Source organism: Rhodococcus sp. Z13, assembly GCF_025837095.1.
GTDB lineage: Bacteria > Actinomycetota > Actinomycetes > Mycobacteriales > Mycobacteriaceae > Rhodococcus > Rhodococcus sacchari.
On record NZ_CP107551.1, the window covers coordinates 2,813,841 to 3,736,586 of the forward strand.

Annotated in this window: 845 protein-coding genes, 10 tRNA genes, 1 other RNA gene, 8 pseudogenes and 4 riboswitches (2 of these 868 running past the window's edge); of the genes and pseudogenes, 276 read left to right on the forward strand and 588 right to left on the reverse strand. The window is 69.7% G+C overall.

The genetic code is table 11. From position 1 onward, the window contains the following. The 4 genes from OED52_RS12830 to hrcA all read right to left on the reverse strand — a co-directional run. Positions 1-121: the 5' portion of an alpha/beta hydrolase family protein gene (locus tag OED52_RS12830; RefSeq protein ID WP_264151262.1), read on the reverse strand. 692 nt of this gene lie to the left of the window's left edge; only the first 121 of its 813 coding nucleotides appear in the window; its start codon is at positions 119-121; the stop codon falls past the left edge of the window. Between the two features lie 50 nt (positions 122-171). After that, complete coding sequence (locus tag OED52_RS12835; protein ID WP_264151263.1) at positions 172-930, reverse strand: 16S rRNA (uracil(1498)-N(3))-methyltransferase; 759 nt, start codon at positions 928-930, stop codon at positions 172-174. A gap of 8 nt (positions 931-938) precedes the next feature. Further along, on the reverse strand, positions 939-2,087 hold the full coding sequence (gene dnaJ / locus OED52_RS12840; protein ID WP_264151264.1) for a molecular chaperone DnaJ: 1,149 nt from the start codon (positions 2,085-2,087) through the stop codon (positions 939-941). A gap of 100 nt (positions 2,088-2,187) precedes the next feature. Next, entirely contained in the window at positions 2,188-3,231 is a 1,044-nt protein-coding gene (gene hrcA / locus OED52_RS12845) for a heat-inducible transcriptional repressor HrcA (protein WP_264151265.1), read from the reverse strand. A gap of 145 nt (positions 3,232-3,376) precedes the next feature. Between hrcA and OED52_RS12850 the strand changes: the two genes are divergently transcribed. Continuing rightward, positions 3,377-3,715: a type II toxin-antitoxin system VapB family antitoxin gene (locus OED52_RS12850; RefSeq protein ID WP_264151266.1), complete on the forward strand. Its 339-nt coding sequence runs from the start codon at positions 3,377-3,379 to the stop codon at positions 3,713-3,715. 13 nt (positions 3,716-3,728) lie between these two features. Here the strand turns inward: OED52_RS12850 and hemW are convergent, their stop codons facing one another. Then, entirely contained in the window at positions 3,729-4,979 is a 1,251-nt protein-coding gene (gene hemW, locus OED52_RS12855; protein ID WP_413247658.1) for a radical SAM family heme chaperone HemW, read from the reverse strand. Between the two features lie 359 nt (positions 4,980-5,338). Here hemW and OED52_RS12860 point away from each other — a divergent pair, with 359 nt between their 5' ends. The 7 genes from OED52_RS12860 (at position 5,339) to OED52_RS12890 (ending at position 12,793) form a co-directional block, all read left to right on the forward strand. Then, complete coding sequence (locus OED52_RS12860; protein WP_264151267.1) at positions 5,339-7,057, forward strand: nitrite/sulfite reductase; 1,719 nt, start codon at positions 5,339-5,341, stop codon at positions 7,055-7,057. A gap of 46 nt (positions 7,058-7,103) precedes the next feature. Next, positions 7,104-7,829: a phosphoadenylyl-sulfate reductase gene (locus OED52_RS12865; protein WP_264151268.1), complete on the forward strand. Its 726-nt coding sequence runs from the start codon at positions 7,104-7,106 to the stop codon at positions 7,827-7,829. Further along, the gene (cysD, locus tag OED52_RS12870) at positions 7,826-8,770 is read left to right on the forward strand and encodes a sulfate adenylyltransferase subunit CysD (RefSeq protein ID WP_264151269.1); all 945 of its coding nucleotides are present in this window, start codon (positions 7,826-7,828) and stop codon (positions 8,768-8,770) included. Before OED52_RS12865 ends, cysD begins: the two co-directional genes overlap by 4 nt. Before the next feature lie 2 nt (positions 8,771-8,772). After that, positions 8,773-10,098 (forward strand): sulfate adenylyltransferase subunit 1, encoded by a 1,326-nt coding sequence (locus OED52_RS12875; RefSeq protein WP_264151270.1) that lies wholly within the window; start codon positions 8,773-8,775, stop codon positions 10,096-10,098. Next, positions 10,095-10,838 (forward strand): sirohydrochlorin chelatase, encoded by a 744-nt coding sequence (locus OED52_RS12880; protein ID WP_264151271.1) that lies wholly within the window; start codon positions 10,095-10,097, stop codon positions 10,836-10,838. The genes OED52_RS12875 and OED52_RS12880 overlap by 4 nt, the downstream gene beginning before the upstream one ends. Positions 10,839-10,926: 88 nt before the next feature. Further along, positions 10,927-11,817: a polyphosphate kinase 2 gene (gene ppk2 / locus OED52_RS12885; RefSeq protein WP_264151272.1), complete on the forward strand. Its 891-nt coding sequence runs from the start codon at positions 10,927-10,929 to the stop codon at positions 11,815-11,817. Positions 11,818-11,902: 85 nt separating this feature from the next. Continuing rightward, a complete protein-coding gene (locus tag OED52_RS12890) occupies positions 11,903-12,793 on the forward strand; it encodes a universal stress protein (protein ID WP_264151273.1) in 891 nt (296 codons plus the stop codon). Between the two features lie 28 nt (positions 12,794-12,821). Here OED52_RS12890 and OED52_RS12895 read toward each other — a convergent pair whose 3' ends face one another. From OED52_RS12895 to OED52_RS12915, 6 genes are all read right to left on the reverse strand, one after another. Further along, positions 12,822-13,820: a sulfate/molybdate ABC transporter ATP-binding protein gene (locus tag OED52_RS12895; RefSeq protein ID WP_264151274.1), complete on the reverse strand. Its 999-nt coding sequence runs from the start codon at positions 13,818-13,820 to the stop codon at positions 12,822-12,824. After that, positions 13,817-14,623, reverse strand: coding sequence for a sulfate ABC transporter permease subunit CysW (gene cysW / locus OED52_RS12900; RefSeq protein ID WP_264151275.1), 807 nt, complete (start codon positions 14,621-14,623; stop codon positions 13,817-13,819). The genes OED52_RS12895 and cysW overlap by 4 nt, the downstream gene beginning before the upstream one ends. Further along, positions 14,620-15,519 (reverse strand): sulfate ABC transporter permease subunit CysT, encoded by a 900-nt coding sequence (gene cysT / locus OED52_RS12905; RefSeq protein WP_413247659.1) that lies wholly within the window; start codon positions 15,517-15,519, stop codon positions 14,620-14,622. The genes cysW and cysT overlap by 4 nt, the downstream gene beginning before the upstream one ends. A gap of 4 nt (positions 15,520-15,523) precedes the next feature. Continuing rightward, on the reverse strand, positions 15,524-16,552 hold the full coding sequence (locus OED52_RS12910) for a sulfate ABC transporter substrate-binding protein (protein WP_264151276.1): 1,029 nt from the start codon (positions 16,550-16,552) through the stop codon (positions 15,524-15,526). 145 nt (positions 16,553-16,697) lie between these two features. Continuing rightward, the gene (locus OED52_RS20775; RefSeq protein ID WP_318841880.1) at positions 16,698-16,790 is read right to left on the reverse strand and encodes an Ms4533A family Cys-rich leader peptide; all 93 of its coding nucleotides are present in this window, start codon (positions 16,788-16,790) and stop codon (positions 16,698-16,700) included. 177 nt (positions 16,791-16,967) lie between these two features. Beyond that, on the reverse strand, positions 16,968-17,174 hold the full coding sequence (locus OED52_RS12915; RefSeq protein WP_264151277.1) for a hypothetical protein: 207 nt from the start codon (positions 17,172-17,174) through the stop codon (positions 16,968-16,970). 66 nt (positions 17,175-17,240) lie between these two features. On the opposite strand from OED52_RS12915, the gene OED52_RS12920 reads away from it, so the two are divergent. Beyond that, positions 17,241-19,181: a glycoside hydrolase family 15 protein gene (locus OED52_RS12920; protein ID WP_264151278.1), complete on the forward strand. Its 1,941-nt coding sequence runs from the start codon at positions 17,241-17,243 to the stop codon at positions 19,179-19,181. A gap of 6 nt (positions 19,182-19,187) precedes the next feature. Here OED52_RS12920 and OED52_RS12925 read toward each other — a convergent pair whose 3' ends face one another. The 3 genes from OED52_RS12925 to lepA form a co-directional block, all read right to left on the reverse strand. Continuing rightward, entirely contained in the window at positions 19,188-20,171 is a 984-nt protein-coding gene (locus tag OED52_RS12925; protein ID WP_264151279.1) for an ABC transporter substrate-binding protein, read from the reverse strand. A 97-nt stretch (positions 20,172-20,268) separates the two neighbouring features. Continuing rightward, positions 20,269-21,201: an NAD(P)H-dependent flavin oxidoreductase gene (locus OED52_RS12930; protein WP_264151280.1), complete on the reverse strand. Its 933-nt coding sequence runs from the start codon at positions 21,199-21,201 to the stop codon at positions 20,269-20,271. 48 nt (positions 21,202-21,249) lie between these two features. Continuing rightward, a complete protein-coding gene (lepA, locus tag OED52_RS12935) occupies positions 21,250-23,118 on the reverse strand; it encodes a translation elongation factor 4 (protein WP_318841927.1) in 1,869 nt (622 codons plus the stop codon). 92 nt (positions 23,119-23,210) lie between these two features. On the opposite strand from lepA, the gene OED52_RS12940 reads away from it, so the two are divergent. After that, positions 23,211-23,882 (forward strand): type II toxin-antitoxin system PemK/MazF family toxin, encoded by a 672-nt coding sequence (locus OED52_RS12940; protein WP_264151281.1) that lies wholly within the window; start codon positions 23,211-23,213, stop codon positions 23,880-23,882. A 41-nt stretch (positions 23,883-23,923) separates the two neighbouring features. Here the strand turns inward: OED52_RS12940 and OED52_RS12945 are convergent, their stop codons facing one another. The 4 genes from OED52_RS12945 to OED52_RS12960 all read right to left on the reverse strand — a co-directional run bounded on the left by OED52_RS12945 (position 23,924) and on the right by OED52_RS12960 (position 28,323). Next, positions 23,924-24,745, reverse strand: a complete 822-nt coding sequence (locus tag OED52_RS12945; RefSeq protein ID WP_264151282.1) for an aquaporin — start codon at positions 24,743-24,745, stop codon at positions 23,924-23,926. Positions 24,746-24,863: 118 nt separating this feature from the next. Further along, positions 24,864-25,694 carry a transglutaminase family protein gene (locus tag OED52_RS12950; RefSeq protein WP_264154694.1) on the reverse strand — a complete coding sequence of 277 codons (831 nt, stop codon included), beginning with the start codon at positions 25,692-25,694 and terminating at the stop codon, positions 24,864-24,866. Between the two features lie 8 nt (positions 25,695-25,702). Beyond that, positions 25,703-26,677 (reverse strand): alpha-E domain-containing protein, encoded by a 975-nt coding sequence (locus tag OED52_RS12955; RefSeq protein WP_264151283.1) that lies wholly within the window; start codon positions 26,675-26,677, stop codon positions 25,703-25,705. Beyond that, the gene (locus OED52_RS12960) at positions 26,677-28,323 is read right to left on the reverse strand and encodes a circularly permuted type 2 ATP-grasp protein (protein WP_413247660.1); all 1,647 of its coding nucleotides are present in this window, start codon (positions 28,321-28,323) and stop codon (positions 26,677-26,679) included. The genes OED52_RS12955 and OED52_RS12960 overlap by 1 nt, the downstream gene beginning before the upstream one ends. 201 nt (positions 28,324-28,524) lie before the next feature. On the opposite strand from OED52_RS12960, the gene rpsT reads away from it, so the two are divergent. Beyond that, positions 28,525-28,785, forward strand: a complete 261-nt coding sequence (rpsT, locus tag OED52_RS12965) for a 30S ribosomal protein S20 (RefSeq protein WP_264151284.1) — start codon at positions 28,525-28,527, stop codon at positions 28,783-28,785. 146 nt (positions 28,786-28,931) lie between these two features. Here the strand turns inward: rpsT and holA are convergent, their stop codons facing one another. The 14 genes from holA to OED52_RS13035 form a co-directional block, all read right to left on the reverse strand. Further along, complete coding sequence (gene holA, locus OED52_RS12970) at positions 28,932-29,903, reverse strand: DNA polymerase III subunit delta (protein ID WP_264151285.1); 972 nt, start codon at positions 29,901-29,903, stop codon at positions 28,932-28,934. Beyond that, complete coding sequence (locus OED52_RS12975) at positions 29,900-32,296, reverse strand: ComEC/Rec2 family competence protein (protein WP_264151286.1); 2,397 nt, start codon at positions 32,294-32,296, stop codon at positions 29,900-29,902. The genes holA and OED52_RS12975 overlap by 4 nt, the downstream gene beginning before the upstream one ends. Further along, the gene (locus tag OED52_RS12980) at positions 32,293-33,096 is read right to left on the reverse strand and encodes a ComEA family DNA-binding protein (protein WP_264151287.1); all 804 of its coding nucleotides are present in this window, start codon (positions 33,094-33,096) and stop codon (positions 32,293-32,295) included. The genes OED52_RS12975 and OED52_RS12980 overlap by 4 nt, the downstream gene beginning before the upstream one ends. 147 nt (positions 33,097-33,243) lie before the next feature. After that, positions 33,244-34,074, reverse strand: coding sequence for a DegV family protein (locus tag OED52_RS12985; protein ID WP_264151288.1), 831 nt, complete (start codon positions 34,072-34,074; stop codon positions 33,244-33,246). A gap of 5 nt (positions 34,075-34,079) precedes the next feature. Then, complete coding sequence (octT, locus tag OED52_RS12990) at positions 34,080-34,868, reverse strand: diglucosylglycerate octanoyltransferase (RefSeq protein ID WP_264151289.1); 789 nt, start codon at positions 34,866-34,868, stop codon at positions 34,080-34,082. Then, complete coding sequence (locus OED52_RS12995; RefSeq protein ID WP_413247762.1) at positions 34,855-35,433, reverse strand: histidine phosphatase family protein; 579 nt, start codon at positions 35,431-35,433, stop codon at positions 34,855-34,857. Before OED52_RS12995 ends, octT begins: the two co-directional genes overlap by 14 nt. A gap of 71 nt (positions 35,434-35,504) precedes the next feature. Continuing rightward, positions 35,505-35,963 (reverse strand): ribosome silencing factor, encoded by a 459-nt coding sequence (rsfS, locus tag OED52_RS13000; protein WP_264151291.1) that lies wholly within the window; start codon positions 35,961-35,963, stop codon positions 35,505-35,507. Continuing rightward, positions 35,960-36,622 (reverse strand): nicotinate-nucleotide adenylyltransferase, encoded by a 663-nt coding sequence (gene nadD / locus OED52_RS13005; protein ID WP_413247661.1) that lies wholly within the window; start codon positions 36,620-36,622, stop codon positions 35,960-35,962. Before nadD ends, rsfS begins: the two co-directional genes overlap by 4 nt. 70 nt (positions 36,623-36,692) lie before the next feature. Beyond that, positions 36,693-38,138, reverse strand: coding sequence for a vWA domain-containing protein (locus OED52_RS13010; protein ID WP_264151293.1), 1,446 nt, complete (start codon positions 38,136-38,138; stop codon positions 36,693-36,695). A 1-nt stretch (position 38,139) separates the two neighbouring features. Further along, on the reverse strand, positions 38,140-39,036 hold the full coding sequence (locus tag OED52_RS13015; RefSeq protein ID WP_264151294.1) for an AAA family ATPase: 897 nt from the start codon (positions 39,034-39,036) through the stop codon (positions 38,140-38,142). Positions 39,037-39,056: 20 nt separating this feature from the next. After that, positions 39,057-40,340: a glutamate-5-semialdehyde dehydrogenase gene (locus OED52_RS13020; protein WP_264151295.1), complete on the reverse strand. Its 1,284-nt coding sequence runs from the start codon at positions 40,338-40,340 to the stop codon at positions 39,057-39,059. Positions 40,341-40,415: 75 nt separating this feature from the next. Continuing rightward, entirely contained in the window at positions 40,416-41,522 is a 1,107-nt protein-coding gene (locus OED52_RS13025; protein WP_264151296.1) for a D-alanine--D-alanine ligase family protein, read from the reverse strand. Positions 41,523-41,620: 98 nt separating this feature from the next. Next, positions 41,621-42,745 (reverse strand): cystathionine gamma-lyase, encoded by a 1,125-nt coding sequence (locus OED52_RS13030; RefSeq protein ID WP_264151297.1) that lies wholly within the window; start codon positions 42,743-42,745, stop codon positions 41,621-41,623. Between the two features lie 5 nt (positions 42,746-42,750). Beyond that, positions 42,751-43,749, reverse strand: a complete 999-nt coding sequence (locus tag OED52_RS13035; RefSeq protein WP_264151298.1) for an NAD(P)H-dependent glycerol-3-phosphate dehydrogenase — start codon at positions 43,747-43,749, stop codon at positions 42,751-42,753. 143 nt (positions 43,750-43,892) lie between these two features. Between OED52_RS13035 and cofC the strand changes: the two genes are divergently transcribed. Genes cofC through OED52_RS13050 form a run of 3 tightly spaced genes read left to right on the forward strand, consistent with a single transcriptional unit; the run spans position 43,893 to position 47,763 of the window. After that, the gene (cofC, locus tag OED52_RS13040) at positions 43,893-44,570 is read left to right on the forward strand and encodes a 2-phospho-L-lactate guanylyltransferase (protein ID WP_264151299.1); all 678 of its coding nucleotides are present in this window, start codon (positions 43,893-43,895) and stop codon (positions 44,568-44,570) included. A 21-nt stretch (positions 44,571-44,591) separates the two neighbouring features. Beyond that, positions 44,592-46,784 carry an RNA degradosome polyphosphate kinase gene (locus tag OED52_RS13045; RefSeq protein WP_264151300.1) on the forward strand — a complete coding sequence of 731 codons (2,193 nt, stop codon included), beginning with the start codon at positions 44,592-44,594 and terminating at the stop codon, positions 46,782-46,784. Positions 46,785-46,797: 13 nt separating this feature from the next. Continuing rightward, the gene (locus tag OED52_RS13050; RefSeq protein WP_318841881.1) at positions 46,798-47,763 is read left to right on the forward strand and encodes an NUDIX hydrolase; all 966 of its coding nucleotides are present in this window, start codon (positions 46,798-46,800) and stop codon (positions 47,761-47,763) included. 145 nt (positions 47,764-47,908) lie between these two features. On the opposite strand, the gene OED52_RS13055 is transcribed toward OED52_RS13050, so the two are convergent. From OED52_RS13055 to leuC, 3 genes are all read right to left on the reverse strand, one after another. Further along, positions 47,909-48,616, reverse strand: coding sequence for an HU family DNA-binding protein (locus OED52_RS13055; RefSeq protein WP_264151302.1), 708 nt, complete (start codon positions 48,614-48,616; stop codon positions 47,909-47,911). Positions 48,617-48,787: 171 nt separating this feature from the next. After that, positions 48,788-49,384: a 3-isopropylmalate dehydratase small subunit gene (gene leuD / locus OED52_RS13060; RefSeq protein WP_264151303.1), complete on the reverse strand. Its 597-nt coding sequence runs from the start codon at positions 49,382-49,384 to the stop codon at positions 48,788-48,790. Positions 49,385-49,412: 28 nt separating this feature from the next. Beyond that, positions 49,413-50,831, reverse strand: coding sequence for a 3-isopropylmalate dehydratase large subunit (gene leuC / locus OED52_RS13065; protein WP_264151304.1), 1,419 nt, complete (start codon positions 50,829-50,831; stop codon positions 49,413-49,415). Between the two features lie 124 nt (positions 50,832-50,955). On the opposite strand from leuC, the gene OED52_RS13070 reads away from it, so the two are divergent. Beyond that, positions 50,956-51,657: an IclR family transcriptional regulator gene (locus OED52_RS13070; protein ID WP_264151305.1), complete on the forward strand. Its 702-nt coding sequence runs from the start codon at positions 50,956-50,958 to the stop codon at positions 51,655-51,657. Positions 51,658-51,743: 86 nt separating this feature from the next. Next, positions 51,744-52,256, forward strand: coding sequence for a pyridoxamine 5'-phosphate oxidase family protein (locus OED52_RS13075; protein WP_264151306.1), 513 nt, complete (start codon positions 51,744-51,746; stop codon positions 52,254-52,256). A 46-nt stretch (positions 52,257-52,302) separates the two neighbouring features. On the opposite strand, the gene OED52_RS13080 is transcribed toward OED52_RS13075, so the two are convergent. The 5 genes from OED52_RS13080 to OED52_RS13100 form a co-directional block, all read right to left on the reverse strand. Further along, positions 52,303-52,375, reverse strand: a tRNA-Glu gene (locus tag OED52_RS13080). A gap of 80 nt (positions 52,376-52,455) precedes the next feature. Next, positions 52,456-52,528: transfer RNA gene (locus OED52_RS13085), tRNA-Glu, on the reverse strand. Positions 52,529-52,616: 88 nt separating this feature from the next. After that, positions 52,617-52,688: transfer RNA gene (locus OED52_RS13090), tRNA-Gln, on the reverse strand. A gap of 203 nt (positions 52,689-52,891) precedes the next feature. After that, positions 52,892-54,367: a glutamate--tRNA ligase gene (gene gltX, locus OED52_RS13095; protein WP_264151307.1), complete on the reverse strand. Its 1,476-nt coding sequence runs from the start codon at positions 54,365-54,367 to the stop codon at positions 52,892-52,894. A 65-nt stretch (positions 54,368-54,432) separates the two neighbouring features. After that, on the reverse strand, positions 54,433-55,209 hold the full coding sequence (locus OED52_RS13100) for a fumarylacetoacetate hydrolase family protein (protein ID WP_264151308.1): 777 nt from the start codon (positions 55,207-55,209) through the stop codon (positions 54,433-54,435). A gap of 110 nt (positions 55,210-55,319) precedes the next feature. Here OED52_RS13100 and OED52_RS13105 point away from each other — a divergent pair, with 110 nt between their 5' ends. Further along, positions 55,320-56,516, forward strand: coding sequence for an MFS transporter (locus OED52_RS13105; protein ID WP_264151309.1), 1,197 nt, complete (start codon positions 55,320-55,322; stop codon positions 56,514-56,516). A 104-nt stretch (positions 56,517-56,620) separates the two neighbouring features. Here the strand turns inward: OED52_RS13105 and OED52_RS13110 are convergent, their stop codons facing one another. The 6 genes from OED52_RS13110 to OED52_RS13135 form a co-directional block, all read right to left on the reverse strand. Continuing rightward, positions 56,621-57,631, reverse strand: coding sequence for a 3-isopropylmalate dehydrogenase (locus tag OED52_RS13110; protein ID WP_264151310.1), 1,011 nt, complete (start codon positions 57,629-57,631; stop codon positions 56,621-56,623). An 80-nt stretch (positions 57,632-57,711) separates the two neighbouring features. After that, positions 57,712-59,304: a phosphoglycerate dehydrogenase gene (gene serA, locus OED52_RS13115; RefSeq protein ID WP_264151311.1), complete on the reverse strand. Its 1,593-nt coding sequence runs from the start codon at positions 59,302-59,304 to the stop codon at positions 57,712-57,714. 302 nt (positions 59,305-59,606) lie between these two features. Continuing rightward, positions 59,607-61,448 carry a SulP family inorganic anion transporter gene (locus OED52_RS13120; protein WP_264151312.1) on the reverse strand — a complete coding sequence of 614 codons (1,842 nt, stop codon included), beginning with the start codon at positions 61,446-61,448 and terminating at the stop codon, positions 59,607-59,609. A 112-nt stretch (positions 61,449-61,560) separates the two neighbouring features. After that, on the reverse strand, positions 61,561-62,562 hold the full coding sequence (gene ilvC / locus OED52_RS13125; RefSeq protein WP_264154696.1) for a ketol-acid reductoisomerase: 1,002 nt from the start codon (positions 62,560-62,562) through the stop codon (positions 61,561-61,563). Between the two features lie 50 nt (positions 62,563-62,612). Then, positions 62,613-63,116: an acetolactate synthase small subunit gene (ilvN, locus tag OED52_RS13130; RefSeq protein ID WP_264151313.1), complete on the reverse strand. Its 504-nt coding sequence runs from the start codon at positions 63,114-63,116 to the stop codon at positions 62,613-62,615. Further along, positions 63,113-65,050 carry an acetolactate synthase large subunit gene (locus OED52_RS13135; RefSeq protein WP_264151314.1) on the reverse strand — a complete coding sequence of 646 codons (1,938 nt, stop codon included), beginning with the start codon at positions 65,048-65,050 and terminating at the stop codon, positions 63,113-63,115. The genes ilvN and OED52_RS13135 overlap by 4 nt, the downstream gene beginning before the upstream one ends. 267 nt (positions 65,051-65,317) lie before the next feature. On the opposite strand from OED52_RS13135, the gene OED52_RS13140 reads away from it, so the two are divergent. Both OED52_RS13140 and ilvD read left to right on the forward strand, forming a co-directional pair. Beyond that, positions 65,318-65,824 carry a PH domain-containing protein gene (locus tag OED52_RS13140; protein ID WP_264154697.1) on the forward strand — a complete coding sequence of 169 codons (507 nt, stop codon included), beginning with the start codon at positions 65,318-65,320 and terminating at the stop codon, positions 65,822-65,824. Positions 65,825-65,995: 171 nt separating this feature from the next. Continuing rightward, entirely contained in the window at positions 65,996-67,837 is a 1,842-nt protein-coding gene (gene ilvD / locus OED52_RS13145) for a dihydroxy-acid dehydratase (protein WP_264151315.1), read from the forward strand. A gap of 66 nt (positions 67,838-67,903) precedes the next feature. Here the strand turns inward: ilvD and OED52_RS13150 are convergent, their stop codons facing one another. Next, complete coding sequence (locus tag OED52_RS13150; RefSeq protein ID WP_413247662.1) at positions 67,904-68,668, reverse strand: DoxX family protein; 765 nt, start codon at positions 68,666-68,668, stop codon at positions 67,904-67,906. 77 nt (positions 68,669-68,745) lie between these two features. Here OED52_RS13150 and OED52_RS13155 point away from each other — a divergent pair, with 77 nt between their 5' ends. Beyond that, complete coding sequence (locus tag OED52_RS13155; protein WP_264151316.1) at positions 68,746-69,894, forward strand: PQQ-dependent sugar dehydrogenase; 1,149 nt, start codon at positions 68,746-68,748, stop codon at positions 69,892-69,894. Here OED52_RS13155 and OED52_RS13160 read toward each other — a convergent pair whose 3' ends face one another. The 5 genes from OED52_RS13160 to OED52_RS13180 all read right to left on the reverse strand — a co-directional run bounded on the left by OED52_RS13160 (position 69,895) and on the right by OED52_RS13180 (position 75,691). Next, positions 69,895-71,103 (reverse strand): cation:proton antiporter, encoded by a 1,209-nt coding sequence (locus OED52_RS13160; protein WP_264151317.1) that lies wholly within the window; start codon positions 71,101-71,103, stop codon positions 69,895-69,897. Between the two features lie 47 nt (positions 71,104-71,150). Then, entirely contained in the window at positions 71,151-72,659 is a 1,509-nt protein-coding gene (gene gatB, locus OED52_RS13165; protein ID WP_264151318.1) for an Asp-tRNA(Asn)/Glu-tRNA(Gln) amidotransferase subunit GatB, read from the reverse strand. Positions 72,660-72,701: 42 nt separating this feature from the next. Then, on the reverse strand, positions 72,702-73,733 hold the full coding sequence (locus tag OED52_RS13170) for a 6-phosphofructokinase (RefSeq protein ID WP_264151319.1): 1,032 nt from the start codon (positions 73,731-73,733) through the stop codon (positions 72,702-72,704). Positions 73,734-73,804: 71 nt separating this feature from the next. Further along, on the reverse strand, positions 73,805-74,485 hold the full coding sequence (locus OED52_RS13175; RefSeq protein WP_264151320.1) for a response regulator: 681 nt from the start codon (positions 74,483-74,485) through the stop codon (positions 73,805-73,807). 9 nt (positions 74,486-74,494) lie between these two features. Continuing rightward, positions 74,495-75,691 carry a sensor histidine kinase gene (locus OED52_RS13180; protein WP_264151321.1) on the reverse strand — a complete coding sequence of 399 codons (1,197 nt, stop codon included), beginning with the start codon at positions 75,689-75,691 and terminating at the stop codon, positions 74,495-74,497. A gap of 134 nt (positions 75,692-75,825) precedes the next feature. On the opposite strand from OED52_RS13180, the gene OED52_RS13185 reads away from it, so the two are divergent. Both OED52_RS13185 and OED52_RS13190 read left to right on the forward strand, forming a co-directional pair. Next, a complete protein-coding gene (locus tag OED52_RS13185) occupies positions 75,826-76,461 on the forward strand; it encodes a hypothetical protein (RefSeq protein WP_264151322.1) in 636 nt (211 codons plus the stop codon). Further along, positions 76,458-77,702, forward strand: a complete 1,245-nt coding sequence (locus OED52_RS13190) for an alpha/beta hydrolase (protein ID WP_264151323.1) — start codon at positions 76,458-76,460, stop codon at positions 77,700-77,702. Before OED52_RS13185 ends, OED52_RS13190 begins: the two co-directional genes overlap by 4 nt. Positions 77,703-77,770: 68 nt before the next feature. Here the strand turns inward: OED52_RS13190 and gatA are convergent, their stop codons facing one another. Continuing rightward, positions 77,771-79,246, reverse strand: coding sequence for an Asp-tRNA(Asn)/Glu-tRNA(Gln) amidotransferase subunit GatA (gene gatA / locus OED52_RS13195; protein ID WP_264151324.1), 1,476 nt, complete (start codon positions 79,244-79,246; stop codon positions 77,771-77,773). Further along, positions 79,243-79,542: an Asp-tRNA(Asn)/Glu-tRNA(Gln) amidotransferase subunit GatC gene (gene gatC / locus OED52_RS13200; RefSeq protein WP_264151325.1), complete on the reverse strand. Its 300-nt coding sequence runs from the start codon at positions 79,540-79,542 to the stop codon at positions 79,243-79,245. Before gatC ends, gatA begins: the two co-directional genes overlap by 4 nt. Before the next feature lie 368 nt (positions 79,543-79,910). On the opposite strand from gatC, the gene OED52_RS13205 reads away from it, so the two are divergent. Further along, entirely contained in the window at positions 79,911-80,561 is a 651-nt protein-coding gene (locus OED52_RS13205; protein WP_264151326.1) for an ACT domain-containing protein, read from the forward strand. Positions 80,562-80,636: 75 nt separating this feature from the next. On the opposite strand, the gene OED52_RS13210 is transcribed toward OED52_RS13205, so the two are convergent. The 5 genes from OED52_RS13210 to OED52_RS13230 all read right to left on the reverse strand — a co-directional run bounded on the left by OED52_RS13210 (position 80,637) and on the right by OED52_RS13230 (position 88,660). Beyond that, positions 80,637-83,132 carry a helix-turn-helix transcriptional regulator gene (locus tag OED52_RS13210; protein WP_264151327.1) on the reverse strand — a complete coding sequence of 832 codons (2,496 nt, stop codon included), beginning with the start codon at positions 83,130-83,132 and terminating at the stop codon, positions 80,637-80,639. Positions 83,133-83,382: 250 nt separating this feature from the next. Then, positions 83,383-84,213, reverse strand: coding sequence for a transposase family protein (locus OED52_RS13215; protein WP_264150889.1), 831 nt, complete (start codon positions 84,211-84,213; stop codon positions 83,383-83,385). A 245-nt stretch (positions 84,214-84,458) separates the two neighbouring features. Beyond that, positions 84,459-85,850 carry a glutamate decarboxylase gene (locus tag OED52_RS13220; RefSeq protein ID WP_413247663.1) on the reverse strand — a complete coding sequence of 464 codons (1,392 nt, stop codon included), beginning with the start codon at positions 85,848-85,850 and terminating at the stop codon, positions 84,459-84,461. A 59-nt stretch (positions 85,851-85,909) separates the two neighbouring features. Continuing rightward, the gene (locus tag OED52_RS13225; protein WP_264151329.1) at positions 85,910-87,811 is read right to left on the reverse strand and encodes a YhgE/Pip domain-containing protein; all 1,902 of its coding nucleotides are present in this window, start codon (positions 87,809-87,811) and stop codon (positions 85,910-85,912) included. A 3-nt stretch (positions 87,812-87,814) separates the two neighbouring features. Then, positions 87,815-88,660, reverse strand: a complete 846-nt coding sequence (locus tag OED52_RS13230) for a hypothetical protein (protein ID WP_264151330.1) — start codon at positions 88,658-88,660, stop codon at positions 87,815-87,817. A gap of 355 nt (positions 88,661-89,015) precedes the next feature. On the opposite strand from OED52_RS13230, the gene OED52_RS13235 reads away from it, so the two are divergent. After that, positions 89,016-89,660, forward strand: a complete 645-nt coding sequence (locus OED52_RS13235; RefSeq protein WP_264151331.1) for a hypothetical protein — start codon at positions 89,016-89,018, stop codon at positions 89,658-89,660. Between the two features lie 4 nt (positions 89,661-89,664). Here OED52_RS13235 and ligA read toward each other — a convergent pair whose 3' ends face one another. The 6 genes from ligA to OED52_RS13265 form a co-directional block, all read right to left on the reverse strand. After that, positions 89,665-91,770, reverse strand: coding sequence for an NAD-dependent DNA ligase LigA (gene ligA, locus OED52_RS13240; RefSeq protein ID WP_264151332.1), 2,106 nt, complete (start codon positions 91,768-91,770; stop codon positions 89,665-89,667). Positions 91,771-91,870: 100 nt separating this feature from the next. Then, on the reverse strand, positions 91,871-92,890 hold the full coding sequence (locus tag OED52_RS13245) for a uroporphyrinogen decarboxylase/cobalamine-independent methonine synthase family protein (RefSeq protein ID WP_264151333.1): 1,020 nt from the start codon (positions 92,888-92,890) through the stop codon (positions 91,871-91,873). Beyond that, positions 92,887-93,981, reverse strand: a complete 1,095-nt coding sequence (mnmA, locus tag OED52_RS13250) for a tRNA 2-thiouridine(34) synthase MnmA (RefSeq protein WP_264151334.1) — start codon at positions 93,979-93,981, stop codon at positions 92,887-92,889. Before mnmA ends, OED52_RS13245 begins: the two co-directional genes overlap by 4 nt. Continuing rightward, a complete protein-coding gene (locus OED52_RS13255; protein ID WP_264151335.1) occupies positions 93,978-95,213 on the reverse strand; it encodes a cysteine desulfurase family protein in 1,236 nt (411 codons plus the stop codon). Before OED52_RS13255 ends, mnmA begins: the two co-directional genes overlap by 4 nt. A gap of 187 nt (positions 95,214-95,400) precedes the next feature. Further along, positions 95,401-96,357: an electron transfer flavoprotein subunit alpha/FixB family protein gene (locus OED52_RS13260; protein WP_264151336.1), complete on the reverse strand. Its 957-nt coding sequence runs from the start codon at positions 96,355-96,357 to the stop codon at positions 95,401-95,403. 48 nt (positions 96,358-96,405) lie between these two features. After that, on the reverse strand, positions 96,406-97,191 hold the full coding sequence (locus OED52_RS13265) for an electron transfer flavoprotein subunit beta/FixA family protein (protein WP_264151337.1): 786 nt from the start codon (positions 97,189-97,191) through the stop codon (positions 96,406-96,408). Between the two features lie 222 nt (positions 97,192-97,413). On the opposite strand from OED52_RS13265, the gene OED52_RS13270 reads away from it, so the two are divergent. Genes OED52_RS13270 through OED52_RS13285 form a run of 4 tightly spaced genes read left to right on the forward strand, consistent with a single transcriptional unit; the run spans position 97,414 to position 101,577 of the window. After that, complete coding sequence (locus tag OED52_RS13270; protein ID WP_264151338.1) at positions 97,414-98,214, forward strand: class I SAM-dependent methyltransferase; 801 nt, start codon at positions 97,414-97,416, stop codon at positions 98,212-98,214. Positions 98,215-98,240: 26 nt separating this feature from the next. Beyond that, the gene (locus tag OED52_RS13275; protein WP_264154699.1) at positions 98,241-99,761 is read left to right on the forward strand and encodes a glycoside hydrolase family 57 protein; all 1,521 of its coding nucleotides are present in this window, start codon (positions 98,241-98,243) and stop codon (positions 99,759-99,761) included. After that, positions 99,761-101,008 carry a glycosyltransferase family 4 protein gene (locus OED52_RS13280; protein WP_264151340.1) on the forward strand — a complete coding sequence of 416 codons (1,248 nt, stop codon included), beginning with the start codon at positions 99,761-99,763 and terminating at the stop codon, positions 101,006-101,008. The genes OED52_RS13275 and OED52_RS13280 overlap by 1 nt, the downstream gene beginning before the upstream one ends. 14 nt (positions 101,009-101,022) lie before the next feature. Beyond that, on the forward strand, positions 101,023-101,577 hold the full coding sequence (locus tag OED52_RS13285) for a GNAT family N-acetyltransferase (RefSeq protein ID WP_264151341.1): 555 nt from the start codon (positions 101,023-101,025) through the stop codon (positions 101,575-101,577). Here the strand turns inward: OED52_RS13285 and OED52_RS13290 are convergent. Together OED52_RS13290 and OED52_RS13295 are read right to left on the reverse strand one after the other, a co-directional pair. Continuing rightward, a complete protein-coding gene (locus OED52_RS13290) occupies positions 101,556-103,085 on the reverse strand; it encodes an amidase (protein WP_264154700.1) in 1,530 nt (509 codons plus the stop codon). The genes OED52_RS13285 and OED52_RS13290 overlap by 22 nt on opposite strands. Before the next feature lie 53 nt (positions 103,086-103,138). After that, positions 103,139-103,897 (reverse strand): acyltransferase, encoded by a 759-nt coding sequence (locus OED52_RS13295; RefSeq protein WP_264151342.1) that lies wholly within the window; start codon positions 103,895-103,897, stop codon positions 103,139-103,141. A 227-nt stretch (positions 103,898-104,124) separates the two neighbouring features. Here OED52_RS13295 and OED52_RS13300 point away from each other — a divergent pair, with 227 nt between their 5' ends. Further along, the gene (locus OED52_RS13300) at positions 104,125-105,432 is read left to right on the forward strand and encodes a PQQ-binding-like beta-propeller repeat protein (RefSeq protein ID WP_264151343.1); all 1,308 of its coding nucleotides are present in this window, start codon (positions 104,125-104,127) and stop codon (positions 105,430-105,432) included. Positions 105,433-105,442: 10 nt separating this feature from the next. On the opposite strand, the gene OED52_RS13305 is transcribed toward OED52_RS13300, so the two are convergent. The 5 genes from OED52_RS13305 to OED52_RS13325 are packed head-to-tail and all read right to left on the reverse strand — an operon-like array spanning position 105,443 to position 110,113. Beyond that, positions 105,443-106,600, reverse strand: a complete 1,158-nt coding sequence (locus OED52_RS13305) for a THUMP-like domain-containing protein (RefSeq protein ID WP_264151344.1) — start codon at positions 106,598-106,600, stop codon at positions 105,443-105,445. After that, positions 106,601-107,578, reverse strand: coding sequence for a class I SAM-dependent methyltransferase (locus tag OED52_RS13310; RefSeq protein ID WP_264151345.1), 978 nt, complete (start codon positions 107,576-107,578; stop codon positions 106,601-106,603). It abuts the gene before it with no gap. A 53-nt stretch (positions 107,579-107,631) separates the two neighbouring features. Next, entirely contained in the window at positions 107,632-108,411 is a 780-nt protein-coding gene (locus OED52_RS13315; protein WP_264151346.1) for an enoyl-CoA hydratase-related protein, read from the reverse strand. A gap of 10 nt (positions 108,412-108,421) precedes the next feature. Continuing rightward, positions 108,422-109,255, reverse strand: coding sequence for an NUDIX hydrolase (locus OED52_RS13320; protein ID WP_264151347.1), 834 nt, complete (start codon positions 109,253-109,255; stop codon positions 108,422-108,424). 21 nt (positions 109,256-109,276) lie between these two features. Beyond that, positions 109,277-110,113 carry an ABC transporter ATP-binding protein gene (locus tag OED52_RS13325; protein WP_264151348.1) on the reverse strand — a complete coding sequence of 279 codons (837 nt, stop codon included), beginning with the start codon at positions 110,111-110,113 and terminating at the stop codon, positions 109,277-109,279. Between the two features lie 43 nt (positions 110,114-110,156). On the opposite strand from OED52_RS13325, the gene glgX reads away from it, so the two are divergent. Further along, positions 110,157-112,307 (forward strand): glycogen debranching protein GlgX, encoded by a 2,151-nt coding sequence (gene glgX, locus OED52_RS13330; protein WP_264151349.1) that lies wholly within the window; start codon positions 110,157-110,159, stop codon positions 112,305-112,307. 3 nt (positions 112,308-112,310) lie between these two features. Here the strand turns inward: glgX and OED52_RS13335 are convergent, their stop codons facing one another. The 3 genes from OED52_RS13335 to ctaD form a co-directional block, all read right to left on the reverse strand. Then, on the reverse strand, positions 112,311-113,105 hold the full coding sequence (locus OED52_RS13335) for an aminoacyl-tRNA hydrolase (protein ID WP_413247664.1): 795 nt from the start codon (positions 113,103-113,105) through the stop codon (positions 112,311-112,313). Beyond that, the gene (gene serB / locus OED52_RS13340; RefSeq protein ID WP_264151350.1) at positions 113,098-114,327 is read right to left on the reverse strand and encodes a phosphoserine phosphatase SerB; all 1,230 of its coding nucleotides are present in this window, start codon (positions 114,325-114,327) and stop codon (positions 113,098-113,100) included. Before serB ends, OED52_RS13335 begins: the two co-directional genes overlap by 8 nt. Positions 114,328-114,535: 208 nt before the next feature. Next, positions 114,536-116,296, reverse strand: coding sequence for an aa3-type cytochrome oxidase subunit I (ctaD, locus tag OED52_RS13345; RefSeq protein ID WP_264151351.1), 1,761 nt, complete (start codon positions 116,294-116,296; stop codon positions 114,536-114,538). A 270-nt stretch (positions 116,297-116,566) separates the two neighbouring features. Here ctaD and OED52_RS13350 point away from each other — a divergent pair, with 270 nt between their 5' ends. The 3 genes from OED52_RS13350 (at position 116,567) to OED52_RS13360 (ending at position 119,249) form a co-directional block, all read left to right on the forward strand. Further along, the gene (locus OED52_RS13350; RefSeq protein ID WP_264151352.1) at positions 116,567-117,568 is read left to right on the forward strand and encodes an ABC transporter substrate-binding protein; all 1,002 of its coding nucleotides are present in this window, start codon (positions 116,567-116,569) and stop codon (positions 117,566-117,568) included. 71 nt (positions 117,569-117,639) lie between these two features. Continuing rightward, positions 117,640-118,692 (forward strand): ABC transporter substrate-binding protein, encoded by a 1,053-nt coding sequence (locus OED52_RS13355; RefSeq protein WP_264151353.1) that lies wholly within the window; start codon positions 117,640-117,642, stop codon positions 118,690-118,692. Positions 118,693-118,772: 80 nt separating this feature from the next. Continuing rightward, positions 118,773-119,249, forward strand: coding sequence for an NUDIX hydrolase (locus tag OED52_RS13360; protein ID WP_264151354.1), 477 nt, complete (start codon positions 118,773-118,775; stop codon positions 119,247-119,249). Between the two features lie 79 nt (positions 119,250-119,328). Here OED52_RS13360 and nrdF read toward each other — a convergent pair whose 3' ends face one another. The 8 genes from nrdF to OED52_RS13400 form a co-directional block, all read right to left on the reverse strand. Next, positions 119,329-120,330: a class 1b ribonucleoside-diphosphate reductase subunit beta gene (gene nrdF / locus OED52_RS13365; protein ID WP_264151355.1), complete on the reverse strand. Its 1,002-nt coding sequence runs from the start codon at positions 120,328-120,330 to the stop codon at positions 119,329-119,331. 51 nt (positions 120,331-120,381) lie between these two features. Further along, complete coding sequence (gene nrdE / locus OED52_RS13370) at positions 120,382-122,463, reverse strand: class 1b ribonucleoside-diphosphate reductase subunit alpha (protein WP_264154702.1); 2,082 nt, start codon at positions 122,461-122,463, stop codon at positions 120,382-120,384. A 168-nt stretch (positions 122,464-122,631) separates the two neighbouring features. Beyond that, positions 122,632-123,084, reverse strand: coding sequence for a class Ib ribonucleoside-diphosphate reductase assembly flavoprotein NrdI (gene nrdI, locus OED52_RS13375; protein WP_264151356.1), 453 nt, complete (start codon positions 123,082-123,084; stop codon positions 122,632-122,634). A gap of 105 nt (positions 123,085-123,189) precedes the next feature. Then, positions 123,190-123,420, reverse strand: coding sequence for a glutaredoxin-like protein NrdH (gene nrdH, locus OED52_RS13380; RefSeq protein WP_264151357.1), 231 nt, complete (start codon positions 123,418-123,420; stop codon positions 123,190-123,192). 389 nt (positions 123,421-123,809) lie between these two features. Continuing rightward, positions 123,810-125,924, reverse strand: coding sequence for a xanthine dehydrogenase family protein molybdopterin-binding subunit (locus tag OED52_RS13385; RefSeq protein ID WP_264151358.1), 2,115 nt, complete (start codon positions 125,922-125,924; stop codon positions 123,810-123,812). Beyond that, positions 125,921-126,922 carry an FAD binding domain-containing protein gene (locus OED52_RS13390; RefSeq protein WP_264151359.1) on the reverse strand — a complete coding sequence of 334 codons (1,002 nt, stop codon included), beginning with the start codon at positions 126,920-126,922 and terminating at the stop codon, positions 125,921-125,923. The genes OED52_RS13385 and OED52_RS13390 overlap by 4 nt, the downstream gene beginning before the upstream one ends. Further along, a complete protein-coding gene (locus OED52_RS13395) occupies positions 126,919-127,461 on the reverse strand; it encodes a 2Fe-2S iron-sulfur cluster-binding protein (RefSeq protein ID WP_264151360.1) in 543 nt (180 codons plus the stop codon). The genes OED52_RS13390 and OED52_RS13395 overlap by 4 nt, the downstream gene beginning before the upstream one ends. A gap of 142 nt (positions 127,462-127,603) precedes the next feature. After that, the gene (locus OED52_RS13400) at positions 127,604-128,161 is read right to left on the reverse strand and encodes an NAD(P)H-dependent oxidoreductase (protein WP_264151361.1); all 558 of its coding nucleotides are present in this window, start codon (positions 128,159-128,161) and stop codon (positions 127,604-127,606) included. Between the two features lie 164 nt (positions 128,162-128,325). Between OED52_RS13400 and OED52_RS13405 the strand changes: the two genes are divergently transcribed. Genes OED52_RS13405 through OED52_RS13415 form a run of 3 tightly spaced genes read left to right on the forward strand, consistent with a single transcriptional unit; the run spans position 128,326 to position 130,209 of the window. Next, positions 128,326-128,937: a TetR/AcrR family transcriptional regulator gene (locus OED52_RS13405; protein ID WP_264154703.1), complete on the forward strand. Its 612-nt coding sequence runs from the start codon at positions 128,326-128,328 to the stop codon at positions 128,935-128,937. Between the two features lie 4 nt (positions 128,938-128,941). Next, positions 128,942-129,733, forward strand: a complete 792-nt coding sequence (locus OED52_RS13410; RefSeq protein WP_264151362.1) for an META domain-containing protein — start codon at positions 128,942-128,944, stop codon at positions 129,731-129,733. 50 nt (positions 129,734-129,783) lie between these two features. Further along, entirely contained in the window at positions 129,784-130,209 is a 426-nt protein-coding gene (locus tag OED52_RS13415) for an META domain-containing protein (RefSeq protein WP_264151363.1), read from the forward strand. Between the two features lie 15 nt (positions 130,210-130,224). Here the strand turns inward: OED52_RS13415 and OED52_RS13420 are convergent, their stop codons facing one another. Beyond that, positions 130,225-130,773 carry a nucleosidase gene (locus OED52_RS13420; protein ID WP_264151364.1) on the reverse strand — a complete coding sequence of 183 codons (549 nt, stop codon included), beginning with the start codon at positions 130,771-130,773 and terminating at the stop codon, positions 130,225-130,227. Beyond that, positions 130,770-131,546 carry a fructosamine kinase family protein gene (locus OED52_RS13425; protein WP_264151365.1) on the reverse strand — a complete coding sequence of 259 codons (777 nt, stop codon included), beginning with the start codon at positions 131,544-131,546 and terminating at the stop codon, positions 130,770-130,772. The genes OED52_RS13420 and OED52_RS13425 overlap by 4 nt, the downstream gene beginning before the upstream one ends. A gap of 88 nt (positions 131,547-131,634) precedes the next feature. Here OED52_RS13425 and nadE point away from each other — a divergent pair, with 88 nt between their 5' ends. Next, positions 131,635-132,465, forward strand: coding sequence for an ammonia-dependent NAD(+) synthetase (nadE, locus tag OED52_RS13430; RefSeq protein ID WP_264151366.1), 831 nt, complete (start codon positions 131,635-131,637; stop codon positions 132,463-132,465). A gap of 4 nt (positions 132,466-132,469) precedes the next feature. Here nadE and OED52_RS13435 read toward each other — a convergent pair whose 3' ends face one another. Next, entirely contained in the window at positions 132,470-132,751 is a 282-nt protein-coding gene (locus OED52_RS13435) for a MoaD/ThiS family protein (protein WP_264151367.1), read from the reverse strand. Then, positions 132,744-133,802, reverse strand: a complete 1,059-nt coding sequence (gene moaA / locus OED52_RS13440) for a GTP 3',8-cyclase MoaA (protein ID WP_264151368.1) — start codon at positions 133,800-133,802, stop codon at positions 132,744-132,746. The genes OED52_RS13435 and moaA overlap by 8 nt, the downstream gene beginning before the upstream one ends. 179 nt (positions 133,803-133,981) lie before the next feature. On the opposite strand from moaA, the gene OED52_RS13445 reads away from it, so the two are divergent. The 4 genes from OED52_RS13445 (at position 133,982) to OED52_RS13460 (ending at position 138,238) form a co-directional block, all read left to right on the forward strand. Then, positions 133,982-135,172, forward strand: coding sequence for a molybdopterin molybdotransferase MoeA (locus OED52_RS13445; RefSeq protein WP_264151369.1), 1,191 nt, complete (start codon positions 133,982-133,984; stop codon positions 135,170-135,172). Next, complete coding sequence (moaCB, locus tag OED52_RS13450; RefSeq protein ID WP_264151370.1) at positions 135,169-136,152, forward strand: bifunctional molybdenum cofactor biosynthesis protein MoaC/MoaB; 984 nt, start codon at positions 135,169-135,171, stop codon at positions 136,150-136,152. The genes OED52_RS13445 and moaCB overlap by 4 nt, the downstream gene beginning before the upstream one ends. Then, the gene (locus OED52_RS13455; protein ID WP_264151371.1) at positions 136,145-136,558 is read left to right on the forward strand and encodes a molybdenum cofactor biosynthesis protein MoaE; all 414 of its coding nucleotides are present in this window, start codon (positions 136,145-136,147) and stop codon (positions 136,556-136,558) included. Before moaCB ends, OED52_RS13455 begins: the two co-directional genes overlap by 8 nt. 210 nt (positions 136,559-136,768) lie before the next feature. Further along, positions 136,769-138,238, forward strand: a complete 1,470-nt coding sequence (locus OED52_RS13460) for a DEAD/DEAH box helicase (protein ID WP_264151372.1) — start codon at positions 136,769-136,771, stop codon at positions 138,236-138,238. 7 nt (positions 138,239-138,245) lie between these two features. Here the strand turns inward: OED52_RS13460 and OED52_RS13465 are convergent, their stop codons facing one another. Genes OED52_RS13465 through OED52_RS13480 form a run of 4 tightly spaced genes read right to left on the reverse strand, consistent with a single transcriptional unit; the run spans position 138,246 to position 141,419 of the window. Further along, the gene (locus OED52_RS13465) at positions 138,246-139,268 is read right to left on the reverse strand and encodes a CobW family GTP-binding protein (protein ID WP_264151373.1); all 1,023 of its coding nucleotides are present in this window, start codon (positions 139,266-139,268) and stop codon (positions 138,246-138,248) included. A gap of 17 nt (positions 139,269-139,285) precedes the next feature. After that, positions 139,286-139,642, reverse strand: coding sequence for a zinc ribbon domain-containing protein YjdM (locus OED52_RS13470; protein WP_264151374.1), 357 nt, complete (start codon positions 139,640-139,642; stop codon positions 139,286-139,288). Between the two features lie 59 nt (positions 139,643-139,701). Next, positions 139,702-140,337: an MBL fold metallo-hydrolase gene (locus OED52_RS13475; protein WP_264151375.1), complete on the reverse strand. Its 636-nt coding sequence runs from the start codon at positions 140,335-140,337 to the stop codon at positions 139,702-139,704. Continuing rightward, the gene (locus OED52_RS13480; RefSeq protein ID WP_264151376.1) at positions 140,334-141,419 is read right to left on the reverse strand and encodes an S-(hydroxymethyl)mycothiol dehydrogenase; all 1,086 of its coding nucleotides are present in this window, start codon (positions 141,417-141,419) and stop codon (positions 140,334-140,336) included. Before OED52_RS13480 ends, OED52_RS13475 begins: the two co-directional genes overlap by 4 nt. Before the next feature lie 264 nt (positions 141,420-141,683). On the opposite strand from OED52_RS13480, the gene OED52_RS13485 reads away from it, so the two are divergent. Further along, positions 141,684-143,447: a cutinase family protein gene (locus OED52_RS13485; RefSeq protein WP_264151377.1), complete on the forward strand. Its 1,764-nt coding sequence runs from the start codon at positions 141,684-141,686 to the stop codon at positions 143,445-143,447. A 33-nt stretch (positions 143,448-143,480) separates the two neighbouring features. On the opposite strand, the gene OED52_RS13490 is transcribed toward OED52_RS13485, so the two are convergent. The 32 genes from OED52_RS13490 to OED52_RS13645 form a co-directional block, all read right to left on the reverse strand. Continuing rightward, positions 143,481-144,755, reverse strand: a complete 1,275-nt coding sequence (locus tag OED52_RS13490; RefSeq protein ID WP_264151378.1) for a LuxR C-terminal-related transcriptional regulator — start codon at positions 144,753-144,755, stop codon at positions 143,481-143,483. Between the two features lie 106 nt (positions 144,756-144,861). After that, a tRNA-Ala gene (locus OED52_RS13495) sits at positions 144,862-144,934 on the reverse strand. A gap of 75 nt (positions 144,935-145,009) precedes the next feature. Continuing rightward, positions 145,010-145,082, reverse strand: a tRNA-Ala gene (locus OED52_RS13500). Positions 145,083-145,214: 132 nt separating this feature from the next. Further along, positions 145,215-145,964, reverse strand: a complete 750-nt coding sequence (locus OED52_RS13505; RefSeq protein ID WP_264151379.1) for a DsbA family protein — start codon at positions 145,962-145,964, stop codon at positions 145,215-145,217. Between the two features lie 37 nt (positions 145,965-146,001). Continuing rightward, positions 146,002-146,493 carry a MauE/DoxX family redox-associated membrane protein gene (locus OED52_RS13510; RefSeq protein WP_264154704.1) on the reverse strand — a complete coding sequence of 164 codons (492 nt, stop codon included), beginning with the start codon at positions 146,491-146,493 and terminating at the stop codon, positions 146,002-146,004. Positions 146,494-146,507: 14 nt separating this feature from the next. After that, positions 146,508-147,737: an MFS transporter gene (locus OED52_RS13515; RefSeq protein ID WP_264154705.1), complete on the reverse strand. Its 1,230-nt coding sequence runs from the start codon at positions 147,735-147,737 to the stop codon at positions 146,508-146,510. A gap of 73 nt (positions 147,738-147,810) precedes the next feature. Further along, positions 147,811-149,439, reverse strand: coding sequence for a phosphoglucomutase (alpha-D-glucose-1,6-bisphosphate-dependent) (pgm, locus tag OED52_RS13520; RefSeq protein ID WP_264151380.1), 1,629 nt, complete (start codon positions 149,437-149,439; stop codon positions 147,811-147,813). 407 nt (positions 149,440-149,846) lie between these two features. Further along, positions 149,847-150,218: a transfer-messenger RNA gene (ssrA, locus tag OED52_RS13525) on the reverse strand. 139 nt (positions 150,219-150,357) lie between these two features. Continuing rightward, positions 150,358-150,780: a TIGR03667 family PPOX class F420-dependent oxidoreductase gene (locus tag OED52_RS13530; protein WP_264151381.1), complete on the reverse strand. Its 423-nt coding sequence runs from the start codon at positions 150,778-150,780 to the stop codon at positions 150,358-150,360. A gap of 146 nt (positions 150,781-150,926) precedes the next feature. Then, complete coding sequence (locus tag OED52_RS13535) at positions 150,927-151,784, reverse strand: DMT family transporter (RefSeq protein ID WP_264154706.1); 858 nt, start codon at positions 151,782-151,784, stop codon at positions 150,927-150,929. After that, a complete protein-coding gene (gene smpB / locus OED52_RS13540; protein WP_264151382.1) occupies positions 151,781-152,257 on the reverse strand; it encodes an SsrA-binding protein SmpB in 477 nt (158 codons plus the stop codon). Before smpB ends, OED52_RS13535 begins: the two co-directional genes overlap by 4 nt. A gap of 69 nt (positions 152,258-152,326) precedes the next feature. Then, complete coding sequence (gene ftsX, locus OED52_RS13545) at positions 152,327-153,232, reverse strand: permease-like cell division protein FtsX (protein ID WP_264151383.1); 906 nt, start codon at positions 153,230-153,232, stop codon at positions 152,327-152,329. Between the two features lie 53 nt (positions 153,233-153,285). Then, positions 153,286-153,975: a cell division ATP-binding protein FtsE gene (ftsE, locus tag OED52_RS13550; RefSeq protein WP_264151384.1), complete on the reverse strand. Its 690-nt coding sequence runs from the start codon at positions 153,973-153,975 to the stop codon at positions 153,286-153,288. A 509-nt stretch (positions 153,976-154,484) separates the two neighbouring features. Beyond that, positions 154,485-154,814, reverse strand: coding sequence for a hypothetical protein (locus tag OED52_RS13555; protein ID WP_264151385.1), 330 nt, complete (start codon positions 154,812-154,814; stop codon positions 154,485-154,487). Continuing rightward, a complete protein-coding gene (locus OED52_RS13560) occupies positions 154,811-155,770 on the reverse strand; it encodes a glycoside hydrolase family 25 protein (RefSeq protein WP_264151386.1) in 960 nt (319 codons plus the stop codon). The genes OED52_RS13555 and OED52_RS13560 overlap by 4 nt, the downstream gene beginning before the upstream one ends. Then, positions 155,767-156,300: a murein hydrolase activator EnvC family protein gene (locus OED52_RS13565; protein ID WP_264151387.1), complete on the reverse strand. Its 534-nt coding sequence runs from the start codon at positions 156,298-156,300 to the stop codon at positions 155,767-155,769. The genes OED52_RS13560 and OED52_RS13565 overlap by 4 nt, the downstream gene beginning before the upstream one ends. A gap of 36 nt (positions 156,301-156,336) precedes the next feature. Further along, on the reverse strand, positions 156,337-156,594 hold the full coding sequence (locus tag OED52_RS13570) for a DUF7240 domain-containing protein (RefSeq protein WP_264151388.1): 258 nt from the start codon (positions 156,592-156,594) through the stop codon (positions 156,337-156,339). Beyond that, the gene (locus OED52_RS13575) at positions 156,591-157,016 is read right to left on the reverse strand and encodes a hypothetical protein (RefSeq protein ID WP_264151389.1); all 426 of its coding nucleotides are present in this window, start codon (positions 157,014-157,016) and stop codon (positions 156,591-156,593) included. The genes OED52_RS13570 and OED52_RS13575 overlap by 4 nt, the downstream gene beginning before the upstream one ends. Positions 157,017-157,046: 30 nt before the next feature. Further along, positions 157,047-157,655 (reverse strand): DUF7172 family protein, encoded by a 609-nt coding sequence (locus OED52_RS13580; RefSeq protein ID WP_264151390.1) that lies wholly within the window; start codon positions 157,653-157,655, stop codon positions 157,047-157,049. After that, a complete protein-coding gene (locus OED52_RS13585; RefSeq protein ID WP_264151391.1) occupies positions 157,655-158,248 on the reverse strand; it encodes a DUF7172 family protein in 594 nt (197 codons plus the stop codon). Before OED52_RS13585 ends, OED52_RS13580 begins: the two co-directional genes overlap by 1 nt. 28 nt (positions 158,249-158,276) lie before the next feature. Further along, positions 158,277-158,894 (reverse strand): DUF7172 family protein, encoded by a 618-nt coding sequence (locus tag OED52_RS13590; RefSeq protein ID WP_264151392.1) that lies wholly within the window; start codon positions 158,892-158,894, stop codon positions 158,277-158,279. Positions 158,895-158,898: 4 nt separating this feature from the next. Further along, entirely contained in the window at positions 158,899-159,564 is a 666-nt protein-coding gene (locus OED52_RS13595) for a hypothetical protein (protein WP_264151393.1), read from the reverse strand. Then, a complete protein-coding gene (locus OED52_RS13600; RefSeq protein ID WP_264151394.1) occupies positions 159,561-161,216 on the reverse strand; it encodes a hypothetical protein in 1,656 nt (551 codons plus the stop codon). The genes OED52_RS13595 and OED52_RS13600 overlap by 4 nt, the downstream gene beginning before the upstream one ends. Next, complete coding sequence (locus OED52_RS13605; RefSeq protein ID WP_264151395.1) at positions 161,213-161,659, reverse strand: phage tail fiber protein; 447 nt, start codon at positions 161,657-161,659, stop codon at positions 161,213-161,215. Before OED52_RS13605 ends, OED52_RS13600 begins: the two co-directional genes overlap by 4 nt. A gap of 110 nt (positions 161,660-161,769) precedes the next feature. Beyond that, on the reverse strand, positions 161,770-163,032 hold the full coding sequence (locus tag OED52_RS13610; RefSeq protein WP_264151396.1) for a sugar transferase: 1,263 nt from the start codon (positions 163,030-163,032) through the stop codon (positions 161,770-161,772). A gap of 10 nt (positions 163,033-163,042) precedes the next feature. After that, positions 163,043-168,976, reverse strand: coding sequence for a phage tail tape measure protein (locus tag OED52_RS13615; protein WP_264151397.1), 5,934 nt, complete (start codon positions 168,974-168,976; stop codon positions 163,043-163,045). Between the two features lie 37 nt (positions 168,977-169,013). After that, complete coding sequence (locus OED52_RS13620) at positions 169,014-169,223, reverse strand: hypothetical protein (RefSeq protein ID WP_264151398.1); 210 nt, start codon at positions 169,221-169,223, stop codon at positions 169,014-169,016. Beyond that, positions 169,216-169,686, reverse strand: a complete 471-nt coding sequence (locus tag OED52_RS13625) for a hypothetical protein (protein WP_264151399.1) — start codon at positions 169,684-169,686, stop codon at positions 169,216-169,218. The genes OED52_RS13620 and OED52_RS13625 overlap by 8 nt, the downstream gene beginning before the upstream one ends. A gap of 72 nt (positions 169,687-169,758) precedes the next feature. Continuing rightward, complete coding sequence (locus tag OED52_RS13630) at positions 169,759-170,175, reverse strand: HK97 gp10 family phage protein (protein ID WP_264151400.1); 417 nt, start codon at positions 170,173-170,175, stop codon at positions 169,759-169,761. 3 nt (positions 170,176-170,178) lie between these two features. Next, a complete protein-coding gene (locus OED52_RS13635) occupies positions 170,179-170,556 on the reverse strand; it encodes a hypothetical protein (protein ID WP_264151401.1) in 378 nt (125 codons plus the stop codon). Between the two features lie 16 nt (positions 170,557-170,572). Continuing rightward, the gene (locus OED52_RS13640; protein ID WP_264151402.1) at positions 170,573-171,118 is read right to left on the reverse strand and encodes a hypothetical protein; all 546 of its coding nucleotides are present in this window, start codon (positions 171,116-171,118) and stop codon (positions 170,573-170,575) included. Then, entirely contained in the window at positions 171,115-171,834 is a 720-nt protein-coding gene (locus OED52_RS13645; protein ID WP_264151403.1) for a hypothetical protein, read from the reverse strand. The genes OED52_RS13640 and OED52_RS13645 overlap by 4 nt, the downstream gene beginning before the upstream one ends. A 93-nt stretch (positions 171,835-171,927) precedes the next feature. Between OED52_RS13645 and OED52_RS13650 the strand changes: the two genes are divergently transcribed. Then, positions 171,928-172,413: a hypothetical protein gene (locus OED52_RS13650; protein WP_264151404.1), complete on the forward strand. Its 486-nt coding sequence runs from the start codon at positions 171,928-171,930 to the stop codon at positions 172,411-172,413. A gap of 359 nt (positions 172,414-172,772) precedes the next feature. Here OED52_RS13650 and OED52_RS13655 read toward each other — a convergent pair whose 3' ends face one another. The 49 genes and pseudogenes from OED52_RS13655 to OED52_RS13895 all read right to left on the reverse strand — a co-directional run bounded on the left by OED52_RS13655 (position 172,773) and on the right by OED52_RS13895 (position 203,357). Beyond that, entirely contained in the window at positions 172,773-173,975 is a 1,203-nt protein-coding gene (locus tag OED52_RS13655) for a DUF6575 domain-containing protein (protein WP_264151405.1), read from the reverse strand. A gap of 626 nt (positions 173,976-174,601) precedes the next feature. Next, positions 174,602-174,826, reverse strand: a complete 225-nt coding sequence (locus tag OED52_RS13660) for a hypothetical protein (RefSeq protein ID WP_264151406.1) — start codon at positions 174,824-174,826, stop codon at positions 174,602-174,604. A gap of 65 nt (positions 174,827-174,891) precedes the next feature. Continuing rightward, positions 174,892-175,230, reverse strand: coding sequence for a hypothetical protein (locus tag OED52_RS13665; protein ID WP_264151407.1), 339 nt, complete (start codon positions 175,228-175,230; stop codon positions 174,892-174,894). Continuing rightward, on the reverse strand, positions 175,227-175,397 hold the full coding sequence (locus OED52_RS13670) for a hypothetical protein (protein ID WP_264151408.1): 171 nt from the start codon (positions 175,395-175,397) through the stop codon (positions 175,227-175,229). Before OED52_RS13670 ends, OED52_RS13665 begins: the two co-directional genes overlap by 4 nt. A 68-nt stretch (positions 175,398-175,465) precedes the next feature. Next, on the reverse strand, positions 175,466-175,711 hold the full coding sequence (locus tag OED52_RS13675; RefSeq protein WP_264151409.1) for a hypothetical protein: 246 nt from the start codon (positions 175,709-175,711) through the stop codon (positions 175,466-175,468). Positions 175,712-176,046: 335 nt separating this feature from the next. Further along, positions 176,047-176,862 (reverse strand): hypothetical protein, encoded by an 816-nt coding sequence (locus tag OED52_RS13680; protein ID WP_264151410.1) that lies wholly within the window; start codon positions 176,860-176,862, stop codon positions 176,047-176,049. A gap of 75 nt (positions 176,863-176,937) precedes the next feature. Next, complete coding sequence (locus tag OED52_RS13685; RefSeq protein WP_264151411.1) at positions 176,938-177,417, reverse strand: hypothetical protein; 480 nt, start codon at positions 177,415-177,417, stop codon at positions 176,938-176,940. Further along, positions 177,407-177,859, reverse strand: a complete 453-nt coding sequence (locus OED52_RS13690; RefSeq protein ID WP_264151412.1) for a hypothetical protein — start codon at positions 177,857-177,859, stop codon at positions 177,407-177,409. Before OED52_RS13690 ends, OED52_RS13685 begins: the two co-directional genes overlap by 11 nt. 39 nt (positions 177,860-177,898) lie before the next feature. Next, entirely contained in the window at positions 177,899-178,156 is a 258-nt protein-coding gene (locus OED52_RS13695; protein ID WP_264151413.1) for a hypothetical protein, read from the reverse strand. Beyond that, positions 178,156-178,947, reverse strand: a complete 792-nt coding sequence (locus OED52_RS13700; RefSeq protein WP_264151414.1) for a hypothetical protein — start codon at positions 178,945-178,947, stop codon at positions 178,156-178,158. The genes OED52_RS13695 and OED52_RS13700 overlap by 1 nt, the downstream gene beginning before the upstream one ends. 137 nt (positions 178,948-179,084) lie before the next feature. Then, a complete protein-coding gene (locus tag OED52_RS13705; RefSeq protein WP_264151415.1) occupies positions 179,085-180,878 on the reverse strand; it encodes a major capsid protein in 1,794 nt (597 codons plus the stop codon). A gap of 168 nt (positions 180,879-181,046) precedes the next feature. Further along, positions 181,047-181,247, reverse strand: a complete 201-nt coding sequence (locus OED52_RS13710) for a DUF7196 family protein (protein WP_459565457.1) — start codon at positions 181,245-181,247, stop codon at positions 181,047-181,049. 2 nt (positions 181,248-181,249) lie between these two features. Continuing rightward, entirely contained in the window at positions 181,250-183,718 is a 2,469-nt protein-coding gene (locus tag OED52_RS13715) for a phage head morphogenesis protein (protein ID WP_264151417.1), read from the reverse strand. 1 nt (position 183,719) lies between these two features. Further along, positions 183,720-185,489 carry a hypothetical protein gene (locus OED52_RS13720; protein ID WP_264151418.1) on the reverse strand — a complete coding sequence of 590 codons (1,770 nt, stop codon included), beginning with the start codon at positions 185,487-185,489 and terminating at the stop codon, positions 183,720-183,722. Positions 185,490-185,669: 180 nt separating this feature from the next. Then, the gene (locus OED52_RS13725; RefSeq protein WP_264151419.1) at positions 185,670-186,164 is read right to left on the reverse strand and encodes a 3'-5' exoribonuclease domain-containing protein; all 495 of its coding nucleotides are present in this window, start codon (positions 186,162-186,164) and stop codon (positions 185,670-185,672) included. A 1-nt stretch (position 186,165) separates the two neighbouring features. After that, positions 186,166-186,492 carry a DUF1360 domain-containing protein gene (locus OED52_RS13730; RefSeq protein WP_264151420.1) on the reverse strand — a complete coding sequence of 109 codons (327 nt, stop codon included), beginning with the start codon at positions 186,490-186,492 and terminating at the stop codon, positions 186,166-186,168. A 33-nt stretch (positions 186,493-186,525) separates the two neighbouring features. Further along, a complete protein-coding gene (locus OED52_RS13735) occupies positions 186,526-189,150 on the reverse strand; it encodes a terminase large subunit domain-containing protein (RefSeq protein WP_264151421.1) in 2,625 nt (874 codons plus the stop codon). A 176-nt stretch (positions 189,151-189,326) separates the two neighbouring features. Next, positions 189,327-189,755 (reverse strand): cell division protein ZapB, encoded by a 429-nt coding sequence (locus OED52_RS13740; protein WP_264151422.1) that lies wholly within the window; start codon positions 189,753-189,755, stop codon positions 189,327-189,329. A 2-nt stretch (positions 189,756-189,757) separates the two neighbouring features. Beyond that, the gene (locus OED52_RS13745) at positions 189,758-190,129 is read right to left on the reverse strand and encodes a hypothetical protein (RefSeq protein WP_264151423.1); all 372 of its coding nucleotides are present in this window, start codon (positions 190,127-190,129) and stop codon (positions 189,758-189,760) included. A 176-nt stretch (positions 190,130-190,305) separates the two neighbouring features. Beyond that, positions 190,306-190,683 (reverse strand): hypothetical protein, encoded by a 378-nt coding sequence (locus tag OED52_RS13750; protein ID WP_264151424.1) that lies wholly within the window; start codon positions 190,681-190,683, stop codon positions 190,306-190,308. Continuing rightward, positions 190,680-190,865, reverse strand: coding sequence for a hypothetical protein (locus OED52_RS13755; RefSeq protein ID WP_264151425.1), 186 nt, complete (start codon positions 190,863-190,865; stop codon positions 190,680-190,682). The genes OED52_RS13750 and OED52_RS13755 overlap by 4 nt, the downstream gene beginning before the upstream one ends. Then, positions 190,858-191,082 carry a hypothetical protein gene (locus OED52_RS13760; protein ID WP_264151426.1) on the reverse strand — a complete coding sequence of 75 codons (225 nt, stop codon included), beginning with the start codon at positions 191,080-191,082 and terminating at the stop codon, positions 190,858-190,860. The genes OED52_RS13755 and OED52_RS13760 overlap by 8 nt, the downstream gene beginning before the upstream one ends. Next, the gene (locus OED52_RS13765) at positions 191,075-191,578 is read right to left on the reverse strand and encodes a hypothetical protein (RefSeq protein WP_264151427.1); all 504 of its coding nucleotides are present in this window, start codon (positions 191,576-191,578) and stop codon (positions 191,075-191,077) included. The genes OED52_RS13760 and OED52_RS13765 overlap by 8 nt, the downstream gene beginning before the upstream one ends. Positions 191,579-191,815: 237 nt before the next feature. Continuing rightward, positions 191,816-191,956: a hypothetical protein gene (locus OED52_RS13770; protein WP_264151428.1), complete on the reverse strand. Its 141-nt coding sequence runs from the start codon at positions 191,954-191,956 to the stop codon at positions 191,816-191,818. 290 nt (positions 191,957-192,246) lie between these two features. Further along, positions 192,247-192,546, reverse strand: a complete 300-nt coding sequence (locus OED52_RS13775; protein ID WP_264151429.1) for a hypothetical protein — start codon at positions 192,544-192,546, stop codon at positions 192,247-192,249. 109 nt (positions 192,547-192,655) lie between these two features. After that, a complete protein-coding gene (locus OED52_RS13780; RefSeq protein WP_264151430.1) occupies positions 192,656-193,177 on the reverse strand; it encodes a hypothetical protein in 522 nt (173 codons plus the stop codon). After that, the gene (locus tag OED52_RS13785) at positions 193,170-193,550 is read right to left on the reverse strand and encodes a hypothetical protein (protein ID WP_264151431.1); all 381 of its coding nucleotides are present in this window, start codon (positions 193,548-193,550) and stop codon (positions 193,170-193,172) included. Before OED52_RS13785 ends, OED52_RS13780 begins: the two co-directional genes overlap by 8 nt. Positions 193,551-193,898: 348 nt before the next feature. Next, on the reverse strand, positions 193,899-194,303 hold the full coding sequence (locus OED52_RS13790; RefSeq protein WP_264151432.1) for a hypothetical protein: 405 nt from the start codon (positions 194,301-194,303) through the stop codon (positions 193,899-193,901). Continuing rightward, the gene (locus OED52_RS13795; protein ID WP_264151433.1) at positions 194,300-195,079 is read right to left on the reverse strand and encodes a GIY-YIG nuclease family protein; all 780 of its coding nucleotides are present in this window, start codon (positions 195,077-195,079) and stop codon (positions 194,300-194,302) included. Before OED52_RS13795 ends, OED52_RS13790 begins: the two co-directional genes overlap by 4 nt. Beyond that, positions 195,076-195,849 (reverse strand): phage antirepressor N-terminal domain-containing protein, encoded by a 774-nt coding sequence (locus OED52_RS13800; RefSeq protein WP_264151434.1) that lies wholly within the window; start codon positions 195,847-195,849, stop codon positions 195,076-195,078. Before OED52_RS13800 ends, OED52_RS13795 begins: the two co-directional genes overlap by 4 nt. Before the next feature lie 154 nt (positions 195,850-196,003). Next, positions 196,004-196,996 carry a hypothetical protein gene (locus OED52_RS13805; protein ID WP_264151435.1) on the reverse strand — a complete coding sequence of 331 codons (993 nt, stop codon included), beginning with the start codon at positions 196,994-196,996 and terminating at the stop codon, positions 196,004-196,006. Between the two features lie 333 nt (positions 196,997-197,329). Continuing rightward, positions 197,330-197,452 (reverse strand): hypothetical protein, encoded by a 123-nt coding sequence (locus OED52_RS13810; protein ID WP_264151436.1) that lies wholly within the window; start codon positions 197,450-197,452, stop codon positions 197,330-197,332. Continuing rightward, a complete protein-coding gene (locus OED52_RS13815) occupies positions 197,446-197,871 on the reverse strand; it encodes a hypothetical protein (protein ID WP_264151437.1) in 426 nt (141 codons plus the stop codon). Before OED52_RS13815 ends, OED52_RS13810 begins: the two co-directional genes overlap by 7 nt. Continuing rightward, positions 197,868-198,197 (reverse strand): hypothetical protein, encoded by a 330-nt coding sequence (locus tag OED52_RS13820; RefSeq protein WP_264151438.1) that lies wholly within the window; start codon positions 198,195-198,197, stop codon positions 197,868-197,870. Before OED52_RS13820 ends, OED52_RS13815 begins: the two co-directional genes overlap by 4 nt. Next, positions 198,194-198,463, reverse strand: coding sequence for a hypothetical protein (locus tag OED52_RS13825; protein ID WP_264151439.1), 270 nt, complete (start codon positions 198,461-198,463; stop codon positions 198,194-198,196). The genes OED52_RS13820 and OED52_RS13825 overlap by 4 nt, the downstream gene beginning before the upstream one ends. Further along, positions 198,460-198,666 carry a hypothetical protein gene (locus tag OED52_RS13830; protein WP_264151440.1) on the reverse strand — a complete coding sequence of 69 codons (207 nt, stop codon included), beginning with the start codon at positions 198,664-198,666 and terminating at the stop codon, positions 198,460-198,462. Before OED52_RS13830 ends, OED52_RS13825 begins: the two co-directional genes overlap by 4 nt. Continuing rightward, a complete protein-coding gene (locus OED52_RS13835; protein ID WP_264151441.1) occupies positions 198,663-198,785 on the reverse strand; it encodes a hypothetical protein in 123 nt (40 codons plus the stop codon). The genes OED52_RS13830 and OED52_RS13835 overlap by 4 nt, the downstream gene beginning before the upstream one ends. Next, positions 198,782-199,162 carry a hypothetical protein gene (locus tag OED52_RS13840; protein ID WP_264151442.1) on the reverse strand — a complete coding sequence of 127 codons (381 nt, stop codon included), beginning with the start codon at positions 199,160-199,162 and terminating at the stop codon, positions 198,782-198,784. The genes OED52_RS13835 and OED52_RS13840 overlap by 4 nt, the downstream gene beginning before the upstream one ends. Before the next feature lie 92 nt (positions 199,163-199,254). Then, positions 199,255-199,494 (reverse strand): annotated as a pseudogene (locus OED52_RS13845) (glutaredoxin family protein); the annotation flags it as partial. After that, a complete protein-coding gene (locus OED52_RS13850; RefSeq protein ID WP_264151443.1) occupies positions 199,491-199,892 on the reverse strand; it encodes a RusA family crossover junction endodeoxyribonuclease in 402 nt (133 codons plus the stop codon). The pseudogene OED52_RS13845 and the gene OED52_RS13850, both read right to left, overlap by 4 nt. Next, positions 199,889-200,212: a hypothetical protein gene (locus OED52_RS13855; protein WP_264151444.1), complete on the reverse strand. Its 324-nt coding sequence runs from the start codon at positions 200,210-200,212 to the stop codon at positions 199,889-199,891. Before OED52_RS13855 ends, OED52_RS13850 begins: the two co-directional genes overlap by 4 nt. Then, a complete protein-coding gene (locus tag OED52_RS13860; RefSeq protein WP_264151445.1) occupies positions 200,209-200,412 on the reverse strand; it encodes a hypothetical protein in 204 nt (67 codons plus the stop codon). The genes OED52_RS13855 and OED52_RS13860 overlap by 4 nt, the downstream gene beginning before the upstream one ends. Then, a complete protein-coding gene (locus OED52_RS13865; RefSeq protein WP_264151446.1) occupies positions 200,409-200,783 on the reverse strand; it encodes a hypothetical protein in 375 nt (124 codons plus the stop codon). Before OED52_RS13865 ends, OED52_RS13860 begins: the two co-directional genes overlap by 4 nt. 116 nt (positions 200,784-200,899) lie before the next feature. After that, complete coding sequence (locus OED52_RS13870) at positions 200,900-201,553, reverse strand: hypothetical protein (RefSeq protein ID WP_264151447.1); 654 nt, start codon at positions 201,551-201,553, stop codon at positions 200,900-200,902. After that, positions 201,546-202,085: a hypothetical protein gene (locus tag OED52_RS13875; protein ID WP_264151448.1), complete on the reverse strand. Its 540-nt coding sequence runs from the start codon at positions 202,083-202,085 to the stop codon at positions 201,546-201,548. The genes OED52_RS13870 and OED52_RS13875 overlap by 8 nt, the downstream gene beginning before the upstream one ends. Then, positions 202,082-202,219, reverse strand: a complete 138-nt coding sequence (locus OED52_RS13880; RefSeq protein WP_264151449.1) for a hypothetical protein — start codon at positions 202,217-202,219, stop codon at positions 202,082-202,084. Before OED52_RS13880 ends, OED52_RS13875 begins: the two co-directional genes overlap by 4 nt. A 198-nt stretch (positions 202,220-202,417) precedes the next feature. Then, positions 202,418-202,660, reverse strand: a complete 243-nt coding sequence (locus OED52_RS13885) for a hypothetical protein (RefSeq protein WP_264151450.1) — start codon at positions 202,658-202,660, stop codon at positions 202,418-202,420. A 2-nt stretch (positions 202,661-202,662) separates the two neighbouring features. Next, a complete protein-coding gene (locus OED52_RS13890) occupies positions 202,663-203,034 on the reverse strand; it encodes a hypothetical protein (RefSeq protein WP_264151451.1) in 372 nt (123 codons plus the stop codon). Further along, positions 203,031-203,357, reverse strand: a complete 327-nt coding sequence (locus OED52_RS13895) for a helix-turn-helix transcriptional regulator (protein WP_264151452.1) — start codon at positions 203,355-203,357, stop codon at positions 203,031-203,033. The genes OED52_RS13890 and OED52_RS13895 overlap by 4 nt, the downstream gene beginning before the upstream one ends. Before the next feature lie 168 nt (positions 203,358-203,525). Between OED52_RS13895 and OED52_RS13900 the strand changes: the two genes are divergently transcribed. From OED52_RS13900 to OED52_RS13910, 3 genes are all read left to right on the forward strand, one after another. Continuing rightward, positions 203,526-204,092 (forward strand): hypothetical protein, encoded by a 567-nt coding sequence (locus OED52_RS13900; RefSeq protein WP_264151453.1) that lies wholly within the window; start codon positions 203,526-203,528, stop codon positions 204,090-204,092. Positions 204,093-204,176: 84 nt separating this feature from the next. Next, positions 204,177-204,620, forward strand: a complete 444-nt coding sequence (locus OED52_RS13905) for an ImmA/IrrE family metallo-endopeptidase (protein WP_264151454.1) — start codon at positions 204,177-204,179, stop codon at positions 204,618-204,620. A gap of 22 nt (positions 204,621-204,642) precedes the next feature. Further along, positions 204,643-205,935 (forward strand): site-specific integrase, encoded by a 1,293-nt coding sequence (locus OED52_RS13910; RefSeq protein WP_264151455.1) that lies wholly within the window; start codon positions 204,643-204,645, stop codon positions 205,933-205,935. A gap of 92 nt (positions 205,936-206,027) precedes the next feature. Here OED52_RS13910 and OED52_RS13915 read toward each other — a convergent pair whose 3' ends face one another. The 3 genes from OED52_RS13915 to prfB are packed head-to-tail and all read right to left on the reverse strand — an operon-like array spanning position 206,028 to position 208,584. Further along, entirely contained in the window at positions 206,028-206,546 is a 519-nt protein-coding gene (locus tag OED52_RS13915) for a hypothetical protein (RefSeq protein ID WP_264151456.1), read from the reverse strand. A gap of 16 nt (positions 206,547-206,562) precedes the next feature. Then, positions 206,563-207,444 (reverse strand): mechanosensitive ion channel family protein, encoded by an 882-nt coding sequence (locus OED52_RS13920; RefSeq protein WP_264151457.1) that lies wholly within the window; start codon positions 207,442-207,444, stop codon positions 206,563-206,565. A 21-nt stretch (positions 207,445-207,465) separates the two neighbouring features. Continuing rightward, the gene (gene prfB, locus OED52_RS13925) at positions 207,466-208,584 is read right to left on the reverse strand and encodes a peptide chain release factor 2 (RefSeq protein ID WP_264151458.1); all 1,119 of its coding nucleotides are present in this window, start codon (positions 208,582-208,584) and stop codon (positions 207,466-207,468) included. A 32-nt stretch (positions 208,585-208,616) separates the two neighbouring features. Between prfB and hisN the strand changes: the two genes are divergently transcribed. The 4 genes from hisN (at position 208,617) to OED52_RS13945 (ending at position 214,164) form a co-directional block, all read left to right on the forward strand. Next, entirely contained in the window at positions 208,617-209,402 is a 786-nt protein-coding gene (gene hisN, locus OED52_RS13930; RefSeq protein WP_264151459.1) for a histidinol-phosphatase, read from the forward strand. Positions 209,403-209,598: 196 nt separating this feature from the next. Then, positions 209,599-210,993, forward strand: a complete 1,395-nt coding sequence (locus OED52_RS13935) for an acyl-CoA dehydrogenase family protein (RefSeq protein ID WP_264151460.1) — start codon at positions 209,599-209,601, stop codon at positions 210,991-210,993. A gap of 29 nt (positions 210,994-211,022) precedes the next feature. Next, positions 211,023-212,240 carry an acyl-CoA dehydrogenase family protein gene (locus OED52_RS13940; protein ID WP_264151461.1) on the forward strand — a complete coding sequence of 406 codons (1,218 nt, stop codon included), beginning with the start codon at positions 211,023-211,025 and terminating at the stop codon, positions 212,238-212,240. Positions 212,241-212,457: 217 nt separating this feature from the next. After that, on the forward strand, positions 212,458-214,164 hold the full coding sequence (locus tag OED52_RS13945) for an acyl-CoA synthetase (RefSeq protein WP_264151462.1): 1,707 nt from the start codon (positions 212,458-212,460) through the stop codon (positions 214,162-214,164). A 92-nt stretch (positions 214,165-214,256) separates the two neighbouring features. Here the strand turns inward: OED52_RS13945 and OED52_RS13950 are convergent. Next, positions 214,257-214,333, reverse strand: a tRNA-Met gene (locus OED52_RS13950). A gap of 479 nt (positions 214,334-214,812) precedes the next feature. On the opposite strand from OED52_RS13950, the gene OED52_RS13955 reads away from it, so the two are divergent. Further along, entirely contained in the window at positions 214,813-215,331 is a 519-nt protein-coding gene (locus OED52_RS13955) for a transglycosylase family protein (RefSeq protein WP_264151463.1), read from the forward strand. Between the two features lie 79 nt (positions 215,332-215,410). Here the strand turns inward: OED52_RS13955 and OED52_RS13960 are convergent, their stop codons facing one another. Next, positions 215,411-218,419, reverse strand: coding sequence for a UPF0182 family protein (locus tag OED52_RS13960; protein ID WP_264151464.1), 3,009 nt, complete (start codon positions 218,417-218,419; stop codon positions 215,411-215,413). 182 nt (positions 218,420-218,601) lie between these two features. Between OED52_RS13960 and OED52_RS13965 the strand changes: the two genes are divergently transcribed. Then, positions 218,602-219,210 (forward strand): PPA1309 family protein, encoded by a 609-nt coding sequence (locus OED52_RS13965; protein ID WP_264151465.1) that lies wholly within the window; start codon positions 218,602-218,604, stop codon positions 219,208-219,210. Between the two features lie 22 nt (positions 219,211-219,232). On the opposite strand, the gene OED52_RS13970 is transcribed toward OED52_RS13965, so the two are convergent. Next, positions 219,233-220,258 carry a YlbL family protein gene (locus tag OED52_RS13970; protein WP_264151466.1) on the reverse strand — a complete coding sequence of 342 codons (1,026 nt, stop codon included), beginning with the start codon at positions 220,256-220,258 and terminating at the stop codon, positions 219,233-219,235. A 175-nt stretch (positions 220,259-220,433) separates the two neighbouring features. On the opposite strand from OED52_RS13970, the gene OED52_RS13975 reads away from it, so the two are divergent. The 3 genes from OED52_RS13975 to OED52_RS13985 all read left to right on the forward strand — a co-directional run bounded on the left by OED52_RS13975 (position 220,434) and on the right by OED52_RS13985 (position 224,203). Beyond that, positions 220,434-221,879: a zinc-dependent metalloprotease gene (locus tag OED52_RS13975; RefSeq protein WP_264151467.1), complete on the forward strand. Its 1,446-nt coding sequence runs from the start codon at positions 220,434-220,436 to the stop codon at positions 221,877-221,879. 102 nt (positions 221,880-221,981) lie between these two features. After that, positions 221,982-222,881 (forward strand): hypothetical protein, encoded by a 900-nt coding sequence (locus OED52_RS13980; protein ID WP_264151468.1) that lies wholly within the window; start codon positions 221,982-221,984, stop codon positions 222,879-222,881. Continuing rightward, positions 222,878-224,203, forward strand: a complete 1,326-nt coding sequence (locus OED52_RS13985) for an ABC1 kinase family protein (protein WP_264151469.1) — start codon at positions 222,878-222,880, stop codon at positions 224,201-224,203. The genes OED52_RS13980 and OED52_RS13985 overlap by 4 nt, the downstream gene beginning before the upstream one ends. Positions 224,204-224,284: 81 nt before the next feature. Here the strand turns inward: OED52_RS13985 and OED52_RS13990 are convergent, their stop codons facing one another. Beyond that, positions 224,285-224,572, reverse strand: a complete 288-nt coding sequence (locus OED52_RS13990) for a WhiB family transcriptional regulator (RefSeq protein ID WP_264154707.1) — start codon at positions 224,570-224,572, stop codon at positions 224,285-224,287. Between the two features lie 471 nt (positions 224,573-225,043). Between OED52_RS13990 and OED52_RS13995 the strand changes: the two genes are divergently transcribed. After that, complete coding sequence (locus tag OED52_RS13995) at positions 225,044-225,403, forward strand: VOC family protein (RefSeq protein WP_264151470.1); 360 nt, start codon at positions 225,044-225,046, stop codon at positions 225,401-225,403. Positions 225,404-225,423: 20 nt separating this feature from the next. Here the strand turns inward: OED52_RS13995 and OED52_RS14000 are convergent, their stop codons facing one another. Continuing rightward, the gene (locus tag OED52_RS14000) at positions 225,424-227,571 is read right to left on the reverse strand and encodes an ATP-dependent DNA helicase UvrD2 (RefSeq protein WP_264154708.1); all 2,148 of its coding nucleotides are present in this window, start codon (positions 227,569-227,571) and stop codon (positions 225,424-225,426) included. Positions 227,572-227,681: 110 nt separating this feature from the next. Between OED52_RS14000 and OED52_RS14005 the strand changes: the two genes are divergently transcribed. Beyond that, complete coding sequence (locus OED52_RS14005; protein WP_264151471.1) at positions 227,682-227,936, forward strand: mycoredoxin; 255 nt, start codon at positions 227,682-227,684, stop codon at positions 227,934-227,936. A 90-nt stretch (positions 227,937-228,026) separates the two neighbouring features. On the opposite strand, the gene nudC is transcribed toward OED52_RS14005, so the two are convergent. Both nudC and OED52_RS14015 read right to left on the reverse strand, forming a co-directional pair. Further along, on the reverse strand, positions 228,027-228,926 hold the full coding sequence (gene nudC, locus OED52_RS14010) for an NAD(+) diphosphatase (RefSeq protein ID WP_264151472.1): 900 nt from the start codon (positions 228,924-228,926) through the stop codon (positions 228,027-228,029). Positions 228,927-228,935: 9 nt separating this feature from the next. Beyond that, complete coding sequence (locus OED52_RS14015; protein ID WP_264151473.1) at positions 228,936-230,024, reverse strand: potassium channel family protein; 1,089 nt, start codon at positions 230,022-230,024, stop codon at positions 228,936-228,938. Positions 230,025-230,151: 127 nt separating this feature from the next. Between OED52_RS14015 and OED52_RS14020 the strand changes: the two genes are divergently transcribed. After that, entirely contained in the window at positions 230,152-230,538 is a 387-nt protein-coding gene (locus tag OED52_RS14020; RefSeq protein ID WP_264151474.1) for a DoxX family protein, read from the forward strand. 55 nt (positions 230,539-230,593) lie between these two features. Then, positions 230,594-231,676 carry an NAD-dependent epimerase/dehydratase family protein gene (locus tag OED52_RS14025; protein WP_264151475.1) on the forward strand — a complete coding sequence of 361 codons (1,083 nt, stop codon included), beginning with the start codon at positions 230,594-230,596 and terminating at the stop codon, positions 231,674-231,676. A gap of 7 nt (positions 231,677-231,683) precedes the next feature. Here the strand turns inward: OED52_RS14025 and OED52_RS14030 are convergent, their stop codons facing one another. Then, on the reverse strand, positions 231,684-235,142 hold the full coding sequence (locus tag OED52_RS14030) for an ATP-dependent helicase (RefSeq protein WP_413247665.1): 3,459 nt from the start codon (positions 235,140-235,142) through the stop codon (positions 231,684-231,686). After that, positions 235,073-238,465, reverse strand: a complete 3,393-nt coding sequence (locus tag OED52_RS14035; RefSeq protein ID WP_264151476.1) for an ATP-dependent helicase — start codon at positions 238,463-238,465, stop codon at positions 235,073-235,075. Before OED52_RS14035 ends, OED52_RS14030 begins: the two co-directional genes overlap by 70 nt. A gap of 69 nt (positions 238,466-238,534) precedes the next feature. Between OED52_RS14035 and OED52_RS14040 the strand changes: the two genes are divergently transcribed. The 3 genes from OED52_RS14040 to OED52_RS14050 are packed head-to-tail and all read left to right on the forward strand — an operon-like array spanning position 238,535 to position 241,398. After that, positions 238,535-239,341 (forward strand): alpha/beta fold hydrolase, encoded by an 807-nt coding sequence (locus tag OED52_RS14040; RefSeq protein WP_264151477.1) that lies wholly within the window; start codon positions 238,535-238,537, stop codon positions 239,339-239,341. After that, the gene (locus tag OED52_RS14045; protein WP_264151478.1) at positions 239,342-239,644 is read left to right on the forward strand and encodes an MGMT family protein; all 303 of its coding nucleotides are present in this window, start codon (positions 239,342-239,344) and stop codon (positions 239,642-239,644) included. It begins immediately after the preceding gene. A 17-nt stretch (positions 239,645-239,661) separates the two neighbouring features. Further along, entirely contained in the window at positions 239,662-241,398 is a 1,737-nt protein-coding gene (locus OED52_RS14050; protein WP_264151479.1) for an NTP transferase domain-containing protein, read from the forward strand. Positions 241,399-241,421: 23 nt separating this feature from the next. Here the strand turns inward: OED52_RS14050 and OED52_RS14055 are convergent, their stop codons facing one another. From OED52_RS14055 to OED52_RS14090, 8 genes are all read right to left on the reverse strand, one after another. After that, positions 241,422-242,138, reverse strand: coding sequence for a sirohydrochlorin chelatase (locus OED52_RS14055; protein ID WP_264151480.1), 717 nt, complete (start codon positions 242,136-242,138; stop codon positions 241,422-241,424). Continuing rightward, entirely contained in the window at positions 242,135-243,274 is a 1,140-nt protein-coding gene (locus OED52_RS14060) for a uroporphyrinogen-III synthase (protein ID WP_264151481.1), read from the reverse strand. The genes OED52_RS14055 and OED52_RS14060 overlap by 4 nt, the downstream gene beginning before the upstream one ends. Next, a complete protein-coding gene (gene nirD / locus OED52_RS14065) occupies positions 243,271-243,705 on the reverse strand; it encodes a nitrite reductase small subunit NirD (RefSeq protein WP_264151482.1) in 435 nt (144 codons plus the stop codon). The genes OED52_RS14060 and nirD overlap by 4 nt, the downstream gene beginning before the upstream one ends. A gap of 124 nt (positions 243,706-243,829) precedes the next feature. Then, a complete protein-coding gene (nirB, locus tag OED52_RS14070) occupies positions 243,830-246,346 on the reverse strand; it encodes a nitrite reductase large subunit NirB (RefSeq protein WP_264151483.1) in 2,517 nt (838 codons plus the stop codon). 49 nt (positions 246,347-246,395) lie between these two features. Further along, positions 246,396-247,859, reverse strand: a complete 1,464-nt coding sequence (locus OED52_RS14075) for a nitrate/nitrite transporter (protein ID WP_264151484.1) — start codon at positions 247,857-247,859, stop codon at positions 246,396-246,398. A gap of 148 nt (positions 247,860-248,007) precedes the next feature. Continuing rightward, positions 248,008-248,862: a TIGR02569 family protein gene (locus tag OED52_RS14080; protein ID WP_264151485.1), complete on the reverse strand. Its 855-nt coding sequence runs from the start codon at positions 248,860-248,862 to the stop codon at positions 248,008-248,010. 129 nt (positions 248,863-248,991) lie between these two features. Continuing rightward, entirely contained in the window at positions 248,992-250,188 is a 1,197-nt protein-coding gene (gene moeZ, locus OED52_RS14085) for an adenylyltransferase/sulfurtransferase MoeZ (protein WP_264151486.1), read from the reverse strand. 87 nt (positions 250,189-250,275) lie between these two features. Further along, positions 250,276-251,259, reverse strand: coding sequence for a DUF3152 domain-containing protein (locus tag OED52_RS14090; RefSeq protein WP_264151487.1), 984 nt, complete (start codon positions 251,257-251,259; stop codon positions 250,276-250,278). A gap of 215 nt (positions 251,260-251,474) precedes the next feature. Here OED52_RS14090 and OED52_RS14095 point away from each other — a divergent pair, with 215 nt between their 5' ends. Then, complete coding sequence (locus tag OED52_RS14095; RefSeq protein ID WP_264151488.1) at positions 251,475-252,134, forward strand: TetR/AcrR family transcriptional regulator; 660 nt, start codon at positions 251,475-251,477, stop codon at positions 252,132-252,134. A 105-nt stretch (positions 252,135-252,239) separates the two neighbouring features. Here the strand turns inward: OED52_RS14095 and OED52_RS14100 are convergent, their stop codons facing one another. Continuing rightward, a complete protein-coding gene (locus OED52_RS14100) occupies positions 252,240-252,470 on the reverse strand; it encodes a DUF3107 domain-containing protein (RefSeq protein ID WP_264151489.1) in 231 nt (76 codons plus the stop codon). A gap of 55 nt (positions 252,471-252,525) precedes the next feature. Beyond that, complete coding sequence (locus OED52_RS14105; protein WP_264151490.1) at positions 252,526-253,239, reverse strand: ferritin-like domain-containing protein; 714 nt, start codon at positions 253,237-253,239, stop codon at positions 252,526-252,528. Between the two features lie 206 nt (positions 253,240-253,445). On the opposite strand from OED52_RS14105, the gene OED52_RS14110 reads away from it, so the two are divergent. Together OED52_RS14110 and OED52_RS14115 are read left to right on the forward strand one after the other, a co-directional pair. Next, complete coding sequence (locus tag OED52_RS14110) at positions 253,446-255,119, forward strand: DEAD/DEAH box helicase (protein WP_264151491.1); 1,674 nt, start codon at positions 253,446-253,448, stop codon at positions 255,117-255,119. Between the two features lie 4 nt (positions 255,120-255,123). Continuing rightward, positions 255,124-256,347 carry an Rv3212 family protein gene (locus OED52_RS14115; RefSeq protein WP_264151492.1) on the forward strand — a complete coding sequence of 408 codons (1,224 nt, stop codon included), beginning with the start codon at positions 255,124-255,126 and terminating at the stop codon, positions 256,345-256,347. 23 nt (positions 256,348-256,370) lie between these two features. Here OED52_RS14115 and OED52_RS14120 read toward each other — a convergent pair whose 3' ends face one another. Next, entirely contained in the window at positions 256,371-257,171 is an 801-nt protein-coding gene (locus tag OED52_RS14120; RefSeq protein WP_264151493.1) for a ParA family protein, read from the reverse strand. Positions 257,172-257,281: 110 nt separating this feature from the next. Between OED52_RS14120 and OED52_RS14125 the strand changes: the two genes are divergently transcribed. Then, on the forward strand, positions 257,282-257,782 hold the full coding sequence (locus OED52_RS14125) for a GNAT family N-acetyltransferase (RefSeq protein ID WP_264151494.1): 501 nt from the start codon (positions 257,282-257,284) through the stop codon (positions 257,780-257,782). Positions 257,783-257,811: 29 nt separating this feature from the next. On the opposite strand, the gene OED52_RS14130 is transcribed toward OED52_RS14125, so the two are convergent. Beyond that, a complete protein-coding gene (locus OED52_RS14130; RefSeq protein ID WP_264151495.1) occupies positions 257,812-258,237 on the reverse strand; it encodes a hypothetical protein in 426 nt (141 codons plus the stop codon). 47 nt (positions 258,238-258,284) lie between these two features. On the opposite strand from OED52_RS14130, the gene OED52_RS14135 reads away from it, so the two are divergent. Next, positions 258,285-259,235: a diacylglycerol/lipid kinase family protein gene (locus tag OED52_RS14135; RefSeq protein WP_264151496.1), complete on the forward strand. Its 951-nt coding sequence runs from the start codon at positions 258,285-258,287 to the stop codon at positions 259,233-259,235. A 275-nt stretch (positions 259,236-259,510) separates the two neighbouring features. Then, positions 259,511-259,765: a WhiB family transcriptional regulator gene (locus tag OED52_RS14140; protein WP_132470936.1), complete on the forward strand. Its 255-nt coding sequence runs from the start codon at positions 259,511-259,513 to the stop codon at positions 259,763-259,765. A 144-nt stretch (positions 259,766-259,909) separates the two neighbouring features. Here the strand turns inward: OED52_RS14140 and OED52_RS14145 are convergent, their stop codons facing one another. After that, positions 259,910-261,382: a sensor histidine kinase gene (locus OED52_RS14145; RefSeq protein ID WP_264151497.1), complete on the reverse strand. Its 1,473-nt coding sequence runs from the start codon at positions 261,380-261,382 to the stop codon at positions 259,910-259,912. Between the two features lie 32 nt (positions 261,383-261,414). After that, the gene (locus tag OED52_RS14150; RefSeq protein ID WP_264151498.1) at positions 261,415-261,630 is read right to left on the reverse strand and encodes a biotin/lipoyl-binding carrier protein; all 216 of its coding nucleotides are present in this window, start codon (positions 261,628-261,630) and stop codon (positions 261,415-261,417) included. A gap of 94 nt (positions 261,631-261,724) precedes the next feature. Here OED52_RS14150 and OED52_RS20810 point away from each other — a divergent pair, with 94 nt between their 5' ends. Next, entirely contained in the window at positions 261,725-261,799 is a 75-nt protein-coding gene (locus OED52_RS20810; protein WP_022597109.1) for a 50S ribosomal protein bL37, read from the forward strand. A 110-nt stretch (positions 261,800-261,909) separates the two neighbouring features. Here OED52_RS20810 and rsrA read toward each other — a convergent pair whose 3' ends face one another. Next, a complete protein-coding gene (gene rsrA, locus OED52_RS14155; protein ID WP_264151499.1) occupies positions 261,910-262,188 on the reverse strand; it encodes a mycothiol system anti-sigma-R factor in 279 nt (92 codons plus the stop codon). Further along, positions 262,185-262,829 carry a sigma-70 family RNA polymerase sigma factor gene (locus OED52_RS14160; protein WP_413247763.1) on the reverse strand — a complete coding sequence of 215 codons (645 nt, stop codon included), beginning with the start codon at positions 262,827-262,829 and terminating at the stop codon, positions 262,185-262,187. Before OED52_RS14160 ends, rsrA begins: the two co-directional genes overlap by 4 nt. 330 nt (positions 262,830-263,159) lie before the next feature. Between OED52_RS14160 and ybaK the strand changes: the two genes are divergently transcribed. After that, positions 263,160-263,657, forward strand: a complete 498-nt coding sequence (gene ybaK / locus OED52_RS14165; RefSeq protein WP_264151502.1) for a Cys-tRNA(Pro) deacylase — start codon at positions 263,160-263,162, stop codon at positions 263,655-263,657. Positions 263,658-263,681: 24 nt separating this feature from the next. Here ybaK and OED52_RS14170 read toward each other — a convergent pair whose 3' ends face one another. Then, the gene (locus OED52_RS14170) at positions 263,682-264,428 is read right to left on the reverse strand and encodes an SOS response-associated peptidase (RefSeq protein ID WP_264151503.1); all 747 of its coding nucleotides are present in this window, start codon (positions 264,426-264,428) and stop codon (positions 263,682-263,684) included. A gap of 67 nt (positions 264,429-264,495) precedes the next feature. Between OED52_RS14170 and aroA the strand changes: the two genes are divergently transcribed. Then, positions 264,496-265,782, forward strand: a complete 1,287-nt coding sequence (gene aroA / locus OED52_RS14175) for a 3-phosphoshikimate 1-carboxyvinyltransferase (protein ID WP_264154710.1) — start codon at positions 264,496-264,498, stop codon at positions 265,780-265,782. Beyond that, the gene (rsgA, locus tag OED52_RS14180; RefSeq protein ID WP_264151504.1) at positions 265,749-266,768 is read left to right on the forward strand and encodes a ribosome small subunit-dependent GTPase A; all 1,020 of its coding nucleotides are present in this window, start codon (positions 265,749-265,751) and stop codon (positions 266,766-266,768) included. The genes aroA and rsgA overlap by 34 nt, the downstream gene beginning before the upstream one ends. A gap of 54 nt (positions 266,769-266,822) precedes the next feature. Here the strand turns inward: rsgA and OED52_RS14185 are convergent, their stop codons facing one another. From OED52_RS14185 to OED52_RS14210, 6 genes are all read right to left on the reverse strand, one after another. Beyond that, positions 266,823-268,058 carry a fatty acid desaturase family protein gene (locus OED52_RS14185; protein WP_264151505.1) on the reverse strand — a complete coding sequence of 412 codons (1,236 nt, stop codon included), beginning with the start codon at positions 268,056-268,058 and terminating at the stop codon, positions 266,823-266,825. Positions 268,059-268,121: 63 nt separating this feature from the next. Beyond that, entirely contained in the window at positions 268,122-269,408 is a 1,287-nt protein-coding gene (locus OED52_RS14190) for a fatty acid desaturase family protein (RefSeq protein ID WP_264151506.1), read from the reverse strand. A 31-nt stretch (positions 269,409-269,439) separates the two neighbouring features. Beyond that, positions 269,440-270,570 carry a ferredoxin reductase gene (locus OED52_RS14195; RefSeq protein ID WP_264151507.1) on the reverse strand — a complete coding sequence of 377 codons (1,131 nt, stop codon included), beginning with the start codon at positions 270,568-270,570 and terminating at the stop codon, positions 269,440-269,442. 101 nt (positions 270,571-270,671) lie between these two features. Then, complete coding sequence (locus OED52_RS14200; RefSeq protein WP_264151508.1) at positions 270,672-271,181, reverse strand: DUF6912 family protein; 510 nt, start codon at positions 271,179-271,181, stop codon at positions 270,672-270,674. A 3-nt stretch (positions 271,182-271,184) separates the two neighbouring features. Further along, complete coding sequence (locus tag OED52_RS14205) at positions 271,185-272,594, reverse strand: WS/DGAT/MGAT family O-acyltransferase (protein WP_264151509.1); 1,410 nt, start codon at positions 272,592-272,594, stop codon at positions 271,185-271,187. Next, positions 272,588-273,079: an HAD-IA family hydrolase gene (locus tag OED52_RS14210; RefSeq protein ID WP_264154711.1), complete on the reverse strand. Its 492-nt coding sequence runs from the start codon at positions 273,077-273,079 to the stop codon at positions 272,588-272,590. The genes OED52_RS14205 and OED52_RS14210 overlap by 7 nt, the downstream gene beginning before the upstream one ends. Positions 273,080-273,229: 150 nt before the next feature. On the opposite strand from OED52_RS14210, the gene OED52_RS14215 reads away from it, so the two are divergent. Continuing rightward, positions 273,230-273,775, forward strand: coding sequence for an Rv3235 family protein (locus OED52_RS14215; protein ID WP_264151510.1), 546 nt, complete (start codon positions 273,230-273,232; stop codon positions 273,773-273,775). A 33-nt stretch (positions 273,776-273,808) separates the two neighbouring features. Here OED52_RS14215 and secA read toward each other — a convergent pair whose 3' ends face one another. The 16 genes from secA to OED52_RS14295 form a co-directional block, all read right to left on the reverse strand. Beyond that, a complete protein-coding gene (gene secA / locus OED52_RS14220; RefSeq protein ID WP_413247764.1) occupies positions 273,809-276,586 on the reverse strand; it encodes a preprotein translocase subunit SecA in 2,778 nt (925 codons plus the stop codon). A gap of 183 nt (positions 276,587-276,769) precedes the next feature. After that, positions 276,770-277,438 carry a ribosome hibernation-promoting factor, HPF/YfiA family gene (gene hpf / locus OED52_RS14225; protein ID WP_264154712.1) on the reverse strand — a complete coding sequence of 223 codons (669 nt, stop codon included), beginning with the start codon at positions 277,436-277,438 and terminating at the stop codon, positions 276,770-276,772. 260 nt (positions 277,439-277,698) lie between these two features. Next, positions 277,699-278,343: a ComF family protein gene (locus OED52_RS14230; protein WP_264151512.1), complete on the reverse strand. Its 645-nt coding sequence runs from the start codon at positions 278,341-278,343 to the stop codon at positions 277,699-277,701. Between the two features lie 38 nt (positions 278,344-278,381). Continuing rightward, a complete protein-coding gene (lpqB, locus tag OED52_RS14235) occupies positions 278,382-280,166 on the reverse strand; it encodes an MtrAB system accessory lipoprotein LpqB (RefSeq protein ID WP_264151513.1) in 1,785 nt (594 codons plus the stop codon). Further along, positions 280,163-282,007, reverse strand: coding sequence for an MtrAB system histidine kinase MtrB (gene mtrB, locus OED52_RS14240; RefSeq protein ID WP_264151514.1), 1,845 nt, complete (start codon positions 282,005-282,007; stop codon positions 280,163-280,165). The genes lpqB and mtrB overlap by 4 nt, the downstream gene beginning before the upstream one ends. Then, positions 282,004-282,681, reverse strand: a complete 678-nt coding sequence (gene mtrA / locus OED52_RS14245) for an MtrAB system response regulator MtrA (RefSeq protein WP_264151515.1) — start codon at positions 282,679-282,681, stop codon at positions 282,004-282,006. Before mtrA ends, mtrB begins: the two co-directional genes overlap by 4 nt. 4 nt (positions 282,682-282,685) lie before the next feature. After that, positions 282,686-283,351, reverse strand: a complete 666-nt coding sequence (locus OED52_RS14250) for a dTMP kinase (RefSeq protein ID WP_264151516.1) — start codon at positions 283,349-283,351, stop codon at positions 282,686-282,688. Positions 283,352-283,387: 36 nt separating this feature from the next. Continuing rightward, complete coding sequence (gene ahcY, locus OED52_RS14255; RefSeq protein ID WP_264151517.1) at positions 283,388-284,857, reverse strand: adenosylhomocysteinase; 1,470 nt, start codon at positions 284,855-284,857, stop codon at positions 283,388-283,390. A gap of 107 nt (positions 284,858-284,964) precedes the next feature. Continuing rightward, positions 284,965-285,603, reverse strand: a complete 639-nt coding sequence (locus OED52_RS14260) for a TetR/AcrR family transcriptional regulator (protein WP_264151518.1) — start codon at positions 285,601-285,603, stop codon at positions 284,965-284,967. 57 nt (positions 285,604-285,660) lie between these two features. Continuing rightward, entirely contained in the window at positions 285,661-285,846 is a 186-nt protein-coding gene (locus OED52_RS14265) for a rubredoxin (RefSeq protein ID WP_264151519.1), read from the reverse strand. Positions 285,847-285,871: 25 nt separating this feature from the next. Beyond that, positions 285,872-286,039 (reverse strand): rubredoxin, encoded by a 168-nt coding sequence (locus OED52_RS14270; RefSeq protein ID WP_264151520.1) that lies wholly within the window; start codon positions 286,037-286,039, stop codon positions 285,872-285,874. Between the two features lie 38 nt (positions 286,040-286,077). Continuing rightward, the gene (locus OED52_RS14275) at positions 286,078-287,313 is read right to left on the reverse strand and encodes an alkane 1-monooxygenase (RefSeq protein WP_264151521.1); all 1,236 of its coding nucleotides are present in this window, start codon (positions 287,311-287,313) and stop codon (positions 286,078-286,080) included. Positions 287,314-287,508: 195 nt separating this feature from the next. Further along, positions 287,509-288,738, reverse strand: a complete 1,230-nt coding sequence (gene manA / locus OED52_RS14280; RefSeq protein ID WP_264151522.1) for a mannose-6-phosphate isomerase, class I — start codon at positions 288,736-288,738, stop codon at positions 287,509-287,511. Further along, positions 288,738-289,823 (reverse strand): SIS domain-containing protein, encoded by a 1,086-nt coding sequence (locus tag OED52_RS14285; protein WP_264151523.1) that lies wholly within the window; start codon positions 289,821-289,823, stop codon positions 288,738-288,740. Before OED52_RS14285 ends, manA begins: the two co-directional genes overlap by 1 nt. Before the next feature lie 146 nt (positions 289,824-289,969). Continuing rightward, a complete protein-coding gene (locus OED52_RS14290) occupies positions 289,970-291,340 on the reverse strand; it encodes a phosphomannomutase/phosphoglucomutase (protein WP_264151524.1) in 1,371 nt (456 codons plus the stop codon). Between the two features lie 79 nt (positions 291,341-291,419). Beyond that, positions 291,420-291,815 carry a DUF3499 domain-containing protein gene (locus OED52_RS14295; RefSeq protein WP_264151525.1) on the reverse strand — a complete coding sequence of 132 codons (396 nt, stop codon included), beginning with the start codon at positions 291,813-291,815 and terminating at the stop codon, positions 291,420-291,422. An 88-nt stretch (positions 291,816-291,903) separates the two neighbouring features. Here OED52_RS14295 and OED52_RS14300 point away from each other — a divergent pair, with 88 nt between their 5' ends. Beyond that, on the forward strand, positions 291,904-292,395 hold the full coding sequence (locus tag OED52_RS14300) for a metallopeptidase family protein (protein WP_264151526.1): 492 nt from the start codon (positions 291,904-291,906) through the stop codon (positions 292,393-292,395). Between the two features lie 165 nt (positions 292,396-292,560). Here OED52_RS14300 and OED52_RS14305 read toward each other — a convergent pair whose 3' ends face one another. Next, positions 292,561-292,821, reverse strand: coding sequence for a WhiB family transcriptional regulator (locus OED52_RS14305; RefSeq protein WP_264154713.1), 261 nt, complete (start codon positions 292,819-292,821; stop codon positions 292,561-292,563). A 340-nt stretch (positions 292,822-293,161) separates the two neighbouring features. Between OED52_RS14305 and cofD the strand changes: the two genes are divergently transcribed. The 3 genes from cofD to OED52_RS14320 are packed head-to-tail and all read left to right on the forward strand — an operon-like array spanning position 293,162 to position 296,075. Then, positions 293,162-294,151, forward strand: a complete 990-nt coding sequence (cofD, locus tag OED52_RS14310; protein WP_264151527.1) for a 2-phospho-L-lactate transferase — start codon at positions 293,162-293,164, stop codon at positions 294,149-294,151. Continuing rightward, positions 294,151-295,521 carry a coenzyme F420-0:L-glutamate ligase gene (locus OED52_RS14315; RefSeq protein ID WP_264151528.1) on the forward strand — a complete coding sequence of 457 codons (1,371 nt, stop codon included), beginning with the start codon at positions 294,151-294,153 and terminating at the stop codon, positions 295,519-295,521. The genes cofD and OED52_RS14315 overlap by 1 nt, the downstream gene beginning before the upstream one ends. Before the next feature lie 2 nt (positions 295,522-295,523). Further along, the gene (locus OED52_RS14320; protein WP_264151529.1) at positions 295,524-296,075 is read left to right on the forward strand and encodes an NUDIX hydrolase; all 552 of its coding nucleotides are present in this window, start codon (positions 295,524-295,526) and stop codon (positions 296,073-296,075) included. Positions 296,076-296,122: 47 nt separating this feature from the next. Here the strand turns inward: OED52_RS14320 and OED52_RS14325 are convergent, their stop codons facing one another. Genes OED52_RS14325 through rfbD form a run of 4 tightly spaced genes read right to left on the reverse strand, consistent with a single transcriptional unit; the run spans position 296,123 to position 299,853 of the window. Then, positions 296,123-296,887, reverse strand: a complete 765-nt coding sequence (locus tag OED52_RS14325) for an SGNH/GDSL hydrolase family protein (RefSeq protein WP_264151530.1) — start codon at positions 296,885-296,887, stop codon at positions 296,123-296,125. Between the two features lie 11 nt (positions 296,888-296,898). Continuing rightward, positions 296,899-297,984, reverse strand: a complete 1,086-nt coding sequence (gene manB, locus OED52_RS14330) for a mannose-1-phosphate guanylyltransferase (RefSeq protein WP_264151531.1) — start codon at positions 297,982-297,984, stop codon at positions 296,899-296,901. Then, entirely contained in the window at positions 297,981-298,901 is a 921-nt protein-coding gene (locus OED52_RS14335) for a glycosyltransferase family 2 protein (protein WP_264151532.1), read from the reverse strand. Before OED52_RS14335 ends, manB begins: the two co-directional genes overlap by 4 nt. Before the next feature lie 37 nt (positions 298,902-298,938). Beyond that, positions 298,939-299,853 carry a dTDP-4-dehydrorhamnose reductase gene (gene rfbD / locus OED52_RS14340; RefSeq protein WP_264151533.1) on the reverse strand — a complete coding sequence of 305 codons (915 nt, stop codon included), beginning with the start codon at positions 299,851-299,853 and terminating at the stop codon, positions 298,939-298,941. A gap of 298 nt (positions 299,854-300,151) precedes the next feature. On the opposite strand from rfbD, the gene OED52_RS14345 reads away from it, so the two are divergent. Then, positions 300,152-301,639, forward strand: coding sequence for an LCP family protein (locus tag OED52_RS14345; protein WP_264154714.1), 1,488 nt, complete (start codon positions 300,152-300,154; stop codon positions 301,637-301,639). 31 nt (positions 301,640-301,670) lie between these two features. Continuing rightward, positions 301,671-302,381, forward strand: coding sequence for a TIGR03089 family protein (locus OED52_RS14350; RefSeq protein ID WP_264151534.1), 711 nt, complete (start codon positions 301,671-301,673; stop codon positions 302,379-302,381). Positions 302,382-302,387: 6 nt separating this feature from the next. Here the strand turns inward: OED52_RS14350 and OED52_RS14355 are convergent, their stop codons facing one another. Next, a complete protein-coding gene (locus tag OED52_RS14355) occupies positions 302,388-302,771 on the reverse strand; it encodes a hypothetical protein (protein ID WP_264151535.1) in 384 nt (127 codons plus the stop codon). Between the two features lie 180 nt (positions 302,772-302,951). On the opposite strand from OED52_RS14355, the gene OED52_RS14360 reads away from it, so the two are divergent. Then, on the forward strand, positions 302,952-303,935 hold the full coding sequence (locus tag OED52_RS14360; RefSeq protein WP_413247666.1) for an alpha/beta hydrolase: 984 nt from the start codon (positions 302,952-302,954) through the stop codon (positions 303,933-303,935). 65 nt (positions 303,936-304,000) lie between these two features. Here OED52_RS14360 and OED52_RS14365 read toward each other — a convergent pair whose 3' ends face one another. The 6 genes and pseudogenes from OED52_RS14365 to OED52_RS14390 all read right to left on the reverse strand — a co-directional run bounded on the left by OED52_RS14365 (position 304,001) and on the right by OED52_RS14390 (position 311,061). Beyond that, positions 304,001-306,445 (reverse strand): FtsX-like permease family protein, encoded by a 2,445-nt coding sequence (locus OED52_RS14365; RefSeq protein ID WP_264151536.1) that lies wholly within the window; start codon positions 306,443-306,445, stop codon positions 304,001-304,003. After that, positions 306,442-307,239, reverse strand: a pseudogene (locus OED52_RS14370) (ABC transporter ATP-binding protein). The gene OED52_RS14365 and the pseudogene OED52_RS14370 overlap by 4 nt, the downstream one beginning before the upstream one ends. A gap of 113 nt (positions 307,240-307,352) precedes the next feature. Beyond that, positions 307,353-308,075: a response regulator transcription factor gene (locus OED52_RS14375; protein ID WP_264151537.1), complete on the reverse strand. Its 723-nt coding sequence runs from the start codon at positions 308,073-308,075 to the stop codon at positions 307,353-307,355. Between the two features lies 1 nt (position 308,076). Continuing rightward, on the reverse strand, positions 308,077-309,267 hold the full coding sequence (locus OED52_RS14380; RefSeq protein WP_264151538.1) for a sensor histidine kinase: 1,191 nt from the start codon (positions 309,265-309,267) through the stop codon (positions 308,077-308,079). 14 nt (positions 309,268-309,281) lie between these two features. After that, positions 309,282-309,785 carry a 5-(carboxyamino)imidazole ribonucleotide mutase gene (purE, locus tag OED52_RS14385; protein ID WP_264151539.1) on the reverse strand — a complete coding sequence of 168 codons (504 nt, stop codon included), beginning with the start codon at positions 309,783-309,785 and terminating at the stop codon, positions 309,282-309,284. A gap of 1 nt (position 309,786) precedes the next feature. Then, on the reverse strand, positions 309,787-311,061 hold the full coding sequence (locus tag OED52_RS14390) for a 5-(carboxyamino)imidazole ribonucleotide synthase (RefSeq protein ID WP_264151540.1): 1,275 nt from the start codon (positions 311,059-311,061) through the stop codon (positions 309,787-309,789). Positions 311,062-311,229: 168 nt separating this feature from the next. Here OED52_RS14390 and OED52_RS14395 point away from each other — a divergent pair, with 168 nt between their 5' ends. Then, a complete protein-coding gene (locus OED52_RS14395) occupies positions 311,230-311,763 on the forward strand; it encodes a GtrA family protein (protein WP_264151541.1) in 534 nt (177 codons plus the stop codon). A gap of 35 nt (positions 311,764-311,798) precedes the next feature. Here OED52_RS14395 and OED52_RS14400 read toward each other — a convergent pair whose 3' ends face one another. The 4 genes from OED52_RS14400 to OED52_RS14415 all read right to left on the reverse strand — a co-directional run bounded on the left by OED52_RS14400 (position 311,799) and on the right by OED52_RS14415 (position 315,340). Further along, complete coding sequence (locus OED52_RS14400) at positions 311,799-313,103, reverse strand: sensor histidine kinase (protein WP_264151542.1); 1,305 nt, start codon at positions 313,101-313,103, stop codon at positions 311,799-311,801. A 7-nt stretch (positions 313,104-313,110) separates the two neighbouring features. Beyond that, on the reverse strand, positions 313,111-313,794 hold the full coding sequence (locus OED52_RS14405) for a response regulator transcription factor (RefSeq protein ID WP_264151543.1): 684 nt from the start codon (positions 313,792-313,794) through the stop codon (positions 313,111-313,113). 67 nt (positions 313,795-313,861) lie between these two features. Beyond that, on the reverse strand, positions 313,862-314,437 hold the full coding sequence (locus OED52_RS14410) for a PH domain-containing protein (protein ID WP_264151544.1): 576 nt from the start codon (positions 314,435-314,437) through the stop codon (positions 313,862-313,864). A 57-nt stretch (positions 314,438-314,494) separates the two neighbouring features. Continuing rightward, positions 314,495-315,340 carry a biotin--[acetyl-CoA-carboxylase] ligase gene (locus OED52_RS14415; RefSeq protein ID WP_264151545.1) on the reverse strand — a complete coding sequence of 282 codons (846 nt, stop codon included), beginning with the start codon at positions 315,338-315,340 and terminating at the stop codon, positions 314,495-314,497. A gap of 118 nt (positions 315,341-315,458) precedes the next feature. Between OED52_RS14415 and OED52_RS14420 the strand changes: the two genes are divergently transcribed. The 3 genes from OED52_RS14420 (at position 315,459) to OED52_RS14430 (ending at position 318,271) form a co-directional block, all read left to right on the forward strand. Continuing rightward, positions 315,459-317,099 (forward strand): acyl-CoA carboxylase subunit beta, encoded by a 1,641-nt coding sequence (locus tag OED52_RS14420; RefSeq protein WP_264151546.1) that lies wholly within the window; start codon positions 315,459-315,461, stop codon positions 317,097-317,099. A 157-nt stretch (positions 317,100-317,256) separates the two neighbouring features. After that, a complete protein-coding gene (locus tag OED52_RS14425; RefSeq protein WP_264151547.1) occupies positions 317,257-317,583 on the forward strand; it encodes an acyl-CoA carboxylase subunit epsilon in 327 nt (108 codons plus the stop codon). 1 nt (position 317,584) lies between these two features. Then, positions 317,585-318,271, forward strand: a complete 687-nt coding sequence (locus tag OED52_RS14430; protein WP_264151548.1) for a Maf family protein — start codon at positions 317,585-317,587, stop codon at positions 318,269-318,271. 25 nt (positions 318,272-318,296) lie between these two features. Here OED52_RS14430 and OED52_RS14435 read toward each other — a convergent pair whose 3' ends face one another. Beyond that, positions 318,297-318,701, reverse strand: coding sequence for a group III truncated hemoglobin (locus OED52_RS14435; RefSeq protein WP_264151549.1), 405 nt, complete (start codon positions 318,699-318,701; stop codon positions 318,297-318,299). Positions 318,702-318,763: 62 nt separating this feature from the next. Here OED52_RS14435 and OED52_RS14440 point away from each other — a divergent pair, with 62 nt between their 5' ends. The 8 genes from OED52_RS14440 (at position 318,764) to OED52_RS14475 (ending at position 325,215) form a co-directional block, all read left to right on the forward strand. Next, the gene (locus OED52_RS14440; RefSeq protein ID WP_264151550.1) at positions 318,764-319,657 is read left to right on the forward strand and encodes a sulfurtransferase; all 894 of its coding nucleotides are present in this window, start codon (positions 318,764-318,766) and stop codon (positions 319,655-319,657) included. After that, positions 319,654-320,067 (forward strand): SufE family protein, encoded by a 414-nt coding sequence (locus OED52_RS14445; RefSeq protein ID WP_264151551.1) that lies wholly within the window; start codon positions 319,654-319,656, stop codon positions 320,065-320,067. Before OED52_RS14440 ends, OED52_RS14445 begins: the two co-directional genes overlap by 4 nt. Before the next feature lie 7 nt (positions 320,068-320,074). After that, on the forward strand, positions 320,075-321,514 hold the full coding sequence (locus tag OED52_RS14450; RefSeq protein WP_264151552.1) for a condensation domain-containing protein: 1,440 nt from the start codon (positions 320,075-320,077) through the stop codon (positions 321,512-321,514). A 121-nt stretch (positions 321,515-321,635) separates the two neighbouring features. Beyond that, positions 321,636-323,426 (forward strand): acetyl/propionyl/methylcrotonyl-CoA carboxylase subunit alpha, encoded by a 1,791-nt coding sequence (locus tag OED52_RS14455; RefSeq protein ID WP_264151553.1) that lies wholly within the window; start codon positions 321,636-321,638, stop codon positions 323,424-323,426. Positions 323,427-323,501: 75 nt separating this feature from the next. Then, positions 323,502-323,876 (forward strand): DUF1707 SHOCT-like domain-containing protein, encoded by a 375-nt coding sequence (locus tag OED52_RS14460; protein ID WP_264151554.1) that lies wholly within the window; start codon positions 323,502-323,504, stop codon positions 323,874-323,876. Between the two features lie 26 nt (positions 323,877-323,902). Beyond that, a complete protein-coding gene (locus tag OED52_RS14465; protein ID WP_264151555.1) occupies positions 323,903-324,295 on the forward strand; it encodes a DUF1707 SHOCT-like domain-containing protein in 393 nt (130 codons plus the stop codon). A 2-nt stretch (positions 324,296-324,297) separates the two neighbouring features. Beyond that, positions 324,298-324,690 (forward strand): VanZ family protein, encoded by a 393-nt coding sequence (locus OED52_RS14470; RefSeq protein ID WP_413247667.1) that lies wholly within the window; start codon positions 324,298-324,300, stop codon positions 324,688-324,690. A gap of 234 nt (positions 324,691-324,924) precedes the next feature. After that, complete coding sequence (locus OED52_RS14475) at positions 324,925-325,215, forward strand: hypothetical protein (protein ID WP_264151556.1); 291 nt, start codon at positions 324,925-324,927, stop codon at positions 325,213-325,215. Between the two features lie 3 nt (positions 325,216-325,218). On the opposite strand, the gene OED52_RS14480 is transcribed toward OED52_RS14475, so the two are convergent. The 3 genes from OED52_RS14480 to OED52_RS14490 all read right to left on the reverse strand — a co-directional run bounded on the left by OED52_RS14480 (position 325,219) and on the right by OED52_RS14490 (position 328,020). Continuing rightward, positions 325,219-326,139, reverse strand: coding sequence for a tyrosine-protein phosphatase (locus OED52_RS14480; protein ID WP_264151557.1), 921 nt, complete (start codon positions 326,137-326,139; stop codon positions 325,219-325,221). Between the two features lie 4 nt (positions 326,140-326,143). After that, the gene (lat, locus tag OED52_RS14485) at positions 326,144-327,487 is read right to left on the reverse strand and encodes an L-lysine 6-transaminase (protein ID WP_264151558.1); all 1,344 of its coding nucleotides are present in this window, start codon (positions 327,485-327,487) and stop codon (positions 326,144-326,146) included. A gap of 68 nt (positions 327,488-327,555) precedes the next feature. Then, entirely contained in the window at positions 327,556-328,020 is a 465-nt protein-coding gene (locus OED52_RS14490) for an Lrp/AsnC family transcriptional regulator (protein WP_264151559.1), read from the reverse strand. Between the two features lie 36 nt (positions 328,021-328,056). On the opposite strand from OED52_RS14490, the gene amaB reads away from it, so the two are divergent. Beyond that, a complete protein-coding gene (gene amaB, locus OED52_RS14495; protein WP_264151560.1) occupies positions 328,057-329,574 on the forward strand; it encodes an L-piperidine-6-carboxylate dehydrogenase in 1,518 nt (505 codons plus the stop codon). 100 nt (positions 329,575-329,674) lie between these two features. Here the strand turns inward: amaB and OED52_RS14500 are convergent, their stop codons facing one another. Next, a complete protein-coding gene (locus OED52_RS14500) occupies positions 329,675-329,932 on the reverse strand; it encodes a DUF7218 family protein (protein ID WP_264151561.1) in 258 nt (85 codons plus the stop codon). 102 nt (positions 329,933-330,034) lie between these two features. Between OED52_RS14500 and OED52_RS14505 the strand changes: the two genes are divergently transcribed. From OED52_RS14505 to OED52_RS14520, 4 genes are read left to right on the forward strand one after another with little or no spacing between them, the layout of a single operon-like run. Beyond that, complete coding sequence (locus OED52_RS14505; RefSeq protein WP_264151562.1) at positions 330,035-331,582, forward strand: AMP-binding protein; 1,548 nt, start codon at positions 330,035-330,037, stop codon at positions 331,580-331,582. A gap of 14 nt (positions 331,583-331,596) precedes the next feature. Further along, entirely contained in the window at positions 331,597-332,955 is a 1,359-nt protein-coding gene (locus OED52_RS14510) for an FAD-binding oxidoreductase (RefSeq protein ID WP_264154717.1), read from the forward strand. A 43-nt stretch (positions 332,956-332,998) separates the two neighbouring features. After that, positions 332,999-337,558: an ATP-dependent helicase gene (locus OED52_RS14515; protein WP_264151563.1), complete on the forward strand. Its 4,560-nt coding sequence runs from the start codon at positions 332,999-333,001 to the stop codon at positions 337,556-337,558. 1 nt (position 337,559) lies between these two features. Then, complete coding sequence (locus OED52_RS14520) at positions 337,560-338,360, forward strand: DNA-formamidopyrimidine glycosylase family protein (RefSeq protein ID WP_264151564.1); 801 nt, start codon at positions 337,560-337,562, stop codon at positions 338,358-338,360. On the opposite strand, the gene OED52_RS14525 is transcribed toward OED52_RS14520, so the two are convergent. Next, a complete protein-coding gene (locus OED52_RS14525; protein ID WP_264151565.1) occupies positions 338,330-338,968 on the reverse strand; it encodes a TetR/AcrR family transcriptional regulator in 639 nt (212 codons plus the stop codon). The genes OED52_RS14520 and OED52_RS14525 overlap by 31 nt on opposite strands. A gap of 53 nt (positions 338,969-339,021) precedes the next feature. Between OED52_RS14525 and OED52_RS14530 the strand changes: the two genes are divergently transcribed. Continuing rightward, complete coding sequence (locus tag OED52_RS14530; protein ID WP_264151566.1) at positions 339,022-340,095, forward strand: oxygenase MpaB family protein; 1,074 nt, start codon at positions 339,022-339,024, stop codon at positions 340,093-340,095. Positions 340,096-340,128: 33 nt separating this feature from the next. Further along, positions 340,129-340,647 (forward strand): hypothetical protein, encoded by a 519-nt coding sequence (locus tag OED52_RS14535; protein WP_264151567.1) that lies wholly within the window; start codon positions 340,129-340,131, stop codon positions 340,645-340,647. Positions 340,648-340,701: 54 nt separating this feature from the next. Here OED52_RS14535 and glpD read toward each other — a convergent pair whose 3' ends face one another. After that, entirely contained in the window at positions 340,702-342,432 is a 1,731-nt protein-coding gene (gene glpD / locus OED52_RS14540; RefSeq protein WP_264151568.1) for a glycerol-3-phosphate dehydrogenase, read from the reverse strand. Positions 342,433-342,693: 261 nt separating this feature from the next. Between glpD and glpK the strand changes: the two genes are divergently transcribed. Continuing rightward, entirely contained in the window at positions 342,694-344,208 is a 1,515-nt protein-coding gene (gene glpK, locus OED52_RS14545) for a glycerol kinase GlpK (RefSeq protein WP_264151569.1), read from the forward strand. Between the two features lie 36 nt (positions 344,209-344,244). Here glpK and OED52_RS14550 read toward each other — a convergent pair whose 3' ends face one another. Continuing rightward, on the reverse strand, positions 344,245-345,642 hold the full coding sequence (locus tag OED52_RS14550) for an NAD(P)H-quinone dehydrogenase (protein WP_264151570.1): 1,398 nt from the start codon (positions 345,640-345,642) through the stop codon (positions 344,245-344,247). Between the two features lie 179 nt (positions 345,643-345,821). Between OED52_RS14550 and OED52_RS14555 the strand changes: the two genes are divergently transcribed. Beyond that, entirely contained in the window at positions 345,822-346,298 is a 477-nt protein-coding gene (locus OED52_RS14555; protein ID WP_264151571.1) for a gamma-glutamylcyclotransferase, read from the forward strand. Between the two features lie 31 nt (positions 346,299-346,329). Here the strand turns inward: OED52_RS14555 and OED52_RS14560 are convergent, their stop codons facing one another. Together OED52_RS14560 and OED52_RS14565 are read right to left on the reverse strand one after the other, a co-directional pair. Continuing rightward, entirely contained in the window at positions 346,330-347,487 is a 1,158-nt protein-coding gene (locus OED52_RS14560; protein ID WP_264151572.1) for a M20 family metallopeptidase, read from the reverse strand. Next, positions 347,484-348,644, reverse strand: a complete 1,161-nt coding sequence (locus OED52_RS14565) for a M20 family metallopeptidase (protein ID WP_264151573.1) — start codon at positions 348,642-348,644, stop codon at positions 347,484-347,486. Before OED52_RS14565 ends, OED52_RS14560 begins: the two co-directional genes overlap by 4 nt. Before the next feature lie 98 nt (positions 348,645-348,742). Here OED52_RS14565 and OED52_RS14570 point away from each other — a divergent pair, with 98 nt between their 5' ends. Together OED52_RS14570 and OED52_RS14575 are read left to right on the forward strand one after the other, a co-directional pair. Continuing rightward, on the forward strand, positions 348,743-349,555 hold the full coding sequence (locus OED52_RS14570) for a purine-nucleoside phosphorylase (RefSeq protein WP_264151574.1): 813 nt from the start codon (positions 348,743-348,745) through the stop codon (positions 349,553-349,555). Further along, positions 349,552-351,018, forward strand: coding sequence for a phospho-sugar mutase (locus tag OED52_RS14575; RefSeq protein WP_264151575.1), 1,467 nt, complete (start codon positions 349,552-349,554; stop codon positions 351,016-351,018). Before OED52_RS14570 ends, OED52_RS14575 begins: the two co-directional genes overlap by 4 nt. Before the next feature lie 31 nt (positions 351,019-351,049). On the opposite strand, the gene OED52_RS14580 is transcribed toward OED52_RS14575, so the two are convergent. Beyond that, positions 351,050-351,790 (reverse strand): MspA family porin, encoded by a 741-nt coding sequence (locus OED52_RS14580; RefSeq protein WP_264151576.1) that lies wholly within the window; start codon positions 351,788-351,790, stop codon positions 351,050-351,052. 217 nt (positions 351,791-352,007) lie between these two features. Continuing rightward, entirely contained in the window at positions 352,008-352,631 is a 624-nt protein-coding gene (gene upp / locus OED52_RS14585; RefSeq protein ID WP_264151577.1) for a uracil phosphoribosyltransferase, read from the reverse strand. A 126-nt stretch (positions 352,632-352,757) separates the two neighbouring features. Here upp and OED52_RS14590 point away from each other — a divergent pair, with 126 nt between their 5' ends. The 5 genes from OED52_RS14590 (at position 352,758) to OED52_RS14610 (ending at position 356,038) form a co-directional block, all read left to right on the forward strand. Next, positions 352,758-353,093: a type VII secretion target gene (locus OED52_RS14590; RefSeq protein WP_264151578.1), complete on the forward strand. Its 336-nt coding sequence runs from the start codon at positions 352,758-352,760 to the stop codon at positions 353,091-353,093. Further along, entirely contained in the window at positions 353,090-354,061 is a 972-nt protein-coding gene (locus OED52_RS14595) for a C40 family peptidase (protein ID WP_318841882.1), read from the forward strand. Before OED52_RS14590 ends, OED52_RS14595 begins: the two co-directional genes overlap by 4 nt. 107 nt (positions 354,062-354,168) lie before the next feature. Then, a complete protein-coding gene (locus OED52_RS14600; RefSeq protein ID WP_413247668.1) occupies positions 354,169-354,420 on the forward strand; it encodes a hypothetical protein in 252 nt (83 codons plus the stop codon). Beyond that, positions 354,417-354,716: a YbaB/EbfC family nucleoid-associated protein gene (locus tag OED52_RS14605; protein ID WP_264151580.1), complete on the forward strand. Its 300-nt coding sequence runs from the start codon at positions 354,417-354,419 to the stop codon at positions 354,714-354,716. The genes OED52_RS14600 and OED52_RS14605 overlap by 4 nt, the downstream gene beginning before the upstream one ends. Positions 354,717-354,799: 83 nt before the next feature. Next, positions 354,800-356,038 (forward strand): primosomal protein, encoded by a 1,239-nt coding sequence (locus OED52_RS14610; RefSeq protein ID WP_264151581.1) that lies wholly within the window; start codon positions 354,800-354,802, stop codon positions 356,036-356,038. A gap of 55 nt (positions 356,039-356,093) precedes the next feature. On the opposite strand, the gene OED52_RS14615 is transcribed toward OED52_RS14610, so the two are convergent. From OED52_RS14615 to OED52_RS14625, 3 genes and pseudogenes are all read right to left on the reverse strand, one after another. After that, on the reverse strand, positions 356,094-357,179 hold the full coding sequence (locus tag OED52_RS14615; RefSeq protein ID WP_264151582.1) for an adenosine deaminase: 1,086 nt from the start codon (positions 357,177-357,179) through the stop codon (positions 356,094-356,096). Positions 357,180-357,198: 19 nt separating this feature from the next. Next, positions 357,199-358,479 (reverse strand): thymidine phosphorylase, encoded by a 1,281-nt coding sequence (locus tag OED52_RS14620; RefSeq protein ID WP_264151583.1) that lies wholly within the window; start codon positions 358,477-358,479, stop codon positions 357,199-357,201. 97 nt (positions 358,480-358,576) lie between these two features. Continuing rightward, positions 358,577-358,957, reverse strand: a pseudogene (locus OED52_RS14625) (cytidine deaminase); the annotation flags it as partial. Between the two features lie 252 nt (positions 358,958-359,209). Between OED52_RS14625 and sdhC the strand changes: the two are divergent. The 4 genes from sdhC to OED52_RS14645 are packed head-to-tail and all read left to right on the forward strand — an operon-like array spanning position 359,210 to position 362,602. Beyond that, positions 359,210-359,617, forward strand: a complete 408-nt coding sequence (gene sdhC / locus OED52_RS14630; protein ID WP_264151584.1) for a succinate dehydrogenase, cytochrome b556 subunit — start codon at positions 359,210-359,212, stop codon at positions 359,615-359,617. A gap of 1 nt (position 359,618) precedes the next feature. Further along, entirely contained in the window at positions 359,619-360,059 is a 441-nt protein-coding gene (locus OED52_RS14635; RefSeq protein WP_264151585.1) for a succinate dehydrogenase hydrophobic membrane anchor subunit, read from the forward strand. 15 nt (positions 360,060-360,074) lie between these two features. Then, complete coding sequence (gene sdhA / locus OED52_RS14640; protein WP_264151586.1) at positions 360,075-361,826, forward strand: succinate dehydrogenase flavoprotein subunit; 1,752 nt, start codon at positions 360,075-360,077, stop codon at positions 361,824-361,826. Then, positions 361,826-362,602, forward strand: coding sequence for a succinate dehydrogenase iron-sulfur subunit (locus tag OED52_RS14645; protein WP_264151587.1), 777 nt, complete (start codon positions 361,826-361,828; stop codon positions 362,600-362,602). The genes sdhA and OED52_RS14645 overlap by 1 nt, the downstream gene beginning before the upstream one ends. Before the next feature lie 91 nt (positions 362,603-362,693). Here the strand turns inward: OED52_RS14645 and OED52_RS14650 are convergent, their stop codons facing one another. Then, entirely contained in the window at positions 362,694-363,431 is a 738-nt protein-coding gene (locus tag OED52_RS14650; RefSeq protein ID WP_264151588.1) for an acyl-CoA thioesterase, read from the reverse strand. A gap of 125 nt (positions 363,432-363,556) precedes the next feature. Between OED52_RS14650 and OED52_RS14655 the strand changes: the two genes are divergently transcribed. After that, positions 363,557-364,069 (forward strand): winged helix-turn-helix transcriptional regulator, encoded by a 513-nt coding sequence (locus tag OED52_RS14655; RefSeq protein ID WP_264151589.1) that lies wholly within the window; start codon positions 363,557-363,559, stop codon positions 364,067-364,069. 46 nt (positions 364,070-364,115) lie between these two features. Here OED52_RS14655 and OED52_RS14660 read toward each other — a convergent pair whose 3' ends face one another. From OED52_RS14660 to OED52_RS14675, 4 genes are all read right to left on the reverse strand, one after another. Beyond that, complete coding sequence (locus OED52_RS14660; protein WP_264151590.1) at positions 364,116-364,355, reverse strand: LapA family protein; 240 nt, start codon at positions 364,353-364,355, stop codon at positions 364,116-364,118. A gap of 83 nt (positions 364,356-364,438) precedes the next feature. Next, positions 364,439-365,470: an inner membrane protein YhjD gene (gene yhjD / locus OED52_RS14665; protein WP_264151591.1), complete on the reverse strand. Its 1,032-nt coding sequence runs from the start codon at positions 365,468-365,470 to the stop codon at positions 364,439-364,441. 18 nt (positions 365,471-365,488) lie between these two features. Further along, entirely contained in the window at positions 365,489-366,529 is a 1,041-nt protein-coding gene (trpS, locus tag OED52_RS14670) for a tryptophan--tRNA ligase (RefSeq protein WP_264151592.1), read from the reverse strand. Positions 366,530-366,588: 59 nt separating this feature from the next. Then, positions 366,589-367,392, reverse strand: coding sequence for an exodeoxyribonuclease III (locus OED52_RS14675; protein ID WP_264151593.1), 804 nt, complete (start codon positions 367,390-367,392; stop codon positions 366,589-366,591). A gap of 184 nt (positions 367,393-367,576) precedes the next feature. Between OED52_RS14675 and OED52_RS14680 the strand changes: the two genes are divergently transcribed. Both OED52_RS14680 and OED52_RS14685 read left to right on the forward strand, forming a co-directional pair. Further along, positions 367,577-368,080, forward strand: a complete 504-nt coding sequence (locus OED52_RS14680) for a MarR family winged helix-turn-helix transcriptional regulator (RefSeq protein WP_264151594.1) — start codon at positions 367,577-367,579, stop codon at positions 368,078-368,080. 183 nt (positions 368,081-368,263) lie between these two features. Then, positions 368,264-369,658 (forward strand): IS1380 family transposase, encoded by a 1,395-nt coding sequence (locus OED52_RS14685; protein WP_039583925.1) that lies wholly within the window; start codon positions 368,264-368,266, stop codon positions 369,656-369,658. Between the two features lie 181 nt (positions 369,659-369,839). Here OED52_RS14685 and OED52_RS14690 read toward each other — a convergent pair whose 3' ends face one another. The 5 genes from OED52_RS14690 to OED52_RS14710 all read right to left on the reverse strand — a co-directional run bounded on the left by OED52_RS14690 (position 369,840) and on the right by OED52_RS14710 (position 376,353). After that, a complete protein-coding gene (locus OED52_RS14690; protein ID WP_264151595.1) occupies positions 369,840-371,120 on the reverse strand; it encodes an acyl-CoA dehydrogenase family protein in 1,281 nt (426 codons plus the stop codon). Between the two features lie 64 nt (positions 371,121-371,184). Continuing rightward, positions 371,185-372,795: a class I adenylate-forming enzyme family protein gene (locus tag OED52_RS14695; protein ID WP_264151596.1), complete on the reverse strand. Its 1,611-nt coding sequence runs from the start codon at positions 372,793-372,795 to the stop codon at positions 371,185-371,187. Further along, complete coding sequence (locus OED52_RS14700; RefSeq protein WP_264151597.1) at positions 372,792-373,565, reverse strand: citryl-CoA lyase; 774 nt, start codon at positions 373,563-373,565, stop codon at positions 372,792-372,794. Before OED52_RS14700 ends, OED52_RS14695 begins: the two co-directional genes overlap by 4 nt. After that, on the reverse strand, positions 373,562-374,764 hold the full coding sequence (locus OED52_RS14705; protein WP_264151598.1) for a CaiB/BaiF CoA transferase family protein: 1,203 nt from the start codon (positions 374,762-374,764) through the stop codon (positions 373,562-373,564). Before OED52_RS14705 ends, OED52_RS14700 begins: the two co-directional genes overlap by 4 nt. A gap of 245 nt (positions 374,765-375,009) precedes the next feature. Continuing rightward, positions 375,010-376,353 (reverse strand): MFS transporter, encoded by a 1,344-nt coding sequence (locus OED52_RS14710; protein ID WP_264151599.1) that lies wholly within the window; start codon positions 376,351-376,353, stop codon positions 375,010-375,012. Positions 376,354-376,716: 363 nt separating this feature from the next. Between OED52_RS14710 and OED52_RS14715 the strand changes: the two genes are divergently transcribed. The 8 genes from OED52_RS14715 to OED52_RS14750 are packed head-to-tail and all read left to right on the forward strand — an operon-like array spanning position 376,717 to position 382,576. Next, positions 376,717-377,955, forward strand: a complete 1,239-nt coding sequence (locus OED52_RS14715) for a cytochrome P450 (RefSeq protein ID WP_264151600.1) — start codon at positions 376,717-376,719, stop codon at positions 377,953-377,955. Then, positions 377,948-378,256 carry a 2Fe-2S iron-sulfur cluster-binding protein gene (locus OED52_RS14720; RefSeq protein ID WP_264151602.1) on the forward strand — a complete coding sequence of 103 codons (309 nt, stop codon included), beginning with the start codon at positions 377,948-377,950 and terminating at the stop codon, positions 378,254-378,256. The genes OED52_RS14715 and OED52_RS14720 overlap by 8 nt, the downstream gene beginning before the upstream one ends. An 11-nt stretch (positions 378,257-378,267) precedes the next feature. Further along, a complete protein-coding gene (locus OED52_RS14725) occupies positions 378,268-379,494 on the forward strand; it encodes an NAD(P)/FAD-dependent oxidoreductase (RefSeq protein ID WP_264151603.1) in 1,227 nt (408 codons plus the stop codon). Further along, the gene (locus OED52_RS14730) at positions 379,491-380,276 is read left to right on the forward strand and encodes a dioxygenase family protein (protein ID WP_264151604.1); all 786 of its coding nucleotides are present in this window, start codon (positions 379,491-379,493) and stop codon (positions 380,274-380,276) included. The genes OED52_RS14725 and OED52_RS14730 overlap by 4 nt, the downstream gene beginning before the upstream one ends. A gap of 11 nt (positions 380,277-380,287) precedes the next feature. Continuing rightward, positions 380,288-380,788 (forward strand): peptidase associated/transthyretin-like domain-containing protein, encoded by a 501-nt coding sequence (locus OED52_RS14735; protein ID WP_264151605.1) that lies wholly within the window; start codon positions 380,288-380,290, stop codon positions 380,786-380,788. Between the two features lie 44 nt (positions 380,789-380,832). Next, the gene (locus OED52_RS14740) at positions 380,833-381,606 is read left to right on the forward strand and encodes an enoyl-CoA hydratase/isomerase family protein (RefSeq protein WP_264151606.1); all 774 of its coding nucleotides are present in this window, start codon (positions 380,833-380,835) and stop codon (positions 381,604-381,606) included. An 8-nt stretch (positions 381,607-381,614) separates the two neighbouring features. Next, positions 381,615-382,064, forward strand: a complete 450-nt coding sequence (locus tag OED52_RS14745; RefSeq protein ID WP_264151607.1) for an acyl-CoA thioesterase — start codon at positions 381,615-381,617, stop codon at positions 382,062-382,064. Then, positions 382,061-382,576: a flavin reductase family protein gene (locus tag OED52_RS14750; RefSeq protein WP_264151608.1), complete on the forward strand. Its 516-nt coding sequence runs from the start codon at positions 382,061-382,063 to the stop codon at positions 382,574-382,576. Before OED52_RS14745 ends, OED52_RS14750 begins: the two co-directional genes overlap by 4 nt. Positions 382,577-382,780: 204 nt before the next feature. Here OED52_RS14750 and OED52_RS14755 read toward each other — a convergent pair whose 3' ends face one another. Then, positions 382,781-384,202 (reverse strand): MmgE/PrpD family protein, encoded by a 1,422-nt coding sequence (locus OED52_RS14755; RefSeq protein ID WP_264151609.1) that lies wholly within the window; start codon positions 384,200-384,202, stop codon positions 382,781-382,783. Between the two features lie 8 nt (positions 384,203-384,210). Beyond that, the gene (locus OED52_RS14760; RefSeq protein WP_264151610.1) at positions 384,211-385,542 is read right to left on the reverse strand and encodes an MFS transporter; all 1,332 of its coding nucleotides are present in this window, start codon (positions 385,540-385,542) and stop codon (positions 384,211-384,213) included. A gap of 161 nt (positions 385,543-385,703) precedes the next feature. On the opposite strand from OED52_RS14760, the gene OED52_RS14765 reads away from it, so the two are divergent. Genes OED52_RS14765 through acnA form a run of 4 tightly spaced genes read left to right on the forward strand, consistent with a single transcriptional unit; the run spans position 385,704 to position 391,244 of the window. Then, on the forward strand, positions 385,704-386,465 hold the full coding sequence (locus OED52_RS14765; protein ID WP_264151611.1) for an IclR family transcriptional regulator: 762 nt from the start codon (positions 385,704-385,706) through the stop codon (positions 386,463-386,465). After that, complete coding sequence (locus OED52_RS14770; RefSeq protein ID WP_264151612.1) at positions 386,462-387,667, forward strand: CaiB/BaiF CoA transferase family protein; 1,206 nt, start codon at positions 386,462-386,464, stop codon at positions 387,665-387,667. The genes OED52_RS14765 and OED52_RS14770 overlap by 4 nt, the downstream gene beginning before the upstream one ends. Before the next feature lie 14 nt (positions 387,668-387,681). Continuing rightward, positions 387,682-388,590 (forward strand): citryl-CoA lyase, encoded by a 909-nt coding sequence (locus OED52_RS14775; RefSeq protein ID WP_264151613.1) that lies wholly within the window; start codon positions 387,682-387,684, stop codon positions 388,588-388,590. Beyond that, positions 388,587-391,244, forward strand: a complete 2,658-nt coding sequence (acnA, locus tag OED52_RS14780; RefSeq protein ID WP_264151614.1) for an aconitate hydratase — start codon at positions 388,587-388,589, stop codon at positions 391,242-391,244. Before OED52_RS14775 ends, acnA begins: the two co-directional genes overlap by 4 nt. A 72-nt stretch (positions 391,245-391,316) precedes the next feature. Here the strand turns inward: acnA and OED52_RS14785 are convergent, their stop codons facing one another. Then, positions 391,317-392,495: a hypothetical protein gene (locus OED52_RS14785; RefSeq protein WP_264151615.1), complete on the reverse strand. Its 1,179-nt coding sequence runs from the start codon at positions 392,493-392,495 to the stop codon at positions 391,317-391,319. Between the two features lie 138 nt (positions 392,496-392,633). Further along, positions 392,634-393,851 (reverse strand): NADP-dependent isocitrate dehydrogenase, encoded by a 1,218-nt coding sequence (locus OED52_RS14790; RefSeq protein WP_264151616.1) that lies wholly within the window; start codon positions 393,849-393,851, stop codon positions 392,634-392,636. Positions 393,852-394,120: 269 nt separating this feature from the next. Continuing rightward, positions 394,121-394,233: riboswitch (SAM riboswitch) on the forward strand. Positions 394,234-394,395: 162 nt separating this feature from the next. Here OED52_RS14790 and metX point away from each other — a divergent pair. Further along, the gene (metX, locus tag OED52_RS14795) at positions 394,396-395,535 is read left to right on the forward strand and encodes a homoserine O-acetyltransferase MetX (RefSeq protein WP_264151617.1); all 1,140 of its coding nucleotides are present in this window, start codon (positions 394,396-394,398) and stop codon (positions 395,533-395,535) included. A 13-nt stretch (positions 395,536-395,548) separates the two neighbouring features. On the opposite strand, the gene OED52_RS14800 is transcribed toward metX, so the two are convergent. Beyond that, the gene (locus OED52_RS14800) at positions 395,549-395,833 is read right to left on the reverse strand and encodes a DUF3017 domain-containing protein (protein WP_264151618.1); all 285 of its coding nucleotides are present in this window, start codon (positions 395,831-395,833) and stop codon (positions 395,549-395,551) included. Positions 395,834-395,860: 27 nt separating this feature from the next. Next, on the reverse strand, positions 395,861-396,718 hold the full coding sequence (locus OED52_RS14805) for a bifunctional methylenetetrahydrofolate dehydrogenase/methenyltetrahydrofolate cyclohydrolase (RefSeq protein ID WP_264151619.1): 858 nt from the start codon (positions 396,716-396,718) through the stop codon (positions 395,861-395,863). Positions 396,719-396,785: 67 nt separating this feature from the next. Between OED52_RS14805 and OED52_RS14810 the strand changes: the two genes are divergently transcribed. After that, positions 396,786-397,340 (forward strand): DUF488 domain-containing protein, encoded by a 555-nt coding sequence (locus OED52_RS14810; protein ID WP_264151620.1) that lies wholly within the window; start codon positions 396,786-396,788, stop codon positions 397,338-397,340. On the opposite strand, the pseudogene OED52_RS14815 reads toward OED52_RS14810, so the two are convergent. Further along, positions 397,322-398,112 (reverse strand): annotated as a pseudogene (locus OED52_RS14815) (GNAT family N-acetyltransferase). The gene OED52_RS14810 and the pseudogene OED52_RS14815 sit on opposite strands and share 19 nt — an antisense overlap. A gap of 187 nt (positions 398,113-398,299) precedes the next feature. Between OED52_RS14815 and OED52_RS14820 the strand changes: the two are divergent. After that, positions 398,300-398,764 (forward strand): tRNA (cytidine(34)-2'-O)-methyltransferase, encoded by a 465-nt coding sequence (locus OED52_RS14820; RefSeq protein WP_264151621.1) that lies wholly within the window; start codon positions 398,300-398,302, stop codon positions 398,762-398,764. On the opposite strand, the gene OED52_RS14825 is transcribed toward OED52_RS14820, so the two are convergent. The 4 genes from OED52_RS14825 to OED52_RS14840 all read right to left on the reverse strand — a co-directional run bounded on the left by OED52_RS14825 (position 398,761) and on the right by OED52_RS14840 (position 404,216). Next, a complete protein-coding gene (locus OED52_RS14825; protein ID WP_264151622.1) occupies positions 398,761-399,069 on the reverse strand; it encodes a rhodanese-like domain-containing protein in 309 nt (102 codons plus the stop codon). The genes OED52_RS14820 and OED52_RS14825 overlap by 4 nt on opposite strands. After that, a complete protein-coding gene (locus OED52_RS14830) occupies positions 399,062-399,925 on the reverse strand; it encodes a DUF4349 domain-containing protein (protein WP_264151623.1) in 864 nt (287 codons plus the stop codon). Before OED52_RS14830 ends, OED52_RS14825 begins: the two co-directional genes overlap by 8 nt. A gap of 9 nt (positions 399,926-399,934) precedes the next feature. Then, complete coding sequence (locus tag OED52_RS14835) at positions 399,935-403,183, reverse strand: error-prone DNA polymerase (RefSeq protein WP_264151624.1); 3,249 nt, start codon at positions 403,181-403,183, stop codon at positions 399,935-399,937. A gap of 127 nt (positions 403,184-403,310) precedes the next feature. Beyond that, positions 403,311-404,216, reverse strand: a complete 906-nt coding sequence (locus OED52_RS14840; RefSeq protein WP_264151625.1) for a D-isomer specific 2-hydroxyacid dehydrogenase family protein — start codon at positions 404,214-404,216, stop codon at positions 403,311-403,313. A 112-nt stretch (positions 404,217-404,328) separates the two neighbouring features. Between OED52_RS14840 and OED52_RS14845 the strand changes: the two genes are divergently transcribed. The 4 genes from OED52_RS14845 to OED52_RS14860 all read left to right on the forward strand — a co-directional run bounded on the left by OED52_RS14845 (position 404,329) and on the right by OED52_RS14860 (position 409,954). Then, the gene (locus tag OED52_RS14845; RefSeq protein ID WP_264151626.1) at positions 404,329-404,736 is read left to right on the forward strand and encodes a YciI family protein; all 408 of its coding nucleotides are present in this window, start codon (positions 404,329-404,331) and stop codon (positions 404,734-404,736) included. A gap of 28 nt (positions 404,737-404,764) precedes the next feature. Continuing rightward, positions 404,765-405,904, forward strand: a complete 1,140-nt coding sequence (locus OED52_RS14850; protein ID WP_264151627.1) for an RNA polymerase sigma factor — start codon at positions 404,765-404,767, stop codon at positions 405,902-405,904. 48 nt (positions 405,905-405,952) lie between these two features. Next, the gene (locus OED52_RS14855; protein ID WP_264151628.1) at positions 405,953-407,509 is read left to right on the forward strand and encodes a multicopper oxidase family protein; all 1,557 of its coding nucleotides are present in this window, start codon (positions 405,953-405,955) and stop codon (positions 407,507-407,509) included. Between the two features lie 321 nt (positions 407,510-407,830). Further along, positions 407,831-409,954, forward strand: coding sequence for an MMPL family transporter (locus tag OED52_RS14860; RefSeq protein ID WP_264151629.1), 2,124 nt, complete (start codon positions 407,831-407,833; stop codon positions 409,952-409,954). Positions 409,955-409,982: 28 nt separating this feature from the next. On the opposite strand, the gene OED52_RS14865 is transcribed toward OED52_RS14860, so the two are convergent. Then, positions 409,983-410,846 (reverse strand): sucrase ferredoxin, encoded by an 864-nt coding sequence (locus OED52_RS14865; RefSeq protein ID WP_264151630.1) that lies wholly within the window; start codon positions 410,844-410,846, stop codon positions 409,983-409,985. A gap of 22 nt (positions 410,847-410,868) precedes the next feature. Further along, entirely contained in the window at positions 410,869-411,405 is a 537-nt protein-coding gene (locus OED52_RS14870; RefSeq protein WP_264151631.1) for a hypothetical protein, read from the reverse strand. A gap of 151 nt (positions 411,406-411,556) precedes the next feature. Here OED52_RS14870 and OED52_RS14875 point away from each other — a divergent pair, with 151 nt between their 5' ends. Next, positions 411,557-412,663, forward strand: coding sequence for an alcohol dehydrogenase catalytic domain-containing protein (locus OED52_RS14875; protein ID WP_264151632.1), 1,107 nt, complete (start codon positions 411,557-411,559; stop codon positions 412,661-412,663). A 7-nt stretch (positions 412,664-412,670) separates the two neighbouring features. Here OED52_RS14875 and OED52_RS14880 read toward each other — a convergent pair whose 3' ends face one another. Genes OED52_RS14880 through OED52_RS14895 form a run of 4 tightly spaced genes read right to left on the reverse strand, consistent with a single transcriptional unit; the run spans position 412,671 to position 416,776 of the window. Then, positions 412,671-413,585, reverse strand: a complete 915-nt coding sequence (locus OED52_RS14880; protein WP_264151633.1) for an exodeoxyribonuclease III — start codon at positions 413,583-413,585, stop codon at positions 412,671-412,673. 11 nt (positions 413,586-413,596) lie between these two features. Further along, positions 413,597-414,370 (reverse strand): alpha/beta fold hydrolase, encoded by a 774-nt coding sequence (locus OED52_RS14885; RefSeq protein ID WP_264151634.1) that lies wholly within the window; start codon positions 414,368-414,370, stop codon positions 413,597-413,599. Between the two features lie 49 nt (positions 414,371-414,419). Further along, a complete protein-coding gene (locus tag OED52_RS14890) occupies positions 414,420-415,988 on the reverse strand; it encodes a DNA polymerase Y family protein (RefSeq protein ID WP_264151635.1) in 1,569 nt (522 codons plus the stop codon). Beyond that, on the reverse strand, positions 415,985-416,776 hold the full coding sequence (locus OED52_RS14895) for a hypothetical protein (RefSeq protein WP_264154719.1): 792 nt from the start codon (positions 416,774-416,776) through the stop codon (positions 415,985-415,987). Before OED52_RS14895 ends, OED52_RS14890 begins: the two co-directional genes overlap by 4 nt. Before the next feature lie 202 nt (positions 416,777-416,978). Here OED52_RS14895 and OED52_RS14900 point away from each other — a divergent pair, with 202 nt between their 5' ends. Beyond that, entirely contained in the window at positions 416,979-418,163 is a 1,185-nt protein-coding gene (locus OED52_RS14900; RefSeq protein WP_413247669.1) for a serine/threonine-protein kinase, read from the forward strand. A gap of 40 nt (positions 418,164-418,203) precedes the next feature. Here the strand turns inward: OED52_RS14900 and OED52_RS14905 are convergent, their stop codons facing one another. Together OED52_RS14905 and OED52_RS14910 are read right to left on the reverse strand one after the other, a co-directional pair. Further along, on the reverse strand, positions 418,204-418,890 hold the full coding sequence (locus tag OED52_RS14905; protein ID WP_264151637.1) for a response regulator: 687 nt from the start codon (positions 418,888-418,890) through the stop codon (positions 418,204-418,206). After that, positions 418,887-420,272 (reverse strand): ATP-binding protein, encoded by a 1,386-nt coding sequence (locus OED52_RS14910; protein WP_413247670.1) that lies wholly within the window; start codon positions 420,270-420,272, stop codon positions 418,887-418,889. Before OED52_RS14910 ends, OED52_RS14905 begins: the two co-directional genes overlap by 4 nt. Before the next feature lie 96 nt (positions 420,273-420,368). Here OED52_RS14910 and OED52_RS14915 point away from each other — a divergent pair, with 96 nt between their 5' ends. After that, a complete protein-coding gene (locus OED52_RS14915) occupies positions 420,369-421,817 on the forward strand; it encodes a PspC domain-containing protein (RefSeq protein WP_264151639.1) in 1,449 nt (482 codons plus the stop codon). Further along, complete coding sequence (locus tag OED52_RS14920; RefSeq protein ID WP_264151640.1) at positions 421,810-422,043, forward strand: hypothetical protein; 234 nt, start codon at positions 421,810-421,812, stop codon at positions 422,041-422,043. The genes OED52_RS14915 and OED52_RS14920 overlap by 8 nt, the downstream gene beginning before the upstream one ends. An 81-nt stretch (positions 422,044-422,124) precedes the next feature. On the opposite strand, the gene guaA is transcribed toward OED52_RS14920, so the two are convergent. The 4 genes from guaA to guaB all read right to left on the reverse strand — a co-directional run bounded on the left by guaA (position 422,125) and on the right by guaB (position 428,399). Next, on the reverse strand, positions 422,125-423,699 hold the full coding sequence (guaA, locus tag OED52_RS14925; protein ID WP_264151641.1) for a glutamine-hydrolyzing GMP synthase: 1,575 nt from the start codon (positions 423,697-423,699) through the stop codon (positions 422,125-422,127). 56 nt (positions 423,700-423,755) lie between these two features. Next, entirely contained in the window at positions 423,756-425,483 is a 1,728-nt protein-coding gene (locus OED52_RS14930) for a GMC family oxidoreductase N-terminal domain-containing protein (protein WP_264151642.1), read from the reverse strand. Between the two features lie 189 nt (positions 425,484-425,672). Next, positions 425,673-426,806, reverse strand: a complete 1,134-nt coding sequence (locus OED52_RS14935) for a GuaB3 family IMP dehydrogenase-related protein (protein ID WP_264151643.1) — start codon at positions 426,804-426,806, stop codon at positions 425,673-425,675. 69 nt (positions 426,807-426,875) lie between these two features. After that, positions 426,876-428,399, reverse strand: coding sequence for an IMP dehydrogenase (gene guaB / locus OED52_RS14940; protein WP_264151644.1), 1,524 nt, complete (start codon positions 428,397-428,399; stop codon positions 426,876-426,878). Positions 428,400-428,674: 275 nt separating this feature from the next. On the opposite strand from guaB, the gene OED52_RS14945 reads away from it, so the two are divergent. Beyond that, positions 428,675-429,085: a DUF5319 domain-containing protein gene (locus OED52_RS14945; RefSeq protein ID WP_264151645.1), complete on the forward strand. Its 411-nt coding sequence runs from the start codon at positions 428,675-428,677 to the stop codon at positions 429,083-429,085. Positions 429,086-429,194: 109 nt separating this feature from the next. On the opposite strand, the gene OED52_RS14950 is transcribed toward OED52_RS14945, so the two are convergent. From OED52_RS14950 to OED52_RS14960, 3 genes are all read right to left on the reverse strand, one after another. Further along, positions 429,195-430,250, reverse strand: coding sequence for an anti-sigma-D factor RsdA (locus OED52_RS14950; protein WP_264151646.1), 1,056 nt, complete (start codon positions 430,248-430,250; stop codon positions 429,195-429,197). Beyond that, positions 430,243-430,821 (reverse strand): sigma-70 family RNA polymerase sigma factor, encoded by a 579-nt coding sequence (locus tag OED52_RS14955; protein WP_264151647.1) that lies wholly within the window; start codon positions 430,819-430,821, stop codon positions 430,243-430,245. Before OED52_RS14955 ends, OED52_RS14950 begins: the two co-directional genes overlap by 8 nt. A gap of 135 nt (positions 430,822-430,956) precedes the next feature. After that, complete coding sequence (locus OED52_RS14960; protein ID WP_264151648.1) at positions 430,957-431,853, reverse strand: hypothetical protein; 897 nt, start codon at positions 431,851-431,853, stop codon at positions 430,957-430,959. Between the two features lie 528 nt (positions 431,854-432,381). Here OED52_RS14960 and OED52_RS14965 point away from each other — a divergent pair. After that, positions 432,382-432,675, forward strand: coding sequence for a WhiB family transcriptional regulator (locus tag OED52_RS14965; protein WP_264151649.1), 294 nt, complete (start codon positions 432,382-432,384; stop codon positions 432,673-432,675). A gap of 171 nt (positions 432,676-432,846) precedes the next feature. Here OED52_RS14965 and groL (OED52_RS14970) read toward each other — a convergent pair whose 3' ends face one another. After that, complete coding sequence (gene groL / locus OED52_RS14970) at positions 432,847-434,463, reverse strand: chaperonin GroEL (protein WP_264151650.1); 1,617 nt, start codon at positions 434,461-434,463, stop codon at positions 432,847-432,849. Between the two features lie 89 nt (positions 434,464-434,552). Further along, complete coding sequence (gene groES, locus OED52_RS14975) at positions 434,553-434,855, reverse strand: co-chaperone GroES (RefSeq protein WP_264151651.1); 303 nt, start codon at positions 434,853-434,855, stop codon at positions 434,553-434,555. 311 nt (positions 434,856-435,166) lie between these two features. On the opposite strand from groES, the gene OED52_RS14980 reads away from it, so the two are divergent. After that, the gene (locus tag OED52_RS14980; protein ID WP_264151652.1) at positions 435,167-436,876 is read left to right on the forward strand and encodes an Hsp70 family protein; all 1,710 of its coding nucleotides are present in this window, start codon (positions 435,167-435,169) and stop codon (positions 436,874-436,876) included. A gap of 3 nt (positions 436,877-436,879) precedes the next feature. Here the strand turns inward: OED52_RS14980 and tsaD are convergent, their stop codons facing one another. Genes tsaD through glmS form a run of 8 tightly spaced genes read right to left on the reverse strand, consistent with a single transcriptional unit; the run spans position 436,880 to position 445,315 of the window. After that, a complete protein-coding gene (gene tsaD / locus OED52_RS14985) occupies positions 436,880-437,908 on the reverse strand; it encodes a tRNA (adenosine(37)-N6)-threonylcarbamoyltransferase complex transferase subunit TsaD (protein ID WP_264154720.1) in 1,029 nt (342 codons plus the stop codon). A gap of 44 nt (positions 437,909-437,952) precedes the next feature. Then, positions 437,953-438,471 (reverse strand): ribosomal protein S18-alanine N-acetyltransferase, encoded by a 519-nt coding sequence (rimI, locus tag OED52_RS14990; RefSeq protein ID WP_264151653.1) that lies wholly within the window; start codon positions 438,469-438,471, stop codon positions 437,953-437,955. Further along, positions 438,468-439,136, reverse strand: coding sequence for a tRNA (adenosine(37)-N6)-threonylcarbamoyltransferase complex dimerization subunit type 1 TsaB (gene tsaB, locus OED52_RS14995; protein WP_264151654.1), 669 nt, complete (start codon positions 439,134-439,136; stop codon positions 438,468-438,470). Before tsaB ends, rimI begins: the two co-directional genes overlap by 4 nt. 48 nt (positions 439,137-439,184) lie before the next feature. Beyond that, positions 439,185-439,667: a tRNA (adenosine(37)-N6)-threonylcarbamoyltransferase complex ATPase subunit type 1 TsaE gene (tsaE, locus tag OED52_RS15000; protein ID WP_264151655.1), complete on the reverse strand. Its 483-nt coding sequence runs from the start codon at positions 439,665-439,667 to the stop codon at positions 439,185-439,187. Beyond that, positions 439,660-440,718 carry an alpha/beta fold hydrolase gene (locus tag OED52_RS15005; RefSeq protein ID WP_264151656.1) on the reverse strand — a complete coding sequence of 353 codons (1,059 nt, stop codon included), beginning with the start codon at positions 440,716-440,718 and terminating at the stop codon, positions 439,660-439,662. The genes tsaE and OED52_RS15005 overlap by 8 nt, the downstream gene beginning before the upstream one ends. A gap of 4 nt (positions 440,719-440,722) precedes the next feature. Further along, a complete protein-coding gene (alr, locus tag OED52_RS15010) occupies positions 440,723-441,895 on the reverse strand; it encodes an alanine racemase (RefSeq protein ID WP_264151657.1) in 1,173 nt (390 codons plus the stop codon). Between the two features lie 58 nt (positions 441,896-441,953). Further along, positions 441,954-443,405 carry an NAD(P)H-hydrate epimerase gene (locus tag OED52_RS15015; RefSeq protein WP_264151658.1) on the reverse strand — a complete coding sequence of 484 codons (1,452 nt, stop codon included), beginning with the start codon at positions 443,403-443,405 and terminating at the stop codon, positions 441,954-441,956. A gap of 44 nt (positions 443,406-443,449) precedes the next feature. Continuing rightward, entirely contained in the window at positions 443,450-445,315 is a 1,866-nt protein-coding gene (glmS, locus tag OED52_RS15020; protein WP_264151659.1) for a glutamine--fructose-6-phosphate transaminase (isomerizing), read from the reverse strand. Between the two features lie 138 nt (positions 445,316-445,453). On the opposite strand from glmS, the gene OED52_RS15025 reads away from it, so the two are divergent. After that, complete coding sequence (locus OED52_RS15025; RefSeq protein WP_264151660.1) at positions 445,454-446,302, forward strand: alpha/beta hydrolase family protein; 849 nt, start codon at positions 445,454-445,456, stop codon at positions 446,300-446,302. Positions 446,303-446,315: 13 nt separating this feature from the next. Here the strand turns inward: OED52_RS15025 and OED52_RS15030 are convergent, their stop codons facing one another. The 9 genes from OED52_RS15030 to eccCa form a co-directional block, all read right to left on the reverse strand. Continuing rightward, entirely contained in the window at positions 446,316-447,155 is an 840-nt protein-coding gene (locus OED52_RS15030; RefSeq protein ID WP_264151661.1) for a hypothetical protein, read from the reverse strand. Next, positions 447,152-447,490 (reverse strand): type VII secretion target, encoded by a 339-nt coding sequence (locus OED52_RS15035; protein WP_264151662.1) that lies wholly within the window; start codon positions 447,488-447,490, stop codon positions 447,152-447,154. Before OED52_RS15035 ends, OED52_RS15030 begins: the two co-directional genes overlap by 4 nt. A gap of 83 nt (positions 447,491-447,573) precedes the next feature. Further along, positions 447,574-448,917 carry a phosphoglucosamine mutase gene (glmM, locus tag OED52_RS15040; protein ID WP_264151663.1) on the reverse strand — a complete coding sequence of 448 codons (1,344 nt, stop codon included), beginning with the start codon at positions 448,915-448,917 and terminating at the stop codon, positions 447,574-447,576. Positions 448,918-449,066: 149 nt separating this feature from the next. Beyond that, positions 449,067-449,573 (reverse strand): 30S ribosomal protein S9, encoded by a 507-nt coding sequence (gene rpsI / locus OED52_RS15045; protein ID WP_264151664.1) that lies wholly within the window; start codon positions 449,571-449,573, stop codon positions 449,067-449,069. Beyond that, complete coding sequence (gene rplM, locus OED52_RS15050; RefSeq protein WP_264151665.1) at positions 449,570-450,013, reverse strand: 50S ribosomal protein L13; 444 nt, start codon at positions 450,011-450,013, stop codon at positions 449,570-449,572. Before rplM ends, rpsI begins: the two co-directional genes overlap by 4 nt. Positions 450,014-450,369: 356 nt before the next feature. Continuing rightward, on the reverse strand, positions 450,370-450,660 hold the full coding sequence (locus OED52_RS15055; protein ID WP_264151666.1) for a WXG100 family type VII secretion target: 291 nt from the start codon (positions 450,658-450,660) through the stop codon (positions 450,370-450,372). A 51-nt stretch (positions 450,661-450,711) separates the two neighbouring features. Continuing rightward, positions 450,712-451,071: a WXG100 family type VII secretion target gene (locus tag OED52_RS15060; RefSeq protein WP_264151667.1), complete on the reverse strand. Its 360-nt coding sequence runs from the start codon at positions 451,069-451,071 to the stop codon at positions 450,712-450,714. A gap of 139 nt (positions 451,072-451,210) precedes the next feature. Then, complete coding sequence (locus OED52_RS15065; protein ID WP_264151668.1) at positions 451,211-452,707, reverse strand: type VII secretion-associated protein; 1,497 nt, start codon at positions 452,705-452,707, stop codon at positions 451,211-451,213. Beyond that, positions 452,704-456,693, reverse strand: coding sequence for a type VII secretion protein EccCa (eccCa, locus tag OED52_RS15070; RefSeq protein ID WP_264151669.1), 3,990 nt, complete (start codon positions 456,691-456,693; stop codon positions 452,704-452,706). The genes OED52_RS15065 and eccCa overlap by 4 nt, the downstream gene beginning before the upstream one ends. A gap of 173 nt (positions 456,694-456,866) precedes the next feature. Here eccCa and eccD point away from each other — a divergent pair, with 173 nt between their 5' ends. Then, a complete protein-coding gene (gene eccD / locus OED52_RS15075; RefSeq protein WP_264151670.1) occupies positions 456,867-458,345 on the forward strand; it encodes a type VII secretion integral membrane protein EccD in 1,479 nt (492 codons plus the stop codon). Further along, positions 458,342-459,700, forward strand: coding sequence for a type VII secretion-associated serine protease mycosin (gene mycP, locus OED52_RS15080; RefSeq protein WP_413247671.1), 1,359 nt, complete (start codon positions 458,342-458,344; stop codon positions 459,698-459,700). The genes eccD and mycP overlap by 4 nt, the downstream gene beginning before the upstream one ends. A 4-nt stretch (positions 459,701-459,704) precedes the next feature. Here the strand turns inward: mycP and eccB are convergent, their stop codons facing one another. Then, positions 459,705-461,159, reverse strand: coding sequence for a type VII secretion protein EccB (eccB, locus tag OED52_RS15085; protein WP_264151672.1), 1,455 nt, complete (start codon positions 461,157-461,159; stop codon positions 459,705-459,707). A 107-nt stretch (positions 461,160-461,266) separates the two neighbouring features. On the opposite strand from eccB, the gene eccE reads away from it, so the two are divergent. After that, positions 461,267-462,898 carry a type VII secretion protein EccE gene (eccE, locus tag OED52_RS15090; protein WP_264151673.1) on the forward strand — a complete coding sequence of 544 codons (1,632 nt, stop codon included), beginning with the start codon at positions 461,267-461,269 and terminating at the stop codon, positions 462,896-462,898. Here eccE and OED52_RS15095 read toward each other — a convergent pair. From OED52_RS15095 to infA, 10 genes are all read right to left on the reverse strand, one after another. Then, on the reverse strand, positions 462,886-463,458 hold the full coding sequence (locus tag OED52_RS15095) for an NADPH-dependent FMN reductase (protein ID WP_264151674.1): 573 nt from the start codon (positions 463,456-463,458) through the stop codon (positions 462,886-462,888). The two genes, eccE and OED52_RS15095, sit on opposite strands and share 13 nt — an antisense overlap. A gap of 351 nt (positions 463,459-463,809) precedes the next feature. Further along, complete coding sequence (locus tag OED52_RS15100; protein WP_264151675.1) at positions 463,810-464,808, reverse strand: alpha/beta hydrolase; 999 nt, start codon at positions 464,806-464,808, stop codon at positions 463,810-463,812. Positions 464,809-464,846: 38 nt separating this feature from the next. Beyond that, on the reverse strand, positions 464,847-465,683 hold the full coding sequence (gene truA, locus OED52_RS15105) for a tRNA pseudouridine(38-40) synthase TruA (RefSeq protein WP_264151676.1): 837 nt from the start codon (positions 465,681-465,683) through the stop codon (positions 464,847-464,849). A 65-nt stretch (positions 465,684-465,748) separates the two neighbouring features. After that, positions 465,749-466,303: a 50S ribosomal protein L17 gene (rplQ, locus tag OED52_RS15110; RefSeq protein ID WP_264151677.1), complete on the reverse strand. Its 555-nt coding sequence runs from the start codon at positions 466,301-466,303 to the stop codon at positions 465,749-465,751. 30 nt (positions 466,304-466,333) lie between these two features. After that, positions 466,334-467,395 (reverse strand): DNA-directed RNA polymerase subunit alpha, encoded by a 1,062-nt coding sequence (locus OED52_RS15115; RefSeq protein ID WP_241386079.1) that lies wholly within the window; start codon positions 467,393-467,395, stop codon positions 466,334-466,336. Between the two features lie 135 nt (positions 467,396-467,530). Then, positions 467,531-468,136 (reverse strand): 30S ribosomal protein S4, encoded by a 606-nt coding sequence (gene rpsD / locus OED52_RS15120; protein ID WP_264151678.1) that lies wholly within the window; start codon positions 468,134-468,136, stop codon positions 467,531-467,533. Positions 468,137-468,160: 24 nt separating this feature from the next. Then, a complete protein-coding gene (gene rpsK, locus OED52_RS15125) occupies positions 468,161-468,574 on the reverse strand; it encodes a 30S ribosomal protein S11 (protein WP_006554585.1) in 414 nt (137 codons plus the stop codon). Beyond that, on the reverse strand, positions 468,574-468,942 hold the full coding sequence (gene rpsM / locus OED52_RS15130; RefSeq protein WP_016932426.1) for a 30S ribosomal protein S13: 369 nt from the start codon (positions 468,940-468,942) through the stop codon (positions 468,574-468,576). The genes rpsK and rpsM overlap by 1 nt, the downstream gene beginning before the upstream one ends. Before the next feature lie 208 nt (positions 468,943-469,150). Next, complete coding sequence (gene rpmJ / locus OED52_RS15135; RefSeq protein ID WP_003938068.1) at positions 469,151-469,264, reverse strand: 50S ribosomal protein L36; 114 nt, start codon at positions 469,262-469,264, stop codon at positions 469,151-469,153. A 92-nt stretch (positions 469,265-469,356) separates the two neighbouring features. After that, positions 469,357-469,578, reverse strand: coding sequence for a translation initiation factor IF-1 (gene infA / locus OED52_RS15140; protein ID WP_006554587.1), 222 nt, complete (start codon positions 469,576-469,578; stop codon positions 469,357-469,359). A 219-nt stretch (positions 469,579-469,797) separates the two neighbouring features. On the opposite strand from infA, the gene dtd reads away from it, so the two are divergent. Then, on the forward strand, positions 469,798-470,235 hold the full coding sequence (gene dtd, locus OED52_RS15145; protein ID WP_264151679.1) for a D-aminoacyl-tRNA deacylase: 438 nt from the start codon (positions 469,798-469,800) through the stop codon (positions 470,233-470,235). Positions 470,236-470,262: 27 nt separating this feature from the next. Here dtd and map read toward each other — a convergent pair whose 3' ends face one another. The 25 genes from map to OED52_RS15270 all read right to left on the reverse strand — a co-directional run bounded on the left by map (position 470,263) and on the right by OED52_RS15270 (position 485,116). Then, the gene (gene map / locus OED52_RS15150; RefSeq protein WP_264151680.1) at positions 470,263-471,060 is read right to left on the reverse strand and encodes a type I methionyl aminopeptidase; all 798 of its coding nucleotides are present in this window, start codon (positions 471,058-471,060) and stop codon (positions 470,263-470,265) included. A 14-nt stretch (positions 471,061-471,074) separates the two neighbouring features. Further along, entirely contained in the window at positions 471,075-471,620 is a 546-nt protein-coding gene (locus tag OED52_RS15155; protein ID WP_264151681.1) for an adenylate kinase, read from the reverse strand. Continuing rightward, positions 471,617-472,930, reverse strand: a complete 1,314-nt coding sequence (secY, locus tag OED52_RS15160; RefSeq protein ID WP_264151682.1) for a preprotein translocase subunit SecY — start codon at positions 472,928-472,930, stop codon at positions 471,617-471,619. Before secY ends, OED52_RS15155 begins: the two co-directional genes overlap by 4 nt. 203 nt (positions 472,931-473,133) lie before the next feature. Further along, complete coding sequence (gene rplO, locus OED52_RS15165) at positions 473,134-473,577, reverse strand: 50S ribosomal protein L15 (RefSeq protein ID WP_264151683.1); 444 nt, start codon at positions 473,575-473,577, stop codon at positions 473,134-473,136. 2 nt (positions 473,578-473,579) lie between these two features. Then, positions 473,580-473,759 (reverse strand): 50S ribosomal protein L30, encoded by a 180-nt coding sequence (gene rpmD, locus OED52_RS15170; RefSeq protein WP_006554593.1) that lies wholly within the window; start codon positions 473,757-473,759, stop codon positions 473,580-473,582. After that, on the reverse strand, positions 473,759-474,406 hold the full coding sequence (gene rpsE / locus OED52_RS15175) for a 30S ribosomal protein S5 (RefSeq protein WP_264151684.1): 648 nt from the start codon (positions 474,404-474,406) through the stop codon (positions 473,759-473,761). The genes rpmD and rpsE overlap by 1 nt, the downstream gene beginning before the upstream one ends. Positions 474,407-474,437: 31 nt before the next feature. After that, positions 474,438-474,845 carry a 50S ribosomal protein L18 gene (gene rplR, locus OED52_RS15180; protein ID WP_264151685.1) on the reverse strand — a complete coding sequence of 136 codons (408 nt, stop codon included), beginning with the start codon at positions 474,843-474,845 and terminating at the stop codon, positions 474,438-474,440. A gap of 2 nt (positions 474,846-474,847) precedes the next feature. Beyond that, positions 474,848-475,387 carry a 50S ribosomal protein L6 gene (gene rplF / locus OED52_RS15185; protein WP_264151686.1) on the reverse strand — a complete coding sequence of 180 codons (540 nt, stop codon included), beginning with the start codon at positions 475,385-475,387 and terminating at the stop codon, positions 474,848-474,850. Positions 475,388-475,403: 16 nt separating this feature from the next. Next, complete coding sequence (rpsH, locus tag OED52_RS15190; protein WP_264151687.1) at positions 475,404-475,802, reverse strand: 30S ribosomal protein S8; 399 nt, start codon at positions 475,800-475,802, stop codon at positions 475,404-475,406. Between the two features lie 174 nt (positions 475,803-475,976). After that, positions 475,977-476,162, reverse strand: coding sequence for a type Z 30S ribosomal protein S14 (locus OED52_RS15195; protein WP_006554598.1), 186 nt, complete (start codon positions 476,160-476,162; stop codon positions 475,977-475,979). A gap of 4 nt (positions 476,163-476,166) precedes the next feature. Continuing rightward, positions 476,167-476,733 (reverse strand): 50S ribosomal protein L5, encoded by a 567-nt coding sequence (gene rplE / locus OED52_RS15200; RefSeq protein ID WP_264151688.1) that lies wholly within the window; start codon positions 476,731-476,733, stop codon positions 476,167-476,169. Between the two features lies 1 nt (position 476,734). After that, positions 476,735-477,052 (reverse strand): 50S ribosomal protein L24, encoded by a 318-nt coding sequence (gene rplX / locus OED52_RS15205; RefSeq protein WP_264151689.1) that lies wholly within the window; start codon positions 477,050-477,052, stop codon positions 476,735-476,737. Next, the gene (gene rplN / locus OED52_RS15210; RefSeq protein ID WP_264151690.1) at positions 477,052-477,420 is read right to left on the reverse strand and encodes a 50S ribosomal protein L14; all 369 of its coding nucleotides are present in this window, start codon (positions 477,418-477,420) and stop codon (positions 477,052-477,054) included. Before rplN ends, rplX begins: the two co-directional genes overlap by 1 nt. Before the next feature lie 305 nt (positions 477,421-477,725). Then, the gene (rpsQ, locus tag OED52_RS15215; RefSeq protein ID WP_264151691.1) at positions 477,726-478,010 is read right to left on the reverse strand and encodes a 30S ribosomal protein S17; all 285 of its coding nucleotides are present in this window, start codon (positions 478,008-478,010) and stop codon (positions 477,726-477,728) included. Next, the gene (gene rpmC, locus OED52_RS15220) at positions 478,007-478,243 is read right to left on the reverse strand and encodes a 50S ribosomal protein L29 (RefSeq protein WP_264151692.1); all 237 of its coding nucleotides are present in this window, start codon (positions 478,241-478,243) and stop codon (positions 478,007-478,009) included. Before rpmC ends, rpsQ begins: the two co-directional genes overlap by 4 nt. Further along, positions 478,243-478,659: a 50S ribosomal protein L16 gene (gene rplP / locus OED52_RS15225; protein ID WP_006554604.1), complete on the reverse strand. Its 417-nt coding sequence runs from the start codon at positions 478,657-478,659 to the stop codon at positions 478,243-478,245. The genes rpmC and rplP overlap by 1 nt, the downstream gene beginning before the upstream one ends. Positions 478,660-478,663: 4 nt before the next feature. Then, on the reverse strand, positions 478,664-479,461 hold the full coding sequence (rpsC, locus tag OED52_RS15230) for a 30S ribosomal protein S3 (RefSeq protein WP_264151694.1): 798 nt from the start codon (positions 479,459-479,461) through the stop codon (positions 478,664-478,666). Further along, positions 479,461-479,853 carry a 50S ribosomal protein L22 gene (gene rplV / locus OED52_RS15235; protein ID WP_264151695.1) on the reverse strand — a complete coding sequence of 131 codons (393 nt, stop codon included), beginning with the start codon at positions 479,851-479,853 and terminating at the stop codon, positions 479,461-479,463. Before rplV ends, rpsC begins: the two co-directional genes overlap by 1 nt. Further along, entirely contained in the window at positions 479,850-480,131 is a 282-nt protein-coding gene (gene rpsS, locus OED52_RS15240; protein ID WP_264151696.1) for a 30S ribosomal protein S19, read from the reverse strand. Before rpsS ends, rplV begins: the two co-directional genes overlap by 4 nt. A 19-nt stretch (positions 480,132-480,150) precedes the next feature. Then, the gene (rplB, locus tag OED52_RS15245) at positions 480,151-480,984 is read right to left on the reverse strand and encodes a 50S ribosomal protein L2 (protein WP_264151697.1); all 834 of its coding nucleotides are present in this window, start codon (positions 480,982-480,984) and stop codon (positions 480,151-480,153) included. A 38-nt stretch (positions 480,985-481,022) separates the two neighbouring features. After that, positions 481,023-481,328, reverse strand: a complete 306-nt coding sequence (gene rplW, locus OED52_RS15250; RefSeq protein WP_006554608.1) for a 50S ribosomal protein L23 — start codon at positions 481,326-481,328, stop codon at positions 481,023-481,025. Further along, positions 481,325-482,005 carry a 50S ribosomal protein L4 gene (gene rplD / locus OED52_RS15255; RefSeq protein WP_264151698.1) on the reverse strand — a complete coding sequence of 227 codons (681 nt, stop codon included), beginning with the start codon at positions 482,003-482,005 and terminating at the stop codon, positions 481,325-481,327. Before rplD ends, rplW begins: the two co-directional genes overlap by 4 nt. Further along, positions 482,002-482,655: a 50S ribosomal protein L3 gene (gene rplC / locus OED52_RS15260; RefSeq protein ID WP_264151699.1), complete on the reverse strand. Its 654-nt coding sequence runs from the start codon at positions 482,653-482,655 to the stop codon at positions 482,002-482,004. The genes rplD and rplC overlap by 4 nt, the downstream gene beginning before the upstream one ends. Positions 482,656-482,700: 45 nt before the next feature. Next, positions 482,701-483,006: a 30S ribosomal protein S10 gene (rpsJ, locus tag OED52_RS15265; RefSeq protein WP_003938093.1), complete on the reverse strand. Its 306-nt coding sequence runs from the start codon at positions 483,004-483,006 to the stop codon at positions 482,701-482,703. 451 nt (positions 483,007-483,457) lie between these two features. After that, entirely contained in the window at positions 483,458-485,116 is a 1,659-nt protein-coding gene (locus OED52_RS15270; protein WP_264154721.1) for an amidase, read from the reverse strand. Between the two features lie 260 nt (positions 485,117-485,376). On the opposite strand from OED52_RS15270, the gene OED52_RS15275 reads away from it, so the two are divergent. From OED52_RS15275 to OED52_RS15290, 4 genes are all read left to right on the forward strand, one after another. Continuing rightward, complete coding sequence (locus OED52_RS15275; protein WP_264151700.1) at positions 485,377-486,405, forward strand: ATP-binding cassette domain-containing protein; 1,029 nt, start codon at positions 485,377-485,379, stop codon at positions 486,403-486,405. A gap of 1 nt (position 486,406) precedes the next feature. Then, positions 486,407-487,246: an ABC transporter permease gene (locus OED52_RS15280; RefSeq protein ID WP_264151701.1), complete on the forward strand. Its 840-nt coding sequence runs from the start codon at positions 486,407-486,409 to the stop codon at positions 487,244-487,246. Positions 487,247-487,259: 13 nt separating this feature from the next. Beyond that, entirely contained in the window at positions 487,260-488,105 is an 846-nt protein-coding gene (locus OED52_RS15285) for an ABC transporter permease (RefSeq protein ID WP_264151702.1), read from the forward strand. 149 nt (positions 488,106-488,254) lie between these two features. Next, the gene (locus tag OED52_RS15290; RefSeq protein ID WP_264151703.1) at positions 488,255-489,298 is read left to right on the forward strand and encodes an alpha/beta hydrolase; all 1,044 of its coding nucleotides are present in this window, start codon (positions 488,255-488,257) and stop codon (positions 489,296-489,298) included. 96 nt (positions 489,299-489,394) lie between these two features. Here OED52_RS15290 and OED52_RS15295 read toward each other — a convergent pair whose 3' ends face one another. From OED52_RS15295 to mftE, 19 genes and pseudogenes are all read right to left on the reverse strand, one after another. Beyond that, the gene (locus tag OED52_RS15295) at positions 489,395-492,046 is read right to left on the reverse strand and encodes an amino acid adenylation domain-containing protein (protein WP_264151704.1); all 2,652 of its coding nucleotides are present in this window, start codon (positions 492,044-492,046) and stop codon (positions 489,395-489,397) included. A gap of 160 nt (positions 492,047-492,206) precedes the next feature. Further along, the gene (locus OED52_RS20835; protein WP_459565460.1) at positions 492,207-493,013 is read right to left on the reverse strand and encodes an alpha/beta fold hydrolase; all 807 of its coding nucleotides are present in this window, start codon (positions 493,011-493,013) and stop codon (positions 492,207-492,209) included. Between the two features lie 81 nt (positions 493,014-493,094). Beyond that, positions 493,095-505,852 (reverse strand): annotated as a pseudogene (locus tag OED52_RS15305) (non-ribosomal peptide synthetase); the annotation flags it as partial. A gap of 54 nt (positions 505,853-505,906) precedes the next feature. Beyond that, positions 505,907-507,724, reverse strand: a pseudogene (locus OED52_RS20840) (non-ribosomal peptide synthetase); the annotation flags it as partial. 200 nt (positions 507,725-507,924) lie between these two features. Next, entirely contained in the window at positions 507,925-510,741 is a 2,817-nt protein-coding gene (locus OED52_RS15310) for a condensation domain-containing protein (protein ID WP_264151707.1), read from the reverse strand. A 77-nt stretch (positions 510,742-510,818) separates the two neighbouring features. Continuing rightward, a pseudogene (locus tag OED52_RS20845) lies at positions 510,819-540,422 on the reverse strand (non-ribosomal peptide synthase/polyketide synthase); the annotation flags it as partial. 126 nt (positions 540,423-540,548) lie between these two features. Further along, positions 540,549-561,329, reverse strand: a complete 20,781-nt coding sequence (locus OED52_RS15320) for a non-ribosomal peptide synthase/polyketide synthase (protein ID WP_413247765.1) — start codon at positions 561,327-561,329, stop codon at positions 540,549-540,551. A 301-nt stretch (positions 561,330-561,630) separates the two neighbouring features. After that, the gene (locus OED52_RS15325) at positions 561,631-561,981 is read right to left on the reverse strand and encodes a hypothetical protein (protein ID WP_264151709.1); all 351 of its coding nucleotides are present in this window, start codon (positions 561,979-561,981) and stop codon (positions 561,631-561,633) included. Positions 561,982-562,046: 65 nt separating this feature from the next. Further along, positions 562,047-564,005, reverse strand: coding sequence for an acetoacetate--CoA ligase (locus OED52_RS15330; protein WP_264151710.1), 1,959 nt, complete (start codon positions 564,003-564,005; stop codon positions 562,047-562,049). Positions 564,006-564,101: 96 nt separating this feature from the next. After that, entirely contained in the window at positions 564,102-564,371 is a 270-nt protein-coding gene (locus tag OED52_RS15335; protein ID WP_264151711.1) for a GlsB/YeaQ/YmgE family stress response membrane protein, read from the reverse strand. Between the two features lie 152 nt (positions 564,372-564,523). Beyond that, positions 564,524-566,188, reverse strand: coding sequence for an AMP-binding protein (locus OED52_RS15340; RefSeq protein ID WP_264151712.1), 1,665 nt, complete (start codon positions 566,186-566,188; stop codon positions 564,524-564,526). Between the two features lie 91 nt (positions 566,189-566,279). Beyond that, positions 566,280-567,677: an MFS transporter gene (locus tag OED52_RS15345; RefSeq protein WP_413247672.1), complete on the reverse strand. Its 1,398-nt coding sequence runs from the start codon at positions 567,675-567,677 to the stop codon at positions 566,280-566,282. A 146-nt stretch (positions 567,678-567,823) separates the two neighbouring features. Further along, positions 567,824-568,372: a hypothetical protein gene (locus OED52_RS15350; protein ID WP_264151713.1), complete on the reverse strand. Its 549-nt coding sequence runs from the start codon at positions 568,370-568,372 to the stop codon at positions 567,824-567,826. 100 nt (positions 568,373-568,472) lie between these two features. Further along, positions 568,473-569,009 (reverse strand): DUF779 domain-containing protein, encoded by a 537-nt coding sequence (locus tag OED52_RS15355; RefSeq protein WP_264151714.1) that lies wholly within the window; start codon positions 569,007-569,009, stop codon positions 568,473-568,475. 92 nt (positions 569,010-569,101) lie between these two features. Beyond that, on the reverse strand, positions 569,102-570,625 hold the full coding sequence (gene adh / locus OED52_RS15360; RefSeq protein WP_264154723.1) for an aldehyde dehydrogenase: 1,524 nt from the start codon (positions 570,623-570,625) through the stop codon (positions 569,102-569,104). Positions 570,626-570,722: 97 nt separating this feature from the next. Beyond that, positions 570,723-572,021, reverse strand: a complete 1,299-nt coding sequence (locus tag OED52_RS15365) for a sigma-54-dependent transcriptional regulator family protein (RefSeq protein ID WP_264151715.1) — start codon at positions 572,019-572,021, stop codon at positions 570,723-570,725. 56 nt (positions 572,022-572,077) lie between these two features. Then, on the reverse strand, positions 572,078-573,538 hold the full coding sequence (mftG, locus tag OED52_RS15370; RefSeq protein WP_264151716.1) for a mycofactocin dehydrogenase MftG: 1,461 nt from the start codon (positions 573,536-573,538) through the stop codon (positions 572,078-572,080). Between the two features lies 1 nt (position 573,539). Continuing rightward, on the reverse strand, positions 573,540-574,988 hold the full coding sequence (mftF, locus tag OED52_RS15375) for a mycofactocin biosynthesis glycosyltransferase MftF (protein WP_413247673.1): 1,449 nt from the start codon (positions 574,986-574,988) through the stop codon (positions 573,540-573,542). Continuing rightward, positions 574,955-575,653 (reverse strand): mycofactocin biosynthesis peptidyl-dipeptidase MftE, encoded by a 699-nt coding sequence (gene mftE, locus OED52_RS15380; RefSeq protein ID WP_264151718.1) that lies wholly within the window; start codon positions 575,651-575,653, stop codon positions 574,955-574,957. Before mftE ends, mftF begins: the two co-directional genes overlap by 34 nt. Positions 575,654-575,747: 94 nt before the next feature. Between mftE and OED52_RS15385 the strand changes: the two genes are divergently transcribed. After that, the gene (locus tag OED52_RS15385) at positions 575,748-576,797 is read left to right on the forward strand and encodes a GNAT family N-acetyltransferase (protein WP_264151719.1); all 1,050 of its coding nucleotides are present in this window, start codon (positions 575,748-575,750) and stop codon (positions 576,795-576,797) included. A 262-nt stretch (positions 576,798-577,059) separates the two neighbouring features. On the opposite strand, the gene OED52_RS15390 is transcribed toward OED52_RS15385, so the two are convergent. The 7 genes from OED52_RS15390 to mftA form a co-directional block, all read right to left on the reverse strand. After that, on the reverse strand, positions 577,060-579,027 hold the full coding sequence (locus tag OED52_RS15390) for a mycofactocin system FadH/OYE family oxidoreductase 2 (protein ID WP_264151720.1): 1,968 nt from the start codon (positions 579,025-579,027) through the stop codon (positions 577,060-577,062). Between the two features lie 4 nt (positions 579,028-579,031). Beyond that, the gene (locus OED52_RS15395) at positions 579,032-579,844 is read right to left on the reverse strand and encodes a mycofactocin-coupled SDR family oxidoreductase (protein WP_264151721.1); all 813 of its coding nucleotides are present in this window, start codon (positions 579,842-579,844) and stop codon (positions 579,032-579,034) included. A gap of 65 nt (positions 579,845-579,909) precedes the next feature. Beyond that, positions 579,910-581,814 carry a mycofactocin system FadH/OYE family oxidoreductase 1 gene (locus OED52_RS15400; RefSeq protein ID WP_264151722.1) on the reverse strand — a complete coding sequence of 635 codons (1,905 nt, stop codon included), beginning with the start codon at positions 581,812-581,814 and terminating at the stop codon, positions 579,910-579,912. A 13-nt stretch (positions 581,815-581,827) separates the two neighbouring features. Continuing rightward, positions 581,828-583,033 (reverse strand): pre-mycofactocin synthase MftD, encoded by a 1,206-nt coding sequence (mftD, locus tag OED52_RS15405; RefSeq protein ID WP_264151723.1) that lies wholly within the window; start codon positions 583,031-583,033, stop codon positions 581,828-581,830. A gap of 19 nt (positions 583,034-583,052) precedes the next feature. Further along, on the reverse strand, positions 583,053-584,297 hold the full coding sequence (mftC, locus tag OED52_RS15410) for a mycofactocin radical SAM maturase (RefSeq protein WP_264151724.1): 1,245 nt from the start codon (positions 584,295-584,297) through the stop codon (positions 583,053-583,055). 24 nt (positions 584,298-584,321) lie between these two features. Continuing rightward, entirely contained in the window at positions 584,322-584,636 is a 315-nt protein-coding gene (mftB, locus tag OED52_RS15415) for a mycofactocin biosynthesis chaperone MftB (protein ID WP_264151725.1), read from the reverse strand. Position 584,637: 1 nt separating this feature from the next. After that, on the reverse strand, positions 584,638-584,733 hold the full coding sequence (gene mftA, locus OED52_RS15420; RefSeq protein ID WP_264151727.1) for a mycofactocin precursor MftA: 96 nt from the start codon (positions 584,731-584,733) through the stop codon (positions 584,638-584,640). A gap of 119 nt (positions 584,734-584,852) precedes the next feature. Here mftA and mftR point away from each other — a divergent pair, with 119 nt between their 5' ends. Both mftR and mftM read left to right on the forward strand, forming a co-directional pair. Then, complete coding sequence (mftR, locus tag OED52_RS15425; RefSeq protein WP_264151728.1) at positions 584,853-585,503, forward strand: mycofactocin system transcriptional regulator; 651 nt, start codon at positions 584,853-584,855, stop codon at positions 585,501-585,503. Beyond that, on the forward strand, positions 585,500-586,303 hold the full coding sequence (gene mftM / locus OED52_RS15430) for a mycofactocin oligosaccharide methyltransferase MftM (RefSeq protein ID WP_264151729.1): 804 nt from the start codon (positions 585,500-585,502) through the stop codon (positions 586,301-586,303). Before mftR ends, mftM begins: the two co-directional genes overlap by 4 nt. Positions 586,304-586,398: 95 nt before the next feature. On the opposite strand, the gene OED52_RS15435 is transcribed toward mftM, so the two are convergent. The 4 genes from OED52_RS15435 to ggt form a co-directional block, all read right to left on the reverse strand. Further along, positions 586,399-587,073, reverse strand: coding sequence for a MadR family response regulator transcription factor (locus OED52_RS15435; RefSeq protein WP_264151730.1), 675 nt, complete (start codon positions 587,071-587,073; stop codon positions 586,399-586,401). Further along, positions 587,070-588,446 (reverse strand): MadS family sensor histidine kinase, encoded by a 1,377-nt coding sequence (locus OED52_RS15440; protein WP_264151731.1) that lies wholly within the window; start codon positions 588,444-588,446, stop codon positions 587,070-587,072. Before OED52_RS15440 ends, OED52_RS15435 begins: the two co-directional genes overlap by 4 nt. Next, entirely contained in the window at positions 588,443-589,663 is a 1,221-nt protein-coding gene (locus OED52_RS15445) for an iron-containing alcohol dehydrogenase (RefSeq protein ID WP_413247766.1), read from the reverse strand. Before OED52_RS15445 ends, OED52_RS15440 begins: the two co-directional genes overlap by 4 nt. A 140-nt stretch (positions 589,664-589,803) precedes the next feature. After that, positions 589,804-591,777, reverse strand: coding sequence for a gamma-glutamyltransferase (gene ggt, locus OED52_RS15450; RefSeq protein WP_264151733.1), 1,974 nt, complete (start codon positions 591,775-591,777; stop codon positions 589,804-589,806). A gap of 146 nt (positions 591,778-591,923) precedes the next feature. Here ggt and OED52_RS15455 point away from each other — a divergent pair, with 146 nt between their 5' ends. Next, a complete protein-coding gene (locus OED52_RS15455; RefSeq protein ID WP_264151734.1) occupies positions 591,924-592,319 on the forward strand; it encodes an ArsR/SmtB family transcription factor in 396 nt (131 codons plus the stop codon). Beyond that, complete coding sequence (locus tag OED52_RS15460; protein ID WP_264151735.1) at positions 592,316-592,804, forward strand: SRPBCC family protein; 489 nt, start codon at positions 592,316-592,318, stop codon at positions 592,802-592,804. The genes OED52_RS15455 and OED52_RS15460 overlap by 4 nt, the downstream gene beginning before the upstream one ends. A 7-nt stretch (positions 592,805-592,811) precedes the next feature. On the opposite strand, the gene madC is transcribed toward OED52_RS15460, so the two are convergent. The 3 genes from madC to mdo all read right to left on the reverse strand — a co-directional run bounded on the left by madC (position 592,812) and on the right by mdo (position 596,764). After that, complete coding sequence (gene madC, locus OED52_RS15465; RefSeq protein WP_264151736.1) at positions 592,812-594,335, reverse strand: MadC family VWA domain-containing protein; 1,524 nt, start codon at positions 594,333-594,335, stop codon at positions 592,812-592,814. Positions 594,336-594,343: 8 nt separating this feature from the next. Continuing rightward, complete coding sequence (locus OED52_RS15470) at positions 594,344-595,405, reverse strand: MadB family AAA-type ATPase (protein ID WP_264151737.1); 1,062 nt, start codon at positions 595,403-595,405, stop codon at positions 594,344-594,346. Positions 595,406-595,492: 87 nt separating this feature from the next. Next, positions 595,493-596,764, reverse strand: coding sequence for an NDMA-dependent methanol dehydrogenase (gene mdo / locus OED52_RS15475; RefSeq protein WP_264151738.1), 1,272 nt, complete (start codon positions 596,762-596,764; stop codon positions 595,493-595,495). Between the two features lie 307 nt (positions 596,765-597,071). Between mdo and OED52_RS15480 the strand changes: the two genes are divergently transcribed. Further along, entirely contained in the window at positions 597,072-598,127 is a 1,056-nt protein-coding gene (locus tag OED52_RS15480; RefSeq protein ID WP_264151739.1) for a ferredoxin--NADP reductase, read from the forward strand. 19 nt (positions 598,128-598,146) lie between these two features. Here the strand turns inward: OED52_RS15480 and OED52_RS15485 are convergent, their stop codons facing one another. The 3 genes from OED52_RS15485 to OED52_RS15495 all read right to left on the reverse strand — a co-directional run bounded on the left by OED52_RS15485 (position 598,147) and on the right by OED52_RS15495 (position 601,705). Then, positions 598,147-599,406, reverse strand: a complete 1,260-nt coding sequence (locus OED52_RS15485; protein ID WP_264151740.1) for an MFS transporter — start codon at positions 599,404-599,406, stop codon at positions 598,147-598,149. A 90-nt stretch (positions 599,407-599,496) separates the two neighbouring features. After that, complete coding sequence (locus OED52_RS15490; RefSeq protein ID WP_264151741.1) at positions 599,497-600,282, reverse strand: glutamate racemase; 786 nt, start codon at positions 600,280-600,282, stop codon at positions 599,497-599,499. 58 nt (positions 600,283-600,340) lie between these two features. Beyond that, entirely contained in the window at positions 600,341-601,705 is a 1,365-nt protein-coding gene (locus OED52_RS15495) for an NAD(P)/FAD-dependent oxidoreductase (protein WP_264151742.1), read from the reverse strand. 212 nt (positions 601,706-601,917) lie between these two features. Here OED52_RS15495 and OED52_RS15500 point away from each other — a divergent pair, with 212 nt between their 5' ends. From OED52_RS15500 to OED52_RS15520, 5 genes are read left to right on the forward strand one after another with little or no spacing between them, the layout of a single operon-like run. Further along, complete coding sequence (locus OED52_RS15500; RefSeq protein ID WP_264151743.1) at positions 601,918-602,379, forward strand: Asp23/Gls24 family envelope stress response protein; 462 nt, start codon at positions 601,918-601,920, stop codon at positions 602,377-602,379. Next, positions 602,376-602,687, forward strand: coding sequence for an Asp23/Gls24 family envelope stress response protein (locus OED52_RS15505; RefSeq protein ID WP_264151744.1), 312 nt, complete (start codon positions 602,376-602,378; stop codon positions 602,685-602,687). The genes OED52_RS15500 and OED52_RS15505 overlap by 4 nt, the downstream gene beginning before the upstream one ends. Then, the gene (locus OED52_RS15510) at positions 602,684-602,878 is read left to right on the forward strand and encodes a DUF2273 domain-containing protein (RefSeq protein ID WP_413247674.1); all 195 of its coding nucleotides are present in this window, start codon (positions 602,684-602,686) and stop codon (positions 602,876-602,878) included. Before OED52_RS15505 ends, OED52_RS15510 begins: the two co-directional genes overlap by 4 nt. Continuing rightward, complete coding sequence (locus OED52_RS15515) at positions 602,871-603,866, forward strand: Asp23/Gls24 family envelope stress response protein (protein ID WP_264151745.1); 996 nt, start codon at positions 602,871-602,873, stop codon at positions 603,864-603,866. Before OED52_RS15510 ends, OED52_RS15515 begins: the two co-directional genes overlap by 8 nt. Then, entirely contained in the window at positions 603,863-604,435 is a 573-nt protein-coding gene (locus OED52_RS15520) for a hypothetical protein (protein WP_264151746.1), read from the forward strand. The genes OED52_RS15515 and OED52_RS15520 overlap by 4 nt, the downstream gene beginning before the upstream one ends. Positions 604,436-604,502: 67 nt before the next feature. Here OED52_RS15520 and OED52_RS15525 read toward each other — a convergent pair whose 3' ends face one another. Continuing rightward, entirely contained in the window at positions 604,503-605,687 is a 1,185-nt protein-coding gene (locus OED52_RS15525; protein WP_264151747.1) for an oxygenase MpaB family protein, read from the reverse strand. A gap of 99 nt (positions 605,688-605,786) precedes the next feature. Here OED52_RS15525 and OED52_RS15530 point away from each other — a divergent pair, with 99 nt between their 5' ends. Together OED52_RS15530 and OED52_RS15535 are read left to right on the forward strand one after the other, a co-directional pair. Continuing rightward, entirely contained in the window at positions 605,787-606,365 is a 579-nt protein-coding gene (locus tag OED52_RS15530) for a TetR/AcrR family transcriptional regulator (protein ID WP_264154725.1), read from the forward strand. A gap of 110 nt (positions 606,366-606,475) precedes the next feature. Further along, positions 606,476-607,615, forward strand: a complete 1,140-nt coding sequence (locus OED52_RS15535) for a serine hydrolase domain-containing protein (protein ID WP_264151748.1) — start codon at positions 606,476-606,478, stop codon at positions 607,613-607,615. Between the two features lie 60 nt (positions 607,616-607,675). Here the strand turns inward: OED52_RS15535 and tuf are convergent, their stop codons facing one another. The 7 genes from tuf to OED52_RS15570 all read right to left on the reverse strand — a co-directional run bounded on the left by tuf (position 607,676) and on the right by OED52_RS15570 (position 614,115). Beyond that, complete coding sequence (gene tuf / locus OED52_RS15540) at positions 607,676-608,866, reverse strand: elongation factor Tu (protein WP_264151749.1); 1,191 nt, start codon at positions 608,864-608,866, stop codon at positions 607,676-607,678. A gap of 92 nt (positions 608,867-608,958) precedes the next feature. Next, complete coding sequence (fusA, locus tag OED52_RS15545) at positions 608,959-611,061, reverse strand: elongation factor G (RefSeq protein ID WP_264151750.1); 2,103 nt, start codon at positions 611,059-611,061, stop codon at positions 608,959-608,961. Positions 611,062-611,208: 147 nt separating this feature from the next. Then, the gene (gene rpsG / locus OED52_RS15550) at positions 611,209-611,679 is read right to left on the reverse strand and encodes a 30S ribosomal protein S7 (RefSeq protein ID WP_264151751.1); all 471 of its coding nucleotides are present in this window, start codon (positions 611,677-611,679) and stop codon (positions 611,209-611,211) included. Next, positions 611,679-612,053, reverse strand: coding sequence for a 30S ribosomal protein S12 (gene rpsL, locus OED52_RS15555; RefSeq protein ID WP_264151752.1), 375 nt, complete (start codon positions 612,051-612,053; stop codon positions 611,679-611,681). The genes rpsG and rpsL overlap by 1 nt, the downstream gene beginning before the upstream one ends. Positions 612,054-612,375: 322 nt before the next feature. Next, positions 612,376-612,918 (reverse strand): DUF3558 domain-containing protein, encoded by a 543-nt coding sequence (locus tag OED52_RS15560; protein WP_264151753.1) that lies wholly within the window; start codon positions 612,916-612,918, stop codon positions 612,376-612,378. Continuing rightward, positions 612,915-613,430 carry a DUF3558 domain-containing protein gene (locus OED52_RS15565; RefSeq protein WP_264154726.1) on the reverse strand — a complete coding sequence of 172 codons (516 nt, stop codon included), beginning with the start codon at positions 613,428-613,430 and terminating at the stop codon, positions 612,915-612,917. The genes OED52_RS15560 and OED52_RS15565 overlap by 4 nt, the downstream gene beginning before the upstream one ends. A gap of 55 nt (positions 613,431-613,485) precedes the next feature. Further along, entirely contained in the window at positions 613,486-614,115 is a 630-nt protein-coding gene (locus OED52_RS15570) for a TetR/AcrR family transcriptional regulator (protein WP_264151754.1), read from the reverse strand. 139 nt (positions 614,116-614,254) lie between these two features. Between OED52_RS15570 and OED52_RS15575 the strand changes: the two genes are divergently transcribed. Beyond that, on the forward strand, positions 614,255-614,845 hold the full coding sequence (locus OED52_RS15575; protein WP_264151755.1) for a TetR/AcrR family transcriptional regulator: 591 nt from the start codon (positions 614,255-614,257) through the stop codon (positions 614,843-614,845). A 7-nt stretch (positions 614,846-614,852) separates the two neighbouring features. On the opposite strand, the gene OED52_RS15580 is transcribed toward OED52_RS15575, so the two are convergent. From OED52_RS15580 to OED52_RS15595, 4 genes are all read right to left on the reverse strand, one after another. Then, positions 614,853-616,013, reverse strand: coding sequence for an acyl-CoA dehydrogenase family protein (locus OED52_RS15580; protein WP_264151756.1), 1,161 nt, complete (start codon positions 616,011-616,013; stop codon positions 614,853-614,855). A gap of 76 nt (positions 616,014-616,089) precedes the next feature. Further along, positions 616,090-617,238, reverse strand: a complete 1,149-nt coding sequence (locus tag OED52_RS15585) for an acyl-CoA dehydrogenase family protein (RefSeq protein ID WP_264151757.1) — start codon at positions 617,236-617,238, stop codon at positions 616,090-616,092. Next, complete coding sequence (locus tag OED52_RS15590) at positions 617,235-618,038, reverse strand: TIGR03084 family metal-binding protein (RefSeq protein ID WP_264151758.1); 804 nt, start codon at positions 618,036-618,038, stop codon at positions 617,235-617,237. The genes OED52_RS15585 and OED52_RS15590 overlap by 4 nt, the downstream gene beginning before the upstream one ends. A gap of 64 nt (positions 618,039-618,102) precedes the next feature. After that, on the reverse strand, positions 618,103-618,996 hold the full coding sequence (locus OED52_RS15595; protein ID WP_264151759.1) for a LysR family transcriptional regulator: 894 nt from the start codon (positions 618,994-618,996) through the stop codon (positions 618,103-618,105). Positions 618,997-619,097: 101 nt separating this feature from the next. Between OED52_RS15595 and OED52_RS15600 the strand changes: the two genes are divergently transcribed. Next, complete coding sequence (locus OED52_RS15600; protein ID WP_264151760.1) at positions 619,098-620,159, forward strand: YeiH family protein; 1,062 nt, start codon at positions 619,098-619,100, stop codon at positions 620,157-620,159. A 94-nt stretch (positions 620,160-620,253) separates the two neighbouring features. Here OED52_RS15600 and OED52_RS15605 read toward each other — a convergent pair whose 3' ends face one another. The 4 genes from OED52_RS15605 to OED52_RS15620 form a co-directional block, all read right to left on the reverse strand. Continuing rightward, entirely contained in the window at positions 620,254-620,586 is a 333-nt protein-coding gene (locus tag OED52_RS15605; RefSeq protein ID WP_264154727.1) for a DUF202 domain-containing protein, read from the reverse strand. A gap of 10 nt (positions 620,587-620,596) precedes the next feature. After that, the gene (locus tag OED52_RS15610) at positions 620,597-620,962 is read right to left on the reverse strand and encodes a YidH family protein (RefSeq protein ID WP_264151761.1); all 366 of its coding nucleotides are present in this window, start codon (positions 620,960-620,962) and stop codon (positions 620,597-620,599) included. 51 nt (positions 620,963-621,013) lie between these two features. Beyond that, entirely contained in the window at positions 621,014-621,472 is a 459-nt protein-coding gene (locus tag OED52_RS15615; RefSeq protein WP_264151762.1) for a Rieske (2Fe-2S) protein, read from the reverse strand. A 129-nt stretch (positions 621,473-621,601) separates the two neighbouring features. Further along, positions 621,602-623,278, reverse strand: coding sequence for an FAD-dependent oxidoreductase (locus tag OED52_RS15620; RefSeq protein ID WP_264151763.1), 1,677 nt, complete (start codon positions 623,276-623,278; stop codon positions 621,602-621,604). A 161-nt stretch (positions 623,279-623,439) separates the two neighbouring features. Here OED52_RS15620 and OED52_RS15625 point away from each other — a divergent pair, with 161 nt between their 5' ends. Then, positions 623,440-624,228, forward strand: coding sequence for an acyl-[acyl-carrier-protein] thioesterase (locus OED52_RS15625; RefSeq protein ID WP_264151764.1), 789 nt, complete (start codon positions 623,440-623,442; stop codon positions 624,226-624,228). 19 nt (positions 624,229-624,247) lie between these two features. Next, positions 624,248-624,742, forward strand: coding sequence for a SixA phosphatase family protein (locus OED52_RS15630; protein ID WP_264151765.1), 495 nt, complete (start codon positions 624,248-624,250; stop codon positions 624,740-624,742). Between the two features lie 108 nt (positions 624,743-624,850). Here the strand turns inward: OED52_RS15630 and OED52_RS15635 are convergent, their stop codons facing one another. From OED52_RS15635 to OED52_RS15760, 26 genes are all read right to left on the reverse strand, one after another. Then, complete coding sequence (locus tag OED52_RS15635; protein ID WP_264151766.1) at positions 624,851-628,822, reverse strand: DNA-directed RNA polymerase subunit beta'; 3,972 nt, start codon at positions 628,820-628,822, stop codon at positions 624,851-624,853. Between the two features lie 112 nt (positions 628,823-628,934). Then, positions 628,935-632,441 carry a DNA-directed RNA polymerase subunit beta gene (rpoB, locus tag OED52_RS15640; protein WP_264151767.1) on the reverse strand — a complete coding sequence of 1,169 codons (3,507 nt, stop codon included), beginning with the start codon at positions 632,439-632,441 and terminating at the stop codon, positions 628,935-628,937. Positions 632,442-632,789: 348 nt separating this feature from the next. Further along, positions 632,790-633,620 carry a Tim44 domain-containing protein gene (locus OED52_RS15645; protein WP_264151768.1) on the reverse strand — a complete coding sequence of 277 codons (831 nt, stop codon included), beginning with the start codon at positions 633,618-633,620 and terminating at the stop codon, positions 632,790-632,792. A 46-nt stretch (positions 633,621-633,666) separates the two neighbouring features. After that, on the reverse strand, positions 633,667-634,254 hold the full coding sequence (locus tag OED52_RS15650; RefSeq protein ID WP_264154728.1) for a hypothetical protein: 588 nt from the start codon (positions 634,252-634,254) through the stop codon (positions 633,667-633,669). Between the two features lie 134 nt (positions 634,255-634,388). Then, on the reverse strand, positions 634,389-635,636 hold the full coding sequence (locus tag OED52_RS15655; RefSeq protein WP_264151769.1) for an MCE family protein: 1,248 nt from the start codon (positions 635,634-635,636) through the stop codon (positions 634,389-634,391). Next, on the reverse strand, positions 635,633-636,949 hold the full coding sequence (locus OED52_RS15660; RefSeq protein WP_264151770.1) for an MCE family protein: 1,317 nt from the start codon (positions 636,947-636,949) through the stop codon (positions 635,633-635,635). Before OED52_RS15660 ends, OED52_RS15655 begins: the two co-directional genes overlap by 4 nt. Further along, a complete protein-coding gene (locus OED52_RS15665; RefSeq protein WP_264151771.1) occupies positions 636,946-638,199 on the reverse strand; it encodes an MCE family protein in 1,254 nt (417 codons plus the stop codon). Before OED52_RS15665 ends, OED52_RS15660 begins: the two co-directional genes overlap by 4 nt. Beyond that, positions 638,199-639,197: an MCE family protein gene (locus OED52_RS15670; RefSeq protein WP_264151772.1), complete on the reverse strand. Its 999-nt coding sequence runs from the start codon at positions 639,195-639,197 to the stop codon at positions 638,199-638,201. The genes OED52_RS15665 and OED52_RS15670 overlap by 1 nt, the downstream gene beginning before the upstream one ends. Continuing rightward, on the reverse strand, positions 639,194-640,273 hold the full coding sequence (locus OED52_RS15675; protein WP_264151773.1) for an MCE family protein: 1,080 nt from the start codon (positions 640,271-640,273) through the stop codon (positions 639,194-639,196). The genes OED52_RS15670 and OED52_RS15675 overlap by 4 nt, the downstream gene beginning before the upstream one ends. Further along, positions 640,270-641,646, reverse strand: a complete 1,377-nt coding sequence (locus tag OED52_RS15680) for an MCE family protein (RefSeq protein WP_264151774.1) — start codon at positions 641,644-641,646, stop codon at positions 640,270-640,272. Before OED52_RS15680 ends, OED52_RS15675 begins: the two co-directional genes overlap by 4 nt. Continuing rightward, the gene (locus OED52_RS15685) at positions 641,643-642,503 is read right to left on the reverse strand and encodes an MlaE family ABC transporter permease (protein WP_264151775.1); all 861 of its coding nucleotides are present in this window, start codon (positions 642,501-642,503) and stop codon (positions 641,643-641,645) included. The genes OED52_RS15680 and OED52_RS15685 overlap by 4 nt, the downstream gene beginning before the upstream one ends. Before the next feature lie 4 nt (positions 642,504-642,507). After that, complete coding sequence (locus OED52_RS15690) at positions 642,508-643,299, reverse strand: MlaE family ABC transporter permease (RefSeq protein WP_264151776.1); 792 nt, start codon at positions 643,297-643,299, stop codon at positions 642,508-642,510. A gap of 33 nt (positions 643,300-643,332) precedes the next feature. After that, entirely contained in the window at positions 643,333-644,430 is a 1,098-nt protein-coding gene (locus OED52_RS15695; protein ID WP_318841885.1) for an ABC transporter ATP-binding protein, read from the reverse strand. A gap of 315 nt (positions 644,431-644,745) precedes the next feature. Next, positions 644,746-645,135, reverse strand: coding sequence for a 50S ribosomal protein L7/L12 (rplL, locus tag OED52_RS15700; RefSeq protein ID WP_264151777.1), 390 nt, complete (start codon positions 645,133-645,135; stop codon positions 644,746-644,748). Positions 645,136-645,258: 123 nt separating this feature from the next. Beyond that, positions 645,259-645,786, reverse strand: a complete 528-nt coding sequence (rplJ, locus tag OED52_RS15705; protein WP_264151778.1) for a 50S ribosomal protein L10 — start codon at positions 645,784-645,786, stop codon at positions 645,259-645,261. Positions 645,787-646,195: 409 nt separating this feature from the next. Beyond that, positions 646,196-646,909 carry a 50S ribosomal protein L1 gene (gene rplA, locus OED52_RS15710; RefSeq protein ID WP_264151779.1) on the reverse strand — a complete coding sequence of 238 codons (714 nt, stop codon included), beginning with the start codon at positions 646,907-646,909 and terminating at the stop codon, positions 646,196-646,198. 84 nt (positions 646,910-646,993) lie between these two features. Beyond that, positions 646,994-647,428, reverse strand: a complete 435-nt coding sequence (gene rplK, locus OED52_RS15715; RefSeq protein WP_264151780.1) for a 50S ribosomal protein L11 — start codon at positions 647,426-647,428, stop codon at positions 646,994-646,996. A 95-nt stretch (positions 647,429-647,523) separates the two neighbouring features. Further along, positions 647,524-648,333: a transcription termination/antitermination protein NusG gene (nusG, locus tag OED52_RS15720; protein WP_264151781.1), complete on the reverse strand. Its 810-nt coding sequence runs from the start codon at positions 648,331-648,333 to the stop codon at positions 647,524-647,526. A 58-nt stretch (positions 648,334-648,391) separates the two neighbouring features. After that, on the reverse strand, positions 648,392-648,817 hold the full coding sequence (gene secE / locus OED52_RS15725) for a preprotein translocase subunit SecE (RefSeq protein WP_264151782.1): 426 nt from the start codon (positions 648,815-648,817) through the stop codon (positions 648,392-648,394). 32 nt (positions 648,818-648,849) lie between these two features. Then, positions 648,850-648,922: transfer RNA gene (locus OED52_RS15730), tRNA-Trp, on the reverse strand. Positions 648,923-649,102: 180 nt separating this feature from the next. Continuing rightward, positions 649,103-649,528 carry a (3R)-hydroxyacyl-ACP dehydratase subunit HadB gene (hadB, locus tag OED52_RS15735; protein ID WP_264151783.1) on the reverse strand — a complete coding sequence of 142 codons (426 nt, stop codon included), beginning with the start codon at positions 649,526-649,528 and terminating at the stop codon, positions 649,103-649,105. Continuing rightward, entirely contained in the window at positions 649,515-650,087 is a 573-nt protein-coding gene (gene hadA / locus OED52_RS15740) for a (3R)-hydroxyacyl-ACP dehydratase subunit HadA (RefSeq protein WP_264151784.1), read from the reverse strand. The genes hadB and hadA overlap by 14 nt, the downstream gene beginning before the upstream one ends. Before the next feature lie 84 nt (positions 650,088-650,171). After that, positions 650,172-650,339, reverse strand: coding sequence for a 50S ribosomal protein L33 (gene rpmG, locus OED52_RS15745; protein WP_264151785.1), 168 nt, complete (start codon positions 650,337-650,339; stop codon positions 650,172-650,174). A gap of 59 nt (positions 650,340-650,398) precedes the next feature. Continuing rightward, positions 650,399-650,474, reverse strand: a tRNA-Met gene (locus tag OED52_RS15750). Between the two features lie 43 nt (positions 650,475-650,517). Next, a tRNA-Thr gene (locus tag OED52_RS15755) sits at positions 650,518-650,590 on the reverse strand. 287 nt (positions 650,591-650,877) lie between these two features. Continuing rightward, positions 650,878-650,960, reverse strand: a tRNA-Tyr gene (locus OED52_RS15760). Between the two features lie 150 nt (positions 650,961-651,110). Here OED52_RS15760 and OED52_RS15765 point away from each other — a divergent pair. Next, positions 651,111-651,602 carry a YajQ family cyclic di-GMP-binding protein gene (locus OED52_RS15765; protein WP_264151786.1) on the forward strand — a complete coding sequence of 164 codons (492 nt, stop codon included), beginning with the start codon at positions 651,111-651,113 and terminating at the stop codon, positions 651,600-651,602. Between the two features lie 84 nt (positions 651,603-651,686). On the opposite strand, the gene htpX is transcribed toward OED52_RS15765, so the two are convergent. Both htpX and OED52_RS15775 read right to left on the reverse strand, forming a co-directional pair. After that, positions 651,687-652,550, reverse strand: a complete 864-nt coding sequence (gene htpX / locus OED52_RS15770) for a zinc metalloprotease HtpX (RefSeq protein ID WP_264151787.1) — start codon at positions 652,548-652,550, stop codon at positions 651,687-651,689. A gap of 74 nt (positions 652,551-652,624) precedes the next feature. Further along, on the reverse strand, positions 652,625-653,671 hold the full coding sequence (locus tag OED52_RS15775; RefSeq protein WP_264151788.1) for a polyprenyl synthetase family protein: 1,047 nt from the start codon (positions 653,669-653,671) through the stop codon (positions 652,625-652,627). A gap of 112 nt (positions 653,672-653,783) precedes the next feature. On the opposite strand from OED52_RS15775, the gene OED52_RS15780 reads away from it, so the two are divergent. Next, positions 653,784-655,055, forward strand: a complete 1,272-nt coding sequence (locus OED52_RS15780; protein WP_264151789.1) for a geranylgeranyl reductase family protein — start codon at positions 653,784-653,786, stop codon at positions 655,053-655,055. A gap of 16 nt (positions 655,056-655,071) precedes the next feature. Here the strand turns inward: OED52_RS15780 and OED52_RS15785 are convergent, their stop codons facing one another. Genes OED52_RS15785 through menD form a run of 3 tightly spaced genes read right to left on the reverse strand, consistent with a single transcriptional unit; the run spans position 655,072 to position 657,840 of the window. Next, positions 655,072-655,773 (reverse strand): demethylmenaquinone methyltransferase, encoded by a 702-nt coding sequence (locus tag OED52_RS15785; RefSeq protein ID WP_264151790.1) that lies wholly within the window; start codon positions 655,771-655,773, stop codon positions 655,072-655,074. A 40-nt stretch (positions 655,774-655,813) separates the two neighbouring features. Next, positions 655,814-656,224, reverse strand: a complete 411-nt coding sequence (locus OED52_RS15790) for a DUF3592 domain-containing protein (RefSeq protein ID WP_264151791.1) — start codon at positions 656,222-656,224, stop codon at positions 655,814-655,816. Then, positions 656,221-657,840, reverse strand: coding sequence for a 2-succinyl-5-enolpyruvyl-6-hydroxy-3-cyclohexene-1-carboxylic-acid synthase (gene menD / locus OED52_RS15795; protein ID WP_264151792.1), 1,620 nt, complete (start codon positions 657,838-657,840; stop codon positions 656,221-656,223). Before menD ends, OED52_RS15790 begins: the two co-directional genes overlap by 4 nt. A gap of 45 nt (positions 657,841-657,885) precedes the next feature. Here menD and OED52_RS15800 point away from each other — a divergent pair, with 45 nt between their 5' ends. Together OED52_RS15800 and OED52_RS15805 are read left to right on the forward strand one after the other, a co-directional pair. Next, positions 657,886-658,476, forward strand: coding sequence for a flavin reductase family protein (locus OED52_RS15800; protein WP_264151793.1), 591 nt, complete (start codon positions 657,886-657,888; stop codon positions 658,474-658,476). Further along, positions 658,473-659,315, forward strand: coding sequence for a siderophore-interacting protein (locus tag OED52_RS15805; RefSeq protein ID WP_264151794.1), 843 nt, complete (start codon positions 658,473-658,475; stop codon positions 659,313-659,315). The genes OED52_RS15800 and OED52_RS15805 overlap by 4 nt, the downstream gene beginning before the upstream one ends. Positions 659,316-659,409: 94 nt before the next feature. Here OED52_RS15805 and OED52_RS15810 read toward each other — a convergent pair whose 3' ends face one another. From OED52_RS15810 to OED52_RS15820, 3 genes are all read right to left on the reverse strand, one after another. After that, on the reverse strand, positions 659,410-659,850 hold the full coding sequence (locus tag OED52_RS15810; protein WP_264151795.1) for a DUF6918 family protein: 441 nt from the start codon (positions 659,848-659,850) through the stop codon (positions 659,410-659,412). 74 nt (positions 659,851-659,924) lie between these two features. Next, positions 659,925-660,917 carry an o-succinylbenzoate synthase gene (locus OED52_RS15815; protein ID WP_264151796.1) on the reverse strand — a complete coding sequence of 331 codons (993 nt, stop codon included), beginning with the start codon at positions 660,915-660,917 and terminating at the stop codon, positions 659,925-659,927. Then, a complete protein-coding gene (locus OED52_RS15820; protein WP_264151797.1) occupies positions 660,914-661,546 on the reverse strand; it encodes a PaaI family thioesterase in 633 nt (210 codons plus the stop codon). Before OED52_RS15820 ends, OED52_RS15815 begins: the two co-directional genes overlap by 4 nt. A 64-nt stretch (positions 661,547-661,610) precedes the next feature. Here OED52_RS15820 and OED52_RS15825 point away from each other — a divergent pair, with 64 nt between their 5' ends. Further along, entirely contained in the window at positions 661,611-662,504 is an 894-nt protein-coding gene (locus tag OED52_RS15825) for a 1,4-dihydroxy-2-naphthoyl-CoA synthase (protein WP_264151798.1), read from the forward strand. A gap of 168 nt (positions 662,505-662,672) precedes the next feature. Here OED52_RS15825 and OED52_RS15830 read toward each other — a convergent pair whose 3' ends face one another. After that, a complete protein-coding gene (locus OED52_RS15830) occupies positions 662,673-662,969 on the reverse strand; it encodes a DUF4193 domain-containing protein (protein WP_264151799.1) in 297 nt (98 codons plus the stop codon). 201 nt (positions 662,970-663,170) lie between these two features. Here OED52_RS15830 and OED52_RS15835 point away from each other — a divergent pair, with 201 nt between their 5' ends. From OED52_RS15835 to OED52_RS15865, 7 genes are all read left to right on the forward strand, one after another. Then, positions 663,171-663,617 (forward strand): hypothetical protein, encoded by a 447-nt coding sequence (locus tag OED52_RS15835; protein ID WP_264151800.1) that lies wholly within the window; start codon positions 663,171-663,173, stop codon positions 663,615-663,617. A gap of 1 nt (position 663,618) precedes the next feature. Then, on the forward strand, positions 663,619-664,005 hold the full coding sequence (locus OED52_RS15840; protein ID WP_264151801.1) for a VOC family protein: 387 nt from the start codon (positions 663,619-663,621) through the stop codon (positions 664,003-664,005). A 195-nt stretch (positions 664,006-664,200) separates the two neighbouring features. Beyond that, positions 664,201-665,385, forward strand: a complete 1,185-nt coding sequence (locus tag OED52_RS15845; RefSeq protein ID WP_264151802.1) for an inorganic phosphate transporter — start codon at positions 664,201-664,203, stop codon at positions 665,383-665,385. Beyond that, positions 665,382-665,642 (forward strand): hypothetical protein, encoded by a 261-nt coding sequence (locus tag OED52_RS15850; protein ID WP_264151803.1) that lies wholly within the window; start codon positions 665,382-665,384, stop codon positions 665,640-665,642. The genes OED52_RS15845 and OED52_RS15850 overlap by 4 nt, the downstream gene beginning before the upstream one ends. Before the next feature lie 12 nt (positions 665,643-665,654). Then, a complete protein-coding gene (locus OED52_RS15855; RefSeq protein ID WP_264151804.1) occupies positions 665,655-665,954 on the forward strand; it encodes a DUF3349 domain-containing protein in 300 nt (99 codons plus the stop codon). Further along, positions 665,951-667,099, forward strand: coding sequence for an o-succinylbenzoate--CoA ligase (menE, locus tag OED52_RS15860; protein ID WP_264151805.1), 1,149 nt, complete (start codon positions 665,951-665,953; stop codon positions 667,097-667,099). The genes OED52_RS15855 and menE overlap by 4 nt, the downstream gene beginning before the upstream one ends. 46 nt (positions 667,100-667,145) lie before the next feature. Continuing rightward, positions 667,146-668,015: a 1,4-dihydroxy-2-naphthoate polyprenyltransferase gene (locus OED52_RS15865; protein WP_264151806.1), complete on the forward strand. Its 870-nt coding sequence runs from the start codon at positions 667,146-667,148 to the stop codon at positions 668,013-668,015. A gap of 25 nt (positions 668,016-668,040) precedes the next feature. On the opposite strand, the gene OED52_RS15870 is transcribed toward OED52_RS15865, so the two are convergent. After that, the gene (locus OED52_RS15870; protein WP_264151807.1) at positions 668,041-668,430 is read right to left on the reverse strand and encodes a phage holin family protein; all 390 of its coding nucleotides are present in this window, start codon (positions 668,428-668,430) and stop codon (positions 668,041-668,043) included. A gap of 111 nt (positions 668,431-668,541) precedes the next feature. Between OED52_RS15870 and OED52_RS15875 the strand changes: the two genes are divergently transcribed. Beyond that, a complete protein-coding gene (locus OED52_RS15875) occupies positions 668,542-669,543 on the forward strand; it encodes a methyl-accepting chemotaxis protein (RefSeq protein WP_264151808.1) in 1,002 nt (333 codons plus the stop codon). A 1-nt stretch (position 669,544) separates the two neighbouring features. On the opposite strand, the gene cds1 is transcribed toward OED52_RS15875, so the two are convergent. Continuing rightward, entirely contained in the window at positions 669,545-670,660 is a 1,116-nt protein-coding gene (cds1, locus tag OED52_RS15880; RefSeq protein WP_264151809.1) for an L-cysteine desulfhydrase Cds1, read from the reverse strand. Continuing rightward, entirely contained in the window at positions 670,657-671,037 is a 381-nt protein-coding gene (locus OED52_RS15885) for a DUF4229 domain-containing protein (protein WP_413247767.1), read from the reverse strand. Before OED52_RS15885 ends, cds1 begins: the two co-directional genes overlap by 4 nt. A 191-nt stretch (positions 671,038-671,228) precedes the next feature. Here OED52_RS15885 and OED52_RS15890 point away from each other — a divergent pair, with 191 nt between their 5' ends. Continuing rightward, positions 671,229-671,438, forward strand: a complete 210-nt coding sequence (locus OED52_RS15890; protein WP_006552323.1) for a BldC family transcriptional regulator — start codon at positions 671,229-671,231, stop codon at positions 671,436-671,438. Between the two features lie 335 nt (positions 671,439-671,773). Next, a complete protein-coding gene (locus OED52_RS15895) occupies positions 671,774-671,971 on the forward strand; it encodes a hypothetical protein (protein ID WP_264151810.1) in 198 nt (65 codons plus the stop codon). Between the two features lie 51 nt (positions 671,972-672,022). On the opposite strand, the gene ccsB is transcribed toward OED52_RS15895, so the two are convergent. The 6 genes from ccsB to hemL are packed head-to-tail and all read right to left on the reverse strand — an operon-like array spanning position 672,023 to position 678,164. Further along, positions 672,023-672,991 (reverse strand): c-type cytochrome biogenesis protein CcsB, encoded by a 969-nt coding sequence (gene ccsB / locus OED52_RS15900; protein ID WP_264151811.1) that lies wholly within the window; start codon positions 672,989-672,991, stop codon positions 672,023-672,025. Further along, positions 672,988-674,685 (reverse strand): cytochrome c biogenesis protein ResB, encoded by a 1,698-nt coding sequence (gene resB / locus OED52_RS15905; RefSeq protein WP_264151812.1) that lies wholly within the window; start codon positions 674,683-674,685, stop codon positions 672,988-672,990. Before resB ends, ccsB begins: the two co-directional genes overlap by 4 nt. Continuing rightward, on the reverse strand, positions 674,682-675,500 hold the full coding sequence (locus tag OED52_RS15910; RefSeq protein WP_264151813.1) for a cytochrome c biogenesis CcdA family protein: 819 nt from the start codon (positions 675,498-675,500) through the stop codon (positions 674,682-674,684). Before OED52_RS15910 ends, resB begins: the two co-directional genes overlap by 4 nt. A 2-nt stretch (positions 675,501-675,502) precedes the next feature. Further along, positions 675,503-676,132 (reverse strand): TlpA family protein disulfide reductase, encoded by a 630-nt coding sequence (locus OED52_RS15915; RefSeq protein ID WP_264151814.1) that lies wholly within the window; start codon positions 676,130-676,132, stop codon positions 675,503-675,505. Continuing rightward, positions 676,129-676,779, reverse strand: coding sequence for a histidine phosphatase family protein (locus OED52_RS15920; protein WP_264151815.1), 651 nt, complete (start codon positions 676,777-676,779; stop codon positions 676,129-676,131). The genes OED52_RS15915 and OED52_RS15920 overlap by 4 nt, the downstream gene beginning before the upstream one ends. A 59-nt stretch (positions 676,780-676,838) precedes the next feature. Beyond that, a complete protein-coding gene (hemL, locus tag OED52_RS15925; protein ID WP_264151816.1) occupies positions 676,839-678,164 on the reverse strand; it encodes a glutamate-1-semialdehyde 2,1-aminomutase in 1,326 nt (441 codons plus the stop codon). A 125-nt stretch (positions 678,165-678,289) separates the two neighbouring features. Here hemL and OED52_RS15930 point away from each other — a divergent pair, with 125 nt between their 5' ends. Continuing rightward, complete coding sequence (locus OED52_RS15930) at positions 678,290-680,236, forward strand: acyl-CoA dehydrogenase family protein (RefSeq protein ID WP_264151817.1); 1,947 nt, start codon at positions 678,290-678,292, stop codon at positions 680,234-680,236. On the opposite strand, the gene OED52_RS15935 is transcribed toward OED52_RS15930, so the two are convergent. The 9 genes from OED52_RS15935 to OED52_RS15975 all read right to left on the reverse strand — a co-directional run bounded on the left by OED52_RS15935 (position 680,218) and on the right by OED52_RS15975 (position 688,211). Continuing rightward, positions 680,218-680,421, reverse strand: a complete 204-nt coding sequence (locus OED52_RS15935; protein WP_264151818.1) for a heavy-metal-associated domain-containing protein — start codon at positions 680,419-680,421, stop codon at positions 680,218-680,220. The two genes, OED52_RS15930 and OED52_RS15935, sit on opposite strands and share 19 nt — an antisense overlap. Positions 680,422-680,491: 70 nt before the next feature. Further along, positions 680,492-680,968 carry a hypothetical protein gene (locus OED52_RS15940; RefSeq protein ID WP_264151819.1) on the reverse strand — a complete coding sequence of 159 codons (477 nt, stop codon included), beginning with the start codon at positions 680,966-680,968 and terminating at the stop codon, positions 680,492-680,494. 226 nt (positions 680,969-681,194) lie between these two features. Then, on the reverse strand, positions 681,195-681,740 hold the full coding sequence (locus OED52_RS15945) for a hypothetical protein (protein ID WP_264151820.1): 546 nt from the start codon (positions 681,738-681,740) through the stop codon (positions 681,195-681,197). Beyond that, on the reverse strand, positions 681,737-682,714 hold the full coding sequence (gene hemB / locus OED52_RS15950; RefSeq protein ID WP_264154731.1) for a porphobilinogen synthase: 978 nt from the start codon (positions 682,712-682,714) through the stop codon (positions 681,737-681,739). Before hemB ends, OED52_RS15945 begins: the two co-directional genes overlap by 4 nt. A gap of 105 nt (positions 682,715-682,819) precedes the next feature. Beyond that, complete coding sequence (locus tag OED52_RS15955; RefSeq protein WP_264151821.1) at positions 682,820-684,385, reverse strand: bifunctional uroporphyrinogen-III C-methyltransferase/uroporphyrinogen-III synthase; 1,566 nt, start codon at positions 684,383-684,385, stop codon at positions 682,820-682,822. Between the two features lie 75 nt (positions 684,386-684,460). After that, positions 684,461-685,471 carry a hydroxymethylbilane synthase gene (hemC, locus tag OED52_RS15960; protein ID WP_264151822.1) on the reverse strand — a complete coding sequence of 337 codons (1,011 nt, stop codon included), beginning with the start codon at positions 685,469-685,471 and terminating at the stop codon, positions 684,461-684,463. Next, positions 685,468-686,892 carry a glutamyl-tRNA reductase gene (locus tag OED52_RS15965; RefSeq protein ID WP_264151823.1) on the reverse strand — a complete coding sequence of 475 codons (1,425 nt, stop codon included), beginning with the start codon at positions 686,890-686,892 and terminating at the stop codon, positions 685,468-685,470. The genes hemC and OED52_RS15965 overlap by 4 nt, the downstream gene beginning before the upstream one ends. Further along, a complete protein-coding gene (locus OED52_RS15970) occupies positions 686,889-687,761 on the reverse strand; it encodes a redox-sensing transcriptional repressor Rex (RefSeq protein ID WP_264151824.1) in 873 nt (290 codons plus the stop codon). Before OED52_RS15970 ends, OED52_RS15965 begins: the two co-directional genes overlap by 4 nt. A 159-nt stretch (positions 687,762-687,920) precedes the next feature. Then, a complete protein-coding gene (locus tag OED52_RS15975; protein ID WP_264151825.1) occupies positions 687,921-688,211 on the reverse strand; it encodes a glutaredoxin family protein in 291 nt (96 codons plus the stop codon). 236 nt (positions 688,212-688,447) lie between these two features. Between OED52_RS15975 and OED52_RS15980 the strand changes: the two genes are divergently transcribed. After that, positions 688,448-689,419 (forward strand): HAD family hydrolase, encoded by a 972-nt coding sequence (locus tag OED52_RS15980; RefSeq protein WP_264151826.1) that lies wholly within the window; start codon positions 688,448-688,450, stop codon positions 689,417-689,419. 22 nt (positions 689,420-689,441) lie between these two features. On the opposite strand, the gene OED52_RS15985 is transcribed toward OED52_RS15980, so the two are convergent. From OED52_RS15985 to OED52_RS16030, 10 genes are all read right to left on the reverse strand, one after another. Continuing rightward, positions 689,442-690,428: a lysophospholipid acyltransferase family protein gene (locus OED52_RS15985; protein WP_264151827.1), complete on the reverse strand. Its 987-nt coding sequence runs from the start codon at positions 690,426-690,428 to the stop codon at positions 689,442-689,444. Then, complete coding sequence (locus OED52_RS15990; RefSeq protein WP_413247675.1) at positions 690,425-691,501, reverse strand: NAD-dependent epimerase/dehydratase family protein; 1,077 nt, start codon at positions 691,499-691,501, stop codon at positions 690,425-690,427. The genes OED52_RS15985 and OED52_RS15990 overlap by 4 nt, the downstream gene beginning before the upstream one ends. Before the next feature lie 172 nt (positions 691,502-691,673). Next, entirely contained in the window at positions 691,674-691,775 is a 102-nt protein-coding gene (locus tag OED52_RS15995; protein ID WP_003402602.1) for a 30S ribosomal protein bS22, read from the reverse strand. A 251-nt stretch (positions 691,776-692,026) separates the two neighbouring features. Beyond that, entirely contained in the window at positions 692,027-692,263 is a 237-nt protein-coding gene (locus OED52_RS16000) for a helix-turn-helix domain-containing protein (RefSeq protein WP_264151829.1), read from the reverse strand. A gap of 167 nt (positions 692,264-692,430) precedes the next feature. Continuing rightward, a complete protein-coding gene (gene proC, locus OED52_RS16005; protein ID WP_264151830.1) occupies positions 692,431-693,267 on the reverse strand; it encodes a pyrroline-5-carboxylate reductase in 837 nt (278 codons plus the stop codon). Between the two features lie 138 nt (positions 693,268-693,405). Then, the gene (locus OED52_RS16010) at positions 693,406-694,263 is read right to left on the reverse strand and encodes a thioesterase family protein (RefSeq protein ID WP_264151831.1); all 858 of its coding nucleotides are present in this window, start codon (positions 694,261-694,263) and stop codon (positions 693,406-693,408) included. Continuing rightward, entirely contained in the window at positions 694,260-694,922 is a 663-nt protein-coding gene (locus tag OED52_RS16015) for a MerR family transcriptional regulator (protein ID WP_264151832.1), read from the reverse strand. The genes OED52_RS16010 and OED52_RS16015 overlap by 4 nt, the downstream gene beginning before the upstream one ends. A gap of 61 nt (positions 694,923-694,983) precedes the next feature. Next, positions 694,984-695,937: a sugar phosphate isomerase/epimerase family protein gene (locus OED52_RS16020; RefSeq protein WP_264151833.1), complete on the reverse strand. Its 954-nt coding sequence runs from the start codon at positions 695,935-695,937 to the stop codon at positions 694,984-694,986. A gap of 4 nt (positions 695,938-695,941) precedes the next feature. Further along, positions 695,942-697,006, reverse strand: a complete 1,065-nt coding sequence (locus tag OED52_RS16025) for a DUF2157 domain-containing protein (RefSeq protein ID WP_264151834.1) — start codon at positions 697,004-697,006, stop codon at positions 695,942-695,944. After that, positions 697,003-697,956 (reverse strand): Ppx/GppA family phosphatase, encoded by a 954-nt coding sequence (locus OED52_RS16030; protein ID WP_264151835.1) that lies wholly within the window; start codon positions 697,954-697,956, stop codon positions 697,003-697,005. The genes OED52_RS16025 and OED52_RS16030 overlap by 4 nt, the downstream gene beginning before the upstream one ends. A gap of 33 nt (positions 697,957-697,989) precedes the next feature. Here OED52_RS16030 and OED52_RS16035 point away from each other — a divergent pair, with 33 nt between their 5' ends. After that, positions 697,990-698,802, forward strand: a complete 813-nt coding sequence (locus tag OED52_RS16035) for a hypothetical protein (protein WP_264151836.1) — start codon at positions 697,990-697,992, stop codon at positions 698,800-698,802. 55 nt (positions 698,803-698,857) lie between these two features. Here the strand turns inward: OED52_RS16035 and OED52_RS16040 are convergent, their stop codons facing one another. The 3 genes from OED52_RS16040 to OED52_RS16050 form a co-directional block, all read right to left on the reverse strand. Further along, positions 698,858-699,544, reverse strand: a complete 687-nt coding sequence (locus OED52_RS16040) for a response regulator transcription factor (protein ID WP_264151837.1) — start codon at positions 699,542-699,544, stop codon at positions 698,858-698,860. A 61-nt stretch (positions 699,545-699,605) separates the two neighbouring features. After that, the gene (locus OED52_RS16045) at positions 699,606-700,688 is read right to left on the reverse strand and encodes a sensor histidine kinase (protein ID WP_413247768.1); all 1,083 of its coding nucleotides are present in this window, start codon (positions 700,686-700,688) and stop codon (positions 699,606-699,608) included. Positions 700,689-701,056: 368 nt separating this feature from the next. Further along, a complete protein-coding gene (locus OED52_RS16050) occupies positions 701,057-701,803 on the reverse strand; it encodes a phosphoglyceromutase (RefSeq protein WP_264151839.1) in 747 nt (248 codons plus the stop codon). Positions 701,804-701,964: 161 nt separating this feature from the next. Here OED52_RS16050 and OED52_RS16055 point away from each other — a divergent pair, with 161 nt between their 5' ends. Next, positions 701,965-703,734: a hydroxysqualene dehydroxylase gene (locus OED52_RS16055; protein WP_264151840.1), complete on the forward strand. Its 1,770-nt coding sequence runs from the start codon at positions 701,965-701,967 to the stop codon at positions 703,732-703,734. Between the two features lie 48 nt (positions 703,735-703,782). Here the strand turns inward: OED52_RS16055 and OED52_RS16060 are convergent, their stop codons facing one another. From OED52_RS16060 to OED52_RS16085, 6 genes are all read right to left on the reverse strand, one after another. Further along, a complete protein-coding gene (locus OED52_RS16060) occupies positions 703,783-705,369 on the reverse strand; it encodes a 4-coumarate--CoA ligase family protein (RefSeq protein WP_264151841.1) in 1,587 nt (528 codons plus the stop codon). Between the two features lie 173 nt (positions 705,370-705,542). Then, positions 705,543-705,872 carry a transglycosylase family protein gene (locus OED52_RS16065; RefSeq protein ID WP_318841887.1) on the reverse strand — a complete coding sequence of 110 codons (330 nt, stop codon included), beginning with the start codon at positions 705,870-705,872 and terminating at the stop codon, positions 705,543-705,545. 472 nt (positions 705,873-706,344) lie between these two features. After that, positions 706,345-706,899, reverse strand: a complete 555-nt coding sequence (locus tag OED52_RS16070; protein ID WP_264151842.1) for a type III secretion system chaperone family protein — start codon at positions 706,897-706,899, stop codon at positions 706,345-706,347. Continuing rightward, entirely contained in the window at positions 706,896-708,230 is a 1,335-nt protein-coding gene (gene mshA, locus OED52_RS16075; protein WP_264151843.1) for a D-inositol-3-phosphate glycosyltransferase, read from the reverse strand. Before mshA ends, OED52_RS16070 begins: the two co-directional genes overlap by 4 nt. Then, entirely contained in the window at positions 708,227-709,108 is an 882-nt protein-coding gene (locus OED52_RS16080; RefSeq protein WP_264151844.1) for an alpha/beta fold hydrolase, read from the reverse strand. The genes mshA and OED52_RS16080 overlap by 4 nt, the downstream gene beginning before the upstream one ends. 5 nt (positions 709,109-709,113) lie before the next feature. Next, positions 709,114-710,295, reverse strand: a complete 1,182-nt coding sequence (locus OED52_RS16085; protein WP_264151845.1) for an MFS transporter — start codon at positions 710,293-710,295, stop codon at positions 709,114-709,116. 112 nt (positions 710,296-710,407) lie between these two features. Here OED52_RS16085 and OED52_RS16090 point away from each other — a divergent pair, with 112 nt between their 5' ends. Continuing rightward, a complete protein-coding gene (locus OED52_RS16090; RefSeq protein ID WP_264151846.1) occupies positions 710,408-711,463 on the forward strand; it encodes a tocopherol cyclase family protein in 1,056 nt (351 codons plus the stop codon). 39 nt (positions 711,464-711,502) lie between these two features. Here OED52_RS16090 and OED52_RS16095 read toward each other — a convergent pair whose 3' ends face one another. After that, positions 711,503-712,837: an ROK family transcriptional regulator gene (locus tag OED52_RS16095; RefSeq protein WP_264151847.1), complete on the reverse strand. Its 1,335-nt coding sequence runs from the start codon at positions 712,835-712,837 to the stop codon at positions 711,503-711,505. A gap of 407 nt (positions 712,838-713,244) precedes the next feature. Between OED52_RS16095 and OED52_RS16100 the strand changes: the two genes are divergently transcribed. Next, on the forward strand, positions 713,245-713,994 hold the full coding sequence (locus OED52_RS16100; protein ID WP_264151848.1) for an SDR family NAD(P)-dependent oxidoreductase: 750 nt from the start codon (positions 713,245-713,247) through the stop codon (positions 713,992-713,994). Between the two features lie 65 nt (positions 713,995-714,059). Beyond that, a pseudogene (locus OED52_RS16105) lies at positions 714,060-715,094 on the forward strand (DUF2804 domain-containing protein). Positions 715,095-715,097: 3 nt separating this feature from the next. Here OED52_RS16105 and OED52_RS16110 read toward each other — a convergent pair. Then, positions 715,098-716,192 (reverse strand): UDP-N-acetylmuramate dehydrogenase, encoded by a 1,095-nt coding sequence (locus tag OED52_RS16110; protein ID WP_264151849.1) that lies wholly within the window; start codon positions 716,190-716,192, stop codon positions 715,098-715,100. A gap of 23 nt (positions 716,193-716,215) precedes the next feature. Between OED52_RS16110 and OED52_RS16115 the strand changes: the two genes are divergently transcribed. The 3 genes from OED52_RS16115 to OED52_RS16125 all read left to right on the forward strand — a co-directional run bounded on the left by OED52_RS16115 (position 716,216) and on the right by OED52_RS16125 (position 718,169). Beyond that, on the forward strand, positions 716,216-716,725 hold the full coding sequence (locus OED52_RS16115; RefSeq protein ID WP_264151850.1) for a DUF2505 domain-containing protein: 510 nt from the start codon (positions 716,216-716,218) through the stop codon (positions 716,723-716,725). A gap of 64 nt (positions 716,726-716,789) precedes the next feature. Next, complete coding sequence (locus OED52_RS16120) at positions 716,790-717,302, forward strand: DUF2505 domain-containing protein (protein ID WP_264151851.1); 513 nt, start codon at positions 716,790-716,792, stop codon at positions 717,300-717,302. Between the two features lie 3 nt (positions 717,303-717,305). Continuing rightward, entirely contained in the window at positions 717,306-718,169 is an 864-nt protein-coding gene (locus tag OED52_RS16125) for a class I SAM-dependent methyltransferase (protein ID WP_264151852.1), read from the forward strand. Here the strand turns inward: OED52_RS16125 and OED52_RS16130 are convergent. Further along, positions 718,115-718,732 carry a type IV toxin-antitoxin system AbiEi family antitoxin domain-containing protein gene (locus OED52_RS16130; protein ID WP_264151853.1) on the reverse strand — a complete coding sequence of 206 codons (618 nt, stop codon included), beginning with the start codon at positions 718,730-718,732 and terminating at the stop codon, positions 718,115-718,117. The genes OED52_RS16125 and OED52_RS16130 overlap by 55 nt on opposite strands. A 104-nt stretch (positions 718,733-718,836) precedes the next feature. Here OED52_RS16130 and OED52_RS16135 point away from each other — a divergent pair, with 104 nt between their 5' ends. Next, a complete protein-coding gene (locus OED52_RS16135; RefSeq protein WP_264151854.1) occupies positions 718,837-719,583 on the forward strand; it encodes an LmeA family phospholipid-binding protein in 747 nt (248 codons plus the stop codon). Here the strand turns inward: OED52_RS16135 and deoC are convergent. Then, positions 719,572-720,255 carry a deoxyribose-phosphate aldolase gene (gene deoC / locus OED52_RS16140; protein ID WP_264151855.1) on the reverse strand — a complete coding sequence of 228 codons (684 nt, stop codon included), beginning with the start codon at positions 720,253-720,255 and terminating at the stop codon, positions 719,572-719,574. The genes OED52_RS16135 and deoC overlap by 12 nt on opposite strands. Positions 720,256-720,324: 69 nt before the next feature. Here deoC and OED52_RS16145 point away from each other — a divergent pair, with 69 nt between their 5' ends. The 3 genes from OED52_RS16145 to purU all read left to right on the forward strand — a co-directional run bounded on the left by OED52_RS16145 (position 720,325) and on the right by purU (position 722,704). Continuing rightward, on the forward strand, positions 720,325-720,858 hold the full coding sequence (locus OED52_RS16145; protein ID WP_264151856.1) for a GNAT family N-acetyltransferase: 534 nt from the start codon (positions 720,325-720,327) through the stop codon (positions 720,856-720,858). Beyond that, positions 720,855-721,745 (forward strand): class I SAM-dependent methyltransferase, encoded by an 891-nt coding sequence (locus tag OED52_RS16150; protein ID WP_264151857.1) that lies wholly within the window; start codon positions 720,855-720,857, stop codon positions 721,743-721,745. The genes OED52_RS16145 and OED52_RS16150 overlap by 4 nt, the downstream gene beginning before the upstream one ends. Positions 721,746-721,816: 71 nt before the next feature. Further along, positions 721,817-722,704 (forward strand): formyltetrahydrofolate deformylase, encoded by an 888-nt coding sequence (purU, locus tag OED52_RS16155; protein ID WP_264151858.1) that lies wholly within the window; start codon positions 721,817-721,819, stop codon positions 722,702-722,704. 82 nt (positions 722,705-722,786) lie between these two features. Here the strand turns inward: purU and OED52_RS16160 are convergent, their stop codons facing one another. The 6 genes from OED52_RS16160 to OED52_RS16185 form a co-directional block, all read right to left on the reverse strand. After that, on the reverse strand, positions 722,787-723,824 hold the full coding sequence (locus tag OED52_RS16160; protein ID WP_264151859.1) for an alpha/beta fold hydrolase: 1,038 nt from the start codon (positions 723,822-723,824) through the stop codon (positions 722,787-722,789). 59 nt (positions 723,825-723,883) lie between these two features. Further along, positions 723,884-724,837 carry an AurF N-oxygenase family protein gene (locus tag OED52_RS16165; protein WP_264151860.1) on the reverse strand — a complete coding sequence of 318 codons (954 nt, stop codon included), beginning with the start codon at positions 724,835-724,837 and terminating at the stop codon, positions 723,884-723,886. Between the two features lie 102 nt (positions 724,838-724,939). Further along, positions 724,940-725,230 carry a DUF2516 family protein gene (locus tag OED52_RS16170; protein ID WP_264151861.1) on the reverse strand — a complete coding sequence of 97 codons (291 nt, stop codon included), beginning with the start codon at positions 725,228-725,230 and terminating at the stop codon, positions 724,940-724,942. A gap of 123 nt (positions 725,231-725,353) precedes the next feature. Then, positions 725,354-726,301, reverse strand: coding sequence for a heparin-binding hemagglutinin (locus OED52_RS16175; protein ID WP_264151862.1), 948 nt, complete (start codon positions 726,299-726,301; stop codon positions 725,354-725,356). Continuing rightward, complete coding sequence (locus OED52_RS16180; RefSeq protein WP_264154732.1) at positions 726,298-726,720, reverse strand: helix-turn-helix domain-containing protein; 423 nt, start codon at positions 726,718-726,720, stop codon at positions 726,298-726,300. Before OED52_RS16180 ends, OED52_RS16175 begins: the two co-directional genes overlap by 4 nt. Before the next feature lie 82 nt (positions 726,721-726,802). Beyond that, on the reverse strand, positions 726,803-728,014 hold the full coding sequence (locus OED52_RS16185; protein WP_413247769.1) for a DUF445 domain-containing protein: 1,212 nt from the start codon (positions 728,012-728,014) through the stop codon (positions 726,803-726,805). A 152-nt stretch (positions 728,015-728,166) separates the two neighbouring features. Here OED52_RS16185 and OED52_RS16190 point away from each other — a divergent pair, with 152 nt between their 5' ends. Genes OED52_RS16190 through OED52_RS16200 form a run of 3 tightly spaced genes read left to right on the forward strand, consistent with a single transcriptional unit; the run spans position 728,167 to position 730,198 of the window. Then, a complete protein-coding gene (locus OED52_RS16190) occupies positions 728,167-728,913 on the forward strand; it encodes a TetR/AcrR family transcriptional regulator (protein ID WP_264151863.1) in 747 nt (248 codons plus the stop codon). A 48-nt stretch (positions 728,914-728,961) separates the two neighbouring features. After that, positions 728,962-729,312, forward strand: a complete 351-nt coding sequence (locus OED52_RS16195) for a DUF4873 domain-containing protein (protein ID WP_264151864.1) — start codon at positions 728,962-728,964, stop codon at positions 729,310-729,312. A gap of 28 nt (positions 729,313-729,340) precedes the next feature. Continuing rightward, complete coding sequence (locus OED52_RS16200; RefSeq protein WP_264151865.1) at positions 729,341-730,198, forward strand: PPK2 family polyphosphate kinase; 858 nt, start codon at positions 729,341-729,343, stop codon at positions 730,196-730,198. A 15-nt stretch (positions 730,199-730,213) separates the two neighbouring features. Here OED52_RS16200 and OED52_RS16205 read toward each other — a convergent pair whose 3' ends face one another. The 4 genes from OED52_RS16205 to OED52_RS16220 form a co-directional block, all read right to left on the reverse strand. Then, the gene (locus OED52_RS16205) at positions 730,214-730,435 is read right to left on the reverse strand and encodes a hypothetical protein (RefSeq protein ID WP_264151866.1); all 222 of its coding nucleotides are present in this window, start codon (positions 730,433-730,435) and stop codon (positions 730,214-730,216) included. Between the two features lie 65 nt (positions 730,436-730,500). Continuing rightward, a complete protein-coding gene (locus OED52_RS16210) occupies positions 730,501-731,067 on the reverse strand; it encodes a dihydrofolate reductase family protein (protein WP_264151867.1) in 567 nt (188 codons plus the stop codon). Beyond that, positions 731,064-731,999 (reverse strand): helix-turn-helix transcriptional regulator, encoded by a 936-nt coding sequence (locus OED52_RS16215; RefSeq protein ID WP_264151868.1) that lies wholly within the window; start codon positions 731,997-731,999, stop codon positions 731,064-731,066. Before OED52_RS16215 ends, OED52_RS16210 begins: the two co-directional genes overlap by 4 nt. Before the next feature lie 71 nt (positions 732,000-732,070). After that, positions 732,071-732,928: an SDR family oxidoreductase gene (locus OED52_RS16220; protein WP_264151869.1), complete on the reverse strand. Its 858-nt coding sequence runs from the start codon at positions 732,926-732,928 to the stop codon at positions 732,071-732,073. 133 nt (positions 732,929-733,061) lie between these two features. On the opposite strand from OED52_RS16220, the gene OED52_RS16225 reads away from it, so the two are divergent. Further along, positions 733,062-734,081 carry an iron-containing redox enzyme family protein gene (locus OED52_RS16225; protein ID WP_264151870.1) on the forward strand — a complete coding sequence of 340 codons (1,020 nt, stop codon included), beginning with the start codon at positions 733,062-733,064 and terminating at the stop codon, positions 734,079-734,081. A gap of 21 nt (positions 734,082-734,102) precedes the next feature. Here the strand turns inward: OED52_RS16225 and OED52_RS16230 are convergent, their stop codons facing one another. From OED52_RS16230 to OED52_RS16240, 3 genes are all read right to left on the reverse strand, one after another. Beyond that, complete coding sequence (locus tag OED52_RS16230; protein ID WP_264151871.1) at positions 734,103-734,375, reverse strand: hypothetical protein; 273 nt, start codon at positions 734,373-734,375, stop codon at positions 734,103-734,105. A gap of 78 nt (positions 734,376-734,453) precedes the next feature. Further along, positions 734,454-735,554 (reverse strand): NAD-dependent epimerase/dehydratase family protein, encoded by a 1,101-nt coding sequence (locus tag OED52_RS16235; protein ID WP_264151872.1) that lies wholly within the window; start codon positions 735,552-735,554, stop codon positions 734,454-734,456. A 40-nt stretch (positions 735,555-735,594) separates the two neighbouring features. Next, a complete protein-coding gene (locus tag OED52_RS16240; RefSeq protein WP_264151873.1) occupies positions 735,595-736,140 on the reverse strand; it encodes a Dps family protein in 546 nt (181 codons plus the stop codon). Positions 736,141-736,359: 219 nt separating this feature from the next. Between OED52_RS16240 and OED52_RS16245 the strand changes: the two genes are divergently transcribed. Beyond that, positions 736,360-736,515, forward strand: coding sequence for a DUF6131 family protein (locus tag OED52_RS16245; RefSeq protein WP_006552398.1), 156 nt, complete (start codon positions 736,360-736,362; stop codon positions 736,513-736,515). Between the two features lie 114 nt (positions 736,516-736,629). Here the strand turns inward: OED52_RS16245 and OED52_RS16250 are convergent, their stop codons facing one another. The 4 genes from OED52_RS16250 to OED52_RS16265 all read right to left on the reverse strand — a co-directional run bounded on the left by OED52_RS16250 (position 736,630) and on the right by OED52_RS16265 (position 739,732). Next, entirely contained in the window at positions 736,630-736,854 is a 225-nt protein-coding gene (locus tag OED52_RS16250) for a CDGSH iron-sulfur domain-containing protein (RefSeq protein ID WP_264151874.1), read from the reverse strand. A gap of 7 nt (positions 736,855-736,861) precedes the next feature. Beyond that, complete coding sequence (locus tag OED52_RS16255) at positions 736,862-737,548, reverse strand: HemK2/MTQ2 family protein methyltransferase (protein WP_413247676.1); 687 nt, start codon at positions 737,546-737,548, stop codon at positions 736,862-736,864. A gap of 151 nt (positions 737,549-737,699) precedes the next feature. Then, positions 737,700-739,292, reverse strand: a complete 1,593-nt coding sequence (locus tag OED52_RS16260) for a phytoene desaturase family protein (RefSeq protein WP_264151875.1) — start codon at positions 739,290-739,292, stop codon at positions 737,700-737,702. Next, a complete protein-coding gene (locus OED52_RS16265) occupies positions 739,289-739,732 on the reverse strand; it encodes an SRPBCC family protein (protein WP_264151876.1) in 444 nt (147 codons plus the stop codon). Before OED52_RS16265 ends, OED52_RS16260 begins: the two co-directional genes overlap by 4 nt. Positions 739,733-739,850: 118 nt before the next feature. Between OED52_RS16265 and OED52_RS16270 the strand changes: the two genes are divergently transcribed. Together OED52_RS16270 and surE are read left to right on the forward strand one after the other, a co-directional pair. Continuing rightward, positions 739,851-740,792 (forward strand): PfkB family carbohydrate kinase, encoded by a 942-nt coding sequence (locus OED52_RS16270; protein WP_264151877.1) that lies wholly within the window; start codon positions 739,851-739,853, stop codon positions 740,790-740,792. Beyond that, positions 740,789-741,583, forward strand: a complete 795-nt coding sequence (surE, locus tag OED52_RS16275) for a 5'/3'-nucleotidase SurE (protein ID WP_264151878.1) — start codon at positions 740,789-740,791, stop codon at positions 741,581-741,583. The genes OED52_RS16270 and surE overlap by 4 nt, the downstream gene beginning before the upstream one ends. Before the next feature lie 6 nt (positions 741,584-741,589). Here surE and OED52_RS16280 read toward each other — a convergent pair whose 3' ends face one another. Then, positions 741,590-742,615 (reverse strand): alpha/beta hydrolase, encoded by a 1,026-nt coding sequence (locus tag OED52_RS16280; protein ID WP_264151879.1) that lies wholly within the window; start codon positions 742,613-742,615, stop codon positions 741,590-741,592. Positions 742,616-742,768: 153 nt separating this feature from the next. Here OED52_RS16280 and OED52_RS16285 point away from each other — a divergent pair, with 153 nt between their 5' ends. From OED52_RS16285 to OED52_RS16300, 4 genes are all read left to right on the forward strand, one after another. After that, entirely contained in the window at positions 742,769-744,292 is a 1,524-nt protein-coding gene (locus OED52_RS16285; RefSeq protein ID WP_264151880.1) for an FAD-dependent oxidoreductase, read from the forward strand. Between the two features lie 76 nt (positions 744,293-744,368). After that, positions 744,369-744,959, forward strand: coding sequence for a type 1 glutamine amidotransferase domain-containing protein (locus OED52_RS16290; RefSeq protein WP_264151881.1), 591 nt, complete (start codon positions 744,369-744,371; stop codon positions 744,957-744,959). A gap of 68 nt (positions 744,960-745,027) precedes the next feature. Further along, the gene (locus OED52_RS16295) at positions 745,028-745,177 is read left to right on the forward strand and encodes a hypothetical protein (RefSeq protein ID WP_264151882.1); all 150 of its coding nucleotides are present in this window, start codon (positions 745,028-745,030) and stop codon (positions 745,175-745,177) included. 138 nt (positions 745,178-745,315) lie between these two features. Continuing rightward, the gene (locus tag OED52_RS16300) at positions 745,316-746,818 is read left to right on the forward strand and encodes an alpha,alpha-trehalose-phosphate synthase (UDP-forming) (protein WP_264154735.1); all 1,503 of its coding nucleotides are present in this window, start codon (positions 745,316-745,318) and stop codon (positions 746,816-746,818) included. On the opposite strand, the gene OED52_RS16305 is transcribed toward OED52_RS16300, so the two are convergent. After that, on the reverse strand, positions 746,775-746,972 hold the full coding sequence (locus OED52_RS16305) for a hypothetical protein (RefSeq protein WP_264151883.1): 198 nt from the start codon (positions 746,970-746,972) through the stop codon (positions 746,775-746,777). The two genes, OED52_RS16300 and OED52_RS16305, sit on opposite strands and share 44 nt — an antisense overlap. 173 nt (positions 746,973-747,145) lie before the next feature. Here OED52_RS16305 and OED52_RS16310 point away from each other — a divergent pair, with 173 nt between their 5' ends. The 3 genes from OED52_RS16310 to OED52_RS16320 all read left to right on the forward strand — a co-directional run bounded on the left by OED52_RS16310 (position 747,146) and on the right by OED52_RS16320 (position 749,515). Continuing rightward, a complete protein-coding gene (locus tag OED52_RS16310) occupies positions 747,146-747,817 on the forward strand; it encodes a PAS and ANTAR domain-containing protein (protein WP_264151884.1) in 672 nt (223 codons plus the stop codon). Between the two features lie 32 nt (positions 747,818-747,849). Further along, on the forward strand, positions 747,850-748,206 hold the full coding sequence (locus OED52_RS16315; protein WP_264151885.1) for a hypothetical protein: 357 nt from the start codon (positions 747,850-747,852) through the stop codon (positions 748,204-748,206). 61 nt (positions 748,207-748,267) lie between these two features. Then, positions 748,268-749,515: a glycosyltransferase gene (locus OED52_RS16320; protein ID WP_413247677.1), complete on the forward strand. Its 1,248-nt coding sequence runs from the start codon at positions 748,268-748,270 to the stop codon at positions 749,513-749,515. A 73-nt stretch (positions 749,516-749,588) separates the two neighbouring features. Here the strand turns inward: OED52_RS16320 and OED52_RS16325 are convergent, their stop codons facing one another. After that, complete coding sequence (locus OED52_RS16325; protein WP_264151886.1) at positions 749,589-750,011, reverse strand: hypothetical protein; 423 nt, start codon at positions 750,009-750,011, stop codon at positions 749,589-749,591. A 180-nt stretch (positions 750,012-750,191) separates the two neighbouring features. Further along, entirely contained in the window at positions 750,192-750,635 is a 444-nt protein-coding gene (locus OED52_RS16330; protein WP_264151887.1) for an STAS domain-containing protein, read from the reverse strand. A 373-nt stretch (positions 750,636-751,008) separates the two neighbouring features. On the opposite strand from OED52_RS16330, the gene OED52_RS16335 reads away from it, so the two are divergent. Continuing rightward, on the forward strand, positions 751,009-751,428 hold the full coding sequence (locus OED52_RS16335; RefSeq protein ID WP_264151888.1) for an ATP-binding protein: 420 nt from the start codon (positions 751,009-751,011) through the stop codon (positions 751,426-751,428). Further along, positions 751,425-752,207 carry a SigB/SigF/SigG family RNA polymerase sigma factor gene (locus tag OED52_RS16340; RefSeq protein WP_264151889.1) on the forward strand — a complete coding sequence of 261 codons (783 nt, stop codon included), beginning with the start codon at positions 751,425-751,427 and terminating at the stop codon, positions 752,205-752,207. Before OED52_RS16335 ends, OED52_RS16340 begins: the two co-directional genes overlap by 4 nt. Before the next feature lie 76 nt (positions 752,208-752,283). Here OED52_RS16340 and OED52_RS16345 read toward each other — a convergent pair whose 3' ends face one another. The 4 genes from OED52_RS16345 to aceA all read right to left on the reverse strand — a co-directional run bounded on the left by OED52_RS16345 (position 752,284) and on the right by aceA (position 758,195). Continuing rightward, on the reverse strand, positions 752,284-753,342 hold the full coding sequence (locus OED52_RS16345; RefSeq protein ID WP_264151890.1) for an NAD(P)-dependent alcohol dehydrogenase: 1,059 nt from the start codon (positions 753,340-753,342) through the stop codon (positions 752,284-752,286). Positions 753,343-753,415: 73 nt separating this feature from the next. Then, positions 753,416-755,734, reverse strand: a complete 2,319-nt coding sequence (gene metE, locus OED52_RS16350; RefSeq protein ID WP_264151891.1) for a 5-methyltetrahydropteroyltriglutamate--homocysteine S-methyltransferase — start codon at positions 755,732-755,734, stop codon at positions 753,416-753,418. 109 nt (positions 755,735-755,843) lie between these two features. Further along, positions 755,844-756,740, reverse strand: a complete 897-nt coding sequence (locus tag OED52_RS16355) for a 3-hydroxybutyryl-CoA dehydrogenase (protein ID WP_264151892.1) — start codon at positions 756,738-756,740, stop codon at positions 755,844-755,846. Between the two features lie 165 nt (positions 756,741-756,905). Beyond that, positions 756,906-758,195 (reverse strand): isocitrate lyase, encoded by a 1,290-nt coding sequence (gene aceA, locus OED52_RS16360; protein ID WP_264151893.1) that lies wholly within the window; start codon positions 758,193-758,195, stop codon positions 756,906-756,908. Between the two features lie 534 nt (positions 758,196-758,729). Between aceA and OED52_RS16365 the strand changes: the two genes are divergently transcribed. The 12 genes from OED52_RS16365 (at position 758,730) to atzF (ending at position 770,582) form a co-directional block, all read left to right on the forward strand. Continuing rightward, the gene (locus OED52_RS16365) at positions 758,730-759,875 is read left to right on the forward strand and encodes a globin domain-containing protein (RefSeq protein ID WP_318841928.1); all 1,146 of its coding nucleotides are present in this window, start codon (positions 758,730-758,732) and stop codon (positions 759,873-759,875) included. 53 nt (positions 759,876-759,928) lie between these two features. Further along, the gene (gene ramB / locus OED52_RS16370) at positions 759,929-761,341 is read left to right on the forward strand and encodes an acetate metabolism transcriptional regulator RamB (RefSeq protein WP_264151895.1); all 1,413 of its coding nucleotides are present in this window, start codon (positions 759,929-759,931) and stop codon (positions 761,339-761,341) included. Between the two features lie 22 nt (positions 761,342-761,363). Further along, the gene (locus OED52_RS16375; RefSeq protein ID WP_264151896.1) at positions 761,364-761,765 is read left to right on the forward strand and encodes a PPOX class F420-dependent oxidoreductase; all 402 of its coding nucleotides are present in this window, start codon (positions 761,364-761,366) and stop codon (positions 761,763-761,765) included. A gap of 427 nt (positions 761,766-762,192) precedes the next feature. Continuing rightward, entirely contained in the window at positions 762,193-762,552 is a 360-nt protein-coding gene (locus OED52_RS16380) for a hypothetical protein (RefSeq protein ID WP_264151897.1), read from the forward strand. Positions 762,553-762,701: 149 nt separating this feature from the next. After that, entirely contained in the window at positions 762,702-763,976 is a 1,275-nt protein-coding gene (gene urtA / locus OED52_RS16385) for an urea ABC transporter substrate-binding protein (protein WP_264151898.1), read from the forward strand. A gap of 26 nt (positions 763,977-764,002) precedes the next feature. Further along, on the forward strand, positions 764,003-764,887 hold the full coding sequence (gene urtB, locus OED52_RS16390; RefSeq protein WP_264151899.1) for an urea ABC transporter permease subunit UrtB: 885 nt from the start codon (positions 764,003-764,005) through the stop codon (positions 764,885-764,887). Next, positions 764,887-766,023 (forward strand): urea ABC transporter permease subunit UrtC, encoded by a 1,137-nt coding sequence (gene urtC / locus OED52_RS16395; protein ID WP_264151900.1) that lies wholly within the window; start codon positions 764,887-764,889, stop codon positions 766,021-766,023. Before urtB ends, urtC begins: the two co-directional genes overlap by 1 nt. After that, positions 766,020-766,802, forward strand: a complete 783-nt coding sequence (gene urtD, locus OED52_RS16400; protein WP_264151901.1) for an urea ABC transporter ATP-binding protein UrtD — start codon at positions 766,020-766,022, stop codon at positions 766,800-766,802. The genes urtC and urtD overlap by 4 nt, the downstream gene beginning before the upstream one ends. Then, positions 766,802-767,494: an urea ABC transporter ATP-binding subunit UrtE gene (gene urtE, locus OED52_RS16405; protein WP_264154737.1), complete on the forward strand. Its 693-nt coding sequence runs from the start codon at positions 766,802-766,804 to the stop codon at positions 767,492-767,494. Before urtD ends, urtE begins: the two co-directional genes overlap by 1 nt. Then, positions 767,494-768,183 (forward strand): GntR family transcriptional regulator, encoded by a 690-nt coding sequence (locus OED52_RS16410; protein ID WP_264151902.1) that lies wholly within the window; start codon positions 767,494-767,496, stop codon positions 768,181-768,183. The genes urtE and OED52_RS16410 overlap by 1 nt, the downstream gene beginning before the upstream one ends. Before the next feature lie 53 nt (positions 768,184-768,236). Then, positions 768,237-768,770, forward strand: a complete 534-nt coding sequence (locus tag OED52_RS16415) for a carboxymuconolactone decarboxylase family protein (protein ID WP_264151903.1) — start codon at positions 768,237-768,239, stop codon at positions 768,768-768,770. Positions 768,771-768,845: 75 nt separating this feature from the next. Beyond that, the gene (gene atzF, locus OED52_RS16420) at positions 768,846-770,582 is read left to right on the forward strand and encodes an allophanate hydrolase (RefSeq protein WP_413247678.1); all 1,737 of its coding nucleotides are present in this window, start codon (positions 768,846-768,848) and stop codon (positions 770,580-770,582) included. 69 nt (positions 770,583-770,651) lie between these two features. Here the strand turns inward: atzF and OED52_RS16425 are convergent, their stop codons facing one another. The 5 genes from OED52_RS16425 to lpdA all read right to left on the reverse strand — a co-directional run bounded on the left by OED52_RS16425 (position 770,652) and on the right by lpdA (position 776,133). Further along, positions 770,652-772,073, reverse strand: a complete 1,422-nt coding sequence (locus OED52_RS16425; RefSeq protein ID WP_264151905.1) for a fatty acid desaturase family protein — start codon at positions 772,071-772,073, stop codon at positions 770,652-770,654. Between the two features lie 46 nt (positions 772,074-772,119). Beyond that, positions 772,120-773,217 (reverse strand): ferredoxin reductase, encoded by a 1,098-nt coding sequence (locus tag OED52_RS16430; protein WP_264151906.1) that lies wholly within the window; start codon positions 773,215-773,217, stop codon positions 772,120-772,122. 40 nt (positions 773,218-773,257) lie between these two features. Further along, positions 773,258-773,587 carry a cupin domain-containing protein gene (locus tag OED52_RS16435; protein WP_264151907.1) on the reverse strand — a complete coding sequence of 110 codons (330 nt, stop codon included), beginning with the start codon at positions 773,585-773,587 and terminating at the stop codon, positions 773,258-773,260. Beyond that, a complete protein-coding gene (locus tag OED52_RS16440; RefSeq protein WP_264151908.1) occupies positions 773,584-774,399 on the reverse strand; it encodes a class I SAM-dependent methyltransferase in 816 nt (271 codons plus the stop codon). The genes OED52_RS16435 and OED52_RS16440 overlap by 4 nt, the downstream gene beginning before the upstream one ends. A gap of 330 nt (positions 774,400-774,729) precedes the next feature. After that, on the reverse strand, positions 774,730-776,133 hold the full coding sequence (gene lpdA, locus OED52_RS16445) for a dihydrolipoyl dehydrogenase (RefSeq protein WP_264151909.1): 1,404 nt from the start codon (positions 776,131-776,133) through the stop codon (positions 774,730-774,732). Positions 776,134-776,342: 209 nt separating this feature from the next. Here lpdA and OED52_RS16450 point away from each other — a divergent pair, with 209 nt between their 5' ends. After that, a complete protein-coding gene (locus tag OED52_RS16450) occupies positions 776,343-777,011 on the forward strand; it encodes a hemerythrin domain-containing protein (RefSeq protein ID WP_264151910.1) in 669 nt (222 codons plus the stop codon). Positions 777,012-777,109: 98 nt separating this feature from the next. Next, on the forward strand, positions 777,110-777,400 hold the full coding sequence (locus tag OED52_RS16455; RefSeq protein WP_264151911.1) for a hypothetical protein: 291 nt from the start codon (positions 777,110-777,112) through the stop codon (positions 777,398-777,400). 37 nt (positions 777,401-777,437) lie between these two features. On the opposite strand, the gene OED52_RS16460 is transcribed toward OED52_RS16455, so the two are convergent. Both OED52_RS16460 and OED52_RS16465 read right to left on the reverse strand, forming a co-directional pair. Next, the gene (locus OED52_RS16460; RefSeq protein ID WP_264151912.1) at positions 777,438-778,283 is read right to left on the reverse strand and encodes an SDR family oxidoreductase; all 846 of its coding nucleotides are present in this window, start codon (positions 778,281-778,283) and stop codon (positions 777,438-777,440) included. A 30-nt stretch (positions 778,284-778,313) separates the two neighbouring features. Continuing rightward, positions 778,314-779,648 carry a wax ester/triacylglycerol synthase domain-containing protein gene (locus OED52_RS16465; RefSeq protein ID WP_264151913.1) on the reverse strand — a complete coding sequence of 445 codons (1,335 nt, stop codon included), beginning with the start codon at positions 779,646-779,648 and terminating at the stop codon, positions 778,314-778,316. Between OED52_RS16465 and OED52_RS16470 the strand changes: the two genes are divergently transcribed. After that, the gene (locus tag OED52_RS16470) at positions 779,647-781,668 is read left to right on the forward strand and encodes a prolyl oligopeptidase family serine peptidase (RefSeq protein WP_264151914.1); all 2,022 of its coding nucleotides are present in this window, start codon (positions 779,647-779,649) and stop codon (positions 781,666-781,668) included. The genes OED52_RS16465 and OED52_RS16470 overlap by 2 nt on opposite strands. 61 nt (positions 781,669-781,729) lie before the next feature. Here OED52_RS16470 and OED52_RS16475 read toward each other — a convergent pair whose 3' ends face one another. Further along, a complete protein-coding gene (locus OED52_RS16475; protein ID WP_264151915.1) occupies positions 781,730-782,734 on the reverse strand; it encodes a LacI family DNA-binding transcriptional regulator in 1,005 nt (334 codons plus the stop codon). A gap of 99 nt (positions 782,735-782,833) precedes the next feature. Here OED52_RS16475 and OED52_RS16480 point away from each other — a divergent pair, with 99 nt between their 5' ends. Genes OED52_RS16480 through OED52_RS16495 form a run of 4 tightly spaced genes read left to right on the forward strand, consistent with a single transcriptional unit; the run spans position 782,834 to position 787,336 of the window. After that, positions 782,834-784,192, forward strand: a complete 1,359-nt coding sequence (locus OED52_RS16480) for an MFS transporter (protein WP_264151916.1) — start codon at positions 782,834-782,836, stop codon at positions 784,190-784,192. Further along, on the forward strand, positions 784,189-784,659 hold the full coding sequence (gene aroQ, locus OED52_RS16485; RefSeq protein ID WP_264151917.1) for a type II 3-dehydroquinate dehydratase: 471 nt from the start codon (positions 784,189-784,191) through the stop codon (positions 784,657-784,659). Before OED52_RS16480 ends, aroQ begins: the two co-directional genes overlap by 4 nt. Continuing rightward, positions 784,656-785,522 carry a shikimate dehydrogenase gene (locus OED52_RS16490; RefSeq protein WP_264151918.1) on the forward strand — a complete coding sequence of 289 codons (867 nt, stop codon included), beginning with the start codon at positions 784,656-784,658 and terminating at the stop codon, positions 785,520-785,522. Before aroQ ends, OED52_RS16490 begins: the two co-directional genes overlap by 4 nt. Further along, positions 785,522-787,336: a sugar phosphate isomerase/epimerase and 4-hydroxyphenylpyruvate domain-containing protein gene (locus tag OED52_RS16495; RefSeq protein WP_264151919.1), complete on the forward strand. Its 1,815-nt coding sequence runs from the start codon at positions 785,522-785,524 to the stop codon at positions 787,334-787,336. The genes OED52_RS16490 and OED52_RS16495 overlap by 1 nt, the downstream gene beginning before the upstream one ends. On the opposite strand, the gene OED52_RS16500 is transcribed toward OED52_RS16495, so the two are convergent. Both OED52_RS16500 and OED52_RS16505 read right to left on the reverse strand, forming a co-directional pair. After that, on the reverse strand, positions 787,322-788,179 hold the full coding sequence (locus OED52_RS16500; protein ID WP_264151920.1) for an alpha/beta hydrolase family protein: 858 nt from the start codon (positions 788,177-788,179) through the stop codon (positions 787,322-787,324). The two genes, OED52_RS16495 and OED52_RS16500, sit on opposite strands and share 15 nt — an antisense overlap. A gap of 46 nt (positions 788,180-788,225) precedes the next feature. Then, the gene (locus OED52_RS16505; RefSeq protein WP_264151921.1) at positions 788,226-789,074 is read right to left on the reverse strand and encodes a nitroreductase family protein; all 849 of its coding nucleotides are present in this window, start codon (positions 789,072-789,074) and stop codon (positions 788,226-788,228) included. A gap of 171 nt (positions 789,075-789,245) precedes the next feature. Between OED52_RS16505 and OED52_RS16510 the strand changes: the two genes are divergently transcribed. Then, a complete protein-coding gene (locus OED52_RS16510) occupies positions 789,246-789,449 on the forward strand; it encodes a PspC domain-containing protein (RefSeq protein ID WP_264151922.1) in 204 nt (67 codons plus the stop codon). Between the two features lie 587 nt (positions 789,450-790,036). Here OED52_RS16510 and OED52_RS16515 read toward each other — a convergent pair. Continuing rightward, on the reverse strand, positions 790,037-791,011 hold the full coding sequence (locus tag OED52_RS16515) for an alpha/beta hydrolase (RefSeq protein ID WP_413247770.1): 975 nt from the start codon (positions 791,009-791,011) through the stop codon (positions 790,037-790,039). Between the two features lie 271 nt (positions 791,012-791,282). Between OED52_RS16515 and OED52_RS16520 the strand changes: the two genes are divergently transcribed. Further along, complete coding sequence (locus OED52_RS16520; protein ID WP_264151924.1) at positions 791,283-791,486, forward strand: PspC domain-containing protein; 204 nt, start codon at positions 791,283-791,285, stop codon at positions 791,484-791,486. Between the two features lie 73 nt (positions 791,487-791,559). Then, a complete protein-coding gene (locus OED52_RS16525) occupies positions 791,560-791,751 on the forward strand; it encodes a hypothetical protein (protein ID WP_264151925.1) in 192 nt (63 codons plus the stop codon). Positions 791,752-792,396: 645 nt separating this feature from the next. On the opposite strand, the gene OED52_RS16530 is transcribed toward OED52_RS16525, so the two are convergent. Then, on the reverse strand, positions 792,397-792,519 hold the full coding sequence (locus OED52_RS16530) for a hypothetical protein (RefSeq protein WP_264151926.1): 123 nt from the start codon (positions 792,517-792,519) through the stop codon (positions 792,397-792,399). Positions 792,520-792,849: 330 nt separating this feature from the next. Between OED52_RS16530 and OED52_RS16535 the strand changes: the two genes are divergently transcribed. Continuing rightward, entirely contained in the window at positions 792,850-794,052 is a 1,203-nt protein-coding gene (locus tag OED52_RS16535; RefSeq protein WP_264151927.1) for an MFS transporter, read from the forward strand. A gap of 71 nt (positions 794,053-794,123) precedes the next feature. On the opposite strand, the gene OED52_RS16540 is transcribed toward OED52_RS16535, so the two are convergent. Beyond that, positions 794,124-796,076: a primary-amine oxidase gene (locus OED52_RS16540; protein ID WP_264151928.1), complete on the reverse strand. Its 1,953-nt coding sequence runs from the start codon at positions 796,074-796,076 to the stop codon at positions 794,124-794,126. A gap of 248 nt (positions 796,077-796,324) precedes the next feature. On the opposite strand from OED52_RS16540, the gene OED52_RS16545 reads away from it, so the two are divergent. Continuing rightward, complete coding sequence (locus OED52_RS16545) at positions 796,325-797,020, forward strand: GntR family transcriptional regulator (protein WP_264151929.1); 696 nt, start codon at positions 796,325-796,327, stop codon at positions 797,018-797,020. A gap of 126 nt (positions 797,021-797,146) precedes the next feature. Here the strand turns inward: OED52_RS16545 and OED52_RS16550 are convergent, their stop codons facing one another. From OED52_RS16550 to OED52_RS16565, 4 genes are all read right to left on the reverse strand, one after another. Beyond that, on the reverse strand, positions 797,147-799,504 hold the full coding sequence (locus OED52_RS16550; protein ID WP_264151930.1) for an aminotransferase class V-fold PLP-dependent enzyme: 2,358 nt from the start codon (positions 799,502-799,504) through the stop codon (positions 797,147-797,149). 160 nt (positions 799,505-799,664) lie between these two features. After that, on the reverse strand, positions 799,665-801,116 hold the full coding sequence (locus OED52_RS16555; RefSeq protein WP_264151931.1) for an aldehyde dehydrogenase family protein: 1,452 nt from the start codon (positions 801,114-801,116) through the stop codon (positions 799,665-799,667). A 25-nt stretch (positions 801,117-801,141) separates the two neighbouring features. Beyond that, positions 801,142-801,954: a creatininase family protein gene (locus OED52_RS16560; protein ID WP_264151932.1), complete on the reverse strand. Its 813-nt coding sequence runs from the start codon at positions 801,952-801,954 to the stop codon at positions 801,142-801,144. After that, on the reverse strand, positions 801,951-802,721 hold the full coding sequence (locus tag OED52_RS16565) for an amidohydrolase family protein (RefSeq protein WP_264151933.1): 771 nt from the start codon (positions 802,719-802,721) through the stop codon (positions 801,951-801,953). Before OED52_RS16565 ends, OED52_RS16560 begins: the two co-directional genes overlap by 4 nt. 153 nt (positions 802,722-802,874) lie before the next feature. Here OED52_RS16565 and OED52_RS16570 point away from each other — a divergent pair, with 153 nt between their 5' ends. Then, on the forward strand, positions 802,875-803,429 hold the full coding sequence (locus OED52_RS16570; RefSeq protein ID WP_264151934.1) for a cytidine/deoxycytidylate deaminase family protein: 555 nt from the start codon (positions 802,875-802,877) through the stop codon (positions 803,427-803,429). Positions 803,430-803,433: 4 nt separating this feature from the next. On the opposite strand, the gene OED52_RS16575 is transcribed toward OED52_RS16570, so the two are convergent. From OED52_RS16575 to OED52_RS16595, 5 genes are all read right to left on the reverse strand, one after another. Then, positions 803,434-804,792, reverse strand: coding sequence for a GMC oxidoreductase (locus tag OED52_RS16575; RefSeq protein ID WP_264151935.1), 1,359 nt, complete (start codon positions 804,790-804,792; stop codon positions 803,434-803,436). Continuing rightward, positions 804,789-806,321 carry a gamma-glutamyltransferase gene (locus tag OED52_RS16580; protein WP_264151936.1) on the reverse strand — a complete coding sequence of 511 codons (1,533 nt, stop codon included), beginning with the start codon at positions 806,319-806,321 and terminating at the stop codon, positions 804,789-804,791. Before OED52_RS16580 ends, OED52_RS16575 begins: the two co-directional genes overlap by 4 nt. Then, positions 806,318-806,953 (reverse strand): cyclase family protein, encoded by a 636-nt coding sequence (locus OED52_RS16585; protein WP_264151937.1) that lies wholly within the window; start codon positions 806,951-806,953, stop codon positions 806,318-806,320. Before OED52_RS16585 ends, OED52_RS16580 begins: the two co-directional genes overlap by 4 nt. A gap of 83 nt (positions 806,954-807,036) precedes the next feature. Then, entirely contained in the window at positions 807,037-808,557 is a 1,521-nt protein-coding gene (locus tag OED52_RS16590) for a glutamine synthetase family protein (protein ID WP_264151938.1), read from the reverse strand. Then, a complete protein-coding gene (locus OED52_RS16595; protein WP_264151939.1) occupies positions 808,550-809,896 on the reverse strand; it encodes an aromatic ring-hydroxylating dioxygenase subunit alpha in 1,347 nt (448 codons plus the stop codon). The genes OED52_RS16590 and OED52_RS16595 overlap by 8 nt, the downstream gene beginning before the upstream one ends. Before the next feature lie 87 nt (positions 809,897-809,983). Between OED52_RS16595 and OED52_RS16600 the strand changes: the two genes are divergently transcribed. After that, positions 809,984-810,430 carry a hypothetical protein gene (locus OED52_RS16600; RefSeq protein WP_264151940.1) on the forward strand — a complete coding sequence of 149 codons (447 nt, stop codon included), beginning with the start codon at positions 809,984-809,986 and terminating at the stop codon, positions 810,428-810,430. Between the two features lie 30 nt (positions 810,431-810,460). On the opposite strand, the gene OED52_RS16605 is transcribed toward OED52_RS16600, so the two are convergent. From OED52_RS16605 to htpG, 11 genes are all read right to left on the reverse strand, one after another. Then, the gene (locus tag OED52_RS16605) at positions 810,461-811,417 is read right to left on the reverse strand and encodes a PDR/VanB family oxidoreductase (protein ID WP_264151941.1); all 957 of its coding nucleotides are present in this window, start codon (positions 811,415-811,417) and stop codon (positions 810,461-810,463) included. 56 nt (positions 811,418-811,473) lie between these two features. Next, entirely contained in the window at positions 811,474-813,018 is a 1,545-nt protein-coding gene (locus OED52_RS16610) for an amidohydrolase (protein WP_264151942.1), read from the reverse strand. A gap of 52 nt (positions 813,019-813,070) precedes the next feature. After that, the gene (locus OED52_RS16615; protein WP_264151943.1) at positions 813,071-814,066 is read right to left on the reverse strand and encodes an ABC transporter ATP-binding protein; all 996 of its coding nucleotides are present in this window, start codon (positions 814,064-814,066) and stop codon (positions 813,071-813,073) included. Then, on the reverse strand, positions 814,059-815,063 hold the full coding sequence (locus OED52_RS16620; protein ID WP_264151944.1) for an ABC transporter ATP-binding protein: 1,005 nt from the start codon (positions 815,061-815,063) through the stop codon (positions 814,059-814,061). The genes OED52_RS16615 and OED52_RS16620 overlap by 8 nt, the downstream gene beginning before the upstream one ends. Continuing rightward, entirely contained in the window at positions 815,060-816,187 is a 1,128-nt protein-coding gene (locus OED52_RS16625) for an ABC transporter permease (RefSeq protein WP_264151945.1), read from the reverse strand. The genes OED52_RS16620 and OED52_RS16625 overlap by 4 nt, the downstream gene beginning before the upstream one ends. Then, positions 816,184-817,050, reverse strand: coding sequence for an ABC transporter permease (locus OED52_RS16630; protein WP_264151946.1), 867 nt, complete (start codon positions 817,048-817,050; stop codon positions 816,184-816,186). Before OED52_RS16630 ends, OED52_RS16625 begins: the two co-directional genes overlap by 4 nt. After that, positions 817,043-818,704 carry an ABC transporter substrate-binding protein gene (locus OED52_RS16635; protein ID WP_264151947.1) on the reverse strand — a complete coding sequence of 554 codons (1,662 nt, stop codon included), beginning with the start codon at positions 818,702-818,704 and terminating at the stop codon, positions 817,043-817,045. The genes OED52_RS16630 and OED52_RS16635 overlap by 8 nt, the downstream gene beginning before the upstream one ends. 198 nt (positions 818,705-818,902) lie before the next feature. Next, positions 818,903-820,525 carry a chaperonin GroEL gene (gene groL, locus OED52_RS16640; protein WP_264151948.1) on the reverse strand — a complete coding sequence of 541 codons (1,623 nt, stop codon included), beginning with the start codon at positions 820,523-820,525 and terminating at the stop codon, positions 818,903-818,905. 247 nt (positions 820,526-820,772) lie between these two features. After that, the gene (locus tag OED52_RS16645) at positions 820,773-821,297 is read right to left on the reverse strand and encodes a DUF6764 family protein (RefSeq protein WP_264151949.1); all 525 of its coding nucleotides are present in this window, start codon (positions 821,295-821,297) and stop codon (positions 820,773-820,775) included. A gap of 109 nt (positions 821,298-821,406) precedes the next feature. After that, complete coding sequence (locus tag OED52_RS16650) at positions 821,407-822,183, reverse strand: HAD-IIA family hydrolase (protein ID WP_264151950.1); 777 nt, start codon at positions 822,181-822,183, stop codon at positions 821,407-821,409. Positions 822,184-822,214: 31 nt separating this feature from the next. Then, complete coding sequence (gene htpG / locus OED52_RS16655; RefSeq protein ID WP_264151951.1) at positions 822,215-824,140, reverse strand: molecular chaperone HtpG; 1,926 nt, start codon at positions 824,138-824,140, stop codon at positions 822,215-822,217. A gap of 121 nt (positions 824,141-824,261) precedes the next feature. Here htpG and OED52_RS16660 point away from each other — a divergent pair, with 121 nt between their 5' ends. Further along, complete coding sequence (locus OED52_RS16660) at positions 824,262-825,509, forward strand: NAD(P)/FAD-dependent oxidoreductase (RefSeq protein WP_264151952.1); 1,248 nt, start codon at positions 824,262-824,264, stop codon at positions 825,507-825,509. Here the strand turns inward: OED52_RS16660 and OED52_RS16665 are convergent. Further along, positions 825,433-826,062, reverse strand: a complete 630-nt coding sequence (locus tag OED52_RS16665) for a PadR family transcriptional regulator (RefSeq protein WP_264151953.1) — start codon at positions 826,060-826,062, stop codon at positions 825,433-825,435. The genes OED52_RS16660 and OED52_RS16665 overlap by 77 nt on opposite strands. Positions 826,063-826,167: 105 nt before the next feature. Here OED52_RS16665 and OED52_RS16670 point away from each other — a divergent pair, with 105 nt between their 5' ends. The 12 genes from OED52_RS16670 (at position 826,168) to mnhG (ending at position 838,830) form a co-directional block, all read left to right on the forward strand. Next, positions 826,168-826,692: a DUF1707 SHOCT-like domain-containing protein gene (locus OED52_RS16670; protein WP_264151954.1), complete on the forward strand. Its 525-nt coding sequence runs from the start codon at positions 826,168-826,170 to the stop codon at positions 826,690-826,692. A gap of 94 nt (positions 826,693-826,786) precedes the next feature. After that, positions 826,787-827,251, forward strand: a complete 465-nt coding sequence (locus OED52_RS16675; protein WP_264151955.1) for an SRPBCC family protein — start codon at positions 826,787-826,789, stop codon at positions 827,249-827,251. Positions 827,252-827,335: 84 nt separating this feature from the next. Then, positions 827,336-828,058 (forward strand): phosphatidylserine decarboxylase, encoded by a 723-nt coding sequence (locus OED52_RS16680; protein WP_264151956.1) that lies wholly within the window; start codon positions 827,336-827,338, stop codon positions 828,056-828,058. After that, the gene (locus OED52_RS16685; protein WP_264151957.1) at positions 828,055-828,975 is read left to right on the forward strand and encodes a CDP-alcohol phosphatidyltransferase family protein; all 921 of its coding nucleotides are present in this window, start codon (positions 828,055-828,057) and stop codon (positions 828,973-828,975) included. The genes OED52_RS16680 and OED52_RS16685 overlap by 4 nt, the downstream gene beginning before the upstream one ends. A gap of 21 nt (positions 828,976-828,996) precedes the next feature. Next, the gene (locus tag OED52_RS16690; RefSeq protein ID WP_264151958.1) at positions 828,997-831,180 is read left to right on the forward strand and encodes an AAA family ATPase; all 2,184 of its coding nucleotides are present in this window, start codon (positions 828,997-828,999) and stop codon (positions 831,178-831,180) included. 1 nt (position 831,181) lies between these two features. After that, positions 831,182-832,375: a hypothetical protein gene (locus OED52_RS16695; protein ID WP_264151959.1), complete on the forward strand. Its 1,194-nt coding sequence runs from the start codon at positions 831,182-831,184 to the stop codon at positions 832,373-832,375. Between the two features lie 199 nt (positions 832,376-832,574). Beyond that, a complete protein-coding gene (locus OED52_RS16700; protein WP_264151960.1) occupies positions 832,575-835,412 on the forward strand; it encodes a Na+/H+ antiporter subunit A in 2,838 nt (945 codons plus the stop codon). Continuing rightward, positions 835,409-836,125 (forward strand): Na(+)/H(+) antiporter subunit C, encoded by a 717-nt coding sequence (locus OED52_RS16705; RefSeq protein WP_264151961.1) that lies wholly within the window; start codon positions 835,409-835,411, stop codon positions 836,123-836,125. The genes OED52_RS16700 and OED52_RS16705 overlap by 4 nt, the downstream gene beginning before the upstream one ends. Beyond that, entirely contained in the window at positions 836,122-837,711 is a 1,590-nt protein-coding gene (locus OED52_RS16710) for a Na+/H+ antiporter subunit D (RefSeq protein WP_264151962.1), read from the forward strand. Before OED52_RS16705 ends, OED52_RS16710 begins: the two co-directional genes overlap by 4 nt. Then, positions 837,711-838,259, forward strand: a complete 549-nt coding sequence (locus OED52_RS16715; protein ID WP_264154738.1) for a Na+/H+ antiporter subunit E — start codon at positions 837,711-837,713, stop codon at positions 838,257-838,259. The genes OED52_RS16710 and OED52_RS16715 overlap by 1 nt, the downstream gene beginning before the upstream one ends. After that, positions 838,256-838,516 carry a monovalent cation/H+ antiporter complex subunit F gene (locus OED52_RS16720; protein ID WP_264151963.1) on the forward strand — a complete coding sequence of 87 codons (261 nt, stop codon included), beginning with the start codon at positions 838,256-838,258 and terminating at the stop codon, positions 838,514-838,516. The genes OED52_RS16715 and OED52_RS16720 overlap by 4 nt, the downstream gene beginning before the upstream one ends. Further along, positions 838,513-838,830 carry a monovalent cation/H(+) antiporter subunit G gene (mnhG, locus tag OED52_RS16725; RefSeq protein WP_264151964.1) on the forward strand — a complete coding sequence of 106 codons (318 nt, stop codon included), beginning with the start codon at positions 838,513-838,515 and terminating at the stop codon, positions 838,828-838,830. The genes OED52_RS16720 and mnhG overlap by 4 nt, the downstream gene beginning before the upstream one ends. A gap of 23 nt (positions 838,831-838,853) precedes the next feature. Here mnhG and OED52_RS16730 read toward each other — a convergent pair whose 3' ends face one another. From OED52_RS16730 to OED52_RS16745, 4 genes are all read right to left on the reverse strand, one after another. Then, positions 838,854-839,975: a glutamate--cysteine ligase gene (locus OED52_RS16730; protein ID WP_264151965.1), complete on the reverse strand. Its 1,122-nt coding sequence runs from the start codon at positions 839,973-839,975 to the stop codon at positions 838,854-838,856. Positions 839,976-840,065: 90 nt separating this feature from the next. After that, the gene (locus OED52_RS16735) at positions 840,066-840,695 is read right to left on the reverse strand and encodes a superoxide dismutase family protein (protein ID WP_264151966.1); all 630 of its coding nucleotides are present in this window, start codon (positions 840,693-840,695) and stop codon (positions 840,066-840,068) included. 91 nt (positions 840,696-840,786) lie between these two features. Further along, positions 840,787-841,434 carry a LytR C-terminal domain-containing protein gene (locus OED52_RS16740; protein ID WP_264151967.1) on the reverse strand — a complete coding sequence of 216 codons (648 nt, stop codon included), beginning with the start codon at positions 841,432-841,434 and terminating at the stop codon, positions 840,787-840,789. A 72-nt stretch (positions 841,435-841,506) separates the two neighbouring features. Then, positions 841,507-841,866 carry a DUF3263 domain-containing protein gene (locus OED52_RS16745; RefSeq protein WP_264151968.1) on the reverse strand — a complete coding sequence of 120 codons (360 nt, stop codon included), beginning with the start codon at positions 841,864-841,866 and terminating at the stop codon, positions 841,507-841,509. 154 nt (positions 841,867-842,020) lie between these two features. Between OED52_RS16745 and OED52_RS16750 the strand changes: the two genes are divergently transcribed. The 3 genes from OED52_RS16750 to OED52_RS16760 are packed head-to-tail and all read left to right on the forward strand — an operon-like array spanning position 842,021 to position 844,424. Beyond that, the gene (locus OED52_RS16750) at positions 842,021-842,617 is read left to right on the forward strand and encodes a peptide deformylase (protein WP_264151969.1); all 597 of its coding nucleotides are present in this window, start codon (positions 842,021-842,023) and stop codon (positions 842,615-842,617) included. 28 nt (positions 842,618-842,645) lie between these two features. Next, positions 842,646-843,602, forward strand: a complete 957-nt coding sequence (locus OED52_RS16755) for an N-acetylglutamate synthase, CG3035 family (protein WP_264151970.1) — start codon at positions 842,646-842,648, stop codon at positions 843,600-843,602. A gap of 18 nt (positions 843,603-843,620) precedes the next feature. After that, positions 843,621-844,424 (forward strand): exodeoxyribonuclease III, encoded by an 804-nt coding sequence (locus OED52_RS16760; protein ID WP_264151971.1) that lies wholly within the window; start codon positions 843,621-843,623, stop codon positions 844,422-844,424. 7 nt (positions 844,425-844,431) lie between these two features. On the opposite strand, the gene OED52_RS16765 is transcribed toward OED52_RS16760, so the two are convergent. After that, on the reverse strand, positions 844,432-844,770 hold the full coding sequence (locus OED52_RS16765; RefSeq protein ID WP_264151972.1) for a GNAT family N-acetyltransferase: 339 nt from the start codon (positions 844,768-844,770) through the stop codon (positions 844,432-844,434). A 157-nt stretch (positions 844,771-844,927) separates the two neighbouring features. Between OED52_RS16765 and thiD the strand changes: the two genes are divergently transcribed. Continuing rightward, positions 844,928-845,785, forward strand: coding sequence for a bifunctional hydroxymethylpyrimidine kinase/phosphomethylpyrimidine kinase (gene thiD / locus OED52_RS16770; protein ID WP_264151973.1), 858 nt, complete (start codon positions 844,928-844,930; stop codon positions 845,783-845,785). A gap of 27 nt (positions 845,786-845,812) precedes the next feature. Here thiD and OED52_RS16775 read toward each other — a convergent pair whose 3' ends face one another. From OED52_RS16775 to thiO, 6 genes are all read right to left on the reverse strand, one after another. Then, a complete protein-coding gene (locus OED52_RS16775) occupies positions 845,813-847,300 on the reverse strand; it encodes a M20/M25/M40 family metallo-hydrolase (RefSeq protein ID WP_264151974.1) in 1,488 nt (495 codons plus the stop codon). A gap of 98 nt (positions 847,301-847,398) precedes the next feature. After that, a complete protein-coding gene (locus OED52_RS16780) occupies positions 847,399-848,178 on the reverse strand; it encodes an ABC transporter permease (RefSeq protein ID WP_264151975.1) in 780 nt (259 codons plus the stop codon). Continuing rightward, entirely contained in the window at positions 848,178-849,107 is a 930-nt protein-coding gene (locus OED52_RS16785; protein WP_264151976.1) for an ABC transporter ATP-binding protein, read from the reverse strand. Before OED52_RS16785 ends, OED52_RS16780 begins: the two co-directional genes overlap by 1 nt. Positions 849,108-849,148: 41 nt before the next feature. Next, positions 849,149-849,904, reverse strand: a complete 756-nt coding sequence (gene thiG / locus OED52_RS16790; protein WP_264154739.1) for a thiazole synthase — start codon at positions 849,902-849,904, stop codon at positions 849,149-849,151. Positions 849,905-849,956: 52 nt separating this feature from the next. Continuing rightward, entirely contained in the window at positions 849,957-850,172 is a 216-nt protein-coding gene (gene thiS / locus OED52_RS16795; protein ID WP_264151977.1) for a sulfur carrier protein ThiS, read from the reverse strand. Beyond that, positions 850,169-851,233: a glycine oxidase ThiO gene (thiO, locus tag OED52_RS16800; protein ID WP_264151978.1), complete on the reverse strand. Its 1,065-nt coding sequence runs from the start codon at positions 851,231-851,233 to the stop codon at positions 850,169-850,171. The genes thiS and thiO overlap by 4 nt, the downstream gene beginning before the upstream one ends. After that, a riboswitch (TPP riboswitch) is annotated at positions 851,230-851,342 on the reverse strand. It overlaps the preceding gene by 4 nt. Before the next feature lie 26 nt (positions 851,343-851,368). On the opposite strand from thiO, the gene thiE reads away from it, so the two are divergent. Beyond that, positions 851,369-852,058 (forward strand): thiamine phosphate synthase, encoded by a 690-nt coding sequence (thiE, locus tag OED52_RS16805; protein ID WP_264151979.1) that lies wholly within the window; start codon positions 851,369-851,371, stop codon positions 852,056-852,058. A 21-nt stretch (positions 852,059-852,079) separates the two neighbouring features. Here the strand turns inward: thiE and OED52_RS16810 are convergent, their stop codons facing one another. Further along, positions 852,080-852,934: an NUDIX hydrolase gene (locus OED52_RS16810; RefSeq protein WP_264151980.1), complete on the reverse strand. Its 855-nt coding sequence runs from the start codon at positions 852,932-852,934 to the stop codon at positions 852,080-852,082. 137 nt (positions 852,935-853,071) lie between these two features. Between OED52_RS16810 and OED52_RS16815 the strand changes: the two genes are divergently transcribed. Genes OED52_RS16815 through OED52_RS16825 form a run of 3 tightly spaced genes read left to right on the forward strand, consistent with a single transcriptional unit; the run spans position 853,072 to position 857,765 of the window. Further along, on the forward strand, positions 853,072-854,424 hold the full coding sequence (locus tag OED52_RS16815; protein ID WP_264151981.1) for a hypothetical protein: 1,353 nt from the start codon (positions 853,072-853,074) through the stop codon (positions 854,422-854,424). Continuing rightward, positions 854,421-855,383 carry a glutamate ABC transporter substrate-binding protein gene (locus OED52_RS16820; protein WP_264151982.1) on the forward strand — a complete coding sequence of 321 codons (963 nt, stop codon included), beginning with the start codon at positions 854,421-854,423 and terminating at the stop codon, positions 855,381-855,383. The genes OED52_RS16815 and OED52_RS16820 overlap by 4 nt, the downstream gene beginning before the upstream one ends. A gap of 3 nt (positions 855,384-855,386) precedes the next feature. Beyond that, positions 855,387-857,765, forward strand: coding sequence for a serine/threonine-protein kinase (locus OED52_RS16825; protein WP_264151983.1), 2,379 nt, complete (start codon positions 855,387-855,389; stop codon positions 857,763-857,765). Positions 857,766-857,784: 19 nt separating this feature from the next. Here the strand turns inward: OED52_RS16825 and OED52_RS16830 are convergent, their stop codons facing one another. From OED52_RS16830 to OED52_RS16915, 18 genes are all read right to left on the reverse strand, one after another. Further along, a complete protein-coding gene (locus tag OED52_RS16830) occupies positions 857,785-859,005 on the reverse strand; it encodes an acetate kinase (protein ID WP_264151984.1) in 1,221 nt (406 codons plus the stop codon). Further along, positions 859,002-861,086 (reverse strand): phosphate acetyltransferase, encoded by a 2,085-nt coding sequence (gene pta / locus OED52_RS16835; protein WP_264151985.1) that lies wholly within the window; start codon positions 861,084-861,086, stop codon positions 859,002-859,004. Before pta ends, OED52_RS16830 begins: the two co-directional genes overlap by 4 nt. 65 nt (positions 861,087-861,151) lie before the next feature. Then, positions 861,152-862,165, reverse strand: a complete 1,014-nt coding sequence (gene fgd / locus OED52_RS16840) for a glucose-6-phosphate dehydrogenase (coenzyme-F420) (RefSeq protein ID WP_264151986.1) — start codon at positions 862,163-862,165, stop codon at positions 861,152-861,154. A 115-nt stretch (positions 862,166-862,280) separates the two neighbouring features. After that, positions 862,281-863,423, reverse strand: a complete 1,143-nt coding sequence (locus OED52_RS16845; protein WP_264151987.1) for an LLM class flavin-dependent oxidoreductase — start codon at positions 863,421-863,423, stop codon at positions 862,281-862,283. After that, positions 863,420-864,190: a DUF1684 domain-containing protein gene (locus OED52_RS16850; protein ID WP_264151988.1), complete on the reverse strand. Its 771-nt coding sequence runs from the start codon at positions 864,188-864,190 to the stop codon at positions 863,420-863,422. Before OED52_RS16850 ends, OED52_RS16845 begins: the two co-directional genes overlap by 4 nt. After that, positions 864,187-865,557, reverse strand: coding sequence for an NtaA/DmoA family FMN-dependent monooxygenase (locus OED52_RS16855; protein ID WP_264151989.1), 1,371 nt, complete (start codon positions 865,555-865,557; stop codon positions 864,187-864,189). Before OED52_RS16855 ends, OED52_RS16850 begins: the two co-directional genes overlap by 4 nt. Positions 865,558-865,570: 13 nt before the next feature. Further along, positions 865,571-866,662: an LLM class flavin-dependent oxidoreductase gene (locus OED52_RS16860; protein WP_264151990.1), complete on the reverse strand. Its 1,092-nt coding sequence runs from the start codon at positions 866,660-866,662 to the stop codon at positions 865,571-865,573. Beyond that, entirely contained in the window at positions 866,652-868,247 is a 1,596-nt protein-coding gene (locus OED52_RS16865) for a dipeptide ABC transporter ATP-binding protein (RefSeq protein WP_264151991.1), read from the reverse strand. The genes OED52_RS16860 and OED52_RS16865 overlap by 11 nt, the downstream gene beginning before the upstream one ends. Further along, entirely contained in the window at positions 868,244-869,137 is an 894-nt protein-coding gene (locus OED52_RS16870) for an ABC transporter permease (RefSeq protein ID WP_413247679.1), read from the reverse strand. The genes OED52_RS16865 and OED52_RS16870 overlap by 4 nt, the downstream gene beginning before the upstream one ends. Continuing rightward, positions 869,130-870,173, reverse strand: coding sequence for an ABC transporter permease (locus OED52_RS16875; protein ID WP_264151992.1), 1,044 nt, complete (start codon positions 870,171-870,173; stop codon positions 869,130-869,132). Before OED52_RS16875 ends, OED52_RS16870 begins: the two co-directional genes overlap by 8 nt. Before the next feature lie 3 nt (positions 870,174-870,176). After that, entirely contained in the window at positions 870,177-871,826 is a 1,650-nt protein-coding gene (locus OED52_RS16880; protein WP_264151993.1) for an ABC transporter substrate-binding protein, read from the reverse strand. Between the two features lie 138 nt (positions 871,827-871,964). Continuing rightward, complete coding sequence (locus OED52_RS16885; protein ID WP_264151994.1) at positions 871,965-873,011, reverse strand: LLM class flavin-dependent oxidoreductase; 1,047 nt, start codon at positions 873,009-873,011, stop codon at positions 871,965-871,967. Then, on the reverse strand, positions 873,008-873,514 hold the full coding sequence (locus tag OED52_RS16890) for a GNAT family N-acetyltransferase (RefSeq protein WP_264151995.1): 507 nt from the start codon (positions 873,512-873,514) through the stop codon (positions 873,008-873,010). Before OED52_RS16890 ends, OED52_RS16885 begins: the two co-directional genes overlap by 4 nt. After that, positions 873,511-874,644, reverse strand: a complete 1,134-nt coding sequence (locus OED52_RS16895) for an FAD-dependent oxidoreductase (protein ID WP_264151996.1) — start codon at positions 874,642-874,644, stop codon at positions 873,511-873,513. The genes OED52_RS16890 and OED52_RS16895 overlap by 4 nt, the downstream gene beginning before the upstream one ends. A 23-nt stretch (positions 874,645-874,667) precedes the next feature. Next, complete coding sequence (locus tag OED52_RS16900; RefSeq protein WP_264151997.1) at positions 874,668-875,636, reverse strand: ABC transporter substrate-binding protein; 969 nt, start codon at positions 875,634-875,636, stop codon at positions 874,668-874,670. Positions 875,637-875,671: 35 nt separating this feature from the next. Continuing rightward, positions 875,672-876,454, reverse strand: coding sequence for an amino acid ABC transporter ATP-binding protein (locus OED52_RS16905; protein WP_264151998.1), 783 nt, complete (start codon positions 876,452-876,454; stop codon positions 875,672-875,674). Beyond that, complete coding sequence (locus tag OED52_RS16910; RefSeq protein ID WP_264151999.1) at positions 876,451-877,422, reverse strand: amino acid ABC transporter permease; 972 nt, start codon at positions 877,420-877,422, stop codon at positions 876,451-876,453. Before OED52_RS16910 ends, OED52_RS16905 begins: the two co-directional genes overlap by 4 nt. 216 nt (positions 877,423-877,638) lie before the next feature. Next, positions 877,639-877,731, reverse strand: a riboswitch (SAM riboswitch). Positions 877,732-877,869: 138 nt separating this feature from the next. Next, positions 877,870-878,727, reverse strand: coding sequence for a hypothetical protein (locus tag OED52_RS16915; protein WP_264152000.1), 858 nt, complete (start codon positions 878,725-878,727; stop codon positions 877,870-877,872). A 169-nt stretch (positions 878,728-878,896) separates the two neighbouring features. On the opposite strand from OED52_RS16915, the gene OED52_RS16920 reads away from it, so the two are divergent. Further along, complete coding sequence (locus OED52_RS16920) at positions 878,897-879,673, forward strand: sulfite exporter TauE/SafE family protein (protein ID WP_264152001.1); 777 nt, start codon at positions 878,897-878,899, stop codon at positions 879,671-879,673. Position 879,674: 1 nt separating this feature from the next. On the opposite strand, the gene OED52_RS16925 is transcribed toward OED52_RS16920, so the two are convergent. From OED52_RS16925 to OED52_RS16975, 11 genes are all read right to left on the reverse strand, one after another. Next, the gene (locus OED52_RS16925; protein WP_264152002.1) at positions 879,675-880,361 is read right to left on the reverse strand and encodes a hypothetical protein; all 687 of its coding nucleotides are present in this window, start codon (positions 880,359-880,361) and stop codon (positions 879,675-879,677) included. Positions 880,362-880,415: 54 nt separating this feature from the next. Further along, positions 880,416-882,383 (reverse strand): hypothetical protein, encoded by a 1,968-nt coding sequence (locus OED52_RS16930; protein ID WP_264152003.1) that lies wholly within the window; start codon positions 882,381-882,383, stop codon positions 880,416-880,418. Further along, positions 882,380-882,937, reverse strand: a complete 558-nt coding sequence (locus OED52_RS16935; RefSeq protein WP_264152004.1) for a signal peptidase I — start codon at positions 882,935-882,937, stop codon at positions 882,380-882,382. Before OED52_RS16935 ends, OED52_RS16930 begins: the two co-directional genes overlap by 4 nt. An 89-nt stretch (positions 882,938-883,026) precedes the next feature. Further along, positions 883,027-883,656 (reverse strand): SipW-dependent-type signal peptide-containing protein, encoded by a 630-nt coding sequence (locus tag OED52_RS16940; RefSeq protein WP_264152005.1) that lies wholly within the window; start codon positions 883,654-883,656, stop codon positions 883,027-883,029. A 375-nt stretch (positions 883,657-884,031) separates the two neighbouring features. Then, complete coding sequence (gene cobU / locus OED52_RS16945) at positions 884,032-885,375, reverse strand: bifunctional adenosylcobinamide kinase/adenosylcobinamide-phosphate guanylyltransferase (RefSeq protein WP_264152006.1); 1,344 nt, start codon at positions 885,373-885,375, stop codon at positions 884,032-884,034. Continuing rightward, a complete protein-coding gene (locus tag OED52_RS16950; RefSeq protein ID WP_413247680.1) occupies positions 885,375-886,184 on the reverse strand; it encodes an ABC transporter ATP-binding protein in 810 nt (269 codons plus the stop codon). Before OED52_RS16950 ends, cobU begins: the two co-directional genes overlap by 1 nt. Next, a complete protein-coding gene (locus tag OED52_RS16955; RefSeq protein WP_264152008.1) occupies positions 886,181-887,209 on the reverse strand; it encodes a FecCD family ABC transporter permease in 1,029 nt (342 codons plus the stop codon). The genes OED52_RS16950 and OED52_RS16955 overlap by 4 nt, the downstream gene beginning before the upstream one ends. Further along, positions 887,206-888,111: an ABC transporter substrate-binding protein gene (locus OED52_RS16960; RefSeq protein WP_264152009.1), complete on the reverse strand. Its 906-nt coding sequence runs from the start codon at positions 888,109-888,111 to the stop codon at positions 887,206-887,208. The genes OED52_RS16955 and OED52_RS16960 overlap by 4 nt, the downstream gene beginning before the upstream one ends. A 78-nt stretch (positions 888,112-888,189) precedes the next feature. After that, positions 888,190-888,339, reverse strand: a riboswitch (cobalamin riboswitch). 8 nt (positions 888,340-888,347) lie between these two features. Further along, positions 888,348-889,571, reverse strand: a complete 1,224-nt coding sequence (locus OED52_RS16965; RefSeq protein ID WP_264152010.1) for an O-succinylhomoserine sulfhydrylase — start codon at positions 889,569-889,571, stop codon at positions 888,348-888,350. After that, positions 889,568-889,978 carry a rhodanese-like domain-containing protein gene (locus tag OED52_RS16970; protein WP_264152011.1) on the reverse strand — a complete coding sequence of 137 codons (411 nt, stop codon included), beginning with the start codon at positions 889,976-889,978 and terminating at the stop codon, positions 889,568-889,570. The genes OED52_RS16965 and OED52_RS16970 overlap by 4 nt, the downstream gene beginning before the upstream one ends. 47 nt (positions 889,979-890,025) lie before the next feature. Next, entirely contained in the window at positions 890,026-890,466 is a 441-nt protein-coding gene (locus tag OED52_RS16975; protein ID WP_264152012.1) for an Rv0361 family membrane protein, read from the reverse strand. A gap of 294 nt (positions 890,467-890,760) precedes the next feature. Between OED52_RS16975 and OED52_RS16980 the strand changes: the two genes are divergently transcribed. After that, the gene (locus OED52_RS16980) at positions 890,761-892,158 is read left to right on the forward strand and encodes an FAD-dependent oxidoreductase (RefSeq protein ID WP_264152013.1); all 1,398 of its coding nucleotides are present in this window, start codon (positions 890,761-890,763) and stop codon (positions 892,156-892,158) included. Positions 892,159-892,230: 72 nt separating this feature from the next. On the opposite strand, the gene OED52_RS16985 is transcribed toward OED52_RS16980, so the two are convergent. Together OED52_RS16985 and purT are read right to left on the reverse strand one after the other, a co-directional pair. Then, entirely contained in the window at positions 892,231-892,713 is a 483-nt protein-coding gene (locus OED52_RS16985; RefSeq protein WP_264152014.1) for a DUF456 domain-containing protein, read from the reverse strand. Continuing rightward, positions 892,710-893,915 (reverse strand): formate-dependent phosphoribosylglycinamide formyltransferase, encoded by a 1,206-nt coding sequence (gene purT, locus OED52_RS16990; RefSeq protein ID WP_264152015.1) that lies wholly within the window; start codon positions 893,913-893,915, stop codon positions 892,710-892,712. The genes OED52_RS16985 and purT overlap by 4 nt, the downstream gene beginning before the upstream one ends. Positions 893,916-893,997: 82 nt before the next feature. Here purT and OED52_RS16995 point away from each other — a divergent pair, with 82 nt between their 5' ends. After that, complete coding sequence (locus tag OED52_RS16995) at positions 893,998-896,709, forward strand: vitamin B12-dependent ribonucleotide reductase (RefSeq protein ID WP_264152016.1); 2,712 nt, start codon at positions 893,998-894,000, stop codon at positions 896,707-896,709. A 6-nt stretch (positions 896,710-896,715) separates the two neighbouring features. On the opposite strand, the gene OED52_RS17000 is transcribed toward OED52_RS16995, so the two are convergent. Next, positions 896,716-897,096, reverse strand: coding sequence for a VOC family protein (locus OED52_RS17000; RefSeq protein WP_264152017.1), 381 nt, complete (start codon positions 897,094-897,096; stop codon positions 896,716-896,718). A gap of 92 nt (positions 897,097-897,188) precedes the next feature. On the opposite strand from OED52_RS17000, the gene OED52_RS17005 reads away from it, so the two are divergent. From OED52_RS17005 to OED52_RS17015, 3 genes are all read left to right on the forward strand, one after another. Continuing rightward, positions 897,189-897,566, forward strand: a complete 378-nt coding sequence (locus OED52_RS17005) for a nuclear transport factor 2 family protein (RefSeq protein ID WP_264152018.1) — start codon at positions 897,189-897,191, stop codon at positions 897,564-897,566. Between the two features lie 92 nt (positions 897,567-897,658). After that, positions 897,659-898,756 (forward strand): CaiB/BaiF CoA transferase family protein, encoded by a 1,098-nt coding sequence (locus OED52_RS17010; protein WP_264152019.1) that lies wholly within the window; start codon positions 897,659-897,661, stop codon positions 898,754-898,756. A gap of 132 nt (positions 898,757-898,888) precedes the next feature. Beyond that, positions 898,889-899,866: an alpha/beta fold hydrolase gene (locus OED52_RS17015; RefSeq protein ID WP_264152020.1), complete on the forward strand. Its 978-nt coding sequence runs from the start codon at positions 898,889-898,891 to the stop codon at positions 899,864-899,866. Between the two features lie 4 nt (positions 899,867-899,870). On the opposite strand, the gene yczR is transcribed toward OED52_RS17015, so the two are convergent. After that, positions 899,871-901,322, reverse strand: a complete 1,452-nt coding sequence (yczR, locus tag OED52_RS17020; protein ID WP_264152021.1) for a MocR-like transcription factor YczR — start codon at positions 901,320-901,322, stop codon at positions 899,871-899,873. 48 nt (positions 901,323-901,370) lie between these two features. Next, the gene (locus OED52_RS17025) at positions 901,371-902,660 is read right to left on the reverse strand and encodes an adenylosuccinate synthase (RefSeq protein ID WP_264152022.1); all 1,290 of its coding nucleotides are present in this window, start codon (positions 902,658-902,660) and stop codon (positions 901,371-901,373) included. A 254-nt stretch (positions 902,661-902,914) separates the two neighbouring features. On the opposite strand from OED52_RS17025, the gene OED52_RS17030 reads away from it, so the two are divergent. After that, positions 902,915-903,571, forward strand: coding sequence for a hypothetical protein (locus OED52_RS17030; protein ID WP_264154741.1), 657 nt, complete (start codon positions 902,915-902,917; stop codon positions 903,569-903,571). An 82-nt stretch (positions 903,572-903,653) separates the two neighbouring features. Here the strand turns inward: OED52_RS17030 and OED52_RS17035 are convergent, their stop codons facing one another. Beyond that, entirely contained in the window at positions 903,654-904,232 is a 579-nt protein-coding gene (locus tag OED52_RS17035) for a TerD family protein (RefSeq protein WP_264152023.1), read from the reverse strand. 140 nt (positions 904,233-904,372) lie between these two features. On the opposite strand from OED52_RS17035, the gene OED52_RS17040 reads away from it, so the two are divergent. From OED52_RS17040 to OED52_RS17075, 8 genes are all read left to right on the forward strand, one after another. Beyond that, complete coding sequence (locus OED52_RS17040; protein WP_264154742.1) at positions 904,373-905,443, forward strand: glycosyltransferase family protein; 1,071 nt, start codon at positions 904,373-904,375, stop codon at positions 905,441-905,443. Further along, the gene (locus OED52_RS17045) at positions 905,440-906,516 is read left to right on the forward strand and encodes a glycosyltransferase (protein WP_264152024.1); all 1,077 of its coding nucleotides are present in this window, start codon (positions 905,440-905,442) and stop codon (positions 906,514-906,516) included. The genes OED52_RS17040 and OED52_RS17045 overlap by 4 nt, the downstream gene beginning before the upstream one ends. Continuing rightward, positions 906,513-907,511 carry a glycosyltransferase gene (locus OED52_RS17050; RefSeq protein WP_264152025.1) on the forward strand — a complete coding sequence of 333 codons (999 nt, stop codon included), beginning with the start codon at positions 906,513-906,515 and terminating at the stop codon, positions 907,509-907,511. The genes OED52_RS17045 and OED52_RS17050 overlap by 4 nt, the downstream gene beginning before the upstream one ends. Further along, the gene (locus OED52_RS17055; RefSeq protein WP_264152026.1) at positions 907,508-908,335 is read left to right on the forward strand and encodes a glycosyltransferase family 2 protein; all 828 of its coding nucleotides are present in this window, start codon (positions 907,508-907,510) and stop codon (positions 908,333-908,335) included. The genes OED52_RS17050 and OED52_RS17055 overlap by 4 nt, the downstream gene beginning before the upstream one ends. Before the next feature lie 9 nt (positions 908,336-908,344). Then, a complete protein-coding gene (locus OED52_RS17060; protein WP_264152027.1) occupies positions 908,345-908,989 on the forward strand; it encodes a (2Fe-2S)-binding protein in 645 nt (214 codons plus the stop codon). Positions 908,990-909,057: 68 nt separating this feature from the next. After that, positions 909,058-909,588: a hypothetical protein gene (locus tag OED52_RS17065; RefSeq protein WP_264152028.1), complete on the forward strand. Its 531-nt coding sequence runs from the start codon at positions 909,058-909,060 to the stop codon at positions 909,586-909,588. A gap of 261 nt (positions 909,589-909,849) precedes the next feature. Next, positions 909,850-911,298, forward strand: coding sequence for a PepSY-associated TM helix domain-containing protein (locus OED52_RS17070; RefSeq protein ID WP_264152029.1), 1,449 nt, complete (start codon positions 909,850-909,852; stop codon positions 911,296-911,298). A gap of 33 nt (positions 911,299-911,331) precedes the next feature. Next, a complete protein-coding gene (locus OED52_RS17075; protein ID WP_264152030.1) occupies positions 911,332-912,051 on the forward strand; it encodes a polysaccharide deacetylase family protein in 720 nt (239 codons plus the stop codon). 6 nt (positions 912,052-912,057) lie between these two features. Here the strand turns inward: OED52_RS17075 and OED52_RS17080 are convergent, their stop codons facing one another. The 8 genes from OED52_RS17080 to OED52_RS17115 form a co-directional block, all read right to left on the reverse strand. Further along, positions 912,058-912,936: an SDR family oxidoreductase gene (locus OED52_RS17080; protein WP_264154743.1), complete on the reverse strand. Its 879-nt coding sequence runs from the start codon at positions 912,934-912,936 to the stop codon at positions 912,058-912,060. Between the two features lie 90 nt (positions 912,937-913,026). Continuing rightward, positions 913,027-913,890, reverse strand: coding sequence for a transporter substrate-binding domain-containing protein (locus OED52_RS17085; RefSeq protein WP_264152031.1), 864 nt, complete (start codon positions 913,888-913,890; stop codon positions 913,027-913,029). Positions 913,891-913,916: 26 nt separating this feature from the next. Continuing rightward, positions 913,917-914,726: an amino acid ABC transporter ATP-binding protein gene (locus tag OED52_RS17090; protein ID WP_264152032.1), complete on the reverse strand. Its 810-nt coding sequence runs from the start codon at positions 914,724-914,726 to the stop codon at positions 913,917-913,919. After that, the gene (locus tag OED52_RS17095; protein ID WP_264152033.1) at positions 914,726-915,643 is read right to left on the reverse strand and encodes an amino acid ABC transporter permease; all 918 of its coding nucleotides are present in this window, start codon (positions 915,641-915,643) and stop codon (positions 914,726-914,728) included. The genes OED52_RS17090 and OED52_RS17095 overlap by 1 nt, the downstream gene beginning before the upstream one ends. A gap of 1 nt (position 915,644) precedes the next feature. Then, entirely contained in the window at positions 915,645-916,529 is an 885-nt protein-coding gene (locus OED52_RS17100) for a transporter substrate-binding domain-containing protein (protein WP_264152034.1), read from the reverse strand. A 38-nt stretch (positions 916,530-916,567) separates the two neighbouring features. Continuing rightward, the gene (locus OED52_RS17105) at positions 916,568-917,752 is read right to left on the reverse strand and encodes an FAD-dependent oxidoreductase (RefSeq protein ID WP_264152035.1); all 1,185 of its coding nucleotides are present in this window, start codon (positions 917,750-917,752) and stop codon (positions 916,568-916,570) included. Next, entirely contained in the window at positions 917,749-919,239 is a 1,491-nt protein-coding gene (locus OED52_RS17110; RefSeq protein WP_264152036.1) for an NAD(P)-binding domain-containing protein, read from the reverse strand. Before OED52_RS17110 ends, OED52_RS17105 begins: the two co-directional genes overlap by 4 nt. A gap of 7 nt (positions 919,240-919,246) precedes the next feature. Then, entirely contained in the window at positions 919,247-919,996 is a 750-nt protein-coding gene (locus OED52_RS17115) for an SDR family NAD(P)-dependent oxidoreductase (protein WP_264152037.1), read from the reverse strand. Between the two features lie 192 nt (positions 919,997-920,188). Here OED52_RS17115 and OED52_RS17120 point away from each other — a divergent pair, with 192 nt between their 5' ends. Together OED52_RS17120 and OED52_RS17125 are read left to right on the forward strand one after the other, a co-directional pair. Next, complete coding sequence (locus OED52_RS17120) at positions 920,189-922,078, forward strand: FAD/NAD(P)-binding protein (protein WP_264152038.1); 1,890 nt, start codon at positions 920,189-920,191, stop codon at positions 922,076-922,078. 98 nt (positions 922,079-922,176) lie between these two features. Beyond that, on the forward strand, positions 922,177-922,692 hold the full coding sequence (locus tag OED52_RS17125; protein ID WP_264152039.1) for an Rv2732c family membrane protein: 516 nt from the start codon (positions 922,177-922,179) through the stop codon (positions 922,690-922,692). A gap of 24 nt (positions 922,693-922,716) precedes the next feature. Here the strand turns inward: OED52_RS17125 and OED52_RS17130 are convergent, their stop codons facing one another. Further along, positions 922,717-922,746, reverse strand: partial view of an SDR family NAD(P)-dependent oxidoreductase gene (locus OED52_RS17130; RefSeq protein ID WP_264152040.1) — the 3' portion only. The gene runs 771 nt beyond the window's last position; the window shows 30 of its 801 coding nt (coding positions 772-801); the start codon falls outside the window, past its right edge; its stop codon occupies positions 922,717-922,719.

Sequence of the window (922,746 nt, forward strand, 5' to 3'; positions counted from 1 at the left end):
ACGATCCGCCGTGGACGACCATCACGACCGGGACGGGTCCGGTGACCGCCGCGGTGTCGGGGAGGAAGACGTGCCCGAACTGCTGCGAGTGCGGGCCGTAGGCGATCTTCGTGCGAGCCAAGAGGAATCCTTCGGTACGGGGATCGGGGCCCGTGAGGGTCCCTCGCTCCCTCAGTGCGGGGGCCGGGTCCGCCAGCGGTCGGTCAGCACCCCGATGGCGCCGAGGGCGACCGCGGCGGCGGTGGAGGTGCGCAGCACCGTCGGACCGAGGGAGACCGCGACGGCCCCGGCCTCGGTCAGCGCCTGCACCTCGCTGTCGTCGAGCCCACCCTCCGGGCCGACCACCAGGGTGAGCGCCTCGACGTCCCGCAGCGGCAGGTCGGCGAAGGGCACGGTGGCGGACTCGTGGAGCACGAGCACCGACTCGCCGCGGTCGGCGGCCTGCCGGACGCGGGCGACGACGTCGGCGGTGCGGTGCAGCGGCGACACGCTCGGCACGTACGGCCGGCGCGACTGCTTCGCCGCGGCGGTCGCGACCGCCTGCCAGCGGGCAACACCCTTGTCCGCCTTGGCGTCCCACCGGGCCACGCAGCGCGCCGACTGCCACGGCACGAACTCGTCGGCGCCCGCCTCGGTGGCGAGTTCGACGGCGAGCTCGGACCGGTCGGACTTCGGCAGCGCCTGCACGACCGTCACCTTCGGGTGCGGCGGGTCCACGACGCGGCGGGCGAGCACGAGGGCCTCGAGCCGGTCCTTGGCCACCGCGGTGACCTCGACGTCGGCGACGGCGCCGGCACCGTCGGCGAGTACGAGACGCTCACCGACAGCGATGCGGCGCACCGTCGCGGCGTGCCGCCCCTCCTTGCCGTCGAGTACGGCGGTGCCACCCTCCTCGGGCAGCGGATCGAGGTAGAACAGCGTCGCGGCCACCGGGCGGCCTAGCGGGCGCTGAACGCGTCGCGCAGACGCGAGAACAGACCACCGGAGTTCTGCGAGCCGGTGGTGACGACCTCGGCGCGCTCACGGTCGCTGTGCCGGCGCAGATCCTCGAGCAGCTTGGTCTGCTTGTGGTCCAGGCGCGTCGGGACGACGACCTCGAGGTGGGCGTGCAGGTCGCCGCGGTTGCCCGAGCGCAGCTTGGGCATGCCGTGGCCGCGCAGCACCGTCACCGAACCGGGCTGGGTGCCGGGGTCGACGGTGATGTCCATGGGGCCGTCGAGGATCGTCTCGACCGTCACCTTGGTGCCGAGCGCAGCGTCGAACATGGGCACACGGATGGTGCAGTGCAGGTCGTCGCCGTCGCGGACGAAGACGTCGTGCTGCTGCTCGATGACCTCGACGTACAGGTCGCCGGCCGGACCGCCGCCGGGCCCGACCTCGCCCTGCGCGGCGAGCCGGATACGCATGCCGTTGCCGACACCCGCGGGCACCTTGACGGTGATGTCGCGGCGGGCGCGGACACGGCCGTCGCCACCGCACTTGCGGCAGGGATCCGGGATGGTCTCGCCGACACCGCGGCAGGTGGGGCACGGCCGCGAGGTCATGACCTGGCCGAGGAACGACCGCTGGATGGACTGCACCTCGCCGGCACCGCCACAGGTCTCGCACCGCACCGGCTTCGAATCACCGTGCGTGCCCGAACCGGTGCACGCGTCACACAGGATCGCGGTGTCGACGGTGACCGTCTTGGTGACGCCGCGCGCGCACTCCTCGAGGGTGAGCTTGGTGCGCAACAGTGAGTCGGCGCCCGGCTGGACGCGGCCGCGCGGGCCACGGCTGCCGCCGGCGCCGCCACCGAAGAACGCCTCGAAGACGTCCCCGAGGCCGCCGCCGAACCCGCCGAAGCCACCGGCTCCGGCGCCACCGCCCGACTCGAGCGGGTCGCCGCCCATGTCGACGATGCGGCGCTTCTCCGGATCGGACAGCACCTCGTAGGCGGCCGAGATCTCCTGGAAGCGCTTCTGCGCGTCCTCGCTCGGGTTCACATCGGGGTGGTGCTCGCGCGCCAGCCTGCGGTACGCCCGTTTGATCTCCTGGTCGGTCGCGTTCTTGGACACGCCGAGCGTCCCGTAGTAGTCCCGTGCCACGTCAGGTTTCGTCCTTACTTGGTTTTCTACTCAGTCGATGGACAACGGCACCCGGCGTTCACCGAGCGCCCCACGCTCGGTGTTCACCGAGCGCCCCCGCTCAGCGCTCACCGAGCACCTCGCCGATATATCTCGCAACGGTCGCGACCGATGCGATGGTTCCCGGATAGTCCATCCGGGTGGGGCCGAGCACACCCAGCCCACCGAAGACCGCACCCGCGGCACCGTAGCCGGTGGACACGACGGAGGTGGTCCGCATCTCCTCGAACTGGGTCTCCTCGCCGATCCGGACGGTCACCCGGCCGGGGTCGGTGCTGCTGGCGAGCAGCTTGAGCACGACCACCTGTTCCTCGAGCGCCTCGAGCACCGTGCGCAGCGAGCCCGGCACGTCCCCGTGCCCGTCGAAATCCGCCGCGTTGCGGGTGAGGTTGGCGGTGCCGCCGAGCACGAGGCGTTCCTCCGGGTGCTCCACGAGCGTCTCCACCAGCACCGTGGTGCAGCGGATGACCGCGTCGCGGACCTCCTCGGGGGCGTTGTCGGCGAGTTCCGTCACCGCGATGGACGCGGCCGCCAGGCGCTTGCCGGTGAGGGCGGCGCCGAGCAGTTCGCGCAGGCGGGACAGGTTCTCGTCGGTGATCACGTCGCCGAGTTCGACGATGCGCTGGTCGACGCGACCGGAATCGGTGATGAGCACGAGCAGCAGCCGTGCCGGTGTCAGGGCGACGACCTCGAGGTGGCGCACCGACGACGCCGACAGCGTCGGGTACTGCACGATCGCGACCTGCCGGGTGAGCTGCGCGAGCAGGCGCACCGCGCGCCGCAGCACGTCGTCGAGGTCGACGCCGGATTCGAGGAACTTCAGGATCGCGCGGCGTTCGGCCGCCGACAGCGGCTTGACCTCCGCGATCCGGTCCACGAACTGCCGGTAGCCCTTGTCGGTGGGCACGCGCCCGGAGCTCGTGTGCGTCTGCGTGATGTATCCCTCGGCCTCGAGCACGGCCATGTCGTTGCGGACGGTGGCGCTGGAGACGCCGAGGTTGTGCCGGTCGACGAGAGTCTTGGATCCGATGGGCTCCTTGGTGGATACGTAATCCGCCACGATGGCGCGCAAGACCTTGAATCTCCGCTCCTCGGTACTCGACAACCCGCCACCTCCGTTTCCACCGACTGCAGGGCCTACCGATCGGGGCCGTACCCTGCCAGTCTAGTCGTGTGACGACGGTGCAGCCGCCGGGCACAGGTCCGACACGGCTCGTCGGGCCCGGCCACCGTCGCCGTAGGGTGTTCGCATGATCTTCAAGGGCGTCCGGGACGGCAAGCCGTATCCCGATCACGGACTGTCTCTGCGTGACTGGTCGCGGATCCCACCGCGTCAGGTGCGCCTCGACGAGATCGTCACCACGACCAAGGTCCTCGAACTGGACCGGCTGCTGTCCGAGGACTCCACCTTCTACGGCGATCTGTTCCCGCACGCCGTGCAGTGGCAGGGCGTGCTCTATCTCGAGGACGGGCTGCACCGGGCGGTGCAGTCGGCGCTGCGCAACCGGCCGGTCATGCACGTGCGGGTGTTCGAGTACGACGCGCTGACCCCCACGCCCGGCCGGGCCGAGGCCGACCACCACGACTGAGACCGGCCGAGGTTCAGTCCTCGCCGCCGAGCAGGATCGTGCGGACCACGGCGTCGGCGAGCAGGCGGCCCCGGTCGGTCAGCACGAGATGCTCGTCACGTTCCACCGCCAGACCGTCGGCGACGACGGTGCGGGCCGCCGCGCGCTCCCCCTCGTCGAGGGCGGACAGCGGCAGGCCGGTGCGCAGCCGCACGGTGAGCATCACCAGTTCGGTGTGCCGGTCCTCGGCAGTGAGCTGTTCGCTGCCGGCCACCGGCAGCTTCCCGTCGGCGAGGGTGGCGCTGTAGCGGGCGGGATGCTTGACGTTCCACCAGCGCACCCCGCCGACGTGGCTGTGCGCGCCGGGGCCGGCACCCCACCAGTCGCCGCCGTCCCAGTAGCCGAGGTTGTGGGTGCAGCGCGCCGACGGGTCGTCGGCCTTCGCCCAGTTGGACACCTCGTACCAGGTCATCCCGGCCTCGGCCAGGCGCGCGTCGATCCGTTCGTAGCGGGCGGCGAGGACATCGTCGTCCGGGGCGGGCAGTTCGCCGCGGCGGACGCGGCGGGCGAGGGCGGTGCCGTCTTCGACGATGAGCGCGTAGGCGGAGACGTGGTCGACGCCCGCGGCGAGCACGGCGTCGAGGGAGGCGTCGAGATCGGCGTCGCGTTCGCCGGGGGTGCCGTAGATGAGGTCGAGGTTGACGTGTTCGAAACCGGCGGCGCGGGCCTCCTCCGCCGCCGCGACGGGTCGGCCCGGGGTGTGGGTACGGTCGAGCACCGCGAGCACGTGCGGGGCGGCGGACTGCATGCCCAGCGACACCCGGGTGTAGCCGGCCTCGCGGATGCCGGCGAAGAACTGCGGAGACGTCGATTCGGGGTTCGACTCGGTGGTGACCTCGGCGCCCGCGGCGAGACCGAAGGAGTCGCGGACCGCGTCGAGCACCCGCGCGAGTCCGTCGGCGCCGAGCAGCGAGGGCGTGCCGCCGCCGACGAAGACGGTCTCCGCGGCGGGCACGGTGCGGCCGTCGCGGGCCAGCAGCCGGGCCCCGGCGTCGAGTTCGCGGCGCAACCCGTCGAGCCAGGACTGCGCGGACGCGGCGCTGCCGAGTTCCCCGGCGGTGTAGGTGTTGAAGTCGCAGTAGCCGCAGCGGGTCGCGCAGAACGGGACGTGCACGTACACCCCGAACGGACGGGTCCCCACGCCTGCGAGGGCCGAGTCGGGCAGGTCGAGGCCGGCCGGGCAGGTCTCCTGTGCGGTCCGAGGACCGATCCGGGTGTCGTTCACGCCCTCCAGTGTTCCAGAGACGCAGGGGGACGAATCCCCCACGAGGCGCCTACCTCGACATTTCCCGCGATTTCGGTGGAAATGCCGCCCACGATTCGGAATCGTCCGTGTGACGTGGCACAATGGGCCGCATGACAGGATCCGGAGTGCGACTGGTGGCGCGACGCCACGTCGACTTCAAGCGCGTCTGCGCGTCCTGTTGTCTGCCGTGCGCCGCATGTCTGTGCGCCGACTGTTCGTAGTCGGCACTCTCCCGGCATAGTCCAGATCCCTGCCGGGTCGAACCATGCGTGCACGAGGATCAGCCCCCTCCTGCGCCCGTCGACCCGGTTCTCCCCGCGAACATCAGGAGCACCTGCATGTCGTCGACCACCGACGCCACTCCCGCCGCCGAGCCGGCCCAGCCCGCACGGCGTGCTGCGCGCCCCGCCAAGCGGCGCGCCGAAGGACAGTGGGCCCTCGGCTACCGCGAACCGCTCAACGCCAACGAGCAGACGAAGAAGGACGACAACCCCCTCAACGTCCGCAAGCGTATCGAGAACATCTACGCCCACACCGGTTTCGACGGCATCGACAAGGCAGACCTCCGCGGCCGGTTCCGCTGGTGGGGCCTGTACACCCAGCGTGAGCAGGGCTACGACGGCACATACACCGGCGACGAGAACATCGACCTGCTCGAGGCCAAGTACTTCATGATGCGGGTGCGCTGCGACGCCGGCGCCCTGAACCTGGCCCAGCTGCGCACCATCGCCGGGATCTCCACCGAGTTCGCCCGCGACACCGCGGATCTGTCCGACCGCGAGAACGTCCAGTACCACTGGATCGAGGTCGAGAACGTCCCGGAGATCTGGCGCCGGCTCGAGTCCGTCGGTCTGAAGACCACCGAGGCGTGCGGCGACTGCCCGCGTGTCGTGCTCGGTTCGCCGCTCGCCGGCGAGTCGCTCGACGAGGTCATCGACGGCACCCCGGCGATCGACGAGATCGTGCGCCGCTACATCGGCGACCCTCAGTACTCGAACCTGCCGCGCAAGTTCAAGACCGCCATCTCCGGTCAGCAGGACGTCGTGCACGAGATCAACGACGTCGCCTTCATCGGTGTCGAGCATCCCGAGCACGGCCCCGGTTTCGACCTGTGGGTCGGCGGCGGCCTGTCCACCAACCCGATGCTCGCCCAGCGCGTCGGCGCATGGGTGCCGCTCGACGAGGTGCCCGACGTGTGGGAGGCGGTCGTCGCGATCTTCCGCGACTACGGCTACCGCCGCCTGCGTTCGAAGGCGCGCCTGAAGTTCCTCGTCAAGGACTGGGGCATCGAGAAGTTCCGCGAGGTCCTCGAGACCGAGTACCTGAAGCGCCCGCTGATCGACGGCCCCGCGCCGGAGGCCCCGGTGCGGCCCATCGACCACGTCGGGGTGCAGAAGCTGCGCAACGGCCTCAACGCCGTGGGTGTCGCACCGATCGCCGGCCGTGTGTCGGGCACGATCCTGTCGAAGGTCGCCGACGCCGCCGAGCGGGCCGGTTCGGACCGCATCCGGTTCACGCCGTACCAGAAGCTGATCGTCCTCGACGTGGCCGACGACAAGGTCGAGCATCTCGTCGCGGAACTCGAGGAGCTGGGACTGCCGGCCTCGCCGTCGCCGTGGCGCAAGAACCTGATGGCCTGCACGGGCATCGAGTTCTGCAAGCTGTCGTTCGTCGAGACGCGCAAGCGGTCGCAGTCGCTCGTGCCGGAGCTCGAGGAACGCCTCGCCGACATCAACGCGCAGCTCGACGTGCCGATCACGGTGAACATCAACGGCTGCCCGAACTCGTGCGCGCGGTCGCAGATCGCCGACATCGGCTTCAAGGGCCAGCTCGTCGACGACGGTGAGGGCAACCAGGTCGAGGGCTTCCAGGTACACCTCGGCGGCGCGCTCGGTTTCGATGCGAGGTTCGGCCGCAAGCTGCGTCAGCACAAGGTCTCCAGCGCCGAGCTGGGCGACTATATCGAGCGGGTGGTGCGCAACTTCGTCAAGCAGCGCACCGAGGGCGAGCGGTTCGGCGAGTGGGTCCTGCGGGCCGAGGAGGCGGACCTGCGATGAGCGATTCGGGCAACAGCGACACGATCAGGGAGCAGGAACCGATTCGATGACGATCGACACGAACACCGACGAACTTCGACGCATTGCCGCGCAGGGGGCAGCAGAGCTCGAAGGCGCGTCGGCACAGGAGCTCCTGCGGTGGACCGACGAGACGTTCGGTACCGCCACGGAGCACGGACGCAGCGGGTACGTGGTCGCGTCCAACATGCAGGACGGGGTTCTCGTCCACCTGGCGGCGCAGCAGCGCCCGGGTGTGGACGTGCTGTTCCTCGACACCGGTTACCACTTCGCCGAGACCCTCGGCACGCGGGACGCGGTGGCGCAGGTGTACGGCGTGAACATCGTCACCGCCGAGGCGGAACAGTCCGTTGCCGAGCAGGACGCCCTGCTCGGCAAGGATCTGTTCGCCCGCGACCCGAACGAGTGCTGTCGTCTGCGGAAGGTGGTGCCCCTGAAGAACATGCTGAAGGGGTACCGCGCCTGGGTGACGGGCATTCGCCGCGTGGAGGCACCCACGCGTGCGAATGCCCCGCTCATCTCCTTCGACGAGGCGTTCGGACTCGTGAAGATCAATCCGATCGCGGCATGGACCGACGAGGACATGCAGAACTACATCGACGAGCACGGGATCCTCGTCAATCCCCTCGTCGACGAGGGCTATCCGTCCATCGGATGTGCCCCGTGCACCACCAAACCACTTCCAGGGGCCGATCCGCGCAGTGGACGCTGGGCCGGCCGCGCCAAGACCGAATGCGGGTTGCACGCCTCATGACACTCATCGATTCGAATCCCACCGGAACCCGGACCACCTTGGACGGCAGCAAGTTCGACACGCTCGATGCCCTCGAGTCGGAGGCGATCCACGTCTTCCGCGAGGTCGCGGGCGAGTTCGAGCGTCCCGTCATCCTCTTCTCGGGTGGCAAGGACTCGACGGTCCTGCTGCACCTGGCGATCAAGGCGTTCTGGCCGGCGCCGCTGCCGTTCGCGCTGCTGCACGTCGACACCGGGCACAACCTGCCCGAGGTGCTCGAGTTCCGCGACCACGTGGTCGAGAAGTACAACCTGCGCCTGCACGTCGCGAGCGTCGAGGAGTACCTCGCCGACGGTCGCCTCACCGAGCGTCCCGACGGGATCCGCAATCCGCTGCAGACCGTTCCGCTGCTCGACGCCATCTCGGAGAACCGCTTCGACGCGGTCTTCGGCGGCGGCCGCCGCGACGAGGAACGCTCCCGCGCGAAGGAGCGGATCTTCTCGCTGCGCAATGCCTTCGGCCAGTGGGACCCGAAGCGTCAGCGACCCGAGCTGTGGAATCTCTACAACGGCCGGCACGCACCGGGTGAGCACGTGCGCGTGTTCCCGCTGAGCAACTTCACCGAGCTCGACATCTGGCGCTACATCGCCCGCGAGAACGTCGAACTGGCGAGCATCTACTACGCCCACGAGCGTCCCGTCTACCGCCGCGACGGCATGTGGATGACGCCGGGCGTGTGGGGCGGACCGGCCGACGGCGAGGAACTCGAGGTCCGCTCGGTGCGCTACCGCACCGTCGGCGACGGGTCCACCACCGGCGCGATCCTGTCCGAGGCCGCCACCAACGAGGAGATCCTCGCCGAGGTCGCCGCGTCGCGGCTGACCGAGCGCGGCGCCACCCGCGGCGACGACCGTGTTTCCGAAGCGGCCATGGAAGACCGCAAGCGAGAGGGCTATTTCTGATCATGAGCGACTTCCACGAGCGCACCGACACGCAGCTGCTGCGTCTGGCCACCGCGGGGTCGGTCGACGACGGCAAGTCCACCCTGGTGGGCCGGCTGCTGTACGACACCAAGTCGGTGCTCGCCGATCAGATCGACGCCGTCACGCGCGCCTCGGTCGACCGCGGTCTCGACACCCCCGACCTGTCGCTGCTCGTCGACGGCCTGCGCGCCGAGCGGGAGCAGGGCATCACCATCGACGTGGCCTACCGCTACTTCGCGACGCCGAAGCGCAGCTTCGTGCTGGCCGACACCCCCGGTCACGTCCAGTACACCCGCAACACCGTCTCCGGTGCGTCCACCGCGCAGCTCGTCGTGCTGCTCGTCGACGCCCGCAAGGGTGTGGTCGCGCAGACCCGCAAGCACGCGGCCGTGCTCGCCCTGCTGGGTGTGCCGAAGCTGGTCCTCGCCGTCAACAAGATCGACCTCGTCGAGGACCCGGCGACCGTGTTCGCCCAGATCTCCGCGGAGTTCGGGGAGCTGACCTCCTCGCTCGGCTGGGCGCCCGAGGACGTCCAGGAGATCCCGGTGTCCGCGCTGCACGGCGACAACGTCGCCGTCCGCAGCGAGAACACCCCCTACTACGACGGCCCCACCCTCATCGAGTACCTCGAGTCGGTGCCGGTGGACGCCGACGTGCACGGCCGTCACGAGACGGGCCTGCGGTTCCCGGTGCAGTACGTCATCCGTCCCCGCACCGCCGAGTACCCCGACTACCGGGGTTACGCCGGTCAGATCGCGGCCGGCTCGGTGCGGCCCGGCGACGAGGTCGTCGTGCTGCCCTCGGGTGTCCGCACCACCGTCGAGCGCATCGACTCCCCGGACGGCGAGTTCGACGTCGCCCACGCCGGCCGCTCGGTGACCCTGATCCTCGCCGACGACGTCGACGTCTCGCGCGGCGACATCATCGCGTCGCCGCAGGACGCCCCGGAGTCGTTGTCGGAGTTCGAGGCCACCGTGTGCTGGCTGGCGGAGAAGCCGCTGCGCCCCGGCGCCCGGCTGCTGCTCAAGCACGGCACCCGCGTCACCCAGGCGATCGTGGGCACCATCGAGGAGCGGTTCGACGAGCAGAACCTCACCTCCGTGCCCACCCCGGACAGCATCGAGCTGAACGAGATCGCGCGGATCACCGTGCGGGTCGCCGAGCCGATCGCCGCAGACGACTACCGCGTCAACCGCCGCTCCGGCAGCTTCCTGCTCATAGATCCGGCCGGGGGCAACACCCTCGCCGCGGGTCTGATCGGCAACGGTCTGGCCGCCATCGATCTCGGGGACAGCGTCCCGGCATGACGCCGCTCGTCGCCGTCGCGCACGGCAGCCGCGACCCGCGGTCCGCGCGGGCCGTGGCCGCCGTGCTCGCGGCGCTGCGGGCCGAACACCCGGGCCGCGACGTGCGATTGGCGTTCCTGGACCTGAACACCCCGTCGGTCCCCCAGGTGCTCGGCGCGCTCGCCGCCGAGGGGCACCGGCGGGTGGTGGTCGTGCCGCTGCTGCTCGGCAGCGCCTTCCACGCCCGCGTCGATCTGCCGGCCCTGCTGCGGGAGGCGCAGCAGCGTCACCCGCTCCTCGAGATCCTGTGCTCGGACATCCTCGGCGACGACGACCTGCTCGTCGCCGCGGCCCGCGACCGCATCACGGCCACGGGCGTGTCGGTGGACGATCCCTCGGTCGGGGTCGCGCTGTGCGCCGTGGGATCGCGGCGCCCCGAGGCCAACCGCGCCACCGAGTCGATCGCGCCGCGGATCCTCGCCGGCACGGCGTGGACACGGGAGGCCACCTGCTTCGCCACCACCGACCTGTCCGTCGAGGCGGCGATCGCCGATCTCACCACCCGCGGTGCCCGCACCGTGGTGCTCACCCCGTGGATCCTCGCGCCCGGGCTGTTGTGGGACCGGGCCTGTGCCGCAGCGGAATCGATGCCGCAGGTGCGGACCGCGGCGACTCTCGCCGGTCACGGCGCCCTCGCCCGGGTGATCGACGCACGCTACACCGAGGCCCTCTCGCGGGCCCGCGCGCTGCGGGCGGCCTGAACCGGTCTTCTTCCCGGTCGGGTTCGCCCGATCGGTCCTCCTCGGCTACAACGGAATGCACAACCGTCGCTTCCGGGGAGGGCCTGGCGTGCAGAACGAACTTCGCCGTTACATCGATCGGCTCCGCACCGAGGGATACTCGGTCCGCGACGATCACGGCGAGGACCCGGATCTGATCGACATCGAGGGCCGGGCCGTCGACACCTGGCGGGAGAACTACCCCTACGACACCCGCATGGACCGCGCCACCTACGAGGTGGAGAAGTACCTGCTGCAGATCGAACTGTTGAAGTTCCAGTCGTGGGCGAAGGACAACGGCACCAAGCACATCATCGTGTTCGAGGGCCGCGACGCCGCGGGCAAGGGCGGCACGATCAAACGGTTCCAGGAGTACATCAACGTCCGGCACGCCCGCACCGTCGCGCTGAACAAGCCGTCCGACCGTGAACACGGCCAGTGGTACATGCAGCGCTACGTCCAGCACTTCCCCACCGCCGGTGAGCTCGTCATGTTCGACCGCTCCTGGTACAACCGTGCCGGTGTGGAACGGGTCATGGGCTTCTGCACCGACGAGGAATACGAACTGTTCATGCAGCACGTGCCGCTGTTCGAACAGCTCGTCGTCGAATCCGGGATCTCGCTGACAAAGTTCTGGTTCTCGGTCACCCGCAACGAGCAGCGCACCCGCTTCGCGATCCGCCAGCTCGATCCGGTGCGCCGCTGGAAGCTGTCGGAGATGGACCTCGAGTCGCTCGACAAGTGGGACAAGTACACCGAGGCCAAGGAGGAGATGTTCCGGCGCACCGACACCGACTGGGCGCCGTGGACGACCATCAAGTCCAACGACAAGAAGCGGGCGCGGATCAACGCGATGCGGTTCTTCCTCAACCAGTTCGACTACGACGACAAGGACCCGCAGATCGTCTTCCCCGCCGACCCGAAGATCGTGCAGCGCGGCAAGGACGCCGTCGGGGACTGACGGCACCGCCGTCGCAACGAATCGACGGAAACTGGCCAAATCTCCGTGATCCGTACCACACTGGACGGTGGAGCGAGGAGGTCACATGGACACATCGCAACCCCGTCGCGGCATCGTGGTCGGCGTCGACGGCTCGGACAGCGCCGTCGATGCGGCCCGATGGGCGGCGTGCATCGCCCGGCGTCTCGGTGAACCGGTCGAACTGGTCCACGCGCATCCTCATTCGTCCGACTCGACCACCGAGCCCGCCGAGGCGGTGCTCTCCGCCGCGGAGAACGCCGCGCGGGCGGTCGTCGACGGTGTCGAGATCACCCGGTCCACGCCCTCCGGCAGGCCCGACCGGGTGCTCACGGAGATGTCGCACACGGCCCGGATGGTGGTGCTCGGTCACACCACCACCACCGAGTGGGAGTCGATGATCAAGCGTTCCGACGTCGTCTCGATCGCCAACCACGCCGAGTGCCCGGTGGTGACCTGGCGCAGCGTCGACGGGTTCCGGGTGCCCGACAGCCGGCCCGTGGTCGTCGGGGTCGACGGCACCGAGCTCAGCGCGGCGGCGGTGGAGCACTCCTATGCGCTGGCAGCGGCGCTCGAGGCCCCGCTGATCGCCGTCCACACCTGGACCGAGCAGTCCACCCTCACCTACGGCGAGGGCTCCCGGTTCCGGGATTGGACCGACTATGTGGAGTTCCGCCGGAACGAGATGACCGAGCACATGGCCGGGCACGCCGAGAAGCACCCGGACGTGGAGGTCACCTATCGCGTCGAACGCGGCAAGCCGGACATCGTGCTGCAGGAGGAGTCGAAAACCGCGCAGCTGGTGGTGGTGGGCAGCCATGGCCGCAGTCCGCTGGCCGCGGCGGTGGTCGGGTCGAGCAGCCAGGGGCTGATCCACCACAGCCGCTGCCCGGTCATGGTGTGCCGGACCCCCGCGCACGACCGCACCGCCGAACGCGAACGCTCCGACGAGCAGTAGCGGCCGGTGGTGGTGGGGCCGGTGATGGTCAGGCCGGCGTGTCGGCCCCGTCGCGCACTCCGATCGGGGCGTGCGCGTAGACGGTGTCGCCGGCGACGAGACCGAGATCCTGCGCCTCCCCCCGCGTGATCTGGGTGGTGAACAGCTCCCCCGTCGCGTCGTTGCGCAGTTCCACGCGCACCTCGAAGCCGAGCCTCACCACCCGCTCGACGGTCGACCGGATCACGCCGGTCCCGGCCTCGCCCTGCTCCGCGGCCGGCAGCTCGGGCTGCCGCGCCAGCCGGATGTCGTGCGGACGCACCAGCACACCGTTGAGCTTCGACACCGTGCCGAGGAAGGACATCACGAAGGTGTTCGCGGGCCGGTCGTAGAGCTCGTCGGGCGCGCCGATCTGCTCGATGCGACCGGCGTTCATCACCGCGATGCGGTCGGCGACGTCGAGCGCCTCCTCCTGGTCGTGGGTGACGAGCACGGTGGTCACGTGCACCTCGTCGTGGAGGCGGCGCAGCCAGGTGCGCAGGTCGGCGCGGACCTTGGCGTCGAGGGCACCGAACGGTTCGTCGAGCAGCAGCACCTGCGGGTCGACGGCGAGGGCGCGCGCCAGGGCCATGCGCTGGCGCTGACCGCCGGACAGCTGGGCCGGATAGCGGTTCTGGAAACCACCGAGTCCGACGATCTCGAGCAGGTCGTCGACGCGCTTGGTGATCTCCGCCTTGGGCCGCTTGCGGATCTTCAGGCCGAACGCGACGTTCTCGCGGACGGTCATGTGCTTGAAGGCCGCGTAGTGCTGGAACACGAAGCCGATGTCGCGTTTCTGCGGGGTCACGTCGGTGACGTCCTTGCCGGCGATGCGGACCGTGCCGTGGTCGAGGGTCTCGAGACCGGCGATGGACCGCAGCAGGGTGGACTTCCCCGAGCCCGAGGGGCCGAGCAGAGCGGTGAGCGACCCCGAGGGGATCTCGATGTCGACGTCGTCGAGTGCGGCGAAGTCGCCGTAGTTCTTCCGCGCCCCGGTGACGGTGATCATTCGGTGCTCCTCTTGCGGTCGAGCAGGGTCATCAGCAACAGCACGATCACTGCGATGGCCATGAGCAGGGTGGCGGCGCTGTAGGCGCCGAAGGTGTTGTGGTCGTCGATGTACCGGGCGTGCACGAGCAGGGTCAGGGTCTGCGAGACGCCGGGGAATCCGGACGAGACCATGATGACGGCGCCGAACTCGCCGAGCGCGCGGGCCACGGTGAGGACGATGCCGTAGGTCAGGCCCCAGCGGATCGCGGGTAGGGTTATGCGCCAGAAGGTCTGCCAGGCGTCGGCGCCGAGGGTCGCGGCGGCCTGTTCCTGTTCCTCCCCGATCTCGCGCAGCACCGGTTCGACCTCACGGACGACGAACGGCAGGGTCACGAAGATGGTGGCGAGGACCATGCCGGGCAGTCCGAAGATCACCTTGAAGCCGAGATTCTCGATCGCACCGAACCAGCCGTTGGCGCCCCACAGCATGATCAGGGCGACACCCACGACGATCGGGGACACGGCGAAGGGCAGGTCCACGACGGCCTGCAGGAGACCGCGTCCCGGGAAGCGGCCGCGCACGAGGGCGAGCGCGACGACGATGCCGAAGATCACGTTCACCGGCACGACGATCGCGACGATCAGCAGCGACAGGTTCAGCGCCGAGATCGCCGCGGGGGTGCTGATCGACTCGACGAACGCCATGACGCCGTTCTCGAAGGTGCGGTAGAGGATCACGCCGATGGGCACGATCAGCAGCACGAGCAGGTAGGCCAGGGCGACGAAGCGCAGCGACAGGCGCGAAGCGAGGGACGGTTTCACCGGTCGTCCTCCTCCCGGCGCTGACCGCGGTGCGCGACCACGCGCAGCACGAACAGCACGGCGAACGCGATGAGCAGCAGCACCACCGACACGGCGGCGGCGTTGACGGACCGGTCGATCTCGATCTGCTGCTGGATGTACTGCGAGGCGACCTGCGTCCGGTAGGGGATGTTGCCGCCGATGAGCACGATCGATCCGTACTCGCCGATGGCGCGGGCGAACGCCAGGCCGGTTCCGGACAGGATCGCCGGGGCCAGTACCGGCAGCACGACGCGGCGGAAGATCGTGACGTTGCCGGCGCCGAGGGAGGCGGCGGCCTCCTCGACCTCGTGGTCGGTCTCGATCAGCACGGGCTGCACCGACCGCACCACGAACGGCAGGGTCACGAACGCGAGGGCGATCCCGAGGCCGAAGGTGGTGGCGTTGAGCTGCACCCCGATCGGGCTCTGCGGTCCGTAGAGCGAGAGCAGCACGATGCTCGCGACGATGGTGGGCAGCGCGAACGGCAGGTCGATCAGGGCGTTGACGACCTTCTTGCCGGGGAACTCGTCGCGCACGAGCACCCACGCGATGAGGGTGCCCATGACGGCGTTGATCGCCGCGACGACGAGCGAGACCAGGACGGTGATCCGCAGGGTCGCCAGGGCGGCGGGGGCGGTGACCGCGTTCCAGAAGCCGGCGGGGCCGTCGGACACCGAGTGCACGGCCAGCGCCGCCAACGGCAGCAGCACGATCACGCTCAGCCACAGGGTGGCGATGCCGATGCCCAGCGGCCCCACGGCGCCGGAGAAGATCCGGCGGCGTGGGCGGCGACGGTCGGGGATGCGACGCGGGACCGCGGACCCGGGAGCGGTGGCTCCCCGGTCCGCGGTGTCCTCGGAGACGGTCACGCTCATGGTCCTACTTCGTGGCGTTGTCGTAGATCACCGCGATGGTGCCGGTGCCGTCCGCGAACAGTTCCTCGTTCACGGTGTCCCAGCCGCCGAGATCGGCGACGGTCCACAGCTTCTCCGGCTGCGGGAACTCGGCGGCGAACTCCTCGGCAACGGCCGGGTCGACGGGCCGGAAACCGGCCTCGGCCCACAGGCGCTGCGCCTCGGGGGTGTACAGGAAGTCGTTGAACGCCTGCGCGACCTCGGCGTCCTGCGCGTTCTTCAGCACCGCCGCCGGATTCTCGATCTTGAAGGTGGCGGGCGGGGTGACGTGCTCGACGGGATCGCCGTTGCGTTCGATGAACAGCGCCTCGTTCTCGTAGCTCAGCAGCACGTCGCCGGTGCCCTGCAGGAAGGTCTCGGTGGCCTCGCGGCCCGACTTCGGCTGCACCTTCACGTGCTCGGTGACCAGCTCGGTGACGTAGTCGATGCCGGCCTGCGGGTCGGCGCCGCCGTTGCTCTTCGCCGCGTACGGTGCGAGCAGGTTCCACTTCGCCGAGCCGGAGCTGAACGGATTGGGGGTGACGACCTCGACGCCGGGCTGCAGCAGGTCGTCCCAGTCCCGGATGTTCTTCGGGTTGCCCTCGCGGACGACGATGGTCACGACGGACCCGAAGGGGATCCCGTTGTAGGCGTTGGCGTTCCAGTCCTCGTCGACGAGTCCGGCGTCGACGAGACGGGTGATGTCGGGTTCGACGGAGAAGTTGACGAAGTTGGCCTCGGCACCGTCGCGGACCTTGCGGGACTGGTCGCCGGAGGCGCCGTAGGACTGCTGGAAGGCGACGTCCTCCCCGGCCTCGGTCTCCTGGAAGGCGGGGATGACGAGGTCGAAACCGACCTTCGGCACGGCGTAGGCGTAGAGGTTGACCGTCCCGCCGGAGCCGTCGGCACCGGCCTCGGAGCCGACGGTGTCGCTGGAACCACCCGAGCACGCGGTCAGTGCGGTGACGGCTACGGCGGCGACCGCGGCGGCGAGGAATCTGGAACGTGTGAACATGGCGCGAGCCTTCCTGAGGGGCTGATTCAGGGATGGAATGCGAACCGGCCCACGGCTGTGTCCGGAGGACTGTCCCGGGGAGGGGCCCGAATTCGCGAAGGCGGCACCGGCGGAGGGCCGGACGACACCGCGGAGAAAGAAGGATTCAGCGACAACAGTCGATGTCGGCGACCGACGGCATGCCGACAGCGATCAACGCCAGCTCGTGGCGGATTCGAGGCATCGCGGTCGCGGACACGCGCCGAGATTAGCAGAGGTTCCGGTTCGCCCGAAATCGGCGGGAGCGGCAGGGCGGGCCCGTCGCGGGCAGTTTTCACCGGGCGACGAGCGGGGTGATCACCGGGTGACGAGCCAGGCGACGACGACGATGAGCAGCAGCGCGACGAGCGCCAGGGTCACGCGCGAACGCGGCATGTCAGCAGTCCTCCGTCCTGTCGGCAGGTGAGTCGTCCTCGCCCCGCCCGACCAATGCGAAGGCGACGGCCATCGCTCTGTCGAGCAACCAGGCGATTCCCGCGCAGGCCGGCACCAGTACCACCATCACCAGCGCGACCTGGGGAACGAAGGACAGGCCGGCGAGCCACAGCTCGAATCCGTCCCACCACGATGCCACCCGATCCATCTCCCTTACCCTATCGGCTTCGCGATCCCGGCTGCGAACCGCCCGGTACGAAGCGATCATGGACGGATGGACCCCGTCGCATCGCACCTGTCGAGAACTCCGTTCCGCCGTAGCCCGTTCCCACCCATCGACGACTACGCGTTCCTGTCGGACTGCGAGACGACCTGCCTGATCGCCCGCGACGGCACCGTGGAGTGGATGTGCGTGCCCCGGCCCGACTCCCCGAGCGTGTTCGGGGCGCTGCTGGACCGCAGCGCCGGGCACTTCCGTCTGTCCCCGCACGACCGCACCGTCCCCGCGGCACGCCGCTACCTTCCCGGCGGGGTCGTGCTCGAGACGACCTGGCAGACGGACACCGGCTGGATGATCGTGCGCGACGCCCTGGTCATGGCGCCCTGGTACGACGTCGACGAGCGGTCCACGAACCATCGGCGCACGCCCTCGGACTGGGAGGCCGAGCACATGCTGTTGCGCACGGTGCGGTGCGTGAACGGCACGGTGGACCTGTACGTGACGTGCGAGCCGGCCTTCGACTACCACCGCGGCCGCACCGAGTGGCGCTACACCGGCAAGGTCTACGAAGAGGCCACCGCCTACTGCCGCAACGCCCCCGACCAGCACCCGGCGCTGCGGATCACCACGGACCTGCGGCTGGGGATCGAGGACCGCGAGGTGCGCGCCCGCCGCCGGTTGCACAAGGGCGACGTAGCGTTCGTCGCCTTGTCCTGGGGGGATCGGCCGATGCCGCGCACCTTCGAGGAGGCCGCCGCCAAGATGACCTCCACGCAGGACTTCTGGCGCGAGTGGATCACCACGGGGCACTTCCCCGACCATCCCTGGCGCACCTACCTGCAACGCAGCGCCCTGACCCTCAAGGGCCTGACCTACAGCCCGACCGGGGCGCTGCTCGCCGCGTCGACGACCTCGCTGCCCGAGACCCCGGGTGGGGAACGGAACTGGGACTACCGCTACGCCTGGGTGCGCGACTCGACGTTCGCCCTGTGGGGTCTGTACACGCTGGGCTTCGATCGTGAGGCCGACGACTTCTTCTCGTTCATCCTCGACGTCTCCCGCAGTGAGGACGGGGTCAAGCGGCCGCTGCAGGTGATGTACGGGGTGGGCGGCGAACGTGAACTGCCCGAGGCGACCCTCGACCATCTCAGCGGCTACGACGGCGCCACCCCCGTGCGCATCGGCAACGACGCCTTCCACCAGCGGCAGCACGACATCTGGGGCACGCTCCTCGACTCGGTGTACCTGCACGTGAAGTCGCGCGGGCACATCCCGCAGACCCTGTTGTCGACGCTGCGGCGGCAGGTGGAGGAGGCCGCCACGCACTGGAAGGAACCGGACCGGGGCATCTGGGAGGTGCGCGGCGAGCCGCAGCACTTCGTGTCGTCGAAGGTCATGTGCTGGGTGGCGCTCGACCGCGGCGCGAAACTCGCCGAACTGCAGGGCCGCCCCGACTACGCCCGCCGGTGGTCCGCGATCGCCGACGAGATCAAGGCCGACATCCTCGAACACGGGGTCGACGAGCGCGGGGTGTTCACCCAGCGCTACGGGCATCCCTCCCTCGACGCCTCCGCCCTGCTGATCCCGCTGCTGCGCTTCCTGCCGGCGGACGATCCGCGGGTGCGGGCCACGGTCCTGGCGATCGCCGACGAGCTCACCGAGGACGGCCTGGTGCTGCGTTACCGCGTGGAGACCACCGACGACGGCCTGTCCGGCAAGGAGGGCGCGTTCACCATCTGCTCGTTCTGGCTGGTGTCGGCGCTCGTCGAGATCGGGGAGGTCGACCGCGCGGCGGCGCTGTGCCAGCACCTGCTGGACTACGCGAGCCCGCTGAAGCTGTACGCCGAGGAGATCGACCCGGAGACGGGCCGGCATCTCGGCAACTTCCCGCAGGCGTTCACCCATCTGGCGCTGATCAACGCCGTGGTGCACGTCATCCGGGCCGAACGCGACATCACCGCGGGCGACTTCCGGCCCGCGCACCACGGGCCGTGATCGGCGTCAGGCGCCGCCGACCGTCTCGAGCTGCGGCCGGATCGCGTCGAGGGCGTAGCCGATCGACAGCGACGACGGGGTGTTGAACGCGACCACGGTGGGATAATCGACGACGGCGAGGCCCCCGCCGGTCACGGCGGGCAGCAGGTCGAAGCCGGGCAGGGCCATCAGGTCCTGCTCGGTACCGCCGTTGGGAAGGATCACCAACAGGTCGGCGGCCAGCGCGTCGACGCGTTCGGGGGCGAGCATCACGCGGCCGAAGGGCTTGCCCTCCCCCTCCGCGACGAGTTCCGGCGGCATGACCATGCCGAGCTGCGAGAACAGCAGCGCGGCACCGTCGTCCGGGTTCGCGACGACGACGAACTGCTGGTCGCTCATGAGGTACTGGGCGAGCACAGCGGTGCGGCCCTCGAGACCGGGCAGCGCGGCCTCCTCGATGTCGGCGTTGCGATCGGCGATGATCCCCTCGGCCTCGTCGGTGCGGCCGAAGATCTCGCCGAGCACCCGCACCTGCTCGTCCCAGCGGTCGACGCCGGTCTCGCCGAGCGGACCGACGGTCGGGGCGACCTGCGAGATCCGGTCGTAGACGCCCTGCGAGGTGATCTGCCACGCGCCGAGCACGAGGTCCGGTTCGAGCGCGGCGATCTCCTCGACGGGCATCTGTCCCGCCTCGATGGCCGGGCCGAGCGCCACGGCGTCGGGGTCGACGTCGGTCTGCCACGGATAGAGACCGCGGTCGTCGCCGTAGGAGCCGGCGCTGTAGTAGCCCACGGGCTGGATTCCGAGTTCGAGCAGCGCGTCGAGCCACTGGCTGGACGTCGCGACGATCCGTTCGGGAGTGCCCTCGATCGTCGTCGTGCCGTAGGAGTGCTCCACGGTGACGGCCTCACCGCTGGTGGCGGACGCCTCCTCGGTGTCGCCGGAGCAGGCGGTGAGGGCGGGAACCGCGAGCAGGACGAGTGCGCACGCGGACAGCAGGGCTCGACGCATGGGCGACCTCCGTGTCAGGTGAGGCTCACCTTAACGCCCGGGCGCAGTTCGTGGGGCCCGCTCGGGATCGATCACAATCGGCGGAAGCGGACGTCACTCAACGAAAGCGCGACAGCAGGCTCTCGGCCTGCTCGGCGATGTCCCGGATCACCTCACCGGCGGGCCGTTCGGACCGCACCAGCCCCGCGGCCTCCCCGGCGTAGACGACGCCGATCTCGGGGTCATCGCCCGTGTACGCCGCGGCAAGGGTGTCCTCGTCGGCGCCGCGACCGTGCCATTCCTCGGTGAACGCGTTGCGCAGGGCCCGGCCACCCCAGCGAGCGGGCCAGGGCTGGTGCCGGGCCTTGTCGAAGACGTCGGTGTAGACGGTGTCGGCGCTGCCCGCGGCGACGAGCCGGCCGCGCGCATAGTCGGGGCCGACGGTCTCCGGGCTGGCCAGCAGCGCGGTGCCGACGAAGGCGCCCGCGCCACCGGCGGCGAGCACCGCGGCCAGGCCGCGGCCGGAGGCGATGCCCCCGGCGGCGAGCACCGGCAGGGAGGTCGACTCGAGGACCTCCTGCAGCAGCGGCAGGGTCCCGATCCGGCCGGTGTGGCCACCGGCCTCGTGGCCCTGGGCGACGACGGCGTCGACCCCCGCGGCCTCGGCGATCCGCAGGTCCTCGATGGTGTTGATCTGCGAGATCGCCAGCGACCCGGCGTCGTGCACGCGCGGCACGTAGGGCGCCGGATCGCCGAAGGACAGCGACACCACGCGGGGCCGGTGCGCGAGCACCGCGGTGAGCAGGCTGTCGTCGGTGTCCAGCGACCAGGTCATGAGCCCGAAGCCGAGCAGCCCCCCGCCGATCTCCCGGGCGGTGCGGACCTCCCCCTCGATCCACTCGGGGGTGTTGTAACGTGCCGCGCCGATCAGGCCGAGGCCACCGGCGCGGGTGACCTCCCCGGCGAGGCGTCCACCGGCGCGGCCACCCATGGGCGCACCCAGGAGGGGAACGGAGATTCCGAGTTCACGGGTGAGCCAGGTGTCGAGCACACGCATCCTTCCGGTGGGCGCCACGACCGGGGATCGGTCGGTGGGCGGCTACTTCTTGGGCTTGTCCGCGGACGCCTCGGACGACAGCGCGGCGACGAAGGCCTCCTGCGGCACATCGACGCGACCGATCGTCTTCATCCGCTTCTTGCCTTCCTTCTGCTTCTCGAGCAGCTTGCGCTTACGGCTGATGTCGCCGCCGTAGCACTTGGCCAGCACGTCCTTGCGGATCGCGCGGATGTTCTCGCGGGCGATGATCTTCGAGCCGATCGCCGCCTGCACGGGCACCTCGAACTGCTGCCGCGGGATGAGTTCCTTGAGCTTGGTCGTCATCTTGTTGCCGTAGGCGGCGGCCGCGTCCTTGTGCACGATGGCACTGAACGCGTCGACGGCCTCGCCCTGCAGCAGGATGTCGACCTTGACCAGGGCGGCCTCTTGCTCGCCGGCCTCCTCGTAGTCCATCGACGCGTAGCCGCGGGTACGCGACTTCAGCGAGTCGAAGAAGTCGAAGATGATCTCCGCCATCGGCATGACGTAGCGCAGTTCGACGCGGGTCTCGGACAGATAGTCCATGCCCTTGAGCTCGCCGCGCCGCGACTGGCACAGCTCCATGATGGAGCCGACGAACTCGCTCGGCGCGATGATGGTGCACTTGACGACCGGCTCGTAGATCTCGCGGGCCTTGCCCTCGGGCCAGTCGGAGGGGTTGGTGACGACGTGCTCGTGGCCGCCCTCGAGCACGACGCGGTAGACGACGTTGGGGGCGGTGGAGATCAGGTCGAGGCCGAACTCGCGCTCGAGCCGCTCGCGGGTGATCTCCATGTGCAGCAGGCCGAGGAAGCCGCAGCGGAAACCGAAGCCGAGCGCCACCGACGTCTCGGGCTCGTAGGTGAGCGCGGCGTCGTTGAGCTGGAGCTTGTCGAGGGCGTCGCGCAGCACCGGGTAGTCGGAGCCGTCGACCGGGTAGAGACCCGAGTAGACCATCGGGCGCGGTTCGCGGTAGCCGGTGAGCGGTTCCTCGGCGCCGTTGCGGGCGCTGGTGACGGTGTCGCCGACCTTCGACTGGCGCACGTCCTTCACACCGGTGATGAGGTAGCCCACCTCACCGACGCCGAGTCCGGCGGTCGGCTTCGGTTCGGGCGAGACGATGCCGACCTCGAGCAGTTCGTGGGTGGCGCCCGTCGACATCATCTTGATCTTCTCGCGGGGCACGATCTTGCCGTCCACCACACGCACGTAGGTGACGACACCGCGGTAGGTGTCGTAGACGGAGTCGAAGATCATGGCGCGGGCCGGGGCGTCGGGATCGCCGACCGGCGGCGGCACCTGCCGGATGACCTCGTCGAGGAGTTCGGGCACGCCCACACCGGTCTTGCCGGAGACGCGGAGCACGTCGGTGGGTTCACAGCCGATGATGTTGGCGATCTCCCCGGCGTACCGGTCGGGATCGGCGGCGGGCAGGTCGATCTTGTTGAGGACCGGGATGATCGTCAGGTCCTTGTCGAGCGCGAGGTAGAGGTTGGCGAGGGTCTGCGCCTCGATGCCCTGCGCGGCGTCGACGAGCAGGATCGCGCCCTCGCACGCCTCGAGGGCGCGGGAGACCTCGTACGTGAAGTCGACGTGACCGGGGGTGTCGATCAGGTGCATCACGTAGTCCTCGCCGTCGAGCTTCCACGGCAGGCGGACGTTCTGCGCCTTGATGGTGATGCCGCGTTCGCGCTCGATGTCCATGCGGTCGAGATACTGCGCGCGCATCTGACGCTCTTCGACGACCCCGGTGAGCTGCAGCATCCGGTCCGCCAGCGTCGACTTGCCATGGTCGATGTGCGCGATGATGCAGAAGTTCCGGATCTTCTCGGGGTCCGTGAACGTGGTGTCGGCGAAGGTGCTGATGTCGTGCTCCTGACTCGGACTCGGCAGCGGTCTCGAAGACCACGGTCACCTCGAAGGATATCCAAGTCGCACGGCGCCCGGCATTCCGGCCGGGGCCGTCCCCGTTAAGCTCGTTTCCCGTGGCTGGCACATGGAAGAAGTTGGGCAGGCAGCTGGGGCGCTTCGCGGTCGAACAGGGCCCGAAGATCTATCAGCAGTTGCAGCAGTCGGGGGCCCTGGACAAGGCACGCGCCGCACTGAACGGCGCCGCGCCCGGCCCCGCCCCGAGCCCGGCCTCCGAGAAGCCGCGCTCGTCCGATGAACCGCGCTCGTCCCAGAAGCCGCGCTCGTCGAAGCCGTCCGACGCCGCTCCGCGTCCCGGTGGCACCAAGCGGCCGACACCGGGGCGCCCGGTGGCCTCGCGCACGACTCCCACCGGGGACCGCGCCCGCCGCCTCGAGTACTCCCCCGATCTGGACGGCCGCGCCGATCCCGGCGAGATCGTGTGGACCTGGGTCGCCTACGAGGAGGACCCCTCCCAGGGCAAGGACCGCCCGGTGATCGTGGTGGGCCGCGACGATTCGACCCTGCTCGGGCTGATGCTGTCGTCGAACAGCGAGCGCGAGGGCCAGCGCGGCTGGCTCGGGATCGGCTCCGGGCCGTGGGACTCGGCGAACCGGCCGAGCTGGGTGCGGCTCGACCGCGTCCTCGACGTTCCCGAGGACGGGATCCGCCGGGAGGGCGCGATCGTTCCGCGGGACCGTTTCGATCGGATCGCCGCGCGCCTGCGCGACGACTACGGCTGGAGCTGAGACACCTCCCCGATCGGAACGACCCGTGCGGGACGCCCCGATCAGGACGGCCGCAGGCCCTCGCGGCGGCCGAACAGGAAGGTGTAGACGAGCGCGCCGAGGGCGCCGCCGATGAGCGGGAACACGATGAACGCCCACACCTGCCCGAGTGCACCGTCCTGATAGAAGGCGACGGCGAGGCTGCGGGCCGGGTTGACCGAGGTGTTGTCGATCGGGATCGAGATCAGGTGGATCACCGCCAGGGTGAAGCCGATCGCGATGCCGGCGATGGGTGCATCGGCGATCTGGTCGGTCGCGCCGAGCACCACGAACACCAGCACCGCGGTGAGCAGGACCTCGACGACGATCATGGCACCGATGCCGTAGCCGTTCTGGAGCACCCCGCCGAGCGGGCCGTGCACGGCCGAGGGGCTGTGGGCGCCCCAGCCGTTGGCGCCGAGCCCGTCGGCGGCGCGGTCGTAACTCGGCAGCGACGACGCCACCGCGTAGAGCGTCAGACCGGCGAGCAGGCCGCCGACTACCTGCGCGATCCAGTAGCCCACGGCCCGCACCGGGGTGACGTGGCCGACGACGAGCTGCCCGAGCGTCACCGCCGGATTCACGTGGCAGCCGGAGATCGGGCCGATGGTGTAGACGAGGAACAGCAGGGTCAGGCCGAACGCCAGCGCGACACCGAGCTGGCCGACGTAGGTGCCGGCGAACACCGCGGTACCCACCGCGGAGAACACCAGCAGGAACGTCCCGATGGCTTCCGCCACGTACTTGCGGAGGTCGGAGAACTCACCCGGGTCACGGATTTCCAGGGACGTCTCGCGCGCGAGATCTTCGTCGAGTCGGGATTCGGGATCGCGCTGGGGTTCCATGGGTCACCTCGATCATCGCGGCCCCGTCGGAGGCCGGGACCTGGTGGACGAACACTGCGAATCGATGTACCGCTACGGCGGATTCCGGATCGGCACCCGGAATTCGCTGTGACGGAGATTACGCAAGCCTGGTGACCTCGACAACGACATCGTGCGCCGTGGCGTGTCCACCCATGTAGATGCCCTTGAGCGGCGGCACGTCGGCGTAGTCCCGCCCGATGGCGACGGAGGTGTGCTGTTCGCTCACGAATTTCGCGTTCGTCGGGTCGTAGCCCCACCACGATCCCGTCCACGCCTGGATCCACGCGTGGGACTGGCCCGCGACGGTCTCCCCGATCGCCGCATCCGGCACGGGGTGCAGGTAGCCGGAGACGTAGCGTGCGGGGATGCCCATGCGCCGCAACAGCAGCAGCGTCAGGTGGGCGTAGTCCTGGCACACGCCCTGCCGTTCCTGGAAGGCCTGCAGGGCGGAGGTGTGCACGCCGGTGGTGCCGGGGACGTAGTCCATCTTGTCGTAGACCCACTGCGCGGCCGCGACGACCGCGTCGACCGGTTCGAGTCCGGCGGCGAGATCCCGCGCGGTCGCCTCGAGTTCGGGGTCGACCGGCACGTACGCGCTGGGTGCGAGCACCTCGTCGTAGCGGTCCCGGGTGTCCTCGGCGGTGATCACGTCCCAGCCCGCCGGTTCGTCGGGCGGGCGCACGGGGTCGGTCTCCACCACCGACAGGCCGACCACCTCGAGGGAGGTGTGCGGGGCGTGCAGGTCGAAGGCCGTCACGGCGCTGCCCCAGTAGTCGGTGTACCGGTAGCCACGCGTGGCCGGGGTGGTCTCCACCCGGTTGAGGACCACGGTCTGCCGGGCATCCGAGCGCGGGGTGAGTCGGGCTTCGTTGTACGACGCGGTGACCGGACCGGCGTACTCGTATCCGGTCTTGTGCACCACGCGCATCCGCCAGCTCACAGTTCTCCCTCCAGGATCGACACGTCCGCGCCGGATTCCCGTGCGGAGACCCACGCAACCCACGGGGCGGCGTGGAAGTACTGCATCGCGATCGCCTCGCCGGCCTTGCGGCACAGCTCCTGCAACGACGCCAGGCGAGTGGCGAGTTCGTCGAGCAGCACACCGGGGCCGATGAACTCGAGTTCGCTGCGGGCGCGGCCGAGGAGCCGCTGCGCCTCGTCCCGCGCGCCGAACCGGTAGTCGGTGTGGTCGTCGAGTTCGGCGAGGCACTCCTCGGCCTGCCGGATCGCGAAGAAGACGGACCGCGGGAACAGCCGGTCGAGCATCATGAACTCGACGATGCGGCCCGCGTCGAGCGCACCGCGGTAGGTGCGCAGATAGGTGTCGTAGCCGCCGGCGGAACGCAACACGGTGGCCCAGGTGGGCGAGGTCGGCAGGTCCCCCGCGCGCGAGAGCAGCAGCCGCACGGTCATGTCGACACGTTCGATCGACCGGCCCAGTAGCAGGAAGCGGTAGCCGTCGTCGCGGCACATGGTGCTGTCGGCCAGGCCCGCGAACATCGCGGCGCGGTGCTCGACGTATCGGAAGAACTCGTGCGGGCCCAGGCGTTTGGCGGCGCGTTCTCGTTCGGCGAGCCCGTTGTAGGTGGTGTTGAGGCACTCCCACATCTCGGTGGAGGTGACCTCCCGTGCGCCGCGCGCGTTCTCCCGCGCATAGGCGATGGTGTCGAGGATCGAGCCGGCGCCGTCCCGGCCGAAGGCCACGATGTCGGTGACGCCGCGCACGTCGAGCCGGCCCTCGGGTTCGGCGAAGCCGAGCACGCGCAGCAGCCGGCGGCAGGTGCGGTCGGGATCGACGGTGGAGTCCTCGAGCAGCTGGTGCACCGCCACGTCCATGATCCGGGCGGTGTCGTCGGCGCGCTCGACGTATCTGCCGATCCAGAACAAGGACTCCGCGTTCCGTGCGAGCATCACAGATCCCTCCCGCTCTGTTGCTGCTGTTGCTGCTGTTGTTGTGAGGTGGTCAGTTCCGGACCGTGCTCGGAGTGGTTCACGTCGTCCCGCTCCTCGACGATCCCCTCCCCGCCGAGCTCGCGGTCGGTGTCCGACGTCTCGGTGGCGAGCACCCAGGTGTCCTTGCTGCCGCCACCCTGGCTGGAGTTGACGACGAGCGATCCCTCGGGCAGCGCCACGCGGGTGAGCCCGCCGGGCAGCACCCACACGTCGTCGCCGTCGTTGACGGCGAACGGACGCAGGTCGACGTGGCGGGGTGCGAGCGCGTTGCCCGCCCGGGTGGGGACGGTGGACAGCTGTACGACCGGTTGCGCGATCCAGCTGCGCGGATCCTCGCGGATCTTGCGGGCCATCTCGTCCAGTTCGACGGTGGAGGCGTCGGGGCCGAAGACGATGCCGTAGCCGCCGGAGCCCTCGACGGGTTTGAGGACGAGTTCGTCGATGCGGTCGAGGACCTCCTCGCGTTCGTCGTCCAGCCAGCAGCGCAGGGTGTCGACGTTGGGTAGCAGCGGTTCCTCGCCGAGGTAGTAGTCGATGATCTCGGGCACGTAGGTGTAGACGAGCTTGTCGTCGCCGACCCCGTTGCCCACGGCGCTCGAGATGACCACGTTGCCCGCGCGGGCGGCGTTGACCAGGCCGGCGACGCCGAGCACCGAGTCGGGCCGGAAGTGCAGCGGGTCGAGATAGTCGTCGTCGATGCGCCGGTAGATGACGTCGACCTGACGTTCGCCTTCGGTGGTGCGCATGTAGACGACGTTGTCGCGGCAGAACAGGTCGCGGCCCTCGACGAGTTCGACGCCCATCTGGCGGGCCAGCAGCGAGTGCTCGAAGTAGGCGGAGTTGGCGATGCCCGGGGTGAGCACGACCACGGTGGGGTCGGCGGCGTTCGGTGCTGCGGAGGCGCGCAGCGCGCGCAGCAGGTGCAGGGCGTAGTCCCCGACGGGCCGCACCTTGTGCTGGGCGAACAGATCGGGGGCGACGCGGGCCATGGCGCGGCGGTTCTCCATGACGTAGGAGACCCCGGACGGCGAGCGCAGGTTGTCCTCGAGGACGCGGAAGGTGCCCTTCTCGTCGCGGATCAGGTCGATGCCCGCGACGTGGATGCGCACGCCGTTGGGCGGGACGATGCCCGAGGCCTGCCGGTGGAAGTGCGGGCACGAGGTGACCAGGCGACGCGGCAGTACGCGGTCGCGGAGGATGTGCTGCTCGCCGTAGACGTCGGCGAGGAACAGCTCCAGGGCGCGCACCCGCTGCCGGATGCCGCGTTCGAGTTCGGACCATTCCGCGGCGGCGATGACGCGCGGGACCATGTCCAGCGGGAAAGGACGCTCCTGACCGGACAGCGAGAAGGTCACGCCCTGGTCGGTGAACGCACGACCCAGGGCCTCGGTGCGCGCGGCGAGATCGTCGGCACCCTTCGCGGTGAGGGTGTCGAACAGCCGGCGGTAGGGCTCGCGCACGGCACCGTCGGCATCGAACATCTCGTCGTAGGCGACGGGCACGTCGGGCCGGCCCGAGCCGGTGCCCGGGTAGCCTGCGAAGACGTCCGAGACGGCGCGGCCGGGCGCGGGTCCGGCCTGTTCGGGAGAGATCGTGCGGCTCATGCCCAGCATCGTTCTACACGCGTGAGCAGGTGACCTCAGATGAAACAGAGTCGTTTCATGCACGAAACATCAGGGTCGGTGACGAGGGTGATCCACACCGGTTTGGGCTTTGCGAACCGTTCTTGGTAGTCTTGTCCATCGGTGCCCGTGCGCACCCAGAGCTTTCCTACCAGCTACCAGCAAGACGACAGGATTTTACGCGTGGCCAACATCAAGTCCCAGGTGAAGCGGATTCGCACCAACGAGCGCAACCGGCTCCGGAACCAGTCGGTGAAGTCGTCGCTGCGTACGGCGATCCGTTCGTTCCGCGAGGCTGCGGCCGCGGGCGACAAGGACAAGGTCAACGAGCTCCTCGTCGCCACGAGCCGCCAGCTCGACAAGGCTGCCAGCAAGGGCATCATCCACAAGAACCAGGCCGCCAACAAGAAGTCTGCTCTCGCGAAGCTTGCCAACAAGCTCTGAGTTCATCGCTCCGAGCTAGTAGACACAGGCTCTGCTTCACGACGGCCGTCCCTCTTCGTGAGGGGAGGCCGTCGTGGCTTCGCATGCACCCGAAAGGGGGCGTACCGGACATCCGGTACGCCCCCTTTCCGCATGTGGGCGGTTGATCAGGACACGAGCTGGGCGATCTGCCGCACGGCGTGTTCGAGGGCGTAGTCCGCGTCGGCGGCCGCGCCCTTGACGTCGGCGTTGAGGGCCGCGACCACCCCGAGCGCGGTGCCGATCGAGGCCGGCGCCCACGTGCGGGCCTGTCCTTGGGCCTTCTTGACCTTCCACGGCGGCATCCCCAGCGACGACGCGAGCGCGAACGGGTCGCCACGACCGGCCGAACCGACCCGGGCGATGGTGTGCACCGCGTCGGCGAGCGCATCGGCGAGCAGCACGTGGGGCACGCCGCGCAGCATGGCCCACCGCAGTGCTTCGAGAGCACCCGCGGTATCTCCGGTGACGGCCTTCTCCGCCACGTCGAAGCCGGAGATCTCGGCCTTGCCGGAGTAGTAGCGCCGCACCGCGGCGGCGTCGATCTTACCGCCGGTGTCGGCGACGAGCTGGCTGCACGCCGCGGCGAGCTCGCGCAGATCGGAGCCGACGGCCTCGATGACGAGCTGCTCGACCTCCCCCGACACCCGCACCCCGGCCGCCTGGAACTCCTTGTGGACGAAGCCGCGGACCCAGCTCGCCCGTTCCCCCGCCTTGGCCGGCACCATGCAGTCGTGCTCCTCGGCGCCGCACTTGCGCAGCGCCGGCACCATCGCCTTGGCGCGGCCCGCGCCGTTGTGGACGACGACGAGGGTCACACCGGGCGGCAGGTCCCCGGCCACCTCGAGGATCAGGGCCGAGGCGTCCTTGCCGGCCTCGGCGGCCGCTTCGAGGATCACCACCCGTTCCTCGGCGAACAGCGACGGGCTCAGCAGCTCGGCGAGTTCGGACACCCCGGCATCACCGGCACGCAGGCGCGAGACGGGCAGGTCCGTCGGGTCGCCGCTGCGGGCGCGGACGTCGGCGACGATCCTCGCGACGGCCCGCTCGACGAGCAACTCTTCTTCACCGAGAACCAGATGCAGGGACGTGTCGCTCACGGCTCGATCGTCCCACGCGCAGCCGACACCACCGCCAGTGCCCCGGATCCCGCGCGGATCACCGCGACGTCGCCGTGCAGGTCGGTGCGCCACACCCGTGCGCCCGACTCGCGCAGGGCGGTGACGATCTCGGGATGCGGATGCCCGAACAGGTTGTCGGCACCGGCGCTGACCACCGCGACCCGCGGCCGCACCGCGGTGAGGAATCCTGCGGGGGTGGTGCGCGACCCGTGGTGCGGCAGCTTCAGCACGTCGGCGCGCACGTCGGCACCGGAACGCACGAGGGCGTCGAGGGCCGCGGCCTCGGCGTCGCCGGGCAGCAGGATCCGTCCCACGACGGTGTCCACGGCCAGGATCAGCGACGCGTCGTTCTCCGGGCTGCCGGACACCGGCCGGGCCGCGGGATCCGCGGCGGGCGCCAGCACCCGGATCGCCGTGTCCCCGGCCCGCAGCCCGGCACCGGCGGCGATCTCCCGCACCGGGATCCCCGCGTCCGCGGCGAGGCGCAGCACGTCCACGCCGCCCTCCCGCGCTGCGGCGCCCGGGCCGAGCACCAGTGTTTCGACGGTCCGCCCGGCCAGCACCCCGGTGGCGCCGCCGGTGTGATCGGCGTGCAGATGGGTCAGCACGAGCGCGGTGACGGTGCGGATCCGCAGGCGGCGCAGGCACCGATCGACGGGTGCGGGTTCCGGTCCGGTGTCGACGACGACGGCGCGGCCCTCCCCCGCCGCGAGCACCAGGGCGTCGCCCTGCCCGACATCGCAGGCGACGAAGAGCCATTCGGCCGCGGGCCAGCCGGGGCGTACCAGCCGCACCGGCAGCCACACGGCCGCCGCGGCGATCGCGGCCACGAGTGCCGCCACCCGTATCCGCCGATGCCGCACGATCGTCCATCCGACGGCGACGAACACGAGGACGGTGGCGGCACCCGCGGGACCTCCGGGTACCGACACCTGCGCCGACGGCAACGCGGCGGCGCGGTCGGCGACCGTGACCAGCCACCACACCATCGGATCCGTGCCGCGCGCGAGCAGTCCCCCCACACCGGGGGCGAGCGGGGCCACCACCGCGAGCGCCGATCCGAGCACGGTCAGCGGCGCGAGCACGGGGGCGACGAGGACGTTGGCGCCGATCGACACGAGGCTGACGGTGCCGCTGATCGCCGCGACGATCGGTGCCGTCACCACGGACGCGACCGCCGCCATCGCGGTCGTCTCCGCGACCGGCCGGGGCCAGCCGCGGCGTTCGAGCCCCGCCACCACCGGTGGGGCGGCGACGATCAGCGCGGCCGTCGCCGAGACCGACAGGGCGAAACCGACGTCGACGGCGAGGTCCGGCATCGCGATCAGCAGCGCCCCCACCGCCGCGCACAACGCCGGCAGGGCCTGCCGTTCCCGTCCGGTGACGAAGGCGAGCAGCCCGATCGAACCCATCGCGGCGGCGCGCACCACGCTCGCCGAGGGCCGCACCAGTACGACGAAGAACGCCAGAGCCGTTGCCGCGAGCAGTGTTCCGATGCGAGGCCCGAGGCCGACCGCGCGGACCACGAGCAGTACCGCGCCGAGCACGATGCTCACGTTGGCACCCGACACGGCGGTGAGATGGGTCAGACCGGCCACACGGAAGTCCTCACGCACCTCGTCGGTCAGTGCCGAGGTGTCCCCCACGATCAGGCCCGGCAGCAGGCCCGCACGGTCGGCGGGGAGCACCGCCGCGGCCGCGTCCGCGAGCCGGTGGCGCATCGCACCGGCCCAGCGCTGCCAAGCCGGCGGCGGGTCGATCCGCCGGGGAGGGTCGTCGGCGCGAAGGACCGCGACGACGGTGCCGGACCCCTCGTACACGGCGACCTTCACCCGCGCGGTGATCCGTTGCCCCGGAAGTACATCCGTCCACGATGCAGCCGGGGCGAAGACGACCACCGCGCCACCCGCCTCGACGGATCGTCCGGCCACGGTGAGGTGTTCGAGCCGCGCGGGGATCCGCACCCGCGGGCTGCCGTCGAACGCCGCGGCCCGGATGTGGCGCGGGTCGTCGGTGGGGACGAGCACGACCGTTGCCCGCGAACCCTTCTCGGCCGCGTCGGCGAGGGGATGGTGGTCGGCCGCCCACATCCGGACACCGGCCGCCGTCCCGAAACCGGCGACCACGACCAGCACCGCGAGGATCGTCCGCGCGCCCGTCCGGCGCCGGAACCGGCGGACACACACCAGGGTTGCCGCGGCGACCCCGGCCACGAGCACGAGTCCGGCGGCGACCCGCCAGCCGGCGGCCAGCCCGAGCAGGGTCGCCGCCCAGGCCGCGGCCGCGCACGGCACCAGTCGCGCGTCGGGGCGGAGCGATTCCGGCGCATCGGCGCGGACGTCGCATACCGTGCCGGTGCCGTCGCCGCTCACACCGTCACCAACGGTCGTAGCCGCGCGAGCCGGGCCGGGCCGATCCCGTCGACCTCACCGAGTTGTTCGATGTCGGTGAACGGTCCGTGTGTGGTGCGCCACGCCACGATCGCGGCGGCGGTGACGGGCCCGACGCCGGGCAGCGCGTCGAGTGCCGCTTCGTCGGCGGTGTTGAGATCGAGCAGGCCGCCGCCGGTGTCGGCGCCTGACGCCTCGCCGCCTCCGTCGAGGATTCCACTGGAGGGTGGAACCGGTTGGAGTGGAACGACTCCCACGACGATCTGGTCGCCGTCCGCGACCCGCCGGGCGAGGTTGAGGCCGATCAGGTCGGCACCGTCGAGGGCGCCCCCGGCGGCGTCGAGGGCGTCGGCGACGCGCGCTCCGGGGGCGAGACGGACGAGTCCGGGTCGCGCCACGGCACCGACGACACTGACCACCTGTTCGCCGGACTCCTCCGGTTCACCCGTCTCGGATGTCGCGGTGGGCGCGGCGATCTCGACGGACGGCAGCGGCGGCACCGGTTCGGCGACGGGCCGGTCGCGCCACAGCACGACGAGGGTCACCACAGCGGCGAGCACCCCGACGGCGGCGAGCGCCGCGGTGCCCCGCCGTCCGGTGTCCCACCGTGCGGCGGCGAGACGGTCGAGGATGCCGACGCGGGAAGGGGATTCGTCCGGATCGTCCTCGGCGTCCGGCCACCTGTCGTCATCGGTCCAAGGCGGGATGTCCGGCATCTCCGCGGAGCGCGCGATCGCCCCGAGCCGGGTGCGCACCAGGTCGCGAGGGTCACTGCTGGCCATGCCGCGACGCTAACGGCCGCGTCGACCGGGACCGGGCCGGAAAACGGCGGATCGGGTGGATCTGTGGATGGATCGTCAGCCTGTGGACGAACCGGCGGATTCCGGCGCCGGAGCGCGTCTCCGGTGCGGCGGATGGTGTAGGAGGATTCAGTCGCCGGTCGCGGCGGAGGCCACCACGACCCCGACCGCGCCCGGGCCCACATGCGCGCCGAGCACGGCGTCGAGCTCGGAGACACCGACCTCCGTGCCGTCGGGAAGCCGCTCGGACAGCTGCTCGGCGAGGGTGCGTGCCCGGTCCGGTGCCTGCCGGTGGTGCACTGCGACGAGCGGGTCCTCCCCCGCCTCCGCGACCACTCCGTCGACGAGCTTGGCCATCGCCTTGGTCATGGTGCGGGTCTTCTCGCGGAGCACGAGTTTGCCGTCGACGATGTGCAGGACCGGTTTCATCGCGAGCGCGGTGCCGAGCAGTGCGGTGGCCGTGCCGATCCGGCCGCCCCGCCGCAGGTGGTCGAGGCGGTCGACGACGAGCAACGTCTTCGCGGTCGCCGCGACCCGCACCGCCCGCTCGTAGACCTGCGCCGGGGAGGCGCCGGCGCGGGCGGCCCGCGCCGCTTCGACGACCGCGAATCCCAATCCCATCGCGGTGCTCTGCGAGTCGACGAGACGGATGCGGTCACCGAACGCCTCGGCGGCGTGGCGGGCGGCGTCCCAAGTGCCCGACAGAAGCCGCGACAGGTGCACGGCGACGACACCGTCGCCGTCGCTGGCGTCGAGCGCCTCCGCGTAGACGTCGGTGAGTTCGGCCGGGGACGGACCGGAGGTGGTCACCCCCGACAGGTCGTCGGGCAACTCGTCGACTCCCTCACGCAGGTCGCGTCCGTCCGCGACGACGTGCAGAGGCACGACCCGGATGTCGAACCGGTCGATCACCTCCGGGTCGATGCAACACGACGAATCGGTAACCACGACGACGGACACGAGGCCTACCGTATGCCCTCCACCGGGGACTGCGCATCCCGGTGCACCATGCGGACGGCTTCGCCGACGGCCTCGGCGACCCGCCGATGGCCTTCCCAGCCCCAGTGGATACCGTCGGGGTTCGCGTCGTCGGAGAAGACGTTCTCGCGCACCGCCTCACCGAGATCGACCAGGGGAACGGACTTCTCGCGGGCCCACGCGACGATCGCGCGGACGGCGGGGAGCCGGCCGCGGTGCACGCTGCGGTACTGCTCGCTGCGGTGCACGGACGGCAGGGTCGCGATCACCGGCAGATCCGGTCGCATGTACGCCAGTGAGTCCCTGATCGTTTCGAGGTACTCGACGCTCACCCGCGGCGGCAGCGCGACGGGCCGGCCGAGCGGCGACAGGCGCGGCTGCAGCCAGCCGTAGGCGGTGCGGGCGACGCGGCGCAGCGCCGGCGGCCGGATGTACCGCAGGCCCTCGCGCAGCGCGGTGGGCAGCGGCGACGGCAGGGTGTCCATGCCGCCGACGGCGAGGACCACGGCGCCGGCGCGGGGGATCGCCGCCCACACCCGGGGGTCCTGGGTCATGGCCCACCAGGCGTCGCGGGTGGTCCAGCCGATGCGGGCCACGAGTTCGACGTCCCAGCCGAGTTCGGCCGCCACGAGATTCGGCCAGATCCGCGGATGGTCGGCGGGCAGGCCGCCCTTCGGGCCGTAGTAGCTGAGGGAGTCGCCGATGACGAGCAGGGTCGGGCGCTGCGGCGCCGCGTCCGGTTCTCCGTTCGCGGCGACCGGATCAGAGGACGTCATCGGGCGCCACCGTAGCCGTCGCGTTCCACACGTCGAGGCGCCAGTTCGGCACCTCGCCGTATCCGCTGAGCTGAACCCAGCCGGTGTTGCCGAGCCCTCCGAGCACGGGCCACCGGTCGACCGGGAGGTCGAGCAGCGCCGCGGTGAGCGCGGCGATCAGGCCGCCGTGCGCGACCAGCACGATGGGCCGATCCGACCACGACTCGTACTTGTCGAGCAGTTCCCCGACGACGGCGATGCTCCGGCGTGCGACATCGACGCGGTTCTCCCCACCGGGCGGCGCCCAGGTGGCGTCGGCCCGCCACGCGCTGCGCGCACCGGGGGCAACGGCGTCGACCTCGGTGTGGGTGAGCCCCTGCCATTCGCCGAGGTGCGTCTCCCGCAGCCGGGTGTCGATCGCGACGGGCAGGCCGACGCGGTCGCCGACGGCCGTGGCCGTGTCGTAGGCACGCCGCAGATCGGACGAGACGATGGCGAGCGGATCGAACCGCGCGATCGCCTCGGCGACGGCCTGTGCCTGCCGCCGGCCGAGTTCGGACAGGTCGGTGTCGAGCTGGCCCTGCATGCGCTGGGTCGCGTTGTACTCGGTCTGTCCGTGGCGCAGCAGGATCAGGTGCCGCACGCGTACCGGATTGCTCACACATCCTCCGGATTGTCGGTCGGCACAGCCTCCGGATTGTCGGTCGGCACAGCCTCCGGATTGTCGGTGTCCTCGTCGAGGGCCGAGCGGGGGCCGCCGATGCCGTCGACCTCGATGACGGGGCAGTCCTTCCACAGCCGGTCGAGGGCGTAGAAGTTGCGCTCGTCCTCGTGCTGGATGTGCACGACGACGTCGATGTAGTCGAGCAGCGTCCAGCGGCCCTCACGGGTGCCCTCGCGGCGCACCGGCTTGTGCCCGGCCAGGCGCAGCTTCTCCTCCACATTGTCGACGATCGCGTTGACCTGCCGTTCGTTGGGTGCGGACGCGATGACGAAGCAGTCGGTGATGACCAGCTGTTCGGACACGTCGAGCACCACGACGTCGGTGGCGAGCTTCTCGTCGGCGGCCAGGGCCGCGATGCGGGCCATTTCCGTCGCTTCTGCCGTTGCACTCACTGCGTGCTCTCTTTCTCGATGGGGCCGGGGGTGTCGGCGTCGGGCACCGGGGCGGACTCCCCACCCGGGTGCGGGTCGGGGAGGTAGAGCCGGTGCTTGTTGATGTACTGCACGACGCCGTCCGGTACCAGGTACCAGACCGGTCGGTGCTCACGGACCCGCGTGCGGCAGTCCGTCGACGAGATCGCCAGGGCGGGGATCTCGACGAGGGTCACGGCCTCGGCGGGCAGGTCGTCCAGATGGGGTGCCAGGTGTTCGGCATGGAGGTCGTAGCCGGGGCGGGAGACCCCGACGAAGCGGGCCAGTTCGAACAGGCTCTGCCAGTCCTGCCAGGACAGGATCGACCCCAGGGCGTCGGCGCCGGTGATGAAGTACAGCTCGTCGTCCGGATACTGCGCCTTGAGGTCCCGGAGGGTGTCGACGGTGTAGGTCGTCTTGTGGCGGTCGATGTCCACACGGCTGACGGTGAAGCGCGGGTTCGACGCGGTCGCGATCACCGTCATCAGGTAGCGGTGTTCGGCGGGACTGACGTCCCGGCCGGACTTCTGCCACGGCTGCCCGGTGGGCACGAAGATCACTTCGTCCAGGTCGAAGCTCGCAGCGACCTCGCTCGCTGCGACGAGGTGTCCGTGATGGATCGGGTCGAACGTTCCACCCATCACACCCAGGCGGCGCTGCGGGCGCGGGTGCCGATCCGTTGGCTGATGCACGGTTGTCCAGCTTACGGGTTCACACGGGGAGCAGACTCGCCACCACCGTCGCCAGCTGCTGCGCCGACCGGCACTCGTGCATCGTGATGATCTCGCCGTAGACGCGGGCCGCCGAATCTCCCGATCCCCATTGCCCCTTCGGTTCGGGATTGAGCCAGTGCGCGTGTCGCGCCACCTCGACGAGATGCTCGAGGGCCTCGCGGTTGGGGTTGCGGTAGTTGTTGCGGGCGTCCCCGAGGATCAGCAGCGAACTGCGGCTGGTGAGGGCGTGGGCGTGGTTGTCGATGAAGCTCCCGAGGGCGTGCCCGTAGTCGGAGTGGCCGTCGTAGGTGACGAGCGTCGCCTCCTGCAGCATCCGCGACATGGCCTCCCCGAGGTCGGCGCCGGCCGAGAAGTAGTGGGTCACCTCGTCGGCGGTGTCGACGAAGGCGAACACTCGAACGCGGGAGAACTGCTCGCGCAGCGCGTGCACCAGCAGCAACGTGAAGTGGGAGAAACCGGCGACCGAACCGGACACGTCGCACAGGATCACCAGTTCCGGGCGGGCCGGTCGCGGTCTGCGGTTGACGAGATCGATGGGCACCCCGCCGGTGGACATGGACCTGCGCAGGGTGCGGCGCAGGTCGATCTCCCCGGCGCGGGCACGTCGCCGGCGGGCGGCGAGCCGGCTGGCGAGCAGCCGGGCGAGCGGCACGACACTGCGGCGCAGCGCCACGAGTTCGGAGTCGGAGGCGCGCAGGAAGTCGACCTCCTCGGCGAGCTTCGGTACCCCGTACTTCTCGACGCGTTCGCGGCCGAGCTGTTCGGCGGTGCGGCGGCGCGTCTCGCGTTCGACCATCGCGCGGAAGTCCGCGACCTGCCGGGCGGCGGTGCGGCGCGCGATCTCGGTCTCGTAGGGGATGTCCTCGCGTTCCTCCCGGTCGGCGTTGCCGAGCAGACCCTCGAGGATCTTCGTCACCAGCGTCTCCGGGGACACGTCGCGCAGCGCCTGGTAGGCGGAGAAGGACGGGCCGTTCGACGAGGCGTACTGCCCGAGTTCCTCGACGATGCGGGCGACGAGCCGCTCGGTGGTCTCGAGGGCTTCCGGGGACTCGTCGGTGAGCAGTTCCGCGATGAGCTCGCGCAGCGCGTCGAGGTCGACCTCCCCGTCCGGGGTGCGCGGGATCTCCACGTCCGGGCCGTCACTGCTGCGGCTGCCGATGGCGGGCGGGAACCACAGGTCGAACAGCGTGTCGAAGACCGGCCGGTGCGTGGGCCGGCGCAGCAGGGTGCAGGCGAGCCCCTCACGCAGCGCCTCCCGGTCGAGCAGGTCGAGGACGGTCAGCACACGACCGGCGTCGACGGTCTCCGACGGCCCGACCGCGATGCCGCGGCGGCGCAGGGCCTCGACGAACCCGACGAGGTGCCCGGGCAGCCCGTTCGGTGCCGCCGGTGCTCCCGTTCCGGACAGGTGCGGCCCCGTCATGTCAGTTCAGCCGCAGCTCGGCCGCGGCCCGCAGCTGATCGGAACGGTGTTTGAGCACCACCCCGAGGGTGCTGGTCAGCGCTGCGTCGTCGAGGGTCTCGAGGCCGAGGGCGAGCAGGGTGCGGCCCCAGTCGATGGTCTCGGCGACCGAGGGGACCTTCTTGAGCTGCATGTCGCGCAGCACCCCGACGGTGCGCACGAGCTGCTCGGCGAGGGCGTCGGGCAGCTCCGGCACACGGCTGGCCAGGATCCGGCGTTCGAGATCGGCGTCCGGGAAGTCCAGGTGCAGGAACAGGCACCGGCGTTTGAGCGCCTCCGACAACTCGCGGGTGGCGTTCGAGGTGAGCACCGTGAACGGCCGGCGGGTCGCGCGGATGGTCCCGAGCTCCGGGACGGTCACCGCGAAGTCGCTGAGGACCTCGAGCAGCAGGCCCTCGATCTCGACGTCGGCCTTGTCGACCTCGTCGACGAGCAGCACCGTGGGGTCCTCGCGGCGGATCGCGGTGAGCAGCGGACGCGAGAGCAGGAACTCCTCGGAGAACACGTCCTCCTTGGTGCTGTCCCAGCTCTCCCCCGCCGCGGCGCCCGCACCCGCCGACTGGATGCGCAGGATCTGCTTGGCGTGGTTCCACTCGTACAGCGCGCGGGACTCGTCGACCCCCTCGTAGCACTGCAGACGCACCAGTTCGGCACCGGCGGTCTCGGCCACGGCCCGGGCGAGTTCGGTCTTGCCGACACCCGCCGGGCCCTCGATGAGCAGCGGCTTGCCGAGACGGTCGGCCAGGAACACGGCGGTCGCCGTGCCCTTGTCGGCCAGATAGCCCGTCGCGGCCAGCCGCTCGATCACGTCCTGGACATCCGCGAAGGTCGGCGGGGTGGTCGGCAGCGCACGATCCACGCTGGATCCTTTCGTCGAGATCAGGCGGGGCGGGTGTGGCCGTCGCCCCACACCACCCACTTCGTCGACGTCAGTTCGGGCAGACCCATCGGGCCCCGCGCGTGCAGCTTCTGGGTGGAGATACCGATCTCCGCGCCGAAGCCGAACTGCTCGCCGTCCGTGAACGCCGTCGAAGCGTTGACCATAACGGCTGCGGCGTCCACACGCGTGGTGAACTCCCGCGCAGCGGCCAGGTCGGAGGTGACGATGGCCTCGGTATGGCCGGTGCCCCAGCGGTCGATGTGGTCGACGGCGGCGTCGAGATCGTCGACGACCGCGAGCGCCACGTCGAGCGAGAGGTATTCCTCCGCCCAGTCCTTCTCGGTGGCGGGCACGAGACCCGGCAGGTCGCCGTGGACGGTGACGCTGTGCGACTGGAACACCTGCAGCAGGCGCGGCACCGCGGTGTCGGCGATCGCCTTGTCGACGAGGATCGTCTCGGCGGTGTTGCACACGCTCGGGCGGCGTGTCTTCGCGTTGACCACGATCTTCTCGGCCATGTCGAGGTCGGCCGCGGAGTGGATGTAGACGTGGCAGTTGCCCACACCGGTCTCGATGGTGGGCACCGTGGCGTCGCGGACGACCGCGGCGATCAGGCCGGCGCCACCACGCGGGATCACCACGTCGACGAGGCCGCGGGCCTGAATGAGGTGGGTGACCGAGGAGCGGTCGGCGCTGGGCAGGAGCTGCACGGCGTCGGCCGGGATCCCCTGGCCCTCGAGCGAGGCGCGCAGGATCTCGACGAGCGCGGCGTTGGAGTGGGCTGCCGAGGAGGAGCCGCGCAGCAGGGCGGCGTTGCCGGACTTCAGGGCCAGGCCGAAGGCGTCGACGGTGACGTTGGGGCGGGCCTCGTAGACCATGCCGACCACGCCGAGCGGGACGCGGACCTGCCGCAGCTCGAGACCATTGGGCAGGGTGGAGCCCCGCACCACGCCACCGATCGGATCGGGCAGGCCCGCCACCTGGCGCAGGCCCGCCGCGATGCCCTCGACGCGGGCCGGGGTCAGGCGCAGCCGGTCGAGGATGGCCTCCTCGGTGCCCGCGGCGCGGGCGGTCTCGATGTCCTCGGCGTTGGCGGCGAGAACGGTCTCCGAGGCGGCGAGGAGGGCGTCGGCGGCGGCGTTCAGGGCCGCGTCCTTCTCGGTGGTGGTGAGCAGCGCGAGACGGCGCGAGGCCACGCGCGCGCGACGCGCGGCGGCGTGAACGGCCTCGCGGGTGTCCGTGCCGGCGTGGGTCGCAGCAGAGTCGGGAGTCACGGCAGTCATGGGTCCAGCCTAGTCGGGCCGGTGGGAGGCCCGACAGGCCGTGCCCCCGAGGAACCCCGAGGGCACCGAGCGCCGTCAGCGCAGGCCGGTACCCCGCGCGAGCGCCGTCTCGACGAGGATCGACAGCAGCTCGGAGTACTCGATGCCGGCCGCCTGCCACATCCGCGGATACATCGAGATCGAGGTGAAGCCGGGCATCGTGTTGATCTCGTTGATCACCGGGCCGTCCTCGGTGACGAAGAAGTCCACCCGCGACAGGCCGTGGCAGTCGAGTGCCCGGAAGGCCCGCACCGCGAGTTCGCGGATGCGGTCGGAGATGTCCTCGTCCAGCTTCGCGGGGACGTCGAACTCGCACACGTCGTCGATGTACTTGGTGTCGAAGTCGTAGAAGGCCTCGTGGTCGCCCGAGGTGTCGGGCATGCGGATCTCCGCGACGACGCTGGCACGCACGTCGCCGTCCGGGAACTCGAGGACGCCGCACTCGACCTCGCGGCCGATGATCGCGGACTCGACGATGACCTTGGGGTCGTGTTCGCGGGCCTTGGCGACTGCGCCGTCGAAGGCTGCCCAGTCCGCCACGCGGCTGATGCCGATCGACGAGCCGCCGCGAGCCGGCTTGACGAAGACGGGCAGGCCCAGCCGTTCCTTCTGCTCCTCGGTGAGGGTCTCGACGCCCGGGCGCATGACGATCTGGAAGCCGACGGGCAGACCCTCGGCCGCGAGGAGCTTCTTGGTGAACTCCTTGTCCATGCCGGCGGCGCTGGCGAGCACACCGGGACCCACGTAGGGGATGTCGGCGAGTTCGAGCAGGCCCTGGATGGTGCCGTCCTCGCCGTAGGCGCCGTGCAGGACCGGGAAGACCACGTCGACCGAGGCGAGCACGGAGCCGTAGGCGCCTTCGTCGAGGGCGACGATGTCGCCGCGGCGGGTGGGATCCGCGGTCAGGACCAGATCGGCGCCGGTGCCGTCGACGACGGGCAGTTCGCGGCCGGCGGCGGTCAGGTTCGCCGGATCCGTGTTGCCGAGGACCCATGCGCCCTCGGGGGTGATACCGATGGGCACGACCTCGTACTTCTCCGGGTCCAGATTGCGCAGGATGCTGCCTGCGGAGATGCAGGACACGGAATGCTCGTTGCTGCGGCCACCGAAGACGACGGCCACCCTGGTGCGGGGCGTACTCACGCGTCAAACCGTACCGGTAGCGCGCCGGTGCGGCTCAGCCGAGTCCTGCGCACGCCGGATCTGCCGGACTCGCGAGGAAGTGAAGCGCTTCCCCTCCGTCAGCGGGTGGTCAGTGCCGCGTCGAGATCGGCGAGCAGATCGTCGGTGTCCTCGATGCCGCAGGACAGGCGGACGAATCCCTCCGGCACCGCGTCGCCCCAGCGTGCCCGCCGGTCGGCGGTGGTGTGGATGCCGCCGAAGCTGGTCGCCGGGGCCACGAGTTCGGCGTTGCGGACGAACCGGTGCACGTCCTCCCGGCCCGGGAGGACGAAGGTGACCAGCGGGCCGAAGCGGCGCATCTGCGCGGCGGCGACCGCATGGGCGGGATCGGTGGGCAGACCGGGATAGCGCACCCCCGTCACCGCCGGGTGCTCGCACAGCATCTCGGCGACGGCGAGGGCGTTGGTGCACTGGCGCTCGAAGCGCAGCCCCGCGGTGCCGAGGCTGCGGTGCGCGAGCCACGTCTCGAACGGCCCGAGCACCGTGCCCGACAGCAGCCGTTCGCGGTCGACCGCGGCGAGCAGGCCCGGGTCCGTGACGGCGATGTAGCCGAAGAGCAGATCGCCGTGGCCGCTGAGGGATTTCGTGCCGCTGGCCACCACGACGTCGGCACCGAGCCCGAGAGGCAGCTGGCCGAGGGGTGTGGCGGTGGTGTTGTCGACGAGCAGCAGCGCGTCGGCGACGTGGCACGCGGTCGCGATCGCGCGCAGGTCGACGGTGTCGAGGCCGGGATTCGAGGGGGTCTCGACCAGGACGACGGCATTGTCGGGAGCGGTCGCCAGAACGTCGGTCAGGGTGCCGTCACCGAACTCCGCGACCGACATCTCGACGACCTTCACGCCGTGCGGCGCCAGGAACTCCTGGGCGTACGCGCGCACCTGGTAGTAGCCGTCGGACGGGACGACGACCGTGCCGCCGGGTGTCGCCAGGGCCCGCAGGGCGACGGTGATCGCGGACATGCCCGAGCCGACGACGCGCGCGGCGGCGGCGTGTTCGAGTGCGGCGAGCGCCGATTCGAGTGCACGCCAGCCCGGATTCGACGCCCGCGCATAGGTGTCGACGTCGTCGCGTTCGTCCTCTCCGAGCAGATAGGGCGCGGCGAAGACCGGGCCCGCCTGCAGCGGGGAACCCGGAACACCTTCGTGGGCAACGGCTTTCACACAGCGTGTGGAATCCCCGGTCACGGCACTCACTCCGGCTTGATCCGGCGGCCGAGCAGCAGCCCGATCGCGTCCTGCACCGACATGCCCTCGTGGCACACGCGGTGCACGGCGTCGGTGAGCGGCATCTCGACGTCGTAGCTCGCGGCGAGCGCCCGGACCGAGGTGCACGACTTGACTCCCTCGGCGACCTGCCCCTGCGTCGCCTGCTGCGCGCTCTCGAGCGACCCGCCGCGACCGAGTCGTTCCCCGAACGAGCGGTTGCGCGACAGCGGAGAGGTGCACGTGGCGACGAGATCACCGACGCCGGCGAGGCCGGCGAGCGTCGTGGGCTTGGCGCCCAGGGCGGTTCCGAGCCGGATGATCTCGGCGAGACCGCGGGTGATGATGCTCGCGACCGTGTTCTCGCCGAGACCGACACCCGCGGCCATCCCACACGCGAGGGCGATGACGTTCTTGCACGCGCCGCCGATCTCGCAGCCGATCACGTCCGAATTCGTGTAGGGGCGGAAGTACTTGGTGGCGCAGGACTTCTGGATCTCCATCGCGCGGGTGGAGTCGGTGCACGCGATCACGGTGGCGGCCGGCTGCCCCTCGGCGATCTCCCGCGCGAGATTCGGGCCGGACAGCACGGCGATGCGGCTCGCTTCGGTGCCGGTGACCTGACGCACCACCTGACTCATCCGCATCAGGGTGCCGCTCTCGATGCCCTTCGCCAGGCTCAGCAGGGTGGCGTTCGGAGGGATGTCCGGATTCCACGTCTCGAGGTTGTGGCGCAGTGTCTGGCTGGGCACGGCCAGCACGACGAAATCGGCGCCCTCCAGGGCGACCCGGTGATCGGCGGTGGCCTTCAGGGAGGGCGGCAACGCGATTCCGGAGAGATAGTCGGAGTTCTCGTGTCGTTCGGCGATGGATCGAGCCACATCCTCGCGCCGCGCCCAGATCGTCACGTCCGTCCCGGCCTCCGCCAGAACCTTCGCGAACGCCGTCCCCCACGAGCCCGCGCCCAGGACTGCTGCTCTGGTCACTCCATCCCCTCACTCTCGGTGCGCCCCTCCGGGCACGGTCACCACACCACGATCGCACCCAGTATCGCGCAGCCGCCTCGGGGTGCGTGCCCGTCACGGACCGCGAATCGCCGGGCGTCGCGCCGGCTGGCACAATCGCGCCCATGACCGCGACGCAGGTGCTCGTCCCCGTCAAGGCCCTCGGCCTGGCGAAGTCGCGGCTGTCCGATGTCCTCACCGCCCGCGAGCGCGCCGAACTCGTGCTGGCGATGATGCGCGACACGGTCTCGGCGGCGATGGCCGCGGGCGACGTGGCGGTCACGGTGATCACCGGCGACGAGCGGGTCGCCGGTGCCGCGCGAGCGTGCGGTGCCGAGGTGTTCCCCGATCCGGTCGCGCCCGGCAGTCCCGATCCTCTCAATTCGGCCCTGCGGGCGGCGGCACGTCGCGTGCGCGAATCCGTGCCCGACGCCGAACTGGTGGCGTTGCAGGCCGACCTGCCGGCGTTGCGGCCGGAGGAATTCGCCCGCGCCCGCGAGGTCGCCCGCGGGTCGGGTTCGGCGGTGGTGACCGACCACACCGCGGGAGGGACGACGGCTCTGTTCCACTGCGTCCCCGGCAGCATGCCGCCCTTGCACTTCGGTCCGGATTCGGCGCGTCTCCACGTCGCCGCCGGTGCCGTCGCGGTCCCGGATGCGGTCCCGGGTCTGCGGCTCGACGTGGACACGATCGCCGACCTCGTCGCCGCCGCGCGTCTCGGGGTCGGCGAGGCGACCGCGGCCGTGTCGGACGAACTCGGATTCACCGTTTCCCGGCCCGCGCGACAGAACGTCGTTTCGTGACGGCTCTGCCACAATGAACTGGTGACCAACGGCGATACTCCCGACGCGACGACGAGTTCCGACCAGACCAACCGGACGAGGTCGACCCGGCCGCCGAGTCGCGTGGCCACCGCCGCACCCCCGGCGGCGATCGAACCGCAACTGACCACGAACCACGACAGTTCGCTGCCGGTGGACCGGTATCTCAACCGCGAGCAGAGCTGGCTCGACTTCAACGCCCGGGTGCTCGCGCTCGCGGAGGACACCTCCCAGCCGCTGCTCGAACGCGCGAAGTTCCTCGCGATCTTCGCGTCGAATCTCGACGAGTTCTACATGGTGCGGGTCGCCGGCCTGAAGCGCCGCGCCGAGACCGGGTTGTCGGTGCGGTCGGCGGACGGTCTGTCGCCGCGCGCACAGCTCGCTCTCATCGCCTCGAGCACGCGCGAACTCGCCGTCCGTCACGCCCAGGTGTTCCTCGACTCGGTGATGCCCGCGCTCGCCGAGGAGGGCATCTCGATCATCCGCTGGGCGGACCTGACGGCGGACGAACGCGAGCGGCTGACACGGTATTTCGCCGAGCAGGTCTTCCCGGTGCTCACCCCGCTGGCGGTCGATCCCGCGCATCCCTTCCCCTACATCAGCGGGTTGTCGTTGAACCTCGCTGTCACCGTCAAGGACTCACAGTCGTCCGGTGAGCACTTCGCGCGCGTGAAGGTCCCCGACAACGTCGACCGTTTCGTCCGGGTCGACCGCGCCGGGTCCTCGCACGGTCTGCCGGCCTTCCTGCCCCTCGAGGAACTGATCGCCGCGCACCTGCACGTGTTGTTCCCGGGGATGGAGATCGTCGAGCACCACGCCTTCCGGGTGACCCGCAACGCCGACTTCGAGGTCGAGGAGGACCGCGACGAGGATCTGCTGCAGGCCCTCGAACGCGAACTCGCCCGCCGCCGCTTCGGTTCCCCGGTGCGGCTCGAGGTGTCGGACGACATGACCGAGCACATGCTCGATCTGCTGCTGCGCGAACTCGACGTCGACCGTTCGGACGTCGTGCAGCTGCCGGGTCTGCTCGACCTGTCGTCGCTGTGGCAGGTGCACGCCGTGGACCGGCCGGATCTCAAGGACGCTCCGTTCGTTCCGGCGACGCATCCGGCCTTCGGCGAACGCGAGACACCCAAGAGCGTGTTCTCGACGCTGCGCGAAGGGGACATCCTCGTCCACCACCCCTACGACTCGTTCTCCACGAGTGTCCAGCGCTTCATCGAGCAGGCCGCCGCCGACAGCCAGGTGCTCGCGATCAAGCAGACGCTCTACCGCACCTCGGGCGACTCCCCGATCGTCAACGCGCTCATCGCGGCGGCCGAGGCGGGCAAGCAGGTGGTCGCGCTCGTGGAGATCAAGGCCCGCTTCGACGAACAGGCCAACATCAAGTGGGCCCGCAAACTCGAACAGGCCGGGGTGCACGTCGTGTACGGACTCGTCGGTCTCAAGACCCATTGCAAGACCTGTCTCGTGGTGCGCCGGGAGGGTTCGACGATCCGGCGGTACTGCCACATCGGCACGGGCAACTACAACCCGAAGACCGCGCGGCTCTACGAGGACGTGGGTCTGCTCACCTCCTCCCCCGAGGTCGGCGCCGACCTGACCGATCTGTTCAACACGCTCACCGGTTACTCCCGCAAGGGCCAGTACCGGAATCTGCTCGTCGCGCCGCACGGGGTGCGCAAGGGCATCATCGAGCGGGTCGAGCGTGAGATCGAACACCACGAGGCGGGCCGTCCCAGCGGAATCCGGCTCAAGGCCAACGCTCTCGTGGACGAGCAGGTCATCGATTCGCTCTACCGCGCGTCGCGGGCCGGGGTGCGCGTCGAGGTGGTCGTGCGCGGCATCTGCGCCCTCAGGCCGGGGGTGCCGGGGCTGAGCGAGAACATCACGGTGCGATCGATCCTCGGCCGGTTCCTCGAGCACTCGCGGCTGTTCCAGTTCCGGGGCAGCAACGAGTTCTGGATCGGCAGCGCGGACATGATGCACCGCAATCTCGATCGGCGCGTCGAGGTGATGGTGCAGGTCAAGGACGAGCGCCTGACCCGTCAGCTCGAAGGGATCTTCGATTCGGCGCTCGATCCGGCGACGCGGTGCTGGACCCTCGAGGGCGACGGCACCTGGACGGCCTCCCCCGCGCCGGGCACCGCCGCCCGCGACCACCAAGTCGAACTCATGCGCAGCCGCGCATCCTGACGTGGAGGACACCTTGCGCGAGTCACGCGACAAGCCGGTGAAGGCCAACATCTTCGCAGCGGGCGCCGTCCTCTGGCGTCCCGCGGGCGAGAACACGTCGGACGACGCGGAGATCGCCGTCGTGCACCGGCCCCGGTACGACGACTGGTCCTTCCCCAAGGGCAAACTCGACCCCGGGGAGACCGCGGTGGTCGCCGCGGTGCGGGAGATCGAGGAGGAGACCGGTTTCCGCGCGGCGCTGGGCACCGGGCTCGGGAAGGTCACCTATCCCGTGCCGGGGCACCGCAAACTCAAGCGCGTGGACTACTGGGTCGCACGGGTCCTCGACGGGGAGTTCACCCCCAACGACGAGGTCGACGAACTGCGCTGGGTGAGTCCCGACGAAGCGTTCGATCTGCTGTCCTATCCGATGGATCGCAGTGTGCTCCGCCGGTTCCGGCGGGTGCCGGTCGACACCACCACCGCGCTGATCGTGCGTCACGCCAAGGCGGGCAGCCGGAAGAAGTACAAGGGGGACGACCGCTTTCGTCCGCTCGACGCGGCCGGCCGGGCGCAGGCCGAGGCGCTGGTACCGCAACTGGCGGCCTTCGGGGGGGACCGGGTGTTCTCCGCCGACCGGACCCGTTGCGTCCAGACGGTCGAGCCGTTCGCGCAGCGTTTCGGGTTCGACATCGCGATCGAGCCGTCGCTGTCGGAGGAGGAGTACCGGGCCGATCCGGATCGGGGGCGCAAGCGGGCCCTGGAGATCGCGGCGGGGCCGGGCACTCCCGTGGTCTGCAGTCAGGGGAAGGTGATTCCGTTCCTGCTCGAGTGGTGGGCGGAGCGCGACGGGGTCGCCCTGCCCGCGGCCCGAAACCGCAAGGCGAGCATGTGGGTGCTGTCGCTGCGCGGTGATCGCCTGGTGGCGGCCGATCATCTCGACAGTCCCCTGCCGGCCGACGGTCTGCCGCCGCGGGCGAGCGGCGATTCCGACTACTGACGCGGCCGATCACCGGCGCGGGCGGCGAACCTCCGCACACACGAGACGGCGGCCACCGGAGCAGATCCGGTGGCCGCCGTCGTCGTTGCGTCCCGCCTGGATGTTGCGGCCCGCGGGTGAGCGGGCCGCAACGGCAGAGGCGTTACTACTTCTTGGTGGACTTGCGGGCCGTGGTCTTCTTGGCCGCAGTCTTCTTGGCCGCGGTGGTCTTCTTGGCCGCAGTCGCCTTGGTGGCGGTGGTCTTCTTGGCCGGAGCCGACTTCGCCGCGGTGGTCTTCTTGGCCGCCGTGGTCTTCTTGGCCGCGGTCGCCTTGGTGGCGGTGGTCTTCTTGGCCGGAGCCGACTTCGCCGCGGTGGTCTTCTTGGCCGCCGTGGTCTTCTTGGCCGCGGTCGCCTTGGTGGCGGTGGTCTTCTTGGCCGCAGTCGACTTCGCCGCCGTCTTCTTGGCCGCGGTGGCCTTGGTGGCGGTGGTCTTCTTGGCCGCGGTCTTCTTGGCGGCCTTCTTCGCCGCAGCGGTCTTCTTGGCAGCCGCTGCCGCACCGCGCTTCACGGCCGGGCCGGTCGCGGGGAGCTTCTGGGAGCCCGCGATGACGGCCTTGAACTGCGCGCCGGGGCGGAAGGCCGGGACCGAGGTCGGCTTGACCTTGACGGTCTCACCGGTACGCGGGTTCCGGGCCACACGTGCGGCACGACGCCGCTGCTCGAAGACACCGAAGCCGGTGATGGTCACGCTCTCTCCGGCGTGCACCGCACGGACGATGGTGTCCACAATGTGTTCGACTGCCGCCGTAGCGGTGCGCCTGTCCGAGCCGAGCTTCTCGGTCAGAACGTCGACGAGTTCTGCCTTGTTCATTGCTGTCCTCCGCACATACACGGTCCACCGTCGGACCTACTCCAGTCCACGGTAGACCCGCAAACGGGCAAGAGTCTATGTGCCACGCGGATTCTCATGCAAATAAGTCGGCGGGCCCGGGTCGACGGGAGTGTCGGCCGGGCCCGCCGGGGACCTGTCAGGCAGGTGTGATCAGGACGCCGGGAGGGTACGTGGTTTCCATGACGGCCTTGACTTTTCGTACTCGGAAATCGCGTCTACCTGGCGCAATGTCAATCCGATGTCGTCCAGGCCCTCGAGCAGACGCCACCGCGTGTAGTCGTCAATGGTGAACGGCACCACGGTGGTTCCGGCGGTCACGGTCCGGTTCACGAGATCCACTTCGAGTTCGAGCCCGGGCTGCTGCTCGATGAGCTTCCAGAGCAACTCGACGTCGTTCTGCTCGACCTGAGCGGCGAGCAGACCGGCCTTCCCGGCGTTGCCGCGGAAGATGTCCGCGAAGCGCGACGAGATGACGACCCGAAAACCGTAATCGGACAGTGCCCACACGGCGTGCTCGCGGGACGAGCCGGTGCCGAAATCCGGTCCGGCGACGAGCACGGTGCCGCGGTCGAAGGGCGGGGTGTTGAGCACGAACGACGGATCGGTGCGCCAGGCCGCGAACAGACCGTCCTCGAATCCCGTACGGGTGACCCGCTTCAGGTACACCGCCGGGATGATCTGGTCGGTGTCGACGTTGGACCGGCGCAGCGGAACGCCGATGCCCTTGTGAGTGGTGAAGGCTTCCATCGAAAAATCTCCTCGTCGGTCCTGTGCTCTAGTCCAGATCCGCCGGTGCGGACAGCGTGCCGCGCACGGCGGTGGCGGCGGCGACGGCCGGCGAGACCAGGTGCGTGCGGCCGCCCTTGCCCTGCCGTCCCTCGAAGTTGCGGTTGGACGTCGACGCGCAACGTTCGCCCGGTGACAGCTGATCGGGGTTCATCCCCAGGCACATCGAGCATCCCGCCTGCCGCCATTCCGCGCCGGCTGCAGTGAAGATCGCACCCAGGCCCTCCTCCTCGGCCTGGGCCCGCACCCGCATCGAGCCGGGGACGATGAGCATCCGGACGCCGTCGGCGACCTTGCGGCCCTTCAGCACGTCCGCCACGGCACGCAGGTCCTCGATCCGGCCGTTGGTGCACGAGCCCACGAAGACCGTGTCGACCTTCACGTCGCGCAGCGGGGTGCCCGGCCGGAGATCCATGTAGCGCAGGGCCTTCTCCGCGGCCAGGCGAGCGGTCTCGTCGGCGAAGTCCTCGGGGTCCGGGACGGCGGAGCCGAGCGGCGCGCCCTGTCCGGGGTTGGTGCCCCAGGTGACGAACGGCGTCAGCGCGCTGCCGTCGATGTCGACCTCGGCGTCGAAAACCGCGTCGTCGTCGGTCTTCAACTGCTCCCAGGCCGCGACGGCGGCGTCCCAGTCGGCGCCCTGCGGGGCGTGCGGACGGCCCTTGATGAACTCGTAGGTGGTCTCGTCCGGCGCGATCATGCCGGCGCGGGCACCCGCCTCGATGGACATGTTGCAGATCGTCATCCGCGCTTCCATGGACAGCGCGCGGATGGCCTCGCCCCGGTACTCGAGGACGTATCCCTGTCCGCCGCCGGTGCCGATCTTCGCGATGATCGCGAGGATGAGGTCCTTGGCGGTGACGCCGGGCTGCAACCGGCCGGAGACGTTGATCGCCATGGTCTTGAACGGGCGCAGCGACAGGGTCTGCGTGGCCATGACGTGTTCGACCTCGCTGGTGCCGATGCCCATGGCGAGGGCGCCGAACGCGCCGTGGGTGGAGGTGTGGCTGTCGCCGCACACCACCGTCATGCCGGGCTGGGTGAGCCCGAGCTGAGGTCCGACCACGTGGACGATGCCCTGCTCCCGATCACCCATGGGGTGCAGGCGGACACCGAATTCCTCGCAGTTGCGCCGCAGCGTCTCGACCTGCGTGCGCGAGATCGGGTCCGCGATGGGCTTGTCGATGTCGACCGTGGGGACGTTGTGGTCCTCGGTCGCGATCGTGAGGTCGGGGCGACGCAGCTTGCGCCCGGCCAGCCGCAGACCGTCGAAGGCCTGCGGGCTGGTGACCTCGTGCACGAGATGCAGGTCGATGTAGATGAGGTCGGGCTGCCGGGCCGTTCCCTCCCCTTCACCGCGCACGACCACGTGCTGGTCCCACACCTTTTCCGCCAGAGTCTTTCCAGCCATCTTCTCCACCTGTCGTACGTGACGAACGCGAGATCCGGAGGGCTGCCGGGTCGCGTATGGCGTCGTCTCCACCGCGCTCGATATGCGATATGCTTCTCATTATGCGAGACGGAGGTATCGACCTATGAGACAGCATAGCGGGATCGGAGTGCTGGACAAAGCCATGTCCGTCCTCCATGCGGTCGCCGAGCAGCCCTGCAACCTCAACGAGTTGTGCGCCCGCACCGGACTTCCGCGCGCCACGGCGCACCGTCTCGCCGTCGGCCTCGAGGTCCACCGCCTGCTCATGCGTGACAGCGACGGTCAGTGGCGGCCCGGTCCCGGTCTCGCCGAACTGTCCGCCGGCGCCGGCGACACCCTCGTCGAGGCAGCCTCGCTCGTCCTGCCGCGCCTGCGCGAAATCACCGGCGAGAGCGTGCAGTTGTACCGCCGGGAGGGCACCCAGCGCGTCTGCGTCGCCGCCCTCGAACCCCCGACCGGCCTGCGCGACACCGTCCTCGTCGGCGCCCGGCTGCCGATGACGGCCGGCTCCGGCGCGAAAGTTCTCCTCGCGTGGGCCGATTCCGCCACCCAGCGCGCCATCCTCCCCGACGCCGCCTTCGGCGAACGCGTGCTCGTCGAGGTCCGCCGCCGCGGCTGGGCGCAGAGCGCCGCCGAACGCGAACCCGGCGTGGCGTCGGTCGCGGCGCCGGTGCGCGACGCCACGGGTGCGGTCATCGCCGCGATCTCGGTCTCGGGCCCCATCGACCGCATGGGCCGCCGACCGGGGGCCCGCTGGGCCGCCGACCTCCTCGCGGCCGCGGAGGCACTGCAGAAGCGCCTCTGACACACCACGAACTTCCCGGGTCCCTCGTGCCCGCCCGCCGGTACCGTTGCGGGCGGGCACGAGTCGTGTGTGTCACAGTGCTCGGCATGGGAATCAACCGCCGTGCAGAGATCGCCATGACGGACTCCGAGATCGAGGAGTTCCTCCACCGCAGCCGGGTCGCGAATCTGGCCACCCTCGGGCCGACGGGCACCCCGCATCTGGTCGCCATGTGGTACGCGGTGCTCGACGGGGAGATCTGGTTCGAGACCAAGGCGAAGTCGCAGAAGGTGGTCAACCTCCGCCGCGACGACCGCGTCACCGTACTCGTCGAGGCCGGCGACACCTACGACCAGTTGCGCGGTGTGTCCATCGAGGGGCGCGCCGAGATCGTCGACGACCACGACCGCCTGTTCGAGGTCTGCCGCCACGTCTGGGAGCGCTACACGGCCCCCTACACCGACGACGCACGCCCGGCCGTCGAGATGATGATGAACAAGCGGGTGGCGGTGCGTGTGGTGCCGTCCCGGATCCGTTCCTGGGACCACCGCAAGCTCGGGATGCCGCCGATGGAGGTCGGGGGCACCACTGCAGCCTATCTGCCGTCCGCGGCCCGCTGACGAGCGAAAGGCCCTCCGATCGGATGATCGGAGGGCCTTCGTGTTGTACCCCCGATGGGATTCGAACCCACGCTACCGCCGTGAGAGGGCGGCGTCCTAGGCCGCTAGACGACGGGGGCAAGGACTGCCGTCACCGACGAATCGGTGACTCTACAGAGAAGGATACCCACCGATCCGAGGATCGGTGAGCAGTTCGTTGTACCCCCGATGGGATTCGAACCCACGCTACCGCCGTGAGAGGGCGGCGTCCTAGGCCGCTAGACGACGGGGGCCTGAGAACTTTCTTCTCCGGTTGCTTCCCGGAGGAAGCTCAGCCAGCTTAGCTGGCCGGAACTCGGCGGGCAAACCGCCTCGTTCTCGCTGGGGTACCAGGACTCGAACCTAGAATGGCTGAACCAGAATCAGCTGTGTTGCCAATTACACCATACCCCATTGGTATGTCCCTTCGGCCGCCTCGCTCTCGCGCTGTGGCCTCCGTTCCGAACCGAGAGAAAGATTAGCACCACCCCGGGGTCGAATTACAAATCGCCTGTTCAGAGGCCCAAAAAAGCCCACTCCCCGATACGACGACGCCCGCGCCGGGGTGCGGCGCGGGCGTCGGGGTTTCCCGGAGGGCGGATCGGGCGGCAGACGGGTCAGGCGGCGATGGTCGCGCGGGCGGCACGCAGGCGCGCCAGGGTGCGGTCGCGGCCGAGCAGTTCCATCGACTCGTAGAGCGGCGGGCTGATGTGCGAACCGGTCACGGCGACCCGCACCGGAGCGAAGGCCTTCCGCGGCTTGAGCTCGAGACCGTCGACGAGCGCGGTCTTGAGGGCCTCCTCGATGGCCGGCGTGCTCCACTCGGCCAGACCCTCGAGCGCGGCGACGGACGCGTCCAGCACGGGCGCGGCGTCCATCTTGAGGTTCTTCGCGGCCGACGCCTCGTCCAGCCGGAAGTCGGCGTCGTCGACGAACAGGAACTTCAGCAGATCCCAGGCGTCGGCGAGGACGACGATGCGGGTCTGCACGAGATCCGCCGCCGTGCGGAAGAGCGTGTCGTCGACGGCGGCGGAGATGTGGCCGTGGTCGACCAGGTAGGCCTTCAGCCGGGCCGCGAAGTCGGCCGGGTCGAGCAGGCGGATGTGCTCGGCGTTGATCGCGTCGGCCTTCTTCTGGTCGAAGCGGGCCGGGTTGGAGTTGACCTTGGAGATGTCGAAGGCGGCGATCATCTCGTCGAGGGTGAACACGTCGCGGTCGTCGGCCAGACCCCAGCCGAGCAGCGCCAGGTAGTTCAGCAATCCCTCGGGGATGAAGCCGCGGTCGCGGTGCAGGAAGAGGTTCGATTCCGGGTCGCGCTTGGACAGTTTCTTGTTGCCCTGACCCATCACGAACGGCAGGTGACCGAACTCGGGGGTGAAGTCGGCCACGCCGATGCGCTGCAGCGCCGCGTAGAGCGCGAGCTGGCGGGGCGTCGAGGAGAGCAGGTCCTCGCCGCGCAGCACGTGTGTGATCTTCATCAACGCGTCGTCGACCGGGTTGACGAGGGTGTACAACGGGATGCCGTTGGCGCGGGTGAGCGCGAAGTCGGGCACCGTGCCGGCTTTGAAGGTGGTCTCACCGCGCACGAGGTCGTTCCAGGTGAGGTCCTCGTCGGGCATCCGCAGGCGCACGACGGGCTTGCGGCCCTCGTCGAGGAAGGCCTGCTTCTGCTCCGGCTTCAGATCGCGGTCGAAGTTGTCGTAGCCGAGCTTCGGGTCACGGCCGGCGGCCAGGTGCCGGGCCTCGACCTCCTCCGGCGTGGAGAACGACTCGTAGGCCTCGCCGGCCTCGACGAGCTTGCGGACGATCTCGAGATGAAGATCACGTCGCTGCGACTGCCGGTACGGCTCGTAGGGACCTCCCACCTCGGGGCCCTCGTCCCATTCCAGCCCCAGCCAGCGCAGCGCGTCGAGAATCGCCTGGTACGACTCCTCGGAATCGCGCGCGGCATCGGTGTCTTCGATGCGGAACACGAACGTGCCGCCGTGGTGACGCGCGAAGGCCCAGTTGAACAGGGCGGTGCGCACCAGACCCACGTGCGGGGTTCCGGTCGGGGACGGGCAGAAACGAACACGTACTTCGCTGGTGGTCATGACTCGCTCAGGGTTGAGGATCGATGGGAGACCCTCCCAGGCTATCCGCCCGCCCCGAGTCGCGGTCAGGATCCCTTCGCGACGACGGGATTGGTGAGGGTGCCGATCTTCTCGATCGTGACGGAGACGGTGTTGCCCGGCTGGATCGGTCCCACACCCTCCGGGGTGCCGGTGAGGATCACGTCACCCGGCAGCAGCGTCATGACGCCGGAGATCCACTCGATGAGCTTCGGCACGTCGTGCACCATCTTCGAGGTCCGGCTGCGCTGGCGCAGTTCGCCGTCGACCTCAGCGGAGATCTCGAGATCCGAGGCGTCCAGGGCGGTCTCGATCCACGGCCCGAGCGGGCAGAAGGTGTCGAAGCCCTTGGCGCGGCCCCACTGGCCGTCCTTGCGCTGGTGGTCGCGCGCCGAGACGTCGTTGGCGACGGTGTAGCCGAGGACCATGTCGAGAGCCTTCGACGCGGGGACGTCCTTGCAGGGACGGCCGATGACGACGGCGAGTTCGGCCTCGTGGTGCACGAGCGAGGTGGACGGGGGGATGACGATCGGCGCACCCGGACCCACGATCGAGGTGTTGGGCTTGAGGAAGATCATCGGTTCCTCGGGGACCTCGTTGCCGGATTCGGCGGCGTGGGCGGCGTAGTTGCGGCCCACCGCGATCACCTTCGTGGCGAGGATCGGGGCCAGGAGCCGCACGTCGGCGAGGGGCCAGCTCCGCCCCGTGAAGGTGGGGTTCCCGAAGGGGTGATCGGCGATCTCCTTCGCCGTCGCGGAGTCCCCCTCCCCTTCGATGCTCACGAACGCGACACCATCCGGGCTGGCAATTCGACCAAGGCGCATGCCCGGAGTCTATCGGTGCCCCTCCGCTCGGATCGACGCACGGGTGCCGCGGTTGTAGAGTCCGAAGCAGATTTCACATAACGAAACGATCATCTCGAATAGTGGGAAGAATGGAGACACCGGACATCAGCGGTCGGCGGTGGTTCGTGCTGGCCCTGGGTGTACTGGCGCAAGCCGCCCAGGCCACCGTGATCAACGGCATCGCCTTCCTCATCCCGACGCTGCACGAGGACGCCGGCTACACGCTCGCCCAGGCCGGGACCCTCGCGGGCGCACCGCTCCTCGGCGGCGTGTTCACGCTCGTCGTGTGGGGTGCGATCGCGGACCGCTACGGCGAACGTCTCGCCCTGGCCGGCGGACTCGGGATCGCGGCCGCGGCGATGGGCCTGGCGAGCGCGACCACGGCGATGGAGTTCTCCGGCACGCTCGCCGTGGCCCTGCTGGGCCTGCTGCTGATGTGCGCGGGAGCCGGGGCCGTGAGCGCCAACTCCGCGAGCGGGCGCGTCGTCGTCGGCTGGTTCCCTCCGCACCAGCGGGGACTGGCGATGGGGATCCGGCAGATGTCGGTGCCGCTCGGCGTCGCGGCCGGGGCGCTCACCATCCCCGGGCTCGCGAGCGACCACGGGATCGCCTGGGCGCTGGCGTTTCCCACCCTCACGTGCGGGATCGCGGCGATCGCCTGTGCCGTGGGCGTGGTGGACCCGCCGCGCCCCTCACGCGAGGAAGCCGAACAGGCCGGTGTCCTCGGCAATCCCTACCGGTCGTCGATGTCGCTGACGCGGATCCATCTGGCGTCGATCCTGCTCGTGATCCCGCAGTACGTGGTGTGGACCTACGCGCTGGTCTGGCTGATCGCCGATCGCGGATGGGACGAGGTGGGCGCGGGTCTGGTCGTCACGGCCGCCCAGATCCTCGGCGCGATCGGACGTGTCGTCACCGGAGCCTGGTCCGACCGCGTGGGCAGCAGACTCGGGCCGATGCGCCTCGTCGCGGCGTCGGTCGTCGTGTCGATGATCGCGCTGTCCGTGAGCTCGTGGACGGACTCGGCGATCGCGGTGGGCGTGCTGCTCGTCGCATCGATCCTCACCTCGGCGCCGAACGGACTGGCGTTCACCGCCGTCGCGGAGATCGCCGGGCCCTTCTGGGGCGGACGCGCGCTCGGGATCCAGAACACCGGCCAGTTCGTGTTCGCCGCGGCCGTCGGCCCGGTCTTCGGCGGGCTCATCGCGGCGTTCGGATTCCCCGTCGCGTTCGCCCTGGCCGCGATCGCTCCCGCCGCGGCGGTCCCGGTGGTGCCGAAGGACTGACGCGGAAACGCGCGTGGCGCCGGACGGGAGGTTCCCGCCGGCGCCACGCGCGTCGTCGTCTTCCGAACGGCGCGGTCTCAGAGAGCCGCGGCGATCCGGTCGCCTCAGAGAGCCGCGGCGATCCGGTCGCCCACCTCGGTGGTGACGATCGGGCCGGTGCCGCGCGCGGCGAGGTCCGCCTCGACGGCCCGCTCGACCCGCTCGGCCTCCTCGGCGCGACCGAGGTGACGCAGCAGCAGGGCGGTGGACAGGATCGCCGCGGTGGGATCGGCGATGCCCTTGCCGGCGATGTCCGGCGCCGAACCGTGGACCGGCTCGAACATCGACGGGTTGGTGCCCGAGGCGTCGATGTTGCCGCTCGCCGCCAGGCCGATGCCGCCGGTGACCGCGCCCGCGAGGTCGGTGATGATGTCGCCGAACAGGTTGTCGGTGACGATCACGTCGAAGCGCGACGGGTCGTCGACCATGTAGATGGTCGCGGCGTCGATGTGGCAGTAGGCCGTGGTGACCTCCGGGAACTCCTTGCCGACGGTCTCGACGGCACGGGTCCAGATGGCACCGGCGTTCGACAGCACGTTCGTCTTGTGGATGAGCGTGACGTGCTTGCGGCGGGTCTGCGCGAGCTCGAAGGCGTAGCGCACCACACGCTCGGCGCCGAACCAGGTGTTCACCGAGACCTCGGTGGCGATCTCGTGCGGGGTACCGACGCGGATCGCGCCGCCGTTGCCCGTGTACGGGCCCTCGGTGCCCTCGCGGACGACGACGAAGTCGATCTCGTGCTCGGCGGCCAGCGGCGACTTCGCGCCCGGGTACAGGCGCGACGGGCGCAGGTTGACGTGGTGGTCGAGCGCGAACCGCATGTTCAGCAGCAGGCCGCGTTCGAGAACACCCGGCGTGACCGACGGGTCGCCGATGGCACCGAGGAGGATCGCGTCGTGCTCGCGGATCTCGGCGAGGTCGGACTCGGGCAGGAGTTCACCGGTCGCGTTGTACCGGCGGGCACCGAGGTCGTATTCCGTCGTCTCGAGGTCGGGGACGAGCACGCGGAGCACCTTGAGGGCCTCTGCCGTGACCTCGACGCCGATGCCGTCACCTGGGATGACCGCAAGTTTCATGAGGACTGCTCACTTCCTGTGCGACGGTGGCCGCGACCGTGCAGACGGTCGCGGCCACCGGATGATGGAGAACGGGACGATCAGGACAGGTCGACCTGGGCGACCCGTGCGTCGAGCGCCTCGGTGATCTGTGCGACCTCGGCGTCGCCGACGATGCGGTCGACGCGCAGGATCACGGTCGCGCCGGGGCCCTCGGCGTCCTGGCTCAGGGCCGCGGCCTGGATGTCGATGCTCGCGTTGCCGAGCACGGTGCCGAGCGTGCCGAGCACACCCGGACGGTCCTGGTAGTGGACGATCAGGTTGTGGCCCTCGGCACGGAGGTCGAAGCTGCGGCCGTTGATGTTGACGATCTTCTCGACCTGCTGCAGGCCGGTGAGAGCGCCGGCGACGGAGGTGACGTGTCCGTCCGGAGCCACGGCGCGGACCTCGACGGAGCTGCGGTGCGTGGTGGCCTCGCTGACCTTCTCGACCTCGACGGTCACGCCGCGCTGCTCGGCGAGCTTCGGGGCGTTGACGAAGGTGACGGGCTCGTCACTGCTCGCGGAGAACAGGCCGCGGAGGGCGGCCAGGCCGAGGATCTCGACGTTCTCGGCGGAGAGCTCACCGCTGACGACGACCTGCACGTTCTGCACGGCCTCGGGCGAGAGGGTGCCGGCGAGCAGACCGAGCTTGCGGACGAGCTCGAGCCACGGGGCGACCTCTTCGCCGACCGGGCCACCGGAGACGTTGACGGCGTCGGGCACGAACTCGCCGGCGAGGGCCAGCAGCACGCTCTTGGCGACGTCGGTGCCGGCGCGGTCCTGCGCCTCGGCGGTGGACGCACCGAGGTGCGGGGTGACGACGACGTTGTCGAGGTCGAACAGCTTCGAGTCGGTGCAGGGCTCGGTCTCGAAGACGTCGAGGCCGGCGGCACGGACCTTGCCGGAGACGAGGGCGTCGTAGAGGGCGTCCTCGTCGATCAGGCCACCGCGGGCGGCGTTGACGATGATGACGCCGTCCTTGGCCTTGGCGAGACGCTCGGCGTTGATGAGGCCGGCGGTCTCCTTGGTCTTGGGCAGGTGCACCGAGATGAAGTCGGCGCGGGAGACCAGCTCGTCGATGTCGACGAGCTCGACACCGAGCTGCGCGGCGCGGGCGGCCGGCAGGTAGGGGTCGTACGCGATGACGTTGGTCTCGAAGGCGGCGAGACGCTGCGCGAACAGCTGGCCGATGCGGCCGAGGCCGACGACGCCGACGGTCTTGCCGAGGATCTCGGTGCCGTTGAAGCTCGAGCGCTTCCAGGTGCGCTCGCGCAGGGTGCGGTCGGCGGCCGGGACCTGACGCGCGGCCGACATGAGCAGCGCGACCGCGTGCTCGGCGGCGGAGTGGATGTTGGAGGTCGGGGCGTTGACGACCATCACGCCGCGCTCGGTGGCGGCGGCGATGTCGACGTTGTCCAGACCGACACCGGCGCGGCCGACGATCTTCAGGTTCGGCGCCGCGGCGAGCACCTCGGCGTCGACGGTGGTGGCCGAACGGACCAGGAGGGCGTGGGCCTCCGGCACGGCAGCGAGCAGCGCCGGGCGGTCGGGGCCGTCGACCCAGCGAACCTCGACACCGTCGCCGAGCGCATCGACGGTCGACTGCGCTAGCTTGTCGGCGATCAGGACTACTGGACGGCCGTTCTGGCTCACGTGCTGACTCCCTGTGTCGTGAATGTGTGGGCGGTCGGCGGCTCAGGCGCCCGACGAAGGCGTGTTCACGCGCGACCGACCACAGTTTAGTGCCCCGGCCCCGTTCTCGGGCCCACCGGGATGGGATCGGCGGCCGGTCGGCACCCGCGCGACCGGGACGAACGTGCCGGTCACCGGCGCCGCGGACGGCTGCCGCGAGCCGGTCGACACGGACCTGCGCCGGGAGCCGCGGACCGCCCACACCCCGGGCGGTCACCTTGTTCTCGCCGAATCCGTTACACGAGAAGGGTTTTCGGAGTTCGTCACGACTCGGGTACCCCACCGTCCTCGCTGCGGTGGCGCCGGCGCAGTCGATCAGGCGTGCGGTGGCGCGGATCACGTCGCCGCCGGATCCCGCCGGGAGGCGGGAGCAGATCCTTCGGCGGCGCATCGAGCACACGCCGGGTGATGCCGGTGTCGTTGCGGTGCCGGAAGGCGAGCACGGCGGCGCGCACGGTGGGATGGAAATGTTCGTCGTCGAAACGGTTCTCGGACTGCATGCGGCGCAGCTTGTCCTTCACCGGCCCCTTCAGGGCGGCGAAGCCGAGCCGGATCCCCCTGCGCTCGAGGTGGATGTCGAGACGTTCGATCTCCTCGAGCGCGGTGATGTCGAGATCGGTGATCGGTTCGGCCGCGAGAATCACCCATTCCACGGCGTCCTTCCGCCGATCGACCAGATCGAGGACGTACTTCGTGAGGATCGCGCCGTTCGCGAAGAACAACGGCGCGTCGAAGCGCACCAGCACCAGCCCCTCGATCCGGTGCCCCTCGGGATGCCGCTCCCGGTCGTGATATCCGGCGACCTCGGGCAGTTCGACCAGTTCGGTGCGATGCGGCTGCCAGGCCCGCACCACCACGACGATCAGCGACAGCGCGATCGCGACGAGGACACCACGCAGCACCCCGGCGAGCCCGACGGCGACGAACGCGGCCACGGCGAGGCCGAATTCGAGGCGGCTCACCCGCCACAACCGCCGCAGCGCACCCGGGTCGACGAGCGAGCTCGCCGCCACGATCACCACCGCCCCGAGCGCCGCCTGCGGCAGATAGGCGATGGCGCCGGGCGCAACGAGGACGAACACCGCCACCGTCACGGCCCCGACGGCACCCGCGAGTTGCGTTCGTCCTCCGGCCTGTTCGACGACCGGTGTGCGACTGCCGCTGCCGCAGACGGGAAAACCACCGGTGAGACCCGCGGCGAGGTTGGCGGCGCCGAGCGCCCGCATCTCGGCACTGCCGTCCACCTCCTCACCGCGGCGCAGCGCGAAGGACCGGGACAGCACGGCGGTGTCGGCGAACGCGATCACCGCGATCGCGACGGCCGGACCGAGCAGCGCGGTCACATCGCCCCGGCCGAGACCGTCGAGAGCCGGTGCCGGGAGACCCGAGGGCAGAGCGCCGACCGTCTCGGTGCGCTCGGCGAGATCGAACAGGGCGGTCGCGCCGGCCGCGGCGACCACGGCGATCAGCACCCCGGGCACCGGCACGTCGAGCCTCTTCAGCAGGAGCATCGTGGCGATGGTGGCGAGCCCGACCGCGAGGGTGACGGGTTCGACCCCGTCCTCGGCGACGTCCTCGACGAGTTCGGCCAGTTCGTGGAGCAGGCCGGATTCGTCGGCGTCCGTGCCGAGCAGCAGCGGGAGCTGCCCGACGACGACGATGAGCGCGATGGCGTTGAGGAAACCGATCCGGATGGGAGTGGACAGCAGGTCGGTGAGGAAGCCCAGACGCAGTACTCCCCCGGCCAGCAGCAGGATGCCGACGAGGACGGCGAGCAGTCCCGCGAGAGCGACCGCGCGAGCGGGATCCCGGCCCGCGGCGAGCGGCAGCACCGCCGCGGCGACGAGCGGCGCCAGCGCGGAATCCGGGCCGATCACCAGGATCCGGGACGGCCCGAACAGGGCGTAGACCAGCATCGGCACGATCGTCGCGTACAGGCCGGTGTAGGCGGGCAGACCCGCCGCCTGGGCGTATCCCATGCCGGTGGGCACCAGCAACGCACTGAGCGCGAGCCCGGCGCCGACGTCGCTGCGCAGCCCACCCCGCCACCGGGTGCGCGCGGCGGCGACACCCGGCAGTCGTCCGAGCGCAGCCGTGGGCCACATCGGCCCAGTATCCTCCGTCGCCGCCCTTCACGCCCGGCGGACGAGACCCACGGACGACGGCGGCCCGGCACACCGGAGAGGTGTGCCGGGCCGCCGTGCGGGTTCGGGACGCTTACGCGGTCTCGGTGATCGGGCGATCGACCCAGCTCATCAGATCGCGCAGCTGCTTGCCGACGACCTCGATGCCGTGCTCGGCGTTCTCCTTGCGCAGACCCTCGAGCTCCTTGTTGCCGTTCTCGACGTTGGCGACGAGACGCTTGACGAAGGTGCCGTCCTGGATGTCCTTGAGGATGTCCTTCATGCGCTCCTTGGTGCCGGCGTCGATGACGCGCGGGCCGGAGAGGTAGCCACCGAACTCGGCGGTGTCGGACACCGAGTAGTTCATGCGGGCGATGCCACCCTCGTACATGAGGTCGACGATGAGCTTGAGCTCGTGCAGGCACTCGAAGTACGCCATCTCCGGGGCGTAGCCCGCCTCGACGAGGACGTCGAAACCGGTCTTGACGAGTTCCTCGGTGCCACCGCAGAGCACGGCCTGCTCACCGAAGAGGTCGGTCTCGGTCTCTTCCTTGAAGGTGGTCTTGATGACGCCGGCGCGGGTGCCGCCGATGCCCTTGGCGTAGGACAGGGCCAGGGCCTCGCCGTCGCCCTTCGGGTCCTGGTGGATGGCGATGAGCGCGGGCACACCCTTGCCGTCGACGAACTGGCGGCGCACGAGGTGGCCGGGGCCCTTGGGGGCGACCATGCCGACGGTGACGAACTCCGGAGCCTTGATGAGGCCGAAGTGGATGTTCAGGCCGTGGCCGAAGAACAGGGCGTCGCCGTCCTTCAGGTTGGGCTCGATGTCGTTCTTGAAGATCGACGCCTGGGCGGTGTCGGGGGCGAGCAGCATGATGACGTCGGCCCACTCCGAGACCTCGGCGGGCGTACCGACGGTGAGGCCGGCCTCCTCGGCCTTGGCCCGCGACTTCGAGCCCTCCTTCAGGCCGATGCGGACCTCGACGCCCGAGTCACGCAGGCTCAGGGAGTGTGCGTGACCCTGGCTGCCGTAGCCGATGACGGCGACCTTGCGGCCCTGGATGATCGACAGGTCCGCATCGTCGTCGTAGAACATCTCGACTGCCACTGTGAATACCTCTTTCAGCAAGTATGGGTGTGTTCAGGCTAACGGGTCGCCGTGATGGACTTCGGACCGCGTCCGACGGCGACCACGCCGGACTGCACGATCTCCCGGATTCCGTACGGCTCGAGCATGCGCAGGAGCGCGTCAAGCTTGGAGCGGGTACCGGTGGCCTCGATCGTCAGCGACTCGGGCGAGACGTCGATGACCTTGGCACGGAACAGATTCACCGTCTCGATGACCTGGGTGCGCACGCTGGCGTCGGCACGCACCTTGATGAGCACGAGTTCGCGGGCGACGGACGCCTCCTCCTCCTGCTCGACGATCTTGATGACGTTGACGAGCTTGTTGAGTTGCTTGGTGACCTGCTCGAGGGGGAACTCGTCGACCGTCACGACGATCGTCATGCGGGAGATGTCGGGCACCTCGGTGCCACCGACGGCGAGGGACTCGATGTTGAATCCGCGCCGCGAGAACAGCGACGCGACACGGGCGAGCACGCCCGGCTTGTCCTCGACGAGAACACTGAGAGTGTGGCTCGTGCTCACTTGGTCTCCTCCTGGGCCGCGGCGTCTCCGCGGGTCTCGAGCGCGTCGATGGTCTCGTGGATGACGGACGGATCGTCGGCGGCGGCATCGTCGTCGAACAGCGGCCGGATGTTGCGCGCCGCCATGATCTCGTCGTTGCTCGTGCCGGCGGCGACCATCGGCCACACCTGCGCGTCCTTGCCGACGATGAAGTCGATCACGACCGGGCGATCGTTGATCTCCTGGGCCCGGCGGATCGCGGGCTCGACGTCCTCCTCGCGCTCGACACGGATGCCGACGCAGCCGAGGGCCTCGGCGAGCTTGACGAAGTCCGGGATGCGCAGCGAGTGCGTCGCCAGGTCGGTGTTCGAGTAGCGCTCCTCGTAGAACAGGGTCTGCCACTGGCGGACCATGCCGAGGTTGCCGTTGTTGATCAGGGCGACCTTGATCGGCACACCCTCGACCGCGCAGGTCGCGAGTTCCTGGTTGGTCATCTGGAAGCAACCGTCGCCGTCGATGGCCCACACCTCGGCCTCCGGCTTTCCCATCTTGGCGCCCATCGCCGCGGGAACGGCGTAGCCCATCGTGCCGAGGCCACCGGAGTTGAGCCAGGTGCGCGGCTTCTCGTAGTTCACGAACTGCGCGGCCCACATCTGGTGCTGACCCACGCCGGCGCAGTAGATCGCGTCCGGGCCGGCGAGCTTGCCGAGGGCCTGGATCACGTACTGCGGCGACAGGGTGTCGTCGGCGGGACGGTCGTAGCTGAGCGGGTAGGTACGACGGATGTCGTCGAGGTAGACCCACCAGTCCGAGTAGTCCAGCTTCGTGCCGGTCGCCAGGTCGGCGCGGATGGCCTCGATCAGCTCGACGAGGACCTCCTTGCAGTCGCCCACGATCGGGACGTCGGCGTGCCGGTTCTTGCCGATCTCGGCCGGGTCGATGTCGGCGTGGATGACCTTCGCGTCGGGGGCGAACGACTCGAGCTTGCCGGTCACGCGGTCGTCGAAGCGTGCGCCGAGGGTGATGAGCAGATCGCTCTTCTGCAGCGCGGCCACGGCCGCGACGTTGCCGTGCATGCCGGGCATGCCGCAATGCAGCGGGTGGCTGTCCGGGAACGCGCCGCGGGCCATCAGCGTGGTGACGACCGGGATGTTCGTCAGCTCGGCGAGCTCGAGCAGCTCGGCGGCGGCCTCGGCCTTGATGACGCCGCCACCGACGTACAGAACCGGGTTCTTCGCGTCGGCGATCAGGCGCGCGGCCTCACGGACCTGCTTGCCGTGCGGCTTGGTGACGGGCCGGTAGCCGGGCAGGTGCATCTCCGGCGGCCAGCTGAAGGTGGTCTGCGCCTGGAGGATGTCCTTGGGGATGTCGACGAGGACCGCGCCCGGGCGGCCGGAGGAGGCCAGATAGAAGGCCTCGGCGAGGATGCGCGGGATGTCGGCGCCGTCGGTCACCAGGAAGTTGTGCTTGGTGATCGGCATGGTGATGCCGGAGATGTCGGCTTCCTGGAAGGCATCGGTGCCGATGAGCGGGCGACCGACCTGGCCGGTGATCGCGACGACCGGGACGGAGTCCATCTGGGCGTCGGCGAGCGGGGTCACGAGGTTGGTCGCGCCCGGGCCGGAGGTGGCCATGCACACACCGACCTTGCCGGTGGCCTGCGCGTAGCCGGTGGCGGCGTGGCCGGCACCCTGCTCGTGCCGGACGAGGACGTGCCGCACGCGCCGCGAGTCGAACAGCGGGTCGTAGACCGGCAGGATGGCACCGCCGGGAATGCCGAACACCGTGTCGACTTCGAGTTCCTCGAGTGCGCGGACGACCGACTGGGCGCCGGTGACCCGCTCGGGGGCGACCTGGCGTCGGGCGGTGGGCTGCGCTGCAGCAGCTGCGGGAGTCGGGGTGGCGGACCCCGGCTTTCGCGGCGAGGGTTGAGGCCGTGCGGTTGGTGCGCTCACTGCGAATTCCTCTGATTCTGGCTCCGGGCAACAAAAAACCCTCGTCAGCAATTCTGCTGTACGAGGGTGGCGCGTCGTGGGCGAGTTGCGGAAATGCGGCTCAGGCGACGACGCGCCGGCCGATTACGAGCAACCCATTCTGATTCACGCGCTAGACGGTAGGCGCATGGTGCGTAGCCAGTCAACTTGGTGCGGTCGACTGTCCCAGAATGTGAGATGCCTCGGCTGCAATGCGAAGATGTAGAGGTGTCATCTTCCCAGCAGCCCGTGCCACCGTCTCCATCATCCCACACCCCCGATCGGCCGACGACGGTCATCCAGATCTCCCGGCTGTCCTTCCTCGGATGCGGACTCCTGCTCCTGGCGCTGGCCTCGCCCGCGCTCGCGTGGCCGGCCGCCTTCACCTGGACGCTGATCATCCCCTTCCTCGTCGCCGCCTGGGTGGTCCGCGTCCGGACCGTCGTCGGTCCCGAGGGCATCGTGGCGCGCTCGACGTTCCGCACCACCTCCATCGACTGGGAGTCGCTCAAGGGGATCCGCTTCCCCAAGCGGGGCTGGGCCCGCGCCGACCTCGTCGACGGCACCGAGGTACCACTGCCGGTCGTCACCTTCGGCCGTCTCCCCGAGATCGCCGAGGCCAGCGGCGGCCGTATCACCGATCCGTACGCCGCCGCCCGACAGGCCGAGATCGAGCGGTACGAGGCCGAGCGGGCCGCGAAGGCGGAAGCCGAGGCCGCCGAGCACGACCCGGCCCGGGACGACCGGTCCTCCTGAGTCCTCCCGGGACGTTCCTCCCGGAACCGACCCGAGCCCACCCGAAACCGACGCGGATACGCCTGCCGGATAGCACACGAGTAAATTCGTCGGTACCGCTCCCCACGCCCGGCCCGGCGACCGGACGCGGTCGGCGATTGCGCACCCAGCCCCAGTCAAGGAAGTCAGCCCATGCCCCCGTTGAGGTCACGCACCACCACCGTCGGACGAAATGCAGCAGGGGCGCGTTCCCTGTGGCGCGCCACCGGCCTGACCGATTCCGACTTCGGCAAGCCGATCGTCGCGATCGCGAACTCCTACACCCAGTTCGTCCCCGGCCACGTCCACCTCAAGGACGTCGGCGAGATCGTCGCCAAGGCGGTCCGTGAGGCCGGCGGTGTCCCCCGCGAGTTCCACACCATCGCCGTCGACGACGGCATCGCGATGGGTCACGGCGGCATGCTCTACTCGCTGCCGAGCCGCGAGATCATCGCCGACTCCGTCGAATACATGGTCAACGCGCACACCGCCGACGCGCTGGTGTGCATCTCCAACTGCGACAAGATCACCCCGGGCATGCTCAACGCCGCGATGCGGCTGAACATCCCGACGATCTTCGTCTCCGGCGGCCCGATGGAGGCCGGCAAGGCCGTGGTCGTCGACGGTGTGGCCCACGCCCCCACCGACCTCATCACCGCGATCTCCGCCTCCGCCAGCGAGTCCGTCGACGACGCGGGGCTCGAGGAGGTCGAGCGCAGCGCCTGCCCGACCTGCGGTTCGTGCTCGGGCATGTTCACCGCCAACTCGATGAACTGCCTCACCGAGGCTCTCGGTCTCGCGCTGCCCGGCAACGGTTCGACCCTCGCCACCCACGAGGCGCGCCGCGCGCTCTTCGAGACCGCCGGCACCACCATCGTCGAGGCCGCCCTGCGCTACTACCGCGACGACGACGAGTCCGTCCTGCCCCGCAACATCGCGACCCCGGCGGCGTTCCGCAACGCCATGGCCCTCGACGTCGCGATGGGGGGTTCGACCAACACGGTGCTGCACACCCTCGCCGCCGCGCAGGAGGGCGAGGTCGACTTCGATCTCGGCACCATCGACGAGATCAGCCGCCGGGTGCCCTGCCTGGCGAAGGTCTCCCCGAACTCCGACTACCACATGGAGGACGTGCACCGCGCCGGTGGCATCCCCGCCATCCTCGGTGAGCTGCGCCGCGGCGGGCTGCTCGAGACCGACGTGACCACCGTCCACACCAAGAGCTTCGACGAGTGGCTCGACAACTGGGACATCCGCTCCGGCAAGGCGTCGGAGAAGGCGCTCGAGCTGTTCCACGCCGCTCCGGGCGGGGTGCGCACCACCGAGCCGTTCTCGACGAACAACCGCTGGTCGTCGCTGGACACCGACGCAGCGAACGGCTGCATCCGCGACATCGAGCACGCCTACACCGTCGAGGGTGGCCTGTGCGTGCTGCGCGGCAACCTCGCTCCGGACGGCGCGATCCTCAAGACCGCCGGTATCGACGAGGAGCTGTTCCACTTCGAGGGCCCGGCCTTCGTGGTCGAGTCCCAGGAGGAGGCCGTCTCGGTCATCCTCGGCAAGAAGATCAAGCCGGGAGACGTGGTGGTCGTGCGCTACGAGGGCCCGGCCGGCGGTCCGGGCATGCAGGAGATGCTGCATCCCACCTCGTTCCTCAAGGGTATCGGCCTGGGCAAGGTGTGCGCGCTGATCACCGACGGCCGCTTCTCGGGTGGCACCTCCGGTCTGTCCATCGGCCACATCTCCCCCGAGGCCGCCTCCGGTGGCACGATCGGCCTGGTCGAGAACGGTGACCGGATCCTCATCGACGTGAAGACCCGCACCCTCGAGGTGCTCGTCGACGACGAGGTCCTCGCCGAGCGCCGCGCGAAGATGGAGGCCTCGGAGCGTCCGTGGCAGCCCGTCGACCGTCAGCGCGAGGTCTCGAAGGCGCTGCGTGCCTACGCGGCGCTGGCGACCTCCGCCGACAAGGGCGCGGTGCGGCGCCTGCCGTAACCGGTGACTCCACGGGAGAAGGGCCACGCGTGATCGCGTGGCCCTTCTCCCGTGCACAGGGTCGGGTCAGCGCCCGAAGATCCACAGGCAGACGCCGGCGGCGGCGCCGAGCAGCAGTGCGACGAACGATCCGACGAACGGGCGTGTGGCCCAGCCGCGGCGGCCGTCGATCGCGATACGGCCGGGGCCGGTGAGGGTGAGCGCCACCGCGCACGCGACCAGCAGGATCTCGTACTCGACCCCCGAGGGTTCGGACGCGAAGTACTGGAAGCCGGGTTCGAGTTCGTGCTTGAACAGCACGGCGTCGACCATGATCGCGACGATCGCCGCGGCGGCGATCGGGGTGAGGAGCCCGAGCACGAGCAGGCCACCGGCGGCGACCTCACCGACGGCACCGGCGATCGCCAGGAGCGCGGGCTGCTGGTAGCCGGCGTCCGCGAGCAGCGCCTCGAAGCCGTCGAGGCCGGGGCCGTTCCACAGTCCGGTCAGTTTCTGCAGGCCGTGCACCAGGAGGGTCGCGCCGACCACGGCGCGCAGCACGAACAGGCCGAGGTCGAGGGTGCCGCGGCGGACCTTCGGCGGGACGGTCTCCCCCGCGGCCACCGCCCCGGCCGGGGCCGGGTCGGTGCCGTAACTCTCGGCGCCGTAGACCGGTTCCGGGCGGTAGAGCTGCTCGGTGGGGGCGAGATACCCCTCGTTGCCCAGCGGGGTGCCGTGGAAGTCGAGGTCGTCGTCCGATTCGAGATACGACGCCCGCTGACGAGGCATCGCGAGCGTCTGCTCGTCGGGCATGTCGTCGGGCCTCGGACCAGGGGTCTGTTTGTCGCTCACTCCCACAGCGTAGGACCGGCTCGGACTCCGCACCCGGCTTCGGCACGTGTGCGCGTCGTGCCGGTAACGTTTGCGCCATGACGTGGGGCGCGCATCGGACGGGTTCGTGGGGAGCACGCGCGGCGGTGGCGGCGCTGGCGGTCGGGATCCTCGCGGTGCCCTCGTGCGCCCGGTTCGACGACTCGGCGTCCACCCCCTTCTCACCGGAACCCACCTTCGACGCCGGACCGGGTTTCGGACCGCAGGATCCGACGACCACCACGACCCCACCGAGTTCCTCGCAGGCGCCGGCGGGGCCGTGCGTCGATCCGGATCCGGCGGTGATCGTGACCTGCCTGGAGTCGACCGGTGGGTTGGTGACGATGCCCGACGGCAACTCGGCTCTGGTCACCGAGCGGCAGACGGGACGCATCCTGCAGGTCGCGCCCGAGACCGATCCGGTGGAGTTCGCCCGGATCCCGGTGGAGGGTTCCGGTGACGGCGGTCTGCTCGACATCGCGTTGTCGCCCACCTTCGCCGAGGACCGGCTGGTCTACGCCTACATCACCACCGCCTCGGACAACCGGGTCGTGCGGATCGCCGCGGGCGACGCCCCGAAGGACGTGCTGACAGGGATCCCGCGAGGCGCGACCGGCAACAACGGCGCCATCGAGTTCGTCTCCCCCACCGAGCTCGCCGTCCTCACCGGTGACGCCGGAAACCCCACGGCGGCAACCGATCCCGCGTCTCGAGCCGGCAAGCTGCTGAAGATGGAGCTGCCCGCCCCGGGCACCGCCCCCACCCCGAGCGTCGTACTGTCGGGCATCGGTACCGCGGGCGACGTGTGCCGCGATCCGAACGGCAACCTGTGGGTCACCGACCGCACCCCGCTCGAGGACCGGCTGCAGCGCGTCGGCGCCGACGGCTCCACGGGCGCCGGCCCGGCGTGGACGTGGCCCGACAGGCCCGGCGTGGCCGGATGCGCGGCCGCCCCCGACGGTATCGCGGTCGCGCTCACCGACGCGAAGGCGGTCGCCGTGATCGGCACCGATCCCGGCACGGGCGCGGTGACGGCGGCACCGGTGGTCACCCTCGAGGACCGCTACGGCCGGCTCCGGGGCGCGTCCGCCTCCGCCGACGGCCTGCTGTGGGTGTCGACGGTGAACAAGTCCGGCGGCGAGCCGGGACCCACCGACGACCGCGTCGTCCGGATCCAGTTCCCCGCGGGCGGCGGCGGATTCGACTGATCAGGCGCGCTCGCGCGACTCCACCGGTTCCGGACGGCGCAACAGCCCGGCAATCATCGGCAGCAGCAGCACGGTGACTGCCCCGGCCGCGACGAGAATCGAGGCGCTGGCGTTCGACATCTGGTCGGCCGCGACGGCGACACCGGTGACGGCGACGATCAGCGGCAGGCCGGTCGCGGAGTACAACGCGATCTGCAGTTGCTCGCGGGTGTCGAAGACCCGCGCGCCGTCCGGCGTGCGTTCCAGGCGGGACGCGACGAACACCGGCAGGCCGCGGACCAGGATCAGCAGCACGAAGAAGGCACCGAGGAGGAAGGGTGCCTGCGCCACGGCCTCGACGTCGATCGCCATGCCGGAGGTGACGAAGAAGATCGGGATGAGGAAACCGTAACCCAGACCTTCGAGCTTCTTCTCGAGCCGTTCGTCACCGGCCGGGACGGCCCGCCGGAGGATGAATCCGGCGGCGAACGCGCCGAGGATGATGTCGAGGTCGAACACCACTGCGACGGTAATGAGACCGACGAGCAGCAGCATCGTCAGGCGCACCGAGGTCTGGGCGGTGGTGTCGGCGGTGCGCCGGACGAACCGCGCCATGTCCGAACCCTCCCGCAGGATGCGCTGCGGCAGAACGGCGACGAGCAGGGCGACCACCGCGAAGGCGGCCAGCACGATCAGCGAGCCCACGGCGCCGCGGGTGCCGAGCAGGATCGCCATCGCGATCACCGGGAGCAGCTCGCCCATCGCCCCGTGGTTGAGCACGGTCCGGCCGAGCGGGGTGGTGACGAGACCGCGATCGGCGAGGATCGGCAGCAGGGTGCCGAGCGCGGTGGAGGTCATCGCGATGGCGACGGCGATCTCGGCGTGCACGGGATGACCCAGAACGCCGAGCAGGGCGACGGTAGCGAGCGCCGCCACCATGCACACACACCAGGTGATCAGTGCCCGCCGGCCACCCCGGCCGCGCAGCTCCGCCGGGTCGATGTCGTAACCGGCGAGGAGGAACAGCATGCCCAGGCCGAGTTCGCGGAGGATGCCGATCTCGCTGCCGGTCTCGGCGAGGTCGAGCACGTACGGGCCGATGATCACACCGGCGACGAGCAGCAGCACCACCTCGGGGACCAGACGCCGCGGTACCGCCCCGGCGATCACCGGGGCGAGTGCCGCCGCGACGGCGATCCAGAACAGGGAGGTGGCTACAGCAGCGTCCATGTGCCGCTACGTTAGCGGCGCACGGACGGACGGGGCCAGGGCCCCGGTCAGCTGCATGCGGCGAGCACGAGCTCCTTGACGCGAGCCGGATCCGCCTGGCCGCGAGTGGCCTTCATGACGTCGCCGACGATCTTGCCGGCCGCCTGCACCTTGCCGGCGCGGATCTTGTCGGCGATGTCGGGGTTCGCGGCGAGGGCGGCGTCGACCGCGGCCTGCAGCGCCGAATCGTCACGCACGACCTCGAGTCCGCGGGCGGCGACGACCTCGCTCGGCTCACCCTCACCGGCGAGCACGCCGTCGACGACCTGGCGGGCGAGCTTGTTGGTGAGCTTGCCGTCGGCGACGAGCGCGATCACCTCGGCGACCTGCGCCGGGGTGATGGGCAGCTCGGACAGTTCGACGCCGCGGGTGTTGGCCTGCTGCGCGAGGTAGGACACCCACCACGAGCGGGCCTCGGGGGCCGGGGCGCCGGCCTCGGTGGTGGCGACGATCAGGTCGAGCGCACCGGCGTTGACGAGGTCGCGCATCTCCTCGTCGGAGACACCCCAGTCGGCCTGGATGCGGGCGCGGCGGACCCAGGGGAGCTCGGGCAGCGTCGCGCGCAGTTCCTCGACCCAGGCGGCGTCGGGCGCGATGGGCTCGAGATCGGGCTCCGGGAAGTAGCGGTAGTCCTCGGCGGTCTCCTTGCGGCGACCGGGCGAGGTGGTGCCGTCGGCCTCCTGGAAGTGCCGGGTCTCCTGGATCACCTCGCCGCCGGAGACGAGCACGGCGGCCTGGCGGCGCATCTCGTAGCGGACGGCCACCTCGACGGACTTGAGGGAGTTGACGTTCTTGGTCTCGGTGCGGGTACCGAACTCCTCGGAGCCGATGGGCATCAGCGAGACGTTCGAGTCGCAGCGCATCGAACCCTGGTCCATGCGGACGTCGGAGACGTTCAAGGCCTTGAGCAGGTCGCGCAGGGCGGTGACGTAGGCGCGGGCGACCTCCGGGGCGCGCTCACCGGCGCCGACGATCGGCTTGGTGACGATCTCGATCAGCGGCACACCGGCGCGGTTGTAGTCGAGCAGCGAGTGGCTCGCACCGTGGATGCGGCCGGTCGCGCCACCGACGTGCAGCGACTTGCCGGTGTCCTCCTCCATGTGGGCGCGCTCGATCTCGACCCGCCAGGTGGTGCCGTCGTCGAGCGGCACGTCGAGGTAACCGTCGGTGGCGATCGGCTCGTCGTACTGCGAGATCTGGTAGTTCTTCGGCTGGTCCGGGTAGAAGTAGTTCTTCCGCGCGAACCGGCCCCACGGGGTGATCGAGCAGTTCAGCGCGAGGCCGATGCGGATGGCCGATTCGACGGCCGCCTGGTTGACGACCGGGAGGGCGCCGGGCAGGCCGAGGCAGACCGGGCACACCTGGGTGTTCGGCTCGGCGCCGAAGGTGGTCGGGCAGCCGCAGAACATCTTGGTGGCGGTGTGCAGCTCGACGTGCACCTCCATGCCCATCACTGGCTCGAACTTCGCGAGCACGTCGTCGTAGGCGAGCAGGTCGGGTGACACGGAGGCAGTCATGCAGCTGATTTTAGACGCCCGCTCGCGTGCCCCGGCGCGGCCTCACCCGAACAGGATCCGCATCTCCTGGTAACGCTCCTCGGGCACGAACTTCGGGTCGGCGAGCGCCTCCTCGAACCCCACACGGGCGATCTCCGTGCCGTGCAGGGCCACCATGTGTCCCCACTCCTCGTCGGCGACGAGATCGGTGACGGCCATGCCCAGCCGGGTCGCCAGCACCCGGTCGAAGGCGGTGGGGACGCCCCCGCGCTGGATGTGCCCGAGGACCGTGGCGCGAGTCTCGATGCCGGTGCGTTCCTCGATGAGCGGGGCGAGCATCTCGGCGATGCCGCCGAGACGCGGACGGTCGAAACCGTCGAGGCCCTTCGTGGAGTAGGCCTCGTCCATGTCGGGGAGCTTGAATCCCTCCGCGACGACCACCATCGGGGCGCGGCCGCGGTCGCGGACACTGGTGACCCACTCGCAGATCTGCTCGAGGCTCTCCGGGTGTTCCGGGATGAGGATGGCGTGCGCACCACCGGCGGTGCCGGAGTGCAGGGCGATCCACCCGGCGTGGCGGCCCATCACCTCGAGCACCATGCACCGCTTGTGCGAATTGCCCGTGGTGCGCAACCGGTCGATGGCGACCGTGGCGATCTCCACGGCGGTGTCGAAACCGAAGGTGTAGTCGGTGCGGCTGAGGTCGTTGTCGATCGTCTTGGGCACCCCGACGATCCGGATGCCCTCCTCGAACAGTCGTTTCGACGCCGCGGCGGTGCCCTCGCCACCGATCGCGACGACGGCGTCGACCCCGAGCCGGTCGAGGGTCCTCTGGATGTTCGCCGCTCCCCCCTCGGGGGTCTGGTAGGGGCCGAAGCGGCTGGTCCCGAGGATGGTGCCGCCCTGCTGGGCGAGACCGCGAACGCGGCTGCGGTCCAAGGGGATCACGTCACCCTCGACGAGCCCGCGCCAGCCGTCGAGGAAGCCGACGAACTCCTGCCCGTGCACCTCGGTGCCCTTGAGCACCGCACCGCGGATGACCGCGTTGAGGCCGGGACAGTCGCCGCCGCTGGTGAGGATGCCGATTCTCGTCACTCGCTACCTCCCGCAGGGACAGTTGCTGCTCCCGTCATCCTGCCCGTTCCCGGGCGTGACGGCAGCGCGATTCAGCCCGGTGTGACGAGACCGGATTCGTAGGCGAGCACCACCGCCTGCGCCCGGTCGCGCAGGTGCAGCTTGGCGAGCACCTTTCCGACGTGGGTCTTGACGGTCTGCTCGGCGACGAACAGACGCTCGGCGATCTCGGTGTTCGACAGGCCGTGCGCGATGAGTTCGAGCACCTCGAGTTCGCGCGGGGTCAGGGGGTCGAGGACACGGTCGCGGCCGCGTCGGGGCCGGCGGCGGGCGGTGACCTCGGCGATGAGCCGGCGGGTCACGGTGGGGGCGAGCAGTGCCTGCCCGTCGGCGACGACCCGCACGGCCCGGACGAGTTCGTCGGCAGGGGCGTCCTTGAGGAGGAATCCGCTCGCTCCCATCCCGAGCGCCTCGTAGACGTAGTCGTCGAGATCGAAGGTGGTGAGCATGAGCACCTTCGAGCGGGGTTCGCGGGTGTCGGCGAGGATGTGCCGGGCCGCGTCGAGGCCGTTCATCTCGGGCATGCGCACGTCCATGAGGACGACGTCCGGGCGCAGCCGTGCCACCTCGGCGACGGCGACCCTCCCGTCGGGGGCGTCGCCGACGACGCTGATGTCGGCTTGCGCGCCGAGCAGGGCGCCGAAACCCTGCCGCACCATGGCCTGGTCGTCGGCGATGAACACGGTGATGGGAGGTCGCGGGTCGGTCGTCACTCCCCAACCCTAGGCGGTGGGCAGCAGCGGGAGCACCGCGCGGACCTCGAAACCGCCGTCGCCGCGGGGATGGGCGACGAGCTGCCCGCCCATCGCGGTGGCGCGCTCGGCCATCCCGCGGATGCCGTTGCCGCCGCTGCGGTCCGCCGCGCCACCGGGATCGCGTCTCGCCGCGGTGGCGGGGCCGTTGACCACCTCGACCGTCACGGTCGCCGGTTCCCAGATCAGCCGCGCGCACACGGCGGCCCCGGAAGCGTGCCGGGCGGCGTTGGCGAGCGACTCCTGCAGGATCCGGTAGACGGTCAGGCCCACCCCGTCGGACACCCGCCCGGGGCTCCCCTCGACGAGGGTCTCGAGCAGCACCCCGGCGCGGCGGGACGACTCGAACAGGTCGTCGAGCCGGTCCAGGCCCGGCTGCGGTTCGTGTTCGGGCAGCTGCCCGTCGCTGCGCAGCACCCCGAGCAGGGTGCGGATCTCGTTCAGCGCCTCCCGGGCGGTCGCGCCGATCACGTCGAACTCGGCGCGCACCTCATCGTTCACGTCCGGGAGCCGGTAGGGCGCGCTCTGGGCCTGCACCACGATCATCGACATGTGGTGGGCGACGATGTCGTGCAGGTCGCGGGCGATGTGCGCCTTCTCCTCGAGGATGGCGCGGCGGGCCCGTTCGAGCTCGTTGGCCTCCTCCTCACGGGCGAGCTGCCGACGGGACACGACCAGCCAGCGCACCAGCAACCCGAACACCACCAGGGCACTGATCCCGATCCCCCAGCCCCATCCGTCGCTGCCGGGGACGAACGCCGCGAACAGCAGAACCGTTGCGACCCAGACGACGAGGACGATCCGGATCTCCTCGCGGACCGCGACGGCGAACACCAGCGCCAGCATCACGAGGATGTGCACGACCTGCCACGGATAGTCGTATCCGGGCAGCCGCTCGAACACGACCGGGACGATCAGCGCGGCGGACGCGCACACCGCCCAGCCCAGCGCCGGGCGGACCAGCACGAGCAGGAAGGGGAAGACCGCCATCCCCGAGATCAGCGGCAGCAGCGGCGGCGAGATGTCGTGGGTCAGGGGCAGGGTCGGCCACGCGATCGCGTAGAGGATCAGGGTCACGGCGACGACGGTGATCGTGCCCCAACGCCCCCGGCCGAGGCGACCGGCGGCTCTCGCGCCGGAGACTGCGAGTTCGTTCACGTCCCCCACGCTAGGGGCTGCCGCCTCGACCGTCCTCATACCCGAGGGTGAGATCGGGGTAGCTCCCGGGGACGAGACCGGCACCGGAGAATCCCTCCGCGGCGGGCTTCGGCGGAGTACCGAGCGTTCCTAGTTTTCGGGGCATGCCATCCCGATCCGTCCTCGTTCGTCTCGCCTCGACCCTGTTGCTCGCCGCCGCCGCGCATTCGGCGATCTCCGCTCCGGCCGCCCCGGCGGCGACCGGGAACACGGGGTCCGGGAACACGGCCGCCGCGGCGGCGATCACGGCGCTCGTCGCCGACGACACCGAGGCCGCGCAGGCCGCCTTCCCCACCGATTTCGCCGCGGTGATGGGCTATTCGCCGATCGTGGAGCGGGGACTCGATTCGGTGGCACGGCTGGTGGATCCTGAGGGTGACTGCTCGGCGCCGATCCCGCTACCGGAGGTGTTCGAATCGGCGTGCCGAGTCCACGATCTCGGATACGACCTGCTCCGGTACGCGCGGGCCACGGAGGGAGAGCTCGGACCGGACGCCCGGCGCAGGCTGGATTCCCTCTTCGCGCGGCATCTCGACCTCGCGTGCCGGTCCGACCCGCAGATCGCCCTGTGTCATCCGATCTCGAAAATTGCTTCTGCCGCAGTGGAATTCAACTCGTGGCGGCAGGGCCGTCACAGTCCCGTCCCGGAATCTCCTCTGCCCCTCGTACTCGGCGCGGGCTCCGCACTGCTGGGGCTCGCATCGCGGCGGGCACTCGACCCGAAAGCAGCGCTCTCATGAGGATGTTCGTGATCGTTCTCGCCGCGGTGGTCTCGCTCTTCCCGTCGCTCCTGCCCCGCGATCCGGTGGTGCAGGGCGTGGTCACGGGGGTGCTGATCGTGTTCGCACTCGCGAGCCGCCGGATCGTCGTGTCCGTCTTCCACCGGCGCACCGGACGATTCCCCTCACCCACACCGGACGAGCTCCGGTGGCCGATCGTGACGGTCGGCGCCTCGGCAATGCTGGTCGCCGTGGCCGGTGCACACCGGTGGCAGAACCGGTTGCGGCAGGCCATGGACGTGCCGGGGGTGGACCTGCGCTACTGGACCGAGGTCGTTCTCGTCGCGGCCGTCGTCGTGACCGTGCTCGTGGGCGGTACGCGGGCCGTCGTGGCGGCGCTGCGCACGGGGACCTCACCCGGCAGGGCCGGACGGCTTCCGGTGGTGGCGGTGGTGACGGTGCTCGCGTGCCTGGGGGCGGGCACGGTGTCCGCCTCGCCCACCGATCCGGCCCCCTCGAGCGGTGTCGACCTCGGGCGGGAAGGCCGGCGGTTCGTGTCCCTGCCCTCCGACGGGTCCGCCCTGCGGGTGTACATCCCGCTGGCGGCGGCCGCGGATCCGGAGGGGCGGGCCGAGCGGGCCGTGGCCGAACTCGACCGGGTCGGCGGATGGGACCGCGAACACCTGGTGGTGGCGGTGCCGACCGGCTCCGGCTGGGTGGACGCCGCAGCCGTGCGCGGATTCGAGAGCCGGTGGGGGGACGATCTGGTGATCGTCGCCCAGCAGTACTCCGATCGTCCGAGCTGGGCGACTTTCGTGCTCGACCGCGATGCCGCGGTCGAGGAGACGCGGGCGCTCGTGGCGGCCGTGCGGACCCGGCTGGCCGCCCTGCCCACGGAGCGGCGGCCCGTCCTGCATCTCTACGGCCAGTCGCTGGGCGCGACCGGGGCGAGCGCGGTGTTCGCGAACGTCGACCCGGAGCCGTGTGCGCTCTTCCTCGCGGGTCCGCCGGCGGGGGTGCGTACCGACGGGGCGACCGTGCGGGCGAACAGTTCGGATCCCGTGGTGTGGTGGCAGCCCGCCCTGCTGTGGTCGCCGCCGGATCTGTCGCGGGCCCGCATCGACGCGCCTGTACCGCCGTGGCTGCCCGTCCTGACGTTCGTGCAGACGAGTGTGGATCTGCTCGTCTCGCTGGACGCCCCGATCGGGCACGGTCACCGCTACGGCGAGGACCAGGCCCGGTGCGCGGCCGAGGACCGTTGAACGGACCCGGATGCACCGCGACCCGTCGGCCGGAACGGCACGACGGGTCGCGGAGAGGCGGGATGGGGTCAGACCAGGACCGGGCCCCGGGCGGCCTCGAAGGCCGCACCCACGCGGTAGAGGCGCTCGTCGGCCAGCGCCGGCGCCATGATCTGCAGGCCGACGGGCAGGCCGTCGTCCTCGGACAGACCCGACGGCACCGACATCGCGCAGTGCCCGGCGAGGTTGGTGGGCAGGGTGCACAGGTCGGACAGGTACATCGCCAGCGGATCGTCGACCTTCTCGCCGAGCTTCCACGGCGTGAACGGGCTCGTCGGCGAGACCAGCACGTCGACCTGCTCGTAGGCCTTGTCGAAGTCCTGCGCGATGAGCGTGCGCACCTTCAGCGCCTGGCCGTAGTAGGCGTCGTAGTAGCCCGCCGACAGCGCGTAGGTGCCGATCATGATGCGGCGCTTGACCTCCTTGCCGAAGCCGGCGGCGCGGGTGGCGGCCATGACCTGTTCGGCGCTCATCGTGCCGTCGTCGACGCGCATGCCGTAGCGCATGGCGTCGAAGCGCGCGAGGTTCGACGAGACCTCCGAGGGAAGGATCAGGTAGTAGGAGGCGAGGGCGTACTCGAAGTGCGGGCACGACACCTCGACGACCTCGGCACCGAGCTCCGTCAGGGTCTTCACCGCGGCGTCGAACGAGGCGATGACGCCGGGCTGGTAGCTGTCGGAGTGCAGTTCCTTGACCACACCGACCTTCACGCCCTTCAGGTCGCCGGCGGCACCCTGGCGGGCGGCCTCCACCACGGGCCGGACGGGGGCCTTCACCGACGTCGAGTCGCGCGGGTCGTGCCCGGCGATGACCTCGTGCAGCAGCGCGGTGTCGAGGACGGTACGACCGCACGGGCCGCCCTGGTCGAGCGAGGACGCGCAGGCGACCAGGCCGTAACGGGAGACGGTGCCGTAGGTGGGCTTGGTGCCGACGGTCGCGGTGACCGCGGCGGGCTGACGGATCGAGCCGCCCGTGTCGGTGCCGATGGCCAGCGGCGCCTGGTAGGAGGCGAGGGCCGCGGCGGAGCCGCCACCGGAACCACCGGGAATTCGGCTGGTGTCCCACGGATTGCGGGTGGGGCCGTAGGCCGAGTTCTCGGTGGACGAGCCCATCGCGAACTCGTCCATGTTGGTCTTGCCGAGGATCGGGATGCCGGCCTCGCGGAGCTTGGTGGTCAGCGTCGCGTCGTAGGGCGACACCCAGCCCTCGAGGATCTTCGACGCACACGTGGTGGGCATGTCCGTGGTGGTGAACACGTCCTTGAGTGCGAGCGGCACACCGGCCAGCGCCGAGGCGGGCTTCTCCCCCGCACCGAGGGCACGGTCGACCTCCGCGGCGGCGGCGAGGGCCTGCTCGGAGGCGACGTGCAGGAAGGCGTTGTACTCCCCGTCGACCTCGGCGATGCGGTCGAGGTGGGCCCGGGTGACCTCCACCGACGACAGCTCGCCGCCGTGGATCCTCGACGCGAGGGTGGCGGCGTCGAGACGTGTGATGTCGGCGCTCATTCGCCCTCTCCCAGGATCTGCGGGACCGCGAAGCGGTCTTCCTCCACGGCAGGTGCGCCGGACAGCGCCTGCTCCGGCGTGAGGCCGGGCACGACGACGTCCGGACGCGTCACGTTGGTGACCGCGTTCGGGTTCGCCATGGGCGCGACATCGTCCGCGGCCACCTCGGACACCGCCTTGACGTGGTTGAGGATCGAATCCAACTGACCGGCGAACTCGTCGAGTTCGGCATCGGTCAGCGCAAGCCGGGACAACCGGGCGAGATGCGCGACCTCGTCTCGGGAGATGGCAGGCACCGTGAATGGCCCCTTTCCGATGGAGAGTGAACGTCCTGTCCAGGGTAATGCGTCGAGGAAGCGACGGCGCAGGCGGTGCGGCCTGTTCCCCTCCCCGGGTGACCTCTCTCCCACCGCGTGATGTTGCGAGTTCCGCAACGCTGTGTTGCGTTCGTGTGACACGCCGCGGCGCGACCGGGGTTTTTCGGGGGGCTCGTCGTATTTTCGACATCGCACCGTCCCTGGGGTGACCGGTGGGATGCGAGGATATGGTCTGCCAGAGGTCGACACGGGCCCTGGGGCCGGCATGCCGATGCCGGCGGATCACGTGCCGTCGATCCGGTTCCGGGCGGCATCGATGGCACGAAACCGACTCGGAAAGGACTCACGTGTCGTATCTCTTGCGTGTCAGGCTCCCCGATCGTCCCGGTAGCCTCGGCTCGCTGGCCGTCGCGCTCGGCTCGGTGGGCGCCGACATCCTGTCGCTCGACGTCGTCGAGCGCGGCCAGGACTTCGCGATCGACGACCTCGTCGTCGACGTGGAGCCCGGGAAGCTGCCCGACACGCTCCTCACCGCCGCCGAGGCCCTGCCCGGTGTCACGGTCGACTCCATCCGCCCGTACGCCGGGATCCTCGACACCCACCGCGAACTCGAACTGATCGACCAGATCGCCGCGGCCCGCGACGAGCGCCTCCAGATCCTCGTCGACGGGGCCCCGCGCGTGCTGCGGGTCGGCTGGGCGACGGTGCTCGGCGTCGGCCCGAACGGCATCTTCCGCATCGTGGGCAGCCCGGGTTCGCCGGAGACCCATCTGGCGGGTGTGCCGTGGATGCCGCTCGACAAGCCCACCCTCCTCGACCACGAGGCCGACTGGGTGCCGCAGCTGTGGCGCGACATGGACACGATGCTCGCCGCCGCTCCCCTCGGCTCCCCGGAGCGGGTGCTCGTCCTCGGGCGCCCGGGCGGCCCGGAGTTCCGGCCGTCCGAGATCGCCCGCGTCGGTTACTTCGCCGGCATCGTCGGCTCCGTTCTGAGCTGAGCACGCACCCCGAGCCGGGCACTCGGCTCCGGCAGGGCCCTTTCTCCGGGAAGGGCCCTCACTGCACGCGACGCCTCATTCCACGACGAGGCGGCCCGCCATGGCGATGGCCTCCTCGCGGGAGTGCACGCCGAGTTTCCGGTACAGCGACCGCAACTGGGTCTTGACCGTGTTGAGGCTGACGTACTGCTGCTTCGCGATGCTCGCCGGGCTCCCGCCCTCGAGCAGCGCGTCGAGAACGGCACGTTCCCTCCGGGTGAGGCGCACGGCGGGCCGGATCTCCCGGAAGGAGCCGTACTCGGCGACGGCCTCCTCGAGGTCCAGCGGAAGGTCCACCCCCAGCGACAGGACGTCGCGCACCGCGGAGGGTGGCAGCGTGACGAACGGCCGGGTGACGCCGCTGTGCCGCGACAGCACGACCGCGCGCTGGAGGTGCCGCCGGGCCTCGGTGCGACGGCCGAGCCGCAGCGCCGCGACCGAGCCGATGAGCGCGAGTTCCGCGCACACGGCCGGGCAGCGTTCCAGATCGATGTCGTCGCGGTGCACGATCGCCTCCGCACCACCCGGATCCCCGACGAGCAGGAGCAGCCTGGCCCGGGTCGGGGCGGTGAGCGGATGCGTCGAGTTCTTCAGGATCTCGCGGGCCGGGGCGGCCTGGCCGAGCGCGAGGTACAGATCGGCGCGGACGGCGTCGATCAGCACCGACGCGATCCCGGTACGGCGGTGCTCGAACCGCGGCAGCTCCGAGTCGATGTACAGCAGGCCGTCCGCGGGGACCCCGGCCAGCAGTGCCTGCCGCCCCCGCGCGTAGAGGACCGCCGCCCACAGTTCCTCCTTGTCGGAGGGAGCACCGAGTTCGGCGAGGGCGTCGAAGGCGGTGTCGGCGTCGAGCCGGTCGACGGCCACGAGCGCGGTGGCGACCAGCGCTGCCGTACGCACGGCAGCCTCGGCCTCGCCCAGGATCGGCGGGTACCGTCGCTCCTCCTCCACCCAGCGGACGGCCTCGTGGGCCTGCCCCCGGACGGCGTCGAGGAGGGCGAGTTTGCCGGCGGCCTCCCGGCGGACGTAGATGCCCGCCCCGGCGGAGTGGGCGAACCGCAGCATCCGCAGGGCGTCCCCGGCGCGGCCGCCGAGCATGTAGACGGTGCCGAAGTTGAGGAACTTCAGGGCGTGGGCGTGCCGGATCGTCTCGTCGACCCCGTCGAGATCCGGCAGTGATTCGTCGATCATGGTGTCGCACAGGTCCATCGCCCGGTCGTACTCGCCCCGCATCCGCAGCGCGCCGAGCCGCAGGACCGTCTCGAACGGCTGGGGGAACTCGAAGGAGGCGGGAAGCGGGATCGCCGCGGCGGCGTCCTCGTCGAGCCCGGGGAGGTGCGTCCCGGATCCGTCCCGCACGCCCGTTGCCGGGACGAGCGTGCGCAGCGACGCCGTGGTCGGGTCGCCCGCCGCGATCTCCTTCGGGATCAGGTCGAGCAGCACCGGGCCGAGGGAGCGGAGCGAACCGTCGGCGTACAGCGTGGTCCAGTGCTGCGCGACGATCCCGAGGGCGCGCTGCCAGTCGCCGTGCTCTACGACGTGCCGCAGGGCGATGTCCGGTCGGGAGCGCTGCAGCCAGTACTCGACGAGCGCGGCGCGCGCCTGCTGCAGGTCCTCCGGATGATCGGCGGCCGCGACCCTCAGCAGGGAGGCGCGCACGACCTCCGGGTAGCGCCAGGCGTGTTCCTCGTCCGCGGTGCCGGCCGAACCCCCCGGGGCCGTGTCGAGCGGGCCATCCGGGGCCGTGTCGAGCAGGCCCTCCGCGACCAGGGTGTCGACGAATCGGTCGGCGTCGGGGACCTGGGGCAGAGCGGCGAGCGAACCGGTCGTCAGACGCTCCGGTGTCGCGGAGACGAGAACCGCGCGGCACGACCGTGCCAGCGCGGGCTCGGCGGCGACCAGGCGCGTGACGAGCAGGTCGATCGCCTTGTCGACGAGTTCGTCGAGGGCCTCGGTGTCGTAGGCGCGTTGGGGTTCCTCGGCGCGCAGGGCCGCGCACACCGCGGCGACCAGGGCGGGCAGGCCGTCGGTCCGGCGGGTGATCCACTCGGCGGTGCGTTCGTCGCGAGGGACCCCGAACACCCGGCACAGCGCCGCGGTCTCGTCCACCGTGAAGGCCAGGGAGTCGGTGCCGATCTCCGTCCATCCGGGGCCGCAGTCCGGCCGGGCGCCCCGGACGTCGCGGTTCCGGCTCGTCACCACGAGCCGCATCCCGGTCCCGAGCTGCAGCAGACGCTGGGCCCGCTCCTCGATCCCGTCGACCGACTGCACTCCGTCGAGGGCGAGGAGCACGGGGCGGGGGTTCCGGCGCAGCAGTGCGCACAATGTCTCGAACGGGTCGTCCCCCGCCACGGGCTCGGCGATTCCCAGAGAGGTGCACGCCGCCGACAGCACCCCGGCCCAGTAGGCCCCGGTCGCGGTGTCGGATGCGGGTTCGGGGACGAAGACCGGCACCAGGTCGGGGCACGGATCGGTGGCCAGCCACGTCCGGACGAGGGTCGTCTTGCCCGAGAACCGACCGCCGTGGATCATCACAGATTCGGTTCGTTGTGAAAGAAGTGAGAACAAACGGCGACGAAACAGGGGCAGTGTTCCCGGCACGTTCGATTCCCTCTCGACCTAGGGACGGAACCGCCCCCGACACGGAATCCGTTGATCTTGGACAGACTTTACCAGCGCTTCGGAGAAATTGTGGTTCTCACACGCAATTCCCGAACTTCACGCATCGGACGAAAAGAATTTCTCCGGCGTGATTCGTCGTGCCTCTCGTACTGAGGTTTTCTCAGTAGCGTCCTGCATGCTCGAATTGGGTGAGAACGAGCGCCGCTTTGACGATGGAACCGATTCTTTTGGGGCACAGGGTGATCCTGGCGAGTGCCTTCCATCGGGTGGTGAGCAATGCGGCGGCACGTTCGCCGAGGCACCGCAGACTGGTCAGCAGCGTGTTGCGGCAGGCGGTGTCGGCGTCGAGAGTGTTGCCGTCGGCAGGAGCCTTCGTGGGCGTGTGGATACCGATGCCCACCCCCTGATAACCCTGGTCCGCGAGGGTGAGCAGACCCTGAGCTGCGGCGGCGTACAACGCGCCCGTAATTCCGTGTGCGCGGGCCGCGGTCAGATCGTGGGTGCTGCCCGGCAGCGATTCCGACACCCACAACGGGAATCCGTCCGCGGTCGCGATGAACTGGACGTTCGCACCGAATCGGCGGTGTTTACCGGAGTACCACCGGTGGACCGGGGTGCCCTTCGTTCCGATCGTGGTCTCACGGACCCGGTCGGTGGGGATCAGCGTGCCGTCGAGGATCACGTGCGTCCGTCCCGCGGCGAGTCGGTCGCTGAGCACGTCGGCCAGGTCCGGAGCTTGCGCGGCGAGAACGTCGATGCCTTCGTGCAGGTACCGGTAGCCGGTGGCGATGGAGATGCCGGCGTCGTGGGCCAGTGCGGTCAGTGGGGTGTCCTGTCGGAACCAGCGCAGTACGAGGACCGCGTGGCGGAAGGGAGTCAGGGCGCGGCGTCCGCGGCGGCTGCCGCGTTCACGACGGTTGACCTGCAGCAATGCGGCGAGGTGCTGGGCGAGAGGGCGTGGGACGTCGAGCGTGGCAGAATAGGTGATCACGTGGAGCCTCTGGTTCTTGGACTTGGTCTTCGCAAATCCAGTCCTACCAGGGGCTCTGCGTCTCTTCGTGATTCGGGTATCGCACCGCTCGGCCAAGATCAACTTACTGAGAAGACCTCACTGTCGGCACAACAGAATGGGGAGAAAAGCTCGCAGAGCTTCTCTCCCCGCTTCCGTTCACGACATCGGCGTGAATTCCGGCGCGGTACCGCCCCCAGGGGAGCGGTACCGCCGGCCGGTGCGTTCTAGTGCGCGAACGCCGTGTCGGAGTGACCCCGACCGACACCCTTGCGGAGGTAACCGACCACGTCGGCGATGGCCTCACCGAGCTTGTAGGCGAGATCGCGGCTGAAGCCCTCGCGGAGCACGATGCGCAGCACCGCGACGTCCTCCGCGTCGGCCGGCATCGTGTAGGCCGGCACCTGGAAACCGCGGGCCCGCAGTTCGTGGGAGATGTCGAACACCGTGAAGCCGGGATCTCCCGACACCTGGAAGGAGATGACCGGAATGGCGGAACCGTCGGTGATGATCTCCATGTTCTCGATCGCGGCGATCTGCTTCGACAGCATGAGGGCCGTGTCGCGCAGTGTCTCCATGATCTGGGTGTAGCCGGCGACGCCGAGCCGGATGAAGTTGTAGTACTGGCCGATGACCTGGTTACCCGGTCGCGAGAAGTTCAGGGTGAACGTCGGCATGTCGCCACCGAGATAGTTGACCCGGAAGACCAGATCCTCGGGCAGGTGCTCCTTCGACCGCCAGACGACGAAACCGATACCCGGATAGGTCATGCCGTACTTGTGACCGCTGACGTTGATCGACACGACCCGCGGTACCCGGAAGTCCCACTCGAGGTCCGGATGGAGGAAGGGCACCACGAAGCCCCCGGAGGCGGCGTCGACGTGCAGCGGGACGTCGGGACCACCGGAGGCGGCGAGCTCGTCGAGCGCCGCGGCGATCTCCGCGACCGGCTCGAGCTCACCGGTGAAGGTGGTGCCGAGGATCGCGACGACACCGATGGTGTTCTCGTCGACCGCTTCCCGGACCTGCTCGGGGGTGATCACATAGCGGCCGGGCTCCATCGGCAGGTACTTCGGCTCGACGTCGAAGTAGCGGCAGAACTTCTCCCACACGACCTGTACGTTGCTGCCCAGCACCAGGTTCGGCTTCGACGCGTCCTTGCCGGCGGCCCTGCGAGCCTCACGCCAGCGCCACTTGAGCGCGAGACCGCCCAGCATGACGGCTTCGGACGAACCGATCGTCGAGACGCCGGTGGCCGAGGACGGATCGGCCGGGTCGAGGTCCTCGGCGTTGAACAGGGCCGCGACCATGTTGACGCAGCGGGTCTCGATCTCCGCCGTCGCCGGGTACTCGTCCTTGTCGATCATGTTCTTGTCGAACGTCTCGGCCATGAGACGGCCCGCCTGCGGATCCATCCACGTGGTGACGAAGGTCGCCAGGTTCAGGCGCGAGCTGCCGTCGAGCATCAGCTCGTCGTGGATGAACTGGTAGGTCGCCTCCGGGTCGGTCTCCGATTTGGGAAGCCGCAGAGCAGGAATCGGTTCGGTACCGAGCCTGCCGGTGAAGGCGGGTGCGAGTGTCTCGGCTGGAGCATTGGACTCTGACATGGTTTCCTCCATTTCCCGCATCGAACACTCGTCGATCCGGTGGACATCGGGGACATACGGGCGGGCGGCTCTCACACCTCGATCGGCGGGTACAGCCTCTCCATCGTGTAGCGGCGATTGCGGCGGACCGACATGGCACTCAGCGACAACGATACGAGCAGGACGCCGCCGAGAACGGCGATTGCGATCCACAACCGGGAGTCGATGTGCTCGGCCACCGTGAGCTGCCGCAGACCGTTGACCGTGTAGGTCATCGGGTCGAACGGATGGATGTACTGGAACGGCTTGGCCGTGGTCGGGACCGGGTAGATGCCGCCGGCGGAGACGAGCTGCAGCATCAGGAACGCCAGGGTGACCACACGGCCCACCGCGACGCCGAAGACCGCGTTGAAGGCCTGGATCATGGCGAGATAGGTCGCCGAGATCAGCATCAGGAACAGGATCGTGCCCAGCACGTGCTTGACGTCGAGGCCGACACCGAAGTGCACGACGGTGTACATCACGACCACCTGCAGGATGCCCACGAGCAGGGCCGGCCAGTACGAGGCGAGGACCGTGCGGAAGGCACCGAGGTTGGCGACCGTGGGCCGCGACTGCAGCGGGGTGAGCAGCATCCAGGTGATGATGCCGCCGACGAACAGGGCGAGCGACAGGAAGAACGGCGCGAAACCGGTACCGAAGGTCGGTGCCTCGTTCGTGTAGTCCTGCTGCAGCGCAACGGGAGTCGAGAGGGTCTCGGCCGTCGCGGTGCGCTGCGCGTCGGTCCAGCTGGGCACCTGGCCGGCGCCCTCGCTCAGGGCCTGGGCGAGTTCCTGCGCGCCGTCCACGAGCTGGAAGCTGCCGTCGGTGAGCTGGACTAGACCCGAACTCAGCTGGCTCGCCCCCGAGTTCAGTTCGTCGACGCCGCTGCGGAGCTGGTTCACCTCACCGGCGAGGCCCCCGCTCGTCAGCATCGCCAGCGCCCTCTGCACCGGGCTGTTCGGGTCGACGAGCTGGTATTCGAGCTGCTGGGCATCGGAGCGCAGGCTGACGATCTCCGCGCGCAGCGCCTCGGCGTCCGCTTCCACCTGCTGGGTGGTCAGCGGGGTCAGTGCGGCGATCGCCTGCTGGACCACCGGGTCCGAGCTACGGCCGAGGATGTCGACGACCTGCTGGACGGCATCGTTCACCCGGGACTGAGTGGATGCGGGCACACGGGACTCGAGGGCCTCGAGCGAGGACCGCAGTTCCGTCGCCTGCGCCGCGACGCCGGAGAGGGTGCCACTGTCGAGGGCCTGCAGCAGCGGGCCGGTCACGCCGTCGATCGCGGTGGCGAGCTCGTTCGCGCCGGCGGCGAGCTGGGCCGAGCCGTCACGCGCCGTGACCATGTTGGTCGCCAGCTCCTCGGCACCCGAGGCGAGCTGCTCGGCTCCGTCGGCGGCCTGCTTCAGACCCGATCCGGCGGACTCGAGGCCGGTGAGCACCGTGCCGACGCCCTGAGCGCCGATCGTGGAGTTCACCTGGTTGATGACCTGCTCGGACGCGTCCTGCCCGATGATCGTGGCGAGGTAGTTGTTCGCGTCGTTGAAGGTGAACACCAGGTTCGCCTTCTCGGGGTTGTCACCGTTGGGTGATTCCACCGCCGCGGTGAAGTTCTCCGGGATGGTGATCGTGTAGTAGTACTTCCCGTCGGCCAGACCCGCGACGGCGTCGTCCTCGGAGACCTCCTCGAGATCGAGCTGGCCGGAGGCGATGAGCGACTTGACGACCTGGTCGCCGGCGTCGACCCGCTCCCCCGTCGCCGAGACACCGATGTCGTTGTTGACGATCGCAGCGGGGATCTTGTTCACCGCACCGAAGGGATTCCAGAACGCCCACAGGTACATGGCGCCGTACAGCAACGGCATGAGAACGATCGTCACGATCGCGATGCGCGGCATGGTGCCGCGGAAGTAGCGCTTCGAATCGCTACCGAGCGAGATGCCTGCGAGCACCTGTCACTTCCTCTTCGTCAGGACGCCGATGTCACCGGGTCCGAGCAGATCCTGCATGTCCACCACGGCGCGCACCCCGAGCGCGGGATCGACGGGATTGACGTCGCCGATGAGCACCGACTGGTTGCGGCCGAGATCGACGAGGCGCCGGAGCAGGGTCTCGCGCTCGACGTCGTCGGCGATCTTGTCGATGCGGCCCACCACCAGCAGCGGGGGACGCCGGGTGTTCGCCACGGAGATCCGCAGCAGCAACTGCTGGATCTCGGGCAGGTCGTCGACGAAGGCCTCGAGCGGCGGCAGCGGCACCTCGCCGAAGATCTCCTCGCACATCTCCGCGACGCCGTCCTCCCGAACCCGCGGAACCAACTTGTACCAGGGGGAATCCCACCGTTTCTGCTCGGTGACGAGATCCCGGACGGTGACCGACGGGCGCACCTCGTCGAGTTCGTTCATGCACGCGATCGCCGAGTTGGCGATGATCTTCTGCGGCCGGCTCTCGCCGAGGACGGTCAGCGTCCCCTTGTTCAGGCGCATGCGGCCGCACAGGGCCATGAGCAGTGCGGTCCGCGCGGCGCCGGCCGGCGCGGCCACCACCGTCACACCACCCGCATCGATGTCGAGATCGAGGGGCCCGAACACGGGCCCCCACGGGCCGTGTACTTCGATACCCCGGGCGGAGACCAGCGTTCCCGGCACCCGGTGCGCGGAGGCGGGCTCCACGACGGGCGCTTCGAAGCGCTGGGTGCCGACGTCCTGGACGTCGACCGGAGTGTGTTCTCCGTCGGCGGCGAGGGAGTCCTCGAGTTCGTCCCACGCCTCCGCGTCACTGTGTTGTCCGTATCTGTTCACCGACCGTCCTTGCGGTTCCTCGTGGCCGGAACGACTCCGTCGGAGTGCGCGGGGGCGCGCATTCCGGTCACCCACGGATTCTCGGCGGAAACGACGACAGCGTTACTGCCGCCGCCGCGGAACGGAAGGTGATGAATGCACTCCGGAGTCTCCGTCATGAAATGGGACGTTATCGGTCCGGACGGAATGCATCCGACTCCCACCGGAGGAAGCACTCGAATTCACCCCCCGGTTTCACCCGAGGTGACGACAATTCGAGATCGTTTGCGTCAGCGACGGTTCGGAACAACTACCCGGATGGAGAGTTTTTCCGTCATATCCGGTATTTTCCGGGATCGTGTTTTACACTCCGCGCATGCTCATCCACCCGACACTGCGAATGCAGTCCTGGGGATTCGTCATCGGGGCCGCACTTTTCGCACTCGGGTCGGCCCCCGTGATCGCGACGTTTCTCGGAACCGCCGGCGCCAACACGTCCTTCTTCGTCGGCTCCTGGTTCTTCACCGGGGCCGCGTTCGTCCAGCTGATGCTGAGTGGGCCGGCCACCGTCTCCGATCAGGGCAACCCCGCGATCCGTGCGGACTGGCTCGCCTCGCTCATCCAGTTCATCGGCACCCTGCTGTTCAACGTGAGCACCGGGGCGGCACTGCACGCGCACACCGTCAAGGGCGAGATGCACCTGGTGTGGAATCCCAACGTCGAGGGGTCCCTGTGCTTCCTCGTGTCGAGCGCGATCGCCTGCATGGTGCTCTGGCGTTCCGGTTCGCACTGGGAACCCCGCTCGAAGGACTGGATCAGCGGCTGGCTGAACATGCTCGGGTCGATCGCCTTCGGTGTGTCCGCCGTCGGCGCGTTCGTCCTCGACGACGGCAACACCCTCGACCCGAGCCTCGCCAACTACGGCACCTTCGTCGGCGCGATCTGCTTCCTCGTCGCGGCCGCGGTGTTCCTGGGTCGGAGCGACGCCCAGGAGGAGGAGAAGACCGCGAAGGCGTCCTGACCGGTCACTCCGCGGGATCGAGTCCCAGATGGGCGCGCGCGGCGTCCGGTCCCTCGTCCAGCAGGATGCGGAAACCGTCCTCGTCCAGGACGGGCACCCCGAGATCGGCGGCCTTGTCGGCCTTGGAACCCGGATTGTCGCCGACCACGACGAAGGCCGTCTTCTTCGACACCGACCCCGCCGCCTTGCCGCCCCGCGCGAGGACGGCCTCCTTCGCCTGGTCGCGGGAGAAACCGGCGAGGGTGCCGGTGACCACGATCGACAGGCCCTCGAGGGTGCGCGGGATCGACTCGTCGCGCTCGTCCTGCATCCGCACACCCGCCGCGGCCCACTTGTCGACGATCGCGACGTGCCAGTCGACGGTGAACCAGTCGACGACCGCCGCGGCGATGGTGGGTCCCACGCCCTCGACGGCGGCGAGTTCCTCGACGGACGCCGAGCGGATCCGGTCGAGGCTGCCGAACTCGACGGCCAGGGCCCGCGCGGCGGTGGGGCCGACGTGCCGGATCGACAGCGCCACGAGCACCCGCCACAGCGGCTGCTCCTTGGCCTTGTCGAGGTTCTGCAGCAACCGCTCGCCGTTCTTCGACAGCACCCCCTTGGTTGTGCGGAAGAAGGCGAGACGCTCGAGGTCCTCCTTCGTCAGGGAGAACAGGTCGCCCTCGTCGGCGATGGCCTTCCCCTCGAGCAGCGCCGTGGCGGCCTCGTAACCGAGCGCCTCGATGTCGAACGCCCCGCGGCCGGCGACGTGGAAGACCCGCTCACGCAGCTGGCCGGGGCACGACCGCGAGTTGGGGCAGCGCAGATCGACGTCGCCCTCCTTGGCCGGTGCGAGCGGCGTTCCGCACTCGGGGCACTCGGCGGGCATGACGAACTCGCGCTCGGAGCCGTCGCGGAGGTCGACGACCGGCCCGAGCACCTCGGGGATGACGTCGCCCGCCTTGCGGATGACGACGGTGTCACCGATCAGCACGCCCTTGCGCGCCACCTCGGACGCGTTGTGCAGTGTCGCGAGCGAGACCGTCGAGCCGGCGACGGTGACCGGTTCCATGTAGGCGAAGGGGGTGACGCGGCCGGTACGCCCGACACTGACCCGGATGTCGAGGAGCTTGGTGGTGACCTCCTCGGGTGGGTACTTGTAGGCGATGGCCCAGCGCGGTGCCCGCGAGGTGGCGCCGAGGCGGCGGTGCAGGCCCATGTCGTCGATCTTGACGACGAGCCCGTCGATCTCGTGCTCGATGTCGTGCCGATGCTCGCCCCAGTAACGCATCCGCTCGATGACGGCGTCGGCGCCGCGCACCACGGTGGTGTGCGGGGAGACGGGCAGGCCCCAGACGGCGAAGGCCGCGTAGGCCTCGGACTGCGACCGGGCCTCGAAACCCTCCATCCGGCCGTAGCCGTGGCAGTACATCCGCAGGCGCCGGCGGGCGGTGACGGCGGGGTTCTTCTGACGCAGCGATCCCGCCGCGGAGTTGCGGGGGTTGGCGAAGGGCGGCTTGCCCTCCGCGACGAGGCCGGCGTTGAGGGCCTGGAAGTCCTCGAGCCGGAAGAAGACCTCGCCGCGGACCTCGAGCAGGTCGGGTACGGGGAACTCGTCGCTGCCGGTGAGTCGTTCGGGGACGTCGTCGATGGTGCGGGCGTTGAGGGTGACGTCCTCGCCGGTGCGACCGTCGCCGCGGGTCGCGGCGCGCACGAGCCGGCCGTTCTCGTAGACGAGGCTCAGGGCGACCCCGTCGATCTTGACCTCGCACAGATAGTCGGGGTGGGTGCCCGTCTCGGTCTCGGCGCGGGCGAGCCAGGCGCGCAGTTCGTCCTCGTCGAAGACGTTGTCGAGGCTGAGCATGCGTTCGAGGTGTTCGACCGCGGCGAACTCGGTGGAGAAGCCGCCACCGACGAGCTGGGTGGGTGAGTCCGGCGTGCGCAGTTCCGTGTACTGCTCCTCGAGCGCCTGCAGTTCGTTGAAAAGGGCGTCGAACTCGCCGTCCGAGATGATCGGCGCGTCCCGCACGTAATAGCGGAACTGGTGCTCTCGCACCTGTTCGGCCAGTTCCTGCCAGCGCTCGCGCGCCTCCGGAGGAGCTGTGATGGGTGCGTCCGTCGGTTCACTCACAGGCCGAAAGCCTAGTCGAGAGCACCGACCGGGTTTCCGGACTCGCCCGGAGGCGGTGCCGGGGACGTCGCGACCCGGAGACCCCGCCGTGGGGCTCGGGTCAGAGATGTTCGGGTTCGTCCGCGAACACCGCGGCGATCTCGCGGGTCAGTCGCAGCGCGGTGCGCGCCGCCTCGTCGGAGACCGACGCCAGACCGCACGCCGGGGCGACCCCCACCGAGCGCAGCAGACCGCGCGGGAAACCGAGCCGGTCGATCAGGTCGACGGCGGGAGCGGCCTGCTCGCGCCAGCCGGCCGACGCCGAGGCCCGGACGAGCCCGAGGATCGGGACGGTGCCGGAGTCGATCAGTTCGCCGAGCCCGTCGAGGTCGGCGCGGCGGATCCGGGAGACGTCGAAGGCCACCGCGTCGGCGGCGCTGCGGCGCAGCAGGTCGGTGGGCAGGTCGTCGGCGCAGCAGTGGACGGCGACCGACGCCCCGGTGCCGCGGATGGTGGTGTCGAGGATGTCGAGGGCCTCCGGTCCCGGCAGGGCGGGCACCGTCTCGAGGGCGGTGCGCCCGGTCAGTCGTCCGGCGAGCACGTCGGGCAGGGCGGGCTCGTCGAGCTGGACGACGACCCGCACCCCCAGCCGCCGGGTGATCTCAGCGGCGTGCCGGGCGATACCCTCGGCCAGCGACTCGGACACGTCCCGCACGGCGCCGCGGTCGGTGAGGACCCGGCGGCCGGTGGCGAGTTCGAGATGCGCGGCGAGGGTGAGCGGCCCTGCCGCCTGCACTTTCACCGGACGGTCGGATTCCGGACCGGCCCGCTCCCAGGCCTCCTCGAGGGCGTCGAGGTCGCGGGCGAGCAGGTCCTCGGCGCGCGCCGCGACGGTCCCGCGGTGCGAGACGAGGCGGTAGCCGGTGGTGGAGGCGTCGAGGTGCAGGTCCACGAGCAGCGCGCTGACGCGGCCGAGCATGTCGGCGCCGAGTCCGCGCGCGGGCAGTTCCACGAGATGGGGCAGCGCGGGCAGTTCCCCGACCACGATCGAGGCGGCCTCGCGCGGGTCCGTCCCCGGCCACGAACCGATCCCGGTCGCGACAGCGGTCCACACGTCGCGGCCGGTCGCCTGTGCCGTCACCGCTCCCCTGCCGCCGAGCGGGTGCCGGCGATGGTGCCGCTGCCGAGGACGATGTCGCCGGCCGGGTCGGGACGGTAGAGCACGGCGGCCTGCCCCGCCGCGACGCCGGTGAGCGGTTCGCGCAGGTTGATGTCGATGCCCGAGCCGACGGCCTCGGCCACGGCGGGCGCGGTGCCGCCGTGTGCCCGGACCTGGACGACGCATTCGACGGGGCCCTCGGGCGCCTCCCCCGAGGTCCACACCGCGCGCTCGGCCCGGATGAAGTCGACCTTCAGTTTCTCGGCGCTGCCGACCCGGACGGTGCCGGTCTCGGGTTCGATGGCGGTGACGTAGCGGGGCCGGCCGTCCGGTCCGGGGCCGGCGATCCCGAGTCCCTTGCGCTGGCCGATGGTGAAACCGTGCACGCCGTCGTGCCGGGCGAGCACCTCGCCGGAGGTGTCGTCGACGACGGCGCCGGGACGCACCCCGATGCGGGCGCCGAGGAAGGCCCGGGTGTCGCCGGAGGGAATGAAGCAGATGTCGTGACTGTCGGGCTTGTTCGCGACGGCCAGTCCGCGCTCGGCGGCCTCCTCGCGGATGCGGCTCTTCGGGGTGTCGCCGACGGGGAACATGGCCCGCGACAGCTGCTCGGCGGTGAGCACGGCCAGCACGTACGACTGGTCCTTGTCGGCGTCGACGGCGCGGCGCAGCACTCCGTCGTTCAGCTGGGCGTAGTGGCCGGTGGCAACGGCGTCGAAACCGAGGGCGACGGCGCGGTCGGCCAGCGCGGAGAACTTGATCTTCTCGTTGCAGCGCAGGCACGGATTGGGGGTTTCACCGGCCGCATAGGACGCGACGAAGTCGTCGATCACGTCCTCCTTGAAACGGTCTGCGAAATCCCAGACGTAGAACGGGATTCCGAGCACGTCGGCGGCGCGGCGGGCGTCGCCGGCGTCCTCCTTCGAGCAGCATCCCCGCGAACCGGTGCGAAGCGTGCCCGGGGCGGTGGACAGCGCCAGGTGCACGCCGACCACCTCGTGTCCGGCGTCGACGGCGCGGGCGGCGGCGACCGCCGAGTCCACTCCGCCGCTCATTGCCGCAAGAATCCTCATCTCCGGTCACCTCCTCGTCCGCCGGCGCTCGCCAGGCCGGCGGCGCGAGCCCTTTCCACCACGGAGGGCAGAGCTTCGATCACTGTCTCGATGTCGCGTTGTGTCGTGGTGTGTCCCAACGAGAAACGCAGAGATCCCCGCGCGGTCGCGGGATCGCAGCCCATCGCCACGAGCACATGGCTCGCCCGGGCGACACCCGCGGTGCAGGCGGATCCGGTGGAGCACTCGATGCCGGCCGCGTCGAGCAGCATCAGCAGCGAATCCCCTTCGCAGCCCGGGAAAGTGAAGTGTGCGTTGTTGGGCAGGCGTCCGTCGCCGCGGGGGCCGTTGAGGATCGCGTCCGGCAGAACGGTCTCGATCCCGTCGACGAGAAGGTCGCGCAGGCGCGCGAGTTCGGCGGTGCGCGCGGGCAGATCCGCGGTGACCGCCCTGACCGCCGCGGCCGTCGCCACGATCGACGCGGTGTCCTGTGTGCCCGACCGGACATCGCGTTCGTGTCCGCCGCCATGCAGCAGGGGGACGCACGGCACCTGACGCCCGAGCAGCAGTGCCCCGACCCCCTGGGGGCCACCGAACTTGTGGGCGGCGAGGGTCATCGCCGCCAGGCCGCTCGCACCGAAGTCGACCGGCAGATGCCCGACGGCCTGCACGGCGTCGCTGTGCACGGGGACGTCGAACTCGGCGGCGACGGCGGTGAGTTCGGTAACGGGCATGACGGTGCCCACCTCGTTGTTGGCCCACATGACCGTCACGAGAGCGATCTCGTCGGCGTGCTGCGACAGTTCCTCGCGCAGTGCCTCGGGGGCGACGCGCCCGAACCGGTCGACGGGCAGCCACGTCACGAGGGCGTCCTCGTGTTCGACGAGCCATTCGACCGCGTCGAGCACCGCGTGGTGCTCGGTCGCGCCGGCGACGATCCGGCGGCGGCGGGGGTCCTGGGCGCGACGGCCCCAGAAGATGCCCTTGACCGCGAGGTTGTCGCCCTCGGTTCCGCCGGACACGAAGATCACTTCGGAGGGGCGGGCACCGAGTGCGGCCGCGATCGACTCCCGCGACTCCTCGATACGGCGACGGGCCGCGCGTCCCGATCCGTGCAGGGACGACGCGTTGCCGACGGTGGTGAGCACCTCGGTCATCGCCTCGACGGCCACCGGAAGCATCGGCGTGGTCGCGGCGTGATCGAGGTAGACGGTCGTGGAGGTACCGGAAGATCCGGTGGCGGGCGAGGTCATGACCGATCCAGGATAGCGGGTCGGCGAAGAGGCCCGCCGCGCTCCGGGCCCGCAGGGCCCCGTCACCGTCCCTGTCCCCGTCCCCCCGGCACGCACACAGCACGCACACGGCCCCGCTCCCGGAAGGGAACGGGGCCGTGCAGGAGAAACCGGGACCGGTTGTCCGCACCCCGGGCGCGGGACGGACTCAGCCCTTGTGCTTCTTGATCTCCTCGGTCAGCTGCGGAGCGACGTTGAACAGGTCACCGACGACGCCGTAGTCCGCGATCTCGAAGATCGGGGCCTCTTCGTCCTTGTTGACGGCGACGATGGTCTTCGACGTCTGCATGCCGGCGCGGTGCTGGATGGCCCCGGAGATGCCGAGCGCGATGTACAGCTGCGGGGAGACCGTCTTACCGGTCTGGCCGACCTGGAACTGGCCCGGGTAGTAACCCGAGTCGACGGCGGCACGCGAGGCGCCGACGGCGGCACCGAGCGAGTCGGCGAGTTCCTCGACGACGGAGAACTTCTCGGCCGAGCCGACACCGCGGCCACCGGAGACGACGATCGACGCCTCGGTGAGCTCGGGACGGTCGCCGCCGACGATCGGATCGCGCGAGACGATCTTCACGGCGTTCTCCTCGGGGGCCGGGACCTCGACGGCCACACGCTCGGCGGCGGCAGCCTCGGGCTTGGCCTCGATGGCGCCCGGGCGGACCGAGATGACCGGGACCTCACCGTTGGCCTTGGCGTCGACGGTGAAGGCGCCACCGAAGATGGAGTGGACGGCCGAGCCGTCGGCCTTGACGTCGACGACGTCGACGAGCAGACCGGAGCCGATGCGGGCGGCGAGACGGCCCGACACCTCCTTGCCCTCGACGGACGCAGCGGTGATGACGGCGGCGGGGCTGGCCGACTCGACGAGCTGCGCGAGCACGTCGACCTTCGGGGTCACCAGGTAGTTGTCGATGATGTCCGACTCGGCGGCGTAGACCTTGACGGCGCCGGCCGCGGCGAGCGCGTCCTGCAGGGCGTCGGCGGTGCCGGGGGTGCCGGTGACGACGGCGGCGGGCTCACCGAGCGCGCGCGCGGCGGTGATGAGTTCGGTGCTGACCTTCTTGAGCGCGCCCTCGGCATGCTCGACGAGCACGAGTACTTCTGCCATTGCTGCTTCTTCTCCCTAGATGTGTCCGGTGTTGTCGCGGGGGCGCGATCAGATGATCTTCTGGCCGACCAGGTACTGAGCGATCTTGCTGCCGCCGTCGCCCTCGTCGGTGACGCGCTCGCCCGCGGTGCGCGGGGGCTTCGGGGTGACACCGGTGACGGTGGTGGCCGCGTTGGCGACGCCGAAGATCTCGGGATCGAGGCCGATCTCGGCGAGGGTCAGGGTCTGAACTTCCTTCTTCTTGGCGGCCATGATGCCCTTGAAGGAGGGGAAGCGCGGCTCGTTGATCTTCTCGGTGACCGAGACGATGGCGGGCAGCGGAGCCTCGATGCCGAAGATGCCCTCGTCGGTCTCGCGCTCGCCGGCGGCCTTGCCGTCGGCGACGGTGAGCTTGCGCAGGTGGGTCAGGTGCGGAAGGCCCAGGTACTCGGCGATGATCGCGGGCACGGCGCCCACGCGGCCGTCGGTGGCCTCGTTACCGGCGATGACCAGCTCGACGCCCTCGATCTGGCCGAGCGCGGCGGCGAGAGCGTAGGCGGTCTGGATGGCGTCGGAGCCGTGGAGGGCCGGGTCGTTGAGGTGGATGGCCTTGTCGGCACCCATGGACAGCGCCTTGCGGATGGCATCGGTGGCACGGTCGGGGCCGGCGGTCAGCACGGTGACCTCGCCGCCGTCGCGCTCCTTGATGAGCAGAGCCTCCTCGACGGCGCGCTCGTTGATCTCGTCGAGCACGGCGTCGGCGGCCTCACGGTCGAGGGTGTAGTCGCCGTCGCTGAGCTTGCGCTCGGACCACGTGTCGGGGACCTGCTTGATCAAAACGACGATGTTCGTCATGGGTCTGCGTCGACCTCCTGTGTGTAGCTGCCTTTGTTCGGTAAGGCGCTGCCTGAACCGAGCACTCGTGTCTTCGCACGGCGTGTGCGATAGATTATCAGCCGCTAAGTTACCAGTCAGTAACTTGACGGGATACCCGTGTCACCATAACCGCAAGGAAGGGCGACCAAACCTGTGATCTGGAACACCGGAGACCGCGCGAGCGAGCGGGGGTCTAATGTCTTGGCGGTGAGCGATACCCCCGCCCGCGCCGACGATGCGCACACCCTTCCCCTCACCGGCGAACGGACGGTCCCCGGCATCGCCGAGGAGAACTACTGGTTCCGTCGGCACGAGGTCGTCTACCGGCACTTCATCTCCCGCTGCGCAGGCCGGACCGTGCTCGAGGCCGGCGCCGGCGAAGGCTACGGCGCCGACATGATCGCCGACGTCGCGACCCGCGTGATCGGCCTCGACTACGACGAGAGCGCCGTCGCGCACATCCGCGCGCGCTATCCCCGCGTGGACATGCGGCACGGCAACCTCGCCGAACTCCCCCTCGAAGACGAATCCGTCGACACCGTCGTGAACTTCCAGGTGATCGAACATCTGTGGGACCAGTCACAGTTCCTCCGGGAGTGTCGCCGCGTTCTCACCCCCGGCGGCGAACTGCTCATCAGCACCCCCAACCGGATCACCTTCTCCCCCGGCCGCGACACCCCCCTCAACCCCTTCCACACCCGCGAACTGAACGCGGCGGAACTGACCGAACTGCTCGAAGATGCCGGATTCCGTGTCGAACTCATGACCGGCGTGCACCACGGCCCCACCCTCCGCGCGCTCGACGCCAAGCACGGCGGCTCCTTCATCGACGCCCAGATCGAACGCGCCCTCGCCGGGCAGCCGTGGCCCGAGGACCTCACCGCGGACGTCGCCGGGGTGACCGTCGACGACTTCACGATCGTCCCCGAGAACATCGACGCGAGCCTCGATCTCGTCGCCATCGCGGTGAAGGATCCGGCACCGGAGGACGGCGCACCGTGAGCACCGAGACCTCGCGCGTCCCTGGCATGTTCGCGCTCGTCCTGCACTCGCACCTGCCGTGGCTCGCCAACCACGGACGCTGGCCCGTCGGCGAGGAGTGGCTCTACCAGTCCTGGGCCGCAACCTATCTGCCCGTCACCGACGTGCTCCGCCGCCTGGCCGCCGAGGGCCGCGGCCGGATGCTCACACTCGGGATCACCCCGGTCCTCGCGGCACAGCTCGACGACCCGCACTGCCTCGCCGGGATGCACCACTGGCTCGGCAACTGGCAGTTGCGCGCACACGAGGCCGCGGCCATGTCCGAGCCGTCCTACCGGGCGCTCGGGGCCCGCGAGCACCGCGCCGCCTCCGAGGCGCTCGAGACCTTCGAAACACGATGGCGCCACGGCGGTTCCCCGGTCCTGCGCGAACTGATCGACGCCGACGCCATCGAACTGCTCGGCGGCCCGCTCGCCCATCCCTTCCAGCCGTTGCTCGACCCGCGGCTGCGCGCCTTCTCCCTCTCCGAGGGTCTCGCCGACGCCCACGCCCGCTGGGGCCACCGGCCGCGCGGCATCTGGGCGCCCGAGTGCGGTTACACCCCCGGGCTCGAGATCGGTTACGCCGCAGCGGGAGTCGAGCACTTCATGGTGGACGGCCCCGCCCTGCACGGCGACACCGCACTGGGCCGCACGGTCCGCGACTCCGACGTCGTGTGCTTCGGCCGCGACCTTCAGGTGTCCTACCGGGTGTGGTCGCCGAAGTCCGGCTATCCCGGGCACTCCGCCTACCGCGACTTCCACACCTACTGTCACGACACCGGGCTCAAGCCGGCACGGGTCACGGGCCGGACGGTGCCCTCCCACGAGAAGGCACCCTACGACCCCGAACTCGCCTCGCAGGCCGTCGACCGGCACGTCGCCGACTTCGTCGAGACCGTCCGCAAGCGGTTGTCGAGCGAGTCCGAACGCATCGGCCGGGACGCGCTCGTCGTGGCCGCCTTCGACACCGAACTGTTCGGGCACTGGTGGTACGAGGGGCCGCTCTTCCTCGAGCGAGTGCTGCGCGCGTTGCCCGAGGCGGGCATCGAGGTCGGCACCCTCGCCGACGCCCGCGCACGCGGATACGTCGGTGGTGACCCCGTCGATCTCGAGGACTCGTCCTGGGGATCGGGCAAGGACTGGCGGGTGTGGGCCGGCGACCAGGTCGCCGATCTGGTGTGCCTGAACGAGGAGGTCGTCCGCACCACCCTCGACGTGCTCGACAAGGCGGTCGCGCGGGACGGCGGCGCGGTACGGCTGCGCAACCGCGTGTACGACCAGATGCTGCGCGAGGCGCTGCTCACCGTCTCGAGCGACTGGGCGTTCATGGTCAGCAAGGACACCGCGGCCGCCTACGCGCGCGACCGCGCCCACAAGCACGCGCACGCCCTGCGCGAGATCGCCGACGCCGTCGCCTCCGGCCGCGACGCCACGGCGATCCGGTTGGCGGACGCCTGGAACCGCGCCGACAACCTCTTCCCCGGACTCGACGCACGACGCCTGCCCCGACCCGACGGAGGCCTGTGATGAAAGTTCTTCTCGTCTCGTGGGAGTACCCACCCGTCGTGGTCGGCGGGCTGGGCAGGCACGTCCACCACCTGGCCACCGAACTCGCCGCGGCCGGTCACGAGGTGGTGGTGCTCTCGCGGCGCCCCACCGGCACCGACCCGACCACCCATCCCACCGTCAGCCACGTCTCGGAGGGCGTGCTGGTCGTGGCGGTCGCGGAGGACCCGCCCCACTTCGAGTTCGGCGAGGACATGATCCCGTGGACCCTGGCCATGGGCCACGCGATGGTCCGGGCCGGGGTCGGCCTGAGCCGCGGCGGGATCGGTGAGGGCTGGACCCCCGACGTGGTCCACGCGCACGACTGGCTCGTCGCGCACCCCGCCATCGCGCTCGCCGAGTTCTACGACGTGCCGCTCGTGTCGACCCTGCACGCGACCGAGGCCGGCCGGCACAGCGGCTGGCTCTCCGGCCGCATCAACCGGCAGGTGCACTCCGTCGAGTGGTGGCTCGCCAACGAGTCGGACCGGCTCATCACCTGCTCGGCGTCGATGCACGACGAGGTCACCGAGTTGTACGGCCCGGACCTGCCGGAGATCTCGGTCATCCGCAACGGCATCGACATCACCACCTGGTCGTACCGCGAGCGGGAACCGCGGCTCGGGCCCGCCCGGCTGCTGTACGTCGGCCGCCTCGAATACGAGAAGGGCGTGCAGGACGCGATCGCCGCGCTGCCGCGCATCCGCCGCTCGCATCCGGGCACGACGCTCGCCGTCGCCGGGGAGGGCACCCAGTTCGAGTGGCTGCGGGAGCAGGCCCGGATCCACCGCGTCGCCCGCTCGGTGACCTTCCTCGGCAATCTCGACCACACCGAACTGCTCGGCTGGCTGCACGGCGCCGACGCGATCGTGCTGCCCAGCCGCTACGAGCCCTTCGGCATCATCGCGCTCGAGGCCGCCGCCGCAGGTACGCCGCTGATCGCTTCCACCGCCGGTGGCCTGGGCGAGGCCGTGGTCGACGGCGTGACCGGACTGTCCTTCCACCCCGGCGACGTGGCCGGTCTCGTCTCGGCGGTACGGGAGACCCTCGACGATCCCGAGGCCGCACAGGAACGTGCACGGGCAGCCCGGGCACGTCTGACCGACGACTTCGACTGGCGGCGCGTCGCGGAGGAGACCGCCCAGGTCTACTCGTCGGCCAAGCGCCGGGTACGACATCCCCTGGGGCGGCCGAACATCCCACAGCGTCCGCTCCCGGATCGGGGCTGAGCGAAGGAGATCCCGTGACATCGGATACCGCACGTCGCGTCGTCGTCGAGCGACTGGACGCCCCCGCGGGTGAGCCGAGCGCCGACGTCCTCGCGGTCACCGATCTGGTCAACGCCGTCTACGCGGTCGCCGAGAACGGCATGTGGCGCCCCGGCGCCACCCGCACCGACGCCGACGAGATCACCCGGTCCGCCCACGAGGGCAGCATCCGCATCGCGCGCCTGCGCGGACGGATCGTCGGATGCATCCGGGTCAGAGGGATCGACGAGTCGGTCGCCGAGTTCGGGATGCTCGCCACCGATCCGGACGTGCGCGGCACCGGGATCGGTGTGCGTCTGGTGTCCGCGGTCGAAGAGGAGTGTGCTGCGCGGGGATTCACCACGATGCAGCTCGAGGTGATCCGGCCGGCCGGATGGGTCCACGAGTCGAAGGCGTTTCTCGATTCGTGGTACACCCGCCTCGGCTACACCGCCGCGGGAATCTCGTCGATCGACGAGGCGCACCCGGAACTCGAAGCGGCCCTCACGGTTCCGTGCGAGGTGGCCACCTACCGCAAGCCGCTCGGCTGATCCGCCTGCGCCGGAAGACCGTTCGCCGGAGCGAGGGGAGGCTGCCGGTCGAACCACGGCCGGGCCTGTTCGAGTTCGGCCGCGAGCGCGAGCAGCGTCGGCTCGCCACCGAGCGGCGCGACGAACTGCACCCCGAGCGGCAGTCCCGCACCCGTCCAGTACAGGGGCACCGAAATCGCCGGTCGCCCCGTGATGTTCGCCAGCTGCGTGTACGGGGTACGGCCGAGATTCTCGTCCACCAACCGGTCGATGAAGCCGGCGCGACCGGCGATCCACGCCGTCCGTGTGGCGAGGAGGACCTTGCCGACGGCGCGCATCCAGCGCGGCGTCGCCAGTTCGCCGATGCGCACGGGCGGGCCGGCGATCGTCGGGGTCAGCAGCAGGTCGTAGCGCTCGTGGAACTCGGTGAGCTGCCGCGAGTAGTCGGCCCAGCGCGCATGGGCCTCGATGTAGTCGGGGGCCGACAGCGACCGGCCGAGTTCGGCGATGATGCGCGTGTCGAATTCGAATGCGTCCGGCCCGGCCCCGGTGAGTCGGCGTGTCTCGTCGATCTCCGCGGCGGCGGTGGCGAACCACATGGCGAGGAAATCCTCCGCGAGCCGTCGTTCGTCGACACCCGTGGACGCGGGTTCGACGTGGTGCCCCAGTTCCTCGAGGAGCGCCGCGGCGTCCTCGACGGCGGCGATCGCCTCGGGATCCACGGGCGTGCCGATCGGTGAGGCCGCGGCGAAACCGATCCGCAGCCGAGCGGGGGCGGTGCGGGCGCTGTCGGTGTAGGACCGTTCCGGTCGCGCGACCGGATAGGGACCGGCGGCGTGCGGGCCGGCCATGACGTCGAGGAGGGCCGCGGCGTCGCGCACGGTACGGGTGATCACCCCGTTGGTGGCGGCGCCGTGCAGCGGTTCGCCGCCGCGAGGCCCGGTCGGGACGAGACCGCGGCCCGGTTTGAGACCGAGGAGACCGCAGCAGGCGGCGGGGATGCGGATGGAGCCACCGCCGTCGCTCGCACCCGCGGCCGGGACCACACCCGCGGCGACGGCCGCGGCGGAACCACCGGAGGAGCCGCCGGGAGTGCGGGTGGGATCCCAGGGATTGCGGGTGGGCCCGAACGCCTCCGGTTCGGTGATGCCCTTCGCACCGAACTCCGGGGTGTTGGTCTTGCCGAACACGACCAGCCCGGCGTCGAGCCACCGGTCGACGATCACCGAGTTCTCCTCGGCGGGCCACTGTGCGAGGGCGCGGGAGCCGCTCGAGGTGGGGATCCCGGCGATGTCCTGCCCGAGATCCTTGATCAGGAACGGCACGCCCGCGAACGGACCGTCCACCCCCTCCCGGACCCGGGCGCGGGCCCGGTCGTCGAGGCGGCGGACGACGGAGTTCAGCGTCGGCTCGACCTGCTCGAGCCGGGCGATCGCGGTGTCGAGCAGGTCGTCCGCGGACACCTGGCCGGTCACCACCAGCTCGGCCAGGCCCACCGCGTCGTGACGTCGGTACTCCGAGTAGTCCATCCCTGCGTTGCCCATCATTGCCCCCACGGTGTCGGTTCGGTCCGTGCGGTCCGTTACCGGTTCGCGTCGGCCGGCATCTCCCCCGCCTTCTTGCGTTCGATGTCGGCGAGGGCCGCCTCGCGGGCCGCACGCTCGGCCGCCGCGCTCTCCCATGCCACCTTACGGTTCTTCACGACCTTCGCGGGCGAACCCACGGCGATGCTGTACTCGGGGATGTCGCCCTTGACCACTGCGTGCGCGCCGAGCACCGAGCCGCGGCCGACCCGGGTACCGCGCAGGACGGTGACCTTGGCGGCGATCCAGGTGTCGGGACCGATGCGCACCGGGCTCTTGACGATGCCCTGGTCCTTGATCGGATAGGTGATGTCCTCGGTGCGGTGGTCGAAGTCGCAGATGTAGCACCAGTCGGCGACGAGGGTCGACGCACCGATCTCGATGTCGAGATAGGTGTTGACGACGTTGTCCTTGCCGAAGACCACCTTGTCGCCGATCCGGAGCGAACCCTCGTGGCAGCGGATCGCGTTGCCGTCGCCGATGTGCACCCACCTGCCGATCTCCAGCCGTCCCAGGCCGGGGGTCGCGTGGATCTCGACGTTCTTCCCGAGGAAGACCATGCCGCGCAGCACGACGTGCGGATTGGCCAGTTTGAACTTGGCGAGCCGGTAGTACCGAACCAGATACCACGGTGTGTACGCCTTGTTGTCCAGCACCCAGCGCAGGGAGGACAGGGTCAGGAAGCGTGCCTGATCCGGATCCCGCCGACGGGACCCGCGCCACCTCGCCTTCAGGGGTGCACCCCACATGCTCGTCATAGGGGCAGCCTACGGTCCGCCGCCCGGCTGCCGTACGGCCCCCGTGTCTCAGCGGTACCGGACCGTCCGGCCTCCCCGCCTCCGTGCCCTTCGGTCGGCCCCGCCTCCGCGTCACTCGGTCGGCCCCGCCTCCGCGTCACTCGGTCGGCCCCGCCTCCGTGCCGGTGCGCACTCCTCCGACCGATACGCTGACGAGTCGAATCGTTCGCCTGTGGAGGAGTTGAGTGATGCGGGGTGTCCTGCGGACCGCGGTGCCGGCGCTCGCGGCGGTGTTCGCACTGAGCGCGTGCGGGGGCGGGTCGGGTACCGAGGACGTGCTCTCCGCCGGGGGATGGCCGGGACGCCATTCCGACGCCCGCAACAGCAACACGGCGACGGCAGCGGGCCTCGAGGACCTCGCGGCGGCCTGGACGCGCCCGCTCGGCGGCACGGCCGGTTCCCCCGCCGGGATCGCGGCCAACGGCCAGGTCTCGGTGAGCGCGGCCACCGAGATCGGTTGCAATCTGTTCTCCTTCCAGATGGACACAGGCCGCAAGCGCTGGTGCACGCGCCTGGCCCCGGCGGTCGCCACCGTCACCCCGGTCTCCGATGCGATGGCCAACATCTACGTCGGCGAGGACGGGGGTCTGCTGTCGTTCAACGAGCACGGGCAGCGACGCTGGCGGATCCCGGTGAGCGGCACCCCGCGCAGCGCCCAGTTCACCTCCGACGGCCATCTCCTGGTGGTCACCCACTTCGGTCAGGTCAACGTCGTCGACCCGCAGACCGGGCAGCTCGGGGCACCACTGTTCGACCTCGTACCGATCCCCGGTGTCGACGCGGGCCAGAACGTGCCGCGGCTGCCCAGCGATCACGGCGTGCCGGCCTGCTTCGGCGGATCCGAGGACTGCCCCGTCGCCACGACCCCGGCGGTCGACACGGCCACCGACCGCATCCTCGTCACGGTGTGGCGTCCCGGCGCCGACCGGTCCGCACTGGTGGCGTTGCGGTACACCGGTGGCGACGACGCGGTCGTGCGCGAGGAGTGGGCGGTGGACGATCTGCCCGGCGGTGCGGTGACGAGCCCGGTGCTGTCCGCGGACGGATCCACCGTGTACGTCTTCGACGGCGAAGGCACGCTGTGGGCGCTCGACACCACGACCGGCGAGGCCCGGTGGAGCCGGGGCTTCGGCACGGCCTCCGTCGCCCCGCCTGCGGTCACCGCCGACGGGCTGCTCCTCGTCGCCGCCGGTGACGGCAGCAAACCCCTGGTGGCTCTGCGCGATTCCGGTGACGAGACCGAATCGGTGTGGGAACGAACCGATCTGGCCCCGTTCGGCACCCCGGCCGTGAGCGCGGACGGTCTCGCCTACGTGATCGCCGACGGCGGAAGCGACCTCGTGGCGACGGTGGTCGACGTCGCGGACGGAGAAAGCGTCGACGAGGAACCCCTCGACGCGGCGGGACTGCCGGTGGGCACCGGGATCGGGCCGGACGGGGAGTTCGTGATCACCACCGTCGACGGCGACGTGATCGTACTGCGCGACCCGCGCTGAGCGCGGGCGGTCAGCGGGAGGGGACGCAGACGAAGGCCTCTGGCGTGCGGCCGATCCGGGTGAGCACCACGCTCAGGGACACCGACCCCTTCAGCTTGAGCCGGGGGCGCAGGACCGCCGGGTCGACGTCGAGTCCGCGCACGAGGATCTCGACGGCCCCGCAGTCGAGCCGCGAAAGTACTTGGCGCAGCGCCTTCTCGGTGTACTTGAAGCGTTCGACGATCCGGAATCCCCGTACTCCCTCGGGAAGACCGTCGCCGGTGAGATAGGCGATGCGCGGGTCGAGTTGCCACAGTCCGTGGGCGGCCGCGTAGTGGCGGACGAGCCCGGCGCGGACGATCGCACCGTCGGGATCGACGATCCACTCCCCCGGTTCCCGTTCTGGGATGTCGTCGTCCATCGCGTCGGTGATGTCGAAATGCGTTCCGTCCGAACGCAGGACGGTCGCACGACGGTGAACTCCGGGTTCGCTCAGGCCGGGCGAGTACAGGCACGCCTCGCGGACGCCGCCGTCGAGGGAGACGACCTCGACCTCACCCTGCCAGTCGAGCGAGTCGAAATCGAGTCCGGGAGCGCACTTCACGGCGAGGTCGCGCCCGGCGTAGACCTCCAGCAGGTCCGGTAGCGGCGGCTGCAGGGCGGCCGGATCGTGGGTGCGGCGGCCACCGGTCCGGCGCGCCGGATCGGCGATCACGGTGCTCCCCCGCGTCACCGGGCGCAGCGCGTCGGCGCGCAGCAGGTGCGCGCCGGGGACGTTGTGGGCGGCCATCCCCAGGCGTACCTCGTCCAGATCGCTGCCCACCACGGTCTCGGCAACACCGACGAGCTGCGCGAGTTCCGCTCCGATCGAACAGGTCACGTCGTGCACGACCCGGCCGGTGAGCCGGCGTGCACGGTGCGCGGCGACGGGGGTGGGCGTCGACTGCTGCACCGCATCGTCGGTGAGGATCCACGCGGCGACACCGTCGATCTTCGCCTCGGCCTTGCGCCGCAGCATGACCGTCTCGACGAGGGACGCAGCGTGATCGCCGAAATGCGTACGCGCCCAGCCGATGTCGGCAAGGCGCGTACGCGTGCTCAGCTCCCGGCCGGCGACGCTCGCGAGCGCCTGCCGGCCGTCCTCCGACGTCAGGTACGCGACGTCGGCGAGGGTGAACTCGTAGCCCAACTACTTGCCGGGCTTCACACCGGTGATCATGACGTTGTAGAAGAAGCTGCGCGGGACGACGTGCTTGAGCACGTTCTCGTCCACCCAGCTGAGCGCCTTCCAGCTGCCGAAGGCGAACTTCGCCCAGTTCCAGCCCAGCTTCTCCTGCGGCACGGCCGCTTCGAAGGTGCGCACCGGCCAGCCGAGCAGCGCCGCGGCGAACTCCTCGGAACTCGCCTTGACCTCGACGGCACCGGCCGAGGTGGCCAGCTTCTCGAGATCGGAGGGGTCGAAGGTGTGCAGGTCGACGACGGCCTCGAGGGCGGCGGCCCGCGACGACTCGTCGAGCTCGGTCTGCGGCCGGCGCCAGTCGTTCAGGAACGGAAGGCGCGTGATGTTGGTGGTGGCCTCCCACGTGATCCGGCCGAGCAGGCGGGCGTAGAAGTTGCCGATCGTGCTGGGCTCGCCGGCGAAGACGAACCGGCCGCCCGGCTTGAGGACGCGCAGCACCTCGCGGAGGGACTGCTCGACGTCGGGGATGTGGTGCAGCACCGCGTGGCCGACGACGAGATCGAAGGTGTCGTCCTCGTAGGGGATGGTCTCCGCGTCGGCGACGCGCCCGTCGACGTCGAGGCCGAGATTCTCGGCGTTGCGGAGGGCGACCTTGACCATGCCCGGGGACAGGTCGGTCACCGAACCCTTCTTCGCCACCCCGCCCTGCATGAGGTTGAGCAGGAAGAAGCCCGTTCCGCAGCCGAGTTCGAGGGCACGTTCGTAGGGCAGCGGCTGCTCGCCGGCGGCGGCGACGAACCGGCCCTTGGCGTAGTCGATGCAGCGCTCGTCGTACGAGATCGACCACTTCTCGTCGTAGGTCTCCGCTTCCCAGTCGTGGTAGAGCACCTGGGCGAGCTTGGTGTCCTTCAGTGCTGCCTCGACCTCTTCGGCAGTGGCGTGCGGATTCGGCGCGGGGTCGACCCCGTCGGTCCTGCTTGCAGTCATGCGGTGATCCTACTCATCGGTAAGCTTTGGACAAGTACAGGTGCCGACGGTCGCTACTCGCCGACGAACTTCGCTTTGCCCGGCCCGTTCGCGAGGAACGACTCCAGACCGATGGTGCGGTCCTTCGTCGCGAACAGGCCCGCGAAGAGATGCTGCTCGATCTTCAGCCCGGTGTCGAGATCGGTGTCCAGACCCTCGTCGATGGCGGCCTTCGCCGCGGCCAGCGCGCGGGTCGCGGCGCCGGTGAACTGCGCGGCCCACCGGCGCGCCGCCTCGTACACGTCGTCAGGGGCGACGACCTCGTCGACGAGCCCGATCGCCAGCGCCTCCTCGGCGTCGACGAACCGGCCGGTGAACACGATGTCCTTCGCCTTCGACGGACCCACCAGGCGCGCGAGACGCTGGGTCCCGCCGCCGCCGGGGATCAGGCCGAGCAGCACCTCGGGAGTGCCGAGCTTGACGTTGTCGCCGACGATCCTCCGGTCGGCGCCGAGTGCCAGTTCCAGGCCGCCGCCGAGGGCGTAGCCGGTGATCGCGGCGACGGTCGGCTTCGGGATGTCGGCGATGGATCCGAGCGCCGACTGCAGGTCGCCGACGATCTCGCTCATCCGCACGAAGCTCAGCTCGGCGAGTTCCTTGATGTCGGCGCCGGCGGCGAAGACCTTCTCGCCGCCGTAGACGATCACGGACTTCACGTCGGCCCGCACCGTCGCCTGCCGCGCGGCCTCCCGGATCTCCTCCTGGACCTGACGATTCAGCGCGTTCATCGGCGGGCGGTCGAGACGGATGGTGCCGATGCCGTCGGAGACCTCGAGGGTCACGAATTCAGCCATGCCGCACAGCCTAGATGTCGGCACGCTTCGCCCAGGGATGCATCCCGGGCTCGTAGTAGGCCTCGCACCCGTCGAACTCGACGTGGATGACGCCGTCCCGGCGGGTCAGCACGGGTTCGATCGGGTCGATGACCGCCTCGGACGCCATGAGCTCGGCGACCGTGCCGAACCGGGTCAGGGTGGTCAGCTGGCTCCAGGTGGGGGGCAGCAGCATGCTCCGGCCGGCCCGCCAGTCGTCGAGGGCGTCCTGCGCGGTCCGCCACTGCACGAGGTCGGTCTCGCTGGTGTTGCCGTCGGCTCGCTGCCCCTCGGGGGTGACGGCGGTGAAGAACCGCGTGTCGTAGCGGCGCCGCTCACCGAGCGGGGTGATCCAGTTCGCCTGCGGGCGCAGCAGATCCGCGCGCAACACGAGCCCTTCACGTTCGAGGAAGTCGCCGAACGACAGTTCGCGGGCCTCGAGGGCCCGGCGGGCGTCGGCGTACTCGGCGGTGTCGGCGACAACGGTGTCCGGGGTGGGGCCGGCGAGCAGCACCCCGCACTCCTCGAAGGTCTCCCGGACGGCGGCGAGCACGAGGGCCCGGGCGCGGGCCTCGTCGACACCGAACCGCACCGCCCACCAGGCGACGTCGGGTCCGGTCCACCGCACCTGGGCGTCGGTGTCGGAGGGGTCGACACCGCCACCCGGGAAGACGGTCATGCCGCCTGCGAAGTCCATGCCGACGACCCGTCGCTGCAGGAACACCTCGATGCCGCGCGCGGAGTCCCGCACCAGCAGAACGGTGGACGCGTCGCGGATCGGGACCGCGGTGGGATCGAAGGCCTTCACCGAAGAATCGTCGGACATGGACTCAACCTAGCAGCGGGTCTACGCGCGGCGCCGGTGCCGCCCCGGCTGCCGCGTGCGGCGGGCGAAGAAGCGGTCGTCGATCCGCTCGAGGCTGATCGACTGGCTGAACGCCTCGCTCAGGTTCGGTGCGGTGATGACGTCCTCGAGCAGGCCTTGTGCGACGACACCGCCCTCCTTGAGGAGCAGCGCGTGGGTGAAGCCCGGCGGGATCTCCTCGACGTGGTGGGTGACCAGCACGATGGCGGGGGCGTCCGGGTCGGCGGCGAGAGTGGCCAGCCGGGCCACGAGTTCCTCGCGTCCACCGAGATCGAGACCGGCGGCGGGCTCGTCGAGCAGCAACAGTTCGGGATCGGTCATCAGGGCACGGGCGATGAGCACGCGCTTGCGTTCACCCTCCGAGAGGGTGCCGTACATGCGGTCGGCGAGGTGCTCGGCGCCGAGGCTCTCGAGCATCTCGACGGCGCGGTCGGTGTCGACGTTCTCGTACTGTTCCCGCCAGCGGCCGAGCACCCCGTAGCCCGCGGACAGGACGAGGTCGGTGACCTTCTCGTCGTTCGGCACGCGGTTGGCGAGCGCCGCCGAGGACAGGCCGATCCGGGGCCGCAGCTCCGACAGGTCGGTCTTGCCGAAGGTCTCGGCGAGTACGTGGGCGGTGCCGGAGGTGGGGAACGTCTCGGCGGCGGCGACGCGCAGAAGGGTCGTCTTCCCTGCGCCGTTCGGGCCGAGCACCACCCAACGTTCGTCGAGCTCCACCTTCCAGGTCACGGGTCCCACGAGGGTGTTGCCCCCGCGCCGGACCACCACGTCTTCGAATTCGATGAGCAAATCGGGATCAGGTTGTGCCACGACGTCCATCTTGTCCTACGCCTGTAACCGAAACGCGGGAGGATCGGTTGCTGTGTCGTCCTCCACATCGGAATCCGCAGCATCGTTGCCGTCGGTCGCGTTGCCCGACCGCGCGGCCTTCCCGCTCGGGGCCACCGTCGTCGACCGGGGCACCCGTTTCGCCGTGCACGCCCCGCACAGCGACCGGGTGCAGGTGTGCCTGATCGACGACGACGGGCACGAGCACCGGGTGGACCTGCCCGACCGCACCTACGGGGTCTGGCACGGGGTGGTGCCCGGGATCGGCGCGGGGCAGCGGTACGGCTTCCGTGCCTACGGTCCGTGGCAGCCCGAGCACGGTCTGCGCACCAATCCACACAAGCTCCTGCTCGACCCGTGGGGCCGGCAGCTCACCGGGGAGGTCGGGGACGCGCAGCGGCTGCTCCCCTACGACGGTGATCCGTTCGGTGCGATGTCCACGGCCGACTCCCTCGGCCACACCCCACTGTCGGTGGTCACCGCCGTCGCGCCGCTCCCCCACGCCAGGCCGCGGGTGCCGTGGGAGAACACCGTCGTCTACGAGCTGCACGTCGGGTCGTTCACGGCCCGGCACCCCCTGGTGCCGCCCGAGCTGCGCGGCACCTATCTGGGACTCGCCCACCCCGCGGTCGTCGACTATCTGGTGGGGCTGGGTGTGACCACCGTGGAGCTGCTGCCGGTGCACGCGTTCGTGACCGAACCGTCGGTGCGGGCGCGGGGCATGCGCAACCACTGGGGGTACTCGACGGCCTCCTACTTCGCGCCGCATCCCGCCTACGCCGTCACCCCGGGCAACGAGATCGCCGAGTTCCGCGCGATGGTGCACGCCCTGCACCGTGCGGGACTGGAGGTGGTGCTCGACGTGGTCTACAACCACACCTGTGAGTCGGGGGTGGACGGTCCGAGCCTGTCCTGGCGGGGGCTGGACGCGACCGGTTACTACGTGCTCGACGGGCACGGCCGCGACATCGACGTGACGGGATGCGGCAACACCCTCGACGCGTCCTCGCCGATCGTCGTGCGGATGGTGTGCGACAGCCTCCGCTACTGGACGGAGGTGATGGGGGTCGACGGCTTCCGTTTCGATCTGGCCAGTGTCCTGGGCCGGCCGCGGGCGGGGGCGTTCGACCAGCGGGCGTCGCTGCTCACCGCGATCGTCACCGATCCGGTGCTGTGCGACGTCAAGCTGATCGCCGAACCGTGGGACGCCACCGGAGACGGCTATCAGCTCGGCAACTTCGGTGCCCAGTGGGCGGAGTGGAACGACCGCTACCGTGACGCGGTCCGGCGGTTCTGGGCGGGGCGGTCCGGTATCCGCGAGATCGCCTCCCGGCTCACCGGATCGGAGGACCTCTACGACCGGCACATCCGGCAGCCGTGGATGTCGGTCAACTTCGTCACCGCCCACGACGGGTTCACCCTCGCCGACGCGGTGTCGTACCAGCACAAGCACAACGAGGCGAACGGTGAGGAGGGCCGGGACGGCACCGACAACAACGAGTCGGTGAACCACGGGATCGAGGGGCCGACGAACGATCCCGACGTGCTCGCGGCGCGGGAGCGGCATATCCGGGCGATGCTCGCGACGCTGCTGCTGTCCACCGGCACCCCGATGCTGCTGGCCGGCGACGAGTTCGGGCACACGCAGCTCGGCAACAACAACGCCTACTGCGTTCCGCAGGACACCCCGGCCACCGACGCGTGGCCGCTGGACTGGGAGTGCGCCGACCGCGGCCGCATCGACTTCGTGCGCGACCTGCTGCGGATGCGCACCCGGGTGCCGGTGCTGCGGCAGCGCCGCTTCTTCGACGGGCGGGCCCGCGCCGTCGGCTATCCCGACCTGGTGTGGTTCGGCGCCGACGGCGTGGAACTCGACGAGGCGGCCTGGCACGACGAGAGCCGCCGCACCCTGCAGGCCTGGCTCGACGGGTCCGAGCTCGGCACGGTGACCCGGGCCGGGATCACGCTCCACGACAGCAGCGGGTTGTTCGTCCTGCACGCCGGGGGTCCGGCGACCGTCACCCTGGCCGGGCCCGAGTGGTACCGCGGCGACGTGGTGTGCGAGTTCGACTCGAGCCGTCCCGACGGGCATCCGGTCGACCCGGTGCCGATGCGGGTCGGCAGCGACCACGTGGTGGACGGACCGACCGTACTGGTCTTCCGGATCGCGCCCGAGGGCCGGTAGGGGCTACGCGGCGGGGCCGACCGCGACGACGGTGACCGAACCGGGCGCCACCTCGGTGAAGCCCGCGTCGCGGACGGCGACGGCCTTGCCGGCGTCGACGAGGGCGAGCAGCTCGCGCCAGGTCTCGGCGTCGGCGTCGCGGACGGCGCAGGGGAATCCTGCGGCCGCCCAGTCGCGGGCGGCCTCGGCGGTCAGAGCCCCGGCGTACAGCATCGAGGCGTGCCCCACCTGCGCGGCCGCCTTGCCGAGGGTCATCTCGAGGTCCCGCTGGATCCACAGGACGGGGAGGCCGGGCGGCGGTGGGGGCGGGTCGTCGTGCGGCAGGTCGGTCCCGCCGATCTGCAGCCGGGAGATACGCGGGTCGAGTTCGCCCACCGGTCCGGGCACGAACGCGCGGGCCTGTGCTCCGGCACGGTCGACGGTCACACCGTCGACCTCCTGGGCGGCACGCCAGTGAGCACCGCGGGCGCGGCGCGCGACCTTCCTGATGCGAGCGTCGTTCCAGGCGAGGAACCGCTGCTGCCACGGCCCCGGTTCCCCGTCGGGACCCGGGCCGACGCGGGGGTCGAAGCACAGTTCGACGGTGGCGATCGCCGCTACCTCGAGCAGTGCGCTGCGGGCGGGCGGATCGACCTTGGGGATGTGCAGCACGATCGGCATGGCCTGCACCAGCGCCGGATCCTCGGGGTCCGGGCGGTGGCCGTAGCCGCGGGCGAGCACGGCGTGGCGTTGCTCGAACGCCGGGTCGTCCCAGCTGCGCTCCCCCGGTTCCTCCTCGGTGTGCGGCAGGTCAGGCACCACGATCGATCGGCACCCGTCGCAGCGTTCCGTCGACGCGGTCGGCGGCCTCGATCTCCTCGCGGGTGACACCGAGGACGAAGAGCACGGCATCGAGATAGGGGTAGGACAGCGCGGTGTCGGCGACCTCCCGCAGGGCGGGCTTGGCGTTGAAGGCGATGCCCAGGCCGGCGGCACCGATCATGTCGATGTCGTTCGCACCGTCGCCGACCGCGACGGTCTGCTCGACCGGCACGCCCGCCTCGTCGGCGAACTCGCGCAGCGCGCGGGCCTTCGCGGCGCGGTCGACGATGTCGCCGACCACCCGGCCGGTGAGCGTGCCGTCGACGATCTCGAGGGTGTTGGCGCGGACGAAGTCGAGTTCGAGTTCGTGCGCGAGCGGCTCGATCACCTGGCGGAAACCGCCGGAGACCACACCGCAGCGGTAACCGAGGCGGCGCAACGTGCGGATCGTGGTGCGGGCGCCCGGGGTGAGCTCGAGCCGCTCGGCGACCTCGTCGATGACGGTCGCGGGGAGACCGGCGAGGGTCGCGACACGCTGTTCGAGGGACTGGGCGAAGTCGATCTCGCCGCGCATCGCGGCCTCGGTGACCTCGCGGACCTTGTCCTCGACACCGGCGTGGGCGGCGAGCATCTCGATGACCTCGCCCTGGATGAGCGTGGAGTCGACGTCGAAGACGATCAGCCGCTTGGAGCGGCGGGCGAGCCCACCGCGTTCGACGGCGATGTCGATGTCGAGGCCGGAGGCGAGCTCGGCGAGGGCGTGCCGCAGCGCGGAGTCGGCCTCGGGGCTGGTGTCGGAGGCGGTGACCATCAGCTCGAGACCCGTGAGCGGGTAGTCGGCGATGCCGCGGATCGAGTCGATGTTCGCGCCCTGGGCGGCGAGGGTGCGGCCCACCGAGCGCAGGGCCTTGGCGCTGACGGGGCTGCCGAGCACGACCACCGCGTGGGTGGAGACGGCGCGGGTGCCGCGTTCGGCGCCGATCTGGACGTCGGCGTTCATCCCGATGGTGGCCATCGCGGATTCGATCTCGTCCTGGAGCGCCTCGACGTCGTTCGAGCATTCGACGAGGACCCCGAGGGTGAGGCGGCCGCGGATCACGACCTGCTCCACGTCGAGGAGGTCGACGTCGTGACGGGTCAGTGCCGCGAACAGCACCGAGGTCACGCCGGGATGGTCAGGTCCGGTCACGGTCACCAGCACCGTGGTCTCAGACGCCACTACGACTCCGATCGCTTGTCTGTCGAGGCACGTGCGGACACAGCACGTACCTGCCCATTGTTGCAGCTCCGGACCTCGCTGTTACTGCCGGGTCCGACCCCGGTGAGGCCGTGTGATCCGGGCCGGGAACGGCCGAGGCCCCACCCGCGGGATGCGGGTGGGGCCTCGGTGGATCAGCGGGTCCGCGCCGTGGGGCGCAGGGGCCGGCTCAGGATCGCGGGTGGTCGCCCGGGGTGCGATCGGCACCCTCGAGGACGTTCACCTCGTGCTTGTCGCTGCCCCAGCCGACGTGCGCCTCGGCACGGATGGTCTCGACCATGTGCGGGTAGTGCAGCTCGAAGGCGGGACGCTCCGACCGGATGCGCGGCAGCTCGTAGAAGTTGTGCCGCGGCGGCGGGCAGGTCGTCGCCCATTCCAGCGAGTTGCCGTAGCCCCACGGGTCGTCGACCGTGACGACCTGGCCGTAGCGGTAGCTCTTGAAGACGTTCCACAGGAACGGCAGCGTCGAGGCACCGAGGATGAACGCACCGACCGTGGAGATGGTGTTCAGCGTGGTGAACCCGTCGGACGGCAGGTAGTCGGCGTAGCGACGCGGCATGCCCTCGTTACCGAGCCAGTGCTGGACCAGGAAGGTGGTGTGGAAGCCGATGAAGGTCAGCCAGAAGTGCCAGCGGGCCAGGCGCTCGTCCATCATGCGGCCGGTCATCTTCGGGAACCAGAAGTAGATACCGGCGTAGGTCGCGAACACGATGGTGCCGAAGAGCACGTAGTGGAAGTGGGCGACCACGAAGTACGAGTCGTGCAGGTGGAAGTCCAGCGGCGGGCTCGCCAGGATGACACCGGTCAGACCACCGAAGAGGAAGGTGATGATGAAGCCGACCGAGAAGAGCATCGGCGACTCGAAGGTGATCTGCCCCTTCCACATGGTGCCGATCCAGTTGAAGAACTTCACGCCGGTCGGCACCGCGATGAGGAAGGTCATGAACGAGAAGTAGGGCAGCAGCACCGCGCCGGTGGCGTACATGTGATGCGCCCACACCGCGATCGACAGGGCCGCGATGGCCAGGGTCGCGTAGACCAGGCCGGTGTACCCGAAGATCGGCTTGCGGCTGAAGACCGGGAAGATCTCCGAGACGATGCCGAAGAACGGCAGCGCGATGACGTACACCTCGGGGTGACCGAAGAACCAGAACAGGTGCTGCCACAGGAGCACGCCGCCGGTTGCCGGGTCGTAGATGTGACCGCCCAGGTGGCGATCGACGAACAGGCCCATGAAGGCAGCGGTCAGCAGCGGGAACACCAGGATGATCAGCAGGCTGGTGATGAAGATGTTCCAGGTGAAGATCGGCATCCGGAACATGGTCATGCCGGGGGCACGCATGCACACCACGGTGGTGATGAAGTTGACGGCACCGAGGATGGTGCCCAGACCCATCACGCCGAGGCCGAGGACCCAGAAGTCCGCGCCGACACCCGGGGAGTGGATCTCACTGGTGAGCGGCGTGTAGGCCGTCCAGCCGAAGTCGGCGGCACCGCCCGGGGTGATGAAGCCCGCGAGGACGATCGTGGCGCCGAAGAGGTACAGCCAGTAGCTGAAGGCGTTCAGACGCGGGAAGGCGACGTCGGGGGCACCGATCTGCAGCGGCAGGATGTAGTTCGCGAAGGCGAACACGACCGGGGTCGCGTACATCAGCAGCATGATCGTGCCGTGCATCGTGAACAGCTGGTTGAACTGCTCGTTCGACAGGAACTGCAGCCCCGGCACGGCGAGCTCGGCGCGCATCAGCAGCGCCATCAGGCCGCCGATGAGGAAGAACGCGAACGAGGTGACCATGTACATGATCCCCAACATCTTGGGATCCGTGGTCGTGATCATCTTGTAGATGAACGAACCCTTGGGTCCCTGCCGCGGCGGGTACGGCCTTGCTGCAGCTATCTCTGGGACTGGCTGGGGCGCTACGGCAGTCACTAATCCTCCTGAATGCGCGCTCGACCTCGGGCTGGAGGCGAACGGTCTCTGGCTTGCGCTCATCGCATCGTAGCCCCTCCCCGAAACGGCCACCCCCCGGGTCCTACTCCCTGTCGTACTCGGCTCCCGAAGCGACCTGCGGACACCGAGAAGAGCGCCCTACCAGGTGTGTTACACATCACAACCAAGGTCGGGTGAGGCGAAGGCGTTCCGCATCACGACGAGCTGGGTTAGGGTTCCCTCACCTCTCCGCCGACCCCGAAGGACACCATGCCTCTGCTCGCCCCTCGCCCTCGCCGCGTCGCGGCCGGCCTCCTCGCCGCGGGGCTCCTCGTCGCGGGTTGCTCGTCCACCGACGCAGACCCCTCCACCACCACCTCCGCCGACGCGGCGGCGGCGGGCTTCCCGCGCACCGTCGAGCACTTCCGCGGCACCACCACGATCGAGACCGAGCCGACGCGCATCGTCGCGCTGGACACGAGCTACGCCGACGCCGTCCTCCTCCTCGAGGCACCGCTCGTCGGTCACGTCGACTACCGCACCGAGGGATTCCCCGACTATCTGGGCGACTCCCGCGAGTACGCGGCCGACGCCGTGTCGGTCGGGAAGACCGCGAACATCAGCCTCGAGCAGGTCGCCGCGCTCGAACCGGACCTCATCCTCTCCGCGGAGGTGCGGGACGGGGAGAACTACGAGGAACTGTCCGCCATCGCCCCCACCGTCTTCTCCCAATCGACCGGGCCGACCTGGAAGGACAACATCCGGCTCGCTGCGCGGGCGATCGGCAAGGAGGACCTCGCCGAGCAGAGGATCACCGAGTACGAGGAGCGCGCCGCGGCCATCGGCGCCGACATCAATGCCGAGGCCGGCAATCCCACCGTCTCGATCGTGCGGTTCGCCGGTGAACCCACGGCCCGGCTGTACCGCACCACCTCGTTCAGCGGCATCGTCCTCGAGGACGCCGGTCTCGCCCGGCCGGCGAGCCAGGGGCCGGATCCGGAGGATCCGTCGAGCATCATGAACTCGATCAGCCCCGAGCTGATCGCGCAGGCCGAGGCCGATGTCATCTTCGTCACCACCTACGACACCGGCGACGGCACGGCGCAGGAGGCGGCACAGCCGTTCGTGACCAATCCGCTGTGGCAGAACCTGCAGGGACGGAAGGTCGAAGTGGACGACAGCGTGTGGATGACGCCGGTAAGCATCCAGGGAGCCCATCGCATCCTCGACGATCTGGCCGACACCTTCGGTGTGGACCGGCACGCTGTGTGAAAGGCGTGGCGGGATAGCCTGAGCCGTCGGTTCGAGCAGCGTTCCTCAGGAGTGGTCTGAAAGTGTTCCCGGTGCATCGGTCCCGCGCAGTGGTCGTCTCCACCCTCGCTGCCGTGACCGCGGCAGCGCTCGCCGCCTGCTCGACCCCGCCCGACGACGACGCCTCCACGATCGTGCGCACCACGACGCGGATCGCCGGCGCCTCGGTGGTCGGCATCGACCGGGACACCTCCACCGCGTGCGCACTCCCCTCCCCTCTCGATCCTGGCCTGCCGGCGGAGGGCACCCGCGCGGTGCTGCACACCGCCGGTCTGTCGGAGGTCCCCGCCGACCCGCAGCGCATCGTCGTCCTCGACCCGGCGGCGCTCGATGCGGTGTGCGCCCTCGGATTGTGGGAGCGCGTGGTGGGGGCGAGCGCGGAGGTGACCGGGCGCCCCGACTATCTGGGGACGGGCATCGCCGAACTGCCGTCGATCGGCGCCGCCGGTGCGCCGGATCTCGCGGCGGTCGGGAACGCGCAGCCCGATCTGATCCTCGGCTCCGCGGTGGACCCCGAGACCTATGCGTCGCTCGGTGGGATCGCCCCCACCGTGCTGGTCGGCGCCGATCCCGTCTTCTGGCGGGACCAGTTCCTGCGGGTGGGCGACGCCCTGGGACGCACAGAGGCGGCACGGCGGGTGCTCGCGGAGTACTCCGACGCCGCGCGCAGCCTGGGCCGCGATCTCGTGTCCTGGCAGACGCAAGCGTCACTGGTGCGGTTCACCGCCGACGGGCCGACCGTGGAGGGGACGGCGTCGTTCGCCGGTCAGGTGCTCGGGGAGGTCGGTGCGGCCCGCCCGCCGGCCCAGCGGTTCGCGGTCGTGGACGGCCGCACCTGGCAGGCCGTGGACACCGACGACCCGGCCGCGGCCGACGGGGACGTGATCCTCGTCCGGTTCGCCGGGGAGGACGGTCTCGAGCGGGGCACCGAGTTCATGGACACCGATCAGTGGCTCGACCTCGGTGCGGTCTCCGACAACCGGTTGTTCTCGGTGAGCGACGAGATCTGGTCGACCCCGGGCCCGGTGGCGGCGCGCGCGATCCTCACGGACCTGTCCGTGACCCTCAACGGCTACTCCAACTGACCTCTTCCCTCGGGGAGCGGAGCGGGGTCCGGGCGGGACCGTACGACACGGCCGTACAGAAGGCCATATAGAAACAGGGCATGCCGATACCCGAGTTCGTCGCCCAGCTCCGCTCCCATGTCGGAACAGCTCCCCTGTGGCTGCCGGGGGTCAGCGCGGTCGTCGTCGACGACGACGGGCGGGTACTGCTGACCCGCCGCGCCGACAACGGCATGTGGGCGGTGGTGTCGGGGATCCTCGAACCCGGTGAGGAGCCGGCCGTCGCGGCGGTGCGCGAGGTCGGTGAGGAGACCGGCATCGACGCCGAGGTGGTGCGGCTGACGAGCGTCGACGTCACGGCGCCGATCACCTATCCCAACGGGGACGTCGCACGGTATCTCGACGTGTGTTTCCTGCTGCGCGCCGTCGGTGGCCGGGCGCGGGTGGCCGACGACGAGAACCTCGAGGTCGCCTGGTTCGCCCCCGGCGCACTGCCCGAGCCGCTCACCGACACCTCGCGGCTGCGGCTGGAGAAGGCGCTCGAGGGCCGCGCCGAGGCGTGGTTCCGGCGCGACTGACCCCACGACGGGTCCGGCCGGACGGCGCCGTCGAGAACGGTCGCCGCCCGGCCGGACGGTACGTGCGGGTGGACCCGGATCAGAAGTCCCAGTCCTCGTCTTCCGTGATGACGGCCTTGCCGATCACGTAGGAGCTGCCCGACCCCGAGAAGAAGTCGTGGTTCTCGTCGGCGTTCGGCGACAGCGCCGACAGGATCGCCGGGTTGACGTCGGTCTCGTCCTTCGGGAACAGCGCCTCGTAGCCGAGGTTCATCAGCGCCTTGTTGGCGTTGTACCGGAGGAACTTCTTGACGTCCTCGGTGAGACCGGCCTGGTCGTAGAGATCGGCCGTGTAGTGGGTCTCGTTGTCGTACAGCTCGTACAGCAGCTCGAAGACCCAGTCCTTGAGCTCGTCGCGCTCGGTCTGCGTGATCTGCTCGAGGCCGCGCTGGAACTTGTAGCCGATGTAGTAGCCGTGCACGGCCTCGTCACGGATGATGAGGCGGATGACGTCGGCGGTGTTGGTGAGCTTCGCACGCGACGACCAGTACATCGGCAGGTAGAAGCCCGAGTAGAAGAGGAACGACTCGAGCAGCGTCGAGGCGGCCTTGCGCTTGAGCGGGTCGTCGCCCTTGTAGTAGTCGAGGACGATCTGCGCCTTGCGCTGCAGGTGCTCGTTCTCCTCCGACCAGCGGAAGGCGTCGTCGATCTGCCGGCTCGAGCACAGCGTCGAGAAGATCTGCGAGTAGCTCTTCGCGTGCACGGACTCCATGAACGCGATGTTGGTCAGCACGGCTTCCTCATGCGGGGTGACCGCATCGGGGATGAGCGAGACCGCACCGACGGTGCCCTGGATGGTGTCGAGGAGCGTCAGGCCGGTGAAGACCCGCATCGTGAGCTCCTGCTCGTACTCGGTGAGGGTGCCCCACGACTGGATGTCGTTGGACACCGGAACCTTCTCCGGGAGCCAGAAGTTGCCGGTGAGGCGATCCCACACCTCGGCGTCCTTCTCGTCCGGAACGCGGTTCCAGTTGATCGCGGACACGCGATCGATGAGTTTGACGCGTACGCCGTCCGCGGGTGAATGGGCTGCTGCGGTCATCGGTTACCTACCTGAATCGTGTACTGGTGCAAGGACTGTCGTGGAGCGAGGTCACAGCATGCAGGAGACGCAGTTCTCCACCTCGGTGCCCTCGAGCGCCATCTGACGCAGGCGGATGTAGTACAGCGTCTTGATTCCCTTGCGCCACGCGTAGATCTGCGCCTTGTTCACGTCGCGGGTGGTCGCCGTGTCCTTGAAGAACAGGGTGAGCGACAGTCCCTGGTCGACGTGCTGGGTGGCCGCCGCGTAGGTGTCGATGATCTTCTCGTAACCGATCTCGTACGCGTCCTGGAAGTACTCCAGGTTGTCGTTCGTCATGTAGGGCGCCGGGTAGTAGACCCGGCCGATCTTGCCCTCCTTGCGGATCTCGATCTTCGAGGCGACCGGGTGGATCGAGCTCGTGGAGTGGTTGATGTACGAGATCGAGCCGGTGGGCGGAACGGCCTGCAGGTTCTGGTTGTAGATGCCGTGCTTCTGCACGGATGCCTTCAGCTCCCGCCAGTCGTCCTGGGTCGGGATGTGGACGTTCGACTTCGCGAACAGTTCACGGACCCGCTCGGTGGCCGGCTCCCACACCTGATCGGTGTACTTGTCGAAGAATTCGCCCGAGGCGTACTTCGACTCCGGGAAGCCCTTGAAGTACGTGCCGCGCTCGATGGCGATCTTGTTCGACGCCTTCAGCGCATGGAACAGCACCGTGTAGAAGTAGATGTTCGTGAAGTCGATGCCTTCCTCGGACCCGTAGAAGATGCGCTCACGGGCGAGGAAACCGTGCAGGTTCATCTGGCCGAGGCCGATGGCGTGGGACTCGTTGTTGCCCCGCTCGATCGACGGCACGGACGTGATGCTCGTCTGGTCGGACACCGCCGTCAGACCGCGGATGGCGGTCTCGATGGTCTGCGCGAAGTCCGGCGAGTCCATCGTCTTCGCGATGTTCAGCGAGCCGAGATTGCACGAGATGTCCTTGCCGATGTGCTTGTAGGACAGGTCGTCGTTGAACTCCGAGGCCGTCGAGACCTGCAGGATCTCCGAGCACAGGTTCGAGTGCGTGATCTTGCCGGCGATCGGGTTGGACCGGTTCACCGTGTCCTCGAACATGATGTACGGGTAGCCCGACTCGAACTGCAGCTCGGCGACGGTCTGGAAGAACTCGCGGGCCTTGATCTTCGACTTGCGGATGCGCTTGTCGTCGACCATCTCGTAGTACTTCTCGGTCACGTCGATATCGGCGAACGGCTTGCCGTAGACGCGTTCGACGTCGTACGGCGAGAACAGGTACATGTCCTCGTTCTTCTTCGCCAGCTCGAAGGTGATGTCGGGGATGACGATGCCCAGCGAGAGGGTCTTGATGCGGATCTTCTCGTCGGCGTTCTCGCGCTTGGTGTCGAGGAAGCGGTAGATGTCGGGGTGGTGGGCGTGCAGGTACACGGCACCGGCACCCTGACGTGCGCCGAGCTGGTTGGCGTAGGAGAAGGAGTCCTCGAGCAGCTTCATGATCGGGATGACGCCGGAGGACTGGTTCTCGATCTTCTTGATCGGGGCGCCGTGCTCACGAATGTTGCTGAGCAGCAAGGCGACACCGCCGCCGCGCTTGGACAGCTGCAGCGCGGAGTTGATGGCGCGGCCGATCGACTCCATGTTGTCCTCGATGCGCAGCAGGAAGCAGGAGACGGGTTCGCCGCGCTGCTTCTTGCCGGAGTTGAGGAAGGTGGGGGTGGCCGGCTGGAAGCGGCCGGAGATGATCTCGTCGACGAGCTGACGCGCGAGGGTCTCGTCGCCGTCGGCGAGGGTCAGCGCGACCATGCACACGCGGTCCTCGAAACGTTCGAGATAGCGCTTCCCGTCGAAGGTCTTGAGCGTGTAGGAGGTGTAGTACTTGAACGCGCCGAGGAAGGTCGGGAACCGGAACTTCTTCGCGTACGCCTGCTGGAACAGCGACTTGACGAACGCGCGCGAGTACTTGTCGAGAACCTCGGGCTCGTAGTAGTTCTCCTCGACGAGGTAGTCGAGCTTCTCGTCGAGGTCGTGGAAGAACACCGTGTTCTGGTTGACGTGCTGCAGGAAGTACTGGCGGGCGGCGGCCACGTCCTTGTCGAACTGGATCTCGCCGTTGGGGCCGTACAGGTTCAGCATCGCGTTGAGCGCGTGGTAGTCGAGGCCTTCGAGCTTCTCGTCGAGTTTGGTGCTCGTGGCAGGAGCGGGATCGGTGATGGTCACAGTGCTGTCCCCACTTGTCGGAGTTCGGAAACGGCCGCGCGGTCACGGTCGGCGACTCGCGTCGGATACGGATACGGATGTGTCTCAGGCGTTTTGGAGGGCCGATTCCCAGAACCGGGCGAGACCCTCGCGGACCCGCTCGACGTCGTCGGCGGTCCCCATCAACTCGAACCGGTAGAGATACGGCACCTTGCACTTCCGCGAGACGATGTCGCCGGCGAAACAGTACGACTCGCCGAAGTTCGTGTTGCCCGCCGCGATGACGCCGCGGATCAGGCTCCGGTTGTGCTCGTTGTTGAGGAACCGGATGACCTGCTTGGGCACGTAACGGGTGTCGCGGCCGGTGACGGTGGTCCCGCCGCCGTAGGTCGGCACGATGAGCACGTACGGTGCGTGCACCTCGAAGCTGCCCTCACGGTCGTGCAGCGGGATCCGGACGGCCGGGATCCCCAGCTTCTGCACGAACCGATGGGTGTTCTCCGAGGTGCTCGAGAAGTACACCAGCGACGGCGCCGGAGTGAGCCCCTGCGAGGTCATCGGTAGTCACCAACTCTTCGTTCGATTCGGGAGACCGGACCGGCGGGCAGGATCCGCCCACACCGGAGACGACGACGAACGGGCCACCGGCCGGTGGCCCGGGGGTCAGGCGGCGACGGTGAGTGCCTTGATGCGGTCGGGGCGGAAGCCCGACCAGTGGTCCTCACCGGCGACGACGACGGGGGCCTGGAGGTAGCCCAGGGCCATCACGTAGTCGCGGGCCTCCGGGTTCTCGCTGATGTCGACGACGTCGTATTCGAGGCCGGCCTTGTCGAGGGCGCGGTAGGTGGCGGTGCACTGGACGCAGGCAGGCTTGGTGTAGACGGTGATGTTCATGAATGCCCCTTTTTCCGACGGCCGTGGGCGGCCTGAAGACTGACTGCTGCGCGTTCGCCGAAAGCCCACTCCCGTCCGATCCCGCTTCCCCGAGAGACCGGCGGCTCTTGTGCCCTTTCGGCGGTCTAGACACTACACCTTGTGGCCGACGGATACATAGAACCCAGGATGTTGTGAGTTACAGACGTGATATTCCCAGGTCGCGACCTTCCCTTCCCGGCGTTTCCGACGGTTCTCGGCGTGTCGCGCGGGCACCCGCGCACCGAGACCTCGAGCACAGTGTCGGACGGCACTCGAGCGCAGTGCCGGACGGCACCTCGAACAGAGTGTGACGCGACCCACCGACCGCTTCCGGGAACGCTCTCGGTGAGCGCACCGAGGACCGTCCGTCACCGCTCCGGGAGCGCATCCAGAAGGTCGTCGAGGCGCACCGGCAGGTCCCGCACCCGCACCCCGGTCGCGTGCCACACGGCGTTCACGACGGCGGCGGCACTGCCGACGATGCCGATCTCGCCGATGCCCCGCGACCCCATCGGGGTGGCGTGGAGGTCCTCGTCGTCGAGCCAGTCGGCCTCCACCTCGCGGATGTCGGCGTGGGTGGGCACGTGGTACTCGGCGAGGTCGTGGTTGATCACGTGCCCGAACCGCGGGTCGCGGATGCTCTCCTCGAACAGGGCCATCGAGATGCCGAACGACATGCCTCCGATGAACTGCGACCGCGCGGTCCGCGGGTTGATGACCCGCCCGACGGAGAACAGCCCGAACATGCGGGGCACGGTGATCTCCCCGGTGTCGGCGTCGACTTGTACCTCGGCGAAGTGCGCACCGAAGGACTGCGCGGTGCAGTGTTCGAGTTCGCGGTTCTCCGCCGCGGTCGCGGACAGTTCGGCGCCGGGGGGTGGAGTGTCGCCGAAGCGTTTGCCGAACTGTTCGGCGGCGGTGACGATCGCGGTGCCCCAGGACGAGGTGCCCGACGATCCGCCCGCGACGGTGCCGTGGGGCAGGGCACTGTCGCCGATCTCGAGGTGGACGTCCTCGGGGCGGCAGTGCAGGGCGTCGGCGGCGATGAGGGTCAGGGCCGTCCAGGCACCGGTTCCCAGGTCGGTGGCGCCGATGCGGACGGAGAACCGGCCCTCGCCCAGGTGCCGGATGTGGGCCTCCGAGCCGGGGCTGACCATGTGAGGGTAGGTGGCCACGGCGACCCCGGTCCCGACGAGGGTGCGGCCCCGCAGCCGGGTGCCGGGGGCACGGTCGGCGGGGTCCCAGCCGAACCGTTCGGCGCCCTGCCGCAGGCATTCGACGAGGCGCCGAGAGGACCAGGGCAGCCCGGTCTCCGGGTCCGTCTCGGGTTCGTTGCGGATCCGCAGGTCGATCGGGTCGATGCCGAGTTCGGCGGCGAGTTCGTCCAGGGCGACCTCCCCGGCGAACATGCCGGGGGCCTCCCCGGGTGCCCGCATCCAGAAGGGTGCGGGGACGTCGAGGGTGATCGCGCGGTGGGAGGTGCGCACGTTCGGCACGTCGTAGAGATTGCGCAGCGGCACCGCGGCCTGCTCGACGAACTCGGTGACCCGCGACGACTGGGTGAACGCCTCGTGGACGAGACCGGTGAGCCGGCCCTCGTGGTCGGCGGCGAGCCGGATGTGGGAGGCCGTGGGGGCGCGGTAGCCGACGTAGCCGAACATGTCGTGGCGCGGGACGGCGAATTTCACGGCGCGGCCCGGCAAGGCGCGGGCGGCGAGGGCGCCGAGCACGTCGTGGGCGTGCGGGCCGCCCTTCGACCCGAATCCACCCCCGATGTAGGGGCAGATCACCCGCATGGCGGCGGCGTCGAGACCCAGTACGGGTGCCAGTGCCTCGACCACCCCGTGCGGGTGCTGGGTCGAGGTGTACAGGGTCAGGGTCGGTTCCCCGTCGGGTGCGGACTCCCGCCACAGCGCGACGACGGTGTGCGGTTCGAGGGGATTGTTGTGTTCCTCGGGGGTCGAGTACCACCGGTCGATCACCGTCTCCGCGTGGGCGAAGGCGGCATCGACGTCGCCGCGCTGTGTGTCGGGGTCGAAGCCGCCGTTGACGGTCTCCGGTGTGTAGGCGCCGGGGTGGTCGGCGTGGAAGACGACGTCGTGGTCGGCCGGGGTGTACTCGAGGTCGAGGAGATCGCATGCCTCCCGGGCGATCTCGGAGGTCTCGGCGACGACGGCCGCGACGATCTGGCCGCGATAGCGCACCTCGGGGTTCTGCAGGACGACGTACTCCCCCTCGGCCTCGCCGGTCAGTCGCGGGGCGTTCCACGGGGTGAGCACCGCCAGCACGCCGGGCATGTCCTCGGCGGCGGTGGTGTCGATCCGGTCGATGCTCCCGCGCGCGATCGTGGAGGTCAGCGGCACGAGATGCACGGGATCGGGAACGGGGTGCTCGTACGCGTAGGGGGCGGTACCGGCGACCTTGCGCGGGCCGTCGATGCGTGCCGTGGATCGTCCGCCCGCCCTGATCTGCTCGGGGCTCATGCCGTCCCTCCTCGTTCGGCTCGCTCGTGGAGTTCCCGCAGCACCGCGACGACGGTACGGCGCAGCAGCGGGATCTTGTAGGCGTTGCCGTCCAGCGGTCGGGCCTCGGCGAGTTCCGCGTCGGCCGCCTCGGCGAAGACGTCGTCGCCGGGTGGGCGGCCGAGCAGCACGGCCTCCGCGCGGTGGGCGCGCCAGGGCCGGTGGGCCACTCCCCCGAACGCGAGCCGGCAGTCCGTGACGGTGCCGTCGGCGATCGTCGTCTCGGCGGCCACCGAGACGAGCGCGAAGGCGTAGGAAGCGCGGTCGCGCACCTTGCGGTAGGTCGACAGTGCGGTGCGCGGCGGGGGGATACGGACCCCGATCACCAGGTCGTCCCGGGCGAGCACGGTGTCGCGGTCGGGTTCGTCTCCGGGCAGCCGGTGGAAGTCCTCGACGGCGATCGCCCGCTCACCGTCGGGGCCGAGCACGAGGACCTCGGCGTCGAGGGCGAGCATCGCCACGGCCATGTCGGAGGGGTGCGTGGCCACGCAGTGGTCGGAGGCTCCGAGGATCGCGTGATAGCGGGTGTAACCGCCGAGAGCCGAACAACCGCTGCCGGGTTCGCGTTTGTTGCAGGGGGTGCTCGTGTCGCGGAAGTACGGGCAGCGGGTCCGTTGGAGGAGGTTGCCGCCGGTGGTGGCGGCGTTGCGCAGTTGCGGTGAGGCGCCGGACAGCAGGGCGCGGGCGAGCATGGGATAGCGGCGGCGCACGAGCGGGTGGGCGGCGAGGTCGCTGTTGCGGACGTTGGCGCCGACGACGAGTCCGCCCTCGGTGGTCTCCTCGACCGTGTCGAGCGGGAGGTGGGAGATGTCGACGAGGACATCCGGATCCGCCACCCCGATCTTCAGGTGGTCGACGAGATTGGTGCCGCCGGCGAGGAAGACGGCTCCCGCGGTGTCGTGGACGAGAGCGACGGCCGCCTGCGGGTCGGCGGGTCGTTCGTAGCGCAGGGCCCTCATCGCTCGTCCTCCGCGGCGACCGCGCGGATGGCGGTGACGATGTTGGGATAGGCGACGCAGCGGCACAGGTTGCCGCTCATGCGTTCCCGGATCTCGACGTCGTCGAGGTCGCCCGGCTCGTCGAGATCGGCGGTGACGTAACTGGGGTCGCCGCGAGCGAACTCGTCGAGCATGCCGACGGCGGAACAGATCTGGCCGGGTGTGCAGTAGCCGCACTGGAAGGCGTCGTCCTCGACGAACCGTGTCTGCAGCGGGTGCGGTCCCGACTCGGCGAGCCCCCGGGCGGTGACGATCTCGGCGCCGTCGTGCGCGACGGCCAGCGCCAGGCAGGACAGGCTGCGGCGGCCGTCCAGCAGGACGGTGCAGGCACCGCACTGGCCGAGATCGCAGCCCTTCTTCGGGGAGGTCACCCCCAGCCGATCGCGCAGGGCGTCGAGCAGGGTGGTGCGGACGTCGACGGTCACGCGGTGATCGGTGCCGTCGACGCGCAGGCCGACGGCGCGTTCGTGCTCCCGGGGTGAGGCGTTCTCGGCTGGCATGGGTGGACCTCCGAACGGCTGGGCTGTGCTCGGGGCATTCCCGCCGCGGCGGCGATCCAATCGCGGGGTGGTCACCTTCCGCAGAACGGACGGAGCCGGAGACCCGTCGGGTCCCCGGCTCCGTGAAAGGCGGTCACACGACTCAGGCGTCGGCCAGCACCTTGGTGGCGGCGGCGAGGGCTTCGACGACACCCGCGATCTGCTGAGCGGTCTCGGCGTGCTCCTTGGCGTGCGCACCGGCGAACTTGCCGAAGGTCTCGCCGACGGACAGCGTGCCGCCCTCGACGACCTCGGCGCCCGCGATGCCCGCGACCTTGACGACGTCCTCGAGGGCCCACTTGGCGGCGTTCCGGCTCGGCGACTGGCTGACGACGGCGACGGCCTTGCCCTTCAGCGCGCCGGAGCCGTAGGGACGGGACAGCCAGTCGAGGGCGTTCTTGAGCACCGCGGAGACGGTGCCGTTGTACTCGGGGGTGACCAGCAGCACCGCGTCGGCGGTGGTGGCGGCCTCACGAAGCGCGGCGGCGGTGGCCGGGGTGCCCTCGCCGTCGATGTCCTCGTTGTAGAAGGGAACCTCGGCGAGTCCCTCGAAGAGGGTCACCTCGACGCCCTCCGCAGCGACGGCTGCGGCGGTCTCGGCGAGCTGACGGGAGACGGAACCATCGCGCAGGCTTCCGACAAGGGCGAGAACTCGGGTCATGGGAACATCCTCGGTTCGAAGTGATTGACGACGCAATGATAAACGGACCGCGGTCCACTTTCATTCCCGAGCGGCTACAGTGTGACCTTGTGAACACCCGCCCTCCGACCTCGACGGCCGGCCGGCCGTCCCGGCCGTCGGCGGACGAGCGCGCACTCCCCCTCGTGGACGAGCACACCGTCGAGCGCGGTGACGCCGCCCGCAACCGCACCCGGCTCCTCCGCGCCGCCGCGCTCCTCGTGGCCGAACGCGGGGTGGACGCGGTGACGATGGACGAGGTCGCCGCCCGCGCCGGGGTCGGCAAGGGCACCGTCTTCCGCCGGTTCGGCTCCCGGGCCGGCCTGATCCGCGCCCTGCTCGACCACAGCGAACGCGAACTCCAGGAGGGATTCCTCTTCGGGCCGCCGCCGCTCGGCCCGGGCGGTGAACCGCTCGAGCGACTCGTGGCGTTCGGCCGCGCCCGCATCGGACTCGTCGAGGTGCAGGGCGAACTGCTCCGCGCCGCCGAGTCGGCCTCCGACTCCCGCTATGCCGCGCCCGCCTATCTGGTGTCCCTCGCCCACGTCGACACCCTGCTGCGCGCCGCCGGGGTCACCGGCGACACCCGCCTGCTCGCGGCGTCGCTCATGGCCTCCCTCGACGCGACGCTCGTGCTGTACCAGTGGCATGAACTCGGCCATCCGCTGCACCGACTCGCCGACAACTGGGCGGAGCTGGCACATCGGGTCGTGACCGGCCGAGGTACCGCGGAATCCGCGGGCGGCGTCGTACCGTAACCACATGATTCGTACATTCCGGGTTCTCGCACTGGCGTCGCTGGCGGTCGTGGCCTCCGCGTGCAGCAGCGATTCGGGCACCGCCGACAGCGGTTCGGCCGACGACCTCACCGGGCGCACCTTCGTATCGACGAGCGTGACCGGCACGCAGATCCCCGGCGACGGTCCCCTGGTGGTCGAGTTCCCGGAGAGCGGACGGATCTCCGCGACCGCCGGATGCAACCGCTTCGTCGGCGGCGTCGAACTCACCGACGGGAAGCTGAAGGCCCCCGAGCTGGCGAGCACCCTCATGGCCTGCGAACCGGCACGCGAAGGCGCCGACGCCTGGCTGACCGGTCTGTTCGACGCCGAACCCCGGTGGTCGCTCGACGGGAACACCTTCACCCTCACCCACGACGACGTGACGGTCGCGCTCGAGGACGAGAAGGTCCTCGACCCGGACCGCCCGATCACCGGCACCGACTGGGTGGTGACCTCCCTGCGCACCACCGACGCCGTCGTGCGGTCGGTGTCGCTCGAGAACGCCGCGCCCACTCTGCGCCTGGCCGAGGACGGCACCGTCAGCGGCACCACCGGGTGCACCGACTTCACCGGGTCCGCGGAGGTCGGCGACGACGTCGTGATGTTCGAGCCGCTCACCCTCGACGGCGGCCCCTGCACCGATCCCGACCGGCTCGAGATCGAAGCGCACGTCCTGAGCGTGCTCACCGGCGAGACCACCTACACGATCGACGGATCGTCGATGACGCTCACCGGACCGAACGGCACCGAGGGCCTGGAGTTCACCGCCCGCTGAGAACCTGCGCCCGCCGAGAGCCGGCACCGCCCGGTCGGTACGGTGGGCGCATGGCCGGAGCAGTCCGCATGGCGATCGCCGTCGCCGTCGGTTCGTCGATGTGCGCGTGCAGCCTCTCGGGCCCCGGGAACTCGCCGTCCGATCTGGTGGGCCGGCGCTACGTGTCCACCTCGGTCGAGGGCCGGGCGATCCCCGGCGGCGGGCCGCTGGAACTCTCCTTCCCGGCCCGCGAGCGACTGGCCGCGTCGGCCGGCTGCAACCGCTTCACCGGCACGGCGGAGCTGTCCGGTGGGGTCGTGCGCACCGGGGTGCTCGCGTCCACGCGGATGGCCTGCCCACCGCCCCGGGAGGGCGCCGACGCGTGGTTGCGCGAACTGTTCTCCGCCTCGCCCCGGTGGTCGTCGGACGGAGACGTCCTGACGCTGACCACGAGCTTCGTGACGGTCACCCTCACCGACCGCGCCGCCGGCCGCTGAACCGGATCCTCGACGTCAGTACCGTTCGACGAGCCAGGCCGCGAGTTCCCGCGCACTGTGGTCGACCAGGGCGGGCCAGTCCAGCGCCGACTCGTCGGCGTGGTCGCTGACGTGCTTGACCAGCCGGCACCGGGCACCCATCCGGCGCGCGGCGTAGGCCACCGCGAAGCCCTCCATGTCGACCAGGTCGGCGCGGGCAGCGAGGGCGTCGCGCACCTCGGCGTCGGAGACGAACGCGTCGCCGGTCGCGAGGACGCTGCCGTCGCCGTCCTCGATGTCGAGGACGTCCTCGACGGGATGGCCGAGGCTCTTCAGCACGTCGCTGCTGATGTCGTGGTTGAGGGCGGTCGACGGCAGATAGAGGCCGGCGTGGTGGTCGTGCAGCGCACCTGCGGTGCCGATGTTGACGACGAGCGGCCGCGCGCCGGCCGGATACGCCGCCAGAGCGGCGGTGACGGCGACCGCCGCGTCGACCTTCCCGATCCCGGTGATCACCGTCTCGTAGCGGTCCGGCACATGGGCCGCTTCGGCGCGGGTGGCCGATACGACGAGGATCCCGTTCACGTGTTGCCTCCGAGTTCGAGTGTCACGAGTGCTGCCCGGTGCAGCTCCCGTCCGTATCCGGCACCGTATCCCGCGGCGTGCACCGCGAGCGGATGCAGCTGGTGCAGCGGCACCCGGTCCTGCCATCCGGTACGCAGCGGATGCACCGATTCGTAGCCCGCGACGATCTCGGCGAGGTGCGGGCACCCGAAGAGGGCGAGCATCGCGAGGTCGGTCTCCCGGTGCCCGCCGTGCGCGGCGGGGTCGATGAGCACGACACCGCCGGGTGACCACAGCACGTTCCCGTTCCACAGGTCGCCGTGCAGCCGCGCCGGGGGTTCGTCGTCGTCGAAGGCTCCCCCGGTGACGAGTTCGCAGGCCCGCTCGATGTCGGCCCGCTGACCGGCGGTGACGCTCCCGGCGTCGACCGCAATGCGCAGGAAGGGCAGGACCCGTTCGGCGATGTAGAACGCTCCCCAGCTCTCGTGCACGGTGCGGCTCATCGGGCGGCGGCCGATGAACAACTGCCCGTCGTAACCGTCGGGAGCAGCGCCGAATCCGGCGGCGCCCGCGTCGTGCATCCGGGCCAGGGCGGCACCGAAGGCACGGGCCGCCGGGGCGGTCGCCCGGGTGTCGGGGACGCGGTCGAGTTCGATGTGGTGCTCGCCCACCGATCGCACCCGGGCCACCGGCATCCCGGCCTCCGCGAGCCACGCCAGACCGGCGGCCTCGGCGCGGAAGAAGTCCGGGTGGGCGTGCGGATCGTGTTTGCGGAAGACGTCTGCGTTGCTCACGTCCCGAGTGTTGCTCACCTCGCGAGTGTGCCCGTCCGGCACTCCCCGATGTAGCGCGGCAGTAACACGCTCACGCTAGGGTCGACGAATGAGCAACCTTCGCGATCGGATCATCGAAGAACTCGGAGTCAAGCCCTCCATCGACCCCCGCGCCGAGATCGACTCGCGGGTGCAGTTTCTCGCCGACTATCTGCGCAGCACTCCCGCGAAGGGATTCGTGCTCGGCATCAGCGGCGGTCAGGACAGTACCCTCGCCGGCAGGCTCACCCAGCTGGCCGCGGAGAAACTACGGGCCGAGGGACACACCGCGGAGTTCGTCGCCGTTCGGCTGCCCTACGGCACGCAGGCCGACGAGCACGACGCGAAGATCGCGCTCGACTTCATCCGGGCCGACCGCACCCTGCGCATGGACGTCAAGCCCGGCGCCGACGCCACCGGCACCGAGGCGGCCGTCGCGCTGTACGGGCACGAGACGAAACTGCGCGACTTCGTGCGCGGCAACATCAAGGCGCGCGAGCGCATGATGCTCCAGTACGCGGTGGCCGGTGAGCTCGGCTATCTCGTGGTGGGCACCGACCACGCCGCCGAGGCCGTCACCGGCTTCTACACCAAGTACGGCGACGGCGGTGTCGACATCACCCCGCTGGCGGGTCTGACCAAGCGCCAGGGCGCGGCGCTGCTGCGCGAGCTCGGTGCCCCGGAGAGCACGTGGATCAAGGTGCCCACGGCCGATCTCGAGGACGACCGGCCCGCGCTTCCCGACGAGGAGGCGCTGGGCATGACCTACAGCGAGATCGACGATTATCTCGAGGGCAAGGACGTCTCCGACGATCTCGCCGCGCGGCTCGAGCAGAAATTCCTCGACACCCGGCACAAGCGGGCCATGCCCGTTGCCCCGTTCGACACCTGGTGGCGCTGACCGCCTAACCTCCGGCGAACGGCGGGAGCACGTCCACCCGGGATCCGGCCGGCCGGCCGAGATCCCGGGTGAGCTCCCCAGTTCCGCCCTCGCCCGGGTCGAGCAGGAACGCCGCGACCGTCAGCACCCGGTCCATGTCCGGCCCGTAGCGGTCGACCAGCGCCGCGCGCAGTGCCCCCAGGTCCGCACCCGCCGGAAGCTCGACGGTGTCCTTCTCCCGGCCCCCGGCCGCGTCGACCGCCGCCGCGAAGAACCGCACCTCGACCCCGGTCGTCACATCAGCCACCGATCGCTCCCATACTGCGTTGCGGCGGCGCGAAATCCGCCGCGTCCATGCCGTGTCCGGCCCACTTGTTCCACATCGCGCCGCGCCACAGCGCGGCGATCTCCTCGTCGCTCGCCCCACCGCGCAGCGCCGCGCGCAGGTCGGTCTCCCGATCGCTGAACAGGCAGGACCGGACCGTGCCCTCCGCCGTCAGGCGAGTGCGGTCGCAGTCGCCGCAGAACGAGCGGGTCACCGACGCGATGATCCCGACGGTCGCTGGCCCGCCGTCGACGAGCCAGCGTTCGGCCGGCGCGGACGGATCCTCGCGGGCGGTCTCCGTGAGGGTGAACCGCTGCCCGAGCACGTCGAGCAGCTGCTCGGCGGGCACCATCTGCGCGCGCGCCCAGTTGTGGTCCGCGTCGAGGGGCATCTGCTCGATGAACCGCAGTTCGACGCCCTCGTCCAGGCACCAGGCGAGCAGATCCGCGGCCCCGGCGAGGGTCTCGGGCATGAGCACCGCGTTGATCTTCACCCGAGCGAACCCGGCGGCCCTGGCGGCGCGGATGCCCTCGAGCACGGAGTCGAGGCGGTCCCGGCGGGTCAGCCGCGCGAAGTGCTCGCGGTCGATGGTGTCGAGGGAAACGTTCACCCGGGTGAGCCCGGCGTCGGCCAGCGCCCGCGCGCGGTGGCGCAGGCCGATCGCGTTCGTCGTCAGTGCCAGCGGAACCCCGGGCGCCTGCCGGGCGCATCCGGCGACGATCCGTTCGAGATCGCGGCGCATGAGCGGCTCGCCGCCGGTGAAGCGCACCTCGTGCACCCCCAGCAGGCCCGTCGCGATCCGCACGAGCCGCACCACCTCCTCGGCGGTGAGCAGCCGGTCGCGCGGGATCTCAGGCAGGCCCTCGGCCGGCATGCAGTACGTGCAGCGCAGCGAACACTTCTCCGTGAGCGAGACCCGCAGGTCGCGGGCGATGCGACCGAAGCGGTCGAGCAGGTCGGGCACGTCGGGCCGATCGGACACGTCGTCGCCGTGATCGCGCACGATCGGCATGCCCATGTGTACCGCCGTCATCCGACCTCCGCTCCCATGGACCCAGTATGCCCATTTCCCGGTACATGCGACACCACATCCGCACACCTGTTCGTCTCGCGGGGTCGCGGCGCGATGAAGTGTCGGGGTCGCGGCGCGACGAAGTGTCGGGGTCGCGGCGCGACGAAGTGTCGGGCGTCACGACACCCTAGGATGACGGCATGACGAGCGCCAGGCGGTCCGTTGAGGAGCACGAACGGCACGTGGCGTCGCTGCTGCACACGCTGCGTGCGGGGTCGACGGCACAGGTGTCGTTGTCACATGCCCTGCACCGCACCCTCGCGGAGACCGTCGTCTCCCCCCTCGACCTGCCGTCCTTCCGGAACTCCCAGATGGACGGCTACGCCGTGCGCGCCACCGAGATCGCCGACGCGCCGGTGACGCTCCCCGTCCAGGGGGTGGTGGCCGCCGGGGACGGGGAGACGCGCCTCGAACCCGGCCACGTCCTGAAGATCATGACGGGCGCGCCGATCCCGGAGGGAGCCGACGCGGTGGTGCCCGTCGAGCACACCCGCGAGGCCGGGCCGGGCCGGGTGACCGTCGAGCAGGGGGTCTTCGCCGGGACGTACGTGCGCGAGGCCGGCAGCGATGTGCGCGCCGGGGACATGCTGGTGCCGGCGGGCACCGTGCTCGGGGCCCGGCACATCGCCGCGCTCGCTGCGGTGGGGGCGATCTCCGTGCCGGTACGGGCGCGGCCGCGGGTGGCGGTCATCTCCACCGGCAGCGAGCTCGTCCCGGCCGGCGACGCACTGGCGCCGGGCAAGATCTTCAACTCGAACGGTCCCGCCCTGGCGGCGAGCGCCCAGGCGAACGGCGCCGACATCGTCGTCATCGACCACTGCCACGACGATCCCGACGAGTTCGTCACGATGCTCGGGCACGCGGTGGAGGTCGCCGACGTCGTGTTCACCTCCGGTGGGGTGTCCCAGGGCGACTTCGAGGTCGTCAAGGACACCCTGCAGCCGCTCGGGGGCGAGTTCGTGTCGGTGGCGATGCAGCCGGGCGGCCCGCAGGGCACCGCCGTGTACGGCGGCGTGCCGATCCTGACCTTCCCCGGCAATCCCGTCAGCGCCCTGGTGTCGTTCGAGGTCTTCGCACGTCCGTCGCTGCGGGAGGCGGCGGGTCTGCCGCCCGTGACCCGGAAGACCGTGCCGCTCACCACCGGCGTGACCTCCGTGGCCGGCAAACGCCAGTTCCTGCGGGGGCGCCTCGACGAGAACGGGGTCACCCCCTTCCACGGGCACGGCTCGCATCTCGTGGCCGGGCTCGCCGCCGCCGACGTCCTTCTCGACATCCCCGCCGACACCACCTCCCTCGAAGCCGGAGAACTCGTGAAAGTTGTGACCCTGTGAGCGATCTCAGCCATCTCGACGACCAGGGCCGGGCCCGGATGGTCGACGTCTCCGCCAAGGCGGACACCACCCGGATCGCCGTCGCGGCAGGCGAACTCGTCACCACCCCCGAGGTGGTGGCGCTGGTCCGGGCGGACGACATGCCCAAGGCCGACGTGCTCGCCACCGCCCGGATCGCGGGGATCGCCGCGGCCAAGCGCACCTGGGAACTGATCCCGCTGTGTCATCAGCTGGCGCTGTCGTCGGTGAAGGTGAACTTCGGCTTCACCGACACCTCGATCACCATCGAGGCCAGCGCGAAGACCAAGGGGCCCACCGGCGTCGAGATGGAGGCCCTCACCGCGGTCGCGGTGGCGGGGCTGACCCTGCACGACATGGTCAAGGCGGTCGATCCCGCGGCCGTGCTGAACGGGGTGCGGCTGGTGTCGAAGGAGGGCGGCAAGCGGGGCCGCTGGTCGCGCGAGGACGCCGCACCGGAGACCGCCACCGGATCCGACGACGCCGCAGGCCGTTCCGCGACGGTGCTGGTCGCGTCCACCGGGGTCGCGGCCGGGACCCGCGAGGATCGCACCGGCCCGCTCATCCGGAGCTGGCTCGAGGAGCGGGGATTCACCGTGCGCGGTCCGCTGGTGTACGCCGACGCCGACATCGCCGCCGGGCTCTCCGAGGCGGTGCGCCCGAAGCCGGCGCTCGTGGTCACCACCGGCGGCACCGGCGCCTCCCCCACCGACGCCACCCCCGAGGCCACCCTCGCGCTGCTCGACCGTGAACTGCCGGGGGTCGCCGACTCGATCCGGCGGCGGGGTCTCGACGTCACCCCGCACGCGGTGCTCTCGCGGGGCGTCGCCGGGCTGGTGGGGCGTACCGTCGTCGTGAACCTGCCGGGTTCGCCCGGCGGCGTGAAGGACGGTCTGGCGGCGCTGGACCCGATCCTCGACCATCTGCTGGCCCAAGTCGCGGGAGGCGGCGCACATGAGTGAAATCCTGGCCCGGATCTCGTCGGAGCCGCTCGATCCCGCAGTGGTCGATGCGGCGGTGGCCGGTGACGAGCACGGCGCGGTGGTGGTCTTCACCGGCGTGGTGCGCAACCACGACGGCGGGCAGTCGGTGACAGCGCTGCAGTACCAGGCGCATCCCGATGCCGAGGCGTTCCTGCGCCGCTGCTGCGAGGAGGTGGCCCGGAAATCGGGGCTGCCGGTCGCGGCAGTGCATCGAGTGGGCGATCTCACCATCGGTGATCTCGCGCTCGTCGCCGCGGTCGCCGCGCCGCACCGCGCGGAGGCCTTCGCGACCTGCGCCGAACTGGTGGAACGCATCAAGGCCGAGGTCCCGATCTGGAAGCGTCAGCACTTCACCACGGGCACCTCCGAATGGGTGGGTCTGTAGCGCTCACCACGGGCCGCACCTGCACTGTGGGGTAGGGTGACATGGTTCGGGTGTCACGACGACACCCACCGTCGTGGGATACCGGCGGCCCGGGATCGTGCCCGGCCCGCACGCATTCGTGCACCGGCCTTCCTTGCGGCGATCGCACAGCACCATCGGGACCCTTCCCGTCGAGTGCACACACGCCGCATCGAAAGGCAGCGCTGTTCCATGACCACATCCTTCTCCGACCTCGGGGTACCCCGCCCGCTCGTCGCCGCACTGGGCGACGCAGGCATCACCAGCCCCTTCCCCATCCAGGTCGACACCCTCCCCGACACCCTCGCAGGCCGCGACGTGCTCGGCCGGGGGCGGACCGGCAGCGGTAAGACGCTGGCGTTCTCGATCCCGCTGACCGCGCGGCTCCGCGGTGCCGCCACCCGGGCCGCGGGCCGTCCGCGCGGACTCGTCCTGGCCCCCACCCGTGAACTCGCGACCCAGATCGCCGCGACCGTCGAGCCGTTGGCGCACGCCTCCGGCCTGCGGGTGACGACGATCTTCGGTGGTGTCTCGCAGAACCGTCAGGTCGAGGCGCTGCGTCGCGGTGTCGACATCGTCATCGCCTGCCCCGGCCGGCTCGAGGACCTCATGCGGCAGAAGTTCGTGAGCCTCGACGACATCGAGATCACCGTGCTCGACGAGGCCGACCACATGGCCGATCTCGGCTTCCTGCCCGGCGTCACCCGAATCCTCGCCGCCACCCCGAAAGACGGTCAGCGCCTTCTGTTCTCGGCCACACTCGATCGCGGTGTGGACAAGCTCGTCACGCGCTTCCTGAACGACCCGGTGCTGCACTCGGTGGACGAGGCGCACTCGCCGGTGGCCGCGATGACCCACCACGTCTTCGACGTGCCCGGTGTGGAGGCCAAGAAGGAACTGGTGCGCACGCTCGCCTCGGGTACCGGCCGCCGGATCCTGTTCATGCGCACCAAGCATCAGGCCCGCAAGCTCGCCAAGCAGCTCACCGAGTCCGGGATCCCCGCGGTGGATCTGCACGGCAACCTGTCGCAGAACGCCCGCGACCGGAACCTCGCGGCCTTCTCCTCCGGTGAGGCGCGGGTGCTCGTCGCGACCGACGTCGCGGCCCGCGGTGTGCACGTCGACGACGTCGAACTCGTCGTGCACGTCGATCCGCCCGCGGAACACAAGGCGTACCTGCACCGTTCGGGTCGTACGGCCCGCGCCGGCAGCGCCGGTGACGTCGTCACCATCGTTCTCCCGGACCAGCGCAAGGATCTCGCGACGATCATGCGCAAGGCCGCCATCGACGTCACCCCGATGAAGGTGACGGCCGACTCGGAGCACGTGCTGAATCTCGTCGGCGAGATCGCGCCGCTCGTGACGCCGACCCCGAAGCAGACCACCTCGAACGCGTCCTCCCGCCCGCAGCGCGACGGCGGACGCCGCCGCTCCGGTGGCGCACCGCGCCAGGGTACGAGTGGCGCACCGCGCCAGGGTAGTGGTGAACGTCGCGGCAACGGATCCGGTCGCCGGGGCGGTTCGGGTCAGCGTTCGGCAGCAGCAGGTGGACGCAGTGGTGCAACCACGGGTGGACGCAGCGGTGCAGCCGCAGGTGGACGCAGTGGTGCAGCCGCAGGAGGGCACCGCCGGTCGCAGGGCCGGACGTCCGCCGCGCGCTGACGGCCCGTCAGCGCGGCGTGAACCGGTGGATGGCGTACATCGCGTCGCCGGACACCGGTTCGGTCGCCACACACCGGCCCAGCCGGTCGCGCACGTCGTCGGTGTCGAGATCGGCGCCGATCACCACGAGCCGGGTGCCGTCGGACGCCGCGTCGGCCCGGCCCGCCGGGTCGAACCGGATGTGATCGCCGACGGTGTGTACCAGATAGGTGCTCGTCCGTAGGCCCGCCGCGACCCGCACGTATCCCTTGATGCGGAACACCCCCGGAGGCTGGTTCTCGAGGAAGTCGACCAGCGCCCGGGGGTGCAGTGCGTCGGTCGTCTCGAAGGTGATCGCGTCGTATCCGTCGTGCAGATGGGTGTGGTCGTCCTCGTCGTGCTCGTAGAGCAACTGGTCGAGGGTGAGCTGTTCACCGGGTTGCGGTCCCGGCCGCTCCGGGATGTCGAACAGCAACGCCGGGTCGATGCGGGCGTGTTCGGTCGAAACCACCGCGGCGCGGGAGTTGAGCCGGCACAGCCGGCTCAGCAGCTCGTCGTGGGTATCACTGTCGATCCGGTCGACCTTGTTGAGCAGCACCAGATCCGCGAGCGCGACGTGTTGTTCGAGTTCGGGATGCCGCTCGCAGGTCGCGTCGAACTCGACCGCGTCGACGACGAGCACGAGGCCGCCGTAGGTGACGAACTCGTTCTCCGATCCGACGACGAGCCGGATCATGTTGCGGGGTTCGGCCAGTCCGCTGGCCTCGACGACGATCACGTCGAGATCCGAGGAGCGGTGGGCGAGTTTGTCGAGCATCGCGTCCATGTCGCTGACGTCGACGGCGCAGCACAGGCAGCCGTTGCTCAGCGACATCATCGAGTCGACCTGCCCGGCGACCATCATCGCGTCGATGTTCACCGACCCGAAGTCGTTGACGATCACGCCGATCCGGGCGCCGCGGGTGTTGCGCAGGAGATGGTTGAGCAGGGTCGTCTTCCCCGAGCCGAGGAATCCGGCGACCACGATGACGGGGATCCTCGTCTTCGCCATGACCGCTGCAGCCCTCCTCAGGCCTTCCGGACGACGCTCGACTTGAGTTGCATGGGCCCGAACCCGTCGATCTTGCAGTCGATGTCGTGTCCGTCGACGCCGTCGACGAGCCGGATGTTGCGGACCTTGGTACCCGCCTTGATGCCGGTGGCGCTGCCCTTGACCTTGAGTGTCTTGACGACGGTGACAGTGTCGCCGTCGGACAGGACGTTGCCGACCGCATCGCGGATCACGCCGTCGGTCTCGTCGGCAGCCGCTGCCGCCGGCTCCCATTCGTAGGCACACTCGGGGCACACGAGCAGCGAGCCCAGCTCGTAGGTGTACGTGCTGGAACACTCGGGGCAGGGAGGCAGCTTCTCTTCCACGACGGGCATCATACGGGGATGCGTCTCCCGGGCCGCCGGAGCAGCCCGGGAGACGCATCGGTGCGGCGTCAGCTGCCGCGCTTGATCCACTCCTCGAGGTGCGGTGACTCGGTGCCGATGGTGGTGCCGTCACCGTGCCCGGTGTGCACGAGGGTCTCGGCCGGGAGAGCGAACAGCTTGTCGCGGATCGACCCGATGATGGTCGGGAAGTCCGAGAACGAGCGGCCCGTGGCGCCCGGTCCACCGGAGAACAGGGTGTCGCCGGTGAACAGCTCCCCCGCCTCCGGCAGGTACAGGCAGGTCGAGCCGGGCGAGTGTCCCGGCGTGGCGATCGCCTGGATGTCGGTGCCGGCGACACGGATCCGCTGGCCGTCCTCGAGCGAGCCGTGCGCGACACCCGGATGGGTCATCTCCCACAGCACGTCGTCGGCGGGGTTGAGCAGGATCGGCGCGTCGAGCTTCTCGGCGAGCTCGGGGGCGACGGTGATGTGGTCGTTGTGCGCGTGGGTGCACACGATCGCCACGACCTTGCGTCCACCGACCGCGTCGATGATCGGCTGCGCGGTGTGCGCGGCGTCGATCATGACCACCTCGGAGTCGTCGCCGACGAGCCAGATGTTGTTGTCGACCTCCCATTCGCCGCCGTCGAGCGCGAAGGTGCCCGAGGTGACGACCCGGTCGACGCGGATCGGCGAGGTGCTCACAGGACCACCACCGAACGCAGCACCTCACCGCGGTGCATGGTCTCGAAGGCCTTCTCGACGTCCTCGATGCCGATGCGCTCGGTGACGAACTTCTCGAGCGGCAACCGGCCCTGCTGGTACAGGTCGACGTAGGTCGGGAAGTCGCGCTCGGGCAGGCAGTCGCCGTACCAGGAGGACTTGAGCGAGCCGCCGTGCGAGAAGAAGTCGATCAGCGGCATCTCGAGGGTCATGTCCGGGGTGGGCACACCCACGAGCACGACGGTGCCGGCCAGGTCGCGGGCGTAGAAGGCCTGCTTCCAGGTCTCCGGGCGGCCCACGGCGTCGATGACGACGTCGGCTCCGAAGCCGTTCGTCAGTTCCTTGATGGCCTCGACGGCGTCGACCGAGGTGGAGTTGATGGTGTGGGTGGCGCCGAGATCGGTGGCCCATTCGAGCTTCTTGTCGTCGCGGTCGACGGCGATGATCGTGCCGGCACCGGCCAGGCGGGCGCCCATGATGGCGGCGTCGCCGACACCGCCGCAGCCGATCACGGCGACGGACTGGCCGCGGGTGACCCCGCCGGTGTTGACGGCGGCACCGAGGCCGGCCATGACACCGCAGCCGAGCAGGCCGACGACGGCCGGGTCGGCGCTCGGGTCGACCTTGGTGCACTGTCCGGCGTGCACGAGGGTCTTGTCGGCGAACGCGCCGATGCCCAGGGCCGGGGTGAGCTCGGTGCCGTCCTCTAGGGTCATCTTCTGGGTGGCGTTGAAGGTCGAGAAGCAGTACTGCGGCTGACCGCGCTTGCAGGCGCGGCACTGGCCGCACACCGCGCGCCAGTTCAGCACGACGAAGTCACCGACGGCGACGGAATCGACACCCTCGCCGACGGATTCGACGACACCGGCGGCCTCGTGGCCGAGCAGGAAGGGGAACTCGTCGTTGATGCCGCCCTCGCGGTAGTGCAGGTCGGTGTGGCACACACCGCACGCGGCGATCGCGACGACGACCTCGCCCGGACCGGGATCGGGGATCACGATCGGAACGACCTCGACGGGCGCTCCCTTCGACCGAGCGACGACTCCGCGGACGGTTTGCGACATGGTGTCTCCATTCGTGATCCGACCGGCCGCAACGGGCCGGTTCCTGACGGTGACTCCGACCCTATCCACCTTCGGGCCCGTGCGCGCCTGATCGAACGACGGGGTCGGCCCGCCCGAACGGACAGGCCGGACAGGTCCGGGAACGAAGGCTGCGAAACGGTGACGGTGTAACGCCGTCACCCGCCCGGACGACACTCGTGGTGACCCGCCGGCACGCCTGCAGCACACGGCTCGCACGCCGAGAAACGGATTGGTATCACTTTCATGGCACTTCGAATGTCGACGTCGCGACGTATCCTCGCCGGAGTTCTCGCTCCGACCGCGCTGGGAGTGGCGGCCGCCGCCGCAATCCTCCTGCCACAGCAGAAATCTCCCACCGTCGCCGATCCCGCGCTGGCCGGCATGGCGTCGACCGCCGAGTGCCACGATCTCGTCAGTCTCGGGATCGGCGGCCGCAACGACATCCCCCGCGACCAGTCGAAGATGCTCGTCGACGAGAAGGGCAACGTGCTGCCCGCCGCGCAGCAGGGCGCCTATTCGAGCCACTGGGTCGACCCGGTGATCAATGCACCGCTGGAGGGCTACGGCGACCGGTACGCCGCGATCTACATCGAGTACCCCGCGGACCTGGCCAGCTACGAGGCCGCGGTGAACACCGGTGCCGCGAACACCATCGCAGTGATGCAGGCCATCAAGAAGTCCTGCCCCGACACGCAGTTCGCCATCGTCGGCTACAGCCAGGGCGCCGACGTCGCCCGCCGCGCGGCCATGCAGATCGGCGCCCAGGAGGCCGGTGACGACGAGACCTGGCCCCTGGTCGATCCCGAGTCCGTCCGCGGTGTCGTGATCCTCTCCGACGCCGGCCGCCGCGAAGGCGAAGGCTTCTTCCCGGGCGCCCAGAACCCGAACAACCCCGACGGTTTCGACCGTCCGTACGAGCCCGGCAACGGTGTCTCCCCCGGCCGCGGTGTACTCCCGAACACCAGCGGGGACTTCGGCAAGCTCGCGGGTCGGGTCGCGTCGTTCTGCTCCGAGGGCGACTTCACCTGCTCGGCACCCGAGAACATCGCGCTCATCGAGCTTCTCGCGAACGTGGGCCGCCAGATCAACGCCGACGCCCTCGAGCGGGAGGGCCTGACGCCGGCGACCGGCGCCGACCTCGCCCAGGTCGTCGGGCGCGTCGCCCTGCTGGCCCTCGACCACATCTCGGCAGATCCCGACTGGATGCGCTCCGACGAGACCTTCCTCGAGGTGCTCATCAAGGTCTCCGACCCGAACTACGACCCCGCCACGGCGCGTCCCGCCACGCCCGTCGCCGACGAGATCGAGGTCGACGTCGAGGACGGCACCGCGACGCCGATCCCGTCGGATCGCCTCGCCAACCTCGCGTACCTGCCGGACAAGATCGTCAAGGAGATCGTCGGCTTCATCCGCAGCAATCAGAACACCCTCGCGGTGGTCCTGAGCGATCCCTACGACCAGACCTTCGGCTACAACGCCGAACTCGACGACCACTACGGTCACCACTTCGACTACTGGGACCGCCCCGAGGGCGGCACCTCGACCGTCGACTACGCCGCGGCGTGGCTCGTGCACCTCGCGCAGCAGGCCAAGGAGGGCAAGCAGGTCACGCCCAAGGACGCCGACAAGGCCGCGGTACTCGCGATCCTCGCGCATCCCGAACTGCTCGAGCCCGACACCGACGAGGACGCTCCGGCGGCAGCGGTCGGCACCACGACCGATGAGGGCACGCCGCAGGCCCCCGTCGTCGATCCGGCCGTCCCGGCCGGGGGCGAGCAGGCCGCGGCGCCGGAGGTCACCGGCACCGCCCCCGAGGTGACCCCGACGACCCCGGTCGACGCCGAGACGAGCGCCGAACCGCCGCAGACGGAGTCCACCACCCCGACCACCGGGGACGGCACCACCGACACAGCCGGCACGGAAGGGGCGACCACCACCGGTTCGACCCCGACCGGCACCCCGGTCACTTCGACGACCCCGGTCCCCACGTCGACCCCGGCGGCCTGACCTCCGCCGGTTCGAGCACCCGAGAACTCGGCGTCAGCTCGCGGCTCTGATCCCGGCCTCCGCACCGAGCGCCGCGGCCTCGCCGCGAGTACTGACGCCGAGTTTTCTCAATACGCTCGCGACGTGGAACTTCACGGTCGATTCGCTCACGCCGAGGCGCTCGGCGATCGCCCGGTTGCGGCGACCCGCCACGAGATGTTCGAGCACCTCGATCTCGCGCGGCCCGAGGGCGGCGAGGGCATCGAGGGCCGGGCCGTCCGCCGACACCGGCAGCAGGTCCAGCGGAAAGGTCACCGACACGCGGGTGCCCCAGCCCGGGGTGGCCTCCGATTCGATTCCGCCTCCGAGGGTCTCGACGCGATCGCGTAGCTGGCGTTCCAGGGCGGCGACGTCGATGTCCCCGCCCCCGTCGTCGCGCACGTCGGCGAGCAGCGTGGAGTCGTCGCAGTTCCAGGCGACGCGGATGCGCGTCACGTCCGGCTGGCCCGACATCGCCAGCACCGCCCCGCGCACCACCGCGCGTGCCGCGTGCGCGACCTCGCCGGGCAGCCCGCGGCCCCCGACAGGCGGGGCGACCATCTGCAGTTCCACGGAACGGTGCCGCAGCAGATCGCGCAGTTCCCCGTGCAGCCGCGCGAAGGCGGTGGTCAGGGCCTCCTCGGCGAGCTCGCGGTGCAGATCCACGGCCGAGCGCAGCCCGATGAGGGCCTCGGTGGCCGTCTCGCGGGCCGTGATGCGGGCCCGCCGGTCGTCGAGGTCCTTCGACCGCAGGGTGGCGAGGATCGTCTCGAGCGTCACCGCGTGCGCCTCGGTGAGTTCGGCGACCGTGCGGGCCCGCTCCGCCGAGGCGGCACGGGACTCCGCGAGGTAAGCGGGGCTGGCGCTGTGCACCTGCAGCTGGATGCCGGTGGCGACGACGGCGAACGCGGCCCGCACCAGATCGAGTGCGGCGGAGGGCGGTCGGGTGCCGCGCGGAATCATCAGCAGGAGCGTGTCGGTGCGGTCGAGCATCACGCACACCTCGCGGTCGCGGCCGGCGATGCGGAAGGTCTCGCGGCGGATCTCCCCGGCGGTGAGCTCGGTCCGCACCCGGTCGAGTTCGGCGATGGTCACGCGGTCGACGACGGCGGGATCACCCGCCACCTTGCGGGGCCGGCCGGTGCACTCACGCGTGAAGATCACCAGGGCGCTGTGCGGGGCGAGGTCGGCGATGTAGGCCGAGAACCTTCGGGCGATCTCCGCGAGCGGTCCGGTCAGCACGTCGCGCAGGTCGGTGATCAGGGCGTCGGCTCGGACTGCGGTACTCACGGACCCACGATATCGGTGTGGGAACGATCCACCCCATCGGGTGGAGGAGGGGCACCGTGATCGGTGCGGGAGATGGAACCGCAAGTGTGGAAACGAATTCCGTGGGTGGAGCTAAGGGGACTCGAACCCCTGACCCCCACACTGCCAGTGTGGTGCGCTACCAGCTGCGCCATAGCCCCTCGGACGGATCCTTCGCGAGGACCGCCACCGAAGACTACAGGCGAGAGCGGAAACTCTCGCCTGTAGCGATCTTGTGGAGCTAAGGGGACTCGAACCCCTGACCCCCACACTGCCAGTGTGGTGCGCTACCAGCTGCGCCATAGCCCCGTATGCGGTTGTCACCGTCGCGCTCCGGTTGTCCCCTTCGCGCTGAAAGAAAACTACACCATGGCGCTCGGCGCCAACAAATCGGCTGGTCAGAGCGGTGAGAGCGGGCGGTCCGCCCCCACCGCGGGCCGTCTAGCCGACGAGTTCGACCAGCCAGTCGCCGTTGCCGAGCGCGTCTACGACGACACCCTCGTGGACGACGGCGGGGGTGCCGGCGGCACCGGTGGTGGCGAGCAGCTGCCGTCCGGCCTCGGCGTCGGCCGCGGCCTGCTCGACGCGGGCACCGTCGGCGATGCACTGCGCGACCTCGTCGGAGGCCCCGGCGTCACGGGCCATCTGCGCGAGACCGGCGTTGTCGATGTCGCTCTTGCCGCCCTCGGCCGGCTGGTTGTCCGGCGACATCATGGCGCCGTGGAAGGCGGAGAACACCACGGCGTCGCCGCTCTCGGCGACGCACTGCGAGGCCGCCACCGCACGGGTCGAGTAGGTGCCGCTGCTCGACATGCGGTCGAGGAAGGCCAGCATCCGGTACCGCACGGCCAGCTTGCCGTCGTCGACGGCCTGGGCGATCTCCTGACCGTGCTTGTGCTCGAGTTCGGCGCAGTACGGGCACATGGGATCCTCGAACAGGTCGACGGTGGTGGCCGCGTCCGGCAGACCGACGAGGATCGCGCCGTCGTCCTCCAGGGTGACCTGCACCGCGGCGTTCTGCACGGATCCGTATCCGTCGTTGCGGGCGTCGCTGCTCCGCGACGACCACATCACACCCCCGACGACGAGTACCGCGATCACCACGATCGCGATGCCGCCGAGGATGTAGGTGAACTTGTTCGACGTCGGTTCCGGCGAGTACCTGACCGGTCTGACCTTCTTCGCGCTCACGAATACTGCCCTTTTCTCGTGGAGAGATATCCGGTGGTCACTCTGCCACCGACGGCTGAGCAGTAGCTGAGAGAGGCGCCCGGGAGCCGGGTCCCAGGGCGAAGGGGGACCGCGGGAACACCGCGAGCCACACGCCCAGCGCCAGGAACCCGAGATCGCGGGCGATCTCGAGGGCGTAGTCCCATCCGTCCACGCCCTCGGCGACCCCACCTCCCCCGAAGCAGCCGCAGTCGATCGACAGACCCCGCGCCCACGCCGAGGCGATCGCGGCGATGAGCCCGACCAGCACGAGCGCCCCGGCGATCGCCGCGGGCCGGACCGCCAGTCCGACGAGCAGCAGCAGACCGAGGACCAGTTCGGCGACGGGGAACACCGCCGCGAACGGCCGCACCAGGTCGACGGGAAGGAGCTGGTAGGCCCGGACCGCCACGACGGTCTGCGAGGGGTCGGAGAACTTGCTCCATCCCGAGATCAGCCAGACCGCGGCGAGACCGAATCGGGCGAGCAAGGAGACGAGGCGGACCCACATGCCGCCGAGACTACTCACCCACCGGTTCCCCGGGATGCGTCGTCCGTCACCGCCGTCGCGGACTGCGGGGCTCGGACCCGGCCGGCGAGGAACCACGGCAGGGTGGCGGCGAGCATGATCGCGCCCGTCACCGCGAAGGCCACCGAGTACGACGTCCGGTCGGCGAGGAAACCGGCGACGATCGGGCCGATCACCGCCCCGATGTCGGAGGTCATCTGGAAGGCGGCGAGGACCGGTCCGCCGCGGGCCTTGCTGCCGACGACGTCGGCGACCGCGGCCTGCTGCGACGGGTTCGCCAGACCCGAGCCCATCCCCGCGACGACGGAGACGGCGAGGAACCACGGGATGCTCTCGGTGAAACCGAGCAGGATGGTGCTCACCCCGCACACCGTCAGCCCGGCGAGCACGAACGGGCGGCGCCCGAAGCGGTCCGACCACTTGCCGGACTTGATCAGCACCAGCGCGTTGCCGACCGCGAACGCGGTGAGCGCGACACCGGCGAAGGCCTCCCCCTCCTGCAGGGCCTCGGCGACGAACAGCGGCACCATCGCGACCCGCACCCCGAACACCACCCAGCCGTTGGCGAAGTTGGAGCCGAGCGCCGCCCGGTAGACCGGGAAACGCAGGGCGTCACGCAGCCGCATGACGGGCACACCGTCGCCGCTGTCGGGCTGCGCGAGGTGCGAGGACCGCAGGCTGAATCCCACCACCGAGGCGGCGACGAGCAACGCCACCGCGTAGATGAGGAAGGGAGCGCGCAGCCCCAGGCCGATGAGGGCGCCACCGACGAGCGGCCCGAGGATGTTGCCCATGAGGAAGCTCGTGGCGTACAGGCCCGAGACGCGGCCGCGGGCGTTCGGCGGGGCGATGCGCACGAGCAGACCGAGCGCGGAGACGGTGAACATCGTCGAGCCGATGCCGCCGAGCGCACGGAAGACGAGCAGCTGCCAGTAGGTCGCGGCGAAGGCGCACGCCCCGGTCGACATCGCGACGATGAGCAGGCCCGTGATGTAGACGGGCCGCTCCCCCAGTCGCTGGACGAGGCTGCCGCTCGCCGGGGCGAACAGCAGGCGCATCGCCGCGAAGGACGACACGACGACGGTCGCGGCGGTGACCCCGACGTCGAAGCTGCGCGCGAACTGCGGCAGGGCGGGGGCGACGAGCCCGAAGCCGAGTGCGATGACGAAACTCGCGACGACCAGAACCCAGATCTCCCGCGGCAGGGCCGCCTCACGTGTGCGCATGATGCCCACGATGTTAGCCATGCGCACGACTTTTCCCGGTCCCGCCGGGAGGTGCGGACCTCAGGACAGGACCTCAGGACAGGACCGAGGACACCAGTTCCCGCGCGGCGTCCTGCACCTCGGCGAGGTGCTCGGGACCGCGGAACGACTCGGCGTAGATCTTGTAGACGTCCTCGGTGCCCGACGGGCGGGCCGCGAACCACGCGTTCTCGGTGGTGACCTTGAGCCCGCCGACGGCCGCGCCGTTGCCCGGCGCGGAGGTGAGGGCCGCGGTGATCGGCTCGCCCGCGAGTTCGGTGGCCGTCACCTGCTCCGGCGACAGTTTCGCCAGGACGGCCTTCTGCTCGCGGGTGGCGGGGGCGTCGACGCGGGCGTAGGCCGGGTCGCCGTAGCGATCGACGAGTTCGGCGTAGTAGCGGGACGGGCTCTTCTGCGTCACCGCCGTGATCTCCGCGGCGAGCAGCGCGAGGACGATGCCGTCCTTGTCGGTGGTCCACACCGAGCCGTCGCGGCGGAGGAAGGAGGCACCGGCGCTCTCCTCACCCCCGAAGCCCAGCGAGCCGTCGCTCAGGCCCGGCACGAACCACTTGAAGCCGACGGGCACCTCGAGCAGGTCGCGGCCGAGACCGGCGGCGACCCGGTCGATCATCGACGAACTCACCAGGGTCTTGCCGACCTTGCTCGACGCCGCCCAGCCGGGCCGGTTACGGAACAGGTAGTCGATGGCGACGGCGAGATAGTGGTTGGGGTTGAGCAGACCGGCGTCGGGGGTGACGATGCCGTGCCGGTCGGCGTCGGCGTCGTTGCCGGTCGCAAGGTCGTAGGCCTCCCGGTTGCGGATCAGCGAGGCCATGGCATTGGGCGACGAGCAGTCCATGCGGATCTTCCCGTCGGTGTCGAGGGTCATGAACCGCCAGGTCGCGTCGACCAGCGGGTTGACCACCGTCAGGTCCAGGTCGTGCCGGTCGGCGATCTCACCCCAGTAGTCGACGCTCGCCCCGCCCATCGGGTCGGCGCCGATCCGCACCCCCGCGGCGCGGACGACGTCGAGGTCGACGATGTTCGGCAGGTCGTCGATGTAGGCGCCGAGGAAGTCGTGCCGGCCCGCGGCGGCCAGGGCCGTGGACAGGGGCACCCGCTTCACCCCGGTGAGGCCGGCGGCGAGCAGTTCGTTGGCGCGGGCGGCGATGACGGAGGTCGCGTCGGTGTCGGCCGGACCGCCCGAGGGCGGGTTGTACTTGAAACCACCGTCGCGCGGCGGGTTGTGCGAGGGCGTCACGACGATGCCGTCGGCCCGGGCGCCCCGCCCGGCGTTGTGCCGCAGGATGGCGTGGCTGACGGCGGGGGTCGGGGTGTAGCGGTCGCGGGAGTCGACGACGACCTCGACGTCGTTCGCCACGAGCACCTCGAGGGCGCTCACCCAGGCCGGCTCGGACAGGGCGTGCGTGTCGCGGCCGAGGAACAGCGGGCCCGTGGTGCCCTGCGCGGCGCGGTACTCGACGATGGCCTGGGCGGTGGCGAGAATGTGGGCCTCGTTGAAGGCGCCGTCGAGACTCGAGCCGCGGTGCCCGGAGGTCCCGAAGACCACCTGCTGGAGCGGGTTCCCGGGGTCGGGCTGCACGGTGTAGTAGGCGGTGACCAGATGGGCGAGGTCCTCCAGGTCCGCGGCCTCGGCCGGCTGCCCCGCTCGTTCGTGCGCCATGTGCCCTCCTCGTCGACGGTGTGTGTCCCATCTTGCCCGGCGCGGTGCCTGGGCGCGCGGTGGACGCGGGAGGCGGCGGTCTCCTCCGAAGGATGCCGTCGGCTAGGGCACAAGGACTCTGACCTGCGAGTATTGTTTTCCGCCGCCCGGTCGGTCCGCTATATTCGACGACCGGAACGACGCATGTCCGGGGAGGAGGATGCGTCCGTTTCGTTCCGCGGTGCCCACCACGCACACCCGGTGGACGGGTGGGTGCCGCGGACGCGCCCGTCGCGCCGAGACGCTCACACCCCTTCAGCTCGGTCGGCGGGCTTTCCTGTCGGCGGATCCCGTACCGTCACGCCGACGTGTCCCGGAATGAGAAGACCCCGGGGGCCTGGACCTCTCGGTCCGGGCCTCCGGGGTCTCGGTGGAGCTGCCGGGAATCGAACCCGGGTCCTCCGCCGCCTCGCGAGGGCTTCTCCGTGTGCAGTTCGCTACGCCTCTACTCGGATCTCCCGTTCACGCGAACAAGACGGGATGACGATCCCAGTCGCTGTTTGTTGTCCCGTACGACTCCGCGACCGAGCCGGACGGTAGAGCTCTCTAGTCGATGCCAGACACCGGGCCGAGAGCGAACCCGGGCTGACAGAGACGCGCTCGCTGATCAGGCAGCGAGGGCGTACTCGCGCTGAGTAGACTCGGCGCTTAATTGGTTGCAGCGACGCTTACGGTGGTCTCTTGCCTGCACCGACACGCTTCCCCTTGCTCAACGTACGCAGTCGAAACCGTTCAGCCCCGTACGTACCTGCGACCTTCGCAGGACTACCTACTTTAACGACACGACGCCCCGATGTCATTCCCATTTGCGGGCGTCGGTCCGTCCCGGATCCGTGAACCTGGTCACCCGGCTGCTCACCAGCCCAGAAGCACGGCTGCTCACCAGCCCCGGAAGCGCTGCGGGGTCACGCGGACGGGCACCGAGTAGTCGGCGCGGAAGCTGTCCGGACCGTATTCGAGCGTCCGCATCCCCTCCTCGTACTTGCGCACATAGCGCTCCCATTCGTCGTCGGTGACCGGCGTGCCGGCCACGGCCGTCCCGGTGAACACCGCGATGTTGCCGCCGAAGCCGTCGCCGTCGAAGTTGAGCGCGACCCGGGGCCGCACGGCGATGTTGGCGAGTTTCGCGGTGCCCGGCCGGGAGAAGATCAGGAACGTGCCGTCGGACCACAGGAACCAGACGGGGGTGGGGACGGGACCGCCCTTGCCGTCGACGGTGGTCAACCAGATGGTCGACTCGTCCTCGAGCCGCTTCCGGACGGGCTCGGGCAGAGTGAGGGTGGGTGCGGAGATCTCGGACATGGCGTCGGTTTCCTCTCGGAGATTTCCTCTTGGAGATGCTGGTACCGCAGGTGGTCCAACGTCCCGGCCCCGGCGGTTCATCCCCCCCCCCGCAGGCCCGTCCCCCGCGGACTCGATCCTCGCAGTCCGGCGCCTCCGCCCGAGGATCAGCCGGCGATGCTGATGAGCGCGACCGCGGCGAGGGCGGCGAGCATGCCGAGCACCCGGGTGCGGCTCGCCCGCTCCCCCAGCACGACCATCGCGAGCAGCACGGTCACGGCCGGGTACAGCGCCGCGACCACACTCACCAGCGACAGCATCCCGTGCTGGTAGGCCATGAGCAACGCGCCGTTGGCGACCACGTCGACGACCCCGATCACGAGCAGCATCGGTGCCAGGGAACGGGTCGGCCACACCACGTGGCGCCAGGAGGCGGCGGCGACCGCCCACACCACGAGGGTTGCCGTGACCCGCGACGCGACGAGAGGCCACAGGCCGGTGCCGGACTCGACCTGGCCGAGCGCGATGAACGACAGGGCGAAGGCGACGCCCGAGCCTGCGGTCAGCCAGGCGACCCGTGACGTGAACCGTGGATGGTCCGCACCGGTGACCGTCTCGTCGGACTCGCGGCTGACCAGCCCCACCGCCAGCACCGCGATGAGGATCCCGACGTAGGCGAGCGGGCCGGGTCGTTCCCCGAGTGCGAACCCGACGCCCACCGGGATGCCGGCGACGAGCACGGCGGTGATCGGGGAGACCACCGACATCGGTCCCTGCGCGAGCGCGAGGTAGAACCACCAGATGGCCACTCCCCCGGCCACCCCGGCGGCAGCGCCCCAGGCCAGTGATCCGCCGGTGAGCTCCCCGCCGAAGAGCGGTGCGGCGGCCAGCGCCACGACGAGCGAGATCGGGTAGGTCACCACGACCACACCGAGCGCACTCGTCCGGCGTGAGGTGGCGCCGCCGGCGAAGTCACTGAGCCCGTAGGCGACGGCGGCGAGCAGTGCGAGGGCGAAGGCGATCAGCGGCGCATGCCCTTGACTCGACGGCCGAGCTCGCGGGTCACCTCGCGCTCGGCGGTGCGGCGGGCGATGTCCTGACGCTTGTCGTAGTCCTGCTTGCCCTTGGCGAGCGCGAGCTCGACCTTGACCTTGCCGTCGGAGAAGTACATCGACAGCGGCACGAGGGTCTGGTTGCCCTCGCGGGTCTTGCCGACGAGCGCGTCGATCTCCCGCCGGTGCAGCAGCAGCTTGCGGGTGCGGCGCGGCGCGTGGTTGGTCCACGTGCCGTGCCCGTATTCGGGGATGTGCAGACCGCGCAGCCACACCTCGCCGTCGTCGACGGTCGCGAACGCGTCGACCAGCGAGGCCTTGCCTTCACGCAGGCTCTTGACCTCGGTGCCGACGAGGGCGATACCGGCCTCGTAGGTGTCGAGGATGGTGTAGTTGTGGCGCGCCTTCCGGTTGGTGGCGATGACCTTCCGGCCCTTTTCCTTCACGTGCAGGCCTTTCCGGTCCACGATCGATCGAACAGAACATCGTCCAGCATAGGAACCTCGCACAACTCCTTATTCGCGCACGTACAGGCGCAGGGTCGCATACGAGGTGAGCGCGGCCATGCCGACACCGACGAGCACGAGGAACGGCGCGACCAGCAGGATGTCGCTGTCGGTGATGCGGGCGACGATGTTCGCGTCGTAGACCTCGGTGAGCATGTCGTCGACGAACATGCTCTTGGCGACGAACAGGCCCGCGATGGCCAGGGCGGCACCGACGATCGCGGCGACGACCGCCTCGAGGAGGAAGGGCAGCTGGGTGTACCAGCGGCTCGCGCCGACGAGCCGCATGATGCCGACCTCGGTGCGGCGGGTGAACGCCGCGATCTGCACCATGTTGGCGATGAGCAGCACCGCCGCGATCGCCTGGATCGTGGCGATGGCGAAGGCCCCGTTGCGGATGCCGCCGAGCACCCCGAACAGGCGCTCGACGAGGTCCTGCTGGTTGAGGACGCTGTCGACGCCGGGGCGGGTACCGAAGTCGTCCTGGATCAGCGCGAAGCGGTCCGGATCCGACATCTTGACCTTGAACGACGCCGGGAAGCTGTCGGGGCTGACGAGTTCGGCGAGTTCCGGCTGGTCGGCGAAGACCCGGTCGGTGGCGTCGGCGACCGCGTCGTCGCGGCTGAGGTACTGCACCGACACCACGTCGTCGGTGTTCTCCAGGTCCGAGCGCAGGGACGCGCAGATGTCCTGCTCGCACTCGGGGTCGGAGGAGGAGATGTCCTCGGTGAGGAAGACCTGGACCTCGACGCGGTCGAGGAAGATCCGTTCCGTCTTGCCCGCCATCTGCACCACGAGCAGGCCCGCCCCGAACAGGCCGAGGGAGATCGCCGTGGTGAGGATCATCGCGACGGTCATGGTGAGATTGCGGCGCAGGCCGGTGGTGACCTCGCTGAACAGGAAACTGGCACGCATCGGGTGGGGGATCCTTCGGTTTCCGGGTGGATGCTCGGGACTTCGGGGGCCGGCTAGCGGCCTACGCCGTAGACCCCGCGCGACTCGTCGCGCACGACGCGGCCGAGGTCGAGTTCGACGACCCGTCGCCGCATGGAGTCGACGATGTGGTGGTCGTGGGTGGCCATGATCACCGTCGTGCCCGTGCGGTTGATGCGTTCGAGCAGCAGCATGATGTCGCCGCTGGTCTCCGGGTCGAGGTTGCCGGTCGGCTCGTCGGCCATGAGCACCAGCGGACGGTTGACGAACGCGCGGGCGATCGCGACGCGCTGCTGCTCGCCACCGGACAGTTCGGCGGGCAGGCGGTCGGCCTTGCCGGACAGGCCCACCAGGTCGAGGACCTCCGGGACGGTGCGGTCGATCACCGAACGCGGCTTGCCGATCACCTCGAGGGCGAACGAGACGTTCTCGGCAACGGTCTTGCGCTGCAGCAACCGGAAGTCCTGGAAGACGCAACCGAGGTTCTGCCGCAGTTTCGGGACGCGGCGGGCCGGCAGCTTGTTGACGTGGAAGTCGGCCACGTGGATGTCGCCGCTGGTGGGGCGCTCCTCGCGCAGCAGCAGGCGCAGGAAGGTGGACTTGCCGGATCCGGACGGCCCGATGAGGAAGACGAACTCCCCCTTCTCGACGTTGACGGACACCCCGTCGAGCGCGGGTCGCGTGGACGTCTTGTAGGACTTGGACACATTCTCCAGCCGGATCACGTGGCCATGCTAGCCGTTTCATCGCCCGGAAAGGCAGGCTGGTGACAAGTGCCCTACTTGCCATTTGCCGGAGTTTACCTCGGAGAATGTCGGTGGGGCAATGTGCGAAACCTTAGGGAGTGAGAGTGTCGCGCATTTGCGGTACGTATCCGGTACATCCGAAGCTCTCCCTGAAACGACGAATGCGCCCCACCCTCACGGATGAGGATGGGGCGCATTCATGTCAGGGGTTGGTGACGCGGAGGTAGGTCGTCGCACCAGCAGAGATCGTTCCCTTGAAGATGGCGTTCGTGTCCTGCGCTTCCACGGTGAACTCGTCACCATCGGAGACCGACACGCCTGTCGCCGTGCAGGTCGCCGTCCCCGATGATCCACTCACAGCAGTTCCGGTTCCGATGATCGCGCCGTTCACAACACCGAAAATGACGATTCACGGAATGTGGTGCATGCCACCTTCCGACTCGGAGCTGCGGAAAAACCTGTGGTGACGAGTGGGGAATCCCGGGTCACTACCTGATGAACGGATCCACGTACCCCGCCGTCTCCTCCACAGCCGCCGGCGCCGGTGCCACTTCTCCCGCCTGGGGCTGCGCCGCCTTCTCGATGCCGATCTGCACTGCCTGCTCGATCCGCTGCTCCTGCACCGGCGACGTCCTGCCGACATAGAAACTCGCAAGAACGTTACCGATGGCGGACAGGATCATGGCGGCGTAGCTGAGGTACTGCGCCGCTTCGGATTCGGTGAACAGCTTGGCGCCGACCGCGACCGCGCAGGCGAGCGCGAACAGACTGTAGAGGGCCTGCCGGATGGCGTCCCAGTACGTCACGATGTGCTTCACTTGCCCCCCTCGAGGAGTCGATCGAGTTTCGCTTCGATGCGCCGCTGCCGGGCCGCGATGGTCTGCACCAGCCCCACCAGGGACCGGCCGACCTCGTCCGGGACGTCTGCGTATTCGTCGCGGATGTCGTAGCCGTCCCACACCGTCTCGTTCCATACGTCTGCCCACATGTCGTAGGGCCACGGCTCGTCCGGGGTGCGGGTGGACGGGTTCACGTTCTGCGGCCGGTTGATCCGCCGCAGCCGCTCCACGTGCGGATGCAGCTGGCCGGCGCCCTCCTCGACGATGTCTCCCACGATTCCCTCCTCGGGTTCGGTTGCGCTACCGGAGAACAGCGCGCGGAGTTGCTGCTCGGTACCGCGGTAGGCGTTGACGTCGACCTTCTGCCCGGCCACCTGGCCCTGCTCGGAGAACTGCAGGATCTCCACCGGTGGGGCCCCGGTGTGGAACTCGGCCCACCCCGCGAAACCATCCCCCGGATACAGCACGGAGGCGTATCCGGTGCCGGTGACGTAGTGGCTGTTCCAGATCGGTGGCGTCCCATCCAAGCGGGGGGCGCCCATGTGGCCGGTCCAGTACCAGCGCGGCAGGTAGTTGGCGAACACCCGCATGCCGCGTTCTTCGATCGCCCGGATCAACGCCTTCATGTTGTCGATCGAGCCACGGGTGCCGGTGTCCTCATAGTCCAGCTGGATCGGGATCGACGTGTCCCCGAGGTGGGCGAGCAACGCGTCGGCCTGCCGGTTCACGTCGATGTTGTTGCGAGCGAAGTGGTAGCCGCCGAACAATCCCGGGAAGTGCTCACGCATGAGGTCCCGGGCCCGAGGCCAGTAGGGGTCGCGGTAGTAGTCGCCCTCGGTGACCTTGTGGGTGGCGAACACGAACCCCTCACGCCGGGCCTGCGCGAAGTCGAACGCACCCTGGTGGTTGCTGATGTCGATTCCGTAGAGGGTCATCGGGTTCCCTTCGGTGGGACGAGCTGCGCGAACCCGACCCGCACGTAGTCGGAATACTCACCCCGCCCCGGATCGGCCGGTACCGGGCTGGGAGCTTCGCCGGGGTAGAGGGCACCGTCGAGCAGCGGCAACGGATCCAAGCGATGCGGGCCGGGCGGCGACCACACGTAGCGATGCCACTCGAGGTGCAGATGCGGAGCGACCCCACCGTTGGTGGCTGAACTCGGGTCGATGTGGGCGATCCGCTGCCCCGCCTCGACCCGCTGCCCCACCTGCACCTCCGGCACGACATGCCCGTACACGGTGGTGCCCCCACCATCGGCGGCCGGATGATCGACCACCACCCAGCGACCGAACCCCGACGCCGGGCCTGCCGCGGTGACGGTGCCGCCCTGCACCGCGTACACAGCCATGCCGGCGGAGCCACCTTCACGTCCGAAGTCGACACCCCAGTGCACGCCACCCCACCGGTCCCCGAACCGGGAGGTGACGATGTGGCCCCGTTCGAGAGGCCAGTACTTCGGTGCCATGCCCGTCACGGTAGGGGTCTGGCGTGCACCGACCTGCTATTTGAGGTTCCCGGCGACCGCCTCGAACGCCGCGAACGCCGCCAGCTGATCGTCCTCGTCGAACCCCTTCGGCTTCTCCGACGGGTCCGGCCGATACAGCTGGAACCGGAACTTCCCGGCCTCCGCCCGATCCATCGGCTCGAGGATCGCCGCCTCCACCACATCGAGCACGGCGTGCATATCCGGCAGCTGCCGCAGCGGATCCGGTATGCCGGTGAGGATCAGCTTCGCCCGCACCGTCCGCCAGTGAGTCACCGCCGCCAGCGCGAGACTGACGACGGCCCGGTAGGGCGGGCGGTGCCGAGGGTCGCGATCCTCCTCATCACCTCCCCCAGCGACCGCACATCGAACGAGGACGCAGGATCGAGCATCACCACAAGCACACGTTCCCAGTCCTCCGGATGGAGATGATCCTGCACGAACACGGTGGTCATGTCGTTGCGGAACTGGGCGGTGGCCTTCGAGTTCGTCGCCGCCGTCAACGCCTTCAGCGCGGCCGGCCCCGGTTTGCGGGCCCGCACCGTCACCCCCTGCACCGTGATCTCGTGCCACCGATCGACCCCGGCCTCGAGATCGTCGATCTGCGAGTACAGGTCATCGTCCCCCGGTGGCGGGTCGTAGTCGATGCTCGGCGGTGGTGGCGCAGCAGGGGGTGGAGGTACGGGTCGTGAGGCCATACCCCGCAAGGTAGCCAGAGACGGTGAACGCTACAGCGCGGGATACGCGAACACGTCGAGCTGACTGGCACCGGTGTCGAGGTTCGACTCGGTCTCGGACAGCCCGCCCTGCGGGGTCCGATAGTCCCAGTAGTGCGACATGAACCGCAGCTCCGCCTTGAACTTCACCGTCTCCCCCGGCGTCAGCAGCACCCGATCCCCGAACAGCATCGTCCGCTCCGCCATCCGGGACTCGGCGATGACGTAGTAGGCGGTATCCAGCGCGGTCATGCCACGCTCGAACCCGATCCCGAACCGGGAGATCGCCGTCAGCGACGACGGATCCGCCGGCGACACCCCCGACGTCTGCCCGGCCTTCGTCTGAATGTAGCCGGAGCAGTTGCCTTGCAGGATGACCTTGCTGCCGGCGCGGGTCAGCAGCGCATACGCGTATTGGTTGATCGGGGTGGTGTTGGTCCACTGCACCTGGACCGAGTGCAAGAGCTCGTCTTTCGCGATCCCGTCGTTGATGTCGAATGTCAGCACGGTCGCGGGGGTGTAGTTGGTGGCGACGTGCCGCCACTGCATGTGGTCCTTCGGCCGCAGGTGCGTGCCGTCCACCAGCTCGAAGCTGCCCGAATCGATGCACGGGTCGGTCATCAGATACTCCCGCTCACCCAGGGGGACGCCCACAACCGCAGCCGCGCCCACCGTGCGTACATTTCATGCCGCGCCGAGTTCCCGGTGCGCCACTCCCCCGGTGTCGAATACAACGCTCGATACCGGAAGTGCACCGACTCGTCCGGCCCGATATAGCCGATGTCCACATTCGACACCCAGTCCGGGATGTCCCGGAACAGACGGCAGAACGACACCGTGGTCTCGGTGGACCGGTTGCGTTTGATCCGCGCCCCGAACCCCTTGTCGTTGGCCGCCGGGATCGGTGCCGCCGGAGAATCCCCGACATCGAACGACCATGCATCATCGAGGGTCACGGTGTTCGGGGTCGAGGTCACCAGCGACCGGGACGCCCGATGCACACTCATGTACAGATGCTGCGGGTCCCCCGTCGTGTTGGTCCACAGCAGGTCGGTGTCGATGAACGCCACCTGGTCCGGGGCCCGCTCCGTGGCCCCGTCCCGCCCGGAGGTGACCATCCGCTCGGCCACCATCCGCGGCAGCCACGACTCCGCCATCCCGGTGCCCCGGTTCGTCGACACCATGAACTCCGCGGTGCAGATCCTCAGCGACACGGTCGCCTCCCTCGTGTGTAGTCGTCCATCAGCGCATCACGTCGGTGTCTTGGGTGGGGAAGGCGATCAGCTGGATCCGGGTCGGATCGATGGTGCACGAGTGCACCGGGGTGTTGGCGTTGGCGTTGTTCGACCACGGCGGCGGCGTCCACAGGTTCGCCCGATAGTGGAACCGGAACGTGCTGCCCGGCGGCACCGGCCCGTACCAGTCCTCGGAGATCATCGCGTCCTCGAACAACCGCAGTAGCCCAGCCGGTGGCTGGGTGGTCACACCCGTCGACAGGTCCCCGCCACCACCCCCGGCGCCGAGATACTGGTTCGAGGTGTCCGGCACGATCGGGGTCTTGTCGATCGCGGTGGTGACACGGTCCCGCAACTGAGCCATGTTCGGCGCCGACACGAAGAACGTGCGGGCACCACGGTTGAGGCGCAGCAGGATCTGCGCCGGCAACGGGCTGGTGTTGGTCCACGATTGCACCCCGGAGTCGATCATCAATTTTCCCGGCAGTGAGGTCAGGGCCGAGAAGTTGCCGTTCCCGACCGAGGAGAACGACTGGTCGTAGACGTGCCGCGGTACCGACCACGGCTGCAACGCCAGCTCGCCATCGGTGATGTCGAGGTTGCGGGACACACAGACTTGCGCCATCAGTTCATCCGATCGGGAAGCGGGTCAGGGTCAGATAGGAGGCAACGGTGTTGTTGAGCACGGACGGGCCGAAGTTGCTCGTGCGGGATGTCCACACCCGGCAGGTGATCTCGGCCCCTGCCGGGAGCATCAGCACATCGGAGACCAGCAGAGTCGGCTCCATTTCCTCCTCCTCCGGCATCATCGGGGAGCGAGCCACCATCTGCGTCACCCCGTTCACGTCGAGCACGGCAGCGAAGCGGCCCTGGTACTCGTCGGCCTTCGACGCGGAGTAGTGCACCAGCCACATCCCGTCTTGCGGGATAGCGACCGACGACACCCCTGCCTCCGCCGCGAAGTCGGTGGTCTTGTGCACGAGGGTGTCCCAGGTGAACGCCGTGTAGGTGTTCGCGGGCATCGATTGGTTGGCGCGGCGCTCGAGCTTCAGATACGAGCCGGTGTCCGCGGTCACCACATCCGCGTCCCCCTCCCCGGCCGGGGGCACAGCGATGACGACACCACCACCGTTGACGTGGGAGGCGATCAGGTTGCCGGTTTCCGGGTCGGTGGCGAGCACCCACTCCCCGACCCGGGTGGACGACGGGTGCTCGACCTGCTCCAGCCGCCGCTGCGTGTTGCGCGCCCATTCGGCGTCGTCCTTGGGGGTTTTGACCTTCGCGGTACCGGTCATCCGACTCGACCCTCCTGCACAAGCTCGGACACGTCTTCGGTGTTCTGGACAGCGACGAGAGTCAGCTGCGTGTCGTAGCTCGACGACGACGCAACCACCTGCACCTGGTCGATCATCATCAGCTCGACCACCCCACTCGCCGTGACCCGCACACACTTGCCGGGCACGAGATCATCCACCGAGATCGGGGCCTGCGGATGCAGGGACGCACCGGACGGCACGACCAGCGAGTCCCGGATGGCGGAGACCTCGTTGGCATACAGGCGGGTCGCCTTCTGAATGTTCGACACCCCGAACAAATCGTCCATCGACACCAGGGTCTGCAGCCGCAACCCGGCCAATGGAGCCACCGCGGTCTGCGCCCAGTTCTGCCCCTGCACCCGCACGTCGTTGAAGGTGGAGGTGCCATCCCGCAGCCGCTCGATCTCCACCAGGAAATCGCACTCGTCCAGCTGCGCCACCGGGTCGGTGCCGAACTCGCCGAGGATGAACCGGCCGGACACCACCGTCCACGCCAACCCCAGCTTTGCGAGGTCGTCCATCATCTGGTGCAGCATCCGCGAATCCGAGGTGGCGGTGTAGGTGAACGCCTCGGTGACCCGCGGCAGCACGATCGGCTCCCCCGGGATCCGGTGCAGCTCGTTCATCGCCTGGATCAATCCCGCCGCGATCGACGTCGGGTCGGTCATCGACCACGTCTTCGAAATCGGCGAGCGGGTCCGCCACATGAACGTCGAAGGATCCTTCGCGGTGATCGTCGCTGTCTGCCGGCCGATCCGGATCTGCTGAATCGGGCCCTGCCACACACAGTGCAGCCCGTCCCATGCGGACACCCAGTGCACCCACGGCCGCAGATCCTCGAGCAGCTCCGGGTCAGCTTGCGGGGACACCGTCGCCGTCAGCCCGGACACCTCGTTGCGCTCCCGCGCCCACCGCACCTCGGACAACTGCTGACACACCAACTGCCCGAGATTACGTCCGTCCACGGTGTGGAAGGTCAAGGCGATGTCCTCCCAGAGTTGGGAGGGCGCTTCGACCTTGCGAATGACATCGAGGTCCGCGGAGATCGGGATCTCCCAGTCGACCTCGGCACCGATGTCGTATTTTTGGCCGACGTACATGTCCGCCGACGTCGACCACACCACCGGCCTGGACGCCTCGATCGGAGCCTGTTTCCCGACCAGCGCCTCGACGTCGAACCCGATGTCGACCGCATCCGCATCGATCCCGCGGCCCAGGCCGGCGGAGGCGCCGGTGTACCAGCCGATCTCCGGGTCCGACGACGCCGGATGGTTCTGCGTCGTCTGCACGTATTCCAGCCACCCGGACGCGTACAGGCCGAGGTAGCCGGTGTTGGAGATCTGGAGTTCGAGGGTGTCACCGGCCAGCACCGGCACGTTGAACACCTCACCGGTGGCGGTGCTCGTGGTCGGGGAGCCGATGACCTCGGTACCGTTCTTGACGACCCGGGCCTTCAGATCAGAGCTGGCGAGGAAGCTCTGCTGCCACCGGACAGTGCCAGCCCCAGCCTCGTTCATGACCAGCGCGTCGTTGACGATCACCGTGTCCGGGAACCCCGCCCGCACCGTCATCCCGGTGACCTTCGTCCACGTCCCACCACTGCTGATCAGTATGGTGCCGGATCTGGTCATGCCCATCGACGACACAGCAGGTCACCTCCTCCCAGACGGATCGAACGCAAAACGGCGGTCAGACAGCGATCGGACTGTTGCCCACAACGAGAGTGGTCATGGTCAGGGTGTCGCCGTTGACCACCGACCTCGGAGTGTTCAAACACCGCCGAGAACTGAAACGCCCCACCCGATGCGGCATCCCACACCGAGATGTGGGTGATCGTCTCGGTAGCAGTCATCGCCCACGACCCCGACATCGACGACAACGTCATCGACCCACCGGACGCGGCGTTCATCGTCGCCTCACGACGCGTGGTCACCACCGACGCATTCGCCGTCCCCGCCGCACCCGGATCCCCGGTGTGCAGCTTCACGAACAACCCCGCCGGCGGAGTCGGCGTCACACCACGCAGAAAGTTGAGGACGGTGTTCGCCAACGCCACACTGATTCCGGTCGCCATCTACTCGTCTCCCTCGTCCTCGACCTGATCCGCCATAGCTGCCGCCCAGGCGTCCGGATCCCGGATCACCTCGACCTCGGCCACCGCCTGCACCTGAACCGGCACCTGCGTCATGCGTCCCTCTCCCTCACATCGATCACCACGGAGTAATCCGCGCCAGGCGCGGCCTCGGCGACCAACTCCCAGCACATCATCGTGTCCAGCAGTGTGGGCCTCCACGGTGCACCGTCCGGAGTCCCGACGATCCCGACCTGCCGCTGCCGGGTCCCCTGCTGGTCGATATACGGGCGTCCGGTGATCGAGTCGGCGACCACCGTCATCCCGCCCGGCAGCCCCGACACCGACATCGGATACACCCTCGAGCACTGGTCCTCGTCCCCACACGGACGCCAGTAGAAGTTCACCGTCAGCGGGTCCTCCCCGTTGTTGGTGACCCGAATGTTGACCACCGCTTCCTCGCAGGCGGACACTGTCGCTGCCTGCAGCGTCCAGACCCGCCGCTCGATCGAGCACAGCGGAAGGCAGCCACCACACACCGGAATATCGGCGGCGCGGAGTTCCACCGTCGGCGGCACACACTCGGCGTTGTAGACGGTGGGCAGGTCACAGCTGCCGGTGTCGGTGCAGTCCGGGGCGTGCGCCCAGGTGATCGACTCCTCGCTGATCTCGTCCCACACCACCGTCTGCATGTTCTGCTGCCCGTACAGATACGGGTTGGTGCACACCATCTCCCACTCGACCCGGAACATCGACGCCTGCCGATGCCGGGCCCCACCCCCTTTGCCGGCCAGCTCCACGATCTTCGGGGACGAGGTGAGCACCACCCCCGTCGCGGTCCGCAGCAGCGACGCCGGATCCGCCGCTGACCCCGACGGATGCGCCTTGAAGAACTGCAGATCAGCGCCGCCACCGCGGGTGGCGTTACGGAGCAGACACGCCAGCCAGGTCAGCCCGTAGCGGGCACCGGCGTTCGAGCAGGCCACCAGCAGCGCCGAGAAGGTCACCGTGCGGCTGGCGTCCCGGGACGGCCCCGCGACCCCACCGAAACACACTGCTTCGGAGATCTGCCGTTCGATCGGGACGGTGTCGAGGCCGTCCACCTCCATCACCCACACCCCCGCGAACTCCGCGGACTCCGGCACCGCGGCGTTGTACCAGGGCGCCTCGTCCAGCCGGTAGGGCAGCTCGTGGTTGAGTTCGGCCGGCAGGTCCGGCCAGGTGTCGTCGTACGGGATCCGGATGTCGCACGCGCAGTCCATGACCGGCGCGATGTCCGTGTCGTTCGTCGGCACCACAGGGGCCAGGTGTGCGAGCAGCCGGGAGGAGTTGGCGAACTCCTGCCCGTCGATCGTGAACCACCCACGGAACGTCATCGAGTCCTCCTCAGCTGTTCAGCAGCGACAGCAGCCGGTCGTTGGTCTTCGCTGCAGGGTCGCTGCCGTGAACGTTGATCGACCCGACCTGCACCGTCTTCGACCCGGCGCCCGCACCACCGGTGCCGGAGATGGCATCGACCAGACGCTCGAACGCCGCGGTCTGCCGCGGCGACAGCACCCGCTCCGGCTGCACCGTGTTCTTCGGCAGCACACCGATGCCGTTGGCGATACCGCCCTGGTCGAAGCTGTCGATGGCCGCGCCGGCCGCGACCCCGATACCGGCGATGGCTGCCGCCGCCAACCCGGACAGCGCCATACCCACCAGGCCGCCGACAGCGACACCGATGGCGGCACCGATCGGACCGGCGATGGCCCCACCGATGGCTGCACCGATCAGCCCCGTGAGGATGCTGATCATGCCGGTCATGATCGCGGTGATCGCCGGCAGCACGACGTTCACGAGCAGATACCGCAGCACGCTCTTGATGAGCTCCCGGTTGATGCGGTTCTGCTCGGCGATCACCAGGTCCGTCGACGACGCAGACCGTTCGATCAGCGACGCGGTATCGGAGATCAGCTCGCCGGTGTCGGTGATGGTCTGGAACTCGTCACCACGGTAGGCGCGGATTTCCTCGGCCAGCCCGTAGATGGTGTCGCGAACCTCGATCTCCACCCCCGTAAGCCGGACGATCGTGTCGATGAGGGTGCCGCCGGAATTGTTCTCGTCCCCGAGCACACCCCGCGGGTTGTCGACCGACGACTTCTGCTGCTGCAGCGCCGCCTTGGCGATGTCGTTGCCGACCTGGATCAGCGACTGCGACACAGAATCCGTCACCGACTGGACCAGATTCCCCAGCTCGGTGACCAGGTCGAACGACGAGCCGGGCATCCCCACCGGGGCCGACGACTGGGTGGCGTCAGCAGTGGCGAGGTCCTTGACCGCCTCGGTGGTGGCATCCTGGCTTTCGATGACGTCGTCGGCGGATGCGGCCAGCGCGTCCTCGACGATGCCGAGAGCTCCGCGCATGGCGGTCTGCACCATCGGCCCGAGCACGCCACCGGAGAGTCGGTTGGCGAGGTCCACCAGCTGCGCCTCCAGCGCCCGGTACTGCTCGGCCTGCACGAGCTCCTGGCTGGAGGCGGTCCGCTGGAGTTCGCTCACCGTGTCGGACAGTAGCTCTCCCTGCTCGTCGAACCCGGCGCGGATCTCCTCCATGACCCGGATCTCGTCCGGGTCGATCGGGTCGGCCAGATCGATCGGCTTCGGGGCCAGCGCCCCGATGATGTCCCCCGCCACCTGAGCAGCCCCATCCCCGAGAGCGGTGACCACGGCGTCGCGCAGGTCGAGGACGGCGGCGATGAACGGGTGGTCCTCCTGCATCCCGTAGGACGACAAGGTGCCGTCGTAGTCGCCGTCCCGGACCAGGGTCTCCACCGACCCTGCCACATCCTGCACCGCCAGCGCGGTGTCCCGCATCGACAGCGCAGCGTCGATCAGCGGGTTGTCTTCCTGGATTCCGTAGCGGGACAGGACCCCGTCGTAGTCGCCCCGGCCGACCAGGCTGTCGATCGACTGGGCGACTTCACGGACGGACAGGACCGCATCCACCAGCGGGTGGTCCTCCTGGATTCCGTAGGCCGACAACACCCCGTCGTAGTCACCGCGGTGCACCAGATTGCCCACGGAGTCGGCGACGTCCCGCACCTCCACCACGGCCTCCCGCATCGACAGCACCGCGTCGATGAGCGGATGGTCTTCCTGGATCCCGAAGCGGGACAGGGTGCCGTCGTAATCACCCCGGTTGATCAGATTGTCGATCGACACCGCAACCTCACGCATGGTCAGCGCCGCATCGACCAGCGGGTGGTCCTCCTGGATACCGACCCGCGTCAGGCCACCGTCGTAGTCACCGCGGGCAAGCGCCTCAAGGGACCGCACGAGAATCTCGAACAGCTCGGTCTGCTGCGGGGACAAAACCCGTTCGGGGGCGATGATATTCTTCGGCAGGAACCCCTTTCCTCGGGCCAGACCGCCGGAGTCGAACGGGTTGAGCGCATCGAGCACCGACGACCCGAACCTCTTGGCTGAGGTCCACGCCGACGACAGCGCATCGCCGAGCCCGTCGATGACCTTTCCAGCGCCGTCGGTGACCGCGTCGACACCGGCGTCGAGGTACCGCGGGGGGATCTCCCTCCAGTGCGGAGGCGGGGATCCGACCGCCCCGACGATCAGACCCTTGATCGGGTCCGTGATCGCGGTCAGAACGTCGTGGACCTTCTGCACGAGGAACGAGCGCTGTTCCTCCGGGGACGGACCGATCGACATGCCCTCGCCCGGCTGGAAGAACCCGTTCGCGCCGATCGGCAGCGTGTACGTCGCCGCGAACGAACGGACGTCCGGCCCGGCACCGTAGTGCACGCCGCCGATGGATCCGCCGGACTCGACCCTGGCCGCGGCATACATGCCCGGCACCTCGCCGAGGACACCGGCGGTGTGTCCGCCACCGGGGCCACCGGGATCGTCGGTGACACCGATGGTGAACCCTGCACCGAGCCCCTTCGTGAACCCCTGCGGGCCGACCTGCGGATAGCCCGCGAAGTTCCCGGTGTACCAATATCGGCGCCACGGGTCGCCGCCGAGGATGACCGCGGCGATCGACGCCATGAAACCGGAGCAGTCGAACGAGGAGCCGGGGCCGGTGGGACCGGCCCACTGGTACGGCTTGCCGTGTTGCGACCGGGCGAACTCGTGGCCGCGGGCGAGCTGCAACATCCACGGCTCGACCTTGATCTCGCCGCCGTTCGCATACGCCGGGGCGTAGATCTTGTCGAACAACCCTTGTGGGTCGACGTTGCCGAAACCCTTGCGCTGGACCGCGGCCCCGTAGCTGGCGAGATTGTCGGCGCCGAGCTCGGATATGATCCGGCCGTTGTCCCATGTGAACGGGATGCCGCGCAGGATCATGTCGCGGATGGCGTAGAGGATGCCGTGGCCGCCGGCGGCGATGACTTCGGCGGCGGTGACCATGTGCTCGCCGTTCGAGCCCCACATCAGGACGTCGTCGCTGGTACCGGTGCCGGGGCCGACGATCCGGCCGCCCTTCCGGTACTCGGGAATCAGCGGCAACTCGGGTGCTTCCACGAGATTGGGGATGAACTCGCGGATCTTGTTCCAGGCGTTGCGGATGCCGTTGTTGTAGACGGTGCCGATCATGAAGTTGATGGGCTTGGCGAGGATGTTCCGCAACCCGTCCCACACGTTCTTGATGCCGTCGACGACGGTGCCGAAGAAGTCGCCGACGGACTGCAGCGCCGACTTCATCCCATCCCATGCGGGTTTGATGACGTTGTCGATGACCCACCGGATCGCGTCACCGATGCCGTTCCACACCGGGGTGATGACGTTGTTCCACAGCCACTCCGCCGCTGCACCGACCGCGTCCATCCCCGCCTTGAAGAAATCGAAGACCGGCATGATGACCGAGTTCCACACGAAGTTGATCGCGGCGCCGATGCCGTCCCAGGCGGGTTGGATGGCATTGGTCCACAGCCAGTTCGCTGCAGCGGCGAGGGCGTCGATCGCGGCCTTGAACGCGGTGAACACCACCGAGATGATGGTGTTCCAGACGGTGGAGATGATGTTGGCGATCCCCTGGAACACCGGGGAGACAACGTTGTTCCACAGGAACATCAGCACCGGCACGATGATCCCCATGACGACGGTCTGCCAGGCGTTGAAGATCGGCGAGATGACGTTGTTCCAGACTGCGGAGATCGCCGCAGAGATGGCGTTCCATACCGTCTGTACGACGCTGACGAGCCCGTTCCAGGCGCCGACGAGGACGTTCGAGATGAAGTCCCACATCGTCTGGAAGATCGGCTGGATGAACTCCCACGCTGCCGCGAACGCGGCCTTGATGGCTTCCCATGCGGTGCCGAGGAAGTCGACGAACTTCTGCCAGATTTCCCGACCCAGTTCGGTCTTGGTGAAGAACGCCACCAACGCCGCCACCAGCGCGCCGATGGCAACGATCACAATGCCGATCGGGTTCGCCGACATCGCGGCGTTCCACGCCCACTGGGCAGCGGTGGCGATGCCGGTCGCCGCGGCACCGGCGACCTGGGCGGCACGCATCGCGCCGGACGCAATCGCCGCCGCACCCATCGCGATCCGGTTGGCGGCCAGGGCTGCAGTGTTCCCGCCGGTGGCTGCGGTGGAGATTCCGAGGGCTACCGACGACAAGGCTGCCGCTGTCCGCATCGCCGCGTACGCACCGACCAGGGTTCCGAGGACCCCGGCGAGGATCTTCGCTGTGTCCTGGTTCTCCATGAAGTACTGGGCCACCCGGCCGAGTACGTCGATCAGTTCTGACTGGATCGTGTTCTTCAGCTTCTGGATCGCGACACTCGGACCGGAGTTCATGGTGTCGGCGGCCTGCTGCATCGCCCCTTCGAACCCAGCCATCGAACCGCTGGCCCCGGAGATAGCCTGCAGGAATCCGGGGATCTGGTCGACCGCCAGATCCTCCAGGGGAGTACCGAACAATGCGATCGCTGTGTTCGCCCGGTCTGCCGGGTCCTCGATCTCGAGCAGTCCCTGCACGGTCTTCTGCAGAGCCTCCTGTGCCCTCTCACCACCGGAGGCGATCATGTTCGACATCTCTTCCGCGTCGAGCCCGATCGCCTCGTAGGCCTCCGACGACGCCTTCGACATGTCAGAGCCGCGGATCGTGAATTCCTTCAGGGCGTCGCCCGTCTTGTCGAGCGCCCACTTGCCCTTGTCTGCGGCGTCGACCAGCAGTGAGAATGCCTCGTCCCCTTGGAATCCGAGGAGACGGAAGAACTCGCCATATTCGTTGATGATCTCCGGCAGTTCTTCGCGCATCGCCATCGGCACCCGAGCCCACGCCGTGGTCATCAGGTCGAACGCCTGAGTGCTGTCGTTCGCAAGCCCGTTGACGACAAGCTGGGAGGCGGTCTGCACTGCCTGCGTGACGTCGACGTCCCACGCGTTCGCGAAGGTTTGTGCCGCCGCTGCGATCTCATCGATCGCTTTCTCCCCCTCGAACCCTGCGGTGGAGAAGCTCGAAGCGACCGCGTCGATCGCAATCGTGGCCTCCTCCATCGAGGAGACAATGCCGGTCTTGAACAGGTTCCCGGCCATGTCGCCGTAGAACTCGGCCAGCTCGCCGGTGGCTTCGAGTCGGGCAGCGAGCTTCCGTTCCAGAGCGTCCTGCTCGATCGCCGCCCCCACGGTGTCCATCGCCGCCGAGATCCCGACGATTCCGGCTGCGACACCACCGAGCTTGCCGACCAACCCGTCCGCCGACGAGCCCAGCCCCTCGAACCGGCCACGAAGCTCGTCGGTGTCCCCCTCGGTCTGGTTCATCTCCCGCTGCACGTCGGAGATGGAGCGGAGCAGACCGTCCAGCTGGGTGGCATCGAGGCGCCGCAGAGTGCGTTCAGCGTGCGAGGCACCAGCTTCGATCTCGTTGCCGATCAACTCGCCAGCACGGTTTACCTCCCGCGCCAACGCCTGGAGCTGCCAGCGGTCCAGCTGCCGCAGGTGGTCCATTGCGTCGTCCGCGCCAGAAGCGATACGTGAGAGAGACGAGGCGTCGATGCGTTGCAGCGCTGTGGTCACCGACCGTGACGCCTGCTGCGCATCCTCGCTCATCTGGCGACTGCTGCGACGCGAGGACTCCGAGGTGCGTTGCGCCGCCTGCTCTGCCTGCTCAGCGGCCTCACGAGCAGCACGGGCGATGTCGGCGAAACCGGAGGTGTCGATGTTCCCGAAGGCGCCCTCGACCTGCCCCATCCCGGATCGGACGTTGCGGAGCACGTCACCCATCGCCGACTGCACGGCCCGTGTGATCTCGGTGGGCAGGTCGTTAGCGTCGACGGAGACACCGATGCTGATCGAGCCGCTGGGAGAAGTCACGCGGTCAGGCTAGAGACCGGCGGTGCAACCCCCAGGGCTACCTTTGAAAGCCCGCCACCGCCATGGTTTTCACGATCTCGATGGCATCTTTGGAGGGAACTCCACCTTGCATCAGGCCGTTGTAGACCCCGGCCAGCAGAACCCCGAGCCGTGCACCGTTCTGCAGTTGCACGGCCAGGTCCGTAGAGGCGCCGGAGGCGATGTCGGCCATCACCCCGGCGATCAGATCCTCGGGGTTGTCAGCCACGATCCGCCCCCGCTTCGATTTGGTCGCGGCCGAGGGTGGCGATCTCGCGCATCATCTCACCGAGTGTAGCCGGGGTGAAGTCCGGATCGTCCGGATCCATGAGCCGCTCGTACATGCGCTCGAACGACGTCTCGGACATGTGGTTGCGGATGAACAGGCCGACGAGGTCGTTCTGCAGCTTCTGCGGGACGTACTTGCCGGAGGCGAGCGTGAACCCGGCGAGGGCCTGCTCGGTGGGTTTCCGCACCTCCCAGTCCTCGCCGTAGAAATCCGCGAGGATCTCGTGGGGCCACGGTTCCTTCTCGGCGACCGCGACGGTGGTGGGGGTGGCGACCTGCCCGTCCTCGGTCACCTCGATCACCTCGGGGGTGTCGGCGCCGTCGAGTCCGAGGCGCTTCTTACGCTCGGCGAGCTCGGCTTCGTCGCGGGCGATCTTGGCGGGGTCGTCCTGGAATGCAGACATGAGGCCGTCCTTCGATGGTGGTCTGTGTGGAACGCGCCCAGGCTAGAGACCTGCGGTGCACTCCACCGGTGGTCACTGGCGGAGGTTCTCGCTTCGCATGACCTGCTCGGCAGCGTTCCGCAGGAACGGCCGCGGCCGGGTACCGGGGTGGTTCACCGAACGCCGGAATACGGGACTGCCGTCGGAGCCGGGGAACCGCAGAAACCCGCCGTTGCGGGCCCGGATCACATGGGGGCGGGTGCCGTCGTGCACGGCCGCCGCGTAGTTCGCTGTCGCTGTCACACCGGAGGTGACCCGGAACGGACCCTGGAACACGATCGGGCCCTCTTGAATCGACCGGGCGAGGTTGCCGGTTCGGACCGGGGCGTTCAGCTTCGCCTGGGCCGCGATCCTTCGAGTGACCGACGCGACCTTGCGGGCGATGATCGGCTGGGCCGTCGCGGCGACCCGCCCGGTGTCGAGAGTGAACCGGTAGCCGGCGTCCGCCATCGGTCACTCCCCCGAGCTGCTGGTGTGGGTGGTGTAGATGTCGACGAGCTCGTCGCGGGTCGCCTCGGCCGGGTAGTCGAGACCGATGGTGTCGAAGAATTTCGCCCACGTGTTGCGGCGAGCATTCGGAGACGGAGGGACCGGGATGTCCCCACTCTGCACTACGGCGGGACCCTCACCGGTGGCAGATTCGGCCGTGGCCTCTTCCACCGGTGCCTTCTCTGCCACCGTGGGGGCCGGGGCAGGCTGGTCGACGACCCGCACGAACCCCTTCGCGATCAGCTTCTCCACGAACCCCGTCCGGGACACACTCCTGCGTTCCCCCGTCGCCAGGAACGTCGACGGGGTCACGGTGCCCTCGATCACAACCTGCTCAGCCATCCCAATTTTCCTTCGCTCACAGTTGCACGTAGGCGGTGCCGATCTGCGCGATCACACCACCCTCAGGCCCGTACGGAACCACCGCGTCGATCGCTGTCGCCGTCCCGCACTCCTTCCGCTCGATCCGGCCCATCGCCCGACACAACGCCAGGTCGATGCGCCACGAGTCGTCGATGCTGATCTCCGCTTCGTTCGCGTAGTCCTCCCACGCCGGCTCCGTATCCACCACAGCGCAGCGGCCGACGCCGATCTCGATCGCCACCGCCTTCGGCAGCCCACACGGGGCGGGGCCGACGAACGGAGCAGGGAACTGCTGGGTGCGGTAACGCCGTACGAGCCGCACCCACACGAACGGCTGATCGCAGCCCTCCCCATCACGGTGGGCGTCCCACGCCGACAGGGGAATCGCGTCCCCGGCGAACACCCTCACATGCTTGGTGCCACCACCGAGGGGCGGGCAGGCGGAGTTCGGGTCGAAGGCTTCTCGCAGGGCGGTGATGAGCTCGTTGATGACGCAGTCGACGTCATTGGCGCAATCCACCACAGGGGCCGGGTCTGTCATCGGACCACCGGCCTCTGCTGCAGGGCGATCGGGTTCACCGACGATAGCCACAGGTCGATCTCGGGGATGCCGGTCTTGCCGGATGCGTAGATGTCGGTGGGGTCGACCATCTGATAGGTGACCCCCTGCCGGGACACGGACTGCACCCGTCGTGGCAGCCGGCACTTGCCACCCGAGCAGGCGGCAAGGAACTCTTTGGTCAGCAGTCCGACCAACGTGCCGACTCCGGCGGGGACGGGGTGGCCTCGAGTGTAGGTGACCGACCAGGTGCCGTCGGAGTCGAGCGGGGCGAGCAGGTTCTGGTGCGGCCACGGCTTGCCGTCGGTGCGGTAGAGCCGGTCACCTTCGAGCCGGTACGCGGCCTCGTCCAGGACGATGCCCTCGATCTTCACCTCGGCGATTTCCCCGACCGGGCCTGGCAGGTGGATCACGGTCGGGCCGGAAGCCTCGCACGCGCCGTAGCACCCGCAGTTGACCTCCAGCCAGCGCCCGTCGTCGAACAGCGGGTACCGGCCAGGTCCGAGCGAGTAGCCGGACAGCGACGGGCACGGGGTCGGGCACGGCCGGGCTATCACCGGGCACTGCCCGAACTGTCGACCCGACAAGGCCCACAGCACTGACACGGCGAGGTCCTCGGCGTGCCGTTGCTTCAGCCACTCCTCCGGGGTCTCTGCCTCGGGAAGGCAGGACCGGTCTACGGGCCAGTTGCAGGACATGCCCGTCACGGTAGAAACCCAGCGTGCAACCAGGGGCGATGCACCCCTGGGGGCCTGCCCGACCTTAATCCCGACATGGGGGATGATTTGGGCATGAGACTCCGTACCGCACTCATCGCCGTGCCTGCTGTCCTCGCGCTCGCCGCATGTGGATCGAACGACTCGGATACCGACGTGGCGGCCGACGACCTCACCTGCCCCGCCGCTCGAACCATCGACGACCCCGCCGTCGCCGACGCAATCAACAGCGTCCAGATCGACGGGCAGGTCACCGCAGTCCGGGTCACCACCGACAGTGACCATCCGGGTGAGCAGGGCATCGCAATCGACCTGTGCATCATCCCCACTCTCAGTGCGGACGAGTTGCGCCCGATCGCCACCGAGTACGCGAAGGCCATCAAGGCCTCGCCGCTGGCGGACACTACCTTCGCGGTGTGGGTGGAGAACTACGCCTACAACGCCGATCAGGAGATCGTCGGGGACGTGAAGCTGAAGGACCCGCACTTCCAGTCGAATCTGTGGAACGGCAAGCCGTCCGCGGACGCGGAGAACGCCCGCTGGGAAGTCTTGACCGGATAACCCCTTTGATAGCTCTGAGGCCCCCACCAGATGGTGGGGGCCTCAGGCGGACAACGAACCGGTAACCGGCGCGTCGACGACTTGGGAAGTCGACCGTCAGCCTACAACCGGTCGACGACAGTCCCGGCTACGCGGCCCCACCGAGATACGCCGCCAGGACGTAGTTTCCGTGCCGGTCCAGGTTGTGCCGGGCCCGGTCGTAGCGTGACGTCATCCGCGGATCCGAATGGCGCGCCATGATCTGCACATCCCGCAACGGCACCCCAGCATCAATCTCCGACGCACGACGTCACATAGCCGTGACGCAACAGGTGGCGGTGCACGTTCCGGGTGCTATGGCACACCTCGCCGTCGTAACATCAAACCGGAATAATCTTCATCAACCTATATGTGTGTTGTGTTTCATTTGTAAGCTCATCCGTCACGCTAGTTGCGGAGATTGCCACCAAATAGTTGGTATTAAGACGAGCACGCCCGAACGCTTCCATCGCATCTTCGTCAACATACCCAGTGTACCTAATTTCACTTTTCAGATCCGAGAGACCGAAAGTCTGATTTGAAACATCACCCATAAATAGGCGCATCGTTCCTGTAATGACAGTTTCCTCTTCGTCAGGAGCAAGATAGTTCAAGACGGCAAGAAGTTTATTGATTTCCTCAACTTCAAGATTGGCTTCGACATACCTTAAGTCTTGCGATGCCGCCACAACCGTGGCCGGTCCATTGAAATTCGCCAGATCGCGCACGAACTTCCTAAAACTCTTCGCCGCCCTGGGGTGCAAGCCGCTGATTTGATTCTTGAATGCACGGGAATTGCCCTGAGTCGCGAGTGCGCGCGCAATCAACCCCGCACTCTCCTCGAAAACGGATCCGAACAAACTGTTGAATCTGGTGGAAGCTATGTCGACGACGAAACTTGCGGCAGATAAACCGATTACTTCACTCGAGGTCTCATAGAGAGAATCGGACCGTATGCGACCCTTGCTGCTAATTTCTCGACCACCGGATAAGAGCGAGTTTCCGACATTATCCAAGAGATTCTGGGCCGAAACAAGCAAGGCCCCCACCGCTCGTGTTGGTGCAGCGGTTCGCTTACTCATCGCCGGCTCCACCTCCAGCCTAAGTATGGGGCGAAGCTCTCGATGGGCCTTTATAGCAAGTTCTTCAGGCGTTGACGCGACCGGAGCCGTGTGCGTCGGCAATTCGATCATATAGTCACTATCAGGAAGCCATTCATCTGGCAGATCGGAGCCCGCCAGTATAGAATCCAAAGTTATCTCTTCTGTCTCAGCAAATGGCATTTTGACAACGAAGACGCGATCCTCGGCATTCACTAGGGCATCACGCACTGAAACCCCTCCCGAGCGAATCACCGCGAATCTCTCACGGGAGACCGGCAAATACAACCAGAGGTCGTGATCTTCGCCCTCGTCGGCCCACGTCACTAAGTAAAGTTGACCCGTCTTGGACTCACAGGTGAATAGCCTGGGCCCGTCGTACTGCTCGAAAACTTCCCCGAGGCGCAACTGCCCGAGAATTGTTCCTTCAGGAAGCCAGTTCATGCGACTATCTCGCAGTTCACCCAACTGTCATCACCGACGGGCCTCCACCAAGTGTGATGCCCTTCGCGGCGCCCAGTTCTCTTGATTACACCGGGCCCGGTGACGTCTATGCTTGCCGCCAGTTTCCTTCGGAGTGGAGCCATAGCCTTTTGCGCCTTCTTAGCGGACTGAATATCCTCGAAGACGCTATATCCCGAAGCCTCGCACTCCATGTCGCCGAAGGAGTCGGACTTAAACGTCCGCCTTCCCGAGATGCGAAGTTCTACGTGGCTCATGGTGTCTTCGCCCTCGGGAGGCAAAGCGTCAACAAACCGAATGAAGATCCCTCGTGCAGGTCGCGCATCAGCAGGCGGACACATCGGGGGGTAGTGGTCAGGCCACTCTGTCATCCATGCTCCTCGGTTCGCAATTTCGACGGATTGTGCCACACGGTACGAGGACCGAGGAAAGGGGTGCGTAAGGATGCGTTACGGGCGGGACGGCTCGTGAGCCATTGAAGTTGGCTTGAATTCCGGACGGCCAAATTCAAGCTTCGAGCCGTTCGCTTTAAAAGCCCAGTTGAGGGCCAACTTTTGCAAGATGTGCAACAGTTGGCGCCCGCCCCGTAACTGCCATCGCGGGATGCGCTACGAGGCGGATTCCAGACCGTCCGTCTCCCATTGATCCGGGGTGATCTGCTCGGGCATCGATCCGACCACTGCCATCCACCACTCAACGGTCTTCCCGCGGATCGCGATCTGTTCCTCGGGCGGGAGGTTGTGGATGCAGTCGCGGTGGTGGAGATGCTTCCCGCCCTGCGCGGACCGCTTGCGCAATGCCGACATCATCAACTGCTGAACATCTACGGACATGAGCATGCTCGCTTTCGGTCATGTAACTGTCCTCGCGGGATGCGTTACGCGGCTCGTCTATCGACCTACCGTGGGTCGAACTCGTCGAGCAGCAGACTCGCGGCACGCCGCCGCAGTTCGTCCGTGTCGGTGTAGTACTCGCCGTGTGTGTAGTCGCTTCCGCCGACCGTGGACCGGTACACGAGCAGTCGAGAGCCGGGCAGCTTGACGGCCCAGCACCTACGGGCAGCGAATACGCAGGAGGCATGACGAGCCCGGCTCCCCCAGTCATTCGATGAGAACTCCGTGGGCGACAGCCACCAGCGCTTGATCGCCCACACCAGCGCTCTGCCCCAGAAGTAGGCGGCAACGATCACGCCGGCCGCGATCGGGAGGGTAGCGAGACCGAGGATGTATTGACTCACTCTGATTCCTCCTCAGGGCACTGGGGAACGGGCCCGAACTCCTGGTGCTTGGACACCAGGCCGCAGGAGCACCGATACGAGACCTCGTTGGGTCGCTCCTGCCAGACCTCGACGAGCCGGTGCGCGGCGATGCTCTGGGGCATGCTCATACCTCCCAGTGCGGTCATGTAACTGTCCTCGCGGTCGGTGTTGGGGGCGGGGCATAGGCGCCCGCGTCCGGACACGACGAGCAGTGCTACTTCGGGCCGCCGAGGATCGGCGCCACGTAGTCAGGTGTCAGGTACTCATCCCTGCCGGCCTGGGTCAGCCTGGCGCGGAAGGTCCGTTCCGTGATGCCGTGCATCATCGTGATGAGCCCGCGCCGTTCCAGCGAACGAGCAGCGGCCGTCGCAGTGCGATTGGCAGCGAACGTCCACAAGATGTGCCCCAGGCGAGTGCGTGCAGCGAGAACCTCCATGATCAAGTCCTCAGTCGGCGTCACAGGCGCCTCCTTCTGGTCATGTAACTGTCCTCGCGGTGGCGTCCAGTGCCGCCTCCGACAGCCGGCCGTCGAGTTCGTCGTGGGCATCCTTGACGCCCTTCTCCCACCGCTTGATATCCGCCGCATAAACAGGCGTCCACCCCGGCAGCGGCGGAGACGACGGAGTATCCACCCAATCCTGACGTTCAGGTGTACGGCATGACAGACCTCTCCTCACACGGCCCTACTCGATTCCCCAGCCCCCTGGGTCTCCCCTAAAAAGCCATCTCTCGGAGGACTACGTCAGGGGATGGCCCCGCTGCCGGGCAGGAACCCCCCACCCGGCAGCAAGGGACCTAAGGGGAAACCGAGCAGGCCGCCTGCGCGGGAGCGACATCCGCGGCCGGCTCACCATCCGGGCCACCGAAGTAGAAGTTCGGATCAGTGAACTTCCCAGCGATGTCGAGCGGGCAGCACTCCTCACCCGGAGTCGGATCCGGCGGAGCGATCGGGGTCCGCTGGAGCAGGAAGTGCTGATCGTCCGTCACCGGGGTCAGCAGACGGCCGGGCGTGTTGCTCGCGTTGGTAGCGACGACGTTCCACGGGCCGCGGCCCCACTGCGGGCCAGCGAACGTGATGCCGGTGAGGGTGAGGTTGGCGACCGACGCGGCGATTTCGATGTCGCCGAGGGTGAACTCGGTGCCGAACGTGAGGAAGTAGCCGTAGCTCTTTCCGCTCGTCGGCGATGCGAAGATCGAGTCGTCCTCCGGGGTCGGGCAGTCGTCGTCGGCCTTGCCGCCGGCCCAGACCTCGAGGGCGACACCGTAGTCGGATTCGACCTTGCGCTGGTCACGCAGACCGACAGCGTTGCCGTCCCAGTCGAGTTCCTGCTCCCAGCCGTTGAACAGGGAGATGAGGCAGGTGTTCACCTGGCACAGCGTCAGCGTCAGGTTGTAGTACTTGCGCTCGGGCGGGGTACGTTCGGCGACACACACACGCCCTTCGGCGTTGCGCTGCTCGAGTTCCTCGGCCTCCTGCATGACGGGGGAAAGCGTGAGGGACACCCAGCCGTTCGTCACCGCGTAGTTCGCGTTGCCGGACACTGGGAGGCCACAGCTGTTGACCTTTGTGGCCCGCAGGCGTGTGCCCTTGACCACGGGGAAAACTGCCACGACGGGCTCCTTCGGGTATGCGGATGTGACACGGTGAGGCCGTCGAGTCGACACAGTAAACGCGGGGGGTGCACGTCACTGTTCGCTGGCTTCGGCCTCGCTGCTGGGGGTGGGCGTGGTGTTTCGGCGGGCGAGCACGAACTCGCGGAACGTCATGTGCGGTGGTGGAGTGAATCCTCCCCCGGCGGCGCTGCGGTCGAGCTCGGCGTGCCACTCGGCGTCATACGCCAGATAGTCGTCGCGGAGGTCCGCGTCGGTCTGCAGCCGGTTGAGTCGCTTGTCCATTGTCTCGACGCGGCCGACGAAGTGATCGACCTGGCTTCGCAGATCCTCGATCACAGCGTTCTTCGCGGCGCGTTCCTCCCGGGCCTCCTCCTCGGCGCGGCGGCGCTGCGCCTGCCAGCGGCGGCCGAGCCCGCCGAGCATCTTCGCGAACGTCTCGGAGGCCTGGGCGGCGATCTTCAATCCGTAGTAGATGAGGATCAGGAACCCGAACAGGGAGATGATCCGCGGGTCACCGGAGCTGGACAGGAACGAGATTTCGTCACTGGACACGCGCCACCCTCCACGCTGCGAGGGATTGGCGGGCGAGCACGGCGTGGGCGACAGCTCCCACCAGCCAGGCGGTGGCGGTACGCCAGCCTTCGATCGGGTCGCGTTGCAGCACTTCGATGATGGCTCCGGTGGCGAACATGGCGTAGAAGGTGGCGATGACGACGTGGGCGTAGGCGGTGAGGGGGAACTGGCGGACGAGGAGGCCGGCGAGTCCTGTGATGGCGGCGATGGTGAACACCCAGCCGGAGAACTCGAGGGGGAGGGCTCGTTCGATGACGGAGAGGATCGCGGTGGAGCCTTGTTCGAGGGAGATGTAGTCGAGACCCCTCGAGAGGGCTTGCAGGAGGAGTGTGACTTGGAGGATGGCTGCGGCTACGACGGTGACGTGCAGGGCGAGCCAGTGGTCGTAGAGCCAGCGGAAGGCGGCGGTGCGGGGCGACATGGGGTCACTCCTCACCGCCGCGGTTCACCGGCCGGGGGGTCATGAACCGTCCCCCGTGGTGGTGCGGCGCCGGCGTCCGCCTCGCCTGGTGGGTTTGGGGGTGTCGATCAGCCCGGCCTTCCGGGCGTCCTCCTCGAGCACCACGTAGGCGCGGCGGGGGCCGGAGGTGTCGGTGCGGATCAGCGACGGGTGATCCACCGCGGCCAGCAGAGAGGACAGGACTTCTCCGCGCAGCCCGGGCGTGGGGATGACGGTGGCGAAGCCGTCTTCGAGGATGACGTCGACTCCTGCAGGCATCAGGGGGTTCCTTCCGGATCCTCGGTGGCGGGGGTGATGGTGACCGCTCCGATGAGGCATTCGTATCCGATGACGATGGCGCGTTCCGCGATCGCGGCCTTGCGGTTGTGGCGTTCGTCCAGCGTGGATCGGGTGGAGTAGGCGTCTCGCCACACCGTCACCGGGCCGGTCGCGACGAGGGTGTTGTCGAGGGTGTCGTCGTAGCCGGCGCCGAACGCCCACGTGTGTCCGAGCGGGGTGCGCAGTACCGGGGAGCCGGAGGTGGTGACGATCAGGTTCGCTTGCGCGGCGTAGGCGGCGAAGCGAGTGGAGGCGTGGATGACGCCGTAGAACCCGGCGGCTCCGAGTTCGGTTTCCAAGGTTGCGACCGCGGCGACGAGGTCCTGCACGGTGGTGGGGGTGGCGTCGTCGGCGAGGCGGGTGCCGAAGTGGGATTCGGCGAGCTGCTGCTCGTGCAGACGAGCGTTCTGCAGTGCGCGGGCTTCGTATTCGGTGAAGTCCTCGAGGGGGCCGCATTCGTCGTAGCCCCACACCACCAGCGGGGTGAACGCGTCGGGGGCTTCGGGGCGGTCCCCTGTCTTGAGGGTGTTCGGTGCGGGGTCGGCGCAGATGTCGGTGTCCCAGGTGCCCCAGCCGGTGCCGCAGTTGCGGGGCCGGATCTGGACGCCGGCGAGGATGCGGGCGGGTCCGGGTTCGTCGATGAGGGTGGCCGCCGAGTACAGGCCGACACCGATCGGGTTGACCGGCGGCGCGTCGTAGTCGACGGGCAGCAGGGTTTCGGGGGTGGTCACGTCGGTGCTCCTGAGTGTTCGGCGGTGAAGAGGGGTCTGGTGGCGGGGCGGGACGGCCTCACGTGCCGCCCCGCCACCAGGTTGTTACCTGGCTGGGTGAGGAGTGGAACTCACCCAGCCAGGAGCTTCACGGCGGGTCAGCTCTGGCCTTCGGTGCCGCCGCCCTCGGTGCCACCACTACCGGTGCCTCCGGTCTCACCGTCGTCGACGATCGGGGTGTTGCAGGAGATCGTCTGGCGTGCACCGATCGCACCCGACGGGCAGATCGGGACAGTGACCTTCAGCGACTTGTTGCACCGCTTGCCGACGGCGATGGCGTCCTCGGTGAAGAACCGCGTGTAGCGGTTGATCTGGAGCTGTTCCTTCGGGTACATCGCGCCGAGCTCGATCACGTTCGACAGGGACCGGAACCAGGTGCCGGCCGGGTACAGCAGGATGTCGACGGTGGCCGGGTAGGCGACCGTGGCGATGTTGCCCGGCTGGCCGGTGCCGCGGGTCTGCCAGTCACCGACGAACTGCAGCGCGATGTTGCGGGTCGTCAGCCACGAGGTGACCTGCGTGTCCGTGACGGCCTTGGCGTCGAGTCCGGCCTGGTTGGCGAGGTCGGCGCGGATGACCTCGAACAGCCAGGACGGGGCGACACCCTCGATGGTGGCGGTCCGGCCGAGGCCACGATCCAAGCGGAGGTTCGTCGCCATCAGCGCGAGGCTGTTGAGCACCGAGGATCCGGCGGCGATCTGCGAGTCGGCGGGGATCGTGACCGCTGTGGATCCGGCGACCATGTCGAGGACGGTGCGGCGGGAGATGGCCCGGAAGTGCTCCTGGGTGAGGGAGCGCAGGAACCACTCGATCAGCTCCGGCCAGCCCTGGTTCTGCAGGATGCCGGCCTCGACGCAGTAGCCGACGGCCTTGAGGCGGAGCTCCTCGAATTCGTCGGGGCAGGGGACCTCGACGCATTCCTTGATGGCGGTCGGGTTGCCCTGCTGGTCGGTGGCCTCGAGCTGCGGCTCGGTGAAGAAGAACTGGAAGCTCTCGAAGATCTCCGACAGGTCGGGTTCGATGGGCCAGCGGATGCCGCCGCGCTTGATGGCGATCTCCGGGAGGCTGATCAGGTCGGTGGCCTGGGGGACCTCGCAGAAGTCGTAGAGCTGCTCGCTGGGGGCGCACCAGCCACCCGCGGCGGTCAGGCTGCCGCCGGGGAGGTTCTTCTCGTTGGTGGCCTGCTCGATGGCGGCGACGAGGGCGTGGCTGTCCTCGACGAGCGGCATGTTGCGGTCGAGGCGGCCGAGGGTGACGCCGGAGTAGCCGCCACGCACCGGGCGGCTGGAGCGGACTCGGCTGCCGGGGCGGACGGAGTCGACGGCCTCGGCGAGGGTGGAGAATCCGACGTAGCCGGGCTTGTAGCCGAAGACGTTGGTGTCCATGCGCCAGCCGATCTTCGGCTTGTCGACGTCGACGTTGGGGTTGGTGCGCTGCAGGCCGGAGAACCGGGTGGAGCGCTTGGCGCCGGATGCCGCGACTGCGGTGGCTGCCTCGGACGCTGCTGCCTCGGCTTCGGCGACGACCGCGGCGGCTTCCTCGTCGGACACCTCGACCTCCTGATCGGTGTTGTCGATGGTGTCCTCGGCGGTAGTAGCCTCGCCGCCCTCACCGTCACCGTCGGTGGCGGTGGCGGTGTTGACCTGGGAGATCAGGCTCTCGATCTCGGCGCGGCGAGCGTCCTCCGCCTCACGAGCAGCGCCGATCGCGTTGTCGATCGTCGTGATGTCACCGGCGAGCTGGCGCAGCTGCTGGAACTGCTCCTCGGTCAGGTCGCCGCCGTCCTCGACGATGGCGCTCAGCTCGTTGAAAGCGTTGGTGGCTGCGGTGCGGAGTTCGTCGAGTTCCGCGATACCGGCCGGCAGCTCTTCGGGGAGAGTGAACGGATCCACGTTGGGCTCCTCGTCTCGTTCATGTGTCATGTCGGTTGACGTCTGGAGTCCCCGGCCCACAGCCAGAACAGGCCCTCCGATGTCTGGTGCGACACGGTAGAGAGCGGGGGTGCACACCCCAGCGGCCCCGAACCGTCGGGGGTCGGGGCCGCTGGGGTTGGTGTGGGGTCAGGTGGTGGCCGGGGCCTGTTCGGCGATCCGCTTGATGGTTCCGCCACCGGCTTTGCGGACTTCCCGCTTCGCCTCGAGTGGGGTCAGGAACACGTCGGTGTCACCGTTCGGGTAGGTCACTTCGTACTTGTAGGACTTCACTCCCCCACCCGATGCGGTGAGGGTGGAGCCTGCGCGGCGTCCGCATCCACATGCCATGTCTACTTCGCTCCGATCGTGTCGATGATCGCCAGTGCCTCGCGACGGCGCTGCTCGGTGATGATCTGGCGGGCCTGGGCGTTTCGGCGCTCCTGCGCACGCAGCTCCTGGACGACGGCCCGGGCGATCGCGGTCGGGTCCGCGGGGGTGGCCTTGCGGCGTTCAAGGTCGCGGGGGCCGAGGGACGCGACGAGGGTGCGGGGCCGGTCGTCTTCGTCGGAGGCGCCGGCGACGAGGACTGGGAATCCGGGGGTGTTCACCGACAGGGCGGCGACGAGCTCGAGGTTGCCGCCGATGGTGCGCCAGTCCCCCGAGAGGGGTGCGGAGATGCCGGCGCGGATCTGGTCTTCGGTGGCGTTGGGGTGGGGGACGCCGGAGAACCAGATGCCGTGCTCGTCCTCGCCGACCCGGACGAGGGCGAAGCAGGTGCCGGTGTTGTCGTAGTGCTCGGCGGCGGCGCGGGCTCCCATGCGGGCCCCAGCATGGCCGGTGCCGACGGTGAGTCGTCCGACGGGGAGTCGGCCCTCGGTGGTCTTGACAGGTGGGGAGGTGTGGAAGTGGGCGTAGTTCGTCTTGGAGTGAGGGGCGACGACGCACTGGTCCTGGATGCCGACGTGGCACTGGCCGAAGCACGCGAGGTGCCCGTAGATCCGGCCGGTGGTTTCGTCGTAGGTGACCGGGGTGGGGCCGTCGAGCTGCGGGTTCGAGAACAGTTCGATGTCGTAGACAATCTCCGCCGGCGCCGCGGCCGTCAGGGAAGCGACCAGGTCGATGCTCTTCGCGGCGCGTTCGGGGTCGAGCTTGATGAACGTCTCCCCGAACGCTGGGGTGGAGACGAGGGTGAAGCCCATCAGCTTCGCGGAGGTGACCGTCTCGAAGATCTTCATGGGGGTGCCGGATTCGATGGACTCCTCCCACATGTCGTCGGTGACCTCCTCCCCGGCCTCGTTGGTGTAGATCCATTCGGCGTCGCCGAGGTCGACGGAGGGGCCGGTGACGCCGTGGGCGATCTGCTCGGCGGCCTCGTCGGCCTCCGGGGTGTTCAGCAGGTAGCCGGTGGCGTAGACCTTGTCGTCTTCGACTCGGGCGGTCTCGAGGACGCCGACGGTGTAGGCGGCGAGGTGCCCCTCGGAGGACTGCTTGGTCCACATGACCGGGAGGGGGAACTCGCGGAAGCGGAGGTCGATGTCGGCGGCGAGGATGCGGCGGTCGTCGGTGGGGGTGCCGAGCACGGCGATGACCGAGTCGGTGAAAGTGCGGAACAACTCCCCCGACTCGACAGTCTCGTCGGTGGTTTCGTCGGTTTGGTCCTCGACCGTGTCGTCGGCCTCGGTGGCGTCGTCGATGATCTCGTCTGCCATTGTCACGTCTCCTGTCTCGATGGATGCGACCCGTCCGAGGCCGTCGGGGTCTTCACGGGCCCGGATGTTCCCTTCCGCTGCCCGGCGGTCGATCTCGTCTTTCTGGCTGCCTGTGCGGTTGACGCCGGTGGAGTCTCCGGGGCCGCGTTCGGTGTGCCGGTCGTGTTCGGTGGGGAGGGGTTCGTCGGCGGCGAGCACGGCGACTCGGCAGCGGCAGTTGGCGACCTCTTCGACGGGGCCGCGGGGGTCGCCGGGGAATCGGAGTTCTGCGTGGCCGACCCGGAACTTCCCGCCCAACGGGACGCGTTGCCCGTCGGCTGCCCAGTGGGATCGGCGGGTCTTGGAGTCGAGGGTGCATATCCAGGTCTGCTCGAGTTGTTCGTCGAGCAGTTCGTTGCGGAGCCGGGCCGCTTCGATGGTGGCGTGGCTCATCGCTCCCGCCGATTCGGTGCGGGCGACGGTTTGGGCGCGGCCGGCCCAGTCCCCGGTGGCTGGGGACAGGAACTTCTGCACCCGGGCCCTCTGCTCGGGGATGCCTTCCCCTGCGGCGAGGCCTTTGTCGAGATCCTTTGCGATGTCCCGGAACACGGTTTCTGGGGTGTTCACCATGCGGTTGCGGACCTGGCCGAGGTAGTCGGATTGCAGGTCCCGCACGGTGGGGAGGGAGGCGAGGAGCCGGTCGAGTCGGGTGATGTCGTCGGTGGGTTTCCCGAGTGCGGCGGCGACGATCTTGCGGGCCTTCCGCGCCAACGGTGAATTGTTGACCGGTTCGGTGGGGGTTTCGCGGGGGAGGTCGGTGATCTCCTCTACGACGTCGACCGCGGCGGCGGCTCCGGCGCCGGCGGCGAGCACCTCGAGCATCTCGTTCGTGTAGAGCAGAGCGAGGCCGTAGAGGATGGCTTCGTCGAGGGCGATCTCCCACCAGCCCACGGTGTGCGGGATCCCGTTCGGGTCCGGAGGCAGCGGGTTCGCGTCCGCCGTCAATGTGGGGAGGACGGCGGTCTGGACGTGCGGTAGCCAGTATTCGAACCCGGCGAGGGTGAGGGCTTTGATGGCTTTCTCGGTGGCGAGTTGGGTGGAGAGGGCTCGGGCGAGGTTGTCCGGGTACACGTCAGGCTCCGGTGAGGATGTCGGTGGCGTCTGCCTCCACCCAGGCGGTGATGGTGTCGCGGGTGAGGCCGAGTCGTTCGACGGTGGGCCAAGGGATAGAGGTGTCCCAGCCTTCGATCAGTTTCGGCACCTCGGCCTTGGGGAGGCGTGGGAGGTTGCGGTGGGCGAGGTGGATGGGGGTGTCGCGGAACAGGTGTGCGTTCGCGCGGTTCCGTCTGCGCTTGTTGGCGAGTTCGACGGCGCGGGCGACGAACGTCTCCACGAGGGCGATGGTGGCGGATGCGTTGACCTGGTCGGGTTCGTCGGTGGCGGTGGGCTGGGTGGCCGGTTCGGTGTGCGGCAACTCGTCTCCCTCCCCCGCATCGGTCGTGGTGGTGGTGTTGCCGGCGGGAAGTTGCTGCTGGGTGGCCTGGATTTCCGACACCCCGGCCCCCAACAGGGGGGCGAGCATGGGGATGAGGGAGACGTCCTTGGCGGCGCGGTCGCGGGCGAGCTCCTGCCAACCTTCAGCGGTGGTGAGGTCGTAGCCGTCCTCGTCCACGAACCCCGAATACTCCCGCAGTGCCTTGGAGGTGATGGCGCCGCGGTCGTGGGCGTCCTTCGCTTCGGCCTTCTTGTCGGGGTCCTGGGTGAGTGGGGTGGTGTCGTACCAGATGACGTGCTTGTCCGGGTCGATGCCGGCGCGTTCCAGGGCGGGCCGCAGCACGAATCGGGTGAGGGCGTCGACGATCGTCTCCAGTACGGGGACGACGTGGACCTTGACGTCGTCTTCGGCGATGGCCCACGCACTCCAGTGGTTGCTGTTGGAGCCGAGACCGAGGAGCCGCTCGGGGGCGACGTCGAGGCTCATGGCGAGGCGGCGGATGGCGGACTCGCGTGTCTTCAGCGAGGACTCGGCGACCGGGGAGTCGAATTTGAGGTGCTTGACCTTGTCGGTCCACTCCCCGGGCACCGCGGCGATGATCGGCATGTGCGCGGCCATCGAGTCCTGGTCACTGTAGGCGGTGGTGCCCACTTGGTAGAGCAGGTCCTGGAGTTGCTGTGCGGCCGGAGGGGCGACGATGTCCGGGTCGTAGCCGGCGGGGGTTTCGGACGGTAGGGGTGTGGCGGTGGGGGCGTTCTGTTCGGGCAGGCTCATTTCCTGCGGGATGAACACGATGCCGTTACCGACGAGCCTGGACTTGGAGGCGTTGTCGATGGAGACGGTGGCCCGCACGATCTCCACCAGCGGGTCCTCCGCGGCCCGCACCGGGGAGTCCGCTTCCGACGCCTTCTGCGGGTGAGGATTCCACACCCGGAACAGCAGGTCGGTGGTCTCGTCGTAGGTGTGGGTGGAGCCGTCCTGCAGGGTGAATTCGATGCCGTCGCTGCCGGAGGCTTTGACTTCGTCGCGGGAGAGCGCGATCCACTCCTCGATACCCCCGGCGGCCTTGTCGGTGTCGGAGATGGGTGAGCCGTCGGAGTAGGTGTCGATGTCCCCGGAGCGGACGATCATGGCGACGAAGCCTTCGCCGGGGACGGTGAGCATGTAGGTGAGTCGTTTGAGGAGTTGGGATTGTCCGGGGGCGCCGCCGGCGATGTCGCGGACGATCTGTTGGACTCGGGGGTCTTGGGTGGTGCCGGTGGGGCGGCCGGTGGCGGGGTCGATGTCGCTGCCGACGAGCTGGCAGCGGGAGACGGAGGCGGCGCGCCATCCGACGTAGTAGCGGAGTTCGCCGACCTTGTTGTAGAAGGTCCAGGCCTTTGTCTGCCAGTCGTCGCCGGAGCCCATCGAGGATTTGAAGGTTTTCGATGGGTCGTTGATTTTCTGTCCGGCTGCGGTGAGTGCCCCGGGGTGGTGGGTTGGGGTTTTCTGACCGGCAGCGGTCAGTGCCCCGAGGCGGTGTCGGGGGCGGCGTCGGATATTGACTCTGCGGGCCACGCCCAGAAAGTAGAGGCCCGGGGTGCAGGCTCAGATGGACGCAGGCGGGCCACCCAGATGCTCGAAGCACGCCTTCAAGTGGCGGGCGTCGGCGAGTGCGTAATGCAGCCCATCGGTCTGTTCCGGCAGTGCCGGCCGTCCCATCGCGTTCCAGGCCTGCTGGAACTCGTGGGTGAACATCGGTATCTGGGGCGGCAGGTTGATCATCCGCCCGAACAGTTGGGCGAGGGCGACATGGTCGTATGCGGCGTAGTCGGCCCACAGTTCGATGCCGTCCTCGTCGGGCATCAGGAACGAGCTGACGTCGTTTGCGATCTCGACGTGGGTCTTCCAATCCGGGTCGGTGCGCGGTGGTAGGTGCGGGACCACGTTGTCCATGAGCCACGGGTCCTGGGCGATCCGGTCCCAGAGTGCGGTCTTGTTGACGGCGTAGTACTCGCTTCCGTCCTCGGCGACGATGCCGATGGAGATCAGGTCGATGGTGTGGCCGTTCTCCAGGAACTCGGTGTCGTAGAAGTAGCGCACGTCAGGCGTCCTCGATTTCGATCTCGAGGTCATCGGCGTCGAGCTGCGCGGCCAACCCGGTCAGGTGGGAGGCGGCCAGACCGAGGATCGGCCAGATCCACAAGGCAAGACCGAGCTGGTGCAACACGAACGGGGCCGTGGCGCCGGCAACCCAGATCGACACGCACCACGGGCACGACATGAAGTACGCGAGTGTCGACTCGGGACCGAACTTGCGGAGCAGCCAGATTCGGGGGGTGTCGAGGATCGTGTCCGCGTTGATCAGGCGGGTGACGCGCATGACGGCGAGGACGTAGAGGGTGAGGACGAGGAGTGTGAGGCCATCCATATCGCGTCACGGTAGGTGCGGTGGGTGCAGCCGCTATCCGAGTTTCCTCGTCATCCAAGCCGGGGCCTGCCGGGTCACAGTGGGGCGGACGGGGTTACCGAAGGACGCGGTCTTGGAGGAGCGGAGCTGGAGGCGGTCGTGGGCGATGATCGCCGCCGCAACCCGGTCCGGCTGGTGCTGGCCCTGCTGCCACGACACGGCCTGGTCGACGAACTCGACGAGCTCGGGCCACACGACGCGGCAGGTGCCGGTTTCGATGGCTTGGCGGAGGAGAGCGGAGCGGGCGATGGCGTCGCCCTTGCCTCGCCACGGGTGGACTTTGAGGTCGTGGGTGCGGCGGATCGCGGCGGCGGTGTCGCGGTCGCGGCCGTCGAAGGTCTCCTCGAGTTTGCGGCGGTAGGCGGTGATGGCGCGTCGGATGACGTTCACGTACGTGGTGCCGGCCGTGTAGGTTTCGACGGCGATCTCGGTGGCGTGGGTTTCCATTGCGAGGGCGACGGCGGCGTGGCCCCATTGGTCGGAGGTCATGTGCCCGGATCGGTCGTGGGTGAGGGCGATCGAACCGTCGGGCTGCAACGCGGCTGCGATGACTCCGGCTTCGTCGCCTTCTCCGGTTTCGGCGGGGTCGACGGCGACGACCCGCATGGTGGACCGGTCGGGCTGGTGTTCGAGGCGGTGGTCATCGAACCACGACCTCGAGAAGAGTCCGCCTTCGTTGGGGGTGGGGACGCCTTGGTAGAGGGCGTACCAGACGCGTTCGCCGACTTGGCGGCGGCGGGCTTCGAACTGGTCCTGTGTGCGTCCGCGGGCGGAGATCATCGCGACGCCTGGGGGTCGGCCGAGTTCGTCGGGGATCCCCGCTTCGCTGATGGCGGGGATGTTGATGTGCCGCCAGGTGCGTTCCTCGGGTGGGAGTTCCGCTTCGGTGGCGATGATTTCCCCTGCCAGGTCGTTTTCGTGCCAGCGGGTTTGGATGACGATCACCGACGCATCGGGTGAGAGACGTGTGAGGGCGACGGCTTTGAACCACTCGGAGACTTTCCGGCGGTGCGCTGCCGAGTCGGCTTCCTGCATGTTCTTGTAGGGGTCGTCGACGATCAGCAGGTCGGCGGCGCGGCCGGTGATGGAGGAGCCGAGACCGACGGCTTTGTAGCCGCCCTTGCCGGAGGTGATTTTCCAGTTGGAGACGGCGGTGCTGGTGCGGTCGAGTTGCAACCCGATTTTGTCTTCGACGGGTTGGCCCGTGATGGCGTCTACTGCTCCGGTGCCGGCGGTTTCGATCCAGCCTCGGGCGGTGCGGGAGTGGTCTTCGGCGAGGGCGTCGCCGTAGGCGGTGACGATGATGCGGGTGTCGGGGTTGATCTGGAGTGCGCGGAGCGGGGCCCACACGGCGCAGAGGGAGGAATTGTGCGTCGGAGTCATGTGGTCGCCCACGAGGTAGAGGCCGTCCTCTGAGTCGACGGTGATGCAGTGGCCGGGGGTCGGGTCGATCGCCTCGATCTTGGTGATGGCGATACGGCGGCGAATGGCAGGGCGGAATGCGGCTGCCTTGCGAGGGAGTCGCGCTGGTGCAACGTCGTGTGGGGAGAAGGTGAGCCGCCACATGCGCTTCTTACCTTGGATCCCCGATGTGGACAGCTTGGGTTCGGTCGGCTTGTGAACGTGGGCTCGGTATCCGAGGGACCTGGCGAGTTCGGCTGCGCCGCGGACCAATGTCTCGTTGCTGTTGTCGAATGAGACCTGCCCGTTCTTGCTGACGTGTCCGTCGGTGTCGATGAGGCCGGCGAGGAGAGCTCGACGCTGCTCGATGGATCCGCGCAAGTACTTCTGGGGGATGTGCTTGTTCTTGAACACCCCAGCGGCGATCAGGTCGCGGCGTAGCTCTTCTCCGTAGTAGTCGGTAACGATCCCGGTGGTGGCGTGAATGAAGCTCTTGGTGACCGCATACGGGAGTTCGTAGTGGTCGTCGGGGTGGTGGGTGATGGCGGGCTTCGTGGTGGTGCCGTCGCCGAGCCACACTCCGAGTGTGTACGGGTCGAGTGGGAGGTCGGCTGGTTCGCACCTGAGTGGTTCCTGCCAGGGGAGTTGGAATCGGTAGCGGTGGCCGCGGGTTCCAGGGGGGCCGCTGCTCAGTTTGACGGATTCGAGCCGTGCGGTTTCGACAATTCGGTAGCCCCCGCAGGCTCGATCCCAGACGGTCCATTCGTGGCGATGGTGGACATCGATGTAGCTGTGGTCGGAGAAGTGTACGCGGCGATCAGCTGCTGCCGGCTGGTGTACTTCGAGGACTTTGATGGGGACGCCTGAGGGGTGGAAGACGGTATCGCCGGGGCGGATTTCGCCGTGAGTCGTCCAGCCGTCCGGGGTAGGGACCGGTGTGTCGTGCGATACCAGCTTGCCTTCTTGAGGAGGCATCGTGACGAGGAGGTTTTGGCGGGGTTCGCGGATGGCGTGTTCGACCGCTTTCGAGATGGTTTCGGTGGCGGGGGTGATGACGTAGTTGGGGTCGCAGGCGGCGGCGAGTTGGGCGGGGTGGGTGTAGTGGGTTTGGATGACGCGGCGGGCGTGTTGGGCTTGGAGCCAGGCGAGCATGGCGGCTTTGCGTTCGGGGGTCCAGGTGCGGGTGTGTTCGCGGAGTGCCTCGGCCGTGTAGTCCATTGGTGGTGCCTGTCAGATGGTGGTGTCGTCGGGGTCGCGGAGGAGGTGGGGGTCTTGCTGGTAGCTGGGGCATTCGCACGGCTGGCCGTAGCTGTCCGGTCTTGTGCAGTGGGGCTGGTGGTTGCGGTGGTGGTGGTTGCAGGTGCAGTAGGCGAGGTCGGGGTCGATCGCGGTCACTACGGTGTCCCCTCCACGCCAGCGCCTCCGAGGTCGTAACGCAACAGCCCGGCGAACTCGAGTGCTTCCAGTGCTTCCGATGCCGGCAGCCACGGTTCTGCGAGGTGCAGATTCAGGATGGTGTGGATCGTCTTGTCGTCGAGTCCGCCCGCACTAGCGGTCGCCAATCCAATGGTGATGTACTTCCGGATCACGGCTTCAATCCGTTCGTGCGCGGCTTCGCGGGCGGTCTTTGGGAGGCCGTCGGAGTTGAGGCCCCATGGAGCTTTGCTCATTCGCTCTTCCTGAGTTCGAAGTGGCGCCGGGGGTTGGCCGGCTTCGTAGCTGGCGAGCAGGGCACGCAGACGCTGGTTTTCGGCGCGGAGCTCGTCGATCTGCCGGACAGCCGCGGCGATCCCGACCTCGAGGTGCTCGACGTGTCCGCTCACAGCTACCCCCTCTCGGTCTGACGCTGTGCGGCGAGCTGGTCGATCAGGTCATCCCGCTGCTTCTTGTAGCGGGCCGCCTCCCGCCGGGCCTGCTCCAGTTCGAAGTCCCGGGCCTTCTCCCCTGCCTTCGCCCGCGACTCGATCGTCTCCACTTCCACGGCGATGTTCTGGGCGTACCGCATCACCGCGGTCATCGGATGGGCGCGGATCTGTTTCACCAGGCGGATCGAGCAGCGGAGCATTCGGGCGATGTCGTCGGCGGTGGTTCCGCGGGCGGTGAGACCAGCGACGACCCAGCAGCGGTCTTCGGTGGTGAGGTTGCGGATGTGGAGTTGGCCGGCTTGGGCGGCGGTGATGAGGTGATCGTCCGGCACCCAGGGGTGGGTGGTGGACGGGGCCGGTGCTGGGGTGTCGGTGTGGGGGTGGGGGCGGCCGGGGGCGCGGCGGGGGCGGCTGGTGCAGGGTCGACGTGACACCGGCTCTGGGGCTGGTGTGGGGGTGTCGAATGTGAGGATGTCGAAGAGGGTGGGCTGGTGGTACGTCATCAGGGTCACTTCGCCTTGTCCTCGCCGTTGTGGGTGGGGTGGCGGTGGAATCCGTCGTCGAGGATCGCTTCGACGATGTCGGGGATGGATGCGCCCGACAGGTAGCCGTGGGTGATCAGGGAGTGGAGCTGCTGCCGGTCCGCCTCTTGCTGCTCGTGGTATTCGCGGAGTGCCATCAGTGATTCGATGACCTGCGGGGTGCGGAGGAGTTCGGCGCGGAGCTCGGGGTCGGGGGTTTCCCAGCCGTGGTGCTTGCTCCAGATGATGAGGTCGGAGCAGGTGAGGCACACGGCGACGTCCCCGTCGTCGGGTGGGTCGGTGACGTCGTCGGGGCCGAGGAAGTCGCTTCCGCAGGTGGGGCAGCGGGTGGAGACGGGGGTCATGTGAAGTAGGTCCTCTCCGGGGTGAAGTGGACTCGCATGTGTTCCCCGGCGATGCGTTGCTGCTCGATCATCGGGACGGTGGTGGTGTTGTCGGGGCTGCCGTCGAACCATTCGGTGATGAGTCGCCAGTCGCATCCGTCGACGGGGCAGGACTTGTAGGCCTTCGGCCGGCGCTCAGGCACAGCACTCACTCCTCAGTGTTTCCTCGAGCTGTTCGACGAGTTCGGGCTGGGTTGTGGAGTCCCAGTCCTCGGGGAGGACGACGACAGCTCTGAGATCGTTTCCGCAGTCGCACGCGTACTGGACGGTGAGTCGGTGGCCGCCGGATTCGTAGGCCTGCCCGGTTTCGGGGTCGACGACCGGGGAGAGGAATTCGAGGGTGCTGGTGGTGTCAGCCACGGTGGTCCTCCTCGTCCTCGTCGCTGCTGGCGTCCTCCTCGCCGTCGGCAGGGGCTGCCTCCAGGGCGCCGGCGGCAGCGAGGTCCCGCATCAAACGTGAGGCCTCGGCCGCGAAGTCCACATCGCTCGCACCCACCGACACCCGCACCGGCGCATCCAAGCCGAGGAGCTTCGAACGACGATCCGAGATCCGCACCAGCGACGACACCGCCGACGACGCAGCCGACACCACCGACGGATCCCCCGTCTTCGGCAGCGACAGCAGGTGCCCGAGCTGCACCCGATGCAACTGATCCAGCCGATCCGCCTCCAACGCCCGGTACTCCTCCACCGCCTCGAACTCCGTCCGATCCAACAACCGGCGGGCAGCGTTGTACGCCGAGGCCCGATCCGCATACCCAACCTCCTCGGCGATCTCCTGCCACTGATACCCCTGCCGGCGCAGCTCGAGTGCCTTCCAAGCCCGCATCGTGGCGTCGATGTTGTCGGGGGCCATTGGTGATCTACTGCCCATTGGTGTGCCTCCTGGGGTTGTGGGGTGGTGGGTTGTCTGTGGTTTGTGGTGGATCCGATGGCATGGGTTCTAGCTGGAGGCCACGCAGTACTACGGCTGCGGCTTCGTGCAGCAACTCAGCAATGTCAGGTGTGTCGTCGCGGCCCCACCGCTTGACTGAGACTTTCTCGACGGTGAGTTCGCCGGAGTCGCTCACGACGCGGATTTCGACTCGTGCCATCAGTCCGCCTCCGGATCTTGTGGCTGCTGCGTCGAGTGGGTGTTGATGAACTCGCACCAGTTGGTGTCGGCCAGCCAGGTTTTTCCCATGAGGTGCGCGGTCCAGTTCAGGAGTTGAGCGTGGGTATGGAGTTTGCTCACGGGGATGCGGTAAGGGTTGTTGTCGGTCTCTGGATCACAGTCCGCATGGTGGGTGCGCCATCGAATGGGGCCGCCTATCGCATCTAGTGCAGATGCCTTTAGCACTACAGCTCTTTCGTTTACGGTGTCTTGTGGGACCCCCCGTTCTGCAGCTATCCGAGATACGGCTCGGTTCATGACCACTCGAGTTCGTTCTCTGCGTTGAAACACTGCGGACTTATCGATGTGCACGTAGCCGGTCTGGCCTTGGACCGGCTTTCGGCAGGCTTCGCAGATGTGAGTCAGGTTGGTCATCGTTCCACTGCCTTCGCGTTGCTGACTGCGGCGAGGTATCCGGCTAGGTAGTCCAGATCTGCCGGGCTGTGTTCGCTGATGTTTCCGTGGACCGTGGGTTGTGCATCGATCGCGCCGGGTTCGGGGAGTTCGACGATGCCGAAGCGGGCGAGGATCTGGTCGAGCTGGTGGCCGAGGATGTCTTCACCGATCCATCCGCACCAGCATTCGACCTGCTCGCCCTTCGGACGTGTGGAAGACCAGGAGCGCATCGAGTGGCCGACGAGGACATTCCGGAGTTCGTCGCGGATGCTCATGCGATCACCACCAGTGCGAGTGCTGCCGCGGCGATGAGGACAGCCCAGACGAGCAGGGCGGCGGGCACGGGTGGCATGTTCTCGCGGACGGGGCCGCTGTTCAGGCTAGTCATCGACACCCTCGGGGACCTCGGGGGACTCGATGTAGTAGCGGTGAGAGGTCAGTCCGGACAAGGTGACTACCGATCCGTAGGACCATCGCCAGCCGTGAGGGGCACTTCCGCTCCGGTGGGCTTTCCCGTGGGGGGGTGAAGACGGCGAGGACGTCGTCGGGGACGTCGCGGAGGCGGGACCACTGACGCAGGGTCTTGGTGTCGTTGCCGTCGCCGTCGAGTTCGTCGAGTCTGTCGAGGACGGCTCGGATGCCGGCGCGGATTGCCTCGCGGTTGATCTCGCTGAGTTCTTCCCATCCGAGCCAGTCGTCCTCGATGGCAAAGTACTGCATGCCATCGGCGTAGACCTTGGCGAGTTCGTCGATGAATGCGGCGCGCTCGGTGTGCTCGCGTTCGATCAGGTCGGCTTCGTCACGCAGGACTTTGGCGGCGTGGTGAAGGTGCATGGTTTCGAGGAAGTCGGCGTTTGCGCGCATGGCGGCGATGCGGACTTCGACCGGGATGTCAGGGTCAGGCATATCGGGATCCCTTCTGACCGGGAGCGTTCGATCCGGTGCACGTGTGATCGTGGTGGGTGGCTTTCGGGCAGCGTTTGTTTCCGCAGTCGGGACAGACGATGAAGTCCCACGTGGGCATGATCCGCGGGTCGTATTGCTCCATTGCGTCGATGTATTCGTCCTCGCAGGTGGAGCACCAGCAGGAGCAGATCGGTTTGACGATGACGTCCTGGTGGCGGACTTTCACGCGGGTGCTGCGGTTGTCGGATGATGCTTCGAGCCATCCGTTTTTGAAGACGCGGTCGACGGTCAGTTCCATGATTGGGCCGAACGAGACTCCGGGCTTCAATTTGACGCGGGCGCCCACTCTCAGGGGTGCAATCTCGGTGGTCATCGGGTCTCCCAGGTGGTGATGGGTGGCTGGTAGGGCTGCGGTGTGTGGCAGCCGGTGAGGAGGGCCGCCACGAGGTAGCCGATCGTGAGGGCCGCGGTGGCGTGGAAACGAGTCATGCCTCACCGCCCAGGGTGCATACAGCCGTCGTGGTTCGTGCGAGTACTTCGGCGGTCTCCCACATGCGGAGTGGGTGGGAGGCGGTCCAGCCGGTGAGGGCCTTCCAGCAGAACTCTTCGTCGCCGGCCGCGATGATTTCCATGCGGGGTGCGTGTCCGTGGAGGTCGGGGTCCGGGTGTTCGCCTGCCGGGTCTCCACTGAAGTAGATGACGGCGAAGTGCATGGTGGGGTCTACGGCCACAGTTCACCTCCAATGGCCTTGTGAATGGCCCGCCCCCACGCCTTGTCGCCGGGGTCGTCGAGACTGAGGGCGTAGTCGGCGACCTCCCGCACCCGCTTCAACGCTTCGAACGCCTGCTGTTCACGCGTGAGGGTGTCGTGGAGGGCCTGCTCGCAGTAGTCGAGCTTGGTGCGAGGTGCCGGGGCCTGGGTGGGCTCGGGTGTCTCGGTGAGGATTTCGACGGGGAGTTCGACGGCGGAGGCTTTGCAGGATGTGTTGCCGAGCCAGAGTCGTCCGGGGGTGTTGTCGGTGGTGAAGGTGCGTCCGAGGGCGCCGAGTTCGCGGATGTGGGTGCCGGCGGGGAGGTTGTAGAGGTCGGCGGTGGTGTAGACGACACCCGGTTCGGTGGCGGTCACGAGTCCGCCCCCGCGATCACGCCTCGATAGAACCCTGGCTTCACCAGGTCATCGCGGCCACTCTCGTAGGCGAGGACTGTCAGGTTCGCGACTCCGATGCGGAGCTGCTGCTGTCCCATGAACTCGATGACGTCCATGAACGACCATTCGGCAAGCTCCGCTATGTCGAGTCCTGTCGCAGTGGACAGCGCCTCCAACACCTCGCCGGACTCGAACAGGTCACGGTCCGGGGCGAACTCGGGAAGCTTCCGATATCGGCCGAACACCATGTTCGCGACCCATTCGTTGATGTCCGGGTCGAGGACGATTCGCACTGCGTCGTCCGGTATTCCACCCCATCGGCGGAGCGCTTCGATCCTTGCTTCGCCCCGACGCTTGCTCTCCTCCTCGAGTTCCTGTCGTTCCTTCTCAGTGAGGACGTGGAAGTGCAGCGAGGATTCAGCGAGGGCGACTACGTCGTCGAAGTTCTTCGAGGTGAAGTACTCTGTGCCGGCGCTGGGGGTTCCCAGTTCTCGAAGCAGGGAGGTCTCGTTGTCCCGGTAGCCGGTGTGTGGCACGGAGAGCCACAGGCGGGTGATGTCGGCGCCGAACTTTCTGGCGTGTTCCCAGTGCGTCCGTATACGTCCGCGGGGGTTGTTGGTCCGGCCGACCTTCATGGTGCCTGTCGAAAACTCGATGATGTACAGGTAGCCGTCGAATCCGCTCCCGTTTGCTCGCCGCACTTCTGGGAGTTCCCAGAGTTTCACGCCGTTCGAGGTGTAATGCGTGGTGGTCATCGGCGGACCGCCTTCACGACGCCCTCGTAGTGTCGGTTCCACACCTGGTCGAACAGGTGCCGGTCAGCCTGGGTGTATGCGTAGACCTCGCGCACGGTGCCGTTCGGCAGCTCCTGGTATGCCTTGCCGGGGGCTTCGCCGTGCTCGGCCACGTACAGGCCCTTGAGTCGCTTGCCGAAGCCGGGGGCTTTCGCAGTGACCAGGTCGGCGTCGAGTCCCTTGGACGACAGGTAGTCGGAGACGTACAGGGGGATGCTGGTGGGGTCGAGTTCAGGCTTCTCTCCGAGTGCCCGGGCGAGAACGACCCGGCCCTTCGCTTCGAGGTGCTTCGGATCGACGATGCCCTTCAACGCCTGGAGGACGTTGGCCTGCGCCTGTGCCTGGCGGGCGAGTCGTTCGAGCTGGTCCTCGGTGGCGGAGGGGTTGATGGCTCCACCATCGTGGAAGTACGAGTCGAGGGCGTCTGCGGCTTCGTTCTGGAAGGCGATGACCGTGGGGCGGACGTCTTCGTTGACTCGGCTCTCGTCGATGGTGGCGAGCCACATGGTCATGGTCCGACGGTCGATCATGTACATGTCGCGGGACTTCCCGTCCTCCGCAACCGAGGTCATGATGACCCCGGTTGCCCACGCCTTGGCCTGGAGTTTGCGCCGCTGACTGCGGTCATCGATGCCGATCGCTTCGCACATCGGCTTGAGTGCGACCATCGGTCGGCCGTTGATCTCGGCGGCGGTGATGGTGGCGTTCGTGCCGGGGACTGCGATCTGCACTACCTGTCCGGTAGTGTTCGTGAGTGACATTCGAGGCTCCTCCTCGGGTGTCCACGCCCCGCGGAGTTGCTGCTCCGGCGGGGCCTTTTTCGTTGTTGTCCTGGTCAGACTAGCCGAATGACACGCGGGTTGCACACCGCTTGTCGGCGTGTCTCTATGCGCCCTTCTCGGTCCTCGCCTGCTGGTACAGCGATCGCAGACTCGGCCGCGACTCCGGCGGCCTGACGTGCCCGCAGACGTTCTTTCCGACGTAGCCGTCCTCATCGCACAGGTCGCATTCGTCGATGGCTCTGCGGCGCTCCTGGGCGGCGATACGGCGTGCCTCTTTGCGGGCCTCGATCGCCAACCGTTCCTGTTCGGCGTCCCAGGCTTTCCGGCGCCGGCGTGCGTCCCCGCAGGGGCCGCACGGGGCCTCGCTGCCGTCGGGGTGTTGGGGGCAGTGGGAGGGGGGTGGGGTGGGGTCGTCGTTCGCGCGCGCGACGTTCCCTTCCGTACTTACGTAACCCCCTTGGAGAAATGGAGCAGGAGAAGGAGCAGGAGTAGGGCCGGGGTTGGCGGTGGGGTTGACCCCTACCCTTGGGTTTTCGTTAACCGGGGGGTTCGGCGAGGGGTTAACCGAAGGGTTGGGCCAACCCTTAGCCCAAGGGTTAGCCGAAGGGTTGGCGGAGGGGTTGGATCGGGGGTTGAACGGCTCCAACGTCGCCGGATCAACCGGCTTCTGAGACAGCATCGACACCACCGCCTCCCGCTGCCACGACGACAGTCCCGGGTTCGCGGCGCGGATCTTGAGCACCTCGTGCACCACCACCCCCCGCAGCGTCCGGGACGCCAGCTCGGCGCGTGCGTTCGCCATCGACACGGCCATGTTCGGGATCTTCCACAGCCCGTCGTGCTTGACCCACGACCGGATCAGGAACTCCCCCGTCACCTCGTCGATGATCAGAAACAGATCCCGGGACAGTTCGACGGCCGCGGCCTCCACCGCCTCGGGTGTCCAGTCCTTCGCTTTCGTCGAGATCTTCCCCGGATGCCACTCCCCCGCACCGCAGTACGACAGCCCCGGCGAGTGCCACAGGGTGTGGTAGAGGTGCTGGGCGGGTGGGGTGCAGTCGAGCCAGTCGTCGTCACCCCAGATCGCGAGGTTCATGCGTGAGTGATCCTTGCCAGTGGCGGCCATCAGACGGCCCTCCCCGAAGCAAAGGTGTGGGTGATCTTGGATAGCATTCGGCTATCCCCCTCTCTGGTGAGTTCAGTGAGTGGGGTGAGTGGGCCTGTGGCGTGTGACCAGCACTCCACAGGCCCCGCCCATCCTAGTGACAAGTGGCAGGGATTCCACATGTCGATCCGGTCAGGTCATCTGTGAGGGGCACCGGCTTCCCCGACATCGGGCACGCATGGTGCGCCGTGTCCTCGTGGGGCCGAACCCGCCCGGTGTGCTCGGAGGCGAACACCTCACGCCGGCACACCGGGCAGCACACGGTCACGACTCCGACTCCGGGACGTAGGCGGTGCACTGGCATTCCGTGCACCACGGCGGCTCACCATCGGTGACGATCAGCCAGTGCGCGGCCTTCTCGTGACCGCAGGCGCAGACGTTCACCACAGCGTCAACTCCTCCACCTCGACGACCACAGGCCGATCAACCGTCGTGCGGCCGAGGAACCGGTCCACGATCGCCTTCTGCGCTTCCCGGCCGCCCTCGAAACGCTCGCGCCGGGCCTGGGCCCGAAGCTCCCCGGGGATCGACTCGCCCCACCGGGTGATCTGCTGCCAGGTCAGCGTCACCGCGTGGGCCGGGTCCGACGCCTTCCGGGAACCGAAGTAGTCCCCCGCACCGGTCATCGCGATGCCCCACGGGTACGTCCGCAGGCCCAGGCCGGCGGCACGCCACTCCGGATCCTTCGCGGTCGCACCACCTCTCCGTTCCCGGAGGTGGCTGATCCAGTGCTCCGGGACGTCGATGAGGCCGAAGACCATCCAGTCCTCGAGCTCGCCGAGGAGCCGCAGCTGATCCGGGGTCATGACGCACGCTCCCACGATCCGTCCGGCCCGTAATCGCCCTCGTCGAGGTCCCATTCCTGCCCTGTCTGCGGATTCCACACGTGGTCATGCCCGCAGCGGGTGCAGCGTCGCAGGACCAGCCGGTAGGGCCAGTGCGGGATGTCGACTCTCCCCTCGGCGGTGACGCGATCGGCACGGACACCGCAGTGCCAGCACATGGCCGGGGGAAGCGGCTCCGAGGTGCCATCCGCTTCGGTCCGGCACATGAACGGGTCCGGCGTGAACTCGCCCCACGTGACCGGGTGTCCATCCCAGGCGACGGGGAGGCGCCGCTGCTCGGCCGTCATGACCGGTCTCCGATCGTGCGCTCGAGGCCCACCGCCGCGGACCGGTACGCCACCGACGCCCGAGAGTCCCCGCCCTCCACATCAGCCAGGAGGTGCAGGTGCTGCGCGTACTCCCGGACCCGGCGCAGGACGCGGCGCAGCTCGTCGACCTCGGCCACCATCCCCGACAGGGCAGTCTCGGCGTCCTCGAGACGCTCGCGGGTGCGCTGCCACTCCTCTGGCGGATCAGCACCCGGGTCGCCCCACCCGACGGCCGCGGCGGTCATTCCGCACCTCCGAGGTACTCAACTTCCCAGGTCGGATGCAGCGTCATGATCTGGCCAAAGCAGTTGTCGAGGCGCACTCTCAGGTAATGACCGCGCGCGGCGACGATGGTCCCAATCCACCGACGCCCCTCGCCGCGGTAGGCGATCCGGGTGCCGCGCTTCGCAGGTACGCCGTAGTACCGGCGGATTGATTCCATGCTCACTTGGTGTCTCCGATGTGGATGAGTGCTTGTCCGGCGTGGTCGCAGGCCCAGGCGGTGATGGTGAGCCATCCGGCGAGGCACATGGTGGAGACCCCGGCCAGATACACCGCGGTCCTCACGACGCACCACCGTCGACACCGACATAGCGGATGAACAGGCGCCCGCCTCGGCTCACAGCCTCGAACGATCCTTTCGGCGCGAACCCGATCCGCCCCTGCCTCACCCCGCCCGCGAACTGGGTGGCGGACTTGAACGGGTCCTCCTCCGTGGATCGGTACTCCACCCACTGTCCGCGGTTCGCCTTCGCGAACGCGATGAGTTGCTCACGCTGCTCCGGGATACGGCGGCCGACCAACTGCCCACTGCCGGGTATATCGCTCTCGTCGACGATCTGGAACGCCGGCGGGGTGTTGCGGGCACGCCGGGCCTCTTCGCGCTGCATACGCCGGAACTCCCGGTCGTCCTGGTCGCGCAAGGTGATGGGGGTGACGGTCATCGCAGAATCCCCTCGGGGAGGCCGTTCTCGGCGAGGAACTCCTCAGCTGCACCGTCGAGCTCGGCGACGTCCGCGGCGACCGTGTGCAGGTGCTTCAGTGCGTTGAGCTTGTCCGGCCGGTAGCCGCTCCAGTGCATGTCGCCTGCCACCACGACCGGCGCCTGGGTGTAACCCAGCACCGCCACCTCGTCTCGAGCAGCCGGGTCCTGATCGACGTAACGCAGCGCGTACGGGGTGCCCTGACGGTCGAGGTGCCGCTTGGTAGCGATGCACTGCTGGCAGTTCTCGGTCTTCGCGAAGAGCGTGACAGGGACGGGATTGGACTGAGTCACTGAGTGTCTCCGATCGTGATGGTGAGCCAGAGGGAGCCGGGCAGGCCCTTCTCTGCGGGGTGAATCAACGGCATGAGCTTCGTCATGAACCGTGGGGTGTCATCCGGGACCAGGCCGTGATCGACGAGACCGTCGAAACACGCCTTCCCGGTGGCGATGAGGTTGTCTTCGTCCCGGCGTCGGTTGTCGCGCGGCCGATAGTGCAGACACACCGTGGCCCGCTCGCAACCGGTCGGGACCTTCGCCTCCTTGGCGAGCCATGCAGTGGTCGAGCGGACCTCGCGCGTGACCCGAGCCCGGACGCGGTAGTGCATCCGGTCGTTCAAATTCAAGGGCGGCTTCGAGTACGGGAGTTGGATCGTCCACACGTCGACACCGCACACCTTCTCGACGCTCACAGGACTACCCCACTCGGGGTGGACTGCATCCGGGCCGCCGCCAGCAGCGCCGCCGCGGTCTCGGCGAGCTCGTCGTCGGACAGCACCTCACCCGCCACCCACACGTCCCCATCGGCAACGGTGGCGAGCTGCAGGTCCCCACACTCGGCCTTCCAGGTGGTGCCATGCTCGTTCGTGAACGACGGCGCCGGCAACTCCACCACCTCGTGGCGTTCGAGGATCGCCGCCGCAACCTCGTTCGCCGGGGTCAACACGAACTCGGGCGAGGACGGCATCAGGGTCTCGGCGATCAGCTTCGCCAGCGCGGAATGAGTCATCATGCCTGCAGCTCCTTTTCGATTGTCTCGGCGATGGAGAATGCGCCCGCATCCGCAGTGCGCTCGAACTCCGCGCGCATCACCAGTGCGATGTATTCGGCACCCTCGCGCGAGACACGGATAGCCGTGACCGGCTCAATAATCGGGTGGTCGACGCAGATGTTGAGGTCGCCTTCATGCGCCCAGGCGTCACATGCACTCATGCCGCACCGCCGATCCCGCGGCCGGCCAGCTCGCGCAGGTACTCGTCGACATCCGCGGTCCACCAGAACAGCGGAGAGTTCCGGGCCCGGCCGGACTTGAACGCCTTCCGGTAGAACGGGTGCGAGGAGGAATCCTCGCGGCGCTTCTTGATGGTCCGCGTACTCACTCCGATGGCGACGGAGACCTCCGACAGGGTCATCTTGTCCTTGTGCGGGCTACGCCGGAACGGTGCGCGCTCGCGCAGCTCCTCCTCGAGCTCTGCGCACTTGGCGCGCAGCTCGTCCCGCTCGGCGGCAAGGTCGGCGAGCAACTCCTCGATGAGGTTGTTCACCCGGGATTTCGCTGCATCCACGAAGTCGGGATTCGTCACGGATCAGGTGTCCTTTCAGAAAAGAGTCGGTGGGTTGGATTGCCGGGGTGGCGTGGTGCGCACATCTGGTGCGCCGGATCAGGACTCCGTTCGGCACGCCACCCCGGCAGGTCTTCTCAGCCGGATTGGGCCAGGTCGGCGAGGCGGACGCGTATCGCGTTCGAGACCTCGCCGTAGCGGTAGCCGAGCTTCTCGGCGTTCTGCGTCCACAGCGCCCGCAGCTCGTCCTCCGACTGCGCGGAGTTGACCTGTTTGAGCAGCTCCTCGACGTCCACCGTCGGCGGCTCCGGCTCCGGCTCGGGCTCGGGAGCACGACCGCGCTCCTCCTCGGCGTCGTGCAGGTCGCCCTTGTGCCACAGATCCAGGGCAGCACCGAACCGCATCCCCGCGTTCCGCAGGGCGTCGCCGATGGCCTCCTTGATGGCGTTGCCGCCGCGCTTGCCCTCGGCGTCGCCGTAGCCGATGCGGGTCACTCCGCAGATCGTGAGGCGGATCCACAGGCCGCCGTTCGCATCGAACTGCGGCAGGCCCTTCTCGTCGAGTGCGAGGGGTTCCCAGGTCCACTCGGGGTCGACCTCGAGGAACCGGTCGGTGAGGGCGGCGTGCCCGACGTAGTCGAGGTGCACCGCGGGCATCCCGTGGTAGCTGGCGCATTCTTCGCACCAGGCCTTCTTGGCGTCCTTGGAACGCGGCTTCGGGAGTTTCCCGATCTGGTGGTCCGGGAACGGCTCCCGCAACCGAACGAGAGCCTTCAACCGATCGTCAGTCATCACCCTCACCACCTTCGAGGGCGAGCACCTCGGTCCAGGACAACTCGCCCGAGGCGGTCATCTCCTGCACCAGGTCGACAATGTTGCGCGACGGCGTGAACCGCGGCGCCGGATCCCGCACCGGAGGAGTGCTCACCGCCACCCCCGGAAGATCGAAGTAGTCCGGGCAGCCCTCCGCCTCATACCGCTCGAGCACGTACGCCTCGAAGCTCTTGCGGCCCTGCTCGGTCAGCTGCACCACTGTCTCGACCATGCCGTCGCCGAACAACTCGGTCAGCCACGCGAACGCCTGCGCCTCGTCGGTGATGACGATGTGAGGCTTCGGCTTCGACGCCTTCGGAACCGTCGCATAGCCGAGCTCAACGCCGGCAGCGTTGTGGGCGTATACGGTGCCTCGCCGCAACTGCGCGGCCAGAGTCGACTTCGCCCGGGCCTCCACCTCGGCGAGTTGCTTCTTGGCGGCGGCCACCAGGGCCAGGGTTCGTACAGCGGTGTTGATATCGGTCCCGCTCGTGGTGTTCTCGATGCTCACAGCGGGGCCTCCTCTCGGTCTGCGTCGAGCAGCAGCTCGGCGTGGTAGTCGTCGTCGATGTCGCGGTAGATCGCGCAGTCGGGTTCGTGCCCGAATCGGGTGCGGGCGCAGGTGCAGTCGTCACGCCACCGCATAGCCGTCCCTCTCCGCCTTCCCCGGGCAGCCCTCACAGGTGCCGCCGATCCAGCCGCAGCACCGACCCGGTCCCTGAGCCTCCGGCTCGACCCAACCGCAGTCCGCCTCGTGCTGAGGGAACCCAGGCGCCGCACCGGCACAGGTGCACTCGCCGTGGCGGCCACGGCCCTTCAGATGCGGGGTGACGTAGATCGTGCTCACAGCCCACCCCCAGCGAAGTAGAAGACCGATCCGACCGTGGCGCCCAGGGTGACCACCCACAGCACCGCCGCGGGCCACACCCGCTTCGGCACCGGCGGTTCGGTGTCATCGGGGTCGACGATCAGGTCGCCGCGGTCCACCGCGAACACCTGGGTGAACGTCTCGTCCGCAACAGGGGTCGGCTCGTTCGCGACCGCAGCCTTCTCTTCGGCGGTCAGCTTCCGGTTCAGGATCGACATGATCAGGCCCCCTTCACCAGCTCGAAGCACGGCGCAGCGGCAACGAACGTGTCATGCAGCGCCAGGATGGACTCCTGCAACGTCTCGCCACGGGCGAACATCACCGCACGCTCCGGGCCGGGGTAGACGTTCGCCCCGTGGAAGTCGAGCGTCACGACCATGTGGGCCAGCCAGCCACCCTCCAGGGAGGGGGTGAGCACCGGGGCCCTGTCGGGGGTGCCGTAGAACTCGGCGAGTTCTTCGATTACGACGAGCAGTTCATCGCTGGTAAGCTGCTGTTGCATCTTTGATTCCTTCCAGGTGATCGATGCTCGGCCGTCCCGCGCCATCGGGGCGGCCGTTTTCTTTGCGTCCTCCATGTCCGAGCGGGTCACGCGGACACCTTCTGATTTGTCTTGTAGGCACCACTTTCCACAACCGGCATGGCGATGGATTCATGGAGGGTGAAGAGGCTCTCCCAGGGGGTGCCGAGCTTCTTGGCCAGCGCCCCGGCGAGCGCGGCCGACAGGGTGGTCATCTTGCCGGTCTCGAGAAGACTGATCGTCTGTTGCGTGCAGCGCACCATAAGGGCCAGATCACCCTGGGTAAGCCCCTTCATCACACGCAGGGTCTTGAGCGTCTCAGGATTCTTCACCCGCATCCATATCCCCTTCCCGTAAAGCCGCCGGGCCTGTGCCCTCTTCGCCGTGGTTCCCATCTTGCCCCCTTACTTGTATCACTGACAAGCCGAGTAGACACCACACTTCACCACTTGTCAATGCGACAAGTGGAATCTGTGTCGTACGCTGCGGATATGGTTCGACTACTTGTAATCGCCTAGGTGGATTACTGGAACAAGTAGACCCAGTGGAAGGACAGTCGAGACATGCCAGAGCCACACGAGACCACCGCACTCTTCCCGCCCGGCCGTGTCACCCTGCAGGCCCTCCTCGACTACGCCGCATCCAAACGCAAGATGTCCGGCCGCAAACTCGCCGAACTTGCCCAGTCCAAGGGCTTCGAGATCACCCACACCACCATCAACGGCATCCGCAACGGCTCCTATCGCTTCCAACCCTCCGACGACTCCATCCGCGCTATCGCCTGGCTGGCCGGCGTCCGCGACGAGACCGCCTTCGAGGCAGCCGGCCGCAAACCACCAGGCAAGCCCTTCGCCGAAGAGCTGCCGCCCGGGGTGGATCGCCTCGGACCGAAGGAGCGCAAGGCGGTAGTCGAGGTCCTACGGGTCCTCGTCGCCCAATCCACACGGATCGACGAACTCGAACGTGAACGTGACAGCGTCCTCGGAAACTGGAGCGACGCCGAGATCGTCCCCTTCGGACACGACCCCAAGACCCTCGCCGCCCGGGAAGGACAAACCCAGGACGCTCGCGAATCCGAGCAGGGCACCCTCGACCTCCCCGACCCCGACGGCCCGGAGTTCGGCGCCTGACAATCACCGGGAGGTGTGACATTCCGGGGTGAAGCGGCGCGTCGATACGGACAAACTGATCGAACAGGTGTTCTAATTTCCGCCATGCCGAAGACCCGGAAATGGCATCCCTGGAGACACCTACGCGACACCTACCCGCACATCTCCGTCAGCTTCGTCGACCTCCGCCCCCTCGGGCTCCTCGGCCGCATCACCCACCACGGCATCGAAATCGACCGGTCCAGCCGTCAACGAGAGCGCCGCACCACACTCACCCACGAGCTATGCCACCTCGAACGCGGACCGGTCCCCCGCCACCCCCACTTCGCCCGCCGCGAAGAACGCACCGTCGAAAGTCTCACCGCACGGCGTCTGATCCCACTCGACGCCCTGATCGACGCCCTCGCCTGGTGCGGCGGCCGAGTCACCGACGAAACCGCCGACGAACTCTGGGTCGACCTCGACACCCTGCGTACACGCATCGACACCCTCACCCCGAGAGAACGACGCTACGTGCAATCCGAACTCGACCGCCGACTCCGCTCCTAACCACACACCTGGAGGCCACACGATGGGACGGCCACCCCTGCCGATCGGCGCGCACGGCAAGATCGCGCGCACCCAACTCCCCGACGGCCGGTGGCGTGCGAGCTGCCGCGTCCGGGACTTCGACGGCGTCACCCGCAAGGTTTACCGGGAGACGCCCTTCGGGCAGCGCGACCGCACCGGTGCCGTCGCCGAACGCTATCTGCTCGAGGCGCTCGCCGAGCGGTCCACCCCGCAGGACGGGGACATCACCGCCGACACGAAGGTGCGCGTGTTGTGGCCGGAGTACCGGAAAAAACTCGTCACCGCCGGCCGGGCCGCGTCCACCCTAGTGAACTATGACCGGATTGCCGCCCGCATCGTCGATGGCCTGGGCGAGCTGAAGATCCGCGAGGCCACCACCCCGCGCCTCGAGAAGTTCGTGCACGAGATGGCCGACCGCCACGGTGTGCCGACCGCGAAGAACGCCCGGACGATCCTGCTCGGGATGTTCAAGCTCGCAGTGCGGTACGGGGCGTTGACCGTGAACCCGGTCCGGGAGGTCACCACCCCGCCGCGCAAGGGGCCGCGCCGGACCGCGCGGGCGATGGACGCCGCCACACTCGCCAAGCTCTTGCGGGACGTGCACGAGTCCACGGTGCCGTGCCCGCCGTGCCCGACGCCCGCGGAGCGCCGCAAGATCAAAGGCGTCCTGCACCGGCGGGTGCCGACGGTGGCCGAGTTCTGCGCCGCCACCGACACCGCGGACGTCGTCGTCCTGTTCGCCGCCACCGGATGCCGCATCGGCGAGCTGCTCGGCATCCGATGGAAGGACGTCGACCTCGACGAGAAGGTCGTGCACATCACCGGCAAAATCGTCCGCATCACCGGCAAGGGCTTGATCCGGGAGGACATGACGAAGACGCCGGCGGGTATGCGAACGTTGCCGCTGCCGGACTTCGCGGTCGCCATGCTGCAGCGGCGGGCGCAGATCGGGCCGCTGGTGTTCGAGTCGCTCAATGGTGGCGGGCCGCGGCATCCGACGACGGTGTCGCGGCAGTGGCTGCAGATCCGATCGGCGCTCGGACTCGACTGGGTCACCACCCACACCTTCCGGAAGACGGTGGCGACGCTGATCGACGAGGAGGGGCTGTCGGCGCGTGTGGCAGCTGACCAACTCGGCCATGCCCAGGTGTCGATGACAACTGACACGTACTTCGGCCGGGGCCGGACCCACGCGGCGGTGGCCGAAGTGCTCGAGGGGGTACTTGGTGGTGATATCCGGTACGTTTCCGGTACATCTGGGCCGTCCAACGACGATGGCGAACCCGCGGCGTGAGCGGCCGCAAGCCGCCTACCTCGGCAGATGTCGGACTTCCGGTCGTTCGGGGGTGCTCACTGTGGCATTACTAGCCGTTACCTGCCGGTGATCTACGGCGCCCGCTCCCCGGTTCCGTCCGGGGTGTCGGAATTCCTGTTGTCCGTCAGCCCCGGGATATGCGGCAGCTCGAACGGGAACGGCCGGTCCGTGGTGGTCGTGGACGTGCCGGTCGTCGACTCGGACGATCCCGGGCCGGTGGTGTCCTGCGGCGACCCCGGCGTCGGCGACCCGGTCGGGGCCACGGTCGTCGTCGGCACCGGCGTGTCGGTCGTGGTGTACGGGGTCTCGGTGGGGGTCGCGGTCTCCGGCACGAGCGGCACGTACGGCGTCGAGGAGATGACCACGGCGTCGGCCGGGGGCGGGGTGGAGTCCTCGGGCTGGTTGAGGAACAGGTAGAGGAACCACAGACCCAGCCACAGCAGGCACAGCGCCAGGGTGGTGGTGCGGACACGGCCGCCGAGGATGTGGGCGGGGATGTGCCGGCGGGGCTTCTCGCCCTTCTCGTCGGCCTTCTTCCCCGTGTCCTTCGGGGGCTCCTTCTTCGGGTCCCTCTTCGCGGTCTCGCCCACTACGCCTCCGCCTTCACTACGCCTCCGCCTTGTCGACGACGCTGACCGTGTCGAGCTGCGGCGATACCGTGATGCCCTGTTCACGCAGCTTGGCGGCGATCCGCGCCCGCAGCAACCGCCCGACCTGGAACTGTTTGCCGGGCAGGGTGCGCGCGACCATGCGGACGCTGAGCTGGTCGACCTCGAGGCTCTCGACGCCCATCACGCTCGGCTCGTCGAGCAGCAGCTCCCGCACTCGCGGCTCCTTGTACGCGGCCTCCCCCAGCTTGCGCAGCATCTCGGTCACGTCGGCGATGTCGGCGGTGACCGGGATCGGCACGTCGACGACGGCCCGCGCCCAGTCCTTCGACAGATTGACCGCCTTGTTGATCTGGCCGTTGGGGACGATGATGACCTCGCCGGCGGTGCTGCGCACCCGGGTGATGCGCAGCGTGACGTCCTCGACGGTGCCGACCGCGTCCTCGGACGCGCCGGTCACGGAGATCTGCACGGTGTCACCGAAGCCGTACTGCCGCTCGGTGATGATGAAGAAGCCGGCGAGGATGTCCTGCACGACGCGCTGCGCGCCGAAGCCCAGTGCGGCACCGAGCACCGTGGCGGGCGCGACGAGGCTGCCGATCGGCAGTTCCAGGAAGTCGAAGACCTTCAGCGTCGCAACGATGTAGACGAAGGAGATCGTCATCCAGGTGACGACCTGCGCCACCGAGTGCCGGTGCTTCGTCGCCTCGGAGCGCACCAGATCGTCGGACTGCATGTAGCGCTCGTCGATCCGGCGGGTGACGCGTTCACCCAGCCACGAGATGAAACGGGAGATGATCACCGCACCGAGGACGGTCAGTGCGATGAGCAGCCCGCTGTGGGAGAGCCAGTCGAGGATCCTGCTACCGGGAAAGGCCATCGAGACATCCTCTTCTGCGGTCTAGGACTTCTGTTCCTCACGCATACGCCACCGGATGCCTGCCTCGAGGAAGCCGTCGATGTCGCCGTCGAGCACCGCCGAGGGGTTGTTGACCTCGTACTCGGTGCGCAGGTCCTTGACCATCTGGTAGGGGTGCAGCACGTACGAGCGCATCTGGTTGCCCCACGAGCTGCCGCCGTCGCCCTTGAGGGCGTCCATCTCGGCGCGCTCCTCCTGGCGCTTGCGCTCGAGGAGCTTGGCCTGCAGCACGCGCATCGCGGCGACCTTGTTCTGCAGCTGCGACTTCTCGTTCTGGCAGGTGACCACGATGCCGGTGGGGATGTGGGTCAGGCGCACCGCGGAGTCGGTGGTGTTGACCGACTGGCCGCCCGGACCGGACGAGCGGTAGACGTCGACGCGGACGTCGTTCTCGTCGATGTCGATGTGGTCGGTGGTCTCGACGACGGGCAGCACCTCGACCTCGGCGAAGGAGGTCTGGCGGCGGCCCTGGTTGTCGAAGGGGCTGATGCGGACGAGGCGGTGCGTGCCCATCTCGACCGAGAGGGTGCCGTAGGTGTACGGCGCCTTGATCGCGAAGGTGGCCGACTTGATGCCCGCCTCCTCGGCGTAGGAGGTGTCGTAGACCTCGACGCCGTAGCCGTGCTTGTCGGCCCAGCGGATGTACATGCGCATGAGCATCTCGGCCCAGTCCGCGGCGTCGACGCCACCGGCGCCGGCGCGGATGTTGACGAGCGCGTCGCGGTGGTCGTACTCACCCGACAGCAGGGTGCGCACCTCCATCGCCTCGATGTCGGCGCGCAGGCTCTCGCGTTCGGCGTCGGCGTCGGCCAGCGCAGCGGCGCGGGCGTCGCCCTCCTCGCCCTCGGCGAGCTCGTAGAGCACCGGCAGGTCTTCGAGCCGCTGGCGCAGGCCCTCGACCCGGCGCAGTTCGCCCTGGGCGTGGGACAGTTCGGAGGTCACCTTCTGGGCGTGCTCCTGGTCGTTCCACAGTTCGGGGTCCGCCGCCTGGTGCTCGAGTTCGTCGATGCGCCGGCGCAACTCCTCGACGTCGAGGACCGTCTCCACGGTGCGGAGGGTGGTGTCGAGTTCGGCCAGGTCTGCGGAAACATCGGGATGCACGGTGTACAAGCCTACCGACTACCGTGCTGGGCATGGCCACCGACTACACCGCCGATCTGGACCTCGCCCTCCGTCTCGCCGACGAAGCCGACATCATCACCCGCGACCGCTTCGGTGCGCTGGATCTGAAGGTGGACGACAAGCCGGACCTCACCCCGGTCTCCGACGCCGATCTGGCCGTCGAGCGCGCGGTGCGGGAGATCCTCGCCGAGCAGCGGCCCGACGACGCGGTGCTCGGTGAGGAGTTCGGTGGCGACGCGGTCTTCCGCGGCCGGCAGTGGGTCGTCGATCCGATCGACGGCACGAAGAACTTCGTGCGCGGTGTGCCGGTGTGGGCAAGCCTGATCTCGCTGCTCGAGGACGGCGTGCCCGTCGTGGGCGTGGTGAGCGCTCCGGCGCTGAACCGCCGCTGGTGGGCGGCGGCGGGTGGCGGGGCGTGGACCTCGCACGACGGCGGGCAGCCGCGGCGGATCTCGGTGTCGCAGGTGACCGATCTCGCATCGGCATCGCTGAGCTTCTCGAGCCTGAGCGGCTGGCACGACCGCGGTATCCGCGACCGGTTCGTCGCGCTGACCGACGAGGTGTGGCGGGTGCGCGCCTACGGCGACTTCTTCTCCTACTGCCTGCTCGCCGAGGGCACCCTCGAGATCGCGCTCGAGCCCGAGGTGTCGCTGTGGGATCTGGCCGCGCTCGACGTGCTGGTACGCGAGGCAGGTGGACGGTTCACGAACCTCGAGGGCGCGGACGGTCCGCACGGCGGCAGTGCGGTCGCGACCAACGGTGTGCTGCACGACGAGGTGCTCACCCGGCTGAAGTGACCGGCGAGCCGAGATGACCGACCGGCCCCACGCGCGGCGTTCCGCGCGTGGGGCCGGTGCTCGTCAGTGGACCGGAAGGTGGACAGCGCGCGCGAGAGTCGGCAGTTCGGGATCAGCGGAACTTACCGCGCAGTAGACACCGACCTTACTCAGAAGTAAGATCGGAACCATCCGCTGCCGCATCGAGAGACTTCTGGTGATCATGAGCAAGCAAGACAGCGTGGCCCGCCACACGCCTCGCGACACGTCCGCCGTCGGCCTGAACCCGATCAAACGCGACGCCATCGGCACCGCCATGCGCGTGCTCACCCGGATCACGGGTTCCGAACTCGCGGACCGCTATCGGATCCGCGAGACGATCGACCGGATCACGTACCAGTCCACGAAGACGGGCTTCAAGACCCTCGGCGCCGCGACCCGCACCTTCAAGAAGATGTCGGGCGGCGCGACCGGCCCGCAGCGCCTCGACGCCGCGAAGAAGTCGGATCTGTTCGACCTCACGCCCACCGAGGATCAGCAGATGATCACGGAGACGGTGCGCGAGTTCGCCGCCGAGATCCTCCGTCCCGCCGCACACGACGCCGACGCTGCCGCCGCAGCCCCGGCCGACCTGCTCGCCCGCGCCGCCGAGCTCGGGATCACCCTGGTCAACGTCCCCGAGGCGTTCGACGGTGCCGCCGACGAGCGCGGCGTGGTGACCAACGTGCTCGTGGCCGAGGCCCTCGCCCATGGCGACATGGGACTCGCACTGCCGATCCTCGCGCCGAGCGGTGTGGCCGTCGCCCTGACCCAGTGGGGCACCGAGGACCAGCAGAAGACCTACCTGCCCGCCTTCGCCTCCGACGACGTCCCGCAGGCCTCCGTCGTGATCGCCGAGCCGCGGCCGCTGTTCGATCCGTTCGCGCTGCAGACCAAGGCGGTGCGCTCCCCCAGCGGCTACCGCCTCAACGGCGTCAAGTCGTTCGTGCCGGCCGCCGGCAGCGCCGAGCTGTTCGTCGTCGCCGCCGAGCTCGACGGCAAGCCGTCGCTGTTCCTCGTCGAGGCGAAGAGCAAGGGCGTCGTCATCGAGGCCGATCCCGGCATGGGCCTGCGCGCCGCGAGCCTCGGCCGCCTGCACCTCGAGAACGTCGCCGTGCCCGAGGCCGCCCGCCTGGGCGACGACGATCCGGACGTGCGGGCCGAGCAGTACGCCGACGCCGTGCGCCTGTCGCGTCTCGGCTGGGCCTCCCTGGCCATGGGCACCGGCCAGGCCGTGCTCGACTACGTGATCCCCTACGTCAACGAGCGTCACGCGTTCGGTGAGCCCATCAGCCACCGGCAGGCGGTGGCTTTCATGGTGGCCAACATCAAGATCGAGCTCGACGGTCTGCGGCTCGTCACCCTGCGCGGTGCGTCGCGGGCCGAGCAGGGCTTGTCGTTCGCCCGCGAGGCGGCACTCGCCAAGAAGCTCGCCACCGACAAGGGCATGCAGTTCGGCCTCGACGGCGTGCAGCTGCTCGGCGGCCACGGCTACACCAAGGAACACCCCGTCGAGCGCTGGTACCGCGACCTGCGGGCCGTCGGCGTCGCCGAGGGCATCGTCCTCGTCTGAGCGGACCGACCCGAACCAAGGAACCTGTGATGATCAATCTCGAACTCCCCAGGAAGCTGCGGGCTTCCGCGAACCAGGCCCACCAGGTCGCCGCGCAGATCTTCCGGCCGATCTCCCGCAAGTACGACCTCGCCGAGCACGAGTACCCCGTCGAACTCGACACCATGGCCGCCATGGTCGAGGGACTCAACGACTCCGGCCAGGGTGCGGCGGGAGCGACGCTCGGCCGCGACGCCAAGGCCAAGCAGGATGCCGCCGCGGCCGGGAACGTCAACGGCGGCAACATGGCCGGCCTGCTCAACGTCATCGAGACCTGCTGGGGCGACGTCGGACTGACCCTGTCGATCCCGTACCAGGGCCTCGGCAACTCCGCGATCGCCGCGGTCGCCACCGACGAACAGCTCACGCGGTTCGGCAAGGTGTGGGCTTCCATGGCGATCACCGAGCCGGGCTTCGGTTCCGACTCCGCCGCCGTGACCACCACCGCCGTCCTCGACGGCGACGAGTGGGTCCTCAACGGCGAGAAGATCTTCGTCACCGCCGGTGAGCGCTCCACGCACATCGTGGTGTGGGCGACCGTCGACAAGTCGAAAGGCCGCGCCGCGATCAAGTCGTTCGTCGTGCCGCGCGACGCTCCCGGACTGTCGGTGGCGCGCCTCGAGAAGAAACTCGGCATCAAGGCGTCCGACACGGCGGTGCTGGTGCTCGACAACTGCCGCATCCCGAAGGACAACATCCTCGGCTCCCCGGAGGTGAACACCGAGAAGGGGTTCGCCGGGGTCATGCAGACCTTCGACAACACGCGCCCGATCGTGGCCGGTATGGCCGTCGGTCTCGGCCGTGCCGTGCTCGAGGAGCTGCGCGGGATCCTGAAGGAGGCGGGCATCGAGGTGTCCTACGACGTGCCGCCGAACAACCAGCACGCCGCCGCGGCCGAGTTCCTCGCCCTCGAGGCCGACTGGGAGGCCGCCTACCTGCTCGCCCTGCGCGCGACCTGGATGGCCGACAACAAGCAGCCGAACTCGCTCGAGGCGTCGGTGTCCAAGGCCAAGGCCGGTCGCACCGGCACGGCGGCGTCGCTGAAGGCCGTGGAGCTGGCCGGTACCTACGGCTACTCCGAGCGCCCGCTGCTCGAGAAGTGGGCGCGGGACTCGAAGATCCTCGACATCTTCGAGGGAACCCAGCAGATCCAGCAGCTCATCGTGGCTCGCCGGGTGCTCGGAAAGACGTCCTCCGAACTGAAGTGAGCCGCGAGGACCGGCTCGCGCCACGGCGCGGCCCCCGGGTGGATGGGACCGGGGTCCGGTAGCCGGTCCGCTCGGGGTTCGGAGGACCCATCGGGGATGAACCCTCGTCGCGACGGGGTGCGCGACGAGGGTTCCGCCGTTTTCCACGAGTGCGCGAAATGTGACTTACATCACGACTAGTCTGTGTGCTGATGCCGACACACAGCTAGGGGGACGCATGCTCGGTCCGGACATCCTCGGCAAACTCACCGGCGGGCGGATCCCGCTCGACCACGCCCTCGTCCAGATCAAGGACACCGCCGCATCGCTGGCCGTGCTGCACCGGGCGGGCCTTCTGCACTTCCCCCGGCTCGACCGGAGCCTCCGCACGATCGCGGCCGCGAACAAGTACGGCCCCTTCGCGGGCTCGGTGCACACCCACGCCGGCGAGGGACTCGGGACCGTCGCCCTGATCGACGAGCGGGGCGCACTGACCTACCAGGAGCTCGAGGCCCGCTCGAACGCCCTGGTCCGCGCGTGGCAGCGCGACGGGGTCGCTGCCGGATCGGTCATGGGGATCATGGCCCGCAACCACCGCGGTCTCGTGCTCACGATGCTCGCCTCCGCCAAGCTCGGCGCGCGGCTCGTGCTCATGAACACCGGTTTCGCGCCGCGCCAGCTGGTCGACGTCGCCGCCCGCGAGGAGGTCTCGACCTTCGTCTTCGACAGCGAGTTCGCCCGGGTCGCCGCGGCGTTGCCCGAGACCGTCCGCCGCTACGTCTCGTGGTCCGACGAGGAGGTTACGGGGGTACCGAGCCTGGACGAGGTGATCACCGGGGTCGACGACTCGACGCTGCCGGCACCCGAGGTGTTCGGCGGTTTTGTGCTGCTCACCAGCGGCACGACCGGCACCCCGAAGGGAGCACCGCGCGGCCGCACCTCACCGTTCGCGTCCGCCCAGTTCCTCGACCGGGTTCCCCTGCGGCCCGGGCAGACGATGCTCATGGCGGCGCCGGCCTTCCACGGCACGGGTGTCTCGCAGTTCGCCCTCGCGCTGGCCCTCGGCCAGACCGTGGTGATGCCGCGACGCTTCGACGCGGAGAAGACGCTGTCCCTCATCGAGCGGCACGGCGCGAACGTGCTCGTGGTGGTCCCGACCATGCTGCAGCGCATCCTCGATCTCGGACCGGAGAGGATCGCCGGGTACGACACCTCGACCCTGCGGATCATCTTCGCGGCCGGCTCGTCCCTCTCCCCCGACGTGTGCCGCCGGACCACCGAGGCGTTCGGCCACGTGCTGCACAACCTCTACGGATCCACCGAGTGCGCCGTCGCGACGGTCGCCACGCCCGAGGACATCGCCCTGGCCCCGGGCACCGCCGGTCGGCCCCCGGTGACCTGCCACGTGGCTCTGTACGACGACGCGGGCCGGCGCATCACCGAACCGAACGTCACCGGTCGGATCTTCGTGGCGAGCGCGCTGTCGTTCTCGGGTTACACCGACGGCCGCGACAAGGAGCGGATCGACGGCATGCTCTCGATCGGTGACATCGGGCACTGGGACGAGCACGGCCTGCTGTTCGTGGACGGCCGCGACGACGACATGATCGTCTCCGGCGGCGAGAACGTGTACCCGCTCGAGGTGGAGAACCTCCTCGCCGAGCGGCCGGACGTGCTCGACGCCGCCGTGGTGGGGGTTCCCGACCCGGAGTTCGGTCAACGCCTGCGCGCCTTCGTGGTGCCCTCCCCCGACTCGACGCGCGATCCCGACGAGATCAAGGCGTTCGTGAAGTCGAACCTCGCGCGCTACAAGGTGCCGCGCGACGTGGTGTTCCTCGACGAGCTTCCCCGCAATGCGACGGGCAAGCTGCTGCGCCGGGTACTGATGGAGATGAACGTGCCGGCCACGGGCGGCTCTCGGAAGAGAGCCGCGACGGAAGCCTGAAGAGGACTCCGCAGACAGCAACCCTGCACACAAGCGACTCTGCAGACGACAGAGAGGCCGGCCGTCCGTTTCGGACGACCGGCCTCCCGCGGTGGTAGCGGGGACAGGATTTGAACCTGCGACCTCTGGGTTATGAGCCCAGCGAGCTACCGAGCTGCTCCACCCCGCGTTGCAGAAACGAAACTACACGAGCAGGGAAACGGAACGCAAATCGCCTGGACGCACGCCGGTGACCCGCAGCCTTCCGCCGAATCCCGGCCCAGGAAGGCGCGGAATCGAGTGGCGTGGTTCACATTTCCGCCATGAGCCTCGACACATAACGGAGCGGTAACGATCTTGCATCGGGACCCGTTATTCAGTGCCTCACCAGCGGAAACTTCGACAACCCGTCCCACGGGTCGGGAATCGGGGTGACGAAGCGAGGGGATGACGCGCCCCCGAACGGCTTTGTACTGTCGGTGCCGGTTCGAAACAGCCGAGCCACCACCGGCCCGTCGCCGCCAGTTCTGCCCCGCGGGTTCCGGTGCCTACGAAGACCCGAGGGGCAGGGACGCGACCCGAGTGGTCCCCGATCCGAACGGACACATCCTCCGTCGCCCGATCGATGCGGACCGTCGCGACCCGCGAGCGCGGGAAGGACTCCACAGCATGACTCTCTTCAGCACGCGCGTTTTCCGTACCGCCGTCGTCACCGGCGCCCTCGCCGCGGTTCCGTTCGCGGTCGCCACGGGCACCGCGAACGCCGCGCCCCACAACTGGGACGGTGTCGCCCAGTGCGAGAGCGGCGGCAACTGGGCCATCAACACCGGCAACGGTTACTACGGCGGCCTGCAGTTCTCGCAGAGCACCTGGGAGGCCAACGGCGGCAGCAGCCGCGCCGACCAGGCGTCGAAGGCCGAGCAGATCCGCGTCGCCGAGAACGTCCTGCAGACCCAGGGCCCGGGTGCGTGGCCGGTGTGCGGTCAGTACCTGACCCTCGAGACCACCCCGGCTCCGGCTCCGGTCCCCGAGCAGGCTCCGGCTCCGGTCCAGGTCGCCCCCGAGCTGCCTGCGGCCCCGGCCCTGCCCGCCGAGATCACCCAGGCCGTCGACGCCGCGTCGGTGCTCGCCGACCAGTACGGCCTCGGCGCCCAGTTCTCGGAGCTCGTCTCGGTCGCCGGTCTCTGAGACCCCGGTACGACGGAACCCCCGCGGTGGACCCACCGCGGGGGTTCCGTCGTCCTGTCGGATCGGTCCTCGGACCGGCTCAGCGGCCGCTCGACTGGTAGGAGTCGACCGCCTGCTGCACCCGTCGCAACGCCCGGCCGTAGGCCTCGAAGTCGCCGCTGCTCTGGGCGTTGGCGAGCTCCTCGAGCGCCGAGTCGAGTTCGGCGATCGCCGCCTCCCGGCCCGCCGGCGCCGGAGCCGGGGTCGGGGTCGTCGGCTGCTGCTCGCCGTCGCGGTTCTGCTCGGTGCCGCCCTCGACCGTCTCGCCGCGGGTCTCGTCCTCGACCTCGGCGGTCGGCAGCGCCTCACCGCCGGGGGCGGTGGCCGCGTCGCCGACACCGGACCCGAAGACCTGGTCGAGAGCACCGGCCAGGGTCGGGGCGTACCCGATCCGCACACCGCCGCTCGCGCCCGGCTCGCGGTAGCTGACCAGCACGCGCGACAGCTGCGGGAAGGTCGACGTGCTACCCGCCGTCGCGTTGCGCTCGGTGTACATCGGCTGGACGTAGAGGATGCCGCCGTCCGCGATGGGCAAGGTCAGCAGGTTGCCGTACTGGATCCGGTTGGACCGTTCGAGCAGTGTGCGTTCCGAGGCCACGCGGGTGTCGGAGATCATCGCGTTCTGCGTCTGCTCCGGACCGAAGGTCTGCGTGTCCGTCGGCAGCTGCAGGATCGTGAACTTGCCGTAGTTCTCCGGATCGGATTCGACGGAGATGTAGGCCGACAGGAACTGCCGGTTGTAGCCCACCATCGCGGAGGTCAGGCGGAACCGGGGTTCGGCCGTCTCCTTGTCGCCCGTCAGCAGGTAGTAGGGCGGCTGGTTCGCGCTGGTGTCCACCGTCGGATCGGCCGGCACCGACCAGAAGGCGTTGTTCGTGAAGAACTCGCGCGGGTCGTCGACGTGGTACTTGGCGAGCATCTCGCGCTGCACCTTGAACAGATCCTCGGGGTACCGGAAGTGCGCACGCAGCTCGTCCGGGACCTGGTCCTGCGGGGTCACCGCATCGGGGAAGACACCCATCCACGCCTTCAGGACCGGGTCCTGGTCGTCGACCTGGTAGAGCGTGACGGTGCCGTCGTAGGCGTCGACCGTGGCCTTGACAGAGTTGCGGATGTACGAGACCTCCTTGCGCGGCAGCAGGCGACCGGTGTTCTGGTCGATGCTGTCCTCGACGAGGCCCTCGAGCGACGCGCGCTGCGCGTACGGGTAGTAGTCGAGCGTGGTGTACGCGTCGACGATCCACACGATGCGGCCGTCGATCGCGGCCGGGTAGGCGTCGCCGTCGGCGGTGAGCCACGGCGCGACCTTGGTGACACGCTCACGCGGGTCGCGGTTGAAGATGATCTTCGAGTCGCTGCCGATGGCGCTGGAGAACAGGATGTTGCGTTCGCCGTACTTCGCGGCGAAGGCCAGCCGGTTGAACCAGTTGCCGATGTCCACGCCACCGGAACCGGTGTAGGTGTACTTCTCGGTGTCGGTGTCGTACTCGCGCGGGCCGGAACCCTCGTCGCCGTTGCCGACGATGGCGTAGTCCGGATCGGCCTCGGCGATGACCTCGCCGAAGTAGATGCGCGGCTGCTCGACCGGGATAACCTGGTTCTCCGCGGCCAGCGACGCCAGGTCGCTGACGAGGTAGACGGGATAGCCGCTGTTGCTGTTCGCGGCCTCCTCCGCCGAGGCACTCGCGGCGGCGTTGACCCGGTTGGCCGGAGCCGCGACGAGCCCGTTGCCGTGCGTGTACACGGTGTGGCGGTTGATCCAGTCGGTCTGGTTGCCGGTCAGGCTCGTGGGCGAGAGCTCACGGGCGGCGACGATGTAGTCCTCGAGGCGACCGTCGAGCTCGTACCGGTCGATGTCGAGCGACTCGGGGTAGCCGTAGAAGTTCTTCAGCTGCGTCTGCTGCGTGAAAGTGCGCGGCAGCACGTTCGGGTCGAGCAGACGCGCGTTGGCGATGGTCGTGATGTCGGCCGGGATGTTCTCGGGCGAGGTGGTGCCCACGCCCGGGTAGTCCTGGTACTCGACCTTGTCGTCGGTGATCCCGTAGGCCTCGCGGGTCGCGGCGATGTTGCGCTGGATGTACTCGCTCTCCTTGTCCGCGGCGTTCGGGCGCACCGAGAACTGCTCGACCATGAGTGGGTAGACCGCGCCGACGAGGATCGACGACAGCACGAGCAGTGCCGTGGCCAGCGCCGGGATGCGCAGGTCGTGCAGGAAGATCGCGGTGAAGAAGGCGATCGCACAGATGACCGCGATGGCCAGCAGGATGAGCTTGGCGGGCAGCACGGCGTTGATGTCGGTGAAGCCACCACCGGTGAAGGTGGGTTCCTTGCGGCTGCTCCAGAGCAGTTCGTACCGGTCGAACCAGTAGGCGACCGCCTTGAGCGCGACGAAGATGCCCGCCAGCACGGCGAGCTGCACGCGGGCGGCGGTGGACATGCTGCCGCCGCGGCCGGCCAGGCGGATGCCGCCGAAGATGTAGTGCGTGACGAGGTTGGCGATGAACGCCAGCACGACCGCGACGAAGAACCAGTTGAGCAGGAACCGGTAGAACGGCAGGTCGAAGGCGTAGAAGCCGACGTCGAGACCGAACTGCGGATCGGTGGTGCCGAAGTCGCCGCCGTTGAAGAACATCTGCACCGGCACCCACGCAGACTGCGCGACCAGACCGGACAGCAGACCCAGGACGACGGGGATGCCGATCCCGAACGAGCGCATCCGGGTCAGCACCGTGGTGCGGTACCGCGCAACCGGATCGTTGGGGCCGGAGGTCGGTACGAAGACCGGCCGCGATCGATAGGCCAGCAGCATCGCCAGCCACACGACGCCACCGACGAACAACCCGACCACGAGGAACAACACGATCCGGGTCAGGAGAACCTTGACGTATACACCCCGGTAGTCGACCTCGCCGAACCAGAGCCAGTTGGTGTAGGTGTCCACCAGCCGCGGCCCGAGCAGCAGCAGCACGGCGGCCACGACTGCCAGGGACAACAGCACCCTGCTGCGTCTCGAAAAGGTAGGTACTCCGGTCGGGGGCCTCATGCCCACGTGCCACGCTCCCAACTCGTCCGGCGGCGCGGTTGCGCCGCATCTGTCCAGCTCGTGCACGAGGCGCACGCCTCGCCGTCACCGAGTGACCGTTTCGCCCCACTCTACGGAATCCGTGTGCGGCGGGTCGCCCGGCGCGAGCTCTGCAGCGGACACCGCCGTACGGGTGTCAGGATAGGCGGGTGAGCCAACCTCTTCCCGTACCTTCCGAACGAGCACTCGCACGCGCCGTCCACGAGATCATCGATTTCGCCGACGCGGAAGGGTGGGACCGGCCACCCGTCATGTTCGCGCTGGTCCCCACCGTGCTGCTCGCGGCTGCCGAACCGACCCTCAGCGACCAGCTCGACGACGGGCACGAGTACACCCCGATCGCGCAGGAACCCTTCCCCGACGACGTCGAGGGTGGCAGTCCCGCCCTCGAGGAGTTCCTGGCCACCACGGCGTGGCCGGCCTCGGTCGCCGGGTGCGCGCTGGTGCAGGAGGTCGTGGTGCTGCCGCCGAGCGCCGAGAACGATCTCGACGACGCCTTCGCGCCGCTGCTCGCCGACGCGCACGCGGCCGACGAGGCCGCCCGCCGCGCCGCGCACAGCCATCCGGAGCGCCGCGCCGCGCGGCTGATCTCCGCCGTGCTGCGCGACGGCCCGTCGATGTCGCTGCTGCAGCTGCGTCCGCTCGACGACGACGATCCGTTCGCCGGTGCCGAGCTGCGGACCTACGACAACCTCGCTCCGCACGTCACCGCTGCGCTGTACGCGACCCTCGAGGCGAGCGAGGACGACTGGTCCTGAGCCGAGGGGTCCGGCCGCGGGGTCAGCTGCAGCTCGGCGCCTCGCGGCCGGCAGCGACCGCCTCGAGCGACTCGACCGCACCCTCGAGGGTCTCGACCCGTACCAGCTGCACGTCGTCGGGGGCCGCGGACACCGCCTCGGCACAGTTGTCGGTGGGCACGAGGAAGACGGTGGCGCCGTCCTCCGCCGCGGCGGTGATCTTGTGCCGGATGCCGCCGATGGGACCGACGATCCCGTCGGAGTCGATGGTGCCGGTGCCGGCGACGGACAGGCCCCCGTTGATCGCGCCGGGGCTGAGCTTGTCCACCACGGCGAGGCTGAACATCAGGCCGGCGGAGGGGCCGCCGATGTCGGCGAGGTTGAAGGTGACGGTGAACGGCACGTCGGGCCGTTCCTCGGTCGCGATGCCGAGGAAGCCCCTGCCCGGATCGCCGGGACGCTCCCCGACGGGGACGTCGAAGGTCTCCTCGCGGTCGCCCCGCAGGACGGTGACCCGCACCGACTCACCGGGGGCCACCGCCCCCACCGCGCGCTGCACCTGGCCGGCGGTCTCGACGGGGTCCCCGCCCACCGCGACGATGAGATCGTCCGTCTCGAGGATGCCGGAGGCCGGGGCGTCCTCCCCCACCTCCGCGATCCGCAGCGAGACGGGCAGGTCGAGGTAGTGCAGGGCCGCGAGTTCGGCGGAACGCTCGGACTGGGCGAACTGCGCCTGGTCGACGGCGCGCACCTCCTCCTTGCTGCGGTCCGGCGGGTACACCTGCTCGCGGGGGGCGACGCCGTAGCGGCCGCTGACCCAGGCGGTGACGGCCTGCGCGAGGGTGAGGTTGTCGGTGACGCCCACCGTGGTCATGTAGAGGCTGCCCTCGGTCTCGTCGGCCTCGATCCCTTCGACGTCCACGACCGGGGTGCCGTCGATCTCCCCGAGGGTGTCGAAGACGGGGCCGGGGCCGAGGGCGACGTAGGGCGCCTGCACGTTGAACGCCACCACCACGAGGACCAGGACCGGGAGGACGAGCGCGAGGGGCATGACGAGGCGACGATTCACCCGGCCAGGTTATCGGGCGTGTCGATGCCGCCGTCCGCACCACCGGGCGTGGTGCCCGGGTTCGCCGTCGTCCGGGTTCGCCGTCGGTGTCCGGGTTCGCCGTCAGCGTCCGTGTTCGCCGTCAGCGTGACCACGAGGGAGGTCACCCACCTGTGGGCCTTGTACCGTTGGTGGCATGAGCGACACCCCCTTCGGATTCTCGAATCCCGACGACGACCCCGACCGCAGGAAGGACGAGGGTTCCGGCGGCGGTACCGGTGGCGGTATCCCCTTCGGGTTCGGGTTCGGCCTGCCCGGCGGTGCCGGTGGTGGGGGCAACGCCGGCGATCCGTTCGGTGGGCAGGGCTTCGACCCCGCCCAGTTCGGCCAGATGCTCAGCCAGTTCGGCCAGATGCTCGCCGGTATGGGGAGCGCCATGGGGTCGGGCAGCGCGTCCGGCCCGGTCAACTACGACATCGCCGCGAAGCTCGCGCGGCAGCAGATCGGGTCGGTGAACCCGGTCTCGCCGCGCACCTCGGACGCGGTCGCCGACGCGGCCCGCCTCGCGGAGCTGTGGCTCGACGCCGTCACCACACTCCCGGCGGGAGCGACGAAGGCGGTGGCGTGGACCCCCGTCGACTGGCTCGACAACACCCTCGAGACGTGGAAGCGGCTGTGCGACCCGATCGCGGAGCAGGTCAACGGCATGATGCTCAACGGCCTGCCCGAGGAGGCCCGCGCGATGGCCGGACCGATGCTGGGCATGTTCTCCCAGATGGGTGGGGTGGCGTTCGGTTCCCAGCTCGGTCAGGCCCTGGGCCAGTTGTCGAAGGAGGTCCTCACCTCCACCGACATCGGCCTGCCCCTGGGGCCGGAGGGCACGGCGGCGCTGTTGCCCGCGGCGATCGAGTCGTTCGGTGAGGGACTCGAGCAGCCTGCGCAGGAGGTGCTGGTCTTCCTCGCCGCCCGCGAGGCCGCCCATCAGCGTCTCTACAGCCACGTGCCGTGGCTGCGGCAGCGGGTGCTCGCCACGGTCGAGGAGTACGCCCGCGGTATCCGCATGGACCTGTCGTCGATCGAGGACCTCGCGCAGGGGATCGATCCGTCGACCCTCACCGATCCGTCCAAGCTCGAGGAGATCCTCAAGCAGGGTGCCTTCGAACCGCAGACCACTCCCGAGCAGAAGGCCGCACTCGAGCGGCTCGAGACCCTGCTCGCGCTCGTCGAGGGCTGGGTCGAGACGGTCGTCTTCGATGCGCTGTCCGACCGGTTGCCCGGCGTGTCGGCGCTCACCGAGACGCTGCGGCGCCGCCGCGCCACCGGCGGCCCGGCGGAGCAGACCTTCGCCACGCTCGTCGGTCTCGAGCTCCGTCCCCGCAAGCTCCGTGAGGCCGCGGGTCTGTGGCGGCGACTGACGACCGACGCCGGTACCGAGACCCGCGACGGCGTGTGGGCGCATCCCGACCTGCTGCCGGACTCGTCGGATCTCGACGCCCCGGCAGCCTTCGTCGACCGGATCATCGGTGGCGGCACCGACGCCTTCGACGATCCGATCGCCCAGTTGCACGCAACCATGGAACGCGAGCAGGCCGAGCGGGAACGCGCCGAGAAGGACGCTCCCGACGAGGGCGACGACAAGTAATCTCCTCCCGGCCCCGAAACCCCAGGTCATCGGGGTTACGGGGTTGTGGACAACTCCGTTTCCGCGCGCCCCGGCGAGGGTGACGGCTGCCAGGCTGGCGGCATGACCATCTCCCCGGCCGCATCCACGCGCACCGCCCTCGCCGGCGAGCCCCGGCTCCTGCTGAACCCGGAACTGGCGGTTCTCCACCGGCCCGACGGCACCGTCCAGCTGGGCTGGGGACCGCAGACCGCGACCGTCGTCCACCCGCCCGAGGGCACGGACGCGTTCGACGTGGGGGTGCTGCTGCGGCTGCTCGACGGCGGTCGCACCCGCGACGAGGTGCTCACCGCCGCCGTCGAACGCGGTGTGGGGCCCGGCCCCGCTTCGGTACTGCTCGACGAACTCACCGCTTCCGGCACGGTCCGCCCGGCCCCCTCCCCCGGCTCCGGGCCGGTGCGTCCGCACCGCGTCCGGGTGTACGGATCTGGTCCGCTCGCCACCGCGATCGTCGAGCACGTGTCGCTGTGGGACGTGCGCTGGGTGCGGTCCCCCGCCGGTGACGAGGAGTGCCGGGCCACCGTCGCCGCCGACTGCGTGGTGCTGGCGGACATGCCGATCCCCGATCCGCGGCTCGTGCGGTCGCTGATGCGGGCGGGGACACCCCATCTCGCGGTGCGGATCCGGGACGGGCACGGGGTGGTGGGGCCGTTCGTGTTCCCCGGCCGCAGCAGTTGTCTGCGCTGCGCCGATCTCGTGCGGACCGACCTCGATCCGTCCTGGCCGCGGTTGGCGGCCCAGCTGTACGGGCGGCCGGGTCGGGCCGGGCGGGCGGTCGCCGCAGCGACCGCGGCGGTCGCCGTCGGGCAGCTCGACGCCTACTTCTCCACCGACCCGGCGGTGCGTCCGATGGTGGACCGCACCGTCGAGATCGACCTGCATGCACACCGGATCACCACGCGTCGCTGGTTCCGCCATCCCGAATGCGACTGTTCCCCGATTTCACCGGACCGTCAGGCATGATGGTGGGCGTGCCAGACATCCCTCGCAGAAGCGCGTCCCGCACCGCCAAGCTCGCGAGTATTCCGCTCGGGATCGCCGGGCGTGCCGCGGTCGGGTTCGGCAGGCGGCTCGCGGGCGGAGATCGTCAGGAGATCGACGCCGAGATGACCGCGAAGGCCGCGGAGCAGCTGTTCAGCGTGCTCGGTGAGCTCAAGGGCGGGGCCATGAAGTTCGGTCAGGCGCTCAGCGTCATGGAAGCCGCCGTGCCCGAGGAGTTCGCCGAGCCCTACCGCGAAGCCCTGACCAAGCTGCAGGCGGAAGCGCCTCCCCTACCGGCCCGGGCCGTCCACAAGGTGCTCGACCAGCAGCTCGGCACCACGTGGCGGGAACGGTTCAGCTCGTTCGACGATGCGCCCGTCGCCTCGGCCAGCATCGGCCAGGTGCACCGCGCCGTGTGGTCGGACGGCCGCGACGTGGCGGTGAAGGTCCAGTATCCGGGAGCCGACGAAGCGCTGCGCGCCGATCTACGCACTCTCTCCCGTTTCGCGGGGTTGTTCGCGACGGTGATGCCCGGTGCCGATGTGCGGGCGCTGCTCGACGAGCTGACCGAGCGCACCGAGGAGGAACTCGACTACCGGATCGAAGCCGACAATCAGCGGGCGTTCGCGAAGGCCTTCGACGGCGACGACAAGTTCGCCATTCCGAAGGTGGTCGCCAGCGCCCCGAAAGTGGTTGTGACGGAATGGCTCACGGCCACCCCGCTCTCGGCGATCATCACGGGCGGCACGCGGGAACAGCGCAACCGGGCCGGGGAACTGCTCGCCGAGTTCCATTTCTGTTCGCCGGCGCGCGCCGGTCTGCTGCACTCCGACCCGCACCCGGGCAATTTCATGCTGCTCGACGACGGCCGGCTCGGCGTCATCGACTTCGGTGCGACGGCGTCGATGCCCGAAGGTTTCCCGCCTGTGCTCGGGCGCATGGTGCGGCTCGCCCTCGACGAACGGTTCGACGAGCTGACCCAGCTGCTCTACGACAACAAGTTCGTGCTGCCGGGCCGGACGGTCACCGACAAGGAGATCGCCGACTACCTGCGGCCGTTCACCGATCCGATCCACACCGAGTCGTTCCACTTCACCCGGTCGTGGCTGCAGGGGGTCGCGGGGGTGGCAACGGATTTCTCCAGCCCGACCTTCCGCACCGCCCGCACGCTGAACCTCCCCCCGGAGTACGTGAGCGTGTTCCGGGTGCTGCTCGGTTCGGTGGGCATCTGCGCACAGCTCGACGCCGAGGCGCCGTACATGCGCATCCTGAGCGAGTGGTTGCCCGGCTTCACCGACGAGTGAGGGCGGAGCCGGGCAACCGGCGCAGTGAGGGTAGGGAGCCGGGCAACCGGCTCGGTGAGGGTAGGGAGCCGGGCAACCGGCTCACACGCAGACGAGTTCTCTGCGCGGTTCGGGTACGGGATTCTTGCGTGGGCGTCCCCGCGGGCGTTTGCGGGCGACGACCACACCGCGGTCGATGATCTCGCCACCCCAGACACCCCAGGGTTCCTCCCGTTCGAGTGCGGCGGCAAGACAGCGGGCGCGGATCGGGCATCCCGCGCAGAGCGCTTTGGCGTGTTCCAGGTCGGCCGGGGCCTCGGCGAACCACAGGTCGGGATCGTTCTCGTGGCACGGCAGGGCCGCAGTGCGGAACGGGGTGTCCGTCTCGATCCGGTCCGACGGTCTCGACAGGGTTTGGGTCGGCACGTGAGTTCCTTTGCTGGTTCGGTCGAATGCGAGTGCGAACCGGAGGCCGAAACGACGAAGGCCACGGTCCGCTGGGCGGAGTCCGTGGCCTGAGTGGAAGACGATGTCCTACCGGGAGACACTCCCGGCTCGGGCCACGGACGAAACGGCGGCGGCGTCCACGCGTCGTGTACGCGCGGCGGCGGGCACAGAGGCCACCCCTGCTGCTGCGGTGGCGGCTGCCACCGTTGCGGGGGCGACGACGGCGCGAGGGGCCGCTGCCGTTACGAAGGCGTTGAAGCCGAGCATCGGGGCCACCTCACTTCCTCGTCGCGCACGGGCCGTCTCCCGTGACATCGTCATCCAGCCTAGATTCGCCGGCACGATCGGCACAAGTTATTTTCTACCTGCGGTTTTCCCGATATCCCGGAGCGTCGGGACCTACAGTCGGAAGGCATGGCACTTCCGACCACGCGATTCCTGCCCGTGCTCGACTGCCCCGACCCGCGGGCACTCGCCCACTTCTACCGCGACCTGCTCGGCTGGACGATCACCGACGATCAGGACGACTGGGTCGAACTCGCCCGCGACGACTCCACGGCACTCGCCTTCCAACGCGATCCGGACTTCCGGGGCCGGGCCTGGCCCGCCGAAGGCGTCCACGCCCACCTGGACATCCATGTGCCCGACCTCGACGCGGCCGAACGGATCGCCCTGGACCTCGGGGCACTGCGCGAGGGAGGCCGGGGCGGCAGCACCGGCTTCCGAGTGTTCCGCGACCCGGCCGGGCACTACTTCTGCCTCTGCAAGGAGTAGCGAGCCGGAGTCCTCGGGTGTCAGATGTCGAGGGTGTCGACGGTACGCTCCCCCCGCACCAGAGCCAGCACGTCGGCGCCGTACTGCTCGAGCTTCTTCGCCCCGATACCCGGGATCTTCACCAGCGCCCGATCGTCGCGCGGCTGCTGCTCGGCGATCGCGACGAGCGTGTTGTCGCTGAACACCACGTAGGCCGGGACCTTCATCTCCTTGGACCGCTCCCGGCGCCACTCCTTCAGCGCGACGAGCAGGTTCTCGTCCAGATTCGACGGGCAGCCCTCGCAGCGGCCGAGCATCGTCGCCGTGGTGCCGAGCAGCGGCTTGCCGCAGATCCGGCACTGCGGCCGCTTCTTCTTCGACGAGGCCGGCTCGGCGATCTTCGACGCCGGTGAACTGTCGGGAACGAGGCCGTGCAGGAACCGGGAGCGGCGCCGCGACCGGCGACCGCCCTGGGTGCGCGACAGCGCCCACGACAACTGCAGGTGCACCCGCGCGCGGGTGACCCCGACGTACAGCAACCGCCGCTCCTCCTCGACGCCCGCCTGGTCGGGCGGGGTCTCCTTGTCGCCGAGGACGTGGCTGATCGGCAGGGTGCCGTCGGTGAGCCCGACGAGGAACACCGCGTCCCATTCGAGGCCCTTCGCGGCGTGCAGCGACGCGAGGGTCACGCCCTGCACGGTCGGTGGCTGCCGGGCCTCGGCGCGGGCCGCTAGTTCGCGCAGCAGCATCTCGAGAGTGAGCTCGGGTTCGTGCTCGAGAAGTTCTTCGGTGAGCTGCACGAGCGCGACGAGCGACGCCCAGCGTTCCCGCGCCTGCGCACCGTCGGGTTCGGTGTCGCTCAGGCCGAGCGGCACGAGGGAGGCACGCACGAGCGAGAGCAGGTTGCTGCCGCGGTCGGCGTCCTCGGGCAGGTCGTCGCGGGCGGCGACCTGACGCAGCGCATTGACCGCCTGCCGCACCTCCGCACGCTGGAAGAAACCCTCGCCGCCGCGCACCTGATAGGGGATGCCGGCCTCGGTGAACGCCTGCTCGTAGACCTCCGACTGGGCGTTGATCCGGTACAGCACCGCGATCTCCGAGGCGGGCACGCCCTTGCCCATCAGCTTCGCGACCGCCTTCGCCACGGCCTGCGCCTCGGCCGGTTCGTCGTCGAACTCCGCGAAGGTCGGCTCCGGGCCGGGCGGGCGCTGACCGACGAGCTCGAGCCGGGTGCCGGCGATACGGCCGCGGGCGGCGCCGATGACCCGGTTGGCGAGGTCGACCACCTGCGGGGTGGACCGGTAGTCGCGTTCGAGGCGCACCACCGTCGCGTCGGGGAACCGGCGGGAGAAGTCGAGCAGATACTTCGGGGAGGCTCCGGTGAACGAGTAGATGGTCTGGTTGGCGTCGCCGACCACCGTCAGGTCGTCGCGGTCGCCGAGCCAGGCGTCGAGCACCCGCTGCTGCAACGGCGTGACGTCCTGGTACTCGTCGACGACGAAGCAGCGGTAGCGGTCGCGGAACTCCTCCGCCACGGCCGCGTTGTCCTCGAGTGCGGCGGCGGTGTGCAGGAGCAGGTCGTCGAAGTCGAGGTACATGCCCTCGCCCGACCGGACCTTGAGCGTCTCGTAGGTCGAGTACACACGGGCGACCCGTTCGGGATCGGCCGGGGGTGTGCGACGGGCGCGGGCCGCCGCGGCCGGATAGTCCTCGGGGGCGATGAGAGTGCCCTTCGCCCACTCGATCTCCGAGAGCAGGTCGCGCACGGTGTCGGTGTCGGTGGCGAACCCGCAACGGTGGGCGGCCTGGGAGACCGCGGCGAACTTGCGGTCGAGGAGCTGCCAAGGGGTGTCGCCGACGACCTGCGGCCAGAAGTAGCGCAGCTGCCGCAGCGCCGCGGCGTGGAAGGTGCGGGCCTGCACCTGCGTGCCGTCGCCACCGATGCCGAGCTCACGGAGCCGGGACCGCATCTCCCCCGCCGCGCGGGCTGTGAAGGTGACGGCGAGGACCTGGCTCGCTTTGACGTGGCCGGTGGAGACGAGGTGGGCGATGCGGCGGGTGATGGTGCGGGTCTTGCCGGTGCCGGCTCCGGCGAGCACGCAGACCGGTCCGCGGGGGGCGAGTACCGCTGCCGCCTGTTCCGGATCCAGACCGTCCACCACCGACTCCGCACACATGGCCTCCATCATGACAGCGCCCACCGACAGCGCACCCCGCCCCCGCTCAGGGGGCGTGTGGCACCGGACACAACCCGACCCGCGTACGGAACATCCGGAGGACATGTGATGTTCTCGGATGCATGACGACCACCGATGCGCCCGCTCTGACCATGTACTCGACCGTCTGGTGCGGTTACTGCCGGCGACTGAAGAAGCAGCTCGACGAGAACGGCATCGCCTACACCGAGATCGACATCGAGGCCGATCCTGCGGCCGCGGAGTTCGTCGGCAGCGTCAACGGCGGCAACCACGTCGTACCCACGGTGAAGTACGCCGACGGCAGCACCGCCACCAACCCGTCGCTGGTCGAGGTCAAGCAGGCCCTCGGCCTGTAACCCACGGAATCGTTCGTCCCGGGCCGGTCGCGCATCGCGCGGCCGGCCCTGTCTCGTTCAGGCCCGGCACCGGGCGGGCCTGCCTGTCGTTCAGCCCTTGGCCCAGCCCTCGAGCATGCCGCGGGCGATCGAGATGGAGCCGGGCAACAGCAGCGGGGCGTCCTCGGAGGACGCCCAGTCCCCCGTCGCCAGGGCCGCGCGCACCTCGTCGCGGGTGAACCAGCGTGCCTCGGTGATCTCGCCGTCGCGGAACTCGAGGGGCTGCTCGGGGTCGGCGATCGCGGCGAAGCCGAGCATCAGCGAGCGGGGGAAGGGCCACGGCTGGCTGCCGAGATAACGCACCTCGCGCACGTCCACGCCGACCTCCTCCCGGATCTCCCGCACCACACAGGATTCGAGCGACTCCCCGGCCTCGACGAAACCTGCGAGCACCGAGAACCGGCGTTCGGGCCACACCGGCTGGCGGGCGAGCAGCACCCGGTCGTGCCCGTCGTGCACGAGGCAGATGATCGCGGGATCGGTGCGGGGGAACTCCTCGTGGCCGGTGACGGTGCTGATCCGCGACCAGCCGGCCGTCGTGGGACGGGTAGGTGAGCCGTCGACCGCGCTGAACCCGGCGTTGTCGTGCCAGTTCAGCAGGGCGACGGCACTGACCATGAGATCGGCGTCGGCATCGTCGAGCCGGGGACCGACCTTCCGCAGGTCGGCGACCTTCCCGGTCTGCGCGAGCACCCGCACCGCCCAGACGTGCCGACCGTCGCGGATACCGAGGAAGACCGCGCCGGGCACCGGTTCCGGACCGAGTTCGGAGGTGTCGCCGAAGACCAGGGCACCGTCGTCCACGCGGACCTGGTTGCGCCGGTCCACGCGCAGCAGCAGGGCGTCGGCCCAGCCGGCGCGCAAAGCCTCCTCGTCGGAGCGCAGATCCTCCGCCCGATCGACCACGGTGCGTGAGAGCAGCGGCGTACCCGCCAGTGAAAAACCGGTCACACCGGAACCCTATCCACGCATGGCCCCCGGCGGCGAACCCACCAGGCGGATGTAGAGCAGTTTGTCGTCGGCCTCGAGCGCGTCGACCTCCGGGGAGCCGATGCGCCACATGCGCCCGTCCCGGACCACGGCCAGGACGATGTCCTTGAGGTGGCGCGGCGAGCCGCCCACCTCGTGGGGTTCGACGTCTCGTTCGGCGATGGCGAAACCGGCCTCGGGGGTGAGCAGGTCCTCGATCATCTCGACGACGTTGGGGGTGGTGGTGGCGATGCCCAGCAGGCGGCCGGCGGTCTCCGAGGAGATCACCACGGAGTCGGCGCCCGACTGCCGCAGCAGGTGGGTGTTCTCCGACTCCCGGATCGCGGCGACGATCTTGGCCTTGGGGGCGATCTCACGGGCACTGAGGGTCACGAGCACGGCGGTGTCGTCGCGGTTCGCGGCGACGATCACCGCGGCGGCGTGCTGGACGCCCGCGAGGCGCAGCACGTCGGATTTCGTCGCCGATCCCTGGACCGTCACCAGTCCCTGGCTCGCGGCCGACTCGAGGACGACCGGATCGGTATCGACCACGACGATGTCGGACGGGGCCACGCCGTCGCCGAGCATCGCGTCGACCGCGGTGCGGCCCTTGGTTCCGTAGCCGATGACGACGGTGTGATTACGCACGCGGCGCCTCCAACGCTGAATCTTGAATGCTTGCCGGGAGCTCTCGGTGAGAGCGGACAGGGTGGTACCGACCAGGACGATGAGGAAGAACAGCCGCAGCGGGGTGATCAGCAGGACGTTGACCAGCCGGGCCTGCGGTGTGATCGGGGTGATGTCGCCGTAGCCGGTGGTCGAGAGCGAGACGCTCGCGTAGTAGATGCAGTCCAGCAGCGACAGCGGGTTGTCCTGGGCGTCGCGGTAGCCGTCGCGGTCGAGGTAGACCACCAGCACCGCGGCCGCCAGCGCGACGAGTGCGTAGCCGATCCGGCGCGCGATCGCGATTCCCGGGCTCGTCAGCTCCTGCGGGACACGGAGCACACCGACCAGCGCGTAGTCCGGTCGCTCGGTGAGCTGATCGGAGCGGCTGAACCGCGCACGCAACCTCCCGGGCATCGCGGGTGTCCCACCTTCCTCGTGTCGGCCCGCGGCTGTGCGCCCGGCCCCCTTCGTCGTTGCGGTACCGCGTCTCTGTGCTCGATACCGGATCGCAGCCTACGCGCCGCGCGCTACTGTGGCGCGCATGTCCACGCAACCGGCTCGGCGGTCCGCGATCAGGCTCGCCGGTCTCCTGTTCGGGGTGGGGGTACTGCATTTCGTGCGGCCGGAGCCGTTCGACGGCATCGTCCCCCGCGCTCTGCCGGGCCGCGCCCGCACCTACACCTACGTCTCGGGCGTGGCGGAGATCGCAGTGGCCGGGGCGCTCGTGGCGCCCCGGACGCGGCGGTGGGGCGGCACGCTGGCCGCCGCGCTGTTCGTCGCGGTGTTCCCGGCGAACGTGCAGATGGCGGTGACCTGGCTGCGTAGCCCGAAGACCTCGCCCGCCGCGAAGGCGCTCGCCGTCGCGCGGTTGCCGCTGCAGATCCCCATGATCACGGAGGCCTGGAAGGTCCGCCGCCTCTCGCGGTGATTCCCGGCTGTGTTCCCCGGCGGGTTTCGTCCCGCCCGACGGGGTATGCACTCGTATGGACAACGAGCCCGAACCGAGGACCGAGCCCGGACTGAAGGTCGTGGTGATCGGCGCGACCGGCAACGTCGGCACGGGTGTGGTCGGGGCACTGAGCCGTGAACCGGCCGTCGACGAGATCGTGGGTGTCGCGCGGCGGCCGACGAACTGGTCGTGTCCGAAGACATCGTTCACCACCGCCGACATCAGGAGCGACGACCTGCGCCCGATCGTCCGGGGTGCCGACGCGGTGATCCATCTGGCGTGGCTGTTCCAGCCCACCCACCGACCCGAGGTGACCTGGTCGAACAACGTTCTAGGCGCGATCTCGGTGTTCGAGGCGGTGGCCGCCGAGGGCGTCCCGGCGCTGCTCTACTCCTCGTCGGTGGCTGCGTACTCGCCGGGCTCGTCGACGGAGCGGGTGACCGAGGAGTGGCCCACCCACGGCCGGCCCGGCGCGGCCTATCCGCGGGAGAAGTCCTATCTGGAGCGATATCTCGACGCCTTCGAACTGCGGAACCCCGAGACCCGGCTGGTGCGGATTCGGCCGTACTTCATCTTCAAGCGCGAGTCGGCGACCTCGCAGCGACGGTTGTTCCTCGGCCCGTTCCTCCCCGGAAACCTGGTGCGCGGCGGGCTGCTCCCAGTGGTCCCACTGGTGAAGGATCTGCGCTTCCAGGTCCTGCACACCAGCGACGTCGCCGACGCCTTCGCCCGCGCCGTGGTCCGGCCGGTGCGGGGTGCGTTCAATCTCGCCACCGAACCGGCGGTGGACGGCGCGTATCTCGCCGACCTGTTCTCCGCCCGCGGGATCCCGATGCCGCGCACGGTACTGAGGGAGGCGGTGCGCGCGGCGTGGCGCACACACCTCGCTCCGGCCTCCCCCGGCCTGCTCGACACGGTGCTGTCACTGCCGTTGCTGGACTGCACCCGGGCGCGCACGGAACTCGGCTGGACCCCGCGGTATTCCCCGCAGGAAGCCCTCGGAGAGCTCCTGACCGGCCTGCAGGAGGGGGCCGGGATGCCCACCGCGCCCCTCGCCCCGGACTCCCTGCGACGCCGGATGCACGAGGTGGCCACCAGGGTGGGCCGCCGACCCTGAGCGGGGATCAGTCCGGCACGGGCGGGGGATGCGGCCCGGGCAGTGGGTCGGTGCCCGCCTGGGCCACGAGCCGCTCCAGCGCGGCCGCGCCCGGCAGGTCCTCGGGCGAAACGGTGCGGCCGGTGCGTACGTAGTGGAACGCCGCCCGCACCTTGTCCAGAGGAAGCTCGGCACGCCGCCCGGTGCGGCGTTCCTCCCGGGCGGCCATCAGCTGGGCCCACGCCAGCCGGTACGCCGCGAGCTGGATGCCCACGGCCGCGAGTTTCTCCCCCTCCGGTTCGGCGCCGGTCTTCCAGTCGATCACCGTCCATCCACCGTCCGGGTCCTCGAAGACCGCGTCGATGCGACCGCGGATCACGGTGCCGCCCAGGGCCGTTTCGAACGGGACCTCCACCTCGACGGGATTGCGCGCCGCCCACGGCGACCGTAGGAAGGCCTCCTGCAGCCGGTCGAAGTGCGAGTCGTCGCCGTCCTCGTCGTCGGCGCCGGGCAGCTCGTCGAGGTCGAGCAACCGGGTCGCGCCGAAGCGTCGTTCGAGCCAGGCGTGGAAGGCGGTGCCGCGGCGGGCGAGCGGGTTGGGCCGGAACGGCAGCGGCCGACGCAGGCGCGCGGCGAGACCGTCCGGATCGGTGGCGAGGTCGACGAGCTGGCTCACCGACATCTGCGCCGGGAGCACCACCTCGGCGCTGCGTTCGGCGCGCTGCTCACGTTCGGCGAGCAACGCGTCGACGTCGGCGGCCCACTGGTCGGGGTCGTCCTCGTCGGATTCGGGTGGCGCCGGTTCGGGTTCGGCGAGCGCGGCGAGCACGAGCTCGGCGCCCCGCTCGACGTCGGCGCGGCGCGCACCGAGCGGGTCCCGCGGCCACAGCGCTTCGCGCGGCTCGGCGGCGAGGGGGTTCTCCTCTCCCTTCTCGGGCTCGGGTGCCCAGTGCTCGACAACCCCGAGTTCCGGCCGGGCCGTGACGAGTTCGTGCAGTTCCTCGAGGAAGAGTGAGGGTCCCTTCGGCTCGGAGCCGGTCTCGGCCCAGTGGTGCGCGGAGACGAACAGGGCGCGTTCGGTGCGGGTGAGGGCGACGTAGAACAAGCGGCGGTCCTCGTCGCGCCGACGCCGCTTGAGGGCGTCCTTGTGGGCGTCGATGGTCTTCTCGAGCATCTTGCGGTCGAAGACGTCGGCGAGGTCGGGCACCGGCACCCCGTCGGTGGCGTCGGCGTCGTCGTCGGGCAGCACCCGGTCGCCGCGCAGGTGGGGCGGCAGTTCGCTCGCCGAACCGAGCCAGGTGGATCCGGCGGTGTTCGACGGGAACACGCCGGTCGCGACGTGCGGGACGGCGACGACCTCCCATTCGAGGCCCTTGGCGGAGTGCACGGTGAGTACCTGGACGCGTTCGGGGTCGACCTCCACCTCGCCGGGGGCCAGACCCTGCTCGATCTCCTCGGCGGCGGACAGATAGGCCAGCAGACCCGGCAGCGTCGCGTTGGTGCGTCCCGCGTAGTCGGCGACGACGTCGGCGAAGGCGTCGAGGTGTTCCCGGCCGGCGACACCGCGGCGGCTCCCCACCCGCGCCTCGGTCTCGATGCCGATGCCGAGCACCCGTTCGACCTCGGCGACGAGTTCGGTGAGGGGCTGGCCGAGCCTCTCGCGCAGGGACGACAGTTCCCGGGCCAGCGCGACGATCCGCGCGTAGCCGAACTTCGAGTACCGGCCGGGATCACCGGGATCGGAGATCGCGTCGGCCAGGCCGGCCTGGTCGGCGTACTCGCCCGGCATCACCGAATCCAGCGCCTCCTCGAGCGCGTCGGGGTCGGTGACCGTCCCGGCGACGCCGTAGCGTCCGGCGATGGCCAGTTCCTGGGCGCGTTCCCACAGCGCCTTCAGGTCGGCGGCGCCGAGCTGCCAGCGGGCTCCGGTGAGCACCCGCACCGCTGCGCTTCCGGCCAGCGGGTCCGCTGCGAGCCTCAGCATCGCGACGACGTCGGCGACCTCGGGGGTGTGCAGCAGACCGCCGATGCCCACGACCTCGACGGGCAGGCCCCGGCCCCGCAGTTCCTCGGCGATGGGGGCGGCGTCGGCGTTGCGGCGCACGAGCACCGCCGCGGTGGGTGGCTTCCGGCCCTCGGCGCGGGCCGCGTCGTATTCGGCGGCGATGCGGTCGGCGACCCACCGACGTTCGGCCGCGACGTCGGTGTGCAGGGCCAGGCGGATGTCGCCGCCGGTCGCATCGGGGCGCGGGCGCAGCCGGCTGACCGGGACACCCCGATCGCGCAGCGGCTCCGACGACAGGTTGGCCAGTTCCAGGGCCTCCGGCGGGTTCCGCCAGCTGGTGAGCAGTTCGCGGCGTGGGGCGGGGCTGCCGTCGGGCAATGCGAAGTCGGTCGCGAAGCGGGGCAGGTTCGCAGCGGAGGCGCCGCGCCAGCCGTAGATGGACTGCATCGGGTCGCCCACCGCGGTGACCGCCAGCCCGGGATCCTTACCGCCCCCGAACAGGGCGGCGAGCAGGATGCGCTGGGAGTGGCCGGTGTCCTGGTATTCGTCGAGCAGCACCGCCCGGAATCGGGTGCGTTCGCCGGCCCCCACCTCGGGGTGGTCGCGGGCGACCCGCGCCGCGAACGACATCTGGCTGCCGAAGTCGAGGGCACCCTCGCGGCGCAGGGTCTCGGCGAGCCGTTCCACGAGGGGCAGCAACTGCAGGCGTTCGTACTGCGTCTCCAGGTAGCCGAGCAGGGTTTTCGACGGTCCGCCGCGCTGCCCCGGCCCGGCCGGCAGGGTGTGCACGAGCTTCTCGAGTTCGAGATGGGCGGTGCGCAGCAGGTCGGGTTCGACAAGATGTTCGGCGAGCTGACCGGACAGCGCGAGCACGGCCTCGGTGATCGAGGCGGGACTGCGGTCGGTGTCGAGGTCGTCGTCCCACGACGAGACGACGCGGTGCGCGACCTGCCACAGCTGCGTCTCGGACAGCAGGGTGGCCGAGGGTTCGATGGGCAGCAGCAGGCCGTGTTCGGCGAGCAGCCGACCGGCGTAGGCGTGGTAGGTGCTCACCTCGGGTTCGCTGCCGAGGATGCGGGCGCGCAGTTCGCCGGACGGGTCGAGGTCGCGGATCAGCGACGATCCGGCAAGCTTGGCGAGGCGGGCGCGGATGCGGGCTGTGAGCTGCTGCGCGGCCTTGCGGGTGAAGGTCAGGCCGAGGACCTCCTCGGGTTCGACGAGGCCGTTGGCGACGAGCCACACCACGCGGGAGGCCATGGTCTCGGTCTTGCCGGCCCCGGCGCCGGCGACGACGAGCATCGGTCCGAGGGGTGCCTCGATGACGGCCGCCTGCTCGTCGGTGGGCGGGAACTGGCCGAGTGCCTCGGCCAGACGGGCCGCGCTCACCCGTGGCGCGGTCGCACGTGGTGCGCTCACTCCCCTGTCACCTGCCTGCCTTCGTCGTGGGCGGGGCAGCTCGACAGCACCGGGCAGTGCCGGCATCCGTCGTTGACCCGCGCGAGGAACTGCGGACCGCGGGTCGCCGCGGCCGCTTCGTGGATGACCGAGCGCCAGTGCGCGAGAGCCTCGTCGTCCAGGGGTGGCTGCACCCGCTGGGTGGCGCCTTCCTTGTTGTGCGGTTTGGCCACGAACACCAGTCGCGCGCCGCCGGGTTCGGAGGCCGGGACACCGTCGATCGCTCCCGCCGCGGCGGCCACCTGGTAGGCGGCGAGCTGGGCGTGTTCGCGTGCGGCGTCCTTCGAGACCGGGTTCTTCGCGGTCTTGACGTCGATGATCACGGGACGGCCGTCGGGGTCGCGTTCGAGCCGGTCGATGCGGCCGCGCAGGCGGACCCGCGGCTCGTCGCCGGAGTCGGGTTCGAGGATGCCGTCGACCTTGACCTCCACCCCAATCTCGGTGAGCTCGTCGCGGGTGCCGCGCAACCAGGTCGAGAAGGTGTCGAGCATCCGGCGGGTGCGTTCGAGTTCGCGGCGTGCGTACCATTCGGCACCCAGATCGACCGAATCCCATGCCTTTTCGAGCGCCTGGTCGATCCGGTCCGGGGGGATCCGCCCGGCGAGCGCCTGGACCAGGGTGTGCACGAGGGTACCGGTGACGGCGAAACTGTTCTCGCCGTCGGAGCCGCCGTGACGTTCGAACATCCAGCGCAGCGGGCAGGTGACGAGCTGTTCGACGGTGGACGGGGACAGCCGTACGGCGTCGTCGTCGGGATCCCACAGCGGGTCGGAGGTGCTCGGATCGGACGTGCCGTACCAGTCGTCGGGATGGGCGCCGCGCACTCCCGCCCGCGCCAGCCGCGCGAGTTGCTGCGCGGCCCGGCGCTGTCGTTCGGGTTCGTGTTCGGCGATCTCGGGATCGCAGACCACGCTGCGCAGTTCGGCGACGAGCGCCGACAGGGCGAGCACCCGGGTACGCACCTCCTCGGGTACCGGCTCGGCGAGTTCGTCGCCGGTGTGCTCGGCGTCCTCGGAGAGGCGGAGTTCGTCGACGAACCGGGAGGGGACGAGTTCGGCGTCGCTCGTCACCGAGTCGACGGCGGTGACGAGCACCTGCGTGCGGGCGCGGCTGCAGGCGACGAGGAACAGGCGGCGTTCGTCGGCGAGAAGCGGTGCGGTGCGGGACAACCGGGCGGTGCTCTCCTCGCCGCCGTCGGCGCCGGAGACCGCGTCGATGAGCGCTTCGATCCCGAGCAGGGTGCCGCGGGGCCGCAGGCTCGGCCACAGGCCCTCCTGCACCCCGGCGACCACCACGACGTCCCACTCGCGGCCGGCGGCGGAGTGTGCGCTGACGACGGTGACGGCCTCGGACTCGGCCGCCATCCGGGCGCGGACGGTGCCGGGGATCTCCTGTTCGGTGAGGTAGTCGACGAATCCGGCGATGTGGGCGCGCGGCAGGCGGTCGACGTAGTCGGCGGCGGCGTCGAACAGGGCCACCACCCCGTCGAGGTCGCGGTCGGCCTGCGCCCCGATCGGCCCGCCACGGGCGGACGCGGCGGCCCAGCGTCGCTCGAGACCGGTGGCCTGCCAGGCCTCCCACAGCACGTCCTCGAGGCCACCGCCGCGCAGCGCGGCCGCCCGGGCCTTACGGAGCACGCCGAGCGCCTTCTTCAGCGGGGCCGCCTCGACGTCGGTGAGGCCCTGGATCAGGTGCGCGTTCTCGGGTTTCTCCCCCTCCTCGCTGAGCAGGAGGCGCAGCAGTTCCGCAGAATCGCGGTCGTTGCCGGAGGCCAGCTCGACGCGGCGCAGACCGCGCCGCAGCCGGCGCAGCGCGACCGGCTCGGCGCCGCCGATCGGCCCGGACAGCAGCGCCAGCGCCTCCTCGGCCCCGAAACCGTTGCCGGCCACGGCGCGCAGCACGAGCAGCAGCCCGGCGACGCTGTGCTGCCGGGCGAGCGGCAGCTCGGAGGCTGCGGTGGTCATCGGCACGCCCGCGGCGAGCAGCGCCCGGCGCAGCGGCGCGAGCACGCGGGGCACGGACCGGACCACGATCGCCATGCGTGACCACGGCACCCCGTCGACGAGATGGGCGCGGCGCAGGGTGTCGGCGACGAGCGCTGCCTCCTTGGCCTGCGACGAGCACACCGCGACCCGGACCCGGCCGGGATCCTCCGAGCCGCGGTGTGCGGCGACCCCACGGTGCGGCGGCAGGCCGGGCAGGCGGCGGGCGACGCGGTCGGTGAGGGTGGCGACCTCCGGTGCGGCGCGGTGGTTGACCTTCAGCACGATCCGGCGGGAGCCGTCGTCGCCGCCGAGCCCTTCGAGGAAGGACGGGTCGGCGCCGCGGAACCCGAAGACGTGCTGGTCGGGGTCGCCGGCGACGGTGCAGGTGCGGGTGCCCGTCCCGAGGACCCGTACCAGATCGGCGGCCTGGGGGTCCAGATGCTGGGCGTCGTCGACGAGCAGGTGCCGGATGCGGCTGCGTTCGGCGGCGAGCAGATCCGGGTCGGTGGCGAAGGCCGCCAGGGCCGCGCCGACGAGCTCGGCGGCGTCGAGGGCAGGGGCCGTGGCCTCGGGGGCCTCGAGACCGACCGCGCCGCGCAGCAGCATCACCTGCTCGTAGCGCTGCGCGAACCGGCCCGCGGCCACCCATTCGGGCCGGCCGCGGCGTTCGCCGAGTTCGATGAGGTCCTCCGGGCCGAGGCCGCGCTCGTTGGCGCGGAGCATCAGGTCGCGCAGTTCGACGGCGAACCCGGTCATGCCCAGGGCGGGGCGCAGCCGCTCGGGCCACATCTCGGCGCCGTCGTCGATGTCGCCGCGCAGCAGCTCGCGCATCACGGCGTCCTGTTCGGCGCCGGTGAGCAGCCGGGGCGGCGGGTTGCCGTGCGCGGAGGCCTGCAGCCGCAGGACGGCGAAGGCGTAGGAGTGCACGGTGCGCACGAGCGGCTCGCGGGTGGCGCGGGGCACCGCACCGCCGCCGTGGGCGAGCAGGCCCGCGGTGATCGCCTCGCGCACGGCGGTCGCCGCGCGCCGCGAGTGGGTGAGGACAAGCACCGACTCGGGTTCGGCGCCACCGGCGATGCGGTGGACCGCGAGGTCGACGAGCAGCGACGTCTTGCCCGTGCCGGGGCCGCCGAGCACCTGCCAGGGCCGCCAGCGCGGCGCGGGCGGGGCGTCCTCGAAGAGCACCCGCACCTCGTCGGGCCACTCCCGGCGGGCGGGTGCCTCGTTCACCCGGCGCACCAGCTTCGCCGCCGGGCGGCGCACACGGTCGCCGGTCTCGACCGGATGCGCGGCGGCTGCGGGCACGACGGGATCCTGCGCCGGTCCGGGGCGCAGGTCGACGGTGCCGGTCTCGACGTCGGACATGGGCACCATCTCATCAGACCGGTCCGACATCCCCGGTCCGGCCGGCACCGGCCCGCCGGGACTGCGATAGTGGTCGGCGTGAGCGACACGACCGTGAGCGGCACGCCCCTGAACACCCACCTCTTCGGCCCCACCGACGCTCCCGAGGTGCTGGCCCTGCACGGGCTGACCGGGCACGGCCGGCGCTGGCGGAACCTCGCCGAGCAGCATCTGCCCGACGTCCGCGTGATCGCACCGGACCTGCGCGGGCACGGACGCTCCCCCTGGGCGCCGCCGTGGACGCTCGAGACGCACGTCGCCGACCTGCTCGCCGTGCTCGACGCGCACGCACGCGGTCCCGTGACGGTCGTCGGGCACTCCTTCGGTGGTGCGCTCGCCCTGCACCTGGCAGCGACGGCCCCGGAACGGGTGCGTGCGCTCGTGCTGCTCGATCCGGCCATCGGGCTCCCGCCCGACCGGATGCTCGAGGTCGCCGACCTGACGGTGCGCTTCCCCGACTACACGGACGCCGCGGAGGCCCGCGCCGAGAAGGTCCACGGCGATTGGGGCGAGGTGGCCGTCGAGCTGCTGGAGGAGGAGATCGTCGAGCATCTCGTCGAGCTGGAGTCGGGCCGGGTGAACTGGCGGATCTGCGTGCCGGCGCTGGTTGCGTCGTGGGGTGAGCTGGCCCGCGAGCCCGTGCTGCCCGCGGCGGGGATCCCGACGATCCTGGCGCAGGCGGGCAAGGTCGACCCGCCGTACACCACCGCCGGGTTCCGGGCGGCGCTCGCCGAGCGGCTCGGCGACGACCTGACGGTGCTGCGGATCGACTGCGACCACATGATCGACCAGGCGCGGCCCGCCGAGACCGCCGAGCTCGTCCGCCGGGTGCTGTAGATGGCGGTCACGACCGACGAGCAGATCGAGCGGGTGCGCGAACTCGTCGCGGCGGTGCCCGCCGGGAAGGTCGTCACCTACGGGGACATCGCGGCCGCGGCGGGCCTGTCCAGCGCCCGCACGGTCGGGTGGATCATGCGCACCGACTCCGCCGACCTGCCCTGGCACCGGGTGGTGCCCGCCTCCGGCCGCCCGGCCGCGCATCTCGCCCGGAAACAGCTGGCGCGTCTCGAACTCGAGGGTGTGCCGATCACCGGCGACCGGATCGATCTGGCCCGGGCGCGGCATCGCTTCCCGGACTGATACGGCAGCATGAGGACATGAGCACGCTCACCGAGGTCGAGGCCGTGATCGTCGCGGGTGGCCGCGCGAGCCGCATGGGCGGCGTGGACAAGCCCGCCCTCGAGGTCGGGGACCGCACGATGCTCGGGACCGCGCTCGCCGCCGTGGAGGGGTGCGCGCGTGTCACCGTCGTCGGCCCGCACCGCGACGATCTCGACCCGCACATCCACCAGGTGCAGGAGAGTCCCGCCGGGACCGGGCCGGTCGCCGCGCTCGCCGCCGCCGACCCCACCGCCGATCTGGTGGTCACGCTCGCCGCCGACCTGCCGTTCATCACCCCGGGCACGGTCGTCGCGCTGCTGGAGGCGTTGAACTCGGATGCCCACGCGGAGGCCGCCTTCGCCGTCGACACCGACGGGCGCCTGCAGTTCCTGCTGGCGGCGTGGCGCACGCCCGCGCTGGCGGCGCGTCTCGCGGCGCTCGGGGGCGACGTGGCGAACCGGCCGATGAAGGTGCTGCTGCCCGAACGCCACGTCACCGTCCCCGTGCCGGAGACCACCGACTGCGACACCCCCGCCGACCTGCACGCCGCCCGCCGTGCGCATCCGGGCCGGATCGCCGCCGATCCCGCCGAGGCGCGCCGGTTGCTCCGCGACGCGCTGCTGCCCGTGCCGTCCCGGGTGGTCCCCGTGGCCGAGGCGCGCGGTGCCACCCTCGCCGCCGCGCTGGTGGCGGCCGAGGCGTTGCCGCCGGTGCCGACCTCGGCGATGGACGGGTTCGCGGTGGCCGGTGACGGCCCGTGGGTGCTGCGGACCGAGATCCGCTACGCCGGTGACGGTTCCGCCCTTACCCTGCGCGACGGGGAGGCAGCCCGGATCGCCACGGGCGCACATCTTCCCGAGGGGGCGACCGCTGTCGTCCGCGACGAGTTCGTGCACGTGGACGGCGACCGGGTCACCCGCCTGCCCGACGCTCCGGTCCGGGACGACGCGCGGCGCCGCGGCGAGGACTGGGAACCCGGAAAGGTCCTGGCGCAGGCCGGAACTCCGGTGGCCCCGGCGGTGGCGTCCGCAGCCGCGAGCGGGGAGGTCACCCGGCTGGAGGTCCGCGGTCCGCTGCGGGTGCACATCGTGGTGACCGGCGACGAGATCCGGCGCAGCGGGCCGCTGCGGCCGGGACAGACCCGCGATTCGCTCGGTCCCGTCCTGCCCGATCTCGTCCGCTGGTGCGGCGCCGAGGTCTCCGGCGAGGGCCACCTGCGCGACACGGCGGACGGTTTCGACGCGCTCCTGTCGGGCACCCGCGACGCCGACGCGGTCGTGATCGTCGGCGCGACCGGCGGCGGGGCCGCCGACCAGTTGCGCGGCGCCCTGGCACGGGCCGGGGCGCACACGGTGGTGGAACGGGTCCGGTGCAAGCCGGGCGGATCGCAGGTCGCCGCCGTCCTGCCCGACGGCCGTGCGGTTCTCGGGTTGCCGGGCAATCCGGTGGCGGCGGTGGCCACGCTGCTGGTGATGCTGCCGGCGATCGTCGACGGCCGCACCGGCCGCATCCCGCCCGCTCCCCTGCTCGGCCCGCTCGCGAACGCCGAGGAGGTCGCCGGGGACATCACCCGCCTGTTGCCGGCCCGTCAGGGGACGGACGGAAGGTGGTTGTGCGACAACGCCGTCCGCACCTCCCACCTCGCGGGCCTGATCGGGCGCACCGCCGTCGCGGTGGTGCCGCCGCGGGCCGTGGACGGGGACCTCGTGGAGCTGATCCCCCTGCCCCGCTGAGATCCCGGCCCCGTCCGGTCCTGTCAGGCGCCCCGGTGCACCACGGCGGGCGTCGAGAGCCCCGCGGCCGCGGCACGGTACCGCCGCACAACGAGATCGACGACGGGCGCGGCCACACCGATCGGTGCGGCGACGCCGTCCGCGCCGATGTCGAGGAGCCGGCGGTGGAACAGTCCGTCCGCCAGCAGGTACGACGCGACGAACACGCGGTGGGCGCCCTCGGCGCGCACCTCGTCCACCACCTGCGCGATACGGGGTTCCCCGGTCGCGATCCAGCCGACCCGCACGGGAGTGCGCACGATCGCCGAGAGCATCCGTGCGGCGACGTACACGTCCCGCCGCGCGCGGGGATCGGAGGAGCCGGCCGCGGCGAGCACCACCGCGTCGCCGCGGGTCCAGCCCGCCTGCCGCAAGCGGTAGACCAGCATCCGGGCCAGCGCCGGATCGGGTCCGAGCGCCGGGGTGACGGTCACCGCGTCGTTGCCGCCGGCGGCCACCTCACGCGGCACATCGGTGTGCACGTGGTAGCCGGAGGCGAGGAAGGCGGGCACCAGCACGGTCGGGCCGGTGGTGTCGCGCAGGACCTCCGAGGGCGACGGTCCGAGCACGTCGACGAAGGCGACGCGGGTGGGTCCGACCCGGCTCGCGACGGCGTCGGCGAGCGCGGCGATCATGTCCACCCCGCGCGGGTTCCGGGTTCCGTGCGCCACCAGCAGCAGCGACGGATCCACCCGGCTCACGGGAACACCTCGTCCGGGTCCACGGCGAGACGGTAGCCGCGCTTGACGACGGTCTGCACGATCGCGGGGGCACCGAGCGCCGAACGAACCCGTGCCACAGCGGTTTCCACGGCGTGGGTGTCGTCGCCACCGCCGGGCAGGGCGGCGAGGAGTTCCTCGCGGGAGACGACCCGGCCCGAGCGCGCGACGAGCGTGCGCATGAGCGCCATGCCGGCGGGCGGCAGGCACTTCACGGAACCGTCGACGATCACGCACCGGCCGCGGGGGCTGAGCACATGCCCGCCCGCCTCGATGCGCAGGGCGTGCTTGGGCAGTTCCTCGGCGATGTGCCGCGCCAGCGAACCGAGACGGGCCCGGCCGGGCATGGTGACGGGCACGTCGAGGGCGACGAGCGGCGCCGCGGTGACGGGACCGACGCAGACCGCGGTGACGCCGGAGCGCATGGCCCGCAGCATCGGTTCGAGGACGCCGGTCTCCTTGGCGCGCATGAGCATCGACGCGACCGCGGGGGCGCTGGTGAAGCTCACGGCGTCGAGTCCGCGCTCGGTGATCTGCTCGATCATCCGGTCGAGCGCGGTGAGGTCGTCGGGTGGGGTCCACCGGTAGACGGGCACGGGCACGACGTCGGCGCCGGCCACGCGCAGGGCCTCGCACAGGTCGGTGCCGGGCTCCCATTCGGTGCGTTCGCCGTGCAGCTGCACCGCGATGCGCAGGCCTTCGACGCCCTCCTCGAGCAGCCGGTCGAGGAGTTCGGCGGAGGACTCGGACGACGGCGACCAGTCCTCGCGCAGTTCGGCGGCGCGGATGGCGCCGGTGACCTTCGGTCCGCGCGCGACGATACGGCCCGAGTTCAGGGCCCCGATCAGGTCGTCGACCAGACCCCAGCCCTCGGCCGCGCCCATCCAGCCGCGGAAACCGATGCCGGTGGTGGCGACGGTGACGTCCGGGGGCCGAGCGACGATCTCACGGGTGACGCGTTCGAGTTCGGTGTCGTCGGAGAGCGGGATGATCCGGATCGCGGGGGCGTGCACCACCTCGGCGCCGCGCCGGGTGAGCAGGGTCGCGAATTCGTCGGCGCGGCGCGAGGCCGTCACCCCGACGGTGAACCCCCGCAGCGGCGCGCTGTCCTCGGTCACGAATCCTCTCCGGTCGCACTGCCGTACCGGCCCTCGGCGAGGGCGACGTTGTGGATCTGGACGACGCCGGCCCACACGCGCACCTCGTAGACGGGCAGCCGCACCGACGGGTCGTCGAGACAGCGGCCGTCCTCGAGCGAGAAGACCTGCTTGAGCAGCGGGGAGGCAACGGTGGGCTCACCGCCGCGGTCCCCCACGATGCCGCGCGACATCACGGCGGCGCGGCCGTACGGGTCGATGTTGCCGACGGCGCGCAGGGTGCCGTCGTCGAGCAGGAACAGGGCCGCCTGCTGTCCGCCGCGCAGCAGCACGGCCACGCCGCGGCCCGGAATGAGGTGGCTGAGCGGACACGCGGAGGTCCAATCCAGCCGTCCGTCGAACACGCTCTCGCGCGTCGTCCCCCCTACGGTGTACGTCTCGATGACCGTCATCGGTGTCCTCCTTGAAACTGCCGTGCTCGAAGTCTGTGGGCGTGGTGTTTCGGATGCGTTACCCGCTCGTTCCCGCCGGGTAAGGACGGCCGACGGCGCCCCGGACCGTCGGCCGCCGGGCCGTTCAGCTCCGCGGGGCCGGTCCGATACCGGGCATACCGACCAGGACCGGGACCCTGCGCGGGCCGCTGTCGTCGAACCGGATGGTGGGATCGGGCTGCGCGGGGGCGTTGACGAAGGACACGAAGCGGGCGAGCTTCTCGGGGTCCTCGAGGACACCGGCCCACTCGTCCTTGTATCCGGCGACGTGCTTGGCCATCGCCGCCTCGAGTTCGTCGGCGATGCCGAGTGCGTCGTCGCACACGACCGCCTTGAGGTGCTCGAGGCCGCCCTCGAGTTCGTCGAGCCACGGCGCGGTGCGCTGCAGCCGGTCGGCGGTGCGGATGTAGAACATGAGGAACCGGTCGATGTAGCGCACGAGGGTCTCGTCGTCGAGACCGCCGGCCAGCAGCTGGGCATGCTTGGGCGACTGGCCGCCGTTGCCGCAGACGTACAGGTTCCAGCCGTTCTCGGTGGCGATCACACCGACGTCCTTGCCGCGGGCCTCGGCGCATTCGCGGGCGCAGCCGGACACGCCCATCTTGAGCTTGTGCGGCGAGCGCAGGCCGCGGTAGCGCAGCTCGAGGTCGACGGCCATGCCGACCGAGTCCTGCACGCCGTAGCGGCACCAGGTGGAGCCGACGCAGCTCTTGACGGTACGCAGCGACTTGCCGTACGCCTGACCCGATTCCATGCCGGCGTCGACGAGGCGCTTCCAGATCTGCGGGAGCTGCTCGACGCGGGCCCCGAACAGGTCGATGCGCTGCCCGCCGGTGACCTTCACGTACAGGCCGAAGTCGCGGGCGACCTCCCCGATGACGATGAGCTGTTCGGGGGAGCACTCGCCGCCTGGCATGCGCGGCACCACCGAGTAGGTGCCGTTTTTCTGGATGTTGGCGAGGAAGTGGTCGTTCGTGTCCTGCAGACCGGCCTGCTTCGGGTGCAGGATGTGGTCCGAGTCGGTGGAGGCGAGGATCGACGCGACGACCGGCTTGCAGATGTCGCAGCCGTAACCGGTGCCGTACTTCTCGATGAGCGCGGAGAAGGTGCGGATGCCGGTGGCCTGGACGATCTGGAACAGCTCGGCGCGCGACTGCTGGAAGTGCTCGCACAGCGCCTTGGACATCTGCACACCCGACTGCGTGAGCAGCTGCTTGATGCTCGGGAGGCATCCACCGCAGGTGGTGCCGGCGCTGGTGCACGACTTGATCTGGGCGATGTCACAGGCGCCCTCGGCGATGGCCCCGCAGATCGTGCCCTTGGTCACGCCGTTGCAGGAGCAGATCTCGGCGTCGTCGGGCAGCGATCCGGCGCCGGGCTTCTCCCCCGCCGGGGAGATGAGGGCGGCCGGGTCGCCGGGCAGTTCGCGGCCGACGAGCGGTCGCAGGTTGCCGTAGGCGGAGGCGTCGCCGACGAGGATGCCGCCGAGCAGGGTCTTCGCGTCGTCGGAGACGACGAGCTTGGCGTAGGTGCCCTTGGCGGCGTCGGACAGCACCACCTCGAGGGCGCCCGGGGTGGTGGCGTGGGCGTCGCCGAAGCTGGCGACGTCGACGCCGAGCAGCTTGAGCTTGGTGGACATGTCGGCGCCGGGGAACTCGGCGGTGCCGCCGACGAGCCGGTCGGCCACGACCTCGGCGGTGCTGTAACCGGGGGCGACGAGGCCGTAGCAGACACCCTCGACCGCGGCGCATTCGCCGACGGCGTAGATCGCCTCGTCGCTGGTGCTGCGGCAGGCACGGTCGGTGAGCACACCGCCGCGGGCGCCGAGCTCGAGACCGGCCTCACGGGCGAGTTCGTCGCGGGGCCGCACGCCGGCGGAGAAGACCACGAGCCCGGCGTCGAGAACGGTGCCGTCGGACAGGGTGACCTGCAGGCCGTCGGGTCCGTTCTCGATCTTCTCGGTGCCCACGCCGGTGTGGGTCACGAGGCCGAGGTCGGTGACGAGACGGTCGAGGACGCGGCCGCCGGCCTCGTCGATCTGGGCGGGCATGAGCCGGTTGTTGAACTCGATCACGTGCGGGGTGACGCCGAGCAGCCGCAGGGCGTTGGCCGCTTCGAGCCCGAGCAGGCCGCCGCCGATGACGATGCCGATCCCCCCGACCGCCGCCGTCCTCTCGGCGGCGACGCGGATGCCGTCGAGGTCGTCGAGGGTGCGGTAGACGAAGCAGCCGGGCAGGTCGTGTCCGGGCACCGGCGGGACGAAGGCGTAGGAGCCGGTGGCGAACACGAGCGCGTCGTAGGGCACCACGTCGCCGCCGGTGGTGGTGACGGTGCGGGTGGACCGGTCGAGGGCCGTCGCCCGGGTCCCGAGCCGCAGGTCGACGAGATCGTCTGCGGCGTAATCGTTTCCGGCGAGAGCGAGTTCCTTGCGGTCCCAGGATCCGACGTAGGAGGACAGTCCCACCCGGTCGTAGGCGGCGTCGGCCTCCTCACCGAGGACGGTGACCGACCACTGGTCCTGTTCGTCGCGGACGCGCAGGGCCTCCACGAAGCGGTGTCCGACCATTCCGTGTCCGACGACGACGACGTTCTTGCGGCTCATGGGTTTTCTCTTTCCTGATACGTGCGGATCGATCGGGCCGTGCGGCCGATCAGACCGTGAGGTCGACGCGGGTCCGGGCGGGAGCGTCCGCGGCGGGGGTGGTGTCCGGGGCGGGAGCGGCGGGGCGGCGGAGGAAGATCGCCCAGGTCACCGCGATGCACACGACGTAGAAGATCGCGAACACCCAGAAGGCTGCGGTGGCGGACTGGGCGGCTCCGCCGTAGGAGGCGCGGAAGACGAGGTTGATGCCCACGCCGCCGAGGCCGCCGATGGCGCCGGCGAAGCCGATGAGGGCGCCGGACATGCTGCGCGACCAGGCCGCCTTGGCGTCGCGGTCGAGTCCCTCGAGGTCCTGGGCCTTGGCCTCGAAGATGGACGGGATCATCTTGTAGACCGAGCCGTTGCCGATGCCGGACAGCAGGAACAGGGCGATGAAGCCGAGCACCATGGCGACGAGGATGCCGCCGCTCGCAGCACCGGCCGCGGCGTCGTCGAGGGTGCCGGCGACGATGAGCACACCGGCGGCGAGGGTCATGGCGACGAAGGTGTACAGGGTGATGCGGCCACCGCCGATGCGGTCGGCGAGCTTGCCGCCGAGCGGGCGGGCGATCGATCCGAGCAGCGGGCCGATGAATGCGATCTGCGCGGCGTGCAGGGCGGCCTGGGCGGGGGTGTCACCGCCGGCGAGGAAGTTGATCTGCAGGACCTGACCGAAGGCGAAGCTGAAGCCGATGAACGACCCGAAGGTGCCGATGTAGAGGAAGGAGATGATCCACGAGTCGCGGAACCTCAGGGCTCGTCCCATGACGCGCAGGTCGGCCTTCTGGTCGCCGAGGTTGTCCATGAACAGGGCCGCACCGAGGGCGGCGACGCCGCAGAGCACCAGGTAGACCGAGCACACGATCCACGGTTCGGTGTTGCCGACGGTGGCGATGACGAGCAGGCCGATCAGCTGGATGGCCGGCACACCGATGTTGCCGCCACCGGCGTTGAGGCCGAGTGCCCAGCCCTTCAGCCGCTGCGGATAGAAGGCGTTGATGTTGGTCATCGACGACGCAAAGTTGCCGCCGCCCACACCGGCGAGCGCCGCGACCAGCATGAAGGTCGTGTAGGAGTGGCCCGGGTTCAGCATCAGGTACAGCGCCCCGAGGGTCGGCACCAGCAGCACGAGGGCGCTGAAGACCGTCCAGTTGCGGCCGCCGAAGCGGGCGGTGGCGACGGTGTAGGGGATGCGCAGGAGCGATCCGACGAGCGTGGGGACCGCGACGAGGAAGAACTTGCCCGCGGCGTCGATGCCGTAGACGTCGGTGGGCATGAACAGCACCATGACCGACCAGATCGACCACACCGAGAAACCGACGTGCTCGGCGATCACCGACCAGATCAGGTTGCGCCGGGCGACCTGCTTGCCTCCGGCCTCCCACGCCTCGACGTCCTCGGCGTCCCAGCGTTCGATATAGTGCTTGCGCACGAATTTGGCTCGGAGACTTTCCTTTTCGACGATAGTCGCCATCGGATACTTCCTCCTCGGGTCTGTGTTGAACCCAAGGTAGGAAAAGGGTGTTGCTACGGTGCTGCCCGCGGTGACCTCCGCGTCAAGACTTGCTCACCCTGCCTCCGCGTCCCCTGTGAGGAAGAACCGGACCGGCCCCCGCGGGGCGTCAGAGCAGGAAACGCACCAGGTCGGCGGTGTGCGCGAGTCCCGGGAACGCCTCCTCGGTGGACCGCGGGTGCAGGGCGTGCACCGCGAGCCGGAAGATGACCGCGCGCAGCAGCATCTGCGGCCACTCCGGCAGGTCCTCCCAGCGTGCGATCAGCCCCTCGTCGGCACCACCCCAGGACAGTGCGTCGACGACGGCGACGGCCGCGGCCCACTCGGCGGGCCGCCAGTAGGGAGTGATGTCGGTCAGCCCCGGGGCGGCACGGCCGGCGAACAGCACCGTGCCGAACAGGTCGCCGTGCACCAGCTGGTCGGGCAGGTGCACGGGCTTGCGGAAGGTCGCGAGCTGGTTGATCAGGTCGAGGCTCTTGCGGCCGTCGGGGGTCGTCGTCTCGGGCGCACCGGCAGCGCGGGCGCTGCGCAGCGGCACGGTCTCCCAGGCGGCGCGGTCGGCGGCGACGAAGACATCGACGTCCTCCCACGGCGCGACCGGCGGCTGCATGAGGAAACGGGGCCGTTCGAGCTGCGCGGTGGCGGCATGCAGCCGCAGCGACAGCGACACGACCTCGTCGTGCCGGGGCTCGGAGGTGCCGACGATGTAGGTGTCCGCACGCCAGCCGGACACGACGTAACGGCCGTCCGTGGATCTCACCGGCCGCGCGAGTCGCACCCCGTCGACGGTGAGGGTCTCCCGCACCTTGGCGGACCAGGCCGCGCGGGCGTGATCGGCGACGCGGGACAGGACGACGTCCCCACATCGGAACCCTCCGTCCCAGTCGGGTCCGAGCGGGACCGGTTCGACGTCGCGGAGACCGAATGTGGAGCACACGTGCTGCGGGGGTTCGAGTGAGCTCACGCGCCTCACGGTACCGCCGGACACCGCGCGAACCGGGAAGGCACTCCGCTGTTTCAGGTCACAACGAGGTCTCCGTCGGGCATCGGCCCCACGGTTCGCACTCACATCCCGGCGTCGGTGCCGGGAAGCTCAGTAGACGGGCAGCGAGGGATCCACCTGCTGCGCCCAGGCGATCACACCACCGTGCAGGTGCGTCGCGTCGGCGAAACCGGCCCGGGTGAGCACCTCGAGGGCCTCGGCGGAGCGGATGCCGGTCTTGCAGTACAGCACGATGGGGGTGTTCTGCGGCAGCTCGGCGAGCGCCTCACCGGACAGGATGCGGCCCTTCGGCACAAGGCGGGCGCCGTCGATGCGGACGATGTCCCACTCCACCGGTTCGCGGACGTCGATCAACGCGAGGTCGCGGCCCTCGTCGAGCATGCGCCGCAGCTCGGTGGGGGTGATCGCCTTCTGCGCCGCCGCGGTGTCGTCGGCGGGAGCGATGCCGCAGAACGCCTCGTAGTCGACGAGTTCGGTGACGGGCACCCGCCCGGGATCGCGTCGCAGGGTCACGGTGCGGAAGTTCATCGCCAGCGCGTCGTAGATCATCAGCCGCCCCAGCAGCGGCTCACCGATGCCGGTGACGAGCTTGACGGCCTCGGTGGCCATGAGGGTGCCGATGGTGCCCGGCAGCACGCCGAGGACCCCGCCCTCGGCGCAGGACGGGACCATGCCCGGCGGCGGCGCCTCGGGGTACAGGTCGCGGTAGTTCAGGCCGCGGCCGTCGGGGGCGTCCTCCCAGAAGACCGACAGCTGCCCCTCGAAGCGGAAGATCGAGCCCCACACGTAGGGCTTGCCGGCGAGGACCGCGGCGTCGTTGACGAGATAGCGGGTCGCGAAGTTGTCGGTGCCGTCGAGGATCAGGTCGTACTGCTCGAACAGCTGCACCGCGTTGCCCGAGTCGAGCCGGGTCTCGTGCAGCCGCACGGTGACACGGTCGTTGATCGCCAGGATGCTGTCGCGGGCGCTCTCCCCCTTGGACCGGCCGACGTCGTCGCGGCCGTGGATGATCTGGCGCTGCAGGTTGGAGGTCTCCACCTCGTCGAACTCGACGATCCCGATGGTGCCCACCCCGGCGGCGGCGAGATAGAGCAGCGCCGGGGATCCCAGGCCGCCCGCACCGATGCACAGCACCCTCGCGTTCTTCAGCCGCCGCTGCCCGGTGACCCCGACGTTCGGGATGATCAGGTGCCGGCTGTACCGGGCGACCTCGTCGTGACCGAGTTCCGCTGCGGGCTCCACCAGCGGCGGAAGCGAACGTCGGTCCAACGGTGTCGGTGCGGTCACGGGGTCTCCTGTCGCGGTCCGGCTACGGCACCGCCCATTCTCCCATCCGGTGACCCACGTCTCCCAGCCGGTGACCCTCGCCGGAGGTCAGGCCCGGGGATACGGCCAGGGGTTGAAGCGGCACCGCAGACCGTCCGCCGGGACGGCACCGTCCGGGTCGAGCCGGTGGATGTCGTCGTTGGCGGTGCCGAAGGTCTGCTGCATCATGATCGGCGCCAGGCCGTCGCCGGTGGTGCACGCCTCGTGCTGCGCCAGGCCGATCGCGTGACCGACCTCGTGGTTGATCAGGTACTGGCGGTAGGAGCCGATGTCGCCCTGGAACGCGACCGCCCCGCGGACCCAGCGGGCCTCGTTGAGCAGCACCCGGTCCATCGACGGGTTGAAGCACGACCCCTCGAGCGGGATGTCGTAGCCGCAGCCCTCGCGGATGGTCATCTGGGAGGTCAGGGAGATCCGGAAGTCGGGGTCGCCGCCGTCGACGCGGCGGAAGGCCAGCCCGCGGTCGCCGATCCAGCTGCGCGGATCCGCCAGGGTGCTGTCGACCATCGACGCGAACGCCGCGTCGCCACCGTAGGGGGTGGTGTCGATGCCGTTCTCCACCTCGACGGTGTAGGTGAACACGCGGTTCTCCCCCGTCCCGACCTGTTCGGTGGTGCCGGGCAGCACGCGCCACTCGCGGGCGCCGGTCTCGGTGAACGGGCCGCCGTCCGGCAGTGCGCCCGATTCGAGGGACTCGGGGAAGGTGCCGTCGGCGCGGGGTGCCTCGGCGACGATCTCGGTGACCTCGACGGGGACCTGGGCCGTCGGCTCGACGTCGTCGGGTGTGCCGGAGCTGCGCACCGCGTCCCACAGGACCACGAGGGTGACGACGGTGAGGATCGGCACCGCGTAGGCCCGCCATCCGTAGGTGGCGACGAACCGTCCCAGGCGCGTCGGGCGGCGGACGTCCCGCTCGGGCCGCGGGCGCCGGGGCGGGCGGTCCTCGCCGCCGACGGGATCCCACAGGGCTCGCAGCGGCTGGTACGACCGGCGTCCCGGGGAAGATCCTCGCGGGCCCCTGCTCTCGCGCACTCCTCCTCGGTCGATCACGGAAGCCAGAATGTCACATCGAGACCGTTTCGATATCCGGCTCGCCCGTTCGTGTGCCCCGTCACCCGCCGGTGAAGAACGGATACCGGTCGGTAGCCCGATCCGCTCGACAGGCCGGTTCACCTGTAATCTGCAGGGACGACGACCACCGAGGTGGCACGGGCCACTGGCGGGGACAGTGCAGATTGGGAGCAGGAATGACCGACGTCACCGAACGAGCATCCGGCCGCGGAGCCGCCAACGGTAGGCGGGGTGCCCGGATGCCACGTGACGAGCGTCGCGCCCAGTTGCTCGAGGCCGCCAGCGAGGTGTTCGTCACCCGCGGCTACCACGCGGCAGGCATGGACGAGATCGCCGAGTGCGCGGGTGTGAGCAAGCCGGTGCTGTACCAGCACTTCCCCGGCAAGCTCGAGCTGTACTGCGCGGTGCTGCAGAACTACGTGGACACGCTCATCAACGGCGTGCGTCAGGCCCTGCGCTCGACCACCGACAACCGTCAGCGCGTGCGTGCCGCCGTGCAGGCCTTCTTCGACTTCGTCGACAACGACAGCCAGGGCTTCCGGCTGGTGTTCGAATCCGATCTGATGGGCGAGCCGCAGGTCTCCCGCCGCGTCGAACAGGCCACCGAGGCGTGCGTCGACGCCGTCTTCGACCTGGTCAGCCACGACTCGGGCCTGGATCCCTATCGTGCTCGCATCCTCGCGGTGGGTCTGGTGGGCACCAGCCAGTTCACCGCCCGCTACTGGCTCGACGCCGCCCGGCCGATCCCGAAGGAGGACGCCGTCGACACGACGGTGGCGCTCGCGTGGGGCGGACTCAAGCACGTGCCGCTGCAGCCGGAGCTGCAACGCCGCTGAGCGTCGCCTCCGTACGCGAGCAGTACCGCTGCACGAACGACTGCTGCACGAACGACGAGGGGCCGGGGCTGCGGAAGCCCCGGCCCGTCGCCTTCTTCGTCGATGTCAGATCGCGGCGAATCCGACGCGGCCGGCGGTGGCCGGTCCGATGTCGACGTAGCTGATCTTCGAGGCCTGCACGATGACCTTGCGGCCCTTCTCGTCGACGAGGGAGAGGATGCCGTCGTTGGCGCCGTTGAGCGCGTCCCGCACGAGCTTCTCCACCTCGTCGGGCGTCTGGTCGCTGACGACGAGGACTTCGCGCGGGCTGTCCGCGACGCCGATCTTGACCTCCACGATGGACCTCCGAATCTCCTGCTGCAGGAATACGTGTACTGCTGTCCGCCTCAGGCTAGTGCAGTCCGAGCACCGACATCCGCTTGGCGTGCTCGACCTGCATGCGATCGAACAGCGCCGCGATGTTGCTCAGGTCACCGGAGGCGAGAATCACCAGTTCGGCGAGTTCCTCGTTCTGCGCGAGGACGTACTGCGCCTGGGTGATGGCCTCACCGAGGAGACGCCGGCCCCACAGCATGAGGCGGTCCTTCTGCAGCGGGCTGCGTTCGACGACCTCCCGCACCTCGTGCACCACGAACTCGGAGTGGCCGGTCTCCGCGAGCACCTCCCGCACCACCGAGGCGACCTCGGGGGCGAGCATGTCGGCGATCTCGCAGTAGAAGTCGGCGGCGATACCGTCGCCGACGAAGGCCTTGACCAGCACCTCCATCCAGGTGGAGGGCGTGGTGGAGGCGTGATAGGCGTCGAGGGCCTTGCGGTAGGGCTCCATCGCCGCGTAGATCTCCACGCCGCGCGCCTCGAGGGCGGTGTGCAGCGTCTCGAAGTGGCTCATCTCGGCGGCGGCCATGCTCGCGAGCGCGACCCGGCCCCGCAGCGACGGGGAGAAGCGGGCGTCCTCGGCGAGCCGGTAGAAGGCCGAGATCTCGCCGTAGGCGAGGACGGCGAACAGTTCGGAGACACCGGGATGGTCGGCGGGGACGGCCGGGGCCGGGGCCCCCTCCTGCGCCCGGCCGGGTTCTGCTGTGGACGGCGACGTTTCGGCTCCCATGACGACGAAGCGTAGTACCACCTCGTGGAATGCGCTGGAACCGGTACAATGGTCAGAGGAGCCCGCGCTTCGAGCCGCCGACAGTGGCCCGCGAGCTTCCCAGATGATGTGCGCGCACCCGAACTGCGTATCGCTGCCGCGCTTCGCCGAGCCTGGTCGATACCGCTCGCGCTGAGGTGCAGGCCGGTCGCCTTTCCCCCTCGTGCGTGCGTGCCGAGACCAGGAAGGCCAGACCCCTGAGCAAGATCACCGTCGACCACGAAGACGACGCGACCGAGACGACCGTCTCCGCGCAACTCGACTCCACCCACATCGCTCCCACCTTCGGCGAACTCGGCGTCCGCGACGAGATCGTCCGCGCCCTCGCCGAGGTCGGGATCGAACGCACCTTCGCGATCCAGGAACTCACCCTGCCCCTCGCCCTCGCCGGCGACGACCTCATCGGTCAGGCCCGCACGGGCATGGGCAAGACCTTCGGCTTCGGTGTGCCGCTGCTGCACCGCATCGCCACCGAGGGTTCCGGCACGACCACCCTCGACGGCACCCCGCGTGCCCTCGTGATCGTCCCCACCCGCGAGCTGTGCATCCAGGTCGCAGGCGATCTGGTGAACGCCTCGAAGTACCTGCCCGGCAGCCGCAAGTCCGGCCTCGAGGTGCTGTCGATCTACGGTGGCCGCCCCTACGAGCAGCAGATCGACGAGCTGAAGAAGGGCGTCGACGTCGTCGTCGGCACCCCCGGCCGCCTGCTCGACCTCGCCAACCAGGGCCACCTGATCCTGGGCAAGATCGGCGTGCTCGTCATGGACGAGGCCGACGAGATGCTCGATCTCGGCTTCCTGCCGGACATCGAGCGCATCCTCACGATGGTGCCCGAGCGGCGTCAGACGATGCTGTTCTCGGCGACCATGCCCGGCCCGATCATCACGCTCGCCCGGACGTTCCTGAACCGCCCGACGCACATCCGCGCCGAGGAGCCGGAGTCGTCCGCGGTGCACGAGCGCACCAACCAGCTCGTCTACCGGGCGCACGCCCTCGACAAGGCCGAGCTCGTCGCCCGCGTGCTGCAGGCCGAGGGCCGCGGCGCCACGATGATCTTCACCCGCACCAAGCGCACCGCGCAGAAGGTCGCCGACGATCTCGTCGAGCGCGGCTTCGCGTGCGGCGCCGTGCACGGCGACCTCGGTCAGATCGCCCGTGAGAAGGCACTCGACCGGTTCCGCGCCGGCAAGATCGACGTGCTCGTCGCCACCGACGTCGCCGCGCGCGGCATCGACATCGACGACGTCACCCACGTCATCAACTACCAGTGCCCGGAGGACGAGAAGACCTACGTGCACCGCATCGGCCGCACCGGCCGCGCGGGACGCACCGGCACCGCGATCACCCTCGTCGACTGGGACGACGTGCCGCGTTGGCAGCTCATCGACAAGGCCCTGGATCTGGGCTTCCCGGAGCCGGTGGAGACCTATTCGAGCTCGCCGCACCTGTACGAGGACCTGAACATCCCCGAGGGCGCGACCGGTCGTGTCCGCAAGGCGGCCCCGGCCGCCGCCGAGGGCGAGTCCCGCGAGCGACCCAAGCGTGAGGACGGCTCGAAGCCGCGCCGCAACCGGACCCGCCGCCGCACCGTGCGCGGCAAGGAAGTCGCCGGCACCGAGAACGCCGCCGGGACCACCGAGGCCGGGTCCTCCGAGACCGAGGCATCCGAAGCCAAGGCGTCCGAGGCTTCTGCCGAGAAGCCGGCCGCCGCGGGTGGGGACGCCGCCGCGGCTCCGGCACGTCGCCGCCGTCGCCGCCGTCGCACCCGTTCGGGTGGGGACGCCGCCGGCCAGAAGGACACGTCGAGCACGGAGACGGTCTCGACCTCCGCCGCTCAGTAGCCGCGTGCTCGCACCCGAGCGCCGTACACGCACCGACCTGCTGGTCGCACTCGCACTCGTCGCCACCGTCCTGGTGGCGGCGAGTGTCGTCTGGTTCCGGTCGGACGCGCGGGGCACCACCTCCATCACCTGGGACGAACCCGTCCCGGGCCTGACCGCGGCGGGATCGCCGCCTTCGGCCCTCGAGGAGGCGTGGCGGGCACCCAGTGCGGCGTCGACCCGCCCGATCCTCGCGGGCGCGACCGTCGCGACCGCCGACGGCGGTACGGTGATCGGCCGCGATCCCGCCTCCGGGAAGGAACGCTGGCGCTACGAACGCGACCGGCCGTTGTGCGGGGCCGTCGAGTCGTGGGGCGACGTGGTGTCCGTCTACCACGACCCGCGCGGGTGCGGGCAGGTCACCTCCCTCGAGGCGGGGAGCGGGGCACGCGGGGCGCAACGCTCCAGCGATGCCGACGATCCGATCCGGCTCGTCGACGCCGGCTCCCACCTGATCGCCTTCGGCGACACCCGGCTCGAGATGTGGCGTTCCGATCTGGTGCGCACCGTGGAGTACGGGCGGGTGGACGCCCCGGTGAATCCGAACGCCCAGCCGCGCGCCGACTGCGAACTGCTGTCGGCGGCGGCGAGCGGCACCGTACTGGCGGTGCTCGAGCAGTGCGAGGGCGAGGCGGCGAACCGTCTCACCCTGCTCGATCCGGTCCCCGACGACAGTCAGAAGCCCCAGGAGTTCGCGTCCTCGGTGCTGCCCGAGGCTCCCCGGGGCAGCGGCGCCCGCATCGTCTCCGTGAGCGGCGACCTCACAGTGGTCTATCTGCCCCCGGTCGGGGCCTCCGGGCCGCGTATCGGCACCTACGACGAGGACGGTGCGCTCGTCGACGTCCACGACCTGCGGTCCCCCGCGAGCGACGCCGACACGGTCGCGCGCGAACTCGCCGGGGTGCTGGTGTGGTGGACCGGCACGGACACCGTCGGCCTGTCCCCCACCGACACCCGGCCGCTGTGGACCGTGCCCGGCACGCTGGGCGAGGGCGACGTCGTGGCGGGGTCGCTGCTGCTGCCTGTCGAGGGGGCGCTGCTGGCGGTCGACCCGGCCACCGGTGCCGTCGACCGGCGCGTCGAGGTCGCTCGCGACGCAGCCGGCGAGGATCCGGTGTCCGTGACGGTTGCCGGGGAGCTGGTGCTCGAGCAGCGCGGCGACGAGGTCGTGGCCCTGCGCCGTCCCTGACGGATCAGGGCCGACACCTCATCTCACTCCGTGATCAGCTGATCCAGCACCTCGAGCTCCGACTCCCCCGACCAGTAGCCGACGAGGTTCCGGGCCAGTTCCCGGTACGCCTCGGCCCCCTTGTTCCTACGGCCCGCCAGCACCGTCGCGCCCGAGGCCGACGCCTCGGCGAAGCGGACCGTGCGCGGGATCGGCGGGGACAGCACCGGCAGGTCGTAGCGGTCGGAGACGTCGGCGAGCACGTCCCGGCTGTGGGTGGTCCGCGAGTCGTAGAGCGTGGGCAGCGCGCCCAGCAGGTCCAGATCGGGGTTGGTGATCTGCTTGACCTCCCTCACGGTGCGGAGCAACTGCCCCACCCCGCGGTGCGCGAGGGTCTCGCACTGCAGCGGCACGAGCACCGAATGCGCGGCTGTGAGCCCGTTGAGCGTGAGAACACCCAGTGAGGGCGGGCAGTCCACCACGATGACGTCGAAGGCGCCCTCGAGCGTCGCCAGGGCCCGTTTCAGGGCGTATTCGCGGCCCGGCTTCATGAGCAGCATCGCCTCGGCCCCGGCGAGGTCGATGGTCGCCGGCAGCAGCGACATCCCCTCCTCGGTGTCGAGCAGCACGTCCTTGGCCTCGGCCTCGCCGAGGAGCACCTCGTGCACGGATCGTTCGAGTCTGTCGGGGTTGTGGCCGAGGGAGAAGGTCAGACATCCCTGGGGGTCGAGGTCGACGACGAGCACCCGACGGCCGAGGGCCGACAATGCGGCGCCCAACGACGCGACGGTGGTCGTCTTGGCGACGCCACCCTTCTGATTTGCCACCGCAAGTACCGTTGTCACGGGTTCGATCCTCGCGTACTCGACGGCTCGGTGCGAGAGGAACGTCCCAGGGTGGGGAGCATCACCCCGCCCTTCCAGATCGACATCCCGTCCAGCAGGAGGAACACGTCGTGATCCGCAGGGCCACCCCCGAGGACGTCGAGGCCATCACCGGGTTGGTCTACGACCTGGCCGAGTACGAGAAGGCCCGGCACGAGTGCACGGTGGTCCCGCAGCAGATCCACGACGCCTTGTTCGGTCCCGAACCGTCGGTGTTCGCGCACGTCGCCGAGGAACCCGCCACGGGCGGCGCCCCGGCGCGGGTGGTCGGGGTGGCGCTGTGGTTCCGGAACTTCTCGACCTGGGACGGGGTGCACGGGATCTACCTCGAGGACCTCTACGTCCGTCCCGAGCACCGCGGCAAGGGGCACGGCCGGGCCCTGCTGGCGGCGCTGGCGCAGGAGTGCGTGGAGCGCGGTTACACCCGCCTGAGCTGGTCCGTGCTGGACTGGAACACTCCGTCCATAGGTTTCTACCGGTCGCTCGGTGCCGTGCCGCAGGACGAGTGGACGACCTTCCGCCTGTCGGGCGACGCGCTGCAGGCACTCGGCGGCGCCGGCGTCACCGCCTGAACGTCCCTCACCCCCGCACGCCGCCGGGATCACTCCTCATCGGCGTCGGGGGCGTACTCGCGTGCCAGCCAGCGCGTCGTGGGCGGGCTGAACAGCAGCACGAGGGTCGGCACCACCACGAGCGCGAGCAGCACACCGAGGACGGGCTGGTGCGAGTCGGTCAGCAGCGCCCACACCACCGGCAGCAGGAGCAGCTGCGCCAGTACGGCCACGGAGCGGCCCCAGCGCACCCCGCGCACGAGGGCGATGCCGGCGGCCAGCACGCCGCCGAACAGGATCGTCAGCCACAACGCGAGCCCGTAGCCGTTCGTCACGGACTGGTCGTAGTGACCCGACGCGGCGCGGATCACCGAGTAGATCGCGAAGCCGATCGCGACCACACCTTCGAAGACGACGAGCCAGCCCGCGGCGCGGACGGTCGACGGAACACTGCTGCGAGGTGTTTCGAGAGGCACCAGTCCAGCGTAGTGGACCGATCGGCCAGCACTTAGGCTGATGTTCCGTGCGCGCCCTGCTGATCGTGAACCCGAATGCGACGACGACCACCCCGGCCGGTCGCGACCGGCTCGTTCACGCGTTGAAGGGCAGTCTGGCGCTGACGGTGGCCCACACCACCCACCGCGGTCACGCCGCGGAGCTGGCCCGCTCCGCGCACGCCGACGGGATGGACGTGATCGTCGCACACGGCGGCGACGGCACCGTGAACGAGATCGTCAACGGCCTGCTCGGCCCCTCCCCCGAGCGGGTCGCCGATCCCACCCTGCCGCGGCTGGCGGTGGTGCCGGGTGGTTCGGCGAACGTCTTCGCCCGCTCGCTGGGCATCTCCGCCGACCCGCTCGAGGCGACCGCCCAGGTGCTCGAGTTGCTGCAGGACGGCACCTCGGTGCGCATCGGTCTCGGACACTGCGACGGCCGCTGGTTCACCTTCAACGCCGGCCTGGGCCTCGACGCGCAGGTGTGCGAGGCCATCGACCGGAGCCGCGCGCTGGGCCGGAAGGTCACCACGGCCCGGTACGTGCGTCACGCCGTCGCCCGGTTCTTCGCCGCGAAGCGCGCCGAACCCACCCTGACGCTCGAGATGCCCGGCCGTGAGCCGGTCACCGGGGTGCATTACGCCTTCGTGTCGAACTCGAGTCCGTGGACCTATCTCGAGTCGCGCCCCGTCCACACCAATCCCGGCACCTCCTTCGACACCGGGCTGGGCGTGTTCGCCATGACGACCATGCGGGTGGTTCCGAGCCTGCGGGTGGTCCGGCAGCTCCTGGCCACCCACGGCGAACCGGCATCGCCACATCTGGTGCGTGCGGACGACATCGCGCGTGTGCACGCGCGGGCATCGCACCCCATCGGCCTCCAGGTCGACGGTGACTATCTCGGACTCCGTTCCGAAGTGGAGTTTCTCGCCGTACCCTCGATACTGGATGTCGTCGCGTCCGGGATCCGACCGGAGTGATCCCGCGGCGCCGGAACTCCACTGCCCGAATTCCGTGACCGCGGATTCTGCGACTGCGGTTACCTTCTCGTCGCAGAATCCGCACGACCCGAGGACCGGCGAACAGGGACACACCCGAGCGTGAGCTTCCCCACGATCATGGTCGATTCTATTGACTACTCGCTCGTTCGTGAAAGCATTCACAAGTAACCGCGCGGAAATACTCCGCGCCGCAGGCGTGAACACGCAATGACCATTCAGCCGGTGCACACGCACCATCGAAGGAGAGTAGAAGCATGGACTGGCGCCACAAGGCCATCTGCCGCGACGAGGATCCGGAACTGTTCTTCCCCGTGGGGAACAGCGGCCCGGCCCTCGCGCAGATCGCCGATGCCAAGCTCGTGTGCAACCGCTGCCCTGTCACCACCGAATGCCTGTCCTGGGCTCTCGAGTCCGGCCAGGACGCCGGCGTCTGGGGTGGTATGAGCGAGGACGAGCGTCGCGCCCTCAAGCGCCGCAACGCCCGCACCCGGGCCCGCACCGCGGTCTAGGAAACACGCTTCACGCAACACCGAAGGCCCGGCTCCCCCTCGGAGCCGGGCCTTCGTGCATGTCCGGTGGCAGTGTCTGCCGGTAGGACCCGGCCGGAAAGGCCATGCCAGGAGGGCCCTACCGGCAGAGCCCGCGCCGAGCGCTCAATTCGCGACCTTGCCCAGCGGCAGCCGCAGCCGCGCGTCGGTGCCGCCCTTCTCGTTGGAGGTCAGCTCCAGCGACCCACCGAGTTCGGCGGCGACGAGCGTGCGCACGATCTGCAGACCGAGCCGGTTCGACGACTCGAGACTGAACCCCTCCGGCAGCCCCTTGCCCTCGTCGCGGACCACGACGTCGAGCATGCGGGCCGAGCGCTGCGCGTTGACGGTGACCGTCCCGTCGGTGCCCGGCTCGAAGGCGTGCTCGACGGCGTTCTGGACGAGCTCGGTCAGCACCATCACCAGCGGGGTGGCGCGGTCGGCGGGGAACACCCCGAGCTTGCCGACGCGCTCGACACGGATCTGGCTGCCCACCGTCGAGACGTCCACGACGATCGGGATCAGCTGATCGAAGACCCCGTCGAGGTCGACCTCCTCGTCCACCGACATCGACAACGCTTCGTGCACGAGCGCGATGGACGTCACCCGCCGCACCGCCTCACCGAGCGCCTGCCGCGCCTCCTCGTTGCCGGTGCGGCGCGCCTGCAGCCGCAGCAGCGCCGCGACGGTCTGGAGGTTGTTCTTGACCCGGTGGTGGATCTCGCGGATCGTCGCGTCCTTGCTCAGCAGGGCGCGGTCGCGGCGCTTGACCTCGGTGACGTCGCGGACGATCACCGCGGCTCCCTCGATCCGGCCGCGCGGCACCAGGACCAGGGCGCGGATCAGCACGGTCGCGCCGCGCGCCTCGACCTCCATGCGCTGTCCCAGCCGGCCCTCCACGGCGCCGCGGAGGTACTCGATGACGTCGCGGCTCTCGAACGGGTCGGTGACCAGCGCACCGGTGGTCTCCACGAGGTCCTGGCCGATGAGATCGGAGTTCAGGCCCATCCGGTGGTAGGCGGACAGTGCGTTGGGGCTGGCGTAGACGACGCGGCCCTGCCGGTCCAGGCGGATGAAACCGTCGCCGGCACGGGGGCTGGACTTGGTGTCCGAGCGGGCCTCCGGCGTCGGGAAGGTGCCCTCGCTGATCATCTGGTACAGATCGTCGGCGCATTCGAGGTAGGCGGTCTCGAGGGCACTGGCGGAGCGGCGCGAGACCCGGGCGGCGTCGCGGCTGAGCACGGCCACCACCCGTCCGTCCCAGCGCACCGGCACACCCTGCCGGGTGTTGATGCCGTCGCCGGAGGCCGGGCTCGCGGTGACGATCTCGCCTGTCTCGAAAGCCTTTCGCACGTAAGGATGTTCGTCGTCGGACACGAGGGTGCCGACGGCGTCCTCGGGGATGACCGTGGAGGCCGTGGTGGGGCGGCACTGCGCGACACACACGATCCCGTTGGGTGCCGCGTCGACCCACAGGAGGACGTCGGCGAACGACAGGTCGGCGAGCAGCTGCCACTCGCCCACCACCCTCTGCAGATGATCGACAGCGGCTCCCGGCAGATCCGTGTACTTCGCGAGCAGCGAGCTGAGTGTGGACACCGTCAACGCCTTCGTGATCAGGAGCGGGCCGCTCAGGAGATGACCGCGATCAGGTCACCCTGCTGGATGACGTCGCCGACCGTGACCGCCACCGAGGTCACCGTTCCGGCGGATTCCGCGAGCACGGGGATCTCCATCTTCATGGATTCGAGGACGACGAGCGTGTCGCCCTCGGCCACCACGTCGCCCTCGCGCACCACGACCTCGAACACGGTCGATACCATCTCCGCGCGCACATCCTCTGCCATCGAACACCTCGTTTCGCCCTCGGCGGTGGACCTGCCGACAGGACCCCTCGACCGCACGTGAAACACTGTAATGAAACAGAAAGGAGAACCCACCATGGGCAAGCGAGGCCGCAAGAAGCGCAGCCGCAAGGGCAACGCCGCGAACCACGGCAAGCGTCCCAACGCCTGAGACGCACGTCAGGGGCCGGAGAGCAGCAGCTCTCCGGCCCCTGATGCATGTACGGGGTCGGCGCACCGGCCGGCCGGTCCGAGCGACGAGGACTCCGGTGGGTGGGAGCCTCAGGCGGTGGGATCGGTGTCGGTGATCACGACCGTGCGGCGGATCTCGAGCATCAGCCGCTCGCGCAGCCCCTCCGGGGCGTGTTCCCCGCGGCACTTGCGGCCGATCAGCGCCTTGATCTTCTCCTCGATCCCGTAGGCCTCGAGGCACGACCCGCAGTCGTCGAGATGTCGCTGCAGGCGCTCGCGGGAGGTCTCGTCGCACTCGGAGTCGAGAAGCAGGTACACGTCCGCGATGACCGCCGAGCAGTCGAGTCGATCGAAGTCCGGTTCGCTCACTGCGGTGCTCCCTTTCCGCTGTCGGTGGAGTCCGATGGCCCGGCCGCCGCGTCGACCGCTCCGTTCCGGTTGAATCCCCGCTCGCGCGCCACGTCGGCGAGCAGGCCACGCAGTTGCTTCCGCCCCCGGTGCAACCTCGACATCACGGTGCCGATCGGCGTCCCCATGATCTCGGCGATCTCCTTGTAGGGGAAGCCCTCGACGTCGGCGTAGTACACCGCCATGCGGAACTCCTCGGGGAGTTCCTGCAGGGCGGCCTTGATGTCGTCGTCGGGCAGGGCGTCGAGCGCCTCGACCTCGGCCGACCGCAGACCGGTCGACGTGTGCTCGGCGGTGGCCGCGAGCTGCCAGTCGGTGATCTCGTCGGTCGGGTACTGCGCGGGCTGACGCTGCTTCTTCCGGTACGAGTTGATGTAGGTGTTGGTGAGGATCCGGTACAGCCAGGCCTTGAGGTTGGTGCCCTCCCGGAACGAGCGGAAGGCGGAGAACGCCTTGATGTACGTCTCCTGCACGAGATCCTCGGCGTCGGAGGGATTGCGTGTCATCCGCAGCGCCGCGCCGTAGAGCTGGTCGAGCAGGGGCAGCGCATCCCGCTCGAACCGCTCCGTCAGTTCTTCCACAGACTCCTCGACCACACCGATCCCTTCATCGACGTCTGCCGAGAAGGCTACCGGTAGCTCCGGGCCGGAAGCCGGGAGACGGCGGTCCCCGTCGGGACCGGTGGGGCGGCGGTCCCCGTCGGGACCGGTGGGGCGGCGGTCCCCGTCGGGACCGGTGGGGCGGCGGTCCCCGTCGGGACCGGTGGGACGCCGGACGGGGTCCGGGGCGAGACACGTCACTGCCACGAATTCTCCGATCGTCGGTCCTCGGGTGGCCGGTGCGCACCCGGAAGGCACAACAACCGGTCGGCGCGGGTTGTTCCCCTTCACCTGCCCGTGTGTCGCAGGTCGCGGGTTTCCTACAGTGGGGCAATGGCTTCGACGTCGACTCCCGCGACCGTTCTGCTGAGACGCGAGAAGATCGCCCACCGCGTACACGAGTACGAGCACGATCCCCGCGCCGCGTCGTTCGGCGCGGAGGCCGTGGAGGAGCTCGGCAACCGTCTCGGGGTCTCCCCCGCGCAGATCTTCAAGACGCTGGTGGTGTCGCTGTCCGACGGCAAGCTCGCCGTCGCGGTGATCCCGGTGCCCGACACCCTCTCGCTCAAGGCCGTGGCCGGGGCGCTCGGAGGCGGCAAGGCCGTGATGGCCGACCACACCGCCGCCGAACGCTCGACCGGCTACGTGGTCGGCGGGATCTCCCCGCTGGGGCAGCGCAGGAAGCTGCGCACCGTCGTCGACGCCTCCGCCGAGCAGTGGGACCGGGTGCTGTGCAGCGCGGGCCGGCGGGGCCTCGAGATCGAGCTGGATCCGCGGGAGCTGATCCGACTGACCGGCGCGGTCGTCGCGCCGATCACCGCCGGCCCCTGAGCCGCCGCGCCCCGCGGGAGGCGGTCAGAGCAGGGCCAGCTGGTCGCCGGCGCCGTCGTCGGGGGCGAGCAGTTCCGGGCCGTTGTTGCGCACGCTGTTGACCTTCTCGGACACGCGCCGGATCTCGATGGCCGACACCGCCTCGAGGCTCGGCACGATGAGGTCGGGGTGGCCGAGACTGTCGGGATCGAGCCAGGCGTCCCAGCGGTCCGGCGGCAGGATCAGCGGCATCCGTTCGTGGACGTTGCACAACCGGTCCACCGACTGCGCGGTGAGGATCGTGGTGCTCAGCAGCGGCGGTGCCTGCGGCTCGCGCGGGTCGCGCCAGACCGACCACAGTCCCGCCATGTGGATGCGGGCCCCGTCGCCGCGGGACATGAAGTAGGGCACCCGGCGGGTCTTCCCACCCGGCGCGGGTTCGACCTGCCATTCGTACCAGCCGTCCATCGGCACCAGGCAGCGTCTGTAGCGCAGCGAGTGCGCGAAGCTCGGTTTGGTGGCCACCGACTCCGAGCGGGCGTTGAACAGCGGCGCGCTCGTCCCGATCCGCTCGGCGAACGACGGGACGAGACCCCAGCGCATGCGGCGGATGCGGCGGCGGGCCGGGCCGTCGGGATCGTCGCGGTCGTGGCGAGCAACGACGGTGAGCACCCCGGTGGTGGGGGCGACGTTGTAGTTCGGCCGGGGTTCGGTCTCGCCGGTCTCGTCCAGCGCATCGAGTTCGACGGCGAGCGTGGCCGGGTCGGCCGTGGACGCATACCTTCCGCACATGGGCACGAGTGTCGCACCGACCCGCCCGGGGCGGCCCGGGCGGGCGAGGATGTCCTCCCGGACCGCGATGGGCGAAGATGGTCGGGTGAGTTTGTGGAGAGCACCCCGTGCCGTGTCCCCGATCGAGGCGTCGGTGACGCTGCCCGGATCGAAGTCGATCACCAACCGAGCGCTGATCCTGGCGGCGCTGGCGGATGGGCCCTCGACGGTGCGCGGCGCGCTGCGCAGCCGCGACACCGACCTCATGATCGGTGCGCTGCGCACCCTCGGCGCCACGATCACCGAACGCGACGGCGGCACCACCCTCGACGTGACCCCCGGGCCGCTACGCGGCGGCGAGGTCCACTGCGGGCTCGCCGGCACCGTGATGCGCTTCGTCCCGCCGGTCGCGGCGCTCGCCGACGGCACCGTGCGGTTCGACGGCGACGAGCAGGCCCGGGTCCGCCCGATGAGCACCGTCCTCGACGCCCTGCGCGCCCTCGGCGCCGAGATCGACGGCGACCGCCTCCCGTGCACCGTGCACGGCCGCGGCGCGGTGCGCGGCGGCTCGGTGACCATCGACGCCTCCGCGTCCTCCCAGTTCGTCTCGGGCCTGCTGCTGTCCGGCGCGGCCTTCGACGAGGGGGTGACGGTCCGTCACTCCGGTGAGCCGGTGCCGTCGATGCCGCACATCGAGATGACGGTCGAGATGCTGCGGGCCGCCGGGGTCGTCGTCGACACCTCCGAGCCCGACACCTGGCGGGTGCCGCCGTCGACGATCCGCGCCGTGGACGTCACGGTCGAACCCGACCTGTCGAACGCCACCCCCTTCCTCGCCGCCGCGGCCGTCACGGGCGGGACCGTGTCGGTGCCGCTGTGGCCGGAGTCGACCACCCAGGCCGGCGACGCGATCCGCGGCATCCTCGAGCGGATGGGCGCCGAGGTGTCGTGGGCGGACGGGGTCCTCACCGTCCGCGGCCCGCAGAAGCTGACCGGCATCGACGTGGACCTGCACGACGTCGGTGAGCTGACGCCCACCGTCGCGGCCCTCGCGGCGCTCGCCGATTCGCCGTCGTCGCTGCGCGGGATCGCGCACCTGCGCGGCCACGAGACCGACCGGCTCGCGGCCCTCGCCACCGAGATCGTGCGTCTCGGCGGCGCCGTCACCGAGACCGCGGACGGCCTGGAAATCGAGCCGGCGCCGCTGCACGGCGGCATCTGGCACTCCTACGCCGACCACCGGATGGCCACTGCGGGAGCGATCGTCGGCCTGGTCGTCGACGGGATCGAGGTCGAGGACATCGGCACCACCGCCAAGACCCTCCCCGGCTTCGAGGAGCTGTGGCTGTCGTTCCTGTCGGGGAGGTCCTCCTGAGACGGCGCGAATACGACGAGTCCGACGTCCGGGTACGGCCCGGGCGCGGCTCCCGGCCCCGGACGAAGGACCGTCCCGCCCACCGCGACGCGGTGGAGGGCATGGTCGTCTCCGTCGACCGCGGCCGCTGGGGCGTGGTGCTCGAGGGTGATCCCGACCGGCGGATGACGGCGATGCGGGCCCGCGAGCTCGGCCGGACACCCATCGTGGTCGGCGACCGGGTGGGGGTCGTCGGCGACCTGTCGGGCCGACCCGACACGCTCGCGCGCATCGTCCGCGTGGAGGACCGCAGCACCGTGCTGCGCCGCACCGCCGACGACACCGATCCGTTCGAACGCGTGGTCGTCGCGAACGCCGAACAGCTGCTCATCGTGGTCGCGCTCGCCGACCCCCCGCCCCGCACCGGTCTCGTCGAGCGGGCCCTGGTGGCGGCCTACGCCGGTGGTCTCGAGCCGATGCTCGGGCTGACCAAGAGCGACCTCGCCGATCCCGAGGAGTTCGCCGCGCACTTCGCCGATCTCGACGTCCCCGTGCTGCTGGTGGGCCAGGGCGACGACCTCACCGCCCTGCACGAGCGGATCGACGGTCGCCTGACCGCGCTGATCGGGCATTCCGGGGTCGGCAAGTCGACGCTGGTGAACCGGCTCGTGCCCGACGCCGACCGCGCCACCGGCGAGGTCTCCGGGGTCGGCAAGGGACGGCACACCTCCACCCAGTCGGTGGCACTGCCCCTCCCCGAGGGCGGGTGGGTGGTCGACACCCCCGGCATCCGGTCGTTCGGGCTGGCCCACATCGAACCCGACGACGTCGTCGCAGCGTTCGCGGATCTGGCCGAGGCGGTCGAGGACTGCCCGCGCGGGTGCACGCATCTCGGCCCGCCGGCCGACCCGGAGTGCGCCTTCGACGCCCTCGAGGGCAAGTCGCACCGCCGTGCGATGGCCGTGCGCGACCTGCTCGCGGCGCTGGCGTCCAACGACCCCTGGTGAACGAGCGAACCCCCGGCACCGTCGGTGCCGGGGGTTCGTCTCTCGTGCTTCGGATCAGCGCATGCCGAGCGCGCGACGGATGAATCCGCGCTTGCGGGTCTTCTCGATGGTGGTCGCCAGACCCACACGCCGGCCGGTGACCGGGTCGATCTCGGGCGCCCCGCCGAATCCCTTCTCGGAGGCGGTCTCCGGGGCGGCGTCGCGATCGTCCTTGAGGTACTTGTCGGGCAGCGACAGCTTGGCGATGGTGCGCCAGGACTTCCAGTACTGCACCGCGAGCGGACCCGTGGTGTAGGGCAGGTCGTACTTCTCGCACAGCTGCCGCACGCGCACGGCGATCTCCGCGTACCGGTTGGACGGCAGGTCGGGGTAGATGTGGTGCTCGATCTGGTAGCTCAGGTTGCCGGTCATGAAGTCCATGACGCGGCCGCCGGAGATGTTGGCGGAGCCGAGCATCTGACGCAGGTACCACTCGGCGCGCGTCTCGTTCTCGACGTCCTTTTTCGTGAACTTCTCCGCACCGTCCGGGAAGTGACCGCAGAAGATCACCGCGTTGGTCCAGATGTTGCGGACGAAGTTGGCCGTCGCGTTGGCCTTCATCGTGGACTTCCACGACCTGCCGCTGAGCGCCGGGTAGACGACGTAGTCCTTGAGGTGCTGCTTGCCGAGCTTGGCGAGCACCTCCTTGCCGCGCGCCTTGGTCAGCTCGCGGTCGTCGCGCCCCTGGATGACCTTGCCGAGCTCGAGCAGCTGGATGGCGATGCCGTACTGGAACAGTGCCGCGAGGATCGCGTTGTAGGCGAGGTTGCCGAGGTAGAACGGCTTCCACCGCTGGTCGCGGGTCACGCGCAGCAGGCCGTATCCCACATCGTCGTCCATGCCGAGGATGTTGGTGTACTTGTGGTGCAGGTAGTTGTGGGTGATCTTCCAGTGCGCCGACGGGTCGACGTTGTCCCATTCCCAGTTGGCGGAGTGCACTTCCGGGTCGTTCATCCAGTCCCACTGCCCGTGCATCACGTTGTGCCCGAGCTCCATGTTCTCGATGATCTTCGAGAGGGACAGCGCGGCCGTGCCGAGCCACCACAGGGGCCGCTTGTTCGATCCGAGCAACGCGAGACGCCCACCGATCTCGAGGCCTCGCTGCAACCGGATCGTGTTGCGGATGTATCGGGCGTCGCGCTCACCGCGCGACTCCTCGATATCGCGCCGGATGGCATCGAGCTCGCGGCCGATGGCCTCGACGTCCGCCTCCGTCAGGTGCGCGTACTCCTTGACATCCGATATCGCCATGCGGGCTACCCTACCGTAGGTTACGGCTCCGTAGGTTGATCGATTTCCCGGCTGTGGCGCGAATCACACGGCGGCGGGCAGCCTACCACTCCGCGTCCGTCCACGCCGTGCCCGCCGGTCCGCGACCGCCTGCGCGGCATGGGTCCGCAGCGCGGTGAGCAGGCCGCGGCGACGTCCCGTCAACGAATCGGTGAGCGCCTCGGCGGCCCCGGCACGCAGCCGCTCGAACTTGCGCTCCGAGGAGGTCTCCGGCGCATCGTCGGAGGTCGCCTTGAGGAACCGGTCGGGCAGGGCGAGCTTGTGGATGGTGCGCAGTGCCAGCAGGTACTGCCGGCTCAGCGGACCCGTCGTGTACGGCAGGTCGTACCTGGCACACAGCGCCCGCACCCGCGCGGCGATCTCCGGATAGCGATTGCTCGGCAGGTCCGGGAACAGGTGGTGCTCGATCTGGTAGCTGAGATTGCCGGTCAGGAAGTCCATCGCCTTCCCGCCGGAGATGTTCGCACTGCCGAGCAGCTGACGCAGGTACCACTCCCCGTGCGTCTCGTTCTCGTAGTGCTCGACGGTGAACTTCTCCGCGCCGTCCGGGAAGTGACCGCAGAAGATCACCAGATACGCCCAGATGTTGCGGACCACGTTCGCGGTGAGGTTCGCATACAGCGTGCTGCGCCAGTTGCGTCCCGTCAGGGCCGGGAAGAACACCAGATCCTTGACGATCTGACGCAGCGCCTTGACCGCGAAGTCCTTGTTGGGCTGCGAGTTCCACTGCGCGGGGGGCACTCCCCGCATCTGCTTCTCGGCCGCGAGATCGTGCAGCGCGATGCCCCACTCGAAGGTCAGGGCGAGCACGACGTTGGCGAGCGGCTGCGCGAGATTGCGTGGGCGCCACTTCTCGTCGCGGGTCATCCGCAGGATGCCGAATCCCACGTCCTCGTCCATGCCGACGATGTTGGTGTAGGTGTGGTGCGCGTAGTTGTGGGCGCGCTTCCAGTGCTCGGACGGCCCGGTCTGATCCCACTCCCACGAGGTGGAGTGGATCTCCGGGTCGTTCATCCAGTCCCACTGCCCGTGCATCACGTTGTGCCCGAGCTCCATGTTCTCGATGATCTTCGCGAGCGACAGCGCGGTCGTCCCGGCGACCCAGCGCGACCGGTGACGCGAACCGAACAGCAGGCACCGGCCCACCACCTCGAGTCCGCGCTGCAGGCGGATGACGGAATGGACGTAGCGGGCGTCCCGCGGGCCGCGCGAATTCTCCACATCCCGCCGAATGGCATCGAATTCGTTTGCCAGAGAAACGATATCGGTTTCTGTCAGATGTGCGAATGCACGGATGTCGGTGATGGCCAAGCAGGATTCCTAAGCAGGTTGCGGTCGGTGTCTACACATCCAACGTGCAGTCACCGGCCGCAGCGGAGATACAGGTCTGGACGCGTTCGCCCTCTGCGCGTTCCTTGCCGGATCGCAGATCGACGACGTGCCCCTTCTCGAGCGGCACCACACAAGTCTGACAGATTCCCATGCGGCAGCCGAACGGCATCAGCGCGCCGACCTTCTCACCGGCCTCCAGAATCGTGGTCGCACCGTCCACGGTAACCGTCTTTCCGGACTTCGCGAAGGTGATCGTCCCACCCGAGCCGGAGGTGTCGGCGCGGCTGACGGCGAACCGTTCGAGGTGCACGCGGTCCTCGATCCCGGCCGCGGACCAGTGCGCGGTGATGTCGTCGAGCATCTGCTGCGGGCCACACGCCCAGGTTTGCCGCTCGCGCCAGTCGGGGCACACCTCGTCGAGCTCGGACAGCGCGAACTTGCCCTGATCACGCGTGTGCCGGATGTACACGCGGAACTTGTCGTGCGTGGCGTCGAGGCGCTCGAGCTCGGAACGGAACATCACCCGGTCGGCGGTGGGCGCCGAGTGGACGTGCACGACGTCGGGCAGGTCGAGCTCGCGCTCGCCCGCACGGCGGTCGAGGGTGCGCAGCATCGACATGATCGGGGTGACGCCACTGCCGGCGGTGAGGAACAGGATCTTCTCCGGCGGCGGGTCGGGCAGCACGAAGTCGCCCTTCGGGGCCGCGAGGCGCACGACCGTGCCCTCCGGCACACCGCCCACGAGGTGGGTCGACAGGAAACCCTCGGGCATCGCCTTGACCGCGATGGAGATGAGCTTCTCGTCACGGGTCGGCGCCGAGGTCAGCGAGTAGGACCGCCAGTGCCAGCGGCCGTCGATGTGCAGGCCGATGCCGATGTACTGACCCGGGGCGTAGTCGAAGTCGAAACCCCAGCCCGGGCGGATGACGATCGTCGCGGAGTCCGGCGTCTCCCGGGACACCGACACGATGCGGCCACGCAGCTCACGTGCCGACCACAGCGGGTTGACCAGGTGCAGGTAGTCGTCGGGCAGCAGAGGCGTCGTCAGCCGGGCCGCGGCGCCGCGCAGGATGTTGGAGATCGATCGATCCCTCGTCGCGACGTGCGCCGCAGGCTTCTCGATCCATTCCTTGAGACCCATCCGACCGCTTCTCCTCACTCCGGTTACGCCTCCGTAGGTTATCAGAGGTTACGGTAGCGTAGGTTTTCCGTGAGCGCGATACCCGCCACCGGCACCCGGGATCAGAGCAGTTCGAGCAGGAACGGCAGCTCCTGTGCCGCGTACCAGGCGAGCTCGTGGTCCTCGGCGTCACCGAGCACGAACTCGGCTTCCTCGTCCCCCAGATCCGCCTGGTCGATCACCTCGCGGGCGCGGGCGATGTCGGTCTCCGCCTCCTGCAGATCGATGTGCACGGACGCCACCGCCGACATCGGGATCGCCCCGGGGAGCTTGACCACCGCGTCGTCGAGATCCGGGCGCGGCTTCACGTCGCCGACGTCCGCGGCGATGACCACGCGGCGGGAGGTGAAGGCAGGATGCTCTCCCGGCTTCTCGTCGGCGAGCAACCGCAGCGACGCACGCGCCGCCTCCGCCATCGCGACCTCGGCGAGTTCCTCGTCGTCACCGGCCGTGTAGGCCTCCCGCAGGGCGGGGGTCACCGCGAAGGCCGTGCGGCCCACCGCGTCCACCTCGTCGTCGGCCACGAGCCGCTGCACCATCGCGAGCGTTGCCGGTACATAGACACGCGTCACTTCTCACCTACCGGCATCCAACAACTCCTCGAGTGATTCCTGTAGCAACGTCGATGCCACCTCGACGTCCGGCATCGCGTCGCGATCCGCATTCAAACCGTAGTAGATGCTGCCGTCGTAGGACGTCAGCGCGATGCTCAACGCCTGATTCCGCAGCAGCGGCGCCACCGGGTACATCTCCAGCAGCCGCGCACCCGCCAGGTAGAGGGGGTGCTGCGGCCCCGGCGCGTTGGTGATCATGAGATTGAACATGCGCTGGGAGAAGCCCATCGCGACACGGGCACCCACCGCGTGCATCGTCGCCGGCGCGAAACCGGACAGCCGGATCATCGACTGCGCGGAGATCCGCCGCCGCTGCCGCTCGTAGGCCTCCCCGGCATGCGCGATGTGCGACAGCCGCACCACCGCGTTCGGCTCCCCCACCGGCAGGTCGAGCAGGAAGGACGAGATCTCGCCCCGGGGATGGACCTGGATGGTGTCGTCGGTGGTGTCGGCGTCGGGTTCCTGCGCGTACACCGACATCGGCACCATCACCCGCACCACGGTCGATTCGGTGACCGCCTCCCCGCGCGAGAGCAGCCAGTACCGCAGCGCCCCCGCGATGACCGCGAGGACGACGTCGTTGATGGTGCAGCCGTAGCGCGCGTGGATCTTGCGGTACGGCGCGAGGTCGGAACGCACCACCGCGAACCGGCGGCTCCGCGAGATCGAGGTGTTCAGCGGCGTCTCGGGCGCCGACTGCGTGGCCGTGCGGGCCAGGCGACCGACGGCCTCGACGGTGTCGGTGAGGGTCGATGCGAGATCCCCCACCGCGTTGCGGACGGCGGCCACCCCCTCCCCCGGCCGGGCCACCAGATCGGCGAGGGCACCCACCAGCAACTCGGTGTCCGAGGGTTCCCGCTCGGGCATCCACAGTTCTTCCGGCGTCTTCCGGGGCACCGGGTCCTTGTCGAAGAGAACCTGCCCGATCTCGAGCGACTCCTCCCCGTCGACGAGCGCCGAGTGCGATTTGATGAACAGCGCGACGCGCCCGCCGGCCAGACCCTCGACGAGATACATCTCCCACAGCGGCCGGGTGCGATCGAGCGGCCGGGAGACCAGGCGCGCGACGAGGTCGTGCAGCTGCTCGTCGGAACCGGGCTTCGGGAGGGCCGAGCGCCGCACGTGATAGGTGATGTCGAAGTCGCGGTCGTCGACCCAGACCGGGCGCGACAACCCGAATGCGACCTCCCGCACCTTCTTCCGGTACCGCGGCACCTCGGGCAGCCGCTGCTCGACCAGCTTCAGGACATCCTCGTGGTCGAATCCGCTCTCGGGAGGTTCGAGGATGGCCAGCGAGCCGATGTGCATCGGCGTGTCGCTCGTCTCCAGGTAGTAGTACGACGCGTCCTGCGCCGTCATCCGAGTCACCATCGTCGCGTGTCCCCCTCCAGCGCAGAACCTCCTGTCCGGCGCCGGTCCGCCGCCGCACCGTCGGGGGGTGCGTCGTCGAGCCCGGCGAGGTCGATATCGAAGAGTACGGCCAATTCCGTCAGTACTTCGCGTGAACCATCATGGTGGACACCGACCATCCCCGCAGCGGCGGCGCCGCGCACATTGCCGACGAAGTCGTCGACGAAGACGCAGTCGCCGGGTTCGAGGTCGAGCAGACGGGCCACCAGCCGGTAGCTCTCCGGGTCCGGTTTGGCGATCCCGACGTCTCCGGAGAGCACCACCCGGTCGACGAACGGGCCCTCGAGGTCGCGCAGCCACTGCGCGCCGGGGCCGCCGGGGTCGTTGCTGAGCAGGGCGGTGTGCACCCCGCGCCCGCGCAGGTGCCGCACCACGGCACCGATGGTCTCCGGGTCGGTTCCCGGACCGACGAGCACACCACCGACATCGAGCACCAGTCCTCGCAGCACCAGACCACCGTATGCCGCCGCGGCCGGTTCCTCGTGCTGCGAACCGGCACCCGGTCGTGGCATCATCGTCGCGGTTCGTCCTCTCCCGAGCCACACCGCACCGGTCTCCGACCGGTGGTCCGTCGTTTCTTCTCTCGGGAGGGATCCGTGTCCGATCGTCACACCGGCCGCTACGTCCGCCGCCTCGTCCGTGTGGAACCCCCGGCCGTGGAACTACCGGCCCTCGAGCCCACAGCCATCGCACCCACAGCCGCCACCGCGAGTCTCCCTCGCCGCCGCGCCGTCCGCGGGCACGCCGTGCCGCGGCAGACCCCGCACGACGGCCGCTCCGGGCGGCCGGCACGACCCGCACCCGGGATCGTCCTCGAACCGGGGGCGGCCCGGTTCGCCGAATCCGCGCTGCGCCTGGTCCTCGAAGCGATCGACGGGCGTCGGCCGGTCGCGCAGCTGAAGACGGTGCTCGACCCGCGGATCGTCACCACCGTCGCCGGATCCCGGTCGGCGCGCGCCGGCCGCGGAGCCGCGGTGCTGCTGCGGACGCGGGTGCGGGCCGTCGACGCGGAGACCGCCGAGATCTTCGGCAGCTACAGCCGGGGGCCGCGGGTGTTCGCCTTCGCCGGGCGGATGGTGCTCGCTGCGCCCCGCGCCCGCGCACCGAGACGCTGGACGATCACGACCCTGTGGCTCGGCTGAGCCACAGGGTCGTGTGTCGGAGTCCCTCGGGAGCTAGCGGCGCTTGTCGGCCTTGGCGTCGCGCCGAGCGGCGGCGCGGCGCTCCTTGCGCGAACCGGCCGGGCGGGCACCGGCGGTGGTCTCGCCCCCGCTGGTGCCGGTCACCTGGGCGCGGCCGTCCTCACCGGGGCCGACGTAGGTCAGGCGCCGCTCGGTCTCGTCGAGACCCTTCGCGGTGAGCGCCGCCGGGGCGGGCGCTGCCTGCTCCCCGGCGGGGGTGGCCCCGGCGGGTGCGGCCTTGGACAGGCTCGGGGCGGTCCTCGCGGTCGCGGCGGCGGAGGCGGCGTCGAGCCGGACACCCGCGGACGGCTGCGGCTTCGCCGCCTCGACCTGCAGGTTGAACAGGAATCCGACGGACTCCTCCTTCAGGCCGTCGAGCATGGCCGTGAACATGTCGTAACCCTCGCGCTGGTACTCCACGAGCGGGTCGCGCTGCGCCATCGCACGCAGGCCGATGCCCTCCTTGAGGTAGTCCATCTCGTAGAGGTGCTCGCGCCACTTGCGGTCGAGGACCGACAGCAGCACGCGGCGCTCGAGTTCGCGCATCGCGCCCTCACCGGCGATGCCCTCGATCTCGGCCTCGCGACGCTCGTAGGCGGCGCGGGCGTCGGCGAGCAGCACCTCGAGCAGGCCGTTGCGGTCGAGGTCCTCGTTCTCGGCGACGAGCTTCTTGTGGTCGACACCCACGGGGTAGAGGGTCTTGAGTGCCGTCCACAGCTGCTCGAGATCCCAGTCCTCGACGTACCCCTCGGCGGTCGCGCCGTCGACGTAGGCGGTGACGACGTCGGTGAGCATGTGCTGCACCTGGCCCTCGAGGTCCTCGCCGCGCAGGATCCGGCGGCGTTCCTCGTAGATGACGGTGCGCTGCTGGTTCATCACCTCGTCGTACTTGAGGACGTTCTTGCGGATCTCGAAGTTCTGCTGCTCGACCTGCGTCTGCGCGCTCTTGATGGCCTTGGAGACCATCTTCGCCTCGATCGGCACGTCGTCGGGCAGGTTCAGCCGCGTCATGATCGACTCGAGAGCCGCGCCGTTGAAGCGCCGCATCAACTCGTCGCCGAGCGACAGGTAGAACCGCGACTCGCCGGGATCGCCCTGACGGCCGGAGCGGCCGCGCAGCTGGTTGTCGATACGACGGGACTCGTGCCGCTCGGTGCCGAGCACGTACAGGCCGCCGGCGGCGCGCACCTTCTCGGCGTCGGCCTTCGACTCTGCCTTGAGCCGCTCGAGGGTCTCGTCCCAGGCCGCCTCGTACTCCTCCGGCGTGTTGACCGGATCGAGGCCGCGCTTGCGCAGCGCGATGTCGGCGAGGATGTCGGGGTTGCCGCCGAGCACGACGTCGGTACCGCGACCGGCCATGTTCGTCGCGACCGTCACCGCGCCGGACCGGCCGGCCTGGGCGATGATCTGCGCTTCCTGCTCGTGGAACTTCGCATTGAGGACGCTGTGCGGCACGCCGCGCTTGGTGAGCTGCCGCGACAGGTACTCCGACCGCTCGACGCTGGTCGTGCCGATGAGGACGGGCTGGCCCTTCTCGTGACGCTCGACGACGTCGTCGACGACGGCGGCGAACTTCGCCTCCTCCGTCTTGTAGATCAGGTCGCCCTGGTCGACGCGGACCATCGGCTTGTTCGTCGGGATCGGGATGACACCGAGGTTGTAGATCTGGTGCAGCTCGGCGGCCTCGGTCTCGGCCGTACCGGTCATGCCGGACAGCTTGTCGTAGAGACGGAAGTAGTTCTGCAGGGTGATCGTGGCGAGCGTCTGGTTCTCGGCCTTGATCTCGACGCCTTCCTTGGCCTCGATCGCCTGGTGCATGCCCTCGTTGTAGCGGCGACCGGACAGGATGCGGCCGGTGAACTCGTCGACGATGACGACCTCGCCGTTGCGGACGATGTAGTCCTTGTCCTTGGTGTAGAGCTCCTTGGCCTTGATGGCGTTGTTGAGGTAGCTCACCAGCGGCGAGTTCGCGGCCTCGTAGAGGTTGTCGATGCCGAGCTGGTCCTCGACGAATTCGACGCCCGCCTCGTGCACACCGATGGTGCGCTTGCGGATGTCGACCTCGTAGTGCACGTCGCGCTTGAGCAGCGTCGCGATGCGGGCGAACTCGGAGTACCACTTGCTCGACGAGTCGGCCGGGCCCGAGATGATGAGCGGGGTGCGGGCCTCGTCGATGAGGATCGAGTCGACCTCGTCGACGATCGCGTAGTTGTGGCCGCGCTGGACGAGGTCGTCCAGCGAGTGCGTCATGTTGTCGCGCAGGTAGTCGAAGCCGAACTCGTTGTTCGTGCCGTAGGTGATGTCGGCGGCGTAGGCCGCGCGGCGCTGGGCCGGGCTCATGCCGGACAGGATCACGGCGGTGTCGAGGCCGAGGAAGCGGTGGACGCGGCCCATCCACTCGGAGTCGCGCTTGGCGAGGTAGTCGTTGACGGTGACGACGTGGACGCCGTCGCCGGAGATGGCGTTGAGGTAGGCCGGCAGCACACAGGTGAGGGTCTTGCCCTCACCGGTCTTCATCTCGGCGATGTTGCCGAAGTGCAGCGCCGCGCCGCCCATGATCTGCACGAGATAGTGCTTCTGGCCGAGCACCCGGAAGGACGCCTCCCGGGCGGTCGCGAAGGCCTCCGGCAGCAGATCGTCGAGCGTCTCGCCGTCCTGGTAGCGGGCGCGGAACTCGTCCGTCTTGGCGCGGAGCTCGGCGTCGGTCAGGGCCTCGAAGTCCGGAGAGAGGGAATCGACGTGTTCGGCGATGTGCTTGAGCCGCTTGACCATGCGACCTTCACCGATCCGGAGCAGCTTCGTCAGCGACAGCACTGGTGTGTTCGTCCTCAATCTCGGGTACCTGCACGGACAAGAAATCCGGCCGAGGCCTTGTCGGACCCCGGCCGGATTCCATGGTAGGCGCTGCAGCGAAGCGACCGCGATGGCGAGGTGCCTTCGGTCACTCCGCGTGGCTCACACGAGCCTGATCAGACCGTAGTCGAAGGCGTGCCTCCGGTACACGACGGACGGCCTGTCCGTCTCCTTGTCGTGGAACAGGTAGAAGTCGTGACCGACGAGTTCCATCTCGTAGAGGGCGTCGTCGACGGTCATCGGCTGGGCGTTGTGCTCCTTCACGCGCACGATACGACCGGGACCGTCCTGCGGTTCCTTGTCGTAGTCGGAGAGCGACAGGTCCTGGGAGATTCCCAACGAGTCGTCCTGCGCGAGGGCTGCCGTCGCTTCCGCGACCGACACCGGCGTCTTCTCGCCGTAGGACACCTTCCGGCGTTCCTTGGTGCGACGCAGTCGTGCCTCCAGCTTGCCGATCACCGACTCGAAGGCCGCGTAGAAGCTGTCGGCGCTGGCCTCGGCCCGCACGATGGGGCCCTTCCCTCGGGCTGTGATCTCGACTCGCTGACAACTCTTCCTCTGACGGCGGTTGCGTTCGTGCTGCAACTCGACGTCGAAGATGAAGATCGTCGGATCGAAACGCTCGAGCCGAGCGAGTTTCTCGGAGACGTAGATCCGGAAGTGATCGGGGACCTCGACGTTGCGTCCTTTCACGACAACGTCGGCACGGGGGCCTTCCGTAGCGGCATCTGCCTCTGCAACGGAAACTCTGGACTTCGAAGGGGTCGTCACGCGTACCTCCCGAGTTTCGGCCGGCGCAGCCCGCGCGCCGGCATTGTCGATGAGCGCCACGAGGGCACTCGCCCGGAATCGGAAGAACAGGCGTTTCCACCCGTCTACCTTGTTGTTTCCGGGTCTGATTGCGACGGTAGTACGTAACCGACCCGTGTGCCACCGTTCCCGCGCTATTTCACCGCGCGTCACCTGTTCGCCCGTGTGGAAGGGGTCCGCCGGCCCTCGGCGAGGGGGTCCGGCGACCCTCGGAGACGGGATCAGGCGTGGGCGGAAGTGAGCACTCCGACCGGTCGGAAACCCGCCTTCCGGAGGGCGCGTACGGCCTCGCGGGCGGTGGCGCCGGTGGTGACCACGTCGTCGACGACGAGCACCGGCAGCGTCCGCGGCACCGCTCCTGCGCGCACCACGATCCGGCCCGCGAGATTGCGTTGCCGGGCCGCGGCGTCGAGTCCCACGGAGTCGCGCACCCCGGCGGTGGTGCGCAGGACGGGGTGCACGTGCAGGCGCCGGTCGTGGTCCGCGGCTCCGCGGGCCGCGCGGGTGACGGGATCGCCGCCCCGCGCCCGCGCGGCCCGGACCCGGGTGGGGGCGGGCACGACGAGCAGCGGACCGGCCGGCAGTTCGCCCCAGCGCCGCAGCCGCGACACCGCGACCGCCCACGCGAACCCGAGCGGGGCGGCGAGGTCGCGGCGACCGCGTTCCTTCGCGACGATCACGGCGCGGCGTCGGGCGCCCGTGTACGGGCCGAGACTCCACACCGGCACCCCGGGGTCGACGCGGGGTGTCACGCGGGCCGGATGGTCGGCGAGTTCGGCGGCGCAGCGGCGGCACCAGGACGTGCCTGCGGCGCCGCACCCTCCGCACGCGAGGGGCAGCACGAGGTCGAGGAGGGCGGCGAGCACAACGGCAGTGTGCAGGCCGTCACCGACAGCTGCCCGGGTCAGCCCGGCAGGACGGGGATCGCGGCGAGGCCGGCCAGGCCGGGTACCTCCCGCCAGTAGCGGTCGCCCGCCGGGTCGCGGTTGTTGAGCTGGAAGACGGTGCGCGAGTCGGCGACGAACTCGCTCGCCGTCGACGCCTCCACCGCCACGACCGGCGGGGTGAGGTTGCGGCTCGGCAGCGCGTCGATCCGGGAGCCGTCCACCGCGATCTGCACGACCGGCACGTCGGAGGCCGCGCGGGAGACGACGATCGTGTCGGCCGTGCTCCAGTCCAGCGCCAGCGCGGGGCCGCCGAGGCCGAAGCCGATCTCGCGGGGGTTGGTGAGGGCGTACTCGCCGCTGGTCGTGGGCACCACGGTCGCGACGAACACCCGGCCGTCGACGATCAGTGCGGCGCGCACCCCGTCGCGGGACAGGCGCAGTTCGCTGATCCGGCCGCCGAGGCCGCGGACGGCTCCGGCCTCCACGCCGACCACGGTGACGCGGCCGGTGCCGGGTTCGCGGACCGCGCGCACCACCGCGGTGCCGTTGACGACCGCCCACACGGAGTTGTTGTTCGGCGCCCAGGACGGGCGGGTGATGAACTCGCCGTCGACGGCGGGTTCGGCGACCCCGTCGGTGTAGGTACCGATCATGAGCTGGGCGGCGGGTTCGGGAGCGGGTTTGCCGGTGGACTGGACGGCGGCGACGAGTTCCCCGTCGAGCGACAGGGCGACGGACTGCAGGTCGGTGGCGTTGCCGAAGAAGCCGCGCACCGGGGTGACCCCGTTCTCGGCGACGCTGACCAGGCCTCCGTCGAGCAGGGCGTGCAGGCCGACCGTGACGCTGGAGGCGGCGAGGGGGTTCATCGACGCCACGTCGGCGGTGGTCCACCCGTTGGGGAACCGTTCGTCGAGGGGCTGCCCGTCGGCGAGCAGCTGATAGGGGCCACTGATGTCGGCATTGGCGAGCGTCCAGATCACCTGGGCGGCGAGCAGTTCCCGGTCCTGCCGGCTCATCGTGCCGATGCCCTGGAAGTCGATGCGGATGCCGCCGAGCCCGACGCCCACGTCCGTGGTGCGGCCGTCGGCCTTGGTCACTGCGCCGACGACGGTGAGGCCCTCGAGCAGGTTCTGCACGGCCGGTGCGAGCACGGTCTTGGGGCCCTCGACGAGCAGGCCGATCAGCTGCGCCGCCGTCTGCTCGGGGGTGCCGGTGATCCAGCGCGGGTCGGGGACGATCGCGGTGCCGGACGGGTCGACGAAGTACAGCGACCGGCTGCGGTAGCTGTTGAGGAAGCGCGGGCGGTCCATGATCACGCCCGGCGGCATCTCGTCGATGCGCCACTCCCCGTCGGTACGCACGAGCGAGAAGCGGGCCTCGAAGGGACCGTCGGCGGCCCGGTAGACGCCGCCCTCCTCGAGATGGCCGACCGTGTTGGCCCGCACCACGTAGGTGGCGGAGTCGCCGTCGCGTTGCTCGACGAGGACGTCGACCTTGTCGACGATGGTCGTGCTCGCGGCGTCGTCCCACCGCTGCGACATGCTGCCGGTGAGGAACTGCCGGGCGGCGCGGTGCCGGTTGGTGGGGTCGGTGCTGGCCTGCAGGAAGTCGCGCAGCAGCAGGTCCGGTTCGCGGCCGGGGACTGGTGCGGCGACCTCCGTGGTCGACGGTCCCCGCTCGAGGGTGCCGATGGCCTGCGGGGACGACGAGTCGGGCAGGGTCGCGCAGCCGGACACCACGAGGCCGAGCACCGTCAGCAGCACGACGAGCACGCCCGCCCGGCGCGGGATCGAGCGGGTCATGGGGCGGCTCCTTCGGACGGCGAGTCGGTCGGCCGGTTCGCCGGGGGTGCTGCTTCGTGCGGGGCTGCGTCGTGGGGCGGGACCGCGCCGTCGGGTGGGACCGCGCCGTCGGGTGGGACCGGGCCGTCGGAAGGTGCGGGAGTGCTCGACGTGTCCTCCACACGCCACCCGCCCACGGCAGGGCCCTCGGGATCGGACGCGGACTCCGGCGGCTTGCCCTGCACCGCCTTCACCGCGCTGGGCACCAGCGGAAGCGGGCTGCGGCCCACCTTGCGGCCCCGTTCGCGGGGCAGGGTGAGGCGGAAGCTGGCGCCACGGCCTGGTTCGCCCCACGCCTCGAGCTTGCCGTTGTGCAGGTTCGCGTCCTCGACGCTGATGGCCAGGCCGAGGCCGGTGCCGCCGGAGCGGCGGACCCGGGACGGGTCGGAACGCCAGAACCGGTTGAAGACGAGCTTCTCCTCGCCGGGGCGCAGGCCGATGCCCTGGTCGCGCACGACGAAGGCCGCGGCGGTGTCGTCGGCACGCAGCCGCAGCAGGATGGGCTTGCCCTCGCCGTGGTCGATGGCGTTCGCCAGTAGGTTCCGCAGGATGCGTTCGACGCGGCGCGGATCGACCTCGGCCTCGACGGGTTCGTCGGGCAGGTCGACGATGAGTTCGGTGGCGGTCTCGCGGGCGAGATGCCGCACGGTCGAGACGGCGGCGCGGGCACACATGCGCAGGTCGAGGCGTTCGGCGGCGAGTTCGGCGACGCCCGCGTCGTGGCGGGAGATCTCGAGCAGGTCGTTGAGCAGGCTCTCGAACCGGTCGAGTTCGGTGACGAGCAGTTCGGAGGACCGCTTGAGCATCGGGTCGAGGTCGTCGCTGGCGTCGTGGATGAGGTCGGCGGCCATGCGGACGGTGGTGAGCGGGGTGCGCAGTTCGTGGCTCACATCGGAGGTGAACCGTTTCTGCAGGTTGCCGTACTCCTCGAGCTGGGTGATCTGCCGGGACAGGCTCTCGGCCATCTCGTTGAACGACATCGCCAGCCGCGCCATGTCGTCCTCACCGCGGACCGGCATGCGTTCCTTGAGCCGGCCGTCGGCGAACCGCACGGCGATGCGGGAGGCCGACCGGATCGGCAGCACGACCTGCCGCGCGACGATCATCGAGATCGCGGCGAGCAGCACGAGCAGCACCACGGCGCCGACGAGGAGGGTGCCGCGGACCAGCGCGAGGGTGCGTTCCTCACCACCGAGCGGGAAGATCAGGTACAACTCGAGGGTGGAGATGTCGGAGTCGGTGGGGCTGCCGACGATGAGCGCCGGGCCGGTGTAACCCTCCGGATCCGCCACCGTCGCGAACTGGTAGGCGATCTGACCGTTCTGGACGAAGGCGCGCAGGTTCTGCGGGATCTGGTCGGCGGGACCACTCGCGGTGGGGGCCCGCGGCCCCTCACCGGGCACGATGAGCACGGGATCGAAGGTGCCGGCGACGCCGGTGTCCTGTCCCCCGTCGCTGCCGCGGTTGGTCAGCGTCGCCGCGGCCCCGTCGAGACGCACCGCGAGCGAGCCGGAATCGTCGGCACCCGCGAGTTGCGCCTCGACCAGGGCGCGGGAGCGTTCCATCTCCTCGGTCGCGGCGTCGATCTTCACTTCGAGCAGGCGGTCGGTGATCTGACTCGTGAGCACCACACCGAGGACGAACATGACGATCACCGACAGCGTGAGGGTCGAGGTCACGACCCTCAGCTGCAACGAGCGTCGCCAGGTGTGCGCGATGCGGCTGCTCACCGATCGCGACCACCTCACCAGCGGCAGCGTTCTGCGTGTGATACGCCGCCGTAGCCGGTAGGTACGGATCACGGCGGTCCGGCCTTGTAGCCGACCCCCCGCACCGTGAGAACCGCCTGGGGATTCTCGGGATCCTTCTCGACCTTGGCACGCAGCCGCTGGACGTGGACGTTCACGAGACGGGTGTCGGCGGCGTGCCGGTAGCCCCAGACCTGCTCGAGCAGGACCTCACGGGTGAACACCTGCCGCGGCTTGCGGGCGAGGGCGACCAGCAGGTCGAACTCCAGCGGGGTGAGCGAGATGGTCTCGTCGCCGCGGGTCACCTTGTGGGCCGGGACGTCGATCGTCAGGTCGCCGATGGTGAGGACCTCCGCCGGCTCCTGCTCGGTGCGGCGCAGGCGGGCCCGCACCCGGGCGACGAGTTCCTTCGGCTTGAACGGCTTGACGATGTAGTCGTCGGCGCCGGATTCGAGGCCGAGGACGACGTCGACGGTGTCGGACTTGGCGGTGAGCATCACGATGGGCACACCGGAATCGGCGCGGAGCACCCGGCAGACGTCGATCCCGTTCATGCCCGGAAGCATGAGATCGAGCAGTACCAGATCCGGGCGGATCTCACGGACGGCCCCGAGCGCCTGGGTGCCGTCTCCCACCACGAACGGTTCGAATCCCTCGCCGCGCAGCACGATGGTGAGCATCTCCGCCAACGCGGTGTCGTCGTCGACTACCAGAATCCTCGGCTTCATGTCCCTATCGTGTCACCCCTTCACCGTCGTGAAGCAGATTTGAGATGCGAACGGCGAGTTGCTGCGGGTCCGTATCGGGGCCCGCCACCTCCCAGGTCGACATCCAGTGCCGTTGCGCGAGTCCGTCGTACACCTCGCCCGTCCGGCACTGCAGATCGCCGTCGCGCTCGTAGGCGTCGCGTTCGCGGTCCGCCTCGGTGGCGGCGCGGTGGCGTGCCCGCTCGGCGGCCAGGGCGACGGGAACCCGCAGCAGCAGCTGCAGATCCGGCACCGGCAGGCCGAACCGATCGAATTCGAGCTGCCGGATCCACTCGACGGCCGGGCCCGCCGCGTCCTGGTGGCGACGGGCCGCGGTGTACGCGGCGTTGGACGCCACATAGCGGTCGAGCAACACGATGTCGTTGGTGGAGAGCATCTCCCGCAGCTCGTCGGCGGCCTCGCGCCGGTCGAGCGCCCACAGCAGGGCCATCGCCTCCACACTCGACGCGGTGTCGCCGTGCTGTCCGCGCAGCGCCTCCGCGCCCAGGTCGGCGTGGATGGAACGGCCGTAGCGGGGGAAGGCCAGCGTCGCGACCTTCCTCCCCTCGGCCCGCCAGGTGCCGACGAGGCCGGCGGACAGCGTCCGTTTGCCGGCCCCGTCGAGACCCTCGACGACGATCAGATCACCCATGCGGTCTGTTCTGCGATTCTCGCCGAGCGCCGGGGATCAGTAGCGGTAGTGCTCGGGCTTGTACGGGCCCTCGACATCGACACCGATGTACTCGGCCTGCTCCTTGGTGAGCTTGGTGAGCTCGCCACCGAGCGCCTCGACGTGGATCTTCGCGACCTTCTCGTCGAGATGCTTGGGCAGGCGGTAGACCTCGTTGTCGTACTCGTCGTTCTTGGTCCACAGCTCGATCTGCGCGATGACCTGGTTCGCGAACGAGTTGCTCATCACGAACGAGGGGTGGCCGGTGGCGTTGCCCAGGTTCAGCAGGCGACCCTCCGACAGCACGATGATCGAGTGGCCGTCGGCGAAACGGAACTCGTCGACCTGCGGCTTGATGTTGATGCGGGTGACGTCGGCGGCACGCTCGAGACCGGCCATGTCGATCTCGTTGTCGAAGTGGCCGATGTTGCCCAGGATCGCCTGGTGCTTCATCCGCTTCATGTGCTCGAAGGTGATGATGTCCTTGTTGCCGGTCGCGGTGATGACGATGTCGGCCTGCTCGATGAAACCGTCGACCGTGACGACGTCGAAGCCGTCCATGAGCGCCTGCAGCGCGTTGATCGGGTCGATCTCGGTGACGGACACGCGCGCACCCTGGCCGCGCAGCGCCTCGGCGCAGCCCTTGCCGACGTCGCCGTAGCCGCACACGAGGGCGGTCTTGCCGCCGATGAGCACGTCGGTGCCGCGGTTGATGCCGTCGAGCAGCGAGTGGCGGGTGCCGTACTTGTTGTCGAACTTGCTCTTGGTGACCGAGTCGTTGACGTTGATGGCCGGGAACACCAGCTCACCGGCGGCCGACAGCTGGTACAGCCGCAGCACACCCGTGGTGGTCTCCTCGGTGACACCCTTGACGGACTCGGCGATGGTGGTCCACTTCTTCGAGTCGGCGGCCAGCGATCGGCGCAGCAGCTCGAGGAAGACCTTGTACTCGGTGGAGTCGTGCTCCTCGTCGACCGGCGGGACGACCCCGGCCTTCTCGAACTGGGCACCCTTGAGGACGAGCATGGTGGCGTCGCCGCCGTCGTCGAGGATCATGTTGGCGGGCTCACCCGGCCAGGTGAGCATCTGCTCGGCGGCCCACCAGTACTCCTCCAGGGTCTCGCCCTTCCAGGCGAAGACCGGGACGCCCTTGGGCTCCTCGGGGGTGCCGTGCGGGCCGACGACCACGGCGGCGGCCGCGTGGTCCTGGGTCGAGAAGATGTTGCAGGAGGCCCAGCGGACCTGCGCACCGAGCGAGACGAGGGTCTCGATGAGGACCGCGGTCTGCACCGTCATGTGCAGCGATCCGGAGATCCGGGCGCCCTTCAGCGGCTGCACCTCGGCGTACTCGCGACGCAGCGCCATCAGGCCCGGCATCTCGTGTTCCGCGAGCCGGATCTCCTTGCGCCCGAATTCGGCGAGGGACAGATCGGCGACCTTGAAATCGAGACCGTTGACCCGGTCGGCGACGAGCGTGGTGTCAGACACGTGCAGATGCCTCTTCCTGTCGGCAGACTGATGATTGATCCCAGGCTATACAACCCGGGCGCCGAACAGTGAGGTCGCATCCCTCCGGTCAGGCCCCCTCGAGGGGTTCAGCTGCGGACGGCGGCGCGTTCCACGAACGGCACGAGCAGGTCGGCGAGATCGGCGGCGACGTCGCGGCCCGAACTGGGCGGCATCGACACGAAGCTCAGCGCGACCCGCACCACCGCGCGGGCGAGGACACCGCCGTCGTGCTCCGAGGCGCCGATCCAGCTGTGGCAGAAGGTGTCCGTCAGACGGCCCGCGCCGCGTTCGAGGATGGGCGCGGCGTCCGTGGTGATCAGCCGCAGCAGATCCGGTTTCGCCTCGCCGTCGAGCAGCGACCGGATCAGCGGGTCGGCGGCGGAGGCCTCGAAGAAGAACGCGAACCCGTCGACGAGAGCGGCACGGGCATCGCCGGCGTGGGCGTAGACCGAGTCGGCGACGGCGTCGACGAACTCGTCGACCAGGCGCAGCGCGTAGCCCTGGGCGAGGCCCTGCCGCGAGGAGAACTCCTTGTAGAGGGTCTGGCGGCTGATCCCCGCAGCCCGCGCGACATCGCTCATCGTGATCGCCGACCAGTCGCGTTCGAGGAGCAGCTCGCGCATCGCGTCGAGGATCGTCGAGCGCAGCAGCACCCGGCTGGCCTCCTGGAAGGGGACGCGGGTGGGCGCCGGGGTGGCTCCGGTCCGTGCGCGTGCTCTCGCCATGGTCGGAACGTTCTCACGCCGTGCGGACGCCGTCAAAGCGGGCACGCTGCGGTGATCTCATCGCCGCGCGATCTCGACCATCTCGAAATCGGCCTTGGCGGCACCGCAGTCCGGGCACGTCCAGTCGTCGGGGATGTCCTCCCAGCGGGTGCCGGGCTCGATGCCCTCGTCGGGCCAGCCCTGCGCCTCGTCGTACTCGAAGCCGCACACCAGACACCGGAACAGGCGGTACTCGGTATTCATCGCTCGCACTCCTCGTGCTCGGTATTCATCGCTCGCGCTCCTCGAAGTCGATCTTCTCCCGGACCCCGCAGTCGGGGCACGGCCAGTCGTCGGGGACGGCACTCCAGGACGTGCCCGGAGGGAAGCCCTCGCGGGGAGCGCCGGTGGTCTCGTCGTACACGAAGTCGCAGACCGGGCAGCGGTAGGCGGCCACGACGATGTCGTCCTTCCTGTTTCGTACCGGGATGCCGGTTACCGGGCGGAGTCTCCCCCGGCGCCGTAGCGGGCGAGGATCGCCTCGCGCTTGCTCGGTTCGATGTTCACGCGGGTGATGTCGCCGTCGTAGTGCTCGAGCACGCGGTGGTCCATCACCTTCCGCCACAGCGGCGGGAAGTAGGCGAGGGTGATCATCGTGGCGTAGCCGGCGGGCAGCTGCGGCGAGATCTCCATGCTGCGCAGGGTCTGGTAGCGCCGCGTGGGGTTGGCGTGGTGGTCGCTGTGGCGCTGCAGGTGGTAGAGGAAGATGTTCGTCACCAGGTGGTCGCTGTTCCAGCTGTGCGCGGGACTGCAGCGCTCGTACCGGCCCCGGTCCGTCCTCTGCCGGAGCAGACCGTAGTGCTCGAGATAGTTCACGACCTCGAGCAGCGAGAACCCGAAGACCGCCTGGATCAACAGATAGGGCACGATCCCCACACCGAACACCGCGACGAGCACCGCGAAGAGCACGACGGAGATCGCCCACGCGTTGAGCACGTCGTTCTGTGGGCTCCACACCGGCTTGCCGAGCCGCTCGAGACGGGCGCGTTCGAGCCGCCAGGCCGAACGGAGGCTACCGACGACGCTGCGGGGCAGGAACCGCCAGAAGCTCTCCCCGAAGCGTGCGGAGGCCGGGTCCTCGGGGGTGGCGACCCGCACGTGGTGGCCGCGGTTGTGCTCGATGTAGAAGTGGCCGTAGAAGGACGGGGCGAGCGCCCACTTCGACAGGCGGCGTTCGAGTTCGACCTTCTTGTGGCCGAGTTCGTGGGCGGTGTTGATGCCGATGCCGGCCACCACACCCATCGAGATCGCGAGGCCGATCTTCGACACGAGGCCGAGGCCGCCGTCGATGCCGAGCCAGGACAGATCACCGGCCGACCACAGATAGCAGGCGAAGACCAGCGAGGCGTACTGGAACGGCAGGTACAGGTAGGTGCACCAGCGGTAGAACATGTCGTTCTCGAGCTGTTCGAACAGTTCCTCCGGCGGGTTCTCGCCGTCGGGACCGATGAACAGGTCGAGGGTCGGCACGAGTACGTAGACGAGCAGGGGGCCGATCCACCACATCACGGGGGTGACGGCCTGCAGGCCGAGCTGGTTCCCACCCCACACGAGTGCGGTGGCGAGGAACAGGGCGGTCGGCGGAACCAGCCCGAGCAGCCAGAGGTGACGCTTGCGGTCGTGCCATTGCACAGCGGGTTCGGTGGGCGAACCCGGGGAGGCGGTGGTCATGTCGACTCCTCGTCGCGGTCGTCGGTGCCGGTATGTCCACATGGACGTGATGCGCACCACTCTGTGGTTGACTCTAGACCGCATTTCGTTCGAGGTCTAGACATTTGAAGTGATTTGTAAATCTCCCGGGGTGCAGAAACGCCGGAGGGCGAGCTCGTCGAGCTCGCCCTCCGGTCGTGAACGGGGTCTACGTGATCAGGACACCTCACCGAGCTGCGCCCGGAAGACCTGAGTGTCGGCAGCACAGCCGTGTACCGTCGGTTCGCGGTCGCAGGCCGACAGCCAGGCCGAGTCCCCCGGCCGCAGGGTCACACTCTCACCCGCGCACTCCACGCGGGCGATACCGGCGGTGCACAGCAGGATCTGCGGGCTGCCACCGGCGACCGGTGCGACGTCGCCGGGCCCGAGCTCGAACCGCGACAGGGCGAACTCCGGTGCGGGGGTCCGGTACCGCCACTCGAACGCGGCGACCTCCTCCGCCTTCAGGATCGGTACGGAGGCCGCGCCGAAGTCGAGCACCTTGAGCAGTTCGGGGACGTCGACGTGCTTGGGAGTCAGGCCCCCGCGCAGGACGTTGTCGGAGTTCGCCATGATCTCCACGCCCATGCCGTGCAGATAGGCGTGCAGGTTCCCGGCGTCGAGGTAGAGCCCCTCGCCCGGCTGCAGTGTGACCCGGTTGAGCAGCAGGGACGCGAGCACGCCCGCGTCGCCCGGATAGAAGTCGGCGAGCTGCAGGGCGGTGCGGATCTCCGGTACGAAGTCGCGGTCGCCGTTCCCACCGGCGGCCAGATAGCTCACGCAACCGTCGAGCACGCGCGGCAGCAGCGCCGACAGCGCCGGCGGCGGCAGGGTGATCCACGTCGTGAACAGCGCCCGCAGACCGTTCGAATCCGGTTGCCCGGCGAGCAGACCCACGTACGGATCGAGCTCCGGCACCGCGAGGGCCTCGAGCAGTTCGACGGTGCGTTTCGGGTCGCGGAAACCGGCGAGGGCCTCGAAGCGGGTCAGCGCCACCACGAGTTCCGGCTTGTGGCTCGCGTCCTTGTAGTTGCGGACGGGCGAGTCGATGGGGATGTTCTGCGCCTCCTCCCGCGCGAAACCCTCCGCCGCCTGGCGCGCACTCGGATGCGCCTGCAGCGACAGCGGCTCCTCGGCCGCGAGCAGCTTCAGCAGGAACGGCAATCGTGGCCCGAAGGCCTCGACCACACGCTTCCCGAGGGTCGTCTCGGGATCGGCCGTCAGCACCTCGAGCAGCGACACCGCGTCGCCGTCCTCGCCGACGAGCCGCGCCGGGTCCGCGGGATGCGCCCCGAGCCACAGTTCCGCCTCGGGATGATCGGACGGCACCGTCCGGCCGCACAGGGATGCGATCGCGGTGCGCGACCCCCAGGCGTACGAGCGCACCGCGCCTTCGAGTCGATGCACTATCGACCTCCGGCCAGGGCGAGATAAGCGGCGGCCATCTCGGTGCGGACGGTCAACACGGCCACCTGTTCCAGCACGGGGGGTACCGTGCTCGACTCGAATTCCCCCACTACAGACACCAATTCCATATCCGGTAATGCTGCCGCCCTCCGTTGGGCGGCCGATCGATCCGCATCCGTGCTCAGCACGAACACCCGTGCCGGCGCCACCGGCGCCGGGCCGTCCAGTTCCTCGTCGTGGAAGAACGGGTCGTACGGTTCCCCGCTCGCGGTGGTCCCGGCGACCAGCCGGTCGCGCGCCACCAGCACGTCGCTCAGCGCGGCAGCGGCGGCGACGATCCCGGCGGCCTGCAGCAGCGACTCGGCGGCGTGCCGCGCCAGCACCGCGGTGACGGCCGAATCACCGGCCAGGATCACCCTGCGCGACTGCATCCGCACGGCGAGCGCCTTGGCGGGATTGTGGAAGACCTCATTGGACGGGTGGTTCCGCGCCGCCTCGGCGTCGACGGCGTCCGCCACGTCGGCGAGCGCCGGTAGCCCGGGGATCCGCGTGGCGCTCTGCAGCACCCCGATCACGGCGCACAGCACCGCTACGTGCCGCGCGAGCACGTAACGCGTCTGCACGTGCACGCGCGGGGGCAGCATCACGGCGCGACCGGCGGCGACGGCCCGCACGGGACCCTCGTCCGGGGCATCGACGACGACCTCGGCGCTGCGGCGCAGACCGGCGTCGACGGCGCGAGCCAGTTGCGGATCGCCGGCGTCGTTCCCGGCGACGACCACCACGTCGAGGGCACCCACCCAGGGCGGGGTCGCGGGGGCGGAGACCAGCGGCACCGCGGACTGTTCGGAGAACAGCGCGACGACGAGCTGGGCCGCCAGACGCGACCGGGCGTCGGTGCCCACGAACACGACGCTGCGCGGGTGCATCCCCTCGATGCGGTCCAGCTGTCGTTCCTCGACCGCCGCGGCGACCGCCCGGATCTGGGCGCCACCGAGGGCCGCGCTCCGCAGGATGCCGTCGACGTCGGCGGCGAGCACGCTGCCCGCATCGTCGAAATCGAACAGCGGTGACGGTGCCGTCACGACCACATCACCTTCCTTCCGCCGCCGCGACATCGGCGTCGCGCCGATCTCGTTCCGACCCTCCGCCGACACGACATCGGCACGTCATCGAACGGACACCGGCACGACATGTGCCGACTTCTCGATTATTCCCGTTGTCCGACCGCTTACGCACGAACGACGGAAAGGATCTCCCTCACGAGAGCGTCCACCTCGTCGGCGGTCCGCGCCTCGACGTTCAGCCGCAGCAGCGGCTCGGTGTTCGACGCACGCAGGTTGAACCAGGCGTGGTCGGGCAGATCCACGGTCACCCCGTCGAGCCGGTCCACCGACACGGCGCGATCGGCGAAGGCCGCGACGACGGCCTCGGTGCGCTCGTCGGCGTCGGCGACGGTGGAGTTGATCTCCCCCGAGGCGGCGTAACGGTTGTACGAGCTCATCAGCTCCGAGAGCGTGCCGTCGGCGCCGGCGAGCGCGGCGAGCACGTGCAACGCGGCGAGCATGCCGGAATCGGCACCCCAGAAGTCGCGGAAGTAGTAGTGCGCCGAGTGCTCGCCACCGAAGACCGCACCGGTCTCGGCCATCTGCTGCTTGATGAACGAGTGCCCGACGCGGGTGCGCACCGGCTTGCCGCCCTGCTCGGTGACCAGCTCGGGAACCACCCGGGAGGTGATGAGGTTGTGGATGATCGTCGCGCCCGGCTCCTTGGCGAGCTCGCGGGAGGCGACGAGCGCCGTCACCGCGGACGGGGTGACCGGCTCGCCGCGCTCGTCGACGACGAAGCAGCGGTCGGCGTCACCGTCGAAGGCCAGGCCGACGTCGGCGCCGGACTCGACGACCAGCCGCTGCAGGTCGACGAGATTCTTCGGATCGAGCGGGTTGGCCTCGTGGTTGGGGAAGGTGCCGTCGAGCTCGAAGTACAGCGGGACCAGTTCGACGGGCAGCGCCCCGAGGACTGCGGGGACGGTGTGCCCACCCATGCCGTTGCCGGCGTCCACGGCGACCTTGAGCGGGCGCATCTCCGACAGGTCCACCAGGCCGCGGACGAACGAGGCGTACTCGTCGAGCACGTCGCGTTCGGTGATGCTGCCACGGGGACCGTCGTAGGACGGCACACCGTCGATCAGGTCCCGGGTGATGGTGCCCAGGCCGGTGTCCTGGCCGACCGGCTTCGCCCCGGCCCGGCACAGCTTGATGCCGTTGTACTTGGCGGGGTTGTGGCTGGCGGTGAACATCGCTCCGGGCGCGTCGAGGATGCCCGAGGCGAAGTAGAGCTGGTCGGTGGAGGCCAGGCCGATGGTGACGACGTCGAGGCCCTGCTCGGTCACGCCCTCGGCGAAGGCCCGGGACAGGGACGGCGAGGAGGCACGCATGTCGTGACCCACCACGACCCGGCTCGCCCCGCCCTCGTTGCGCAGCAGACGCGCGAAGGAAGCACCCACCTCGCGGACGAACTCGTCGTCGATCTGTTCACCGACCACTCCGCGGACGTCGTACGCCTTGATGACCGCTGACACCGACTCGGCAGCTCTCGCCACTGTTTTCGCTCCTGAGACTCGACTGGTGCGATGCCGTCCTCCGCGGCCTCGCACTCCGATCAGCCTAGTGGGACCGGACTCAGGAGGTGGGATCGGGAAGAACCCGCAGATGTCCGCGCCGTCCGGTGCGGGCGGTGGGGGGCACGACCGCGCGCTGCGCGTCGTCGGAGCTCTCATCGGTCGAATCGGGTTTGGCCCGCTCCCCCAGGCCGGCCTCGCGCACTGCCTCTGCCAGCGCCGTCAGGTCGTCCTCGTCCGGGGTGGTCGACGAGAAGGCCCCCTCGTACCGGACCAGTTCCCAGCCCTTGGGGGCGGTGATGCGCGAGCCGTGCATCTCGCAGAGATCCCACGAGTGCGGCTCCGCGACGGTCGCCAGCGGCCCGACAACGGCGGTGGAGTCCGAGTACACGTAGGTCAACGTCGCGACAGCAGGGTTCTTGCACCCAGGCCGGCAGCATCGACGCAGTGTTCTCACGACTGGGAGCGTAGCGCGCCGAGCGCCGAAGGACTATTCGGACACACCGTGACCGGGATCCGGATTTTCGTGTCGTAGTGTCCATGGCATGGTCCGCGCACGTCGTTCCCGCCCTGTCTCGTCCCGTTCCGTGACGCGTCGCGGCCGGGGAATCCGGGGCCCGCTGCTCCCCCAGAGCCTGCCCGCCTGGAAGACACGCGCCGAGAAGTTCGACCTGCTCGTGCTCGAGGCGTTCGCGCCGATCGACGGTCTGTGGCACGACCGACTCACCAAGCTCGACATCGCCGTGGACGAGGTGCCGAAGATCCGCGCCCGCGACCCCGACACGGTCACCTGGCCCGACGAGGTGGTCGCGGACGGTCCGGTGCCTCTGTCGCGGCTCGTGCCCGCCGGCATCGACCGGCGCGGCGCCGCGACCCGCGCACGGATCGTGCTGTTCCGCCGACCGCTCGAACTGCGGGCGAAGGATCCCGAGGATCTGCGGGATCTGGTGCACGACGTGCTCGTGCAGCAGGTCGCGACCTATCTCGGGGTCGAACCCGAGGTCGTCGACCCGGATCTCGACGAGGACGAGGACTGATCGCACCGCGATCGTGAGGACTGATCGCACCGCGATCGTGAGGACCTCTCACGGATACGACACAGGCCGGGCACCCGTCCCCCAACGGATGCCCGGCCTGTGTCGACCTGGCGTCGGATGTCTCGGCTCAGGCCCGTACTCCCCGTACCGGGCCGGAAACCGTTCTCAGACTATTCCGCGCTTGAGGCGGCGACGTTCCCGTTCGGAAAGTCCGCCCCAGATACCGAACCGCTCGTCGTGAGCGAGGGCGTATTCGAGACATTCGTCCCGAACCTCACAGCCCATGCAGATGCGCTTGGCCTCCCGCGTGGAGCCACCCTTCTCGGGGAAGAATGCCTCCGGGTCGGTCTGTGCACAGAGCGCACGCTCCTGCCACTGTTCCCCACCGTCGTCCGGGTCTCCGAACCCCGAGATCAAACTCAGGATGGGCGCCCCGTAATCCGGATCGTCACAGACGCTCTCGCCTGCAGTGTCCGTCCGAGTGAGCTCGAAGATGTCGCGCTCGCCGGCCATTGTCCCTCCTCACCTGCAGCGCCGAATCATGACCGGGGGTCAACCCGCTGCCATTCGTCGAACAGTCGTTCGAATGCGGGATCACCGCAAGGAAACTCGGATTCGATTACCGAATGACACGTATGTGATTACACACTTCGGGTGTGTCGCGGTCAAGCGGAGCGGCGCTGTTCACATATCATCGGCCGGTTTGCCTCGAGCCGCTTCGGATGGCGCGCGACCGGGTGCGGGGTGCACCGCTTAGGCTTGGCCCGTGAATGTGACTGTATTGGTCGGAGGTGTCGGTGGGGCGCGTTTTCTCAAAGGTTTGCGCCGACTTCTCGATATTTCCCCCGGCGTCGACCCGGATCCGGACGCGCCGCACCGCATCACGGCGATCGTCAACGTCGGCGACGACGTCTGGATGCACGGCCTGAGGATCTGTCCCGACCTCGACACCTGCATGTACACCCTGGGTGGCGGGATCGACGAGGAACGCGGCTGGGGCCGCGCCGGTGAGACCTGGAGCGCCAAGGAGGAACTCGCCGCCTACGGCGCCATCCCCGATTGGTTCGGTCTCGGCGACCGCGACATCGCCACGCATCTCATCCGCACGCAGATGCTGCGCACCGGCTACCCCCTGTCCGCGATCACCGAAGCGCTGTGCACACGCTGGAAGCCGGGCGTGACCCTGCTGCCCGCCTCCGACGACCGCAGCGAGACCCACGTCGTCATCACCGATCCCGAGGACGGCGAACAGCGCGCCGTGCACTTCGAGGAGTGGTGGGTGCGGCACCGCGCCCAGGTGACCACCCACAGCTTCGCGCACATCGGCGCGGAGGAGGCCAAGCCCGCCCCCGGTGTCCTCGAGGCGATCGAGAACGCCGACGCGGTGCTGCTGGCCCCGTCGAACCCGGTGGTGAGCGTCGGTGCGATCCTCGCGATCCCCGGCATCCGCGGTGCCCTGCGCACCACCTCCGCCAAAGTCGTGGGCCTGTCCCCGGTCATCGACGGAAAGCCCCTGCGCGGTATGGCCGACGCCTGCCTGGACGTCATCGGCGTCGAGACCAGCGCGGAGGCCGTGGGCCGCTGGTACGGCGCCCGCTCGGGCACCGGCATCCTCGACGGCTGGCTCGTGCACTCCACCGACACCGCCGAGGTGCCGGGTGTGGAGGTCCGCTCCGTGCCGCTGCTCATGACCGACACCGACGCGACCGCCGAGATGGCCCGCGCCGCCCTCGAACTGGCCGGAGCGAACCTGTGATGTCCCCCGACACCGTCACCGACCCCGCCGTGCGCGACCACGCTCCCGGCGGCCCGATCGAGATCCGGCCCGTCGCCGGGCTGCCGGAGTTCCGGCCCGGCGACGATCTCGCCGCGGCCATCGTGCAGGCGGCGCCCTGGCTGGCCGACGGCGACGTCCTCGTCGTCACCTCCAAGGTGGTCTCGAAGGTCGAGGGACGGATCGTGCCCTCCCCCACCGAGCCCGACGCCCGCGACGCGCTGCGCCGACGCCTGGTGAACCAGGAGGCCGTGCGGGTGCTCGCCCGCAAGGGCCGCACCCTCATCACCGAGAACAAGCTGGGCATCGTGCAGGCGGCGTCCGGCATCGACGGCTCGAACGTCGACGGCGCCGAACTCGCGCTGCTTCCCGAAGATCCCGACGCGAGTGCCGCGGCGCTGCGCGAGCGGATCGCGGCGCTGCTCGGGGTGCGGGTCGCGGTGGTCGTCACCGACACGATGGGCCGCGCCTGGCGCAACGGCCAGACCGACGCCGCGATCGGCTCGGCCGGGCTGCCCGTCCTGTACGGCTACGCGGGGTCGCACGACTCGCAGGGCAACGAACTGATGGTGACCTCGGTGGCGGTGGCCGACGAGATCGCCGCCGCCGGGGATCTGGTCAAGGGCAAGCTCGGCGGCGTGCCCGTCGCCGTGGTGCGCGGCCTCGACCTGCCCGACGACGGCTCCACCGCCCGGTCGCTGATCCGCAGCGGCGAGGAGGACCTGTTCTGGCTCGGCACCGCCGAGGCCCTCGAACAGGGCCGCCGCGAGGCACTGCTGCTGCGCCGCTCGGTGCGGCAGTTCGCCGCCGAACCGGTCGACCCGGAGGATCTGCGGGAGGCCGTCGCCGACGCGCTCACCGCCCCGGCCCCCCACCACACCCGCCCGGTGCGATTCGTGTGGGTGCGCACCGAGCAGGTGCGACGCCGGTTGCTGGACCGGATGCGCGAGAAGTGGGCCGAGGACCTGAGCGGCGACGGCCTGTCCCCGGACGCGATCGAACGCCGGCTGGCCCGCGGCGCGATCCTCTACGACGCCCCCGAGGTGATCGTGCCGTTCTGGGTGCCCGACGGCGCCCACCGCTATCCCGACGCGCAGCGCACCGCCGCGGAGGCCACGATGTTCACCGTCGCCGCCGGTGCCGCGGTGCAGGGTCTGCTCGTGTCCCTGGCCACCCGCGGGCTGGGCAGCTGCTGGGTGGGGTCGACGATCTTCGCGCCCGAGGTGGTCCGGGAGGAACTCGGGCTGCCCGCCGACTGGTCGCCGCTCGGCGCGGTCGCCGTCGGCTATCCGCTCACCGAACCGGAACCACGCGACCCCGCGGACCCGGGCGACGCCCTCGTGGAGCTGTAGCCGTGTCGGCGCGTTCCCTGCACGCCTCGGCGATCGACCGGCTCACCGCCTGGCGCACCGATTCCGAGGACGCCGAGTCGCTGCGGCACACGATGCTCGCGTTCCTCGACTCGGCGCCCGACGGGTGCCTGCGCGAGCACGTGCCCGGGCACATCACGGCGTCGTCGATCGTCCTCGACGCCGACCACCGCCACGTACTGCTCACCCTGCATCCGCGGGTGGGCCGGTGGATCCAGCTCGGCGGGCACTGCGAGCCGGGCGACGAGACGGTCGTCGACGCGGCGCTGCGCGAGGCCCGCGAGGAGTCGGGCATCGACGATCTCGTCATCGACCCGGAACTGCTGTCGGCGCACACGCATCCGATCACGTGTTCGCTGGGGGTGCCCACCCGGCATCTCGACCTGCGGTTCCTGGTCACGGCCCCGGTGGGGGCACAGCCGGTGCGCAGCGAGGAATCCACCGACCTGCAGTGGTGGCCCGTCGACGCGCTGCCGCCGGAGGCCGAGCACGACACGATCGCGCATCTGGTGCGGCTCGCCGGTCTGCGCCGCTGAGCGGCGCAGACCGGGGGCACACCGGAAACAGCGGCGTCGGAAAGGTTTCAGAAGCGGACGGGCGCGAGCTCGGGATACTTCGGGGTGACACCGTCGCCGGAGGAGACCCCGCGCAGCCGGCGCCCGACCCACGGGATCAGGAATGCGCGGGCCCACTCGAGGTTCTCGGCGCGTTCCTCGGCGCGGGTCTTCGCCGGCAGTTCACCGAGCTGCACCGGTTCGAGGGTGTGCTCGACGCCGAGCAGGTCGAGCACCCGGATCGCCATGTTCCGGTGTCCCGCGGCGGACATGTGCAGCCGGTCGAAGTCCCACATGCGCAGGTCCCGGTACTCGTCGAAGCGCCAGAAGTCGACGATGGTCGCGCCGTGCCGGTCGGCGATCTCCCGGACCAGCTCGTTGTACACCGCCCAGCGGCCCCGCAGCGCCCGGAAGACCGGCGCCCAGCTGCCGTCGTAGGCGGTCCACATGAGGATGCGCGCGCCGGTCGCGGCGAGCTTGCCGATCGCCTCGTCGTACTCGGCGGCGAGCGCGTCCAGGTCGAGCTTGGGCCGCATGAGGTTGTTGCCGCCCGCGTAGATCGTCACCAGATCGGGCCGCATCGCGACGGCCGCGTCGAGCTGCTCGTCGATGATCGGCCGCAGCAGCCGACCCCGGATGGCGAGGTTCGCGTACGCGAAGTCCTCCGAGTGCCGGGCCAGCTCACCGGCGACGAGGTCGGCCCAGCCGCGCAGCCCGTTCGGACGCGACGGATCCGGGTCGCCGACCCCCTCGGTGAACGAGTCCCCGAGCGCCACATACCGTTCGAAAGCCATCTCGCTCCTTCTCACACGTCGGTGCTGAAGCGGATGCCGCCGTCGGGGATCTTCACCCCAGGCCACACCCGGGCACCACGCAGCAACTCGCATCGGGCACCGATGTCGGCGCCGTCGCCGATCACGCCGTCGCGGATCAGCGCGCGCGGACCGACCCGCACCCCGAAGCCGACGATGGTCCGCTCGATCACCGCACCGGCCTCGACCCGCGCACCGTCGAAGATCACCGCGCCGTCGAGCCGGGCCCCGGCACCGATCTCGGCGCCACGACCGACGACGGTGCCGCCGATCAGCAGGGCACCCGGCGCCACCGAGGCACCGGGATGCACGAGCGCCTCACCGCGCTGCCCCTCGAGGGCGGGCGACGGGGCGATGCCGCGGACCAGGTCGGCGGAGCCGCGCACGAAGTCCTCGGGAGTGCCCATGTCGCGCCAGTAGGCGGCGTCGACGTGGCCGAACACCCGCTTGCCCTCGGTCAGCAGCGCCGGGAACACCTCGCGCTCCACCGAGACCGGGCGGCCCTCGGGGATCGCCTCGATGATCTCGCGGCGGAAGACGTAGCAGCCGGCGTTGATCTGGTCGGTCGGCGGGTCCTGGGTCTTCTCCAGGAAGGCGGTGACGCGGCCGTCCGCGTCGGTGGGCACGCAACCGAACGCGCGGGGGTCGCCGACCCGCACGAGGTGCAGCGTCACGTCCGCCTCGGTACGCAGGTGCGTGTCGAGCACCGCGCCGAGATCGGTGCCGCCGAGTACGTCGCCGTTGAAGACCATGACGTTGTCGGCCCGCAGCCGCGGCAGCACGTTGCGGATACCGCCGCCGGTGCCCAGCGGTTCGGTCTCGGTGACGTACTCGATCTCGAGTCCGAAGTCGGAGCCGTCGGCGAAGTGCTCCTCGAAGACCTCGGCCTTGTACGAGGTGCCGAGGACGACGTGCTTGATGCCGGCCTCACGGATCCGGGCGAGCAGGTGCGTCAGGAAGGGCACCCCCGCGGTGGGCAGCATCGGCTTCGGCGCCGACAACGTCAGCGGACGCAACCGCGTGCCCTGACCGCCGACCAGGATCACCGCATCGGTATGCGGTGCTGCAGCACTCGTCATCGTCTCCCCTGTTCACTGTCGTTGCCGATCGGCACCTGCCGATCGGTGTCCGCCTTACGGCGTTCCCGGACCGCGGCGGCGACCGCGATCTTCGATCGCACCTGCAGTCCCGCGCGCAGGGCCCACCGCAAGGGTGCCTGCCAGGGATGCGGATGGCGATCCGCCTGGAAACGGTAGGCACTCTCGTGGTGTGCCGGAAGCATGAGCTCGGGATGCCGGCCTGCGGCGTGCCCCTTCGCGTGGGTGACCACCGCGGACGGGACGTAGACGTTGAGCCAGCCGGCCCGGCCGAGCCGGTCGCCGAGGTCCACGTCCTCCATGTACATGAAGTACCGCGAGTCGAAACCGTCGACGGAGTCGAAGGCGGCGCGGCGCAGCAGCAGGCACGAGCCGGACAGCCAGCCCACCGGGCGTTCGCTGATCTCCTCGTTCTCCTGGCGGTACCGCCGGGTCCACGGGTTCGACGGCCAGACGCTGCCGAGCAGCGCGTGACCGGCCCCGGACACCAGGGTGGGCACCGCCCGCGCCGACGGGTAGACGCTGCCGTCGGGTTCGTGGATCAGCGGCCCGAGCGAGCCGGCGCGCGGCCAGCGGCGGGCCGCCTCGAGCAGTTCGTCGAGCGAACCGGGTCCCCAGCGCACGTCGGGGTTCGCGACCACGACGAATTCGGCCGACGGGTCGATCTCGGCGACGGCCCGGTTGACCGCGGCGCCGTAGCCGATGTTCCCGCCGGTGCGCAGCAACCGCACGTTCTCGTGCGCGGCTTCGGCGGCCTCGGGGGCTCCGTCGGTCGAGCCGTTGTCGGCCATGACCACCTGCGTCGGGAGTGCGGTCGCGGAGGCGAGCGAGGTGAGAAAGTTCTCGAGGTGCTCGCCGGGCGAGTAGGTCACCGTCACCACGGCCAGCGTCGATTCCACGCGGGCCACCTTAGCGACCTCATCGGTGTGCGACACCTCACGGCCCGCGTTTCCCGCACGTGGTGCGTCGTGTTCCCAGGTCAGGCCCGGCATCGGTCGCGGCACCGTCGGCGGCGAGCGCCGCGTGCAGCGCCTCGCGCCACGGCCGCAGCGGCGTCAGCCCGGCCTGCGCCCAGGCACCGCCGTCGAGCACCGAGTAGGCCGGGCGCGGGGCCGGGCGCACGAACTCGTCGCTGCTGCACGGGTGCACACGCTCCGGATCGGCGCCGATCTCGGCGAACACCGCCCGCGCGAGGTCGAACCAGGTGGCCTCCCCCGTGTTCGTCGCGTGGAGGATGCCGCCGGGCACACCGGCGGCGCGACCTGCCAGCTCGAGCAGGGCGTCGGCGAGGTCGCGGGCGTAGGTGGGGCAGCCGCGCTGGTCGTCGACGACGCGCAGGGTGTCGCGTTCGCGTTCGAGCCGCCGCATGGTGGCGACGAAGTCGTTGCCGTCGCCCGTGTAGACCCAGGCGGTCCGCACGACGTGCGCCGACGGCAGCGCGGCGAGCACCGCCTGCTCACCGGCGAGCTTGGTGCGGCCGTAGGCGGTGCGCGGGCCGGTGGGGGCGTCCACCCGGTAGGGCTCGGTGGCGTCCCCGGCGAAGACGTAATCGGTGGACACGTGAACCAGATGTGCGCCCTTGTCGGCGCACACGGCGGCCAGCACTCCGGGGCCGGTGCCGTTGACGGCCGCGGCTCGTTCCTCGTCGGTCTCCGCAGCGTCCACGGCGGTGTAGGCGGCGGCGTTGATCACGACGGATCCCGGTTCGACGGCCGCGGCGACGGCGGCGGGATCGGTGATGTCCACCTCGGCCGAGCCGACCCCGCGGACGGGGAGCCCAGCGGCAGTGGCGCGGGTCACGAGATGACGGCCGAGCTGGCCGTGGGCACCGGTGACGAGGAGATTTCGCACCGGGAAAGTCTGGCACGCCGGAGTGGTGCACGCCGACCGGGTACACCCACCAGTAGCCTTCGAACCGACACCCGAACCACGACAGGAGGAGTACCCGGTGCCGTCCGACCCCCCTCGCCGCAGCGGCGACCGTCCCGGCTCGCCGGGGCGCCGCACCCGCGCGGACGGCTCGGCACACGGCGAGCCCGGTGCCGCCCGACCCAGGCGCAGCCGGACCACGGATCGTCCCGGTGTCTCCCCCGACCGTGCCTCCCGCGAACCGCAGCGGGTGGCCCCCGACGCCGCGAGCGCGGCCCGGATCTACCACGGCCGGCCCTGGCAGGTCGCCGTGGCGATCGCCGCCTGCCTCGTGCTCGTCGTCACCGGTGTGGCCTGGCGCAGCGTCGACTCGCTGCAGTCCTCGCTCGCGTCCGTGCGGGGGCTGGGCCTCGGCGACGGTGAGGACGGTGCCGTCGACATCCTGCTGGTGGGAACGGACAGCCGCACCGACGCCCACGGCAACCCGCTGTCGCAGCGCGAACTCGACGCGCTGCGGGCCGGCGAGGAGATCGCCAACAACACCGACACCATCATCCTGATCCGGGTGCCCAACGACGGCCGGTCCGCGACCGCCCTGTCGATCCCGCGCGACACCTACGTCGAGGTGCCCGGGATCGGCATGTCGAAGATCAACGCGGCCTACGGCGCGACCAAGGCGCTGCGCGCCGAGGAACTCGTCCAGACGGACACCGACCCCGACGAGGTCGAGGCCGAGTCCACCCAGGCGGGCCGCGAGGCGCTCATCGAGTCGGTCGCCGACCTCACCGGGGTGACCGTCGACCACTACGCGGAGGTCGGGTTGCTCGGCTTCGTGCTGCTGACCGACGCGGTCGGCGGTGTCGAGGTGTGCCTGAACGCCCCGGTCGACGAGCCGCTGTCGGGGGCGCGGTTCCCCGCGGGCCGGCAGACCCTGCAGGGTTCGGACGCGCTGAGCTTCGTGCGGCAGCGACACGACCTGCCGCGCGGTGACCTCGACCGGATCGTGCGGCAGCAGGTGTTCATGGCCTCGCTCGCGCAGAAGGTGCTCAGCGCGAAGACGCTGTCCAATCCGTCGAAGGTGAGCCAGCTGACCGCGGCGGTGCAGCGGTCGGTGGTGCTGGACTCCGACTGGGACATCATGGCGCTGGCCACCCAGCTGCAGGGCCTGGCCGGCGGTGCCGTGACGTTCTCGACGATCCCGGTCCAGGACATCAACGCGATGACCGACTACGGCGAGTCGGTCGTGCAGGTCGATCCCGACGAGGTCCGCGACTTCGTGGCCGAGCTGATCGGCCGCGAACCCGACGGCCGCGAGACCACCTCCACTCCGGTTCCCGCCCCGGACATCGATCCGTCCACGGTCACGGTCGACGTGGCCAACGCCGGATCCGTCGCCGGTCTGGCCTCCGAGGTCTCGTACTTCCTGTCCGCCGAGGGCTACGGCGAGGGCGAGGTGGGCAACTACACCGGCTCCGGCGTCGGGACCTCGACGGTCTTCGGTGCGGACGAGGATGCCGACGAGACCCGCGCGGTCGCCGCGGCGCTCGGCGGGCTGAAGACGGCGTCGGATCCGTCGCTGCCCTCGGGCACCGTGCGGGTGGTGCTCGCCGGCGACTACACCGGGCCGGGTTCGTCGTCGTACACGGGCTCGTCCACCTCGGCCTCCGCGGCCGGCGCGGACCTGATCCCGGCCGGTGGCACGCCCACACCCGCTCCCGCCGCCCCACCGATCGACGCGGGTTCCGACGGACCCCGCTGCGTCAATTGACGCGAACCCCGCTATGTGAACCGAGGTAGATGTGACGACTCTGACCGACCGGTTGCTCGATCCGATCCTCGCCGCCGATCCGGCAGGCCCCCGGATCACCTGGTACGACGACGCCACCGGCGCCCGGATCGAACTGTCCGCGCTGACCCTGGCGAACTGGGCGGCGAAGACCGCCAACATGATCCGCGACCAGTTCGGGGTCCTGCCCGGCGGCCGCGTCGCGGTGCTGCTGCCCGCGCACTGGCAGAGCGCCGCGGTGCTGCTCGGGGTGTGGTGGGCCGGCGCCGAGGTGGTGCTCGACGCCGATCCCGACGTCGATCTCGCACTCGTCACCCCCGACCGCCTCGACGAGGTCGCCGACGTCGCCGAGGTCGCGGCGCTCTCGCTCGACGCCTTCGGCGCACCCGTCCGCGACCTTCCGCCCGGCATCACGGACTACGCCACCGATGTGCGTATGCACGGGGATCGGTTCCGTTCGTCCGGTGCCGGCGACGTCGTCCTCGACGGCCGCTCGCTCACGGACGTCCTCGACGCGGCGCGGGCCGCGGCGGAGAACGCCGGGATCGATGGCGGCGACCGCGTGTTGTCGAGCCGCGACTGGTCCGATGCGGACGCCGTCGTCGAGGGTCTGCTCGCCGTGTTCGCGGCCGGTGCGTCGCTGGTGCAGGTGAGCAATCCGGATCCGGCGGCGACCGAGCGTCGCGTCACCAGTGAGAAGGTCACCGTCCGTCTCGACGGCTGAGTCCACCTACCTGCGGTAGCCGCCGTCGGCGAGACCCGCTTCGATCTCGAAGCTGTTGCGGGCACCGGGATTGCGCAGCTCCTCCCGCAAGTAGCGGACCGCGAATCCGAGGCCGTACCGGGCCCATTGGTCGGCGTGCACCGCCTCGTGCCGCAACAACCGGCGCGACGGCAGCGCCGAGGTGAGGAAGACTCCACCGAGAGTCGTTCCGCCGCGGGCGAATCCACCGCGCATGCCCGAGCAGACGAACAGGCCGGTTTCGTCGTCGAAGGACACCGAGCCACCCCAGGCGCGTCCCCAGCACAGGGCCAGCGCCGTGACGGCACGCACCGACGGCACACCCCGCGCGGCGCGTACCCACCTGTCCCGGAACCGGATCCGTCTCGTCATCCCGTCAGCCTACGGCCGGACGCGCAGACGTGGGAATCGTCACGAAAGTTGCTCCGCGAGCTGGGAGTTCACGTGCGCGCCACGATCGCGGCGTAATACCGGCCGACGGTGATCCGATGAATCGTCACGGAAGGTTCGACCGATCGTGGGTGCACCCACGGAAAGGCGAAGGTACTCCTCGTGACTCGATTCGACAGCCCGTCGCTCAGCAGGCGGACCGTGCTCAAGGCGGCGCTCGCGGGCGCCGCCGGACTGACCGGGGCCGCCGCACTGACCACCTCCCGTCCTGCGGTCGCCCGTGCCGTCCCCGCGGGCGGCTACGAGGAACTGTGGGTCGGTTCGGACATGGGCCCGATCAAGGTCCAGGTCCAGTGGGCCCGCCGCGGTGGCAGCGCCGCGTTGTACATGCTCGACGGGATGCGTGCCCGCACCGACGCGAACGCGTGGTCGTTCGAGACCAACGCGTTCGAACAGTTCGCACTCGACGACGTCACCCTCGTGATGCCCGTCGGCGGCGAATCGAGCTGGTACAGCGACTGGTACAATGCGAGCAACTTCAACCAGCAGAGCGTCACCTACAAGTGGGAGACCTTCCTGACCCGGCAGCTGCCGGACGCGCTTGCCGCGCGGGGCGTCGACCGCACCCGCACCGGCATCGTGGGTCTGTCGATGGGCGGTACCGCGGCCCTGAACCTCGCCGCGCACCACCGCGACCAGTTCAGGTTCGCTGCGTCGTTCTCCGGTTATCCCTGGCTCACCGCACCGGGCATGCGCACCGCCGTGCGGATCGCGATGCTCGACGCCGGGCTCTACAACGTCGACGCCATGTACGGCCCGCCCTGGGACGGGACGTGGGTGCGCAACGACCCCTTCAGCCAGGCCGAGAGCCTGCGCGGGCTGCCGATGTACATCTCGGCCGGCAGCGGCATCCCGGGTTACGCCGACGGCATCGAGAACATGGTCGATCTGGTGAACACCGTCAACGGCATGGCACTCGAGGCACTGTCGCTGGCGACCACCCGGGCGTTCCAGGTCCGCCTCGCCACCCTCGGGATCGGCGCGATCTACAGCTTCCCGAACGTCGGCACCCACAGCTGGCCCTACTGGTCCGGTGAACTGTGGCAGGCCCGCCCGCACATCCTCACCGCGCTCGGCGCCTGGTGACCCCACGGCCCGTGGGGTGATCCGCCGTCGGCGGACCACCCCACGGTGTCCGTGCGGTGTCGGCGTCAGCCGGCCATCGCGGCGACCGGGGAGACCCGGCTCGCCCGGCGCGCCGGCACCAGCGAGGCCACCACCCCGGCGAGCCCGCCCACCAGCACGATCGCCGCGAGCTGCCACCACGGCACCGCGCCCACCGCGAGATGGCTCGCGCCGATCACCGAGGCGGTGCCCGCCGCGCCGAGGAGCAGACCCAGAGCGACCCCGAGGAAGGAGGCGACCCCGGCGATGATCGACGCCTCCCGCACGAGCAGGCTCCGCACCCCGGCCCGCGACAGGCCGACCGAGCGCAGCATCGCCGTCTCGCGGCGCCGCTCGAGCACCGACAGTGCCATCGTGTTGCCCACGCCGATCAGGGCGATCACCGTGGCCACCGACAGCAGACCACCCACGATGAGCAGCATCGTGTCGAGGATCTTCTCCAGCATCTGACGCACCTGGACCGCGCCGACCACCTCGCTGCCGGGCAGAGCCGTCGCGGTGATCTTCGCCAGGTCGTCGGTGACCGCGACGAGGTCCTCGTCGGACAGCCCGTCGTCGAGCTTGAGCCACAGCGTGTCCGGGGCGACGGCACCGGCGACGGCGGTCAGGTCGCTCCACGCGATCATGTCCGGCATCCCCGCCTCGGTCGTGGCGACGGTCAGGTCCCGGCTGCCGGCCGGACCGCCGACGGTGACGGTCGCGCCGTCCTCCACACCCAGTGAACCCGCCAGCGACTGCTCGAGCACGATCGTGCCCGCCTCGGGCAGCCGCACCTCCCGGCGGAGGGCCGAGGCCATCGCCTCGGGGTCGACGCCGAGCACCGAGGTCTCCGTCCCGTCGAGCGTGAGCTCCACGGTCGCGATCTCGGCACCGGCACGCACCCGGTCGACGGAGGTCAGCCGCGCGGACAGGTCCGCGGGGATCCCGTCCCCCGGCGCGGACACGGCCATGTCGACGGGGAACTGCTCGTCGATCACCTCGGGCGCACCGACCTTGAGGGTGCCGACACCCACCACGATCGTCGCCGTGAGGGTCACGCCGATGAACAGCGCGGTGGCCGTCGCCGCGGTGCGGCGGGGATTGCGGCGGGCGTTGCCCGCGGCGAGCGTCGCGAGCGGCCCGCCGATGCGGGCCAGGACGTCGCCGACGGCCGCGACCGCGGCCGGCACGAGCCGGCGGGACGCGAGCACGACGCCGACGAACAACAGCAGCCCACCCGGGCACGCGAGCATCACGTTCGCGACGGCCACCCCGGCGGCGAGCAGCAGTGTGCCGCCGACGATCACCAGCGCCGCGCAGATGCGGCGCAGCCACGAGTCGCGGACCGGTTCCGGCTGCGTCTCGAGCGGTTGCAGGGCGGCCAGCGCGGGGACACGGGTCGCGGCGCGGGCGGCGCCGTTGGCCGCGACGACCGTCATCCCGGTGCCGACGATGAGACCGACGAGCACCGTCGTGACGGTCACGGACACGGAGGACAGCGGGATCGGGGCGTCGACCGCCCGGGCGGCAGCCACCACCGCGGCCGCGAGCCCGCATCCGGTGAGCACGCCGAGCGCCGCGGAGACCAGCCCGACGACGAGCGCCTCACCACGGACACTGCGGCGCACCTGGGCGGCCGTGACGCCGACGCACCGCATGAGGGCGAGCTCGCGGGTGCGGGCGGCGAGCAGCACCGAGAAGGTGTTGGCGATGACCAGCCCGGCGACGACCACCGAGATCGCCGCGAAGCACAGCAGGACGTTGCGCAGCAGGGAGATGTCCCCGACGTAGGCGCCGGCGACCTCGGTGGCACGATCCGCGCCCGAGACCACCTCGGCGCCCGGCGCCACTGCCTCGACCGCGGTCCGCACGGCGTCGAGGTCACCCATGACACGCACCTCCCAGTCGGTCGTGTCACCGGTCCACGCGCGCACCTGCGCGACGTCGCCGAAGACCGACCCGGCGTTCAGGGCGAGCGCCGACCCCTCGAGGTCGACGATGCCGACGACCTCCACCGTCGACGGGGGCACGGACCCGGCCACGTCGAGGATCGTGACGGTGTCGCCGATCGCGCGGCCCGCCGTCGAGCCGACGGCGACCTCACCGGGAGCGGACGGCCAGTGCCCGTCGCCGAGCCGCTGCCAGCGCAGGGTTCCCTCGGGGGCCACCGCCGTCGCGGTGCCGTGGGAGGACGCGCCGTCCGCGTCGACGAGACGCACCGGTCCGGTCACGTCCAGCGCGGCCTCCTGCACTCCCGGTGCGGTGGCGACGGCGGCGAGCAGGTCGTCGGCCGCGACGTCGCTGTCGCCGGGAAGGACCGCGGCGGAGACGTTCTCGTACTGCTCGGCGGTGGACTTCGTGACGGACGCGCTCACCGTGTCGCCGAGCACGAGGGTGGTGACGACGAACGCGACCGCGACGAGCACGGCCAGCGCCGACGCGACGTAGCGGCCGCGGTGGGCGCGGGCCTGCGCCAGGACCAGATGCCTCATCGGACCGTCGCCGCCGTCGCCGAGCGCAGCTCGCGCATCGTGTCGATCACGGAATCGACCGTGGGATTCTCGATGCCGCCGGCGAGCCGGCCGTCGGCGAGCCGGCCGTCGGCGAGCAGCACCACCCGGTCGGAATAGGACGCGGCGACCGGATCGTGCGTGACCATCACGACGGTCTGCCCGGTCTCCCGCACGCTCGACCGCAGCATCGAGAGCACCTCCGCACCGGCGTGGGAGTCGAGATTGCCGGTGGGTTCGTCGGCGAAGATGACGTCGGGCTGCGGCAGCAGCGCCCGCGCGACGGCGACGCGCTGCTGCTGCCCGCCGGACATCTCGTGCGGGCGGTGATCGAGCCGGTCGCGCAGCCCGAGGCGGCCGGTCACCTCGTCGAACCATTCCGGCGACGGGCGGGTCCCCGCCAGACGCATCGGCAGCAGGATGTTGTCGCGGGCCGTGAGCACGGGCAGCAGGTTGAAGGCCTAGAACACGAATCCGATCCGGTCGCGGCGCAGTTCGGTGAGCACCGTGTCCGACGCGGAGCTGATCTCGACGTCGACGCGGTGGCGGTCTCCGTGGAGGATCACCCGGCCGGAGTCGATGCCGTCGAGCCCGGCGAGGGCGTGCATGAGCGTCGACTTCCCGGAGCCGGAGGGACCCATGATGGCGGTGAACCGGCCTCGTTCGAAGGCGACGGTCACGCCGTCGAGGGCACGGACTTCGGCGTCGCCGCGCCCGTACACGCGGACGACCCGCTCGGCGGTGCACGCCGGGACGAAAGAACTGATCGAGGTCATGTCTCGACCGTAGAAATCCTGCGGCGCAGGCACATCGGCCCGGAAACCGATCTTCGTCCCGGCGGTGTCCTACCCCGGGAGGACCGCTCCTCCCCGGGGATGACACCGGAGTCCTATTCCCCCGAGCCGAGCAGTTCGTCGGGGCGTACCAGGCCGGCGCGGAAGGCGAACAGCACCGCCTGCACCCGGTCGCGGGAGCCGGTCTTGGCGAGGACCCGGCCCACGTGGGTCTTCACGGTGGTCTCGGAGAGCACCAGCCGCTCGGCGATCTCGCCGTTGGTCAGGCCGTGCGCCATCGCGACGAGCACCTCGAGTTCGCGTGGGGTGAGGTCCTCGGGGATCTCGACGGGCGTCGACCTCCGTTCGGCGGTGTCGAGAAGCGGTGAGACGTGTTGCAGCAGCGACCGGGTCGCGCGCGGGGCCATCACGGCGTCGCCGCGGTACACCGTGCGCACCGCCGCGAGCAGGTCCTCGGGCGGGGCGTCCTTGAGCAGGAACCCGCTCGCCCCGGCGGCGATGGCCTGCACGACGTAGTCGTCGTTGTCGAAGGTGGTGAGCACCACGACCTTCGGGGCGCCGGGGGTGCTCAGCAGCGACCGGGTCGCGGAGATCCCGTCGACGCGGGGCATCTGGACGTCCATGAGCACCACGTCGGCGCGCACCCGCGCGAGCTCGGCGAGGGCGGCCGCACCGTCGGACGCCTCGGCGACGACCTCGATGTCCGGCTGCGATTCGAGCACCATGCGGAAGCCGGCGCGGACGAGCTGCTGGTCGTCGACGAGTCCGACACGGATGATCGTGTCGTCTCCGGTCACGGGTTCGGTCACGGCCTCCACCCTAGGCACCGGCCGGCAGGGGCAGTTCGGCGCGGACCCGGTAGCCCCCGCCGTCCCGGGGTCCGGCGATCGCGCGGCCACCGTGCAGGCGGGCGCGTTCCTCGATGCCGGTCAGGCCCTGCCCACCCGGCCGGGCCTCGACGAGCGCGGCCGCGCCCCGGCCGTCGTCGACGATTTCCACGACCAGCGTGTCGGCACACCAGTCGAGGTGCACCTGCGCGAGCGCGCGGGGACCGGCGTGTTTGAGGACGTTGGTGAGCGACTCCTGGACGATCCGGTAGACCGACAGGCCGAAGCCCTCCGGCACCGCGCGGGACCGCCCGTCGACGGTGAACTCCACCTCGATCCCGCTGGTGCGCATCTGCTCGACGAGCGCCGGCAGGTCGTCGACACCGGGAGTGGTGGTGAACTCGCGCGGGGTGTCCTCCCGCAGCACCGACAACAGCGACCGCATGTCGGTGAGGGCGCGACGGCCCGTGTCCGCGATGGTGATCAGCGCGTCGGCGGCCGCCTGCGGATTCGCCGCGGCGGCGTAGCGGCCCCCATCGGCCTGCGCGATGATCGCCGTGAGCGAGTGCGCGACGATGTCGTGCATCTCCCGGGCGATGCGGGTGCGTTCCTGCGTCGCGGCGAGTTCGGCCTCCTTGAGCCGCTCGAGTTCGAGCAGCCGATTGCGTTCGGTGAGCGAGTCCATCTCCCGCAACCGCAACCCGCGCACCCGCCCGAAGGCCCACACCCCGGCCAGGAAGACCGCCACGAACGTCGCGGCGGCGACGGCCTCGAGCACCGTGCGACCCTCGTACTGCCCGAGATACCGCAGCCCGGCGAGGGCGCCACCGAGCAGCGCGGCCCCGAGCGCGGTGTTCGCCGCCCAGCGCGGGGCGTAGGCGGCGAGGGCGTACACGGCGACGGGCACGGCGATCGTCGCGAGCGGCAGCAGGTGCGGCAGGAACGCCAGATGCACGTAGGCGGCGAGCGCGACGATCGCGCCCGCCACCACGGGCCGGCTCCGACGCCACGCGAGCGGCACCGTGAGCGCGAGCGAGACCAGCAGTTCCGGAACCGACCGGCCGTCCGCGAGGTACAGGACGAATCCCGTCAGCGCGAGCAACCCGGCGAAGGTCCCGTCGATCACGCCGGGGTGGGTGCGGGCCCACCGGTTCCACCGTTCGAGCAGCGGTGTCCTCTGCACGGCGCGGGGCTCCGTCAGCCGAGCAGCTTCTTGCGCAGCGCCTCGTCCTTCTCGAGCACCATCTGCTCGAGGCCCGCCTGGAAGTTCTCCATCCGCTCGCGCAGCGCGGCGTCGGAGGCACCGAGGATGCGGGCGGCGAGCAGGCCGGCGTTGCGGGCGCCGCCGATGGAGACGGTCGCGACCGGCACACCGCCGGGCATCTGCACGATCGACAGCAGCGAATCCATGCCGTCGAGGTACTTCAGCGGCACCGGGACGCCGATCACCGGCAGCGGCGTGGCCGAGGCGACCATGCCGGGCAGGTGGGCGGCGCCACCCGCACCCGCGATGATGACCTTGATGCCGCGACCCGCGGCGGACCTGGCGTAGTCGAGCATGCGCTGCGGGGTGCGGTGCGCCGAGACGACACCCACCTCGAAGCGGATGCCGAACTCGGCCAGCGCCTCGGCGGCGGCCTGCATCGTCGGCCAGTCGGAGTCGCTGCCCATGATCAGGCCGACCTGTGCACCCTGTGCCATGTCACTCACCGTTCTCTCCCGTGTGCTCGTTCCAACCGTCGGTCCACTCCGCGTGCGAGAGCCAGTGCGCGGCCCGCTCCGCCCGTTCACGGACGGCGGCGACGTACTCGGGGTCGTCGATCGAGCCGGACGGATCGCCGAGCACGTTGACGTGACCGATCTTGCGGTCCTTGCGCTCGCCCTTGCCGTACAGGTGGACGTGCACGTCCGGCATCCGCGCGAACAGGTGGTGCAGGCGCTCGTCCATGCTCATCTCCGGCGCCTCCGGGGCACCGAGCACGTTCGCCATCACCGTCACCGGCGCGATGGGGCTGGTGTCGCCGAGCGGGTAGTCCAGGACCGCACGCAGGTGCTGCTCGAACTGGCCGGTGCGGGCACCGTCCATGCCCCAGTGACCCGAGTTGTGCGGGCGCATCGCCAGTTCGTTGACGACGAGCTCACCGGATTCGGTCTCGAACAGCTCGACGGCCATGACACCGACGACGCCCAGTTCCCCGGCGATCCGCAGGGCGAGCTGCTCGGCGGCCGCGGCGACCTCCTCGGGCAGGTCCGGGGCGGGCGCGATGACGACGGCGCACTGCCCGTCGCGCTGGACGGTCTCGACGACCGGCCACGACGCGCCCTGGCCGAACGGGGAGCGCGCGACCATCGCCGACAGCTCGCGCCGCCACGCGATCTTCTCCTCGGCGAGCAGCGGCACACCGGCGGCGAGCTGCTCTGTGACGACCCGCTCGAGTTCGGCGTGGTCCTCGAGGATCCACACGCCGCGGCCGTCGTAGCCGCCGCGCGCCGCCTTGAGCACGTAGGGGTCGCCGAGAGTGCCGAGGGCGGCGCGGGCGTCCTCGACGGAGGTGATCTCCGCGAACTTCGGCATCGGGGCGCCGAGCTCACCGAGCCGCTTGCGCATCGCCGTCTTGTCCTGGGCGTAGATCAGGGCCTGCGGGGGCGGCAGCACCGCGACACCCTCGCGCTGCAGCACCTCGAGGTGTTCGGTGGGCACACCCTCGTGGTCGAAGGTCAGGGCGTGGGCACCGGTGGCGGCCTCGCGTAGGGCGTCGAGGTCGTTGTGGCTGCCGAACACCACGTTGGGGCTGACCTGGGCTGCGGGCTCGTCGGGGCTGCCGGCGAGGACTCGCAGCGTCTGGCCGAGCGCGATCGCCGCCTGGTGCGTCATACGCGCGAGCTGACCGCCGCCGATCATGGTGACGACCGGCATACCCGTCGTCAGGGTGCGGGGAGTATCGGATCTGGGGGACGAATCAGGTCTGCCTGTCACGGGTAACCATGGTGTCACAGCACGTCGTGCCGCTTTCGTGGCGCTCCCTCGGGGCGCGCGGGGAGCGCGGCCCCCGCCGTGGGCGTGCGCGAGCGGAGATGTGTGGGTATGCCGACAAATGAACCGATGTTTCGGAAATTCACAGGTGTGTTTCGTACACTTCTCCGAGTGTCATTCGTCGATGAAGCCCTGAGCCGAGTTCCACAGCCTCTCCGAGGGCTGTTGTTCCGGCACCGCGAATTGATCAAATTCGCCATCGTCGGCGGGACGACCTTCGTGATCGACTCGGTGATCTTCTACACCCTCAAGCTCACCGTGCTCGAGGAGAAGCCCGTGACCGCCAAGATCATCGCCGGTGTCGTGGCGGTGATCTGCTCGTACGTCCTCAACCGGGAGTGGTCCTTCCGGAACCGCGGCGGACGCGAGCGTGCCCACGAAGCGTTCCTGTTCTTCTTCATCAGCGGTATCGGCGTGGTGCTGTCGTTCATTCCGCTGTGGATCTCCAGTTACGTTTTCAACCTGCGTGTTCCCGAGGTCAGTCTCACCACCGAGAACATCGCGGACTTCGTCAGCGCGTACATCATCGGAAATCTCCTGCAGATGATCTTCCGGTTCTACTGCTTCCGGAAGTTCGTCTTCCCGGAGGAGATGACCCCCGAGATCCACGAGGCCGAACCCGCCGGCCGGCTCGAGCGTCCCTGAATCCTCCCGGACCCGGCCCCCGGCCGGCGTCCCGGTCAGCGCGGTTCGCGTAGATCGCTCACCGGTATCGTCCGGCCGCGCGGCGCCCCGAGGAACAACGCGAACAGCGCGGGCCGGCGCCGCTGCAGTTCGAGACGCCCCCCGTCCGCCTCGGCCAGCGCCCGTGCCAGTGCCAACCCCACCCCGGTCGAACCGCCGCCCGAGAAACCGCGGTCGAAGACGTAGGGGGCGAGTTCGTCGCTGACCCCTTCCCCCTCGTCGGCGACCTCGACGCACACCGTCGCGTCGCCTCGGGTCTCCACCTGCCGCACCGACACCGTGCAGGTGCCACCGCCGTGGACGAGGGCGTTGTCGACCAGCACCGCGACGGCCTCGCGCAGCCGCGAGCCGGTCACCGCGGCCCGCAACGACGGGTCGCCGCGCAACACCAGTTCGCGGCCCGCGTCCTGGTAGGGACCGCGCCAGTCGGCGATCACCCCGGTGAGCTCCCCCACCACCGACACCTCGGTGCGCTGGTCGGCGGAGCTGTCGCGGGACTGCCGCACCAGCTCGTCGATGGCGGTGGTGAGACGGTCGACCTGCGCCATCGCCGCCTCGGCCTCCTCCACGACCGCCGGGTCGTCGTGGGTGGACAGCTCGTCCAGGCGCAACCGGATCGCCGTCATCCGCGACCGCAGCTGATGGGAGACGTCGCCGACCAGCGAGTGCTCGCGCTGCAGACGGTGCGAGATCTCGACAGCAGCGGCGTCGAGCACGTCCGACACCCGGTCGAGCTCGGGGACCCCGTGGCGGCGGGGAACCGCCCGGAAGTCCCCTTCCGCGAGGCGTGCGGCGCGGTTCGCCACGTCCCGCAGCGGATCGGCGAGACGCCGCGCGGTCGCCACCGCCACCACCGCACCGGCCGCGACGGACAGCAGCACCAGCAGGCTCACCGCGGCGAGGACCTGCTGCTGCAGGGTGCGCATGCTCTCCGAGGGCACCTCGATGAGCAGCGACCCGGAGGTCCCCATCGACAGCGATTCGACGATCGGCGAGTCCACCACCGGGGTGCCGATGTCCAGGCGCGCTGCGACGTTCTCGGGGGTCGGGTAGACCACCACGACCCGCCCGTCGTCCGGTACGAGCAGCCGCAGCGAACTCGTGTCGAGCCCACCGACGACGAACCCGTCGGTGCCCTCCTGGGAGATGATCTCGTCGGCCATGCGTTCGAGCCGGTTCTGCAGGTCGCGGCGCGCAGTGTCCTCGACGAACAGGAACGCCGTGTAGGCGAGGGGGACGCCGAGCAGCAGGGCGACGAGCAGCACCGTCGCGAGGACGGCGTTGAGGATGCGGCTGCGCACCGGACCGTCAGTCGGTGTTCAGGCGGAAGCCGACACCGCGCACGGTGGCGATACGCCGCTCCCCGGCCGGTCCCTCGTCGCCGATCTTCCGGCGCAGCCACGACATGTGCATGTCGAGGGTCTTCGAGCCGCGCAGGTCGGCATCGCCCCACACCTCCTCGAGGATGGCGTCGCGGGAGACCACCTGCCCGGCGTGTTCGAGGAGCACCCGCAGCAGCTCGTATTCCTTGTTCGCGAGGGTCACCTCGTGACCGTCCACGAGCACCCGGCGAGCCGCGCGTTCGAGACGGATCCCGGCGACGTCCACCACGTCGTCCTGGTCGGGGCCGCCGCGGCGCCGCAGCAGCGCCCGGACGCGGGCCATGAGTTCGGCGAGGCGGAAGGGTTTGCCGACGTAGTCGTCGGCGCCCGCATCGAGACCGACGACGAAGTCGACCTCGTCCGTGCGGGCGGTGAGCATGAGCACGGCGAGGTCGGAGCGACCGGCACGGATCTGCCGGCACACCTCGAGGCCGTCCATCCCGGGCAGCCCCAGGTCCAGGATGAGCAGTTCGAATCTGCCGGACAGCGCTTGTTCGAGTGCCGCGGGACCGTTGTCCTCGACGGTCACCTCGTAGCCTTCACGTCCCAGCGCGCGGGACAGCGGTGCGGCGATGGCCTCGTCGTCTTCGGCGAGCAGAACGGCAGTCACGAACTCAGACTACGGATCGCGGTGCGCTTTGTCGGGGTTACCGCACCGCCGTACCCGAGCGTGACGGTCACCACGCCTTGCGTCGCTCGTGATCCTCCCGGCCGTACGTCGTGGTGCGGTCGTCGGCGTCCTCGTGCTCGTCCCTGCGGTCGTCCGTGTCGAACGCCTCCCGGTACAGCAGTGCGTGCACCTGCTGCACGTCGGGGATGTCGTCGAACTCGATCGGATCCTCCGCCGCGGAGACCACGACGAGGGTGCCGGTGCGGAGCATCCGGTCGACGAGCCCGTGCCGGAACTGCACGTTGCTGATCCGGCCCATCGGGATGTCGATACCGCTGTGGGTGATCACGCCGGTCCGGACCAGCACCCGCCGGTCGGTGACGATGAAGTGCGTGGTGAGCCAGCGGACGAAGGCGGGCACGCACCGCCAGGCCACGAGCGCGATCCACAGCACCGCCACGACGATGCCGCACCAGGTGGAGACCGCGCCGTCGAGACGGGCCTGGATCAGGCCGAGGAGGAAACCCGCGACCGCGGTGCCGAAGAGGAAGGTCAGGGCGGGCAGCACGAGTGCCTTCCAGTGCGGATGCCGATGCAGCAGCAGCTCTTCCTCGGGTGCGAGGGCGTCCTCCGGATATCCCATACGGGACACGATGGCACACGCCGGGGTCGTGCCGACACGACCGGTGCGCCCGGATTCTCAGGCGGGTCGCAGGTGCGTGATGTCGCCCGCCGCGACCGCCACCGGTGCTCCCCCGGTGTCGGGCCGGATCACGATCCGGCCCTGGTCGTCGACGTCCACGGCCACCCCGCGCAGCTCGGTGTCCCCGGGCAGGATCGCGCGCACCGCCAGCCCGATGGTGCTGCAGTGTTCCCGGTAGGCCGCGGCGAGCTCGGCGGTGTCCCAGCCGGCCCGCGCCCACGCCCGGATCCGGTCGCCGAAACCGGCCAGCAGCGCCTCGGCCAGGCGGGTGCGGTCGAGGTCCGCGGCGTTCTCGAGCAGCAGGGAGGTCGCCGTCGGGACGGGCAGATCGTCGCGTTCGAGTGTGACGTTGATCCCGATCCCCGCGACGACCACCGGCTCCGGGCTGGTGGAGGCGACCTCCACGAGGATCCCGGCGAGCTTGCGGCCCTCGACGAGGACGTCGTTGGGCCATTTCAGCTGCGCCGGCACACCGGTGACCTCGCGTACGGCGTCCACCGTCGCGATGCCGCACAGCAACGGGAGCCAGCCGAGGTTCTGCAGGGGGCAGTCGGACAGCCGCAGCAGCACCGAGACGATCACCTGGGCCCCCGGCACCCCGTTCCAACTGCGCGAATGCCGCCCGCGGCCGCCGTTCTGGTATTCGGCGAGCAGCACCTGCCGGTCGCCGCCGTCGGCAGCCGCGGCGAGCAGATCGGCGTTGGTGGAGGTGGTCTCGTCGACCACGTCGACGCGGGTGTAGAAGCCCTCACCATCGGCACCCACGAGGGTGGCGCGGAGCCGCTCCGGATCGAGCGGTGTGCGCAGGGAGACGAGGTCGGTCGGGTGCTGGTCGGAGGCCATGGACACCAGCCTAAGGTGGGCGGATGTTCCCTACCCGCCGGTAGGTCGAGTTCAATGAACTACCTGTTCGGGACCTCGGTGAAGCGCCTTTGTATGACGCTCGCTAAGCTGACTGGCCATGACCACTGTCCAGGAGCCGTCCGCGCCCGAGGCGGCGAGTACGCCCGATATCCACACCACCGCCGGCAAGCTGGCCGACCTGCGCAACCGTCAGGCCAAGGCGCAGACTCCTGTCGGTGAGGCCGCAGTCGAGAAGGTCCACGCCAAGGGCAAGATGACCGCTCGCGAGCGCATCCACGCGCTGCTCGACGAGGGTTCCTTCGTCGAACTCGACGCCCTCGCCCGTCACCGCAGCACCAACTTCGGCCTCGCCGACAACCGTCCGGTCGGCGACGGCGTCGTCACCGGCTACGGCACCATCGACGGCCGCGACGTGTGCGTGTTCTCCCAGGACGCCACGGTCTTCGGTGGCAGCCTCGGTGAGGTCTACGGCGAGAAGATCGTCAAGGTCATGGACCTGGCCCTCAAGACCGGCCGTCCGCTGATCGGCATCAACGAGGGTGCGGGCGCCCGCATCCAGGAGGGCGTCGTCTCCCTCGGCCTCTACGGTGAGATCTTCCACCGCAACGTGCAGGCCTCCGGCGTCATCCCGCAGATCTCGCTCATCATGGGCCCCGCCGCCGGTGGCCACGTCTACTCCCCGGCCCTGACCGACTTCGTCGTCATGGTCGACCAGAGCAGCCAGATGTTCGTCACCGGCCCGGACGTCATCAAGACGGTCACCGGTGAGGACGTCACCATGGAGGATCTGGGCGGCGCCCACACCCACATGGTCAAGTCCGGTGTCGCGCACTACGTCGGCGCCGACGAGCAGGACGCCCTCGACTACGTCAAGGACCTGCTTTCCTATCTGCCGAGCAACAACCAGGCCGCCGCGCCGCGCCTGGCGCCGAGCGACCCGATCGTCGGCGCGATCGAGGACTCCCTCACCCCGGAGGATCTCGAGCTCGACACGATCATCCCGGACTCGCCGAACCAGCCGTACGACATGCACGAGGTCATCCGTCGCCTGCTCGACGACGACGAGTTCCTCGAGGTCCAGGCCGGTCGCGCGGCGAACATCATCGTCGGCTTCGGTCGCATCGACGGCCGCAGCGTCGGCATCGTCGCCAACCAGCCCACCCAGTTCGCCGGCTGCCTCGACATCGACGCCTCCGAGAAGGCCGCGCGTTTCGTGCGCACCTGCGACGCGTTCAACGTGCCGATCATCACCCTCGTCGACGTGCCCGGCTTCCTGCCCGGCACCGAGCAGGAGTACAACGGCATCATCCGCCGCGGCGCGAAGCTGCTCTACGCCTACGGTGAGGCGACGGTCGGCAAGATCACCGTCATCACCCGCAAGGCCTACGGCGGCGCGTACGACGTGATGGGCTCGAAGCACATGGGCGCCGACGTCAACCTCGCGTGGCCGACCGCCCAGATCGCCGTCATGGGTGCCTCCGGCGCCGTCGGCTTCGTCTACCGCAAGCAGCTCAAGGAAGCCGCTGCGAACGGTCAGGACGTCGACGCGCTGCGCCTCGAGCTGCAGAACGAGTACGAGGACACCCTCGTCAACCCGTACGTCGCCGCCGAGCGCGGATACGTCGACGCGGTCATCCCGCCGTCGCACACCCGCGGCCAGATCGTCTCGGCCCTGCGGCTGCTCGAGCGGAAGATGGTTTCGCTCCCGCCGAAGAAGCATGGAAACATTCCGCTGTGACGCTCCACGGCAGGACCGGGCGTGCCCGGTCCTGTCGTGACCAGCACGGCGTAGCACGCCGGCGACGGCGTGCGATGAACCCGACGAGAGGGATCGACATGACAGCGACCCAGCGGGCCTTCGGGGTCCGGGCGGACGCGCATCCGGGGGGTGCCCGGTGACAGCAACGGCAGAGGACAAGATCATCACCGAGTTCGAGGCGGACCAGGAGTCTCCCGTCGTCGGCGTCACGGCGTCCGACGAGACGGCCCCGGTCGTCGAGGAGACCCCGGCCGAACCCGCGACCGCGCCCGCGCTGCGCATCGTCAAGGGCAACCCCACCGACGAGGACGTCGCAGTGCTCGTCGCCGTGCTGAGCGCCGCCGCGGCGTCGGCCGGTGGTGAGGACGGCGACGGCAAGCCGGCGGAGACCTGGGGCGATCCCACTCGGATGCACCGGCAGTGGGCTCCGTTCTCGCCGTACTCGTACCCCAACCGCGGCTGACATGCCCCGTCTGGTGCTGGCATCGGCTTCACCCGCCCGCCTGGCCGTTCTCCACGCGGCGGGCGTGAAGCCCCTGGTGCAGGTGTCGGGCGTCGACGAGGACGCCGTCACGGCGTCCCTTGCGCCCGGCACCCCACCGGGAACGGTCGTCACCGAACTCGCCCGCGCCAAGGCGTCGCACGTCCTGCCCGCCCTCCGCGAACAGGGCCTGCACGACGCGGTGGTGATCGGCTGCGACTCCATGCTGCTGATCGACGGCGTGCTGCAGGGCAAGCCCGGCACCGTCGACGCCGCGCGCGAGCGCTGGAAGACGATGGCGGGCCGCAGCGGCGAACTGCTCACCGGTCACGCCGTGCTCCGGGTCCGCGGCGACGAGCTCGTCGCGCAGGCGGCCGCGCACAGCGGCACGGTGGTGCACTTCGGCACCCCCACCGACGAGGAACTCGAGTCGTATCTCGACAGCGGTGAACCCCTGCAGGTGGCCGGGGCGTTCACCCTCGACGGTCTCGGCGGCTGGTTCATCGAGGGAATCGAGGGCGATCCCTCCTCGGTGATCGGCATCGGCCTGCCCCTGGTACGCCGTCTCCTCGCCGAGGTGGGCATCTCCGTGGCCCGCCTGTGGGCGGAGAACGCCGCGATCCCCCTCGACGCGCTCGAGGACCGCTCGGATCGTTCGCCCGCCGACTGAGTCCGGGCGTCTCCGTTCCCGCCGGCTACTTCTCCAACGACCGGGCCAGCGACCGCGCCATGGCCGCGGCCTTGCTCTTGGCGCGCTCGGCGTCCGGCCCGGTGAACAGTTCGTCGACGGTGCCGCACCACAGCTCGAGCCACCGCTCGAAACGCTCCGCGGTGAGTCCGTGCTGCCCGTGCAGGGCCCGGTGCACCGGCAGGAAGGCCCCTTCGTAGCGGGTCGTGCGGAACAGGATCTGCTCCCAGAAGTCACCGACCACCACGAGGTGGTCGTCGAGCCCGATCACGGCCAGGACGTCGAAGACCGGTGCGAGGACCGGGTCGGCGACCGCACGCTCGTAGAACCGCCGCACCAGCACGTCGATGTCGGTGCGCGACGCGAGTTCCGCCCGGCCCACCTCGCGGTGGCCGCTCCCACTCGTGATCACGTCCCAGCACGCTACCGCCTAGAATCGACGGCGCACCTGCCACCACAGCCTCAGGAGCCCACGTGCCCGTCGCGCCCGACAAGAACCCTTCGTTCGCCGCCTACGCGGATCCCACCCGTCTCGTCTCGACGGAGTGGCTGTCCGCCCATCTCGGTCATCCCGAGGTGAAGGTCGTCGAATCCGACGAGGACGTCCTGCTGTACGACGTGGGGCACATCCCCGGCGCGGTGAAGATCGACTGGCATCTCGACCTCAACGATCCGGTCACCCGCGACTACATCGACGGTGAGCGGTTCGCGGCGCTCATGGACCGCAAGGGCATCCGCCGCACCGACACCGTGGTGATCTACGGCGACAAGTCCAACTGGTGGGCTGCCTATGCGATGTGGGTCTTCAAGCTGTTCGGCCACGACGACGTGCGTCTGCTCGACGGCGGCCGCGACGCGTGGATCTCCGAGAACCGTGACACCACCCTCGACATCCCCTCCACGGTCACGAGCGGCTACCCCGTCGTCGAGCGCAACGACGCCCTGATCCGCGCCTACAAGGACGACGTCCTCGCGCACCTGGGCAGGGGCCCGCTGATCGACGTGCGGTCGCCGCAGGAGTACACCGGTGAGCGCACCCACATGCCCGACTACCCCGAGGAGGGTGCGCTGCGCGGCGGCCACATCCCCACCGCGGTGTCGATCCCGTGGGCGAAGGCCGCAGCATCGGACGGACGGTTCCGCTCCCGCGCCGAACTCGACGAGATCTACGGCGGCATCAGCAAGGACGACGACGTCATCGCCTACTGCCGCATCGGTGAGCGGTCGAGCCACACCTGGTTCGTGCTGACCTACCTGCTCGGTTACACCAAGGTGCGCAACTACGACGGCTCGTGGACCGAGTGGGGCAACGCCGTCCGGGTGCCGATCGTCAAGGGCGAGGAGCCCGGGGACGCGCCGGTCGCATGAGCATTCCCGCGCCCCTGGCCGAGATCGTCGACGACTTCGCGTCCGTCGAGGGTCAGGACAAGCTGCAGCTGCTGCTCGAGTTCAGCCGCGAGCTCCCGCCGCTTCCCCCCGAGCTGGAGGAGGCGGCCATGGAGCCGGTACCCGAGTGCCAGTCTCCGCTGTTCCTCGCGGTCGACGCCTCCGACCGCGGCCGGGTGAAGCTGCACTTCAGCGCTCCGCCGGAGGCACCGACGACGCGTGGTTTCGCGTCGATCCTGCATCAGGGTCTCGACGGGCTCAGCGCCCAGGAGATCCTCGACGTCCCCGACGACTTCTATTCGGCACTCGGCCTGGCCGACGCGGTGAGCCCGCTGCGTCTGCGGGGCATGAGCGCGATGCTGACGCGGATCAAACGTCACCTGCGCTCCTGACGCGGTCATGGAGTTCACCGAACTCGACGACTACCGGATCGCCGCCGGCATCCTGACGGAATGGTTGCCGTGTGCGGCGGAGGACGACTGGCGGGCGGATCCCCGCCCGGCCTCCTACATCCACGAGGCGCACCTGCGCCGCACGTCGGGAGCCCGGTACGGCGGGGGCCGCGACTCGTGGCTCGGGACCGCTTTCGAGGTCCCCGGTCCGCTCGACGGAGAGGCGTTCCGGCGGGCGCTCCAGCGGTGGATCGACCGGCACGAACCGTTGCGCAGCCATGCCGCTCTCGGCGACGAGGAGAGCGGCATGGTCGTGCGGCGCACCACTCCGCCGGGCCGGGTGTCGGTGCGGCCCATCCGGCACGACGCAGCCGAACCGGACACCATCCGCGACCGTCTGCTCGGTCTGCTCGACGACTACACGGCACCCCATCTGTGGCCGTCCTACGTGTTCGCCACCCTCGAGCGGTCCGGAGACGAATCTCACAGCGGGGATTTTGCCCCTTTCACGGTGTTCTTCGGGGCCGATCACTCCATCATCGACGGCTATTCCGTGGTGTTGGTCGCACACGAGATCTCCGCACTCTACGACGAGGAGCGCACCGGCCGGGCCGCCGATCTGTTCCCGGTGGGCAGTTACATCGACTTCGGCGCCGCCGAGCGCGACGAGTCGGCACGGGTGGACGACGACCACGAGGCGGTCCGGATCTGGCGCCGGACCCTCACCGAGGGCGGCGGACAGGCACCGGCCTTCCCCCTGCCGATCGGGCAGCGTCCCGCCCGCGCGGTCCCGCAGCGGCGGCTGTCCGAGCGGTGGTTCGACGACGAGCAGGCATCGCAGTTCTCGGCCCGCTGCCGGCGCTCGGAGGCCGGCTTCTTCGCCGGTGCCCTGGCGTGCCTGGGACAGGCCGCCACCGAGCTCGCCGGCACCGACCGCTTCCGCACGGTCGCCCCCGCCCACACCCGCGCCGGGCCGATCTGGGCGGGCTCACTCGGCTGGTTCGTCGGCCTGCGGCCGATCGACCTGGACCTCACGGGCACAACGGGTTTCGACGAACTGGCGGCGCGCGGCGCGGCCGAGTTGCGGCGCACGCGCGCGGCGGCGCGGGTGCCCTTCGTCCGGGTCGGCGAGCTTCTCGGGACGCCGATCCTCCCCCGCTTCGTCGTGTCGTACATGGACGTGCGGTTCGTGCCGATGGCGGCGCAGTGGCCGGAGCTGAACGCCCGCGCGCTGCGCAGCCGCAGCTACACCCACGACGTCTACGTGTGGATCAACCGCACCCCCGAGGGCGTGAACGTCTCCGCCCGCTTCCCGGACAATCCCGTCGCCGGCGAGAACGTCCTGTCGTTCCTGTCCCGCACCCGCGAACTGATGCACCTCGCGGTGCCCGCCGGGCCCTGGGCCACACCGCCGGAAACCGGGGCAGTCCCACCTACTGGCAGGTAACATTGCGGGGTTTCGGACCCGCCGTAGTGTGTAGTGGCCATCCGGTTACATCGTCTATCGGATTGGCGCTTAGACTGCCCGTTGACGGAAATAACCTAACGATCGATCAACAGGAGGCTCCGTGCCCAGTCATGCCAGCGCGCAGATCACGAAGGTGCTCGTCGCGAACCGCGGCGAGATCGCTGTGCGGGTCATCCGAGCCGCCAAGGATGCGGGCTACGGCAGTGTCGCCGTCTACGCCGAACCCGACGCCGACGCGCAGTTCGTGAAGCTCGCCGACGAGGCGTTCGCTCTGGGCGGCACGACTTCCGCCGAGTCCTACCTGGTGTTCGACAAGATCCTCGACGCCGCCAAGAAGTCCGGCGCCGACGCCATCCACCCCGGCTACGGCTTCCTCTCCGAGAACGCCGACTTCGCCCAGGCCGTGATCGACGCCGGCCTGATCTGGATCGGCCCCTCGCCGCAGGCCATCCGCGATCTCGGCGACAAGGTCACCGCCCGCCACATCGCCGAGCGCGCCAACGCTCCGATGGCCGCCGGCACCAAGGACCCGGTCAAGAACGCCGACGAGGTCGTCGAGTTCGCGAAGAAGTACGGCGTTCCGGTCGCCATCAAGGCCGCCTTCGGTGGTGGCGGACGCGGCATGAAGGTCGCGCAGACCATCGAGGAGATCCCCGAGCTGTTCGAGTCGGCCACCCGTGAGGCCGTCGCCGCCTTCGGCCGCGGTGAGTGCTTCGTCGAGCAGTACCTCGACAAGGCCCGCCACGTCGAGGCCCAGGTCCTCGCCGACCAGCACGGCAACGTCATCGTCGCCGGCACCCGCGACTGCTCGCTGCAGCGCCGCTTCCAGAAGCTCGTCGAGGAGGCCCCCGCGCCGTTCCTGACCGACGAGCAGCGCAAGCGCATCCACGAGTCCGCCAAGGCCATCTGCCGCGAGGCCGGTTACTACGGCGCCGGCACGGTCGAGTACCTCGTCCAGGGCGACACCGTCTCCTTCCTCGAGGTCAACACCCGCCTGCAGGTCGAGCACCCGGTCACCGAGGAGACCGCCGGCATCGACCTCGTGCGCCAGCAGTTCCGCATCGCCAACGGCGAGAAGCTCGAGATCACCGAGGATCCGACCCCGCGCGGCCACGCCTTCGAGTTCCGCATCAACGGTGAGGACGCCGGTCGCGGCTTCCTCCCGGCTCCCGGCCCGATCACCGTCTACAAGGAGCCCACGGGCCCCGGCGTGCGCGTCGACTCGGGTGTCGTCCAGGGCGACGTCATCGGCGGCCAGTTCGACTCGATGCTCGCCAAGCTGATCGTCACCGGTGAGACCCGCGAGCAGGCCCTGCAGCGCGCCCGCCGCGCCCTGGCCGAGTTCCAGGTCGAGGGCCTCGCCACGGTCATCCCGTTCCACCGCCACATCGTCGAGCATCCCGCCTTCGTCGGCGACGGCGAGAAGTTCGACGTCTACACCAAGTGGATCGAGACCGAGTGGGAGAACACCATCGAGCCGTACACCGGTGGTGCCTCGCTGGAGGACGAGGACGAGGCGCTGCCGCGTCAGAACGTCGTCGTCGAGGTCGGCGGCCGTCGCGTCGAGGTGTCGCTGCCCGGCCAGTTCTCGCTGGGCGGTAACGGCGGCGGCGCCGGTGTCATCCGCAAGAAGCCGAAGGCCCGCAAGCGCGGTGGCGCCGGTGCCGGCAAGGCTTCGGGCGACGCCGTGACCGCGCCGATGCAGGGCACCGTCGTCAAGGTCGCCGTGAGCGAGGGCCAGGAGGTCGCCGAGGGCGATCTGATCGCCGTGCTCGAGGCCATGAAGATGGAGAACCCGGTCACCGCCCACAAGTCCGGTGTCGTCACCGGCCTGTCGGTCGAGCCGGGTGCGGCCGTCACCCAGGGCACCGTTCTCACCGAGATCAAGTAACACGCATCTCGAGTCAGGGCCCCGCACCGTTTCCGGTGCGGGGCCCTCGCCGTTCTCGGCTACTAGGCTGGTGTCATGGCCGAACGCCCCGAGGTCCGCATCGGAACCGCCGAACGCGAGGAGGCGGTGGAGCTGCTCGGCGAGCACTTCGCGGCGGGTCGCCTCAGCCTGAGTGAGTTCGACGAGCGGGTCGCGCTGGCCATGCAGGCGACCATCCGCGCCGACCTCGTCCCCCTGTTCGCCGATCTGCCCACCGCTCCGGCCGTGGTGTCGTCCGAGCCTCGGAACGTCGCCGAGGAACTGCTGACACTGGTGCCTTTCGTGATCGTCGCGTTGCTCGCGATCGCGGTGGTGCGGCATCCGGTCGTGATCCTGGTCGCGCTCGGCGCCCTCTACTTCGTGGGCCGGCGCGCCTACCGGCTGATCACCGAGGAGCGCGGGTCGCGCTGATCCGGCGGGCCGCTACGCTCTCTCCCATGGCCGATTCCCCCGACATCCGCATCGGCAACGCCGAACGCACCCGCGCCCTCGATCTGCTCGGCGAGCACTTCGCCGCCGGCCGGCTCACCCTCACCGAGTTCGACGAACGCAGCGCGAAGGCATCGGCGGCCACCACCCGCGCGGATCTCGACGTGCTGTTCGCCGATCTGCCGGAGGTCACGGCCGCGACGCCGGCGACGACCCGGGATCTGCCCGTCGTCTCCGTGGACAAGGATCCCGAGCGGTGGCGGAAGGTGGTGGTGGCCCTGACGCCCCTCGTCGCGCTGCTCCTGTTCTTCGTGTTCGACTCGTGGTTGTTCTTCCTGCTGATCCCGGCCGTGAGCATCGTGCTCTACGGCGGTTCGCGGCGGCGCGGGGAGAGCTGCTGATCGTGCTGTCCCTCCTCCGGCACCGCGCCGTTCCCCTGGTGGTCGCGGTGGTCGTGATCACGGCCATGCTGATGACCCCGGGTGGCACCGTGCCGAGCGGGCCGCCCCACACCGACAAGGTCACGCACGCGCTGATGTTCGTAGTGCTTGCGGTGTGCTCGCGGTACGCACGGATCTCCCCCGTCGTCACCCTGCTCTGGCTCGCCGTCTACGGGGTGCTCACGGAGTTCCTGCAGGCCACGGTCGCCGTGCGCCGCTCGGGTTCGTTCTGGGACTGGTGCGCGGATCTCGCCGGAGTGATGATCGGACTCGCGATCACCGCGACCGTCCGTTCCCGCGCTCGCGTGGGCGCGAGACCGCAAGGCAACCCCCGTGATTCGTCACAATCGTCCTGACCGTACTCGCCTGCTCGTGGCAGGTCGGCTACGTCTTCTTCATCACCCGGCGCAGGCTACGCCCCGGCCACATCGCGCTCTCCTCCGACGGGATCCACTTCAGCGATCACGCCACGACACCTGGATCCCCTGGGAGGCCACGGCGTCCGGTGTTCGGCCCGACCCCCTGTACGTCGTGTTGGTCGCTCTGCCTCAACGGGGTGCCGTGACGAGTTCACGAGTTCACGAGTTCCGTTGCCGTGGCGGATCATCGACGACCGGAAGCACGACGATCTGCGTGTCTCGTCCCGGTGTTCCCCCGGCTACACCGCCCGCCTCGACCGCCGCCGGTTCGAGATCGCACCCGAACTCCTCGACGCCGTGCTCGACCACTACCTCCGCGATCCCGACGCCCGCGCCGAACTCACCGATCCCGACGCGATCACCCGCCGGGTCGACGAACTGCGTTCGTACGCACCCGGTCCGCGGTGGCGGCGCTACGGGTTCGTGCCCGTGCCGCGGCTGAGTGCCTCCACCCCACAGTGAGCCTCAGGCGGTGATCCGAGAGCCGGTGCTCGCCGCGTCGGTGCGCTCCGAGTCGACGAGCCGGGTACGCAGGGCCTGCAGGGTGTCGTCGTCGAGACCGAGTCCGGCGGCGAAGTATTCGTCGATGGTGCCGTACCGCGACAGCGCCTCGTCGACGGCGACCTCGAGATACTCACGCTGCACGCCGAGCATCGGCTTCAGGATCTCCGGGTCGCCACCGAGATCCCGGAACCGTGCGAACAGCGGCTCGAGCTGCGGCAGCAGCATGTCGTTGGTGCGCAGATAGTCGGCGAAGACCGCGTCCTCGCCGGCGCCGGCGAACAGCAGCAACGACGCGGCGGCCCAGCCGGTGCGGTCCTTGCCCGCACTGCAGTGGACGAGTGCGGGCACCCCGCCGTGCGCGACGCCCTCGGCGAAAGTCCGGTAGGAAGCGACGGCGCTCGGCAGGCGCACGAAATCGCGGTAGCTCTCCCGGAGGTACTGCGCCGCACGACCGTCACCGAAGGCCTCCGCGGCCGCCGCCGGATCGGCGACGATCTCCGGCAGCGCGGCTGCGATCGATCCGTTCTCCCGATCTGCCAGGACGTCGAGACCGACGTGCCGCGCTCCCGCCGGGAGCCGGTCGGGGCGCCGCTCCTGCTCGGCGAGGGTGCGCAGGTCGAAGACCGTCGTGACGCCCAGGGCGTCGAGGGTCTCGAGGTCGGTGTCGGTCACCCGGCTGAGGTCGGTGGAGCGGAAGACCACCCCGGTGCGGACCACGCCGCCGTGCGCACTCGGGCATCCGCCGATGTCGCGCAGGTTCACGAGCGACGGGATCGCGAAGGTATCCGCATCCGTACCCGACAGGATGTCGGTGGCATCGGTGTCCGACAGGATGCCGGTGGCATCGGTGTCCGGCTGGGTGTCGTCGAGCGATTCGGTCATACCGTCACGGTACGTGCATCCCTGCGAGCACCCGGTCGAGGGCGGCGAGTGCCTCGTCGAGTTCGTGCGTCGTCACCGTCAGCGGGGGCCGGAACCGCAGGCCGCGGCTGCCGGTGCCGATGACGAGCACGTGTTCGTCGTCGTACAGGCGCCGCAGGACCTCGTCGCGGATCTCCGGTGAGGGCAGGGTGGCCGCGCACATCAGGCCGCGGCCGCGCGGTTCGGTGAGCATCTCGTGCTTCGCCCCGAGCTGCTGCAGGCCCGACAGCAGGTGCGCTCCGCTCAGGCGGGCGCGGTCGACGAGCCGGTCGCGGTCGATCACCTCGAGGATGCGGCGGGCGCGCACCATGTCGGTGAGGTTGCCGCCCCAGGTCGAGTTGATCCGCGAGCTGACCCGGAAGACGTTGTCGGGCACCTCGTCGATCCGGCGGCCGGCCATGATGCCGCACACCTGGACCTTCTTGCCGAAGGCGACGATATCGGGCGTCACCCCCATCTGCTGGTACGCCCACACCGTGCCGGTCGCACCACCGCCGGTCTGGACCTCGTCGAACACGACCAGCGCGTCGTGTTCGCGGCACAGGTCCGCGATCGCGCGGAAGAACTCGGGCCGGAAGTGGTGGTCGCCACCCTCGCCCTGAATGGGTTCGGCGATGAAGCAGGCGATGTCGTGGGGGCGTTCGGCGAAGGCCCGGCGTGCCTGTTCGAGGGCGTGTTCCTCGGCGGCGGCCACGTCGCGGCCGTCGCACAGATAGGGCGCGTCGATCCGCGGCCAGTCGAACTTCGGGAAACGCTCGGTCTTGACCGGATCGGTGTTGGTCAGCGACAGCGTGTACCCAGTGCGGCCGTGGAAGGCCTCCGTCAGGTGCAGTACCGATCCCCCGAGCGCCGGGTCGAGGCCACGCGACTCGTTGAGCCGGCTCTTCCAGTCGAAGGCGACCTTCAGCGCGTTCTCGACGGCGAGACCACCGCCGTCGACGAGGAACAGGTGCGGCAGGTCGGGATCGCCGAACACCCGCACGAAGGTCTCGACGAACCGCGCCATCGGGACCGTGTAGATGTCGGAGTTGCTCGGCTTGTTCGCCGCGACCGTCGCGAGTTCGCGGGCGAACTGCGGGTCGTCGGCGAGGTCGGGGTGGTTCATGCCCAGCGCGGACGACGCGAAGAACCCGAACATGTCGAGATAGGTCGTCCCGTCCCGGGCGTCGACAAGGCGCACACCGCGCGAACGCTCGAGGTCGAGGACGAACCCGAACCCGTCGGCCAGCATGTGCTGGGCCAGGACATCGTGTACCCGGGTCGGCGGCAGGTTCTCGGCACCGCCCCGGTCCAGGAATGCAGTGCTCATGACCCCACGGTACGCGAGGAATCCTGCGCGACGAGGGGAACGGAAAAGAATATTTCCTGCGGGAATCGTTATCTCTCGTAAAATGTTTGCAGCACGACGGTGGTGCGGGTGGCGACGTCGGCGGTCGCCCGGATCTCCTGGAGCAGTTGTTCGAGGGCCCGCGGCGATTCCACGCGGACCATGAGGATGTAGCTTTCGTCGCCCGCCACCGAGTGACACGATTCGATTGCCTCGATGTGCCGCAGGCGGGCAGGGGCGTCGTCGGGTTGCGACGGGTCGAGAGGGGTGATCGCCACGAACGCCGACAGCATCTTGCCCAGCGCCTCGGGATCCACCCGCGCACTGTATCCGCGAATGATGTTCCGCGCTTCGAGCCGGCGCACACGCGACTGCACGGCCGAGACCGACAGCCCCGCCTTCTCGGCGAGGGCCGCCAGCGTGGCACGGCCGTCGGCGATCAGTTCGCGCAGCAGCATCCGGTCGATCTCGTCCAGCGAGTCCTTCGACGGGTCGAACTTAGGCGATTCCGGCACGAGCGCAGGGTATCCGAGCACGAAAGGACCTCACCGATGAATGCGACGACCGATTTCCGTGAACGGGCCACCGCCGCCCTGCGTCGCTGCGGCGCCGACCCCGCCGGCCCGGCCGGTCCCGCCGACGGCGACCTCGTCGTCACCACCCCGATCGACGGCAGCGAGATCGGCCGGATCCGCTCCCACTCCCCCGCCGGGAGCGACGCGGCGATCACCACGGCCGCCCGCACCTTCGAGACCTGGCGGGACGTCCCCGCGCCGGTGCGCGGCCGGACGGTCCGGCGCCTCGGGGAACTGCTCGTCGAACACAAGGCGGATCTGGCCGAACTCGTCACCCTGGAGGCCGGGAAGATCCCGTCGGAGGCGACCGGCGAGGTGCAAGAGATGATCGACATCTGCGAGTTCGCCGTCGGGCTGTCGCGCAGCATCTCCGGGCGGACCATGCCCTCGGAGCGGCCCGGGCACCGGCTCATGGAGACCTGGCATCCGCTCGGGGTGGTGGGCGTGATCTCCGCGTTCAACTTCCCCGTCGCGGTGTGGTCCTGGAACACGGCCGTCGCGCTGGTCTGCGGCGACCCGGTGGTGTGGAAACCGTCGGAGACGACCCCGCTGACGGCGCTGGCCTGCGACGCCCTGCTGCGGCGCGCGGCACGGGAATCGGGGGCACCGGACGGGCTGCACCACCTGCTGCTCGGCGACCACACCGTGGGCGAGGCCCTCGTCGACGACCCGCGGGTCGCGCTGGTGAGCGCCACCGGGTCGGTGCGGATGGGCCGTGTCGTCGCGCCGCGGGTCGCGGCCCGGTTCGGCCGCTGCCTGCTCGAACTCGGCGGAAACAACGGCGCGATCGTGACTCCCTCGGCCGATCTCGATCTCACCGTCCGCGCGGTCGTGTTCGCCGCGGCCGGGACGGCCGGGCAGCGGTGCACGACGCTGCGGCGGCTCATCGTGCACCGGTCGATCGCCGACGACCTCGTCGACCGTCTCGCGAAGGTCTACGCCGGTCTGAGGGTGGGCGATCCGTTCGAGGAGGGGGTTCTCGTCGGGCCGTTGATCTCCTCGCGGGCGCACGAGGCGATGCGCACCGCCCTCGACCGGGCCCAGCACGACGGGGGTGTGCTCGTCACCGGCGGCGATCGTGTGGACGGGCCGGGCGACGGTGTCTACGTATCCCCCGCGCTGGTGCGGATGCCGACACAGACGGACGTCGTGCGCGAGGAGACCTTCGCGCCGATCCTGTACGTGCTGACCTACGACGACCTCGACGAGGCGATCGCGCTGCACAACGCGGTGCCGCAGGGCCTGTCGTCGTCGATCTTCACCCTGGACCAGCGTGAGGCGGAACTGTTCCTGGCGCGGTCGGACTGCGGGATCGCCAACGTCAACATCGGTACCTCGGGCGCCGAGATCGGGGGCGCGTTCGGCGGGGAGAAGGAGACGGGAGGCGGCCGCGAGTCGGGTTCGGACTCGTGGAAGGCGTACATGCGCCGGGCGACGAACACCGTGAACTACTCGACGGAGCTCCCGCTGGCGCAGGGCGTCGAATTCGGCTGATCCCCAATGGTGTTCGCGCGTCGTGGTGTTCGCGCGCGGAAACGAGGCTCGCCGCCCCTGCAGTAGGGGTAAAACCCGTTTCGGCGCGCGAACTCGCGGGTCAGTGATTGCGCAGCGCGTCGATCAGTTCGTCCTTCTTCATGTCGGAGTAGCCGCTCAGACCGAGTTCCTTCGCTCGGTCCTTCAACTCGTCGACGGTCCAGTCCTCGTAGGAGCCGGCCTTGCCGCCCTTCTTCCCGACGTTCGACTTGCCCTCGGCGGCCGCCGCGTTGGAGATCCGCGCCGCCTTCTCCTTGGAGGCGCCGTCCTCACGGAGTTCCTCGTACATCTTCTCGTTCTTGATCGACGGGTTCGGCATCGTCTCTCCTCTCCTCGTTCCGCTGCAGGCCGGGTACCCGACGACGCCGCGCCCAATCACGAGCTGTGTGGCGTGCGCCACATCCTGTGGTAGACCAGGGGCATGTATCCAGGGAACTTCGTCGCCACGACCCCCGACAAGGCCGCCATCATCAGACCCGCCACCGGCGAATCGCTCACCTATCGTGAGCTCGACGAACGGTCGATCCGGTTCGCGAAGTACCTGCGTTCCCTCGGTCTGGAACGCGGCGACCACATGGCCCTGATCTCGAACAACGATCTGCGGGTCATGGAGGTGTACTGGGCGGCGCTGCGTTCGGGTCTCTACATCACCGTCGTCAACCGCCACCTGACCCCCGCCGAGGCGGCGTACATCGTCGACGACTGCGGCGCGAAGGCGCTCGTCGTGTCCACGCAAGCCGCCGAGGCGGTGGACCTGGCACCCGAGGCCTACCCGAAGGTCGAGCACCGGGTGGCGTTCGGCGGGACGCTGCCGGGCTTCGAGGACTACGAGGAGGCGATGGCGCGGTTCGACGCCTCGCCCCTCGACGATCAGCCTCGCGGGCAGGACATGCTGTATTCGTCGGGCACGACGGGCCGGCCCAAGGGCATCAAGCCGAAGCTCCCGGACGGGCGGGTGCAGGACATCCCCGACCCGTACACCGCGGTGTTCGCCCCCATGTACGGCTTCGACGACAGCACCGTCTACCTGTGCCCCGCGCCGCTCTACCACGCTGCGCCGCTGCGGTTCTGCGGGACGATCCAGTCGGTCGGTGGCACCGTGATCCTCATGGACCGCTTCGACGCCGAGGAAGCGCTGGCGCTCATCGAGCGGTACTCGGTGACCGCGAGCCAGTGGGTGCCGACGATGTTCGTGCGGATGCTCAAGTTGCCCGAGGAGACCCGCGCGAAGTACGACGTGTCGAGCATGAAGGTCGCGATCCACGCCGCGGCGCCCTGCCCGCCCGAGGTCAAGCGCGCCATGATCGAGTGGTGGGGGCCGGTGATCAACGAGTACTACGCCTCCACCGAGGGCGCCGGCGCGACCTTCATCGACTCCGAGCAGGCCCTCGCCCGGCCCGGGTCCGTCGGCCACGACGGGGTGCTGGGCATCGTGCACATCTGCGACGAGCAGGGTCGTGAACTGCCGACCGGGGGGATCGGCACGGTGTGGTGGGAGCGCGACGAGCGTCCGTTCGAGTACCACAACGACCCGGTCAAGACCGAGCAGGCGACGCACCCCGAGCACCCGACCTGGACGACCAGCGGCGACATCGGCTATCTCGACGAGGACCGCTATCTCTATCTCACCGACCGGGCCGCGTTCACGATCATCTCCGGGGGCGTGAACATATACCCGCAGGAGTCGGAGAACGTGCTCACCCTGCACCCGAAGGTGTTCGACGTCGCGGTGATCGGTGTGCCGAACGAGGAGATGGGTGAGGAGGTCAAGGCCCTCGTCCAGCTGGTCGACGGGGTGGAGCCGAGCCCCGAGCTCGAACAGGAGCTGCTCGACTACGTGCGGGCCCGGGTGTCGCACTTCAAGGCGCCGCGCAGCATCGATTTCTCCGACGACCTGCCGCGCACCCCCACCGGCAAGCTCGTCAAGCACAAGCTGCGTGCGCGCTACACCGCCGCGGTGCCCTCGTGACGGCCGGAACCGTGCTGCCCCTCGACGAACTCGCCGCTCAGCTGCCCGCCGGGGCGCTGGTCACCGATCCGGACATCCTTGCCGGATACCGGCACGACCGGGCGCAGGATCCGGACGCCGCGGTGCCGGCCGCCCTGGTCCGCGCGACCTGCACCGCCGACGTGCAGGCCACCCTGCGGTGGGCGAACACCCACCGGGTGCCGGTGGTGCCGCGCGGGGCGGGCACGAGCCTGTCCGGCGGCTCGGGTGGGCTCGCGCACGGGATCGTGCTGAGCACCGAGAAGATGCGGGCGATCACCGTCGACACCGCGACCCGCACCGCCGTCGCCCAGCCCGGCCTGCTCAACATCGAGGTCAAGCAGGCCGCCGCGGAGCACGGGCTGTGGTATCCGCCGGATCCGTCGTCGTTCGAGATCTGCACGATCGGCGGGAACGCAGCCACCAACGCGGGTGGATTGTGCTGCGTGAAGTACGGGGTGACCACCGATTACGTGCTCGGTCTCGAGGTGGTGCTCGCCGACGGCACGGCGGTGCGGCTCGGCGGCCCGCGGGTCAAGGACGTGGCCGGGCTGTCGCTGACCAAGCTGTTCGTCGGCAGCGAGGGCACCCTCGGGGTCATCACCGAGGTGACGCTGCGGCTCGTCCCACCACCCCCTCCGGCGTCGACGATGGTCGCGACCTTCGCCACGGTCCAGGCCGCCGCCGACGCGGTCGTCGCGATCACCGGTGTGCTGCGCCCGGCGATGCTCGAGTTCATGGACCGGGCGTCGATCGGGGCGGTGGAGGACATGCTGCGCATGGGCCTGGACCGCTCCACCGAGGCGATGCTCATCGCCCGCTCCGACGCACCGGGATCCGCGGCGGCCGAGGAGATCGACATCATGGTGCGGGCCTGCCGCGAGGCCGGCGCCGACGACGTCTTCGCCACGGACGACGCGGAGGAGGGCGAGGCGTTCACCGCCGCCCGGCGCATGGCGATCCCAGCGGTGGAACGCACCGGCAACCTGCTCCTCGAGGATGTCGGGGTGCCGATCCCGGCGCTGCCCGCGCTGGTGGGTGGCATCGCGGAGCTGGCGACGGAGCACGACGTCACGGTCGCCGTGATCGCCCACGCGGGGGACGGCAACACGCACCCGCTGATCGTCTTCGACCCCGCCGACGAGGACATGACCGCCCGCGCCCACCTGGTGTTCGGGAAGATCATGGATCTGGCCATCGAGCTCGGTGGCACCATCACCGGTGAGCACGGCGTCGGCCGGCTCAAGAAGCCCTGGCTGCCCGCGCAGGTCGGGCCGGACGTGATGGCGCTGACGCAGCGGATCAAGGACGCGCTGGACCCGAACGCGATCCTCAATCCGGGCGTGGTCGTCTGAGGATGTCGGCCCAGTTGTCGGTGCCGGGGTGGACGATGGTGGGGTGACCGACATCCTGGAGCGTTTCTCCGCGCCGACCCGCGAGTGGTTCGCCGGTGCCTTCGACGCTCCCACCGCGGCGCAGCTCGGGGCATGGGAGGCGATCTCGTCGGGGGCGCACACCCTGGTGGTGGCCCCCACCGGCTCGGGCAAGACGCTGTCGGCGTTCCTGTGGTCGCTCGACCGGCTCTCGTCCACCCCCGCCGACGAGCACGCCGCGCGCGAGCACCGCACCCGCGTGTTGTACGTGTCGCCGCTCAAGGCGCTCGCGGTGGACGTCGAACGGAACCTGCGTTCGCCGCTGGTGGGGATCACCCAGACGGCGAAGCGGCTCGGGCTCACTCCCCCGGAGATCACCGTCGGGGTGCGGTCCGGCGACACCTCGCAGGCCGACCGGCGGGCCCTCGCCCGCACCCCACCGGACATCCTCATCACCACACCCGAGTCGCTGTTCCTCATGCTCACCTCGGCGGCGCGGGAGAACCTCGCCGGGGTCGAGACCCTGATCGTCGACGAGGTGCACGCGGTGGCCGGGACGAAGCGCGGCGCGCACCTCGCGTTGTCGCTCGAACGTCTCGATCTGCTGCTGAAGCAGCCGGCGCAGCGCATCGGCCTGTCCGCGACGGTGCGTCCGCACGAGGAGGTGGGCCGGTTCCTCGTCGGTTCGGCACCCATCCGGATCGTGGCGCCGCCGTCGGCGAAGACCTGGGACCTGACGGTCCGGGTGCCGGTGGAGGACATGACCGAACTCGGGGTCTCCGACCCCGACGAGGAGTCGCTGTCCCCCACACCGCAGGCCGGGTCGATCTGGCCGCACGTGGAGGAGCAGATCGTCGACCTCATCACCGAGCACCGCTCGACGATCGTGTTCGCCAACTCGCGACGGCTCTCCGAGCGGCTGACGGCCCGGCTCAACGAGATCCACGCCGAACGTCTCGGCGAGGAAGTCGATCGCGAGCACGCGCCGCCGGCGCAACTCGGGTCCCCCACCGAGACCGTCGCGGGTGCCCCGCCGGTGCTGGCGCGCGCCCATCACGGGTCGGTGAGCAAGGACCAGCGGGCGCTGATCGAGGACGACCTCAAGTCGGGCCGGTTGCGCTGCGTGGTGGCCACCTCCAGCCTCGAACTCGGCATCGACATGGGCGCAGTCGATCTCGTGATCCAGGTCGAGACCCCACCCTCGGTGGCGAGCGGTCTGCAGCGCGTCGGGCGGGCCGGGCACCAGGTGGGCGAGACCTCGCGCGGCGTGCTGTTCCCCAAGCACCGCACCGATCTCGTGCACTGCGCGGTGACCGTCGAGCGGATGGTCGAAGGGCACATCGAGGCGCTGCAGGTGCCCGCCAACCCACTGGACGTGCTCGCGCAGCAGACGGTCGCGGCGACCGCACTCGATCCGCTCGACGTCGACGACTGGTTCGACACCGTCCGCCGCAGCGGGTCGTTCGCGACCCTGTCCCGGGCGGTCTACGAGTCCGTCCTCGATCTGCTCGCCGGCCGGTATCCCTCCGACGAGTTCGCCGAACTGCGTCCGCGGGTGGTGTGGGACCGCGAGGCCGGCACCCTCACCGGGCGGCCCGGGGCGCAGCGGCTCGCCGTCACCTCCGGTGGCACGATCCCCGACCGCGGTCTGTTCACCGTCTACATGGTGGGCGAGAAGAACACGCGCGTCGGGGAACTCGACGAGGAGATGGTCTACGAGTCGCGCGTCGGCGACGTGTTCGCGCTCGGCGCGACGAGCTGGCGGATCGAGGAGATCACCTTCGACCGGGTGCTGGTCTCCCCCGCCTACGGCCGCCCCGGCCGGTTGCCGTTCTGGCACGGCGACTCCCAGGGCCGCCCTGCCGAACTCGGCGCCGCCCTCGGCGAGTTCCTCCGCGAGATGGGTCACGCTTCCCCTGAGGACGCCGAGACCCGTTGCCGCAAGAGCGGTCTCGACGAGTACGCGACCGGCAACCTGATCCGGTTGCTCGACGAGCAGCGCACCGCCACCGGGCACCTGCCCACCGACCGCACGCTCGTCGTCGAGCGGTTCCGCGACGAGCTCGGCGACTGGCGCATCGTGCTGCACTCCCCCTTCGGGTTGCGCGTGCACGCCCCGTGGGCGCTGGCGGTGGGCGCGCGGCTGCTCGACCGCTACGGCGTCGAGTCGCATCCCACCCCGTCCGACGACGGCATCATCGTCCGTCTGCCCGACACCGACGACGAACCCCCGGGTTCGGAGATCTTCGTCTTCGACACCGACGAGATCGACGACATCGTCACCGAACAGGTCGGCGGGTCTGCGCTGTTCGCCTCCCGCTTCCGCGAGTGCGCGGCCCGTGCGCTGCTGTTGCCGCGCCGCAATCCGGGCAAGCGGGCCCCGTTGTGGCAGCAACGCCAGCGGTCGGCGCAACTGCTCGACGTGGCGCGGCGGTTCCCCGACTTCCCGATCCTGCTCGAGACGGTCCGCGAGTGCCTGCAGGACGTCTACGACCTGCCCGCCCTGCGCGGCCTGCTCGGCCGCATCGCCCAGCGGAAGATCCGGCTGGTGGAGGTCGAGACACCCACGGCCTCCCCGTTCGCGACGTCGCTGCTGTTCTCCTACGTGGGCGAGTTCCTCTACGAGGGCGACAGCCCGCTCGCCGAACGCCGGGCGGCGGCGCTGTCGCTGGATTCGTCGCTGCTCGCCGAGCTGCTCGGCCGGGTCGAGCTGCGCGAACTGCTCGACGCCGATGTCATCGAGGAGGCCGAACGCGAACTGCAGCGACTGACCCCGGAGCGCCGCGCCCGCGACGCGGAGGGGGTCGCCGACCTGCTGCGGCTGCTCGGCCCGCTCACCGACGCCGAGCTGCGCGAGCGCACCACCGACGACCCGGCGGAGTGGATCGCCGACCTCGAGACGCAGCGTCGCGCGCTGCGGGTCTCGTACGCCGGTGAGCACCGGTGGGCGGCGATCGAGGACGCCTCCCGACTGCGCGACGCGCTCGGGGTGCCGCTGCCGATCGGGGTACCGACGGTGTTCGTCGAGCCCGTGTCGGATCCGCTCGGCGACCTGATCGCCCGGCACGCCCGCACGCACGGGCCGTTCACCACCGCGGAGGCCGCGGCCCGGTTCGGTCTCGGGCCCGCGGTCGTCGAATCGGTCCTCACCCGTCTGGCCGACGAGAAGCGCGTCACCGCAGGGGAATTCCGCCCCGGTGCGACGGGATCGGAGTGGTGCGACAGCGAGGTGCTGCGCCGGTTGCGGCGCCGGTCCCTCGCGGCGGCGCGGCAGGACGTCGAGCCGGTCAGCACCGCGACGCTGGGCCGGTTCCTGCCCGACTGGCACCATCTCGGCACCGGCCCCGGGGCGAGCGCACTGTACGGGATCGACGGGGTGCTCACGGTCGTCGAACAGCTCGCCGGGGTGCCGGTCCCGGCGAGCGCTCTCGAGCCGCTGATCCTGGCGCCCCGGGTACGCGACTACAACCCGACGATGCTCGACGAGCTCACCACGACCGGTGAGGTGCTGTGGTCGGGTGCCGGGGCGATCTCCGGCAAGGACGGCTGGGTGGCGCTGCATCCGGCCGATCTGGCGCCGGTGAGCCTCCCACCCGCCGAGGACATCGAACTCGGTCCGGTGCACCGGGCGATCCTCGACTCGCTGGCCGGGGGTGGGGCGTTCTTCTTCCGGCAGCTGGTCGACGCGGTCACCGCACTGCACACCACCGCGAGCGACTCGCAGGTGGCCGACGCGCTGTGGGAGCTGGTGTGGGCGGGGCACGTCGCGGGCGACACCCTCGCCCCGCTGCGTGCGCTGATCGGCGACACCTCCCGCGCCAAGCCCGCGCACCGCACCCCGCGGCGGGCACCGCGGGCGCGGATGTACCGGGCCCGGCCGGTGGTGCCGAGCCGCACCGGGCCACCGACGGTGAGCGGCCGCTGGTCGCTGCTGCCCGAACGCGAGACCGACGCGACGGTGCGGGCCCACACCACCGCGGAGTTGCTGCTCGAACGCTACGGGGTGGTCACGCGCGGGGTGGTCGCCGGCGAGGGTGTGCCGGGCGGTTTCGCGACGATGTACAAGGTGCTGGCCCGGTTCGAGGAGATGGGCCGGTGCCGCCGCGGCTATTTCGTCGATTCGCTCGGCGGCGCGCAGTTCTCCACCCCGGCGGTGGTGGACCGGCTGCGGTCGTTCTCCGATTCGATCGAGGGCCGGCACTCGGAGACCGCGGCCGTCACCCTGGCGGCGTGCGATCCGGCGAATCCGTACGGCGCGGCGTTGCCGTGGCCGAGGAGCGCCGCCGACGACGACGCACCGCGGCACCGGCCGGGCCGCAAGGCCGGGGGTCTCGTGGTGCTGGTCGACGGGCTGCTCGTGCTGTTCGTCGAACGCGGGGGCCGCACGCTGCTGACCTTCGACGACGATCCGGGCCGGTTGCGCAGTGCGTGCACATCGCTGGCCGCGACCGTCAAACGCGGCGGGGTCGACAAGATCGTGGTCGAGAAGGTCGACGGTGCGTCCATCCACGGGAACGAGTTCGCGGTGTACCTCGCCGAGGCGGGGTTCGCGGCGACGCCCCGCGGCTACCGGCTGAGGTTCTGACTTGCCGGAGGGAGATACCGTCTTCCGCGCCGCGCGGCGGCTGCGCGCGGCCCTGGAGGGGAAGGTGCTGACAGAGACCGATTTCCGCGTTCCCCGTTTCGCGACGGCCGATTTCACCGGCCGCACCGTCGACGAAGTGGTCTCGCGCGGCAAGCACCTGCTGATCCGGGTCGCGGACGTCTCCGTGCACACGCACCTGAAGATGGAGGGTGAGTGGCACGTCTACGAACGCGGAACCCGTTGGCGCAAGCCCGGGTACAAGGCCCGGATCGTGCTCGGCACCGAGGAGGTGCAGGCGGTGGGCTTCGAACTCGGCATCGTCGAGGTGCTGGCCCGCGACCGGGAGAACGAGGCCGTCGGGCATCTCGGCCCGGATCTCCTCGGCCCGGACTGGGATCCGGAGCGGGCCGCGGCGAATCTGGCGCGCGATCCCGGCCGGCCGATCGGGGTGGCGCTGCTCGATCAGCGCATCATGGCCGGGGTCGGCAACGTCTACCGGTCCGAACTGTGTTTCCTGCGCGGTGTCGATCCGTGGACGCCGGTCGGTGAGGCGGGTGCTCCGGCGGCCTGGGTCGATCTCGCGCACCGATTGCTGACCGCGAATCGCGATCGGACGACGCGGATCACCACCGGCGACCGACGGCCGGGCCGCAATCTGTGGGTGTACGGGCGGCGCGGGAAGCCGTGCCGGCGCTGCCACACCCCGATCCGGTCCGGGGAGATCGGGACCGCGACCGATCCGGAACGCGTGGTGTACCGGTGCCCGCGCTGTCAGCCGTCCCGCGAGAGGGTTTCCGGCTGAGTCGCCGGCCACCGCGTGTGGCCGGCCTGTTCGACCAGCCCGACGCAGTGCCGGATCAGCGTCTCCCGCGACACCGCGAGGTCGCCTTCGAGATAACCCATGAAGAGACTGGTGAGCGCCCCGACGACGCCGAGCGCGACCATGCTGCGGTGCCCCTCGTCGCCGCCCGGGGGCAGCTGGTCGCGGACGAGCGCGACGAAGCTGGGGGCGAGTTCGACGCCGCGTCGGCTGATCGCCGGTTCGCGCAGCGGCGCCAGGAGCAGGACCCGTCCCTTGGCGGGGTCGTCGACCATGAGCTCGACGAAGGCCCGCACCGCCGCCTCGGCGCGTCCGGCGGGCGGGGCGGAGATCACCGCCCGGGCGAGAGCGTCGCGGGCCTGGTTCGCGACGTGGGCGTAGACCTCGCGGACGAAGGTGTCGCGGTCGGCGAAGCTCTCGTAGAAGTACCGTTCGGTGAGTTCGGCGGCGCGGCACACCGCCCGGACGTTGGCGGCGGCACCATCGGTCGAGCCGAGCAGGTCGACGCCCACGGCCAGCAGCCGTTCCCGCCGCAGTCGACGCCGTTCCCTGAGGTCGACGCCTGCCCAGCTGCGTCGCGTGGTGTCCACTGGAGTCGCTTCCCGTCGTTGACTGCGTGCCCGCCGAATCCTACTCTGACAACATGCGTAGTCAGAGCTCCGCCGAGCCGGGCACCGCCCCTTCCTCCGACGAGCGGCGGGCCGCTGCCGGGTCTCACGAGCGGGTCGCTCCGAAGCCCCACGAGCGGGTCGCTCCGAAGCCCCACGAGCGGGTCGCTCCGAAGCCTCTGGGCCCCGACTCGCTGACCTGGAGGTACTTCGGCGGCTGGCGGGGCATGATCTTCGGACCGTGGGCGGGGTCGATGCAGAACATGCACCCCGGTCTCGGCGCGGGCGTCGAGGAGCACTCGGATTTCTTCGACGAGCGCTGGGAACGCCTCTACCGCTCGCTGTACCCGATCTACGGCGTCGTCTTCGACGGTCCCCGCGCGGCGGAGACGGCAGCGAAGGTGCGCGGCTACCACAACACCATCAAGGGCGTGGACAAGAAGGGCCGTAGATACCACGCCCTCGACCCGGAGACCTTCTACTGGGCGCACGCGACCTTCTTCTACAGCCTGGTCGTGTCCATCGAGTGGTTCGACGGTCCGCTCACCCTCGAGGACAAGCACCGGCTCTTCGACGAGCACGTGCAGTGGTACCGCCTGTACGGCATGCCGATGCACCCGGTCCCCGAGTCCTGGGAGGCCTTCCTCGAGTACTGGGACCACATGTGCCGCAACGTCCTGGAGGACAACAAGGCCGCCCGGGACGTGCTGGACATGTGGCGGATCGGCCGCCCGCCCTATCTGTGGTGGTTCCCCGAACCCCTCTGGAGGATCATCCGCCCGCCGGTGATCGCCGGGTTCCTGTGGCTGACGATCGGCCTGTACGACCCGCCGGTGCGCGACCTGCTCGGCTACCGCTGGAGCCGGCCCGAGGCCACCCTCCACGCCCTGATCGGCCGCGCGATCGGTCTCGGCGGCCGGCTCGTGCCGTGGCGCTACCGCTACCACCCGCGGGCCCGCGCGGGGTGGGACCGCGCCTTCGGCCGCATTCCCGCCGCCGGGCTGCTCGAGACCCCGGCCCGCAACCTGCCGCCGGTGGACCGCCGCGACTCGCCGATGCACTACAGCCCGAGGGTGACACGCCGGAATCGCCCGTCCGTTTCACCCTGACGCATTCCCGCCGACCTGTGCGAATCTGAGTGGGTGTCCACGCCCTCGTACCTGTCGTCCGGACGCCGACCGCTCTCCCGCGAGGCGGCGGCCTCCCGCATCAGCGCCTACGTCTACGGCAACATCCTGGTCCTGGCGGCCCTGGTCCCGATCACGACGTCCCCCCAGTACGTGGGGATCGCGATCGTGCTCGGCACCGCGCTGTCGACCTTCATCGCGCACGTCTTCGCCGAGTCCGTCTCGCAGTCCGTGCGGTCCGGGGAGCAGCTGACACGCGCCGAGCGGATCGAGGAACTCCGCGATTCGGTGCCCATCCTCTCGTCGGCGGTGATGCCCTGCCTGATCCTGCTCACGGCCTGGTTCGGCTGGCTCGAGCCACGGACCGCGCATCTCCTCGCGGAGGTCGCGGTGCTGGTTCGTATCGGGTCGACGATCTTCGTCGTGCGGCGGCTGCAGGGACACAAACCGAACACCCGCACGGCGGTCGCCGCAGTGGGGCTCGTGCTGGTCGCGACGATCGTGGTGATCGTGAAGGTCGTGCTCACCCACTGAGTCGACCGAGTTCACCGAGCTCCCAGGGCGCGCCGCGCCCGGCCCGCCCACGGTTCAGGTGATCGGTACCGGTTCGAGGATTTCCGGGCGGGCCTCGGGGGCCGCGGCACGCAAGGCGTCGGCCGACTCGTCGTCCGGTTGCGACTGCGACCGGATCTCGGCCTCGACGCGCGCCCGGTAGGTCTCGATCTCCCGGTCGATCGTCTCGTCGTCCCAGCCCAGGATCGGTGCGACGAGCCGGGCCACCTGCTCCGCGCAGTGCGCCCCGCGGTGCGGGTACTCGATGGCGATTCGGGTGCGGCGCGCCAGCAGGTCCTCGAGGTGCAGCGCGCCCTCCGCAGCGGCGCCGTAGACGATCTCGACCTGCAGGTACTGCGGGGCGTCGGTGAGGGGTTCGAGGAGTTCGGGCCGGCCCTTCGCGAGCGCCAGCACGTCCTCGACGAGCGAGCCGTAGCGGTCGAGCAGGTGCTTGACCCGGTAGGGGTGCAGACCGAACTCCTCGGCAAGGTGCATGGTCTGGTTGACCAGCGCGAAGTAGCCGTCGGCCCCCACGAGGGGCACCTTCTCGGTGATCGACGACGCGATGCGGGCCGGGATGTCCTCGGCCGCGAGATCGACGGCGTCCTCGGCCATCACCCGGTAGGTCGTGTACTTGCCGCCGGCGATCGCGACGAGGCCCGGCGCCACCCGCGCGACGGCGTGCTCGCGCGACAGCTTCGACGTCTCGTCGCTCTCCCCCGCCAGCAGCGGACGCAGCCCGGCGTACACCCCGTCGATGTCGTCGTGGGTGAGCGGCACGACCAGCACCCGGTTGACGTGGTCGAGGATGTAGTCGATGTCGGCCTTCGTCGCCGCCGGGTGCGCGAGGTCGAGATTCCAGTCGGTGTCGGTGGTGCCGATGATCCAGTGGTTGCCCCACGGGATGACGAACAGCACCGACTTCTCGGTGCGCAGGATGATCGCCGAGTCGCTGACGATGCGGTCGCGGGGCACGACGATGTGCACGCCCTTCGACGCCCGCACCCGGAACCGTCCGCGCTGGCGCGACAGCGCCTGGATCTCGTCGGTCCACACGCCGGTCGCGTTGATCACCGCGTGGGCCCGCACCTCGGTGACGGTGCCGTCCTCGCTGTCGCGCACCCGCACTCCCGACACCCGGTCGGCCTCGCGCAGGAATCCCACGACCTGCGTGGACGTCCGCACCACCGCCCCGTAGTGGGCGGCCGTCCGCGCGACGGTCATGGTGTGGCGGGCGTCGTCGACGACGGTGTCGTAGTAGCGGATCCCGCCGACGAGCGAGTTCCGTTTGAGCCCCGGCGCCATGCGCAGTGCGCCGGAGCGGGTGAGGTGTTTCTGCGCGGGAACCGATTTCGCGCCGCCGAGCCGGTCGTAGAGGAAGATGCCCGCCCCGATGTAGGGGCGCTCCCACACCCGGTGGGTGAGCGGGAACAGGAATTTCAGCGGCTTGACCAGGTGCGGGGCCAGCGTCGTCAGGGCGAGTTCGCGTTCGCGCAGGGCCTCGCGCACCAACCCGAACTCGAGCTGTTCGAGATAGCGCAGGCCCCCGTGGAACATCTTCGACGACCGGCTCGACGTGCCGGACGCGAAGTCCCGGGCCTCGACGAGCGCGACCCGCAGGCCCCGGGTGGCGGCGTCCAGGGCGGCACCGGCGCCGACGACGCCTCCGCCGATCACGACGACGTCGAACTGTTCGGTGGCGAGCCGACGCCAGGCCTCGGCGCGCTGCTGCGGACCGAGGAGTTGCACACTCGAATGGTTGGTCACCGCACCCGCTCCCGTGAGTCGCCGACGTGTCGCGATCAAGGCTAGTGGCTCGAGCGGCCCGGCGTGCGGTGGAAACGTGGCAGTCGGGCCCACAACCCTGATGTACGTTCGCACCCCGAATCGACGACCTCAGCGGTTGTGGACCTCGTTTCCCGGTTGTGGGCTTCCGTGCGCACGCGGGCGTGGACGCTAGTAGGTTCATGCGCGCAGCGTGCGGTGAGCACGTTGCGCACGACCGTTCCCGTCACCCGAGGACCACCAGTGAAACAGTTCATCGCGGCGATCGACCAGGGCACCACGTCGAGCCGGTGCATCATCTTCGACCACGACGGGCGCATCGTGTCGGTCGCCCAGAAGGAGCACCGGCAGTACTTCCCGCGGGCGGGCTGGGTCGAGCACGACCCGGAGGAGTTGTGGCTCAACACCCGTGAGGTCGGGGCGGCGGCGCTGGCGAAGGCGGATCTGCGCCGCGACGACATCGCCGCGATCGGCATCACGAACCAGCGCGAGACCACCGTGGTGTGGGATCGCACCACCGGAAAGCCGGTGTACAACGCGATCGTCTGGCAGGACACCCGCACCGACCGCATCGTCGAGGAACTCGGCGGGGAGGCCGGGCCGGACCGGTTCCGGCACGTCACCGGCCTGCCGCTGTCGACCTACTTCGCGGGCCCGAAGGTGCGGTGGATCCTCGACAACGTCGACGGGGCCCGCGCCCGCGCCGAAGCCGGCGACCTCGCGTTCGGCACCGTCGACAGCTGGATCCTGTGGAATCTCACCGGCGGGCTCGGCGAGGAGGGACAGCCGCCGGGCCTGCACGTCACGGACGTCACCAACGCCTCGCGCACCCTGCTCATGGATCTCGGGACCCAGCAATGGGATCCGGAGATCTGCGCGGAACTCGGGATCCCGATGTCGATGCTGCCGGAGATCCGCAGTTCGTCGGAGGTCTACGGGCACGCCCGCGAACGCGGTCCCCTCGCGGGGGTGCCGATCGCCGGGATCCTCGGCGACCAGCAGGCCGCAACCTTCGGGCAGGGCTGCCTGTCCCCCGGCGAAGCGAAGAACACCTACGGCACCGGCAACTTCCTGCTGCTCAACACCGGCACCACCCCGGTGCGCAGCAACCACGGTCTCCTCACCACCGTCTGCTACCGGATCGGCGACGCCCCGGCCGTCTACGCGCTCGAGGGGTCGGTCGCGGTGACGGGTTCGCTCGTGCAGTGGCTACGCGACAATCTCGGGATCATCCGGTCCGCCGACGAGGTCGAGGCGCTCGCGGCGAGCGTCCCCGACAACGGCGGCGCCTACTTCGTGCCGGCCTTCTCGGGACTTTTCGCGCCGCGCTGGCGGCCCGACGCCCGCGGGGTGATCGCGGGCCTGACCCGGTTCGTGGAGAAGGGACATCTGGCGCGGGCGGCGCTCGAGGCGACCGCCTACCAGACCCGGGAGGTCATCGAGGCGATGAACGCCGACTCCGGGGTCGAACTGAGCACGCTCAAGGCGGACGGCGGCATGGTCGCCAACGAACTGCTCATGCAGTTCCAGTCCGACATCCTCGGGGTGCCGGTGGTGCGTCCCGTCGTCTCGGAGACCACCGCGCTCGGTGCGGCCTACGCGGCGGGCCTGGCCGTGGGGTTCTGGAAGGACGAGGACGAGATCCGCCGCAACTGGACCGCCGGCCGCACCTGGGAGCCGCAGATGGACGTCCGGGAGCGGGAGCGACTGTTCGCCGAGTGGAACAAGGCCGTCGAACGCACCTACGACTGGGCCTGAGCGGGGCGGGCTCCGGACGGTCCCACCCCGTCGGGGTCAGTCCAGGTCGTCGTGGCGCATCAGCTGCCGGGCGGCCTCGGTCACCGAACCGCTCAGCGACGGGTACACCGAGAAGGTCGCCGCGAGGTCGCTGACGGTCAGATTGTTCTGCACCGCAAGGGCGATCGGCAGGATCAGCTCGGAGGCGGTCGGCGCCACCACGACACCGCCGATGACCACGCCGGTCGCGGGGCGGCAGAAGATCTTCACGAAACCGCGGCGCAGGCCCGACATCTTCGCCCGCGGGTTGGTGTTGAGCGGCAGCATGACCGTGCGGGCGGGGATCTCGCCCTTGTCGATGGAGGCCTGGCTGACACCGACCGCCGCGATCTCCGGGCGCGTGAACACCGCGGCCGCAACGGTCTTCAGCTTGATGGGGCTGACGCCCTCACCGAGCGCGTGGTACATCGCGATGCGGCCCTGCATGGCCGCGACCGAGGCGAGCGGCAGCAGGCCGGTGCAGTCGCCGGCGGCGTAGATACCGGCGACGGCGGTGCGGGAGACCCGGTCGACGGGCAGATAGCCGCCGCGGTCGACCTCGAGGCCGACCTTCTCGAGGCCGAGGTTCTGCGTGTTGGGCACCGAACCGACGGTCATCAGCACGTGGCTGCCCTCGACGATCCGGCCGTCGGCGAGGAGCACGCGGACGCCGTCCTCGGTGCGTTCGACCCGGTCGGCGCGGGCGTGCTTGACGAGGGTGACACCGCGCTCGGTGAGGACGTCCTCGAGCACGAGCGCCGCGTCCTCGTCCTCGTGCGGCAGGATTCGGTCGCGGCTGGAGACGACGGTGACCTGCACGCCGACCTCGGTGTAGGCGGAGACGAACTCGGCGCCGGTGACACCCGAACCGACGACGACGAGGTGTTCGGGCAGCTTCTCGAGGTCGTAGAGCTGACGCCAGGTGAGGATCCTCTCACCGTCCGGTTCCGCGCCCGGCAGGATGCGCGGGCTCGCGCCGGTGGCGATGAGCACGACGTCGGCCTCGAGGACCCTCTCGTCACCGGTGAACAACTTGGCGCGGACCTGGTGGGCGGCCATGCCGGGCTGCGGGTCGACGAGTTCGCCGTGACCGGAGAACAGCTGCACCCCGGCTGCCTCGAGCTTGGTGCGGATGTCGGCGGACTGCGCGCGGGCGAGGCTCTTCACGCGGGAGTGCACCTGCGGCAACGACACCGCGGCCCGCTCGAGTTCGATGCCCAGATCGGCGGCGCGACGCATGTCGGTGCGCACACCGGTCGAAGCGATGAAGGTCTTGGAGGGCACGCAGTCGAAGAGCACGCATGCGCCGCCGATCCCGTCCGAATCGATCAGAGAGACCGTCGCGCCGTACTGGGAGGCCACCAGCGCAGCCTCGTATCCTGCGGGGCCGCCGCCGATGATGACGATCCGGGTCATTGTTCTCCTCTGTATCGATTCCGAATGGTGTCGGGACGTACCGCTCGTGCGCGCGGGGTGAGCGCACACGCCGCGTTCTACGCTATGCCACGTCCCGTCACCCGCGCACACGGACCGGCAGACCCGGCGCGGAACGCCCCTCCGCCGACCGTGCGGGAGGACGGGTTAACCTTATGACCGTGCCGATCTACGCCGCCTACGGGTCCAACATGCATCCGGAGCAGATGCTGACGCGCTGCCCGCACTCGCCGATGGCAGGAACCGGCTGGTTGCACGGATGGCGGCTGACCTTCGCCGGTGCCGACATCGGCTGGGAGGGCGCACTGGCGACCGTCGTCGAGGACCCCGATTCCAAGGTGTTCGTCGTGCTCTACGACGTGCCCGAGGAGGACGAGCGCAGCCTCGACCGCTGGGAGGGCGCCGAACTCGGCTTCCACCGCAAGATCCGGCTCCGCGTCGACACCGACGAGGGCCCCGTTCTGGCCTGGCTGTACGTCGTCGACGGTTACGAGGGCGGACTGCCGTCCGCGCGGTATCTCGGGGTCATGGCGGACGCCGCCGAGATCGCGGGGGCTCCCGCCGACTACGTCCGCGACCTGCGGACCCGCAACAGCCGCAACGTCGGGCCGGGTCGGCCCGACGCCGACGTCTACTGAGTTCCCCGGCTCGTCCTGCCGGCCGGGCCGCTCAGCCGGCCTGCAGGACGAGATTGGTCATCACCCGCACACCCACCGCGAGCGCCCGCTCGTCGAGATCGAAGGTGGGCTGGTGGATGTCGAGTTCCGGCCCGCTGCCCGACCACACACCGAGACGCCCCATCGCGCCCGGCACGTGTTCGAGATACCACGAGAAGTCCTCGCCCCCACCGGATTGCGGGGTGTCGGACAGGGCGTTGGGGCCGAGGGCGCGGATGGCGTCCTCGAACATGCGCGCCGAGACCTCGTCGTTGACCACCGGCGGCACCCCGCGCCGGTAGTTCAGTTCGTAGCTGACCCCCGTCGGGGCGAGCAGACCGTGGACGATCTCCCGGACCATCGGCTCGAGCAGCTGCCAGGTGTCGTGGTCGCCGGTGCGGACGGTGCCGGCCAGCATGCCGGTGCGCGGGATCGCATTCGGGGCCTTGCCCGCGCTCACCGCGCCCCACACCATCACGGTGCCGGTGCGCGGATCGATACGCCGGCTCAGCATGCCCGGCAGGCCGGTGATGACCGCGCCGAGGCCGTAGACCAGATCGCCGGTCAGGTGCGGGCGCGAGGTGTGCCCACCGGGCGAGTCGAGCACGAGCTCGACGGTGTCCGCCGCCGAGGTGATCGGTCCGACCCGCATGCCGATCTTGCCGGCCTCGAGGCGCGGATCGCAGTGCAGCGCGAAGATGCGCGAGACCCCTTCGAGGCCACCGGCCGCGACGACGTCGAGCGCCCCACCCGGCATGACCTCCTCGGCGGGCTGGAAGACCAGCCGGACCCCCACCGGCAGTTCCGGGACGCTCGCCAGCGCCAGGCCCGCACCGAGCAGCACCGTCGTGTGGGCGTCGTGACCGCAGGCGTGCGACACACCCGGCACCGTCGACTCGAAGGGCAGGCCCGTCATCTCCTGCAGGGGCAGCGCGTCCATGTCAGCGCGCAGCGCGATCCGCGGGCCCTCGGACGGCCCGAGATCGCAGATCAGGCCGGTGCCGCGGGGCAGCACCTTCGGGTCGAGCCCGGCGGCCCGCAGATGGTTGGCGACGAACTCGGTGGTGGCGTACTCCTGCCGTGCGAGTTCCGGATTGGCATGGATGTGGCGGCGCCAGGCCGACAGGTCGTCGAGGTGCCGGTCGAGCCACTTCTCCACGTACGGATTCATCGGCGATCGACCCCCTCGAGGAACACCGCACGACGGTCCGGGTCGGCGGCGGCACGGGCGGCGGTGCGCGCCAGCGCGCGGGCCCCGTCGAGCACCGCGCGGTCGGCGGACCACGTGACGCACGCGGCGGCGAACGCTTCCTGATGTGTGACCGCGCCACCGGAGTCGAGTCCGATGACGGGATGGATACCCGGAACCACGTTCGTCACGTTTCCCATGTCGGTGCTGCCCAGGGGGCGCGCTCCTTCCTCCTCCACGGGCAGCGGACGGCGCCCGAGATCGATGATCTCCTCACGATATGCCTGCACCAGCCAGGGGTCGGGAGTGAGTTCGGTGTAGGTCGGCGACACGGTCCGGATCCGGTGGGTGCAGCCGGTGGCGAGAGCCCCTGCGGCGAAACAGTTGCGGGCCCGTTCGACCAGGTCGTCGAGGAGTTCGCTGGTGCCCGCGCGCAGGTAGTAGAGCAGCTCGGTGTGGCTCGGCACGATGTTCGGCGCGATCCCGCCCTGCGCGACGATCCCGTGGATCTGCTGTCCGGGATGCAGGTGCTGGCGCAGCAATCCGACCGCGACCTGCGCGACGGTCGCCGCGTCGGCCGCGTTGAGGCCGTACTCGGGGGCGGCGGACGCGTGGGCCTCGCGGCCCTCGTACTCGACCGCGATGTCGGCGAGGGCGAGCGAGGTCGCGCCGGTGATGTCCTGGGGGCCCGGGTGCACCATCATCGCGGCGCCGACGTCGTCGAACACGCCGCGCTCGAGCATGAGCACCTTGCCGCCACCGGTCTCCTCCGCCGGGGTGCCGATCACCCGCACGGTGACGCCGAGTTCGTCGGCGAGCGCGGCCAGTCCGATCCCGGCGCCGGCGGCCGCGGCAGCGATGATGTTGTGCCCGCAGGCGTGGCCGATGCCGGGCAGTGCGTCGTACTCGGCGAGGAACGCCAGGACGAGCTCGCCGCTGCCGTAGCGGGCGTCGAAGGCGGTGGGCAGATCGGCGATCCCCGTCCGCACCTCGAAACCGTGCTCGCGCAGGACCTCGACGACCTTGGCCGCGCTGCGGTGCTCCTCGAAGGCGAGTTCCGGTTCGGCGTGGATCGAATGCGACAACGCGATGAGGTCCCCGGAAGCAGCCTCGATCGCCCTGTCGGATTCGGTCGTCACGTGGTCCAGTCTGTCATGCCCGCCCGGGCCGATCGATCCATCCGCGCACCCTGTTCCGGCGGGGCACGAACACCCGGTTGCGGTTAGGGTCCGATGCCATGGGTGTACCGGACCAGACCTTCGATCCCGCCGCCGCAGCCGAGGCGGCCGCCGCGGCCCTCGCCGAACGCACCGGGGTGCCCGAGCACTCCGTCGCCGTCGTCCTCGGTTCCGGATGGCGCGCGGCCGTCGACAGCTTCGGGGCGCCGGTGGCCACCGTGCCGATGAGCGAGCTGCCCGGTTTCCTGCCGCCGACCGCCGCCGGGCATCCGGGCGAGGTGCACTCGGTGCGGGTCGGCGACAAGTCGGTCCTCGTCCTGGCGGGCCGCATCCACGCCTACGAGGGGCACGACCTCTCCCGCGTCGTGCATCCGGTGCGCACGGCCGTCGCGGCCGGGGCCCGCACGGTGATCCTCACCAACGCCGCGGGCGGCATCGATCCCGAGTTCGCGGTGGGTGAGCCGGTGCTCATCTCCGACCATCTCAACCTCACCGGCCGGTCGCCGCTGGTGGGCGCCCAGTTCGTCGACCTCGTCGACGCCTACTCCGCGGATCTGCGGGCACTGGCCCGCGAGTTCGACCCGAGCCTGCGCGAGGGCGTCTACGCGGGGCTGCCCGGTCCGCACTACGAGACGCCGGCGGAGATCCGCATGCTGCGCACCCTCGGCGCCGATCTGGTGGGCATGTCCACCGTGCACGAGACCATCGCCGCGCGCGCCGCCGGTGCCCGGGTGCTGGCGGTCTCGCTGGTCACCAACGCCGCGGCGGGCATCACCGGGGAACACCTCGATCACGCCGAGGTCCTCGCGGCGGGTCGTGCCGCCGCGACCCGCATGGGTGATCTGCTGCGTGAACTGGCGGCCCGGCTGTGACGCTGCGGTTCGGGACGGCGGGACTGCGCGGCCCGGTCGGTGAGGGCCCGGACTGCATGAACGTGCCGGTGGTCGTGCGCACCACGGCGGGCCTCGCGTCGTGGCTGATCATGCAGGGCCATGCCGGGGGCACCGTCGTCGTGGGCCGGGACGCACGCACGGGCTCGGCCGAGTTCCACACCGCCGCCGCGGAGGTCCTCGCCGCCGCGGGATTCGACGTCGTCGCGCTCGGGCGCCCGCTGCCGACGCCGGTGACCGCCTTCGCCGTCCGCGCGCTCGGGGCGGTGGCCGGGGTGCAGATCACGGCCTCGCACAATCCCGCCGCCGACAACGGTTACAAGGTGTACCTCTCGGACGGTGCGCAGCTGCTCTCCCCCGCCGACCGCGAGATCGAGGCGGCGATCGATGCGGCACCCGCCGCGGAGGACGTCCCGCGCACGCCGGTCGCGTCGCGGGGCGACGAGCTGGTGGAGCGCTATCTCGCGCGGGTGGCCGGGCTCCCCCGGTCCCCGCACCGGACGCTGCGCATCGCGCTGACGGCGCTGCACGGGGTGGGCGGTGAGACGGCCGTCGCGGCGCTGCGGGCGGCGGGCTTCGGCGACGTGCACGTCGTGGAGTCGCAGTTCCACCCGGATCCGGCCTTCCCGACGGTCGCCTTCCCGAATCCCGAGGAGCCCGGTGCCACCGACGCGGTGCTGGCCCTCGCGGCCGAGGTGGAGGCGGATCTCGCGCTCGCGCTGGATCCCGACGCCGATCGCTGCGCGGTGGGCGTGCCCACCGCGCAGGGATGGCGGATGCTGCGCGGCGACGACACCGGGGTGCTGCTCGGCGACCGGATCCTCGCCGCGTCACCGCCGGGCTCGCTGGTCGCCACGACGATCGTGTCGTCGACATTGCTGAGCCGGCTGGCCGCCGCGCGCGGGGCACGGTTCGCGCAGACCCTGACGGGTTTCAAATGGCTCGCCCGCGCCGGTGAGGGCCTGGTCTACGCGTACGAGGAGGCGATCGGGCACTGTGTCGATCCCGATGCGGTCCGTGACAAGGACGGCATCGCGACGGCCGTGGTGGCGGCCGACTACGCCGCCGAGCTGAAGGCGGCGGGACGCACTCTCACCGATGCCCTCGTCGACCTGCACCGCGAGTTCGGGGTGCACGTCGGCGGGCAGGTCTCGCTGCGGGTGGACGACCCGGCGCGGATCGACGCCGTCATGGATCGGTTGCGGACCGCGCCGCCCGACCGGCTGGCGGATGAAGCGGTGACGTTCACCGACCTGGCGGCGACGGACGGCCCTCTGCGCACCGACGCCCTGGTGTTCGAAGGGGCGACGCTGCGGGTGGTGGTCCGCCCGTCGGGGACGGAGCCGAAGCTCAAGTTCTATCTGGAGGTCGTGGACGAGCGGGACCGCCCGGCCGCGGAAGCAACCCTGGAGGTGCTGCGCGGCTGGGCGGCCTCGCTCGGCTGATCCGTCCTGTGCGGATCCCGCCCTGTGGGGGTCACATGGTGTGCGGCGGACCGTAGGTCACGACGGTGTCGCCGTTCGAGGTGATCGCCTTCAGGTACGGGCGCACGTTCACGGGGCCGACGACACCGGAGATCGAGGCGTGCACGCCCGCGATGTGGATCGTCGTCTCGGGACCGTCGAAGGCGACGCCCTCGAGGATGGGGACGTCGGTGATCCCGCCGGGTTCGAGCAGGATCTCGGCCTCCTGCGAGGGGATGATGTCGCCGCCGAGGATGCCGAGTGACTCCGCACCCACGTTGAGGGACACTTCGGGAGCGATCCCGACGTCGCCTCCGACCGCGACCTCGGTGTCCTCGGGTTCTCCGCCGATCGGCCCGATCGCCTCTGCGTTCAGCCCGAGCGAGAACCCCTCGGCGAGCCCCAGATCGACCCCGCCACCGCTCTCGACGCCCCATTCGAGGCCGGGGGTGTAGAGGGTGATGCCGCCACCGGGCAGGGCCACCGGATAACCGACCTGGAAGCCGGCGACCACCGAGGTGCCGGTGAAGGCCGCAGCCTCCGGTCCGGTGATCCGGATGGTGTAGACCGCGTCGTAGAAGAACTCCGCGCTGACGGGTGAACTGTCGAGCGGCGGGACGAACTGCGTGGAGATGTCGGACTGGATGACCTCGATGGCGTGTCCACCCTCCAGCGGCAGGATCCGCGAGCTCTCGACTTCCGCCGCGGCCGACCCGGGACCGGTCACGGCGGCCACGACGGCGACCACCCCCACCGACAGTCCTCGGGCCCACCCACGAATATTTCTGCGGGATAAAGTTTCTGCCATTCCGTCGCCCCCATCTCTGGTGTCTTCACGTGGCGCACTTCACAGAGCACACCGAAGCGTACGGAAGGATCGAGATCTGTAGGTTCCCTTTGTGTAACGAGATGACTGCGGTTCAGGTGTCACTCCAGCACCACGAGTCACACGAACAACAGAAGTCTCGCGCTCAGCGGGGTCCGAACTGCCGATCCCCGGCATCACCGAGTCCCGGCACGATGTACTTGTCCTCGTTGAGACCTTCGTCGATCGACGCCGTTACCAAACGGACGGGGTGGCCCGACCGCTCGAGCGCCTCGACGCCCTGCGGCGCGGCGACGACGCAGATGGCGGTGATGTCGGTGGCGCCGCGCTGCACGAGCAGGTCGAGGGTGTGGACCATCGAGCCGCCCGTCGCGAGCATCGGGTCGAGGACGAAGACCGGCAGCCCCGACAGGTCCTCGGGCAGCGATTCCAGATAGGGAACCGGCTCGAAGGTCTTCTCGTCGCGCGCCAGACCGACGAACCCCACCCGGGCCTCGGGGATCAGCGCGTGCGCCTGCTCGACCATCCCGAGTCCCGCCCGCAGCACCGGGACCAGGAGCGGAGGTTGCGCCAGGCGCACACCGGCGGTCACCGCGACCGGCGTGCGGACGTCGAACGTCTCCACCGGAGCGTCGCGCACGGCTTCGTAGACGAGCATCTGGGTGAGGCGGCGCAACGCGTGCCGGAAGGCGGCGTTGTCGCTCCGTTCGTCCCGGAGATTGGTGAGCAGGGAAGCCGCGAGTGGGTGGTCGACGACGAGCGAGTCCATGTCCGAAGGATAGAACGCGGGAACCGCGGCGGAACGCGCTGCGTCGAACCCTTCGGGGGCCACGGAACGCCGGCGGGGACCGGCGTCCACCGACGGCGACGGCCCCGGGAGACGAAAGGTGGCGTGGTGAACGAACTTCCCGTTGAGAACGTCCTGCGGACCGACACGACGGCGATGAGAACCTTCGGGGTGCGGGCCGACGCCCTGGCCGCACGGCTGCTCGAGGCCGCCGCGCGGACCCGGCAGGGCGACCCCGGTCCGGCGGTCACCGCCCTGGGTCCCGTCGCGGCGGGCTTCCTGGCCGCGGTCACCGCGACGCACGCCGCGCACGTGCGGGAACTGGGCCGCCTCGGTGAGCTCGTCGCCGGGATCGGGACGAATGCCGTCGCGTCGGCCGACGCCTACGACCGCACCGTCGCCGACACCGAGGCACGGCTGCAGGCCGGGACGGAGAACCTGTGATCGTCGCCGGGAACGACCCGCTCGTCGCGCCGCTCACCGACCTGCTGAACGCCTTCGGTCCCGCTCCTGCACCCGGGACGGAGACCGCCGACCTCGTCCGTCTCGGCGCACAGTGGGCCGAGGAGGTGTACGCGGAGGGCAGCACGGCCGTCGCCGAACTGGCCTGGGCGTGGACCGGCACCGCGGCCACCGAGGCGATCGGAAGCGTCGAGCGGGTGCTCGGCGACGTGCTCACCGCCGCGGACCGGGGCCTCGCCCTGGCCGAACTCGTCCTCGAGGGAACCGTCACCGTGGCGACGGGCGCGGCCGAACTGATGCGCATCGTCGACTCCTTCGTCGCCTTCGCGCGGCAGGCCGCGCCGGTGGCAGCCCTGCCGCAGGGACAGCTGATGCTGCTCACCGTGGCGGTCGAGCACCTCGTCGCCGGCCTGGACGTACTGACCCGGACCACCGCGACCCTCGCCGACCTCACCGAACGGGCCACGGCGCTCACGCCGGAGATCCCCGCCGATCCACAAGCGGACCACCCCGGCCCCGTCCTGAACGCCTTCGACGGCGATCCGGCACGAAACGGGGTGGAAGTGGTGCTTCCGGACGGCAGTGTCAGCCGCGCACCCAACGAGACCGCGGCGGCCGCCGTGCGGCACGCCCTCTCCCAGCAGGGCACCCCCTACGTGTGGGGCGGCACCTCCCCCGGCGCGGGGCTCGACTGCAGCGGCCTGACGCAGTACGCCTACGGGCAGGCCGGGGTCGAGTTGCCGCGCCTGGCCCAGGAGCAGGACGTCGGTGCCCGGGTCGATCCCGCGGCCGTCCTGCCCGGCGACCTCGCCGTCTGGGACGGCCACGTCGCAATGGTCGTCGGCAACGGGATGATGATCGAGGCCGGGGATCCGGTGTCGGTCACCCCGATCCGCACCACGAACGGGTCCATGGCGTTCCACGGCTTCTTCCGGCCCACCGGGAACTGAACCCGGCGGAGCGGAACCGTTCGGCGCCGCGGTGCGTCCAACCCGATATGGACAGCACCACGGAACCGATCACAGCGACCGCTCACAACCGGGCGGGAACCGTCTCGGTGCGCACGACCGACGGTGGCCTGCCGGTCGACCTGCGCATCGACCCCTCCGAGTTGCGGTACGGCGCGGCGCAGCTCGCCGAACAGATCGTGGCCCTGAACCGGCGGGCCGCCCGCGAGGCCGCGGTGATCCGCGGCGAGCAGCTCACCGCCGCCGGGGTGCCCCGGCACATCCTCACCCGGATGGGGCTGCCCACCCGCGCGGACCTCGCCGACACAGAGCAGGAACGGATATGGCAGGAACGGATATGAGCGAACAACTGGTCGAGGAGATCGTCGAACGGGCCCGGGCACGCCTCGACGCCCTCGAACACACGGTGGAATCCCTGCAGGCGCTCGAGGTGTCGGCGCAGAGCCCCGACGGCCGGGTCGTGGCCCGGGTGGACGGCTCCGGGGCGCTCGTGGGCCTGCACCTGGCCGAGCCGATCCGCGGCGCCGACGTGCGGGAACTGGCCGCGACGATCCTTGCGACGGTGCACGAGGCGGCGCGGGCGGCGGCCGCGGACCGGGTCGCACGGATGGACCGGCTGCGCGATGCACTGCACTGACAACTGCGCACCGCGCGGCACCGCCCCGATCTTCTGCCGCCCCCGGCTATATTCTGCGGCCCGAGATGGCTAGGCTTCCCGCCATGGCTGGAGACATCGTCCCGATCGAGCTCTGTCTCACCGACGGCAACGTCGTGACGCTGTGGGTGCCACGCTGGCGCGACGGGGACGACGAGTGGCAGGCGTTCCTCGGCCACGGCGACGACCTGTACGTCTTCCCCGGTGTCGCCGAGCTGGTGGCCTTCGTCCGGTCCGGCGCCGACAACGACCTCGCCGACCACGAGACGTGGCCGGTCGTGTCGAAACTCGCCGCGTCGGAGTTCGAACCCGACGAGCTGCACCGGTTCGACGTGGTGGGCGTCCCCGAACTCGTCGCCGAGCGTCCCGAACCCCTCGTCGTGTCGAAGCTGCAGGACGTCTTCGACGTCGTGGCCGGTCTTGGCGACGCCTGCGAACTCGACGCCGTCACGTCCTTCTTCGAGCGGCCCGAGATCGCCGCGGTCGTGGACCACGGGCCGTCGGCGTTCCAGGACCGGGCCGGCCGCGACCTGTGGAACGAGGTGGGCCGCGCGGTCGTCGACGACTGGGACGCGGTGATCGACGCCCTCGACGGCGCGGTGAGCACCCCCGACGTCGCCGCGGCAGCGGTGTCGGAGGCCGAATCGGAGCTGGTCGCGGCCGACGAGAACGAGGTCGAGATCGACGACACCGTGGAGGACGTCGACTCCGACGACGAATACGAGTTCGTCGACACCGACGAGGACGAGGACGAAGACGACTTCTGGGTAGGGGTGGGCATCGATCCCGTCCGGATCATCACCACCGAGGGCAGCCTGTACACCCTGCGCTGCTACCTCGACGACGACGCCCTGTTCCTCGGCAGCGAGGGCACGATCTACGTCTTCCCGTCCGAACGCGCACTCGCCCGCTACCTGGCCGACAACCACGACCACGACCTCGCGGGCCTGGAGACCTACGACGAACTGCGGGTCGCGGCGATCGACGGTTCACTCGAGGTGACGGTCTCCGACGACAACGTGTACGTGCTCACCGGCATCGCCGACGACATCACCGAGGGTGTCGACGCCGTCGATCCCGAACAGCTCGAGCTGGCGGTCGAGCTGTTCACCGACGCCGCCGACTACGCGGACGACGACTCGACCGATGCCGCGCTGGCCGCGTCGACGGAGCTGGGCTGGTTCGTCGCCTACGTGCTCGAACCCGACTCGGGTCGTCGGCCGCCGTCGCCGCCGTTCGACGCCGAGGCGCTCGCCTGGCGCGAACTCGAGCGCGAGTTCGAGGCCCGGCTGCGCAGGTTCTGACCGCACCGCGGTCGCGCAGGTTCCGACCGCACCGCGGTCACGCAGATTCCGACCGTCAACCCACGAGCACGGCGTAGCCGGGCTTGATCACGTCGTCGATCAGGGCGAGGCGCTGGTCGAACGGGATGAAGGCCGACTTCATGGCGTTGATGGTGAACCGCTCGAGGTCGGTCCAGCCGTAACCGAACGTCTCGGCGAGCCGCACCATCTCCTTCGTCATCGTCGTGTCGCTCATCAACCGGTTGTCGGTGTTGACGGTGACGCGGAACCGCAGCCGCGCGAGCAGGTCGAAGGGATGCTCGGCGAGGGTGCGCACCGCACCGGTCTGCACGTTGGAGGACGGGCACAGCTCGAGCGGGATGCGCTTGTCGCGAACGTAGTTCGCCAGCAGCCCGAGCGTCGCGGTGCCGTCGTCGTGGACGTCGATGTCGTCGACGATGCGCACGCCGTGCCCGAGCCGGTCGGTGCCGCAGAACGCGACGGCCTCGTGGATGGACGGCAGACCGAAGGCCTCCCCGGCGTGAACGGTGAAGTGGGCGTTGGCCGCGCGGGTGTACTCGAAGGCGTCGAGGTGCCGGCTGGGTGGGTTCCCGGCCTCGGCACCGGCGATGTCGAAGCCCACCACACCGCGGTCCCGGAAACGCACCGCGAGTTCCGCGATCTCACGGGAGCGCGCGGCGTGACGCATCGCGGTGAGCAGGCAGCCCACCCGGATGGTGCGCCCGCTCGCCTCCACCTCCGACTCGCCGGCGCGGAAACCTTCGAGGACGTGCTCGACGACCTCGTCGAGGGTCAGGCCGCGCTCGAGATGCTGCTCCGGCGCGAACCGCACCTCCGCGTACACGACTCCGTCGTCGGCGAGGTCGACGACGCACTCCCGCGCCACCCGTTCGAGACCCTCGGCGGTCTGCATGACCGCGACGGTGTGCGCGAAGGTCTCGAGATACCGCTCGAGCGACCCGCTGTCGGCGGACTCGCGGAACCAGCGGGCGATGTCGGCCTCGTCGTCGGCGGGCAACGACCAGCCGCACGCGTCGGCGAGTTCGAGCACCGTGGCGGGCCGCAACCCGCCGTCGAGGTGATCGTGCAGGAGCACCTTGGGAGCGGTGCGGACGAGTTCCGGAGTGGGCCGACCGTTCATGCCCCCGGACGGTAGTCGTCTACGGGGCGATCCGCTCGACGACGAGCGGACGGGGTTCCGGTGCGGTGTCGGAGATCCGGATCCCGGCCCGGAGGCCGGCAAGCGCGTCGGGGATGCGGCCCGGCGTGTCGGTGTGCACGGTGAGCAGCGGCTGCCCGGCACGTACCCGCTCGCCCCGCACCGCATGCAGTTCGACACCGGCGCCGGCCTGCACCGGCTGCCCCTGGCGTTCGCGGCCCGCCCCGAGACGCCAGGCCGCCTTCCCTACGGCGAGCGCGTCGAGCTCGGCGACCACACCGTCCTCCTCGGCGTACAGGGTCTCGGTGTGCGTGGCGACCGGCAACGGTGCGTCCGGGTCGCCGCCCTGCGCGGCGATCATCGCGCGCCAGCGGTCCATCGCGGAGCCGTCCCGGAGCCGGTCGGCGGGGTCGTCGTCGATACCGACGGCGGCGAGCATCTCCCGGGCGAGGGCGAGGGTCAGTTCGACGACGTCGTCCGGACCGCCACCGGCGAGCACCTCGATCGACTCCCTCACCTCCAGCGCGTTGCCCGCGGTGCGCCCGAGCGGGGTGTCCATGCGGGTGATCAGGGCCGTGGTGGGCAGCCCCTCGTCGGTGCCGAGCTCGACCATGGTGCGGGCCAGCTCGCGTGCCTCACCGAGCTCGGTGACGAAGGCCCCGCTGCCGACCTTGACGTCGAGGACCAGGGCACCGGTACCCTCGGCGATCTTCTTGCTCATGATCGAACTCGCGATGAGCGGGATCGACTCGACGGAGCCGGTGACGTCGCGCAGGGCGTAGAGCTTGCGGTCGGCCGGGGCGAGGTCGGCGCTCGCCGCGCACACCACAGCGCCGACGGCGGGATCGGACAGGATCCGCGCGACCTCGGCGGTGTCGAGGTCGGCCCGCCAGCCGGGGATCGCCTCGAGCTTGTCGAGGGTGCCGCCGGTGTAGCCGAGACCCCGGCCGGACAGCTGCGGGACCGCGGCGCCGCAGGCCGCGACGAGCGGGGCCAGCGGCAGCGTGATCTTGTCGCCCACGCCACCGGTGGAGTGCTTGTCGACGGTGCGCAGCCCGATGCCGGAGAAGTCGAGGCGCCGGCCGGAGTCGATCATGGCGGCGGTCCACCGGGCCGTCTCGGCCCGGCTCATCCCGCGGAACCACACCGCCATCGCGAGGGCCGCCATCTGGGCGTCGGAGATCACGTCGTGGGTGAACGCCCGGATCACCCAGTCGATCTCGGCGCCGCTGAGTTCCTCACCGTCCCTCTTGCGGCGGATGAGGGTGACGATGTCAGGCATCCGCTCCCCCTTCCTCGCGCACAGCAGTGTCACGGGCTGCGGCGCTCGCGCGCACAGCGGTGTCACGGGCTGCGGCGCTCGCGCGCACAGCGGCCAGATCGTCGGGGCCGAACGCGTCGGGAAGAAGGTCGGACAGGGGGCGCGGGCCGCTGTGGGTGTCGACCCAGAGGGCCGGTCCACCGTGTTCGAGGAGCAGCTGGCGGCACCGGCCGCAGGGGGTGATGACGTGCCCCCGGGCGTCGCACACGGCCACTGCGAGAAGGTGTCCCCCACCACCGCAGATCAAGTTACCGACGAGTACACATTCGGCACAAAGACCTATGCCGTGTGAGACATTTTCCACATTGCACCCGAGGACGATCCGACCGTCGTCCACCAGCCCGGCCGCCCCCACCGGGAACTCCGAATACGGAGCATAGGCACGCTCCATAGCCTCATGTGCTTTGGCGCGCAACAATTTCCAGTCCACATCCGGCATGGTTCCCCATCCTGTCACGGTGGTGCGGGTGACGGTAGACGAGCCCCACCGCACCAGATCACAATTGGAAAGGCAAACCTAACTTCGGTTTTGGGGGCCCGTACGAATCAGGCGGGGAATTAGTTCCCGACTTTGGGATGGGTCTAGAGTCGAGCCAAGTCGGTTCAGGTTCACGTCGGGCCCGTACTGCGGAATCCCCCCGGTAGGAGCGGCTCGGCGCGTCCACCATTGACGTTGGAGGCACAGCACTCGATGAGCAGCACGACTGAAGCCGCCCCCGCATCGCCGGGGCGCACACGGTCGCTTTACCGGGGAGATCCCGGCATGTGGTCCTGGGTTTTGCACCGGATCACCGGCGTGGCGACGTTCTTCTTCCTTTTCGTCCACGTCCTCGACACCGCCCTCGTCCGGGTCAACCCCGAGACGTACGACTCGGTGATCGAAACCTACAAGAATCCCGTCGTCGGCCTGATGGAGCTGGCGCTGGTAGCGATGGTTCTCTACCACGCTCTCAACGGTCTGCGGGTCATGCTCGTCGACTTCTGGTCGAAGGGCCCGAAGTACCAGCGGGTGATGCTCTGGACGATCCTTGCGATCTGGTTCGTGGTGATGATCCCCGGCGCCATTCGCATCTTCTACAACATGTTTGCGGAGCACTGACATGACCGAAGCGAAGACCCTCGGCACGGCCTACGACCGGCCCGCCGGCCTGGACAACCCGCGCGCGCCGCGCCGCGCCGCGAAGAACAACTTCGAGCTCTACGCCTGGTTGTTCATGCGCCTGTCCGGCCTGGCTCTGATCATCCTGGTGCTCGGTCACCTGTTCATCATGCTGATGCTCGACGACGGCGTGCACCGGATCAACTTCGCCTTCGTCGCGGGGCGCTGGTCCAGCCCGTTCTGGCAGGTCTGGGACCTGTCGATGCTGTGGCTCGCCCAGCTTCACGGCGGTAACGGTCTGCGCACGGTCATCGCGGACTACGCACGTAAGGACTCCACCCGGTTCTGGCTCAACACGATCCTCGTCGTGTCGATGATCCTGATCATGGGTCTGGGCACCTACGTGATCTTCACCTTCGACCCCAACATCCCGGCGAGCTAGGGGAGCCGAACCTTCATGCAGGAACATCGTTACGACGTAGTCATCGTCGGCGCCGGCGGCGCCGGCATGCGTGCGGCCATCGAAGCGGGCCCGCGTGCTCGCACGGCGGTGCTCACCAAGCTCTACCCGACGCGCAGCCACACCGGCGCGGCCCAGGGCGGCATGTGCGCCGCGCTGGCGAACGTCGAGGAAGACAACTGGGAGTGGCACACCTTCGACACCGTCAAGGGTGGTGACTACCTGGTCGACCAGGACGCCGCGGAGATCATGGCCAAGGAGGCCATCGACGCCGTCCTCGACCTCGAGAAGATGGGCCTTCCGTTCAACCGGACGCCCGAGGGCAAGATCGACCAGCGTCGCTTCGGTGGCCACACCCGCGACCACGGCAAGGCCCCGGTCCGTCGCGCGTGCTACGCCGCCGACCGCACGGGTCACATGATTCTGCAGACCCTCTACCAGAACTGCGTCAAGCACGACGTCGAGTTCTTCAACGAGTTCTACGCGCTCGACATCGCGCTCACCGAGACCGACGAGGGCCCGGTCGCGACCGGCGTCATCGCCTACGAACTCGCCACCGGTGAGATCCACGTCTTCCACGCGAAGTCCATCGTCTTCGCGACGGGCGGCTCGGGCCGCATGTACAAGACGACGTCGAACGCCCACACCCTCACCGGTGACGGCCTCGGCATCATCTTCCGCAAGGGTCTGCCGCTGGAGGACATGGAGTTCCACCAGTTCCATCCGACGGGCCTGGCCGGTCTCGGCATCCTCATCTCGGAGGCCGTGCGCGGTGAGGGCGGCATCCTCCGCAACGCCGACGGCGAGCGGTTCATGGAGCGCTACGCCCCCACCATCAAGGACCTCGCGCCGCGCGACATCGTCGCCCGCTCGATGGTGCTCGAGGTGCTCGAGGGCCGCGGTGCCGGACCGAACAAGGACTACGTCTACATCGACGTGACCCACCTCGGCGAGGACGTCCTCGAGGAGAAGCTCCCGGACATCACCGAGTTCTCCCGCACCTACCTGGGTGTCGACCCGGTCACCGAGCTCGTGCCGGTCTACCCGACCTGCCACTACGTCATGGGCGGTATCCCCACCACCGTCAACGGCGAGGTGCTCCGCAACAACACCGAGATCGTCAAGGGCCTGTACGCCGCCGGTGAGTGCGCGTGCGTGTCCGTCCACGGCGCGAACCGCCTGGGCACCAACTCGTTGCTCGACATCAACGTGTTCGGCCGCCGCGCCGGCATCGCTGCCGCCGAGTACGCGAACGGCACCAAGCACGTGCCGCTGCCGGAGACGCCGACGAAGTACGTCGACGAGTGGCTCGATCTCATCCTGCACCAGGGCGGCAAGGAGCGGGTGGCCGACATCCGCGCCGAGCTGCAGCAGTCGATGGACAACAACGCCTCGGTGTTCCGCACCGAGGAGACGCTGACCCAGGCGCTCAACGACATCCACGCGCTGAAGAAGCGCTACAAGGAGATCACGGTCCACGACAAGGGCAAGCGCTACAACAGCGACCTGCTCGAGGCCCTGGAGCTCGGCTTCCTCCTGGAGATGGCCGAGGTCACGGTCGTCGGTGCGCTCAACCGCAAGGAGTCGCGTGGCGGTCACGCCCGCGAGGACTACCCGAAGCGCGACGACGAGAACTTCCTCAAGCACACCATGGCGTACAAGGTGGGCGAGGACCTCATCTCCGACATTCGCCTGGACTACAAGCCGGTGGTCCAGACCCGGTACGAGCCCATGGAGCGTAAGTACTGATGACTACGATCGAGAAGACCGACTCGGGCGCCACGTCGCTGCCACCCGTGCCCGAGGGCGCGGTGATGGTCACGCTCAAGATCGCTCGGTTCAACCCGGAGGACGGCAAGGGTCAGCACTGGGACACCTTCCAGGTCCCGGCTCTGCCCTCCGACCGCATGCTCAACCTGCTGCTGTACGTGAAGGGCTACCTGGACGGCACCCTGACGTTCCGCCGCAGCTGCGCCCACGGTGTGTGCGGCTCGGACGCCATGCGCATCAACGGCGTGAACCGTCTCGCCTGCAAGATCCTCATGAAGGACATGCTACCCAAGGACGGCAAGCCGGTGACCATCACCGTCGAGCCGATCCGCGGCCTGCCCGTCGAGAAGGATCTCGTGGTGGACATGGAGCCCTTCTTCGACGCCTACCGCGCCGTGAAGCCGTTCCTCATCACCTCGGGTAACGAGCCGACGCGTGAGCGGATCCAGTCGCAGGCCGACCGGCACCGCTTCGACGACACCACCAAGTGCATCCTGTGCGCCTGCTGCACCACCTCGTGCCCGGTGTACTGGAGCGACGGCAGCTACTTCGGCCCCGCGGCGATCGTCAACGCGCACCGGTTCATCTTCGATTCGCGTGACGAGGGTGCCGCCGAGCGTCTGGACATCCTCAACGACAAGGAAGGCGTGTGGCGCTGCCGCACCACCTTCAACTGCACCGACGCGTGCCCTCGCGGCATCCAGGTGACGAAGGCGATCCAGGAGGTCAAGCGCGCGCTGATGTTCGCTCGCTGATCACTCTTCGCAGGAAGGCGGGTCCGTCCCTCTCGGGACGGACCCGCCTTTCTTCGTGCCGGGGCCCGTTCTCCTTCTCCCCTGTCGGCCCCTACCGACCCAGGATGCGGCGCAGTTGCCGGGCCTGTGCGGCGAGATCCCCCTCGGCGGTGAACAGCTCGGTCTCGTCGACGCACAGGTCGTCGGTCCACCACACCGTCCGGTGCCGCAACCGGTACCAGGGTCCGCGCGAGGTGTGGGCCGCGGGCGCGAAGTGCACCGTCAGTTCCATCGTGGGGATCGGCACGGGTGTCGTGCGGACGGCGAACAGTCCCGGCGGCAGCGCGTCGAGCAGGATCGCGGCGCGTTCGGCGCCGGTGAGTTCCGGCTCGGGCAGCAGGCGGATCCAGACGTCGAATCCGGGTTCCGCTCCCCCGGCGAAGGGGCGGGCCGCGTCGACGGGCCGGATCTCGAGGTGTTGGGAGAACGGGACGAAGTCGACGGGGATGTCGAGCACCGCGAAGTCCTCCGGGTCGGCCCCGACGTCGAGCCGCGGTCCGTGCTCGGGGCCCGTCCGGGTGCGCGACAGGCGTACCAGTGCGACGGCCGAATCGTCCAGCAGGACGGTCGTTCCGGGGGATCGGCCGTCGCGGTCGACCCGGACGGTGGGTGCCACCGGCCCCGGCCGGACGGGGTGGTGGAAGTGCGCGGTGGCCGATTGGGGGACGGCTCCGGTGCCGACGCTCGCGGCCCGAAGCATCGCGGCGAGCACCAGGCCGCCGTGGATGCCGTCGAAGGCGCGCCAGGTCTCGTCGAACCGGACGGGGAACGGGGTGAGGGTGGTGGTCATGGGCTCTGCTCCCGGGACGGAGCGGGCACCGCGGCGAACACGGCGCACCGCTGACTTCGGATTCGTATAGTCAGAGTGTGGACCCTGACTATGGATTGCACAAGTCAGCGGGTAGTCTGGAGTACATGGAGACGGCACGACTGGACGGTTTCCTGGCCGATCGGGACGCATGGCGGCCCACGGAGTGCTCCATCGCCAAGGCCATGGACGTGATCGGCACCAGGTCCGCGATCCTCATCCTCCGCGAGGCCTACTACGGCACGACCCGCTTCGACCACTTCGTCCGACGCGTGGGGATCACAGAGGCGGTCGCCGCCGCACGGCTCCGCGAGCTCACCGCCGAGGGACTGCTCGAGCGACGGCCCTACAAGGAGCCGGGACAACGCACCCGACACGAGTACGTGCTGACGGAGAAGGGACGCGATCTGCTGCCGGCGGTGCTCGCTCTGATGCAGTGGGGCGACAAGTACCTGCAGGGCGTCCACGGCGCCCCACTGACCCTCACGGACGACACGACGGGCGAAGCCGTGCGGATCGAGATCCGCAGCGAGTCGGGCCGCCCCGTACCCCTGGGAGAACTGCGCGTCGTCCCCAATTTCACCGAGCAGCAGGCCCGGGAGACGCGAGACGTCCGGTGAGTGAGATGCGAACCGAGTGAGATGTGGACGAGGCCGGTGCAGCCGTCTACCGCTTGCGGCGGAAGAGGGTACCCGCCAGCCATCCGGCCGCGAAGACGACGACGAGCACGAGCCACAGCGGCGCCTGCACGGAGATCCACAGCAGGTCGATGCTGGTGCTGTTGCGGTTCTGCAGGATGAACACCGCGGCGGCCACCACGAGCAGGGCCGCGACAATCGTGCGGGGCGTGATCTGCAGCGGGCCGATCGATCGGCCGGACTCGAGGGTCGTCGTCTTCTTGCTCACCAGCCCATCCTGGTTCACCGACCCTCGATCCGCCAGGGTGAGACGGTTTTTCACCCCACGGCTTTTCACCCCACGGCGACGCGTCAGCGACGCCGGAACCGGGCCCCGGCGAGGAGACCGCTGACGAGGCCCGCGCCCAGTAGGGCCAGGCCGCGGCGCGCGTCGATGCCCTCCTTGACGACGAGCCGGGGCGTGATGACCGCGGCCTGGGGCGCGGGGCGGTGCGCCAGCGCCAGGGTCTCGTGGGAGGACGCCGCGAAGGCGGTGCAGAACAGCACCAGGCGGGCGGTGAGATTCCCGAAGACGAGGATGCCCAGGATCGGGCCGAAGGCGACACCGGCGGGACCGTCGAGGACCCGTTCGAGATAGTACGAACCCACCTGCTTGAGCAGTTCGAAGCCGATCGCGGCGATCGCGCCGGAGACGAGGGCGCTCCGGAAGGTCACGGGCTCGCGGGGCAGCCGCGCGATCACCCAGGTGAAGACGATCGTCGTGGCGAGTACCGCAACGACGAGCGCGAGCACCCGCAGCCCGACACCGACCCCGACGAGGTTCTCCATGCCGAGCAGGCGCACGATGCGCGGTGCGACCGAGCCGCTGCTGAGCGCGGACAGGCCGAGCGAGACGGCCATCGCCAGCCCCAGGCTGAGCAGCGCGCCGGCGTCGCGGAGTTTGACGACGGCGAAGTTGCCCTTGGGCCGGGGGTGGTCCCACATCGCGGTGAGGGCGTCGCGCAGGTTCGAGATCCATCCGAGACCCGCGTAGGCAGCGGTGAGCAGGCCGATGACACCGACGGCGCCACGGGACTGGATCGCGGAGTCGATCAGGTCCTCCACGGTGCCGCCGAGTTCACCGGGAATGTTCTCCTCGATGATCGAGCGGATGTCGTCGAGCAGTTCCGGCCGTCCGGCCAGGACGAAACCGGCGATCGAGAACACGACCATGATGATCGGCACGATCGACAGCACCGTGAAGTAGGTGAGGCCGGCGGCGTAGTAGTCGCCCTTGCGTTCCTGGTAGCGGTTCGCGGCCCGGAGCACACGACCGAGTAGCGGATGGGCGGCCCGCTGACGGTCGAGAAAACTCCGCTTGTCGTCGTCGGGCTCGCCCGCCATCCGGTCTCTCCTCAGGTCTTAGGTGCGCGGCAGGAAACCCACCTTGTCATAGACCTGCGCCAATGTGCGGGAGGCGACCTCGCGGGCCCGTTCGGCACCGTGGGCGAGGATGCGGTTGAGCTCCGCCGGGTCGGTCAGATACTCGTCGACCTTCGCGCGGATGGGGGTGACGAATTCGGTGAGCACCTCGGCGGTGTCGGCCTTCAGGTCGCCGTAGCCCTTGCCCTCGTAGCCCGCGACGAGTTCGTCGATGCTGCGTCCGGACAGTGCCGACTGGATGGTGAGCAGGTTCGACACGCCGGGCTTGTTCTCGCGGTCGAAGCGGATCTCGCGCTCGTTGTCGGTGACCGCGGAGCGGATCTTCTTGGCGGAGACCTTCGGATCGTCGAGCAGGTTGATCAGGCCCGCGTCGGTGGCCGCGGACTTGCTCATCTTCGAGGTCGGATCCTGCAGGTCGTAGATCTTCGCGGTCTCCTTCACGATCATCGGTTCGGGCACGACGAAGGTCTTGCCGAAGCGGGAGTTGAAGCGCTGCGCGAGATCTCGCGTGAGTTCGAGGTGCTGACGCTGGTCCTCCCCCACCGGCACGTGGCTGGCGCGGTAGAGCAGGATGTCGGCGGCCATGAGGATCGGGTAGGTGAACAAGCCGACACCGGCGTGCTCGGTGCCCTGCTTGGCGGCCTTGTCCTTGAACTGCGTCATGCGGCTGGCCTCACCGAAACCGGTGATGCAGCTCAGGACCCAGGCGAGTTCGGCGTGCTCGGGCACCTGGCTCTGCACGAACAGAACGGACTTCTCGGGATCGATGCCGATGGCGAGCAGCTGCGCAACGGACACGAGGGTGCGCTTGCGCAGCAGCTTGGGCTCGTGCGGAACGGTGATCGCGTGCAGGTCGGGAATGAAGTAGAAGGCGTCGTTCTCGTCCTGCGCGGGAACCCACTGTGCCAGCGCCCCGAGGAAGTTCCCGAGATGGAACGAGTCCGAGGTGGGCTGGATGCCGGACAGCACACGGGGGCGGGCCTTCGGCTTCGTGGTGTTCTGTTCTGCAGTGCTCGACATGCAGTCGATGATTCCACGCAGCCTCGGCCGCGCTGCCACCGAGGTAGGGCGGTGTGTCGCTACCGGTCGAAGGTGACCGTGACGGGTGAGTGATCGGACCACCGCCGGTCGTAGCTCGCCGCGCGCTCGACGCGGGCCTCGACGGCCCGGTCGGCGAGCTTCGGGGTCACGAGGTGGTAGTCGATGCGCCAGCCGGCGTCGGTGTCGAAGGCCTTGCCGCGGTAGGACCACCAGGAGTAGGGGCCGGGCACGTCCCCGTGCAGGTCGCGGACCACGTCGCGCCAGCCCGCGTCGAGGAGTTCACCCACCCAGGCGCGCTCGTTCGGCAGGAAGCCGGACTTCTTGACGTTGCCCTTCCAGTTCTTGATGTCCCGTTCGGTGTGGGCGATGTTCCAGTCGCCGCACACCACCATGTCGCGGCCCGCGGCGGTCGCCTCGGCGTACCGCTCGGCGAGATAGGCCGCGAAGCTCTTCATGAAGTGTTCCTTCTCGTCCTGCTTCGGGGTCTGCGCCTCCCCGGTGGGCAGGTAGAGGCTGCCGACGGTGACGTCCCCGAAGTCGGCCTCGATGTAGCGTCCGGACGAGGCGAACTCGTCGACGTCGAAGCCGACGCGCACGGCGTCGGGTGCCACGCGGGAGAGGATCGCGACACCGGCGCGGCCCTTGGTCGCCGCCTCGGCGCCCGCACAGTGCCAGCCGGCCTCGAGCACGGGGGCGATCGCGGCGTGGAACTGCTTCTCGGTCGCACGCACCTCCTGCAGGCACACGATGTCGGCGGTCGTGGAGGCGAACCAGTCGACGAGGCCCTTGGTGGCGGCGGCGCGCACGCCGTTGACGTTCACGGTGGTGATGACGAGAGGCACCGGGTCACGTTAACCGATGCGGTCGGGCCGTTCGTCGCGCGCACCGGTCCACCCGGCGGAGCGACAGTGGTACGGGGGCTTCGAATCCCGGCTTTTCGCCCTAGACTGTTGTTGACGATGCAAGATGCATTACCTTGTCCGGCTGGACGTGACACCGTTCACGCCGAAACCGAAAGGGCACCGTATGACGGACGCACTCGACAGGTTCTTCGTCGAGGAGGTCACAAGCGGCGACGGTACGAGTTCCGCATCCCTCAACCTGAACGACAATCCCACCGTCCTTCTCGTGTGGGCCGCCAACAGCTTCAACCGGATCGCCTCCAGGCACTACCAGAACACCTACGGCATCAGCGCCATGGACTGGCGCATGCTCGTGATGCTGTGCAAGGAACCCGACGTCCCGGTCACCGCCGCCAGCCCCGCCGTGGGCTACGACAAGGGCGCGGTGAGCCGTGCGCTGAGCAAACTGGAGAAGCTCGGTCTCGCCGAGGCCAAGGCCAACGGGACGAATCCGCGCAGCCGCCTGTGGCACCTGACGCCGGCCGGATACGAACTGCACGACAGGATCCTCCGGGACGCGATCGAGCGGCACAAACGGACCCTGGACGGGTTCACCCCGGAGGAAGTGAACACGTTCAACGACCTGCTGCGACGTTTCCGCGAGAACGTCGACAACTTCCTCGAATGACGAATCGGGTCGGGCACCGTGACGGTGCCCGACCCGATTATTCCGGAATATGTTGCCCGCTAACCTCGGGCATTCATGCCGATTGAGCGGAAACCCGTGTCAATCACGAAGAATGATGCTCTGAGCTGGGATAATTCGACTTGCGAAGGTTGAATCAGTCCCAGTTCGAGGAGCACCATTCCGGTGAGCAAGTCTACGTCCCCCTATCCCCACCTGTCCGCATCAGCCACCGGAACCGGCCTCGTGTCGCATGCCGGAGCCGTCCTGCTGCTGCGCACCGCGGAGAAAACCGGACTTGCCACGGCATTGACGACCGAACTCGCACCGTATCGAAAGCCGTTGACCCGACACGATCCCGGCAAGATCGTCCTCGACCTCGCGGTATCCCTCGCACTCGGTGGGGACTGCCTCGCCGACATCGCACAACTGCGCGCTCACCCCGAACTGTTCGGTGCGGTGGCCTCCGACCCGACCGTCTCCCGCCTGATCAGCAGGTTGGCCGCCGACACCGACACCGCACTGGCCGCGATCGACCGGGCCCGCGCCACCGCCCGCTCCCACGCCTGGGCCGCTGCCGGCACATCGGCTCCCGACCATGCCATCGACGAAGCGCATCCGCTGGTCCTCGACATCGATGCCACCCTGGTCACCGCGCATTCCGAGAAGGAACAGGCCGCCCCGACGTTCAAGCGAGGGTTCGGTTTCCATCCGTTGTGCGCGTTCGTCGACCACGGCACCGGCGGTACCGGTGAACCCGTCGCGATGCTGCTGCGGCCGGGTAACTCGGGATCGAACACCGCCTCCGATCACATCACCGTGGTGCAGGACGCACTCGCACAGTTGCCGCTCGACCCGGCATACCGGGTCGGGAAGAAGGTACTGGTCCGTATCGACGGCGCCGGCGGTACCCACCACCTGATCGAGTACCTCACCAAGCGTCGCCTATCGTACTCGATCGGATTCGGGTTGACCGACGCCCACGCCGACGCGATCGATCTGGTTCCGGAACAGGCATGGACCCCGGCCTACGACGCCGACGGGCAGGTCCGCGACGGTGCCTGGATCACCGAGATCACCGACCTACTCGACCTGTCCACCTGGCCGAAAGGCATGCGGGTGATCGTCCGGAAGGAGCGCCCACACCCCGGTGCGCAGTTGCGGTTCACCGACCGCGACGGCCTACGCCTGACCGCGTTCGTGACGAACACCCGCCGCGGTCAGCTGCCAGATCTGGAGTTGCGGCATCGGCGACGGGCTCGGTGCGAGGACCGGATCCGGGCAGCGAAAGCCACCGGCTTGCAGAATCTTCCGTTGCACGGTTTCGACCAGAACCGCATCTGGTTGGCGCTCGTGCAACTGGCATGCGAGCTGCTCGCGTGGATGCAGATGCTCGCCTTGACCGAGGTTCCAGCGCGGCGGTGGGAACCGAAACGGCTGCGGCTGCGGTTGCTGTCGATCGCCGGGAAGATCGCCCGGCATGCCCGCCGTGTTCGTCTGCGACTGGCTGCGACAGCTCCGGATGTCGATCTTCTCGTGGCCAGCCTGAACCGGCTCGCAGCGCTACCTGCGCCTGCGTGACCTGCATGTACCAGTTTCATCGAGACGAAAGGACACGATTTCCGGGGCCGTGGACCCCGACGCCACCCGACCGTGTCGGGCAGTCGACCGTGGATGCACGCCGGATCCACGGTTTCCACACCCAATCCGAGACCGCTCAGGCCGGCACGCGGTCCGCGCGAAAGATTGAGGCTAACTGTTCTCAGTTACCGTTCGCCGTGCGCACGACACCGGGCGGGTTCGTGCCGAAGATTCCCGAACCGTCGAGCATCGGGCCGATCCAGTCCACCGACCGTCCCTGAAAGTCGTTGATGGCGTGGGTCTGCGTGGCCATCAGGTCGGTGAGGTACCGGCCGAAGGGGTGCTTGTTGTAGATACCGGTACCACCGGCGACGCGGTAGAGCTCGGTGCCGTAGCGGGCCGCCCGCGCCGGGATGTACGCCGACTGGAAACGGAACTCCTCCAAGCGTTCCGGGCTCACCTTGTTGCCACCGGCCGCCTCGGCGATCACCGCGCCGTAGTTCGCGTACAACCGGCCCTTGGCCTCGCTGACGAACGAGTACGCCTCGGCCAGGGCCAACGAGACCGCCGGGTTCACGCCCTTGCGGCCCTTGGCGCGGATGAAGTCGACCAGTGCGTCGGCCATGCCCTTGAGCGCACCGAGCGCGGTGGGGGCCTGGGTGGCACGCGAGAACACCTGGAAGAAGGGCAGTTCGAACAGCAGGCCGGTGTTCAGCGCCAGGCCCGGAGCGGTCCGGTCGTGCACCTCGTTCCAGGTCAGGCTGCGGTGGTCCGGGACGAAGGCGTCCTCGACGATGATGTCGTTGCTGCCGGTCGCGCGCAGACCCGACACGTCCCAGTTGTGGACGATCTCGTAGTCCTCGCGCGGCAGCAGCAGCACGTGGCTGCCGACGGGGCCGGGCCCGGGGGTGGGTTCGCCCTCGATGTTGGCGCCGAGCAGGGCCCAGTCGCAGTAGTCGCTGCCCGAGGAGAACGACCAGCGGCCCGACAGTCGGAAGCCGCCCTCGACGCGCTTGGCGATCTGCGGCGCGTACGGCGAGCTCACCAGGGTCTTCGGGTTCGACGACCACACCTCGGCCTGGGCGCGCTCGTCGAAGAAGCCGAGGTGGAAGTGGTGGATGCCCACCACGCCGAGCACCCAGCCGACGGAGGGATCACCCTCGGCGAGGATCGAGGTCACCTCGAACGACTCGATCGGCGAGAGCTCGTGGCCGCCGAAGGCCCGCGGCTGCAGCATCTGGAAGAAGCCGGCCCGCTGCAGATCGTCGATCGTCTCGGGGAGAATCCGGTCGTGCTGTGCCTGTCGTGCTGCACGCTCCTTGAGCGTCGGGACGAGGTCCCGGGCGCGCTGAACCATCAGCGAGGAGCTGAAGTCCCCCACCAGAAACGGGGTGATCTGGGAGATCATGGCGTCGTCCTGGTCCTGTCCGCCGCGGAGGGGGGCGAGAACGGTCTCGGTCATGGCTCGTTCCTTTCTTTCATCGGCCGGCGGCCGGGCGGTGCTGCCGCCGGGCACGATGGCGTGGTCAGCCCGCGACGGGACGGGGCTGTTCTGAGGAGGAGGTGTCGACCTCGCAGGCACGCTCGCGCAAGGTGGCGTCGGCCTTGAGGCGGTGCTTGGCGACCTTCCCGGTCGGGGTGAGGGGCATGTCCCGGGTGAACAGGACGTAGCGGGGCCGCTTGATGTGGGCCAGGCGGGTGCTGCAGAAGTCGGCGATCTCCTGCTCGGTCACCTCGGCGTCGTCCCGGGGTGTGACGACCACGAGGATGTCCTCGTCGCCCATCTCCGAGGGGACCCCGATCGCGGCCGCGAGCACCACCTGCGGATGCTCGGCGACGATCCGGTCGAGTTCGGCGCCGGAGATGTTCTCGCCGCGCCGCCGGATGATGTCCTTCTTGCGGGCGACGAAGTAGAACCAGCCGTCCTCGTCCTTGCGGACCAGGTCGCCGGTCTTGAACCAGTCGCCTTCGAAGGCGTCGGCGGTCTGCTCGGGTTCGCGGAAGTAGCCGAGCATCACCAGCGGGGTACGCACCCACAGCTCACCGACCGTGCCCTCGGGGACGTCGGCGCCGTTGTCGTCGACGATGCGGCACTCCGCCCAGGGACGCGACGGGTCGGGATGCCGGCACAACCGGCCCATACTGCCCGGCGAGGTCTCGCCGTCGTAGGGGGTGGCGAGGATGCCGGGGATCTCCGTCATGCCGTAACCGCCCACGAGGTGCGGCACGCCGAAACGGTCGCGGAACGCCTTCATGCTGGCGTGCCGGATGCCGTAGACCTTGCGCAGCCCGTGCTCGGGGACGTACTCGCTCTCGGGCCGGTTGAGCAGGATCGCGCTGATGGCCTCGATCATGTTGGTCTGCGTGGCACGCAGCCGCATGACCGTCGACCAGAAGCCCGAGGCGGAGAACTTCGGTTCCACCAGCAGCGCCGAACCGGCGGCGAGCGCACCGGCCACCGAGTAGAGCAGGCCGTTGACGTGGAACAGCGGGAGGATGGCCAGGACCCGGTCGTGGGGCTGCAACCGCACCCGCTCCACGAAGCCCTCCCCCGCGGCGATGACGCTCTTCTGCGAGTGCAGCACGCCCTTCGGGAAACCGGTGGTGCCGGAGGTGTAGATCATGACGCACGGGGCATCGGGATCACCGCCGAGCGGAATCGGATCGGAGGCGAGGAGGTGGTCGCCGAGCCGGGCGATCCACACCTCGTGGTCGACCTCGGCGCGGGCGGCCTCCGCGGTCGCCGCGGCGTGGTCGTCGCACAGCACGGCACCGGCGCCGGACTGGCGCAGGACGTAGGTGGCCTCCTCGACCTTGAAGTCGGGGTTGACCGGCACGAAGATCGCGCCGAGGCCGGCGGCGGCGATCAGCGCGAGCACGTGCCAGTCGCTGTTGCGGCCCATGACGAGCACCCGGTCGCCCTCCCCGACCCCGCGACCGCGCAGGTAGGCGGCCAGGCGACCGGCCGCGTCGAGGACCTGCGCCCCGGTCCGGAAGCGCTCGCCGCACACGAGCAGTTCGCGTTCGGGATCGACCTGCACGCGGCTGCGAACGAGACCGGGCAGGGTGCCGTCGTGCTCGGGGTAGAGCGCCAGCACTTCGGCCGGGGTGTAGGCGTCGGCCTCGAGGGTGGTCACTGCTGGGTCTCCTCCGGAGCCGAGTAGGGGATGCCCTCACGGGTGAGCTGCCAGATCTTCCGCGCCGAGGGCTCGTTGAACTCCTCGACCACGTGACCGAGCAGGCCGCCGGCGCGAGAGACCACGGCCATGCCGCGGGCCGCCTTCAGCGGGATGCCGATCTCGAGGAACAGGGCGGCGATCATGCCGGTGGCGTTGATGGTCAGGTGCCGGCCGCCGCGGGCGTCGTCGACCGCACGGCCGAGTGTCAGGAGCAGGTCGACGTACTGTCCCCGCAGGCCGTTGTCCTCGGCGATCTGCAGCAGCCGCAGCGCCCGCGGATCGTCCGGCTTGTGCAGGCGGTGCCCGAAGCCCGGGATCGCCTTCTTGGCGCCGACGAACTCCTCGGCGACCCGCTTGCAGTAGACCTGGGTGTCCTCGCCGCTGCGGATGCCCTCGACGAGGATCTCGGCGCAGCCCTCCATGGTGCCGGCGAAGACCGGGCCGACGGACAGCAGACCGGCGGCGATGGCGACCTGCACGTCGTCGGGCACGCTGTCGGCGACGAGGCGGGTGATGATCGAGGTCGGTACCCAGCCGTGCTCCATCAGCGTCACGAGGCAGGCGTCGAGCACGCGGGCCTCCTCGGCGGAGGGCATGCGGCCGACGGAGAGGAAGTAGATCATCTCCGTGAAGGAGCGGTGCCCCATCAGCTCGTCGCAGAGGTCCTTGCCGCGGACGGTGATCGACGACTCGTCGGAGGTCGCGATGTGCGTGACCGGCTGGCTCACTTGTCTTCTCCCGTATCGGTAGCGGTCGTGTCACCGACCAGTTCGTCGTGGTGGGCGTCGAGGGACGGCGCCTCGGTGCCGAAGCCCGCGCGGGTGCCGTTGATGCTCAGCGGCAGACCGGTGAGCTTGAGCCGCTCGTCGTCGGCCTCGAGGATCATCTGCATCGCGGCGGTCTGCGGGTGCTCGAGCACCTGCGGGATGGAGTTGATCGGGGCACAGGGCACGCCCGCCTTCTCGAGCTGCTCGATCCACTCGTCGACCGTGGCGCCCGCAACGATCTCGGAGATCATCGGCAGCAGCACCGGGCGGTTCTCGGTGCGGGCGGCGTTGGTGGTGAACCGCGGGTCGCTCGGCCATTCCGGGTGGCCCAGGGCACCGGCCAGCTTGACGAACAGGCGGTCGTTTCCGGCGGCGATGATGAACGGGCCGTCCGACGCCTCGAACGCGCCGTAGGGCGTGAGCGAGTTGTGGCCGGTGCCCACGCGCGGCGGGATCTTGCCGGTGGCGCCGTAGTCGGCGATGTGGCGGCCGGCCCAGTTGACGGCGGTCTCGAGCAGGGAGGTCCTGACCTCGCTGCCGAGGCCCGTCTCCTGGCGCTGCAGCAGGGCCGAGAGGATGCCGATCACCGACCACATGCCGGTGCCGAGGTCGACGACCGACGGCCCGACGCGCGAGGGCGGGCCGCTCGGGTCGCCGTTGATGGCGACCATGCCCGAGAAGGCCTGCAGGAGCGGCTCGTAGCCGGGTCGGTCCGCCATCGGGCCGGTGTGGCCGAAGGCCGACATCGAGCAGTAGATGAGGCGGGGGTTGACGGCCATGAGGGTCTCGGCGTCGGCCTTGAGCTTGTTCTCGACACCGGGGCGCAGGTTGTGGATGAAGACGTCGGCCTCGCGGATGAGATCGAGGAACGCCTTGTAGTCGTTCTCGTCGTCGAGGGAGAGAACCACGGACTTCTTGTTGCGGTTCATCATGTGGAAGCTCACCGAGCTGTCGCCGACGAAGGGCGGACCCCAGCCACGCGCGTCGTCGCCGCCGGGCTTCTCGACCTTGACGACGTCGGCGCCCAGATCGCCGAGGATCAACGAGGCGTACGGAGCGGCCAGGTTCTGGCCCATCTCCACGACCTTCAGTCCCGGGAGCATCCCGAGCGGAGTGTTCGCTCCGGCTTCCCGGTTGCTGCCGTCCTGCTGATTCTCCACAGCTTCCTCCTACGACTCGCGGCTCGGTCGCCCACGTCTTGCGCGACCTCCGTGTCGAGTTGTTGTTCTGTCAACAGCATCTTGACGAGATAGTTGTTGAGTTGTCAACACCACAGTCCGGTCCGATACGGATTCGTGTCTCACGACCGGAATCTGCTGGGGATCAACAAAAGAGCACGCCGACGCCGGCGATGGGGCCCGAAGACCACACCGCCGACGCCGGCGTTGTTACGAGGTACCCGTGCTCAGTGGGAGGACAGGGATTCCTTCGACCTGTCGGGGATGAGGAACGCGACGCCCAGGCTCACCAGAGCCATGACCATCAGGTACGGCGCGACCGCCATGACCGAGTCGAAGTTCTTGGTCAGCGCCTCGGCGATCGTCGGCGCGAAGGCGCCGCCGAAGACGGCACCGACCGCGTAGGCGAGCGACACACCGGACAGGCGGATCTTCGCCGGGAACATCTCGGCGAACAGCGCCGACTGCGGACCGTAGGTCAGGCCCAGCGGGATCGCCAGGGTCACCACCGCCAGGCCGGTGCCCAGCAGGGTGCCCGAGCTGAGCAGCCAGAACTGCGGCAGGAGCATCACGAACAGCATCGTGTAACCCACCCGGTAGACGATCGGGCGGCCCGCCCGGTCGCTCCACCACGCACCGATGTAGGTGCACGCGATCCACACCGCGGTGGCCGCGACGAGCCAGACGAGCACGTCGTTGCGCTCGAGCCCGTGCGTCTTGGTCGAGTACGCGAGGGCGAAACCACCGACGATCATGTACCCGGCGGCCATGTTGCCCACGACCGTGCCGGCCGCAGTGAGCACCGTGCCGAAGTTGTGGCGCACGAGCTCGCGCAGCGGGGTCTTGGCCGTCGCGTGCGCCTCCTCGAGCTGGGCGAAGACCGGCGACTCGGCGACCCGGGACCGCACGAAGTGACCCACGAGGACGAGCACGACCGAGAGCAGGAACGGGATACGCCAGCCCCAGTCGTCGAACGCCTCCTTGCCCACCACGGCGTTGACCACGGCCATCACGATGATGGCGAGCATCATGCCGAGCGGCATGCCCATCTGCGGGAACGCACCCATGCGCCCACGACGTCCGGGTCCGGCGTGCTCGACGGCGAGCATGGCCGCGCCGCCCCACTCGCCACCGGCCGACAGGCCCTGCAGGCATCGCAGCGCGATGAGCAGGATCGGGGCCGCGATGCCGATCGACGCGGCCGTCGGCAGCAGGCCGACCAGCGTCGTCGCCAGACCCATCAGGCCGAGGGTGAGCACGAGGACGATCCGCCGGCCGAAGCGGTCACCGAGGTAACCGCTGAGGATGGCGCCGAGCGGACGGAAGATGAAGCTCACGCCCGTCGTCGCGAGCGCGGTGAGCTGGCTCCACTGCCCCAGGCCACTGAAGAACAGCTCGCCGAAGACCAGGGCGGCGATCTGCGCGTAGACGAGGAAGTCGTACCACTCGACGGTGGTACCGACGAGCGTTGCGAACGCGACCCGGCGACGTTCCGCGTTCATACCCGACGTCGCACCGGTACCCGCCGGGACCGCGGTCTCGGCGAGTTCGGGTGTCCGGTTTGCTCCCATAGGAGTCCTCTCGAATGAGTGGGATTACGAAAGTCACCCCCGGCGAACGGACTTCGACGTGCGCGTACCCACCGGGAACGCCCACGGAATCGGTTCGACGCGATCCGGTGACCTGGACCACAACGGTGACGTACGACCCATTGACTTGTCAACACGGGTGCCCGATTTTCCCGCTTTCCTGGGCTTTCACGAGAGGTTGTTGACAAATCATCAAACCCCCGACACACTTCCGATCACCTGTTGACGACACAACAAACACGGTCGGATGTGGTCCCGAGCACGGAACGCGTCCGGCCGTCGGGGAGAGAGTGCAGACCGATGACTGTCACCGACGAACAAGGCACAACCGCCGCACGGTGCCCCGTGACCAGCGGCTTCAAGCCGTTCGATCACGACGGGACCTACGAGTTCCTCGCCGGTGCCCGCCGTGAAGCACCGGTCTTCTACAACCCGGAGACCGACTACTGGGTCGTGACCCGGCGCGAGGACGTCCTCGCGGTCTTCAAGGACACCGAGCGGTTCTCCGCCGCGAACGTGCTGACCTCGCTCAAGCCCTACCCCGAGGAACTCACCCGTTTCCTCGCGGAGAACGACTTCACCGTCGAACCGGTGCAGTCCAACACCGACCGGCCCCGGCACACCCGGATCCGGCAGAGCGCCGGCCAGTTCCTCAACCCCCGCCGCTACCGCGAGATCGAACCGCGCGTCCGTGCCCTGGTCCAGGACTACATCGCGGACCTGCGCGAGCGGGCCGCCCGCGGTGAGGACGAGGTCGACATCGTCGCCGCGCTCACCCACGAGATGCCCGCCCGCGTGGTGTTCATGCTGCTCGGCGTCGACGATGTGGACCCGCTGCAGATCAAGCGCTGGGCACTCAACCGCGCCACCATGATCTGGGGCAAGCTCACCGAGCAGGAGATGATCGACGCCGGTCACGAGCTCAACGACTTCTTCCAGTTCTGCCGGCGGATCGTCGAGGACCGCAAGGTCTCCCCGCGCGACGACTACCCCAGCAAACTGCTGGAACTGCGTGACGGCGACGACGAGATCCTGACCGAGAACGAGATCGTCTGCCTGGTCTTCGCCCTGCTGCTCGCCGGTCACGAGGCCGTCACCAACGGCCTGACCATCAGCATCCTCACCCTCCTCGAACACCGCGAGGCCTGGGAGGAGCTGGTCGCCGATCCGACCCTGATCCCCAAGGCGATCGAAGAGGTCCTGCGGCACAGCACGCCCGTCATGACCTGGCGGCGGCTCGCCCTCGAAGACGTCGAACTGAGCGGCGTCACCATCCCGGCCGGCGCCAAGGTGCTGCTCAGCCTGGCGTCCGCCAACCACGACGAGGACCGGTTCGACAACCCCGAGGTCTTCGACATCCACCGTCCCAACTCCCGGGAACATCTGTCCTTCGGCTACGGCATCCACGTGTGCATGGGCGCTCCCCTGGCACGTGCCGAACTGAAGATCGTTCTCGAAGAACTCGTCAGCGCCTTCCCCGGCATGAGCCTGGTCGAAGGTCAACAACTCGATTGGACCCCGACGATGGCCCACCGCGGCCCGCTGAGTCTGAAGGTCCGGCTTGGAGGTTCCGAAAATGGCTGAGGTCACCTGGATCGCCGACGGCGAGCGCATCACCGCGGACGTCGCCGACGGCATCAACCTGATGGAGGCCGCCGTCGCCAACGGCGTGCCCGGCATCGTCGGCGAGTGCGGCGGCGGCATGATGTGCGCGACCTGCCACGTCTACGTCGAGTCCGAGCACGCCACCGGCGAGCCCGGTCCGGTCGAAGAGGACCTGCTCGAGTTCGCCGAGGTCCCGCGCCGGGCCACCAGCCGGCTGAGCTGCCAGATCGTCGCCCGCCCCGAGATCGACGGCATCGTCGTCGAAGTGCCCTCGGCCTGAGAGGCACCGTCATGAACCACGGAACCGTCATCGTCGGTGGCGGACAGGCGGGTCACACCACCGCCACGGCGCTGCGTGCCGCCGGATACGACGCCCCGATCACCGTGATCGGCGACGAACCGGCCGTCCCCTACCAGCGCCCGCCCCTGTCCAAGCGCTACCTGCTGCGCGAGATCGGGCCGGAGCACCTGGCTCTCGGCGGCCGCGCACCGGAGGTCGAGCTGCGCACCGGCGAGCGGGTCACGGCCATCGACGTCGACGCCCGGGTGGTCGTGTGCGAGGGGGGCACGAAGGTGCCCTACGACAATCTCGTGATCGCCACCGGCACGCGTGCCCGCCGGCTGCCGGAACCGCTGGCCGGCGGACTCACCGGAGTACACGTGCTGCGCACCCTCGCCGACGCCGACGCCCTGGCGGCCTCGCTCGCCGATGCGAAGTCGGTGCTCGTCCTCGGCGGAGGCTTCATCGGGCTCGAATTCGCCGCCGTGGCAGCGCGTCTCGGACGCAAGGTCACGGTCGTCGAGCGGGGCCGGATACTCCAGCGCGCCGTCAGCGAGCAGGTCTCCGAGCACCTTCGGTCCGTGCACCTCGGCAACGGGGTCGAGTTCCTCGAAGGCCACGAACTCGAACGGTTCGACGACGTGGACGGCCGCGTGGTGGCGGGCGTGACGACGGACGGCACCCGCGTCGACGCCGACCTGGTACTGGTCGGGATCGGCGCCGAACCGGTCGCCGAGCTCGCCGCCGAGGCCGGCGTCCGGGTCGACAACGGCATCACCGTCGACGAACTCGGCCGCACCAGCGCACCGGACGTCTACGCCGTCGGCGACTGCGCGAACTTCGCGTGGCGCGGTGGACGGCTGCGGCTCGAATCGGTGCAGAACGCCGAGTACATGGCCAAGGCCGCCGCGGCCCACATCGCCGGCCGCGACGTCCCGCCGCGCCCCGCTCCGTGGTTCTGGTCCGACCAGTACGACGTGAAACTGCAGATCGCCGGCCTGCTCGACGGCGGCGGCGACAGCGTCGTGACCCGGCGGACCGAGGACGGCAGCGGATTCTCCCTGTGGCACTACCGCGGTGACGAGCTGCTCGCCGTGGAGGCCCTCAACGACCCGGGCTCGTTCCTGACGGCCCGACGGCTGATGGATCGCGGCATCAGTCCCGCACGACACATCGTGGCGAACGAAAGCCTCGGGATCCGAGACATCGCCGCACAAGCAATGGAGGCAGCATCATGATCGAGACCTTCGATCCTCCCTTGGCGGATTCCAATTCCGCCATCAGCCGGCTTCGTGTCCCCCTCGAGAAGTCGATCCATCTGGACAAGGACTTCTTCCACAACCGGCCCGGTCCGGCCTTCGGCCAGCTGAAGCTCGGCCCCTTCGACAACGACCTCACGGTGCAGGCTGCCGCGGAACCGATCGGCACCCGGGTCATCGTGCACGGCAACATCACCGACAGCGCCGGCGTGCCCGTCAAGCACGCTCTCGTGGAGATCTGGCAGGCGAACTCCGCCGGTGGCTACCGCGACTCCCTGGACGTGTCCGGCTTCCCGCTCGACCCCAACTTCTACGGTGCGGGCCGCTGCCTGACCGACGCCCGCGGCTACTACCGGTTCACGACGATCCGTCCGGGGCCGTACCCGGCGATGTTCAAGGACGGTGCACGCGTCTGGCGGGCCTCGCACATCCACTTCTCGGTACTCGGCGCCGGCTGCTCGAGCCGCCTGATCACCCAGATGTACTTCGAGGGCGATCCGCTGATCCGCATGGACCGCATGATCAACGCCATCCCCGACCGGCGCGGCCAGGAACGCCTGATCGCCAAACTCGAACCCGAGAACTCCATCTCGGAGTCCTTCGGTCCCTCCCGCACCCTGCCCACCGTCGACGGCAGCGGCGCCGTCATCTACCCGCCCAAGCGCACCGATCCGGGTGCACAGCTCACCAAGAACCCCTCCGCGTTGTGCTACCGCTTCGATGTCGTGCTGCGCGGTTCCGCCCAGACACCGTTCGAGTGAGGGATGCTCCGATGATCATCACACCTGCCCAGACCTGCGGTCCCCTCTTCGGATTCGCACTGACACCCCGCGGGATCACCGAGACCGTCCCGGAGGACCACCCCGAGGCGATCGTCATCGAGGGCACGGTCTACGACGGTGCGGGTGAGCACGTCGACTACGGCGCGTTCCTCGAGTTCTGGAGCGACGAGCAGGCCTGCCGCGTGCGCACTCTCGAAGGCCGCTTCCGCACCGTCGTCCGCAAGCCCGCCCCCGTCACGCTCGCCGACGGTCATACGCTCGCACCGCAGTTGGGAATCTTCATCTTCACCCGCGGCCTGTCCGGCCCGCTGGTGACCAAGATGTACTTCCCCGACGAGACCGAGGCCAACGCCGCCGACGCGATCCTGCAGCAGGTGCCCGAGCACCGTCGGCCGGTGCTCGTCGCCGAGACCACCGACACGGAACGCCATCTGCGGTACGACATCCGGCTGCAGGGCGAGCGCGAATCGGTGTTCTTCTCCCTCGACTGAACGGGTTCGCACCCTCCTCCCCCGAACAGAAAGTGTTCTCCCCCATGGAAGACAATCTCCTCGTCGAGCGTCAGGGTCACGTCCTGGTGCTCACCCTCAACCGCCCGAAGAAGCTCAACGCGATGGACAGCGCGCTGTACATCCGCCTGACCGACGAGCTGCGCGGGGCCGACAAGGACGACGACATCCGGGCCGTGGTCATCCGCGGCGCGGGCGGCTCCTTCTGCTCCGGCGCCGACACCGGTGAGTTCGCCGAGCTCACCCCGGACAACACCGAACGCGTCGAGGCGCGTGCCGGGCTGACCTACGAGCTGCACAAGACCATCCCCGAGATCTCCAAGCCCGTCATCGCCGCGATCCACGGCTACGCCGTCGGCGGCGGTTGCGGTCTGGCGCTGGCCTGCGACATCACCATCGCCTCGGCCAACGTGAAGATGGGCTACCCCGAGATCAAGCACGGCCTCGTCGCCGCCGTGGTGATGGCCAACCTCACCAAGCAGCTCGGCCGCAAGGCCGGCTTCGAACTGGTCGCCACCGGTCGCCTCGTCGGCGCCGAGGAGGCCGCGAAGCTGGGCATGGTCACCCGCGTCGTGCCCGAGGGCGAGGAGTACGCCGAGGCCCTGAAGGTCGCGCAGGCACTGTCCGAGCAGATCCCCACCTCCCTGCAGGCCACCAAGCGCCTCTACCAGCAGGTCGCCGACCTCCCGCTGTCGGAGGGCCTCGTCCGCGGTCGCCAGGCCAACGAGGAGATGCGCGAGTACCGTGCCGAGGCGCTCAAGGACTTCGGCGCCTCGGTCAAGGCAGCGAAGGCAGGCTGAGTCACACCATGACGGATCCGACCACCGCGGGGCAGCCCGTCCCGTTCACGCACGTCGTCGAGGACACGCTGCGCGTCAGCGATCTCGACTTCCAGCGGCACATGGGGAACACCGCCTTCACCCAGGTGTTCGCGAACGCCCGCTTCGCCTTCCTGTCCGACGAGGTCCGGCCGATCGTCGGATTCGACGTCATCCTCGCGCTGGTCAAGCTGGACGTGGAGTTCAAGGGGCAGGTCCACTACCCCGCCGTGCTCCGCACCGGCACCCGCCTCGAGAAGGTGGGCCGTACCTCGATGACCCTGCTGCAGGAGATGTCGGTGGACGGCCGTGTGGTCGCGACCTCCCGGTCGGTGTTCGTGCACACCGACCGGGCCAGCGGGAAGTCGATCCCGTGGCCGGACGCCGTCCACGAGCTCGCCTCCCCCGTCCTCGCAGAAACCGCGGCGGTCCCGTCATGAGCGTCACCACGCTCGACCCGGCGACCTTCCGCCACGTACTGGGGCACCACCCCACCGGCGTCGCAGTCGTCGCCGGTCTCGATCCCGACGGCCAACCCGTCGGGCTCACCGTGGGAACCTTCACCTCGGTCTCCCTCGATCCGCCGCTGGTCGGTTTCCTCCCCACCCGGGAGTCGGCCAGCTTCGCGGAGATCCGCAAGGCAGGACGTTTCACCGTGAACGTCCTCGCGCACGACCAGGAGCACATCTGCCGGGCACTGGCGCGCCCTGCCGGTACCAAGTTCGACGGACTCGACTGGACGCCTTCCGGCAACGGCTGCCCTCTGCTGCCCGACGTCGTGTGCAGCATCGACTGCGAACTGGAGTCCTGCACCCCCGCCGGTGACCACTACTTCGTCACCGGCGCGGTGCAGGACCTGCGGATCCACCGGTCCGCCGCACCGCTGCTCTTCTTCCGCGGTGGATTCGGCAGCTTCACGGGAATCGATCGGGAGGCCACCGCGACCCGGTAGACCGTCCCGAACGGAAGTGAAGTACGGAAGACCCCCCGATGCGCCCTCGGCGCCCGGGGGGTCTTCCGCATGCCCGGGATCCACGGAATCCGTTGCTGCAGAACGGGGCAGGAGTTCCCGTTCCGGTCGCCGGCGCGCACCGCCCCACACCCCGAAGGCCCGTGCCGGACGGTTCCGGCACGGGCCTTCGGGGGTGGATTCGGATCAGGCCGAAGCGGTCGCCTCGGGGCTGATCAGCGCCGCGACGACGCTGCGGGCGTCCTCCACGGACGCCAGATCGGCGGTCATGTGCTCGAGCGCACGAACCTGCTCGTCGGACAGGCTCCAGGGGGCGTATCCGACGCAGTCGCCGAAGGCCTGGGCCTGCTCCTCGAGCGTGAGGGGGTTGCCGGGATAACCCGGGCCGATCTCCAGCTCGCGCACCCACGTCCCACCGGACTTCGTCCGCATCTCGACGCGCGACGACGAGTGCCCGGTCAGTTCCGGATCGAAGTGCACGGCGATCCGCGACATCATCTCGGAACCGTCGAGTTCCGCGACCCGCTCGGGCTCGAAGTGCTCGAGCAGGGACGCCCCGCGCACGAGGGCGTTCGCGCACGTGTACTGGGCGCTGAACTGCGCGTTGACCCGGGGCTTGGTGCCCGGCTCGAACGGCTTGCCGATCAGGTTGTAGGCGAACGACGGCAGGAAGATGTCGACGTGCTCGATGTCGTCCTTCGAGAAGGACTCCAGCGCGAGCAGAGCCGACTCCGTGACGCCCTGCGTGAGACCGCAGCTCGGATACTTCTTGAAGAAGATCCCGTCGAGGTGGTACTCCTGCCCGAGCCCCACGACGAAGGACTCCGGGGTCCGCTCGCCGTGGGCGTAGAGCTCGGCGTAGCCGAACGGGCCGGAGATGTAGTGGTCGGGGCCGGTGAGTCCCGCCAGTGCGAACTGGACGCTCTGGACGGCGGTTTCAGCGGTCCAACCCTGGATCAGCCGCACTGCCAGGGAGGCGTCGACGTTGCTCTGGAAGCTCGCCGCACACCGGTTGAACGACAGCGCCAGCGCGTGGAGGGTCTGCCCGGTGTCGAGGCCCGCGGCGCGCGCCGCGGCAGCGGTGGCGGCCATGAGACCGGCGACGCCGGTGGGGTCGAGACCGGCGTACTGCTCCTCGGTGAGGTTGAACCGGACCCCGGCCTCGAGACCGACGGCCAGCGCGGTGAGCAGTTCCGCGCCGCTGCATCCGCCGCGCAGTTCCGCGGCGGCCAGGGCCGCGGGCACGACGGACGAGCCCATGTGCAGACCCGGGACCATCGTGTCGCAGTAGTCCAGGGCACGCGCCATGGTGCCGTTGAGCAGCGCGGCACTGCGGGCGGGCAGCGGATCGCCGTGGACGAACGAACGCGCCTCGGCACGCCCGCCCTGGGCGACGACCAGCTGCCGCAGTTCGGCGATTCCGTCCTGCGCGGCACCGGCGATCGCGGTGCCGCACACCGTGCGCAGCACCTGGTGGGTGACCGCCCGCACGTCCTCGGGAACGGCGGTGAGCGGCGTCTCGGCGACGAACCGTGCCATCCGCTGTTCCGGGGACTCCGGGATCTCGTGTGCGTCCGGAGCGGGACGCGTTGCGGTGTCGATACTCATGGAATTCCTCAGGACTGGGGCAGGGCCTTGGACGCGGTCCGTCCCACCGTGGCGACGCTGACCAGGCCGACGACGGCGACCAGGATCACCCATCCTGCCGGACTGGTGTCCGAGCCGGTGCGCTGGACCAGCATCTCGGCGATGAGGGGTGCGGTGCCACCGGCGATGATGGTGCCCAGGTTGTAGCCGAGCGCGATGCCGGTGTAGCGCACGTTCGTCGGGAACAGCTCGGCCGCGAGGGCGTAGGTGGGCACCTGGACGAAGCCGTTGAAGAACATGTAGACGACGTAGACCCCGATGGCCAGGGCGATGCTGCTCGTCGTGGACAGGATCGAGAAGGCCGGCCAGGCGACGAGCGCCAGCGCGACGTAGCCGATCATCAGCACCGGCTTGCGGTCGAACCGGTCGGAGAGCAGACCGGGCAGCGGGAAGGTCACGACCGCGATGGCGATACCGGCGGCCGCGATCCACGCGATCGCGGTGGGCGAGATGTTCCCCTTGCGCTGCAGGAAGATTCCGAAGTAGGTCAGGCCGATGTAGACCGTGCCGTTGAGGGCGACCGACATGCCGAGCACGCGGAGCACGGACAGCGGGTGGCTGCGGATGACGGCGGCGAGCGGCCGCTTCTCCACGGTCTTGCCCTCGAGGCTCTCCTCCAACGCCCGGAACTGTGGGCTGTCCTCGAGCCGCAGACGTCCCCACAGGGCGAGCGCCGCGAAGACGACGGAGATCAGGAACGGGATGCGCCATCCCCAGGACTGCATCTGCTCGGGCGTCAGGCCCAGGCGGACCACACCGACGACTGCCGCGGCCACGGCGAAGCCGAAGGTGGCGCCCATGGCCGTCGAGCTGCCGTAGACGCCGCGACGGCCCGCGGGTGCGAGCTCGGCGACGTAGGTGGCGGCACCGCCGACCTCACCGCCGGCGGCGAAGCCCTGGACGAGGCGCACGATGACGATCGCGACCGTCGCGGAGATGCCGATGTCGAGATAGGTGGGCAGCAGGCCCATCGCGATGCAGGCGACCGACATCAGCAGCACGGTCGCGACGAGGGCGAAGCGGCGACCGCGCCGGTCGCCGAGTATCCCGAAGAACCAGCCGCCGAGGGGGCGGACCAGGTACGAGGATGCGAAGACCGCCAGCGCCGACAGTGTCGCGGTGGCGGGGTCCTGTTCGGGGAAGAACAGCGGTGCGAGCGTCAGGGCGAGGAAGCCGTAGACGCTGAAGTCGTAGTACTCGATGACCGTGCCGACGCCGCCGGCGAAGGCGGCCCGACGTGCCATGGCCGGGTTTCCACCCGTCCCGGCCTCCTTTTCGGTGAGTTCACCGCTGGTGGTCATATTCCTCCTAGCCCTAGGACCACTGAGTGGTCGCCAAGAACCACAGAACGGTCTGTGTCATGCGTCACGCATCGAATCACGTTGGTCTTGACAAGTCAATACGGCTCCAGAATCCATCAGACGGATTGAACAAACCGTATAGTGGATCTAGAGTGGCAGGCATGACACAGGCATCGACGGGCACGGACGGCGGCGTCCGGAGCGTGGCCCGCGCGTTCGATCTGCTCAACGGATTCGACGCCGAGCATCCGGTCCGGACGCTGCGCGAACTCGTCGAGCTCAGCGGCCTGCCCAAGTCGACGGTGGTGCGCCTGCTGGGCACGCTCACCTCGCAGGGCCTCGTCGCGAACCGGGGCGACTCGACCACCTACAGCGTCGGCCCCGCCTTCCTGCGCTGGGTCGCGCTGGCCGATGCGATGTGGGAGGTCGGCGCCGAGGCGCGGCAGCTGATGACGGACCTGCGCGACCGTTGCGGCGAGACCGTGAACATCTACATCCGCCAGGACCTGCACCGTGTGTCGATCGCCCAGGTCGAGGGCACCACGACGGTCCGCAGCGTGGTGCAGGTCGGCGAGCGGTACCCGCTCGTCGCCGGCGCCGCCGGCCGCATCCTGCTCGGCGGGTGCCCGGACGAGGTCCTCGACACGCTGGCCGAGCAGGAGGGCGCGACGGACCTGCGCAACGGCGCCGCCGGCGCCCGGGAGGTGGGATACGCGATCACCCACGGCGACCGGGAACTCGGCGCCTCCGCCGTCGCCGCGCCGATCGTGTCCGCCGACGGGCGCGTCCTCGCCGCCCTGTCCATCAGCGGACCCACGTCGCGGTTCACCGCCGACCGGGTCGCGCGCTACGTCGACGCCGTAACAGACACCGCCCGCCAGATCAGTGCTGTCGGGCTCGGAACCGTGGAGGCATTCCTGTGACCACCGACCTGCTCGAGGGCGTGCGCGTCCTCGACATGACCAATGTCCTGGCCGGGCCGTTCGCCGGCTACCAGCTGGCACTCCTCGGCGCCGACGTCGTGAAGGTGGAGACCACCGGCAGCGGCGATCTCGCACGCCAGCTGGGCGCCGATCCCGACCTGAGCGCCGAGTACATGGGCGTGTCCTTCCTCGCCCAGAACTCCGGCAAGCGCTCCGTCACGGTGAACCTCAAGACCGCCGGCGGCAAGGAGGTCTTCGAGCGGTTGCTCGCCGAGGCCGACGTGCTGCTGGAGAACTTCCGGCCCGGCGTTCTCGAGCGGCTCGGCTTCGGCTGGGAGCGCCTGCAGGAGATCAACCCCCGCCTGATCTACTGCGCGGTCTCCGGTTTCGGTGCCACCGGTCCGCTGAGCGGCCGCCCCGCCTACGACCAGGTGATCCAGGGCATGTCGGGCATCATGAGCGTCACCGGCGACGCCGAGTCCGCTCCCCTGCGCGTCGGCTACCCCGTCTGCGACAGCTTCGGCGGGCTCGCCGCCGCCATGGCCGTGTGCGCCGCCATCGTCCGGCAGCGCCGCACCGGCCGCGGCGCCTATCTGGACACGTCCATGCTGGACGCCGCACTGACCTCCATGGGCTGGGTGGTCTCCAACCACCTCGTGACCGGTAAGGAACCGGTACCCATGGGCAACGAGAACATGACCTCCGCCCCCTCGGGCGCCTTCCGGACCGCCGACGGTGTCCTCAACATCGCCGCGAACAAGCAGGAGCAGTTCGAGATCCTGTGCAAGGTGCTCGGGCGGGAGGAGCTGATCTCCGACCCCCGTTTCGTCACCCGCGAGGACCGCAAGCGCAACCGCTACATTCTGCGCGACGAACTCGAGATCTCGCTCGAGCAGAAGAGCGCGGCCGAGTGGGACGAACTCCTCCTCGACACCGGTGTTCCGGCCGCCCCGGTCGTGCCGGTGTCGGAATCCCTCCGCTCCGAACAGATCCGGCACCGGAAGCTGGTCACCGAGGTGGAGATGCCGGTCGGAGACGCCGACACCGTCCAGGTGCTCGGCCTTCCCACCCACGTCGACGGCCGGGCCGTCGGCCCCGCCACCCGCCCGCCGACCCTGGGCGAGCACACCGACGAGATCCTGTCCGAGATCGGTTTCAGCGCAGACCAGATCGCAGACTTCCACCGGGAGGGCGCAGTATGAGCACCACATCCACAGTGACCGAACAGAATTCGCAGCAGTCGGCGATCTCGCCGGCCCGCGCCGCCGCCCTGGCCGCGGTCGACTCGCAGAAGTCGGCCGACTGGTGGAGCACCGCGGTCTCCGACATCGAACCCGACGTGATCCGGTTCCGCGGCTACCCCATCCAGGACCTCATCCGGCATGCCACCTTCGTCGAGACCATCTGGACGATGGTGCGCGGCACGGCCCCCACCCGCGCCGAGGCCGCCCTGCTCGAGAAGGCCCTCGTCGCCGCGGTCGACCACGGCCCCCAGGCCCCCTCGATCGCCGCGGCCCGCATGGCCGCGACCTGCGGTGTCGGACTCCACGGCGCGATGTCGACCGGTGTCGGCCTGCTCGGTGACGTCCACGGCGGCGCCGGCCAGCAGTGCGTCGAGTTCCTGCAGCGGCTCGTGGCCCGGGCCGAGGGCGGTGACCTCGCCGAGGCCGTCGCGGCCGAGATCGCCGCGTACCGCGAACGCCGGGCCTACGTCCCCGGTTTCGGGCACCGCTTCCACACCCGCGACCCCCGGCGCGATCCGCTGCTCGAGGCGGTGCAGGACGCCGTCGACGCCGGTGTCGTGTCCGGCCGCTACCTGGCCGCGGCGCTCGAGCTCGAGGCCCAGCTCTCCGCGGGCCGTACCCGCCCGGTCCCGATGAACATCGACGGCGCGACCGCCGTCATCTACGCCGAACTCGGGTTCAGCGCCGAGCTCGCGCGCGGCCTGTTCATCCTGTCCCGGTCGGTGGGCGTGCTCGCCCACAGCTGGGAGGAATCGCAGAGCGGCCGCCGCATCAAGGGCCCGATGCCGCCCCCGCTGCTCCCCACCTACACCGGATATCCCGAACGCGCCTGGGGTGCAGACGATTCCGGGACGGCACCGTCGGAGGTCCCCGCCGAGTGAGCACCGACAGGACCGACCCGTTCGGGTCGCTGCGGACACTGCCGGTCGAGGACGCGACCGGCGCCCCGCTGTACTACCACAGCCTGGCCGAGGCCGAGGCGGGCGGCGCGGGACCGATCGCCGACCTGCCCTGGTCGCTGCGGACGCTCGCCGAAGGGGTCCTGCGTCACCAGGGACACCCGCAGGCGACGCCCGAGCACGTCCGGGCCATCACCCGGCGCGACACGTCCGCCGCGATCCCGTTCTTCCCCGGCCGGGTGCTGTTCCAGGACGCCTCCGGCATCCCCGTGCTGGCCGACATGATCACCCTCCTCGAGCGGGCCCGGGCCGAAGGCCTGGACACCGCCGCGCTCGAGCCGGCGCTGCCCCTCGACCTCGTCGTGGACCACGCCCTCGAGGTCGACGAGTACGGCAGTTCCGTTGCGGCCGAGAAGAACATCGATCTGGAGTACGCGCGGCACCGGGATCGCTACCGGTTCCTGCGCTGGGCCCAGGACCGCCTGCCCGGCCTACGGGTGGTGCCGCCCGGCACCGGCATCTGCCACCAGCTCAACCTCGAGGTGCTCGCCCCCGTGGTGACCACCGTCGAATCCGGTGACCGTCACGTCGCCGCCCTCGACATGCTGGTCGGCACCGACTCGCACACCACCATGATCAACGCCCTGGGCGTGACCGGCTGGGGTGTCGGCGGCATCGAGGCCACCGCGGCCGCGCTGGGCCAGGCCGTCATGATCCGCGTCCCCCGCGTCGTCGGCGTCGAGCTCACCGGACGGCTCGCACCGGGGGTGTTCGCCTCCGATCTGGCACTGACCCTCGCCGAGAAGCTGCGCGCCCTGAACGTCGTCGGCGCCGTCGTCGAGTTCTACGGCCCCGGCCTGTCGGCGCTGTCGGTGCCCGACCGCGCGACCGTCGCCAACATGGCCCCCGAGTACGGGGCGACCATGGCCTGGTTCCCCGCCGACCGCCGGACCATCGCCTACCTGGCCGCCACGGGCCGCTCCCCCGAGCGCGTCCACCTGGCCGAGCAGTACCTGAAGGCGCAGGGCCTGTTCCACACCGAGGACAGCCCCGCCCCCCGGTTCGAGACCACGCTGTCGCTCGATCTGGGCAGAATCGCGACCACCCTCGCGGGCCCGTCCCGGCCGCACGACGCGCTGACGTTGTCCGAGGTGCCCACCTCCGCGGGCGAGAACGCCTCCGGCACCGGTGATTCCGCGTCGCCGAAGGACGGTGACATCGCGATCGCCGCCATCACCAGCTGCACCAACACCTCGAATCCGCGTTCCCTCGTGGCGGCGGGTCTGCTGGCACGCAACGCGGTCGCGGCCGGACTGCGGCCCCCGGCGTGGACGAAGACCTCGTTCACCCCCGGTTCGCGGGCCGCGGCGGACCTGCTGGCCTCCGCGGGACTGCAGGAACACCTGGACCGGCTCGGTTTCCAGGTCGCGGGTTTCGGATGCGGAACGTGCATGGGCAATTCCGGGCCGCTCGGCCCGGTGCCGGCCGCCTCCGACCGGACCGAGGGCACGGCCCTGGCGGCGGTGCTGTCCGGCAACCGCAACTTCACCGGCCGCATCCACCCGGCGGTGGCGCACGCCTACCTCGCCTCACCCGCGATGGTCGTGGCGTACGCGCTGGCCGGGAACGTCCGTGTGGACCTGACGAACGACCCCGTCGGGCACCGTGAGGACGGCACGGCCGTCACCCTTGCCGATCTGTGGCCGTCCGACGAGGAGATCGACGCGCTGCTCGCCGAGCACGAGTCCGCCGCCCTCGGCCGCGGTGCGCAACGGGAGCTGACCACCGCCCGCTGGCAGGAACTCGAGTACCCGCGCGGGGAGCACTACCAGTGGGACGGGGAGTCCGGCAGCATCCGGCGTCCCCCGTTCACCGATCCCGAGCTGACCTCGCCCACCCTCACCGGCGACCTGACCGCCCGACCCCTGCTGGTCCTCGGGGACGCGGTGACCACCGACCACATCTCGCCGGTGGCGCGGGTGCTCCCCGACTCCGCCGCGGGCCGGTGGCTGCGCGAGCGCGGTGTCGACGAGCGGTCGCTGGGCACCTTCAGCTCCCGTCGTCTCAACCACGACGTGATGATCCGGGGCGGCTTCGCCAACACCCGGCTCGTCAACCTGCTGGTGCCCGAGAAGCAGGGCGGCTGGACCCGCACCGCCCCCGGCACGGAACCGGTGCCCGTGCACGAGGCCGCCGAATACCACCGCAGCCAGGGCACCCCGGTCGTGGTGGTCGCCGGCGAACTCTACGGCGCCGGATCGGCACGCGACTGGGCCGCGAAGGTGACCCGCCTGCTCGGCATCCGTGCGGTCCTCGCCCGGAGCTTCGAACGCATCCACCGCACCAATCTGGTTGCAATGGGCGTACTTCCGATCCAGTGGGAGGGTCCCGCTCCCGAAAGCTTCGACGGCAGCGAGGAGATCGATCTGCTCGGCCTGTCGGAGCTCGGCTCCACCACCGAGATCACCGTCCGTGTCCGCCGCAACGGCGAGATCCTGTGGAAGGACACGGCGACCTGCCGCATCGACACTCCCCTGGAATGGGAGTGGCTGCGCGCGGGGGGACTGTTCGGCCACCTGCTCACCCAGCAGGCGAACCGGCAACGTGCGACGACGGAGCGGAACCCGCTCGGCTAGCACCGTCTCACCGGAAGGATCGAGGGGCGTTCTCCACCGGGAACGCCCCTCGGTGCGTCTCGGCGTCCGGTCTCAGGAACGCCCGGCGTAGGAGGCGACGCGGCGCGCCCGGGCGAGCAGGGGACGCAACTCGGGTGCGCCGCGGCCGTCACCGGTGTCCGCCCACCGCAACGTGAAACGTTCCCGCAGCAGCGCGGACCGCAGCGCCGCGGTGACGCCGGGGAGCCGCCCCCGGCCCCGGATCCCGAGGGTACCGACGGCCAGCACCACGACCGGCAGGAAGACCCAGACGAGCAGCGGCACCACGCTCACGAGCGCGTCGACCGAACTCTCCCCGTCGAGGACGGCCCAGACGATCCCACCCGCGACCACGAGGTAGAGGGTGCCTCCCACCGCGACGGCCAGCACCGCGCCGACGTACCGGTGGAGCAACCAGCACCGCACCGTCCAGGGCACGAGCACGACGGCCATGAGCACCACGATCGCCGACACGATCGCGGCACCGACGATGTCGTCGAGGGTGAGGACCGGTTCGCCACCCGTGCCGTCGCCGAGCGCCACGGCGGGCAACAGTGCGACAGCGGTGGTGACGGCGGTCAGGAGCACCAGTTCCAGGGTGCACATCAGGAAGGGGCGCGTGGCCGCCCGCGGGTCGCGGGGCCGCAACCGCGCCGCCGTCACGAGCAGTTCGCGCCGGCGCAACAGGGAATTCTCGCGGAGCAGCATGCGACGGACCCCGCCGCCGCGCCGGGTGGCGAGGAAAAGGTCCTGGCTGAGGACCACGATGACGAACACCGCAGGGAACAGCAGCAGCGCGGCCAGATCCACCGAGTGCGGCATCCCGTCGAGCAGGGCGGCGACGAAGGTCATCGTCGCGCCCACCCCGAAGACGGGCCCGCACAGTTCGAGATGTTCGGTGCGCAACGCCTCGGTGATGCGCGGTGAGCCGTCCTCGGCGACGACCGGGCCGATGGACCAGGCGATGATGTTGAGTGCGATCACCAGGGCCGCGAGCACACCGAGCACGGAGGCGGCCTCCCCCATCGACAGCGTCGTGAGCACGCCGCTGCGCTCGGGTGTGGTGTGGTCGCCGACGAGTTCGTCGGTGCGGTGGACGACGGCGTGGAGCAGCTGGGGTGCGAGCGCCACCGGCACGTAGGCGAGTGCCGATCCGAACACGAGCGTCCAGACGCGGCGCCAGAACCGCCGGCGGGCGTGCGCCACGCTGCGACCGGAAGCTGTGGTGGTCACGACCGGCCCTCCTCCTCGACACCGACTGCTGCTACGAACTGTGACACGAACGGTAGCGTGGCACGTCGCGGATCCGGTACAGACACGACACGGGACGTCCGATGCGGACGTCCCGTGTCGTGTGGGAGAAGCCGAAGGTCAGGCGCGAGCCTTCTGCAGGTTCTCGTCGAGTGCTGCGAGGAACTCCTCGGTGGTCAGCCAGCCCTGCTCCGGGCCGACGAGCAGTGCGAGGTCCTTGGTCATCTGGCCGCTCTCGACGGTCTTGATGACGACGTCCTCGAGCTGCTGCGCGAACTCGATCACCTCGGGGGTGTTGTCGAGCTTGCCGCGGTGCTCGAGGCCGCGGGTCCAGGCGAAGATCGACGCGATCGGGTTGGTCGACGTCGGCTTGCCCTGCTGGTGCTGACGGTAGTGCCGGGTCACGGTGCCGTGAGCGGCCTCGGCCTCGACGGTCCGGCCGTCCGGGGTCATCAGCACGGAGGTCATCAGGCCCAGCGAGCCGTAGCCCTGCGCGACGGTGTCGGACTGGACGTCGCCGTCGTAGTTCTTGCAGGCCCAGACGTAGCCACCCTCCCACTTGAGGGACGAGGCGACCATGTCGTCGATGAGGCGGTGCTCGTAGGTCAGGCCGGCGGCCTCGAACTCGGCCTTGAACTCTTCCTCGTAGATCCGCTGGAACTCGTCCTTGAACATGCCGTCGTAGGCCTTGAGGATCGTGTTCTTGGTGGAGAGGTAGACCGGGTAGTTGCGCTGCAGACCGTAGGAGAAGGAGGCACGCGCGAAGTCCTGGATGGACTTCTTGTAGTTGTACATGCCCATCACGACGCCGCCGTCCTCGGGGATCTGGCAGACCTCGTGCTGAATCGGCTCGCTGCCGTCCTCCGGCGTGAAGGTGATGGTGACGGTGCCGGGCCGGTCGACCTTGAAGTCGGTGGCGCGGTACTGGTCGCCGAAGGCGTGACGGCCGACGACGACGGGCTTGGTCCAGCCGGGGACCAGGCGCGGAACGTTCGAGATAATGATGGGCGCGCGGAAGATGGTGCCGCCGAGGATGTTTCGGATGGTGCCGTTGGGCGACCGCCACATCTTCTTCAGGCCGAACTCCTCGACACGTGCCTCGTCGGGAGTGATGGTGGCGCACTTGACGCCGACGCCGTGCTTCTTGATGGCGTTCGCAGCGTCGATGGTGACCTGGTCGTCGGTCGCATCGCGATGCTCGATGCCGAGGTCGTAGTACTCGAGATCCACATCCAGGTACGGGTGGATCAGCTTGTCTTTGATGAACTGCCAGATGATGCGGGTCATCTCGTCGCCGTCGAGTTCGACGACCTTACCCTCAACCTTGATCTTGGACATATGCGCTTCGTGTCCTCCTAGGACGTTTCTGTGGTCCCCAATCGACCGCACTTTGTGGGTGCGATCGCCGTCGGCTCGGTACGAGCGAGCATGGCCGTCTCCACGTCCTGGACGGCGGCCAAACATGACAAGCGTACTGCTATTCGCGGCAGGCGCAAAGCGCGCCGTCCCGTCGCATCTCCTTACCGACCAGTAACTTTCTTGCTGGTCACACAGCCTTTCGAGGGCGCCCGAGACCTCTTGCTGCACGATCGCTAAACTGCCGGGATAGTCATGAGTGCCAGCGCCAAGCCCCGGCTCGCTGGCCGGCAACCCTCCGAACAGGGTGGGGTGCTCCGGGTGAGGACACGGCCGACGGAAACATCGTCGGCAAGCCTGTAGTTGGGAGGAACGATGACGACGAGCTGTCGCGCAGGGTCCTGTCGCGCAGGGTTCTGTCACCCCGCGTACCACCGCCCCAGCCCTCCCAACCCCGCCGGAAGGATCCGATGAACGCCCCTCACCACCGAGCCGGCATCACGTCGAACACCGAGGCGGTGACGTCTTGACGGCGCGCACCGAACGGCGACGCGTGGAGCTGCCCCCGGCGGACGGACGCCTCGAACGGATCGACATCGGGGATCTCCCCCTCGAGAACGGCGGCACCCTCCCGAACGTCACCATCGCGGTCCAGCGATGGGGTGAGCTCTCCCCCGCCCGTGACAACGTCGTGCTCGTCGAGCACGCCCTCACCGGCGACTCCCATGTCACCGGTCCCGCCGGACCGGACCATCCGTCACCGGGCTGGTGGTCGGGCATGGTCGGCCCCGGCGCGCCCCTCGACACCGACCGCTGGTGCGTCGTCTCCACCAACGTCCTCGGCGGCTGCCGCGGCACCACCGGCCCGGGCAGCATCGCACCCGACGGCCGCGCCTGGGGCTCACGCTTCCCGCTCATCACCGTGCGCGACCAGGTGCAGGCCGAGGTCGCCCTGCTCGACGCCCTGGGCATCGAAATCCTCGCCGCCGTGACCGGTGGCTCGATGGGCGGCATGCGCACCCTCGAGTGGATCGTCGGGCAGCCCGAACGCGTCCGGGCCTCGCTGGTCCTCGCGACCGGCGCCCGCGCGACGGCCGACCAGATCGGCACGCAGACCACACAGATGATGGCGATCAAGGCCGACCCCGACTGGCAGGGTGGCGACTACTACGGCACCGGCCGGATCCCCGAGGCGGGACTGGCCATCGCCCGCCGCATCGCGCACCTCACCTACCGCACCGAGTTCGAACTCGACGCCCGCTTCGGGAACCAGGCCCAGGACGGGGAGGACCCGTGGGCCGGCGGCCGCTACGCGGTGCAGAGCTATCTCGAGCACCAGGCCCGCAAGCTCGTCGCACGGTTCGATCCCGGCACCTATGTGGTGCTCTCGGACGTGATGAACCGGCACGACATCGGGCGCGGACGCGGCGGTGTCGAAGCGGCCCTGAAGGCCACCCCGGTGCCGACGATCGTCGCCGGTGTGGATTCCGACCGGCTCTACCCGCTGCGGCTGCAGCAGGAGATCGCCGACCTGCTCCCGAACTCCGGGGATCTGCGGGTGCTCGTCTCCCGCGACGGGCACGACGGCTTCCTCACCGAGGCCGACGAGGTCGCCAAGCTCCTCGGCGAACTGACACAGCTCGCCGAGGACTCGCCGAACCGGTGACCCGCCCCGGCGGCTAGCCGGTTCCGAGCGGATCGATCGAGGCGGCGAGCGCCACCACCATCCCGCCGACGACGAGCAGTGCCGCGACGTCGAAGGTCTTGCTGCGTACCGCCAGGAGCCCGACGCTGTCCTCGTCGAGCACCCAGCGCAGCACGCCCGCCAGGATGGTGGCGCCGCCGAAGACGAAGGCGCCGCGTCGCCAGCGGTCCACGATCACCAGGAGCACCGCTGCCGCGATCACCACGGTGACCACGAGCAGCGGCAGGTTCAGCCGCGTGAATCGCAGGCTCCGAGCCATCCTGTCCCCCGGTTGCGTGTCGGTGGCCTAGCGTCCGGCGGCGAGCTGCTCGGCCCGCTCCACGACGTTGGCCAGCAGGAAGGCACGGGTCAGCGGGCCGACACCACCCGGATTCGGGGAGATGAAACCGGCGACCTCGCGCACGTCGTCGGCGACGTCGCCGCGCAGGCCCTCCTCGGTGCGCGAAACACCCACGTCCAGCACCGCCGCACCCGGCTTGACCATGTCGGCGGTGACGAGGCCGGGCACACCGGCGGCCGCCACGACGATGTCCGCCCGGCGCACCTCGGCGGCGAGGTCGCGGGTGCCGGTGTGACAGAGGGTGACGGTGGCGTTCTCGGTGCGGCGCGTGAGCAGCAGGCCGATCGGGCGGCCCACGGTGACACCGCGGCCGATCACCACGACGTGCGCACCGGCGATCTCCACGTCGTAACGACGCAGCAGGTGGATGATGCCGCGCGGGGTGCACGGCAGCGGCGCCTCCTTGCCGAGGACGAGGCGGCCCAGGTTGACCGGGTGCAGACCGTCGGCGTCCTTGCCCGGATCCATGCGCTCGAGGGCGGCGTTCTCGTCGAGATGCTTCGGCAGCGGGAGCTGGACGATGTAGCCGGTGCAGGCGGGATCGGCGTTGAGTTCGTCGATGGCCTCGAAGAGCTGTTCCTGCGTGATGTCGGCCGGCAGGTCCTTGCGGATCGAGGTGATGCCGACCTTCGCGCAGTCGTTGTGCTTCCCGCGCACGTAGGCCGCGGATCCCGGGTCGTCACCCACGAGAATCGTGCCGAGGCCGGGCGTGACGCCCTTCTCCTTCAGCGCTGCCACTCGGACCTTCAGGTCCTCGAAGAGTTCGTCGCGGGTTGCTTTGCCGTCCAGGATCGTCGCAGTCACGACCCTCATTCTTTCAGGTACCGCGCGGTCCGCGACGCGCGGTATCCGAATCCGGAACGATGGGGTCATGGCTGCGGCTCCCCGCGAACTGTGGACGATCGGTCACTGGACGTGCCCGGAGGGCCTGGTCCTCGACACCCTCTCGTCCGCGGACATCGGACTGGTCGTCGACGTGCGCAAGCTGCCCGGCTCGCGCCGCAGCCCGCAGTTCGACGCCGACGAGATGCCCGCCTGGCTCGACCGGGCCGGTATCGGCTACCTGCACGCGCCCGGGCTCGGGGGCCGGCGGCCGAAGCAGAAGGATGTCGCCCCCGCCCTCAACGCGGGCTGGCGGAACGCGAGTTTCAGGAACTACGCCGACTACACCCTCACCCCGGAGTTCGAGGAGGCCCTGGCACGGCTCACCGACCTGGCCACGGAGCAGCACGTGGCGATCCTGTGCGGGGAGCCGATGCCGTGGCGCTGCCACCGTCTCCTGATCGCGAACACCCTGACGGCGCGGGGCTGGCGGGTCGTGCACCTGATGAACGGCGCCGCGCCGCGCGAACACCGGCTGGGGCAGTGGGGCGCCGCCCCGCACGTGGACGAGGACGGGGTGGTGACCTATCCCGCCGCGCCGTGACCTGTGGTTCCTGAGCTCCGGCGGGTGTCGGGAGTGCGTACCCGGGTCAGCACCGATCGTGTGCGCAGGGTGAACCCGAGACTCTCGTAGAGACGGATCGCCGTCGTGTTCGTCGCGGCGGCGTGCAGGAAGGGGACCTCGCCGCGGTCGCGGATCACCGCGCCGACGGCCTTCACGAGCCGCGTACCGTAGCCGCGCCCGCGGAACGCGGGGTCGGTGCACACGGCGCTGATCTCCGTCCAGCCCGGCGGGTGCAGCCGCTCCCCCGCCATCGCGACGAGACGCCCGCCGACGCGGATGCCGAGATGGGTGCCCATCTCGATCGTCCGCGGCAGGTACGGGCCGGGCCGGGTGCGGGCGACGAGGTCGAGGATCTCCGGGACGTCGCCGGCACCGAGGACCTCGAGGTCCGGGTCGGATTCGACGGCCAGCCCGGTGCCGTCCAGCTGGACGAGACCGATCGAGCCGAGCACCTCCCAGCCCGCGGGCGGGACGAGACCCGGTCCGCGCACCACCGTCTCGGTGCCCGGGCCGACGAGCGCAGCGAGGGCGGCCCAGTCCGCGTCGTCCATCTCGGGTCGTCCATCTCGGCCGGATGCCCGATGTGCCCCGCCACCTGCGGGTGGTATCCGCCGATCCGGCCGCACCACCGCGCGAAGGGCACGGGGGCACCGAGCAGCGACAGGCGGATCGGATCGTCGAGGGGATGGACGTCCGCGTCGATCCGGACGTCGATCGTCGGTGAGGGATCCGTGGCGGTGCCGTAGGGCATCGTCTGGGAGATACCTTTCGCTGCTGTCGGAATGCTCCTGTTCCGCCGGCTCGGTGATCGAGACCGGCGAAGATTGCGGCAACCGGAGTGTTCTTCGAGAACAACGTCGGTTTCGACGAGCGCTGTTCAGGCCCCGAACGAGGTGTGCGACGCCGGACACGTGCACGGCTCTGGCAAGCTGGAGCGAGTGTTCAGAGTGATGTTCCACGAGCCCTGCATTCCGCCCAATACCGGCAACGCCATACGGATGGTCGCCGCGACGGGAGCGGAACTGCACCTGGTGGAACCGCTCGGATTCGACCTGTCCGAACCGAAGCTGCGCCGCGCGGGCCTGGACTACCACGATCTCGCGTCGGTGACCGTGCACCGTGATCTCGAGGCCGCGTGGGCGGCGCTGCAGCCGGAGCGGGTATTCGCGTTCACCGCCCACGGCACCACGAGCTACGCCACCGTCGAGTACCAGCCCGGAGACGTGCTGTTGTTCGGTCCGGAACCGACCGGGTTGTCGCCCGAGGTGCTCGCCGACCCTCACGTCACCATGCAGGTCCGTATCCCGATGCTGCCCGGCCGGCGGTCGCTGAACCTGTCCAATGCCGCCGCCGTCGCCTGCTACGAGGCGTGGCGGCAGCACGGATTCCCCGGCGCGATCTAGGCGCCGCTCTCCACCGGCCGGCCGGTGCGGGCCCAGAGGTCGGTGCCACCGGCGACCGACACGGCGTCGACGCCACGCGCGGCGAGGTACTGCGCGGCCTGCAGGCTGCGGCCACCCACCGCGCAGATCACGTAGACGGTTCCCTCGGTCGGGATCTCCTCGACCCGCGCGACGAACTCGCTGAGCGGGATGTTCGTGACGCCGGGCACCCGCGCCTGGACGTATTCGTCGCGTTCGCGGACGTCGATGACGGTCGCGCCCTCGGCGAGTCCGGTCTCGAGTGCGGCCAGGTCGACCTCACGCATCGTTGTCGGTCCTCTCGGTCTCTGATGTGCCGGCGCTGCCGGACGGACGTGTCCCGGCGGTGCCGGACGAGCGTCCCCGCCGTGTGATCAGCCGGACGATCAGGTAGACGACGCCCGCACACACGATCAGGAACGCCACCCACGGTATCGCGGCACCGATCCCTACGATCGCCGCCCCCAGAGCCGCCACCAGGCTGTTCCAGCCCGAGACCATCCCGTCCCAGAAGCTGTCCTCGTCGGAGCGCATCCGGTCGGTGGTGATGTCCACGGTGAGGGTGGACAGATCGATCCGGTCCGCCAGCTGGCGTCTCCGCGCTTCGAGGCTGTCGAGTTCGGCCTGGCGTTCGGCGAGCGCGGTCTCCGCGGCGATCAGGGCCTGGACGTCGGTGGAGGATTCGAGCAGTGCCCGCAGCCTGTCGACCGAGGCGCGCAACGCCCCGACCCGTGCCTCGATGTCGGTGTACTCCATGGTCACGTCGTCGCGGCTGGTGCTCAGGCTCGTGACGCGGCCGAGGGCGCCGATCCGGGCGACGACGTCGTCCAGCCGATCGGCGGGCACCCGCACGACGAGCACGCTGCTCACCTCGGGTCGTTCGGTGAGGGAGTCGACGCGGCCGTCCGCCTCCCGGACGATGTCCACGACCTCCCGGCCCGCGGCCACCGGATCGGAGGCGGTGAGCGCGAGGATGCCGGTGACGATCTCCTTGCGGTCGGTGTCCTCGGTGGGCGCGGATTCCCGCAGGGCCCCGTCGGAGACGCCGGGAGAGGAAGCGGACGAGCCGTCCCCGCCGTTGTCGTCACATCCCGCGGCGACGAGCGCGATCAGGGCGAGCAGTACGACGAGCAGGCGTCTCATGCGGTGATGCTAGCGAAAGTCGCGGGATCTACTCGGCATTCGCAGATCCAGATGCTCGAGATGGTCGGCGAGGAGGGTGACGACACCTTCTGCGTTCTGCAACCGGCCCCGCACGAGCAGCGCCGAGGCGGTGTGCGCGACGGCGCGGTAGCGCGCCCACAGCCCCACCGAGCACACCACGTTCACCATGCCGGTCTCGTCCTCGAGGTTGAGGAAAGTGACCCCGCCCGCGGTGGCGGGTCGCTGCCGGTGGGTCACCGCGCCGCCGACGAGGATCCGGGTCCCGTCCGGGACGCGGAGCAGTTCCGCCGCGGGGATCACGCCGAGTTCGTCGAGCCGGCGGCGCAGGAACTGCGTCGGGTAGCTGTCCGGGGAGATGCCGGTGGCCCAGACGTCGGCCGCGGCCAGTTCGAGCGCGCTCATCCCGGGCAGCGGCGGGGCCGGGACGGCCGTGCCGACGCCCGGCAACCGTCCGGGGCGTTGCGCGGCGGCGGGGCCGGCGGCCCACAGCGCTTCACGGCGGCCGGCGCCGAGACCGGAGAACGCACCCGCCGTCGCCAGCGCCTCGACCTGGGCGGTGGTGAGTTCGACGCGGGCGGTCAGATCGGTCATGGAGGTGTAGGGGCCGTGGGCGCGGCGTTCGGCGACGATCCGTTCGGCGAGGTCGGCGCCGATGTGCCGCACCGTTCCCAGGCCGAGCCGCACCTCCCGGCCGCCGTTCTCCAGGTCGGCGTGGGCACGGCTCGCGTTCACGTCGGGACCGTGGACGACGACCCCGTGGCGGCGGGCGTCGGCGACGAGCGATTGCGGCGAGTAGAAACCCATCGGCTGGGCGCGCAGCAGGCCGGCGCAGAAGGCGGCGGGGTGGTGCAGTTTGAACCAGGCCGAGTAGAACACCAGGGACGCGAAGCTCTGCGAATGACTTTCGGGGAAGCCGAAGTTCGCGAAGGCACGGAGTTTCTCGTAGATGCGGTCGGCGACCTCGCCGGTGATGTCGTGCAGATCCCGCATGCCCTGATAGAGGCGGCCGCGCAGTCGTCCCATCTTTTCCGGCGACCGTTTCGAGCCCATCGCGCGCCGCAACTGGTCGGCCTCCGCCGCGGTGAAACCGGCGGCGTCGACGGCCATCTGCATGAGCTGCTCCTGGAACAGCGGCACCCCGAGGGTGCGTTCGAGGGCCTTCTCCAAGCAGGGATGGTCGTAGACGACGGGTTCGAGACCATTGCGCCGCCGGATGTAGGGATGCACCGAACCGCCCTGGATGGGGCCGGGGCGGATGAGCGCCACCTCGATGACCAGATCGTAGAAGCAGCGGGGTTTCAGGCGGGGCAGGGTGGTCATCTGCGCTCGCGACTCCACCTGGAAGACCCCGACCGAATCGGCGCGGCACAGCATCTCGTAGACCGCTTCCTCGGTGAGGTCGAGTCGCGCGAGATCGACTCGGACGCCTTCGTGTTCGGCGACGAGGTCGATCATGTAGTGCAGCGCGGAGAGCATGCCGAGGCCGAGCAGGTCGAACTTCACCAGTCCCGCGGCGGCGCAGTCGTCCTTGTCCCACTGCAGGACGGTGCGGCCCTCCATGCGGGCCCATTCGACCGGGCACACGTCCGCGACCGGACGGTCGCAGATCACCATTCCGCCCGAATGGATTCCGAGATGCCGCGGCAGGCCCTCGATCTGCGCGGCGAGATCGAGGACGGCCTCGGGGATCCCGGTGTCGTCCTCGCCGCGGATCCCGCTCCACCGTCCGATCCGTTTGCTCCAGGCGTCCTGCTGACCCTGGGAATGACCGAGGGCTCGGGCCATGTCGCGGACAGCGGACCGCGCCCGGTAGGTGATCACGTTGGCGACCTGGGCGGCGTTGGTGCGACCGTATCTGCGGTAGACGTACTGGATCGCCTCCTCGCGTCGGTCGGATTCGATGTCGAGGTCGATGTCGGGCGGGCCGTCGCGTTCGGGTGAGAGGAACCGCTCGAACAACAGCTCGTTGCGGACGGGGTCGACGTTCGTGATGCCGATGGCATGACAGACCGCGGAGTTGGCGGCGGATCCCCTTCCCTGGCAGAGGATGTCGTTGCGTCTGCAGAACTCGACGATATCGTGGACGACGAGGAAGTAGCCCGGGAACCCGAGTTCGCCGATGACCGCGAGTTCGTGCTCGATCTGCCGGTAGGCCGCCGGATCGGCCTCGGGTGGCCCGTAGCGGCGACGCGCGCCCTCGTAGGTGAGTTCGCGCAGCCAGGTGAGTTCGGTGTGCCCGTCGGGCACGTCGAAGGGCGGCAGCTTCGGTGCGACGAGCCGCAGGTCGAAGGCGCACTCCCGGCCGAGTTCTACTGCTGCGGTGACGACTCCGGGGAAGTCGGCGAACAGCCGCGTCATCTCCTCACCCGACCTCAGGTGCCCTCCCCCGGTCGGTGGGAGACGCCCGGCGGCGGCGTCGAGGCTCTGCCGGTCGGAGATCGCCGCCATCGCCATCGCGAGTCGGCGTCGTCCCGGATGCGCGAAATGCGCGGCGGTGGTGGCGATACACGGAAGCCCGTGCCGCTCGGCGATTCCGAACAGGGCGGTGTTGCGTTCGTGATCGTCGGGGTGGCCGTGCCGGGTGAGTTCGACGGTCACCCGGCCGGCGCCGAAGCGGTCGACGAGATCGCGCAGGGCCGCTTCGGCGGCGGTGATCCCGCCGCGGTCGAGCGCCTGTCGTAGGTGTCCGCGGCGGCAGCCGGTGAGGATCTGCCAGTGTCCACCGGCCGCGTCGGTGAGCGCGTCGTAGTCGTAGCGGGGTCTGCCCTTCTCACCGCCGGCGAGGTGGGCGTCGGCGATCTGCCGCGACAACCGGCGGTAGCCCTCCTGCCCGCGGGCGAGGACCAGCAGATGGGCCTCGTCGAGGGACAGTTCCGCTCCGAAGACGGTGCCGAGACCGAGTTCCCGTGCGGCCTCGGCGAATCGCACCGCGCCGTAGAGGCCGTCGTGGTCGGTGATCGCCACCGCCTCGAGTCCGAGACGCACCGCTTCCTCGACGAGTTCCTCGGGGGTGGAGGCGCCGTCGAGGAAGCTGAACGCCGAGTGGGTGTGCAGGTCGGCGTAGGGCACGACGGGTCCGTCGGGCCGGGAGACGCGGGGTTCGTAGGCGGCGCGGGTGCGCGTCCAGGCGGGGCTGTCGCCACCGTCGCCGGGATGGTCGGCGTCGCGGCGGGCGGGACGGCCCGAGAGCACGCGTTCCATCTCCGACCAGGTCGGCGGACCGTTTCCCCATCCCATGCGACACCTCCGGCAGCCCGACCAGTATCGCACACATGTTCGAATCCGGTGGTCGCTCGTTCCGCGGACACAAGCACGGTGTCAACCGGTTGTACGTGTCCGGGGCCGCGCGAGGACGCGGGTTCGGTCAGTAACCGACGCTCGGATCGACCCGCGCGAGCAGTTCCTCCCCCTTCAGGAAGCGGCGCACGTTCTCCTCGAGGGTGGGCGCGAAGTTCGCCGTCAGGTGGGTGCGGGTGTTGGCGATGTGCGGGGTGATCACCGCGTTCTCGAGCTCCCACAACGGATGCCCGGCGGGCAGGGGCTCGGGATCGGTGACGTCGAGCACCGCACCGGCGATCGCACCCGTCTTCAGGGCGTCGACCAAGGCGTCGGTGTCGACGAGGTTGCCGCGCGCGACGTTCACCAGCCACGCCGTCTCCGGCATCTCCGTCAGCACCGCGGCGTCGACGAGCCGGTCGGTCGCGGCGGTCGCGGGAGCGGCGATCACGAAGTGGTCGGCAGTCGACCACACCTCGGCGGCCCGTTCGGCCGGCAGGGTCACCTTCGCGCCGTCGACGGGCCGCCCCGACCGGTTGACCGCGACGACCTCGGCGCCGAGCGCGTGCAGACGCGGGATCATGGCGCGGCCGATGCCGCCGCAGCCGACGATCGCCACAGTGGAGCCGTGCAGGGTCCGGACACGGGGGTCCAGGCGGTCCTTGGTCCACTCCCGGGCGGTCACCGAGGCGTGGAACTGGCGTAGCCCCACGAGCAGCGCGCCGACGGCGTACTCGGCGACGTTGTCGGCATACACCCCGGACGCGTTCGCCCACATCCGGCGGTCGTCGATCAGACCCGCACGGAAGAACGGTTCGATACCGGCGAAGGTGAGCTGCACCCATCGCACCCGGTCGGGCAGTTCGGGGAAGTCCTCGGCCCCACCCGTCCAGACGAGGGCGTCGGCGTCGTCGAGAGCGGAGAGCGTGCCGCCCCCGGCGACGACGGCGGCGGCGAGATGGTCGTCGTGCTCGGGCCCGATGTGGATGCGCATGCCGCGACCCTAACGGCAGGACGATCGCGGCGGGATGTCGAGATCGGCGGAGCGGCTCCGTCCCAGGAGCGAACACGGCCACAATGGGCCGTACCGCACGGAGGAGAAGACCATGGCCAAGTACCTGCTGCTCAAGCACTACCGAGGCGCCCCGGCCGCGGTGAACGACGTACCCATGGATCAGTGGGAGCCGGACGAGGTCTCGGCCCACATCCGGTACATGCAGGATTTCGCCGCCCGTCTCGAGAGCACCGGCGAGTTCGTCGACGCACAGGCGCTCTCCCCGGAGGGCACCTTCGTCCGCTACGACGGCGAGGGGCGTCCCCCGGTCACCGACGGACCGTTCCCGGAGACGAAGGATCTCATCGCCGGGTGGATGGTGATCGACGTCGACAGCTACGACCGGGCGTTGGGACTGGCCGCGGAACTGTCGGCCGCGCCGGGAGCGGGCGGGAAGCCGATCCACGAATGGCTCGAGGTGCGCCCGTTCATGTCCGAGCCGCCGACCGTCACGGAGTGACGTCATGGACACCGTCACGGAGTGAGATTTGGACGAGTCGCTGCTGCGCACGCTCGTCCCCGATGTGATCGGCATCCTCGTCCGTCGCGGAGCGGATTTCGCGTCGGCCGAGGATGCCGTGCAGGACGCGCTCGTCGAAGCCCTGCGGGTGTGGCCGGAGGATCCGCCGCGCGACCCGAAGGGCTGGCTGGTCGCGGTGGCGTGGCGCAGGTTCCTCGATGCGGTGCGCGCCGACGCGTCCCGCAGGCGCCGGGAGGTCCTCGTCGAGGCGGAGCCCCGGCCCGGACCGGGCGCACCGGTGGACGACACGCTCGCGTTGTATTTCCTGTGCGCCCACCCTTCGCTCACTCCGGCGTCGGCGGTGGCGCTGACCCTGCGGGCCGTCGGCGGGCTGACCACCCGGCAGATCGCACAGGCCTATCTCGTTCCGGAAGCGACGATGGCCCAGCGCATCAGCCGGGCCAAGCGCACGATCTCGGAGGTCCGGCTGGACCGGCCGGGGGATGTCGCGACGGTACTGCGGGTGCTCTATCTCGTGTTCAACGAGGGTTGTTCGGGTGACGTCGACCTGGCGACCGAGGCCATCCGGCTCACGCGTCGGCTGGCAGCGGTGATCGACCATCCCGAGGTGTCGGGTCTGCTCGCGCTCATGCTGCTCCACCATGCCCGCCGTCCGGCACGGACCGGGCCGGACGGCGGTCTCGTCCCGCTCGCCGAACAGGACCGCGGCCTGTGGGACACGGACATGATCGCGGAGGGCGTGGCGGTCCTGCAGGCGGCGCTCGCCCGCGACCGGCTCGGGGAGTTCCAGGCGCAGGCGGCCGTCGCCGCCCTGCACGCCGACGCACGCACTGTGGAGGAGACCGACTGGGCGCAGATCGTCGAGTGGTACGACGAGCTGCTGCGCTTCACGGACAATCCGGTGGCCCGCCTCAACCGTGCCGTCGCGGTCGGGGAGGCCGAGGGACCGCACGCCGGTCTCGCGGCGCTGGCGGAGCTCGATCCCGGCCTGCCCCGCTACACGGCGGCCGCGGCGTACCTCCACGAACGTGCCGGCGACCCGGAGAGGGCGGCGCAGCTGTACGCGGAGGCGGCACGGTTGGCGACGAGCCTTCCCGAGCGGGATCATCTGGTGCGCTGTGCCGCGCGGTTGCGCAACTCTTCCTGAGCGCCGGTTCGGGGTTCTCCCCCATCGGAAGATCCGGTTCCGCACCGGATGTGCCGACGACGCGGGATCACGAGGATCGTCACCGTGAGAGTTCTCGTGCGCCTGCTCGCCGTCCCCCTCGTCCTCTTCGCGGCCTTCGTGGCCGTCATCGGCGGGCTGGCCGTCCACGCCTGGACGACCCGGGCGGTGGACACGACCGGCCGCGTCGCGTTCGACACTCCCCTGCGCATCCCGCCCGTGGAGACCGGTACCGTCGATGCCGACGGCACACGCGTGTTCGACCTGACGATGCAGCGCGGCACGAGCGATCTCGGGCACGGCCCCGGCACCCGGACGTGGGGTGTGAACGGCGATCATCTCGGGCCGACCCTGCGCGCCGAGCGCGGCGAGAAGGTGCGCGTGAACGTCACGAACGCACTCGGTGAGACGAGCAGCATGCACTGGCACGGCATGCGCCTGCCCGCCGCCATGGACGGTGGTCCGCACCAGCCGATCGAACCGGATACGACCTGGTCGCCGTACTGGACCGTCGACCAGCCCGCCGCGACCCTCTGGTACCACCCGCATCTGCACGGCTCCACCGCCGCCCATGTGTACCGGGGCGTGGCGGGCATGTTCCTGGTCGACGAACCCGGTGCGCCGCCTCTCCCGCACGACTACGGCGTCGACGACGTCCCCGTGATCGTGCAGGACAAGCGGTTCGACGGCGATCAGTTCGCGGAGGACGACGCGATGTTCTCCGATGTCGGGCTCCTCGGCGACGAGATCCTCGTCAACGGCACGCCGCGGCCGTTCCTCGAGGTCGGTACCGAGGCAGTGCGGCTGCGGGTTCTCAACGCGTCGAACGCACGGGTCTACGACTTCTCCTTCGACACCGGGATGCCCTTCCTGCTCGTCGGCAGCGACGGAGGCCTGCTCGAGCAGCCGCGGCCGATCCGCAGCATCCAGCTGTCGCCGGGTGAGCGCGCCGAGATCGTCGTCCGGCCGGAACCGGGCTCGCGGCACGTGCTGCGCAGTACCCCACCGGACCTGCGGAGCGATTTCTGGCAGGACCGTTTCTCCGGCGGCGACGACCGGATCGACGTCCTCGAACTGCGTGTCGCGGCCGACCTCGCGCCGTCACCCGCGATCCCGGAGCAGCTGACGACCCTGCCCGAGCTCGGGGACCCGACCGGGACCCGGGAGGTGGAGCTGACCTCCTCGTCGACGATCGACGGGCGGGAGATGGACATGAGCCGGATCGACCAGGTGGTGGTCGCGGGATCCACCGAACTGTGGGAGGTGCGCAACGCGAGCGGCACGATCCACAACTTCCACATCCACGACACACAGTTCGAGATCGTCGACGTCACGGGGATGCACCCCGATCATCCTTCCCTCGCCGGCCGCAAGGACACCGTCTTCCTGCCTCCCGGCGCGACGGCACGGCTGCTCGTGCCGTTCGGCCGGCACCCCGACCCGCAGATGCCGTACATGTACCACTGCCATCTGCTGAAGCACGAGGACAACGGGATGATGGGCCAGTTCGTGGTGGTCGGCGCCGAGCACATCGACGAGGTGACGGGCACGGTCGGCACCGATCACCACGCCCACTCCGGAGGGTGAACACGGTCACGCATCCCGGTGGTGGGAATGGATCGTGACCGGAGTAGGTTGAGGGGTGTGGATCGGCGCGTCGCGTACGCCCCGGAGCCAATGAGAAACCGCCTTCGTGGAATACCGTCCGGCTGGAGCCACGTTGCGCCACGTGCCGTGAGGCATCCGGCGCGTCGGTCCACCCTTTCTTCCGCACCTCCCTGTGTTGCTGACGCGGCTGTGCTGTCGAGCACGCTGACGCGGCTGTGCTGTCGAGCACGCTGAAGCGGTCCTGTCTCCGCAAGTACAGTTGCCGATCGTCACATCGTCAGCGGAAATCGGGAGTGTGCAGTGAATCGCTGGGCCCAGTTCGTCGTCGCCAGGAGCCGATGGGTCCTCGCATTCGTGTTGCTCGTGGTGCTCGTCGCCGGCGCATGGGGCGTGGGTGTGTTCGGCAAGTTGTCCGGGACCGGCTACTACGATCCGGACAGCGAGGCCGTGAAGGTCGAGCAGATCATCTACGACACCTTCGGTTCACAGGCCGCGGACATCATCGCGCTCTACACCGCCCCCGAGGGCCGCACCGTCGACGACATCCGTCCCGACGTCGAACGGACCCTCGACGAGTTCCTCGAACAGGTCCCGGCCGAGTCGATCCAGACCTACTGGACCGCCCCACCACCGATGAACCAGCTGCTGCTGTCGACGGACCAGCGCAGTGTCGCCGCGTCCATCACCCTCGGTGCGAACTCGGGGCTGACGAACGCGACCTTCCCCGCCGCCCTCGACCTGCTCGAGGTGCCCGGGGTGGAGTCGCAGTTCGCGGGCAACACCGTCGTGGCCGTCGAGTTCACCGACACCCTCGAGCACGATCTGGTCCGGTCCGAGCTCATCGCCGTCCCGATCACGCTGGTGCTGCTCGTGTTCATCTTCGGTGGGGTGATCGCCGCGGCCGTGCCGGTGTTCGTGGGTGTGCTGGCGATCTTCTCCTCCCTCGCGACGCTGCGGTTGCTGTCGAACTTCACCGAGGTGTCCTCGTACGCCCTCAACATCACGTCGCTGATCGGCCTGGGCTTGGCCATCGACTACGGGTTGTTCATCGTCGGCCGTTTCCGTGAGGAACTCGCGGCGGGCAAGGACGTCCCCACCGCGGTCGGACGCACGATGGCGACGGCCGGCCACACCGTCATGTTCTCCGCGGCCCTGCTGATCTGCGCGTTCGCCGGCATGCTCGTCTTCCCGCAGGCGGTCCTGCGGTCGCTCGGTCTCGGCGCGATGGCCGCTGTGCTCGGTGCCGCCGTGCTGTCGCTGACCGCGGTGCCGGCCGTGCTGACGATGCTCGGTCACCGGATCAACGCCTGGACCTGGGACCGGGAGGCGTCCACCCGCAGCGAGGCGCGCGCCCGGCGGTTCTGGGGCGGCGTGGTCCGCAAGGTCGTGCGCCGGCCCGCCCTCATCGCCGTCGTCATCACCGCTGGTCTGCTCGTCGTCGCCTCCCCGGTGTTGAAGGCCGGTTTCGGCGAGATCGAGTACACCGCGCTGCCCGAGGACAGTGCGGCCCGTGCCGCCACCCAGACCCTGCTCGACGAGTTCCCGAGTACCGGCAACGGTGCGACGCTCGTGCTGCAGGGTGAGGGCGGGCAGGCTCCCGGCAGCGATGCGGTGCGCACGGTGTCCAGCGCGGTCGCCAAGGTCGACGGCATCTCGCAGACGGTGATCGTGGGACAGGAAGGCGACGTCGTCGTCCTCCAGGCCCTCTACGGCCAGGGCGTGGACGGCACCGAGCGGGCCACCGAGATCACCCACGAACTGCGGGCCCTTCCCGCACCCGACGGCACCGATCTGCTGGTCGGCGGCGGCCGGGCCCTCGTCGACGACTCGAACCGGGCCGTCTCCGAGGCCCTGCCCTGGATGATCGCGGTCATGGTGGTCTCGACGTTGGTGCTGCTGTTCCTGGCGTTCGGGTCCGTGGCGCTGCCGATCAAGGCGGTGCTCATGGCCGGGCTGAGCCTGGCCGCGACCTTCGGTGTGCTGACCTGGGTGTTCCAGCTGGGGCACGGGGCGTCGCTGCTGCATGTGGTGCCGTCCGCGATGGAACCGACCTTCGTCGTGCTGATCCTCGCCGTGGTGTTCGGTCTGTCGACCGACTACGAGGTCTTCCTCATGTCGCGGATGATGGAGGCCCGTGCGGCCGGGGCGACGACGGTGGAAGCCGTCGAGTACGGCATCTCCCGCACGGGGCGCATCGTGACGGCCGCGGCCCTGCTGCTGATCGTGGTGACGGGCGCGTTCACCGTCTCCGGCCTGTCGATCATGCGGTTCCTCGGGGTGGGCATGATCGTCGCGCTGATCGTCGACGCGACGATCGTGCGCATGCTGCTCGTGCCGTCGCTGGTCAAGCTCATGGGTGAGGCCAACTGGTGGGCTCCGGCGTGGATGAAGAAGGTGCACGCGAAGGTCGGGCTCGGGCACTGACCCGTCGTGGCTCCCGCCGCGGTGGGAGCTACAGCGGGGTGACGGTCGTGGCGATCACCGGGCGCACCGGCTTGGGGTCGGCACCGCAGCTCGCGGGTCGCGCGGGCAGCTCCGAGGTCTCCACCCCGACCCGCCACGTGCGGCCGTCCCGGTGGCGCACCACGGGTCCGTCCTCGACGGTGAGCGCGTCGAGGACGTGCTCCCCGATCGCCTCACGCACCGCGAGTTCCGCGACCTGCCCGACCGCGTTCCACGTGCTGCGTCCCCGCAACCCGGCGGGATGCACCCGGCCCTCGCGCGCCGCCCGGACCGCGGCGAGACTGTCGGCCGCGTCGAGCCGGCCGTAGGTGTAGCCGGTGGGCAGCAGGATCATCGACGGCGCGAACCGGTGCCCGCCGGTGTGCGAGCACTCCCAGACGTCCTGGCCGAGCTCCTCGGCGAGCGCCGCGGCGACGGGCCGGCCGAGGACGGCGCAGCAGCGGTCGCGCTTGCCGTGGGCACACACCAGCGCGACCGGATCGGTCTGCGCGGCGCCGATGCCGGGCGCCGGACCGGCCACCACGCGGGGGACGATCCCGCGCAGTTCCGCGGGGTCGGTGATCTCGAGCCGTTCGCACCAGGTGGAACCCGGCTCGGTGCGGGCGAGCAGGACCGTCCGCGTCGGGCGCACCACGTCGCGTCCCGGGCGGCGGATGAACAGGATCCGCACGTCCGCGGCCTTCGCGAGAGCGGACAGTTCGCCGACCAGGTCGGCGCCGAGGGCGGTGCCGTCGAGCACGTCGCGTCCCCATCCGGACGGCATCTCGAGGCAGACGTAACCGGGGGCCGTCGCGGCGGTGCCGGCCAGCGGTTCGTCGCGGGCGGACAGGACGGAACAGGTCGGAGCGCTCACACGGCCATTGTCGCCCGCCCGGTCATCCGCGGGACGAGCGCCCTCGCACCGACCGCAGCGCCGCGGCACCCCACAGCCGCAGGAAACCCTGCGACAGGTAGGCGAGGCTGCCGAGCGCCAGCGCCCACTTGGTGACGCTGACCGTGGACGCGGTCCGCACGATCCGGTCGTCGATGCGGGTGCGGTGGTCGAGCAGGTACAGGCCGACGACGTTCTCGACGTAGTCACCGGCGGCCGCGACGGCCGGGGCGGCCAGCAGCAACCGGCGGGTCCGCGGCCGTAGCGGACGGTGCTCGTGGAGGGCGCGGGCCCCGGCGCGCAGCGCGATCGCGAAGGTCAGCGGGTGCACCATGTCCCAGTAGTAGTGCTCCCGGTACCGTTCGAGTTCCTCCGGACCGAGATTGTCGAGGATCTTCCGGTACTTCTCCGCTGAGAAGGTGGTCTGGATCGTGCCGACCGTCGTCGCGGTGGACCCGAGTACGTGGGCGATGTTCGCCTGGGACACGGCGTAGAGAGCACTCGCAGCGACGAGGCGGAGGTCCGCTCGGGTGATGGCCATGCTCCGATGCTAGGTCGAAGGTGCCCCGGACGAGACGGCTCCGTGGGGCGGCGAGTCGGGCATTTCCCGCCTTTTCGTGCGACCCGCCCCGCGACCTCCACACCGCCGGGCAGGGTGGGGTGCAGGAGTCGGGACGATCGGAAGGGGTCCGGTGCGGATCACGGGTGCAGTGCTGGAGGAGATCGGGCGGCCACGCCCGTACAGGCGGTCCACGCCGCTCGGGGTGGGCACGCTGGATCTGGAGCCGCCGGGCCCGGGCGAGGTGCTCGTCGAGATCGAATGCGCCGGGGTGTGCCACTCCGATCTGTCCGTCGTCGACGGCAACCGGGTACGTCCGGTGCCCATGCTGCTCGGGCACGAGGCGGCCGGGCGCATCGTCGAACTGGGCGACGGGGTCGCAGGACCGACGGTCGGGCAGCGGGTCGTCACGACCTTCCTGCCGCGCTGCGGGGACTGCGAGGGCTGCGCGAGCGACGGCATCCGGCCCTGCCTCCCGGGATCGGCGGCGAACGCCGCGGGGACACTGCTGGCGGGTGGCCGGCGTCTGCACCGCGCCGGCAGCGAGGTGCACCACCATCTCGGGGTGTCGGCCTTCGCCACGCACGCCGTCCTCGACGCCCGCTCCCTCGTACCGGTCGAGGACGACGTCCCGGCCGAGGTGGCCGCGCTCATGGGCTGCGCGGTGCTCACCGGTGGTGGTGCGGTGGTCAACGCGGCCCGTCCCGCCGCCGGGGAGACACTCGCCGTGGTCGGGCTCGGCGGGGTGGGCATGGCCGCGGTGCTCGTGGCCCTCGCCCACGAGGACGTCACCGTGGTCGCGGTGGACACCTCCCGGGACAAGCGGGACACGGCCCGGTCGCTGGGCGCGACGCACGTGTTCTCCCCCGACGAGGCCCTCGCGCAGGGCATCCGGGCGAGGGCCGTGGTGGAGGCGGCCGGCAGCGTGCCCGCGTTGGACACGGCGGTCGCGCTCACCGGGCCGGGCGGCACGACGGTGACGGTGGGCCTGCCCTCCCCCGACGCCCGGCTGGAGATCTCCCCCGCCGCGCTCGTCGGTGAGGGCCGGTCGCTGGTGGGCAGTTATCTCGGGTCCGCGGTGCCGGCCCGGGACATCCCCCGGTTCGTCGACATGTGGCGGCAGGGACGGCTCCCGGTGGAACGGCTCGTCACCGATCACCTGCCGCTGGCGAGGATCAACGAGGGCATGGACGCCCTCGCCGAAGGCACCGCGCTGCGCCAGATCGTCACCATGCGGTGAGACGACCTCAGAGGTCGTAGTCCACCACGACGGGGGCGTGATCGCTGATCCGCCGGTCGGGGGCCGGATCCCGGTCGGTGCCCGCGGAGATCGCCGTGCGGGCCAGTCCCGGTGTGGCGAGGTGGTAGTCGATGCGCCAGCCCGAATCGGAGGCGAACGATTCGCCCAGCCACGACCACCACGAATAGGGTCCGTCGACCTCGGGGTGCAGGGAGCGGACCACGTCGACGAGGGTGCGCGGCGACAACAGCGAGTCGAACCAGGCCCGTTCCTCGGGGAGGAACCCCTCGGCCTGGCCGCGCCGCCGCCAGTTGCGCACGTCGTAGCGGGTGTGGGCGACGTTGAAATCCCCCATGATCAGGAACTCCCGACCCCGGGCGCGGGCGGCGAGGCGGGTGCGGGTCAGCTGCCGCGCGAAGGCGGACAGGAACCGCATCTTGCGTTCGTAGCGGCGGCCCCCGTCCGGTTCCTCCCGCATCCGGCCGGGCTTCTGCAGGTGGGCCGGGAGCCCGCCCTTGGGCAGGTAGAGCGACGCGACGGTGATCGGCGCCTCGGCAAGGTCCACCTCGATGTAGCGGCCCTCGCGGGCGAATTCGGAGAGCCCGCGCGCGAGCGGCCCCCGGTCGAGCTCGACGAGGTCGAGGTGGTCATCGCCGGGCAGGCGCAGCAGGGCGGTGCCGCTCCAGGTGCGGACGGCCACCGGTTCGTGGAGTGTCAGGATCCCCACGCCGTTGCGGCCGGGGAGGAGGCCCTCCTCGTAGGCGAGGTGGTACTTGCCGAACACGCCCTCGGGGATGGCGGCGGCGGGGGCGCGGACCTCCTGCAGGGCCACGACGTCGGGGGTGCGCTCGCGCAACCAGTCCTCGAAGCCGCGTCGCCGGGCCGCGCGGATTCCGTTGATGTTGAAGGTCGCGATCCGCACGAGCGACCAGTCTAGGGAACGGTGCGGTCGGTGAGGAACGGCAGCACCGCCGCCTCGAAGTCGCGGGCACGGTCGCGGTGGATGCTGTGCCCGCATCCGATCTCCCGCACCGTCGCGGCCGGGATCTCCTCGACGGCCGCGGCCAGCAGACGCGGATCGACCATGCTGCCACGTCGCACTCCGCGCAGCAGCAGGGTGGGCGAGTCGAGCTGCGGAAGGTGTTGCCACCAGAGCGGATTCGGGGTGTGGAACTGGGTGACGACCGAGTCGGTCATGGACCGGTCGAAGGCCGTGACCGCCCGCGGGTTGAGCACCATGCTGGTCGCGGCGTACCACAGTTCGGCCGGGGTGGGGCGGTGCGCGGGGACCTGCGGCACGGGATCACCCTCGCGCAGCGGCAGCGGCGCCTCCTCGAGGACGAGACGCCGCACGAGCCCCGGGTTGCGTTGCGCGACAAGCGAACCCACATGTCCACCGAGCGAGTGCCCGACGATGTCCACGGCGTCGACCCCGAGGTGCAGGCACAGCCCGGCGACGTCGGCGGCGAACTCGTCGAACCGGTACGACGCTGCGCGGGCACTGCGTCCGTGCCCGCGCAGGTCGACCGTGACGACGCGGCGGCCGGCCCGGACCAGGCCGCGGGCGAACCGGGTCCAGGTGCGCCCGTCCCCGCCGAGGCCGTGCACCAGGACCACCGGCACGGGATCGGTCCGGCCGGGTGCCGCGAACTCGCGGTACGCGAGGGCGACACCGTTCGGCGCGGCGGTGAGGACGGGAGCTCTCATGACAGTCGAGCCTAATCAGTCGCCGGACTCGGCCGACCGTCGAACCCGGTCAGTCGTAGATCCCTTCCACCCGCCAGCCGTCGGCGCCGAAGAGCACCAGCAGGGCCCGCGCTTCCCCGAGCCGCACCTGCAGGCGGGCAGCGCACCGGGCCGAGGCCGGATCCCACCAGCACTCGTCCACCGGCCACGGTCCCGCCCATCCGGTCACCGTCCAACCACGACTTCCCCATCGCAGCCGAGCGGGTGACCCGCTGAGCAGTCCGCGCTCGGTCACCGTCACCGGCTCTCCCACGTCGTCGTCCAGCCGGATCGCGGGGGGTGTGTGCAGCACCAGCGCGGGGGCCGGGGGCGGCAGCCGGCCCGGCCAGGGAGCGTCGGGGTCGGAGTGCGGGACCGCTTCGTCGCCCACCGGCACGAGGACGATGCGTTCGCTCGGGCCCCGGCCGCCGTTCGGCACCCCGATGCACACCGCCTCGTTGCCGAGCAGGCCCTGGACGCGGACCAGCGCCCGCCGGGCCCGCTCGTCGGCGTCGCCGACCCCACCCCACAGGCCCAGCTGCAGCGCTCCGGCGGCGACGACCTCCACCGGTTCCAGGCTCAGCCGGATGATGCCCGCGGTGGGCCGGTTCGCGTTGCGGCCGGTGAGCCAGCCGTCGAGCTGCCAGCGCACCCGGTCGGCGGTGCCCTCCGGGGTGAGCGGTTCGGCGCAGCGCCAGGTGCGCGCGTGTTCCTCACCCGCCTCGGTGCGGGCGGTCACGAGCAGCCGCGTGCACGCCACCCCGGCGGCGGCGAGCCGGGCGTGCAGCAGATCGGCGAGAGTACGGCCGGCGAACGCCGCGGCATCCACCCGCTCCACGGGCGGATCGCAGGGCAGCTCGACCCGCAGCTCCGGAGGGATCGACCGTCGCGAGGGGGGCCGTTCGGGCAGCGCCCGCGCGCTGCGGTGCGCGGCGATCACGTCGGGACCGAACCGCGACGCGACGTCGGAGGCGGACAGCGCCGCGAACGCACCGATCGTGCGGATCCCGAGACGCCGCAACAGGTCCACCGTCCCGACGCGTTCGGGCGCCGCCAGCACCGGTTCCACCGCGAGGTCGGAGACCGGCAGCGGCGCGAGGAATCCCGCGCCCTCCCCCACCGGGACCAGGGCGTCGTGCCGTGCGGCGAGGACCGCGGTGGACAGTTCGTCGGCGACACCGATGCGGCACTCCACGCCGGTCGCGGCGACGGCGTCGATCAGGGTCTCGGCCGCGGTCTCCTCGGAGCCGAACCAGCGGACGACCCCGCGGGCCGGGAGGACCACCAGCCCCGGGCGCAGGATCTCCACGCCGGGGGCCAGAGCCTCGATCGCCGCGACGACGGGTTCGAATGCGCGTGCGTCGCGGTCGGGATCGGCTCGGGTCACGTGCAGTTCCGGGCAGCGCGCCTGGGCCTCCCGACGGCGCAGGCCCCGTCGCACACCGAGGGTGCGGGCCGTGGCGGAGCAGGCGAGGACGCGGTCGGCCGAGAACACCGCGATCGGGACGGTCACGTCGAGTCCGGCCTCGGTGGCCGCGGCCACCGCCGGCCAGTCGGGGCACCACAGGGCGAGGACGCGCGCCGGGGTGCGGGCATTCACCGGGCCGCCGTCCGGACCCGGTCGGTGCCCGTGCGGGTGCGGCCCTCCGCGGCCGGCGTCCAGGTCACCGCGTCACGGTCGGCGCACACCTCGACACGCACGGACCGCGGCGGGAAGGCCCGGCCGTGTGCCCGTACCGCCAGGCGTGTGCCGCACAGCCGGCCGCGCCCGGGGCCGTCGACACCGTGGTAGCCGCCGATCCTCGCCTCCAAACGGGTGTGGGCGCCCTCCCACCGCCCGTCGGTGACCACGAGGACGGCGCGCCGGCTGCGCACCCGGGCGGCGACCGCGCGGGCCCGCGAGGACGGGACGGAGGTGCCGCCGAGACCGAGGACCACGAGATCGATGCCGTCGAGCAGGACCGCGGCGATCTCGACGGGATCCGGTCCCGGATCGGGGATCACCACCAGCCGCTGCAGCCGGGCGCCCATCTCCGCGGCGGCGAGCAGCCCCAGCCGGCGCAGACCGATCACGGCGGCGTAGCCCCCGGCGGCGGTCGCGGCGGCGAGCATGCCGAGCAGGAGTGAGGTCGCGCCGGAGACGGACACGACGGTGCCGCGCACGAGACCGCCGTGCGGCAGCAGTTCCGCCAGCGGTTCCGGGACGGGGAGGAGGCGGTCGGCGCCGGTCTCCGCGTCACCCCGCGCGTCGGGGACGGTCTCGCTGCGCGCCGGGATCGCGGTGATCCGTCGTCGCAGCGCCTCGATGCGTTCCTCACGGGACGTCCCGGCCGCCGCGCGGTCCGTCCCGTCGTCGTCGCCGACCGGTAGTTCGGTCACCTCTCCCACACTCACCCCTGTCATCCGCCTGCCGTGCACACGACCAGCCGACCACGGGGAAGTCGTGGTCCAGCCCGAACCGTTATTCGAACATACTTTCGACCCGTTCAGTAGACCCCGGTCCCCCGTCCGGCGTCAAGCGGAACACCACGATGCAGGTCACACGGCGGGAAGGCAGGTCGGTCGTCCGCGATCGACTACGCTCGGCCGTGTGGCGGAGCAGGATTGGGCCGGACGGGCCGTAGGGCCGGATCACTTGGTGGCCGGTCGATATCGGCTCGACTCCAAACTCGGAGGTGGCGGCATGGGTGCCGTCTGGCTCGCGCGCGACACACGCCTGGGCCGGGAGGTCGCCGTCAAGCAGGTGATCTCCACCGCCGACCTCGATCCCGACGAGGCCGAGGACATCCGGCGCCGCGCGCTCCGCGAGGGCCGCGCCGCCGCCCAGCTCACCCACGAGCACGCCATCTCGATGTACGACGTGGCCCTGCACTACGGCGAGCCGTGGCTCGTCATGGAGCACCTGCCCTCGCGCAGCCTCGCCAAGGTGATGAACGACGTCGACACCTTCACGCCGTACGTGGTCGCGCAGATCGGAGCGAACGTCGCCGACGCGCTCACCGCCGCGCACGCCGCCGGGATCGTCCACCGCGACATCAAGCCCGGCAACATCCTCGTCGCCGAACGCGGCCGCAACGCCGGCATCGTGAAGATCAGCGACTTCGGCATCGCCCGCGCGAAGGGCGACAACGACCCCGACGGCGTGATCATCGGAACGCCCGCCTATTTCGCCCCCGAGGTCGCGCGCGGAAACGACCCGACCGAGGCCAGCGACGTGTTCTCCCTCGGTGCGACGCTCTACACCGCGGTCGAGGGGCAACCGCCCTTCGGGTTCGAGACCGACTCGATCGCGTTGCTGCACCGCGTCGCCCGCGCAGAGATCATCGTGCCGACGCACACCGGCCCGCTCACCGAGCCGCTGCTGGAGATGCTCCAGCCCGACCCGGCCCGGCGCCCGACGATGGAACAGGCCCGCGACCTGCTCGCCCGGGTGGTGCTCGGGCCGAGCGGCACGGCGGAGATGCTGCGGGGCCGTCCCATCCAGAACGAGGACGGGACCGTCCCGTCGTGGGCACTGCGCTCGGCCCAGATCACCGAGACCCCGCGCCCGCGCGGATCCTTCGTCGACCGGCCTCTGCCCGCCGCCGGGACGGGCAAGCGCCCGAAGGGCTTCGCTCCGTCGGAGCTGATCGACCGGCTCGTGCCGAAGGGGCCGGTGCCGGACACCACTCAGGACCGGATCGTGGCATACGCGCCGCTCGCGATGGCGGCGATGGTCGCGGTGGTACTGGTGGCGTTCCTCGTCGCCGTGGTGATCGCGCTGTTCGTGGCCTGATCCGTCCCCCGCACCGCCGGAGGCCCGGACCCGGGCGGGTTCAGTCGATCCGGCGGCGGTGCGCCCACCGCGTCAACGCGTTGCGGTTCGACTGCTGCGTCTTGCGCAACACGTTCGACGCGTGCGTCTCCACGGTCTTCACCGAGATCACCAGCTCCTCGGCGATCTCCCGGTAGGTGTAGCCGCGGGCGAGCAGCCGCAGCACCTCGAGCTCGCGCGGGGTCAGCGAGTCGAGTTCGGGATCGAGCGGCGGTTCCGGTGCCGCCGAGCGGCCCGTGAACGAGTCGAGAACGAAACCGGCCAGCCGCGGGCTGAACACCGCGTCGCCACCCGCCACCCGGCGCACCGCGTCGGCGAGATCCGGTCCCGAGATGGTCTTCGTGACGTAACCGCGGGCACCGGCGCGGATCACGGCGATGACGTCCTCCGCCGCGTCGGACACGCTCAGGGCCAGGCACACCGGGCCGTCGGGGATGCGCTGGAGGACGGCGACCCCGCCGCCCTCGGGCATGTGGACGTCGAGGAGCACGACATCCGGTTTGCTCGCCTCGATCCCGGCGACCGCCTCGGCGACTCCCCCGGCCTCCCCGACGATCTCCATGTCGGGTTCGCGCCCCAGTTCGGTGCGCACTCCCGAGCGGAAGACCGCATGGTCGTCCACCAGGAAGACGCGGAAGGGACGGCTGTTCGCGGTGGCATCGCTCGATGTCGCCGGAATCGAAGTCACTGGGTCTGCTCCTCGGGGCGGGGGTCGGTCACCTCCCACTCTAGGGTCGACGTGGCGGCGGTCGCGTCGGTGGCCCGCTCCCGGGCGGTATCCACGGCCCGCTCCCGGGCGGTATCCACGGCCCGCTCGCGGGCGGCGTCGGCACCGGTGGTACGCGGCATGTGGATGCGCACCTCGGTGCCCTTGCCGGGACTGGACTTCACCACGGTCCGGCCGCCGCGGCGCTCCACCCGCGCCCGGATCGACTTCGCCAGGCCCTGCCGGTCCTCGGGGACCTGATCGGGATCGAAACCGACACCCCGGTCGCGCACGAACACGCTGACCTGGTGCGGTTCGACCTCCGCGAACAGATCCACACCGTCCACCCCGGCATGCTTGGCGGCGTTGACGAGCGCCTCTCGGGTCGCGCCGAGCACGGCGGTCGCGGCCTCGGGGGTGAGATCCCCGTCGTCGGGCGCGATGTCGCCGACGATGACAGGCTGGACCGACAGGCCGTACTGGTCCTCCACCTCCCCGGCGATGGTGCGCAGCGTCTCGGCGAGCGAGGTGCGGGGTGTCTCGTCCCCGCCGAACAGCCAGCGGCGCAGTTCGCGTTCCTGGCTGCGGGCCAGACGCACGACCTCCTGCGCGTCACCGGCCTGCTTCTGAATGAGCGCAAGGGTCTGCAGCACCGAGTCGTGCAGGTGCGAGGCGATCTCTTCGCGTTCCTCGTTGCGCACCCGCGCAGCGCGCTCGACCTCGAGGGCACGCCACATGCGGATCCACAACGGCACCGACAGCAGGGCCGCGCCGACCAAGGTGACCACCACCGCCAGCAGCGACGAGCGCAACGCCGCCACGTCGACCTGCGCGATGACCATCACGCCGAGACCGGTGACGACGAGGGTGAGCCCGCCGAGCACCCGCGCCCACGTCAGGACGGTGGGACGGGCGGGCAGACCGAGTATCGACCGGGGTCCCTCGACGTCGAACTCGCGCCACACGAGGGCCGCGCCGACGATGACCACGATGATCGGGACCACCACCCCGGCCGCGCCGCCGCTGAACAACCACGACAGGCCCACGGCGAGACCGAGACCCATGAAGGCCAGGCCGATGGCCCGGCGGCGTTCGGAGCCGGTCGGCCGCTCGGTGTCGGAACCCGGGGGCACGAACATCCACAGCAGGCCGTAGGCGGCGATACCGAACCCGCCGAGCGCGGCGAGCACCGTGAACGCGACACGCACCTTGATGGCGTCGATACCGAGATGGTCGGCGACGCCCCCGGCCACACCGCCCACGATGCGCCCGCCCACGCGCCGTTCGAGGCGGGGTACGGGCACGGGAAGTTCGGGAATCGACTGCACACCTCGATACTGGCACGCGCCCCGAGAGCCCTGCATCGGGGACGAACCCTGATGTCCCGGTGCCGTATCGGGCCGGAAGATCAGGGTTGGTCCCTGATGTGCGGCGCGTTCCGGCCCAGCAGGATGGGTGCCATGGACACGAGAAGCTTCCAGGAACAACTGGCGCATCTGTGGCGGACCCGCCCGGTGCGGTTGCCGCGACAGGGCCACATCGCCGGGGTGTGCTCGGGTATCGGTGTGCGCTACGGCGTCGATCCCGTCCTGATCCGCGTCGCCTTCGTCGTCTCCGCCCTGTTCGGCGGGGCCGGTCTCGTGTTGTACCTGGCGGCCTGGGTGCTGTTCACCCGGCACGGCGACGAGGTCTCCGCCCTCGAATCGCTCGTCGGCCGCGGGGCGAGTTCGGAGTCGACGACCAAGGTCGTGGTGATTCTCGTGGCCCTGGCCATCGCCGCCGGCGCGATCGGGCCCGTCGGGACGAGTTCGGGGGGCTCCGGATTCATCGGCACGGTGCTGATGCTCGGCGGCTGGTGGCTGCTGTACCAGCGCCGGCCCGAGCCACCCGTGCTCCCGGCGCCGGAGGGCCCGGACCGGTCCCAGCAGGCCTTCCCGCAGCCGCCGGTGACCTATCCCTACCAGTACCCCTGGTCGGCTCCCGCCGGTACGTACACCGACGCGTACACCCGTCCGCCGGTGCCGCCCGTCGCGGAGAACCCCACCGCGGCGCCGGAGTCGCCGGCTCAGAACCCGGCCCCCGCGACGGGCGCGTTCGCGAAGCCCGATCTCCGCAAGGACACCGCAGTTCCCGCGCAGAACGACACCGCGGCTCCGCTGCAGAACGACACCGCGGCTCCGCTGCAGAACGTCCCAGCGCCTCCCCTGCTCGGATCGGAGATCCCCACACCGGAACTCCGTACCCCGCCCGCCTGGGACCCCCTGGGTGTCGCCCCGTTCGCGTGGGACCTGCCCGACCCGACGTCCACGCACGAACCCGCTCCCACCGAGAACAAGCGGTCGCGTCTGACTACCACGATGCTCGGCCTGGCCGTGATCGCGGCGGCCGTGACCGCGGCGATCGGTGCCGCCGGCGACCTGGCCTGGGTCACCCCCGCCCGGGTGGGCGCCGTCGCCCTCGCCGTGATCGGCCTGGGTCTGCTGATCGGCGCGTTCCTGCACCGCGGCTACGGACTGCTCGTGGTGACCGGTCCCCTGCTCGGTTTCGTCGTCCTCGCCTCGTTCGTCGGCCCGGTCGACCCCGCGAACTGGGGCAACCGTGTCTGGGCCCCGACGACCACCGACGAATTGCAGTCCGAGTACCGCTCCGAGTTCGGCGCGATGACCCTCGATCTGCGCGACCTCGACCTCACCGAGGACCGCACGGTGCAGGTCGACGGCCGGTTCGGCAGGGTCGACGTGATCCTGCCGGAGAACCTGGACGTCCGCGCCACCTGCACGGTGGACCCCGGTGAGCTGCGCAGGTGCCCCGCCCCCGGTCTGGACGGGGGCCGCGACGGCGAGGGCGGACCGGTCCTGAACCTGGACGCGAACATGGAATTCGGAACTCTGGAGGTGCGCCGTGGCTGATCACGAAACCGGAACGACCACCGAGGATCGGACCGGGCGCACCCGGAAGGGCCCGTCCTTCCTGCTCCTGCTGTCCGCTCTGGCGGCGCTGCTGGTGAGCGGATGGGCCATGATCGGGCCGTTCCCCGTCGACTTCCTCGCAGCCGTGGACCTGGGGTGGGTCCTGGTGGGTGCGGCCCTGCTGATCGGAGCGGTGTTGGTCTTCCTGCCGAACCGCCGCCGATAGCGGGCCCACCTACGCGACGACCCCCGGACCGAAAGGTCCGGGGGTCGTCGTCTCACCGCCCTCGGCGAGTGAGGGTGGGGATCACTCCCATTCGATGGTTCCCGGGGGCTTGCTCGTCACGTCGAGCACCACGCGGTTGACCTCCGCCACCTCGTTGGTGATGCGGGTGGAGATCCGCTCGAGGGTCTCGTAGGGCAGACGCGTCCAGTCGGCGGTCATCGCGTCCTCGCTGGAGACCGGACGCAGCACGATCGGGTGACCGTAGGTGCGGCCGTCGCCTTGCACACCCACGCTCCGCACGTCGGCGAGCAGCACGACCGGGCACTGCCAGATCTGGTTGTCCAGGCCGGCGGAGGTGAGTTCCTCGCGGGCGATCGAGTCGGCGCGGCGCAGGATCTCGAGGCGCTCGCGGGTGACCTCACCGATGATGCGGATGCCGAGGCCCGGGCCGGGGAACGGCTGGCGGCCGACGATCTCCTCGGGCAGACCGAGCTGACGTCCGACCGCGCGCACCTCGTCCTTGAACAGCAGGCGCAGCGGCTCGACCAGCTTGAACTGCAGGTCCTCGGGAAGACCACCGACGTTGTGGTGGCTCTTGATGTTGGCCGTGCCGGAACCACCGCCCGACTCGACGACGTCCGGGTACAGGGTGCCCTGCACGAGGAACTCGATGGTCTCGCCCTTCTCGGCACCCTCCCCGAGGATGTCGGAGACCGCGCCCTCGAAGGACCGGATGAACTCGCGGCCGATGATCTTGCGCTTGGTCTCCGGGTCGGTCACGCCGGCGAGTTCGCGCAGGAAGGTCTCGGAGGCATCGACGGTGACCAGACGGGCGCCGGTCGCGGCGACGAAGTCCCGCTCGACCTGCTGCCGCTCACCCTCGCGCATGAGACCGTGGTCGACGAACACACAGGTGAGGCGGTCGCCGATGGCGCGCTGCACGAGCGCGGCCGCGACGGCGGAGTCGACACCACCGGACAGACCGCAGATCGCGCGGCCGTCGCCGATCTGCTCGCGCACCTGCTCGACGAGCGCGTCGGCGATGTTCGCGGCGGTCCAGTCGCCGGGGATCCCGGCGATCTCGTGGAGGAAGCGGCTGAGCACCTGCTGGCCGTGCGGGGAGTGCAGCACCTCGGGGTGGTACTGGACACCGGCGAGGCGGCGGGCGCGGTCCTCGAAGGCCGCGACGGGAGCGCCGGCGCTGCGGGCGGTGACCTCGAAGCCCTCGGGGGCCTCGGTGACGCCGTCGCCGTGGCTCATCCACACCGGCTGCGTCTCGGGCAGGCCCTCGTGCAGCACACCGCCGGTCACCGTCATCTCGGTGCGACCGTACTCACGGGCACCGGTGTGGGCGACGGTTCCGCCGAGCGCCTGGGCCATCGCCTGGAAGCCGTAGCAGATGCCGAAGACCGGGACGTCGAGATCGAACAGCCCGGGATCGAGGCGCGGGGCGCCCTCCTCGTACACACTGGCGGGGCCACCGGAGAGCACCACGGCGCGCGGGTTCTTCGCGGCGATCTCCTCGACGGTGGCCGTGTGCGGCAACACCTCGGAGTACACGTTGGCCTCGCGCACCCGCCGGGCGATCAGCTGGGCGTACTGGGCTCCGAAATCGACGACTACGACCGGTCTGGACTGCTGGCTTTGCGACGACACTCGAACAGTCTATGCGGCCGCGCCGGGTGGTCCCGACGCGGCCGCTGACGAACGGGCTATGCGACCCGGCCGCCGCCGGTGATCTCGACGACGGGCAGGCGCAGGGCGCCGGGTGCGTCCTCGGGCACCACCGGGTTCTTCGGGGCGATCGGGGCGAGGCGCTGGTAGGGCTTCCCCTGCTCGGGCCGCTGATCCTCCTCCCCCTTGTTCGGCCACAGCGACGCGGCGCGTTCGGCCTGCGCAGCGATGGTGAGCGAGGGGTTGACGCCGAGGTTGGCGGAGACCGCGGCACCGTCGACGACGCTCAGCGTCGGGTAGCCGTAGACGCGGTGGTAGGGATCGATGACACCGTGCTCGCGGTCGGATCCGATGACGGCGCCGCCGAGGAAGTGGGCGGTGAGCGGAATGTTGAAGATCTCACCCCAGGTGCCGCCCGCGATGCCGTCGATCTTCTCGGCGATGCGGCGGGTGGCCTCGTTGCCGGCGGGTATCCAGGTGGGATTCGGCTGCCCGTGGCCCTGCTTGCTGGTCACCTTGCGGCGGCCGAAGAGCCCCTTCTTCGTGTAGGTGGTGATGGAATTGTCGAGGTTCTGCATCACCAGGGCGATGATGGTGCGCTCGCTCCAGCGGTGCACCGACAGCATCCGCAGCATCTTCACCGGGTTCTTCGCGACCTCGGCGAGGAACTTCGCCCAGCGCGGGACCGGGCCGTCACCGTCGGTCATGAGGGTCTGCAGCAGCCCCATCGCGTTCGAGCCCTTGCCGTAACGAACGGGTTCGATGTGCGTGTCGGGGGTGGGGTGGAACGACGAGGTGATCGCGACACCCTCGGTGAGCTTCATGTCCGGGTCGACCTTCAGCTTCCCGGCCCCGACGATGGACTCGGAGTTGGTGCGGGTCAGCTCGCCGAGCTTGTCGGACAGCTCCGGCAGCGCGCCGGTGTCCTTGAGGTGGTGCAGCAGGTGCTGGGTGCCCCAGGTGCCGGCGGCGAGGACGACGTGCCCGGCGGTGTAGGTGCGGCGCCGCTTACGCACCCAGGCGCCGGTGCGTTCGGTGAACACCTCCCAGGTGCCGTCCGCGCCCGGGCGCAGGTCGGTGACGGTGGTGAGCGGCACGATCTCCGCGCCCGCCTTCTCGGCGAGACCGAGATAGTTCTTGACGAGGGTGTTCTTGGCGCCGTGCCGGCAGCCGGTCATGCACTCGCCGCACTCGATGCAGCCGGTGCGGTCGGGCCCGGCGCCGCCGAAGTAGGGGTCGGCCACGGTGCGGCCGGGTTCGCCGAAGAAGACGCCGACGGGGGTCTGGACGAAGGTGTCGCCGACGCCCATGTCCTCGGCGACGGACTTGATGACCTTGTCGGCAGCGGTCATCCGGCCGTACTGCACCACACCGAGCATGCGCTTGGCCTGCTCGTACCAGGGGCTGAGCTCGTCGTGCCAGTCGGTGATACCGGCCCACTGGCGGTCCTCGAAGAAAGCTGCCGGCGGCTTGTAGAGGGTGTTGGCGTAGTTCAGCGATCCGCCGCCGACGCCCGCGCCGGCGAGGATGAGGCAGTCGCGCAGGAGGTGGACACGCTGGATGCCGAAGCAGCCGAGCTTCGGCGCCCACAGGAAGCGGCGCAGGTCCCAGCTGGTCCTGGCGAAGTCGGCGTCGGCGTAGCGGCGGCCGGCCTCGAGGACACCGACCTTGTAGCCCTTCTCCACCAGGCGCAGCGCTGTGACGCTTCCACCGAAACCCGATCCGACGATCAGGACGTCGTAGTCCGTGACCCGCTGCTTACTCATGGAACCTCCAGCGACGAGATGGTTACCGGCCAGTATGCACCCGTTGGTGTGAGGGCTGGCACACACTCCGACTCTACCCGTTACGTCGAGTAGCACGAAAATGTCGCGGTCGCCGCACACAGACGACGGTGGCCGGGCACCGCGTCGTCCGACGCCGTGCCCGGCCACCGTGGAAGGTGCCGGAAGGATCTATCCGCGCACGGACAGACCGACCTTCTGGAATTCCTTGAGGTCCGAGTACCCGGCCTTCGCCATGGAGCGGCGCAGGCCGCCGACGAGGTTGAGCGAACCCGACGGATCGTCGGACGGGCCGAACAGCACCGTGCCGAGGCTCGGGCGCTCACCCTGCTCGACCCGGACCGCCGCGCCACGCGGCATCGACGGGTGCCCGGCCACCGACGGCCAGTACCAGCCGTGCCCGGCGGCCTCCTCGGCGAGCGCCAGCGGGGCACCGAGGACCGCAGCGTCGGCGCCGCACGCGATCGCCTTGGCCAGATCACCGGCGGTCTCGATGTCGCCGTCCGCGATGACGTGCACGTAGCGGCCACCGGTCTCGTCGAGGTAGTCGCGACGCGCCGCGGCGGCGTCGGCGATCGCCGTGGCCATCGGGATGCCGATGCCCAGCGAACTGCTCGTGGTGGTCCCTTGCTTCGTCGAGCCGAAGCCGACGATGACACCGGCGGCACCGGTGCGCATGAGGTGCAGGGCGGTGCGGTGGTCGCTGACGCCACCGGCGATGACCGGCACGTCGAGCTCCGAGATGAACGTCTTCAGGTTGAGCGGCTCGTCCTCGCCGTGGGCGACATGCTCGGCCGAGATGATCGTGCCCTGGATGACGAGCAGGTCGATACCGGCCTTCACCAGCTCGGGCGTCAGGGCCCGCGCGTTCTGCGGGCTCACCCGCACGGCGGTGGTGACCCCGGACTCCCGGACCTGCGCCACGGCGGCGGCCAGCAGGTCGCTCTGCAGCGGTGCCGCGTGCAGTTCCTGCAGATAACGCACCGCTGCGCGCGGATCGGTGCTCGCGGTCTCGGCGAGCCGGGCGATCACCGCGTCGACATCCGCGTGGCGACCCCACAGTCCCTCACCGTTGATGACGCCGAGACCGCCGGCCTTGCCCAGCTCGATCGCGAAGGTGGGCGAGACCAGGGCGTCGGTCGGGTGGGCGAGAACGGGGATGTCGAATCGGTACGCGTCGATCTGCCAGCTCGTCGACACCTCCTTCGACGAACGGGTCCGCCGCGAGGGGACGATGTTCACGTCGCTCAGCTCGTACGTGCGTCGGGCCGTCCGGCCCATACCGATTTCAACGAGGTCGCGCACGCGCGCCCCTTTCTCCTGATAGACGGTGCTCCCGTCGTATGTGGGACGGGACCTGTGCGGACGCGGACCCTACCGGACCGCGTAGTTCGGCGCCTCGGCGGTGATCGTGATGTCGTGCGGGTGGCTCTCCTTCAGCCCGGCAGCGGTGATCTGCACGAACTGGGCCTCCTGCAGCTGCTCGATCGTCGACGAGCCGGTGTATCCCATCGCCGCGCGCAGACCACCGATGAGCTGGTGGGTGACCTGCTGCAGCGGACCGCGGAACGGCACGCGTCCCTCGATGCCCTCGGGGACGAGCTTGTCCTCGGAGAGCACGTCGTCCTGGAAGTAGCGGTCCTTCGAGTACGACTTGGCCTCGCCGCGGCTCTGCATCGCGCCGAGCGAACCCATGCCGCGGTAGCTCTTGAACTGCTTGCCGTTGACGAGGATCAGCTCACCCGGGGATTCGGTGGTGCCGGCGAGCAGCGAACCGAGCATCGCGGTGGACGCGCCGGCGGCCAGGGCCTTGGCGACGTCGCCGGAGAACTGCATGCCACCGTCGGCGATGACCGGCACGCCGTGGGCACGCGCCACGGTGGACGCCTCGAGGATGGCGGTGATCTGCGGGGCGCCGACACCCGCGACGACGCGTGTGGTGCAGATGGAGCCGGGGCCGATGCCGACCTTGACGGCGTCCACACCGGCCTCGATGAGGGCCTCGGTGCCCGAACGGGTCGCGACGTTGCCGCCGATGATCTGGACGCGGTCGCCGACCTCGGTCTTGAGCTTGGAGATCATCGACAGCACGTTGGCCGAGTGACCGTGGGCGCTGTCGACGACGAGCACGTCCACGCCGGCGTCGACGAGGGTCATCGCGCGGGTCCAGGAGTCGTCGCCGACACCGACGGCGGCGCCGACGAGCAGCCGGCCGTCGCGGTCCTTGGTGGCATTGGGATGCTGCTCGGTCTTGACGAAGTCCTTGACCGTGATGAGGCCGGTGAGCTTGCCCTGGCCGTCGACGATCGGCAGCTTCTCGATCTTGTGGCGGCGCAGCAGGCCGAGCGCGGCCTCCGCGGTGACGCCCTCACGCGCGGTGACGAGCGGGGCCTTGGTCATGACCTCGGCGACCGGGCGGTTCTGGTCGACCTCGAACCGCATGTCGCGGTTGGTGATGATGCCGACGAGCTGACCTTCGTCGTCGACGACCGGCAGACCCGAGATGCGGAAGCGGGCGCACATGGCGTCGACCTCGGCGAGGGTGTTGCTCGGCTTGCAGGTCACCGGATCGGTGACCATGCCGGCCTCGGACCGCTTCACGGTCTCGACCTGGCCGGCCTGGACTTCGGTGGCCATGTTGCGGTGCAGCACGCCCATGCCGCCCGCGCGGGCCATCGCGATGGCCATGCGGGACTCGGTGACGGTGTCCATCGCCGAGCTGACCAGCGGGATCCGCAGGCGGATCTCGCGGGTCAGCCGGCTCGAGGTGTCGACCTGGCTCGGGACGACGTCGGAGGCCGCCGGAAGCAGCAGCACGTCGTCGAAGGTCAGACCCAGCATCGCGACCTTGTTCGGGTCGTCACCGCCGGTGTGCACACGCCCTCCGGTACTACTCATGCGGTTCGGACCCTCCGTGACATCGATGGGTGCGGACGACGGTTCCGTCGTCCGGCAACGGGAATGGATGAAGGATGTACATGCTCCCGCCCCGATGAGCGGATCGGGAGCTGCACGCATCTGCAATGGTATCCGTTGGTGACAACCGGTTCGGCCGCAACCCTGTTCCCCGGCCACCGTCGTGTTCTGCGTCACCGCCTCGTACACCCGTATTTCCCGGCGTGTCCGTCCTGCACCGCTGGCGCAGACCCCCTGGAACTGCGTACCGTGGAGTCGTGCGTGATCAGTTGCCTCCCGGACTGCCACCGGACCCGTTCGCAGGAGACCCCGACGATCCGTCCGCCGCACTGGACGCGATCGAGCCGGGGCAACCGCTCGACCCTGCCGAGCGGCTCGCGGTGGAAGAGGACCTCGCCGACCTCGCCGTGTACGAGGCGCTGCTGGCCCCGCGCGGGATCCGCGGGCTCGTGGTGTGCTGCGAGGACTGCCATCAGGACCACTACCACGACTGGGACATGCTGCGGGCGAACCTGCTCCAGCTGCTGGTCGACGGCACCGTGCGTCCGCACGAGCCGGCCTTCGATCCGTCCCCCGACGCCTACGTCACCTGGGACTACTGCCGCGGTTACGCGGACGCGTCCATGAACGAGGCACTGCCCGTCGACCCCTACGGCCTCGACGGCTGACGACGCACACAGGAACGACCACTCGGGCCCGGCAGCTTCCGCTGCCGGGCCCGAGTGGTATCCGGGTTCGTCTCCGAAGGAGCGCTATTCCACCGTCTCCGAAGGAGCGCTATTCCACCGTCGGGGTATCCACCGCCGAGGAACCCACGTCGGTCCCGCCGTTCTGCTGCGTGCGGGGCAGAGTGTCCGAGATCGGTGTCTGCGGGCTCGAGGACGGGGACTGCGGCACCGACGACGACTGGCTGTCGGAGGTCGGCGGTGCGGTGGTCTCCGACGGGGTCGTCGTATCGGCGGGCGTCGGCGGCACCAGCAGGACCGTCGGGTCCACCGTGGTCTTCGGCGGCGACGAGGTACCGGTCTGCGTGTCGGCCGGCGACGGCGACTGCGTCACCGACTGCGGAACCTCCGACGCACCGGAGGTGACCGGCGGCTGGACGACCACCCCGGACTCTTCCGGCAGTGTGGCCTCCGGCGTCACCGGCGGGGGCGGCACCTGCGGCTGCGGTGTGAGCTTCTCGATCTCCGCCGTCAGGCGCTGCATCCAGTCGTCGAGGACGCTGCGCTCCTGGGGGTTGCGGACCTCACTGGACCGGCTCTCCGCGGTACTCAGCAGAGCCCGTGCCTCCTCGGGATTGCCCTCGGCGATCAACTGTTCGGCGCGTTCGAGCGTCGAGGCCGTCTCGATGCGGGCCTCGGTCGACTGGGCCTGTTCGCTGAAGACCACCTGCTTGACGCCCCAGAGCGGGTCGCCGGGTTCGGCTCCGTAGGAGATCGCGGTCGCGCCGCCCAGAGCCACGGCCACGAGCGCGGCTGCACCGGCGAGGGGGCGGATCAGACGCAGTTGACCCTTGGAACGAGTACGCCCGGTGCCGACCGCGGATGCGCCGGCGAAGGTCTCCCGGGCGCCGATCTCGCGGTTGACCGCCGCCACGACCTCGTCGAGGTCGGGGCCGACGGGCATGGGCTCGGCGAGGATCTCCGCGCGCCAGTCCGCCAGCAGTGTGGCGAGTTCGTATTCCTCGTCGGTCTCGGTCTCGACCGGTCCGTCACCCGAGATCGCATCGATCAGGGCGTCGTCACGCCGAACGGCAGCGAGGTCCACGGAGGTATCGTCGTCGGGAGATTCGTGGTCGAAGCGGCCGCCCGAGAAACGCCTCCTACCCATTCCGCTCACCTGCTCTCGTGACTTCCTTCTTGAGTCTGGCGATGGCCCGGTGTTGGGCCACCCTGATGGCTCCTGCGGTACTACCCACGGCCGCGGCGGTCTCCTCCGCCGACAGACCCATGACCAGCCGGAGGATGAGGATCTCGCGCTGCTTCTCGGGCAGGGTGCCCAGCAGCTGCTTCATCTGGCGACTCGTCTCGGAGTTGATCGCATATTCCTCGGGGCTGTCGTCGAGCGACATCACCTCGGGTACGTCCGCGACCGGTTCGGCGCGGTTCCGCGCCGCGCTCCGATGCGCGTCGGCAACCTTGTGGGCTGCGATTCCGTAGACGAACGCCATGAAGGGGCGTCCCTGGTCCTGATATCGCGGCAGAGCGGTCATCACGGCCAGGCACACCTCCTGAGCAACGTCGTCTGCAGAGAGCTGGCCGCGCTCTGCAGTTCCGACCCGTGCGCGGCAGTACCGCACGACGAGGGGTCGGACAATGGCAAGAACCTGGGCGAGGGCCGCCCGGTCACCTTGCGCAGCCGCAGCAACCGCGGAGTCCAACTCCTCACCCATAACAGTCATCGATTGCGCAAGTCCTGGCGTTACAAGTCGGCACCACCCGGCCGGATGGGCTTCCACCTGACAGTGGAACACCCCCAGAGTAACGACCACAACAGACCGATCGGCATGCCACCCGCTCGGGCCGGGACACCGTTGCTACCCGTTCGTTGCGAATCGGCCACCCCGGTGCACGACCGTGTCCCGGGCGCGATCCCGCACGTGCGCGGCCTCGTCTCCGCCGCCCAGGCCGTGGAGGAGCATCGCGGCCGCCCACTGCAGCGGCACCAGCCCGTGTTCGCCGGTGCGGGCGAGTACCTCCGCCGCTGCCTCCCGTGCAGGTCCGAGGTCTTTTTCGCCGGTAAGCGAGGCCGCCCGGACGAGTTCGGACTTGATCGCGTGGCGGACCGAGCCGAAGGTCTCCGACAGGGCCACCGCCCGCTCTGCGTGGGGTCGCGCGGTGGCGAAGTCGCCGGCCGCCAAAGCGGTCTCCGCACTCACCCAGGCGAGACGGATTCGTTGCCTGAGGTACGGCGCGTCGCCGCCCCCCGGCCCGGCTGTCGCAGCACCGCCGGCCTCCGCTTCGTCCAGCACGGAGGCGCAGCGGGCGAGCAGGGTGCGGGACACCGGCAGCCGGCCGCGGCCGAGCGCGTCGGCGGCCAGACCGGTCACGGCGTCGCACCAGGCCCGGACGGACGGAACGTCCCCGGCCCGGACCGCACCGACGGCAGCGAGAGCACGCCCGTCGAGGATTGCGGCGGCGCGGTGTCCGCCGAGCTGCCGGAGCAGCGACGCCTCGGTACTCGCCCCCAGCGACGCCCACACTCCCCTGTCCCCCACTCGACCGCGCAACCGTGCGAGTTCGGCTCGGGCCGCGGCGTATCGGCCCTGCCCGCCGAGGGCGACGGCCCGCAGCCAGGAGTGTTCGGGATCGGCCGCCGGGGGCAGCGGGTGCAGGCCGGGGCGGTCGCCGAAGGCGGCGATGCGGAGCAGGTCGGCCGGGCCCTGCGACGGCGCCGGCGGAAGGTCGCGTTCGGTGAGGGCGTGAATGGACATCGCGAAATCATCCCACCGTCCGGAATGGGGCCGAGTTCGGGGCTCCGGGCCGGAACCGGCACCATTCCCGAGAAATTCTCACCGTGAGCGCAAATAGTCCGAGGTTGCGGGAATGATGCATCGGAGGAGAAGTCCGTCCTGAACATATTTTTGAACAACGGGTTAAAACATACGAACAGCATGTAAGATCGAAGCTTTCGTGCCGCGATGCCGGTACGGTCGATGTTCCACCCCCGGAACAACGCGTTCACCAGGAAGTTCGGGACGTTCGACCCGCCCGGGCGCCGAGAGGATACCGCCTTTCGGCCCACACTGCAGGGTCTAGGCACGCTCGGCGGGAAAAGTAAACATTTCCACGGTTAAATCTTGGCCGGAGGGTTATGGACTTTCCCACTGATCCGAAGTGTTGACGACGAATCGTTATCAATTCTACGGTGAGGTCGATTGATTCGGATCACAGAGGGAATCCCGAAGGATCCACGGTCCGCTCGCATCAACGGTGCGAGCCGCTGCAGAAGGAGTGCCACCATGCCTGCCCCACACATCCTGCCCGGCCCGAACGCGGATCTCTGGGATTGGCAGATGCACGGCAAGTGCCGTGGTGTGGACTCCTCCGTGTTCTTCCACCCGGACGGCGAGCGTGGCCGCGCTCGCGCCCAGCGGGAGAACCGTGCGAAGGAGCTGTGCCGCACCTGCCCCGTCCTCGTCCAGTGCCGCGAACACGCCCTGGCCGTCGGCGAGCCCTACGGCATCTGGGGTGGAATGTCGGAGACGGAGCGCGAACTGTACACGCGCCGTCGCCGACGGAAGGTCGCAGTGTGAGCAGCCCACCCGACCGGTGAGACGACCGACCCTACGACGAAGGCCCCGCGCAGAAGCGCGGGGCCTTGTCGTTCACCTTCGGGCGCGTCGTTCACCTTCGGGGCGTCGTTCACCTTCGGGCCGTCGTGTCCCCTTCCGGGCCGTAACCGCTACCCGGAAGGGGTCCCGATCCTAGTGGGCGTGGCCGTGACCGTGACCGGCGTCGGCCTCCTCCTGAGGCTTCTCGACGACGGCGCTCTCGGTGGTGAGGACCATGCGCGCCACCGATACGGCGTTGACGACCGCGGAGCGAGTCACCTTGACCGGGTCGACGACACCCTCGGCGACGAGATCGCCGTAGGTCAGCGTCGCAGCGTTGAAGCCCTGGCCGCGCTCGGCCTCGGCGACGCGGTTGACGACGACCGAGCCGTCGAGACCGGCGTTGGTCGCGATCCAGTACAGCGGAGCCTCGAGAGCCGCCCGCAGAGCGGCGACACCGGTCGCCTCGTCACCGGACAGCGAGGCCTGCAGCTCCTCGAGCGAGCGGGCGGCCTGCACCAGCGCCGAACCACCGCCGGGCACGATGCCCTCCTCGACGGCGGCCTTGGCGGCGTTGACGGCGTCCTCGACGCGGAACTTGCGTTCCTTGAGGTCGGTCTCGGTGGCCGCGCCGACGCGGATGACCGCGACGCCACCGGCCAGCTTGGCGAGGCGCTCCTCGAGCTTCTCGCGGTCCCAGTCCGAATCGGTGGCCTCGATCTCGCGGCGCAGCTGGGCGGCGCGGGCCTCGATGTCCTCAGCGGTGCCGGCACCGTCGACGATCGTGGTGCTGTCCTTGGTGACGACCACGCGGCGGGCGGAACCGAGCAGGTCGAGGCCGGCGTCCTTGAGCGTCAGGCCCAGGTCGGAGTTGATGACCGTACCGGCGGTGACGACGGCGAGGTCCTCGAGGAAGGCCTTCCGGCGGTCGCCGAAGTACGGGGCCTTGACAGCGACGGCCTTGAGGGTCTTGCGGATCGCGTTGACCACGAGGGTCGACAGCGGCTCGCCCTCGATGTCCTCGGCGATGATCAGGACCGGCTTGCCGGACTCGGCGATCTTCTCGAGGAGCGGGAGGAACTCGGGCAGCGAGGTGATCTTCTCGCGGTAGAGCAGGACGAGGGCGTCCTCGAGGACGGCCTCCTGGGCGTCGACGTCGGTGATGAAGTACGGCGACAGGAAGCCCTTGTCGAACTGCACGCCCTCGGTGACGACGAGCTCGGTGTTGAGGGTGGAGGACTCCTCGACCGTGACGACACCGTTCTCACCCACGCGGGTGAGCGCCTCGCCGACCATCTCGCCGATCTCCTCGTCGCGCGAGGAGACGGTGGCGACCTGCGCGATGGCGGTCTTGCCCTCGACCGGGGTGGCGGCCGCGAGCAGGGCCTCGCTCACCTTGTCGGCACCCTTGGCGATGCCGGCGCCGAGCGCGATCGGGTTGGCACCGGCTGCGACGTTCTTCAGGCCGGCCTTGACGAGGGCCTGCGCGAGCACGGTGGCGGTGGTGGTGCCGTCACCGGCGACATCGTTGGTCTTGGTGGCGACGCTCTTGACGAGCTGGGCGCCGAGGTTCTCGAACGGATCCTCCAGCTCGATCTCGCGGGCGATGCTCACACCGTCGTTGGTGACGGTCGGGCCGCCGAAGGCCTTGGCGAGGACCACGTGCCGGCCGCGGGGGCCGAGGGTGACCTTGACGGCGTCGGCGAGCTGGTCGACGCCGCGCTCGAGCGCCCGACGCGCGTTCTCGTTGAACTCGATTTGCTTGGACATGTTTTCCGGCTACTCCTGGAATCGGATGGTGCGCAACGTATTCCGCCCCGGGTCCGAAACACGGGACACCGGGGCGGAATGCAAGCGGTCTACTTGGAGACGACAGCCAGGACGTCGCGCGCAGACAGGATCAGGTACTCCTCGCCGGCGTACTTGATCTCGGTGCCGCCGTACTTGCTGTAGATGACGACGTCGCCTTCCTTGACGTCCAGCGGGATGCGCTTCTCGCCATCCTCGTCCCAGCGGCCGGGGCCGACGGCGACGACGGTGCCCTCCTGGGGCTTCTCCTTCGCCGTGTCCGGGATGACCAGGCCGGAGGCAGTCGTCGTCTCGGCCTCGTTGGCCTGGACGAGGATCTTGTCCTCGAGCGGCTTGATGTTCACGCTCGCCACGATGAGCCCTCCACTTTCAGGGGTATTGGGGTCCGAGATTCGGGTCTCGGACACGGGTGTGTTCAGTCATCACGGTGACTCCGCACGCGTCCCGTCGTCGCGGGTGCCGGGTCGGCGCTCGGTGTCACTAGCACTCTATACACGAGAGTGCCAGCACTCAAGGGCAGCGGGCGCAAACGCGCCGCCGAGCGCGTCGCGGGGGTGCATGTTACGGTTGGATAACGGAAACCGATGAGCGTGATCGTTCGGTGACCTCCGCTCCGGAGGAGTGCGCACAGCGCCTGTCGTCGATCACGCACGGAAGGTGAACAATGCCCACGTCGCTCGGCATCTCCGTCGGCGCCTCCGGCGTCGGCTCGGCCCTGCGCGTCGACACCGCGACCGGTCCCACGACCGAGTTCCGCAGACTGACCGCCGAATCCGAGTCGGGACGTGGCCTCGGAGACCTCGTCTTCGACGCCGTCTCGCTCGTCTCCCCCACCGGCAGCGCCGCACCGGACCCGATCACGGTCGCCTACCGCACCGCGGAACAGGCAACCGAGATCCGTGTCGCCGCCGAACGCGCCGGACGCATGGTGCGCCTCGTTCCCGAGACCTCGGCGGTTCTCGCCTACCTCCACACCGTGGGTGTCCGGCGCGAACCGGGCACGATCGGCATCGTCGACGTCGGCGCCTCCGGCACGACCGTCTCCGTGCTGGACCGGGTCAGCGGCACGGTGCTGCGCTCGGACCGGACCGAGCTGGTCGGCGGGCGAGTGCTCGGCGCCCGGGTGTTCGACCACGTCCGGCAGGCCACCGAACGCCTGCGCATCCGCGGGCAGATCGACCCAGATCTCCTGGCCGCCCGCTGTCAGGGCGCCCAGGAGGCGCTCTCCAGTGCGTCGACCACCCGCATCGACATCACCGAGGCCGGTCCCCGGGCATCGGTCACGCTCACCCGCTCCGAACTGAACGGGCTCACCGAGGACCTCGCCCGGGCCGCGGCGGAGTTCACCCGCCGGGTCTGCACCTCGTCGTCCCCCACCCCGCACACGCTGGCGCTGCTCGGCGGTGCCGCCGCGTCACCGGTGCTCGCCGAGGCCGTCGCCTCCGCGTTCGACGGGGAGATCGTCACCGTGCCCGAGCCCGGCGCCGCCGCCGCGATCGGCGCGGCACTGCTCGGCGAATCAGCGTCCGCGGACCACTACCCGCTGGTCGGCTCCCCCACCCGCAGCGGCGTGGGCTCGTCGGGCCGGGTGTCCGGTGTCCTCGCGGGGGTACTCGTGCTGAGTGCGGTGCTGGCCGGATTCGTCACCCAGCACTTCACCGACCACGACGGCAGCGACACCTCGGTCTCCCCGCTGCTCACCAGCGGAGCGGTTCCCGACGAGGAGCCGGCGACCTCGGCCGGGACGGGTATCCCCTCGGACGACCCGGAACCGGAGGTCGCCACGGACCGCACCGATGCGGAGGACTATCCCGCACCCACGACGATCCCCTGGCCGGAGAGCACCTGGACCCCGTCGACGACCGTCGAGCGTCCGTCCACGACGTCGTCGACGACGGTGACCCCCACCCCCATCGACCAGGTGCCCACCCCGGAGTTCTCGCCGGAGAACACCCCCATGACGCGGCCGCCTCGGCCGGACACCGCCGCGCCGGGTTCGCAGCTCGCTCCCCCCGGCACGACCACTCCGGGTTCGGAACTTCCCGGCAGCACCGGTCCGGCGACACCGCCCTCCACGACGGAACCCGGCACCGACGGACCCGACGGCGGTGAGGGTCCCGACCCGAGCGACACCACCACCCCGCCCTCGGACATCCCGACGTCGGGCACCCCGTCGCCGGCACCTCCGCCGGCATCCACCGAGTCCCCGTCCACGTCCCCGGAGGAGACCTCCGAGGAGGCCACCGCGGACGGCGGGACCACTGAACCGTCGACCAGCCGGCCGTGGACGGCGGAATCGTGGGCTACCGGGCCGATGCTCGGCGGGGCGCACATGGACGTCACCGCCCCGGACGGGTGGCCCTTCGGGCGATAGCCGTCAGACGGTGATCTGCGAGACCGACACCGGCAGGCCCGGATCGGTCGCGACCCCCAGCGACGACGGCTGGGCGCCACCGGCGATGAGGTGGGCGCCGAGCGCCGCGATCATCACGCCGTTGTCGGTGCACAGGCGCGGCCGGGGCACACGCAGCGTGAGCCCCGCGGCGGCGCACCGCCCCTCCGCGAGTTCCCGCAACCGGCTGTTGGCCGTGGCACCGCCGCCGAGAACCAGGGTGTCGACCCCGAGGTCCTGCGCCGCGCGCACGGCCTTCATCGTCAGCACGTCGGCGACGGCCTCCTGGAATCCGGCGGCGACGTCGGCCACCGGCACCGGCTCCCCCGCGCGTTCCTTCGCCTCGACGAACCGGGCCACCGCGGTCTTGAGACCGGAGAAGGAGAAGTCGTGCCGCGCGTCGCGCGGGCCGGTCATGCCGCGCGGGAAGACCACCGCCTCGCGGTCGCCCTCCCGGGCGAGCCGGTCCACCTCCGGGCCACCGGGATAGCCCAGCCCCAGCAGTCGGGCAACCTTGTCGAAGGCCTCTCCCGCGGCGTCGTCGACGGTGGTGCCGAGTTCGACGATGGGCTTGCCCAGGTCCTCGACGTGCAGCAGGTGCGTGTGTCCACCGGAGACGAGCAGCGCCACGCAGGGCGGCATCGGTCCGTGTTCGAGGGTGTCGACCGCGACGTGCCCGGCGAGATGGTTGATGGCGAAGAACGGCACGTTCCACGCCGCCGCGTACGCCTTCGCCGCCGCGACCCCGACGAGCAGCGCGCCCGCGAGGCCCGGGCCGATGGTCGCGCACACCGCGTCGGGCCGGGCGATACCGGCCTCGTCGAGGGCGCGGCGCATGGTGGGGACCATCGCCTCGAGATGCGCGCGGGAGGCGATCTCGGGCACCACCCCGCCGAACCGGGCGTGTTCGTCGACGCTCGACGCGACCGCGTCGGCGAGCAGTTCGAGGGTGCCGTCGCCGACCCAGCGGACGATGCCGACACCGGTCTCGTCGCACGAGCTCTCGATGCCCATCACCACGGGGTTCTCCGGCAGACGGACCGGGGCACTGCTGGTGGTCACTGCTGTGACTCCTCTCGCGGATCGGGACGCCGCATCGTGTACGCGTCCGCGCCGCTCGGCTGGTAGTAACGCTTCCTGGTTCCGACGATCTCGAACCCTTCACGGTGGTAGAGGGCGATCGCGGGGTCGTTGTCGGTGCGCACCTCGAGGAAGACCGGGCCGCCCCACCGGTCGGCCACCCGCAACAGCTCCCCCAGCAGGGCGCCGCCGATGCCGCGGCGGTGGGCGGCGGGGTCGACGCCGATGGTGTGGACCTCGGATTCGGGGTCGATCGCGGTGCCGAGCCGGGCCAGGCCCGCATACCCGATCAGCCGTCCGTCCCGGTCGCGGGCCGCGACGTAGTGGTTGTGCGGTGAGGCCAGTTCCGAGAGGAACGCCTCGGCGCTCCACGGGTCGTCGCCGGGGAACAGGACCTGTTCGAGTTCGGCGCAGCGCGGGGCGTCCTCGGGGCGCAGCGGGTCGAGGACGACGGCGGGTTCCGCCGGCGCGTTCGTGTCGTCGGGGGTCGTGTTCATGCTCGGCGGTTCGCGGGTTCCACCGCGTCGGGTCGGCGCAGGTACAGGGGCACCAGCGGGGCCGGTTCGGTGCCCGCGCGGAGGTCGTCGGCGGCCACGGCGACGAGCGCGGCCGGGGACGGCGTGTGCACGTCGACGGCCGGCAGGTCGAACAGTGCGACGTGGGCGGGCGAACCCGCGATCCGCACGGACGGTTCGGCGGGCAGGTCGGCGGGCTTGCGCACCTCGGGGCCCTCGACGCGGCGACCGCCGGAATAGCGCGCCCAGTACACCTCGCGGCGTCGGGCGTCGGTGACGACCAGCAGGTCCTCCGTGACGTCGTGGCGACGGTGGGCGTCGACGGCGATGGCGTCGAGGCTGCACACGCCGTGGACGGGGATGCCCAGGGCGTCACCGAAGGCGGCGGCGGTGGCCATGCCGACGCGCAGGCCCGTGAACGGGCCCGGTCCCACGCCGACGACGATCGCGTCGAGATCGGTGGGGCTCTTCCCGGCCTCGGCGAGGCATTCGAGGATCTGCGGGGTCAGCACCTCCGCGTGTGCCCGCGGATTGTCGGTGACCCGGGCCGCGACCACCTCCGGCAGGGCATCACCGCCGTCGGCGTCGAGACGGACGAGTCCCGAGGTCACGGCGGGTGTGGCGGTATCGACGGCGAGCACGAGCACGATGTACCAGCGTACTCCGCGGTGGCACGCCGACCTACCGCGCGTGCTTCAGCCCACCCACTCCCAGCTGGCGCGGCGGACGTCACTGCCCGGATCGCGCCGCAGCCGCACCCGCAGGTGCCGCTCGGCGAGCTGCTCGACGAGGCCCTCGCCCCACTCCACGACCACGACGGTGTCGGTGAGGTCGGTGTCGAGGTCGAGCGCGTCGAGTTCGTCGAGGGCGTTCGGGCCGTCACCCAGCCGGTAGGCGTCGACGTGGACCATTCCCACCGGTTCCCGGCCCTCGGGGTTGCCGGGGCGGTGTTCGCGGGCGATCACGAAGGTCGGCGAGGTGACCCGTCCCTGCACCCCGAGACCGGCGGCGATACCCCGGGTCAGTGCGGTCTTGCCGGCACCGAGCGGCCCGTCGAGCACCACCAGGTCGCCGGCGTGCAGTTCCGCGGCGAGGCGCCGCCCGAACGCCTCGGTGTCCTCCACCGTCGCCAGCTCGATGTGCTGCTCGGTGTTCTGCTCGATGTGCTGCTCAGCCAATTGCCGCCTGCCTCACGGACGCGTGGTGGGTGAAGGCCCGCTGGATCAGGCGGTCGAGCGCCCGGTCGACCACCTCCGGGAATTCGAGCTGCACCAGGTGCCCGGCGCCGCGCACGCGCTCGAGTTCGGCGTCGGGCAGCGCCTCGGCGAGAGCCTGCGAACTCGTGAACGGGATGACCATGTCGGCGTCCCCGGACAGCACCAGCACCGGGACCGTGCCCAGCACGGGCAGCGCCGCGGACTCGTCGTGCAGCTCCAGCGTCCGCAGGAAGTTGACGATGGTCAGCACGGACGTCTCGTCGAGCATCCGGTCGGAGAACCGCACCAGCCGCGGGCTGACCACCGTGCCGTAGGAGGCGGCCCGCAGGATCGGGGTGACGACGGCCCGGGCGGCGCCGCGCGCGAACTGCACGAAGCCCGGCGCGGTGCGTGCCGCGTACCGGAAGGCGTCGATCACCGGGTTCTCGAGATTGCGGCCGATCCCCGACTTGCTGAGCCCGGCCGCGGTGGTGGCGAGGAGCCCCACCCCGGCGATGCGTCCCTCGAAGAGATCGGGGCGCTGCGAGGCGAGCGCGATGGCCGTCATGCCGCCCATCGAATGTCCGACCACGACGACCGGCCCGGTGGGGGCCACCTCGTCGATCACCCGGCCGAGGTCGCGGCCGAGCTGCGCGATCGTGCACCGGTCGGAGTCCGAGTGGCCGGACTCGCCGTGACCGCGCTGGTCGTAGAACACCCCGCGCGCGTCGCGTCCCCAGTGCGCGGTCAGGTGGCGGTACTGCAGGTGCCAGGACTGCATCCGCAGGCAGTATCCGTGCACGAAGACGACGGTGAGCGGCGCCTGCGGTGAGCCGGACTCGCGCACGACGAGGGACACCCCGTCCTCGGTGGTGACGGTGCGTTCCGGGAGGCGGAGGATCGCGTCGAAGTCCTCGTCGCCGTAGATCTCGGGGACGGGGGCGCCGGCGCTCTTCACCGCGTACAGGCCCGCCGACGAGGCGAGCGTCAGGAGGCTCGTGCCCAGGAGCCCCATCCTGCCCATCACGGACATGACCTCACACTCCCTTCCCCCCGACATAGGTCCGGACGGTGCGTCCGCCGATGCCGGTCACGATCTCGTAGTTGATCGTGCCCAGCACGTCGGCCCAGTCCTGGGCGTTCGGTTCGCCGTGACGCCCGTCACCGAAGAACAACGCTTCGTCGCCCTCGCGTACTCCGGCCCCGTCCGGGCCGAGGTCGACGACGAGCTGATCCATGCACACGCGGCCGATCTGCGGGCAGCGGCGTCCGCCGAGCTGCACCTCGATGCGGCCGCTGAGATTGCGGCGGACGCCGTCCGCGTAGCCCATGGGCAGCAACGCGACGGTCGTGTCGACGGGAGCGACCCAGCTGTGCCCGTAGGACACCCCGGTTCCTGCCTTCACCTTCTTCACCAGCACCACCCTCGCCCGTACGGTCATCACCGGCCGGAAACCCATGTCTCCGCGTTCCGGGATCGGTGTCAACCCGTACATCGCGATTCCGGGCCGAACCATGTCGAATCGCAGGTCGGGGCGGGTGACGGTGGCCGCCGAGTTCGACAGGTGCACCACCTCGGGGGCCAGCGAGTGCCGCCGCAGGTCGGCGACGGCCTCGATCAGCCGGTCGCGCTGCTCGGCGTTGACAGGATGGTCGGGCTCGTCGCCGTGGGCGAGATGGGAGAACGCCCCGCGCACCCGCACCGCACCCTCCGCCTGGGCGCGGCCGAGATCGCGCAGCATGTCGTCCCACTCGTCGGCGGCGACGCCGTTGCGGTTGAGACCGGTGTCGACCTTGACCGTGATCGTCGCGGTGGTCCCGACGCCCCGGGCCGCCTCGACGACGGCGGCGAGATGCCGCGGCGAGGAGACACCCAGTTCGATGCCGGCCTCCACGGCGGGCGCGAAGTCGGAGTCGGCGGTGTGCAGCCAGGACAGGATGGGAGCCTCGATGCCCGCGGCACGCAGTTCCAGGGCCTCGCCGAGGGTGGTCACGCCGAGTTCCCGGGCGCCGGCGGCGAGCGCCGCCCGCGCGACCGGCACCGCGCCGTGGTTGTAGGCATCGGCCTTGACGACGGCCATGATCGCCGCCGGCCCCGCGTACTCGCGCAACGCTCGTACGTTCTCCGCGACGGCGTCGAGGTCGACGACCGCCTCCGCCTGGGGATGGAGAGTTCGAGCAGCTTGCGGGGGGCGCGGGGTCGTGGTCACGTCTCTCGATCCTGCCACTGCGCCCCGACCGGCCTTCGTCGTGGCCCGGTGTGCCACGTCACGATTCGGCAATGTGGGTGCGCAGCAACCGGATCGCGTCGCCGATCCGGGCGAGGATCCCGCTCGCCGAGACCGGGGCGGCGCCGGGCGCTTCCGGATCGCGGGCCGCGAGGTTCGCGGCGAGCGCGTGGGCGCGGGCCCCGGCCGCCGCGGCCAGATCCACCGGCATCCCCGACGACATCAGCGCCCCGACGATGCCGGACAGCAGGTCGCCGGCGCCCGCGGTCGACGCCCACGATCCGCCCGCGTCGTTGACGAAGACGTGCCCGTCGGGCCGGGCGACGAGGGTGGCACGGCCCTTGAGCAGCACGTGGACGTCCCAATCGGCGGCGAGTTCCCGGGCGGCCGCCACCCGGTCGGGTTCGGGTCGGTTCCCGGTCAGCCGCGCGAACTCCCCGGCGTGCGGAGTCAGCAGGGTCGGCGCGGACCGGCCCCGCACGAGGCCCGGGTCGCGGGCGAGCAGGGTCAGCCCGTCGGCGTCGACGAGCACCGGCAGGTCGGTGGCGAGGATGCCGCGGAGCGTCGCGACGGCCTCGTCGTCGGTGCCGGCGCCCGGTCCGACCACCCAGGCCTGCACCCGGCCGGTCTCGGCCACGGTCGTGCTCGCGACGACCTCGGGAAACCGGGCGAGCACCTCGGCGGCGCCGGTGCCGACGTAGCGCACCATGCCGGAGGTCGCGGCGACCGCGGCTCCCGTGCACAACACCCCCGCCCCCGGATACCGGGCGCTGCCGGCACGGATACCGACCACGCCCTGCGAGTACTTGTCGTCCTCGGCGCCGGGGACCGGCCAGATCGCCCCGATCTCCGACGGCTCCGCCGCCGCCAGCCGGGCCTCGGGCAGGGTGAGGCCGATGTCGACCAGTTCGACACGACCGCACCTCGCGGGAGCGAGCACGTGGACGGGCTTGTAGGCACCGAAGGTGACCGTCACCGCGGCCGTGACGGCCGGGCCGTCGACGGCCCCGGTGTCTGGATCGACCCCGCTCGGGGTGTCGACGGCAACGATCGGGGCGGTGATCTCGTCGACGACCGCGGCGGCGGCCGGGCGCAGTGGGCCCCGCCCGGAGATACCGACGATGCCGTCGAGGACCAGGTCGGGGTCGCCGACGTGCTCGGGAGCGGCCCGCAGGACCCGCCCACCGGCCTTCGTCAGCGCCCGCAGTCCCGCCGGATGCGCCCGGTCGGGGTTCAGCAGCAGAGCCGTCACCGCAACGCCCCGGCGCCGCAGGAAGGCACCCGCCCACAGCGCGTCCCCGCCGTTGTCGCCCGAGCCGACGAGCAAAGTCACCCGGCGGCCGGCGATCCCGCCGGTGCGGGCCCGCAGTTCCTCGGCGGTGACCCGGGCGAGCCCGTGCGCGGCCCGGCGCATCAGCGTTCCCTCGGGCAGCGAGGCGAGCAGGGGCGCCTCCGCGGCACGGACCGTGTCGCAGGGGTGATAACTGCGCATCGTCCCTCCCGGGATGTCGCGGTTACACGGCTACTTCGTATCGATCACTCGACGGTGACGGACTTGGCGAGATTGCGGGGCTTGTCCACGTCGTAACCGCGGGCCTGGGCGACCTCGGCGGCGAAGACCTGCAGCGGCACCGTCGACAACAGCGGCTGCAGCAGCGACGGCGAGGCGGGGATCTCGACGAGGTGATCGGCGAACGGCCGCACCGTCTCGTCGCCCTCCTCGGCGATGACCACCGTGACCGCCCCGCGGGCCTGGATCTCACGGATGTTACTCAGCAGCTTGCTGTGCAGCACCGCCCGGCCCTTCGGCGAGGGCATCACCACGATCACCGGCAGCCCGTCCTCGATCAACGCGATCGGCCCGTGCTTGAGCTCCCCGGCCGCGAACCCCTCGGCGTGCATGTACGCCAGTTCCTTGAGCTTGAGCGCCCCCTCGAGCGCCACCGGATAACCGACGTGCCGGCCCAGGAACAGCACCGCCGGCGAATCCGACAGCTGCCGCGCCAGCGTCCGCACCGGATCCATGCCGGTCAGCAGCTTGGCGATCCGTTCCGGCATCGCCGCCAGATCCTGGTACTCGCGGGCCACCTCGTCCGGATACTTGGTGCCGCGCGCCTGCGCCAGCGCCAGACCGACCAGATAGTTCGCGGCCATCTGCGCCAGGAACGCCTTCGTCGAGGCCACCCCGATCTCCGGGCCGGTGCGGGTGTAGAGCACCGCATCGGCCTCCCGCGGGATCTGCGCCCCGACGGTGTTGCACACCGCCAGCACCCGCGCCTTCTGTTCCTTGGCGTGCCGCACCGCCTCGAGGGTGTCGGCGGTCTCCCCGGACTGCGACACCGCCACCACCAGCGTCGAACGGTCCAGCACCGGATCGCGGTAGCGGAACTCCGAGGCCAGCTCGACCTCGACGGGCAGCCGGGTCCAGTGCTCGATCGCGTACTTGGCGACCAGCCCCGAATGGTAGGAGCTGCCGCACGCGACGACGAACACCTTGTCGATGTCGCGCAGTTCCTGATCGGACAGGCGCTGCTCGTCGAGCACGATGTGCCCGTCGACGAAGTGTCCGCGCAGGGTGTCGGCCACCGCCGCGGGCTGCTCCTCGATCTCCTTGAGCATGAAGTAGTCGTGCCCGCCCTTCTCGGCGGCGGCCAGATCCCAGTCGATCGTGAACGGCCGGGTCACCACATCGGTGTTGCCGTCGAAATCGGTCACCGTGTACCCCTCGGCGGTGATCACCACCACCTGGTCCTGCCCGAGCTCGACCGCCTCGCGGGTGAACTCGATGAACGCCGCCACATCCGAGGCGATGAACATCTCGCCCTCACCGACCCCGACGACCAGCGGCGTCGACCGCCGCGCCGCGACGATCGTGCCCGGATGATCGGCGTGCGCGAACACCAGCGTGAACGCTCCCTCGAGGCGGCGCAGCACACTGCGGGCGCTCTCGACGAAGTCCCCGGCCGTGGGTCCCTCGGCGTAGGCGCGGGCCACCAGATGCACCGCCACCTCGGTGTCGGTGTCGCTGGCCAGCTCGACGCCGGCCTTCTCCAGCTCGTCGCGCAGTGGCGCGAAGTTCTCGATGATGCCGTTGTGCACCACCGCGACCTTGCCGGTCGCGTCCCGGTGCGGATGCGCATTGCGGTCGGTGGGCCGGCCGTGGGTGGCCCACCGGGTGTGTCCCATCCCCGCCGTACCGGCGAAGTGCTCCTCACCGATCTCGGCGAGCTCGGCCTCCAGATTCGCCAACCGCCCGGCCTTGCGTTCGACGGCCAGACCACCCTTACCGTCCAGGACGGCGATACCGGCCGAGTCGTAACCCCGGTACTCCATCCGCCGCAGCGCCTCCACCACGACGTCGAGAGCACGACGGTGCCCGACATACCCCACGATTCCGCACATGAGTAGCAGGGTACTGGTCGGCGAACGTCCGGCGACAATGCGGCGGTGCCCGTCACAGGGCACCCTCCGAACGTCACCGGGGCCGCGGGCGGACGCCACCGGGCCCGGCGAGCAGCGGTATCCGCTAACGTTCTCGCCGTGGCGGCGAACCCCAAGAAACTGGCTCAGGAACTGTCCAAGCGCGGCCCTTACACGGTCCTGCGCGGCGACCTGGCACTCGCCGGTCAGCCGGGTGTGGTGTACACCCCGGCGGAAGGCTTCGACCTGCCCGCGGTCGCGTTCGGGCACGGCTGGCTGACCGGGGTCAAGCGGTACACGAAGCTGTTCGAGCATCTCGCGTCCTGGGGCATCGTCGTCGGCGCCCCGGACACCGAACGCGGCCCGATGCCCTCGGCCGTCGGCCTGGCCACCGACCTGCTCACGACCCTCGACATCTGCACCGGCGTGCGGCTGGGAACCGGGCGGATCAGCGTCCACCCGTCGCGGCTCGCCCTCGTGGGCCACGGATCCGGTGCCGGTGCCGCGGTGCACGCCGCAGCACGACGGGAGGTCGCGGCTGTCGCGGCGCTCTATCCCGCCCCCGTCTCGCCGCGCGCGGCGGAAGCGGCCGAGCGGGTGCGGGTGCCCGGTCTGGTGCTCGTGGGTGAGAAGAGTCTCGGTTCCATGACCAGCGACGCGATCGCGGTGGCCCGCGGCTGGGGCCGCAAGGACGTGGTGTTCCGGGTGGTCTCGAAGGCGAACGACGAAGGGCTCGCCGAGGGGCGCCGCCTGCTCGGCGCGCTGGGGGTGGGCGGTCCGGAACGTCGCACGCAGGAACGCACCCGCGCGCTGCTCACCGGCTTCCTGTTGCACCGTCTCACCGGCGACCGGACCTACGCGGCCTTCTCCGATCTCACCGCGGAGATCCCGGGCTCGACGGTGATCACCGATCCCGACCTGGTCGACCGTGATCTCGGTTCGCAGGTCAACATGCTGCTCGACCACTGACCGGACCGTCCGTTCACAGCGGGCCCGCCTCGGCGAGCACCACTCCGTCCCCCTCGTCACCGTCCGCTCGGGGCTCGGGGTGGTCCTCGGTCGTGGGAGCACGCTCCGGCGTTCCGTCCGCGCCGCGGCGGGACGGAACCCGCAGCGCGGGCGCAGCCGGCCCGAGGGTGTCGGGCTGCGACGGCGCAGCATCCCGGGGTGGCGGATCGTTCTGGTGCGGCGCATCACCGGCCGACGTCGTCTCGACCGGTTCGGTGGGTGTCTCCGCGGTGTCGGCGACCTGCCGCACCGCCTCGGCGAGCCCGGCGAAGGTGTCCTCGACGGCCCGGCGGGTGTCGTCGCACGCTCCGATCAGCACCTCGATCGCCTCTTCGACCTGCGTCACGAGGTCCTCGACGGGGCACACCTCGACGTCGACGTGCTCGAAGGCGGCCATCGCCTGTGCCTTCCCGCGCAATGCTCCGGCCACGGAGTCCACCGCGGCCTCCAGTGCGACGGCCAGCGCCGCCGTCGCGAGGTGCGCGGCGGCACCCCACGCGATGGTCGCGCGCAGTTCCGCCCGGGCGTATCCGGCGGCCGAGCCGTCCCAGGCCTCCCCGAGCCGATCCAGCAGGCCGTGTTGCTCGTCGACCCGCCGCCCCAGCCGTGCGGCGAGCGTGCGCGCGACGGCGGCGTCCTCGGCGAGTGCCTGCAGCGGGAGATGACGCTGCTCATCGTAACGGACCCGCAGGTCGGCGGCGGTGAGGTCCGTGGCGCGACCGCGAGCGTGCAGCAGCGGCAGATGGTCGGTCACGAACCGGAGTCCCCCGGCTCCCGCGTCGAGGATCCGGCCCGGATCCACCGGGGTGGTCACGACCACGGGGACCGCGGCCGTTCGGTGTCGGCCAGTGCCGTCACGGTCCGCAGTTCGTGGTCGGTGTAGAGGTCCGCGGCAGCCCGCAAGGCGTCGGCGTGGGTCTGCAGCGCCGCGGCCCATCCCGCGCAGGCCGCACGCACGCGGCGGAGTCCGTCCGCGAACCCGGCGCCGCTCTCCCGGTGCTCCGGGCCGAGAGCGGGTTCACCGCTCGTCATCGCCCCGAACGCCCTGCGTACCTCGCGGTCCACGTCGTCCGCGGACGCCGACAGCCGTGCCGCGATCGCGAGGACCGCGGGACCGTCGAATCGGACCGTGTCGTGGGGTGTGGTCACGCCGCCTCCTCCGTCGGATACCTCTCGACGAGGTTGGACGCAGCAGGCGGCGGATCGGTTCCCCGTGTCCCGGTGCTGTCCGGTCAGACGGCGGCGACGAGGCCGGCGAGGCGCTCGGCGACCGCGCGGGCCTGCTCGTCGTCGGCGGCCTCGACCATGACCCGCACGAGCTGCTCGGTGCCCGAGGGGCGCAGCAGCACCCGTCCGGTGTCCCCGAGTTCCCGCTCGGCGGCCGCGACGGCCTCGGCGACGGCGGGATCTGCGGCCACGGCCGCCTTGTCGCCGACCGGGACGTTCACGAGGACCTGGGGCAGGGAGGTCATCACCGCGGCGAGCTTGGAGAGGGGCAGACCGGTCGCGGCGACCCGCTCCATCAGGCGCAGGCCCGTGAGCACGCCGTCGCCGGTGGTGCCGTGGGAGGGCAGGACGATGTGCCCGGACTGCTCACCGCCGAGACCGAAGCCTCCGCGACGGAGTTCCTCGAGCACGTACCGGTCGCCGACGCCCACGGTGCGGACCTCGATCCCCGCGTTGCGCATGGCGATGTGGAGACCGAGATTGCTCATCACGGTGGCGACCAGCGTGTTCTGCGGGAGCTCACCGGCCTCGTGCATGCCGAGCGCGAGGACGGCCATGATGGCGTCCCCGTCGACGACGGCGCCGGACGCGTCCACCGCGAGGCACCGGTCGGCGTCGCCGTCGTGGGCGAGACCGAGGTCGGCGCCGTGCTCGCGCACCGCCTGCTGCAGGGCGGCGAGGTGCGTGGAACCGCAGTCGTCGTTGATGTTCAGGCCGTCGGGTTCGGCGTTGATAGCGATCACCCGCGCGCCGGCGGCGGCGTAGGCGGCCGGTCCCGCCTGGGAGGCCGCGCCGTGGGCGCAGTCCACCACGACGGTCACCCCGGTGAGGGGCTGCTGCACCGCGCCCGCCAGGTGCGCGAGGTAGCGGTCGAGGGCGTCGGGGGCGGTGCGGACACGTCCGATGCCGGCGCCGACGGGTCGTGCCGGGGCATCCGCGTCGTCACCGTGCAGTGCCGCCTCGATGCGGTCCTCCACGGCGTCGTCGAGCTTGTGACCGCCCGCGGCGAAGATCTTGATGCCGTTGTCGGGCATGGGGTTGTGCGACGCGGAGATCATCACACCGATGTCGGCGCCGTAGTCGGCGGTGAGATACGCGACGGCCGGGGTGGGCAGGACCCCCACCGACAACACGTCGACACCCGCCGAGGTGAGTCCGGCCGTGACGGCCGCCTCGAGCATCTCACCGCTCGCGCGCGGGTCGCGTCCCACGACGGCGACGGGTCGTCGCTCGGCGTCCCGCGGTGCCAGGACCGCTGCCGCGGCTCCCGCGAGCCGTACGGCCAACTCCACTGTGAGCTCGGCGTTGGCCAAGCCCCGGACTCCGTCGGTGCCGAACAACCGACCCATGTACACACCCTCCTCGTGTGCGGCGCGCGCCGCGGGTGTCGATAGTGGACAGAATGCACAAGAGCAGGCGCCGGTAGGAAACGTCTACCGACGCCTGCTCTCGTGGTGGAACAGGTGCCGACCCTGACGGTGTCAGTGTCGGCAGCGCATCAGCGCTTGGAGTACTGCGAGGCCTTGCGGGCCTTCTTCAGGCCGTACTTCTTGCGCTCGACGGCACGCGCGTCGCGCGTGAGGAAGCCGGCGCGCTTGAGCGCGGGGCGATCCTCGGGGCTGACCTCGACGAGGGCACGCGCGATCGCCAGACGCAGGGCGCCTGCCTGACCGGACGGGCCGCCGCCGTTGAGGCGAGCGTGGATGTCGAACTGCTCGACGCGCTCGACGGTCACCAGCGGCGACTTCACGAGCTGCTGGTGCACCTTGTTCGGGAAGTAGTCCTCGATGGTGCGGCCGTTGAGCACGAACTTGCCGGTGCCGGGAACGAGGCGGACGCGGACGACGGCCTCCTTGCGGCGACCGACGGTCTGGACCGGGCGGTCGAACACGATCGGGGCGGCAGGCTCCGCGACGACGACGTCCTCGACGTACTCGTCAGCGGCGACCTCGACGTTCTCGACGTACTCTTCGGGGTTCACGTTCTGTTCCTCGGGCGTCGTCACTGTGCCACCTGCTTGATCTCGAACGGCACCGGCTGCTGCGCGGCGTGGGGGTGGTTCGGGCCCGCGTAGACCTTCAGCTTCTTCGCCATGGCGCGGCCGAGCTTGTTCTTCGGGAGCATGCCGGTGACGGCCTTCTCCACGAGGCGGTCGGGGTTCTTGTCGAGAACCTCGCCGACGGAACGAGCGCGGAGACCACCCGGGTGACCGGAGTGGCTGTAGAGGAACTTGTCGGTCCGCTTGTTGCCGGAGACGGCAACCTTGTCGGCGTTGATGATGACGACGAAGTCACCACCGTCGACGTTCGGCGTGAAAGTGGGCTTGTGCTTGCCACGGAGCAGGTTCGCCGCCTGCACCGCGAGGCGGCCGAGCACCACATCAGTGGCGTCGATGACGTGCCACTGACGGGTCACGTCGCCGGCTTTCGGTGTGTACGTAGACACAGATCTTCCTCGTCTATCGTTTCGCTGCTGGCCCGCATGCCGACGATGGTCACGCCCGGCGGCCAGTTGGGACCCGGGAGAGATGTTCGCCGCGCTCGAAGGCACGACGACGTGCGACACGCCGAGGGGACACTCTACCGGCCGGCCCCCGGACGGGTCAAAGCCGGGGCTGCTGCCCGACCCGGTCGCCCTGCTCCCCCGGCCACGACGTCCCGGCGGCCTCTCCACCGACCGGGACGTCGCGCCTGCGGCGGCGCCTCCCCCAAGGCCCGCCGCTCGTTTCCGGGATTCGAATCGAGGGCTCGGCCCTCCGGATTCGAATCGAGGGCTCGGCCCTCCGGATTCGAACCGACGGCTCAGCCGCCGAACCGCGCCTCGTTGAGCCGCTCGACGTCCCGCATGTTGTCGTTACCGTTCGACACGGCACGGCCGATGTCGTGCAGCACCTGGATCAGGCCCGCCTCGGCCTTGTTCCAACGCTCCTGGGTGGCGAGGTAGCGGTCCCTCGCGTCGCTCTCCCAGGTGGCGACGAGCGGGGCCACCTGCTGCTCGATGGTGTCGAGCGTCGTCTCGATCGCCCTCTGGCCGGACACGAGCTGGGCGTGCAGTTCCGCGACGCCGCCGAAGTCCTGGTAGATCTCGGTCACCGATCGTTCTCCTCGCTTGTCGAAATGGGTGGGGTCGGGTGACGCCGGGCGTCAGCCGAACGAGCCGTGGAGCAGGGAACCCGCATCGGGGTCGATCGCGGACAGGGACTGTGCCTGTTCCTCGACGGCGGCGGCGTACGAGCGGCCGCTGGTGCGGACGGCCTCGGCGAGTTCGTCCAGGGCCCGCGTCAATTCGGTGTTGTTGGTCTGCCAGCGCTCCATCAGCCCGGTGAACCGGGTGGCGGAGTCGCTCCGCCAGACCGTGGGCACGGACTGCACCACCCCGGTCAACTGTCGGAGGGTCGCCTCGAGTTCGTTGCGGGACTCCTGCAGTTGTCCCGCAACCACTTCCATGAGCTCGACATCGGTGGTCACCTGATTCGAATTCGAACTACCGTCGGGGTGGGTCACGACGTACTCCCTTCACTGGCGCCGGTTCTCGCTGTGTGCACCCGGTTCGCTCCGAACCTGGTGGGCCTTACATCTTGGTTGGACGCACCCCGCCGGGGATCGGTTCCGCTCTTCTTCCGAAAAGTCCGGACTTTCCGTGTCATCCGGCCTCCAGGGTGTGGACGGCCTGCTCGCACTCGCTCCGGATGCCGTTCCACTCGCCCTCGAGGTACTGGCATCCCACGGACACCTGCAGGCGGGGGAACACGAGGACCGACCAGCGCACCACCGAATAGCCGTCGGGCAGTTCGGTGTAGGCGACGACGCGGCGGTCACCGAAGGTGGTGTCGGTGTCGAGATCCCGGATCACCTCCGCACGTTCGGCGGCACGCGCGGTCAGCACCTCGGCGACCCGGTCCGCGTCCACCCCCTCGGCCAGGGTGCTGTGGACGACGAGGATCCGCCGGTCCGTTCCCCCGCCGGGCAGCAGTTCGACCCGCCCCGGGGCCGAGGCGCCGGGGTCGCGGACGTACCAGTCGTCGGGCAGTTCGAGGTGCACCGGCCCGATCTCGAACCGGGCCGAGCGCACACTGCCGGTGGTCGCGGACGAGTCCTCGTCCCCGGTATCGTCCTCGTCCCCCGGATCGTCCGCGGCGACCGTCTCCGTCGGTCCATGTGCCGGCCCGTGCCCCGTGGTCAGGTACACCGCGCCGCCGATCACGGCGGCCGTGGCCGCGGCCACCAGAGTCGCCGCCACCGCACGGGGCATCCACCCGCTCCTACCGGACTCCGGCGGGCGGGTGCGGACCTCCTGCAGCCACGGCAGCACCGTCGATCCGGGTGCCCCGCTTCCGGCGTCCGGGGGCGCCTGTGCCGCCTCGTCCGGTGCCGACGTCAGGGCCTCGAGCATCTCCGCCGCGGCGACGGGCACCACCTGCACGTGCGGACCGAGCGGCTCGTCGAACAGGGCGAGCAGCCCGACGCCGGAGGGCTCGCCGGGCTCCCCCGCGACGGCCACCACGTCGGGTTCACTTCCCCGCAGCACCGCGTCGAGCAGGGTGCGCAGTCGTACGGCGAGATCGGGGTGGTGCGGGTCCAGTCCCGGATCCCGGGCGACCTGGTCGACGACGGGCCGTCCCGGTCCCGTCGCGCCGAGGCTCGTGGCGGTGACTCCGGATTCGTCGAATTCGACCACCACGCACCGATCGTGGGTGTCCGGTGCCGCGACGAGACCGGCCGCCACCGCGACCGGGACGAGAAAGGCATCGGCCGCGACCTGCCGGGCCGCAGCACGGACGAGATCGCGGCGCCGCGGATTCCACGCGGTCGGGTGCACGGCGACCACCGTCGCCGACACGGACGGGGTTCCGGCGGTCGCCGCGGCGTACACGACGAGACCGGTCAGCAGGTCCCCGGTCTCCGGCCGGCCTGCCCGCGCCGGTGCGTGCACGAGCGCGGCGACGTCGATCGCCTCGTCCGTCTGCCCTGCCTGCTCCCCGAAGACCCACCCGTCGCCGAGCGGGGCGGCGAGGGCGGGGACACGCCGGGTCACCCCGGCCCATCGGACGTGGACGGCTCCTGCCGTCAGTGCGAATGCGGGTGGGACGAAAGCGGGCAGGGCGAAACCGGGTGGGGCGAAGGCCTGCGGTCCGGTCACGGCTCGGGTGTCCAGGCCGTCTGCACGAGTGTGGTGCCGGTGCGGCGCACGAGCGTTCCGCGGCCCGGGGGCATCGGCGACGGCTTCACCGCGCCCAGCAGTACACCCTCCTCACGGCTCCCGCTCATGATCAGGCCGGGGCTCGACAGTTCGCGCAGCCGCGCCAGCACCGGTTCGAACAGGGCGCGGCCGGCACCACCGGAACGCCGCGCGACCACGAGGTGCAGGCCGATGTCCTTGCCCTGCGGGAGGTAGTCGAGCAGCGGGCTCAGCGGGTTCTGGCCCGAGGTCGCCACCATGTCGTAGTCGTCGACCACGACGAACACCTCCGGGCCGGTCCACCACGACCGGTCGCGCAGTTGCTGCTGCGTGGTCTCCGGGCCGGGCAGCCGCCGTTCGAAGATCCCCGCCAGTTCCTTCGCCATGCCGGCCAGCACGGTCGGCGAGGGCGCGTAACCACCGAGATGGCCGCCCTCGACGACACCGAGCATCGTGCGGCGGTAGTCCCCCACGACGATCCGGACCTGCGCTCCGGTGTTCGCCTCCGTCAGGCCGCGGCAGACGGTGCGCAACAGCGCGGTCTTGCCGCATCCGGAGTCGCCGAAGACCATCAGGTGCGGGCTGTCGGCGAAATCCACCGTCACCGGCGCGAGTTCGGACTCGTCGATTCCGACGGGCACGGAGAGCCGGGCCGCGACGGGATCGCCGGGTCCGGCCTGGCGGCCGGTGGGCAGCATCGCGAGGAGGTCGGAGCGATCGAGCCGGTCGGGAAGCATCCGCACCGGCGGAGCGGCGCGTCCCGGGGTGACGGCGGCGATCGCCTCCACCGCCGCGGCCACGGCCACCGCGAGATTCGCGACCTCGGAACTGCCGTCGACACGCGGCAGGGCCGCGAGGACGTGGAGGCCGTCGCGGTCGATGCCCCGGCCGGGGCGGCCCTCCGGGACCGTCGCGGCGCGTTTGCGGCCGTACTCGGAGTCCGACGGGTCGCCGAGGCGCAGTTCGAGTCGGGTCCCGAGCAGGTCGCGCATGGCGGGCCGCACGTCTCCCCACCGCGGGGCGGTGAGCACCACGTGGATGCCGTAGGAGAGCCCCTGCACGGCGATTCTGCCGATGGTCTGTTCGAGCGCCTCGAAGTCCTGGCGAATCGCGGGCCATCCGTCGACGACGAGGAAGACGTCCCCGAACGGGTCGGTGTCCGCACCGGATGTGCCGTCGGCGCGCATGCCGCGCAGTTGCGCCATCGACTCGATTCCGCTTTCGGCGAAGGCACGTTCGCGCCGGGCCAGGAGGGAGGACACCTCCGCGACGGTACGGCGCACCCGGTCGGCGTCGTGGCGACCCGCGACGGACCCGACGTGCGGCAGCCCGGCCAGTGAGGACAGTGTTCCCCCACCGAAGTCCAGGCAGTAGAACTGCACCTGCTCGGCGGTGTGGGTGAGGGCCGCCGACACGATCAGGCTGCGCAGCAACGTCGACTTGCCGGACTGGGGACCGCCGACGACCACGACGTTGCCCGCCGAACCCGACAGGTCGACCACGAGCGGGTCGCGCCGCTGGTCGTAGGGGCGGTCGACGATCCCCACCGCCGTGCACAGCGACGCCCGGCGCGGCACCGCCCCGGTGAGCACCGTGTGCGGCAGAAGCGTGTCGAGCGAGGGGGATTCGTCGAGCGGCGGGAGCCACACCTCGTGGGCGGGGGTGCCGTGCCCGCGGATCCGGTCGACGACGACCTCGAGCACCGTCCGGCCGTCCTGCGCGGCGGGGACCGGGATCGGTTCGGTGACCGGTGACCCTACAGGTTCGGGATCGGCGGCCACCGGCCGGGCGGTGAACACCCGTGGCCGTGCCGCCCCGGCCACCACCGCCGAGCGTTCCCGTCGCACCGCACGTCCGGGTCGGTACGGTCCGGACACGTACGCCGCGTCGAATCTCTGGATGTCGGCCGAGTCGGTCTTGAGGTAGCCGACGCCGGGGGTCGACGGCAGGTGGTAGGCGTCGGGTACACCGAGGACGCTGCGGGATTCGTTCGCGGAGAAGGTCTTCAGGCCGATGCGGTAGGACAGGTGGCTGTCGAGTCCGCGCAGCCGCCCCTCGTCGAGGCGTTGACTGGCGAGCAGCAGGTGCATGTGCAGCGACCGTCCGAGCCGGCCGATGGCGACGAACAGGTCGGCGAAGTCGGGTTGCTGCGACAGCAGTTCGGAGAACTCGTCGACGACGATGAACAGGGCGGGCAGCGGATCGAGCGGCACCCCTGCCGCGCGAGCCTTCTCGTAGTCGCCGACGTTGGCGAAGTTCCCCGCGGCACGGAGCAGTTCCTGCCGGCGGTTCATCTCGCCCTCGAGGGCGTCCTTCATCCGGTCGACCATCGCGGCCTCGTCGGCGAGGTTGGTGATGACCGCCGCGACGTGGGGAACCGATTCGAGTCCGAGGAAGGTTGCGCCGCCCTTGAAGTCGACGAGGACGAGATTGAGAGCCTCCGGTGGATGAGTCGCGATCAGCCCGAGCACCAGGGTGCGCAGGAACTCACTTTTTCCGGAACCTGTTGCTCCGATACACAATCCGTGCGGACCCATACCGTTCTCGGCGGCCTCCTTGAGGTCGAGTTCGACGGGGGCGCCGTCGACGCCGACACCGATCGGGACCCGCAGCCGGTCGCGCCCGTGCCGCGGCGCCCAGGCCCGGACGGGATCGAACCGGGCGACGTCCCCCAGTCCCAGCAGGTCCTGCCAGGTGGCGGGCCGGTCGTCGGTGACGGTGTCGTCGGCGGTCCCGCCGGCGGGAAGTCGGTAGGGCGCCAGGCGCCGCGCGACGGTCTGGGCCTGCGGTGCGCTGAGATCGTCGGCGTCGGCGAAGAAGTCCACCGTCGTACCCGTGACCGCCCCGAGCCGTCCGCCCTCCACCCGCAGCCGCAGTCCGCGTCCGGCCGCGGGACGGGACAGGTGCCCGGACAGATCGAGCACGGTGACCGAGTCGGGCCGGCCCTCGAGGACACCGGATCCGGAACCGGTGACCCCACCGTCGACGACCACCACCAGGTGGACGACACCCTCGGCCGGTGGGGCGTTGCCGACGAACCGGCCGCGGCCGGCCAGCAGCGGCGCCAGCTCGGTCTCGAGTTCGAGCACGGACCCGTAGATCGTCCGCACACTGCCCACCCCGTCCCGCACCTCCGGATCCTGCGCGTGGGGAAGCCATTTGACCCACTCCCACTCCCCGGCGGTGTCGGGTCCGCAGACCACCGCCACGCGCACGGTGTCGGGTCCGTGGAAGGTGCAGGACTGTGCGAGCATCGCCCGCGCGAGCGAGCGCGCCTCCTCCCGGTCGCCGTCGATGCCGATCGTCGCGAAACTGCGCAACGAGACCGCGGTCGGTAGCGCCGGGACCACCGAGTGCACCCGGACGAAGCGGCGCAGCGACAGGGCGGCGACGGGTTCGAGGTCCTCCACGGGGCCGGCCTCGGGTGGGACGAGCCGAGTGGCGAGACGCTGTCCGCCGCGGCCGACGCGGATGTGCCCGAAATCCGGGTCGGTGATGCGGCGTTCCCACATCCGCACGGTGCCGGCGAGGGTCCACAACAGTTCCGGGTCGGGGTGGGTCCACTCCAGCGCGTCGCGTTGTTCGCGCACGGTCTCGGAGACCTCGCCCCGCAGTTTGTCGAGATAGCGCAGGTAGTCCTTGCGGTCCTCGTTCGTCTCGGCGGTCCTGGCTCCTGCGCCCCGGCCGCTGTTGGCGAGCATGCCCACCATGGACACGACCATCATGAGGGGGAAGATCATCGCCATCGGGCTGCGGGCCATGCCCGAGGAGAACATCAGGGCGACCATGCCGATCATCGCGGCGACCATGACCAGCGGCAGCAGTTTCGCGAGCAGGTTGCCGGGGGTGGAGCGGGGAATGTCCGGTGGCGGTTGCACACTCACCTCGCCGGCGGGCACGCGGGGCGCCTCCCGGCGCGGCCTGCGCACGAATCGCACGGTACTCACGTTCACCCCCCAAGAACGCCGTCGGCCGCCCCCTACGACCCCACGGTCGTGGAAGAGTAGCGCACCGGATCACTGTTTCCCACTGGGGTGCGGGAGGATCGGCTGGGACGACGACGGGACGATGTCGTATGGTCTGCGTCGTTCGGACGGAGCAGTGGGGGGACCGAGAGCCGATGACTTCTGTGCGTGTGCGATCCGGGCCGGCGGGTTCGGTAGGTGCGCCGGCACTGTGCCGGATCACAGTGCTCGCCCGTCACACGGAGGTCGATCTCGCGTTGCCGGTGGATGTTCCGGTGGCCCTTCTGCTGCCGGGTCTCGTCGATCTCGTGGCGGGGCACCGGCGGGACAACGAGTTCGACGCGACACCGGAACGCACCCGGCCCGACGCCTGGACCCTCGGCCGCCTCGGGCGGGAGCCGCTGTCCGGCGCCCTGACCCTCGACGAGCACGGAATCCGCGACGGGGAGATGCTGGTTCTCGGTGATGCCGGCTCACCTGCTCCCCCACCGCTCTTCGACGACGTGATGTACAGCGTCGCAGCGTCGGACCGGGAGTCGGTGCCGTGGGGTTCCGGGCCCGCGGGTCTGATCGCGGCGATCCTGGCCCCGCTCACGGTCGCCGTAGGCTGTGCGCCGTCGCTGTTCCTGCCCGACGGCATCACCCGGATCGTGACGGGCGTGGTGTGTGCGGCACTGTCACTGGTGCTCGTCCCCACCTCCGCGATCCTCACCCGCCTGCACGGCGACGACCGCACCGCGACCGCCGTCGGACTGTGCTCGCTCCCAACGGCGTTCACCGCCGGTGCGGTGCTGGTGCCCGGCGGGATCGGCGCTCCCGGACTGCTTCTCGGAGCCACGCTCACCGGGGTGGTCGCGGTGTTCGCGCTGCGGGTCGTGCGCACGGGGGTGACCGTGTTCACCGCTCTCGCCGCGATCTCGGCCGCCCTGGCACTCGGCAGCGTCCTCGCCACGACCCTGGACGTGGGTGTGCGGGCGCTCGGGGCCGGTGGCGTCGTGGCGGCGGTGGTGCTCGCCGGGCTGGCGCCCCGGCTGGCGGGTGTCGCCGCGCGCCTGCCGATCCCCTCCGTGCCCGCGCCCGGCGCTCCTCTGGACCCGGAAACCACGGGCGACGGGACCGCGGGGAGCGGGGCAACGGGCAGCGGGACCGAACTTCCCTCCCTGGACGAACTCGAGGCCCGAGCGGCACGAGCACGCGCCTACCTCACCGGTGTGCTCTACGCGGTGGTGGCGCTCGCGACCGCCGGAGCCTGGCTCGCGGCGCTCCCCGTGGACGGTGATCCCTTCCTCCCCGGTATCGGGCTCGGGGTCGCGGCGGCGGCGGTGCTGATGTTCCGGGGCCGCACGTACACCGCGGCGGCGCAGGCGGCGCCGCTGGTGGCCGGGGGTGCGGTGCTGCTGCTCGGTCTGCTCGCCGGGGCCGCCGTCTTCGCGGTGGCGCCCCCGTGGGTCGTGTTCGGGGCGGCGGTCACGTCGGCGTGCGGGGCGTTCCTGCTGGGTGTGGTCGCACCACGGCGCACGTTCACGCCGGTGCACCGCCGGATCGCCGAGATCGTCGAGTACGCGTGCATCGCGGCGGTCGTACCGTCGGCGTGCTGGGTGGCCGATCTCTACTCGGCCGTGCGGGGTCTGTGAGGGTGCGGTCGCTCCGCGGTGGTGCCGCCGTCGTCGTGGCGTTCCTTCTGGGAGGCGGGTCCGCCGCCGCGGCACCCCCGGTGCCCGATCCGTCGCTGCTGCCGTCCGGCGCGGTGGCGGCGCCTCCCGAACCGACCGAGCAACGGGTCCTGTGTGCGGAGCTGCCCGACGCTCCCGACGACCCGCAGGTCCCGGCCGCGCAGCGGATCCTCGACTTCGCATCGGTCTGGCCGATCACCCGCGGGGAAGGGCAGCTGGTGGCGGTGATCGACACCGGGGTTCGTCCGCATCCGCGTCTGCCGGAGGTCTCTCCCGGTGGCGACTTCGTGACCTCCGGCGACGGCACCGACGACTGCGATGCGCACGGCACACTCGTCGCCGGTCTGATCGCGGCGCAGCCGCGTCCCGAGTCCGGTTTCTCCGGAGGTGCCCCCGGTGTGAAACTGCTCGCGATCCGGCAGTCCAGTGGTCATTTCGCCGATCGGTCCCGTTCGGACGACGACGCCGCGCGCAACGCCTCGGGTTACGGGGACGTGCGTACGCTGGCGATGGCGGTGCGGCGCGCGGCAGCCCTCGGTGCGACGGTCATCAACATCTCGGAGGTCGCGTGCCGGAACGTCGTCGAGGGTCTCGCGGACGGTCCGCTCGGCGCCGCGGTGCAGTACGCCACCGAGGTGGAGGACGCGGTGGTCGTCGCGGCGGCCGGCAATCTCGACTCGTGCAGCGGCGGGAATCCGGGTTCGGTGGATCCGGCCGCTCCCGGGTCCGATCCGTGGGATTCGGTGGTCACGTTGGCGTCTCCGGCCTGGTACGACGACTACGTCCTGACCGTCGGTGCGGTGGAGGACGACGGCACCCCGGCGGACTACAGCCTGCCCGGACCGTGGGTGGACGTCGCGGCACCCGGCAGCGTGTCGGTCTCCCTCAATCCGGGCACCGGCGGTCTCGCCGACCGGGTTCCCGGTCCGCAGGGGGCTCGGCCGGTGTCGGGGACGAGTTTCGCGACGCCCCTGGTCTCCGCGACCGTCGCGCTGGTGCGGGCGCATCATCCGCAGCTGAACGCCCGGGAGGTGATGGCGCGCATCGAGGCGACCGCTCATCAACCCGCCGAGGGCTGGAATCCGCGGGTGGGTTACGGCGTCGTCGATCCCCTCGCGGCGGTCACCGCCCCGCTGCCGGCACAGCGCGAGATCCCCGCTGCGCCGGTGCCCGTCGCCGAACCGGCCGCTCCCCCGCCGCCCGACACCCGGCCGCGCACGGTCGCGCTCGTCGCCTCCGCAGCGGTGGTGGCGGCTTCGGTCGCCGGTCTCGCCCTGGCGTCCCCGGCGCTGCGACGCGCGCGGGGTCGGGCCTGATCGGTCAGCCTCCGGCGCGGACGGGGGCGGGCCGCGGATCGGGTGCCACCCCGTCGTGGGCGAGCAGCGCTTCCTTCCGTCCGAGTGCCGGTCCCGGGGCCAGCAGTTGCACGATCGGCCAGGGTGCCCGGACCGGTGTGTCCGAGAATCCCAGCGCCCGAGCCGCTTCCGCGCCGGTGATGCCGTAGCGGACCCCGGTGTCGGCGACGTAGAACAGCGAGCCGAGACGGTCGGTGTCGGGTGTCAGCGAGGTCGTCTGCACGTACCGGCCACGGCCCGGTGGGATGTGTACCGCGTCGATGTTCGGACCCGCGCCGTCGGCCTGCGCGGGAACCACCGGCACCGCGTCCTCGGCGATCGGCAGGGCGGTTCCGGCCGAGAGCGTCGACGAGGACCGGTACCGATCGTCCTCGCCCCGGCCGGGCTCCCAGGTGGTGCAGGCGACGGGACGGTCGGCGGGGTCGACGATCCGCGGTACCGCGGCCGGGAAGGTGTCGACGGCGAGTTCGTGCACCACCGGTGCGTCGCGGAGCACGTCCGGTGGCACGACCGGGATCTCGGACGAGCCGAGGGAGTTCGAGAAGTGGAGGAGATAGGCGGTGGCGCGGGAGATCCGCTGGACCCCGGCGCGCAGCACGACGTGGTAGCTCTGCCCGTCGGGTTCGGCGACGGCGAGCACCGTGCCGATCCGGGCGTCGGGCACCGGTACGTCGGGCAGGTCGCCGGCGCCGTCGATCACGGGGGCGGTGAAGGCGGGAACCTCGGGGACGGCCGCGAGCAGTCCCGGGCTCACGGGGCGGGCCCGCGCGACGTCGACGCCGAGCAGCCGCACGAGAGCCCGTTCGCCGGGGTCGATCTCGGCGCGGCGCCCCTCGTAGAGCAGGTGGTAGCGCCCCTCGGCGGTGACGAGCAGGGCCTCGTCGTCGGCGAGGACGGCCCCGGAGCGGTGGACCGGGTCGCCGATGAGCACCGCGGCGCCGGTGGGACGCAGGCCGTTGGGGTCGAGACTGTCGCACACGGTCCACGGCGTCTCGTCGGGGTCGTGGGCCAGCGACGAGGGGGCACCCGGGATGCCCACGAGCGGCCCACGGGGCCGGTTCGCGAGTTCACCGTCGGCGACCACTGCGGGTTCGGCCGGTGATCCGAGGATCAGGCGCGCCGACGCGAGATTGAGCACGGGGTGGAAGGTGGAGTCGATCGCGACGTACAGCGCCCCGGAGTCGCGTCCGACGACGATCGAGGCGTCCCCGATCCGGTCCTGCGGGCGGAACAGCGCGAGCGCCGCGCATCCGGCGAGCACGACGCAGGCGACGACCACCCCCACGGCGAGCGCCCGCGCCTGGGATCGCATGGGGTCGTGGATCATCCGCACGTCGCGGCGCACCAGGGCGTGGTCCATCCGCCGTGCCAGGAACCGGTATCCGCTGACCTGCCATCGCGTGGTCGGCTGCGCTGCCATCCATATCCCCCCTGTACGGCACGTTGTCTGCCGCAACACAGTACAGTCCCCGTCGGGAAAACCGGCATCGCGTCCGAATGCCTGCCGGTGGTCGTTCGGGGGGATACATGCAACGAGCCGCTGTGTCGTGGAGCGGGGACGTCGGGCTGCCGGTCGCGCAGTGTCTGGGGGTCGCGATCTGGGCCGCCGCTCTGGTTCTCGGCGCCTCGGTGCCGGTGGCGACGGGGATCGCCGTGGGTGCGGCCGGTATGTGCCTGGTGCGGGTGCGCGGCCGCGGTCTGTTCGATCTCGTCGTCTCGGCCGTGCGGTTCCGCTCCGCGCCGGTTCCGGTGCCCGGGCTGCTGCGCGATTTCACCCCGGCGGCGGGCGGTCCCGTCGGGTTGCGGTGGGACGGGCCGTTCGTGACCGCCGTGGTGGAGGTGCTGCCACCGGCGGGTCCGGTCGTCCGGCTCGGACGCGACAACGAGGAGACCGACGCGGTGCTTCCGCTCGGCGCGATCGCGGCGTGCCTGCGCCGCCACGACGTCGTGCTGGACGGGATCGATGTCGTCGTACACGGGCGGCGGGTGCACGACGGAACCCCGGCCGGTCGGGCCTACGCGCATCTCGTGGGGCCGCTTCCCGCCGCGGCGGATCGGGTGGTGCGGCTGGTCCTCCGGCTCGATGCCACGAGCTGCCCGGAGGCGGTGGCACGCAGGGGCGGTGGCACCGAGGGGGTCGCCCGGACGGTGATCGCGGCCGCGCGCCGGGTGATTCGCGCGCTCGCGGACGGGGGGTACGCCGCGCGGCTGCTGACCGCCCGCGAGATCGAGCAGGCCGCACTGCGGATCGCGCACGGTGTGCCGGTGACGGAGCTCGAGCAGACCCGGCGGCAGGTGCTGCTCCCGGTGGGTGCCGACACGGGCGGGGCGATCGATCCGCGCCGTGTCTGCCGGGCGACCCTCACGGCGGTGTGGAGCCGGGCCGCTCTGTCGTCGACGGTGGTGGTGCGGCTGCGGCCGGCCGAGCACGGAGCGGTCCGGGCGGGTGCGCTCGTCCGGTTCACCACGTCCGCCCCCGAAGCACCGACGGTTCCGGGGCTGCGACCGTCCCACGGCCGTCATCGCGAATCCTTCACCGCGGCACTCCCCTTCGGTGTTCCCGGGCCGGAGTCGCTGGTGCCGTTGCGGGAGACGGCGCCGGAGGAACTGGATGCGCTCGCACTGCCGGCCGGTGGGTGCGGACAGCTGATCGGTTCGGACGACGACGGCCGGGCGGTCACCGCGCGCCTGACCGGGCCCGGCGTGCGATCGGTGTATCTGGCGGGTGAGTTGTACCTGGCGCAGCAGGTGGTGTTCCGGGCGGTGGCGGTGGGTGCTCGGGTCGTCCTGTACACCGACCGGCCGGTGGTCTGGCGCACGCTGACGTCCGGTGCGGCCGGGCCGGATCGGTTGCAGATCGCCGGGGAGCATCCCGACGACCGCGAGTTCGACACGGTCGTGTTCGACGGTGTCCGGCCCGTCTCGATTCCTCCGCACGTCACGGCGATCCACGTGCACTCGCATCCGGACGAGTGGCCGCGGGAGGCGCCGACGGTGTCGCTGCTGCAGCCGGGTGCCGTGGGAGACCGGGTGATGCTCGCCGGCGGTGGCACGCGTACCACCTTGAATCTGGTGACGATCGCGGAGGAGTCCGCGCATCTCGCGCGGTCGCGGGCGGTGGGGTTCGCGAGCGCCGCCGGGCCGGGTCAGCCCGGATAGCGTCCGAGTTCGTGGCCGGCGCGCACCGTGCGGGCCCACCAAGCGATCTGGTCGAGCATGCGTTCGGCGCCGTCGATCGCGGCGTCGTCGGTGGTGGTGCCGTCGGGCGCGAAGGCGTGCTTGACGCGGTGGAAGCTCACCGATTGACGGACCGGCACCATATGGACCTCCACGAGCACCTGCCGTAACTGTTCGACCGCCCGCAGTCCGCCCGACAGGCCTCCGTAGGAAACGAAACCGACCGGCTTGGTTCGCCATTCGTGCTTGACCGTGTCGATGGCGGTCTTCAGGGCGGCGGGATAACCGTGGTTGTACTCGGAGGTGACGACGACGAAGGCGTCCGCCGCGTCGATGCGCCGGGTGAACGCCTCGGCCTCGGGTCCGCCGGAGAGGTCCTGCGGGAGCGGGGTCTCGGCGAGGTCGAGGACACGGACGTCGAACTCGGGGCGTTGCCGGGCGGTCGCGGCGAACCAGTTCGCGACGACGGGAGCGATGCGGCCGGCGCGGACGCTCGCGACGACGATCTCGAGCCGGAGGGGGTCGTGCGCTGCGGAGACCATGCGGTCGATGTTAGGCGGGTCTCCCGCTTGTCCGGATCGGGTTCGATCGCGCCGCCGCACCCGGCAGTTCTTGTGATTCACGTTCGTCGCTTACCAGTCGGTCTGTGAAACATCACAGCGTCTCGCTTTGCATCGGAGCACGCCCGTGATCTTGAATCATCGATGTGGACAAACGTCCATATCCGTATCGACTGGAGGTAATCCCATGCTTCTCAGCTCCCTGGGCGATCTGCTCGAGCAGCTTCTCTCGGCTCTGAGCGCCCTGCTCTGATCCGACTCTCGACACAGGTCGACGAGAAAGGGGCGGGTGGGAATCCTCGATTCCCACCCGCCCCTTCGTCGTCGCCGGCCTCAGGCCCCGATGGCCTCGGCGAGCACGGGCCACGAGTCGTGCAGCGCGTCCTCCCAGTAACCCCAGGTGTGGGTGCCGTCGGGACGGACCGAGTAGGTGGCGGTCACACCCGCCTGATCCAGTGCCGTGCGCAGACGGTTGGTGCAGTCGTGCACGTTGGCCTCGATGATCCCGAGGGTGGCGACGTCGGGCAGCACCGCGACGCCGGACTGCTCCCACGCCCGCAGTTCGACCTCACCCGGCATGCCGCTGCCGGCCGACACGAAGACGGCCTTGCCGCGCAGCTTCTCGGCATTGCGGACGACGTCCTGCTCGACCCAGTGCGTCCCACGGATCGGACCCCACATGTTCTCCACCTCGCCGCCGCCCAGGGACACGACGATCTCCGCGTAGCGGGCACCGGCGGGCGAGGCGGTCTCCGCGCAACCGCTGTAGGAGGCGACACCCTCGTAGAGCTCCGGTGCCTTCTCGGCCAGGGCCAGCGCCGAGGTCGCCGACATCGACATGCCCGCGATCGCGTTGCGGCCGCTGGTGCCGAGCACGTCGTCGACCAGCGGGGGGATCTCCTTCGTCAGGAAGGTCTCCCACTTGTTGCGGCCGAGCACCGGATCGTCCTCGAGCCAGTCGGTGTAGTAGCTGAAGGCACCACCGATCGGCGTGACGACATTGACGTTCTTGTCGGAGAAGAACTCGACCACGTCGGTCTGCTCCCGCCAGTTCGCACGGTCCTGGCCACCACCGGCACCGTTGAGCAGGTACAGCACCGGCCGCGGCTCGCTGGTGTCCGCCGGACGGAGCACCTGCAGCTCGATGGTGCGGTCCATCGACGGCGAGTACACGAACAGCGACCAGTCCTGCTCGGTGTGCTTCTCGATGCGTTCGAGGGTCGCGGGCTGTGAGGCGGTCTCACCGGCAGCCGAGGCCGGCGCGCTCTCGGCGTGGGCGATCGCCGGTCCCGCCAGTGCGAGGGAGGACGCCGCCAGCGCCCCGATCGTCATCGCCAGTCCATACCGTCGTGCTCGCAAGCTCGTCCCTTTCATCCACAACACCCGGGCGTGATCGGCCCGCGCATCTCCCGCGTCGCAGCGTTACGCGCGGCCAAGTCCTCGTCAGCAGGGTAGTCGACGCGGACCAGTGACAGGCCGTGAGCCGGTGCCACCGCGACCGATGCCGCACGTTCGCGTTCGTCGAGCAGCCCGGTCATCCACTCCACCGTGCGCCGTCCCTCGCCCACCGCCAGCGCGGCACCGACGAGGCTGCGCACCATCGACCAGCAGAAGGCGTCGGCACTGACGTACGCCGTGAGGATGTCGTCCTCGTAGGTCCAGTCGAACCGTTGCAGTTCGCGCACCGTCGTCGCGCCCTCGCGTCGCTTGCAGAAGGCCGCGAAGTCGTGCAGACCCAGCAGCGAGCGCGAGGCGCGCTGCATCGCGTCGACGTCGACCTTCTTCGGCCACGCCACCGTGTCGCGGGCCCGCAGCGGCTCGGCACCGTAGACCGCGGTGGTCAGGCGGTACTCGTAGTGCCGCCGGATCGCGGAGAAACGGGCGTCGAAGTGCTCCGGCGCCACCGAGATCCGGGTGACGCGCACGTCGCGCGGCAGGAAGCGGGCGAGCCGGCGCACCAGCCGCTCGAGGTCGTCGGGCAGCGCCGCGGTGGGTACGTCGACGTGGGCGACCTGGCCGGAGGCGTGCACCCCCGCGTCGGTGCGCCCGGCGACGGTGAGCAGCACCGGGGTGCGGACGATCGCGGAGAGCTTCTCCTCGATCTCGCCGCACACCGTCCGGCGGCCCGGCTGCCGGGCCCAGCCCGAGAAGTCGGTGCCGTCGTAGGAGATGTCGAGTCGCAGACGTGTCGTCTCGTGAGAAGCCACGAGCCCGCCGCCCTCGGAAGGGACGGCGGGCTCGTGAGCTTCAGCGGATGCCGAAACCAAGAGGACTAGTCCTTCTTGGCCTCGTCCGCCTCGGTTGCGTCGGCAGCCGTGGCGTTGGTGTCCTCGACACCCTCGGCGACGGCGTCGGCGTTCGCGACCTCGGCCTCGGTGGCCTCGGCCTCGACGGCCTCGACCGCGTTGTCGTCGGTGGCGGCCTGCGAGGCGGCGACACGGCGAGCGCGATCGGCCTCGGAGGTGACGGTCTTCTCACGCACCAGCTCGATGATGGCCATGGGGGCGTTGTCGCCCTTGCGCGGCACCGTCTTGATGATGCGGGTGTAGCCACCGTTGCGGTCCTCGAAGGAGGGACCGATCTCCGCGAACAGCTTGTGGACGACGTCCTTGTTGCGGATGACCTTCAGCACCTCACGACGCGAGGCCAGCGAGCCGGCCTTGGCGTGCGTGACGAGCTTCTCGGCGTAGGGCCGCAGGGCCTTGGCCTTGGCCTCGGTGGTGGTGATGCGGCCGTGCTCGAAGAGCGCGGTGGCCAGGTTGGCGAAGATCGCCTTCTGGTGCGAGGCCGACCCGCCGAAACGGGCGCCCTTCTTGGGCTTGGGCATGATTTTCTCCTAGTAACGGACCGTGAGCTGCTACAGCTGCTCGGTCTCGGCGTAGTCCTCGTTGCCGTCGTTGTCACCGAAGGAGCCGGCGTCGGTGTCGCTCCAGGTGCCGGTCGCGGCGTCGTAGCCGGCAACCGTGCTGGGATCGAACGACGCAGGGCTGTCCTTGAGCGACAGGCCCAGCGAGTGCAGCTTGACCTTGACCTCGTCGATGGACTTCTGGCCGAAGTTGCGGATGTCGAGCAGATCGGACTCCGTCCGTGCCACGAGCTCGCCGACGGTGTGGACACCCTCGCGCTTGAGGCAGTTGTAGGACCGGACCGTGAGGTCGAGGTCCTCGATCGGAAGTCCGAAGGAGGCGATGTGGTCGGCCTCGGCGGGCGAGGGACCGATCTCGATGCCTTCTGCTTCGACGTTCAGCTCACGAGCCAGACCGAAGAGCTCCACGAGGGTCTTGCCCGCCGAGGCGAGCGCGTCCCGCGCGCTGATGGAGTTCTTGGTCTCCACGTCGAGGATCAGCCGATCGAAGTCGGTGCGCTGCTCGACGCGGGTGGCCTCCACCTTGTACGTCACCTTGAGCACCGGCGAGTAGATCGAGTCGACCGGGATACGGCCGATCTCGGCGCCGGACGCCTTGTTCTGCACGGCGGGAACGTAACCGCGACCGCGCTCGACGACGAGCTCGATCTCCAGCTTGCCCTTGTCGTTCAGGGTGGCGATGTGCAGGTCCGGGTTGTGGATGGTGACACCGGCCGGGGGCACGATGTCGCCGGCCGTGACGGTGCCGGGTCCCTGCTTGCGGACGTACATGGTGACCGGCTCGTCCTCTTCCGAGCTGACCACGAGGCCCTTGAGGTTCAGGATGATGTCGGTGACATCCTCCTTCACGCCCGGAACCGTGGTGAACTCGTGGAGCACGCCGTCGATGCGGATGCTGGTGACGGCCGCGCCCGGGATCGAGGAGAGCAGGGTGCGACGAAGCGAGTTGCCGAGGGTGTACCCGAAGCCAGGCTCGAGCGGCTCGATGACGAACTTCGAGCGGTTTTCAGCGATGACCTCTTCGGTCAGCGTGGGTCGCTGAGAGATGAGCATCTGTTGCCTCCTTGTGGGCGTCCGCCATATGACGCCCTAGTGGATGGAGTGATGTCCCACCGGCCCGGTCGGGCCGGAGGACACCGTGACACGAAGTCGTGCCCGATCCGGGCGGACCGGGACACGCGGTGTGTCTTACTTCGAGTAGTACTCGACGATCAGCTGTTCCTGCAGCGGGATGTCGATCTGGGCGCGCTCGGGGAGCTGGTGGACCAGCACCCGCAGACGCGGACCGACGACCTGCAGCCAACCCGGAACCGGGCGCTCGCCCTGGGTCTCGCGGGCGACCTGGAAGGGCAGCGTGCTCAGCGACTTCTCGCGGACGTCGATGATGTCGTACTGCGAGACGCGGTAGCTGGGGATGTCGACCTTCTTGCCGTTGACCAGGAAGTGGCCGTGGCTCACCAGCTGGCGGGCCTGACGACGCGTGCGGGCGAGGCCCGCACGGTAGACGACGTTGTCCAGACGCGACTCGAGGATGGACAGCAGCACCTCACCGGTCTTGCCGGGGCGGCTGGCGGCTTCCTCGTAGTAACGACGGAACTGCTTCTCCATGACGCCGTAGGAGAAGCGGGCCTTCTGCTTCTCCTGCAGCTGGAGCAGGTACTCGCTCTCCTTGATCCGCGCGCGGCCGTGCTGGCCCGGCGGGTAGGGGCGACGCTCGAACGCCTGGTCGCCTCCGACGAGGTCGACACGGAGACGACGCGACTTACGGGTGACAGGACCGGTATAACGAGCCATTCTTCTTTACCTTCCTTTCCCGTATTAGACGCGACGCCGCTTGGGCGGACGGCAGCCGTTGTGCGGCTGCGGGGTGACATCGGAGATGGTGCCGACCTCGAGGCCAGCGGCCTGGAGGGAACGGATCGCCGTCTCGCGGCCCGAGCCCGGGCCCTTGACGAAGACGTCGACCTTCTTGACACCGTGCTCCTGCGCCTTGCGGGCGGCGTTCTCGGCGGCGAGCTGCGCGGCGAACGGGGTCGACTTGCGCGAACCCTTGAAGCCGACGTGGCCGGAGGACGCCCAGGAGATCACGTTGCCCTGCGGGTCCGTGATGGACACGATGGTGTTGTTGAACGTGCTCTTGATGTGAGCGGCACCGTGCGGAACGTTCTTCTTGTCCCTGCGCCGTGCCTTCTGGGTCTTCTTGGGACCGGTGCTGCGTGACTTGGGAGGCATTACTTCTTCTTTCCTGCGACGGTGCGCTTCGGACCCTTGCGGGTGCGGGCGTTGGTCTTGGTGCGCTGACCACGCACGGGCAGACCACGACGGTGTCGCAGGCCCTGGTAGCAGCCGATCTCGATCTTGCGACGGATGTCCGCCTGGACCTCGCGACGGAGGTCACCCTCGACCTTGTAGCTCTCCTCGATGTACTCGCGGAGCTTGGCGAGATCCTCGTCCGTCAGATCCTTGCTGCGCAGGTCCGGGCTGACGCCGGTGGCCTCGAGGATCTCCTTGGAACGGGTACGGCCGATGCCGTAGATGTAGGTGAGTGCGATCTCCATCCGCTTTTCGCGGGGGAGATCAACACCTGCGAGACGTGCCATGTGGCATTCCTATCGGTGTGCGGAGGTCTTCTCCCAGCCCGTCCCCTGCGTCGAAGAACTGTGTAGTCGATTAACACAGTGGGGCCCCGGCCTCCGTACCGGGGGTTGATCGCGCAGCTCCTCGACGGATCGAGGATCGTAACCGCGCGACTGGTGCTGGAAGGTCTTCTTGCTTGTTGCCAAGCAGATCTTCGAGACGAAGGTCGATCTAGCCCTGACGCTGCTTGTGACGCAGGTTCTCGCAGATCACCATGACCCGACCGTTACGGCGGATCACCTTGCACTTCTCGCAGATCTTCTTGACGCTAGGCTGAACCTTCACGTAAGTCCGATCTCCTGTATGTGCGCCGCCGGACACGGCGAAGCCGGCCCGGCGACATGGTTCCCCCCGGACCGTGTGGCCGGGGAAGTCTGTTACTTGTAGCGGTAGACGATGCGCCCACGCGTGAGGTCGTAGGGAGACAGCTCCACGACGACGCGGTCCTCGGGAAGGATACGAATGTAGTGCTGACGCATCTTGCCGCTGATGTGGGCGAGAACCTTGTGCCCGTTCTCCAGCTCGATGCGGAACATCGCATTGGGCAGGGGTTCGATGACCCGGCCCTCGACCTCGATTGCCCCGTCCTTCTTAGCCATATCCTCCGCGATCCGTTGTTCGGCGTTGTGGTTGCATCGGCATCCGTTACCGTGACGCTCGGCAACTCCGGGACCGGAACGAATCGACATTCGACACGAACTCGACGCGGAACCGATCGGAGCGCAGCGCGCACCACCGATCAATGGTACGGGAAGTTGGCCGTCCAGGACAAATGAGCTCGGGCACACCAGTGCCGACGACCAGGAGGAGGACCCTACGTGCGGGCGCTGATCCAGCGGGTGACCACGGCGGCAGTGGCGGTGGACGGCACGGAGGTGGCCCGCATCACGCCACCCGAGGGCGGCCACGGTCTGCTCGTGCTCGTCGGTGTCACCCACGACGACGACGCCGAGAAGGCGGCGACGCTCGCCCGGAAGGTGTGGACGATGCGGATCCTCGCCGACGAACGGTCGGCCTCCGATGTGGACGCCCCGATCCTGGTCGTCAGCCAGTTCACCCTCATGGGTGACGCCCGGAAGAGCAGGCGGCCGTCGTGGTCGGCGGCAGCGCCGCGGCCGGTGGCCGAACCTCTCGTCGACGAGTTCGCGGACGCCCTGCGCCGGCTCGGCGCGAAGGTGGAGACCGGCCGGTTCGGTGCCCACATGGAGGTGAGCCTCGTCAACGACGGGCCGGTGACGCTCCTGTTGGACGTGTGACCCTGCCGGTCGTGTGACGCCGGACCGTCAGGCGGGGCGCGTCGTGAGGATGCGCGGGCCGTCCTCGGTGACCGCGACCGTGTGCTCCCAATGCGCGGCGCGGCTGCCGTCGAGGGTCACCACGGTCCACTCGTCGTCGAGGACCTCGGTCTCGTAGGTGCCGAGCGTGAGCATCGGCTCCACCGCGAGCACCGAACCGACGACGAGCTTCGGTCCCTTGCCCGGCTTGCCCTCGTTGGGCAGGAACGGGTCCATGTGCATCTCACGGCCGATGCCGTGCCCGCCGTAGCCGTCCACGATGCCGTAGGACCGGCCGTGCAGCTTCTCGGCGGCGCGGGTGCCCTTCTCGATGGCGTGCGAGACGTCGGTGAGCCGGTTGCCCGGCAGCATCGCGGCGATGCCCGCCTCGAGGGACAGCCGGGTGGCCTCGCTCAGATCCTGGTCGGCCTGCGTCAGCTCCCCCACCCCGAAGGTCCACGCGGAGTCGCCGTGCCAGCCGTCGAGGATCGCACCGCAGTCGATCGACACGAGGTCGCCCTCGGCGAGGACGACCGAGGACGACGGGATCCCGTGGACGACCACCTCGTTGACCGACGAGCAGATCGACCCCGGGAATCCGTGGTAGCCCAGGAAGGACGGAACGGCCCCCGCGTCGCGGATGACCGCTTCCGCCACCTGGTCGAGTTCCAGGGTGCTCACGCCCGGCTTCGCCGCCTCCCGCACCGCGACGAGTGCGGCGCCGACCACGGCACCGGCCGCGGCCATGGCGTCGAGTTCACCCGAGGTGCGGAAAGGAACCACTGAGCGCTTGCGCCCGAAACCCATGTCGAACTACCCGTCTACTTTCCGAGCGCGGTGAGCGCCCGTGCGTTGATCTCCTCGACCTCACCGACCGCGTCGACCGTGATGATCGAGTCGGAGTAGTAGTCGAGCAGCGGAGCCGTCTCCTCACGGTAGACCCGGAGGCGGTTGCGGATCACGTCCTCGGTGTCGTCGGCGCGACCGCGGGCGAGCATGCGCTCGACGACCACGTCCTCGTCGACGACGAAGGACAGCACGCCGTCGAGTTCGACGCCGAGGTTCTTCAGGATGTTCTCGAGCTCCTTGGCCTGCTCGACGCTGCGCGGGAAGCCGTCGAGGAGGAAGCCGTTCGCGGCGTCCGGCTCGGCGAGGCGCTCGCGCACCATGTTGTTGGTGATCTCCGCCGGGACGAGTTCGCCGGCGTCGATGTACTTCTTCGCCTCGATGCCGAGCGGGGTGCCCTGGCCGATGTTGGCGCGGAACAGGTCGCCCGTCGAGATGGCGGGGACGCCGAGCTTCTCGGACAGGATGGCGGCCTGCGTGCCCTTGCCGGCACCGGGAGGACCGAGCAGTACAAGTCTCACTTGAGGAACCCTTCGTAGTTGCGCTGCATCAGTTGACTTTCGATCTGCTTGACAGTGTCCAGCGCGACACTGACCAGAATGAGCACCGCTGCGCCACCGAAGATGCTCGAGGCGGTTTGGCCACCGGACAGGAAGAAGTTCGGCAGCGTCGCGATGAGACCGAGGTAGATCGAGCCCGGAACCGTGATGCGGTTGAGCACGAAGCTGAGGTATTCGGCCGTGGGCCGGCCCGGGCGGATGCCCGGGATGAAGCCACCGTACTTCTTCATTTCGTCCGCGCGTTCCTCCGGATTGAAGGTGATGGCGACGTAGAAGAACACGAAGAAGACGATCAGACCGAAGTAGATCGCAATGTAGACCGGATTGCTCGGGTTGACCAGATATTCGTTGATGAACCGCTGCCACCAGCTCGGGTCGGGATTGGTGGTGGCCCCGGTGAGCTGCGCGATCAGGTTGGGCAGGTACAGCAACGAGGACGCGAAGATGACCGGGATGATGCCCGCCTGGTTCACCTTCAGCGGCAGGTAGGTCGAGGAGCCGCCGTACATGCGGCGTCCGACCATGCGCTTGGCGTACTGCACCGGGATACGGCGCTGACCCTGTTCGATGAACACCACACCCGTGATGAGGACGAGCAGCGCCGCGCACACGACCGTGAAGACCAGGCCGCCGCGGGACTCGAGGATCATCCGTCCCTCGGTCGGCAGTGCGGCCGCGATACCCGAGAAGATCAACAGCGACATGCCGTTGCCGATGCCGCGCTCGGTGATGAGTTCACCGAACCACATCACGACGGCCGCACCGGCGGTCATCACGAGCACCATCACGACCATGCCGAAGATGCTGTCGTCGGCGAGGATCGGCTCCGAGCAGCCCTGCAGCAGCTGTCCTCGCGCGGCGAGGGCGACGATTCCGGTGGCCTGCAGGATCGCCAGGGCGACGGCGAGATAGCGCGTGTACTGCGTCATCTTCGCCTGGCCGGACTGGCCTTCCTTGCGGAGTTCCTCGAAGCGGGGGATGACCACGGTGAGCAGCTGGATGATGATGCTCGCGGTGATGAAGGGCATGATGCCGATCGCGAAGACCGACAGCTGGAGCAGTGCCCCACCCGAGAACAGGTTGATCAGCGAGTAGATCCCGGCCTGCTCGCCGCCGGCGAGCTGATCCACACAGGCCTGGACGTTCCCGTAGTCGACGCCCGGGGACGGCACGGTCGCACCGAGTCGGTACAACGCGATGAGCCCGAGGGCAATGAGAATCTTCCGCCTCAGGTCCGGTGTCCTGAGGGCCGAGACGAAGGCGGAAAGCAAAGATCCTCCTGGCGGGCCGGTCGGGGACGACGGATCGAGAAGGACCCGTCGGACGGTAGACAACTCTGAAACTCTAACAGTGGCGTCTCGTCACAGGGCTACGCCGGTAGCGTATTCCACCACTCGGAGTACGCGAACGGCCGCGGTGCAAGGAAATGCACCGCGGCCGTTCGTCAGCCGTGATTCACACGCTGGGGACCAGGTCAGGCCTGGACCGTCGCGGTGCCACCGGCTGCAGCGATCTTCTCCTGAGCGGAGGCCGAGAACTTGTCGGCGGTGACCTGAACGGCCACCGTCAGCTCGCCCTCACCGAGGACCTTGACGAGCTGGTTCTTGCGAACCAGGCCCTTCGCCACGAGGTCCGCGACACCGATCTGGCCGCCCTCGGGGAACGCGCGAGCGATGTCCCCGACGTTGACGATCTGGTACTCGGTGCGGAATGCGTTCTTGAAGCCCTTGAGCTTCGGCAGACGCATGTGCAGGGGCATCTGGCCACCCTCGAAGGCCGCCGACACGTTCTTGCGTGCCTTGGTGCCCTTCGTACCGCGGCCGGCGGTCTTGCCCTTGGAGCCCTCACCGCGGCCGACACGGGTCTTGTCCGTCTTGGCACCCGGAGCGGGGCGCAGGTGATGCAGCTTGATGGTCATTTTCAGACCTCCTCAACGGTCACGAGGTGACGCACCACGTTGATCAAGCCGCGGTTCTGCGCATTGTCCTCACGGACGACGGACTGGCGGATCTTCCGCAGGCCGAGGGTGCGCAGGCTGTCCCGCTGATTCGACTTGGCGCCGATGGTGCTCTTGATCTGGGTGATCTTCAGCTCTGCCATTACTTCACGCTCCCAGCAGCCTGTGCACGGGCGCGAAGCATGCCGGCGGGAGCAACGTCCTCGAGGGCGAGGCCACGGCGAGCCGCGACCTCTTCCGGACGCTGCAGACCCTTGAGAGCCGCAACCGTCGCGTGCACCACATTGATGGCGTTGTCGGAGCCGAGCGACTTCGACAGGATGTCGGAAACGCCCGCGCACTCCAGCACGGCGCGCACGGCGCCACCGGCGATCACACCGGTACCGGGGGAAGCCGGACGCAGCAGGACGACGCCGGCTGCAGCCTCACCCTGGACGGGGTGGGTGATGGTTCCGCCGATGAGCGGAACGCGGAAGAAGTTCTTGCGAGCTTCCTCGACACCCTTCTGGATGGCCGCGGGAACTTCCTTGGCCTTGCCGTAGCCGACACCGACCAGGCCGTTGCCGTCGCCCACGATCACCAGAGCGGTGAAGCTGAAGCGACGACCGCCCTTGACGACCTTCGACACACGGTTGATCGAGACGACACGCTCGATGTAGTTCGACTTCTCGGCAGCGTTGCCGCCGCGCGAGTCGCGGTCGCGGCGGTCGCGGCCGCCGCGGTTGTCACCGCTGTTGGGGTTCTGTCCGGCGGGGCCGTTTCCGCCGTCACGCCGCTGACGTCCCGGCATCAGGCGTTCCTTCCGTTCGAGAAAATGGTCATCAGAACTTCAACCCGCTTTCGCGCGCCGCGTCCGCGAGGGCCGCGATGCGTCCGCTGTAGGTGTGGCCACCGCGGTCGAAGACCACGGCCTCCACGCCGGCAGCCTTGGCACGCTCGGCGATCAGCTGACCGACCTTGGTGCTGCGGGCCTTCTTGTCGCCCTCGAGCGCACGCACATCGGGCTCCATGGAGGAGGCCGCGGCGATGGTGGTGCCCGTCAGGTCGTTGACCAGCTGGACGTGCACGTGGCGCGACGACCGGTTGACGACGAGGCGGGGACGCTCGGGGGTGCCGGAGATCTTCTTGCGGAGGCGGAAGTGACGACGCGTCTTCGAAAGGCGACGCGTGGTGGAGACGTCCTTGCCACGCGGGATCCGCTTGGCCTTCTGGTTCTCGGTCTGGCTCATGATCACTTACCCGTCTTTCCGACCTTGCGACGGACCTGTTCACCCTCGTAGCGGATGCCCTTGCCCTTGTACGGGTCGGACTTGCGCAGCCGGCGGATGTTGGCCGCGATCTGGCCGACCTTCTGCTTGTCGATGCCCGAGATCGAGAAGCGCGTGGGGTTCTCGACGGCGAACGTGATGCCCTCGGGGGCCTCGATCAGCACGGGGTGGCTGTAGCCGAGCGAGAACTCGAGGTCCTTGCCCTTCAGGGCCACGCGGTAGCCGACGCCGTGGATCTCCATCTTGGTGGTGTAACCCTCGGTCACACCGATGATGAGGTTCTGGATGAGGGTCCGGGACAGGCCGTGCAGGGCACGGCTGCGACGCTCGTCGTTGGGACGCGTGACGTTGATGGAGCCGTCCTCGCCCTTGGCGACGGCGATCGGCTCGGCAACGGTCAGCGACAGGTTGCCCTTCGGGCCCTTGACGGCGACGTCCTGGCCGTCGATGTTCACCTCGACACCCGAGGGAACTGCAACGGGGAGTTTTCCGATTCGCGACATTAGTGGTGGCCTCCCTTTACCAGACGTAGGCGAGGACTTCCCCGCCCACTCCCTGCTTGGCCGCCTGGCGATCGGTGAGCAGGCCGGAGGACGTGGAGATGATCGCCACGCCGAGGCCGCCCAGGACCTTGGGCAGGTTGGTGGATTTCGCGTACACGCGCAGGCCGGGCTTCGACACGCGGCGCACACCGGCGAGGCTGCGCTCACGGGACGGTCCGTACTTGAGGTTGACGACGAGGGTCTTGCCCACCTCGGCATCCTCGACACGGTAATCGGCGATGTAGCCCTCGCGCTTGAGGATCTCGGCGATGTTCACCTTGATCTTCGACGACGGGAGCGTCACCTCGTCGTGGTACGCCGTGTTGGCGTTACGCAGACGCGTCAAGAAGTCTGCGATGGGGTCGGTCATGGTCATGGCTGACCTGTACACCTTTCTCGATGCGGTTCCCATGCAACACCGGGGACTCCCCGGCCGTGGGCCTACAACGAAACTCGGTTTCGATAGCGGATCCGCCCGCCGGACGGCAGCGGATCCATGACAGCGTGGCGGTGGGCGGAGACCCCGAGGATCGTCCGCCCACCGATCACGTCACCAGGAGCTCTTGTGAACTCCCGGAAGCTCTCCGCGGTGTGCCATCTCGCGCAGACAGATGCGGCAGAGACCGAACTTGCGGAACACCGAGTGCGGGCGGCCGCAGCGCTGGCAGCGGGTGTAGGCGCGCACCGCGAACTTCGGCTTCTTGTTGGCCTTGTTGACCAGTGCCTTCTTAGCCATGGGCTCAGTTCTCCTTGAACGGGAAGCCGAGGTGCTTCAGCAGGGCACGGCCTTCTTCGTTGTTGGTAGCGGTGGTCACGACAGTGATGTCCATGCCGCGCGGGCGGTCGATCTTGTCCACGTCGATCTCGTGGAACATCGACTGCTCGTTCAGGCCGAACGTGTAGTTGCCGTTGCCGTCGAACTGGTTGCCGTTCAGGCCACGGAAGTCCCGGATACGGGGCAGAGCGATGGACACGAGACGGTCCAGGAACTCCCACATGCGGTCGCCGCGCAGCGTGACGCGCGCACCGATCGGCATGCCCTCACGCAGCTTGAACTGCGCGATGGACTTGCGGGCCTTGCGGATCTCGGGCTTCTGGCCGGTGATCAGCGCGAGGTCGTTGACAGCCCCGTTGATCAGCTTCGCGTCGCGGGCGGCGTCGCCGACACCCATGTTGACGACGACCTTCACGACGCCCGGGATCTGCATGACGTTCGCGTAGTCGAACTCCGCGTTCAGCGCGTCGCGGATCTCCTCGCGGTACCGCACCTTGAGGCGCGGCTGGGTCTTGGTTTCGGTGCTGGTCATGTCAGATGTCCTTCCCGTTCTTCCGGGAAATCCGAACGCGCTTGCCGGTCTCCTCGTCGACGCGGTAGCCCACGCGGGTGGGGTTCCCGTCCGAGTCGATGACGGCGACGTTGGAAACGTGGATCGGGGCCTCCTGCGTGACGATGCCCCCGGAAGAGGCACCACGCTCGTTGGCCGAGACCGCGGTGTGCTTCTTGATTCGGTTCACGCCCTCGACGAGGACACGGTTCTCCTTCGGGTAGGCCGCGATGACCTTACCCTTGGCGCCCTTGTCCTTGCCCGAGATGACGAGCACGGTGTCACCCTTGTGCACCTTCATCACAGCACCTCCGGAGCCAGCGAGACGATCTTCATGAACCGCTTGTCGCGGAGCTCGCGACCGACGGGGCCGAAGATGCGGGTACCGCGAGGATCGTTGTCGCCCTTGATGATGACGGCAGCGTTCTCGTCGAACTTGATGTAGGAACCGTCCGGCCGGCGGCGCTCCTTGGTGGTGCGCACGACCACGGCCTTGACGACGTCGCCACGCTTGACGTTGCCGCCGGGGATCGCGTCCTTGACGGTGGCGACGATGACGTCACCGATTCCGGCGTAGCGACGGGACGAGCCACCGAGAACGCGGATGCAGAGGATCTCCTTGGCACCCGTGTTGTCGGCGACGCGCAGTCGCGACTCCTGCTGGATCACTTGTTCTCCTTGACCTGGATTGGTGTGTACGTCAGATTTCCGACCTGGACGTACGCGGTCGTCGGCTGCTCACGGCGCACGCGCGAAAGACACACGGGTCCCGCGGGCAACCCGTACAGACTAGGCTATATACCGTACGCAGGGCAAACTCGCGAATTGTGATGTGGCTCCTCACCCCGGAACCGGGCGTGTCGCGAGCCCTCTCTCCCCTCCCCCACGGCGGCCCGAAACGCGCAGCACCCCACCACCCGGTGTAACCGGGTGATGGGGTGCGGTCTGCGTGTTCCCGTCGAGGACGAGGAGGCCTACTTGGCCTTCTCGAGCACCTCGACCAGACGCCAGCGCTTGGTGGCGGACAGCGGACGGGTCTCCATCAGCTGCACGCGGTCACCGATGCCGGCGAGGCCGTTCTCGTCGTGGGCCTTCACCTTGGTCGTACGGCGGATGATCTTGCCGTACAGCGGGTGCTTCACACGGTCCTCGAGCTCGACGACGATGGTCTTCTCCATCTTGTCCGAGACGACGTAACCGATGCGGACCTTGCGGCTGCCGCGCTCTTCGTTGTTGCTCACTGCCTTGTCCTCACTCATGCCGCGCCACCCGCGTTCGGGCCGGTGGCCAGTCCGAGCTCACGCTCGCGCAGCACCGTGTAGATGCGGGCGATCTCGTTGCGCACGACGCGAAGCCGACGGTTGTTGTCCAGCTGGCCGGTGGCCATCTGGAAGCGGAGGTTGAACAGCTCTTCCTTGGCCTCGCGGAGCTTGTCGGTCAGCTCTTCGTCGCTCAGCTCGCGGAGTTCCGCGGCGGGGGTACCGGTAGCCATCAGAACTGCTCCTCCCTCGTCACGATGCGGCACTTGCACGGGAGCTTGTGCATCGCGCGACGCAGGGCCTCGCGGGCAATCTCCTCGTTGGGGTAGCTCATCTCGAACAGCACGCGACCGGGCTTGACGTTCGCGACCCACCACTCCGGCGAACCCTTACCGGAACCCATTCGGGTCTCGGCAGGCTTCTTGGTGAGGGGACGATCCGGGAAGATGTTGATCCAGATCTTGCCGCCACGCTTGATGTGCCGGGTCATGGCGATACGAGCGGACTCGATCTGCCGGTTGGTGATGTAGGCCGGCTCGAGAGCCTGGATGCCGTAGTCACCGAAGGCCACCTGGGTTCCGCCCTTGGCGGCACCCGTACGGCTCGGATGGTGCTGCTTGCGGTGTTTGACCCGCCGGGGGATCAACATTGCGTCAGCCCTCCTTGTTCTCTGTCGAAGCGGGAGCGTCGCTCGAGGCGGCGCGGCCGGCTTCGGTGCTCGTCGCGGTGGTGCCCGAGGCGCCGGAACGACGCGGGCGGCTCGGACGCTCACGACGCGGCCGGTCGGCGGGAGCGGCTGCAGCAGCAGCGAGCTCACGACGGCCACCGACGATGTCGCCCTTGTAGATCCAGACCTTCACGCCGATACGGCCGAAGGTGGTCTTGGCCTCGTAGAGGCCGTAGTCGATGTCCGCACGCAGCGTGTGCAGCGGGACACGACCTTCGCGGTAGAACTCCGAACGCGACATCTCGGCGCCACCGAGGCGGCCCGAGCACTGCACGCGGATGCCCTTGACGTTCGGCTGACGCATGGCCGACTGGATGGCCTTGCGCATCGCACGACGGAACGCGACACGGTTCGACAGCTGCTCGGCGACGCCCTGCGCGACGAGCTGAGCCTCGGACTCGGCGTTCTTGACCTCGAGGATGTTCAGCTGGACCTGCTTACCGGTCAGCTTCTCGAGCTCGGCGCGGATGCGGTCCGCCTCGGCGCCACGACGACCGATGACGATGCCCGGGCGGGCGGTGTGGATGTCCACACGCACGCGGTCGCGGGTGCGCTCGATCTCGACCTTCGCGATGCCGGCGCGCTCGAGGCCGGAGGCCAGGAACTTGCGGATCGCGACATCTTCCTTGACGTAGTCCGCGTACTGCTTGTCCGCGTACCAACGAGACTTCCAGTCGGTGGTGACGCCCAGACGGAAGCCGTGCGGGTTGATCTTCTGGCCCACTACTGAGCTCCCTTCCGGCGGTTACGAGTCGAAGCCGACCCGACGCTTTCCACGATCACGGTGATGTGGCTCGACCGCTTGCGGATACGGAACGCACGGCCCTGGGCGCGCGGCTGGAACCGCTTCAGGGTCGCACCCTCGTCCACATACGCGGTCGCGACGACGAGCGTGCTGGGGTCGAGGTTGAAGTTGTTCTGCGCGTTCGCAGCAGCGGAGGCGATCACCTTGGCGACCGGCTCGGCCGCGGCCTGCGGCGCGAACTTGAGGATGGCCAGGGCCTCCTCGACGGACTTACCGCGAACGATGTCGACGACGCGGCGCGCCTTCATCGGGGTCACGCGCACGTGGCGCGCAACAGCCCGAGCGCTGTTGACGGTGGTTTCAGTGCTCATCGACGCTTGCTCTTCCGGTCGTCCTTGATGTGGCCCTTGAACGTACGGGTCGGCGCGAACTCACCGAGCTTGTGACCGACCATGGACTCCGAGACGAACACCGGCACGTGCTTGCGACCGTCGTGGACGGCGAACGTGTGACCGATGAAGTCGGGCAGGATCGTGGAACGGCGCGACCAGGTCTTGATGACCTGCTTGGTGCCCTTCTCGTTCTGTGCGTCCACCTTCGCCAGGAGGTGGTCGTCGACGAACGGGCCCTTCTTGAGGCTGCGTGGCATTCTCTAACTCCCTCCTTGACTAGCGCTTCTTGCCGGTGCGGCGGCGACGAACGATGAGCTTGTCGGACGCCTTGTTCTTGCGGGTGCGGCCCTCGGGCTTGCCCCACGGGCTGACCGGGTGGCGACCACCGGAGGTCTTGCCCTCACCACCGCCGTGCGGGTGGTCGACCGGGTTCATCACGACACCGCGGACGGTCGGGCGCTTGCCCTTCCAGCGCATACGGCCGGCCTTGCCCCAGTTGATGTTCGACTGCTCGGCGTTGCCGACCTCGCCGACGGTGGCGCGGCAGCGCACGTCGACGCGACGGATCTCACCGGAGGGCATACGCAGCGTGGCGTAGGCGCCTTCCTTGCCGAGGAGCTGGATGCTCGCGCCGGCGGAGCGGGCCATCTTGGCGCCGCCACCCGGACGCAGCTCGACCGCGTGGATGGTCGTACCCGTCGGGATGTTGCGCAGCGGCAGGTTGTTGCCCGGCTTGATGTCGGCGTTGGGGCCGGACTCGACCGCGGCACCCTGCACGAGGCCCTTGGGCGCGATGATGTAGCGCTTCTCGCCGTCCACGTAGTGGAGCAGCGCGATGCGGGCGGTGCGGTTGGGGTCGTACTCGATGTGAGCGACCTTGGCCGGGATGCCGTCCTTGTCGTTGCGACGGAAATCGATCAGGCGGTAGGCGCGCTTGTGTCCGCCACCCTTGTGCCGGGTGGTGATGCGGCCGTGCGCGTTGCGTCCACCGCGACCGTGCAGCGGGCGAACCAGCGACTTCTCGGGCGTCGACCGAGTGATCTCGGCGAAGTCCGACACGCTGGCGCCACGGCGGCCCGGCGTAGTCGGCTTGTACTTACGGATTGCCATGAGTCTTCTCGTCCTCTATCTCTCGAGAGTTCCGATCGCTACGCGACCGGGCCTCCGAAGATCTCGATGGGCTTGCTGTCGGCCGTGAGGGTCACGAGCGCGCGCTTGGTGTTCTTGCGCTTGCCGTAGCCGAAACGGGTCCGCTTGCGCTTGCCCTGACGGTTGGCGGTGTTGACGCTGCTCACCTTGACGCCGAAGACCTTCTCGACGGCAATCTTGATCTGCGTCTTGTTCGAGTCCGGGTGGACCAGGAAGGTGTAGGTGCCCTCTTCCATCAGCCCGTAGGACTTCTCGGAGACGACGGGAGCCAGCAGGATGTCGCGAGGATCGGCGATCGTGCTCACTTGCTCTCCTCCTTCACTTCCTGGCCGGACTCGGCCGGCCCGTGGATGAACGTGTTGAGCGCCTCGACGCTGAACACGACGTCGTCGCTGTAGAGCACGTCGTAGGTGTTCAGCTGGTCCGGCGCGAGCACGTGGACGTTCGGCAGGTTCTGCGCGGACTTCCACGCCGTGATGTCCTCGCGGCCGACGACGAGCAGCAGGTTCTTGCGCTCCGTGAGCTCACCGAGGAAGGTGCGCGCGCTCTTGGTCGACGGGACCTGGCCGGCGACGAGCTCGGTGATCACATGGATGCGCTCGTTGCGCGCCCGGTCGGAGAGGGCACCGCGGAGAGCGGCGGCCTTCATCTTCTTCGGGGTGCGCTGGCTGTAGTCGCGCGGCTGCGGGCCGTGGACGGTGCCACCACCGGTGAACTGCGGAGCGCGGGTCGAACCCTGACGGGCGCGGCCGGTGCCCTTCTGGCGGTACGGCTTCTTGCCACCGCCGCGGACGTCGCCGCGGGTCTTGGTGGCGTGCGTGCCCTGGCGAGCCGCCGCGAGCTGCGCGGTGACGACCTGGTGCAGAAGCGCGATGTTGGCGGGAGCGTCGAAGATCTCCGCGGGGAGCTCGACGGAGCCGGAGGTCTGGCCGCCGGGGGCCTTGACGTCCAGCGTCAGCTTGGTTGCGGTCTCGGTGCTCATGCCCGTGCACCACCCTTCACTGCGGTCTTGACGATCACGAGGCCGCCCTTACGGCCGGGGATCGCGCCCTTGATCAGCAGCAGACCGTTCTCGGCGTCCACCTTGTGGACCGAGAGGTTCTGCGTCGTGATGCGGTCGGAGCCCATGCGGCCGGACATGCGCGTGCCCTTGAACACGCGGCCCGGGGTGGCGCAGCCACCGATGGAGCCCGGACGACGGTGCACAGCCTGCGTACCGTGCGACGCACCCTGGCCGGCGAAGCCGTGGCGCTTCATGGTGCCGGCGAAGCCCTTGCCCTTGGAGGTGCCGGTGACGTCGACGTAAGCGCCGTCCTCGAAGACCTCGGCGGTGAGCTCCTGGCCGACCTCGTACTCCGAGGTGTCCTCGACACGGATCTCGACGAGGTGGCGACGCGGGGTCACGCCCGCCTTCTCGAACTGGCCGCGGACCGGCTTGGTGACCTTGCGCGGCGCGATGGCACCGTAGGCGAGCTGCACGGCGTTGTAGCCGTCGCGCTCCTCGGTGCGGATCTGCGTGACCACGTTCGGTCCGGCCTTGACGACGGTCACCGGAACGACCCGGTTGTTCTCGTCGAAGACCTGGGTCATGCCGAGCTTGGTGCCCAGGATTCCCTTGATCTGGTTAGTCATGTGTTGTCTCCGCTGCGTCTTTCACAAGCTCGCTGTAATCGAATGTCACTGAATGTTGACGTCGACGCTGGCCGGGAGATCGATGCGCATGAGCGCGTCGACGGTCTTCGGCGTCGGGTCGAGGATGTCGATGAGCCGCTTGTGCGTCCGCATCTCGAAGTGCTCGCGCGAGTCCTTGTACTTGTGCGGCGAGCGGATGACGCAGTACACGTTCTTCTCGGTGGGCAACGGCACAGGGCCGACCACACGGGCACCCGTACGGGTCACCGTCTCGACGATCTTGCGCGCAGATGCGTCGATCGCCTCGTGGTCATAGGCCTTGAGCCTGATGCGGATCTTCTGTCCCGCCACGCTTAGTGTCCTTTTCTTGCCGCGTTTCGTGATCCCCGGCGAGCCGGAGACCACCTCGTCTGCACAGTTCCCCTCGGAACGGCGACCGAGAACAGCACTCGAAACACATGGGAGCCGGACGTATCCGATCCGCTGGCCGCTGTTCATCTGTCATTGTTCTCCGGTCCACGCGGTCGGGCGTGTCGGCCCGCCGCTCATTCTCCGGATGCCGAAACTCTCGTCTCGACATCGCACAGAACGGAACCGGCTGCGTCCGTGCGGACGCACTGGGGTACTGCTTCCGTCTTGCATGTGGCCGCGACCAGGCCGTGAGGCTCGATCCGCGACTGCAATGTCTTTCCTGTTCCGAGCCGCGAAACATCCATGGCCCGGTCAAGGCAACCCGATCAGTATGCAGGAGCGAGCCCCGAAGTTCAACTCCTCGGGGTTCGCCCTCGCATCGGCCGGTCTCTCACCCGACCGGACTCATGGGCAGAGCCCGGAAGGGCGCCATCGCACCGACGGTGTTGGTCGGATCGGGACCGGGACCGGGCGTCGTCGCGGCCACCTCGGGGATCCGCGCCGGCGCGGGTGACAGGGGCGGCACGTCCCGCCACACCGGCAGCGCCTCCTGGATCTCGAGGCCGAGCGCGATCAGCTCGGCATCCTGCCAGGGACGCGCCCCGATCTGCACTCCGACGGGCAGGCCCGTCGTGTCCGAGTAACCGGCGGGCAGGGTGACCACGGGAGCGCCCGCATAGTTGGCCCATCCCACGTCGCCGGTGACTCCCTCGGTGACACTGACCCCGAGGAAGTCCGTGCGCCGCGCGCCGTCGACAGATGTGCCCGGAAGCATGATCGCGTCGAGGTCGTGATCGACGAACATCCGGTTGTAGTCGTTCTGGTATCTCAGGCGATCACGTTCGAACATCAGGTAGTCGGCGACGGGGACGGCGAGCGACGCCACGGCACCACCCACCATCGGGACGTGTTCCGCCCGGTACAGACCCAGGCGATCGGCGAACTGCTGATGGTAGGAGCCCATCTCCACGAGGTCACCCGTCGCGAGAGAATCCGGCATGCCCGGCAACTCGACGGGAACGGTTGTGGCGCCGAGAGAGCGGATCACCTCTTCGACGGCTCCCATCACCCGGCGGATCGCCCCGTCGGGTGCCGGGTGAACATTCGACACCACGCCGATCCGCCGACCGGCGAGAGGCGCAGCCCCTCCCTGAGCGGTCAGCGCGTATCCGCCCTCCGGAACCGCCGGACCGAGTGCAGTGATCGGGTCGGTGGCGTCGGAGCCGGCGAGCACCGTCATCATCAGCGCAGCATCGGCGAGACTGCGACCCATCATCCCGACGTGGTCCCGTGTCCAGGTCAGCGGAATCATCCCGTACGAGGTGATACGTCCGTAGGTCGGCTTGATCGACGACACCCCGCAGGCACTCGCCGGAAGACGTACCGAGCCCCCGGTGTCGCTACCGAGAGCCAGAGGGGCGAACCGTGCCGCGAGCACCGCCGCGCTACCTCCGGAGGAACCGCCCGGTGAGAATTCCGGATTCCACGGATTACCCACCTGCGGCGTCGCCAGACCGATGGCGAATTCATCCGTGTGCGCGTGCCCCATGAGAACGGCACCGGCCTCCTCCAACCGGCGCCAGGCACCCGAATCGCCCGAGGCGATGTTGCCTTCGAGCACCCTGCTCGAGGCGGTGAGCGGTAGGCCCGCGACCGCATAGATGTCCTTGACCGCAACGGGGAGGCCACACACGAGCGGAACCGAGGTTCCGTCGCGCCGCGCCCGGGCCAACCGCTCCCCCGCGACGTCCGCCGCCGCGTAGGCCTTCTCCGGATACAGGCGGACCCACGCACCGATCTCTCCGTCGAATTCCCTCGTCCTCGACAGACAGGCATCGAGCAGCTCGCGCGGATGCAGCCGCCCTGCCTGCAGCAACGCGGCAGCCTCCACGGCAGTCAGAAGAGCCGGATCGGACTCCGGGACATCCCCCGGATCCGGTAACCGATGGCGAGGCGCCGCCGCCGCACGTCCCCCTGCGCCGACGCCCCATGTCAGTGCTCCACCGGCAACTACACCGAACAATCCCCGACGGGATATTTCCCTCTTCATTCCTCCAGACAAACATAACGGCTGCGCATCCACCGATACGTACAATTGCGGCATTCCAGGCTTATTGCTCGTACCATCGTCCGGCTGTCGATGTATTCCGGACATATCCGGAATACGAATCGATGTATGCGAAATCTTGATTTTCTGAATCATCGCTCACGAGTCAAATCTCACACGGAACGGTAGCATCGCGACGAGCGTCGACTCGCGCTTCGGCCGAGCCAACGTCCCGTGGGACCGTTCGAGACCGTGGGAGTGTGATGCCCAGATCTTTCGACCAGGCCGTGCACGTCGAGGACGTCCACAAGTGGTTCGACGACGTGCACGCTCTCGCAGGAATCTCGTTCTCCGCTGCCCCCGGGTCCGCCCTCGGCGTCCTCGGTCCCAACGGTGCCGGCAAGACGACAACCGTCAAGATCCTCTCCACCCTCCTCCGGCCCAGTGAGGGCAGCGCCTCGGTGGCCGGCTTCGACGTCGTGACCGAGGCCGCGGAGGTGCGTCGATCGATCATGATGACCGGCCAGTTCGCCGCCCTGGACGACGCCCTGACCGGCCGGGAGAATCTCGTCCTGTTCGGGCGGCTCATGGGCCTCGACCGGCGGGCCGCCCGGCAACGTGCTGCGCAGCTCCTCGAGGAGTTCGACCTGACGGATGCCGGGGATCGGCCGGTGAAGGGCTACTCGGGAGGGATGCGCCGACGTGTCGATCTGGCATGCGGCCTAGTGGTCCGGCCCCAGGTGGTCTTCCTCGACGAACCGACCACCGGACTGGACCCACGGTCTCGGCAGGCGGTGTGGAACCTCGTGTCGAAGCTCAAGGAACAGGGCATCACCGTTCTGCTCACCACCCAGTACCTCGAGGAAGCCGATGTGCTGAGCGACGACATCATCGTCATCGACAAGGGGACGGTGATCGCCCGCGGCACGGCCGACGAACTCAAGGCGGCGACGGGACGGAGTTTCTGCGAGATCGTCCCGGTCGACGCACACGATCTTCCCCGAATCGTCGAGGCCCTCGGTCCGCTGGTACCGGATCACGTCAGAGCGGAGCTCTCGTCGAGGCCCGAGTCGGCCCGTCTGTCGATCCCCGCCCCGCACGGGGCGGTGACCCTCGGTGAGGTGCTTCGCCTTCTCGCCCCGCTCGAGGTGGAACTGACCGATATCGGGCTGCGCCGCCCCTCGCTCGACGACGTCTTCCTCGAGCTGACGGGACACAGCGCAACGACCGGGGACCCGCTCGCACCGAACGACGAGATCGACGAACCTGTCATCGCCGCGAGCCGGGAGTGACATGGTCACCAGATCCGAGGAACCGAGACTCCGCGGGCTCCCCGACCCCGGTCGGCCACGGGTGGAGGGCGCGCATCGCTCGGTGGAACCGACGGCCGGTGCCCAGTGGTCGACCCTCACCGGACGAGCGCTCCGGATCCTGGCCCGGTATGGCGAACTGGTCCTGGCCGTAATCGTGCCGGTCGTCTTCGGCCTGAGTTTCTATCTGCCGCTCGAGTTCGTCATGCAGCTGGGTGGCCTCGACTACGCGCAGTACCTGATGCCGATCATCGTGCTCCAGTCGATGGCGTTCGCTGCCATCTCGGCCGCCCAGACCTCGGCTCACGAGTCGACGACCGGACTCACCCAGCGCATGCAGACGATGCCCGTCGCGGTGGGTGTTCCCCTCCTCGCTCGCATGACGGCGTGCTCGGTCCGTTCGGTGATCTCGGTGCTGGCCTCGATCGGCTTCGGCTACGTCATCGGATTCAGGTTCTCCGCCGGTATCGGGCAGGCTCTGTTGTTCTGTGTGTCGGCGCTGCTGATCTCCGCGGTGCTGTGTTTCGGAGCGGATGCGATCGGGAGTCTCTCGAAGAGTCCCGAGGCGACAGCTCAGGCATTGACCCTGCCGCAGTTGATTCTGGGAATGCTGTCCACCGGGTTCGTGCCCGAGAAGGATTTTCCCGAGTGGATTCGCCCGTTCGTGCGCAACCAGCCGATCTCGCAGTTCTCGGATGCGATGAGAGCCATGACCGACACGGGCGCGACCTGGCAGGCCCTCGTGCCGAGCGTGCTGTGGCTCGCAGGTCTCGCCGTCGTCTGCATCCCGATGGCCGTGTGGGCGAGCACGAGGCGGGGGTGACGGGGTGGACGAGATGACCGGAACCGTCCCCGGGGTGGACACGAGCCGTTCGTTCGCTCCTACGCCGGCCCGCGGTGCGGACGAGAGATCCCTGCAGGCTCTGTGGACCGGCAGCCGTCTCCAGTGCGGCCGGATGCTCCGCCGATGGGTTCGCGATCCGGCGACCGTCATCCAGGCACTCGTCTATCCGGCCGTGACCCTGGTGATGCTGCACATCGTGCTCGGGAATCGGATCACCGCAGCGACCGGGACACCCGCCGTATACGGGATGGTGCCGCTGGTGGTGCTGATCGGCGCGATGTTCGGCTCGGTGGTCAGCGCCGTGGGCCTGCGGGCCGAGCGCGAGTCCGGTCTGCTGTCGCGGTTCTACACCCTCCCGACCCATCGGGCGGCGGGACTCGTGGGCCGGTTGATGGCCGAACTGATCCGGGTGGTCGTCACGTCCCTCGTGATCCTCGCCGCAGGCATCGCTCTCGGTTTCCGGTTCACCCAGGGATTCGGATCCGGCCTTCTCCTGCTGGTGGTCCCTCTCGGCTTCGGCCTGGGTTTCGCGCTGATGGTCACCTTCCTGGCGACACTGTCGACCAGGCTGCCCCTGGTCGAGCTGGTCTCCACCATCGCGACCCTGCTGATGTTCTTCAACTCGGGTTTCGTGCCGGTGATGGCCTACCCGCGGTGGTTGCAGCCGTTCGTCGAGCACCAACCCATGTCGTGTGCGATCGACACCATGCGGGCCCTCGCCGAAGGGGGGGAACTGGCGAGGCCGCTCCTCGAGACGGTCGCCTGGTCGGTCGGCATGATCGCCGTCTTCGCCGTCCCTGCCGCGCGCGGCTACCGCCGCGCAGCCGAGAACGGTTGATCTCCGTTCTGTAACGGTGAGTGCCGTCGGGAACGACAACACTGCCGGACGGTACCGTGACTCCGGCTGCACCAGTGGGCATGCGCTTGTATGCTTCCAGTTCGCGCCGTCACCGGACCCCCGCCGCCCCGACCGAGAGGAAAGTCGTCTTGACGCGTCACAGCACTGCGACCTGGAAACGCGCCGTCGGCGCCGCCGCGACGGCCGCGGCATGCATCCTGGTTCCTGCAGGACAGGCCCTTGCAGCACCGGCCACCGAAGGTACCTCCGCTGTTTCCGAGGGGTCGTACGTCGAGTCGGTCGAGACCGTCAGCGACCGCGAGATCGTGATCAACGTGTACTCGGCGTCGATGGACAGGACGATCCCGGTCGAGGTCATCCTCCCCGCCGATCGCAGCGAGCCGCGGCCCGTTCTCTACCTGCTGAACGGTGCAGGCGGTGGTGTGGACCGCGCGACCTGGAAGCGTCAGACCGACCTGCTCGAGTTCTTCGAGGACAAGAACGTCAATGTGGTGACGCCGATCGGTGGTGCCTGGTCGTACTACACCGACTGGCAGCAGGACGATGCGGTCATCGGTACCCACAAGTGGGAGACGTTCCTGAACGAGGAGATGCCTCCGCTCGTCGAGGCGGAGCTGAACGCGGACGGCAATCGCGCGCTCGCAGCGATCTCGATGTCGGCCACGTCGGTCTTCAACCTCGCGATCCACAAGCCCGGCTTCTACAACGGCGTCGCCGCGTACAGCGGTTGCGTCCAGTCGAGCGACCCCATCGGCCAGCAGTTCATCAAGACCGTCGTCGAGGTGTGGGGCGGAGCCGAGAGCGTCGAGAACATGTGGGGCCCGCTCGACGGCCCCGGCTGGGTCGAGAACGATCCCTACGTCCAGGCCGAGAAGCTGCGTGGCACCAAGATCTACATGAGCACGGGCAACGGTCTGCCCGGCATCCCGAACGACACCCCGGCGAACCCCCGGATGCAGAACGGCCAAGCCGATCTCGCGAACCAGATCATCGTCGGTGGAGTGATCGAGGCCGCCACCAACTACTGCACCGCCAACATGGCTCGGCGACTGTACGAACTGGGCATTCCTGCCGTCGTCGACTTCCGTCCGACCGGCACCCACTCGTGGGGATACTGGCAGGACGACCTCCACAAGTCGTGGCCGTTCCTGGCCGACGCGCTCGGTATCTGAGCGGGTCCGACAGTCGACACCCCGGGGTATGTGCCCCGGCGTCCACCAGCCACAACGGGTTGTCCCTTCTCCGGAAGGGGCAACCCGTTGTTCGTTCTACCGGCGGCAGCCTTTCAGCCAGTCGTCGAGAACGGGAGCGATGACGGCGACGGACTCCTCCGAGACCATGTCGTTGTGCACCGACGGGATCATCCGGACGACGATCGTTCCGTCCACCACTTCGCGCCACGGATCGACGACCTCGTTCGGGTCCTCCCGTTCCTTCTCTGCGGCGAGAAAGAGGAGATCACCCCGGAACGTCGCGGGTGAATGATTGTTGACCTGCTCCGGCGAATCGACCGCCATGGAGAACACCCTGCGAACCTGCTCCGGCGTGATCGGCCCCACGTTGGCCGAGACCAGATCGGCGATGCGCTGGGCGTTCTCCGTGCTGAGACCGTCGACTGCCTCGTCGGCGGTCAGGTGGACCCCCATCGGGGCGAAGGCTTGGACCAGGGCGTCGTAGAAGTTCTCGAGCTTCGAATCGAGGAGGGCGTCCATCAGGACGAGGCTGCCGACCTCGGCTCCGGACTCCTGCAGAGTGGTCGCCATGCAGTGGGCTATGACGCCGCCGAGCGACCACCCCACGAGGTGAAACGGCCCCTCGGGTTGGATCGACCTGATCTCGGCGACATAGCGCGCTGCGAGTTCGCCGATCGATTCGGGAAGCGGACCGTCGTCGGTCAGGGCCGGCGTCTGCAGTCCGACGACGGGGCCGGGAAAGTCCAGGGCGAGAGCAAGACCGATGTACGACCACGCGAGTCCCATCAAGGGGTGGACGATGAAGACCCCGGGACCTTCACCCGCTCGCAGCGGGAAGAGGACCTCCAGTCCCGAGGCGGTGGCTCCCGACCGGAACGTCTCGCTCGCCGCCGCATCGATGCGGCTCGCCAGACCGGCGGGCGTCGGCGTGGCCATCACCCATCGGAGATCGACGTCCTGCCCGAGCGAGTCCCGCAGCATCGCCACGGCAGCCGCGGCGAGGAGCGAGTTCCCCCCGAGTTCGAAGAATCCGTCGTCGAGCCCGATGCGCTCGACGTCCAGCACGTCGGCGAACACCGTCGCCACACAGCGTTCCGTCTCCGTTCGGGGTGCTCTGTACGGCTTGGTGGACACGAACACCGGGGCGGGCAGAGCCGCGCGGTCCAGTTTTCCGTTGACGGTGAGCGGCAGACGTTCGAGGAGCACGACCGCGTCCGGCACCATGTAGGGGGGCAGGAACGCAGCAAGCCGGGTCCGGGCGGCCGCGGGGTCCACGGATTCGCCTTCTCGTACGACGATGTATCCGACGAGCCGATCACCGAACCGGTCGTCCGTCCGTACCGCGGCGGCGGCGTTCACCACGGGCTCACATCCGAGCAGCGCGGCTTCCACCTCCTCCAGCTCGATCCGGAATCCCCGCACCTGCACCTGCGCGTCCGATCTGCCGAGGTAGACCAGACGTTCCTGCTCGTCCCACCGGGCGACGTCGCCGGTGCGGTACATCACCGTTCCAGTGGACGAGTACGGGTCCGCGACGAACCTCGTTGCGGTGAGAGCACTTCGGTTCACATATCCCTGCGCCACCTGATCGCCGGTCACGTACACCTCCCCCGCCTGCCCCATAGGGACGGGATTCAGGCGATCGTCGAGGACGTGGATGCCCACGTCCGGGAGCGGCCGGCCGATCAGGGAGGGAACCCCCTGCAGCGCCAGATCGGCGGTGATCCGTTGGAACGACGTATGGACCGTCGTCTCGGTGATGCCGTACATGTTGGTCACGCATGGCGTCTCGTCTCCGTACCGCGAGAACCAGGGAGCCAGGTGCACGAGCTTGAGGGCTTCCCCGCCGAGGATCACGTGTCGCAGAGCGAGGGTGGACTCCCCCGCGCCCTCCGAGGCGGTCCGGTCGGCCTCGACGAACTGATAGAACGCGGAGGGGGTCAGGTTCAGAACCGTGACACCTTCCGCGGCGACCAGCGCCCGGAACTTCTCGGGGTCCCTCGAGGTCGGGTGGTCCACCACGACGAGCCGGGCACCGTGAACGAGAGCGCCCCACATCTCCCAGACCGCGAAGTCGAATGCGCAGCTGTGGAAGAGCGTCCACACGTCGGTTCCACCGAACTCGAAGAGCGGCAGAGTGCGCACGAACAGCGAGGTCACATTGCGGTGCGAGACGGCGACACCCTTCGGCGTGCCCGTCGATCCCGAGGTGTAGACCACATAGGCGGTGTCGTCCCGGTGTACCGGGCCGCGACGGTCCGCATCGGTGATCGGGACTGCGCTCCAGTTCGCCGGGTCCTCGTCCTCGATCTCGAGGACAGGTGGGAGGGAGCGCGTCGCTTCCACCTGGAACTGTGCGGATTCCACGATCAGCAGATCCGGTTCGGCGTCCTCGAGAATTCTCACCAGCCGTTCCGGCGGGTGGGTCGTGTCGAGCGGGAGGTAGGCCGCCCCGGTCTTCGCCACGGCGACGACGAGCACGACGAGTGAGATGTCGCGGGGCAACGCTACGGCGACGGTACGCCCGGGTGCAGCGCCTGCCGCGATCAGGCGCCGAGCCCAGCGGTTCGACAACTCGTCCAGTTCGCCGTAGGTGACCGAACGCTCGCCGGCTGTGACGGCGACCAGGTCGGCCGAGGCCCGCGCCCGTACCTCGAACAGGTCGGCCACGGAGACCGTGGGCGCCGGTTCCTCGGTCGGCACCAGATCGGTGTGTACTGCTGGCATTTCGAAACCCCCATCACAGGACGACTACAGGAGGCCTCCAACCACCCTGTTGCAGGCTTCCTCGCACTCCTCACCGCCGTGGAACGAGAAACCGAAGCCTTCCCGTGCCGGTGAAGCGTCAAATTCCAGAGCCGTCGTAGCCTCCCCCGATGGCCACCGGCTATTCCTGAGTCGGCCTCCCATCCCACTTCGACACCTCTTTGCCCGTCAGGACCCCGTTCACGGCGTCGCCGACGATTCCCAACGCTCGCGGAGTTCCCAGCTCACCGTGGGTGAACGGGAGCGGCACGATGTCGATCGTTCCGTCCACGTGCGGGCGCCATTGCCGCGCACCGCTCGGGTCCTCCCCCTGCTCCTGCGCCGCGAAGTACACCATGTTCCCGGAGAACACGCGTGGGGCATGCTCGTCGATGAGACGCGCTGCTTCCACCGCCGCCGAGGTCAGCCCTCTCAGCTGCTGCAACGACGGTGCGAGCGACTCACCCACGAATTCGACCACTCGCCGATGGAATTCGTCGAGCGCATCACTGGTACCGCTGGGAGACACGAAGTCCGACACCGAGATGCCGAATGCCGCGTTCAGCTCCAGATAGGTCGCCTCCTTGTCCACATCGAGGTAGCTGTCGAGCAGGACGAGAGCGGCGACCTCGTCGCCGAGTTCCTGCAGCTGCACCGCGATCTCGTGGGCGATCACCCCGCCGAGCGACCAACCCACCAGGTGGTACGGCCCGTGCTTCTGGACCTGCTTGATCTCCTCGACGTATCGGCTCGCCATCCGGCGGATCGACACCGCACGGTAGTCGGGTTCCGTCGCTGCGGGGCTCTGCAGACCGTAGATGCCGATCTCAGGATCCACATGCGGGACGAGTCCGGCATAACTCCACGACAGGCCCTGGACGGGGTGGACACAGAACAGCGCTTCACGGTCCGGGTTCCCCTTCCGCAGAGGAAGAAGGACACCGTACATGTCCACCTCTTCCCGGTCGACGCTGTCGAGGGCTTCCGTAGCACCGACGACCGCGGACACTCGTCTGCGTCCTTCGAGTTCTGCGGCGAGTCCCGCGACGTCGCTGACACGGAAGATGTCTCCGACCGGAACGGGAACTGCCAGTTTGCGTTCCAGGGTCGACACCAGGCGCACCGCCAGCAGCGAGTTGCCGCCGAGAGCGAAGAAATCATCGTCCGCACCGACCCGCTCGACCCCGAGCACCTCGGCGAACACACCCGCCACGATCTCCTCGACCGGCGTCGACGGCGCCCGGAACTCCCGCACCTCGAACACCGGCTCCGGCAACGCCCGCCGATCCACCTTGCCCGACGCATTGAGCGGCAACTCCTCGAGCACCACCAACACCGACGGCACCATGTAACTCGGCAACGACCCCGCCACAGCAGAGCGCACCGCATCCACATCGACCACAGCACCGGCAGCCGGCACCACATAGGCCACCAACTGCTCACCACGCACCGCATCCCGATGCACCACCGCCACCACGACCTCGACACCCGGCTGCCCACGCAACACCGCCTCGACCTCACCGAGCTCGAGACGCTGACCACGCAACTTCACCTGGAAGTCCGCACGCCCCACATACCGCAACACACCATCGGCACGCCGCACCACCAGATCACCGGTGCGATACAACCGCTCCCCCGCACCGAACGGATCGGCGACGAACCGCTCCGCCGTCAACCCCGCCCGCCCGTGATAACCCCGAGCGAGCTGCACACCGGCCAGATACAACTCACCGACCACACCCACCGGCACCGGATGCAGACGCCCATCGAGCACACAGGCACGCACACCCGACACCGGAGAGCCGATGGGCACACTCGTCCCCTCGACCGCACCCGGCACCTCGAAGAAGGTGGCATTGACCGTCGACTCGGCCGGACCGTACACATTCACCACACGCGCAGCAGGCAGCACCCGACGAACCCGCACCGCAGTCGCCGCCGGCAACTCCTCACCACCGGCGAAGACCCACCGCACACTGCCGCACGCCACCGGATCCACCTCGGCGACGAACACATCGAGCAACGACGGCACGAACTGCACCCACGTGACCGACTGCTCGGCGATCACCCGCGCCAGATACACCGGATCCCGATGCCCCTCCGGCGCCGCCACCACCAACCGGGCACCGACCTGCAACGGCCAGAACAACTCCCACACCGACGCATCGAACGTGATCGGCGCCTTGTGCAACACCGCATCGATCTGCGACAACGGATAGGTCGCCTGCGCCCACGCCAGCAGATTCACCACCGACGCATGCGGCACCGCCACACCCTTCGGCCGACCCGTCGACCCCGACGTGAACAACACGTACGCGGTGTTCTCCGCACGCAACGGCGCGATCCGATCGACATCGGTCACCGCCTCGGCCGACACCGCCGACAGATCCAGCGAATCGATCGCCACACCCGGGACAGACCCCTGCCCCGGCACCGCCACACCGTCACGCTCGGTGGTCAACACCACCGCCGGAGCAGCAACCTCGAACAGATACGCATTGCGCTCGGCCGGCTGATCCGGATCGATCGGCACATACGCACCACCGGCGGCGAGCACCGCATACATACCCACCAGCAACTCCGTCGACCGGCGCATCGCCAACGCCACCGTCGACTCCGGACCCACACCCAGAGAAATCAGATGCCGCGCAAGACGATTCACCCGAGACGCGAACTCACCATAGGTCAGCGACTCACCCTCGAACACCACCGCAACCGCATCCGGCGACCGCCGAACCTGCTCGAAGAACTCGTCGAGCAACAACCCCCCACCGATACCGTCCGCATCGGTGGCATTCCACGTCTCGAGCACCCGCGACCGCTCGGCATCGCCGAGGATCTCGATATCCCCGACCACGGCCGACGGTTCGGATGTCACGGCTTCGAGCACCCGCACGAACCGCTCCGCGAACGACACCACCGTGTCCTCGTCGAACAGATCCGTCGCATAGTTCAGGTCGACGAGATATGCCCCGCCGGACCCCTCGACGAACGTCCACGACAGGTCGAACTTGGCGGTGGCGGTATCCACATCCACGCCGCTGACGGTCAACCCCGGAAGTTCCAGAGCCGACTGTCCCAGATTCTGGAATGCCAGCATCACCTGGAACAACGGGGTCCGCGCCTGCGACCGCTCCGGATCGAGGATCTCCACCAGACGCTCGAACGGCACATCCGCATGCCCGAAGGCCTCGAGATCCGCACCCCGCACCCGCGACAACAGACCCTCGAACGACTCACCCGCATCGACCTGCGTCCGCAGAACGAGAGTGTTGACGAACATACCCACCAGGTCGTCCAACGCGGCCTCACCACGACCGGCCACCGGGGTGCCGATCGCAATGTCGTCGGCGTTCGCCAACCGGGCCAGCAGCACCGACAACGCGGCATGGACGACCATGAACTCGGTCGCCGACGTCCGATGCGCGAGATCGGTCACGGCAGAGCGGAGTCCGGGGTCGATGGTGAACCGGTGCGACGCACCCCGATGCGACATCACCCGTGGACGCGGCCGATCCGCCGGCAGATCGAGCCGATCCGGCACACCCGCCAGAGTCTTCGTCCAGAACCCGATCTGCGCCGAGATCAGCGACTGCGGATCGTCCTCGCTACCGAGCACCTCACGCTGCCAGATCGCGAAATCGGCATACTGCACCTCGAGCGGCGCCCACGCCGGGGCCTCACCGGCAACCCGAGACGCGTAGGCCGTGACGAGGTCCCGCGTGAGCGGCCCCATCGAGAAACCATCCGCCGCAATGTGATGCACCACCAGCACCAGCACATGCTCGGACTCCGACACCGCGAACAACCGCACCCGGAACGGCACCTCGACGGTCACATCGAAACCGACCCCGACGACCGCCGCCGCCTCGGCGAACAGATCCTCCTCGGCCACCGGCACCGGAGTCAGATCCGGCACCACCTCCGCCGCCGGCAACACCTGCTGGTAACCGACACCGTCGAGTTCGGGGTACACGGTACGCAACGACTCCTGCCGGGCGAGCACATCGGCCACCGCCGCCTGCAGCGCCGCCACATCCAGGTTGCCCGACAACCGGATCGCCACCGGGATGTTGTTCGCTGCAGACTCCGGGTTCAGCCGGTTGAGGAACCACATGCGCTGCTGCGCCAACGACAGCAATGCGAATTCCGGATGGACCGGTACCGACGGCAGTTCCACGGTCTCCGCAGGCACCGGTTCCACCAGTTGCACCAACCCGGATTCCACCTGGGCCAGCGTCGCCGGAGTCCCGTCCGTTTCCTGCCAGTCCGTCAGCGACATATGCCCGCCGGCTCCGATCTCGGATTCGACCCGAGCCGCCAACGCCGACACCGTCGACGCCTCGAACAACAACCGCACCGGCACCGCCGTGTCCAACGCCGCACCCAGCCGCGCCGTCAACCGCATCGCGACCAGCGAGTTACCACCCAGAGCGAAGAAATCGTCGTCCACACCGACCCGCTCGACCCCGAGCACCTCGGCGAACACACCCGCCACCGTCTCCTCGACCGGCGTCGACGGCGCCCGGAACTCCCGAACCTCGAACACCGGATCCGGCAACGCCTTCCGATCCAGCTTGCCCGACGCATTGAGCGGGAACTCGTCGAGCACCACGAACTGCTCCGGCACCATGTACCGCGGCAGAGACGCACCGAGCACCGACTGCGCAGTCGCCCGATCGAAGGTCTGATCCGGAGCGGGAACGACGTACGCGATCAGCTGATCCCGACGAACAGCTGCCACCACCTGAGACACGGCCGTGTGCTCGAGCAGAGCGGTCTCGATCTCGCCGAGCTCGATCCGCAGACCACGCAACTTCACCTGGAAGTCCGTCCGCCCGATGTACTCGAGCTCGCCATCACCGGTCCACCGCACCAGATCACCCGTGCGATACAACCGCTCCCCCGAACCGAACGGCGACGCCACGAACCGCTCCGCCGTCAGATCCGGCCGCGCCACATACCCCCGGGCCAACTGCACACCCGACAGATACAACTCACCCGTCACACCCACCGGAACCGGCCGCAACCGCCCATCGAGCACATACGCCCCGGTATTCCACACCGGCACACCCATCGGCACCGAACCACCCACGACACCGGCAACCGCACGCGCAGTCGCATGCACCGTCGCCTCCGTCGGCCCGTACAAATTGTGCAGCTCCGCATCCGAGACACGAGCGAACTGCTCGGCCACCGACATCGGGAACGCCTCACCGGCCACGAGCACCGTCCGCAACGACACACAGTCCTCACGCGAGACCGACGTCGCGAACACCGCCAACATCGACGGCACGAACGACGTCGCCGTCACCCCACGCTCCCGGATCACCCGACCCAGATACACCGGATCCCGATGCCCGTCCGGCGCCGCCACCACCAACGACGCACCCACCGCCAACGTGCCGAACAACTCCCACACCGACACATCGAACGTGAACGGCGTCTTCTGCAACACCACATCACCGGGACCGAACCCGTACTCCGCAGTGATCCACCGGATCTGATTCACCACCGACCCGTGCGACACCGCCACACCCTTCGGCCGACCGTCGACCCCGACGTGAAGATCACATACGCCGTATTGCCCGACCGCAACGCAGCCACCCGATCCGCATCCGACACCACCGCATCGGACACCGCCGACAGATCCAGCGAATCGATCGCCACACTCGGGACAGACCCCTGCCCCGGCACCACCACACCGTCACGCTCGGTGGTCAACACCACCACCGGCTCGGCGACCTCGAGAATGTACCCGTTGCGCTCATCCGGCTGATCCGGATCGATCGGCACATACGCACCACCGGCGGCGAGCACCGCATACATACCCACCAGCAACTCCGTCGACCGGCGCATCGCCAACGCCACCGTCGACTCCGGACCCACACCCAGAGAAATCAGATGCCGCGCAAGACGATTCACCCGAGACGCGAACTCACCATAGGTCAGCGACTCACCCTCGAACACCACCGCAACCGCATCCGGCGACCGCCGCACCTGCTCGACGAACACCCCCGGCAACGAACCCGGACCATCGACCACACGCGCCGTGTCGTTCCACACCTCGAGCACCCGCGACCGCTCGACCTCATCGAGCAGATCCACCTCACCCACCGGCACAGCAGGATCGGCGACGGCTGCACCGAGAACACGGGTGAACCGGTCGGCAAAGGTTTCCATCGTCTCGGCGTCGAACAGGTCCGTCGCATAGTTCAGGTCCACGAGGTAACCGTCGCCGGCGTCGGCCACCGTGACCTGCAGATCGAACTTGGCGGTGGTCGTCTCCACGTCCACACCCGCAACCGTCAGACCCGGCAACTCCAGTTCCGACTGTCCCAGGTTCTGGAATGCCAGCATCACCTGGAACAACGGGGTCCGCGCCTGCGACCGCTCCGGATCGAGGATCTCCACCAGACGCTCGAACGGCACATCCGCATGCCCGAAGGCCTCGAGATCCGCACCCCGCACCCGCGACAACAGACCCTCGAACGACTCACCCGCATCGACCTGCGTCCGCAGAACGAGAGTGTTGACGAACATACCCACCAGGTCGTCCAACGCGGCCTCACCACGACCGGCCACCGGGGTGCCGATCGCAATGTCGTCGGCGTTCGCCAACCGGGCCAGCAGCACCGACAACGCGGCATGGACGACCATGAACTCGGTCGCCGACGTCCGATGCGCGAGATCGGTCACGGCAGAGCGGAGTCCGGGGTCGATGGTGAACCGGTGCGACGCACCCCGATGCGACATCACCCGTGGACGCGGCCGATCCGCCGGCAGATCCAGCTGCTCCGGCACACCCGCCAGAGTCTTCGTCCAGAACCCGATCTGCGCCGAGATCAGCGACTGCGGATCGTCCTCGCTACCGAGCACCTCACGCTGCCAGATCGCGAAATCGGCATACTGCACCTCGAGCGGCGCCCACGCCGGGGCCTCACCGGCAACCCGAGACGCGTAGGCCGTGACGAGGTCCCGCGTGAGCGGCCCCATCGAGAAACCATCCGCCGCAATGTGATGCACCACCAGCACCAGCACATGCTCGGACTCCGACACCGCGAACAACCGCACCCGGAACGGCACCTCGACGGTCACATCGAAACCGACCCCGACGACCGCCGCCGCCTCGGCGAACAGATCCTCCTCGGCCACCGGCACCGGAGTCAGATCCGGCACCACCTCCGCCGCCGGCAGCACCTGCTGGTAACCGACACCGTCGAGTTCGGGGTACACGGTACGCAACGACTCGTGCCGGGCGAGCACATCGGCCACCGCCGCCTGCAGCGCCGCCACATCCAGGTTGCCCGACAACCGGATCGCCACCGGAATGTTGTTCACCGCCGACTCGGGCTCGAACCGGTTGAGGAACCACATGCGCTGCTGCGCCAACGACAACGGCACCCGCTCCGGACGCTCCTGCGCCACCAGCGGAGCACGACCGGCGGTGTCGAGCTGCTCGATCCGCGCAGCCAACGCCGACACCGTCGAAGCCTCGAACAACACCCGCACCGGCACCGACGTCTCCAACGCCGTTCCCAACCGGGCAGCCACCCGCGTCGCGATCAGAGAGTTGCCGCCGAGCGCGAAGAAGTCGTCGTCCGCACCGACCCGCTCTACGCCGAGGAGTTCGGCGAACACACCCGCCACGATCTCCTCGATCGGCGTCGACGGCGCCCGGTACTGCCGGGTTTCGAACACCGGTTCCGGCAACGCGCGACGATCCAGTTTGCCGTTGACGTTCAGCGGCAGCTCGTCCATGGTCACGAACGCCGACGGCATCATGTGCGACGGCAACCGTGTCGTCAGGGCCTCCCTGACCCCGGCGGGATCGAACGCGGCGGCATCTTGCGGAACGATGTACGCCACCAGTTGCTGACCCGTGCGAGCGGAGTCGTGCACGACCACTGCTGCCCGGGCAACGTCGGCGAGCGCTCTCAGTGCTTCCTCGATCTCGCCGAGCTCGATCCGGAAACCGCGAATCTTGACCTGGAAATCGGCACGTCCGACGTATTCGAGTTCCGGGCCTTCACCGGTTTCCGTCCACCGCACGAGGTCGCCCGTCCGGTACATCCGGGTGCCGGTCCCGAAGGGAGACGCGACGAATCGATCCGCGGTCAGATCGGCACGGTCGTGGTATCCGCGGGCCAGCTGGGCCCCGGACAGATACAGCTCGCCCACGACTCCGACGGGGACCGGATGCAGCCGGGTGTCGAGCACCAGCAGGTCGGTGTTCCATTCGGCCGTACCGATCGGAACCGACCTGTCATCGGCGTCGCCGACACGATGTGCCGTCACGGAGACGGCAGCCTCGGTGGGCCCGTACAGGTTGTGGACGTCCGCGCGGGAGTTCGCCCGCAGGCGCTGCGCCAACTCGGCGGGCAGGGCCTCGCCGATCGCCAGAACGAGTCGCACGGCGTCCGGCAGCCGTCGATCGCCCACGGCGAGCAACGCCTCCAGGGTGGAGGGCACCGCATGCAGCACCGTCACGGCCTGCGCGTCCAGAAGGTCCGAGAGGTAGTCCGGATCCTGCTGCCCGCCGGGCCGTGCGATCACGAGCCGGCCTCCCGACACGAGGGCGCCCCAGAACTCCCAGACCGACAGGTCGAAGGTCGCCGCGGTCTTCAGCAGCGCCGCATCCGACGCATCGAGACCGAAGAAGGTGCTCTTCCAGACGAGCTGATTGACCACCGCGGAGTGCGGTACCGAGACGCCCTTCGGCCGACCCGTCGACCCCGACGTGAACAACACGTACGCGGTGTTCTCCGGCCGCAACGGCAGGAGCCGCTCCTCGTCGGACAGCGGCGCATCCGAGTGTTCCGCGAAGGCGGGTCCGTCGATCGAGACGACCTCGACGCCGGCCACGACCGGCAGATCGGATGCATCGCGGGTGGTTGTCAGGACCAGGACCGGCTGCGCCGCCGCGAGGATGTAGTCGTTGCGGTCGGCGGGGTGGTCTGGGTCGATCGGCACGTACGCTCCACCGGCCGTCGAGATGGCGTACATGCCCACCAGCAGGTCCACCGAACGGCAGATGGCCAGGCCCACCCGGGCTTCCGGCCCGACGCCCTTCGCGATCAGGTACCGCGCGAGACGGTTCACGCGAGATGCGAACCCACCGTAGGTCAAGGACTCGTCCTCGGAGACCAGCGCGATCGCGCCGGGGGCCCGCTCGACCTGTTCGGCGAACAGTGCCGGCAGGGTGGTCGCGGGTACCGTCCGCTCCTCGCCGTGTCCGACGGAGATGACCGCCGACCGTTCGGCCGAGGTGAGCACCGGCAGGTCACCGACGGAGAGGGACGTGTCGTCCGCCACGGCCTCGAGGAGCCGTACCAGGCGCTCGACGATCCCGCGCACGGTGGACTCGTCGAACAGCGCCGAGGCATAGGTGAGCACCCCGCCGAGCCCCTGCGGCTCGCCGTCCTCACCGTAGGAGTCGCTGACGATCAGATGCAGGTCGTACTGCGAGTTCGGATTGTCGAACTCCACTCCGGAGATCGTCAGTCCCGGAAGAGCCAGAGTCGCCTTCTCGGTGTTCTGGAACGACAGCCCCACCTGCACCAAGGGGTGGTGAGCGGTCGTCCGCACCGGGTCGAGGGCCTCGACCAGCTGTTCGAACGGCACATCGGCGTTCGCGAACGCCGCGAGGTCGACCTCCCGGGTTCGGGTCAGCAGTTCGTCGAATCGCTCGTCGCCCCGGATCCGGCTGCGAAGGACCAGAGTGTTGGCGAACTGACCGACCACGTCGTCGAGCACGGCCTCGCCCCGGCCTGCGATCGGAGTGCCGACGGCCACGTCGTCGGATCCCGACAACCGGGCCAGCAGGGCGGCCCACGTCGCCTGGACGACCATGAAGAGGGTCGTGTTCGTGCGCGACGCGACCCGCACGAGCGAGCGGTGCAGGTCGGGTGTCACAGCTACGGGGACGCTGCCGCCCGCGAAGGACTGGACGGCGGGTCGCGGGCGATCCGTCGGCAGTTCCAGCAGATCGGGGAGGTCGGCGAGCGTCTCCTTCCAGAACGAGATCTGCTGGGCCATCAGCGAATCCGGATCGGAGGGATCGCCGAGCACCTCCCGCTGCCAGAGCGCGAAGTCCGCGTACTGGACCGGCAGGGGCGACCACTGGGGCAGGTCCCCACGGGACCTCGCCTCGTAGGCCTGCACGAGGTCGCGCGTGAACGGCGCCATGGACGAGCCGTCGGCGGCGATGTGGTGCACGACCGCGACGAGGACGTACTCGTCGGGAGCCGGCTCGAACAGCCGAATACGGAAGGGCACCTCGGTACTCACGTCGAATCCTGCGGACAGGACCTCCGCGACACGTTCGGCGATCTCGGCTTCCGAAGTCTTCTCCGGGGTGACGACCACTCGCACGTCGGATGCCGGCAGCACCTTCTGGTAGCCGACACCGTCGATCTCCGGATACACGGTGCGCAACGACTCGTGCCGGGCCAGCACGTCGGTGACGGCCTCCTGCAGCGCCTTCACGTTCAGGCGTCCCGACAACCGGATGGCGACCGGCAGGTTGTAGGCGGTCGACTCCGGGTCGAACCGGTTGAGGAACCACATCCGCTGCTGAGCCAGGGACAGCGGCACGTGCTCGGGACGCGGACGCGCGACCAGCTCCGCGCGCTTGCCGGCTCCGATCTCGGATTCGACCCGAGCCGCCAACGCCGACACCGTCGACGCCTCGAACAACAACCGCACCGGCACCGCCGTGTCCAACGCCGCACCCAGCCGTGCCGTCAACCGCATCGCGACCAGCGAGTTACCACCCAGAGCGAAGAAATCGTCGTCCGCACCGACCCGCTCGACCCCGAGCACCTCGGCGAACACACCCGCCACCGTCTCCTCGACCGGCGTCGATGGCGCCCGGAACTCCCGAACCTCGAACACCGGATCCGGCAACGCCTTCCGGTCCAGCTTGCCCGACGCATTGAGCGGGAACTCGTCGAGCACCACGAACTGCTCCGGCACCATGTACCGCGGCAGCGACGCACCGACGGCCTCGGTCAGTTCCTCCACCGGCACCGAGCCATCGGACCCGAACACCACGTAGGCCACCAGACGATCACCGACCGGTGACGACACCACTTCCACCGCCGCCTGCGACACCGCAGGATGAGCGACCACAGCCGCCTCGATCTCTCCCAGCTCGATCCGCTGACCACGGAACTTGACCTGGAAATCGGTACGGCCGATGTATTCGAGCGTCCCGTCGGCGGCCCACCGCACCAGATCCCCGGTGCGGTACATGCGCTCACCCGGAGCACCGAACGGATTCGCCACGAAACGATCCGCCGCCAGATCCGGCCGGTTCAGATAACCACGCGCCAACTGCACGCCCGCCAGATACAACTCACCCGGAGCACCCGGCACCGTCGGATTCAGACGGGAATCCAGCACGTACACACGGCAATTCCACTGCGGCACACCGATCGACGCCGACGCCCCCGCATCCGCCCCGGTCACGTCCGCATAGGTGAACGACACCGCAGCCTCGGTCGGACCGTACAGATTGTGCACTCGCGTGCGACCGAGCCGGCGCACCTGACGCACCGTCTGCACCGGCAACGCCTCACCGATGACGAACACGTCCCGCACCGTCCCGAGCGCACCGGCCGGCACCGCCTGCGCGAACATCGACAGCATCGACGGAACGAAGTCGGTCACCGTCACCGCGTGCGTCTCGACGAGACGGGCCAGGTAGGCCGGATCACGATGCCCGTCCGGCGTCGTCACCACCAGGGTCGCACCGACCCGCAGCGGAAGGAAATAACCCCACAACGACACGTCGAACGTGGTCGCGGTCTTCTGCAGATACACGTCCTCCGGCGTCAACCGGTACTCGTGCTGCATCCAGGCCATCTGGTTGACGATCGCCTCGTGCGGCACCGCCACACCCTTGGGCCGGCCCGTCGACCCCGAGGTGAAGATCACGTACGCGGTGTTACCCGGCCGCACCGGCGCGATCCGCTCCGCATCCGCCAACGGCTCATCCGGCACACCCGACAGATCGAGCTCGTCGACCACGAGCGTCCGAGCCGACCACTCCGACGGCACCGCCACCGCATCACTCGCACGGGACAGCACCAGCACCGGACCGGCGGTCTCCAGGATGTACCGATTGCGCTCGACCGGATGCTCCGGATCGATCGGCACGTACGCACCGCCGGCAGCGACGACCGCATACATCGCCACCACCAGATCCAGCGATCGGCCCAACGCGAGCACCACACGGGACTCCGGGCCCACGCCCTGAGAAATCAGATGTCGTGCAAGGCGATTCACCCGAGAAGCGAACTCGCCGTAGGTCAGGGACTCATCCTCGAACACCACCGCAGGCGCATCCGGCGACCGCCGAACCTGCTCGAAGAACTCGTCGAGCAACAATCCCCCACCGATACCGTCCGCATCGGTGGCATTCCAGTCGCTCAGGATCGCACGACGTTCGTCGTCCTCCATGAACTCGAGGTCGCCGATCGCCTGCTCCGGGTTGCCGAGCGCAGAGCGCAGTACGGTCTCGAATCGCCGAGCGAACGCTTCGACGGTTCCGTGTTCGAAGAGATCGACGGCGTACTGCCAGCTGACGTCGAGGGGAGCGTCGTCGTTCCCCTGCGACACGATGTTGAGCTGAAGGTCGAACTTGGAGACGACGAATCCCGCGTCGACGGCATCCACCCCGGATGCGGCGTTCGGCTCCGCGAAGTTCTGGAAGAACAGCGCCACCTGGAACAGGGGGTGCCGGTCGGTGGCCCGCGCCGGATCGAGGACCTCCACCAGACGTTCGAACGGGACGTCGGCGTTCTCGAACGCCTCGAGGTCGACGTGCTGGACCTGCTGCAGGAATTCGGTGAACGGTGTGTTCGGGTCGATGCGGGTACGCAGGACGAGGGTGTTGACGAACATGCCCACCAGATCGTCCAGCGCTTCCTCGCCACGACCGGCGATCGGGCTGCCGACAACCACGTCCTGTTCGCCCGACAACCGCCACAACGTGACCGCGTAGAGGGCGTGTACCAGCATGAACAGCGAGACACCCTGTGTCCGGGCGAGTTCCGCGAGAGCGACGTGGACGTCCCCGTCCAGAACCGAGCGATGGACCGCACCCCGGTACGAGGGGGTCTGCGGACGCGGCCGGTCGAACGGCAGTGCGATCTGTTCCGGAAGCCCGTCCAGTGTCGTGCGCCAGTAACCGACCTGCGACGCGATGAGGCTGGTCGGATCGGACTCGTCGCCGAGCACCGTCCGCTGCCAGAGCGTGTAGTCGGCGTACTGCACCGGCAGTTCGGACCACTCCGGAGCGGACCCCGCACTGCGCGCCGTGTAGGCGGTGAGCAGGTCCCGCACGAACGGCGCCAGCGACGAGCCGTCCGCCGCGATGTGGTGCAGAACCAGGACGAGCACGTGCTCCCCGTCCGGCAGGCGCAGCAGTTCGACGCGGATCGGGATGTCGGTGGTGACGTCGAATCCGGTGGAGGCAGCGCGCACCAACCGGGTGTGCATCTCCTCCTCGGTGACCACGTCGACCGTGAGCCGCAGGTCGACCTCGTCGATGTCGAGCACCTGCTGCCAGCCGACGCCGTCCTGCTCCGGGAAGACCGTGCGGAGAACCTCGTGACGGGCGAGCACGTCGCGGAGCGCTGCGGCCAGCACGTCGGGACGCAGGTCTGCCGGCAACCGGACGGGCAGCGGGATGTTGTTCACCGGCGAGTCGCTGTCGAACCGGCTCAGGAACCAGATCCGTTGCTGTGCAAGCGACAACGGGATCCGCTCGGGCCGCGGCACAGGGGCCAGCGGGATCCGGGTCCCCGTCCCCGACTGCTCGTCGAGCAGGGTGGCCAGTCCCGAGACGGTCGATGCCTCGAACAGCATCCGTACCGGCACCGTGGTGTTCGTCGCCGCGCCGATGCGGGCTGCGACGCGCGTCGCGATCAATGAGTTGCCGCCGAGGTCGAAGAAGTCGTCGTCGGCGCCGACCCGGTCCACGCCGAGGACCTCGGCGAAGACGCCCGCCACGGTCTCCTCGGCCGGAGTCGACGGCGCCCGGAACTCCCGCACCTCGAACACCGGTTCGGGCAGGGCGTCCCGGTCGAGCTTCCCGTTGGGGGTGAGCGGAATCGAGTCCAGCACGACGATCGTCGCCGGAACCATGTGGCGGGGAAGAGCTTTGCGCGCAGCGTCGAGCAGATCATCCGGATCGATCGTCGTGTCCGCGACCGGCTGGACGTAGGAGACGAGCACGTCGTCCTCGCCGGGGCCGGGGCGGGTGAGGGTGACCGCGAAGGACACCCCGGGGAGTCCCGCCAGGACGGCGTCGATCTCCCCGAGTTCGATGCGGAAACCCCGGATCTTGACCTGGAAGTCGCTGCGTCCGACGATCGTGAGGGTTCCGTCCGCACTCCGGCGCGCCAGGTCGCCCGTCCTGTACAGGCGCCCGAACAGCGTGCGGCCGGCGTCGTCCTCGGTCAGGAACGGGTTGGCGACGAATCGTGATGCGGTCAGCGAGGGACGCTCGTGATAGCCGCGTGCGACCTGCCCACCCGCGACGTACAGCTCGCCGACCGAGCCGTCCGCGACAGGAGAGAGCCGTTCGTCCAGCACGTACGCCCTGATGCCCCGCAGTGGCAGACCGATGGGGGTTCCCTCCCCCGCCTCCAGTGGCTGGAGGTTGGTCGCGATCGTGGACTCGGTGGGTCCGTAGACGTTCACGAACCGGCGGCCGGCACCCCACCGATCCACCAGTTCCGACGAGAACCCCTCGCCGCCGACACCGAGCACCGTCAGGTCGGGCAGCCGCTGCGGATCGAGGGAGGTGAGCACCGAGGGGGTGAAGAAGGAATGCGAGACCCGCTCGGCGGCGAGGAGCGCCTCGAGTTCGTCGCCGCCGTAGACCTCGGGCGGTACGACGACGAGACACGACCCGCTCGCGGCGGCCATGAGGACCTCGAGCATCGACGCGTCGAAGCTGGGCGAGGCGAACTGGGAGACCCGCGCCTCCGGCGTCAGCTGCATGCGATCGGTCAGTTCGGGCAGAAAGGTCTCGAAACCCGCATGGGTCACGACGACGCCCTTGGGCTTGCCGGTCGATCCCGAGGTGTAGATGATCCACGCCGGGTGGTCCGCGCGCAGTGTGTGCACGCGCTCGTCGTAGGTGACGGCCCGGTCGGGAACGTCCTCGAGCGAACCGAGGACGTCGGGCGCGTCGAGGACGAGCCAGTCCACGGTGGACGGCAGGTTCTCGACCACACCGCCCACGGTCAGCCCGAGGACGGCACGTGAGTCCTCGACCATGTAGCGGACCCGGTCGACCGGGTATTTCGGATCGACGGGCACGAACGCCGCTCCGGATTTGGCGACGGCCCATACGGCGACGACCGACTCGAAGGACCGGGGTACGGCGAGCGCCACCCGGTCCTCGGGGCCGATTCCCCGCTGGATGAGCAGCCGGGCCAGCTTCGAGGAGCGCGCATCGAGTTCGGCGTAGGTCAGCGATCCTCCACCGAAGCGCACCGCGACGGCGGTCGCGGACCGCTCGACCGCAGCGCCGAAGATCTGGGGCAGCAGCAGAGCGCGAGTGCGGGCCTGTCGCCGTGGCCGGTTCGGCCGGGGACGGCGCCCTTCGCGTCCGGTCCGGGCATCGGTTCCGTGCGGTGTCATTCCGACACCACCTCGTCACGGCACAGGACGGACCCGAACTCGTTCACCAAAGCGAACCACCCTTTCGCATTCCGGGGCAACGTCCTCGCCGCTCCCCTACCACGCCGGCGCGGACTTCCTCGACTCGCTCCTGGCACCGCTGGTACGTGGTACGGGCGATGCAACGTACGCTGCATCGCCCGTACCACCTCACGCCGAACTCACTTCCCGAAGTGCGCACTCCAGGAGCCGAGAGCAACGACATCTACCGCGCCGCTGCCGTCCTCGGCCGGCGTGTCCGTGTCTTCCACGATGAAACACTCCAGGTCATCCAGCGAAGTCGTATCCACCTTACCGGGTGCGTCGGACCCCACGACCGCGTGAGTGACCCACTCGTCCGCGAGGACATCCGTGAGGTCGTCCCCGGATCCGTTTCCGTTACCCGTCGTCACATAGGCGGCACCGGCGGCACCGGCCAGCAACGGGGTGAGCGCCTTGCCGTGGCCTTCGCCCGACCCACCGTAGAACAGCCTCGACTCGTAGGTGACACCGAAGCGTTCCTGACTGTTCTCCAGCCACCCCGCCAGGGATCCGTGATCCACGACACCCACCCGGGAGCCGCTCACGTGGACCCAGGCCGGATCGTCGGGCGTCAGTCCCCGCAGTCGGTCCGTGTAGGTGACCTGAGCGGCGGACGCCTCGTCGACGCGGGCTTCGACCGCCGGATCCGTCAGATCGAGGATCCGGGGGTGGCCGGTCACGGCACCGCGCGAGAGGACCAGTTCCACGGCGGGCGTCGCCTCGGGGAGCGGCTCCCCCGACGGATCGAGCACGAGGAAGGCCGCGCCCGACTTGAGGACCGCCCACAGTGCGCAGACGCCGTCGACGGAGCCGTCCAGGACCACACCGACGACATCGCCGGTGCCGATCCCCTCCTCGATCAGCAGCCTCGCGATCTGCGACGACCTCCGGTCGATCTCCCGGTAGGTGACCTCGTCGCCGTCCACCGACACCGCAGGAGCCTCCGGATCCTGCTCCACGTTGGCCGTGAACAGCTGGGACACCACCCGGGTGGACCTGCCGGAGGTACCGGTCTCCTGTTCGGCTGCTCCCGAGGTCAGAGCCCGGCGTTCCTCGTCCGACAGGATCTCGACGTCACCCACCGGAACCGAGGAGTCGGTCGTGACCGCGTCGAGGACGCGGACGAACCGGTCGGAGAGCTTCTCGACGGTGGCCCGGTCGAACAGATCGGCTGCGTAGATCCATTCCCCGACGAATCCGTTTCCGTTGTCGGCGAGAGTGAGCTGCAGATCGAACTTCGCGGTCGGAGCGCCCCCCTGGAGCGGTTCGATCGTCAGGCCGGGCAACGTGAACTCGGCCTGACCCATGGGCTCGACCGACAGGACCACCTGGATCAGCGGCGCCGCCGTGCCCTTCGGTACGACCTCGTCCACGATCCGCTCGAACGGCAGGTCCGCGTTGTCGAGTGCCTCCAGGTCCGCCGTGCGCACCCGGTCCACCAGTTCGGCGAACGGAAGCGACGGGTCGAGACTCGTCCGGAGCGGCAACGTGTTGACGAACATGCCGACGAGGTCGTCGAGCTCGGAGATGCCGCGACCTGCGACCGGCGTACCGATCGCGAAGTCCCGCGCACCGCTGAGGCGCGTGACCAGCACCGCGAGAGCACTGTGGACGACCATGAACAGGGTCGCGTTGTGTGCCCGGGCGAGTGCGGTCAGCCGTTCCTGGACGTCGGCACCCACGGTGAAGCGGACGGATCCACCCGCCGGCGACGGGTTCGACGTACGAGGACGGTCGGTCGGCAGATCGATCTGCTGCGGCATCCCCGCGAGCGCGTCCCGCCAGTAGGCGAGCTGCCGGGCGACCAGGGACTCGTCGTCCGACTCGTCTCCCATCACCGTGCGCTGCCACAGGGCATAGTCCGCGTACTGGACGGGCAACGGCTTCCAGCCGGGCGCCGCATCCCGGGTGCGTGCCAGGTACGCCGTCATCATGTCCCGTCCCAGGGGAGCCATCGACTCACCGTCGGCGGTGATGTGGTGCACGACGAACGCCAGCACGTGGTCCTCGGCGCCGAGTTCGAACAGGCGGACCCGAACCGGCGGACGCTGCGTGACGTCGAAGCCCTCGTTCAGCATCGTCGCCGCCTGTTCGAACAGGTCCGATTCGGAGTCGACCCGGACGTGCCCGACGGACAGCCCGGCCTCCTCCGGCGCCAGAACCTCCTGGTACGGGCCGTCCTGATCGCTCGGGTAGCGGGTGCGCAGCGATTCGTGCCGTGCCACCAGATCGGCGACCGCGGCGTCGATCGCATCCCGGTCGAGTGCACCCTTCAGACGCAGCGCCATCGGGATGTTGTAGACCGGCGACGTGGTGTCCATCTGGTTGAGGAACCACATCCGCTGCTGCGCCAGGGACAGCGGGATACGCTCCGGCCGGTCCCCTGCCGTGATCGGCGGGCGCGACACCGTCTCCGTGACCGTGCCGATCGCGACCGCCAACTGCTCGACGGTGGGTGCTTCGAACAGTGTCCGCACGGGCACCTTGGTGTCGAACGCCGCACCGAGGCGTGCTGCGACCTTGGTCGCCAGCAGCGAGTTGCCGCCGAGAGCGAAGAACGAATCGTCCGCACCGACCCGCTCCACACCGAGCACCTCGGCGAACACACCCGCAACGATCTCCTCCACCGGAGACGACACCGCCCGGAACTCCGAAGAACTGGTGAACTCCGGCGCCGGCAACGCCCGACGATCCAACTTGCCGTTCGCCGTCAACGGCAACGCCTCGAGCACCACCACCGCATCCGGAACCATGTACTCCGGCAGGAACCGACCCGACGCCTCGATCGCCGCGGCCGCATCGACCGCACAACCGGTCCGCGGCACCACATAACCGACCAACCGCTCACCGAGCCGCTCGTCGACCACCACCGCAGCCACCGACTGCGCCACACCCTCGACCTGCAGCAACGCCGCCTCGACCTCACCGAGCTCGATACGGAAACCACGCAACTGCACCTGCGAATCGGCCCGACCACATATTCGAGATGCCCATCGGCATTCCACATCGCCACATCCCCGGTCCGGTACATCACCGAACCCGGCGCACCGAACGGATCCGCCACGAACCGCGCCGACGTCAGATCCGGCCGACCCAGATAACCCCGCGTGAGCTGCTCACCACGCACATAGATCTCACCCGGCATCCCCACCGGCACCGGATGCAACCGCTCATCGAGCACATACGCACCCAGACCCGGAATCGGACGACCGATCACACTCGCCGACGCCCCATCGGCCAACGACCGATCCAACGCCAGATACGACACGTGCACCGTCGTCTCGGTGATGCCGTACATGTTCACCAGCAACGGCGCATCCTCGGCATGCCGGTCGTACCAACCACCGAGCTGCCGCAGATCCAGCGCCTCACCACCGAAGATCACATACCGCAACGCCAACGGCGTCGCCGCACCCGACTCCTCGGCCACCCGATCGGCCTCGACGAACTGATAGAACGCCGACGGCGTCTGGTTCAGCACCGTCACACCCTCACGCGCCACCAACTCCCGGAACTGCTCCGGCGACCGCGACGTGAAGTAGTCCACCACCACCAGGCGACCACCGTGCAACAGCGGACCCCACAACTCCCACACCGAGAAGTCGAACGCATACGAATGGAACAACGTCCACACATCCGACGCGCCGAACCCGTAACGGGACGCCGTGTTGTCGAACAACCGCACCACCGTCCGATGCGGCACCTGCACACCCTTCGGCCGACCCGTCGACCCCGACGTGTAGATCACATACGCCAGATTCTCCGGCCGCAACGGCGCCCGACGCTCCGCCTCGACCACCGGCGCATCATCGAACACCGACACATCCACCGCACCGAGCTCGACCACCGGCACATCCGTCGCCGGCAACCCCGCCTCGGCCGCATCCGCCACCAGCACACACACCGGCCGCGCATCGGACAACATGAACGCCAACCGATCCGCCGGATACGACACATCCACCGGCAGGTAACCACCACCAGCGGTCAACACCGCCAACAGCGCCACCACCAGCTCCTCCGACCGCGGCAACGCCACCGCGACCAGATCATCCGGACCCACACCCTCGGCGATCAACCACCGCGCCAGACGATTGACCCGCGACGCCAACTCGCCATAGGTCAACGACCGACCCTCGAACGACACCGCCACCGCATCCGGCACCGCCGCCGCCCGCTCGTGGAACCGACCGATCAACGTATCCGAGCTCGCCGCAACACCCGGCTCACTCCACCCCGCCAACACCAACCGCCGCTCGACCTCATCGAGCAACGACACATCACCGACCACACCCGACGAACCCGCAACGAACGAATCCAGCACACGTTCCAGACGTGTACCGAACACGCGGACCTCGTCCTCTCCGAAGACCTCGTCGAGGTACTCGAAGGCGATGGTGATCGTCCGGCCGACGGTGATGACGAGCGACAGGGGGTAGTGCGGAGCATCGTTCGAGGCGACTCCGTCGATCGACATGCCGTCGATCGCGGCGGCCTGCTCGGCCAGGCCCTTCGCGTCGACCGGATAGGACTCGAACACCGTCAACGTGTCGAATACCGCGCCCTGTCCCGCAACGCGCTGGATGTCGGCCAGCCCCACATAGTGGTGATCGAGCAACTCCGCCTGCTCACGCTGCACACGCGCCAGGAAATGCTCCACCGACTCGTTCGGATACACCTGCACCCGCACCGGCAACGTGTTGATGAACAGACCCACCATCGACTCGACACCGTCGAGCTGCGGCGGACGACCCGACACCGTCGCACCGAACACCACATCGTCCCGACCCGTCACCCGGGCCAGCACCAGACCCCACGCCGCCTGCGTGACCGTATTGACCGTCACACCCAGACGCTGCGCCAGCCCACGCAACGCAGCAGACCGCTCGGCGTCGATCTCCAACTCCCAGCGCTTCGCCCGCGCAGTCGGCGCGGACGGAGTACGGCCCCGAGCGACGAGAGTGGGTTCGCTGCTGCCTTCGAGGGCTCGATCCCATACCTGGAGGGACTCGCGCAGGTCCTGTTCGGCCAGCCACGCCAGGTACGACCGGTAGGAGCGCACCCGCGGCAGCACCGACACCTCACCCCTGGTCGCGTACAACGCCAGGAGATCACGCATCAGCAGCGGCAGCGACCAGCCGTCGAGCAGGATGTGATGGTTGGCCAGCACCAGCTTGAACCGGCCCGGCGCCATCGTCACCAGGGTGAACCGCATCAACGGCGCGGTCGCCATGTCGAAGTGGTCGGCCTGGTCCTCCTTCAGGAACCGGGCGAGAGCCTCGTCCGCGTCGTCGTCACCGGTGAGATCCAATTCGCGCCACGGCACCTCGACCCGGTCGAGGACCACCTGCACCGAATCGCCCCGGGAGTCGCTGACGAAGGCGGTCCGCAGGTTCGGGTAGCGGTCGAGCACACCCTGGGCTGCTGCCCGGAGTCGCTCGGCGTCCACCGCGCCGGACAGATCGAGCACCGTCTGGATCAGGTACATGTCCACCGAGGCCTCGGCGAACATCGCGTGGAACAGCAGACCCGACTGCAACGGCGCCAGCGGCCACACGTCCGATAGAGTCGGGTAGCCGGATTCGAGGACGTCGATGTCCCGCTGGTCGAGCCGAACGAGCGGGAAATCGGACGGGGTGAAACCACGGCCCCCCGACTGCACGTGCTCTGCAATCGCTCCGAGTGCTCGAGTCCACAGGTCTGCGAAGAACTGCACGTCCGCTTCGGAGACGATCTCCGACGCGTACGCGAACGTCGCCTCCAGACGCGGGCCCTCGTCGCCGTCGACCACCACGGCATTGATGTCGACGACTCCGTTCGCCGCCATGCCGGAATCGAATTCCACGTCGAGCGTGCCGAGCGCCGCTGTCGGCAGCCAGTCGAGCTCGGCAGCATCCTCCGAGAGTTCGCCGGCCGTCATCTGCCCCAGGTAGTTGAAGCTGATCTGAGGGGCCCGCAGCGGTGTCAGCTCCGGGGAGGTCTCGGAGTTCAGATACCGCAGCAGGCCGTAGCCGATGCCCTTGTCCGGCACCGCTGCCAGCTGCTCCTTGACCCTCTTCACGGCCGCACCGGCCGCCGATCCACCGGCGAACGCGTCGTCGACGTCGACACCGGACAGATCCAGCCGCACCGGGAACACCGTCGTGAACCAGCCCACCGTCCGCGACAGATCCGCACCCGGGACCACGGACTCCTCACGACCGTGACCCTCGAGCTGCACGAACGCAGACGACTCGACGACACCACGCTCGCGCCGCCACGCGGTCAGTGCCAGAGCCAGCGCCGCCAGCAGACCGTCGTTGACCCCTCCACGGAAGGCTGTGGGAACGCTCCGCAGGATCGCGTCCGTGACGCCGGCATCCACTGTTGCTCGAACTCCCCGAACCGTCGACAGCGTGTCGACCGCCGGGTCGAAGGGCCGCGTGCCGACCACCGGATCGGAGCCGTGGATCACGTTCCGCCAGAAGTCGACCTGCGCAACGATCTCGGGAGCGGTGGCTCGTTCTGCGAGGGCGTGTGCCCAACGGCGCACCGAGGTCCCCACCGGCGGCAGGCTCGGCGTCGCCCCCGCTGCGAGCTGCGCTCCGGCGGACACGAAGTCCGGCACCAGGATCCGCCACGACACACCGTCGACCGCGAGGTGGTGGGCGAGAACCAGGACGGCACCGGGACGACCCTCGTCGACGTTCTCCGCCCCGAAGTCGAACCAGACGAACCGCACGATGTTCCCGGTGGCCGGGTCGAGGCGATCAGCAGCTGCATTCGCGGCTTCCGAAGCCAGTACCCGTACCGTCGCCTCGTCCGCATCGACCGGTAGTTCGACCCGTTCGACCGCCGCACTCACATCCACGGCGTCGGCGGGAAGAACTTCGATCGTCGCCGAGTCGACGAGGCGGGTCCTCAAGGCATCGTGGCGATTCACCACGGCACCCAGGGTCTCGACGACGCGCGCGCGTTCGATATCGGCGGGTACCGCGAGCACGGTCGACTGGGTGAAGCGGTGGCCGCCGCGCCGCTCGAGCATCCAATGCTCCACCGGCATCAACGGACGCGCACCCACACCACCACCGGGCAACTCCTCGAGCACCTGCTCCTCACCGGCACCCTCGACCCGAGCGACCTCCGCCAGACCGGCCACGGTCCGCTGCTCGAACACATCCCGCGGCGAGATCACCACACCACGAGACTTCGCCCGCGCCACCAACTGGATCGACACGATCGAATCGCCACCGAGAGCGAAGAAATCGTCGTCCACACCGACCCGCTCGACCCCGAGCACCTCGGCGAACAGATCCGCCAACGCCTGCTCGACCGGCGTCACCGGAGCACGGAACACCGCATCCGACACGAACTCCGGATCCGGCAACGCCTTCCGATCCAGCTTGCCCGACGCATTGAGCGGGAACTCGTCGAGCACCACCACATGCTCAGGAACCATGTAGGCAGGCAACGACCGCCCCACCTGCACACGCACCTCGTGCACGTCCACCGCACACCCGGCAGCCGGAACCACATAGGCCACCAACTGATCCCGACGCACCAGCACCGCAACCTGCGCGATCCCCGACAACCCCGCCAGAACCGCCTCGATCTCGCCGAGCTCGATCCGCAGACCACGCAACTTCACCTGGAAGTCCGTCCGCCCGATGTACTCGAGCTCGCCATCACCGGTCCACCGCACCAGATCACCCGTGCGATACAACCGCTCCCCCGAACCGAACGGCGACGCCACGAACCGCTCCGCCGTCAGATCCGGCCGCGCCACATATCCGCGGGCCAACTGCACACCCGACAGATACAACTCACCCGTCACACCCACCGGAACCGGACGCAACCGCCCATCGAGCACATACGCCCCGGTATTCCACACCGGCACACCCATCGGCACCGAACCACCCACGACACCGGCAACCGCACGCGCAGTCGCATGCACCGTCGCCTCCGTCGGCCCGTACAAATTGTGCAGCTCCGCATCCGAGACACGAGCGAACTGCTCGGCCACCGACATCGGGAACGCCTCACCGGCCACGAGCACCGTCCGCAACGACACACAGTCCTCACGCGAGACCGACGTCGCGAACACCGCCAACATCGACGGCACGAACGACGTCGCCGTCACCCCACGCTCCCGGATCACCCGACCCAGATACACCGGATCCCGATGCCCGTCCGGCGCCGCCACCACCAACGACGCACCCACCGCCAACGTGCCGAACAACTCCCACACCGACACATCGAACGTGAACGGCGTCTTCTGCAACACCACATCACCGGGACCGAACCCGTACTCCGCAGTGATCCACCGGATCTGATTCACCACCGACCCGTGCGACACCGCCACACCCTTCGGCCGGCCCGTCGACCCCGACGTGAAGATCACATACGCCGTATTGCCCGACCGCAACGCAGCCACCCGATCCGCATCCGACACCACCGCATCGGACACCGCCGACAGATCCAGCGAATCGATCGCCACACTCGGGACAGACCCCTGCCCCGGCACCACCACACCGTCACGCTCGGTGGTCAACACCACCACCGGCTCGGCGACCTCGAGAATGTACCCGTTGCGCTCATCCGGCTGATCCGGATCGATCGGCACATACGCACCACCGGCAGCGAGCACCGCATACATACCCACCAGCAACTCCGTCGACCGGCGCATCGCCAACGCCACCCGCGACTCCGGACCCACACCCAGAGAAATCAGATGCCGCGCAAGACGATTCACCCGAGACGCGAACTCACCATAGGTCAGCGACTCACCCTCGAATACCACCGCAACCGCATCCGGCGACCGCCGCACCTGCTCGACGAACACCCCCGGCAACGACACCGGACCATCGACCACACGCGCCGTGTCGTTCCACACCTCGAGCACCCGCGACCGCTCGTCCCCGACCAATACGTCGAGATCCCCCACGGGAGCAGAGGTGTCGGCCACGAACTGTTCCAGCACACGGACCACCCGGTGCCCGATCGCTTCGACCTCGGACTCGTCGAAATAGCGGGGAAGGTATTCGAACGACAGGACGATTTCCTGCTTCGCCATGACGATGATCGAGAGCGGATAGTGCGGAGCGTCGTTCGACGAGACACCCTCGATGTTCATCCCACCGATCGAGCCTGCCTGCGCCGCAAGGCCTTCCTCGTCCACCGGATAGGACTCGAACACCGTGATCGTGTCGAAGAGACTGCCTCGCCCGGCCGCTCGCTGGATATCGGCCAGGTTCACATAGTGGTGATCGAGCAGGTCTGCCTGTTCACCCTGAACACGACGCAGCAGATCCTCGACGGACTCGGAACCGTCGAATCGCATCCGCACCGGGAGCGTGTTGATGAACAGGCCCACCATCGACTCGACACCGTCGAGCTGGGGCGGACGACCCGACACGGTCGCGCCGAAGACCACGTCGTCGCGACCGAGAAGCCGGCCCAGGACCAGAGCCCAGGCCGCCTGCACGGCCGTGTTGAGCGTGACCCCGAGACGCGACACCAGACCTGTCAGTGCGGCCGTGGACTCGGAGTCGACGACGACCTGGTGGTTCGCCACACGGGTGTCGATCTCCGTACCGGGAGCGTCCCCGGCCAGCATGGCCGGTTCGACGCCTTCGAGTGTGCGTTCCCAGACCTGCAAGGACTCGAACGGGTCCTGCTCACCCAGCCACGCCAGATAGGACCGGTAGGACCGCACCCGCGGCAACACCGACGCATCCCCGCCGGTGGCGTACAGCACCAGGAGGTCCTTGAACAACAGCGGCATGGACCAGCCGTCGAGCAGGATGTGATGGCTTGCCATGAGGAGTCGATACCGACCCGGGGCCACCGTCGCGAAGGTGAAACGCAGCAACGGCGGAGCGCTCATGTCGAACCGCATCGCCTGGTCTTCGTCGAGAACTCTGCGCCACGCGTCCTCCGCGTCGGGCTCTCCGGTCAGATCCACTTCGGTCCACGGAACGATGACGTCGTTCAGCACGATCTGGACCGGGTGACCGTCCGAGTCGGAGACGAAAGCGGTCCGCAGGTTCGGGTGGCGTTCCACCACGGCCTCGGCAGCACGGTGCAGTTTCTGCGTGTCGACGGTTCCCGAGAGGTCGAGCACCGTCTGGATCGCATACATGTCCACGGACTGCTCGGCGAGCATGGCGTGGAACAACAGACCCGACTGCAGCGGCGCCAACGGCCACACATCGCTCAGGGCCGGGAACCGGCCCTCGAACACCTCGATGTCCGACTGCGACAACGACACCAACGGCAGATCCGAGGGCGTCAGACCACCCGCCGCCGGCGACGCCACATGGCTTGCCAACGCCTCGAGCGCCTGCACCCACAGATCCGCCAGACGCCGCACATCCGCCTCGTCGAGCACCGACGACACGAACGCGAAGGTCGCACCCAACTGCGGACCGTCCGAACCATCCGACACCACCGCATTGATGTCGACCAGCTTGTTGGCCGGCATCTCGTCGTCCGCGGCGAGTTCGAGGTCGCCCGTTCCGCCGGCCGGGGTCCACGGCAGCTGCCCGGCGTCGGTGTCGATGTCGCCCAGGAGCAGCTGACCCAGGTAGTTGAAGCTGATCTGTCCGTCCGGCAGCCCCGCGAACACCTCGGCGGTCTCGGGGTTCAGGTAACGCAGCAGGCCGTAGCCGATGCCCTTGTCCGGCACGGCAAGCAACTGTTCCTTCACCGCCTTGACGGCGGCGCCGGCGTGGCGCCCACCGGCGAAAGCATCGGCGAGGTCGACGCCCTGGATGTCCAGCCGGACCGGGAAGGCGGTCGTGAACCAGCCGACGGTGCGGGAGAGATCGGCACCCGGGACGACGTTCTCCTCACGACCGTGGCCCTCGAGCTGGATGAGGACCGACGGCTCCGACTGTCCACGCTCGGCACGCCACTTCGCCACGGCCAGCGCGAGGGCTGCGAGCAACCCGTCGTTCACTCCGCCGTGGTAGGCCGCCGGGACGCCCTTGAGCAACGCATCGGTGACCGACGCGTCGACCGTCGCGCGGAGTCGCCGAACCGTGGAGACGACGTCCTGCCGCGGATCGAACGGACGCGAGCCGAGCAGCGGGTCGGGGCCGTCCAGGACGCGCTGCCACAGTTCGATCTCGCGGACGCGATCCTCGGACCTCGCTTCCTCGGACAAGGCGTGCGCCCACCGGCGCATCGAGGTGCCGATGTCGTCGAGTCGGGGCGTCTGCCCCTCCGCGACCTGCAGGCCCGCGCTCACGAAGTCGGGCACGAGGACACGCCAGGACACACCGTCGACGGTCAGGTGGTGCGCGACGATGAGCAGGCGTCCGCCACCGGTCTCACCGATGTCGCCGTCGAACCAGACGAACTGGAGCATCCGTCCGGCTTCGGGATCGAGACGTCCCATGGCCGAATCGAGTTCGGCGGTGGCGATCTCGTTGATCCGGTCCTCGTCCCATTCCGCTCCGACGGGGACGTGGTGGAGCAGGGTGTCCACGTCGATGCTTCCCGGAGCCGTGAATTCGAGACCCCAGCCCCGCTGCTCGTCGTGGACCAGCCGCGACCGGAGTGCGTCGTGCCGGTCGACCACCGCGGTGATCGTGGCGACGATCGTGGAACGCTCGATTCCGGCGGGGAGCAGCAGCATCATGGTCTGGCTGTTGCGCCGGTAGCCGCCTTCGTCCACCATGCGGCGAGCGATCGGCAGCAACGGCGCCCAGCCGACGCCACCACCGGACAGTTCCTCGAGAACGACTGCGTCCGTGTCGATTTCGTGACGAGCAACCTCGGCGATACCCGCGACGGTCTTCTTCTCGAAGACGTCGCGCGGCGTGAAGAAGACACCTCGGCTCTTGGCGCGTGCGACGAGCTGGATGGACACGATCGAGTCGCCGCCGAGGGCGAAGAACGAATCGTCCGCACCGACCCGCTCCACACCGAGCACCTCGGCGAACACACCCGCAACGATCTCCTCCACCGGAGACGACACCGCCCGGAACTCCGAAGAACTGGTGAACTCCGGCGCCGGCAACGCCCGACGATCCAACTTGCCGTTCGCCGTCAACGGCAACGCCTCGAGCACCACCACCGCATCCGGAACCATGTACTCCGGCAGGAACCGACCCGACGCCTCGATCGCCGCGGCCGCATCGACCGCACAACCGGTCCGCGGCACCACATAACCGACCAACCGCTCACCGAGCCGCTCGTCGACCACCACCGCAGCCACCGACTGCGCCACACCCTCGACCTGCAGCAACGCCGCCTCGACCTCACCGAGCTCGATACGGAAACCACGCAACTGCACCTGCGAATCGGCCCGGCCCACATATTCGAGATGCCCATCGGCATTCCACATCGCCACATCCCCGGTCCGGTACATCACCGAACCCGGCGCACCGAACGGATCCGCCACGAACCGCGCCGACGTCAGATCCGGCCGACCCAGATAACCCCGCGTGAGCTGCTCACCACGCACATAGATCTCACCCGGCATCCCCACCGGCACCGGATGCAACCGCTCATCGAGCACATACGCACCCAGACCCGGAATCGGACGACCGATCACACTCGCCGACGCCCCATCGGCCAACGACCGATCCAACGCCAGATACGACACGTGCACCGTCGTCTCGGTGATGCCGTACATGTTCACCAGCAACGGCGCATCCTCGGCATGCCGGTCGTACCAACCACCGAGCTGCCGCAGATCCAGCGCCTCACCACCGAAGATCACATACCGCAACGCCAACGGCGTCGCCGCACCCGACTCCTCGGCCACCCGATCGGCCTCGACGAACTGATAGAACGCCGACGGCGTCTGGTTCAGCACCGTCACACCCTCACGCGCCACCAACTCCCGGAACTGCTCCGGCGACCGCGACGTGAAGTAGTCCACCACCACCAGGCGACCACCGTGCAACAGCGGACCCCACAACTCCCACACCGAGAAGTCGAACGCATACGAATGGAACAACGTCCACACATCCGACGCGCCGAACCCGTAACGGGACGCCGTGTTGTCGAACAACCGCACCACCGTCCGATGCGGCACCTGCACACCCTTCGGCCGACCCGTCGACCCCGACGTGTAGATCACATACGCCAGATTCTCCGGCCGCAACGGCGCCCGACGCTCCGCCTCGACCACCGGCGCATCATCGAACACCGACACATCCACCGCACCGAGCTCGACCACCGGCACATCCGTCGCCGGCAACCCCGCCTCGGCCGCATCCGCCACCAGCACACACACCGGCCGCGCATCGGACAACATGAACGCCAACCGATCCGCCGGATACGACACATCCACCGGCAGGTAACCACCACCAGCGGTCAACACCGCCAACAGCGCCACCACCAGCTCCTCCGACCGCGGCAACGCCACCGCGACCAGATCATCCGGACCCACACCCTCGGCGATCAACCACCGCGCCAGACGATTGACCCGCGACGCCAACTCGCCATAGGTCAACGACCGACCCTCGAACGACACCGCCACCGCATCCGGCACCGCCGCCGCCCGCTCGTGGAACCGACCGATCAACGTATCCGAGCTCGCCGCAACACCCGGCTCACTCCACCCCGCCAACACCAACCGCCGCTCGACCTCATCGAGCAACGACACATCACCGACCACACCCGACGAACCCGCAACGAACGAATCCAGCACACGGCCGAACCAGGTCGCGAGCATCTCGGCGTATCCGCGGTCGAAGATCCTCGTGTCGTAGGTGAGGTGCATCTCCAGTTCGGCACCCGACTGCACGATGAGGGTGATCGGATAGTGGGTGTCGTCGGTGCCCTTCACTCCGTCGATCGACATGCCGTCGATCGCGGCGGCCTGCTCGGCCAGGCCCTTCTCGTCGACCGGATAGGACTCGAACACCGTCAGCGTATCGAACAGTGCCGGGAATCCGGCGGCACGCTGGATGTCGGCCAGCCCCACATAGTGGTGATCGAGCAACTCCGCCTGCTCACGCTGCACACGCGCCAGGAAATGCTCCACCGACTCGTTCGGATACACCTGCACCCGCACCGGCAACGTGTTGATGAACAGACCCACCATCGACTCGACACCGTCGAGCTGCGGCGGACGACCCGACACCGTCGCACCGAACACCACATCGTCCCGGCCCGTCACCCGGGCCAGCACCAGACCCCACGCCGCCTGCGTGACCGTATTGACCGTCACACCCAGACGCTGCGCCAGCCCACGCAACGCAGCAGACCGCTCGGCGTTCCACTCGATCGGGACCTCGCCGGATTCCGCGGTGGTCTCCTCGGGAGAATCGTTGCGCGCCAACAGGGTCGGCTCGGACAGCCCGGACAGTGCGCGCTCCCACACTCCGAGGGAGGCACGGACATCCTGTTCGGCCAGCCACGCCAGGTACGACCGGTAGGAGCGCACCCGCGGCAACACCGACACCTCACCCCTGGTCGCGTACAACGCCAGGAGATCACGCATCAGCAGCGGCAGCGACCAGCCGTCGAGCAGGATGTGATGGTTGGCCAGCACCAGCTTGAACCGGCCCGGCGCCATCGTCACCAGGGTGAACCGCATCAACGGCGGAGTCGCCATGTCGAAGTGGTCGGCCCGGTCCCGTTCCAGGAACCCGGCCAGTTCGGCATCGGCGTCCTCGGCCCCGCTCAGATCCAGCTCGCGCCACGGCACCTCGACCCGGTCGAGGACCACCTGCACCGAGTCACCCCGGGAGTCGCTCACGAAGGCGGTCCGCAGGTTCGGGTAGCGATCCAGGACGGCCTGCGCCGCCGACCGCAGCCGGTCGGCATCCACCGAACCCGACAGGTCGAGGACGACCTGCATCGAGTAGGCGTCCATCGACTGCTCGGCGAACATCGCGTGGAACAGCAGACCCGACTGCAACGGGGCCAGCGGCCATACGTCGTTCAGGGCCGGGTACCGGGCCTCGAGCTCTTCGATCTCGTTCTGCGACAAGCGCACGAGAGGCAGATCGGAGGGCGTGAGACCACCGGACTCCGGCTTCGCCACGTGTGACGCCAGTCCCGCCAGGGCCTGCACCCAGAGGTCGGCGAGACGCTGCACGTCCGCTTCGTCGAGGATCTCGGATGCGTAGGCGAAGGTTGCACCGATCGCCTGTCCCTCCTCGGTGGGAGTGACGAGAGCGTTGATATCGACGACGTTGTTCGCCGCCATCTCCGGATCTCCGGCCACGGACGCGTCTCCGAGGACGTCCGTGGGCAACCAGCTCAGACCGGACACGTCGGCCGGCAGATCTCCACCGGCGATCTGGCCGAGATAGTTGAAGCTGATCTGGGGGACCCCGCCGGATGCGAGGACGTCACGTGTCTCGCCGTGGAGGTAGCGGAGGACGCCGTAGCCGATGCCCTTGTCCGGCACCGCTGCCAGCTGCTCCTTGACCCTCTTCACGGCCGCACCGGCCGCCGATCCACCGGCGAACGCGTCGTCGACGTCGACACCGGACAGATCCAGCCGCACCGGGAACACCGTCGTGAACCAGCCCACCGTCCGCGACAGATCCGCACCCGGGACCACGGACTCCTCACGACCGTGACCCTCGAGCTGCACGAACGCAGACGACTCGACGACACCACGCTCGCGCCGCCACGCGGTCAGCGCCAGAGCCAGCGCCGCCAGCAGACCGTCGTTGACACCGGACCGGAAGGCCTCCGGCACGCCCCGGAGGATCGCGTCGGTGACACCGGCCGGCACGTCGACCCGGAGCCGCTTCACCGTCGGGAGCACATCGATGTCCGGGTCGAATCCACGGGATCCCAGCACCGGGTCCGGTGCGGCCACGATGTCCTGCCACAACTCGAGTTCGGCGCTCCGCTCGCGGACGAAGGTCTCGTCCGCGAGGGCATGCGCCCAGCGGCGGACCGAGGTACCCACGGGAGGAAGATCGGGGCTCTGCCCGGCCGAGATCTGTGTCCACGCCGAGACGAAGTCCGGCACCAGGATCCGCCACGACACGCCGTCGACCACGGTGTGGTGAGCGACGACCGCGAGCGCTCCCTCGCGGTCGGGTCCGAAGTCGAACCACACGAACCGGATCGGTACGCCTGCTTCGAGGTCGAGCCGGTCGGTCGCCTCGTCGATCGCCGCGGCGGCGATCTCGGTGATCCGCGCGTCGTCCGCGCCGGCGGACACGTCGATCCGCTCGACGAGGGAGGCGACGTCGATCGTTCCGGCAGGGCGTGATTCGACGACGAATCGTCCGTCGTCGTCACGCATCCACCGGGTTCGGAGTGCGTCGTGGCGGTCGACCACCGCTTCGACGGTCGCGATCAGCCGGTCGTACTCGATGCCGGCGGGCACCTCGAGGGTCAGGCTCTGGGTGAAGCGGTGGCCGCCGCGCCGCTCGAGCATCCAATGCTCCACCGGCATCAACGGACGCGCACCCACACCACCACCGGGCAACTCCTCGAGCACCTGCTCCTCACCGGCACCCTCGACCCGAGCGACCTCCGCCAGACCGGCCACGGTCCGCTGCTCGAACACATCCCGCGGCGAGATCACCACACCACGAGACTTCGCCCGCGCCACCAACTGGATCGACACGATCGAATCGCCACCGAGAGCGAAGAAATCGTCGTCCACACCGACCCGCTCGACCCCGAGCACCTCGGCGAACAGATCCGCCAACGCCTGCTCGACCGGCGTCACCGGAGCACGGAACACCGCATCCGACACGAACTCCGGATCCGGCAACGCCTTCCGATCCAGCTTGCCCGACGCATTGAGCGGGAACTCGTCGAGCACCACCACATGCTCAGGAACCATGTAGGCAGGCAACGACCGCCCCACCTGCACACGCACCTCGTGCACGTCCACCGCACACCCGGCAGCCGGAACCACATAGGCCACCAACTGATCCCGACGCACCAGCACCGCAACCTGCGCGATCCCCGACAACCCCGCCAGAACCGCCTCGATCTCGCCGAGCTCGATCCGCAGACCACGCAACTTCACCTGGAAGTCCGTCCGCCCGATGTACTCGAGCTCGCCATCACCGGTCCACCGCACCAGATCACCCGTGCGATACAACCGCTCCCCCGAACCGAACGGCGACGCCACGAACCGCTCCGCCGTCAGATCCGGCCGCGCCACATATCCGCGGGCCAACTGCACACCCGACAGATACAACTCACCCGTCACACCCACCGGAACCGGCCGCAACCGCCCATCGAGCACATACGCCCCGGTATTCCACACCGGCACACCCATCGGCACCGAACCACCCACGACACCGGCAACCGCACGCGCAGTCGCATGCACCGTCGCCTCCGTCGGCCCGTACAAATTGTGCAGCTCCGCATCCGAGACACGAGCGAACTGCTCGGCCACCGACATCGGGAACGCCTCACCGGCCACGAGCACCGTCCGCAACGACACACAGTCCTCACGCGAGACCGACGTCGCGAACACCGCCAACATCGACGGCACGAACGACGTCGCCGTCACCCCACGCTCCCGGATCACCCGACCCAGATACACCGGATCCCGATGCCCGTCCGGCGCCGCCACCACCAACGACGCACCCACCGCCAACGTGCCGAACAACTCCCACACCGACACATCGAACGTGAACGGCGTCTTCTGCAACACCACATCACCGGGACCGAACCCGTACTCCGCAGTGATCCACCGGATCTGATTCACCACCGACCCGTGCGACACCGCCACACCCTTCGGCCGGCCCGTCGACCCCGACGTGAAGATCACATACGCCGTATTGCCCGACCGCAACGCAGCCACCCGATCCGCATCCGACACCACCGCATCGGACACCGCCGACAGATCCAGCGAATCGATCGCCACACTCGGGACAGACCCCTGCCCCGGCACCACCACACCGTCACGCTCGGTGGTCAACACCACCACCGGCTCGGCGACCTCGAGAATGTACCCGTTGCGCTCATCCGGCTGATCCGGATCGATCGGCACATACGCACCACCGGCGGCGAGCACCGCATACATACCCACCAGCAACTCCGTCGACCGGCGCATCGCCAACGCCACCGTCGACTCCGGACCCACACCCAGAGAAATCAGATGCCGCGCAAGACGATTCACCCGAGACGCGAACTCACCATAGGTCAGCGACTCACCCTCGAACACCACCGCAACCGCATCCGGCGACCGCCGCACCTGCTCGACGAACACCCCCGGCAACGACACCGGACCATCGACCACACGCGCCGTGTCGTTCCACACCTCGAGCACCCGCGACCGCTCGACCTCATCGAGCAGATCCACCTCGCCCACCGGCACAGCAGGATCGGCCACGAACTGGTCCAGAACCCGGACCACGCGGTCGAGGATCGTCTGGGCGCCGGCCGGATCCACGGATCCCGGCAGGTACTTCAGACGCAGTTCGAGCGAGGACGAACCCATGATCATCAGGGTGATCGGGTAGGTCGTGGTGTCGTCCATCTCGAGGGATTCGAGACCCATCCCGTCGATCGCAGCCGCCTGGGCCGCAAGGCCTTCGGCGTCCACCGGATAGGACTCGAACACCACCAGAGAGTCGAACCGGACTCCGCCGTCGACCCTCCGCTGGATCTCGGGGAGCCCGACGTAGTGGTGATCGAGCAGCGAGGCCTGCTCGCTCTGGACACGGGTGACGGTCTGCTCGACCGTGTCCGCCCGGTTCAGGCGCACCCGCACGGGCAGCGTGTTGATGAACAGACCCACCATCGACTCGACACCGTCGAGCTGGGGCGGACGACCCGACACGGTCGCACCGAAGACCACATCGTCCTGGCCCGTCAGACGTGAGACGAGGACACCCCACGCGGACTGCATCAGGGTGTTCACGGTGACACCGAGACGGCCTGCCAGTTCACCCAGTCGCGCGGTGCGGTCCGCACCGAGATCGACGGACACACTGTTCGACCGGCCTTCGATGACCGTCTCCTGCGCCCTGCCGGTGAGCAGGGCCGGTTCGTCGAGTCCTGCGAGGGCGTTCGCCCAGGCCGACAGCGATGCGTCCTTGTCCTGACCGGTGAGCCATTCGAGGTACGTGCGGTACGGCCGCTGTCGCGGCAGCACACTGCTGTCGCCCCGCGTCGCGTACAGCACCAGCATGTCCTGCAGGAGCAGCGGCATGGACCACCCGTCGAGAACGATGTGGTGGTGCATGACGATCAGCCGGTAGTCGCCCTCGGCAAGACGTGCCAGCGTGAACCGCAGCAGCGGCGGCTGTGCCATGTCGAAGTGGGTGGACTGCTCCCGCTTCAGCAGATCCGCGAAGGCGCGGCCCGGGTCGCCGGATCCGGTGAGGTCGACCTCGCGCCACGGCACGGCGACCCGGTCCAGGACGACCTGGACGGCCTTGCCCTGCGAGTCCGTGACGAAGGCGGTCCGCAGGTTCGGGTGACGTGCGACCAAGCCTTCCGCGGCCGTCCGGAGCCGCGCTGCGTCCACGTCGCCCGAGAGTCCGAGCACGACGTGCATCGTGTACACGTCGAGCGAGGACTCCGCCATCAGGGCATGGAAGAGCAGACCCGACTGCAGCGGCGTGAGCGGCCAGACGTCCGACATGGCCGGATAGGTCCGGGACAGCTCGTCGACCTCCGCCTGGGTCAACCGGACCAGCGGAAGGTCGGACGGGGTGAAGCCGCCGGCACCCGGGACGGACACGTGGCGGGCCAGAGCCGAGAGGGCTTCGACCCACAGGTCGACCAGCCTCCGGACGTCCGGCTCCGTCACCAGGCGGGACGCGAAGCGGAACGAGCCGGTGAGACGGGTGTCCCCGTTCTCGCCCTCGACGGCGACGACGTTGATGTCGACGGCACGGTTCGCGGGCATGTCGTCGTTGCCGGCGGCCGAGAGATCTCCCAGTTCGGCAGTGGGCTGCCATCCCAGTGCCGCGATCTCGTCGGAGATCTCCCCGGCACCCGACTGGCCGAGGTAGTTGAAGCTGATCTGTCCACCCGGAAGGGCGGCCAGCGTCGGTGCGGTCCGGTCGTTGAGGTACCGGAGCAGGCCGTAGCCCATGCCCTTGTCGGGCACGGCGAGCAGCTGTTCCTTGACCGCCTTGACCGCTGCTCCGGCAGCCGATCCCGCAGCGAACGCATCGTGCAGATCGACGCCGTCGAGGTCCAGCCGCACCGGATAGGCAGAGGTGAACCAGCCCACCGTCCGCGACAGATCCGCCCCGGGCACCAGGGATTCCTCGCGACCGTGGCCTTCGAGGTGCAGCAGCAGCGACGAGTTCGCTCGCCCCTGTTCCTCACGCCAGCGTGCGACAGCCAGGGCGAGCGCGGCGAGAAGACCGTCGTTCACGCCGCCGCGGAATGCGGCGGGAACCGCCTTCAGGACGGCGTCGGTGACGTCGCCCGGCACCGTGACCTCGACCTCGCGCACCGTTGCGACGGTGTCGAGCTCGGGGTCGTAGGCGACCTCGCCGAAGAGCGGGTCGGGCGCCGACAGGACGCCGGTCCAGAACGCCAGTTCCTCGGTGCGCGACTCCGTCACGGCTTCGTCCGCCAGCGCGTGCGCCCACCGCCGCACGGACGTGCCCACCTCGGGCAGTGCCGGGCGTTCGCCGTTCGCCACCTGAGCCCCGGCTGCGACGAAATCTGGAACGAGGATCCGCCAGGACACACCGTCGACGACCAAGTGGTGCGCCACGACGAGGAGGTACCCGGCGACCTCGGGGCCGCGGTCGAGCCAGACGAACTGGAGCATGACGCCCTCGTAGGGCGCCAACCGGTCGGCGGCGGAGTCGAGCTCGGCGGCCGCACGCTCGGACACGTCCGAGACCGGCAGATCCGCCGGAAGTTCCACGTGCCGGATCAGACCCGCGACGTCGACCGTTCCGGGCTCGCCGACGACGAGCGCGGGGCCGTCCTCGGTGATCTCGACGCGGGACCGCAGCATGTCGTGCCGATCGACGAGGGCAGCGATCGTCGTCTCGATCCCCGCCCGATCGACACCGATCGGGAGGGTCAGGGTCGTGGACTGGTTGAACCGGTCGATCGATCCCGGAAGGGAGAACAGGAAGTGGTGGATCGGCAGCGGGGGCATCGACCCGACGCCGCCACCCGGCAGTTCGTCGAGACGGACCACCTCGTCGCCACCGGCGACCGCCACGTCGGCGAGACCGGCGATCGTCTTCTGTTCGAAGACGTCGCGCGGGGAGATCCCGATCCCGCGGGCGCGGGCACGGGAAGCGAGCTGGATCGAGATGATCGAGTCGCCACCGAGAGCGAAGAAGGACTCGTCGACACCGACCCGCTCGAGACCGAGCAGGTCGGACACGATCCCCGCGAGGATCCGCTCGGTCTCGGTGGTAGGTGCGTGGTAGGCACGTTCCTCGAAGACCGGTTCGGGCAGCGCCTTCCGGTCCAGTTTGCCCGCAGGGGTCAGCGGGATCGACTCGATCGGCACGATGGCGGCGGGCACCATGTGCGTCGGGAGCATCCGAGCTGCGAAGTCGCTCAGCGCCACGGGATCGAGGGTCCGGCCGGCGACGGGAAGCACGTGGGCCACGAGGGCCGTCGAGCCGGAGGTGCGCTCCCAGCCGGACGTCGTGGCGAAACGAACGTCCGGATGGGATTCGAGCACTGCGTCGATCTCACCGAGCTCCACGCGCAGGCCACGGATCTTGACCTGGAAGTCGCTTCGGCCGACGTACTCCAGGGTGCCGTCGGCGGTCCACCGGACCAGGTCGCCGGTCCGGTACATCCGCTCGGCCGACGAGGAATAGGGGTTCGCCACGAAGCGCTCGGCAGTGAGCGACTTCCGGTTCAGGTAACCCCGGGCGAGCGCGTCGCCGGCGACGTACAGTTCGCCGACCACGCCCTGCGGCACCGGATGCAGGCGCTCGTCAAGGACGTAGAGGCTCATGCCGCGGGTCGCGCGGCCGATCGTCACCGGTTCTCCCGCGACCAGCGGGCCGAAGGTCGACACGATCGTCGCCTCGGTCGGGCCGTAGGCGTTGACGTACCGTCGTCCCGGCTGCCAGGTGTCCAGCAGCTCCTGGGTGGTGGCGTCGCCACCCACCATGAGCACTTCGAGACTTTCGAGGTCGCCGGGATCGAGAGTGCCCAGCACGGCCGGTGTGATGAGGGCGTGCGTGGCCCGTTCGGACCGCATCAGTTCGGCGAGTTCGGTGCCGCCCGCGACGTCTGCGGGCACGACGACGAGCGTTCCGCCGATCGGGAAGCAGCTGATGAGGTCGTGGACGGATGCGTCGAAGCTCGGGGAGGCGAGCTGGAGGAAGCGGGCGCCCTCGGTCGCGCCGAAAATGTCCGACGCGCCGTCGACGGCCGCGGCGATGCCGGAGTTCGTGACCACCACGCCCTTGGGCAGGCCGGTCGAACCCGACGTGTAGATGACGTAGGCGGGCGTCGCCGGCCGGATCGTTCCACGTCGTTCGGCGTCGGCGACGGGCTCCGGCGACCGGGCCGCGACCTCGGCCGCGAACTCCGGATCGTCGAGCACCGACCACGGGACGGTCGCGGGAAGCTCACCCACGTGTTCGATGGTGGTGAGACCCAGCAGCGCCTCGGAGTCGGTGAGCATGTGGACCACACGGTCGTGCGGGTACTTCGGGTCCACCGGCACGAAGGCCGCACCGGTCTTCGTCACCGCCCACACGGCGAGAACCGTCTCGTAGGAGCGCGGAAGCGCCAGCGCCACAATGGATTCCGGACCTGCACCCTGCTCGATCAGCACGCGGGCGAGTCGCGACGACGCCTCGTCCAGTTCCCGGTAGGTGACGGAGCGGCCCTGGTAGCGCACGGCGACGGCGTCGGGCGTCCGCTCGACCGGGGCGCGCAGGAGGTCCACCAGGTTGCCGCGGCGCACCGGGTCCTGACCGCGCACGGTCGTCCACGCCTCGAATTCGGCCGCCTCGAGGAGTCGGACGTCGCCGACCGGAGCCGTCGGATCAGCGACGACGCCCTCGAGGATCCTGTTGAACCGCTCGGCGAAACGCTCGATCGTGGCCCGGTCGAACAGGTCGGTCGCGTACGTCCATTCGACGGTCATTCCGCCGAACGAGCCGTCCTCACCGATACTTTCGACGAGGGTGACCTGCAGGTCCATGCGGGCGTGAGCCGCGTCGAACTCGACCGCGGAGGCACGCAGGCCCTCGATCTCGCCGGCCTCCGAACCCACGACGTTCTGGAAGGACAGCGCGACCTGGAACAACGGGTGGTGCGCCTGCGAGCGGACGGGGTCGAGGATCTCCACCAGACGTTCGAACGGCACGTCGGAGTGCCCGAAGGCCGCCAGGTCCCGGGTACGGACATGGTCGATCAACTCACCGAACGTCGCAGCGGGGTCCACCTCGGCCCGCAGCACCAGGGTGTTGACGAACATACCGACCAGGTCGTCGAGCTCGGCCGCGTTCCGTCCCGCGATCGGGGTACCGACGGAGATGTCGCTCGTGCCCGACAACCGTGCGAGCAGCACCGCCAGGGCGGCGTGAACGCCCATGAAGACGGTCGCGTTGTGCGCGCGTGAGAGTCCGTGGAGCGCAGCGTGGGTCGACGGTTCGATCCGCGAGGTCACGACCGCGCCGCGACCGGACGCCACGGGCGGGCGCGGCCGGTCGGTCGGCAGGTCGAGCCGTTCGGGGAGACCGGCGAGTTCCTGCTTCCAGAACTCGATCTGTGCGGCGGCGAGCGATTCCGGGTCGTCCTCGGAGCCGAGGATCTCCCGCTGCCACAGCGCGAAATCGGCGTACTGGATCCGGAGCGGAGTCCAGCCGGGCTCGTCGCCACGCACGCGCGCGGAGTACGCGACCAGCACGTCACGCAGCAGCGGGCGCATCGACAAGCCGTCGGCGGAGATGTGGTGTACGACCACAGCGAGCACGTGGTCGTCCGGTGCGACCTGGAACAGTGCTGCTCGCACCGGTACACCTGCCGTGACGTCGAAGCCCCGGCCGACGAAGGAGGTCACGGCCGACGCGATGTCGCCGGGGTCGATGGTGCGCGCCTCCAGCGACGGGACGGCGTCGTCGACGTCGACGAGCTGCTGGAATCCGACCCCGTCGATCTCGGGGTAGGTGGTACGCAGGATCTCGTGACGCTGGACGACGTCGCGCACCGCGGCCTGCAGGACAGCCGTGTCCAGACGTCCGCTCAGCCGGAGGACGAGCGGGATGTTGTAGATGCCCGATTCCGGATCGATCCGGTTGAGGATCCACATGCGCTGCTGCGCCAACGACAACGGCACCCGCTCCGGACGCTCCTGCGCCACCAACGGAGCCCGGCCACCGATACCGGCCTGCGACTCGACGCGAGCCGCCAACGCCGACACCGTCGACTCCTCGAACAACAACCGCACCGGCACCTGCGTGTCCAGTGCCGCACCCAGCCGCGCAACCACCCGGGTCGCGATCAGCGAGTTGCCGCCGAGAGCGAAGAAATCATCGTCCGCACCGACCCGCTCGACCCCGAGCACCTCGGCGAACACACCCGCCACGATCTCCTCGACCGGCGTCGACGGCGCCCGGAACTCCCGCACCTCGAACACCGGCTCCGGCAACGCCCGCCGATCCACCTTGCCCGACGCATTGAGCGGCAACTCCTCGAGCACCACCAACACCGACGGCACCATGTAACTCGGCAACGACCCCGCCACAGCAGAGCGCACCGCATCCACATCGACCACAGCACCGGCAGCCGGCACCACATAGGCCACCAACTGCTCACCACGCACCGCATCCCGATGCACCACCGCCACCACGGCCTCGACACCCGGCTGCCCACGCAACACCGCCTCGACCTCACCGAGCTCGAGACGCTGACCACGCAACTTCACCTGGAAGTCCGCACGCCCCACATACCGCAACACACCATCGGCACGCCGCACCACCAGATCACCGGTGCGATACAACCGCTCCCCCGCACCGAACGGATCGGCGACGAACCGCTCCGCCGTCAACCCCGCCCGCCCGTGATAACCCCGAGCGAGCTGCACACCGGCCAGATACAACTCACCGACCACACCCACCGGCACCGGATGCAGACGCCCATCGAGCACACAGGCACGCACACCCGACACCGGAGAGCCGATGGGCACACTCGTCCCCTCGACCGCACCCGGCACCTCGAAGAAGGTGGCATTGACCGTCGACTCGGCCGGACCGTACACATTCACCACACGCGCAGCAGGCAGCACCCGACGAACCCGCACCGCAGTCGCCGCCGGCAACTCCTCACCACCGGCGAAGACCCACCGCACACTGCCGCACGCCACCGGATCCACCTCGGCGACGAACACATCGAGCAACGACGGCACGAACTGCACCCACGTGACCGACTGCTCGGCGATCACCCGCGCCAGATACACCGGATCCCGATGCCCCTCCGGCGCCGCCACCACCAACCGGGCACCGACCTGCAACGGCCAGAACAACTCCCACACCGACGCATCGAACGTGATCGGCGCCTTGTGCAACACCGCATCGATCTGCGACAACGGATAGGTCGCCTGCGCCCACGCCAGCAGATTCACCACCGACGCATGCGGCACCGCCACACCCTTCGGCCGACCCGTCGACCCCGACGTGAACAACACGTACGCGGTGTTCTCCGCACGCAACGGCGCGATCCGATCGACATCGGTCACCGCCTCGGCCGACACCGCCGACAGATCCAGCGAATCGATCGCCACACCCGGGACAGACCCCTGCCCCGGCACCGCCACACCGTCACGCTCGGTGGTCAACACCACCGCCGGAGCAGCAACCTCGAACAGATACGCATTGCGCTCGGCCGGCTGATCCGGATCGATCGGCACATACGCACCACCGGCGGCGAGCACCGCATACATACCCACCAGCAACTCCGTCGACCGGCGCATCGCCAACGCCACCGTCGACTCCGGACCCACACCCAGAGAAATCAGATGCCGCGCAAGACGATTCACCCGAGACGCGAACTCACCATAGGTCAGCGACTCACCCTCGAACACCACCGCAACCGCATCCGGCGACCGCCGAACCTGCTCGAAGAACTCGTCGAGCAACAACCCCCCACCGATACCGTCCGCATCGGTGGCATTCCACGTCTCGAGCACCCGCGACCGCTCGGCATCGCCGAGGATCTCGATATCCCCGACCACGGCCGACGGTTCGGATGTCACGGCTTCGAGCACCCGCACGAACCGCTCCGCGAACGACACCACCGTGTCCTCGTCGAACAGATCCGTCGCATAGGTGAGGTCGCCCGCCAGAGCTCCGTCGGCGTCCTCGGCGAACGTCCACGACAGGTCGAACTTGGCGGTGACGGTATCCACATCCACACCCGCAACCGTCAGACCCGGCAACTCCAGTTCCGACTGTCCCAGGTTCTGGAATGCCAGCATCACCTGGAACAACGGATGCCGCGCCTGCGACCGCTCCGGATCGAGGATCTCCACCAGACGCTCGAACGGCACATCCGCATGCCCGAAGGCCTCGAGATCCGCACCCCGCACCCGCGACAACAGACCCTCGAACGACTCACCCGCATCGACCTGCGTCCGCAGAACGAGAGTGTTGACGAACATACCCACCAGGTCGTCCAACGCGGCCTCACCACGACCGGCCACCGGGGTGCCGATCGCGATGTCGTCGGCGTTCGCCAACCGGGCCAGCAGCACCGACAACGCGGCATGGACGACCATGAACTCGGTCGCCGACGTCCGACGCGCCAGATCCACGATCGCCGCCCGCAGGTCCGCATCGATCGTGAACCGGTGCGACGCACCACGATACGACGCCACGGCAGGACGCGGCCGATCCGCCGGCAGATCCAGCTGCTCCGGCACACCCGCCAGAGCCTTCGTCCAGAACCCGACCTGCGCCGAGATCAGCGACTGCGGATCGTCCTCGCTACCGAGCACCTCACGCTGCCAGATCGCGAAATCGGCATACTGCACCTCGAGCGGCGCCCACGCCGGGGCCTCACCGGCAACCCGAGACGCGTAGGCCGTGACGAGGTCCCGCGTGAGCGGCCCCATCGAGAAACCATCCGCCGCAATGTGATGCACCACCAGCACCAGCACATGCTCGGACTCCGACACCGCGAACAGACGTGCCCGGAACGGCACCTCGGCGGTCACGTCGAAGCCGGCCGAGATCAGTGCGGTGATCTCGCCGACGACACGGGATTCGGCGAGCGCGACCGGGGACAGGTCCGGAACGACCGCGGCGACGGGGAGCACCTGCTGGTAGCCGATGCCGTCGACATCGGGATACACGGTGCGCAGCGACTCGTGCCGGGCGAGCACATCGGCCACCGCCGCCTGCAGCGCCGCCACATCCAGGTTGCCCGACAACCGGATCGCCACCGGAATGTTGTTCACCGCCGACTCGGTGTCGAACCGGTTGAGGAACCACATGCGCTGCTGCGCCAACGACAACGGCACCCGCTCCGGACGCTCCTGCGCCACCAGCGGAGCACGACCGGCGGTGTCGAGCTGCTCGATCCGCGCCGCCAACGACTCGACATCCGACGCTTCGAACAATCCTCGTACCGGCACCGACGTGCCCAGAGCAGCGCCGAGACGCGCGACCACCCGGGTAGCGATCAACGAGTTGCCACCGAGAGCGAAGAAATCATCGTCGAGACCGACCCGCTCGAGACCGAGGACTTCGGCGAACACACCGGCGACGATCTCCTCGACCGGGTTCGTCGGAGCCCGGAAACCCCGGGTTTCGAAGACAGGATCGGGCAGCGCCTTGCGGTCGACCTTGCCCGAACTGCCGAGCGGCATCTCATCGAGCACCACGAAGGTCGACGGCACCATGTAGGCAGGCAACACCGCACCCAACGCCGACTGCGCAGCCGACCGGTCGAACGTCCGCCCCGGCGCCGCAACCACATAGGCGACGAGCTGGTCGTGCCGGACCGCCACGACCACCTGCGAGACAGGAGCATGCTCGAGCAACGCGGACTCGATCTCGCCGAGCTCGATCCGCAGACCACGCAACTTCACCTGGAAGTCCGTCCGCCCGATGTACTCGAGCTCGCCATCACCGGTCCACCGCACCAGATCACCCGTGCGATACAACCGCTCCCCCGAACCGAACGGCGACGCCACGAACCGCTCCGCCGTCAGATCCGGCCGCGCCACATACCCCCGGGCCAACTGCACACCCGACAGATACAACTCACCCGTCACACCCACCGGAACCGGCCGCAACCGCCCATCGAGCACGAACACCCGCGTGTTCCACACCGGCGCACCGATCGGCACCGACACCACATCCGCATCCGTGACCTCATGGAAGGTCACATCCACCGCAGCCTCGGTCGGCCCGTACAGATTGTGCAGCCCCGCCTGCGCGAACACCTGCCGCGCCCGCGCCGCGGTCGTCGGCGGCAACGCCTCACCCGACGCGAACACCCGCCGCACCGACGCCACCTGCCGCGCATCGGCCTGCTCGACGAACACCGCCAGCATCGACGGCACGAAATGCAACGTCGTCACCGACTGCTGTGCGATCACCGCCGCCAGATACTGCGGATCCTGATGCCCACCCGGCGCCGCCACCACCAACCGCGCACCGACCTGCAACGGCCAGAAGAACTCCCACACCGACACATCGAACGTGAACGGCGTCTTCTGCAACACCACATCCGCCGGCGACAACCCGTACTCGTGTTGCATCCACACCAGCCGGTTCACGATCGCCGAGTGGGACACCGCCACACCCTTCGGCCGGCCCGTCGACCCCGACGTGAAGATCACATACGCCGTATTGCCCGACCGCAACGCAGCCACCCGATCCGCATCCGACACCACCGCATCGGACACCGCCGACAGATCCAGCGAATCGATCGCCACACTCGGGACAGACCCCTGCCCCGGCACCACCACACCGTCACGCTCGGTGGTCAACACCACCACCGGCTCGGCGACCTCGAGAATGTACCCGTTGCGCTCATCCGGCTGATCCGGATCGATCGGCACATACGCACCACCCGCGGCGAGCACCGCATACATACCCACCAGCAACTCCGTCGACCGGCGCATCGCCAACGCCACCCGCGACTCCGGACCCACACCCAGAGAAATCAGATGCCGCGCAAGACGATTCACCCGAGACGCGAACTCACCATAGGTCAGCGACTCACCCTCGAACACCACCGCAACCGCATCCGGCGACCGCCGCACCTGCCCGACGAACAGATCAACCAACGTCGCCGACGAATCCACCACACACGCCGTGTCGTTCCACACCTCGAGCACCCGCGACCGCTCGACCTCATCGAGCAGATCCACCTCACCCACCGGCACAGCAGGATCGGCGACGGCTGCACCGAGAACACGGGTGAACCGGTCGGCAAAGGTTTCCATCGTCTCGGCGTCGAACAGGTCCGTCGCGTAGGTGAGCTCGACGAGATAGCCGTCCGTGACGTCGTCGGCCACGGTGACCTGCAGATCGAACTTCGCCAGAGCAGCATCGACGTCCAGACCGGAGACGGCGAGTCCCGGCAGTTCGAGGGACACCGCATCGAGGTTCTGGAAGGTGAGCATCACCTGGAACAACGGATGCCGCGCCGTCGACCGCTCCGGATCGAGGATCTCCACCAGACGCTCGAACGGCACATCCGCATGCCCGAAGGCCTCGAGATCCGCACCCCGCACCCGCGACAACAGACCCTCGAACGACTCACCCGCATCGACCTGCGTCCGCAGAACGAGAGTGTTGACGAACATACCCACCAGGTCGTCCAACGCAGCCTCACCACGACCGGCCACCGGGGTGCCGATCGCGATGTCGTCGGCGTTCGCCAACCGGGCCAGCAGCACCGACAACGCGGCATGGACGACCATGAACTCGGTCGCCGACGTCCGACGCGCCAGATCCACGATCGCCGCCCGCAGGTCCGCATCGATCGTGAACCGGTGCGACGCACCACGATACGACGCCACGGCAGGACGCGGCCGATCCGCCGGCAGATCCAGCTGCTCCGGCACACCCGCCAGAGCCTTCGTCCAGAACCCGACCTGCGCCGAGATCAGCGACTGCGGATCGTCCTCGCTACCGAGCACCTCACGCTGCCAGATCGCGAAATCGGCATACTGCACCTCGAGCGGCGCCCACGCCGGGGCCTCACCGGCAACCCGAGACGCGTAGGCCGTGACGAGGTCCCGCGTGAGCGGCCCCATCGAGAAACCATCCGCCGCAATGTGATGCACCACCAGCACCAGCACATGCTCGGACTCCGACACCGCGAACAACCGCACCCGGAACGGCACCTCGACGGTCACATCGAAACCGACCCCGACGACCGCCGCCGCCTCGGCGAACAGATCCTCCTCGGCCACCGGCACCGGAGTCAGATCCGGCACCACCTCCGCCGCCGGAAGCACCTGCTGGTAACCGACACCGTCGAGTTCGGGGTACACGGTACGCAACGACTCGTGCCGGGCGAGCACATCGGCCACCGCCGCCTGCAGCGCCGCCAAATCCAGGTTGCCCGACAACCGGATCGCCACCGGAATGTTGTTCACCGCCGACTCGGTGTCGAACCGGTTGAGGAACCACATGCGCTGCTGCGCCAACGACAACGGCACCCGCTCCGGACGCTCCTGCGCCACCAGCGGAGCACGACCGTTGCCGCCGGCCGCCATCGCGGCGTCGACGCGCATCGCGAGTTCGGCGGCCGTCGGGGCGTCGAAGAACTCACGAACGTCGATCCGGACCTTGTGGTCGGCGCTGAGGCGGGCGACGACACGCGTCGCACTCAGAGAATTACCGCCCAGTTCGAAGAAGTCGTCGTCGACGCCGAGCCCCTCGACGCCGAGCACTTCCTGGAAGGCCGCGACCACGGCGTGCTCGGTGGGAGTGGACGGGGCCCGGTACTCCCGCTGCAACGAGCCGAAATCGGGTTCGGGCAGAGCCTTCCGATCGAGCTTGCCGCTGGAACCGAGCGGGAATTCGTCGAGTTCGACGAACAGTGACGGCACCATGTAGTCGGGCAGGCGCCGGCGCACCGCATCGGCGAGCTCGGAGCGATCGGCCGCGCGCCCGTCGGTGACGAGGTACGCGACGAGATGGTCGCCGAGCGTCGGATGGGAGTGCACGATCACGACGGATTGCCGCACAGCCGGGTGGTCGAGCAACGCGGACTCGATCTCACCGAGTTCGATGCGCAGACCACGAAGCTTGACCTGGAAGTCGGTTCGGCCGATGTATTCGATCTGCCCGTCCGTGTTCACCTTCACCAGGTCGCCGGTGCGGTACATGCGGCTGCCGGGTTCGCCGAAGGGGTCGGCGACGAAGCGGTCGGAGGTGAGGTCGGGCCGGCGCAGGTATCCGCGCGCGAGCTGTACACCGGCGAGGTAGAGCTCACCCTCGGTGCCCTCGGGGACCGGACGGAGACCTTCGTCGAGGACGTACAGGTCGGTGTCGGCGACTGCCGCACCGATCGGCACGACCGCGTCCTGGGGGGAGGTGGCGAAGTAGGTGACGTCGACGGCCGCTTCGGTCGGACCGTAGAGGTTGTGCAGACGCGCCGAGGAGACCTCGTAGAACCGCGTGACGGTCTGCGGCGGCAGGGCCTCACCCGATGCGAAGACGTAACGCAGGGTGTCCACCGACGCGGCGGTGGGCTCGGCGAGATAGACGGCGAGCATCGACGGCACGAAGTGCGCGACGGTGACGCCGCGCTCGATCATCGTGCGGGCGAGATAGGCCGGGTCGCGGTGGCCGTCGGGTGCAGCGATCGTCAGACGGGCCCCCACCTGCAGCGGCCAGAAGAACTCCCACACCGACACGTCGAAGGTGAAGGGGGTCTTCTGGACCACCACGTCGTCGGGGTTCAGGCGGTACTCGGACTGCCGCCACGCGATGTTCGCGACGATCGCGCGGTGCTCGACGGCGACGCCCTTGGGGCGGCCCGTCGACCCGGAGGTGAAGATGACGTAGGCGAGGTTGTCGGCGGTCAGTTCGCCGAGGCGTTCGTCGGGCCGGATCGGCTCGTCGGACAGCTCCGACAGGTCGAGGGTGTCGAGGGCGACGACCGGGGCAGCGCTCGGCAGGTCGACGTCGTCACGGGTGGTCGTGACGACCGCGACGGGTTCGGCGATCTCGAGGACGTAGGCCAGGCGGTCGGCGGGGTGGTCGGGGTCGAGAGGGACGTAGGCACCGCCGGCCTTGACGATGGCGTACATGCCGACGAGGAGTTCGAACGAGCGGCGGACCGCGAGACCCACTCGTGCGTCCGGCCCCACTCCCAGGCCGATCAGATGACGCGCGAGCCGGTTGGCACGGGCGTCGAACTCGGCGTAGGTGAGCGTCTCACCCTCGAACTCGAGCGCGATCGCGTGGGGGCTCGCCGCGACCTGCTGGTCGAATCGGGCGACGAGCGTGTCCGCGGCGACGCTCGTGAGGACCGCCGCGTCGTCCCCGAGCAGTTCGGTGGCATCCGCCAGCAGAGAGTCGACGACGGCGGGAAGCCCGCCTCCTCCGAGCAGTCCGGGTGCCACGTTCGACAGCACGACGGACAGTAGTGCATCGAAGCCCAGCGCTCCGCCCATGGCGGTATCGAGCGTGGAGATCTCCTGCTGCAGCCGGTCGTATGTGACATAGGTCTCACCGTCGACCAGAGCCGGGCGGTCGGGAGAAAGGTTCACCACAGCGGCGAGCAGCCTCGGCAGATCCTCGATGGTCGGCTTCGGCTTGCCACCCATGGCACCCGTCATCTACGTCACCCTCCTGTACAACGTGCGCATGGCTGATCGCCGTACGCGCCTCTGCCCCCCATTCACCCGACGGAGTCAGCCGAAGGACAGTCGATCTTCCATTATCCCGACCTCACCGACACGGGGCTAATCCGTATCCGTCACGCCTTCGACGACAGCGATGACGTCGCTCACAAACCGCGCGAGTCCGTCGGCACCCAGTTCGGGCAGCATTCCCGGTACCAGGCCGTTGAGCACCACCGATACCAGTGCTTCCGCGGTGAGCGCCCCACCGGTGGTCGTGGCCATCGTCTCCAGGCGCTGCGCGAACTCGCCGAGTGTGACCTCCCGATCACCGTGCCGGAAGGCGACGGTGTCGGCTGCGGTGGTCGCAGCGGCGGCGACGAGGTCTGGCAGGTCCGCGATCGTGTGCGTCTTCCGCGGCCTGGCCGCCCGGGCCCGCTCCCCTTCGGTCCGGATGTCGATGGATCGCAACACGGTCTGCGGGTCCGAGGTCACGGTGTCGAGGATCAGCACGAACCGCTCACCGAAGGCCTCCACCGTGGCCTTGTCGAAGAGAGCCGTGGCGTAGGTGAACGTCACGTCCAGGCCCTGCAGCGATCCACTGGGCGAGAACTGCTCGACCACCGTGCACTGCAGATCGAACTTCGCCTGGTCCGCCCCCGTCTCCAGCGCCGACACGGCCAGCCCCGGAAGCTCGAAGGTGCCCGTGTCGATGTTCTGGAAGGTGAGCATCACCTGGAACAGCGGCGTGTACGCGCTGCTCCGCCGCACACCGAGGCGCTCGACGACACGCTCGAACGGCACGTCGGCGTTGCCGAACGCCGCGAGGTCCTTCTCCTTGGCCTGGGCGAGCAGATCCGCAAAGGTCGCGGAACCGGCCACCCGGGTCCGGAGCACGAGCGTGTTGACGAACATGCCTACCAGGTCGTCGAGGGCCTCTTCCCCGCGACCGGCGGTCGGGGTGCCGACGGCGATGTCCTCGGTGCCCGCCAACCGCGACAGCAGCACCGCGAAGGCGGCGTGCACGGTCATGAAGACGGTCGCATTGTGCTCCCGGGACGTCTTCTCCACCCGCTGGGCGAGTTCCTCACCGATGGTGAAGGTGATCGACTCCCCGAGGGTGGACTGGCGGGCCGGACGCGGCCGGTCGGTGGGCAGGGCCAGGACCTCCGGTGCGCCCGCCAGTTCCTGCTCCCAGTAGCCCAGCTGACGTGACAGCTCGCCGGCCGGGTCGTCCTCGGAGCCGAGGATGCTCTGCTGCCACAGCGTGTAGTCGGCGTACTGGACCTCGAGCGGCTGCCAGCCCGGTTCCTCGCCCTCGGCGCGCGCGACGTAGGCGATCATGACGTCCCGCACGAGCGGTCGGATCGAGTACCCGTCGGCGCTGATGTGGTGCGCGACGACGGCGAGCACGTGTTCGTCGGCCGCCACCCGGAACAGGGCGATCCGCACCGGCGGCGTCGAAGCGGTGACGTCGAAGCCCGTACCGAGCACTTCGGTGAGACGCTCGACGAGCTCGCCGGCCGTGACGTCGACGGGGGTCACGTCGGGCACCACCCGGGCGACCGGCAGCACGACCTGGACCGGTCCCTCCTCGGTGTCCGGGTAGATCGTCCGTAGCACCTCGTGCCGGGCGAACAGGTCGGCGATCGCCGACTGCAGGGCGTCGACGTCCAGGGCACCCGTCAGCCGCACGGCGACCGGGATGTTGTAGACACCCGACTCCGGATCGACCCGGTTGAGCGTCCACATGCGCTGTTGTGCCAGCGACAGCGGGATCCGGTCGGGCCGCGGCACCGCGGTGAGGGCAGGACGCGCCCCCTGTCCCACCGACGGCCGGATCCGTGCGGCGAGAGCGACGATCGTGGACGCCTCGAAGACGGTCCGGACCGGGATCCGGGTGTCGAGTGCGGCACCGAGCCGGGCGGTGAGCTGCGTAGCGAGCAGCGAGTTGCCGCCGAGTTCGAAGAAGTCGTCGTCGAGTCCGACGCGTTCGACTCCGAGCAGTTCGGCGACGGTCGCCGCCACGATCTCCTCGACCGGATCGGTCGGGGCACGGAAGGTGCCCGCATCGAGTTCGGGATCGGGCAACGCACGCCGATCGAGCTTGCCGTTGGTGTTCAGCGGCAGCGCCCCGAGTTCGACGAAGGCCGAGGGCACCATGTACGACGGCAACCGGTCCGCGAGCGCCGCCCGTGTCGCAGCCGCATCGAAGGACGCGTCCTCCTCCGGCACGACGTAGGCGACGAGACGGTCGCCGAGGTGCGCGGTGGTGCGCACGAGGACGGCCACGTCCCGGACTCCCGGCAGCTCACGCAGGACGGTCTCGATCTCACCGAGTTCGATGCGGTAACCGCGCACCTTGACCTGGAAGTCGGCCCGGTCGAGGTATTCGAGCCGGCCGGCCCGGTTCCATCGGACGATGTCGCCGGTGCGGTACATGCGCCCGCCGCCGAAGGGATCGGCGACGAAGCGGTCGGCGGTGAGGTCCGGGCGGTCGTGGTAGCCGCGGGCGAGCTGGGCACCCGCGAGATAGAGCTCACCTGCGACCCCCGGCGGGACCGGCTGGAGCCGGTCGTCGAGGACGTGCACGCGGGTGTTCCACTCGGGCACACCGATCGGGACGACCGTCCGGTCCGCATCACCGACCTCGTGGACGGTGACCGAGACGGCCGCCTCGGTCGGGCCGTAGAGGTTGTACAGCGTCGCGGTGTTCGCCGTGCGGAACTGCTGGGCCACCGCGGCCGGGAGGGCCTCACCGATCGCGAGGATCCGTCGCAGCGACGGCGCCACCTCTCCGGCCGCGACCGTCATCAGCATCGACAGCATGGACGGCACGGTGTGCAGGGTGGTGACCTGCTGTTCGCGCAGGAGCTGCAGCAGGTAGTCGGGGTCGCGGTGCCCGTCGGCGGTCGCGATCACGATCCGCCCGCCGCTGGTGAGGGCCGACCAGAACTCCCAGACCGACAGGTCGAACGTCGCGACGGTCTTGAGAAGCACCGCGTCGTCCGGACCGAGACCGAAGTGGTCCCGCTTCCACAGGAGCTGGTTGACGATCGCGGAGTGCGGCACCGCGACGCCCTTCGGCCGGCCGGTGGAGCCCGACGTGAAGATCACGTAGGCGGTGTTCCGCGGCCGGAGCGGGACGACCCGTTCGGCATCGGTCACCGGACCGTCGGCGACGTCCGTGAGGTCGAGGCCGTCGATCTCGATCACCGGTACCGTGCCGTACTCGACGCGGTCGGTGCTCGTGGTCACGATCGCAGCGGGGGCGGCCGTGTCGAGGATGTAGGAGTTGCGTTCCGACGGCTGATCCGGGTCGACGGGCACGTAGGCCGCGCCGCTCTTGGCGATCGCGTACATGCCCACGAGCAGCTCCGGCGAACGGCGGATCACCAGCGCCACCCGGTCCTCGGGACCGACCCCGAGCCCGACGAGGTGCCGGGCGAGGCGGTTGACCTCGGCATCGAACTCGCCGTACGTCCACTGCCGGCCCTCGTACACGAGCGCGACGGTGTCACGGTGCGCGGCCACCTGCTCGTCGAACAGGTCGACGAGGGTAACCGGCCGTCCGGTGTCGTGTGCGGTGTCGTTCCAGGCGGTGAGCACCTCGCGGCGCTCGGTGGGCAGCAACAGGGCGTGGTCGCCCACCGGCGCCGTCGGTGCCTCGACGAAGGCAGCGAGCAGCTGCTCGAAGCGCGCGGCGACCCCCTCTGCGGTCGCGCGGTCGAACAGGTCGGTCGCGTAGGTCAGGATCGCGTCGATGCCCTCCGGCGTGCCGTCCTCGCCGTAACGGTCCGTGACGATCAGGTGCAGGTCGAACTGCGACGTGCCGCCCTCGAGATCGATGGGTTCGATACCGAGACCGGGCAGTTCGAGTTCGGCACGGCCCTGGTTCTGGAACGAGAATCCGACCTGGAACAAGGGGTGCCGGGCGGTGGAGCGGGCCGGGTTGAGGACCTCGACGAGCCGTTCGAACGGCACGTCGGCGTTCGCGAAGGCCTGCAGGTCGTTCTCCCGTGCCGCGGAGAGCAGCTCGGCGAAGGACGCATCTCCCTCGACCTGCAACCGCAACACGAGGGTGTTGACGAACATGCCGATGATGTCCTCGGTGGCACGCTCGGCCCGGCCGGCGATGGGCGTTCCCACCGCGATGTCCGACGACCCGGAGATCCGGGCGAGCAGCGCCGCGAAGGCGGCGTGGACCGCCATGAACACCGTGGCGTTCCGGGTCCGCGCCAGATCGCGCAGTCCCGCATGCAGCTCGGCGCCGATCGTGAACTCGATCCGGTCACCACGGAAGCTCTGCTGCGCGGGCCGCGGGTGGTCGAGAGGTAGATCGAGCTGGTCGGGCAGATCCGCGAGATTCTCCCGCCAGAAGGCGAGCTGCCGGGACACCGTCGAGTCCGGATCGTCCTCCGCGCCGAGCACCTCGCGCTGCCACAACGCGAAGTCGGCGTACTGCACCTCGAGCGGAGCCCAGACCGGTTCGCTGCCGGCCGAGCGGGACGCGTACGCCGTCATGACGTCGCGCACCAGCGGCAGCATCGACGAGCCGTCCGCACTGATGTGCTGGACCACGACGACGAAGATGTGCTCGTCCTCGGCCACCCGCAGCAGGTGCATGCGCACCGGGACGTCCTTCGTGACGTCGAAGCCGGCCGAGACGATCTCGTGCATACGCGCGTCGAGGTCCCCTGCGGCGACGTCCTCCGGTTCGAGACCAGGCCGCACGCGGGCGGCCGGCAGGACACGCTGGACCGGACCGTCCGCGGTCTCGGGGTATACGGTGCGCAGCGTCTCGTGCCGTGCGACGAGGTCGCCGACGGCGGCGCGCAGCGCGTCGACGTCGAGCGCACCGGTCAGGCGCAGCGCGAACGGGATGTTGTAGGCCGTCGACTCGGGGTCGAAGCGGTTGAGGAACCACATGCGCTGCTGCGCCGGGGACAACGGAACCGATTCCGGGCGGGTCCGCGCGGCGAGCGGCACCCGCACTCCCCTACCGGATTCCTGCTCGACGCGTGTCGCGAGCTCGGCAACCGTGGAGACCTCGAACAGCGTCCGCACCGGCACCTGCGCGTCGAGAGCCGAACCGACCCGCGACACCACCTGCGTCGCCAGCAGCGAATTACCACCGAGCTCGAAGAAGTCGTCGTCCGCACCGACCCGCTCGACACCGAGCACCTCGGCGAACACACCCGCCACGATCTCCTCGACCGGCGTCGACGGCGCCCGGAACGCCCGCGTCTCGAACACCGGCGCAGGCAACGCCCGCCGATCCAACTTGCCGTTGACCGTCAACGGAATCGCATCGAGCACCACGAACGCCGACGGCACCATGTACTCCGGCAACACCACCGACACACCACTGCGCAACACCTCGACATCGATCGAGAGACCCTCGTGCGCAACCACATACGCCACGATCCGCGCGACACCCGGAGTGTCCTCACGCACCACCACCGCCGCAAGCGCAACCGCATCCTGCGCCAGCACCGCCGCCTCGACCTCACCGAGCTCGATCCGGAAACCACGGATCTTCACCTGATCATCGGCACGACCCAGATACTCCAGATCACCCGACACCGCCCACCGCGCAACGTCACCGGTGCGATACAACACACCCCCGTCACCCGAGAACGGATCCGCCACGAACCGCGACGCCGACAACCCCGGCCGACGCAGATAACCCCGCGCCAGCTGGCCACCACCGACGTACATCTCCCCGGCCACCCCGACCGGAACCGGCCGCAACCGCCGATCGAGCACATACACCCGCAGCCCCGCGATCGGCACACCCACCACACTCGCCGCACCCCGGGCCAGCTCCGCACCGACCTCCCGGTACGACACGTGCACCGTCGTCTCGGTGATGCCGTACATGTTCACCAACCGCGGCGCCGTATCCCCGTGCCGCTCGAACCAACCCGCCAACCGGCGCGGTTCGAGCGCCTCACCACCGAAGATCACGTACCGCAACGACAACCGCGCATCGTCCGCAGCGACCCGATCGGCCTCGGCCAGCTGATAGAACGCCGACGGCGTCTGATTCAGCACCGTCACCCGCTCACGGATCAACAACTCCCGGAACGCCTCCGGCGACCGCGACGTGAAGTAGTCCACTACCACCAGCGTGCCGCCGTACAACAGCGGACCCCACAACTCCCACACCGAGAAGTCGAACGCATACGAATGGAACATCGTCCACACGTCCGCCGGCCCGAAGCCGTACACCGACTCGGTGTTGACCATCAACCGCACCACATTCCGATGCGGAATCAACACACCCTTCGGACGGCCCGTCGAACCCGACGTGTAGATCACATACGCCAGATTCGCCGCCGTCAACGGCGCCCGCCTCTCGGCATCACTGATCGGCGTGTCTGCCACCTCGGACAACTCGAGCCGATCCAACTCGATCACCGGCACCGAAGCGGGGAACGACACCTCGACCCCAGAAGCGGTGAGCACGGCCACCGGCGTCGCATCCGACACCAGGAACTCGATCCGCTCCGCCGGCGAATTCGGATCGATCGGCAGATACCCCGCACCCGCCTCGAGCACCGCCAACAGAGCCACCACCAGATCCACCGACCGCGGCAACGCCACCGCCACCAGATCCTCCGGCCCCACACCCACACCGATCAGATGCCGAGCCAGACGATGCACCCGCGCCCCCAGCTCGCGATAGGACATCACGTCCCCACCGCACCGCACCGCGACCGCATCCCCACGCTCGGCGACCTGCCCCTCGAACAGATCCACCAACGTCACACCCGCAGGCGCAACATCGTCACCCAGCGAATTCCACCGCGAAACGACGAGCTCCCGCTCGAAATCGTCGATGATCTCGATGTCGCCGACGACGGCCGCGGGATCGTCCACCACGGCGCGCAGGATGCGCTGCAACTGCTCCGCGAACGCTGCGACGCGCAGATCGTCGAACAGGTCGGTCGCATAGGTGACGGCGAAGTCCATGCCGGCCGAGGTGCCGTCCTCGCCGGTCCTCTCGGCGAAGGTGAACTGCAGGTCGAACTTCGCGGTGGGCGCCTCGTAGTCGACCGCCCGCGCCGTGACCCTGTCGAACTCGAATTCGACAGCACCGGTGTTCTGGAAGGTCAGCGCCACCTGGAACAGCGGGTGCCGCGCCTGCGACCGCTCCGGATCGAGGATCTCCACCAGACGCTCGAACGGCACGTCCGCGTTCGCGAAGGCGTCGAGGTCGACCTCGCGCACCTGCGCGAGCAGGTTCCGGAAGGGTTCGTCGTTGCGCACACCGACGCGCAGCACGAGGGTGTTGACGAACATGCCCACCAGGTCGTCGAGTGCGGCGGCACCGCGTCCGGCGATAGGCGTGCCGATCGCGATGTCCTCGCTGTCGGACAGGCGCGCCAGCAGCACCGACAGAGCCGCGTGCACGACCATGAACAGTGACGTGTTCTGTTCCCGTGCAAGCTTTTCCAGATCGGAGTGCAGGCCGGAGTCGATCCGGAAGCGGCTGGTGCGTCCCAGATTGGACGCGACCTCGGGTCGCGTCCGGTCGGAGGGCAGGTCGAGCTGCTCGGGCAGATCCGCCAGCTGCCGGGTCCAGTACTCGGTCTGCCGGGACAGCACCGACTCCGGATCGTCCTCCGAGCCGAGCACCTCGCGCTGCCACAGCGTGTAATCGGCGTACTGCACCTCGAGCGGAGTCCAGGCCGGCACGTCGCCACGGGACCGGGCCGCGTAGGCCACCATGATGTCGCGCGCGAGCGGACGCAGGGAGAAACCGTCTGCGGAAATGTGGTGCACCACGAGGAAGAGCACATGGTCGTCGGGACCGAGAGCGAACAGCACCACCCGCAGCGGAACCTCGGCGGTGACGTCGAAACCTTCCGCGGTGAACCGCTCGGCCCGTTCGAACAGGGCGCTCTCGTCGATCTGTTCGACCGGCAACACCACGTCACGAGGCGGCAGGATCTCCTGCCGGCCGACCCCGTCGACGTCCGGGTACACGGTGCGCAGCGTCTCGTGCCGTGCGACGACGTCGCTCAGAGCCACCCGGAGGGCGTCGACGTCGAGCGCTCCGGTCAACCGCACCCCGACGGGAATGTTGTTCGCCGCCGAGTCGGGGTCGAACCGGTTGAGGAACCACATCCGCTGCTGCGCCAACGACAGCGGAACACGCTCGGGGCGCGGCATTCTCGTCAACGGCATCCGGGCACCGCGGCCGGCCTCCTGCTCGGCCAGCGTCGCCAGCGACGCGACCGTCGAGGCCTCGAACAGTGCCCGCACGGGTACCTGCGCGTCGAGCGCGGCACCGAGCCGGGAGACCACCTGGGTGGCCAGCAACGAGTTGCCGCCGAGCTCGAAGAAGTCGTCGTCCGCGCCGACCCGCTCGACACCGAGCACGTCGGCGAAGATTCCCGCCACGATCTCCTCGATCGGCGTGGACGGTGCCCGGAAACGCCGTGTTTCGAACACCGGAGCGGGCAGCGCCCGCCGGTCCAGCTTGCCGTTGACCGTCAACGGGATCGCGTCGATCTCCACGAACGCGGACGGAACCATGTACTCCGGCAGCATCGCGGAGACACCCTCGCGCAGCGTCTCGGGATCCACCGAGGCCCCGTCACGTGCGACGACGTACGCCACGATCCGCGGCACACCCGGGGTGTCCTCACGCACGACCACGGCGGCACGCGCAACCGCATCCTGTGCGAGCACCGCCGCTTCGACCTCACCGAGCTCGATCCGGAAGCCACGGACCTTCACCTGGTCGTCGACACGGCCGAGATATTCGAGCTCGCCGGGCACGGACCAGCGGGCCAGGTCGCCCGTGCGGTACATCCGGGAACCACTACCCCCGAACGGATTCGGCACGAAACGAGACGCCGTCAACACCGGACGACGATGATACCCCCGCGCCAGCACATCACCGGCCAGATACAGCTCACCCGCCACACCCGCCGGCACCGGCCGCAACCGACCGTCCAGAACCAACGCCTGCACCCCGGCCACCGGACCACCGATCGTGATCGGCCCACCGACCTCGAGACGACCACGCGTCGAGACGATCGTCGTCTCCGTCGGACCGTAAGCATTGAAGAACCGCCGACCCGGAGCCCACCGCGCCACCAGATCCGCCGTCGACACATCACCACCGACATTGAGAGTCCGCAACGAATCCAGCCCCGCCGGATCCACCGACCCCAGCACCGCCGGCGTGATCACCGCATGCGTGACCCCGGTGCGCTCGATCAACTCACGCAACTCCGCACCGCCGTAGACCGTCGGCGGCGTCACCACCAACTCGGCACCCGTCGAACCGGCCATCGTCCAGTCCAGCACCGACGGATCGAAACTCGGCGAACAGACATGCAGGATCCGCGACTGCTCCGACACCCCGTAGAGCTCCACGCTCTCGCGCACCAACCCGGCCAGACCCCGATGGGTCACCGCCACACCCTTCGGCCGACCCGTCGAACCCGAGGTGTAGATGACATAGGCCAGATGATCGATCCGCAACGGCGACAACCGATCCGCATCCGTCACCGGCGCATCCGACTGCCCCGCACACGCAGACACGAAATCCGCATCCTCGAGGCGGATCCAGTCCACCGACTGCGGCAGACCCGCACCGTAACGCTCGCTCGTCAACCCCACCACAGCCGACGAATCGTCGAGCATGTGCAGCACACGATCGGCCGGATACTCCGGATCGACCGGCACATAGGCCGCACCCGTCTTCGCGACCGCCCACACCGCGAGCACCATCTCCCACGACCGCGGGAACGACAACGCCACGATCCGATCCGGACCCGCACCACGCCCGATCAGATACCGCGCGATCCGGCTCGACCAACGATCGAGCTCGTCGTAACTCAGCACCGTCGAACCGTCCCGCACAGCCACCCGCTCCGGATGCCTCACCGCACCAGCGGTCAGCAACTCCACCAGAGTGCAGGGCTGTCCCGGCTCCGGACCGACAACCTTCAGCAGCCGGCCCGTTTCGTCCTCCGACAGAATCGGCAGGTCGCCGATCCGGATCGATGCATCGGCGACGATCCCGCGGAGGATCCGCACGAACCGCTCCGCGAACACCGCCACCGTCTCCGCGTCGAACAGATCCGTGGCGTACTCGAACCGGGCGTCGAGACCGGCCGGCTCCCCGTCGGGACCGGTCTTCTCCGCCACTCCCAGCTGGATGTCGAACTTCGAGATCGGCATGTCGATCTCGTCGCCGACCGCGGTGACATCCGCGAACGACACCTGACGCACCGTCGCCGGTTCCAACGCCAGCGCGGCCTGGAACAACGGATGACGCGACGTCGACCGCGCCGGATTGATCACCTCGACGAGCCGCTCGAACGGCACATCCGCATGGGAGAACGCCCGCAGATCCGTCTCACGCACCGCATCGAGGAACCCCTCGAACGACACACCCGAATCGACCCGGGTACGCAACACCAACGTGTTGACGAACATACCGATCAGATCGTCGAGCGCCTTCTCCCCACGCCCCGCCACCGCCGTACCCACCGCGATGTCGTCCGAACCACTCAACCGCGACAACAACACCGCATAGGCCGCGTGCACGACCATGAACAACGACGCCTGACGCCCACGCGCCAGATCCACCAGACCACGATGGATCCCGGCATCGATCTCGAACCGGTACTTACCACCCTCGAAACTCGACACCGCCGGACGCAACCGATCCGCCGGCAGATCCAACTGATCCGGCAACCCGTCCAGCTCGTTCACCCAGAACGAAACCTGCTTCGCAGCAAGAGAATCCGAATCGTCCTCACGACCCAGCAACGTCCGCTGCCAGATCGCGTAGTCCGCGTACTGCACCTCGAGGGGTGTCCACCCCGGCTCCAGGCCCTCCACCCGCGCCGAGTACGCCGTCACCACGTCCCGGGCGAACGGACCGAACGACGATCCGTCCGCAGCGATGTGGTGCAACACGATCGCCAGCACGTAACTGTCCGGAGCCAGCCGGTACAGCGCCGCCCGGAACGGGGTGTCACACGTCACGTCGAACCCGCGGCCCGCGAGATCCAGCACCGCGGAGCGCAGTTCGCTCTCCTGGAGATCCACCGGGACCAGCGGTACCACCGCCTGCTCCACGGGCAGAACCACCTGCTGCGGCTCACCGTCGATCTCCGGGTACACCGTCCGCAACGTCTCGTGGCGCGCCACCACATCGGCGAACGCGTCCGACACCGCCACCGGATCCACCGGGCCGGTCAGCCGCACGGTGAACGGCAGGTTGTAGGCAGCGGTTCCCGCATCGAAACGGTTCAGGAACCACATCCGCTGCTGCGCCATCGACAACGGCACCCGGTCCGGACGGGGCCGGACGGCCACCAGCGGTAGGCGCGCAACCGCCGACGCATCCGACTCGACGACGGCGGCCAACCTCTCGACGGTGGACGCCTCGAAGAGCGTGCGTACCCCCACACGGCGGCCGAGGGCTTCTCCGATACGAGCGACCACCTGGGTGGCGACGAGCGAGTTGCCGCCGAGCTCGAAGAAGTCGTCGTCCAGACCCACCCGGTCCAGGCCGAGCACGTCGGCGAACACCGACGCGACGATCTCCTCCACCGGGTTCGTCGGGGCACGGAACTCCTTGGACTCGAACACCGGCGCAGGCAGGGCCTTGCGGTCGAGCTTGCCCGTGGCGCCCAGCGGGAATGCTTCCAGGAGAACGTACGCCGTCGGAACCATGTAGGCGGGCAACGTGTTCGAGAGCCGAAGGGAGATCTCGGCAGGTTCCGGCGACCGTCCTGCGGCCGGCACGATGTAACCGACCAGGTGCTCACCGAAGCGGGCATCCGCGTAGAGCGACACGACCGCCTGCTCTACGTCGTCCAGCGCGAGGAGCGCTGCCTCGATCTCGCCGAGCTCGATCCGCAGACCGCGCAGCTTGACCTGGAAGTCGGTGCGTCCGAGATACTCGAGTTCGGCCGCCTTCCCGGAGGGATCCGGGATCCAGCGCACGAGATCACCTGTGCGATACATGGTTCCGCCGGGCGCACCGAACGGATCGGCGACGAAACGTTCAGCGCTGAGACCGGCCTGACCCGTGTACCCCCGTGCAATCTGGGCACCGGCGAGGTACAGCTCACCCGCAACACCGACCGGTACCGGGTGCAGACGCCGGTCGAGCACGTACGCACGCGCGTTCCACACGGGTGTACCCATGGGCACACTCGCCCCGGAAGCGTCCGCGACCTGTCGCGCTGTCGCGTGCACAGTGAACTCGGTCGGGCCGTACAGGTTGTGCACCTCGGCCCGGCTGATGCGCGAGAACGCCGCCACGGTGGCGGTGGGCAGTGCCTCACCTGCGGCGAGGACGAGACGCAGCGATTCGCAGTGCTCCGCCGACACCTCTGCGGCGAAGGCCGCCAGCATCGACGGCACGAAGGACACCGCGGTGACCGCGTGCTCGGCGATCACCCGTTCCAGGTAGAGGGGATCGCGATGACCGTCCGGCGCCGCCACGACCAGCCGCCCACCGGCGGCGAGAGTGCCGAACAGTTCCCACAGCGACACGTCGAAGGTGGCCGGTGTCTTGAACAGGACCACATCGGAGGGGCCGAGACCGTATCGGTCGATCAGCCAGGTGATCTGGTTGACGATCGCTGCATGGCTCACTGCCACGCCCTTCGGCCGTCCCGTCGAACCGGACGTGAAGATGACGTACGCGGTGTTCGCAGGCACCAGCGGTGCGATCCGATCGTCGTCCGTCACAGGGGCGGCCGAGTGACCGGACAGGTCGAGGGTGTCGATCGCGACGGTACGGATCGACGAGCTCTCGAAGGCGCCGGTCGTGGTCAGTACCACCACTGGTGCGGCCGTTTCGAGGATGTACTCGTTGCGTCCGGCAGGCTGGTCCGGATCGATGGGGACGTAGGCGCCACCGGCCTTGACCACGGCGTGGATCGCGACGACGAGTTCCGCCGAACGACGGATCGCCAATCCGACACCGGTTTCCGGGCCCACACCCTGCGAGATCAGGTACCGGGCGAGCCGGTTGACCTGCGCGTCGAACTCTGCGTACGTCCACTGCTGGTCCTCGGTGACCAACGCGACCGCATCCGGCGCGACCGCGACCCGCCGGTCGAGCAGATCTCCGAGGGTCGCCGACGCGACGGCATGCGCCGTGGCGTTCCGTTCCTCGAGCAGCGCCACACGTTCGTTCGCATCGAGGAGCTCGATGTCACCGACCGCCGTCTCCGGATCCCGGACCACGGTCTCGAGGATGCGGACGAACCGGTCCGCGAAGCTCTGCACCGTCGGGCGGTCGAACAGGTCGGTGGCGTAGGTGAACTCGGCCCGGAGACCACCGGGGTCGCCGTCCCGGGTGAACTCCTCCTTGAGCGTCAGCTGGAGATCGAATTTCGCCGTGGGATCGTCCAGTTCGATCAGCTCGAGGGTGAGTCCCCGAAGTTCCACGTGTTCGATCTGGATGTTCTCGAACGAGAGCATCACCTGGAACAGGGGATGTCGCGCGGTGGAACGCGCGGGATTCAGAACCTCGACGAGACGCTCGAACGGTACGTCCGCATGACCGAACGCACCCAGGGCCGCCTCCCGCGCCCGGGCGAGATGCCCGGTGAACGGCAGGCCGGGGTCGACCTCCGTTCGCAGCACGAGGGTGTTGACGAACATACCGATCAGGTCGTCCAGAGCCTGCTCACCGCGTCCGGCGACCGGCGTTCCGACAGCGATGTCGTCCTGGCCGGACAGTCGTGCGAGCAGCACACCGAGCGCGGCGTGCACGACCATGAACAGGGAGGCGTTGCGGGTGCGCCCCAGTTCGACGAGGTCGCGGTGCAGTTCGGAACTGATCGAGAAGTGCACGGTTGCACCGGAATAGGACTGGACCGCGGGGCGGGGACGATCGGTGGGCAGGTCGATCCGATCCGGCAGGCCGTCGAGGGTGCGACGCCAGTAGTCGAGCTGCCGCGAGATCAGGGAGGCCGGGTCGTCCTCCGAACCGAGCAGCTCGCGCTGCCACAGCGTGTAGTCGACGTACTGGACCGGCAACGGCGCCCACGCCGGCGCCTCCCATTCGGTCCGCGCCGCGTAGGCCATCATGATGTCGCGCGCCATGGGACCCGTGGACCATCCGTCCGCGGAGATGTGGTGCACGACCAGCGTGAGCACGTACTCCTCGGGACCGAGCTCGTACAGCGCGGCGCGGATGGGCACGTCCGTGGAGACGTCCATTCCGGAGGCTGCCAGACGATGGACCTCCGTGGGCAGTTCGTCCCGTTCGATCCGGATCGGGGTCAGGTTGGGAACGACCTCCGCGGCCAGGCGAACGACCTGCCGCGGCCCCTCGGGCGAATCCGGGAAGACGGTGCGCAGCGACTCGTGCCGGTCGATGACGTCCATCACGGAGACCTGGAGGGCCGCGATGTCGAGTGCGCCCGTCAGACGCAGTGCCATCGGAAGGTTGTAGATGGCCGAGTTCGGTTCGAAGCGGTTGAGGAACCACATCCGCTGCTGCGCCAACGACAGCGGAACACGCTCGGGGCGCGGCATTCTCGTCAAGGCGATCCGCGCACCGCGGCCGGCCTCCTGCTCGACACGTACCGCGAGCGCAGCCACCGTCGACGCTTCGAACAACACCCGCACGGGTACCTGCGCGTCGAGCGCGGCACCGAGCCGCGACACCACCTGGGTGGCCAGCAACGAATTACCACCGAGCTCGAAGAAATCGTCGTCGAGCCCCACCGGATGAACACCGAGAACATCGGAGAAGACCGTCGCCACCGTCTCCTCGATCGGAGTGCTCGGCGCCCGGAACTCACGATGACCGACCCCGAACTGCGGCTCCGGCAACGCCCGGCGATCCAACTTGCCCACCGGATTCAACGGGACCTCGTCGAGCACGACGATCTGCGCCGGCACCATGTACGACGGCAACGACCGCCCCACATGATCCGACAACTCCACCGCATCGACAGCCCCGTCCCCGTGCACATACGACACCAGAGCCGTCTGCCCCGACGGCATCTCGTGACCGATCGTGGCCGCGAACTTCACCGACGGATGCGTCAGCAACGCCGCATCGATCTCCCCCAGCTCGATCCGGTAACCACGGACCTTCACCTGGAAGTCGGAACGACCCGCGAACACCAACCGGTGCGCGTCGTCCCACCGCACGATGTCGCCCGTGCGGTACATCCGGGAACCACTACCCCCGAACGGATTCGGCACGAAACGAGACGCCGTCAACACCGGACGACGATGATACCCCCGCGCCAGCACATCACCGGCCAGATACAGCTCACCCGCCACACCCGCCGGCACCGGCCGCAACCGACCGTCCAGAACCAACGCCTGCACCCCGGCCACCGGACCACCGATCGTGATCGGCCCACCGACCTCGAGACGACCACGCGTCGAGACGATCGTCGTCTCCGTCGGACCGTAAGCATTGAAGAACCGCCGACCCGGAGCCCACCGCGCCACCAGATCCGCCGTCGACACATCACCACCGACATTGAGAGTCCGCAACGAATCCAGCCCCGCCGGATCCACCGACCCCAGCACCGCCGGCGTGATCACCGCATGCGTGACCCCGGTGCGCTCGATCAACTCACGCAACTCCGCACCGCCGTAGACCGTCGGCGGCGTCACCACCAACTCGGCACCCGTCGAACCGGCCATCGTCCAGTCCAGCACCGACGGATCGAAACTCGGCGAACAGACATGCAGGATCCGCGACTGCTCCGACACCCCGTAGAGCTCCACGCTCTCGCGCACCAACCCGGCCAGACCCCGATGGGTCACCGCCACACCCTTCGGCCGACCCGTCGAACCCGAGGTGTAGATGACATAGGCCAGATGATCGATCCGCAACGGCGACAACCGATCCGCATCCGTCACCGGCGCATCCGACTGCCCCGCACACGCAGACACGAAATCCGCATCCTCGAGGCGGATCCAGTCCACCGACTGCGGCAGACCCGCACCGTAACGCTCGCTCGTCAACCCCACCACAGCCGACGAATCGTCGAGCATGTGCAGCACACGATCGGCCGGATACTCCGGATCGACCGGCACATAGGCCGCACCCGTCTTCGCGACCGCCCACACCGCGAGCACCATCTCCCACGACCGCGGGAACGACAACGCCACGATCCGATCCGGACCCGCACCACGCCCGATCAGATACCGCGCGATCCGGCTCGACCAACGATCGAGCTCGTCGTAACTCAGCACCGTCGAACCGTCCCGCACAGCCACCCGCTCCGGATGCCTCACCGCACCAGCGGTCAGCAACTCCACCAGAGTGCAGGGCTGTCCCGGCTCCGGACCGACCGTCCCGAGCAACCGATCGACCTCGGTGGAGGACAGGATCGGAAGGTCCCCCACACACGTACCCGCATCAGCGACGACACCGTCGAGAAGCCGCACGAACCGCTCCGCGAACACCGCCACCGTCTCCGCGTCGAACAGATCCGTGGCGTACTCGAACCGGGCGTCGAGACCGGCCGGCTCCCCGTCGGGACCGGTCTTCTCGGACACGATCAGCTGGATGTCGAACTTCGAGATCGGCACGTCCAGCTCGGTGGCGACGGCCCGAACACCCGCGAACGACACGTCGCGGACAGTTGCGGGTTCGAGGGAGAGCGCGGCCTGGAACAACGGATGACGCGACGTCGACCGCGCCGGATTGATCACCTCGACGAGCCGCTCGAACGGCACATCCGCATGGGAGAACGCCCGCAGATCCGTCTCACGCACCGCATCGAGGAACCCCTCGAACGACACACCCGAATCGACCCGGGTACGCAACACCAACGTGTTGACGAACATACCGATCAGATCGTCGAGCGCCTTCTCCCCACGCCCCGCCACCGCCGTACCCACCGCGATGTCGTCCGAACCACTCAACCGCGACAACAACACCGCATAGGCCGCGTGCACGACCATGAACAACGACGCCTGACGCCCACGCGCCAGATCCACCAGACCACGATGGATCCCGGCATCGATCTCGAACCGGTACTTACCACCCTCGAAACTCGACACCGCCGGACGCAACCGATCCGCCGGCAGATCCAACTGATCCGGCAACCCGTCCAGCTCGTTCACCCAGAACGAAACCTGCTTCGCAGCAAGAGAATCCGAATCGTCCTCACGACCCAGCAACGTCCGCTGCCAGATCGCGTAGTCCGCGTACTGCACCTCCGGCATCGGCCAGGCCGGTTCCCGCCCCTCCACACGCGCGGAATAGGCGGTGACGACGTCGCGGGCGAACGGACCGAAGGACGATCCGTCCGCAGCGATGTGGTGCAGGACCACGGCAAGGACGTAGACGTCGGACGCGAGCCGGTACAGGGCGACCCGGAACGGCAGCTCGTACGTCACGTCGAACCCGCGGCTGGCGAGATCCATGACGGACGAATGCAATTCGGACTCGTCGACATCGACGGGTTCGAGCGGAGACACCGCCTGATCCGCCGGCAGGACCACCTGCTGCGGCTCACCGTCGATCTCCGGGTACACCGTCCGCAACGTCTCGTGGCGCGCCACCACATCGGCGAACGCGTCCGACACCGCCACCGGATCCACCGGGCCGGTCAGCCGCACGGTGAACGGCAGGTTGTAGGCAGCGGTTCCCGCATCGAAACGGTTCAGGAACCACATCCGCTGCTGCGCCAGCGACAACGGGAGCACGTCCGGTCGCGGACCCGCGACGAGCGCGGGCCGCGCTCCCGATCCGATCTGCTTGGCGAGCCGCGCAGACAGTCCGACGACCGTGGACGACTCGAACAGTGCGCGCACCGGAACCCGGGTGTCCAGCGCCTCCCCGATCCGGGAGACCACCTGGGTGGCGACGAGGGAGTTGCCGCCGAGCTCGAAGAAGTCGTCGTCGAGACCCACCTTCTCGACGCCGAGCACCTCACCGAAGACCGCGGCGACGGCACGTTCGGCCGGGGTGCACGGCTCACGGAAGATACGGGTGCTGCTGAAGACCGGCTCGGGAAGGGCCTTGCGATCGAGCTTCCCGCTGGTGTTGAGCGGGAGGGCGTCGAGCACCATGAGGGACGCCGGGACCATGTACGACGGCAGGGACCGGCCGGCATGGTCGGCGAGGTCCGAGGTGTCGATCGTCCGGCCGGGAGCGGCCACGACGTACCCGACGAGCTGGTCACCGGTGGCGGTGGAGACGACGAGCACGACCGCCTGGGAGACGTCGGGATGAGCGAGGAGGACCGTTTCGATCTCCCCGAGCTCGATGCGCTGACCACGGAACTTCACCTGGAAGTCGGTCCGGCCGATGTATTCGAGACGGCCCGAACCATCGGCGGCGGTCTCCCAGCGCACCAGGTCACCGGTGCGGTACATGCGTTCGCCCGGTGCGCCGAAGGGATCGGCGAGGAAACGGTCGGAGGTCAGGTCGGGGCGGTCGAGATAGCCGCGTGCGAGCTGGACACCCGCGAGGTAGAGCTCGCCGGGACGGCCGACGGGGACGGGGCGCAGCCGGCGGTCGAGCACGTAGGCGCGGCTGTTCCACTGCGGGACACCGATCGGGACGGTCTGCACGTCGTCCGGTCCGGCACGGTGGTAGGTGATGGACACGGCCGCCTCTGTGGGGCCGTAGAGGTTGTGGAGCCCGGCCGAGCACAGGCGGGCGAAGTCCGCGGCGGTCTCGGCCGGCAGCGCCTCACCGATGACGAACACGTGCCGCAGCGAATCACAGCTGCCCTCAGGCGCATTCGCCACGAAGACCGTGAGCATCGAGGGCACGAAGTCGGTGATCGTGACCCGATGCTCGGCGATCCTGTTCGCGACGTAGACCGGATCGCGGTGCCCGTCCGGTGTGGCGATCACGAGAGTGGCGCCGACCCGCAGGGGCATGAAGAAGCCCCACAGGGAGACGTCGAAGGTCGTCGCGGTCTTCTGCAGGTACACGTCGGCGGACGTCAGACCGTACTGGTCGTTCATCCACTGGATCTGATTGTCGATGGCGACGTGGCTCACCGCCACGCCCTTGGGCCGGCCCGTCGACCCGGACGTGAAGATGACGTAGGCGGTGGTGTCCGGACGGACCGGTCCGCGGCGCTCCGCGTCGGTGATCGGACCTGTGTCGCGCCGTGTGTGATCGAAGGTGTCGATCTCCAGGACCGCCGGCCCCTCCGGCAGCGCCACCTCGTCGCGCGCCGTGGTGAGTACGACGACCGGCTTCGCCGTGTCGAGGATGTAGGCGGTGCGATCGGCCGGATGGTCGGGGTCGATCGGCACCCAGGCACCACCTGCCTCGACGATGGCGTACATGCCGACGACGAGTTCGAGCGAGCGGCGGACACACAGCCCGACGAGCGATTCGGGACCGACACCGAGATCGATCAGTTCGCGGGCGAGGGCGTTGACGCACGCCGCGAATTCGGCGTAGGTGAGCGACTCGCCCTCGAAGACCAGAGCGGTCGCATCAGGGGTCGACGCGACCTGGTCGCGGAAGGCGGCGAGCAGATCACGCGAGCGCACCGGATGATCCGTGCGATTCCACTCCGTGACCAGTCGTTCGAGCTCGGCGTCGTCGGCGAGGGAGATGTCCCAGACGGGCCGATCCGGATCCGAACCCACGAACCGTTCGAAGAACTCGACGAACCGCCGGTGGTTGTCCGCAGCCTGGCCGGGCCCGTAGAGATTGGGGTTCGACTCGAAGTCGATGTGGGTGTTGTCGCCACTGGAGTAGACGTTGACGCCGAGATCCTCGATCAGACCCGTGGAAAGGATGTTGATCCGTCCCACCATGTCCCCGAGGCGCACCTCGTTGTCGAACATCATGATGTTGATCCACGGCCCGAAGAAGGTGGACTGTGTCACCGTGTCGGCCGCGCGATCGCGGACGATGTCCTCGTGCCGGTACCGCTGGTGACGCAGAGCGCCCGACACCGCGGTTCCGGCCGCCGCCAGGAGGTCGCGCACCGTCGTGTCGTCGGCCACGGTCAGCCTGAGGGGCACCACGTTCGAGACCATGCTTCCGGAACGCCGGAGCAGGGCCGTCGTACGCGCGGCCACGGGGAGGCTGAGGACGACGTCGGTCTGTCCGGTCATCTGTGCGACGTAGGCGGCGAACGCTGCGATGACGGCCGTGGCCAGACTCGCGTTCTCCCGGGTCACCAGCTGCTCGATGCGCCGTTCGATCTCGTCCGAGAGTGCAGCACTGTCGATGCGGCTCACGGGTGCCGGTGCGGCGATACGGCCGGCGAGACTGGTCGGTTCCTCGATACCCCGGATCTGCTCCGCCCAGTACCTGCGGTCGTCCTCGAATCGCTTCGAGCTGCGGTACTCCATCTCGATGTCGTAGACCTTGCGCAGATCGGACGCACGGTTCGGAGTCGGGTCCACACCCTCGACCGCCGCGGTGTAGAGCTCCGCGATCCGGGTCATGAAGGTGGCGGCGGCGAACCCGTCGAGAGCGAGATGATGGACGCGGTTGTACCAGAAGAACCGGCGCTCTCCGATACGGAGAACGGTCGCGGAGATGAGCCGATCACCGAGTACGTCGACCGGACGGCTGCGATCGTCACGCATCCAGTCGAGAGCAGCCCGGCGAGGGTCCTCCTCCTCGCTCAGATCGACGAAGCCGAGAGGGGCGGGGAGGGTCGGGTCGACGAGCTGGTAGGGCTGCGCGTCCACCTCGATGAAGCGCAGGAAGCCCGACCCCATCTCCAGGGCTGCGCGGGCGCTGGATTCGCGGAGCAGGTCGAGATCGAGGTCACCCTCGAGTTCGACGTACTGCGCGATGTTCGCGGGCACCGTGGGGTCGACATGCTGGGCGAACCACATGCCCATCTGGGCTGGAGAGAGCGGGAAGGCGCCTTCCGGAACACCGCCTCGCATCGAGTTGTCGCCCTTGGAACCATCGCCGACACCCAGCGAGTTCAATCCCACGCCTCCCAAGTCCTCGTTCTTCCGGACGAGATCGTTGTCACCATCTCGCTCCCCCCGTGACCCCGACCCCCGCAACCACCGATTCCGAAGGATCCCGCACTCGTATGTATCCCTGAAAGGATCACAGCGCGTTACAGGAGCCGATGGTCGGACAGCCTGTTCTACGCGCAGCACAAAGCCGCGCCGCCGAGCACAGATCTCGACGGCGCAGCTCGTCTACCGGTAAGTAGCACACACGGTCCAATCTACAGCGCTCCGGAACCGGCCGGAAAACCGCTTCCGGAGCGCTCCGGGATCACCACACCACGGCGATGATCACGTTGAGGATGCCCAGTCCACCGACCACATGTGCCAGCGTGGCGGTGGAGCCGGGGTTCTCCTTCTCCTTCTTGGTCCCGATGATCGCGACGACGAGGACGACGAGGGCGACCAGCAGCTTGATGCCGATCTTCATGTGGTTCACCTCGACGACGTCCTGCGCCTCGCGGAGACCCACCAAGGCCAGACCCGTCACGACCTGCAGGATCGCGCCGTGCAGCATGCCCACGACGACACGCGGCTCCTTGATCACGGCGAGGTACGAGCCGATGATGCCCGCGAGACCGATGAAGTGCAGGATCAGAAAGATCTTGATGGCGATATCCATGGCCGCAATCCGACCATTCCGGGCGCGGACTGTCCAGTAAGGCCAGGCTCAGGACGTGGCCCCGCTCACGCCTGCTCGCGGTACCAGTCCAGCAGCTCCGGCGCGTCGATGGCGGTGCGGTCGACGGCCCGCTCCGGATCGGCTCCCTGCAGGATCCGCTTGAGCGGGACCTCGAGCTTCTTGCCGGTCCGGGTGTGCGGGACGCCGGGCGCCGCGACGATCTCGTCGGGTACGTGCCGCGGCGACGCGTGCTCACGCACCGCGGCGCGGATCCGTTCCTTCAGGTCCTCGTCGAGGGTCACCCCGTCGGCGAGGACGACGAACAGCGGCATCCGGTACGTGCCGTCGGGCAGTTCGACGCCCAGGACGAGGGCCTCGACGATCTCCGGCAGGCTCTCGACGGCCTGGTAGATGTCGGCACTGCCCATCCGCACCCCGTGCCGGTTGAGGGTGGAGTCGGAGCGGCCGTGCATCTCGAAGCTGCCACGCTCGGTGATCGAGATCCAGTCCCCGTGCCGCCACACCCCCGGAAAGGCGGAGAAGTAGGAGTCACGGTAGCGGCTGCCGTCGGGGTCGTGCCAGAACCGGACGGGCATGGACGGCATCGGTACCGTCACCACCAGTTCGCCGACCTCCCCGCGCACCGGCTTCCCGTCCGCGTCGAAAGCGTCGACGGCGACGCCGAGGCAGGGTACGGATATCTCCCCGGGCCAGACCGGCACGGTGGGGACGGCCCCGACGAACGCCGACACGACGTCGGTGCCGCCGGAGATGGAGGCGACCTGCACCCGCTCCCCCACGTTCTCGGACAGCCACAGCGACGACGGGGCCGGCAGGGTCGAGCCGGTGACCCCGACGGTCCGCAGGGCCGTCAGGTCGTGGTCGGTGCGCGGCACCACCCCGGCCTTGATGCAGGCCAACACGTAGCCGGGGCTCGTGCCCAGGACCGTCACGCCCTCCTCGGCGGCGATGCGCCACAGCCGGTCGACGTCCGGATGGGAGGGCGCGCCGTCGTAGGTGACGATCGTCGAGCCCACGAGCAGGCCGGAGACGAGGAAGTTCCACATCATCCAGCTCGGGCTCGTGTACCAGAGGAAACGGTCGCCGGGGCCGAGGTCGAGGTGCAGCGACAGGGCCTTGAGATGCTCGAGCAGCACCCCGCCGTGTCCGTGCACGAGTCCCTTGGGCGGTCCGGTGGTGCCGGAGGAGAAGACGACCCAGAGGGGATGGTCGAAGGGCACCGGGAGGGTGTCGAGGGAGTGATCTCCCGCCACCGCGTCGTTCCAGTCGAGGACCGTGGGGTCGCCGGTGTCGGGGACGGGGGTCTCCTCGGTGGGAACCACGACGGTCAGGGCCAGGCCCGGCATGCCCTCGCGGAGCCGCTGCAGTTCGTCGAGGCGGTCGTGCCGTCTGCCGGAGTACCGGTAGCCGGTGGCGGTGACGAGGACGCGGGGCTCGAGGCGGCCGAGCCGGTCGAGCGCGGCGGGGGCGGCATAGTCCTGCCCGCATCCGGCCCACACCGCGCCGATGCTCGCGGTGGCGAGCAGCGCCACGACCGCTTCGGAGATGTTGGGCAGGTAGCCGACCACCCGGTCGCCCTTCTCCACCCCGTGGGCGCGGAGCGTGGCGGCGAGGGCAGCGGTCTGCCGTTCGAGTTCCGCCCAGCTCGTCTCGCGCCGGTTCCCGGCCTCGTCGAGATGCACGACGGCGGGGCTCTGTGGGTCACGGCTCTCGGGGTCGCGGCCGCGGAAGACGTGTTCGACGAGGTTGAGGGTCGCGCCGGGGAACCACACGGCGCCGGGCATGGAGGCGTCGGCGAGCGCCGGCCCGGGATCGGTGTGGGAGACGACCTCGAAGGTGTCCCACACGGCCTGCCAGAATTCACCCGGATGCTCGACGGACCACTGCCACAGTGCCCGGTAGTCGGGCAGGATCAGGCCGTGGCGTTGCTCGACGAAGCGGGTGAAACGGGTGACGTTCGCCCGTTCGATGTCGGCCTCGGTGGGAACCCATTGCGGCTGCACGACAGCTCATCTCCTGTACGACCGGCGCGTGTGTCGCAGCGAGGCTAGGCGAGACCCCGCCCGATCCGCCGGACGGGGTCTCACTCCCGGATGCCGCTACCTCTTCTCGCGCGTCGCGGAGGTGTAGATCAGCGTGAGGATCACGGCCACGACGATGCTGATGATCCAGCGGATCCAGTCGATGCCCGAGGTGTCCTCGTTACCTTCCGAGGCGATCATGCCCCAGATCCAGTAGCCGATCAGGGCGCCGATGATGCCGATGACGACGGTGATGATCATGCCCATGGCCTGCTTGCCCGGGATGACGAGCCGGGCAAGGATGCCGATGACCGCACCGAAGATGATCGTGCCGATGATTTGTCCCATTGTGAGCCCCTCGAGTCCGGCGCCGCACATCCGGCGACGCTCCGCCGATCACCCTGTACCTCCTCAGTGTCGATCATGAACGTCTGTTGCCGTGGCGGATTCGGCATCAATTCTGTCGAAGGGAGATCACGGAGGGAGTGGGACGGGACCCGTCAGCCACCCCGTACCGCCGTGGCCGCGATGATCGCCGCGGCCTGCTCCCGCATGTCGACCTTGCGGACCTTGCCCGTCACGGTCATGGGGAACTCGTCGACCACGTGCACGTAGCGCGGGATCTTGTAGTGGGCGAGCTTGCCGGTGCAGAACTCCCGCAACGAGGCCGCGTCGAGCGGTTCGGCGCCCTCGCGCATGCGGATCCATGCCATGAGTTCCTCGCCGTACTTCTCGTCGGGAACACCGACGACCTGGGCGTCGAGGATGTCGGGATGGGTGTAGAGGAACTCCTCGATCTCCCGCGGGTAGATGTTCTCGCCGCCGCGGATGACCATGTCCTTGATGCGTCCGGTAATGGACACGTAGCCGTCCTCGTCCATGACGCCGATGTCGCCGGTGTGCATCCAACGGGCCTCGTCGATCGCCTCGGCGGTCTTGTCGGGCTGATTCCAGTAGCCGAGCATCACGGAGTAGCCGCGGGTGCACACCTCGCCCGGCTCGCCGCGCGGCACGGTCAGTCCCGTCGCGGGATCGACGATCTTGACCTCGAGGTGCGGGCCGACGCGTCCGACGGTGCTCACGCGCCGTTCGATGCTGTCGTCGCTGCGGGTCTGGGTGGAGACCGGGGAGGTCTCGGTCATGCCGTAGCAGATGGACACCTCCCGCATGCCCATCCGGTCGATGACCTGCTTCATCACCTCCACCGGGCAGGGTGATCCCGCCATGATGCCGGTGCGCAGGCTCGACAGGTCGTGGTTCTCGAAGCCCGGATCGGCCAGTTCGGCGATGAACATGGTGGGTACGCCGTACAGCGAGGTGCACTTCTCCTTCGCCACCGCGGTGAGGGTGGCCGCGGGTTCGAAGGAGGGCGCCGGCAGCACCATGGTGGCGCCGTGGCTGGTGCAGGCGAGATTGCCCATCGTCATGCCGAAGCAGTGGTAGAGCGGGACGGGGATGCACACCCGGTCCTGCTCGGTGTAGTGGCACAGTTCGCCGACGAAGAAGCCGTTGTTGAGCACGTTGTGGTGGCTGAGCGTGGCGCCCTTGGGGAACCCGGTGGTGCCCGAGGTGTACTGGATGTTGATGGGGTCGTCCGGGGACAGCGCGGCCTGCGCGGCGGCGAGTTCGCCCCGGCCCTCGGGGAGGGCGGCGCGGCCGGACTCGACCAGTTCGTCCCAGCTCGACGACCCGAGCAGGACGACGTCCTCGAGGTCGGGGCAGTTGGGCCGTACGGTCTCGATCATCGCCGCGTAGTCGGAGGTCTTGAACGTCGCGGCGGACACGAGCATCCGGACACCGGCCTGCTCGAGCACGTACTGCAGTTCGTGTGCGCGGTAGGCGGGGTTGATGTTGACGAGGATCGCCCCGATCTTCGCCGTCGCGTACTGCACGTGCACCCACTGCCAGCAGTTGGGCGCCCAGATCCCGACACGATCGCCCTTGCCGATGCCCGCGCGCAGCAACCCGAGCGCGAGGGTGTCGACGTCGGCGACGAATTCGGTGTAGGTCCAGCGCTTTCCGGCTGCACGGTCGACGAGTGCCTCGCGGTCGCCGAAGCGCGCGGCGGTGCGGTCGAGGTTGTCGCCGATGGTGTCGCCCAGCAGCGGGACGTCCCAGGCACCCTGGGTGTAGCTGGGCAGACGTGTGGCGTGGAGGCCGGACATCGCATTCTCCTTCTTCGAGTTCTCCGAGTCGGAACGGGACGGGCGGTGGCGGTCGCCGCGGGGTTCCCGGGCGACCGCCACCGCCCTCGGGTCAGAGGGACCGGTCGCGGGTCTCGACGAGCGCCGCGGTGCAGATCAGGCTCACCAGGCCGATGCCGGCGAGCATGATCCCGATCGCGATGCCGCCGTAGGAGGCTGCGAGCGGGGCGGCGATCATCGGCGGGATGGCTCCACCGAGGACGCCGGCGAAGTTGTAGCCGAGCCCGGCACCGGTGTAGCGGTAGCGGGTCGCGAACATCTCGGGAAGCAGTGCGCCGCAGGGGCCGTAGGCGATACCGAAGATGGCGAGGGTGATCGCCATGCCGAGCGCGAACGCGATCGGGGAGCCGGTGTCGAGGATCGGGAACAACACCAGTGCCCAGAGCACGGAGAACGCGCACGACACCATGATGACCTTCTTGCGTCCGACGCGGTCGGAGTACAGCGCGGACAGCACGATCGCGAGACCGAAGACCAGCGACGAGGCGATACCGACCAGGAGGACGAAGGGCCGGTCGAAGCCGAGCGTCTTGGTCGCGTAGCTGGTCAGGTAGGCCGTGCCCATGTAGAAGAAGGCGAACATGATGGCCAGGGCACCGCCGGCGAGGAGGATCTCCTTGGCCTGGAAGCGCACGGCGTCGAGGAAGGGCAGGCGGCGCGGGGTCTCGGTGGTGGCGGGGGTGTTGCGGCGGGCCTCCTGTTCTGCACGGAGGCGGGCCTCCTGTTCTGCACGGAAGACGGGGGTCTCCTGGATGGCGAGGCGCATGTAGAGGCCGATGCCGACGAGAACGATGCTGAGCAGGAACGGGATCCGCCAGCCGTAGGTGAGGAAGGCCTCTTTGGTGTCGCCGAGGGCGAGACCGGTGAACAGGAAGGTGCCGCTCGACAGGGCGAAGGCGATGGCGGGACCGAGCTGCGGGAACATCGCGTACAGGCCGCGTTGTCCCGGTGGCGCGTATTCGGCGGTGAGCAGGGTCGCGCCGGCCCATTCACCGCCGACGGCGAAGCCCTGAGCGAAGCGCAGCAGTACGAGGATGATCGGCGCGGCGACACCGATGGTGCCGGCGCCGGGCAGCAGGCCGATGAGCAGGGTGGAGATGCCCATCAGCAGTAGGGTGGAGACGAGGGTCTTCTTGCGGCCGATGCGATCGCCGAAGTGCCCGAAGAGCATTGCACCCACGGGCCGGGCGATGAAGGCGACGGCGAAGGTCGCGAAGGAGGCCACGGTGCCGGCGGTGGCTCCGAGCGCCGGGAAGAAGACGGTCGGGAACACCAGCGCTGCGGCGGTGCCGTAGATGAAGAAGTCGTAGAACTCGATCGTCGTGCCGATGCAGCTGGCGACGGCGACACGTCGGATACCGGGGCCCTCGGTGCGGGGCGCGGATCGGGTGGGCCCGGCCGGCCCGGTGATGGGGGGTTCGGCAGCCCCGGGGGTCGACACACTGGTCACGGGAGTCCTCCGTTGTCCGTTCGAACCGCGGGCGTGAGCGCCTGACGCGGATGAACGAAACGTAGTGACCCGGGTCACCCCCTCACTACCCCCGGAAGGGGGAGGCGGTGATCCGGGTCACATAGTGTGCCGAACGAACGAAATTGTCAGCGGCCGGCAGCGCCGGCGATTTCCGCCCTCATCTCGCGCCAGACCGTCGCATAGGAGTCGATGTTGGCGGCCGTGGCCCACGCCAGTGCACCGCCCTTGATCTTCTGCAGGGCCTCGGCGAAGAGGTCCTGGTACCGCGACAGACGCGGCACGAACGCCGAGACGTCGTCGAAGAGGTTCTGCGCACGACGGTCGAGGTCGACGATGCCGTCGACGAAGCCGTCGGCGTCCGGGTCCTCGAGAAGACGTGCCAGCTCCTCGTCGAGCGGGAGGAACTGCTCGTAGAGCTCGGCGATGGAGCCCTCGTCGATGGACACCCGCTCGGCGTCGAGCTGGTCGTCCAGTTCGGCGATACCCGCATCGGTGAGGCCGATACCGCCGTCGTTCTCCGCGGCCTTGCCCTGGGCGACGAGCGCGGCCACCGCGGCCTCGCCGGCCGCCACCGACACACCGAGGTGCGCCGCGACCACCTCGGCCGTGACCTGCTTCTTCAGACGCACCGTCTGCAGCAGCGCCAACTCGTCCACATTGCCTGCGAAGGCCATCGCCCACTCCTCGTCGCACCCGCCGGGCGCCCACGTCGTCTTCCGGAACCCGGACGGATTCCGCCCCGATTCTGACGCACGACGAGCGCGGGTGGGTGGGTCACCCTCCTACGGTGCCCCTCGGCGGGACGGGGCACGCGTCGGCGGCCTCCGTGACGACGGCCGGTTCCGTGGCGGCGGCCGGGCGGGCACCGGACTCCCAGGCCCGGCCGGTCAGCGGTTCGACGGTGGCGAGCGCGGCGAGTTCGTCGGCGGTGAAGGCCCGGCCCCGGCTGAGGAAGCGCACCCCTTCCGGGCTCTCGAGACTGAAGCCGGAACCGCGGCCGGGTACCACGTCGAGGACGAGGCAGGTGTGTTTCCACGCGTCGAACTGCGAGCCGGAGATCCACACCGGCACGGCGTCGGCGCCCTCCGGCGGGTCGGGGCGGGTCTCCCCCGCTCCGAGACGCAGGTCGAGGACACCGAGCAGGACGTCGCGGTCGCCGACGACGAAATCACCCTCGGGATAACACATCGGGGCCGAACCGTCGCAGCAACCACCCGACTGGTGCATCATGAGCGGTCCGGTGCGCTGCGCGAGCCGGCGCAGCAGTGCGACGGCGCCGACGGTGGCCACGAGGCGGGGCGGGACGGTCACGAACACGACCTTTCCTGAAAGTTCTCTTCCGGTGGGAACGACGAGGGCGCCTGCCCGTCCCCGGAGGGACGTGACAGGCGCCGACGGCCGGATCAGAAGAAGCCCTGGGCCTTGGGGGCGTAGGAAACCAGGAGGTTCTTCGTCTGCTGGTAGTGGTCGAGCATCATGTGGTGGTTCTCGCGGCCGATACCCGACTGCTTGTAACCGCCGAAGGCGGCGTGGGCCGGGTACTGGTGGTAGGTGTTCGTCCACACCCGGCCGGCCTGGATGGCGCGACCGGCACGGTAGGCGACACCACCGTCGCGGGACCACACACCGGCACCGAGACCGTAGAGGGTGTCGTTGGCGATGGAGATCGCATCGTCGAAGTCCTCGAACGAGGTGACGGACACGACCGGACCGAAGATCTCCTCCTGGAAGATGCGCATCCTGTTGTCGCCCTGGAAGATCGTCGGCTGCACGTAGTAGCCGCCGGACAGATCGCCGCCGAGGTCGGCGCGCTCACCACCGGTGATGACCTTCGCGCCCTCGCTCTTGCCGATCTCGATGTACGACAGGATCTTCTCGAGCTGGTCGTTGGACGCCTGGGCGCCGATCATCGTGTCGGTGTCGAGCGGGTCGCCCTGGCGGACGGCCTTGGTGCGGACCGCGGCGAGCGACAGGAAGTCGTCGAAGATGTCCCGCTGGATGAGGGCGCGCGACGGGCACGTGCACACCTCACCCTGGTTGAGGGCGAACATCGTGAAGCCCTCGAGGGCCTTGTCCTGGTAGTCGTCGTTCGTCGACATCACGTCGGAGAAGAAGATGTTGGGGCTCTTGCCGCCGAGTTCGAGGGTGACGGGGATCAGGTTCTGCGAGGCGTACTGCATGATCAGCCGGCCGGTGGTGGTCTCACCGGTGAACGCGATCTTGCGGATGCGCGGGCTCGAGGCAAGCGGCTTGCCGGCCTCGACACCGAAACCGTTGACGATGTTGACCACGCCCGGGGGCAGCAGGTCGCCGATGATCGAGATCAGGTGCAGGATCGACGCGGGGGTCTGCTCGGCGGGCTTGAGGACGACGGCGTTGCCGGCGGCCAGCGCGGGAGCGAGCTTCCACACCGCCATGAGGATCGGGAAGTTCCACGGGATGATCTGCCCGACGACGCCGAGCGGCTCGTGGAAGTGGTAGGCCACCGTCTCCGAGTCGATCTCGGAGATCGAACCCTCCTGTGCGCGAATGGCTCCCGCGAAGTACCGGAAGTGGTCGATCGCGAGCGGGATGTCGGCGTTGAGGGTCTCACGGATGGGCTTGCCGTTGTCCCAGGTCTCGGCGAGGGCGATCGATTCGAGGTTCTCCTCGATGCGGTCGGCGATCTTGTTGAGGATCACCGCGCGTTCGGCGGGCGAGGTCTTCCCCCAGGCGGGGGCCGCCGCGTGGGCGGCGTCGAGGGCGAGTTCGATGTCCTCCTCGGTACCGCGGGCGACCTCGGTGAAGACCTGCCCGGTGACGGGGGTGACGTTCTCGAAGTACTCACCCTTCACCGGCGGCACCCACTGGCCGCCGATCCAGTTGTCGTACCGGGACTGGAACGACATGAGGGCGTCGGGCGAACCGGGACGGGCGTACACGGTCATGTGCATCTCCTGCAGCGTCGAGCGGTCGGGTTCTGTAATCCGGGGCATCCTCGGAGGGTGCCTGTGATCCCCGACACTACGAACGGAGACGTTGCATCTACGTTGCGAGCTGCCTGTCCAATCGGGTCATCATCGCCTCGACCTGCGCATACCGGGGCGAACCGGGGTCGAGGGTGGCCAGATAGGCCGACCACGCGGTGAGATCGTCGCGGCCGTGGGCGGACGAGGTCCATCGGGCCAGCAGGTGCTCGTCGCCGCTGCGCAGCAGTGCGGCCTGCACCTTCGACCGCAGTTCGTCGCGGATCTCCTCGATCCCCGGGGCGGTCGAGCCGGGCAGCACCTCGCCGGCGTAGAGACGCACCGCGGTGGCGGCGTCGCCCCGGTCGAGGGCGCGGCGCACGTCGGCGACATCGGACTCCAGGTCGGTGAGCAGCCGGTAGGGGCGCGACCCGAGATGTTCGGCGCCGAGCACCTTGCGCAGGCGCGACATCTCGGCGCGGATGGTCACCGAGTCGAGCTCGCCCTCGTCGAGCAGCACCGCGAGGCGGTCCGAACTCAGGCCTTCCGGGTGGTCGGCGAGGATGAGCAGGATCTCGGCGTGCCGCCGGGACAGCCCGATGCGTTCGCGGCCGCGAAGCAGCGCGGGCCGGCCCGCGCCGAGCACCTCGACCCGGGGCCCCGTCGCCGGGACGAGGGGCAAGCCGTTCAGGGCGTGCAGCCGCAGTTCGGCCTCGGCGGCGGCCACGGTCGCCCGGACCAGTTGCAGCACCTCGGGAGCGGCGACGCGGTGTCCGCCGGTGATGTCGATGGCACCCAGGATCCGCCCGCTGGTGGGGTCGTGGACGGGCGCCGCCGAGCAGCTCCAGTCGTGCACGGTCCGGTTGTAGTGCTCGGCGCCGAAGATCTGCACGGAGTGGTCCACCGCGAGGGCGGTGCCCGGCGCGTTGGTGCCGACGCGGTCCTCGCTCCAGTCGGCGCCCTCGACGAAGCTCATGGCCAGGGCTCGGTCGCGGGCGGCATGGTCGCCCTCCACCCACAGCAGCCGTCCCTGCCCGTCGGTGATCGCGACGAGCAGTCCGCTGTCGGCGGCGTCCTCGACCAGCAGTTTGCGCACCACCGGGCGGATCAGCGACATCGGGTGCGTGGCGCGGTACTCCTCGAGGTCGCGGCCGGCGAGGAGGGCGGGCTGTTCGACCACGTCGGGGTCGATGCCGCTCTGCAGGCTCCGGCGCCACGATTCGTGCACGACGGGCCGGATCCCGTCGGGCCGGTTGCGGCCCCGGGCCGAGACGAAGGTGCCGTGCGCGCGGAGCAGGGCACGTGCGTGCGCTGTCACATCTGCTCCCGGGCACAGTGCCATCCAGGGATTGGTCGTCGCGATTCCACGATCGGTCATGTACCGGCGCCTCCTCACGGACACTGTAGTCCGGATCACACCGGACGCGGCAAGCGCTACGCCGCCCACCCCGCCGCGCGGTGGGCGAGCATCACCGCGGTGGCGTGCGGTCCACGGCTGGGGACCTGCGGAAACACCGAGGTGTCGACGACGCTCAGGCCGTCGATGCCGTGCACGCGGCACCGCGCGTCGACCACCGCGGTGGCGTCGTCGCCCATGCGGCAGGAACCCGACAGGTGCAGCGACGTCCCGAGGCGGGCGGTGAGCCAGGCGTCGTCGATCCCGCCGCGCCGCACGGCCGGGTCGAGGTCGGCGACGACGTCCGCCATCGCGGCGAGGAGGTCTCCTGCGAGCCGCACGCCGTCGCAGAGGTCGGCGCGGTCGTCCGGGTCGGAGAGATAGCGGTAGTCGAGCAGCGGCGGTGCGTACGGATCGTCCGGGTCGAGCACGATACGGCCGCGGCTGCGGGGGCGGGTGGCAACGACCCCGAGCACCGGGACGGTGACGCCACTGCCCGGGATCGCCGAGTCGAACGGCACGGTGTAGGGCCGCAGTTCGAGTGCGTCGGTGTGCAGCACCGTCTCGAGGACGGGGACGCCGGTGGGCAGATCGTGCCGGTAGCGGTACGGGATCGCGATCTCCGGATGGTCGGAGAAGTCGCGGCCGACACCGGGCAGGTCGTACCGCACGTCGATCCCGGCGCGGCGGAGTTCGTCGGCGGGGCCGATACCGGAGAGCATGAGCAGGTGCGGGGAGCGCACCGCCCCGGCGCTGACGATCACCCGGTCGGCGGCCACCCGGCGGAGGCCTTCGGTGCCGATCACGTCGACACCGACGGCGCGGCCGCCCGCCACGACGATGCGGGTGACCCGGCTTCCGGTGGCGACGGTGAGATTCGGCCGGTGCAGCACCGGCACCAGGTGGGCGAGCAGCGGGCCGGTGCGGACGCCGTCGCGGACGTTGAGCGGAACCGGCCCCACCCCGTCCGGTCCCGGTGCGTTGAGGTCGTCGACCGGGACGTGCCCGGCCCGCTGTGCGGCGTCGAGGAAGGACCGGGAGACGGGATGCCTGCGGTCCGCGGGCACGCGGGAGACCGGGACGGGCCCGGAATCGCCGTGCAGGTCGCCGGTGAAGTCGGTGTCGGTCTCGATCGCGCGGAAGTACGGGAGCACCTCGTCGTAGGACCATCCGGCGGGCCACGCGTCGAAATCGGCCGGCCGGGCACGCACGAAATAGGCACCGTTGAGGGCGCCGCAACCGCCGAGCACCCGGCCGCGAGTGACGACCGTGGCGACGCGTTCGGTCAGCTGCGCCGGGAAGATCGTCGTCCAGGTACTCTCCGGACCGACGGGAAGTGTTGCGGCATCGCGTATCTCGCGTGGGACACCGGATGCGAAGCCGTCGCCCTCCTCGAGCAGCAGGACGGTGCGCTGCGGGTCGTCGCTCAGCCGGGCGGCGAGCACGCATCCGCAGCTCCCCCCGCCGACCACGACGACATCGGCGTGTTCCGGGAGCACGTCAGCTCCGGATGTCGGGGACCAGCGCGGAGACCTGCCGCGCGTCGAACGCGCCCTTCCACAGTCCCGCCCCGTAGGCGAGATCGTCGAGTCGCTTGTAGAGCAGATAGCGGACGGGGTCGAGACCGCCCTCCTCGCGGTGCGAGTACCAGTCCCAGATCCCTTCCGCCGCAGCGAATGCCAGGACGGTGCGACGTACCCTGCGGGAGAACAGCGATGCGACGAGCGTGACCGGCCAGTAGTGCCGGCACAGCGCGGACGCCACCTGCCCCAGCCCTCCGGCGAGGCCCTGAGCGGCGAGCCGCGCGGCGAGACGGTCGCGACCGTCGAGTCCGGCGAACATGCGCCGCAACCGGACGAAGACGACCATCTGGGTCAGCAGCGCCGCGAGCACGCCGATGCGGGTGCACGTCGCGATCGCCAGGCACGCGATCAGGGTCCACACCGACATCACCATCGGTGGCACGGTGCCGGGATGCCGTTCGGCGAGCGGTGCGGCCCCCGTCCCGTAGAAGGCCTTGCGGGTCAGCCATTTCCGGAATCGGATGCGGTGGTCGTGGGCGACCCAGGCGATGGGTTCGTAGCGCAACCGCCAGCCCGCCTCCTGCAGGCGACGGCACAGGTCGACGTCCTCGGCGACGTGCAGGCGTTCGTCGAAGCCACCGGCCTCGACGAGGGCGGACCGGCGCACGATCAGGGCGGCGCTCGGAACGTAGGAGACGGGGCCGCCGGCGATCACCGCGGATTCGCGGCGTCCGAGGTCCAGCGACGACCGCGCGTGCTCGTAGCGCGCCAGGGCACCGCTCTCGGGGTCGAGGGCGACGATGCGGGGGGCGACGAGGGCGACAGCCGGGTCGGTGAAGTGCCCCAGCGACCGTTCGAGCCAGCCGATCCTCGGCACCACATCGGAGTCGAGGAAGGCGACGAACTCGGTTGTGGCCTGCTGCAATCCGGTGTTCCGCGCGGCGGCGGGACCCCGGGCGGTCCCGTGCCGGAGCACCCGGACACGACCCCGCTCGGGGGTCTCGACCGGGACGTCGGAGCCGTCGTCGACGACGATCACCTCGTGGCCCTCGAGGGCGGCCAGCAACCGGTCGAGCCCCGCCGGATTGTCCTTCACGGGCACGACGATCGTGACCTCGGAGGTGGGCGGCAGCTTCGTCGGCCGGGGGTTGCCGATGCCGGCGTCGAGCAGGCGGCGGGCGACCGCGGCGCTCTGCGCGTCGACGACCTCGAGGAAGTCCTCGTCGATCATGGCCGCGGCGGCGGGGGCGAGCTTGAGCATGCGGGTGGGTGAGCCGCCGACGAGGACGCGGCCGCCGGCGTAGCTGCGCACGCGGGGGTCGATGCGCACTCCGAAGCCGTCGGGGAGCCGGGCCGTTCGGGTCTGTGCCGCCCGAGGGGACGTCGCCTGACTCACCGAAGTCTTCCCTCCGTTCCCGGGCACCATCGGGTGACCTGCGCGGTCGCCCGTTCCACCAGATTCGCGAACAGTCGGGCGCCGAGTTCCGCTGTGGCCTCGCTCGGATCTCCCAGTATTCCGTTCGCAGACACCGAAACGATACCGGTTTCCCGCAGCCGGGGCATCAGTGTGCCGATGGGTTCGGTGGCCCCCGGTTCGGCGCGGCTCAGGTCCACCGAGCCGGGTGCGAGGTGCAGCAGTAGGCTCGTCTCGGTGACGCCGGCGTGGGCGTCCGCGCCGGGGACCGCACACGGGATCCAGGCGGCGTCGCGACCCTCGTAGCGCAGCAGGGTCACGGCCTCGAGCAGGGCGTGGGCGTTGCCGCCGTGCCCGTTGACGAACACCACCCGTTTCGCCCACCGGCACACCGACCGGCCGTACTCGACGAGGAGCAGCTTCGTCGCCTCGGCACCGATCGACACGGTGCCGGGGAACCCTTCGTGTTCCCCGCTGGCCCCGTAGGTGACGGGCGGAGCCACGACGACGCCGGGGAGAGCTGCGGCGACGGCGGAGGCGACGGACGAAGCGATCCGGGTGTCGGTGTCCAGCGGCAGGTGGGGGCCGTGCTGTTCGAACGCACCGACGGGCACGGCCACCGTCACCCGGCCGGGTTCGATGTCCGGCCAGTAGGCATCGGCGAGCTCCCGTGTCACCGGACCGATGCTAGGGGGTGCGAGGGCAGCGGCGAAACCCGGTGGTCCCCGCGGGGCGACCCGCCCCGCAGGGTCCGATCTGTACGCTTTCCGGGTGCTGATCGAACCTCGTCCGCTCGACGATCCGGACGTGCAGACCCTCATCGAGGAGGTCCAGCTCGAGTACGTCCGCCGCTACGGCGGACCCGACGACACCTCGCTGCTGCCGCACGAGTTCACGGCCCCGAACGGGGTGTTCCTGCTGGCGACGGTGAACGGTGTTCCGACCGGTATCGGCGGGTGGCGGGCCCAGGAGTCCTCGCATCCGCGGCTGCGGGACGGGGACGCCGAGATCAAACGCATGTACGTGCGGACCTCCGCGCGGCGCCGCGGCGTCGCACGCCGGTTGCTCGCCGCGCTGGAACGCACCGCGGCCGATGCCGGGCGCCGGCGCGCGGTGCTCGAGACGGGCGCCGAACAACCCGAGGCCATCGCGATGTACGCGGCCGCCGGGTACGTGCCGATGTCGGAGCGGTTCGGCCTGTACGCGAACTCGCCGACGGCGTTGTACTTCTGCAAGGAGCTGCCCCCGATCCGGCTCGCGACCGACGCGGATCTGACGGTGCTCCCGGAGATCGAACGCGCGGCCGGCACGCCGTTCGCGGAGCTGGGGATGACGGCCGTCGCCGACGACGAACCCCCGTCCGTGGAGACCCTGCGAGCCCACCGGGACGCGGGACGGTGCTGGGTGCGGTTCGACGACGCCGACCGGCCCGTCGCCTACCTGATCGCCGACCTCGTCGACGACGGTGTGCACATCGAGCAGGTGTCGGTGCATCCCGACCACGCCCGCCGGGGGATCGGCCGGGCCCTGATCGCACATGCGGAGGCCTGGGCGCGCGATGCCGGGCTGACGCATTCGACGCTGACGACCTTCCGCGACGTGCCGTGGAACGCGCCGTACTACGCGCGTCTCGGTTTCCGGCCCGTCCCGGACGACGGCCTCTCCCCCGGTCTCGCGCAGATGCGGGCGCAGGAGGCTGCGCGCGAGCTCGACCGGTGGCCGCGGATCGTCATGCGTCACGATCTGGATTCCCGCCCGAGCGCAGATTTCCACTCGAGCGCAGATTTCCACTCGAGCGCAGAACGGAACGACTCACCCTGAGCTTCCTCGACGAACTCGCGAAGAGGACGAACACCACCCGTACCGAGAACGGTGCGGGCGCTGTTCCACCTCCGCGACGTGCGCGGCGGCCAGGGCGCACGCGCGATGGGAACGATGGGTCGTAGGTTCGAGTCCTACCGCCCCCGACTTCGGTCCGGGGTGTGACTCAGGGGGCAGAGCAATCGTCGCAAGTACGTCGAGGTATCCGGATCGAGGCGCCGGCCCTTCGGGGCCGGCGTTCGCGTCTTCGCCTCCGTGACGGTCACCGGATGTCCGCGCCGGCCCGGTCGCCGTCGCGGATCGCCTCGGGCAGCCGGCGCGGGGTCAGCGCGTCGCCCACCCGCACGACCCGGATCGGCCCATCCGCGAGTTCCCGCCACAGGTCGTCGGCGGGATCCTGATGCGAGGCGACGACGAGGCGATCGACGACCATCCGGTGTGTCCGTCCGGTGGGGTGGTGCACGAGGGTCACGTCCAGGCCGTCGCCGGTCTCCGCGACACCACCGATCGCGACGTCGGTGAGCTGCTCGATGTGCTTGTCGTGCGCCCGGCGCGACCAGCCGTCGAAGTCCAGGGTGAGCCCGAGATCCTGGCCGACGATCATCCCCGGCGTGCACACCGTCACGGCGCACCCGCGCTCGGCGAGCAGTTCCGCGACGGACGTCGCCTGATGGAAACCGAGGTCGTCGACGACGAGGACCCGGCCGGTGGGGGCGGCGCGGCCGTCGAGGACGTCCCGAACGTCCACCACCCGGGAGGTCGTTCCCGCCCAGTCGGGGCGGCGCGGACGCGCGCCCGTCGCGACGACGACGACCTCGGGATCGAGGGCGCGCACCGCCCGCGCATCGGCGGTGACACCGGTCCGCAGGTCCACTCCCCTGCGTCGGCACTCGGCTTCGAGATGGGTGACGGCACCGAGGAGTTCGTGGCGGTGGGGCGCGGTGGCCGCCTCCCGGATCTGGCCGCCGAGATACGGTCGCCGCTCGAGCAGTGTCACGCTGTGTCCGTGTGCGGCGGCCGTCGCGGCGGCCTGCAGTCCGGCCGGGCCACCACCGATAACGACGACCCGGCGCGGCGCGGGCGCCGGTGCCGGAGCCGGAGCCCCGGATTCGTGTCCCGCCTGCGGGTTCACCGCGCACGCGATGGGGCGGTTCAGCCCGACCCGCCCGATGCACTCCTGGTTGCAGCCGATGCACGGGCGGATCTCGTCGCCGCGATCGGTGAGCGTCTTCGCCGCGAACCCGGGGTCGGCGATCTGTGCGCGCACCGCCCCCACGAGATCGCACACCCCCTCGTCGAGGGCGGTCCGGACCTGATCGGGACGGGTGAACCGGCCGACCCCGACGACGGGCAGCGACACCGCGGCGCGGATCGCGTCGGGCACGAACAACGAGTAGCCGTGCGCGGTGGCCATCGGGGCCTCGACGAGGTACAGCGTCTCCGTGGCGACGCCGACGGAGGTGTTGAGGTAGTCGACGTCGCCGCTCGCCTCGAGCATCCCCGCGACCCGCACGGCGTCGTCGAGGACCACACCGCCGTCGGTGCCGTCGTGGCCGGTCAGCCGGACTCCGACGATCCGGTCCGGTCCCACCGCGCGGCGCACGGCCGCGACCACCTCGAGCAGCAGTCGCGCCCGCCCGGCGAGGTCGCCCCCGTAGCCGTCGGTGCGGTGGTTCGTTCCGGGGGCGAGGAAGGCCCGCAGGATCGACGCCTGCGAGCACTGGATCTCCACCCCGTCGAATCCGCCGTCGACGCAGCGGCGGGCGACGCCGGCGTAGGCGTCGACGAGTTCGGCGATCTCCGCCGTCGCCATCTCGCGCGGGACCTCGCGGAACAGCGGATCGGGTTCGGGGCTCGGCGCCCACAGCGGCCGCCCGCTGTACATCGACGTGCCCTGCGCCCCGTTGTGGTTGAGCTGCGCGAGGATCGCCGTGCCGTGCCGGTGCACCGCGGCGGTGAGGCGGCGGTAGCCGTGGATCACGTCCGGGTCCCAGCCGCGGATCAACTTCTCGTAGGGCCGGTCCGAGGGGTGCACGGTGTGTTCCTCGGTGACGATCAGCGCGGCCCCACCCCGGGCGCGGGCCTCGTAGTAGGCGACGTGCCGGTCGGTGACGGTGCCGTCGACCGAGAAGTTCGTCAGGTGGGCGGGGAAGACGATGCGGTTGCGCAGGGTGACCGGACCGACACGCAGCGGTGCGTGCGGTGCGGTGCCGGTCTCCGTGCGCGTCACCGGGTCAGACCTTCGAGTTGCCCTGGTCGAGAGCCATCTGGCTGCCGGTGATCGTCGAGGAGCGGTCGCTCGCGAGGAACAGGACGGTCTCGGAGATGTCGTCGAGATCGGCGATGGGCTTGTGGGTGAGGATCGGCGCGAAGGACGGTTCCCAGGAGGGGTTCTCCTCGAACAGCTTCAGGACGCTGACGTCCGTGCCCATCGGGGTGTTGACGCTGTAGGGGTGGATGGAGTTGACGCGGATCCGGTAGGGGCCGAGTTCCTTGGCCGCGGCCTGGGTGATGCCCACGAGACCGAATTTCGCTGCGGCGTAGTTGATCTGGCCGGGCATGGCCTTGAGGCCGGCGACCGAGCTGACGACGATGATCGATCCGCCGTTGCCGGCTTCGATCATCGCGGGTGCGGCGGCCTTGAGGGTCTTGAACACGCCGGTGAGGTTGATGTCGATCAGTTCCTCGAACTGGTCGTCGGGCATCTCCCAGAAGCGGTTCCACGTGCAGATGCCGGCGTTGGCGACGACCACGTCGAGGCGGCCGAACTGCTGGACACCCTCGTCGACGACGGCCTTCAGTGCCGCACCGTCGCGGACGTCGGCGATGCGGGCGAGGATCTTGCCGCCGGCCTCCTCGACGAGGCGGACCGTCTCGTGGAAGTCGTCCTCGGTGGTCTGTTCGTAGGTGATGTACTCCGAGACCGGGCGCGCGATGTCGACGCCGATGACGGACGCCCCCTCGCGGGCGAACCGGATGGCGTGGTTGCGGCCCTGACCGCGTGCGATACCGGTGATGAAGACGACCTTGCCGTCGAACTCTCCCATGTCGGCCCTTCCCGTCGACCCCGGGGCACTCACCCCGACTAGAACACGTTTCAGTGTGCCTCACGTTACAGCGCCGAGGCCACCTCGTATCCCTCTCGGATGGCCTCCCGCAGAGTTCTCGGCGCCACCCGGTCGCCGATCGACCGCACCCCCGGCGGATCCGGATCGTGTCCCGGCAGCAGGGGTGCACAGTCCACCAGGACGGCTCCGGGCACGGTCTCCTCGTTTCCCGTGAGCCGGTGCACCAGCCGGATCCCGTCGGCGTCGACCGACCCGATCCGGTGGCCGAGGCGGCGCTCCACCCCGGCGCGGTGCATACGGGTGTTGGCGGCGACGAGATCTCCGGTGGGGGCGAGCCGGGAACCGGCGACGGGGTCGGCGGTCACGTAGAACACCTCGCAGCCCTCGTCGGCGAGGTGGTCGACGACTGCGCTCGCGACCGGTCCGCCCACCGGGTCCCACACCACCACCCGCGAGGACACCGGGCGTGTCCCGGCCAGCACCTCGGCGGCGGTCGTGCGGTTCGCGGGTGCGGTCACCGGGAAGGACGGCGGACGCGGCAGCCCGCCGGTGGCCCGTACGACCGCGGCGCCGGCGGCGAGGGCCTGGTCGATGTCCGCGGCGGTCGCCGCGGCTCCGGTGCGGATGTCGACTCCGGCGTCGCGGCACCGTTGCTCCAGCCAGTCGACGAGCGTGCCGAACTCCGGCCGTCCCGGACCGCGGGAGGCGAGGCGGGCGCGGCCGCCGACGCGGTCGTCGCGTTCGAGCACGACGACGCGGTGGCCGCGGGTCGCGGCCACCCGGGCCGCTTCGAGCCCCGCAGGTCCGGCGCCCACCACGAGCACGTCGCGAGCCGCGGCCGCCCGGCGGGCGCGGGGCCGTGTCTCCTCCCCCGCTTCGGGATCGGCGACGCATCCCACGACGGGGTTGTGGAAGTCGTCCACGAGGCAGGCCTGGTTGCAGCGCAGGCACGGTCGCGGCGATCGGCCGCGGCGGACCGCGGTCACCAGGTCGGGATCGGCGATCTGGGCGCGGGTCATCTCGACCAGGTCGCAGATCCCTTCGTCGAGGGCACGCTGCGCCTGTGCCGGATCGACGACGCTGCCCTGCAACGCGACCGGCACCGAATCGCCGAGGGTGTCCCGGATCCGTTGGCACAGCCGCTCGTTGAAACCCGCGGGGACGTGCGCGTCGGGTCGGTAGGCCTCGGGTGAGAACAGCCCGCCGCGCACCACGGTGAGCAGGTCGATCGCCGACGCGATCTCGCGTGCGCAGCCAGCGGCAAGCTCGGGGGTGAGTCCCGCCCAGGAGGTGTTCTCGTCGCACGTGAGACGCAGTGCCAGAACACGATCCGCACCGATGCGGTCCCGCACCGCGGCGAGCGTCTCACGGAGCAGGCGCGGCCGGTCGGTGCCGTAGCCGTCGTCGCGGCGATTGGTCAGGCCGGACAGGAACTGGCGCAGCAGCGAGGTGGGTCCGGCGTCGAGTTCGACCCCGTCGAGTCCGGCGTCCACGGCGATCCCCGCCGCGTGGGCGAACGAGTCGACGAGCGGGGCGATCTCGGCGTCGGACATCTCGACGGGCAGTTCCCGGGTGACCGGATCGGGCACCCGCGACGGACCCCACAGCGGTCCCCCGCTCCATGCGCTCGACCCCTGCAGGCCCCGGTGGCCGAGGCCCGCGAGCACGAGCGTGCCGTGCGGGCGGCACGCCTCGGCGATGCGCCGGTATCCCGCACCGCAGGACTCGGCCAGAGGTGCACGTTCGTAGGGATGGTCGAGCGGGTGCACCGAGGCGGTCTCGGTCACCACGACACCGCAGCCCCCGCGGGCGCGACGCTCGTAGTACGCGACGTGCCTCTCCGAGAAGCGGCGTCCGTCACCGAGATTCGTGACATGGGGACCGAAGATCACCCTCGCCGGAGCGGTACGTCCGGCGAGGGTGATCGGTGCGGTGAGCGCACGGCTCATCTGTCCGGTCGGGTCAGATGCCGAGGTCGCGGCGGAACCCGTCCGGCACCACGATGTCGTCCGGGGTCAGCTCGTGGATGGAGTTCTTGCCCAGGCCCAGCAGCGCCGAGCCGATACCACCGGCGAGGATGTCGAGGACGTTCTCCACCCCGGCCTGCCCGTTCGCGGCCAGACCCCACAGGTAGGCGCGGCCGATGAGCACCGCCTTGGCACCGAGCGCGAGGGCCTTGACGACGTCGCTGCCGCGGCGGATACCCCCGTCGAGGAGGACTTCGACGTCCTTGCCGACCGCCTCGGCGATCGCCGGCAACGCCCGGATCGGGGCCGGGGTGCCGTCGAGATTGTTGCCGCCGTGGTTGGACACCGAAATCGCCGTGACCCCCGCATCGACGGCACGCTTGGCGTCGTCGACGCGCATGACGCCCTTGAGCATGAACGGCCCGCCCCACTGTTCCCGCAGCCAGGCCACGTCCTCCCAGGTCGGCAGCGGGGTGGTCATCCACTCGCCGTACGCCCCGAAGAAGGTCGGGGCCTGCCCGCCGGGCGGGGTCAGGTTCGGGGTGGTCAGATCCGGCACCTTGCCGGTGCGGGCCCATTCGAGCAGCCACTTCGGGCGGGTGATGCCCTCGGGAGCGAACTTGACCATCGCCTCGAGGCTCATCCGCTCCGGAATGGCGGGGCTGCCCCAGTCGCGGCCGTTGGAGAACGACCAGTCCAGGGTCATGATCAGGCCCTTCGCGCCGGCGGCGCGGGCGCGTTCCATGCGCTGGACCAGGGTGTCGCGGCTGCCGACCCAGTACATCTGGAAGAAGGTCTTGTCGTTGACCCCGGCGACCTCCTCCACGGACTTCGACGCGAACGACGACAGGCCCATCGCGGTACCGCGGGCGGCGGCGGCCCGCGCCACGGCGACCTCCCCGTCCGGATGCACGGCCTGCACACCGGTCGGGGAGATCATCACGGGCAGGGCCACGTCCTGGCCCATGATGGTGGTGGCCATCTCCCGCTTGTCGGACAGCCCGGCCACGTGCGGGGCGAAGCCGAGTTCGCGGAAGGCGGCGATGTTGTCGTCGACGGTGATGCCGGCTTCGGAGCCGGCGACCAGGGCGCCGTAGACGGACTTGGGCAGGCGCTTGCGGGCGCGCTGCTGGGCGATCGCAACGGTCTCGAACCACGGGTCGGTCGCCCACGGGTTCTTCAACCAGGACGGCTTGGCCATCGTCTCGGGTCTCCTCGGATTACAGGCCTGCGAGCGGGTTCTCGTCGCAGAACTTGGCGGGGGGTGTGGTCAGCAGGGTCAGCGGCACCGGCGCAGCGGGGGTGCGACGCTCGGCACGCTTGCCGGTCCGCGAATGGTCGACGCTCGACTGCGGCACGGTGCGCTCACCCTCGAGCGCGGACTGCCCGTAACCCTGCACGCATTCGGGGTCGGGGCCGTCCATCGGCAGGCCGGTGAAGAACTTCGCGGCCATGCACCCACCGCGGCAGGCGTCGAAGAAATTGCAGGAGGCGCATGCCCCGGCGGACTGCGGCTCACGCAACTGCCGGAACAGCGTCGAGTTCTTCCACACCGACTCGAAACCACCGTCGGTGAGGATGTTGCCGGCATGGAAGTTGTCGTGGATGGCGAACGGGCAGGCGTAGACGTCGCCGACCGGGTCGATCAGGCACACCACCCGGCCCGCGCCGCACAGGTTCAACCCCGGCAGCGACCCGCCACCGGAGCTGCCGAAGGCCGACAGGTGGAAGAACGAGTCGCCGGTGAGCACACCCTCCCCGTGCGCGACGAGCCAGTCGTAGAGCTGCCGCTGCTGCTCGTGGGTCGGGTGCAGGTCGTCCCACACGTCCACCGCGCGCCCAGAGGGACGCAACCGGGTGATGCGCAGGGTCGCGCCGTACTTGTCGGCCAGGGCCTTGAAGTCGTCGAGCTGGTCGACGTTCTCGCGGGTGACGACCACCGAGATCTTCGCATCGCGAAAGCCCGCCTCGGACAGGTTCTCCAGGGCGCGGATGGCCATGGCGAACGACCCCGGTCCGCGCACGGCGTCGTTGACCTCGGCGGTGGCACCGTCGAGGGAGATCTGCACGTCGACGTAGTCCGAAGCGGCGAGCCGTTCGGCGACCTTGCGGTCGATACGCACCCCGTTGGTGGAGAACTTCACGCCCACCTGGTGTTCGGTGGCGTAGTCGACCAGTTCCCAGAAGTCCGAGCGCACCGTCGGTTCGCCGCCGCCGATGTTGACGTAGAAGACCTGCATGCGCTGCAGCTCGTCGATGATCGCCTTGCACTGTTCTGTCGACAGCTCGCGCGGGTCGCGTTTGCCGGACGAGGACAGGCAGTGCACGCACGACAGGTTGCAGGCGTAGGTCAGCTCCCAGGTCAGGCAGATCGGGGCGTCGAGGCCCTTCTCGAACTGGTCGACGAGGCGACCGACCTTCGGCGGGGCCGCAGCAGCGGTGGGGGGTTCGAGCAGAGACGTCATGGCGGGTCCTTGCTGGTTCGGGCGTCAGGCGGGGACGATCATGTGCGAGTCGGCCAGCGTGCGCAGGGCATGCAGGTAGACCCGCTCGGCGTTCTCGTCGATTCCGTGGGCGCGCAACGCATCCCGCACCGAGTCGTGCTCACCCATCGAACGGACGACGTCGACGATCACGGTGTTCTTCAGGAACGACAGTTTGCGGGTGCCGAAGTGGTAGAGCAACGCCCCGAACGGCTCGGGGCGAAGCGCTACCTGCGGGTGGAGCCGCCAACCGGCACCCGGATCGAACGCTGTGGTGTCCGTCGATTCACCGGACACGGCGGTGGCTCCGGGCGCGGTCATGTCAGTACACGCCGCACATGCCGTCGATCGAGACCTCTTCCACGAGGGACTCCTCGACCAGCACGGACTCGATCACTGCGTTGTCACGATCGGACATGTTTCCTCCTCGGATTTCTCTCTCCTGAATGGAGTCGGTCCCCACAACGGAGTTGCGTTGTGAGCCGGTTCACCACTGTAATGGCATCGAGTGCAGAATGTCATCCCCGGGAGGAAGAAATGACGCGCAGCCGACGGAAACCGTCCGCTCGGGTAGGTCGCCGCCCCTCCACGTCGAAGGAGGAACTCGCCGCCATCGGCATCGAGCTGTTCATGGAGGCGGGATTCGAGGAGACGAGCATCGACGACATCGCCGAGGCGGCCGGGATCGCGCGGCGCACCTTCTTCCGGTACTTCCCGTCCAAGAACGAGCTGGCCTGGGGAAACTTCGACGAACACCTGGCCGCGATGCGCGCGAGCCTCGAGGAGATCCCGGAGAACGTGCCGCTGTCCGAGGCACTGACCACGGCGCTGCACGAGTTCAACACCTTCCCCGACAGCGAGGCCGAACGGCACCGCGCACGGATGCGGCTGATCCTGCACACTCCTGCACTGCAGGCGTACTCGTCGGTCATGTACCAGGGCTGGCGCCGCGTCGTGGCGGAGTTCGTCGCGCGACGCACCGGCGCCGATCCGGACGACCACATCCCCCGCACGTGCGGTTATCTGCTGCTCGGTGTCGCGATCGCCGCCTACGAGGCGTGGCTCGACGAACCCGGTTCGGATCTGCACGAATTCCTCGCCGCCGGGATGCGGACGGTGACGGCCGGTCTGGACTACAGTGTGCCGCAACCCCCTTCCCCGCCCTCGACGAAGGCTGCGAACCGATGACGGTGCTCGATTCCCTCGCTCCCTGCCGCCCGGGTCTGTGGACGCACGACCACGTCACGGTCGAACGTGTCCCCGCCGGGCCGCTGACCGTGCGCCGGCTGGACGACCGGCTCCACGTCACCCACTCGCTCACGCCCGAGCAGCTCAGCGAACGGCTCGTCGCCGAGGTGACGTCCTCGATCGAGGACGCGGCGTTCGGTCAGGACGAGTTCGAGCTGACGATGGTGGGGCTCGTCCGGTCCACGGTGCCCGGGGCGCTGGATTCGTGGGTCACCTACTACCGCAATTCGCTCGGCGAACTGCTGGACGGTACAGCGGATTTCGCTCCGATCCACGACAGGGCGGCCGAGCTCGTACGCGGGACGGTGCTCGATCTGGGGTCGTGCTTCGGGTTCCTGCCGCTGCGACTGGCCGCCGCGGGCATCCCGGTGACGGCGACCGACATCCTGCCCGGCACGATGCGTCTGCTCGACGCGGTCGCACCCCGCCTCGGACTCGCGGTGGACACCCTCGTGTGCGACGCGGCGAACGTGCCGGTGCCCGACGACAGCGCCGACACGGTGACCGCGATCCACCTGCTCGAGCACGTCGACGACGAGGTGGGTGCGGCGATCCTCGGCGAGGCCCTGCGCATCGCGCGTGAGCGGGTGGTCGTCGCGGTGCCGTTCGAGGAGGAGGCGACGGCCTGCCACGGGCACGTGCGCACCTTCGATCTGTCCGCCCTCGAGGAACTCGGGCGCAGCACGGGCCGGCCCTTCGTGGTGTTCGAACACCACGGGGGGTGGCTCGTCGTCGAGTGAGGCCGGGGTCCACAACCCGGATGCGAGGCCCACAACCCCAGCGGCCGGCCCTGCGGGTTGTGGACCTCACCGCAGGGTTGTGAGCCTCCGGCGGATCAGATCAGGCCCTGCTTGCTCGCCGCGTACACTGCCTCGGCGCGACGGCTCACGCCGAGCTTGCGCATGACGTTGCTGACGTGGAACTTGACGGTGGTCGCCGAGATGTACAGCTGCTGACCGATCTTGACGTTCGACAGCCCCGCCGCGAGGAGTTCGAGCACCTCGAGTTCGCGGTCGGTGAGCTGCTCCTTGGGGGTGCTCTGTCCGTTGAGCGAGCGCACCACCGCCGCGGCGCTGCGCGAGTCGAACGCGCTCTCACCGCGCGAGACGGCGCGGATCGCGCGGACCAGTTCGGTGGTGTCGACGTCCTTGACGACGTAGCCGCGCGCCCCGGCGTGCACGGCCCGCACGACGAGCTGTTCGTCGAGGAAGGTGGTCAGGACGAGCAGCCCGATCCCGGGATGCGCCGACGAGAGCTGCCCGCACAGGTGCAGGCCCTCGTAGTCCGAGCCCGCGGAGAGTTTCAGGTCGAGCAGGACGATGTCGGGTCGCATCCGGTCGACGAGGGCGAGGGCCTCCGCGTCGGTCGACGCCTCCCCCACCACCTCGAGGTCCGGTTCGCGGTCGAGGATCGACCGCAGTCCCTGACGGAGGATCGCGTGGTCGTCGACGAGGGCGATGCGCACCGTGCCGGGGCGGGCCCGTGGTGGCGCCGGCGGTGGGACGGTCATGATCGGTCTCCCGTCTGCTGAGGGGCGGTGTTGTTCTGCAACGGAATCCGGGCGGCGATCCGAACGCCGCCGAATCGGGAGCGGCGCACCTCGAGGGTGCCGCCGAGTTCCCGGGCGCGGGCCTGCATGTTGGCGAGACCGCGGTGCCGGCCGTCGAGGTCGTTGCGGTCGGCGAGTTTGAGCATCAGCCGCAGCCGGGCCGGATCGCCGTCACCGTCGTCGGCCACCGACAGCAGGACCGAGTCGGTGCCGTAGCTCAGGCGCAGCACCACGCGGCTCGCGTTGGCGTGCACGGCGACGTTGAACAGCGCCTCCCCCGCGATGCGCAGCAGGGCGTGTTCGGCGTCGCCGGTGAGTTCGACGGGGCTGCCGCCCATGCCCACCTTCACCTCGAGGTCGCCGGGCATGTGCGCGACGCTCAGCTGTTCGAGCATCTCCGGCAGCGACATCCGTTCGGAGTCGGACGGCCGGTTGAGGGCGTAGATCGCCGAGCGGAGCTGTTCGACGGCGCGGCGGGTGAGTTCCTTCGCCAGGTCGAGGCGTTCACTGCGTTCGTCGTCGGGAATGTCGCTGCGGCACACCTCGATCTGCATGCCGGCCGAGAGCACGGCCTGGGTGACGCTGTCGTGGAGTTCGCGGGCGATGCGGTGGCGTTCCTCGTCGAGCGCCTGGTGCCGGTGGGCGACGCCGAGCTGGCGTTGTGTCAACGCGAGTTTCTGCAGGGTGGCCTCGAGTTCCTCGTTGCGGGCCTGCAGGTCGGCGGCGGCGCGGTTGGCCTCCCGATAGGCCTCCTCCGCGCGTTCGAGGAGCAGCTGGCCGCGTTGGTAGAGGGCCGAGTTCTGCAGGGCGACGGCGGTCTGGCTGGCGAGGATCGACAGCACGGCGCGGTCGGTGCCGTCGAGGGTGCGGTTGGCCGGGGTCCACGCGGCGATGGCGCCGGCGACACCGCCGTCGAGGACGATCGGGACGAAGGCGTGGTGGTTCTCGACGACCGGATACCGGTCGACGGCACCGGTGCGGACCGAGTCGAGCAGGGCGACGACCTCGTCGGGCAGCGGCGGTCCCTCCACGTTGTCGACGAGGAAGGGGGTGGCGTCCGGGCCGAGTACCAGCCGGCGCGGTCCCGCGTCGGGCAGGGTGCCGTCGGTGAGCGCGAAGGCGACCCACTGGGCGCTGAGGTGGGCGCGGGCGGCCTCGGCGACCGCGCAGATCAGGGTCTCCGGCCCTTCGACGGTGCGGACGAGGGCCCGCGAGATGAGTTCGAGGGCGTGCACGACCCGTTCGAGGCGTTCGGCGGCGCCCCGGTACTGAGGGTAGAAGGTCGACTTCCCGGACCGCAGCCCGGTCAGTGCCGACAGGTCGGGGGCGCTCACATCGCCGTCCGGAACAGGTCGATCATCTGCTCGCGGGTGGGGGTGCGCGGGTTCGTCGACATGCACGCGTCGCGCAGGGCGCCGTCGGCGAGGCGGGGCAGGTCGTCGTCGCGGACCCCGAGTTCGCGCAGTCCCCGCGGTACCCCGACCTGTTTGGCGAGGTCGTCGATGCGTGCGGCGACGGCGTCGACGGCCTCGGCGGCCGGTCCGCGGGCCTCGTCGAGTCCGAGGGTGGACGCGATCGCGACGTAGGGATCGGGATGTTCGGCGCCGTTGAACCGCACGACGTGCGGGAGCAGCACCCCGTTGATGACGCCGTGCGGCAGGTCGAGCAGGCCACCGACCTGGTGGCTCATCGCGTGGGCGGCGCCGAGGATGGCGTTGGTGAAGGCGAGTCCGGCCTCGAGGCTGGCCTGCGCCATCGTGGCGCGGGCGGGCATGTACAGCGGTTCGTCGATGGTGCGGACGAGGGTGCCGGTGACCATGCCGACCGCGCGCAGCGCGTGGTGGTCGGTGAGCGGGTTGTGGGCGCGGGAGACGAACGCCTCGACACCGTGGGTGAGGGCGTCGAGACCGGTGGCGGCGTTGAGGTCGTCGGGCATGGTGGTGAGCAGGCGCGGGTCGATCACCGTGAGGTCGGGCACGAGCGACCGTCCGATGATGGTGATCTTGCTGCCGCGGACGGTGTCGGTGACCACGCAGAACTGGGAGACGTCGGCGCCCGTCCCGGAGGTCGACGGCACCATGACCATCGGCGGGATGGGCATGCTCGCGCGGTCCACCCCCTCGTAGTCGAGGATGTGGCCGCCGTTCGCGGCGAGGATCGCGATGCCCTTGGCCGCGTCGATCACCGAGCCGCCACCGAGTCCGACGAGGACGTCGCAGCCCTGCGCGCGGTACACCTCGTAGCCGGCGGCGACCTCGTAGTCCTTCGGGTTGGGGGTGAGCCCGGACCACACGGTGGGTTCGACGCCCTGGTCGACGAGATGGCGGCGCAGCTCGTCGGCCCAGCCGGCCTCGACGAGCCCGGGATCGGTCACGAGCATGGGCCGCACGGCCCCGAGCCGGACGGCGGCGTGGGCAGCCTCGACGAGCGAGCCCTCGCCGAAGACGATCTCGGGTGCGTGGAACTTGACGAGCGCCGGGCCCGTCCCGGCGGCGGTGTGTTCCCCTGCAGCCGCGTGGGCAGAGCAGGGGGTGTTCGCGTGTTCCGGCATGACGACGGCCACTGTTCACTCCTGACGATCCGCGCACCTGTGTGATCCAGCTTACGGTGCGGGTGATTGCGGGCCGTGTAGGAGCGTATGCCACCGGCCCGACCGCACAGGACCCCACCTGCCCGATGGGCCAGGTGACGTCACTGGCCGGTGTCGCCCATCACGACGCCTTCGCGTCGCGGGTCGGCCCCGCCGGTCCAGCCGTCGTCGGTGCGCTCCAGCACGCCGAGGCCGCTGGACCGGGGCGCGACCGACACCTCGTGCCCGAGCTCCCGCAGCTGCTGCACGAGCGGATCGCCGTTGCCGTCGTCGGCGGTGTCGACGGCCGGGTGCTCACCCCCGATGCCGGTGACCGGGGTGTTCGCGGCACCGAAGGACACCGCGGAGACCGCCTGCTGCGGGTCGAGGCCCCAGTCGAGGGCGCCGACGAGCGTCTTGACGACGAACTGGATGATCACCGACCCGCCGGGTGAGCCGACCACCAGCCGGACGTCGCCGCGGTCGCCCGCGGGGGTGCGGTCGAAGACGAGGGTGGGGGCCATGGAGCTGCGCGGCCGCTTGCCGGGTTCGACACGGTTGGCGACCGGCAGGCCCTCCTCGTCGACGGGTTCGGCCGCGAAGTCGGTCAGCTGGTTGTTGAGCAGGAAACCTTCGGTCATGTGGAACGAGCCGAAGGCCGCTTCGATGGTCGTCGTCATCGCGGCGACGTTGCCGTAGGAGTCGGCGACGGAGATGTGGCTGGTGCCGTGTTCGGGGCTCTGCGGCGGCGTGCCGAGCGGGGCGGGGCCGAAGTTGCCGGGTGTCGCCTTGCCCATGCTCCTGCCCGGGTCGATCAGCGCCGCGCGTTCGGCGAGATAGTCGGGGTTGACCAGGGTACCGAGCGAATTCCCGGGGAGCGGAACGAAATCCGAGTCGGCGACGTATCTGTCGCGGTCGGCGTAGGCGAGCCGTTCGGCTTCGGAGATCAGGTGCACCGCTGCGGCGTCGGGCACCCCGCCGTCCGCGTCGACGTCGCTCGGGGGCAGCGCCGACAGGTCGAAGTTCTCCAGGATGCCGAGGGTCGCCGCGACCGCGACCCCCCCGGACGACGGGGTGGGCATTCCGCAGATCTCGTGGTCGCGGTAGGAGGTGCACAGCGGTTGCCGTTCCCTGGCCTCGTAGGCGGCGAGGTCCTCGACGGTCATCGCGCCGGGTGTGCGTCCCCCGGTGGTGGTGTTCGTGGCCTCGACGATCGCGCGGGCGATGTCGCCGGTGTAGAAGGCGTCGGCACCGTCGGTCGCGATCGCCGAGAGCGTCTTGGCCATCGCGGGATTGGTGAGGACCTCCCCCGCCGGTTTCGGTGATCCGTCGGGCAGCAGGAAGTACTCACGGGCGGCAGCGTCGAGCGCGAGTTGCGGGGCGGCGTCGGCGATGGACTGCGCCAGCCGGTCGCTGATGACGATCCCCTGGTCGGCGAGGTCGATGGCGGGGCGGAACAGCTCGTTCCAGTCGGTCCGGCCGTGTTCGGTGTGAACGGCTTCGAGCATGCGGACGACGCCGGGGACGCCGATGGACCGGCCGCTGGCGCGGGTGTCGGGCAGGGGTTCGGTGCGGTCGGTGTCGCTGATCCACCGCAGGTAGTTCTCGGTGGCGGCCATCGGTGCGGTCTCGCGGCCGTCGTACGCCTGCACCTGTCCGGTCTCGGCGTCGTGGTGGAGCAGGAAGGCTCCGCCGCCGATGCCGGACGACTGCGGTTCGACGAGTCCGAGCACCATCTGGGCGGCGACCAGGGCGTCGGCCGCGGTGCCGCCCTCGCGCAGGATCTCGCAGGCCACCTCGGTGGAGAGCGGGTTGGCGGTCGTCACCGCGAAGGAGGCGGTGCGCACCGCGGTCATGCCGCTGCGGTAACCGGTGGCGATCTCGGGGTTCGTCGCGATGTCGCGGTCGCCGGGTCCCGGTGGGGCCCCGGCGATCGGGGTGCCGTCGGGGGCGGCCGTGCAGGTCGCAGGGCCGGCGGTGTCCTGCGGGTCGGTGGTCTCGTCGGCCGCGGACGTGCACGCGCCGAGGAGCGTGATCGACAGGGCGGCGGCGAGGAGGGCGCGGGGACCGGAGCGGAGTCTCACGGGCGGGGCCATTCCCCGACGGTATCGGGGCGCGTCGGAGCCCGGGGGGGTTCGGGAACGATCCGTCCCGCAGCTCTTGACACGGGCACGTGTCGGGGAGCACGCTTTATTCAACTTGATGGTTGATAAACCGGATAGTTGAGCAACTGGAGGTGATCGTGGGCGACAGGGCAACGGATCACACGGCAGCGGACGACGCTCTTCTCGACCTGGCGTTCAACGCGCTGGCCGATCCGGTCCGCCGCCGCATCGTCGCCCGGCTCAGCCGGGGCCCGGCCACGGTCACCGAACTCGCGGAACCCTTCGCGATCACCACCCAGGCGATCTCGAAACACATTCGGGTGCTCGAGCACGCCGGTCTCGTCACGCGCACGCGCGACGCCCAGCGCCGGCCCGTCCACCTGAACCCTGCACGGCTGGAGACGCTGACCTCCTGGATCGACCGCTACCGGCTGGTGAAGGAACAGCAGTTCCGCGGTCTCGATGCCGTGCTGACCCGGGAGGCGGCCGACGATCGTCCACGGCCCACCCCGATCTCCGGAGGACCATCATGAGCAGCAACGCAGTCTCCCTCTCGATCCCCGAGGGTGTCCCCTACATCGACTACGAGCGGGAGTTCGACTTCCCGGTCGAGGACGTCTTCCGTGCCCACAAGGACCCCGATCTCGTCACGCAGTGGCTCGGCCCGCGCGGGATGGAGATGAAGATCGAGGAGTACGACCTCCGCACCGGCGGCTCGTACCGCTACGAACACTCCGACGACAGCGGCAGCTACCGCTTCGCAGGTGTCTTCCACACCGTCCGCGACAACGAATTCATCGTCCAGACCTTCGAATATCTCGGGTTCCCGGACGTCGTGAGTCTCGAAACGCTCACCTTCGTCGATCTCGGCGGCGGCCGCTGCAAGCTCGTCGGCCATGCCGTGTACCCGAGCCAGGAGGCCCGCGACGGCATGGCGGAATCCGGCATGGAGACCGGTCTGAGCGAGGGCTTCGAACGGCTCGAGGAGCTGTTGGCCGCAGGGTCCGCGGCGCGGTGAGTTCCGGTCACCGCAGGGCGTGGCCGAGTTCGGCGGCGCGCGCGAGCAGTTGCGTACCGTCGCGGGCGACGACCACCTCGTCGCACACCTCGGCGTAGTCGGACATCGCGCAGGTCGCCTGGTTCCAGTACCGCTCGGGTTCGGGCGTGATCCAGGCGAGGCGGTGCACGCGCCGACGGAGTTCGGCGAACCGGTCGGCGCGCGGGGGCAGGCCGTTGCAGCGCCCGTCCCCCACGACCAGCACCGAGGTCCGGCCGTCGACCACACCGGCGTGCTCGGTGAGCAGTTCGTCGAACATGCGCCCGTAGTCGCTGCTCGCTTCGAGATCGACTGCGGGATGGGCGAGTACGGCGGCGAGGGCACCGTCGCCGTCGGCGGCGAGCAGCTGCTGCGTCACGTCCACGGGACGGTCGACGAAGGCCATCACCCGGCACCGGTGCGCCCGCCCGTGCAGTGACTGGGCGAGCCGGAGCGTGAACGCGGTGATCGGACGGACCGACAGCGACACGTCGGCGAGCACCAGCAGCCGCACCCGGTCGGGACGCGGCGCGCGGACGACGAGCCGGAAGGGCACCCCGTCCGTGCGCATCCCGGCACGGGCGGTGCGGCGCATGTCGAGCCGACCGCGGGTGCGCTCGCGCGGATACGGCCGGGCGGGACCGCGCATGCGGCGCAGCACCTCGTGACACGCGAGTTCGATCTCGGCGCGGTCGAATCCGCCGCCGTCGTGCGCCTCGGGCACATCGGTGTCCGTCTCGGGTGCGGCCGCGGCGAGGGAGGCGACGAACGCTTCGACCGCTTCGACGAGCCGGCCGAGCTGCGATTCGGTGAGCGGTTCGTCGGCGACCTCTCCCCCGTACACGCGGTGCGGGTCGTAGGCGTCGAGCCACGCGAGGATCGACGCGGGGTCGTCCCAGGACAGCGAACCGATCGCCGCGACGCCCGGATCCCCGGACAGGTCACCGACGGTCGCGGTGCCGGCCCGTTCGACGTCGACGGTGTAGGTGACACCACGGCGCCCGGAGTCGGCGCCGGTGTCGACGGACAGGTCGGCGTCCGAGGACGACATCGACACGTCGTCGTCGTCCTTGTGCGGGTTGAAGCCCTTGCTGCGCTCCGGGGTGTCGAACCGGTCGCCGACCTCGGCAGCGCGCTCGTTGTACTCGGCGTACCGAGCGACGCTCGGGTCGTCGTCGATCTCCAGCGAGACCGGCAGACTGTCGGCGAACTGGGCACGCTGCGGGCCGTGCCCGGTGTGGGCGCCGGTGGAGGTGTCGACCGCGCCGAACAGCTCGTCGAAGGCCCGCTCGAATCCCGGGCGCTCGTGGGCATACTTGGCGCACACCGCGCGCAGACAGGCCCGCAGTTCGTCCCGGTCACGGGCGCCGACGAGACCGAGAACCCTTCGAATCTCGATGGTTTCGGCGGGTGAGGCCGCGACCCCGTGCCGGCGCAGCAGCCGGGCGAACACCGCGGCCGCCACGTCCAGCAGGTAGCGGGGGCGTCGTTCGTCGAGCACGGTGACGCGCATGGCCTCGGTCACCACCGTCGGCCGGTGCCCGATGCGGTCTCCCGGCCCCCACCGCCTCGTCCGCGGAAGACCGCGGTGGTGGTGTTCGCCGGGCGGGAGGCGACCGTGATGCGTTCCGCGGGTCCGGCGGTCGTCGCAACGGGTTCCGGTTCGGGGATGCCGTCGAGCCGGCTCTTGGCGAGTTCGACGTCACCGGTGTACTTGAGCAGGGTGCACAGCAGCACGTCGCGCATCGGACCGAGCGAATCCTCCCGGTCGGCATCGTGGTTCATCACCGCCGCGGCGCGGGCGGCGTCGATGACCTCGGAGACCGACGGGCTCTTGCGCAGCGGGAACTCGCGCAGGGTGCGGGACAGGTCGACGATCTGCCCGGCAGTGCCGGGGTGCACGTCGGGGACTCGGGCGGTGACGATCTCGCGTTCGCGTTCGGGCGTCGGGTAGTCGACGTGGTAGTGCAGGCACCGGCGTTTGAGCGCGGGTGAGAGTTCGCGAGTGTCGTTGGAGGTCAGGATCACCCACGGCGCGGACCGCGCGGTGAAGGTGCCCACCTCGGGGATGGTGACCTGTCCTTCGGCGAGCACCTCGAGCAGCAGCGCTTCCATCGATTCCTCGGTGCGGTCCACCTCGTCGACGAGCAGCACGACGGGTTCGGGTGAGAGCACCGCCTCGAGGAGCGGCCGGACCGACAGGAAGGTCTCGGAGTACAGGCCGAAGTCCTGCTGCGCGAGGAACTTCGACGCCTCGGCGATGTTCTCGTGGCCCGCCAGCAGTTCGCCGATGCGGTCGCGGAGCATCTGCACGTGCAGCAGCTGCTTGGCGTAGTCCCATTCGTAGAGGGCGCGACTGTCGTCGAGGCCCTCGTAGCACTGCAGCCGTACGAGTTTCCGGCCGGACGCCGCGGCGAGGGTCTTGGCGAGTTCGGTCTTGCCGACCCCGGCGGGTCCTTCGAGGAGCAGGGGCCGGTCGAGTGCGGTCGCGAGGTACACGACGGTCGCGAACTCGTCGTCGGCGATGTAGTCGTGCCGGCGCAGTGCGTCCTTCAGGTCGGCGCCCGAGGCGAACGAGGTCATCGAGGTCTCTCCTTGTCTGGCGGTCGCGGTCGCCCGGATGGGGCACCCCGGGGCGAGGGTGAGCCGCTCGCCCCGGGGTGCGGCTTCTCAGTACGAGCCGTTGATGCAGTGGTCGACGACGGGGATCATCGACTCGACCGTGACCTCGCGGGGGTTGCCCGGCGTGCACCAGTCGTCCTGGATGTGCTCGGAGATGGCGCGCACGGTCTTCTCGTCGCCGGTGATGACCTCGCCGCGGCCGGCGTACTTCTTGGTGTTCATCTGGTTCTTCTCGTACGAGTCGACGCGCACCTGGCCGAAGTTGTCGGGGATGCCGACGTCCTTGGCGAGACGGATCGCGGCCTCGACGGCGGCGTCGGCGGCCTGCACGGTGGTCATGTTGCGGGTGTCGACACCCATCGCAGTGGCGATGCGGGCGTAGTGCTCGTACCGCGACGGCAGGTTGTACTCCCACACGCGCGGCAGGGCGATGGCGTTGTTGAGGCCGTGGTGGCTGTCGAAGAAGGCCGAGACGGCGTGCGAGATCGAATGCACGATGCCGAGGCCACCGGAGTTGAAGGCCTGCGCGGCGATGTACTGGGCGTTCATCATGCCCTCGCGCGCCTTGAGGTTGCGCGGCTCGAAGACGGCCTCGCGCAGGTGCTTGGCGACGAGTTCGATCGAGTACAGGGCGTTGCCCAGCGACGGCGCGAAGTCCAGCCGCGAGACGTACGGCTCGGAGCCGTGGGCGAGGACGTCGAAGCCGCAGTAGGCGGTGAAGTGCTGCGGGCAGCTGTAGTAGAGCAGCGGGTCGTCGATCGCGAGGGTGACGATGGTGGCCTCGTCGAAGCCGACCCACTTGTGTGGGTGGTCCATGTCGGAGGTGTCGGTGATGACGTAGGCCCAGGACGTCTCGGAGCCGGTGCCGGCGGTGGTGGAGACGGCGATGTGCGGCGGGTTCTCCTTGTTGGTGGACTTCGCGAAGCCCTCGAACTCGTTGATGTTGCGGCCGTCGTGGGCGATGACCACACGGGCGCCCTTGGCGGCGTCGTGGCTCGATCCGCCGCCGACGGAGATGATCGAGTCGCACTTCTCCGACTTGTAGAGGGCCGCGGCCTCCATGACGTTGTAGTCCTTGGGGTTGGACTCGACCTTGTCGTAGAGGACGACCTCGACGCCCTGGTACTCGATCTTGCCGATCAGTTCCTCGATGATGCCGGAGCCACGCAGGCCGGTGGTCATGAGCAGGGTGCGCTTGAAACCCAGGTTCTTGGCCTCGACGCCGAGGATGTCGTGGGCGCCGACTCCCATCAGTGCGCGGGGGAAGGGGTGGAACTCCTTGATCGGGAAGTCCCAGATCTGATTGAGCTCGATTGCCATCGTGAATCTCCTCGCAGAGGGGGTATAGCGGAGTGTGGGTGTGATGTGGACCTCATCCGCGATTCACCATCGGCGTCCGGCGCGGGGAGCGAAAGGCGTAGCGGCCGAAACCGTCCGGTCGCGGGGAGGTGACCGTCCGATCGGGCAGGTTCGCTCCCGCTGACCGGGCGGGCGACTCACCCGCCCGGACGGTGCCGGTACCGTTTTCCTCATCACCTGCGCGCTGGTAACCTGAATTAGAACACGTTCTAAATCGTGGGCAGCGCGGCTGACCCCGAACCGTCTGTACGAGAGGACGAGAACACCCATGACGACCGTCGAGGTGCCGCACGGCTCACGATCGGTGATCCTCACCGTGTCCGCCGTCGTCGAGGAAACCGCCGACACGCGATCGATCGTGTTTGCCGTCCCGGACGAGCTGCGCGACAAGTTCGCCTACAAGCCGGGTCAGTTCCTGACGCTGCGCATCCCCAGCGAGCAGACGGGCTCGGTGGCCCGCTGCTACTCCCTCGCGAGCTCGCCCTACACCGACGACGCGCCCAAGGTCACGGTCAAGCGCACCGCCGACGGCTACGGGTCGAACTGGCTGTGCGACAACGTCGAGGCGGGCAACACCATCGAGGTGCTCCCCCCGGCCGGTGTGTTCACCCCGAAGTCGCTCGACCACGACTTCCTGCTCTTCGGCGCCGGCAGCGGGATCACGCCGGTGATCTCGATCCTCAAGTCCGCGCTCACCCAGGGCTCCGGCAAGGTCGTGCTGGTCTACGCCAACCGCGACGAGAAGTCGGTCATCTTCGCGGAGGAACTGCGCGCTCTCGCCGAGAAGTACCCCTCGCGCCTGACGATCGTCCACTGGCTCGAGACGGTCCAGGGCCTGCCCACCGCCGAGCAGCTGGCCGCCCTCGCCGCGCCGTACACGTCCCACGAGGCGTTCATGTGCGGTCCCGGTCCGTTCATGGACGCGGTGCACCAGGCCCTCGCGATCGTGGGGATGCCGCGCGGCCAGGTGCACGCGGAGGTCTTCAATTCGCTGTCCGGCGATCCGTTCGCCGACCAGGCACCGGTCGAGGTCAGCGACGAGGAGGCGGCCGACGCCGCGACCGTCGAGGTCGAGCTCGACGGCGAGGTGCACAAGCTCTCGTGGCCGCGCAAGCAGACCCTCGTCGACATCATGCTCGCCAAGGGCATCGACGTGCCCTACTCCTGCCAGGAGGGCGAGTGCGGGTCGTGCGCCTGCACGGTGCTCGAGGGCAAGGTGGAGATGGAGCACTGCGAGGTGCTCGATCCCGAGGACATCGAGGCCGGTTACATCCTGGGCTGCCAGGCCCGTCCGGTGACCGACCACCTGCGGATCGAGTTCTGAGCGATTCCCCGGAACGCCGTCAGGAGGTGCCCGCAGCCGATATCGGCTCGGGCACCTTCTGCATGCGGGAAGGGGTCACCGGCCTGCGGAACCACAGCACGACGCCCGAGCCGAGGGCCACCGAGGCGACGATCGTGCCGTAGCCGACCGCGGTGGCGGTCAGCCCGAAGGCTCCGGCGGCGACACCCGCGATCATGGCGGGCACCGAGAAGGCGAGATAGCAGACCACATAGGTCGTCGCGAAGATGCGGCTGCGTTCGGCCGGGGCCCCGAGGGCACCGATCACGTTCATCGCCCCCAGGAAGGTCGCGCCCCACCCGAAGCCGGCGATCACGGTTCCCAGGTAGTACAGGACGACCTGTTCGACCCCCAGACCCGTGATCACCATCGCGAGCCCCACGGTGAGGAACATACCGCCGACCACGACGACCTCGTAGGGTGCGCGACGCGTGGACAGCACCGCCGCCACCGTGCCCGCGGTGAACAAGGACCCGATGATCAGACCGCCCGCGAGGCGATTGTCGATGCCGAAGACCGATTCCATGAGCGACGGTCCCAGCGACATGTAGATGCCGCTGAGGGCCCACGCCGACACGAGACTGGGCAGCACGAGCAGGAAGGGTGCCCGCACCTCGCGGGGAACGGACGCGCTGGGCAGCAGGCTGCGTAGGGCCTGACGCCACGACTCGAAGCCCACCGACGGCGACGTCTCCGGCACGAAGAACGCCGCGACGGCCAGCCCGAGCGCGAGGACCGCGATCAGCGCGTAGACCAGCACCGTGGGGAAGGGCGCGTACTGCACGAGCAGACCCGCACAGGCCGCGCCCAGCGCGAGACCCAGGGACGGACCGGTCGTGTTGATCAACGGGCCGATCCGCGGACCGGGCTGGAACTCGATCACCGCGGCGGACAACGCACCGGTCGCCGTTCCCATCGCCGCGCCCTGGATCACCCGGGCGACGATCAGCCATCCGGCGTCCTCCGCGGCGATGAACACGAGCATGCTCACCGTCAGCGCGAGCAGCGACACGATGACCACCGGCTTGCGGCCGACGTGATCGGACAGCGCCCCGACGGTGACGAGGGCCGCGAGCAGGGCGAGCACGTACGCCGCGAAGACCACGGTGAGGACCGCCGCCGAGAATCCCCACATCTGCTGGTAGACGGGGTACAGCGGGGACGGCGCCGAGGACGACGCTGTGAGGGTGAAGGCGCCCAGTCCGGCGACGGCGAAACCGAAGAGACGGATTCCACCGCGAGGGGAAACGGGCGCAGTCATACGACCTCCGCTGTCATCGAACGTGGATCGGGACGAGGCGGTGGCGAGGAGCCACCTCCCCACCCAACGTCGTTCGCTCGGCGAATTGTTTCACCGGGGCGAGAGCGGCGTCTTCTCCGCCGCGGCGAGCAGCAGGCGCCCGTCCTCGAACGCCGCCGCGGCGGCCGGGAGCTCCCCGCGTGTCCCGCTGACGTACACCTCGACGTGCCCCGACCCCGGCGAGGTACGGCCCAGCGCGTCGATCCGGCGCAGTGTCTGCCGCGCCACCGCCTCGGCGCTGTCGAACAGCCGCACACCGGACGGGAGATGGGTGGCGATGGTGTCCGCGACGAGCGGGTAGTGGGTGCAGCCGAGCACGACACCCTCGACGTCCTCGGGAGTGCGCGCGGCGGCGGAGGCGATGGCCTCGGCCGCGGCGACCTGGTCGCCGGCGTCGATCGCGTCGGCGAGCCCGTGGCAGGCCACCCCGACGACCTCCGAACCGTTCGCGAACTGCTCGATCAGATTCGCCTGGTACCGGCTTGCGGTGGTGGCAGCGGTGGCCCAGATCGCGACCGAATCGCACACCGCGGCGGCCGGCTTGATCGCGGGCACCGTCCCCACCACCGGCACCGACTCCCCGAGGTCCGCGCGGACGTGCTCGAGGGCGGTGACCGAGGCGGTGTTGCACGGCAGGACCACCACGTCGGCGCCGCGGTCCACGGCGCGGCGGGCGGTGGTGACGACGCGGTCGACGACCCACTCCGGCTGTTTGGGACCCCAGGGCGCGCCCTCGGGATCCGTCGACAGCATCAGGTCCAGATCGGGACGCAACCGTCGCAGCCACGCGGACGTGGGCAACAGCCCCAGACCCGAGTCGATGAGTGCAACGATCACCCTACGAATCTAGCCCCTGGCCTCCGCCCGGCCGCCCGCCGGTGCGCGCGGCACCCGCTCACACGGCGGCGAGCAGTTCCTCGATCGGCGCGCCCGCGGCGATCTTCGCGCGCGTCTTCATGACCTGGCCGGCCAGACCGGCGCCCACGACCCCGACGAGCTTTCCGTCGCGTTCGTAGTAGGCGAGGAACTTGCGTCCGTCGTCACGCACGACGTGCACGGTGTCGTCGCCGCGCACGGCACCCAGGCCCTGGATCTTCAGGTCGTACTGGTCGCTCCAGAAGTAGGGCACCTGCGCCGCGGCACCGGGCTCCGCGCCGACGAGGGACTTCGCCAGGACCGATGCCTGCTCCCCCGCGTTGGTCCAGTGTTCGATGCGGCGGCGGCCGCCCGCGGGCAGCTGCCAGGAGGCGACGTCGCCGACCGCCCACACGTGCGGTGCCGAGGTGCGGCCCACGCCGTCGCAGACGACCCCGTTGTCGAGTTCGATGCCCGAGCCTTCGAGCCACTCGACCGCCGGAACGGAACCGATGCCGAGGATCACGAGGTCCACGTCCACCTCGGTGCCGTCACCGAGGAGTGCAGAGGCGACCCGACCGTCGCTGTGGATCTCGGAGGCGACCCCGTCGCTGTGGATCTCGGAGGCGACCCCGTCGCTGTGGATCTCGGAGGCGACCCCGTCGCTGTGGATCTCGGAGGCGACCCCGTCGCTGTGGATCTCGGAGGCGACCCCGTCGCTGTGGATCTCGGAGGCGACCCCGTCGCCGCGAATCTCGGACAGTCCGACTCCGGAGCGCACGTCGACGCCCTCCGAGCGGTGCAGACGCGTCACGAGCTCCCCCACTTCGGCGCCCAGTACGGACGCGAGCGGGGTGGGCTGCGGTTCGACGAGCACGACGTCGACGTCGCGGGCCCGCAGGCTGGCCGCCACCTCACAGCCGATGAAACCGGCACCGACCACGAGGGCGCGGCTCCCGGGCACGATCTCCGCCCGCAGCGCGCGGCTGTCCTCCAGCGAGCGGAGCACGTGCACGCCGGCGAGGTCGGGCAGGCCCGGGATGCGGCGCGGGCGCAGACCCGTGGCGACGACGAGTTCGTCGTAGCCGAGCTCGGACCCGTCGGCGAGGGTCAGGGTGCGGGTCGCGGTGTCGACCGAGCGGGCCGCGGTGCCCAGGCGCAGCTCGATGCGGTTCTCGTCGAAGAACTCGCGCGGCCGCAGGGTGGTGTCGTCGCGGTCGCCGCGCAGGACCTCCTTCGACAGCGGCGGGCGGTCGTAGGGCAGATGGGTCTCGTCGCCGACGAGCACGAGCTCACCGTCGAAACCCGCCCGGCGCAGTTCCTCTGCGGTACGTACCGCCGCCAGTCCGGCACCCACGACGACGACGCGCCCCGGCGCCCCCTCGATCTCCCGCTCGTTCGACACCGACCAGTCCTCCGATTGTTGTGACGCCGACTGTTGTGACGCGCAACCGGGATTTCCTCAGGTGTAACAGCGGTTACGCGATTGCGTTCAACTTTTCTACCAAATGACGTCGAGCAGCGACAGGGCCACGTCGCTCACTAGAGTTCGAGGCAGCGCGAGGACAATGGAGTCCAGCACGGACCATGACCGGTACGCCTACCTTGGAGCCACCCATGACCAGCGACAGCGGCGCAGGTGTCAGCCGCATCCAGTTCGGTGCCGGACCCTTGTCCGGCCCCGTCGATCCGCAGGGCCGCACGATCATCGCCGACGCGGTGGTCGCCAAGATCGCCGGTCTCGCGACCCGCGAGATCAGCGGCGTGATCGACGTCGGTGCCGGAACGACCCGTGTCGTCGGTGCCCTGCGCGACCGCATCCCCGGGGCCCGCATCAACCACGGCCAGGGTGTCGCGGTGGAGGTCGGTGAGCGCCAGGCGGCGATCGACATCGGCATCGTCGCGGAGTACGGCGTCGCGCTGCACGAACTCGCCGTCGCGATCCGGCACAACGTCATCGCCGCCGTCGAACGCATGACCGGGCTCGAGGTCACCGAGGTCAACATCACCGTCTTCGACGTCATGCTCCACGACGAGGCCACCGCCCTCGCCGGCGGTGCCGAGCCGCGGGTGCAATGACCTCCCCTGCCGGGTCTGCCGGGACCATCGCCGAACGGATCGCGGAGGCCGCGTCGGGCATCGCCGGGGTCGCGGGTCTCCACGGCGGCGCGTTCGGTGAGGTCGCCACCTATCTGCCGGGGCGGCGGATCGAAGGGGTCCGGCTCACCGACAGGCTGTGCGAGGTACACATCGTGGTCCTGATCCCGGCCGACCTGCCGGCGGTCGCCGAGGCGGTCCGCGCGCAGGTGGCACCCCTGGTCGAGGTTCCCGTGCAGGTGACCGTCGAAGACGTCCGGGTCGGCGGACGAGAAGGAGCGGAATCGTGAATCACATCTCCGTGGGCAACACCGCCGTCGGACTCATCGCGGGCCTGCTGCTCGCGCTCGCCGGCATCCTCGGCGGATTCAGCGGACTGCTGTTCGGCGTGCTCCTCGGCGCGCTCGGCGCCGCGATCGGCGCGCACCGCGACGGACACCTCGACCTCGGCGCCCTGCTGAGGAGCCGGGGACGTGGCTGACCCGTCGGCGGAGGTCGTGCCGGACGAAGGGGTTCCCACCTCCGCGGGTGAACGGGGAAGCCTCGTCATCAAGGACCGTGCCATCGAGCGGATCGCCGCGGCCGCGGCCCTGTCGGTGCCCGGCGTCGTCCGGCACAGCGGCGGCGGCCTGCGTCGACTCACCGGCGGCGACCTGCCGCGCGCCGACGTGTCCACCGGCGGCCGAGCAGTGTCCGTGAACCTCTACGTCGCCGTGCAGTGGCCCTACGACGCGGCGATGCTCACCCGCCGGGTCCACGACACCGTCGAACGCCGGCTCCACGAACTGACGGGCCTGCGCGTCCACGAACTCAACGTGCTGGTCGTCGAGACCGCCGTTGCCGAGGACGGCGCGGCCGACGAGGCACCGCAGTCGGTCGAGTACCTCGAATCCGATCTGGTCGCGGCGCGCATCGAGCCGCGCGCCGACATCCCGACGGTCGCGCCCCTGCCGCCCCTCGCCTCTCCCGCGGCGGCCCCCGCGGCGGCGTTCGTGGCGATCGCGGCCCTCGTCCTGGCCTTCACGGCCGCCCGCGAACTGCTCATCGTCCGCGGCACCTACGGGGGTGCCCCCTGGCTGCGCAATTCCTTCGAGTGGTTCGCGCGGCTGCACTGGCAGACCTGGCTCGCGCCCGTCGCCGCGTGCTGCGTCGTCCTCGGTCTGGTGCTGATCGTGGTGGCACTCAAGCCGCGGCGCCGCACCCACGTGCCGTTGCGGGTCGCCGGGCCGGTACCGACGGTGTGGATGCGGCGCACCGACGTCGCCCGCATGTGCAGTGCGCACGCCGCGGCACTCACGGCGGTGCGGACCGCGCGCACGGTCGTCGACCGGCGCCGCGCGGTGGTGCGCGTCGTGGCGGAGGACGAGACACCGGTGGAGGAGATCGTCGCGGCGGTGCGGGGTGCGGTGGAACCGAACCTGGCGGCGCTCGCCGATCCCGTCGAGCTCGTGGTGGAGGTGACCCGGTGAAACTTCGCACGGTGCTCGCGAACCGGCTCGTGGCGCTGACGGCGGGCCTGACGCTGGCCGGTCTCGGTGCCTTCTCCCTGGCGTGGTTGTGGCAGGTGCCGTTCGCGCGGGAACAGCTGTCCCGACTGGACCGTCCCCGAGTGACCGACGTGCCCGACCAGCCGTGGTGGACGCCTGCGCTGTGGTCGGTGTTCGGGGCCGGGTTGTTCCTCGGCATCGCGCTGCTGGCGGTGAACCTGTCGCGCCGGCGCACGGAGACGGTGCAACTCTACGACCAGGTCACCGACGCGACGCTGGGTGTGGAGTTGGGGCCCGTCGCGGACGGGGTCGCGGCGGAACTCGCGGTCCTGCCCGGAGTGCGGTCGGCCCGGGGCCGAGCGGTGGTGGAACGGCACCTGCCGACCCTGTCGGTGGTGGTGCAGGCCGATCCGGCCATCGACGTCACCGAGTTCACCCTGGCCGCCGAGGAGGCTGCGCAGCGGGTGGCCCGTGCACTCGGTGGGGCGCGCGTCGCCACGCAGGTGCTGCTGCACCTCGATCCCGCCGTGGACGTCGCCGACGGCCGCTGACGGCACCTGTCGCGCCTGTCGGGCGCCCACCGGCACCGCGCCTATCGGGCGCCCACCGGCACCGCGCCTATCGGGCGCCCACCGGCACCGCGTCGACGAGGTCCTGTTCCACCCGGTAGTCGGCGCGCATGCGGTTCATCGCGGCGTCGCGGACCTTGTAGGCACGCAGGGTGGTCCGCTCCCGATCCGGATAGCGCAGCTCCTGGATGCGGTCGACGAGCCCGAGGACCGGGCCGATCCGGCCGACGACGTGCTTGAGCGGGGTGTCGGGGATATGCAGGGCGTCGGCGTCCGCGTCGCCGATGAAGACCCGCTCGAGCGCGTGGATCAGGGTGCGGGCGACGGTGCGCCGGAGCGGTTCGAGGCCGGGCAGCAGCTTCGCGAGTTCGGGGACGAGGTACTGCTCGGTGAGCGCGGCGACGAATTCGCGGTCCTCGTCGCTCGGTCCGGGCGAGGTGAGCCGGTACAGCTCCTCGACAGCGAGGTGGTCGCGTTCGGAGCGCAGGTTCAGGTCCTCGTCCATGCCGATGACGTGCCCGACGTACCGCCACAGGTGGTAGATGTCGTCGAGTTCGTCGTCGGTGAACCGCACCCCGAGGGTCTGCATCCCCTCGACGGCGATGTGCCCGAACTCGGCGATCGTCAGTGCCATGTAGGACTGCGGGATCGGCACACCCCAGGCGTCCTCGTCCCACATCCCGGCGGCGAGGATGCCCTTGCGGACGTGGGCGTGGATGAGCCGCACCCGCACGGTGTACGCGAATCCGCCACCGTCGCGGCGCATCCCCCCGCGGGTCAGGACGTTGCGCAGCCATTCCCCCACCTCGACGGACCGCACCGCGGGCCGGCTCACGTAGCGGCCCGTCAGCGCGAGGGGTTTCCCGGCGATGAAGTTGCCGGCGCCGCGCAGCAGCGAGGCCGCCCCGAGCACCATACCCAGCAGCGGTGTGTGGCGGACGAGGGCGTCCGCGGCGTGGTCGAGGCGGTCGTGGTCGACCCAGCCGGGTTCGTCGTCGAGGAAGTCGAACAGGGACTTCAGCGAGGCCGGTGCGTCGGGGACGGCCTCGATGCCGCCGGCGAGGGCGGCACGGACCGCGGCGGTGGCCGAGGAGGTTCCGAAGTCGTCGTTCGCGACCGCGTCGGCGAGGGGGTCGGCTCGCCACATCCCGTCGAGCCACCGCTCGCCGAGGTCGGCGTAGCGTCGCACCGCGAGGTCGGGGTTCACCAGGTCACGAGGCACACGTCGCTCCATGAATCCATGGGAACACGAGAAATACTCACTTACTATTCACTTTTCATGAGCACTCGGTACGGTCCGAAACCCGCAGCCAGACGCACACGGAAGCGGCCGATCCAGCAGCGGAGCCTCGAAACACGCAAACTTCTTCTCACCTCTGCGTACGAGTTGCTCGAACGCGATCCCTCCGGCCGGCTCACCACCACCGCGCTGGCCGAACACGCCCACGTGAGCATCGGGACGGTCTACCGCTACTTCCCCGATGTCGAGGCGGTACTCGACGAACTGCGCAGTACGACGGTCCACGCGATCACCACTTCGCTGTCGACGGCGATCGGACGCGCGATGGACCAGAGCGCGGAGGAGGCGATGGTGACCGTCGTGGAGAGCCTGACCTCCGCCTTCGAGAAACATGCGGCGGTGCTGCGGGTCACCTACACCTCCGAGGAGGTCGAATTCGGGTTCGCGTGGGCCGAGATCGAGGGACCGTTGCGGCCGCTCGGACGCATCATCCCGGCCCGGCTGCGACCGGATCTCGACGATGCGGCGCTCGACGATCTGGTGTTCATCGTGATGGGGGCGACGGCGAGCCTGTGCTCCCGGATCGCGCTGCTCCGGCCCCGCCGGTCCGACCGGGACCGGATGATCGCGATGACGGCGCGGATGCTCGTCGCGGCGATCGACGCGGCCTGACCGGGCATCCGCACACCGGAAACGGGCCCGAGACCCTCCGTTATGTCACATACTGGGCACATCCTGCTGCTCGGACCCGGGAGAGTGCCGTGCGCCGTCCACCGATCGCGATGTCCGCCCTTCCCCTCGCGTGCGCTGCCCTCGTGTTCGCCGCCTCCTGCGGCGACGGCGCGGACGAGTCCTCACCGTCCCCGACCGCTCCCACCGCCGAAGCCCTCGCCGACGACCTGCAGGCGGCGCTGGTCCGCGTCCAGGAGGAGGTCGGCTTCCCCGGTGTGGTGGCGCGGGTGGTCACCCCGGACCTCGAGTGGACCGGGGCCGCGGGCACGATCGGCGCCGACCGTTCCGAGGCTCCCGGCCCCGACGATCACACCCGGATCGGCAGCATCACGAAGACGATGACGGTCACCGCCCTGCTGCAGCTGGCGGAGGACGGGGCTCTGTCGCTGGACGATCCGATCGGCCGCTACGTACCGGGGCTGCCCAACGGGGACGTCGCCACGCTCCGGCAACTGGCGTCGATGGTCAGCGGCATCCCCAGCTACACCTTCGACGAGGAGTTCCAGCAGCGGCTGTTCGCCGATCCGGAGGCGTCGTGGACGCCGGACCAGCTCCTCGACTTCGTGCGCGGCGACGCACCGAACTTCGCACCCGGGGAGCGGTTCGAGTACTCCAACACCAACACCATCGCCCTCGGTCTCGTCGTCGAGCAGGTCTCCGGGCAGAGCCTCCACGACTACCTCCGGGCGAACGTCTTCGAGCCGCTCGGCATGGCCGACACCGTCCTGCCCACCGACGCGGCCATCGCCTCGCCGCACCTGTACGGGATCACCGAGCAGGGCCAGCCGGACGGGGAGACCGCCGACGCGACCGGCTGGAATCCGTCCTGGGGCTGGTCGGCCGGCGCGGTGATCTCCACGGTCGACGACCTCGAGTTGTGGGGCCGGGCCCTCGGGACCGGGGTGGGGGTGCTGTCCCCCGAGACGCAGGAGCTCCGCCTCGACTCGTTCCTGTTCGACGTGCCCGGTGCGACCGACACTCGCGCCTACGGCCTGGGGCTGGGCATCGAGGACGGCTGGCTCGGGCACACGGGCGAGCTCCCGGGTTACAACACCTACGTGGGCTATCTGCCGGAGCTGGAGGCCGTCGTGGTCGCCGCGGTGAACACCGACATCCCGACCGCCGTCGGGAAGGAACCGGTGAGTGTGGTGGCCGACGAGCTGAAGCGGCTCGTCGGTGAATCCTCCTGAAACGCCGAACGGCGCCCACCCCGGAGGGTGGACGCCGCTCGAGCGTCAGTGAGGACTAGCTCACTTGATGATCTTCGTGACGCGACCGGCGCCGACGGTGCGGCCACCCTCGCGGATCGCGAAGCGGAGGCCCTCGTCCATGGCGACCGGCTGGATCAGCTTGACGGACATCTCGGTGTTGTCACCGGGCATGACCATCTCGGTGCCCTCGGGGAGGGTAACAACGCCCGTCACGTCCGTGGTACGGAAGTAGAACTGCGGACGGTAGTTGTTGAAGAACGGCGTGTGGCGGCCGCCCTCCTCCTTGTTGAGGATGTAGGCCTGGCCCTCGAACTCCGTGTGCGGAGTCGTGGTGCCCGGCTTGACGACGACCTGGCCGCGCTCGACGTCCTCGCGCTTGATGCCGCGGACGAGGAGACCGACGTTGTCGCCGGCCTGGCCCTGGTCAAGCAGCTTGCGGAACATCTCGATGCCGGTGACCGTGGTCTTGGTCGACTCGGGGCGGATGCCGACGATCTCGACCTCTTCGTTGACGTTGATCACGCCGCGCTCGATACGGCCGGTGACGACGGTGCCGCGACCCGTGATGGTGAAGACGTCCTCGACGGGCATGAGGAACGGCTTGTCGGTCTCACGGACCGGGTCCGGGATGGACTCGTCGACGGCAGCCATCAGGTCCTCGATGGACTTGACCCACTTCGGGTCGCCCTCGAGAGCCTTCAGAGCCGAGATCGGAACGACCGGAGCGTTCTCGTCGAACTCCTGCGAGGCGAGGAGCTCACGCACCTCCATCTCGACGAGCTCGAGGATCTCCTCGTCGTCGACCATGTCGGCCTTGTTCAGGGCGACGAGGATGTAGGGAACGCCGACCTGGCGGGCGAGCAGCACGTGCTCACGCGTCTGCGGCATCGGGCCGTCGGTGGCGGCCACGACCAGGATCGCGCCGTCCATCTGGGCGGCACCGGTGATCATGTTCTTGATGTAGTCGGCGTGACCCGGAGCGTCGACGTGCGCGTAGTGGCGCTTCTCCGTCTGGTACTCGACGTGGGAGATGTTGATCGTGATACCACGAGCCTTCTCCTCGGGAGCCTTGTCGATCTGGTCGAACGCGAAGCTCTCGTTGAGATCCGGGTACTTGTCGGCCAGCACCTTGGTGATCGCAGCCGTGGTGGTGGTCTTGCCATGGTCGACGTGACCGATGGTGCCGATGTTCACGTGCGGCTTGGTCCGCTCGAACTTCGCCTTCGCCACTGGAATGTCCTCCTGGACTGTTGTTGCTTGCTGTATGCAGCAGTGCGGTTTGTATTACTTGGTCGTGCAGGCGACCGGGAGCGTCTAGAAGACTACTCGCCGGTGGCCTTGGCGATGATTTCCTTCGCGACGTTCGACGGAACCTCTGCGTAGGAATCGAACACCATGGAGAAGTTCGCACGGCCCTGGGTCTTCGACCGCAGATCACCGATGTAGCCGAACATCTCCGAGAGCGGAACCAGCGCCTTCACGACACGGGCACCACTGCGTTCCTCCATGGCCTGGATCTGGCCACGGCGGGAGTTCAGGTCGCCGATCACCTCACCCATGTAGTCCTCGGGCGTGGTGACCTCGACGGCCATGAGCGGCTCGAGGATCACCGGGGCGGCCTTGCGGGCCGCTTCCTTCAGCGCCTGCGAGCCGGCGATCTTGAACGCCATTTCGGACGAGTCGACGTCGTGGTACGCACCGTCGAGCAGGGTGACCTTCAGGTTCACCAGCGGGTAGCCGGCGAGCACGCCGTACTGCATGGCGTCCTGGGCACCGGCGTCGACCGACGGGATGTACTCGCGCGGGACGCGGCCACCGGTGACCTGGCTCTCGAACTCGTAGGTGGCACCGTCCTCGCCGACGAACGGCTCGAGGGCGATGACGACCTTCGCGAACTGGCCGGAACCACCGGTCTGCTTCTTGTGCGTGAACTCGAGCTTCTCGACCGGCTTGGTGATCGTCTCGCGGTACGCGACCTGCGGCTTGCCGACGTTGGCCTCGACCTTGAACTCGCGCTTCATGCGGTCGACGAGGATGTCGAGGTGGAGCTCGCCCATGCCGCCGATGACGGTCTGGCCGGTCTCCTCGTCGAGCTCGACGGAGAAGGTCGGGTCCTCTTCGGCGAGCTTCTGGATGGCCGTCGACAGCTTCTCCTGGTCGGCCTTCGACTTCGGCTCGATGGAGACCTGGATGACCGGGTCCGGGAAGGTCATGGACTCGAGGACGATCGGGGAGTCCTGCGCGCACAGGGTGTCGCCGGTCGTGGTGTCCTTCAGGCCGATCATCGCGTAGATGTGGCCGGCCACGGCCTCGTCGACCGGGTTCTCCTTGTTGGCGTGCATCTGGAACAGCTTGCCGACGCGTTCCTTCTTGCCCTTGGTCGAGTTGAGCACCTGGGTGCCCGCGTCGATGCGGCCCGAGTACACGCGGACGAAGGTCAGCTTGCCGAAGAACGGGTGCGCAGCGATCTTGAAGGCGAGCGCGGAGAACGGCTCGTCCTTCGACGGCTTGCGGCGCATCTCCTCTTCCTCGTTACCGACCTGGTGGCCGATGACGTCGCCGATGTCCAGCGGGCTCGGGAGGTAGTCGATGACCGCGTCGAGCATGGGCTGAACGCCCTTGTTCTTGAACGCGGAGCCGCAGAGCACCGGGTACAGCTCGGAGTTGACCGTCATCTTGCGGATGGCGGCCTTGATCTCGGCGACGGTGAGCTCCTCGCCGCCGAAGTACTTCTCCATGAGCTCTTCGTCGGACTCGGCGACGGTCTCGAGCAGCTTCTCGCGGTACTCGGCGGCCTTGTCGGCAAGGTCGGCCGGGATCTCCTCGATCGTGGGCTCGGCACCGATCTCGGTGACGCCACGCCAGGTGATGGCCTTCATCTCGACGAGGTCGACGACACCGTCGAAGTTGTCCTCGGCACCGATCGGGAGCTGCAGGACCAGCGGCTTCGCACCGAGACGATCGATGATCGTCTGCACGGTGAAGTAGAAGTCCGCGCCCATCTTGTCCATCTTGTTGACGAAGCAGATGCGCGGAACGTTGTACTTGGCAGCCTGGCGCCAGACCTGCTCCGACTGGGGCTCGACGCCCTCCTTGCCGTCGAACACGGCGACCGCGCCGTCGAGAACGCGCAGCGACCGCTCGACCTCGACCGTGAAGTCGACGTGGCCGGGGGTGTCGATGATGTTGATCTGGTTCTTGTTCCAGAAGCAGGTCACAGCAGCGGAGGTGATGGTGATACCACGCTCCTTCTCCTGCTCCATCCAGTCGGTGGTCGAGGCACCGTCGTGGGTCTCACCGATCTTGTAGTTGACACCGGTGTAGAAGAGGATGCGCTCGGTCGTGGTGGTCTTGCCGGCATCGATGTGCGCCATGATGCCGATGTTGCGGACCTTGTTCAGGTCGGTCAGCACTTCCTGTGCCACAGGTAAACCCCGCTCGTAGCTCGTGTCGGTCCTTGGGTGCGGACCACATGTTCTTGTGTTGTCAGCCGGCCTTTACGGGACCGACACAGATGTGCGAGCAGCCGACCGGGAGGTCCGTGATGACGGCATCTCCCGGTCGGCGACGACTCACCAGCGGTAGTGCGCGAACGCCTTGTTGGCTTCGGCCATCTTGTGCGTGTCCTCGCGGCGCTTGACAGCGGCGCCGAGGCCGTTGCTCGCGTCGAGGAGCTCGTTGGCGAGCCGCTCGACCATGGTCTTCTCGCGACGCTGCCGCGCGAAGGTGACCAGCCAGCGCAGGGCCAGCGTGGTGGAGCGGCCGGGGCGGACCTCGACCGGCACCTGGTAGGTGGCACCACCGACGCGGCGGCTGCGGACCTCGAGGGCGGGCTTGACGTTGTCGAGCGCGCGCTTGAGGGTGACGACCGGATCGGTGCCGGTCTTCTCGCGAGCCTGCTCGAGCGCCTGGTAGACGATGCGCTCGGCGGTGGACTTCTTGCCGTCCAGCAGGACCTTGTTGACCAGCTGGGTGACCAGCGGGGATCCGTAGACCGGATCGGCAACAAGCGGACGCTTGGGAGCGGGACCCTTACGTGGCATCAGCCCTTCTCCTTCTTCGCTCCGTAGCGGCTGCGAGCCTGCTTGCGGCCCTTGACACCCTGGGTGTCGAGGGAGCCGCGGATGATCTTGTAGCGCACACCGGGGAGGTCCTTCACACGACCGCCACGCACGAGCACCATCGAGTGCTCCTGGAGGTTGTGACCCTCACCCGGGATGTAGGCGGTGACCTCGACCTGAGAGGTCAGACGCACGCGCGCGACCTTCCGGAGAGCCGAGTTCGGCTTCTTCGGGGTGGTGGTGTACACGCGGGTGCACACGCCTCGACGCTGCGGGCTGCCCTTGAGGGCCGCGCTCTTGACCTTTGCGGTCTTGTCGCGGCGGCCCTTCCGGACCAGCTGATTGATGGTTGGCATCTACCGGCTTTCTCGTTGTCTGGAGCTGCTCCTACGAGCAACATTGGCTGTTCTGAAATTAGGGATCCATCGGTTGGGGCAAGAAAGCAGCTGCCCCTCACTCGCCCCTCGTGTGCACACGAGGTCGGGTGTGTCGCGTACCCCCACACAGGCAGCCGGGAACTCGCACCTGCAGATTTCTACAGACCGCGCGCACGGCATTACCTCGCATAGGCACACAGACCGGCCCGGGCATGCCGGACACAGCCCACAACAATACCCGGCGAGCGCGCGCGAGGTCAAAGCGAGGAGCGTGCGCTCCCCCGTGGACCTCGACACACGGTCAGCTGCTGAGGTTCAGGGTGAGCCGGGCCAGCTCGGCGGCCGCCTCGCAGGGGTCGGGACCACCGGCGCCGTACTGCACCCACCAGCCGAAGATGCCGGTGGTGGAGGCCCCCGAGGTGACCCCGCACGAGAGCGGATCACCGGGCCGGCGCATCTGCAGCGCCCGGCGTCCCTCCACGCTGGTGTCCGCGACCTCGTAGCCGAGATGGTCGAGGGCGGCGCGCTCATGGTCGAGCGAGCCCGTCTCGAACCAGTTGAAGGTGACCTTCACCACCCCGGCCGGTCCGTCACCGTCCCACCGGCAGATCGCCCCGAAGAACCCGCGGTAGACGTAGTCGGCCCCGACCGCCTCGGCGATCCGGTCGTCGGCGACCGCGTCGCACTCGGTGAGCAGCCGGGTGAACTCGGTGCCGGCGCCACCGCCGATCCCCTCCGGCATCGCGCGGCCCTCGATGGTGCGGGTGCACCCGGTGAGCAGCCCTCCCGCCGCGAGGGCGGCCGCGGCCAGCGCCCCCCACCGCCTCGCCCGTGCCGCGCTCACTTCTGCACCCTCTCGACGCTCGTGGCCGCGAGCTGCCGGGCCACGGTGCACGCGTCCGCCACCGGCGTGAAGCTCGAATAGGAGACCGACCAGTGGACGAAGTCCCCGCCGAAGTCCACCCCGATCTCGCACAGCGTGGTCAGACCGGACTCGTCCTGGTAGGAACCCATGAAACCGGGACGGCCCGCGATGTCGACGTCGACGGCGGGACGGCCGATGAGATCGGAGCCGGCGCGTTCCCGTCCGATGGGGCTGCCCCGGTACCAGGAGAAGCTCACGCTCGGGCCCCCGACGAAGGTCTCCCACTCGCAGCCCACCGAGTTGCGGGTCACGACGGAGAACGACCCGAGACCGAAGGCCGCGGCGACCTCCTCGTCGGTCAGCGCGGCGCACTCGTCGAAGTTCGGGCCCGGCTCGGTCCGCGACGGAGTGGTGGGGGCTGTCGTCGACTCCTCGACGTCGGACCCTCCGCATGCCACGACGCCGAGACCGATCGCGGTCAGGAGCGTCATCGTGGCCGCGACCCGTCCCGTCCTCCCGATCTGCGCGACAGGCATGGCCGAGACACTACCGAGCCGGAAGGCCGGACGCGTGCCGACTCGGTGACTCCCCGAGCACCGAGTCGAGCTGCGCGGCCCAGTTCTTCACGATCTCGCGGCGGCGTGCCGAGTCGTCGGTCAGCAGGTCGGCCAGTCCCAGACCACGGGCGAGATCGAGAGTGGCCTGCACCATGCGGTGCACGACGGGATCGGTGTCGTCCGCGCCGAGCTGTTCGACGGCCACCGCGTGCGAGACCCGGCCGAACTTCTCCTCGAGCGGCACGAGCAGCTGCCGCAGCGCCGGGTCGGCCGCCGCAGCCGTCCATACCTGCAGGGCCGCGCGGAACAGGTCGCCGGTGCAGTGGTCGACGATGCGCCCGACCACGGCCTCGGTGCGGGAGACGCCCGGCGGGACCTCGAAGACCTCGGTGCGCACACGTTCGATGCGGGTGTCGAACATGAACTCGAGTGCAGCGGTGATGAGGTCCTCCCGCGTCGGGAAATGATGCTGGGCCGCGCCGCGCGAGACACCGGCACGTTCGGCGACCACCCCGACCGTCGTCGCGGCCCAGCCCGATTCGGAGAGGCAGCCGATCGTCGCCTCGAGCAGGCGCCGGCGGGTCGCCCGGCTGCGGTCCTGCTTCGGTTCTCGCGGCATCCTTCTCTCCTCGTGCGGTGACCCGACCGGGTGTGCGGTCGCGGGGGCGTCGTCGGCGTGGCGCGCCCCTCGAGACCGTACGCGGCGCTCACGCTCCGTACACTCGTATCCCGTTCGGGGTGAAAGGGGCGTTACGACTGTGGCGACGATCGTCAAGCGCGAGGACTACTTCGACGCGGCATTGGAGATTCTCGCGACCAACGACCACGCCGGGCTCAAACAGGCGAGGCTGTGTGCTCATCTCGAGGTCACGACCGGGTCGTTCTACAACTATTTCGACAGCTGGGGCCAGTTCAAGGACGAGTTCCTCCAGCACTGGCTCGACCACCAGACCCTGCAACTCGCCGCGGCCGCCCGTCTGGAGGGCTCCCCGATCCGCCGCATGTGGATGCTCGTCGACTTCGCGTGCGGGCTCCCGCACTCCGCCGAGTCCGCGATCCGTGGCTGGGCCCACAGCGATCGCGCTGTGCACGAGGTGCAGATCCAGGTGGACGAGCAGCGCTACGCCGTCGTCGCCGAGGCGCTCACCGCCGTGCTCGGTGAGGGCGGGGAGGACGAGGCCGAGAGGCTGGCGCGGACCCTGCTGTACATCCTCGTCGGATACCAGCAGCGCCTGCCCCTCGACACCGCGGCGTCGCTGCGCTGGTCGCTCGAGCACCTGTTGCAGTCCCTGCTGGCCCGGGTCGGCGCCGAGACCGAACGTCCTTTCCCCGTCCCCACCGAACGGTAGCGCCGGCCTAGTAGGACTTCGGCAGCCCCAGCGAGTGCTGGGCCACGAAGTTGAGGATCATCTCGCGGCTGACCGGCGCCACACGCGCGATGCGGGCGGCGCCGAGCATCGCCGCGAGCCCGGCCTCCTGGGTGAGGCCGCTGCCTCCGTGCGTCTGGATGGCCTGGTCGAGTGAGGCGATCGCGGCCTCCGCTGCGGAATACTTCGCCATGTTCGCGGCCTCGGCGGCACCGAAGTCGTCGCCGTTGTCGTAGAGCACCGCGGCCTTCTGCATCATGAGCCGCGCGAGTTCGACTTCGATCTTGCGCTGCGCCAGCGGGTGCGCGATGCCCTGGTGCGCACCGATCGGCTGCTTCCACACCGTGCGCTCCTTGGCGTAGCGGACGGCGGCATCGAGTGCGTACCGCCCCACGCCCACTGCCATCGCCGCACCCATGATGCGTTCGGGATTCAGACCCGCGAACAGCTGCATCAGTGCCGCATCGGGTTCGCCGACGAGCGCATCGGCGGGCAGCCGGACGTCGTCGAAGAACAACGAGAACTGGTAGTCGGGCTCGATGATGTCCATCTGCATGCGCGTCCGCTCGAAGCCGGGGACGTCGGTGGGCACGATGAACAGCGCCGGGCGCAACTTGCCGGTCTTCGCATCCTCGGTGCGCGCGACGACGAGGACCGCGTCGGCCTGGTCGACGCCGGAGATGAAGACCTTGCTGCCCGACAGGATCCAGTCGTCGCCGTCGCGGCGCGCGACCGTGGTGATGTTGTGCGAGTTGGATCCGGCGTCGGCCTCGGTGATGCCGAACGCGATGATCCGTGAACCGTCCGCGAGGCCGGGCAGCCACTGCTGCTTCTGGTCGTCGGTGCCGTACTTGGCCAGGATGGTGCCGCAGATCGCGGACGACACCACGACGAGCAGCAGCCCGCATCCCTTGGCGGACATCTCCTCCTGGACGATGGCGAGTTCGTAGATGCCCGCTCCCCCGCCGCCGTATTCCTCCGGAAGGTTCACGCCGAGGAATCCGAGTTTCCCTGCCTCGGCCCACAGTTCGGAGAGCGGTTCGTGCCTACGGGCCTTGGGCAGGACGTAGTCGACGTAGTTGTAGCGTTCGGCGAGGGCCGAGACGGCCTCGCGCAGCTGCTTGTGTTCGTCGGTCTCGATGAAGCTCACAGGTGTCTCCGGTGTTCGATTCGATGGGATCGGTCGATGGGTCGGGTGTGTGGGTCGGGTGGAGGGGGCCGTACGGTCAGGCGCCGAAACCCAGCCGCTTGGCGGCGAGCTCGGTGAGGATCTCGGTGGTGCCGCCACCGATGCCGAGGATGCGCATGTCGCGGTACTGCCGTTCGACCTCGGACTCGGACATGTAACCGAGGCCGCCGAACAACTGGACGGCCTGGTGCGCCACCCATTCCCCGGCCTCGACGGCGGTGTTCTTCGCGAAGCACACCTCGGCGACGAGGTCGGTCTCGCCGGTCAACGCCCGCTCGACGACGTGCCGCGTGTACACCCGCGCGACGTCGATGCGCCGGGCCATGTCGGCGAGCGTGCGCTGCACGGCCTGCCGGGTGATCAGGGGACGACCGAAGGTCTGACGGTCGCGGCACCACGCGACCGTCAGATCGAGGCAACGCTGCGCACCCGAATAGGCCTGGGCCGCCAGCGCGATGCGCTCGGACACGAAAGCCTGCGCGATCTGCCAGAATCCGGTGTTCTCCGCACCGACGAGGTTGCTCACCGGCACATGGACGTCGACGAAGGACAGTTCGGCGGTGTCGGATGCGCGCCAGCCCATCTTGTCGAGCTTGCGTGAAACCGTGAAACCCGCTGTGCCCTTCTCGATCACGAGCAGCGAGACCCCTGCGGCACCGGGACCGCCGGTGCGGACGGCGGTGACGACGAAGTCGGCGCGGCATCCCGAGGTGATGTAGGTCTTGGCTCCGTTGACGACGTAGTGGTCGCCGTCGCGGACCGCGGTGGTCCGCAGGTGTCCGACATCCGAGCCGCCGTCGGGTTCGGTGATCGCCAGCGAGCCGATGAGTTCGCCTGCGAGCGTGGGCCGTACCCACTTCTCGATCTGCTCGGGGTCGCCGGCCGCGACGAGGTGCGGCAGGGCGATGCCACAGGTGAACAGCGACGAGAACGCACCGCCCGACCCGCCCGCCTCGTGGAACGCCTCGCAGACAGTGAGCGTGTCGGCGCCGTCGCCGCCGGAGCCTCCGACCTCCTCAGGGAATCCGATACCGAGCAGGCCGACCTTCGCCGCGGCGCGGTGCAGCTCGCGGGGCAGTTCACCGCCGCGCTCCCAGTCGTCGAGGCAGGGCAGGATCTCGCGTTCGACGAAGCCGGTGACGGTCGCGCGCAGCGCGCGGCGTTCGTCCGTGTCCCACATGCTCATACGTTGTCCCTCTCGCCGCCCTTCCGCGGGCGCCCACCTCCGGAGGGGCCGGCGAAGGCCTGGGCGATGTCGAGCCAGGCGTCGGCGTCTGGTCCCGTGGCGACGAGGGCGGTGTCGTCGCGGTGGACGCGCTGGGTGACCAGGCGGCAGAAGTCCGGCGCCGGGCCGGTGACCGACTGCGGTGCGTCGTCCGGTCCCCAGGTCCACTCGCTGCCGTCGGGTGCGGTGAGGACGACGCGGAACGGTTCGGCGGGCGGGGTGAGATCGCGGATGAGATAGGCGAAGTCGCGGGTGCGCACCCCCAGATGCGCGACGTGTTTCAGGCGCGCGGTGGAGGCGCGGGCGACGCCGAGTGCGTCGGCGACGTCCTCGCCGTGCGCCCAGGTCTCCATGATGCGGGCGGTGGCCATCGAGGTCGCGGACATCGGGGGTCCGAACCACAGGATCTTCTGCCCCTGCGGCACGTCGGCGAGGGCCTTCGCGAGTTCGGCGCGGGTCCGGCGCCAGTCGTCGAGCAGCTCGACGGCGGGCCGGGCGGCCTGTTCGGCGGCGCCGGCGTCGACGAATCCGCTCGCGTCGGCGAAGGCCTCGGTCACCGCCGCCGTGAACGCCTCGGGGTCACGGATCGCGGTGAGTGCCGCCCGGTCGGTCCACAGCAGGTGTCCGATCTGGTGGGCGACGGTCCATCCGGCGGCCGGAGTGGGCCGCTTCCAATCCTGTTCGGGGAGCTCCGCAACGAGGGCCTCGAGGGCGTCGCCTTCGGCGCGGAGATCGGCGAGCACGGTGTGCAGGTCGGCCATGCAGCAAGCGTCACACGTCACACCTCCAAAATCAAGCACTCGTGATTGTTTTATGGAGCGGACCTCACCGGCCTCGGGTGATCATGCGGACGAGCTCCCCCGCCGGGCCGGCGAGGGTGCGCGGCGGCCGCCACACCGCCCGCAGCACACGGCGCAGATCGAGGCCGTCGACCTCCACCACGACCAACCGGCCGGAGTCGAGATACTCCGAGACCGCCAGCGTGCTGAGCACCGCCGGGCCCGTCCCGCCGAGCACGCTCGTGCGCACCGCGGCACCGCTGCCGAGTTCGAGCAGCGGCGCGGCCCGGTCGTACTCCTGCAGGGCGAGATCGAGGGTGCGCCGCGTTCCGGAGCCCTCCTCCCGCACCACGAGCGGGGTCGCCGCGAGCTCCGCGACGGTGAGCGGGCGGCGGCGGCGCGCCCAAGGGTGCCCGGCCGGGACGACCACCACCAGGCGGTCCCGCGCGACCGGGACGCTGTGCAGCCCGTCGGGGACGGTGGGGCCCTCGACGAAGCCGAGATCGCATCCGCCCTCGGCGACGAGATCGCACACCCGCATCGAGTTGTGGACCCGGAGCTGGATCTGCACGTCGTTGCGGACGAGCCGGAAGGCGCCGAGCCAGCGGGGCACGAGATGTTCGGCGATCGTCATCGAGGCCGCGACGACGAGTTCGGGCCGGAGTTCGCTGCGCAGCGCCGCGGCGGCGTCGAGCAGGCGTTCGGTGTCGGCGAGCACCTCGCGGGCCCAGTGCGCCACGATGGTGCCCGCGGGGGTGAGCACGGATCCGGTGCGGCCGCGCCGCACGAGCTCGGTGCCGAGCTGCCGTTCGAGGCGGCGGAGCATGCGGGTCGCGTTGGGCTGGGCGAGCCCGGCAGCGCGGGCCGCGGCGCCGAGTCCGCCGTGGTCGTCGACCCCCACGAGCAGTTCGAGGGCGGTGAGATCGGGCCAGGAGGTCATGCCGGAACGATATGCCCGAGGGCTTGGTCATATCGATCCGATATGAGCTCATGTGCGATCGGCGGCTGGTCGGAGTGCTCCGCGCACGGAAGAGTCGAGGCATGCTCACCACACGCGCGCTCCCGTCCCGATTCACGATCGGTGGTTCACCGGTGCCGGTACCGGTGGCGTCGCGGGCGGGTGTCGGTCCGGGTCTGCTGCTCGCCGGGGCCGGGGCGGGCGCGGCGTTCGCGGCCGCCCGTCTGCTGCCGGGGATCAGTCCCCTGCTCGTCGCGATCCTGCTGGGGGTGGTCGTGGCGAACACCGCACTGTCGCCGACCGTCGACCGCCTCTCCCCCGGGCTCGCCGTCGCCTCGAAACACCTGCTCCGCATCGGGGTGGCGCTGCTCGGTCTGCAGCTCGCCGTCTCCGACGTACTGGGCCTCGGGTGGGGCACCGTCGCCGTTGCGGCCGTCGTCGTGGTCGCGGGGATCGGCGGGTCGCTGCTGACCGGCCGGTGGCTCGGGGTGGAGTGGCCGCAGCGGCTGCTCATCGCGTGCGGTTTCTCGATCTGCGGTGCCGCCGCGGCCGCCGCCGTCGACGGAGTGGTCGACGCCCGCAAGCGGGAGCTGGTGACGACCGTCGCCCTGGTGGTGGTCTTCGGGACCGCGATGATCCCGCTCGTCCCCCTGGCCGCGGGGATGCTGGGGCTCGAACCGCAGGTCGCGGCGGTCTGGGCGGGAGCCTCGATCCACGAGGTCGCGCAGGTCGTGGCGGCCGGCACCGCACTGTCCGGCGGCAGTGTCCTCGCGGTCGCGGTGACGGTCAAGCTCGCCCGCGTCGCACTGCTGGCGCCGGTGGTTGCCGTCGTCGGTGTCGTGGCGCGGCGACGCGGGAACGGGCGCTCCGACGGGACGGCTCCCCCGATCGTGCCTCTCTTCCTGGTGGGCTTCCTCGCCTGTGTCGCCCTCCGGTCGACGGGCGCGGTGACCCCGGTCGTGGTGGAGGCGGCGCAGACCGTGCAGACGGTACTGCTCGCGGCGGCGATGTTCGCCCTGGGCACGGGGGTGCGGCGGGAGGTGCTGCGCGGGATCGGCTGGCGGCCGGTGGCGCTGGCCACCGTCGCGACGGTGTGGGTCGCGGGCATCGCCCTGGCCGGGGTGCTGCTGGTCGGTGCGGCGTGACCGCAGGAGCGGGGCAGCGTGCAGTGACCACGGGAGCGGGGCGGCGTGCAGTGACCACGGGAGCGGGGCGGCGTGCAGTGACCACGGGAGCGGGTCAGTGCGATGTGAGCATGAGGATCGCCGATGCGAGGGCGAGCACCACGACGGTCGCGGTGATCGCGACGTTGCGCCACCAGAAGTAGGGGGCGCGACCGGCGACGAGTCCGCGCACGCGCGCCCGGTGTCCTGCCCGGGAGGCGAGCAGCACCGCGAGCACCGGGACGAGGCAGACCAGTCCGATCGTCGCGACGACCGGCCCGGGGCCAGGGGCGAGGCGCATGAAGACGAGGACGACGGCGCCGAGCACCGCGCCGGTACGCAGCCACGACAGGCTGGTGCGTTCCGGTTGCAGGCCCGGATCGTCGTGACTCGGCGCGTCCCCGCGCATCACGTGCCGCTCACCGGGCGATGGCGATCGCCAGCACCACCCCGACGGTGCCGATGGCGAACGCGAGCAGATAGGCGGTCCACGGCACGGGCAGCGACCGGCCGGTGCGCATGGCATGTTCGACGCGGTGCCAGCGCACCAGCGCGAAGATCACCAGCAGCGCGGCGAAGACGAGCAGGACGCACGCCAGGGCCGTGCGGAGACCGAAGGTGAGGATGTCGCCGGCGAACGTCTCGAAGGCGACCGCGGCGGCGACGATTCCGAGGGCGGTGCGCACCCAGGCGAGGAAGGTGCGTTCGTTGGCCAGCGTGAACCGGGGGTCGGGGTCGTCGCCTTCCCGCAGCGCCCGGGGGCGCCAGCCCCCGATCGCCCTCACAGCCGCCGGCTCCCGATCGTCCTCACAAGGGCCGACTCTATCCCGAGGAGATCAGTCGACCACCAGATCCGCGCCGCGCGCCTCCACGGAACGCACCTTCAACGGACGCTTCGCCGGGCCCTCGACGGGATTGCCGTCGAGATCGAAGCGGCTGCCGTGGCAGTTGCACACGATGCGGTCGTCCTCGACACCGGTGATGTTGCAGCCCTGGTGGGTGCACAGCGCGGTGAACGCCCGGAAGTCGCCCTCGGTGGGCTGGGTCAGCACGAGCCGCTCGGATGCGAGCAGCACCGCGCCGCCGACCGGCACGTCCGTGACGGCGGCGACGACCTTGGCGTCCGGGCCCGGCGGGGTCGTCGTGGTGGGTGCGGCCGCGACCGCGGTGTCCTCGCCCGCACTCCCACCGGCGGATCCGCAGGCGGCCAACGCGACGGTCGCCGCGACGGCGCCGGCTCCTCCGAGGAGTCCACGGCGCGTCAGCGTGGTGCGGTCGAGGGCATTGCTGGTCATGCTCGGGTTCCGTCCGTTCCGGTCGCGGGAGATGTCCGCCCGAGCCTATCGGCGAACGCCGGGACCGTCCGCGACCTGCGTCACCAGGTGTGGAACACCACGCCGAGGGTCACCGGCCCGGGACGGCGGTCAGCGCCGCAGGCCCGTGAGCAGCGGCAGCCGGCGCCGGCGGCGACCGAGTCCGACGAGTGCGCCGCGGTCGGTGATCTTGACCCGGGGACGTCCCTGGGCACGTCCGGCGCGACGCTCGGCGGCATCGATGGCATGCCAGCCGTCGAGGTCGACACGGTCGGGGCGGCGCTGCGCGAGCAGCCGGTTCAGGGCCCGCCGGTCGCCGCGCGGGGTGGGCAGCGCGCCGGAGTCGAAGTCGGCGAGCAGCGCGGCGACGGTCTCCTTGGCGCAGCCCTTGTTGGTGCCGATGACGCCGTTCGGGCCCCGCTTGGCCCAGCCGGCGACGTAGACGCCGGGAACGACGCGGCCGCCCTCGTTGGGGACGATGCCGCGGGTGTCGTCGAAGGGCACGCCGGGGATCGGCACCGCCCGGTATCCGATCGAGCGCAGGACGAGCGCGGCGTCCAGGTCCTCGAACTCACCGGTGGGGCGGGCCGTGAGCCGGTCGCCGTCCTCGACGAGTGCGGTGCGTTCGATCCGCAGGCCGGTGACGCGATCCTCGCCGAGGATCTCGTGCGGCGCAGCGAGATAACGGAAGACGATGCGGCGGTGCCCGGCGCGCGGGGGCCGCTGGGCGTACTCGCGGGCGAGCCGCACGCGCAGGGCGGTGGCCGGGTCGGTGTCGACGGCGCGGGCACTGGCCGGGTCGAGGTCGAGTTCGGCGTCGTCGATCACGACGTCGACGCCGGTGAGGTCGCCGAGGGCGAGGAATTCGGGGTTGCTGTAGGCGGCCTGGGCCGGTCCGCGGCGGCCGAGGAGGACCACTTCGCGGATGTTGCTCTGCCGCAGCGCCTGCAGGGCGTGGTCGGCGATGTCGGTGCGGGCGAGTTCGTCGACGTCCATGGTGAGGATCCGTGCGACGTCGAGGGCGACGTTGCCGTTGCCGACGATCACGGCGCGTTCGCCGGACAGGTCGAAGGTGTGGTCGGCGTGGTCGGGGTGGCCGTTGTACCAGGCGACGAATTCGGTGGCGGCGTGACTGCCGGGCAGGTCCTCGCCGGGGATGCCGAGGCGGCGGTCGGAGGACGCGCCGGTGGCGTAGAGGACGGCGTGGTGGTGGTCGAGCAGTTCGTCGTGGGTGAGGTCGCGACCGATCTCGGTGTCGAGGTGCAGGGCGAACTCGTCGCGGCGGAACGACCGTTCGAACGACTCGGTGACGGCCTTGGTGCCGGGGTGGTCGGGTGCGACGCCGGCGCGCACGAGCCCGAAGGGGGTGGGGAGACGGTCGAACATCTCGACCTCGACGTCGGAGCGTTCGAGCAGTTCCTGGGCGGCGTAGCAGGCGGCGGGGCCGGCGCCGACGATGGCGACCCGGAGGGTGCCGCGGTCGCGTGGCGGGGCGGGGATGGGCACGAGGGGGTGCCAGCCCTCGGGGACCGGGTGCGCCGAGTAGTAGTCGGCGTTGATCTCGGCGAAGCGTGCCTGGGAGGGGTCGAGTTTGTCGTCGGGCAGGATCGCCTCGACCGGGCAGGCGTCGGCACAGGCACCGCAGTCGATGCAGGTCTTCGGGTCGATGTGGAGCATCTCGGCCGTCGCGAATTCGGGCTCGTCCGGCGTGGGGTGGATGCAGTTCACGGGGCAGACCGCGACGCAGCTCGCGTCGTTGCAGCAGGTCTGGGTGATCACGTAGGCCATGGGAGTCCTCGCAAGCCGGGCGCCACAGGATTCATGTAACGTGGCGTAACAGTTAATACGACTGTAGCGGCAGTCGCGAAGAGTGCGCAAGACACCCACGTCCCCGTCGGGAAGCTGCGAGAATCGCACGATCGGATGGATCCGGAACCTGGGGGAAGATCATGGCCGAGCCGACGTCCGTCACCGAGAAACCGTGGACGCAGCCGCTGTCACCGCTCCCGGAGGGCGCCACCCCCTTCTCCACCGAACGCACGGTCCGCACCGGTGACGTCGACACCGACCACCGGCTGCGCCTCGACGGCGTGGCCCGCTACCTGCAGGACATCGGCACCGACAATCTCGCGGCGGTCGACGCGGCCGACACCGATCCGCTGTGGATCGTCCGGCGCACCGTCGTCGACGTACTCCGTCCCGCCCGGTACGGCGACCGGCTCCGGCTGCGCCGCTGGTGCGACGCGCTGTCCACCCGCTGGGCGAACGTGCGGGTGCGCCTCGACGCTCCCGAGGGCGACGACGAGGGCCCGCTGATCGAGACCTCCGCCTTCTGGATCGACATCGGCCCGACCTCCGGCGCCCCCACCCGCATCAGCGACCCACTGTTCGAGCACATGGCGCGGTACGCGCACGACACGAGGCTCAAATGGCGGGCCTGGCTGCCCGACCGCGTCCCCGCGGACGTGGACGACACGCGCCCCTTCCCGCTACGGGCCACCGACCTCGACCCGTTCGGGCACGTCAACAACGCCGTCTACTGGCACGCCGTCGAGGAGGTTCTCGCGACCCGGCCCGAACCACCGGCCGCGCCCTACCGCGCGGTGATCGAGCACCTGCGGCCCATCGGCGGCGGCGAGAAACTCACCCTGCAGACCCGGCACGACCCCGGGGGGACGACGGTGTGGTTCACCGTGGGCGACGGCATCCGCGCGGTCGCATGGCTCGCGCAGATCTAGACGCTCTACGGTGGACGGCATGACCCGTACCCTGATCTTGCTGCGTCACGGCAAGTCCGCGTACCCGGACGACGTGGACGATCGCGATCGGCCCCTGTCCCCGCGCGGGCGCCGCGAAGCCGGGCTGGCCGGCCGCTGGATCCGGGCGAACCTGCCCCCGGTGGACGCAGTGCTGTGCTCCCCCGCGACCCGCACCCGCAAGACCCTCGCCGAAGCCGCCGTCGAGGCACCCGTCGACTATCTCGAGAGCCTGTACGGCGCCGACCCCGACACCCTCGTCGCCGCGATCCGGGCCGTCCCCGACGACGTGCACACCCTGCTGGTCGTCGGGCACGAGCCGACGCTGTCGGCGACCGCACTCGGGTTGATCACCGACCACGGCAACGACGCCGCCCATCAGGTCGCCGAGAAGTTCCCCACCTCGGCGGTGGCCGTGCTCACCGTGCCGGGCTCGTGGTCGGAACTGGCCCCGCGCAGCGGCGCCGAACTGGTCGGCTTCCACATCGCCCGCTGACCCCCGCGACCCGAGCGACCCCCGGCCCCGAACCGGGACCCGGCGAAAACGAAGGTCCCGCCCCCCGAAGAGAAAGGGGGCGGGACCTTCGTCATCTACGGCAGCGAACTACCGGTAGTCGTTGGAGTAACCGTAGTCGTCCAGCGGAACCGCAGCGCCGGTGTTCTGGCCGAAGCCGTCCGGCGAGTAGTACTGGTCGTCGTACGCCGGGATGGCGTAGGCGGCAGCACGCGCTTCCTCTGTCGGCTGAACCTGGATGTTCCGGTACTTGTTGATGCCGGTACCGGCCGGGATCAGCTTGCCGATGATCACGTTCTCCTTGAGACCGATCAGCTTGTCCGAGCGGCAGTTGATCGCCGCGTCGGTCAGGACGCGAGTGGTCTCCTGGAAGGACGCGGCCGACAGCCACGAGTCGGTGGCCAGCGACGCCTTCGTGATACCCATGAGGACCGGACGGCCGGCAGCCGGCTCGCCACCCTCCTGGACCACACGACGGTTCGCGGCCTCGAACTCGCTGCGCTCGACGAGCGAACCGGGCAGGAACTCCGTCGAACCCGAGTCGATGATCGTCACGCGACGCAGCATCTGGCGCACGATGACCTCGATGTGCTTGTCGTGGATCGACACGCCCTGGCTCCGGTAGACCTCCTGGACCTCGTGGACCAGGTGGACCTGGACCTGACGCGGGCCCATGACGCGCAGCACCTCGTGCGGATCGGCAGCACCCTCGAGGAGCTGCTGACCGACCTCCACGTGGTCGCCGTCCGCCAGAACACCCTCGGTGCCGTCGGCCTTGCGGATGACGTGCAGACGCTGACGCTTGGACAGCTTGTCGTACACGACCTCCTCGCCACCGTCGTCGGGGATGATCGTGATCTTGTAGAACCGATCGTCGTCCTCGAGACGGATGCGGCCGGACACGTCCGCGATCGGGGCCTTACCCTTCGGGATGCGGGCCTCGAACAGCTCCTGGACGCGGGGCAGACCACCGGTGATGTCCTCACCGACGCCACCCTGGTGGAAGGTACGCATCGTCAGCTGCGTACCGGGCTCACCGATCGACTGGGCGGCGACGATACCGACGGCCTCGCCGATGTCGACGAGCTTGCCGGTCGCCATCGAACGGCCGTAGCAGGTCGCGCAGACGCCGGTGCCGGTGTCGCAGGTCAGGACCGAGCGGACCTTGACCTTCTGGATGCCGGCCGCGAGCAGCGCCTCGATGGCCGGGTCGCCCAGGTCGGAACCACGCTCGACGACGACGTTGCCGTTCGCGTCGACCGCGTCCGCAGCCAGGGTGCGGGCGTAGGTGCTGGTCTCGATGTGAGCGTCGCGCACGAGCTCGCCGGTCGGCTGACCGGTGGCGTCGCGAGCGGGCTCGGCGATGGTCATCTCGATACCGCGCGGCGTGCCGCAGTCGACCTCGCGGACGATGACGTCCTGCGACACGTCGACCAGACGACGGGTCAGGTAACCTGAGTCGGCGGTACGGAGAGCGGTGTCGGCCAGACCCTTACGCGCACCGTGCGTGTTGATGAAGTACTCGGCGACGGTCAGGCCCTCGCGGAACGAGGACTTGATCGGGCGCGGGATGAACTCGCCCTTCGGGTTCGTCACCAGACCCTTCATGCCCGACAGCGAGCGGATCTGGGTCATGTTGCCCGCAGCACCGGACTTGACGATCGTCGGGATCGGGTTGTCGTCCGGGTAGTGCGCCTCCATGGCCTGACCGACCTCTTCGGTCGCTTCCTGCCACAGCTTGACCAGCGAGTCGCGACGCTCGTCCTCCGAGAGCTTGCCTCGGTCGTACTGCCGCTGGATCGCGTCGGCCTGCGTCTCGTACCGCTCCAGGATGTCCTTCTTCTCCGGCGGAACGAGCACGTCCGCCATCGAGACCGTCACGCCCGACCGGGTCGCCCAGTAGAAACCGGCGTCCTTGAGCTTGTCGACGGTCTGCGCGACGACGATCATCGGGTAGCGCTCGGCGAGATCGTTGATGATCGCGGCCTGACGCTTCTTCGGCATGACGTCGTTGACGAACGGGTAGTTCGTCGGCAGCAGCTCGTTGAACATCACGCGGCCGAGGGTCGTGTGCGTGGTCCACGGCTGACCGTACTTCCAGCCCTCGGGGAACAGCTCGTCCTCGACCTCGCGCGGCGGACGCAGCTGCGTCAGGCGCACCTTGATCGGGGCCTGGACCGACAGCACACCGCGGTCGACGGCCATGATGGCCTCGGCCGGCGACGAGTACACACCCTGCTCCGGCTCCTCGGACGTCGCGGGCTTGTAGGCGCCGGCGGCGTCCTCGACGAGGCGGGTCAGGTGGAACAGACCCGTGACCATGTCCAGACGCGGCATGGCGAGCGGGCGGCCCGATGCCGGCGACAGGATGTTGTTCGAGGACAGCATCAGGATGCGGGCCTCGGCCTGCGCCTCCGCGGACAGCGGGAGGTGCACGGCCATCTGGTCACCGTCGAAGTCGGCGTTGAAGGCCTCACACACGAGCGGGTGCAGCTGGATGGCCTTGCCCTCGACGAGCTGCGGCTCGAACGCCTGGATGCCGAGGCGGTGCAGCGTGGGTGCACGGTTCAGCAGCACCGGGTGCTCGTTGATGACCTCTTCGAGGACGTCCCACACCTGCGGGCGCTGACGCTCGACCATGCGCTTGGCGGACTTGATGTTCTGCGCGTGGTTGAGGTCGACCAGACGCTTCATCACGAACGGCTTGAACAGCTCGAGCGCCATGAGCTTCGGCAGACCGCACTGGTGCAGCTTGAGCTGCGGACCGACGACGATGACCGAACGGCCCGAGTAGTCGACGCGCTTACCGAGCAGGTTCTGACGGAAGCGGCCCTGCTTGCCCTTGAGCAGATCGGACAGCGACTTGAGCGGCCGGTTACCGGGACCGGTGACCGGCCGGCCACGACGGCCGTTGTCGAACAGGGCGTCGACGGATTCCTGCAGCATCCGCTTCTCGTTGTTGACGATGATCTCGGGGGCACCGAGGTCGATCAGTCGCTTGAGGCGGTTGTTGCGGTTGATGACGCGGCGGTACAGGTCGTTGAGGTCGGAGGTCGCGAAGCGGCCACCGTCGAGCTGCACCATCGGGCGCAGCTCCGGCGGGATCACCGGAACGGCGTCGAGGACCATGCCCATCGGGGAGTTGCCCGACTGCTGGAAGGCCGCGACGACCTTCAGGCGCTTGAGGGCGCGCAGCTTCTTCTGGCCCTTGCCGCTGCGGATGACCTCGCGCAGCGACTCGGCCTCGGCGTCGATGTCGAAGTTCTCGATGAGCTTCTGGATCGCCTCGGCGCCCATGGCACCGGTGAAGTACTCGCCGTAGCGGTCCTGCAGCTCCCGGTAGATCATCTCGTCGACGATCAGATCCTTCGGCTTCAGCTTGGTGAAGGTGCTCCAGATCTCGTCCAGGCGGTCCAGCTCACGCTGCGCCCGGTCGCGGATCTGACGCATCTCGCGCTCGCCGCCGTCCTTGACCTTGCGGCGGACGTCGGACTTGGCACCTTCGGCCTCGAGCTCGGCCAGGTCGGCCTCGAGCTTCTGGGCGCGGGCCTCCAGGTCGGCGTCGCGCTGGTCGGCGACCGACTTCTTCTCGACCTCCATCTCGGCCTCGAGAGTGGAGAGTTCGTTGTGGCGCAGCTCGTCGTCGACCGAGGTGATGACGTACGCGGCGAAGTAGATGATCTTCTCGAGATCCTTCGGCGCGAGGTCGAGCAGGTAGCCGAGACGGCTCGGCACACCCTTGAAGTACCAGATGTGGGTCACCGGCGCGGCGAGCTCGATGTGGCCCATGCGCTCGCGGCGGACCTTGGCGCGGGTCACCTCGACGCCGCAGCGCTCGCAGATGATGCCCTTGAAGCGGACACGCTTGTACTTGCCGCAGTAGCACTCCCAGTCCCGGGTGGGACCGAAGATCTTCTCGCAGAACAAGCCGTCCTTCTCGGGCTTGAGCGTGCGGTAGTTGATGGTCTCGGGCTTCTTGACCTCGCCGTACGACCAGTTGCGGATGTCCTCGGCGGTGGCCAGGCCGATCCGCAGTTCATCGAAGAAGTTGACGTCGAGCACGTAACTTCCTTTCCCCTGTGCGGGTTGTATTGCTGCTAGTTGTCGCTATCGCTGCCGGGACCCGACGCGGTACGCCCTTCCGGGTGGACGACGTACCGCATCGGGTCGGCTCCTAGTTCGCGAGGTCGTCGACCGTGGCCGACTCGTTGCGGGAAAGGTTGATGCCCAGGTTGGCGGCCGCCCGCTCGAGGTCCTCGTCGTCGCCGTCCGCCATGGCGATGGCGGCGCCGTCGCTGGAGAGCACCTCCACGTTCAGGCACAGCGACTGGAGCTCCTTGAGGAGAACCTTGAACGACTCGGGGATGCCCGGCTCCGGGATGTTCTCGCCCTTGACGATCGCCTCGTAGACCTTGACGCGGCCCACCACGTCGTCGGACTTGATCGTGAGGAGTTCCTGGAGCGTGTACGCGGCACCGTAGGCCTGCATGGCCCAGCACTCCATCTCACCGAAGCGCTGGCCACCGAACTGGGCCTTACCGCCGAGCGGCTGCTGGGTGATCATCGAGTACGGGCCGGTCGAACGCGCGTGGATCTTGTCGTCGACCAGGTGGTGCAGCTTGATGATGTACATGTAGCCGACCGACACCGGGTACGGGAACGGCTCGCCGGAACGCCCGTCGAAGAGCGTCGCCTTGCCGTCGGGGCCGACCATGACCTCACCGTCGCGGTTCGGCAGCGTCGAGGACAGCAGACCCGTCAGCTCCTCCTCGCGTGCACCGTCGAACACAGGGGTGGCGATGTTGGTGTTCGGCTCGGCCGCCAGCATCTCCTCGGACAGGTTCTGCGCCCACTCGGGACGGGAACCGTCGTCGGCGACCTGGATCTTCCAGCCGGCCTTGCCGATCCAGCCGAGGTGCGTCTCGAGCACCTGGCCGATGTTCATACGACGCGGAACACCGTGGGTGTTCAGGATGATGTCGACCGGGGTGCCGTCGGGCAGGAACGGCATGTCCTCCTGCGGGAGGATCTTGCCGATGACGCCCTTGTTGCCGTGGCGGCCGGCGAGCTTGTCGCCGTCCTGGATCTTGCGCTTCTGGGCGACGTAGACCCGCACGAGCTCGTTGACACCCGGGGGCAGATCGTCGTCGTCCTCGCGCGAGAACACGCGGACGCCGATGACCTTGCCGCTCTCACCGTGGGGCACCTTCAGCGAGGTGTCGCGCACCTCGCGCGCCTTCTCACCGAAGATCGCGCGGAGCAGGCGCTCCTCGGGGGTCAGCTCGGTCTCGCCCTTCGGGGTGACCTTGCCGACGAGGATGTCGCCGTCGCGGACCTCGGCACCGATGCGGACGATGCCGCGCTCGTCGAGATCTGCGAGGACCTCGTCCGAGACGTTCGGGATGTCGCGGGTGATCTCCTCGGCACCGAGCTTGGTGTCGCGGGCGTCGATCTCGTGCTCCTCGATGTGGATCGAGGTGAGCACGTCCTCCTCCACGAGGCGCTGCGACAGGATGATCGCGTCCTCGTAGTTGTGGCCCTCCCACGGCATGATCGCCACGAGCAGGTTCTTGCCGAGCGCCATCTCACCGTTCTCGGTGCAGGGGCCGTCGGCGAGGACCTGACCGGCCTCGACGCGCTGGCCCTCGTCCACGATCGGACGCTGGTTGGCGCAGGTGCCCTGGTTGGAACGCTCGAACTTGCGCAGACGGTAGGTCTTGCGGGTGCCGTCGTCGGCCATCACCGTGATGAAGTCCGCGGAGACCTCCTCGATGACACCGCTCTTCTCGGTGACGATGACGTCGCCGGCGTCGACGGCGGCACGCAGCTCCATGCCGGTGCCGACGACCGGGGCCTCGCTGCGCACCAGCGGCACGGCCTGACGCTGCATGTTCGCACCCATGAGGGCACGGTTGGCGTCGTCGTGCTCGAGGAACGGGATCATGGCGGTCGCGACCGACACCATCTGGCGCGGCGAGACGTCCATGTACTCGACCTGGTCGGCCGGGACGTACTCGATCTCCGCGCCCTTCTTGCGGACGAGCACGCGGTCCTCGGCGAAACGGTTCTCCGAGGTCACCGGCGAGTTCGCCTGCGCGATGAGGTAACGATCCTCCTCGTCGGCGGTCAGGTACTCGACCTCGTCGGTGACGACACCGTCGACGACCTTGCGGTACGGCGTCTCGATGAAACCGAAGGGGTTGACCCGGGCGTAGACCGAGAGCGAACCGATCAGGCCGATGTTCGGGCCTTCCGGGGTCTCGATCGGGCACATACGGCCGTAGTGCGACGGGTGGACGTCGCGGACCTCGAGGCCGGCGCGCTCACGCGACAGACCACCGGGGCCGAGGGCCGACAGGCGACGCTTGTGGGTCAGGCCCGACAGCGGGTTGTTCTGGTCCATGAACTGCGACAGCTGGGAGGTTCCGAAGAACTCCTTGATCGCAGCGACGACCGGACGGATGTTGATCAGCGACTGCGGCGTGATCGCCTCGACGTCCTGAGTGGTCATGCGCTCGCGGACCACGCGCTCCATGCGGGACAGGCCCACACGGATCTGGTTCTGGATGAGCTCGCCGACCGTGCGCAAACGACGGTTGCCGAAGTGGTCGATGTCGTCGACCTCGACGGGAACCTCGACGCCGCCGGGGACGGTCATCTTGGTCTCGCCCGCGTGCAGACGCACGAGGTACTCGATCGTGGCGACGATGTCTTCCTCGGTGAGGGTCGACGCCTGGATCGGCTGGCCGGCGTTGAGGCCGAGCTTGCGGTTGATCTTGTAACGGCCCACACGCGCCAGGTCGTAGCGCTTGTCCTTGAAGAAGAGGTTCTCCAGCAGGGTCTGCGCGGACTCCTTGGTCGGCGGCTCGCCCGGACGGAGCTTGCGGTAGATGTCGAGCAGCGCCTCGTCGGTGCCGGCGGTGTTGTCCTTCTCCAGCGTCGACATCATGATCTCGGAGAACCCGAAACGCTCGACGATCTGCTCGGTGGACCAGCCGAGGGCCTTGAGCAGGACGGTGACCGGCTGACGGCGCTTGCGGTCGATGCGGACACCGACGGTGTCGCGCTTGTCGACGTCGAACTCCAGCCAGGCGCCGCGGCCCGGGATGACCTTGACGCTGTGCAGGTCCTTCTCGGTGCTCTTGTCGACGGTCTTGTCGAAGTAGACGCCCGGCGAACGCACGAGCTGCGACACCACGACACGCTCGGTGCCGTTGATGATGAAGGTGCCCTTGTCGGTCATCATCGGGAAGTCACCCATGAAGACCGTCTGGCTCTTGATCTCGCCGGTGTTGTTGTTGATGAACTCGGCGGTGACGAACAGCGGAGCCGCGTACGTCATGTCCTTGTCCTTGCACTCCTCGACGGAGGCCTTGACCTCGTCGAAGCGCGGATCGGAGAAGGACAGGGACATCGAGCCCGAGAAATCCTCGATCGGGGAGATCTCCTCGAGGACCTCCTCCAGGCCTCCGACGACGGGACCGTCACCACGTTCGGCAGCCTTCGCGCGCCAGCGCTCGGAGCCGATCAACCATTCGAAGGAGTCTGTCTGTAGATCGAGGAGTCCAGGAACCTCGAGGGGTTCGCGAATCTTCGCGAACGAAACCCTCGCGGGGGCTCCGGGGATTCCGGCTACTGCCTTGGTCTGGCTAGAGACTGCCAAGATGCGTCCTTCCAGCACCTCACGCGGGCCGCTCCAACCGGTGCGACCGCCGCTGTACCTGCTTCTTCATGTGGGGCGTTTTCGCTGGTCGCAACCCGTACGGAGACCCCATGGTCGCATCGGGACGGTCTTGCCCTCTCGGGCGAATTCCGACTCGAGGATCAGAAGGTGAACAGGAGGCAGCCAGCGCAAAGAACTAACCTACACCGAACGAGCAGAAATGTCCACAGGGGTGCCTCAAAGAAGCCTGGCAAACGACCTCGAACGGCTCGCCTCGGAGCCCGATTAGTCGAACAGGCGTACCGATAGAGTGACCGCTCCCGTCGCCCGCGTCAAGACTGCGCTTCCGGAACGGGTCCTCCGCCCCTACCGGTCGCGGATCTCCGACACCAGCCAGCGGCCGTCCGTCTTCTCCATCCGGACCAGCAGCGGCGCCGCCGCGCTCCCCTGCGCGATGCCCTCCCCGGTGGCACTGACGTTGATGTAGGCGGCGACCTCCGCGTGCGTGTCGTCGAGCATCGAGGTGCCGATGTGCAGCACGTTCACCTCGGTGACCGTGCTGGTCTGGATCGCCGCCTGCTTGGTCACCTCCGCCGTCTCGTCGAACTCCTCGAGCCGTTCGGGGGTCAGCAGCTCTCGGATCCGGGCGAAGTCCTCGTCGATGGTCCGGTAGTCGTAGCCGTGCATGGCCTCGATCGCGGACTTGGCGGCCTCGGTGACCTCCTGCGTCGCAGTGCTGTCGACCCAGGCCCGGTTGGAGACGTCGGCACCCGGACGGAACGCGGCGATCACCGCGACGACGGCGAGCGCGACCGCCACGGCACCGAGCAGCACGACCGGACCCCAGCCCCGGGACCGGCCGGCCCCGGTCTCGGTCTCGGGCTCGGACTCGGGCTCGGGCTCCGGCTCGGACCCGGCGGCGGGCTGCGGGGCCGCGGGCGGCACCTCCTCGACGGGTCTCTCCGGCGCGGTGGCCGTGTCCTCCGCCTCCGGCGCGGTGGCCGTCTCCTCCGGCGCCGCCTTGTCGAGGTGGACCTGCCCGGTCCGGGTCTCCTCCGGGATCGCGGTCGGCGGGACGATCCGCTCGGCGGACTGCTCGGCGGGCGGGGTGGAGCGGGGCGGTCGCGAGGTACCCGCGACCTTCGGGCGCCGGCGCGGCGGTCCGCTCGGTCCGGTCTTCCGTCGCTGCGGGGGCACTACTTCTTCTCCTCGATCGAAGTGCGGATGGTCGGAGCGGGAAACGTCACGGCCCGGCCTCCCCTTCCGGCGGGCTCTGCTGTGCCGGATCGCCGGCGGGAGCCGGAGCCGCCGGATCGCCGGCAGGAGCCGGAGGCGTCGCGCCCGGAGGCACACCCGCGTCCATCTCCGTGGAGACGAGCGGCTCGATGAGCTCGGCCTTCCACGTCCCGCCGTCCTCACGCATCGACACCACCACCGGCACCTTGTTCACCACATAGAACTGCGGGGTATCCGTGCGCACCGCCAGCACCACGAGGGCCTTCGCCACGTCGTCGTCGGTGTTCAGCTCCGTCAGCGTGCCGAACAGCACCTCCGCGGACATGCTCGTGCCGGTCTCGGCGACCCGGTCGCGGATGTCCTGCTCGGTCGCCTCGAGATCGCCTACCAGCGCGTCGCCGGTGATCGACGAGCGCATGTTCTCGATCGAGGTGTCCACGTCGTCGGCATCGACGCTGTTGAGGTTGACGGCGGCCTGCATGGCCCCCGACAACGCCGCGTCACGGGCCTCGGCGACCGGCTTCTCCACGATCAGCGCGCGGGCCCAGCCGTAACCGAACCAGCCCGCCGCGACCAGCGCGGCGGCAGCCAGCACACCGACGACGATCGTCGCCACCCTGCGTGCCGTGTCCTTGCCCGCCCCGCCGGTGGCGGGCGCCGGCGCGGACGACGCGTCGGACGAACTCGGGGACGGCGTCGATTCACTCACTGCACAAACCTACTCACTGCTCACTTCGGGGTGACCCCGAGCAACGGCGCCAGCTGCGTCGCGATCGGGTTCAGGTTGAGCTTGTCGGGATCCTTCTTCGGGATGAAGTCCCAGGGCTGGATGGTCGCCGGATCGGCGAAGACGATGCGGTTCGCGCTCCGCACACCGGTGACGCTGCCCTGCGGCACCTCGCAGGACGCCTCCGTGTTGAACGGGAAGTCCTGCTGGGTGTCGTCGAAGTTCGGGTCCTGGGCCCGCATCTGCGCCAGGATCTCCTGGGTTCCCTCGTAGCCGATGGTGCACGACGGCGGGTTGTTGGTTTCGAGCACGATGCCCTGCCGGACGGCGCCGTCACCCGGCGCGGTGGTGCTGGCGGTGGCGGCGACGGCGGGAAGGAAGGCCAGCAGCGGCTGCAGAGCGATCGCCTGCGGCGCCACCGTTTCCCCCACCAGCGCGAGGTTGGTGAGGTTCGCCGTCAGACCCGGGCCCGTGCCCTGCATCAGCTGCGTGAGCTGATCGCTCGCGTCGGTGCCGGTCTCGATCAGGCGGCGCAGGTCCGGGTCGCTGTCGCGCAGCTGCGCGGTGACCAGCTCGAGATCGGAGCTGAACTGCCGGATCGCCGACGACTGCTCCGACTGGGTGGCCAGCACCGTGTAACTGTCGCGCACGAGCCCGACGGTCTGCGGCAGGTACTCCACGCCCATGTCGCTCAGCCCGGCGAGCGCGTCGACGAGCACCTGTAGGTCGTCGCCGCGACCGTCGAAGGCGTCGCCGAGTTCGGTGACGACCGTGCGGAGCGGTTCCAGCGGCACCGACCGCACCAGGCCGTTCGTGCTCACCAGCAGGTCCTCGACCGGGGTGGGCAGATCCTCCTCGTCGCCCTCGATGACGGAGCCGTCCTCGAGATAGGGACCCTCGTCGTTCGGCGGCAGGAGATCGATGTACTGCTCACCGATCGCCGAGCGGTTGGCCACGACGGGACGCGCCGACGCCGGGATCTGCGGGCCACCGTTGTCCAGGTGCAGCTCCACGTTGATGCCGTCGTCGGTGAGCGAGAGCGTGCCGACCCGGCCCACCGGGACACCGCGGTAGGTCACCTCGGCGTTCTCGAAGATGCCGCCGGCGCGCGGGAAACGCACGTCCACCGTGTACTGGCCGAAGCCCATCAGATTGTCGAGCCGCACGTAGCGGGCACCGACGAAGGTGATACCGAACAGCGCGATGATCACGAACAACGCGAGCTGCACCTTCACCAGGCGTGATCTCACTGCCCACCCCCGAGTCCGAGCTGATTCAGTACTCCCTGCAGCGGCCCCTGCGGGGCCCCGCCACCGGTGTCCGTGTCTCCGGATTCCCGGTCGGCCGACGCATCCGTCAGGCCGGGGATCTCCACCCCCTCGGGCAGGTCGAGACCCATCTGCTGCGGGGTGGGCAGGATCGGCAGCAGCGACACCGTCGGCCAGCCCGGCCGCGGCCCGTTGCCGTCGTAGTAGGGATTGGACGGATCGACGAGCGGCTTCGGGTAGCCGAACTTCGGCTCGCGGTAGACCGGCTCGCCCTGCCCCACGCCGAGCGCGGCGAGGGCGTCACCGATCTGCAGGTCGACGATGAGGAACAGGTTCACCGAGTTGCCCTGCGTGACCTTCTCGACCCCGTCCGGGAACGGGACGGTGGGCAGGAAGGCGAGGGCGTCGACGAGATCCTCACCCGACGCGGCGAGCTGCTGCAGGGTGGGCCGCAGTGCCAGCAGGTCGGCGATCAGGTCGTCCTTGGACTGCTCGAGCACGTCCACCCCGGCTTCGCCGAGGCGGTCGAGCTGGGCGAGCAGCGCGGTGAGCTGCGGCCGCTGCTGTTCGAGCACCTCTGTGGCGACCGGGAGCTCGTCGAGGACCGCCGCGATCTTGTCGGTCTGGTCGGCGACCCGCACGGTCAGCGCATCGAGGCCGTCGAGGGCACGGGTGATGTCGTCACGCTGCTGTTCGAGGCCGGTGATGAGCGCCTCGGCCTGCTCGAGCAGGCTACGGGTGGTGTCCTCCCGCCCCTCGAAGGCCGTGGACAGCTCCTCGACCACCGGCGCGAGCTGACCCACACCGCCACCGTTGAGCAGCAGCGACAGCGCACCGAGGACGGGTTCGAGTTCGGTCGCGTGCCGGGTGCGGTCGAGCGGGATCACGTCGCCGTCCGAGAGCCGCCCGGTCGGGGCCTCCCCTTCCGGCGGGGTGAGCTGGACGAACTTCTCGCCCAGCAGGCTCGACTGCTCGACGGTCGCGAACGCGTTCGCCGGCAGGTCCACCGCGCCGTCGAGCACGATGTCGACGTCGGCGGTCCACCCGTAGTCGGAGGCCACCGCGATCTTCTCGACGCGGCCGACCGGCACACCGTCGACCTTGACACTGGACTGCGGGACGAGGTCGAGCACATCGTCGAACTGGATGGTCACGTGGATGGGGTCGCTGCCCACGTTCGCGCCGCCCGGCAACGGGATGTCGGACAGGCCGCCGCAGCCGGTCACCGTCACCGCGACCGCACACGCCGCCGCGCCGAAGGCCGTCGCGCGGGGCCCTCTCGCCGTACGGGTCACCGATCTCCTCCCTGGAGGTCGAACCGGGGCGAGACCACACCGGGCACGGTGCCCGGGGTGACCTGCCGCTGGATGTTCTCGCCGCTGAGCACGCCGAACGGCAGAATCAGATCCGGCGAACGCTGGTCCTCGGTGATCTGCGTCGCCACGTCGCGGCAGCGGTCGATGACCGGCCGCATCTGCCGGCCGAGCTGCTCGAACCGCGGGTCGCCGGGAACCAGCTGACCCAGATCGATCAGCTTGCAGATCACCCCGGCGGGGTCCTGCAGGTCGGGCAGCACCAGACGCGACGCCAGGACACCGGCCTCGGCGTCGTAGGAGTTGACGAGGTTGCTCACCGCCAGGGGCAGCAGGGTCAGCGAGTCGACGAGTTCCTGCCGGCGGTTGGCGACGGTCTCGGTGATGGGCACGAGCGCGTCGACGTTGTCCTTCAGCGCGGCCTGGTTGTCGCGCACGAAGGACGCCACCTCACCGAGGGTCACCGACAGCTGGTTGAGCGCCTCCCCCAGGTTCTGCCGCTCCCCGGCGAGGAAGCCGGACAGGTCGGCGAGCTGGGAGTTGAACTGGCGCACCTGCTGGTCGTTGGCGGCGAGGGCGCTGACGAAGACCTGCAGGTTCTCGATGGTGCCGTACAGGTCGTCGCGCGATTCGTTGAGTGTGCGCGCCGCCTTCGACAGCTCCTCGATGCTCTTGCCCAGAGCCTCACCGTTGCCGGCGAGGTTCTCGGCACCGACCTCAACGAAGTCCGTGAGCGCGCCCTCCTTGTTGGCGCCTTCGGGGCCGAGCGCCCGCGACAGTTCCTCGATGCTCGCGTAGAGCTGGTCGACCTCGACGGGGATCGCGGTGCGGTCCCGTTCGATCACGGCGCCGCTGCTCATCTTCTCGCCACCGGTGTAGGCGGGGGTGAGCTGGACGTAGCGGTCGGCGACCACGGACGGGGTGATCTGCACGGCCCGCGCGTCGGCGGGGATGTCGACACCGCGGTTGACCCGCATGCCGACCTTCACGACCTCACCCTGGGGTTCCACGGACGTCACCGTGCCCACCTCGACGCCGAGGACCCGCACGTCGGAACCCTCGTAGATGCCGACGGCCTTGTCGAAGTAGGCGGTGATCTCCGTCGTCCCGTAGCGGGTGAGGAACCACCATCCGGCTCCGGCGATCGCCACCGCGACCGCCGTGACCAGCGCGACGAGGGCGACGAGGCGGCCGCGACCCGTCCGGGCCTCACCGTTGTCGGTGTGCGCCATCAGTTGCCCCCTTCCAGACGGCGGCCGGGCTCACGGTAGCCCGGGATCTCGGGCAGGCCCGGCGGGGTGAGGTTCACGACCACCTGGTCGAACCACCGGCCGTTGCCGACCACGTTCGTGTAGACGCGGGCGAACGGTTCGTACAGCTGCATGGCCCGGTCGATGTTGTCGTTGTTCTCCTGGAGGATGTCGACGACCCCGCGCAGCTTCTGCAGCGCCGGCCCGATCTGCTCGCGGTTCTCCTCCACCAGGCCCGACAGCTCGGTCGACAACCGCTTGGTGCCCTCGAGCAGCTGGGAGATCGCCTGCTGCCGGTTGTTGAGCTCGGCGACGAGCAGCGCACCGTCGGAGATCAGCCGGTTGAACTCGGCGTTGCGGTCGGCGAGAACCTGCGAGACGTTGCCGGTCGCTTCGAGCAGCTTCTTCAGCTCCTGGTCACGGCTGGAGATCGTCTCCGACAACCGGCCGATGCCGTCGAGCGAGGCCCGGATGTCGTCGGGGGTGTCGGCGAACGCGTCGGACAGGGCCCGGAAGCTGTCGGCGAGCTGGTCCGAGTCGATCTCACCCAAGGTGGTGGCCGCCGACGAGAACGCCTCGATCACGTCGTAGGGCGCGACCGTGCGTTCCAGCGGGATCCGGTCGTCGGGGTTCAACACCTCGCTGCCGCGCGGGTCGAGCGCGAGGTACTTCTGCCCGAGGATCGTCTTGATCTGGATCGACGCGGAGGTGTCGTTGCCGATCCAGGCGTCCTTGACCTGGAAGGACACGACGACCCGGTCGCCTTCGAGTTCGATCCCGGTGACCTTGCCGACCTTGACGCCGGCGATGCGCACCTCATTGGTGGGTTTCAGGCCCGCGGCCTCGCTGAACTCGGCCTTGTAGGTGGCCCCCGCCCCGATGATCGGCAACGAGTCGAGGAAGAAGGCGGACAGTGTGGCCAGCAGAATCACGACGATGCCCAGGGCACCGGCGGCAGCCGGACTGCGGCGTTTGCTCATCGTCCCTGCAACTCCTGCATCCCCTCCTGCGTGCACCTCTTGGCCGCATTCGTGTAGATGGGTTGATTCACCGTGGGCAGCCCCGTCGGCAGGTTCAGATACGGCACGGAGCCGGGGCCCGCGATGATGTCGATACCGCACAGGTAGAACTGGAACCACGAACCGTAGCTCGCGACGCGGCCGAGCTTCTCCAGCTTGACCGGCAGGTTCTCCAGCACGGCGTCGACGGAGTCCCGCCGGCCGTTCAGCGTGCCGGTCAGCTGATCCAGGGCCGTGATCGACTGGGCGATCGACGGTCGCGTGGGTTCGAGGACGTCGGAGACCGCGTCGGTCAGACCGGCCATCGACTGCACCGCCGCGCCGACGGTGTCGCGGTCGGCGGCGAGCCCGCTGACCAGCGCCTGCGTGTTGACGAGCAGCGAGTCGAGTTGCTCGTCGCGTTCGTCGATCGTGGCGAGCACGGTGTTGAGGTTGTCGATCACCGCACCGATGACGCGATCCTTGTCGGCGATGGTGTTGGTCAGCGTCCCGGTGCTGCGGACGAGTTCGTCGACGGTGCCCCGCTCCCCCTGGAAGACCTGGATGATCTGGTACGACAGCTTGTTCACGTCCTCCGCGCTGAGCGTCTGGAAGAGCGGACGGAAACCGTCGAACAGGGTGGTCAGGTTGACCGCCGGCTTGGTGCGGTCGAGCGGGATGGTGTCGCCCGAGGTCAGCTTCTCGCCCTGCCGGCCGTCGCCCTGACCGAGGGCGATGTACCGCTGGCCGACGAGGTTGCGGTAGCGGATGGTGGCAGTGGCGCTCGCGGGCAGCCAGTCACGTTGCTCGAGCGAGAAGGTCACCTTCGCCTCGCGCTCGTTGACGATGGAGATGTCCTCCACCTGGCCGACCCGCACACCGGCGATGCGCACGTCGTCACCCTTGTTGAGGGAAGTGACGTCCGAGAAGATCGCGTGGAACTTCGTGCCTCCTCTTCCCCCGACGCTCGCGATGGTCGCGGCGAGGACGGTCGTCGCGAGGATCGTGACGACGGCGAAGATCACCAGTTTGACGAGGGGTGCAGTCAGTCCTCTCACTGGAAGCTCACCTCCGCACCGCGCATGGCGGGAGCGCCGAGCCGGGTGGTCCACGAGGGGACCTCCTCCGGGTCGACACCCGTGGCCTGGCCGTAGATCACGTCGAGGGTCTCCTGCTCCATGCGCGAGCCGGCATACGAGACGGGGGTGGCGGCGTCGTCACCGGTGAGACCGATGATCTCGCTCACCGAATCGGGAACACCCGAACCCTCCGGCGCGGGGAAGTAGCTCATGTTCGCCGGACCCGGATTGCGGGACGGCACCTGGTAGGAGCCGTCGTTGATCGACCCGCCGGGGTACTGCGGGAAGGGCCGCCCGGGCTCCCGGACGTCGTCGTAGCAGGCAGGGCCCCGGTCGTCGAGCATGCGGGGCTCGTCCTGGTTGGGCAGGTAGCGGCCCTTCGGGTTCGTGAACTGGATGTTCGCGCGCACACCGGGGAAGGGATCGTCCGCGGCGAGGAGATCGGTCGCGGCCGGGAGCGCATCGGCGAAGCCCCGGAGCATGCACGGATAGGACGGCGAGTACCGGGCCAGCAGCTGCAGTGCCTCCTTCGAATCCGCGGACAGCGAGATGATCGACCGCGAGTTCTGCTCGACGAAGTCCGCGGTGAGCGACGACGCGGTCGTGCCGCTCGCGAGCAGTGTGCGGATCTGGTTCTGCTTCTCGACGACGGTGTCGCCGGTGGTGCGCAGGTTGTTCAGCGCGTCGACCAGGTCGGGGGCCGCGTCGGCGTAGGTCTGGGAGAAGTCCGCCAGCCCGCGCAGGTCCTCCTGGAGGGTGGGCAGTTCGACGTTCACCTCGCGGAAGATCTGCTCGAGGTTGTCGACCGTCCGGCCCAGGGTCTCGCCGCGTCCGCTCAGACCCTGGGCGAGGGCGCCGAGGGTATTGGCGAGATCCTGCGGCGGGATGGCCTCGAGCAACGGCAGCAGCCCGTCGAGCACCTCGCCGAGTTCGACGGTGCGCTCGCTGGTGTCCTGGTGGAGAACGTCGCCGTTGCTGATGGGCGGGCCCGGGTCCTCCGGGATGATCAGCGAGACGTAGCGCTCACCGAAGAGGGTCTTCGGCAGCAGCTGCGCGGTGGCATTGACCGGGATCAGGTCGGCCTTGTCGGGCTGGATGGCCAGGTGCGCGGTGACGTTGCCGCCCTCGGCGCTCGTGCCCCGCACCTCACCGACGATCACGCCACGGGCCTTGACGTCGGCGTTGAGCGGCAGCGCGTTGCCGATGCTGTCGGTGCGCAGGTCGACCTCGACCACCTTCGTGAACGTCTTGTTGTAGAAGGCGATCGTGATGTACAGGAACAGCGCCACCACGAGGAAGAAGATCACGCCGAGCACGCGGCGACGCAGGACGGAGGTCGTGGGTTCGCTCATCCGGCCACCCTCACCGTGGTCGTGGTGCCCCAGATCGCGAGGCTGAGGAAGAAGTCAAGGACTGCGATGGTGACGATCGCGGTACGCACCGCGCGACCCACCGCCACACCGACACCGGCGGGACCGCCACTGGCGTGGAACCCGTAGTAGCAGTGGATGAGGATCACGACGAACGCGAACACCAGCACCTTCGCGAACGAGTAGAGGACGTCCTCCGGTGGTAGGAACAGATAGAAGTAGTGGTCGTACGAGCCGCTGGACTGGCCGTTGAACAGGGTGCTGATCACGCGGGTCGCGAGGTAGGCCGCGAGCAGGCCGATGATGTACAGCGGGATCACGGCGACGAAGCCGGCGATCATCCGGGAGGTCACCAGGAACGGCACCGACGGCACGGCCATGACCTCGAGGGCGTCGATCTCCTCGCTGATGCGCATGGCTCCGAGCTGTGCGGTGAAACCGCAACCGACGGTCGCCGACAGGGCGAGCGCCGCGACGATCGGAGCCAGCTCACGGGTGTTGACGTAGGCGGAGAGGAAGCCCGTGAGGACCGAGGAGCCGAGCTGTTCGAGCGCCGCGTATCCCTGCAGACCGACGACGACGCCGGTGAAGCCGGACATCATCGCGATGACGCCGATCGTGCCGCCGATGACGGCGAGCGCGCCGCTGCCGAAGGTGACCTCGGCGAGCAGCCGCAGCACCTCCTTGCGGTAGTGCGTGACGGTCCGCGGGGTCCACGCGACGGCCCGCGCGTAGAAGGACATCTGATCCCCGGCGCGGTCGAGCACGTTCAACGGTGCGCGCACCGCTCGGCGACCCCGGAGAAGCAGGAGATCTCCGCGGCCTCTGGAGACTGTCATCTGGTCAGGATCCCTTCGCAGGAACGATCTGCAGGTACACCATCGTCAGGATCAGGTTCGCGAAGAACAGCAACAGGAACGTGATGACGACGGTCTGGTTCACGGCTTCACCGACGCCCTTCGGCCCGGCTCCGGGGTGCAGCCCCTTGTAGGCGGCGACGACCCCGGCGATCAGGCCGAAGATGAGGGCCTTGAGCTCGGCGACGTAGAGATCGGGGAGCTGCGCGAGAGCCGAGAACGAGGCGAGATAGGCACCCGGTGTACCTCCCTGCAGGACCACGTTGAAGAAGTAGCCGCCGGCGATGCCGATGACGGACACGAGTCCGTTGAGCAGGACGGCGACGAACATCATGGCGAGTACACGGGGGACGACGAGGCGCTGGACGGGGTTGATGCCCAGCACCTCCATGGCGTCGATCTCCTCGCGGATCGTGCGCGAACCGAGATCGGCGGTGACGGCCGAGCCGGCGGCACCGGCAATGAGCAGGGCGGTCACGATGGGACTGCCCTGCTGGATCACCGCGAGGACGCTCGCGGCACCGGTGAACGATTCGGCACCGAGCTGCTTGATCAGCGACCCGGTCTGCAGCGACACGACCGCACCGAACGGGATCGCGACGAGCGCGGTCGGCAGGATCGTCACACTGGCGATGAACCATGCCTGCTCGATGAACTCGCGGAACTGGAAGGGCCGGCGGAAGGTGTTCCGCACGACCTCTACGAACAGTTCGACGATGTTCCCGGCCTGGGTGAGTGCCCCGTGCACAGGGCGCACGAGTGAGCTACCAGCCCCCATCTACTCTCCTACTTCGTCAGCCCCGGGGCTGTGCTAGTTCTGGGCCTGCGGCTGCTGGGGTCCCTCCGGGGAGTAGACCGGGATGACCTGGGTGTCGTCGTCCGCGTAGCCGTGCTGTGCGGGATAGCCGGAGTGAGCGGGGGCGACGCCGCCGTGCTCGAGGTCTTCGAGGATGGCCTGCTGAGCCTTCTCTGGCAGGGTGTGCAGGATCGAGCGCACCCGCTCCTGGCGGCGCCGCACGGCCTTGCGTTCGGGCATGCCGGGGGTGGCCTGCATCTGCGGGACGATGCCCTCGACATCCTCGACGCCACCGGCGTGGTGACCGGCCTCGACGAGCGCCTGCTCGTGGGCCATAGTGGCCTCGTCCTTCTCCTCCGACATGCCGATCGGGCCGATCATGGTGCCGTTGAGGAACTGCTTGACGACCGGTTCGTCGGAGGTCAGCAGCACTTCGCGAGGTCCGAACATGACCAGCTGTCGGCGGAAGAGCATGCCGATGTTGTCGGGCACCGTGCGTGCCAGGTTGATGTTGTGCGACACGATCAGGATGGTCGCGTCGATCTCGGCGTTGATGTCGATCAACGTCTGCGAGATGTAGGTGGTGCGAACCGGATCCAGACCCGAGTCGGGCTCGTCGACCAGGATGATCTCGGGGTCGAGCACCAGGGCGCGGGCCAGGCCGGCGCGCTTGCGCATACCGCCGGAGATCTCACCCGGGAGCTTGCTCTCGGCGCCGAGCAGACCGACGAGCTCGAGTTTGCTCATCACGATCTGCCGGATCTCGGATTCGGACTTCTTGGTGTGCTCGCGCAGCGGGAACGCGACGTTGTCGTACAGATTCATCGATCCGAACAGCGCACCGTCCTGGAACAGCACCCCGAACAGCTTGCGGATCTCGTAGAGCTCCTTGCTCGAGCACTGCAGGATGTCGGTGCCGTCGATGACGATCGAGCCCTCTTCGGGACGCAGCAGACCGATCAGCGACTTGAGGAACACCGACTTGCCGGTGCCCGACGGGCCGAGCAGTGCACTGACCTCACCCGCCGGGAGCGTGAGTGTCACGTCCTGCCAGATTCGTTGCGAGCCGAAGGACTTGGTCAGCCCCTCGACGGAAACCTCGACTCCCACCATTACCTCCGCGCTGTCCGATGCAGTAGCCCCCACGTGTGGGTTGGGCCACTCTATCGCATCGAAGTGGTAGCTGTGACAACCGATCCTACTAATGAGTAAGGATCGGGTACAACCGCAGCGACATAGGTCAACTTATGCAGTGACCTGCAGGAACGCAGGCTTCCGCCACGGCACCGACGGGCGGGAGATCGACGGGCCGTACCCGGCCCGGATACGCCGAAGGGCCGTTCCCGCGAGTGTATTTCGCGGGAACGGCCCTTGCAGGCTTACCGTCCGACAGGCGTCGGAGACGCCCACCGGGAGGTGGAAACCGTCTTACTTGACGGTGACCTTGGCGCCGGCCTCCTCGAGCTTGGCCTTGGCAGCGTCGGCAGCGTCCTTGGCGACCTTCTCCAGGATCGGCTTCGGAGCACCCTCGACGAGGTCCTTGGCCTCCTTCAGGCCCAGGCCGGAGACGATCTCGCGAACGACCTTGATGACCTGGATCTTCTTGTCGCCGGCACCCTCGAGGATGACGTCGAACTCGTCCTGCTCGGACTCGGCCTCAGCGGCACCGGCGGCCGGAGCACCGGCAGCGGCGACGGCGACCGGAGCAGCAGCGGTGACCTCGAAGGTCTCCTCGAAGGCCTTGACGAACTCCGAGAGCTCGAGCAGGGTCAGTTCCTTGAAAGCGTCGAGCAGCTCTTCGGTGGTGAGCTTCGCCATGGTGGCGGTCCTTCCTGATAAGTCCCATCTCGCCGTGTGGCGACCGGATGGGAGGGTGCGTGCCGGGGCACGCATGGATGTTTCTTTCGCAGTGATGCCGATTCGCCGTGGGGCGGATCGAAATCAGGCAGCCTCTTCGCCCGCCTTCTTCTCCTGCAGAGCGGCCGCGAGGCGCGCCACCTGAGAAGCGGGGGCATTGAACAGGCCGGCAGCCTTTGCCAAGTTGCCCTTCATCGCGCCGGCGAGCTTGGCCAACAGCACCTCGCGGGACTCGAGGTCCGCGATCTGGTTGACCTGCTCCACGGACAGCGCAGCGCCGTCCATGTAGCCGCCCTTGATGACGAGAGCCTTGTTGTCCTTCGCGAAGTTCTTCAGAGCCTTCGCAGCGTCCACCGGCTCGCCCTTGACGAACGCGATGGCGGTCGGACCGACGAACAGGTCGTCGAGACCCTCGACGCCCGCCTCAGCGGCGGCACGCTTGACCAGGGTGTTCTTGGCGACGGAGTAGGTGGCACCCTCTCCGAGAGCGCGACGCAGCTCGGTCAGACTTCCCACCGACAGACCACGGTATTCCGTGATCACGGCAGCCGTGGAGGTCTTGAACTGCTCGGTGATCTCCGCAACTGCGGAAACCTTCTCGGGCTTTGCCATACTTCGCCTCCTCTCAGTAACAGTCGTTTTCCCGGTGTCCCGATTGGGACGCCCCACCGGGGACCGAAGGGCGCCGGAAACGACGAACGCCCCGGGCGCAGGGCACACGGGGCGTACAGGAGGAGGAACATCGATCGCGCCCGAGAGCGCAGTCGGAGTTCGCATCTCCCCTAACCTCGTTCACCTGCGTGGGCCGCCGGATGGATCCGGACCTTCAATCGATTCCGCACGCGGAAGCGATGACCAACGGTCTTGGGTAGAACATGATCGGGGTGAAGATCGGCACACGCCGAACTACCCGACCACTGTAGCCGACGACGTGCGGAGAATGCAAAACGACCGGCACAGCGATGCTGTGCCGGCCGTTCCGTGAAGAGTACGAGGGGTACTCGCTGCGGGAGCGAGAACCTTACTCGGCGTCCTCGAGAAGGTTACGCGTGCGCTGCGGGTCCACCGGGATGCCCGGGCCGGTGGTCGTGGCGATCGTGATCTTCTTGATGTAGCGGCCCTTGGCGCTGGACGGCTTGGCACGGAGCACCTCGTCCAGAGCGGCGGCGTAGTTCTCGACCAGCTTGTTCTCGTCGAACGAGGCCTTGCCGATCACGAAGTGCAGGTTGGCGTTCTTGTCGACACGGAAGTTGATCTTGCCGCCCTTGATGTCGGTGACGGCCTTCGCAACGTCCGGGGTGACCGTGCCGGTCTTCGGGTTCGGCATGAGGCCACGGGGACCGAGGACGCGAGCGATACGACCGACCTTGGCCATCTGGTCCGGGGTCGCGATCGCGGCGTCGAAGTCGGTCCAGCCGCCCTGGATGCGCTCGATCAGGTCCTCGGCACCGACGACGTCGGCACCGGCGGCCTCGGCCTCGGCGGCCTTCTCGCCGACCGCGAAGACGACGACGCGAGCGGTCTTACCCGTGCCGTGGGGCAGGTTGACCGTGCCGCGCACCATCTGGTCCGCCTTACGGGGGTCCACACCGAGTCGCATGGCGACCTCGACGGTGGCGTCGTAGTTCTTCGACGACGTCTCCTTCGCGAGCTTCGCAGCCGCGAGCGGGGAGTACAGGTTGTTCGAATCGATCTTCTCGGCGGCGGCGAGGTATGCCTTGCTGCGCTTTGCCATGTTCTGTCCTAACTTCTCACCGGACGGTGAATGGTTCGGGGGTGGTAGCGGGCCTGGCCGGCCCTCCCACACGTGCTGGTTCGATCAGCCTTCGACCGTGATGCCCATCGAGCGCGCGGTGCCGGCGATGATCTTCGCGGCGGCCTCGATGTCGTTGGCGTTGAGGTCTTCCTGCTTGACCTTGGCGATCTCGCGCAGCTGGTCCATGGTCACGGAGGCGACCTTGGTCTTGTGCGGCTCGCCGGAGCCCTTCTGCACACCCGCTGCCTTGAGCAGCAGCTTGGCGGCCGGCGGCGTCTTCAGCTTGAAGTCGAAGGAACGGTCCTCGTAGACCGTGATCTCGACCGGCACGACGTTGCCACGCTGCGACTCCGTCGCGGCGTTGTAGGCCTTGCAGAACTCCATGATGTTGACGCCGTGCTGACCCAGCGCGGGGCCGACCGGCGGAGCCGGGTTGGCCTGACCGGCCTGGATCTGGAGCTTGATGAGCCCGGCGATCTTCTTCTTCTTGGGGGGCATCTCTATTCCTAGTTTCTTGCTCGGTGTGGATCTTGCGTATTGCTACTGCAAGCTTGTGTGCGCCGGGTGCCGGCGCCGTCGGATCCTCGCGACCGTCAGATCTTCGACACCTGGTTGAACGACAGCTCCACAGGAGTCTCGCGGCCGAAGATCGACACCAGGACCTTGAGCTTCTGCTGCTCGGCGTTCACCTCGCTGATGGAGGCGGGCAGCGTGGCGAACGGGCCGTCCATGACGGTCACCGACTCGCCGACCTCGAAGTCCACCTCGATGGTGGGCTTGGACACGGCGGCAGGAGCCTGCTCGCCGGCCGTCTGGGCACCGGCAGCGGGCTTCTTCGCGGCCTGCTGCGGGAGGAGGAACTTCACGACCTCCTTGATGGTCAGCGGCGACGGGCGCGAGGTGGCGCCCACGAAACCGGTCACACCGGGGGTGTTGCGGACGGCGCCCCACGACTCGTCGTTGAGCTCCATGCGCACCAGGACGTAGCCGGGCAGGACCTTGCGGTTGACCTGCTTGCGCTGACCGTTCTTGATCTCGGTGACCTCTTCGGTGGGCACCTCGACCTGGAAGATGTAGTCGCCCAGGTCCAGGTTCTGCACGCGGGTCTCGAGGTTGGTCTTGACCTTGTTCTCGTAGCCGGCGTAGCAGTGCACGACGTACCAGTCGCCGGCCTCACGGCGCAACTGCTTCTCGAGCTCTGCAGCCGGGTCGACCTCGGCTTCGGCGGCCTCGGGGGCGTCGCCCTCCGTCTCGTCGGCGGTCGCGTCGGCGAGCGGGGTCTCGGACTCGAGGGCCTCGGTGCCCGCCTCCGCCGACTCTGCCGTCGCGTCGTCAACCAAGGCCTCGTCCGAAACGTGCTCTTCGGCCGAAGGCTCGTACGAGTCGTTCTCGGGGGTGCTCACCGGGCACTTTCCTCTCGTCGATCACATTTTTCGTCTCGCGCGCTGTGCAGGACAGGCGCTAGCCGAACAACCAGCTGACGCCCTGTACGAACGCCAGATCCAATCCGAAGATGAACGCCGTCATGGCAGCCACGAACACCAGCACGACGATCGTGTAGGTGGTCAGCTGCTTGCGGTTCGGCCAGATCACCTTGCGGAGCTCGGCGATGACCTCACGGAAGAAGCGGCTGAGGCGCTTGAAGATGTTCTCGGACTTCTTTGCGGCGGGACGGTCGCCCACGGCCGTGGCCGAACGGGTCGTCTTCGTCGTGGACACCGCGGTCTTCTCGGATGCCGAGGAACCGGCTCCGCGACGGGCGGCGCGCTTGCCGCTCGGACGAGCGGCCGCAGAGGAACCGTCGGGGGTCGCGCCGGTGGTCGTGTCAGCGTCGCCGGGGGTGGACCCTGCTGTGCCGCTGTCGCGCTGACCGCGCTCCTCGCTCACATCGTTCCTCTCGGTCGCTGGCAGTCCGGGGGCAGGGGCGACAGGACTTGAACCTGCAACCTGCGGTTTTGGAGACCGCTGCTCTGCCAATTGAGCTACGCCCCTTTGGTCGATCCTTCGACCGCTCGCCTCACGCGAGGGTCCGGAATCGACCCATCTGCGACCACATGACACGCGCGCCACTCCGTCGGGCCGTTACGGCCTTCGAAGAGCAGCGCGCTGCTATGCGATCCCAGAAGCCTAAGTGTACTGCATTGCCCCGGGACAAACCCAATCCGCTGGCCGTCAGGCCAAACGGACCGTTGCCGTGGCCCGACCGAAGATCTTACGACCCTCGGACCTTGCCACTATAGCGACCACTGCTGTCTTGCTTTCCGCGTCCATCGACTTGATCTTGCCGGTGAACTCGATCGCGGCGGCCTTGTCGGCCTCCACATATACCGGACTGGTGAACCGAACGTTGTATTCGGTCACCGCTCCGGGGTCTCCCAGCCACTCCGTGACGAAGCCGGCTGCGATGCCCATCGAGAGCATGCCGTGCCCGACGACATCACGCAAGCCGGCGAGCTCGGCGACCTTGTCGCTCCAGTGGATCGGGTTGGGATCACCCGACACACCCGCGTAATGGACCAGGTTACCGCGGGTCAGAGTGACGGTCTTGGGTGGGAGTTCGTCCCCTACGGAGACGTCCTCGAAACTACGGAGCGACATGCATCACCACATCCTTGACGGCGTGAGCGATGTTCTCGTCGACCTCTCCGCCGGACCGGGCCACGAGCGTCGTCCACGAGGTGAGCACGAGGTTGTCGTACGCGTCGGTGATGACGTTCTTCGTGGTGATGATGTCGCTGCCGGCGGCCTGACGGAAGTCGTCGAGGTAGACGTCGCAGAACAGGCGATCACCGGCCACGATCGGGCGGTGGTACACCATGCGCTGGTCCGTCTGCATGATCTGGCTGAGGTCGTAACCGGTGACGACCTCCTCGAACAGCTTGCGCTGCGCGATCATGCCGATGATGGAGACGAACGTCAGGGGGGCGATCACCCCGTCGTAACCGAGACCGCGGGCGGCCTCGTCGTCGTGGTGTGCCGGGTGGAAGTCGCGGACGGCTCGGGCGTACTCGCGGATCTTCTCGCGCCCGACCTCGTAGTAGTCGGCCACACGGTAGTGGTGCCCGACCATCGACTTGGCGTGCGCGGCGGCGTCGAACGGGATCCCGGCCTGTTCGGTCGCCTCCACAGATTCCTGGTTCACGAGCAAGTCCGTCATACGCAAAACCTCCGCAATTCCGGCGACGCCAACTGGCGCGGTCGGTATTGCGGAGACCTCACGCGTCGACGTCTGTCCGACTGGCTACTTCGACTCGCGGTGCGTCTGATGCGTACCGCAGTTCGGGCAGAACTTCTTCAGCTCGAGCCGGTCGGGGTCGTTGCGCCGATTCTTCTTGGTGATGTAGTTGCGGTGCTTGCACACCTCGCAGGCCAGGGTGATCTTCGGCCGAACGTCAGTAGAGGAGGCCACGGGATGCCTTCTTTCGCGTCAATCCGATCATTAACGATCAGGGTGGATCCATTGAACTTTGGTAGCGGTGACCGGACTTGAACCGGCGACGCAACGATTATGAGTCGTTTGCTCTACCAACTGAGCTACACCGCCTCGGTGTCGAGTGTCGCTACGATGGCGGCACCTCAATCCAGCGAGCCCCCTGACGGAATCGAACCGTCGACCTTTTCCTTACCATGGAAACGCTCTGCCGACTGAGCTAAGGGGGCGTGGCCACCGGAGCATCTCTGCTCGCTGCGGCCTCCAAAAGATTACACACACTCGGTCCCAGTACAAAATCCCCAGGTCAAAGGCCCAAAACCGGGCGCTTTTCGACCACCCGGATCCACCTCCTCTCCCCTCCCCTGCGCCGCACCGCTCCCGGGAGGGCCGGCCCGTACCGCCCCGGAGCCGCCAGGCGGTCCGGAACACGGACCCGGACCGGAGTGCACGGCCCCGGAACACGGACCCCGGAATGCAGAAAGGCCCCGGTTCCGAAGAACCGGGGCCTTTCCGGTGGCAGGTGTAGGATTCGAACCTACGTAGGCATACGCCGACGGATTTACAGTCCGCTCCCATTGGCCGCTCGGGCAACCTGCCGGGTGCTATCGGGATCACGTCCTCGATGCGTTTGGAAGAATACAACGCATACCCCCCCGAAACGCAAACCGGGTGGTCACGGCGCTGTACGAACCGATAGCGTCGGTGGGCGGAAACCCGTTTGCAATCGACCCGAAAGTGGAGTGAGACGTGGCAGATTCGTCGTTCGACGTGGTGAGCAAGGTCGACCGTCAGGAAGTGGACAACGCACTGAACCAGGCGGCCAAGGAGATCTCCACCCGCTTCGATTTCCGGAACACCGGCGCACGCATCGAGTGGTCGGGCGACGAGGCCATCACGATCACCGCCGAGACCGAGGACCGTGTGCGCGCCGCCCTCGAGGTCTTCAAGGAGAAGCTGATCCGCCGCGACCTGTCGCTGAAGTCCTTCGACGCCGGTGAGCCGGTCCAGTCCGGCAAGACCTACAAGATCACCGGCACCCTGGTGCAGGGCATCAGCCAGGAGAACGCGAAGAAGATCTCGAAGCTCATCCGCGACGAGGGCCCCAAGGGCGTCAAGGCCCAGATCCAGGGCGACGAACTGCGTGTGAGCGGCAAGAAGCGCGACGACCTGCAGGCCGTGATCGCGCTGCTGAAGAACGCAGACCTCGACATCGCGCTGCAGTTCGTCAACTACCGCTGACGACCCCGAAACATGGAACGCCGCCCGCGACGGTTCGTCGCGGGCGGCGTTGCACGTTCAGGTGTCGGTGAGGGCAGCCCCGGGTCAGCGGATCCCGGCCATGCGCTCGAGACGGGCGATGCGGTCCGCCATGGGCGGGTGGGTGGAGAACAGCCGGCTCACCTTGTCGCCGGCCCGGAACGGGTTGGCGATCATCATGTGCGACTGCGCGGCCAGCTGCGGCTCCGGCGGCAGCGGCGCCGCCTGCGTGCCCATCTCGAGCTTGCGCAGCGCCGACGCGAGCGCCAGCGGATCCCCGGTGAGCTCGGCGCCCGACTGGTCGGCCTGGTACTCGCGGGACCGCGACACGGCCAGCTTGACCACCGTCGCCGCGATCGGCCCGAGCAGCGAGACGAGCAGCAACGCGAACGGGTTCGCGCTCCCTTCCCGGTTGCCGCCGAAGGCCGACGCGAAGAACGCGAAGTTCGCCAGGCCCGAGATGACCGAGGCCATCGCGCCGGCGATCGAGGAGATCAGGATGTCGCGGTTGTAGACGTGGGCGAGCTCGTGCCCGAGCACCGCGCGCAGCTCCCGTTCGTCGAGGATCTGCAGGATGCCGCTCGTGCAGCACACGGCCGCGTTGCGGGGATTGCGGCCCGTCGCGAAGGCGTTGGGCGCGTTGGTCGGGCTGATGTACAGCCGCGGCATCGGCTGGTGCGCCGTGGTCGCCAGCTCCCGCACGATCCGGTACATCACCGGCGCCTGGACCTCGGTGACGGGCTGGGCGTGCATGGCCCGCAGGGCGAGCTTGTCGCTGTTGAAGTACGCGTAGGCGTTCATGCCCACCGCCAGCACGATCGACAGCAGCAGGATCGTCGAGTTCTGGAACAGCGCGCCGATGAACACGATCAGCGCGGACATTCCGATCAACAGACCCGCCGTCTTGAGCCGATTCGAATATCCGTGCACGTCACAACCCTCCGCACCACGATCCTGCCACTCGTTCGTCCAACGAACGAGCAACAGGTCCCGGTTCCCGCGGGTCAGCCCACGCGGGCGATGGTGAAGTCCACGAGCCGCCGCAGCGCCTCGTTCGCCGGCCCCTGAGGCAGGGCCGCCAGTTCCTCGCGTGCGCGGTCCGCGTAGGTCTGCAGGGTGCGCTTCGCCGCGTCCATGCCCGGCGACCGCGACAGCAGCTCCAGGGCCTCCGCGACGTGCTCCTCGTTCTCGATCGGTCCGACGAGCAGCTCCCGCAGCCGGTCGGCCTCCGGTCCGGTCTCCTTCAGCGCGTAGAGCACCGGGAGGGTGTACACGCCCTCGCGGAGGTCGGTGCCGGGGGTCTTGCCCGACTCCGTGGTGTCCGACGAGATGTCGATGATGTCGTCGACGATCTGGAAGGCCGTGCCGACGGCGTCGCCGAGCCGTTCGAGGCGCGCGACGTGGTCGGGGTCGGCACCGGAGAAGGTGCCGCCGAAGCGTCCGCTCGCCGCGATGAGCGAACCGGTCTTCTCCCACACCACGCGCAGATAGTGCTCGATGGGATCGTCGTTCTTCCGGGCGCCGATGGTCTCGCGCATCTGCCCGGTGACCAGCTCGGCGAAGGTCTCGGCGATGATCTGCACGGCGGACGGGCCGAGCGTCGACACCAGTCGCGACGCGTGCGCGAACAGGTAGTCGCCGGCGAGGATGGCGATGCTGTTGCCCCACCGGACGTTGGCACTCGGGGCGCCGCGCCGCATCGTGGCCTCGTCCATCACGTCGTCGTGGTACAGCGTGGCGAGGTGCACGAGTTCCACGACGGTCGCCGCGGTGACCACCGCGGGGTCGTTCGGATTCGGGCCGAGCTGGGCCGTGAGGATGGTGAACAGCGGCCGGAACCGCTTGCCCCCTGCCTTCGCCAGATGCAGCGCGGCCTCGGTCAGAAAGTCCTCGCCGTCGGACAGCTCCTCGACGAGAAGTTTCTCCACGCTCGCGAGGCCGTCCCTGACGGTCGCCGCGAGAACCGGATCGCCGAGTTCCACACCGGCCACGACGGTGCTCGGCGCCGCGTCGGCCGAACCGGCGGTCCGAGCCGCCCCCTCAGTGCTCACGATGACGTACCCATCCTGTTCTGTCGCCTCGACTTCACGGTAGTGAACCTAGCCGTTCGGCCCTCGCTCCACCTCGCCGAGGCGGCAGAGCGCGGCCTGAGAAGATGGACCGGTGGTGGCCGAACACTCCGCGCACGATCCGCGGCAAACCCCGTCCCGTGTCCCCGACAGTACCGATGTCCTCGTCGTCGGCGCCGGTCCAGCCGGTTCCGCGGCCGCGGCGTGGGCTGCCCGAGCGGGCCGCGAGGTGCTGCTGGTGGACGCCGCGACCTTCCCCCGCGACAAGACGTGCGGTGACGGACTGACCCCGCGCGCCGTCGCCGAGCTCGACCGTCTGGGCCTCGGCGACTGGCTGCGCACCCGCACCACGAACCGCGGTCTGCGTCTCGAGGGCTTCGGTGGCCGCTTCGAACTGCCCTGGCCCGAGTCGTCCTTCCCCTCCGAGGGCAGCGCCGTGCCCCGCACCGAACTGGACGCGCGGATCCGGCAGGTCGCGCTCGACTCCGGGGCCCGGGCGGTCGACGGGGCGAAGGCCGTCGACGTCGAACGCGACGGCAACCGGGTCACCGCCGTGGTCCTCCGCACCGCCGACGGCCCGCGGACGGTGCACTGCCGGAGTCTCGTCGTCGCCGACGGGGTGCGTTCCCCGCTCGGCAAGGTGCTCGGCCGACGTTGGCACCGGGACACCGCCTACGGCGTGGCCGCGCGGGCGTACGCGACGTCGCCGCGCAGCGACGATCCGTGGATCACCTCGCACCTCGAGCTGCGGGACGACGCGGGGGTCGTGCAGCCGGGTTACGGGTGGGTGTTCCCGCTCGGGACGGGTGAGGTCAATCTCGGGGTGGGCACGCTCGCGACGGCCTCCCGGCCCGCCTCGGGGGCGCTGAAGCCGCTCATCGAGCTGTACGCGCGGCAGCGCCGCGACGAGTGGGGTCTGGGCGAGGTCACCCGGATGGCGTCGGCGCTGCTGCCGATGGGCGGTGCGGTCTCGAACGTCGCCGGGACGAACTGGGCGCTCGTCGGCGACGCCGCGGCGTGCGTCAACCCGCTCAACGGCGAGGGCATCGACTACGGCCTTGAGGGTGGACGGCTGCTCGCCGAACTGCTCGGCAGCGAGGATCTGACCGAACTGTGGCCGCAGACCCTGCGCGAGCACTACGGCCGCGCGTTCTCCACCGCGCGGCGCCTGGCCGGTCTGCTGACCGTCCCCCGCTTCCTGCCGTCGACCGGCCCGATCGCGATGCGGTCGCGGGCGATGATGTCGGTCGCGGTGCGGGTGATGGGCAATCTGGTGACCGAGGAGGACGCCGATCTCGTCGCGCGGGCATGGCGCGCGAGCGGGCACCTGTCGATGCGCTGGGACCGGCGGCCCCTGTTCGCCTGAACCGCTCGCGCCGCGGCTACGTGCGGACGGCGTGGTGCAGGGCGGTGATGCCGCCGGTGAGGTTGCGCCACTTCACGTCACCCCAGCCCGCCGCCTCGATGCGCCGGGCGAGCGCCTCCTGGTCGGGCCACGCCCGGATGGATTCGGCGAGGTAGACGTAGGCGTCGGGGTTGCTGCTGACCGCCCGCGCGACCCGCGGCAACGCCCGCATCAGGTACTCCATGTAGACAGTGCGCAGGGGTTCGCGCACGGGAGTGGAGAACTCGCACACCACCAGGCGGCCGCCGGGCTTGACCACCCGCGCGATCTCGCGCAGGCCTGCATCGGGATCGGCGACGTTGCGCAGGCCGAAGGAGATGGTCGCGGCGTCGAACACCGCGTCGGCGTAGGGCAGGCGCATCGCGTCGCCGGCGACCATCGGCACGTTGCGGAACCGTCCGGCCTGCAGCATGCCCTTGGAGAAGTCGGTGGCCACCACCCAGGCGCCCGACCGTCCGAGTTCGACGGTGGAGACGCCGGTGCCGGCGGCGAGGTCGAGCACGCGTTCGCCGGGCTTCAGGTCCAGGGCCGCGCGCGTCGCACGACGCCAGCCGCGGTCCTGACCGAAGGACAGGACGGTGTTGGTGAGGTCGTAGCGTGCCGCCACGCCGTCGAACATGGACGCGACCTCACGCGGATCCTTGTCGAGGGACGCGCGTGATCCGTGAGTTCTTGCCACGGCCGAGACGTTACCCTCTCCCCTCCCCCGCTCCGGCGGCTCAGGCGGGCGGGAACCGTCGGCGCAGCCACAGCAGGATCGGCACCGCGATCAGCCATGTGACGAGAATCACCGACCCTACGGGGATCAGCGCGACGCGGGCGTCACGTCCGGTTACGCGGACGAGATCGGGATCGCTGCGCGCGTACTCGACGGCGATGCGCTGGCCGGTGGTCAGCCCGGTCGGATAGAGAACTCCCAGCTCGGGATTGTGCGTCACCCCGTCGGGTGTGACGAACCTCACCGCCGAGCGCAGCGACCCCGCGGACAGCACCTCCGCGACCGCGGTGCCCATGTCGGAGCGGATGGTGTGGTCGTTGCGCAGCGCCCCGAGGAACAGGATCACCGAGAGCGCCGAGACGGCCACGGCGACGACGAGAACCGCGCGGTACGCGCGGGTGGGCCCGCTCACAGCTGTGCCCGCACCGCCGCGTGCAGCTCGCGCAGACCGGCCCGGTCGGTGGTGATCTCGAGCACACGGATGCCCCCGGCCGGTGGCTCGGGATCGGCGAGCGCGACGGCGAGTCCCTGCAGGTCGGGCCGCTCGTGCGGAATCCGGTAGGCGGCGCACAGTGCCGCGAGGTCCATGCCGTGAGGGGTGCCGAAGACCCGCTCGAAGACCCCCGCGTACTGCGGGTCGCCCTGTTCGAGGAGCTCGAAGATGCCACCGCCGTCGTCGTTGGCCACGACGATGGTGAGATTGCGCGGCCGCGGCTCGGACGGGCCGATGAGCAGGCCCGACGCGTCGTGCAGGAAGGTCAGGTCGCCGAGCAGCGCGACGGTGCGGCCCTCCTCGTAGGCCAGTGCGGCGCCCACCGCGGTGGACACGGTGCCGTCGATTCCGGCGACACCGCGGTTGGACAGCACCTTCACGTCCCGCTTCGGGTAACTCACCAGGGCGGCGTCGCGCACGGGATTGGATGCGCCGAGCAGCAGCTGGTCGCCGTCGCGCAGGGCGTCGGTCACCGTGGCGGCGACGTGCAGGCCGGTGGCCTTGGGATGCGCGTCGAGCTGGGCGCGCACGACCTTGTCGGTGTGGGCGGACAGTTGCCGGCACCGTTCGAGCCACGCCTCGTCCGGCTGCCCCGAGGTCACGGCGCGGGTGCCGGTGGCGAGGACGTTGCCGGACACGTCGGGCCAGCGCGGGCCGGTGGTCAGCGCGTACACCGCGACCGACGGGTCGGCGAGCAGCGCCGAGACCGGGCGGTGCAGGGTGGGGCGGCCGGTGATGATCGCCTGCCGCGGCTTCAGGTGCGGCAGGGCCATCGGGTGCAGCGGGATGCCGTGCAGCGGCGCCGTGGGTTCGGCGACGGTCGGCAGGTGCGACAGCTCGGGGCGGTAGGCGGAACCGTGCCCGGAGATCACCACGGTGTCGGGTGTGAGATCGATCTCGAGGGGGACGTCGAGGGTGGCGTTCACCGTCGTGGTCCAGGCCCTGCCGTCCGGGCGGCCCTCCGGCACCGGGCCCTTGGGGTCGAGCTCGGGCACGAGGGGCTCGCGCAGCGGGATGTCGAAGTGCACCGGGCCGGCGTTGCCGGAGCGGGTGCCGCGGGCGGCGGCGAGCACCCGGCTGACCGCCGAGCGCCACTGGCTGTTCTGTTCGATGCCCTCCGCCAGGCCCAGGCTGATGGTCGCGCGCACCTGGGTGCCGAACAGTCCGAGCTGTTCGACGGTCTGGTTGGCGCCGGATCCGAGCAGTTCGTAGGGGCGGTTGGCGCTGAGGACGATCAGTGGCACGCGGGCGTAGTTCGCCTCGAGCACGGCCGGTGCGAGATTCGCCACAGCGGTGCCGGAGGTCATCACGACCGGCACGGGCTGTCCCGAGGAGAGCGCCAGGCCGATCGCGAGGAAGCCGGCGGTGCGTTCGTCGATGCGCATGTGCAGGCGCAGTCGTCCCTCGGCGTCGGCGGCCTGGAGCGCGAACGCGAGTGGGGCATTGCGTGATCCCGGACACAGTACGACGTCCCGGACACCGCCTCGGGCGAGTTCGTCGACGACAGCGGTGGCCTGGGCAGTGGACGGATTCACGTCGTCCAGGGTAGTTGCGCCGCCGGTGTGGTCAGAATGGAGACCGTGCGCACAGTCTTCGACCCCGCCGAGACGAGTCCCGGTCGCTTCTACCGCCTCCTCACCGCCACCGTCGTCCCGAGACCGATCGCGTGGGTGTCGACCGAGTCCGCGGACGGGGTGCTCAATCTCGCGCCCTACAGCTTCTTCACCATGGCGAGCACCGCGCCTCCGGTGGCGCAGTTCACGTCGGTGGGCCGCAAGGACAGTCTCCGGAACATCGAGGAGACCGGGCAGTTCGTGATCAACATCGCGACCGTCGAGCTGATGGAGAAGGTCAACGCCTCCTCCGCACCGTTCCCCCATCACATCGACGAGTTCGCCGAGGTGGGTCTGCACGCCGAGCCGAGCGCGCGGGTGCGGCCGCCTCGGGTCGCCGAGTCGCCCGCCTCCATCGAGTGCAGTCTGCACCGGGTGATCGAAGTCGGCGACTCGTTCGTCGTCATGGGCGATGTGCTCGCGGTGACGGTCGCCGACGAGGTGCTCGCCGCCGACAACGCTCCGGACTTCGCGGCGCTCGGCGCGGCGAGCAGGCTCGGCCGGAACGAGTGGGGTCTGACGCCCGCGGTGCGGACCCTCGATCGGCCGGGCGGATGAGCAGGCGGAGCAGCCTCGTCAAACCCGCGTCCCGGCGGATGGTGCGGGCCCGGGTGCTGGCCACCGATCGCATCAGCCCGACCTTCGTGCGCATCACCGTCGGCGGTGAGGACGTGAACTCGATCACGCCGATGGGTTTCGACCACTGGTTCCGGATGTTCTTTCCCACCCCGGAGCAGGACGCGCTGGTGCTGCCCGCCGCGACGGACGACCGCTGGTGGCCCGAATACCGGGAGATGCCGGACGATTCGCGTCCGGTGCTGCGCAACTACACGATCCGCGGGATCCGGCCGGCGGTTGCGGGCCGGTTCGGGGAGCACGCCGAGATCGACATCGACTTCGCCTCCCACGGGGATCTCGGGCCGGCCTCCGCATGGGCGAGCCGGGCGGTGCCGGGTGACGAGATCGGCATCCTCGACGAAGGCATCAACGATCTCGGTCTCGGGGAGGGGCGGTCGCTGCTCCTCGTCGGGGACGAGAGTGCGCTGCCGGCGGTGGCGGGGATCCTCGACTCGGTGCTCGTCGCCGATCCGCTCACCGAGACGGACGTCTTCGTGGAGGTGCCGCATCCGGACGATCTCGCCGCCCAGGAACTCGCGTCGGGCGCGAACGTCCGTGTGCATCCGGTGATCCGGACGGATCCGGCGGCGGTACCGGGTGGTCTCGTGGCGGAGGCGGTGCGGGCCGCGCGGTTACCGGCGGAGCCGGGCTGCGCGTTCGTCGCGGGCGAGTCGGCCCTCGCGACTGGGGTGCGGCGTCATCTGGTGCGCGAACGGGGTTGGGACAAGAGCACCGTCACCTTCGTCGGCTACTGGAAGTACGGCGAACCCGTCTACTGACGGATCCTCCTCTCGGCCCCGGAAAGGACGAACGTCGCGATGCCGACCGGTGAGAACCGGTGCGGCACCGCGACGTTCGCGTATCGGGCCGAGATCAGCCCGCGTGCTTCTCAATCAGGTCGCCGACGCGCGGCAGCGCCTCGACGACGTGCTTCTTCGCCGACGGGCGCAGCGAGTCGTAGACCCTCTTGACGCCGGTCTTCGACGTGCCCGCGATCCGCTCGTCCGTCACGCCGAGAAGAGCGTCGGCGACGACCTCACCACGCGCGACCAGGAAATCGGCGAACGAGCCGTTCCCTGCGTACTCCTGCCAGAACGGCTGGAGCTTCTCGACGAATGCGGGCAGCAGACCCTCCACTGCGCTCGGCACGATGCTCGGGCCGACCTTCTTCACCGCGGCGTATCCCCCCTTGAGGGCGAGACCGGACGCACCCTTCTTGTCCGACACCTCGGCGTCGATCAAAGCTTCGACGTCTGCCTTGACCGCCGGGAACCTGTCGGCGCTCAGGAGGGCATCGCCCAGAGCTGCAACCACTTTCACTGCCTCCGTAGATGTGACGTTCATTGGACCGATGGACGCGGGGAACGATATACGACGAACCCGCCGAGTCATACCCCGCGCCAAGCGAGCACCGAGTGGCACCGCCTCACCCGATCGTGCCACCACCGCACGCGGTCGGGTGCGGCCCGTACGGCGTCGAGCATCGCGGGCTCCGGTGAGACGTCGACGACGTCCAGTGCCCCATCGGACATTCCGGGCAGGGTCGCGACGTCGGCGGTGAAGAATCCTCCGGTGCCGAGCCCGCAGGCGTAGGGCAGTTCCGGCAGCGCGGCCGCCGCGGCGAGCCCGGTGGCGATCCCCACAGCGGAGTCGAGGGCGCTCGAGACGACCACCTCGACCCCGTGGCCGGACAGTTCCCCGGCGAGCGCGACGAGGCGCCGCACGCCACCGAGGGGCGCGACCTTCACCACGGCGACGTCGGCACCGCCCGCCCGCACGACCCGCATCGGGTCCTCGGCGCGGCGGATGCTCTCGTCGGCGGCGATGCGCACCTGCGGCAGCCGCCGCCGCACCTCGACGAGTTCGGGCACGCTCGCGCAGGGCTGCTCCGCGTATTCGAGCGGGGCGTCGGCGCTGAGCGCTGCGAGGGCGCGGACCGCCTCGTCGACCGTCCAGCCGCCGTTCGCGTCGATCCGGACGTTCGGGACGTGCTCACGCACCGCGCGGACCCGCGCCAGGTCCTGGTCGAGATCCTGTCCCGGTTCGGCGACCTTCACCTTGGCGGTGCGGGCGCCGGGGAACCGGGCGAGGATCTCGGGCACGCGCTCGGGGCCGATCGCGGGGACGGTGGCGTTGACAGGGATGCGGGAGCGCCGCGCGGGCAGCGGACCCTGCCAGGCCGCCTCGATCGCCGAGTGCAGCCAGTGCGCCGCCTCGTCGTCGCCGTACTCCGGGAAGGGACCGAACTCGCCCCAGCCCGCGGGTCCGCGCAGCAGCAGCACCTCGCGTTCGGTGATGCCACGGAAGCGCACCCGCATGGGCATCGCCACCACGACGGCCCCGTCGAGCAGTTCGTCGACGGAGGGCAGCGCTCCGGTCACGGCTGGCCCGGCAGGAGCTGGATCATCAGGGCCTCGCAGTCGGCGAGGAGTGTGCCCTCGGTGTCGCGCAGTTCGGCCGAGCAGAAGATCTTGCGGCCCTCGACGCGGTCCACTCGGCCCTCGACGACGAGTTCGGTCTCGAGCGGCGTGATCTTGCGGTAGTTGACGTGCAGGTAGCCGGTGCGCGCGATGGGGTGGCCGGCGGCGTGGACGATCATGCCGAACAGGTCGTCGAACAGCAGGGGCAGGGTGCCGCCGTGCGCGGCGCCGTTGCCGCCGCGGTGGAAGAGTCGGAAGACACCGCGGGAGCGGACCGACTCGGCATCGTACTTCTCGATCGTCCAGGGCAGCATCAGCAGGCTGCCGCGACCGGGCAGGTCGGGATTGAACCCGGCCGGCGACCTGCCCTCCGGCACCCGGTACGGCTCGAGGAGGTCGCCGAGGGCCTCGGCCTGTTCGATGGCGCGGGTGATCACGTCGTCGGGGGCGTGGGTGGACACCGCGAGGTCCTGCAGGCGCCGCAGGGCCTCGACGAAACGACCGAAGTCGGGTCCGGCCTTCACCGGTTCGTAGACCGGGAAGCCGCCGTGGTGCTCGTAGTCGTCCCGGGGGTCGGTCTGCTCGCTCATGTCTGTGCACGTTATCGGGCGGCGGCTCCCGTCGTGATGGTGCCCGGCCCTTTATGGTGACGAGGTGACCTTCGATCCAGAACTGTGGCGCCCGGTACCCGGGTTCGAGAATCTCACCGACATCACCTACCACCGACACGTCACGCAGGGCACCGTCCGCGTCGCCTTCGACCGTCCGGAGGTGCGCAACGCGTTCCGGCCCCACACGGTCGACGAGCTCTACGCCGCCCTGGACCACGCCCGGACCAGCTCCGACGTGGGTGTGGTGCTGCTGACGGGCAATGGCCCGAGCCCGAAGGACGGCGGCTGGGCCTTCTGCTCCGGCGGCGATCAGCGCATCCGCGGTCGCAGCGGCTACCAGTACGCGAGCGGCGAGACCGCCGACACCGTCGACAAGGCCCGCGCCGGCCGCCTGCACATCCTGGAGGTGCAGCGGCTGATCCGGTTCATGCCGAAGGTCGTGATCGCGCTGGTCAACGGCTGGGCCGCGGGCGGTGGGCACAGCCTGCACGTCACCTGCGACCTGACCCTCGCCTCCCGCGAGCACGCCCGGTTCAAGCAGACCGACGCCGACGTGGGCAGCTTCGACGGCGGCTACGGCAGCGCCTATCTCGCCAAGATGGTCGGCCAGAAGTTCGCGCGGGAGATCTTCTTCCTCGGCGACACCTACACGGCCGAGGAGATGCACCACATGGGTGCGGTGAACAAGGTCGTCGACCACGCCGAGCTCGAGAACGTCGCGCTCGAATGGGCGGAGCGGATCAACGGCAAGTCGCCGCAGGCCCGGCGCATGCTCAAGTACGCGTTCAACCTGCAGGACGACGGGCTCGTCGGCCAGCAGCTGTTCGCGGGCGAGGCCACCCGTCTGGCGTACATGACGGACGAGGCCGTCGAGGGCCGCGACGCCTTCCTCGAGAAGCGCGATCCCGACTGGTCGCCGTACCCGCACTACTACTGACCGTTCGACCCCGTCGGTGCAGTTCGCGCGGTGAACCGTTCCTCGCCCCTGCTGCAGGGCGCGCGAGGATCGGTTCACCGCGCGAAGACGTTCAGGCTCGGGTCGCCGCCGATCGTCCGGCCCCGTCGCGGCGACCCTCAGGCACCGTCGCGGCGACGCCGGCGACCCTCATGCACAGTCGCGACAGTAGGGCTGCTCGCCTTCGGCCGAGGCCTTGCGGCTGTGGTGCTGGACGAGGAAACACCGCATGCAGGTGAACTCGTTCTCCTGCTTCGGCACGACCTGGACGCTGAGTTCCTCGGCGGACAGGTCGGACAGGTCCGCGCCGGGCAGATCGAGCGTCTCGAGAACGTCCACCTCGTCGGTGTCGGCGGTCGCGGCCGGCTTCAGATCGAGATCGTCGAGCGCAGTTCCGCCGCCACCCAGGATGTCGGTGGTGCGGGGAGCGTCGTAGTCGGTCGCCATGGCAGTTCTCCTCACTCGATGTCGGTCGGTGTGTCTCCGGCACATCCGGTGTGATGTCCGGAAGTACACGAGGGCCGACGCGGGGCTGTCGTGGGCACCGCGCCGTCGGCTATGACACCTTCTATGTCCACTTCGATGCTTCGTCAAACTCGCTGCTGAGAGTTACGCGTCCGGCGTGTGCTGTCCGGCACACTGTGTGCCATGACCGACCGCGACACGCCGCATCCCGCCCACATCCGCCCGCCGGGCGTCACCGACGCCACCGTGAAGGCCACCGGAAAGCTCTCCGAGGCGCTCGAGACGGTCGAGCAGGCCCGCGGGCACCTGTACGCCTTCCACCAGCTCATGGGCCGCGCCGACCTGCTCACCGGGGAGGCCGAGGAGCTGCTGCGCGAGGCCGGACACGAGGGGATCGCCGACCGGCTCGCCGCCGAGATCATCGGTCGCAACATCGCCGAGGGCCGCTGGACCTTCCAGCTCGTCGAGGAGTTCGACGACGGCTACTGGTCCGATTTCCGGAGTTTCGAGAAGCACGTGCGCGACGAGCTGGTGGCAGGCAGGCGTCATCTCTTCGAGGCCGAGATGAAGGAGGCGCGCCGGACGCACGGCCGTCGCCACCACGAGGCCCGTCCGGCCGAGGAGCAGTGACGTGGAGGTTCTGGGCAGCCGCACGATCCTGCGGCCGCGCGACTACGAGGCGGCCCTCGAGTTCTACGGCACCACCCTCGGCCTGGCGATCTCCCGGGAGTATCCGGGCGGCACGGTGTTCTTCGCCGGGCAGTCCCTGATCGAGGTCGCCGCGCACGGCCGGTCCGACGACGACGCCCCGCAGGTCTTCCACGGCGCGCTGTGGTTGCAGGTGCGCGACGTCTACGAGGTGGAGGCCGAGCTCGCCCTGAAGGGTGTGCGCATCGTCCGGGGTGCGAAGCAGGAGCCGTGGGGGCTGCACGAGCTGTGGATCGCCGATCCCGACGGGGTCCCGATCGTGCTGGTGCAGATCCCTCCGGACCATCCGATCCGCCGCGACGTCCGCTGAACCGGCGGCGGTCGCCCCGGCCGGTCCCGGGGCGACCGCCGGGCAGCGGTGATCTTGCCCACAAGCCGCGCGGTCTGCTCTTCGCTCCGCTCATGGTCGGGGTACCGAACTCCCACGTCGCCGGGCGCGATCCACACGAAGTTCACACCACCGTCGCTGTACATTCACACACCTGCTACCCCACAATCGACAGACGTGACCGCAGAGTTCGTCGTGCTCCTGGTGGTGGTCGTCACTGCCCTCGCTTTCGATTTCACCAACGGCTTCCACGACACCGGCAACGCCATGGCGACGTCCATCGCCACCGGTGCCCTCAAGCCCAAGGTTGCGGTCGCACTGTCCGCGATCCTCAATCTCGTCGGCGCCTTCCTCTCCGTGGAGGTCGCCGCGACGGTCGCGAAGGGTGTCGTCAACCTCGACACCGTCGGCGGCTCCGATCTGTTGCTGATCGTCTTCGCCGGTCTGGTGGGCGCGATCCTGTGGAACATCTCGACCTGGCTGTTCGGCCTGCCGTCGAGCTCGTCCCACGCGCTGTTCGGCGGTCTGATCGGTGCGGCCCTGGCCTCCATCGGTACGAGCGGCGTGGTGTGGGACGGGGTCCTGGGCAAGGTCCTCCTGCCCGCCTTCCTCGCCCCGGTGGTCGCGGCCCTGGTCTCCACGGTCGGTATCTGGTCGATGCACCGGCTCACCCGGCCCGTCTCCACCGAGACACGCGACCGCGGTTTCCGGATGGGGCAGATCGGCACCGCCTCCCTGATGTCCCTCGCGCACGGCACGAACGACGCGCAGAAGACGATGGGCGTGATCTTCCTGGCGCTGGTCGCGCACGGCAGCATCACCGCCGACACCGAGATGCCGTTCTGGGTGAAGGTCGCGTGTGCCGTGGCGATCGCCCTCGGCACCTATCTCGGCGGCTGGCGCATCATCCGCACCCTGGGCAAGGGCCTGGTCGAGATCGCCCCGCCGCAGGGTCTGGCCGCCGAGTCGTCGTCCGCCGCGATCATCCTCACCTCGAGCCATTTCGGTCTGCCGCTGTCGACGACGCACGTCGCCACCGGTTCGATCCTCGGCACCGGGCTGGGCACCAAGGGCGCCGAGGTGCGTTGGTCGGTCGCCCGCCGCATGGTCGTCGCGTGGGTCATCACCCTGCCCTGCGCTGCCTTCGTCGGTGCGATGTGCTGGACCCTCGCGCACGTGATCGGTGGTATGCCGGGTGTGCTGGTGGTCTTCGGCATCCTGTGCGCTCTGGCGCTGTTCATGTACTTCCGTTCGCGGCAGCAGCCCGTCGACGCCTCCAACGTCACCGCCGACTGGGAGGACGGCTCCCTCGCTCCCGCCGGCAGTTCGTCCGACGCCCTCGCACCGGAGGCCCGCCCGTGAACCTGCTGACCCACACCCTCGACTCCCTCTGGCAGGTCGTCCTCGTCGGTCTCCTGCTCGGCGCGGGTCTGCCCTCCCTGTTCGCCCTGGGGATCCGCGCGCTCGACACGGGACGCGGCAGCGACGGTTCGCCCGCTCCCCTGGCCGTCGCCGGGGCCGTCGTGTGCTTCGCGATCGTGGCCCTGGCCGTGCTGGCAGGCATCCTGCTGCTGGCCTCCGACTTCCTCGCCGGAACGTTCGGCATCGAAATCTTCTGATCGGGGTGACGGGTGGCTCTCCCGCCGTTTCTCGCTTCCATCGTCGAATGGCTCCGCGCCGGCTATCCCGAGGGCGTCCCGGAGCAGGACTACGTGCCGCTGTTCGCCCTGCTGGCCCGGCGGCTGTCCGACGAGGAGGTCGCCCAGGTCGCGAACGCCCTGATCGAGAACGGTGACCTCCCGATCACCCAGATCGACATCGCCGTGCTCGTCAGCAAGATCACCAACAACATGCCCTCCCCCGAGGACGTGGACCGTGTCCGGCGCCATCTCGAGAGCAGCGGCTGGGACACCACGGAATACGAACTGTGACCGCCCTGCTCGAGACGCTGCCCGTACCGTCCGGACGCGACGCCCTGTCGGTGCTGCCCGCCCTGAGCCGCATGCTCGACGGTGACGGCCCCGCGCTGCTCCCCGTGCCCGCGGGTGACCCCCGGGAGATCCGGCGGCTCACCGACGCCCTGAGCCCCGGCGAACCGATCGAACCCGGCGTCGGTCTGGTGGTCGCGACCTCCGGCACGACCGGCATCCCGAAGGGCGCGCAACTGACCGCCGCCGCCCTGCGCGCGAGCGGCGAGGCCACCTACACGCGGATCGGGGGTCCCGGCTCGTGGCTGCTGGCGCTGCCGCCCCACCACATCGCGGGCATGCAGGTGCTCCTGCGCAGCCTGCTCGCAGGCACCGAACCCGTCGTCGTCGACGTCTCGCACGGTTTCGATCCCGCCGGGCTGCCCGCCGCGGTGGACGCCATGCCCGGCCCCCGGCGATACAGCTCGATGGTCCCCACTCAGCTGATCAAGGTGCTCGACCATCCCGCGGCGGTCGACGCCCTGGCCCGTCTCGACGCGATCCTGCTCGGCGGTGCCGCCACCCCCCTGCCGGTCCTCGAGCGGGCCCGTGCGGCCGGGATCACGATCGTCCGCACCTACGGGATGAGCGAGACCTGCGGCGGCTGCGTCTACGACGGGGTGCCCCTCGACGGTGTCCGGGTCCGCGTCGGCGACGACTCGCGGGTGTGGGTCGGCGGCGCGACCCTCGCCTCCGGCTATCGGGGCCTGCCCGATCATCCCGCCTTCGCCGAGGCCGGCTGGTTCCGCACCGACGACGCCGGTCTGCTCGAGGACGGGGTGCTGCGCATCGTCGGCCGGCTCGACGAGGCGATCTCCACCGGCGGGCTGACCGTGGTGCCGCAGGTGGTCGAGGCCGTCCTGATCGGCCACCCGGCTGTGCGGGAGGTCGCGGTGGTGGGCCTGCCCGACGAACGGCTCGGCAGCCGCGTCGTCGCGGTCGTCGTCCCGGCCCCCGGCACCGACCCGACGCTCGCCGAACTGCGCGAGCACGTCGAGGCCTCCCTGGATGCGACGGCGGCGCCGCGCGAGGTCCATCTCGTCGACGCGCTGCCGCTGCGCGGGCCGGGCAAGGTCGATCGGCGCGCCCTCGTCTCGCGCTTCTCCTGACGGGTCGCCGCGCTCGGCGGTCGCCGCCGGGTGCGAAGATCGATCCATGGCAACGGCTGGTCAATGGATCGAAGGCGCTCGTCCGCGCACCCTCCCGAACGCGATAGCCCCCGTGCTGGCGGGCACCGGCGCCGCCGCGGCGCTCGGTGAGGCGGTGTGGTGGAAGGCACTGCTGGCCTTCGTCGTGGCCATGGGCCTGATCATCGGCGTGAACTTCGCGAACGACTACTCCGACGGCATCCGCGGCACCGACGACGAGCGGGTCGGCCCGATGCGGCTGGTCGGTTCCGGTGCCGCGAGCCCCGCGGAGGTCAAGCGCGCGGCGTTCGTGTGCTTCGGTATCGCGGCGGTGGCCGGTCTCGCCCTCGCCGTCACCACCGCCTGGTGGCTGGTGCTCGTCGGCGTGATCTGCATCGCCGGAGCCTGGTACTACACGGGCGGTAAGAACCCCTACGGCTACAGCGGTTTCGGTGAGGTCGGCGTCTTCGTGTTCTTCGGGCTGGTCGCGGTGCTGGGCACGCAGTTCGTGCAGGCCGAGCGCGTCGACTGGGTGGGTCTGACCTGCGCCGTCGCGGTGGGCTCGATCTCGACGGCGGTGCTGGTGACCAACAATCTGCGCGACATCGCGACGGACGCGGAGACCGGCAAGCGGACCCTGGCGGTCAAGCTCGGCGATCCGCGGACCCGCACGCTGCACCTGGTGCTGCTCGTCGTGCCGTTCGTGATGTCGGTGGTGCTGGTCGCGGCGACGCCGTGGGCGCTCGCCGGGTTCCTCGCGGCACCGTTCGCGTTCCGCGCGCACAAGCCGGTGCGTGAGGGTGCGCTCGGTCTCGCGCTCATCCCGGCGCTGGGCGACACGGGGATGGCGATGCTGGTGTGGGCGCTGGCGACCGCTCCCGCGCTGGCCTTCGGCTGAGCGCAGGCGGGAGCGGCCGGGGCGGTCAGTCCCGGTCGGGGACGACGATGCCCAGGACGAAGTTCACGATCGCGATGATCACACCGCCCCAGAAGGCCGCCCAGAAACCGTCGATCTCGAGGCCGTAGTCGGTGAACCCGCTCAGCCACGCGGTGAGCATGAGCATCAGAGCATTGATCACCAGCGTGAACAGGCCGAGCGTGAGGATCAGCAGGGGCAGCGACAGCAGCTTCACGAGTGGCTTGATGAAGGCGTTGACGATCGTGAAGATGATCGCGAGCACGACCAGGGTGACGATCTTCCCGGTGGTGTCCTCGGCCCCCTGAGGATCGACGTACTCGATACCTCCGACGAGTTCGACCGCGAGCCACAGGCCCACGGCGTTGATGATCAGACGCAGAATCAGCGACAGCATGGGTGCCACTGTGACACAGGATGCGCCCGTCACAGGACAGACCTGCGCGGTCGGCTGCGGTGCCACCGGCGCTCAGCGACCTCTCAGCGGCGAGGGGTAGCGTCGATCGGCGTGCGTTCACGTCCCACCCCTCTGCTCCTCGCCCTGATCGGCCTCCTCCTCGTCGCCGGCGGCACACTCTCCGCCTGGTTCGACGACCCGGAGGTGACGGTCGCCACCGGCTCCGAGTCGACCCCGGCCGCACCGTCGGCCGAGGGTGTCGCCGAGGCGCGAAGCAACCTGCAGCGGGCCGGTCTGCCGCTGTCGGTGCTGGGCAGCGGCGTCGGACAGCTCACCGAGGGCAGCGCCCAGCTCGACGACGGTGCCCGTCAGCTGTCGGACGGACTGCGACAGGCGCGGGACGGCGGGGAGCAGCTCGCCTCCGGGCTCGAACAGCTCGACGGCGGGGTGGGTCAGCTCGGCGACGGTGCCCGCCAGGTCAGCAGCGGGGTCGACGAGGTCGTCGGCCGGCTGACCGGTTTCGGCGCGATGCAGGGCGAGGTGACCGCCCAGCTCACCTCCGTCGCCGATTCGCTCGGCGCCTCCCCCGATCCGGTCTCGCAGAACGCGGCGGCGACGCTGCGGGGCCTGGTCCACACGCTCGACACCGAAGGACTCGGCCCGGACACCCTCGACCAGCTCGGGCAGCTGCGCGACGGGGCCCGGCAGCTCGCCTTCGAGCTGACCGACCCGAACGCGCAGTTCGTCGCGGGCATGTCGCAGGCCGCCGACGGATCGCGGCAGCTCCGCGACGGTCTGGTGCTCCTCGACGACGGCGGTCGCGCCCTGACGGACGGCACGGGACAGCTCGTCGACGGGGTGGGTCCGGTCGCCGATGTGGTCGGCGGCATCGCGGACAACGTCCGGTCGGCGACGGAGGCGCTGCCGCGCACCGCGGGCACCTCGGCCGCCGATACCTCGGACGTGCAGGCCGATGCAGTGGTCACGACCGGCGACCGGCAGTGGTGGCCGTACGCGGTGATCGCGCTCGGCACGGTGCTGCTCGTCGGCGCGGTCGCGCTGCCCCTCGTCCCCGCCCAGACCGGGCAGCGCCGCGCCGCGGACCGAGGGTGATCTAGGCGGACGGCTCCCAGCGGCCGGTCGCGGCGAACGTTTCGAGTGTCGCCGTGGGAGCGGTGAGGTCGAGTCCCTCCGCGGCGACCCAGTCGTCCGAGAAGTAGGTGTCGGCGTAGCGTTCGCCGCCGTCGCACAGCAGCGTGACGACGCTGCCGGAACGTCCCGCCGCGAGCATTTCGGCGATCAGTCCGAAGGCGCCCCACAGGTTGGTGCCGGTGGAACCACCGATGCGACGGCCGAGGACCGCGCTGGCGTGCCGCATCGCGGCGATCGACGCGGCGTCCGGGACCCGGATCATCCGGTCGACCACCTCGGGCACGAAGGACGGCTCGACGCGGGGCCGGCCGATCCCCTCGATCCGCGAGGGCATGCCGGTCGTGTACGCGGCGGAACCGGTCTCGTAGCCGCCGAAGAAGGCCGAGTTCTCGGGGTCGACGACCGCGAGCCGGGTGCTGTGGCGGCGGTAGCGGATGTAGCGGCCGATGGTCGCGCCGGTTCCACCGGTGCCGGCGCCGACGACGATCCACTCCGGCACGGAGTGCTGTTCGAGCTGCATCTGCGAGTAGATGCTCTCGGCGATGTTGTTGTTGCCGCGCCAGTCGGTCGCGCGCTCGGCGTTGGTGAACTGGTCCATGTAGCAGCCGCCGAGTTCGTCGGCGAGCCGCTGCGCCTCGCTGTAGATCTCCGGCGCCCGGTCGATGTAGTGGCAGCGACCGCCCTGCGCCTCGATGAGCGCGACCTTCGCCGGGGAGGTCTTCCGCGGCACCACGGCGACGAAGTCGAGGCCGAGCAGACGCGCGAAGTAGGCCTCGCTGACCGCGGTGGAGCCGGACGATGCCTCGATGATCGGGGTGCCCTCACGGATCCGGCCGTTGCACAGTCCGTACAGGAACAGCGATCGGGCGAGACGGTGCTTGAGACTGCCCGTGATGTGCGTGGACTCGTCCTTCAGGTACAGGTCGACATTCCAGTCCGCAGGCAGCGGGAACCGGAGCAGGTGCGTGTCGGCGCTGCGCTGTGCGTCGGCCTCGATCAGCCGGACGGCGTTGTCGACCCAGTCGCGCGGCGCGCTGCGGTCGAAGACCGCGCCCGTCCCGTCCCCCGCGTCGGTCACCGGCCGCCCTCGCCGCGCAGACGGTTCTCGAGGTCCTCGCGGGCGGCGCGTCGACGCTCGTCGACCGCGGCGATGCTCTCGTTGACGCGGCGGCGCAGCGACGCGAAGAGCACCAGCGACAGCGGCAGCGCGATGAGCACCGCGAACAGGGCCGCGATCAGGAGCGGGATTTCCACCCCGAAAGCGCGGGGGACGTACAGAATGAGGAGGGCGAGCACGACCACCAGGGCGAGTCGCGCCACCGAGTACAGAGCGACGTCCCGGACCAGGGTGCCGGTCGTCGACGAGCGGCCGGCCGCGGGACCGTCACCGCCGTTGTGTGGGGGGCGCTCGGAGGGGGTATCCGCGGGATCGTTCCGGTGTTCGTCGTTCACCAGTCCAGGTTAACCGGCACGACGAAAGGCGAGTTCGGACGCAGCTTCCACCGAGTAGGACACTCGTCCGATTTGTCCATTACTTCCGCTTTACCAACCGTAGACCGTTCGAGCAACCAGGGGTTCCGGTGCAACCATGTGCTTGGACATCCCGATCGAACAACTCGATCACGACAACCGGGAGGACATTCGCAATGAGCGCACCCACTTTCAACGGCGCGAAGGAATCCCTGCTGACCCCCGGCCAGGTGGCGGCACTGTTCCACGTGGATCCCAAGACCGTCACCCGTTGGGCGCACGCCGGCCGGCTGGGCTCGCTGCGGACCCCGGGCGGACACCGTCGCTTCCGCGAGTCCGAGGTCCTCGCGCTGCTCCGGTCGCTGACCACCGAAGCGACCCGCTGATTCCGGGACGGGCACACCCGTCCCCACCTGCGATACCGACGGGTTCGCCCGTCTCCTGCAGCACCGACCGTGCCCCTTCCGGGGAGTACGGGGCGCGTCGGCGCCGAGGGCCTTCGGGCGCGTCGGCGCCGAGGGCCTTCTGCGCGCTCGAGCCGGTGCCCTCGACGCGGGCCCTTCGCCCCGGGAGTACCTGCACCTTTCGACGCAGGTGACCTGCCTGCCGATCGGCCGTCCACGCGCATAGACTGTGGAAGAGGGGGCGGTACGACCTGCCGACCCCGAGCGCACGACGGGGATCACCCCATGTCGGCGCCGCCACGGCCAGGAGGTGCAACGTGCTCTATCTGTTGGCACTCATCGGTGCGGTGACCCTTGCCGTCCTGCTGTGGAAGGCATACGGGCCTGCCTCTCGCCCTCCGACCCGCGTGGTCGGCCCCGACGACGATCCCGAGTTCCTCTGGAAGGTCGAACGGGAGGTGCACCGGCGCCGGACCGAGGGCACCTCGGGTCCGGACTCCCCCAGCGGCGACTGATCACCCGGCCCTTCCGGCCGCGCCCCGGGCGCGGCCGGTTCCGCATGTGCGTCAGTTCAGGCCGGCGTAGGAGTGCAGGCCCGAGACCACCATGTTGATGATGAACAGGTTGAACAGCATCGCGACGAAGCCGGCGACGTTGATCCACGCCGCGCGCGTGTTCCGCCACCCCGACGTCGCACGGGCGTGCAGGTAGGCGGCGTAGACCACCCAGGTGATGAACGAGACCGTCTCCTTGGGATCCCAGCCCCAGAAACGTCCCCAGGCCGCCTCGGCCCAGATCGCACCGAGGATGATGCCCGCACCGAACAGCGGGAAGCCGATGATCGTGGTGCGGTAGGCCAGCCGGTCGAGGGTCTGCGCGTCGGGCAGCCGCTGCGCGATCACCCCGAACACCCCGCCGCGCTCCTCACCCTTCGGGTAGCGCAGGCGCAGCAGGAACAGCAGGCTCGCGACACCGGAGACGAGGAAGATGCCGCTGCCGACACTGATGATCGTCACGTGGATGGGCAGCCAGAACGAGCGCAGGGCGGGCACCACCGGGGCGGCGTCGGCGTAGAGCACCGTCGCCGCGAGGAACATCAGGATCAGCACCGGGACCAGCAGGTACACCCACATGGTCCGGTAGGCCTTCTTACGCAGCACCACCAGCCCGAAGACCACCGCGGCGGTGCACGCCATCGACACGAACTCGTACATGTTGCCGAGCGGGAACCGCTCGGTGGCGAACCCGCGCAGCACGATCGAGGCGATCTGCAGGCCGGCGACGACGTAGACCAGTGCGCGGCCCATGTTGCCGAGGCGTTCGGAGAGGGTGCGCCTGGGCGCCTCCTCGATTCGGCCCGGCCCCTGCGGGGTGGTCGAACCGCCGCCCGCGGCGACGAGCTCACGCTCGGCGACCACGTCGGCGCGGTGGGTCGCGTATTCGGCGACCAACAGGATCAAGGCCAGCACGAGCACGGCGAACGCCGACTCGAAGGCCAGGTCGCTGTACTGCGCGAGGGTGTCGTTCTCTGTCATGCCTTCTTCTTCTCCTGTGCCGCCGGGGCCTGATTCGCAGGGGCTCCCGCCGAAGCCGTGGGGGCATCGTCACCGAGGAGCCGGTCGACCAGCCGGTCGAACTCGTCTCCCCACCCGGCCTGGTCCGTCCGCGCGAGACCACCGAGCTCTACTACAGTCCGTCGTTCACCGTCGACCACTGTACCGTCCGGGTACACCCGCGCCCAGACTCTGCGGCGCTTGACCAGCAGCGACACGAGCAGACCCGTCATCATGAGGATCGCGGCGACCAGCACCCACTGCTGGGCGGGATCGTGCGAGACCTGCAGGTTGACGAAGTCGGTCGCCTTGTCGAACCGCACCTCGGTGCCGTCGGCGAGTGTCACGCTCTCCCCCGGCCGCAGGTTGACGCGCTCCTGCTTCACGAGACGGCCCTGGTTGATCAGTTCCTTGTTGAGCGAGAACAGCGACTGCGGGCTGCCGGTGTCGAGACCGGAATCGCCCTTGTAGACGTCGATGGCGACGGCAGGGTCCATCATCGACGGGAAGATCGAGGTCAGCAGCGTGCCCTGGAACGCCGCGGTCGGCGCGAACAGGCCCTCGATCGCGATCTGGTTCTTCCGGCGCTCGTCGGCGTCGGGGAACATGCCGCCCGGCGGGTCGAAACGCATCGCGCCGCTGCTGAGGAAAGTCGTCGCGTCCTCGGGCGCCCACTGCACGGTCTCGGTGCGGGTCTCGCCGTTGGGCCAGGTCACGGTGAACGTCGGGGCGTAGCCGTGGCCCTGCAGGTAGACACGGTCGCTGCCGACGCGCAGCGGATGGTTGACCTTCAGCTGCGTCTCGCGCCAGGTGTCGGTAACCAGGTCGTCGTCGTACTGGTACTCGATGTCGGAGGTGAACATCTCGGCCTGGCCGTTGTCGAGGTAGTCGGCGACGAAGCTGTTCACCCGGATGCACATCGGGGTCAGGCCGGTGCCGTCGATCGTCGAACCGGCGCGGAACGAGTCGAAGGAGGCCGGGGAGGTCGTGCAGAACTCCTCACCGTCGGCGACGAGGATGCGCTGGCCCTCGTAGCCGAGCAGCTTGCCGGCGGCGACGGCGAGGAGCAGACCGACCAGCGAGATGTGGAAGAGCAGGTTGCCGGCCTCGCGCAGATAGCCCTTCTCGCCGGAGAGGGTCAGCTCGCCCTCGCGACCGCGCTCGCCACCGTCGCGGCGCACGACCTTCCATCCGCGCAGCTGCCCCTGGATCCGGTCGAGCACCGCTTGCGGGGCGCCGTCGACCGTGGTCCTCGCGTGGTGCGGCAGGCGCTGCAGGTTGCGGGGCGCGGCCACCGGGGGTGTGCGCAGGGCCCGCAGGTGTTCGACGCAGCGCGGCAGGATGCAGCCGACGAGCGAGACGAACAGCAGCACGTAGATCGCGGTGAACCAGAAGCTGCCGAACACGTCGAACAGTTCGAAGCGGTCCATGATCGGGCCGAGGGTGGGGCGGGCCGCGATGTACTCGTCGACCTTCTGCGTGTTGAGGTCGCGCTGCGGCAGCAACGCCCCCGGGATCGCGGCGAGCGCGAGGAGGAACAGCAGCACCAGCGCGGTGCGCATGGAGGTCAGTCCCCGCCAGGTGTTCCGGACGACGGCCACGGCCCGCCCGGCGACGCCCTGCCGCGGCGGGGGCGCCGGTTGCGGCGCAGGGGTAGGGGTGTCTGTCGCGGTCATACTGGCAGCACTACTTCCGAGATGAACGAGTCCCGCACCCAGGACACGAACAGGTCCCACGCGCCGGTGACGAGAGCGATACCGACGGCCATGAGCATCAGGCCGCCGAGGATTTGCACGGTGCGCGCGTGGGTGCGCAGCCAGCCCACCCCGCGCAGGGCCCGCGCCGAACCGAGCGCGAGCACGACGAACGGCAGGCCCAGACCGAGGCAGTAGGCGACGATCAGCGTCACGCCGCGCGCCGCGGTGGTGCCCTCGGTGCCCGCCGCCAGCGAGATCACTCCGGCGAGGGTGGGGCCGAGGCAGGGAGTCCAGCCGAGCGCGAAGACCGCGCCGAGCAGGGGTGCGCCCGCGAGATTGGAGATTCGCCGCGGTTCGGGTCGGGTGTCGCGCTGCAGCGCCGGGATGAGGCCGAGGAAGACCAGGCTCATGACGATGGTGACGACCCCGCCGATGCGCATGAGCAGGTCGCGGTTGACGGCCAGCGCCGAGATCGCACCGAACACCGAGGCCGTGGCCAGCACGAACACCACGGTGAAGCCGAGGACGAACAGCGCCGCGGCGCCGGCGACCCGCAGCCGCCCGTCGGTGCGCATCGTGGTGGTGCGCGCCCCGGCCTGTTCCGCGGTGACGGCGGGTGCCTCCGCTCCCACGACTCCGGCGAGGTAGGACAGATAGCCGGGGACGAGCGGCACCACGCACGGTGAGGCGAACGAGACGAGACCGGCGAGCAGGCACACGCCCATCGCGAGCAGCAACGGGCCCGAGACGGCCGCGTTCTGGAAGGTCTCCCCCACACCCGACGCAAGGATCACGGTTACTGCTCCGCATCCTCTTCGGCCGCGACCCGCTCCACGACGGGCCGGAGGTCCTCGGCGAGCAGTTCGGTCAGGAACACCGCGGCTACGCGGTGCTGCCGGTCGAGCACGACTGTGGTGGGCACCACCGAGGTCGGGTAGTTGCGGCCGAGGGCGAGCAGCGACCGCATCGCCGGGTCGTAGATCGACGGGTAGCCGATCTGCTGGTCGACGACGAAGTCCTGCGCCTTGTCGCGCTGGTTGTCGCGCACGTTGATGCCGAGGAACTGCACCCCGAGGTCCTTCGTGTCCTCGTGGACCTGCTCGAGGTCGTCGGCCTCGCTGCGGCAGGGGGCGCACCACTGGCCCCACACGTTGAGCACGACCACCTGGCCCTCGAAGTCGTCGAGGGAGATGGTCTCGCCCTCGTTCATGAGGTCCTCGCCGGACAGTTCGCCGAGGGTGCCGCGGTCGGCGGGCGGATCGTAGAAGATGCGGGTCTGGCCGCCCGGGGAGACGAAGTCGAAGGTGCCGCCGGTCGCGACGGCGTCGTCACCGGTGGCGCAGGAGGTGAGGACCACGACGCCGCACAGCGCGGCGACCACCGCGCGCAGCGACGTCGCGACCGATCGGGGGAACACTCGGATCATGCGCCGTGCACGTTCGGGTCGGAGGCGCCGGCCGGTTCGGAGTAGACCAGGTCGACGAGGGTGTCGCCCTCGTAGACGAGGGAGGTCAGCGACGCGAGGCTGCACTGGCGGCGGCGCGGGTCGTGCCACAGACGCTCGCCCTCGAGGAAGCGGCGCAGCGTCCACACGGGCAGCTGGTGGCTCACGCACACCGCCTCGCGGCCGGCGGCGGCCACGCGGGCGGCGTTGACGGCGGCGAGCATGCGGTGCGCGATCTGCAGGTAGGGCTCGCCCCAGGACGGGGTGAACGGGTCGCGCAGCTTCCACCAGTGCCGGGGCCGGCTCAGGGCGCCGTCGCCGACCGCGACCTTGAGGCCCTCGAAGTCGTTGGCGGCCTCGATGAGGTTCTCGTCGGTGTGGATCTCGAGACCGTGCTTCTCGGCGATCGGCGCGGCGGTCTGCTGGGCCCGCTCGAGGGGGGAGGCCACCACGTGGGCGATGTCGTGATCGGCGAGGGAGGCCGCGACCGCCCGGGCCTGGGCCTCACCGGTCACCGACAACCGGAAGCCCGGCAGCCGGCCGTAGAGGATGCCGGAGGGGTTGTGCACCTCTCCGTGGCGGAGCACGTGCACGATCGTGCGGGTCTCGGACGGGGCGGCTTCGGTCACGTGGATGTTCCTCGGAGGTGTCGATGAGGCGGGACGGCTACGGGCGGAGGTGCGGCAGGTCAGGGCGCGGTCGCCGCGGCGGCCGCGCGGGCGGCGTGCGGCAGGGCGTCGGCGATGCGGGAGAACGCGTCGTCGTCGAGCGCGGAGGAGACGAACCAGGTCTCGAAGGCGCTGGGTGGGGCGTACACGCCGTGCTCGAGCAGGGCGTGGAAGAAGTCGGGGAAACGCCAGGTCTGCGCGGCCTTGGCCTGCGTGTAGTCGGTCACCGGCTCGTCGGTGAAGAACACGCTGAACATGGTGCCGGCGTACTGGACGCGGTGCGGGACGCCCTCTGCGGTCAGGGCTTCGTCGATCAGGCGGCCGAGCGTCTGCGCGTTGCGGTCGAGCGCGGCGTACACCTCGGCGTCGGCGGCGCGCAGGCTCGCGAGCCCGGCGGCGACGGCGACGGGGTTACCCGAGAGGGTGCCGGCCTGGTAGACGGGTCCGGTCGGGGCGAGGTGCGCCATGACGTCGGCGCGCCCGCCGAAGGCGGCGGCGGGCAGACCACCGCTCATGACCTTGCCGAAGGTCATGAGGTCGCCGGCGACGCCGTCGATGCCGTACCAGCCGGTGGCGCTCGCGCGGAAGCCGGTCATGACCTCGTCCATGATCAGCAGGGCGCCGTGCTCACGGGTCAGCGCGCGCAGGCCCTCGTTGAAGCCGGGCAGCGGCGGAACGGTGCCCATGTTGCCGGCGGCGGCCTCGGTGATGACGGCGGCGATCTCGCCGGGGTTCGCCTCGAAGGCGGCCCGCACGGCGTCGAGGTCGTTGTAGGGAAGGACGAGGGTGTCGCCGGCCTGCGCGCCGGTCACGCCCGGGGAGGTGGGCAGCCCGAAGGTGGCCACGCCCGAGCCGGCGTCGGCGAGCAGCGCGTCGACGTGACCGTGATAACAGCCCGCGAACTTCACGATCTTGGATCGTCCGGTGAATCCGCGCGCCAGACGCACCGCGCTCATCGTCGCCTCGGTGCCGGAATTGACGAGCCGGACCTGCTCGACGGGCTCGATGCGCGCGACGATCTCCTCGGCGAGTTCGACCTCACCCTCGGTGGGGGCGCCGAACGACAGGCCGGAGGTCGCGGCGCTGCGGACGGCCTCGACGACGGCCGGATGCGCGTGCCCGAGGATCATCGGTCCCCACGAACACACCAGGTCGACGTAGGTGTTGCCGTCGACGTCGGTGAGTGTGCTGCCCGATCCGGACGCGAAGAACGGCGGGGTGCCGCCGACGGATCCGAACGCACGGACCGGGGAGTTGACGCCCCCCGGCGTCACCTTCGATGCCCGGTGGAAGAGTGCGGTGGAACGGGTGTCGCGGGTGGAGGATGCATCGGGGGTCGCAGTCACGGCTTCCAGTGTCCCAGTTTCGCGAGATTTGCCAAAAATGCGGGCGGTCAAACCTCATGTGTTTCTTCTCCCGGACCAGGCGAAAGGGACACCGATGGTGACCTCACGCACTTATCGTCGAAGACATGCCGACCACAGCTGAACACCTCCGCAGGGCACTCGACGGGGCGTGGCACGAGGCCCGCGAACGGGCCCGCGCCGACCTGGCGCACGAGAAGTTCGCGCCGCATCACACCCCGGAGCTCGACAAGGCCCGGGAGATCACGCTCGAGCAGATGCGCATCCTCGCCTCGCACGGCTACGCGGCCTCGGGGTTCTCCGTCGAGTCGGGTGGGACCGGGGACGCCGGTGCGGCCGTGGCGTCGATCGAGATGCTCGCGATGTCCGATCTGTCGCTGATGGTCAAGGCCGGCGTGCAGTGGGGGCTGTTCGGCGGGGCGATCGAGAACCTCGGCACCGAGCGGCACCACGAGAAGTACGTCAAGCCGCTCATCGACCTCGACCTGCTCGGCTGCTTCGCCATGACCGAGACCGGGCACGGCAGCGACGTGCAGGCGCTCGAGACGACGGCGACCTACGATCCGGGCACCCAGGAGTTCGTGATCCACTCCCCCACGCCCTCGGCCCGCAAGGACTACATCGGCGGGGCGGCGCAGCACGCCCGCTACGCCGCGGTGTTCGCGCAGCTGGTGACGCAGGGCGAGACCCACGGCGTGCACTGCTTCGTGGTGCCGATCCGCGACGAGGACGGCAACGACCTGCCCGGCGTGACGACCTCCGACTGCGGCTACAAGGGCGGCCTGCCGGGCGTGGACAACGGGCGCATCGTCTTCGACCGGGTGCGGATCCCCCGGGAGAACCTGCTCAACAAGTACGCGGACGTCGAGCCGGACGGCACCTACGTCTCCGACATCGACAATCCGAGCCGCCGGTTCTTCACGATGCTCGGCACCCTGGTCCGGGGCCGCATCACGGTCGGTGGGTCGGCGGGCGCCGCGGCGCGCGTGGCGCTGTCCATCGCGACACGCTACGCCGAGAAGCGCCGCCAGTTCGACGCGCCGGGCCGCGACGCCGAGGTGCCGATCATGGACTATCTCGTCCATCAGCGGCGCCTGCTGCCGCTGATCGCGCAGTCCTACGCGCTGGGTTTCGCCCAGAACGAGCTGATCACCACCATGCACCGGCTGCAGACGACGCCGCTGACCGAGCTCGACCCGCAGGAGCAGCGCGAGCTCGAGGGCCGCGCGGCGGGCCTGAAGGTGGCCAACACCTGGCACGCGTCGCGCGCGATCCAGGAATGCCGAGAGGCCTGCGGCGGCGCCGGTTACATGGCGGAGAACCGGCTCACGGCGCTGCGCGCGGACGTGGACGTGTTCACCACCTTCGAGGGCGACAACCACGTGCTCACGCAGCTGGTCGCAAAGGAGCTGCTCACCGCCTACGCCGACGAGGTGCAGGGCATGAGCCCGGTGGAGTGGATGCGTTTCGCCGCGACGACGATCTCGGACATCGTCAAGAAGCGCACCGCGGCGCAGCAGATCATCCAGACGATCGTCGACACCCGGCAGGACAACGAGGAGGACGGCAGCCTCTTCAACCGCGGCACGCAGGTGACGATGTTCGAGGACCGTGAGCAGTACCTGCTGTCCACCGCGGCGCGGCGTCTGCAGGCTGCGATGAAGCGGGAGGACAACCCCTTCGACGCGTTCAACTTCGTGCAGGACCACGTGCTGCACGCCGCTCGCGCCCACATCGACCGGGTGGTGCTCGAGGCGTTCGTCGCGGCGATCGAGGACTGCAAGGACGAGACCGCGCGCGACCTGCTGTCGGAGCTGTGCGACCTGTTCGCGCTGACGGTGGTCGAGGACGACAAGGCCTGGTTCATGGAGCACCGGCTGTTGTCGGTGGAGCGAGCGAAGGCGGTGACCCGCGGGATCAACGAGCGGTGCCGCTCGCTGCGGCCGCACGCCCTCACGCTCGTCGAGGGTCTCGGTGTGCCCGACTATCTGCTCGGTTCGGCGATGCTCGAGCGTGAGGGCGCGGTGGTGCCGCCTCAGGACGCGAGGGTGTAACCGGCTTCGTCGACGGCGGCGGCGACAGCGGCACGATCGAGGTCGCCGTTGCTGTCGACGACGAGCCGGCCGCTCTCGAGGTCGACGTCGACGGCGGTGACACCGGGGACGGCGCCGACCTCCTCCTTCACGGCGGCGACGCAGTGCCGGCAGGTCATGCCCTCGACGCGGTAGGTGCTCTGCATGGCTGATTCCTTTCGTGGACCACCCCCGAATATACCCCCCGGGGGTACCACAGCGGGGAGCCCGTTCCGATCAGCCGGCGACCAGTTCCTCGAGGCAGGCACGCAGACCCTCCGCGTCCTTCGCCCAGGCCCGCACCAGTCCCCCACCGCGCAGGCGCAATCCGATCGCGGTGCGGCGGCGCGGGACGTCCGCGAGTTCCCCGAGCGACCGCGCGACCTCCCAGCGCTGCGGCTCCCCGGACGGGTCGGGTGGGGGCAGCACCGCCTCGATCTCGGCGATCGGCAGCACCTCGGTGCCCTGCCGCAGGGTGGTGGCGGTCAGTTCGACGCTCACGTGCCGGCGCGCGGCGACCACCATCACGTAGGTGAAGGCAGCGAGGACCACGGCGAGGATCGGCAGCGCCACCCAGTGCACGACCGGGCCGGTGACCAGTTCGAGCACCAGCGCGACCGCGCACAGGATGGGCCCGAGCACCACCGCGCGCCGGCGGGCCCCGGGTTCGTGGAAGAGAGGCGTCGCGGCGCCGTCGACGGGGTGACCGGTCAAGCGGAGAGCGCCCCGGGGATCACCAGCAACAACGTCGTCAACAGTCCGAGGACGGCGATGAGAGCGATCAACACCAGTTCGCGACGACGACCATAGGGCCGCGGTTCCACCTGCATGACGTCCTTACGCTCGACGGGAAAGGGCCGTTGGGCCCCGACGGTGAGCCCACCGTACTCTTCCCCCGACGCGAATCAAACCCCCTTCGGAGAGAACTCCGCGACCGAAATCACTGTCCCGGCTTGTCTTCCGGGAGGTGCAGGAAGAAGCGGTTCGCCTCGCCCCGGTGCATGAGCACGATCGCACCGACGGTCGCGACGGCCTGGAGGATGCCCACCATGCCGAGCACCCAGCTCGCCCCGCCGTCGCCGACGCCCACCCCGAAGACCGTCGGGAGGGTGGTCAGCGACATGAACACCCCCAGCAGCGTGAGCAGCATCCGCGCCCAGTTCTTCGCCCGAAGCAGTTGCCGGACCACGAGATACAGCAGTCCGACCACCACCAGCCCGATCGCGCCGGTGATCACCAGGAGGACGGGGACGGCGGACTCGAGCTGCTCGGTGGTGATGCCCTCGAGCGCCTCCTGCTCGACCATGTCGGTCATCGTCGCCACCAGTTCGCCGCGCCGGTTCCACATGTCGACGAGGCTTGCAAGCAGGCTCACGATCGCGAGACCGAGTACCGCACACCACAGTTGGTAGGCCGTCGTGACGTCCGCCGGGACGGGTCGATCGGCGGCCGGACCGGGCCCGGACGGCGGGGCGGGAAAGCTCATGACAGCCTGCTCGCGACCTCGGCGGCCCAGTAGGTCAGGACGATGTCGGCGCCGGCCCGGCGGATGCTCGTGAGGGACTCGAGGATCGCGGCGTCGCGGTCGATCCAGCCCTTCTGCGCGGCGGCGGTGATCATCGAGTACTCACCGGAGATCTGGTAGGCGGCCACCGGCACCGGGGACCGGTCCGCGACCTCGCGCAGCACGTCGAGATAGGACATCGCCGGCTTGACCATCACCATGTCGGCGCCCTCGGCGAGGTCGAGGTCCACCTCGTGCAGCGACTCCCGGCGGTTCGCCGGATCCTGCTGGTAGGTGCGGCGATCGCCCTGGAGGGACGAGCCGACGGCGTCGCGGAAGGGACCGTAGAAGGCCGAGGCGTACTTCGCGGCATAGGCGAGCTGCCCGACCTCGGTGTGGCCTGCCTCGTCGAGCGCGGCACGGATGTGGCCGATCTGGCCGTCCATCATCCCGCTCGGGCCGAGCAGGTGGGCGCCGGCCTCGGCCTGCGCGACGGCCATCGCCGCGTAGCGCTCGAGCGTCGCGTCGTTGTCGACGGCCCCGGTGTCGGTGAGCACGCCGCAGTGCCCGTGATCGGTGAACTCGTCGAGGCAGGTGTCGGCCATGAGGACCGTGGAGTCGCCGAGTTCGCTGCGCAGCGACCGCAGAGCGCGGTTGAGCACACCCTCGGGGTCGCTCGCGGCGGAACCCTCGGCGTCCTTGTCCTCGGGGCGCGGCACACCGAAGAGCATCAGGCCCCCGACACCGGCGGCGACCGCCTCGGCCGCGGCCTTCTTCAGGGAGTCGGCGGTGTGCTGGTAGACGCCGGGCATCGACGCGATCTCACGCGGCTCGCTCAGGCCGTCGGCCACGAACATCGGCAGCACGAGATGCCGCGGCTCGAGGGAGGTCTCCGCCACCAGCCGCCGGATCGCGGGGGTGCTGCGGAGTCGGCGGGGACGGATCTCGGGGAACATCGGGGTGAGCACCTTCCATACGGGTCGTGCATACGGGTCGTGCGCGGCCCCGGTGGCAGTGACCACCGGAACCGCGCACGAGCGATCATCGGGACGCGGGAACCATCAACGGCGAGCGCGCGACTTCTTCCGCGGCGGGGGCAGGGCGCCCTCGGCCCGGAGCCGGGCGGCGTGCTCGGCGAGCGCATCGACCAGCGGACCGACCTGCGCGGTCTCCGGCTGCACGTCCACCCGCAGACCGAACTCGATCGCGGTCTCGGCCGTCTTCGGGCCGATGCACGCGACGATGGTGCGGGCGTGCGGCTTGCCGGCGATACCCACGAGATTGCGGACCGTCGACGACGAGGTGAAGCACACCGCGTCGAACCCACCGGTCTTGATCATCTCGCGGGTCGCGGCCGGCGGCGGAGCGGCACGGACGGTGCGGTAGGCGGTGACGTCGTCGATCTCCCAGCCGCGTTCGCGCAGCCCCTCGGCGAGGGTCTCGGTGGCGATGTCGGCGCGCGGCAGCAGCACGCGGTTGACCGGGTCGAAGACGTCGTCGTAGGGCGCGAACTCGGCGAGCAGGCCCTCGCTGGACTGCTCGCCCTTGGGGACGAGCTCGGGGATGATGCCGAACGAGCGCACCTTCGCGGCGGTGGCCTCACCGACGCAGGCGATCTTCACGCCGGAGAAGGCGCGGGCGTCCAGGCCGAAGGCCTCGAACTTCTCCCACACGGCGCGCACGGCGTTGGTGGAGGTGAACACCACCCACTGGTAGCGGCCGTCGACCAGGCCCTTGACCGCACGCTCCATCTGGGCGGGGCTGCGGGGCGGCTCGACGGCGATGGTCGGGACCTCCATCGGGATGGCGCCGTGCGTGACGAGCCGTTCGCTCATCTCGCCCGCCTGCTCCTTGGTGCGGGGCACGAGCACCGTCCAGCCGTAGAGGGCGCGGGACTCCCACCAGGACATCTTGTTGCGGTGCGAGACCACCTTGCCGACGGTGACGACGAGCGGTCCGACGAGTTCGGAGCCGGCGTCGTTGAGGGTCGCGAGGGTCGCCTCGACGGTGCGCTGCTGACGGGTGGTGCCGCGCACGGTGATCGCCGCGGGGGTCTGCGGCGCGAGGCCGTGTTCGACGAGGGCACTGGCGGTTTCGGCGAGGTGACCGGCGGTGGCGTGCAGCACGAGAGGTCCGGGGGCAGCGGCGAGTGCGGCCCAGTCGACCTCTCCGCGCACGTCGACCTCGGTGTGGCACGAGCCCAGCGCCATCCCGGCGTAGCTCGGCACCGCCGAGCCGGCGGGCAGCCCCGGGAGGACCTCGAAGACAACCTGGGTGCGGGCGACGGCGTTGACCTCGGCGATGACCGAGTCGGTGGTCAGCGGGTCGCCGGCCACCAGACGCACCACGTCGCGCCCCGTCTTCGCTTCCGCGACAAGAGTTTTCGCGACCTCGGCCGGTTCACCGAGAGCCGGCCGGACCTCGGCGACGGGTTCCCCGGTCTCCGGGTCGGTGCCGTGGTCGACACCGACGAGGGCGACGACGCCCTTGTCGACGTCGGGGTCGGTGAAGGCGATCGTGGCACCCGCCAGCACGTCGCGTGCGCGCACGGTGAGCAGCGCCGGATCTCCCGGACCCGATCCCACGAACAGGATCCGCCCGGGGTTGTGCTTACGGACTCGGCTCATCGGTCATTCTCCAGTGCGATCGAATCAGCGGTAGGGGCAAAGCGGGTGACGGGTGCAGCAGCGTCGGTCCTGGGGTCAGTCATCGGCCGGTTCCTGCTCGAGGACCACGCCGTGGGACACCATGAGTTCGCGCGCGCCGAGATCGAGCAACTCGCGGGCGACCCTGCGGCCGAGTTCCTCGGCCTGCTCGGGAGCACCCACCGCGCTCGCGCGCAGCACGTCCGACCCGTCGAGGGCGGCGGCACAGCCACGCACCGACAGCTCCTCGATCACGCGGCCGTCGTCGTCGAGCGACTCGACGACCTCCGCGATCGCGCCGACGGGGGCGGTGCAGCCCGCCTCCAGTTCGGCGAGCAGCGAGCGTTCCGCGACCACCGCCGCCCGGCTGGGCGCGTGGTCGAGTTCGGACAGCAGCTCGATCAGCTCGGTGTCGTCCGCGCGGCACTCGACGGCCAGGGCACCCTGCGAGGGCGCCGGCAGCATCTGCACCGGGTCGAGCGTCTCGGTGATCCGGTCGGTGCGACCGATGCGCGACAGTCCGGCGCGGGCGATGACGATCGCGTCGAGTTCCCCGGACTCGACCTTGCCGAGCCGGGTGTCGATGTTGCCGCGGAGCGGCTCGATCTGCAGACCCAGGCCGAGGGCGGCGAGCTGCGCGCGGCGGCGCGGCGCGGAGGTACCGACCTTCGAGCCGGGCGGCAGTTCGCCGAGCACCATGCCGTCGCGGGCGACGAGCGCGTCGCGCGGATCCTCACGTTCGGGCACGGCCGCGATCACCATGCGCGGGTCCTGGAAGGTGGGCAGGTCCTTGTAGGAGTGCACCGCGACGTCGACCTCACCGGCGAGCAGGGCCTCGCGCAGCTCGGCGGTGAACACGCCGACGCCGATCCGCTGGACAGGTCCGGGGGTGACGTCGCCCTTGGTGGTGATGACGACGAGCTCGGCGGGATGCCCGGCGGCGATGAGCGCGTCGCGCACGGTGCCGGCCTGAGTGGTGGCGAGCACACTGCCCCGGGTCCCGATCCGCAGGGGGCGGTCCTGCCGTGCGGTGTCGGTCCGAGTAGCCGATGCGGCCTCGGTGCTCATGCCTTGCCGTCCTTTCGTGAAGCCTGCAACTCCGTGGTCACGGCAGGGTCGAGGGCGGCGGACAGGTCCGCCGACAGGGTCGGGTCGGTCAGCGACTTCAGTTCCTTGGTGGGCGTCGCGACGGCCTCGACCGAACCCGGCCGCAGTTCGAACAGCTCCCGCAGCGCCTCGGCGTACTGGTCGCCGCCCGGGGTGGAGGCGAGCTGCTTGACCCGCACCGTAGGGGCGTGGAGGAGCTTGTCGACGACGCGCCGGACGGTCCGGGCGACCTCGTCGCGCTGGCCGTCCTCGAGATCGGGCAGCCGTGATTCGAGGCGCAGGAGTTCACCCTCCACGACCTCGGCGGCGCGCTGACGCAGCGCCGTGACGGTCGGGGTGATCTCCGCGAGCCGCTGCGCGGTGAGGTACTGGGCGAGTTCCTCGGCGACGATCTTGCGGGCGGCGTCGGCGTCGTTGGCGGCGGCTCCGGCGGAGGGATCGCGCTGCAGCGACTCCATGTCGAACACCCGCACGCCGGGCAGTCCGGCGACGGTGGTGTCGACGTCGCGGGGCAGGCCGAGATCGCAGATGGCGAGTGGACGGTCGCCGCGGCCGGGCTGGGCGAGCGCCAGGTGGGCGTCGGCGAGGGTGACGACGGTGCCCACCGCACCGGTGCAGGTGACGGCGACGTCGGCGCGGGCGAGAGCGCTCGCGAGGTCGTCGAAGGCGACGACATCGGCGTCCACCCCGTTGCCGCGGGCGGTCTCGGCGAGACGCTCGGCGCGTTCGCGGGTGCGGTTGGCGACGACGATCGACTCCACACCGGCGCGGGTCAGGTGCGCGACGGCCAGGCCGCCCATCGCACCGGCACCGATGACCGCGGCGGTGCGGCCGCGCAGACCGTCCTCACCGAGGAAGGCGGCGGCCTTGTCGAGGGCGACGGACACGACCGAGGCGCCGGCGGCGTCGATGCCGGTCTCGGAGTGCACCCGCTTGCCCACCCGCAGCGCCTGCTGCGCGAGTTCGTGCAGGGTGCGGCCGGCGGCCTGCTGGGCATCGGCGGCGGCGTAGGCGGTGCGGATCTGGCCGAGGATCTGCTGCTCGCCGACCACCATGGAGTCGAGACCGCTCGCGACGGAGAACAGGTGCTCGACGGCGGCTTCGCTGTACCGCACGTAGGCATGCTTGTGCAGGTCGGTGACGGGCAGACCGGAGTGCTCGGCGAGCAGTTCGCTCACCGTGGCGAGGGCTCCGTGGAAGGCGTCGACGACGGCGTAGATCTCCACCCGGTTGCAGGTGGAGACGATCATGGCCTCGGAGATCCGGTCCGATGCCAGCATCTTGTCGGTGAGCTTGGGGCGGTCGGTGTCGGCGACGGCCACCTTCTCGAGCACCGGGACCGGTGCGCTCCTATGCGAAATCCCGACGAGGAGAACACTCACGGCGCGATCACCGATCCGTTTCTGGTCGCGGCCGAGCCCATCGGACCCGCCTTTCCTGTTGTGGTACGCCGGGCAGAACTGCGCGTGGAGACCCGCGGGAGGCCGGCAGGGCGTACGTCGCCGGCAGCGGGACGGACATCATCGGAGGCCGCGGCGCGGACCAGCTCGTCGTTGCGGGCGCTGTTGAACGACAGGACCTGCATCTCGACGGACAGATCGACGCGGCGGATCTCGACGTGCTCGGGCACCTCGAGTTCGACCGGCGCGAAGGAGAGGATGCTGCGCACCCCGGAGCGCACCAGCCGGTCGCACACCTGCTGGGCGGCTTCCTCGGGGGTGGCGACGACACCGATGGTCGCGCCGAGTTCGCGGGCGTCGACCTCGAGATCGTCGACGTGGCGCACCACCAGGTCGCCGACGCGGGTGCCCACGACCTCGGGGCGGGAGTCGAACAGACCGGCCATGGTGAAGCCGCGCCGGTCGAAGCCGGGATAACGGGCGAGGGCACGGCCGAGATTGCCGACGCCGACCAGCACGACGCGGTGGCCGCGGTCGAGGCCGAGGGCGGCTTCGATGCGGGACTGCAGCCGCACCACGTCGTAGCCGACGCCACGCACACCGTTGGGTCCGAGGAAGGACAGATCCTTGCGGAGCTTGGCCGATCCGACCCCGGCTGCAGCAGCGAGTTCCTCGCTCGAGACGATGAGGGTTCCGGATTCCGCGAACGCTCCGAGGACCCGGAGATAGGTGGCGAGACGCGTCACAGTAGCCTGTGGGATATCGCGCACCGGCACGGCGGGAGTGGCACCCCCGCCGGACCCGGCGGTGCCGCGGGCATCATCGCCCTGCGGTGGGTGCAACTGCGTCACGGTACGTGGCTCCTCGTCCGGCCGGTGGATACACGCCTGGCCTCACGGTGATCCGGAAATCGTTCACACCACGGTAACCGCTTGTGAAGCCATGCACAAAGTTGCTCGAAGGCCCCCGAATGTGCTTTCCACCTGCTGTACCACCGGACGGCGGGGGGCTCAGCGGGCGAGATCGGCGCGCAGCCGGGGCTCGTCCACCTCCCAGTAGCTGTGCTCGCGTCCGTCGAGCAGGACGACGGGCAGACGGTCGCCGTATTCGGCCCTCAGTTCGGGATCGGTTGCGGCAGCGACATCCACGTCGATGCAGGTGACCTCCACCCCGAACTCGGCGCCGATCGCCTCGAGCCGCTCGCGGGCCGGGGCGCACGCACCGCAGCCGGCGCGCACGAGAAGGGTGAGGCTGTGGCGGTTCGCGGAGTCGTCCGCGGCGGGGGAACGATGCTCGGTCATGCCTCCACTGTGCGATACGACCAGTCGAGATGAACGTCACACCCTGCCACAGCGGTGGCGGCCTCGCTGAACCGGGGGTGGGTGCGGGCTAGGCTTGGCCCGGGTCGCCGTGCGCCCCACGGCCCGGCCGCCTCCGGATCGGAGCGCGGAGGGGCCGCGGAATCCGCGGACACGACCTGCCCGTCACGACACCGGAGGTGCGAGTGCCAGGACGTTCGTTTCCCTACGGATGGGGCATGGGTGAGACATGGGCGCGCATCATCCGGCCCGGACGTCGACTGCTGTCCCGCAAGTTCGGGCCGAGCGAGGAAGAGGTCCGCGCCAACCTCGCGGGTGAGGCGAGCGCCGACGCCGCCCTGGCCCTGCAGGAATCCCGCAGCCAGGAGGCCGGCCCCGAACCCGAGCCCTCCCCCGAGACCGAGCCGGTCCCCCGCGACCTGACCGCGGCGGCGTTCTTCGACGTCGACAACACGATGGTGCAGGGCGCGTCGATCATCCACTTCGCCCGCGGTCTCGTCGCCCGCGACTACTTCGACAAGTCCGACCTGTTCGAGTTCGCCTGGCAGCAGATCAAGTTCCGGCTGACCGGCAAGGAGAACATGAACGACGTGGCCTCCGGCCGCGACAAGGCGTTGTCGTTCGTGCAGGGCCGCTCCACCGAGGAACTGCGCCGGCTCGGCGAGGAGATCTACGACGAGATCATCGCCGACAAGATCTGGCCGGGCACCCGTGCCCTCGCCCAGATGCACCTCGACGCCGGCCAGCAGGTGTGGCTCGTCACCGCCACCCCGGTCGAACTGGCCGACGTCATCGCCCGGCGGCTCGGCCTGACGGGCGCGCTCGGCACCGTGGCGGAGTCGAAGAACGGGGTGTTCACCGGCCGGCTGGTCGGCGACATCCTGCACGGTCTGGGCAAGGCGCACGCCATCCGGGCGCTCGCGATCCGCGAGGGCCTGAACCTCAAGCGGTGCACCGCCTACTCCGACAGCCACAACGACCTGCCGATGCTGTCGGTGGTGGGCACCGCCGTGGCGATCAATCCCGATCCCGACCTGCGGCAGGTCGCGCGGACCCGCGGCTGGGAGATCCGCGACTTCCGCACGGCCCGCAAGGCCGCGAAGGTCGGGGTGCCGACGGCCATCGGTCTCGGCGCCGCCGGTGGTGCGGTGGCGGTCCTGGTGGGGCGCCGCAAGGACCGCGCGGCCTGACGGCGGGTCCTCCTCGGCGAAGCTAGCCGAGGAAGACGTTGCGGCGGCGCGTGAGCAGTTTGTAGAGGGTCTGCTGGATCGTCTCGCGCACGTGGTCGGTGACCTCGAACAGCACCATCGGATCCTCCGCCGCCGCCTCGTCGTAGACGTCGGTGGGGATCGGGGTGCCGAACTCGATGTACCACTTCGACGGCAGCGGCACGAGACCGAGCGGGCCGAACGCGGGGAACAGCGGCGTCACCGGGAAATAGGGCAACCCCAGCAGACGCGCCAGCGAGGTGAGGTCGGCGATGTTCGGGTAGATCTCCTCGGACCCGACGATCGAGCACGGCACGATCGGCGCGCCCGTCCGCAGCGCCGCCGACACGAAGCCGCCACGCCCGAACCGCTGCAGCTTGTAACGCTCCCGGAAGGGTTTGCCCAGGCCCTTGTAGCCCTCGGGGAACACCGCGACCACCTGGTCCTGGGTGAGCAGGCCCTCGGCGTCGGGATGGCACGCGAGGGTGTGACCGGCCTTGCGGGCGACGGTGCCGACCACCGGCAGACCGAACGCGAGGTCGGCGGCGAGCATGCGCAGCGGCCGGTCCGCGTAGTCGTGCACGGCCACGGAGGTCATCAGCGCGTCGACGGGCAACGTCCCGGCGTGGTTGGCGACGACGAGCGCCCGCCCCTCGACCGGGATGTTCTCGACGCCGCGAACCTCGACGCGGAACCACTTGTCGAACAGCGGCCGCAGGATCGGCATCACGACGTGTTCGTTGAAGTGGGGATCGAAGCCGAAGTCGTCGACCTCGTAGTCGCCGGTCAGGCGGCGCCGCACGAACTCGGCGGTGCCGGTGACCTGCTCGATCAGGGTGCTGCGGAGGTCCTCGACGAACCGCTCGGTGCGGCTGAGCTGCTCCGGGGTGGGTGGGGGTCCCATGGACGGGTGCGGCATCCGCCCTGGTGCCCCGCGGCCCGGCCGGCGGCTGCCGCCGTGCAACGGGATGACCTTGGCGACCTCCGTCATCGCGCCTCCCTCGTGTCTCCGAGTACGGAGAGCGCCAACGACTCGGCCTTGTCCACCCATTCGGTCCTGACGATGCGTGTGAGGGCGAGTCCGCGCGCGAAGTCGTCGAGCGCTTCTCTCGTGGTCCAGCGTGGTTCGAATCCGAACTCCCTGCGCATCCGCGTGGTGTCGAGTCCGCATCCGAAATGGAAGTAGTCGAGCTCCTCCTTGGTGAAGGAACTCATCAGCGAGCCCATCAGTGTGTGTCCCAGGGTGCGGAACATCATGTAGGGCATGGGGACGGTGATCCCGCCCGCCCGGCGGACGGCCTGGGTCATCGTGACGATGCCGTCACCGGCGATGTTGTAGGTGCCGGGCGGACCGGCGATCACGGCGTGCTCGAGGGCGCCGAGGGCGTCCTCCTCGTGGAGCAGCTGCAGACGCGCGTCGCGGCCCAGCACGTTGGGGACGAGCGGCGAGGTGAGATAGCTCGACACCGAGCCGGGCAGCCGGTTGCCGACGGTGGGCGCCAGCCGCAGGATCGTCGTCGCGATGTCGCTGCGGCGGCGGGCGACGCCGCGCAGATAGCCCTCGACCTCGATCATGTCGCGGGCGAACGCGCCGGTGGGCCGGCGCCGCGCGCTCATCTCCTCGGTGAACTTCGCCGGGTCCTTCGCGCTCGAGCCGTAGACCACCGAGGAGGACCGCAGCACGATGCGGCGCACGGTGGACGCCTTCTGGCACACCGCGAACAGCTGCATCGCGCCGAGGACGTTCATGTCCTTCATGGCGGTGCGGCTGCCGGACTTCGGGGCCTTCGTGAGCGTGGAGGCGTGGACGACCGTGTCGACACCCATGTTGCGGATGATCTTGCCGATCAGCGGGTTGCGGATGTCGGCGAGGACGAACTCGGCGCGGCCCATCCGGCGCAGCATGTCCTTGCTCGGGGACTGGGTGTCGACCCCGATGACACGCTCGATGTCGGGATTCTGGGCGAGCCGGGTGACGAGGAAACCGCCGAGAAACCTGCTCGCGCCGGTGACCAGCACGACCCGCGGCCGGTCGGCCTCGTTTCCCTGCGAACCCACTGACACCCCCTGTAGCAGTACGCGCTCCCGGTCACATTCGACCCGCACAGTATGCCGTCCCACAATACGGCCACTTCCTCGGTCGTGCACGACTCGTACGGAACCGTGTGCACGGCCTCCTCGAACGAACGATGCCCGCCACCGGGACGGTGACGGGCATCGATCTAGTACTCGAGGCTCACTTGCCGAGTTTACGACGCTGCACGCGGGTGCGGCGGAGCAGCTTGCGGTGCTTCTTCTTCGACATGCGCTTGCGGCGCTTCTTGATCACAGATCCCATGTGGGCATCCCTCACGTTCCTAATAGCGTTCCTGCGCACGCCGGTGACGTACGCCTGATGGATGTCGACGCTGGGCCTCGTGGCGACGAGTAACAGCGCCTCACGACACCGGCTGGCCGGTACGACGACAAGCAATCGTACCGGGGCGGCTCACCGAGATGAAACCGAGGTCCGCTCCGTGATGCGCCTGCCTGCGTGCTGCGGTGATCCGACGCTCCGCGAACGGAGGGCCGGACGTCCGCCTACGGTCCCTACCCGACGTCGAAGTACGAGGTCTCCAGGTAGTCGTGGACGGCCTTCGCGTGCACGCGGAACGACCGTCCCACGCGCACCGCCGGCAGTTCACCGCTGTGCACCAGCCTGTACACGGTCATCTTCGATACCCGCATGAGTGCCGCCACTTCGGCGACCGTCAGGAACTGGGTACCGGCGAGAACCGACTGTCCGTCTTGGGGTTGCCCCTTGGACGGCGTGTTTTCTGAAACCATTACACACCTCCGGCACGCCCGCGCCGCCGGCTTCCCCTCCGGCGGAACAGACACGCACGTGCTGATTCGAGCTTAGCGTGACGAATGGTTCCTGTGCGACGATGCAGCTGGGAAATTCCGGGTGACGCTCCGTTCGACGCAACGGTACGCCCCTCCCGGAGGTTCTGTCAGGAAGCTGCGGAAGGTTGGTCCGCGACGGCACCGAGCTGCGCCGAGCGACGCTTGGCGGCCTCGAGCGCCTCGTAGAAGGCCGTCCGCACACCGCCGCGCTCGAGCTCCCGGATCGCCGCCGCGGTGGTACCGCCGGGCGAGGTGACCGCGGCCCGCAGGTCCGCGGCGTTGTCGCCGGACTTCGCGAGCATCGCCGCGGAGCCGGTCATGGTCTGCACGACCAGGTCGGTGGCGACGGCCCGGGTGAGGCCGAGCGCGACACCGGCGTCGATCATGGCCTCGGCCACGAGGAAGAAGTAGGCCGGTCCGGAGCCGGAGACGGCGGTGACCGCGTCGATCTGGGACTCGGGGACCACCGAGACGGTGCCCACGGCCGCGAGGATCTCCCGCACCGTGTCGAGGTGCTGCTGCTTGACGTAGCGGCCGGCCGCCATCACACTCGCGCCCTCCCCGACCAGCATCGGGGTGTTGGGCATGACGCGCACGACGGGGGATCCCGCGGGCAGCTTGGTCTCGTACCGCACGGTGGGGATGCCGGCGGCGAGGGAGACGATGATCTGCTCGTCGGCGCTGTCACCGGCCGCTGCGGCCAGGGCGGTCACCACCGCGTCCACGTCGTTCGGCTTGACGGCGACGACGATGACGTCGGCGCCCTCCACGGCGTCGGGGGTGCTGTCGGTGACCCGGATCGCGTACTCGCGGGCCAGTTCCTCGCGGCGCTCGTCGAACTTCTCGGCCACCACCAGATCCTTGGTGGCGAAGCCGTTCTCGAGCAGACCCGAGACCAGGGCCTCACCGATCTTGCCGCCACCGATCACTGCGATTCTCGTCATGAGGGACAGCCTGCCACGGCGGGCACTGTGGCCCGCATCGCGGTGACCGTGTTCGAGCAAACGGGGTGGCATCGTTGCCGTAGCAACGGGGTGCCGGCGGCGCCGATCGCGACGGATCAGCGCAGCATCAGCGCAACATCATCGCGGCATCATCGCGAGCTGCCTCGACTGCACGACGACCGCGCCGGTGGAGTCGACGACGGTGTGATCCTCCTCGAACCAGGTGCTGCCGAGGACGCTGCTCTCGGCGACGACCCGCAGCCAGCCCGGGGCGGGGACCCGCCGCAGATAGGCGGTGAGCTGCACGGTCGGGGCCCAGCCGAACAGGCCGCGGTTCATCGTGACGGGCGCCGACACGTCGCCGCACATGAGGGCGAACAGCACGGCGGTGTCCACGTCGGCCTCGTCGTCCGGCAGCGGCCGCGTCCACATCGACACGACGGGTTCGCCCTGCTCGCCCTTCAGGAAGCGGGCGGTGGACCCGTCGACCCGGATACGGGAGGTCGCGGCGAACTTCACGACCTGGCCCATGGGGTGGTCGGGGGTGACGTCGACGGCCTCGGCGGGCGGTTCGGCGGGAAGCCGGGTCGCGCGGTGCGGCACGGTGTGGACCGGGTCGTCGGAGTCCGGGCTGCCGAGGGTGACGTTCGCGCGCACCGCGACGCGGCCGGCCTGCGACAGTTCGACGTCGACCACGGCGATCTGCTTGCCCTGCTTGCGCAGGACGGTGGTCAGTTCCACGTCGCCGGGGTCGGGTGCCGAGACGAACGAGGCGCTGACCGCGACGGGCCGCACGACGGGGTCGGCGCCCTGTGCCCGCAGCGACTGCAGCGCCGCGGACGCGCACACGGCGAGCATGCAGCCGCCGTGCACCTTGGGGCCGATGGTCCAGGTCGGGCCGATGTGGGCCTGCCAGTGGGCCGTTCCGACATCGTCACCGGCGGTGTCGACGCGGGTGACCGAGGTCAGGTCGCGGAAGGGATGGTCGGTGGTCACTGTCGCTCCTGGGAGTCGGGTCGGGCCGGGACGGCACCGGAGGCGGACGGATCGCCGAGCCCGAGGATCCGGGCGGCGAGATGCTGGTGAGCGAGCCGGCGCAGGGCCGTGAGGACGGGCTCGTAGAGGGCGGTGCCGAGGACGGCGGCCTCGATGGTCGCCTCCCGCGACCCGGTGGGCAGCAGTTCGAGGTCGACCTCGGCGATGGCGCGGATGTGCCGGCCGTAGGCGTCGAGCCGGTGCTCGTCCATCTGCAGTCCCGCGGCTTCCAGGGCGGCGAGGGCCTGTTCGAGCTGCGCGACCGCGGTCGAGCGCGGGTCGTAGCGCTGCCCGAGGCGTTCGAGCACCCGACGGGCGCGGGGGCTGTCGCTGCCTGTGTCGGCGACGTAGGGCGGCAGGGCGGCGATGGCGCGTCCGAGTGCGGTGGACAGGTCGTCGCGGGGATCGTCGACCAGGTCGACGACGGTGCGGATCTTCTCGAGCGGCAGTCCCTGGGAGGCGAGCGCCCGGACGAGGGCGAGCCGGCGCACGTGCCGGTCGTCGTAGCTGGCCGAGGTGGCGCTGGTGGCGGCGCCGGGCATGAGGAGGCCCTCGCGCAGGTAGTACTTCACCGTCGGCAGCGGCACTCCGCTGCGCTCGGCGAGTTCCGAGATCCGCATCGTCCCCCCCCCTCTCGCCGCTGGATACTACAACTATCCAGCGAGGGCGGAGACGGGCGTCTCAGGTGTCCTCGGGCTCGCCGGGATCGGTGCCCTCGGGCCCCGCCGTCACCCGCGCGACCCCCGTCGACCGCGGGGTCTCCGGTCCGACGGTGATGGCCCGGGTCGCCGGCCGGTCGAGATGGGTGCGGGCGAACGCCAGCGACCGGGCGAGCATCGCGGCCCGTTCCGCCCGGGTGCGCGCGCTCTGCGTGCTGATCTCGAGCACCACGTGCCCGGCGAAGTCGCTCGCGGCGAGACGACGGCAGATCTCGGCGCACGGCTGGGTGCCCGTGCCCGGCACGAGATGCTCGTCGAGGGACGAACCACGACCGTCCGCGAGGTGCAGATGCGCCAGCCCCTCCCCCATCCGGTCGGCGAGGGCGACGGCGTCGGCACCGGCGGTCGCGGTGTGCGACAGGTCGAGGGTGTAGTGGGCGAAACCGGTGTCGGTGGGGTCGAGGGACGGGCTGTACGCCGACACCGCCCGGCCCGGCCCCCGCTTGCGGAGACGCTCGGCGCCGCGGTCGCGGCCGCCGAACACGACGTCCGCCCGCATCGGGTACATGTTCTCCACCGCCACCACGACGTGGCTGTCGGACTCGAGTTCACCCACCTGGTCGACGAACCCCTCCGCGTACCGGCGCTGCCACCGGAAGGGCGGGTGCACCACCACGGTCTCGGCGCCGAGGATCTCGGCGGCCCGCACCGACCGGGCGAGCTTCGCCGCGGGATCGGACCCCCACACCCGCTGCGAGATGAGCAGGCACGGCGCGTGCACGGCGAGCACCGGCACCCCGTACTCGCGGACGAGGTGCTCGACCGACGCCAGGTCCTGGCTCACCGGCTCGGCCCACACCATCAGTTCGACGCCGTCGTACCCCAGGTCCGCGGCGAAACGGAAGGCGGCCTCCGTGTTCTCCGGATAGACCGAGGCCGTCGACAGTCCTACCCGGATCCCCCTACCGGTCGCCATCGGCTCACTCGCCGGGGAGCAGGAACAGGAGTGGACCGAAGGAGACGAAGGCGCCCACGGCGAGCGCGATGAGCTGGCTGGTGATGTCGTCGGTGCGACGCAGGACGCGCACGAGCGCCACCAGGCCCACGATCACGACCAGGGCCAGCGCGAACGCGACCCAGGGCATGAGATCCCACAGCCGCTCGAAGCCCTTGAACAGCAGGCCGCCGGCGACGATCGCGGCGATGCTCTCCCCCACGAGCAGCGCCCACTGCTTGAGACCGCTCCCCTTCGCCTCCGCGGTCTCGTCGCGGGCGGTGTCGTTGCGGGCGTCGGCGGTCGTCCCGGTGCCGGTCGCGGGCGACGTGCCGTCCGGACCGGGAGTCTCGGTGTCCTCCTCGTCGGCGCCGCTGGCCTGCAGGTCGCTGGCAGGACCGGACAGCAGTCGCGGTTCGGCGACGCCGGCCTTGCGCAGGGACGGGCCGGTCGTGGACTCCGGTGCGGCGGTCTCCTCCGCGGCCCCCGTGCGGGCGGTGACCGTGACGACGGAGTCGAGATGTTCCCGGGCCCGGCGCGGAAGGGCGTCGGGGCGGATGATCTCGGTGGGCGACTCGATCTTGGGCGCCACGCGGGTCGGCGGGCTCGACTCGGTCTTCGCCGCGACCGGTTCGGGCTTCCCAGCCGTATCCGTCTTCGCAACCGCGTCCGTCTTCGCAACCGCGTCCGTCTTCGCAACCGCGTCCGTCTTCACGGCCGGTTCGGACTTCACCGCGACAGCGGGCACCACAGCGGTGGCCTCCGCCGACGGCTCGGGGGCCGGAGCGGTCTCCGCGACCTCGGGCGCCGGAGCGGCCTCCGCGACCTCGGCCGCCGGAGCGGGTTCGTCCTTCGGCTTCGGTTCCGTCGCGGGCTTGTCCCCCGCCGACCGCGTGATCGGGATCTCGCCGGTCAGCTCGGCGACCGAGATGCCCCCACTCGCACCCCGTCGCCGGCGGCCACCGGACCGCGTGCTCACCTTCTGCCCGTTGCGCGCCAACAACTCGGCGACGGAGATCTGCCCCGTGTCGGTGCTGTGATTGTCGCTCATCCGGCTGCCACCACCAGTTCGCCACCCATATCCGTATCGAGCTTCCGAAGAATCAGACCCTCCCGCAATGCCCACGGGCAGATCTGCAAGGTCTCCACCCCGAGGGCACGCATGGCGGCCTCGGCGACGAGGGCACCTGCGACGAGCTGCTGGGCCCGGTCGGAGCTGACGCCCTCGAGTTCGGCCCGGTCGGCGGCGGTCATACGCGAGATGAATGCGATGAGCTGCCGGAGCCCGCTTGCGGTCAGGGTCCGCTTCACCCGGAGGCCCGCCGACGACGGCGCGGCGCCCGTGAGCCGGGCGAGGGTGCGGAAGGTCTTGGAGGTGCCGACGCACAGGTCCGGGTCGCCGGCCGCGCGGATCTCCTTGGCGGGTGCGGCGAGTTCGGCGTCGAGCCAGTCGCGGAGCGCGGAGATGCGACGCTTGCCCGGCGGATCCTCCCGGAACCAGTCGCGGGTCAGACGGCCGGCTCCCAGCTGGAGGGAGTAGGCGATGTCGGGGTCCTCGTCGCCACCGAAGGTCAGCTCCAGCGAACCCCCGCCGATGTCGAGATCGAGGATGCGTCCGGCGCTCCAGCCGTACCAGCGGCGCACGGCGAGGAAGGTCAGCCGGGCCTCCTCCTCGCCGGAGAGCACGTCCAGGCTGACACCCGCTTCCTTGCGTACCCGGGCGAGGACGTCCTCGGAGTTGCCGGCGTCGCGGACCGCGGAGGTCGCGAAGGCCATGAGCTCGACGCATCCGGAGGTGCGGGCGATGGCGGCGAATTCGGCCGCGGTCTCGACCAGCCGGTCGGCACCGCGACGGGTGATGTCACCGTTGTCGTCCATGTTCTCCGACAGGCGCAGGGTGGCCTTCGTCGAACTCATCGGAGTGGGGTGCGCACCCCGATGGGCGTCCACCACCAGTAGGTGAACGGTGTTGCTTCCGACGTCGAGTACCCCTAAGCGCACATCAATACGGTACTGGGTCTACCGTCGGGTTCTGTGACAGCAGGTACGTCCCACGCCCCGCACAAGCTCGATCCGGCCCCCGAGGTACCTCTCGACTTCCCTCGTGAATGGGCCGAGTTCGTCGACCCGGACAACGACGAACACGTCATCGTCGCCGACATGACGTGGCTGCTCTCGCGCTGGACCTGCGTGTTCGGCACCCCGGCCTGCCAGGGCATTCTCGCCGACCGGCCCGACGACGGCTGCTGTTCGCACGGCGCGTTCCTCTCCGACGAGGACGACCGCAAGAAGCTGGCGAAGGCCGTGAAGCATCTCACCCCGGCCGACTGGCAGTTCATGGACAAGGGCATGGGCAAGAAGGGCTATCTCGAGTGGGACGAGATCGACGACGAGCCCAACCTGCGCACCCGCCGCTACAAGGGCGCGTGCATCTTCCTCAACCGTCCCGGCTTCGAGGGCGGTCCCGGCTGCGCGCTGCACACCATGGCGTTGCGCCGTGGCATCGAGCCGCTCGAGATGAAGCCGGACGTGTGCTGGCAGCTGCCGATCCGCCGCACCCAGGACTGGGTGGAACGCCCCGACGGCACCGAGATCCTGCGTACGGTGATCACCGAGTACGACCGGCGCGGCTGGGGCGAGGGCGGTCACGATCTCGATTGGTACTGCTCCGGTTCACCGGACGCCCACGTCGGTGAGCGCCCGGTCTGGCAGTCCTACGCACCCGAGCTCACCGAGCTCCTCGGCGCCGCGGCGTACGACGAGCTGGCCCGCCTGTGCCGGCGTCGACAGGGGCTCGGGCTGATCGCCGTGCACCCCGCGACGACGGCGGCCCAGGCGAAGGGCTGAACCCGGCAGGAGACGCCGGCCGCACGCGGTTCGGGCCTTCCCGGAGTCCGCCCCCTCAGGGTTCGAGCTTGTAACCGAGGCCGCGCACGGTGACGAGATGGCGCGGTTTGGCGGGGTCCGCCTCGATCTTCGAGCGCAGCCGCTTGACATGGACGTCGAGGGTCTTGGTGTCCCCCACGTAGTCGGCCCCCCACACCCGGTCGATGAGCTGACCGCGGGTGAGCACCCGTCCCGAATTGCGCAGCAGATATTCGAGCAGGTCGAATTCCTTGAGCGGCAACGCGATCGGGTCGCCGTTGACGTGCACGACGTGACGGTCGACGTCCATCCGCACCGGTCCGGCCTCGAGCAGACCGGAGTCGGCGGGCTCGGGGTCGGCGTCCGCGCCGCGCCGCAGCACCGCGCGGATGCGGGCGATGAGTTCGCGCGCCGAGTACGGCTTGGTGACGTAGTCGTCGGCGCCGAGTTCCAGGCCGACGACCTTGTCGATCTCGCTGTCGCGCGCGGTGACCATGATGACCGGGACACTCGACCGGGCCCGGAGCTGCTTGCACACGTCGGTGCCGCTCATGCCCGGCAGCATCAGGTCCAGCAGGACGATGTCGGCGCCCTGGCGCTCGAACTCGGCGAGGGCCGACGGGCCGTCGCCGGCGATCGTCGTCTCGAATCCCTCCTTGCGCAGCAGGAAAGCGAGCGGATCCGCCAGTGATTCCTCGTCCTCGACGATCAACACACGCGTCACGACCTGGTCCTCCGTACCTCTCTCGATGTCCGTCCGCCCGGCGGTCCGGGCGGGTTCTGCGTCACGATCCGGCGATCCTCCCGGCGTGCGGGAGGGCCTCGTCCTCGACGTGGGCCGGGATGAGCAGGGTGAAGGTGGAACCGGTACCCGGTTTGCTCCACAGCTTGATCTCGCCGTTGTGGTTGGCGGCGACGTGTTTGACGATGGCGAGTCCCAGGCCGGTGCCGCCGGTGGCCCGCGAGCGTGCCTTGTCTACGCGGAAGAACCGCTCGAACACCCGCTCCTGGTGTTCCTTCTCGATGCCGATGCCACGGTCGGTCACCGCGATGGCGACCTTGTCGTCACGCAGCGCCCGGCTGATCGTCACCGGCGACCCGGCCGGCGAGTAGGCGATGGCGTTCTCGACGAGATTGGTCAGGGCGGTGACGAGCAGCGTCCGGTCGCCGCGCACCTCGTGTCCCGAAGGCGCATCGGTGGTGATGGTGATGTCGGCGTTCTCGGCGGTGAGCCGGGTGCGTTCCAGGGCCTCGGCGATGACCGTGTCGACGTCGACGACCTCGAGATCGGGCAGTTTCTCGGCGCCCTGCAGCTTCGACAGTGCGATCAGCTCGGTCACCATGTTGCCCAGCCGGGTGGCCTCCTTCTGCACGCGCTCGCCGAAGTGCCGGACGGTCTCGGGATCGTCGACGGATTCGAGCAGGGCCTCGGCGAGCAGCGCCATCGCGCCGACGGGGGTCTTCAGTTCGTGGCTGATGTTCGCGACGAAGTCGCGGCGGGTGGCCTCCATGCGGACGTGCTCGGAGTCGTCGAAGGCGTAGAGCACGACGAACCGCGGGTCGTCCTCGATCAGCGGCTGCACGGTCACGCGCACCGCCACCCGCTCACGGCCGCGCGACGACTTGCTGCCGAGATCGATCTCGAGGGGTTTGCGGGTGTCGAGCACCCGGCTCGCCGCGACCCACGCGCGGTCGTCGAGGAGCCGGTTGCGGACGAGACCGAGCTCCTCGGCGCGCGGGTTGAACAGCACGACGTCGTGGAACCGGTCGACGACGGCGATGCCGGTCGTGGTGCCGCGGACGACGTGGTCGAGGACGTCGGCCATCGTGAGGTCCGCCTCGGCACGTTCCTGCGTGCGCCGGTGCACCTTCCGGGTGACAGCGACGGCGAGGGCCGCGCCGACGAGGGCTGCAGTCACGGCCAGCAGGAGAGCCTGCGTAACACTCACACAAGGGATCGTAATGACACCGTCACCCCACCGGACGCCGGGCCCTGCCCTTTTCCCGCACGTCACGCCGCATTTTTCGGGTGTTGGATCGGCGTTAACCCGGTGTTCGCCCGCCTGTCCGGCGCGTCCTCACCGTCGGCGCTCGTACTCGGAACGGAAACGACCCCGCCGCGGTGTGCGACGGGGTCGTCTGCCGGGTGTACCCGGAGGTGCTGTCCTGCCGGGTGTACCCGGCGATGCTGTCCTGCCGGGTGTACCCGGCGATACTGCCTGCTACCGGCAGGATGTCACTTGGAACCCTGGTTGGCGACGGCGGCGGCGCCGGCCGCCGCGGCCTCCGGGTCGAGGTAGGTGCCACCCGGGTTGAGCGGGCGCAGGTTCTCGTCGAAGTCGTAGCGCAGCGGGATGCCGGTGGGGATGTTCAGGCCGGCGATGTCCTCGTCGGAGATGCCGTCGAGGTGCTTGACGAGCGCGCGCAGCGAGTTGCCGTGCGCGGTGACGAGCACGGTCTTGCCGGCGAGCAGGTCCTGGGAGATCGTCGACTCCCAGTACGGGACGAGACGCGCGACTACGTCCTTCAGGCACTCGGTGAGCGGAACCTCGTCGAGGTCGGCGTAGCGCGGGTCGCCGTCCTGGCTGTACTTCGAACCGGCCTCGATCGGCGGCGGCGGGGTGTCGTAGCTGCGACGCCACAGCATGAACTGTTCCTCACCGAACTCGTCCTTGATCTCGGACTTGTTCTTGCCCTGGAGGGCGCCGTAGTGACGCTCGTTGAGGCGCCAGTTGCGGACGACCGGGATCCAGTGCCGATCGGCGGCGTCGAGCGCGTAGTTGGCGGTGCTGATCGCGCGACGCAGCACGGAGGTGTAGAGGATGTCGGGCAGCACGTTGTGCTCCGCCAGGAGGGCACCGGCCCTCTTGCCCTCGGCGATCCCCTTGTCGGTCAGGTGCACGTCCACCCAGCCGGTGAACAGGTTCATCGCGTTCCATTCGCTCTCGCCGTGGCGGAGCAGAACAAGCGTTCCGATACTCATGACTCAATCCTGACACGCGACGATGGCGATTTCGCCACGGGCGCCCCCCATCGTGGGCTATATCTGACAACACGCGTTGCCAGGAACGCGGGAGTCGGCGGCGCGCACCACGGTTCGCCACAACCGACACACACGGGGGTTCGATGTCACACGGGGGTCCGATGTCAGACGTACGCATGTCCCGCCGCTCCGTCCTCACCGCGCTCGGCGCGCTCGGTGCCGCCGCAGCCCTTCCGCCCACGGCGGCGGCCGACCCCGCCCGTCGCGCACCGGCGGTGCATTCCGGCGGGCGGCGCGTCGCGGTGCTCGGCGGAGGGATGGCGGGACTGACCGCCGCGCACGAGCTGATCGAACGCGGCTTCGAGGTCACGGTCTTCGAACCGACCGCGCTCGGCGGCAAGGCGCGCAGCATCCCCTCTCCCGGCACCGCGGCGGGCGGCCGCCTCGACCTGCCGGGCGAGCACGGTTTCCGTTTCTTCCCGGGCTTCTACCAGCACATCCCCGACACGATGCGGCGGATCCCCTTCCCCGGCAATCCCAACGGGGTCTTCGACAATCTTGTTGCGGGGCACGGTTTCCGGATGGCGATCCCCGGTGCCCCCGATCTCACGGCACCGGCGTCCATCGCGCCGCTGCGCTTCGACGTCTACGACCCGCTGAGCCTGCAGGAGAGCCTGTCCGCGGCGTTCTCGCTCGGCGGCGCGATCCCGCCGCACGAGCTGTCGGTGTTCATGCGCAAGCTGGTCATGTTCCTCACCAGCAGCATCGAGCGCCGGAACACCGAGTGGGAGAACGAGACCTGGGCGCAGACCCTCGAGTCCGACGGCAAGTCGAAGGGGTACCGCGAGATCCTCGTGACGGCGCTGACGCGGCAACTCGTCGCGGCCCGCCCGCAGACGGTGTCGACGCGCACCACCGGCATCATGGGCCAGGCGTTCGTGTGGAACGCGATGGGCACGGTGCCGGACTACGGTCATCTCGACCGTCTGTTGTCGGCGCCGACCAACGAGGCGTGGATCGATCCCTGGGCACAGCTGCTGCGCGATCTCGGAGTGCGGTTCGAGATGGGCTGGGCGGCGGAGGCTCTGGAGATCTCCGGCGGATGCATCACCGGAGCGCGGATGGTGGACCGGTCGGGCAACCGCCGCCGGGCCGAGGCCGACTGGTTCGTCGCGGCGATGCCGGCCGAGCGCGCGGTCGGCCTGTGGTCACCGGAGGTGCTCGCACTCGATCCGCACCTCGAGGCGATGAACGCCCTGCAGACCGACTGGATGGTCGGCATCCAGTACTTCCTGCGCCGGCCCACCCCCATCGCACCGGGACACGTGGCCTATCTCGGGTCACCCTGGGCGCTCACGTCGATCAGCCAGGCCCAGTTCTGGCGCAGCGACTTCGCGCAGCGTTACGGCGACGGGTCGGCGCAGGACTGCCTGTCGGTGGACATCTCCGACTGGGACACCCCCGGCATCCTCTACGGCAAGACCGCCAAGGAGTGCACGGCCGAGGAGATCGCCCGCGAGGTCTGGGCGCAGATGGACGCCTGCCTCGAGGACGGCTCCGGATCGATCGACGAGAACGACATCGTCTCGTGGTTCCTCGATCCCGGAATCCATTGGGGTGCCAGCGGAATCGTCAACGACACCCCGTTGCTCATCAACACTGCCGGGTCGCTGACGAACCGGCCGGAGGCACACACCGCGATCCCCAATCTGTTCCTCGCCGGCGACTACGTCCGCACCGACATCGATCTCGCGACGATGGAGGGGGCCAACGAATCGGCGCGCGCCGCGGTGGGGGCACTGCTGCAGACGGCCGGTTCACCCGCGACCCCCCCGGCGCTGTACAGACTGTACGAGCCGCCGGAGCTGGAACCGTTGCGGCGCATCGACGCCGACCGGCACCGGGCGGGCCTGCCACACCTGCTCGCGTGAAACGAGCGGGGTGCGCGGCCCCGGGCGGGAGCCGCGCACCCCGTCGGATCAGGCGTGAAGGGCCCGCAGATCCTTGCGGAGGATCTTGCCCGCGGCGGATTTCGGCACCGTGTCGATGAACTCGACCTGCCGCACCTTCTTGTGCGGCGCGACCCGCTCGGCGACGAAGGCGATCACCTCGTCCTCGGTGAGGGCCGAATCCTGCTGGCGCACCACGAAGGCCTTCGGGACCTCCTCGCCCTCGTCGTCGCGGACCCCGATGACGGCGGCATCGGCGATCTGCGGGTGGGTGAGGAGCAGGGCCTCGAGTTCGGCGGGCGGCACCTGGTAGCCCTTGTACTTGATGAGTTCCTTGAGCCGGTCGACGATCCGGACCGCCCCCTTGCCGTCGACGGTGGCGATGTCGCCGGTGTGGAGGAAACCGTCCTCGTCGAGGGTGTCGGCGGTGGCCTCGGGATTGTTCAGGTAGCCGGCCATGACGTTCGGTCCCTTGCACCACAGTTCGCCGGGTGCGGAGACCCCTTCGCCGGTCGGGTACTCGACCTCCTCACCGGTGGCGGGGTCGACGATCCTGCATTCCATATTGGCGATGGTCGGGCCGACCGAGTCGAGTTCGGTCTCGTCGTCGTCGAACGGGATCGCATGGGACACAGGCGACATCTCGGACATGCCGTATCCCTGGCGGACCCGGCAGCCGAGCCGCTTCGCGACGGCACCGGCGAGTTCCTTGTCGAGCGGGGCGGCGCCGGAGAAGACGGTGTGCACGCTCGACAGGTCGTACCGGTCGACGAGGGGGTGCTTGGCGAGCGCGACCGCGACGGGCGGGGCGATGAACACGTACGTGCACTTGTGCCCGGAGATGTTCGTGAGGAAGTCGACGAGGTCGAACCGCGGCATCGTCACCAGCGCAGCCCGGTTGTACAGGGCGGCGTTGAGCAGCACCGTCATGCCGTAGATGTGGAAGAAGGGCAGCACGGCGAGGACGCGGTCGTCGGCGGCGATGCCCATCCGCGGGGTGATCTGGCAGACGTTGGCGACGAGGTTGCGGTGCGTGAGCATGACGCCCTTGGGCCGGCCGGTGGTGCCGGAGGAATAGGGCAGCACCGCGAGGTGGGTCGCGGGGTCGAAGTCGACCTCCGGGGCCGGAGCGTCCTCGGTGAGCAGGTCCCGCAGCGAGGGGTGTCCCTCGGCGCCGTCGAGCACCACGATCAGCTCGTCGGGGATGCCGACGGTCTCGGCGGCCTTCTTGGCCTGCGGGAGCAGCGGGGAGACCGTGAACAGTGCGCTCGCGCCGGAGTCCTCGAGCTGCTTGACGATCTCGTCCGCGGTGTAGAGGGCGTTGATCGTGGTGGCGGTGGCCCCGGAGCGGAGGATGCCGTGGAAGACCGAGGCGAAGGCGGGCACGTTCGGGGACAGCAGGCCGACGACCTGGCCGACTCCGATGCCCCGGGCCGCGAGTGCACCGGCCACCGCGTCGATGTGGGCGATGAGGGTGCGATAGTCGGTCACCGTCCCGGACGCGCCGTCGACGAGCGCGGGGCGGTCGAGGTCGGCCTCATCGATGGAGCCGAACAGGAAGTCGTGGACACTCGATGCCGGGATCTCGACGTCGGGAAACGGGCTGCGGAAACTCATGGTTCTCCTCCGAGTGCTGATCACCGGCACGCCGTGCCGGACGGGTCGGGGTCACGCTACCGCACGGATGTGAACCCCGTCACAGATGTGCCGTGACCATACCCGACCACCCCTGGGACGCGGACGGGCCCCGCATGCGGATTCGCACGCGGGGCCCGGACCGGAGGTTCCGATCAGAGGTACTGACCGCAGACCGGCCACGCACCGACGCCCTGGCCGGCGAGGACGTTCTCGGCGACGCGGATCTGCTCCTCGCGCGAGGCGTTGCTCGCGAGGCCGCTGCCGCCGTAGGCCTCCCAGGTGCTCTGCGAGAACTGCAGACCGCCGTAGTAGCCGTTGCCGGTGTTGATGGACCAGTTGCCACCACTCTCGCACTGCGCCACGGCATCCCAGTTACCGGAGGCCGCATTGGCGGTGCCGGCCCCGAGGACGAACGGGGTCGCGACGAGGGCCGTGGAGGCGGCGACGGTGCCGAGGGCGCGCTTGATCGTGAACTTAGCCATGTGAATTGATTCCTTTCCGGCTGCTTGCGAGTGCACTCGACCGGATGTGGTTCCGCCGCTTTCGGATACGGCGGGGCCCGCGTGGGATGCGGTGGTCGGTGCCTGCGACTCGGATGCGGTGGAACCGCGGAGGATCCGATCGCTTTCGCTCCACCCCTCGGTAGGTTGTGTTTTCCGGAATCCCGCGGGGGTGGAACCAGCTGGCTGCGGGGCCGGGGTCTATCGCCCGTCGTTTTCGGGCCTGCAACCAAGGTAAGGGTTCATCACGGCCAGGTCACGGGTCGATTTTTCGGTACGGACGTGCAGAAAAGCCCAGGTCGGAGCGGCATCATGCCTGGTGATTAAGGGGAAACTCCGCGTTCCGCGCCCCCTTGGCGACCCCACGATTTGTGACGACGATCACTGAAACGCCCCGCGCAGACCTCGCGAATCGGTCATCGGCCACGGCCGGGTAACGGTGACGGAGGTGTCGTTACCCGTTCGATTCACGCGGTTCCGCGTCCTCGTCGTCGGCGAGTTCGGGCACGAACGGGGTGCCCGTCTCCTCCTCGATGAGGTGCCGGAAGGGCTCGAGATTGCGCAGCGGCTCGCCCCGCGAGACCCGCCACTCCCATTCGCGCTTGATCGACGTGAGGAAGCCGAGCCCCAGGATGATGTTGAAGTCGTAGTCAGCGGCCTCGAGGACCTGGCCGAGGACGGCGTCGAGTTCCTCGGGGGTCACGGCGTGCGCGGCGATCCGCCCCACGAGGTAGATGTCGCCGATCCGGTCCAGGGTGTAGGCCACGCCGTAGAGGCGGCGGTTGCGGCGCAGGAGGTACTTGTAGACCCCCTCGAAGTTCTCGTCGGGTTTGCGGCAGACGAACGCCTCGACCCGGACGCCGTGCTGCCCGACCGTCAGCAACGTGGTGGTCTTGAGCTTCTTCTCGCCGGGGAGTTCGACGACGAAGTGACCGCCCTCCTTCACGGAGAACTCGAGCTCACGATCGCGCAGCGTCGCGTCGATCAGTTCGGCGATCCGGTCGCTCATGCCGTGACTCCCCTCGTCCGTCGCAACTTCCACACTCCGCGCTGCCGCCGCAGCGAATGCTCCCCGGTGCCGAACGCGCGGTTGCGCCGCATCCCGGCCCGCCGGTAGCTGTCGAGCAGTCCCTCCGCGGTCCGTTCCCACGAGAACGCCTCGGCATGCTTCGGAGCGATCTCCGCGAGCCGCGCGAGCCGGTCGCGGTCGCTCACCAGGGAACGCAGCGCCGCGGCCCAGTCGTCGATCCGGTGCCCGTCGACGAGCATCCCCGTCTCCCCGTCGCGCACCGCCACGCCGAGCCCGCCGACGTTCGCGGCGAGGACGGGGGTGCCGCAGGCCTGCGCCTCGATCGCCACGAGACCGAAGGACTCCGAGTAACTCGGCACCGCCACCAGGTCGGCGGCCCGGTAGACCTGCACCAGGCGGTCCGCCGGCTGGGGCGGCAGGAAGGTCACCCGCGACGCGATGCCCAGCGCGGACGCCAGCTCGATGAGCGCGTCGGGCCGTTCGAGACCGGTGCCGGAGGGGCCACCGACGATCAGCACCCGCAACGGCAGGTCGGGGGCGTCGGCCAGGGCGCGGGCGGCCGCCTCGAGCAGTACGTCCGGGGCCTTGAGCGGCTGGATCCGGCCGACGAAGGCGACGATCGTCTCCCGCGGGTCGAGGCCGAGCGCGGCGCGCGCCGCGTCGCGGTCGCCGGGCCGGTAGCGGGTCAGGTCGGCGCCGGGTGCGACGACGTCGATCCGGCCCGGATCGGCGCCGTAGATCTGCTCGAGCTGCCGGGCCTCGTCGGCGGTGTTGGCGATCATCCGGTCGGATTCGGCGACCACCTGCTGTTCCCCGATCTGCCGGGCGGCCGGTTCGGGGGTGTCGCCCTCGGCGAGCGAAGCGTTCTTCACCGCGGCCAGGGTGTGCGCGGTGTGCACGAGCGGCACCCCCCAGCGGTCGCGGGCCAGCCATCCGACCTGCCCCGACAGCCAGTAGTGCGAGTGCACGAGGTCGTAGTAGCCCTGCGGGTGCCGCGCCTCCTCGCGCAGGACACCGGCGGCGAAGGCGCACAGCTGGGTGGGCAGGTCGTGCTTGTCGAGTCCCTCGAAGGGACCGGCCTCGATGTTGCGGACGAGCACACCGGGCGCGGCCTGCTGCACGGCGGGATCGGCCGACGAGGTGGCCCGGGTGAAGATCTCGACCTCCACGCCGCGCCGCGCGAGTTCGATCGCGGTCTGCAGTACGTAGACGTTCATGCCACCGGCATCCCCGGTTCCGGGCTGCGCCAGCGGTGAGGTGTGGACCGAGATGACGGCCACGCGGTGCGGGCGGCTGGGCTGAGACGTCACCCCTCCATACTGCCCTGCTCGTGATCTTCCCGTGTCGCCGCCTCCGCGGTAGCCCGCCGGGCGAACTCTCCGACCTCCGCCACGAATCGGTCGGGGTCCTCGACGAACGGCCCGTGATCGACACCCTCCCAGACGGAGGTGGTGGCCCGACGCAGCAGCGACGCCGCGTGGTGCGCGACGGAGACGTCGACGACGGAGTCGACGTCGCCGTGCAGGAGCAGCACCGGCACGTCCAGCTCGGCGAGCAGCTCGTCGTTGCCCACCGCCCGGTCGAACAGCGCGGCCCGCACTCGCGGCGGGGTGGACAGGCTCACTCCGAACAGGGCCTGCGACACCGCGCCCTTCCCCTCGACGGGGCCGGTGAGGGCGTGGCCGAACGAACCGAGGGCCTTCACCGCCTCGCGCGGGTCCTCCGACATCGCGGCGGGGATCGCGGCGCGCATCGCAGGGCCGACCCTTCCGCCCTTCTCGCCACGGCCGATGCTGGTGATGGCGCCGACGAGGACCAGCCCCGCGACGGCGTCGGAACCGTACTCGGCGAGATAGTCGCAGATGACCAGTCCGCCGTAGGACCAGCCGAGCAGCACCGCGGGGTTCGACGCGGAGACGTTCTCGGCGGCCAGGACCGCGGCGATGTCGCCGGCCCAGAGGGCGCGGTCGTCGTAGCCGGTCTCCGGGGCCTGCGAGTAGCCGTGTCCACGCAGGTCGACGGCGACGACGCGGAAGTCCCGCGCGAGGGCGTCGAGCACGTCGTCGCCCCAGCACCGCGACGACTGGGCCCATCCGTGGATCAGCACGAGGACCGGCGCGGTCTCGGAGCCGAAGGTGCGGTGGACGAGGGAGGTGCCGTCGGTTCCGGTCACTTCGCGAACTGCCATGGGCGTCACTCTAACCGGGTCCGCAGGTGGATCCCGGCGGCGCAGGTGACGGCGAGGATCCCGGCGCCGACGGCCACGAGATAGCCCGTGCCGGCGTCGGTGCGGTCGATGACCTGCCCGACCAGCGCCGATCCGGCTGCGACGCCGACACCGAGCCCCGCGACCGTCCAGGTGATGCTCTCGGTGAGCTGCGCGGCGGGCACGACCTGCTGGGTCAGTGAGGTCGCGACGATCATGATGGGCGACACGGCGCACCCGGCGACGAAGTAGAAGGCGGACAGGACGGGTATCGACCCGGCGGCCAGGAGCGGGCACAGCAGCACGGCGAGGGCCCCGGTCACGACCAGCAGCTGGCGGGTGGGTGCGGCCGTCCCCACCCGGGAGCCGAACACCAACCCGCTGATCGCCGAACCGGTGGCGAACAGCGAGACCGCCAGGGTCGCGGCGCCGGGGGTGCCGCGTTCGGCGGTGAAGGCGACGGCGGCCACGTCGATCACCGCGAACACCACGCCCATCGCGCCCATCACCGCGACGATCGCGAGGAGGACGGGCAGGCACAGGACGTTGCCCCGCTCCTCCCCGCCCCCGGCGACCTGCACGGGCGGTTCGGTGCGGCGTTGCGCGGCGAGCGCGAGGGTGCCCACGAGCAGCAGGACCGCACCGAGCAGGGGTCCGGCCTCCGGGAAGACCGCGACGCTCAGGCCCACCGACAGCGCCGGCCCGACGATGAAGCACAGTTCGTCGATCACCGCCTCGAGCGCGAAGGCGGTGCGCAGACGCGGGGTGCCGCCGTAGAGCTGCGTCCACCGGGCGCGCACCATCGCACCGATGGTGGGCATGAGTCCGGCCGGGATCGCGCACGCGAACAGCCACGGGGTGGGCACCCCGAGACGCACCCCGGCGAGCATCGCGACGGTCGCGGCGACGCTGACGGCGGAGGCGACGGGCAGGATCCGGTGCTGGCCGTACCGGTCGACCGCCCGCGAGACCAGCGGGGTGAGCAGCGCGTAGGACAACGCGAACAGGGCCGAGAGGGCACCGCCGAGCGCGTAGTCGCCCTCGAGCTGCGAGAACATCGTGACGATGCCGATGCCCACCATCGCGATCGGCAACCGCGCCACGAAACCGGCCGCGCAGAAGGCCGCCGCTCCGGGCTCGGCGAACAACTCGCGGTACGCGCCACCCATCCTCCGTGCCACCCTCACCTCGTCGTGTCCCGGCCGCCGGCGGCCGTCGCCGCGGGGTCCGCCGCGAATGCGGCATGTGTACCGGATTCACCGTATGGGGTATGCGGGGGCCGTGAACACGGCGTCCTTCTCCCCTCGGTCCCTGCTGTCGCGCTACCGCGCCTCGGGCGCGGATCTGCCCTTCGGCAATCCTCTCGCCGCGCACGGCGTCGCGATGGAGGGTTACTTCTGGCGGTTCACTCTGCCCGACACCGGGCGTGTGGTCATCGCCCTGTGCGGGGTCAATCGGCCCGGCGACGGCGCGCGGTGGGCGACGCTGGGCCTGGCCGCGCATCCGGGAGGCTTCCTCCGCACCACGGCGCATCCGGAGGGATCCGCCGATCCGCATCGGCTCGGTGCCGACGCCGGCGACGCCTTCCACGGCGACGCGGCGCGGGTCCGGATGGATCTCGGTGAGGACGCCCGCCTCGACGTGCGTGTCACGTCACCGCGCCCCTGGCCCCGGCGGCGCTTCGGCGCGTCGAGCGTCTTCCATTCGGTGCCGGCCCTGAACCAGTACTGGCATCCGTGGCTGCTCGACGGGGTGGCCGAGGGCCACGCGATCCTCGGCGACGAGAAGTGGGACCTCACCGGAGCGCACGTCTACGCCGAGAAGAACTGGGGAAAGGAGGGTTTCCCCGATTCGTGGTGGTGGGGGCAGGCGCACGGATTCGCCGACCCGGGTGCCTGCGTGGCGTTCGGGGGCGGGCAGGTGCACGCGGGGCCGTTGAGCACCGAGGTCACCGCCCTGGTCGTCGCGCTACCCGACGGCCGTCTGGTGCGCCTGGGCAATCCCGTCACCTCCCCGGTGCGGGCGACGGTCGGCGACGAGAGCTGGGTGCTGCGGGGACGCAACGCACGCTGGTCCGTGGAGGTGGTGGCGAGCGCACCCCTCGGCGCCGCGCACGTACTGCCGGTGCCGCTCCCCTCCGAGCGCCGCAACGTCGCCGGGTCGATCGAACATCTCGCCGGATCCCTGAGCGTCACCGTCCGTGAGCGCGACCGGCTGGTGTGGGCGGACGAATCCCCCCTCGCGGCGCTCGAACACGGCGGCCTCGACCGGGCGCGGGCGGAGCTCGCGCGGCGCGGGGCCCCCGCCGACGCGACGGACGCCCCGCCCGTGACGTGAGCGCTTCCCGCCCCACCCGGTCCGGACCGTCAGGAGGGATCAGGCGACGTCGGCGCGCTTCATCGCGGCGAGCGGATCGGAGTAGATCGAGCTCAGCGAGACGACACCCGCGGCGTGGGCCTGCACCCGGTTGCCGAAGCCGGTGATGCGGATGTCCTTGCGCGGCAGGGTCGTAGCCTTCGCGAACGCCTTGGCGACGTGCGGGACCGCGGCCGGGTACTCGGTGAACGCCTGGCCGCCGAGGATGACGCGGTCGGGGTTGAACAGGTCGCGCAGCATCCCGACGGTGCGGCCGAGCACGGTCGCCCGTTCGACGAGCAGCGCGTGGGCCGGTTCCGAACCGTCCCGCGCGAGCCGGTACAGCGACTGGATCGTCACGTCGTCCCGGTCCGGCAGGACGCCTTCGGCGCGCGCCCGGCGCACGAGGGCCTGGTCGCTCACCGTGGCCTCGAGGCAGCCGGTGCCTCCGCACGAGCACGGCGCCGACGAGCCGGTGGGCAGGTGCGAGACGGAACCCGGGCCACCGGTGGGGGTGTGCACCTTGCCGTCGAAAGTGATTGCCACACCGGCGGTCTCGCGGGCGTAGAAGTAGAGGCCGGTGCCCTTGGTCTCCGGGGCGTCGCGGTCCGGGGTGAGCAGGAGTTCGGAGGCGGCCATCGCCTCGACGTGGGCGGCCACCGACACCGGCAGGCCGAGTCCGCCGCCGACGATCGTTCCGACCCGGGCGTCGGTCCAGCCGAGACGCGGGTGGGTCACGATGCCGGTGGTCGAGTCGACGCGGCCACCGAGGGCGACACCGGCCCAGAGCGGGATGCGGCGGTGCCAGCGTCCCGCAAAAGCCTTGGCGCTGGCCGTGATCGACGCGAGCGCGGCGTCCTGGTCACCGCTCGGGGTGGGCACCTCCACCGCGCCGATGATGCGGCCGCGCAGGTCGCTGGCGACGATGCCGGTGGTGACCGCACCGATGTGGATGCCGATGGTGAGGTAGCGCTCGTGGTCGACCTCGACGGGCACGCGCGGGCGGCCGATGGCACCCGACTCGGCGAGGTCGGCGCGCTCGCGCAGCAGGCCGGCGGCCAGCAGCGCGGACACCTGGCGGTTGACGGTCGCGATGCTCGATCCGGTGACCTTGGCGATCAGGTCGCGGGAGACGGGGCCGCGGTTGGCGGCGACGCGGAAGACGGAGGCACCGGTGCCGTCGGCGATGCGCAGGTCCGGCGGCACGATCCTGACCTGGGCCGCTGCCGGGCGGAGCGTCCGGGTCCGGCCGACGGTGGCCCGAGCGGTTCCGCGGGTCAGTGTGGTCGCGGCGCGGCGCGGCGCCGGGGAACGGGACGGAAGGGAGGTCGACGGCGAGAGGGTGGGAACCGACACGGCAGTTGTCCTTGCTGCTGATGCGGGACCGACGGCCCCGGAAGGTACGGGCGGGAGGAGAGATCGACGCACCGGACCGCTCCGACGTGAGGACACGTGCGCAGCGCAGACCCGCAGGAGAAGGCGGGCGGTGCGGGGTTACTTACCGCAACAGCAACAACAGAGTTCGCGTGCCAGAGGCAGCCGAGATCCCAACGCGGCGGTCACGTACGTGACGCGCGGAGCGGAATTGGGGCCAACCGACATGCGGAACAAACTATCTCTGCAGCGGCCCACTGTCCAATCGACTCCCACCCCGGCGTGGGGCACGTCACACCCGCGCCACGCCCCGGCGAATTCCCCTCGAACGCAGGGTAAATACCCCGCACCCTCCACCGCGGCCGTTACCCCGACACTAGGATCGCCGCATGAGCATCTCCCCCGATTCCCGCATCGCCGTCGTCACCGGAGCGTCCTCCGGCATCGGTGAGGCCACCGCACGCACGCTGGCCGCCCAGGGCTTCCACGTGGTGGTGGGAGCACGGCGCCTCGACCGCCTGCAGAAACTCGCCGACGAGATCGGCGGTACCGCCCTGGAACTCGACGTCACCGACGAGGACTCGGTCGAGGCGTTCACCACGGTCCTGCCGCGCGTCGACGTCCTGGTCAACAACGCCGGTGGCGCGAAGGGCCTGGCGACCGTCGCCGAGGCCGTCGAGGACGACTGGCGCTGGATGTGGGAGACCAACGTCATCGGCACCCTGCGCGTCACCAAGGCACTGATCCCGAAGCTGATCGCCTCCGGCGACGGTCTCATCGTCACGATCACCTCCGTCGCCGCCTTCGAGGCCTACGACAACGGCGCCGGCTACACCACCGCCAAGCACGCGCAGGCGGTGCTGCACCGGACGCTGCGCGGCGAACTGCTGGGGCAGCCCGTCCGCCTGACCGAGATCGCGCCGGGCGCCGTGGAGACCGAGTTCTCCCTCGTCCGTTTCGAGGGCGACGAGGAACGCGCCGCGAAGGTGTACGAGGGCATCACCCCGCTCGTCGCGCAGGACATCGCCGAGATCGTCGGTTTCGTCGCGTCGCGGCCCTCGCACGTCAACCTCGACCAGATCATCGTCAAGCCGCGCGACCAGCACTCCGCGGGCCGCTTCCACCGCGTGCTCGACTGAGCTCGCAGCAGGGGCCCGGCGAAGGTCCCACCCCGTGGGTGGGATCCCGGCTATCGTCGCCGGATATGCGGCAACATCGCCTGACCGCCGGGCCCCTCCTCGACGCCCGCGGGGTCCTCGCCGAGGCCGGGTGGGCCACCGACGAGGTCCGCACCTACGACCGCTCCCGCATCGCGGCCTCACGCCTGCGGATCAAGGAGTGGGACTACTACTGCATCCTCTCCGACGGCGAATCCGGTTCCTACGGTCTGGCGCTGACCGTCGCCGACAACGGTTACGTCGGTCTGCTCGGCGTGAGCTGACTGGACCTGGCCACCCCCTCCCAGACCACCGAGCACGCCCTGATCCCTTTCCCTCTCGGCCGCATGCGGCTGCCCGCGAGCGCCGCGACCGGCGACGTGACCGTGCACCGCGGCGACCTGCGGATCGAGTACCGCCACGAGGAACACGGACGGCGGCTGATCGTCGACCACCCCGGCTTCGGTGGCGGACGCGGACTGACGGGCGATCTACTGCTGACGCAACCGCACACCGACCGCATGGTGATCGCGACGCCGTTCCCCCGCACGCCCAAGGCCTTCTACTACAACCAGAAGATCAACTGCCTGCCCGCGGAGGGCACGGTCACCGTCGGCGGCCGCGTCCACGAGTTCGCCCCCGACCGCGCGTTCGGGGTGTTCGACTGGGGGCGCGGGGTGTGGACCTACGACAACACCTGGTTCTGGGGGTCCGCGTCGGGGCTGCACGAGGGTGTGCCCTTCGGGTTCAACATCGGTCACGGTTTCGGCGACACCACCGCGGCGAGCGAGAACATGCTGTTCCACGACGGGATCGCCCACAAGCTCGACCGCGTGCACTTCCACCTCCCCGCCGGCACCTACGACGGTGCGCCGTGGACGTTCACCAGCAACGACGGCCGCTTCGAGATGGAGTTCGAGCCGATCCTCGACCGGGCCGCCGACGTGAACGCGCTCGTCGTCCGCTCCACCCAGCACCAGGTGTTCGGCCGGTTCAACGGCACGGTCGTCCTCGACGACGGCACCCGCCTGACGATCGAGAACCTCCTCGGGTTCGCCGAGGAGGTCCGCAACCGCTGGTGACCGTCAGACCGTGCAGTTCACGGTGACGGGTTCGGGGTGCAGGCGCACCCCGAAGGCCTCCTCCACCCCGTCGCGCACGGCCCGCGCCAGGGCGACGAGATCGCCGGTCGACGCCGCTCCCCGGTTGGTCAGGGCGAGGGTGTGCTTCGTCGACAGCCGGGCCGGGGCCTCCGCGCCCGGGAAGCCCTTGACGAAACCGGCCCGTTCGATGAGCCAGCCCGCCGACAGCTTCGTGCCGCCCTCGGCGGGGAACTGCGGGACCCGCACGTCGTCGCCGACCTTCGCGGCGATCGCAGCGAGCACCGCCGGCAGCCGGTCGTCGGGCACCACGGGATTGGTGAAGAACGAGCCGGCGCTCCAGGTGTCGTGGTCGTCGGCGTCGAGCACCATGCCCTTGCCGCGGCGCAACGCCAGCACCTGCTCGCGCACCTGCGCGGCGGGCCGTCGTTCGCCCTCCTGGGCGCCGAGCGCCACGGCCAGTTCCCGGTAGCCGATCGGCGCACTGGACCCGTCGGCCCGCACGTCCAGCTCGACCTCGAGCACCACGGCGGTGTCGGTGTGCTTGAGGATGCTGGTGCGGTAGCCGAGCCCGAGCTCGTCCGGCCCCACCCAGGTGTCCTCGCCCGTGCGCCGGTCCAACAGGCGCACACGACGCAGGATCGAACCGACCTCCACGCCGTACGCGCCGACGTTCTGCACGGGGGTCGCCCCCGCGGAGCCGGGGATGCCCGACAGGCACTCCAGGCCGCCGAGACCGGCGGCGACCGTCGCGGCGACGACCTCGTCCCAGACGGCGCCGGCGTCCGCGCGGACGAACTCGTCGGACAGCTGCATCCCGCCGGTCGCGATGCGCACCACGACGCCGTCGAAGCCCGCGTCGCCGATCACCAGGTTGGAGCCACCCGCGAGGAGCAGAAGCGGAACGCGCTGCTCGTCGAGGGTGCGCACCACCTCGACGAGGGTGTCGGTGGTCGTGCATTCGACGAGGTACCGCGCGGGACCGCCGAGGTGGAGGGTGGTGAACTCCGACAGCGGCACCTGCTCGGACACCGCGGCTCCCGCATCGACGAGACCGGCCCTGGTACGTGGATCAAGCACGACCAAACGGTAGCGTGCCGGGTATGGGCAGCCCTATCGACCACACCGCGAACCACTCGTACCCCGCCGCCGCGGTGCACGCGGCGTTCGTGGATCCGCAGTACTGGCACACCCGGCTCGCCGAGGTCGGCGGCCCCGGTGCGGCCGTGGACCGGATCGAGCAGGGTGACGGCACGATCGACCTCGACCTGCAGCAGGCCATCCCGGCCGAGCACCTGCCGAGTGCCGTGACGAGCATCCGTCCCGGTGATCTCGTCATCCACCGGCACGAGTCGTGGGGCCCGCTGTCCGGTGACCGCGCCGAGGGCCGGTTCTCCGCGGGCGTCGACGGCATGCCCGGCAAGGTGGAGGGCACCCTCACCATCGCCGGGGACGGCGACGCGTCGACGGTGATCGTCGAGGGGTCCGTCGAGGTGAAGATCCCGTTCCTCGGATCCAAGATCGAAGCGATGATCGTCGACCAGCTCGTGGCGCTGTTCGAGGCCGAGCGCACCTTCACGGAGCGCTGGCTGAAGGGCGATTTCCGGGCCTGATCACGGCCGGAGCGAGCCGGCACGATTTCCGCGTACCCGGCCACGGGCGGTATTCTGGCCGCCCGTGGCACGGCGCATGGACTATTCCGCCCGCTTCTCCCATCCACCGGAGCGGGTGTACGCGGCGCTCGCCGATCCGGAGCACTGGGAAGCGCGCATGACCGAGATGCGCAAGTACTCCGAGAACCACGTCCGGGAGTTCTCCGCCACCGACACCGGCATCTCGCTGGTGCTGCACCACGTGATCCCCCGTTCCGACCTGCCCGAGATCGCCCGCACGGTGATCAAGAAGGACATGGTCATCACCCGCAGGGAGACCTACGGTCCCTTCACCGAGCGCGCCTCGGGCCGCTACGAGGCGTCGATCCCCGGCGGCCCCGGCAGCCTGACCGGCACGATGGACCTCGTCCCCGCCGACGACGAGCAGGGCGCCGCGTGCGTCCTGCGCACCACCTCCGAGGCGAAGGTGAACATCCCCTTCGTGGGCGGCCGACTCGAGGAACTCATCCTGGACAATCTCGTCGACGTGTTCCGCGCCGAAGCGGCCGTCACCGCCGACTGGCTCGCTCGGCAGTAGCGCGTGCGGACACGAGGACCCATCGGTGTCGTCACGCGCGGCACCACCGGAATCAACCGCCTGCGCCGCAGCGACCGCTGGGCGATGCACGACCCGCACGTCACCCGGGCGCTCACCGATGCCGCCGCACCCCTGGTCGTCGACCTCGGCTACGGCGCCATGCCCGTGACCACCCTGGAGATGGCGGCGCGGCTGCGCCGGGTGCGTGCCGACCTGCGGGTGGTGGGTCTCGAGATCGATCCCGAGCGGGTGGTGCCGGGGCGCGACGGAGTGGAGTTCGCGCGCGGCGGGTTCGAGCTCGCGGGGCTGCGGCCGACGCTGGTGCGGGCCTTCAACGTGCTGCGGCAGTACCCGGAGGAGGCCGTCGAACCGGCCTGGACACGGCTGCGCGAGGGCCTGTCCCCCGGCGGTCTGATCGTCGACGGCACCTGCGACGAGCTGGGCCGGCGCTGCGCGTGGGTGCTGCTCGACGAGCACGGCCCCCGTTCCCTGACCCTGGCGTGGAGTCCCTTCCATGTGGACACCCCGTCCGATCTCGCGGAGCGGCTGCCCAAGGCGCTGATCCATCGCAACGTGCCGGGTGAACCCATCCATGCGCTGCTGCAGGCCGCCGACCGGGCGTGGGCGACGAGCGCGCCGCACGCGGCGTTCGGCCCGCGGTTGCGGTGGCGGGCGACGCTCGACCTGCTCCGGGAGCAGGGCGTGCCCGTGGTGGCGCAGCGCAGGCGGCTGCGTGACTGTGTGATGACGGTGCCGTGGAGTGCGGTCGCGCCGGGTGGTGCCGGCTGGGGTGCCGGGCCGTCCGGGAACCGTCAGCCGGCTGCGAGCAGCGCGAGTTCGATGCGGTCGGCGACGGCGGCCGGCTGACCGGCCACCGCGGCGTGCAGTTCGTCGGAGTCGACGCGGCCGAGCGCGAGCGCGTCGCCGACGAGTTCGTCGAGCACCTCCTGCGACACGCCGCCCGCCGCAAGGTCGACGGCGGTCCGCGCCGGGGTGGTGATGCGGAACGCCCCGACGGTCTCGCAGTCCTCGGGTGAGAGCGTCCGGTGGTGCAGGGCCAGCCGGTTGCTCGGCACGGTGCGCTGGTCGGGTGTGGACAGGTGCAGGAAGCGGGGCTGCAGATGCCCCATGCCGTGCAGGTCGGCGGCGCTCTGGTGCGAGACGACCGCCTGTCCCTCGTACCACGTGCACCACTGCGCGAACTCGTCGAACTTCGTCCGGGGGCTGTCGGCGAGCCGGAACAGGTCCACCTCGATCCGGATCCACAACCCGGCTTCGACCCGCTCGGCGAATTCGTGGGCGGCCACACCGTGGCTCACCGCCTGGCGGGCGGTGAAGAAGCCTGCCTGTGCGACGGCGAGGCGCCGTAGCGAGTCGTCGGCGTCGGCTCGCCCTGCTGCGTCGTAACCGGAATCCGTCCACCCTGTCATGGCGCCCAGCCTACCCAACCGATGTGGCGCACTTCACACAAATTCCCCATCCCGTGACCGTGTGCTCAGAGGATCCTCAGAGTTCTCCGGAACAATCGGTGGACATGACGCAACCCAAGCGCTCTCGCCTCGCCACGATCGTCGTGATCGTCGTCGTTGCACTGGTCGCCGTGCTCGTCGGCGCGGAGGTCTACATCCGCAACCGCGCGACGACCTGCCTGGCCCAGTCGTTCGAAAGCCAGCTCGGCACCGGGGTCGACGTCGACCTGAGCTGGAAGCCGGTGCTGCTGCAGCTGGTGGACCGGCAGATCCCGTCGGTGACCCTCGACAGCGACGACACCGCCTTCGGTCCCGCGAAGGAGATGCAGGTGCACGCCGAGGTCGAGGACGTCGACCTGCGCGACTCCGCGGAGGGAGCCGGCACCATCGGCAGCTCCAGCGCCGACGTCACCTGGCCCACCTCCGGCATCCTCGCCACCGTGCAGGCCCAGTCGGTCGGTGCGCTCGTCACCTCGGTGACGGCCGACGAGACCGCGGGCACGCTGACCTTCACCGTCGGCGGGCAGGGTCTGGCGGAGTTCACCGCGCGCCCGGTGGTCGAGGACGGTGTCGTCACCGTGGAGACCACCGACGCGTCGATCCTCGGCATCGGGCTGCCCACCGCCCTGGTCGACGGGGTCGTGCAGATCCTCACCTCGGGTCTGCAGCAGTACCCGCTGGGCATGCAGGCCACCGAGGTGAAGGTCACCGACTCCGGTGTGGACCTGCGCCTCGAGGGCGGCCGGTTCGTGCTGCCGGAGGCGCCCGCCGATCAGCAGCAACAGCAGAACAGCTGCGGTCTACTCGCCTGACGCGGCCTCGTCCGGCAACCCGTCGAGCACCGCGCGGGTGCCGGACAGGCCCAGGCGGGTGGCCCCCGCCTCGATCATCGCGACGGCGTCCTCGGCCGTGCGGATGCCGCCGCTGGCCTTGATCCCGAGCCGCCCGCCGACCGTCTCCGCCATGAGCCGCACCGCGTGGACGGAGGCACCTCCGGCGGGGTGGAAACCGGTGGAGGTCTTGACGAACTCCGCGCCGGCGCGTTCCGCCGCCCGGCACACCTCGACGATCGCCTCGTCGGACAGCACCGCCGACTCGATGATGACCTTGAGCACCGGGTCGAACCCGATGGCCTCGCGCACCGTGAGAATGTCGGCGAGGACGGCGTTGTAGTCGCCCGCGACCGCGGCCCCGACGTCGATGACCATGTCGATCTCGCGGGCTCCCTCGTCGACGGCCAGCCGCGCCTCCGCTCCCTTGATCAGCGAATGGTGCTTGCCGGAGGGGAATCCGACGACGGTCGCCACCACGACGTCCTCGGCGCGCAGCGGCAGCATCGACGGGGACACACACACCGCGTGCACCCCGAGTTCGCGGGCCTCGTCGACGAGGGCGCGCACGTCCTGCGAGGACGCCTCGGGCTTGAGCAGGGTGTGGTCGACGATCGACGCGGCCTGGGCGCGGGTCAGCGGTGTTCCTGGCATGAGTGCAGCTTCCCACACGCGCCGATCGAAGACCTGGCGCGACCGGGTGCCGCAACCCACAATGGCCACATGCTGATCCGCCGCGAACTGCCCGCGGACGTCGACGCGATCGCGGCCGTGCACCGCGCGGCGTTCGCTCCCTTCACGCCGCCGGGCGCCGAGCCGGTCGAGCCCGGTCTGGTCGCGGCGCTGCGGGCCGACACCGCGTGGCTGCCGCAGCTGTCGTTCGTCGCGGAGGGCCGCGACGGGAGGGTGGTCGGGCACGTGGTGGCCACCCGCGGCGATCTCGCGGGCCGGCCCGCGCTGGCGCTCGGTCCGCTCGGTGTCCTGCCCGAGCACGCGCGTTCCGGGATCGGGTCCGCGTTGATGCACGCCGTGCTCGGCGCCGCCGACACCCTCGGCGAGTCGATCGTCGTGCTGCTCGGTCATCCCGGCTACTACCCGCGGTTCGGATTCGTCCCGGCCGCCGAGCTGGGGGTGGTGCCCGACGTGCCGGAGTGGGCGTCGCACCTGCAGGTCCGCACGCTCACCGCCTACCGGCCGGGCATCGCCGGTGAGTTCCACTATCCGGCACCCTTCTACGCGCTCGAGGAGAACGGATGACTCCCGACCCCGGCTCCCCCGCCGACGCCTCCACCATCACCGACACCACTGCCGAGACCGCGCGCACCTTCGACGAGGCGAGCGAGTCCTTCGACGAGCTCACCCCGCTGGTGTGGGGTCCGGCCGGGCAGGTCCTGGCCTTCCGGACCGGCATCGGTCCCGGCGACAGGGTGCTCGACGTGTGCTGCGGCACCGGCGCGTCGGCGTTGCCCGCGGCGATGGCGGCCGGTCCCGACGGGCGCGTCCACGCCGTCGACATCGCCGACGAACTACTCGAGCACGGACGGCTCGTGGCGGAACGGCGCGGCCTGAAGAACATCGACTTCGTGTGCGCGGACGCCACCACCTGGGAGCCGCTCTCGGACGTGCCCGAGCAGGGCTACGACGCGCTGACGATCTCGTACGGAGTGTTCTTCCTCCCCCACATGGACCGTTCGTTCGGCCGCCTGGTGTCGCAGGTGCGGCACGGCGGCCGGGTCGGGGTGACGGTGTGGCGGGCCGGGGCGATGGAGGAGTTCTCCGACCTCGTGTTCGACGTCGTCGGCCGCTGGTCCCCCAGGATGCGCGACCGCGGGTCGTTGCGTCACCGCACACCGCTGCACCGCATCGACACCCCCGCGGCCCTCGAGGAGTGGCTGGTCGCGGCGGGCACCCACACCGTGGAGATCGGCACCCTGTCCAATCTGCTGCCGGCCACCGAGGAGCTGTGCTGGGCGCTGGTGACAGGCTCCGGGATGCGCGGGATGCTGGCCGGTCTCGACGACCCGCAGGTCGAGGAGGTCCGGCAGGCCCTCGCCGACGAGGTCACCGCCCGGGGCCTGCACACGATCGACGCGACGACCCTGGTCGGCACGGCGACGGTGCTGCGCCCACCGGTGTCCGGGTGAGCCCGGTCGGGCTCGGGCGGCGGCGCGCCCCCTCCCCTGGGACGATGCCGTCACCTGAGACAATGGCGGGCATGACGCTCGCCTCCTCCGTCGACGACCGACGTTACGTTCTGACCCTGGGCTGCCCGGACGCCACCCGGATCGTCGCCCGTATCTCCACCTTCCTCGCGGATGTGGGCGGTTCGATCGTGGAGGCCGCGTACCACGCGGATCAGGACAACGGCTGGTTCTTCACCCGGCAGTCGGTGCGGGCCTCGTCCATCCCGTTCGGCATCGACGAACTGCGCGAGAAGTTCTCCGCGGTGGCCGAGGACATCGGTCCGCAGACCGAGTGGAAGCTGTCGGACACCGGCAAGCGCAAACGGGTCGTGCTCCTGGTGAGCAAGGAGGGCCACTGCCTGCACGACATCCTGGGCCGGGTCGCGGCGGGCGAACTCGACGCCGAGGTGTGCGCGGTGATCGGCAACCACCGCGATCTCGAACCGGTCGCGCGGCGCCACGGCATCGACTTCCACTACGTGTCGTTCCCGAAGGACCCGGCCGAACGCGGTCCCGCCTTCGAGCAGGTCCGCAAGCTCGTCGACGAGCACGACCCGCACGCGGTGGTGCTGGCCCGGTTCATGCAGGTGCTGCCCGCGGAGCTGTGCGAGCACTGGGCCGGACGCGCGATCAACATCCACCACAGCTTCCTGCCGTCGTTCGTGGGGGCGCGGCCCTACCACCAGGCGTTCACGCGCGGCGTGAAGCTCATCGGCGCGACCTGCCACTACGTCACGGCGGAACTCGATGCCGGCCCGATCATCGAGCAGGACGTCATCCGGGTCTCCCACAGCGACAGCGTGAGCGACATGGTGAGGCAGGGCCGCGACGTCGAGAAGCTGGTGCTCTCGCGCGGTCTGCGCTGGCATCTCGAGGACCGGGTCCTGGTGCACGGCAGCAAGACCGTCGTCTTCGCCTGACCCTCGGCGTTCACCCGACCCCGACATGGAACGGCCCCGGCTTCCGCCGGGGCCGTTCGTCGCGGTCGGTCGGCCGAGCCGGTCAGCCGACGGGAACCTGCGCGCGGTCGAGCAGGTGCAGCAGTTCCTCGTCGAACCGGTCGATGGCCTCGACCGAACTCATGTGACCGACCCCGTCGAGCACGACGAGACGTTCGAGGTTGCCGGCGCGTTCGAGTTCGGCGGCCAGGCGCCGCGCGTGCACGGGTGGGGTGAGCCGGTCGGCGGTGCCGACGAGCACGGTGGTCGGCACGGTGAGGTTGTGCAGGCCCTCGCGGATGTCGAGGGCGCTGAGCGCGCGGCCCCAGCCGCCGCGGGTCCGCGGCGGGCAGCCCAGCACGATGCGTTCGCAGAAGGCGACCTCGGCGGGGCTCGCGGACGGGGACAGAGCCACGTAGCGCAGGGCCCGGGTGGTCACCGGTGAGGCGGTCAGCGGCACGGTCGCACCCATGAGCCCGCGCGCGACCGGCACGGGTACGCGCGGGAAGCGTCGGGGCAGCGGCACGACCGCGGAGTCGGCGACGAGCCGGTCGGTGCCGGTGCTGGCGAGCAGCACCCCGGCGACCTGGCGGTCGACGTTCTCCGGGTACTTCTCGGCCCACGCGATGATGCTCATCCCGCCCATGCTGTGCCCGGTGAGCACCGCCTTGGCGCCGGGGCGCAGCACCGCGTCGAGCACCGCCTGCAGGTCGTCGGCGAGAACGTCCGCACCGAGCGCACGCGACCCGGTCCCGCTCTCGCCGTGGCCGCGCTGGTCGTACACGACGACGCGGTAGTTCTCGGCGAAGGCGTTGATCTGCGGGGTCCAGTAGGCGGCGTTGCAGGTCCAGCCGTGGCAGAACACCAGCACCGGTGCGTCGGGAGGGCCGTAGGCGAGCACGTTGAGCCGGGCTCCGTCCTCGGTGCGCACGTCGATCCGGTCCGGTTCGAGGTCGGGTTCGCGGAGCAGGGCGTGGGGTGCGACGTCCCCGGTGCGTACGACGGTGCGACGGCGGCGGCGCAGGGCCACGACGAGGGCGGCGGCACCGGCGAGGGCCACGGCTCCTCCGAGGATCGCCACGGTCGGGGACGGCTTCTTCACGGGGGATGCTCTCCTGTCGATCAGGGGTGGTGCGGTGGGAAGGGTGGCTCGCAGGGCGGTCACACGACGTGGGCGCGCCGCAGGAGCAGCCTGGACGGCCCGCCGATCAGGCCGACCTCGTCGAGGAACTCGATGGTGCGGCGGGCGCCCTGCCGGAGCCTGTCGTGGTAGTGCCGGTTGGTGCGGGCGGCCCGGCGGGCCTCGTCGACGTCGAGTCCCGCGGCGGCGTACACCTGGTCGTTCACCAGGCTGGTGACGACGAAGTAGGCGCTGATGCCGAGGTGCAGCCGGATCCAGGCGCGTTCGAGGCGGTTGGCGCGGGCGGTGCGACGCCGGGTCTCCTCCCGGGCGTAGCGGATGTGCCGCGACTCCTCGACGACGTGGATGTGGCTGACGGTGCGGGTGATGGGCTGGACCCGGTCGTCGCGCATGAAGTCGCGCTGCATCATGTCGAGGATCTCCTCGGCGAACAGGGTGCCGCCGTAGGCGAGGGCGCCGGAGGCCACGGCCTTGAAGATCCGTCCGGTCTCGCGGATCCACCGCTTGGGCCGGTAGGAGGGGATGCCGTAGCGCTGCGCCGAGCGCGCGAACATGATCGAGTGCCGGCACTCGTCGGCGATCTCGGTGAGCCCGAACTGCACGTAGGGGGTCGCCGGGTCATGGCGGTAGAGATCGCGTACGAGCATCTGCATGAGGATCATCTCGAACCAGATGCCGGTGCCGGCGATGCTCGCCGCCTCGTGCTGGGTGAGGGTGACGCGTTGTTCCTCCGACATGCGTTCCCACAGTTCGGTGCCGTAGAGACTGCACCATTCGGGGGTCATGCCGTACTTGCCGTCCACCAGCGGCGCATCCCAGTCGATCTCGAATCGCGGGTCGTAGGACAGCCGCGCGGACGAGTCGAGCAGGCGCTGGGCGGTCTCCTGACGTCCTTCGCCGGACCGATCACCGAAGGACCGATCACCGTCGGGAAGGACACCCGGCAGGTCGTCGTGCTTTCGGGCGAGCGTCATCGCCGACCACCTCGTCTCGGAAATTACCCGTTACCCGAAGTGTCATTATCTGGATCACACTTGTCAAGGCGCGTCGGCGGGCGCCTTTCCACCGGCGCTGCGTCACCAGCGCGGACGCTGGACCTCCTCGACGCGGGGACGCACGTCCACCAGGTACACGCACACCGCGACGACACCGATGATGCCGAGCATGCCGACGGCACCGAAGACCACGAGCACGAGCAACGCGGCGACGAGGATGCCGAGCCAGATCGGCTTGGTCAGCTTGTCGACGGCCGGGAACGCCTCGGCGGGCTGCCGCACCGCGTGGAACAGCGCGAAGCCGGCGCCTGCGATGGCGAGGATCTGCAGGACGGAGATGATCAGACCGGCGAGGGAATCGACATTCGTCACTTCACCAGTCTACGAGAGTCGGCCCCCGCGCACCGCTGTGCACGAGGGCCGATCGCTCGCTACCGGGTCAGGAGCCGGTGGGCTTGCAGTGCCGGTCGGGATCCGGCGGTCCTACAGTGCCGGTCAGGAACCGGCGGTCTTACGCGGAGCCGCCTTCTTGGCCGGGGTCTTCTTGGCCGGAGTCTTCGCCGCGGTCTTGGCGGGTGCCTTCGCGGCGGTCTTCGCCGGGGCCTTGGCGGCGGTCTTGGCGGGGGTCTTCGCCGGAGCCTTGGCCGGGGCGGGCTTGGGCTCCGGAACCTTCACCGGCTCCACCGGGGCGGTCGCCGATTCGAGCCGCTCGGCGGCCTTGTCGGCCGCGGCCCGGACCTCGCCGCGCGCGGACTCGACGCGGTCGGCGGCGTCGTCACCGGTCTTCTCGGCGCGCTCACCGATCTCGGTGACGCGGGCGGCGGCCTCATCGCCGGCCTCGGTGACGGCCTCGCTCACCTCGTCGGCGGCCTCGGAGATGCGGCCGGCGGTGATGCCGGCGAGCTTGGCCGCCTGCTCACCGATCTCGCGGGTGCGGCGGGCCACCGTGCCGAGGGCTTCCTCGGTGAGGTCGGCGGCGTCGCCGAGGACGGACTCGGCGCGGCCGATGCCCTCTTCGAGGGCCGGCTGCGAGCGCAGCCGCTCGATGGTCTCCTCGCCGCGTTCGGCGAGTGCCGTGTACAGATCGGCGGCGACCTTCAGGTAGGCCTCGGCAACCTTGCGCAGCTCCTCGGCGCTGAACCGTTCGCGCAGCTCCGCGAGTTCCTCGGGGAGCTCGGAGGGCAGGCCGGCCAGGCGCTCGCGCAGCGATTCAACGGTCTCGGTGAGGTCCGCGGGCAGCGACGCGAGGCGATCGCGGGCGGTCTCGGTGAGATCGGTCGGCAGGGACGCGAAGCGATCGCGAGCGGTCCCGACGACGTCGTTCGTGTCGAACTCGGCGCGCTCGCGCACCTGGGCCACGATGTCGGCGACCGCCTGGACGACGGCGTCGCCGGCACCGACTGCGGCGTAGAGGGACGTGCGGATGGCGTTGGGGTCGGTCATGTGGGTTTCTCCTCGTCGAGTTGCCCGTTCTCACGGCAGAACGAGTCGTAGATGTCGAGCAGGACCTGCTTCTGGCGTTCGGTGAGGACGGCGTCGGCGAGCACCGCGTCGCGCACGGCGCTCTCCGGCCGCTGTTCGAGGATTCCGGCCCGCACGTAGAGGACCTCGGCGGAGAGCCTCAGTCCCTTGGCAATCTGGGCCAGCACCTCGGCGGACGGCTTGCGCAGTCCCCGTTCGATCTGGCTCAGGTACGGGTTGCTGACCCCGGCGAGCTGGGAGAGCTGCCGGAGCGAGACCTGGGCGGCCTCGCGTTGCGAGCGGATGAAGGCACCGATGTCCTGCGCGGCGGTGTTGACCACCCGTGCGGCGATATCCCCCCGCCCGGTACCCCCCTCCGGCTGTGCGCCCGAGTCCTCGATCGGATCTGGTTCCGTGGACACGCCATCCACCCTACGGGCAGGTGCTAACTACAGCAAGCACTCTGCTAGCAGGTGAGCGGGATCACGCGAACAGCAGTTCGGAGACCGTGTAGATGGCCAGGCCGGCCAGGGAGCCGACCACCGTGCCGTTGATCCGGATGAACTGCAGGTCCCGCCCCACGGCGAGCTCGATCTTGCGGCTCGCCTCCTCGGCGTCCCAGCGCTCGACCGTCTCGCGGATGATCGAGGTGATCTCGTCGGCGTAGTTGGCCGCGACGAACCGCACCGCGTCGAGCAGCCAGCCGTCGATCTTGGCGCGCAGGTCGTGGTCCTCCCGCACCCGGATACCGAACGCCTGGACGTTCTCGGCGATCTTGGTGCGCAGGGTGCTGTCCGGGTCGTCGACGGAGTCGAGGATCATCCGCTTCGCGGTCCGCCAGGTGGCCGCCGCGAGCTGGGTGACCTCGTCGCGGCCCATGATCTCGGCCTTGACCTTCTCGGCCTTGGCGATGGTCACCGGGTCGGTCTGCAGGTCCTGTGCGTACTCGACGAGGAACCGGTTGACCGCCAGCCGGACCTCGTGCTGCGGGTTCGAGCGGACCTTCCACGTGAACTCCACGAGTTCGCGGTGGATCTTCTCGCCGAGCAGCAGGTCGACGAATTTCGGCGACCACGACGGCGAGTCGCGGCTGATGATGCGGTCGATGGTCTCCTGGCTGCCGAGGGCCCACTGGTGCGCTCGCTCGGCGAGCATGTCGACGAGCGGCAGGTGCCGGTTCTCCGCGAGCAGTTCGGACAGCACCCGCCCGATCGGCGGACCCCATTCCGGTTCGGCGATGCGCTTGACGATGGTGTGGTCGATGATCTGCTGGATGTCGTCCTCGCGGAGGATCTGCACCACCCCGCGCAGCACCGTCGATGTCTCCTTGGCCACGCGCGCCGCGTTGTCCGGTTCGGCGAGCCAGGTGCCCACTCGCAGGGGGATCTGCGCCGACTCGACCTTCGCCGACACCACCTCGGGGGCGAGGAAGTTGCTGCCGACGAACGAACTCAGGCTCGCCCCCAGCTGGTCCTTCTTCTTCCGGATGATGGCGGTGTGCGGGACGGGGATCCGCAGGGGGTGCCGGAACAGGGCGGTGACGGCGAACCAGTCGGCGAGGGCGCCGACCATGCCGGCCTCGGAGGCGGCCCGCACGTAGCCCACCCAGGCGCCGGCGCCGCGGGTCTCCTGCCATCGGCAGAACAGGTAGACGGTCGCGGCGACGACGAGGAAGCCGGTCGCGATCGCCTTCATACGGCGGAGTTCTCGGCGCTTGATCGCGTCGTCGGTCGTCAGGAGCTGCACCCGATCGATTGTGCCGAATTTCCGCGAGGGGCGGACGGGACGCCCTGGAGTTCTGAAGGACGGGAATCCGGATCGTAGACTGAGCCGACGATCGAAACCGAATGGATGTGCGCACAGTGTCCAGCAGACCGCAGACGACCTCGAATCCGACGGCCGCAGAGGACGGACCGCCCACGAAGCAGGACGGCCGCAAACGGCGATGGCACGAGCACAAGATCGCCCGCCGCGAGGAGCTCGTCGACGGCACGATCAACGCGATCCGCACGCGCGGGCACGAGATCGGCATGGACGAGATCGCCGCCGAGATCGGGGTGTCGAAGACGGTCCTGTACCGCTACTTCACCGACAAGAGCGACCTGACGACCGCGACGATGCTGCGCTACGTCGAGACCGTCCTCGCCCCGCGGATCTACACCGCGGTCGCGGAGGATCTCGACGAGTACGAGCTCACCCGTGAGGCGATCACCGCCTACGTCGAGACGGTCGCCGACGACCCCGAGGTCTACCTCTACGTCATGGCCAACAGCGCGTCGGCGGGCCGCGACGTGGTGGCCGACTCGGAACGGATGATCGCCGAGCTCGTCGCCTCCGTGCTCGGGGAGCGGCTGCGTCTGCTGGAGATGGATTCGGGCGGCGCGGTGCCGTGGGCCTACGGCATCGTCGGCGGCATCCAGCTCGCGGTGCACTGGTGGATCTCCAACAAGTCGATGACCACCGAGGACCTCATCGATTATCTGACGATGATGATCTGGGGTGGCATGACGGGCATCGCGGCGGTGGCGGGTTCGCCCGTGCGGTTCAAGACGCAGCCGCATCCGCTGCTGCCGAAGGCTCCTTCCACGAACTGAGCCCGCCGGACCTTTACTGTTACGCAGAGTTGCACGTATAGTCCGGGCATGACCGAGCACGAGGACGACCTCCACGACGACGCGCCCGGCTACCGCGGCCCCGCCGAGGTCACCGTCGGCGAACGGAGCGTGGTCGTCGACGTCGAGATCTCCGGCCGGTTCGATCCACTGCTCGGCCGGCACGTCTGGCGAGGACGACTCCGCCGGCTCGCCGAGGCACTGGGTTCCGGCGCGTCCGCCGACCGCGGCACCACCGTCACCCTCACCGTCCCGGGCGCAGCCGAGGCGGCGACCGCCCGCGTCACGGAGATCGACCTGTGGGGCAGCCACATGGTGGACGGACTCTCCCGCCCGCCCTATCCGCTGCCGACGGACGAAGACGGTGTCGATCCCGCCTGAGACAGCCCGGCTGTGACAGGCTTCTCCCATGGGGAAGAACGACGTGTTCCGGCCGGCCGCCATCGTCGACGCACTGCGCGCCGGGCCCGACACCCGCGTCGCCGAGATCGACACGAACGCCACCCCGGGATTCGACGGCGACAAGGCCCTCGGTGAACGCCTGCTCGCCGAACGCGGCGCCGTGCTGTCCGACCTGCAGGAGAAGCTCTTCGCGCACGGCCGTACCGGCGACACCCGCTCGGTACTGCTGATCCTGCAGGGCATGGACACCGCCGGCAAGGGCGGCATGGTCCGCCACGTGATCGGGCACGTCGATCCACAGGGCGTCGACCACAAGGCCTTCGGTGTGCCCACCGCCGAGGAGAAGCGGCACCACTTCCTGTGGCGGATCAACAAGGCCCTGCCCCGCGCCGGGCAGCTCGGTGTCTTCGACCGCTCCCACTACGAGGACGTTCTCGTCGCCCGCGTCCACTCGCTGGTGCCCGAGAGCGTGTGGCGCGGCCGCTACGACGAGATCAACCGGTTCGAGGAGGAACTGGTCCGCGAGGGGACGACGCTGGTGAAGGTCGCGATGTTCGTCTCCCTCGACGAGCAGAAGCGCCGCCTCGCCGAACGACTCGAACGACGCGACAAGCACTGGAAGTACGACCCGAGCGACGTGACCGAGCGGGCCCTGTGGCCGCAGTACCAGCAGGCCTATCAGGACATGCTCGACCGGACGAACACCGGGTACGCGCCCTGGTACGTCGTCCCGTGCGACCGCAAGTGGTACAGCCGCCTCGCCGTCACCGAACTGCTCGTCGACGCGTTCGAGCGGCTCGACCTCGACTGGCCGGAACCGACCTACGACATCGAGGTCGAGAAGAGGCGGCTGGCCGAGTCCTGACGGACGGGACCGCCGTCAGAACAGGTGCGGCGTGTCGATGTGCCGTCTGTGATCGCGCCTGATCGTGCCCACCATGACACCGAAGGCGGCACCGAGCGCGACGACCGCGGCGATCCCCGCGATCATCGCCCAGCCCGAGAATCCGTAGCCTGCGGCCACGATCGTCAGCGCGATCATCAGAATCGAGGTCAGCGCCAACGCATATGCGGTCCACGCTGCGAAGAGGTTGAGTTTCACGACCGGCCTCCTTGCACGAGGTGTGTGGTCCTCTCGGCACCGACGGTACCTGTGAGTGATCGACATCACAACCGAGCGGGGTTCTCCTTCAACACCTCGTAGCGGGCGACGGCGAACTCGCCGCTGCGCGCCAGCTCCACCGGACGCAGCTCCACGTGCCGTGGCAGCAGCGGCTTTCCCGCTCCGATCGTCACCGGCGCGAACGAGACGATCAGCTCGTCGAGCAGACCGTGATCGGCGAACTGACCGGCGAGATCGCCGCCGCCCACCATCCACAGGTCCCGGCCGCCCGCCGTCTCGGCCATCTCCGCGTACACCTCACGGACGTCGGCCCGCGTGAAGCGGATGTCGCCGGGTTCGCTGCCCCTGCGGGCCACGGGCAGGTCGTCGCGGTGCGTGAACACCCAGCAGGGAAGCTCGTACTCCCATGCGCCCTCCCCTGCATGGTCGAGCACCCAGCGGTAGGTCGACGCCCCCATCACCATCGCGCCGACCCCGGCGATGAACGACTCGTAGTCGGCGGGACCGCCCTCCTCCCCCGTGTCGCGGGTGAGCAGCCAGTCCAGCGAGTGGTCCTCGGTGGCGAGGAAACCGTCGAGGGTGCTGGCGGTGTAGTAGATCATCCGGGTCATGCGGGACTCCTGTTCCATGCGAGCGGATCTCCGTGATCGAGGTCGAGCCCGGCCGCCCGCATCATGTGCCGTGCGAGCTGCCGGCGGTGGGCCGCGAAGGTCAGGACGTGGGCGACGACGCCGCCGAGGACGAAGCTCTCCGGCGGGTCGCACAGGGCGTCGATCAGCACGTCGCCCCATGCTCCGCGACGGTGGACGTCTCGCACCGCGTCCGCCCACCGCGGCGCGACGTCCTCGAAACACGCCGTGAGCGAGTCGATTCCGGTTCCCGGTTCCGCCGGTTCGCCGGCACCGGTCATCGACGCGAGCCAGACCTCCTTGGCGCGTACGAGATTGCGCAGCACCCGCGCGAGAGTCTCCTCGGGACCGTCCCATTCGAGGACCACCAACCCCGGGAAGCGGACCCGGTCGAGTTCGTCGTCGCCGAGTTCGGTGGCACGCCCGAGCAGGTACCGGGTGTCGGCGAGGTCGTGGCGGACCATCTGCGCGATCACCTCCGCGGCCGGATGAGCGGACGCGGACGGTCGCTGCCCGTCCTCCTCGACCCACAGGTTGGTGGGCGGATGGAAGTGCACCCCGTTCGGGGCGGGCAACCAGTGATCGTGCCCGTCCGCACCGAGCGTCCCCGCGGCGGTGCTGGGCGGATAGCCGTAGGCGCGGGCGAAGGCTCGCGAGAACCCGTCGACGCTGTCGTAGCCGGCGGCGAACGCCGCGTCGGTGACCGACGTCCCGTGCCGCAACTGCCAGGCCGCGCGTTCGAGCATCACGCGACGCCGCAGAGCCACCGGCGACTCGCCGGTGCCGAGCGCGACGGAGCGGCTGAAGTGCCACGGCGAGGAGTAGGCCTGCCGCGCCATCCGGTCGAGGGTCGCGTTGTCCTCGCCGAGGACGGCGTCGAGGAGCTCCCGGAGTCGGTCACGGCCGTAGGTCATGCGCTCAGTGTCGCCCGCCGGGCCCCTGCTCCGCCCGACCGTTCTTGCTCTCCCCCGGTCCCGCTCGCCCGTCAGCCGGGCATGGTCTCGCCGCCGAGCGGCGCGAGCACCTCCCCGCTGTAGTAGGACGACATCCGGTCCGAGGCGAAGAAGACGTAGGAGGGCGCGATCTCATCGGGCTGGGCGGCGCGGCCGAAGGGGGCCTGCTGCCCGAAGTCGGCGACCTTCTCCTCGTCCATGGTGGCCGGGATCAGCGGTGTCCACACCGGGCCGGGCGCCACGCAGTTCACCCGGATCCGCCTGTCCCGCAGAGCCTGCGCGAGCGAGTAGGTCAGGGCGATCACGGCGCCCTTGGTGGCGGAGTAGTCGATGAGCGAGGCATTGCCCCGCAGCCCGTTGACGGACGCGGTGTTGATCACCGAACCGCCGGGGGTCAGATGGTCGAGCGCGGCCTTGGTGACATGGAAGAAGCTGTCGATGTTCACGGCGAAGGTGTGCCGCCACTGCGCCTCGTCGAGCTCGGCGAGGTCGTCGACGGGCTGCTGGGTACCGACGTTGTTGACGAGCACGTCGAGGCCACCGAGCTGCTCGACGGTCTCGGCCACCACGGCCCGGCAGTGCCGCGCGTCGGCAAGGTCGCCCGGGATCAGGTGGCAGGTGCGGCCCTCACGGCGCACCAGCTCGGCGGTGTGCTCGGCATCCTCGTGTTCCTCCAGATAGGCGACGGCGATGTCGGCGCCCTCCTTCGCGAAGGCCACGGCGACGGCCCGCCCGATACCGGAGTCCCCGCCCGTGATCAGCGCCTTGCGGCCGGAAAGGAGTCCACGGCCGGTGTAGTCACGCATCTCGTCGGTGGGTCGTTCGGCCATGTCGCCCGTCTCGCCTGGATAGTCGATGACGTGGGCCGGCCGTTCGTGCTCGTCGCTCATGGCGGCGGAATACCCGCGCCGGGGCCGGGTATGCGCCCCGGGTCGGGGTCGTTTCCGCTGTGCGCTGAGCGGTCGTTTCCGCTGTGCGCTGAGCGGTCGTTTCCGCTGTGCGCGGAGCGGGTAACAGGGACGTATGGCTCACGAGACCCGCATGTGCGACAGTCACGACGCGGCGCTGCCCATCCCCCGCGGTCCCATCTCCGCAGAGGTCGTCGAGCGGCTGCGGCATCCCGCCGACGACGCCGACTGGCACGTACCGACGGACGGTGCCGACGCCTACGGCGAGGACGTCCAGCTCGCCCTCACGGTGCTCTACGAACTGCACTACCGCGGCTTCGCGGGTGTGGACCCGGCCTGGGAGTGGGCACCCGGACCGCTCGGGGTGCGCGGGAAGCTGGAGCGGCTCTTCCTCGGTCGGCTGCGCGAGGACGTGCCGGCGAGCGACGACCCGCAGGCCGTCCTCGAGGAACTGTGTCACGAGTCCCCGGAGGGCTGGGGTGTCTCGCACGAACTCGCCGCCCGCGGCACGTGGGACACGATGCGCGAGTTCTTCGTCCATCGCTCGATCTACCATCTCAAGGAGGCCGATCCGCACGCGCTGGCGATCCCTCGTCTGTCGGGCCGCGCGAAGGCCGCCCTGGTGGCGGTGGAGTTCGACGAGTACGGCGGGGGTCACGCCGAGCGTATGCACTCTCGCCTGTTCGCCGACCTGCTGCGTGCGGCGGGCCTGAAGGACGACTATCTCGGCTATCTCGACGTGGTCCCGGGGGTCACCCTGGCGACCGTGAACTTCATGTCGTTGTGCGGCCTGCACCGCGCCTACACCCCCATGTTGGTGGGGATGTTCGCGGCCGCCGAGATCACCACGGCCCCGAGTGCCCGCCGGATGGTGGAGGCGCTGGAACGGCTCGGTGCGGACGACGCGTGCGTGCTCTTCTACTCAGAGCACATCGAGGCCGACGCCGTGCACGAGCTGGTGCTGCGTCACGATGTCGTCGGGTACATGCTCGAGCAGGATCCGGGTTGCGCCCGCGACCTGTCGTTCGGGGCGCAGGCCATCGAGTTCCTGGAAGGGCGCCTCGGCAGCCATCTACTGGGCAGCTGGTCGGCCGGGCGCATCTCCCTCCTCGCCCCCGCCGGGGCAGCGGCCTGAACACTTCTGCAAGCCGGGCTCTCAGTCGATGAGGCCCGGCTCGTGTGTGGAGGTGCCACCGGAACCGCGTAGACGCCGGCTTCTGAGGTTGAGCACCGACAGGAAGACGCCGAGGACGACGAGGACGGCAGCGACGATGCTGCCGACGACCACCCAGCCGCCGAATCCGTCGCCCGCCGCGTAGAGGACGAGCGCGACGACGGCGAGGCCGGCGAGCACACATGCGTATCCGATCCAGCCGGAGGCACGGGTGACGGGGGTGGGGGCCTGAGCCCGATCAGATGGTTGCGTCATGTCGACGGATACCCGCACCGTCACCCCGGCGAAACCTGATGGCCGGTGAAAAGCCAAAGCCGCGAATGAATTACGTTTTCACGAAGGGATGCGGTGATCGATCGGACCACGTTCGACGAGGGCCGCCATCCGCTGGCGCGCCGTGCGGGGGTGCAGCACGGGACTGTCGGTACCGGCGCGGGAGCGCATGCCGCGCACCGTCTCCGCCCAGGCATCCGGACCGGTGTGGTGCGGGGTCCAGCCGAGTTCCCTCGCGGCCCTGGTGCAGTCGAGCAGCGGGGTGTTGTAGGCGAGATCGATCCAGCCGCCCTCGACGGGCTGCAGCCGCAGCCGCCAGGTCGCCTCCGCGACGATCGAGAGCACACGGTGGGGCAGCGGCACGATCGGGCACCCGAAGGGCTCGGCGAAGTCGTCGGCCCGCACCGGCGCCGGCGAAGCGAGATTGAACGGTCCGGCCACCCGCTGTTCCAGGGCCGCGACGATCGCATCGGCCACGTCGTCGGAGTGCACAGCCGGCACCGCGAGACTGCGGTCCATGGGCAGTACCGGCAGGTGGTCGGTGATCGCACTGGGGACGAGTTCGGGCAGGACGTACCGTTCGAGGCCGTTGCCGGCGACGAACTGCCCGATGAAGCCGGGCCGGAACCGGGTGAGCAGAGGCGCCCCCGGGTCGGTCTCGAACTCGTCGAGGAAGCGTTCTGCACGTACCTTGTCGACGCTGTACGTACAGCTGGGCACACCGTCGGTGGACCATGTCTCGTCGACCTCGCGGCCGTAGGAGCCGCGGGAGTAGACCGCCCCGGACGACATGTGCACGATGTGCGCGACCCCCGCCCCGGCCGCGGCGGTCGTCACCGCGCGGGTACCGTCGAGCGCCACCCGCCCCAGATAGTCGCGACGGTGGGAGGGCTGGAAGCCCCATGCGAGGTGCACGACGGCGTCCGCTCCGGCCATCACCGGCCGTAGCCTGGCGGCCGCATCGGGATCGGCGAGGTCGACGGAGCACCACCTCGCACCTGCATACGGATCGCGCGCCGGAGGGATCCGGCGCGCGATCGCGACGATGTCGGGTCGAGGATCGTGGGCGGCGAGACGGCGCAGCAGCGCGGTGCCGACGTTGCCGCTCGCTCCGGTGACGACGATGCGCCGTGGCAGAGCCGAGCGGGTCGTGTCGGTCATGGCACCCCTGTTCCTTCGTCGCCGTTCTCGCCGTGTGCGGTCAGCGAGCCGATTCCGCGGCTTCCTTCTCCGTGGAGGCGTCGGCGTTGGACAGCGCACCGGACGCGTTCTCGAGGTGGGCGCGGACGAACCACTGGAACTTCTCCAGCTGCCCGGTCTGACCGATGAGCAGGTCCTCGGTGATGGGATCGAGCTTGCCGACCTCGTCGATCGCCTTACGGTTGTCGGTGATCAGGCCGTCGTAGACGAGATCGAGGGCCGCCAGATGGGCCTGGGCGGTGTCGCGTCCCACCGAGTAGTCGTCCCACGTGCGGTTCTTCTCGATAGCGCCGGGCGTGCCCTTCGGGGACGCACCGAGCGCCGCGATCCGTTCGGCGACCTCGTCGGCGTATCCGCGCACGAGCTCGACCTGCGGGTCGATCATCTCGTGGACGCCGATGAAGTTCGGTCCGACGACGTTCCAGTGGATGTGCTTCAGCGTCAGGTGCAGGTCGTTGTAGGCGCTCAGGCGTTCCTGGAGAATCTGGGCGGTACGCGAACCGTCGGCATCGCTCAGACCGGGAACCGTGTAGCTCGACTTCGACATGGGTTTTCCTCCAGATGTGCTCTCGGGGTGTGCAGCGCGGATACCCGGCGGTCCTGCGCGTCCAAACATGACCGTGGTGGTCGCCACGTCCGGTCACCCGCTCCGAACATTCGCCGCAATATCTGCGTTCCGGTGCGTTTGGAACCGGACCAACCCGGTTATTCGGCTGTCGGGCGCCGAGGCTCTCCAGGCTTCGGTCACGACAGCGAGGTGACGACAATGATCATTCTGGGTTTGATTCTTCTGGTGGTGGGATTCTTCACGGGAATCTCGATTCTCACCACGCTCGGAGTGATACTCCTGGTGATCGGCGTGATTCTGGCGATCCTGGGCGCAACCGGCCGGGCCATCGGCGGACGCGCACACTGGTACTGACCCGGTACCGATACCGACTCGGTACCGACCACATCCACGACACGCCCCCGGTGCATGCACCGGGGGCTCGATCCTTGCCGCAGATCGATGCCGCAGACCGATCCTTGCCGCGGCTCAATCCTTGCGCAGGGCGCGGTGGCTGGTGTCGCAGAGCGGATGGATCGCGCTGCGGCGGCAGCGGCACACCGCCACCACGAAGCGGTCCGATTCCACGGCCGTGCCGTCGTCGCACTCGATGCGGACGGGCCCTTCCACCAGGGTGGGGCCACCTCGCACCTGCCGCACCACCCGCGGCTCACCGTCGCCCGGCCCGACCCTGGTGATCTTCGGAGTCTTCATGCGTCTCTCACCTTCCCGGGTGGGGCCGATCGGCCCGGACGACCACGACTTCCTCGGTGGTGGAACCGGGTTCGGCCAGGTGCGATGCGTACAGATAGTCGGCCCGGCTGCGCAGCACCGGACCGAAGGGGATGCGCCGGCGTGCCACGACCGAGGCCTTGAGGTCGGCGTCCCGCAGCCGGCGGAGGGTCGTCTCGACGCCGGTGAACTCGGAGTGGACGATCAGGGCGAAACCACCCGGGGTGAGCAGTGCGGGAAGGCTGTCGCACAACGGATCCAGCACTCCACGGCCGTCGGCACCCGCATCCCAGCGGGGGTCGCGGTCCTCGCCGTCGCAGGGCACGTAGGGCGGATTGGACAGCACCACGTCGAAGGGGCCGTGCCGCAACACCGCATCGAGACCGCCCCGGTGGGCACGGATCGGCAGCCGCCGCGTCCACGCGTTCATCCGGGCGGTGAGCACCGCGCGGGGTGCGATGTCGAAGGCGGTCACCGAGGCCGCCCCCATCATCGCCGCGTTGACGGCGAGAAATCCTGTGCCGGTGCAGAAATCGAGGACGTGCGAATCCTCGGTCCCGCCCGCGTCCGCCAGGGCATTCGCGAGCAGGTACGAATCCTCTTGGGGGCGATACACCCCCGGCAGACGCCATACCCGCGGCGAATCCGATCCGTCCAGTGCCAGGGAAGCTGTCACGTCACACCACCTCGGTATCTCGAGTACGACAGTGGATCGCCACACCGGCGCCGAGGATTCGGCGTCTCTCGTGTCGTCCGTTCGCGGGCGGATACCCGAGGGTGCAGCGTGTGAAACACGCCACGTGCGCGGAGGGCCGGATCGGGCCCGCTCAGGAGAACAGGATCCGCCGGGCAGTGCCTCGCACCCGCCGCGTGATCGGCGCGAACCGGCGGTGGTCGGCGAGGGCGGCCTGCGCGGCGTTCCAGCCGCCCATTCCGTGCACTCCCCCACCGGGATGCGCGGCGGCGCTCGCGAGATAGACCCCTTCCACCGGTGTGCGGGGACCCCCGAAACCGGGTATGGGACGCAGGAAGAGCTGCTGGTGGACCTGCGCCGTACCTCCGTTCACGGCGCCGCCCACGAGATTCGCGTCGGCCGCCTCGAGATCGCCGGGCCGCTGCACGGCGCGGCCCACTACCCGGGCACCGAATCCCGGTGCGTAGGCCTCGAGTTGCGCATCGACCCGTTCCGCGAGGTGGTCGGCGGAGACGTCGTCGGTGACGCCGCGCGGCAGATGGGTGTACGCCCAGCAACTCTCGGTGCCCTCGGGCGACCGCGTCGGGTCGGTGGTGGTCATCTGCCCGAACAACAGGAAGGGGGATTCGGGGACGACGCCGGTCGCCAGGTCGGCCGACCATCGGATCATCGTGTTCGTGTCGGCACCCACGTGCACCGTCCCGGCGCCCCTCAGCGACGGGGACCGCCACGGCACCTTCCCGTCGAGGGCGTAGTTGACCTTGACGACGGGGGTGTCCCACTCGAACCGACGCAGGTCGTCGCGGATCCGGGGCCCGACCGCGTCCGCGGGCAGCAAGCGCCCGTAGAGGGCCGGAGCCGAGGTGTCGGCGAGCACCGCGCGGCGGACCGCGATCCGGTCCCCGTCGGCGGTGTGCACGGCGCTCGCGCGGCCGCCGGAGACCTCCACCGCGTCGACCCGCCGGTTGCACAGCACCCGGGCGCCCGCCGATTCGCCGCGGCTCACGAGGGCGGCGGTGAGCGCCCCGGCACCCCCCACCGGGGCCGGGAAGCCGACATCCTGTCCGAGCATCGTGAGGATGTAGCCCATGACGCCGCTTCCCGGCGCCTCGGGCGGGGTGTCCGCGTGCATAGCGTTGCCGAGCAGCAGCAGCCGTGCCGACCGTCCTCCGAACAGTTCGGCGGACATCCGGACGACGGGAAGCGCCAGCATCCGAACGTAGCGCAGCAGGTCGCCGGTCTTCATCGTCCGCGCGAACCCGATGGACCCGCGCACGGGTGGGAAGGGTCCGAGCAGCAGGTCGAGGAACGGATCGCGTACGTGCCGCCACTGTTCCACCAGCTCCAGCCAGGCCCGGCCGTCGCCGGCGCACCGGCGTTCGAGGTCGGCGGCGGTCTCCTCCGGGTCGGGTGAGACGACGACCGCGTCCTCGTCGTCGGGGCCGAGGGGGTGCCCGAACGCCTTGGGTGAGCGGGCCCATCGCAGGCCGTGCGCGGAAAGGTCCAGTTCGCGGAAGGCGGGCGAGACCACGCCGAGTGGGTAGAACGCACTGAACAGGTCGGCGAGGTAACCGGGGTGGAGTTCTGCGCTGCGGACCGCACCGCCCGGTTCCGGTTGTTCCTCCAGGACGAGCACGTCCCATCCCGCGTCGGCGAGCGCCGCCGCGGCGGTCAGCCCGTTGGGTCCGGCCCCGATGACGACCGCATCCACGGTCTCGTTCGTCATACGGTCACGCCTTCGGCGATGAGCGCGAGTCGTTTCAGGCACTCCTGGTTCCGGGGCAGCACCAGTTCCTCCTGTACGACGTCGGGGACGAGGGCGTAGGGTCCCTCCACCACATGTTCGGCCATCGTGATGCGTGTGCCACCCGAACCGGTGGGTTCGAGCGTGAGGGTGATCTCGGCCTTGCCGAACAGCCATGCCCGCGCCCGCAGCACGAGTTCGCGTTCGGACTGCACGGACTTCACCTCCGTGCTGTCGTCGAGCACCAGCGGCCACAGGCCGACGGAATGATGGATCCGGCTGCCCACCTGCGGCCACGTCCGGTCCACCTCGCGGATCCGGGAGGCGCCCACCACCCACGACGCGTAGCGCCAGCCGTCCGCCAGGATCTCCCACACCCCGGCCGACGACACAGTGGTCTCGATACTCGCAATCCTGCCCATGCCGGTTCCTCCTCCTCGGACGTCCGCTCGCTGCGACGCATACCCCACCACCCCGGGTGTCACACGGCGCGCCTCACCGCCCCGTGTCACGGGCCGTGTCGGGGGGTATTCGGGGCCAATGGAGGAACAGAAGCCCTACGGGTTCGTGTTCGCGCCCTCGACCCTGCTCACCGTGACCCTGGAAGCCGCCCCGGACGGCAGCACCGAACTGCACGTGCACCCCGGAGGTCAGGGTTTCTGGATCGGCCGTATGGCGAGCACCCTCGGCATGGATGTGCACCTGTGCGGCCCCTTCGGCGGCGAGTCGGGGTCGGTCCTCGTCGATCTGATCGGCCGGGAGGGACTGACGGTGCATCTCGTCGAGACCGCGTCGGCGAACGGCTCGTACATCCACGATCGTCGTGAGGGCGAACGCAAGGAGATCGTGGAGATCCCGCCACCGCCGCTCACCCGCCACGAGACCGACGACCTCTTCAGCGCCTCGCTGGCGTCCGCGATGTGCTCGAAGGTCGCGATGCTGGGCGGGCCGCACTACGACGAGGCGGTCTCCCCCGACGTCTACACCCGACTGTGTTCCGACCTCGGCGCGCTGGGCATCCCGGTCGTCGCCGACCTGTCCGGCCCCACCCTCGGGGCCGCGCTCGAGGGCGGAGTCGGCATCCTGAAGGTCAGCCACGAGGATCTCATCGAGGACGGACGCGCCGAGTCCGACGACCTCGAGGCCCTCGTCGAAGCCATGAAGAAACTCCACGAGGCGGGAGCCGAGAAGGTCGTGATCTCCCGCGCCGGGGATCCCGCCATCGCCTGGGACGACGGTGTGCTCTGGGAGGTCGAGTGTCCTCCGGTCCAAATCGTCGACCACCACGGAGCCGGGGACTCGATGACCGCGGGCCTGGCGACCGCCCACGCGGCGGGCGAGTCGTTCGAGACCGCCCTGCGGAGGGGAGCGGCAGCCGGCGCGGTGAACGTCACCCGCCGTGGTCTGGCGACGGGGCACCGCTCCGCCGTCGAGAAGATGGCCGAGAACGTGAAGGTCCGGCGAGTGAAGGGGAAGCGATGAGCAGAGCACTGATCGTCAACGACGACGGGATCGACAGCCCCGGCCTCGCGCTGCTGGCCCGCATCGCGGTGGACGCCGGTCTCGAGGTGACGGTCGCGGCGCCCCATGTCGAACGCAGCGGTGCGAGTGCGTCGCTGACGGCGCTCGAGGACAACGGGCGGCTGCTGTTGTCACGACGCCCCCTCGACGGTCTCGACGGGATCGAGTCCTACGCGGTGGAAGCCTCCCCCGCACTGATCACCTTCCTCGCCTCCTACGGCGCATTCGGCGAGGTACCCGATATCGTGTTGTCGGGAATCAACCTGGGCCCCAACACCGGTCACGCGATCCTGCACTCGGGTACGGTCGGTGCGGCGCTCACCGCGGCGAGTCACGGCGCCCGCGCGGCAGCGCTGTCGCTCAACGGTACCGCTCCGTCCCAGTGGGAGACCGCCGAGACGGTGGCGCGACGCGCGGTGGCATGGGCCCTCGACCACGGAGAACCCGGCACGGTGCTCAACGTCAACATCCCCGACATCCCGCCGCACGAGCTCCGCGGTCTGCGCGGCGCCCCGCTCGCCGAATTCGGTGCGGTGCAGGCCGAGATCGGCGAGATCGAACGCGACGGCGACATCGGCCGGGCTGTGCCCGTCACCTTCCGGACCGTCGAACTCGACGAATCCCGGGACAGCGACGCGGTGCTCGTGTGCCGAGGCTGGGCCACGGCGACGATCCTGACGATGCCCTTCGAGGTGGCCGGATCCGATTTGGGCGGACTCGAATTCGAGCGCGCCGCCGACCGGGAGGCCTGAGCGGGGTCAGGCCACCGCCTCCAGCCGCGGGACCGCTCGCCGCGGCCAGGGTTCCGTCACCGCGCGGACGAAGCGACCGGACTCCGCGATGGCGCGACGGCTCTCGGGAACCGATCCGGCGAAGATGGGGAAGGCGTGAACCTGGTGGCGCCACAGGTGCAGTTCGCACGGGACACCTGCCTCACGCACGGCATCCGACATGGATTCGGCGTCGCTGCGCAGCAATTCGTCGTGCCCGGCGTGGATCATCACGGGCGGCAGGACACTCAGGTCGTTGTCGAGCGGGCACAGCAGCGGTCCGGGTTCGCCGTCCACCGTGAGAAGGGTGTGGGTGCCCTCGATGTAGCGCACGAGCGACTGCACGGCCGCTCCCGGGAACATGGGACACGAAGCCTGCACGTCGAATTCGGCGCGGCGCCGTGCATCGAGGTCGATCAGCGGCGACAGCGCGACGATCCCGGCGGGTCGCGGCAGGTCGGACTCGGCGATGGCCAGGGCGGTCATGAAGGCGAGATATCCCCCGGCGGAATCTCCCGCGATCACGATCTCGTCACCGCGATATCCCTTGTCGCACAACCATTCGTAGCCGCGCACGGCGTCGTCGACGGCGTGCGCGATGGGAGCCTTCGGCAGCATCCGGTAGTCGACGCTGAGGACGGGTCCGTCGGCGTGATCCGACAATGCCACCGCCAGGGAACGATGGGTGTTCAACCCGCACATGAGAAACGCGCCCCCGTGCAGATAGAGCACGGCGCGGCGCGTGGAACGGCCTTCGGCACGGATCCATTCGGCGCGACAGCTGCCGAGGTCGACGTCGACGTACTGGGCTCCGGGCGGTTTCGGGAGCAGGGACGCCGCGTCGTCGACGAGGGTGAGGGGCCACGCCAGATCGGGCCGCGCCATCCAGGCGCCGATCACCGGCCTGGCCAGCGTCCGGACGGCACCACGCACGACACGCGAGCGGACGCTGCCACCGCGATGGGTGCGGCACACGCCCACGGCCTCCCCCGATTCGATTCTCGAAGACGGCACGGCTTCCTCCTGGAGCACTACGAAAAGCTTCGAACCCCGCCACCTGTCATACGGTGCGGTACTGCGGTCTACCCCTCGACGGAGGTCCCAAACCCGGCGCGAGGGACGAACGGCCCCCGTTTACCCCGCCGGCCGGGGAGGTAATCCCCGGCCATGACTCCCGAAACGACGTCCCTGTGGCGCGGGCGCGCCCTACGCGCGGCATCCCTCGACGACTGGACGGACCGCCGGGAGCACTACGATACGGCCGTGGTCGGCGCCGGGATCTCCGGCACCGTCACGGCCCTGCTGCTGGCCCGGCGCGGTCTGCGGGTCGCGCTGGTGGAGGCCCGCGACATCGGCGCCGTGACCACCGGGAACACCACCGGCAAGGTCAGTGTCCTGCAGGGCACGCGACTGTCGCGGATCGGCCGCCGCCACTCCGAGGTGATCCGGCAGGGTTACGTCGACGGGACCCTCGCGGCCCAGCGCTGGATCGTCGACTTCTGCACGCGGCACGGGGTGGACTTCGAGACCGCCGACGCCTACACCTACGCCCAGGACCCGGCGAACGTCGGTTCCGTCGACGCCGAGTACCACCACTGCCGGGCCTCGGGCCTGCCCGCAGAGCGGGTGACCGACCTGCCCCTCCCCTATCCGGTCGCGGCGGCGGTGCGGATACCCGGCCAGGTCCAGCTCGACCCGATGCCGCTTCTGCACACCGTGGTGGGCGAGTTCCGGGCCGCGGGCGGCGAGGTCTTCACCGGCCGGCGCGTGCGCTCCGTCAGCAGCGGCGACCCCTCCTGCCTCCTGCACACCGACCAGGGCGACCTGCGCGCCCACCGGGTGGTCCTCGCGACCGGTGTCCCGATCCTGGACCGCGGCGCCTTCTTCGCGCGGCTGGAACCCGAACGGTCCTACTCGCTGGCCGTGGAGGTGCCCGGCGGGCCGCCGGAGGGGATGTTCCTGTCCGTGGACAGCCCCACCCGCTCGCTGCGCACCGCGTCGGCCGCCGGGACGCCGGCCTCGACCGACCGGCTGCTGCTCGTCGGCGGCAACGGACACGTCGTGGGCCGGCACGACTCGACGCGCTCCGCCTACGACGACCTGCTGCGATGGAGTCAGAAGACCTTTCCCGGCGCCCGGGAGGTGTACCGGTGGTCGGCCCAGGACTACAGCGATATCGACGCCCTGCCCGAGGTGGGGCCGGTACTCCCCGGCACCGACCGCATCCAGGTCGCGACGGGCTTCGGCAAGTGGGGCATGACCGGGGGTGTCGCCGCCGCACTGATCCTCGCCTCACGGTTCGGGGACGCCACCGATCCCGAGGTCGAGTCCTGGGCGCCGGCGTTCGCGGCGTGGCGCACCGAACTGCTGAGCGGCGCACCCACGGCCCTGCGCCTCAACACGACGGTGGCCCTGCACCTGGCCCGCGGCTGGTGGGAGGCCGAAACCTCCACCGGCGCCCGGCCCGGTGAAGGCGAAGGGAAAGTCGTACGAGGGTGCGGGCTTCCCCTGGGAATCTCCACCGTCGACGGGCACACCCGCCGCGTGAGCGCTGTATGCCCCCATCTCGGCGGCATCCTGCGGTGGAACGACGCCGAGGCGTCCTGGGACTGCCCGCTGCACGGTTCCCGCTTCGACGCGGACGGCACGCTCCTCGAAGGACCGGCCACGAGCGACCTCTCGCCCCGCTGAGTCGGAGCACTCCCCTGTTTGGGGCTCCGGGCACCGGGGTATCAACGACACCAGGCACGAAAGGATCCACACGATCATGAACTCTGCGGACGACGACCGGCTCGCCGGTGCGGACGACTCCCGGCTCACCGGACTGACCGTCGCCATCCTCGCGACGAACGGCGTCGAAGAGGTCGAACTCGTCGAACCGCGCCGCGCTCTCGAACAGGAAGGCGCCACCGTCCGTCTGATCTCGCTCGAAGCCGGTGAGATCCAGGCGATGAAGCAGGACGTGAACGAGGCCGGCCGATACGCCGTCGACGGGGTGGTCTCCGAGGTGTCCCCCGACGACTTCGACGGCCTCGTGCTCCCCGGCGGTACCACCAATCCCGACCAGCTCCGGCAGGACGGACAGGCAGTCGGTTTCGTGCGCGACTTCGTGACCTCCGGGCGTCCCGTGGGCGTGATCTGTCACGGCCCGTGGACGCTCGTCGAGGCCGACGTCGTGCGTGACCGCACCCTGACGTCCTATCCGAGCGTCCGCACCGACATCCGCAACGCCGGAGGCACCGTCGTCGACCAGGAGGTGGTCGTCGACGGGAATCTCGTGTCGAGCCGCAATCCCGACGACCTGCCCGCCTTCTGCGACGTCTTGATCGAGGTGTTCGCCTCCCGGCGCGCCGGCTGAAAGCGTGCCGCATCCCTCTTCTCCCCGCGTGACCGCTGTTCTCGCGGTTCGTTTCGAAAGGAACCGTCATGCTCGACAGGAGCCCTGTCTCCGGGTCCACCGTCACCGTCTCGACTCCGGTGTCGACCGAGGTGCGTTTCAGCACAGCGGAAATCAAGAAACGCATCGACCGGATGTTCACCGAACCCGAACCGGTCCCGATGCGTCCCGAGGCCTGACGCCGAATCCCCTGGTGGAAGGGCGTGTTCGTGTCACCCGGTTTGCGGTGCCCTACACCTCTTGATAGAAGGAGATGGTTGTAGGTTTGAACATTGTGGGTGGATTCGCTGTCCCCGGGACAGCGTGGAGGCGGGATGATGAACGAACCGAGCCCCGACGATTTCGTGGTGGTCGCCAACCGTCTACCGGTGGATCTCGAAACGCCACCGGATGGAGGCGAACCCGTCTGGCGTCGTAGCCCGGGCGGGCTGGTCACCGCGATGGAGACCGTGCTGCGTACCACGCACGGCGCCTGGGTGGGCTGGCCCGGCACCCCGGACGTGCAGCTCGACCCGTTCGTCGAGGACGGCCTCACACTGCATCCGGTGGATCTGTCGGCCCGGGAGGTCCAGGAGTACTACGAGGGGTTCTCCAACGACACGCTGTGGCCGCTCTACCACGACGCGCTGGTGCCGCCCACCTTCGATCGTCGTTGGTGGCGCACCTACCAACAGGTGAACCGGCGGTTCGCCGAGGCCGCCGCCCGCGCGGCCGCGCCCGGCGCCACCGTGTGGGTCCACGACTACCAGCTGCAGCTCGTGCCCCGCATGCTGCGCGAACTGCGCCCGGATGTGACGATCGGGTTCTTCCTGCACATCCCCTTCCCCCCGACGGAGCTGTTCCTCCAGCTGCCCTGGCGCAAGGCCATCGTCGAGGGGTTGCTCGGCGCCGACCTGGTGGGCTTCCACCTGCCCGGCGGTGCGCAGAACTTCCTGTACCTGGCCAACCGGCTCTTCGGACTTCCTACGCCGCGCGGAACTGCCACCGGCGGCACCATCGACATGGGCGACCGAACGGTGCGTGTGGGTGCCTATCCGATCTCCATCGACTCGGCCCAGCTCCGCGACCGCTCCCAGGAGGAGGGAATCCGTAAGCGTGCCAGGGAGATCCGCGCCGAACTCGGCGACCCCGAGGTGATGCTGCTCGGCGTGGACCGACTCGACTACACCAAGGGCATCGACATCCGGCTCGAGGCACTGCGCGAACTGTTCACCGAGGGCACCCTCGATCCCGAGAAGGTGACCATGGTGCAGCTGGCGACGCCCAGCCGGGAACGGCTGACCGCCTACGCCCGGCTGCGCGATCAGGTCGAACGCGAGGTCGGGCGTATCAACGGCGAATTCGGCCGGATCGGTTCACCGGTCGTCCACTATCTGCACGCCTCCGTCGACCGCGACGAACTGCTCGCGATGTACACCGGCGCCGACGTCATGCTCGTCACGCCGCTGCGGGACGGCATGAATCTGGTCGCCAAGGAGTACGTCGCCTGCCACGGCGACGGCAGCGGAACCCTGGTCCTCAGCGAGTTCGCCGGTGCTGCAGCGGAACTACGCCGCGCACTGCTCGTCAACCCGCACGACCTCGAGGGAGTGAAGCAGGCGATCGTACAGGCCGTGCGGGAGGATCCCGCGGAGCGGAAGCGGCGGATGCGGACGATGCACAACCACGTGCTGTCCCACGACGTCGCCCGCTGGTCGCGGACCTTCCTCGACGACCTGCGAGCGAACTCGGGGGCGGCCGGACCGGGGATGAACGGCGCACGGGTGAACGGCGCGGCTACCGGCTCGGCTGGGGCACCTCGCAGTCGATCTTCGGATTGACCCCCGCGTAGTTGAGCGGACCCGCGACCACCGTGACCGCCACGGTGGCGAGGGTGCTGCAGTTCTGTTCGGAGTCGCCGAAATAGCCACGTTGCCAGGCCGCCACCGCTCCGACGACCAGCCAGATCAGCACCACCAGCGTCAACAGTCGCACGGGACACCTCGCTTCGTTCGCGTCCCGGGAAGGTCCGGGACCGGCTGCGGATACCCCCGCCGCGAACCGAACAAACGCACCCAGTACCCTCGGGCGGACATGTCGCGCGAATCCGGCATCACGGTGCGATACGGGCACGATGGTTCATCCACCGGTGTCGCATAATCGGTTCCATGACGGACTCACCGCCCGCCGACGACGCTCTGGCCCCGATCATCACCGAAGGTGCATACGCGCACGTCGGCAGCTTCCGGTACCTGATCGCCGAAGACCGGTGGGAGTGGTCCGACTCCGTCGCCCGGCTGCACGGCTACGAGCCCGGGACCGTCACCCCGACCACCGAGCTGATCCTGCGCCACAAGCATCCCGACGACAAGGCGTACGTCGAGGTACTGCTCGCTTCGGTCCGCTCCGCGGGAGCACCGTTCAGCAGCCGGCACCGCATCGTCGACACCGCCGGCAACGTCAAGCACGTCGCCGTGATCGGCGACCGTCTCCTCGCCCCCGACGGCACCGTCCTGGGCACCTCCGGGTTCTATCTGGACCTGTCGGAGGCCATCGAGGAGGACGTGCGCGCCGCCGTGGACGAGGCCATGGCGAACCTGGCCGAGGCCCGGGCCGTGATCGAGCAGGCCAAGGGCGCGCTCATGCTCGCCTTCACGATCCCGGCCGAGCGGGCCTTCGACCTGCTCGCGTGGCGGTCGCAGGAGACCAACGTCAAGCTCCGCGCGCTGGCCGAACGGCTCGTCCTGGAGGTCACCTCGGCACCCGGCATCGCTCTGCACGACCGCGGCCACTTCGACCATCTGTTCATGACGCTGCACGAACGGGTCCGCAGGAGCTGATTGCCGCCTCCTGCAGGGGGTACTCGAGTGCCATGACGCAGGACGTGGAGAAACGCTGGAACGATCCGGGCACAGCCCGGAAGGCCGGCCTGTACGTGCTGGCCGTGATCGTGGTGGCACTCCTGGTGATGGGCGGTGCCGTCCTCTGGGGGACGAATTCGGGGCAGGACTGCAGCGACGCCGCGTTCGCGGTGTGCACCGATCCCGCGCGGCAGATCCTGGTTTTCGGTCCCGCACTGATCTTCCTCCTGGGCGGTCTCGGCGCGCTGTTCACCGCCTATCGCACCTGGAGGCGGGGTGGACGCTGGCCCATCTGGCAGGGTGCCGGCTGGGCGTTGCTGGTGCTGATGGTCGTCTATGCGATGATCTCGGCGCGCGCCGTCATCTGATGTTCACGAGAGATGCTCCCGAGCAGGTTTGTTCGTCGGCTTCGGGGGGAATGCACCGCGCGTGAAGATCGCGATGGTCGCCGGGCAGGCGAATTACCTCACCGAGTACGAGAACCCATGCTCCGACGTGCCCTCCCAGGGCATGCACGTCCATCTCGCGGAACTGTCGGCCGCGCTGACGCGAGCCGGGCACGAGGTCGTCGTGTACACCCGACGGGAGAGCAAGGACGGGCCGGACCGGGTCCGGAGCGCGCGCGGTTACGAGATCGTGCAGGTCCCCGCCGGCCCCCTCAAACGGCTCTCCCCCTCCGAAACAGCTTCTGCGATGGGCGAGTTCGGTGGGTTCCTCGAACGCGAATGGCGTGAACGCGGTCCCGACATCACCCACGCCCACTTCTGGCTGTCGGGTGTGGCCACGCAGCTCGCCACCCGGTCGCTCGGGCTCCCCACGGTGCAGACCTTCCACTCCCTCGGCACCGTCGAGCACCGTCTGCGCGGCGACGGCGACCCGGAGACGGTGAGCACCGACCGCATCCGGATCGAACGTCTCGTCGCCCGGGGCGCGACCCGCATGGTCGCCACGAGCTCCGACGAGATCTTCGAACTGGCGCGGATGGGTCTGCCCCGCACCCGCACCACCGTGGTGCCGTGCGGTGTGGACGCCGAGCACTTCCGCCCGACCGATCCCACCGATCCGCCCCGCCCGAAGCGCAAGCGGCTGGTCACCGCCGGGCCCCTCGAGCCGACTTCGGGGTTCGACACCGTCATCGAGGCGCTCGCCGCGATCCCGGACACCGATCTGGTGATCGCCGCGAGCCGGTCGCCGGAGCTGTCGGCGCGTGCCGACGAGCAGGAGAAGTCCCGCCTGACGAAGCTGGCCAGGGCTCGCGGGGTCCACGGCCGGGTGCGCATCCGCCGCGACGTCTCCCCCGCCGAACTGCCGGTGCTGCTCCGGTCCGCCGACGCGGTGGTGTGCACACCCTGGCACGATCCCTCCGGCACGACCGCTCTCCAGGCGATGTCGTGCGGACGTCCCGTGATCGCCTCCGCGACGGGCAGCATGCTCGACACGGTGCTCGACGACGCCACGGGGCTGCTGGTGCCCGCACGGTCCCCGGAGGCCGTGGCCGGTGCCGCGCGGCGCCTGTTGTCGGATGCGACCATGCTCACCACCTTCGGGATCGCGGCCCGCGACCGGGTCATGGCCCGTTACACGTGGGATCGGATCGCGGAGGACACCGTCCGGGTCTACGAGCGGTGCGTGCCGGTGCGGCGAACCGCCCACCGTACCGCCCGTATCGGCGTGTGAGAATTCTCGGTCGGTGAGTGCAGGGATCGGCCCCTCGGCGGACTTCGCCGAGGGGCCGGTCACCGGTTCGGGGTCAGCGATCGTTGCGGTGCGCGCCTCCTGCGCCCCGCTCGGTGTCGGTGTCCGTCCCCGACGGTCCCCGGGTCTCCGCGCGGGGGTCGAGTTCCTCTGCGCGACGGCGGCGTTCGTCCAGTTCGGCGCGTGCCTGTTCGGCGGACCGTCGTTCCTGCTCGGAGCGTGCCCGCAGGCGGTCCGCCTCGGCCGCTTTCGCTTCCGCCTCCGCCGCGGCCCGGCGCGCCTCGGCTTCGGTGTGGTCGGCCACGGCGGTGCGTTGTTCGACCGCGGGCCTGTTCTCCTCCACGCTGCGACGCAGCTGTTCCGCCTCCTCGCGGCGTCGCTTCGCGTTCCGGTTGCGTACCGCCGCCACGAGTGCCGCGAGCAGCAGCAGGACGACGACTACGACGATCACCAGCACTACCCATTCGTTCGTGCTCATCTCGGCCTCCTACGGGTCTCCCCGCGGGTTCCCCTGCGGGGAACCGGTGAAACGGGCACACGAAGAACCGTTGCCGCCCAAGTTCTCTCGGACGGCAACGGCATGGAGGGCGCGGTTCCGGAGGTCCACCCGCGCCGTGTGGTCGGGTCACGCACCACTGACGACGGGGCGATCGCTCGTCTAGGCCACGCTCCGGAGCGATGCGAGTGCACTGTCGAGCTCGCTGTAGGTGCGGGCGCCGACGGCGGAGTCGGCGACCCGGAGCAGGCGCCGTACCGGCCGGCCGCTCACCAGGACCCATCGGGCACCGGTGCTGCGAGCGTGTTCGTCGAGATCGTCGAAGACCGCCAGCCCGACGGCGCCGAAGAATTCGACTCCCGTGAGGTCCAGGACGAGACGTCGCGACTCCCGGAGCCGACGACATACGAAGTCGCGCAGGAAGTGAGCGTTGCGGATGTCGATCTCGCCGCGCACCCCCACCCACACGAGATCGGGTTCGATGCACTGCGCGCCGAATTCGGCGCCGATCACCTGCTCGGCGGGAGCATCCGAACGGATGGGGCGAGCCGACCACTCGGCGACCAGGGCGCCGGAAGATACGGATTTTCGCTGAGAGACTGTCATGGCACTTCCCAATATGGAGACATTGCGGGAAACGCGACCAGTAGCGACAGGCACATCCGACAGCCCACCGGAATCCTCCCGCAACGGGTAACGCTTCCAGTTCTCGGCTGTCTGCTCAACCTGTCCTCAACAGTAGTCCACGAGCGACCCGTGCTCAACAGGAGAACGAGTAAAGACCCCGACAGTCGAACGAGCGGAGACGCGGAGCTGCGAATCCGACATCCGGTACAGCCCGGACATCCGGTATAGCATCGGCGCTGGCGTCGGCCGGTGATTGAACGCGCACAGGCTGGGTACTCTCCGCCGAACGACCGTACAGCCCACCGACACGACCATGCTCGCACCGCACACCCCTACGGGAGAAACAATCCTCATGGCCAAATCCGCGTCGATCGAGTCGGCACGCGACCACACCCCTCCGGTAGTCGAACTCCGAGTTCAGGCACACCCCGACCAACTCGCCGTACTCCGCGCGGTAGCCGCCGCGATCGCCCTGCAGCACGACTTCGACCTCGACACGGTGGCGGACGTGAAGCTCGCCGTCGACGAAGCGGCCACCCGGCTGATCATGGCCTCCCCCGACGACGCGATGCTCGAGTGCGCTTTCCGGGCTGCACATCCGTTGCTGCACATCAGTCTGTCTGCGCCCGCCGAGGACGCGTCGTCCATCGGGTCCCCGCGGTCCTTCGGCTGGTACGTGCTGAACTCGCTGACCGAATCCATCTCCGTGACGACGGAGGACTCGGTTGCGCGGATCGACATGTCCATCGCGGAAAGCAGCGCCGATCGGTGACCCGCAATGCCGGCAGGTCGAGCGACGAGTACGCCGACGTCACCGAGACACTGAGAACCCTCCTCGCCCTTCCGGAGGGCGACCCCGGACGCATCCGCATCCGCGACCAGGTGGTCGAGCGGTGCCTGCCGCTGGCCGAGCACATCGCGCGCCGATTCGACGGTCGCGGTGAGGCGTTCGAGGATCTGCTGCAGGTGGCGCGGCTGGGGTTGGTGAACGCCGTGGACCGCTTCGACCCGGAGCGGGGATCGGACTTCGTGTCGTTCGCCGTGCCCACGATCATGGGTGAGGTGCGCCGGCACTTCCGCGACGCCGGCTGGGCCGTGCGAGTGCCGCGGCGCATGAAGGAACTGCACCTGTCGCTGAGCAAGGCCACCTCCGAGCTGTCCCAGCAACTCGGGCGCGCCCCCACCGCCTCCGAACTGGCCGAGGTGCTCGGCATCGATCAGGAGGAGGTCCTGCAGGGGCTCGTGGCCGGCAACGCCTATCAGACGGTGTCGGTGGACCGGTCGTCCCCGTCGGGCGACGACGGGCTGACCCTGGCCGACACCCTCGGCGAGTACGACGCGGCCCTCGACGAGGTGGAGAACCACGAGGCTCTGCGTCCGCTGCTCGAGGCGCTGCCCGCCCGCGAACGCACGGTCGTGCTGCTGCGTTTCTTCGGGAACATGACGCAGACGCAGATCGCCGAGCGAGTCGGGGTGTCGCAGATGCACGTCTCGCGTCTACTCACCAAGACCCTCGCGCAGCTGCGCGAACAGCTGGGCGAGAACTTCTAGACCGACCACCTCCGGACCCGACGACGCCGGTGCCTGATGTCCGGGCACAGGCGTCGCTCCGTGTCGGTCGAGCCGCTCAGAAGGTGGACGCGTCGATGACGAAGCGGTAGCGCACGGCGCTCGCGACCACCCGGTCGTAGGCCTCGTTGATCCCGTCGGCGTCGATCAGCTCGATCTCGGCGCCGATCCCGTGGGCGGCGCAGAAGTCGAGCATCTCCTGGGTGTCGGGGATCCCGCCGACGTTCGACCCGGCGATCGCCCGGTCGTTCTGACCGAGGGAGAAGGCACGGAGCGACAGCGGATTCTCGGGCAGGCCCAGTTCGACGAGTACACCGTGCAGCTTCAGCAGCGACAGGTAGCGGTCCATGTCGAGGTTGACCGAGACCGTGTTGAGGATCAGGTCGAAGCTGCCCCGCAGGTCCTTGAAGATCTGCGGATCGGTGGTGGCGTGGTAGTGCGCCGCCCCGAAGCGCAGGCCGTCCTCCTTCTTCGACAGCGAGTGGCTGAGCACGGTGACCTCGGCGCCGAGCGCCGCGGCGATCTTGACGCCGACGTGCCCGAGCCCGCCCATGCCGATGATCGCGACCTTCGTGCCCGGCCCGGCCTTCCACCGCTTCAGCGGCGAGTACAGGGTGATGCCGGCGCACAGCAGCGGGGCCGCCGCGGCCGGGTCGAGACCGTCGGGGATCTTCACGACGAAACGCTCGGTGACCACGATGTGCCGCGAGTACCCGCCCTGGGTGACGTTGCCGTCGCGGTCGATCGAGTTGTAGGTGGCGACGACGCGTTGCGTGCAGTGCTGCTCGAAGCCGGTCCGGCAGGGATCGCACTCCCCGCACGAGTCCACGAAGCAGCCGACGCCCACACGCTCGCCGACGACGTGCCGGGTCACCTCGGGGCCGACCGCCGCGACGACGCCCACGATCTCGTGTCCGGGGACGACGGGGTACTTCGTGCCGCCCCACTCGTTGCGCGCGGTGTGGATGTCGGAGTGGCAGATGCCCGCGAACTCGATCTCGATGAGCACGTCGCGGGGGCCGAGGGCGCGACGTTCGATCGTGGTCTTGGTCAGCGGCGCGTCGGGCGCCGTCGCCGCGTAGGCGGCGGTCGTGGTCGTACCGGGGGAAGACGTCATACCCTCCATCATTACTTCGTCACACGAAGACGCGCACCCCCGGGGCTGCGGGGGTGCGCGTCGTGTCACTCGATCAGGCCGACTTCTCGGACTGATCGCTCTTCGCCTGCTGCGCGGCGGCGCGGCGCCGCAGACGACGTGCCGCCGCGACGAGGTTGCGCAGCGACGGGTCGAGCTGCCAGTGGTGCCGGGTCTTCAGACCACCGTCGGGATTGGCCCACAGCCGGTCGAGTTCGACGGACTCCGCCGCCTCGGTGAGCAGCTCGTCGAGTTCGTCGATGTCCGGGATCCGGGCCGACCGCGACTCGTAGACACCGGGACCGACACCGTGCGACAGGGCGCGGTCCTTGATGGCGTCGAGCACCCAGCGGATCGAGCGCGTCGCCACGATGGCCGTGACGTCGGCGTCGAGCCGTTCGATCGCCTCGACCACCGTGGCCTGGCTCGAATAGGTCAGGTGCGTGTGGATCTGCGTCTCCGGCTTGGCACCGCCCGTCGCGAGACGGAACGCGTCGACCGCCCAGTCGAGGTACTCGGCCCGGCCGTCCTGGCGCAGCGGAAGCAGCTCCCGGATGGCCGGCTCGTCGACCTGGATGATCGCGATGCCCGCCCGTTCGAGATCGGCGATCTCGTCCCGGATGGCCAGCGCGAGCTGGTCGGCGGTCTCGTGCAGCGGCTGGTCCTGACGCACGTAGGAGCGCGCCAGCATCGTCACCGGACCCGTGAGCATGCCCTTGACCGGCTTGTCGGTCAGCGACTGCGCGAACGAGATCCACTCGACCGTCATCGGCTTCGGCCGCACGATGTCGCCGTAGAGCACCGGCGGACGCGTGCACCGCGAACCGTAGGCCTGCACCCAGCCGTAGTGCGTGGTGGCGAAGCCCTCCAGCTGCTCGGCGAAGTACTGCACCATGTCGTTGCGTTCGTGCTCGCCGTGCACGAGGACATCGAGGCCGATGTCCTCCTGCAGCCGGATGGTGGACTCGATCTCCTCCTGGATCCGCTTGACGTACTCGTCGTACGAGATCCGGCCGCGTCCGAGATCCGCACGCACGCGGCGGATCTCCGCGGTCTGCGGGAACGAGCCCAGGGTGGTCGCCGGCACCGGCGGCAGGTTCAGCCGCTTCTGCTGCGCGATCCGCCGCTCCTCGTAGGGCGCCCGCACCCGGTGCTCGGGACGGACCGCGTTGAGGCGGGCCCGCACCGTGTGCTTCTGCTTGAAGTGCACCGACACCGGAGGCTTGCGCCAGCGCTCCTCGGCACCCGTGGTGAGCGCCTTGGCGAGCGAGACGACCTCGCCCACCTTCTGCTTGGCGAAGGCCAGGCGGTCGGCGACGTCACCGGGGATGTCGTACTCGACGAGCACGTCGTAGGGCACGTGCAGCAGCGAGCACGAGGTCGACACGACGAGGTCGGGGGCGACCGCGGCGATCGACTTCAGGTACTCGAGGGTGCGGTGGCGGTCGACCTTCCACACGTTGCGGCCGTCGACGACACCGGCGTAGATGCGCTTGCGCTTCAGGCCCGGCACGGCGGCCAGTTCCTCGGCGCTCATCCGGCCGTTGACCAGGTCCAGGCCGATGGCCTCGACCTTCGACGACGCGAGGATCGGCAGCGCCTCGCCCAGGTGCCCGTAGGGACCGGTGACGAGGATGCGCGGACGCAGCGGGGCGTGCGAGAGCACCTCGTAGGCCCGGCGCAGCGCCTCGAGTTCCTCCTCGCTGCGGTCCTCGGTGAAGGACGGCTCGTCGAGCTGCACGCAGGTCGCGCCGGCCTTCGCCAGCTGCTCGAACAGTTTCTCGTACTCGGGGAGCAACGCGTCGAGCAGATCGAGGGTGCGGAAACCCTCCTGCGTCGAGGTCGGAGCGACCTTCGACAGCAGCAGCAGCGAGACCGGGCCGAGGACGACGGGCCGCAGCTCGATACCCTCCGCCTTCGCCCGCTCGAATTCGTCGAGCAGCGCCGCGGAGTTCAGCTCGAAGGCGGTGTTCTCGTCGAGCTCGGGCTGCCGGTAGTGGTAGTTGCTGCCGAACCAGCGCACCAGTTCGAGAGGCGCGAAGTCCTCCCGGCCCCGGCACAGCGTGAAGTAGAAGTCGAGCGGGTCGAGTTCGCCGACCAGGGGCCGGAACCGCTCGGGCACCGCTCCGAACAGCAGCGCGTTGTCCAGAACGTGGTCGTAGTAGGAGAACGTGTTGCCGGGAACCTGCGTCAGACCCGTCGCTGCGAGTTCGCGCCAGGTGTTCTCCTGGAGGTCGCGAGCGACTGCGACGAGCTCGTCACGGGTGCCCTCACCGTGCCAGTAGGCCTCGAGGGCGAACTTGAGCTCACGGCGGGGTCCGATCCGCGGGTACCCGAGGATGCTTGAACCGTATCCGTCGGCGGGAGTTGCCATGTCGGCGTCGACCTTTCCCTCGAGCACAGCGCGCCCGAGCATCGACGTCCGGTGTCCGTGGACACCGTCGCCGACGCACGGGCGCCGTGTGCGGTGGTGCTACCTGTGGCTAGCCGGCCTTCTTGACCGCGCGGCCGTTGTCGGCGTACTCGTAGAAGCCGGCGCCCGACTTCTTGCCGACGAGTCCCGCCTCGACCATGCGCTGCAGCAGCGGCGGGGCCGAGTACAGGGGCTCCTTGAACTCCTCGTACATGGAGTCGGCGATCGACTTGACGGTGTCCAGACCCACCAGGTCGGTCAGGGCGAGCGGTCCCATCGGGTGGGCGCAGCCCAGGACCATCGTCTTGTCGATGTCCTCCTTCGTCGCGAAACCGGACTCGACCATCCGGATCGCCGAGAGCAGGTACGGCACCAGCAGTGCGTTGGCGATGAAGCCGGCACGGTCGGACGACCGGACGACCTGCTTGCCGAGCACGTCGGAGGCGAAGGCCTCGGCGCGTGCGGACACCGCGGGGCTGGTCTTCAGGGTGGTGACGAGCTCCACGAGCGGGAGCACCGGCACGGGGTTGAAGAAGTGCATGCCGATGACGCGTTCGGGGGCACCGGTCGCGATACCGAGCTTCATGATCGGGATCGACGAGGTGTTGGACGCGAGCACCGCATTGGGGTCGGTGACGATCTTGTCGAGCTCGGCGAAGTACTCGCTCTTGACCTTCTCGTCCTCGACGACGGCCTCCACGACGAGCTGCCGATCGGCGAAGTCACCCAGATCGGAGGTGAAGCGCAGCCGCCAGGCGGCCTGCTCCCGCTCCCGCTCGGTGATCTTCCCGCTGCTCACACCCCGGTCGAGCGACCGGAGGATGCGGGCGCGTCCGGCGGCCGCGAGTTCGCGGGTCCGCTCGAACACCAGTACGTCGACATGAGCGCGTGCGCACACCTCGGCGATACCTGCGCCCATGATGCCGGCGCCGATCACGCCGACGCGCTGAATCTTCTCGCTGGTCACGTCAGCTCCTTCTCGTGGTGGGGGTCGTGGCCGAGGCCGTTCGGGTGGTGCCGGTGCACCCGGAGACGGGTGCACCGGACTTGTTCCGATGTGCACACACCCCGCGGCGGGACACGGGGACCAATGGATCCCGCCGCGGGGTGGTGGACCTCGGGGTGGCCGTTCCTAGTGGAACTGGCCTTCCTCCGTGGAGCCCTTCAGGGCAGCCGTGGAGGTGTTGGGATCGACGGTGGTGGCGATGGTGTCGAAGTAGCCGGCACCGACCTCACGCTGGTGCTTGATGGCGGTGAAGCCGCGCTCGCGGGCAGCCTTGAACTCGCGCTCCTGCAGGTCGACGAAGGCCGTCATGCCCTCGCGGGCGTAGCCGTGGGCCAGGTCGAACATGCCGTAGTTGAGCGAGTGGAAGCCGGCGAGGGTGATGAACTGGAACTTGAAGCCCATCGCGCCGAGCTCCTTCTGGAACTTCGCGATGGTCGCGTCGTCCAGGTGAGCCTTCCAGTTGAAGGACGGCGAGCAGTTGTAGGCCAGCAGCTGGTCCGGGAACTCGCTGCGGACGCCCTCGGCGAACTGCTTCGCGACCTCGAGGTCCGGAACACCGGTCTCCATCCAGATGAGGTCGGCGTACGGAGCGTAGGCCTTCGCACGGGCGATGCAGGGCTCGATGCCGTTCTTGACGTGGTAGAAGCCCTCGGCGGTGCGCTCACCGGTGATGAACGGGCGGTCGCGCTCGTCGACATCGGAGGTGATGAGGGTCGCGGCCTCGGCGTCGGTGCGGGCGATGATCACGGTCGGGACGTCCGCGACGTCGGCCGCGAGGCGAGCCGAGGTCAGGGTACGGATGTGCTGCTGGGTCGGGATGAGCACCTTGCCACCGAGGTGACCGCACTTCTTCTCCGACGCGAGCTGGTCCTCCCAGTGCGAACCGGCGACGCCGGCCGCGATCATGGCCTTCTGCAGCTCGTAGACGTTGAGAGCGCCACCGAAGCCGGCCTCACCGTCGGCGACGATCGGAGCGAGCCAGTTCTCGACGGAGGTGTCGCCCTCGACCTTGGCGATCTCGTCGGCGCGCAGCAGCGCGTTGTTGATGCGGCGGACGACCTGCGGAACCGAGTTCGCCGGGTACAGCGACTGGTCCGGGTAGGTGTGGCCGGAGAGGTTGGCGTCGCCGGCGACCTGCCAGCCGGACAGGTAGATGGCCTTCAGGCCGGCGCGGACCTGCTGGACCGCCTGGTTACCGGTGAGGGCGCCGAGCGAGTTGATGTAGTCCTCGTTGTTGACGAGATCCCACAGGATCTCCGAGCCGCGACGGGCGAGGGTGTGCTCCTCGACGACCGAGCCCTGCAGCTTGACGACCTGCTCGGCGGTGTAGTTGCGGGTGATCCCCTTCCAGCGCGGGTTGGTGTCCCAATCCTTCTGGATCTCTTCTGCAGTCCTCGGGGTGCCGGTGGTCGACATCAAATCTCCACTCTCTAGATCTGCCCCGCTCCGGATGAAGCAGTACGTCTGTACTACTTCACATCCTTTGCGTGCCGTTCGGATGTACAAGAACGACGATGACACACACGAAAACCGCCGTCTACCTGTTGCTAATGCCAATTTGGGCTAGTTTCGCCACAGCATCTGCAAAGTTTGCAAATCAGTGGTCATCCCAACGACTGCCCGAATGACGAGGTTTATTACTCACGAGTAGCGTTGACCTCGGGTTTTGCGGCCGACCCGTCCGGCGGACCGGGCTTCGCAAGCGGTTCCACCGGGTGGTACGGGAAGGTGCAATCCGGGCGGATCGTGTGAGAGCCTTCACAGCCGTTTTGTCCCGTTCCCGGCCTTGAACATCCCAGGGGCCCCACCCGTACCATGATCGGCAACCGGGTCGGGGGCGGTCGTTCGTTCGTGACCTCGCCTGCCCTCTGCCCGGGCACCACCACCCCGAGCAGAGGAGTCGACATTCTTTCGAGCACGTCGAGATCGGTCGTGGAAGCAACACTGCCCGTGGTGGGCGCCCACATCGGCACCATCTCCCAGGTCTTCTACGAGCGTCTGTTCAACGCCGTCCCGTCGCTGATCGACACCTTCAACCAGACCAACCAGGCCAACGGCGACCAACAGCGCGCCCTCGCCGGTTCGGTGGCGTCGTTCGCCTCCCTGCTCGTGGCCGACACCCCCGTCGACATCGACGCGGTCATGGCCCGCATCGCCGCCAAGCACGCCTCCCTCGGGGTCCGCGCCGCCCACTACGAGATCGTGCGCACCCATCTGTTCGCCTCGATCGTCGAGGTGCTCGGCGAGGCCGTCACCCCGGAGGTCGCCTCGGCCTGGCACGAGGTCTACACCCTCATGGCCAACTCGCTCGTCGAACAGGAGACCGCGCTGTACCGGCAGGCAGGTGTCGAACCGGGCGAGGTGTGGCGGTCGACGATCGTCACCGAGCACGAGTACGACGGCGCGCACGCCGCGACCCTCTACCTCTGCGCCGAGGACGGCTCCCGTCTGCCCGGCTTCCTCCCGGGCCAGTACATCTCCGTCCGCATGCCGCTGCCCGGCGGCGGCGAGCAGATCCGGCAGTACACGGTCTTCCCCGGCCGGGTCCCCGGCGAGTGGGCGATCACCGTCAAGCGGATCCCCGGCGGATTCCTCTCCCCCCTGCTGTGCGACAGTGTGCGCCCCGGCCACCGGCTCCTCGTCTCCCCGCCGTTCGGGAGCCTCGTGGTCGACGACGGCGACGAACCGCTGCTGCTCGTCTCCGCCGGGGTGGGCGTGACCATGACCATCGCGGCACTGCGGCACCTGCTCGACCGTGGCAGCACGCGCAGCGTCGACGTCGTCCACGTCGACCGCACCCCCTACGAGCAACCCCACCGCACGGAACTGAGCACCCTCGTCAAGGCACTGCCCGACGCGCGTTCGCACGTCCGTTACACCGAGTACGACGAGATCCGCGGTGACGGCCGGTCGCCGCTGACCGACGTGCCCCTCCCCGAACACGCCCAGACCTATGTGTGCGGCCCGATCCCGTTCATGCGGTCGATCCGCGCGGATCTCGTCGCCAGCGGGGTCGCACCGGAAACCATCCACTACGAGGCCTTCGCGCCCGGTTCCTGGTTCGGCCTCGAGGACGTCCCGACCACCGTCGATTAACAGCATGCGAACGCTACGTTGCGAAGGGATGTGGGGCGCTTTACGCTGAGCGAATGGCCAAGACCTACGTAGGCGCCCGGTTGCGGCAGCTGCGCACCGAGCGGGGACTCAGCCAGGCGGCGCTCGCCAAGACCCTCGAGATCTCGGCGAGCTATCTCAACCAGATCGAGCACGACGTCCGGCCGTTGACCGTGCCCGTGCTGCTCCGCATCACCGAGGTCTTCGGTGTCGATGCCACCTTCTTCTCCTCCCAGGACGACACCCGCCTCATCGCCGAGATGCGCGAGGTCGCCCTCGACAAGGAGATGGGCATCGAGGCCGACGCCCAGGAGATCGCCGAGATGGTCGCCGCCCACCCCAGCCTCGCGCGGGCGATGGTCAACCTGCACCGGCGCTACCGCAACACCACCGCCCAGCTCGCCGCGGCCACGGAGGACCGCTACAGCGACGGCAGCGGCAGCGGCACCATCACCATGCCGCACGAAGAGGTGCGCGACTACTTCTACCAGCGCCAGAACTACCTGCACGATCTCGACACCGCCGCCGAGGAGCTCGCCAACCGCATCCGCTTCCACCGCGGCGACGTCGGCGGTGAGATCGCCCGCCGGCTCACCTCCGTCCACGACGTGCAGATCGTCAAGCGCATCGACCTCGGTGAGAACGTCCTGCACCGCTTCGACCCGAAGACCCGAGTCCTCGAGGTCGCACCCCAGCTGTCGGGCGGGCAGCAGGTGTTCAAGTTCGCCACCGAACTCGCCTATCTCGAATGCGGCGACCTCATCGACCGGCTCGTCGACGAGGGAGCGTTCACCAGCGACGCGTCGCGCGCCCTGGCCCGGCTCGGTCTCGCCAACTACTGGGCGGCCGCGCTGGTCCTGCCCTACACCCAGTTCCACGAGATCGCCGAGGACTTCCGCTACGACGTCGAGCGGCTGTCGGCCTTCTACGGGCAGAGCTACGAAACCATCGCGCACCGGCTGTCGACGCTGCAGCGCCCGAAGCTGCGCGGTGTGCCGTTCTCGTTCGTGCGCGTCGACCGCGCCGGGAACATGTCGAAGCGCCAGTCCGCCACCGGTTTCCACTTCTCCACCAGCGGCGGCACCTGCCCGCTGTGGAACGTCTACGAGACCTTCGCATATCCCGGCAAGATCATGACGCAGATCGCGCAGATGCCCGACGGCCGCCGTTACCTGTGGGTGGCGCGCACCGTCGAGCGGCGTGCAGCGCGTTACGGCCAGCCGTCGAAGACCTTCGCGATCGGCCTGGGCTGCGAACTGCGGCACGCACACCGCCTCGTCTACGCCGACGGTCTCGACCTCGACGAGTCGAATCCCGGTACGCCCATCGGATCGGGTTGCCGCGTGTGCGAGCGGATGAACTGCCCGCAGCGCGCGTTCCCTCCGCTCGGCAAGGAACTCGACATCAACGAGCACCGCTCGTCGGTCTCGCCCTATCTCGTGCGCTGACGGGGATCGGTAGGCTCACCGCATGGCTCGCACCCCCGACGCGCTCGGCGCCAAGGCCCTCGAATTCCTGTCCGAGTACCACCTCGCGACGCTGACGACCCTCCGCAAGGACGGCTCGCCCCACGTCGTCGCCGTCGGGTTCACCTGGGACGGCGACGCGAAGCTCGCCCGCGTCATCACCTTCGAGGGCTCCCAGAAGACCCTCAACGTCGAGCGTGGCGGGTACGCGGTGGTGAGCCAGGTCGACGGCGGCCGCTGGCTCACCCTCGAGGGCCCCGCCCGCGTCACCCGCGACCCCGACGACGTCGGCGAAGGTGAGCGTCGGTATGCGGCCCGCTACCGCGAACCCCGCCCCAACCCCCGCCGCGTCGTCATCGAGATCGCCGTCGAGCGCGTCATGGGCTCGGTCCTCGACCCCACCTGACCCATCTGCTCACCGATTCGTCATCCGCGTCGGCAATTGCTGCCGCGGATGACGAAATCTGTAGCCGATACGTTGTCCACAGGGCGGCGATTCTTCCACAGATGAGGCCGCACACCGGTTTCTGCGTGCTTCCGGTCCCGGGCGGTCCGGCACGGTGGTCGCCACGGTGAACTGCGACGTCTCGAGCCCGACATCCTCTCCCCGGCGACGAGGATCTCACGCGGGTACACGTCACCCGCGAGCGGTCCGGAGGTGGGCGCAGAACCGCGAGCCGCCACCTGCACGCTGCACCGCTGCCACCCCACGACCCGGCCGAGGTGGACGGCATCGCGTGCACCTCGCTCGCCCGCTGCCTCGCCGAGGCGGGCCCCCGGACGGGTATCGCCGACGCACGACGGGTGGCCGCGTGCGGATGCACGAGTGCGGCATGCCGGCGCCGGTCCTGCAGAAGGAACTGCGCACCCCCGACGGTCACTTCGTCGGTCGGGCCGGCTTCCTCTGGGAGGACGAAGGCGTCGTCGGAGAGTTCGACGACATGGGCAAGTACGACGGCGGCATCGAAGCGGTCCGGCGGGAGCAGCGCCGGGAGGGCGCACTGCGCGAGCTCGGCTTCGAGGTGGTCCGCTGGACGTGGCCGGAACTGTTCCGGTTCGACGTCGTCCGTGTCCGGTTCGATCGCGCCGTCGCCCGCGCCCGGCGACAGTCGCTACCCCCTTCGTCATCCGCTGCAGCAATCGCCGAAGCGGATGACGAACTCGCTCGCCGATGGGTTGTGCGGACTTTGTAACAACCACGAAATCTGTGTCACTCAAGTGTCACCCAGAGATATTCCCGCGCAACAAGACCCTTCTACTGTGTGGCCTCACGGATACAGCGCTGTATACGCCTCCCGGATACACCGGGCCTCCGGTCACACCTTCGAAGGAAGGGCACTACATGTCTGTTGTCAGGTCCAGGCTCGCCACCCGCGCCGTCGCGGCTCCCGTTGCACTCGCCGCCGTCGGGCTCGTCCTGACCGCGTGCGGCAGCCGCGCGGGTGACGAGGGCAGCACCGCCGCCTCCGGCACCGCGTCGTGCGTCGACACCTCGGGCGACACCATCAAGGTCGGTTCGCTCAACTCCCTGTCGGGGACGATGGCGATCTCCGAGGTCACGGTCCGCGATTCGATCGCCCTCGCCGTCGAGGAGATCAACGCCGACGGCGGTGTGCTCGGCAAACAGATCGAGATCGTCTCCGAGGACGGCGCCTCCGAGCCCACCGTCTTCGCGGAGAAGGCCGAGAAGCTCATCGGATCCGACTGCGTCGCAGCGGTGTTCGGCGGCTGGACGTCGTCGAGCCGCAAGGCGATGCTGCCGGTCTTCGAAGACCGCAACGCACTGCTGTACTACCCCGTCCAGTACGAGGGTCTCGAGTCGTCGTCGAACATCTTCTACACCGGCGCGACCACCAACCAGCAGATCGTGCCCGCCCTGGACTACCTCAAGGAACAGGGCGTGACGTCGCTCTACCTCGTCGGCAGCGACTACGTCTTCCCGCAGACCGCCAACCGCATCATCAAGGCATACGCCGAGGCCAACGGCATCGAGATCAAGGGCGAGGACTACACCCCGCTCGGCTCCACCGACTTCTCCACCATCGTCAACAAGATCCGCACCGCCGACGCCGACGCGGTGTTCAACACACTCAACGGCGACTCCAACGTCGCGTTCTTCCGCGAGTACACCAACGCCGGCCTGAACGCGCAGGACATGCCGGTCGTGTCGGTGTCCATCGCCGAGGAGGAGGTGGGCGGCATCGGCGCGCAGAACATCGAGGGCCAGCTCACCGCGTGGAACTACTACCAGACCGTCGACACCCCGGAGAACACGTCGTTCGTCGAGGCGTACAAGGCGAAGTACGGCGCGAACAAGCCCACCTCCGACCCCATGGAGGCCGCCTACACCTCGGTCCACCTGTGGAAGAACACCGTCGAGAAGGCCGGCTCCTTCGAGGTCGACGACGTGATCGCGGCCGCCGACGGGGTGACCTTCGAGGCCCCCGAGGGCACCGTGACCATCGACGGCGACAACCACCACATCACCAAGACCGCCCGCATCGGCGAGATCCGCGGCGACGGCCTGATCTACACGGTGTGGGAGTCCGACGGCGCGATCGAGCCCGACCCGTACCTCGAGTCGTACGACTGGGCGTCGAGCCTGTCCGGTAACTGACAGCGGAAGCCGAAGGGGGAGACGACATGGATGTCCTCGTAGGACAGCTCTTCACAGGGCTGAGTATCGGATCGATCCTGCTGCTGGCAGCGCTGGGGCTGTCGCTGACGTTCGGCCAGATGGGCGTGATCAACATGGCCCACGGCGAATTCATCATGGCCGGCAGCTACACGGCGTTCGTCGTGCAGCAGGTGATCTCCTCGGCCGGGGTGTCCCTGTTCGTCTCCCTCCTCGTCGGCTTCCTGGTCGGCGGCGTGATGGGTGTGATCCTCGAGGTCACGCTCATCCGCCGCATGTACCACCGTCCGCTCGACACCCTGCTGGTGACCTTCGGTGTGGGCCTGCTGCTGCAGCAGGCCGCCCGCGACATCTTCGGCGCCCCCGCCGTCAACGTCGTCGCACCGTCCTGGCTGTCCGGCGGGGTGGAGATCCTCGGGGCCGTCGTCCCGAAGACCCGCCTGTTCATCCTCGCGCTCGCCGTGGTGTGCGTGGTCGCGCTGATCGCGTCGATGAAGTACACGCCGATGGGGCGACGGATCCGTGCGGTGGTGCAGAATCGCGATCTCGCCGAGACGGTGGGGATCTCGTCGCGCCGCACCGACATCACGACCTTCTTCCTCGGTTCCGGTCTCGCGGGTCTCGCCGGTGTGGCGCTGACGCTCATCGGCTCGACCAGCCCGACGATCGGCCAGTCCTATCTCATCGACGCCTTCCTCGTGGTCGTCATCGGCGGTCTCGGCCGCATCGAGGGCGCGGTGCTCGCGGCCGTCGCACTGGGCCTGCTCAATTCGTTCATCGAGTACTCCACGACCGCGTCGATCGCGAAGGTCATCGTGTTCGTGCTCATCGTGATCTTCCTGCAGATCCGTCCGCAGGGCCTGTTCGCCGTCAAGACGAGGAGCCTGGTCTGATGTCGTCGACATTCTCGTTCCGCAGCTTCACGAAACCCGGGCCCGTCCGTACCGCAAGTGGATTCGCGCTCGCCGCGATCGTCCTGTTCGGTATCGCACCGGCGGTGCTCTCCGACTTCCGGCTCGGTCTGCTCGGCAAGTTCCTGTGCTTCGCGATCGTCGCCGTCGGTATCGGCCTGGCATGGGGCCGGGGCGGCATGCTCACCCTCGGCCAGGGCGTGTTCTTCGGTCTCGGTGCCTACATCATGGCCATGCACCTGAAGATCGCCGACGCCGAACTCCGCGGCGACGCCGTACCCGATTTCATGCAGATCGCGGGTATCCGTGAGCTGCCGGCCTATTGGGTGCCCTTCTCGTCGCCCATCGTGACGATCCTCGCGATCCTGATCGTGCCCGCACTGATCGCCGCGCTGCTGGGCTTCGGTGTGTTCGCCCGCCGCGTCAAGGGCGCCTACTTCGCGATCCTGTCCCAGGCTCTCGCCGCCGCCTTCGCGATCCTGCTCGTCGGACAGCAGTCCACCGGAGGATCGAACGGCCTCAACCGGTTCCGCACCTTCTTCGGCTACGACCTCGCCGATCCGGTCAACAAGCGGATGCTGTTCTTCATCGTCGCCGCGATCCTGCTGCTCGTCGTCGCCGCGACCCGCCAGCTCATGCAGTCCCGCTACGGCGAGCTGCTCGTCGCGGTGCGCGACCAGGAGGAGCGGGTCCGTTTCCTCGGCTACGAACCGGCCCTGATCAAAGTGGCCGCCTACACCGTCGCGGCGTTCTTCGCCGGGATCGCCGGGGCGATGTTCGTGCCCATCGTCGGCATCATCTCCCCCGCCGACGTCGGCATCGTCCCGTCCATCGCGTTCCTCATCGGTGTCGCCATCGGCGGACGCACCACCCTCCTCGGCCCGGTCCTCGGCGCGGTGGGTGTGGCATGGGCGCAGACCACCCTGTCGGAGAACTTCCCCTCCGCCTGGACCTATGCGCAGGGCCTGCTGTTCATCGTCGTCGTCGGCTTCTTCCCCGCCGGCCTCGCCGGGGTCATCACCCTGCTCCGCCGACGCCGCCGCACCACCCCGACGGAACCCACCCCGCCGGCCGAACCCGAGCCCGCCGACCTTCCCGAGATGGAGCCCGTGCGATGAGCAAACCCGTCTTCGGCGGCAACGCCGGTATGACCAGCGAGTACCTCGAGATCCGCAACCTGCGCGTCACCTTCGACGGTTTCACCGCCGTCGACGGTGTGGACATGACCCTCCTGCAGGGCGACCTGCGGTTCCTCATCGGCCCCAACGGCGCCGGCAAGACCACTCTCGTCGACGCCGTCACCGGCCTCGTCCCGGCGACCGGCTCGATCACCAAGTCCGGTGTCGAACTGCTCGGCAAGAAGACCCACAGGATCGCCCGTCTCGGGGTGGGCCGCACCTTCCAGACCGCCTCGGTGTTCGAGGAACTCACGGTCCTGCAGAACCTCGACATCGCCGCCGGCGCGGGCCGCTCCCCCTGGCAGCTGCTGCGCCGCCGCAAGGAGGTGCTGCCCGAAATCGAGGAGGCGCTCGAGACGATCGGCCTGACCGCTCTCCGGGACACCCCCGCGGGCATCCTCGCGCACGGGCAGAAGCAGTGGCTCGAGATCGGCATGCTGCTCGTCCAGAACGCCGACGTGCTGCTGCTCGACGAGCCCGTGGCGGGCATGAGCCACGAGGAACGCGAGGAGACCGGGCAGCTGCTGCGCCGCATCGGCGCCCAGCGCACCGTGGTCGTCGTCGAGCACGACATGGATTTCATGCGTGCCTTCGCCACGTCCGTCACGGTCCTCGCCCGCGGCAAGGTCATCGCCGAGGGCACCGTCGACCAGGTCCAGAACGACCCGCAGGTCCAGCAGGTCTATCTCGGGACCGCCACCGCTCCCCAGGAGGCATGATGCTCGAACTCGTCGACGTCCGTGCGGGTTACGGCCGCACCGAGATCCTGCACGGCATCTCGATCGGCGTTCCGTCCGGGAAGACCGTCGCGGTCATGGGCCACAACGGCGCCGGCAAGACCACGCTGCTGCGCGCCGCGGTGGGCCTGCTGCCGGTGAACAAGGGCAGGATCCTCTTCGACGGGGAGGACATCACCGCGCTGCGACCCTCGGCGCGGGTCGCGCGGGGCCTGGCCTACGTCCCGCAGGGGCAGCAGTCCTTCGGGCAGCTCACCTGCCGGGAGAACCTGCAGGTCGTCGCCGACACCCGCCGCAACGGCCGCGCGCTCATGGCCGACATGCTCGACCTGTTCCCGGCGCTCGTGCCGCTGCTGGACCGCCGTGCCGGCCTGCTCTCGGGTGGTCAGCGGCAGCAGCTGGCCATCGCCCGGGCCCTGATCACCGAGCCGCGCATGCTCATCCTCGACGAACCCACCGAGGGCATCCAGCCGTCGGTGGTCGCCGAGATCGAGCACACCATCGTCGAACTCGGCCGCAGCGGTGATCTCGGGGTGCTGCTCGTCGAACAGCACATCGGGTTCGCCCTCGACAACGCCCTGCACTACTACGTCCTCGAGTCCGGCCGCATCACCTCGACGGGTGAGGGCGGCGGCGAGGCGGCCGCGACGGTCCGCGCAGCGATGGCGATCTGATGACGGTCTCCGACACGCGCCGCGACCAGGTCTACCGGGCCCTGCGCGACCGATTGATGTCCGGGACGACCCCTCCCGACGAGCGGCTCAGCGAGGAACGGCTCGCCGAGCAGTTCGGGGTCTCGCGCACACCCGTGCGCGAGGCCCTGGCCCGCCTGGTCTCCGAGGGTCTCGTCGAACGCCGCGACCAGGGCCTGTATCCCTACCGTCCCCGCTTCGAGGACCTGCCGGATCTGTACGAGCTGCGCATCACCCTGGAGCTGCGGGGTATCCGCCGTGCCCTCGAGGACGATTCGGTGCACCACGACCCGGCAGTGCTCGTGCCCGAACTCGACCGCTGGTACGACCTGCGCGACCATCCACCCGAACCCGACGCCGGTTTCGTCACCCTCGACGAGCAGTTCCACATGGTGCTGCTCGCCGCGTCGGGCAACCGGGCACTGTGCGACGCACTCGCCTCGGTGAACGCCAAGGTGCGCCCCGTGCGGATGTTCGACTACCTGACGGTCGACCGTGTCGTCGCCACCATCGACGAGCACATCGAGGTCACGGAACTTGTCCTCGCCGGCAAGCTCGACGACGCCCACGACGTGCTGCTCGCCCACATCGACACCTCCCGCACCGTCGCCGTGCGTCATGCCGAGGAGGCCCGGGTGTTCGCCCGGATGCTGCGCGCCGTCCGCGACTGACCCTCCGCCGGATCTGCGTGACCGGGAGTGACCGGTCGTGCAGACTGGCGGACATGACCCCGCGTATCGCACCCGGACGACTGAAGGAACTCGGCCCGCTCAACTGGGCCGCGTGGAAGGTGCTCTCCGCCGCGGCCGGCACCTCCGATGCGCACCTGTTCAGCACGCTGGGCCGCACCGGCCGGCTGTTCCGCGGGTGGCTGCACTATTCCGGGATGCTCATGCCCTTCGGGCGCCTGTCCCGCTTCGACGCAGAGGCGGCCATCCTGCGCGTCGCGCACCTGCGCGACTGCGGTTACGAGTTCGACCACCACACCCGGCTGGGCCGGCGCGCCGGAATCACCGACGAGGTCCGGGACCGGATCGTCACCGGTCCCTCCGACGAGAACTGGCATCCGCGGCACCGCGCCCTCCTCGCGGCCGTCGACGAACTCGTGATGAAGAAGGACGTCACCGACGCGACGTGGTCGACCCTCGCCGAGTGGTACGACGAGCGTCGCCTCGTCGAGATCTGCCTGCTCGTCACCCAGTACGACGGCCTCGCCACCACCATCCGCACGCTGCGGATCGAGCGTGACTTCACCTGACCCCACGGGGATCGCTTACACGCCCGTTACACGACGACACAGCGGCGACATCGCAGGTCAATACCGTATACAGCCATGTCCACAACGACGTATACAGCCGCGGTGGCCGCCTCTTCGGAGCGGTTCTCCGCCACCGATCGTGTCCGTGCCGCCCTGCGCCGCATCGAGGAGGTCGACCGGCCGGAGGTCTGGATCCACCTGCGTGACGCCGACGCGCTCCTCGCCGACGCCGCGTCGGTGGACGCCCGGGTCGCCGCCGGACGGTCCCTGCCGCTGGCCGGTCTGGTCGTGGCGGTCAAGGACAACGTGGACGTCGCGGGGCTGCCCACCACGGCGGCGTGCCCCGAGTTCGCCTACACCGCGGAGGTCACCGCCTCCGGCGTCGAACGCCTCGTCGAAGCCGGTGCGGTCGTGCTCGGCAAGACCAATCTCGACCAGTTCGCCACCGGTCTGGTGGGCACCCGCAGCCCCTACGGTGCGGTGCGCTGTGCGTGGGATCCCGAGCGGGTCTCCGGCGGCTCGAGCTCGGGTTCGGCGGCGGCCGTGGCGCTGGGCATCGCCGACCTCGGAATCGGCACCGACACCGCCGGATCCGGGCGCGTCCCCGCCGCGCTGCACGGAATCGTCGGGATCAAGGCCACTCTCGGGGTGATCCCCACCCACGGTGTGGTCCCGGCATGTGTGGACTACGACTGCCTCACCGTCTTCGCCGAATCGCTCGATCTCGCCGCGACCGCCGTGCGGATCATGGCCGGCCCCGAACCCCGCGATCCCCGCAGCCGGGCCTGGCCCGCGGACGTGCGGCTCGCCGCGTCGAACTCCCTGCGGCTCGCGGTGCCCCGCACCGAGGACCTCGCGGCGCTGTGCGACGACTACCGCGACGCCTTCGACCGGACGGTGGCCGCGGCCCGCGCGACCGGCATCGAGACCGTCGAGGTCGACATCTCGCCGCTGCTCGACGCCGCCCTGCTGCTCTACGACGGCGCCGTGGTCGCCGAACGCTACGCCGCCGTGGGCGCGTTCCTGGAATCCGCTCCGGCCGGAGCCGATCCGACGGTGGCCGCGATCGTCGCCGGTGCGAAGACGCCGGCGGCGTACGAACTCGTCGCCGACCTCGACGCACTGAGGCGGGCGAGGGCACAGGCGGTGGAGTTGCTCGCCGACGTCGACGGACTGCTGCTGCCCACCACGACGGAGCACCCGACGATCGCTGCGGTGCAAGCGGATCCGATCGCCATCAACCGCCGGATGGGCACCTACACGAACTTCTGCAACCTGCTCGACATGGCAGCGGTCGCGGTGCCCGGCGCTTCCACGGCCGCGGGAGACCCGTTCGGGGTCATGGTCGTGGTCCCGGCGTTCGCCGACCAGGTGGCCGTCGACGTCGCCGCCGCCCTGACCGGGGTGGACGCACCGTCCGTCGTCGGGTCCGGGGTGGAACTCGCGGTGTTCGGCGCGCACCTGCGCGGGCAGCCGCTGCACTTCCAGCTCGAGGAGCTCGGGGCGCGGTTCGTCGAGGAGGTGCACACCTCCGACGCCTACCGGCTGATGGCGCTGAACACGACTCCGCCGAAGCCCGGTCTGGTGCGGCACGGCGCGGGTGCGGGCGCCCCGATCACCGGGGAGTTGTTCCGTCTGTCGGAGGCGGGGCTGGGCCGGTTCCTCGCGGCGCTGCCCGCCCCGATGACACTGACGAGTGTCGAGCTGTCGGACGGGCGGTGGGTGGTCGGCTTCGGCTGCACCCACGACGTCGCGGCCGACGCGGTGGACATCACCGGGTTCGGCGGCTGGAAGGCCTATCGGGCCTCCTGAGCCGAGAATCGAGTGTGCAGTCGTCGTCGGGGATTTCGCCAGTTCTCGACGACGACTGCACACGGTCCGTCAGCGCGGCGGCGGTTCGACCTGCACTCCCCCACCGTCGTGTTCCGGCCCGGCGTCGGGGTGCTCGGCGGGTAGCCGGCGACGGAACCGTGCGGCCTCGCTCGGGACGGGATCACCGGTGGGGTCCTGGGAGCGCTTGTAGGGGCCGGGCTTCGGTCGGGGCCTGCCTCCGGGGAACGCCAGCCGCGCGATGGTGCGGTGCACCATGAACCACTGTTTGCCCAATCGTCCCGAGTTGTAGGGCAGTTCGTAACGTTCGCAGATGTCCTTGACCTTGGGTGCGACCTCCGCGTAGCGGGTGCTGGGCATGTCCGGGAACAGGTGGTGCTCGACCTGGTAGCCGAGATTGCCGCTGAGGATGTGGAACAGCGGGGTGCCCTCGATGTTCGCGGCGCCGACGAGCTGGCGCACGTACCAGCCTCCGCGCGACTCGTTCTCGACCTCTTTCCTGGAAAAGGTGTAGGTCTGGTCCGGGAAGTGCCCGCAGAAGATGATCGCGTGCGCCCACACGTTGCGGATGATGTTGGCGGTGACGTCGGCGAGCAGGGTGGACAGGAAGGTCTTCTCGACGCCGGGCAGCCAGCGGTCGGCGAGATCGGCTGCAGTACCCCACTTCCCTGAGCGACCCGCGGCCACCGACCGTAGTCGCCGGCCCAGCCGCGAGCTCGTCGGCTGGGGGATCCTGCCGCGCAGGGCGATCTGCGCGAGACCGAACAGTGCCGCGCTCACCAGCGGCCAGCCGACGTAGTCCTTGACGAACTGGGCGCGGGCCTTGCCCGCGATGCCCTTCAGTTCCTCGAGCACCTGGGTCGGTGACTTCTCCCCCGCCCACAGCGCTTCGAGGTCCAGATCGTGCAGGGCGACACCCCATTCGAACAGCACCGTGAGCAACGCGTTGTAGAGGGGCTGGGCGAGATAGACGGGATGCCAGGGCTGGTGCGGGTCGATCCGCATGATCTCGTAGCCGAGATCCTTGTCGAGACCGCGGATGTTGGTGAAGGTGTGGTGGATGTAGTTGTGGGAGTGCTTCCACGCCTCGGCTGTGGAGGCGGTGTCCCAGTCCCACACCGACGAGTGGATGTCCGGATCGTTCATCCAGTCCCACTGGCCGTGCATGACGTTGTGGCCGATCTCCATGTTCTCGAGGATCTTCGCCACGCCCAGGCAGGCGGTACCGGCCACCCAGGCCGGTTTCGACGCGGAGGCGAACAGCAGGATCCGTCCGGTCACCACCAGCTGGCGCTGCGCCGCGATGACGCTCTTGATGTAGCGGCGGTCCTTGTCGCCGAGGCTCGAGTACACCTCGTCGTGGATCGCATCGAACTCCTTCGCGATCCGCTCGAGATCGTCGTCGCTCAGGTGCGCGAGCGGGCTCTGCGGCTCCCGCGAGTCGGTGTCGCTCCGGTCGATGCTTCTCGTCACGGCGGCCCCCTGCCTTCCGGCGCCGGGGCCCGGTGACGCCCGGCGCTCACAGTTCTATTTCGATGTCCCCTTCGGCGGTGTGGATGCAGGTGCGCACCGCGGCCCCGGTGGGTTCGCTCACCTCGTCGGTGCGCAGGTCCCGGAGTCGCCCGGAGCGCAACGTCCCGACACAGGTGTGACAGATGCCGATACGGCAGCCGTACGGCAGCTTCAGTCCGGCCTCCTCACCCGCGACGAGGATGGGTGTTCCTCCGTCGCAGTCCACCGTCTTCTCGCTGTCGAGGAAATGGATGGTGCCACCCTCGCCGCTTCCGGCATTCCCACCGATGATCGGCTGGAAACGCTCGAGGTGGAATCGTTCCGGGTCGCCGTGTTCGTCCCAGTGCTCCTGCAGGGCGTCGAGCAGGTCGCGGGGGCCCGAGCAGAAGGCGTCGCGCTCGCGCCAGTCGGGGCACAGATCGTCGAGGTCGGCGGGGGTGATGCGGCCGCGGTCGCCGCTGAGCCACAGTTCGAGCCGCAGGCCTGGATGCCGTTCGTCGAGGTCGCGCAGGGCGGAGCCGAAGACGACCTGGTCCTCGGTGCGGGCGGAGTGGATCACGACGACGTCGTCGAGACGGCCGCGGTGGTCGAGGCTGCGCAGCATGCTCATGATGGGCGTGATGCCGCTGCCGGCGCTGACGAACAGCATCTTGGCCGGCAGCGGGTCGGGCAGGGTGAACACGCCCTCGACCTCGCCGAGCCGGACGATGTCGCCGGGCCGGATCCGCTGCACCAGATAGGGCGAGACCACCCCGCCCTCGACGAGCTTGGGGGTGACGCTGATCAGCCCGTCGGTGGGGTCGGGATCGGAGGTCAGCGAGTAGGCCCGCCAGTGGTAGACGCCGTCGATGATGACCCCGAGGCGGACGTACTGCCCCGGTTCGTGTCCGCGCCACTCGTAGGCGGGACGGATGAGCACCGAGGCGGCCTCGCCACCCTCGGGGACGACCCGCTCGACGCGCCCGCGCAGTTCCCGCGTCGTCCACAGCGGGTTGATCATCTCGAGGTAGTCGTCCGGGCGCAGCGGTGTGAACAGGTGCCGCACCGCGCGCAGGACCAGTTTCCGGATGGGGTGCACGTGAGGGCGAGCGCCGCGTTCCGCCATGGCGCCACCCTACGCGTGCGTTCCCCTTGCCGGACCGATGTCAGCGAAGGATGGTCAGCTGCACCACCGAATCGGTGTTGGCGACGAGCCGGTGCACGATGCCCGCGTCGACGTGGACCGCGGTGCCCGGCACGAGCGCGACGGTCTCGTCGGCGGTGGCGAACGAGATGTCGCCGGTGACGGTCTGCACGAGGATCGGGGCGCCGGCCTTGTGGTCGTCCATCCGCTGCCCGGCGGTGAAGGACAGGCGCACGATGGTCGCGCCGGTGGCGGCGGCGAGCTTCTCGATGTTCGGCCGGTCCCCCTCGACGGGGTGGAGTTCGGTCAGGCCCTCGATGCGGGTGAGCTTGCCGTCGACCTGGGTGCTCATGCTGCTTCCTTCTTCTTCGCGACGATCTCGATGGCGACGAGATGCTTCTTGTATTCGGTGAACGTGGACCGCATCTGGAGGACGCGACTGCGGGCGTCGGAGTCGCGCAGCACGTTGCGGACGAACTTCAGGGTGCCCAGCAGACCCTCGTCGGCGAGGATGCGTTTCGGTTCGAGCAGCGCCATGGGCGCGAAACCGACGGTCTCGACCTCGAAGCCGTTGTCCTCGAAGAGCTTGCGCCATTCGGCGGCGGTGAGGGGGCGGGCGTTGACCTTGATGGACCGCGCGAGGGACTTGCGGATCTCGGTCTTGACCTCGTCGTCGACCTCGTCCGGTTCGATGGCGAGTTCGTGGATGGCGTAGCGGCCGCCGTCGCGGAGGACGCGGTGGGCCTCACGCAGGATCTCGGCCTTGTGCCTGTCGGTCTGCATGGTGAGCATGGCCTCGCCGACGACGACGTCCGCGACCTCGTCGTCGAGGCCGGTCTTCGAGGCGTCACCGCGGACGACGCGGCCGCCGCCGGCGATGGCCTTGCGGGTCAGTTCGGCTGCGGTGTCGTCGGATTCGACGCCGACGTAGCTGCGGGGCGAGTGGGCGAGGATCTCCTGCGCGGTACGGCCGAGGCCGGGGGCGAATTCGACGACGTCCGAGCCGCTCAGCCGGGCGTCGGCGAGGAGCCGGGCGGTGAGTTCCTTGCCGCCGGGGCGCAGCACGCGTTTGCCCAGGCGGGCGAGCAGCCAGTGTCCGGGCAGGTGGGCAGCGTCCCTGCCGGCGAGCGGCAGAGCTTCCTCCGAGTCGTGCTTGTCCGTCATGTTCTGCACTCTTTCCCGCGAGGGCGAGGGGCCGCGGTTCCGGGACCCCTCCGGTCGGCCGTAACGGGGACCGCGAGTCGGTCCTGACTCCATGACGCCGACTATAGAGGATTTCTCTCCTTCCAATAAGGTGACCCTCACCTAAGTGCACCGACGGCTGGGTGAGCGAGCAGCCGCTATGTCGCCGACGTGCGGCCCGACCCCCCAGGACGGAACGACGTCAGCCCGCGGCGACGGTCGGGTCGCCACGGGCTGAGCCGGTACATCCGAGCGGGGATCCGCCCGCACGGAAGAGGGGTGAACACGGGGCCTCGGGTCGGCCCCGCATTCTCAGAAGTTGATCATGTGTCCTGCGAGACCGTGGATGGCCTCCTGCAGCGCCTCGCTCAGGGTCGGGTGCGTGTGAACGTTGCGGGCCAGCTCGTTGACCGTCAGGTCCCACTTCTGGGCCAGGGTCAGCTCGGGCAGCAGCTCCGAGACGTCGGGGCCGATGAGGTGGCCGCCGATAAGCTCGCCGTGGGTCTTGTCGGCGATGAGCTTGACAAAGCCCGTCGCGTCACCGAGACCGTGCGCCTTGCCGTTGGCGGTGAACGGGAAGGTCGCGACCTTCACGTCGTAGCCCTCGGCCTTGGCCTGCTCCTCGGTGAGACCGAAGGAGGCGACCTGCGGCTGGCAGAAGGTCGCGCGCGGCATCATGCGGTAGTCGCCCAGCTCGAGGGTCTCGGCACCACCGATGGTCTCGGCGGCGACGACGGCCTGCGCCTCGGCGACGTGCGCGAGCTGCAGCTTGGCGGTGACGTCACCGATGGCGTAGATGCCGGGGACGTTGGTGCGCATGCGCTCGTCGATCGCGATGGCGCCGCGGTCGGTCAGCTCGACACCGGTGTTCTCGAGGCCGTAGCCCTCCACGCGCGGAGCGAAGCCGACGGACTGCAGCACCTTGTCGACGGTGACGGTCTCGACCTCGCCGGACTTGTTGTCCTTGATCTCGACGGTGACGGCGGAACCGTTGTCGGAGATCTTCTGGACGGCGGCACCGGTCTTGATGGTGATGCCCAGCTTCTTGTACGCCTTGGCGATCTCCTTGGAGACGTCGGCGTCCTCGTTGGGCAGGGCGCGGTCGAGGAACTCGACGATGGTGACGTCGACCCCGTAGTTCTTCAGGACGTAGCCGAACTCCATGCCGATGGCGCCGGCGCCGACGATGAGGATCGAGCCGGGGAGCTCGCGGGTGAGGATCTGCTCCTCGTAGGTGACGACGTTCTCGCTGAGCTCGGTGCCCGGCAGCAGCTTGGTGACCGAGCCGGTCGCGATGATGACATTGTCGAAGGTCACCCGTTCGGTGCCGCCCTTGGTGAGCGCCACCTCGATGGTCTTGGCGTCGACGAACGAGCCCTTACCGTCGTACTCGGTGATCTTGTTCTTCTTCATGAGGAAGTGCACGCCCTTGGTGCGACCGTCGGCGACCTTGCGGCTGCGGTCGAAAGCGGCACCGAAGTCGAAGGACACGTCACCCGAGATGCCGAAGGTCTTGGCCTCTTTGTTGAAGAGATGCGCCAGCTCGGCATTGCGGAGAAGTGCCTTGGAGGGGATGCAGCCCACGTTCAGGCAGACACCACCCCAGTACTTCTGCTCGATGATGGCGGTGCTCAGTCCCAGCTGTGCCGCGCGGATAGCAGCGACGTACCCACCGGGACCGGCTCCGAGGACAACGACGTCATAGTGTGAGGTCACGAATACACAGGGTAGTCCGACCGTTTTTCCCGCGTCCGCCGACGGTCCGGTTACTCGCCGGTAGGGTCCGTCGGGGCCCGGCGCACCCATTCCGCCGGCGCGCGTACCCGCCACCTCCCGATCCGGCCCGACCGTGACGGGGACCGCGCCCCCGGCGCGCCCAAGCACACACCAAGTGGCGTCCAAGCGCCCGCGCGCACGCTACCGGCATGGACACCACATTCAAGGCTGCACACCTCACCACCGACGACGAACTTCTCGGAATGCGGCTCGCGCACCGCGTGATCCGCCGCGACATCACCCGGCTCGCCGACCTGGCCGACGAGTTGCGCGCCGATCCCGGCCGCGCCGATCGGGCCCGCTGCCGGGCGATCGCCGACTACACGACGCTGTTCACCACGAGCCTGCATCACCACCACAACGTCGAGGACTTCGCGCTGTGGCCGCTGCTCACCGCCTCGGTGGGTCCGCACGTCGACCTGTCCGCACTCGAGGACGACCACGACCGGCTCGACCCGCTCCTCGACGACCTGGTCCGCTTCGCGGAGGCCCTGCCCGACCACGACGCGCTCGTCGGCTTCGCCCGCACCACCCATCAGCTGCGCGACGTGCTCGACGAGCACCTGGCGGACGAGGAGCGGACCGTCTTCCCGCTCATCACCGGGTACGTCGGCGCCGACGCCTGGCGGCGCTTCGAGAAGGAGGCCCAGCGGGGCGGCCGGATGGACTTCGACCTCACCCGCGTGGTCATGTCGATGACCCCCGAGGAGACCGCGGCGGCGCGAACGGAACTTCCGCTCCCGCTGCGGATCCTGCTCCCCGTCCTCACGCGCCGGCAACGCCGCCGCGAACGCGCCGTGTTCGGATCCGACGCCTGAGCCGCGACACCTGGCATGATGCCCACCGTGCGTGTTCCCGGTGTCGGACAACCCGGGCGGCGAGAGGCCGCTCGGGTGTTCGACACAGGAGAACACACATGGAATACAACGCGATGATCGAACTCGACGTGTACATCGATCGTCTGACCGACGACGAGACCGTCGCGCTCCTCGAGCCGATCGGGCCGCACCACGGTGCGCTGGGACGCAGCGACACCGGCCGTGTCCAGCTCACGATCACCGTCGACGCCCTCGACGCGATCGACACCCTGCGGATCGTGCACGATCTGATGCAGGCCTCGTACGCGTCCTACCGCGTGAACTCGGTGGACGTCATGCTCACCAGCATGTTCGACGCGATCTACGGGCTGGGGCACTACTTCGGCTGATGCAGGAGGAGCGAGGGTCCGTCCCCGGGGCGGGCCCTCACCTCCCGCGGGCGAACCGGCGCATGGCGAGCAGGTAGCGCGGAATCGACCGGAAGGGCACGCGGACCGGCCAGTCGTCGGGCCGGAAGTACGCCTCGGTGCCACCGTCGACCACCACGACGCTGCCCGTCATGAAGTCCGCGGCCGGGGACAGCATGAACTCGACCCACTGCGCGATCTCGTCGGGCTTCCCGAAGCCCCCGAGCGGGACGGGGAAGCTCTCCACCGCCTTCTTCAGCGGGCTGTCGAGCTGCGCGTCGAGCAGCGGCGTGGCGATCGCACCCGGCGCGAGGACGTTCAGGCGGATCCCGGCCCCCGCCCACTGCGGGGAGATCGCGGCGCGGCGCGCCCAGCGGGTCACGGCGATCTTCGAGGCCGCATAGGTGAACGGGGCACCCGTCCCCGGAATGCGGGTGGCGCGGCGGACACCCTTGTCGATGTCGCCGCCGAGGAAGGCCCGCACCGCGGAGTTCGGCACACCGGGGGTGGTCGTCGTCGAGTTGGATCCGAACACCACGACCTTGCTGTTCCCGGAGGCGGCCAGGGCGGGACGCCAGCCGACGAGCAGGTCGATCACGCCCTGCACGTTGACCTGGGCGATGATCTTCTCCTTGCCCGGGGTGGGGCCCAGGCCCGCGGCGAGCACGGCACCGTCGAGCCGGCCCCCGGCCGCGTGGAGCGTCGCGCGGACCGCGTGGGATCGCCCTTCCGCGGTGGACAGGTCCGCCGTGACCTCGGTGTCCTTCAGGTCGATGCCGATCACCGTGTGGCCCGCCGCGCGCAGTCGTTCCGCGCTCGCCCGGCCCATTCCCGACGCGGCACCCGTCACCGCATATACCGCCATGTGCCCCTCCATCGTTCGGTTCGGGGCACGTTACAGCGCGGCGACCGCCTCGTGCAGCAGGGAGACGTACCGAGCGAGACCTGCGGTGTCGACGACGTCGGGAGAGGTCGTCACCGACAGCGTCACGGTGTCGCCGATCCCGTGCACGCCGTGGGTGAGCGCCTGCACGGGCGACAAGCCGGGGAAGCCGGAGGTGAACCGCACCCGGCCGCCGCCGAGTTCGAGGTCGGCCGGCCCACGGTCGACGCTGGAGACGACGGTGTTGCCGGTGACGGTGGGCGGGACGACGGACAGGTCGAGGCGGTCGGTGCCGAACCGCAGCAGCGGAGCGGGGACGTGGTCGTCGGTGCGGGCCCGGATCGCCATCGCCGGGTGCCGCGCGCGGATGCGCTGCCGCGCGAGGTCGGCGGCGATCGCCGCGGCGCGTTCGTGCGGGTCTCCGATCGCGCAGTGCAGGTCCACCCCGACGTTGCGGTAGCTGTTGCGGGCGCTTCCCGCCGGCACCGCGACCGGCACCTCGGCGGACAACGCGTCGACCCCGAGGAACTGCGACAGGGCGGCACCGATGGCGGTGAGCGCCCCGACGGTGACCGTGCCGACGCGGCGCAGGTCGGCGGCGTCGAACACGAGGGTGCGCACCGTCCGGCGCGGGCCGGGCGCGGTGTTCACGGCGACCAGCGGCCGCCCGGAGGTGGGTTGCGGCACGGACGGGTCGGCGAGCTGTCGCTCGGCCTCCACCGCCCGTCGCCCGTCGGCGATCACCCGCGGGATCGAGAAGGGCAGTCGCAGTGCGGCCCGCGCGAGCATCCCGACCGTCGAGGGAGCGTGCGGCGGGACGGTGGGTGTCGCGGTGCCCGACAGCAGGTCGCGGGCCAGCGCGGAGGTGCGCACCCCGTCGGCGAAGGCGTGCGACACCTGCAGGACGACGACGAGCGCGGGACCGTCCCCGCCCGGCGCGTCCGTGACGTGCGGGAACACGTGCAGTCGCCAGGGTGAGACGGTGACGTCGACGCGGCCGGCGACGAGACGTGACAGCACGTCGAGCAGGTCGTCGTAGCTGCCGCCGCCGTGGAGCACGATCGGATCGACGGGCGGGATCTGCGCCGCCCAGTAGGGATAGTCGAGCCCGGCGGGAACCTCGACGAGGCGCACCTGCAACTCCCCCATCGCCGCCGCGCGCGACCGCAGGTCGGCGAGCACCCCGGCGACGGGCACCGTGGGGGCGTCGAAGCAGTAGAGGGCGAACAGGTCGCCCGGGATGCGGTCGCCGAGCCATTCCCGGCGCGCGTCCGAGGGATGCATCTGCACGAGGTCACAGTCTGCCTGCCGCCCGTGGCAGGGGCGGGGCGGGTATGAATGGTCCATGAGCGACGACACGACCGACCCCCATCTGTGGCTCGAGGACGTCACCGGCGAGAAGCAGCTCGACTGGGTGCGGGCCCGCAACGACCGCACGGTCGAGGAATACACCCGTACGGAGAGCTTCGCCGAGCTCGAGACCCGTATCCGCGAGGTCCTCGACACCGACGCCCGCATCCCGTATGCCCGTCGGCGCGGTGAGTACCTCTACAACTACTGGCGCGACGCCGACCACGTGCGCGGGTTGTGGCGACGCACCACGATGGAGCAGTACCTGCGCGACGAACCCGAATGGGACGTGCTCGTCGACCTCGACGCCGTCGCCGAGGAGGAGGAGGACGAGAACTGGGTGTGGTCGGGCGCCCAGGTGCTGCGGCCCGATCAGAGCCGCGCGCTCATCGGCCTGTCGCGCGGTGGTGCCGACGCGAACGTGATCCGCGAGTTCGATCTCGTCGAGCGGCGTTTCGTGTCGGGCCCGGACAGCTTCGAGCTCCCCGAGGCCAAGACCGACATCGCCTGGATCGACGCCGACACCGTCTACGTGGGAACGGATTTCGGGGACGGTTCGCTCACCGACTCCGGGTATCCGCGGATCGCGAAGCGGTGGAAGCGGGGCACCCCGATCGAGGAGGCCGAGACGGTCTTCGAGGGTGAGCGCAGCGACGTCGCGGTGTCGGCCTGGTTCGACAACACCCCCGGTTACGAACGCAGCTTCGTCGACCGGGCCATCGACTTCTACCGCTCGTACCGGTTCGAGCTGACCGCCGACGGCGAGCTCGTGAAGCTGGACGTGCCCGACGACGCGCGGGTGAGCGTCTACCGCGACCACCTGCTCGTGCGCACCCGCTCCGAATGGCTGGGCCATCCGGCGGGCACGCTGCTCGCCGCGAACTACTCGGACTTCCTCGCCGGGTCGCGCGAGATGACGGTGCTGTTCGCGCCGGACGAGCACACCTCGCTCGAGCAGTATGCGTGGACGAAGAACCACCTGCTGGTGGTGACCCTGCAGGACGTGCAGACCCGCATGCGGGTGCTCACCCCCGGCGACGACGGCTGGACCGACGAGGAACTGCCGGGTGTCCCCGACGCCACCTCGACCTCCATCATCGACGTCGACCCCCTCACCGGCGACGACTTCTTCCTCAACTCCAGCGGTTTCACGACCCCCGCGACCCTGCTGTCCGGGACGGTCGGTGGCCCGGTGGAGGCGATCAAGCAGGCGCCGTCGTTCTTCGACGCCGAGGGCATCACCGTCGAGCAGTTCTTCGCGACCTCCGACGACGGCACGCAGGTGCCCTACTTCGTGGTGGGGCGCAACACCGGAACCCCGTCGCCGACCCTGCTGTACGGCTACGGCGGGTTCGAGAACTCGATGGTGCCCGCCTACAGCGGGGGCGTCGGCCGGGCGTGGCTCGAGAAGGGTTACACCTACGTCGTCGCGAACATCCGCGGTGGCGGCGAGTACGGGCCCACCTGGCACACGCAGGCGCTGAAGGAGAACCGGCACAAGGTCTTCGAGGACTTCTCGTCCGTCGCGAAGGATCTCGTCGCGCGGGGCATCACGACACCCGAGCAGCTCGGCGCGCAGGGCGGCAGCAACGGCGGTCTGCTCATGGGCGTGATGCTCACCCGCTATCCGGAGTTGTTCGGGGCGATCGTGTGCCAGGTGCCGCTGCTCGACATGAAGCGCTACCACCTGCTGCTCGCGGGCGCGTCGTGGATGGCCGAGTACGGCGACCCGGACGACCCGGCAGAGTGGGAGTTCCTGGGCAGGTACTCGCCGTACCAGAACACCGATCCGGAGGCGGACTACCCGCCGATCCTCGTCACCACGTCGACGCGCGACGACCGGGTGCATCCCGGCCATGCCCGGAAGATGGTGGCGCGGCTCGAGGAGCAGGGCCACGAGGTCTGGTACTACGAGAACATCGAGGGCGGCCACGGCGGTGCGGCCGACAACGCGCAGGCCGCGTTCAAGTCGGCGCTGACGTTCACCTTCCTCGCCGACAAGCTCGCAAACCGGTGAACCTTCGGGAGGTTGTGCGCACTTTCTCCGCGTCAGCTTCAGGTAGCTGGCGCAACCTCCCTCATCTCGCGGGTCCGGTGGACTCGCGGACGACGAGCTGGGTGGGCAGGACGAGTTCGTCGGCCACCGCGACCCGCTCATAAGCCTGACGGGCGAGCATCTCGACAGCGCGCGCCCCGGCGTCCTGGGTGCGTTCGGCGAGGGTCGTCAGGGTCGGCTGACACAGGTCGGAGCCGAAGATGTTGTCGAAACCGACGACACTCACGTGCTCCGGCACCGACACCCCCCGTTCGCGCAGGCGGCGGAGCACCCCGATGGCGAGCATGTCGTTGTGGCACACCACCGCGGTGGCGTCGGCGGCCACGGCGGCGTCGGCGGCGGCCGCTCCCCCGCCGAGGGTCGGTGAGTAGGGCCCGAAGCGGCGCACCCGCATGCCGTGGGCGTGGGCCGCGGCCTGCAGCCCGGCCCAGCGTCGCGCCCCCGACCAGGATTCGGGTGGTCCGCCGAGGAACAGCAGCGAACGGTGCCCGAGCGACGCGAGGTGGTCGACGATCTGTCGTGTTCCCGTCTCGTAATCGGCTACGACGCAGGAGATTCCGCGGATCGCTCGGTTGACGAGGGTGACGGCCTCGAGGTCGGCGAGGCGGCGCAGCTCGTCGTCGGGCATGCGGGCGGCGGCGAGGACGAAGCCGTCGACGGCCGGGCCGAGGCGGCGGACGATGTGCGCTTCGGTGGTCGCGCTCTCCTGGGTGTCGGCGAGGACGAGGGTGCGGCCCGATGCGACGGCGGCGCGCTCGGCGCCCTTGATGACGCCCGCGAAGAACGGGTTGGTGATGTCGGGGACGAGCAGGGCCAGGGTGTTGGTGCGTCCCGATTCGAGGGCGCGGGCCGTCGGGTTGGGGGTGTAGCCGAGGCGTTCGGCGACCTCGAGGATGTGCTCGCGGGTGGCTGCGTTGACGCGGCCGGGGTTGGAGAAACTGCGGGAGACGGTGGACGCCGCGACCCCGGCCTCGCGGGCGACGTCGGTGATGGTGGCGCGTTTCCGGGAGCGCGGTGCAGCCGACATGCACGCAGTATGGCAAAAAATGGCAAACGATTGCCGTGTGCTGCGCCACACCCATACGGTCGCTCTATCCGATCCCGAACACACACCCCGAGGCATCCGATGACTGAAACCACCAGCGTGCAGCGCACGCCCCGCAAGGCGGCGCTCGCCGCGTGGAGCGGCAGTGCTCTGGAGTACTACGACCTGGCGATCTACGGCACGGCCGCCGCCCTCGTGTTCCCGAAGATCTTCTTCCCGGAGGGCAACGCCGCCGTCGCGACGGTCGCCTCCCTCGCGACCTTCGGTGTCGCCTACGTCGCCCGCCCCTTCGGGTCCGTCCTCATGGGGCACATCGGCGACCGGTTCGGCCGCAAGCTGATCCTCGTGGGCACGCTGCTGCTCATGGGTGTGTCCACCTTCCTCATCGGCTGCCTGCCGACCTACGGCCAGGTGGGCATGCTCGCCCCGATCCTGCTGGTCACCCTCAGACTCCTCCAGGGTCTGTCCGCCGCCGGGGAACAGGCCGGCGCGAACTCGATGTCGTTCGAACACGCCCCCGACGACCGGCGCGGATTCTTCACCAGCTGGACGCTCAGCGGCACCCAGGGCGGCCAGGTGCTCGCCCCGCTGATGTTCCTGCCGGTGATCGCCCTGCTGTCGGAGGAACAGCTGCAGTCCTGGGGCTGGCGTGTGCCCTTCTGGATCAGCGCCGTGATCGTGCTGATCGGATTCCTCATCCGCCGCAGCCTCGACGAGACCCCGGAGTTCCACGCCGAGAAGGCGCACGACGAGACACCCAAGGCGCCGCTGGCCGTGCTCTTCCGTCAGCACTGGACCGGCGTGCTGCGCGTCTTCTTCGCCGCCTTCATCGCCATGGTCAACACCGTCTTCCAGGTGTTCGCCCTCAACTTCGCCACCGCCGACGAGTACGGCATCGGCATCAGCGACACCACGATGCTGTGGCTGGCGATCGCCGCCAACGTCATCGCCGTGGGCACCATCCCGCTGTGGGCCATGCTGTCGGACCGCATCGGCCGCAAGCCGGTCTTCGTCTCCGGCCTGATCGGCAGTGCCGTCATGGTGACACTGTTCCTGTGGTCGATCTCCCGCGGCGACGTGCCGCTCGTGCTCGTCACCGGCATCCTGCTCGCCGGCGTGGTCTACAGCATGCCGAACGCGGTGTGGCCGGCCACCTACGCCGAGTACTTCCCCACCAGCGTCCGCCTGTCCGGCATGGCGATCGGCACCCAGTTCGGTTTCGCACTCGCCGGGTTCACGCCCGCCATCGCCGGTGCGCTCATGGACGGCAACGCCGACAACTGGTACCGCGTGGCGCTGTTCGGCGTCGGCGCCGTGGTGATCTCGCTGATCGCCGTGGCCACCGGCCCCTCCGGCACCCACAAGGTCCCCACCCGCGAGATCGGGCTGCCCCCGCGCACCCCGGCCGACGCGCCCGTCCCCGCCGGAGCGGCCTCGTGAGCCCGCGACGCACGATCGCGGTACTCAACGGTCCGAACCTGAACCTGCTCGGCACACGCGAACCGCATCTCTACGGCACCGCGACCCTCGCGGACGTCGAGGACCTGTGCCGGCGCACCGCCGACACCCTCGGCTTCGACGTCGACTTCCGGCAGACCAACCACGAGGGCACCCTGGTGGACTCCGTCCACGAGCTACGCTGCTCCGCCTCGGGTTTCGTGATCAACGCCGCCGCCTACACCCACACCTCGGTCGCCCTGCACGACGCACTGGCGACCGTCGCGGCCCCCGTCGTGGAGGTGCACCTGACCAACGTGCACGCCCGCGAGGAGTTCCGGCACCGTTCGTTCGTCGCGCCCGTCGCGACGGCCGTGATCGCCGGATGCGGCCCCGCCGGATACGAGTTCGCCGTCCGCCACCTGGCCGCCCTTGCGACCCACACCGACACGAAGGAAAGCTCCCGATGACCACCGCAGTGCCCGCCCGTACGTCCTTCCTGCTGGGCCTGTTCGGCGCCGGGATCGCCGGTTCGCTCACCCCTGCCATGCAGGAACGCGAGGGCTTCGCCTCGGGACTGAACCTGACCTACCGCCTCGTCGACGCCGAGCGGCTCGGTTACGGCGCCGACGACCTGGCCGAGATGCTCGACTGGGCACGGCGTTTCGGGTTCGACGGGCTCAACATCACGCACCCCTTCAAGCAGGTCGTGATCCCGCTGCTCGACGAATTGTCCGACGACGCCTACGATCTCGGAGCAGTCAACACCGTGGTGTTCCGGGACGGACGCGCGCTCGGCCGCAACACCGACTGGTCCGGCTGGGGCCGCGCCTTCCGCCGCCGGCTGCCCGACGCCGTCGCCGACCGCGCCGTTCTGGTCGGGGCCGGCGGTGCCGGATCGGCCGTCGGCTACGCGCTGCTCGAGCAGGGCGCCGAGCACGTCTCCATCGTCGACGTCGACACCGAGAAGGCGCAGGCCTGCGCGACCCGCCTCGCCAAGCGGTTCGGCGACGACCGGGTCCGCGCGACCACCGATCTCGCCGGGGAGCTGGCCACGGCACAGGGATTGGTCAACGCCACCCCGACCGGCATGACCGGCCACCCCGGCCTGCCGGTGCCCGCCGACCTCGTCCGCGAGGACCTGTGGGTGTCGGACGTCGTGTACTTCCCGCTCGAGACCGAACTGATCCACCTCGCCCGCTCCCGCGGCTGCCGGGTGGTGCCCGGCGGCGGCATGGCCGTCTTCCAGGCGGTGGGCGCCTTCGAGTACTTCACCGGCGTCACCCCCGACGCCGACCGAATGGTCCGACACTTCGAGGAGCTGACCAGCTGATGCACCGCGGAATCGCCACCGTCTCGCTCTCCGGTGTTCTCGCCGACAAACTCGACGCGATCGCCGACGCCGGATTCGACGGGATCGAGATCTTCGACAACGACCTCATCGCGTCGCCGCTGTCCCCCGCCGAGGTGGCCCGCCGCTGCGCCGAGCTCGGTCTGACGATCGATCTGTTCCAGCCGGTCCGTGACATCGAGGGCGTCGACCCGCGGCGGTTCCCCGACGTCCTGCACCGCGTACGCCGCAAGCTCGAGGTGATGAACGAGCTCGGCGCGACGACCTTCCTGGCCTGCTCGAACGCGCTGCCGACCGCGATCGACGATCCCGACCTGTCCGCCGAGCAGCTGCACGCCGTCGGTGAGCTCGCCGCCGCGCACGGCGTCACCTTCGCCTACGAGGCACTGGCCTGGGGACGGCACGTCAATCGGGTCGGGCAGGCCTGGGAGCTGGTGCAGCGCGCCGGCCATCCGGCGGTGACGCTGGCGGTGGACACCTTCCACATGCTCGCCCGCGGCGACGACGGCCGCGCCCTCACCGGCGTCCCGGGCGAGCGCATCGGGTTCCTGCAGGTCGCCGACGCGCCCGTGCTCGAGATGAACGTCCTCGAATGGAGCCGTCACTTCCGCTGCTTCCCCGGCCAGGGGATGCTCGACGTCTCCGGGGTGGTCGCGGCGGTGCTCGACGCCGGCTACGACGGGCCGCTGTCGCTGGAGATCTTCAGCGACGTGGTGCGCGAAGCCGATCCGCACGTGACCGCGCGCGACGCGATGCGGTCGCTGCTGTTCCTCGAGGATCGGCTCGGTGCCCGGCTCACCGGTCCCGCGCGCGAGAAGGTGACGGTGGCCCCGCCCGTCCCGGCGCGCACCGACGCGGCGTTCGTCGAACTCGCCGACCCGGACCGCGCCGACTACCCCGCGCTGCTCACCGGTCTCGGTTTCCACATCGCCGGCCGGCACCGAAGCAAGCCCGTGGTGTGGTGGCGCAACGGCGGCGCGAACGTCGTCCTCAACGAGGAGCCCGCCCCGGGCCCGGCGGCGACCGCACTGGGTCTCGTCGCACCCGACGTCACCGCGGTGGCCGAGCGGGCCGCGAACCTGCTGTGGCCCGCAGTCGATCGCACGCGCGGCGAGGGCGAGGCGGGTCTGCCGGGCATCACCTCGCCGTCGGGTCTGCACGTCTTCGTCAGCGCCGAACCCGGTGACGCCGACCACTGGCAGAACGACTTCGTGCCGGGCGACGTCGCGGACACCCCGGGCTGGCTCGGCCTCGACCACGTGGACGTCACCGTCGCCGCGGACGACCTCAACCAGGAACTGTCGTTCTTCCGCACCCTGTTCGGGCTGCGGCCGGAGGACCCGGAGGAGTACATCCAGCCGCAGGGCCGCCTGCGCATCCGTGCCCTGCGTGCAGAGAAGGGCGACCTGCGGGTCGCGCTGAACGTCTCGGAGACCGGCACCATCCCGCAGCGGCGGGGCGTGACCCAGCTGGCCTTCGCCACCGCCGACGTCGTCGACGCGGTCCGGCTCGCGCGGTCGCGCGGGGTGGAGTTCCTCCGGCCTCCCGCGAACTACTACGCCGATCTCGACGCCCGCTTCGCCCTCGACCCCGAGCTGTTCACCGTTCTGCAGAGCAACGGTCTGCTCTACGACCGCAACGACGACGGCGGTGAATTCCTGCACGCCTACACCCTTCCCGTGCAGGGCGGCTTCCAGGTCGAGCTGCTCGAACGGCGCGGTGGTTACACCGGATACGGCGCCCCCAACGCGCACGTGCGGCTCGCGGCGGCCCGGGCGGGTTCAGCGGTCGCGTAGCCAGGCGACGATCTGCTCGACGGTGTCGGTGTTGTCGCGGATCCACCCGTTGTGGCCGAGGGCCCGGGGATTGTGCCATTCGGTGACCTCGGCCGACGGCAGCTTCCCGAGCAGGTGCCGCGCCGACGCGACCGGGGTGAGTTCGTCGCCCTCGATGGTGACGGACAGGACGGGCAGGGTGAGCCGGCCGACGCGTTCCTCGTAGTCGATGTCCGCACCGGCCGGTTCGAACCGGCCGGTGCGGGCCAGCCGCGCCCAGTCCGAGATGAGCACCCGCGACTGCGGGCCGAACCCGCCGACGTCGAGCCGGTCGCCGGGCCAGAACCCTGTGACCGCGGCGGTGAGCGACATCGCGGTGGACCCGAGCCACAGGCCCGGGCCGCGGATCGCACCGTGGTGCCGGTAGTAGGGGGTGCCCGAGGCGACGAGGATCAGTCCGCCGAGCCGGCCCCGGATGCGGGCGGCGTAGAGCACCCCGAGCTGCCCGCCCATCGAGTGACCGAGCAGGTAGGGCGTGGAGTCGGGGAACCGTTCCCGCACCACCTCGAAGACCGCCGGGAAGTGCGTCGCCACGATCTCGTGGTAGCCGTAGGTGCTGTCCGGTCCCGGTCGTGGACGGCTGTCGCCCTGCCCCGCGAGCTCGCAGATCGCGGCGTCGAAGCCGTGCGCGGCGACCGCCTCCGCGAACGGTTCGTAGTACCCGGCCGGGATACCGAGACCCGGCACGACGACGACCACCGCGCGGGTCGCGTCGCGCCGGGTCTCGTGCTCGTGGTCGGGCCCGGGGAACAGCCGCACCGGTGCGGTCGTGCCACCGGGGAGCTGGATCTGTACGGTCTCCACGGCTCCAGACTAGGCCGGTGCGGCCCCCGCAGCTGCCGATTCGGTGTCAGTCGAGTCGGAAACCGCGTTCCTGCAATGCATCCCGGAGCGCTTCCCGGGAGCCGAACGCGCCGGGCGCGGAGAAACGGCTCAGCACCCGCGCGACCCAGCTCTCCGCCAGGCCCTGTTCGCGGTAGAACTCGGCGATCTCCGCCTCGTATGCGGCGACACCATCGTCGGTGTTCTCGGCCGCGTACTGCTCGCGGTGCAGCACGACGTCCTGGCCGAGCCGCGGCTTGACCTCGGGTGCGGCGTCCGGATCCGGGTGCCCCACCACCTGCCCGACCACCGCGAAGCTGTGGTCGGGCAGGTTCAGTTCGGCGGCCAGCTCGCGCGGATGGTTGCGCAGGGCCCCGATGTAGACGGCGCCGAGGCCGAGCGACTCGGCGGCGAGCGTCGCGTTCTGCGCGGCGAGCGCGGCGTCGACCACCCCGAGCAGGGCCGACTCGACGTATCCGGCGTTCACGAGGTCCTTGCCGTGCTGCTGCGCCAGGCGCGCGGCCCGCGCGAGGTCGGCGACCCAGACCAGCAGCAACGGGGCGTTGCGGACGACCGCCTGGTCGCCGGCGAGGGGCGCGATGCGGGCGAGGCGCTCGCGGTCGGTCACCGCGATCACGCTCCACAGCTGCAGGTTGCTGGAGCTGGCCGCCGACGACGCTGCCGCGACGATCGCCCGCAGGTGTTCCTCGGAGACCGGCTCCGGGAGGAAGGTCCGCACCGACCGGTGCGCGAGCTGCAGGGCGAGCACCTCGTTCCAGACCTCGGGGCCGATGTGTTCGGCCGCGCGCTGTGCCGCGCGCGCACCGTAACGGCGGTGCAGAGCGGCGACGCGATCGTCGAGAACGGTGTCGGTCATGGGGTCGGACTCCTTCCGTGGGGGTGTTGCCCGCCCAGTCTGCCCGGCCCTTCCCGCCGAGCCGAGAGTTCCCCTCAGCGTGATCCTGGACGGACCCCGAGACGAGGTTCAGGGTCGATATCCGGGTACTTCCCGGATGTGCCGGAACCTCCCGGGCGACAGGATGAGGGCATGAACTTCGAGAGCGAAACCCCCCACCCCTTCACCCGGTCCTCCTCGCAGCACATGCTCGGTGGCGTGTGCGGCGGCCTGGCCGAGTACTTCCGCGTCGACGTCAACCTGGTCCGGGCCGGCACCGTCCTCGCCGGCTTCGTCACCGGCGGCGGAGCGGCGCTGTTCTACCTGGCGATGTGGATGATCCTCCCGGAGCACTGACCCGGTCCCGTCACCGCCCGCCGCCCCCGAAGGAAATACGAACGAGCCCGACCCCCGTGCAGCGGGGTCGGGCTCGTGGGTCGGGCCGGCCTGAGCGCCTGCCCGGGAACCGCGGTTACAGCGAGCTGGTCAACAGGTTCGGCATGATCAGCAGGACCAGCTGGACGAGCTGGCCGATGGCGTCGAGTCCGTTCGAGATACTGCCCATCGTTCCTCCAGTTTTCCGCCGGAGACATCGGGTCCCCGGACCTCGGGTACAGCAGGATCGGATACTGCAGAGCTACGCCGTGCGACGAGCGACGTCAGCTGAAGAACTCCGCGGTCTGCGAGAGCAACGAGAAGATGAACGTGATGAGTTCGGTGATCGTGGTGCTACCCATGGACCCTCCTGGTGTGAGTTCGAAGATACTGCAGCACAACATCTTTCATAACTCTGTGCCGTAACACACCCTACGCACCGATATCGGATCCGTCAACACTTCGTAACTCACCGATAAATACCGTATCCCTTGCCCGGGAACACTTTTAACGCGAGGTCCGCGTACCCTGCCGGAGCGGGCCACGCCGGGAGGTCCAGGTTCGGATGATTACGCGCCGATGGCCCTCGCAATCATGGGCCACGAGGCGTGCAGATCGTCCTGCCAGTAACCCCACGAGTGGGTGCCCACGGGACGGAACTCGAAATGTGCTGGGATACCGAGCTCGTCGAGTCGAACGGCGAGGCGTCGGGTGCAGGCGTCCACCGCGGCCTCGATGGCGCCTCCCACCACGATCTGGTTCAGCAACAGCGCCGGGTCGTTCCCGACCGATCGCGCACCGAGATGCTCGTGCGGGCCCGGCAGGCCGGTGGCCGACGAGATGTACAGGGCGTGTCCGCGCAACTTGTCGGCATTGACGTACGGATCGTTGTCGACCCATCCCGCACCACCATCCGGCCCCCACATGTTCTCGACGTCCGCCTCGCCGCGACTTTCGACCACTGCGCGGACGTAGAGCCGCCCGAGTTCCGTACTGGTCTCGGCGCAACCGCTGTACGCCCCCACCGCCTTGTAGAGACCCGGTCGTGCAATCGCCAGGTTCAGCACCGATGTCCCGGACATCGACAGTCCCGCAATCGCATTGACTCCGGTGGTACCGAACTGCTCGTCGATGATCGGTGGAAGCTCCTGCGTGAGGAAGGTGGTCCACTTGTTGCGGCCGAGCACGGGATCGTCACGGATCCAGTCCGTGTAGTAGGTGAAGGATCCGTCCAGCGGAGTGACCACGTTGACATTCTTGTCGGAGAAGAAGTCGTCCACATCCGTCTGGGCTTCCCAGGTCGCGCGCCCGTTCCCGCCGCCCGCACCGTTCAGGAGGTACAAGGTGGGCCGCGGTTCGCTCGTGTCGGGAGGTGTCCGGATCCGCAACCGTACGACGCGATCCATTGCCGCCGAGTACACGTGGGCGATGAGCGTGCGGTCACCCTCGGCATCGATCCGGGTCGGGTGGGAGGCCGGCTGCGCGGACGTTCCGCTCGGCACGACGAGCGCCGCCACCGCGGCCATCGAGAGCACGACGAGCATCCGCCGGATCCGAGTCGAAACCAACCGCGTGCACCTCCCCCGCTTATGCGACAAGAGGCTCCGGGCCACCGGAGCGACGAACAGACAACCGCGACCATGTATACCCGAGGGGTTCACAGAAATGTCACGGTTCGGTGAAAGTGATCCCGTTCCCGGTCTCCGTCAGGACTCGGGACCGTGGGTCCGGGGTCGTCCCCGAGACGAGGATCAGGGTCGATATCCGGGTACTTCCCGGATGTGCCGGAACCTCCCGGGCGACAGGATGAATGGCATGAACTTCGAGAGCGAAACCCCCCGTCCCTTCACCCGGTCCTCCTCGCAGCGCATGCTCGGTGGCGTGTGCGGCGGCCTGGCCGAGTACTTCCGCGTCGACGTCAACCTCGTCCGGGCCGGCACCGTCCTCGCCGGCTTTGTCTCCGGCGGCGGGGCAGCGCTGCTCTACCTCGCGCTGTGGATGCTGATTCCCGAGCACTGAGCCGGGCCTCCCGAGACACGGCTGCGCCCCCGGTGAGCACCGGGGGCCGCAGCCACGTTCGGAAGGATGGTGGTTGCTACATGCTGCCGAGCATTCCGCTTCCACCCAGAGGGCTGCCTCCGCCGCTTCCGCTGCCGAACGGGAAGCTGCCACCGAGGCCACCGCCGCCCAGACCACCGAGACCCCCGCCGCCCAGACCACCGCCGCCGGAGCCTCCGAGACCGCCTCCGAGACCGCCACCGCCGAGGCCGCCGCCTCCCTGTAGTTCCATGAGTAGTGCGAGAAGATCCATGAGGCCCATGTGAAACTCCTTCGTCCGACGATGCACCGAGTGGATTTCGTCCGCCGGCTTCGCACACACCTGCGAGGTCGGTTGGGCTCGACTCGATTCTGACCGCATCCACCCGGCTTTCGGGTCAGGACGAACGAAAAATACCGGACTCGTTATCCGCAGGTGTTCATGATCACGAATTCTTGTACGTCGGCACAGAATTCGTGACGTCGGGAATTCGACGTATTTCCGCTTCGTTCCCTTCACCCGGAATTCGTCTCCCGGACACGACTCGGCCGCGACACCCCGGGGATAGCGCGGCGGCGTGACCTGCGGCTACAGTCTCTGCGCGGCGGATCCGCCGAGGGGGCGCTCCGCGGCGGATACCGCCCTACGGCATGAGGCCTCCCCGAGGCCTCAGCCATTCCGACGCGTACCTCGATATCCGTTCGTGATCGATACGCGAATCGACAGGGAAATCGTCGGACATCGTCATCGACCTCACCCGGGAACCGAATGCTGCCGACGACTCGGGTCACCCGTCGATCGGCAGAAGAATTTCCCGAGACAAAATACTGCGCCCCTCGGCGGAGAGCCGAGGGGCGCAGTATCAGCTTCGGAGCTGTACAGTCTCCGGAATTACTGAGCGGCGCTGCCCGAATCGATCGCCGAGCTACCGGCGTCGAGGAGGGTCTGGCCCAGGTCGCTGGTGAGGAAGCTGGCGACAGAGCCGACAAGCTTGATGATCTCGAAGATCTCCATGTGATTCTCCTTCACCCGTTCATCCCGAGCGGGTATGTAGACCGATTTCAACGCCCGAAATTTACCGAGCTCGCGTCAATTCTGAACACACCCCTGCCAGCTGCGCGACCCCCACGCGGGTATATCGGACTGTGATCTTCTTCACATCACGTTCCCGTTCTTGAAACATTTCGGATAACCGCAGGTCAGAGGTATGAGCGACTAAAACGGAACGACCGTACCTGATTCGCCACGCCGTGTCGGAGCGCCGATTCGACACGCGGACGGCGGCCCACTCCACGGTAATATTGGATCCAATCATAAATTTATTGAATCCAAGTGAGGAATCTCATGCCCTTCACCCCTCCGGGTCTCCTGGGGCGCCGATTCTGGCTCCTGTTCGCCGCCTCGACGCTCGTGTGCACCACGACCGGCACGGTCACCCCTGCCCTTCCCCAGTACATCCAGAACGATCTGGGTCACAGCGCCACCGTGGTGGGGATCGTCGTGGGCGCGGCATCGGTCCTGTCGGTGATCGCCAACCCCGTCCTGGGGTGGATCACCGATCGGGCCGGACGTCGCCGGATGGGGATGGCCGGTGCCGTGCTGGGGGTCGTCGGCATGGGGGTGCTCCTGCCGGCCGGCAGCCTGTGGAACGTCGTCGGCGGACGGGCGCTGTTCGGGATCGGAGCGATCGCTCTGAACGTCGCACTCACCGCCTGGGTGGTGGACGCGGCCCGGGCGGACGCGCGGGGACGCACGCTGGGGATGTTCGGCATCAGCGTGTGGATCGGCCTGGCGGCGGGTCCTCAGATCGGCCAGACCCTGCTGCACGGGTACGGCTTCGCCGCCGTCTGGCTCGCCTGCGCCGCCATGCAGGTGGGCGCGTTCGGGTGTGTCGCGGCCGCTCCTCGTCGCCCCCGGACCATCGTGGTGGACAGGACCCCGCAGAAGTGGGGGCCGGTGGTGGCCGCGACCGCCCGGCCCAGCGTCATCGCCGCGGCCGCGTGGACCGGCGAGTCGATCCTGATGTCCTTTCTCATCCTCCACCTCGTCGACCGCGGTGTGCCGCCCACCGGGCCGACCGGCGCGGCGGCGGTCTTCGCGGTCTTCTCCGCCAGCGTGGTCGGTTTCCGGTTGCTGCTCGGGGCCCGGGTGGACCGGTGGCGCCCGCAGGCCACGGCGGCGGGGGCACTGGCCGCCACCACCGCCGGGTACGTCGTCCTCGCCGTCGCGAGCAGCTTCCCCGTCGCCGCGATCGGGGCCGCACTGCTCGGCTGCGGGTTCTCCCCCCTGTATCCGGCGTTGCTGATGCTCACGACCGGCCGGCTCCACCCCAACAGCCGCGCGGCAGGGCTCGGCGTGTTCACCTCGGGTGTCGAACTGGGCCTCGCCGTCGGGGTGTTCGTCGGCGGCGTCCTCGTGGACCGGGCCGGGGGTGGTGCCGCGATGTTCGGGGCGGCCGCGTTCCAGATCGTCGCGCTGGTCGTGCTGCTGTGCCGTCCGTGGCCCGTCCCCGAACCGACTTCCTCGGCCGTGTCCGCGAAGGTCTGAACGGGGTCTCCCTGCAAAAGGATTCGGCCGCGCCGCCCGAAAGGGACGGCGCGGCCGATGTGTTCGGTCCGTCAGCTACCGCAGCACGCCGACTCGCCACCGGACTCGGTGGAGCAGTGCGGCGTGGGCGCGGGGATGTCCATCGCCGGGTTCCGGTCGAAGAAACCGTCCGGCTCGAGCATGAAACCGATCTGCTCGACCGGCATGACCGGCCACTGCTCGGGACGCGGGAAGTGCATCACACCGATGACCGGCCACAGCACCAGTTCGACGCCGTCGAGCGAACGACCCTTCTGCTGCCACACCTGCACGCCGTCCTCACCTGGCTCGGCCTGGTTCGGATACTGGCCACCGACGTACTGCTCGGCGGGATCGTAGGGGGTGGCCCACAGGTGGTTGTGGGTGAACGGTGCCCGCCGGGCCATCACGGAGTCCGGGGTGGAGAACGGAATCGTGGTGTTGGGCAGCAGGAGTCGGTAACCGGTGGGTTCGCCGTAGCGGTTGGTGTGCTCGGCGCTCTCGATCCGCCAGTGCCGCGAGACCGACGCGTCGTTGCGCTGCGCGGCGTCCTTCTCGTTCAGCAGCGGGACCCGCACGGTCCGCACCGCGTTGCCCCAGGGGTTCTTCTCGGGATCCGGCTCGACCTCGGCGTGCTCCTCGACGATCCGGTTGAGCGGGCCGTCGATCGCGGTGTCGAGCCGCAGACCGAAGAAGTGCTGGTGGTTGGGGGTCTGCACGTTCTTGGAGACGACCCGGCCGTAGGGGGCCTCCTCGCCCTCCTCGATGCCGGAGGCCGACATCAGGCCGGTGAGCTTGACGGCGAGCTTGATGGTGCCGTCCTGGTGCAGCGACCAGTAGAAGCCGTAGTCGTAGTTCGCGACGGTCTGGAAGTTGGAGATGATGAGCTTGCGGGCGCGGCGCACCTGCCCGACGTCGCGGCGCATGTCGGTGTGCTTCCACAGGACGCTGTCGTCCTCTTCGTGCATGCAGATCGCCTGCGGGATGGTCCGGCCCACCCCGTCGCCGCCGAGCACGGTCGCGTCGAAGTAGTGGATGACACCGAGGCAGTCGCAGCCGAGCGCGAGGGAGTTGGTCAGCGGGCCGGCGCCGTACTCGCCCCAGTCGAAGAAGTTCTTGCGGTACTGGGTGGAGTTCGAGTCGAGGTACGGGACGTACATCTCGTTGCAGGCGGCGCGCTTGAGGACCGAGCGGCCCTTGAACGTGAGGTCGTACAGCACGAGGCCCTCGCGGTGGGTGAAGCCGACGCGGAACTCCCAGCCCTGCCAGGTGACCTTCCAGCCCTCGACGTCGAAGCTCGTGCCCTCCGGCTGGACGACCTCGAGCGGGGCGAGACCCTCGCGGTCGGGTTCCCACAGGCCGTTGTCGTAGTTGCCGGTCTCCTCCGAGATGGGCACGACACCGTGGTCCTCGACCTCGAGGACCTCCATGGTCTGCATGTCGATGATGGGCACGACGCCCTGGACGGGGCGGGCGTAGCCGTTGTCGTCCTCGTCGACGCGGTGCCAGACGGTGCCCCAGGTGACGCGGCGGTCCTTGTACTTGTCGGGGACGAACCCGCCCATCGACTCCGCGTCGACCATCACGAGAGAGACGTCGGTGATGCCGCGCTTGGCGAGGGCCGCGCGGAACTCGGGATTCTCGCGGCAGGCCTGGGCGGCGGCACGGGCCTCCTCGGAGGTGATGCCCGGACGGCGGGGATCGATGGCCCGCCAGTCGAGGATGCGCGACTCCTCGCCGAGGAGGACGTCGACCTCCCAGGCCGCGTCGTTGCCGTAGTCCATGACCACGAGGCCGACCTTGCGGTCGCCGGCCGGGGCCGCGCCGGCGAGTACGGCGCGGGCGTGGGCCTCGTCCAGGGTGGCGCCCCAGAAACGGAGCCGGTCGCCGGTGCGCGCGTCGGCACGCACCAGGGCCACGGCGGCGTCGATCTCCTCGCGGGAGAGCGGATCGAGCGGGTGGCTGCTGGCGGCGGCTTTGCCTTGCGTGGGTGCGTAGGCGCTCACGGCGTGCTCCTTCTGTGAACGGGTATCGGGTACCGAAGACGATTTTTTGGATCCAATAATTTCTGTACTGTATCCGAAAGATGCGTCGGTGGCGCGCCAACGTGTCCACGGCAACACCGGAAGGAGTTTGGTAGGTTGGCATCCGATTCGATCCGAGTTGGATCCGGTTCCGCCGGATCGACGCGCGGCGTAGACGCCGAGGATTCACGCGGTGCGGGGGGCGCGCCGCCCTGCAGAAGAGGTCACTCATGAGCGACACCAGTACCGGGCACGCTTTGGTGGACGACACCGCAGCAGCCATCCGAGCGAAGATCATGTCCGGCGAGATCCCCATCGGAGCGCAGCTCCGGCAGGCCGAACTCGCGAAATCCCTCGGCGTCAGCCGCACCCCGGTGCGCGAGGCCCTGCGGCAGCTCCAGGCCGGAGGACTGATCGAGGTCGTCCCCAATCGTGGTGCGGTCGTGCGCGTCCCGGTCCCCTGGGAGGTTCGGGAGGCCTACGAGGTCCGTGCCGAACTCGAGGCCCTCGCCTGCGAGCGGGCCGTCGACCGGATCACCGACGACGCCCTCGAGGAGCTGCGGGAGACGAACCGCATTCTGCGCGAGTCTCCCTCGGAACGGAGCGAGCCGGGCAAGCCCGCCGCCAGCACCCTCGCCAACGACCGCTTCCACACCCTCATCCACGAAGCGGCCGGCAACGAACGGCTCACCCGGGTGATCGCCCAGCTCAACGAGACCTTCCCCCGGAACGTCTCCGCCATGGTGCTGCAGGACAATTCGCGCCACCGGGAGGACAACCTGCGCGAGCACGAGCAGATCGTGGCCGCCATCGAGGCCGGCGACCACGCCGCCGCGCGCGAGGCGATGCGCCGGCACGTGCTCAGTGCGGGCGAGCAGCTCGCCCGCTGGTACGAACGCCGGTCCTCGACGGTCTTCAAGGGCTGACGCCCGCGTCCGGAACCGGACGAGCACGGTCGGGAACGGCACACGAGCACACGCGGGAACCGCACACGAGCACACGGAGAACCGGCCCGGACGCCCCTGCGACGTCCGGGCCGGTCCGTTTCCCGGTCAGACCCGGGCGGGGGCCAGCATCCGATCCGGTTCCAGGAAGTCCAGATCGGGTCGCTCCACTCCCGTCACCAGGTCCGCGAGCGCCTCGCCGACCGCGGGCCCGAACTTGAATCCGTGGCCCGAGCACGCGGCCGCCACGAGGATCTGCGGGGTCTCCGGCAGCGGGCCGAGCGCGAAGCGATTGTTCGGTGCCATCGTGTACCGGCAGGACAGCGAGTCGACCACCGCCCCGTCGGCGGCCGGCAGGAAGCGGCGGACCAGATCGTGCAGGATGTCGATCTCGCTCTGCGACACCGGCTTGCGCGCGACGGTGAGGTCGTCCGCGGGGCCGTGGTCGAGGCCCACCTTGAGGGTGTCGCCGCCGTAGGACGGGATGCCGTACATCAGGCCGACCTCGGGCACCTCGATCGAGAAGGGGCCGAGGTTCGGGGGCGCGAGCATCTCCGGCCGGGACCCGGCCACATGGATGTTGACGATGCGCACCACGTCGAGCACGGGTGCGAACTGCGGGAGCAGCTCCGAGATCCACGGTCCCGCACAGACCACCACGCGCGCGGCGCGGATGCGCCCGGCGGTGGTGGTGACCACGGCGCCGTCGCCGTCGGCGTCGATGCCGAGCACTCGGACGCCCTCGCGACGGTCCACCCCGGCACGCCGGCCGATCGCGGTCAGCTGGGCCATCGCGGCCGCAGCGTCGACGACACCCGCGGCGGGGTCGTACAGTGCGCGGAAACCGGCGCCGAGTTCGAGTCCGGGGAAACGCCGGGCCGCCTCGACGTGGTCGACCATCACGCAGTCCGGCCCGTCGAGCCCGGACTCGGCGTCCAGCGCACGGGCGTAGAGGCCGCCGGTCGTGGTGATCAGCGGCCGGGCGATCTCCTCCTCGAGCTCGGCCCAGGCCCGGTAGGCGCGGTCGACGAAGGGGTACCAGATCGGATTCGGGTAGGCGCGCCGGATCATCCGGGCGCGACCGTGCGACGAGCCCTCCACGTGTCCTTCGGAGAACTGTTCGAGCTGGATCACCCGCACACCGCGCCGCGCGAGTTGCCAGGCGGTGGAGTTGCCGTGGATGCCCGCCCCGACGACGACCACGTCCGTCGACTCCGCGGTCTCCACCGGTGCCGAGCGACGCGGGGCGAGGTCGGCGAGCGAGGGGGTGGCGGGCAGCGGCACCCGCACAACTCCCTCGGGTTCCTGCAGCACCTCGACGAGGGCGTCGAGGTCGTCCTGCCCGTTGTAGACGTGCATCGAGGCGCGGACCACGGCGTCGATACCGCGGTCGCCGAGATCCCACTGGGCGTGGGCGGCGGGTACCGCGACGACGCGGATTCCGCGCCGGCGCAGGTGTTCCTTGACCTCGAGGGCGGACCGTCCGTCCACGCCGAAGGTGACGATGCCACCGCCCGCGGCCGGTGGGTCGAGGACGGTGACACCGTCGACCTCGGCGAGCTTCGTGCGCAGCAGGCTCCCGAGGCCGTCGATGTGCCGGGCGATCGCGTCGATGCCGGTGGCGAGTGCCTCGTCGAGAGCGGTGCCGAGGCCGAGTTCGAGGGCGTGTGAGGCCTCCCAGGTCTCGAACCGCACCGCCGAGTCCTTCAGTGCGTAGGAGTCGTCGGCGTTCCACGCCGCTCCCCGCACGTCCGGGGCGCCGGGACGCAGGGTCTCGCGCGCGGCCGGGGAGACGTACAGCAGGCCGGTGCCGCGCGGGCCGCGCAGGAACTTGCGTCCGGTGGTGACGAGGATGTCGCAGCCGATCGTCGCGACGTCCACCGGCAGCTGGCCGACGGACTGTGTCGCATCGAGCAGGTAGGTGACGCCCGCTGCGCGGCAAAGCGTTCCGACCTCGGTGACGGGTTCGACGAGCCCGGAGGAGGTGGGCACGTGCGCGACGGTGACGAGCCGGGCGGGTGTCCTCAGGGCTTCGGCGAGGGCGTCGAGGTCGATGCGACCGGCCGCGTCGTTGGGGACGATCTCGATCTCGATACCGACGCTGTCGCGCAGTTCCAGGAGGTGCAGAGCCGAGCTCACATAGCTCGACCGGGAGACGAGCACCCGGTCGCCGCGCTGCAGTCTCAGTGCGGCGAGGGCGCGGTGCCAGCCGTCGGTGGCACTGTTCACCAGTGCGATGTCGGTGGCTTCGGCGCCGAGCAGCCGGGCCGCACTGTCGTACACCGCGTCGATGCGCCCACGGGCGAGGGCGTCGGCCTCGTATCCACCGATGCGGGACTCGACTTCGAGATGCTGCCGCACCGTGGACAGCACCCCCGACGAGAGCAGCGCGGCGCCCGCGGCGTTGAGATGGTGGGAGAGGCCGGCCCCGGGCGTGTGCGCGCGGTGGTCTGCAACGTCGATCACGAAGCACTCCTGGATTGAAGGGGCGAGTTCGCCCGGTCCGCTTTGTATACCGACATTAGCAGATTGGATCCAATAATGTCGCGCCGGAGAAAGACGAAAACGGCATCCACGGAGCGCTTTTCGCTCCGCGGATGCCGTTTCGGCAGCACGAGTGCCTCGTCTACAAGGCGACGACCACGCTCTTCGGTTCACAGAATCCGAAGAGTGCCTCGTCGCCGAGATCCCGGCCCACACCCGAGTCCCCGACCCCGCCGAAGGGCAACGCGGGATCGAAGACGTTGTAGGTGTTGACCCACACCGTGCCGACTCGCAGCCTCGCCGCCATCCGGTGGGCCCGGGAGACGTCCTTCGTCCAGACGCCCGCGGCGAGACCGTAATTCGTGTCGTTGCCGATCGCGACGGCCTCCTCCTCGTCCTCGAACGGGATGACCCCGACCACCGGCCCGAAGATCTCCTCGCGCGCGATGGTCATCGAGTTGTCGACCCCGACGAACAGGGTCGGTTCGACGAAGAAGCCCGGCCGATCGGGCACCCCACCGCCGACGAGCACCTGCGCGCCCTCCTCGCGGCCGATCCCGATGTAACGCAGGACCTGCTGCCTCTGCTCCTCGGAGACGAGGGGGCCGACGGTGATGCCGCCGTCGAGACCGTTGCCCACGGGCACCTTCTTCACCGCCGCGGCGAGCCGCTCGTGCATCTCGTCGAGGATGGACCGCTGTACCAGCAGACGGCTTCCCGCCGTGCACATCTGGCCCGAGTGACCGAACGAGGCGCGCATCGCGGTGAGGACCGCCGCGTCGAGGTCGGCGTCCTCGAACACGATGTTGGGACTCTTGCCGCCGAGTTCGAGGGTGAGCCGCTTGCTGGTGGGGGCCGCCGCTGCCATCACCGCGCGCCCCACCTCGGTGGAGCCGGTGAACGACACCTTCGCGACGCCGGGATGCTCGACGAGCCGGGCGCCGACGCGACCGTCGCCGGTGACGACGTTCACCACACCGGCGGGAACACCGGCCTGCTCGCACAGCGCCGCGACGCGCAGCATCGTCAGCGGGGTCTGCTCGGCGGGCTTGACCACGACGGTGCAGCCGGCGGCGAGCGCGGGCGCGAGCTTGAAGCAGCCCGTCATGATGGGGAAGTTCCACGGCAGGATGAGCGCGGCCACCCCGACGGGTTCGCGGGTGGTGTAGACGTGGTGCTCCCCGGCGATCGGGACGGTGGTGCCCGTCAGGCGGGTCGTCGCTCCGGCGAAGTGCCGGAAGGTGTTCGCGCTCGACTGCGTGTCGGCGCGGGACCGCTCGATGGGCTTGCCGTTGTCGCGGGTCTCGAGCACCGCCAGTTCCTCGAGGTTCTCCTCGATGAGATCGGCGATGCGGGTGAGGATCCTGGCCCGTTCCAGGGGCGGCAGTGTGCGCCAGCGTCCGTCCTCGTGGGCGGCGGCCGCGGCGGCGACGGCAGCGTCGACGTCCGCGTCGGTGGCCGACACCGCGCGGGTGAGGACCTCCCCGGTGGCGGGGTCGAGGACGTCGAAGCATTCACGGTCCCCGGCGGGGATCCACCGGCCGTCGACGTAGAACGGTTCGGCGGCCGAGACTGCGGGTTCGGTGACGGTCAACGAAGAAACTCCTGACAGGCGTGGATCAGCGTGGGGTGGGCCAAGGTTCGGCGATCGCGGCGGCCACCGCCTTCGCGGTGGTACGGATGCACCGTTCCATCTCGCGGGCCCCGTTCTCCTCGGTGGCCTGCTCGACGTCCCGGCCCCACACGCCCGAGCGACTGACCTGGTCGGTGCGGTAGTCCCAGAAGGTGTCGCGGTCCTCGAGCGACTCGGCCCGGTCCATGTGCACGACCTCCGGGTCGATGTGCAGCATGAGCGAGGTCTCGAAGTAGTTGGCGTGCATCAATCCTCGTCCGTAGGTGACGCGGCCGTCGACCTCCGGGCCCGGATAGCAGGTGACGTAGAAGATGCAGCGCACCCGCACGTCGTCGTACTTGACGCGGAGCTTGTCGGCGACGACCTCCATCGGACCCGCGTTCCAGGTGTGGGCGTTGACGAAGACGAACTGCCGCACCCCGAGTGCGTAGAGGGAGTCGGTGATGTCCTCGAGCATCGCGATCATCGTCTCGGGACGCAGCGTGAGGGTGCCGGGCAGGGTGCCGTGGGAGCCGGAGACCCCGTAGACCAGCGGCGGCACGACCGGGACACCGGTCAGCGCGGAGACCCCGAGGCAGACGTGGTGGGCGATCTCCCCGTCGACACACAGTCCCAGATGCGGTCCGTGCTGCTCGGTCGCGCCGAGGGGGATCAGCACGGAATCGACGTTCTCGAGCATGCTTTCGCACTCGCGTGCGGTGAGGCGCTCCCACTGGATCGGCTCCCCCGTGCCGCCGAGTTCGGCCGCGAGTTCGGCGGAGACGACCGGCGAGTAGAGGCGTTCGAATCGTGGGCTCACACCGTCACCTCGAGCTTCAGCAGGCGGGCCATGTTGAGTCCCTCGACCTTCGCGCGATCCGCGTCGTCGGGGATCGCCTTGCGGATCTTGAGTCGTTCGATGTCGAAGTCGCTGCCGGGCCATTCGGTGCCCATGAGGATCTTGTCGGGGCCGAGGCGGTTGTAGGCGCGCTTGACGTCGGAGAGCAGGGTCGCGGAGGTCTCGAGGTAGATGTTCTCGGTGCGCTCGGCCACGGTGATGGCGTCGGGCACGTTCCACACCGCCCCCATGTGGGCGATGATGGTCGGCACCTCGGGGTAGTACCTGGCGACCTCCTCGATCGCGAACGGCGAGCAGAACGCGTCGTCGAGGGAGTTGAACAGCACGATGAGGCCGCGCTCGCGGCACACCTCGAAGATGGGGTCCAGCAGGCCGTGGTCGGAGGCGATGTAGCCGTGCAGGGAGGGGTGCAGCTTCAGCCCGGGCAGGCCGGCGTCGGCGATCCGGTGGATCTCGCGCTCGGCATCGTCGTCCTGCGGCATGACCTGCCCGAATCCGAAGAACCGGTCGGGATGGGCCGCGACGAGGTCGATGAGGAAGTCGTTCTCGATGCGCTGAGCGAGCGAGCAGACCATCGCCATGTCCACGCCGGCGGCGTCCATGCTGTCGAGGATGCGCTGCGGGTCGAACGGGGTGTAGGGCGGCGGGGCCTCACCGCGCCGCACGCCGGTCAGATAGTCCGACCGGCCACGAACGTCCTGCGTGGTGTTGTAGGCGTCGATGATCATTCGGGGATTCCCCTTCGTCGGGTGGATGCACGCCTGCAAGGCAATCCGGCTCGCCCGAGGCACGAGTACGAAGCTAACAGAATTGGATCCAATTATTGCCATACAGAATCCATTCTTAACGCCGATGTAACGCGTCGCTGCGAACCTGACGGAATGACAAGCATTTCCGGATCCGTACCCGACACCCCACCCCCGCCCGGCCTCGCCCTCGAGGACACCGACCTGTGGGACGCGGCCGTCTCCCTCCTGCGGCGCACCTACCGCTCGGGCCGGCACGAGGTCGCCGCGGCCGTGCGGACCCGCTCGAGCGGCATCCACGTGGGCGTCCACATGGCGGGGTCGGCCGGCCGCACGTCGATCTGCGCGGAGGGCATGGCGCTGGGGGCGGTGCTCGCCGCCACTCCCCCGGAGCTGTCGCTCGCCGACGAGATCGACACCGTCCTCGCCGTCCTGCACCGGCCGGGAATCGGGATGCGCATCGTCTCGGCCTGCGGGGTGTGCCGCGAGCTGCTGTTCGACTACTGCCCCGAGGCGTGGAACTACGTCCACCGGTTCCCCGACGATGCGCCGCCTCCGGGAACGCCGGAGGCCGTGTACCTGCCGGAGACCGGACGCGGAATCCGCGAGGTTCCCGCACTCGCCCCCGGATCGGCAGAGCGTCTGCGGGTGCGGGAACTGATGCCCGCCAAGAACGTTCGGTCCTGGTGACGTCTCAGCGCAGCCCGGCCGCGAGTGCGGTCGCGCTGCGCCAGGCCAGGGCCTCGACGGTCTGCACGGGGCCGCGGCCCCCGCAGGTGGGGAAGGTCGCCGTGCCGGTGACCACCAGGCCCGGCACCCCGTGGACCCGTCCGTAACCGTCGACCACCGAGGTCTGCGGGTCGGTTCCCATTCTCGCCCCGCCGTAGAGGTGCGTGCCGAGGGGGTGCGCGGCGAACTCCTCGGCTGCGGTGATGGCGGCCCCGGCCGCGACGAGCCAGTCGCGCATCACGCCCTGCAGACGGCGGGCGCGGCGGTGGTCGTCGTCGTGCAGCGCGAAGGTGAGCCGTGCGACCGGCCGGCCCAGCACGTCGACCGCCACCGGATCGAGGTCGATCGCGTTGTCCCGGTGGGGCAGCTGCTCGGGCTGGGCCCACACCGCACCCCACTCGGGGTCCGGCGACGGAGCGGGGCCGGTCATCGCCGCCTGCAGGATCGAGCCTCCGACGAATCCCTCGCGGGTGCAGTCGATCCCGTCGGCGTCGTACTCGGCGACCGCCGTGGCCGTCGCGGGCCCCGCCGATCCCCGGTCGAGATTCACCCCAGGGAAGTGCCCGCGCACGCGAAGGAAGTTGTGCGACATGAAGTACCGCCCGACGGCCGGGCCGCCGAGCCCTGAGAGCAACAGCAGGCGCACGTTCGCGAGCACCGACCCGGCGAGCACCACGGCCCGGGCGGTAACCGTACGGATCCGCCCCTCGTGGTGGACGCGGACACCGGCGACACCCGACCGGTCGGTGAGCACCTCCAGGACGGTGGTGCCGGGCATCGTGGTCACCCGCCCGGTGGCCACCGCCTGCCCGAGGAGGACTCCGGTGTCGCGGGACGCCGCGGCCGGAGCCGCGAAGGGCTGCAGGCCGAGGGTCCGGGCAGCCGCCGCCATACGGCGGGTCCACTCCGTCGGCGGCCGCGGTCCGACCCGCAGGAGGTGTTCGACCCGCTCGTACCACTCGTGCAGGTCGGCGGGGTCGAGCGGCCAGTCGCGAACGTCCGTGCCGGGCGGCAGGACACCGGCGCCGTGACGCACCTCGACCCGTGTGCGCATCCGCAGCGTCCACGGGTCCAGGCGGTAGCTCTGCGGCGCAGCGAGGAGTTTCGATCCCCCGATCCCGTCGCGGCCGGCCTGCGGGCCCGGCGCGCGCACCGCCTCCTCGTACACCGTCGAGCGCACCGTCGGCGTGGCCGCCGCGAGCGGCGCCCGGGACTCGCTCCCGGACGTCCCGGCGTCGATCGCGGTGACGGCGTGCCCGGCACGGGCCAGCGCCCACGTCGCGATCGTCCCGGCCGGCCCGAGGCCCACCACGACGACGCTCACACCACCGGGCCGGTCACGATCTCCGCCGCCCCGTCCGCGCGGGGGTCGGATGCGGTGGACAGGTTCCCGCCGGCGAGGCGGGAGACCTGGACGTGGCCCGCCTCGTCCCAGCGCGCACCCCGTGCCGTGCTGCGCAGCCCGGCGCGTGCCGCGACCTCCGCGAGATCGTCGGCGACACCGTCGTGTTCGACGACGAGGGTGGGCTCGTCCGCGCCGATGTCGCGGGCACCGAACACCCACCGTTGCCGGCCGAGCACCTCGGCGGCATCGGCGCCGGGGTCGGTGAGGTCGCCGGCGACCTGCGACAGGATCCACGGCTGCGCCCGTCCGCCCTGGCAGCCGAGGGCCAGCACCAGGTCGTCGCCGACCGCGACGGCAGGGCTGAGGGTGTGCGGCGGCCGGGCTCCGGGGCGCAGGAAGGCGGGATGGCCGGGGTCGAGGGAGAACGCCGATCCGCGGCTGTGCAGCACGATCCCGGTCTCGGATTCGAGCAGGCCCGCGCCGAAACTCTGGTACACGCTCTGGATGAGCGTCACGGCACGGCCCTCGTCGTCGACTGCGGTGACGGCGACGGTGTCACCCTGCGGGCGGGGGACACCGGGCCCGGTGAGCGCCGCGAAGACGTCCGTGCCCTCCGCGGCCGCGAAGAACCGGTCGAGGTCGACCTCGGCCACCCGCGGGTCGGCGAGCAGCGCGTCGCGGGCCTGCGCGACGCGGATGGACCGGTCGAGCAGGTCGGCGGCGGGCCGGTGGGCGTCGTCGCCGAGGACGGCGAGCAGCGCCGAGGCCTGGCTCGGGGCGGGCGCGGCGAACCACGTCACCCCGGAGATCGTGCGGGAGACCGGGGTGGTCGTCTCGGCCCGGTGGGCGGCGAGATCGTCGGCGGTGATCGGGCTGCCGAGTTTCTGCAGTCCGGCGGTGAGGGTGGCGGCGAGTTCGCCGGTGTAGAGGGCGGACGGATCGTCGGCCAGGGTCCGCAGGGTGCGGGCCAGGACGGGTTGCCGCCACAGGGCGCCCTCGGCGAGGGGCTGTCCGTCCTCGTCGAAGAAGGCCGCTCGCGAACCCGGATCGGTGCGCAGCAGTTCGGCGTTGGCGAGCAACGCGCGCCGCATGCCCGCGGACACGGCGGTGCCCTCCTCGGCGACCCGGGCCGCCTCGGTCAGCGCCGAGGACAGGGGCAGGGCCGCGCCGAGACCTTCGAGGGTCCGCCAGCCCGCCACCACACCGGGCACGGTCACCGCGAGCGGTCCGCGGCCGGGCATGCGGTCGTGGGCGGCGCGGATCGCGGCCACGTCGATTCCGGTGGCCGCGGCCCCCACCGAGACGACGGTGTGCACGGAACCATCCGGCTCGCGCACCACGGCGATGAGGTCGCCGCCGAGGGCGCACTGGTGCGGGTAGACGACCGTGAGGACGGCGGCGGCGGCGAGGGCCGCGTCGAGGGCGTTGCCACCCGACTGCACGGCCTGCCGGGCCGCCGCGGTCGCCTCGTGGTGCGGTGCCGCGACCGCGACGCGCCGCGTGCTCATCGCCGGATGAGGATGGTCCGGGCCGGCGCCGCCTCGCTGCCCTGCAGCTTCAGTGGCAGGCACACCATCTCGTACGGACCGGCCTCGACGGCGGCGAGATCGAGCCCCTCGAGGATGATGACGCCGTTGGGCAGCAGCTCGTGGTGGGTGTCCCACTCGACGGTGTTCTCGGGGGATTCCAGGGTCAGGTAGTCGATCGCGATGATCTTCACGCCGCGTTCGCGGAGCAGCGCCGCACCGTCCGGTGCGAGACCGACCCACTGCGAAGGCTTCTCGTCGGCACGCAGCGCGCCGGACTCGGACGAGTTGACGGTCTTGAGGATGACGCGGGTGGCGTCGCCGATCCCGGCCGCCTCGAGTTCGGCGGCACCGATCTGTCCCGTCACGCCGGTCAGGTCCAGCACGACGGCGGGGCCGACGAGCACGTCCATGTCGATCCGGTCGACGGGCAGTTCGCCGTCCTTGAAGTGCAGCGGGGCGTCGACGTGGGTGCCGGTGTGCGAACCGATCAGCCAGCGGGTGACATTCGAGGCGTCGCCGGCGGCGATGGACTCGACGGTGGTGATCTCGGGCTTGCGTCCCCAGTGCAGCATCTGCGGGTGGATGGGGAGGGAGATGTCGAAGATTTGCACGGTGTCTCTTTCTGTCGGGTCCCCCGCGGGACCGAGCGTAGCGGGCGCATCGGGTCGACTGCGCCGGCGGTGAGGGGTGCGGCTCAGAGCAGGCCGAAGTATTCGCGTTGTTCCCAGTCCGAGACGTGCGCGAGATAGCGTGCGAACTCGGAGCGTTTGAGCGCGAGATACCAACCGACGAAGTCGGATCCGAAGGCGGCGGTGAGCTGTTCGTCGGCCTCGAGGGCGTCGAGTGCCTCCCCCAGCGAACGCGGCAGGCGCGGTGCGCCCGGTTCGTAGGGGTTCTCGGTGGGCATGCCCGGGTCGAGTTCGCGGACGATGCCGTCGAGGCCGCTCGCCACCTGCGCCCCGATGTAGAGATAGGGGTTGGCGGCGGGCTCGCCCGATCGATTCTCGAGCCGGGTGTTCGGGTCGCCGGGGGAACCGACCACGCGGACCATCGCGCCCTTGTTGTCGATGCCCCACACCACCGCGTCGGGGGCGAGGGAGAACGGCATGTACCGCTTGTAGCCGTTGACGGTCGGGGTGGCGAAAGCGGTGGCGGCCGGTGCGTGGGTGAGCAGTCCGGCGAGATAGTGCATGCCCTCGGCCGAGAGCGTTCCGGAGCCCTCGGAGGTGAAGACCGGTGCGCCCGTGGAGATCTGCCGCAGCGACTGGTGCAGGTGCCATCCGGTGGAGGCGGTCTGCGTGCCGGCGGGCCGCGACATGAAGGTGGCGTGGTAGCCGTGGCGGCGGCAGATCTGCCGGATCGCGGCGCGGGCGAGGACGACGTTGTCGGCGGTCTGCAGGGCGGAGCCCGGTGCGAGCGTGATCTCGAGCTGGCTCGGGCCGAATTCGAGTTCGATCGAGCGCAGCGGCAGGTCCGCCCGGGTCAGACCGTCGTGCAGCGCCTGCACGAGATGGTCGAGCGAGTCGAGCCCCTCCTCGTGCAGCAGTTGCGAGCCGGTGCTCACCGGGGTGACGGTGGCCGCCCGGCCGGGTGCACCGGGGGTGCCGATGCGGTCGGCGGTGAGCTCGTCCTCGGTGGCGCGGAAGACGTGGAATTCGAGTTCCGCGCCGGTGACCATCTCCAGGTCGTGCTCGGCCAGGCGGGCGAGCTGGTGGCGCAGCACGGTGCGCGGGCACAGCGGCACCGGCCGGCCGTCGGGAAAGTGCACCTGGCACAGCAGCCATCCGGTGCGGGCCGCCCAGGGCAGGACCCGGAAGGTCGTCGGGTCGGGCACGAGCACGATGTCGCCCGCGCCGGAGAAGCCGGCGACCCCGACGCCGGTGTCGGAGGAGAACACCGAGAAGGCCGAACGTCCCGAGGTGTCCTTGAGCAGCAGGGACGACGGTGCCGTCACCCCGGCGCGCATGGCGCCGGGGACGGCGTCGCGGGTCATGGTCTTGCCGCGCAGCACCCCGTGCTGGTCGACGAACGAGAAGCGCACCATCTCGATGCCGAGTTCGTCGATGACACGGCGCATCTGCGCGGCGGCGGCGTAGTGTTCCTCGGTCCACAGCCCGTGGGTGTCGACGAATCCGCCGCGTTCGGACGCGAGCAGCGGGCGGGCGCTCGACCCGTCACCGCCCTCGGAGATCGGGCGCTCGTCGATGCTACGCATCGGCCAGATCCTGTGCGTCGTCCGAGGAGGACTCCGACGCCCACGGCGAGGCGTTGCGGCGCTCGGCCTCCCGCTTGCGCCAGTGCTGCTCCCAGTCGTCTGCGGGGGCGATCGTGTCGACGGCGAGGGGTCCGCGCAGTGCCGCGGCGGTGGCGCCGTCGACGGGCAGGCCCGGGACGGTGTTGCCGGCCTCGAACGCCTCGATGGCGCGCAGCAGCATGCGGCGGTTGGCGGTGACGGCGCGGTCGGAGACACCGAGGCGTTCCTGGGTTCGGTCCTGGATCGGCCCCATCGACTCGACGGCCCACTGGTCGTGGACGTTGATGTCGAGACCCATACCGGTGTAGGTGAGGTCGCGCTGTTCGGCCGGGTCGAATCCCCAGTTGTTGGAACGGTTCCGGATGGGGCGGTAGTCCGGGAGGGTGACGCCCTCGAGGCGCTGTGCGAGCAGTGTCTCCTTGTCGGTCTCGTCCTGGAAGTCGTAGAAGATCATGTACCAGTAGTGGTTCTCGTCGTCGATGGGGACGTGCCACTGGATGAAGACCTTGTTGTTGCCGAACGGCACGACGAAGGCGTTGGGGAACACCAGGTTCGTGATGCGGACGTGCTTGATCTCCTCGGTCAGGTCCCGCAGCGCGAAGACCCGCAGGCCGTATTCGGTCTGCTCGACCTCGATGTCGGGGCGGTAGCTCTCGCCCACGAGCTTGGAGAGCTTCTTGCCGGTCCCCTCGACCTCCTCGCTGAACTGCTGGCCGTAGACCTCGCGCGGGTCCTCGCCGACGAAGCGGTGCAGGAAGGAGACGTGGCTGGGGTCGATGCCGCCCTCGAGTCCCTGCAGCCAGTTGCACTCCCACAGGCCCTTGAACGCGAAGGTGTACTCGTCGGGGGCGGTGAAGCAGTCGTAGGCGGGGAACGGGGGCGGGTCGCCGGCCCCGAGATAGGCGAAGATGATGCCGTTGCGTTCCTCGCAGGGGTAGCTGGCGATGCGGACGCGCTCGGCGAAGCGGCTGTGCTCGGGTTCGGCGGGCTGTTCGAGACACTGGCCGTCGGCGCCGTAGAGCCAGCCGTGGTACAGGCAGCGCAGGCCGCCGTCCTCGAGGCGCCCGAAGGACAGGTCGACGCCGCGGTGGGCGCAGAAGCGGCTCACCAGGCCCCAGCCGCCGTCGGGCCGCTTGAACAGCACGAGGTCCTCGCCCATGAGCCGGACGGCCTTGACGGGACGGTCCTCGGGCATCTCCGAGACCAGGGCCGCGGGTTGCCAGTAGGCGCGCATCATCTTGCCCAGCGGGGTTCCCGGTCCGGTGCGGGTGAGCCGTTCGTTGTCTTCCTGCTTCAGCATGCTCGACACCTCGTATCCTATTACTATTGGATTGGATCCAATATTGCCAGATTGTCATCCACGCGCAAATCGAGAACGGAGCCGCACGTGACCGCAGCCTCTTCCCCGGCACGCCCCGACCATCTCGGCAGGCTCGCAGCCGTCCTCGCCGGCGCCACCGCGACGACGCATCTCGTGACGGCGGCGTTCCACCACACCGCCTCCCCCACCACCGCGCTGCTCGTCGTCATGGCCGTCGCCTGCCTCACCTGCTGCCGGCATCTCTGGCGCGCACCGGGCCCGGCCACCTTCGCCACCGCGGCCGTGACGACGACGCTCATGCTGGCCCTGCACATCCCGCTGCCCCACCACGACCACGGCACCGGACACGTCGCCGTCGACCTCACCACCACCGGTTCCCTCGATCTGCTCATGACCACGGCGACCGGGCTGGCGCTGATCGAACTCGCGGTCACCGTCACCGCGGTCTTCGTGCGCACCCGCACGATTCCCGAAGCGGTGCTGGGCCGTCCGGCCGGCGCGGCGCACTCCTGACGCCGGGGCACGCCGCGCTCGGCCGGCACGTCAGACGTCCAGGACGAGCCGCGGCGTCCGCGACCGGCCGACGCAGATCATCATCGTCGTCCCGGATTCGCGTTCCGCCTTCGTCAGCACCGAATCCCGGTGGTCCGGAACACCCTCCAACACCTTCGTCTCGCACGAACCGCAGAAGCCGTCCTCGCACGAGAACGCGACATCCGGGTCGACCTCACGGACCACCTCGAGCAGCGACCGGTCCGCGGGGACCGGCAGAACCACCCCACTACGCCGCAGCTCCACCTCGAATGCCTCGTCGGGATCCACCACGGCATCCGGGTCCACGGGGGCGGCACCGAACCGCTCGTAGTGGAAGGCCTCCTCCCCCAACGCCGTCCGGGTGGCCTCCGCCGCGGCTCTCAGGAGCGGCTCGGGACCGCAGCAGTGCACCGCGGTACCGGCGGGTGCGGCCGCCAGCGCGCCGGCGAGATCGGGATGCCCGAGCTCGTCCTGCGGCACCACGACGACGTCCGGTCCCAGCGCCCGCGCCTCGTCGACGAACGCCATCGACGCCCGGCTCCGGCCACCGTAGAGCAGCGACCAGGACGCACCCCGGGCGGTGAGCTCACGCGCCATCGCCAGCAGCGGCGTGATGCCGATGCCACCCGCGATCAGCAGGTGATGCTCCGAGTCGGCCAGCGGGAACAGGTTGCGGGGCGGGCGGTATCCGACCCGGTTTCCGGGGCGCAGGGTGTGCACCTCGGCGGAACCACCGCGACCGGCCGCCTCGCGCAGCACGGCGATGCGGTAGCTGTGCTCGTCGGCCGGGTCGCCGCACAGGCTGTACTGGCGCACGGTCCCGGAGGGCAGCACGAGGTCGATGTGCGCGCCCGGTTCCCAGCCCGGCAGCGGCGCTCCCTCCGGATCCTCGAGCAGCAGCGAGATCACGTCCTGCGCCTCCCAGCGCACTTGGCGGATCAGCAGTTCGGGTGCGGCAGTGGACACGGTCGAAAACCTCCATGTACGAGTGCGACCCCGGAGCGGTCTCCGGGGTCGCGGGATCATCCGATGGTCGTGAACCGCCCGGACGCCACGGTGCCGCGCACGAAATCCGGTTCGGTCATCCGGTCGTCGGGAGCGGTGAGAGGGTCGTCGGCGAGCAGTACGAGATCCCCCGGCCCGCCGGGGACGAGGCATCCACCGGCCCTGCCGAGGAGCGCCGCGGCGCCGGTGGTGTGCAGTCTCCAGGCCGCCTCGGCCCCGATCTCGCCGACGGCCAGGGCCATTCCCGCTGCCGGAGACAGCTCCGGGCCGGGGGCGTCCGATCCGCCTCCGACGACGACGCCGTGGGCGAGCCAGTCCTCGAGGCGGCCGAGCGTGGCCGCGGCGGGTTCGCCGAGACGGTTGCGGATCGAGGGCACAGCCGCGCCGCTGAGCGCGGGTTGTGCGGCGACCCCGACACCGAGTTCGGCTGCCTGTGCCGCGAACTCGGCGCGGTGCTCGAGATAGGCGTGGATGAGGTGCGTGCCCGTCCCGGCCCAGGACGGGAGGACCCCGGTGGCGACGGGCCGGCGGAGCAGGTCGAGCACCAGTTCCACCGCGGCGGGTCCGACGGTGTGCAGGGCCAGACCGCTGCGGCGCTGCGCGGCCCACGCGATGTAGCGCTCGAGGGTGTCCGTCGACGTGGACTGCACCCCGCAACTGTCGGTTCCGGGCCAGGGATCGTGGCGCAGGGCTGTGCCGAGCATTCCCCCACCGTCGACGAACAGCTTGACGGGCCCGAGGGACAACCGGGCGTCCGGATCCTCCGGGATACCGACGGATTCGACCTGCTTCCGGAAGTGTTCGGGGTCGCTCCCGTCCGGGGCGTGGGGGAACACGACGATGCGGACGGGCGGGTCCTCGCTCGCGTACAGGTCCCGGTAGGCGGCGAGTTCGTCGATCCCCAGCGCGGGGTCGGCCGCGCAGGTGACGCCGACGCGGACGAGTTCGTCCAGACCGGCACGGATCCATCCACGGCGCTGCGACTCGGTCGGAGCCGGGACGACCGCCGAGACCACGGCCACGGCACCGTGTTCGACGAGTTCACCGGTGAGGTGCCCGTCGGCGTCACGGCCGAAGTGCCCGCCCACCGGATCCGGTGAGTCGTCCCGGATCCCGGCGCAGTGCAGCGCAGCCGAGCTGGCGAGCCCGTCGTGGCCCCGCCGGTCGAGGAGCATCGGGCGCCCGCCGGCGGCCTCGTCGAGTTCCGCGAGGGTCGGCAGACGCCGTTCCTCGAGGGACGTCTCGTCGAAACCGGCACTGCCGAGCAGCCAGGAGGACCGGGGCAGGCCGGACGCGGCGGCACGGATACGGTCGAGTACCTGCGGGATCGAGGTGCAGTCGTCGAGCCGCAGTCGGCCGGCGGCGCGCCCGAGCCACATGACGTGGACATGGGAGTCGACGAAGGCGGGTGCGATCACCCCGTCGTGGTGCACCGTGCGGATCCCCTGCGGCGCAGCCGCGGTCACCTCGGCGATCGAACCGATCGCCGTCACCGTTCCGTCGACGATGCACACCGCCTCGGCGGTGCGGGTGCCCGCGGCCGGTCGGACGTCCCCGCACACGACAAGCGAGGATGCCGGATCGAACCCCTCCCGGGGTGCTCGGGTGGGCATGTCAGGCACTCAGCGAGTCCGGGAAGTGGCAGCGCACCGCACGGCCGTCCTTCCGTTCCGCCAGCGGCGGCGCCACCTCGCGGCACATCGGGTCCACCACGGGGCAGATGTCCGCGAACCGGCAGCCGGTGGCCGCACGGGGAATCGACGGCACGTCCCGGTCGAGGTCACCGGCGGCCCCGGAGTGGCCGGGCACGGCGTCGAGCAGCATGCGGCTGTAGGGGTGAAGGGGCTCGTCGAAGAACTCGTCGGCGGGGGCGATCTCGACGATCCGCCCCAGATAGACCACGCACACCCGGTCGGCGATGTGCCGCACGACGCCCATGTCGTGCGAGACGAACATCATCGTCAGGTTGCGTTCCTTCTGCAGGTCCACGAGCAGGTTCACGACCTGCGCCTGGATCGACACGTCGAGCGCGGAGACCGGTTCGTCGGCGACGACGAAGCGCGGGCTCACGGCCAGGGCCCGGGCGATCCCGACGCGCTGGCGCTGGCCACCCGAGAACTGCGTGGGATAGCGGTCGAGGAGCGCCTTCGAGATGCCGACCTGCCCGAGCAGTTCCTCGACGTAGCCGTCGATGCGATCGCGTTTCATGATGCCGAAGTTGCGCAGGGGCGCGGCGACGATCTCGCGGACGGTCATCCGCGGATTGAGCGAACCGAAGGGGTCCTGGAAGATCATCTGCATCTCGCGGTGGAACTCCCGCATCTGCGGCGGCGCGAGCGACTCGATCCTCCGGCCCCGGTAGGTGATCGTCCCACCCACCACCGGGGCGAGCCCGAGCAAGGCCTTGCCGAGAGTGGACTTCCCGCTGCCGGATTCGCCGACGACGCCGAGCACCTCACCTTCGAGGATCTCGAGCGAGACACCGTCGAGCGCGACCGGGGCACCCGAACGGGCGCGGCCGTATCGCACGGTCAGGTTCTCGACTTCGATCAGCGGTGCACGCTGGGGCTGCTCCGTGTGCGGTTCGTGTCGCGTGGCGGTTTCAAGCATGGGCGGGTACCTTCACTCGGTTCGTCAGGCACGCATCGAGGTGCCCCGGGGGCGAGTCGGCGGGCAGCAGGAGCGGGATCCCGTGGTCGCAGTCCGGAGTCGCCAGACTGCACCGCGGCGCGAAGGCGCACCCGTCGGGCCGCTCGGCCCCGCGGATCGGGTCGCCGCCGATGGCCGGCAGCCGGGTGAGGCGCGGTCCGTGCACGGGGGTGCGGGATTCGAGCAGTCCGCGGGTGTAGGGGTGGCGAGGGTTGCCGACCACCTCGTCGACGGTGCCGATCTCGACGATCCGCCCGGCGTACATGACGGCGACCCGGTCGGCGACCTCGGCGACCACGCCGAGGTCGTGGGTCACCAGGATCACCGACGATCCGGTCTCGCGTTGCAGACGCTTGATCAGCCGCAGGACCTGCTGTTGGATCGTCACGTCCAGAGCGGTGGTGGGTTCGTCGGCGACGAGGACACGGGGATCGTTGGCGAGGGCCATCGCGATCATCACGCGCTGGCGCATGCCGCCGGAGAACTCGTGGGGATAGGACCGGTAGGCGCCCTCGGGGTCCACGATGCCCACCGCGTCGAGCAGTTCCACGGCGCGGGCCCGCGCCTCGCGACGTCCGAGAGCGCTGTGCAGACGCAGCATCTCGACGATCTGTGCGCCCACCTTCTGGATGGGGTTCAGCGCCGACAGCGAGTCCTGGAAGACCACCGCGATCTCGGAGCCGCGGATGGCACGCAGGTCCTTCTCGGTGGCGGTGACGAGGTCGGTGTCCCCGAAGGTCGCGCGTCCGCCGACGGTGGTGCCCGGCCCACGGTTGAGGCCGATCATTCCCATCGTGAGAGCGGACTTCCCCGAACCGGATTCGCCGACGAGGGCGAGCAGTTCACCGGGGTACAGGTCGAGGTCGACGTCCGCGACCGCCGGCACCGTGCCCTCCGACGAGCGGAAGGACACCGAGAAGTTGCGCAGGGACAGGACGGGATCCGTTTTCGGCGTCACGACATTCCCTTCCGCAGGCGGGGATCGATCGCGATCTGGATCAGATCCACGACGAGGTTGACGAGGATGAACACGGTCGCGATCGCGAGGACCGCGCCCTGGACGACGAGGTAGTCCCGCTGGATCACCGACGACACCAACAGGTTTCCGATGCCGGGATAGGAGAACACCGACTCGGTGATGACGGCGCCGCCGATGAGCGAACCGAACTGGATACCGAGCGCGGTGACGATCGGCAGAGACGCGTTGGGCAGCAGGTGCCGGAACACGATGCGGGACTCGGAGGCACCCTTCATCCGGGCGGTGCGGATGAAGTCCTCACCGCGGACGTCGAGCACCGCGGTCCGGGCCATGCGGGTGAAGAAACCGGCCATGGAGATCGCCAGTGTCGTCGCGGGCAGGACGAGATGCTCGATCCAGGGCATCACGAGATCGGGACGGTTCTGCAGGATCGCATCGAGCAGAACGAAATTGGTGGTCGGGGTGTAGTCGAGGGAGGACGGCATGCGGCCGAGCACCGGCAGCCACCCCAGCACCACACCGAACAGGTAGATCGACGCGACACCGAGCGCGAACCACGGCAACGCGAAGGTGAGGGTGGACAGCGCGCGGATGCCGGTGTCGATCCAGGTGTCCTTCGTCAGGGCGGCGACGATGCCGCCCGCCACCCCGATGAGGACGGCGAGGAACATCGCGGCCACGGCCAGTTCGAGGGTCGCGGGCAGCGCGGTCCACAGCAGGTTCGCGACGTCGTTGCCGCCGTAGTACGACGAGCCGAGATCGAAGGTGACGAACGAGCGCAGGAAGTCGACGTACTGCTGCCACAGCGGCCGGTCCAGCCCGAGCTGTTCGTTGATCAGGGCGGTGTTGGCCTCGATCTCGGCGGAGGTCAGGCCCTGGGTTCCGTTGGTGGCGAGCGAGGATGCCGGTGAGCCCGGCATCAGGCGCATCGCGAGGAACACGAAGGTCGTGATCGCCAGCAGCATCGGCGGAACGAGCGCGATGCGCTTGAGTACGGCGATCCCCACCCCGCTGCGGTCCCGGCGGGACGGGAGGGCGGCCTTCTCGGCCGGGATCGCGGGCGGGGCGGTGAGTCCGGTGGCAACCGGTTGGGTCACTGTCATCGCATGTCCTTGACGTCGATGGCATCGCGCAGGTCGTCGCCGACGAAACTGCAGGCGGCCACGAACAGCACCGTCAGCAGCGCCGGCAGCAGCACGAGCTGCGGGGCGGAGTAGATGAACTCCTGGCCGGCCTGGACCATGTAACCCCAGTCGGGCGTGGGCGGCTGGATCCCCAGTCCCAGATAGGACATTCCGGCAGCGAACCCGGCCGCGATCGACAGCGTCGTGACGAACTGGACGAGGATCGGTCCGGCGATGTTCGGCAGGATCTCACGGAAGAGCGTGCGGGTCAGCCGCGATCCGCCCACGCGGGCGGCGAGGACATAGTCCTTCGACGCCTCCCGCAGCGCGAGCGTGCGGGTCAGTCGTGCGAAGGCGGGCGCCAGGGCGATGCCCACGCCGACGACGAGGGTGCCGGCACCGGGGCCGGCGATCGCGACGGCGATGATGATCAGCACGATCGACGGCATGGCCATACCCAGGTCGGTGAACCGCATGAGCAGCTGGTCGAGACGGCCACCGCGGTAGCCCGCGACGAAACCGAGCACGACGCCGATGATGCAGCTCAGTGCCGCGGCCAGGATCGACACCTCGACGAGCGGCCGCGCCCCGTACACGAGACGGGCGAGCTGGTCGCGGCCGAGATCGTCGGTGCCGAGCAGGTGCCCGGACGAACCGATGGGCAGCAGCGGGGCCGCGTCCTGGCGGAGCGGATCGGTGCCGACGAGCATCGGCCCGAGGATCGCCAAGAGCACGAAGAAGATCGCTGTGCCCCAGGCGATCACCGCGACGGGGCGGCGGGCGATCCGGCGACCGGACCGCTTCCGCCCCGAGCGTTCCTTCGGTGGGGCCGAGCTAGACACGAGCGGTCTCCGCGAAGCACCGGTGGTTGGCGAGCGCCGCGAGGTTGAGGTCGCTCACCCCCGCTCCGGTGACGACGGGGTTGCTCGCGCACGCGAGCATCGCGATGCCCATGATCTCGTCGGCGAACTTCTTCTGCAGCGCCGTGTAGATCTCCTTGCGCTCCGCGGGATTCGTGAGGGCGCGGGCCTGTTTCACCATCGGATCGAAGGTCTCGGCGTAGCCGGGGAGCGTGTTGTAGCCGCCGACCACGCCGGCGTAGACACCGGTGGAGATGGTCATCTCGCCGGCGAGGTTGTCGGGATCGGGGACGTAGGAGTTGCGCTCCCAGATCATCAGCTCGTGGCCGGACGAGGTGGGGTCGAACACGCGGGACGAGAAGGTCGCCGGGTCGATGGTCTCGACCGTGACCTCGAGTCCGATGTCCTTCAGGTTCTGCTCGACGATCTGGGCGGCGCGAGGGTGCCACGCGTCGGAGGCGGCGAGCAGGGTGAGGCGGCGGCCGCTCGCGCCGACGGATTCGAGCAGGCGGCGCGCCTCGGCCGGATCGCTCTTGCTGATGCCGGCGAGGGAGGTGTCGTAGCCCTCCACGGACGGCGGCAGCAGGTAGCCCTCCGGCAGCGCGCCGACGCCGAAGAAGACCTGTTCGAGGATGGCCTTGCGGTCGATGGCGAGGTTGATGGCCTTGCGCACCTCGAGTTCGGCGAGCGCCGGCTGACGCACGTCCATGATGACGAAGGCGTCGAAGGACGGGTCGGGTTCGTAGACGACGACCTTGTCGTTGCCGCGCAACTGGCCGAGCGACGAGTGCGGGGTCAGCTCGGTCGCCGAGATGTCTCCGGAGATCAGCGACGAGATGATCGTCGAGGGGTCCTGGATCTGCTGCAGGACGAGACGGCGGGTGGCGGGGGCGCCCTCGTAGTAGTCGTCGAACGCCTCGAGCACGACGTTCTGGCCCGAGGTGGAGGACACGAGCTTGTACGGTCCCGTGCCGATGAGGTTCTTGCCGATGTCCTGGCCGTACTGCTCGATGGCGGCGGCGGGCATGATGCGGCCGCCGATGTCGGACAGCTTCGACAGCACGGTGCCGTCCGGGGCCTGCAGGACGAGCTCGACGGTGGAGTCGTCGACGGCGCGGATGGACTCGAGGTTGTTGCCGATGGACTTGAGCGGCCGCGACGAGCCGGTGGGCAGGGTCGGGTCGTTCTTGTCGAACTGGCGGCTGAGCGAGCGCACGACGTCGTTCGCGGTGAGCGTGCTGCCGTCGTGGAAGGTGACGCCCTGGCGCAGGGTGAAGGTGTAGGTGCGGCCGTCCTCGCTGACCGTCCAGGACTCGGCGAGATCGGGCTGCGGTTCGTTGGTCTCGAAGTCGATGAAGGTCAGGCCGCGGCAGACGCAGTCGACGACCATCCAGTCACCGAGGGTGGTGTAGAAGGCGGGGTCGTGGATGGCGCTGGTGCCGTCGATGCCGATGGTCAGGGTTCCGCCCGAACCACCCGAACCCGCCCCGGAGCCGCCACCGTTCGGCTGGGCGGTGCCGCACGCCGCGGCGAGAGTCGTGACACCGAGTCCGAGTCCGAGCACCCCCACGCCGCGCAGCAGCGAACGCCGAGAGAAGGACGGGGTCTCCGCAGTGCGTTTCGTCGAATCCACCATGAGTTTTCCTCATCATTGGTCCAGTGAGATTGGATCCAATCTATAAGGTTACGTATGCAATCCATGTAACCGATTGCTACGTTCATGTTTCGAGGTGGGCCGAACGACCCGGTCCGAAGGTCCGGTGCAGGGGCTGCCGAGACGGCACGAGGCCCGATCCCGTGACGGGATCGGGCCTCGTGTGGCGCTAGGGGCGGATCAGAAGTCCATGCCGCCCATGCCGCCGGTCGGATCGGCCGCGGGGGCAGCCTTCTCCGGCTTGTCGGCGACGACGGCCTCGGTGGTCAGGAACAGAGCCGCGATCGACGCAGCGTTCTGCAGCGCCGAGCGGGTGACCTTGACCGGGTCGTTGATGCCCGCAGCGAGCAGGTCCTCGTACTCTCCGGTCGCAGCGTTGAGGCCGTGGCCGGCCTCGAGGTTGCGGACCTTCTCAGCGACGACGCCGGGCTCGAGGCCGGCGTTGAAGGCGATCTGCTTCAGCGGAGCCTCGAGGGCGACCTTGACGATGTTGGCACCGGTGGCCTCGTCACCCTCCAGCTTGAGGTCGTCGAGAACCGGAGCGGCCTGCAGCAGGGCCACGCCACCACCGGCGACGATGCCCTCCTCGACGGCAGCCTTCGCGTTGCGGACGGCGTCCTCGATGCGGTGCTTGCGCTCCTTGAGCTCGACCTCGGTCGCAGCACCGGCCTTGATGACGGCGACGCCGCCGGCCAGCTTGGCGAGGCGCTCCTGCAGCTTCTCGCGATCGTAGTCCGAATCCGACGCCTCGATCTCGGCGCGGATCTGGTTGACGCGGCCGGCGATGGCGTCGGGGTCGCCCGCGCCCTCGACGATGGTGGTCTCGTCCTTGGTGACGACGACCTTGCGGGCCTGGCCGAGCAGCTCGATGCCGGCGGTCTCGAGGGAGAGGCCGACCTCTTCGCTGATGACCTCGCCACCGGTGAGGATGGCGATGTCGGCGAGCATGGCCTTGCGGCGGTCACCGAAGCCCGGAGCCTTGACGGCGACCGACTTGAAGGTGCCACGGATCTTGTTGAGGACCAGGGTGGACAGAGCCTCACCCTCGACGTCCTCGGCGATGATCAGCAGCGGCTTGCCCGACTGGATGACCTTCTCGAGCAGCGGCAGCAGGTCCTTGACCGAGGAGATCTTGGAGCTGACGAGCAGGATGTACGGATCCTCGAGAACCGCCTCCTGACGCTCGGCGTCGGTGGCGAAGTAGAGGGAGATGTAGCCCTTGTCGAAGCGCATGCCCTCGGTCAGCTCGAGCTGGAGGCCGAAGGTGTTCGACTCCTCGACGGTGATGACGCCTTCCTTGCCCACCTTGTCGATGGCCTCGGCGATGAGCTCACCGATCGCGGAATCACCGGCCGAGATACCGGCGGTGGCAGCGATCTGCTCCTTGGTCTCGACCTCCTTGGCGGTGTCGAGCAGCTTGGCGGTGACGGCCTCGACGGCCTTCTCGATGCCGCGCTTCAGGCCGAGGGGGTTGGCACCCGCAGCAACGTTGCGCAGACCCTCGCGGACGAGCGCCTGGGCGAGCACGGTAGCGGTGGTGGTGCCGTCACCCGCGACGTCGTCGGTCTTCTTGGCAACTTCCTTGACCAGCTCGGCGCCGATCTTCTCGTACGGATCCTCGAGCTCGATCTCCTTGGCGATGGACACACCATCGTTGGTGATCGTGGGAGCGCCCCACTTCTTCTCGAGAACGACGTTGCGACCCTTGGGGCCCAACGTCACCTTGACTGCGTCGGCGAGGCTGTTGAGGCCACGCTCGAGGCCGCGACGGGCCTCTTCGTCGAACGCGATGATCTTGGCCATTGCGAAGTGATCCTCCGGGTATGGGGGTGACACCGGAGCGATCGCTCGTCGGATCGCTCCATGTACGCCTTCGGCCGGAAGCAGTGCCCGCGACGGACGACCAGGGGTGTCGAAAACCCGGTCTCACCCTACCGACCTGGCACTCACGTGTTGCGAGTGCTAAGTGCATTCTTAGCACTCGGGGGTGGTGAGTGCAAGATTACAGGCACCCACCACCCCCGTCACGAAATCCGCGGATCCGGGCCGATCAGCGCAGGGTGGACCCCAGCCCGAGGGCGCACCACCGACCGGTCGCCGTGTTGACCGCGAAGGACTGCGCACCCACGCACGTCACGCCCGTCGTGTCCGCCGTCGCACCCGAACCCCAGCCCGCCACGGACAGGGTGATCGCCGGGCCCTCCGCCCACGAGTGGCTCAGGCCGCCGCCGAGCGCGTAGGCGAAGGAACGGCCACCGCCGCGCGCCGCGCTCAGGGCGGTACCGAAACCGGTCGCGTGGGCCTCCGCGGCGCCGGCCGACTCGGCCACCGACACCGCGGTGCCGCTGTCGGCCGCGTAGGAGCGGGCGAAGGCGTCGGTGGCGGTCGCGCCGCAGCTGGCCGTCTCGGACACGAGGATCTCGTTCGGCGAGGGCGGCGACACGCACGTCACCGGCGCCGCCGCGGCGGTCCCGGTGCCGAGGACCGCGGCCGAGGCCACGCCCAGGGCGACCAGCACGCCGGCACGGAGCGAGCGGCGGGCGGTGAGAAGGGAACGGAAGGAACGAATGGACAAGAACGGCTCCTCTGCGCTGGAAGTGCCCCACGCGGCATGCGGCGGCGAGACGAGGGCTGACCCCCGGGCGTAGGGTACCGACCACACCCCGCGCGCGCGAGAGCGCATGTCACAGACGCGCGAGGAGCTCCGGCAGATCCGCCACGGAATCGAGGACGTGGTTCGGCCGCTCGACCGCGAGGTCGAGCACCGACTGCCGAAACTTGCCCGTACGCACCAGGATTCCCGTCATACCGAGCCGCTGACCGGGCAGCACCTCGCCGGCGAGATCGTCCCCGACGACGACCATCCGATCCGGTTCGACACCCATGCGCTCCGCCGCGACGAGGAAGCCGCGCATCGACGGTTTGCCGACCGTGACGACCGAGCGGCGGGTGAGCTCCTCGAGCCCGGCGAGATAGACCCCGGTGTCGACGCGCAGCCCGTCGGACGCCTGCCACGACAGCGCACGGTGCATCGCGACCACGGGCACCCCGTCGAGCATGAGATCGGCGACGCGGCTGATCGCCCGGTGACCGAACACGTCGCCCGCACCGCCGAGGATCACGACCTCGGGATCGGTGTCGTCGAGCGGGATCCCGTCGAGATCCTCGGCGATATCGCCGTCGTTGAGCACCCAGCACCGCTGACCCGGATAGGTCTGCTGCACGTGCTCGGCGGTGAGGGAGACGGCGGTGACGATCTCGTCGGGATCGACCGGCATCCCGAGATCGGTGAGGCTCTGCGCGATCCGGACGCGGGTCCGCGAGGTGGTGTTGGTCAGGAACGCGCGCCGGATCCCGTCGGCCCGCAGCCGGGCCATGACGTCCGCCGCGCCCGGGACGGGCTGCCACTCCGTGACGAGAACACCCTCGATATCGAACAGCACACCGTCCACGCCTGCCATGTGTCGAGACTAGCCGCCCCGCACGGGCACGTCAGACGGTGCCGGCGAGACGCTCGGCGAGGATGCGGGTGAACCGCGCCGGATCCTCCACCTCACCGCCCTCGGCGATGAGGGCCATGCCGTGGAGCAGTTCCGCGATCTCGGCGAGCGAGGTGTCGTCGGGACGCTCGGCGTGGGCAGTGCGCAGCCCGGTCACGAGCGGGTGGCCGGGGTTGAGTTCGAGGATGCGCTTGACGCGCGGCACCGGCTGACCCGACGCCTTGTACATGCGCTCGAGCGCGGGCGACATGCTGAAGGTGTCGCCGACGATGCAGGCGGGCGAGGTCGTCAGGCGCGAGGACAGCCGCACGTCCTTCACCTGTTCCTTCAGCGCCTCCTTCATCCACGACAGCAGGTCGCCGAACTCCTTCTCCTTCTCCTCGCGTTCGGCCTCGGCGGCCTTCTTCTCGTCCTCGCTGCCGAGGTCCACCTCGCCCTTGGCGATGGACTGGAAACGCTTGCCCTGGTACTCCGGAACCGAGGTCACCCACATCTCGTCGACCGGGTCGGTGAGCAGCAGCACCTCGATGCCCTTGTCGCGGAACGCCTCCATGTGCGGGGAGCTCTCGAGCAGCTGACGCGACTCGCCGGTGAGGTAGTAGATCGCGTCCTGCCCCTCCTTCATCCGTTCGACGTAGGCGGCGAGGGTGGTCTGCTCCTCCTCGCTCGCGGTGGAGTCGAACGACGAGATCTCGAGCAGGGTCTCGCGGTTGTCGGTGTCGGAGATCAGGCCCTCCTTGAGGACCCGGCCGAACTCGCGCCAGAACTTCCCGTACTTGTCCCGGTCGTTGACCGCCATGTCCTTGATCGTCGACAGCACCTTCTTCGTGAGGCGGCGACGGATGGCGCGGATCTGCCGGTCCTGCTGCAGGATCTCACGGGATACGTTGAGCGACAGGTCCTGTGCGTCGACCACACCCTTGACGAAGCGGAGGTACTCGGGGACGAGGTCCTCGCAGTCGTCCATGATGAACACGCGCTTGACGTACAGCTGGACGCCGGTGCGGCGCTCGCGCGCGAACAGGTCGAAGGGTGCGTGCTCGGGGATGAACAGCAGCGCCTGGTACTCGAAGGTGCCCTCCGCCTTGAGCGGGATGATCTCGAGCGGCTCGTCCCAGGCGTGGGCGATGTGCTTGTAGAAGTCCTTGTACTCCTCCTCGGACACCTCGTCCTTCGGGCGCGCCCACAGCGCCTTCTGCGAGTTGAGGGTCTTCGTCTCGAAGCTCACCTCGTCGGTGCCGTCCTCGGACTTCGTGGTGCGCTGGACCTCCATGCGGATGGGCCAGGAGATGAAATCCGAGTACTTCTTGACGATCTCCTCGAGCTTCCACTGCGAGGTGTAGTCGTAGAGGTGGTCGTCGGTGTCCTCGGGCTTGAGGTGGAGGGTCACCGCGGTGCCCTGCGGGGCGTCGTCGACGTCGGCGATGGTGTAGGTGGACTCGCCGCTCGACTCCCAGCGGGTGCCGGTCTTCTCCCCCGCCTTGCGGGTGACGAGGGTGACCTTGTCGGCGACCATGAACGACGAGTAGAAGCCGATGCCGAACTGGCCGATCAGTTCCTCCGAGGCCGCGGCGTCCTTCGCCTCCTTCAGCTTCTGGCGCAGCTCCCCGGTGCCCGACTTCGCCAGGGTGCCGATGAGATCGACGACCTCGTCGCGGGTCATGCCGATGCCGTTGTCGCGGACCGTGAGGGTGCGGGCCTCCTTGTCCACCTCGAGTTCGATGTGGAGATCGGAGATGTCGACGTCGAGATCCTTGTCCCGGAAGGATTCCAGCCGGAGCTTGTCGAGAGCGTCGGACGCATTGGAGATCAACTCGCGCAGGAAGGTGTCCTTGTTCGAGTAGATCGAGTGGATCATCAGATCCAGCAGCTGTCGGGTCTCGGCCTGGAACTCACGCTGTTCGACGTTCGTACTCATCCTGGGTTCCCTTTCCACAAGCAGAACTTCCTCCGAAATAGTAGGTCGTCGTCGAGACCCGGCCCGAAGCGTGCTTCCGGTCCATGATGGAGATGCAGGCCCGTCGTCGAGGGAGGTTGCAATGACTGTTCGTCGAACGGTGGTCGTGGGTGCGGGGATCGTCGGACTGTCCACCGCGTGGTTCCTCCAGGACCGTGGCGTCGAGGTCACCGTCCTCGATCGGAAGGGAGTCGCGGCCGACGCGTCGTGGGGCAACGCCGGGTGGATCGCGCCGGCCCTCACGTTGCCGCTGCCCGAGCCGGGGGTGCTGCGGTACGGCCTCCGCTCGATGTTCCGGTCGTCGTCCCCGGTGTACGTGCCGCCCACCGCCGATCCGAAACTGCTGGCCTTCCTCGCCGACTTCGCGCGGCACTGCACGACCCGGCGCTGGACGTCGGCGATGGAGGTGTTCGCGCGCGCCAACCGCCTCGCGCTCGACGCCTACGACGATCTCGCCCGCAGCCCCGAGGGGGCGGTCGCCGAACCGACGCGGGTCGCCGATCCGTTCCTGGCGGCGTTCACCTCGAACGACGACCGCCGGTTGCTGGTCGAGGAGTTCGAACACGCACGGGCCGCCGGCAACGGGATCGACTTCGACCTGCTCGACACCGACACGCTGCACTCGCTCGAGCCGCTGCTCGGCGACGAGGTACGGGTGGGTATCCGCATCCGCGGCCAGCGCTACGTGGACCCGCCGCGGTTCGTCGAGTCGCTCGCCGAGTCGGTGCGGGCACGCGGCGGCGAGATCGTCGCCGGCGCCGAGGTGCACGACGTGCGGGACACCGGCCGCGGCGTCGAGGTGCTCGTCGACGACGGAGAGAACCACACCGCCGACGCGGTGGTGCTCGCGACCGGGGCGTGGCTGAACGCGCTCGCCCGCCCGTTCGGGGTGAGTACCCGGGTACAGGCCGGTCGCGGCTACAGCTTCAGTGTGCTGCCGGAGAGCATGCCGAAGAATCCGGTCTACTTCCCGGCGCAGCGGGTGGCGTGCACGCCGCTGCAGGACCGCTTCCGGATCGCGGGGATGATGGAGTTCCGCGCGCCGGAGACCCCGCTGGATCCGCGGCGGATCCGCGCGATCGTCGACGCCACCCGCCCGCTGCTGCGGGGCATCGACTGGGACGCCCGCCGGGAGGAGTGGGTGGGTTCGCGGCCGTGCACCGCCGACGGCCTGCCTCTGATCGGCGGCACCCGATCGGAACGGGTGTTCGTCGCGGGCGGCCACGGCATGTGGGGTGTGGCGCTCGGGCCGCTCACCGGCCGGTTGCTCGCCGGCGCTGTGACGGGAGAGCCGGATCCGCTGCTGCGGTCGTTCGATCCGCTGCGCTGACGGCCCCGGCCGGGTCGGTTCCGGTCGCTGCCGGGTCGAGGCCGAGCCGGTCACCGACACGCTCGAACCATTCGAGAACCGCCCGCTCGTAGAGGATCCCGAATTCGAGTGTGGCGGCGCCGTGCGGGGGCATCCACCCGGCGGCGAGTTCGCGTTCGTACTCCGCGAGCTGCTGCTCGTGACTCCTCCGGTGGGCGGCGAGCATCGCCGCGAGGCGTTCGGGGTGCAGGTGGTCGCCGAAGGCGACGGTGAGCAGCAGCGGGTAGCGGATGTTCTCGGCGCCCGGCTCCCGGTCGATCCACTCGGCGAAGGCGAGTCGCCCGGCATCGGTGAGCACGTAGGGCTTGCGGTCGCGCGGCCCCTTCTCCCCCGCCTCGATCAGGCCGGCGCGTTCCATCGCCGCGAGTTCCCGGTAGACCTGGCTGGTGGTGAGCGACCAGAACTTGCCGATGCGGGCCTGCGCGATCGACACCAAATCCCAGCCGGTCATGGGTCCTTCGTGCAGGAACCCGAGCAGCGACGCCGCCGTCGCGTTGAGGGGCCGAGCGGTCATCCGGGCACCTTTCCCGATCCGACACCGAAAGGGGTTGACATTCCACTGTGGCACATCCACCCTGGAATCAGGCGACATTCCACTGTGGAAGATCCGGAGGGCATCATGGAACCCTTGTCCGCCGCCCCGAACACTCCGGCCTCGCCCCTGCGCATCTCCGACGAGGAGCGGTCAGGACTGGTCGACGAGCTCGGCACCCACCTCACGGCCGGGCGCCTGACGATCTCCGAGTTCGACGACCGCGTGGCCACCGTCTACCGGGCGCGCACCCGGGCGGAGGCCGACACCGTCCTCGCCGACCTCCCCTCGGCCGATCCCTCCCCGGCACGGGCACCCCGTTCCGCCGCCCCGAGCACCGCCGGCAGGACCCGGCGCACGTTCGCGGGGCTGCCGCTGCACCAGCGCATCGAATGGGGCGGCTGGCTCGCCGCCGGCTCGGTGAATCTCGTCGTGTGGGCTCTGGTGTCGCTCGGGACCGGCTCGTTCGTCTACTTCTGGCCGGTGTGGGTGATCGTGCCGTGGGGTCTCGTGCTGGCCGTGCGCACCGGCCTGGGCCTCGAGGGGCCGCTCACGCACGGCGCACAGGTCCACCGGGGCGCACCGTACCCCCACTGCGGCCGTCGCGCGTGACGCCGTTCACATACTCCGCTAGGATCGTCGTCGATTCTGTTACTTCCAGTAGCAGACACCTGGTGTACGACCGACCGCTGGAACAGGAGTACCCGTGTCGAAGACCCTCGAGGCCACGATCGAGATCGCCGCATCCCCCGAGGCCGTGTGGGCGGTGGTGTCCGACCTGAAGCGGATGGGCGAGTGGAGCCCGCAGTGCCGCCGGATGATCGTCCGCGGAGGACCGGTCACCGAAGGCACCACCACGATCAACATCAACCGCAAGGGACTGCTGGTCTGGCCCACCACCGCCAAGGTCGTCACCTTCGAACCGGCCCGGCGCCTGCGCTTCCGCATCAACGAGAACCGCACCATCTGGTCGTTCGAACTCGAACCCACCGCCACCGGCACCCGGGTGGTGCAGCGCCGCGAGGCACCCACCGGGACGAGCAAGGTCTCGCAGACGCTGGTGAAGTACGTTCTCGGGGGCACCGAGGCGTTCGACGACGAACTGACGGCGGGCATGAACGCGACCCTCGCGCGGCTCAAGACCGAGATCGAGGCGAGCGCGAGGGTCTGACCTTCCGTTTTCGGCTCACGTACGCTGGAGTGCCTGCGGACCCCCGGTCCGCAGTACACAGATCTCCAGCGATAAGAGGAGCCCGTGGCACGAAAGCCGACACCCGCCGGAACCCCTCCCACCGGCGGTGTAGCCCACGTCGTCGACCTGGTCCGGCACGCGATCCCGCCGATGCACCCCGCAGGGATCCCCTTCGTCGCAGCACCCCTGGCGGTGGCGGCACTCGGCCGCCGCAGGTCGTGGGTGCGTCGCGCCGGCCTGGCCTCCGCCCTCGCGACCGCAACGTTCTTCCGGCACCCGCACCGAGTCCCGCCGAACCGGGTCGGGGTCGTCGTGGCACCCGCCGACGGTGAGGTCGCCCTCGTCGACAGCGCGGTCCCGCCCGCCGAACTCGGTCTCGGCGACGAGCCGCGGCGCCGCGTCAGCATCTTCCTGTCCGTGCTCGACGTGCACGTGCAGCGCAGCCCGGTCGGCGGCACCGTCCGCCAGGTCGTCCACACCCCGGGGAAGTTCCTGTCCGCCGATCTCGCCGACGCGAGCGAGGTCAACGAGCGCACCAGCATGCTGCTCGAGACCCGCGACGGCGCGGAGGTCGCCGTGGTCCAGATCGCCGGTCTCCTCGCGCGGCGCATCGTCAACGACGCGAAGGTCGGCGACACGCTGCCCATCGGCGACACCTACGGCCTGATCCGCTTCGGCTCGCGCGTCGACACCTACCTCCCGCCCGGCAGCACGCTGCTGGTCGAGCGCGGTCAGCGCACGATCGGCGCCGAGACCGTCATCGCCCAGCTGCCGTCGGTGTCGTGAGCCCCCACACGACGGGTTCGCGTGCCGCGGCCACCGACGGCCCGAACCGGAATCGTCCCAAGGTGGTCCGGCTGCTGCCGAGCGTGATCACGATCCTCGCGTTCTCCGCGGGACTGTCCGCGGTGCGCTTCGCCCTCGACGGGCAGCTCGGCACCGCGCTCGGCCTGGTCGGCGCCGCAGCCGTGCTCGACTCGCTCGACGGCCGGGTCGCACGCATGCTCGACGCGACCAGCAAGATCGGCGCCGAGCTCGACTCGCTGTCCGACGCCGTCGCCTTCGGTGTCGCACCGGCACTGGTGCTGTACGTGACGATGCTCGACGGCAGCCCCTTCGGCTGGGTCGTCGCCCTGCTCTACGCCGTGAGCCTGGTGCTGCGGCTCGCCCGGTTCAACACCCTCATCGACGACGACAGCGTCCCCGCCTACTCCCGCGAGTTCTTCGTCGGCGTCCCCGCCCCCGCGGCGGCGCTCGTCGCGCTCGCGCCGGTCGCCGCGTACATCCAGTGGGGCGACGGCTGGTGGACCTCCTACGGGCTGGTCGTGCTGTGGATCCTCGGCACCGCCGGTCTGGCGGTCAGCCGCATCCCCACCTACGCGATGAAGTCGGCGTCGGTGCCGGCGCGGCTCGCCGTGCTGCTGCTGGTGCTGGTCGCCGTGGCCGCCGCGGCGCTGGTCACCTATCCGTACATCCTCCTGCTGGTGCTGGTCGCGGTGTACCTCGCGCACATCCCGTTCGCGATCCGCTCCCGCCGCTGGGTGGCGGCCCGGCCCGAGACCTGGGACATCAAGCCCGCCGAGCGGCGCGCGATCCGCGCCCGCAACCGGGCCGAGCGCCCCCGCCGCGTCGGTGTGCGGCGCGTGAACACCACGACACGCTCCCAGGCGCGTCTGGGGCTGCGTCGCCCGCGCGGACGGTAGTCACGTTCTAGGCTCGGCGAGGTGACGACCCGACAACTCGCGCTGACCGTCCGACTCAACACGTCCGCCGCCGATTCCCGACGCGGGGTCGTCCGCCTCCACCCCGAGGCGCTCACCGCCCTGGGCCTGCGGGAATGGGACGGCATCGCGCTGGTGGGGGCGCGGCGCACCGCGGCGGTCGCCGGGTACGCTCCGGCCGGCACCCCGACCGGCACGATCCTGCTCGACGACGTGGTGCTGTCCAACACCGGTCTGCGGGAGGACGCCACCGTGGTCGTCGAACCCGTCACCGTCCACGGCGCCCGCACCGTCACCGTCACCGGCTCCGCTCTCGCGCGCCAGTCGATCCCCGAGACCACCCTGCGGCAGGCGCTGCTCGGCAAGGTCCTCACCGTAGGCGATGCGGTGTCGCTGCTGCCGCGCGATCTCGGTCCCGGCACCAGCAACGCCGAGACGACGCGCGCTCTGTCGCGGACCTTCGCGGTCGCGTGGACCACCGAACTGCTCACGGTCGCCGCCGTCGATCCCGCCGGTCCGGTCAGCGTCCAGCCGAACACCGCGGTGGTCTGGGGCGGTGCCGGCGTGCCGCTCGTCTCCTCCCCCGCTCCCACGCCCACCCCGGCCTACGCACCGGCGCCGGAGCAGGCCGGCCCACCAGCGCCCGCCGTCGAGGATCTCGTCGGGGTGCAGGCGCAGGTCGCCAAGCTCACCGAGTGGCTGACGCTGTCCCTCGACGAACCCGAACTGCTGCGCACCCTCAACGCCTCCCCGCACCTGGGGGTGCTGGTCACCGGCCCGGCCGGGGTCGGCAAGGCGACCTTCGTCCGCTCGGTGGTCGCCGGGCGCCGTCTCGTCGAGGTCGACGGCCCGAGCGTCGGAGCCCTCGCCGCCGAGGACCGGCTGCGGCGGGTCTCAGCTGCGGCCGAGACCGTCCGCAGCGGCGGGATCCTGCTGCTCACCGACGTCGACGCGCTCCTGCCCGCGGACGCCGATCCGGTCGCGACGCTGATCCTCGACGAGCTGCGGCGCGTCGTCGACACCGACGGTGCGGTGCTGATCGCGACCACCGCGCATCCCGACGACGTCGACCCCCGGCTGCGCGTCCCCGAGATCTGCGACCGCGAACTGTCGCTGCCGCTGCCCGACGGCGCCACCCGCCGGGCCCTGCTCGACGTGCTACTGCGCTCCGTCCCGGCCGACGGCCTCGACCTCACCGCCGTCGCCGGGCGCACCCCCGGTTTCGTCGCCGCCGACCTCGCCGCGCTGTGCCGCGAGGCCGCGCTGCGGGCGGCGTCCCGCGCGAGCCGCGAGTCGGAGGACCCCGTCCTCACGCAGGACGACCTGATCGGGGCACTCGGGGTGATCCGGCCGCTGTCCCGCTCCGGCACCGAAGAGCTGGCCATCGGCAGCGTGAGTCTCGACGACGTCGGCGACATGGTCGAGACCAAGCAGGCCCTCACCGAGGCGGTGCTGTGGCCGCTGCAGCATCCCGACTCGTTCGCCCGGCTCGGCGTCGACCCGCCGCGCGGGGTGCTGCTCTACGGCCCGCCCGGTTGCGGCAAGACCTATCTGGTGCGGGCGCTCGCCGGCACCGGGCGCCTGAGCGTCCACGCCGTCAAGGGCGCCGAGCTGATGGACAAGTGGGTCGGTGCCTCCGAGAAGGCGGTGCGCGAGCTGTTCCAGCGTGCCCGCAACTCCGCACCCGCCCTCGTCTTCCTCGACGAGGTCGACGCCCTCGCGCCGCGCCGCGGCCAGAGCTCGGACTCGGGGGTGTCCGACCGGGTGGTCGCCGCGCTGCTGACCGAGCTCGACGGTGTCGAACCGTTGCGCGACGTCGTGGTGGTGGGTGCGACGAACCGCCCCGACCTGATCGACCCGGCCCTGCTGCGTCCCGGCCGGCTCGAGCGGCTGGTGTTCGTGCCGCCGCCGGACGAGGAGGCGCGCGCGGAGATCCTGCGGACCGCCGGGCGGTCGGTGCCGCTCGCCGAGGACGTCGACCTCGCCGCCCTGGCCGCCGACCTCGACGGCTATTCGGCGGCGGACTGCTCGGCGCTGCTGCGGGAGGCCGCCCTCGCCGCGATGCGGCGGCACGTCGACGCCGCGGTGGTCACCGCCGAGGACGTCGCCGTCGCCCGCGAGAAGGTGCGGCCGTCGCTGGATCCGGTGCAGGTCGCGCACCTGCAGGCGTACGCGGAGGGCCGCTGACGTGTCGGCTTCCACCGCGGTCCGGGTCGCCGGGCCGGCAGCGGTCCTCGCCGCCTTCCTCGCCGCCGGTGTCGCCGTGCTCGTCCTCGCGATCGGTGAGTCCGTGCTACCTGCTGCGACCCGCAGCGAGGCCGGGCCCGTCGTCTCGGCGGTCCTGGCCGTGCTCGCGGCGGCGGGTCTGCAACGCACCGGGTCGCGGCGCACCGCGTGGGCGCTGGCCGCCGGCGCGGTGGTGGTGCTGGCCTCGGTCCGCTATCTGGTCCCCGCCGACGCCTCGGCCGACACCCTCACCGTCATGGGTCTGGTGGTCGCCGCGACGACCGGTGTGCTGCTCGGCGCCGCGACCGCCGCGGCCTGGGGGTCCCCGGACGGCCAGTGGGTGCTCGTCGCCGGGGGCTGGTCCGCCTTCCTCGTCGCCGCGGCCGTCGGCACCGAGATCCCGTTCGAGGTCGTGCGGTGGACGGTGCCTCAGTGGACGCTGGTCGTCGCGCTCGTCGCGACCCTCGCCGCGGCGCTGACGATTCCCGTCGGGATGCGGGTGCAGCGCGCCGATCCGCGCCTGCTCGCGATGGCGATCGGGGCGGCGGCCGTCCTGTCGGTGGGCTACCTCCTGCTCGGCGACCTGGTGTCCGACCGGGCGACGAGCGCCGGGCTGTTGTCCTGGCTGATCGTCGGGGGTGCCCTCACCGTCACCGTCGTCGGCGCCGAGATCACCGCGCGGGTCGTGGCGCCGGGTGACGACCGGTTCGTCCTCACCGTCACCGGTGCCCTGGCCGCGTCCTATCCGATGGTCGCGGAGGTGTGGTCGGGCATGCAGACGTCGATCATGCCGTGGTGGGTGCTGCTCGTCGTGGTCGCCGCGGTGGTCGCCGGGGTGCGGCTGGCCGGCTACATGCCCTACGCGCTACCCGGCCTGCTGCTCGCGGCGGCGGTGACGGCGGCGACGGTGTGGTGGCCGGACGAGATCGGCGACGGGATCCCGCTGGCGGTGCGGGCCGCGCTCGTCGCGCTCGGGACGGGACTGGCGCTCGGGGCGTCGCTGCCGGGGTCGACGTCGGTGGCCGCGCTGGGTCTGGCATTGCCGGTGCCGATGGCCGCGGTGATCGGCGCGGTGTGGGTGATGCCCGCCGATCCGAAGTGGGTCGTTCTCGCGCTGGTCGCCACCGCCTCGGTGTGCGCCTGGCAGGTGCGCTAGCGAATTCCTCGCAACCCCCCGATTCGCAAGTCTGTGAAGACTGCCGTTAGGATGGTCACATCCGTTTTGCCCGATGGCGAGCGGCGTGCATGTCGGGGCGTTCCCCGTTTCGGCGGTGTGCCGTGCGCTGTGTGGACAGCAAGGCGAACAGCCGATCAGCTTCACCCCGCCGACAGGCCCGACCCCGACGGAGTGCCATTTGCTCGCCATACTCGTCGCCCACGCGGTCGCCGCACTTCTGGCGCCGCCCCTGGTCAGAGTCATGGGGAGAAACGCGTTCCTACCGCTGGCGCTGGTGCCGCTCGCGAGCCTGGGCTGGGTGGTCGCGCACTGGGGCACCGAGCAGCGGGTGCAGATCACCTGGGCCTCGACCCTGTCGATGGACCTCGACCTGCGCTTCGACACCCTCGCGTCGATCATGTGCGTGCTGGTCCTCGGTATCGGCGCGCTGATCCTGCTCTACTGCTCCCGCTACTTCGAGGACGACGAACCCCGGCTCGGGCTCTTCGCCGCCGAGATGGTCGCCTTCGCCGGTGCGATGTTCGGCCTGGTCGTCAGCGACAACATGCTGCTGCTCTACACCTTCTGGGAACTGACCTCGGTGCTGTCGTTCCTGCTGGTCGGGCACTACGCCGAACGCGCCTCGAGCCGCCGCGCCGCCACCCAGGCCCTGCTCGTCACCACCGCCGGTGGCCTCGCGATGCTCGTCGGCATCATCGTCCTCGGAGAGCTGGCGGGCAGCTACAACCTCTCCGACGTCGTGGCCACGGCCCCGCACGGATGGCTCGCCGGGGTGGCGATCGTCCTCGTCCTCGTCGGTGCCCTGTCGAAGTCCGCGGTCGTGCCGCTGCACTTCTGGCTCCCGGGCGCGATGGCCGCCCCCACCCCGGTGTCCGGCTACCTGCACGCCGCGGCCATGGTCAAGGCCGGTATCTACCTCGTCGCGCGCCTGGCACCCGGCTTCGCCGACAGCCCCGCGTGGAAACCCATCGTCATCGGTCTCGGCCTGGCGTCGATGATCCTCGCCGGCTGGCGGGCCTTCCGCGCCTTCGACCTCAAGCTCATCCTCGCCTTCGGCACCGTCAGCCAGCTCGGTTTCCTCACCGCGCTGGTCGGCACGGGCAGCCGCGAGGCGGCCCTCGCCGGCATCGCGATGATGATCGCGCACGCCATGTTCAAGGCCTGCCTGTTCATGATCGTCGGCATCATCGACCACGCCACCGGCACCCGCGACATCCGCAAGCTCGCGCACCTCGGCAAGGCCGCCCCCTTCCTGGCGGTCCTCGCGATCATGGCGGCGTCGAGCATGGCCGGCCTGCCCGTCTTCTTCGGGTTCGTCGCGAAGGAGGCCGCGCTCGAATCCGAGCTGGTCGCGGTGGTGCTCCCGGAGTGGGCGCGCATCGTGACGACCGCGGGCATCGTGGTGGGCTCGATCCTCACCCTCGCCTACAGCATCCGGTTCGTGTGGGGCGCCTTCGGCCGCAAGCAGCTCAAGCGCCCGAGCCCGGCGGTGGAGGGCATGCACGCCCCCGGTGCGCTGCTGCTGACCGCGCCGACGATCCTCGCCTTCGCGGGCCTGGCCGCCGGTTTCGCGGCGCCGTGGATCGACCACCTGATCAGCCCCTACGCCGACACCCTCCCGACCGACCTGGCGAAGCCCTACCACCTCGCGCTGTGGCACGGCTTCACTCTGCCGCTGGGCCTGACGGCCGTGGTGATCGCCGGTGGTATCGCGCTGTATCTCGCGCACCGCACCATCGCCCGGCTGCGCTTCGAGCACCCGCCGCTCGGCAACGCCGACCGCATGTACGACGCGACGCTGCGCGGCATGGACACCCTCTCGCTGCGCCTGACGGCCTTCCTGCAGCGCGGTTCGCTGCCGCTGACGCAGGCGACGATCCTCATCACGCTGGTACTGCTGCCCACCACCCTGATGCTCTTCTTCGGGATGAGCGCGATGCCCGCGACGCGGCCCTGGGACTCGGTGTGGCAGCTCGCGGTGGGCGTGATCATCGTGGTCGCCGCGATCACCGCGACGGTGCTGCGCAACCGCCTCGGCGGCGTCCTCGTCGTCGGTGTGACGGGCTACGGCCTCGGCGTGCTGTTCGCGCTGCAGGGCGCCCCCGACCTGGCGCTCACCCAGTTCCTCGTCGAGACCGTCACGCTGGTGATGTTCGTGCTGGTGCTGCGCAAGCTGCCGGCCGAGGTGGATCCGAGCTCCGTGGCGCGCAGCAAGCCGGCCCGCGCCCTCCTCGGCATCGTGGTGGGTCTGGCGGTCGCCGGGCTCGGCGCCTTCGCCGTGGTCGCCCGCTCCGCCGAACCGGTCTCGGTGCTGCTGCCCGACGCCGCCTACTACGGCGGTCACGGCAAGAACGTCGTCAACGTCCTGCTCGTCGACATCCGCGCCTGGGACACCCTCGGCGAGATCTCGGTGCTGCTCGTCGCCGCGACCGGCGTGGCCAGCCTGGTGTTCCGCACCCGCCGGTTCGGCAGCGCACCCCGCGTCGCCGACGCGCCCGCCGCGCAGCTCGACGCGCTGTCCTCCAGCAACGAGACCACCTGGCTGCTCGGCGGCGACCTCATCGATCCGCGGCACCGCTCCCTCATCCTCGAGGTGACCACCCGTCTGGTGTTCCCGACGATGATGGTGCTGTCGGTCTACTTCTTCTTCTCCGGACACAACGCACCCGGTGGCGGGTTCTCCGGCGGTCTCGTCGCCGGTCTGGCGCTCGTGCTGCGGTACCTCGCCGGAGGACGCTACGAGCTCGGAGAGGCGGTTCCCATCGACGCCGGAAAGATCCTCGGCCTCGGCCTGACCTTCGCAGCCGGCACCGCGCTGGTGTCGATGTTCCTCGGCGCCCCGGCACTGTCGTCGGCGGTCCTCGAGGTGACCCTGCCGGTTCTCGGCGACATCAAGGTCGTCACGGCCCTGTTCTTCGATCTCGGCGTCTACCTCATCGTCGTCGGCCTGATCCTCGACGTGCTCCGCAGTCTCGGTGCCCGTCTCGACGCCGAGAACGTGGGTGAGACCCGATGAGCGCGAACCTCACGCTGCTGGGCATCGTCGCGGTGCTCGTCGCCGCCGGCGTCTACCTGCTGCTCGAACGCAGCATCATCAAGATGCTGCTGGGCCTGCTGCTGGCCGGCAACGGCATCAACCTGCTGGTGCTCACCCTCGGCGGCCCGGCCGGGCGCGCCCCGGTGATCGGCACCGGCAGCGACCTGCACGAGGGCATGGCCGACCCGCTGGCGCAGGCGATGATCCTCACCGCCATCGTCATCACGATGGGTGTCGCGGCGTTCGTGCTGGCGCTGACCTACCGGTCCTACACCTTCCGTGCCCGCGACGAGGTCGAGAACGACCCCGAGGACACCCTGGTGTCGCAGCGGCGTCGGCTGGCCGATCTGCCCTCGCGCGACCGGTCCGACGACCCGCTCACCGGCGAGCCGAGCAAGAGCGGCGACGCGTTCGACGCCGCAGGTAATCCGATCCCGCTCGACCAGCTCAAGAACATCGAGGACCTCGAGGTCTACGAGGACCTGCACGACGGCGACTTCGACGATCCCACCGACTCCGCGTACACGCAGTACCCGGACGACCCCGGTGAGGGCACCGGCGGGAACACCGAGGCCGGGAAGGCCGGCGGGGACACCGAGGCCGGGAAGGCCGGCAGGGACACCGAGGCCGGGAAGGCCGGCGGGGACGACGACAAGGACGACGCGACGAGCGGGAAGGAGGACCGCCGATGAACCTCGGCCCCGCACACCTCATTCCCCTGCCCGTCCTCATCCCCCTCCTCGCCGCGGCCGTGACCCTCATCCTGGGCCGCCGCCCGCGCGCCCAGCGGTGGGTCACCGTCGCGGCGCTCGTCGCCTCGCTCGTCGTGGCGGTGGCGCTGCTGTACTACGCCGACGCCGACGGCATCGCGGTCCTGCAGATCGGTGGGTGGGAGGCGCCGATCGGCATCTCGCTCGTCCTCGACCGCCTCGCTGCGTTGATGCTGCTGGTCTCGGCGATCGTGCTGCTGTCGGTCATGCTGTTCGCCGTCGGGCAGGGTATCCACGACGGCAACGAGCAGCAGCCGGTGTCGATCTTCCTACCCACCTATCTGGCGCTGACCGCGGGCGTCAACATCGCCTTCCTCGCCGGCGACCTGTTCAACCTGTTCGTCGGCTTCGAGGTGCTGCTCGCCGCGTCGTTCGTGCTGCTGACGCTCGGGGCGAGCGCCGACCGTGTCCGCGCCGGCGTCTCGTACGTGATGGTCTCGATGGTGTCGTCGCTGGTGTTCCTCATCGGCATCGCCCTCGCCTACGCCGCCACCGGCACGCTGAACCTCGCGCAGATGGCCGTCCGCATGGACGACATCGCCCCCGGCACCCGGGTGGCGATCTTCGGGGTGCTGCTCGTCGCCTTCGGCATCAAGGCCGCTGTCTTCCCGCTGTCGTCCTGGCTGCCCGACTCCTATCCCACCGCGCCCGCGCCGGTCACGGCGGTGTTCGCCGGTCTGCTCACCAAGGTCGGTGTGTACGCGATCATCCGCGCCCACACCCTGCTGTTCCCGGGCGGGGAGCTCGACGACGTCCTGCTCGTCGCGGGTCTGCTCACGATGATCGTCGGCATCCTCGGCGCCATCGCGCAGAACGACATCAAGCGTCTGCTGTCGTTCACCCTGGTCAGCCACATCGGCTACATGATCTTCGGGGTGGCGTTGTCGTCGCAGACCGGCCTGGCCGGTGCGGTCTACTACGTCGGCCACCACATCCTCGTGCAGACCACCCTGTTCCTCGTCGTCGGCCTGATCGAACGACAGGCCGGATCGGCGTCGCTGCGGCGCCTCGGCAGCCTCGCCCTGATGAGTCCGCTGCTGGCGATCCTGTTCCTGATCCCGGCGCTCAACCTCGGCGGCATACCGCCCTTCTCCGGTTTCATCGGCAAGGTCGCGTTGCTGCAGGCCGGCGCCGAGGACGGTTCGGTGCTGGCCTGGGTGCTCGTCGCCGGCGGTGTCGTGACCAGCCTGCTCACCCTCTACGTCGTGGCCCGCATCTGGACGAAGGCGTTCTGGCGGGCCCGCGCCGACGCCCCCGAGGGCGACCTCGCCGACATCGGCCCGTCCGCGCTGATCGACGAGTCCGCCACCGACATCTCCTTCGAGGACCGCCCCGACGTGGGGCGGATGCCCGCGGCGATGCTCGTGCCGACGGTGTGGCTGGTCGTGATCGGGGTGTCGCTGACGGTGTTCGCCGGCCCGCTCCTGGACATCAGCAACCGGGCCGCGGCGAACCTGCGCGACCGCTCCGTCTACATCGAGGCCGTGCTGGGGGGTGAGCAGGGATGATGAAACGCTCCACCGTTCTGCGGTTGTTCGTGCTGGGGTGGATGACCCTGGTGTGGATGCTGCTGTGGGGCACCTTCAGCATCGCGAACGTCCTCGGCGGCCTGGTCGTGTCGATCCTGATCATGACGGTGCTGCCGCTGCCGCGGGTGCCCGTCGAGGGTCGTCTGCACGTGATGTCCGCGCTGCGGCTCGGCGGGGTGATCTTCGTCGAGACGATCCGGTCGACGATCAACGTGGCGTGGCTGGCGGTCCGGCCCGCCCCGCCGCCGGTGACCGGGGTGCTGCGCTGCCGGCTGACCATCAAGTCCGACCTGGTGCTCACGCTGTGGACGGACATCATGAACAACATCCCCGGCACCATGGTCCTCGAGATCGACCAGGCCCGCCGCATCGTGTACGTGCACGTCCTCGACGTGAGCACCGACCGGGCCGTCGCCGACTTCTACCGGTCGGCGCGGCTGATCGAACGGCTCCTCGTCGACACGTTCGAGCGCGAGTCGGAATGGCAGGCCAGCCCGTGGCGCAGCGGAACGGAGGAACTGACGTGACCGTGATGCTCACGATCTCGGGGACGCTGCTGTTCGCGGCGGCGCTCCTGATCACCTACCGCATGGTCGCGGGCCCGAATTCCCTGGACCGGTTGGTCGCGGTCGACGCGCTGCTCGCCCTGGGGATCTGCGGGATCGCGGTCTGGGCGGTGTACACCCGCGACACCACCGTCCTCCCCGCGACCGCCGCGCTGGCTCTGGTCGGGTTCATCGGGTCGGTGTCCGTCGCACGATTCCGGGTGCGTGACGACCAGTGAGCACGATCCTCGACGTCTTCGCGCATGTCCTGATCCTCATCGGGGCACTCGTCTCACTGACCGCCGCGATCGGCGTGGTGCGTTTCCGCGACACCCTGTCCCGCATGCATCCCGCGACGAAACCGCAGGTGGTGGGTCTGCTGTTCGTGCTCGGCGGGGCGATGATCGCGCTGCGCGGCTCGGTCGACATCTGGCTGATGGCGCTGGCGGGCATGTTCATGGTGCTCACCGCACCGGTGATCGCCCACCGCATCGGCCGCGTCGCCTACCGCGAGCAGCTCGGCCGCGACGGTCTGCTCGACGAGGACGCCTGACCGGAACCGGCCGAGCGGAAGGCTCAGTCGCGCAGTTCCTGCACCAGCGAGTCCACCACGGCGACGAGATCGCCGCCGGTCTCCTCCTCGATGCGCCGCTGCCGCTGGTAGGACGCTCCCCGCACCGGGATGTCCGCGACCTTCGCGAGTTCGTCCTCGCACCCGAGCCGCCGCGCGGTAGGGGTGATCTGCTCGAGCAGGTCGTCGAGATCGTCGGTGACGAGCCGTTCGGTGCACGCCGGATCGAGGATCACCTCGGCGTCGAGGCCGTAACGGGCCGCGCGCCACTTGTTCTCCTTGACGTGCCAGGGCTGCAGCACCGGCAACTCCTCGCCGCGTTCGAGACATTCGTCGAAGTACACGACGAGAGAGTGCACGAACGCCACGAGTGCGGACAGTTCGGCACGGTTGGTGATGCCGTCGAACACCCGGACCTCGAGCGTCCCCCATTTCGGGGCGGGCCGGATGTCCCAGTGCATGCCGCCCGGATGGCTGATGACACCGGACCGGAGCTGGTCGTCGATGAACTGCGCGTACTGCGCCCAGTCGGCGAAGTGGTAGGGCAGACCGGCAGTGGGCAGCTGCTGGAACATCAGCGCCCGGTTGCTGGCGTAGCCGGTGTCGTAACCGGCCCAGATCGGGGAGGACGCCGACAGCGCCAGCATGTGCGGATACTTCACGAGCATCGCGTTGAGGATGGGGATGACCTTCTCCGCCGACGAGACGCCGACGTGCACGTGCACGCCCCAGATGAGCATCTGCCGTCCCCACCAGCGGGTGCGGTCGACCATCTCGTCGTAGTCCGGGGAGGAGGTGACGATCTGGTCGGTCCACTGCGCGAAGGGGTGGGTGCCGGCGCACATGAGGTCGACACCGAACGGGTCCGCGGCGCGGCGTAGCAGCGACAGCGACTCGGTGAGGTCGTCCACGGCCTCGGCGACCGTGTCGTGGACGTCGGTGACGAGTTCGACGGTGTTGCGCAGGAATTCCTTGGTCAACCGCGGGGTCTCCCCCGCGATCGCCTTCACCTCGTCGAAGACGACCGCCGCGCTGTTGGAGAGATCGCGAGTGGTCTTGTCCACGAGAGCGATCTCCCATTCCACACCGAGTGTGGGGCGGGGCGAACCCGGAAACGCGACTGCCACGTCTCGATCCAACCACAGGGCCCCGCAGACCGAAGACGATCTGCGGGGCCCTGTGGCTGGAATTACGTGGGCGGTCGGATGCCGTCCCGATTACTCGACGACGCCGCAGGCCAGACGCGCACCGAGGTTGTCCTGGTGGACGATCACCGAGGCGCCGTCCTCGTCCTGCAGATCCTCGAGGGAGAAGGCGGAGGTGGTGACGGTCGCGGTGGCGCTGCCGTCCTCGCGGACGACCAGCGAGACCAGGTCGCCGCTCTCCGGGACGGAGGTGTTGCCACCGGCCTGCAGGTGCGCACCCGCGGACAGGAACGCGCCGGGCTCGCCACCGGCCGGCGGCGCGGACTCGGCCTCGCAACGGCCGAACTCGTGGATGTGCACGCCGTGGTAGCCGGGCTCGAGGCCCTCGACCTCGATGGTCACCTCGACGTCGTCGCCGTGCTCGACGAAGGTGACGGTGCCGGCGGAGTCACCGGTGACGGTCTCCAGCTCGGCGGTGAGCGTGGCGGACGAGGCCGCACCGGCGGCGGTGGGCTCGGTGCCGTGGTCGTCGCCGTGGCCCTCGGAGGCCGGAGCAGCGGCCCCGGTCCACACCGGCGGCGTGGTACCCACCTCGGTCGTCGGTTCCTCGGAGTTCGAGCACGCGGTCAGGCCCACCGCAGCGATCGCGACGATCGGGGCCAGAGCACGCCAGGACATGCGACGGGTGGAACTGGAGACCATCAAACCGCTCCTTCGAAGTGCCGAAAAGTCACCCGATCATAACCGGGGCCCCGGAAGGCCTCGAGGCGTGTCGGGGCGCAACCGTCCCGGGCTATCCGGAGGTGACGATGACGATGACACCGGGAGCGGCGTCGCGGATCCCTTCGAAGCGCGGCTGCGCCGTGACGCCGAGTGCTTCGGCCACCGCCTCCGCGGTCTGCTGCTCACCCGGCGAGGTGCCGTAGAACACCGAGGTCTGGGTGAGGAGGCCTTCGCTGTAGTTGCCGGTCTCGGTGACGACGAAACCCTCGTCCGCGAGATAGCCGGCGGTCTGCGCGGCCAGGCCGGCGATGTCGGAGTTGTTGAACACCCGCACGGTGGCGGTGGCGGTGGTGCCCGCGAGCGACGCGGTGCTCGTCGCGGCGCCGGAGACCGTGGCACCGGAGGTCGGGGCACCGGAGGTCGGGGCACCGGAGGCCGGGGCCGACGTCGAGGTGGTCGCCGCGCCCGGGGCACCGGCCGCCCGCGAGGTGGGGGCCGCGGCACCGTTCGGTGCGGCCGAGGTGGCCGTCGTGGTGCTCGTGTCGGGCGCGGCGGAGGTGGCGGGATCGTCGTCGGAACCACCCAGCGACGCGAATCCGAGCCCGGCGAACAGGATCGCCAGAGAGATCAGCACCATCGCGAACGCCCGCAGGGGCGGTCCCGACGCGGCGGGCGCGCGGTTGGGATTCTCGGAGGTTCGGCTCACGGTCTCGACCATAGTTGCCCGCGCGGGGGTGACGGCGCCGCCGGGCCGCGTGTCGGGGCGGCGGGCCGCCGGAGCACGGGGGTGCTAGCGGGTGTCGAAGCCGAGGCGCCGGGCCGCGCGGGCCTTCTGACGGCTGGCCCGCAGCCGGCGCAGCCGCTTGACCAGCATGGGATCTGCGGCGAGCGCGTCCGGACGGTCGACCAGGGCGTTGAGCACCTGGTAGTAGCGGGTCGCGGACATGCCGAAGAGTTCCTTGATGGCGTCCTCCTTGGCACCGGCGTACTTCCACCACTGCCGTTCGAAGGCGAGGATGTCGAGGTCGCGGCGGCTCAGGCCGTTCTCGTCGTCGGCGGGCTGCTGCGCGTCCTCACCCTGCGGGGCCGCGGCGCCCACCGGGGAGACGGCCTCGAACAGACCGTCGCTCTGCGCTGCGACGCCGTCCATGTCCTCCTCCAATACCTCGAATCGTGCCGATGACTGCCTCGGATCGTGCCGATGACACGGCCACCTGCTCCGTACGGGAAGTCATTCAAGCACGGGGTCCCGACACGTACCGGTCCGAGAACGGCACCGGTCGGGCGCACTATCCTGTCTCACCATGGCCATTCTTCCGATCGTCATCGTCGGCGACCCAGTCCTGCACAACCCCACCGAACCGGTGACGGAGTCACCCGCCGAACTCGCCGATCTGATCCGCGACATGTTCGAGACGATGGACGCGGCCAACGGGGTCGGTCTCGCCGCCAACCAGGTCGGAGTGGCCAAGCGGTTGTTCGTCTACGACTGCCCCGATCGCGACGACTCCGGCAAGGTCACCCGCCGCCGCGGTGTCGTGATCAACCCGGTCCTCGAGACGTCCGCGATCCCCGAGACCATGCCCGACCCGGAGGACGACCTCGAGGGCTGCCTGTCGGTGCCGGGCGAGAACTTCCCCACCGGCCGCGCCGAGTGGGCCAAGGTCACCGGCACGGACGAGAACGGCGAGCCGATCGAGATCGAGGGCCACGGTTTCTTCGCCCGCATGCTGCAGCACGAGGTCGGGCACCTCGACGGCTTCCTCTACGTCGACGTGCTGATCGGCCGCAACGCGCGCGCCGCCAAGAAGACCATCAAGCGCGCCGGCTGGGGTGTGCCGGGCCTGACCTGGCTGCCGGGCTCGGTGGAGGACCCTTTCGGCCACGACGACGAGGACTGATCCGTCTTCGTCGACGGTCCCGCACCGAATGAGCCCCGAACGCCCCGCCGCCCCGATCCCGCTCGGCACCCGCGTGGTGCTGCGGCACCGGTTGCCGGCCGGCTACAGCCACCCGATGACCGACGTCATCGGGGAACTGGTGTCCCTCGAGCCGGTGGTGGCGGTGCGCACGGCCGACGGCCGGGTGATGCAGGTCGCGCCGGGCTCGGTGGTCGCGCTCAAGGCGCTGTCCGCCCGCCCGATCCGTGTCACGGAGATCCGCGCGCTCGAACACGCCGCGGCGGCGGGCCGGCCGGGACTCGAACTCGACTGGGTCGACGGCTGGCTCGTCCGCTCCGGCGGCGGGGCCGGCGGCGACACCGACTCGGCGACCCCGCTGGGTGAGCGGGGCACCGTGGCCGACCCCGCCGATCCCGAGGTCCGGGCGCGGCTGCGGGCCTGGTTCGCGGCGCGAGGACTGCCGCTGCGGCTGCGGGTGCCCGACCGGCTCGCCCGTGTTCCCGCCGACTGGCCGGCCTCCGCGTCGCTGCTCGTGATGGGCGCCGACCTGCAGAACGTGCCGCTGCCGCCCGGGCAGACACCGGTCACGATCGGCGACGGTCCCGATGCGGACTGGCTCGCCCTCCACCGCGGTGGCGAGGCCGCCCGGGGCGTGCTCCGCACCGTCGCCGGCGGCACCCTCGGCTTCGGTCGCATCGGCGCACCCGGGCGGACGCCCCTCGCGATCGGTCGCGCCGCGATCACCGACGCCCCCGACGGCCGGCGCTGGGTGGGACTGTCCGATCTGGAGGTGGCCCCCGAACACCGCCGCCAGGGTCTCGGCACGCTCGTGTGCGGGGCGCTGCTGCGGTGGGCCCGCGAGCGCGGCGCGACCCACGCCTACCTGCAGGTCGACGAGGACGACACGGCGACGAGAGCACTGGGCCGGGGGCTGGGTTTCATCGACCATCACCGCTGCCGGTACGTGACCGAACCCGTCGGATAGGTCGCCTACAGTGGGCGTGTGCGTCTTGCTACCTGGAATGTGAACTCCGTCCGTGCCCGCGCCGACCGGATCTGCGACTGGCTGCAGCGAACCGGCACCGACGTGCTCGCGATGCAGGAGACCAAGTGCAAGGACGAGCAGTTCCCCTACGCCCGCTTCGAGGAGCTCGGCTACGAGGTCGCGCACGTCGGGCTGAGCCAGTGGAACGGGGTGGCGATCGCCTCCCGGGTCGGCCTGGCCGACGTGCAGATCGGTTTCGAGGACCAGCCCGGCTTCTCCAAGGATCCCGAGGTGGATCCGGCGCTCGAGGCCCGCGCCATCGGCGCGACCTGCGGTGGGGTGCGGGTGTGGAGCCTGTACGTCCCCAACGGCCGTGAGCTCGACGACCCGCACTACACCTACAAGCTCGATTGGCTGGCCAAGCTCCGCGCCGACGCGCAGTCCTGGCTCGCCGCCGATCCCGAGCAGCCGATCGCGCTCGTCGGCGACTGGAACGTCGCTCCCACCGACGAGGACGTGTGGGACCCGTCCTTCTTCGAGGGCAAGACCCACACTTCGCAGCCGGAGCGCGACGCCTTCCACGCCTTCATGGACGCCGGTTTCGCCGACGTCGTGCGCCCTCACGCGCCCGGCCCCGGGGTGTACACCTACTGGGACTACACCCAGCTGCGTTTCCCGAAGAAGCAGGGGATGCGGATCGACTTCGTCCTCGGCTCCCCGGCGCTCGCGAGCCGGGTGACCGGCGCCGGGATCGACCGCGAGGAGCGCAAGGGCAAGGGCGCGAGCGATCACGCCCCCGTCGTCGTCGACCTCGCCGACTGATCCCGGGTCAGGCCCGGCGCGCCGAGGCGAGCGGCACGACGACGTCGTTGTACTCGGGGTGCGCGGTGAGGAACCGCTGCACGTAGGTGCACACCGGGCGGACGCGCCAGCCGCGCCTGCGGGCGAGGTCGAGCGATCCGCCGACGAGGACGGCGGCGAGGCCGCGGTGTCCGAAGTCCTCGACGATGACCGTGTGCATGAAGTCGACGACCGGCCGGTTCGGTGCGGTGGCGCGCTCGAAGTCGTAGTAGCCGAGGATGCCCACGAGATCCCCGTTGAGGCGCAGTTCGAACCTGTTCTGGTCGGCGTTGTCCGACACGTCGAGGTTCGGCGAGCTCGTGTTCATGAGCGCCTCCAGGGGGTGCTGCGTGATCCAACTGTGACCTACGCCACTATAGAGCACCTGCGGAGCGGATCGCGCACCCGACCGTTCGATGTCGCAACGAGTCGGGTCGGCGACGCCACCCGAAGGTGACCGAGCACACCCTCGGTAGGGTGACCGCGTGGAACTTCTGCCCCTGTCGCCCCGAGGCGAGACCCCGGTTCGAGCACTGACGATCGCCGGCACCGATTCCGGTGGCGGAGCCGGTATCCAGGCCGATTCCCGCACCATGGCGATGTGCGGCGTGCACGCGTGCGTGGCGGTCGCCGCCGTGACCGTCCAGAACTCCGTCGGCGTGCGCGGATTCCACGAGATCCCCGCCGCCACGGTCGCCGACCAGGTGCGGTGCGTCGTCGAGGACATCGGCGTGTCGGCGGCGAAGACCGGCATGCTGCCGTCCATCCGGATCATCGAGGCCGTCGCCGAGGTGTGCACCGAGGTCGGCATCGGCCGCGACCGGCCCGTGCCACTGGTCGTCGACCCGGTGTGCGCGTCCATGCACGGCGACCCCCTGGTGCACGCCGACGCGCTCGACGCGATCCGGAACGTGCTCCTGCCGCAGGCCACCGTCGTCACCCCCAACCTCGACGAGGTGCGGCTGATCACGGGCATCGAGGTGGTCGACGACGCGTCCGCGCGCCGCGCCGCCGAGGCCCTCCACGCGCTCGGCGCCCAGTGGGCGATCGTCAAGGGCGGGCACCTGCGCAGCTCCGAGACCAGCACCGACCTGCTGTTCGACGGCGACCGGTTCCTCGAGTTCAGCGCGCCGCGCATCGCCACGGGCAACGACCACGGCGGCGGCGACACCTTCGCCGCCTCCATCGCCTCCGCGCTCGCGCACGGCAGGTCGGTGCCCGAGGCCGTCGAGTTCGCGAAGGAGTGGGTCACGAAGTCGCTCGAGTGGGCCTACGACCTCGGACAGGGCCACGGTCCGGTCAACCCGCTGTGGCGGCTGCACGAGAACCCGCCGGCGCAGTAGCGGACCCCGCTGCTCGGTGGATCCCCGCTACTCGGTGAATTCGGCGCGCGCCCGAACGCGTTCCTCGCCGGTGGGCACCCCGTCGGGACCGTCGAGCGACAGCGCGTAGACCCCGGTGCCGTAGGCGACGGCCGCCGCCGCGATCGCGTAGGCGTCGCGGTCGATGTTGGCGACGGTGTCCTCGGCCTTGTGGTAGTTCGGGTCGAAGGGCTCGCCGGCGGTGCCACCCCACTTCCCGGCCTGCTCGTCGCTCTTGGTGTCGTCCGCGCCGCTGAACACCCCGCCCGCGGGGATCCCCACGTCGACGAACGGCCCGTAGTCGGAGCGACCGTCGAAGTCGGTGCCGTCGACGGCGATGCCGCGGTCGGCGAAGAACGTCGCGAAGGTCCGCTCGATCCCGGCCGAGCCCTCCGGTCCGGGACCCGCGCCCACACCGTCCGAATCGTCGCCGTCGAACACGAGATAGCCGGGGTTCGGGGAACCGAGCATGTCGAAGTTCAGGTAGAGCGCGATGTCGAGCCGTTCCTCCTCCGAGAGCGAGTCGACGTAACGGCTCGAGCCGACGAGGCCGACCTCCTCGGCACCCCAGAACGCGAAGCGCACCGCGTTCTGCACATCGGGTTCGGCGCCGAGCTGCAGGGCGGTCTCGAGGACGGCGACGGAGCCGCTGCCGTTGTCGTTGATGCCCGGCCCGTCGGGGACGCTGTCGAGGTGCGCGCCGACGACGACCACGTTGTCGGTGGCGCCGGTGCGGGTCTGGGCGACGACGTTGCGGGAGGTGACGGTCTCGGTGCGGGTCTCGAGCGTGAGGGTCACCGTCGACGCCGCGGCGAGCCGGTCCCCGTCCTCCCGGGCGACCCCACCGACCGGGATGCGCGGTTCGGCCTCGTCGCCGAGCGTGGCCGCGGCGAGCGGCCCCTCCTCGCTGTTGACGGCGAGCAGCGCGACGGCGCCCTGTTCGGCGGCGATCCGTTCCTTGTCGGCGAAGGTGCACTCGCCGCGGTCGACGATCACCACGGCACCGGCTGCGTCGAGCCCGTCGTAGTCGGTGGCCTCGCAGCCGGGGGTGTCGTCGGTGGGCACCCGCACGACCCGCGCGCTCACCCCGTCCGGCCCGGTCGAGGGCGACATGCCGAGGGCACGGACCTCGAGGGGTGCACCGTCGACGGTGAGTGCCTCCCGGTCGACGGTGAAACCGGTCGTGTCGAACTCCGGCGTCTCCACCTCGAATCCGGCGCCCTCCAGCGCGGCGACGACGTAGTCGACGCTCGCGTCGTAGCCGGGGGTGCCCACGGCCCGGTTGCCGCCGTTGTCGTTGGCGATGCGCTCGAGATCGGACAGGCGGGCCATGAGCGTGTCGATCTGCACCGCGTCGGCGAGCGCGGCCGGATCCACCGACGGTGTCTGCGCCTCCCCGTCGGAACATCCCGATGCCAGCAGGACCCCGACGAGGACCAGGGCGGCTCCCCTCCCCTGTGCCGTCCGCATCCCCCGTGTCGTCCGAGAACTCACCATCGCCCGAGCGTACAAAAGCCGGGGGTGTCCCCGGGCCGAAAGACGACTGCGCCGCACGGATCGTCCGTGCGGCGCAGTCGTGTGGAGAGGAGGAAGGCTCAGGCGTCGCGCTCTTTCACCACCACGATCGAGATCGCGAAGACGACCACCGAGAACACCGCGAAGTACAGCAGTGATCCCCACGGGCCCCAGTGGAAGTCGACGCTCGGCTCCTGACCGAGGAAGTGGTTGGCGTTGGCGAAGGGCAGGAACGGCTGGATCTTCGCGCCCACCGACCCGAACAGGGCGAACAGCGATTCGATGAGCAGCGGCCACAGCATGAGCAGCGCGATCGTGCCGGCGGACTGTCGCAGCAGCGTGCCGACACCCACTGCGAGCACCACACACAGGAACGCGTAGATCGCGGTGCCGTAGATCGCCCGCCAGGAGTCACCCCCGTCGAGCACCAGCTCACGGCCCGCATCCGGACCGGCCAGCGCCTTGGCGACGAAGAACGCCCCGAGCGCGACGGCGAAGGTGAGCACCGCCCCGAACACCCCGATCAGCAGCGCCTTCATCGTCAGCAGCAGCGCCCGGTTCGGGGTGGCCTGGAAGGTGGTGCGGATGATCCCGAAGCGGTACTCGCTCGTCACCGACAGCGCGGCCAGGATCATCAGCACGAGCACACCGAAACCGGTGACGCCGCTGATGGCGGTGTCGACGGTCGGATAGAAGACGCCCATCTCGTCGTCCATGCCCACCGACGTGCGGGAGACCGAGCCGAGGATCGCGGCCAGGCCCAGCCCCAGCGCCACGATGATCACCGTGCACCACAGCGGGGACTGCACCGAGGTGAGCTTGATCCGCTCGGCGCGCAACGTGTCGAGTGCCGTACTCATCACAGTCCACCCTTCATGACGTCGTCGACTCCGGATCCGTGGTACTGGACCTCACCACCGGTCAGCTTCATGAACGCTTCCTCGAGGGAGGCGTTACGACCGGCCAGCTCGTGCAGCACGATCGAGCGCGCCGCGGCGAGTTCGCCGATCTCCGAGGTACCGGCGCCCGAGACGATCAGCGCGCCGTCCTCCTCGCGGAAGGTCTTCCCCCGCTCGGTGAGCGCGGCCCGCAGCTCGTCGAGCTGGGGGCTGCGCACCAGCACGTCGGACTCCGACGAGCGGGCGACGAACTCGTCCACGGAGGTGTCGGCGATGAGCCGGCCGCGGCCGATGACGATCAGGTGCTCGGCGGTCTGCGCCATCTCGGAGAGCAGGTGGCTCGACACGAGCACGGTGCGTCCCTCTGCGGCGAGGGCCTGCATGAACCGCCGGATCCACACGATGCCCTCGGGGTCGAGACCGTTGACCGGTTCGTCGAACAGCAGAACCCGCGGGTTGCCGAGCAGCGCGGCCGCGAGGCCGAGCCGCTGCGACATGCCGAGCGAGAACCCGCCGGCCTTCTTCCCGGCGACCTCGGTGAGGCCGACCTGGCGCAGCACCTCGTCGACGCGCGAGTCGGGCAGACCGTTGGACGCGGCGAGCCACCGCAGGTGAGCCCGCGCCGATCGGTTGGGGTGCACCCATTTCGCGTCGAGCAGTGCGCCGACGGTCTGCAGCGGCCGCTGGAGTTCGCGGTAGGGCTTGCCCTCGATCAGTGCGGTACCCGAGGTCGGTCGGTCCAGTCCCAGGATCATGCGCATCGTGGTGGACTTCCCGGCGCCGTTCGGGCCGAGGAAGCCGGTGACGATGCCGGGACGGACCGTGAACGTCAGGTCGTCGACCGCGGTCGTCGACCCGAACTTCTTGGTCAAGCCGGTCACTTCGATCATGATCTCCACCCTACGTGGGAGACCGGCCGGTCACGGGCTCGTCAGGGCTCCATGGGCGACGACGCCTGTGCCCAGAAGCGTTTCGGGATGCGTCCGGCGTGCCGCGCGTGGAAGCCCGCTTCGACGGCGTGCCGCATCGCGGAGGCCATCAGCGCCGGATCCTTGGCGCGGGTGACGGCGGTCGCGAGCAGCACCGCGTCGCATCCGAGTTCCATCGCGAGCGCGGCGTCGGAGGCGGTGCCGATTCCGGCGTCGAGGATCACCGGCACCCCGGCGGATTCGACGATCATCTCGATGTGGTGCGGATTCGAGATGCCGAGACCGGTGCCGATCGGGGAGCCGAGCGGCATCACCGCGGCGCAGCCGACGTCCTCGAGGCGCTTCGCGAGCACCGGATCGTCGGTGGTGTACGGCAGGACGACGAATCCGTCGTCGACGAGTTGCTCTGCGGCCGAGACGAGTTCGATGGCATCGGGCAGCAGGGTCCGCTCGTCGGCGATGACTTCCAGCTTGACCCAGTCGGTTTCGAGCGCTTCGCGGCCGAGCTGCGCGGTGAGCACCGCCTCCTTCGCGCCGCGGCAGCCGGCGGTGTTGGGCAGCGGCTCGATGCCGAGGCGCCGCAGCAGGTCGAGAACCCCGGTGCCGGAGGCCGCGTCGACGCGCCGCATCGCGACGGTGGTCAGTTCGGTGCCCGACGCGACGAGCGCCTCCTCGAGCACCGCGAGGTTCGCGGCACCGCCGGTGCCGGTGATCAACCGGGACCCGAAGGTGCGGCCCGCGATGGTCAGCGGCGGCAGATCGTGTGCCGGATCGCGTGTTTCGCCCGACTGGGCGGTGTTCACCTGTGTCTCAGCCACCCTGGACCGCCGTGAGGATCTCGATGTTCGCGCCGCGGTTCACCGGTTCGGACCAGCGGCCACGGGGGCAGACGGCACCGTCGATCGCGACCGCGATCCCCTTCTCCGGCAGGCCGAGTTCGGCCAGCAGCTCCGCGACGGTCGGTGCCGTCGCGTAGGTCTTGTCCTCACCGTTGACGGTGATGCCCACCGCCACCTGATCGCTCATCGCACACTCGCTTCCGTATGTCGTCGGGGACAGGCATGTTTCGCGTCGGGGAGCTGCTCCCCGCGGAGTTCGGCGAGCACCGCGTCGACGGTGACCGGGGTGAGCAGCACACCGTTGCGGCCGTGCCCGGTGGCGGCCACGACGCGGTCGGACAGCCGGCCGATCAGCGGCAGGTTGTCGGGGGTCATCGGGCGCAGGCCCGCACTCGCCTCGTACAGCTCGTACTCGCCGAGCGCCGGGAAGATCGTCTCCGCGTCGGCGATGAGATCGCGCACCCCGGCGACGGTGACCTGCCGGTCGGATGCCTCGTACTGGGTGGCGCCGACGACCAGGCCGTCGTGGCGGGGCACCAGATAGGCGGGGCGGCCGTGCACCTCCGCGCGCACGGTGCGCTGCGGCGGCGGGGTCGCGCCGGGCCGCAGCCGCAGCCGCAGGATCTCGCCCTTGACGGGCCGCACCGGCAGTCCCGGCCACAGCTGCGCCGACGCCCACCCGGCGGCGAGCACCACCTGGTCGTCAGGCAGGTCGGCGAGGTCGTGCACGGCGGCTTCGGAGAACCGCACCCCGGCCCGCACGGCCGCGACGCGCAGGGCCTCGACGAGCGCCCGGTTGTCGACGGAGAGCTCGGTGGGAGCCAGCAGCCCGAGGCGGATGCGGGGGCCGAGCGACGGTTCGAGTTCGCGTATCCGGGCGCGGGAGAGCACCTGCATCTCGTGGCCGCGTTCGCCCACCCATTCGGCGACGGTCCGCAGGTCGGCGGCGTCGGCGGCGTCGAGGGCGACCGTCAGGGAGGCCTCGGCGGTGAACACGTCGGTGCCGGTCTCGGTGCGCAGGGCCTCCGCGAAGCCGGGCCAGCGGTCCAGGGAGGCTGCGCCGAGGTCGAGGACGTGGTCCTCTCCCGGCCAGCCCTCGGACAGCGGGGCGAGCATGCCCCCGGCCACCCACGAGGCGCCGCTTCCGGGATTCGGGTCGTGCACGGTGACGGTGTGCCCGGCGCGGGCCGCGCGCCATGCGATCGACAGCCCGATCACTCCGCCACCGACGACGGCAACAGTTGTCACAGATCCACCTCACTCCCTGCGCCGGCATGATCCGGGTCAGGTCATAACGGTCGGGGCCGGCAGGCCCCCTCTCAGCCCCGCGTTCCTCGGGACTCCCGTGTCGTCACGTTCCCCCTAGAGGCTACCGTCTTGTCCGTGACCACCTATCGCGGCAACCACCCCGACCCCCGCGGTCGCCTCGCGACCGCCCGGTTGTACCTGTGCACCGACGCCCGCCGCGACACCGGCGACCTCGCGGACTTCGTCGAGGAGGCCCTCGCAGGCGGTGTCGACATCGTCCAGTTGCGCGACAAGGACTCGGCCGGCGAGAAGAAGTTCGGCCGCATCGAGGCCCGAGAGGAGCTCGCGGCGCTGGAGATCATCGCCGAGGCGTGCTCCCGACACGGTGCGTTGATGGCGGTGAACGACCGCGCCGACGTCGCGCTCGCCTCGGGCGCCGACATCCTGCACCTCGGCCAGGGCGACCTGCCGGTGCAGTACGCGCGGCGGATCCTCGGCGACGAGATCGTCATCGGCCGGTCCACGGGCAGCCGCGCGCAGGCCGCGCTCGCCGACATCGAGGAGGGCGTGGACTACTTCGCATCCGGCCCGGTCTGGGACACCCCCACGAAGCCGGGCCGCACCGCGGCGGGTCTGGAGGTGACCCGCGAGGTCGCGCAGTCGCAGCCGAAGCGTCCGTGGTTCGCGATCGGCGGGATCGACCTCGAACGGGTGCCGGAGGTCGTCGCGGCCGGTGCGACGCGCATCGCGGTGGTGCGAGCGATCACGAAGGCCGAGGATCCGCGGGCCGCCGCGGCGGCACTCAAAGCCGCGCTGCCGGCCTGAGAAGGCCGCCGGCCCGAGAGGTCAGAGCCAGCCCAGCACCGTCGACGGCGACACCGCGACGATGCCCTCGGGCAGCCGGTCGCGCAGCCCGCGGTCGGCGGTGACCACGACGGTCACGCTCGGGTCCACCGCGGTGGTCGTCGCGGCGGCCAGCCGGGCGAGTTCGTCGTCGCCGCTGCCGGCGGCGGTGTGCACCGGCAGGCGGGCGTCGTCGACGACCGCGTCGCGGGCCTGTCCCTCGAGCACGACCTCGATGCGGGGCACCCAGCCGAACAGTCCACCGGGCAGTTCGACGGTGCGGGGCAGCACCGCGGCGAGGTCGGCGAGCAGTGCGCTCGTCGCGCCGGGGCGGTCGCGCCACCAGCCGGTGGGGCCGCTCGTCCCGAGGACGTTGGCGGTGTCGAGCAGCATCCGTACCGGGCAGGTGCGCAGCGCCGGCCAGGCCTCGGCGAAGCCGCGGTGCAGGGGCATCGTCTCGACCTCGGACTCGGGCACCCAGCGCAGTTCGGTGCTCTCCCCGTTGAGGGCGGTGTCGAGCGGGCGGGGCGCGTCGGCGATCACCGTCGTGTAGGTCCAGCCTCCCGGCAGCCCGGAGGTGACCCGCTCGGTCCGCACCGACAGCGCCGCGACGTCGATGCCCGCTTCCTCGTGAGCCTCGCGCACGGCCGCGTCGACGGTGCTCTCGTGGGAGTCGCGGGCGCCGCCGGGCAGAGCCCAGGTGCCGCCCTGATGGCTCCAGGCCGCGCGGTGCTGCAGGAGCACCGCGGGGGTGCCGTCGGGCAGGGGTGCGCGCAGCAGCAGTCCGGCCGCGCCGTGCCGCCCCCAGCGCTTCTCCCCGTCGGGGCCGACCGCCCACCCGTCACCGTCACCGCGCATCGCGTCCGCCTCCCTGGTCCGGGCCCCTGCGGAACCGTGTCGGAGCCCCGGATCCCGCCGTCCGTGGACGGCAACAATACCGCCGTGCTGCTTATATGCTCGCCTCGAGACCGACGACACGAGGAAAGGGGTGCGCCGTGGGTGTTCGCGTACCCCCTCCGGTCGTCCCGACCGGCGGCACGGTCGAGGCTACCGAGGATCCGGGCACTTCGGGCGTCCGCCGCGAGGATCTGCGCGACGTCCTGAGGTCCACACCCGCCCGCCTGGTGACGTTCGGGGTGATCCTGACGATCCTGCTCCTGGTGTCGGCGGTGGCGTCGGCGACCGCCGTGGACCAACGGCAGGACACCCACGATCGGTTGCTCGAGTCCACCGAACCGCTCGCCTACGCGGCACAGAACCTCTACAGCGCCCTGTCGGTGGCCGACGCCGCCGCGGTGACCGGCTTCATCTCGGGTGGTCTCGAACCGGAGGAGGTGCGCGACCGCTACCTCCGGGCGGTCTCGGAGGCCTCGGAGTACCTGGTCGTCGCGGCGACCGGGCTGACCGACGCCGATGCGACCACCGTCCACCACCTCACCGAGATCGGGCGGCTGCTCCCCGTCTACACCGGCACGATCGAGACGGCACGTGCCAACCACCGGGTCGGCAACCCGGTGGGGGCCGCCTATCTGGGCGAGGCGTCGCACCTGATGCAGACCGAACTGCTCCCTGCGGCGCAGGAACTCCACAGCCGGGGTGTCGCCGCGGTGGAGGCGACCCAGCGTGCCGCGGTCCGGCCGCCCTGGCTCGCGATCGGTCTCCTCATCGTCACGGTCGCCGCTCTGGGGGCGACGCACATTGTGGTCAGCCGTATCAGTCACCGCGCCCTCAATCCGGGGCTGCTGGTGGCCATCGGCGCGACCGGGCTGGCCCTGTGCTGGTTGCTCTTCGCGGGTCTGGCCTCGTCGAGTGCGACCGAGCAGGCCATCGAGCACGGCGCCGAGCCCCTGGCGACGCTGACGCAGGGCCGCATCGTCGCGCAGCAGTCCCGCACCGCCGAGACCCTGCTGCTCGCGCGCCGCGACACCTCCGGGGTCTACGACACCACCTTCGGCGAGAACATGACCCTGCTCGGCGACATCCTCGACCGCTACGCCGGCAGTGCCGAACCCGTCGCGGGCCGCGACACCGTCGAGGTGGCCCGCGCGGCGCGCGAGGCGTGGCTCAACTCGCATCGTCGTACCGTCGACGCCCTCGGTCGCGGCGACTACGCGGCCGCGACGGTACTGGCCGTCGGGCCCGGACCGGGCGAGTCCACCACCCAGTTCGCCGCCCTCGACACGGCACTGCGCGACAGCATCGTCGCCACCCGCACGGAACTGCGCGACAACGAGTTCCGGGCCTCGCGCACCCTCCTCGGTCTCGCCCCGGCGACGCTGGTGCTGCTCGGGGTGGCGCTGCTCGGGGTGTGGCTGGGTCTGCGCCCCCGATTGAAGGAGTACCGGTGAGGATCCGCAGAGCGGCCGCCGGCGTGTGCGCGCTCGCCGCGCTCGCCGCGGGATGCGCGACCGATCCGCCGCCGCGCGCCCCCGAGGTGGAGACCTCGTCGACCTTCGCGCCGTTGCCGGAGCGCGCCCATCCCGTCGAGTCCACGCTGACCACTCCCCCGTCCCCGGACTGCGGCGACCCGACGGAGAGCCTGCCGCCCGACGCCGACGCCACCGGCCCGGCAGTCGACCGGATCCGGGCACGCGGCCGGCTCGTCGTGGGCCTGGACACCGGCAGCAACCTGATGAGCTACCGCGATCCGGTCACCGGCCGCATCACCGGCTTCGACGTGGACGTCGCCCGGGAGATCGCCCGCGACCTGCTCGGCGACCCGGATCTCGTCGACTTCCGCATCCTCAGCTCCGCCGAACGCGAGGAGGCGCTGCAGAACTCGACGGTGGACATCGTCGCCAAGACCATGACCATCACCTGCGCACGCCGCGAGAAGGTCGACTTCTCCACCGAGTACTTCCGCGCGCAGCAGCGGGTCCTGGTGGTCAAGGGGTCCGGTATCCGCAGCGCCGCCGACCTCGCGGGGCGGCGGGTGTGTGCGGTCGACGGCACGACCTCGCTGGCCCGCCTGCAGCAGGTGCAGCCCGCGGCGTCGATCCTGGCGGTGCCGTCCTGGGCCGACTGCCTCGTGGTGCTCCAGCAGCGGCAGGTGGACGCGGTGAGCACCGACGACACGATCCTCGCCGGTCTGGCGTCGCAGGATCCCTATCTCGAGCTCGTCGGCCCGTCCCTCGGCTCCGAGCCGTACGGCATCGGCATCACCAAGGGCAACGACGATCTCGTCCGCGTCGTCAACGCCACCCTCGACCGGATCCGCACCGACGGCACCTGGGAGCGGTTGTACGACACCTATCTGCGGGTGCTCGGCCCCACACCGGCACCGCCGACGCCGAAGTACCGGGAATGAGCCATGACCGACGATCCTCGCTCACGCGACCAGCCGGCCACACAGGCCGCCGACCTCGGCCCTGAGACGCAGCGGGCCGAACCCGGCCAGGGGACACAGAAGGCCGAACCCGGTCAGGGGACACAGAAGGCCGGTACCGGCCGGGGGACCCGGCCCGCGGATTCCGGTCCCGCCACCGTCGCCGGACGACCCGAACCGACGTCCGCGCGGCGGCCCGTCCGGTCGACCTCTCAGCGCACGTCGACCCGCCGTAGCCGGCTCCGCGGCACCGAACGGCGGCGCATCGCCGGTCTCGTCGACGTGCCGGTGCCCGCCCCGAAGGACCCGATGGATGCGGTGCTGCGCAATCCCCTCGTGGCCGAGGGCAAACGCTTCTGCTGGAAGTGCAACGACCCGGTGGGCCGCAGTACCGCCACCGGACCGGGGCTCACCGAGGGCGACTGCCCGAAGTGCGGCAGCCACTTCCAGTTCACCCCGGCGCTGAAGCGCGGTGATCTGGTCGCTGGGCAGTACGAGGTGCAGGGTTGCATCGCGCACGGCGGCCTGGGCTGGATATATCTCGCGATCGACCGCAACGTGAGCGACCGCTGGGTGGTGCTCAAGGGACTGCTGCACTCCGGTGACGCCGAGGCGCAGGCCGTCGCCATGGCCGAACGGCAGTTCCTCGCAGAGGTGAGCCATCCGAGCATCGTGCGGATCTACAACTTCGTCGAGCACCCCCAGCCCGACGGCACCCCCATGGGATACATCGTCATGGAGTATCTCGGCGGGCACACCCTGCGCACGGTCCTCGACACCTACGAACCGCCCGAGCGCATGCCCGTCGAGCAGGCCATCGGCTACATGCTCGAGGTACTGCCCGCCCTGCAGTACCTGCACGACATCGGTCTGGTCTACAACGACCTCAAACCCGAGAACATCATGGTCACCGACGAACAGGTCGAGCTCATCGACCTCGGTGCCGTCACCGGGATCGAGGACTACGGATATCTCTACGGCACACCGGGATACCAGGCACCGGAGATCGTCCGGACCGGCCCCACCGTGGCGACCGACATCTACACGGTCGGGCGCACCCTCGCCGTGCTCACCCTCGACATGCCGTCGGACAAGGGCCGCTATCTCGACGGACTCCCCACCCCGGAGCAGGCGCCGCTGCTCGCCGAATACGACTCCTACCACCGGTTGCTGCTCCGCGCGACGAATGCAGATCCGCAGCAACGTTTCTCGTCGGCGGACGAACTCGCCGGGCAGCTCACCGGGGTGTTGCGCGAGATCCTGTCGAAGAAGCTCGGCACCGAACATCCGGGACTGTCGACGCTGTTCAGCCCGCAGCGCACCACCTTCGGCACCGACGAGGCACTCGTGCGCACCGACGTCTACGCCGACGGCATCGAACGCGACGCCAACCTGCGTGGCCGGGATGTCGCGGCGGCCCTGCCGGTTCCGCTGGTCGACCCCAACGATCCGAGTGCCGCGCTGCTCGCCGCCGCCGTGCACAGCGAACCGCAGCAGACCCTGGACTCGCTGCGGCACGCCCGTGAGAAGGGATTCGAGCGGCTCGCGGGGTCCTCGGAGGCCTCGATCAGCCGGGAGGTGACCTTCGCCGAGATCCGCGCCCATCTCGATCTGGGGCAGGCCGACGCCGCGACGGAGATCCTCACGCGGCTCGAACGCGAGGGCGGCAGCGACTGGCGGTCGGACTGGTACGCCGGCATCGCGGCGCTGCTGCAGGACGACTACGAGAAGGCCTTCGCGCGGTTCGACAAGGTGCTGCAGGCCCTACCCGGGGAGGTCGCCCCGAAGGTCGCCCTGGCGGCCACCGCGGAACTGACCCTGCAACACTGGGAGAGCGACGATCCGGAGGCCTGGCGGCAGTTCTGCGAGGAGACCTACCGCACCGTCTGGCGGACCGACCACGGGCTGGTCAGTGCGTCCTTCGGTCTGGCCCGGCAGCTCACGGCGCGCGACGAGATCCGCAGTGCCGTGCAGGTTCTCGATCAGGTACCGCCGACCTCGCGGCACCACAGTGCCGCGACCATGACGGCGGCCCTGATCCTGTTGCGTGGCGGGCGGGTCGACGAGATCACCGAAGCCGACCTGCGGGAGGCCGCGCACCGTGTCGCGGCGCTGCCCGCGGACGAGAGCCGCGCTCTGCAGATGCGGGCGCTCGTGCTGCGGACCGCGCTCGAATGGGTGCGCAGCGGCAGGTCGTCGCGGCGCGAGCACGACCGCATCCTCGACGTGCCGTTCACCGAGAAGGGGCTGCGTCTGGGCGCCGAGGCGGCGCTCCGGCAGCTGGCGCGCAAGGCACCGACCCGTTCGCACCGCTACACCCTCGTCGACCTGGCGAACGCGATCCGGCCGCGCAGCCTCACCTGATCACGGCAGCCTCACCCGATCAGGAGCGGGGTCGCGCGAAAGCCACTGCGGCGCGGGCGATGGCGAGTTCCTCGTTGGTCGGGATGACCAGCACCTCCACCTGCGACCCGTCGGCGGAGATACGGCGCTCCCCCTCCTCGGCGGCGCCGTTGCGGGTGTCGTCGACGACGATGCCGAGACGGTCGAGACCGGCCAGCGCGTCGTGGCGGACGTCGGCGTTGTGCTCCCCCACCCCGCCGGTGAAGACGATCGCGTCCACACCACCGAGTTCGAAAGTGTACGCCCCCACGTACTTCCGGATGCGGTGCACGTAGACGTCGTAGGCGAGGCGAGCGTCCTCGTCGCCCGCCTCGACGAGTTCGTGCAGGGCGCGGAAGTCGTTGACCCCCGACAGGCCCTTCAATCCCGAATGCCGGTTGAGCAGGTCGTCGAGGGCGTCGACACCCAGGCCGACCGTCCGGTGCAGGTGCAGGACGAGGCCGGGATCGACGTCGCCGCTGCGGGTACCCATCACCAGCCCCTCGAGCGGGGTCAGACCCATCGACGTGTCGATGGGGTGTCCTCCGGCGATCGCGGAGGCGGAGGCGCCGTTGCCGAGGTGCAGCACCACCAGATTCAGCTCCGCGATGCCGCGGCCGAGGAAGTCGGCGGCGCGGTGTGCGACGTACTCGTGGGAGGTGCCGTGGAAGCCGTAGCGGCGGAGGCCGTGCTCGCGGGCGATGTCCCGGTCGATGGCGTAGGTCGCCGCCGGGGCCGGAAGATCGTGGAAGAAGGCGGTGTCGAAGACCCCGACGTGCGGAACGTCGGGCAGTTCCTCGCGCGCGACCTCGATTCCGATGACATTCGCGGGATTGTGCAGGGGTGCGAGCACCGACAGGTCGGCGACGGCGCGGACCACGTCGTCGTCGATGAGCGTGGGTTCGTGCAGGTTCATGCCGCCGTGCACGATCCGGTGCCCCACCGCGACGATGCCGACCTCTTCGAGCGGACGCCCGAGCCGTTCGAGCATCCCGAGTACCGCGTGCAATCCCTTCCGGTGGTCGGGAATCGCTCCGGTCTCCTCGATCGTGCCGGTGGTGTGGTGGAAGACGATCCGGCCCTCCGGCTCCCCGATCCTCTCGATCAGCCCGTGTGCCGGGGACTTCCCGCTGACCGGCTCGATCAGCTGGAACTTGATGGACGACGAACCGGAGTTGAGCACCAGCACGAGGGCGGGGGTGTCGGGGTCGGGGCTGCTCACGACTGCTCCTCCTGCGCCTGGATCGCCGTGATGGCGATGGTGTTGACGATGTCCTGGACCAGGGCACCGCGGGACAGGTCGTTGACCGGCTTGTTCAGCCCCTGGAGGACGGGCCCCACAGCGACGGCGTCCGCGCTGCGCTGCACCGCCTTGTAGGTGTTGTTGCCGGTGTTCAGGTCCGGGAAGACGAACACCGTGGCGCGGCCGGCGACGTCCGAGCCGGGCAGTTTCGCGTCGGCGACCGTCGGTTCGATCGCGGCGTCGTACTGGATCGGTCCTTCCACGAGCAGGTCGGGGCGGCGTTCCCGCACGAGAGCGGTTGCGGTGCGGACCTTGTCGACGTCGGCTCCCGAACCCGACTCGCCGGTGGAGTAGGACAGCATCGCGATGCGCGGTTCGATGCCGAAACGGGCGGCGGTCGCGGCCGAGGAGATCGCGATGTCGGCGAGCTGGTCGGCGGTGGGATCGGGCACCACTGCGCAGTCGCCGTAGGCGAGCACCCGGTCGTCGAGGCACATCAGGAAGATGCTCGACACCGTCGACACACCGGGTTCGGTCTTGATGATCTCGAGTGAGGGCCGGATCGTGTGCGCGGTGGTGTGCGCGGCGCCGGAGACCATGCCGTCGGCGAGCCCGAGATGCACCATCATCGTGCCGAAATACGAGATGTCCCTCATTATCTCGCGGGCCCGGTCGAGTGTCATACCCTTGTGGGCGCGCAGCCGTGCGTACTCCTCGGCGAACCGTTCGGTGAGCTCGGAGGTACGCGGGTCGAGGATCTGCGCCTCGGACAGGTCCACGCCGAGCTCGGCGGCCCGCTGCCGCACCGCGGCCTCGTCGCCGAGGATGGTCAGCTGTGCGATGCCGCGCTGCAGCACCCGTCCGGCGGCCCGCAGGATCCGGTCGTCCTCGCCTTCGGGAAGCACGATGTGCCGGAGCTGTGTCCGGGCGCGGTCGATGAGCTGGTATTCGAACATCTGCGGGGTGGTCACCGACGGGCGGGGCAGCCGCAGCCGGTCGAGCAGGGCGCGGGAGTCGACGTGGCGTTCCATCAGGGCGAGGGCCGTGTCGATCTTGCGTTGTGCGCCGAGCGCCATCCGCCCCCGGGTGCGGTCCGCGGCCGCGGCGATGTCGAGGGTGCCCAGCTCGGTGGTGAGGATCGGCAGCGACGGTTTCAGCGCCGCGAGGAGCCGCGCGATCATCGGGTGGGGCCGGAGCCCGTCGTTCATGACGATGCCGGCGAGCGTCGGGAAACCTTCGGCAGCACTGGCGTTGACGAGGGTGAGGACGACGTCGGAACGGTCGGCGGGGGCGATGACGACGACGCCGTCGGTGAGCCGCTCCAGAATGTGTTCGGCGGTCATGCCGTCCACCATGATCCGCAGCGCCTCGCGTTGCAGCAGGTCGGGATCACCGCTGTAGAGCTCACCGTCGATCGCGGTCATCAGCTCCGCCAGGGTGGGGGCGACCAGCGCGGGTACGTCCGGCAGGGTCCACACCGGTTCGCTGCGATCGGCCAGGGCGGCGGCCACCTCGTCGAGAGCGTCGGGATCGCACCGGTTGACGACGACGGCCCCGAGGTGGGCGTGCTGCGCGGCCAGTTCACTCGCGCACACCGCGGTGAACTGGGCGATCTCGGTGGGGGTGCGCCGCGCGCCGCGCAGGACCAGCAGCACGGGGGCGTCGAGGTTGGCGGCGATGCGGGCGTTGTACGACAGTTCGCTGGGGTTGGCGATCTCGGTGTAGTCGCTGCCGACGACGACGACGGCGTCGCAGCGGTCGGCGACGGCGTGGTACCTGACGACGATGTCGCTGAGCGCGGCGTCGGGGTCGGCGTGGACGTCGTCGTAGGTGACGCCGACGCAGTCGTCGTAGCCGAGGTCGACGGTGGTGTGTTCGAGCAGGAGCTCGAGGATGTAGTCGGTGTCGCTGTCGGAGCGGGCGATGGGGCGGAAGACCCCCACGCGGGCGGTGGAGGCGCACAGCGTCTGCAGTACGCCCAGGGCGACGGTCGACTTGCCGGTGTCGCCCTCGGGAGCCGCGATGTAGATGCTCGTTACGGAATCCGCCTCGACGCTCATGGGTGTCACCCTAATGCGGGGTGCCCGTTCCGGCGGGGCACCCCGCGACACGTCCGGGTGTGTGATCAGGCGAGGGCGCGCAGGCGCGGCGCGAGGTCGCGTTCGAACAACTCCAGGAACCGCCGCTGATCATGACCCGGCGCATGGAACACCAGATGATTCAACCCCGCATCCACATACGCCTTGACCTGCTCGACCGCCTCGTCCGGATCCGACGCCACGATCCACCGCTTGGCCACCTGCTCGATCGGCAACGCATCGGCCGCGGCCTCCATCTCGATCGGATCGTCGATCGAATGCTTCTGCTCCGGCGTCAACGACAACGGCGCCCAGAACCGCGTGTTCTCCAACGCCCGATCCGGATCGGTGTCGTACGAGATCTTGATCTCGATCATCTTGTCGATCTGCACGACATCCCGCTCCGCCTTCGCCGCCCCCTCCGCCACCGCCGGCAGGAGTTTGTCGGTGTAGAGCTCCATGCCCTTGCCCGAGGTGCAGATGAACCCGTCCCCCGCCCGTCCCGCATACCGCGCCACCATCGGACCACCGGCGGCGATGTACACCGGGATACCGCCCTCGGGCACGTCGTAGATCGACGCCCCCTTCGTCGAGTAGAACTCCCCCTCGAAATCCACCCGGTCCCCGCGCCACAGCTCGCGCATCAGCCGCACCGACTCCCGCAGCCGCGCGAAGCGTTCCTTGAACTCCGGCCACTGGCCCGCATAACCGGTGGCGATCTCGTTGAGTGCCTCACCGGTGCCGACCCCGAGGAAGATCCTCCCCGGATACAGGCAGCCCATCGTCGCGAACGCCTGCGCGATCACCGCCGGATTGTACCGGAACGTCGGCGTCAACACACTCGTGCCGAGCTGCAACCGCTGCGTGCGCTCCCCCACTGCGGTCATCCACGCCAGTGAGAACGGGGCGTGCCCACCCTGGTGGCGCCACGGCTGGAAATGATCCGACACCGTCGCCGAATCCATCCCGTGCGCCTCGGCGAGCACGGCCAGCTCGACCAGCTCCCGCGGCCCGAACTGCTCCGCCGACGCCTTGTACCCCAACTTCAGACCCTGAGCCACCGCATCCTCCGACCTTCACGTGTTCGACGCCCCGAGTATGCCGCCTCCCCTCCCGAAAGTTGAGGGAGGTCGTGTGCGTTTTCGTGCGGAAAAACGCACACAACCTCCCCGAAGTTCAGGCCGCGCGGATGCGGGCCAGGCCCCATTCCCGGGCGAGGAGCTCGTACGAGCGCACCCGGTCGGCGTGTCCGTGCGTCACCGAGGTGACGACGAGTTCGTCGGCGTCCGTGACGCGCCGGAGCGTGTCGAGGCGTTCGGCGACGGTGCCCGGCGACCCCACGAACTGGGTGACCAGCCGGTCCTCGACGAGTTCGCGCTGCTCGTCGGTGAGCGGCGGGGTGGTCTCCGGGTCCGGATACGGGATCGCGCCGTGGCCCGAGCGGATGCTGTGCGTCCAGTGCCCGTAGGTCGACGCCAGTTCGCGGGCGGTGGCGTCGTCGTCGGCGACCACCGCGTCGGCCGAGACCACCACGTAGGGCTTCCTCAGGATCGACGACGGACGGAACGCCGCCCGGTACGCCTCGACCGCCTCGACGGTCGTCCCGGGGCTGACGTGGTAGTTCGCGCCGAAGGGCAGGCCCAGGCGACCGGCGAGTTCCGCCGACGGGCCGGCGCTGGAGCCGAACACCCACACCTCGACGTCGGCGCCCTCCCCCGGGTTGGCGTGCAGGTCGGTGCCGTCGGGGGTGGTGAAGGTGCCGTCCAGGAAGGCGAGGATGTCCTCGACCTGCCGGGCGAAGTCGGGCGACTCGGCGCCGGGCTGCTGCAGCAGACCGAAGCTCGTGGCGAGGCGCGACGACGACAGCAGCTTCGCGGTGGGGAACGGCGGCGGGATGATCAATCCGTCGCGGATCTGCGTGGGCCGCGGCGCGGGTTCCGGTGCCGATCCGGCCGCCAGCGCCTCGGCGCGGCGCTGTCCCGACCGCCCCAGCCCGAGGTCGATGCGCCCCGGGTACAGGGCGTCGAGGGTGCCGAAGGATTCGACGACGCCGATGGCGGTGTTGTGCCCGAGCTGCACCGCAGCGGCACCGACGCGGATGGTGCTGGTCGCGGCGGCGATCGCCCCGACGAGCACGGCGGGGGCCGACGACGCGACCGCCACGAAGTGGTGCTCGGCGACCCAGTAGCGCTTGTAGCCCCACGCCTCGACCTTCCGGGCGAGGTCGAGGGTGTTGTGCAGGGCCTGCGGCACCGTCGACCCCTCGCTGACCGGCGAGAGGTCGAGCACCGACAGCGGAACCGGATTCACGGCGTTCACGACGACTCCCGGACCCGAGGATTGCGTTCGCCGGCCTCGACGGCGAAGGGAAGACGGTTCTGCGGCGGTGCGATCGGGCAGGTCGCCGCGTCGGTGAAGGCGCACGGCAGGTTCGCGGCGCGCGTGAAGTCGAGGGTGACCGTCCCGTCCTCGGCCGGCTCCCCGATCTGCAGGATCCGCGCGGCCGGATAGGTGGTCACCCCGGAGGTCGCATCGGTGAACAGGATGCGCAGCGGACCATCGGCCACCCCGAAGGCGACGAGTTCGTGCTCGGCCCCGTCGTGTTCGAACCGGATCACCCCCGCCGCCGGGTGGTGGTGTTCGAGTCCGTCGACGACCGCGGCGGTGGTGACGACCCGCTCGTCGTCGAACGCCTCGAGGCGGCCGGTCAGCACCCAGGCCGGGTCGGGTTCGTAGGCCGGGATGCCGGAGAACGACGCCAGGGCGGGCGCCGTCCGGTCGTGGATGCGGATGGCGAACCGTCCGGTGCGGCGGATGATCTCGACGTAGCCGCGCTCGAATTCCACCTGCACGCCGGGGGCACCCTCGACGGGTTCGTAGGCGGTGGTGCCGCCGTCGAGTTCGTGGACCACGCTCTCTCCGTCGGCGTGCCAGTAGCCGGGGGCCTCGTCGAAGGAGGTGGGGGTTCCGTCGAGCCAGTGCAGCGCCGTCAGGCTCAGCCAGCCGAGGGGCTGCCGCAGAGCGTCGTTGCGTTCGGCATGCCACCGCTGCCAGTCGTCGACGAACTGATCGAGTGTTGCGGTCATGACGCGCGGGCTCCTTCGGTGACGGTGTGCGGGTCGCGCAGGTTCAGATGCCCACGCAGGGTGCTGCTGTCGTAGTCGGTGCGGAAGCTGCCGCGTTCCTGCAGCAGCGGGACGACCGTGTCGACGAACTCGTCGAGGCCGCCGGGGGTGAGATGCGGGACGAGGATGAAGCCGTCGCTCGCGTCGGTCTGGACGTAGAGGTCGATCTCGTCGGCGACCTGCTGCGGGGTGCCGACGAACTGCTGGCGGGCGGTGACCTCGATGATGAGTTCGCGGATGCTGAGGTTCTCGGCGTCCGTCTTGGCCTTCCACTGCCGGGCGACGGCGAGCGGATCCTTGGCGTGCCGCACGCGCCCACGGGTGATGATGACGTTGTCCTCGGGCTCGACGTCCGGCAGTGGGCCGTCGGGGTCGTAGGCCGACAGGTCCTTGCCCCAGACCTGTTCGAGGAAGGCGATGGCGGTCTGCGGGCCCACCTGCTGCAGGCGGATGTGCCGGGCGCGTTCCTCCGCCTCCTCGGGGGTGTCGCCGAGGACGAAGGTCGCGGCGGGCAGGATCTTCAGGTCGTCCCAGCTGCGCCCGTACTTGGCGAGGCGGTTCTTGACGTCGGTGTAGAAGGCACGGCCCTCCTCGAGGGTGCCGTGGCGGCTGAAGATGGCGTCGGCCTTGGCGGCGCCGAATTCGCGGCCCTCGTCGGAGTCGCCGGCCTGCAGCAGCACCGGGTGGCCCTGCGGGCTGCGCGGCACCTCGAAGCGTCCGGTGATGTCGAACTGGGTGGTGTGGACGTCGAACGGTGTGATATCGGTGTCGGCGGCGAAGACCCCGGCCTCCCGGTCGATCACCGGGGCGTGCTCGGCCCAGCTGTCCCACAGCTGCCGGGTCACGTCGACCACCTCGGCGGCGCGGACGTAGCGCTGCGAGTACTCGAGGAAGCCGCCGCGGCGGAAGTTCTCGCCGGTGAACGCATCCGGCGACGTCACGAGGTTCCACGCGGCGCGGCCACCGGAGAGGTGGTCGAGGGTGGCGAACTGCTTGGCCAGTTCGTAGGGCTCGTTGAAGGTGGTGTTGATGGTGCCGGCCAGACCGAGATGGGTGGTGGCGCCGGCGAGGGCCTCGAGCACGGTGAGGGTGTCGGGGCGGCCCACGACGTCGAGGTCGTGGATGCGGCCGCGGTGCTCACGCAGCCGCAGGCCCTCGGCGAGGAAGAAGAAGTCGAACCGGCCGCGCTCGGCGGTGCGAGCGAGGTGCAGGAACGACGAGAAGTCGATCTGGCTCCTCGATTCCGGGTCGGCCCACACGGTGGTGTTGTTGACGCCCGGGAAGTGCGCGGCGAGATGGATCTGCTTGCGAACGGTGTTGCGGGACACGGTGATCGTTCCTTCAGTGAGCGGCGACGAAGCGGTTGGCGGGACGGGGCAGACCGAGCCGGTCGCGGAGGGTGCCGGTGGCCGGTGCCACCGCGGGGCGCAGGACGGGCAGGACGTCCTCGACGAGGCGTTCCACCGTGGCGGCCAGCGCGAGCGGGCGCACGGTCACCCCGTCCACTCCGCTGACGCCGGAGAGGAATTCGAGCAGGCTCGCGGGCGTGCCGGAGTGTACGAGGGTGTCGGAGCGGTAGGGCTCCCCGGCCCACTGTTCGAGCCGGGCGAGGTCGGCCGCGGCGTCGTCGCCGAGCAGCACGTCGACGTCGAGCAGCACGAAGATGCGCCGGTCCTCGGCCCGCGTCCGGATGCGGGTGGCGAGGTCGGCGGCGGCCGCGAGGTCCGTGGCCCGGATACGCACGAGATCGGCGCGTTGCACCGCGAACTCGAGGGTCTCCTCACCGGTGACCGTCACCGCGACCAGCGGTTGTCCCTGCGGCGAGCGCGGCACGATCGACGAGCCCTTGACGGAGAAGTACTCGCCGACGAAGTCGATGTAGTGGACCTTGTCGCGGTCGATGAAGCGGCCGGTGGCGACGTCTCGGATCTCGGCGTCGTCCTCCCAGCTGTCCCACAGTCGCGCCGCGACCTCGGCGGCCTCGTGCGCCTCCGCCCACAACGATGCGGTGTCCTGTTCGTCCTTGCGGCCGAACAACTCCACGACGCCCGGCGTCACCGCGACCTCCCAGCCGGCGCGACCGAGGGTGGTGTGGTCGATCGTCTGGATCGCCTTGGCGACGTGGAAGGGTTCGGTGTGGGTGACGGTCGCGGTGGGGATCAGGCCGATGCGGGAGGTCGCGGTGGTCAGGCGCGCGGCGAGCCCGATCGCTTCGAGCCGGCCGCGCACGGTGTTCTCGCCCGAGACGACACCGAAGGTGTCGGGGAAGAAGGCGAAGTCGGCTCCCGCCCGGTCGGCGGCGCCGACGAGGTCGGCCCAGTAGCGGGGGGTGAACAACTCCTCGGCGCGGGAGTCGTCGCGGCGCCACGACGCGGGGTGGACGCCGGTGCCCGCGAACTCGACGGCCAGCAACAATTCTGAACTATCGGACATGATGGACCTTCCCGGGAATCGCATCGAGCAACGTTCTCGTGTACTCGTGCTGGGGGTTGTCGAAGATATCTGTGGTGGAGCCGTATTCGACGACGCGACCGGCCCGCATCACGGCGACGGTGTCGCTGATCTGCCGGACGACCGCGAGGTCGTGGGAGATGAACAGGTAGCTCAGGCCGAGTTCGGCCTGCAGCGAGGTGAGCAGGTCGAGGATCTGCGCCTGCACCGACACGTCCAGGGCGGAGACCGGTTCGTCGAGCACGAGCAGGTCGGGCCGCAGCGCCAGGGCCCGGGCGATGGCGACGCGCTGCCGCTGCCCGCCGGACAGTTCCGCGGGCCGGCGGTCGAGATGCGCCGACGACAACGCCACCTGGTCGAGCAACCGCGCGACGTGCTCGGCGCGTTCGGCGCGGGTGCCGACCCCGAAGGCGTCCAGCGGTTCGGCGACGATGTCGCGGATCCGCAGCTTCGGATCGAGGGAGGCATAGGGGTTCTGGTGCACGAGCTGCACCCGGCGGCGCAGCGCCCGCAGGGCGCCACCGCGCAGGCCGGTGATGTCCTCCCCGTCGAACCGCACCTGTCCGGCGGTGGGGGTCTCGAGCCGGATCGCGATGCGGGAGACCGTGGACTTACCGGACCCGGACTCCCCCACCAGCGACAGGGTGCCGCCGCGGGGAACGTCGAACGACACGTCGCGCACGGCGTGCAGCGCCGACCTGCGGTCGATGCGGAAGGTCTTCGACACGTGCGAGACCGACAGGATCGGCTTCGCCTCGCGCGGGGCGGGGCGGGCCGGGGCATCCGCGAGGCTCGGTGCCGCGGCGATGAGCGAGCGGGTGTACTCGTGCTGCGGGTCGGCGAGGACCTGTGTGGCCGGACCGGTTTCGACCACGCGCCCGTTCTTCATGACGACGATGCGGTCGGCGCGGTCGGCGGCGACACCCAGGTCGTGGGTGATGAGCAGGACGGCGGCGCCGGTCTCGGCGATCCGGGTGTCGAGGTGGTCGAGGATGCGTCGCTGGACCGTCACGTCGAGGGCGCTGGTGGGTTCGTCGGCGATGACGAGGTCCGGTCGGCACGCGAGGGCGATACCGATGAGCACGCGCTGTCGCTGCCCACCGGACAGTTCCTGCGGATACTGCTTGGCGCGTAGCTCCGGATCGTCGAGTCCGGCCTCGGTGAGGATGCGCAGCGTCTCGATCCTCGCGGTGCGCCGGTCGGCGAGGCCGTGGATGCGCAGCACCTCGGCGACCTGGTCGCCGACGCGGACGACGGGATTGAGCGAGGTGGTGGGATCCTGCGGGACGAAACCGATGCGGGCGCCGCGGATACGTTCGAAGGCACGCTCGGACAGGTCGTTCAGGCGGGTGCCGTCGAAGGTCACCGACCCGGCGGTGACGCGGCCGGTGCCGGTGAGCAGGCCGATGATCGCCTGGGCGGTGGTGGATTTGCCGGAGCCGGATTCGCCGACCACCGCGACCACCTCGCCGCGCGCGACGGTGAGGTCGACGCCGTCCACCGCGACCACCGGTTCGCGGACCGTTCCGTAGGCGACCTGCAGGTCGCGGACCTCGAGCAGGGTCATCGGGCGCTCCTGTTCTCGATGGTGTGGCCGATCCGGTGGGCGGACAGCACGACGGCGACGATGACCAGGCCGGGCAGGGTGGTCATCCACCACGCGGCGGCGAGGAAGTTGCGACCCTCGGAGATCAGCGATCCCCATTCGGGGGTGGGCGGGACCGCGCCGAACCCGAGGAAGCTCAGCGACGACACGGCGAGCACGGCCATGCCGAACTCGACAGCGGCCAGCGCGGTGACGGGGGCGTAGGAGTTGCGCAGCACGTGCCGGCGCAGCACGGTGTGCCGGCGGACACCGCACGCGAACGCCGCCTCCACGTAGAGGGCCTTGCGGACCCGCAGCACCTCCGAGCGCATGACGCGGGCGAAGTTCGCGACCAGGCTCACGCCGACGGCGATCGCGACGTTCATCGTGCCGAAGCCGAGCGCCGTCACGAGTGCGAGGGAGAGCAGCAGCGCCGGGATGGACAGCAGGACGTCGACGATGCGCATGAGGACCGCGTCGACGGCCCCGCCGAGCGCACCGGAGATCAGTCCGACGAGGGAGCCGACCACCAGGGCGATGCCGACGGCGACGAGGGTCGCGGTGAGCGACAGTCCGGCGCCGTGCACGACGCGGGTGTAGACGTCGCGGCCGAGATTGTCGGTGCCGAACCAGTGGGCGAGGCTCGGCGGCTGCAACTTGTCGGCCGGTACCCCCTGCAGCGGGTCGCCGGAGGCGAACACCGAGGGGAACAGGGCGAAACCGACGGCGAGCAGCAGCACGAGTGCGGACACCGCGACCACGAGATTGCGGCGCAGCACCGACAGCACGTGCTGCAGACGGGAGTCCTTGCGGGAGAACTGTTCCGGGGAGAGACGGGTCGTCTCCGGTTCGCGGATCAGCGTGTCAGACACGGGCCTCGACCTCCAGCAGGGTCTCGTCGGCAGCGTTCTGCCCACCCGACGCCGTGCCACGGCTCTCGCTCGATGCCGTGCCACGGCTCTCACCCGATGCCGTGCCGCCGTGGGTGATGCGCGGGTCGATGAGGGGATAGAGCAGGTCGACGGCGAGGTTCACGAGCACGAACACCGTCGCCGAGAACACGACGATGCCCTGCACGACCGGAATGTCCTGTGTCATCACCGCTGTCTGGGTGAGTCGCCCGATCCCGCTGCGGGAGAAGACGGTCTCGACCACCACGGAGCCGGCCAGCAGGTTGCCGACGACGACCCCGGCGATGGTGAACGCCGGGATGCTCGACAGTTTCAGGGCGTGCCGCGTCTGGATCCGCAACCGGGACGCACCCTTCGCGCGGGCCGCCTCGATGAACGGCTGCCGCCAGGTGGTCTGCAGGCTGGTCGCGAGGACCTGGGCGATCACCGCACCGGTGGGCAGGGCGAGGGTGACGGCGGGAAGGATCACGTGTGCGATGCCCTGGTCTCCGAAGGCCGGAAAGAGCCGGAGTCGGAACGAGAACAGTTGCAACAGGAGCAGACCCACCCAGAAGGTCGGTACCGCCACACCGAGCGGCGGCAGGCAGAGCAACAGGTTCCGCAGCCACCCGAGGCGGGTGTAGGTGGCGAGGACGGCCAGTGCCGTGCCGAGTACCACCGCCAGGACCAGGGCGGTCACGGCGAGGACGAGGGTGCTCGGCAGGGCGGCGGCGATCGCATCGGTCACCTGCTGCCCGGTCGAGATGGACATGCCGAGGTCACCCCGGACCGCGTTGCTCAGTGCGTGCCAGTACTGCACCCACACCGGCTGATCGAGGCCGTAGCGGGACTGGAGCTGTTCGATCGCGGCGGCGTCGACCGGGGTCCCGGCGTCGGCACCGGCGGCGATGCTCACCGGGTCGGACGGCAGCAGGTAGAGCACCGCGAACGACACCGTGAACGCCGCCCAGAGCACACCGACGGCCTGGAGTATGCGGGATCCGAGGTAACGCAGCACGATCTACTCGCTCAGCCAGGTGTCGAAGAACTGGAGCCGGGCCGAGGCCTCGAACTTCAGGTCGGCCACGTTCGGGCCGGCGCCGATGGCCTGCGACAGTTCGACGGTGGGGATCCACAGGCCGTTGTCGAGGACGAGCTGCTGCGCCTGGCCGATGAGTTCGGCGCGGGCCGCGGGGTCGGTCGTGGACAGCTGACGGTTCAGCACGTCGTCGAGCTCGGGGATGGGGCCGCGCTTGTTGAGGTTGCGGCCCTCGAGGCCGAAGGCGGTGCGTAGGATGTCGCCGTCGGCGCGGGTGCTGTTGTAGTAGTTCGACTCGTAGTCGCCCGAGTTCTGCCGCGCCGTGGATTCCGGGGTGGAGACGAGGTCGAGCTGCAGGTCGATGCCCACCGCCCGCAGCTGCTGCTGCACCAGTTCGAGGATGGCCTGGTTACCGGCGAAGACGGAGCTGAACAGCACGGGGAAGCTCAGGCGCTGCCCGTCCTTGACGCGGATCCCGTCCGGGCCGGGCACCCAGCCCGCCTCGTCGAGGATCTGCTGGGCCTTCGCCGGGTCGTAGGTGACCTCGTCGAGTTCGACGTAACCGGGGGTCGCGGAGGCGAGAGTGCCGGTCGCCGGACGGAAGTCCGGGCCGAGGACGGTGTCGACGAGTTCCTGCCGGTCGATCGCCGGGACGAGCGCGCTGCGTACGGCCGGGTCGGCGAGGACACCGCGGCCGACGTTGGGCTGGAAACCGAACGGGAGGCCGGGATTCGGGGTGGTGAGGATGCGGCCGCCCGTGCCTTCGATCTGCGGGGCGTCCTGCGGCAGCGCGTCGGAGACGGCGTCGAGCTGACCCGAGGCGAGCGAGCCGGTGCGGACACCGGATTCGGGGACGATGGTGAACTCGATGCGGTCCAGATAGGCCTCGCCGTCGTGGCCGAACGCCTCGGAACCCCACGCGTAGCCGGTGCGCTTGACGAGGGTGGCCGACTTGTCCTGCTGGTAGTCCTCGAAGACGAACGGGCCGGTGCCCGACAGTTCACCTGCGCAACGTTCCTCGGCGCTCTTGGCGGTGTCGGCGTCGGAGAGGAGGCCGAGCTGCACGGTGGCGGTGGCCTGCAGGAAGGGTGCGTTCGGGGCGGAGAAGTTCACCTGGGCGGTGCGGTCGTCGACGACGGTGGTGCCGGTGTACCCGGCGAGATAGCCGACGGCCGAGGGTGCCTTCACACCACCGAGGGTGTTCACGATCGCGTCGAAGTTCTTCTTCACGGACTCGGCGGTGAACGGGGTGCCGTCGCTGAACGTCACGCCGTCCTTCAGCCGGAAGGTGAACTGCGTGCCGTCCTCGTTCGACTCCCAGCTCTCGGCCAGCCACGGCACGATCTCGCCGGTCGCCGGGTCCTGGTCGGTGAGCGAGTCGACGACCTGCCGGACGACGTAGATGGTCTGGTTGGTGCCGGACTGCGCCGGATCCGCGCAGGTGGGTGCCTGCGACAGGCCGTAACGCAGGGTGCCGCCGGGCTGCGGGTCGCCGGTGGGGGCCGAACCGGCCTCGGTGCCGGCACCGCACGCGGTCAGCGCGGCCGCCAGCACGGCGGTCGCGGCGGTGGTGGTGGCGAACCGGGACGCGGAAGAGGAGAGGGACAACGACGTGCTCCGTGATCTGGGCATGGCACCGGGGCATCACGCGGATGCGATACCGCGGTGCGTGGGAGGGTCAGGGTCGTGGCTCGAGGTTACGGAGCCGACGGTGGGAGGCATACCTTTTCTCTCACCGCGATCGGAAGGGTTCCCTGCGGCGAGAACGCCTCAGGCGGGGACGGGGTTGCGATGCGGTACGGTCGCCCGCAGGACGGGCGCGACCTCGGCCTGGAACAGTTCGAGGCTCGCCCGGTACTCGGCCTCGGTGAGGCCGCCGCGGTCGGCGGTGACGTGCATGACCTCGTGCCCGAACCGCTCGTGGTAGCGGAGCACCTTGTCGATCACCTGCTGCGGGCTGCCGATGAGCGCGGAGGAGCGTTCGACGAAGTCCTCGATCGTCTCGAAGACGACGGGTAGCCCACTCTGCCTCGCGAATTCGAGCCGTTGCTCGAACAGTGGCCGGTACCGTTCGACGGCCTCCTGCGAGGTCGGCGCGACGTAGAGGCCGGCGGTGCCGGCCCCGATCCGCGCCGCCGCGGGATCGTGCCCGTAGGCGACCCAGCGTTCCCGGTAGTGGTCGATGAGCTCGGCGTACGGCTCGATGGGGTTGGTGAGGTTGGCGGAGAAGATCGGGTCGCCGTACTGCGCGGCCAGATCGACGGATTCGCGGCTGGTAGCGCTGCCGTGCCAGATGGTCGGGCGCTTCTGCAGCGGGCGCGGCACGGTGACGGCGTCGGACAGTGGCGGCCGGAACCGGCCCTCCCAGGTCACCGTCTCGTTCTCCCACAGAGCCCGGAACAGTCCGTAGCCTTCGCGGTTGCGGTCCCACTGATCCTCGGTGGTGACGTGGAACAGCTCGGCCTGGGCGGTGCCGTTGCCCTTGCCGATCATCAACTGCAGGCGGCCGCCGGACAGGTTGTCGAGGGTCGAGTAGTCCTCGAACGCCCGCACCGGGTCGAGCAGGCTCAACGTCGTGACGCCCGTCCACAGTTCGAGGGTGCTGGTGCGGGCTGCGATGTTGCTCAGCACCACCGGTGGCGCCGACGCCAGGAACGGCTTCTCGTGTCGCTCCCCCACCGCGAAGCCTTCGAAGCCGAGCTGTTCGGCGAACACCGCGGTATCGACGACCTCGCGCAGCCGTTCGGCCGGGGAGACCAGCTCGCCGGTGACGGGATCGGGTTGGTGGATGATCAGGCTCAGCAGCAGGAACTTCACGCGGAGGCCGCCTTTCGGACGAGGTGCTTCTCGAAGGGATGCGGGCCGATCTCCTCGGCCGGCTTCCGGGGGTCGAACAGTGCGGTGTAGCCGGCCGCGAGGTACAGGGCGACCGCTTCGGGCTGCCGCCATCCGGTGGTGAGGTAGATGCGGGTGTAACCCCGCTGCGCCGCTTCGGCTTCGAGTTCTTCGAGGACGATGCGGCCGAGACCACGGCGACGGTGGTGCCGCGACGTCCAGATCCGTTTCAGCTCGGCGGTGTCCGCGTCGTAACGCTGGAAGGCGCCACCCGCGACGGGGGTGCCGTCCTCGACGAGGACGAGGAGCGCACCGTCGGGCGGCGCGAACCGGTCCTCCGGGTAGGTGGTGAGACTTTCGTACTGTTCCTCGAAGGGCCGCTCGTAGCGGGTGCTGTACTCGACGGCGAGTTCCTCGAGCAGCGGCGCGGCGAGCGGGTCGTCCTGCCGCACCGCGCGCACCTCGAGCCGGCGGGTACCGCTCACGAGACCCCCACCTGCTGGCGGCTGCCGAACCGGAACGGTTCGGGAGCGGTGGCGATGCCGTCCGCGAGGTCGGCGACGAGTTCACCGATGGCGGGGCCGAATTTGAAGCCGTGCCCGGAGAATCCGGCCGCGACGGTCACGGTTCCGGTGCGGTCGACGACGAAGTTCGAGTCCGGGGTCGTCGTGTAGAGGCAGGTGTCCACTCTGGCACTGTCGGCATCCACTCCCGGAAGCCACGTCCGCGCGTACTCGACGAGCCGCTCCACACCGCCGGGGTCGGCGACGAAACTGCGGGTGTCGGGATCGACCTGCGGCCCGGTGCCGTGCTCCCCGATCTTGATGCCGTCGATGGAACCGAGCCCGTAGATCCCCTCCCCCGTGAGCTGCGCGCCGCGGTGGTGGACGAAGCTGGGCCAGTCGGCGTCCGAGACCGGCACGAAGTGCGCGGGTTGCTCCTGCGTGGTGCGCAGCGGCGGCAGCACGGGACGGGCGGTGAGGTCCGCGGCGTCGAGCAGGGTGCGGGTCCATGCCCCGGCCGCGACGACGACGTGCCGTGCGTAGATCACGGTGTCGTCGAGGACGACCTCGACCCCGCCGGTGGTCTCGCGGATCAGCCGCACGCCGCTGGTGTGTCGGACCTCGGCTCCGGCATCGGCCGCCGCCTGCTGGAGTGCGGCGACGGCCCGGTCGGCGTGCAGCCGTCCCGCGTCGGGGTGGAACAGCACGGTGGTGTCGAATCGGATTCCCGGCCAGCGCTGTTCCGCTTGGTCGGGGGTGAGGAGGGTGTGGTCGATGCCGAGTTCGGTCAGCGACCTCGCCTTGGCGTGCACGGCGTCGGGCAGGCCGTGGTCGACCGCGCCGGTGAGGTCGAGCAACCGGGTGCCGGTGGTCTCCTCGAGCTGCCGCCACAGCGGCAGCGCGCGGGCCGCGAGGGCCGTGTGGAACTGCCCGTCGTAGGCCTGCCGGTAGATGCGGGAGCTGCCGTGCGAGGCTCCCCGGTGGTGGCCGCGCTCGAACTGTTCGAGCAGGGTCACCCGGCGGCCGCGTGCCGCCAGTCGCCAGGCGGCCGCCGATCCCATGACACCGCCGCCGACGATCACGACGTCGACCGGTCCGTTGACGCGAGACATGATGTATCCCCGAGTTTTTCCGACTAGGAGGTCTTGGGCAGGCCGGGCGGGTTGATCCGCGAGACCTCGATGGCTTCGCTGGTGATGCCCCACCGTTCGAGAACCTGTGCGTAGGTGCCGTTCTCGATGATGTGGTTGATGGCCTCGTTGATCGCCTCGATCAGGCCGTTGTCCTTCTTCGTCAGCACCGCGATCTCCCCCTGCAGGTCGAGTCCGGCGCCGGAGAAGGTGCCGGCGACCTCGGTCTCGCCGGATTGCAGGGCGTGGAAGGCCGAGGTCGGGTTCGGCCCGACGTACGCGTCGATGCGGCCGGAGCCGAGGGCGAGGTAGTAGTCGACGGCGTTCTGGTAGTAGAGGATCTCGGCGGGTGCGAGGCCGGCGGCGATGTTCTGCTCGTTCCACTCGACGAGCAGCGCCTCCTGGTTGGTGCCGGAGCCGACACCGACCTTCAGTCCGGCGATGTCCTCCGGGCCTTCGAAGGTGATGCCACTGTCCTTCTTCACCTCCACGGCGAGACTGTCGAGGCGGTAGGTGGCGAAGTCGTACTTCTCCTTGCGTTCCTCGGTGACGGTGACGTTGGAGATGAACAGGTCGGCCTCACCGGAGTCGATGCGCACGAAGTTCTGCGCCCAGTCCGCGGCGGTGAGTTCGACGTCGAGGTCGAGGACGTTGCCGATGAGATGGGCGAAGTCGGTTTCCGAACCGATGATCGTCGCGTCGTCGTCGGCGTAGAAGCGCAGCGGTGGGACGGTACCGGCCGACCCGGTGACGACGAGGGTGCCGCGGTCGCGGATGTCCTGGGGTACCTTGGCGGCGATTTCCTCGACCGGTTCGGTGGTGATGCGGTTCTGGTCCGCGGTGAGGTTGTAGCCGGCGTCGGTGGCCGCGTCGGCCTCGGCGGTGGGTCCGGAGCTGCAGGCCGTGGTGCCCAGGAGAGCGAAAGCGGCCAGGGCCGAGGCGAACACGCGTGCCCGGCGGGTGGAAGCGAACATCGGTACCTTCTCGAATGCGTAGGGGGAAAGGGATGTCAGAGAACGCGGGACAGGAATGCCGCGGTGCGTTCGTGTTTCGGGTGGTCGAGGACGTCCCGGGGTGGGCCCTGTTCGACGATGACGCCGCCGTCCATGAACACGACGGTGTCGGCGACCTCGCGGGCGAAACCGATCTCGTGGGTGACGATCACGAGGGTCGCGCCGTCGAGGGACAGGTCACGGATGACGTCGAGCACCTCACCGACGAGTTCCGGGTCGAGCGCCGAGGTGGGTTCGTCGAAGAGGATCACCGCCGGTCGCAGTGCCAGCGCACGGGCGATGGCCACGCGCTGTTGCTGCCCGCCGGACAGTTGCTTCGGGTAGTCGTGGAGCTTGTCGCCGACGCCCACCCGCTCGAGCAGCGCGCGGGCCTCCGTCTCGACCTCGGCGCGGTCGCGTCCCTGCGCCGAGACGGGTGCCTCGACGACGTTCTCCAGCACCGTCAGGTGCGGGAAGAGGTTGAAGTTCTGGAACACGAACCCGATCCGGGAGCGCTGCCGGAGGATGTCGCGGGCCCGCAACTCGTGGAGTTTGTCGCCGCGCCGCTTGTAACCGATCAGTTCACCGTCGATGCGCACGGTGCCCCGGTCCACCTTCTCGAGGTGGTTGAGGGTGCGCAGCAGGGTGGACTTCCCGGATCCGGACGGGCCGAGGATCACCGTCACGGTGCCCCTGCGCAACTGCAGGTCGATGCCTTTGAGGACCTCGTTGGCACCGAAGGACTTGTGGACACCGCGCACGTCGACGACGTGGTCGACGTCGTCCCGGGTGGCGGTCATCGGGTCGCTCCCCGGGGTGCGCCGATGCCGCCGTCGCGGATCTCGCGGTACCGGGCGACGACCCGCTGCCAGGGGGTGGGAGGCAGTTCGCGGGCCGCACCGCGGGCGTAGTACCGCTCGACGTAGTACTGCCCGATCGAGAGCAGCGTGGTCAGGACGATGTACCAGACGGTCGCGACCATGAGCATGGGCACCACCCGACCGGTGCGACCGAAGATGACCTGGACCTGATAGAACAGTTCGGCGATCGCCATCGTGGAGACGATGGAGGTGCCCTTGAACAGGCTGATCACCTCGTTGGCGGCGTTCGGGAGGATCGCGCGCATCGCCTGCGGCAGCACGATCTTCACGAACTGGCGGCGTCGCGGGATGCCGAGGGCGTTGGCCGCTTCGATCTGGCCGTGGTCGACGGAGATGATGCCGGCGCGGATGATCTCGGCGGAGTAGGCCGCCTGGTGCAGGGCCAGACCGATCACGGCGGCGGTGAACCCGGAGATCACGCCGGAGACACCGAACTCGAAGAAGGCCGGCCCGAACGGGATTCCGATGCTGAGCGTCTGGTACAGGTACGCGATGTTGAACCAGAACAGCAGCTGGACGATGAGCGGGATGGATCGGAACGCCCAGATGTAGGTCCACGAGATGACCTGCAGCACCGGGTTGTTCGACAAACGCCCGATCGCCAGCAGCACACCGAGCGCGAAGCCCAGTACCGTGCCCCACAGGGTGAGCTTGATCGTCATCCACAGTGCGGACAGCACCGAGGAGGCGGTGAAGTACTGCGCGAAGGTCGCCCAGTCCCAGCCGGGATTGGTGATCAGGCCGTGGACGAACTGGGCGGCGACGACGAGTACCGCGATGCTGATCACCCAGCGCCAGGGATGCCAGGTGCGGGCGACGACGAGGTTGTCGTCGTCACGAGGGTCGATCGTCGCGTCGTCGACGCGGATGTCGGTCGGCGCGCTCATCGCGACGTCCTGCGGACAGCAGACATCGTGGGAACCTTTCGGGAATGCGAGGGGACGCGTGCGCCCGGCCCGTCCCCCGCGAGCGGGGCGGGCACACGAGAGCAGCAGGGGTCGTTCGGAGGTGGCGCGTCAGCGACACCGGCAGGACGCGCCGCGTCGCAGGTCGATGTGCCGGCGGCGCCACGAAGCGCGCTCGGTGCTGCGAGTCATGTCCTGCCTCCATCGGTCCCGGCGGTAGCACCCGCACCCGCGCACGGGGGGTTGCTGCGGCGTCGTCGAGCCAGGTCTCTCGGCCGCTCTGGATGGTCGCGGATCAAGCTACGCAGTGCGGCGGGGCGATCCCACCCTTTCTCTCATGCTGGCGCGAATCGGGGCGAAAGGGATGGACGAGACCGTCGTCGGTTGCGGTTTTCCGACCGGTTCCCGGTATCTTCGCCGGTCTCGACCTCACACGGAGGCACCCGCCGCGCGCAGGGCACGCCGCACACGCTCGACGAGAACGTGCGGTCGCCGGTACAGCAGGTCGGCGCCGACGCGGATGACGGTCCACCCCAGCTCGGGCAGCCGCGCGTAGCGGTCGATGTCGAGGGTGCGCTGCGCGGGGTCGGTCCAGTGCTGCACACCGTCGTACTCGACCAGCCTCCTCCATTCCTTCCAGCCCATGTCGGCGCGGGCCACGAACCCGGCGTCGTCGAAGATCTCGATCTGGGTCTCGGGCCTGGGCAAGCCCGCTCGAACCAGGAGGAGACGCGTGTGGGTTTCCGGAGGTGATGCAGCCCCACCGTCCGCGAGTTCCAGAACGGTGCGCATGCGGAGGAGATGCCGAGCTCCCTTGTGCCGTGCGGCGACGGCCTCGATCTCGGGGATCTTCAGGCCGGTGGCGTTGCACAGCGCGTCGACCATCTCGACGGACCTGTCGACGTCGTGGCTCCGGGCCAGGTCGAAGCCCGTCCGCGCGGGTGTCGTCACCGTCATGCCGTCGACGGCGCAGGTCTCGATGCCGGGGATGTTGCGGACGACGATGCCCGGACACGACCGCAGCTTGCCCGGCCTGACGATCTCCGCCGGAAGAGTGGGGTCGAGCCATCGGGTGCCGTGCACGGCGGCTGCGGAGACACCGGCGAGTACACCGGTCGACCCGGCCCACAGCCACGCCGCCTTCGCCCGGAGCAGGGCGGCCGGCTCGACGCCCGGTGCGATGTAGACGTTCCGGTGCAGCTTCCGGAAGTGGTGGGTGAGGCCGTGTCGTGTCACCAGTCCGGCGGCGCGGGCGTCGGTGCCCCGGAACGGTTCGTCGAGGTTCATGGGCAGGAGCGTGACCCGCGGATCGGCCTTCCGGAACCCCCGTTTCGGCGAGTGTGGACAACTTCGGTGTCATCCACAGGCTCGACCGAATCGAGACCGGCGAAGTTCACGCCGAGACGGCCGTACATCGGCAACAACGCCGGTCTCGACGGACCGTAGACTCCCCTCGGTGACCCCGCTCGAACTGTTCCTCGTCGCCCTCGCCGGTCTCGGCGCCGGTGCCATCAACTCGCTCGTCGGCTCCGGCACCCTCATCACTTTCCCCACGCTCATCGCGTTCGGGGTGCCGCCGGTGACCGCGACGATGTCCAACGCGATCGGTCTCGTCGCGGGCGGCGTGTCGGGCACATGGGGTTACCGGCGGGAGCTCCGGGGGCAATGGCACCGGCTGCGGTGGCAGATCCCCGCGTCGGTGTCCGGCGCGCTGCTCGGATCGTGGCTGCTGCTGCACCTGCCGGAGACGGTGTTCGAGTCCGTCGTGCCGGTGCTGCTGATCCTCGCGCTGACGCTCGTCGTGCTGCAGCCGAAGATCCAGGCCTGGGTACTGCGCCGGGTGGGGCACGACGCCGACAGGCCGCTCGGGCCGGTGCGCATGGGGTTACTGCTCCTGGGCACCTTCGCCGTCGGTGTCTACGGCGGCTACTTCACCGCCGCTCAGGGCATCCTCCTCATGGGTGTGTTCGGGGTGCTGCTGACCGATCACATCCAGAAGCAGAACGCCGCGAAGAACCTGCTGTCGCTGCTCGTCAACATCGTGGCGGCCCTGATGTACATCTTCGTGGCGTTCGACCGCATCGACTGGACCGTCGTCGTGCTCATCGCAGCCGGATCGCTGGTCGGCGGATTCCTCGGCTCCCACTACGGACGGCGACTGTCGCCGGTCATGCTCCGCGCGGTGATCGTCGTCGTGGGCCTCATCGGGCTGTTCCGCCTGATGACGTCCTGACTCAGCGGGTGCCCACCGACCAGTCGCCGATCTTCCACTGGAAGAACCAGCAGTGGAAGTACCGCCAGCTACCCAAGCTCGACGACCAGGAAGCCCGATGGCAGTTCTCGCCCCCCGGATTCGGCGGGGCCGGCGGGTCGTCACCCTCCGCGCGGAACTCCCAGAGCGCCACGGTGTCGGTTCGTGATGCCGCCTCGTGCGGCTTCGTGCCGTCCGGGAGCTCCACCCGGAAACACAGCGTGCGGATCGTGTCCGGCTGCAGTGTGAAGTCGCCGCCGCGCTGCGAGATGGGCTGGTCGTTCACGATGGTCGCGGTACCGAAACCCGACTCGTTGCACGACGCCGCGGGAACTTCCGAGACCGAGTAGCGCAGCAGATCCGCGATGGAACCCTGGGTGGTCAGCGCCGGCCGCAGGTTCACCGAGACCGGCGTGGTGACACCGGAGACCGCGCGGAGCGCGACGGGCGCGTAGACGGGCTCACCAGGCACCAGAGCCAGCGGGTCGACCGAGAAGTCGAACTGCCCCGCCTGGCCCTGGGTGGCGAACTCGCCCCACGGACCCGACGCCGTCTGGTCCGAGCTGAAGTTCGCCTGGATACCCCCCTGCGAGGCAGGGGGATTCAGGTGGGAACCGTACCCACAGGAGGCGACCATCCCGAGGGTGCCGAGCATCGCCAACAGGCGCATTCCCTTCCACGCAGATCTCGCTACGCGCACGGCTTGTGTCTCCTGGTCGGCTCGTTATCCGTCGAGGGTGTCGTCGTCGGATGTGGTGGTCTCGGCACCCTCGGTGGTTTCCGGGGCCGACGTGGTGGTCTCGGTCTCGACGGTCGGTGTGCTCTCACCGGTGGTCGTGCTCGGTGCGGTGACCGTCGGCACCGTCACTGTCGGCACGGGCACCGGCGGCAGCGTGAAGATCCAGCCCGCAGTGCCTTCCGGCCGGAGCATCACCGAGTTGCTGCCGTTCGTGAGAGCGAACGTTACCCAGCCCGAGTACTCCTTGCCCGCCGAGAACGTCGTCGGCAGCGGGGTTCCGTCGGTGCAGGCGACACTGGTCGTCTCGACTGGGACGGTGGAGCCATCCGACAGGACCTCACGGAAGTCCTTGGTGCGCAGACCGCCGAGGCTGGTCGTGCCGGGCTCGTCGGCCGTCGTGACGTCCAGCTTCACCGAGACGCAGTCGGTTCCCCGGACGATGTCCACGATCTCGGCGGTGCCGAGTGTGCTGCCGTCGGTGGCGACCATGGTGAACGGCACCTCGGTCTTCACGCGGCTCGGCGTGGTGGGGCCGCTCGGAGCCTTCGTCGTCGACGTCGTGGTTCCCGAGGTCGTGGTGCCGGGCGTCGTGGTCGTCGGTTCTGCGCTCTCCGAGGTTTCTTCGGAGTCGCCGTCGGCCTTGTCGCCGTCCTTCGCCTCCGTCTCCTCCGGAGCGGTGGTTCCGGTCGTGGTGGTGACGGTCGCGGACTTGTCGCTCGCGGCGTCCTCGTCGTCGGCGACGATCTCGGTGTCGCCGGCCTCTTCCTCGAGCTCGAGCGGCGGCTGCGGTGCGGCTTCGCCGATCACACCGTCGGTGATCAGGAGGTCGAGCGGGGAGAGCAGCGTGCGCTTGGCCGCGAGCGGTGCCGTAGTGGTCGTGGGCTCGCAGGAGGTCGGCTCGACCGTCTCCTCTGTGATGTCCTCGACCACTTCCAGCTCGTCCGAAACATCTTCGGAGTCGACGAGTTCGGGGTCGACGGGCTCGGTGGGAACAACATCCGTGGTTGTCCCGGCCTCATCGTTCTCCTCGACCAAGAACTCGTCCTCCGGACGCAGTGCCTCGATCTCAGGAGTGCACACGGGAAGCTCTTGGGCCCGCAACATCATCGGCGCCATTGCGGAAGTGGCCCCGAAACCCTCCAGAGAAGGAAGCGGCACTCCCATACCGCATGCGGCATGCACAACGATCATATCGAGGTACCAGCCGACGCCGTCTATGTACAACCTCAGCGTGGACGAAGCCTGATTTGCATTGACAACGACAGTGTGAGTGAGCGTCGCTGTGCCATTCCGGGTTTCAGCCGTGGCTGTCGCAACTCCGCCAGTGAGTGACGCTTGCGGTACCACAATAGTCTGGTCGGGATCCAGCAAACTGGAGGTGCCCTTAAGAATCATAGTTCCCGAGGGAGGGGTTACCGAAGGAGCTTGTCCCTCTTTACAGGTTGCCGATGTCGTGAACACCTCCCCCGTAGGGCTACTGAATACCGTGACACCAAGTAACCGAGTCGTTTTTGCAACGATGTTCTTGGTACTGGACACCGCATCGGCGACTACATCGGTGGACGCGCAGGTCCCCTCCGTAGACAGGTACGACGCGCAGACTGCAGCCTCCACGCTGATGTAGCCTGCCCCGAGGAGACCATCCGCCTCGAATACGACGAAGTTCGGGTTTCCTAACGAAGCGCGCCCTCTGTCCTGCGCCGTTTTCTCTGTCTCGACACCGTCGAACGTATCGTTGGTGAGGGGACGGCCGATCTTCGAGCGACCCGACACGCTCTGCGCATAGCCGTTGAGAGCAACAGGACTCGCCCCGAAAGTGGAGGACCCGAACACCCGATCGGTCCAGCTCGCCAATGTCTGTCCTACGAGCCCAGTATTGAAGATCGCGGCACCGGCCACGGCGAGGACACCGAGCAGCGCAACGAGGAGGCGCGACGACCTGGGGTTCTTCATTGCTGGTCCTTCGGATCAACAGACGATGCGGGAATGGATTCGAGTTCGGTCTTACGGGGCCAGAACGCCCACAGCACGAGGAGTGCGGCACCGATGGTGAGGGCTCCGAGAATCAAGGGATCCGAGAACCACACGAGAATCGATGCGGCGCCGGGGACGGACCACAGCACCTTCCGTACCTCGGTGACCCGGTAGGGGCCGGGGTCAGGACTGGGATTGGCGTCGCCCTTCATCTCGATGAGGGCTTCACCAGGACCTTGGGGGTAGACGGCGATCACCCGGTGGGTGATGGGGAGTTCTCCCTCCTCGCGGTCCACAGTGACGACATCTCCGACCTTGATCTCATCGGCCGAGATACGTTGCACCACCGACATGGAGCCCTGGGGGATGGTCGGCGACATCGACCCCGTCTTGAACAGGATCAGGGAGATATTGAAGAAGAACGCAGCGATGACCAAGCCGATGCACACCACTCCGCCTGCAGCCAGCAGGTTCAGCACTGCGTTCTCGATACGAGACCACGCGGACTTGTGCGGCTTCTTGCTATCGGGCATGGCATGCACGTTGGTTCAGACCGTTCCTCGATCAGTGGACTGGCGTTGCTTGCGCCTCCCGGTAAGGCCGGGAGGCGCAAGCACAGAGACTAGGAGCTCTGGCCGTTGAAGACCCAGGTCGCCGTGACCTGCTGGTCCTGCAGTGCCAGGTCGCCTGCAGCGTCTTCGCTCAGCTCGGCCTTGAAGCACACCCAGGCGTATCCCTCAGGAGCAAGGGTGATCGCATCGGCAGCCGACGCCAACGCCGACGACAGCGGGCCACTGAAGAGCACGTCACCGGTAGTGGTCGCATCGCACGCTGCCGGAGTCGCAGTGGTCGCTCCGCTCACGAGCGTGGCGGTGATGTCGATCTCGTCAGCAAGGTCGGTCGACCCCGTGATATTGCCCTTCTCCAAGCCGATGGTGGCACCCAGATTGCCGTACTGCTCGTGAAGACCGAAGACGCTGAAGACCGGCTCTTGCGGCACCAGAGCATCGTTGTCGGGCAAGAAGGTCATCGTTGCCGCGTCGCCCTCCTGGACGAAGTCCTCCCAGGCGTTCTCGGCGGGGGTGAAGCCCTGCAGGTTCCACTGGGAGTCGCCGGTTCCGAAGGTCGAGCTACCCCACACGGAGTCGTTCCAGGCGGCGAGGGTGACAGCCGCACCGACGCCGAGGACGAGGCCGGAGGCCAGGATCGCGCGGACCTTGCGACGCTTCTGAGTCTGCTCAGGAGTGGTCATGAAGATTTTCCATTCTCATGGGGCGCAATACTGCGCACTTGGGGGACGCTTGAATTATCCACCGCAACACAAGGTTTGTTACGTGAGCCATCCGACATGTAACGGGCGACTCACAGAACGGCATAGAACACGCCAACCCTGCGCAAAGTCGCAGGTAGAGGCGTTACTTCGAGTGCGGTTCACCCCGCGTTCACCCGGGCCTTTAGCCCTCAAAACGACATTGCACACAATCGAGATCAGATAACAATTCGATAAATGAAACCCCGAGTTCTATGTAAGTTACCCGCGAGTAGGGGTCCACATAAGTTATATTATGGCACGCCCGTACCAATTTTGTTTACCCTTGCCTTACCCGCAATAAGGGGTTCGTTGACCTCAACCCCGCAGCGGGACCGGGATCCCCGCCACCACGAGCGTCACCGTTTCCGAAGCCTCGGCCACTCGAGCATTTAGCCGTCCCAGGAGGTCTCGGAACAGGCGACCCGACGCCGTCGCCGGCACCACCCCACTGCCGACCTCGTTGCTCACCGCGACCACCGGGGCCGGGCACGCCTTCCACGCCTCGAGCAGTTCCTCGATGTCCGCGTCCACGGCCGCGACGTCTCCCCCGTCCCACACGCCGTGCAGATCGAGTCGGGCGGTGAGCCAGGTGCCCAGGCAGTCGACGAGCAGCGGCGTCGTCGCCGACTTCAGCACCTCCGCGACGTCCACCGTCTCCACCGTCGCCCACGAGTCGGGGCGCCGCGCGCGGTGCAACGCAACCCGCTGCGCCCACTCGGCGTCGCCCTCACGCACACCACCCGTCGCGACGTAGGTGACGGCCTCGAACGTCGAGCACAGTTCTTCCGCGTGCCGGGACTTGCCCGACCGCACACCGCCGAGCACCAGCGTCCGATGACCTGTCAGCCGAGGACCGTCGCCCACGTGCACCACCTCTCCGTCGCGACCGGCCCGCGCGCCGCACGCGCCCAGCCGTTCCCCGAGCTCGTCGATCACCGGGTTGTGGTGCCCGAGATGCACGGCGACCACGTCGGTCGACTCCCCCACTGCACCGACTCCGCGGAATCCGTCGAGCATCGATGCGAACTCCGGCAGCCCCAGATGCCCCTCGGACAGTTCGGAACGGTCCCCGAAGGTCTCCTCGAGGAACACCGCGTCGTAGTGGGCGTCGCGCACGGTCTCGAACCGGTCGGTGGGCCACGGCCCGGTGTCGCACGCCCACAGCAGCCGTGAGCCGGTGGGTCCCGTCACGTCGTAGAGCACCGCGTCGCCGTCGCGAAAAACCTTGTGCCGCGCGGGAAGTACGCGAACGTCGTACTCCCCCACCGCGATCCGGTCGCCGGCGGCGACGGGCACGAAGCGCACCGGGTCGTCCGGTCCCGCCCAGGGGCGGCAGACGTCGAGGGCGTCGGCCGGGCCGATCACCTCGAGTTCGCCACAGCCCTCGATCCACGATCGGAACAGCAACGCCTGCGGGCCGAGATGGTCGGTGTGCGCGTGGGTGAGCAGGATGTGCCGCACGTGCGCCAGCGACCTGCCGTACCGCACCGCCGCGCGCGGCGCCTCCGGTCCGCAGTCGAGCATCAGCACGTCGTCGACCAGGGCCGCGGTCTGCCCGCGGATCTCCCCGCGCCGCGCGGCGTCGCTGCACGAGGCACACGAACAGAACGGGCTGGGCCAGCCGTCGGCGGCACCCGTGCCGAGCAGCAGCACCTCCATCAGGACGCCTCCGAGGCACCGCGCAGCGGCAGGACGGCCCGGCCCGAGGGGCGGTCGAGGATCTCGACGCGCGCGCCGTAGACCGCGGCGACCCGTTCGGTGGTGAGCACGTCGGTGGGTGCACCGTCGGCGACGACCCGCCCGCCGGCGAGGAGCACGAGGCGTTCGCCGTACTGGGAGGCGGAGGTGAGGTCGTGCATCGCGGCGATGACGGTGAGGTCGCTCTCGGCACGCATCGAGTCGACGAGTTCGAGCACCTGCTGCTGGTGGCCGATGTCGAGCGCGCTGGTGGGTTCGTCGAGGAGCAGCACCCGCGGCTGCTGCGCGAGGGCCCGCGCCAGCACGACCCGCTGCAGTTCACCCCCGGACAGTTCCGATGCGAGGCGCGGCGCGAACGATCCGAGTTCGAGGCGTTCGACGATCCGGTCGACCACCTCGACGTCGTGCGGGGTCTCGGAGCCGAAGCGCGGGATGTGGGGGGTGCGGCCGAGGTGGATCAGTTCCTTCACGGTCACGCCCTCGGGGACCACGGGGCGCTGCGGCATCAGCGCGACCGCGCGGGCCATGTCCCGCCGCGACGCGCGGCCCGGCGCGATCCCCCCGACGTGGAGGGCACCGGTGGAGGGGACGAGACCGGCGAGGACGTGCAGCAGGGTGGTCTTGCCGGAACCGTTGGGGCCCACCAGCGACACCCACGACCCCGCGACGACGTCGAGGTCCACCCGGTGCAGCACCTCGACACCGCCGCGCGCGGCGCTCACGCCGCGGCACGACACCGCGGCAAGTTCGGTCGTCACGTCGCCGATCATCGGACCCCCCGACTACGTCTGAGAACCACCAGGAAGAAGGGAGCGCCGACGGCGGCGGTCACCACGCCGATCGGTAGTTCGGCGGGCGCCATCACGCTGCGGGCGAGGACGTCGGCGAGCACGAGGAACGCCGCCCCCACCATCAGCGACAGCGGCAGCAGCAGCCGGTGGCCGGGCCCGACGAGCAGCCGCACGGCGTGGGGCACGACGATGCCGACGAACCCGATGAGCCCGCTCGCGGACACCACCGCGGCGGTGCCGAGCGTCGCGACGCTCACCAGCAGCAGGCGGACGCGGGCGGGATGGATGCCGAGGCTCGCGGCCTCGACGTCGCCGACCGACATGACGTCCAGTGTGCGCCGGTGCAGCGCGATGATCGCGACGGTGACCACGACGTAGGGCAGGACGGTCAGGACGTCGGACCAGCCGTCGGTGGCCAGGCGGCCGAGCATCCACGAGTAGACCTGGCGCAGCGTGTCGTCGTGCAGCTGCATGAAGAAGGTCTGGATGGCGTTCGCGAAGGCCGCGACGGCGACACCGGCGAGGATGATGACCACCTCGGAGCGGACACCGCCGACGGTGCGGCCGAGCGCGTAGGTGGCGCCGACGGCGAGCATGCCGCCCACGAACGCGGCCGGCGGTACCCCGGCGAAACCGGCGGCGCCGCCCACGACGATGGCGAGGGTGGCGCCGAGACCGGCCCCGCTCGAGACCCCCAGCAGGTAAGGGTCGGCGAGCGGGTTGCGGAAGACTCCCTGGTAGGCGGCCCCCGCGACGGCGAGCATTGCGCCGACGAGCACCCCGAGCACCACCCGCGGCATGCGGATGTTCCACAGGATGGCCTGCTGGCGGGTGGTCAGGCCCGAGTCGACGTCGACGAACGGCAACCGGTCGGCGATGTCGAGCAGGACCCCGCCGGGTGTGAGCCCGGCGGGGCCGACGAGGATGCCCAGCAGCATCGCGGCGAGCAGGATCGACGCCGCGCCGGTCAGCACGAGCGCGCGACGTCGCGGGGCCGCGATCAAGGCGTGGGCGCGGTGACCGGAATGCCGCCGACGATGCCGGCGACCTCACGCATCAGGTCCACCACGCGCGGACCCCAGCGGCTGGCGATGTCCTCGTCGAGAACGTAGACGCGCCCTTCGCGGACGGCGGTGAGTTCCTCCCAGCCGGCGCGCTGCGCGACGACCTCGGGTGTGACGCCGCAGCACTGTCCGTCGGCCAGGAAGATCACGTCGGGGTTCTGCTCGAGGACGTATTCGGCGGACAGCTGCGGGTAGCCGTTGCTGCCGGTGGCGATGGAGGTCAGCCCCAGCATCGAGTGGATCTCACCGATGTAGGTGTCGTCGGTGACGGAGTAGAAGGTGTTGTCGAGCTCCTGGTAGTAGGTCAGCGGCGTCTCGCGCTCGGGCAGACCGGCGAGGATCTCGTCGATGTCTGCCTGCATCTGTGCGACGAGCTCGGCGGCCTCCCCGACGTGCCCGGTGGCGGCGCCGAGCTGTTCGAGCTGGGTGTAGGTGTCGTCGAGGGTCTGTGCGGCTGGCAGGATCAGCGTCTCGACCCCGGCCTGTTCGAGTCCGGCGACGAGGTCACCGGTGTCGGCGTTGGCGACGACGAGGTCGGGTTCGTAGCCGAGGATCGCCTCGACGTTGGGGGTGTAACCGGACAGATCGGTGACGGGAGCGTCCGTCGGGTAGTCGGAGCGGTCGTCGACGGCGACGACCTGGTCGCCCGCGCCGATGGCGTAGAGCATCTCCGTGCTGGTGGGGCTCAGCGACACGATGGCCTGCGGGACGTCCGCCGCGGCGGTGTCGGTCTCCCCGGCGGGAGACGAGTCGTCGCTGCTCGAGCACCCTGCGGCGAGGAGCGCGAAGACGGTCAGGCCGGCGGCGAGCCACCGCCGGGAATCGTTTACGGGCACAGCCATCCTCCGTGTGTCGGAGGACGAAAACAGTACGGCTGCAACGGCGCGTTGCGGCACGTCCCGTCCTTCGTCCGAGGAACAGTACGTACGAACCCGCGGCGCCGGCTGACCTGGCTCACCCGGGGGTACGGGCTCACAGTTGCGGGACAGCGCCGGAATTGCACCGGCTTCACCGAAAACGCTGCGGGTGTCCTGTCGAGTCGACAGGACACCCGCAGCGTAACTCACGGCTCAGCAGGTCAGGAGAGCGCCTGCTGCAGATCTTCGAGCAGGTCCTCGGGGTCCTCGAGGCCCACCGAGAGGCGGACGACACCGTCGGACAGGCCGATGGCGGCGCGGCCCTCCGGTCCCATCGCGCGGTGCGTGGTGGTCGCCGGGTGGGTGATGAGGGACTTGGCGTCGCCGAGGTTGTTGGAGATGTCGACGATGCGCAGCTTGTTCAGCAGCTCGAAGGCCCGCTTCTTGCCCTCGCCCTCGGGGGCGTCGAGTTCGAAGGTGACGATGGTGCCACCGCCGCTCATCTGCGACTTCGCCAGCTCGTACTGGGGGTGCGATTCGAGATAGGGGTACTTGACCCAGCGCACCGCGGAGTGGTCCTCGAGGAACTGTGCGATGCGCAGCGCCGAACCGACCGCGGCGTTCACGCGCAGCGGCATGGTCTCGAGGCCCTTGAGCAGCGTCCACGCGTTGAACGGGCTCAGCGACGGCCCGGTGTGGCGGATGAGCTGCTGGACTGGACCGTCGATGTACTCCTTGGACCCGAGGATCGCACCGCCGAGCACGCGGCCCTGGCCGTCGATGTGCTTGGTGCCCGAGTAGACGACGACGTCGGCACCGAGATCGAGGCTGCGCTGCAGCAGCGGGGTGGCGAAGACGTTGTCCAGCACCACCTTCGCGCCGGCGGCGTGCGCCATCTCGGAGACGCGGCGCACGTCGACGAGGGTTTGCATCGGGTTCGAGGGGGTCTCGAAGAACACCGCGGTGGTGGGCACCGACAGGGCCTTCTCCCACTGGTCGAGGTCCTCGCCGTCGACGAAGACGGTCTCGACACCCCAGCGGGGCAGGATCTCGTTGCACACCACGAAGCAGGAGCCGAACAGGCTGCGGGCCGCGACGAGGCGGTCGCCCTTGCCGAGCAGCGCAGCGAGGGCGGTGAACACCGCGGACATGCCGGACGCGGTGGCGTAGGCACCCTCGGCACCGTCGAGCAGGCGCAGGCGCTCCTCGAACATCTTGACCGTGGGGTTGCCGTAGCGGGAGTAGACGAAGTGGTCGACCTCACCGGTGAAGGCGGCCTCGGCGGCCTCGGCGGATTCGTAGACGAACCCGGAGTTCAGGTAGACCGCCTCGGAGGTCTCCTCGAAGCCGGACCGGAGGGTCCCGCCGCGCACGCCGAGCGTGGCCGGCCGGACGGTCTCGGGCAGGGCCTTGTGGAAGGCACCGCCCTGGGGGATGGAACTCACGACTGCCTCCACGGCAGGCCCTCGGCCCGCCAGCCCTGGGCACCCCGATGCCCTTCGGCATCGAGGGCGCCTTCGAATCCTTCGAGAACGTTGTAGGCGGGGGTCAGGCCCGCAGCGGTGGCCGCTTCGGCGGCACCGATGGAACGCTGGCCCGAGCGACACAGGAAGATCACCGGCCCCTTGTCGATCCCCGCAGCCTTCAGGTCTTCGACGAAGGACTTGTTCGGCACGCCGTCGGGGTAGCGAACCCACTCGACGAACACGGTCCGGCGACCGAGCGACGAGGTCTCGGGTACCCCGACGTACTTCCACTCGGCTTCGGTTCGCACATCGACGAGCACGGCATCCGGATTTTCCTGCAGCAGGTCCCATGCCTGCCGCGGCGTTATATCACCTGCGTAGCTCACCCCGACATGTTTTCACAGGTAGGGCTGTGACGTGCATCCGGGCGGCGTCAGAAGCGGCAGACCCGCCAATTGTCACCGACCCGGACGAACTGCCAGGTGGAGGTCTCCGGTTCGTCGCCGGTGCGCACCCGCACGTCCGCGGTGCCGCGATCGCCGTCGACGGAGATGTTCTGCGTGGCCTGCAGCTCGACGGAGCCCTCGACCCCCGTCAGGGGCGCCTCGTCGGCGGGCAGATCGTCGCAGCGCAGCCGGTCGAGGACCTGGTCGTCGTCGCCGTTGTGGGCGGTGACGTAGTCGGTGACGGTGCGGCGGACGAGTTCGTCGTCGCCGACGTTCTCGCCGGACGGGGAGAACAGCTGGGCGCCGAGGACGACGACGGCGAGCACCACGATGACGGCGAGCGCCCCGAAGAAGGGGGCGGCGCTGCGGTCGTTCGGGCCTTCCGGGTCGGGGCCGGGATCGGGTTCGGGTGCTCCGCGTCGTGCCATGTCATCGATCCTATCGGCGCCGGTCCGGGGGTCTTCGGGGGACCGCATTTGCCCAATAAACCCTCTCGAGGTAGGAATTGTGACATGGCCACCACGCAGCTCGTTCGACGCCTCGCCGTCGACCTGTGCCGTCTGTGTGCCCACATGTGTTGTCGCTGAAGCGATTCGCTCGACGGCTGGATCCCGTTTACATCGCCGTCATCCCTGCGTGACCTGCGCCTCACCCACTGAGGGTAGCCTTAACTCAAGCTGCATTCTGTCCGTCCGTACACCGAAGAGGTAGTTGATCCCCTGATGACCGATCAGACTCGTCCCCTTCGCGTCGCGATCGTCGGTGCCGGTCCCGCCGGTATCTACGCCGCCGATGCGCTCATGAAGTCCGACACTGCGCAGGATCCCGGGGTCAGCATCGACCTGTTCGAGCGCATGCCGGCACCGTTCGGTCTGATCCGTTACGGTGTCGCCCCCGACCACCCGCGCATCAAGGGCATCATCACCGCGCTGCACAAGGTGCTCGACAAGCCGCAGATCCGCCTCCTCGGCAACCTCGACTACGGCACCGACTTCAACCTCGACGACCTGAAGCGCTTCTACGACGCCGTGATCTTCTCGACCGGCGCGAACGCGGACCGGGCACTGAACATCCCCGGCATCGACCTGGACGGCAGCTACGGCGCCGCCGACTTCGTGTCCTGGTACGACGGCCACCCCGACGTGCCGCGCACCTGGCCGCTCGAGGCCGAGAAGGTCGCCGTCCTCGGTGTCGGCAACGTCGCCCTCGACGTCGCACGCGTACTCGCCAAGACCGGCGACGAGCTGCTGCCGACCGAGATCCCGCCGAACGTCTACGAGGGCCTGAAGAACAACAAGGCCGTCGAGGTGCACGTCTTCGGTCGTCGCGGTCCGGCGCAGGCCAAGTTCACGCCGCTCGAGCTGCGCGAGCTCGACCACTCCCCCAACATCGAGGTCATCGTCGACCCGGAGGACATCCAGTACGACGAGGCGTCCGAGCAGGCCCGCCGCAACTCCAAGCAGGTCGACATGGTCGCCAACACCCTCCAGGACTGGGCGATCCGCGACGTGGGCGACCGCCCGCACAAGCTGTTCCTGCACTTCTTCGAGTCGCCGCACGAGATCCTCGGCGAGGACGGCAAGGTCGTGGGCCTGCGCACCGAGCGCACCGAGCTCGACGGCACCGGTAACGTCCGCGGCACCGGCAAGTTCAACGACTGGGAGGTCCAGGCCGTCTACCGCGCCGTCGGCTACCTGTCGCAGAACATCGCGAAGCTGCCCTTCGACGACCAGGCCGGCACCGTGCCGAACGAGGCCGGCCGCGTGCTCGTCGACGAGAACGCCGAGGGTCACGACCGGTTCATGCCGCACACCTACGTCACCGGCTGGATCAAGCGTGGTCCGGTGGGCCTGATCGGCCACACCAAGGGCGATGCGAACGAGACCGTCGCGAACCTGCTCGAGGACCGCGCCGCCGGTCGCCTCAACACCCCGGAGGAGCCCTCCGAGGACGCCGTGGTGAAGTTCCTCGAGGAGAAGCAGCTCCCCTACACCACCTGGCAGGGCTGGTACCGCCTCGACGCGCACGAGCGCGCACTCGGTGAGGCCGAGGGCCGCGAGCGCGTGAAGGTCGTCGAGCGCGAGGAGATGTTCCGCGCCAGCGAGCCGCACAAGGCGTGATGGTCGCCTGACCTGCACGAACGAGGAAGGCCCCGTCCGCACGGACGGGGCCTTCCTCGTGTTCGGGGTGCTTCAGGCGACCAGGACCGCCCCGAGCCACACCGACGCGGCGACGAGCCCACCGAGCAGTTCGACGAGGATCGACAGCGCCACGGCCTTGGTGGCGGCGACCGTCGCGACCCACGCGTCGCGGTGGGTGCGGTGCCGCTGCGCCTCCGACAGGTACATGCCGAGCAGGAAGCCGAGGAACAACCCCACCACGGGGACGACGAAGAACCCGACGATGCCGAGCAGGCCGCCGATCACCAACGACCGGTTCGGCACCCCGGCCTGCTGCAGCCGCTTGCCGGGCCAGGTGTACTTCACGATGCCGGTGACGAGCAGCGCCGCGGTGGCCACCGCGAGCACGATCCAGGCGGTGGTGCCGCCGGTGACGAACGCCCACACCGCGATGGCCGCGAAGATCAACAGGACGCCGGGCAGGATCGGCACCACGATGCCGACCAGGCCGACGAGGATCGCCAGCCCGACCAGAACCTCGGCGCCCGCGCTCACGGTGCGACGGGCCTGACGAGGGAGGCGGCCTCGGTGGCGCGGGCCCGCGCGGTCCCGACGTCGGGGCCGGTCGACACCGCGACCCCCATGCGGCGGCGCGGGAACGATTCGGGCTTGCCGAACAGCCGCAGGTCCGTTTCGGGGATGCGCAGGGCGTCGCCGACACCCTCGAAGGCGATACCGGTGGCGTCCATGCCGCCGTAGATCACGGCGGAGGCACCCGGCGACAGCAGCCCGGTATCGACGGGCAGGCCCAGGATGGCGCGGGCGTGCAGCTCGAACTCGGAGTAACGCTGCGTGCGCAGGGTGACCAGACCGGTGTCGTGCGGGCGGGGGCTGACCTCGGAGAAGTACACCTCGTCGCCCTTGACGAACAGTTCGACGCCGAACACCCCGCGGCCGCCGAGCGCACCGGTGACCGCCGCGGCGACCTCCCGGGCCCGGGTCAGCGCGGCCTCGCTCATCGGCTGCGGCTGCCACGACTCGACGTAGTCGCCGTCGCGCTGCAGGTGCCCGATGGGTTCGCAGAAGTGGGTCTCGATCTCGCCCGAGGGTCCGAGCGCCCGCACGGTGAGCTGGGTGATCTCGTAGTCGAACTCGACGAAGCCCTCGACGATGACGGTGCCGCGGTTCACCCGGCCGCCGGCCATCGCGTACTCCCAGGCGGCGTCGAGCGCGTCGGCGGAACGGACGGTGGACTGGCCCTTGCCCGACGACGACATCACCGGCTTGATCACGCACGGGAAACCGACCTGCGCGGCGGCGTCACGGAGTTCGTCGAGGCTGGAGGCGAAGCGGTAGGGCGAGGTGGGCAGGCCCAGTTCCTCGGCGGCGAGGCGACGGATGCCCTCGCGGTTCATGGTGAGCTGGGTGGCACGGGCCGTGGGGACGACCTCGGCGAGGCCGCGTTCCTCGACGACGGCCAGGGCGTCGGTGGCGATGGCCTCGATCTCCGGCACCACCAGGTGCGGGCGCTCGGCCTCGATCAACTCGAGCAGGGCCTGCGGGTCGCTCATGTCGATGGTGTGGGCGCGGTGCGCGACCTGGTGTCCCGGGGCGTTGGGGTAGCGGTCCACGGCGACGACCTCCACGCCGAGCCGTTGCAGAGCGATCACCACCTCCTTGCCGAGCTCGCCGGAGCCGAGCAGCAGCACCTTGGTGGCGGTGGGAGACAGCGGAGTACCGAGACGCGGTGAGACCATGGTGGGACTATATGTGGCACGGATCCACGGTCCCCGGAGGAACGCCATGAGCAGTGCCGAGCCTCACAGCAGTCCACGCAGCATGCCCGATCCGGCCGGCGACGGGGTGCGCGGCGACGTCCGCTTCTTCACCACACCCGGCGTCGACCCGGCCGACACGATCGACTGGCAGCGCCGCGACGCGCGGATCGTCCACCACGGCACCGGCCGGGTGGTGTTCGAGCAGACCGACGTCGAGTTCCCGGCGTTCTGGTCGCAGAACGCCACCGACATCGTCACGCAGAAGTACTTCCGGGGCCCGCTCGGCAGTCCCGAGCGGGAACGCTCGCTGCGCGACGTGGTGGCCCGCATCGTCGACACGATCACCGCGTGGGGGCACACCGACGGGCACCTCGACGATCCCGAGGCCTTCGCCGCCGAACTGACCCATCTGCTGCTGCACCAGAAGGCGTCGTTCAACAGCCCGGTGTGGTTCAACATCGGGGTGCCGAACACGCGGCAGCAGGCCAGCGCGTGTTTCATCCTCTCGGTCGACGACAGCATCGACTCGATCCTCGAGTGGTACCGGCAGGAGGCGGTGATCTTCAAGGGCGGCTCCGGTGCCGGGGTGAACCTGTCGCGCATCCGGTCGTCGGTGGAGCCGCTGGCCGGCGGCGGGGTCGCGTCGGGTCCGGTCAGTTTCATGCGCGGCGCCGACGCCTCGGCCGGGACGATCAAATCGGGCGGCAAGACCCGCCGTGCGGCGAAGATGGTGATCCTCGACGTCGACCATCCCGACATCGAGGAGTTCGTCGACTGCAAGGCGATCGAGGAACGCAAGGCTCGGGCGCTCGCCGAGGCCGGTTTCGACATGGGAGTCGACGGCCGCGACATCCACTCGGTGCAATACCAGAACGCCAACAACTCGGTGCGGGTCACCGATGAGTTCATGCAGGCGGTCGTCGGCGACGCCGAATGGCCGTTGCGTGCGGTGACCACCGGCGAGATCGTGCGGCCGGTGCGGGCGCGGGAGTTGTTGCAGCGCATCGCCGCTGCCACCTGGGAGTGCGCCGATCCCGGGGTCCAGTACGACACCACCATCAACGCCTGGCACACCGCTCCGGCGGCGGGGCGGATCAACGCGTCGAATCCGTGCTCGGAGTACATGCACCTCGACGATTCGGCGTGCAATCTCGCGAGCCTGAACCTGCTCGCCTTCCTGCGGGAGGACGGCACCTTCGACGTCGACGCCTTCCGGCACGCGGTGGCCGTGATGCTCACCGCGCAGGAGATCCTCGTCGGCCGCGCCGACTACCCCACCGAGCGGATCGCCGAGACCTCGCGGCGGTTCCGGCAGCTGGGCCTGGGCTACGCGAATCTCGGTGCGCTGCTGATGGCCTCGGGTCTTCCCTACGACAGCGACGCCGGGCGTGCGACGGCGGCGGCGATCACCGCACTGATGACCGGGCACGCCTACGCCGTCTCCGCGTATCTGGCGCGGCGCCTCGGCCCGTTCGACGGCTACGACGAGAATCGGGAGGCGATGCTCGTGGTGCTCGGCAAGCACCGCGGGGCGCTCGACGACGTCGACGCCTCCCTCGCCCCACCCGCGATCCTCACCGCCGCGCGACAGGCCTGGGATCGGGCGGTCGCCGACGGCACCGAGTCCGGGGTGCGCAACAGTCAGGTCAGCGTGCTCGCCCCGACCGGCACGATCGGTCTCGCGATGGACTGCGACACCACCGGCATCGAACCCGATCTGGGGCTGGTGAAGACGAAGAAGCTCGTCGGTGGCGGCACCCTCACCATCGTCAATCGTATTGTGCCGCGGGCACTTTCTCGTCTGGGTTACGGTCCGGCGCAGGTCGCCGACATCGTCGCGCATCTCGACCTGTACCACGACCTCGCCGGCGCGCCGCATCTGCGCGACGAGCACATGCCGGTGTTCGCGACGTCCATGGGCGACAACGTCATCTCGCCGCGCGGGCACGTGGCGATGATGGCGGCGGTGCAGCCGTTCCTGTCGGGAGCGATCTCCAAGACGGTGAACCTGCCCGAATCGGCGACCGTCGACGACATCGCCGACCTGTACGTCGACGCGTGGCGGCTCGGCGTGAAAGCCCTTGCCGTCTACCGGGACAACTGCAAGGTCGGGCAGCCGCTGTCGACCTCGTCGAGAGCGTCCGCGGCGGCCCCGGTGCCGGTTCCGGCCGGTCCGCGCCGGGAACGTCTCCCCCGCACCCGCCGCTCGCGGACCTTCGAGTTCCGGGTCGCCGACTGCAAGGGTTTCGTCACCATCGGCGAGTACGACGACGGGCGCCCGGGCGAGATGTTCCTGCGCGTGTCGAAGCAGGGCTCCACGCTGGCCGGGATCATGGACGCGTTCTCGATGTCGGTGAGTTACGGCCTGCAGTACGGGGTTCCGCTGCGCACCTTCGTGCGGGCGTTCACCAGCACACGATTCGAACCGGCGGGCATCACCGACGATCCGGACCTGCGGATCGCCACCTCGATCCTGGACTACATCTTCCGACGGCTGGCCGTGGACTATCTCGAACCGAGCGAGCGGGCCGAACTGGGGATCCTCACCGTCGCGGAGCGGAGCGGGCCGGACGGGCCGACACTGACGCCCTATTCGAGCAGCCCGGCGCGGGAACCCGATCCGTCGGAGACCACCCCGCAGCCCGGGGGTCTGGCGGCACCGTCACCGTCGAATCCGGATGCGCCGTACTGCATGCAGTGCGGCGTGAAGATGCAGCGAGCGGGATCGTGCCACGCGTGCCCGTCGTGCGGGAACACCAGCGGCTGCAGCTGAGATCCGTCAGCCACGCTCTTCGAGGAGGGCGAGGACGTTGCCGTGCGGGTCGCGGAACCACGCGACCCGCATGCCGTCCGGGGCGGACCACGCGTCGTGGTCGTCCTGGTCCATACCCTTGTAGCGGATGAACTCCACACCGTGTTCGCGGAGCCGTTCGACGGTGCCGTCCAGATCGGTCACCCGCCAGCCCAGCGCCGTGTACCCGGTCTCCTCCCGTGACTGCACCAGCGTGATCCGGATGGGGGCGCCGTCGCCGCCGTCGATCACGAGAGCGAACGGGTCGCGGGAGAGTTTCCGGAAGCGGAGGGTGTCGACGTAGAACATCTCCGAGACGTCGAGGTCGGTGCTCGGAACGAAACTCACGAGTTGGCCGGTGATCGTCATGTCTCCACTGTGCTCCGGACGGTGCGGGCGCGCAGTGGATTCGCCGGATTCGCGGCCGCCTTCCGGCGCCGCGACAGGCTACGCTCTCGATCATGAGCACTTCGGAGATCGCAACGGTTCTGGCCTGGCACGACGCCGTCAACAGCAACGACATCGACACCCTCGTGCAACTGTCGAGCGACGACATCGTGCTGCCCACCGGGGACGACGATCCCGACCAGGGGCTCGACGAACTGCGGGAATGGGCCACCACCGCGGGCGTCACCCTCGAGCCCGGCCGGATGTTCGTACACCACGGGGTCGTCGTGGTGGAGGAACGCGCGACCTGGGCGTCGGAGCCGGCGCCGCGCGACGAGGCGATCGCCTTCCGTGTGGTCGACGACCAGGTGGTCACGGTGGTGCGGCACACGACCCTCGAGGAGGCCTTCGAGGCGACGGGCCTGAGCGAGGCGGACCTCTACGAGTCGTGATCCCGTTCCGGGTGACCATGCTCATATTCTGAACGCTCGCTAAGGTACTCTCCGGTACGACAGTCCCTACGCATCGGAGTGAGGTTCGTCGAGTGTCCGCTGAAGCTGTTGAGAAGAAGGGTCCGCTCGCGGGTATCCGCGTCGTGGAGTTCAAGGGGCTCGGTCCCGGCCCGCACGCCGCGACCCTGCTCGCCGATCTCGGCGCAGACGTCGTCATCGTGCAGCGTCCCGGTGAGATTCCCGCCGAGGGACAGCGAGACCCCATTCAGCGCAACCGCCGCGTCGTCGAGGCCAACCTCAAGGATCCGGCCGACGTCGAGAAGATCCTGAGCCTGCTCGAGCGCGCCGACGTGCTCATCGAGGGCTTCCGCCCCGGCGTCACCGAGCGCCTCGGTCTCGGCCCCGACGTGGTGCTCGAACGCAACCCGCGCCTCGTCTACGGCCGCATGACCGGCTGGGGCCAGGAGGGTCCGCTCGCCAACGCCGCCGGCCACGACATCAACTACATCTCCCTCACCGGCGTCCTGCACGCCATCGGTCGCCAGGGCGAGCGCCCGGTGCCGCCGCTGAACATGGTCGGCGACTTCGGTGGCGGCTCGATGTTCCTCGTGTTCGGCATCCTCTCCGCCCTCGTCGAGCGTCAGACCTCCGGCAAGGGCCAGGTCGTCGACGCGGCGATGGTCGACGGTGCCCTCGCCCTCTCGCACATGATGTGGGCCTTCCGCGGCCGCGGCGCGTGGTCGGACGAGCGCGGCGTGAACATGCTCGACACCGGCGCCCCCTTCTACGAGGTCTACGAGACCAAGGACGGCAAGTACATGGCCGTCGGCGCCATCGAGCCGCAGTTCTACGCGCTGCTGCTGAAGGGCCTCGAGCTCGACGCCGAGGAGCTGCCGCACCAGCTCGACACCTCCCGCTGGGCGGAACTGAAGAAGATCTTCACCGAGAAGTTCCTGACGAAGACCCGCGACGAGTGGACCGAGATCTTCCTCGGCACCGACGCCTGCGTCTCTCCGGTCCTCACCTGGGCCGAGGCGGAGAAGAACGAGCACATCGCCGCCCGCGGCTCGCTGATCGAGATCGACGGCATCGTCCAGCACGCCCCGGCGCCGCGCTTCTCGCGCACCCCCGCCGGCACCCCGTCGGGACCGGCCGCCGAGCCCACCGACATCGACACGCTGTGGGTCTGATCCCGGTCCGATGCCCTGCCGAGCCCGGCACCGTCCCGTTGCGGACGGCGCCGGGCTCGGTCGTATACAGCCGGTCCCGTTTTGTGACCTGATTCACACATCGGGGGTGACGGCTGTGTTAATCAGTACTCCATGAGCGTTGGCGTAGGAGCTTCGATCCACCGGTCGACCGCGGAAGCGGCGTACACCCGGGCCGTGGCCCGCGGGCCGCGACCGGAGATCATCGAGGTCCGGAGCAAGGACGGGACCCGGATCCACACCGAGGCCTACGGGCCCGTCGACGCCCCCGTGATCGTGCTGTCGCACGGCATCCTGTGCAGGCTGGCGTTCTGGCGGAACCAGATCTTCGACCTCGCCGGCGACCACCGGGTCATCGCCTTCGACCACCGCGGGCACGGCCGCAGCCAGGCCGCCCCGGCCCGCGCCTACACCTTCGACCATCTCGCCGACGACCTGCACGCGGTGCTGTGCACGGCGGTGCCGGACGGCCGGCCCGCCGTGGTCGCCGGTCACTCCATGGGCGGCATCGCGGTGATGTCCTGGGCCGAGCGGTACCCGCAGGACATCGACTCCCGCATCGCCGCGGTGGCGCTGGTCAACACCACTCCCGGTGAGATCCTCGACCACCTGCGCTTCCTGCGCGGCCCGGAGCGTCTGATCCCGTTGCGGCGGCGCACCGCGCAGACCGTCGCTCCCCTGGCCCGGATGCCGCTGCCGAAGCACCTGCCGCTGCGCCGTCAGCTGCTGACCCGCGTCGCGGTCGGCCCCGGCGCCGATCCCGCGGTGACCGCCGAGGTGGACCGGATGCTCGCGGGCACCTCCACGCGCGGCCGCGGCGGTTACGGGAACCTGCTGGTCAACATGGTCCACACCGTCGACCCCTCGAAGATCACCGCGCCGACGATGGTCATCGCGGGCCGCTACGACCGGATCTCCCCGCCGAGCCGGTCGGAGTGGATCGCCGAGCGGTTGCCGAACCTGCTCGAACTGCGCACCTTCGACAGCGGGCACTGCGGACCGCTCGAACGTCCCGCCGAGGTCTCGGCCTCGCTGCGGGAGCTCGCCGATACCTACTGCGGCACAACCACACCGAAGGCCGCCGGGCAGTAGCCGCTCAGACGACGAGCCCCGCCGTGTCGGCCCCGCGCCCCGACGCCACCTGCGCGTAGGCACCGGCCATCGCGGCGACGGCGTCGTCGAACCTGTCGACGTCCTGGGTATAGGGCAGGCGCACGAACCGTTCGAAGGCGCCCTGCACACCGAACCGCGGTCCCGCGGCGAGCAGCACCCCGTGCGAGGGCGCCGCCGCGGCGAGCGCGGTGGACACCGCCTCGGGCATACGCGCCCACAACGACATGCCGCCCTGCCCGCGGGTGTACTCCCAGTCGGGCAGCCGCGCGTCGAGGGCGTCGCACAGGGCCCGACGCCGGATGCGCAGCTGTTCGCGGCGGTCCTCGAGCAGATCCTCGACGTCGGAGAGCAGGTGCGCGACGGCGAGCTGCTCCATCACCGGGGTACCGAGGTCGACGGCGGTGCGGGCCCCGGCGAGCCGGACGATCATGTCGCGGTCGGCGCGGATCCAGCCCACCCGCAGCCCACCCCACAGCGACTTGCCGGTCGATCCGACAGTGACCACCGACCCGCCCCCGGCGGTGGCCGCGACCGGCGGTGGGGGCGGCGCGTCGAGCCACAGGTCCACCATCGTCTCGTCGACGACGAGGGTCGTGCGGGTCTCGCGCATGATGCGGTTCAGTTCCCGCCGGCCGTCCTCGTCCAGGCACAGGCCGGTGGGGTTGTGGAAGTCGGGGACGAGGAAGGCGGTGCGCGCGGCGGTCTGCCGCACGGCGCTCTCGAGGCCGTCGAGATCCCATCCGCCGTGCGGGCCGCTCTCCGGACGCACCGGCACCGGCACCGGCCGCACACCGTGCCGGCGGATCGCCTCGAGGGCGTTGGGATAGGTGGGGTGGTCGACGACGACACGGTCACCGGGATCGGTGAGCACCCCGAGCAGCAACCGCATCGCGTGCTGCGCGCCGGAGGTGACCATGATCTGGTCGGGTGTGGTGGGCAGGCCGCGCTCGCGGTAGCGGCGGGCGATCACCTCGCGCAGAACCCCGATGCCGATCGGTTCCATGCCGTGCGAGACGAGATAACCCGACATCGACCCCAGCGCCGCCGCGTAGGCCGCCTCGATCTCGGCGGCCGGCGCGGGCAGCGAGGCGTTGCTCAGGTCGATCACGGCCCCGGCGGGGGTGCGCGGACGCACCGGGTCGGAGCCGGTGCGGGCGGGCACCGCGACGGTGCTGCGGGCCCCTTGCCGGCTGCGCAGATAGCCGTCCTCACGCAGGGCCGCGTAGGCGGCGCTGACCGTGGTGCGGCTCAGCGACAGGGCCGCCGCGAGTTCCCGCTCGCTCGGCAGGGCCACGCCGAGCGGCACCCGACCGTCGTGTACGAGCAGCCGGATGGAATCGGCGAGGGCCCGGTAGGCCGGCCGGCTGTCGCCGGTGTCCTGCCAGTTGCCGAGATCGCGGACGAGCGACCCGGCCCCGATCGCACGTGTGATCACCGGTCCAGTATCACGTACCTCGGACGGGGCCCGGCCGGGACGGTCGCGTCAGCGGATGACGTCGCGGCGGACGATCGTCTCGTCGCGGCCCGGGCCGACACCGATGCACGAGATGTACGCGCCGGAGAGCTCCTCGAGGCGCAGCACGTAGTCCTGCGCGTTCTTCGGCAGCTCCTCGAAGGTGCGGGCGTGGGAGATGTCCTCCCACCAGCCGGGCATCTCCTCGTAGATCGGCTTGGCGTGATGGACCTCGGTCTGCGTCATCGGCATCTCGTCGTAGCGGACACCGTCGATCTCGTAGCCCACGCAGATCGGCACCGTGTCGAGGCCCGAGAGGACGTCGAGCTTGGTGAGGAAGTAGTCGGTGATGCCGTTGACGCGGGTCGCGTAACGGGCGATGACCGCGTCGAACCAGCCGGTGCGGCGGGCACGGCCGGTGGTCACACCGACCTCACCGCCCTGCTTGGCCAGGTAGGCGCCGTGGTCGTCGAACAGCTCGGTCGGGAACGGGCCGGAGCCGACGCGGGTGGTGTAGGCCTTGAGGATGCCCAGCACCGTGGTGATCTTGGCGGGGCCGATGCCCGAACCGACGGCCGCGCCACCCGCGGTGGGGTTGGACGAGGTCACGTACGGGTAGGTGCCGTGGTCGACGTCGAGCAGCGTGCCCTGCGAACCCTCGAGCAGGATCGTGTCGCCGCGCTCGAGCGCCTTGTTCAGCTCGAGGCGGGTGTCGGTGATGCGGTGCTTGAAGCTCTCGGCCTGGGTGAGCACCTCGTCGACGACCTGTTGCGGGTCGAGCGCCTTGCGGTTGTAGATCTTGACGAGCACCTGGTTCTTGAACTCCAGTGCCGCCTCGACCTTCTGGGTGAGGATCTTCTCGTCGAGCACGTCGGCGACGCGCACGCCGACGCGGGCGATCTTGTCCTGGTAGCAGGGACCGATGCCGCGTCCGGTGGTGCCGATCTTCTTCTTGCCGAGGAAGCGTTCGGTGACCTTGTCGATGGCCACGTGGTACGGCATGATCAGGTGCGCATCGGCCGAGAGCAGCAGGCGGGACGTGTCGACGTCACGCTTCTCGAGACCTTCGAGCTCGGTGAGCAGCACACCCGGATCCACGACGACGCCATTGCCGATGACGTTGTTGACGCCGGGCGTGAGGATGCCCGAAGGGATCAGGTGCAGGGCGAACTTGTCGCCGTTGGGCAGCACCACGGTGTGCCCCGCGTTGTTGCCACCCTGGTAGCGCACGACCCACTGGAGACGTCCGCCGAGTAGATCGGTAGCTTTGCCCTTGCCCTCGTCGCCCCACTGGGCTCCGATCAGGACGATTGCCGGCATGTCGCGCTCTCCTCAGGCAGGTGTCTACGTGCGGGCGGTCTCGCCTGCAGGGTCCTGCCCAGCCGGGCAGCAGCCGGGACCACAGTGTAGTCCACCATCCCGCAGCTGCGAGCGACGGCATGGCGGAAACGGCCGGGAAGCGGGACTCGCGAAGCGGGTCGCCGAGCGCCCGGGCCGAGGCCTTCCCATTAGAGTGGACCCAGCCGAGAGCCCGACGAACCCGACCCCCTCGAGGAGAACCGTTGACCCCGGTAGTGCTCAGATGCGGTGATGTGCCATTGCCGTTGGCGTTGACGCCCGTGACCGCGCTCTCGGCACCCGCGCTCCCCGAGAAGGACGATTTCGAGGACGTCTTCGCGCACCTCGAGTCGGTGGAGGACCCCCGGCTGATCGTCGTCGGCGACGACGCCGCCTTCGCCGCGACCGTCACCCGGCTCATGCGCACCGAGCGGCTCGACCTCGAGGTCGCGTACGTGCCGGAGAAGCGCACCCCCGCCACCGAGGCGTACGGGCTGCGGACCGGTTCGAAGGCCGCCACCGTCGCCCTCCAGGGGGTCGCGAAGCCGCTGCCGCTCATCCGCGACGACGCAGGGATCGCGCTGGTCGGCCGGGCCCTGGTGTGCGGGGCGGGCGACGACACCGCCCTCGTCGGTGAGGCCTACGTCGACGACACCCGGTTGTTCTCCGGTACGGTGCCCGGCGTCCGCGTCGAGCCCACCCCGGCGATGCCGGGCCTGCGGGCCGCGGTGGACCGGCCCCGCTGGTTCGGGGGCTACAAGTGGTTGAGCGGCCGGGCGATCCAGCTGGGCTCTCCTGCGGCGGTGGTCACCCGCGACGGGGTGACGAACCCGCGGGCCCTCAAGCGCTCGGCCTTCTACCGGCACGACAAGAAGTGGAAGCTCGTCCGCTGAGGGGCTCTCAACCCGTACATGACGTTCACAACCCCGGTGGTCGACCACCGGGGTTGTGAACGTTTCGGAAGGGTTGTGAGCCTCAGCCGACGTTGACGCCGTAGTCCCGCGCGATCCCGGCCAGGCCCGACGCGTAGCCCTGCCCGATGGCCCGGAACTTCCACTCGCCGTTGTAGCGGTACAGCTCGCCGAAGACCATCGCGGTCTCGGTGGAGGCGTCCTCGGTGAGGTCGTAACGGGCCAGCTCGCGGTCGTTCGAGCGGTCGACGACACGGATGAAGGCATTGCGGACCTGCCCGAACGACTGTCCGCGGGCGTCGGCGTCATGGATCGACACCGGGAAGACGATCGACTTGACCTCCGCCGGCACCGCCGTGAGATCGACGTTGATGGTCTCGTCGTCGCCGTCGCCCTCACCGGTGAGGTTGTCGCCGGTGTGCTCGACGGAGCCGTCCGGCGAACGCAGGTTGTTGTAGAAGACGAAGTGCTGATCGGACAGGACCTTGCCGTTCTCGCCGGTCATCAACGCGCTGGCGTCGAGGTCGAAGTCCACGCCGGTCGTCGCGCGCACGTCCCAGCCGAGGCCCACGCTCACCGCCGTCAGGTTCGGGGCCTCCTTCGACAGCGAGACGTTGCCGCCCTTGGCCAAGCTGACACCCATGCCGATCCTTTCGCTCGATGGTCGTTGTCCCCCGCCACCCTAGTGAAGATCGGACGGGTCGGGCAGCGACGTGTGAGCCCCGCGGTCGCCGGGTATGCGCCCGACTACGTCCGGTGACTTGGGGGAAGAGGGTTCTCGTGGTGATTCGTGTCGCGTCCGTGCCTGCGTCGCACGTCTACGTCCGGCATCTCGCACACCCGGAGGGCGACGACGTGATCCGTCTGAGCGACCCGGTACCGGCGGACGGCCGCAAGGTACCCGGCGGCTGGTGGCCACCGCTCATGCTCGAACCCGGCTGGGTGAGCGACCACCACACCGAACTCGACGTCTTCCACATCCATTTCGGATTCGACGCCGTCGGCGCCGAGAAGCTGCAGGACGTCGTCGCCGAACTCGCCGAGCACGGTAAGCCACTCGTGTACACGGTGCACGACCTGCGCAACCCCCACCACGTGGAGCCCGGCGAGCACGACAAGCAACTCGACGTGCTGATCCCCGCCGCGGACGAGCTGATCACACTCACGCCCGGCGCGGCCGCGGAGATCCGCCGGCGCTGGGGCCGGGAGGCGACGGTGCTGCCGCACCCGCACGTCGTCGAACAGCACTGGATCGAGCGGCCGCGGGAGGACGACGGCCCGTTCGTCGTGGGCGTGCACGCCAAGAGTCTGCGGGCCAACATGGACCTGTTCCCGGTGCTCCACACCCTCGCCGACACCGTGCGGTCCCTGCCCGGCGCGGTGCTGCAGATCGACGTGCACGACGAGATCTTCGACCGCGGCAACACGTACTGGTACAACCCGGAGGCCGGGGAACGCATCCTGCGGTACGGCGAGCTGCCGTCGGTCGAGGTGCGGGTGCATCCCTACTTCGCCGACGACGAGCTGTGGCAGTACCTGTCGAGCCTGTCGGTGTCGGTGCTCCCCTACCGGTTCGGCACCCATTCCGGTTGGCTCGAGGCGTGTTTCGATCTGGGTACCGCCGTGGTGGTACCGAGTTGCGGTTTCTACGGGGAGCAGCGGCCATGCGGCGTCTACACCTACGACGAGACGACATTCGACTCCGATTCCCTCGCACAGGAGATCCGGGAGTTGTACTACAGCAGTAGCTTTCCGCGTGCCGACTGGTCCGATCGCACGGAGGAACAGCGGTCGCTCGCCCACGCACACCGCGAGATCTACCTACGGGCCGTCGCCGCCAGGAGCGCGCGGTGACGCCCCTGCGCATCGCTCTCATCGCCTCCAACCGGTATCCGATCCGTCAGCCGTTCGCCGGTGGGCTCGAAGCGCACGTGTGGCATCTCGCGCACGCGCTCGGCGAGGCGGGACACGACGTGACGTTGTTCGCAGCGCCCGGTTCGGATCCCGACCTGCCGGCCTCCTTCCTGGAGGTGCCGTCGTTCGAGGTCAGCGATCTCGCACAGCGTGACGTGTCGATGCCTTCCGCCGGGTTCCTCGGCGACCACCACGCCTACCTGTCGCTGATGCTCGATCTCGCAGGGCCGTCCGCCGACCGGTTCGACGTGGTGCACAACCACAGCCTGCACTATCTGCCCGTCGCGATGGCGCGGATGCTGCGCACGCCGTTGCTGTGCACGCTGCACACCCCGCCGACCCCCTGGCTCGAGTCGGCGATGACGACCCCCGGTGGGTGTCCGAGCACCTTCGTGGCGGTGAGCCGCCACACCGCGCAGGCGTGGGAGCACGCGACGCCCGGCCCGGTCTCGGTGGTGCCCAACGGCGTCGACCTCGAGGCGTGGCCGGTCGGGCCGGGTGGCGACGACCTGATCTGGTTCGGCCGGCTGGTCCCGGAGAAGGGTACGCACCTGGCGATCCGCGCCGCGCGCCGGGCCGGGCGCCGGTTGCGGATCGCCGGGCCGATCAGCGACCGCGTGTACTTCACCGAGCACGTCGAACCGTTCCTCGGCCCCGACGTCACCTATCTCGGTCACCTGCCTCAGGCCGATCTCGCTGCAGCCGTGGGCCGTTCCGCGGCGTCGCTCGTCACCCCGCAGTGGGACGAGCCGTACGGGCTCGTCGTGGCGGAGTCGCTGGCGTGCGGCACCCCGGTCGTCGCGTTCGCCCGCGGGGGAATTCCCGAGGTCGTCGACGACACGAGCGGGTGTCTCGTCGCCCCGGACGACGTCGACGCTCTCGCCGCGGCTGTCCCGCACGCCACCGCCCTGTCGCGGGCCGATGCCCGTGCGCGTGCGGAGCACCGGTGTTCGGAGCGCACGATGGTCGACGCCTACGTCCGTCTGTACCGGCAGTTGGCGGAGGCCACGTGATCGGCTATTACATTCACCATCACGGTCACGGGCATCGCACCCGCGCGGCGAGCATCTGTGCGCACCTCGACTCCCCCGTCACCGCCCTGTCGTCCGCTCCTCTGGGCGAGTCCGCGGGTGTCTTCGACGACGTGGTGGAGTTGCCCCGCGACGACCGGGCCGTCGAGTCCGCCCAGGACCCGACCGCCCACGATGTGCTGCACTGGGTTCCGGTGCACGACGACGGTCTGCGCGAGCGCATGCACGTGCTGGGTTCGTGGATCGCCGCGACACGACCGCGTCTGCTGGTGGTGGACGTGTCCGTGGAGGTCACGCTGCTCGCCCGGTTGTACGGCATCCCGGTGGTGGTGCTCGCGATGCCGGGTGCGCGCACCGACACCCCGCACACGCTCGCGTATTCGGTGGCCGATCATCTGATCGCCCCGTGGTCGCGGGAGGTCTACGACCCGGTGTGCCTGCACCGCTACGCCGATCGCACCTCCTGGGTCGGGGGCATCAGCCGGTTCGACGGCCGGCCCGCACCCGATCGCACCCCGCGCGACCGGCCGCGGGTGCTGGTCGCCAGTGGCAGCGGCGGGTCGTCGTTCACCGTCCGCGACCTGCAGGAGCTCGGTGAGCGGTTCCCGCAGTACGAGTGGCGGGGACTCGGTGTGGCGGGTGGGCCGTGGACCGCCGACCCGTGGCCGGCGCTCGTCGACGCCGACGTGGTGATCGGCCATGCGGGGCAGAACACCGTCGCCGACATCGCCGCCGCCGCACGTCCGGCCGTGGTGATCGCCGAAGAGCGTCCGTTCGACGAACAGCACGCCACCGCAACGGCTCTCGACGGCGCCGGGCTGGTGGTCGGTCTCACCGGGTGGCCGGATCCGGCGGGGTGGCCCGAGCTGATCGAGCGGGCACGTGCACTCGATCCGGTGGAGTGGAAGCGCTGGCAGGTCGACGGTGCCGCGGCCCGCGCCGCTGCTGTCCTGGACGGGCTCGCGGGGACACCGTGACCGTCGCGGTGATCACCGTTGTGGCCGGTCGCAGCACGCACCTGCGGCGTCAGCTCGACGGTCTCGCCCGCAGCACCCGTGTTCCCGACGAGCACATCGTCGTGGCGATGGGGGATCCGGACGTCGCCGAGACGGTCGCGGCCACCGGGTCGTCGGCGCGGGTGGTGCCCATGGAGGTCGGTTCGGGACGGCTGCCGGTCGGGGAAGCCCGCAATCTGGGCGCTCGTACGGCCGCCTCGGATCTGCTCGTGTTCCTCGACGTCGACTGCATTCCGGCGCCCGATCTGCTCGAGCGGTACGTCGGGGCGGCCGACCGGTGTCCGGCTGCCCTGCTCAACGGCCCCGTCACCTACCTGCGCGAACCCGGGCCGGAGGGCTACGACCTCGCCCGGTTGCGCGAGATGATCGATCCGCATCCGGCACGGCCGTTCCCGCCCGACGGGGAGATCACGGTGAACGACGCACACGAGTTGTTCTGGTCGCTGTCGTTCGCTGCCCGTACGATCGTATGGGACCGAATCGGCGGGTTCCACACGGGCTACCAGGGCTACGGCGGCGAGGACACCGACTTCGGGCAGAAGGCCGCGCAGACCGGGGTGCCGATGGCCTGGGTGGGTGGCGCGCACGCCTTCCACCAGCACCATCCGGTGTCGAACCCGCCCGTCGAGCACCTCGACGACATCCTCACCAATGCAGTGCTGTTCCAGCGCCGGTGGGGCTGGTGGCCGATGCGGGGCTGGCTCGACGAGTTCGAGCGTATGGGGTTGGTCGAATACGATGCCGCAGAAGGGCGGTGGAGCCGGGTGGCCACGCCTCGACCGTGAAGGAGGGCCGTGCCCGAGGCCGACGAGACACTCGACCGCATTGCGGCGCGGAGCGCGTTCTTCCGGGTGGGCACCGGCGCCGTCGACGACACCTGGCGACCGACCTCCGCGCTGCGCGATCCCGCCGTGCGCGACGCGCTGGTGGCCGCCACCGCCGAGCGGATGGGCGTCACCGAAGCGCGGGTGGCAGCGTCGACCTGGTTCTTCGGGTACGTGGCCCGGTTGTGGTCGGTGACGGTGGGTTCCCTCGCCGACGCCGGTCGCTGTGTCCGCCTGGACCCGGATGAGTTGCTGTGGCGCGACGACTCCGGAGTGCGGTTGCATCTCGCGGACCCGGAGTTCGGGGACACCGCGACCGAACTGCTCGACTTTCAGATCGAACCGCTCGTCGAGGCGTGGAGCGAGGTGGTCGCCGCCGGACCATTGTGGGGCAACACCGCGTCGGCGTTGATCGGGGCCGGCCGGATGATCGGCCCCGAGGCGGAACCTCACGTCGCCGCACTGCTGTCCGATCCGAGGCTCGCCGACGCCGTCGATCCGCGGACCGGACGCCGCCGGAGCTGCTGCCTGTTCTACCGGACACCGGCCGGTGGGGTGTGCGGCGACTGCGTCTTCCCCACCCCACCCGAAGTCCGTCCGACGGAACTCGCGTAACAGAAGTTACGGGGCCGTCGGCCCGAGCGGGTGCGAGTCGCGCGGGGCGGCAACGGTATTCTCACCGGGTGGACTCACGGACGACGATACTCGCGCAGGTGCGTGGCGCCGCCGTGGGTTCGTTGTCCGGAGCGGTCGGCATCGCCGCCCACGGGATGGCCGGTGGCGGTATGCCGCCGAGCCAGTCCGCCGTGGTGCTGCTGCTGGCCGTGTGCGCCGGCGTCGGCGCCGTGGTGTCCTCCTTCACCGTGCGCGACCGGAACTGGCCGTTCCTGCTCGCCGCGCTGGCGTCGGGTCAACTGGCCGGGCACATCACACTGTCGCTCGTCGGCGGCGCCTCGCACGACGTGACGCTCTCCCCCGCGATGCTCGGCGCCCACCTCGCCGCGATCGTCGCGTCGGCGGGGGTGGTGCGCGGCGTCGAACGCGCCTGCCTGCACGTGCTCGCGGCGTTCACCCGCATCGTTCTCTTCGTCTTCTCCGCTCCCGCGGTGGAGGTCGCCGGCTGGTCGCCGACACCGATCCATCGCGCGACGCTGCAGCCGTGGCTGCTGGCCGTCGCCACCGCCGGGACACGCGCCCCACCCGTCACCGCCTGATCGCGCACCCCACCGGCCCCCTTGCCTCGTACCGGCGCAATTCCGGGGCCCGAATCACCGTGCGGTGAGCGCGATCTCCTTCGGTCACGTCTCGACCCCCGGTGGGCCGAGACATGACGTCCTCGGCGCGGCGCCGATCGCGGCTGCCCGCCCTTCGCACGACGGCACCGTTCGCCGTGACCCCGGCTCCCAGTGTCCGACGCCCGTCGGCTCGCCGGTGCGCGGATCGGTTGTCGTCCCACGACGAATCGAGACACAGTCATGTCCGTACCCGAACTCGCCCGCGACGCATCCGACGCGGCCGCAACCCCGACCGGGAGTTCCTCCCCCCGGCGCGACCTGCGTGCGCTGATCATGCGGCTGCACTTCTACGCCGGAATCCTGGTGGCGCCCTTCCTGTTGATCGCGACGATCAGCGGCGGTCTCTACGCGATCGCACCCACCCTCGAGCAGGTGATCTACCGCGACTACCTGCACGCCGACCCCTCGGGTCCGCCTCTCCCCCTGTCGCTCCAGATCCGGGCGGCGCAACTGGCCCGGCCGGATCTGACCGTCTCGGCGGTGCGACCGGCCGCCGAACTCGGCGAGACCACCCGCGTGCTGTTCACCGATCCCTCGCTGGGTGAATCCGAACGCACCGCGGTGTTCGTCGACCCCACCACCGCGGCTCCCGTCGGGGAGACCACCGTCTACGGCAGCGCCGGCGCACTGCCGGTGCGTACCTGGATCTCCCAGCTGCACCGGCACCTGCATCTCGGTGAACCCGGCCGCATCTACAGCGAACTCGCCGCGTCCTGGCTGTGGGTGATCGCCCTCGGTGGCGTGTACCTGTGGGTGCGGCGGCACCGTACCCAGCGCACCCGGAACCGGGAAACCCCGCGACTGTTCACGGTGGACCGCACGGCGCGGGGCCGTGCCCGCACCCTGAGCCGGCACGGCGCCGTCGGCATGTGGCTCCTCGTCGGGCTGATCTTCCTCTCCGCCACGGGGCTCAGCTGGTCGAAGTACACCGGCGCGAACATCGGAGAGCTACGGGCCGCGCTGAACTGGGCCACTCCCGTCACCGATTCCGCCCTCGACTCGTCCGCGACGTCGGCCGCAGGTGGGCACGAGGGGCACGGCGGTCACACCGGCACCACCGGTGACGTGCAGGTACTCGACCGCACCATCGACGCCCTGGACGCCGCCCTCGCGGTCGCCGCGGAGAACGAGGTCCGCGGCCGGGTCGAGATGAGCATCCCGTCGACGGACCACACGGCGATCACGATCACCGAGACACGACAGCCGTGGGCGTTCGTCACCGATGCGGTCGCGGTGGATCCGGCCTCGAAGGCGGTGACCGACGTGAACCGTTTCGCCGACTGGCCGTTGGCCGCCAAACTCACCGCCTGGGGCATCTCCCTGCACATGGGCATCCTGTTCGGTCTGCCCAGCCAGCTCGTGTTGCTCGCTCTCGCACTCGCGTCGGGCGTGGTGATCGTGGGCGGTTACCGGATGTGGTGGCAGCGGCGCCCGACCCGCGGGGGTTCCCGGGTGGGTCGTCCTCCGGTACGCGGCGCGTGGCGGCAGGCCCCGCCGGCGGCAGTGTTTGCGATTGCGGCCGTGGCGGCGGTCGTCGGCTGGTTCGTTCCGTTGCTGGGGCTGAGCCTGCTCGCCTTCCTCGTCCTCGACGTCGCGGTCGGTCTCCTACGGGGCCGGACGGTGCGGTGACCGGCGGCCTCCGGGATGAGGCACCATGGCCGAATGGCTTCCCGTCGAAGAATCCTCGTGCCCGTCGCCGTCGTGCTGGTGGTGCTGACCGTCGCCGCTCTCGGGGGCTACCGGCTCATGAGCTCCCGAACCTTCCAGTTGTTCGGGGGGCTGGTCGATCGCGTGGACACGACCGAGAAGGTGGTCGCACTGACCCTCGACGACGGACCCAGCGGCCTCACCCCGGAGGTACTGCAGACCCTCGAGGACGCCGACGTCCCGGTCACCTTCTACGTCACCGGCAGGGAGCTCGAGGAGCGGCCGGAGCTCGGCCGGGCCATGGTCGAGGCCGGGCACGAGCTCAGCAACCACACCGCGTCGCACCGGCGGATGATCTTCGTCGGTGGCGGTACGGTGGCCGAGGAGATCGAACACACGGACGCCGCGATCCGGGCGGCCGGTTTCGACGGCGAGATCACTTTCCGTCCGCCTTACGGCAAGAAACTCGTCGCCCTGCCCCGATATCTCGCCGACCACGACCGGACCACGGTGATGTGGGACGTCGAACCGGATTCGGAGGCCGTCGACACCGACACGATCGTGCGGACCGCGCTCGAGCAGACACGGCCGGGGTCGATCGTCCTGCTACACGTCATGTACCCCTCGCGGGCGACGTCGCTGGCCGCGATCCCCGGGATCGTCGACGGTCTGCGCGCCGAGGGCTACCGCTTCGTGACGGTGTCGGAACTGCTCGGCATGCGGGACGCGGACTGAGCCCGGTCAGGTGAACGGCACCCCACCGGTGACGGCGATGGTCTCGCCGGTGATGTAGCTCGATTCCTGTGAAGCGAGGAAGACGTAGGCCGGGGCGAGTTCGGAGGGCTGCCCCGGCCTGCCGAGCGGGGTGTCCCTGCCGAACTGCGCGTAGGCGTCCTTCGGCATGGTCGCGGGGATGAGGGGGGTCCAGATCGGTCCGGGTGCAACCGCATTGACGCGGATGCCCTTGCTCGCGACGTCCGCGGCGAGTCCCTTGGTGAAGTCGACGATCCCGGCCTTGGTGGTCGCGTAGTCGAGCAGGCCGGGTGACGGGCTCACCGCCTGGATCGAGGTGGTGTTCACGATCGTCGAACCCGGCCGCATCTCGGCGACGGCGAACTTCGAGAGCCAGAACAGGGCATAGAGATTCGTCTTCATCACGCGGTCGAACTGCTCGGTGGTGATGTCGGCGATCCCACCGGGTTCGAGATGCTGGTAGGCGGCGTTGTTGACGAGGATGTCGATGCCGCCGAATTCGGAGACGGTGGTGGCGACGAGGTGCCGGCAGAACTCCTCCTCGCGGATGTCGCCGGGCACCAGCACCACCCGGCTGCCCGCGGCCTCGACGAGGGTGGCGGTGCGGCGGGCGTCCTCGTCCTCGGCGTCGAGGTAGGTGAGCACGACGTCCGCGCCCTCACGGGCGAAGGCGACGGCCACGGCCCGGCCGATGCCGGAGTCCCCGCCGGTGATCAGAGCGCGACGTCCCTCGAGGCGTCCGCTGCCGCGGTAGCTGTCCTCCCCGTGGTCGGGTGCGGACAGCAGTGCGTCGGTCGCCCCGGGATAGGGGATCTCGGGCTGCCGGTCGAGCGGGGGAACGGGATGCTGCTCCCCCGGGTGTTGCATGCGGTACTGGTCCTTCTCCGGCACGGTGGGCCTCCCTCGATCGGGTTCACAGGAGGCGGTACCCGATCGAGGGAGGACTCACACGGACCGTCAGATCTCCGGATCGACCTCGGCGCGCTCGATCGCGGAGTCGGACACGTTCCACTTCTCGAGGATCTCCGCGTAGGTGCCGTCGGCGATGAGCTCGTTGACGGCGTCGGCGATCTGCGGCGCGATGTCGGAGCCCTCCGGGAAGACCATGCCGTTGTAGACGGGGTTCAGCAGCGCGGAGACGCGCATCCACTCGCCGGGGCGGATCGACTCGGTGTAGCCGAAGGTCTGCGACCCGACGGTGGCGACGTCGGCGCGACCGCTCTTGACGGCCAGCTCCGAGCTCGGCTGGTCGGGGAAGGTCGACAGTGTGATCGGATCCTTGCCGTCGGCGACGCACTTCTGCGAGACCTCCTCGAGGGTGACCTGGGTGGTCTGTCCCTGGACGAGCGCGACGGTCAGGCCGCAGATGCCGGTGAGGTCGTCGCCGGCCTGGATCGCCGATCCGGCAGGGGCCTCGAGGTAGTAGCCGCTCTTCATCCAGGAGACCTGGTCGACGATCTGCATGCGCTCGGCCGTCACGTCGGCGCTCCACAGACCGAAGTCGTAGCGGCCGGACTGCACGCCGGGGATCATGTCGGCGAAAGCGGGCTTCTCGAAGGTGAAGTCGATGTTCAGCCGCTCGGAGAGTTCCGCGGCGACGTCGATCGCGACACCCTGCAGTTCCTCTCCCTCGAGGAAACCGATGGGGGGCCAGGCACTCTGGACGGCGACGGTGTACTCGGTGGCAACCGACTCCGCGGTGGCGTCGTCTGCGTCGGAGTCGCTCGACGAGCAGGCCGTCAGGCCGACCGTCGCAGCGAGGGCCAGGCCGGCCAGGGAGGCCGAGCGCACGCCGAAGGAGCGGAAGATGGTGCGGGACACGATGTTCTCCAGGGGTGTGGGGTGGATCAGAGGACGCGGCGCAGGAAGTTGCGGGTGCGTTCCTCGCGCGGATTCGTGAAGATGCGGTCGGGGGTGTCCTGTTCGACGATGCGGCCGTCGGACATGAACACCACGCGGTCGGCGACCTCGCGGGCGAACGCCATTTCGTGGGTGACGACGATCATCGTCATGCCGGACTCGGCGAGGTCGCGCAGCACCTCGAGGACCTCCCCGACGAGTTCGGGGTCGAGGGCGCTGGTCGGTTCGTCGCACAGCAGCACGTCCGGTTCCATCGCCAGGGCCCGGGCGATGGCGATGCGCTGCTGCTGACCGCCGGAGAGCTGCCGGGGGTAGGCGTTCTCCCGGTCGGCGAGCCCGACCCGCGCGATGAGGCGGCGGGCGTTCTCGACCGCCTCGGCCTTGCTCTGCCCGCGCACGGCCTGCGGTGCCTCGATGACGTTCTCGAGCACCGTCAGGTGTGGGAACAGGTTGAACTGCTGGAAGATCATGCCGATGCGGGCCTGCTGCGCGCGGTACCGCCGGGGCCGCAGGGCGTGCAGTTTCCCGTCGCGCAGTTCCTGCCCCATGAGCATGTCGCCGACCCGGACGACCCCGGAGTCCGGTTTCTCGAGCAGGTTGATGCAGCGCAGCAACGTGCTCTTGCCGGAGCCGGACGGGCCGATCAGGCACACCAGTTCGCCCTTGGCGATGTCCAGGTCGATGCCGTCGAGGACGTACGGTCCGTCACCGAATCGCTTGCGCAGATTGCGGATCGAGACGCCGCGGGTGTCTGTTCCGGCGTCGAGCGTGTCGGCGCCGATCTGGGTCTCCGTCATCAGATGTCCGCTTCCGTGCCGAGGGAGGTGCTGGTGGCCGTGCGGGTGGTGCCTCGCGCGAAACGCTTCTCGACGAACTGCTGGCCGACGGACAGCAGGCTGGTGAGGATGAGGTACCAGATGGTCACGACCATGAGCAGCGGGATGACCAGGAAGTTCTGGTTGTAGATCAGTTGCGCCGCGTACAGCAGGTCGGTGACGGCGATGACGCTGACCATCGACGTCGCTTTGAGCGTGGAGATGAGCAGGCTGCCCGCCGGGGGCAGGATCACCCGCATGGCCTGCGGCAGCACGATGCGGCGCAGGATGCGGCCGTGCGGCATGCCGAGCGCTTCGGCCGCCTCGGTCTGCCCGGCGTCCACCGAGAGCAGGCCGCTGCGGATGATCTCGGCGGCGTAGGCCGACTCGTGCAGGGTCAGCCCGATGATCGCGACCATGGACGAGGCGATCAGGTCGGAGGTCTCGATGGAGAACCACTCCGGCCCGAACGGGATGCCCAGCGAGATCTTCGGGTACAGGTAGCCGATGTTGAACCAGAACAGCAGCTGCACGAGCAGCGGGATGGACCGGAACAACCACACGTAGGCCCACGAGACGGCCTGCAGGACGGCGTTGTGCGACATGCGCATCACCGCGAGGATCGTGCCGACGACGAACGCCAGGACGGTCGAGACGGCGGTGAGCCACAGCGTCAGCCACAGGCCGTGCAGGATCCGTCCGCTGAAGAAGTACTCGGCGACGACGTCCCACTGGAACGCCTCGTTGCGGGCGACCGAGACGATCGCGCCGAGCACGACCAGGCCCACGAGGACGCCGGAGACGATCCGCCAGGGATGGCGAACCGGCACCGTGCCCTGGGTGCGTTCGATCTCGACGGCGCGAGCGAACTCGCTCTCGTGCAGGAGTTTCGAGCTCATCTCACTCGACCGGCGGGTTCAGGGTGACGGAGTCGAGGAGCATCGAGTCGGCACCGTAGCTCTCGACGATCTCGGCGTAGGTGCCGTTGTCGACGAGTTCCTGCATGGCCGCGGCGAACGCCTCGCCGAGACCGTTGCCCTTCGCGGTGGCGATACCGGTGAACTTCTGGTTGAAGATCGGGCCGGTGAGCTGCAGTTCGGTGTCGTTGTCCGAGATGTAGACGCCCGAGACGCTGTTGACGGTGGCGAGGTCGGCGCGGTTCGACTTGACCGCGAGGATCGCCGACGCCTGGTCGGGGAAGGTCGTGACGGTGATCGCGGGCTTCCCGGCGCTCTCGCAGTCGGTCGATTCGACTTCGAGGAGCGGCACGGTGGTCTGCCCGGCGATCGCGGCGATCGTCTTTCCGCACAGCTGGTCCATGCTGTCGCCGACCGGCTCGTCCGAAGCGGAGCCGAGGAACCGGTAGCCGACCTTGCCGATCGGGATCTGGTCGATGATCTGCTTGCGCTCCTCGGTGACGTCCGTGGCCCACAGGCTCAGGTCGTACTTGCCCGACTGCAGGCCCGGGATGGAGGCGTCGAAGGAGTTGGCCTCGACGGAGATCTCGAGTCCGAGCAGTTCGGCGGCGGCGGTGGCGAGGTCGAGGGTGATGCCGGTGATGTTGCCGTCGGCGTCACGGCTGTACATCGGCGGGTTCGAGTCGCCGTCGACGGCGTCGAGGGTCGCGCCGCGGAACTCCTCCGGGACGAGCGCGGCGAGTTCGTCGTTCGCGGCGACCGGCGCGACGGTGGTGTCCTCGTCGGAGTCCGAGGAGGAGCACGCGGCCAGGCTCAGTACGGTGAGAGCGGCGAGGGCACCGGCGGCGAAGGGGCGGAAGCGGGTCATAGGGAGGGGTTCCTTGTTTGTCGGTCGGGCCGAACCGGTCAGGCCGGCTCGGAGTTCAGGACGAGGTCGCGGATGGAGACCTGGGCGCGGTAGTCGCGGTGCAGGTCCACCTCGGAGGGAAGCAGTGCGCTCGAACCGGTTTCGAGTACGTCCACCGCGGCGCGGCCGAAGGCCGGGGCGAGTTTGAATCCGTGCCCGGAGAATCCGGCCAGCACCACGATGCGGGCGCTCGGGTCGACGGGGCCGACGGCAGCGTGCCCGTCGGGGGAGAAGGACTCGGGGAAGATGCCGGCCTCGACCGGTCCCGGTTCCACACCGGGGAGCAGCTTCTCGACGAGTTCGATGGAGACGCGCTGCCATTCGTGCCGCACGTGCCGATCCAGCTCGGCGACGTCGTCGATCCCGCGGGCGTAGTCGAAGTGCGGTGCCAGCTTGATGCGGCTGCCGTCCAGAGCCGACATGAGCCCGTAGGAGAGGTCGGGACCGCTGCGGCGCAGCGTGATCGGGAACCGCTCGGGGCGCAGCAGCTGGCGGTTGTTCACCAGGTGCCAGGTGTGGAAGATGGCGCGGGTCTCCAGCGGCAGGTCCGGGAGCAGGTTCTGCGCCCAGGGGCCACCGGCGATCACGACGTGGTCGAAGGTCTCGCTGCCGTTCTCGGAGACGATGCGGGCGCCGGTCGCGGTGTCCTCGACCGCGAGGACGGTCTCGTTCAGGCGCAGCGTCGCACCGAGACGGCGGGCCTCGGCGGTCGCGGCGGCCACCGCGACGTTCGAGCGCAGCACACCGGCTTCGGGGTCGAACAGGGCGAGTTCGCCGGGGAGCAGCCGGTGCTGCGGGTAGCGGGCGGCGAGGGCCTCGGCGTCGAGGATCTCGTAGGGCAGGCCGCGGTCCTGGGCGTCGGCGAGTCCGCCGGACAGGACGGGATGGTTCGCGGGGCCGATGGACAGGCCACCCGTGCGGAACAGGATGTCCTCGCCCGTGGCGTACTCGAGTTCGCGCCACATGCGCCACGCCTCGTCGACGAGGGGCCCGTAGGTGGCGCCCTCGGCGTAGACGCGGCGGAACATCCGGGTGCCGCCGGCCGCGGCGCCCTCGTTGTGGCCGGGCCAGAACGACTCGAACACCGTGACGTCGAAGCCGCGGGCGGCGGCCTGCCAGGCCGTCATCGATCCGATCGTGCCGAGACCGACGATGCCCACGCGGGGACGTGCCGTGGTGGTCATGAGATGTCCTTTCGGGATGTGTCCGAGCCGGCCGCGGCGTCCGCGGTGAGCGCACCGGGGGTGAGCGTGTCGGCGGAGTCGTAGGCGGCGAACCCGGCGAGGAGGTCCTCGGCGTCGGCGGCGACGAGGTCGGCGCAGATCGCGTCGACGACGGTGGACACCGCCCACGGCAGGCCGTTGAGGCCGATGCACGAGATGCCGTAGCTGACGTGCGCCGCGAGGTTGAACAGGTGCAGGTCGGCCACTGCGGCGGGGGACTCCGGGGTCCGCGGCAGGCAGCGCATCCCGGTGCCGAGATAGGGATGCGCGGCGATGACGCGGTCGGTGGGGTGGTCGCCGAGTTCGTACACGTCGCCCCAGGTGCGGATCTCGCCGGCGATCTCCGACAGCCAGTCGATCCGGGACAGGTCGACGACGAACCCGGTTCCGGCGATGACGAAGTCGAACTCGTAGGTGTCGTCGCCTGCCTGCAGGACGATCGCGTTCCCCGAGCGGGTCGCGCCGGTGAACGAGACACCCAGTGCGAGCGTGTAGTTCTCGTGCACCCGGCACCGGTCGAGCGAGTGGGCGGTGGGCGGGACCGCGCGGGAGAACTCGAGGCGCGCGAAACCGAGCTTGCTCTCGTCGCTCATCGAGTGGTAGGCGCGGAACAGGCCCTTCTTCTCCAGATAGCGGAATGGGTTCTGCGTGGGCAGGCTGTCGCGCCGCCCGAACTGCACGACCGACGCCGACCCGGATTCCAGTGCGACAGCGGCATTGTCGAAGGCGGACGCACCGACACCGATCACGGCGACCCGGGCGCCGCGCAGCGCTTCCCAGTCGATCGTCTCGGAGCTGTGGGCCCAGCCTCCGGGACCGAGATCCGCGAGATAGGGCGGGATCGACGGTCCGCCTGCACCGTCCATGCCGGTGCAAGCGACGACCTTCCGAGTGGCGACGCTGCTGCGTTCCCCCGCGGTGTCGAGCACGACCCGCCAGTGCCCGTCCTCGGGACGAACGGTGACGACGGTGGTCTCGTTCCGGACGGGGATGCCGGTGGTCTCCCGCAGCCACGTCAGGTACGCCATCCAGTCCTCACGCGGGATGAGGTCGATGGTGTCGAAGGCACCGGCGCCGCGGACCGCGTCGAACCAGTACCGGAAACTCGCCGAACGGATTCCGCCCTCGGTGCCGTGCAGGTGCTTGACGGTCCGGAGCGTGCGCATCCGCGCCCAGGTCACCCAGGGCCCTTCGCGGCCGGCCGGCGCGGCGTCGACGACGAGCAGGTTGTCGACACCTTCGCGGCGCAGGCGCAGGGCGGTGGAGATCCCGGCCTGTCCGGCACCGATGACGAGGACGTCGAGGACCCGTTCGCCGTTGGCGTCGGTGCGCGGGACGGTCCACGAACCGGACGGATAGTCGAAGGCCTCGAGTTCGGCACGGACGGCGGCCGTGAGGTCGGCGAGGGTGCCGGCGGGGGCCACCGGCACCGGATAGGTCGTGCTCACCGGCGCGTCAGACGGTGTAGCCGCCGTCGACGCACAGATTGGCGCCGGTGACGTAGCTGGAGTCGGGGGACGCGACATAGGCGACGAGACCGGCGATCTCGGTGGGATCGGCGAAGCGTGCGATCGCATTGAGGTTCATCATCGCGACGGCGGCGGGGCTGTCTGCGGGCGGCGTGAACTGGGTGCGGGTCGGGCCGGGGCTGACCATGTTCACGGTGATGCCGCGGGGCGCGAGGTCGCGGGCCATGCCCTTGGTCATGCCGATCAGCGCGGCCTTGCTGGCGGCGTAGATCGAGGAGGTCTGGCGCGGCACGCGGGTGGCGACGGTGCTGCCGATGGAGATGATGCGTCCGCCCTCGGGCAGGACCTCTGCGGCGTCGCGGGCGAGGCGGTAGGGAGCGGAGACGTTGACCTGCAGCGTCTTCGCGACGTCCTCGTCGGTGACCTGGTCGACGGTCTTGTAGATGCCGATGCCGGCGTTGTTGACCAGGATGTCGAGCGAGCCGAGGGCCTCGACGGCACGGCCGATGAGGGTGCCGATCCGAGCGTCGTCGAGAGCGTCGAATTCGAGCACGACCGCCTTGCCTCCGTTCGCGACGATCTCGTCGCGCACGGCCGTGGCCTTGGCCTCGGACTCGGCGTGGGCGTAGGTCAGGGCGACGGTGGCGCCGTCGGAGGCGAGGCGCTTGGCGATCGCCGCGCCGATGCCCTGGGAGCCTCCGGTGACGAGGGCGTTCTTGCCGGTCAGTGCAGTCATGTTCGGGTACTTCTCCGTTCTCGCCGACGCCCACAACGCGTCGGTCGCTCGACATTAGAACCCGGAACGAACTGTCCAGAACATTCACATTTCGGCTGATTTCAACCATTGCAAAACAACGATACTTGTGATCTTGGACGGGGTTCTCGGGCGAATTGCGGAAAGCCGTGCGGGAGCGCATATCCTGCACCCATGCCCGCTACTGTTGCCGTCGTCGGCGCGAGCGTGCGCGGAACCATCGCCCTCGACCGGATCCGTGCCCGTGCGTCGAAATTTCTGGGAGACAAGAACATCGACGTCGTCGTCGTCGATCCCCACACGCCCGGCGCGGGGCGGATCTGGCGGGAGGACCAGCCCGCCTCGCTCGTGATGAACACCCTCGCCGCGACCACCACGGTCTTCACCGACGCCGCCTCGCGCGTCCACGATCCGGCCGATCCGGCCGGCCCGACCGTCTACCAGTGGTGCAGATCACTACGCGGCGAGCAGGATTCCGCGTGGGCGACCCTCGATGATCTTGCTCACCTGCGAAACGAACGTGAGATCCGCGTCACCGTCCGGGAGGAGGCCGAGCGCCTCCGCCCGTGGGACTACCCCAGCCGCGCGCTGTTCGGCGCGTACCTGTCGTGGGCGTGGGACCACATCCTCCGGCACATGCCGCCCACGGTGACCGTGCGCCATCTCCCGGCGGAGGTCGTGGACATCACGACCGGTGAGGGGCCGGTCGAACTGGCCCTGTCCGACGGCGGCCGTCTCGAGGCCGATGCCGTCGTGCTCGCCGTGGGCTGGGGCACCGAGACCGACCGAGACCTGCCCTCGCAGCGGCCGCTGACGATCGCCGGTGACAGCCCCATCGACCAGGGCATCGACCGCATCGAACCCGGCGAGACCGTGCTGGTGCGCGGCCTCGGCATGAACTTCTTCGACCTCGTCTCCCTCGTCACCGAGGGGCGCGGGGGCCGGTTCACCGAGAACGCGGACGGAACCCTCCGGTACGAACCCTCGGGAGCCGAGCCGCGGATCGTCGCCGGCTCGCGGCGGGGACTGCCCTTCCGCGCGCAGCTGCAGCTGTCCGCTCCCCCGACGCCCGCCGACCTGCGGGCGACCCGCGCCGCGATCGCCGCCGCCCCGGAACACGAGGTGGTCTTCGCCCGCGACATCCGGCCCGCCCTCGACCTCGATGCGCGTCGTGCCTTCTACACCGCGCTGGCTGCCGACCGCCTCGATCTCGCGTCCGGTCTGCAGCCGCTGCTCGACGTCCTCGAACCGTCGGACACGGCACCGGCGGACGAGGACATCCGGCGGGCCGACGAGCTCGCCGCCCGCTGCGTCGGCGATCCGTCGCTGCGGTTCGCACCCGAGTCCCTGCTGAACCCGCTGCCGCCCGTCTCGACATGGAGCGAGTACGAGGGGTGGGCGTACGACTATCTCTCCGACGACGCGGCGCGCGCCGCCCGGGGCACGACCGATCCGCTGAAGGCGGGCATGGCTGCCTACACGTCGGCGCGACCGCTGCTCGGCGAGGTCGCGGCCTTCGGGCGCCTGACCCCGGAGTCGTATCTGACCGAGTTCCGTCCGTTCCTGCGGTTCGTGGGCATCGCCGGTGGTGTTCCCCCGCTGTTCCGCGTGCGTCAGCTGCTGGCGCTGCTCGACGCCGGGATCGTCCGGCTGCTCGGACCGGACTTCACCGTCGAGCGGTCCGGCGACGAGTTCGTCGCCCGCGCGCCCTCCCTGACCGACGGCGAGACCACCGGCACGGTGCTCGTCGACGCCTACATGCCTGCCCCCGGCATCGCCCCGGGCGGCCTGCTCGGCACGCTCGCCGACTCCGGTCTCGCCCGCCGCTACACCGTCGGGGACACGACGACCTCGTCGCTGGACGTCGATGCCGCAGCGAACGGGCTGGTGTGCCGCAACGGCACCGCCAGCGATGCAGTGTTCTCCCTCGGCATCCCCTCCGAGGACGTGCGGGTGTTCACCATCATCGCGCCCATCCCGAACACCGATTCGGCGGTGCTGCGGGAGGCCGACGCCGCGGTGGCGGCGGCGCTGACGCGGGCGGCCGATCGCGTCGCCGTGTGACGGTCGGCTGCGTCGATGCAGGTGAGGAGTATGAGCGTCGTCACATTTCCCTTGCGCGCATAATGGCCCCTCGTGTGTCCGTACGAGGAGGCTGCGACGTGAACGACGATCTGTCGGCCTATCGGAAAGACTTCGCCCGCATCGAGCGGAAGATCGCCGGCGAGTTCCGGGTGGAGCGGCTGCAACGACGCCTCCTGATGGCGTCCGTTCTCGCCCTGGTGGTGTGCATGCTGCTGCCCCAGACCGCGTCGGCGTGGTCGTGGACCGTGCTGGGCAGTTGGTTCGGCGGCGACGCCCCTGTGGGCGTGCTGCTGCGCATCTTCACGAGCCTGGCGCTGCTGTTCGGGGTGGGGGTCTCCACCCTGGCGTTGCGGCTGCGCCGGTGGCGGCTCGCCTCCCTCGCGATGTTCGGCTGCGGCCTGTCGACCTTCTTCGGTCTGCTCGGCTACTGGTCGCAGGCCGGGATGATCACCGACGCACCCCACCGGCCGACCCTCGTGGTGATCGTGGAGTGGCTGCTGATGATCGCGCTGACCCTGCAGTGGATCGCGATCGTGATCAGCCGCTCCCCCACCGACGTGCCGCCGCGGCCGCACCCGGTCCGTATCCCCTGACGCCGTCTCTCCGACGCTGCTGCGTCACCGGGAGACGAGCGATCCCATCTTCTT

Coding starts and splice junctions, on each gene's coding strand:
- OED52_RS15605 (WP_264154727.1), bottom strand. CDS start 620,586: ATGCGCGGGGACGCGCCGAGTCACGACGATCCGGGCCTGCAACCGGAA.
- OED52_RS15535 (WP_264151748.1), top strand. CDS start 606,476: ATGTCCGCCCTTCCCCTCGCGTGCGCTGCCCTCGTGTTCGCCGCCTCC.
- OED52_RS16650 (WP_264151950.1), bottom strand. CDS start 822,183: ATGGCAGGCGTGGACGGTGTGCTGTTCGATATCGAGGGTGTTCTCGTC.
- lpqB (WP_264151513.1), bottom strand. CDS start 280,166: ATGACCCGCTCGATCCCGCGCCGGGCGGGCGTGCTCGTCGTGCTGCTG.
- OED52_RS14725 (WP_264151603.1), top strand. CDS start 378,268: ATGAACCACGGAACCGTCATCGTCGGTGGCGGACAGGCGGGTCACACC.
- purE (WP_264151539.1), bottom strand. CDS start 309,785: ATGGCACAGGGTGCACAGGTCGGCCTGATCATGGGCAGCGACTCCGAC.
- OED52_RS16300 (WP_264154735.1), top strand. CDS start 745,316: ATGAACGAACCGAGCCCCGACGATTTCGTGGTGGTCGCCAACCGTCTA.
- OED52_RS16570 (WP_264151934.1), top strand. CDS start 802,875: ATGACAAGCATTTCCGGATCCGTACCCGACACCCCACCCCCGCCCGGC.
- OED52_RS14765 (WP_264151611.1), top strand. CDS start 385,704: ATGACACAGGCATCGACGGGCACGGACGGCGGCGTCCGGAGCGTGGCC.
- OED52_RS15835 (WP_264151800.1), top strand. CDS start 663,171: ATGACCGACCGCGACACGCCGCATCCCGCCCACATCCGCCCGCCGGGC.
- OED52_RS13600 (WP_264151394.1), bottom strand. CDS start 161,216: ATGACCAGATCCGGCACCATACTGATCAGCAGTGGTGGGACGTGGACG.
- groL (WP_264151650.1), bottom strand. CDS start 434,463: ATGTCCAAGCAAATCGAGTTCAACGAGAACGCGCGTCGGGCGCTCGAG.
- amaB (WP_264151560.1), top strand. CDS start 328,057: ATGAATGCGACGACCGATTTCCGTGAACGGGCCACCGCCGCCCTGCGT.
- OED52_RS16315 (WP_264151885.1), top strand. CDS start 747,850: ATGACGCAGGACGTGGAGAAACGCTGGAACGATCCGGGCACAGCCCGG.
- OED52_RS15435 (WP_264151730.1), bottom strand. CDS start 587,073: ATGACCGTCCCACCGCCGGCGCCACCACGGGCCCGCCCCGGCACGGTG.
- gatA (WP_264151324.1), bottom strand. CDS start 79,246: ATGAGCGCCGACATCACACGTCTCGACGCCGCCACCCTCGCGTCGAGG.
- OED52_RS12850 (WP_264151266.1), top strand. CDS start 3,377: ATGATCTTCAAGGGCGTCCGGGACGGCAAGCCGTATCCCGATCACGGA.
- OED52_RS15995 (WP_003402602.1), bottom strand. CDS start 691,775: ATGGGATCTGTGATCAAGAAGCGCCGCAAGCGCATGTCGAAGAAGAAG.
- OED52_RS14645 (WP_264151587.1), top strand. CDS start 361,826: ATGACTACGATCGAGAAGACCGACTCGGGCGCCACGTCGCTGCCACCC.
- groL (WP_264151948.1), bottom strand. CDS start 820,525: ATGGCCAAGATCATCGCGTTCGACGAAGAGGCCCGTCGCGGCCTCGAG.
- OED52_RS16330 (WP_264151887.1), bottom strand. CDS start 750,635: ATGACAGTCTCTCAGCGAAAATCCGTATCTTCCGGCGCCCTGGTCGCC.
- nadE (WP_264151366.1), top strand. CDS start 131,635: ATGAGCAACCTTCGCGATCGGATCATCGAAGAACTCGGAGTCAAGCCC.
- OED52_RS16415 (WP_264151903.1), top strand. CDS start 768,237: ATGACCCCGCGTATCGCACCCGGACGACTGAAGGAACTCGGCCCGCTC.
- OED52_RS14845 (WP_264151626.1), top strand. CDS start 404,329: ATGGCCAAGTACCTGCTGCTCAAGCACTACCGAGGCGCCCCGGCCGCG.
- OED52_RS13710 (WP_459565457.1), bottom strand. CDS start 181,247: ATGGCATGTGGATGCGGACGCCGCGCAGGCTCCACCCTCACCGCATCG.
- OED52_RS17075 (WP_264152030.1), top strand. CDS start 911,332: ATGGCTTCCCGTCGAAGAATCCTCGTGCCCGTCGCCGTCGTGCTGGTG.
- OED52_RS14655 (WP_264151589.1), top strand. CDS start 363,557: ATGGAGACGGCACGACTGGACGGTTTCCTGGCCGATCGGGACGCATGG.
- OED52_RS15400 (WP_264151722.1), bottom strand. CDS start 581,814: ATGAGCCGTGCGCTCACCGCACCGATCACCCTCGCCGGACGTACCGCT.
- manB (WP_264151531.1), bottom strand. CDS start 297,984: ATGACGAGTGCTGCAGCACCGCATACCGATGCGGTGATCCTGGTCGGC.
- ftsX (WP_264151383.1), bottom strand. CDS start 153,232: ATGCGTGCCAGTTTCCTGTTCAGCGAGGTCACCACCGGCCTGCGCCGC.
- OED52_RS16505 (WP_264151921.1), bottom strand. CDS start 789,074: ATGACCGACACCGTTCTCGACGATCGCGTCGCCGCTCTGCACCGCCGT.
- metE (WP_264151891.1), bottom strand. CDS start 755,734: ATGGCAACTCCCGCCGACGGATACGGTTCAAGCATCCTCGGGTACCCG.
- OED52_RS16345 (WP_264151890.1), bottom strand. CDS start 753,342: ATGACGTCTTCCCCCGGTACGACCACGACCGCCGCCTACGCGGCGACG.
- OED52_RS13010 (WP_264151293.1), bottom strand. CDS start 38,138: ATGACGGGGCCGCACCTGTCCGGAACGGGAGCACCGGCGGCACCGAAC.
- OED52_RS14530 (WP_264151566.1), top strand. CDS start 339,022: ATGCGTAGTCAGAGCTCCGCCGAGCCGGGCACCGCCCCTTCCTCCGAC.
- rpsG (WP_264151751.1), bottom strand. CDS start 611,679: ATGCCACGTAAGGGTCCCGCTCCCAAGCGTCCGCTTGTTGCCGATCCG.
- hisN (WP_264151459.1), top strand. CDS start 208,617: ATGGCCACCGACTACACCGCCGATCTGGACCTCGCCCTCCGTCTCGCC.
- rplQ (WP_264151677.1), bottom strand. CDS start 466,303: ATGCCCAAGCCCAAGAAGGGCGCCCGTTTCGGCGGGTCGGCCTCGCAC.
- cofC (WP_264151299.1), top strand. CDS start 43,893: ATGACCGCGACGCAGGTGCTCGTCCCCGTCAAGGCCCTCGGCCTGGCG.
- OED52_RS14465 (WP_264151555.1), top strand. CDS start 323,903: ATGGCCGATTCCCCCGACATCCGCATCGGCAACGCCGAACGCACCCGC.
- OED52_RS16210 (WP_264151867.1), bottom strand. CDS start 731,067: ATGACCCGGATGATCTACTACACCGCCAGCACCCTCGACGGTTTCCTC.
- OED52_RS15570 (WP_264151754.1), bottom strand. CDS start 614,115: ATGCCGCGAGAACCGAAGCAGGACCGCAGCCGGGCGACCCGCCGGCGC.
- OED52_RS16245 (WP_006552398.1), top strand. CDS start 736,360: ATGATCATTCTGGGTTTGATTCTTCTGGTGGTGGGATTCTTCACGGGA.
- OED52_RS14430 (WP_264151548.1), top strand. CDS start 317,585: ATGCCCCGTCTGGTGCTGGCATCGGCTTCACCCGCCCGCCTGGCCGTT.
- OED52_RS16775 (WP_264151974.1), bottom strand. CDS start 847,300: ATGGTGAGTTCTCGGACGACACGGGGGATGCGGACGGCACAGGGGAGG.
- OED52_RS15270 (WP_264154721.1), bottom strand. CDS start 485,116: ATGAAGAGGGAAATATCCCGTCGGGGATTGTTCGGTGTAGTTGCCGGT.
- nrdH (WP_264151357.1), bottom strand. CDS start 123,420: ATGAACATCACCGTCTACACCAAGCCTGCCTGCGTCCAGTGCACCGCC.
- mtrA (WP_264151515.1), bottom strand. CDS start 282,681: ATGAAGCCGAGGATTCTGGTAGTCGACGACGACACCGCGTTGGCGGAG.
- OED52_RS15350 (WP_264151713.1), bottom strand. CDS start 568,372: ATGGCCTTCGCAGGCAATGTGGACGAGTTGGCGCTGCTGCAGACGGTG.
- OED52_RS13590 (WP_264151392.1), bottom strand. CDS start 158,894: ATGGCGCAAGTCTGTGTGTCCCGCAACCTCGACATCACCGATGGCGAG.
- OED52_RS13840 (WP_264151442.1), bottom strand. CDS start 199,162: ATGACCGTCACCCCCATCACCTTGCGCGACCAGGACGACCGGGAGTTC.
- OED52_RS13515 (WP_264154705.1), bottom strand. CDS start 147,737: ATGCGCACACGTGAGGCGGCCCTGCCGCGGGAGATCTGGGTTCTGGTC.
- OED52_RS17015 (WP_264152020.1), top strand. CDS start 898,889: ATGAGCGTTGGCGTAGGAGCTTCGATCCACCGGTCGACCGCGGAAGCG.
- htpG (WP_264151951.1), bottom strand. CDS start 824,140: ATGAGTACGAACGTCGAACAGCGTGAGTTCCAGGCCGAGACCCGACAG.
- nrdF (WP_264151355.1), bottom strand. CDS start 120,330: ATGACCGCAGCAGCCCATTCACCCGCGGACGGCGTACGCGTCAAACTC.
- OED52_RS12950 (WP_264154694.1), bottom strand. CDS start 25,694: ATGCGCGTGGTGCACAAGACCGGATACGAGTACGCCGGTCCGGTCACC.
- ybaK (WP_264151502.1), top strand. CDS start 263,160: ATGGCTTCGACGTCGACTCCCGCGACCGTTCTGCTGAGACGCGAGAAG.
- mftA (WP_264151727.1), bottom strand. CDS start 584,733: ATGTCCGATCGTGACAACGCAGTGATCGAGTCCGTGCTGGTCGAGGAG.
- OED52_RS14690 (WP_264151595.1), bottom strand. CDS start 371,120: ATGACCGAGACCGTTCTCGCCCCCCTCCGCGGCGGACAGGACCAGGAC.
- nrdI (WP_264151356.1), bottom strand. CDS start 123,084: ATGACCTCGCAGGGGCTCACTCCGGCGCCGTCGCTGGTGTACTTCTCG.
- OED52_RS14915 (WP_264151639.1), top strand. CDS start 420,369: ATGGACACGAGAAGCTTCCAGGAACAACTGGCGCATCTGTGGCGGACC.
- OED52_RS13660 (WP_264151406.1), bottom strand. CDS start 174,826: ATGTCCGTAGATGTTCAGCAGTTGATGATGTCGGCATTGCGCAAGCGG.
- OED52_RS13410 (WP_264151362.1), top strand. CDS start 128,942: ATGATTCGTACATTCCGGGTTCTCGCACTGGCGTCGCTGGCGGTCGTG.
- resB (WP_264151812.1), bottom strand. CDS start 674,685: ATGACCGCGACAGACACCCCTACCCCTGCGCCGCAACCGGCGCCCCCG.
- OED52_RS13765 (WP_264151427.1), bottom strand. CDS start 191,578: ATGGCCCCCGACAACATCGACGCCACGATGCGGGCTTGGAAGGCACTC.
- OED52_RS13985 (WP_264151469.1), top strand. CDS start 222,878: ATGATGGTGGGCGTGCCAGACATCCCTCGCAGAAGCGCGTCCCGCACC.
- OED52_RS13260 (WP_264151336.1), bottom strand. CDS start 96,357: ATGGCAGAAGTACTCGTGCTCGTCGAGCATGCCGAGGGCGCGCTCAAG.
- OED52_RS13315 (WP_264151346.1), bottom strand. CDS start 108,411: ATGGCTGAATTCGTGACCCTCGAGGTCTCCGACGGCATCGGCACCATC.
- OED52_RS16435 (WP_264151907.1), bottom strand. CDS start 773,587: ATGAGCACCCAGGTCGACGGCAAGCTCACCCGCATCGAGGGCCTGACC.
- OED52_RS13795 (WP_264151433.1), bottom strand. CDS start 195,079: ATGACCACCACGCATTACACCTCGAACGGCGTGAAACTCTGGGAACTC.
- OED52_RS16475 (WP_264151915.1), bottom strand. CDS start 782,734: ATGTCGGCTGCACCGCGCTCCCGGAAACGCGCCACCATCACCGACGTC.
- OED52_RS15280 (WP_264151701.1), top strand. CDS start 486,407: ATGGTCACCAGATCCGAGGAACCGAGACTCCGCGGGCTCCCCGACCCC.
- guaB (WP_264151644.1), bottom strand. CDS start 428,399: ATGAGTAGTACCGGAGGGCGTGTGCACACCGGCGGTGACGACCCGAAC.
- rplR (WP_264151685.1), bottom strand. CDS start 474,845: ATGAGCCAGACCGAGAACCAGAAGGCCAAGCGGATCCCGCGTGGCAAG.
- OED52_RS16000 (WP_264151829.1), bottom strand. CDS start 692,263: ATGGTTTCAGAAAACACGCCGTCCAAGGGGCAACCCCAAGACGGACAG.
- OED52_RS14635 (WP_264151585.1), top strand. CDS start 359,619: ATGACCGAAGCGAAGACCCTCGGCACGGCCTACGACCGGCCCGCCGGC.
- rpsM (WP_016932426.1), bottom strand. CDS start 468,942: ATGGCACGTCTCGCAGGTGTTGATCTCCCCCGCGAAAAGCGGATGGAG.
- OED52_RS16495 (WP_264151919.1), top strand. CDS start 785,522: ATGCACCGCGGAATCGCCACCGTCTCGCTCTCCGGTGTTCTCGCCGAC.
- OED52_RS14840 (WP_264151625.1), bottom strand. CDS start 404,216: ATGCGCATCCACATCGGGCCCGAGCACGACGACCATCTCGCCGCCGCC.
- OED52_RS14755 (WP_264151609.1), bottom strand. CDS start 384,202: ATGAGTATCGACACCGCAACGCGTCCCGCTCCGGACGCACACGAGATC.
- OED52_RS15935 (WP_264151818.1), bottom strand. CDS start 680,421: ATGCAGAGCACCTACCGCGTCGAGGGCATGACCTGCCGGCACTGCGTC.
- OED52_RS13695 (WP_264151413.1), bottom strand. CDS start 178,156: ATGCCTGCAGGAGTCGACGTCATCCTCGAAGACGGCTTCGCCACCGTC.
- OED52_RS13870 (WP_264151447.1), bottom strand. CDS start 201,553: ATGACTGACGATCGGTTGAAGGCTCTCGTTCGGTTGCGGGAGCCGTTC.
- OED52_RS14410 (WP_264151544.1), bottom strand. CDS start 314,437: ATGGGATATCCGGAGGACGCCCTCGCACCCGAGGAAGAGCTGCTGCTG.
- OED52_RS15820 (WP_264151797.1), bottom strand. CDS start 661,546: ATGAGCGAGCAGACCGACCCCCGGGACGACTACGAGCACCACGGCGGC.
- OED52_RS16055 (WP_264151840.1), top strand. CDS start 701,965: ATGTCAGACGTACGCATGTCCCGCCGCTCCGTCCTCACCGCGCTCGGC.
- OED52_RS13455 (WP_264151371.1), top strand. CDS start 136,145: ATGAGTGAAATCCTGGCCCGGATCTCGTCGGAGCCGCTCGATCCCGCA.
- rplX (WP_264151689.1), bottom strand. CDS start 477,052: ATGAAGGTGCACAAGGGTGACACCGTGCTCGTCATCTCGGGCAAGGAC.
- OED52_RS13775 (WP_264151429.1), bottom strand. CDS start 192,546: ATGAGCATCCGCGACGAACTCCGGAATGTCCTCGTCGGCCACTCGATG.
- OED52_RS16430 (WP_264151906.1), bottom strand. CDS start 773,217: ATGGCGGAACGCGGCGCTCGCCCTCACGTGCACCCCATCCGGAAACTG.
- OED52_RS15445 (WP_413247766.1), bottom strand. CDS start 589,663: ATGCCGGAACACGCGAACACCCCCTGCTCTGCCCACGCGGCTGCAGGG.
- OED52_RS13885 (WP_264151450.1), bottom strand. CDS start 202,660: ATGTCGATCCTGAACCGGAAGCTGACCGCCGAAGAGAAGGCTGCGGTC.
- ramB (WP_264151895.1), top strand. CDS start 759,929: ATGGCCAAGACCTACGTAGGCGCCCGGTTGCGGCAGCTGCGCACCGAG.
- tsaD (WP_264154720.1), bottom strand. CDS start 437,908: ATGGGCATCGAGAGCTCGTGCGACGAGACCGGTGTCGGCATCGTCCGC.
- aceA (WP_264151893.1), bottom strand. CDS start 758,195: ATGTCGACCACCGGCACCCCGAGGACTGCAGAAGAGATCCAGAAGGAT.
- OED52_RS14570 (WP_264151574.1), top strand. CDS start 348,743: ATGGGTGTACCGGACCAGACCTTCGATCCCGCCGCCGCAGCCGAGGCG.
- OED52_RS17005 (WP_264152018.1), top strand. CDS start 897,189: ATGAGCACTTCGGAGATCGCAACGGTTCTGGCCTGGCACGACGCCGTC.
- OED52_RS16880 (WP_264151993.1), bottom strand. CDS start 871,826: ATGCCCAGATCACGGAGCACGTCGTTGTCCCTCTCCTCTTCCGCGTCC.
- OED52_RS16780 (WP_264151975.1), bottom strand. CDS start 848,178: ATGAGTACGGCACTCGACACGTTGCGCGCCGAGCGGATCAAGCTCACC.
- OED52_RS15285 (WP_264151702.1), top strand. CDS start 487,260: ATGACCGGAACCGTCCCCGGGGTGGACACGAGCCGTTCGTTCGCTCCT.
- OED52_RS16375 (WP_264151896.1), top strand. CDS start 761,364: ATGGCTCGCACCCCCGACGCGCTCGGCGCCAAGGCCCTCGAATTCCTG.
- purU (WP_264151858.1), top strand. CDS start 721,817: ATGACGCTCGCCTCCTCCGTCGACGACCGACGTTACGTTCTGACCCTG.
- rpsL (WP_264151752.1), bottom strand. CDS start 612,053: ATGCCAACCATCAATCAGCTGGTCCGGAAGGGCCGCCGCGACAAGACC.
- OED52_RS14460 (WP_264151554.1), top strand. CDS start 323,502: ATGGCCGAACGCCCCGAGGTCCGCATCGGAACCGCCGAACGCGAGGAG.
- OED52_RS15500 (WP_264151743.1), top strand. CDS start 601,918: ATGACCAGCGACAGCGGCGCAGGTGTCAGCCGCATCCAGTTCGGTGCC.
- hemB (WP_264154731.1), bottom strand. CDS start 682,714: ATGTTCCCCGAGATCCGTCCCCGCCGACTCCGCAGCACCCCCGCGATC.
- OED52_RS16925 (WP_264152002.1), bottom strand. CDS start 880,361: ATGCGCCTGTTGGCGATGCTCGGCACCCTCGGGATGGTCGCCTCCTGT.
- OED52_RS15665 (WP_264151771.1), bottom strand. CDS start 638,199: ATGGCGCACACCGACAACGGTGAGGCCCGGACGGGTCGCGGCCGCCTC.
- OED52_RS12895 (WP_264151274.1), bottom strand. CDS start 13,820: ATGATCACCGTCACCGGGGCGCGGAAGAACTACGGCGACTTCGCCGCA.
- OED52_RS14960 (WP_264151648.1), bottom strand. CDS start 431,853: ATGTCCATTCACGCCCTCACCGAACGCGACCTTCCGCCGGCGCCGTCG.
- nirD (WP_264151482.1), bottom strand. CDS start 243,705: ATGACGGTCATCGAGACGTACACCGTAGGGGGGACGACGCGCGAGAGC.
- OED52_RS15015 (WP_264151658.1), bottom strand. CDS start 443,405: ATGCGCAGTTATCACCCCTGCGACACGGTCCGTGCCGCGGAGGCGCCC.
- OED52_RS13595 (WP_264151393.1), bottom strand. CDS start 159,564: ATGACCGGTACCGCGAAGGTCAAAACCCCCAAGGACGACGCCGAATGG.
- OED52_RS15470 (WP_264151737.1), bottom strand. CDS start 595,405: ATGACCTCGTTCGCCTCGGGCGCCGACCTGAAGGACGCACTGCGCCGG.
- infA (WP_006554587.1), bottom strand. CDS start 469,578: ATGGCTAAGAAGGACGGGGCAATCGAGGTCGAGGGCCGGGTCATCGAA.
- OED52_RS14195 (WP_264151507.1), bottom strand. CDS start 270,570: ATGGGTCTCAAGGAATGGATCGAGAAGCCTGCGGCGCACGTCGCGACG.
- urtA (WP_264151898.1), top strand. CDS start 762,702: ATGTCTGTTGTCAGGTCCAGGCTCGCCACCCGCGCCGTCGCGGCTCCC.
- urtC (WP_264151900.1), top strand. CDS start 764,887: ATGTCGTCGACATTCTCGTTCCGCAGCTTCACGAAACCCGGGCCCGTC.
- rplA (WP_264151779.1), bottom strand. CDS start 646,909: ATGGCAAAGCGCAGCAAGGCATACCTCGCCGCCGCCGAGAAGATCGAT.
- OED52_RS16565 (WP_264151933.1), bottom strand. CDS start 802,721: ATGATCATCGACGCCTACAACACCACGCAGGACGTTCGTGGCCGGTCG.
- OED52_RS13880 (WP_264151449.1), bottom strand. CDS start 202,219: ATGCGGTGGCGTGACGACTGCACCTGCGCCCGCACCCGATTCGGGCAC.
- OED52_RS16190 (WP_264151863.1), top strand. CDS start 728,167: ATGGATGTGCGCACAGTGTCCAGCAGACCGCAGACGACCTCGAATCCG.
- OED52_RS12955 (WP_264151283.1), bottom strand. CDS start 26,677: ATGCTCGCACGGAACGCGGAGTCCTTGTTCTGGATCGGCAGATACGTC.
- leuD (WP_264151303.1), bottom strand. CDS start 49,384: ATGGAAGCCTTCACCACTCACAAGGGCATCGGCGTTCCGCTGCGCCGG.
- leuC (WP_264151304.1), bottom strand. CDS start 50,831: ATGGCTGGAAAGACTCTGGCGGAAAAGGTGTGGGACCAGCACGTGGTC.
- rplL (WP_264151777.1), bottom strand. CDS start 645,135: ATGGCGAAGCTCACCACCGAAGAGCTGCTCGACGCTTTCAAGGAACTG.
- OED52_RS15595 (WP_264151759.1), bottom strand. CDS start 618,996: ATGACCTCCTGGCCCGATCTCACCGCCCTCGAACTGCTCGTGGGGGTC.
- OED52_RS15100 (WP_264151675.1), bottom strand. CDS start 464,808: ATGACGATCGGGGCGCTGGCGGCGTCCTCCCTCGCACTGGCGGGACCG.
- OED52_RS16900 (WP_264151997.1), bottom strand. CDS start 875,636: ATGTTCGCTTCCACCCGCCGGGCACGCGTGTTCGCCTCGGCCCTGGCC.
- OED52_RS14710 (WP_264151599.1), bottom strand. CDS start 376,353: ATGGGAGCAAACCGGACACCCGAACTCGCCGAGACCGCGGTCCCGGCG.
- OED52_RS14005 (WP_264151471.1), top strand. CDS start 227,682: ATGACGACCACCGATGCGCCCGCTCTGACCATGTACTCGACCGTCTGG.
- OED52_RS13445 (WP_264151369.1), top strand. CDS start 133,982: ATGACGAGCGCCAGGCGGTCCGTTGAGGAGCACGAACGGCACGTGGCG.
- OED52_RS16715 (WP_264154738.1), top strand. CDS start 837,711: ATGAAACGCTCCACCGTTCTGCGGTTGTTCGTGCTGGGGTGGATGACC.
- eccB (WP_264151672.1), bottom strand. CDS start 461,159: ATGGCAGCGCAGCCGACCACGCGATGGCAGGTCAGCGGATACCGGTTC.
- OED52_RS14095 (WP_264151488.1), top strand. CDS start 251,475: ATGACCGACGTCACCGAACGAGCATCCGGCCGCGGAGCCGCCAACGGT.
- OED52_RS15975 (WP_264151825.1), bottom strand. CDS start 688,211: ATGACCGAGCATCGTTCCCCCGCCGCGGACGACTCCGCGAACCGCCAC.
- OED52_RS13280 (WP_264151340.1), top strand. CDS start 99,761: ATGAAAGTTCTTCTCGTCTCGTGGGAGTACCCACCCGTCGTGGTCGGC.
- OED52_RS16905 (WP_264151998.1), bottom strand. CDS start 876,454: ATGACCGCCACCCGGGACGACGTCGACCACGTCGTCGACGTGCGCGGT.
- nirB (WP_264151483.1), bottom strand. CDS start 246,346: ATGAGCCGCAAGAACGTCGTCGTCGTCGGACACGGAATGGTCGGACAC.
- OED52_RS17090 (WP_264152032.1), bottom strand. CDS start 914,726: ATGACGGAGACCCAGATCGGCGCCGACACGCTCGACGCCGGAACAGAC.
- OED52_RS14870 (WP_264151631.1), bottom strand. CDS start 411,405: ATGGCCATCACCCGAGCGGACCTCCGCCTCGTCGCTGCGAGTGCTCTC.
- OED52_RS13275 (WP_264154699.1), top strand. CDS start 98,241: ATGTTCGCGCTCGTCCTGCACTCGCACCTGCCGTGGCTCGCCAACCAC.
- OED52_RS16665 (WP_264151953.1), bottom strand. CDS start 826,062: ATGACCGCTCGGCCCCTCAACGCGACGGCGGCGTCGCTGCTCGGGTTC.
- OED52_RS16935 (WP_264152004.1), bottom strand. CDS start 882,937: ATGCCCGATAGCAAGAAGCCGCACAAGTCCGCGTGGTCTCGTATCGAG.
- OED52_RS13325 (WP_264151348.1), bottom strand. CDS start 110,113: ATGGACGTCGTGGCACAACCTGATCCCGATTTGCTCATCGAATTCGAA.
- OED52_RS16440 (WP_264151908.1), bottom strand. CDS start 774,399: ATGACGGACAAGCACGACTCGGAGGAAGCTCTGCCGCTCGCCGGCAGG.
- OED52_RS13120 (WP_264151312.1), bottom strand. CDS start 61,448: ATGTGGCCCACGGCTGCGCTCGGACGACTGCCGGGTGTCGCCGCCGCG.
- OED52_RS15955 (WP_264151821.1), bottom strand. CDS start 684,385: ATGAGCCGAGTCCGTAAGCACAACCCCGGGCGGATCCTGTTCGTGGGA.
- OED52_RS13465 (WP_264151373.1), bottom strand. CDS start 139,268: ATGGCGAAGACGAGGATCCCCGTCATCGTGGTCGCCGGATTCCTCGGC.
- OED52_RS13350 (WP_264151352.1), top strand. CDS start 116,567: ATGCCTCTGCTCGCCCCTCGCCCTCGCCGCGTCGCGGCCGGCCTCCTC.
- OED52_RS17095 (WP_264152033.1), bottom strand. CDS start 915,643: ATGAGCTCGAAACTCCTGCACGAGAGCGAGTTCGCTCGCGCCGTCGAG.
- OED52_RS15685 (WP_264151775.1), bottom strand. CDS start 642,503: ATGACAGTCTCCAGAGGCCGCGGAGATCTCCTGCTTCTCCGGGGTCGC.
- OED52_RS13255 (WP_264151335.1), bottom strand. CDS start 95,213: ATGACCTCGCCCGCCACCGGATCTTCCGGTACCTCCACGACCGTCTAC.
- OED52_RS14045 (WP_264151478.1), top strand. CDS start 239,342: ATGGCGGTCACGACCGACGAGCAGATCGAGCGGGTGCGCGAACTCGTC.
- OED52_RS13300 (WP_264151343.1), top strand. CDS start 104,125: ATGCGGGGTGTCCTGCGGACCGCGGTGCCGGCGCTCGCGGCGGTGTTC.
- rpmD (WP_006554593.1), bottom strand. CDS start 473,759: ATGGCAGAGCTGAAGATCACCCAGATCAAGAGCACCATCGGCGCCAAG.
- OED52_RS13645 (WP_264151403.1), bottom strand. CDS start 171,834: ATGTCCTGCAACTGGCCCGTAGACCGGTCCTGCCTTCCCGAGGCAGAG.
- OED52_RS13635 (WP_264151401.1), bottom strand. CDS start 170,556: ATGGCTGAGCAGGTTGTGATCGAGGGCACCGTGACCCCGTCGACGTTC.
- OED52_RS15680 (WP_264151774.1), bottom strand. CDS start 641,646: ATGAGCGAACCCACGACCTCCGTCCTGCGTCGCCGCGTGCTCGGCGTG.
- OED52_RS14420 (WP_264151546.1), top strand. CDS start 315,459: ATGACCACTGTCCAGGAGCCGTCCGCGCCCGAGGCGGCGAGTACGCCC.
- OED52_RS13690 (WP_264151412.1), bottom strand. CDS start 177,859: ATGTCGCCCCGCACCGCCGCCTTCCGCTGGCTCTACGACCACTGGCTC.
- OED52_RS13605 (WP_264151395.1), bottom strand. CDS start 161,659: ATGGCGACCGGAATCAGTGTGGCGTTGGCGAACACCGTCCTCAACTTT.
- OED52_RS12890 (WP_264151273.1), top strand. CDS start 11,903: ATGGACACATCGCAACCCCGTCGCGGCATCGTGGTCGGCGTCGACGGC.
- OED52_RS16250 (WP_264151874.1), bottom strand. CDS start 736,854: ATGAAGACTCCGAAGATCACCAGGGTCGGGCCGGGCGACGGTGAGCCG.
- OED52_RS17035 (WP_264152023.1), bottom strand. CDS start 904,232: ATGGGTGTCAGCTTGGCCAAGGGCGGCAACGTCTCGCTGTCGAAGGAG.
- OED52_RS14910 (WP_413247670.1), bottom strand. CDS start 420,272: ATGCAGGGCTCTCGGGGCGCGTGCCAGTATCGAGGTGTGCAGTCGATT.
- OED52_RS13395 (WP_264151360.1), bottom strand. CDS start 127,461: ATGCCAGCCGAGAACGCCTCACCCCGGGAGCACGAACGCGCCGTCGGC.
- OED52_RS13290 (WP_264154700.1), bottom strand. CDS start 103,085: ATGGACTACTCGGAGTACCGACGTCACGACGCGGTGGGCCTGGCCGAG.
- OED52_RS14415 (WP_264151545.1), bottom strand. CDS start 315,340: ATGGCCTCCGACCAGCACCCGACCGACCTCGTCTCCCTGCGCACACCG.
- OED52_RS14720 (WP_264151602.1), top strand. CDS start 377,948: ATGGCTGAGGTCACCTGGATCGCCGACGGCGAGCGCATCACCGCGGAC.
- OED52_RS14965 (WP_264151649.1), top strand. CDS start 432,382: ATGCCTGCCCCACACATCCTGCCCGGCCCGAACGCGGATCTCTGGGAT.
- surE (WP_264151878.1), top strand. CDS start 740,789: ATGAGCAGAGCACTGATCGTCAACGACGACGGGATCGACAGCCCCGGC.
- OED52_RS17000 (WP_264152017.1), bottom strand. CDS start 897,096: ATGACGATCACCGGCCAACTCGTGAGTTTCGTTCCGAGCACCGACCTC.
- OED52_RS14250 (WP_264151516.1), bottom strand. CDS start 283,351: ATGGGTGATCTGATCGTCGTCGAGGGTCTCGACGGGGCCGGCAAACGG.
- OED52_RS16100 (WP_264151848.1), top strand. CDS start 713,245: ATGAGCATCTCCCCCGATTCCCGCATCGCCGTCGTCACCGGAGCGTCC.
- eccE (WP_264151673.1), top strand. CDS start 461,267: ATGCAACGAGCCGCTGTGTCGTGGAGCGGGGACGTCGGGCTGCCGGTC.
- OED52_RS13100 (WP_264151308.1), bottom strand. CDS start 55,209: ATGCGCCTTGGTCGAATTGCCAGCCCGGATGGTGTCGCGTTCGTGAGC.
- OED52_RS12915 (WP_264151277.1), bottom strand. CDS start 17,174: ATGGATCGGGTGGCATCGTGGTGGGACGGATTCGAGCTGTGGCTCGCC.
- OED52_RS16260 (WP_264151875.1), bottom strand. CDS start 739,292: ATGACGAACGAGACCGTGGATGCGGTCGTCATCGGGGCCGGACCCAAC.
- OED52_RS16960 (WP_264152009.1), bottom strand. CDS start 888,111: ATGGCTGTGCCCGTAAACGATTCCCGGCGGTGGCTCGCCGCCGGCCTG.
- OED52_RS17115 (WP_264152037.1), bottom strand. CDS start 919,996: ATGACTGCACTGACCGGCAAGAACGCCCTCGTCACCGGAGGCTCCCAG.
- OED52_RS16860 (WP_264151990.1), bottom strand. CDS start 866,662: ATGTCCGATAGTTCAGAATTGTTGCTGGCCGTCGAGTTCGCGGGCACC.
- OED52_RS12875 (WP_264151270.1), top strand. CDS start 8,773: ATGAGCGACTTCCACGAGCGCACCGACACGCAGCTGCTGCGTCTGGCC.
- mftR (WP_264151728.1), top strand. CDS start 584,853: ATGACGCGCAGCCGACGGAAACCGTCCGCTCGGGTAGGTCGCCGCCCC.
- OED52_RS13805 (WP_264151435.1), bottom strand. CDS start 196,996: ATGAACCTCGCGATCTGGGGTGACGACGACTGGCTCGACTGCACCCCA.
- OED52_RS13955 (WP_264151463.1), top strand. CDS start 214,813: ATGACTCTCTTCAGCACGCGCGTTTTCCGTACCGCCGTCGTCACCGGC.
- OED52_RS16270 (WP_264151877.1), top strand. CDS start 739,851: ATGGAGGAACAGAAGCCCTACGGGTTCGTGTTCGCGCCCTCGACCCTG.
- OED52_RS13220 (WP_413247663.1), bottom strand. CDS start 85,850: ATGGAGGAAACCATGTCAGAGTCCAATGCTCCAGCCGAGACACTCGCA.
- OED52_RS14835 (WP_264151624.1), bottom strand. CDS start 403,183: ATGGGATGGGGAAACGGTCCGCCGACCTGGTCGGAGATGGAACGCGTG.
- OED52_RS13720 (WP_264151418.1), bottom strand. CDS start 185,489: ATGGGCTCCGGCGACGACTGGCAGACAAAGGCCTGGACCTTCTACAAC.
- octT (WP_264151289.1), bottom strand. CDS start 34,868: ATGACGTCCTCTGATCCGGTCGCCGCGAACGGAGAACCGGACGCGGCG.
- OED52_RS16625 (WP_264151945.1), bottom strand. CDS start 816,187: ATGACAGTGACCCAACCGGTTGCCACCGGACTCACCGCCCCGCCCGCG.
- rpsK (WP_006554585.1), bottom strand. CDS start 468,574: ATGCCTCCCAAGTCACGCAGCACCGGTCCCAAGAAGACCCAGAAGGCA.
- OED52_RS16185 (WP_413247769.1), bottom strand. CDS start 728,014: ATGAAGGCGATCGCGACCGGCTTCCTCGTCGTCGCCGCGACCGTCTAC.
- deoC (WP_264151855.1), bottom strand. CDS start 720,255: ATGCCAGGAACACCGCTGACCCGCGCCCAGGCCGCGTCGATCGTCGAC.
- OED52_RS13670 (WP_264151408.1), bottom strand. CDS start 175,397: ATGACCGCACTGGGAGGTATGAGCATGCCCCAGAGCATCGCCGCGCAC.
- OED52_RS16310 (WP_264151884.1), top strand. CDS start 747,146: ATGACGGACTCACCGCCCGCCGACGACGCTCTGGCCCCGATCATCACC.
- OED52_RS13415 (WP_264151363.1), top strand. CDS start 129,784: ATGGCCGGAGCAGTCCGCATGGCGATCGCCGTCGCCGTCGGTTCGTCG.
- rplB (WP_264151697.1), bottom strand. CDS start 480,984: ATGGCAATCCGTAAGTACAAGCCGACTACGCCGGGCCGCCGTGGCGCC.
- OED52_RS15670 (WP_264151772.1), bottom strand. CDS start 639,197: ATGAGCAAACGCCGCAGTCCGGCTGCCGCCGGTGCCCTGGGCATCGTC.
- OED52_RS16065 (WP_318841887.1), bottom strand. CDS start 705,872: ATGGCTAAGTTCACGATCAAGCGCGCCCTCGGCACCGTCGCCGCCTCC.
- OED52_RS16380 (WP_264151897.1), top strand. CDS start 762,193: ATGCCGGCGCCGGTCCTGCAGAAGGAACTGCGCACCCCCGACGGTCAC.
- rpsS (WP_264151696.1), bottom strand. CDS start 480,131: ATGCCACGCAGCCTCAAGAAGGGCCCGTTCGTCGACGACCACCTCCTG.
- glmS (WP_264151659.1), bottom strand. CDS start 445,315: ATGTGCGGAATCGTGGGGTATGTCGGGCACCGTCGTGCTCTCGACGTC.
- rplD (WP_264151698.1), bottom strand. CDS start 482,005: ATGAGCACCGAGACCGCAACCAAGCTGACGCTGGACGTCAAGGCCCCC.
- OED52_RS15600 (WP_264151760.1), top strand. CDS start 619,098: ATGCTCACCACACGCGCGCTCCCGTCCCGATTCACGATCGGTGGTTCA.
- nrdE (WP_264154702.1), bottom strand. CDS start 122,463: ATGCTGAACCTGTACGGCCCCAACGGCGAGATCCAGTTCGACAAGGAC.
- urtE (WP_264154737.1), top strand. CDS start 766,802: ATGCTCGAACTCGTCGACGTCCGTGCGGGTTACGGCCGCACCGAGATC.
- sdhC (WP_264151584.1), top strand. CDS start 359,210: ATGAGCAGCACGACTGAAGCCGCCCCCGCATCGCCGGGGCGCACACGG.
- OED52_RS16285 (WP_264151880.1), top strand. CDS start 742,769: ATGACTCCCGAAACGACGTCCCTGTGGCGCGGGCGCGCCCTACGCGCG.
- OED52_RS12880 (WP_264151271.1), top strand. CDS start 10,095: ATGACGCCGCTCGTCGCCGTCGCGCACGGCAGCCGCGACCCGCGGTCC.
- OED52_RS14205 (WP_264151509.1), bottom strand. CDS start 272,594: ATGGTGACTCGGATGACGGCGCAGGACGCGTCGTACTACTACCTGGAG.
- OED52_RS16150 (WP_264151857.1), top strand. CDS start 720,855: ATGACTCCCGACCCCGGCTCCCCCGCCGACGCCTCCACCATCACCGAC.
- OED52_RS15295 (WP_264151704.1), bottom strand. CDS start 492,046: ATGCCAGCAGTACACACCGATCTGGTGCCGACCGAGGAACCGGCGCCC.
- OED52_RS16755 (WP_264151970.1), top strand. CDS start 842,646: ATGAGCCCCGAACGCCCCGCCGCCCCGATCCCGCTCGGCACCCGCGTG.
- OED52_RS16195 (WP_264151864.1), top strand. CDS start 728,962: ATGACCGAGCACGAGGACGACCTCCACGACGACGCGCCCGGCTACCGC.
- OED52_RS12980 (WP_264151287.1), bottom strand. CDS start 33,096: ATGGCCAGCAGTGACCCTCGCGACCTGGTGCGCACCCGGCTCGGGGCG.
- OED52_RS17025 (WP_264152022.1), bottom strand. CDS start 902,660: ATGCCGGCAATCGTCCTGATCGGAGCCCAGTGGGGCGACGAGGGCAAG.
- OED52_RS15830 (WP_264151799.1), bottom strand. CDS start 662,969: ATGGCGACCGACTACGACGCTCCCCGCACCACCGACATCCTGGGTGGC.
- OED52_RS14185 (WP_264151505.1), bottom strand. CDS start 268,058: ATGGCGATATCGGATGTCAAGGAGTACGCGCACCTGACGGAGGCGGAC.
- OED52_RS14365 (WP_264151536.1), bottom strand. CDS start 306,445: ATGAGGCATCTGGTCCTGGCGCAGGCCCGCGCCCACCGCGGCCGCTAC.
- OED52_RS14735 (WP_264151605.1), top strand. CDS start 380,288: ATGATCATCACACCTGCCCAGACCTGCGGTCCCCTCTTCGGATTCGCA.
- OED52_RS13160 (WP_264151317.1), bottom strand. CDS start 71,103: ATGGACGCTGCTGTAGCCACCTCCCTGTTCTGGATCGCCGTCGCGGCG.
- mftF (WP_413247673.1), bottom strand. CDS start 574,988: ATGGTGCCCGGGAACGGAGGGAAGACTTCGGTGAGTCAGGCGACGTCC.
- OED52_RS16520 (WP_264151924.1), top strand. CDS start 791,283: ATGAACTTCGAGAGCGAAACCCCCCGTCCCTTCACCCGGTCCTCCTCG.
- OED52_RS13400 (WP_264151361.1), bottom strand. CDS start 128,161: ATGACCCGAGTTCTCGCCCTTGTCGGAAGCCTGCGCGATGGTTCCGTC.
- OED52_RS16615 (WP_264151943.1), bottom strand. CDS start 814,066: ATGCTTGAAACCGCCACGCGACACGAACCGCACACGGAGCAGCCCCAG.
- OED52_RS16215 (WP_264151868.1), bottom strand. CDS start 731,999: ATGACCTACGGCCGTGACCGACTCCGGGAGCTCCTCGACGCCGTCCTC.
- OED52_RS16200 (WP_264151865.1), top strand. CDS start 729,341: ATGGGGAAGAACGACGTGTTCCGGCCGGCCGCCATCGTCGACGCACTG.
- mftC (WP_264151724.1), bottom strand. CDS start 584,297: ATGACGTCTCTGCTCGAACCCCCCACCGCTGCTGCGGCCCCGCCGAAG.
- OED52_RS16480 (WP_264151916.1), top strand. CDS start 782,834: ATGACTGAAACCACCAGCGTGCAGCGCACGCCCCGCAAGGCGGCGCTC.
- mftM (WP_264151729.1), top strand. CDS start 585,500: ATGACGGTGCTCGATTCCCTCGCTCCCTGCCGCCCGGGTCTGTGGACG.
- OED52_RS16865 (WP_264151991.1), bottom strand. CDS start 868,247: ATGACCCTGCTCGAGGTCCGCGACCTGCAGGTCGCCTACGGAACGGTC.
- OED52_RS16980 (WP_264152013.1), top strand. CDS start 890,761: ATGACCGATCAGACTCGTCCCCTTCGCGTCGCGATCGTCGGTGCCGGT.
- OED52_RS16490 (WP_264151918.1), top strand. CDS start 784,656: ATGACCACCGCAGTGCCCGCCCGTACGTCCTTCCTGCTGGGCCTGTTC.
- OED52_RS16670 (WP_264151954.1), top strand. CDS start 826,168: ATGGAACCCTTGTCCGCCGCCCCGAACACTCCGGCCTCGCCCCTGCGC.
- OED52_RS15485 (WP_264151740.1), bottom strand. CDS start 599,406: ATGACTGCGCCCGTTTCCCCTCGCGGTGGAATCCGTCTCTTCGGTTTC.
- OED52_RS16175 (WP_264151862.1), bottom strand. CDS start 726,301: ATGACCGACCCCAACGCCATCCGCACGTCCCTCTACGCCGCAGTCGGT.
- OED52_RS17070 (WP_264152029.1), top strand. CDS start 909,850: ATGTCCGTACCCGAACTCGCCCGCGACGCATCCGACGCGGCCGCAACC.
- OED52_RS16015 (WP_264151832.1), bottom strand. CDS start 694,922: ATGCGGATCTCGGAACTCGCCGAGCGCAGCGGAGTGCCGCTGCCGACG.
- OED52_RS13920 (WP_264151457.1), bottom strand. CDS start 207,444: ATGGCCTTTCCCGGTAGCAGGATCCTCGACTGGCTCTCCCACAGCGGG.
- urtD (WP_264151901.1), top strand. CDS start 766,020: ATGAGCAAACCCGTCTTCGGCGGCAACGCCGGTATGACCAGCGAGTAC.
- OED52_RS14105 (WP_264151490.1), bottom strand. CDS start 253,239: ATGGGAGCCGAAACGTCGCCGTCCACAGCAGAACCCGGCCGGGCGCAG.
- rplJ (WP_264151778.1), bottom strand. CDS start 645,786: ATGGCAAAGCCCGAGAAGGTTTCCGCAGTTGCGGAGATCACCGAGCAG.
- OED52_RS14030 (WP_413247665.1), bottom strand. CDS start 235,142: ATGCCGGCACTGCCCGGTGCTGTCGAGCTGCCCCGCCCACGACGAAGG.
- OED52_RS16080 (WP_264151844.1), bottom strand. CDS start 709,108: ATGGCAGTTCGCGAAGTGACCGGAACCGACGGCACCTCCCTCGTCCAC.
- OED52_RS13855 (WP_264151444.1), bottom strand. CDS start 200,212: ATGATGACTCATTCCGCGCTGGCGAAGCTGATCGCCGAGACCCTGATG.
- OED52_RS15945 (WP_264151820.1), bottom strand. CDS start 681,740: ATGAGCTTTCCCGCCCCGCCGTCCGGGCCCGGTCCGGCCGCCGATCGA.
- OED52_RS13910 (WP_264151455.1), top strand. CDS start 204,643: ATGGGACGGCCACCCCTGCCGATCGGCGCGCACGGCAAGATCGCGCGC.
- OED52_RS16465 (WP_264151913.1), bottom strand. CDS start 779,648: ATGGACCATTCATACCCGCCCCGCCCCTGCCACGGGCGGCAGGCAGAC.
- OED52_RS16130 (WP_264151853.1), bottom strand. CDS start 718,732: ATGACAGGGTGGACGGATTCCGGTTACGACGCAGCAGGGCGAGCCGAC.
- OED52_RS13580 (WP_264151390.1), bottom strand. CDS start 157,655: ATGACCGACCCGTGCATCGATTCGGGCAGCTTCGAGCTGGTGGACGGC.
- OED52_RS16810 (WP_264151980.1), bottom strand. CDS start 852,934: ATGCGCGGTGACGGTGACGGGTGGGCGGTCGGCCCCGACGGGGAGAAG.
- OED52_RS13360 (WP_264151354.1), top strand. CDS start 118,773: ATGCCGATACCCGAGTTCGTCGCCCAGCTCCGCTCCCATGTCGGAACA.
- OED52_RS13480 (WP_264151376.1), bottom strand. CDS start 141,419: ATGTCGCAAACCGTCCGCGGAGTCGTCGCTCGGTCGAAGGGAGCGCCC.
- OED52_RS15630 (WP_264151765.1), top strand. CDS start 624,248: ATGACCCGTACCCTGATCTTGCTGCGTCACGGCAAGTCCGCGTACCCG.
- OED52_RS13980 (WP_264151468.1), top strand. CDS start 221,982: ATGACCATCTCCCCGGCCGCATCCACGCGCACCGCCCTCGCCGGCGAG.
- OED52_RS16025 (WP_264151834.1), bottom strand. CDS start 697,006: ATGAGCGACAATCACAGCACCGACACGGGGCAGATCTCCGTCGCCGAG.
- gatB (WP_264151318.1), bottom strand. CDS start 72,659: ATGACTGCCTCCGTGTCACCCGACCTGCTCGCCTACGACGACGTGCTC.
- rplE (WP_264151688.1), bottom strand. CDS start 476,733: ATGACCAGCACCGAAACCAAGACCCAGCCGCGCCTCAAGGTGCGGTAC.
- OED52_RS16225 (WP_264151870.1), top strand. CDS start 733,062: ATGGCTCACGAGACCCGCATGTGCGACAGTCACGACGCGGCGCTGCCC.
- OED52_RS14315 (WP_264151528.1), top strand. CDS start 294,151: ATGTCCCCCGACACCGTCACCGACCCCGCCGTGCGCGACCACGCTCCC.
- OED52_RS12865 (WP_264151268.1), top strand. CDS start 7,104: ATGACGATCGACACGAACACCGACGAACTTCGACGCATTGCCGCGCAG.
- OED52_RS14450 (WP_264151552.1), top strand. CDS start 320,075: ATGGAGTTCACCGAACTCGACGACTACCGGATCGCCGCCGGCATCCTG.
- OED52_RS14800 (WP_264151618.1), bottom strand. CDS start 395,833: ATGGCTCGGAGCCTGCGATTCACGCGGCTGAACCTGCCGCTGCTCGTG.
- OED52_RS13460 (WP_264151372.1), top strand. CDS start 136,769: ATGACCACATCCTTCTCCGACCTCGGGGTACCCCGCCCGCTCGTCGCC.
- OED52_RS13560 (WP_264151386.1), bottom strand. CDS start 155,770: ATGACCCTCTACGGAATCGACATCAGCAACCACCAGGGTGCGTTCGAC.
- OED52_RS14445 (WP_264151551.1), top strand. CDS start 319,654: ATGAGCATTCCCGCGCCCCTGGCCGAGATCGTCGACGACTTCGCGTCC.
- OED52_RS13650 (WP_264151404.1), top strand. CDS start 171,928: ATGAGACTCCGTACCGCACTCATCGCCGTGCCTGCTGTCCTCGCGCTC.
- OED52_RS13530 (WP_264151381.1), bottom strand. CDS start 150,780: ATGTCCGAGATCTCCGCACCCACCCTCACTCTGCCCGAGCCCGTCCGG.
- OED52_RS15805 (WP_264151794.1), top strand. CDS start 658,473: ATGAGCAGGCGGAGCAGCCTCGTCAAACCCGCGTCCCGGCGGATGGTG.
- OED52_RS13575 (WP_264151389.1), bottom strand. CDS start 157,016: ATGGCCTCACGACCCGTACCTCCACCCCCTGCTGCGCCACCACCGCCG.
- ilvC (WP_264154696.1), bottom strand. CDS start 62,562: ATGTTCTACGACGACGATGCGGACCTGTCGATCATCCAGGGCCGCAAG.
- OED52_RS16135 (WP_264151854.1), top strand. CDS start 718,837: ATGACGCAACCCAAGCGCTCTCGCCTCGCCACGATCGTCGTGATCGTC.
- OED52_RS16410 (WP_264151902.1), top strand. CDS start 767,494: ATGACGGTCTCCGACACGCGCCGCGACCAGGTCTACCGGGCCCTGCGC.
- OED52_RS13640 (WP_264151402.1), bottom strand. CDS start 171,118: ATGACAGACCCGGCCCCTGTGGTGGATTGCGCCAATGACGTCGACTGC.
- OED52_RS20835 (WP_459565460.1), bottom strand. CDS start 493,013: ATGTACGGTGTCCTTCTTCCTCTGCGGAAGGGGAACCCGGACCGTGAA.
- OED52_RS16220 (WP_264151869.1), bottom strand. CDS start 732,928: ATGAGCGACGAGCACGAACGGCCGGCCCACGTCATCGACTATCCAGGC.
- ccsB (WP_264151811.1), bottom strand. CDS start 672,991: ATGACAGAGAACGACACCCTCGCGCAGTACAGCGACCTGGCCTTCGAG.
- OED52_RS13995 (WP_264151470.1), top strand. CDS start 225,044: ATGGCACTTCCGACCACGCGATTCCTGCCCGTGCTCGACTGCCCCGAC.
- OED52_RS16765 (WP_264151972.1), bottom strand. CDS start 844,770: ATGAACACGAGCTCGCCGAACCTCGACGTGTCGGACAACGCCGACCAG.
- OED52_RS14260 (WP_264151518.1), bottom strand. CDS start 285,603: ATGGCGAGAGCACGCGCACGGACCGGAGCCACCCCGGCGCCCACCCGC.
- OED52_RS15980 (WP_264151826.1), top strand. CDS start 688,448: ATGGGTGAGACATGGGCGCGCATCATCCGGCCCGGACGTCGACTGCTG.
- OED52_RS13825 (WP_264151439.1), bottom strand. CDS start 198,463: ATGACCGCCGCGGCCGTCGGGTGGGGCGACCCGGGTGCTGATCCGCCA.
- OED52_RS16070 (WP_264151842.1), bottom strand. CDS start 706,899: ATGAGCGACCGGATCGCCGAACTGATCGACGCGACGCTGCGCGATCGT.
- pgm (WP_264151380.1), bottom strand. CDS start 149,439: ATGGCGCACGAACGAGCGGGGCAGCCGGCCGAGGCCGCGGACCTGGAG.
- OED52_RS16590 (WP_264151938.1), bottom strand. CDS start 808,557: ATGCGTAGCATCGACGAGCGCCCGATCTCCGAGGGCGGTGACGGGTCG.
- OED52_RS13320 (WP_264151347.1), bottom strand. CDS start 109,255: ATGTCCGACGATTCTTCGGTGAAGGCCTTCGATCCCACCGCGGTCCCG.
- proC (WP_264151830.1), bottom strand. CDS start 693,267: ATGACGAGAATCGCAGTGATCGGTGGCGGCAAGATCGGTGAGGCCCTG.
- pta (WP_264151985.1), bottom strand. CDS start 861,086: ATGAGCGTCGAGGCGGATTCCGTAACGAGCATCTACATCGCGGCTCCC.
- OED52_RS14855 (WP_264151628.1), top strand. CDS start 405,953: ATGTGCCGACGACGCGGGATCACGAGGATCGTCACCGTGAGAGTTCTC.
- OED52_RS14505 (WP_264151562.1), top strand. CDS start 330,035: ATGTATCCAGGGAACTTCGTCGCCACGACCCCCGACAAGGCCGCCATC.
- OED52_RS13945 (WP_264151462.1), top strand. CDS start 212,458: ATGCTCGGTCCGGACATCCTCGGCAAACTCACCGGCGGGCGGATCCCG.
- OED52_RS13210 (WP_264151327.1), bottom strand. CDS start 83,132: ATGATCCACGGCGGTCGGTTCTCGGGCAAGACGACCCTCGTCCGGACG.
- OED52_RS13385 (WP_264151358.1), bottom strand. CDS start 125,924: ATGAGCCCCGAGCAGATCAGGGCGGGCGGACGATCCACGGCACGCATC.
- OED52_RS14650 (WP_264151588.1), bottom strand. CDS start 363,431: ATGACCACCACCCTCACCCCGTTCCCCGTCCGGTTCGACGAGACCTGG.
- mdo (WP_264151738.1), bottom strand. CDS start 596,764: ATGGCAATCGAGCTCAATCAGATCTGGGACTTCCCGATCAAGGAGTTC.
- OED52_RS13975 (WP_264151467.1), top strand. CDS start 220,434: ATGAGCGACACCCCCTTCGGATTCTCGAATCCCGACGACGACCCCGAC.
- OED52_RS13190 (WP_264151323.1), top strand. CDS start 76,458: ATGAGGATGTTCGTGATCGTTCTCGCCGCGGTGGTCTCGCTCTTCCCG.
- cysD (WP_264151269.1), top strand. CDS start 7,826: ATGACACTCATCGATTCGAATCCCACCGGAACCCGGACCACCTTGGAC.
- OED52_RS16915 (WP_264152000.1), bottom strand. CDS start 878,727: ATGAACCTCGACGAACCGTTCCGGGGCACCGACGCCCGCGCCGCCGGA.
- OED52_RS14025 (WP_264151475.1), top strand. CDS start 230,594: ATGGACAACGAGCCCGAACCGAGGACCGAGCCCGGACTGAAGGTCGTG.
- OED52_RS16740 (WP_264151967.1), bottom strand. CDS start 841,434: ATGGTCGAGACCGTGAGCCGAACCTCCGAGAATCCCAACCGCGCGCCC.
- OED52_RS15585 (WP_264151757.1), bottom strand. CDS start 617,238: ATGAGCATGTGGGACACGGACGAACGCCGCGCGCTGCGCGCGACCGTC.
- OED52_RS13940 (WP_264151461.1), top strand. CDS start 211,023: ATGATCAATCTCGAACTCCCCAGGAAGCTGCGGGCTTCCGCGAACCAG.
- atzF (WP_413247678.1), top strand. CDS start 768,846: ATGTCCACAACGACGTATACAGCCGCGGTGGCCGCCTCTTCGGAGCGG.
- OED52_RS14760 (WP_264151610.1), bottom strand. CDS start 385,542: ATGACCACCAGCGGTGAACTCACCGAAAAGGAGGCCGGGACGGGTGGA.
- urtB (WP_264151899.1), top strand. CDS start 764,003: ATGGATGTCCTCGTAGGACAGCTCTTCACAGGGCTGAGTATCGGATCG.
- eccD (WP_264151670.1), top strand. CDS start 456,867: ATGACTTCTGTGCGTGTGCGATCCGGGCCGGCGGGTTCGGTAGGTGCG.
- OED52_RS15690 (WP_264151776.1), bottom strand. CDS start 643,299: ATGGGGGCTGGTAGCTCACTCGTGCGCCCTGTGCACGGGGCACTCACC.
- OED52_RS14325 (WP_264151530.1), bottom strand. CDS start 296,887: ATGGCTTTCGAACGGTATGTGGCGCTCGGGGACTCGTTCACCGAGGGG.
- OED52_RS16470 (WP_264151914.1), top strand. CDS start 779,647: ATGAGCGACGACACGACCGACCCCCATCTGTGGCTCGAGGACGTCACC.
- OED52_RS13895 (WP_264151452.1), bottom strand. CDS start 203,357: ATGGGAACCACGGCGAAGAGGGCACAGGCCCGGCGGCTTTACGGGAAG.
- OED52_RS16535 (WP_264151927.1), top strand. CDS start 792,850: ATGCCCTTCACCCCTCCGGGTCTCCTGGGGCGCCGATTCTGGCTCCTG.
- OED52_RS14980 (WP_264151652.1), top strand. CDS start 435,167: ATGCCCACGTCGCTCGGCATCTCCGTCGGCGCCTCCGGCGTCGGCTCG.
- OED52_RS15340 (WP_264151712.1), bottom strand. CDS start 566,188: ATGTCCGGCCTCCACGCCACACGTCTGCCCAGCTACACCCAGGGTGCC.
- map (WP_264151680.1), bottom strand. CDS start 471,060: ATGGGTTTCGGGCGCAAGCGCTCAGTGGTTCCTTTCCGCACCTCGGGT.
- OED52_RS14170 (WP_264151503.1), bottom strand. CDS start 264,428: ATGTGCGGAAGGTATGCGTCCACGGCCGACCCGGCCACGCTCGCCGTC.
- OED52_RS16240 (WP_264151873.1), bottom strand. CDS start 736,140: ATGTCGAAGTCGAGCTACACGGTTCCCGGTCTGAGCGATGCCGACGGT.
- ilvD (WP_264151315.1), top strand. CDS start 65,996: ATGCCCCCGTTGAGGTCACGCACCACCACCGTCGGACGAAATGCAGCA.
- secA (WP_413247764.1), bottom strand. CDS start 276,586: ATGGTCAAGCGGCTCAAGCACATCGCCGAACACGTCGATTCCCTCTCT.
- OED52_RS14050 (WP_264151479.1), top strand. CDS start 239,662: ATGAGCACGCTCACCGAGGTCGAGGCCGTGATCGTCGCGGGTGGCCGC.
- OED52_RS16335 (WP_264151888.1), top strand. CDS start 751,009: ATGGCCAAATCCGCGTCGATCGAGTCGGCACGCGACCACACCCCTCCG.
- OED52_RS16020 (WP_264151833.1), bottom strand. CDS start 695,937: ATGGCGACCGGTAGGGGGATCCGGGTAGGACTGTCGACGGCCTCGGTC.
- OED52_RS13780 (WP_264151430.1), bottom strand. CDS start 193,177: ATGCCTGACCCTGACATCCCGGTCGAAGTCCGCATCGCCGCCATGCGC.
- OED52_RS15115 (WP_241386079.1), bottom strand. CDS start 467,395: ATGCTCATCTCTCAGCGACCCACGCTGACCGAAGAGGTCATCGCTGAA.
- OED52_RS13110 (WP_264151310.1), bottom strand. CDS start 57,631: ATGAAACTTGCGGTCATCCCAGGTGACGGCATCGGCGTCGAGGTCACG.
- OED52_RS13630 (WP_264151400.1), bottom strand. CDS start 170,175: ATGGCGGACGCCGGCTACCGGTTCACTCTCGACACCGGGCGGGTCGCC.
- OED52_RS16825 (WP_264151983.1), top strand. CDS start 855,387: ATGACCGACGATCCTCGCTCACGCGACCAGCCGGCCACACAGGCCGCC.
- OED52_RS16950 (WP_413247680.1), bottom strand. CDS start 886,184: ATGATCGGCGACGTGACGACCGAACTTGCCGCGGTGTCGTGCCGCGGC.
- OED52_RS14885 (WP_264151634.1), bottom strand. CDS start 414,370: ATGAGAGCTCCCGTCCTCACCGCCGCGCCGAACGGTGTCGCCCTCGCG.
- OED52_RS16735 (WP_264151966.1), bottom strand. CDS start 840,695: ATGGTCTCCAGTTCCACCCGTCGCATGTCCTGGCGTGCTCTGGCCCCG.
- OED52_RS12920 (WP_264151278.1), top strand. CDS start 17,241: ATGGACCCCGTCGCATCGCACCTGTCGAGAACTCCGTTCCGCCGTAGC.
- cysT (WP_413247659.1), bottom strand. CDS start 15,519: ATGAGCGTGACCGTCTCCGAGGACACCGCGGACCGGGGAGCCACCGCT.
- OED52_RS16510 (WP_264151922.1), top strand. CDS start 789,246: ATGAACTTCGAGAGCGAAACCCCCCACCCCTTCACCCGGTCCTCCTCG.
- OED52_RS12945 (WP_264151282.1), bottom strand. CDS start 24,745: ATGGAACCCCAGCGCGATCCCGAATCCCGACTCGACGAAGATCTCGCG.
- OED52_RS15590 (WP_264151758.1), bottom strand. CDS start 618,038: ATGGCCGACCTGCACACCGTGCTCGCCGATCTCCGCGCCGAAGGCGAC.
- OED52_RS14480 (WP_264151557.1), bottom strand. CDS start 326,139: ATGACCGAATCGCTCGACGACACCCAGCCGGACACCGATGCCACCGGC.
- OED52_RS15325 (WP_264151709.1), bottom strand. CDS start 561,981: ATGGATATCGCCATCAAGATCTTTCTGATCCTGCACTTCATCGGTCTC.
- OED52_RS15930 (WP_264151817.1), top strand. CDS start 678,290: ATGCCGACCACAGCTGAACACCTCCGCAGGGCACTCGACGGGGCGTGG.
- rplC (WP_264151699.1), bottom strand. CDS start 482,655: ATGACTAACCAGATCAAGGGAATCCTGGGCACCAAGCTCGGCATGACC.
- OED52_RS13105 (WP_264151309.1), top strand. CDS start 55,320: ATGGAGACACCGGACATCAGCGGTCGGCGGTGGTTCGTGCTGGCCCTG.
- OED52_RS16290 (WP_264151881.1), top strand. CDS start 744,369: ATGAACTCTGCGGACGACGACCGGCTCGCCGGTGCGGACGACTCCCGG.
- OED52_RS14930 (WP_264151642.1), bottom strand. CDS start 425,483: ATGAGTAAGCAGCGGGTCACGGACTACGACGTCCTGATCGTCGGATCG.
- OED52_RS15505 (WP_264151744.1), top strand. CDS start 602,376: ATGACCTCCCCTGCCGGGTCTGCCGGGACCATCGCCGAACGGATCGCG.
- OED52_RS16975 (WP_264152012.1), bottom strand. CDS start 890,466: ATGGCACGACGCGGAGCACCCGAACCCGATCCCGGCCCCGACCCGGAA.
- rplV (WP_264151695.1), bottom strand. CDS start 479,853: ATGAGCACTGAAACCACCGTCAACAGCGCTCGGGCTGTTGCGCGCCAC.
- trpS (WP_264151592.1), bottom strand. CDS start 366,529: ATGTCGAGCACTGCAGAACAGAACACCACGAAGCCGAAGGCCCGCCCC.
- OED52_RS12910 (WP_264151276.1), bottom strand. CDS start 16,552: ATGTTCACACGTTCCAGATTCCTCGCCGCCGCGGTCGCCGCCGTAGCC.
- OED52_RS13860 (WP_264151445.1), bottom strand. CDS start 200,412: ATGAGTGCATGTGACGCCTGGGCGCATGAAGGCGACCTCAACATCTGC.
- OED52_RS14745 (WP_264151607.1), top strand. CDS start 381,615: ATGACGGATCCGACCACCGCGGGGCAGCCCGTCCCGTTCACGCACGTC.
- OED52_RS14730 (WP_264151604.1), top strand. CDS start 379,491: ATGATCGAGACCTTCGATCCTCCCTTGGCGGATTCCAATTCCGCCATC.
- OED52_RS14300 (WP_264151526.1), top strand. CDS start 291,904: ATGGTCCGCGCACGTCGTTCCCGCCCTGTCTCGTCCCGTTCCGTGACG.
- rplF (WP_264151686.1), bottom strand. CDS start 475,387: ATGTCGCGAATCGGAAAACTCCCCGTTGCAGTTCCCTCGGGTGTCGAG.
- OED52_RS14150 (WP_264151498.1), bottom strand. CDS start 261,630: ATGGCAGAGGATGTGCGCGCGGAGATGGTATCGACCGTGTTCGAGGTC.
- OED52_RS16635 (WP_264151947.1), bottom strand. CDS start 818,704: ATGGTGGATTCGACGAAACGCACTGCGGAGACCCCGTCCTTCTCTCGG.
- OED52_RS14740 (WP_264151606.1), top strand. CDS start 380,833: ATGGAAGACAATCTCCTCGTCGAGCGTCAGGGTCACGTCCTGGTGCTC.
- glmM (WP_264151663.1), bottom strand. CDS start 448,917: ATGGGTCGGTTGTTCGGCACCGACGGAGTCCGGGGCTTGGCCAACGCC.
- mftB (WP_264151725.1), bottom strand. CDS start 584,636: ATGACCGCGCCCGGAGCCACCGCCGTGTCCGGTGAATCGACGGACACC.
- OED52_RS14140 (WP_132470936.1), top strand. CDS start 259,511: ATGGACTGGCGCCACAAGGCCATCTGCCGCGACGAGGATCCGGAACTG.
- OED52_RS15985 (WP_264151827.1), bottom strand. CDS start 690,428: ATGACGGAGGTCGCCAAGGTCATCCCGTTGCACGGCGGCAGCCGCCGG.
- OED52_RS14550 (WP_264151570.1), bottom strand. CDS start 345,642: ATGACCCGGATCGTCATCATCGGCGGCGGCCCCGCAGGATACGAGGCT.
- OED52_RS16995 (WP_264152016.1), top strand. CDS start 893,998: ATGCCCGATCCGGCCGGCGACGGGGTGCGCGGCGACGTCCGCTTCTTC.
- OED52_RS14950 (WP_264151646.1), bottom strand. CDS start 430,250: ATGGGTAGGAGGCGTTTCTCGGGCGGCCGCTTCGACCACGAATCTCCC.
- OED52_RS13820 (WP_264151438.1), bottom strand. CDS start 198,197: ATGACGGCCGAGCAGCGGCGCCTCCCCGTCGCCTGGGATGGACACCCG.
- OED52_RS15460 (WP_264151735.1), top strand. CDS start 592,316: ATGAGCAGCAACGCAGTCTCCCTCTCGATCCCCGAGGGTGTCCCCTAC.
- rpsQ (WP_264151691.1), bottom strand. CDS start 478,010: ATGAGTGAGGACAAGGCAGTGAGCAACAACGAAGAGCGCGGCAGCCGC.
- OED52_RS14020 (WP_264151474.1), top strand. CDS start 230,152: ATGTCCACGCAACCGGCTCGGCGGTCCGCGATCAGGCTCGCCGGTCTC.
- rpsE (WP_264151684.1), bottom strand. CDS start 474,406: ATGCCGGGACGTCAGCGGCGTGACGGCGGAAACGGCCCCGCCGGACAG.
- yhjD (WP_264151591.1), bottom strand. CDS start 365,470: ATGGCGGGCGAGCCCGACGACGACAAGCGGAGTTTTCTCGACCGTCAG.
- OED52_RS12960 (WP_413247660.1), bottom strand. CDS start 28,323: ATGAGCCGCACGATCTCTCCCGAACAGGCCGGACCCGCGCCCGGCCGC.
- OED52_RS16165 (WP_264151860.1), bottom strand. CDS start 724,837: ATGACGCTCGCCCGAAAGCACGACGACCTGCCGGGTGTCCTTCCCGAC.
- rplP (WP_006554604.1), bottom strand. CDS start 478,659: ATGTTGATCCCCCGGCGGGTCAAACACCGCAAGCAGCACCATCCGAGC.
- upp (WP_264151577.1), bottom strand. CDS start 352,631: ATGGACTCGCTCGTCGTCGACCACCCACTCGCGGCTTCCCTGCTCACC.
- OED52_RS14015 (WP_264151473.1), bottom strand. CDS start 230,024: ATGCCCGGGAGGTTGCGTGCGCGGTTCAGCCGCTCCGATCAGCTCACC.
- sdhA (WP_264151586.1), top strand. CDS start 360,075: ATGCAGGAACATCGTTACGACGTAGTCATCGTCGGCGCCGGCGGCGCC.
- OED52_RS13070 (WP_264151305.1), top strand. CDS start 50,956: ATGAGACAGCATAGCGGGATCGGAGTGCTGGACAAAGCCATGTCCGTC.
- OED52_RS15620 (WP_264151763.1), bottom strand. CDS start 623,278: ATGGCCTACGTGATCACCCAGACCTGCTGCAACGACGCGAGCTGCGTC.
- OED52_RS17080 (WP_264154743.1), bottom strand. CDS start 912,936: ATGCAACACCCGGGGGAGCAGCATCCCGTTCCCCCGCTCGACCGGCAG.
- OED52_RS14620 (WP_264151583.1), bottom strand. CDS start 358,479: ATGCCTGACATCGTCACCCTCATCCGCCGCAAGAGGGACGGTGAGGAA.
- OED52_RS13485 (WP_264151377.1), top strand. CDS start 141,684: ATGGCACTTCGAATGTCGACGTCGCGACGTATCCTCGCCGGAGTTCTC.
- OED52_RS15615 (WP_264151762.1), bottom strand. CDS start 621,472: ATGACCAGCAATGCCCTCGACCGCACCACGCTGACGCGCCGTGGACTC.
- OED52_RS15395 (WP_264151721.1), bottom strand. CDS start 579,844: ATGGGAGAGTTCGACGGCAAGGTCGTCTTCATCACCGGTATCGCACGC.
- OED52_RS15095 (WP_264151674.1), bottom strand. CDS start 463,458: ATGGTCTCCGCAGCGCACGACCCCCTCCGGCTCGAGATCGTCGTCGCG.
- OED52_RS13055 (WP_264151302.1), bottom strand. CDS start 48,616: ATGAACAAGGCAGAACTCGTCGACGTTCTGACCGAGAAGCTCGGCTCG.
- OED52_RS16460 (WP_264151912.1), bottom strand. CDS start 778,283: ATGGCGGTATATGCGGTGACGGGTGCCGCGTCGGGAATGGGCCGGGCG.
- mnmA (WP_264151334.1), bottom strand. CDS start 93,981: ATGAGGATTCTTGCGGCAATGAGCGGCGGAGTGGACTCGGCGGTCGCC.
- OED52_RS16515 (WP_413247770.1), bottom strand. CDS start 791,011: ATGCTCGTCGTGCTCTCGATGGCCGCGGTGGCGGCGCTCGTCGTGCCG.
- OED52_RS14075 (WP_264151484.1), bottom strand. CDS start 247,859: ATGGCGACTATCGTCGAAAAGGAAAGTCTCCGAGCCAAATTCGTGCGC.
- OED52_RS13785 (WP_264151431.1), bottom strand. CDS start 193,550: ATGACCACCGAGATTGCACCCCTGAGAGTGGGCGCCCGCGTCAAATTG.
- OED52_RS15870 (WP_264151807.1), bottom strand. CDS start 668,430: ATGCTGTCGCTGATTCTGCGTCTGATCATCAACGCCGTGGGCCTGTGG.
- hadA (WP_264151784.1), bottom strand. CDS start 650,087: ATGACGGACTTGCTCGTGAACCAGGAATCTGTGGAGGCGACCGAACAG.
- OED52_RS16060 (WP_264151841.1), bottom strand. CDS start 705,369: ATGAGTTTCCGCAGCCCGTTTCCCGACGTCGAGATCCCGGCATCGAGT.
- OED52_RS15625 (WP_264151764.1), top strand. CDS start 623,440: ATGGCCGAGCCGACGTCCGTCACCGAGAAACCGTGGACGCAGCCGCTG.
- OED52_RS14560 (WP_264151572.1), bottom strand. CDS start 347,487: ATGAATCCGTACGTGGAGAAGTGGCTCGACCGGCACCTCGACGACCTG.
- OED52_RS16085 (WP_264151845.1), bottom strand. CDS start 710,295: ATGGGTGGCGCGTACCGCGAGTTGTTCGCCGAGCCCGGAGCGGCGGCC.
- OED52_RS16910 (WP_264151999.1), bottom strand. CDS start 877,422: ATGAGCGCGCCGACCGACATCCGCGTCGACGACGCGACGATCGACCCT.
- madC (WP_264151736.1), bottom strand. CDS start 594,335: ATGCGCGTCACCGTGCTCGACGAACGACGCCCCCGCTACCTGCTGGAC.
- rpsH (WP_264151687.1), bottom strand. CDS start 475,802: ATGACCATGACCGACCCCATCGCAGACTTCTTGACGCGTCTGCGTAAC.
- OED52_RS16050 (WP_264151839.1), bottom strand. CDS start 701,803: ATGAGTATCGGAACGCTTGTTCTGCTCCGCCACGGCGAGAGCGAATGG.
- OED52_RS15890 (WP_006552323.1), top strand. CDS start 671,229: ATGAGCGCACCCACTTTCAACGGCGCGAAGGAATCCCTGCTGACCCCC.
- OED52_RS13075 (WP_264151306.1), top strand. CDS start 51,744: ATGGGAATCAACCGCCGTGCAGAGATCGCCATGACGGACTCCGAGATC.
- OED52_RS14750 (WP_264151608.1), top strand. CDS start 382,061: ATGAGCGTCACCACGCTCGACCCGGCGACCTTCCGCCACGTACTGGGG.
- mftD (WP_264151723.1), bottom strand. CDS start 583,033: ATGGCCAAGCCGTCCTGGTTGAAGAACCCGTGGGCGACCGACCCGTGG.
- OED52_RS14355 (WP_264151535.1), bottom strand. CDS start 302,771: ATGACGAGACGGATCCGGTTCCGGGACAGGTGGGTACGCGCCGCGCGG.
- OED52_RS12860 (WP_264151267.1), top strand. CDS start 5,339: ATGTCGTCGACCACCGACGCCACTCCCGCCGCCGAGCCGGCCCAGCCC.
- rplK (WP_264151780.1), bottom strand. CDS start 647,428: ATGCCCCCCAAGAAGAAGAAGATCGCCGGGCTCATCAAGCTCCAGATC.
- lat (WP_264151558.1), bottom strand. CDS start 327,487: ATGAGCACTGCATTCCTGGACCGGGGCGGTGCCGAGAACCTGCCGCCG.
- OED52_RS17105 (WP_264152035.1), bottom strand. CDS start 917,752: ATGACCACCACGGCACGTCCCCGCGTGGGCATCGTCGGTCTCGGCACG.
- gltX (WP_264151307.1), bottom strand. CDS start 54,367: ATGACCACCAGCGAAGTACGTGTTCGTTTCTGCCCGTCCCCGACCGGA.
- OED52_RS16545 (WP_264151929.1), top strand. CDS start 796,325: ATGAGCGACACCAGTACCGGGCACGCTTTGGTGGACGACACCGCAGCA.
- OED52_RS16580 (WP_264151936.1), bottom strand. CDS start 806,321: ATGAGCACGCGGCGCGTCGCGGTCGCGGCACCGCACCACGAGGCGACC.
- OED52_RS16265 (WP_264151876.1), bottom strand. CDS start 739,732: ATGGGCAGGATTGCGAGTATCGAGACCACTGTGTCGTCGGCCGGGGTG.
- OED52_RS12995 (WP_413247762.1), bottom strand. CDS start 35,433: ATGCAGGGCCAGCTCGACACCGACCTGTCCGAACTCGGCCGGCGGCAG.
- rplO (WP_264151683.1), bottom strand. CDS start 473,577: ATGACCATCAAGCTGCATCACCTGCGCCCCGCTCCGGGTGCCAAGACG.
- OED52_RS14790 (WP_264151616.1), bottom strand. CDS start 393,851: ATGTCCAAGATCAAGGTTGAGGGTAAGGTCGTCGAACTCGACGGCGAC.
- OED52_RS16235 (WP_264151872.1), bottom strand. CDS start 735,554: ATGACCGACACGACCCGCTCGGCTCTGCCACGGCGCATCGTCGTCACC.
- OED52_RS15565 (WP_264154726.1), bottom strand. CDS start 613,430: ATGACGCTCCTGACCGCGATCGGTCTCGGCGTCGTGGCATGCGGAGGG.
- OED52_RS15525 (WP_264151747.1), bottom strand. CDS start 605,687: ATGGAGCGACGTGTGCCTCGTGACCTGGTGAACCCCGACCTCGCGGTG.
- OED52_RS13020 (WP_264151295.1), bottom strand. CDS start 40,340: ATGACTGCCGTGACTCCCGACTCTGCTGCGACCCACGCCGGCACGGAC.
- OED52_RS17120 (WP_264152038.1), top strand. CDS start 920,189: ATGCCCGCTACTGTTGCCGTCGTCGGCGCGAGCGTGCGCGGAACCATC.
- purT (WP_264152015.1), bottom strand. CDS start 893,915: ATGGTCTCACCGCGTCTCGGTACTCCGCTGTCTCCCACCGCCACCAAG.
- ggt (WP_264151733.1), bottom strand. CDS start 591,777: ATGGCCCCGCCCGTGAGACTCCGCTCCGGTCCCCGCGCCCTCCTCGCC.
- OED52_RS15275 (WP_264151700.1), top strand. CDS start 485,377: ATGCCCAGATCTTTCGACCAGGCCGTGCACGTCGAGGACGTCCACAAG.
- cobU (WP_264152006.1), bottom strand. CDS start 885,375: ATGGAGGTGCTGCTGCTCGGCACGGGTGCCGCCGACGGCTGGCCCAGC.
- OED52_RS16230 (WP_264151871.1), bottom strand. CDS start 734,375: ATGACGCAACCATCTGATCGGGCTCAGGCCCCCACCCCCGTCACCCGT.
- OED52_RS13155 (WP_264151316.1), top strand. CDS start 68,746: ATGACGTGGGGCGCGCATCGGACGGGTTCGTGGGGAGCACGCGCGGCG.
- OED52_RS15865 (WP_264151806.1), top strand. CDS start 667,146: ATGGCAACGGCTGGTCAATGGATCGAAGGCGCTCGTCCGCGCACCCTC.
- OED52_RS13185 (WP_264151322.1), top strand. CDS start 75,826: ATGCCATCCCGATCCGTCCTCGTTCGTCTCGCCTCGACCCTGTTGCTC.
- OED52_RS13390 (WP_264151359.1), bottom strand. CDS start 126,922: ATGAGGGCCCTGCGCTACGAACGACCCGCCGACCCGCAGGCGGCCGTC.
- OED52_RS16750 (WP_264151969.1), top strand. CDS start 842,021: ATGGCCATTCTTCCGATCGTCATCGTCGGCGACCCAGTCCTGCACAAC.
- OED52_RS15005 (WP_264151656.1), bottom strand. CDS start 440,718: ATGTCCGTGATGGGCAGGATGGGGCTCCTGGGCACGAGCCTCCTGACG.
- OED52_RS16660 (WP_264151952.1), top strand. CDS start 824,262: ATGACTGTTCGTCGAACGGTGGTCGTGGGTGCGGGGATCGTCGGACTG.
- OED52_RS15365 (WP_264151715.1), bottom strand. CDS start 572,021: ATGACCGATCGTGGAATCGCGACGACCAATCCCTGGATGGCACTGTGC.
- thiS (WP_264151977.1), bottom strand. CDS start 850,172: ATGAGCGATCAGGTGGCGGTGGGCATCACCGTCAACGGTGAGGACAAG.
- OED52_RS16940 (WP_264152005.1), bottom strand. CDS start 883,656: ATGACCACTCCTGAGCAGACTCAGAAGCGTCGCAAGGTCCGCGCGATC.
- OED52_RS12925 (WP_264151279.1), bottom strand. CDS start 20,171: ATGCGTCGAGCCCTGCTGTCCGCGTGCGCACTCGTCCTGCTCGCGGTT.
- OED52_RS13815 (WP_264151437.1), bottom strand. CDS start 197,871: ATGACCCCGGATCAGCTGCGGCTCCTCGGCGAGCTCGAGGACTGGATG.
- OED52_RS15695 (WP_318841885.1), bottom strand. CDS start 644,430: ATGGTGGGAGTCGAGGTTTCCGTCGAGGGGCTGACCAAGTCCTTCGGC.
- OED52_RS13655 (WP_264151405.1), bottom strand. CDS start 173,975: ATGAACTGGCTTCCTGAAGGAACAATTCTCGGGCAGTTGCGCCTCGGG.
- OED52_RS16710 (WP_264151962.1), top strand. CDS start 836,122: ATGAACCTCGGCCCCGCACACCTCATTCCCCTGCCCGTCCTCATCCCC.
- rimI (WP_264151653.1), bottom strand. CDS start 438,471: ATGAACACGACCCCCGACGACACGAACGCGCCGGCGGAACCCGCCGTC.
- OED52_RS13235 (WP_264151331.1), top strand. CDS start 89,016: ATGCTCATCCACCCGACACTGCGAATGCAGTCCTGGGGATTCGTCATC.
- OED52_RS16705 (WP_264151961.1), top strand. CDS start 835,409: ATGAGCGCGAACCTCACGCTGCTGGGCATCGTCGCGGTGCTCGTCGCC.
- OED52_RS16930 (WP_264152003.1), bottom strand. CDS start 882,383: ATGAAGAACCCCAGGTCGTCGCGCCTCCTCGTTGCGCTGCTCGGTGTC.
- OED52_RS16455 (WP_264151911.1), top strand. CDS start 777,110: ATGGAATACAACGCGATGATCGAACTCGACGTGTACATCGATCGTCTG.
- OED52_RS14825 (WP_264151622.1), bottom strand. CDS start 399,069: ATGCGTGAGGTCGACCTGGCCGCACTCGAGACCGGACTCGCCGAGGGC.
- OED52_RS16450 (WP_264151910.1), top strand. CDS start 776,343: ATGGACACCACATTCAAGGCTGCACACCTCACCACCGACGACGAACTT.
- OED52_RS13750 (WP_264151424.1), bottom strand. CDS start 190,683: ATGACCCCCGTCTCCACCCGCTGCCCCACCTGCGGAAGCGACTTCCTC.
- OED52_RS13265 (WP_264151337.1), bottom strand. CDS start 97,191: ATGACGAACATCGTCGTTTTGATCAAGCAGGTCCCCGACACGTGGTCC.
- OED52_RS14265 (WP_264151519.1), bottom strand. CDS start 285,846: ATGAATACCGAGTACCGCCTGTTCCGGTGTCTGGTGTGCGGCTTCGAG.
- OED52_RS13295 (WP_264151342.1), bottom strand. CDS start 103,897: ATGACGAGCATGTGGGGTGCACCCCTGAAGGCGAGGTGGCGCGGGTCC.
- OED52_RS16745 (WP_264151968.1), bottom strand. CDS start 841,866: ATGGACGGCGTCGCAGCGCAGAGCGACGGTCTGTTCGAGGCCGTCTCC.
- OED52_RS16595 (WP_264151939.1), bottom strand. CDS start 809,896: ATGCTGAAGCAGGAAGACAACGAACGGCTCACCCGCACCGGACCGGGA.
- hemC (WP_264151822.1), bottom strand. CDS start 685,471: ATGAGCACCGAGGCCGCATCGGCTACTCGGACCGACACCGCACGGCAG.
- OED52_RS14035 (WP_264151476.1), bottom strand. CDS start 238,465: ATGTCCGACGTCGAGACCGGCACCGTCGACCTGCGCCCCGGACCGGCG.
- OED52_RS13900 (WP_264151453.1), top strand. CDS start 203,526: ATGCCAGAGCCACACGAGACCACCGCACTCTTCCCGCCCGGCCGTGTC.
- OED52_RS16850 (WP_264151988.1), bottom strand. CDS start 864,190: ATGACCGCAACACTCGATCAGTTCGTCGACGACTGGCAGCGGTGGCAT.
- OED52_RS13470 (WP_264151374.1), bottom strand. CDS start 139,642: ATGCCCGTCGTGGAAGAGAAGCTGCCTCCCTGCCCCGAGTGTTCCAGC.
- hadB (WP_264151783.1), bottom strand. CDS start 649,528: ATGTCGCTCCGTAGTTTCGAGGACGTCTCCGTAGGGGACGAACTCCCA.
- OED52_RS13610 (WP_264151396.1), bottom strand. CDS start 163,032: ATGACGTTCCGTGGGTGGTTCACGATCGACGGGCAGGAGTTCGCCAAC.
- OED52_RS14500 (WP_264151561.1), bottom strand. CDS start 329,932: ATGCCGAACCCGTCGATCAAGAACGAGAAGATGTACGAGGAACTCCGT.
- OED52_RS14955 (WP_264151647.1), bottom strand. CDS start 430,821: ATGACTGTTATGGGTGAGGAGTTGGACTCCGCGGTTGCTGCGGCTGCG.
- OED52_RS15480 (WP_264151739.1), top strand. CDS start 597,072: ATGACGACCGTCGAGGTGCCGCACGGCTCACGATCGGTGATCCTCACC.
- OED52_RS14000 (WP_264154708.1), bottom strand. CDS start 227,571: ATGATGGAGGCCATGTGTGCGGAGTCGGTGGTGGACGGTCTGGATCCG.
- OED52_RS13565 (WP_264151387.1), bottom strand. CDS start 156,300: ATGGCACCGAAGTACTGGCCTCTCGAACGGGGCCACATCGTCACCTCC.
- OED52_RS14680 (WP_264151594.1), top strand. CDS start 367,577: ATGACGGACGCACTCGACAGGTTCTTCGTCGAGGAGGTCACAAGCGGC.
- aroA (WP_264154710.1), top strand. CDS start 264,496: ATGGGCGAAGATGGTCGGGTGAGTTTGTGGAGAGCACCCCGTGCCGTG.
- moaA (WP_264151368.1), bottom strand. CDS start 133,802: ATGACGGCGGTACACATGGGCATGCCGATCGTGCGCGATCACGGCGAC.
- OED52_RS16115 (WP_264151850.1), top strand. CDS start 716,216: ATGGGCAGCCCTATCGACCACACCGCGAACCACTCGTACCCCGCCGCC.
- OED52_RS13625 (WP_264151399.1), bottom strand. CDS start 169,686: ATGTCTGCATTCCAGGACGACCCCGCCAAGATCGCCCGCGACGAAGCC.
- OED52_RS16895 (WP_264151996.1), bottom strand. CDS start 874,644: ATGTCTCGCGTCAACGGACCGGTCGACGTCGTGATCGTCGGCGGCGGT.
- OED52_RS14610 (WP_264151581.1), top strand. CDS start 354,800: ATGGCTGGAGACATCGTCCCGATCGAGCTCTGTCTCACCGACGGCAAC.
- OED52_RS16530 (WP_264151926.1), bottom strand. CDS start 792,519: ATGGAGATCTTCGAGATCATCAAGCTTGTCGGCTCTGTCGCCAGCTTC.
- OED52_RS14615 (WP_264151582.1), bottom strand. CDS start 357,179: ATGAACGGTCGGCCCACTCCGGAACTCGTCCGCACCGCTCCCAAGGTG.
- rpsD (WP_264151678.1), bottom strand. CDS start 468,136: ATGGCTCGTTATACCGGTCCTGTCACCCGTAAGTCGCGTCGTCTCCGT.
- OED52_RS15915 (WP_264151814.1), bottom strand. CDS start 676,132: ATGATCCGAGTGTTCCCCCGATCGGTCGCGACGTCGCTGCGCGCGGTG.
- OED52_RS13310 (WP_264151345.1), bottom strand. CDS start 107,578: ATGACTGCAAGCAGGACCGACGGGGTCGACCCCGCGCCGAATCCGCAC.
- OED52_RS14605 (WP_264151580.1), top strand. CDS start 354,417: ATGAGCGAACAACTGGTCGAGGAGATCGTCGAACGGGCCCGGGCACGC.
- OED52_RS13735 (WP_264151421.1), bottom strand. CDS start 189,150: ATGGACTACACGGCCGAGGCACTCCGCGAACACACCCGCACCTGGACC.
- nadD (WP_413247661.1), bottom strand. CDS start 36,622: ATGGGTGGAACGTTCGACCCGATCCATCACGGACACCTCGTCGCAGCG.
- rpmC (WP_264151692.1), bottom strand. CDS start 478,243: ATGGCTACCGGTACCCCCGCCGCGGAACTCCGCGAGCTGAGCGACGAA.
- OED52_RS15195 (WP_006554598.1), bottom strand. CDS start 476,162: ATGGCTAAGAAGGCACTGGTCAACAAGGCCAACAAGAAGCCGAAGTTC.
- OED52_RS16295 (WP_264151882.1), top strand. CDS start 745,028: ATGCTCGACAGGAGCCCTGTCTCCGGGTCCACCGTCACCGTCTCGACT.
- OED52_RS14275 (WP_264151521.1), bottom strand. CDS start 287,313: ATGACCACCGCCTCCCCGGGTTCGCCCACCGAACCCGCTGTGCAATGG.
- OED52_RS16785 (WP_264151976.1), bottom strand. CDS start 849,107: ATGATCGAAGTGACCGGCTTGACCAAGAAGTTCGGGTCGACGACCGCG.
- OED52_RS16145 (WP_264151856.1), top strand. CDS start 720,325: ATGCTGATCCGCCGCGAACTGCCCGCGGACGTCGACGCGATCGCGGCC.
- OED52_RS14830 (WP_264151623.1), bottom strand. CDS start 399,925: ATGAGACGCCTGCTCGTCGTACTGCTCGCCCTGATCGCGCTCGTCGCC.
- adh (WP_264154723.1), bottom strand. CDS start 570,625: ATGACCGTGTACGCCCGTCCCGGTTCGCCCGACGCCCTCATGTCGTTC.
- OED52_RS14810 (WP_264151620.1), top strand. CDS start 396,786: ATGGCTGCGGCTCCCCGCGAACTGTGGACGATCGGTCACTGGACGTGC.
- OED52_RS13510 (WP_264154704.1), bottom strand. CDS start 146,493: ATGTGGGTCCGCCTCGTCTCCTTGCTCGCCCGATTCGGTCTCGCCGCG.
- OED52_RS13905 (WP_264151454.1), top strand. CDS start 204,177: ATGCCGAAGACCCGGAAATGGCATCCCTGGAGACACCTACGCGACACC.
- OED52_RS17100 (WP_264152034.1), bottom strand. CDS start 916,529: ATGACCCGCTTCCGCCCCTTCGCCGCCGGTGCCCTCGCCGCTCTCACC.
- OED52_RS15335 (WP_264151711.1), bottom strand. CDS start 564,371: ATGGGACAAATCATCGGCACGATCATCTTCGGTGCGGTCATCGGCATC.
- OED52_RS13730 (WP_264151420.1), bottom strand. CDS start 186,492: ATGGATGGCCTCACACTCCTCGTCCTCACCCTCTACGTCCTCGCCGTC.
- OED52_RS16325 (WP_264151886.1), bottom strand. CDS start 750,011: ATGAGCACGAACGAATGGGTAGTGCTGGTGATCGTCGTAGTCGTCGTC.